Below are 905,306 nucleotides of genomic sequence, written 5' to 3'. Positions count from 1 at the left end.
GTGTTGCCAATTACACCATACCCCATGGTCGGTTTGACCTCAGTCGCACCGAGGAATAACTCTACCTGACGGAGAGGTTGCGGCCAAACCGAGCGCCGCCCGGGCGCGTCAGCCCACGCGCTGCACCAGCGCGTCGAGCCGGCGGATGGTCTCGGCCTTGCCGAGCAGCTCCATCGACTCGAACAGCGGCGGCGACACGCGACGGCCGCTGAGCGCCACGCGGAGCGGCCCGTAGGCGACACGGGGCTTGAGTCCGAGGCCTTCGATGAGGGCGGGCGCGAGAGCATCCTGCACCGCGGCCGCCGTGAAGCCCTGCTCGGGGACGAGCTCGAGGGCGCCGACCGACGCGACGAGCACCTCCCCCGCGTTGGCCGGGAGCCCGGCAAGAGCGTCGTCGTCATACGTGACATCGGCGCGGAACAGGAAGCCGAGCAGACCCGGCGCATCGCCGAGCAACTGCATCCGCTCCTGGACGAGCGGCGCGGCGGCCTCCAGCATCTCGCGCTCGCCCGCCGTCGGCGGGTTCTCGATCAGCCCCGCGCCGGCGAGGTAGGGCACCAGGCGCTCGGCGAAGTCGGCGGGCGCGAGCATGCGCACGTGGTCGCCGTTGATCGACTCGGCCTTCTTCTGGTCGAAGCGGGCCGGGTTCGGGTTCACGTCTGCGATGTCGAACGCGGCGATCAGCTCGTCGCGGGTGAAGACGTCTCGGTCGGGGGCGATCGACCATCCGAGCAGCGACAGGTAGTTCAGGAGGCCCTCGTGGATGAAACCCTTCTCGCGCTGCAGGAAGAGGTCGGCCTTCGGGTCGCGCTTCGAGAGCTTCTTGTTGCCGGTGTCGCCGAGGACGAGGGGCATGTGGCCGAAGCGCGGGACGAAATCGGTGACGCCCGCCTCGATCAGCGCCGCGTACAGCGCGAGCTGACGCGCCGTCGAGGGCATGAGGTCCTCACCACGCAGGACGTGGGTGACGCCCATCAGGGCGTCGTCGACGGGATTCACGAATGTGTAGAGCGGGATGCCGCCCGCCCGGACGATGACGAAGTCGGGGAATGATCCGGCCGGGAAGGTGACCTCGCCGCGGATGAGATCGACGAAGGTCAGGTCGTGATCGGGAACGCGCAGGCGCCACGCGGGCTCTCGCCCTTCGGCCCGGAAGGCCGCCTTCTGCTCGTCGGTGAGGTCGCGGTCGTAGTTGTCGTAGCCGAGCTGCTTCGCCCGACCGTTCACCTCGTTGCGAGCGTCGATCTCCTCGGCGGTCGAGTACGACTCGTAGACGACGCCGGCGGCGATGAGCTTGTCGAGCACCCCGCGGTAGATGTCGTGGCGCTGGGACTGTCGGTACGGCGCGTGCGGACCGCCCTTCTCGACGCCCTCGTCCCAATCGATCTCGAGCCACCGCAGAGCTTCGAGGAGCTGCTGATAGCTCTCCTCGCTGTCGCGCGCGGCGTCGGTGTCTTCGATGCGGAAGACCATCTTGCCGCCGTTGTGACGGGCGTAGGCCCAGTTGAACAGGGCCGTGCGGATGAGGCCGACGTGGGGCAGACCGGTCGGCGACGGGCAGAACCGCACACGGACATCGGTTCCGGTGGCGGTCGTGGTGGCGGGGTGAGGTGCGCTGGACATCCCCTCCAGCTTAGTTCTCGTCGGCCTCGGCGCCGGTGAGCTCCGCGACGACAGAGCGCAGGTGGCTCAGGACCGACGCCACCGCGGGAACCCGACCCGCGCCGCCGGCGGAGACGGCGTGGATGGCGCGGCGTTCGCCCGGCGGCAACGGCCGCGTCACCACGCCGGCCAGCACCGGGAATGATGCGACCGCGAGCCCGGGGAGAGTCGCGACGCCGATCCCCTGCGCGACGAGTTGCTCGACCGCGACGAAATTGTCCGTCTCGAATCGGATCGCCGGGACGAAGCCGGCTCGACCGCATACCTCGAGAAGATGACCACGGCAGCGGGGGCACCCGGCGATCCAGGCCTCGTGCGCGAGCGGGGCGATCTCGATGGCGCCCGCGCCCCGGGCGGCCGGGTGATCGGACGGCAGCACCGCCAGCAATTCGTCGTACCCGATGACCTCGGTGTCGAGACCCCGGGCGTTCTCGCCGTGCGGGTCGCTCCGATCTCCCGGGTAGCCGAAGGTCAGCGCGATGTCGGCGCGGTCGGCGCGCACATCGGCGATCGCCTCCGGTGGCTCCGCCTCGACGTACGTCAGGGTGAGTCCCGGCTCTGCCTGGGCCAGCCGGTCCATGAGCCGCGGGAGCACCGTCGGCGAGGCGGAGGGGAAGCCGACCATCCGCACGGTCCCCGATCGCAGCCCCGCGAGCTCGGCGAGTTCGCCGGATGCCGCCTCGATGACGGTCGCCACCGCCGCTGCGTGCCGGGCGATCACGCGACCGGCCTCGGTGAGCCGCATCCGTCGCCCGACACGCTCGACGACCGGCACCCCCACACGTTGCTCCAAGCGTTTGATCTGCTGACTCACGGCGGGCTGGCTGTAGCCCAGGGCCGCTGCTGCCGCCGTGATCGACCCGCCGTCGGCAATCGCACGCACGACCCGGAGCTCGGCGATGTCGAGGCGATAGTCAGGAGTGGCCATGGCAAAAGATAACTGGATGTGATGGGTTTCATGCAAGTCCTGCCGTAGACCAATGAGTGAGACTGGTCGAGGCTGGTCTCATGCAGACGACGACCCTCCCACCCCAGGAGCTCTACGCGGCGTTCGCCGGGTCACGCGGCTACCTCGCGGCTTGCAGCACCGGCCTGCCCACCCGCGCGACGCGGGCCGCGGTCGTCGCCGACCTCGATGCTCGCCCCGACCTCATTCACTATGCGGACGTGGCAGAGCGTTGTCGGGCGCACTTCGCGCGGCTGGTGTCGACCGCGCCCGAACGCGTGGCCATCGGGTCGCAGACGTCGGTTCTGGTCGGAATGATCGCGGCATCCCTCCCCCACGGTGCGACCGTGCTCTGCCCCGAGGGCGAGTTCTCGTCGCTCGTGCTGCCGTTCGTGCACGCCGGTCGCGACATCCGGGTCCGCTCGGTGCCCCCGGCCGACCTCGCCGAAGCAATCACCCCGGATGTCGACCTCGTCGCGTTCTCGGTCGTGCAGTCGGCGACCGGAGAGGTCGCCGACTGCACCGCGATCGTCGACGCGGCCCGGCGGAGCGGCGCGCGCACCCTGTGCGACGCGACGCAGGCGGCCGGGTGGCTTCCTCTCGACGCGGAAAAGTTCGACGCGCTGGTCTGCCACTCCTACAAGTGGCTGTGCGCGCCTCGCGGCGTCGCCTTCCTGGTCCTTCGAGACGACTTCGCCGCCCGGCTCACGCCGGTCCATGCCGGCTGGTACGCCGGCGAGGATCCGTGGGCTGCCTGCTACGGGGGCGACGCGTCGCTCGCGCGCTCCGCCCGGCGCTTCGACGTGTCACCGGCCTGGCAGGCGATGGTCGGCGCGGAACCCGCACTCGCGATGTTCGCGGATGCCGACGCCGACGCTCTCCACGCACGGGTGACCGGCCTCGCCTCGGCTTTCCGCCGACGACTCGGGCTCCCCGAGCCGCTGCGGGCCACCCCGATCGTCACCTGGCCCGACCCGACGGGTGTCGGTCTGTCACGCCTGACGGCCGCCGGCGTCACGGCATCCGGTCGCCGCGGCAACGCGCGCGTCGCGTTCCACGTCTTCAACGACGAGGCCGACGTCGAGCTCGCCGCGAACGCTCTCCTCGGCTGATCAACCGCAGGTGGCGGGCACAGCCGTCACGCGGTCGGCGCCCAGCCCGTCGCACCGATCGCGTCGGCGATGTGGGGATCACCCGCGAACTCGATGCCATCGGTGAAGAAGCTGATGATCACCAGCGCGAACATCAGCGCGATGGAGAGGAAGAGGATCGCGCTCGAGACGAGGGCGATGATCAACTGTGCGCGGTGATTCATGACTCCACGGTGCCAGCCTTCCGCGCCGGAGCAAAATGCTTGCCGCCGAAAGCCCCAGCGACTAGAGCGTGTTGCTGAACCCGTTTCGGCAGGGCGGGGCCAGTCTCGAAGGCGCACCGGGCGTGCCGGAGTCTGCCTCGTCGCGACCTCGCATTGGCTCACGTCGTAGCAGTGTGGGCGAATGCCCACGGAACTTCCCACAGAGGTCATCTTCATCGGTGGTCGCTCCGGCGTGGGAAAGTCCTCCGTCGCCGCCGAGGCCTCGCACCTGCTGGCGCAAGCGGACATCCGTCACGCCGTCATCGAAGGCGACAACCTCGATCAGGCGCACCACCAGACGTGGCGTGAAGGGATCGACCTCACCGGGCGAAACCTCGCGGCGATCTGGCGCAACTACCGCTCGATCGGCTACTCGCGGCTGATCTTCACCAACACCGTGAGCGTCCTCGAGATGCCCTCGCTCAGCGCCGCTCTCGGCGGACAGGTCCACTCGTTCGGCGTGTTGCTCACCGCTGACGACGACACAGCAGCCCAGCGTCTGGCTCAGCGTGAGATCGGGACGGCGCTGGACGAACACATCGAGCGCAGCAAGCTCGCCGCCGCGCGACTCGACGCCGCCAGCACGGCACACAGAGTGCGGACCGACGACCGCCCCCTCGCCGACATCGCTGCCGAGATCCTCCGATCAGCAGGCTGGCTCCCCGGCGCGCCGAGCCCCGGTGAACGACGCGTTTAGCAACGCACCCTAGGCGCCGACCGTGTCGGCCGCACGGTCGGCCGATCGCGCCGATCGCACCGCCAGCGCCCCGAGGATCGCGACGACCGCGACCACGCCGAGAGCGCACACCGACAGACCCGCGTAGCCGATCAACCCCAGCACTCCCCCGGCGGCCGCTGCTCCCGCGGCGCCGACGACGTTCATGATCGCGTCGCTTCGCCCCTGTCGCGCCGTGCGACGCTCCGGCGAGGACGCCTCGGTGAGCAGCGCCGAACCCGCCACCGTGGCCGCGCTCCAACCGAGCCCGAGCAGGACCAGGGCGACGGTGACAGTGACGGCCGAATCGGCGCCGAATGCACCGACGACGAGGGATACCGCGAGCAGGACCTGGCCGAGGAGGATGGTCGGCAGACGCCCGAGACGATCGGCGATGACGCCGAAGACGGGCGATAACGCGTACATGCCGGCGATGTGCAGACTGATGGTCAGACCGACCACCGACAGCTCGGCGCCGTGGTGGACGAGGTGCAGAGGCGTCATCGCCATGACCGACACCATCACCCCGTGCGACCCGGCGATCGCGACGACCGCGTACCGCGCCGCACCCGGCCGATCCTCGCGTGCCTGGTGCGGAGCCGACGGCTGCGTGCCGTCGGCGTTCGAAGCGCGCGCGAGAAGCAGCGGGTCGGGTCGGAGCGCGATCAGGTAGAGCGCGATAGCCAACAGCTGCGCGACGGCTGTGAACAGGTACGGGCCGGTCAGCGGCGGCATCCCGACGGCAGCGCCGACGTCCTCGCCGATACCGACCAGATTCGGGCCGAGCACCGCACCGATGGTCGTGGCCCAGACCACGATTGACAGGTCGCGTCCACGTGTGCGGTCCGTGGCCAGGTCGGTCGCGGCGAAGCGGGATTGCAGGTTTGCCGCCTGACCGGCTCCGATCAACGCGAATGCGACGAGCAGCACCGGGAACGATCCCGTGGCCGTGCCGAAGACCACGAGGACGACGCCGACGAGCGCCAGCAGCATCCCGAGCGTGAGTGCGGGGCGTCGCCCCGATCGCGACGCGAACGAGGCCAGCGGAACGGCGAGCACCGCAGCGCCCAGCGTCACCGCCGCCGTCGGGAGACCGGCGAGGGCGTCATCTCCTGTGAGCCGCTCGGTGATGACGGCCCCGAGCGAGATGGTCGATCCGAAGCCGATGCCCCCGAGCACCTGACCGAGCGAGAGCACGACCAGCGCGCGGCGACGCACGGCATCGCGGGAACCGATGTCGCCGGTGGTGCGCTGAGCGGAGCTGCCCGCCGTGTCAGACATCCCGGACGATGTTGCGCAGGATGCCGAGACCGTCGATCTCGACCTCGACCACATCGCCCGCGACGAGGGGGCCGACGCCCGCGGGCGTCCCCGTCAGGATGACGTCGCCCGGCAGCAGCGTGAACGCCGCGGAAGCGTAGGCGATGAGGTCGGCGATGCCGTGGACCATGTCCGTCAACGGAGCGCGCTGCTTCTCCTCGCCGTTCACACGCGCGACGAGCTGGGCCTGCGACGGGTCGAACTCCGTCTCGATCGCCGGCCCGAGGGGGCAGAACGTGTCGAACCCCTTCGCGCGCGTCCACTGGCCGTCGCTGCGCTGCAGGTCGCGCGCGGTGACGTCGTTCGCGATCGAGTAACCGAAGACGTGGCTCAGCGCATCGTCGGCCGACACGTTGCGGGTGACCTTGCCGATGACCACGGCGAGCTCTCCTTCGAAGTCGACCTGCTGCGACTGCGTCGGACGCACGATCGCATCGCCCGGACCGATGACGGAGGTGTTCGGCTTGAAGAACAGCAGGGGCTCGGCCGGGACCTCGTTGCCGAACTCGGCCGCGTGCTCACGGTAGTTGCGACCCACAGCGATGATCTTGGAACGCGGGATGACGGGAGCGAGCAGCACGGCGTCGCTCAGTGCGACCCGCTCGCCCGTCGTGTCGTAGCCCGCGTACAGCGGGTCGCCGGCCAGGGTCACCAGGTCGGTGCCGTCGAGGATGCCGTAGCGGATGGCCTCGTTGTGGGAGAAACGGACGATCTTCATCTCAGCCGTCCAAACGCACGAGCCAGCCGTGCTTGTCTTCGCGGCGGCCGTACTGGATGTCGGTCAGCTCCTCGCGCAGCGACAACGCGAGCTCCCCGACGGGCTGCTCGTCGAAGAAGTCATGCCCCTTCAGCACACCGATCGGCGTCACCACCGCAGCCGTGCCGCAGGCGAAGACCTCGACGATGTCACCGGATGCCACGCCCTGGCGCCACTCGTCGAGCGAGACGGCGCGCCCCTCGACCTTGTGTCCGCGGTCGCGCGCGAGCTGCAGGATCGAGTCGCGGGTGATGCCCTCGAGGATCGAGTCGGACTGCGGCGTGACGATGGTGCCGTCCTTGTAGACGAACACGACGTTCATGCCGCCGAGCTCCTCGACGTTGCGGTCCTGGTCGAGGAAGACGACCTGGTCGCACTCGTTCTCGTACGCCTCCGCCTGCGGCAGCAGGCTCGAGGCGTAGTTGCCGCCGGTCTTCGCCGCCCCCGTGCCGCCCTTGCCCGCGCGGGCGTAGTCCTCGCTGAGCCAGATCGACACCGGCTTCACGCCGCCGGTGAAGTAGGCCCCCGCGGGGCTCGCGATCAGGTAGTACGCGACCTTGTTCGCCGGGCGAACGCCGAGGAAGGCCTCCTTCGCGAACATGAAGGGACGCAGGTAGAGCGACTGGTCCGCACCGGAAGGGACCCACGCACCGTCGACTGCGATGAGCTCGCGGAGCGACTGGATGAACCATTCGACGGGCAGCTCGGGAAGCGCGAGCCGGCGCGCCGAGCGCTGCAGGCGGCGACCGTTCTGGTCGGGACGGAAGGTGTGCACCGAGCCGTCCGCGTGGCGGTAGGCCTTGATGCCCTCGAAGATCTCCTGCCCGTAGTGCAGCACCGCCGCGGCCGGGTCGAGGGTGATCGGGCCGTAGGGCTGGACCCGCGGTCGGTGCCAGCCACCGCGGACCGACCAGCAGATGTCGACCATGTGGTCGGTGAAATGGGTCCCGAACCCGGGGTTCGCGAGGATCTCGTCGCGGCGTGCGGCCGGGGCCGCGGCGAGGTTTCGAGTGACCGAGAAATCGAGGGGTTCGAGTCCGGCGTCGGGGTCGTTGTCGAGGAGCGTCATCTGTCTTCCCAGAGAATGTCGGGCGGCGGGGCGGTTTCCAGGCTACGCCTGGAGTCGAGCCGTGATCGCGTCGCCGATCTGTGTCGTGGTGCGAGGGTCCGAACTGCGGTCCGCGATGTCGGCCTCGACCGCGTGTGTCACGCGTCGAGCGGCCTCCGTGAGCCCGAGGTGATCGAGCAGCAATGAGACGGAGAGGATCGCGGCCGTGGGATCGGCTTTCTGCTGACCCGCGATGTCGGGCGCCGATCCGTGGACGGGCTCGAACATCGAGGGGAACGCGCCGTCGGGGTTGATGTTCCCCGAAGCGGCGAGGCCGATGCCTCCGGTGACGGCGCCGGCCAAGTCGGTCAGGATGTCGCCGAAGAGGTTGTCGGTGACGATCACATCGAAGCGGCCCGGGTTCGTGACCAGGAAGATCGTCGCCGCGTCGACGTGCAGATAGTCTACGGCGACGTCGGGGTGCTCGGTCGCCACCTCGTCCACGACGCGCTTCCAGATGCCGCCGGCGTGCACGAGGACGTTCGTCTTGTGCACGAGCGTCAGCTTCTGCCGCCGGCGCTCGGCGAGGTCGAACGCGTAGCGCACGACCCGCTCGACGCCGAAGGCCGTGTTGACCGATGTCTCGTTCGCCACCTCGTGCGGGGTGCCGCGCCGGATGCTGCCGCCGTTGCCGACGTACGGGCCCTCGGTGCCTTCGCGGACCACGACGAAGTCGATCTCCCCCGGCTCGGCGAGGGGGCCCGGAACGCTCGGGTACAGCTTCGAGGGTCGCAGGTTGACGTAGTGGTCGAGCTCGAAGCGCAGCTTGAGCAGGAGACCGCGTTCGATGTTCGCGTCACGCAGCCGCGGATCGCCGGGAACTCCCCCGACCGCGCCGAGCAGGATCGCGTCGTGCCCAGCGATCGCCTCGAGGTCGTCGTCGGTGAGTGTGTCGCCGGTCTCGAGGAACCGGGCGGCGCCGAGCGAGAAGCGCGTCTTGTCGATCACGACATCCGCTCCCGCCACCGCCGCGTCGAGCACCTTCTCGGCCTCGGCGACGACCTCGGGTCCGATTCCGTCACCCGGAATCACGGCCAGCTTCACGACGCGCGACATCGCTCTCCTCGTTCTCGGCGAAGCGGCGCGTCGAACGCTCAGTGCTCGGCACGCCGCGAGTGGGATCCCTTCAGCGTAGTGGCCGCGATGATGCCCGCGAAGACGACGAGCACCGCGCCGATCGCCGCGGTCACGCCGACACCGGAATCGAACGCGTGCGCCGCGGCATCCATCAGCTGACGACCCAGCGGCTCCGGGAGGTCCTGAGCGACGTTGACGGCTCCGGCGAGGGTCTCACGCGCCGCGTCCGCCGCTGCCGCAGGCACTCCGTCCGGGACGACCATGCCGACGCGATACATCGCCGTGAGGATGCCGCCGAGCACAGCGGTACCGAGAACGGCACCCACTTCGTAAGCGGTCTCGGAGACCGCGCTGGCAGCTCCGGCCTTCGCGGGGGGCGCGCTCGCGAGCACGAGCTCGTTCGACACGGTCTCCGCCGCGCCGATACCCATGCCCAACAGTGCGAACGCGAGAACGAGCTCGATCATGCTCTCGGCGTCGGTGAGCAGCGCGATCATGACGTACCCGGCGGCAGAAAGCGTGAGAGCGGCGGGGACGACGATTCGCGGCGAGACCCGACGCGAGATCGGCACCACCCCCAGCCCGGCGACGATCATCATGGCGAGGCCGGGAACCAGGGCGAGCCCCGCCTGGAGCGGCGAGAGGCCGACGATCAGCTGCAGATGCTGCGTCACGAAGTAGAGGAAGCCGACGAGGGCCACGACGCTCAGCAGATTGACCAGCAGCGCACCGCTGAATGTGCCGCGGGAGAACAGCCGCATGTCGAGCATCGGTTCGCTCGCACGAAGCTGGCGGCGCACGAAGAGCCAGCCGAACACCAGTCCGAGGGTGAACAGCACCGGCGGGGTGACACCCCAGCCCTTCACCGCGAAGTCCTTGATCGCGTACACGATCGGCACCATCGTCAGCATCGAGAGGGCGATGCTCATCGGATCGACGCGACCCGGCCGCGGGTCGCGGCTCTCGGGCACGAGGAACGGCGCGAGCACGAGCAGCGGCACGAGGACCGGCACCGCCATGAGGAAGACGGAGCCCCAGCTGAAGTGCTCCAGCAGCAGACCGCCGACGATCGGCCCGAGGGCGGCACCTGCCGAGAACATCGACGCCCAGACGGCGATCGCGAGACGCCGCTGATCCCGATCCGTGAAGATGCTGCGCAACAGCGAGAGCGTGGAAGGCATCAGCATGGCGCCGAACACTCCCATCGCGGCACGAGCCGCGATCAGCAGTTCGGCACTCGGGGCGAACGCCGCCAACGCGGAGACCGTCGCGAACCCGGTCGCTCCGATCAGCAGCATCCGGCGACGCCCGAATCGGTCGCCCAACGACCCCATGGTCACGAGCAGGCCCGCGAGGATGAGCGGGTACACGTCGATGATCCACAGCTGCTGCGCGCTCGTCGGGCTCAGCGCACGAGCGATCTCCGGCAGGGCGAAGCTGAGCACCGTGTTGTCGACCGACACGAGCAGCACGGGCAGCATGAGCACGCCGAGGGCTGCCCACCCCCGCCAGCCGACGCGCCGGCCCTGGCCGTCCGCGATTGCGATCTCTTCTGTCAAAGTCATAAGTTCACCGTCCAGCCGGTATAGTAACAGCATCGGGCGTCGAGTCGCGAGAGGATTGAGAACATGAGTCGTCCCCCACGTGCCCGCGAGAGCGTGCTCGACGCGTACGAGAACCTCCTGATCTCCGACGGCGCACGCGGCGCGACCATGGATGCCGTCGCCGCGGCCGCCGGCGTCTCGAAAGGCGGCCTGCTCTACCACTACAGCTCGAAAGAGGCCCTCGAGACGGCGCTGCTGGACCGGATGATGGAACTCGCCCGTCTCGACGTCGACGACATGGCGCAGCATCCCGAGGGCATCGTGGCCGCGTACCTCCGTACCTCGGTCATGGAGGACAGTGCGCTCGATCGCGCGCTGCTGGCCGGCTCCCGGCTCGCGCAGAGCGGCCACCCCGCAGCCAGCAGCGCACTGCGCGACGTACGGACGCTGTGGGAGGACGCCTTGCGCGGTCACACCCGCGACGAGACCGCCCTGCAGCTCGTGCTGCTGGTCGGCGACGGCCTCTACTTCAACAACGCGCTCGGCGCGGGAGCTGTCGTCGGCCCCGTGCCCCAGGGAGAGGACTTCGACGCGCTGATCCGGCTCGTGCTCGGAGTCGCGCAGAAATGACCGATGCCCGGGACGGAGCCCCGGGCATCGGATCGAGTTCTCAGAACCCAGTCAGCTCGATCTGGCGGAACAGGTCGGCGGCCACGGCCTCGCGCATCTCGTCGAGAAGGTCGTCGGGCACCGGCGAGTCGACGGTCAGCACCGAGAGGGCGCGCCCGGAAGCATCGGGGCGCGCGACCTGGAGGCCGGCGATGTTGATGCCCGCCTGCCCCAGCTTCTGGCCGTAGATCGCGACGATCCCCGGACGGTCGGCGTAGCGCATCACGACGTGATGCCGTTCGATCGGGACCTCGACCTCGTACCCGTTGATGCCGACGACCTTGGGGACCATCCGCGTTCCGGCGAGCGTCCCCTCGACGGTCAGCACCGAGCCGTCGGAGAGCGTGCCCCGCAGGATTGTGATGTTGCGGTACAGCGGGCTCTCGGATTCGACGATGAGACGCGTCTCGATGCCGCGCTGCTCGGCGAAGAGCGGAGCGTTCACGTACGAGACGTTCTCGCTGACGATGTTGGTGAAGATCCCCTTCAGCGCGGCGAGCCGGTAGACGCTCACGTCGTAGTCGGCGAGCTCACCGCGGACCTCGATGTCGAGGCTCGTGAGCGCGCTCGGCGCGAGGCCCGTGAAGATCTGGCCGAGCTGCTCGACCAAGGCGATACCGGGTCGGACGAACGGGTCGATGACTCCCCCCGCCACGTTGACCGCGTCGGGCACCAGATCACCCTCGAGCGCCAGCTTCACCGACTTCGCCACCGACACGCCGGCCTTCTCCTGCGCCTCATCCGTCGAGGCGCCGAGGTGGGGTGTCACCACCACGTTGGGCAGCGACAGGAGCGGGAAGGCGGTGCCGTCCTCCTTCGGGGGCTCGCTCGTGAAGACGTCGAGCCCGGCGCCGGCGATCTCACCGGTGGTGAGTGCGGTGTACAGGGCTTCCTCGTCGATCAGCCCGCCGCGTGCGACGTTGACGACGTAGGCCGTCTTCTTCATCCGCGCGAACTGCTCGGTGCCGATCATGCCGGTCGTCTCCGGCGTCTTGGGCATGTGGATCGTGACGAAGTCGCTCTGCGCGAGCAGCTCGTCGAGGGTCAGCAGCGTGACGCCCAGCTGCTGGGCACGGGTGGGGGTGACGTAAGGGTCGTAGGCCACGACGCTCACGCCGAACGCCTGCAGCCGCGCGGCGATCAGCGCACCGATGCGACCCAGGCCGATGATGCCCACGGTCTTCTCGAACAGCTCGGTTCCGGTGAAGGAGGAACGCTTCCACGCACCCGCGGCGAGAGACGCGTGTGCGGCAGGGATGTGCCGGGCGAGACTCAGGATGTGACCGACCGTCAGTTCGGCCGCCGAGATGATGTTCGACGTCGGAGCGTTGACCACCATGACGCCGGCGGCCGTCGCGGCCTTGATGTCGACGTTGTCGAGCCCGACACCCGCGCGAGCGATGACCTTGAGCGACGGAGCGGCGGCGATCGCCTCGGCATCCATCTTCGTCGCCGAGCGGATCAAGACCGCATGCGCGTCGGCGAGGGCCGGGAGCAGTGCGGCACGGTCGGCGCCGTCGACCGATCGGACCTCGAAGTCAGGACCGAGGGCGTCGATCGTTGCGGGCGAGAGTTCTTCGGCGATGAGCACGACGGGCTGGGGCACGGACGATCCTCTGGAGCATGCGCAGAAGCGCGGAACGGGTGGTCGCCACGACAGCCGACGGCGGTGCGGCGGGTCGTCTCAGCCTAGCGCGGCGTCGACGGCACCCATGACCGTGTGACGCTCGGCCGTCTCAGACAGCGCCGGACGTCAGGGCGAACGACAGGACGTTCATGAAGAAGACCGCAGACAGTCCCAGACCGGCGAGGAGGATCAGGGCGAATGCTCCCGACCGCCGGCGCCATCCGAGCGCGAACGCGGCCGCGAAGATGACGATCGGCAGCACGACCGCAGCGATCACGGCGACCCACCCCACCGCGGTCCGCCCCGGCGACGCGGCGATCACGAGCGGAACCGCAGCCCATACCGCGTACGCGTAGAACAGGCCGAACGCTCCGGCGACCGTGGTCACCCGCCATACCGCGGGCGTCCTCGGGACTTCCTGGGTCTCCGTCACCATGTCAGCTCCCGGCTCCGAGTGTCGCGAACGGCCAAGGCACGAGCAGCAGGGCGCCCGCGACGAGCCAGGTGAAACGGATCCATGCGCGAGACCCGCGCGTCAGCACGTACGCGGCGAGGAACCAGATCGCCGGTGCTGCGACGGCGAGCACGAGCACGGGGACGGATATGGCGGAGTCGATCCCGAGCAGTCCGCTGAGGTTGTGGACGCGCATCCCGCCCACGAACCAGCCGACCGAATACAGCAGGTAGATCCCGCCGAGCACTCCCAAGGAGATCAGCGCGGCGTTGCTCAGCACCTGCGGTGCAGTGTCGTCGCTGCCCTCGCTCGCTGCGTCTGCCGCCACCTCCGACGGCTCGTCGAGCTGCCGTCGAGGCGACGCGGTCTCGGAAGCGGGTGCCGACACGAGAGTCGGGTCGTCGTCTCCGGCCCAGCTCAGAGCATCGTCGTCGCGGTTCATCACGCACTCAGCGTAACGCCCGCCTGCGGGCGGCCGGGAGTCGCAGCCGAGCTCGGAGAGCTCAGCGGCCGATCTGACGGCCGCCGCGCAAGACCAGCACGACGACCCCGACGCCGGCGACCGCCAGCGCGCCGCCCCAGGGAGCCCATACCGCGGGCTCCGCGAGTTCCGCGCCCGAGCCGTCGTGCAACGACCCCACCCGCACGGCGTCGGTCCGCCCCGTGGGATCCTCGGCGGGTACCGACGCGCCCAGTTCGGCCGAGCCGCCGACATCGGGACCACCGTCGATGTGGACGACGTCGCTCGGTGCCGGAGTCGGCGACGCCGGGTCGCCGGTGCGGGGAGCCAGGCGCAGCAGGGCACCGAGGCGAGCGGCGACCGGTGCGCGCAGCTCGATCTCGACCTCGCCCTCGACGCGCGGCGGGACGGGCGAGGGCGCCGGTGGCACCGTGACGGGCGGCGAGGGGTCCACGGGCGGCAGGACCGGCGATGGACTGGTGCTGGGAGACGGTGTGGGCCCGCTGCCGGTCGGCGACGGGGCGGGCGTCGGCTCCGGCTCCGGCTCCGGGGAAGGCGAGACGGTCTCCCCCGGCGCAGGGACCGAGACGTCGTCGTCGGACTGACCGTCGTCATCCGGATCCGTCGGCGCGACCGGGGAGTCCGCACGCGGGATGATCTCGACCTCGCCGGTCGTGGTCGCCCAGACGGACGGTGCGGTGATCGCCCCCGCGACCACAGAAGCTGCGACGCACACCGCCCCCAGGCGCGCGCGAGCGAACTGCTTCTTACGGACGGGCATGCATCCATCGTAAAAGGTCAGGGCGCTCCGAGCACGCCGAAAGCCCGGCCCCTGATGGGGACCGGGCTTCCGTGGCACGAGGCCGGGCTCGACGGGGTGCCGCCGAGGGTCGCGGAGCGGACGGTGCCGCTCGTTCGCGGGTCAGCGCGCGGCGCTGCCCTCGATGTAGTCGCTGTCCTGCTGCTTCCACGCGAAGAGACCGCGCAGCTCCTTGCCGGTCGCCTCGATCGGGTGACCCTGCTCCTTCTCGCGGAGGCCGAGGAACTCGGGGGCGCCGTTGTCCTGGTCGGCGATGAAGCGCTGTGCGAACGCGCCCGACTGGATGTCGGCGAGAACAGCCTTCATGTTCTCCTTCACCTCGGGCGAGATGACGCGGGGGCCCGAGACGTAGTCGCCGTACTCGGCGGTGTCGGAGATCGACCAGCGCTGCTTGGCGATGCCGCCCTCCCACATGAGGTCGACGATCAGCTTGAGCTCGTGGAGAACCTCGAAGTACGCGATCTGCGGCTGGTAGCCGGCCTCGATCAGCGTCTCGAAGCCGTACTGCACGAGGTGGCTCATGCCACCGCAGAGCACGGCCTGCTCGCCGAAGAGGTCGGTCTCGGTCTCCTCGGTGAAGGTGGTCTTGATGACGCCGGCGCGCGTGCCACCGATGGCCTTCGCGTACGACAGCGCGGTGTCCCACGCCGAACCCGACGCGTCACGCTCGACGGCGATGATGTCGGGGATGCCGCGGCCGGCGACGAACTCGCGACGCACCGTGTGGCCCGGCGCCTTGGGCGCGACGAGGATGACGTCCACGCCCTCGGGAGCGTCGATGTAGCCGAAACGGATGTTGAAGCCGTGCGCGAACGCGAGGGTCTTGCCCGCCGTCAGCTTGTCCTTGATGGAGTCCGCGTAGATCGAGCGCTGGTGCTGGTCGGGCGCCAGGATCATGATCAGGTCGGCCCACTCGGCGGCATCCGCCACGTTCTTGACCTCGAAGCCCTCGTCCTGCGCCTTCGCGGCCGACTTCGAGCCGTCCTTGAGGGCGATGACGACCTCGACGCCCGAGTCACGGAGGTTCTGGGCGTGGGCGTGTCCCTGCGAGCCGTAGCCGACGATCGCGACCTTCTTGCCCTGGATGATGGACAGGTCGGCGTCGTCGTCGTAGAAGATCTCGGCCATGTTCTGTGTTTCTCCTTGATTCGTGGTTCGGAAGGTCAGCCGCGCAGAACGCGCTCGGTGATGCTCTTACCGCCGCGCCCGATGGCGAGCAGACCCGACTGGGCGAGCTCCTTGATGCCGAAGGGCTCGAAGGCGCGCAGGATCGCGTCGATCTTGCCGCGGTCTCCGGTCACCTCGACCACCAGGGCGTCGGGGGCGTAGTCGACGATCGCGGCACGGAACAGGTTCGCGACCTCGATGACGTTCGAGCGGGTCTGGTTGTCGGCGCGCACCTTGATGAGGATGTGCTCGCGCTGCACCGACGATGAGAAGTCGAGCTCGACGATCTTGATGACGTTGACGAGCTTGTTCAACTGCTTCGTCACCTGCTCGAGAGGCAGCTCCTCGACGTCGACGACGACCGTGATGCGCGAGAGTCCCGGCACCTCGGTGACGCCGACCGCGAGCGACTCGATGTTGAAGCCGCGTCGGGCGAACAGCCCGGCGACACGGGTCAGCAGACCCGGCTTGTCCTCCACCAGGAGGCTCAGCACGTGGCGCGACATCTCAGGCCTCCTCGTCGAATGCGGGCGCGTGCTCGCGGGCGTACTGGATGTAGCTGTTGCTGACGCCCTGCGGGACCATCGGCCACACCATCGCGTCGGCGCTCACGACGAAGTCGATGACGACCGGCCGGTCGTTCGTCTCGAGGGCCAGCTTGATGGCGTCGTCGATCTGGTCCTCGGTCTCGACCCGGATCGCGAGGCAGCCGTAGGCCTCTCCGAGCTTGACGAAATCAGGGATCCGCGCCGTGCCGTGCCCCGTGTTCAGATCGGTGTTCGAGTGACGGCCGTCGAAGAACAGCGTCTGCCACTGCCGGACCATGCCGAGCGACGAGTTGTTGATGATCGCGACCTTGATCGGGATCTGGTTGATGACGCAGGTCGCGAGCTCCTGATTGGTCATCTGGAAGCAGCCGTCGCCGTCGATCGCCCACACCACACGGTCGGGCTGAGCCACCTTCGCCCCCATCGCAGCGGGGACCGCGTAGCCCATGGTGCCGGCGCCGCCGGAGTTCAGCCACGAGTTGGGGCGCTCGTACTTGATGAACTGCGCCGCCCACATCTGGTGCTGGCCGACGCCGGACGCGTAGACGCCCTCGGGACCGGTGAGCTCGCCGATGCGCTGGATCACGTGCTGCGGCGACAGCAGTCCGTCGGTCGTCGGGGCGTAGCCGAGGGGGAACTCCTCGCGCAGCCCGTCGAGGTAGGCCCACCACTCGGTCGTCTCGGGCTTACCGTCGCCGATCACACCGCGGAACGCCGACTCGAGGTCGACCAGCACGTCGCGCACGTCGCCCACGATGGGGACGTCGGCGAAGCGGATCTTCGAGATCTCGGCGGGGTCGATGTCGACGTGCACGACCTTGGCATGCGGAGCGAACAGCGACGCCTTCCCGGTCACCCGGTCGTCGAACCGCGCGCCGAGCGCGACGATCAGATCGGACTCCTGCAGCGCCAGCACGGCCGGGACCGTACCGTGCATGCCGGGCATGCCGAGGTGCTGGGGGTGCGAATCGGGGAACGCGCCGCGGGCCATGAGCGTCGTGACGACCGGCGCACCCGTCGCCTCGGCGAGGGTCAGGAGCTCTTCCGAGGCACCGCCGCGGATGACTCCGCCACCGACGTAGAGCACGGGCTTCTGCGACTCGGCGAGCAGCTGTGCGGCTGCCTGGATCTGCTTGCCGTGCGCCTTCGTCACCGGGCGGTAACCCGGCAGGTCGACCTTCGGCGGCCATACGAAGGGCGCCGTGTTCTGCTGGGCGTCCTTCGTGATGTCGACGAGCACGGGGCCGGGGCGGCCCGTGCCGGCGATCTCGAACGCCGCGGCGATGGCGCCGGGGATCTCCTCGGCGGTCTTCACGAGGAACGAGTGCTTCGTGATCGGCATCGTGATGCCGACGATGTCGGCCTCCTGGAAGGCATCCGTCCCCATGAGGGTCGAGAACACCTGTCCCGTGATGCAGACGAGCGGCACGGAGTCCATGTAGGCGTCGGCGATCGCCGTCACGAGGTTCGTCGCACCGGGGCCGGACGTCGCGATCGCGACTCCGACACGACCGGATGCCGCGGCGTACCCTTCGGCGGCATGGCCGGCGCCCTGCTCGTGGCGGACGAGGATGTGGCGGACCGCTTCGTCGTCCATGAGCGGGTCGTAGACGGGCATGATCGCGCCGCCCGGGAGGCCGAAGACCTCGGTGACCCCGAGGTTGTCGAGCGAGCGGACGACGGCCTCCGCTCCCGTGATGACGGGTGCCGAGGGCGTACGGGACGGCGGCCGAGGAATGGCCGCGGAGATGTCGGTGGACATGGTGATGAACCTCGCTGAAGAAGAGGAGACGATGTCGGAGCCGAAGTCAGCCGGTGGTCGCGCCCTCCGCGGCGGAGCGCACGAGCTTGGAGTACTTGGCCAGAACGCCACGGGTATAGCGCGGGGGAAGAGGAGCCCAGCCGTCACGGCGGGCGTTCAGCTCAGCCTCGTCGACGAGTAGGTCGAGGGAGCGAGCCGCGATATCGACCCGTATCAGATCACCATCGCGCACGAATGCGATGGGACCTGCGTCCACCGCTTCGGGTGCTATGTGGCCGATGCACAGGCCGGTTGTGCCGCCTGAGAATCGTCCGTCCGTCAAGAGTAGTACATCTTTTCCGAGGCCGGCGCCCTTGATGGCGGCGGTGATCGCGAGCATCTCGCGCATACCGGGCCCACCCTTCGGGCCCTCGTACCGGATGACGATGACCGAGCCCGGCTCGATCTCTCCGTCGGCGACGGCATCCATGGCCGCACGCTCGCGCTCGAACACGCGCGCCGGACCTTCGAACACCGTGGCGTCGAAGCCGGCCGTCTTCACGACCGCGCCCTCCGGCGCGAGCGATCCGTGCAGGATCGTGATGCCGCCGCTGGCGTGGATCGGGTTGTCGAACGTGTGGATGACCTTGCCGTCGATGGGCTCCGGGTCGAGGTCGCGGAGGTTCTCCGCGAGCGTCTTGCCGGTCACCGTCAGCGCGTCACCGTGGAGCAGCCCCTCGTCGAGCATCGCCTTCATCACGACCGGGATGCCGCCGTGGCGGTCGACGTCGTTCATGACGTACTGTCCGAACGGCTTCATGTCGGCCACGTGCGGCGTCTTGTCGCCGATGCGGTTGAAGTCGTGCAGGCTCAGGTCGACCTCGGCCTCGCGGGCGATGGCCAGAAGGTGGAGGACCGCGTTGGTCGAGCCGCCGAGGGCCATGACGAGCGCGATGGCGTTCTCGAACGCCTCCTTCGTCAGGATGTCCTTCGTCGTGATGCCCTGACGAAGGAGGTTGACGACGGCCTCGCCGGAGCGGTGGGCGTAGTAGTCGCGGCGGCGGTCCGCCGACGGCGGAGCGGCGGAGCCCGGCAGGCTGAGGCCGAGGGCCTCGCCGACGGAGGCCATCGTGTTGGCCGTGTACATGCCGCCGCATGCGCCCTCACCGGGGACGATGGCGCACTCGATGCGCTTGAGGTCGGCCTCGCTCATCTTGCCGGCGCGGCAGGCGCCCACGCCCTCGAACGAGTCGATGATCGTGACGTCCTTCTCGGTGCCGTCGCTGAGCTTGACCCAGCCGGGCATCGTCGATCCGGCGTACAAGAAGACGCTCGAGAGCCCGAGGCGGGCGCTCGCCATCATCATGCCCGGAATCGACTTGTCGCAGCCGGCCAGCAGGACGGTGCCGTCGAGACGCTCGGCCATGATGACCGCCTCGACCGAGTCGGCGATGACCTCTCGCGAGACGAGCGAGAAGTGCATGCCCTCGTGGCCCATCGAGATGCCGTCCGAGACGGAGATGGTGCCGAACTGCAGCGGATACCCGCCGCCCGCGTGCACACCTTCTTTGGCGCCCTGCGCCAGCCGGTCGAGGCTCAGGTTGCAGGGAGTGATCTCGTTCCAGCTCGAGGCGATGCCGATCTGGGGCTTGTCCCAGTCCTCATCCCCCATGCCGACGGCACGGAGCATGCCTCGGGAGGTCGTCGCTTCGATGCCGTCGGTGACGGCACGACTGCGGGGCTTGATGTCGATGGTCTCGGAGCTGTCGGGCATTCTCGAATTCTATGCCCGCGGCCCGGGCCTCATTCGCCCGCCCGAGCCTCGGCGAGCCTGCCGAGCAGCGCCGCGAGCGCCGCGGCGTCCGGCACGCGGTACTCCGCGACACTCTCTCCCTCGCCCACGCGGATGCCGACGTCGCCGCGTTCGAGCGATCGCAGCGCGTCCTCGTCGGTCACGTCGTCTCCGGCGAAGACGACGACGTCGGCACCGACGCGCTCGCGGAGACTACGCACCGCGGAGTCCTTGCCCTCGTGACGCGAGGCGAACTCGAGGATGTCCTGACCCGTGCGTCGGCGCCACGTCGGAGCCTCCGCGCTGACGAGCTCGTCGACGCGGGCCGCTGCGTCGGCAGCACCGTCACGGTCGGCGAGACGCGTGTGCAGGCCGAACCCGAACCGCTTGTGCTCGATCCACGCCCCCTCGACACCCGCGATGATCTCCTCCGCTTGCGCCGTCAGCGCGTCACGGAGCGCGGCTTCGTCGTCGGGATCGTCGTCGGCATCGGCATCCGGATGCCAGAACTCCGCGCCGTGAGAGCCGGCGAGATGAATCTGCGAGCCGGGCTCGCGCTCCGAGATCTCCGCCAGATGCTCGAGCGTCCGCCCCGACACGAGTGCGACTGTCGTCGCCGGTGCGTGCCCGAGCTGCGTGAGCGCGTCGCGGGCCGCGGGCAGCATCCGGGCCGACATGGGCTCGTCGACGAGGGGCGCGAGGGTGCCGTCGAAATCGAGGGCGATGAGCAGGTGTCGTGCTGACGCGGCGCGATCGAGGGCCTCTGCGAGTCCGTCGGGCGAGGTGTAGGCGATGGCGCTCACGCGCGATCCTCCGCTTCGGTCGCGGCGGTCGACACGGCCCGAGCGGTGGCCGCTGACTCGGCCGGGCTGTTCGTCTGGGCGGCTGCCGCGAGCGCGTCGAGGAACGAGCGCGACCAGTCGTCGACATCGTGTTCGCGAACCCGCTTGCGAAGAGCGCGCATCCGCCTCCCCTGCTCGGCGGCAGGCATCTCGATCGCCCGCACGATGGCATCCTTCATGCCGTCGATGTCGTGCGGATTGATGCGCACGGCGCTCGCGAGCTCGTCCGCAGCGCCGGCGAACTCGCTCAGCACGAGCACGCCGCGGTTGTCTACCCGACTCGCGACGTACTCCTTGGCGACGAGGTTCATGCCATCACGCAACGCGGTGACCAGCATGACGTCGGCCGCGAGGAAGAGCGCGACCATCTCTTCACGCGGGAACGCCTGGTGGAGATAGCGGATCGCACTGTGCCCCCACGTGTCGTGATCGCCGTTGATGCGGGCGACGGTGAGCTCGATCTCGTCACGCAGCTGGACGTACGACTCGACGCGTTCGCGACTGGGGCTCGCGACCTGCACGAGGGTCGCGTCCTCGACCGAGACCCGGCCGTCTTCGATGAGCTCGCCGAAGGCCTTCAGCCGGTGACGGATGCCCTTGGTGTAGTCCAAGCGGTCCACGCCTAGGAGCACCGTCTTCGGATTGCCGAGGTCCTCGCGGATCTCCGCGGCGCGCGCCTGGATGTCGGGACGTTGCGCGAGCTCGATGTAGTCGTCGGTCGAGATCGAGATCGGGAACGCCTTCGCGATCGCCGTCCGGTGTCCGCCGCCCGCGGCCGGCACCCGGATGCCGCTCGCCTTGGTCTCGTAGCGCAGCTGGCGGCGGACCGCTCGGGCGAAGTTGCCGGCGTCGGCGACGCGCTGGAAGCCGATGACATCGGCACCGAGAAGCCCCTCCAGCACCTGCTTGCGCCACGGAAGCTGCGAGTACAGCCCGTACGCCGGGAACGGGATGTGGTGGAAGTAGCCGATCGTGAGGTCGGGCCGCATGTCGCGGAGCAGCTTCGGGACGAGCTGCAGCTGGTAGTCCTGCACCCACACGATGCCGCCGTCCGCAGCGACCGCCGCCGCTGCTTCGGCGAAGCGCCGGTTCACGCGCTGATACGCCTCCCACCAGTTACGTCGGTATCGCGGTGCCGCGATGACGTCGTGGTAGAGCGGCCAGATGGTGTCGTTGGAGAAGCCCTCGTAGTAGTCCTCGACGTCGGCGGCGCTGAGCGCGACGGGGACGAGGTGCATGCCGTCGAAGTCGAACGGCTCGAACTCGAGGTCGGGCTTGCCGGGCCAGCCGACCCACGCGCCTTCAGTGCGTCGCATGACGGGCTCGAGCGCGGTGACCAGGCCACCGGGCGAACGGCGCCACTCTCCGTCCTCACCACCGTCCGTGTTCCGGTCAACCGGAAGCCGGTTGGCGACGACGACGAAATCAGCGGTGCTCATGCATGCCTCCAGGCTGCGATCGGCGGTGCTCCCACCCTACCCGCGCACCCAGCGCCCCCTGGGGAGAGCTACGTTTGTGGTATGCGCAAGTACCTCTTCGGCACCGGCCTCTTCTCCGCGATCACCGGCGGCGTGACGCTGCTCCGCTCGGCCCGCAGCGACGAGCCCTTCACGTGGCGCACCGCTCTCGCCTGGCTCAGCTGGGGCATCACTCTGGCGCTCGCGATCGGCGCCGTGGTCGACAGCTACCGCGGCGCTCGAGGCCGCCTCGTGGCCGACGACTCCACCGTCGACCGCGACGAGCTCTTCGCCGAGCGAGTCAAGCGCAACCGCCGCTGACCCGCTCCGTCGACAGGTCAGCGCGTGAGGATGAGCGCCTCGCCCTGACCGCCGCCGCCGCAGAGACCGGCTGCGGCCGTTCCCGTTCCGCGGCGCACGAGCTCGTGCGCGAGATGCACCACGAGGCGGGCGCCCGAAACGCCGATCGGATGCCCGAGTGCGATGCCGCCGCCGTCGACGTTGACGATGTCGGATGAGACGCCGAGGCGACGCTCCGACGCCGCGACGACCGAGCCGAACGCCTCGTTGATCTCGATGAGATCGAGGTCGGATGCCGCGATACCGTGCTTGGCCAGAGCGCGCTCGATCGCGGCGGCGGGCTGTTCGTGCAGCGAGTTATCGGGTCCTGCGACCTGTCCGTTGGCACCGAGCGCGGCCATGACCGCCCAGCCCTCGCGGTCCGCCCGGTCGCGCGTCGTGAGGATGATCGCGGCGGCACCGTCGGAGATCTGCGACGCGTTGCCGGCCGTGATCGATCCGTCCCGCGCAAAGGCGGGGCGCAGGCCGGCGAGGGTCTCGACGGTCGTGTCCGCGCGGATGCCCTCGTCGGTATCGACGATCACCGGCTCTCCTCGGCGCTGCGGCACCGCCACGGGTGCGATCTCGGCGGCGAAACGGCCCGCGCTCCGCGCGGCGGCAGCTCGCTGGTGCGAGCGAGCGGCGACGGCATCCTGCTGCTCCCTCGTCACGTCGAAGCGCGGGTTCAGGCGCTCGGTCGATGCGCCCATGCTCTCGTGGTCGTGGGCGTCGGTGAGGCCGTCGAAGGCGGCGTGGTCGAGGACCTCGATCGCCCCGTACGACCAGCCCGAACGCGAGCCCGGGAGAAGGTGAGGCGCGCGGCTCATCGACTCCATGCCGCCGGCGACGACCACCTCGGCGTCTCCGAGCGCGATCATGCGCGCCGCATCGATGACCGCGGTGAGGCCGGAGAGACACACCTTGTTGACGCTCGAGGCGGGGACATCCCAGCCGATGCCGCCAGCCAGCGCCGCCTGCCGGGCCGGGTTCTGCCCGTTGCCCGCGGGCAGGACCTGCCCCATGATGACAGCGTCGACCGCTGCGGCGGGAACACCGGACGCAGCGAGGGCGCCGGCGATGGCAGCTCCACCGAGCTCGGGCGCGGGGATCGACGAGAGACTCCCCTGCAGACGCCCCTGCGGTGTACGGGCGGCGGCGACGATGACGATCTCGGGCGTGGTCATGTTCCCAGCCTACGAGCGTCGCAGATGGTGCGGACACCGTCCGTTCGACCTCGGGCGAGCGCATGTATGCGAAACCCGCGCGCTGGCCTGTGGACGGTCACGGGGCGATGTCGGAGGTGCGTGACAGTATTCGAACATGCATTCTAATGACGGACTGGGCGGCGGGATGGATGCCGGGATGGGCAACGACGGTGACGTCGACGCCCTGGCGGCGCTCGTCGCGGATGCCGAGGCGGCGGCAGATGTCATTCGGGCGGGCCAGGTGCGTGAAGTGCGGGTGCTCGCGGCGGCCGGGGCTCTCGCCGAGAAGCAGGCTGCGGGGGCGTCGGAACGCGTGAAGGCGCGGGAGATGGCGTTGCGCGGGATCGCCGCGGAGCTGGCCGGGGTGTTCGTCGCCACCGACCGCACGTTGCAGCGGCGGATCGACGAGGCACGAGACCTGGTGGACAACTTCCCGTTGACGATGGCGGCGTGGGAGGACGGGCGGCTGGTCCGCGGGCACGTGCGGGTGATTCAGGAGATCGGATGCCTCGTTCCCGCTGACGACCGCGAGGACTTCGAGCGCGTCGCGATCGAGCGATGCGAGGGCGAGACACCCAACCGGGTGCGCGGGAGTTTGCAGATGCTCGCGGAGCGGATGCACCCGCGGACCTTCGCCGAACGGCACGAGGAGGCCGCTGCGGGGCGGTGCGTGCAGGTGCGGACCGGGGCCGACGGCATGTCGGATCTCATCGCAACGCTGCCGACCGTGATCGCCGACGGGATCGTGGACCGACTGACGCGGCAAGCGCGCGAGATCATCAACGCACGGGCGCAGGCTGACGGCGCAGGCGCAGGCGCAGGCGGGGCGGGATCTGACGCCGCGGACGATGGTGCCGGAAGCGCTGGTGCGGAGAGAGCTGACGCCCTGTTCGCCGCGGACGCGACCGGCGCCGACGGCCTGGTCGACCACGCGGGCGCCGACAGATCGTCTTTCATCAGTGACGCGCGAACGATCGATCAGGTCCGCGCCGACATGTTCTCCGATCTCCTCCTCGCCGGGTCGCCCGCGCTCGACCCGACGGCGACTGGCGACGGCAACGGAACCCTCGGGGCGATCCGGGCACACGTGCAGGTCGCCGTATCCGCGCTCACGCTGATGGGTCAGGACGAAGGGCCAGCCGATCTGGCGGGGCGCTCCCCCATCGACGCCACCGCCGCACGCCAGCTCGCGGGTGACGCGACCTCGTGGGACCGGCTGCTCACCCACCCGGTCACCGGAACCGTCCTCGAATGCGACACGTACCGACCGACCGCCGCCATGGTGCGAGTGTTGCGGGCACGCGACCGGCACTGCCGGTTCCCCGGATGCCGACAACCCGCCATCCGCTGCGAACTCGACCACACCACCGCCGCATCCCACGGCGGGGCAACGCACGTCTGCAACCTCGCCAACCTCTGCAAACGACACCACGACGTCAAACACCACACGAGATGGCGAGTCCGACAACTCGCGGGCGGAACACTCGTCTGGACATCACCGACCGGGCGGGCGTACCGCGAAGACGCACCACCACCCCTTGTCGCCTTCACCACCACCGACCCAGTCGGCGATCAGGGCACACCGGATTGCCCGTGGTTCGCTCGGGAAACGCCCGAGAACGCCCCGATCGACGTCGCAAGACCTGTTGCCGACGCACCACCGTTCTAAGGCGCCCGCGCGTGCCGACGCCACGGGCCGCCTGAGCCGACACCGAGACGACCACACTGCCGCTCGCCAGACAGAGGAGTGACCGCATCGCGGCGGTACGCTTCGTGGCGCATCGCGGTCCGCGGAAAGCGGCAGGGCGGTCCGCCGAAACCGACGCACCGGACCGCGGAACACAGCACGACGGACCCCGGATCACATCACGGCGACACAACACATGAAGGCCCTGCAACTGGCGAGAGTTGCAGGGCCTTCATGCTGGTGCACCCCCTCGGACTCGAACCGAGAACCCACTGATTAAGAGTCAGTTGCTCTGCCGATTGAGCTAGAGGTGCGGGCTGTTCGCGATGAAGCGAACCGAGGAGAAACGTTACCCCACTTCGAGTCGTCGCGCCAATCGAGGGCACCGGCGCGTCGTATCCTGGAGCCGTGACCCCCACCACACCGGATCTGACAACGGCTACTGCAGACGCACTGGCCGACGACCTGGCTCTCGCACTGCGGTTGGCGGATGCCGCCGACGCGGTCAGCATGGCCCGCTTCGACGCGGCCGACCTCGACGTGCAGCTGAAGGCGGACGCGTCGCACGTCACCGAGGCCGACCTCGCCACGGAACGCGCCATCCGCGATCTGCTGGCCGCAGAGCGGCCGAACGACGGCGTTCTGGGCGAGGAGTACGGCTCCACCGGTGACGCGCGCCGGCAATGGATCATCGACCCCATCGACGGGACGGCCAACTACCTCAAGGGCATTCCCATGTGGGCGACGCTGATCGCATTGTCCATCGACGGGGTGCCGCGCGTCGGTGTCGTCAGCCAGCCGGCTATCGGCCGTCGCTGGTGGGCCGCGACCGACCGCGGGGCGTGGACGAACGTCCCGGGCGAGACGACTCCCCGGCGGATCACGGTGTCGTCGATCGATGACCTCGCGCAGTCGAGCATCAGCTTCCAGAGCATCCGCCAGTGGGACCAGGTCGGGCGCGGTGACCAGTTGCTCGCCCTCTCGCGCCGGGTCTGGCGCGACCGCGGCTACGGCGATGCGTGGCCGTACATGCTTCTCGCCGAGGGGCGCCTCGAATTCGTGGCCGAGTTCGGCGTGAAAGAGTACGACCTGGCCGCTCACGTTCCGATCGTCACCGAGGCGGGCGGACGATTCACCGACATCGACGGCGTCGAGACCCTGTCGACCCGCTCGTCGCTCGCGACCAACGGCGCTCTCCACGCGACTTATCTCGAGCTTCTCTCCCACGACGGCGGTAACGCATGATCCGGCGGCGCACGCCCGTCGCCCTCGCGACCGGCTCCGTGATGGCGCTGCTCCTGCTCGCCGGCTGCAGTGCCCCCGAGCCCGCCGAGACGACGCCGCCCGAGGCTGCCCCGTCCTCACCCGTCGCGACGCCCGAGGCCACCGCCTCTGAACCCGCCCTGCCCGACCCGACATGCGAGAACATCATCCGCGAGGCGAGTCTCGAGGAACTCCAGTCGCAGGGGTGGGAGTACCAGCAGGGACCGTTCATGATCGGTGACACGGAGATCGACGCGGGTGTGTCGTGCACCTGGACCAACGCGGCCGAACCCGGCGGCAACATCCTCCAGTTCGGCTGGGCGCCGCTCACCGCATCCGAGACGACGGACGCCGAGCGCACCCTCGAGTCGCAAGGGTGGATCCGCGAAGAAGCCGACGACGGGGTCTACCTCACGGAAGACCCGGCCTTCGCACTCAACATCGATGGCGACGGGTACGGAGTCACCTATTTCTTCGGCGAGGGCTACGCGCAGGTCGCCGACGTGAAGCAGGGCCTCGTCGTCATCGAGCGACGCTGATGAGCGAGCTCGAAGCCGTCGGTGTGGCCGACGATCTGGCCAGTCGTATCCGTGATGCGGAGCGAGATCTGCTCACGAGCGCCGTACGTCAGGACGCGCGCCGCCTCCGTGAGCTCATCCACCCGGATTTCACCGAGATCGGCCGGTCCGGTCGCCTGTGGAGCAGGTCCGACCTTCTCGTCGAGCTCGTCGAGGAAGCAACCCGCGACACCCCGCACACCGACGAGTGGGTGATCCAGCGCATCGACATCGACACGGTGCTCGTCACGTACCGCCTGGTCGCCGGCGATCGTGTCAGCCGGCACTCGTCCGTGTGGGCGACCGCCGGCGACGCGCTCGCCCTGCGCTTCCATCAGGGCACCGAGCAGTCGTCTGCCGACGCGCGCCCGTAGAGCCGCGCTCATAGAGTCTGTCGCCCTCGAGGTCAAGCGCGTGCGCGGACGCGATCGTCGCGCCACAATCGGGGCATGCCTGCACTTGCGATCATCCTCATCATCATCGGCATCGCGTTGCTGTTCACGGGAATCTTCGTCGAAGCGGTGAAGTTCCTGCTGTTCGTCGGTATCGCGCTGATCCTCATCGCGGTCATCGCCTGGTTGATGCGTTCCATCCGCAACAAGACCTGAGACCGCCCGTCATCGACGAAGGCCCCTGACCTCGCATCGAGGACGGGGGCCTTCGTCATTCGCCGGGTGGCTCTCTATGCTCGCAGGCATGCACTTCAGCATCGACGACGTCTCCGCTCGCGCGGGGCACGTCGGACTGTCGCTCGGGGACGGCCTCGTCATCCACGCTTGGGACCGGGTGCGTATCGACGACCACCGCCGGCTAGAGGCGCTCCGTCCCGCGCCGGGCTGGACACCGTGAGCGATCGCAAACAGCGAAGCCCCCGGCGTCCGAGGACAGCGGGGGCTTCGTGCTGTGACAGCGGCAGTGGTGGAGATGGGGGGAATCGAACCCCCGTCCATCGCTGAGATACGGCGTCTTCTCCGGGCGCAGTCTGTAGAGGCGTTCTGCTCGGCCCCGACTTTCAGTACAGACACATAAGTCGACAGGCCCAGTCCGGAAAGAGTCCCGCGTGACGTCCGAACGCCGTCACACAGCAAGATCCCTAGATGACGCCAGGGTCCGTGGCGGGATCACACACGGTCTGACGGACTATCGGGCTCGCTTATGCAGCGAGGGCGAAGTCAGTGCGCTTGGATTCGGCACTTATAGTTTTGCAGAGATCGTTAACGAGATAACCCTGCATCCTCGGCCCGCTTCTCGCCGACACACAGGCGATGTCGAAACCGATCATCCCCATGAGCCTTCGATCGAAGGGCCGCTGTCACGCTGTTGAATTTCTCACTCGGATGCCGGAGCACCTGAGCACTACAGACTACAACCGATCGTCGGCCGGCGCCATTCCCACTCGCCCCGCTTAGAGTCGGATCATGGCAGACATCCTCATCTCCGTCCGCGGCGAGGCCGAGCGTCGCGTCTCACCCGAAGTCGCGATCGTCTCTGCCGCAGCAACCGCCGACGGTCCCGAGCGAACCGACGTCGTCTCGCGCGTGACAGCGACCGTCGCGCCGCTGCGCACACGCCTCGAAGAGCTCACTCGGGCCGGTACGGTCTCCGACTGGTCGAGCGGGTCGGTGTCGACGTGGTCTGAGCGCCCCTGGAACGCCGAAGGGAACCAACTCGCACCCGTCCACCACGCCACGATCGACCTGCGGGCCACGTTCGACGACTTCGTGGCACTAGCCGAGTGGGTTTCCCGGCTCGCGGACGATGAGGGGATGCGCGTCTCGAACATCGAATGGCAGCTCTCCCCCGCGACGCGCGCGACAGTCGAGCGCGACGTCGCGACGTCGGCGGTGGGCGTGGCGGTCGCGCGCGCATCTGCGTATGCCACGGCTCTGGGCCGCGCTTCCGTCGAGCCCGTCGAGATCGCGGACATCGGATTGCTTCACGGTGCCGACGCCCCGCCCTCGGCACCGCTGTTCGCGCGCGCCGCGACGATGTCTGCGGACGCGTCATCGGGAGGTGTCGAGCTCCGCCCCGCCGAGATCGTCGTGACGGCCGCCGTCGAGGCCCGGTTCCGCGCCCTCTGACGCGAGCGTCACCCTCCGGGCCGCGAGAGAGCCCGGCCTACTCGCCGAGGCGGTTGCGGGTGCGCATCGCGCGCTCCGCCTCGCGCTTGTCCTCGCGCTCGCGGATCGTCTGGCGCTTCTCGAACTCGCGCTTGCCCTTCGCGACCGCGATCTCGACCTTCGCGCGACCGTCGGAGAAGTACAGGCGCAACGGCACGAGCGTGTAACCACCCGCGCTGACTGCGTGGGAGAGCTTGACGATCTCCTCCTTGTGCAGGAGCAGCTTTCGCGTGCGCTTGGTCGCGTGGTTCGTCCAGTGGCCCTGCGAGTACTCGGGGATGTGCACGGCATCCAGGTAGGCCTGACCGTTGTCGATGTAGGCGTATCCGTCGGTGAGGTTCGCGCGACCCTGCCGCAGGGACTTCACTTCGGTGCCGGTCAGCACGAGGCCCGCCTCGTAGGTCTTCTCGATGGCGTAGTCGTGCCGGGCGCGCTTGTTGCTCGCCACGAGCTTCTCGCCCTGTTCCTTCGGCATGACGCGCCTCCTTCCTGATGCACTGGCGCAGCCCTACAGTCTAAGGGCACTCCAGCACGGCGCTCGACGCCGAGCCTCGCCCCGAGCCGATCTCAGGTGCGCAGCCAGCGCCGGATGGCGAACCCGGCGGACACGGCCGCCAGCGCCACGCCGATCACGATCACGGCGGGCACCACCAACGCGACGTCCCCGAGGTTCACCCAGCTCGTCACGAAGTCGATCTGCGACGAGAGGTAATCGCCGACGCCGACCTGCACCATCGCGATGATGGCCACGCTCGCGAGCGCCGACCCGATGAGCGCGGCGAACACACCCTCCAGGATGAAGGGCGTCTGGATGAACCGGTTGGACGCGCCCACGAGCCGCATGATGCCGAGCTCGCGTCGGCGGGCATAAGCCGACAGACGGATCGTGGTCGCGATGAGAAGCACCGCGGCGATCAGCATGAGGCCGGCGATTCCGACGGCGATGTACGTCGCGACGGTGAGCGCGGAGAACAACGGATCGAGGTACTGCAGCTGGTTCGCGACCTCTTCGACACCGTCGAAGTCCTTGAACGCCTCACTGATCACATCGCTCTGCGACGGGTCGGCGAGATTGACCCAGTAGGTGTTGTTGAGCTGCTCGGGACTGACGAACTCGGCGTAGTCCTGCCCCATGAGCGAGAGGACGTTGTCGTACGCCTCCTGACTCGTCTCGAAGCGCACTTCTCGCACGACGCTCTGGAGCGCCGGCGATTCGAGACGTTCGGCGACCGCGGCGATCTGCTCGTCCGTCGCTGCGCCGTCGGCGCAGTTCTGCACCGTGGCGTCCTCCCGGCACATGTAGACCGCGACCTGGGCGCGCTCGGCCCAGTAGTCCTTCGTCTTGCTGATCTGCATCTGCATGAGCATCGCCGCGCCCACGAAGGTGAGGGAGACGAAGGTCACGAGCACGACGGAGATCACCATCGAGGCATTGCGGCGCAGGCCCGTCAGAGCCTCGCCGAGGATCAGACCGACTCTCATGACGTGGGCCCCACTTCGTCGCTGCGATCATCGCGATCGCCGAGTCCGAGCTTCTTCGCGACATCGGGCAGACCGAGACCCGCGAGGTCGATATCGGGTGCGACGATCGGGATCGCCCGCGTCTCACCCACCGGCGGCGGCTCCACGGGCGCCTCCGGCTCTTCGGGCACGGGGACGTGAGCGGCCGGCGGGGTCTCAGCGATCTCGCGCTGAAGCTCGAGCACGGCGGTGAGAGCGGCGACAGCCGCAGCGCCGCGCACCGGCTCGGGCGCCAGGCTCGGCAACGCGGATGTGTCGCCGTAGCCGCCGCCGACCTCGTCGCGGACCATGACGCCCCCGCTCAACTCGATCACGCGACGCTGCATCTGGTCGACGAAGCCGGCCTCGTGCGTGGCCATCACCACCGTGGTGCCGTTGGCGTTGATCCGGGCGAGCAGCTGCATGATGTCGACGGATGTCGCGGGGTCGAGGTTTCCCGTCGGCTCGTCGGCCAGCAGCACCTGCGGCCGGTTGACGATCGCGCGCGCGATCGCGACACGCTGCTGCTCCCCACCCGAGAGCTCGTGCGGCAGACGCTTCTCCTTGCCCGCGAGACCGACGAGGGCGAGCGCCTCGGGAACGGCCTGAGAGATGAAGGCGCGGGACGAGCCGATCACCTGGAGCGTGAACGCGACGTTCTGGAAGACGGTCTTGTTCGGCAGCAGCCGGAAGTCCTGGAAGACCGCGCCGATGTGACGGCGGAAGTAGGGGACCTTGCGGGTCGACAGGCCGCGCAGATCGCGCCCGAGCACGACCACCCGTCCGTCGGAGGCGACATCCTCACGCAGGATCATCCGCAGACACGACGACTTTCCCGACCCGGAGGCGCCGACGAGGAAGACGAACTCGCCGCGCTGGATCTCGAAGTCGACGTCGCTGAGCGCGGGCTTCGAGGTGCCGCGATACCGCTTGCTGACGTGTTCGAACCGGATCATGACTCGATGAGCCTAAGCCGCTCCCCCGCGCAACGCGGCCGCGACACCCGCGCGCCGCGGCATCCGCGCCTCAGCACTGGATCAGGCGTCGTCGTCCTTGCGCTTGCGCCACCGGATGCCCGCGGCGATGAATCCGTCGAGGTCGCCGTCGAACACCGTCGAGGGGTTTCCGACCTCGTGGCCGGTCCGCAGATCCTTCACCAGCTGCTGGCCGTAGAGGAAGTACGAGCGCATCTGGTCGCCCCAGCTCGCGGTGATGGTTCCGGCGAGCTCCTTCTTCTTCGCGGCCTCCTCCTCGCGCTGCAGCAGCATGAGGCGCGTCTGCAGCACGCGCATGGCGGCGGCGCGGTTCTGAATCTGCGACTTCTCGTTCTGCATCGACACGACGATGCCGGTGGGGATGTGCGTGATGCGGACCGCCGAGTCGGTGGTGTTGACCGACTGTCCGCCCGGGCCGGACGAGCGGAAGACGTCGACCCGGATGTCGTTCTCGGGGACGTCGACCTCGACGGCCTCCTCCATCACCGGGATGACCTCGACGGCGGCGAAGCTCGTCTGGCGCTTGTCGGCGGAGCCGAACGGGCTGATGCGCGCGAGACGGTGCGTGCCGGCCTCGACCGACAGCGTGCCGTAGGCGTAGGGCGCGTCGATCTCGAAGGTTGCCGACTTGATGCCCGCGCCTTCCGCGTACGAGGTGTCCATGACCTTCACGGGGTACTTGTGGCGCTCGGCCCAGCGCAAGTACATGCGCAGCAGCATGTCGGCGAAGTCGGTGGCGTCGTCGCCACCCGCGCCCGACCGGATCGTGACGACCGCTGACCGGTCGTCGTACTCGCCGTCGAGGAGCGTCTGGACCTCGAGCTGGCCGATGACCTCCTCGAGCTGCTTGAGCTCCTTGCGGGCCTCGTCTGCCGACTCCTCGTCGTCCATCTCGAGGGCGAGCTCGACGAGGACGTCGAGGTCGTCGAGTCTGCGCTCGACCTCGGTGACGCGCTTGAGCTCGGCCTGGCGGTGGCTCAGAGCGCTGGTGACCTTCTGCGCCTTCTCGACGTCGTCCCAGAGATCGGGTGCGCCGGCCTCCTCGGACAGACGGGCGATCTCGGCCCGGAGTGCCTCGACGTCGACCACCGCCTGGATGTCGGCGAACGTGGAGCGCAGGGCCTGGATGTCGGCGGAGATATCGAATTCGAGCATGGCACTCCAGAGTATCGTGGAAGCAATGGGAGCCAGCGACGAGAACGAACCGATCCGCCGTGTTCTCTGGCGCCTCGCTCCGATGATCTACGGCCCGACGACGCTGTTCGGGCTCGGCGAGGGCGCCGTCATCCCTCTGATCCCCGTGATCGCCGCCCAGCTCGGCGCGAATGTCGCCACGTCTGCGCTGGTGGCCGCAGCCCTCGTGGTCGGTCAGCTGTGCGGCAACATCCCGGCGGGATGGGCCGTCGCACGCATCGGCGAGCGGGCGACGATGATCATCGCGGGTCTGCTCGCGCTCGTCGGAGTCGGTGCGATGGCGTTCGCGCCGGTCCTCGGCGTGTTCGCGGCGTCCGTCTTCCTCATCGGCATCTGCGCCGCGGCCTTCGGCGTCGCCCGCCACGCGTTCATGACGACCCGCGTGCCCCTCACCTTCCGCGCTCGCGCGCTGTCGTTGCTCGGCGGCAGCTTCCGCCTCGGTATGTTCGTCGGGCCGTTCATCGCGGCGGCGCTGCTGTGGGTCTTCGGTGACGAGCACGCCACGATCTGGTTCTTCGGGGTCTGCCTCGTCGCGATGATCGCGCTCGTCGCGTTCGGACCCGAACCCGAGAAGCGGCTCGGCCCTGCACCCGCTGTCGTCCGGACGGCCGAAGGCGAGGCGCTGACGACCGCGCCGGTCCGCACGCGTCGGGCACCGGGCACGGGTGTCGTCCGGACGGCCTGGCGGAACCGCGACGTCCTCGCGCGCCTCGGCGTCGCGGCGGCATCGCTGTCGGCTCTGCGCTCCACCCGTCAGGTCCTGCTGCCCCTCTGGGGCGTCGCGATCGGGCTCGACGCATCGACGATCGCGCTCGTGGTCGGCGTCTCCGGCGCGATCGACTTCGCGCTCTTCTACGCGAGCGGCCAGGTCATGGACCGCTTCGGCCGGCTCTGGGCCGCTCTTCCCGCGATGCTCCTCATGAGCGCGGGCCTGATCGCCCTGGCGCTGACCTCGGCGGGTTCGCAGCCCGAGCTGTGGTTCGCATTGTTCGCCGCGGTGCTGGGCGTCGGAAACGGCCTGTCGAGCGGCATCCTGCTCACGCTCGGTGCGGATGTCGCACCGACGGCGAATCCCGCCCCCTTCCTCGGATCGTGGCGGACGCTGACCGACGCAGGCGGGGCGATCGCACCGCTGCTGGTCTCGGGCATCACCGCGGTCGCCTCGCTGCCCGTCGCCGCCGCCGTCATGGGCGCGTTCGGCCTCGTCGGCGCGGTCGGGTTCATCCGGTGGGTTCCCCGCTTCGTCCCGCGCACCCGTCTCGACAGAATGCCGGGGGTGAACGACGAACCGGACGGGCCGGGGCCGTCCGCCTAGCATGCACGTTGCACGACGATCAGCGGCGGCCGGTGCGTCATTCCTTCTCCTCGTCGTCCTCGCGGCCTGCTCCGCCCCTCCGCAGTCGACTGCCGACGTCGTGCTGCCGCCCGTCGGCGGAAAGCCCGACTACCAGCTCGGCGGCGCGTATCCGCCCGGCGTCGACGTCGAGATCGTGGGCCGAGACCGTACGGCTGAGCCTGCTCCTGGCCGCTACTCGATCTGCTACGTCAACGGGTTCCAGACGCAGCCGGCGGAGCGCGACCTGTGGGACGCCGACCTCCTGGTGACGGTCGACGGGGAACCCCTCATCGATCCGGACTGGCCCGACGAGGTGCTCCTCGACTCATCGACGGCCGACAAGCGCGAACGCATCCTCGCCCTGGTCTCGACGTGGATCCGAGGATGTGCCGAATCGGGGTTCGACGCGGTCGAGTTCGACAACCTCGACTCGTTCACCCGGTCGCAGGGCAGGCTCGAGATCGCCGACAACCTGGCTCTGGCGACCGCCTACGTCGAGGCCGCCCATGACGCCGGTCTCGCGGCCGGTCAGAAGAATGCGGCGGAGTTCGCCCAGCGGCTGCACGATGACGCGGGCTTCGACTTCGCCGTCGTCGAGGAATGCGCCGCGTACGACGAGTGCTCCGGCTACACCGACGTCTACGGCTCCGCGGTCGTCGACATCGAGTACACGGACAACCTGCCGCGTACATGGGACCTGGTCTGCGCAGACCGCGCCACTCCCGAGTCCGTCGTCCTCCGCGACCGCGACTTGACCGTCGAAGGAGATCCAGAGCACATCGCGATCCATTGCTGAGGCGAATGATGGTGTGACCGCCTATCCCGGCGCAACCCGTTTTGCGCGTCCAGCGGGGCCTGGGAATGTTGACGCCGACCGAGGGAGATCGATGGTCTTCGAGACGACGCTGGGCCGCGAGGGCACCCGACGCGATGTGGCGCGTCAGGCTAAGCGGTCTGCGCGACGTGTCGCGCTGATCCGGCTCGTCGTCCTGCTCGCGGCCATCTCGGGCCTGAACTACATCGTCTGGCGCTGGCTCGCCTCGGTGAACTGGGAGGCGTGGTGGATTGCCGTGCCGCTCGTCCTCGCTGAGACGTACAGCCTCATCGACTCGCTCATCTTCGCCATCGGCGCCTGGCGGCTGCGCGAACGCCACGATGCACCGCCCCTGACACGCGACGTCACGGTCGACGTCCTCGTCACCACGTACAACGAACCGCTCGACCTCGTCATGCGCACGGCGCGCGCCGCACAGGCGATCAGTTACCCGCACGAGACCTGGATCCTCGACGACGGGGACCGACCCGAGCTCCGCCGCCTCGCCGAAGCCGAGGGCATCGGCGTCGTGACGCGGTCGCAGGCGTGGCGCGACCGACCACGCCACGCCAAGGCCGGCAACATCAACAACGCGCTCATGGTCACGGAGGGCGAGTTCCTGCTGATCCTCGACGCCGACCAGGTACCCTCGCCCAAGATCCTCGACCGCGCGCTCGGCTGGTTCATGGACGACAAGGTCGCACTCGTCCAGACGCCGCAATGGTTCGTCAACGTGCCCCCCAGCGATCCGCTCGGCAGCCAGGCACCGCTGTTCTACGGGCCGATCCAGCAGTCGAAAGACGGCTGGAACGCCGCGTTCTTCTGCGGCTCGAACGCGATCCTGCGCCGCGAGGCCCTCATGCAGCTCGGCGTCTCGCGCTACGTCGACGAGGTCACGCTCGCGGTCAACCGCGGCGTCCGGTCCTCCCGCCGCGTGCTCGCTCGCGCACGACGGGATCACGGCTCGGACCCGCGCATCGCGGCCGCCCTCGACACCGTCGCCGCAGCGCTGGACGAGGTCAAGGTGGAGATCGCGCGCGGGGACGCCCTCGCCGACGTCACCTACGCGTTCCAGAGCCGGATCGATCAGGTCCGTCGCGAGCTGAGCGACCAGGACGTGTCCGATGTCCGCGCAGAGCTGCGTGCGCTCGCCGAGCTCACCGCGGACACCGAGGCACTCGCCGTCATCGACGAGGTGACCCTCGACGCTCTCGGAGATCGGAGCCTCTCGCCCTTGGCTGCGCTCGAGTCGATCAGCATGCTCGTCTCGGCGTTCGATGTCGGACGCGACGAAGAGGCCCAGGCGATCATGCCCCTGGCGACCATCTCGGTCACGGAGGACATGGCGACATCGATGCGGCTGCACGGCCTCGGCTGGAAGTCCGTCTACCACGACGAGGTGCTCGCCGAGGGTCTCGCACCCGAGGACCTGCCGACCATGCTGACGCAGCGTCTGCGCTGGGCTCAGGGCACCATGCAGGTGATGTTCCGCGAGAATCCGCTCGTGCAGCGCAGCCTCAGCTGGGGCCAGCGCATCATGTACTTCGGCACGATGTGGAGCTACCTGGCCGGCTTCGCCGGGATCGTCTACATCGCCGCCCCCGTGCTCTATCTGACATTCGGCGTGATGCCGGTGCAGGCGTGGAGCGTCGACTTCTTCGCGCGATTCATCCCCTTCTTCCTCCTCAACCAGCTGCTCTTCCTCGTCGTCGCCAACGGACGCCCGACATGGCGTGGTGCCCAGTACTCGCTCGCGCTGTTCCCGGTCTGGATCCGCGCCGTGACGACGGCGTTCGCGAACGTCTACCGCGGTCGAGCTCTCGGCTTCGCGGTCACACCGAAGACACGCGCCACCGAAGACAGCCCGCGGTGGGACCTCGTGAAACCTCAGCTGATCGCGATGGCCGCCCTCGTCCTGTCGCTCGTCGCCGTCGCGATCCGGTACGCCGTGGGGCAGGCGCAGGGCATCGCGCCCCTCATCAACATCGTCTGGGTGCTGTACGACCTCATGGTCTTCAGCATCATCATCCGCGCCGTGCTCTACCGACCGCCGGCACATCTGGAACTGAAGGAGACCTGACCATGCTGGATCTCGATATCGACGTGCGCGAGAACGGTCGAGTCGTCCGACCCCATGGCCGGCTCACCATGGTCTCGGCGCGTCCTTTCCGCGAGCGGATGACCGAGGAGATCGCCGCGGCGGGTGACGCGCCCGTTGTCGTGGACCTGTCGGATGTCGCCTTCATCGACTCTTCGGGTCTGGGCGCTCTCGTCGCGTGCCTCAAAACAGCCCGGCAGGGCGGCGGCGACCTGAGGCTGGCCGCCCCCAGCGAGCAGGTCACCATGGTGCTCGGCCTCACGAACCTCGACCGCGTGCTCCGCCCGCGCGCCACCGTGCAGGACGCCCTCGATGGCTGACACGGTTCACCGATCGCTCGTCGCCGAAGTGACGCTCGAGAGCGTCGAGGCCGTCTACGACCTGCTCGCGTCGTGGTGGGAGGATGCCGGTGACGTCGACCCCCGTACCCGATTCGCCTTCGAGACCGCTGTCGTGGAGATCGCCGGAAACATCGTCGAGCACTCCGTCGCCGCCCACGGCGCGGATGGACGTCACTTCATCCTCGACCTGCGTGCCACGCACGACAGGTTGACGGCGACGTTCAAGGATGACGCACAGCCCGCTGAACTCGATCTCAGCGCCGTGACGATGGCGGACGCGGATTCCGAGGACGGCCGCGGGCTCGCCCTCGCGCTCGCCAGCGTCGACACCCTCGACTACCGCTACGAGAACGGTCGGAACGTGTGGAGTCTCGAGTGCCGTCGCGAGTGACACGGCACCTGCGGTGGACCCTCACGGGATTCGCGATCGCAGCTGCAACCGCCCTCCTCGCCACCCCTGCGGCCGCTCTCGCCGTCGAGGATGCGCGCGAGGGCACTGACGTTTCCGGTGTCCACCAGGACGGCCTCTGGTTCGGCGCGGAGCTCGACTGGGGATCCGACGGTCCCGACGGATATGCGGAACGTCTCGGCGAGACGCCCGCCACGTACGCCATCCGATTGTCCTATCCGCTGGATGATCAGGCTCGTCAGGACTGGTCGCGCGCCGCCACCGCGGCTGCTGCTCAGGGCGCCGTGCTCGTCCTGAGCATTGAGCCGCGGGTTGCCCTCGGAGACCTGACGAGAGACGACGCCGTCGCCTTCAACGCGATGCTGGAGAACATCCAGGGCGACTACGACACGCACCACCTCGTGCGGTTCGCCCCCGAGATGAACGGTTCCTGGACCACGTGGGGTCAGCAGCCCCGCGAGTTCGTGCGCGCCTTCGAGGCGGTGGCCGATGTCGTCCACGACGGCGGGTCGGGCGCCGAGATGGTATGGGCCCCCTCCTACGGCGCGGGCTACCCGTTCGAACGCGCGGACGGTCGACTCGACGATCTCTCCCCCGCCGACCTTCGAGCTCTCGACACCGACGCAGACGGACTGCTGACCGAGGCCGACGATCCGTACGGACCGTACTTTCCCGACGCGGATGCCGTCGACCGAGTCGGCCTGACGATGTTCTACTTCGGCAAGGGCGAGTCAGGCGCCGCCGCAGGCCGCGACGTCCCGCTCGTGTCGAACAGCGCTCCCGACGAGGGCGAGGTGGCTGCGCGCCTGGATGAGCAGTGGGGCTACACCGTGCCGCAGTCGGCGAACTTCTACGACCGTTTCGCCGCGGGTAAGGAGCGTGATCTCCTCCTCGACACCGGGGCCCTCTACGACTTCGCGCTCGACGGAGACACCGAGCTCGCGGTCAAGCAGGGCTGGTGGCGCCAGGTGCTCGCCGAGCTGCCTACCCACCCGCGGATCACCGCGGTCACGTGGCTGGAAGCCGTGCGCGAAGAGGCCGAGGCCGGCGCGCAGGAGGTCGACTGGCGACTGACCGCTTCAGGCGAGCTCGCCGACGCGTTCCGCAACGACCTCGAGGCATCCGGGCAGGTCCAGTGGAGTCCGATCACCGAAGTGATCACCCCCGAGCAGGCCTCCGCCAGCACCGTGCAGGTGCGCGAAGGCAACGACGAGATGAACTGGATCACCGGCACCGCCGCCGTGCTCGCCGTCGCGTTCCTGGTCTCGGGAATCGTGGGAAGGATGCTGCCGTCGTGGCGCTACCCCGACGACTCCGCGACCCGCGACCTGCGCATCGACATGATGCGAGGTTTCGTCATCGTGGTGGTCGTCGTGACGCACATCGAGGTGCTGAGCCCCTACTCGTTCGCGTCCTTGAACATCGTCGGCGCGATCACGGGCGCCGAGCTCTTCGTGCTGCTGAGCGGCGTCGTCCTGGGCATGGTCTTCCCCGCCGCGGTCAAACGGGGCGGGGAATGGGGCGCAGCCCTCGCCGCCTGGGCCCGAGCACGAAAGCAGTACCTCGTCGCGCTCGCCGTCATCCTGCTGATCTTCGTCGTCAGCTTCGTGCCGTTCATCGACGCGTCAGCGATCATGACGTTCACCGACCGCGGCACCGGTGAGGACGGTCAGGCGACCTCGGGCCGCGTCTACGACCTCTACCCGAACGCCGATCGCCTGCTCGACTACCCGCCGCCGTGGTATGCCGTGCGCCAGCTGCTGCTGCTCGAGATGGGGCCGTGGCCGTTCAACATCATGGGCCTGTTCGTCGTGCTGAGCCTCGCCTACCCCGCGCTGATGTGGCTCATCCGGCGGCGCTTGTGGTGGCTCGTGCTGGTCGGCAGCTGGGGTCTCTACGCCCTCCACATCACGATGCCCGAGCTGTCGCCGCTGCCGTCGCAGTTCAACGCCGTCTTCCCGCTGCTCGCCTGGCAGGTCCTCTTCACGCACGGCCTCGTCATCGGCTACTACCGGCGCCAGATCATCCGGGCGCTCACGTCGAGGCCGGGGAAGATCCTCGTCGGGCTCTTCGTCGTCGGCTACGCCGGGTTCCTCGTCTATCTCTGGGCGGGCGACGCCTTCGGGTTCGAGCCGGCCCCGTTCCCGGCCGGCCTCTACGCGATGCTGTACGACTCCGGCTACCCGCGGATCGATCTCCATTGGGGACGCCTGCTCGACCTCGTGCTCGTCATCGCCTGCAGCTACGCCGTGCTCACGGTGGCCTGGAAGCCGATCAACGCCGTCATGGGGTGGCTGTGGATCCCGCTGGGCCAGGCGAGCCTCTACGTCTTCATCGTGCACGTGTTCTTCGTGCTCGCCGTCGCGAACATCCCCGGCCTCGACCGACAGAGCTTCTGGCAGGGGACGCTCATCCACACCGCGGTCATCGCGGTCATCTGCCTGATGGTGCGGCGGCGGTTCCTGTTCTCAGTGATCCCCCGCTGACGCGCGGGTGTCGGCTGCGGGTCAGCGCACCGAGATGACCACCGCCGTCACGTCGTCGTCGACGACGTGCTCGGAGACGCGGATCGAGAGCTCGTCGAAGAACGCATCGGGCTCGGTGGCGCGGCGGAGGTCTTCGCCGATGAGACGCAGGCTGTCGAGCGTGGAGTCGTAGGCGTCGAGCGCGCCGTCGGAGACGGAGATGATGAGGTCGCCGTGAGCCACGAGAGTCTCCCCCGCCTCCCACTCGGCTTCGGACGGCCTCAGGCCCAGCGGCAGGTTGCGTGAGCTCAGGCGCTCGCTCGACCCGTCGGCCCGCAGCAGCAACGTGAGCCCGTGACCGGCGTCGACATACGCGACGCGTCCGCTGCGGGTGTCGATGACCGCGTGGAACAGGGTCGCGAAGGTCTCGCGATAACGCTTGTCATGCCGGGCATACTCCTCGACCGAGAGCATCGCCTCGACGGGGTCGAGATGCGCGCGCTGCTGGAGGGCCCCGATCAGCTCCTCGGCGAACCCACCGGCCTCCTCGCCCTTGCCCATGACGTCGGCGAGAGTGACGATGATGCGGTCGCCGACCTGCTGCCAGCTGCTCCGGTCGCCGCTGACCTCCCCGTACGGGATCGCCAACGCCGCGAGCCGGACCTCTCCCGCCGCGAGACGGTCATCGCGGACGGCCGGGGCGATGGCCTCGGCGGTCACGGAGCCGGAACCGGACACGGCGGGGTCGTCCATGCGCATCTCGGCCTGCGCCCACAGGCCGAAGCGCTCGAGCGCGTCACGGTCGGCGTCGCTGAGCTCTCGAGGCGACGTGTCGAGCAGGCAGAGCGTGCCGACCGTCTCGCCCGCATCGGTGTGGATCGGGAAGCCCGCGTAGAAGCGGATGCCGTGCTCGGCCACGATCGCGCGGTCGGCGAACCTCGGGTCGGCGCGGCCGTCGCGCACCTCGAGCACCGCTGGCTGTTTGACCGCCTCGCCGCAGAAGGAGTCCTTGATGGGCGTGTGCCGGAAGTCGGACTCTGCCGGTTGCGACTTCGTGAAGACCGTCTCGGAGTTGACGACGTTGACCACGGCGTAGTCGACGTCGAACATCTCGCGCGCGAGCCGCGTGATGCGGTCGAAGCGCTCCTCCGGGGTGGTGTCCATCAGACCGAGGCGCGTCACCGCGTCGTCGTTGACATCGAGTTGCTGGGTCATGAGCGGGCTCCCCCTCCACGCATAGCCGGTCATCCGACCCTAGCCAGCGCGATTTCCTCCAGGAAGGAGGTTGCGCAATCGCTGCGCTTCGCGGACTCAGCGCAGCACGGTCCGGCTCGTCGCGGTCGCCTCGATCCGCACGCCGTCGGGCACGGGCTTCGCTTGAGAGAGGTCTCTGTCCACGCAGCGACCGTGAGCTAGCTAAGCAGGGGGCTACCGTCGCGCCTTGAACGCACGGAAAAGCTGGGCCTCAGATATGAGAATGAACGGGGCGGCGGCACCGACGCCAGCCGCGAGGAGCCCCAGGCACACGACCAATGTGTAGTGAGCTATCAGCGGGCGAGCATCGTCGGGAAGCATCACGCTGCTCATCCACGAAGCGGAAGCGAGTGTTATGACGCCTGCGCTACTGCACCACGCGAGACACTCAAGCAGAGCGACGGTCGCGAGCGCCCGTCGGCTGGCGCCCGCGTGCAGGTTACTCGAATGCTCGAGTCGACGCCGGATCGTCGCCGCGGCACCTACGACACACATGAGCGGAATGGCCGCAGCTGGCAGTACCCGGCTCGGCCGCTCAGAAAACTGGGACCACGCGTCGCCCCCGGTCGACACACGCGGGTTGAGGGCGTACAGCTGTGTCTCGGCGCCCGAGACTCGGTCCGGATCCACCACGGTGCGCAGCAGATCGTCGAGAGGAACACGTCGAGGCCACGACTCTGCCCAACACTCCGAAGCCGTCTCGAACGAGGTTACATCGATCACCGCGTTCGCGAATCGCGGGTCTCGGCCATCCGACTCCGGATAGTCGTAAATCCCCAGCACCTTTATGACACCACGGTCGGTACTCAGAACCGCGCCCGCGTCCAATCCCCAGCGGGCGGCGAGTTCATCCGGCATGTACACGCCGGGTTCCACGCTATGAGGAATGCCCAGATATACCGCAAGCCCAGCGGTGACACTGTAGTGCGGCAGCGTCGAGCCAGGCAGAGCGTCCACCTTGAGCGGGTCATTGTGGCGCACCGCTCCGGCAAAGCTGACCCCATCGACACGAGCCAAAGCCTCGCATGCCGTCTTGTTGACCGCGTCTTCCGCAACGAGCAGTCTCGTCGCTCCCCCCGCTGATCGATACGCATCTGCTTTGGCATTGACTTGCGCGACGGAAACGATGTCGAGGGCGATGCAAGCCGTCAGCAGGAGCGCAGACACCAAGACCAGCAGGCCGGCTCGCGCGGTCCCCGTCAGGAGGTTGCGCGCGACCTCGGAAAGCAAAAAGCGAAGGTTCATTGCGCTTTTTCGCCCATCGGTCGGATTCGCGACCCGTGAGTGACGTTGGTGTCCAGCATGAGCAGGTGATCGCAAGCCTCCACCGTCTCACCGTCATGAGTCGCGACGACGACGATTGCGCCCCCCGAGGCCAACCTGCGCAGAACGTCGTTAATCCCCCGCGCAGACGCACGGTCCAGCTGGGCAGTGGGCTCGTCTACTAGAAGCACGTCGGGCTCTCCTGCGAGTGCGCGAGCCAGCATCAATCGCTGAGCCTCACCACCGGAAAGGTCGGAAAAGCGGCGATCAGCGACGCCACCCAGCCCGAAATCCTCGAGCAATGCACGGGCCTCGCGAGTAGCCTCTGCGCGCGAGGCGCCGCGTATGCCGATCGGGAACGACACATGATCGAGCGCGGTCCGCATCGGTTCCCCGTAAGGGTTCTGGAAAACCCACGAGACCCGCCGGACTTCGTTCTTCTGTATCTCGCCGTGCGTGGGCGAGGCCCACCCAGCAATCAAGCTCAACAGCGTCGACTTACCCGACCCTGATGGCCCCACCAGGGCCCATAGTTGCCCCGCCGACAGCATCGCATTGATGCCTTCGAAAAGCATGGGTTGCCCGTCAAACTGGTAGCCGACGGACTCCAACCGGACCGAGGGGCGCATTAGCACCGCGACGCTGCTATAGCGTTACCCAAGAAAACAGAGGACGGCGGGTCCTCGGCGCCGAAAGACACCAACGACGCCCCCATGGCCGCACTCACGATGGTGACCCGGTGGGTGCCGCCTTCCGACTCCACGCACGCTGCTTGACCGTCCACGCCGAATACGGCCGCCGGCGGTAGCGACGCAACCTCTAGCGGTTCACGTAGGGTGATCTGGGCCACTAGCGGCGAACTTTCACTTCGCGCGAGAGCGTCGGGGAACAGTGGTGACTCAGCCACAGACTCAATCTCCGAGGCGTCCGTGACCGCGCCTGTCTCGTCTGAATGAACGACCACTCCGAGCACTCGTACCACTCTCGCCCCCGGTGCGATCGGGCGTTCCGGAGTCATTCCAAGCTGCAGCGACTGCAGCGCTCCAGGCACATTGGCAATAGGCATCGACGGGGTGTACCACTGACCAACCCGCACCAAGCACTCAGACGGAACTGTTCGCGCTCGCGGGATCCAAGCGACACTGTCCGATCTCAGGCTCCCGTCGGCGGGCTCCAGCCCATGGTCCCGTTGGAAGGCAGCGATCGCTTCGGTCAACTCAAAACCCACGCTGACGTCGCCAACAACCTCATAGCCCAGCTCGGTCAGGCCCTTTGCCAGAGCTCCAACATCGTTCCCGGATGTGCTCGGAGTGATGTTCCGAAAGATCGGGACATCAGTCGCGAGCGCGATCACCGGCTGCGCATCGATCGCCATGATCGCGTCACCCGAGTTCACCACATTTCCCGCACTGCACTGTACTGCTGTCACTCGACCCGACGCCCCCGAGCTCACCTCAGCGGGCGCCGACATCAGGGCCTGGAGGGGTACCGTCTGAGGATCTTCGAAGCTAGCCAATGAGACCGGGTAAGTCGCGGGCGTGACGTCAGGCGCCATGTTTGACGTCGCCCGCGGCGCGGCAACGAAGGCAAACAGCGTGCCCGCCGATACCGCGAGCGCAGCACCGAGGATCGTCAACCCAACACCGGCCGCGGTCCAAGGTTCACTCTGCTTCCGCAACGGTCCCATAAGCCATTCCTGCCCCATAGAAGCACGCCTTCACTCCGAAATCTTCCGAATCGAAGGGAAAATTGTCGCGCTCCGAAGAGTACATGAACCTTTTGACGTCATCTACCGTCGCAGTCGAGGCAAGAAGATCCGCGTCCTCCAGGCAGTTGAAGGCGACGACGGCCGGATCAGCATACAGCTCGGGGTTTCCTTGCTGCATCTCGTACCCCATGATTGCATAGATCGATGTGGTCTTCTCGCAGAAATGCTTCGATGACATCAAGTCATCGCCGTCAGGAACTGCCACTGGTGGCTGAACCTCGATTACGCCAGACGGATACGTCGTTAGTTGGAGTGCGTAACCAGCGTCAGCCATACAGCTCACCAACCGATCGATCGCGTCCTGGTACTGCCCCTGGGTGACCCGGCCAGTCCTTTGCGCTTCATCTAGTACCAGGCGATCCATCTCAGTGAGGTCCGGTTCCGTCAGCCACTGCGTGTACATCGCCGCGAACGACTCCGCAACCCGCGCATCAGAAACCCCAGCCTCGTCCGGTGCCGCACACCCGACAAGCACAACGCCCGCGATACCTACCGTGACGGCGGCAAGCTCTAGCCTTTTCCACACATTGAACCTCAATCGACGCGGTGTGTGCGCGGAGCACCCACGCACACACCGTCAGAGCGCCACTCAGTCGCAGAACACTGTACTGTTGTTGTAGACCTTGCCGTCGTGAACGTAGTTGATTCCACCATCGAGGCGGGCCGACGTTGAAGACTTGCTGTATGCGCCCCATTGCGTGCGGTCACCAAGCTTCGCATAGCCCTGCCAGTACCCCCAATCTCCACTGAAGACGGTCATGTATCCGTAGGCCTCGAACCAGTTGCTGCCACAGTCGTAGAAACCGTCGACTGCGTTCGCAGCCGGGCTAGCCACAACACCTCCAGTGAGCAGCAGGCCACTGATCCCCACTGCGCTCAGTATGCGTGTTCTCCAGCTAATCTTTCTCACCGCAACCCCCAGGGAATGTTTTCGATCTATGACGGGTGTATACGCCCATTTGCTTGCGACGTCCCGCTTTTCGTTACGCTAGCCGCTAAGCCCATGGGGCGTCAACCTATTCGTTTGGCATCGAGTGGATTTGATCTTTCGCAGGGCGATCAAGCCTCCCCGATAGAGGTCGGCGGCTTTCGGCATATTAGCTAGGTGATTAGACCACTCGGCGAGTTACACATCTATTGTGCGACGTGGTTACGCAACCCAGTGGGCAGATGAAAACGGCGCGCCTGTAGGCCTGAAGCGTTTAGCCGGAGCGATGCGCGGTGGTACTCCGGGCTCCGCGACCGCGCCTGCGCCTGCGCCTGCGCCTGCGCCTGCGCCTGCGCCTGCGCCTGCGCCTGCGCCTGCGCCTGCGCCTGCGCGAGCGTTCGCTTGGGTCAACGGCGCGACAAATCGGCACCGACTGCTCGCTCCTGCCATCGGTCGTCTCCGAATAGATCCGGGTAGGTAGCGATTGCACCTCCCAGCGCCAAACTCGCGCCGTGCCGAATACTCGCGCCGCATAGGTGGCAAATCACTCTCGGCCGGGGCTCAGCGCAGCACGGTCCGGCTCGTCGCGGTCGCCTCGATCCGCACGCCGTCGGGCACGAGAATCGATGACACGGGAGGGCGCCACACCGTGGCCACCGTGACGCGTGCGGACACACCATCGGGTGTGACGGCTTCGACGAGCGCCGCGTCACCGGATGCGGCGATGACCTCGGTGGCCAGATCCTCGACATCGGCCGGGTCGAGCCGCGCGCGTGGCGCGCCCGCTTCGACGACGAAATCGAACCCGTCGGATGCGGCGAGCGCAGCCGCGTCCGCGATGGTGTCGAGCTGTTTGCGGGCGAGGTAGAGACTCATCGCGTCGACGCTGACGAGGACCAGCATGATGGCGAGCAGCGCGTACCCGAGCGTGAGCGGCAGGACGCTGCCCTCGTCCCCCAGCCGAGGCTGCGTCGTCACGACGATCCCCAGAAGCGCGGGATCCGTTGCACGGCGGTCGCCTCGATCGGAACCCGGGCGAGTCCGTCGAGGCCGAACACGGGAGGCACGAGCGGCAACACCGCATCGGTGATCACCGTGACGCGCACGATCTGCCCGGCTTGGGGACAGGGGCCGGTGCCCGAGCATTCCACGGAGAGCGCGAACTCTTCGGGCGTCATGCCGTATTCGCCGGCGATCGCCCGCGTGATCGCGTCCGCACGTGTTTCGGCATGGGTGGCATCCGTGGCTGTCGCGATCGCGCGGGCCACGTGCCGTGCTGCGGCCTGTGCCGCGAACGTGTACGACTGGACGATGCCGAGCGACACGATCAGATAGACGACGGGGACGAGCAGGATCAGTCCCGCGGTCAGGAACTCGAGGGAAGCCGAGCCGTCATCGTTACGGCGCCTCTCAGTCGCTGTCATCGGCCGGCGCATGCGCGACCACCTCCCACGCGGCGGGTATGCCGATCAGCCCGATCAACGGCAGCGTGATCCGCATCGTCATCTGCACCATCGTCGCGTCGCCGATCGACGTGCGGTGCGTCTGCACGTCTTGCACGAACGCCGGTCCGAGGGTTCGATCGACGACCTCCCGGGCGCGCGCTGCCCCCTCCGCGTCAGTCACGTCGGCGAGCGCGGCATCGTAAGCACCCTCGACCGCGGCGTCGTGCGCGACGCCCCTGACATAGACGGCGAGCGCGAGCTGCATGATCCCGAGAGTCAGCAGGGTCAGCAGCGCTCCGACCATGACGAACTCCGCCGGACTCGACCCGCGGTCGTCGAGCGTGTGCGCCACGTCAGAGCCCGGAGACGCGCGCGATGGCCTGCTCGAACAGGTTCGACAGCGCGGGTCCGGCGAGCGCCCAGATGACGACGACGAGTCCCGCCGTCATCAGAGTCACGAGTACCCAGCCGGGAACGTCGCCGTGGTCGTCATCCCGGAGGTCTTGTGCCGCCCGACGGACTATCGTGACCGTTCGTCTCATGGTGTTTCCTCTCTTCGCCTTCATTTCGTTCACAGGCCCAGCCGCAGCATCACGACTCCGGGGAAGATCGCGAACAGAACCGAGAGCGGCAGCACCAGGAACACCAGCGGAAGCAGCATGAGTATCTCCTTGCGCCCGGCTTGTTCGATCAGCACGCGCTTCGCGTCCTCCCGCGCATCGGCTGCCTGAGTCTGCAGCACCTGGGCAAGCGGAGCGCCGCGTTCGATGGCTGCGACGAGTTGATCGACCGCACGGTCCACGCTCGCCACATCGAGCGATCGCGCCATGTCACGCAGCGCATCCGTGAGGCTCGAACCCGTGCTGGCTGCGAGGACTGCGGCGCGCAGATGCCCCGTGAGTTCACCCGCGCCCACGTCGCCGACGCGGCGCAGGGCGTCGGCCAGGCTCTCTCCGGCAGACAGGCACAGCGAGAGGAACTCGAGCACCGTCGGCACCTCTTCGCGTACCCGGCGCATATGCGACTCAGCCGCGCGCACGAGCCACGCATGGACGGCGAACGCGCCTGCGGCGGCCAGGAGGAACGGCAGCGCCGGCGTCGCCGCGTTCGCGTCACCGCGGATGGCAGCAGCGATCGTGATCACCGTTCCCACCGTGAGTCCTCCGAGGCCCGCGAGTATCTGTCGCAGGCGGAACATCTCGGGTGACGCCGACCACCCGGCGCGCGCGAGTCGCGCCCGGATGGCGTCCGAACCGCCGATCCCGGCGGTGATCCGCGACATGCGGGCACGCCAACGCCATCGCGCCGACCAGGCAACGCCCCGGTGCAACGGGGTCAAGCCCATCGGATCGGCGATGTCACGCAGGTACGGTGCGACTCGGCGCTCCAGTGGAGGCGCCGCCCATCGCGGCATCCCCGCGACGGTGAGGAGCAGACCGACGGCCAGAACGCTCCCCAGGATGACGGCGACGGCGAGATCGGACAGGTTGTTCACCGCACCCACCGCCGCGGTTCGGGAAGCCTGCCGATCCGGAGCATGAGTCGGTACGCGACGAGGGATACCGCCGCGCCGGCTATGACGAGGAACGTGCCCTCGGCGCTGGCGTACGCACGAGCGCCTTCGGGCCGCAGCGCCAGCAGCGTCAGCACCACCCAGGGCGCGATCAATCCGAGCACGGCCGCACCGCGGATCCACGACTGTCGTGCTTCCACCTCGGCTCGCAGGGCGGCCTCGGCGCGGACGGACGCCGAGAGGGCGCGCAGCACCTGGACCAGCTCGGTGCCGCCTACCTGCCTGGCCATGCGAAGCGTCTCCACGATGCGGTCGGCGACCGGATCTGCGAGCACGGCCTGCAGTCGCGCGGCGCTGGAGTCGAAGTGACCGGATGCCGCCAGATCCCGCGCGAACCCGTGGAACGCCGGACGCAGCGGCGGTGGCCCGTTCTCAGCGACAGACGAAACGGCCTCGCCGAGCGGCATCCCTGCTCGAACGGACGCGACGAGGAGGTCGCAGACGTCGGGCCACAACCCGCGGCGCGCTCTGCGCAGCCCACGCGAGCGCGATCGCAGCCAGGTCGTCGGGAGCAGCGCACCCGCTCCGGCGGCGACGAGCGCCACGACGGGCAGCGATGTCACGAGCCACGCGACGGCAGCGGCGAGACCCGCTGTCCCTGCCGTGATGGCACCGAGCCCGCTCACCGGCACGTGCGCGAGACCGGCCGATTCGAGGAGTCCCCGACCGAGACCTCGCGCTCCGCCGCGCGTGGCCGGCCCGGCCGCGGCGCGAGGGGAAAGCCAGGGTGCGAGCATCAGCAGGAGCCCCGCGCCGAGCGTTGCGCCCCAGAGAAGGATCATGCCCGGCTCCGGTAGACGGGACGCGTCGCGATCACCCCGTCGACCACCGCCCCTGTGGGTGAGACGATCTCGGCGATCCTCCGCCGCCCCGACGGCAGCAGTTCGCAGTGCACCACCAGATCGACGGATGCGGCGAGGGCGTCCTGGACGAAGCCGACGTCGATGTTGCGGCCGGCCAGGAGCGGGAGGGCCGTGAGCTTGCGCAGCGCGTCCGCGGCGGAGTTGGCGTGCACGGTCGCGGCGGCAGGGACACCGGTGTTCAGAGCCAGGAGCAGATCGAGAGCCTCGGCACCGCGCACCTCTCCGACGACGAGGCGATCCGGTCGCATGCGTAGCGCCTCCTTCACGAGGCGCCGCAGCGTCACCTCCCCACCGCCCTCGAGGCTCGGCTGACGGGCCTGCAGGGCGACGACGTCGGGCAGATCGACCGCGAGCTCGAACGTCTCCTCGACCGTCACGACACGCTGCTCGACGGGGCTCGCCGCCATCAGCGCACTGAGCATCGTCGTCTTACCGGCGTGGGTGGCCCCGGACACGATGATGTTCCGCCCCATCGCGATCGCTGCCCGGAGGATGTCGGCCGCGTCGACTGTGACCGAGCCAACGGCCACCAGGTCGTCGAGCGTGCGGAATGTGCGGAGAAACTTGCGGACGTTCACCGACCAGTGGCGGGTGATGTCGGGGATGACGACGTGAAGCCGCGATCCGTCGGGAAGAGACGCATCGGCGAAAGGCTGACTCACGTCGACGCGGCGACCGCTGGCGTGCAGCATCCGCTCGACCAGGTCGCGCACCTGCGCTTCGGTCAGGGTCAAGGCAACCCGCTCACTCTGGCCGTTCCTCGCGACGAAGACTCGGTCGGGGGCGTTGATCCATAGCTCCTCGACACTCGGGTCGTCCAGGAGCGCCTGCAGCGGGCCGTACCCTGCGACCGATGCCAGCACCCGGCGCACCGCTGAGTCCTCGTCGTCCACCGCTTCCAGCCCCCGCGCCAGAGCGAAGTCATTGTGCCGTTGCACTTCCGCTACCGCGACGCGCTCGACCTCGTCCGGACGCTCCGCGGGATCGATGCCCTCAGAGCGCAGACGATCGCGCAGACGGCACGCGATACGCGTCTCGGGAGGCAGGTCAGGCAGCTCGGAACCGGATGCGGACGAGAGGGAGATGCTCACCCGCAGCATCGTGGTAGCTATCCGATCAGCCCGTCACGACTTTCCACAGGGCCACTTCGAGTCCCGGGACGACCGGAATCGTGAACAATCCGTAACGCTAACGAAACACACCGTTTCGTATCGTTGTGGTCATGACGCCGCAGACCGAGAAGCCGGGCCGCCCCACGGACGAGGACCTGACCCGCCGCATCCTCGAGGCTGCGGCCGAACTCCTCGGAACGCAGGGCTATCAGGGCCTCAGCGTCGAGCGAGTGGCCAAAGCGGTCGGATGCGGCAAGACGGCCATCTACCGCCGGTACCCCGACAAGGGTGCGCTCGTCGCCGCCGTGTTGCGGTCGCAAGTCGAGGTCGGCGCCATGCCCGACCACGGCGATGTCCGCGCGGACCTGCTCGAGCACGCTCGTCAGAACCAGCGGAACCAAGAGCTCTCGCCCGAACAGAGCAACGGACTCCGCGCGATGTTCGAGCCAGACGTCTTCCCCTTGCTGTGGGAGACGTTCTTCCAGCACCGCCGCCACCAGGGCATCGAGATTATCGATCGCGCCGTTGCCCGAGGCGAGCTTCCCGGGGACGTCGACCACGACATCCTCCTCGACACGATCGCCGGGCTCACCCTGTACCGGCAGTCCGTCAAGCGCATCCACATCGATGAGCGCCACTACGTCGACATCATCGACGCCCTCGTGACACACCCTCCACGTCGACTGCCCGACGCCGATGAACAGGTTCCCGATGCCTCCTGAATCCCCGCCCCTCACCCAGTCCCTGCCGAAGGTCAGCGTCCGCGCCGTCGTCGGCTTCCTCGTCTTCTGCGAACTCGCCAGCGGGTTCGTGCAAGGGTTCTACGCCCCGCTTCTCGGCGAGATCGCCGGCCATCTTCGCGTATCCGATGCCGACATCACGTGGTTCTTGACCGTTCAGACGCTGGCGGCCGCCGTCTGCGTCCCGCTTCTGTCGAAGCTGGGCGACATCTTCGGGCACCGACGGATGCTGCGCATCGCCGTCGTCGCGGTACTGATCGGCACACTCGTCACGGCGTTCCTGCCGAGCTACCCGATCGTGCTCGCAGCGCGGATCCTCGTCGGCCCGCTCGCCGTCTGGCTTCCGCTCGAGATCGCACTCGTCCACAACCGCATCAAGGGTGAGACGGCGCGCACCTCGATCGGTCTGCTCGTGTCGTGCCTGACGGGCGGCGCGATTCTCGGCACGCTGGCTGCGGGCCTGTTCTCCGCCGTCCTGCCGAGCCTCACCCTCACGCTTCTCGTCCCGGTCGTCTTCGTCGCGGTCAGCGCCTACGCGGTGTTCTTCAAGGTGCCCGAATCGACCACCCGCACGGCGGCGAAGGTCGACGTTCTCGGCTTCGTCGGCATCGGCCTCGCCATGGTCCTCCTGCTGTTCGGGCTGCGCCTCGCATCGACGTCCGGCTTCGCCTCGCCCGCGACGATCGCAACGCTCGCCGCAGCGCTCGTCGTCTTCGCGGCCTGGGTGATGTGGGAGCTGCGGACCACGTCGCCTGCGATCGACCTCCGCCTCGTCGTCTCTCCCGGGCTCGGTCCCGTCTATCTCACGGCCTTCCTCTTCGGCATGGTGATGTTCGGCGCGCAGTCCCCGTTGACGACGTTCCTCACCGCCGACCCCGCGCAGACCGGCTACGGATTCGCCGCGTCGGCGAGCACCGCCTCGGCCGTCACGGCGGTGGTCACGATCCTCGCCACCCTCGGAGCGGCCACGTTCGCACCGCTCGCCCGGCGGGTCGGCATTCGCACCGTCCTGATCGCGGGCGCGCTGGCGGCGGCATCCGGTTCGATCATCCAGATCGCGTTCCACGACCACCTCTGGCAGATCTTCGTCGTGTCGGCGATCAACGGCATCGGAATGGGTCTGCTGCTCGGCGCCCTGCCCGCCCTCGTCGCAGAGCTCGCCCCCGCCGATTCCACCGGCATCGCAGCGGGCGTCTACAACTCGCTCCGCACGCTCGGCGGCTCAGCGGCCGGCGCCGTCTTCGCCGTCGTGCTCGCGGGCTTCACGACCACGGGAGCTCTGCACTCCTCCATCCAGGGCTACATCACGATCTGGGGAGTCTGCGCCGCGGCGTTCCTCATCGCCGCCGTCGCCCTCGCCACCATGCGCATGCCGCGCTCCGTCACTCCGGCAACGAAAGGCTGACATGACCACCCCCGATTTCACCGCCGATGCGACGACGATCCTCCCCGATCTCGTGTCTCTGCGCCGCGAGCTCCACGCCGACCCCGAACTCGGTCTCGACCTGCCCCGCACACAGCAGCGCGTGCTCGCCGCGCTCGACGGACTGCCGCTCGAGATCTCGACGGGGACGGCGACCACGTCGGTCGTCGCCGTCCTGCGCGGAGCGTTGCCCGGACCGACCGTTCTGCTGCGGGGCGACATGGATGCCCTGCCGATCGACGAGGCGACGGGTCTCGACTTCGCCGCCGCGAACGGAAACATGCACGCGTGCGGCCACGACCTGCACACCGCGGGACTCGTGGGCGCGGCGAAGCTGCTGTCCGCTCGCCGGGACGAACTTCACGGGTCGGTCATCTTCATGTTCCAGCCCGGCGAGGAGGGCCACGGCGGCGCGAAGATCATGCTCGACGAAGGACTGCTGGATGCCGCAGGCGAGCGCCCCGTCGCCGCGTATGCCATCCATGTCGCGCCGGGGCCGCGAGGAGTCTTCGCGACCCGGTCCGGGGCCGTGGCGGCCGGATCGAATCAGCTCTTCGTCACCGTCAACGGGCGCGGCGGACACGGCTCACAGCCCCACCAGACGCTCGACCCGGTGCCCGCCGCCGCGGAGATCGTGCTCGCGCTCCAGAGTTTCGCGACGCGCAGCTTCGACGCCTTCGACCCGATCGTGCTCTCGGTCACCCGTCTGTCGACGGGAGACGGCGCCGTCAACGTCATCCCCGAGAAGGTCGAGATCGCCGCGACCGTGCGCAACATGTCGCCGGCGTCGCTCACGATCCTGCAGGAAGGACTGCCGCGGGTCGTCGAGGGTGTCGCCTCGGCCCACGGTCTCACCGCCGACATCCGCTTCGAGACCATGTATCCCGTGACCATGAACGATGCCGCCGAGACCGAGGCTGTCCTCGGCGAGCTGCGCCGGACGTTCGGCGAGCAGCGCGTCATGGAGATGCCTTCCCCGATGATGGGCTCCGAGGACTTCGCATTCGTCCTGGCCGAGGTGCCCGGTACCTTCATCGCGCTGATGACCTCGCCCGAGGGAACCGACCTGAGCACCGTGGAGTGGAATCACTCGCCCCGGGTCGTGTTCGATGATTCGGTGCTCGGCGACCAGGCAGCGGCGCTGGCGTCGGTCGCTTTCGCGCGCACGTCCCGATAGTCGACGAGGTCGTCGCCGCGGTGACCAAGCACGGTTCCCGGCGACGACCTCGGCTCACCCGAGCAGCTCGATTCCGAACCCTCCGACGACGGCCCGCACCTCACCGAGATACCGCTGGGCCTGTTCCGTGAGCGGGACGGCCGTGCGGCCGATCCAGCCGATCTCGATGCGCTCGTCGACGTCGAGAGGAACAGCGACGATCTCCGGATCGAGATCGTCGCTGATGATGCCCGTCGAGATCGTGTATCCGTCGAGGCCGATCATGAGGTTGAAGATCGTCGCGCGATCCGACACGCGGATCTCCTGGGTGCTCGAGAGCGTCGAGAGGATCTCCTCGGCGAAGTAGAACGAATTGTTCGCCCCCTGGTCGAACGTCAGCCGAGGCAGGTCGACGAGGTCGTCGAGCGTCGCTCGGGATCGTGACGCGAGCGGGTTCCGACGCGAGACGAAGATGTGCGGCTCGGCGACGAACAGGGGGTGAAAAGCCAGCCCCGAGTCGCGCAAGAGCTTGTCGATCACGTTGCGGTTGAAGTCGTTCCGGAACAGGATGCCGAGCTCGCTGCGCAGCGTCCGGACGTCCTCGATGATGTCCCACGTCCGCGTCTCGCGCAGCGAGAACTCGTACTCGGGCGCCCCGGTGCTCCTGACCATCCGCACGAACGCGTCGACAGCGAACGAGTAGTGCTGCGTCGAGACGCCGAGCAAGCGGCGGGACGGCGGCCGCCCGAGGTATCTCTGCTCGAGCAGTTCGGCCTGCTCGACGACCTGACGCGCGTACCCCAGGAACTCGACGCCGTCGGTGGTGAGTGTCACACCCCGCGCCGACCGTACGAGCAGGTCGCGACCGACGCGCGTCTCGAGGTCCTTCATCGCCGCCGACATCGTGGGCTGGGCGACGTAGAGCAGATCGGATGCCGCCGAGATCGACCCCTCCGCGGCCACCTCGATGAAGTACTGCAGCTGCTGCAGCGTGATCCCGCTTCGACGTACAGCCATAGGCACACCCTATGGCACTCGATAGCGACAGGGAATTACCCGATGACTCCGCTCGGCGCGCACGATGGAGCCATCACCCTCCGCTCGGCTCCCCGGAGCTCCGCTCGATTGGCTTCTCATGGTGAACGAGTTCACGTTCCGCATCTCGACGACGCGCTTCGACGAGGACTACTCCCCCTCCGAGTCGTCGCGCATCACGACGAACTTCGCCAACCTCGCCCGCGGCGAGCGCCGCCGAGAGAACCTCCGCGGCGCGCTCGCCATGATCGACGCCCGCCTCAACGATCTCGCCCGCACCGACAACCCGCGGGGCGACCGCTACACCGCCGAGCTCGACATCGTCTCGGCGAATCTGCGTTTCGACGACGGCATCGAGGATGCTGCAGCCAGCGCTGCCGACGACCGCGAGTTCCCGCTGCTCGAGGTGCTCGACATCCACATCGTCGACCGGCACACCGGCGAGCGCCAGCACGGCATCGTCGGCAACAACTTCTCGTCGTACCTCCGGGACTACGACTTCAGCATCCTGTTGCCTTCGGCCCAGCAGACGCCGGGCGCGTTCATCGTGCCGGACGACTTCGGCGATCTCCACGGGAAGCTCTTCCAGCACTTCCTCGAGTCCGATGCCTACCGCGAGCGATTCCCCCAGTCGCCCGTCGTCTGCATCAGCGTGTCGACCAGCCGCACCTACCGGCGCAACGGAAACCGGCATCCGGTTCTCGGGGTCGAGTACGAGCAGGACTCGTACTCGCTGACCGACGACTACTTCGCGAAGATGGGGCTGCAGGTGCGCTACTTCATGCCGCGCGGCAGCGTCGCACCCCTCGCTCTGTACCACCGCGGTGATCTGCTCGGCGATTACACCGACCTCCAGCTGATCGGCACGATCAGCACGATGGAGACGTTCCAGAAGATCTACCGTCCCGAGATCTACAACGCGACCGAACCGGCGGGCGACGTGTACCGGCCCAGTCTCGAGCGTGACGATTTCGCTCCCACCGACATCACGTACGACCGGGTCGAGCGCAGCCAGTTGGCCACGACGCAGGGGAAGTACGCCGAGGAGCACTTCGTCACCCCCCACCGGCAGGTCCTCAGCCGATGGGCCGCCCGCTATGCCGCCCCGGCCGCCCAGACCCGCTGAACCGAAGGACGATCCGTGTCGCACACCCTTCTGCCCTCCTCCACCGTCGGCAGCCTGCCCAAGCCATCCTGGCTCGCCAAACCCGAAGTGCTGTGGTCGCCCTGGGAGCTGACCGGCGATGTGCTCGTCGAGGGCAAGCGTGACGCCCTCCGGGCCGCGGTTCACGAGCAGGAACGCCGCGGACTCGACATCATCAGCGACGGCGAGCAGACGCGTCAGCACTTCGTCACCACCTTCATCGAGCATCTCGACGGCGTCGATTTCGAGAGACGCGAGACGGTGCGCATCCGCGATCGCTACGACGCGAGCGTCCCGACCGTGGTCGGCGCCGTGAACCGCAGACGCCCGGTCTTCGTCGACGACGCGGCGTTCCTCCGGACGCAGACCGACCGGCCCATCAAATGGGCACTCCCCGGACCGATGACGATGATCGACACCTTGGCCGACCATCACTACCGGAGCCGCGAGAAGCTGGCGTGGGAGTTCGCGACGATCCTCAACCAGGAGGCACGTGAGCTCGAGGCCGCCGGCGTCGACATCATCCAGTTCGACGAGCCGGCGTTCAACGTGTTCTTCGATGAGATGAAGGACTGGGGCATCGCTGCCCTCGAGCGAGCCGCGGAGGGGCTGCGCGCCGAGACCGTCGTGCACATCTGCTACGGCTACGGCATCACGGCGAACAACGAATGGAAGGCGACGCTCGGGCCCGAGTGGCGTCAGTACGAGGAGTCGTTCCCGCTCCTTCAGCGCTCGAGCATCGACGTCGTCTCACTCGAGAGCCACCACTCGCACGTGCCGGTGGAGCTGATCGAACTCCTTCGCGGCAAGAAGGTGATGCTGGGCGCGATCGATGTGGCGAGCCACGAGATCGAGACACCGGATGAGGTGGCCGACACCCTTCGTCGTGCCCTCGAGTTCGTCGATGCCGACAACCTGATCCCCAGCACGAACTGCGGCATGGCGCCGCTGCCTCGACAGGTCGCATACGACAAGATCAGCGCACTGGTGGAGGGGGCCGCCCTCGTTCGGGCCGAGGTCTCCGAACGGAGCCCGGTCGCCGCGTACTGACCGGGTTATCACCGGCCCGCTGCCTGCGCCCGAGCGTCTCGTCGAGCGCACACTGGCATCGGAAGGACGGTGATCCCGTGCTCACGATTCCCGAGACCCTCGCCGCGCAGGCAGGCAACGGCCGCCACAAGGCGGACGGGCTGAGCTCCCCGGTCCGCTTCACCGTCGCGGGCATGCTCGCCGGTGCATACATCGGCGTCGGAGTGGTCTTGATGGTGACCGCGGCCGGACCGCTGCTCGCCACGGGTTCGGGGTGGGCGAAGCTCGTGTCGGGACTCGTGTTCGGCGTCGCGCTGACGATCGTCGTGATCGCAGGCGGTGAACTCGTCACCTCGTCGATGATGACGATCCCCCAGGCCGCCCTCATGAGGGCGGTGTCACCGGGGCGCGCTGCCGGGGCGATCATCTGGACATTCGGCGCCAACCTCGTCGGCTCCATCGTCTTCGGGGCGCTGATCGTCGCATCCGGAGTACTGCAGAGCAATGCTGCGGCCGGCGCGATGGTCTCGGACATGCTCGCCGCGAAGGCTCACGAGTCGCCGCTCGAGCTGTTCGTGCGCGGCATCCTGTGCAACGTCCTCGTCTGCGTCGCGATCTGGATGACGGTGCGGCTGCGCAGCGAGAGCGCGCGCATCCTGGTCGTGTTCGCCGCGATCCTCGCGTTCATCACGTCGGGCTTCGAACACGTCGTCGCGAACATGACGACCTTCACGATCGGCCTGCTGTCCGGCGATCCGTCGGCGACCGTGGGCGGCTTCGCGCTCAACCTCCTGCTCGTCGGCGCGGGAAACCTCATCGGCGGCGGTCTCGTCGTCGGTGCCGGGTACTGGTTCGTCGGGGGCTCTCCGCGGCTCGGCGACGCGTCAGCGAACGTCCCGAACCCCGGGCTCGGGACCTCCATCGCGCGATAGGTGCGCTCGAGCGGCCACGCATGCCGTGGCCGCCCCATCGTCTCGGCGGATTCGGGGGTTATCCGGACGAATCCGCTTATCCCGCACGCCTAGACTGAACCCGTCCGCGGGAGTGGTGGAATTGGCAGACACGCAGGATTTAGGTTCCTGTGCCTCACGGCGTGTGGGTTCAAGTCCCACCTTCCGCACGGATCGGGCGTTCGCCCGCCCTCGCGTCATCCTCTCCCGACGGGAAGCTCGTGCATCAGATCGCCCTCATCCCCTGGCTCGACCCCGCCACCATCATCAGCGCGGCCGGGCCGTGGGCTCTGCTCGTGGTGTGCTTCATCATCTTCGCCGAGACGGGACTCCTCGTCGGCTTCCTGCTGCCGGGCGACACCCTGTTGATCATGGCGGGCCTGCTGTCGAACCCGGTCACGCACGCACCCCACGGCGTCTTCGGGATCAACGTCTGGGTCGTCGGACTGCTGATCGGGCTGGCGGCGTTCCTCGGCGGTGAGGTCGGCTACGTCATCGGGCGCAAGGGCGGCCCCGCGGTCTTTGAGCGCAAGGAATCGGGACTGTTCAGTCGACGTAACGTCGAACGCACGAACGCCTTCTTCGAGCGGTACGGCGGCATCACCGTCATCCTCGCCCGCTTCGTTCCCATCGTCCGTACGTTCGCGCCCGTCGCCGCGGGCGTCGGCAAGATGCCGTGGCACCGGTACTCGCTCTACAACCTCATCGGGGCGGTTCTCTGGGGCTTCGGCCTGACGATGATCGGCTACGTGGTGAGCCTAATCCCGGGTGTCGGCGAGTTCGTCGCGAAGTACATCGACGTGATCCTGCTCGCCGCGGTCGTCGGCACGGTCTTCTTCATCGTCTGGCACTACTTCGCTGAGAAGCGGAAGGCGAAGAAGGAGATGGCCGCCGGACCCGACGAGTTCACCGGCGCCGACGAGGCGCGCGAGCTCGTGCTCGACCCCGAGGTCTTCCGCGAGCACGAGCAGGCCCACCCCCACCGCCCGGGCGCTGCCGCAACCGATGCGGACAGTAGTTCCGAGCCGCCCCGAGGCTGATCAGGACGCTTTCGCGCCCTTCTTGGCGGCCGGCTTCTTCGGACTGCTCTTCTGAGCGGGAGCCTTCTTCGCGGATGCCTTGTCTGCGGCATCCTCGTCCGACGCCGATGCCTTCGTGCGGCGTTTGGTCGCGCCGGTCTTCGATGAGCCGCTCTTCTCGGTCTCGCCCCGGGACGCTTCTCCATCCGACGTCTTCGAGCCACCGCCCCGAGCCGCGCGGCTGCGCTCGACGCTCGCCCGCAGCGCTTCCATCAGATCGATGACCTCGCCGCCCTCCTTCTCCGTCTTCTCGCCGAAAGTCTCGGTGGTGTCGAGCGCGTCGCCCTTCTCGAGCTTCGCGTCGATGAGAGTGCGCAGCTCCTCCTGGTACTCGTCCGTGAACGCCTCCGGGTCGAAGTCGCTCGAAAAGCTCTCGACGAGGGATGCCGACATCTCGAGCTCCTTCGCCGAGATGCGCACGGACTCGTCTAGGGCGGGGAAAGCGGCGTCGCGAACCTCGTCGGCCCACAGGAGGGTCTGCAGCACCAGGACATCGCCCCGGACACGCAGCGCGGCGAGCCGTGTCTTCTGCCGCAGCGAGAACCGCACGATCGCGGTGCGGTCGGTCTGCTCGAGCGTCTTCCGCAACAGGACGTACGACTTCGGCGAGGAGGAGTCGGGCTCGAGGTAATACGCCTTATCGAGCGTGAGCAGATCGATCTGATCGCTCGGCACGAACTCGACGACATCGATCTCACGGCTGCGCTCGGACGGCAGCGATGCGAGGTCGTCCTTCGTGAGCACGACCGTCTGCTCACCGTCGTCGTACGCACGGTCGATGTCGGCGTAGGGCACGACCTCGCCGTCGATCTCGCAGATGCGCTGGTACCGGATGCGCCCGCCGTCGGCGTTGTGCACCTGGTGGAGCGGGACGTCGTGGTCCTCGGTGGCCGAGTAGACCTTCACCGGCACATTGACGAGCCCGAAGGTCAGGGCGCCTTTCCAGATCGATCTCATGCACGAAGTACACACCGCAACCCCTCACCGACGCCAGCGGCTGGCGCAATACCCTGTCGGCATGGCAGGAGAGCAGACGGTGCGGGTCGACGGTCGCCGACTGCGCCTGTCGAACCTCGACAAGGTGCTGTACCCGCGGACGGGCACCACGAAGGGCGAGGTGATCGACTACTTCTCTCGCATCGCACCGCTGCTGCTCCCCCATCTCGACCGTCGCCCGGTGACACGCAAACGCTGGCCGGAGGGAGTCGATGAGCCCGATTTCTTCGCGAAGGCCCTCGAACCCGGCGCCCCGTCGTGGCTCCCGCGCCTGCCCATCGACCACTCCACCGGGGCGAAGGACTATCCCCTCGTCGAGGAGATGGCCGCGCTGGTGTACCTCGCGCAGGTCGCGAGCCTCGAACTCCACGTCCCGCAGTGGCGCTTCACCGACGCGGGAGAGCGTGGAGCCCCCGACCGTCTCGTCCTCGATCTCGATCCAGGTCCCGGTGTCGGTCTGGCCGAATGCGCCGAGGTCGCGCACTGGGTACGCGCCATCATGACCGACGTGGGGATGGAGCTGTTTCCGGTCACGAGCGGCAGCAAGGGCATCCACCTGTACGCACCCCTTACCGGAGTCCAGACGAGCGATGACGCCTCGGCTTTCGCCAAGGAGCTCGCCCGCTCCCTCGAGGCCGACCATCCCGACCTCGTCATCAGCCAGATGAACCGCAACGCCCGTGCCGGCAAGGTCTTCCTCGACTGGAGCCAGAACAACGGCTCGAAAACCACCATCGCGCCCTACTCGCTGCGCGGACGCGACGAGCCGACCGTCGCGGCACCGCGGACGTGGGACGAGCTCGAGGGCCCCGGCCTTCGTCATCTGCGCTTCGACGAGATGCTCGACCGCGCGGCCGAGCTCGGAGATCTGCTGGCGCCCCTCGCGCCCCGTCGCACGGCGCCGCTCGCGCCGTACCTCGCGAAGCGCTCCGCCGACCGGACGCCCGAGCCCATGCCCGAGGCGGTCTCGATCGCTGCCACCGGGGCGGCGGGTGCCGGCCCCGCGTCGAAGCCGCGCTTCGTCGTCCAGGAGCATCACGCGCGACGTCTGCACTACGACCTGCGCCTCGAACGGGACGGCGTGCTCGTGAGCTGGGCGGTGCCGCGCGGCATCCCCGAGACCACCGATCGGAATCACCTCGCCGTGATGACCGAGCCGCATCCCATGGAGTACCTCACCTTCCACGGCGAGATCCCCGCTGGAGAATATGGGGCAGGCACGATGACCATCTGGGACACGGGGGTGTACGACCTCGAGAAGTGGCGCGACGACGAGATCATCTTCACGCTGCACGGCACGGCCGGCGGCGCCGCATCCGACGCCCGTCTCGTGCTCATCCGCACGAGCGGGTCGGGCGAGAAGTCCCAGTGGCTCCTGCACCGGATGAAGACCGATGGGTCCGGGTCCGGGTCCGGGTCCGGGTCGGGGTCGGCTGCCGAGGTGGCGGATCCGGATCGGATCGCGGGCGGCCCGATTCCGCCGATGCTCGCCGTCTCGTCGGCGCCCGCGGCGGCCCGCACGACGGCGGAACGGTGGGGGCCGTGGGTCGAGTTCAAGTGGGACGGCGTACGGACGATCGCGCACTGGGACGGCGAGCGGATGCGGCTGTATGCGCGCAGCGGCACCGACATCACGGCTCGGTATCCCGAGCTCACGAGCGACGATGCCACCCTCGGGCTCGGCGAGACCCCGCTCGTGCTCGATGGCGAGATCGTCGCTCTCGACGAGTCCGGACGGCCCAGCTTTCCGCTTCTGCAGAATCGCATGCACCTGACCAAGGCACGCGACATCGCTCGCGAGCGCGAGCGCACGCCCGCAGACTTCTTCGTCTTCGATCTGCTGCGGCACGACGACCGCGACATCACCGGCCTGCCGCTGCGCGAACGGCGCCGGCTGCTCGAGTCCGCGACCGAGCACGCCGAGCCACCGCTCACCGTACCGCCCGTGACCGACGACCTCGACGCCGCCCTGACGGTCGCTCGTGAACTCGACCTCGAGGGTGCGGTCGTGAAGAATCCGTCGTCCCGCTACCGCGTCGGCGCACGGTCGGAGGAATGGCTGAAGGTCAAGCTCTCCCGCACGCAGGACGTCGTCGTCGGGGCTATCCGGCCGGGCAAAGGCGGCCGCCGCGGCGGTATCGGGTCGCTGCTGCTGGGCATCCCCGACGACGACGGCGAGCTGCACTACGCCGGCCGCGTCGGGTCGGGGTTCTCCGATGCCGAGCTCGTCCGACTCACCGCCGCCCTCGACCCCCTCCGGACCGACCGGAACCCTTTCGTCGGCATACCCGCGGCCGACGCCTCGGACGCCCTGTGGGTGCGGCCCGAGCTCGTGGGTGAGGTGGAGCTCGCCGAGTTCACGCCCGGCGGCATCCTGCGTCACGCGCGGTGGCGAGGCCTCCGGCCCGATCGAGCACCCGCCGACGTTCGTCGCGACGAGAGCTAGAGCGCCCCGTCAGCATCACACCGGTCGCGGGCGGCTCGGTCGTGGTCGCCGGCCCGGTCCGTTCAGTGCGGTGCCATAGGGTGCCGTGCCGTGCTGTGCCGTGCTGTGCCGTGCCGTGCTGTGCCGTGCCGTGCCGTGCCGTCGACAGGCTGAACGACTGCGCTGGGCCGCCTCGCACAGTCCGGCGCACGGCTCAGCCTGTCGACGGGCCACTCAGGTCGCGCGACGTCCGCGCCGCGAGCGGTTGCGGGTGAACGCGATCCCCGTGCCGCGGACAGGCGGAACCGCGGCCGGCCCGGTCGTTCCGGGCCGGCCGCCACGCTCAGCCTGTTGGCGGCACCGAGACCGAAGCCGCAACCGCCGGCGCCCGGTCGGTCAGAGCGAGCGGAGAAGCTCGGTCAGCGCGACGAAGGCGCGGGCTCGGTGCGACGCCGCGTTCTTCTCCGCGGCAGACCACTCCGCGACCGTGCGGACCGGCTCGGGCTGCCCGTCGGGCACGAAGACGGGGTCGTACCCGAAACCGCCGTCACCCGCGGCCTCGGTCGCCAGTCGGCCAGGCCACACGCCCTCGACGACGTGTTCGGTGTCGCCGTCGACGAGCGCGATGACCGACACGAACTGCGCGGTACGACGCGGGTCGGCGATGTCGGAGAGCTGGTCGAGCAACAGGGCCGTGTTGGCGGCGGCATCCTTCTTGTGGCCGGCCCAGTAGGCCGAGAAGGCGCCCGGCGCTCCCCCGAGCGCGTCGACGCAGATCCCCGAGTCGTCGGCGAGGGCCGGCAAGCCGGTGTGCGCCGCCGCGGCGCGGGCCTTGATGAGCGCGTTCTCGCGGAAGGTCACGCCGTCCTCAACGGGCTCCGGCCCGTCGTATCCGACGACCTCCAGGTCGGGCCGGACGGCCGCGACGATGGCGTGGAACTCCTCGACCTTGTGCGGGTTGTGGGTCGCCAGGACGATGCGACCGGTCATGCCAGCGTCGCAGCCTGGATGTCGCGCAGCTGCGCGCATCCGTTCACCCCGAGCTCGAGCAGGGCGTCGAGCTCGCGCTTGTCGAACGGAGCGCCTTCTGCGGTGCCCTGCACCTCGACGAAGAGTCCGCGCCCCGTGACCACGACGTTCATGTCGGTCTCGGCCCGCACGTCCTCGACATAGGCGAGGTCGAGCATCGGGGTGCCGTCGATGATCCCCACCGACACCGCGGACACCGAGTCGACCAGCGGAACCGAGCGCTGCGCGATGAACTTCTGCGACCGGCCCCACTCGATCGCGTCGGCCAGGGCGACATAGGCTCCCGTGATCGCGGCGGTGCGGGTGCCGCCATCGGCCTGCAGGACGTCGCAGTCGATGACGATCGTGTTCTCCCCCAGCGCCTTCGTGTCGACGACCGCGCGCAGCGCGCGACCGATGAGCCGCGAGATCTCGTGGGTCCGCCCGCCGACCTTGCCCTTGATCGACTCGCGGTCGTTGCGGCTGTTCGTCGCGCGCGGAAGCATGGCGTACTCCGCCGTGACCCAGCCCCTGCCCTTACCCGTCAGCCAGCGCGGAACCCCGTTGGTGAACGAGGCGGTGCACAGCACCTTCGTGCCGCCGAAGCTCACGAGGGCCGAACCCTCGGCGTGGGCGCTCCAGCCCCGCTCGATCGTCACGGTGCGAAGCTGGTCGGCGGTGCGCCCGTCGGCGCGCAGGGAGTCGGTCATGAGGGGGTCTCCGATCGGACGGCGGGTGAGATTCAGGATGCGGGAGGGGCGAGTTTCGGCAGGACGATCGCACCTGTCTGGACCATGCGGACCGACGGCACGCCCCGGCCCATGAGCCGGTCGGCCAGGTTCAGGAAGTCGTCGCCGGAATCGCCTGTGGCCTCGTAGACATGACTCGGCACCGCGTCGTCATTGGCGAGGAGACCTCGGGAGACGAGCTGCCGGTATACGTCCTTCGCCGTCTCGGAGTCGCTCGAGACCAGCGCGACATCGGGGCCCATGACGTAGCTGATCGCGCCCTCGAGGAACGGGTAGTGGGTGCAGCCGAGCACGAGGGTGTCGACGTCAGCTTCGCGCAGCGGTGCGAGGTAGTCCTCGGCGACCGCGAGCACCTCGGGCGACTGCGTGATGCCGGCTTCGACGAACTCGACGAACCGAGGGCAGGATACCGCGAACACCTCGAGCCGCTCGTTGACCTCGAGCATGTCCTGGTAGGCGCGAGAGGCGATGGTGCCGACCGTCCCGATCACACCGATCCGTCCGTTTCGGGTCGTGGAGATCGCCGCACGCACGGCGGGGTTGATGACCTCGACGACCGGCACGTCGTAACGTTCACGCGCATCGCGCAGCAGCGCAGCGGACGCGGTGTTGCACGCGATCACGAGCATCTTCACGCCCTCGTCGACGAGCGTGTCGAGGACCTCGAGTCCGTAGCGCCGAACGTCGGCGATGGGCTTCGGGCCGTACGGCGAGTGCGCCGTGTCGCCGATGTACAGCAGCGACTCCCGTGGCAGCAGCTGCGAGATGGCGCGCGCCACCGTGAGCCCGCCGACACCGGAGTCGAAGATTCCGATGGGCGCGTCGTTCACGATCATCGAGCCTACCTGGCGTCGTGCCCACGGCATCCCGAACCCGCGGGGGAATGCCGCGTCGCTACAGTGGCACTCATGGCCTCCAGCGCTCTGCTCACCGACCGTTACGAGATCACGATGCTGCAGGCCGCGCTGCGCGACGGCACCGCCGATCGGCATTGCGTGTTCGAGGTGTTCGCACGTCGGCTCCCCGGCGGGCGACGGTTCGGTGTCGTCGCGGGCACCGGGCGGCTGCTCGAAGAGGTCGAGAGCTTCCGGTTCGGCGACGACGAGCTGACGTTCCTGCGCGAGTCCGGCGGACTCGATGAGCGCACCCTCGCATGGCTCGCCGACTACCGGTTCACGGGCACCATCACGGGATACCGCGAGGGTGAGCTCTACTTCCCCGGCTCACCCGTGCTGACCGTGGAGGGCACGTTCGCCGAGGCCGTCGTGCTCGAGACCCTCGTGCTCAGCATCCTCAACTACGACTCCGCCGTCGCGACGGCAGCTGCCCGCATGGCGATCGCCGCCGGCGATCGACCGCTCGCCGAGATGGGCTCACGCCGCGCGCACGAACAGAGCGCGGTAGCGGCAGCCCGGGCCGCGCACATCGCCGGCTTCGGCGCGACGAGCAACCTGGAGGCGGGCCGGACGTGGGGTATCCCCACCATGGGCACCGCTGCGCACGCCTGGACGCTGCTCCACGACAGCGAAGAAGAGGCCTTCCGCAGCCAGATCGAGGCGCTCGGGGTCGACACCACGCTGCTGATCGACACCTACGACATCACTGAGGGAGTCGCCACGGCGATCCGAGTCGCCGGTACCGGTCTCGGCGGGGTGCGCATCGACTCGGGCGACCTCCCGACCGTCGCGGCCGATGTCCGCGCGCAGCTCGACGAGCTCGGCGCCCACGGCACGCGAATCACGGTCACGAGCGACCTCGACGAGTACGCGATCGCGGCGCTCGCGGCATCCCCGGTCGACGCGTACGGCGTCGGAACGTCGCTCGTCACCGGCTCGGGCACCCCGACCGCCGGCATGGTCTACAAGCTCGTCGCCCGCCAGGACGACGACGGATCGTGGCTGTCGGTGGCGAAGGCATCGGCCGACAAGGTGTCGCACGGCGGGCGCAAGACCGCGTTCCGGACACTCGACGGCGGTACCGCCAAGGAGGAGATCGTGGTGGTCTCCGACGGCTTCGAGCCCCTCGACACACCCGCGGAGCACCCCGGCGCCCGGGCGCTGCAGACCCTGCTGTTCAGCGGTGGTCAGGCCGTCCAGGACTGGGTCGGTGCCGCGGGAGTCCGCGCCGCCCGCGCGCACCATGCCAGCGTGATCGAGGAGATGCCCGTACGGGCCCTCGCGCTCAGCCGCTCCGAGCCCGCGATCCCGACGGTCTACCGCGAGGCCGACTGAGGCGTCGCGGTCCCGCATCGCCCGCATCACCGAAAACGCACCGTCCCGCTGAGAGTGCACCCTTGACGGTGCGTTCTCGGCGGGACGGTGCGTTTTCCCGATGTCGGCGACGCGTCAGCGCGTCATCGACTCGTAGATCTCCTTGCACGTCGGGCAGACGGGGAACTTCTCGGGGTCGCGGCCCGGCGTCCACTTCTTGCCGCACAGCGCGCGGACGGGCTTGCCCGTGATCGCGGACTCGAGGATCTTGTCCTTCTTGACGTAGTGCGAGAACCGCTCGTGATCGCCGGGCTCGATCGTCTCCTCGCGGATGAGCTCTTCGAGCTCACGGTCGAGGGTCGCGAGACCGCCCTGGTCGGGAGAATCGAGAGGAGTGCTCATGCCGGAATTCTAACGGCGAACGGTCAGGTCGTCTCGGCGAATGCCATCAGTCGATCGCCACGGCGGTCGAAGAGCAGGCCGCCGACGAGGATGCCGGTCACGAGCACCATGAGTCCGACCCCGGCTCCCGTGCCCAGCGCCCACCACTCCGCGTGCGGCTCGCCCAGCGTGAAACGCCAGGACCACCACAGGGCCGGTGCTGCTGCGACGATCGCCCCCACCAGCACAGCCCCCTGGGCGAGCCCGCCACCGGTGCGCTGCGGCTGCTGGAAGGGGCTGTCACCGTGTCGGGCCACCGCATAGGGCGCGAGCACCGACGACACGGACGACAGCCCGAGTCCGGCGAAGAGCAGAGCAGAGCACACGCCGACCATCACCGGCAGGACGCTCCAATCGCCGTGGATGCCGATGCCGACCGGTATTGCGATCGCGAGGAGCGGCAACGCGACGAGAAGCAGCGGCACCAGTCGCCCGACCCGGTCGGAGGCCCCGCGGACGGCGCTCGAGATGTGGAGCCAGACCGCCGAGCCGTCGTACGCGAGGTCGTTGTGGACGACCCATCCGAGGAAGAGCGCGATGAGCGGCGCGGGGATCAGCGCCGCGATCTCGTGCGGCACGCCGACGATGACGAGAGGCACGACGGCGATCACCGCCGCGACCGGGATGATGGCGATGTCGACGAGATAGCGCGGGTCGCGCAGCCAGTACACGAGAGACCGGGCCGCGACGGCACCCCCGGGCGTGCCGGGTGTCACGGTGAACCAGCCGAGGCCGCGGCGCTCGCGCACCGACACAGGTCGTTCGGTGTGCGTGAGCATGTGCCGCACGATGAGGCCCCACGCGGCAGCCAGTGCCGCAACCGTGAGGACGGCGACGATGACGACTGTCGGGCGAGGATCGAGCGGAAGGACCCATGCTGCCCCGATCGGGGTGACGGCGAGCGTCTCGACGGCGCTGAGGAGAGGGCTCGGCACTCCCCCGTCCCAGTTGAGCGACGCCAGGAAGACGGCGACGGGGATCGCGACAACGGCGATGCCGAGCAGCAGAAGCGTCGTCAGCTCGCGCGACCGGCGGTCGGCGAGCACGAGGGCGGCGACTCCGAGGGCCACGCGCGCCAGGAGCAGCTGCGTCACGACGATCACCGCGGCTCCGAACGTCGCAGCAACCGGATCGACGCCGTGCGCGATCCAGGTCAGAGCGACGGCGACCGAGACCACGATGACGGCAGCCGAAGGAAGGCTGATGGGACTGGCGGCGGTCGTTGCGGCAGCCACGAGCCGCCAGTCACGGCCCGTCACGATGAAGGCGCGAGGATCGAGCGGATCGCGCATCGGCGTGACCAGAGGCACGAGCGCGAAGCAGGCCGACACGGCCGCGCCGCCGATCGCGAGCACCACGAGAGCGCTCGCGAGGGGCGCGTCCTGGAGGCGGAGAAGTGCGAGGACGATCGCTCCGACCAGGACCACGGCTGCCGCCGATGCCGCCGACGCGCGGGCGCGATGGAAACGCAGCGCTCCGATCAGGACGGCGAGCCTCAGTCGGAGAACGTGTGCAACCATTCGAGGCCCTCCACCGCGCTCGTCCCGCCGGCGAGTTCCAGGAACCGCTGCTCGAGCGTCCGTCCGTCGCGTACCTCGTCGACCGTTCCCGAAGCCAGGATGCGGCCGCCCACGAGGACAGCGACACCCGAGCACGCACGCTGGACGAGCTCCATCCCGTGACTGGACAGGATGACGGTGCCACCGTGGGCGACGTACTTCTGCAGGATGTCGAGGATGACGGCGCTCGAGACCGGGTCCACCGACTCGAACGGCTCGTCGAGCACGAGCAGGCGCGGGGCATGGATCATGGCGCCGGCGAGCATGACCTTCTTCGTCATTCCCGCCGAGTAGTCCGAGACGCTGCGCCCGAGCGCATCGGTCAGATCGAAGGCCGCCGCGAGGTCGGCGATCCGGTTCTCGACGACCGCGGGCTTCAGGCCGCGCAGCACGCCGTAGTAGTAGAGCAGCTGTCGACCGGACAGACGATCGAAGGTGCGCAGCCGATCAGGCAGGACTCCCATCTGTCGCTTCGCTCGGGCGGGATCGCGTCGAATGTCGATCCCGGCGATCTCGACGGCACCCTCGTCGGGCCGAAGGAGGCCCGCGATCATCGAGAGCGTCGTCGTCTTACCGGCACCGTTCGGGCCTACGAGCCCGTAGAACGAGCCTGCCGGGATCTCGAGATCGATGCGATCCACCGCGCGCGCCTCGCCGTAGGCCTTCGTCACGCCCCGCAGCCGCAAGGCCGGGGAGCTCGAAGCGGGCTCGTCCGCGGCGCGCTCGTCGGCTCCGCCACTCACGATGACCGTCTCGACCTCGACCGACCGGGAAGAATCGTCGCCCGCGGCGTCGAACGGTGCGGAGTTCGGCTCCGGTGCGGGATCCGGCGAGGCAGCGGCTTCGAGCTCCGGATCGAGCTCCGGCTCCGGCGCGTTCTCCGGCACGGGCTCAGGCTCAGGCTCAGGCTCAGGCTCAGGCTCAGGCTCCGGCTCCGACTCGGGCTCTGGCTCCGGCTCCACTGCCGGCGCGTTCTCCGGCAGCGGTGCCGCGTCGGAGACCGGCTGCGGGTCCGCGTCGGATTCATCCGTCGCACTCGGCGCGGCATCCGGCTCGACCGCCGCCTCCATGACCGCCGCCGATTCGGCTTCCACCACGAGGTCGTCCTCGAGAGGCGTCGGATGGATCGGCTCAACAGACTCGTCGTCTTCCGGCACGCTCGCGCTCGACTCGACCACAGGCGCAGCCTCGGGCGACACGACGTCATCCGATACGGCGGCATCCGACACGGCGTCGTTCGACACCGCAGCATCCGACACCGCAGCATCCGACACCGCGTCGTGAGGCACAGCGTCGTCCGGCCCGGGGCGCTCGGTGGCGCTCACATCGGTGGATGCGACGAACGCCGCGGCCGCGACCGCCGCGGGAATCTCCGGCTTCGGGGGAATCGTGGCCGCCCCAGCCGCGCCGGTGGATCGCGGCTTGCGCGGCGGCTTCTTCGCGGCGGACGCAGCGGGCTTCTTCGCGGTCGACGCGGCGGGCTTCTTCGCGGCGGACGCGGCGGGCTTCTTCGCGCCGGACGCAGCGGGGGCGCGCGGCTTCCGCGGCTTCGCCGGTCGCGGAGGCGTCTTGTCGGGCGATGTCGAAGCCCCGTCGGACGAGGCGGCACCGGACTGCGTCCCGCTCCCGAGTCCGGCCGCCGCGACATCGGCCGGCAGGTCGGGCAGAGGCGGGGTGGCCGTATCGACAGGCGACGCGTCGCGCTGTTCGCGCTGGGGGGCGGCTGAGTCGTCTGTCACCCCCCAAACCTATCAAGGGGCCCATGTGCGCCGAGGCTCACCGTCATGGGGGAACACCGAGAATCCGGCTACCAGCAAGGTCACGAAAGCGCAACGGCTCCGGGGTGTTCGAGCGACCTCCCAGAACCGGTCGCTACCATGAAAAATGCTGTCCCGGGGTGTCACCCCGGTGAATACTGATCTAACTCGTAACTTCAGGAGATGCTCGTGGGCCTTCAGATCGTGATCCTCGCTGCCGGGATGGGCTCCCGCCTGGGCCGCTCGCTCCCCAAGCCGCTCACCGAGCTGAACGACGGCCGCAGCATCATGCAGCAGCAGCACGACAACATCCGCGCCGCATTCGGCGACGACGCGCGCATCACCACGGTCGTCGGCTACCGCGCCGAGACGATCGTGGATGCGTTCCCGGATGTCGACTACGTCTACAACGCCCGCTATGACGAGACGAACACCTCGCAGAGCCTGTTGCGCGCCCTCAAGGCCTCGGGTCGCGGCGGTGTCCTGTGGATGAACGGCGACGTCGTCTTCGACCCGCGCGTGCTCGGTCGCGCCGTCGCCCTCATCGAGCGCGACCAGTCGTTCGTCACGGTCAACACCGCCAAGGTGAGCGATGAAGAGGTGAAGTACACCGTCGGTGGCGACGGGTTCATCGAAGAGCTCTCGAAGACGGTCCGGGGCGGAATCGGCGAAGCGGTCGGCATCAACTACATCTCCGCCGGCGACAAGAAGGCGCTCATCGCTCAGCTCGGCCGGGTCGACGACCAGGACTACTTCGAGCGCGGCCTCGAGCTCGCCGTGGCCGAGAACGGCCTGCGGCTCGAACCGATGGACATCTCCGACCTGTATGCCGTCGAAGTCGACTTCGCCGAAGACCTCGAGCGCGCGAACCTGTACGTCTGATCGCGCCGTCGCGCCCGCGGCGCGAGAGGATGGGTGTCATGGCCCGTAAGGTGCACCGCATCGACTCCCTCCCCGACGACGCTCCCCGGCGTGACGCGGGCGACGCTTCCGATGGGCAGCATCCGCTGACCGTCCGCACGCTCGACCGCCTCTTCGCCGTTCAGCGCCCTGTGGTGCTGGCCCACTTGCGCGGCATCCGTCACCGGCATCCCGAGGCGACGACCGCGCAGGTCGTGCAGATGCTCGAACGCCGCTACCTCACGGCCGTCACCACGGGTGGCGCGGCCGTCGGCGCGACTGCCGTCATTCCCGGCATCGGAACCGCGACGACCCTCGCGCTCAGCGGCGTGGAGACGGCGGGATTCCTCGAGGCCACGGCCCTCTTCGCGCAGTCCCTCGCCGAGCTCCACGGCATCCCCGTCGACAATCCGGACCGCGCGCGGGCACTGGTTCTCGCGCTCATGCTCGGCCGCGAGGGTGCCGACCTCGTCGGCCAGTTCGCGAAGCAGGCGAGCGGGTCGGGGTCCCCCCGCAGCTCGTACTGGGGCGAGCTCGTGACCTCGTCGCTCCCCCGCACCGCGGTCGGGCCGGTCCTGGATCGGCTGAAGCATGCGTTCCTGCGGCGCTTCGCCGCCGCCGGTGGGGCGTCGGTCGTCGGCAAGGCGCTCCCGTTCGGCATCGGCGCGGCCATCGGGGGTACCGGCAACCACATTCTCGGTCGCCGGGTGATCGGCGGCGCACGCCGAGCTTTCGGAGTGGTGCCCGGGCACTTCCCCGCCGCCCTCGAATCGTCCGACAAGAATCAACCGATCGGACGAGGTGCGGGTCTGATGGCGCGGCGGATCAGCGGTGTCTTCGCCGAAGGCGGGCGCCAGATCGGCTCCTTCGCATCCCGCCCGTTCCGGCGTGGCGGAGAGCACGGTCCCCGCGCAGAGACGTCCGACACCGATAGCGAGGGCTCCAACCTCGACCTCGACCTCGACCCCGACCTCGGCAAGCGGAGAGAGCCATGACCGCATTCCTGATGACGATCCTGATCGTCGGCGCCCTCTTCAACGTCGTCACGTGGCCGACGTTCCTGCGACGTGTCGCGCGCGATCCCCGCTCGACGGATGCCGATGGCCGGCGCACCCGGTTCTTCACCGTGCACCTGGTCCTCGTCGTGATCGCCCTGGTGCTCGCGGCGCTCTTCATCCTGGGTGCCGTCCTGATCGGCACCGCCCCGATCGGCACCATCGCGCTCTGACCCTCGGCAGGCGCCGCGATTCAGGCGTCGTCGAACTCCGCCTCGTCCCGCTCGTCAGCGACGGTCACCGTGCGGGCGTCCCATTCCGACCAGCGCTGCATGAGCAGCTCGATCGCAGCGTGGAACCGCGCTGTCGCGGCACCGGGCGTGGTGTCGCCGAAGTAGTGACGCGACCACCGCTGCAGTTGCTCCGAGGCCTTCGGGTCGTCGGCAGCGCGGTCCGCGATCTCGACGATGGACGCCGTGGATGTCGCATCGAGCCATGCGGCATCCGAGAGGTACCCGCCCGTGTCGACGAGAGCGGCCGGATCGACGGGGCGTGTCACCAGCAGGGGCTTCGCAACGGCCAGCCGGTCGTAGATCATCGCGGAGATGTCGACGACGGCGAGATCGGCGGCCGCCAGCTGCCACCCCAGGTCGGGGCCGTCGTCGTAGACGTGGCGAGCGAGCGGGTCGGCGGCGTTGGCGGCTGCGATGGCGGCGACGATGCGCCGGTGCGCGTCGCCGTAGGCAGCATCGACGACACCGGATCGCGGGTGCGGGCGGTAGATCAGCCGGTGCCCGGGCGACGCGAGCACGGCAGCCGCGAGCGACTCCCCGTGCGAGGCGATCGAGCCGTAATGGGCAGCGGGCCGGTCACCCTCCCACGTCGGCGCATACAGGATGACACGGCGTCCGTCCTCGGGATACGGGAGTTCGCCCGAGAAGTGGTCGGCCTGCGGCCGGCCGATCGCTATCGTGCGCGCGTCGAGGTCGTAGTCCCAGAGGACCCGGCCGAGCCGCTCCCGAGCGGCGTCGCCGGCGATCAGCGCGTAGTCGTACGCCTTGAACTGGTTGGTGGTCATGTACATCTTGTCGGACTCGCCGTGGTTGATGAAGACATGCCACCGGTGGCCGTATCGGAACATCTGGAAGTTCCGGGTGTTCTGGTTGACGTAGAGCACAACGCGGATGTCCTGCGCGGCGACGACCGACTCGAGGGCTCGGACCGTCGGCGCGAACACGACCGGCAGCGCGCCGTCGGCGAGAAGCGCCTGGGCACCGGTGGCGCTGCGGCTGATGACGACCACGGGCCATGTCTCGGCGAGGAGCTGCAGAGGCTTGTACCACTGGCGCATCTGGTACATGTTCACGTCGCCGTCAGCGAAGTAGACGGCGATGCGGAAGTGCCCGGTCGGCGGCTTCGGCGCGCTGGCCAGCGAGCGACGCACGTCGACATAGGCCGCCCGATTCGACACGGCCCGCCGTACGAGGGCGACGGCTTTGCGTACGTCCGCGATCATTCCCACCCCTCCAGGGTACCGAGCGTGCGGGGCAGCGCCGGGACGCGTGACATGATCGACGGATGCATGACGACGCGCATGGATGGCGTCCCGCGCCCGTACCGGCCCCCGATGCGGGCGTGTCGTTCGTCATTCCCGTCCTCAACGAGCGCGCCTACCTCGAACACGCCGTGCGCAGCGTTCTCGCGCAGGACCTCGACGCGCCGATCGAGGTCATCCTCGCGCTCGGCCCGTCGTCCGACGGAACCGACGACGTCGCCCGCCGACTCGCGGATGAGGACGATCGGATCCGCCTCGTGCGAAATCCCGCCGCCCACATCCCCGTGGGCCTCAACATCGCGATCCGTGCTGCCCGCTATCCGACGATCGTGCGCGTCGATGCGCACTCGGAGCTCGAGCCCGGATACACCCGCGCGGCACTGCGCACACTCGCACGGGTCGAAGCCGCGAACGTCGGCGGGGTCATGCGGGCCGAGGGCCGGAGCCCCTTCCAGCGAGCCGTGGCCCGCGCGTACAACTCGCGGATCGGCCTCGGCGGCGGGGCGTACCACGGCGCGGCCGACGAGGGGCCTGCCGAATCCGCGTACCTCGGCGTGATGCGTCGCAGCGTGCTCGAGGAGGTCGGCTTGTTCGATGAGGGCATCCGGCGCGGCGAGGACTGGGAGCTCAACCTCCGCATCCGACGCGCGGGCTACCGCGTGTGGTTCGACCCCGACCTGACCGTCACCTACTGGCCGCGTGAGAGCTGGACCCGCCTCGTGCGGCAGTTCCGGGCGACGGGGTCGTGGCGCGGAGAGCTCGTCCGACGCTTCGGGCGACGGAACGGCCTCCGCTTCTTCGCACCGCCGGCGCTCGTCATCGCCGCCGCGGCATCACTCGTCGTGGGTGCGGTGCAGTTGTCGGGAGCGCTGCCCAGCCGTGCCGGCATCCTGTTGTCGGTCTTCCATCTGCCCCTGGCGGCCTACGCGGCGCTCGTCGCCGTCGTCGCAGCCGGCCGGGCCGGGGGGCGCGGTCTGCGGGATCGGCTGTGGACGCTCGCCGTCCTGCCGTCCATGCACCTCTCGTGGGGGGTCGGCTTCCTCCAGGGCGCCTCGCGCGGCGCACGCGGCACCGTCGACACGTCGCGCCTCGCGCGCAACACGCCGCTTCCCTGAATCAGTCTCGCGAGACCAACCCCTGGTCCAGGATGCGGGCGACGACGCGCTCCGCGGCGTGGCCGTCGTCTCGCGCGTTGAAGCGAGCACGCCACTCTGCGTATCGCTCGGAGTAGTCGGCATCGTCCGCCGTGATCGCGTGGACCAGCTCGTCCTGCGTGCGGACGATGGGCCCGGGCGCCGACTCGGCGAGGTCGAAGTAGAAGCCGCGCAGCTCGCCGCGATAGTGCTCGAGATCGGGCGCGAAGAAGTACAGGGGACGGCCGGTGACGGTGTAGTCGAACATCACCGAGGAGTAGTCGGTGATGAGCGCATCCGACGCGAGCTGCAGCGCGGCGAGATCGGGGTGCGACGTCACGTCGATCACACGCGCACCGCGCTCGTCGGCCCCGGGCGCGAGAGTGCGAGAGTGTCCGCGCACGAGCACGACCGCCCCCGTCGCCTCGGCGAGGGCGGGCAGGTCGAGGAAATCGACGATCGTCTCACGGTCGTCCCGCCACGTCGGCGCGTAGAGCAGGACGCGCTCGTCGGGCCCGACGCCGAGCGCCGCGCGTGCGGCATCCCGATCGCCGGTGTGGAGCTCGTCCGTCCGCGGATACCCTTCGACCCACACCGGCTTCCGCCGGAACGCGTACGCGGCACGGAGCACGCGCGCGCTGTAGGGGTTCTGAGCCAGCAGGATGTCCCAGCGCCGGCTCTCGCGGAACACCGCCAGAGCTCGACGAGGATCGAAGCCCGGACGGTGGAGGGCGAGTCGCTTCAGAGGCGTGCCGTGCCATGTCTGCAGCACGACCTGGCCCGGTTTCCGCACGAATCGGCGGCGCAGCCAGTCGTTGACCACGAGCAGCCGGGCAGCGGCTCGGGCCTGCCACCACTCGGGGCTGCCGTCGACCACCGCGATCGCGCCCTCCGGGACGGCGACGGAGAGGTCGGCGACACTCCAGTAGCGCGTGACGGCGGGGGCCACGCGGGCGAGTTCCCGGTCTATGGCGCGCGGGTTGTCGCTCGCGCTCCGGCCGTAGAAGCTCTCGAAGAAGACGGCGTTCTCGAGGGGGCCTCGGTACGCCACGTAGCGCTGCTCGAGAGCGCGGCGTCCTTCCTCGGAATCGAGTGCGGGGTCGACGGGAGGGGCGATCGCGAGCCGAGCGCCGTCCCAGCTCGCGCGGAGACTCGGGGCGTGCATCGAGACGGCCGCATCGGCAGCCCTCTCGTCTCGGCGCGCCGCCGCACCATCGACGACGAGGGCGTACGAGCCGGCGGGCAGCGGGAGGACTGCACCTCCCCAGCGCGAGGTATGGAGCGGGATGCGCGCCATCCAGCCGTCACCGCCGACGGAGACCTCGCCGCGCACTCCGGCGCGCGGGCCGACGACCTCGACCGCCGCGGGAGCCTCGCCCACGTCGCTCACGGTCATCGTCAGCAGGTCGCCGCCGTGGAACTCGACTCTCATCACGTGCGCTCCCCCGCGGCTTCCGGCACGGCGGCAACGATCGCGTCGTGCACCCGGCGCGCGTTCCGCCCGTCTCGCCATGCGTGTACCCTGCCGCTCAGCTCCGCCGCTCGGGACCGACGACGTTCCGCCGACGACTCGTTCCCGAGAACGTCACCGAGCTGCGCGCACAGCGCGGGCCACGACCGGGCGAGGTCGCCGCCTGCGACGTCGCCGTAGGTGCCGTAGAAGCCGCGCGTACGGGCGTAGCTCTCCACGTCCGGGGCGAGGTAGAGCGTCGGCACCGGCACGAGACCGGCGTCGTAAGCGAGGGAGGAGTAGTCGGTCACGAGCACGTCCAGAGCCGCGAGCAGCGGGGTGACGTCGGGCACCAGGTCGCTTCCGAGCGCGCGCACGCGCGGCGTCGGCGCGGGTGGCGTGTAGTCACCGCCGCCCAGCGGATGCGAGCGGACGAGCAGGACGGCGTCGTGAGCCTCGAGGACCCCCAGGATGCTCAGCCAGTCGGCCGGACTCGGCGTCGCCGGATCGGGCTCGCCGTCACGCCAGGTCGGCGCGTAGAGCACGATGCGAGACCCGTCGAGACCCGGGAGGGCGGCGTCGAGCCGTTGTCGCGCCTCGATCCGGGCCCGGCGGGGGTCGGTCGGCGAGAGGACGTCCACGCGCGGCTCGCCGAGCACCGGGACACGTGCGTCGTCGAGCCCGAACGCGCTCTCCAACCGGCCCCGTGCGAGATGGGACGCCGCCGGGAGCAGATCGATCTGCGACTGCGCCCGCCGGTAGGCCAGCGCGAGGAGTCGCCGGATGCCGGGCACGGCTCGGAGCCGCCCGGGGTCGGTCGTCACCGGGGAGTCCAGTCCGATGCGCTTGAGCGGGATGCCGTGCCAGAGCTGTACCAGGAATGCACCGCCGACGCCGTATCGATTGACATCGCCGAGACCGTGGGTGACCACCACGACTCCCGCGCGGGCGGTGCGCCAGAAGCCGGCGAGCGAATCGCGTCGAACGGTCGGGATCCCGCGTCGTTGCGCGTCCTCCGCCTGTCGTTGAGAAGAGACCAGCCACACGGCACGACGCCGGGGAGCCGCCTGCCAGAGAGCGAGCGCGCCATCCGCGACGCCCACGGCGCACCCGAAGACCCACGCCGAACGATCGCGTGGGATGACGAGGGTGGCAAGTCGTCCCGCGAGGTACGCCGGGATGCGCAGGACCTTGCGTACATTGCCCGCGCCGAACGAGAAGGACGCCACCCCGCGAGCTTATCGCGGGGTGGCGTCCGAGCCGGTACGACGGTTACTGCTGCAACTCGCCGAGGGTGACGGTCGCCGTCTGCTCGCGGCCGTCGCGGATGTAGGTGAGTTCGGCCTCGCTGCCGGCCGCCAGCGCACGGACCTGGGCGGTGAGATCGACCTGGTCGGTGATGGCGACGCCGTTGAACTCCGTGACGATGTCGCCGTTGCGCAGTCCAGCGGATGCCGCGGCCCCGCCCGAGCTCACCTCGTTGATGAGCGCGCCGGCACGGGTCGCCCCCGGAGCGGACGCCGCGTCGCCGACGGTTGCGCCGAGAAGGCCGTGCGTGGCCGAACCGTTGTCGATGATCTCGTTCGCGACGCGCTCCGCGACCGTCGAGGGAATCGCGAACCCGACGCCGATCGAGCCGGCCTCGGTCGACGTGCCGCCCGCGCTCGCGATGGCGACGTTGATGCCGATCAGGCGGCCCTTTCCGTCGACGAGAGCGCCACCGGAGTTTCCGGGGTTGATGGCGGCGTCGGTCTGGATGACCGAGATCGCGATCGACGACTTGGGCTGCGACGGCGTCTCCTGCCCCTGCCCGAAGTCGAACTCGAACGGGGTCCGGCCGCCCGGGGTCTCCTCCTGCTGGCTCCCGCCCTCGGACTCGGGCGCGGCGGACGACGCGATCTGGATCGAGCGGTTCAGCGCACTCACGATGCCCGTCGTCACCGTGTTCGACAGGCCGAGCGGCGCGCCGACGGCGACCGTCTGGTCTCCGACGTTGAGCTTGCTCGAGTCGGCGAACTCGATGGGGGTCAGCCCCGACGCATCGGTCAGCTTGATGACCGCGAGATCGTACGTCGGGTCGGTCCCCACGATCGTGGCGGCGTACACGCGGCCGTCCGAGGTGGTGACCGACAGCTTCGGGTCGCCGGTGGCACCGTCGAGGGTCACGACGTGCGTGTTGGTGAGGACGTAGCCGTCGTCGCTCAGGATGACACCCGAACCGGTGCCTCCCGAGGTGCCCGCCGAGGCCGAGATCGTGACGACGCTGGGCAGCACCTTCGTGGCGATGGCTGTCGTCGCGTTGACGGAGTCGGGGTTGTTGACGGTGATCGACGACGGGCCCGAGCTCTGCGACGCGGGTGCCGCGACGAAGGACGAGCCCACCGCCGCCGCTCCCCCGACGCCGGCTGCGCCGCCCACGAGGGCAGCGGCCACGAGGATGGCTGCGATCTTCCCGCCGCCGACCCTGCTGCGGTCGTGTGACTCCGGGGCGGCCGTCGTCGCGAAGGGCTGACCGAAGGCGGAGGCGCCGTGGTGCGACACGGGCTGGCCGTAGGGCTGGGTCGGCTGAGTGTGGAAAGCCGCTCCGGCGTCGGCCGACGTGCCGGGCAGCGGCGGTCGGGGCGGAATGGTCGCGTCTGCGGGCGGCGTCGCTGCCGCATCAGGTGCCGGCACCGGCGAGGTACGGGCGTGGTCGGCAGGCTGCTCGGCGTCGCGTCGCGCGTCGGGAGTGCGGTCGTCGGGGAAGTTCTGGTCGCTCATCGAGGTTGCTCCTTTGTCCAAGCAAGAACAGGTTGCCGCGCGATGCTGTGGTTTGCCTATGCCGACGATGGGACACGCCTATGCGTGTAGCGTGAACCGGATGCACGAGGTTCCCGGCGCCTGGCGCCGCGCCGCACGCGGCGCCGGCCTGCTCACCGATGAAGGTTCGCCCGTTCCCACCATCTTCGCCGAGATGTCGGCGCTCGCCGCCCGGACCGGTGCGATCAACCTGGGTCAGGGATTCCCCGACGAGGACGGACCGGTCGAGGTGCTCGAAGCCGCCCGCGCAGCGATCGCCGGCGGGAAGAACCAGTACCCGCCGGGGCGCGGCGAGCCCGAGCTCCTCGCCGCGATCGCCGACCACCAGTCGCGCTGGTACGGCATCGCGCTCGATCCCGGCACGCAGGTGTTGGTCACCGCCGGCGCGACCGAAGCGCTCGCGGCAACCGTGCTGGCGCTCGTCGACGGTCCCGACGACGAGATCGTCGTCTTCGAGCCCTACTACGACGCGTATGCGGCGCTCGTCGCATTGACCGGCGCCCGCCTGGTGGGGGTTCCCCTCCGTTGGCCTGACTTCCAGCCCGACCTCGATGAGCTCGCCGCTGCCGTCACCGACCGGACACGCATCATCCTGGTCAACGATCCCCACAATCCGACCGGAACGGTGTTCTCACGAGAGACGATCGACGAGATCGTCCGCCTGGCGCACCGACACGACGCGATCATCGTCACCGACGAGGTCTACGAGCATCTGACGTTCGACGATCCGCACGTGCCGATCGCGACCATGCCCGGCGCCGCCGAGCGCACGCTGTCGATCTCGTCCGCGGGCAAGACGTTCTCGGTGACCGGCTGGAAGGTCGGGTGGGTCACCGGCCCCGTCGAGCTCGTGAACGCCGTGCTCGCGGTCAAGCAGTGGCTGACGTACGTCAACGCCGGCCCGTTCCAGCCCGCCGTCGCCGCCGGACTCCGGCTTCCCGACGACGTCTTCGCGCGGATCGCGGATCGTCTTCGCGCGGGTCGCGACCTCCTGGGGTCCGGTCTGCGAGAAGCCGGGTTCGCGGTCTCGACCCCGGCGGGTTCGTACTTCACCGTCGCGGATGCCGCTCCGCTCGGGGCGACCGACGCCGATGCCTTCTGCCGCGAGCTGCCCGGTCGCGCGGGCGTCGTGGCGATCCCGCTCACGGCCTTCGCGTCGCGCGAGCACCGGTCCGAGTACGCCACTCTGGTTCGCTTCGCGGCCTGCAAGCGACCCGATGTGCTGGCGGAGGCGTCAGCTCGACTCGCTCGGGCCTTCTGAGCGGGGCACGACGTCGAACCGGCGCAGCCGTAGCGCCGGGTTCACGCGCCGCACGCGCTCGACCGCGTGGACATCGACGTGGGCGACGGCGACGTCGCTGGCCGTTCCCACCGCCGCGATCTCCACTCCCTGGGGGTCGAAGACCCCGGAGTTGCCGACCCCGAGGGGCGGCGGGTGATCCGCGGCAGCGACGAAGAGGGTGTTCTCGATGGCTCGAGCCCGCAGCAGGGTGTTCCACTGCAGCTCTTTGAGCGGGCCGCGCACCCACTGAGCCGGAACGAGCAGAACGTGCGCACCGGTGTCCGCGAGCACGCGCGCGATCTCGGGGAACCGCAGGTCGTAACAGGTCATGAGGGCGAGGCGCACGCCGTCGATCTCGAAGGTCTCCGGTGGCTCGACGGCTCCCGGCTCGACCCAGTCGGACTCACGCTGCCCGAAGGCGTCGTAGAGGTGCAGCTTGCGGTACGTCGCGACGAGCCCCTCAGGCCCCACCGCCACGACCGTGTTGCGCACGCGTTCGTCGTCCGAGGCCCGTTCCAGCAGGCCGGCGACGATGTGCACACCGTGACGGCGTGCCAGGGCATGCAGGCCCTGGACGAACGAGCCATCCAGATCCTGTGCGTTCTCTCGCAGCGTGTCGTCGAACGGGTCGACGAAGTAGCTGGAGTACTCGGGGAAGAGAACGACGTCCGCGCCGCGCGAGCGCGCGCGTTCGACGAACCCGGCGATGGCGCGGAGGTTGTCGTCGACGTCGGCGGCGGGCGCGAACTGGGCGACGGCGATGGCTGTCAACGGTCCTCCGGATTGCGGTGGCGGTAGATGAGCGGTGAGATCACCCAGAGTGCGGCGATCAGGAGGGCGAGGACGCCCCCCACGATCCAGGATGCCGCAGTACTGACCACGACGTCGAAGACGAAGACCACGACGCCCACCAGCAGGACCGACACCGTCACCAGCGCGAACAGCACCGCCATGTGGCCGAAGGCGACGACAGCAGGCTTCGCGCGCCGCCGGAAGAGCCCGCGGTGAAGCGCTACCGGCGCGAGCGCGACGATGGCGCTCAGCGCCGCCAGCACGATGAGGGTCAGGTAGAAGACCCGCTGCGGCCCGCTCAGGTCGCGGAACGCGGGCTGGAAGGCGAGGGCCAGGAGGAACCCGGTCAGGATCTGGGTGCCGGTCTGCAGCACACGGAGCTCCTGGAGGAGTTCGTTCCAGTTCCGATCGGCCCGCTCGTCAGCGGACTCCGCCCGACCGTCATCCGCGACGTCGTCGCCACGGCCGGTGACCGGAGTCGCGGAGCTCATGCCGCCATCCTCCTCGCGCCGGGTCGACGACGGCAAGACGCAGATCGCCGCAGCGCCACGACACGCCCGGGCATGCGTCGAGAAGCACCCCGATTGGACGCCTCTCAGGGCCCGTGCTAGTGTTAACTCTTGTGCCGCGGGGTGGAGCAGCTCGGTAGCTCGCTGGGCTCATAACCCAGAGGTCGCAGGTTCAAATCCTGTCCCCGCAACAGAAACACGAAGGGCCCCGTCGAAAGACGGGGCCCTTCGTCATATGTGCTCGCAACAATTCGCCCTTGACCGACAACGCCCGAGTCGATTGACTGCCCGGACGGAAACACGATCGAGGAGAGCACATGAGAACACTTGTCAGACTGGCCGCGACCGCGTCCATCGCCACGGCACTCGTCCTGGGAGGAGCGACGGCAGCCACGGCCTCCGCGTGCAACTACTGCGGCACCATCCCGGGGTGGAGCGACTCCGGCGGCGGCGCCGGCGTCCCCTACTTCCGCTTCTGACCTCCGTGTCCGACCCTCCGACGGAGGCACGGACACCGAACCGGGACGGCATCCGCGTCATGCGGTCCGTCCCGGTTCGTGCGTCAGTCGCCCGTCATCGCGCCACTCATGCCGTCGAGGAATCGCGTCACCGTCGCGAGATCCTCCGGGCTGAACGGCGACATCGCCTCGCGCATGCGCGCCAGCCGATCGGCGAAGTGGCGGCCGAAATCCCGGCGCGACGACTCCGTCAGGGTGATGACGAGCGCCCGTCGGTCCTTCGGATGCGGCGCACGCTCGATGAACCCCTCTTTAGCCAGACGGTCGAGCATCTTGGTCGTCGATGCGCTCGAGATGCCCAGATGGCGGGCTAGGTCATGCGGCTTCACGAGCTCGCCCCGCTGCTCGCGGATGCTGAGCATGCGCAGGGCCGACAGGTCGGTGGCGTTCATGTCCATGTCGGATCGGAGCCCCGTGTGCATCCGATCCATCGCGTCGCTGAACGCTCGCACGGCGACCAGGGCCGAGCGCTCTACACGACTTCTCGCCACGTCGGCATTCGGGTCAGCCATGTGGACACCACCTCTCGAGCCTGGTTATCATCGGCTCAAACGCTAGTTAAGCTAGCAAAAACGCCGCGCGAATGGCATCCCTAGGACGGTGAACGTGATCTCTCTGCCCGACGACAGCAGGGCCGCTGTCGATCGCGCGCTCGAGGGCGTCCTCGCCAGACTCACGGAACGCGCCGTTCCGCGAGGGTCATCGGCGCTCGCCCTCGTCCGCGCCGCGGCAGCCGCGACGTCCGGTGGCAAGCGGTTCCGCCCCGCCCTCGTGGTCGCCGCCTTCGAGGCATTCGGCGGCGAACGCCGGAGCGCCCCGGGCCTGTGGGATGTCGCCGCTGCGTTCGAACTGCTCCACAGCGCCTTCGTGATCCACGACGACCTGATCGATCGCGATGTCGAGCGACGCGGGGTCCCTAACGTCGGCGGCACCTTCCGATCGCACGCACGCTCCCTCGGAGTGAGCGCCGACGACGCCGAGCGGGTAGGCGACGCCGCCGCCGTTCTCGCCGGTGACATCCTGCTCTACGAGGCGGCGAGGCTCGTCGCCACAGCCGACGTCACGCCCGATCAGCGGGTCCCGCTGTTCGACCTGCTCGACGACGCCGTGCTCGTCTCGGCGATCGGCGAACTCGCGGATGTCGAGCAGGCAGTCGTGCCGACCGAGCCGGACACCGCGCAGCTGCTGAGTACGGCTCACGACAAGACCGCGGTCTACTCGTTCTGCGCTCCCCTCGCGGCCGGCGCCGTTCTCGCGAACGCCGACGAGGGCGACCGGGCCGTCCTGATGTCGGTCGGCGCCGATCTGGGCCTCGCTTTCCAGCTGGTCGACGACCTCATCGGCACCTTCGGCGACGAGGCGCAGGCGGGGCGCGGCACCGGCGCCGACCTCCGCGAAGCCAAGCGCACGGCGCTCATCTCGTTCGCTCGCGAATCGGCCTCATGGCCGCAGGTCTCGTCCGCACTCGCGATGGCCCCGACCGGCCCCATCGCGGTTCAGGCGGCGCAACGCGAGCTCGACGCCAGCGGGGCCCGCGAGCAGCTCGTGACCCTGGTCGGCCAGACGCTCGCCTCGGTGCGACGCCGAGCCACCGAACTCCCCCCGGCCGCTCACGGCCTCATCGAAAAGCTCGCCGGCGGCATCGAAGGACGGATCCCGTGACCACCGACCACTCCGCTATCGCGCTCTACGACCGGACGGCCCGCGACGCGGCCGCCGTGGTGATCTCGGCCTACTCGACCTCCTTCGGACTCGCGGCCCGCCTGCTGGGGCCGCGGGTACGTCCGCACGTCCGGAACATCTACGCCCTGGTACGGATCGCCGACGAGATCGTCGACGGATCGGCCGAACAGGCCGGGATGCCGGTGTCGGCTCAGCGACGCGTCCTCGACGCGCTCGAGGACGAGACGCTCATCGCCGTCGAGGAGGGCTTCAGCGCCAACCTCATCGTGCACGCCTTCGCTTCGACAGCGCGCGAGTGCGGCATCGGCGCGGATCTCGTACGGCCGTTCTTCGCGTCGATGCGCACGGATCTCGAGGTCACGTCTCACGACGCGGGCTCGCACGACTCCTACGTCTACGGCTCGGCGGAGGTCGTCGGACTGATGTGCCTCCAGACCTTCGTCAACGCCGGCGGATCGCACCCGCGACCGGCGGACCCCGACCTCGTCGACGGCGCCCGCCGCCTCGGCGCCGCATTCCAGGATGTGAACTTCTTGCGCGATCTCCCCCACGACGTCGGGTCCCTCGGACGCGACTACCTCGGTGTCGACGGCGCCGCGGGCACATCCTCACGCGATGAGGTGCTCGACCGCATCGACGCCGACCTCGACGCGGCGGGTGCCATCATCCCGCGCCTGCCCGCGGACTGCCGCCGGGCGGTCACTGCGGCCCACGACCTCTTCACGGCGCTCTCACGCCGCTTGCGACGAGCCGGCGACACCGACGAACGGATCCGGGTTCCCAACACCGTGAAGCTGGGACTGGCCGCCCGCGCAACAGTGGGCGCCGCTCCCCTGCGAGCCGGCGCATGAACCGCGATCGACGTCGAGACGTCACCCCGGGGTCGCGCGCCGTCGTGATCGGCGGGGGCATCGCCGGGCTGTCGACGGCTTCCCTGCTCGCCCACGAGGGCTACGCCGTGACCGTCATCGAGGCACGCGACGAGACCGGGGGCCGCGCGGGGTCATGGGAGCGCGACGGCTTCCGATTCGACACGGGGCCCAGCTGGTACCTCATGCCCGAGGTGTTCGACCACTTCTTCGCCCTCCTCGGCACGACCGCCGCGGCCGAGCTCGACCTCGTTCCCCTCGTTCCGGCTTATCGCGTGTATGCCGAGCCCGAGGGCGACGGAGCCGGCGAGTACATCGACGTCATCTCGGGGCGCGCCGAGGCCGCCGCGCTCTTCGAGAGCCGCGAGGCGGGCGCCGGCGCCCGCCTCGACGAGTACCTCGACTCGGCCGCCGACGCGTACGACCTGGCGGTATCGAAGTTCCTGTACGACACCTACGCGACGTCGGAGGGGCTCCGCGACCCCGACATCCTCAGGCGCGTTCCGACCCTCGCACCGTTGCTCACCCGCTCGCTCAACCGGTACGTCGAGAGCCGCTTCCGCGACCCGATGCTCCGCCAGGTGCTCGGCTATCCCGCCGTCTTCCTCGGTTCGTCGCCCTACGACGTGCCGAGTCTCTACCACCTGATGAGCCACCTCGATCTCGACGATGCGGTCCTCTACCCACGCGGCGGATTCACCGAGATCATCGCGGCCATCGAGCGGCTGGCCCGGGAGCGGGGCGTCGAGGTCCGCACCGGCACGGCCGTCTCGCAGATCCTGACCGCCGACGACGGCACGGCGACCGGCGTGCGCCTCGCCGACACTACGGAGATCCCGGCCGACCTCGTCGTCTCGACCGCCGACCTCCACCACACCGAGACGGTCCTGCTGCCTCCCGAGCGGCAGACGTACCCCGAGCGCTGGTGGCGCAAGCGCACGCCGAGCTTCGGTGCGCTGCTGATCCTCCTCGGCGTCGATGGCGAGCTGCCGGAGCTCTCGCACCACACGCTGCTCTTCACGCGAGACTGGCGTGAGAACTTCGAGGCGATCTCGGGGCGCGACACGCACATTCCGGATCCCGCCTCGCTGTACGTGTGCCGGCCCAGCGCCACGGACGGCACCGTCGCACCGGACGGGTCGGAGAATCTCTTCGTCCTCGTGCCGATCCCCGCCGACCCGGAGCTCGGGCGCGGAGGCGTCGACGGCGGAGGCGATGCGGCGATCGAAGCCGCAGCAGACCGTGCCATCGACCAGATCGCCCGATGGACCGGAGTCACCGACCTCGCGTCGCGCGTGAAGGTCCGTCGTACGATCGCTCCCGGCGACTTCGCCCGCGATCTCGGGGCCTGGCGGGGGAACTCCCTCGGTCTGGCTCACACGCTGGGTCAGAGCGCGCTGTTCCGGCCCGGGAACGCCTCGAAGAAGGTCCCCGGCCTCTACTACGCCGGCGCCTCGGTCCTCCCCGGTATCGGTTTGCCGATGTGCCTCATCTCGGCCGAGCTGGTGGTCAAGCGGCTGCGCGGCGACACCACCGCCGGTCCGCTCCCTGAGCCCGCCGCGCCCGCCACCCCCGCCGGGTGAGCGGTGCCGGGCTCGTACCTGATCGCCCTGCTCGTGTCGCTCTGCGGCGTCGGGCTGCTCGACCGGCGATTCCGCCTGGCGTTCTGGCGCGATCGACGACGGACCGTGGTCGCCTCGCTCGTCGGCACCGCGTTCTTCCTCCTGTGGGATGCGGTGGGCATCGCCACGGGCGTCTTCGTCAAGGGCGGCAGCTCATCGCTGCTGGGTATCGACCTCGCGCCGCACCTCCCGCTCGAGGAGCCGATATTCCTGTTGTTCCTCAGCTATCTGGCTCTCGTCGTCTACGGCGGCGCGAGACGATGGCGTGAGAGACGACATCCGGAAGGTCGGCGGACGGATGCGGCGCCGTGACCTACCCCCTCATCGTCATCCCGTTCGTCGTCGCGACCATCGTGGTGACCGCCGTCTCGGCGCGGCGCCCCCGCTTCGCGTCGCGCATGGCGTGGTCGGCGCTCGCGGCCGCCGTGCTGATCCTGCTGACGGCCGTCTTCGATAACGTGATGATCGCCGCCGGCCTGTTCACCTACCCGGAGGAGCACCTCAGCGGCATCCGGATCGGCCTCGCACCGCTCGAGGACTTCGCGTACCCGCTGTGCGCAGCCTTCCTGGTGCCGGCCGTCGCGACCCTTCTGGAGAAACCGAACCGATGACAGCCACCGCGCTCGCACGTCAACTGCTCATCGCCTCGCGTCCGGTGAGCTGGATCAACACGGCCTACCCGTTCGCCGCGGCGTACCTGCTCACGACCCGCCAGATCGACGTGACGCTCATCATCGGCACGCTGTTCTTCCTCGTGCCCTACAACCTCGCGATGTACGGCATCAACGATGTCTTCGACTACGAGTCAGACCTGCGGAATCCCCGGAAGGGTGGCGCGCACGGTGCGATCCTCGACCGGAGCGTCCACCGCGCGACCCTGTGGGCGGCAGGCCTGTCGTGCCTGCCCTTCGTCGCTTACCTCGTCGCCGTAGGCTCGCCGGCCTCGTGGCTCGTCCTCGCGGCGAGCCTCTTCTTCGTCGTCTTCTACAGCGCTCCCCCGTTGCGCCTGAAAGAGCGTCCCTTCGCGGACTCGATCACGAGCAGCATCCACTTCTTCTCCCCGGCCGTGTACGGGCTCGTTCTCTCGGGAGCGACCTGGACGTGGCAGCTGTCGATCATCCTGCTGGCCTTCGCCGCATGGGGCATCGCCTCGCACGCCTTCGGTGCCGTCCAGGACGTCGGCGCCGACCGCGACGCCGGCATCGCCTCCATCGCGACGGTTCGCGGCGCACGCTGGACCGTGAGGTTCGCCCTGGCGTGCTACGCGCTGGCCGGCATGCTCATGCTCGCCACCGAATGGCCGGGGCCGCTCGCGGCTGTCGTGGCCGTGCCGTACCTCATCACCCTGTGGCCGTTCCGGGACATCACCGATGAGACGTGCGAACGAGCCACCGCCGGCTGGGACCGCTTCCTCTGGCTCAACCAGCTCGGCGGCTTCATCGTGACGCTGCTCCTCATCTGGTGGTGGCTGATCACGTCGTGACCGGCCACGCAGGCGCTCGCGTCGGTACGATCAGGCCGCCGGGTTGGTGGCGTTCGCCGTCTCGATGATCCGGCTCGCGCGAATCGGGTGGCCCTGGGTGGTCAGGCAGCGTCCGGTGGCGAGATCCCACTTCCAGTCGTGCAGCGAGCAGGTGAGCACACCGTCCTCGATCTTCCCGGTCTTGGTCAGATCGGCACGGAGGTGCGGACAGCGCCGCTGGACCGTCCAGTCGCCGAGCTCGGCGTCCTCGGTCTGGTCCGACTGCTCGGCGTACCAGTTCTCGACGTACTCGATGCGATCGCGCGAGAGGCACTTGAGGAACGTCGTGAGGAACTCGTTGAACTTCCCGCTGCGACCGACCTCGAACTGCATCGACAGGAAGATCGAGTTCGACCAGTCGATCTCGTGGTCGCGGATGTTCGTCGACACCAGGTCTGCGGGGATCGTGTACCAGTAGATGCACTCCTCGCCCGCGTACTCGCGGACCTTCGCCTTGGGGAAGTCCACGACCATGTCGAGCTCGCCGATGCGGAAGCGGACCATGCCGCCGACGCCGTTGCGGATCGTGCGCGCGCGTCGCAGAAGCGGCTCCCACCACTGCTTGATCGCGGCGAGCATCTCGTCCGGAGGCAGAATCGGCGCCCGCAGCTCGATCTCGGCGCGGACCTCGTCCTGGCGGCTGTCGCGCTGCTCGGCGAGATAAGCCCACTTGTCCGAGAAGATGCGCTCGATCTCGGCATCCGTGTAGAGCGTCTGAGTCACCTCGAGGCTGCCGCCGTCGAGGTCGACCTGGGTTCCGGGGACGAACAGGTACCCCTTCTGGTCGGGACGCTCTTCGGCCATGTGGGCCAGGAACTGGGCCTGATCGGTGAAGATCGAGTCGTTCTGCTCGCCCCATCCGTTGTAGCGGAACAGCTCCTCGCGCAGGAACATGGGCGGCCCGGCCATCGGGAACACGTGCGGCGCGTCGACCTTATCGATGTAGTACATCGCACGCTTGTTCTGCGCGTCGCGCTTGAGCTGCGCGAAGTTCTGCTTCGCGTCCTGCGGCAGGTCGTAGACCATCGGCCACCAGATGGCGCCGGAGACCTGAGTGAAGTAGGCGTCGGGCTTGCCGAACGACATCAGCTTGTCGAGGTCGAGCGGGTGCGAGTCGTTCTGGTTCAGCACTGACGCCGTGCCGTCGTCGACGGAGAGCGACGAGTCGCCGATCGGTCCGTCGCTCGGCGCACGAAGCGGAGTCACCATGAGTTTCAGGTCGCCGAACTCGAGCGGCACGCCGGCCTGCGTGTAGATGATGTTGTCGTATCCCAGCTCACGCAGATCGCGTTCGAGATCGTCGGTCGGGTAGTCGGGCAGCAGCACGCGGATGTCGGTCGGGACGTGGGCGCGCAGCAGGGCCGGATCGAAGTGATCGCGGTGCCGATGCGAGATGTACAGGAAGTCGGCAGCGCCGAAGCGTTCCCAGTCGAGCCCGCGGTTGTCGGGGAACGGGAACCACGAGCCGAAGAAGCTCGGTCCGACGACCGGATCGCAGAGGATGCTGCCCCCTGCCGTTTCGATGAACATTCCGGCGTGTCCCAGGCCTGTGATGCGCATGACGATGACCTCCTGTTGCGACTGGTCGAGTCTACGTGAGCGCCTGATCCCGGCCGGCCGCAGAGCACCGTGTCATTCCTCCCGGGCGGGCGAGCCATCGGATCAGGCGAGCAGCTGCCGGATGTCGTCGGCGGTCAGGGCGTTCGAGAAGGCCCCATCCGCGTCGAGCACGGCACTGATGAGGCGCGCCTTGCGGCGCTGCAGCTCGACCACCTTCTCCTCGATCGTGCCGGCGGCGATGAGTCGGTACACGGTCACCGGGCGGTCCTGCCCGATGCGATGGGTCCGGTCGATGGCCTGCTGCTCGGCCGCCGGGTTCCACCATGGATCGAGAAGGAAGACGTAGTCGGCTTCGGTCAACGTCAACCCGACGCCACCCGCCTTCAGGCTGATGAGGAACACGGGGTCGTCGCCGCGACGGAAGGCTTCGACGACATCGGCGCGTCGCGTGGTGGAGCCGTCGAGGCGGACGACCCCCATGCCGTGCGCGCGCAGGTCGGTCTCCACGATGTCGAGGAACGAGGTGAACTGGCTGAACACGAGTGCGCGATGCCCCTCCGCGACGACCTCGTCGAGGCGTCCGCGCAACGCGTCGAGCTTGCTGGAGACGAGGCCCGGCCCGCCAGCATCCACGAGTGCCGGCGCGAGGGCGAGCATCCGAAGGAGCGTCAACGAGCGGAAGACGATGAAGCGTTGACTGTCGAGATCGTCGAGCAGCCCCAGCACCTTGCGCCGCTCCCGCTGGAGGACACGCTCGTAGACGGCACGGTGCCCGCTCGACAGCTCGACACGAACGTCCTGTTCCTGTCGCGGTGGGAGGTCCGCCGCGACGACGTCCTTCGTGCGCCGGAGCAGGAACGGCTGCACCCTCCGCCGCAATCGCGCGAGCCGGCGCTCTCGGGCGGGCCCGCCCTCGGCGTTCTCGTCGACACGCCCGTGCTCGATCGGCTTCACGTACTCCTCGCGGAAGCGTCGGGCGGAGGGGAACAGGCCCGGACTCGTCAGCGACAGGATCGACCAGAGATCGGTCAGGCTGTTCTCGAGCGGCGTGCCCGTGGCAGCGAAGACGACGTCGGCGCGTAGACCGAGCGCCGCCCGGTGCACGCGCGTGCGGGGGTTCTTGACGTACTGCGCCTCGTCGAGCACGACGGTCGACCACTCGCGCTCCGCATACGACGGCGCGTCGAGACGGAGGAGCGCGTACGAAGTCACCACGACATCCGCTTCGAACCGGTCCGGGCGCTGCGCCGTTCCCTCGATGACGGCGATGCGGAGTCCGGGCGCGTGACGCGCGGCCTCGTCACGCCACGCCGACACCACCGAGGTGGGTGCGATCACGAGCGCCGGGCGAGCCTCGCCACGCTCGTGCTCGCGTTGGAGCAGAGCCAGCAGCTGAAGAGTCTTCCCGAGGCCCATATCGTCGGCGAGGATGCCGCCGAGACGAGCATCGCGCAGTGCCGCAAGCCAGGCGTACCCGTCGCGCTGATACGGACGCAGCGTCGTGACGATGCCCGCCGGCTGCTCGGGAGCGGAGCTGTCGCCGCCGGCAGACGTCGCCTGACGTAGATCATCGACAGCGGAACGCCAGCGGACCGCGGGCTCGGCCTCGTCGGCGAGATCCTCGAAGTCGGTCCAGAGCTGCAGCTGGTAACGGTTCACTCGCGCACCACCGGCCTCCCACTCCACGAGATCACGGGAATCCTCGATGAGCTCGCGGAGTCTGTCCAGCGCCGGGTGCGAGAGCGAGAAGTAGGCGCCGTCGGCGAGCAACATCTTCTTCCGCCGCTGGGCGAGCGCGGTGAACAGCGGGCGGAACGGCACGCGGCGTCCCTCGACCTCGACATGCACCCCGAGCTCGAACCAGTCGGCGTCGGTCGTCTCGACCGTTCGCACCCGGATACGCGGATCGCCCGAGAGCTCGCGGTACGACCGAGTCACGCCCGACATCTCGACCCGCACCCCGTCGAGGGCCTGCAACGCGGGCAGGAGCTCGTTGGTGAACTCGGCGGCATCGACCCCGCTGAAGGTTCCCGTCGGCGCGAACGGGCGGTCGACCGACCCCGCCCCTGCCCACGCCGCCTCGAGCGAGGAGCGAAGACCGGGGTCCGCCGACGAGGTTGCCTCGTCGCTCCCCCACGGCAGCCGTCCGATGCCCGGTACCTGCCACCCGATCGTGTAGGCCAGCTCGTCGCGCGGCCGCTGCTCGACGGTGACGACGACGGACGTGCGCTCGGGCGCAGGCAGACGCACCCCGGCCCCTGCGACGACCGTGGTCTCGCGGGCCAGTCTCGGGTACGCCTCCCGCAGGAAATCGACGCGCTCCGCCTCGGGCACGGGGACCGGAGCGCCCGCCATCAGAAGGGCGCGTACGCCGGACCCGACCTCGGCCGGTGCGAAGACGACCCGGAGCGAATCGCCCACCTGGTCGACGCCGTAGACCCCGACGTGACCGATCGGACGCGCATGGGCCGCGGCATCCCCGCCGTCGAAGCGTACGACGGGAACGAGCCGCAGGCCGTCGGGGGCGCCCTCGACCCGCACCTCCACGGTCGCGGCGTCACCGAGGAAGACCTCTTGATCAGGTCGCGTCGAGACGATCGGGATGCCGAGCGCGGACGCAGTCCGCAGATGCGGCCAGAGCAGTTCGGAGTCGGCACCGTCGAGGGTCAGCCACTCGGAATCGCCGTAGCCACCGAGCAGCCGGGCATCGTGCGCGATGCCGTAGAGCGTCGAGAACCAGCGGGACCGGACCGGATCGACCCGCCACGCGCCGCGGCGGAGCGACTCCCACGTCTCGTCGCCCTGGACCCATCGCCCGCTCGCCGCGCTCCGAGTCAGCGGACGGGCTGCGAGACGGAGCTCGCCATCGGACGTCGCGACGCCGCGCGGCGTCGCCGGGATAACCCGACGCGGACCCCAATGAGCCGTGGCCGCGCTTTCTCGTTGTCGCAGCTGGACCCCGAGGGCCACCGGGTTCTCGCCCGCCGCCCCCGGCGCCAGGACCGTGCGCCACGACGGCGTCGTCTTCGCGCTCACGGGTTCAACCTCATTCGAGGATCCTCGCGGGTGCCTCCGACGTCGGTCAGCCCAGTCGGGCGACCCGCCCGAGCACGCCGTGGACGAAGGCGCTCGACCCGTCCGTCGAGAACTCCTTCGCGAGCTCGACCGCCTCGTCGATCGCGACGGCCGCCGGCACCGCGTCGTTGTAGACGATCTCCCAGACGCCGAGTCGCAGGATCGCGCGGTCCACTGCCGGCATCCGTGCGAGCGACCAGTCCTTCGCGAAGGTGGTGATCTGCTCGTCGATGTCGTCGCGGTTGTCGATGACCCCGTCGATGATCTCGCGCGCGTACAGCCACGATGCCTCGCGGGCGGGCTCGAGCGCAGCGCGCTTCGCCTCGGCGGCGAGCGTCACACCGAGGTCGTCGCCGCGGATGTCGGACTGGTAGAGGATGTCGAGGGCGCGCTTGCGCGCCTTGGAGCGAGCGCTCATCGGACGAGGACCGGCGTCAGTTCACGCGGCCGAGGTAGTCACCCGTGCGGGTGTCGACCTTGACCTTGGTGCCCTGCTCGACGAACAGCGGAACCTGGATCTCGTAACCGGTCTCGACGGTCGCGGACTTCGTGCCGGCCGACGAGCGGTCGCCCTGGAGGCCCGGCTCGGTGTACGTGATCTCGAGGACGACGGATGCCGGCAGTTCGATGTAGAGCGGGTTGCCGTTGTTGAGCGCGATCTGCACCTGCTGGTTCTCGAGCAGGTAGTTCTTCGCGTCGCCGACGGTGGCGGCGGCGACCGTGATCTGGTCGTAGTCGTCGACATCCATGAAGACGAAGTTGTCACCGTCGTTGTACAGGTAGGTGAAGTCGCGACGGTCGACGTTCTCGATCTCGATCTTCGCGCCCGCGTTGTAGGTGCGGTCGACGGTCTTGCCCGAGACGACGTTCTTCAGCTTGGTACGGACGAACGCTCCGCCCTTGCCGGGCTTGACGTGCTGGAACTCGATGACGTTCCAAAGCTGACCGTCGATGCTGAGGACGACGCCGTTCTTGATGTCTGCGGTCGATGCCATGAGTGTGGAGTTCCGTTCGTGTGGTCGGGCGGCCGACGGGCCGAGGATCGATTCTACGCGAGGATGTCGAGCAGCTGTCGCGTCGCGCGCGCGTATCCGGCGACGCCCTCGCCGATGACGTGCACCGAAGCGATGTCGGCGACGTAGGAGTGATGGCGGAAGCTCTCGCGCTGGGAGACGTCCGAGATGTGCACCTCGGCCACCGGCAGCGCGACTCCCGCGAGGGCGTCGCGGAGCACGACGGAGGTGTGCGTGAGTCCGCCCGGGTTGATGACGATGCCGGCGCAGTCGGTGCGCGCCTCGTGGATGGCATCGATGAGCACGCCCTCATGGTTGCTCTGCACGCAGCGCACCTCGATCCCCCGCTCCGCGGCTGTCTCGGTCACGAGCGTCTCGACGTCCGCGAGCGTCTCGCGTCCGTAGATCTCCGGTTCGCGGGTGCCGAGCAGGTTCAGGTTGGGCCCGTTGACCAGCAGCAGGCGTCGGGGTGTGCTCACGCGCCCACCCTACCGATGACGAGCGGGCTCAGGCCCCGACCTCCTGGTAGGCGGCGAAGAGCAGCGACTCGTCGGGGGCCTGCAGCACGGTGGGCTTGGCGATGTCGTCGAGCACGATGAACCGCAGCATCGAGCCGCGGGTCTTCTTGTCGCGCTGCATCGTCGCCAGCAGCTGGCGCCACGCACCCGCGCGGTACGACGTGGGCAGCCCGAGCGTCTCGAGGATGTCGCGGTGACGCTGGGCTGCGGCATCCGGAAGCCGGCCGGCCAGCCGCGAGAGCTCTGCGGCGAACATCATCCCGACGGACACCGCCGCGCCGTGGCGCCACTGATACCGCTCGGCGTGCTCGATGGCGTGCCCGAGCGTGTGTCCGTAGTTGAGCACCTCGCGCAGGCCCGCCTCGCGGAGGTCCTCCCCCACGACTTTCGCCTTCATGTCGATCGCGAGTTCGATGCTGCGCCGGAACGAGGCGCTGTGCGGGTCGACAGCCGCCTCCGGATCCGCCTCGATGAGGTCGAGGATCTCGGGATGCCAGATGAACCCCGCCTTCACGACCTCCGCGAAACCGGCGACGCGCTCGTTGCGCGAGAGCCCGTCGAGCAGGTCGAGGTCGCAGACGACGGCGACGGGAGGCCAGAAGGCCCCCACCAGGTTCTTGCCCTCGGCGGTGTTGATGCCCGTCTTGCCGCCGACGGCCGCGTCGACCATGCCGAGCACCGTCGTGGGGACCTGCACGACCGCGATGCCGCGCAGCCACGTCGCTGCGACGAAGCCGGCGAGGTCGGTCACGGCGCCCCCGCCGAACCCGACGACCGCATCCGTGCGGGTGAAGTCGGCCTGGCCCATGACCTGCCAGCAGAACGCCGCGACCTCGACGCGCTTGCCCTGCTCGGCGTCCGGGATCTCGGCGAGCAGCACCTGGCGGTCGGCGCCCAGCATCTCGCGCAGGCGTTCGGCCTGCGCCGACAGCGTCGGCGGGTGCACGATCAGCACCTTGCGGGCGGCCTCGGGCAGCGCCGAGCCGACGAGCGGGAGGATGCCGCGCCCGATCGTGATGTCGTAGGGCGAGCCGCCCCCGACGGTGATGACGGTGGTGTCTGTCATGACGTCTCCTCCTGAGCCCACGCCGCGATGGCGTCGACGATGTCCTGGATCCGGCCGGTGGAAGTGTCGAAGCGCGCGTCGGCCAGCTGCTCGTAGACCTCGCGGCGGCTCTCGGCGACCTCGCGCCAGCGACCCACGGGGTCCTCGCCCTGCAGCAGCGGACGCTTCGTCCCGGCGAGGCGGGACGCGATGGTCTGTTCCGACACCGTCAGCAGGACCACCCGGTGCGAGGCGAGGTCGGACCGGGTGTCGGTGTGCAGCACCGCCCCGCCGCCGAGAGCGACGACGCCGCCGCGTCCGAGGGCCTCGGCGACGGCACGACGCTCGAGCTCGCGGAAGTGCCGCTCGCCGTGTGCGGCGAAGAGCTGCTCGATCGCGCCGTGATCGCGGACGACGAGGCTGTCGCTGTCGGTGAACGTCGAGCCGAGCACGCGCGCCAGCTTCTTTCCGATGCTCGACTTGCCCGCGCCCATCGGTCCGATCAGCACGATCGCCGCGGCGGTCATCCGATCGCGTCGTCGCTGAACGCCGCCGAGCGCAGAGTCTCGGGGATCGCCGCGAGGTATCCCTCGAGGTTGCGACGGGTCTCGGCGACGTTGTCGCCCCCGAACTTCTCGAGCACCGACTCGGCGAGGACGATGGCGACCATGGCCTCGGCCACGACACCCGCTGCCGGCACGGCGCAGACGTCGGAACGCTGGTGGTGCGCCGTCGCGGAGTCGCCCGAAGCGACGTCGACGGTGCGCAGGGCCTTCGGCACGGTCGCGATCGGCTTCATGCCGGCGCGGACGCGCAGGACGGTGCCGGTCGACATCCCGCCCTCGGTGCCGCCCGCCTTGTCGCTCGATCGCGCGATGCCCGCATCGGTCGCGAACAGCTCGTCGTGCGCTGCCGAACCGCGACGACGCGTGGTCTCGAAGCCGTCGCCGACCTCGACGCCCTTGATCGCCTGGATGCCCATCAGCGCCTGCGCGAGCTTCGCGTCGAGACGGCGGTCCCACTGGACGTGGGAGCCGAGCCCGGGCGGGAGCCCGTACGCGAGGACCTCGACGATGCCGCCGAGCGTGTCGCCGTCCTTCTTCGCCGCGTCGACCTCGGCGACCATCGCAGCGGAGGTCTCGGCGTCGAAGCACCGCAGCGGATCCGCGTCGAGCGCATCCACGTCATCCGGAGTCGGCAGCGCTGCTCCGTCGGGCACCCGGACGGGACCGATCGACAGCGTGTGGCTGACGAGGCGGATGCCGAGCTCGCCGAGGAACGAGCGCGCCACCGCGCCCAGCGCCACCCGTGCGGCCGTCTCGCGGGCGCTGGCACGCTCGAGGATCGGGCGGGCTTCGTCGAAGCCGTACTTCTGCATTCCGACGAGGTCGGCGTGGCCGGGGCGGGGACGCGTCAGGGCGGCGCCGCGCCCGCGGGAGCGCTCGGTCAGCTCGACCGGCTCGGGGCTCATCACCTCGACCCACTTGGGCCACTCGGTGTTGCCGATGCGCAGCGCGATCGGGCTGCCGAGGCTGAAGCCGTGGCGGACGCCCGTCGAGATGGTGAGTTCGTCCTCCTCGAACTTCATACGCGAGCCGCGGCCGTAGCCGAGCTTGCGCCGAGCGAGGTCGGCCTGGATGGCAGCGCGGGTGACGGGCACGCCGGCGGGAAGGCCCTCCATGAGGGCGACGAGTTCGGGGCCGTGCGATTCGCCGGCCGTGAGCACGCGGAGCATTCGTCTATCCTCCCACGAGCGCTCGGCGCATGACGGCGACGACCTCCGGCTCGCCGGGCAGCGGCTCGTCCGGCGAGCCCGAGGCGAAGATGCGGATCTGCAGCACCGCCTGGTGGAGCAGCATCGTCGCGCCCGGGTGCGCCGGTCGACCGGCAGCCAGCCAGGCCTGCGCGAGCGCTGTCGGCCAGGTGCCGTAGACGACGTCGTAGAGCGTTCCCCCGACCGCGGCGAGCCCGGCCGAGACGGCATCCGCCACCGGAGCGTCGCCCGGCAGGGTCGATACGGTCAGGTCGACGTCCCCGGCGGGGGCCTCGAGCGGAGACACGGTCACCGTCATGCCTCGACGCGCCGCAAGACTCAGCAGCGGCTCCGCCGCAGCCGGCCGTCGTGCCGCGATGTCGACACGACCGACCCCGATGCGCTCGAGGGCGAGAAGCGCGGAAGTCGCGGTCGCGCCCGCTCCGACGATCCGGGCACGGGGAGCCTCGGATGCGCCGATCTCGGCGAGGGCGGCGGACAGCCCGCCGACGTCGGTGTTGAACGCCGCCCAGCCGTCGCCGACCCGGACGAGCGTGTTCGCGGCGCCGGTGGCGGTCGCTGCGGCATCCCGCCGCCGACCGGCCTCGCATGCGAGCGTCTTCAGCGGCATCGTCAACGACAGCCCGTGGAACTCCTCGCCGAGCGACGCCAGCTCTCGCGCGAACGACGTCTCGTCGACCTGTCGTCGCCCGTACCGCCAGGGCAACCCGAGCTGCCCGTAGGCGGCGGCATGCAGCACGGGTGACCGGCTGTGCTCGATCGGCGAGCCCCACACCTCGAACCGGCGCGGCGCTCCCGCGGATGGCTCAACAGCCGCGGTTGTCATTCGCGTCGCACCACGCGTGCCACTGCTCGATGCCGGCCTGGTGCTCCTCGTAGGTCGCCGAGAAGATCGTCTCGCCGGTATCCATGTTCCAGGTGACGAAATACAGCCACGGCCCGTCCACAGGGTTCATCGCCGCGTCGATCGCCTCATCGCCGGGATTGGCGATCGGTCCGGCCGGCAGTCCCGCCCGGACGTAGGTGTTCCAGGGGTTGTCGTCCTCGAGCGCCTCCGCCGACGAGCTGGCCGTGCCGTCGTGCATCTCGTCGTACCCGTACTGGGCCGTCGAGTCCATCTGCAGGGGCATGCCGTCGGCGAGGCGATTCGCGATGACGCGGGAGACCTTGTAGAAATCGTCGGACAGGCGCGCTTCGCGCTGGATGATGGATGCCGTCGTGAGTATCTCCTCGCGGCGCTCCTGAGGAACACCCGCGGCATCGAGCGACTCGACGGTGCGGTCGACCATCGTGCGGACGATGTCGGCGGCCGACAGACCGGGATCGAATTGATACGTCGCCGGGAAGAGCCACCCCTCGAGGGTGTCGGCGGAGACACCATAGGCGGAGGGGTCGGCGATGGCGGAGGTGAAGTCCTCCGCCGACATCCCCGTGCCCTGCGCAAGCACCTCGACCGTCTGGTCCAGCGTCAGCCCTTCCCGCAGTTGCGCGGCGTTCTGCCGTCGACTCGCCGGGTCGAGGATGAGGTCGAGGGCGGCCTCCGAGGTCATGCGCTGCTGCAGCGCGTAGACGCCGGGCTGGAACGTCGGGTTCTGGGCCGTTGCGATGAGGTGGTCGTAGAACGCCGTCGGGGTCTTCGTGACGCCTTGATCGAAGAGCGTCTGAGAGATCGTCGACCCCGTGTCGCCGTCGACGACGGTGACGAGCGCCTCGCCTGTCGCCTCGCCGGGCTCGAAGTCCTTCGGCTCCTCCCAGCCCATCACGGACCGGATCTGCGTCTCGTAGGTGTTCCAGACCCACGCGGCGCCGGCGCCGATGCCTCCGATGATCGCGAGGATCACGATCAGCACCACCCACTTGGCGATGCGGCTCTTCTTCCGGTCGCGGTCGTGGCGGCTCGGGACGTCGCCCACGTCGTGCGTGCTCACCTCGCCCGTGAACAAGGCGTCCAGGGTCCCAGGGGCGGGCGCCGAGGCGGTCTGGACAGCACGCGGCGCCGATTCTCGCGAAGCGGGTTCGCGCTGCTCCCGCACCTCTGACGCGGGACCGTGCCCCAGGTGCTGCGAGGCGGGAGCGGGTGCCGGTGCGGATGCCGCGGGCACCTCCGCCGGCTCCGGCGCCGAGCTCCGGGCGGCCGCACGCGCGGCGCGCCGGCTGGTCGGGACGGCGTTGTCGTGCGGCGGACGGTCAGTCATGTCAGGGGTGCTCCTGCGAGGGTGCGACGGAAGCGCCGGGCGGGTTACCGGTGCTCTTCTCGACGTCGAGTGCTTGCTGGAGGAGCACTACGGCGGCGACCTGGTCAACAATGCTACGAGACGATCGCTGCGAGCGGCCCGAACCCCGCAGAGCGCTGTGCGCGCTGACGGTGCTCAAGCGCTCATCCACGAGCCGCACGGGGTGACCCGCGGCGACCAGAGCCTCGGCGAAACCGCGCGCGTCGGCCGTCGATGCCGTCTCGCGCCCGCTGAGCGCGACGGGCAGTCCGACCACGAGCTCGACGGCGTCGTACTCGGCCGCGAGCGCGTTGATCCGCGCGACGTCGCCGTCGCCACGAGGCACCGTCTCGACCGGCACGGCGAGCAGACCGTCACGGTCGCATCGCGCGACGCCGATGCGGGCGGTGCCCACATCGACTCCCAGGCGCACGCCGGGACGGAATCCGCTCACAGAGTGCCCGCCGCGTCGCGGACGGCGCGGAGCGCGTCGGGAAGCGCCGACGCATCCGTGCCGCCACCCTGCGCGACATCGTCGCGTCCGCCGCCTCCGCCGCCCAGAGCGGCTGCCGCGGCCTTCGCGAGCACGCCGGCCTTGGCGCCGGCCGAGCGCGCAGCGTCGTTCGTCGCGACCACCACGACGGGACGTTCTCCGACGACGGCCCCCAGTGCGACGATCGCCGCCGCGTCGGCACCGAGCCGATCGCGCACCTGCAGCGCAAGGGTGCGGACGTCATCCGCCGAGCCTGCTGTCCCCAGCGACTCGGCCACGATCTGGAACGGCCCCGACGAGGCGGCCGTCGACACGAGCTGCGGAAGCCGGTCGGCCAGCGCCCGCGCCTCGAACTGCGCGATCCGCTTCTCGGCGGCCTTGAGGCTCGCGGCGAGCTCGGCCACACGTGCAGCGAGCTGGTCGCGCGGGGTCTTCAGCGAGCTGGTGAGCTGCGACACGATCGCCCGCTCGGCCGCGAGCTCGCGGAAGGCGTCCTGACCGACGAGCGCCTCGACACGGCGGTTCGAGGCGCCGACCGACGACTCGCCGACGAGGTTGATCAGGCCGACCTCGGCACTCGACGCCACGTGGGTGCCCGCGCAGAGTTCGCGCGACCACGGGCCGCCGATGTCGACCATGCGGACGGTCTCGCCGTACTTCTCGCCGAAGAGGGCCATCGCGCCGGCGGCCTTCGCCTCGTCGAGCGACATGATGCGGGTCGTCACCTCGAGGTTGTCGCGGACCGCGTTGTTGGCGATCTCCTCGATCTCCGTACGGGTCTCGGCCGAGAGCGCCTGGCCCCACGAGAAGTCGAAACGGAGGTAACCGGCGCGGTTGAGCGAACCGGCCTGAGTCGCGGACTTGCCGAGCGTGTCGCGCAGTGCCGCGTGCACGAGGTGCGTCGCGGAGTGGGCCTGCTGCGCCGCACGGCGGTTCGCGGCATCGACGACCGTCGTCGCGGCCTCGCCGACTGCCACCTCGCCCGTCGTGACCTCGACGGTGTGGCTGACGAGACCGGGCACCGGCTTCTGGACGTCGAGCACCTCGAGCTCGTAGCCAGGACCGACGATGACGCCCTTGTCGGCGACCTGGCCGCCGGACTCGGCGTACAGCGCCGTCTCGGCGAGGATCACTTCGGCGATCTCGCCCTGAGCGGCGCGATCGACCGAGACGCCGCCGACCAGGATTCCGAGCACCCGTGAGCCCGTCTCGAGCTCGGTGTAACCCGTGAACACCGTCTCGCCCTGCGCGCGGAAGTCGCGGTAGACGCTCGTGTCGGCGAGCTGCCCCTTGCGGGACCGTGCGTCGGCCTTCGCCCGCTCGCGCTGCTCCTGCATGAGCGAGTCGAAGGCGCCGCGATCGACGCTGAGCCCTGCCTCTTCGACGATCTCGAGAGTCAGGTCGATGGGGAAGCCGTAGGTGTCGTGCAGAAGGAACGCCTGCGCACCGCTCAGCTCGCCGGCACCGGCCTTCTTGGCCTGCTCGACCGACTCGTCGAGCAGCTCGGATCCCGCAGCGAGGGTGCGCAGGAAGGTCGCCTCCTCGGCGAGGGCGTACTGCGAGAGCCGCGCGTAGTCGGTCTCGACGACCGGGTACGCCTCCTTCATCGCATCGCGCGACGCTGCGAACAGCTCGGCGAAGCTCGGTCCGTCGACGCCCAGCAGGCGCATCGAGCGGATGGCCCGACGCATCAGACGACGCAGGATGTATCCGCGCCCGTCGTTCGAGGGGGTCACGCCGTCGGAGAGCAGCATCAGCGAAGACCGGACGTGGTCCGCGATGACGCGGAAACGCACGTCGTCCTCGTGGTTCGCGCCGTAGGTCTTGCCCGAGAGCTCGACGGCCTTGTCGAGCACGGGACGCACCTGGTCGGTCTCGTACATGTTGTCGACGCCCTGCTTGATGAAGGCGACGCGCTCGAGCCCCATGCCCGTGTCGATGTTCTTGTTCGGCAGCTCGCCGACGATCGTGAAGTCGTACTTCGAGCGCACGTCGGTGATCTCGTACTGCATGAACACGAGGTTCCAGATCTCGACGTACCGGTCGTCGTCGGTCGCCGGTCCGCCGTCGATGCCGTACGCGGGGCCGCGGTCGAAGAAGATCTCCGAGCAGGGACCGGCGGGACCGGGCAGACCGGTGCTCCAGTAGTTGGTGTCCTTCCCGAGACGCTGGATGCGCTCGTCCGGCAGCGTCGAGTGCTTCAGCCACAGCTCGCGCGCTTCATCGTCCTCTTCGTACACCGTGACCCAGAGATCCTTCGGGTCGAACCCGAGGCCGCCCTCCGACTCGGGGCTGGTCAGCAGCTCCCAGGCGAACGAGATGGCGCCCTCTTTGAAGTAGTCGCCGAACGACCAGTTGCCGAGCATCTGGAAAAAGGTGCCGTGGCGGGGCGTCTTGCCCACCTCTTCGATGTCGTTGGTGCGGATGCACTTCTGCACATCGGCGGCTCGCGCATACGGCGCGGGGACGTCGCCGGAGAGGTACGGAATGAAGGGGACCATTCCCGCGACGGTGAACAGCAGCGCGGGGTCATCGGTGACGAGCGATGCGGAGGGCACGATGGTGTGCCCCTTCTTCTCGAAGTAGTCCAGGTAGCGCTGGGCGATCTCGGCGGTCTTCATCGGGTTCCTTCGGCAGGCAGGCATCGGCGTCGCACCCGGAGGCACGACGTCTCGATCGGGGCAGGTATCAGTGTGAGGAGTCGGCGTTCGTGGCCTTGGCGACCGCGTCGCGCGCGGCGTCGGCGACGTTCGCAGCCGAGTCGAGGGCGTCGGAGGCCGCGCCCTTCACGTCCGCTGCGAGACCCTCGATGCGGGCTTCCTGCTCGCGGTAGGCATCGCCGATCCGGTCGGCGAACTCGGAGATCCGCGCATCGACCTCGGCGAGCATCTCGTGACCGCGCGGATCCTTGTTGACCACGTGCGCGGCGACGAAACCGCCGGCGACGCCCAAAACGAACCACAGCGCGTTCTTCATGGCATCCATGTTAGGCGCAAAGCACGAAGGGCGCCGGGAGAACCCGACGCCCTTCGCGGCAGTGCTGAGACTCAGCGAGCCGGACGACTCAGCGCGCGGCGTAGTACTCGACGACGAGCTGCACGTCACACGTGACGGGCACCTCGGCGCGCTTCGGGCGACGCACGAGGCGTGCCTGCAGCTTGTCGAGCTCGACCTCGATGTAACCGGGGACCGGGGGCAGGACGTCGGCGTGACCGCCGGCGGCTGCGACCTGGAACGGCTCGAGCGACTCGCTCTTCTCCTTGACGTGGATGAGCTGGCCCGGCTTCACGCGGAACGACGGGCGGTCGACGAGCTGACCGTCGACAAGGATGTGACGGTGCACGACGAGCTGACGAGCCTGCGCCGTGGTGCGGGCGAAACCGGCGCGCACGACGAGCGCGTCGAGACGCATCTCGAGCAGCTCGACCAGGTTCTCACCGGTCAGGCCGTCCTTGCGGCGGGCCTCGTTGAAGGTGTTGCGCATCTGCTTCTCGCGGATGCCGTACTGCTCGCGCAGACGCTGCTTCTCGCGGAGACGGACGGCGTAGTCGCTGTCGGCCTTGCGCTTGGTGCGGCCGTGCTCGCCGGGAGCGTAGGGACGCTTCTCGAGGTAGCGGGCGGCCTTCGGGGTCAGCGCGACGCCGAGGGCGCGCGACAGACGGACCTTGCGGCGGTCCTGAGACTTCGTGGTCACGAAGCTCTCCTTCCGATGACGTGGTCGCGACGTTCACGACTCACGGACGTATCTCCGTCTCCTCGCCCGTCTCGGACTGCACGCCGGGGCACGCCGAGAGGTCTTGATCAAAAGAGAGGGATGCCCGAAAACTGGGCTTCGAGCCGGTCGAGTCTATCAGACGGCGCCTGCGTCGACCGCGGCAGCGAGATCGAGGATGCCGTGCGGGTAGAACGGTGTCGCGTCCCGGCGTAGGTCGGCGATGCGATGCCAGCCGACGGAGGTGTCGCCGTCGAGGACGGCGAGATGCTCACCCCGCGGCAGCGTTTCGAGCACGACGCTGCGCACCGCGAAGACGTGCGCGATCTCATGGCCGCTCTTCCGGCCGTTGTCGAAGATGTTCTCGCTCACCGTGAGCAGCCTCAGCTCATCGACCTCGGCGGCGAGTTCCTCACGCAGCTCGCGACGCATCGCGGCCGCCGCCGTCTCGCCGTACTCGATGCCGCCGCCCGGGGCGCGGAGGAACGGGCCCGAACCGGCGGCGCCCGCGTACTCCTCGGCGAGGACATACCCCTCGGAGACGACGACGGCCACGGAGATCGCGCGAATGCGATGCGGTGCGACGAGCTCGGCAGCGTACGCCTCGACCGAACGGCGGTAGGCCGGCAGATGCGGCGCTAGAGCCCGCAATGCGGTGCGCAGTGCGGGCGCCGGTTTCTGATCGCTGAACAGCGCGAGTGCCTCGAAGGCCCGGGCTGCGTCTGCGAGGCGATCGGTGTCGGGGAATCTGTGCAGAAGCGCCAGCGCGCCCGAGGCATCCCCGACGTTTCGCAGCGAGCTCGCCAACTGGATGATGCACGCCGAGCGCCGCTCGCCGGTCAGCCCGCTGTCGAGAGCCGTCCGGTACAGCGGGATCGCCTCAGCCTCTTCGCCGAGGTAGTCGTGCAGTGAGGCGCGCTCGTAGCTGCGCACCGCGTCGTCGGCCCCGGCGGCGATCTCGTCGAGTTCCGCCCACAGCGCGTCTGCGCTCTTGTCGCCCGCCGCATCCCAGAACGCGTCGAACGGATCCGAGGCGTCCGCGGCGTCCTCCGCGCCGACGTCGTCACGTGAGGAGAACGACGAGAGAAGCGTGCGCACGCGCGATTGCGTCGCACTGAGTGCGGGGTCCACGTTCGGCGCCGCCGCGAACCGGACGAGCGCGCGCACGGCCGGGCCGCTGTCGCTGCTCTGCCCCGCCGTCAGGTGGTCGAGCAGGGCGGATGCCGCAATCGTCCGCACCCGCCCGGTCTCGTGCTCGCCCCATTCGGGTTCCGCGACGCGCACGCAGTCGGCAGCGATGATCACGTGCCGACGCCGGCGAGCGTTCGCCGCAGCCCACTCCGCGCCGGCATCGAAGACGGCACCCGCGCGGTAGCCGGTCTCTTCTCGCAGTTCGCGCACGCCCGCGCTCGTCGCATCCTCGCCGGGATCGATGAGGCCACCGGGCAGCTCGGCCAAGACGCGCTGCGGGCCGACCCGGTACTGGTCGAACAGGACGACGGTGTCGTCCGCGGTCAGGGCGATGACGGCGACGGTGTCGCCGACGTCGACGACATCCCAGTCGCTCTCGCTTCCGTCGGGCAGCCGGTAGCGGTCGCGTCGAACGCGGACGTAGCCGTCGAAAACCGGCGACGAGCCCAGCAGCGTCCAATCGTGCACGGTGTCGTCCACTGCTCAGTCCCCCAGGATCTTCCGGAGCTTATCGACCCGCGCGCCGATCTCGCGCTCGACGCCGCGGTTGGTCGGCTCGTAGTACCGCTTGCCGCGCAGCTCGTCGGGAAGGTACTGCTGCGTGGCGACTCCGACCTCGAGGTCGTGCGGGTACACATAGCCCTTGCCGTGCCCGAGTCGTTTCGCACCGGCGTAATGCGCGTCGCGGAGGTGCTTGGGGACGCGGCCGAATCCCCCGGCGCGGACGTCGGAGATCGCGGCGTTGATGGCGTTGTACGCCGCGTTCGACTTCGCGGTGGTCGCGAGGTAGGCCGTCGCCTCTGCGAGCGGGATGCGTCCCTCCGGCATCCCGATGAAGGCGACGGCGTCGGCCGCGGCTACGGCGATCGTCAACGCCTGCGGATCGGCGAGGCCGATGTCCTCGGATGCCGAGATGACCAGGCGCCGGGCGATGAACCGCGGATCCTCGCCCGCCTCGATCATGCGCGCGAGGTAGTGCATGGCGGCATCGACGTCCGACCCGCGGATCGACTTGATGAAGGCGCTGATCACGTCGTAGTGCTCGTCACCCTGCCGGTCGTACCGGAGAAGGGCGCGGTCTACGGCCTGAGCGACGTGATCGGCGCTGATGACGGGGGCCGCATCGCCTTCGACGGGCTCGGCCATCGTCGCCGCCGCCTCGAGCGACGTCAGCGCGCGTCGGGCGTCGCCGGATGCCAGCCGGATGAGAGCCGTCCGCGCCTCGTCGGCGAGGACGATCGAACCGGCGAGTCCGCGGGCATCCGTGACGGCGCGGTCGATGAGTCCGCCGAGGTCGTCGTCACTCAGCGGCTGCAGGGTGAGCAGCAACGAACGGGAGAGGAGCGGAGCGACGACGGAGAATGAGGGATTCTCGGTCGTCGCCGCGATGAGCAGAACCCAGCCGTTCTCGACCCCCGGGAGGAGGGCGTCCTGCTGAGCCTTCGTGAAGCGGTGGATCTCGTCGAGGAACAGGATCGTCGAGATGCCGTACAGATCGCGCTGCGTCATCGCCTCCTGCATCACCTCGCGGACGTCCTTGACTCCGGCGGTCACTGCCGAGAGCTCGACGAAGCGGCGTCCCGACGACCGGGCGATCGCCTGCGCGAGTGTCGTCTTACCGGTTCCGGGTGGCCCCCACAGGATGACGGAGACCGCGCCCGCGCGATTGCCGTCCGGTGATGCGAGCGCGACCAGGGGCGAGCCCGGCCGCAGCAGATGCCCTTGTCCGGCGACCTCGTCGAGCGAAGTGGGGCGCATGCGCACGGCGAGCGGCGTCTGCCCGGAGAAGAGCGCGCTCGAATCGGTCATCCTCTCAGGCTAGTCGCGCTCACGGACACGGGGATTTTGTCGCCGCCCCGGCCGTCGCCGTAGGCTTGAGCGGCCCGGAACGGGGCGTGGAGGAGGCAACGTGGCAGGTCGCGGAAAGAACCGGGACGATCGTGCGGCGCAGGAACGCGCTCGTCTGTACGCCGCCCGTCGCGAATACCACGACGGTCTGACCCGGCGCCGGTCGCGCGACAACCTCGTCGCCGCCATCGCCGGCGGTGTCCTGATCGTCGCCGCGCTGGGTGCCCAGATCGCGTACTTCACGGCCGGCCCCGGGGCCCCGAGCCCCGCCGAGACGCCGGCGCCGTCGCCGAGCGCGACCTCGACTCCGACGCCGACCCCGACGCCATCGGATTCCACTCCGGCGACGATCCCGACGCCCTGACCCCCTCCGTACTAGGCTGTCCCCCGACCTGACCCCCATGCGGCGCGAGCCGCGACGAGGTGCCTTCCGTGACTTCCACCCCTGACTCCACGATCACCCCCGCCGACGACGCCCCGTGGGGTCGCGTCGACGACGATGGCACCGTCTCGGTGCGCGAGGGGGATGAGTGGCGCGTCGTCGGCCAGTACCCCGACGGCACGCCGGATGAGGCGCTCGCCTACTTCCAGCGCAAGTTCTCCGACCTCGCCGGCGAGGTGACGCTCGTCGAGGTACGCCACCGCCGCGGCGGAGCGTCGGCCACCGACCTCCGGTCGACGGTGACGACACTCCGGTCCCGCATCGCGGGAGCTGCCGCCGTGGGCAACCTCGCCGCCCTCGAGGCGCGCCTCGTCGCGCTCGAGGGTGCGCTTGACGCCGCTTCCGAGTCCGAGGCCGCGGAAGCCAAGCAGGCCCTCGATGCGGCCATCGTCGAGCGGACCGCGCTCGTCGATGCGATCGAGGCCATCGCCGCTCGCGACCCCAAGTCGATCCAGTGGAAGCAGACGTCCGCCGAGGTCAACGACCTCTTCGAGCGTTGGCAGCGTCACCAGGCCGATGGCCCGCGTCTGCCCCGCGGCATCGGCCAGCAGTTGTGGAAGCGGTTCCGCGACGCGCGGTCGACGATCGACAAGCACCGCCGCGAGTTCTACGCGAGCCTCGACGAGACGCACAAGAGCGCACGCGACGCCAAGCAGCGCCTGATCGAGCGTGCCGAAGCTCTTGCCCCGCGAGGCGAGGACGGCATCGGCGCGTACCGTGACCTGCTCGAGCAGTGGAAGCAGTCCGGTCGGGCCGGCAAGAAGGCCGACGACGCCCTCTGGGCGCGATTCAAGGCCGCGGGCGACGCGCTCTACGGCGCACGTGCCGAGCGCGAGCATGCCGACGCCGAGGCGTCGCAGGAGAAGATCGTCGCCAAGCGCGCCCTGCTCGACGAGGCCGCCGCCGTGACCGCCGAGAAGGACACGGCCGCCGCGCGGGCGCTCCTCACCGGCATCCAGCGCCGCTGGGACGAGATCGGTCGCATCTTCCCCCGCGACAAGGAGCGCGCCCTCGACGACGAGCTCCGGAAGGTCGAGCAGTCCGTGCGCTCACGCGAGGACGCCGACTGGAAGAACAACAACCCCGAGACGAAGGCACGTCAGGGCGACATGCTGTCGCAGCTGCACGACGCGATCGCGAAGCTCGAGGCCGAGGTGTCTGAGGCTGAGGCCTCCGGCGACCAGCGCGCCATCAAGCAGGCGAAAGAGGCGCTCAGCGCCCGCAAGGCCTGGCTGAGCGCTCTCGGCGGCTGACGCCTCCCCCGCCGCGCCGTCTGTGGAGGCAGCGCTCTCCACAGATCGGCGACGGCGCCCCGGAACCGATCGGGCGCACGGGAGACTGAGGGCATGGTCTGGCCCTTCGTCTACAACCCGGGCGAGCGTCTCTCCGCGGCAGAGCTCGCCGCGGCGCGCCTCGACGGCGACGTCGTGGAGGTCGGCGAGGCGTTCATGCCCGCGGATGCCATCGAGAGCCCGGAGATCCGGGCGGCCTCGCTGCGCCCGCTCGTCGCCCGCGGGCTCGCCCTGACCCACGAATCGGCGGCGTGGGTGCACGGAGCGCTGCCCGACCCGCCGCTGCGCCACAGCGTGCAGCGGTGCACCAAGCGACGACGCGACCACGTGCTCGATCATCGCCTGCACTACCGCGACCTGCAGCTGCCGGCCCTCGACATCGTGCACCTGGGTGGGATGCCGGTCTCCTGTCGCGTTCGCACCCTCTGCGACCTCCTGCGGGCCGACGCCGCGGTCGCCGCAGCGCCTCAGCGCGGCGCCGTCGCGATGATCGAGACGTTCCCCGACATCGTGCCCGAAGCGCACGAGGCGCTGGAGTCGAGCGGCCCCCTGCCCTTCAAACGGCAGGCGCTCGCATGGCTGGAGGAGGCGCGGGTCAGGACGATGTGACGCGATAGACGTCGTAGACCGCGTCGATGCGCCGAACCGCGTTCAGCACGCGATCGAGGTGGACCGTGTCGCCCATCTCGAACACGAACCTGCTCAGTGCGAGCCGGTCGTTGTTGGTCTGCACCGAGGCCGAGAGGATGTTGACGTGATGCTCGCTGAGCACCCGCGTGACATCGCTCAGGAGCCCGGACCGGTCGAGCGCCTCGACCTGGATCTGAACGAGGAAGAGACTCTTCGTCGTCGGCGCCCACGTCACCTCGATGACGCGCTCCGGATCGCGCATGAGCGACTCGACGTTCGTGCAGTCGGCACGGTGCACCGAGACGCCGCTGCCGCGGGTGACGAAGCCGACGATCTCGTCGCCGGGAACCGGTGTGCAGCATTTCGCGAGCTTGACCAGGATGTCGGGCGCACCGCGGACGAGAACGCCCGAGTCGCTGTCGCGCTTCTGCCGCGACCGCCCGACGGCCGGCAGCTCGATCGGCCCCGTAGAGGTGTCCTCTTCGGCACGCACGAGGGCGGTGACCTTTTCGATCACCGATTGCGTCGAGACGTGGCCCTCGCCGACAGCCGCGTAGAGCGCCGTGACGTCCTCGTAGCGCAGCTGGTGCGCCACTTCGCTGAAGGCATCCTGGCCCATGAGGCGCTGGAGCGGGAGGTTCTGCCGTCGCATGGCGCGCGCGATAGCGTCCTTGCCCTGCTCGACGGCCTCTTCGCGGCGCTCCTTCGTGAACCACCCGCGGATCTTGTTCCGCGCGCGCGTGCTCTTGACGAACGTCAGCCAGTCCTGGCTCGGGCCGGCGTCGGGATTCTTCGAGGTGAAGACCTCGACGACGTCGCCGCTCGACAGCGTCGACTCGAGGGGCACGAGACGGCCGTTGACCTTCGCCCCCATCGTGCGGTGCCCGATCTCGGTGTGCACGGCGTAGGCGAAGTCGACCGGCGTGGCGCCTGCCGGAAGCCCGACGACCCGCCCCTTCGGCGTGAAGACGTAGACCTCTTTCGCGCCGATCTCGAAGCGGAGCGAATCGAGGAACTCGCCCGGGTCGGCCGTCTCGGCCTGCCAGTCCGAGATGTGCGCGAGCCACGCCATGTCGTTGTCGATCGCCTTGGCGTCGGCCTTGCCGCCCGCCATCCGCTCCTTGTACTTCCAGTGCGCAGCGACACCGAACTCGGCCTGCTGATGCATCTCGTGGGTGCGGATCTGGATCTCGACCGTACGACCACCAGGGCCGATCACCGTGGTGTGGAGCGACTGGTACAGGTTGAACTTCGGAGTCGCGATGTAGTCCTTGAAGCGTCCGGGCAGAGGCGTCCAGCGCGCGTGGATCGAGCCGAGCACCGCGTAGCAGTCGCGGACAGTGGTCACCAGAACGCGGATGCCGATGAGGTCGTAGATGTCGTCGAACTCACGACCGCGGATGACCATCTTCTGGTAGACCGAGTACAGCTGCTTCGGACGGCCCATGACGCGTCCCCGGATGCGGAGCTCGCGGAGATCGCTCTCGACGGCGTCGATGACCGTCTGCAGATACTGCTCGCGCTGCGGCGTGCGCTGCGTCACCAGGCTGTCGATCTCGGCGTAGAGCTTGGGGTGCAGCACCGCGAACGACAGGTCCTCGAGCTCGCTCTTGATCGCCTGGATACCGAGGCGGTGCGCGAGCGGCGCGTAGATCTCGAGGGTCTCGGTCGCCTTCTTCGCGGCCTTCTCGGGCGGGACGAAGCCCCAGGTCCGGGCGTTGTGCAGCCGGTCGGCGAGCTTGATCAGGAGCACGCGGATGTCGCGCGACATCGCGACGATCATCTTCCGTACCGTCTCCGCCTGAGCAGCGTCGCCGTACTTGACCTTGTCGAGCTTCGTGACCCCGTCGACGAGCATGGCGACCTCGTCGCCGAACTCGGCGGTCAGCTGGTCGAGTCCGTAGGAGGTGTCCTCGACCGTGTCGTGCAGCAGCGCGGCGGCGATGGCCCGCGGGCCGAGGCCGAGCTCGGCGAGGATCTGCGCGACGGCCAGCGGATGCGTGATGTACGGCTCACCGCTCTGGCGCTTCTGCTGCGCATGCGCGCGAGACGCGGTCTGGTAGGCACGATCGATGATCGCGATGTCACCCTTGGGGTGGTGGGCGCGCACGGTCCGGACGAGCTGCTCGAGGCCCTCACGCGGTGCGGCCCGCGAGAAGATCCTCGGAACGAGGCGTCGCAGCGAGCTCTGGGCAGGGGGCGGAGTTGTCTCGGTCATACGCTCACCTCCGCCATGCAGACATCGATTCTACGCGCCCTCGTGAGGCTCAGGCCTCGACGGAGGCGCGCTCACGCGACTCCAGCACCCGGGTGTCGTTGGCCTTGATCGCGGGCTCGTTCTCGCGCAGGAGAGCGAACAGCGGCACGGCGACGAACAGAGTCGAGTAGGCGGCGACCAGGGTGCCGACGAAGATCGAGAGCGAGATGTCGGTCAGCGTCTGGGCCCCCAGCCACAGGGCGCCGATGAAGAGGATCGCCCCCGTGGGGAGCGCAGCGACGATCGTGGTGTTGATCGACCGCACGAGGGTCTGGTTCGCGGCCAGGTTCACCGATTCGCCGAACGTGCGACCCGACTTCTCGCCGTCCTCGAACGTGTTCTCGCGCACCTTGTCGAAGACGACCGTCGTGTCGTACAGCGAGTACGACAGGATCGTCAGGAAGCCGATGACAGCGGCCGGAGAGATCTCGAACCCGAAGAGCGAGTAGACGCCCACGGTGACGACGAGAACGTCGACGAGGCCGATGATGGCGGCGACGGACATCTTCCAGGTGCGGAAGTAGAGCGCCAGGATCAGGAATGTCAGCGCGAGGAAGATCGCCAGACCCCACAGCGACTGGCGGGTGACGTCCTGGCCCCAGCTCGGTCCGATGAACGACGAGCTCACCTCGGCGGCCGGGACCTCGTACGCCTCCGCGAGGCGGGCCGTGACGTCGCGCGTCTCGATGTCCGACATCTGGTCGGTCTGAACGCGGACGGCATCCTCGCCGATCGTCGTGACCTTGGTCGTCGCACCCGGCACGACCTCCTGCACGGCGTCGGTCGCGAGCAGCTGATCGGTGTTCGACACATTCGTCACCGTGAACTGCGATCCACCGGTGAACTCGATCGAGAACTGCGGGGGCTTCACCACGAGGACGAGCACGGAGCCGAGCACGAGCGCCGCGGCGATGATGAACCACAGCGCGCGGCGGGCGACGAAGGGGAACGAGAGCTTCCCCGTGTAGAGGTCGTTGCCGAACCTGTTGAAGAAACGCATCAGTGCTTGTCCCCCGTCGCGTCGCTCTGGTCGCCCGCGGCCTGCTCGGCACGCTTGCGTTCCGCGATCGTCTGTCGCCGTTCGGCCTCACCACGCGACTTCGCCGCACGGCGACCGGCTGATGTCTTCGCTCCCGCGGCGACCGGCGCACGGAACTGCGCCCGCCCGCGATAGACGGCACCCAGCGCGTCCGGGTCGAGGCCCGACAGCTTGTGCCCCGATCCGAAGAACCGGGTGCGCACCAGCAGCTGCAGCACGGGGTGGGTGAAGAGGATGAAGATCAGGATGTCGATGGCCGTCGTGAGACCCAGCGTGAACGCGAAGCCCTTCACCGTGGAGTCGGCCAGGATGTACAGCACCACCGCGGCGAGGATGTTGATCGACTTCGAGATGAAGATCGTCCGCTTGGCGCGGGACCAGCCGTCCTCGACGGCGCTCGTGATCGACTTGCCGTCGCGCAGCTCGTCTCTGATGCGTTCGAAGTACACGATGAAGGAGTCGGCCGTGAAGCCGATCGTCACGATGAGGCCCGCCACACCCGCGAGCGAGAGCCGGAAGCCCATGCGCCAGGCGAGGATCGTGAGCGCCACGTAGGTCAGGACACCCATGACGACGAGCGACGCGATGATGACGGTTCCGAGCGCCCGGTAGACCACGAGCGAATAGACGGCGACGAGCGCGAGACCGATGAGGCCCGCGATGAGACCGATCTGGAGCTGCTGCGAACCGAGGGTGGCCGAGATCGTGTTGGTGCTCTGCACCTCGAAGCTGAGCGGCAGCGCGCCGAACTTGAGCTGGTCGGCGAGCACCTTGGAGCTGTCCTGGTCGAACGACCCGGTGATGGAGGGCTTGCCGGTGAGGATCACGGCATCCATCGACGGCGCCGACAGGACGTCGCCGTCGAGCACGAAGGCGAACTGGTTGAGCGGCGACTGCTGCCCGTAGAGCCGCTGGCTGATCTTGCCGAACGTCTCGGTGCCCTGCTGGTCGAACGTGATGTTCACAGCCCAGCGGCCGGTGCTCTGCTCGAGGCCGTTGGTCGCGTTGTCGATCGACGAGCCGTCGAGCTCGACCGGGCCGAGGATGTACTTCGCCGTCCCGGTGCGGTCGCACGTGATCAGAGGCTGGTCTGCCGGCGCGTCGGCGGGGTCGTTCGCGGGGTTCGCGCAGTCGTAGGCGAGGAACTGCGCCTGCAGCGCCTCGGTGATCCACGCGGGGTCGCTGCCGTTGGACGGTGTCGTCGACGGAGTCGCGGGGAGGTTGGGATCGGGGGTGGGGTACGGCGTCTGGTTGCCGTCATCGCCCACGAAGCTCGTTGCGGGCGAACCGGTGTAGAGCACGGCGCGCAGCTGAAGCTGCGCCGAGGCGTCGATGCGCTCGCGGGTGTCGTCGTCGACCTCGCCGGGCAGCTGCACGACGATCTGGTTGCCGGCCTGCGTGGCGATGTCGGCCTCGACCAGACCGGAGGCGTCGACGCGCTGGCGGATGATCGACGCCGCCTGCTGCATCTGCTCGCTCGACGGCGTCGCCCCGTCGGACTGCGCCTCGAGGATGATCTGCGTGCCGCCCTGGAGGTCGAGGGCGAGCTCGGGAGCCCAGGAGCTCGCCTTGAACACGTAGACGCCGAGTGCGTTGATACCGAACAGGAGCGCCGTCAGGACCACGAGTCCGGTCAGCGCGCGCCAGGCACGGCGCACAGGTGTGGAAGTCGCCACGGGGAGGTCAGCTTTCGTCGAGCGAGCGCCGGGTCAGCGGCGGGTCAGGCGCGGGGCTTGTCGTCGCGGTCGGCCGCGCCCTCGGATGCGGCGTCGGCGCGATCACGCGCGGCGTCGTCGCTGACCGAGGTGATGAGACCCTGCTCGACGTCGGCGACGTACTCCTCGTGGTGCTCTTCAGCCTCGATGTACTCGTCCTCGGTGAGGGTGCCCTCGGCGGGGTCGACGACGCGCAGGATCGCCTGGCTGTGGACCTCGACCTCGACGCCGGGTGCGAGCTCGACGCGGGCCGACTTCGAGAGGTCGTCACCGTCGTACTCGACGATGGTCCCGTAGAAGCCGCCCTGCAGCAGCACCTTCGCGCCGGGGAGGAGCTGACGCGACTTCTCGGCCTGCTCCGCCTTCATCCGCTGGGCGCGACGACGCTGGCTCCAGAACATGAAGACGATGAGCAGCGCGAGGATGATCAGCAGACCGTACTCGGCGAAGAACTGCACCGCCGGGTTGGCGGGAGGAGCGTCGGCCGGGGTGGTGGCGAAGAAGAGCATGGAGGTGGGAGCACCTTTCACGGGTAGGCACGCGAAGAATGCGCACCCTCGGGATTCGTCGGCGAGAAGCCTTCAGCGATTATAGGTCATCGATCTCGAGCGCCCCGTCGGTGCGGGGAACGCCGAGGTGACGGTACGCCGAGGGCATCGCGACACGCCCGCGGGGCGAACGGCCCACGAACCCGATCCGGACGAGATACGGCTCGACGACCGACTCGATCGTCTCCGCTTCCTCGCCCACCGTCACCGCGAGGGTGTTGAGCCCGACCGGTCCCCCGCCGAATCGACGGACGAGCGCGTCGAGCACCGCACGGTCGAGACGGTCGAGGCCGATCGCGTCGACGTCGTAGAGCTCGAGCGCAGCCGCGACATCCGCCTCGGTCGCTCCCGCTCCGGCGTCGCCGTGCACGACCACGAAGTCGCGGACACGGCGCAGCAGCCGGTTCGCGATACGTGGGGTGCCGCGCGACCGGCGCGCGATCTCGGCGCGGGCGACGGGCGGGATGTCGACGGCGAGGACGCTCGCAGACCGCTGGATCACCCGCTCGAGCTCCTCGGGCTCGTAATACTCCATGTGGGCGGTGAACCCGAAGCGGTCGCGGAGCGGATTGGGCAGGAGCCCGGATCGGGTCGTCGCGCCCACGAGGGTGAACGGTGCCAGCTCGAGCGGGATGCTGGTGGCGCCCGCGCCCTTGCCGACCATGATGTCGATGCGGAAGTCCTCCATGGCGAGGTACAGCATCTCCTCGGCGGAGCGCGCCATGCGGTGGATCTCGTCGATGAAGAGAACCTCGCCGGGCACGAGGCTCGACAGGAGCGCCGCGAGATCGCCCGCGTGCTGGATCGCGGGGCCGCTCGACATCCGCAGCGGCCGGCCGCTCTCGTGGGCGACGATCATCGCGAGGGTCGTCTTGCCGAGTCCGGGAGGTCCGGACAGCAGGATGTGGTCGGCGGGACGATCCTGCATCCCGGCCGCCTGCAGGAGCAGCTCCAGCTGCCCGCGCACCTTCTGCTGCCCGACGAACTCTGCGAGCGAGGTCGGCCGCAGCGCGCCCTCGACCGCGAGTTCCGTCTCGTCGGCTGCCAGCTCGTGCGCGTCAGACACCGGTCTGCTCCGGTCGGGCCGGGCCGAGCTGCGCGAGCGCCAGCTTCAGCAGAGCCGGCACCGTCGCCGGAGCGGCGGCATCCGCGGTGACCTGCGCGACGGCCTCTGCCGCCACCCGCTCGCTCCACCCGAGAGCCACGAGAGCCGCGACGACCTGACCGGCGAGCGTTCCGGCGCGGGTGACGGCGGATGCCGTCTGGCCGGCGGGCGCTGCCTGGAGCTTCCCCGCGAGCTGGACCACGATGAGCTTCGCGGTCTTCGGCCCGATCCCCGACACGCGGCGGAACGGGGCGTCGTCCTCGGCGGTGACCGCCTCGGCGATCTGCGCGACGCTCAAGGCCGACAGCACACCCAGCGCGGACTTCGGCCCCACACCGGTGACCCCGATGAGCAGGAGGAAGACACCCAGCTGCTCTCGCGTCTCGAACCCGAACAGCGAGAGCGCGTCTTCGCGGACGATCAGGTTCGTGTGGAGCACGATCTCGTCGCCGACGTGGAACGACCGCGGGATGTCGGGAGTCACGGCGACCGAGAACCCGACGCCGCCGACGTCGATGACGACGCTGTCGGACTCGAGGTGCAGCACGCTGCCGCGCAGGGAGGAGATCATGATACGAGCCTAGGCATCCCTTCGCAGATATGTTCGAGCGACACGCACGTCGCCTCACCGACGGGCGGGCGTCTCAGCGCCGCGACAGGCGTTCCGCGTCCGCCCACGCCCGCTGCGCCGGGGTGAGCGCTGCTCCCCCCGATGCGCCCGCGGGACCGGCCGGGCCGCGGCGCCAGGCGTGGCAGATCGCGAGGGCCAGGGCGTCTGCGGCATCCGCGGGCTGGGGCAGGGAGTCGAGGCGCAGCACCCGGGCGACCATCGTCTGCACCTGCAGCTTCTCGGCCGAACCGTAACCGGTGATCGCGGCCTTCACCTCGGAGGGAGTGTGCGTGGCGGCGTCGAGGCCGCTCTCCGCGGCGACGAGCAGCGCGATGCCGCTCGCTTGAGCCGTCCCCATGACCGTGCTGCGGTTGTGCTGGGCGAAGACGCGCTCGACCGCGACGACGTGCGGTCGGTGCTCTGCGATGACCGCTCGCAGCCCTGCGGCGATCGTCGCGAGCCGGCGTTCGATCGGCAGGTCGACGGCCGAGCGGACGACCCCGACGTGCACGAGGGCCGCGGATCGATCGCGGGCGACGTCGACGACGCCGACGCCGCATCGGGTGAGCCCGGGGTCGACACCGAGAACGCGCAGAGGAGTCACTCCCCCACGCTACGTCCGCCGCAGCCGGGCGGAGCGGCGACAACCCGTGAAACGCGCAGTTCCCGGCATCCGACGCAGAACGAGCTGCGGTGGATGCCGGGAACTGCGAGCGATGCCGGGACTCTTACTCGTCGTCGTTCTCGAGCTCGGCCTGCACCTCGGGGGTGAGGTCGAAGTTGGTGTAGACGTTCTGGACGTCGTCGCTGTCCTCGAGGGCGTCGATGAGGCGGAACACCTTGCGGGCGGTGTCGGCGTCGACCTCCACCTTGAGCGAGGGGACGAACTCGACGTCCGCGGAGTCGTACTCGATGCCGGCTTCCTGCAGAGCGCTGCGCACCGACACGAGGTCGGAGGCCTCGGTGATGACGCCGAAGCCGTCGCCGTGCGGCTCGACCTCCTCCGCGCCCGCCTCGAGCACCGCGAGCATGACGTCGTCCTCGGTGGTGCCCTCGGAGGGGACCACGATGACGCCCTTGCGGCTGAAGTTGTACGCGACGCTGCCGGGGTCGGCGAGCGTGCCGCCGTTACGGCTGAGGGCGGTGCGCACCTCGGCCGCAGCCCGGTTCTTGTTGTCGGTCAGACACTCGATGAGGAACGCCACGCCGTTGGGTCCGTAGCCCTCGTACATGATCGAGGAGTACTCGACGGCCTCGCCCCCGATACCGGCCCCGCGCTTGATCGCACGATCGATGTTGTCTTTGGGGACCGAGGTCTTCTTGGCCTTCAGGACGGCGTCGAAGAGCGTGGGGTTGCCCTGCAGATCGGCGCCGCCGAGCTTCGCGGCGACCTCGATGTTCTTGATGAGCTTGGCCCACGACTTGGCACGACGCGCGTCGACGACGGCTTTCTTGTGCTTGGTCGTGGCCCATTTGGAGTGACCGGACATGCGCTCGATCTTACCGGGCGGATGCGCGCGCCTCGCGGACGTGCGCGAGGAACCTCTCATGGAATCGGCGCTCGCCCGAGACCTCCGGGTGGAAGGCCGTCGCGAGCAGGCGCCCCTGCTCGACCGCGACGACCCCTCCGTCCGGGAGTGCGGCGAGCATCCGTACGTCCGGTCCGAGCTCGGTGACGAGCGGTGCGCGGATGAAGGCCGCATGGACCGGATCCGCCCACCCGGCCACGGCGAGCGCCGTCTCGAACGATTCGGCCTGCCCGCCGAAGGCGTTCCGTCGCACGGTGACGTCGAGACCGCCGAACGTCTGCTGCCCCGCGATGGCGCCGTCGAGCCGGTCGGCGAGCAGGATCATGCCGGCGCACGTGCCGTAGACGGGCATACCGGCCGCGATCGCGTCACGGATGGGCTGCTGCATCCCGAACGCGCGCGCCAGCTTGTCGATCACGCTCGACTCGCCGCCCGGCAGGATGAGACCGTCCACCGCCTCGAGGTCGCCGGGACGCCGGACGAGGGATGCCGTCGCGCCGAGTTCGGCGAGGACGCGGAGGTGTTCCCGAACGTCTCCCTGCAGCGCCAGGACACCGATGCGCAGCAGCATCCCCTCGGTCATCGGCTCACCAGCCGCGGTCGGCGAGGCGGTGCGGAGCCGGCAGGTCGGAGACGTTGATGCCGACCATCGCCTCGCCCAGGCCGCGCGACGCCTCGGCGACGATGGACGCGTCGTCGTGGAAGGTCGTCGCCTTGACGATCGCCGCGGCACGGCGAGCGGGGTCGCCCGAGTTGAAGATGCCCGAGCCGACAAAGACCCCGTCGGCCCCGAGCTGCATCATCATGGCGGCGTCGGCGGGGGTCGCGACACCGCCCGCGGTGAAGAGGACGACGGGCAGCGCGCCGGTGGCGGCGACCTCGGCGACGAGCTCGTACGGTGCCTGAAGCTCCTTGGCCGCGACGTAGAGCTCGTCGGGGCTCTTCGCCTGGAGGGCACGGATCTCCGACGTGATGGTGCGGATGTGGCGGGTCGCCTCCGAGACGTCGCCCGTGCCGGCCTCGCCCTTGGAGCGGATCATGGCGGCGCCCTCGGTGATGCGACGCAGCGCTTCGCCGAGATTCGTCGCTCCGCAGACGAACGGCACGGTGAAACCCCATTTGTCGATGTGATGCGTGTAGTCGGCCGGCGAGAGCACCTCCGACTCGTCGATGTAGTCGACACCGAGCTCCTGCAGCACGCGCGCTTCGACGAAGTGCCCGATACGCGCCTTGGCCATCACCGGGATCGACACCGACGCGATGATCTCGTCGATCAGGTCGGGGTCGCTCATGCGGGCCACGCCGCCCTGGGCGCGGATGTCGGCCGGTACGCGCTCGAGGGCCATGACGGCGACAGCACCGGCATCCTCGGCGATGCGCGCCTGGTCGGCGGTGACGACGTCCATGATCACGCCGCCCTTGAGCATCTCGGCGAGGCCGCGCTTGACGCGGGAGGATCCGGTGGTGGTCTGGTCGTTCGACACGGTAGAGCTCCGATCTGGGCCGTCTTATCGGGATGCAGTTCGGCCTAGGCCAAAAAGTAGCATGGCATCCGACATAAGATCGTTCCGATGACTTCCCGCGACACGATCACCGGACACACGGCGGGTGAGATCGCCGACAGTGTCCGCATGCTCCTCGAACGAGGCACGCTGCGCGCTGATGACGCGCTGCCGCCCGTGCGCACTCTCGCGGAGCAGCTCGGCGTCAACCGGAACACGGTCGTCGCCGCGTACCGGCTGCTCGCGCAGGCCGGGGTGGTCGTGGCTCGCGGCCGCGGCGGAACCCGCATCGCCGAGGTCTCCCCCGTCGCCGCCGAGGGCGTCGCCGTCGACACGGTTCTGCGCGACGTCGGGTCGGGCAATCCCGATCCCGCCCTCATCCCCGACCCGAGCGGTGTGCTCGCCCGGGTCGCCGGGCGCCCCGTCCTCTACGGCGAGCCCGTCATCGACGCGGGCCTCGCCCGCTGGGCCGAGCACTGGTTCGCGGCCGACTCTCCGACCGATGCGGACATCCACCTCACCGTCACCGGTGGCGCCGTCGACGCGGTCGAGCGTCTCCTGGCGCAGGCGCTCACCCGTGACGACGCAGTCGCGCTCGAAGACCCGTGCTTCCTCGCCAGCATCCACACCGTCCGGCTCGCGGGCTACCGCGCGATCCCGGTCCCCGTCGACGACAAGGGTATGACGGTCGACGGGCTGCGCGCAGCGCTCGACGGGGGCGCCCGGGCCGTCGTCATCACCCCGCGGGCGCAGAATCCCACCGGGTCGAGCCTGTCGGCCGAACGGGCCGCCGCCCTACGGGAGGTGCTGCTCGACCACCCCTACGTCCTCGTGATCGAGGACGACCACTTCTCGCTCCTCTCGACCCAGCCGTACCGCTCGGTCATCGGCGAGAGCCATGAGCGCTGGGCGCGCGTGCGGTCGGTGTCGAAGTTCCTCGGACCCGACATGTGTCTCGCCGTCACGGCATCCGACCCGACGACGGCCGAGCGTCTGGCGCTCCGTCTCGGCTCAGGCACCACGTGGGTCAGCCATCTGCTGCAACGCCTCACCCACGCCCTCGTGTCGGACGATGCCGCGGCCGCCACGATCGCGGCGGCTCGCACGCACTACGCCGAACGGAACGCCGCCTTCGCCGCCGCGCTCACGGACGCGGGGATCCCCTGCGCACCCGGCGACGGACTCAGCCTCTGGGTCGAGGTGCCCGGCACCGCCCGTTCCGTCGCCGACGCGCTCATGCGCCGTGGCTGGCTCGCGCGCACCGGCGACGAGTTCCGGCTGACCGACGAGGCGCCGTCGCGCCACCTACGCCTCACCGTCCACGACCTGAACGACGCCGACGCGGCACTGCTCGCGCGAGACCTCGTCGCATCCGCCCTCCCCTCTCGAAAGGCATGACCCCATGAAGGTGCTCTCGATCCAGTCGGCCGTCGCCTACGGGCACGTCGGCAACTCCGCCGCCGTGTTCCCGCTGCAGCGCATCGGCGTGGAGGTGATGCCGGTGTACACGGTGAACTTCTCCAACCACACCGGCTACGGCGCGTGGGGCGGCCCGATGATCAGCCCCGACGACGTCCGAGCGGTCATCGCGGGCGTCGAGGATCGCGGTGCGTTCCCGCAGATCGACGTCGTCCTCTCGGGCTACCAGGGCGGCGAGGGCATCGCCGACGTCATCCTCGACACCGTCGCCCGGGTCAAGGCGGCGAACCCGGATGCCGTCTACGCCTGCGACCCCGTCATGGGTAATGCGAAGTCGGGGTGCTTCGTCGCACCGGCCATCCCCATCCTCCTGCGCGAGCGCGTCGTGCCGGCCGCCGACATCATCACACCGAACCAGTTCGAGCTCGGGTTCCTGACCGAGACCGACCCGACCGACCTCGACTCGACGTTGGCGTCCGTCGACGCCGCCCGCGCCATGGGTCCGCGCACCGTTCTCGTCACGAGCGTCGAGCGCCCCGAACGTCCAGACGGCACCATCGAGATGCTGGCGGCTGACGACACGGGAGCGTGGATCGTCCGCACACCCCACATCCCGATGAAGGCGAACGGATCCGGCGACGTCACCGCCGCCCTGTTCACCGCGCATTACCGCAGCACCGGATCGGCGGCCGAGGCACTCGCGCGCACCACGTCGAGCGTGTTCGACCTGCTCACGCGCACGCACGAGTCGGGCGAACGTGAGCTCCAGCTCGTGGAGAGCCAGGAGGCTTACGCGCACCCGCGGATGCAGTTCACGGTCGAGCAGGTGCGCTGACGCCCGTCAGTATTCTCCGGCGGCCTCGGTCCAGGCCTGCTCCCACTGAGGTGCGTCGTCGGGGCACAGGAAGCGCGTGCCGAAGACCATGATGCTCACGGACCCCTCGCGCGAGGCGTCGTCGACGGCGAGGCTCTGGATGAGCGGAGAAGTCACGACGTGCGTCCGGAACGAGGTCACGTCGATCTCGTGACCGTTGAGGATCGAGGTCTCGCAGGCGTCGAGCCCGAGCGCGAGGGTCACGGTCTCGGCCTGTTCCGACCATTGCCCGCCGTTCGCCTCGAGATGAGCGCGCTGCTGCGCGACGAGTTCCTGCTGAGCCGGCGTCTTCGCGGTCAACGTGGCCTGACCCACCGGCTGCTGCTGCGCGGCGATGAACGCGTCGCGCTCCGCCAGGACGTCGCCGTCCACCGCGGCGTCGTCGCCGGCGTCGGGCGTCGCATCACCGCTCGCCTCCGGCGCCGAGGCCGTCGGAGCGGGCGTACTGTCAGCCGACGCGCTCCGGTCAGCCGGCGAGCATCCGGCGAGGACGAGAACCCCGGCGACGGCTAGTGACGCCAGAGCGACGGTGCGGGAGCGAACGGTGATCGACATGATGCCTCCTGGGTGAGCCGCCAGGCTATCGGCACGACGAATCCCGCGCCCGGGCTTGCGCTCGCGGACGAGCCCGGGCAACGGGATGCCGTCAGTCGAGCGGCCAGGCGGTCGCGACGGCCTCACGGACCTCGCCGAGCAGCTGCGGGAGCGCCTTCGTCTTCGCGATGATCGGGAAGAAGTTGGCGTCGGTCGCCCACCGGGGCACGACGTGCTGGTGCAGGTGCCCGTCGACGCCGGCACCCGCGACAGCACCCTGGTTCATGCCGAGGTTGAAGCCGTCGCAGCGGGAGACCTCACGCAGCACGCGCATGGCCGTCTGCGTCAGAGCGCCGATCTCCGCGACCTCTTCCGGCGTCGCGAGATCGTACGTGGGGATGTGCCGGTACGGGCACACCAGCAGGTGACCCGAGTTGTACGGAAAGAGATTGAGCAGCACGTAGGCGGTGCGACCCCGCGCGACGATGAGGCCGTCGGCATCGGATTTACCGGGCGCGGCGCAGAACGGGCATTCGTCGCGCAGGGGCTCGGGCCCCGCCTGGATGTACGCCATCCGGTGCGGGGTCCAGAGCCGCTGGAACTCGTCGGGCACCCCGGCCAGGTGCGCGGCGTCCTCGACCAGGCGCGGGGTGTCCGACGAATCGGTCACGCGAGCTGCTCCGCCGCGCCGGAGAGGTGCTCGGCAGTGTCGACGAGCGTCCGGTTCGCAATAGCGCCGAGGATGCGATCCACCGCCTCGTCGACCGGCACGCCGTTGGTCTGCGACCCGTCGCGGAAGCGGAACGACACCGTGCCGCCGGCGCGGTCCTGCTCGCCGGCGATGAGCTGGAGCGGCACCTTCTGCGTGGTGTGGGTGCGGATCTTCTTCTGCATGCGGTCGTCGGAGCGATCGAGCTCGGCACGGACGCCCGCCTTGCGCAGCCGCGAGACGACCTCCTGCAGGTACGGCGCGTAATCGTCGGCGACCGGGATCGCCACGACCTGCACCGGCGCGAGCCAGACGGGGAAGGCACCTGCGTAGTGCTCGAGGAGGATCGCGAAGAACCGCTCGATCGACCCGAAGAGTGCGCGGTGGATCATGACGGGGCGATGCTTCTCACCGTCGGGACCGGTGTACTCGAGCTCGAACCGCTCGGGCTGGTTGAAGTCGAGCTGGATGGTCGACATCTGCCAGGTGCGGCCGATCGCGTCGCGGGCCTGGACCGAGATCTTCGGGCCGTAGAACGCTGCTCCGCCGGGATCCGGGACGAGTTCCAGGCCCGACCCCTCCGCCACGCGGCGCAGCGTCTCGGTCGCCTGCTGCCAGAGGACGTCGTCGCCGATGAACTTGGGGTTGCCCTCCTCCTTCGTCGACAGCTCGAGGTAGAAGTCGTTCAGTCCGTAGTCGCGCAGAGTCTGCAGCACGAACTCGAGGCTGCGGACGAGTTCGTCCTCGACCTGATCCGGCGTGACGTAGATGTGGGTATCGTCCTGGGTCATCCCTCGCACGCGGGTGAGCCCGGAGAGGGTGCCGCTCTTCTCGTACCGGTAGACCGAGCCGAACTCGCTCAGCCGCAGCGGCAGCTCGCGATAGCTGCGCCCGCGAGAGCGGAAGATCAGGTTGTGGAACGGGCAGTTCATCGGCTTGAGGTAGTACTCCTGCCCCTGCCGGGTCATGTTGCCCTCCGCATCGACGATCTCGTCGAGCTTCATGGGCGGGTACATGCCGTCCGCGTACCACTGCAGGTGACCGCTCGTCATGAAGAGGTCGCCCTTGGTGATGTGCGGAGTGTTCACGACCTCGTAGTCGTTCGCGAGCAGCTGCTCGCGCATGTACCGCTCGATCTCGTACCGGATGATGCCGCCCTTGGGGTGGAACACCGACAGACCGGGTCCGATCTCGTCGGGGAACGAGAACAGGTCGAGCTCGACACCGAGCTTGCGGTGATCGCGACGCGCCGCCTCGGCGAGACGCTCCTGGTACGCGCGCAGCTCATCCTTCGACGGCCATGCGGTGCCGTAGATGCGCTGCAGCTGCGGATTCTTCTCGCTGCCGCGCCAATAGGCGGCGGCGACCCGGGTGAGGTCCCAGCCGTTACCGACCATCCGGGTCCCCGGCACGTGAGGTCCGCGGCAGAGGTCCTTCCACGCGGTCTCACCGTCGCGGGTGACGTTGTCGTAGATCGTCAGCTCACCGGCGCCGATCTCGGCCGAGGCGCCCTCCGCCGCGTCGGCGCCGGAGCCTGGACCGCCGGCGAGATCGACGAGCTCGAGCTTGAACGGCTCATCGGCGAGTTCGGCGCGCGCTTCGTCCGCGCTGACGACCCGGCGGACGAACCGCTGGTTCTCGCGGACGATCCTCTCCATCTCCTTCTTGATCGACTTCAGGTCCTCCGGGGTGAAGGGCTCGTCGACGCCGAAGTCGTAGTAGAAGCCGTCCTCGATGGGCGGTCCGATGCCGAGGTTCGACTGCGGCCGGATGCGCTGGACGGCCTGCGCCAGCACATGCGCGGTCGAGTGGCGGAGGATCGCGAGGCCGTCAGGGCTCGACACGGTGACCGGCTCGACGGCATCCGTCTCGGTGACGACCGTGGCGAGGTCTTTCAGGTCGCCGTTGACGCGCAGGGCGACGACGGAGCGATCGGGGAAGAGGGCGAAGCCGTCGGCGGGGTACGACACGTCCGACGGGGAAACGACGTCAGTCAAGGGAACATCTCCAGATGGGTGGCTCTGATCAAGGCTACTCAGCTTCGGACGCACGCCGCGTCCCGCCCGCTCAGGCCGAGAGCGTTCGGCCGGCGGCGACGAAGCGGGTGAGCAGACGGGCTCCGATCCGGCGTCGTTCCATGCGTCGATCCTAGTCGCGAGCGTCGATGGCGTCGGGGCGACGCACGAGGGCGCATGATGGATGCCGTGAAGCTCGCCATCGCCGGGGCCGCACTGCTGCTCGCGTCGGCGGGCGCGGTGATCTTCGGCGTTCTGCCGACGGACGACCTCGCCGGGATCGCCGAGCGTGTCGCTCCGATCCTGGGCTTCGTCGTCGCCGTCACGATCGTGGCGGAGCTGGCGGCGAAGGCCGGTGTGTTCGACATCGCGGCCGGATGGCTGGCCCGTGCCTCGCGCGGCCGCACGGCCGTGCTGTGGCTCCTCGTCGTGGCACTGGCTGTCGTCGCGACATCCTTCCTGTCGCTCGACACGACCGCCGTCCTGCTCACGCCCGTCGTCGTCGCCGTCGCGCGCGCGAACGGTCTGCCGCCCCTCCCCTTCGCCTTCACGACGGTCTGGCTCGCGAACACCGCGTCGCTCGTCCTGCCGGTGTCGAATCTGACGAACCTGCTCGCGCTCGGCCGACTCCCCGAGGGCGGCCCGCTCGCCTTCCTCGCTCTCATGGGGCCGTCGGCGGCCGTGGCGATCCTCACCACGATCGCCCTCTTGTTCGTGATCCACCGGCGCTCGCTCATCGGCCGATTCGATCCCGCACCCGTGCCGCGCGTGATCGACCGAGTGCAGCTGATCGCGGCATCCGCCGTCGTCCTGGCGCTCATGCCGGCGCTCGTCAGCGGTCTCGAACCGTGGATCCCCGCGACGATCGCGGCGACCCTCCTCGTCGGCCTCTTCGCGTGGCGGTCACCGCGCGGGCTGTCGGTGCGCCTCATTCCATGGCAACTGCTCGTGTTCGCGGCCGGCCTGTTCACCGCCATGGCCGCACTCGAATCACTCGGGTCGGCGGCGGTGGTCTCGGTGATCGCCGGCGAGGCCGGTGGGCCGTTCGAGCTCTGGCGGATGGCCGGCACCGCCCTCATCGCAGCGAACACCGTCGACAACCTGCCGGCCTACCTGCTGCTGGAATCGGCGGCGGGGACGCCCGAGCGACTCGGCGCACTGCTCGTCGGGGTCAATGCGGGGCCGCTCATCACCCCGTGGGCCTCGCTCGCGACGCTGCTGTGGCACGAGCGGTTGCAGGCGGTCGGTGTCGACGTGCCGTGGCGGCGCTTCATCCTGTGGGGCCTCGTCGCCGCTCCGCTCATCGTCGGGCTGTCTGTTCTGCCGCTCGCGCTCCGCTGACCGGAGGGCGTCGGCCGGTCACGTCAGGGTGAGGTCGACCTGGATCTCGCCCGCGAGACGCTCGAGATCGGCGACGATGTCCGCGGCGTCGAACTCGGCGGGAAGTCGCACGACGACGGTCGCCTCGAAGAGCGTCCCACCCGACATCGGAGCGTCGAGCGTGCGGCTCGTCAGGGCATCGATGCTCAGGGCGTGAGCGCCGATCGCGTCGCTGACCTCGCGGACGATGCCGGGACGGTCGTTGCCGAGCACGGTGAAACGCAGCACCTGTCCGCTCGCGACGACGGGCGTCAACGGTTGATGTGTCGTGATGCGCAGCAGGCCGTCGAGGTGCTCGAGGGCGTCGACCAGACCGGCTTCCCGGTCCCCGGGCACGTCCACCAGGACGATGCCCGCGAAGGCGCCGGCGAGCTCTGCGAGCTCGCTTCGCTCCCAGTTTCCGCCATGCGCTGCGACGGTGTCGGCGAGTGTGCGGACGAGTCCGACCCGGTCGTCTCCGACGACGGTGAGCACCAGCTGAGTCATGGCGCCGAGCCTAACCGGCGGGGCTGTTCGCCGTTCCCTGAAACGACAAAACCCCCGGTGATACCGGGGGTTTTACTCGGTGCGCGATACTGGGATCGAACCAGTGACCTCTTCCGTGTCAGGGAAGCGCGCTACCGCTGCGCCAATCGCGCCTATACAGGCTGTTCAGTTATGAGGCGAGGTGGCGACGGGATTCGAACCCGTGTAAACGGCTTTGCAGGCCGGTGCCTAGCCGCTCGGCCACGCCACCGTGTGTGGTTCTGACCCACGTGCCGGATCACCCTGACGGGAGATCCTCGCACTCGAGCGGATGACGAGATTCGAACTCGCGACCCTCACCTTGGCAAGGTGATGCGCTACCACTGCGCTACATCCGCATTTCGTTCCGGATCGCTCCGGCACTTGTTAAACATTAGCCGACGATCGCGTGAGCGCAAAACCGACGACGCCCCGCGCGTGTCTCGCCTTCGCGTACGGCAACCGCCGCGGCATCCGGTATGCTCGAGTCTCGGCCCTCACGGGCCAGCACGGGCGATTGGCGCAGTTGGTTAGCGCGCTTCCTTCACACGGAAGAGGTCGTGGGTTCGAGTCCCGCATCGCCCACACTCCGCCCCGGTCGTCACGACCGGGGCGTTTCTCGTTGGTGTGTGCTCTGCCCTCCCCGAGCACGCACCCTCGCGGCGAGCACGTACCTGAGACGGTGCACGCTCGCGGCGGCGGTGCGTGTTCGCGGTGAAGCGCGGCGGGTTCGGGTCAGACGGCGCCGGATACGCCCAGCAGCGAACCCACCGTGAAGGTCGCGAGGAGCGCGAGGGCGCCTCCGACGACGACGCGAACGACGGGACGGAGCGGAGGGCTGTCGCCGAGCCGCGCACTCAGGTACCCCGTGAGGGCGAGCGCGATGAGGACGACGGCGAAGGTCACGGGAACCCGGATGCCGGCAGGCGGCAGCAGGATCGCGAGGAGCGGCAGCAGCGCACCCACGGTGAAAGCGAGCGCGCTGGCGCCCGCAGCGGCCCACGGGCTGGCTAGCTCGTCCTCGGTCAGCCCGAGCTCTGCCTCGAGGTGCGCGGCGACCACATCGTGCTCGGTCAGCTCTTCGGCCACACGGCGCGCGGTGTCCGGAGAGAGTCCGCGCTGCTTGTAGAGACCCGCGAGCTCGATGAGCTCGGTGGCGGGGTCTTCCACGAGCTCTCGACGCTCCTTCGTGATCATCGCGCGCTGGCTGTCGCTCTGGCTGCTGACCGAGACGTACTCGCCGAGGGCCATCGAGATCGCGCCGCCCACGAGACCGGCGATACCGGCCGCGAAGACCGGCGCGGTCTCCGTCGTCGCCCCCGCGACACCGACGACGAGGGCAGCGGTCGAGACGATGCCGTCGTTCGCTCCGAGGACACCGGCCCGCAGCCAGTTCAGCCGCCCCGACATCGACGACGCGTGCGGCTCCCCCGGGTTCGCCCCCGGCACCTCCGAGAACGGTTCGCTCATGCCGCCATGAAACCACCCCCGCAGCGATCACGGCAGACCCCGGGCCGAGCGCCGACCACGCACCATCGCCGCGAGAACGCACGTCTCCCGGTCCGTCCTCGCGGCGATGGTGCACTCTCGGCGCAACCGATCCCGCGGGCGCTCAGCGGGCCGCGCGCCAGCCGTAGCGCTGCGACAGGGACTGGGCGACCCGGCGGTAGGTCGTGCGGTCGAGAGAGCCGGCCGTGCGGCGGATGCCGCTCGTGGCGACGAGGTAGATCTGATCGACGTCGAGCCACGACGGGCGGCGCTCGCGGTCCCAGTCCCCCGTGCCGAGAGCGATGTGGTCACGCTCGCCGTCGTGCGGCTTGCTCGTGAGCTTCATGGCCCAGCTGCGTCCGCCGTCGGCGCGCGCGAGCACGAGCAGCGGGCGGTCCTTGCCGCGAGCGGCATCCTCCGCATACGGCACCCACGCCCACACGATCTCGCCGGGATCGGGCTGCTCATCGGGCCGGGGCTCGTACGCGAGCACCAGACCGCCGGCTCCGGGGAGAGCGACCTCGACGACGGATGCCGCGCTCGCGGCCCCTCCGCCCGACGCGGGCCGACCGCCGACGCGAGGCGGCGCACCGGCTCCCGCTCGCGATCGCGTGTCCGTGGGCCGCGACGAGCCGCCCGCCGCCCGGCGCGGACGCAACAGATCCCACACTCGCGAAAGCACACCCATGCGCCCAAACTAACCCAGCCCGCACGACCCGCCGCGTCACCTCACCCGCCCCCTCACCCACCCGCTGTGACATCCGAGCCGCCATCCCACCTGGCAGCTCACGCCCCCACACCTCGCTCATGGCGGCGTCACCTGCCAACCGAAACGCCGGCGGGGCACCGCGGATCACTCCGCGATGCCCCGCCGGGCTCAGGTGCGAGGTCTGATCAGACCTTCGCGTCCGAGAGCGTGTAGCCGACCTCGCCGTGCATGACCGTGTCGATGCCGGCGATCTCGTCCTCGTTCTTGACGCGGAAGCCGATCGTCTTCTCGATCGCGAAGCCGATGATGAAGGCGAGCACGAAGGAGTAGACGAGGACAGCGAGAGCGGCGATCGCCTGGACGATCAGCTGGCTGGCGTCGCCACCCATGAACAGGCCGGTGCCGTTGGCGAAGAAGCCGAGGTAGAGCGTTCCGATGAGGCCGCCGACGAGGTGGATGCCCACGACGTCGAGCGAGTCGTCGAAGCCGAGCTTGTACTTGAGCTCGATCGCCAGGGCGCAAGCGGCACCGGCGATGAGGCCGAGCAGGATGGCCCAGATCGGGTCGACCGACGCGCAGGCCGGGGTGATCGCGACGAGACCCGCGACCGCACCCGAGGCGGCGCCGACCGAGGTGGGCTTGCCGTCCTTGATCTTCTCGACGAGCAGCCAGGCCAGGAGGGCGGCGGCGGGAGCGGCGATCGTGTTGATGAAGGCGAGCGCGGCGGTGCCGTCGGCAGCGAGCTCGGAGCCCGCGTTGAAGCCGAACCAGCCGAACCACAGCAGACCGGCGCCGAGCAGGACGAACGGCGGGTTGTGGGGAACGTGGACGCCCTTCTGGAAGCCGACGCGCTTGCCGAGCACCAGGGCGAGGGCGAGGGCCGCCGCACCGGCGTTGATGTGCACCGCGGTACCACCGGCGAAGTCGATCGCGCCGACGCCGAAGACGTCCTGCAGGCCCTTGGTGATCCAACCGCCGTACTCGAACGAGCCGTCGTCGGCGAGGCCGAAGTTGAAGACCCAGCTCGCGACCGGGAAGTAGACGATCGTCGCCCAGACACCGGCGAACAGCATCCACGCGCCGAACTTGGCGCGGTCGGCGATCGCGCCGGAGACGAGAGCGACGGTCAGGATGGCGAAGGTCGCCTGGAAGCAGACGAAGGCCATCGGCGGGAAGGCGGCGTCGTCCGGCGTCTCGAGCAGGCTGCTCAGGCCGATGGCGCTCCAGTCGATCGACCAGGGGGCGACGGTTCCCTCAGCGCCGGGGAAGGCGATGGCGTACCCGAAGAGCACCCAGAGGACGCCGATGAGTCCGAGTGCGCCGAAGCTCATCATCATCATGCTGATGACGCTCTTGGCCTTGACGAGACCGCCGTAGAAGAACGCGAGTCCTGGCGTCATCAGCAGGACGAATGCGGCCGCGATGAGTATGAATGCGGTGTTGCCTTGATCCATCTCGAAGGGAACCTCTCTGCAGGGACGCAGGTGTAGCGTCGGGTCCCCTCAGTGTCGAGGCAGCCAGTTTCCCCCGACGGCGCACTCGTGTTTCCGAACGGTTACGCGATCGCTCCCCCGGTAAACATCAGGTTTCCTCACGCCGCGAGGCGCCTGCGCAGGAGCTCAGGAGTGGGTGAGAGCAACCAGACGCGAGATGGCGCGGAGGTACTTCTTGCGGTATCCGCCGCCCAGCATCTCGTCGCCGAACACCTCGTCGAGAGGGCGGCCCGTCGCTCGGATGGGGATCTGCGCGTCGTACGCGCGGTCGATGAACGCGACGAAGCGCAGCGCGGCGGACTGGTCCGTCAGCTGCGTGACGTCGCGCAATCCGATCGTCGAGATGTCGTCGACGAGGCGGATGTAGCGGGAGGGGTGCACCGTCGCGAGGTGCGCGATGACGTCGGCGAACGCGTCGTCCGACACGAGTCCGGATGCCGCGGCCTCCGCGATCGCGGACTCGTACTGCTCGGGGGCCATCGCAACGGCGTGTCCGTCGACGGCGCGCTGACGGTAGTCCGTGCCGTCGATCCGGATGGTCTGGAAGCTCGCCGACATGGCGTGGATCTCGCGGAGGAAGTCCTGGGCGGCGAACCGGCCCTCGCCCAACGCGTTCGGCGGGGTGTTCGACGTGGCGGCGAGGCGCGTTCCCGACGCGACGAGCTCGCCGAGGAGCCGCGTCATCACCATCGTGTCGCCCGGATCGTCGAGCTCGAACTCGTCGATGCACAGCAGGTCCGCCCCGCGGAGGAGCTGCACGGTGTTCTGGTAGCCGACGGCGCCGACGAGCGCGGTGTACTCGATGAACGAGCCGAAGTACTTCCGGCGGGCCGGCATCGCATGGTAGATCGCGGCGAGCAGGTGAGTCTTGCCGACACCGAACCCGCCGTCCAGGTACACGCCAGGCTTGGTCTCGGGCACCTTCTTCGCACGACGGAACAGTCCTCCTCGCGCGGCGGGAGCACCACCTCGGGCGAAGGTCTCCAGAAGGTCCTTCGCCTCCTGCTGCGACGGGTACTGCGGGTCGGCTCGGTACGAGTCGAACGTCGCCTCGTCGAACTGTCGAGGCGGCACGAGGGCGCCGAGCATCTCGGAGCCGCTCACCTCGGGACGACGGTCGCTGAGGCGCAGGATTCCGGCGGATGTGCTCGTCACGGATCAACCCTAACGGCGTGAAAGGATGACGCCGTGCGTGTGACCGAGATGCTGCCGGAAACCGGAGAGAGCGCGGATTCCACGACGGATGCCGGACGGGCATGGCTCGCTCGCCGGTACCGGCGAGCGCCCGGCGCGTACGTCCGCCTGAACATGGTCACGACCCTCACCGGGTCGGCCTCGGGTGACGACGGGACGAGCGACACCATCACGAGCCCGACCGACCGCGCCGTGCTCGGCATCATCCGTCGAGATGCGGATGTCGTGGTGGCGGGGGCAGCGAGCGTCCGCGCAGAGGGCTACGTCGTCCCGCGCACCGCGGCTCTCGCGATCGTCTCGCGGTCGGGCCGTCTCGACGGTCATCGTCTCGCCGACGCCGAGGCGGGCCGTGTGGTCCTGGTGGTCCCCGGCGGTTCGGCCCCCGAGGCCCCTCCCGGCGTCGCAGTCGTCACCGCCGGCGCCGGCCCCGATGTCACCCCCGCGGACGTCGTCGCCGCTCTCGCGGCTCGCGGCTGGGAGCGGATCGTCTGCGAGGGCGGCCCGACGCTCGCCGCGCAGTTCCTCGCGGCGGGTGTCGTCGACGAGGTGTGCCTCACGGTGGCACCGCGGATCGGGCCGGTGCGGCATCCCGTCCTTCCCGTCGCGACGGACGTGCCGACGCGGGTGACGGGCGCGATCATGGATGCCGCGGGCTTCAGCTACCTGCGCCTGAGCGTCGGCGCTCGAGCCACGCGCGGATGACCGACGTCCATCGCTCGGGGTCGTAGTTCCACAGCTTCGTGTGCCGCGCGGTCTGGAAGATCTCGAGCTCGACGAGATCGGGGCGCGCTTCAGCGAGCTGGTAGGAGGCGTCGGCGGGAACGAATCCGTCGTCGTCGCTGTGGAGGATGAGGATCGGATGCCGCAGCTCGGCCGCACGCGCGACCACGTCGAGGCGGTCGAAGGGTATGGGCGTGTTCAGCCCGACGATGCGCGACCCCCAGTCGCTGTCGAGCGCCCGCACCGCGGTGCTCGCGACGGGTCCGGGAATGCGGAGGAGCTGCGCCTGGTAGTCGAGCACGATGCGCCAGTCGATCGCCGGCGATTCGAGCACGACCCCGGCGATGATGTCGCGGTGCGCCGAGTTCAGGGCGACCTGGAGGGCGATCGCGCCTCCCATCGACCACCCCATGAGGAAGACCCGGCGGGCTCCGCGGCGACGGGCCGTGCCGATCGCGGCATCCACGTCGCGCCACTCGGTCGCGCCGAGCATGTACGTGCCCGATCGACTGCGCGGCGCCTCGCCGTCGTTGCGGTACGACACCAGCAGGCAGGAGACGCCGGCGGCGTGGAACACCGGCACGGCCCGGAGCGTCTCGGCCCGTGTCGTACCGCGTCCGTGGATCTGGAGGACCCAGGTGTCGCTCGGCTCGCCGGTTTCGTCCGTGGCGGGGAAGAACCAGGCAGGACAGGGCCCGAGCGGAGATCCGACGAGTTCGGAGCGGTACGGCAGGTGCAGCTCTGCGGGGTCCGTGTAGTACCACCCGCTGAAGGCGGCGGCCGCTGAGAGGTGGTCGTCCGTTCCGATCTCGGTGAGCAGCTTGCGCTTGACCGAGGTCTCGTCCTGGGCGAGCACCGCACCGACCTTGACGTAGGAGGCGGTGCCCGTCGTGAAGAGCCCGTAGCGCCCCGGCAGCTCGGTGTCGGGGTTGCGCGAGAGCGTCAGCGTCTGGGCGGCGACGTCGACGGCGAGGAGCTCCGTATCGGGCACGCGCCCCGCGGGCGTGACGACCTTGCGCGCGACGCGCATCGAAACGGTTCCGAGCGCCGCGAGCGTGATCCCCATGGCTCCGGCGAGTGCCGCGATCGTCGTCTTCGCGGCGGTGGCTGCTGCGGGAGATGCGCCCGCAGCCCCGGCGCGCCTGGAACCCATCATCGAGGCCTCACTCTAGTCTGTCGACGTGGCCGATTTCCGTCCCCCCGCCGACGCGACGGCATTCGTCGTCGCTCGCGAAGCGGTGCTGGCGATGGCGTTCCGCGATGACATCGTGGTGCGCGAGATCCCTGCGCCGACCGGGCTCGCGCCGGAGTCCCTCGCGCTCGCCGGCGACGTACGCCCCGAAGACCACGCCGTGGACTCCCCGTACGGCACCGGCCGCATCGTCGTCCTCCACGATGAGGACGAGCCCGACGCCTGGGGCGGCCCCTGGCGCATCGTCGCCTTCGCTCAGGCACCGCTCGAGCCGGAGATCGGCGTCGACCCGCTCCTGGCGGAGGTCGCCTGGTCGTGGCTGATCGATGCTCTGGATCACCGCGGCGCATCGTTCCATTCCGTCTCCGGGACCGCGACGAAGACTCTTTCGCGCGGCTTCGGAAGCCTTGCCGAGGAGGGCGATGGCGCACAGATCGAACTGCGCGCCTCCTGGACCCCCGTCGGAGACATCACCGCCCACATCGACGCCTGGGCGGAACTGACCTGCATGCTGGCCGGCCTTCCTCCGGGGTCGGAGGGCGTCGCCGTCTTCGGAGCACGCCGGGGGAACCGTGGCTGAATACACCGTCATCGCCGATGACGCCGGACTCGAACGCGCCGCGGAACTCCTCGCGGCCGGCGACGGCCCTGTCGCCGTCGACGTCGAGCGGGCGTCGGGCTTCCGATACTCACAACGCGCCTACCTCATCCAGGTCTTCCGTCGCGGCGCGGGCGTGCACCTGTTCGACCCGCCCGCGATCACGACCTTCGCTCCCCTGCAGGAGGCGATCGGCGACGTCGAGTGGGTACTCCACGCAGCGAGTCAAGACCTTCCGTCCCTGCGTGAGGCAGGGCTCGACCCTCGGTCGATCTTCGATACCGAGCTGGCTGCGCGGCTCCTGGGCCATGCGCGCGTCGGTCTCGGTGCCGTGGTCGAGGACACTCTGGGGATCGTCCTCGCGAAGGCGCACTCCGCCGCCGACTGGTCGACGCGCCCGCTGCCGCAGTCGTGGCTCGAGTACGCCGCCCTCGACGTCGAGCACCTCATCGACGTCCGCGACGCGCTCGCCCTGGAGCTCGAGGCGCAGGGCAAGGTCGACTTCGCGGCGCAGGAGTTCCAGGCCGTGCTCGATCGACCGGTGAAGCCCCCGCGCGAGGATCCGTGGCGCCGCCTCAGCGGACTCCACACCATCCGAGGCCGCCGGGCGCTGGCGGTGGCCCGGGCGCTCTGGACCGCCCGCGAGGAGTACGCCCGCGAACAGGACATCGCTCCCGGCCGGCTCGTACCCGACCGCGCGCTCGTCGCGGCGCTCGCCGCCGACCCCAAGACGAAGCAGGACTTGGCGAAAGTGAAGGACTTTACCGGCCGCGCCAGCCGCTCGCAGCTCGACCGCTGGTGGGCAGCTTTCGAAGAGGGGCGGGCCGAGCAGTCGCTGCCGCCCGACCGGCTCCCCGGCGACGGGCTGCCGCCGGTTCGTGCGTGGGTCGACCGCAACCCTCCCGCGGACGCTCGCCTCAAGGCCGCCAAGCCGCTCGTCGAGCAGCGCGCCGAGGAGCTGTCGATGCCGACCGAGAACCTGCTGACGCCCGAGCTCCTCCGTCGCGTGGCTTGGTCGCCGCCCGCCGAGATCTCCCCCGAGACCGTCGGGGCGGCTTTGGCCGAGCTGGGGGCGCGCCGGTGGCAGATTGAGCAGACCGCACAGTTGATCGCGCAAGCCTTTGTGGATTCCGTGAACGGGGATGCCGCACCGTCCTCGAGCGGTTCGTAGGTTCGACCCAACCGATTTTCCCGGCCTCCCCGGCTCTCTAGGCTGGGGTGGATCCCATCTTCTGGAGGCAAAGTGGCCGAGATCTCGGACGTCTACTTCATCGACGGCATGCGCACCCCGTTCGGGCGCGCCGGCGAGAAGGGCATGTACTGGAACACCCGAGCTGACGACCTCGTCGTCAAAGCGATCCGGGGCGTCATCGAACGCAACCCCGACCTGCCGCTCGACCGGATCGACGACGTGGCGATCGCCGCGACGACGCAGCAGGGCGACCAGGGCCTGACCCTCGGTCGCACGGCGGCGATCCTCGCCGGACTCCCCCAAAGCGTCCCGGGGTTCGCGATCGATCGGATGTGCGCGGGCGCGATGACGAGCGTCACCACGATGGCCGGGGCGATCGGCATCGGCATGTACGACCTCGCCCTCGCGGGCGGGGTCGAGCACATGGGTCGCCACCCGCTCGGCGGCGGCGACACCGACCCGAACCCCCGCTTCCTCACCGAGAAGCTCGTCAGCGCCGATGCGCTGAACATGGGCATCACCGCGGAGCGCCTGCACGACCGCTTCCCGGTGCTCACGAAGGAGCGTGCCGACCGGTTCGGCATGCGGAGCCAGCAGAAGGCCCAGGCGGCGTACGACGCGGGCAAGCTGCAGCCCGATCTCGTTCCCGTCGCGGTGAAGTCCGCGGACGGCGCGTGGGGCCTCGCGACCGAGGACGAGGGCCGCCGACCCGAGACCACGATGGAGGGGCTCGCTCAGCTGAAGACGCCCTTCCGCCCGCACGGCCGCGTCACCGCGGGCACCTCGTCCCCGCTGACCGACGGCGCGACCATCAGCCTTCTCGCCGGGTCGCGTGCGGTGAAAGAGCTCGGACTCACCCCGAAGATGCGCATGGTGTCGTTCGGCTTCGCCGGCGTCCAGCCCGAGGTCATGGGCATCGGACCCATCCCGTCCACCGAGAAGGCACTCGCCAAGGCCGGGCTCACGATCGACGACATCGGGCTGTTCGAGCTCAACGAGGCGTTCGCGGTGCAGGTGCTCTCGCTCCTCGATCACTTCGGCATCGACGATGACGACCCTCGGGTCAACGCGTGGGGCGGAGCGATCGCGGTCGGTCACCCCCTGGCAGCATCCGGTGTGCGTCTGATGATCCAGCTCGCCGCCCAGTTCGCCGAGCGTCCCGACGTCCGCTACGGCCTCACCGCGATGTGCGTGGGCCTCGGCCAGGGCGGATCCGTGATCTGGGAGAACCCGCACTACACCGGCAAGAAGAAGACCCCGAAGAAGTGAGGCGCGCCGACATGACCTACGACGACATCGACTTCTCCCCGCTCGACGCTCTCACCGGTGACGAGGTCGTCACGCACGCGCTGGTGCGCGACGTCCGGCTCGCCTCGGGCCGCACGCTCGCGCTCATCACCCTCGACAACGGCCGAGACCACACCCGGCCGAACACACTCGGACCGGCGACGCTCGCCGAACTGGGCAGCGTGCTCGATGCGCTCGCCGCCCGCGCGGCGGCCGGGGAGATCGACGCGGTCGGCATCACCGGCAAGCAGTACATCCTCGCCGCGGGCGCCGACCTCTCCGACGTGTCACGGCTGCCTTCGAAGGAGATCGCGAAGCTCGTCGCGCAGCGCGGGCACCAAGTGCTCGGGCGCCTGTCGCAGCTGGGCGTGCCCTCCTTCGCGTTCGTGAACGGTCTCGCCCTCGGCGGCGGTCTCGAGATCGCCCTCAACAGCACCTACCGCACCGTGGACGCCTCCGCGGCGGCCATCGCGCTGCCCGAGGTCTTCCTCGGCCTGATCCCCGGCTGGGGAGGCGCCTACCTGCTGCCGAACCTCATCGGAATCGAGAACGCTCTCGAAGTCGTCATCAGCAATCCGCTGAAGCAGAACCGCGTGCTCAAGCCGCAGCAGGCCTTCGATCTGGGCATCGTGGACGCGATCTTCCCCGCGGTGAGCTACCTCGAGGACTCGCTCGCCTGGGCGGATCGCGTGCTCTCGGGTGCGGTCTCGGTCACACGCAAGAACGAACCCGGCAAGCTGGAGCGCCTGACCAAGTGGCCCATCGCCGTCAAGGTCGCGCGCGGCATGCTCGAGTCGAAGATCGGCACCGTGCCGAAGGCGCCGTACGCGGCGCTCGAGCTCCTCGAGAAGGCCCGCAGCGGATCCCGCGATGAAGGCTTCGCCCGCGAGGACGACGCTCTCGCCGAGCTCATCTCCGGCGACCAGTTCGCCGCATCGATGTACGCCTTCGATCTGGTGCAGAAGCGCGCGAAGCGACCGGTCGGCGCTCCCGACAAGGCACTGGCGAAGAAGGTGACGAAGGTCGGCGTCATCGGGGCGGGCCTCATGGCGAGCCAGTTCGCGCTGCTGTTCGTCCGCAGGCTCCAGGTGCCGGTACTCATCACGGACCTCGACCAGGCGCGGGTCGACAAGGGCCTCGCCTACATCCGCGAGGAGATCGGCAAGCTCGAGGCGAAGGGCCGCGTCGACTCCGACACCGCGGGCAAGCTCCGCTCGCTCGTCCACGGAACCGTCGACAAGACCGAGTACGCCGACTGCGACTTCGTCATCGAGGCGGTGTTCGAGGAGGTCGGGGTCAAGCAGCAGGTGTTCGGCGAGATCGAGAAGATCATCGCCGAAGACGCGATCCTCGCGACGAACACGTCGTCGCTGTCGGTCGAGGAGATCGGTGCGAAGCTCGCCCACCCCGAGCGACTCGTCGGCTTCCACTTCTTCAATCCGGTCGCGGTCATGCCGCTCATCGAGATCGTGAAGACGCCGCAGACGACGGATGCCGCCCTGTCGACGGCTTTCGTCGTGGCGAAGGGGCTCGGCAAGAACGCCGTCCTGACCAAGGACGCACCCGGATTCGTCGTGAACCGGCTGCTCGCGAAGGTCATGGGTGAAGCAGCACGAGCCGTCTACGAGGGCACGCCGGTCGCCGACGTCGAGAAGGCCTTCGCGCCGCTCGGCCTGCCGATGGGTCCGTTCCAGCTCATCGACCTCGTCGGCTGGAAGGTCGCCGCGCACGTGCAGGACACGATGACCTCGGCGTTCCCCGAGCGGTTCTACGCGAACGAGAACTTCCACCAGCTCGCCGAGCTCTCCGAAGTCGTCGAGAAGGACAAGGGCGGACGAGTCACGGGCTTCACCAAGGCCGCGGAGAAGATCGCGAAGAAGGCGACGGGCTCGTCGCCGGTCGCATCCGACACGATCCTCCAGCGCGTGCAGGACGGCCTGGCCCAGGAGATCAAGCTCATGCTCGACGAGGGCGTCGTCCCCGAGGTTCAGGACATCGACCTGTGCCTCATCCTGGGCGCCGGCTGGCCGTTCATCGACGGCGGGGCCTCGCCCTACCTCGATCGGGAGGGCGCGTCGGAGCGGGCGTTCCGCGATACCTTCCACCACCCGCCCATCCGCGGGATCGCGCACCGCTGACGCCGGGCGCGACGTCGCCGACGAGGACCTCGTGGCAGCACGCCGCGGGGTCCTCGTCGTGTCACGCCGCGGGACTGCTCTGCAAGCTCTGCACCCGGAGGTCGCGCTCGCGGACATCGCGCTGCTCGATCACGATGCGCCGCAGTGCGGCCGGCGCCCCCGGGTGCTCGTCGAGCCACGCCGTCGCCGCCGTCAGGTCGTCCGTGGCGGGAAACAGTCCGCGCACGAGGCGGCGCGCGATCTCGATGCTCCGCGTCTCCCAGACTCCGCCGATGCGCGAGAAGTAGTCGCCGTCGAAGGCTGCGATGAGATCGCGTCGTCCACCGGCGCGAACGCCCGCGATGGTCGCGTCGAGCTCGTCGTTCGACAGGGTCTCGTCCGTCCACGCCGCGACCCACCCGGCCTCGCGCACGGCAGCCTCCGGCAGCGCGGCTCGGGCAGCGCGGTGGGATCGCCTCCCCTTCGCGGTATCGTCGCGGACCAGCTCGGCGTCGACCTCGGCGGGGCCGGCCTGGCCCGTCGCAGCGAGCGCGAACAGCCAGCTCCATCGCAGGTCCGCATCGAGCACGAGACCGTCGGGGAGCTGCCCGTCGCCCGCGAGCAGCCGGCGCAACGACGCCGCACGCCCGGAATCCACCGCGGCGGCGGCGGCCAGGGCACGCGCCCAGACGAGCTGAGCGTCCGTCCCGGGGCGGGCTTCGTGCAGGGACAGCCAGACAGTCTCCAGCCATTGCGCGGCGAGCGAGTCGCGTTGCGCGGGGGCGGCGTAATGGGCGATCGCATAGTCGGCATGCGCGAACGCGTCGGTGAGGAGGCCGACGTGGGTCTCGGCGGCGGCGTGCACTCTGACGATCGCGAGGTAGCGCGCCACGTCGAGTCGACCGTCGCGCACCGCGTTCCAGAGAGCGGCCCACGCCACGGAGCGAGCGAGCGGGTCGCCGATGGTCGAGAGCGAGAGCTCGAGCGCTGCCGTCGTGTCATCGTCGAGGCGCACCTTCGCGTAGGTCCGGTCGTCGTCGTTGGGGATGATCAGGCCCGCGGCATCCCCGGGCAGCGGTGTCCGGGCGCCGACGAGGTCGAGCTCGACGCCACCCTCGCGGCGAAGCGCCCCCTCCGACGCCGCATACCGTCCGATCGTCACGCGGTGCGGGCGGGGGTCGGTCTGCACGACGATGACGCCGCCCGTTCCGTCACGCTCGACCGACAGATCCGACATCCCGGTGGTCTCGAGCCAGGCGCGACTCCACGCCCGCAGGTCGCGTCCGGAGGCGTGCTCGAGCGCATCCAGCAGATCAGCGAGCGTGGTGTTCCCATAGGCGTTGGCGGCGAAGTACTCGCGCGCGCCGGCGAAGAACGCCTCCTCCCCCACGTACGCGACGAGCTGCTTGAGAACGGACGCTCCCTTGGCGTACGTGATGCCGTCGAAGTTGAGCTTGGCCGCCTGCAGATCGGGGATGTCGGCCACGATCGGATGCGTGGTCGCAAGCTGGTCCTGCTCATAGGCCCACCCCTTACGCCGGCTCGCGAAGCTCACCCAGGCGTCCGGATAGAGCCCGGTCGCGACCGACGCGTGCGAGCCCATGAAGTCGGCGAAGGACTCCTTGAGCCACAGGTCGTCCCACCACCGCATCGTCACGAGGTCACCGAACCACATGTGCGCCATCTCGTGGAGGATCGTGTTGGCGCGCGCCTCGCGCTGCGCCGCGGTCGCGGCCCCACGGAAGACGTACGCCTCGGTGAAGGTGACGAGCCCGGGGTTCTCCATCGCACCGAGGTTGTACTCGGGCACGAAGATCTGGTCGTACTTGCCCCACGGATAGCCGAGCCCGAACGTCTCGCCGAAGTATGCGAGCCCGCGGCGGGTGATGTCGACGATCTCATCGGCATCGAGGTACGGCGCCAGCGAGGCGCGGCACAGGACGCCCAGATCGACAGGCCCGTCGGGGCCGTTCCAGGCGGCGTCGACGCGATGGTAGGGCCCAGCCGCGACGGCCGTGATGTAGCTGGAGATCGGGAGTGTCTCCGCGAAGGCGACCTCGGTACCGCCGACGACATCCTGCCGCTCGGTCTCCGCACCGTTCGACAGCACCCGCCAGCCCGCGGGCGCAGCCACTCGCATCCGCCAGCGCGCCTTCAGGTCGGGCTGCTCGAAACACGGGTAGACGCGACGCGCGTCGGCGGGCTCGTACTGCGTGTACAGGTAGACGGCCCCATCGACAGGGTCGACGAAGCGGTGGAGCCCCTCTCCCGAGCGGCTGTAGACGCCGCGGGCCTCGATCGTCACGGTGTTGCGTTCGACGAGGTCACGGATGCGGATGCGTGCCCCGTCCCATTCCACCGGCCTGCTCTCGCCGTTCACCGTGACCGCGTCGACGGTCGAACCGAGGAAGTCGACCCAGGTCTCCCCGCCGTGGGGCGCATCGAACGAGAGGGTCGCTCGCGTGCCGAATGTCGTCTCGTCGGCACGCGGGGCGTCACGGACATCGAGGAACACCTCGATGGTGTGGACCCGGATGTCGGCTGCGCGCTGTTGAGCGTCGGTACGGGTGAGGTTGTCGCCGGTCATCCCTTTATGCTTCCACGAGCGTGCGGGTCGTGATGCTTCCCCCGACCTGACGCTAGTATCTGAACATGTTCAGCAGCCCGGAGCCGACCGGATCCAAGCGCGATCGTACCCGCGCCCTGATCGTCGAGACCGCACTGCGCTCGTTCCGCGAACGCGGCTACGACGCGACCACCATCCGCCACATCGCATCCGAGGCCGGCGTCTCGGTCGGGACGACGAACTACCACTTCGCGTCGAAGAACGAGCTCGTGCAGGAGTTCTACCTACAGGTCCAGCAGGCTCACCGCGCTGCCGCCCTTCCCCGCCTCGAGTCGACGCGCGACCTCAAGGAGCGGCTCGCGATCGTCTTCCACACAGGCCTCGATCAACTGATGCCGACGCATGGCCACGCGCCGGAGTTCCTGACGGCCGCCGTCTCGCCGCGGTCGTCGATCAACCCGCTGTCGCCCGAGTCGAACGCCTCGCTCGCGATCGTGGAGGACCTCTTCCGCGTCGCCGTCGACGAGTCGGACCACAAGCTTCCGAAAGACATCGCGGAAGCACTGCCCGGCGCACTCGTCCTCGCGCATCTCCTGCTCGCGATGTACTGGGTCTACGACGATTCCGATGACCAGGCGAAGACGCGGCGCCTGCTCGACAAGGGCTTGGCACTGCTCGCGATGGCGCTCCCGCTGGCCCGCCTCCCGATGCTGCGACGGCCGCTGCGGGAGCTCCTCGACCTCATCGCCGAGGCCCGCACATGACGGGCGCCGCGCACGAAGCGAGCTCTCCCCGAACGACAGCCGAGCCGTTCGCGTTCACCCGTTCCGAGTTCTGGAGCGGTGCGGGACGAGCTTGGCTCTGGACCGCCTTCTTGCTGATCGCGGTCTGGGCAATCAGCACGGGTGGCATCGGCATCGTCGCGGCTCTCTTCATCCTGCCGGCCTCAGTCGTCGCGCTCGCCATCGGAGCACCTGGTGCGTACGTACTGGGAAGGTTGCTGCGGCGGTCACCCCATGTCCCGATTCACCTCGCGATATTCGCCGCCTACGGCGTACTCGTGAGCGTCGTCGTCACCGCCGCCTACTCCCTCGTCACGATGACTCCGACCACGGGACTCGCGGCGGTCCTGGAGTCCTCGTGGCTCCTGATCGTCAATGGCCCCGTGACGGCCATCGGGCTCGCGGGCGCGTGGTTCGTCACGGCGAAACGTGCTCGGCGAGCCGATGCCGGCGCTGTCAGCATCGCCGGACGTAGCGAGGACCCGGACGCAGCAGCAGAGGACGCATTCGACGAGCGGTACCGCGTCATCGATCCCGGCCGCGCACGACGTCAGCGACCGCGAGGCTGAGGCTCTCCGTCGCTCGCACCCGCGCGGCCGGGCGCGTCTGCGGCATCCGCCCAGTCGGACTCGGCATCCGCGCTCGGGCGCGCGATGGGGATGCGGGTGCCGAGGACCTGCGCGACGACGTCGTGGGCGATCTTCGCGGCCGTCAGGCCCGCGTCGTCGAGGATCTCGTCGCGCTCCGCGTGATCGATGAACTCGTCGGGCAGTCCGAGCTCGTCGACGGCCGTGTCGATGCCGGCCTCGCGGAGCACCTGGCGGATACGGGTGCCGACACCCCCGACACGGATCCCGTCCTCGATCGTGATCACCAGCCGGTGCTCGGCCGCCAGCTCGACAACGGAGCGCGCGACCGGGACCACCCAACGCGGGTCGACGACGGTCGCGCCGATGCCCTGAGCTCGCAGGCGCTCGGCGACCTCGATGCCGAGACGCGCCATCGGACCGATGCCCACGATGAGAACATCGTCCGACTCCCCCCGCACCAACACGTCGGTCCCGTCTCGCAGGCGTTCGACGGCGGGCAGGTCGTCGCCGACCGAGCCCTTCGGGTATCGCACCACGGTGGGCGCGTCCTCGATCTCGACGGCCTCGCGGAAGACCTCCCGCAGTCGCGCGGCGTCGCGAGGGGCTGCGATACGGATGCCGGGCACGAGCTGGAGCATCGCAAGATCCCAGATGCCGTGGTGGCTGGGGCCGTCGGGACCGGTCACGCCCGCCCGGTCGAGGACGAACGTGACGCCGGCGCGGTGCAGCGCGACATCCATCATCATCTGGTCGAACGCGCGGTTCATGAACGTCGCATAGATCGCCACCACAGGGTGCAGTCCGCCGAAGGCGAGCCCCGCTGATGCCGCGACCGCATGCTGTTCGGCGATGCCGACGTCGAGCACCCGGTCGGGAAAACGCTGCGCGAAGGGCAGCAGTCCCGTCGGCCGCAGCATCGCCGCGGTGATCGCGACGACATCGTCGCGGCGCTCACCAGCCGACACGAGCTCTTCCGCGAACACGTCCGTCCAGCTCGTCTTGCCGCCGGATGACACCGGCTGGCCCGTCGCAGGGTCGATCCTGCCGACGGCGTGGAACTGGTCGGCCTCGTCGAGGCGGGCGGGGGCGTAACCGCGGCCCTTCTCGGTGATGGCGTGCACGATGACCGGGGCGCCGTACGCCTTCGCCATGCGCAGGGTCTCGATCATCGCCTCGAGGTCGTGCCCGTCGACCGGGCCCAGGTACTTGATGTCGAGGTTCGAGTAGAGCGCCTCGTTGTTCACGAACCTGGAGAGGAACCCGTGCGTGCCGCCCCGCAGACCGCGATAGACGGCACGCGCCGCCGGTCCGAGTCGACCGAAGAGCGAGGCCGAACCCTCGTGCAGCGACCGGTAGCCCTCGGTGGTGCGCACCTTGTTCAGGAAGCGGGCCATGCCGCCGATCGTCGGGGCGTACGAGCGCCCGTTGTCGTTGACGACGATGACGAGGTTGCGATCGTTGTCGTCGGAGATGTTGTTGAGCGCCTCCCACGTCATCCCGCCCGTCAGAGAGCCGTCTCCGACCACCGCGACGACATGACGGTCGGTGCGACCGGTGCGGGCGAAGGCCCGTGAGATGCCGTCGGCCCAGCTGAGGGAGCTCGACGCGTGCGACGACTCGACGACGTCGTGCTCGCTCTCGCTGCGCTGCGGGTAGCCCGCCAAGCCCCCGCGCGAGCGCAGCCGCGAGAAGTCCTGGCGGCCCGTGATCAGCTTGTGCACATAGGACTGGTGCCCTGTATCGAAGACCACCGGGTCGTTCGGCGAGTCGAACACCCGGTGGATCGCCAGCGTGAGCTCGACGACCCCGAGATTGGGACCGAGGTGCCCGCCGCTGCGCGCGACGTTCTCGACGAGGAACGAGCGGATCTCACCGGCGAGCGTCTCGAGCTGCGCGATCGAGAGGGAGTCGAGATCGCGCGGATGCGAGATCGAGGAGAGCAACGACATCGAGCTCCTCCTTCCTTCGGGTGCCGGTAAGTCTAATCAGCGGGATGCACGAGAGGCCGGAGCTGGACGCTCCGGCCTCTCGTGGCTACTGCAGCTCGGCGTCTCAGACGAGCGAGCGCAGCACGTACTGCAGGATGCCGCCGTTGCGGTAGTAGTCCGCCTCACCGGGGGTGTCGATGCGCACGATCGCGTCGAACTCGACCGTCTGCTTGCCCTCGGGCGAGAATTCGCTCGGCTCGGCGACGACCTTGACCGTCTTGGGGGTCACGCCCTCGTTCAGCTGCTCGAGACCCGTGATCGAGATGACCTCGGTGCCGTCGAGTCCGAGCGACTTCCAGCTCTCCCCGGCGGGGAACTGCAGCGGGACGACGCCCATGCCGATGAGGTTCGAGCGGTGGATGCGCTCGAAGCTCTCGGTGATGACTGCCTTGACGCCGAGCAGGTTGGTGCCCTTCGCGGCCCAGTCACGCGACGAGCCCGAGCCGTACTCCTTGCCGCCGAAGATCACGAGCGGGGTGCCCTGCGCCTGGTAGTTCTGGCTCGCGTCGTAGATGTACGACTGCGGACCGCCCTCCTGGGTGAAGTCGCGCGTGAAGCCACCCTCGACGACCTTGCCGTCGTTGACCGCCGCGGTGAGCTCGTTCTTCAGGCGGATGTTCGCGAAGGTTCCGCGGATCATGACCTCGTGGTTTCCGCGGCGCGAGCCGTAGGAGTTGAAGTCCTTCTGGGCGACGCCGTGCTCGGTGAGGTACTGCGCCGCAGGCGTGCCGGCCTTGATGTTTCCGGCCGGGCTGATGTGGTCGGTCGTGACCGAGTCGCCGAGCGTTGCCATGACACGCGCACCCGTGATGTCCGTGACCGGGGTCAGCTCCATCTGCATGCCGTCGAAGTACGGCGCCTTCCGCACGTAGGTCGAGTTCTCGTCCCACTCGAAGACGGGGCCGGTCGGCGTGGGCAGGTTCTTCCAGCGCTCGTCGCCGTCGAAGACGGTCGCGTACTGCTTGATGAACTGCTCGCGCGAGATCGACGAGTCGATGATCTCCTGCACCTCGTCGGTTGCGGGCCAGATGTCCTTCAGGAAGACGTCGTCGCCGTTCGAGTCCTTGCCGAGCGCGTCGGTCTCGAAGTCGAAGTTCATCGACCCGGCCAGCGCGTACGCCACGACCAGCGGCGGCGAAGCGAGGTAGTTCATCTTGACGTCGGGGCTGATACGTCCCTCGAAGTTGCGGTTGCCCGACAGAACGGCGGTGACGGCGAGGTCGTTCTCGTTGATCGCCGCGGACACCTCGTCGATCAGCGGTCCGGAGTTGCCGATGCAGATCGTGCAGCCGTAGCCGACGGTGTAGAAGCCGAGGCTCTCGAGATCCTTGTCGAGGCCCGACTTCTCGTAGTAGTCGGTGACGACCTTCGAGCCCGGGCCGAGCGTCGTCTTGACCCACGGCTTGCGCGTGAGCCCGCGCTCCGACGCCTTCCGGGCCAGCAGGCCGGCGGCGATCATGACCGACGGGTTCGACGTGTTGGTGCACGACGTGATGGCCGCGAGCGTCACGGCGCCGTTGTCGAGCATGTAGCTCTCGCCGGAGGGCTGCGTGACCTTCACCGGGTTGGATGCCGCGTGGCGGGCGCCGCTCGAGAGCAGACCCGCGTGCGCGTGGTCGTGCTGGTGCGAGACGGTGTCGTCGGAGAGCGTCTCGTGCTCGACTCCGGGAGCGGTGCCCGGGTCGGACGCCGGGAAGGTGCCCTCGACCTCGACGGGCTCGTCGGCGGCGGTCGCGTAGTTGAGGATGTCCTTCGCGAACTGCTCCTTGGACTCCGAGAGGAGGATGCGGTCCTGCGGACGCTTCGGACCGGCGATCGACGGGACGACCGTCGAGAGGTCTAGCTCCATGTACTCGCTGTAGCTCGGCTCGTTCGCGGGGTCGTGCCAGAGCGACTGCTCCTTCGCGTACGCCTCGACGAGCGCGACGGTCTCCTCGTCGCGGCCGGTCAGACGCAGGTAGTCGAGCGTGACGTCGTCGATGGGGAACATCGCGGCGGTCGAGCCGAACTCGGGGCTCATGTTGCCGATGGTGGCACGGTTGGCCAGGGGGACGGAGCCGACACCGGCACCGTAGAACTCGACGAACTTGCCGACGACGCCGTGCTTGCGCAGCATGTCGGTGATGGTCAGCACGACGTCGGTCGCGGTGACGCCGGCCGGGATCTCGCCGGTGAGCTTGAACCCCACCACACGCGGGATGAGCATCGACACGGGCTGGCCGAGCATCGCGGCCTCGGCCTCGATGCCGCCGACGCCCCAACCGAGCACGCCCAGGCCGTTGACCATCGTGGTGTGCGAGTCGGTTCCGACGCAGGTGTCGGGGTACGCGCGGAGCACGCCGTCGACGTTGCGGTCGTAGATGACCTTCGCGAGGTGCTCGATGTTCACCTGGTGGACGATGCCGGTGCCCGGCGGGACGACCTTGAAGTCGTCGAACGCGCCCTGACCCCAGCGCAGGAACTGATACCGCTCGCCGTTGCGCTCGTACTCGATCTCCACGTTGCGCTCGAGCGCGTTCTCGCTGCCGAAGAGATCGGCGATGACAGAGTGGTCGATGACCATCTCGGCGGGCGAGAGCGGGTTGATGCGGTTCGGGTCGCCGCCGAGGGCCGTCACGGCCTCGCGCATCGTCGCGAGGTCGACGATGCAGGGAACGCCGGTGAAGTCCTGCATCACGACGCGGGCAGGCGTGAACTGGATCTCGGTGTCGGGCTCGGCCGAAGCGTCCCACGAACCGAGGGCGCGGATCTGCTCCTGCGTCACGTTCGCGCCGTCCTCGGTGCGCAGGAGGTTCTCGAGCAGCACCTTGAGGCTGAAGGGAAGACGGTCGTAACCCTCGACCGTGGCGATACGGAAGATCTCGTAGTCGGTGCTGCCGACCGTCAGGGTGCTCTTGGCTCCGAAGCTGTCAACAGTGGACACGTCTGCTCTCCTTCATCGGCGGGCCGCGCGCTCGCGCGCACTGTCCCATCATCCCCTCGCCGCACCGGTCGATCTAGTGAGGCGACCCTTAGTCGGATCGGGGGAAATTTATCTTGACGTCAAGATAAATATATCACTCGGCGGGCTGCTTATAGAGCGCACGCACGGCGAGCCAGGTTACGGCTGCCAGCGGCGCGAACAGCGGAAGCCCCATGACGAGCTTCAGCGTGCCGAGAGCGGTGACCTCGTCGGCGAAGTACAGCGGCAGCTGTACGGCGAGCCTCAGGTAGAAGAGGGCTGCCCAGGCGATGGCGAGCCAGAAGTAGACGCGCCGCTTGCGCTTGTCGCGGCGCCACGCGATCCCCTCGTTCATGAGGAATCCCGCCGCGAGCCCGATGAGCGACCACCCGATGAGAGCCGAGATGAGGAACGCCGTGCCGTAGGCGGCGTTGGTCACCAGGCCGGGGATGAAGTTGTCCTGGCCCCGCCCGGTCCACAGAGCCAGTCCTGCGGCGACAGCCGTGGCGATGAGACCGCCGAAGGCGGCGCCGGCGGGTCCGCGCTGAATGAGGCGCAGGAGCGTGAACACCGCTGCGACGCCGACCGACAGGCCGAGCGACAACCAGAGGTCGGCCTCCCGCGTCTCGGGGTCGGTGGTCAGGGTGAAGACGACGATGAAGACCAGACCCGGGAGGACGGCTTCGACGATGCCGCGGAATCCGCCCATGGCTCGCCACACGACTCCCCCGGTCGACGCGTTCGTCTCGGGATCGAAGCCTGCCTTACGCGCGGCCTCGCCGAGGGCCGCTCCCAGAACACCCGACGCGGATGGCGCGGGATCCGGCGGAGTCAGGTCGGCGGGACGTTCCGCGGCGGCGTCGGGCCCTTCGTCGCGACTCACGCCGAACCGGGGGTCGCCGGCATCTTGAGGGGGATGAGGTCGCGCGGCGGCATCGGCGAGCCTCCGCGCACCACGACGAGCGACCGGAACAGGTCTTCGACCTGCGCCGCCGCCTCGACGTCGTTCGTCGCCGCACCACCGATGACCCCGCGGAGGAACCAGCGCGGACCGTCGACACCGACGAACCGTGCGAGGCGCTTGCCGCTGCCGTCCGCCCCGGCGATCACGGGGACCTCGGCGAGCAGCTCGGGGCCGAGCGGGCCCTCGCGCTCCTCGACGCGGCCGCCCTGCTGCCGTACCTGCTGACGGATCTGCTCGCGCGTCTCCTCCCAGAGCCCCGTCGAGCGAGGCGCCGCGAACGGCTGCACCTGCAGCGTCGACCCGGCGTAATCCAGACCCACCGCGACGATGCGCTTGGTCTGCTCCTCCACCTCGAGTCGCAGATTCAGTCCCTCGCGGGGCAGCACCTTGATGCCGCCGAGATCGATGTACGGCCGGACCGGGTTGGCCTCGGTCTCATCGAACGGCCCGGATGCGGCGCGGTCGGCCGGCGCGGACTTCGTGTCATCGCTCATGCGGATACTCCTGTCTGCTGGTAGCCGGTCGAGCCGAACCCGCCCTCGCCGCGGACGCTCTCGGGCAGAGCGTCGACGGGGATGAAGCGTGCCCGAGTGACCGGCATGACGATCACCTGTGCGATTCGGTCGCCCGGCGCGATGTCGTAGGCCGCGGCCGTGTCGGTGTTCAAGAGCGTGACCTTGATCTCGCCGCGGTACCCGGCGTCGACCGTTCCCGGAGAGTTGACGACGGTGATCCCGTGTTTGGCCGCAAGCCCGCTGCGCGGCACCACGAAGGCGGCGAAACCCTCGGGCAGCGCGATGTGCACGCCGGTCCCGACGAGCGCACGCTGCCCGGGCTCGAGCCGAACAGCCTCGGTGGAGACGAGATCCGCGCCGGCATCCCCGGGGTGGGCGTACACCGGAACGTTCGCGGCGATAATGGGGACGTCCACGGATTCGGTCACCCCACGAGGCTAATGCACAGTTCCGCCCCCGCCACCCCGCCCGCAGCCAGCTACCGCGAGCGCCTCAGCCCGTCACTCTGGGTGCTCGTGAGCGCCGCGGTGTGCGGCCCCATGGTCGCGCTCGTGCTCGCCCCGCTCGACTCGGTCGTCGGGCTCCTCGCGGGAATCACCGTCGGTGCCCTCGTCGTCGCCGGCCTCATCGCGCTCTCACCGGTCATCGAAGTCTCGGACGGCCGCCTGCGCGTCGGCCGCGCGAGCATCGAGCTCGAGTACCTCGGCGACATCGAGACCCTGACCGGGGACGACGCACGGCAGGCACGCGGCCCCGGGCTGTCCCCGGCCTCGTGGCACATGCTGCGGGGCGGCATCGACGGCGTGGTGCGCGTGGCGATCGAAGACCAGGACGACCCGGTGACGCACTGGGTGTTCTCCTCGAGGACTCCGATTCGGGTCGCTGCGGTCATCGGGAGCGCTCGCGCCGCGACGGACTTCCCCGCCCACGAGGCGTAGCCGCCCGAGGCGGAGCCGGGGCAGAAAAAGACTGACCCCCGACGCCGGAGCGTCGAGGGTCAGCGAGAGTCGTGGTCGTCAGGCGGCGCACTCGGTGCAGATTGCGCCGGTCTTCGTCTCGTGGTCGATCTGAGTGCGGTGCTTCACGAGGAAGCACTCCATGCAGGTGAACTCGTCCTCCTGCGGGGGGAGGACGACGACATCGAGCTCGAGGTCCGAGAGATCCGCCCCAGGCAGCTCGAAGCCCGAGGGGTTGTCGGCGTCTTCGTTGTCGATCGAGCCCGACGACTTGTCGGGCACGCGCTCCTTCAGGGCCTCGATCGACTCGCTGTCGTCCTCGGTCTTGCGGGGTGCGTCGTAATCCGTAGCCATGTCGAAAGGCCTCTACTTCCAGGTGTTGCCGGTTGCCGCGCCGAGTGGGGCGGCGATAGTTTGCATGACCGGCGCCCATTTCGCAAAACGTCGCGGAAGATCCTTCCGGGAACGGATGCGGATGACCGGTTCGCCCCCCGAAACCGACGGCGCGCCCCGGATATTCCCGCGGTCCTCGGATGCCTGTGACACCATGACGGCACACGTATCGCTGGGAGGGTTCTGCGCATGGAACAGCTCAAGGTCATCGGGACCGAGGAGGGCATCCTCGTCCTCGCAACCGAGTCCGGGGAGCGCTTCGCGTTGCCGGTGAACGAGACGCTGCGCGCTCAGCTGCGCCGCGCCCGTCCGACCGACGAACCGCGGGCCCCCCGCCCCAGCCCCCGAGAGATCCAGTCGCACATCCGCGCCGGTATGACCGCCGCCGACGTCGCCACGCTCCTCGGCGTCCGGGTCGAGGACGTGGCGCGCTACGAACGCCCGATCGTCGCCGAGCGCGAGCACATCGTCGGGCAGGCCCTTGCTGTGCCGGTCCTCATCGCGGGCGAACTCGAACCGGATGCACAGCCGACGTTCGGCACTGCCGTGCGTACCAAGCTCGCCGAGGCGGGCGCCACCGGCGAACGCTGGAGCAGTTGGCGCGAGCCCGACGGGTGGATCGTGAAGCTCGAGTTCACCGTGGGCGAGGTCGAGCACGACGCCCGGTGGTCGTTCGACCCGCGGCGATCGTCGCTCGCACCACTCAACTCCGACGCCACGCAGTTGTCACGGCAGGGATCTCTGCCGGAGGGACTGATCCCCCGGCTGCGCGCACTCGACACGCCTCAGGCCAAGGACGAGTCGCGATTCGACAGCGGGGCCTTCGGGCCCCGGCATCCGTCGGCCGCTGAGCCCGAAGCCTCGGCATCCGGAGCCCTCCGCAGCACCACGGCGAAGGACGCCGCCATCAAGCGCGCACCGGAACCGGTCGTGACGTCGTCGGAGACCGCCGACCTGCTCGAGGCGCTCCGCCGTCGACGGGGGCAGCGTGAGCCCATGCCCGGCGAGGACCGCGCACCGGACACACGCGAACGCACCCCGGTCGCCCTCTTCGACGCCCTCGAGCCGGGCTACCAGGAGACCGCCGAAGCGGCGCCCGAGCCCGCCGAGGACGACGCCCCCAGCGAGGAGTCTGCGCCGGAGACGCGTCGCCGCGGCGGCCGGACGTCGATGCCCTCGTGGGACGAGATCGTGTTCGGCGCGCGCAGCGAAGACGCCTGAGGATCCCGCCGGACGGATCTCCCGAACCGATCAGGCGAAAGCGCCGAAGCGGACGAGGGGAACGATCCGTTCCTGGTCGGTGAGGGACCCGTGCTGACCGACCATCCGTTGCGGCTTCTTGTCGGCGAGACGATCGTCGTAGTACGCGACGCTCGACCGGGCGGCGATGAGGACATCGCCGATGCGCGGCGTCACGTCGGGATGCACCGTCCCGAAGAGCCCCGCATTCACCGCCTCCTCGCGCGTCATGACCCATGACCGGTCCGATTCCGACACCCCCCAACGCGCCGCGACGCGCTCGGCGGCACCCTCGGCCGCGTAGAGGTGGAGCATGCGCGGTTCGCCCGCGATGAGTTCGACCTCGTCGACGAGCGCATCACCCTCGCGAAGCAGGATATGGCGGTGCGCGGGGACATCGACCATGCCGTGATCCGCCGTGAGCACAGCACCGATACCCGGCCCCAACTGGCGGTCCCAGCGGCGCAGCTCCGCATCGAGCGACTCCAGTTCCGCGGCCCAGCGATCGCTCTCCCAGCCGTGCGCATGCCCGATGACGTCGAGCTCCGGCACGTAGACGTAGACGATCGCCCCCTCGTGCGCGCCGGCAAGGGCCTCGGCCAGTGCGAGACGCTCGCCGATGCCGGATGCCGCGACGAACTCGGCGCCGCGGACAGTCGCCGTCGTGAAACCGGTGGCGGCGTACTGGGCACGGCTCACGACGAAGCAGCGCCGACCGGCTGCCGCCTCGCGCTCGAACACGGGTTGCGAGCGCTGCCAGGAGTACGGGTCGAGACCGACCTCCTCCCAGCCGGTGAGCTGGTTCGGCGTCGACGCCGTGCCGGGCACGCGGACCCGGTATCCGACGATGCCGTGCTCCCCCGGCATCACGCCCGTGAAGAGGCTGCTCAGCGCAGCGGCGGTCGTCGCGGGGAAGACCGTACGGGCGGCGTCCCGTTTGGTCATCCGCTCCGAGAGGAACCGAGCGTAAGCCGCGCGCTGCGCGAGGTTGCCGCGGCCCAAGCCGTCCGCCACGATGACGATCGCCGATCGAGCGGGACTGAACCAGTCGGATCTCCCCGATACGGCGGCGATCAGCTGCGGAAGCACACCGGTGAGGCTCCGGGCCATGGGCGGGTCGATCGGTAGGCTTGAGGGCATCGCGGACAGTCTCGCACAGACGGCATCCGCTCACCCATCCCCGATAGAGGTCCGAACAGCTCCATGGCCGCATCCCGCACCGCTTCACCCGTCCCCGACCAGCCGGAGCGCATCGAGGACGTCGACGTCTCGGCGGAGATGCAGGGATCGTTCCTCGAGTACGCCTACTCGGTCATCTACTCGCGCGCCCTGCCCGACGCTCGCGACGGCTTGAAGCCGGTGCAGCGGCGCATCCTCTACCAGATGGCCGACATGGGTCTCCGGCCCGACAAGGGACACGTCAAGAGCGCCCGCGTGGTGGGCGAGGTCATGGGAAAGCTGCATCCCCATGGCGACTCGGCGATCTACGACGCCCTGGTGCGCCTTGCGCAGGACTTCGCGCTGCGTGTGCCGCTGGTCGACGGACACGGCAACTTCGGGTCGCTCGACGACGGCCCCGCAGCCGCGCGCTACACCGAGGCCCGGTTGGCTCCCTCGGCCCTCGCACTGACGGAGAACCTCGACGAGGACGTCGTCGACTTCATCCCGAACTACGACGGCCAGTTCCAGCAGCCGGCGGTCCTGCCCGCCGCGTACCCCAACCTCCTCGTGAACGGCACGACCGGCATCGCCGTCGGCATGGCGACCAACATGGCGCCCCACAACCTCATCGAGGTCGTGGCGGCAGCCGTGCACCTGCTCGAGAACCCCGACGCGACCCTCGACGAGCTGATGGAGTTCGTACCCGGTCCCGATCTTCCCGGCGGCGGCGTGATCGTCGGGCTCGACGGCATCAAGGACGCGTACACGAACGGCCGCGGCACCTTCCGGACCCGTGCGAAGGTCTCGATCGAGTCCCTCGGGCCGCGTCGCACCGGTCTCGTCGTGACCGAGCTGCCGTACATGGTGGGTCCCGAGCGGATCATCGAGAAGATCAAGGACGCCGTCAACGCGAAGAAGCTGACCGGCATCTCCGACGTCCAGGACTTCACCGACCGCAACCATGGGTTGCGCCTGGTCATCACCATCAAGACGGGGTTCGACCCGAACGCGGTGCTCGAGCAGCTCTACCGGCTCACGCCGCTCGAGGACTCCTTCGGCATCAACAACGTCGCGCTCGTCGAGGGTCAGCCCCAGACCCTCGGGCTCAAGGAGCTGCTGCGCGTCTACCTCGACCACCGCATCGAGGTCGTCACGCGGCGCAGCCGGTACCGCTTGTCGAGGAAGCAGGAGCGCCTGCACCTCGTCGAGGGCCTGCTGATCGCGATCCTCGACATCGACGAGGTCATCCAGGTGATCCGCACCTCCGACGACGGCGAGCAGGCCAGGACGCGACTGATCGACGTCTTCGATCTCTCGCAGCCTCAGGCCGAGTACATCCTCGAGCTGCGACTGCGGCGTCTGACCAAGTTCTCCCGCATCGAGCTCGAGACGGAGCGCGACCAGTTGAAGGCCGAGATCGCGCACCTCGAGGAGCTCCTCGCGAGCGATGAGCTGCTGCGGGCCCAGGTCGCCCGCGAACTCGACGCGGCGGCCGAGACCTACGGCACGCCCCGCCGCACGCTGCTGCTGAACGGCGGCCCGGTGACCGCGCGTTCGAGCAAGAAGGCGGCTGCGGACCTGCAGATCGCCGACGCCCCCTGCCGCGTCTTCCTGTCGGCGACCGGCCGCATGGTCCGAGCAGAACTCGGTGATGACCTGCTCAGCAGCGGCATCGTCCCGCCCGCTCGGCGCAGCAAGCACGACGCGATCCGCTCGGCCGTCGACACGACGGTGCGCGGCGACCTCGGCGCCGTCACGACCACCGGGCGCCTTGTGCGCTTCTCGCCTGTCGACCTGCCCTCGGTCCCCGGCAACAGCGTCCAGCTCGCGGCCGGTTCCAAGGCCGACCAGTACCTCGGGCTCGGCGCGAACGAGCACGTCGTGGCGATCGTGCCGTTGACCGGTGAACCGCCCATCGCGCTCGGCACGGCTCAGGGAGTGGTCAAGCGCGTCGCGGCCACGGAACTCGCGCCCGGGAAGCCCGACGCGGAGATCATCTCCCTCAAGCCCGGCGACCGCGTCGTCGGCGCCGCGCCCGCTGCCGAGGGCACCGAACTGGTGTTCGTCACCTCCGACGCTCAGCTCCTGCGGTTCGACGCCGCGACGGTCCGCCCGCAGGGCCGGGCGGCGGGCGGCATGGCCGGTGTCCGCGTCGCGGATGGTGAGCGCGTCGTCGCCTTTACCGCGGTCACGGCATCCGAGAGCACCGTCGTCGTCACGATCGCAGGATCGACGCAGTCGCTCGCCGGCGCCGACGCCGGCAGCGGCAAGGTATCGGCGCTCTCGGAGTTCCCCGCGAAGGGCCGTGCGACCGGCGGAGTCCGCGCGCAGCGCTTCCTGCGCGGCGAGGACACCCTGACCCTCGCGTGGGTGGGCGATTCCCCCCGTGCGGTCGGTCCCGACGGAGCGACCCGGACGCTGCCCGAGTCGGGAGCCAAACGCGACGCGTCGGGCCAGCCCCTCGACGGCGTCATCGGCGCGGTCGGCACCGTCGTCGCCTGACCCCGCCATCCCCGACCTCGGAGAATGACGCCGACCTCGGACGGTTAACCGGAATCCCTCCGAGGCTCGCGTCGTCCTCCGAGGTTCGTGCGCGCAGCCGCGACGCGGGTCAGGCGTCGATGGCCTCGCGTGAGAGGCGATCGCTCGAGGTCACGATGAAGTCGCGCCGCGGCGCGACCTCGTTGCCCATCAGCAGCTCGAACACGGCGTTCGCCGCATCGGCGTCCTCGACGCGGACACGGCGGAGCGTGCGCCCGGCGCGGTCCATCGTGGTCGTCGCGAGCTGATCGGCGTCCATCTCGCCGAGGCCCTTGTACCGCTGCACGGGCTCCTGCCACTTCCGCCCCGACTTGCGGAGCTTCGCGAGCAGACCGTGCAGCTCGGCCTCGGAGTACGTGTAGATGGTCTCGTTCGGCTTCGACCCGGGGTTCACGACGACGACGCGATGCAGCGGCGGGACGGCGGCGAACACCCGTCCCTCTTCGATCAGCGGACGCATGTACCGGAAGAACAGGGTGAGCAGCAAGGTGCGGATGTGCGCGCCGTCGACGTCGGCGTCGCTCATGAGGATGACCTTGCCGTATCGCGCCGCGCTCAGATCGAACGACCGCCCGGAGCCGGCACCGATCACCTGGATGATGGCAGCGCACTCGGCGTTGGAGAGCATGTCGCTGACCGAGGCCTTCTGGACGTTGAGGATCTTGCCGCGGATCGGGAGAAGGGCCTGGTACTCGCTGTTTCGGGCATGCTTGGCCGTGCCCAGCGCGGAATCGCCCTCGACGATGAACAGCTCGGACTCGGCCACGTCGTTGCTGCGGCAGTCAGCGAGCTTCGCCGGCAGCGACGACGACTCGAGCGCCGTCTTGCGTCGCTGCGTCTCCTTGTGCGTCCGCGCCGAGATACGCGCCTTCATCTCGGACACGACCTTCTCGAGCAGCTGGCCGGTCTGTGCCTTGTCGTCGCGCTTCGTCGAGGAGAACAGCGCGCCCAGCTCGCGGTTGACCACCGACGCCACGATCTGGCGGACCGCCGGCGTTCCGAGGATCTCCTTGGTCTGCCCCTCGAACTGCGGCTCGGGGAGGCGTACCGTCAGCACCGCGGTGAGCCCGGCGAGGATGTCGTCCTTCTCCAGCTTGTCGTTGCCGACTTTCAGACGCCGGGCGTTCTGCTCGACCTGACTGCGGATGATCTTCATCAGGCCCTGCTCGAAGCCCTGCTGATGGGTTCCGCCCTTGGGAGTCGCGATGATGTTCACGAACGACCGGGTGACGGTCTCGTAGCTGGTCCCCCACCGCAGCGCGATGTCGACCTCGCAGGAGCGCTCGACCTCGGTCGGGATCATCGCCCCATTGGCCTGCAGCACGGGCACGGTCTCGGTGAACGTTCCTGCGCCCGTCAGCCGCCAGGTGTCGGTGATCGGCGCATCGGGAGCGAGGAACTCGGCGAACTCCGAGATGCCGCCGTCGAAGCGGTAGCTCGTCTCGACGCGTTCCTCGCCGCGCTCGTCGGCGATGACGATCTCGAGTCCGGGCACGAGGAAAGCGGTCTGCCGCGCTCGCTGCACGAGCTCGTCGAGGTTGAACGCCGCATCCTTCGTGAAGATCTGACGGTCGGCCCAATAGCGGATGCGGGTACCGGTGGTACCGCGGGGCGCCTTGCCGACCACGCGCAGCTCGGAGGAGCGCTCGAACGGAGTGAACTCCGAGTCGGGGGCATCGCCCGCGAAGAGACCCGGCTCGCCCCGGTGGAACGACATCGCGTAGGTCTTGCCGCCACGGTCGACCTCGACGTCGAGACGCTCGGACAGGGCGTTGACGACCGATGCGCCGACTCCGTGGAGACCGCCGGACGCGGCGTAGGAGCCGCCGCCGAACTTTCCGCCGGCATGCAGCTTCGTGAAGACGACCTCGACCCCGGTGAGACCCGTGCGCGGCTCGACGTCGACGGGGATGCCGCGGGCACGGTCGCGCACCTCGACGCTGCCGTCGGCGTGGAGGACGATGTCGATGCGCGACCCGTATCCGCCGAGGGCTTCGTCGACGGAGTTGTCGATGATCTCCCACAGGCAGTGCATCAGGCCCCGGGAGTCGGTCGAGCCGATGTACATGCCGGGACGTTTGCGGACGGCCTCGAGCCCTTCGAGCACCTGGAGGTGGTGGGCGGAATACTCAGCAGTCACGATCTCCAAGCGTATCCGGGGGTGCCGACACGACGGGGAGGACACACACGGTCGGAGCGGACCCGAGCCGTCGTGCAGGCGGAGAGCGTACGCGCTGAGCGAAATGGTCGTCAAATGGGGCATACCCCCGGGCTGGTCATGGTTGTATCGAAGGCACTCAGTTGCACGACCCGATCGACCGAGGAGGCACCCATCATGACCACGACCACTTCCGAGAGCACCGCCGTCCTCGACCACCGCCTGACCGCGGCCGATCGCTGCGACTCGTGCGGCGCCCAGGCTTACATCGCCGCAGAGGTCAACGGCAGCGAACTGCTCTTCTGCGCCCACCACGGTCGCAAGTACGAAGAGAAGCTGCGCGCCGTCGCCACCAGCTGGCACGACGAGACCTCGCGCCTCGTCACGGCAGGCTGACCGCGGCACCACGACGAAAGCCCCGAGCATCGCGCTCGGGGCTTTCGCGTTTCCGGATGCCGCGGCAACCGGTCAGAAGCCGACGGCCGCCTGATAGACGGGAAGCAGGCCGGTGCGTACGCCCGATGCGGACGGCTTGGGCTGGAACACGCTCGAATTGTGATTGCCCTCGATGACGACAGGCCCGTTCGGGGTGATCGCGAGATCCCAGCCGACGTACGGCGCCTCCGGCGTGCGGCGCGCCAACTGTTCGGTGAGGGCCAGCACCTGGTCGAACAACGGCACCGTGAAACCGACGATGGCGGTCCCCGTCACCGGGTGCTCCCGGTAGACGTTCGAGTTCTTGTCCACGCCCGGGTAGAGCGCGACTCCGTGTTCGTCCAGCATCGTGAACATGCCGCCCGAGGCGAAGTTGTCGATGACGTCGCCGTTCCCGATACGCAGCACACCCGCCAGGAGACGCACATCGCCCTCCGGGGTGAGGAACGTGATCATGCGCACCGTGTTGACGCTGTCGGGATAGAGCGACGCCATCTCGGGGTGCTGGACGATGAACTCGTCGACGATGGACTGCCCCGCGGCAGAGGCCTCGGCGCGGAATGCCGCGGCGTCCGTCACGTTCTCGTGCAGAGTGATGCCTCCGCCGCCGTGCCCGTCGAGCGGCTTGGCGAGCACCTTGGGATGGCGGGCGAGGAACGCGGCGAGCTCGGCGTCGTCGACATCCCGCAGGTCGAGCGTCTCGCGGCCGAGCAGGTCGGCGTACTCTCGGGCGAATCGGCGCTTGTCCTCGAGCTTCGCGCGACCCTCCGGCGTGTTGTGCATACGCGTGATGCGGAACGACTTCGGGTGCGTCATCCAGGTCGCACGCTCACGGGCGTTCAGCAGCCGGATGTCCCACACCGCGTAATCGCGGAACCCCATGTCGTACTTGACCGAGCACCACAGCATGTCGGCGATGATCACCGGCAGCGGCGCTTTCGAGACCTTCTGCACCTGGCGGCCGAACTCCACGAGATTCCCGATCCGGACGTTGCGGGCGCGGTCGAGGAGGTAGCCCAGCCGGACGCGTGATCGACCCATTGCTCGTTCTCTCCGTGTTCTCGGTGTTCCGGTTGCGGATCAGCGGGCGCTCAGAAGCGCATCGCGGCGCGGTAGCGCGGAAGCAGTCCCCGCCGGATACCCGACACCGACGGTTTCGATTGGAACACACCGGTGTTGTGGTTGCCCTCGATGACGACGGGCCGCTCGGGCGTGATCGCGATGTCCCAGCCGATATAGGGCATCTCGGGAACCCGCCGGGCGAGGCGATCCACGAGTTCGAGCACCTGCGGGTACAGCGGAACCCGATAGCCCGTGATGGCGACGCCGGTGATCGGGTGCGTCTCGAACGGGCGCCCCTCTTCGTCGCTCGCCGCGTGCAGAGCCCTGCCCTCGTCGTCGAGCATCGTGTACATGCCGCCGTTGGAGAAGTTGTCGATGACCCCGCCGTTGCCGACCTTGAGGACCGCGGCGAGGACGTGCACCACGTCGTCGGGATCGCGATAGGTCACGACCCGCAGCGAGTTGACGCTGCCCGGGTAGAGGCGAGCCATCTCCGGATGCTGGACCAGGACCTCCTCGACGAGCGTCTCGCCCGACGCGAGGAGATCCTCGCGGAGCGCGTCGATGTCGTCGATCGAGGCGACCTCGCGCATCGTGATGCCGTTGCCGCCGACTCCCCCGGGGTTCTTCGTGATGACGCGCTCGCGGCCTTCCAGGAACGCCGCCAGCGCCGCGGTGTCGCTCGCGGCGACATCGAGCCAGGCGCGTCCGAGTTCGTCACCGAAACGATGCGCGAACTGCAGCTTGTCGTCGAAGACGCCGCGGACCGAGTTGTCGTTGAGTCGACGAGACAGGTGGAACGACTTCGGATCCGTCATGTACGTGCGGCGCTCGCGAGCCTTGAGGATCCGGAAGTCCCACTCCGAGTAGTTCTCGAACGTCGTCTCGTACCGGACCGCGCACCACGCCATGTCGGCGGCGACCCACCACACCGGCGCCTTCGAGAGCGCGGCGGACTGGCGCGCGAACTGCAGCACCCGCTCACGATCGAACGATACGACGCGTCGCACGAAGAAGCGCGCACGCCGGTAGAGCCGGTTCACCGCACCCACGTCAGACCTCGCGGATGACGCCGAGCGGCGTCGACTCGTGGCCCTGTCCCAGCGGGTTGTCGCGCAGGATCCGTACGAGCCGCTGCTCTCCGGTCTTGTCGAGCGTCGAGCCGAGGATGTTGCCGCCGATGTCGTTGATGTCGACGACCGCGACCTCGGCGATGCCGCCGAGCTGCGACTTGATGCGCGCCGCGACACCCTTCGGGTCGGTCGGTCCGAGGACGACCGCCTTGTTGTACGGCGGGATGGTCCCCGACGTCGGCCCGTCGATCGCGCGGGCCTTGTCGCCGGCGATGCGGTAGAACTCGCCGCGTCGACCGAACAGCTTCGTGACGGCGCTGACGGCGGCGGCGAACAGGATGCGCGGCGTGCCGCACTCGCGGAGCGCCATCTCCATCGTCTCCGGCATGCCGAGACCGATGCCGTACGGCGTGCGCGTCACGTACTTCGACAGGAACCTCGCGAGCGGACGCACCCGGATCTCGTCGAGCGTGTAGGAACGTCCCTGCGTGATCGCCACGATCTTCTCGGTGACGAACAGCAGATCGCCCGGCTGCACGGTGGGTGAGGCGTACTCTGAGATGACGGCGTCGAGGTCGTCGCCGGGCATCACCACACGAGTGCGGATCGGGATCCGCGCGTAGGACGTTCCGTCGACGACGACCTCGAGAGCCTTGCCCTCGTTGGCGGCGCCGGTCACTCGAGGTAGTCCCGGAGCGACTGCGAACGCGACGGGTGGCGCAGCTTCGCCATCGTCTTCGACTCGATCTGGCGGATGCGCTCGCGCGTGACGCCGAACGTGTCGCCGATCTGGTCGAGCGTCTTCGGCTGACCGTCGCCCAGGCCGAAGCGCATGCGGATGACTCCCGCCTCGCGCTCGCTCAGCGAATCGAGGAGCGACTCGAGCTGGCGCTGCAGCATCGTGAAGCCGACCGCGTCGGCCGGGACGACCGCCTCGGTGTCCTCGATGAGGTCGCCGAACTCGCTGTCGCCGTCCTCGCCGAGCGGAGTGTGCAGCGAGATCGGCTCACGGCCGTACTTCTGCACCTCGATGACCTTCTCGGGCGTCATGTCGAGCTCGCGGCTCAGTTCCTCGGGCGTGGGCTCGCGTCCCAGGTCCTGGAGCATCTGGCGCTGAACGCGAGCGAGCTTGTTGATGACCTCGACCATGTGGACCGGGATGCGGATGGTGCGCGCCTGGTCGGCCATGGCGCGGGTGATGGCCTGACGGATCCACCACGTCGCGTAGGTCGAGAACTTGAAGCCCTTGGTGTAGTCGAACTTCTCGACCGCACGGATCAGACCGAGGTTGCCCTCCTGGATGAGGTCGAGGAACTGCATTCCCCGGCCCGTGTAGCGCTTCGCGAGCGACACCACCAGGCGCAGGTTCGCGCCCAGGAGGTGGCTCTTGGCGCGCTGACCGTCGCGGGCGACCCACTGGAGGTCGAGACCGAGCTGGTTCGACTTCTCGGCCGCCGACATGTGCGAGAGCTTCTCCTCGGCGAACAGGCCGGCTTCGATACGCATCGCGAGCTCGACCTCTTCGGCCGCGTTCAGCAGCGGAACCTTGCCGATCTGCTTGAGGTAGTCCTTGACCGGGTCGGCCGTCGCACCCGTGATCTGGGTCGAGTAGACGGGCACGTCCTCCTCGTCGCTCGACGAGATGACGATGGCACCGGTGGGCAGGGCCTCGGTGACGGCCGGCTTCTTCGACTCGTCCTCCTCCTCGTCGTCATCCGACTTGGCAGCGTCACCAGCGGGCGCGGCGTCGTCCGAAGCGTCGTCGGTGTCGACCTCGACGTCGACCTCGACGTCCTCGTCGTCCATCTCTTCGTCGTCGTCGGCCTTGGCCTTCGCCTTGGATGCCTTCGCGGGAGCAGCCTTCTTGGTGGCGGCCTTCTTGGCGGGCGCCTTCTTCGCGGCGCTCTTGGGCGCAGCCTTCGCAGCGGTGGCGGGCGCGTCCTCGACGAGTTCGGTGTCCTCGCTTGCGCGGGTGCGGGTGGTCTTCGTGCCTGACGTCACGGTTAGCCTCTCACCGGCGCGAACGCACCGGGTTCTCGGACACTAGTAAGACCCTTGTCAAGTCCCCCGCCTCTCGAGCGAACGAGGAGCACAGGATCGACAACGGGTCAGGTCCTTCATTGTCTCATATCTCGTGCGCTGTTCCTGCGCAAGCATTCATTCCTATGAGAACGCCGATCGGGCGTGACGCATTCCCTCCACCGGGGACGACGATGAAGCGGGGCTCCGCTCTCAGGAGCGGCCACGCTTGTCGTCGTCGCCCGGAGGGCGCGACGCGAGGAATCGTTCGAGCTCCGCGGCGAGCTCATCCGCGCTCGGAAGATCACCCGTATGGATGATGGGCTGGCCGAGAGCCGAGGCCGCCATGTACGAGTCGTAGCGTTCCTCGAGGGTGTGCAGCATGGTCGTGAGCTCGTCGCTGCCCGAGACCTGGTCCTCCACCTTCTCGAGGTAGTCCCGGTTCTCGTTGCGGAGGGTGTCGCTGTCGAACACGAGCCCGGTCGCGACGCTGAGACTGTCCAGACCTGCGATGGCCGCGGCGGGATATTCGGTGTCTCCGAGGTAATGGGGCACGAGCAGCGCGAACCCTGCGACGCTGGCGTCCGCCTCGGCGAGCCGGAGCTCGAGGAGGTGCCCGGCGGTGGCGGGGATCTGAGTGCGCGGCTGCCAGACGGAATGCGCCGCCGTCAGCTCGGATCGCGTACCGCTGACGGTCGCGCCGATCGGGCGGGTGTGAGGAACGGGCATGGGGATGGCGTGGACCCAGGTGATCGACGCGACCTGCATCCCCTCGGCGAGTCCCACGACCGTCTCGGCGAAGGCCTCCCAGGCGAAATCGGGTTCGTAGCCGGCGAGCAGGACGAAAGGCTGACCGAGCGAGTCGTGCGCGAGGGAGAGCTCCAGGCGCGGTGCGCGGTAGTCGGTGAGGTGGTCCTCGTCGAAGGTCACGATCGGCCGACGAGCCCGGTAGTCGAACAGGACGTCGTTGTCGAAGGCGACGACCGTCGTGGGGTCGAGCTCACCGCGGAAGTACTCGACGATGCGTGACACCGCGCCGCCGGCATCCGTGAACCCGGTGAGCGCGATGACGAGCGGCAGCCCCGCGGGGACGGGAGGAGACCCGGCGGCACGTGCGTAGAGCGGTCCGGACAGCGGCATGTTCCAACTCTACGAGGCGCATCACACCCCGGAGGCGGCTCACCCCTCGCTGACAGCGAACGCGGCCGGCGCGCGAACCTAGGATGGGACCATGCCGTTCCCCGAGATCGCGCACAGCAGCGCGCCCGTCACCGATTCCGACGCCGACGCACTGGTCCTCGCTCTCCCACCGCTCGACGAGCAGGCCGACCTGTCCGACTGGCCTGGTATCGCCGAGATGCTGGCTGCCGTCGGATTCACCGGTGCACGCGGGTCGGTCCACCGTGTGGCGCTTCCCGCCGTGTCGTCGACGCCCATCGTGGTCGTCGGAACGGGCGCGGACCCCGACGGTCATGCGCTTCGCGAGGCCGTCGGCACCGCGGTCCGTGTGACCACCGGCTTCGCCTCCCTCTCCGTCGCAGCTCCGCTCGCTACCGCTGATTCCTGGGGAGCTCTCGCCGAGGGCGCCGCGATCGGCGGGTACAGCTTCGCGGGGTACAAGAGCGGCACGCCCAAATCGCGGGCGGCACACGTCACGGTGCACTCGTCGGCCGCGCCGTCCGCGGACGACCTCGCCGGCGTCAACGCGGTCGGACGGGCGCTCGCGCTCGTGAAGGACCTGGTCAGCACCCCCGCCGAGTGGCTGTCGCCCGCCGACCTCGCGGAGCGCGCGGTCGAGGCGGTCGCGGGACTGCCCGTCGATGTCGACGTCCTCGACGAGGCGGAGCTCGAGCGACAGGGCTTCGGCGGCGTGCTCGGCGTCGGGCAGGGGTCGGACCGGCCGCCGCGCGTCGTGCGAGTGGACTACTCCCCCGCCGACGCCACGCGTCACGTCGCGCTGGTCGGCAAGGGCATCACGTTCGACACCGGCGGCCTCTCGCTGAAGCCCCCGGCGAGCATGGTCGGGATGAAGTACGACATGGCGGGCGCCGCAACCGTCCTGGCGGTCGTCCAGGCGGCCGCCGCGCTCGCGCTTCCGGTGCGGGTCTCGGCCTGGCTGTGCGTGGCCGACAACATGCCGTCGGGACGGGCGACGCGTCCGGGCGATGTGCTCCGGATGCTGGACGGGACGACCGTGGAGGTCTTGAACACCGACGCGGAAGGGCGTCTCGTCCTGGCGGACGGCATCGTCGCCGCCAGCCGCACGCGACCCGACGCGATCGTCGACGTGGCCACCCTCACGGGCGCGATCATCGTCGCCCTGGGCAACCGCCACACCGGCGTGATGGGAGACGACGAGGCCGTCGCCGAGTACCTCTCGGCGGCCGAGCGCGCGGGCGAAGCCGCGTGGCAGCTGCCACTGCCGGCTCATATGGAGGACGAGCTCGACTCCCCCATCGCCGACATGCAGAACGCGAAGATCGGTGATCCCGCCGGGGGCTCGCTCTTCGCCGGGCTGTTCCTGCAGCGCTTCGTCGGCCGCACCGGCGACGAAGAGGACGCTCCCCGCATCCCGTGGATCCACCTCGACATCGCGGGTTCGGGAACGACGAAGGCAGCCTTCGGCAGTACCGACAAGGGACCGACGGCAGCCACTGTGCGCTCGCTGGTGGAGTACCTGCGGGGCGCGCAGCGATGACCGATCACAGCGTCGACCTCGTCGTGCTCGGCGGCGGGAGCGGTGGATACGCGACCGCGCTGCGCGCCGCAGAACTCGGATCGTCGGTCGTGATCATCGAGAAGGACAAGCTCGGAGGGACCTGCCTCCACCGCGGCTGCGTCCCCACGAAGGCTCTTCTCCACTCGGCAGAGGTCGCCGACCACGTCCGGGGCTCGGAGCACGTCGGCGTTCGCGCCGTGTTCGACGGCATCGACGTCGCAGGCGTCCACGCTTACCGCGAGGGCATCGTCGCCAAGAAGCACAAGGGTCTCGAGAGCCTGATCGCGGCGCGGAAGATCACCGTCGTCCACGGCGAAGGCAAGCTCGAAGCGGACGGCGGCGTGACCGTCGGCGACGATCGCTACCGCGGCACCGACGTCGTGTTGGCGACCGGCTCCTTCAGCCGGTCGTTGCCCGGACTCGAGCTCGACGACCGGATCATCACGAGCGAGGGCGCTCTCGCCCTCCCGGCCGTGCCCCGGCATGCCGTCATCCTCGGCGGCGGCGTCATCGGCGTCGAGTTCGCGAGCATCTGGCGCTCGTTCGGGGCGGACGTGACGATCGTCGAGGCGCTCGACCGCCTGCTGCCCACTGAGGATGCCGCGATGAGCAGAACGCTCGAGCGAGCATTCCGCAAGCGCGGCATCGCCGCACGCACGGGGGTGCGGTTCAGCGGCGCCGAGTCGCGACCGGACGGCGTGCGTGTGTCGCTCGAGGACGGCACCGTCCTCGACGCCGACGTCCTCCTGGTCGCCGTCGGACGAGGTCCGGCGACGACGGGGCTCGGGCTCGAGGATGCCGGTGTCGAGCTCGATCGCGGCTTCGTCCGCGTCGACGACCGGCTGCGGACGACGCGAGATCGCGTGTGGGCCGTCGGTGACATCGTGCCCGGACTGCAGCTCGCGCATCGCAGCTTCCAGCAGGGCATCTTCGTCGCGGAGGAGATCGCGGGCCTGCGCCCCACCGTCGTGCCCGACAGCCTCGTGCCCCGCGTGACCTACAGCAGCCCCGAGGTCGCCTCCGTCGGGCTGACCGAGGCGCAGGCGCGCGCCGAGCACGGCGACGCGATCGTCGTCCGGGAGTACAACCTGGCCGGAAACGCCAAGAGCGAGATCCTCGGCACTGCGGGACTCGTCAAGGTCGTTCGGCGTCTCGACGGCCCCATTCTCGGAGTGCATCTCGCCGGCGATCGCGTCGGCGAGCTCATCACCGAAGGCCAACTCGCAGTGGGCTGGGAAGCCCATCCCGAGGACATCGCACCATTCATCCACGCCCATCCGACCCAGAGCGAAGCTCTCGGAGAAGCATTCCTGGCGCTGGCGGGCAAACCGCTCCATGCGCTCTGACCGGTCGACCGATGCAGATCAGTAAGCTAGAAGTACATCGGCATTTCTTGAAGGAGACAGATTCATGAGCACTTCCGTGGTCCTCCCCGCGCTCGGAGAGAGCGTCACCGAGGGAACGGTGACCCGCTGGCTCAAGAAGGTCGGTGACACCATCCAGGAAGACGAGGGTCTTCTCGAGATCTCCACCGACAAGGTGGACACCGAGATTCCGTCGCCCGTGAGCGGCGTCATCGAAGAGATCCTCGTCCAGGAGGACGAGACCGTCGAGGTCGGCGCCATCCTGGCGAAGATCGGCGACGGGTCGGGCACCCCTTCCAGCGATGCCCCGACTGAGCAGGCTCCGGCGGAAGAAGCCGCCGCCCCCGCACAGGAGGCCCCGGCCGCCGAGGCTCCGGCAGAACCCGCGCCGCAGCAGTCGGCTCCCGCGCCGGCCGCTTCCGGCGACGCCAAGGACGTCGTGCTCCCCGAGCTCGGCGAGAGCGTGACCGAGGGCACCGTCACCCGCTGGCTCAAGCAGGTCGGCGACGATGTCGCCGTCGACGAGCCGCTCCTCGAGATCTCCACCGACAAGGTCGACACCGAGATCCCCGCGCCCTTCGCTGGCACCCTGGTCGAGATCCTCGTCCAGGAGGACGAGACCGTCGAGGTGGGCTCCGCGCTCGCACGCATCGGTTCGGGTGCTCCGGCGCCCGCCGCCGAGGCACCCGCGGCCCCTGAGCCGGCCGCCACCCCCGAGCCCGAAGCCGAAAAGCCCGCCGAGGCACCCGCCCCGCAGGCAGCGCCCGCGCCGCAGGCAGCTCCTGCTCCGGCGCCCGCTCAGCAGTCCGCTCCGGCTGCGGAAGCGGCACCCGCCTCCGACAACGACGGCGTCACCTACGTGACCCCGCTCGTGCGCCGTCTCGCTCAGCAGCAGGGCGTCGACCTGTCTTCGGTGACGGGCAGCGGCGTCGGCGGCCGCATCCGCAAGGAGGACGTCCTGAAGGCTGCGGAGGCCGCATCGGCCAAGCCCGCCGCCGCATCCGCAGAGGCTCCCGCCGCCCCCGCGCAGGTCGAGGTCTCGGAGCTGCGCGGCACGCGTGCGCCGATGTCGCGACTGCGCAAGGTGCTCGCGAAGCGCGCCGTCGAGTCGATGCAGCAGACCGCTCAGCTGACGACCGTCGTCGAGGTGGACGTCACCAAGCTGTCGGCGTTCCGCGACAAGGTGAAGGTCGACTTCAACGAGAAGACCGGGGCGAAGCTGTCGTTCCTCCCCTTCTTCGCCCTCGCGGCCGCTGAAGCACTCCAGACCTTCCCGATCGTGAACTCGACGGTCGACGGCGAAGAGATCGTCTACCCGGCCACCGAGAACATCTCGATCGCGGTCGACACCGAGCGCGGACTCCTCACGCCCGTGCTTCGCGACGCCGGGTCGAAGAACCTCGCACAGATCGCGCAGGACATCGCCGACCTCGCGGCGCGTACGCGCGACAACAAGCTGAAGCCCGACGAGCTGGCAGGCGGCACGTTCACGATCACGAACACCGGTTCGCGTGGCGCGCTCTTCGACACCCCTGTGGTGTTCCTGCCGCAGTCGGCGATCCTCGGCACCGGAATTGTCTACAAGCGCCCCGGCGTCGTGACGGTGGACGGCAAGGAAGCGATCTCGGTTCGCTCGTACGTGTACCTCGCGCTCTCGTACGACCACCGCACCATCGATGGCGCCGACGCGGCGCGCTTCCTGAGCGCCATGAAGGCACGCCTCGAGGGCGCCCAGTTCGAGGGGAACCTCGGCTACTGATCGGCTGAGCCACCCCATCACGGCTGGTCCGCGACGTCGTATACGTCGCGGACCAGCCGTTTGTCGTGGTGGGAGACGACGACCACGACCTGCGACGGCAGCTGCCCGGACGGATCGTCGACGCGCATCACTTCGACTCCGCCCAGGTCGTCGAGCAGGTGTACCGCGCGCGGTGCGTCCGCGGTCGCGATGCCGTCCGGCAGGTCGGCATCCGGTCGTTCGAGGATCGTGGCGCGGCATGCCGTGTCGGCCGCGCGCCAGCAGTCCGCGAGGTCGTCGACGAGCCGTGAGGCGGGATCCGCAGGCGGGGTATGGTCGCTGCTGGGCGGCAGCGCTGACTCATCTCCCGTCGGGCCGGCGCCCGTCGCGCTCGGCTCGGGCGATGCGAGACCGATCGAGTGCGACGCTTCCGGGACGGACGGGCGGATGCCGTCCGCTCCGGCCGGCAGCGAGAGTCCGACGACGAGTGTCACGGCCACCGTTCCCAGCGCGACCCACACCGTCCGCCGCCGAGCGGGGCTCGCCTCATCTCCCCCGCCCTGCTCTCGCCGCCACCGCGCCAACGGCTCCACCGCCCGGAGCAGCATCTCGCGCGCTCCGGTGATCGCGAGCGTCACACGCCTCATGACGTCCGCGTCGACGAGGCCCGCGGCCGCGCTCCGCGCCACCGCGAGACCACCGTCGAGCGGGTCGCCCCCGTCGTTCCGCTCGGAGGGCGGGCTCGGCGCACCCAGCGGTCGCCCGATCACGAAGGGTTCCGCCGACGCCAGGGCGAACAGTTCGTCCTCCAGTCCGGGAGCCGCGAACGGCAGGGTGACCCGGTCCGTCATCGCGTCTGCGAGTCGAGTCCGTATCCCGGGGTCCAGCACCGCGTCGGGGATGCGATCGAGCACCGCCTGCGACGACGGCCCCCACCCCCGTGTACCGACGGGCACGAGCACGGGGCGCCCCTCGGTCGTCGACCACCACTGCCCGTCGCCCCAACCCGAACGGGCGGCGTCCACCGCGCCGCGCAGGACGCTGATCCCGAGCGTCACCGCCTGGCCTCTCGTGAGATCGAAAGGGCTCTCGCCGCCGCACAGGCGAGCGCTGAGCAACGGGAGCATCACGACGGTCTGGTCAGCGATCCGGTCCACGTCCTCGGGTGCGAGAAGATGACCACCGGTGTCCGCAGACCACAGCTGGGGCGTCACATCGGCTGCCGCCACACGGTACGTCCCGCCGCCGGGTCCCGGCAGGATCTCACCCGGGAACGGCGCCTCGGGCGGCGCTACCCGCCTCAGCGGGATGGGGACATCGACAGCGGGCGCGCTTTCCATCGGCTCAGTGTCGCGTCAGCTCGCCGCGCTCTCGCCGGCTTCGCGTCGATGTGTGCACGGTGCGTGTCCGACCACGGTTGTGCAGGCGGAACGACGTGGCCGAAAAGGTAGGCTGTGAGCATGTCGTCCCGCAGCACCGCACCCGAGAAGCGCCCCGGATTCTTCTCCCAGCTCCGCTCCCTCTTCACCTTCACGAAGGAGTACTACAGCTGGCTGCCGTGGCTGCTCATCGGAATCGTCGTCGTCGGCATCGGCCTGGGGGTCCTGGTGGGCTTCCTCATCCCGCCGGGCGCGATCTGGAGCGTCATCCTGTGGGGCGTCACCGGCCTGCTCTTCGGCATCCTCGGCGCCATGATCACCATGACGCGACTGGCCACGCGGGCCATGTACAAGCGCATCGACGGGATGCCGGGCGCGACAGGACACATCATCTCGACCAACCTGGGCCGCAAGTGGCAGGCCTCTGAGATGCCCGTCGGCGTCAACCCGAAGACGCAGGAGGCCGTCTACCGCGCCGTCGGACGCGGCGGCGTCGTCATCATCGGCGAGGGCACCCGCGGGCGTCTGACGCGACTCATCAACGACGAGCGCGGCAAGGTCAAGCGCGTCGCTTCGGGTGTGCCGATCCACGTCCTCTACGTCGGTCACGGCGAGGACGAGGTTCCCATCGCCAAGCTCGCCCCGACGATCAAGGCTCTGCCGAAGGCGATCGACCGCACCACGATGGCGGCGGTCATCAAGCGCATCGAGTCGGTCTCGCAGTCGGTGACGTCGCTGCCGATTCCCAAGGGTGTCGACCCGATGAAGGCCCGCGCGCAGCGACCCCGGTAGGCAACGGCCCGCACGGACCGACCGCGTCAGGCGCGGACGAGGATCGTGCCCGCGGCCTTGTCGTGGAGTCCCCGCTGATCGGGATCGAACACGACGGCGGGGATCACGAGGACGAGGAGCAGCGTCCGGACGATCGGACGCCAGAGGCCCGTCCAACCTCCGTGGAGCAGCTCGAGCCGCAGCCCGACGATGCGATGACCGGGGCTCCCCCCGATGAGCGGGATGAAGATGACCTGGAGCGCGGCGAAGACCGTGATCGGCGCGAACTGGGTCACCCCCGCCTCCCCCGGCAGTGCGAACTGGTCGAAGCCGAGGAACGCGGTCGCGAGGAGAGTCGCGGCGGCATAGTCGATCACGAGCGCGGCCAGGCGTCGCCCGAGGCGCCCCACGCTGCCGGGGCCCTGCTCGGGACGCCCCAACCGCTCGCCGGGATACGTGTTCTCGCGCAGGGGTTCGGGCACCTCTCCAGCCTAAACGGGGCCGGCCGCGTAACATCCCGGAAACATCCGAGATACTGCCGGGCAACTGGATGCCGATAGGTTCGAAGAGGTCTGGATGACTCCAGGCTGTTCCTCACCCGATCTTGGAGACTCCATGTTCAAAGATTCTTCCGAGGTGCTCAAGTTCATCCAGGACGAGGACGTCAAGTTCCTCGACATCCGTTTCACGGACCTTCCTGGCGTGCAGCAGCACTTCAACATCCCGGCCTCGACCGTCGACGAGGAGTTCTTCACGGTCGGCCAGCTGTTCGACGGCTCGTCGATCCGCGGCTTCGCGAACATCCACGAGTCGGACATGCAGCTGATCCCGGACGTATCGACGGCATACGTCGACCCGTTCCGCGAGGCGAAGACGCTGATCATGGTCTTCGACATCTACAACCCGCGCAACGGCGAGATCTACGCGAAGGACCCGCGTCAGGTCGCCAAGAAGGCCGAGAAGTACCTCGCTTCCACCGGCATCGCCGACACCGCGTTCTTCGCCCCCGAGGCGGAGTTCTACATCTTCGACGACGTCCGCTACGAGGTGAAGCAGAACTCGAGCTTCTACTCCGTCGACTCCGAAGAAGGCGCCTGGAACACGGGCCGCGTCGAAGAGGGCGGCAACCTCGCCAACAAGACGGCCTACAAGGGCGGCTACTTCCCCGTCTCGCCGGTCGACAAGACGGCCGACCTGCGCGACGACATCTCGCTCAAGCTCATCGAGTCGGGCCTCGTGCTCGAGCGTGCCCACCACGAGGTCGGCACCGGTGGACAGCAGGAGATCAACTACCGTTTCGACACCATGGTGCACTCGGCGGACGACATCCTGAAGTTCAAGTACATCGTCAAGAACACCGCAGAGCTCTGGGGCAAGGTCGCGACCTTCATGCCCAAGCCCCTCTTCGGTGACAACGGCTCGGGCATGCACACCCACCAGTCGCTGTGGCTGAACGGCGAGCCCCTCTTCTACGACGAGAAGGGCTACGGCGGGCTCTCCGACATCGCACGCTGGTACATCGGCGGTCTCCTGAAGCACGCTGCCGCGGTGCTCGCGTTCACGAACCCGACGCTCAACTCGTACAAGCGTCTGGTCAAGGGCTACGAGGCTCCGGTCAACCTGGTCTACTCGGCCGGTAACCGTTCGGCGGCCATCCGCATCCCGATCACGGGCACCAACCCGAAGGCCAAGCGCATCGAGTTCCGCGCCCCCGACGCTTCGGGCAACCCGTACCTCGCGTTCGCCGCGCAGATGATGGCCGGCCTCGACGGCATCAAGAACCGCATCGAGCCGCACGAGCCCGTCGACAAGGACCTCTACGAGCTGCCGCCCGAGGAGGCCAAGAACATCCCGCAGGTTCCGAACTCGCTGCTCGACTCCCTCGAGGCGCTGCGCAACGACCACGAGTTCCTGCTGGCCGGCGGCGTGTTCACGCCCGAGCTGATCGAGACCTGGATCGAGTACAAGATCGAGAACGAGATCCAGCCGATCAACGCCCGTCCTCACCCCTACGAGTACGAGCTGTACTTCGGCGTCTGACGCTTCACCCGACGACGGAGCCCCGTCGCCCGCTCTCCACGAGCCGGGCGACGGGGCTCCGTCGTTCGCGGGTGCGCTTGCATCGTCGACACCTCGGGAGCCATCCTGATCGGGTGAATCTCACCGACATGCCCGGGCCGTTCTTCCACGGCACGAAGGCATTGCTCCGCGCCGGAGATCTGCTCACCCCCGGCTTTCCGTCGAACTACCGCCCGGAGATCACGATGAACCACGTGTACTTCACGGCTGTGAAAGACGGCGCCGGTCTCGCGGCCGAGATCGCGCCCGTTCCGGGCGAGCCCCACGTCTATGTCGTCGAACCCACCGGCGAGTTCGAGGACGACCCGAACGTCACCGACAAGAAGTTCCCTGGCAACCCCACGCAGTCGTATCGCTCCGCCGCTCCCCTGCGCGTCGTGTCCGAGGTCACCGACTGGACGCGGCTATCGGCCGAGGCGCTGCAGACATGGCGGGAGCGCATCGACCGCATGGCATCCGAGCGCGCCGAGATCATCAACTGACGCGCCTCACTCCGCTAGGCGCACGACCTCCGCGATGACCCGCGGGTGCGCGAGGATGCGGAAATGCCCCCCGGTCTCCAGTCGGACGTTGCGCGCGCCGTCGAGCTCGCTTCCTCCAGGAATGTGAGGGTCGAACTCGCCGTAGACCGACACGATGCGCGCGTTGGGTGCGACTTCGCGCGCCAGCGCCACGATCCCGGGCGCGCTCGGCGAGAACGCTCGCAGTGTCGGCACGAGCATGAGCCGGCCGTAGACCGACCCGGCGAACGGACTCGCGACGGCGACCATCCCCCGGACACGACCGCCGACGGCGACGTCCACCATGACCTGCTTGCCGACGAGCCCGCCCTTGCTGTGCGCGACGATCACGACGTCGTCGAGGTCATGCTGCTCCACGTACTCCGTGACGTGCCGCGCGGCACGCGGCACGGGCCATCGGTTCCGGCCCAGCGCGGCGATCACGTGAACGGGATGTCCGCGGTCGTGGAGCTCGGTGATGAGCGGCTGCAGGAATCGCCACGTCTCGTAGACGCCGGGGAGCACCACGATGGGCGTGCCGTCTCCCGACTGGAAATTGCTGGGATCTGTCCGCGAGAAGAAAGCGCGAACCTGCCAGACGACGGCGTAGGCGTAGTCTGCGATCCACCACGAGGCATTCCTCAGCGGACGAAACGTCACGGGCTCTCCCTCGGGTCAGTCGCGGTTGCGGCCACGGCGAGGATGCCGCGGGCGACGGGTGCAGCGGCCGTGCGCTCGACGTGGTGGCCTCGTCCCGGAACGACGAGCACACGGCTCTGGGCCGTTCGGTTTGCGAGGCGCTGCACCCACGCGGCGCCGGCGATCGGGTCACGTCCACCGCGCACGATGAGCGTCGGCACCGTCAGCCCGGCAAGGCGCTCCTCGATGGGATAGGCGAGCATGTGCCGCACCTGTGCGAAGAACCAGCGGGGGCCGGTGCGGAAGTAGTCGAGCGTGACGCGGACGTTCACCCGGGGCGGCTCGAGCAGTCCATCCCGGGCCAGGGCCACGGCCTGCGCGGGAAGCGTGCGGTGGTGATCATCGACGACCGGCCCGATCAGGCCGAGCCCTCGGACCAGATCCGGATGCCGCGACGCCGTCTCCACCGCCCACTGGGCTCCCATCGAGTGCCCGACGATCACGGCCGGTCGGCCGACGGCGCGACGGAGCAGCTCAGCGAGCGCGTCGGCCATCGCCGCTACCGACACGTTTCGGTCAGCCGCCGGCAGGCCGGCGAAGCCGGGCAGATCGACGCTGTGCACGGATGCGCTCCGCGCGAGCAGGGGGTGCAGCCGAAGGAACGAGCGGTGCGACATCCCTACTCCGTGAAGAAGCACGACCGCTGAGAGCGACGCCGCTGCGGGCGAGCTCCAGACACGGAACTCCAGCCCGTCGACAGAGAAGCGACGCTGCGACCAATCGACACGAGCCGCCCGGCGCAGCGTCGCGGTCGTCATCACCCCGTCAGGCTATGAGACGCACCGGCCGTGAGCAGGCGGCTTGACTTCGAGTCAACCACCGTGACCGGATGCCGTCGCCGCGGTGGACTGCTGTCATGACCGATGCATCCCGTGACCAGCAGCCCATCGCCGACCCCGCCGCGCAGGACAGCGATCGCGATGACACCTCGATCGTGCCAGACCTCGACGCCGACCCCGTCGAGGCGGAGCAGGACCGAATTCGCGACGCCGAGCACGGCGAGCACTGACGCTCAATCGTGCAGGCCGGGTGCGATCCCCGTTCATCAGGAGGATGGGATGAGCACCGACGGCCAATAACACAATCTGAGAATCACGACAAGAGATCGCCCCTCCGGATCAGCATCACAGGAGGGGCGATCTCTTTCTTCTTTTCGGCCTGACCATCTCGACGCTCACCTGAAGCCGCTCCAGAGCCGGGAAGCGGCCGTCTATCAGCTGCGCGCGTGAGACCGACCGGAAGAAACGGGATCGGTCACAGACGGTACCAGGGGATGCCGCCGCCCCCACTGCGGCCGATCATCCACGCCGTGATGATGTCAGAAACACTCATGATTCCTCCTGATCAGTCGATGTCATTCCGTGGCGAACACGTTATCGAATTGAGGGCGGGAGGTCTACCCTTTTATTCTGTTGAATTCAGCGAGAGCGTGGCCGAAATTGCGAGTTCACGGTGATGAGCGAGGCCGAGGCCGCCGCTCAGTGAGCGCCGCCGGGGACGTCGGCTCCACCGCCACGCACGCGCCGGATCACCGTGATCACACCGACGATCACGAGCCCGACGAGCAGCCCGGCGATGGCCGAGACAGCGGTCTCGCCGATCCAGACGATCACGCCGCCCGCCGCTTCGAGCAGGTGCTCCACCCCGTGCAGCAGGTCGAGTGTGAAGGCGACGCCCACCTCGCCCAGGTTCGCGAGCACGAGGTGTCCACCGACCCAGAGCATCGCGACGGTTCCGACGACGCTGATGACGCGGAACACGGCAGGCATGGAGCGCACGATCCGCATTCCGGTGTGCCGCACCCGTGACGACGGGTTCTTGGCCATTCGCAGTCCGATGTCGTCGATCTTCACCAGCAGCGCGACCGCCCCATAGACGACACCCGTCATCAACAGAGCGATGACCGCGAGTACGGCGAGTGTCTGCCAGATACCCATCCCGTCGTCGAGGTTCGAGAGCGAGATCAACATGATCTCCGCCGACAGGATGAGGTCGGTGCGCACGGCGCCGAGGACGAGCTTCTTCTCGTCACGAGGGCCGTCATCGTCCGCTCCGTGGTGCACCCCGAACCACTCGAGAACCTTCTCGGCTCCCTCGTAGCAGAGGAACATGCCGCCCAGGATCAGGAGGAAGGGCAGCACGGCCGGCGCGAAAGCGGTCAGCAGCAGCGCCACGGGGATGATGATGAGGAACTTGTTCGCGATGGAGCCGAGCGCGATCTTCGCCACGACGGGAAGCTCGCGGGCGGGCGTGATGCCCTGGACGTACTGCGGTGTGACGGCAGCATCGTCGATCACGACACCCGCAGACTTCGCGGAGGCACGCAGAGCAGCGCTCAGGATGTCGTCGACGACAGCCAGCAGTCCAACCGACATGTTTCCCCTTAGCCGTAGAAGAGTTTTTCGAACACGCGGCGGGCTTGACGCGCGGCGCGCATCCAATCCTCCTCTACGACGGTGGCCGATCGTGCCGGATACTCCAGCAAACGACCGATTCCATCCAGCCGGCCACGATCGGTCGGGAGCACATCGCTCGTCTGACCCGACAGAAGCGTGTTCGCCGAACGCAACCGGCTGGCCAGCCGCCACGCGGCAGCGAGCTTCTCCGCGGCATCCTTGGGAACGAGATCGGCGGCCACTGCTGCGTCGAGAGCTCCGATGGTCGAGGTCGTCCGCAGGCCCGGCACGTGATGCGCGTGCTCGAGCTGGATGAGCTGCACGAGCCATTCGACGTCGCTCAGCCCGCCGGGACCGAGCTTGAGGTGCCGAGAGCGGTCTTGCCCCTGCGGCAGTCGCTCGCTCTCGACCCGGGCTTTGATGCGCCGGATCTCGCGAAGGCCCTGCGGATCGGGTGCCACCGGGTAGCGCAGATCGTCGGCGAGGGCGAGGAACCGGGTGATGAGCGTCACGCTGCCGGCGACGCCCCGGGCGCGCAGCAGCGCCTGCGCCTCCCACGACAACGACCAGCGACGGTAGTACTCGGCGTACGACTCCAGGGATCTGACGAGGGGGCCGTTTCGCCCCTCGGGCCGCAGCCCGGCATCGAGATCGAGGGGCAGCCGATGGTCCTCCGAGTAACGCCGCACCCCCTGCACGAGCTGGAGGGCGAGTTCCTGGGCCCGCTGCGCGGGCACACCGTTCGCGTCGTACACGTAGATGATGTCGGCATCGGACCCGAACCCGAGCTCGGCGCCACCGAATCGACCCATCGCGATGACCGAGAAATCGAGGCGCTCGTCCTCGGGCGGGACCACCTCGCGCCGCACCGCACGGAGAGTGGCTTGGATCGTGACCTCGGTGATCGTGGTGAGGCCCTCGGCGAGCTCCTCGATCGACAGCTCGCCGACCACGGCCGCCATCGCCAGTCGAAGCAGTTCGCGCCGACGGAGTGCCCGCACTGCCGACATCGCGTCGTCGATGGACGCGTGTCGGGTCTGGATCGCGCGCGCCTCCTCCTGGAGCACGAAGCCGGGGCGCGGCCGAAGCTGATCGGGCGAGTCGAGCCAGGCGATCGATTCGGGGATCCACTCCATGAGCTCGCCGACGTAGCGCGACCCCGACAGCAGACGGGTCAAGCTCTCGGCGGCACCCGACGAATCGCGCAGCATCCGGAGGAACCACGGCGTGTTCCCGAGCCGCTCGCTGATGCGCCGGAACGCCAGCAAGCCGTAGTCGGGATCCACGCCGTCGGCGAACCAGCGGATCATCACCGGCATGAGGTGGCGCTGGATGACGGCCTTGCGACTGAGTCCGCTGGTCAGCGCGCCGATGTGACGCAGGGCTCCGGCCGGATCGCGGAACCCGATCGCGGCGAGACGCGCCTTCGCCGCCTCGGGCGAGAGCGTGTGCTCGTCGGCCGGAAGAGCGGCGACGGCGGAGAGCAGCGGCCGATAGAACAGCCGCACGTGGATCTCGCGCACTTCGCGCTTGATCTCCTCCCATACCGAGACCACCCGGTCTCCCCCGTCACCGAGGCGCGACGAGCGGGCCAGGGTGCGCAACGCCGCTCCGTCCTCGGGCATGAGGTGAGTGCGACGGAGCTCGCGGAGCTGCAGCCTGTGCTCCATGACGCGGAGCCGCCGGTAGTCGAGAGCGAAGCGCGACGCATCCTCGCGTCCGATGTACCCCTCCGAGACCAGGGCATCGAGGGCGTCGAGAGTGGAGCGCTCTCGGACTCGTTCGTCCGACGCGCCGTGCACGAGCTGGAGCAGTTGAACCGTGAACTCGACGTCGCGGATGCCGCCGGGCCCGAGCTTGAGCTGCCGCGCCACCTCACCGGGCGGGATGTGGTCCGTCACCCGTTCGCGCATCTTCTGCACGCTCTCGACGAAGTTCTCTCGAGCCGCGCTCGCCCACACCATCGGCTGGACGGCATCGACGTACTGCTCCCCCAGCTCCTCATCGCCGGCGAGGGGGCGCGCTTTGAGCAGGGCCTGGAACTCCCAGCTCTTCGCCCACCGGTCGTAGTACGCGACGTGCGAATCGAGCGTGCGCACGAGGGCGCCCTGCTTCCCCTCCGGGCGCAGGTTGGGATCGACCTCCCACAGCGGCGGCTCGACCTCGACCTCCGAGATGCCACGCATCGTCTGGATCGCGAGCCTCGTCGCGATCTCGACGGCCTGCGACTCCGGCACGGCCTCGTCGTCGGCCGACCCGCCGACGAAGATCACGTCGACGTCGCTGACGTAGTTCAGCTCCCGCGCGCCGGACTTGCCCATGCCGATGATGGCCAGACGGGTCGCGGCGACCGCGTCGCGCTCGAACCGGCCCGCCCCGGGGACGCCCGCGACGAGTCTGCTGCGCGCGACGGCGAGAGACGCCTCGAGCGCTGCACCGGCGGCGTCTGCGAGCGCGGCGGCGACCGCGTGCAGGATGAGCGCCGGATCGGACGCCGCGAGGTCGAACCGGGCGATCCGCGCCAGCATCCGCCGGTAGCGCACCCGGAGCGCGACCCAGGCGTCGTCGCCAGCGGATGCCGCGAAGCCGCCCTCCGCGCCGACCGCCTCCAGCATCTGCGTGCTCAGCTCGTCGCGGGTCGGCAGGCCGTCACCGTCGGACGCCAGATCGGTGAGCTCCGCGGGATGACGCAGATAGAAGTCGGCCAGGCCGCGCGAGGCACCCAACACCGACCACACCGAGAGGGGACGACGTCGTAACGACTCCCGCACGACCGAGGCGTCTCGACGGGCGATCCTCAGCAATGCCGACACCGCGGCGTCGGGGTCAGCCGCCGCCTCCGCCGAGGCGATCAGTTCGTCCCGCTCGGTCCCGATCAGTTCGGCGAGCTCAGCGAGATCCGCGTCGGCTCGCCCGAGATCATCGAACCCCGCCCGGGCCAGCCCCGTCAGCCCGGTCGAACGAGGTGACCGGCTCATGACCTCAGAGCATCTCCAGGTTGCTCTTGAGCTCGAACGGCGTCACCTGTGCGCGATAGTTCTGCCACTCGCGACGCTTGTTGAGCAGGACGTAGTTGAAGACCTGCTCGCCGAGCGTCTCGGCGACGAGCTCGGACTCCTCCATGTACTCGAGAGCGTGGTCGAGGCTCGCGGGCAGCGGCGCGTATCCGAGGGCGCGACGCTCGGAGTCGGTGAGCGACCACACGTTGTCCTCGGCTTCGGCGGGCAGCTCATAGCCTTCTTCGATGCCCTTGAGACCCGCGGCCAGCAGCAGCGCATACGCCAGGTACGGGTTCGCAGCCGAGTCCAGCGCTCGGTACTCGACACGCGACGACTGGCTCTTGTTGGGCTTGTACATGGGCACCCGCACGAGGGCCGAGCGGTTGTTGTGGCCCCACGTGATGAAGCTCGGGGCCTCGTCGCCGCCCCACAGGCGCTTGTACGAGTTGACGAACTGGTTGGTGACCGCCGAGATCTCGTTCGCGTGGCGCAGAAGACCGGCGATGAACTGCCGGCCGGTCTGCGAGAGCTGGTACTGCGCGCCCTCTTCGTAGAACGCATTCACGTCGCCCTCGAACAGCGACATGTGGGTGTGCATGCCGCTACCCGGGTGGCCGCTGAGGGGCTTGGGCATGAAGGTCGCGTACACGCCCTGCTCGATCGCCACCTCCTTGATGACGGTACGGAAGGTCATGATGTTGTCGGCCGTCGCGAGGGCGTCGGCGTAGCGCAGATCGATCTCGTTCTGGCCCGGGCCGCCCTCGTGGTGGCTGTACTCGACGGAGATGCCGAGGTCTTCCAGCATCCGCACCGAGCGACGGCGGAAGTCATGAGCGGTACCGCCCGGGACGTTGTCGAAGTACCCCGCGGAGTCCACCGGCTCCGGCCCGTCGGGCCCGTACGACGACGACTTCAGGAGGTAGAACTCGATCTCGGGGTGCGTGTAGAACGTGAACCCGGCATCGGCTGCCTTCGCGAGGGAGCGCTTGAGCACGTTGCGGGGATCCGCGACCGCAGGCTGCCCGTCGGGAGTCGTGATGTCGCAGAACATCCGAGCCGTGGGGTCGATCTCACCGCGCCAGGGCAGGAGCTGGAATGTGGTCGGATCGGGGTGGGCGAGCAAGTCGGACTCGTAGCTGCGCGTGAGTCCCTCGATCGCCGAGCCGTCGAATCCGAGCCCCTCCGCGAAGGCACCCTCGACCTCGGCCGGGGCGATCGCCACCGACTTGAGTGTGCCGATCACATCGGTGAACCAGAGCCGCACGAACTTGACGCCGCGCTCCTCGATCGTTCGCAGTACGAAGTCCCGCTGCTTGTCCATCGCGTCCTCTCCGAGACAGGGTCGGATCCCAGACTACTGGCGGCGAGCGCCCTCCGACGGCGGCGTGCCCCAGTCGTCCTCCTGAGCCTCGTCCTCGCGCCACGCCTGCGACCGCTGAGCCATGATCTGCGGAGCCCGCGCCGCCTCCTCCGCCGACGCGAAGGGGCCCGCGCGATCGGCGCCCGGCGACTGCTTGCCGCGCTCGACCTCGTGCGTCGTGAGGTTGTACCAGTACTCGCCGTCACTCTCGGGCATGGTTGCTCCAGACTGCGCCTGCGGTGGCGCTCAGCCCGAGCCTAATCCGCCCCGTCGGCGCTCGATAGGCTGGGCCCCATGAGTGCGAGTGCGACGCGGGCCGTCGGAGTGGACATCGGCGGAACCGGGATCAAGGGAGCCGTCGTCGATCTGTCGACCGGAGAGCTCTTGACCGACCGCATCAAGGTCGCCACGCCCAAGGGCGCTGAGCCCGAGGACGTCCTGGACGCCGTCAAGGTCGTGCTCGACCGCCTCGAAGTGACCGACGCGGGTGACGTTCCGCTCGGCGTGGCTTTCCCCGCCATCGTGAAGAACGGCCGCACCCTCTCGGCCGCCAACGTCGCCGACACCTGGATCGACTTCGAGGCCGAGACCTTCTTCGAGGAGGGCCTCGGCCGTCAGATCCACTTCGCGAACGACGCCGATGTGGCCGGGGTCGCCGAGCTGCGATACGGCGCCGCGCGCGGCCAGGACGGGCTCGTCATCCTCACCACGCTCGGCACCGGCATCGGTTCGGCGATGATCTACAACGGCGTCCTGATCCCGAACTCCGAGCTCGGTCATGTTCACCGCGCGAAGCACGGCAAGGATGCCGAGGCGTGGGCCGCGTACTCCGCGATGGAGCGCGACGAGCTCGACTGGCCCGAGTGGGCCGAACGGCTGCAGTGGTACTACAGCCACATCGAGTTCCTCTTCTCCCCCGACCTGTTCGTCGTGGGCGGCGGAGTGTCGAAGCACGCTGACAAGTTCCTCCCGCTGCTCGACCTGAAGACGCCGATCGTCCCGGCCGTGCACCGCAACAACGCCGGCATCATCGGCGCCGCGGCCCTCGCACTCGCGGGCGAACACCCCGGCGTCCTCGACGAGACGACGGAAGACCTCGCCGGCACAACCGCCCACTGACGCCCCCCCCCCGCTTCGACATCGGGCGCAGTTTCGCGTGTCAGGCGCACTCGCAGCAGCGCCTGATGCGCGAAACTGCGCCCCATGTGGGCCGAGCGGCGGTCGACGTGCTCCCCGGCGAAACGCGTGCCACCTAGGCTGGCAGGATGCATGAATCTCGCGCCCGCTTCTCGGTGCGGGCACGGATGATCATGACGGGCCTCATCGCGGTGACCCTCTTCTTCGTCCTGTACCTCTTCTTCAACCTGACGGCTGCCGGGCAGTCGTTGGAGAACGGGTGGGCATGGAAGTACGAGGTCTTCGACACTGTGGGCTACTGGCTCAACCAGAATGATCTTCCGCCACTCTCGTACGACCGGGCCACGATCGTGGTGGGGACCCTCCTCGCCGTCGTCATCGCAGCAGCGAGACGACACGGCCGCACAGCCCTCTGGGTTGCGGTGGCGACCCCTGGAGCGGTACTGGGATCTGAAGGGTTCAAGTCGGTCTTCGGTCGTCCCCTGCTCGTCGATTCGCGTGACGATGCAGTCAGCTATCCGAGCGGCCACGCTGTCGTCGTCCTCGCCGTAGCTGCCGCCCTGCTCATCGTGGTTCCGCGGGCCTGGAAGCGGTGGGTCGCCCCTGTGCTCGGGGTCTGGATGGCGCTGGCCACCTCGGCGATCATCGTGATTGGAAACCACCGCCCGAGCGAGATCATCGGTGCCGCGCTGCTCACGATCGCCGTCTTCACGCTGACGGGAGCCGTTGTGCACCTTCGGAGTCCCCGTCAGCCGCTGTCGTCGCGCGCGCGCCGACCAGCGCCGACCGGTGAACGTGCCGGAGACCCGGCCCGCCGAGCCTGGCTGCTCGCCGGCATGGTCGCCGTGATCACTGTTGCCGGCATCATCGCGGCATGGGGTGCGCTGCCCTGGGTGACGGCCATCGACGGCGTGACGGGAGCGGCAGCATCGCTGCTCATCCTCCGCGTGATCCTCGTCGTCCGGTCGTGGGTCGCTGATCTTCAGCAACCCGGACCGGGCAACGTGGATCAGAGGATCTCGGGGATGATGACCGCGAGCACTGGCTCCTAGCGGCCGAAGATCCGACGCCCCGCCCCGCGCCTCCGTCGTCGGTCCGACGCAATGAAGGTACGTGGTGCGTGCCGTGCACGATAGCCCCGTTCCGGGGCGACATGACGACCTGCAACGGTGAGAGGTCGCTCCCGGCACCGGGGCTCACGTTTGGGGGATGCGTCCCGGCGCCGGGAGCGACACCGGCCACCGGCGGGGCCCGCGCTGTGACGGGTGCGCGGGCGCGATCAGGGGCGAATGGGCCGGCCTGTACGCCGGGTTCTGTCCGGGGGCGTGAGCCCCGTAGACGGCCATCTCTCTCGGCGACACGTTGCCGTGCCGCTCCAGCGGTCTACCCGGGGACTCGGCGGACCGCGTCAACATCCCCTGTCTGACCTTGCTCCGGACGAGGTTTACCGTGCGGGCCGTGTCACCACGACCCCGGTGGTCTCTTACACCACCCTTTCACCCTTACCGGCGCGGACGCCGGCGGTCTGCTTTCTGTGGCACTGTCTCGCGGATCACTCCGGGTGGGCGTTACCCACCGTCCTGTCCTGTGGAGCCCGGACGTTCCTCGGTGCGGTTGCCCGCCACGCGACCGTCCAGCCGACCCATTCGCCCGTCGAGTCTACCGGCGGGCTCGCCCTCGGCCGTCGTCATCCCTTGTCGGCGGATGCCGCGATGCGCACGTCCAGGAGGAAATCGAGGGGGAACGAGCCGAAAAGCAGCCTTCCCGCCGCGTCGGCCGCATCGCGAACGGCTGCTGCCGCCGCCTCGGCCTGCTCGACCGGCGTGTGCACGATGATCTCGTCGTGGAGGAAGAACGCGAGGTGGGCCCGCCCCGTCACGGGGTGGTCTCCGACGCTCGGAAAGGTCGCGAGACGCTGCCGGAGGTCCGCGAGCCACGCGAGCGCCCACTCCGCCGCGGTCCCCTGGACGACGAAGTTGCGCGTGAAGCGACCGCGCTCGCGCGCCCGTGACCGCGCGAGCGTCTTGATGGCATCGGATGCCTCGGGCTCGGCGGCATCCGCGTGGAGGTCTCGCCACCCGGCTGACGGTGACGGACTCGTGCGCCCGAGCAGCGTGCGCACCGAACCGCCCTCCTCACCCACGCGCGCCGCGTCGTCCACGAGCGCCATCGCGCGAGGGTAGGCACGTCGCAGCGACGGGACCAGGCGACCGCTGTCTCCCGTCGTCGCCCCGTACATCGCGCCGAGGAGGGCCATCTTCGCCTCTTGCCGAGAGGGGACGGTACCGCGGGCGACGATGCCTTCGTACAGGTCCCGTCCCCGAGCGGCATCGGCGAGGGCGAGGTCGCCTGACATCGCGGCGAGGATGCGGGGCTCCAGCTGCGCGACGTCCGCCACCACCAGCTGCCACCCCGGATCGGCCCGCACCGCGGGGCGCAGCATCCGGGGAAGCTGAAGGGCTCCCCCGCCCGACGACGCCCAGCGGCCCGTGACCACGCCGCCCGGGACGTAGACCGGCCGGAACCGGTCGGTCGGGATCCACTCGTCCATCCACGCCCAGCCGTTCGCGCTCAGCAGTCGCGTCGCGCGCTTGTACGCCAGGAGCGGCTCGATGACGGGATGCTCGTGACGTTGCAGCTCCCACTTGCTCGTCGACTCCACGAGCACGCCGACCCGGTGCAGAGAGCGCAGCAGGCGCGGTTGCGAGTCGAGGCTCGCGGTCGGGTCGTCGAGCACCGCACGCACCCGGTCGGCCAGGTCGCGCACACGGCGCGGAAGCTCCCCCGGTCTCGGCCGGGGGCCGAGAGCATCGGCCAGGATCGCGTCGTGCACCTCTCGACTCCAGGGGACGCCGGCGACGTGCAGCTCGACGGCGACGAGGGCTCCGGCGGACTCCGCCGCGGTCAGGAGGCGCAGGCGGCCGGGATCGGTCGCGCTCGCCATCGCGCGGAGCTGCCGAGAGAACTCCGCAAGCGTCGCGTCGAGGTCATGCGGGAGAGCGTCGGCCGCCGGTTCGAGCGCGAACAGAACGTCGCGTTCGGTGGCCGGGTCGTCCGGCGCGGCATCCCACACCGAAGCGGCACGCAGGTCGGCGGGATCTGTCACGAGGGAGCTCTCGCGCAGGATCGCGTGGCACAGGCGCAGGTCATGGCATCGTGCCACCCGGACGCCGGCGGCGAGGATGCCGTGGTACCAGGCCGTCGTGTCGGACCAGATCCACCGCGCGTCGGGATCGGCCGCGATCTCCCCCGCCAGCTCGCTGGCGGCCAGACGACCGCGTTCGACGACCGCGCCGGCGGCATCCACGACGGCGATGTCGACGTCGCCGTCACCGCGGCGCCCGACCGCGCGCCAGCGGGCGCGCAACGACGTCATCGACGGATCACAGACCGGATTCGTCGGTACGGACGAGGATGCAGCCGCACTCGGGGCACGTGACGACGTCGTCCGCGGCAGCCTGACCAATCGCCTTCAGGTCGGTCCCGGAGAGCTCCATGTGGCATCCGCCGCAGGTCCGGCGCTGCAGGAGACCGGCGCCGGGGGTGCGCTCGGCGAGGGACTCGTAGCGAGCGAGCAGATCCGCAGGCACTCGCGCTGCGATCGCGCCGCGGTCACGGGTGGCGGCGTCGAGGCGTGCCTGTGCGTCCGCGACGGCGGCCTTGCCCTCGGCGCTCAACCGCCCTCCCTCGTCGTTGACCTCGGCGATCAGCGCCTGCTGAGCCGAGACGGCGGCGTCGGCAGCCTCGAGGCGCTCCATGGCCTCGAGCTGCGCGTCCTCGAGCTCGCTCTTGCGGCGCGCCAGCGAGGCGATCTCGTGCTCCAGGCCCTGGGCGTCCTTCGGGTTGGAGGTCACAGCCAGCCGCTCTACGTCGCGCGCGGCCCGGGCGTCGACGACCGCGACGTCCGACGCGATGCGCTTGAGCTCCGCCTCGATGTCGTCGCGCTTGCCCAGGAGCCCGGTCAGCTCGACCGAGAGCTCCTGACGGCGCGCGAGCAGTTCGTTCACGCGCGCGGCCTGAGCCGGATTGCGCTTCGCGGCCTCCGCTCCGCGTGCCTGGGCGTCGAGGCGGGCGATGTCCAGCAGCAGCAGCTGATCTGCGGGGGTGGCTTTCATGTGGGCCCAGAGAGACTCGAACTCCCGACTCCCTCGGTGTAAACGAGGTGCTCTAACCAACTGAGCTATAGGCCCCTGCTCTCAGTGTACGAGAGCGCCGACCCCTCCGAGCGTGAGTAGGCTGTCCTGCGGTGCTTGTGCGCGCCCGACAATGCCCGCGCCCTGCCCGTGGTGATTACCTGGCACGATCTGCCATACGAGAAAGGTCGCCCGTGACTGTCAACGATCAAGACCCCTACTCCCAGGACGCCCTGGACAGCGACCCGGAAGAGACCGGTGAATGGCAGGAGTCGCTGCGCCAGCTGGTCGATGCGAAGGGCTCGGGTCGCGGTCGCGAGATCATGCTGAGCCTGCTGCAGGCGTCGCACGAGCTGCAGCTCAACGTCCCGCAGGTGCCGGTGACGGACTACATCAACACCATCGCGCCCGAGAACGAGCCGGAGTTCCCCGGTGATGAAGAGCTCGAACGTCGCTACCGTCGCTGGATCCGCTGGAACGCCGCGGTCACCGTGCACCGCGCGCAGCGCCCCGGCATCGGCGTGGGCGGCCACATCTCGACCTACGCGTCGTCGGCCTCGCTCTACGAAGTCGGCTTCAACCACTTCTTCCGCGGCCCGGATCACCCGTCCGGCGGCGACCAGATCTTCATCCAGGGCCACGCGTCGCCCGGCATCTACGCACGCTCGTACCTCGAGGGTCGCCTGAGCGAGAGCCAGCTCGACGGCTTCCGCCAGGAGGCGTCGAAGGCGCCCGACGGCATCCCGTCGTACCCGCACCCGCGCCTCATGCCGGACTACTGGCAGTTCCCCACGGTCTCGATGGGTCTCGGCCCGATCAACGCCATCTATCAGGCGATGAACAACAAGTACCTGACGAACCGGGGCATCAAGGACCTTTCCGACTCGCACGTCTGGGCGTTCCTCGGCGACGGCGAGATGGACGAGGTCGAGAGCCGCGGTCAGCTGCAGGTGGCGGCCAACGAGGGCCTCGACAACCTCACCTTCGTGATCAACTGCAACCTGCAGCGACTCGACGGCCCGGTGCGCGGAAACGGCAAGATCGTCCAGGAGCTCGAGGCGTACTTCCGCGGCGCGGGCTGGAACGTCATCAAGGTCGTCTGGGGACGCGGCTGGGACGAGCTGCTGTCGCAGGATGACGAGGGCGCCCTCGTCCGCCTGATGAACACCACCCCCGACGGTGACTTCCAGACGTACCGCGCCGAGGACGGCGGGTTCATCCGCGAGCACTTCTTCGGTCGCGACGAGCGCACGGCGGCTCTCGTGAAGGACTGGTCGGACGACGACATCTGGGGCAAGCTCCGCCGCGGCGGCCTGGACTACCAGAAGGTCTACGCCGCCTACAAGCAGGCGATGGAACACAAGGGCCAGCCGACCGTCATCCTCGCGAAGACGATCAAGGGCTACGGTCTCGGTCACCACTTCGAGGGCCGCAACGCGACCCACCAGATGAAGAAGATGACGCTCGAGAACCTCAAGCACTTCCGTGACTCGATGCGCATCCCGATCACCGACGCGCAGCTCGAAGAGAACCCGTACCTGCCGCCCTACTACCACCCGGGTGCCGAGGACGAGACGATCCGGTACATGCTCGAGCGCCGCCGCGAGCTGGGCGGGTTCCTGCCGCAGCGCCGCACGAACCACGCGCCGCTGACGCTGCCCGGCGACGAGTCCTACGCACTGCCGAAGAAGGGCTCCGGCACGCAGGAGATCGCCACCACGATGGCGTTCGTCCGACTGCTCAAGGACCTGCTGCGCGCCAAGGACTTCGGCCACCGCATCGTGCCGATCATCCCCGACGAGGCACGCACGTTCGGTATGGACGCGTACTTCCCGACCGCGAAGATCTACAACCCGCACGGGCAGAACTACACGTCGGTCGACCGAGAGCTGCTCCTGGCCTACAAGGAGAGCCCGCAGGGCCAGATCCTGCACGTCGGCATCAACGAGGCCGGCGCCCTCGCCGCGTTCACCGCGGTGGGCACCTCGTACGCGACGCACGGCGAGCCGCTCATCCCGGTCTACGTCTTCTACTCGATGTTCGGATTCCAGCGCACCGGCGACGCCCAGTGGGCAGCCGGCGACCAGATGGCCCGCGGGTTCATCATGGGCGCCACGGCCGGCCGCACGACTCTGACGGGCGAGGGCCTGCAGCACGCCGACGGCCACTCGCACCTGCTCGCGTCGACCAACCCCGCCACCGTGTCGTACGATCCGGCCTACGGATACGAGATCGCCCACATCGTGCGTTCGGGCCTCGAGCGCATGTACGGCGGGAACCACCCCGACCCGAACGTCATGTACTACATCACGCTCTACAACGAGCCGCTGGTGCAGCCGAAGGAGCCCGAGGATGTCGACGTCGACGGCATCGTCCGCGGCATCCACCGCGTCAGCGTCGGCGAGGGCGATGGGCCTCGCGCCCAGCTGCTCGCGTCGGGCGTCGGTGTCCCGTGGGCCTACGAGGCGCAGAAGCTCCTCAAGGAGGACTGGGGCGTGATCGCCGACGTCTGGTCGGTCACGAGCTGGACCGAGCTGCGCCGTGACGGTCTCGCCGCCGAAGAGCACAACTTCCTGCACCCGACCGACGAGCCGCGCACCGCGTTCGTCACGCAGAAGCTGAACGACTCTGAGGGTCCGGTCGTCGCGGTCAGCGACTTCATGCACGCCGTGCAGGACCAGATCCGCCCGTGGGTGCCTCGCCGATTCGCCACGCTGGGCGCGGAGGGCTTCGGCTTCTCCGACACTCGCCCGGCTGCTCGCCGCTTCTTCAAGATCGACGGCCCGTCGATCGTGGTGCGGACGCTCCAGGCCCTGGCCGAGGACGGCGTGGTCGATCGCGGCCTGTCGGCACAGGCGATCGAGCGCTACCGTCTGCACGACGTGACGGCGGGTACGAGCGGAAACGCAGGCGGCGAGAGCTGACCCTTCGGTGACCGACGACAGCTCGAAGGCGGAGACACTCGCGTGGCTCCGCCGGATCTCGGGTGATCTGGCCACGGCCACGATCAATCGGCTCGAGGAGACGCTGCCCTGGTACGCCGAGATGCCGCCTGCGCGCCGGTCCTCCGTAGGACTGGTCGCGCAGGCGGGCATCACCTCGTTCATCCAGTGGTACGAGGACCCGACGTCGACGCCCCGCATCGCGGCGGACATCTTCGCCGCGGCTCCGCGCGAGCTGCTGCGCAGCGTCAGCCTGACGCAGACCCTGCAGCTCGTGCGGGTGACCGTCGAGGTCACGGAAGAACGCGTGGCACACCGCGGCGACGATGTGCGCGAGGCGATCCTGAAGTACTCGCGCGACGTGGCTTTCGCCGCCGCAGACGTCTACGCACGAGCGGCCGAGGCCCGCGGGCTGTGGGACGCCCGTCTCGAAGCGCTCGTCGTCGACTCGATCCTGACCGGCGAGACCGACGATGAGCTGCCGAGTCGGATCGCCGCGCTCGGCTGGCACGGGCACGGCGCGGTCGCCGTCCTCGTCGGCACGGCTCCCCCGCAGTTCGATGTCGACCAGCTCCGCCGCGCCGCGCGCAAGATGGGCGTCGACGTGCTCGTCGGCGTCCAGGGACTGCGCCTGGTGCTCGTGATCGGGCGCGCCGACCTCCCGGGTCGCATCGAGCCCGTGCCCGAGCTGACCTTCCTCGAGATCGCCGCTCGTCTCGAGCCCGGTTTCGGAGCGGGCCACCTCGTGCTCGGCCCCACCGTCCCGGCACTCGTGGACGCGAGCCAGAGCGCCCGTGCCGCCCTCGCCGGCTTCGCGGTGGCGAGCGCGTGGCGTCACGCGCCGCGACCGGTCGAGGCGGACGATCTGCTGCCCGAGCGCGCGCTGGCCGGCGACCCCGTCGCCAAGGCGACTCTCGTCGAGCGGATCTACCGTCCGCTGCTGGCCCATTCGGCCGACCTCGTCGCGACCTTGTGGAGCTACCTCGACAACGGCCGTTCCCTCGAAGCGACGGCGCGCGAGCTCTTCGTCCACCCCAACACCGTCCGGTACCGGCTGAAGCGGGTGTCGGATGTCATCGGATGGGATGCCACCGGCCCCCGTGAGGCCCTCATCCTGCAGACAGCGCTCATCCTGGGCTCGATCGGCAACGACCTCACCAGGCGGCGGGCGCCTCAGTCGCGCCGGGGCTGACGGCCCCGGCCGGAGCGCCGAACCCGTCCCACGACCCCTCGACTGTACGGTCGACACAAAGGTTCGCCGCATTGTTGTGACATCGTCGCCAGCGGTCGGACTGCTGAACTTGGAAGGATGTAACAGTGATCATCGCCGTGTTCCCCGGGCAGGGGTCGCAATCCCCCGGCTTCCTCGCCCCGTGGCTCGAGCTGGACGGTGCGCGCGAGCGCCTCGAGCGCTACTCCGAGCTCGCCGAGGTCGACCTCGTGGCCGCCGGCACGGAGTGGGATGCCGATCGCATCCGCGACACCGCCGTGGCCCAACCGCTCATCGTCGCGGCGAGCCTGCTGTCGTTCGACGCGCTCACGCGCGGGACCGAGCGTCCCGCAGGCGTGGCCGGGCACTCCGTCGGCGAGATCGCGGCACTCTCCGCGGCCTGCGTCATCGGAGACGACGACGCGATGCGCCTGGTCGGACTGCGCGGTCGCGCGATGGCGGATGCCGCGACGCGCGAGCAGACCGGCATGAGCGCCGTGCTCGGCGGCGACCAGGATGCCGTGGTCGCTCGCCTCCACGAGCTCGACCTCACCCCCGCCAACTACAACGGGGGCGGACAGATCGTCGCAGCCGGCGCCCTCGACGCTCTCGCAAGCCTCGCCGCGGAGCCGGTCGCGTCGACCCGGGTCATCCCGCTGCAGGTCGCCGGTGCGTTCCACACGCGATACATGGCACCTGCCGTCGAGACGCTCGCCGACGCGGCATCCGCCACCTCGGTGAACGAGCCCGCTCTCACGCTGTGGTCCAACCGCGACGGTGCCGTCGTGACCGAGGGCCGCGACGCGCTCGACCGACTGGTCGCCCAGGTCGCCTCCCCCGTGCGTTGGGACCTCTGCATGTCGTCGTTCGCCGAACACGGCGTGACCGGCATCATCGAGTTCGCGCCCGCGGGCACCCTCGTGGGGCTCGCGAAGCGTGCCCTGCGCGGCGTCCCGTCGGTCGCCGTGAAGACCCCCGACGACCTCGTCGCCGCATCCGCTCTCATCTCCGGAGGTGCCGCATGACCGCCGCCATTCGCCAGGCCACCGGCCCCGCCCACACCCGGATCTACGCCTACGGCGCAGCTCGCGGAGAGAACGCGGTGCCGAACGACGACCTCGTCGGCCCCATCGACTCGAGCGACGAGTGGATCCGCCAGCGCACCGGCATCGTGACCCGCGTCCGCGCCGATAAGGACACCACCGTCATCGATCTCGCCGCGGATGCCGTGGCCGAGGCGATCCAGCGCAGCGGCGTGCCCGCCGACCAGGTCGACGCCGTGATCGTCTCGACGATCTCGAACCCCAAGCAGACGCCCTCCGTCTCGGCGATCGTCGCCGACCGCGTCGGTGCGAACCCGGCGGCGGCCTACGACGTCAACGCGGCGTGCGCCGGCTTCTCGTACGGAGTGACCCAGGCAGATGCCCTCGTTCGCGCGGGCGCCGCACGCTACGTCGCCGTCGTGGGCGCAGAGAAGCTCAGCGACATCGTCGACCCGACCGACCGCACGATCTCCTTCCTCCTCGGCGATGGCGCGGGGGCCGCGATCATCGGTCCGAGCGACACCCCGGGCATCGGACCGACGGTGTGGGGCTCGGACGGGTCGAAGGCCGACGCCGTGGGTATGAACCACACGCTCGTCGACTTCCGCGACGGCACCGCGCCCTGGCCGACGCTCCGCCAGGAGGGACCCACGGTGTTCCGCTGGGCCGTCTGGGAGATGGTGAAGGTCGCACGCCGCGCCATCGAGGAGGCCGGTATCCAGGCCGGAGATCTCGCCGCGTTCATCCCGCATCAGGCGAACATGCGCATCATCGACGAGTTCGCGAAGCAGCTCGGCCTGCCCGAGACCGTCGCGATCGGTCGCGACATCGAGACCACCGGCAACACGTCGGCGGCATCCATCCCCCTCGCCACTCACCGCCTGCTCGAGGAGAACCCCGAGCTGAGCGGCGGCCTGGCCCTGCAGATCGGCTTCGGCGCGGGGCTCGTCTTCGGCGCGCAGGTCGTCGTCCTTCCCTGATCGGGCGCGCCCTCGCACCTAGACTGAACAGCGGCCCGCGTCCGGGTCGGTCCAGAGATAACAAGGAGAAACCCCATGGCATTCAGCAACGACGAGGTCCTCGCAGGACTCGCCGAGCTCATCACCGACGAGACCGGCATCTCGGCCGACGAGGTCGCCCTGGAGAAGTCGTTCACCGACGACCTCGACATCGACTCGATCTCGATGATGACGATCGTCGTCAACGCCGAGGAGAAGTTCAGCGTCACCATCCCCGACGAAGAGGTCAAGAACCTCAAGACCGTCGGCGACGCCGTCACCTACATCACGTCCAACCAGGCGTAACCCCCACCGGCGGGGGCGCACGCCCCCGCCGGGGTTCCACCGAGGAGATCCATGAGCACCCCGCGTATCGTCGTCACCGGAATCGGAGCGTCGTCGCCCCTGGGCGGTACCGCGCCCGAGAGCTGGGACGGCCTGCTGGCCGGCCATTCCGGCACGCGCACACTCGAGCACGAGTGGGTCGAGAAGTACCAGATTCCGGTCCACTTCGCCGCCGAGGCGATCGTGCGACCCGACTCCGTGCTGGAGCGGCCCGTCGCGAAGCGCCTCGACCCCGCGTCCCAGTTCGCGATGGTCGCGGCGATGGAGGCGTGGGCCGACGCCGGCAGCCCCGAAGTCGACCCCGAGCGCCTCGGCGTCGACTTCGCGACCGGCATCGGCGGGGTCTGGACGCTGCTCGACGCCTGGGACACACTCCGCGAGAAGGGACCGCGCCGGGTTCTGCCGATGACGGTTCCGATGCTGATGCCGAACGCTGCGGCAGGCAACCTGTCGCTCCATTTCCGTGCGCGCGCCTTCGCTCGGACGGTGGCGAGCGCGTGCGCATCCAGCACGGAATCGATCGTCAACGCGATCGAGCATCTGCAGGACGGCCTGGCCGACATCGTCATCGCGGGCGGCACCGAATCGGCGATCCACCCCATCACGATGGCGTCGTTCTCGTCGATGCAGGCGCTCTCGCGTCGCAATGACGACCCGGCGACAGCCTCGCGCCCGACGAGCATCGACCGCGACGGCTTCGTCATGGGAGAGGGCGCCGGCGTGCTGATCCTCGAGACCGAGGAGCACGCCAAGGCCCGCGGCGCGAAGATCTACGCCTACGCGGTAGGTGGCGGCGTCACCGCCGACTCGTACCACATCACGGCCAACGACCCCGAAGGCGCAGGCGCCTCGCGCGCTGTGCGCGCGGCCCTCGAGCAGGCGGACGCCTCGCCCGATGACGTCGCGCACATCAACGCGCACGCGACCTCGACCCCCGTCGGCGACCCCAACGAGTACCAGGCCCTGCGCGACGTCTTCGGCGACCGCATCGACGAGATCCCCGTCTCGGCGACGAAGGCGTCCACCGGTCACCTGCTCGGCGGAACCGGCGCGCTCGAGGCGATCTTCACGATCCTGGCCCTGCGCGAGCGCATCGCGCCGCCGACGATCAACATCACCGAGCAGGACCCCGCCGTGCCGTTCCGCGTGTCGGGCGAGACCCAGAGCCTCGGCGACGGAGACCTGCTCGCGATCAGCAACTCGTTCGGCTTCGGCGGTCACAACGCGGTCGTCGCGTTCCGATCGGCCTGATCGGCCCGCTTCACGAAACAGACCCCCGCGGACGGCGTTCCGCGGGGGTCTGTTCTTCTTTCGGGTCAGCCGCCCCGTACGTGCTCCCGTCCCCCGGGATCGTTCCACCGGGGCTCGGTACGGACGCACGGGCCGGCTGGGTCTGTGCGGCGGGTGATCACCCCACCTTGTGCAGCCACACCACCGCGGCATCATCGCCGGCGTGGCGGAACGGCTCCAGTTCCTCGTCCCACGCGGCGCCCAGCGCGACGTCGAGCTCGCGCTGAAGCTCGCGGACATCTCCCGCCGCGATCTCCATGGCGTATCGGATCCGATCCTCGCCGATCACGACGTTGCCGGAGGCGTCGGTCTGGGCGTAGTGGATGCCGAGGCTGGGCGTGTGCATCCAGCGCCCGCCGTCACTTCGCGGCGTAGGGTCCTCCGAGACCTCGAACCGCAGGTGCTCCCAGCCGCGGATGGCGGTCGCGAGAGCTGCTCCGGTTCCGGCGGGGCCTTCCCAGTAGAACTCCGCACGGCGGCTGCCGTCGAGCACCGGCTGGTCCTCCCAGTCGAAGCTCACCGCGCGCCCGAGGGCACGCCCTGCCGCCCACTCGAGGTGCGGGCACAACGCGCGTGGCGCGGAGTGGATGAAGATCACTCCACGCGCATGTGGTGTCGCCATGACTTCTCCGTTTCGTCAGGTACGTCTTCCCCTACGACCTGATTCCGGATGCCGGCGGTGTGTTCGGTTATGGCGTCGATTATCGCGTACGAACCTGAAGAATCACAACCGTGTCACGATCTCGCTCGACATCCGATGTCAAGCGGCTTCCTCGCGTCGCATCCGGACAGCAGGCTGATGCCACACCCCGAGGAAAGGATGCCGCATGACCGACAGCACTCCCCACCACCGCGACGCCGACGACGCGCACGCCGACGACGCCGCGCCGACGGATGCCGCCAGCGACGAGGTCAAGGCCGACGCCGCGCGCGCCGGGTCCGACCTCGGCGACACCGATCTCGAGGCCGGCGACGAGAACACCGACTTCCCGCAGGACCCCGCGATCACGCACCCCTGACACCACGCGCGTGCGCATGCGAATGGCCGCCCGCGGGCGGCCATTCGTGCGTAGGGCGGGTGGGACTTGAACCCACGATCGTCGGGTTATGAGCCCGCTGCCTTGACCAGCTTGGCCACCGCCCCCTGTCGTATCGAGCCTAGCGCGCGAGCCGCGCGGAGCCGATGCGACTGTTCAGTCGTCGAGCCGCTTGCCTTTGCTGCCCCGCGGGATCGGGAGCTGTTGGCTGTCGAGCACGACCTGCGGATGATTGCGCGCCAGGGAGGTCACGCCGTACACCGCGATCGCGCCGGCGATGACGAATCCGACGAAAGCGGGCAACGGCGCGGTCGCGGCTTCACGGAGGATCGCGATTCCGATGATGACGGCGACGATCGGGTCGATGACGGTGAGCCCGGCGATCACCAGGTCGGGTGGGCCGACGGAGTATGCGGTCTGGACGAAGTACGCGCCGACCGCCGTGGCCGTGATCAGTCCGACGAGACAGAGCAGCGTCAGCCATTCGAAGTCGCCGTTCTGAATGCGCGAGATGACCACCTTGGCGAGGGTCGCGACGAAACCGTAGATGATGCCGGAGGCCGCGATGTAGAACAGCGGCTTCGCGCCCTTGCGCACCAGCATCCATACGGCGCCGGAAATCAGCAGCACGCCCGCCAGCAGAGCGAGGATCGTGATGAGCTGCGCTTGGTCGATCGGCTCCTCGGTGGCGACGAGCGCTGCGACCGTCACGAAAGCGAGGATGCCTCCGACGCACAGGATGATCGAGCGCACCGACCGTCGGGTCGGTTTGACGCCCGTGATCCGCGCGTTGAGCAGCGTCGTGATGACGAGGGAGATCGCGCCGAGGGGCTGAACCAGAATCAGCGGTGCGAAGGTGAGGGCCGCGAGCTGGCAGACGATCGCAAGGCCCAGCATGATGGTGCCGGCCACCCAGGACGGCCGCTTGAGCAGACTGAGGAGCTGCGAGCCGTTCAGGCCTGCGCTGCCGGAGGAGTTGGTGAGCCTCTCGACCTTCTGCACTCCCCGGTGCTGGTAGAGAGCACCGAAGGACATGAACACGGCGCCGAGCAGCGCGAGCGGGATTCCGATGAGGATTCTGGGTTCGCGGAAGACTCCGATCAGCTGATCGGTGACGTCATCGAGGGACGCGACAAACGGAATCACCTATCGACCATAACGGCGAAGCGGGCTCGATTAGGCTCGCAACGTGCCCGTTCTTCCGATTCGCATCATGGGCGACCCCGTGCTGCACGCCCCCGCCGAGCCCGTCACCGAGATCACGGACGAGATTCGTCAGCTCGTCGCCGACATGTACGAGACCATGGACGCCGCGCCCGGGGTCGGCCTGGCTGCTCCGCAGGTCGGCGTCGGCCTGCGGATCTACGTCTACACGTACCAGGACGACGACGGCCAGCCCTGGCGCGGCGAGATCATCAATCCCGAGCTCTGGATGCGGCCCCTCGAGCCTGGTTCACCCGACCCCGATGACGAGTCGGAGGGGTGCCTCTCCTTCCCGGGCGAGCGATTCCCGCTGCGACGATCCGAAGAGGTGCTCGTGACGGGCACCGACCTCGCCGGCTCCCCCGTCGAGATCCGGGTCGACGGCTGGCGCGCGCGCATCATGCAGCACGAGTTCGATCACCTCGACGGCATCCTCTACATCGACCGCCTCGACGACTCCGACTGGAAGACGACGCAGAAGCTCGCGAAGAAGCGCGGATGGGGTCGTCCCGGCAATGCCTGGATGCCGGGCGTCGACGACCTGGACGCCTGACGCTGTGAGCGCCGCCGCCGACCCCCGAGAGCTGGATCTCGACGCGCTGCGTCAGCGGCTCCTCCCCGAGAGCGGCGGCGAACGCTCCACGAGCATCCCCGAGCTCGCCGACGCCGACCCCGACCTGTGTGCGATCGCCCTCGCGCTGCCCGACGGGTCGGTTCGCTCGTCCGCAGACGGTGCGGTGCCGTTCAGCATCCAGTCGGCGGTCAAGCCGTTCCTGTTCGCCCTCGCTCTCGCCGACACCGATGGCGCCGCCCTCGACCGGGTCGGGATCGAGCCGACGGGCGAGGCGTTCGACGCCATCAAGCTCGAGAGCGGCACAGGAAGACCCCCGAACCCGATGGTGAACGCCGGCGCCATCCTCACCTGCGCTCTCGTCGACGGCGACGATCCTGACGAACGCGCGAGCCGTATCGTCGCGGGCCTGTCGAGCTTCGCAGGCCGCCGGCTGGAGGTGGACGACGACGTCGCCCATAGCGAGCATCTGCTGGGCGATCGCAATCACGCGCTCGCTCACCTCATGCGCGACGAGGGAACGCTCGCCGTCCGCGCGGACGACGCCGTCTCGGTCTACGCCCGTGCCTGCGCCGTTCTCGTCAACGCGCAGACCCTGGCCGTCATGGGCGCGACGCTCGCGCTCGGCGGCGTGAATCCCGTGACCGGCGAACGGGCGGTCTCCGCGCGGATCGCGAGAGACGTCGTCGCCGTCATGGCCACGTGCGGCGTCTACGACGGATCGGGTCGCTGGATGCGAGCCGTCGGCGTGCCCGCCAAGTCCAGTGTCTCCGGCGCAATCGTGTTGTCGGCTCCGGGCAGGCTCGGCGCTGCCGTCGTGAGCCCGCCTCTCGACGAGCACGGGACGAGCGTGCGCGGCCGCATCGGCGCGGAGACGCTGAGCGACGACCTCGGGCTGCACGTCTTCGGCTGATCGTTCGCGCGAGCGCACGTCTCCGGTGGGCACTTCGCGCCGCTTCGAGGCCGAGGAATGGGCATCGAGTGCCAGGCGAACCCCAGACACATGAGTAAAGGCCCGGGGTGGAAGCCCGGGCCTTTGGTGAGAGCCGCGGTAGATGACGCGGGTCTCTCGCTCCCCGGCTTGGACTCGAACCAAGAACCTATCGGTTAACAGCCGATTGCTCTGCCAATTGAGCTACCGAGGATCAGCTGCCCGCTCTCGCTGGGCAACCCCTCTATATTAGCAAAGCTCCGGGGGTGCTCACGACATGAACCGCGCCCCGGGCGGGTCGCGGCGCTCAGGACGCTCGCGACCGCCCGTCGGGAGTCCACACGACGTCCGATGCCGTCTGCCCGTACCCCACCGGACGTCCCCCGTGCAGGACGAGAGCGGCGGCATCGAGTTCGTCGGCCGTCTCGACGTCGTTCGTCGCGATGACGATCGCCATTCCCGTGTCATCGCGGCGCGAGAGCAGAGCTTCACGAGCCGCGATGCGGACCTCGATATCGAGGTTCGCGTACGGGTCGTCGCCGATGAAGACCTTCGGATCGAGCACGAGGGCTCGCGCGAGCGCGACACGCTGGCGCATGCCGGCACTGAGCTCGTACGGATACTGCGACGCCGCCCCCAGCGGAAGATGGAGCTCGTCGAGCAGAGATGCGACCCGAAGCGAGAGCGCGCGCTGGCTCACGCGGCGGTCGCGCGAGGTGATGGGCTCGGCGATGACCTCCGCCACCGTGAGGCGGGCGGGCAGCGAGGCGCCTGCCGCCTGCGGCATGTGGCCGGCGTAGTAGGTCAGCATCCGCCGGGAACGGCCGCCCTTGCGCACGGAGAGGCCGGCCACTTCGCCGAAACCGCCGACGACGCCCACATCGGACGGCGCCGTTCCGGCCAGGATCGAGAGCAACGTCGATTTACCCGAACCGGTCGCGCCCATGACCGCGAGGGCCTCGCCCGCCCGCACCGTGAGACTGACCCCCTCGACGACGCGATCGGAATCGCCCGTCCGCGCAATCGAGAGATCGTCGCAGTGCACCGCGATTTCCGCGTCGGGTCGTCGGGACATGCGCTTCATCCTGCCGTCTTCGCCGTTCGACCGCTACTCGTCACCGGCACCGGCTACTCCGATTCCATGAGCTGGCGCAGCCGCAGGTCGAGATCGCGGATCGCGACCCCGATCGAACGGAACTCGGGCGACCCCGGCTCGAGCCGCTGCTGAGCGCTCCGCAGCTCCGCCTTCTCACGCTCGAGCGCCCGCTGGCGCAGCTTGCGCAGGGATTCCATCGCCGTCGTCTGCGCGATGCGCTCGGTCCCCGCAGGGAAGTCGGCCGTCAGCAACTCGATCGCCAGCGTCCGGTACGGCTCCCTCGTCGCGTCGACCGCGGCCGACGTCCACCCCGGGCGGGTGAGATCGGGCTGCATCGACACGGCTTGCCGCACGGCCTCGAGCGCCGGATGCGGCATGGGCAGGCCCAGCGCGATGTCGACGGCGTGCTTGTCGAGCAGGTGACCGTACTGCAGCACCCCCATCAGAGCGCGCTTCTCGAGCTCGAGTGCCGGCGGCAGGGAGGCGAGAGTGACGCGGACCGACGCGGATGAGGTCTCACTCGCGGCATCGGACACGGCCCCTGTGTCGGCTCGGCCCGCCGCCGGCGCCTCACGCCGACCGCGTTCCGGTGCGCTCGCGGGTGCGGCAGCACGACGGGCGGCACGCTCGACCTCGGGCTGCACTTCCGACAGGTCGAGCCCGAGCTTCCCCGCGAGAACGCGCGTGTATCCCGGCCGCAGCGCGGTGTCGCGGATGTCGGCGACGATGGGCGCGGCGGCGCGCAGGGCGCCGATGCGACCTTCCACCGTGGACAGGTCGAAGGTCGACAGGCGCTGGTCCATGACGAACTCGAACATCGGCGCCTTGGCCTCGATGAGCGACCGCACCGCCGCGTCCCCGCGATTGAGGCGGAGGTCGCAGGGATCGAGCCCCTCGGGCGCGACCGCGACATAGGTCTGCGCAGCGAAGCGCTTCTCGTCGCCGAAAGCGCGTAGCGCGGCCTTCTGACCGGCGGCATCCGGGTCGAAGGTGAAGACGACCTCGCCCGAGCTGCCCTCACTGTCGCCCATGACACGACGGAGCACGGTGATGTGATCGGTGCCGAAGGCCGTGCCGCACGAGGCGATGGCCCCGGTCACTCCGGCGAGATGGCAGGCCATCACGTCGGTGTAGCCCTCGACGACGACGACGCGATGCTCGCGAGAGATCGACTTCTTCGCCAGGTCGAGGCCGTAGAGCACCTGCGCCTTCTTGTAGATCGGAGTCTCGGGCGTATTGAGGTACTTCGGGCCCTGGTCGTCGTCGTACAGGCGGCGAGCGCCGAATCCGATCGTCTGACCGGCGACGTCGCGGATCGGCCAGACCACGCGCCCGCGGAACCGGTCGTAGACGCCGCGCTGCCCCTTCGACACGAGTCCCCCGGTCAGCAGCTCCTCGTCGGTGAACCCCTGCGACCGAAGCGCGTCGCGAAGTGCCGACCACCCCTGCGGGGCATATCCGACCCCGAAGTGCGCGGCCGCTCCGGCGTCGAAGCCACGCTCGCCGAGGAACTGCCGTGCCGCCTGCGCGTCTGGGGCCGACAGCTGCGATCGGTAGAACTCGGCCGCCGCGGTGTGGGCGGCGTACAGGCGGGAACGACCGCTCGTCTCGGGGGCTGCGGCGCCGTCCTCGTAGTGCAACGAGTACCCAATGCGCGCGGCGAGGCGCTCGACGGCCTCGGTGAACGAGAGGTGGTCCATCGCCCGCAGGAACGAGTAGACGTCGCCCGACTCGCCGCACCCGAAGCAGTGGTAGTACCCGACCTGCGGCCGGACGTGGAAACTGGGGCTGCGCTCGTCGTGGAACGGGCAGAGCCCCTTCAGCGAGCCGACGCCGGCGGACTTCAGGGCGACACGTTCGCCGACGATATCGCCGATGTTCGTGCGCGCCTTGACCTCTTCGATGTCGGTCTGCCGGATCCGTGCCATCAGAGCCCTTCGATGGGCTCGGGCAGGGCGAAGTGGCTCGGCGCGGTGGCACGAGGGTCGGATGACCACAGGCCCAGCTCACGCAGGTCGACCGGGCCCACGAGTCGGCCGTGCCACTCGATCGCGAAGCGGTCGGTGAGGGTCGCGACCTGATCGACGATGACCCGGCGGCGGGCGGCATCCGTCACCGCCGCGGCGAAGTCCTCGGCGTGCAGCGCATCCAGATGCTCGGGGCGTTCCCACAGCGCGTCGGCGAGGCGGCGCAGGACGCGGCGCTGCTCCTTGTAGAGCCCCTTGCGCCCCTCGATCGAGACGACGAAGGCCCCGATCACTCCCTTGAGCACCGCCATCTCGACCTCGATGACGCGCGGGACGATGACCCGACCGCGGAAGCGCGTCAGGACGGGGATGTCGTAGTGCTCGCGGGTCGCCGCGGTAGCGGCGCGCGCGAACCGGCCGATCAGGTCGGAGGTGAGGTTCTTGAGACGTGCCATCGCCGCGCGCGAGCCGTCGTACGACTCGAGCCACTCGGGGAGCAGCGTCAGGCGATACAGCGCGTCGCCGAGCTCGTCCTTCGTGAAGCCGTAGCCGACCCAGCTCTGGATCGCCGTGAGCAGCGCCTCTCGCTCGCGCGGATCGCTGAGCCGCACCGGATCGAGGTAGCCGTTGAGGACCGCATCCTCGAAGTCGTGGACCGAGTAGGCGATGTCGTCGGAGAGGTCCATGACCTCGGCCTCGATGCAGCGCAGGCGCCCCGGGGCGCCCTCCCGCATCCACTGGAACACCGCCTCGTCCTCGGGGTACACACCGAACTTCTGGCGCCCCCCGGGGTCGGGAATCGCGTGCTCGACGGTCCACGGGTACTTGCAGGTCGCGTCAAGGCTCGCCCGCGTGAGATTGAGGCCGGCGCTCTGACCGAACGCGTCGACGACCTTCGGCTCGAGACGCGAGAGGATGCGCAGCGACTGCGCGTTACCCTCGAAGCCGCCGATGTCCTCGGCCCAATCGTTGAGGGCCCGCTCGCCGTTGTGGCCGAACGGCGGATGTCCGAGGTCGTGGCACAGGCAGGCGGTATCGACCACATCCGGCGAGAGCTCGAGCGCGATGGCGAGCTCGCGCCCGACCTGGGCGACCTCGAGCGAGTGCGTGAGGCGGTTCCGGGCGAAATCGGCCGGGCTCGCCGGGCTCAGCACCTGCGTCTTGGCGGCGAGCCGACGAAGAGCACCCGAATGCAGCACACGGGCGCGATCACGGGCGAAGCTGTCTCGGCGCGAGCGGTGCTCCTCGCGGTGGAAACGGGCGGCGTCGTGATCGTCGTAGCCGGAGGGGCGTCCCGTTGAGACGCCGACCCCGCTCGTGACCTCAGCCCCCACTGTTCTCGACCTCTGCTGCCGCGATGGCCGACGACTCCGCCGCGTCGACGTCGCGAGACTCCAGCCAGCGATCCGGCAGCGCCGGACGCTTCGGGGTGCCCGCACGGCCGCGCTGTCCCTCCGCCGCCGAACCGGGGTACGGCGCCGACCCGTCGAGGGTGGCGAGGATGTCGTCGATCTCGTCGAGGCTCGACGCGGTCGCCAGCCGCGCCCGCGTGTCACCGCCGACCGGGTACCCCTTGAAGTACCACGCGACGTGCTTGCGGATGTCGCGGCATCCCCGGCCCTCGTCCTCGAAGAACTCCACGAGCAGCTCGGCGTGACGGCGGAAGGCGGTCGCGACGAACCCGAGCGTCGCGTCGACCTCGGGACCGGCCGAGCCGGGCTCGCCCAGTGCCCGTGCCAGGTCTCCGAAGAGCCACGGCCGTCCAAGGCAACCTCGACCGACGACGACGCCGTCGCAGCCGGTCTCCGCCATCATGCGCACGGCATCATCGGCGGACCAGATGTCGCCGTTGCCGAGGACGGGAACGCTCGTGACGGCTTCTTTCAGGGCGGCGATGGCGGACCAGTCGGCCTGCCCCGAGTAGAACTCCGCCGCGGTTCGCGCGTGGAGCGCGACAGCGGAGACCCCGGCGTCCTCGGCGATTCGACCCGCATCGAGGTAGGTCAGATGGTCGGAGTCGATGCCCTTGCGCATCTTGACCGTCAGCGGCACGTCACCGGCCGCGCGCGCGGCGCGCGTCACGATGTCGCGGAACAGATTGAGCTTCCAGGGCAGAGCCGCTCCCCCGCCCTTGCGCGTCACCTTGGGCACGGGGCATCCGAAGTTCAGGTCGATGTGGTCGGCACGGTCCTCCTCGACGAGGAGCCGCACGGCGGCCTCGGTCGTCGCGGGATCGACGCCGTAGAGCTGGATGGAGCGCGGCTTCTCGGACTCGTGATGAGTGATCAGCCGCATGGTCGTGGCGTTGCGCTCGACGAGTGCGCGGGTCGTGATCATCTCGCTGACGTACAGACCAGCGCCGTACTCGCGACAGAGCCGACGGAACGCGGTGTTCGTGATCCCGGCCATCGGGGCCAGGACGACGGGCGCGTCCAGGGCGATCGGGCCGATCCGCAGACGCGGGGAAGCGGACAGGACGGTACTCACCAGATCATTCTCCCAGAAGGACGGACTCCGGAAGGCGGCCGGGCGTAGCCTGGGGACGTGACCGAAGCGACCACCGATATCCGTTCGATTCCGTTCTCCTCCGCCGACGGCACCCCCACGACGCTCGACGACCTCGGCGACGGCGTGCTGCTCGTCGTCAACGTCGCGTCCAAGTGCGGTCTCACGCCCCAGTACGAGCAGCTCGAGCAGTTGCAGCGGACGTACGGCGAGCGCGGCCTGCAGGTCATCGGGTTCCCCTGCAACCAGTTCATGGGTCAGGAGCCGGGATCGATGGACGAGATCCTCGACTACTGCGCGATGACCTGGGGCGTCAGCTTCCCCATCATGGACAAGATCCGGGTCAACGGCTCGCACGCCGCTCCCCTCTACAAGGCCTTGAAGAAGATCCGCAACGAGGAGGGTGCCCGCGGCCCGGTGATGTGGAACTTCGAGAAGTTCATCATCACGCCCGACGGCGAGGTGCACCGGTTCCGTCCGCAGACGAAGCCGGATGCCCCCGAGATCGTCTCGGTGATCGAGGCCAACCTCCCGCGCTGATCCGGCTCGCGAGACCCCTCAGCCGGCGGCTTCGACGCCGGCGCGCTCCGCCCACACCTGGCGAGCGATCTGAGCGAAGGCCTCGGCGGGCTGAGCCCCGGACACGCCGTACTTGCCGTCGATGACGAAGAACGGGACGCCGTTGATGCCGTATGCGCGCGCCTGGTCCTGGTCGGCGCGGACGGCCGGGAGATGCTCACTCGATTCGAGCGCCTCGCGGATCGCGTCGCGGTCGAGGCCGACCTCGGCGGCGAGCTCGACGAGGTCGTCGATGCGTCCGACATGGCGGCCTTCGGTGAAGTAGGCCGCCATGAGGCGCTCGGCCATCTCGTGCTGACGTCCCTCCGCCTTCGCGGCGTGCAGCAGCTCGTGCGCCTTGACCGTGTTGGTGTGCTTGAGGATATCGAAGTGGTAGTCGAGGCCGGCATCCTTGGCCACGCCGGTGACGTTGTCGAGCATCTGCTGGACCTGCTCGCGCGGCATCCCCTTGTGGGTCGAGAGGAAGTCGAGTTCGTCGCCCTCGAAGTCGACGGGCGTGTCGGGCGACAGCTCGAACGAGTGGAACGTCACCTCGACGCGCGGGGCGTCGTCGTCATCTGCCGTGGCCGCCAGGCCCGACTCGAGGTTGCGCTTGCCGATGTAGCACCACGGGCAGGCGATGTCGCTCCACACGTCGATCTTGATTGCGTCCGTCACATCCGGGTGCAACGCCGAGGTGCGCGCGGGCTATTCCCGTTCGGATGTCACGCGGTGGGAGCGTCGACCGCGCCGCCGAACCGACGGTCGCGCGAGAGGTACAGCTGGATCGCACTCCACAGGTCGGATCGGGAGAAGTCCGGCCAGAGCGTGTCGAGGAACACCATCTCGGCGTACGCCGCCTCCCAGAGCAGGAAGTTGGAGGTCCGCTGCTCGCCACTCGAGCGGATGAACAGGTCGACGTCGGGCATGTCGGGCACGTAGAGATGCCGGCGGAGCGCCTTCTCCGTGATGGCGGAGGGCTTCATCCGGCCCGCGGCGATCTGCTCGCCCATCGCCTGCATGGCGTCGATGATCTCGTGCCGGCCGCCGTAGTTGACGCACATCGTGAGCGTCAGGACGTCGTTGTCGCGCGTGAGCTGCTCGGCGTACTGGAGCTCGGAGATGACCGAGCCCCAGAGACGGGGCTTGCGGCCCGCCCACCGGACACGCACACCCCATTCGTTGAGCTGATCACGCCGACGGTGCAGGACGTCACGGTTGTAGCCCATCAGGAACCGCACCTCGTCGGGCGATCGCGACCAGTTCTCGGTCGAGAACGCGTAGACGCTGAGGTGCTTGACGCCGGCCTGGATGGCGCCCGCGACGACGTCGAGCAGCACCTCCTCGCCCGCCCGGTGACCTTCGATGCGGGTGAGGCCGCGGCGATTCGCCCACCGCCCGTTGCCGTCCATGACGATCGCGACGTGGTGGGGGACGCCGCCGCGCGGGAACGTCGGCGGGTACACCCCGGTCCAGTCGAGGGGACGATACGGAACCGCGTCGCGGTGCGTGTACGGCTTGGGACTCATCGGTTCGAGCCTAAGCGTTCGAGGCGCCCGCCATCACTGCGATCAGCGCGCCACGCCGATGTGGCCGAGCGACCGGATGCCGCGCTCGAGATGCCACTGGGCGTAGGCCGCGATCAGCCCGGACGCGGCGTTCGCCGCGCGCGCGCTACCGGCGTCGACCGTGTCCCATTCGCCCGCGATGAGGGCGCGCAACCGCTCCCCCGTCTCGGGCGCGATGCGGGCCGACCCCGCCGGAGCACAGGAGTCGCAGACCGATCCGCCGAGCGGCGCGACGAACCCGTCGTGCGGCCCGACACGACCGCAGCGGGCACAGGCGTCGAGCGACGGCGCCCATCCCGAGAGCGCCATGGCCCGCAGCAGATACGAGTCGAGCACGGCGCGGCTGTCGTGATCTCCGCGGGCGAGCGCGCGAAGGCCGCCCACGAGCAGCAGGTACTGCTGCGGCGTTGTCTCGGCCTCGTTGAGGCGATCGGCCGCCTCGACCATCGCCGACGCCGAGGTGTACCGGTCGTAGTCGGTCGCGATGTCAGCGCCGTACGATCCGAGCGACTCGGCCTGCTGCACGATGTCGAGCGACCGCCCCTTGTACATCTGGACGTCTGCGACCATGAACGGCTCGAGCCGGGCTCCGAAGCGCGACGACGTCCGACGCACGCCCTTCGCGACGCCTCGGAGCTTGCCATGGCGGCGGCTGAGCATCGTGACGATGCGATCCGCCTCACCCAGCTTGTGGGTGCGGAGGATCACGACCTCGTCGCGGTAGGTGGGCACTCGTCAATTATCGCGCCGAGCGGCGACAATGGTCCCGTGACGCAGTCTCAGTTCGTGATCCCGCTCTGGGCGGACCTCACCGCCGTCGGACTCGGCGGGGTCCAGGGAGCTCTGTTCGCTTCCGGGTTCGTCGGCAAGCAGCGGCTCGACCCGCTCGGTGTCGTGATCATCGGCATCCTCATCGGAATGGGCGGCGGCCTCATCCGCGATCTGCTCCTGGGCGTTCAGCCGGTCACTCTGCAGAGCAACTGGTACCTCATCACCGCGACCTCGGCCGCCCTGGTCGGGATGCTGCTTTCGAACGTCTTCCGACGGCTCAACGCCGTCATCATCGGTCTCGACGCCGTCGTCATCGGCCTGTTCGGCGCATTCGGGACGAGCAAGGCACTGGTCCTCGGCCTGCCCGTCGTGCCGGCCGTGTTCATCGGCTCGTGCGCGGCGGTCGGCGGCAGCATGCTCCGCGACGTCATCCTCGGACTCCCCGTCGCCATCATGCACGTCGGCTCGCTCTACGCCATCGCCGCAGCCGCGGGCTGCGCGGTGCTCGCCGGCGCCTCGGCGCTCGGCGCTCCCATCGTGGCCGCAGCCATCGTCGGCATCGCCGTGACCACGGTCATCCGCCTGCTCGCCGTCGTCTTCGACATCTCGCTGCCGGAGCAACGCGCTCTGCATCGCCGCAAGGTCGCAGCCGAGACGGCGTCGATCCCGATCGTCAAGCCGTGACCTCGTGAGGCGGCGGTGCCCGGTCGGGAACGACGAAGGCCCCGCCGAGGCGGGGCCTTCGTCGAAGAACGGCTTACTTGGAGCCGAAGTTCTTGAAGCGCTGGTTGAACTTCTCGACACGGCCGGCCGAGTCCATGATGCGCTGCTTGCCCGTGTAGAACGGGTGCGAAGCGGACGAGATCTCGACGTCGATGACGGGGTAGGTCTCGCCGTCCAGCTCGATCGTCTTGTCGCTCGAGACCGTCGAACGGGTCAGGAAGGTCTCGCCGGAGCCCAGGTCGCGGAACACGACGGCGCGGTACTCGGGGTGAATGTCAGTCTTCATGGGATTCCTTACGTGGTGCCCTGGATTTTGCCAGGGCGAGGGAAGTCTGCGATGCGTCTGCACCAAAGAGCGATCTTACCAGGTTCAGGATGCCGCCCGAGCCGCGTATCGCCCGTTCTCAGCGGTGAGCGTGATCGGCAGCCCGAAGGTCTCGGTGAGGTTCTCGGCGGTGAGCGTCTCGGCGAGCGGGCCGGCGGCGACCACACCGCCCTCGCGGAGCAGGGCGACGTGGGTGAACCCGACGGGGATCTCCTCGACGTGGTGCGTGACCATGATCATCGCCGGTGTCGTCGGCGCCTGCGCATAGCCGCCCAGGAGAGCGAGAAGCTCTTCGCGCGCGCCGAGGTCGAGGCTCGCCGTGGGCTCGTCGAGGAGCAGGAGCTCCGGGTCGGTCATGACGGCGCGGGCGATCTGCACGCGCTTCTGCTCGCCGTCGGAGAGCGTGCCGAACGTGCGCTCGGCCAGGCCGTCGAGCTTCCACTCGGCGAGAACCCGCATCGCACGTCGCTCGTCGATGTCCTCGTAGTCCTCGCGCCAGCGGCCGGTCACCGCGTAGGCCGCAGTGAGGACCACGTCGAGCACGGTCTCGTCGGCGGGGATGCGACGCGCCATGGCCGACGACGCGAAACCGATGCGCGGGCGGAGCTCGAACACGTCGGTGCGGCCGAGCCGCTCCCCCAGGATCTCGACGACGCCCGACGTGGGGTGGATGAGACTCGCGGCGAGCTGCAGCAGAGTCGTCTTGCCCGCGCCGTTGGGGCCGAGCACCACCCAGCGCTGATCATCGGACACCGACCAGTCGATCCGGTCGATGATGTTCCGGGCGTTTCGGCGGACGACGACGTCGGAGAACTCCAGGACCTGCGGCATGTGTTCAGCCTAGCGGCCGAGCCCTGCCACTCTCGCGTACAACGCGGCGGTCTCGTCTGCGATCGCGGCCCAGCTGAACGAGCTCGCCGCGCGCTCCCGGCCCGCGGCTCCATAGCGTCGCGCCGTCTCGGGGTCTGAGACGACCTCGGTCAACGCTGCCGCCAGATCGGCGACGAACCTGTCGGGATCGAGTGGGGTCCCGGTGCCGTCGTCGGACTGTTCGATCGGCACGAGGCGTCCGGTCACGCCGTCGACGACGACCTCCGGAATGCCGCCCGTCGCGGTGCCGACGACCGCAGCGCCGCACGCCATCGCCTCGAGGTTGACGATGCCGAGCGGCTCGTAGACCGAGGGGCAGACGAACGTCGTCGCAGAGGTGAGGATCGCGCACAGCTCATCGCGCTGAAGGAACTCCTCGATCCACACGACGCCCGAACGCTCGGCCTGCAGCTCGCGCACGAGCCCCTGCACCTCGGCCATGATCTCCGCCGTGTCGGGGGCGCCGGCGCAGAGGACGACCTGGACCTCGGCAGGAAGCAGCCGCGCTGCGCGCAGGAAGTACGGCAGGCCCTTCTGCCGGGTGATGCGCCCGACGAAGACGACCGAGGGCCGATGGGGATCGATGCCGTGACGCTCGAGCACGGCGGGATCGTCGACGGGGCGCCACGACTCGACGTCGATACCGTTGTAGATCACCGAGACCTTGTCGGGATCGAGATCGGGGTAGCTGCGCAGGATGTCGCGGCGCATTCCGTCGCTGACCGCGATGATGGCCGCCGCGTTCTCGTACGCGGTCTTCTCGATGTAGCTCGACACGGCATAGCCGCCGCCGAGCTGTTCCGCCTTCCAGGGCCGCAACGGCTCGAGCGAGTGCGCGGTGACGACGTGCGGGATGCCGTGGAGCAGGGAAGCCAGGTGGCCCGCGAAGTTCGCGTACCAGGTGTGGCTGTGCACGACGTCTGCGCCGGCGATGTCTCCGACCATCTCGAGATCGGTGCCGAGCGTCTGGAGCGCGGCGTTGGCGTCGGCCAGCCCGACGGGCGTCGCGTAGGAGGCCGTGTCCGGCTCGTCGCGATCGGCTCCGAAGGCCCGCACCTGCACCTCGATCGACTCGCGCAGGGCGCGGACGAGCTCGGTGACATGCACCCCCGCTCCCCCATAGATCGCGGGAGGATACTCCTTCGAAACGATGTCTACACGCATGCGTCGAACGCTAGTACAGGAGCGTTCAGCGGGCCTAGTGTGGTGCCATGCCAGCAGCGCCCAAGGTCTTCGGAATCGTTCTCGCGGGCGGGGAGGGTAAGCGCCTGATGCCGTTGACGGCGGATCGCGCCAAGCCCGCGGTCCCGTTCGGCGGCCAGTACCGCCTGATCGACTTCGCGATCTCGAACCTCATCAACTCGGGCCTGCGCCAGGTCGTCGTCCTGACCCAGTACAAGTCGCACAGCCTCGACCGTCACGTGTCGCAGACCTGGCGGATGTCGGCGCTGCTTGACTCGTATGTCGCCTCGGTTCCCGCGCAGCAGCGCCTGGGCAAGCGATGGTTCTCCGGTTCCGCGGACGCGATCCTCCAGTCGCTGAACCTCATCAACGACGAGAAGCCCGACATCGTCGTCGTAATCGGCGCCGATCACGTCTACCGCATGGACTTCCGGCAGATGCTCGACGCGCACATCGCGTCCGGCGCGCGGGCAACTGTCGCCGGCATCCGTCAGCCCATCGGCCTGGCGAACCAGTTCGGCGTCATCGACGTCGACCCCGCCGACGAGACCCGCATCCGGGCCTTCCTCGAGAAGCCGCAGGACCCGACGGGGCTGCCCGACTCGCCGCACGAAGTGCTCGCATCGATGGGCAACTACATCTTCGACACCGACGCGCTGATCGAGGCGGTCGAGGCCGACGGCGAGCTGCCCACCTCGAATCACGACATGGGCGGCGACATCGTGCCGTACTTCGTCGACCGCGGCGAGGCCGCCGTGTACGACTTCAAGCGCAACGACGTGCCCGGGTCCACGCCGCGCGACCGCAACTACTGGCGGGACGTCGGCACGATCGAGTCGTTCTTCGATGCGCACATGGACCTCATCTCGACGCTGCCGATCTTCAACCTGTACAACACCGACTGGCAGATCCACTCGCAGGCCGTGAACTCGCCGCCCGCGAAGTTCGTGCGCGACAGCGTGGGGCGCATGGGCAACGCGATCGACTCGATCGTCTCGCTCGGATCGGTGCTCTCGGGAACCCACCTCGAGCGCAGCGTCGTGGGCCCGTGGACCCTCTCCGGGGGCGGGGCCACCATCACCGACTCGGTGCTCTTCGACTACGTCAGCGTCGGCGCGGGCGCGCGCGTCCATCGAGCGATCCTCGACAAGAACGTGGTGCTCGAGGACGGCGCCACGGTGGGGGTGGACCGGGAGCGCGACCTCGCCCGCGGATTCACGGTGACCGACACCGGCATCACCGTCGTCGGCAAGAACGCGCGCGTCGAACGCTGACACGCGTTCCCGCTAGCGTGGAGGGCATGCCTCATGCACGTTTCCTCGTCGTCTTCGATGCCGACTCGACCCTGTTGCGGAACGAGGTCATCGAGCTCATCGCCGACGAGGCGGGACGCGGGCCGGAGGTCGCGGCCGCGACGGAGGCGGCCATGCGCGGCGAGGTCGACTTCGCGTCGAGTCTGCGCTCGCGCGTGTCTCAGCTGGCGGGGGTGCCGCTGACCGCGTTCGACCGCGTGCGCTCGCGTGTCGAGCCGACGTCCGGCGCCCGCGAGCTCATCGCGGCCATCCACGAGCGCGGCGGCGTCGCCGCCGTCGTATCCGGGGGCTTCCACGAGGTTCTCGATCACATCGCTCCCGGACTCGGGGTCGACATGTGGCGAGCGAATCGCCTCGGTGTCGACGGCCCGGCGCTCGACGGCACAGTCGACGGTGACGTCGTCGACGCGGAGGCCAAGGCCGCATCGTTGCGCGAGTGGGCCGGCGCCCACGGCATCCCCCTCGCGCGAACGATCGCCATCGGCGACGGCGCGAACGATCTGCGCATGATGGCGGTCGCCGGCCTCGGCATCGCTTTCAATGCCAAGCCCGCGGTGCGCCGTCAGGCGGATCTCGTCGTCGGCCCGGTCGACCTGCGAGAGGTCATCCCGCTGCTGCCCTGATCCCGAGGCTGTCGCTTGTCCGAGCGCGGCGCTACCGTCGGGTCATGCACGTCATCCTCATCCCGGGCCTCTGGCTCGATGCCTCGTCCTGGGACGACGTGGCGCCCGCGGTCCGCGGCGCCGGTCATCGCCTCGAAGCCCTCACGCTGCCCGGGGTCGGCGGCACCGCCGGATCGATGCGGACGACCCTTCGGGACTGGGTGGATGCCGTCGTCGCCCGCATCGACGCGGCGCCCGGGCAGGTCGTCCTCGTGGGGCACAGCGGCGGCGGGAACGTGGCGTGGGGAGCCGCCGACCGACGGCCCGATCGCATCGCCCGCGTCATCTTCGTCGACACGCTCCCCCCGGCCCCGGGCGCGGAGATCTCCGAGTTCCCGGTCGTCGACGGCACGGTGCCTTTCCCCGGATGGGGCTTCTTCGACGAGCCGGACGTCGCCGACCTCGACGACGACACGCGCGCCCGATGGGCACCGCGAACTCACCCGGTTCCGGCGGCCGTTCCCACCGACGCCATCGAGCTGACCGACGATCGCCGGCACGGCATCCCCGTCACCGTTCTCTCGGGGCCGGCCGACGAGCGCGGGATCCGCTCGATGCTCGCCTCGTGGCCCCGATTCCTCGCCGAGTTCGACGCGCTCGAAGACGTGACCGTCGTCGAGCTGGGCTCAGGTCACTGGCCGCAGTTCTCGCAGCCCGACCGGCTCGCGCGCGAGATCATCGCGGCGCTGGAATGAGGTCCGACGCCCCCGTCAGTGGCCCATTCCGAGGCCGCCGTCGACGGGGATGACGGCACCCGAGATGTATGCCGCGTCGTCCGAGGCGAGCCAGGACACAGCCGCGGCGACCTCTGCCGAAGAGCCGTAGCGCCCCGCCGGAATGCTGCGCTTGTACTCGGCCTGCGTCTCCTCGGCGAGCGCAGCGGTCATGTCGGTCTCGATGAATCCCGGCGCGACGACGTTCGCGGTGATCCCGCGGGCGCCGAGCTCGCGGGTGAGCGAGCGCGCGAAGCCGACGAGGGCTGCCTTCGACGACGAGTAGTTGATCTGTCCGGCCGAGCCGAACAGGCCGACGACGCTCGAGATGAGGATGACGCGGCCCCACTTGGCCCGCAGCATTCCCTTCGACGCTCGCTTCACGACCCGGAAGGCGCCGCCCAGGTTGGTCGCGACGACCGAGTCGAAGTCGTCCTCGGTCATGCGGAGCAGGAGGGTGTCCTTCGTGATGCCGGCGTTTGCGACCACGACCTCGATCGGTCCGAGCTCGCTCTCGACCTGGGTGAAGGCCGCGTCGATGGATGCCGCGTCCGTCACGTCGGCGCGGACGGTCAGCGCCCCCGCGGGGCCTTCGCCCGAGCGGGCGGTCACCGCGACGCGGTGGCCGTCGGCGACGAAGCGCTCCGCGATCGCGCGGCCGATGCCGCGGTTTCCTCCGGTGACGAGAACGACTCGGGACGTGGGCATGCGGCTCTCCTGTGTCTGCAGCGCGAACCCCGCAAGCCTAGCCGCAGCGCGTCCACCGCCCGCGAACGATAAGCTGGCGGCCCGACGTCGACGAGGAGCAGACGTGAGCGACCAGCCTCAGCCGCAGCAGCCGTACCCCGCGCCGGGGCAGCCCGCCTCCGGCGCCCCCGTCCCTCCCCCTGCGCCGCCGTACGCCAATCCGCCGCAGCAGCAGGCGTACCAGCCCGCCGGCTACCCGCCGCCGGCCTACGGGTACGCGGGCTACCAGCCGCAGAAGACGAACGCCCTCGCGATCGTGTCGATGATCGCCTCCATCGTGGGCTTCATCTGGCTCCTGCCGATCATCGGCTCGATCGCCGGCGTCATCATGGGTCACATCTCGCTGGCTCAGATCAAGCGGACGAACGAGAACGGACGAGGAATGGCCCTGGCCGGCCTCATCGTCGGCTACGCGGGTCTGGCACTCACGATCGTCGGGATCATCGTCTTCGCGTCGTTCATCGGCTGGGTCGTCAATCAGGACAGCTACAGCACCTACTCCTCGAGCTTCTGACTCCGGCCTCCCCCGGCTGCCCGGGCGTATCCTTGATGCACCGTGAAGCATCAGCCCGCCACACCGTCGGCGACCTCGCTCCCGCGAGCTCCGCACGACGACTCCAACCGTCGCATGACGAAGTACTTCATCATGATGGCGGTGCGCGTCGTGTGCTTCATCCTGATGGTCGTCATCGCACCCTACGGCTGGCACACGGCGGCTCTTGCGGTCGGTGCGATCTTCCTTCCCTATATCGCGGTGGTGGTCGCGAACGTCGGCGACGACGTGCGCGAGCCCGCAGCGGTCTCGCCGCTCGCGGCACTGCCCGAGCGACCGAGCGAGCCGCCGCGGGCGCCCGAGTCACCCGCGAAGCCGACCGTGATCGAAGTTCGGGAGTCACGTCCGGAGTGAACGACATCGAGTGTTCCCGCGCCGGATGCCGCGCGTCGGCACGGTGGCGGGTCATCTGGCGCAATCCCCGCATCCATTCCGCCGATCGGCGGAAGATCTGGGTGGCGTGCGACGATCATGTGGCGTATCTGCGCGAGTTCGTCGCGGCACGGGACTTCCCGGTCAGCGTGGAGCTCCTCTCCGCCGAAGCCCGCGAGGCAGGTGGGTCATGAGAGGCCGGACCGCACTCCGGTGGACCGGCTACGTCGCCGTGGCCGTCGCCTTCGCGATCGCCTGCGCGTACCTGTCGAACTGGCAGTTCACGCGCAACGAGGAGCGCAGCGCGCAGCTCGAGCTCGTCGAGCGCAACTACGACGCCGCCCCCGCGGCGCTGTCCGACATCCTTCCTCGGGGGAACGACCTCGACCCCGACGACGAATGGCACCCCGTCGAGCTGGTCGGCCGCTACCTCACCGACGACCAGGTGCTCGTGCGGAATCGTCCGCACGGAGGCACGTCGGCGTTCGAGGTGCTCGTGCCGTTCGAGACGACCGACGGCCGCGTCTTCGTCATCGATCGAGGCTGGGTGCCTCCGGCGTCGGACAGCCCCGACCCCGCGGCCATCGCCCCGCCACCCACGGGAACCGTGACCGTGGTCGCTCGCCTGAAGCCCGCTGAGGCCGCACCGACATCGGGGCGTTCGGCTCCTGATGGCCAGGTGCCGACGATCAACGTCGATCTGGTGGCCGTCGAAGCCGGCCTCTCAGGCGATGTCGTGACGTCGGCCTACGGACTGCTCGTCTCGGAGGATCCCGCACCCGCCGAGACGCTCGGGGCGATGCCGACCCCTTCGGAGGACCCGGGCCCCCACCTGTCGTACGCCATCCAGTGGATCCTGTTCGCCATCATGGGGTTCATCTTCATCTGGTACATGATCCGCACCGAACGCCGTCACCGGCGCGAGGACGAAGAGGATGCCGCCGCAGCCGCCGCGCTCGACAACGCGCCGTCGGAGCACGCGATGGTCCCCGCCGGCGCGGCATCCGCGGCGCACGAGCCGTCGGTCGTCCCGCAGAGCCTCCGCCGACGCCGCGACTCCAAGCGCGACCGCGACATGGAGGACGAGGACGCGATCCTCGACTCGACGCGCGACTGACGGCGCTCGCTCGGACCGTTCAGGCCAGTGTGATGAGCTCGAGGTAGTCGCGTCCCCAGATGTCTTCGACGCCATCGGGCAGGATCAGGACACGCTCGGGATTGAGCGCCTCGACGGCGCCCTCGTCGTGCGAGACGAGCACGACGGCACCCTCGTAGTGCGCGAGCGCGCCGAGGATCTCGTCTCGCGACGCCGGGTCGAGGTTGTTCGTCGGCTCATCGAGGAGCAGCATGTTGGCCGACGACACGACGAGGGTCGCGAGCGACAGACGGGTCTTCTCTCCGCCGGAGAGCACACCCGCGGGCTTGAGGACGTCGTCGCCCGTGAACAGGAACGACCCGAGCACCTTCCGCGCTTCGGTCTCCGTGATGTCGGGCGCTGACGACATCATGTTCTGCAGCACCGAGCGCGACACGTCGAGATTCTCGTGCTCCTGCGCGTAGTAGCCGATGCGGAGCCCGTGGCCCGGTTCGAGCACACCGGTGTCGGGCTGATCGACGCCCGCGAGGATGCGCAGGAGAGTGGTCTTTCCGGCACCGTTCAGCCCGAGGACCACGACCTTCGACCCGCGGTCGATCGCGAGGTCGACATCGGTGAAGATCTCGAGCGAGCCGTACGACTTCGACAGCCCGGATGCCATGAGGGGCGTCTTCCCGCAGGGCGCCGGCTTCGGGAAGCGGAGCTTCGCGACACGGTCCTCCTGACGCACCTCGTCGAGACCCGAGAGGAGCTTCTCAGCACGCGCCACCATCTGATGCGCGGCTGCGGCCTTGCTGGCCTTGGCGCCGAATCGGGCAGCCTGCTGCTGCAGCGCCGTCGCCTTCTTCTCGGCGTTCGCGCGCTCCTTCTTGCGCCGCTCCTCGTCTGCGACGCGCTGGCGCAGATAGTTCTTCCAGTTCATGTTGTAGACGTCGATGACCTGGCGCATGGCATCGAGGTAGAAGACGCGGTTGACGGTCTCGCCGACGAGCTCGACGTCGTGGCTGATGACGATCAGCCCGCCCTTGTACCCCTTCAGGAACTCGCGAAGCCAGACGACGCTGTCGGCGTCGAGGTGGTTCGTCGGCTCGTCGAGGATCATCGTCTGCGCGTCCGAGAAGAGGATGCGCGCGAGCTCGATACGGCGCCGTTGTCCACCCGACAGCGTCTTCAGCGGCTGATCGAGGATGCGGTCGGGCAGCGAGAGGTTGTGGGCGATGGATGCCGCCTCGGCCTCTGCCGCGTAGCCGCCGAGCGCCTCGAAACGCTCCATGAGGTTGCCGTAGCGGCGCATCGCCTTGGCGGCTGCCGCCTCGTCTTCCGACCCCATCTCGAGCGACGCGCTCTGCATGTCCACGGCGATCGTGCCGAGGCCACGCGCATCGAGGATCCGCGTGCGGGCGAGCATCTCCGGATCACCCGACCGGGGGTCCTGCGGGAGATAGCCGAGCTCCCCCGAACGCTCGACTTTGCCGTCGCTGGGGAGGAGGTCGCCGGCGAGCACCTTGGTCAGCGTCGTCTTGCCTGCGCCATTGCGTCCGACGAGACCGATCTTGTCGCCGTCGGAGACGCGGAAGGACACGTCCGCCATCAGCGTGCGCGCACCCACGCGGATTTCGAGGTCGTGCACGGCGAGCACAGCGAACGTCCAATCGTCAGGAACAGGAAGGGCGGCCGAACGGCCAGCCTCTCATCCTACTCGCTGTCGACGACCGCCCGCCGCAGACCGCAGCGACGGGCACCTTCAGTCCGGCTGCAGCGGATTGGCAGGATGGGCATCGCGCACGTAAAGTAAGCCTGCCCTTACTCACCTCTCCTCTGGAGGACACTGTGCCCCGCATCCGCACAGCCGCCGCAGCCCTCATCGCAGCCACGCTGCTCCTCGCCGGCTGCGGTTCCACCGCGGCTCCCGATTCGGCTCCCGCCGCATCCGGTGAAGCCTCATCGGACGCCTTCCCCGTCACCATCGACCACGCTTTCGGCCAGACCACGATCGAGAGCAAGCCCACCCGCGTCGCGACCGTGTCGTGGGGCAACCAGGAGGCCGCTCTCGCCCTGGGCGTCGTCCCCGTCGGCATGCCCGCCGTCACCTGGGGAGACGACGACGGCGACGGCATCCTCCCGTGGGTGAAGGACAAGCTCGACGAACTCGGCGGAGAGACCCCCGTGCTGTTCGACGAAGCCGAAGGCATCGACTTCGAAGCCGTCGCCGACACGCAGCCCGACGTCATCCTCGCCGCTTACTCGGGCCTGACGCAGGACGACTACGACACCCTGAGCAAGATCGCCCCCGTCGTCGCCTACCCCGACATCGCGTGGGGAACGAGCTGGCAGGAGCTCACCGTCATGAACGGGACCGCGCTCGGGCTCAAAGACGAGGCGGAGACGCTCGTCGACGATCTCACGGCGCACCTGGGCGACCTGACCGGCGCCTACCCCGACATCGCGGGCAAGACGACGCTGTTCAGCTCCTTCGACGCGACCGACCTGAGCCAGCTCGGCTTCTACTCGACGGCCGATCCGCGTCCCCTCTTCCTCGAGGACCTCGGTCTCACCCCGGCCGCGACCGTCGCCGAGCAGTCGAAGGGCACTGACCAGTTCTGGATCACCAACAGCACGGAGGAGATCGAACGGTTCTCCGACCTCCAGGTGCTCGTGACCTACGGCGACGACACCACGCTCGCTGCGATGCAGGCCGACCCGCTCCTGTCGAGGATCCCGGCCGTCGCGTCGGGAGCCGTGGTCGTGCTGCCCGCGTCCAACGACCCGCTCGCCGCAGCGGCGAACCCCAGTCCCCTCTCGATCACCGATCCCCTGACGTCGGAGTACGTCGACATGATCGGCGCGGCCGCCGCGAAGGCGAGCTCGTGATCGCAGGCGAACTGCGTCGGGTGCCGTGAGCGTTCTGACAACGACGACGGCCGCCGCCGCCGTGAGCGCGCCCCCGCGGCGCGGCTCCCGGCGGCGGCGGGTCGTCTGGCTCGTCGTCCTGGCACTCCTCGTGCTGGTGGCGAGCATCATCTCGGTGACCTTCGGGACTCGCTCCGTCTCGTTCGACGACATCATCGCCGGCCTGAGCGGAAGCATCGAGACCACCTCCGCGGCCGCCGTGTCGAAGCGGGTCCCGCGGACGGTCCTCGCCCTGATCGTCGGTGCCGCCCTCGCCGTGTCGGGGGCCGTGATGCAGGGCGTGACACGCAATCCTCTCGCCGACCCGCAGATCCTCGGGATCAACGGCGGCGCGTCGCTCGCGGTCGTCATCGGACTCGCCTTCTTCGGTGTGACCAGCGCCTTCGGGTACATCTGGCTCGCCATGCTCGGCGCGGCGATCGCGGCGATCTTCGTCTACACGATCGGCTCGCTCGGCCGCGGCGGCGCGAGCCCGCTCAAGCTCGCTCTCGCAGGGGCTGCCACGGCGGTCGCCTTCAGCTCGCTCATCAGCGCGATCCTCCTCCCCCGCATCGACGTCATGAGCGTCTTCAGGTTCTGGCAGATCGGCGGAGTCGGCGGTGCCACCGGCGAGAAGATCGCGCTCGTGCTGCCTTTCCTCGGGGTCGGGATGGTCATCTGCCTCGCGGCCAGCGCCGCACTCAACTCGCTCGCTCTCGGCGACGAGCTCGCCGCCGGCCTCGGCGAGCGCGTGCGCACGGCTCGTCTGGTCGCCGCCCTCGGCGCGGTCATCCTCTGCGGCGCGGCGACGGCCGTCGCCGGCCCGATCGGTTTCGTCGGGTTGATCGTTCCCCACATCTGCCGTCTCCTCGTCGGCCCCGACCACCGATGGCTCCTGCCCGTCTCCGCGCTCGTCGGCGGAGGGCTGCTCGTCATCGCGGACGTCGTGGGCCGCGTGATCGCGCGACCGCAGGAAGTCGAGGTCGGGATCGTGACCGCGCTCATCGGCGCGCCCTTCTTCATCGCCATCGTCCGCCGGCAGAAGATGCGTGCCCTGTGACCGCCCCCGTCGCCTCCCCCACAGCCACTCCGGCGACCGTCCAGGTCGTCGTCGCCGGCCGCGCACGTCGCGCGTGGCGACGACGAATCGTCCTGGGCTCTCTGCTGACAGCCGTCATCGTCATGTACGCCGTCTCCCTCATGGTCGGGCAGACGTTCTACTCCCCGGCCGAGGTGTGGGGGGTCATCACCGGTCAGACCGTGCCCGGCGCCTCGTTCACGGTGGGCGAGCTGCGCCTCCCGCGCGCCACGGTCGCCCTCCTCACCGGCCTCTGCTTCGGGATGGGCGGCGCCGTCTTCCAGACGATGCTGCGCAATCCCCTCGCCAGTCCCGACATCATCGGCGTCAACGCGGGTGCGAGCGCAGCCGCTGTCATCGGCATCGTCTTCCTCTCGCTCAGCGAAGGCGGCATCTCTCTTCTGGCCACCGTCGCCGCGCTCGCGACGGCTCTGATGATCTACCTCCTCGCGTTCAAGGACGGCGGCGCGGGCGCGCGCTTCATCCTCATCGGCATCGGCGTCGCCGCGATCTTCAACAGCGTCGTCTCCTACGTCCTCTCCCGAGCAGCCGAATGGGACCTGCAGGCCGCGATGCGGTGGATCACGGGCAATCTCAACGGCGCCTCGTGGGACCAGGCGATCCCCTTGGCTCTCACGATGGTGGTCGTCGTCCCGGCTCTGCTCTGGCTCACTCGGGACCTCGAGCTCATGCGACTCGGCGACGAGGCGGCGGCGGCCCTCGGCGTCCCGGTCGAACGTCGCCGTGTTCTGCTGATCATCGCCGCAGTGGCGCTCCTCGCCTTCGCCACAGCAGCCGCCGGCCCCATCTCTTTCGTCGCGTTCCTCTCGGGGCCGATCGCCGCGCGGATGATCGGCCCGGCCGGTTCACCCGTGCTGGCCGCCGGACTCTTCGGGTCGCTCCTCGTCCTGGTGGCCGACCTCACCGCGCAGTATCTGCTCGGCATCCGCCTGCCCGTCGGGGTCGTGACCGGCGTCCTGGGCGCTCCCTACCTCATCTTCCTGCTCATCCGCAGCAGCCGTTCAGGAGGCTCACTATGACCGCCGACCGCTCTCTCGAAGCGCGTGGCGTCCGGCTCGGTTACGGCGACCGCGTCATCGTCGATGAACTCGATCTCGTGGTGCCCGCAGGCCGCGTCACCGCGATCGTGGGCGCGAACGCGTGCGGCAAGTCGACGCTGCTCAAATCGATGGCACGGCTGCTGACGCCGCGCGCCGGAAGCGTGCTGCTCGACGGCAAGGACATCCACCGACTGCCCACCAAACGGGTGGCCCGCGATCTCGGCCTGCTGCCGCAGTCGCCGATCGCCCCGGAGGGAATCACCGTCTCGGACCTCGTGAGCCGGGGGCGAACCCCGCATCACGGGCCGCTAGCGCGATGGACGCGGGCAGACGACGACGCGATCGCCGAGGCCCTCGACGCCACGGATACGGCTGCCATCGCCGACCGCGCCGTCGATGAGCTGTCCGGAGGGCAACGGCAGCGCGTCTGGATCGCGATGGCGCTGGCACAGCAGACCGACGTGCTCCTCCTCGACGAGCCCACCACGTTTCTCGATGTGAGCCACCAGATCGACGTCCTCGACCTGCTGACCGATCTCAATCGCGCTCGAGGGACCACGATCGTGATGGTCCTCCACGACCTCAACCTCGCGGCGCGATACGCCGACCACCTCGTGGCGATGGCCGGCGGGCGACTCTACGGCGTCGGCGACCCCGCCGATGTCCTGACGGCCGAGACCGTGCGCGCCGTGTTCGGCCTCGACAGCCAGGTCATCCCCGATCCGCTCACCGGGCGCCCGCTCGTGCTGCCCATCGGCCGCCACCACGTGCCCGCAGAGCTGACCACGACAGACGCCGACGGCGCCAACGCCGGCTGATTGGAACACCATGACTCGTCCCGCACTCGACTTCTTCCGCGTCTCCGTCGCAGCCATCACGGATCTCACCCCGAGCTTCCGGCGGTTCACCTTCCGCGGCGACGACCTCGGCGAGTACGGGGATCCCGGCTTCGACCAGCGCGTGAAGATCCTCTTCCCGACCGACACCGCATCCATCGACACGATGCCGACCGGCTCCGATTGGTATGAGGGTTGGCGCGCCCTCTCACCCGACGCGCGGCCTGTCATGCGGACGTACACGACCCGCGCCGTCCGTCCCGCTCTGCGCGAGGTCGACATCGACATGGTCGCCCACGACGTCCTCGGCCCCGCATCCGCGTGGATCGCGCAAGCCCGCGTCGGCGATGAGGTCCTCATCCTCGCCCCCACCACCGCACACAGCGGGGTGAGCTACGGGATCGACTTCGTGCCGCCCGCCGACACCGACGCGATCCTGCTCGCCGGCGACGAGACGGCCGCACCGGCGATCGCTGTGATCCTCGAGCAGTTGCCTCCCGAAGCGCGCGGCACCGTGGTGCTCGAAGTACCGACCGACGCCGACCTCGACTATCTGCCCCACCACCCGGGATTCGAGCGCCGGATCTCGGCACGGTCCGCCGAGGGCGAGCGTCACCGTCACCTGATCTCGACGGTGGAGGAGACCGCCGCCCGGTTGGCGCCGGCCGGCATCGGCGCCGAGGTCGAAGAGATCGACATCGACGCCGACATCCTCTGGGAGGTGCCGCGCACCGCGAAGGGCGGTGCCGCCCTGAAGCGTGCTCCCCTGTACGCCTGGCTCGCCGGTGAGGCGTCGGCGATCAAGGCGCTGCGCCGCCACCTGGTCGGCACCGTGGGTGTCGACCGCCGCGCGGTGGCGTTCATGGGCTACTGGCGGCTCGGACGGTCCGAGAACTGACCGCGGGTACGAGCCGGCGGCTGGCTCAGCCTGCGGCCAGCACGCTCTGACGAGCGAAGGCCCCGACCCGGGTCACGGCCTCACGCAGGACGTCGGGGCCGCAGCCGAAGTTCAGTCGAACGTGCCCGACGCCCTCGGTCCCGAAGAACGGACCGTGGTGCAGCGCCACGCCCGAACCCTCGCGGATCGGGTCAGCCGGATCATCGCCCCAACCGTAGGCCGACACATCGATCCAGGCGAGGAAGCCTGCCTCCGGAACGCGATAGCGCGCGAGAGGAAGGTGCTCGGCCAGCAGGTCTTGCAGCAGTCCCCGGTTGATGTCGAGGCGGAGAAGCAGGCTGTCCAGCCACGCATCCGATTCCGGCGAGAACGCCGCGATGGTGGTGAGCGCGCCGAACAGACCGGTGCGCCACTCGACCTCCCAGGGCAGGCCTCGAACGACATCCGCGTTCGCCTCGGATGCCGTCACGATGACGGCGCACTTCAAGCCGGCGAGGTTGTACGCCTTCGATGCGCTCGTCACCACGTAGCCGACGGCGGCGGCCTCGGGCGACACGGTGAGGAACGGCGTGAAGACGACGTCGACTCCGGCGATGGGGCCGTGGATCTCGTCGCTGATCACGACTGCTCCGTAACGGTGGGCCAGACTCGCGAGCGCGCGGAGGGATTCGGCCGTGTGGACCGTCCCGGTGGGGTTGTGCGGGTTGCAGAGGAGCACAGCCCGCGCGCCACCGGCCAGGGAGCGCTCGATTCCGTCGAGATCGAGTTCCCAACCGGCGCCCGTGTCGGTGAGCGGGACCTCTTCGACGATGGCGCCCGCTTCGGCCACCGTGTCGAAGAACGGCGGGTAGACCGGCGGGTTGACCACGACCCGATCGCCGGGAGACACCGTCGCCCGTAGGAGCTCGACGACACCCATCATGACGTCGCCGGTCCAGCGGACACGGCGCGGATCGACCGTCCACCCCCATCGCCGCTCGGCGAACCCGACGAAAGCCTCGGCGACGCCGGGCTGCGGGGGCGTGTATCCGGTGTCGCCGATCTCGACGGCCTCGCGCAGCGCACGCGTGATCGGCTCCGCGAGCGCGAAGTCGGTCTCGGCGACGAACATGGGGATGACGTCGTGCGGATACGATCGCCATTTCGTGCTCGACCGTCGCCGCAGCGTCTCGAGCGGGAGGGCGTCGAGGGGCTGGATGCTCATGCCGCGAGCCTAATCGCGGCGCCGACGAGGTCGCCCGCAGGTGTCGCCGCATGACGAAAGCCCCCGTTCCGCCATCGGGCGGGAACGGGGGCTCGTCTGCGTGAGTCGTCAGATCGCGAAGCCGAGGGCGCGCATCATGTCGCGTCCGTCATCGGTGATCCGCTCGGGGCCCCACGGCGGCATCCACACCCAGTTGATGCGGAATCGGTCCACCACGTTGTCGAGAGCCTGAGCCGTCTGCTCCTCCAGGACGTCCGTCAGCGGGCAGCCCGCCGACGTCAGCGTCATGTGGATGATGAGCGCGTCGTTCTCGTCGTCCCACGCGAGGTCGTAGATGAGGCCCAGGTCGACGACGTTGATCCCCAGCTCGGGGTCCATGACGTCCTTGAGAGCCTCGGTGACCTCGTCGTACTTCTCGGGCGCGAGTGTTGCGGTCATGTAACGATCCTACGCGTCGATAGGGCTGTCGGCGTCGAGGAAGCGGTCGTAGCCCTCGTCCTCGAGTCGATCGGCGAGCTCGGGGCCACCCTCTTCGACGATCCGGCCCTTCACCATCACGTGGACGAACTGCGGCTGGATGTAGCGCAGGATCCGCGTGTAGTGCGTGATGAGGAGCACACCCAGGTCGGTCTCGGACTTCGCCCGGTTCACACCCTCGGACACGATCTTCAGCGCGTCGACGTCGAGACCGGAGTCGGTCTCGTCGAGCACCGCGATCTTGGGCTTCAGCAGCTCGAGCTGCAGGATCTCGTGGCGCTTCTTCTCGCCGCCCGAGAAGCCCTCGTTGACGTTGCGCTGCGCGAACTTCGGGTCCATGCGCAGATTGGCCATCGCCTGCTTGACATCCTTCGTCCACGAGCGGATCGCCGGCGCCTCGCCCGCGACGGCCGTCTTGGCGGTCCGGAGGAAGTTGGTGACCGTGATGCCGGGCACCTCGACCGGGTACTGCATGGCGAGGAAGAGGCCGGCACGGGCCCGCTCGTCGACCGACATCTCGAGGACGTCTTCGCCGTCGAGGGTGATCGACCCGCCGGTGACGGTGTACTTGGGGTGACCGGCGATCGCGTAAGCGAGCGTCGACTTTCCGGAGCCGTTGGGGCCCATGATCGCGTGGGTCTCGCCGGTACGCACCGTGAGGGTGACACCGTTGAGGATCGGGGTGGCCCCCGCCTCGGTCTCGACCGTCACGTGCAGGTCGCGGATCTCGAGAACAGACATGTCGGGTTCCTTACTTCACTTCACATCGCGGGTCACGGCGGGATCGATGAGGATGTCGTCCCCCTCGATCGTGACCTCGTAAACGGGGACCGGCTCGTAGGCCGGAAGATTCAGCGGCTGGCCGGTGCGCAGCGAGAACGCCGAGCCATGTGCCCAGCACTCCAGCGTGTCGCCCTCGACGAAGCCCTCCGCGAGCGAGATGTCGCCGTGGGTGCAGGTGTCGCCGATGGCGTGGACCTGGCCGTTCGCGTCGAGCACGACGGCCATGGGGACCTTGTCGATGACGACGCGCACGGCGGTGTCCTGCTCGAGCTCGCTCAGCTTGAGGACCTTCTGCGCGGTCACGCGTCGGCTCCGGCGGCGAGCTCGGCCTCGATCGCCTCGAGCAGCTCCTCCGCGAGCTCGTCGACGCCCATCTTCTGGACGATCTCGGCGAGGAACCCGAGCACGACCAGGCGGCGCGCCTCGGCCTCGGGAATGCCGCGAGCCTGGAGGTAGAACAGCTGCTGGTCGTCGAATCGCCCGGTAGCACTGGCATGTCCGGCGCCCTGGATGTCGCCGGTCTCGATCTCGAGGTTCGGGATCGAGTCGGCGCGCGCGCCATCGGTGAGGACCAGGTTGCGGTTGGCCTCGTACGAGTCGGTGCCGACGGCGTCGGGACCGATGAGGACATCGCCGATCCATACGCTGTGGGCGCTCTCGCCCTGCAGCGCGCCCTTGTACAGCACATCGCCGACGGTCTGCGGGCCCTTGTGGTGGAGGTAGACCTGGCTCTCGAGGTGCTGTCCCGAATCCGCGAACGACAGACCGTACATGCGGCCTTCGGCACCGGAGCCGGCGAGCTCGAGCGACGGGTTCACGCGGACCACCGCGCCGCCGAGGCTGACCACGACGTGGGTGAGCGAGGCATCGCGGTCGACGCGGGCCTGGTGCGCCGCGGCGTGCACGGCGTCGTCGTCCCAGCGCTGCAGCGACACGACCGTGAGGGCCGAGCCGTCACGGGCGATGATCTCGACGTTCTGCGCGTGAGCGGCGGTGCCCTCGTGGCGGAGGATCACGGTGCCGCGGGCATTGGGCATGGCCTCGATCACGACGTGGGCGTGAGCGAGCCCGCCGTTGCCCCGGAGGCTCACGACCACCGGCTCGCTCAATTCGACACCCGCGGGGATCCGCAGCAGCGGCGCCTCGTGCTCCTGCGACCACGCGATGGCGCTCGGCAGGTCCTCGGGGCGGAAGACCTCGCCCCGAGGTGCGTCGCCGACGCGGAGTCGGGCCTGCTCGACCTCGGCCGGTGCGGTGACCTCGACGGACACGACGCCGGTCGGGCCGGGCTCGTCGACCAGCAGCGGCGCCAACCGGTCGATCGGGGTGTGCTTCCAGTTGACTTCGCGTCCCGTCGGGGTGGCGAAGTCAGCCGGGTCGTACGACGACGGACGCTCGGACCGTGTCTGGACCGGTACGAATGCCGCCGCAGGGTCGATGTGGCCCTTCTCGCCGGTGGCGGGGGCCTGGGTGACGCTCGTCATATCAGCCGACGCTGCCTTCCATGCCCATCTCGATGAGCTTGTTGAGTTCGAGGGCGTATTCCATCGGGAGCTCGCGCGCGATCGGCTCGATGAAGCCGCGCACGATCATGGCCATCGCCTCGTCCTCGGGCATGCCGCGGCTCATGAGGTAGAACAGCTGCTCCTCCGACACCTTCGACACGGTCGCCTCGTGCCCGAGCTGGACGTCGTCGACGCGGATGTCGATCGCCGGGTACGTGTCGGATCGCGAGATGGTGTCGACGAGGAGCGCGTCGCACCGGACCGTGTTCGCCGAGTGGTGGGCGTTGGCGTCGACCCGCACCTCGCCGCGGTATCCGGCTCGTCCACCGCCGCGCGCGATCGACTTCGAGACGATCGACGACTGCGTGTACGGCGCCATGTGGATCATCTTCGCGCCCGCGTCCTGGTGCTGCCCGGGACCGGCGAAGGCCACCGAGAGCGTCTCGCCCTTCGCGTGCTCGCCCATCAGGTAGATCGACGGGTACTTCATCGTCACCTTCGAGCCGATGTTGCCGTCGACCCACTCCATCGTCGCGCCCTCGTGGGCGACGGCGCGCTTCGTGACGAGGTTGTACACGTTGTTCGACCAGTTCTGGATCGTCGTGTAGCGAACGCGGGCGTTCTTCTTGACGATGATCTCCACGACTGCCGAGTGCAGCGAGTCGCTCTTGTAGATCGGCGCGGTGCATCCCTCGATGTAGTGGACGTAGCTGTCCTCATCGGCGATGATCAGCGTCCGCTCGAACTGGCCCATGTTCTCGGTGTTGATCCGGAAATAGGCCTGCAGCGGGATCTCGACGTGGACGCCCTTCGGGACGTAGACGAACGAACCGCCCGACCAGACGGCCGTGTTCAGCGCGGCGAACTTGTTGTCGCCGGCCGGGATCACGGTGCCGAAGTACTCCTCGAAGAACTCGGGGTGCTCGCGGAGAGCCGTGTCGGTGTCCATGAAGATGACACCCTGCGCCTCGAGGTCCTCGCGGATCTGGTGGTACACGACCTCGGACTCGTACTGCGCGGCGACACCGGCGACGAGACGCTGACGCTCAGCCTCGGGGATGCCGAGCTTCTCGTATGTCTCGCGGATCTCCGCCGGGAGGTCCTCCCACGACTGCGCCTGCTTCTCGGTCGAGCGCACGAAGTACTTGATGTTGTCGAAGTCGATGTCGCTGAGGTCGGCGCCCCACGTGGGCATCGGCTTGCGACCGAACAGCTGATAGCCCTTCAGTCGGGTCTTCAGCATCCACTCCGGCTCGTTCTTGAGGGCCGAGATCCCGCGGACGACGTCCTCGTTGATGCCGCGTTGCGCGACAGCGCCTGCGGCATCCGTGTCGTGCCAGCCGAACTCGTACACCCCCAGGCCTTCGAGTTCCGGTCGGTCGATCAGCACATCCGACATGACTTTCCTCCTCTTCGCACCGCAACGGTGTCATCCGTCCCGGCATTCCCGACTCCGACGGGAGTCACGTGGACGGGGATGCCGATTCGCGGGCCTGATGGACGCGGATGCCGCGCCTAGACTATGAGGGACGACGTGCACACGCGCCGCCATCCCGAACACACCCGATTCTACAGGCAACGCCCCCATCCGCGGGCCTGCCCGGAACGTACGGGGCGCGAATCCAGCGCCCCCGGAGGACTCCGATGTCACAGGTCCGAACCCGCCCCGGACTCGTCGCCACGATCATGCCGACCGCCATCACGCGCTGGACCCGCGTCATGGGATGGCTGCTGGTCATCACGAACATCGGAATCGTCGGCACCGGCGGCCTCGTCCGGCTGACCGGGTCGGGCATGGGCTGCGAGACGTGGCCGTACTGCACCGAGGGATCGCTCACGCCGACCCCGGAGATGGGCATCCACGGTCTGATCGAGTTCGGCAACCGCACGCTCACCGGCGTGCTCGTCATCGTCGCGCTGCTGGCGTTCCTCTCCGTCATCCGGCTGCGCGCGACGCGTCGCGAGCTCCCCGTGCTGAGCTTCCTGGTCGGTCTCGGGATCATCGTCCAGGCCGTCGTCGGCGGCATCACGGTGTGGCTGCACCTCCACCCGAGCATCGTCGGCCTGCACTACCTGATCTCAGCGGCGCTCGTGGCACTCGCCACCGCCTTCCTCGTACGCCTCTACGCCGCACCCGGACCGCGGGTGCGCATCGTTCCCCGCGCGTATGCCATCGCCACGCACGTGACGACGCTCGCGGTCACCGTGACGGTCGTCGTCGGCATCCTCCTCACCGGAGCGGGCCCGCACGCGGGTGACGACGCGGCCGCACGCAACGGGCTGGACCCGATCTTCTGGCAGCACGTGCACAGCTGGCCCGCCTACGTCACCCTCGTGCTGACCCTCGTCCTGGTGTCGGGCGCCATCCGGCTCCCCCGCACGACGGGACTGCAGCGGTGGACGGGACTCCTGCTCGGCATCGAGCTGCTGCAGATCGCAGTCGGCCTCTGGCAGGCGCGTACCGGACTGCCGATCGCTCTCGTCAACATCCACATGGTCCTCGCCGTAGCTCTCGTGGCGGCCATGGTGGCGGTCGTGATGTCACTGAAGGCCCCGCTGGCGAGCGCGACCTCGACCGTCGAACGTGAGGTCGCACGCACAGAAGCCTCATAGGCTTCGTATGGGGCACGCAGAGGTCGACCCCGCAGAGTGTTCGAGGCCGCCGACAGCGGTCGCGACACGAAGGAGCACCATGACCGTTCACCCCCGCCTCGTCCGCAGCATCCCGTTCTGGATTCTCGTTGCCGGATCGGTTGCCGCGATCGGCGGTGGCGCCTACATCCTGGTCGAGAAGCTCAGCAACATGGAGGCGACCATCCTCGACAACACCGCCACGGGCGTCGACGTCTACGTCGGCCAGATCTGGGGCGTGTTCGGCGGCATCCTGCTCGGTGCCGGTGTCGTCGGTCTGGCCCTCGCCCTCGCCGCAGCGGCGTTGAGCTCGGCTTTCCCCCGCGAACCGCGCAGCACTGCCGGCGACCGCGACGACCTCGCTCCCGTGGCGCTCGCCTCGGAGCCCGTCGCCTCGGAGCGCGCAGCCTCGGAGCGCGCAGCCTCGGAGCCCGCCGCCTCGGAGCCCGTCGCCTCCACCGAGACGACCGCGGTTCCCACGGCAGGCACCGCCGAGCCCGTCGGGCCCGATGCCGCGACGAGCTCGACCCTCGAGTCGCCGTCCGGCGACGCGCAGCAGCGCTGACGCGCACCGCACTCGTTCGAACGGCCGTCCTCCTCGCCACCCGGGCTCACCGGGTCAGGAGGGCGGCCGTTCCGCTTGCTCGCGCCCACCCCGCATCCGGTGTCGTCCCGGCACGTCCACGCCGCAGGTTCACGTGTCAGCTCACGCCCCACCCCACACCCCAAAGGGGCACCACCTGCCAAGCGAGCCCGCCCCCGCAGGTCCAAGTGTCAGCTCACGCCCCAACCCACACCTCAAAGGGGCACCACCTGCCAGGCGAGCCCACCCCAACCCCACACCCCGAAGGGGCACCACCTGCCAAGCGAGCCCACCCCCGCGGGCTCAGGTGTCAGCTCGCGCCCCACCCCACACCCCGAAGGGGCACAATCTGCCAGGCGAGCCCACCCCAACCCACACCCCGAAGGGGCACCACCTGCCAAGCGAACCCGCCCCCGCAGGTTCAGGTGTCAGCTCACGCCCCAACCCGCACCCCGAACAGACACCACCTGCCAAGCGAACCCACCCCCGCAGGCTCAGGTGTCAGCTCGCGCCCCACCCCACACCCCGAACAGGCACCACCCGCCAGGCGAGCCCACCCCGCAGATTCAGGTGTCAGCTCACGCCCCAACCGGCACCCCGAACAGGCACCACCTGCCAAGCGAACCCACCCCCGCAGGCTCAGGTGGCACCTCACGCGCCACCCCACACCCCGAACAGGCACCACCTGCCAAGCGAACCCACCCCCGCAGGCTCAGGTGGCACCTCACTTCCCAACCCGCACCCCGAAGGGGCACCACCTGCCAAGCGAGCCCACCCCCGCGGGCTCAGGTGTCAGCTCACGCCCCAACCCACACCCCAAAGGGGCACCACCTGCCAGGCGAGCCCGCCCCCGCGGGCTCAGGTGTCAGCTCACGCCCCGACAACGCCCCTGAAGGGGCAGGAGCTGCCACCTGGGCGCGAAGTGAGGCCAACCCCACATCAGCCCCGCGAGGCGCTGGGTCAGAAGGGCAGCAGCGGGTCGACCGCGATGGCCACGAAGACGAGCGTCAGGTAAGTGATCGAGGCGTGGAACACGCGCATCGGCCGGGCCTGCTCACCGCGCACGGCACGGTTGTACAGGCGGTGCGACTCGTAAAGGAACCATCCGCCGAAGACGATCGCGGAGACGCTGTACACGAGGCCCATCGGGGCGACCGGGATCAGCAGCAGCGAGCACGCCACCGTCGCCCAGGCGTAGAGGATGACCTGCAGCCCGACCTGCGAGCCGTCGCGCGTCGCGCCGAGCATCGGCACGTCGACCTCGTCGTAGTCGTTCTTGTACTTCATCGACAGCGGCCAGTAGTGCGGCGGCGTCCAGAGGAAGACGAGCACGAAAAGGATGAGCGCCGCCCACGAGAGGGATCCCGTCACGGCGGACCAGCCGATCACGACCGGGAAGCACCCCGCGATGCCGCCCCAGACGATGTTCTGCTCGGTGCGACGCTTGAGGATCATCGTGTAGATCACGACGTAGAAGAAGATGGCGAAGACGCTGAGGGATGCCGCGACCCAGTTGGTCGTCACGGCGAGCCAGACGGTGGATGCCACGGCGAGCGTCCAAGCGAAGACGAGCGCTCCGCGAGCAGAGACCTCGCCGGTCACGATCGGACGGTTCTCGGTGCGCTTCATGTGCGCGTCGATGTCGCGGTCGAGGTACATGTTGAACGCGGCGGCGGAACCGGCGCTCATCGCTCCCCCGACCACCGTCGCCAGCACGAGCCACAGGTTCGGGAGGCCGCCTGCCGCGAGGATCATCACCGGGACCGTCGTCACCAGGAGAAGCTCGAGCACGCGGGGCTTGGTGAGGGCGACGTAGGCGCGCACCGTGGCACCGAAGGACGTTCCGCGAGAAGTGTCGACAGAGGCCGAACGCGCAGTCGTCGTGATGTCCATCGCTCCCCGCATCTCACCGCTGTGAACCTGTCCAGTCTAGGGCATCCACCGACATCGTCCTCCGCGGGGCGGTCCCCTAGCACGACCGTCACAAGACGACGTGCGCGCCCCGGCCGCCTGACGTCCTCGCTATGCTGAAGACATACGCGCGCCGGCGCCGAAACCCTCCCTTCCTGACTGCGGAGCGGCATGCGCAGGCGCTGCCTCTCGAGAAAGGCGACCGAGTGTCGGAACTTCGTTGGGACGAGATCGATCGGCGCGCGGTGGACACCGCCCGCGTCCTGGCCGCGGATGCGGTGGAGAAGGTGGGCAACGGCCACCCGGGGACGGCCATGAGCCTCGCCCCTGCCGCCTACCTCCTCTATCAGCGCGTGCTGCGGCACGACCCGGCGGACACCGACTGGCTCGGACGTGACCGATTCATCCTGTCGGCCGGTCACTCGTCCCTCACGCAGTACGTGCAGCTCTACCTGGGCGGGTTCGGGCTCGAGCTCGACGACCTCAAGGCGCTGCGCACGTGGGGCTCGCTGACGCCGGGACACCCCGAGTACGGCCACACCAAGGGTGTCGAGATCACCACCGGCCCGCTCGGCCAGGGGCTCGCCACCTCCGTCGGCTTCGCCTATGCCGCTCGCTACGAGCGCGGCCTGTTCGACCCCGAGGCGCCGGCCGGCACCTCCCCGTTCGATCACTTCATCTACGTCATCGCCAGCGACGGCGACATCCAGGAGGGCATCACGGCCGAGGCCGGATCGCTCGCCGGCCACCAGCAGCTCGGCAACCTGATCGCCATCTACGACGCGAACCAGATCTCGATCGAAGACGACACAAACGTCGCCTTCACCGAGGATGTCGCCGCTCGCTACGAGGCCTACGGCTGGCACGTGCAGACCGTCGATTGGAAGAGCACGGGCGAGTACGTCGAGGACGTCGCCGCCCTGTACTCCGCGATCGAGGCCGCGAAGGGCGAGACCGACAAGCCCTCGCTCATCGTCCTCAAGACGATCATCGGCTGGCCGGCTCCCGGCAAGCAGAACACCGGCAAGATCCACGGCTCGGCGCTCGGCGCCGACGAGCTCGCCGCCACCAAGAAGGTGCTCGGCTTCGACCCGGACAAGAGCTTCGAAGTCGCCGACGACGTCATCGATCACACGCGCTCGCTCGCCGAGCGCGCCGCGACCGAGCGCGCCGAGTGGCAGAAGTCGTTCGACGCCTGGGCCGAGGCCAACCCCGAGCGCAAGGCGCTGCTCGACCGCCTCGAATCGGGCGAGCTGCCCGCCGACGTCTCGGTCCCCGCATTCGAGGCAGGCAAGGCCGTCTCGACCCGCGCCGCGAGCGGACAGGTCATCAACGCCCTCGCCGACCAGCTCCCCGAGCTGTGGGGCGGCTCGGCCGACCTCGCCGAGTCGAACCTGACGACCATCAAGTCGGGCAAGAGCTTCATCCCCGCCGAGTGGTCGACCCACGAGTGGTCGGGCGACCCCTACGGCCGGGTCCTGCACTTCGGCATCCGCGAGCACGCGATGGGTGCGATCGTCAACGGCATCGTCCTGCACGGCAAGACGCGCGCCTTCGGCGGCACGTTCCTCATCTTCAGCGACTACATGCGCCCCGCGGTGCGTCTGGCCGCCCTGATGAACATCCCCTCGATCTACGTGTGGACGCACGACTCCATCGCCCTCGGCGAGGACGGCCCGACCCACCAGCCCATCGAGCAGATCTCGTCGCTGCGCCTGATCCCGAACTTCACGGTCGTGCGTCCGGCCGACGCGAACGAGACCGCCGCGGCGTGGCACGAGCTGCTTCGTCGTCAGGCCGGCCCCGCGGGCATCGCGCTGACGCGTCAGAACGTCCCGGTCTTCCCGCGCGGTGAAGACGGCTACGCCACGACCGACGGCGTCGCCAAGGGCGCCTACGTGCTCATCGACGCCGAGGGCGGCCAGCCGGACGTGATCATCGTCGCGACCGGCTCCGAGGTCCAGCTGGCTGTCGAGGCACGCGAGGCGCTCGCGGCGGACGGCATCCAGGCCCGCGTCGTGTCGGCGCCGTCCCTGGAGTGGTTCGCGGAGCAGGACGAGGCCTACCGCGAGTCGGTGCTTCCCGCCGCTGTCCGGGCCCGTGTGTCGGTCGAGGCCGGCGCCACCCCGCTGTGGCGCTCGATCGTCGGCGACACCGGACGCTCGGTCGGCATCGACCACTTCGGCGCTTCGGCTGACTACCAGACCCTGTTCGAGAAGTTCGGAATCACCACCGAGGCCGTCGTCGCGGCCGCCCGCGCAACTGTTGAGGAGAACAACGCATGAGCACCCCCACCCAGGACCTCTCCGACGCCGGCGTCAGCATCTGGCTCGACGATCTCTCGCGTCAGCGCATCACGACCGGCAACCTGCAGGAACTCATCGACACGCGCAACGTCGTCGGCGTGACGACCAACCCCTCGATCTTCCAGGCCGCCATCAGCGCGGGCGTCGGGTACGAGGAGGCCATCGAGGCGCAGGCCAAGGCCGGGGCCTCGACCGACGACACCATCTTCGAGCTGACGACGACGGACGTGCGCAACGCGTCCGACATCTTCCGGCCGATCTTCGACAAGACCGGCGGCGTCGACGGACGCGTGTCGATCGAGGTCTCGCCCGACCTCGCGCACGACACCGACGCGACGATCGCCGAGGCGAAGAAGCTCGCCGCCGCGGTCGACCGGCCGAACGTCCTCATCAAGATCCCCGCGACGAGGGCCGGCCTGCCCGCGATCACCGAGGTCATCGCGGCCGGCATCAGCGTCAACGTCACGCTGATCTTCTCCCTCGAGCGCTACAGCGAGGTCATCGACGCCTACCTCGCCGGGCTCGAGCGTGCCAGCGAGGCGGGCATCGACCTGAGCGGTATCCATTCGGTCGCGTCGTTCTTCGTGTCGCGGGTCGACACGGAGGTCGACAAGCGCCTCACGGCGATCGGATCGGATGCCGCCGACGAGCTGAAGTCGCTCGCCGGTGTCGCCAACGCGCGTCTCGCCTACGAGCTGTTCGAGAAGAAGTTCGCCGAGCAGCGCGCCCAGGACCTCGTCGCCGCCGGCGCGAACCTGCAGCGCCCGCTGTGGGCGTCGACCGGCGTGAAGGACCCGGCCCTGCCGGACACCCTCTACGTCACCGATCTCGTCGCTCCCGGCAGCGTGAACACGATGCCGGAGAAGACCCTCGAGGCGACGTTCGACCACGGCGTGATCTCGGGCGACACCGTCACCGGAGCATACGAGGCCGCCCACAAGGTCTTCGATGACCTCGCGGCCGTCGGCGTGGACCTCGACGACGTCACCCAGCTGCTGGAGGACGAGGGCGTCGACAAGTTCATCGCGTCGTGGCACGACCTGCAGGGCACGGTGACCGCGGCTCTGGAGAGCGCCCGTTGAGCTTCGAGATCCACGTCTCGGGGCACGTCTCCGACGTCGTCGAGCAGACGCTGCCCGGGCTCGTGGCCGATCTGGTGGCGAGCGGCATCACCGCGGGTGACGCGACCCTCTGGGGTCCGGATGCCGCCGACGAGGCGTCTCGTCGACTCGGCTGGGTGCAGGCCGTCACGGTGTCGCGCCCCCTGGTCGCCGAGATCGAGGCGCTGCGCACCGACCTCGTCGGCCGGGGCATCACACGCGTCGTGCTGGCCGGGATGGGCGGTTCGTCGCTCGCCCCCGAGGTCATCGCCCGCACGCACGGGGTACCCCTGACGATCCTCGACTCCACCGCGCCCGGTCAGGTCCTGGCGGCCATCGACGGCGACGCCGAGACGGGGGGACTCGCTGAGAGCGTCCTCGTCGTGTCGTCGAAGTCGGGGTCGACCGTCGAGACCGACTCCGCCCGGCGCGCTTTCGCCGCGGCCTGGAGCGACCTGGGCATCGACCCGGCGGATCGCATCGTCGTCGTCACCGATCCGGGCTCGCCGCTCGAGACCGAGGCCCGCGCAGCGGGTCACCGGGTCTTCACCGCGGACCCGTCCGTCGGCGGCCGGTACTCCGCCCTCACGGCGTTTGGCCTCGTTCCGGCCGGACTTGCGGGCGCCGACATCGGTCAGCTGCTCGACGAGGCCGACGCCACCCTGCTCGAAGTGGCCGTCGACGATCCGCGCAACCCCGCACTCGTGCTCGCTGCGGCGATCGCGGGCGGAGAGCCGCGCCGCGACAAGCTGGCCCTCATCAGCGACGGGACCCATATCGTGGGTCTTCCCGACTGGATCGAGCAGCTGGTCGCCGAGTCGACGGGAAAGGCCGGCATCGGCATCCTCCCCGTCGTCGCGACGCCGCTCTCCCCCGAGCTCGACCTGCTGCCCGACGACCTGCAGGTCGTCCGGATCGTCGGCGATGCCGTTCACTTCCAGATCCTCGAGCAGCATCCCGGCGAGGTGCTCGTCAGCGGCTCGCTCGGCGCGCAGTTCCTCGTCTGGGAGTATGCGACGGCCATCGCCGGGCGCCTACTCGGGATCAATCCCTTCGACCAGCCCGACGTCGAGGCGGCCAAGGCAGCGGCGCGAGGACTCCTCGATGCGCAACCCGCCCCGACCGCACCGCTGTTCGTCGAGAACGGCGTCGAGGTTCGGGTTTCCGACCCGTCGCTCGCCGCGGATCACACGCTCGCGGGCGTGCTCGAGAACCTCTGGCGGAGCGTCCCGACCGACGGGTACGTCGCGGTGCAGGCATATGTCGACCGCACGACGGTTCCGCAGCTCGCCGGCGTACGTGAGCTGATCGCCGCGGACTCCGGTCGCCCGACCACGTTCGGCTGGGGACCGCGGTTCCTGCACTCCACCGGGCAGTATCACAAGGGCGGCCCCGCGAACGGCGTCTTCCTGCAGATCACCGAGCGCACCGACGTCGACCTCGAGATTCCCGGTCGTCCGTTCACGTTCGGCCGCCTGATCCAGGCGCAGGCCTCCGGCGACGCCGCAGTCCTCGCCGAGCGCGGCCGTCCGGTCGTCACGCTCACCCTGACGGACCCCACGACCGAGGTCCTCACCCTTTTCGAAGCCGCCCAGTAGGAAGACCCCTCCCATGACCGTGGAGATCTCGCGCGCCCACAACCCCCTGCGCGATCCCGATGACCGCCGAATGAACCGCATCGCGGGGCCGAGCGCCCTCGTGATCTTCGGTGTCACCGGCGACCTGTCGCGTAAGAAGCTCATGCCCGCCGTGTACGACCTCGCCAATCGCGGGCTCCTCCCCCCGGGCTTCGCCCTGGTCGGGTTCGCTCGACGCGACTGGGAGGACCAGGACTTCGCCGAGGTCGTGCATTCTGCGGTGAAGCAGTACGCTCGTACGCCGTTCCGAGAGGAGACGTGGAAGCAGCTCCTGCAGGGCATCCGCTTCGTCTCGGGTGAGTTCGGCGATGCCGACGCGTTCAGCCGACTGCGCGAGACCGTCGAGAAGCTCGACGTCGACCGCGGGACGATGGGCAACCACGCGTTCTACCTGTCGATCCCTCCCAAGGACTTCCCGATCGTCGCGAAGCAGCTGAAGGACTCGGGCCTCGTCGACGAGCACGCCGACGCGGACACGTGGCGTCGTGTGGTCATCGAGAAGCCGTTCGGCAGCGACCTGAAGACCGCTCGCGAGCTGAACGCGGCGCTCGAAGTGGCGTTCCCGGCGGACTCGATCTTCCGGATCGACCACTACCTCGGCAAAGAGACGGTGCAGAACATCCTCGCGCTTCGCTTCGCGAACGAGATGTTCGAGCCGATCTGGAACGCGAACTACGTCGACCACGTCCAGATCACGATGGCCGAGGACATCGGCGTCGGTGGACGTGCCGGCTATTACGACGGCATCGGCGCGGCGCGCGACGTCATCCAGAACCACCTGCTCCAGCTTCTTGCGCTGACGGCGATGGAAGAGCCCATCTCGATGGAGGCGAACCACCTCCGTGCCGAGAAGGAGAAGGTCCTCGCGGCGGTCCAGCTGCCTGATGACCTGTCGACGGCGACCGCGCGCGGTCAGTACGCCGGCGGCTGGCAGGGCGGCGAGGAGGTGACCGGCTTCCTCGCGGAGGACGGCATGAACCCCGAGTCGACGACCGAGACCTACGCGGCCATCAAGGTCGACATCGCCACACGTCGGTGGGCCGGTGTGCCGTTCTACCTGCGGACGGGCAAGCGCCTCGGGCGTCGCGTCACCGAGATCGCCGTCGTCTTCAAGCGGGCACCGCAGCACCTGTTCCTGCGCAACCAGACGACCGAGCTCGGTCAGAACGCCCTCGTGATCCGCGTGCAGCCCGATGAGGGCGTCACGATCCGGTTCGGGTCGAAGGTCCCGGGCGCGGCCACCGAGGTTCGCGACGTCACGATGGACTTCGGCTACGGCCACGCGTTCACCGAGTCGAGCCCCGAAGCGTACGAGCGCCTCATCCTCGATGTCCTCCTGGGCGACCCGCCGCTGTTCCCCCGTCACGAGGAGGTCGAGCTGTCGTGGCGGATCCTCGACCCGGTGGAAGAGTTCTGGGCCGAGCAGGGCGGCCCGCTCGAGCAGTACGCCCCCGGCTCGTGGGGCCCCACTTCCGCAGATGAACTACTGGCCCGCGACGGCCGCGTCTGGAGGCGTCCATGATCGTCGATCTGCCCGACACCACGGTGTCGAAGATCGCCCGCGAACTCGTCAACGTGCGCGAGGAGGGCGGCGCCGTCGCCCTCGGACGCGTGCTGACGCTCGTCATCGCGACCTCGCACGGACTCGAAGAGGACGCCATCGAGGCGGCGAACGACGCTTCGCGCGAGCACCCCATGCGCGTCATCGTGCTGATCACCAACCCCGAGGGCGAGTCGAAGCTCGACGCGCAGATCCGGGTCGGCGGCGATGCGGGTGCGAGCGAGGTCGTCGTCCTGCGTGCCAGCGGCGGCGCGGCGAGCAACGACGAGGCCCTCATCACGGGTCTCCTGCTTCCGGATGCCCCCGTCGTGGCGTGGTGGCCCGATCACCCGCCGGCAGAGCCGTCGCAGTCCCCCATCGGACGCATCGCGCAGCGACGCATCACGGATGCCGCCACCCTCCCCTACGACAGCGGACGTCTCGCGGCGCTCGGAGCCGGCTACGCGCCCGGTGACACCGACCTCGCCTGGACCCGTCTGACGCACTGGCGCGAGCAGCTCGCCGCTGTGCTGGACCAGCCGCCCTACGACCCCGTGACCGCGGTCGAGGTCGTCGGAAGCGGCAGCTCGCCCTCCACGGGCCTGCTCGCAGCCTGGCTGTGTCTGATGCTCGACGTCCCTGTCCAGTGGCAGTACGCCCCCCGCGAGGAGTGGGAGCACGGCATCCGCAGCGTGCGCCTCGTGCGCCCGAGCGGTGACGTCCTGCTCGAGCGCACGTCGACGGTCGATGCGACCTTGACCCAGCCGGGCCAGCCTTCGCACGACCTCGTCCTCCCCCGGCGTACGCTCCGCGAGTGCCTCGCCGAGGAGCTGCGGCGCCTCGGGCCCGACGTCCTGTACGGCCGAGTCATCACCGACGGCTGGGCGCAGCTCCACCGATCGCCGGCGGGAGACGCCTGAGATGCCCACCGCTGAGAAGCGCGTCGTCATCAGTCCCGACGTCGACACCCTGACGGACTCCATCGCGTCGCGTTTCCTCAACCGCGTATCCACGTGGGGCGCGGATGGCCGGACCGTGAACGTCGGCCTCGCCGGCGGCGGCATCATCGGCGATGTGCTCGAGCGACTGGGGTCGCACCCGGAGCGCGACAGCGTCGACTGGTCACGCGTGCACTTCTGGTGGGTCGACGAACGGTTCGTTCCCCGTGACAGCGATGATCGGAACGAGGCGGTCGCGCGTCGGGCATTCCTCGACGCGATCGCCGTGCCCGCCGAGAACGTGCATCCGATCGCTGCGTCGGACGAGGTATCGGATGCCGAGACCGCGGCGACGGCCTACGCGGCAGAGCTCGCGGCTGCGGGGTCGGACGAGACGGCCTGGCCCGTCTTCGACATCTGCTTCCTCGGTGTCGGGCCCGACGGACACATCGCCTCGCTGTTCCCGGACCGCGGCGAGATCCGCATCACCGACAGCGCGGTCTCCGCCGTCCACGACTCGCCGAAGCCGCCGTCCGACCGTGTCACCCTCACACGACCGGTGATCAACGCGTCAAAGCGCGTGTGGATGGTGCTGGCCGGTCCCGACAAGTCCGCCGCCCTGGGCCTCGCTCTCGCGGGCGCCAGCTATCACAGCGTGCCGGCCGCCGGTGCGAAGGGCACCCGTCGCACCATCCTTTTCACCGACGAAGCGACCGCCGCCCAGGTGCCGCCGGAGCTCATCGACGACCAGTACTGACGCCGGCTGTCGGCCAGACGAACGAAGAGAGCGGATGCCGTGGCATCCGCTCTCTTCGTGTATCGCGACGAATGTCGCGTCAGTTCAGCCCGCGCCGCTCACGAAGCTGCTGCAGCGCCTCATCGAGGAGCTGCTCGGCCTCTTCGTCCGTGCGGCGTTCCTTCACGTAGGCGAGGTGGGTCTTGTAGGGCTCCGTCTTGGCGACGGCGGGCGGGTTGGCCTTGTCGCGACCGGCCGGAAGTCCGGAGTGGGGCGAGTCGATGGTCTCGGGGATCTCCTCGTCGGCGATGCCCGCCGCGAAGTAGCGAACGGTCTCGTTGCCGAGGGCGTCCCAGTACGAGATCGCGACGCGATCCGCGTGGTGACCGTGGTCCTGCTCCCCCATGGGGCCGGCACCAACGCGGGTGCCTCGGATGGCGTTTCCTCCGGTGGCCATCAGATCACCGTGAACTTCGTGATGAGGCCCAGCGCGACGATGGAGAGGAACCAGGCGAGCGCGAGCACGATCGTGAACCGGTTGAGGTTGCGCTCAGCGAGGCCCGATGAGCCCATCGCGGAACTCATCCCGCCACCGAACATGTCGGACAGGCCGCCGCCACGCCCCTTGTGGAGCAGGATGAGCAACGTCAGGAGCAGGCTGGTGATGCCCAGAAGCACCTGCAGCACGAACTCGAGGATCTGCACGGTGGTCGTCACCTTTCCGGCGATCATTCCGATCGCACGAGGATCAAGTATATCCAGCAGCCGCGCGGATACGCGTGCGGCCCGACGACCGGTGGGTCGCCGGGCCGCACGACGTCACACGCCGACGTGCTTCTGGTAGCGGATGATCGCGGCGAACTCGTCTGCAACGAGGCTCGCGCCTCCGACGAGAGCACCGTCGACATCGGGCTCGCGCATGAAGCCGGCGATGTTCGTCGACTTCACCGACCCGCCGTAGAGGATGCGGGTGCGCGCGGCAGCGTCAGCGCCGAGCACCGAGCCGACGACCTCGCGGAGCTTCGCGCACACGTCCTGCGCCTGCTGCGGCGTCGCGGCCTGACCCGAGCCGATGGCCCAGACCGGCTCGTACGCCACGACGATGTCCGCATCCGCCGCCACGCCCGCGAGAGCGGTCTCGAGCTGCGCCACCGGCACCGCCGATGCGCCGTGCTTCTCGAGATCCTCAGCGGTCTCGCCCACGCAGATGACGGGAGCGAGTCCGTGACGCAGAGCCGCCTGAACCTTGGCGGCGACCACGTCGTCGGTCTCGTCGTGGTACTCACGACGCTCCGAGTGACCGATGATCACGTACCGGCAGTCGAGCTGCTTGAGGAACGCACCCGAGATCTCACCGGTGTAGGCACCGGAGTCCTTCGTCGAGAGGTCCTGAGCGCCGAGCGCGAACGCGATCTTGTCGGCGTCGAGCAGGGTCTGCACCGTACGCAGGTCGGTGAACGGGGGGAACACCGCCACCTCGACCGAGTCGTCCTCGTGCTTGGCATCCTTCAGCGTCCAGTGCAGCTTCTGCACGAACGCGACCGCCTGCAGGTGGTCGAGGTTCATCTTCCAGTTGCCCGCGATGAGGGGCATACGGTTCATGCCCATCCGAGCACCTCCAGACCGGGCAGCTTCTTGCCCTCCAGGAACTCCAGCGACGCTCCGCCGCCGGTCGAGATGTGTCCGAATGCATCGTCGGCGAAGCCGAGCTGACGTACCGCGGCGGCCGAGTCGCCGCCGCCGACGACGGACAGCCCGTCGACCTCGGTGAGGGCCTGAGCGACGGTGCGCGTTCCCGCGGCGAACGCCGGCATCTCGAACACGCCCATCGGGCCGTTCCAGAACACCGTGCGGGAGCTGCGGATGGCGTCGGCGAAGAGCTCCGCCGTCTTCGGGCCGATGTCGAGCCCCATGCCGTCGGCACCGAAAGCGGTGTCCTCCAGCGCGTCGGCCGGGGCCACCACATGGTCGGCGTCCGCGGCGAACCCGGAAGCCATCACCGCGTCGACGGGGAGCACGAGCTCGACGCCGCGCTCCTTGGCCGTGGCGATGTAGCCCTTCACCGTCTCGAGCTGGTCGCTCTCGAGAAGGCTCTTGCCGACCTTGTGTCCGAGGGCAGCGAGGAACGTGAACAGCATCCCACCGCCGACGAGGATCTTGTCGGCGCGCGGCAGCAGGTGCTCGATGACACCCAGCTTGTCGCTCACCTTCGACCCGCCGAGCACGACCGCGTAGGGACGCTCCGGGTTCTCGGTGAGGCGGTCGAGCACGTCGACCTCCTTCTCGATGAGGAAACCGGCGGCGGAGGGCAGGATCTGCGCGAGCTCGTAGACCGACGCCTGCTTGCGGTGCACGACACCGAAGCCGTCGGAGACGAGCACATCACCGAGAGCAGCGAGCTGCTTCGCGAACGCACGGCGCTCGGTCTCGTCCTTCGCGGTCTCTCCCGCGTTGAATCGGAGGTTCTCGATCACCGCGACGTCGCCGTCGCCCAGCGAGGCGACGACCTGCTGAGCCGACTCGCCCACGGTGTCGCCGGCGAAGGCGACGGGCTTGCCGAGGAGCTCGGACAGCCGCTGCGCGACGGGCTCGAGCGAGTACTTCGGATCGGGGGAACCGTCGGGACGGCCCAGGTGCGAGCACGCGATGACGCGCGCTCCCTGACCGATGAGGTGGTCGATGGTGGGCAATGCCGCACGCACACGGCCATCGTCCGTGATGACTCCGTCCTTCAGGGGGACGTTGAAGTCAACACGGACGATGACGCGCTTTCCTGCGAGCGGGCCCAGCGAATCGAGGGTTCGCAGAGCCATGGTCGTCAGAGCTTGCTGGCGACGAGCTCGGTGAGGTCGACGAGGCGGTTGGAGTAGCCCCACTCGTTGTCGTACCAGCCGACGACCTTGACCTGGTTGCCGATGACGCGGGTCAGGCCGGCGTCGAAGATGCAGGAGTGGTCGTCGGTGACGATGTCGCTCGAGACGATCTCGTCCTCGGTGTACTTCAGGATGCCCTTGAGCGGACCCTCGGCAGCAGCCTTGTACGCAGCCTTGATCTCCTCGACGGTGACCTCGCGCTCGAGCTCGACCGTGAGGTCGGTCGCCGAACCGGTGGGAACCGGCACGCGGAGGGCGAAGCCGTCCAGCTTGCCCTTCAGCTCGGGGAGGACCAGGCCGATGGCCTTCGCCGCACCGGTCGAGGTGGGGACGATGTTGAGGGCGGCGGCGCGGGCGCGACGGAGGTCGCTGTGCGGGCCGTCCTGGAGGTTCTGGTCAGCGGTGTATGCGTGGACCGTCGTCATGAGGCCCTTGACGATGCCGAACTCGTCGTTCAGGACCTTGGCCAGGGGCGCGAGGCAGTTCGTGGTGCACGACGCGTTCGAGATGATGTTGTGGTTCTCGGGGTCGTACTGGTCCTCGTTGGCGCCGATGACGAAGGTGCCGTCCTCACCCGAGGCGGGTGCCGAGATGAGGACCTTCTTCGCACCGCCGGCGATGTGCTTGCCGGCGTCGGCGGCCTTGGTGAAGCGACCGGTCGACTCGATGACGATGTCGACGCCCAGCTCGCCCCAGGGCAGGTTGGCGGGGTCGCGCTCTTCGAAGACCTTGATGGTCTTGCCGCCGACCGTGATCGAGTCCTCCGAGTACGTGACCTCGGCGTCCAGGCGACCCAGGATCGAGTCGTACTTGAGCAGGTGGGCGAGAGTCTTGTTGTCGGTGAGGTCGTTCACCGCCACGATCTCGAGGTCCGCGCCCTGAGCGAGGGCGGCGCGGAGGTAGTTGCGTCCGATGCGGCCGAAGCCGTTGATGCCGATCTTGACAGACACGATGTCTCCCGTTTCTTGTCGCGCCGGAAAAGCCCGTGCTGGCTGACCGAAACGCGATCTGATGAAAAAGAAGAGGATGCCGGGTTCGGCTCCCGTTGCCGGGAGGAGCCCGGCATCCTCACCTGTTTATGACCCTACTACGCGAGCAGGCCGGCCGTCTTCTCCCGAGCCGTCACAAAGCGCTCGGCGACGTTCTGCCAGTTGGCGATGTTCCACGCCGCCTTGACGTAGTCCGCCTTGACGTTGAGGTAGTCGAGGTAGAAGGCGTGCTCCCACATGTCGAGCTGGAAGATCGGGACGGTTCCCTGTGCCGTGTTCGACTGCTGGTCGAACAGCTGCTGGATGATCAGCTGCGCGCCGATCGGGTCCCAGCTGAGCACGGCCCAGCCCGATCCCTGGATGCCGGTGGCGGCTGCCGTGAAGTGGGCCTGGAACTTGTCGAAACCGCCGAAGAACTCGTCGATCGCCGCGCGGAGCTCGCCCTCGGGCTCGCCGCCGCCCTCGGGCGAGAGGTTGGTCCAGAAGATGGAGTGGTTGACGTGTCCGCCGAGGTTGAACGCGAGGTCCTTCTCGAGCTTGTTGACGTTCGCGAGGTTGCCGGTCTCGCGGGCCTCCGCGAGCTGCTCGAGAGCGGTGTTGGCGCCGGTCACGTACGCCTGGTGGTGCTTGGAGTGATGAAGCTCCATGATCTTGCCGCTGATGTGCGGCTCGAGAGCCGCGTAATCGTAGGGGAGCTCGGGAAGGGTGTACTTCGTCATTCTCTATCTCCTGTCAGCACCGCGCAGCGCGCGGCTCGTGCTGTCGAAGGCGCGCGACCGCACGCCTCGTGGACGTTTCTCATCCTATTGAGAGGCAACGCGTCGCACACCCGGTTGCTTCCCGTTCGAGACGCGGTGTAACGCCGGAGCGGTCGCTCAGTCGGAGAGACCGGCCGGCACCGCAGACTCGGTGTCGGGAAGCCCTTCGGCGGCGGCCTTCTTGTCGGCCATCGCGAGGAGGCGTCGGATGCGGCCGGCGACGGCGTCCTTCGTGAGCGGCGGGTCGGCGTGGTGTCCAAGCTCGTCGAGGCTCGCGTCGCGGTGAGCGAGGCGGAGATCGCCCGCCTGCTTGAGGTGATCGGGCACCTCGTCCCCCAGGATCTCGAGGGCACGTTCGACGCGCGCGCAGGCCGCGACAGCCGCCTGAGCGGAGCGACGCAGGTTCGCGTCGTCGAAGTTGACGAGACGGTTGACGCCGGCGCGTACCTCCCGGCGCTGCCGCATCTGGTCCCAGGTGTCGGCGGTACGGGTCGCGCCCATCTCCGCGAGGGTCTGGCGAATCGCCTCGCCGTCACGGACGACGACGCGCGGGATGCCGCGGACTTCGCGCGCCTTCGCGGCGATGCCCAGCCGGTGAGCGGCGCCGACGAGAGCCATCGCCGCCTCCGGCGACGGGCACGAGATCTCCAGAGCGGCGGACCGGCCGGGATCCGACAGCGACCCGGCGGCGAGGAACGCCCCGCGCCACAGCGCGGCCAGGTCGGGACGTGACCCGGTGGTCAGTCGATTGGGAAGACCGCGCACCGGGCGTCGACGCTGGTCGAGGAGACCGGTCTGACGCGCCAGGGTCTCGCCGCCGTCACGGACGCGCACGGCGAAGGTCGCCCCGTCTCGTCCGCCCGAGGCCTGAATGCGCGCCAGCTCGGGCCGCACGCCGTAGATCTCGACGAGCTCGCGTGCCACGCGGCGCGCGAGGATCTCCGAGTCGACCTCGGCCTCGACGGCCACACGGCCCGCGATGGAGTGCAGACCGCCCGCAAAGCGCAGGATCGCGGTCACCTCGGCCACCCGGGCGGCGGGTCGAGGGTCGCGCATCGCAGCCAACTCGGTCTTGACGTCAGCGGTCAGCGGCACGGCGCTCCTTCGGCAGGGGTTCGGGGGACGAAGGAACAGCCTACTCGCGACCGAGGTCGCGATGCTTGAGTCGCACCGCCACACCCGGGAGTCCGGACAACCGCTGGGCGAGCTCGCGCGCCGTCACGACGGAGCGGTGCTTGCCGCCGGTGCATCCGACGGCGATCACCGAATGACGCTTGTTCTCGTCCTGATAACCGCGCAGAACCGGCGTGAGCGCCGCGGCGTAGGCGTCGATGAACTCGCGCGCGTTCTCGTGCGAGAGCACCTCCTCGCGCACCGCGTCGTCCTCGCCCGTGAGGGCTTTGAGGTCGGGGTTCCAGAACGGATTCGGAAGGAAGCGCATGTCGGCGACGAGGTCCGCATCGGGCGGCAGCCCGTACTTGAAACCGAAGCTCATGACCGTGACCGTGTGCCGCGCCGCGCCGTCGTCGGCGAAGAGGTCGGCGATGTACGTCGCGAGCTGATGGATGTTGTCGCGAGAGGTGTCGACGATCACGTCGGCGCTCTCACGGATCGGTGCGAGTCGTTCACGTTCGCGACGGATGCCGTCGACGAGGGTGCCGTCGCCCTGCAGCGGATGCGGGCGCCGCACCGATTCGAACCGTCGCACGAGCACCTCGTCGGCCGCGTCGAGGAAGAGGATCCGAAGCGCGCGGCCGTGTCGCAACGCCCGCGTGATGTCGGGCAGCGCGGCGAACAGCTCACCTCCCCGCACATCGACGACGGCCGCGACGCGGGGCAGCGCGTTGCCCGCCAGCTCGCTGAGCTCGAGGAGCGGGCGCAGCATCTGCGGCGGCAGGTTGTCGACCACGTACCAGCCGAGGTCTTCGAGGGCGTTGGCGGCCGTCGTGCGACCGGCCCCGGACATACCCGTGACGATGAGAATCTCGCCCGCCGGAACCTCGTCGGTCACCGTCACCACCCCTGTCGTTCGCCGGTGCCCAGCCTATCCGTCTGCGAGGTGCCGATGGATCGCCTCGGCCAGCCGCGGCCCGATGCCCGGCAGCTCCTGGATCTCCTCCGGAGTGGCCTGCTTGAGCTTCGAGACGGACCCGAAATGGCGCAGCAGCGCCTTGATGCGCGCCGCCCCCAGGCCGGGCACCTCGGAGAGCACGGAGGTGATGTCGCGCTTGCGGCGCTTGCGCTGATGGACGATCGCGAAGCGATGCGCCTCGTCTCGGAGGCGCTGCAGAAGGTAGAGCGATTCGGACGTGCGGGGAAGGATGACGGGGTACTCCTCCCCCGGCAACCAGATCTCCTCGAGACGCTTGGCGATGCCGCAGAGCGCGATCTCGGTGTGACCGGCATCCGCGAGCGCCCGGGCCGCGGCCTCGACCTGCGGCTTGCCGCCGTCGACGACGAGCAGCTGGGGCCGGTAGGCGAAACGCGGGCGCTTGCGCGCCGTGACGACCTCGCCGTCGGCGGTGGCGTCGGGAACGGGCTCGTCCTCCTCGTCGGGACGGTCGAGGTAGGCGAGCCGGCGCGTGAGCACCTGGTACATCGAGTCGGTGTCGTCCGTCGTCTCGTTGACGCCGAAGATGCGGTACTGGTCCTTGCGTGGCAGCCCGTCCTCGAACACGACGAGCGAGGCGACGACGTTGGTTCCGGACAGGTGGGACACGTCGTAGCACTCGATGCGCAGCGGCGCCTCGTCCAGACCGAGCGCCTCCTGCAGGTCGGTCAGAGCCTGGCTGCGAGCGACGTAGTCGCTCGTACGGCGGGTCTTGTGGAGCATCAGCGCCTGCTGAGCGTTGATGCTCGCGGTCTTCATGAGATCGGCCTTGCGCCCGCGCTGCGCGACCTGGATCGTCACGCGCTTGCCGCGTCGGGTCTGGAGCCACTGCTCGAGCTCCCCCGCGTCCCCCGGGAGCGTCGGGACGAACACGTTGCGCGGGATGTCGCCTGCTGCGGCATCCCCGTACGTCCGCTGGAGCACCTGATCGACCAGGTCGGCGCCCGAGATGTCGATCTCCTTCTCGATGGTCGTCGCGCGAACACCGCGGATGCGACCGCCGCGCACCACGAAGTGCTGGACAGCGGCCGCGAGCTCGTCCTCGGCGATGCCGAAGAGGTCGGCGTCCATGTCGTCCTCGAGCACGAGCGCGCTCTTGTTCAGGACGGCATCGATCGCCTGCAGCTTGTCGCGATAGACGGCCGCGGATTCGTAGTCCATCGCCGCGGCGGACTCGCGCATCCGAGTCGTGAGCTCGCGGGCGAAACGCTGGTCGCCGCCCGACATGAAGGCGACGAAATCGTCGACCATCGCGCGGTGCTCCTCGATCGTGACCTTCATCGAGCACGGCCCGCCGCAGCGGCCGATCTGACCCGGGAAGCAGGGGCGTCCCGAAGCCATGGCCTTTTTGTACGACGAATCGCTGCACGTCCGGATCGGGAACACCTTGATCATCAGGTCGATGGTCTCGTGCACCGCCCAGACCTTGGGGTAGGGACCGAAGTACTTGGCGCCGGGAATCCGCCGATTGCGCGTCACGATCACCCGCGGCGCCTCATCGGCGAGGGTGATCGCCATGAAGGGGTAGGACTTGTCGTCGCGATAGCGGACGTTGAACGGCGGATCGAACTCCTTGATCCACATGTACTCCAGCTGGAGCGAGTCGACGTCGGTCGCCACCACCGTCCACTCGACGGATGCCGCTGTCGTGACCATCCGGCGCGTGCGCTCGTGGAGGGTGTGGAGCGGGGCGAAGTAGTTCGACAGGCGCGCCCGCAGGTTCTTCGCCTTACCGACGTACAGCACCCGCCCGTCCGCGTCGCGGAAGCGGTAGACGCCCGGATCGGTCGGGATCTCGCCCGCTTTGGGTCGGTAGGGAAGGACGTTCGCCACGTCAGCCCGCCTTGCGCGCCGCCGGGGCCCCCAGGATCTCGGCGAGGAACTGGCCGGTGTGGCTCTCCGCGACACCCGCGACCTGCTCGGGTGTGCCCGTCGCCACGATCGTGCCGCCGCCCGCTCCTCCCTCGGGTCCGAGGTCGATGATCCAGTCGGAGGCCTTGATCACATCGAGGTTGTGCTCGATCGTGATGACGGTGTTGCCCTTGTCGACCAGACCATTGAGCACCTCGAGGAGCTTGCGGACGTCTTCGAAGTGCAGACCCGTCGTGGGCTCGTCGAGCACGTAGATGCTCCGGCCGTTCGAACGACGCTGCAGCTCGGTGGCGAGCTTGACACGCTGCGCCTCGCCACCCGACAGCGTCGTGGCGGACTGACCGAGCCGCACGTAGCCGAGCCCGACGTCGACGAGCGTCTTCAGATAACGGTGGATCGCCTGGATCGGCTCGAAGAACTCCGCAGCCTCCGAGATGGGCATCTCGAGGACCTCGGCGATGTTCTTGCCCTTGTAGTGCACGGCGAGGGTGTCTCGGTTGTACCGCTTGCCGTGGCACACCTCGCAGTCGACGTAGACGTCGGGCAGGAAGTTCATCTCGATCTTCAGCGTGCCGTCACCCGAGCACGCCTCGCAGCGACCGCCCTTGACGTTGAACGAGAAGCGGCCGGGCAGGTAGCCGCGGACCTTCGCCTCGGGCGTCTCGCTGAACAGGTTGCGGATGCGGTCGAAGACACCCGTGTAGGTGGCCGGGTTCGAGCGCGGGGTGCGGCCGATCGGCGCCTGGTCGACGTGCACGACCTTGTCGAGGTTGTCGAGCCCCGTGACGCGGGTGTGCTTGCCCGCGACGCGGCGGGCGCCGTTCAGACGTGTCGCCAGCACCTCGTAGAGGATGCCGTTGACCAGCGTGGACTTGCCCGAACCGCTCACCCCGGTGACGGAGGTCAGCACGCCGAGCGGGAACTCGGCCGTGACGTTCTTCAGGTTGTTGGCACGTGCGCCGACGACCGTCAGCATCCGCTTCTTGTCGATCTTGCGGCGCTTCGTCGGCGTCTCGAGCGACCGCCGCCCCGACAGATAGTCGCCGGTCATGGAGCTCTCGTCGGCGAGCAGAGCGTCGTAGGGGCCGGAGTGCACGACATTGCCGCCCTCGACGCCCGCGCGCGGACCGATGTCGACGACCCAGTCGGCTGCTGCGATCGTCTCTTCGTCGTGCTCGACGACGATGAGGGTGTTGCCGAGGTTCTTCAGCTTGACGAGCGTGTCGATCAAGCGCCGGTTGTCGCGCTGGTGCAGTCCGATCGAGGGCTCGTCGAGGACGTAGAGGACACCGGTGAGACCGGAACCGATCTGAGTCGCCAGACGAATGCGCTGCGCCTCGCCACCCGACAGCGATCCCGCGGCGCGACCCAGGCTGAGGTAGTTGAGCCCGACCTCGATGAGGAAGTCGAGGCGAGCACGGATCTCGCGCAGCACCGCTGCCGCGATCTTCGCCTCGCGCTCGGTGAGCTCGAGCTGGTTGAAGTAGCTCTGCGCCTCGGCGAGGCTCAGACGCGCCACGTCGGCGATGGAGCGCTCGTGGACGCGGACGGCGAGCACCTCCGGCTTGAGCCGGTCGCCGTCGCACGCGGGGCACGGGACCTCGCGCAGGTACTCGGCCCAGCGCTGACGCTGCGTATCGGTCTCGGCCTGGAGGTACTGGCGTTCGATGTAGGGGATGACCCCTTCGAAGCCGGAGGCGTACCGCATCTCGCGTCCGTAGCGGTTCTTCCACTTGACGGTCACCTTGTAGTTCTCGCCGCGCAGCACCGCGTCCTGCACATCGCCGGGGAGGTCGCGCCACGGGGTCTTGAGCGAGAACTTCAGGTCGGATGCGAGGCCTTCGAGAAGGCGCTCGTAGTACTGGAAGAGTCCCTTGCCCTGCGTCGTCCACGGCAGGAGGACGCCCTCGGCGATGGAGAGCTCCTCGTCACCCAGCATGAGCTCGGCGTCGACCGACATCCGGGTGCCGAGACCGGAGCACGTCGGGCATGCGCCGAAGGGTGCGTTGAACGAGAAGGTGCGCGGCTCGATCTCCGTGAGCTGGATCGCGTGTCCGTTGGGGCAGGCGAGCTTCTCGCTGAAGCTCTGCCAGGCGGCATCGCCCTCTTCGTCGACGAAATTGATCTTGATGACGCCACCGGCGAGCGCAAGCGCCGTCTCGACGGAGTCGGTCACGCGTCCGAGCAGATCGGGTCCGGCCACGAGCCGGTCGACGACCACCGCGATGTCGTGCTTGTAGCTCTTCTTCAGCGTCGGCGGCTCGGCGAGGGACACCACATCACCGTCGACGACGGCACGGGCATAGCCCTTCGCGCTCAGCTCCTTGAAGAGGTCGACGAACTCGCCCTTCTTCTGCGTCACCACCGGCGCCACGACCTGATAGCGGGTGCGCTCGGGGAGCTCCATGAGCTGGTCGGCGATCTGCTGGACCGTCTGGCGCTGGATGCGCTCACCGCATTCGGGGCAGTGGGGAACGCCGATGCGCGCCCAGAGCAGACGCATGTAGTCGTGGATCTCGGTGATCGTGCCGACCGTTGACCGCGGGTTGCGGTTCGTCGACTTCTGATCGATGGAGACCGCCGGGCTGAGGCCCTCGATGAAATCGACGTCAGGGCGGTCGACCTGCCCGAGGAACTGGCGCGCGTAAGCGCTCAGCGACTCGACGTAACGGCGCTGACCCTCGGCGAAGATCGTGTCGAAGGCGAGACTCGACTTTCCCGACCCGGAGAGGCCGGTGAAGACGACGAGACTGTCGCGCGGGATGTCGAGATCCACGTCCTTGAGGTTGTGGACGCGGGCTCCGCGGACGCTGAGTTTCGATGAGGAAGCGACGGGGACGATGGGCACCGCACAAGTCTAGGTGGGGCCTCCGACACCGGCTCCGAGGTTCGCCCTGGGCTCACCGATGCGGTAGTGACGGCTACTCCCGAGGGACGCGCCGGCCCGCGAACGGCTCGAGTCCGTCACGCAGCGCCGTCACGTCGTCGACCGTCATCCCGACCGCCGCCATGACCTGTTCCGGGACGCGGACCGCATCCGCGCGCAGCGCTCGACCGTCGGCGGTCAGCCCGATCTCGAGCACGCGCTCGTCACCCCGGCGCCGGGCACGCGTGACGAGCCCCTGGACTTCGAGACGCTTGACGAGTGGAGACAGCGTCGCCGGCTCCATCGCGAGATCGGCCGCCAGCTCCCCCAGCGCCTGCGGAGATGCCTCCCACAGCGCGAGCATCACGAGGTACTGGGGATGCGTCAGGCCGAGCGGCTCAAGGATCGGCCGGTAGATGGCCACGACGTTCCGGGCGGCGGTGACCAGCGCGAAGCACAGCTGGTTGTCGAGCTTCAACATGTCGTCGGCGGAGTCCACGCTCGTATCCTATATGCCCTAATCGTTAGTACACTGATGATCATGACCGAGCCCGACCGTCGCCCTCCCCTTCGCACGCGCGTCCGCGAGGCGGGCGGCTGGTACGCCTATCTGAACTCGCGCCTCATCCGCGCCGCCGGCCCCGCATCGGTCGGTCCGTACGAGACCGAGCCCGAACCGGAGCGCACGGGCCGCGCCTGCCCGCTCTGCGGTCATCCCATGACGGAGCACGACGTCGACCGGAGCGGCCCGAAACCGCTGCTGCACTGCCCTCGCTGAGGCCCGAGCAGCGCCGACCCCGTCGACGACCGTCAGCGCAGCGGACGGCCGTTCTCGGTCAGGCGTGTCCGGCCCGCTCCATCGCGCGCAGCTCCTTCTTCAGATCCTGCACCTCGTCGCGCAGACGGCCCGCCAGCTCGAACTTGAGTTCTGCCGCTGCGGCGAGCATCTGCTGCGAGAGGTCTTCGATCGTCGACTCGAGCTGCTGAGCGCCTTCGGCCGCGATGCCCTCACGGCGCAGCTGCGGTGTCGGACTCTTGCCCTTGCCCGACTTGTTGCGGGCCGTCGCCTTGCCGTTCAGCAGGTCGCGGGTATCGGATGCCTCGCGCGCGAGCGCGTCCGTGATGTCGGCGATCTTCTTGCGCAGCGGCTGCGGGTCGATGCCGTTTTCGAGGTTGTAGGCGATCTGCTTCTCTCGGCGACGCTCGGTCTCCTCGATGGCCGCGGCCATCGAGTCGGTGATCTTGTCGGCGTACATGTGCACCTGTCCCGAGACGTTTCGTGCCGCACGGCCGATCGTCTGGATGAGGGAGGTTCCCGAACGCAGGAACCCCTCCTTGTCGGCGTCGAGGATCGCGACGAGCGACACTTCGGGGAGGTCGAGGCCCTCGCGCAGGAGGTTGATGCCGACGAGCACGTCGTAGGCGCCCTGGCGCAACTCGGTTAGCAACTCGACGCGGCGGAGCGTGTCGACGTCGGAGTGCAGGTAGCGCACCCGCACACCGTGCTCGCCGAGGAAGTCGGTGAGCTCCTCGGCCATCTTCTTCGTGAGCGTCGTGACGAGCACGCGCTCGTCGCGCTCGACTCGGAGTCGGATCTCCTCGAGCAGGTCATCGATCTGCCCCTTAGAGGGCTTGATGATGATCTCGGGATCGACGAGGCCCGTGGGACGGATGATCTGCTCGACCACGCCGTCGGCGATGCCCATCTCGTACCGCCCCGGCGTCGCGGAGAGGTACACGGTCTGTCCGACGCGCTCCTTGAACTCGTCGAAGCGGAGCGGACGGTTGTCCATCGCGCTCGGCAGTCGGAATCCGTGGTCGACGAGCGTCCGCTTTCGAGACGCGTCGCCCTCGTACATCGCGCCGATCTGCGGAACGGTCACGTGCGACTCGTCGATCACGAGCAGGAAGTCGTCGGGGAAGAAGTCGAGCAGCGTGTGGGGCGGCTCGCCCGGTGACCGACCGTCGAGGTGCCGCGAGTAGTTCTCGATGCCCGAGCAGAAGCCGAGCTGCTGGAGCATCTCGAGATCGAATGTCGTGCGCATGCGCAGTCGCTGCGCCTCGAGCAGCTTGCCCTGGCTCTCGAACTCCTTCAGGCGCTCGGCCAGTTCGTGCTCGATGGTTCCGATGGCGCGCTGGACCGTCTCGGTGCCCGCCACGTAATGCGAGGCCGGGAAGACCGGGACGCTGTCCATCTTCTGCACGATGTCGCCCGTCAGGGGATGCAGCATGTACAGCGCCTCGATCTCGTCGCCGAAGAGCTCGATGCGGATCGCGTACTCCTCGTACACCGGGATGATCTCGATAGTGTCGCCGCGCACGCGGAAGTTGCCGCGCGAGAAGTCCACGTCGTTGCGGTTGTACTGCATCGCGATGAACTTGCGGATGAGGGCATCACGGTCGTACCGCTCGCCCACCTGCAGCGCCACCATGGCGCGCAGATACTCCTCGGGCGCACCGAGACCGTAGATGCACGAGACCGTGCTGACGACGACGACGTCGCGACGGCTCAGAAGCGAGTTGGTCGTCGAGTGCCGCAGTCGCTCGACCTCGGCGTTGATCGAGGAGTCCTTCTCGATGAAGGTGTCGGTCTGTGGGACGTACGCCTCGGGCTGGTAGTAGTCGTAATAGCTGACGAAGTACTCGACCGCATTGTTCGGCATGAGGTCGCGGAACTCGTTCGCCAGCTGCGCGGCGAGGGTCTTGTTGTGCGCCATGACGAGGGTCGGACGCTGCACCTGCTCGATCAGCCACGCCGTCGTCGCCGACTTGCCCGTACCGGTCGCGCCCAACAGGACGACGTCGGTCTCGCCCGCATTGATGCGGCCCGCGAGGTCGGCGATCGCCTGGGGCTGGTCACCGCTCGGAACGTATTCGCTGATGACCTCGAAGGGCCGCACGGAGCGCGTGGTCTGCATGATTCCAGCGTAGGCGGGACCACCGACACCGGACCCGGTCTTCGCTCAGAGCGTGCGTGCGTGCGTGCTACGCGGCAGGATCCGCGGTCAGCCGCCCCCACAGCTCGTCGACTTGACGCAGCGTCGCGTCGAGCTCGCCGGCGGTGTCGATGACGACGTCCGCGATGGCGAGGCGCTGATCGTCCGAGACCTGAGCGGCGATCCGCCGGTCGGCCTCATCCGCCGTCATCCCGCGGAGGTGCTGGAGGCGCTCGCGGCGGACGGCGGCGGGAGCATGCGCGACGACCACCGCATCCCACGGGTCGTCGACACGCGCCTCGACGAGCAGCGGCACGTCGTACACGACGACGGTCCCGTCTCCGCCGCGCAGCGCTTCGTCGAATCGACGCTGCGATTCCGCGCGCACCGCCGGATGCACGATCGCGTTGAGCGTCGTCCGCGCGTCCGGATCGGCGAAGACGATCGACGCCAGAGCAGCCCGATCGAGCTCGCCGTCAGGCGCGATGACGGTCGGGCCGAACGCGTCGCGAATGGCCTCGAGAACGGGCGATCCCGGGCGCTGGACGTCGCGCACGATGGCATCCGCATCGACGATGACCGCGCCGTGGTCGGCGAGCCGCCGCGCGATCGTGGACTTCCCGGACGCGATCCCGCCGGTCAATGCGATCAGAGGCATACACCCGAGGATGCCACGGGCGCCAGGCCGGGCGCGAGATCGCCCGATGGATACGATGGGATCCTGACAACCCGCGGAAGGTGGGATCACCGTGGAACGCACCGCCGTCATCGTCGAAGACCAGGCCGACATCCGCAGCCTGCTCTCCGCGATCCTCGAGTCGAGCGGTTTCGCGGTGCACGCGACCGACAACGGACTCGACGCGGTCGAGCTGATCCGCACGGTCTCCCCCGACGTCACCACGCTCGATGTCAACATCCCCGGCATCGACGGCTTCGAGGTCGCGCGCCGCGTCCGCGAGTTCAGCGACACCTACATCATCTTCATCTCCGCCTTCGTCGAGCCCGGCGACGCCGAGCGCGGCCGAGCCGCCGGCGGCGACGAATACCTCGGCAAGCCCTTCCGGCCGCGCGACCTCAAGGCCCGCCTGGCCGCGATCCCCTCCCAGCGGCGGCGCCACGATGCCGCGATGGATGACATCGGGGCGGTCGCTCCCCCGGCCGGCACCTCACCCGACTCCGCCTACGGCGACGTGTCCATCCACGAGGGGGACTTCCGCGTGGCCGGCGCTTCGATAGACCTCGCGCCCGCGGAGTCCGCGGTGCTGCGCGACCTCGTCGTCGCGCACGGACGCACGCGGACCAAGCACGATCTCGCGCTCGCGCTGCGCTCCCGCTCACGAACCGACGCCCCCGATGCCGACGAGGTCCGAGCGGTCGAACGGAGCGTCGAGTCACTGCGGCAGAAGCTCGCCGCCGCGGCAGCATCGACGCTCATCCTCTCGGATCAGGGAAGCGGCTACCGCCTCGAGCGCCCCTGATCCGGGCCGCTCACGCGGTCTCAGGACGGCTCTGCGAGAAGCACGGCCGACGCGACACCCGATGATGCGCGGGTCGCCGTCGTCGCAGCCACCTCGATGAGGGCATCCGCGTCGTAGCCCACGACGTCGCTCAGAGCGACGCCGATGCCGATCGCGGGAAGCACTCCACCCTCGACGGAGGCGAGCGCCTCGAACAGCGACCGGTACAGGGCCAGGGCCTGACGACGCGCGTCGGCTGCGGACGCGACGACCGTGATGACGCCGATCCGTTCCGAACCGACCTCGCCCACGACGGAGAGCGTCGGCGCATTGGCCGTCATGGTCCCGCGCCAGGTTCGCACGACCTCATCGCCGACATCGAGACCGAAGGCCGTGGCGATGTACTCGAGCCCGTCGAGCTCGATCACCCAGACCGCCATGAGCTCCCGGCGGGTCTTGGCCCGTTGGACGCTCATCGCGACAGCGCGCCGGAAACCGGCGACCGTCACGATCTCACCGGGACCCGCATCCCGTCCCTCCGGCGAATCCGACCCGCGAACACCGGCCCTTCCGGCTCGCAAAACGGACGCGCTCACGACGGCCGTGGTCGCCAGGACGACCGTGAGGATGCTGGTGGGGATCGGTCCGACCCACAGCCGGAAGATCTCGCCGTAGCCGAAGATCAGGACGACGACGACGCGCGCGAGATAGAAGACGGACTGCACACCGAAGACGAGGCCGAGCGGGAGTGCCGTCCGAGACGCCCCGAGCGCCCCTCGGAAGCACTCGACCGAGGCGGCCGCCGCCAGGATGCCGAGAGCCGCGAACATCGTGAGAGAGCCGGACCAGTCGTCGCCGCCCAGCGCGAACTCGACCGAGGCCGCAGTCGCGGTGACGATACCCGCCGCCGCGACGAGACCGCCCGGTCCGCGGACCGTCCGCCGGTTGTAGGCGCGGCATCCGAGCCACATGAGCCCCGTGCCCGCCACCGACGCCGTGTTCCCGCACACGACCGCCCACGCGGTCTCGGGTGCGCTGGCCCATACGACGTAGAACATCGTCGTCAGGACGGCGGAGAGGAAGCCGACAGCCCAGAACCGGCCGCTCTGCTCGGGGCGGCGCAGCAGCGTGTCGAAGATGAATAGCACGGCGCATGCCAGGACAACGATCGCAGTGATCAGAGACACGGAGAACTGGTCGATCATCACATCGCCGTCCCGGGACGGCGTGCCGGGAGGGTCACGGAGAAGGTCGAGCCGACCCCGAGGACGCTGCTCACCGTGATGTCGCCCCCGTGCCTGCGGACGATGTCGCGGCTGATGGCGAGACCCAGCCCGTTGCCCGTGACGGCGGAGTCGCGCACAGCGGCCCCCCGGTAGTAGCGCTGGAACACCGAACCGAGATCCTCTTCGTTGAGCCCGACTCCCGAGTCCTGCACCGCGATGAGCGCCCACTGGTCGCCGACCGATGTGGCCACCGACACGCGTCCCCGGGGGCGGTTGTACTTGATGGCGTTCGAGAGCAGGTTGTCGAGCACCTGTCGGATGCGGACCGGGTCGGCGTACGCCCGGGCGGGTTCGAGACGCGACACGTCGATCGTGATCCCGCGCTCGCCAGCACTGACGAGGATCGACTCCACAGCGGCGTGCACGATCTCGACGAGGTCGACGTCGGTCGGAGTCACGGTGAGCTCCGCCGTGGACTTGTGCTGGCTCGATGCGGCGAGCACATCGCCGACGAGACGCAGCAGCTGGTCCGCATTGCGGTCGGCGACCCGGAGATTCTCCAGCGCCGCCTCGGGGACTCCCGGAGTGTCTATCGCGAGTTCGAGGTACCCGAGGATCGAGGTCAGGGGCGTACGCAGTTCGTGCGAGACCGATGAGACCAGGGCATCTCTCTCTCGCAGCGCATCGGTCTCGGCCGTGATGTCCCGCGTGACGACGACAGCTCCCGAATCACGTCCGTCCGGTTCGATGATGCGCCTCGCCGATACGCTCAGGACTCGGCGGTCGTCATCGCGTCCGACCTGGATGCGCGCGTCGGTGAACGCCTCGCCGCGGCGGACCCGCGCGAGCGGATGGTCCTGCGGATCGAGCTGTGTCGCGCCGTCCGCCGAGTAGACGTCGGGCTGTCCGCTGGTGCGCGATCCCCGCTGCAGGCGCGCGTGAGCGTCGTTGATGATCGAGGCCGAGCCGTCCGTCTCGATGCGCGCGACGCCGAAGTCGACGCGGTCGAGGGCCTCCGTGAGCACCTGCTCGTGCCGACGAGCCCGCTCGAGAGACTGCGTCAGCACGGTCGCCTGGCGGTCGAGGAGCAGACGCTGGGCGCTGGCTCTCCTGCTGCTGAGATACGTGGAGGTGCTCACCGCGATGAGGAGGAGGGGCAGCAGGAGGAAGCCGAACGAGGACGGAGACGAGTGGATGACGGCATCCGTCGCACCGTATGCGGTCAGCGCGAGGACGATGCCTCCGATCCACCCGATCGTGCCGAACCCGGAAGCGAGCCAGATCACCGGGAACACCCAGAGCAGCCCGAAGCCGCCGGTCGGCTCGGCCACCCGCATGACGCCGATCGCGATGATGTCGCCCAGGGGTATCAGCGCCAGCCACAGCCGGCCGATGTTCCCCCAGGGAACGATGATCGCGGCGCCGGTGAGGACGAAGACCGCGGTGACCGCGAGGAAGAAGAGGGCGGTGTCACCCCGGAACCCGACGATGAGGCCGGCGATCGCAACGACGAGCACGACGGACGTCGCGACGATCTGGTTGAGCATCGCCGCGCGGGTGCGATCGCCTTCGCCGAGGACGGCATCCACCCACCGCGGCGGTGCCGGGAGGACGAACGTCGCCCGCGTGCGCTGCGGCGTCTCCGTCTCCATGTTCTGAAACTATCGCGTCCCGGACGCCCGCGGGTGCGCTCGGGAACGGACGATCCCACTTGCGCACCAAACGGCGGAAGGGCCGGAGCACGAGGCTCCGACCCTTCCGTCGTGTGAGTGTGGACTCAGCGGCCCGAGAGCTTCTCGCGCAGAGCGGCGAGAGCCTCGTCATCGGCCAGGGTGCCACCGCCGGTGCTCGCGGACTGGACGTCCGACGAGAACGACGAACCGTTGTCGGCAGGAGCCGCGGCCTCGGCCTCGAGCGCCTTGACGACAGCAGCCTTGTGCGCCTCCCAGCGTCCCTGAGCAGCCGCGTACTCGGCCTCCCAGGCAAGACGCTGCTCGTCGAAGCCTTCCTTCCACTGGTTGGTCTCCGGGTCGAAGCCCTCGGGGTACTTGTACTCCCCGTTCTCGTCGTACTCGGTGACCATGCCGTAGAGGGCCGGGTCGAACTCGGTGCCGTAGGGGTCGACCGACTCGTTCGCCTGCTTCAGCGAGAGCGAGATGCGGCGACGCTCGAGGTCGATGTCGATGATCTTGACGAAGACCTCTTCGCCGACCGACACGACCTGCTCGGCGAGCTCGACGTGCTTGCCCGACAGCTCGGAGATGTGCACGAGGCCCTCGATGCCGTCCGCGACGCGCACGAACGCACCGAACGGAACGAGCTTCGTGACCTTGCCCGGCGCGACCTGACCGATCGCGTGGGTGCGAGCGAAGACCTGCCACGGGTCCTCCTGCGTCGCCTTCAGCGACAGGGAGACGCGCTCGCGGTCGAGGTCGACCTCGAGGATCTCGACGGTGACCTCCTGGCCGACCTCGACGACCTCGGAGGCGTGCTCGATGTGCTTCCACGAGAGCTCGGAGACGTGCACGAGGCCGTCCACGCCGCCCAGGTCGACGAACGCACCGAAGTTGACGATCGACGAGACGACGCCCTTGCGGACCTGACCCTTGTGCAGGTTGTTGAGGAACGTGGTGCGCGACTCGGACTGCGTCTGCTCGAGCAGGGCGCGGCGCGACAGCACGACGTTGTTGCGGTTCTTGTCGAGCTCGAGGATCTTCGCCTCGATCTCCTGGCCGAGGTACGGCGTGAGGTCGCGGACACGGCGGAGCTCGATGAGCGACGCGGGCAGGAAGCCGCGGAGACCGATGTCGACGATCAGACCGCCCTTGACGACCTCGATCACGGAGCCGGTGACGACACCGTCGTTCTCCTTGATCTTCTCGACGTCGCCCCATGCACGCTCGTACTGAGCACGCTTCTTGGAGAGGATGAGGCGGCCTTCCTTGTCCTCCTTCTGGAGAACGAGGGCTTCGACCTCGTCGCCGACCTTGACGACCTCGTTGGGGTCGACGTCGTGCTTGATGGAGAGCTCGCGGGAGGGGATGACACCCTCGGTCTTGTATCCGACGTCGAGGAGGACCTCGTCGCGGTCGATCTTCACCACGGTGCCTTCGATGAGGTCGCCGTCGTTGAAGAACTTCAGAGTCTTCTCGACCGCGGCCAGGAAGTCCTCAGCAGATCCGATGTCGTTGATAGCGACCTGCTTGGTGGCCGGGGCGGTCGTTGCGTTAGTCATGTAGTGGGTTGTCCTTGTTGGGTCAGGGTGTCGGGCCGCGGATCCGGACATCGTCTCGAAGACGACGAATCGGCCGTGGCGGATGGTTGTGGATGCTGCGTCATGAACGCATGGCGACAAGGCCACACGAGTGACGATCCAGGGTATCAGAGCAGACCCGCGTGATTCCAGTCCCCCGGCGCTTCCGTCGCGCCGCCGCGAGGCGTCACGGCGCGGGAGAGACGACCCCGCCGACATACAGCCATCGTCCGCGTATCCGCGTGAACCGGCTGACCTCGTGGAGCTCGCCCGAATCGGCGCCGGAACGCCACCGCGCCCGGAACTCGACGGTGCCCGCGGTGTCGTCGGCGCCGCCCTCTGCGCGCACGATCGTGAGTCCTGTCCATTCCTCCGGGTCGTCCACCTCGAGGTCTTCCGGGCGCGTCGCCGGATGCCAGGTGCGGGCGAGGTGGTTCCGGTCGTGCAGGGCGAACGCGGTGTAGCGCGAACGCATCAGCTGCTCGGCCGTCTGCGCCGGCCGGCCGTCGAGCAGCGGACCGCAGCATGAACCGAACGATCCGCCGCCGCAGGGGCAGGGCGCAGTCGCCGCGGGCCTCCGCCTGAGAGCCGCCTCACCGAAGGACATGTCCGCCTCGTCTCCGCATGCCTCCAGGCTACGAGACAGCCCTGTGGACAGATCCCACGCCCGCACCACCCGCCTCGATACGTTCGGTGCATGTTCGTCCGACGCCGCCATGCTCTCATCACCCTCGTCGCCGCCGCGTTGCTGACGAGCGGATGCGGCTCCCCCGCGTCGCCGCCCATCCCGGAGACGACCGCGGCGGCGCCCTCCCCCACCGACAGTGCTTCTGCCGCCTTCGCCGCCGCCGAGGCGACCTACCGCGCCTACGTCGACGCCTTGAACGCCGTCGACCTCGCCGACCCGACGACGTTCGAGCCGGTCTACGCCCTCACCACCGGGGAGGTGCAGGAAGCGGACCGCCGAAATCTCACCCGCTACCACGACAATGGCGTGATCTTGAACGGCTCTTCCGTTATCGCAAGCACCACCTATGACACACGCTCACAATCGCTTCACGCATGTTTGGACGTGTCCGCGGTCAATCTCACAGCGCCCGACGGATCCAGCCTGGTCGACCCTGATCGGCTGCCAGTGCAGTCGCTCGTCATCAGCTTCGATGACGCGGTCTCGCGAATTGTGCGCATCGAAGCGAAGGAGGCCAATGAATGTTGATCGCGGCTGTTCTGATAGCGACGCTCGCGGCCGCCGGAGCTGATGGAGCGCAAGAGCCGATTGGAGGGACGTCTTTCTGGCAATCAAACTCAGACGGCCGGACTGTGGATGTGGGAGCGAGCACGTCGACGGATGGCCGACGCTCAACACCCGGATCTGAGTGGTCAGGGACCCAGACATCGGTCGGCCCCAGAGACTGCGGAGCGCTGAACCGGTGCGACGACTTCACCGTCTCGCTGCTGCCGCAGGCGACGATCAGCGACGTCGCGTCCTTCGCCCCGCAGCCCGCGGCGCTCAGCAGCCAGCCGGCCGGCTTCGGGGTCGCCGGGATCCCGATGACCTTCTCGGTCGCCGCTTCGCAGCACAGCGCGACCGGAATGCTGTTCGATCTCCCGGTGACCGTGCGCTTCACCCCGGACGACATCACCATCGCACCCGGCGACGGCAGCACGATCACCGTCGGCGGCACCGCCCGAACCCCCGCGAGCCACACCTACCGCTCGCGGGGCGGCTATATCGCGACCGCAACGGTGCGTTACCGAGCGGAGGTCGACTTCGGTCGCGGCTGGCGACCGGTGACGGGAACCCTCGACATCCCGACCGCCGGCTACCCGGTCGAGGTCTTGGAGGCTCGCGGCACGCTCGTCGACCGGACCTGTGCGGAACCTCCCGCCGGCCCGGGATGCTGACGCGACGGGCGGCTGCGGGAGCGGCATCCCGTGCCAGGATGATGCGATGAGCGACCGACTCATGCTGCTCGACAGCGCATCCCTCTACTTCCGCGCGTTCTACGGCGTGCCCGACACGGTGAAGGACTCCAAGGGTCGCCCCGTCAACGCGGCCCGGGGTTTCCTCGACATGATCGCGAAGCTCGTGACCACGTACGAGCCGACGCATCTGATCGCCTGCTGGGACGACGACTGGCGCCCGCAGTGGCGGGTAGACCTCATCCCGACCTACAAGACCCACCGCGTCGCCGAGGTGGTCGAGGCCGGCCCCGACGTCGAGGTCGTCCCCGATCCGCTCGAGGCGCAGATTCCCACGATCCGGGAAGCCCTTGGCGTCCTCGGCATCCCGATCGTGGGCGCGCCCGACCACGAGGCCGACGATGTGATCGGCACCCTCGCGACGCACGCGACGATGCCCGTCGACGTCGTCACGGGAGATCGCGACCTCATTCAGCTGGTCGACGATGATCGGGACATCCGGGTCGTCTACACCGGCCGCGGGATGAGCAACCTCGACGTGCTGACGGGAGAGGCGGTGCTAGCGAAGTACGCCGTGCGGCCCGAGCAGTACGCCGACTTCGCGACGATGCGCGGCGACGCCTCCGACGGCCTGCCGGGGGTTCCGGGTGTGGGCGAGAAGACGGCGGCCACGCTGCTCGCCGCGCACGGAGACCTCGACGGCATCCTGGCGGCGGCCGACCGCGGCGAGGGCATGTCGGCCGGTGTACGGGCGAAGCTCGCCGCGGCCGCCGACTATCTCGCGGTCGCTCCCCAGGTCGTTCGAGTGGTGCGCGATCTCGAGCTCGGCGCGGTCGACAGCCGCATCCGGTCCGCCGATCCCGGCGTCGTCGACGCGCTCGCCGAGCGCCGCGGCCTGGGCGGCTCACTGGCACGAGCGGCATCCGCGCTGCGCAGCCACGCCTGACCGGACCGCATCTCGCTGTCAGGAACGCGCTCGGCCCGTCCATTCCCGCAAGCGGCTGAGCGACCACGTCGTGATGATGCGATCAGCCGGAACACCCAGCCGCTCCGCGCGCTCGGCCCCGTAGTCGATGAGGGAGAGCTGTCCCGGTGCGTGCGCGTCCGAATCGATCGAGAACAGGCAGCCGGCCGCGATCGCCCGCGTGATCAGATCGTCAGGCGGGTCCTGCCGCTCGGGCCGCGAGTTGATCTCGACCGCGACACCGTTCTCCGCACAGGCGTCGAAGACGGGTCCGGGATCGAAGTCCGACGGCGGCCGGGTGCCGCGCTCGCCCTCGACGAGCCTGCCGGTCACATGACCGAGCACATCGACGCGCGGATCGGATGCCGCAGCCACGAGCCGCCGGGTCATCGCACCCCGTGCCATCCGCAGCTTCGAGTGCGCCGAGGCGACGACGATGTCGAGCCGGTGCAGCAGACCGTCCTCCTGATCGAGCGAGCCGTCATCGAGGATGTCGACCTCGATTCCGCTGAGCAGGGTGAACCCGTCGCCGCTCATTCCGGCAACCACCTCGAGCTGGTCGCGCAGGCGCTCGGGCGACAGGCCGCGAGCCACGCGCAGACGAGGCGAGTGATCGGTCAGGGCGAGGTACTCGTGACCCAACGCGCGGCCCGCGGCGGCCATCTCAGCGATGGGGGTCGTCCCGTCGGACCAATCGGAATGACAGTGCAGATCGCCACGCAACCGGCGACGCAGTTCTCCGGCGACGACGACTCCCCGGCGTTCTCGGAGATCAGCCAGGTAGTCGGGCACGCCTCCCGCGCGGGCCTCGACGATCACGGCGAGCGTGCGGTCACCGATGCCGGCGCGACGGCGCAGCGCGGCTGTGTCGTCGAGCTGATCATCCGGCAGCCCGCGGATCGCGTCGGCGGCGGCCCGGAACGCCTTCGACTTGTACTTCGATGAGCGCTCGCGTTCGAGCAGCTCGGCGATCTCGGTGAGGGCGTCGATGGGATCCATGAGCATGCCTGGGGCCCGTGCCGCAGCACGGGCCCCACGTCCTCCCGTTCAGCCGGAGGTGACCGCCGTCCGGCGGACGACCACCGGGGCCGAGGCCAGGCGGTGCACCGCGAAGCCGAAGATGATTGAGAGGATACCGACCCCCATCGCGAAGGCGGCGACACCGAACGAGACGACCGAGGTGAACAGCGACGCCCGGAGGAACGAAGCGTTCATCATCGTGGCGCGCACGGGGTCGTCCTTGTCCAGCTCCGCATAGGTCTTGCCGCCCGACGCGTCGAGCGCGTGGTGCTGGATGATGTCCGCCTGCACATATGCGGTGAAGGGCCCGGCGACGGTCTGTCCCTGGAAGGCGGCAGCGTCGTCGGGGACCGTGATGTTCTCGGCGCGCAGCTGGCCGGAGACGATCGACCAGACGACGATGCCGCCGACGATCAGGACGACTCCGCCGAGCATCCCCAGGATGCCCAGGATCTTGACGAGACCGGTGCGGCGGACAGGGGCCTCCACCGTATCGGCGGTGGGGGTGGTGTGGGACATCAGTTCCTCCTCGGGTGCGTTGCGCCTCACGCTATTGACCCGGGCTCACGGCACCGCTCATGCGGTGCCGTGAAAAAGGAATGTGGTCTGACCTCAGCGTGCGGAGGCTGCGATCCACCGGTCGAGCGTCCGCAACGCGTCCCCCGAGTCGATCGCCGTGACCGCCGCTTCGGAAGCTTCCGCAAGCCTTTCGAGGATGGGCCGCTGCACCTCGGCAGCATCCCGCCACAGCCGGTAGGCGACGATTCCGGCGGCCGCGTTCAGCACGACGATGTCACGCACGGGACCGGTCTCACCGCCGAGCACGCGACGGACGACGGCGGCGTTGTGCTGCGGGTCGCCGCCGAGCAGATCTTCGATGCGCGCGAGCGGCATCCCCAGATCACGCGGATCGAGATCGTGTTCGTGGATGTCGCCAAGGCTGACCTCCCAGATACGGCTGTGACCGGTCGTTGTCAGCTCATCGAGACCGTCGTCGCCACGGAAGACCAGCGCGGTCGCACCGCGAGTGCGGAAGACGCCCGTGATGAGCGGCACCCGGTCGAGCTGCGCCACGCCTACGGCGTTCGCCTCGGCGCGCGCCGGATTGCACAGCGGCCCGAGGAAGTTGAAGACCGTGGGGATCCCGAGCTCGGCGCGCGTCGCCCCGGCGTGACGGAACCCGGGGTGGAACGCCGATGCGAAGGCGAACGTGATCCCCGCCTCCTCCAGAACCCGGGCAACGTGATCGGGGTCGAGCGACAGATCGATTCCCAGCGCTCCGAGCACGTCCGACGAGCCGGACTTGGAGCTCGCGGCCTTGTTCCCGTGCTTGACCACCGGAACACCCGTGGCTGCAGCCACGATCGACGCCATCGTCGAGACGTTGACCGTGCCGAACCGGTCGCCCCCCGTGCCGACGATGTCGAGAGCGTCGGTGGGGACGGCGAGGGGCAGGGCCGCCTCGAGGATCGCGTCGCGGAACCCGACGATCTCGTCGACCGTCTCGCCTTTGGCGCGGAGCGCCACCAGGAAGCCGCCGAGCTGAGAGTCGGAGGCGCGCCCTGCCATGACCTCGCGCATCGCCCAGGTCGCCGCCGACACGCTGAGATCGCGCTTCTCGAGAAGATCGGTCAGGATGTCGCGCCACGCGTACTGAGCCATGACACACGATCCTATCGGCCGCTTGTCGGGGCTCTTTCGGCTGATTCTTAGGTTGCCCTAACCGCGACGCGATCCCACCAGACCTTCAGCGATGCAGAAACCACCCCGCAGATCGGCCATAATGGATGCCGTGACGACCACTCCAGCGACGTATTCCCAGGCCCTGCGCTCGGTCAAGCGGCCGGACCCGGTCGCTGTGGGCACCATCGTGTGGCTCGGCAGCGAGGTGATGTTCTTCGCGGGCCTCTTCGCGATCTACTTCACTCTGCGCAACACCTCCCCCGAGCTCTGGGCCGACCGCACCGAACTGCTGAACATCCCGTTCGCCGCGGTCAACACCCTCATCCTCGTGCTGTCCTCGGTGACCGCGCAGATCGGTGTCCACAACGCCGAGCACTTCCGCCCCTACCGGTCGGGCTCCTTCTGGAACCTCCGCAAGTGGGGCATGGTGGAGTGGTTCTTCCTGACCTTCATCATGGGCGCGATCTTCGTCTCCGGCCAGGTGTGGGAGTACGCCACGCTCGTCGCCGAGGGCATGCCCATCCAGGCCGACTCGTACGCTTCGGCCTTCTACATCACCACCGGCTTCCACGCCCTCCACGTCACCGGTGGTCTCGTGGCGTTCCTCCTCGTCATCGGGCGCGCCTTCGCCGTCAAGAACTTCGGCCGGAAAGAGATGACGTCCGCCATCGTCGTGTCGTACTACTGGCACTTCGTCGACGTGGTGTGGCTCGTCCTGTTCGCCGTCATCTACTTCCTGAAGTAAACCGGAGCTGATTCACCCATGGCATCCAAGAACCCGCGCCGCAATGGCGGACGTCGCAGCAAGTGGGCTGCCGCCGCGCTGATCGGCATCGGCCTGCTCGTCACCGGCGGAGGCTACGCCGGCGCCACCGCTGCGATGGCCGCGGGCGACACGACGCAGACGGCGTCGACGCTCACGGTCGAGGACGGCAAGAAGCTGTTCCAGGCCAACTGCGCCACCTGTCACGGTCTCGACCTGCAGGGCACGAACGACGGCCCCTCGCTCTACGGCGTCGGTGAGCTGTCGGTCGAGTTCCAGGTCGCCACCGGGCGTATGCCGCTGCAGATGCAGGGGCCGCAGGCTCCTCAGAAGCCCGTGCAGTTCACGCAGGAGCAGATCGAGGCGATGGCCGCCTGGGTGCAGTCCGAGGCCCCCGGCCCGACCTACCCGGCTTCCGAAACACTCGACGGTGAAGGCGACGTCTCCCACGGCGCCGAGCTCTTCCGCATCAACTGCGCGATGTGCCACAACGTCGCCGGCGCCGGTGGTGCACTCACCGAAGGCAAGTACGCTCCGCCGCTGACGACCACGTCGCCGCTGCACATGTACGCCGCCATGGTCACGGGCCCGCAGAACATGCCCGTCTTCAACGACATGACCCTCACCACCGAAGAGAAGCGCGACATCATCAGCTACCTGATGATGCGCCCGACCGAGAACTCGCCCGGCGGCTTCTCGCTCGGTTCGCTCGGCCCCGTCTCGGAGGGTCTGTTCATCTGGATCTTCGGCATCGGCTCGCTCGTCGCCATCTCGGTGTGGATCACCGCGAAGTCGAACTGAGAACCGTGACGATCGAAGCAACGCACAAGGAGCAAAATGGCTGACGAGAAGGCGCCCGAGCAGGTTCCTGCTTCCCCGGTGCCCTCATCGGGGCTCGCCGTAGCGGTGTCCGACCCGGTGGAGAACCCCGGGCTCGCACCCCACCGCAAGCGCATGACCGACAAGGACCCCGCCGCCATGACGCGCGCGGTCCGTACCGTGTACACGCTGTTCTACCTGTCCGCCGCGGCGAGCATCTGGGCGATCGCGGCGTACCTGATCTTCCCGATCGAGAGTGGGTTGATCAGCGACATCCGCCGGAACAACCTGTTCATCGGTCTCGGTATCGCCACGGCTCTCCTCGCCATCGGCATCGGAGCGATCCACTGGTCGAAGGCGGTGATGAACGACACCGAGTTCATCGAGGACCGTCACTCCACGCGAGGCAGCGAGAAGACGCGCGCAGCCGCGGTGCAGGTGTTCGCCGACGCGAACAACGAATCCGGATTCGGCCGTCGCACGATGGTCCGCAACTCGCTCTTCGTCGCTCTGGCCGCGTCCGTCCTCCCCGGCATCACGCTGTTCCGCGGCCTCGCGCCGCACAGCTCCCCCGAGCACCCGCACGCCGGCGACCCGGTGTACCTGCTCAAGCACACGATGTGGGAAGAGGGGATGCGCCTCGCGCACGACCCGACGGGCAAGCCGATCCGCGCGGCCGACCTGACGCTCGGTTCCGCCGTGCACGTCATCCCCGAGTCGCTCGCGACCCTCGCGCACCACGACGGCTACCTCGAAGAGAAGGCCAAGGCGATCGTCCTGCTCATGCGTCTGCTCCCCGAGCAGCTCAACGAGGCCGAAGACCGCAAGGACTGGTCGTACGACGGCATCGTCGCGTACTCCAAGGTCTGCACGCACGTCGGTTGCCCCGTCGCTCTGTACGAGCAGCAGACGCACCACCTGCTGTGCCCGTGCCACCAGTCGCAGTTCGACGTCACCAATGCGGCCGCCGTCATCTTCGGCCCCGCAGCACGTCCGCTGCCCCAGCTCCCGATCACCGTCGACGACGAGGGCTACCTGATCGCACGCAGCGACTTCACCGAACCCGTCGGCCCGAGCTTCTGGGAGCGTCATTGAGCACCTCCACCCACCCCACGGAGAACGTCACCACCGCACCTGCGGTCCACGCTGACGGCCCCGCGCGCCCCTCGGACAAGCCCCTCGGCGGCAAGTTCGTCGGAGGTGTCGCGAACTACCTCGACGAGCGCACGAGCATCTCGGGCCTGGTCAAGGAGCTCGGCCGGAAGATCTTCCCCGACCACTGGTCGTTCATGCTCGGCGAGATCGCGCTGTGGTCGTTCGTCGTCGTCCTGCTCTCGGGAACGTTCCTGACGTTCTTCTTCGAGGCGTCGATGGCGGAGACGCACTACTACGGCGCGTACGCGCCGATGCGGGGTCTCGAGATGTCTGCGGCCATGGCCTCGACGCTCGAGATCTCGTTCGACATCCGAGGCGGTCTGCTCGTCCGCCAGCTGCACCACTGGGCTGCGCTGGTCTTCGTCGCCGGCATCGGCGTGCACATGCTGCGCGTGTTCTTCACCGGTGCGTTCCGCAAGCCGCGCGAGCTCAACTGGGTCATCGGCTTCATCCTGTTCATCCTCGCGATGGCAGAGGGATTCACGGGGTACTCGCTCCCCGATGACGTCCTCTCGGGCAACGGCCTGCGCATCATCGACGGCATGATCAAGGGCATCCCGCTGATCGGAACCTGGACCTCGTTCCTGCTGTTCGGCGGCGAGTTCCCCGGCACGGAGATCGTCGGACGCCTGTACGCGCTGCACATCCTGCTCCTGCCGGCGATCCTGGTCGCGCTGCTCGCTCTGCACCTCATGCTCATGATCGTGAACAAGCACACGCAGTTCGCCGGCCCCGCCCGGACGAACAAGAACGTCGTCGGCTACCCGATGATGCCGGTGTACATGTCGAAGATGGGTGGCTTCTTCTTCATCACCTTCGGCGTGCTCGTCCTCATCGCGGCCCTGTTCACGATCAACCCGATCTGGAACTACGGCCCGTACGACCCCTCCCCCGTCTCGGCAGGAACGCAGCCGGACTGGTACATCGGCTTCGCCGACGGCGCGCTGCGCCTGGTTCCGCCGCACTGGGAGTTCGTGCTGTTCGACCGCACCTGGTCGTTCAACATCCTGGTTCCGCTGGTCGGACTCGGTGTGTTCATCGTCATCGTCATGCTCTACCCCTTCATCGAGGCGTGGGTCACCGGCGACAAGCGGGAGCACCACATCGCTGAGCGCCCGCGCAACGCAGCCACGCGGACCGCGATCGGTGCAGCCGGTGTGACCTTCTACGCCGTGCTGTGGGCCGCCGCATCGTCCGACATCATCGCGACGCACTTCCACCTGACGATGGAAGGCGTGATCCACACGCTGCAGGCGCTCCTGATCCTCGGGCCCGTCATCGCCTACTTCGTGACGAAGCGCATCTGCATCGCGCTTCAGAAGAAGGATCGCGAGATCGCGCTGCACGGCTACGAGTCGGGTCGCATCGTGCGCCTGCCCGGCGGCGAGTACATCGAGGTGCACCAGCCCGTCGACGAGTACGAGCTCGTCAAGCTGGTCGACTACACCACGAACGCTCCCCTGGTGGTTCGTCCGAACGACAAGGGCCAGATCCCGTGGCACGAGAACCTGCGTGCCGGACTCTCGCGGTGGTTCTTCGAAGACCGCCTCGCTCCCCTCACCCAGGCCGAACTCGAGGCTGCGCGGGCACACGCCCACCACGACCTCGAGCACATCGCCGAGGAAGAGGACGCCGAGATCCAGGGTGCACACGAGCGCGCCGGCGTTCCTAACGCGCCGCACCAGCCCATCGACGAAGGCAAGGGTGTCGAGACGGCGAACCGCCCGTCGAACATCATCGTCCCTGACGAGGATGCGGACGGCGGAGAGTCGTCGAAGAAGAGCTGACACCGGACCTGTCCGGATTACGGCGGGGTGTGACCGATCGGTCGCACCCCGCCGTTCTCGTCTCCGCGTAGCGTGGTCACCATGACTGATGCGCTCGCCTACTTCTCCAGGAAGCTCCAGCACGAGACGGATGCCTCCGACGTGTACGAAGCCCAGCGAAACGGCGACCGGTTTGTGCTCGTCGACGTCCGCAGCGACGAGGCCTGGGCCCAGGGACATGCCGTCGGAGCAGTACATCTGCCGCACAGAGACATCGCCGCGCGGGCCGGAGAAGAGATCGCCCCCGGTCTCGACGTCGTCGTCTACTGCTGGAGCCCGGGATGCAACGGGGGAACCCGCGCCGCCGTCGAGTTCGCGAAGCTCGGATATCGCGTGCGCGAGATGATCGGCGGGTTCGAGTACTGGGCCCGTGAGGGCTACCCGGTGGCTAACGCGCACGGTCCCCTCCCCCGCACCTACGACCCGCTGGTGGCGCTGGTTCGGTCCTGACGCCAGCTCTTGGCGTGCGGAACGGCCGGCATCGGGCTTGGCCTCGGCGCGGCTGCCGGGGCCGTGCACCGGTGGCCGGACGAGATGGTGTCGGATGCCGCCGTGCGATGACGGCGGATGCGGCCGTGCGACGACGGCGTCGGATGTGGTCGTGCGACGACGTCGGATGCGGCCGTGCGATGACGGCGGACGCGGTGGTCTCGACGACGTCGGGCCCGCTGCACGACGGTCTCTGCGCGGTGCGCGGGCAGACGGAGCTGGCCAACGCCGACGCTCGCGGCATCCTTCGGTCACTCGAAGCGTCGGACTCGCGGCATCCTTCGGTCACTCGAAGCGTCGGACTCGGGGCACACGTCGGTCGCCCGAAGCCCGAGGCTCGGCGGCATCCCTCGGTTACCCGAAGGGTCGGGCTCACGACATCCGTCGGTCATCGCACCGTCCTCGGTCGCACCCGACGCGCGGAGTGCTGCATGCCTCGGCCACCACCGTCTCACTGTGGTCCGCGCTCGCGCCGCCGCAACCGCGGACCGGGACGCAAGGGAATCGCTCAGACACCCCGTGGTCGGGCCGTGGCTGTCGGCGTGTCGCCGGGGATCCCTTGCATCGCGGAACACCCCGCTGCCTCGGCAGCGCGGGGCCGGGATGCAAGGCGACCGGGCCGACACACCGGTCTGGAGCGTGCACAGGCGGCGTGGCGCGAGCGGTCCCTTGCATCGCGGCACAGCCGCCGACGAGCCAACCGGGAAACGGCGACGGCCACCGCACCGGAGTGCGATGGCCGTCGTTCGGAGCGCGGGATCAGCGCGCGAAGTAACCGCGGTAGTACTCGTACACCCATCCGACGATGGCGACGATGAAGATCGCGAAACCGATCGGGAGGAGGAACTGCCCCACGGCGAGACCGATGATGAACACCGAGGCCGCGAACGCCAGCACCAGCGGCCACCACGACCACGGGCTGAACTCGCCGATCTCGGGGTCACCGTCGTCGATGTCAGCGGTCAGCGAGTCCTCGGGCAGGACGCCGCCCTGCGCCTTGTGCACGCGCGACACGTAGAACGCGATCATCGCGCCCATGAAGCCGGTGAAGAGGAGGGCGGTCGAGCCGACCCACTCGATGCGGTGCCACCACAGCTCCTGGTCGGTGTGAGCGACCAGGTTCCACACGGTGTACGTGATGAACACGGCGAAGAAGAACCACGTGAGCACCCACCACAGGTTGATGTTGGTCTTCACGGCTTACTTCACCTCTCCATCGGCGACATCCACAACCGGCGCATCGGGGGCGTCCTTCGCGGGACCCACACCGACCGGAATGGCGGCCTCGGGGTGGTTCAGATCGAACGCCGGGCGCTCGCTGCGGATACGCGGGATAGACGTGAAGTTGTGGCGCGGCGGCGGGCAGCTCGTCGCCCACTCGAGCGAGGCTCCGTAGCCCCACGGGTCGTTGACCGTGACCTTGGGAGCGGTCCGCGAGGTGATCCAGACGTTCAGGAAGAACGGGATCATCGAGGCGCCCAGGATGATCGCACCGATCGTCGACACCTGGTTCTGCCAGGTCCACCCGTCTGCCGCCGAGTAGTCGGCGTAGCGGCGGACCATGCCGTCGACACCCAGCCAGTGCTGGATGAGGAAGGTCATGTGGAACCCGATGAACAGCATCCAGAAGTGCACCATGCCGAGACGCTCGTTGAGCATCCGACCGGTCCACTTCGGCCACCAGAAGTAGAAGCCCGCGAACATCGCGAACACGACGGTGCCGAAGACGACGTAGTGGAAGTGAGCCACGACGAAGTACGAGTCGGAGAGGTGGAAGTCGAGCGGCGGCGACGCGAGGATGACGCCGGTCAGACCACCGAAGACGAACGACACGAGGAAGCCGAGGGTGAAGACCATGGGCGTCTCGAAGGTGACGGAGCCCCGCCACATCGTTCCGATCCAGTTGAAGATCTTCACACCGGTCGGCACCGCGATCAGCATCGTCATCAGCGCGAAGAACGGCAGGAGCACGGCTCCCGTGACGTACATGTGGTGCGCCCAGACCGCCACCGACAGCGCGGCGATCGCGATGGTCGCGTAGATCAGCGTCTTGTAACCGAAGATCGGCTTGCGGCTGAAGACCGGGAGGATCTCGGAGACGATGCCGAAGAACGGCAGCGCGATGATGTACACCTCGGGGTGGCCGAAGAACCAGAACAGGTGCTGCCAGAGCAGGACACCGCCGTTGGCCGGGTCGTAGATGTGCGATCCGAGGACACGATCGGATGCCGCTGCGAAGATCGCCGCCGCCAGCACGGGGAACGCCATCAGGATCAGGATGCTCGTGACGAGGGTGTTCCACGAGAAGATCGACATCCGCCACATGGTGAGGCCGGGTGCGCGCATCGTGATGATCGTGGTGATGAAGTTCACCGCACCGAGGATGGTTCCGAATCCGCTCATGCCCAGGCCGAGCATCCAGAGGTTTCCACCTGCGCCGGGAGAGAAGGTCGCGTTGGCCAGCGGCTGATACGCGAACCATCCGAACGAAGCGGCACCCTGCGGGGTGAGGAAGCCCGAGATCGCGATGATCGAGCCGAACAGGAACAGCCAGAAGGCGAACGCGTTCAGACGCGGGAAGGCGACGTCGGGGGCACCGAGCTGCAGCGGCAGGATGGCGTTCGCGAAGCCGGCGAAGAGCGGCGTCGCGAACATCAGCAGCATGATCGTGCCGTGCATCGTGAAGAGCTGGTTGTACTGCTCCTTCGTGGGCACGATCTGCATGCCGGGCTCGAAGAGCTCAGCACGGATGATGAGCGCCATCACGCCGCCGAGGAGGAAGAACAGCACCGAGGCGATCAGGTACATGTACCCGATCGTCTTGTGGTCGGTGGAGGTGATCCACTTGACGATGATGTTGCCCTTCTGCTCGACGCGCGATGCGCTGAGCAGCGCCGCCTGACGCGGCGGCAGGGTCGTGGGGCGGCCTGCGGGCTGTTCGCCCTGGAGCGGAAGTGTCGTGGCCATCAGTGGCTTCCCTCGCCGGAGTCGTCGGTGACCGCGCCCGTTCCCGGAGCGTTCTGGAGGCGGTCGTATGCCTGGTTGATGTCGCCGGTCTGGCCGCTGGCGCGGAGCGACTCGAGGTACTCCTCGTACTCCTGCTCGGAGACGACCTTGACGTTGAACAGCATCATCGAGTGGTACTCGCCGCACAGCTCGGCGCACTTGCCGGCGTACGTTCCCTCACGGGTGGGGACGAACGACCACGAGTTGGTGTCGCGGTGGGGGTACATGTCCTTCTTGTAGAGGAAGTCGATGACCCAGAAGGAGTGGATGACGTCGCGCGACTGGAGGTTGATCTTGACCTCCTTGTTCACGGGCAGCACGAGCGTCGGCAGCGCTGCCTGGTCGACGTTGCCTTCGGCGTCGGGCTGCGCCTGGACGCCCATCGTCCAGACCGCGTCGGCGTTGTCGGACTCGTCGCCGTTGTACTGGAAGTCCCACGCCCACTGCTTGCCGATCGCGGTGATCGACACGTCGGGGTCGTCGTACTGCGTCTCGAGGATCGACTGGTCACGCGCCGTGAAGGCGAAGAAGCCGATGACCAGGATGAGCGGCACGATCGTGTAGAAGATCTCGATCGGCATGTTGTAGCGCAGCTGGACCGGCAGACCCGTCTGGCCGCGACGGCGACGGTACGCGATCGCGGCGAAGGCCATGAGGCCCCACGTCAGCACACCGACGGCGAGAAGGACGATCCAGGAGTTCACCCAGAGGCCCGACACCATCTCGGTGCGGTTGGTGGCCTGCGTACCGTCTTCGGTGAAGCCGGGAAGGTAGCCGTTCAGCTCCGTCGGTGTACAAGCTGCGAGGGAGACTGCCGTGACGATCCCGAGCGGGATCACGGCCCAGCGGAGGCGGCGTTTGAAGCGCACAGTGCACCTTTCCGGGACGAATGGTTCGACCTTCAGTCTAGGGCAAGCTTTCACCCTATTCAGGCCATCCACTCAGGATGTCGGAGACGAGGAGTGTCGTGGAGGCGGGTCAGTGGAAGCTGTCGCCGCACGCGCACGAACCCGCCGCGTTGGGGTTGTCGATCGTGAAGCCCTGCTCCGAGATGGTGTCCTTGAAGTCGATCGTGGCGCCGTCGAGGTAGGGCACCGACATGTCGTCGACGATCACCTCGACGCCGTCGAAGTCGACGGCCTTGTCGCCGTCGAGGAACCGCTCGTCGAAGTAGAGCTGATAGATCAGGCCGCTGCAGCCGCCGGGCTGGACGGCGACACGCAGACGCAGGTCGTCGCGGTTCTCCTGCGAGAGGAGGCTCTTCACCTTGAGCGCCGCCTCATCGGTCAGCGAGACGCCGTGGGCACGGACGGTGTCGGACGTGGCGATGTCGGTCATGATTCTCCCGAGGTCTCGGGCCGCAAGACATGCGGCCGGTGCCACGATTCTACGCGTGAGCACCGGCCGCGGGTCGGTCCGAGACGACCTCGTGATCGTCAGAGCGAGGTGGCGTCCAAGCGCTCGAGCAACAGCGCCTCGGAGACGAGGGCATGCCGGAAGGTGTCGAGGTGCAGCGACTCGTTCGGGCTGTGCGCACGCGCATGCGGATCCTCGACGCCGGTGACCAGGATCTGCGCCGCGGGGAACTCGCGGACGAGGTCGGCGATGAACGGGATCGATCCGCCGACGCCGATGTCGACCGGTTCGACGCCGTATCCGTCAGCGAGCGCCGCGCGCGCGTGAGCGACCGCATCGCCTCGGGTGTCGACGAGGAACGGGTTGCCGGTCTCGACGTCCCGGAAGCTCAGCTCGGCTCCGAACGGCGCGTGCGCTCGGAGGTGCGACTCGATGGCGCGGTACGCGTCGTCGGCGGACTGCCCGGGCGCGACGCGCGCGGAGATGACGACTGACACCTCCGGGCTGAGCGTGTTCGACGCGTTGCGAACGGTCGGGGCGTCGATGCCCGTCACCGTGATCGAGGGCTTGTTCCAGATCCGCGAAAGGATCGTCCCCGATCCGATGGGCGAGACGCCCGCGGGGAGACCGGCCTCGGAGCGAAGAGTCTCCTCGGAGTACTCCGGCGTCTCCGCATCTCGTTCGGTCAGGCCCTCGACGGCGACCCCGCCCTCGTCATCCCACAGCGTCGCGAGCAGTTTCACGGTCGCCAGCATGGCGTCGGGGACCGCTCCCCCGAACATGCCCGAATGCGATGCGTGCTCGAGCGTCCGCACCGTCATGGTGAAACGCGCGTTGCCGCGCAGCGACACGGTGAGCGCCGGGGTCGTCGCATCCCAGTTGCCGGAGTCGGCCACGACGATCACGTCGGCGCGCAGAGCGTCGGCGTTGTCGGACAGGAAAGCGGCGAAGGATGCCGAGCCGGCTTCCTCCTCCCCCTCGATGAAGAGGTTGACCCCGAGGTCGAAGTCTTCGCCCGTCGCCTCGACGAGAGCTCTCAGCGCACCGATGTGCGCCATCACGCCCGCCTTGTCGTCCGCAGCGCCGCGACCGTAGAGACGGCCGTCTCGAACGGTCGGTTCGAAGGGCGCGGAGTCCCAGAGCGCTTCATCGCCCACCGGCTGCACGTCGTGGTGCGCGTAGAGGAGGATCGTCGGCCGGCCGTTGCGCGCCGCGCGGGTCGCCAGCACCGCCGGCATCCCCTCTTCGCCCGTCTCCGGCACGGTGGCGGTGGCGACGTCGACGCGATCGAAGATGCCGAGCCCGCGTGCGAGTTCCGCTACCGCTTCGGCGCTGCGCTCGACCTCGGCACGATCGAAGCCGGGGAAGGCGACCGACGGGATCCGCACGAGGGTGCCGAGATCGGCGAGGGCGGCGGGGACGGCGGAGAGGGCGGCGTCGCGCACGGCGACGGACCGAGGAGATTCGGAGGTCATGCGGGTAATCTTAAGAGGCACGTTCGTCGCAGAACCCGAGGATCCCCGTGGCCAAAACTCCCGCTGCCCCCGCTCCGGACGACGCCGACCAGGCGTCGACGGGCGCAGGCAAGAACCGTCCTACTCCCAGCCGCGCCGCCCAGGAGGCGGCTCGCAAGCGCCCGCTGGTGCCCGACACCAAGGAGGCGAAGGCGCGTGCGCGTGCCGAGCTGGCCGAGCGACGCGACAAGGCTCGCATCGGCATGGCCAACGGCGACGAGCGATACCTCCCGATTCGCGACAAGGGGCCGCAGCGTCGCTTCGTCCGCGACTACATCGACGCCGGATGGCACCTGGGCGAGCTCGTGATGGGTGCGATGGTGCTGGTCATCATCGTCACGTTCCTCGGCTCGAACGCGGTCACGTTCTACGCCTTCATCGCCCTCTGGGCCTTCATCCTGCTCGTGATCGCCGACATGGTCATCACCAGCATCCGCGTGAAGAAGGCCGCGCGAGCGAAGTTCGGCGCCGAGCGCATGGAGAAGGGTCTCGGCTGGTACGGCGCGATGCGCTCGATCCAGATGCGCTTCATGCGGCTCCCGAAGCCTCAGGTCAAGCGCGGCCAGCGCCCCGCCTGAGCTCGACCAGCCCGCGATTGATCTGCCGCGCCCACAACGGGCCGCGGTAGATGAACGCGGTGTACCCCTGGACCAGGTCCGCACCTGCTTCGAGCCGCTCCTGGACGTCGACGGCGGTCTCGACTCCCCCGGCAGCGATGACGCAGAACCCCTCGGGAACAGCCGCCCGCACGAGGCGCAGAACCTCCAGTGCGCGCCGACGAAGCGGCGCCCCCGACAGCCCGCCCGCCCCGATGCGCTCGATCTCGGCGTCGTCCGTGAGGAGACCTTCACGAGAGATCGTCGTGTTCGTGGCGATGAGACCGGCCAGGCCGGCATCCACGGCCATGTTCGCGATGGCGGTCACTTCGTCGTCCGTCAGATCGGGCGCGATCTTCACGAGCAGGGGCGTGTCTCCCGCAGCGTCGCGAACGGCCTCGAGCAGCGGGCGGAGCGTCTCGACCGCTTGCAGCCCGCGGAGGCCGGGCGTGTTCGGCGATGAGACGTTGACCACGAGATAGTCGGCCTGCGGCGCGACCAGACGCGTGCTCTCGACATAGTCGGCGGTCGCGTTCTCGACATCGACGACGCGGCTCTTGCCGATGTTCGCGCCGACGACCGCGCGCGTGCTCCCCCGCCGGAGACGCCGGAGACGGGATGCCGCCGCAGCGGCACCGCGGTTGTTGAAGCCCATCCGGTTGATGAGCGCACGATCCTGGACCAGCCGGAACAGGCGCGGGCGCGGGTTCCCCTCCTGCGGCACGGCCGTGACGGTGCCCACCTCGACATGCCCGAAACCGAGCGCACCGAGGCCGCGCACCATGACCGCGTTCTTGTCGAATCCGGCCGCGACTCCGAACGGCGAGTCGAAGACGAGTCCGAGGGCCTCGGTGCGGAGCGACGCGTCAGGCCGGGTGAGGGCCCGCGCCATGATCGAGAACGGCGGGACGCCGAGAAGGCGGATGACCGGGACCACCAGGTGGTGCGCGGTCTCCGGCTCCATGCGCGAGAAGACGGTGCGGAAGATGAACGGATACATCGCCGTCCAGCCTAGAGCGAGCCCGCGTCCTCCGCTGTCCGTGCACCGATGTGATCTGCACGGAGCTGCTCGATCGCGGCCTCGAAGTCCTCGAGGGTGTCGAACGCCTGGTAGACACTCGCGAATCGGAGGTACGCGATCTCGTCGAGATTGCGGAGCGGCCCGAGGATGGCGAGGCCGATCTCGTTCGTGTCGATCTGCGAGGAACCGGTCTGGCGCACGGATTCCTCGACCGCCTGCGCGAGAACTGCGAGATCGGCTTCCGTCACCGGCCTGCCCTGGCACGCTTTGCGCACGCCGGACATCACCTTCTCGCGACTGAAGGGCTCGATGACGCCCGAGCGCTTGATGACGTTGAGACTGGCCGTCTCGATCGTCGAGAAACGCCCGCCGCACTTCGGGCACTGGCGCCGACGGCGAATGCTCAGGCCGTCATCGCTCGTGCGGGAGTCGATGACGCGGGAATCGGGATTGCGGCAGAAAGGGCAATGCATGACGAGCCCAGATTACGCGTCGAAACGCGCAGACACGGCCTCGCCGTGCGCGGGAAGCTGCTCCGAGTCGGACAGGGCGAGGATGCCGTCGTGCACGGCACGCAGGGCTTCCCGGTCGTAGGAGATGACCTGCTGCGAACGCAGGAAGGTCGCTGCCCCCAGCCCGGCGGCGTAGCGGGCCTGCCCTCCGGTCGGCAGCACGTGGTTGCTGCCGGCGAGGTAGTCGCCGAGACTCACCGGCGTGTGCGAGCCGACGAACACCGCACCCGCGTTGACGTAGTCGTCGGGTCGCGGATCGCTCAGGTGCAGCTCGAGGTGCTCGGGGGCGTAGGCGTTCGAGAACGCGGCCGCAGCGGGGATGTCGTCAACCAGGACGATCGCGGACTGCGGACCGTCCAGAGCCACGGCGACCCGCTCGGCGTGCCGGGTCGCCCGTGCGCGGGCGGAGACCCGCTCCGCAACGGCGTTCGCGAGGTCGGTGGAGTCGGTCACGAGGACGGCGGCGGCCTGTTCGTCGTGCTCGGCCTGGCTGACCAGATCAGCGGCCACGAGGTCGGCATCGGCATCCGCGTCGGCGACGATGAGGATCTCGGTCGCACCGGCCTCCGAGTCGGTGCCGACCACACCCGCCACGACGCGCTTGGCGAGGGCGACGAAGTTGTTGCCCGGACCGGAGATGACGTCGACGGGGTCGAGCTCGAGCGAATCGACGCCGTAGGCGAATGCTCCGATCGCGCCGGCGCCTCCCATCGCGTAGACCTCGGAGACGCCGAGCAGCCGCGCAGCCGCGAGGATCACGGGGTGGACGCGCCCGCCGTGGTCGCGCTGCGGAGGCGACGCGAGAGCGACCGTCGCGACACCGGCGACCTGTGCCGGCACCACGTTCATCACGACGCTCGACGGGTACACCGCTTTTCCGCCCGGGACGTAGACACCCACCCGGCGCACGGGGCGCCAGCGCTGCTCGACGCGAGCGCCCGGACCGAGCTCGGTGACGCGGTCCGGCGGGACCTGTGCGGCAGAGGCCAGTCGCACGCGGCGGATCGATTCCTCGATCGCAGCCCGCACGGCCGGCGAGATACCCGCCAAAGCCTCTTCGAGGTGCTCAGCCGGAACCCGCACGGCGTGATCCTCGACCCCGTCGAACCGAGCCGCCTGCTCACGGAGTGAGGCCTCCCCGCGAGCGGCGACATCATGCACGATCTCAGCTGCCGTGGCCAGGGCGAGCCCGCGGGCCGCTTCGGCCCGAGGGACGGCGGCGAGCAACTCGGCGGGCGTCAGACGGCGGCCGCGAAGATCGATGGTGCGCATCGTTCCAGGCTAGCGCGCGCCCGCGACGGACTCAGCCGCGTGTGACGTCGCTCGTGTCATGGAGGTAGCCGACGCGACCGTCCTCGTGGCGGACCACGAACACCTCGCCGCGGTCCTCGATGACGAGAGCCCACGCCGTCGGCCCGATACGGAACAGCGGCGATCCCATCTCGTCGAGGACGTCGCGCTCATCCGGAGCGAGTGCCCAGAACGCCTGAGGCGCGGCAATCGGCTCGATGACGGTCGTCGCCCCCGTGTCGAAGGGCTCCGCAGCGTCTGCGGGCGCCGACTCTGCCGGAACCGCCGAGGCGGGAGTCGCCGGCTGGACGGCGCCGCCGACCGGAGCGGCGTACCCGAAGTACTCGGGGCTGCCGCCAGCAGCTGCATACGGCGTGCTGTGGGACGGGGCTCCGTGCGCGGGGGCCGGTCGGGCCGACGCGGGCCGAGCCACGACGGGACGCGTCGCGCGGGCCACGCGGTGGGCGGGCGTCTCGGGCCGGTGCGCGAAGTCGTCGCCGAGAACCGGAAGGTGCGGCGCGACGACGGTGAGCACGACGCCGGCCAGAGCGAGGATCGCCTCGACCCAGACCACCCAGCTCGCCAAGAAGACACCGGACTGTGCGAGCCCCGCGAACGAGCTCCAGATGATGCCGAGCCAGACCGTGGCGGAGACCGAGAAGGCGACCGACGCGAACTGGTCGATCCCGAGCGACCCGACCCGTCGGATGCCCTGAGGCGAGAACCGGCGCAGGAGCACCAGGAAGACCGCGACGGTGGGCACGCCGATCGTGAGGATCCAGTCGATCCCCGCACCCCACACCGACACGCCGGCACCGAATCGGCCGTACACCGGGAAGAACGAGCAGATGAACGCCACAGCCCAGACGCCGGCGAGGGCGACCTCGCGGATCGACAGCGGACCGACCCCGTACTGCGGTGGGGTGTCCCCGGCGGAGCCTGTGACCGGCTGCGCGCCGCGCTCGTCGCCGAAGGCACCCGCCTCGGCGGTGTGAGAGGCGTCACCCGCGGGGACTTCCTCGGGCGCGGCGTAGGCGCCCGAGGCGTCGTCGGAGCGCGTCTCGTCGGACCGCGTCTCGTCCGCTTCCCCGCTGTCGACGGGGCGGTCCACGGTGGGTGTCGCCTCGCCCGGCTCGTCGGCCGCGACCGGCTCCACCGTCGACTCGTCGATCACGACGGCTGCATCGGGCGCAGGCGCGAACGGGTCGGAAGCCGCGTCGGTCGATGAACCGACGAACTCGTCGACGGTTTCCGTCTCGGGACGCCCCTCGTTGGAGCGGCTGTTCTTCTCGTCGGTCACGATGTTCCCTTCGTCGCGGCGGTTGCGCTGCGGTGGAATCCTACCCGGCTCACCCCAGACACTGAGGTCCGAGAAGTCCCTTGAGCTCGCCGTACAGGTCGGGGGTGACGCGTACCGGATGCGGCACCTCGAACACCTTCGCCGTGCCCGCGCGGTGGAGCTTCAACGAGACCTCGGTCTCGCCGCTGTGCCGCCGGAGCACGGCCGCAAGCTCACCGATCGTCGACTCCGTGGCGCGCTGCTCGGGGAGCAGCAGCACGAGCGGCCCGGACGCATCGAACGAACCGAGGTCGGGCGAGAAGGCCGACTGCCCGTGGAGGTTCAGCCCGTCGTCGCGTCGCGACACCCGGCCGCGGACGACCAGAATCGAGTCGGCGACCAGCATGCTCTGGAACTCCGTATAGGTCTTTCCCATGAACATCACGGTCACCTCACCGTCGAAATCCTCGACGGTGATCATGCCGTAGGGGTTGCCGCTCTGCTTCGCCACCCGATGCTGGACGCTCGTGACGAGGCCGGCGACGGTGACCTGATCGCCGTCCTGGACGTCTTCGGATGCCAGCAGGTCGTGGATCGAGGTCGAGGCGTGCTTGGCCAACGGGATCTCGAGTCCGGCCAGCGGGTGGTCGGACACGTAGAGCCCGAGCATCTCGCGCTCGAAGGCCAGCTTGTCCTTCTTCGTCCACTCGGGCCGCTCGGGCACCTTGGCCGGCATGACCTCTTCGGCCTCGTCGTACAGGCTGTCGAAATCGAATCCGATGGCACCGGTGGCAGCCTTGCGCTTGGCGTCGACCGCGGCTTCGACGGCATCCTCGTGGATCTCCATGAGCGCGCGGCGGGTCGAGCCCATCGTGTCGAAGGCACCGGCCTTGATGAGGGACTCGACGGTCCGTTTGTTCGCGACGTGCAGCGGGACCTTCGTCAGGAAGTCGTGGAAGCTGACGTAATTGTCGTCGGCCCGCGCGGTGATGATGCCGTCGACGACGTTCGCGCCGACGTTGCGCACCGCGCCCAGACCGAATCGGATGTCTTCACCGACGGCCGCGAAGTACCGGATCGACTCGCCGACGTCGGGCGGCAGCACCTTGATGCCCATTCGGCGGCACTCGTTCAGGTAGACCGCCATCTTGTCCTTCGAGTCGCCGACGCTCGTGAGGAGGGCGGCCATGTACTCGGCGGGATAGTGCGCCTTGAGGTAGGCCGTCCAGTAGGAGACAAGGCCGTATGCCGCGGAGTGCGCCTTGTTGAAGGCGTAGTCGGAGAACGGGAGCAGGATGTCCCAGAGGGCCTGGATGGCCGCCTCGCCGAAGCCCCGCTCCTTCATGCCTCCCGAGAAGCCCTCGTACTGCTTGTCGAGCTCGGACTTCTTCTTCTTGCCCATGGCACGACGGAGGATGTCTGCCTGACCGAGCGAGAAGCCGGCGACCTTCTGGGCGATGGCCATGACCTGCTCCTGATAGATGATCAGGCCGTAGGTCGTGTCGAGGATGTCGCGCAGGGGCTCTTCGAGCTCGGGGTGGATCGGCGTGATCGGCTGCAGGCCGTTCTTGCGGAGCGCGTAGTTCGTGTGGGAGTTGGCGCCCATGGGACCGGGGCGATACAGGGCGATGACAGCCGAGATGTCCTCGAAGTTGTCGGGCTTCATCAGCCTCAGGAGCGAACGCATCGGCCCGCCGTCGAGCTGGAACACCCCGAGCGTGTCACCGCGGGTGAGGAGGTCGTAGGCCGGACGGTCGTCGAGCTCGAGATGTTCGAGGTCGAGCTCCTCGCCCCGGTTCATCCGGATGTTGTCGAGCGCATCCGAGATGATCGTGAGGTTTCGCAGCCCCAGGAAGTCCATCTTGATGAGCCCGAGCGTCTCGCAGGACGGGTAGTCGAACTGCGTGACGATCTGGCCGTCCTGCTCGCGGCGCATGATCGGGATGATGTCGAGGAGCGGTTCGGACGACATGATGACGCCGGCCGCGTGCACGCCCCACTGCCGCTTCAGCCCCTCGAGGCCCAACGCGCGATCGAAGACCGTCTTCGCCTCGGGATCGGTGTCGATGAGGGCACGGAACTCGCTGGCCTCTTTGAACCGCGGGTGCTCCTTGTTGAACATGCCGTCGAGCGGCATGTCCTTGCCCATCACCGCCGGCGGCATCGCCTTGGTGAGCTTCTCGCCCATGCTGAAGGGGAAGCCCAGCACGCGCCCGGCATCCTTCAGCGCCTGCTTCGACTTGATGGTTCCGTACGTGACGATCTGCGCGACGCGCTCGGAGCCGTACTTCTCGGTCACGTACTCGATGACCTCGCCGCGGCGACGGTCGTCGAAGTCGACGTCGAAGTCGGGCATGCTGACGCGGTCGGGGTTGAGGAACCGCTCGAAGATCAGGCCGTGCTCGAGGGGGTCGAGGTCGGTGATGCGCATCGCGTACGCCACCATCGATCCCGCGCCCGAGCCACGTCCGGGACCGACGCGGATGCCGTTGTCCTTCGCCCAGTTGATGAAGTCGGCGACGACGAGGAAGTAGCCCGGGAAGCCCATCTGGAGGATGATGCCGGTCTCGTACTCCGCCTGCTTGCGGACCTTGTCGGGGATGCCGCCCGGGTAGCGGTAGTGCAGGCCCGCCTCGACCTCTTTGACGAGCCAGCTGTCTTCGGTCTCGCCGTGCGGAACGGGGAACCGCGGCATGTAGTTGGCCGAGGTGTTGAACTCGACCTCGCACCGCTCGGCGATGAGCAGCGTGTTGTCGCACGCCTCGGGATGGTCACGGAAGAGCTGGCGCATCTCCTGGGCGGTCTTGATGTAGTAGCCGTCGCCGTCGAACTTGAAGCGGTTCGGATCGTCGAGCGTCGAGCCGGACTGCACGCAGAGCAGCGCCGCGTGGGCGTCGGCCTCGTGCTGATGCGTGTAGTGCGAGTCGTTGGTGGCGACGAGCGGGATGTCGAGGTCTTTCGCGAGTCGCAGCAGATCGGTCATCACCCGGCGCTCGATCGACAGGCCGTGATCCATGATCTCGGCGAAGTAGTTCTCCTTGCCGAAGATGTCCTGGAACTCGGCCGCCGCCGCACGAGCGGCGTCGTACTGCCCGAGGCGAAGTCGTGTCTGCACCTCGCCGGAGGGGCATCCGGTCGTCGCGATGAGCCCCTTGCCGTAGGTCTGCAGCAGCTCGCGGTCCATCCGGGGCTTGAAGTAGTAGCCCTCCATGCTCGACCGCGAGCTCAACCGGAACAGGTTGTGCATGCCCTCGGTGCTCTGGCTCCACATCGTCATGTGGGTGTACGCGCCAGAACCCGACACGTCGTCGCTCTTCTGCTCGGGCGACCCCCACGCCACGCGCGACTTGTCGCTGCGATGAGTGCCGGGCGTGACGTAGGCCTCGAGCCCGATGATCGGCTTGACGCCTGCGGCCTGCGCGGCCCGATAGAACTCGAAGGCCGCGAACGTGTTGCCGTGGTCGGTCACCGCGATCGCCGGCATGCCGTACTCGGCCGCCGCCTGAGTCATGGCCGCGATCTTGGCTGCACCGTCGAGCATCGAGTACTCGCTGTGCACGTGCAGATGAACGAAGGAGTCGGATGCCACCAGACGAGTCTACGTTCGGCCCCGGACACCAGTCCTAGGCTGGGCCCATGGCCACTCCCGACTTCGTCCTCGATCTGCGCGAGAAGATCGGCACCGCGCCGTTGCCGCTCGTGGGGGTCACCGCCGTGGTGTTCCGAGATGAGAAGGTGCTCCTGGGCAAGCGAGCCGACAACGGCAACTGGCAGCCGGTCTCGGGCATCGTCGACCCCGGCGAGGAGCCCGCCGACGCCGCCGTCCGCGAATGCCTCGAAGAGGCGGGTGTCGTCGTCCGCGCGGAGCGCCTGGCGCTCGTCCACCAGATCCCCCGCATCGTGTACGCCAACGGCGACCAGGTCGACTACCTCGACCTGGTGTTCCGCTGCTCCTGGGTGTCGGGTGATCCGCACCCCGCCGACGGCGAGCTGACAAAGGTCGGGTTCTACGACCTCGGGCAGATGATCGACGTCGCGCCGGAGCACGTTCGCAAGATCGCCCTCGCCGTCGCCGAGGACGATCCGGCGACCTTCCGAGGCGGCCGGTGAGTTCCCGCGTCGCCCTGGGCGACCTGCTCGAGGCTCTCGCACGAGACCAGGGCGACCCGGGCGGCGGGGCCGCCAGCGGCGTCATCACAGCCGTCGCCGCAGCGATCGCCCAGATGGTCAGCCGCTACAGCTCCGCAGAACCCGCCGCGGCCGGCATCGACGATCGACTCGCACGCCTGCGCGATGCGGCCGTCGCCGCGGCTGACGAGGACGGGCGGGCGTCGGGAGCTCTCGGCGTCGCCCTGCGATCGGCGCCCGACGAGGACGACGTCGAGCGCGACCGACGCGTCGTGGGCGCGGCCACCCGCGCGGTCGAGACCTCCGCGGCACTCGGTGACATCGCCCTGGGGGTGTGGACCGAAATAGGCCTCATCGCCGACATCGGCAACCGTCACCTCATGTCGGATGTCGCCGTCGCGGCCGACGCCGTCGCCGCGGGACTCGGCGGCGCCGCGACGAACCTGACCGGCGGACTGGCTCTGATCGGCGCCCACGGCGATCCCGGGCCCGCCGACACCGCGCGCCGCGCTCTGCGCGACCGGCTGGTCGCGGCGCGGCGGGATGCACGCGCCCTGGCCGACCGGCTCGGCGAGGGCTGACCGGGCCACGACTCGCGCGGGAGAGGCGACGCGTCAGTCGCCGCTCAGCACCTCGAGCGCGCGCGCGAGGTCGGGTGCGTACGGCGAAGCGAAGGTCGACCACTCCCCCGTGACCGGGTGCTCGAAGGCGAGCCGGTGGGCGTGCAGCCACTGACGGGTCAGCCCGAGCCGCGCGGACAGCGTCGGGTCGGCCCCGTACAGCGGATCCCCGACGCAGGGATGCCGATGCGCGGCCATGTGCACGCGGATCTGGTGCGTGCGCCCGGTCTCGAGATGGATCTCGAGCAGCGACGCGCCCGGAAACGCCTCGAGGGTCTCGTAGTGAGTGACCGAGTCCTTGCCCGCCGGTGTGACAGCGAACTTCCACGAGTGCGACGGGTGGCGCCCGATGGGGGCGTCGATCGTTCCCGCGAGCGGGTCGGGATGGCCCTGCACCACGGCGTGATAGATCTTCTCGACCTCGCGCTCCTTGAACACACGCTTGAGTGCGACATAGGCCCGTTCGCTCTTCGCGACGACCATGAGTCCGCTCGTTCCCACATCGAGTCGGTGCACGACGCCTTGGCGTTCCGCGGCTCCCGTCGTCGCGATGCGATAGCCCGCTGCGGCCAACGCGCCGAGGACCGTCGGCCCCTCCCATCCGAGGGAGGGGTGCGCGGCGACGCCCGCCGGCTTGTCGACGACCACGATGTCGTCATCGTCGTGAACGATGCCGAGGTCGGGGACGGCGACAGGCACGATCTGCGCCTCGGCGCGCTCCTGCCAGAAGACGTCGAGCCAGGCACCCGCGACGAGCTTGTCCGATTTGGCGAGCGTGCGCCCGTCGAGCGTCACACCTCCCGCAGACGCGACCTCCGCCGCGAACGTCCGTGAGAAGCCGAGCAGCTTGGCCAGCGCGGCGTCGACGCGGACGCCGTCGAGACCGTCGGGAACCGGAAGTGCGCGCTGCGGCATCTCAGCCGTCCGTCGGGGCCGCCGGCGCGGCTTCCACCGACTCGTCGGCGTTGCGTCGCTCTCGCGAGCCGTCGAATCGGATGCCGATGACAACGAGCACGGCGACGGAGATCATCATCGTCACGATGAACATGTCAGCGACGTTGTAGATCGCCGACGGGAACCACAGCCACATCCAGGGAGTGTGGATGAAGTCGATGACGTGCCCCACGAGGAAGCCGGGCTCGCGCAGCAAGCGGTCGGTGAGGTTTCCGAGCACGCCGCCCAGGAGGAGTCCGAGGACGATGGCCCACGACTTCGTCCGGACGCTGCGGACGGCGAGCACGATCACGACGACGGCCACGGCCGCGAGGGCCAGTGTGAAGAGCCACGTCACTCCGGTGCCCAGCGAGAACGCGGCGCCGGGGTTCTTCGTCAGATAGAGCTGGAAGAAATCGCCCAGCACCGGAACCTCGCGCTGGTACGGCAGGTTCTCGAGGGCGAGATACTTCGTGAACTGGTCGGCGGCCAGCACCACTGCCGCGAGAATCGCGACGAGGGCACCGGCCGCCGGACCGTTCAGACGCTTGCGCGACGCCAAGGATTACGCGCCGGCCGAGACGCCGGTCGTGTCGAGGTCGCGGAGCTTGCTCTCGATGAAACCGCGGAGCTGACCGCGGTAGTCCTTCTCGAACTGCTGCAGCTCGGAGATGCGGCCCTCGAGCGACACGCGCTCGGCCTCGAGACGTGCGACCTCGTCGCGACCGCGAGCCTCTGCCTCGGAGATGATCGATGCAGCCTGGGCCTGCGCATCGGAGATGAGCTTGTCGCGCTGGGCCTTGCCCTCCGCGACGTGCTCGTCGTGCAGGCGCTGGGCCAGCTCGATGATGCCGGCGGACGCGGCGGCCGGCGCCATGTCAGCGGCGGGTGCGGGCTGTTCGACGGCGGCGACCGGAGCGGGCACGTCCTCGACGACGGCGTCGTCGGATGCGGCCGGCGCGGGGGTCTCACCCGACTCGTAGGCTGCGAGCTTCGCCTTGAGCTCGTCGTTCTCGGCGATCGTCTTGCGCCATTCCACGACGATCTCGTCGAGGAAGTCGTCGACCTCGTCGGGGTCGAATCCTTCCTTGAAACGCACGTGCTGGAACTGCTTGGTGACGACGTCTTCAGGGGTCAAAGCCATGGTGTTGTCCTCTTTCAGGGCTCACGACGCGGGCCGGTCAGCCGGCACCCGCCGCAGCGGGCCGTACCCACCCAGCATAGTCCGACGCCTTCGCGGCCGCGACGATCCCGCCGCGAGCGCCTCAGACGAAGGCGATCACGCGCGTGATCGACAGCAGGATGAAGCACGCCAGCATGGTGAGCGGGAATGCCAGATCGATTGCGATCATGCCGAGTCTGATCGGAGGGATGACCCGGCGGAGTGTCTTTATCGGTGGGTCCGTGATCGTGTACACGACCTCGGCGAGCACGAGAGTAAATCCTCGCGGGCGCCACTCCCGATTGAACAGGGGGATGTACTCCAGGATCAGTCTGACGAACAGAACGAGGATGTACAGCAGGAGTGCGAAGTAGACGAGTGCGGCGATCAGCCGTACGACATCCACGTCAGGTCACTGCGCGAACGGCGCCGCCTCAGGCTCAGCCTGAGCCACAGCGCCGTCGCCGGAGACGGCGATGTTCTCGGGTGAGAGCAGGAACACCTTGCTCGTCACGCGCTCGATGCGGCCGTACAGACCGAGGGACAGACCGCTCGCGAAGTCGATGAGGCGTCGCGCATCGGCATCGCTCATCTGCGAGAGGTTGATGATCACCGGCACGCCCTCGCGGAAGTTCTCGGCGATGACCTGCGCGTCACGGTACTGCTTGGGGTGGACGGTCAGGATCTCGCTGACGGTGCCGGTGGTGGGCTGCCGAACGACCGCCGGACGGTGAAGCGGCGTCACCGGCGCAGCCGGCTTCTCGACGGGCTTGTCACGACGGGCCTGCTGCTGCTCGGCCTGCGGCTCTTCGTACATTTCTTCCTCATCTGCGAGGCCCAGGTAAACCATGGTCTTCTTCAGCGGGTTCGACATCGCATCCTCCGTTTGCTCGTCTGTTCCGAGGCTATCCGCGGTCCGGGCGCGGTCCCGTGATTGCCGATCCGATCCGCAGGTGTGTCGCACCGGCGGAGATCGCTTCGACGAAATCGCCGGTCATGCCGGCGGAGATCCAGGTCGCGTCGGGCGCGACGGAGCGCAGGACGTCGGACGTCTGCGCAAGGCGGGCGAAGGCCGATGCAGGCTCTTCGCCGAGCGGGGCGACGGCCATGACGCCGCGGACGCGCAAGCTCGGGCAGTGCTCCACGACGTGCGCTGCCAGAGCCTCGACACCGGTCGGCGCGACGCCACCGCGACCGAGGTCATCGGTCAGGTTCACCTGGACGAGCACGTCGAGCGGCTCGCCCTCGGGATCCGCACTGTGGAGCGCGTCCGCGATCCGCGAGCGATCGACCGAGTGGACGACATCCGCCGCCGCTCGCACCGCGCGCGCCTTGTTCGTCTGCGCCTGGCCGATGAAATGCCAGCGCATGCCCTCGAGCCCGGAGAGGTCGGCGCGCTTGGCGCTGAGCTCCTGCTGCCGGTTCTCCCCCACGTCGCGCACGCCGAGGGCGTGGAGCTGTTCGATCAGCGCGGGCGGGTGGAACTTCGTCACGACGATCCGCGTCACGTCGGCCGGGGCGCGACCCGACGCCCGCATCGCAGCGGCGATGCGGGCGTCGACGTCGGCGAGCCGTTCGGCCAGATCCGGCATGGGGCGATCGGCCTACTTCAGGAAGTCGGGGATGTCGAGGTCATCGTCGCCGAAGACCGAGTCGTACGACTCGCTCTTGGCCGAGACCGGCACCGTCTCCTTCGTCTCGCGACGCTCGACCGGCTCGGATGCCGCAGCCTCCTCGGCCGGGATCTCGGGAAGCACCGGCGGTGCGGACGGCCGCGCAGCCGCGATGGGCTCGATGCGGGTCTGCGGCTCGCCGCCGTCGAAGCCTGCCGCGATGACGGTCACGCGGACCTCGTCGCCGAGGGTGTCGTCGATGACCGTGCCGAAGATGATGTTCGCCTCGGGGTGGGCGGCCTCCTTGACGAGCTGGGCCGCGTCGTTGATCTCGAAGATGCCGAGGTTCGATCCACCCTGGATCGAGAGCAGGACACCGTGGGCGCCCTCGATCGATGCTTCGAGAAGCGGCGACTCGACAGCGAGCTCGGCGGCCTTGATCGCACGGTCGGCACCACGTGCCGAACCGATGCCCATCAGGGCGGAGCCCGCGCCCTGCATGACCGACTTCACGTCGGCGAAGTCGAGGTTGATCAGACCGGGGGTGGTGATGAGGTCGGTGATGCCCTGGACACCCGCGAGGAGCACCTGGTCGGCGGTGGCGAAGGCCTCGACCATCGAGATGCCGCGGTCGCTGATCTCGAGCAGGCGGTCGTTCGGGACGACGATGAGGGTGTCGACCTCTTCCTTCAGCTTCGACACGCCGGACTCGGCCTGGCTCTGCCGACGACGGCCCTCGAAGGAGAAGGGCTTCGTGACGACACCGATCGTCAGTGCGCCGATCGACTTGGCGATGCGCGCGACGACGGGCGCGCCGCCGGTGCCGGTGCCGCCGCCCTCACCCGCGGTGACGAAGACCATGTCGGCACCCGCGAGCGCTTCCTCGATCTCTTCGGCGTGGTCCTCTGCCGCACGACGCCCGACCTCCGGGTCGGCGCCGGCGCCGAGGCCGCGCGTCAGCTCACGGCCGACGTCGAGCTTGACGTCAGCGTCGCTCATGAGGAGCGCCTGCGCGTCGGTGTTCACCGCGATGAACTCGACACCCCGCAGCCCCAGCTCGATCATCCGGTTGACGGCATTGACGCCGCCACCGCCCACACCGACGACCTTGATCACCGCGAGGTAGTTCTGGTTCTGGCTCATGCCGGCCTCCATCTCGTCCCGAACCCTGCTCGTAAACCTTCAACCTCACGTAGAGGTTTAAAGAATTGCCGGGTATGCAATTCCTGAGGTTGAAGCTACGCACTCAGGGGCGCACCCGATGGACGTGTGCGGCGTGTCGCGACATCCCGTGTTTTCACGGGTTCCATCGGGGTCGGACGGCCCCGCCGACCAGCCTCAGCGGACGACGGCTGCCTGCGGCGACGAGACGTCGTAACCCGAGGCGTCTGCGCGCGCGTTCATGAGCGCTTCCAGAGCCTGGACCTTCTTGCCGGAATCCGATGGTCCGCCCCAGACCACCGAGCGTCCGTCGGCGAGCGTGAGGGTGACGTCGTTCGGTGTCGTCGCGGACAGCACGGTCACCTGCGACCGCAGCGAGTCGGGAAGCGAACGGAAGACCTGCCCCGCGGCAGCGAAGGTGCTCGACGACAGGCCGCCCTCGACCTCCAGGAGAGGCTGACCCTCCGGAGGCTCGGGCGTGGTCGAGAGGGCGACCCCGGCGGCGTCGACGAGCGTGTAGCCGGCCTCGCCCTGCACGGCGCCGACCGGCGTCCGCTCGACGATGCGCACCACGAGCTCGTGCGGCGGTCTCGCCTCGAGGCTGTACGACTCCACCAGCGGGAACGAGACGAGCGCGGCCTTCACGGCACTCTCGTCGACGAGAGGCATGGGCGTGCCCAGCTGACCCTCGAGCGCCGTCTCGACAGCGGCCGCATCCAGCTGAGAGGTGCCCACGATCGTGATGCGCTCGACGGCGAACAACGGGCTGTAGGCGGCCCCGATTGAGCCGAGGACGAGGGCGACGAGGACGCTCGCCGAGACGAGCCAGATACGTCTGCGTCGACGCTGACGTGCGGTGAACCGCCGGACCTCGCGCCGAAGCGCACGCCGACGCGCACGCGCGGCACCCCACAGGTCACGCGCCGTCAGCCGCCGGTCGTCGGCTTCGTCGTCGCCCGCGGCTCCCGACGGCGGCGCCGCCGGTTCGGGCCGCGCCGGCGGATCGAACGGGATGATCGGCGCGATGCCGTAGTCGCGACCGCGCTGATGCCACATCTCGTCGACGGGCTGGGTCTCGGTCGCGTCGGGCGATGTGGACGCGACCGAATCTTTCGCGTCCTGGCTGTCGGCGGCGCGTCGCGGCGGGTCGACACGACGGGGCGCGAGCGACGCACGATCCTCCGGGGCGACCCCGCCGTCCTGCCCGCCGGCGGGCCGTGACGCGGGCGGCAGCGGACTCGGGCGGCGCACCGGCTACTGCTCCGTCCGGGCGAGCGCGTCGAGCACCTGAGGGACGATCAGGTTCACGTTGCCGCACCCCAGCGTGACGATGAAGTCGCCGTCGCGTGCGACACCCGCCGTGTAGTCGGCTGCCTCTTGCCAGTCGGCCACGTAGTGCACGTGCTCGGGATCGGCGAACGCGCCGCTCACGAGCTCGCCGGTGACACCGGGGACCGGGTCTTCCCGGGCTCCGTAGACGTCGAGGACGACCGTGTGATCGGCGTGCGTCTCGAGGACATCGGCGAACTCGCGGAACATCTCCTGCGTTCGCGAGTACGTATGCGGCTGGTGGAGGGCGATGATGCGCCCCCCGCCGACGACTGTGCGGGCGGCGGACAGCGCGGCGGCGACTTCGGTCGGGTGATGGGCGTAGTCGTCGTAGACGCTGACGCCGCGGGTCACTCCGTGCAGCTCGAATCGACGCGCCGTGCCGCCGAACCCCTCGACGGCGCGAAGGGCCCGTTCGAGCTCGTACCCGAGGGCGACCAGGACGGCGACCGCGCCCGCGGCGTTCATCGCGTTGTGGGCCCCCGGGACCGACAGTCGTCCGTGCACCGTCTCGTCGCCCGCGGTGAGCGAGAACGACACCGGTCCCTCCGTCACGATGTCGGACAGCCGCACGTCTGCATCGGCGGCTTCGCCGAACGTGATCACGCGCCGGTGCGTCACAGCGGCGGCGACCCGGGCAGCCCCCGCATCGTCTGCCGACACGACGACCGCTTCGCGGGCGCGATCGGCGAACCGGACGAAGCCGTCGTAGAACGCTTCGCGGGTCTCCCAGTGATCCAGGTGATCGGGGTCGACGTTGGTGATCAGCGCGATCGAGGTGTCGTACAGGAGGAAAGTGCCGTCGGACTCGTCGGCCTCGATGACGAAGACGTCGTCGTCGCCGGTGCCGCTGGAGACCCCCAGGTCGGCGATCACGCCGCCGTTGACGAAGGTCGGGCGCGTACCGAGACCGCGCAGCGCCGTCACGATCATGCCGGTCGAGGTCGTCTTGCCGTGTGCGCCCGCCACCGAGACGAGCCGCCGGCCGCCGATCAGCCAGTGCAGCGCCTGCGACCGGTGGATGACGTGCAGCCCGCGCTCCTTGGCGAGGAGGAACTCCGGGTTCTCGGGCCAGATCGCGCCGGTGTGGACGACCGTGTCAGCGTCATCGGGAAGATGGGCGGCATCGTGACCGACGTGGACGTCGGCTCCGCGCGCCGCGAGTGCGCGCATAGCGGGGCTGTCGGCGCGATCCGACCCGGACACACGGATGCCGCGGTCGAGGAACATCCCGGCGAGACCGGACATGCCCGATCCGCCGATGCCGATGAAGTGCGCGGCAGTGATGTCGGCGGGGATCGGGAGGCTCAAGTCGGGTCTGATCATGACCCGTCAAGTCTAGGTCGCCCGGCTGACAGGACCGCCCGCCACGCCCTCAGCGTCGCTGCGCGGCGTCGAGGAGCGCCACGACGTTGGCCGCGCCCTCGCGCGTGCCGACCGAGCCGGCGGCGCGCCGCATCCGTTCGAGCTCCTCGGCGTCGGTCAGCAGCGGCACGATCTCCGAGCGCACGCGCTCGGGCGTGAAGTCGGCGTCGTCGATGATGCGTGCCGCGCCGGCGCGGACCGGTCCCGCCGCGTTCAACGCCTGCTCGCCGTTGCCGACCGCGTAGGGGACGTACACCGCCGGGATGCCGAGCGCGCTGACCTCGCTCACGGTCGCGGCGCCCGAGCGCGAGACCACGACATCGGCGATCGCGAACGCGAGATCCATCCGATCGAGATACGGAACCACCCGGTAGTCCGGCGACGAGGCGTCGGACACCTCGTTGCGCTCGCCCGCGGCGTGCAGCACCTGCCAGCCTGCGGCGACGATGTCGGACCACGATCCCGCCAGCGCTTCGTTGAGCCGACGCGCGCCCAGCGAGCCGCCGAACACGAGGACGACGGGGCGTTCGGGATCGAGTCCGAAGGCGGCGGCGGCCTCGGCCCGGCGCGCCGCCCGGTCGAGATCGACGATCTCGCGGCGGAGCGGCATCCCGACGACCTGCGCGCCGCGCAAGGGGGTGCCCTCGAAGACGATGCCGGTCGCGGCCGCCCTTCGGGCACCGAGCACGTTGGCGAGGCCGGGACGCGCGTTGGCCTCGTGCACGACGTAGGGCACGCCCTCGCGTCGCGCGGCGACGTATGCCGGCGCTGCCGCGTAGCCGCCGAAGCCCGCGACGACGTCGACGCCACGCTCGCGGATGTAGGTCCGGACCTGTGCGACCGCACGCAGCCAACGCGCCGGGAACCGCGCCGCAGCGCCGTTCGGACGCCGCGGGAACGGCACCTTGTCGACGATCAGCAGCTCGTAGCCCCGCTGCGGCACGAGGCGCGACTCGAGCCCTTCGCGTGTTCCGAGCACCAGAACGGTGTCGTCGGAGCGTCGGTCGCGCAGTTCGTCGGCCACGGCGAGCAACGGGTTGACGTGTCCCGCGGTGCCGCCGCCCGCCAGAAGGTAGGTGGTCACCGGATCGAGCCTACCGCCGGGCGGAACCGGCCCGAGCGGCTGCGGGTCGCACCGGCCGCGCGCCTGCAGCCACGTCGAGGGCGGGAGTCCGCACGGGCAGCGTCCGCGCGAACGAGAGCAGCACTCCGGTGGCGAGAAGGCCCGAGACGAGGGAGGTGCCCCCCTGCGACATGAACGGCAGCGGCACACCCAGGACGGGGAAGATGCGGAGGACGACGCCGATGTTCACGAGCGCCTGGCCGACCACCCAGATCGTGATGCCGCCCGCGACGATGCGCACGAACGGGTCATGGGTCTTGCGGACGATGTGGAAGGCGCCGACGGCGTAGAGCGCGAACAGGGCGAGGACGACGGCGCAGCCGATGAGGCCGAGCTCCTCCCCCACGATCGCGAAGATGTAGTCGTTCGCTGCGGCGGGGAGCCACTGGTACTTCTCCCGCGAGTTGCCGAGTCCGAGGCCGAAGATCCCGCCGCTGGCGAGCGCCCAGATACCATGGAGCGGCTGGTAGCACGAGCCCGCATCCGCGAAGTAGCAGTCGGTCGAATCGACGTTCAGGAAGCTCATGATGCGAGCCATGCGGTTGGGGCTCGTCACGGCGAACACCGCGGCCGCGCCGACCACGAGGATCAGCGGAATGACGAACAGCCGCAGCTTGACGCCGGAGAAGAACAAGCACCCGAGCAGGATCGCCATCAGGATCATCGCGGTGCCGAGATCGTGACCGCCCATGACGGTGCCGATGACGAGGGCGCCGACCGGGACGACCGGGATGAACACGTGCTGCCACTTCGACAGCAGCGTCTGCTTCCGATACAGAACGAATCCGAGCCATACCGCGAGCGCGAGCTTCAGGAACTCGGACGGCTGCGCCTGGAACCCGAAGACGGAGATCCAGTTGGTGTTTCCGTCGTTGTGCACACCCAGTCCGGGCACGAAGACGAGCAGCTGGAGCATGATTCCGGCGATGAGCGCCGGCCACGCGATGCGCTTCCAGAAACGCAGCGGCATCCGGCTGGCGATGAACATCAGCGGTATACCGAGGAGCGCGAAGACCGCCTGCTTGAGCACTGTCTCGAAGGGACTCGCATTGGCGGTCGCCATCGTGGCCGACAGGACCATGACGAGACCGAAACCCGTGAGGATGAGAGCGGTCGAAGCGAGCAAGAGGAACTCGCTCGGGACCGGCGCGAAGACGCGTCCGAGCGACACACGTGCCGCGAAACCGCTCCGCGTCGGGCTCTCGTCAGCGAGGTTGGTCGGTGGCGGCGTCGGGCGGCTCGGCGTCGTGGTCACCGTCTCCCCTTCCGATCCGTTCGCGCACGGCCTCCGCGAAGCGACGACCGCGGTCTGCGTACGAGGCGAACTGATCGAACGAGGCAGCTGCGGGGGCGAGGAGCACGACGTCCCCGTCACCGGCCACCCCGGCCGCCAGTTCGACGACCCGTGCCATGACATCCTCAGTCTGAGTCGCCTCGACCTCGATCACCGGAACCGCCGGGGCGTGTCGCGCGAACGCGGCGAGCACGGCTCCGCGGTCCTCGCCGATGACGATGGCCGCTTTGGCGGCGGCACCGCGTCCGGCGACGAGCGCCGAGATGTCGACGCCCTTGAGCAGTCCGCCCACGACCCAGATCGCCCCGGGGAAGGCGGCCAGCGATGACGCGGCCGCGTGCGGGTTCGTGGCCTTCGAGTCGTCGACCCAGGTCACACCCGCAACTCGGGCCACCACTTCGATCCGATGCGGATCGAGGCGGAACGCCAGCACCGCCGCGCGGATCGCCGCCGGCTCGACGTCGAGCGAGCGCGCGAGGGCGGCGGCCGCGAGGATGTTCGCGACGATGTGCGGAGCGGCGAGGTCACGCGCGGCGAGCTCCGCGACCGTCGTCAGTTCGAGCGCCGACGCGTGGCGGTCCTCGTGGAACGCCCGGTCGACGAGGATGCCGTCGACGAGGCCGAGATCGCTGGGACCGGGCACGCCGAGATCGAATCCGATGGCGCGGCAGCCCTCGACCACCTCAGCCTCCTCGACCATCTCACGCGTAGCGGCATCCGCTTTGTTGTAGACGCACGCGACGCGGGTGTTCTCGTAGACCACGGCCTTCGCGTCACGGTAGGCCGCGAACGAGCCGTGCCATTCGAGGTGATCGTCGGCGAGATTCAGGCAGACGCTCGCGTGCGGCGACAGCCGATCGGGGCCTTCGGCCAGGCCGAGGTACCAGAGCTGATGGCTCGACACCTCGACGACGAGGACGTCGAAACCGCCCGGATCGCGGACCGCGTCGAGCACCGGGACGCCGATGTTGCCGCAGGGCGCGGCCCGCAGCCCGCCCGCGGCGAGCATCGCCGCCGTGAGCTGCGTCGTCGTCGTCTTGCCGTTCGTGCCCGTGATGAGCACCCAATCGGCCGGGTTCCCGTCGGGCCGGACGACCTTGTCGCGCACGCGCCACGCCAGCTCGATGTCGCCCCACACGGCGATGCCGCTCTCTCGAGCCCACCGGATGACGGGGTGATGCGGGGGGAAGCCGGGCGACGCGACGACGATCTCGGGCGCGTGCGCCGCGACGGCGTCGGGGACGCTCTGCAGCGAGCCGTCGTAGAGCTTCGCTCCGATGACGGGCAGCAGACGGGCGTACTCGGCGTCCGCGCCCTCGGTCGCCACGAGCACGTCCGCACCGAGCTCGGCGAGGGTGTCGGCCACGGAGAAGCCGGTGACCGAGAGCCCGAGGACCACGACGCGGAGCCCGCGCCAGTCGGAGTTCCAGCTCGTCAGGTCGTTCAGACGCGCGGTCATACCGCGGCCAGCCACGCGACGTAGAAGAGCCCGACGCCGCCCACGGCGAGCATGCCCGCGATGATCCACATCCGGACGACGATCGTCACCTCCGGCCATCCGCGCATCTCCAGATGGTGGTGGAACGGGCTCATGAGGAACAGACGCTTACCGCCCGTGGCCTTGAAGTAGTAGCGCTGGAGGATGACCGATCCGGGAGCGATGATGAAGACGCCCGCGATGATGACCGCCAGGAGCTCGGTGCGCGAGAGCACCGCCATGGCGACGATGACGCCGCCGATCGCCATCGAGCCGACGTCGCCCATGAAGATCTTGGCCTTCGGCGCGTTCCACCAGAGGAACCCGACGAGTGCGCCGACGAAGGACGCGGAGATGATCGTGAGGTCCATCGGGTCGTTGGTCGTGTAGCACGCCGTCTCGTAGGCCGGCACGAGGGCGCCGCTCGCGCACCGCTGCTGGAACTGCCAGAAGGTCACCAGGCTGTAAGCCGAGACGGTGAAGATCCCCGCCCCGGTCGCGAGTCCGTCGAGGCCGTCGGTGAGATTGGTCGCGTTCGACCATGCGACGGCCTGGAACGAGATCCACGCGAGGTAGAGGAGCCACCCGGCGACGCCGCCGAGAGCCATGAACGACAGCCAGTCGATGTCGCGGAACAGCGAGATGAACGGACGTCCCACCGGCTGACCGCCGTGGTTGGGGACGAGCAGGGCGAGGACGCCGAACGACACGGCCACGATCACCTGGCCGGCGACCTTCCGCCAGCCCGACAGACCGAGGCTGCGCTGCGACCGGACCTTCATGTAGTCGTCGATGAAACCGACGATCCCGAGCCCGACCATCATCCAGATCACGAGCAGCCCCGACATCGACGGGGGCGCTCCTCCGGTCAGCGTGCCGACGAGGTATCCGACGATCGTGCCGATGATGAAGATGATGCCGCCCATGGTGGGCGTTCCGCGCTTGGCGTGGTGACTCGGGTTAGTCGCATCGTCGGGCGTGCGGATGACCTGTCCCCAGCCCAGCTTCTCGAAGAGCCGGATGAACAGGGGGGTCAGGAAGAGTGTGAACGCGAGCGAGATCGTCGCGGCCGTCAGCAGGGATCTCACGAGAAGAATTCTCCCAGACGATCGCCGAGGTGCCGCAGTCCCGCGGAGTTCGACGACTTCACGAGCACACGGTCCCCGGCGCGGAGCTCCTCGATCAGGTAGTCGTACGCGGCATCGACGTCCGCGAAGAACACCGCCTCGCCGTCCCACGAGCCCTCCCCGATCGCGGCGAGGTAGAGCCGCCGGGCCTCTGCCCCGACGACGACGATGCGCTCGATCCGCAGACGGACCGCCTGAAGGCCGACGCGGTCGTGCTCGTCGCCGGCGAACTCGCCGAGCTCGCTCATCGCGCCGAGCACGGCGACCTTGCGTTCACCCGTCTGAGTGATCTGCGCCAGGGTGCGCAGAGCCGCGGCCATCGAGTCCGGGCTCGCGTTATAGGCGTCGTTGATGATGCGGACCGACTCGGAACCGAGCGGCTGCATCCGCCAGCGCTCGGCCAGCTCGACGGTCTCGAGCCGCGCGACGGCGTTCTCGAGGGTCACGCCCAGTTCGAGCGCGGCGGTGATCGCCGCCAGCGCGTTCATGACGTGGTGCTCGCCGAGTACCCGCAGTCGCAACGGCATCCGCTGCTCGCCGACCGTGATCACGCATGACGTGCCCGATGCGTCGACCTCGACGTCGTCGGCGCGCACCTCTGCCGCCGAACCGCGTCCGAACCAGCGGACACGAACGCCTCGGGCCTCGGCGACGGCCGCCATCGTCGCGACACGCGCATCGTCGGCGTTGAGGACTGCCACGCCGCCGGCGCGGACCGCCTCGACCAGCTCGGTCTTGGCCTTGAGGGTCGCCTCCACACCGCCGAAACCGCCGGCGTGCGCCATCCCGACCATGAGGACCACACCCACGTCCGGCGTCACGAGACCCGCGAGACGCGCGATCTGGCCCGAGCCGTCGGCGCCGAACTCGCTCACCAGGTAGCGGGTGTCGTCCGCGACGCGGAGCATGGTCAGCGGCGCACCGACGGAGTTGTTGAACGAGGCCCGCGGCGCGACCGTGGGCCCCTCCCCCTCGAGGATGCGAGCGAGCAGGTTCTTCGTCGTGGTCTTGCCGTTCGACCCGGTGATGCCCACGACGCGAAGGCCTCCCGCAGCGCGGACGCGTCCGACGACCTCGCGAGCGAGGTCCGCGAGCGCCGTCACCGCGTCGGACACGACGATCTGCGTGATCTCGGCGTCGACGAGGTGCTCGACGATCGCGAGTGCCGCGCCGGCCTCGGCCGCGGCCGGAACGAACAGGTGCCCGTCGGTCGCGTCGCCCGGCTTGGCTACGAACACGTCGCCGGGGCCGATGTTGCGCGAGTCCGTGTCGACCGTTCCGCCGACGCGGGTATCGGGGCCGTCGCCACCGGCGAGGTGGAGGGTGCCCGAGAGCACGCGGGCGATGTCGGACAACGGGAGGGAGATCATGTTCAATCCTCGGACGCGCTCATGCGCGTCACTGGGTCACGGGGAGCAGCGGCGTCTGCGAGTCGGACGGCATGATCCGGTAGTGCTTGAGCACCTGGGTCATCGCCTTCTGGAACGCCGGCCGGTTGGCTGCCGACAGACGCAGGGTCTTCGGCTCGTCGAATGCCGTCAGGACAACATACTTCGGATCGTCGGCCGGCGCGTAGCCCACCAGAGACGTGTAGTACAGGTTGTCCTTGTAGGCGCCGGTGTTCGGGTCGACCTTCTGGGCGGTACCGGTCTTGCCTGCCATCCGGTAGCCCGGAATCGCGATGTCGTCGGCGAGCGTGCCCTGTGCGAAGACGTTCTCGAGCATCTCGCTGACCTGGCTGGCCGTGCTCTCCTGAATCACGCGCACCGGCTCCGGGAGGTCGGGTTCGGTCACCGTTCCGTCGGCGGCCGTGCACGACTCCACGAGGCTCAGGGGCTCCCGCACACCGCCGTTCGCGATCGTCTGGTAGACGGATGCCACCTGCGGGGCGGTCACCGTGAAGGCCTGGCCGAACGTCGTCGTGTAGTAGGTCTGGTTGTCCCACTGATCCGTCGGGATGTAGGTGCCCTTGGGCTCCCCCGACCAGTTGAGTGCCGTGCCCTCGCCGACGCCGAACTTCTTGAGGTACTCGAGCCGCGTCTCGGGGTCGACCTGCGAGCCGAACTGCGAGAGCGCGACGTTCGAGGAGGTGACGAGTCCGCCGGTGAGCGTCAGGTTCTGAGCCTCGTGATGCTCGGAGTCGTTGACGACGGCGCCGTTGGGGAACTCCATCCGATCGGGCGACCATGCGGTCGACAGCGGGGTCAGTCCCGCCGCCTCGATCGCGGTGGCGGCCGTGACGGGCTTGAACGTCGATCCCGGCTCGTACGAGTCGCGGAAGAGGCGGCTGCCGCGGTCGGCGGGATCGGATGCCGCGATGTCGTTGAGGTCGACGCTGGGGTACTCGGCCGCGGCGCGGATCTTGCCCGTCGCGACCTCGACGACGAGGATCGAGCCGCTCTCGGCTCCGAGGTTCTGCGTCTGCTCGGCGATCAGCTGCTGCATGTACCACTGCAGATCGCGATCGATCGTGAGGCGCAGGGTGCCGCCGTTGACGGGCGCGGGGTCCTCGGTCTCGGTTCCCGGGATCACGACGCCATCGAGGCCGCGCATGTAGCGCACCCTGCCATCGCTGCTCTGCAGACACGAGTTCTGCAGCGACTCCATGCCCTCGAGCGGGGTCTCGTCCGACCCGACGAATCCGATGACGTTGCCCGCGACCGCTCCGTCGGGGTACGTCCGGTGGGGGTGGGGGTCGAAGCCGACGAACGGAAGCTTGAGATCGGCGAGTGCGCGGTACTGGGCCGTCGAGATCCCGCGTTCGAGGTAGGCGAAGCGCGACTCCGGGTCGGCGGCGACGGCGGTCGTGACGATGCTCTCGACCTCGGCGGCATCCTGCCCGGTCACCGCGGCGATCTCGACCGCCAGTTCGGGCCACGTGACGGTGACGGTCTGACCGTCGTCGTTCTTCCGCTTGATCCCGCTGGCCGCGAGCTTGGGGTCGATCTTCGCGTCGTAGACGGAGGTCGTCGTCGCGAGAGGAGCTCCGTTGGTGTCGGTGATGTCGCCGCGCGTCCCGAACAGCTCGGTCCCGGCCTCCATCGCGAGGTTCCGGGCATCGGCCTCGTGCTCGTCGGCGTTCACGACCTGGATGTCGACGAGCCGCACGATGAATGCGACGAGGACGATGAGGACGACGAGGAGTGCGACGACCGTACGGCGGCGCGGACTGCGGGTGGCTCGTGTCGTCATGGTTCTCAGTGTGTGCTCGGGGCGGGCAATCCGTCGGCGACGGGCGGGGGTGTCGCACGATCGGCACCGACCAGCTCGTCGGTGCTCGTGCCGGTCTCGAGGCTCGCGGCGGGGTCGGTGATGAGGGGCACGCCGGCGACCAGCGAGTTCGCGACGGCCGCGCGTCCGAGCGCGTCGACGTTCGAGTGCGATCCCGCCGCGCTCGCAGCGCCGAGGACGGCGCCGTCGCTGAGCCGCAGGTAGCTCGGCGATTCGGCGATGACCATGCCCAGTGCGGTGGCGTTCGCCGCGAGGTACTGCGGGGACGCGAGCCCGGCGAGATCGTCCTGGATGATCTGCTTCTGCCAGGTGAGCTGGCGCTGCTGCTGCGAGAGCGCGGAGATCTCGTAGGAGGTCTGCGTGGTGAGGATCGACAGGCCCATCTGGACTGCGCCGATGAGCACGGCGCCCGACACGGCGATGACGCCGTAGAGCATGCGCGGGCGGTGACGGCGCGCGACGCCGGTGACCAGCCGCAGATCGCGCTGGCGGTCGCGCTCCCCCTCGCGAGGCAGCCGACCGGGCACGCTCGCGAAGAAGTCGTCACCCAGCGGAGAAGGGATGCGGGCGGTGTTGTCGGCAGTCACGAGGCCTCCCTCATCCGTTCCGCCGCGCGCAGCCGGACCGGCTTCGCGCGGGGATTGCGTTCACGTTCTTCCTCGGAGGCCAGCTCCGCCCCACGGACCAGCAGCCGGAACCGCGGTGCGTGCTCGGGGAGCTCGACGGGGAGGCCGCTGGGCGCGGTCGACGACGATGCGTCGGCCAGGACGCGCTTGACCGCGCGATCCTCGAGCGACTGGTACGACATGACGACGATGCGCCCGCCGACGGCCAGCGCGTCGAGCGCCGCGGGCAGAGCGCGTTCGAGCACGGCCAGCTCGGCGTTGACCTCGATGCGGAGCGCCTGGAAGACGCGCTTCGCGGGGTGCCCGGATCGGTCGCGCTGGACGGCGACCGGGGTTGCGGCGATGAGGACGTCGACGAGCTCGCCGGACCGGGTGAGCGGCGCGCGGCCGCGAGCCTCGATGATCGCTCGCGCGTATCGGCCCGCCAGCTTCTCCTCGCCGTAGCGCTCGAAGATGCGGCGCAGGTTGCCTTCGCTGTACGTCGCGAGGATCTCTGCCGCGGTCGTGCCCGCGGTCTGGTCCATACGCATGTCGAGGGGCGCGTCCTGCGCGTACGCGAATCCGCGGTCGGCCTCGTCGAGCTGCAGCGACGAGACGCCGAGATCGAAGAGGATGCCGTCGACTCGGCGGATGCCGACGGAGTCCAGCGCCTCCCGGATGCCGTCGTAGACGGTGTGGACGAGGTCGACGCGCTCCCCGAATCGGGCGAGCCGCTCGCCCGCGATGCGCAAGGCGTCGGTGTCGCGGTCGAGGCCGACGAGCCGGGCGCCGGGGAACCGCGCGAGGAGCGCCTCGGAGTGGCCGCCCATGCCTTCGGTGGCGTCGACGACGACCGCGCCCTCCCGCTGGAGCGCAGGGGCGAGCAGCTCGACGCAGCGGTCGAGCAGGACGGGGGTGTGGATGTCGTCGTTCGTCATGGTCGTCGTGGGACGGGCCCGGAGCCCTGATCCCCCTCCGCTGCGACCTGACACCGGGGAAGTGCGTCAGGGCCAGCGGCTGAGGATCACGGCCACGGTTCAGAAGAGTCCCGGGATCACCTCCTGCTCCATGTCGGAGTACGCGTCCTCGTTCCCGGCCGCGTAGGCGTTCCAGGCATCGGCATCCCAGATCTCGGCATGCGCGCCGACACCGGTCATGACCAGCTCGCGCCCGAGTCCCGCGTAGGTGCGCAGGTGAGGCGGCACGGTGATGCGGTTCTGGCTGTCGGGCTTCTCGGCGCTCGCACCCGAGAGGAACATGCGCTGGAAGTCACGTGCCTGCTTGTTCGTCAGAGGCGCTTCGCGGATCCGCTCGTACACGCGCTCGAACTCCACGGTGCTGAACACGTAGAGGCACCGCTCCTGCCCGCGCGTCACGACGACACCGGGGCCGAGGTCGTCGCGGAATTTGGCGGGGAGGATGACGCGGCCCTTCTCGTCGAGCTTGGGGGTGTGCGTGCCGAGAAGCATGGTGCTCCACCACCCCCTCCCGGCCCGTCGATGCGCACCACTTTACTCCACTTTCCTCCACTTCACTATGGCTATACGGCTCTCCACTCCCCCCGGGCACAAAAAAGAGCACCGACCCGGAGGTCGGTGCTCTGAAAGCGAAGCGGGATGCGTCAGCGTTCGCCGTTACGACGGTCCCATCGGTCGTTCATGCGATCCATGAAGTTCGACGATCGGGGGGCCGGCTTACGCGTACCGGTCGTGGCGGTCGGTCGGCTCGCTGTTCCGTTCCGAGACGGTGTCAGCGCCAGCACGACGCCCCCCACCATGATGAGGAAGGCGACGACGCCGATCGCGATGATGCTGCTCGAGACGCCGGCGATCAGACCGCCGAGGCCGAGAAGGACGAGGACGGCACCGTAGACGATGTTGCGGTAGCTGAGGGACTGGCCTTCGCGCGGAGCACTGACGACGTCTGCTTCATTGCGCATGAGATGGCGTTCCATCTCGTCGAGCAGCCGCTGCTCCTGTTCTGACAGTGGCATGCATCCCCCTCTGTTCGGGTACCGGTGCGCCCGATTCTACGCGCGCTGATGAGAACTAGGCTAGGCCTGTGACGAGCTCCGCCGACCCGATCTCGACCGTTTCCCAGCGACTGGAAAGCTTCGCGTCGGATCGGCGGGCCGAGGTCGCCGATCTCGGCGCCGAGGCAGTGGATTTCGTCGACCGCGCCCTCGCCGCCGTCGCCGGCGGAAAACGGCTCCGTGCCCGCTTCCTCTCGGCCGGCCATGCGGCAGCCGGCGGCTCCGCTCACGATGCCGACATCGCCGGCGTCGCGGCCTCGCTGGAGATCTTCCACGCCGCCGCACTGGTGCACGACGATCTTGTCGACAACTCCGACACCCGACGCGGCCGCCCCGCGGCTCACCGGGCCCTCGAGGACGCTCATCGCCGCTCGGGATGGCTGGGCGACGCCGACGCCTTCGGTCGCGCCGCGGCGATCCTGCTCGGCGACCTGCTCATCGCCTGGAGCGACGACCTCCTCGAAGACGCCGTCGACGGTCATCCGCGCGCGTCGGACGTCCGCCGTCAGTACGCGACCATGCGACGCGACGTCACGGTCGGCCAGTACCTCGACGTCGCGGAGGAAGCCGCCTGGGCCACCGCGCCCGACGACGACCACGCCGCGCGCGCGTTGCGCGTCGCGTCGTACAAGTCGGCCCGCTACAGCGTGCAGCAGCCGCTCCTGATCGGTGCGGCCCTCGGCGGCGCGGCACCGGCTCAGCGCGAAGCCCTCGCCGAGTTCGGGCACGCCGTCGGGCTCGCGTTCCAGCTGCGCGACGACATCCTCGGGGTCTTCGGCGATTCATCGGTGACGGGCAAGCCGTCGGGCGACGACCTCCGCGAAGGCAAGCGGACGGTCCTCATCGCCTATGCCCGCGAGGCGATGGACGAGGCCGGCCGGGCCGACCTCGACGCGGCGCTCGGCGATCGGGCGCTCGATGAGACGACCATCGCCCGGCTGCAGCGAGTCATCGAGGACAGCGGGGCTGTTCAGCGGCTCGAGGGTGAGATCGATCGTCTCGCCGCACTGGCGGATGCAGCCATCGGTTCCGCACCGATCGGTGACGCCGAGGTCGCCACGCTCCGCGAGATCGCCGACGCAGCGATCCGCAGGACCGCCTGATCCGACAGACTCAGGCGAGGGTTTGAGCGACCCGACGAACCTCGGTCTTGCGCCCCGCGCGCAGGGCGGCGATGGGGGCCGCGCCGATCGAGTCCTCGGTGGCGAACAGCCAATCGATCGCCTCGTCGTCAGAAAACCCGGCGTCGTGCAGAACGGTGATGGTGCCGCGGAGCGACGAGAGCGGCGCGCCGTCGATGAAGAACGCCTCCGGAATGCGGAAGACGCCGTCGCGGCGCGACCCGATGAGGTGATTCTCATCGAGGAGTCGGCGGACGCGACTGAGCGTCTCGCCCGTCAGCTCGACGACCTCGGGCAGCGCCAGCCAGGACACGGGAACGACGGGGTAATCGGGAGTGCTCACCCTCTCACTATGTCACTTCCGACCTGGGTGACGGCTCGCCCCGAGACCCTCATTCACACCAGTCACACGCGTCACTTCGGTTGACACGTCTCACAGCGACATGTCAGCGTTTCGAAGACCTCCGAGAAGGGACCCTCCGTGCGCCGCGACTCGATCTCCGCCCCGCACCGCCCGCGACACCGCTGGCGCGGCACCATCGCGCCCGCCGTCGTCGGGTCGATCGCGCTGAGCCTGACGACCCAGCCTGCCGCAGCGGCACCGACCGCCGAGACGGCGCAACGCGAGGCGACACCCGGCTCGGCGTTCCGGACCGCGCCCGCCAACAGCGGCATGACGTCGCGTCCGCTCTCGACCCGGCCCGCCGAGCACACGGTCGTGCTCGGCGACACGATCAGCCGGATCGCCTCCGTCTACGGGCTGCGCACGGCCGACCTGCTGGCCTGGAACGGTCTCGACTGGGCGTCGGTCATCCGTCCCGGTGACCGCATCCGGTTGGCCGGTGACGCGCCCTCCGCAGCTCCGGCCGCCGATCCCGTCACCACGCCTGCCCCCGCAGGGAAAACCCACACCGTCTCGAACGGCGACACCCCGTGGTCTATCGCGCAGGCGAACGGCATCGGCGTCAAGGCGCTCCTCGCGGCCAACGGGCTCGACGACGGCGCCGTGATCTTCCCTGGACAGACCCTCACGGTCCCGGCGGGCGCGAGCAGCGCGGCCGCACCGGCTGCCGCAAGCGTTGCGCCGGTCACCCCCATCGCCGCAGCGACGCACACCGTCACTGCTGGCGACACACTGTCGGCGATCGCGAGCGTCCATGGTCTGGGGCTCGACGCGGTGCTCGCCGCCAACGGACTCGATCGCGCCTCGATCATCTATCCCGGGCAGGAGCTGGTGATCCCCGGCGCCGCTGCCGCACCCGCCGTGCAGACTGCCGCGCTCCCCGAGCTCGGCCTCGACGCCGAGCAGATCGCGAACGCGCGCCTGATCATCCAGGTCGGCCGGGAACGCGGGGTCCCCGACCGCGGTATCGCGATCGCGTTGGCGACGGCGATGGTCGAGTCCTGGATCCGGAATCTCGACTGGGGTGACCGGGACTCGCTCGGACTCTTCCAACAGCGCCCGAGCACCGGGTGGGGAACTCCCGATCAGGTCCGCGACCCCTCGCGGTCGATCGCGACCTTCTTCGGCGGAGCGGCCGATCCCAACGGCACCGCGACCCGCGGCCTGCTCGACGTCCCGGGCTGGGAGAGCCTCTCGTTCACCGACGCCGCCCAGGCGGTGCAGATCTCCGCCTACCCGGATCGATACGGCGAGTGGGAGCAGCAGGCCTACCGCTGGCTCGCGGCGCTCGGCTGACTCCCAAAGCGCTGGGAAGCGCGATGTCCCCGGCCCCGGGGGTGAGCCGCTGCCAAGGCTCGCAGCATCCGCTCCGTAGAATCGCTCCGTGAGCATGAGCCAGCAGACCGACCCGCTGATCGGCCGACTGGTCGACCAGCGGTACCGTGTCCGCGCTCGCATCGCCCGCGGCGGCATGGCGACGGTGTACGTCGCGACCGACCTCAGACTCGAACGCCGCGTGGCCCTCAAGGTCATGCACGGGCACCTCTCCGACGACTCGGTCTTCCAGAGCCGCTTCATCCAGGAGGCCCGTTCCGCGGCACGTCTGGCCGACCCGCACGTGGTCAATGTCTTCGACCAGGGCCAGGACGGCGAGATGGCCTACCTGGTGATGGAGTACCTCCCCGGCATCACGCTGCGCGAGCTGCTGCGCGAGCAGAAGCGGCTCACCATCCCGCAGACGATCACGATCATGGATGCGATCCTCTCGGGTCTCGCTGCCGCTCACCGGGCGGGGATCGTCCACCGCGACGTCAAGCCCGAGAACGTCCTGCTGGCCGAGGACGGCAGGATCAAGATCGGCGACTTCGGACTCGCGCGAGCGACGACCGCGAACACCGCGACGGGTCAGATGCTCCTCGGGACGATCGCCTACCTCGCTCCGGAACTCGTGACACGAGGCACGGCAGACGCCCGCAGCGACATCTACGCCCTCGGCATCCTGCTCTACGAGATGCTCGCAGGCGAGCAGCCCTACAAGGGCGAGCAGCCCATGCAGATCGCCTATCAGCACGCGACGGACTCGGTGCCGCGCCCGAGCGCGAAGAACCCCGGAGTGCCCGAGCAGCTCGACGAGCTCGTGCTGTGGGCGACCGAGCGCGAGCCGGACGAGCGTCCCCTCGACGCGAAGGTCATGCTCGAGCGGCTGCGCGAGATCGAGCGCGAGCTCGGCGTCTTCCCCCAGGTGGTGCGCACGGCCCCCTCGGGCGCCCCCGCGGTCGTCATCGACGACGACGGGGAGGGCTCGGGCGAGCTCACCAAGGTCATGCCCGGCACGTTCACCGCGCCGCCCGTGACGACCGACGTCGACAACGCGACGCGATTGCGGCGTCTCACCCGTCGCAATCGGGTCAAGGGAGCGTGGCTCGTCACGATCATCCTGCTGCTGGCGGCGCTCGCCGGCGGTACCGGGTGGTGGTTCGGTTCGGGGCCGGGCTCGCTCGTCGCCGTGCCCGATGTGCGGGGCACGACCTTCGCCGAGGCCCAGGCCGCCATCGCCGCCCAGGGGCTGCTGGCCGAGGAGACCGGCGAGAACAGTCTCGACGTCGCGGAGGGACTCGCGATCCGAACCGATCCCGATCCCGGCGCCCGGCTCGATCGTGAGGCGACCGTGACGGTCGTCATCTCCCGCGGACCAGCCGAGGTCTCGATTCCCGCGCTCTCGGGTCAGACCGAGCAGGCCGCCCGCGAGCTCCTGCGACAGAATGTCGTCGCCGTCTCCGACGACGCCGACGCCGAATTCGATCCGGATGTCGCCGACGGCACCGTCATCCGCGCCTCCGCCACCCCGGCGGGCGGCGGGGATCCCGTCGACTGCTCGAACGGGTGCACGCTCCGCCAGGGCGACTCGGCCTCTCTCCTGGTCTCCCGGGGCGCCGTCCCGGATGTCTCGGGTCAGAGCGTGAACCGCGCGACCGCGACACTCAACGACGTCGGCCTCGAGGTGTCGACCGACACGCGCGCCGAGGCGAGCGAACGCATCGCCAAGGGCGACGTCATCGGCATCGCCGACCGCGGCGAAGAGGGCAACTGGCGCCCGGGCGAGACAGTGACCCTCATCGTGTCGAGCGGTCCCCCGCTCTTCGAGGTGCCGAGCGTCGTCGGTCAGACTCGCGACGCCGCCGCTCAGACGCTGCGCGACGCCGGGTTCGAGGTCAGTTTCTCGGCTCTCTGGAACATCTGGCCCGACGGGCTCACCAAGGTGACCGCACAGGACCCGACCGGCGGCAGCAAGCACGTGCGCGGCACGACCATCACCCTGCAGATCACCGCAACCGGCTGAGTTCTTGCCCGCGGCGCGAGGGTGCGCATCCGCACGGTTCGGAGCCCCTCACACCGTGCGGATGCGCACCCTCGACGCGTGACCGGCCGGGTCAGGCGAGGGCTCGGCGGATGCGGGCGGCCAGCGCCCGCGCATCGTCGTCGAGGTCCGCGGCTCCGACGAGCATGACGCGGTAGCCCGCGTCTTCGAAGAGCTGCACGCGCGTGAGATCGTCGAGCCACCGTCGCCGCGACGAGCGATGCTCGTCGCCCTGGTACTCGAGCAGCAGCCGACGCTCGGGCCACCCCATATCGGCGTGCCGTATGCCGGCAGTCGTGCGCACGGCGACCTGCACGTGAGGTTCGGGGATGCCCGCGTCGACGAGGGCGATGCGCAGGAGCGACTCGCGGGGTGAATCGACGGGCGATCGAGCGCGGTCGAGGGCGACACGCAGCGATCGGGCTCCGCGCCCTCCTCCTCGGACGAGGACCGCGGCCTCGAGCTCGCCGCGCGTCGCCAGGGGGCGCGTGCGTCCGCGGTCCCCCCGACGTCCACTGAGCATGAAGTCGGCGGTCGCGACGAGCCAGCGGCGGCCGAGCGCTTGCGGACCGGCCGCGAGGCGGCACCAGGCCTCGGTCGGGGTGACCACGGGCACACCATCGACGTCTCGCCGTTCGAGGACGACGCCCGTCCGCGATCCGATCACGCCGGGGCGCCGCATCGCTGCTCCCCCGCCGGCCGTGATCACCTCGAGCAACGGGGGCGTGGGCGTCCAGGGCAACGGCATCCCCCACAGGGCCGCGGCGGTCCGGCCGGAGAACAACTGCGCCGGCCCCAGGGCGGGCAGGAGGAGACGGCAGCGCCCGAGCGTGTCGTCATCGTCGATGGCGTCGAGCGCGGCGTAGACGCCGTGATGCGGATGCCGCAGGTCGGCCGCCCGCAGCCTGCCTCGACTGACACCGAGCGCGCGCGCCTCGTCCGGGGCGAAGGCCTCGGCGGCGATGGCTCGGGGCAGCGGAGCTCGGCGGTTCACCCGCCCACACTCCCCCGTCTCCCTCGCCGATCCCGCACTTTCCCCAGCCCGATACGGCGAGAGCGCACATCTGCACGGTGGGGAGACCCCGTAACCGTGCAGATGTGCGCTCTCGCGCGATCCGAGAACGGAAGCTCAGCGCTTCTCGAGCTCCTCGGCGACCAGGAATGCGAGCTCGAGGCTCTGCATGTGGTTCAGCCGCGGGTCGCACAGGCTCTCGTAGCGGGTGGCGAGCGTCGCCTCGTCGATCATCTCCGAGCCGCCGAGGCACTCGGTGACGTCGTCGCCCGTCAGCTCGACGTGGATGCCGCCGGGGAAGGTTCCCACCGCGCGATGCGCCTCAAAGAAGCCGCGCACCTCGTCGACGACGTCGTCGAAGCGACGCGTCTTGTAACCCGTGGGCGTCGTGATGCCGTTGCCGTGCATCGGGTCGGTGACCCACAGGGGCGTCGCGCCGGAGTCCTTTACAGCCTCGAGCAGCGGCGGCAGCGCGTCGCGGATCTTGCCCGCACCCATCCGGGTGATGAAGGTCAGGCGGCCCGGCTCGCGCTCGGGGTCGAGCTTGTCGATCAGCGCCAGGGCGGTGTCGGTCGACGTCGTGGGACCGAGCTTCACCCCGATGGGGTTGCGGATCTTCGAGAAGTAGTCGACGTGCGCGCCGTCGAGCTCGCGCGTCCGCTCGCCGATCCACAGGAAGTGCGACGACGTGTTGTACGGCGTGTTCGTCCGCGAATCGATGCGGGTCATCGGGCGCTCGTAGTCCATCAGCAGGCCCTCGTGACCCGTGTAGAACTCCACGCCGCGCAGCTCGTCGAAGTTGGCTCCGGCCGCCTCCATGAACTTGATGGCGCGGTCGATCTCACCGGCAAGGCCCTCGTAGCGGGCGTTGGCCGGATTGGTCGCGAAGCCCTTGTTCCACGAGTGCACCTCGCGCAGGTCGGCGAAACCGCCCTGCGTGAACGCGCGGATGAGATTGAGCGTCGACGCGGCCGTGTGGTAGCCCTTGAGCAGACGAGCGGGGTCGGGCTGGCGCGAGGCCGCGGTGAAGTCGTAGCCGTTGACGATGTCGCCTCGGTACGCGGGCAACGTGACGTCGCCGCGCGTCTCGGTGTCGCTCGAGCGCGGCTTGGCGAACTGGCCGGCCATACGGCCCATCTTCACGACGGGCATCGAGGCGCCATACGTCAGGACGACCGCCATCTGCAGCACGGTCTTGATGCGGTTGCGGATCTTCTCCGCGGTCGCGCCGGCGAACGTCTCAGCGCAGTCACCACCCTGCAGCAGGAAGGCTTCTCCGGATGCCGCGCGCGCGAGGCGCTCGCGGAGGATGTCCACCTCACCGGCGAAGACGAGGGGCGGAAGCGTCGCGATCTCAGCCGACACCGCAGCGACGGCGTCGGGGTCGTTCCACGCCGGCTGCTGCTTGATGGGAAGATCGCGCCACGAGTCGAGTGAATCCAGCGTAGGCACGCGCCAAGTCTAGTGCGCGGCCGGCACCGTCCCGGCCGTGTGACGCTCAGCTCTGCCGCTGCTGCTGAGCCGCACGCTCCTTGACCGACGAGGCGTAGACGTCTTCGTACTCCTGCTCGCCCAGACGCTGCAGCGCGACCATGATCTCGTCGGTCACCGATCGCAGCACGTAACGGTCGCTCTCCATCCCCTGGAAGCGCGAGAAGTCGAGAGGTTCACCGATCACCATCCCCACGCGTCCGACCCGGGGGATGCTGCGCCCGATGGGCATGACCGCGTCGGTGTCGACCATGACCACGGGGATGACGGGGACGCGAGCCTCGAGCGCCATGCGCGCCAGACCCGTGCGTCCGCGGTAGAGCTTGCCGTCGGGGCTCCGCGTGCCCTCGGGGTAGATCCCGAGCAGATCACCGCGGCCGAGGACCTGCAGCCCGGTGTTGAGGGAGGCCTCGGATGCCTTCCCCCCGGTGCGGTCGATGGCGATCTGACCGGTCGCCTTCATGAAGACGCGGGTGGCCCAGCCTTTCAGGCCCGTCCCGGTGAAGTAGTCGCTCTTCGCGAGGAACGACATGGGCCGGTCGATCATGAGCGGCAGGAAGATCGAGTCGCTGACAGACAGGTGGTTGCTGGCGAAGACGGCTGCGCCGGATGCCGGTACGTTGCGCCGCCCCACGATCCACGGGCGGAAGATCGCCTTGACCACGGGTCCGATGAAGATGTACTTCATCAGCCAGTAGAACACCGGTCACCGCCCCCCGGCCAGATCGGCCACGCCGATCAGACCCGCGTCGTTGCCGAGCGTCGCGATGGCGAAATCTGCGGGCGCGGCATTCTCGCCGCCCGGGAGCGCCGCGCGATAGGCCGCGCGAACCGGCGCCAGCAGCGTCTCGCCCAGCTGGGCGACGCCGCCTCCGATGACGAAGATCTCGGGATCGAGCGTGGCCTGGAAGCCGCCCGCGGTCTCGCCCAGCGCCGTCGCGACTCGGTGGAGCGCTTCGAGCGCGCCCGGGTCGTCGGCGAGGATCAGCCGGGAGATCGCGTCGCCGGGGATCGAGCCGTGCTCGTCGCGCACCTGCGCGAGTCCGGCGCCGAGCTCGGGATCGTCGGCGATGGCCAGGGCTTCGCGCTGCAACGCGCGTCCCGAGGCGTACTGCTCGAGGCATCCCTGCAGCCCGCAGCCGCAGAGCCGGCCGCCGCGCTCGAATCGCACGTGGCCGAGCTCGCCCGCCGCCCCGCGACCGCCGATGAGCAGCTGCCCGTCGATGATGACCGCTCCCCCGACGCCGGTGCCGAGCGTGAGCATGACCATGTTCGAGCTCCCGCGGCCGGCGCCGAAGCGGTACTCGGCCCAACCCGCGGCGTTCGCGTCGTTCTCGAGCACCACGGCGACACCGACGCGCGCCTCGAGCTCCGCTCGCAACGGGTGCTCGACCCAGTCGATGTTCGGTGCGTGGCGCATGATCGACCGCGTGCGGTCGAGGAACCCGGCAGCGGCGACACCGACGGCGGTGACCTCGTGAGAGGCACGAAAGTGCCGCACCATGTCGGCGACAGCGTCGGCCAGCGCGTCGGTGTCGGCGGGGGTGTCGACGCGGATGCGGTCGACGATCGTCCCGTCGGCGGAGACGACACCTCCGGCGATCTTGGTTCCGCCGATGTCGATGCCGATGTTGAGCACGCGTGGTCCTTTCCGTCGGCCGTCCGGCGGCGACCCGGAAAGTCTAATGGGGCGCCGTGTCCAGGCGCGGGCTCGGCGACCGGGTGACAGATAGAGTGTCTGTACCCTGCCAGACGCTTCCGGTACCGAAGGAGTTGCCGCCCATGAGCGCCGTCCAGTTCGAAGTCCCCGCTGTCGTTCCAGCCGACCCTGACGCGAACATCACCGATCTCCTCGTCGACCGGGTCGCCGCGACCCCGTCGCAAGCGCTCTTCGCCGTGCCGCACGACGGCGCGTGGCGAGACATCTCCGCCGCGGAGTTCCAACGCGAGGTCATCGCGCTGGCGAAGGGGCTCGTCTCAGCGGGCGTCGAGCCCGGCGACAAGGTCGCGTTCGTCGCGCGCACCACGTACGACTGGACGCTCGTCGACTTCGCGATCTTCTTCGCCGGAGCCGTCATGGTCCCCGTCTACGAGACGAGCTCCGCGTCGCAGATCGCGTGGATCCTCAGCGACTCGGGTGCGACGTTCGCGATCGCCGAGTCAGCCGAGCACGCAGCCCGCATCGATGAGATCCGCTCGACCGTCCCCCTGGTCCGTGAGGTGTGGGTCATGGCCTCCGGCGACCTCGACACGCTGCGCTCGGGTGGCGGCGAGGTGCCCGATGACGAGATCGAGCGGCGACGGAACCTCGCCGTCGGATCGGACATCGCGACACTCATCTACACGTCGGGATCGACGGGGCGTCCCAAGGGCTGCGTGCTGACCCACAGCAACTTCGTCGAGCTCGCGCGCAACTCGGGCGAAGCGCTCAAAGAGGTCGTGAACCACCCCGGCGGAGCCTCGACGCTGCTGTTCATCACGACAGCTCACGTGTTCGCTCGCTTCATCTCCATCCTCAACGTCCATGCGGGCGTCAAGACCGGGCACCAGCCCGACACGAAGCAGCTCCTGCCGGCGCTCGGCACGTTCCAGCCGACCTTCCTGCTGGCCGTGCCGCGCGTGTTCGAGAAGGTGTACAACTCGGCGGAGCAGAAGGCCGAGGCGGGCGGGAAGGGCAAGATCTTCCGCGCAGCGGCGCAGGTCGCGATCGACCACTCGCGTCTGCAGCAGGAGGGCAAGAGCATCCCCCTGTTGACCAAGCTGAAGTTCCGCCTGTTCGACAAGCTCGTGTACGGCAAGCTTCGCGCCGCCATGGGCGGGCGCGTCACCTACGCCGTCTCGGGTTCCGCTCCCCTGGGTCCGCGCCTGGGCCACTTCTTCCACAGCCTCGGCGTCACGATCCTCGAGGGGTACGGGCTGACCGAGACAACGGCACCCGCCACGGTCAACCTGGCGACGAAGTCCAAGATCGGCACCGTCGGGCCTGTCCTTCCGGGTGTCGGCGTGCGACTCGGCGAGGACGGCGAGGTCGAGGTGCGCGGAATCAACGTGTTCGCCGAGTACTGGCGCAACCCCGAGGCCACCGAGGCGGCGTTCCACGACGGCTGGTTCAAGACCGGCGACATCGGATCGTTCGACGACGAGGGCTTCCTCACCATCACCGGACGCAAGAAGGAGATCATCGTCACCGCCGGCGGCAAGAACGTCGCTCCGGCCGTGCTCGAGGATCCGATCCGTGCGAACCCGATCGTGGGCCAGGTCGTCGTCGTGGGCGATCAGAAGCCGTTCATCTCCGCGCTCGTGACGCTCGACCCGGAGATGCTGCCGACGTGGCTGACGAACAACGGCCTCGCAGGCGACATGGCCATCGCGGAGGCGGCGAAGAACAGCCAGGTCCGCGCCGAGGTCCAGCGCGCGATCGACGATGCCAATCGCAACGTCTCGCGCGCCGAGTCGATCCGCAAGTTCACGATCCTCGACACCGAATGGACCGAGGCGAGCGGTCATCTGACACCGAAGATGAGCATCAAGCGCAACGTCATCCTCACCGACTTCGCTGACGAGATCTCGGAGATCTACGACGAACCGGTCAAGACGAGCAACGTCCCGCTCGGATGATCGGATGACGCGAGAAGGGGCCCGGCTGGTGGTACATCAGCCGGGCCCCTTCTGCGTCACGGGTCAGAACCAGGACGACTCGCGCACTTCACGCATCGCGATGCGGCGCTCGGCGGGCGAGAGCCGGTCGAGGTACAGGATGCCGTCGAGGTGGTCGCACTCGTGCTGCAGCGCCTGCGCCATCAGCCCTTCGCCCTCGAGCACGACCTCGTTGCCGTCGAGGTCCATGCCCACCGCCCGCGCGTGCGGGTGGCGCAGGGTGTCGTGCCAGAGGTTCGGTACCGACAGGCACCCCTCCCCGATCAGCGACGGCTCGCCGGTCACCTCGACCAGACGAGGATTGAGGATGTAGCCGACGACCCCGTCGACGTTGTAGCTGAACGCACGCAGTCCGACGCCGATCTGCGGTGCCGCCACGCCCGCGCGGCCGGGTAGTTCGACCGTGTCGAGAAGATCGCGGACGAGCGAGCGCACACCGTCGTCGATCGTCTCGATCGGAGCTGCCGCGGACTTCAGGACGGGGTCGCCGAAGAACCGGATCGCACGGACCGCCATGTCAGACCGCCGCCCCGAGCCGAAGGCCCTCGACGACACTCGCGGCGAGCTTGCGCGCCGCCTCTCGGGTCGCCGGGTCGAGGTCTCGGAACGACACCGCGCTTCCCGCCGCGAGGTGCGGGTCGTAGGGCACGCGCAGCACCGAGCGCACACGCGTGGCGAAGTGCGTCTCGAGCTCCTCCGCGCGGACCATCGGGGTTCCCGGACGCGACGTGTTCAGCACCACGACGGCGTTCTTCACCGCGTCGGCGAACCCGTTGGACTCGAGCCAGGTCAGCGTCTCGGAGGCGAGTCGTGCCTCATCCACGGAGAGGCCGGCCACCACGACGATCTGGTCGGACATCCCGAGCGTCGCGCCCATCACGGAGTGCACGATCCCGGTGCCCGTGTCGGTGAGGACGATCGAGTAGTAGTGGGCGGCGATGGCGGCGACATCCTCGTAATCGTGGTCGCTGAAGGCCTCGGAGATGTGCGGGTCGGTGTCGGAGGCCAGCACGTCGAGGCGCGTCTCGTCGCGCGCGACGATGGCGGAGAGGTCGTTGAACCCGACGACCTCTCCCCGAGTGCGCGCCAGATCGCGCACCGTCTTGCCGCTCGTGCGTCCGATGCGGTCGGCCAGCGTTCCGCGGTCGGGGTTGGCGTCGATCGCGATGACGCGGTCGTCGCGGGCGTCAGCGAGCGCCATTCCCAGCAGAGTCGTCACGGTCGTCTTGCCCACGCCTCCCTTGCGCGAGAGCACGGGGACGAACTTCGCCCCGCCGGCCAGCGGCGCCGCGATACGGCGATCGAGTTCCTTGCGCGACCGCGCGTGCCGGCTGTCACCGAGGTTGATCCGGTGACCCGACACGTTGTACACGAGGCGCTGCCAGCGGCCCTCGGGCTCAGCCCGCACGACCTGAGCCGGATCGAGCAGGCGCTCGGCGGTCAGCAGGTCCGCCGACTCGCGGCCCGGCTCGAGGTCGCCGATGCGCCGAGACTGCAGCACGGGCTCGACGGGTCGAGCGACCTGGACCCGCTCGCTCGCGTGACGAACCTGCTCGGCGGCCTGATGCGCCTGGCGGCGCGTGGTCGGCACTGTTCCGGTGATCGGCGTCGAGGTCGGCACGACCGTCGCCACCACGACGTCTGCGTCGAGCGCGTCCGCATCGGTCGGCGTCTCGTCGCCGCCCATGGGCGCGGGACCGCGATCGACGTCGACGATTCCGGCCTCCGCGGCGTCGTCGTCCGTCGCGTCGTCGGCCTCTTCGAGGGCATCCGGCGTGCCGTCCGCGTCCGTCGCATCTGCGGCTCGCTGATGATCGCCCTCGACGTCGCCCTCGGAGTCGTCCTCGTCGTCGATGGTCGCGGTGACAACCTCGTCGGCGGGCTCCACGACGTCGTCGCCGGCGGACGGGTCGCGGACGTCGTCCTCGTCCTCGTCGGCGGGCTCGGCCGCGAGCGTGTCGACCGCGTCGTCGACGTCACCCTCGGACTCCTCGCCCGCGACATCGAGCAGCCCGTCGGACTCGTCGCCGACACCGGATTCCGCACCGTCATCGGGCGTATCCACACCCGCCTCGCCCGACGCATCGGCGTCATCGAACGCCTCGACCGGCGCGACGCCGAGCGGGATGTCGCCGGTGGTCAGCTGTTCGTCGCCGACCTCTCCGTCGATGACGTCGTCATCATCGAGGTCGTCGTCCGCGATGGGAAGGGCGACGTCGAGCTGAGCGGTGCCGCCGATGATGCCGATGGCCGTCGTATGAATGCTCTCGCTGTCGGCGAGCACCGCAGGATCGGTCTCGTCGGGCTGGTTCTCGTTGCGCTCAGGCATGTTTTGCTGCGTCCACTCCAAGGTCTCGAGCTCGCGCCCGACCCCTTAGGCTACCCGCCGGGCCGGATGACGACCAAAAGGTCACCGGCCTCGACAGCCGCTGTCGGGTCGACCACGAGCCGCTCGACGACGCCCGCGACCGGTGCCGTGATCGCCGCCTCCATCTTCATCGCCTCGATCGAGGCGACGGGTGCGCCCGCCTCGACGGGGTCTCCGACGGCCATCTTGAGCGTGACGACGCCCGAGAACGGAGCGGCGACCTGGTCGGGGACCGATGTGTCGGCTTTCTCGGCCTGCCGGGACTCGACGCTGATGCTGCGGTCGCGGACGAACACCGGTCGCAGCTGACCGTTCAGGGTCGCCATGACGGTGCGCATCCCCTTCTCGTCGGCCTCGCCGATCGCCTCGAGCCCGACGTACAGCTGCACGCCCTTCTCGATCTCGACGACGTGCTCGGCACCGGGCACGAGGCCGTAGAGGTAATCCGCCGTGTCGAGCACGCTCAGGTCTCCGAAGGCTTCGCGTAAGCGATCGAACTCTTGCGTCGGCGCGGGGAAGAGCAGGGAGTTCAGCGCGCGTCGTCGCGTCGCGGAGTCGGCATCGAGTGCCGCTGCCTGATCCGGCGAGAGCTCCGCTGCGGCCGGACGCACCGTGCGCCCCGCGAGCACCTTCGACCGGAACGGTTCGGGCCACCCTCCCGGCAGATCGCCGAGCTCGCCCGCCATGAACCCGACGACCGAATCCGGGATGTCGTATGCCCCGGGGTCGGCCGCGAAAGCGACCGGATCCGCTTTGACCGCCGCCAGGTGGAGGGCGAGATCGCCCACGACCTTCGACGATGGCGTGACCTTGGGAACCCTGCCGAGGATGCGGTCCGCCGCCGCGTACATGTCCTCGATGAGCTCGAAATCGTCGGCGAGGCCGAGCGCGATGGCCTGCTGCCGCAGGTTGGACAGCTGACCTCCCGGGATCTCGTGTCGGTAGACGCGCCCGGTGGGACCGGGGAGACCGGATTCGAACGGCCGGTACATGTGCCGCACGGCCTCCCAGTAGGGCTCGAGATCCGACACGGCGTCGAGGTCGAGCCCCGTGTCGCGCTCGGTGTGGGCGAGCGCCGCCACGAGGGCGGAGAGCGACGGCTGGCTGGTCGTGCCCGCCATCGGCGCGGACGCCGCGTCGACGGCATCCGCACCCGCGGCGCTCGCGGCCAGGAGCGTCGCGAGCTGACCGCCGGCGGTGTCGTGCGTGTGGACGTGGACAGGAAGGTCGAACCGCTTGCGCAACGCCGAGACCAGGCGCGACGCCGCAGCCGGTCGCAGCAGCCCGGCCATGTCCTTGATGGCGAGGACGTGAGCACCCGCGTCGACGATCTCCTCCGCGAGACGGAGGTAGTAGTCGAGCGTGTAGAGGTCTTCGGCCGGATCGAGGAGGTCACCCGTGTAGCAGAGCGCGACCTCGGCGACCGTCGTCCCGGTCGCCAGCACGGCATCGATGGCGGGCCGCATCTGCGCGACGTCGTTGAGAGCGTCGAAGATCCGGAAGATGTCGACGCCGGCGTCTGCGGCCTCTCGGACGAAGGCTCGCGTCACCGCGGTCGGATACGGCGTGTACCCCACGGTGTTGCGGCCGCGGAGCAGCATCTGCAGAGCCACGTTCGGGAGTGCGCTCCGGAGCTTGTCGAGTCGTTCCCACGGGTCCTCGCCGAGGAACCGGAGCGCGACGTCGTAGGTGGCGCCGCCCCACGCCTCGACGGAGAGGAGCTGCGGGGTGAGCCGCGCGACGGCGGGCGCCACGGCCACGAGATCCTTCGTCCTCACGCGTGTCGCGAGGAGCGACTGGTGCGCGTCGCGGAAGGTCGTCTCGGTCACGGCGAGGGCGGACTGGCTGCGCAGCGCCTCCGCGAAACCGGCCGGGCCTCGTTCGAGCAGCCGCTGACGCGAGCCGGCGGGTGGCGGTGATGTGAGATCGATGCGAGGCAGCTTGGTCCGCGGGTCGACACTCGTCGGGGCGGAGCCGTGGGGGCGGTTGACGGTCGTGTCCGCGAGCCAGCCGAGGATCTTCGACCCGCGGTCCTTCGACATCCGCCCCTCGAGCAGCTCGGGACGTTCGTCGATGAACGAGGTGCTCAGATCGCCGCGGGAGAAGGACGGGTCGTCGAGCACCTGCTGCAGGAACGGGATGTTCGTCGAGACCCCGCGGATGCGGAACTCGGCGAGGGCGCGACGCGAGCGGACGACCGCCGCCCCGAAGTCCCGGCCACGGCAGGTGAGCTTGGCGAGCATCGAGTCGAAGTGAGGGCTGACCTGGGATCCGGCAGCGGTCGTGCCGCCGTCGAGACGGATGCCGGCGCCGCCCGGCGACCGGTACGTGGTGATCTTGCCCGTGTCGGGCCGGAACCCGTGCGCCGGATCCTCGGTGGTGATGCGGCACTGCAGAGCCGCACCGCGCAGCTGGATGCGGTTCTGGGTGAGGCCGAGCTCTTCCAGGGTCTCCCCCGCGGCGATCCGCATCTGCGACTGCACCAGGTCGACGTCGGTCACTTCCTCGGTGACGGTGTGCTCGACCTGGATACGCGGGTTCATCTCGATGAACACGATCTCGCCCGCTCGGGGGCCGTCGGTTTCGAGCAGGAACTCGACGGTGCCGGCGTTCACATAGCCGATGGAGGTGGCGAAGGCGATCGCGTGCCGGTGGAGCGCGGATCGTGTCTCATCGTCGAGGTTGGGGGCCGGTGCGATCTCGATGACCTTCTGATGGCGTCGCTGCACCGAGCAGTCGCGCTCGAACAGGTGCACGGTCTCGCCCGTCGCGTCGGCGAGCACCTGCACTTCGACGTGGCGGGGACGACGGACGGCCTGTTCGAGGAACACGCGAGCGTCACCGAAGGCGCTGCCGGCTTCGCGCATCGCCTCCGACAGTGCCGGGGCGAGCTCGTCTGACGTGGCGACGCGCCGCATGCCGCGCCCGCCGCCGCCGGCGACCGCCTTGACGAAGATCGGGAAGCCGATGTCGTCCGCCTGGGCGACCAGAGCATCGATGTCGTCGGAGGCCTCGGTGGATCGCAGCACCGGAACACCTGCGGCGACCGCGTGGCTCTTCGCCGTGACCTTGTTGCCCGCCATCTCGAGCACGCGCGATGATGGGCCGATGAACGCGATCCCGGCGTCTGCGGCACGTGCCGCGAGCTCCGGGTTCTCCGACAGGAAGCCGTAGCCCGGATAGATGGCATCGGCTCCGCTCTCGCGGGCGACTCGAATGATCTCATCGACGTCGAGATAGGCCCGCACGGGGTGGCCCTTCACGCCGATCTCGTAGGCTTCGTCGGCCTTCAACCGGTGGAGCGAGTACCGGTCCTCGTGCGGATAGACCGCCACGGTCCGCGCGCCGAGCTCGAAAGCGGCGCGGAAGGCACGGATGGCTATCTCACCGCGATTCGCGACAAGGATCTTGCGGAACATGCTCACCTCGCTGGAGTGAGTCGCACGGCGACGGCGCCGCGCGGGGGCTCGAATACCCTCACAGCCTAGGGGACGGTAACGTAGAGCCTCGTGCACGTACTTTCCGTCAGCTCGCTCAAGGGCGGGGTCGGCAAGACCACGGTCACCTTGGGGCTCGCATCCGCCGCGTTCGCCCGCGGTGTCCGGACGTTGGTCGTCGATCTCGATCCGCAGTCCGACGTGTCGACGGGGATGGACATCCAGGTCGCCGGCCGTCTCAACGTCGCCGATGTCCTCGCCAATCCGAAGGAGAAGGTGGTCCGTCAGGCCATCACCTCGAGCGGATGGGCAAAGGTGCATCCCGGGACCATCGACGTTCTGATCGGCAGCCCGTCCGCGATCAACTTCGACGGTCCGCACCCCAGCGTGCGCGACGTCTGGAAGCTCGAGGAGGCCCTCGCGACGATCGAGGCCGACTACGACCTCGTGCTGATCGACTGCGCCCCCTCCCTCAACGCGCTTACCCGCACGGCGTGGGCGGCGAGCGACCGCGTCATCGTCGTGACCGAGCCCGGACTGTTCTCCGTGGCGGCCGCCGACCGTGCGCTGCGTGCGATCGAGGAGATCCGTCGCGGCCTCTCCCCCCGGCTGCAGCCCCTCGGCATCGTGGTCAACCGCGTGCGCCCGCAGTCGATCGAGCACCAGTTCCGCATCAAAGAGCTCCGCGACATGTTCGGCCCCCTGGTGCTCTCGCCCCAGCTGCCCGAGCGCACGTCGCTCCAACAGGCTCAGGGTGCCGCGAAGCCCCTCCACATCTGGCCCGGCGATTCCGCGCAGGAGCTGGCGTCCGACTTCGACGCGCTGCTCGACCGCGTGCTGCGAACCGGCCGCATCCCGGTCGCGGGTGAGACCCCCACGGCCACGCCGAGCTGATCGGCTCGTCCCCACACGAACGAAACCCCGGCCGCACCGCAGGTGCGCCGGGGTTCTGTGTATCGGGAGCGGCTCAGGCGCTGCGCGCCGACCGTCGCGCAGCGAGTTCGTCGACGGGGTCCGGTGCCTGGGGGTCGAACTCGACGAGCGTCGACTCGACTTCGCGGAGGACCTTTCCGACAGCGATGCCGAACACGCCCTGGCCGCGGCTGACGAGGTCGATCACCTCGTCGTTCGACGTGCACAGGTACACCGATGCTCCGTCGCTCATCAGCGTCGTACCCGCGAGGTCGCGGATACCCGCAGCGCGGAGCTGGTCGACGGCGACACGGATCTGCTGCAACGAGATGCCGGTGTCGAGCAGTCGCTTCACCAGCTTGAGGACGAGGATGTCGCGGAAGCCGTAGAGCCGCTGGGAACCCGAGCCGCTGGCACCGCGAACGGTGGGGACGACGAGCTCGGTCCGAGCCCAGTAGTCGAGCTGACGGTAGGTGATACCGGCAGCGCGCGCAGCCTGCGCTCCGCGATATCCGGCTTCGTCGTCCATCTCGGGAAGACCGTCGGTGAAGAGGAGGTCGGTCGTGAACCGCATCTCGCCGAGCGAATCATGCGCGGTCATCTGGTCCTCCTGCCGGACGGTCGGGTTTCTTCCACGCTAGATGAGGGATGCCGCCGCGGCAACGACATCCGCTCAGAGCCTGCGGCGTGTCGCGGGGGCTCACCGGATGAGTCGGTCGATCGCGGTCTGAACGAACGCGGAACGGACGTCGTCGAGTCGACGCACGAGCTCGGGTGCGAGCTCGTGCGCGCGCCCCCGCGACGAAGAATCGGTGCGGCGCAGCAACGGCGCGAGCGCCGTCTCGACGAGCGCGACGTCACGTTCCGCCGCCTGCCGCACCGTGCGGAGGTGGCGGGGCCCGATGCCGTGGCGATCGAGTGCGACGAGCGTGCGCAACAGGACGAGCGCCCGCTCGTCGTAGGTGTCGGCAGCCGGAAGCAGCCCCGCCGACACGGCGTCGCCGAGCAGCACGGGCGTGGCCTCGGCCTGGTCGATCAGCTCGTCGCGTCGATAGCGCCGGTGTTGGACGATCGACGCCGGCAGCGCGGGCGGAAGACCCTCGGCCCCCGGCGTATCCAGGTACTCGCGGATACGAGCGAGCGGCATGTAGTGGTCGCGCTGCAGGGTCAGCGCGGTGCGCAGGCGCTCGACGTCCGCCGGTGAGAACTTGCGGTACCCCGACCCGGTGCGCGTCGGGGTGACGATGCCCTGGTCTTCGAGATACCGCAGCTTGCTCGAGCTCAGAGCGGGGAATTCCGGGCTCAGCCGAGCAAGGACCTGACCGATGCTCAGATGACCCGCCGCCGCCGACCGGCTGCGGGCTGCGGGGGCCGCACTCACGCGCCGGTCGCCGGAACGCGATCGAGCGGCGAGACGAAGAAGTTCAGACGGAACTTGCCGACGCGCAGTTCGGCGCCATCCGAGAGGACGGCACGGTCGACCCGCTCGCCGTTGACATAGGTTCCGTTCAGCGATCGCTGATCGACGATCTCGAAAGCCGACCCCGTGCGAGTGATCTCGGCGTGACGACGCGAGACGGTGACGTCGTCGAAGAAGATGTCGGCCTCGGGGTGACGACCCACGGTCGTCACATCGGTGTCGAGCAGATAGCGGGCACCCGCAGTCGGTCCGGAGCGGACCAGGAGCAGGGCCGCCCGCTCGGGCAACGCCTGGATCGCGTCACGCTCCACCGCGGTGAGGTCAGCCCCGAACGGCACGAAAGACAGGTCCAGGTCGTGCCCGAATGTCTGCGTCGTGTCCGAGGAACCGCTGTGCGGCGCGCGGTCGGGTTCGCGTCGGATGTCGTCGACGTCTCGATCCTTTTCGTCCACAGTGTCCTCCTCTTCCGGGCCAGCCTAACGGATCGGCGACGACTCGCGAACGCGAGTACCCCTGCCTCTCACGACCTTCATATCGCCGCGGATTAGGCTCGGGGGGATGTCTGGACACACTCCTTCTCTTCGTACCCGCCTGCTCGTGGGACTTGGCCTCGTGCTCGGCCTCGCCGCGGCGTCACCCGCCATGCCCGCCCTCGCGCACGACGAGCTGCTGGCATCCGACCCGGCCGCCGATTCGGTCGTCGCCGAGCTGCCCGCCGAGGTCACCCTCACCTTCAGCGGCGTGCTGATCGACGAGGACGGCGTCAATGCGATCTCGGTGACCGACGCGGCGGGGACCGAGCTCGCCGAGGGCACGCCCGTTCTCGACGGGACGACCGCGACGCAGACGCTCACGGGAGACAGTCAGGGCACCGTCACGGTGCGCTGGCGGGTCGTGTCGAGCGATGGCCACCCGGTCTCCGGCGAGTTCACCTTCACTGCGGGCGACCCGGCGGCGGCGCCGACGGCTCCCGCCGGGGGGACCGCCGAGACCGCCCCGGCTGAGGGCCTGCCGCCGGTGTTCTGGATCGTCGTGTCGGTGGTCGTCGTCGCCGGCGTGATCGCCCTGATCGTCGCCCTCGTCGCGGCGTCTCGGCGGCGCACCGAGGACTAGGCTGGGAACATGCCTCACTACAACGTCGTCATCCTCGGCGCGGGCCCCGGCGGGTATGTCGCAGCTGTCCGCGCTGCGCAGCTCGGACAGTCCGTCGCGATCATCGAAGAGAAGTACTGGGGAGGCGTCTGCCTCAACGTCGGCTGCATCCCTTCGAAGGCTCTGCTGAAGAACGCCGACCTCGCCCACACCTTCAAGCACAAGGCCGACCTCTTCGGCATCAGTGGAGATGTGAACTTCGACTTCGGCACGGCGTTCGACCGCAGCCGCAAGGTCGCTGAGACGCACGTCAAGGGCATCCACTTCCTGATGAAGAAGAACAAGGTCACCGAATACGAAGGCCGCGGGTCGTTCCTCGACGCGAAGTCGATCCAGGTGACCAAGGCCGACGGCTCGCAGGAGACCGTCACGTTCGACAACGTCATCATCGCCACCGGCTCGACCGTCCGTCTGCTCCCCGGCGTGCAGCTCAGCGACAACGTCGTGACCTACGAGGAGCAGATCCTCACGCGCGACCTGCCGAACTCGATCGTCATCGTGGGTGCCGGCGCGATCGGCATGGAGTTCGCGTTCGTCATGTCGAACTACGGCGTGAAGGTCACGATCATCGAGTTCCTCGACCGCGCCCTGCCGAACGAGGACGTCGAGGTCTCGAAGGAGATCCAGAAGCAGTACAAGAAGTACGGCATCGACATCCTCACCTCCACCAAGGTCGAGCAGATCGTCGACTCGGGCGATAAGGTCACCGTGTCGTACTCGGCGAACGCCGACGGCGCGAAGGGACAGATCGAGGCCGACAAGGTGCTCATGTCGATCGGCTTCGCCCCGCGCGTCGAAGGCTTCGGTCTCGAGAACACCGGTGTCACGCTCACCGAGCGCGGCGCGATCGACATCGACGACCACATGCGCACCAACGTCCCGGGCATCTACGCCATCGGTGACGTCACCGCCAAGCTGCAGCTCGCGCACGTCGCCGAGGCGCAGGGCGTCGTCGCGGCCGAGACCATCGGTGGTGCGGAGACGCAGACGCTGGGCGACTACCGCAACATGCCGCGCGCGACGTTCTGCTCGCCGCAGGTCGCGTCCTTCGGTCTCACCGAGCAGCAGGCACGCGACGCCGGATACGACGTCAAGGTCGCCAAGTTCCCCTTCTCCGCCAACGGCAAGGCGAACGGTCTGGGCGAGCCCGTCGGCTTCGTCAAGCTCATCGCCGACGCCGAGCACCTCGAGCTCCTGGGCGGACACCTCATCGGCCCTGACGTGTCGGAGCTGCTGCCGGAGCTGACCCTGGCTCAGAAGTGGGACCTCACCGCGCTCGAGGCAGCGCGCAACGTCCACACGCACCCGACGCTGTCGGAGGGCCTGCAGGAGGCCTTCCACGGTCTCGCGGGGCACATGATCAACCTCTGACCTTCGCGTCGCAGACGACGAACGCACCGCACGGCCACGGCCGGCGGTGCGTTCGTCGTTTCGTCTGATCGAGGCCGAAGGAGCGCTCAGCCCCCGAGGGCGCGTCCGAGCTTCGACTCCGACGCCGCGGGTGCTCCCCCGACCGAGGCGACCAGCTCGTCGGCCGCTGCGAAGAGCGCGGCGACACCCGCCGCCGTGCCCGGCGCCGCCGGTCCGAGCTCGAGCTCCCACTCCCGCCACGAACTCGTCCGTCCCGAACGTTCGTCGACGGCCGTCACCCGATCGTCGACGAACTCCGCGACCATCCGGCCCTCCGCATCGAGCAGTGCGTAGGCGGTACGCGCGTTGCGGATGCGAGCGATGACTCCGAACGGCGGCTGTGCCACCTCGGCGAGCTCGGCGACGATCGCAGCCGGCACCTCGAGCGGATCCGACTCGTCCGCGTCGTCGAGAGGCCAGTGCGTCTCGAGCTTGCCCTCCGGCGTCGACCGCTTCACATGCCACCCCTCATCGGGGCCGCCGGTGCGTCGCCGCAGTGCGGTCAGCGCCGCGGCGAGCCGTCCGTCGGCGGTGTCGAGATAGCGCGCGTCGAGCTCGCGGGGCTCGGCCTCGCCGACGGAGACGACGCCGGGGAGCGTCGACCAGTCCGGAACCGCCGTGCCGTCGTCGACGTCGTACTTCCGCTCGACCTCGAGCGAGCTGCGCGGCTCAGTCGTCACTGGTGACGCGGTCGTCGCGCTCATCGGTCGAGGGGTCGATGTCGCCCTCGGCTTCGACGAAGTGGAACTCCGACGACGTCGGACCGTCGCTCTCGCCCGTGTGCTCCGGCTCACCGGCGCGCTCGTAGACCACCTGGGTCTCGCTGTAAGGAAGGATGAGCCGGTCTGACGCGTCGTCGTCCAGCGGAAGGGTCTGCCCGTCGAGGGGACCACCGTGCAGTCGTGCAATAGCCATGTTCTGACCTCCTGGCTCCCGACGATACCCGCGTGGCCCGGACCGGCCGATACGCTTGCGCCATGCGTGCTCGGCGACTACAAAAGCGCACCTCGGCGTGAGACCCTTCGTGCTGCTCGCCACCCGCGCCGAGGACGTGCCCGCCGACGAGGAGTACGAGCTCTTCCTCCGCCACACCGGTCTCGAGCCCGCGTCGCTCCGGCGCGTGCGGCTCGAGGCGGAATCGATGCCCGACATAGACCTCGACGACATCTCGGGCATCTTCGTCGGCGGCGGCCCGTTCAACGCCTCCGACCCCTGGGCCCGCAAGTCCGCCGTGCAGCGCCGCGTCGAAGCCGAGTTCGCGAACCTCCTCGAGCGCGTCGTCGCGCTCGACAGCCCGTTCCTCGGCGCCTGCTACGGCATCGGCACGGTGGGCGCCTTCCTCGGCGCCACGATCGACCGTCGCTTCGGCGAGCCGATCAGCGTCGTCGACGTCGAGCTGACGGATGCCGGCCGGCACGACCCGCTTCTGGCCGGGATGCCGGCGACATTCCCCGCCTTCGTCGGCCACAAGGAGGCGATCTCGGCTCTGCCCTCGCGCGCCGTGCTGCTGGCGTCCTCGGCCGGATGCCCCGTGCAGATGTTCCGGGTGGGCGAGAACGTCTACGCGACGCAGTTCCACCCCGAGCTCGACCTCGACGGCATCACGACCCGCATCCACGCCTACGCCGACTACGGCTACTTCGCGCCCGACGAACTCGACCTGACCCTCTCCGCGGTACGCCGCCGCGCGGTCACCGACACGGGGTCGATCCTGCGCGCCTTCGTCGAGCGCTACGCGCGGTAGGTCAGGCGCTCGCTTTCGCGCGCTCCTCCGCCTCGAGCTCGCGGGCCGTCGCGAGCTCGCGTGCAGCGGCCGAGACGGCGTCCTCGGCCCGCTGCACGCGCCGCTGCAGGAACGTGCTGGCGCCGAAGCGCGCCCGCACGCGGTCCTCCTCTTCGCGCACACCCGTGACGATGTAGGCCGTGGCGATGAGGATGACCTGCGACGAGAGGTTGAGCCACAGCAGCAGCGCGATGAGCGAGGCGAACGACGCCAGCAACGGGTTCGAGGTCGCGCCACCGACGAACAACCCGGACAGCTGCTGCAGCACCGTCAGCCCTGCGGCACCGAGGAGTGCACCGCTCCAGAGCGCACGCTTTCGCACCCTTACCCCGGACAGAACCCGGAAGAGCACGGCCACAGCGACGGCGTCGAGGGCGAATACCACCACCAGCGACACGGCCCAGCCGCCGAACTGCACGAGCGGGTTGTCGTCGGAGAAACCGAGGAGGTCGGCGAGCAGTCCCACCCCGGCCGTCCCGAGGAAGGTCACCCCCGCAGCGGCCACGAGGGCCCCGCCGATACCGATCGCAAGTGCGAGGTTGCGCAGCATCACCCAGATGAAAAGAACGTCGTCGGTGAGCTGGTCTGCGATCGCGCGCATCGCGGTACGGAGCGATCCGATCGCACCGATCGCCGCGCCGAGCAGACCGACGGTGGCGATGACGCCCGCGATCGTGAGGCCCGCGGGAGCGGTGATGTCCTCGAGCTTGATGAGGCCGTTCTTTCCGACGAGTCCCGGGATGACACGGTTCACCGCGTCGATGAGCGCCTGCCACGCAACCGGATCACCGGCGAGCCAGAGCGCCGCGACGGAGAACCCCAACAGCACGCCGGCGAACACGCTGAACAGGGTGCGATACGTGACGCTGTCGGCGAGCACCGGTCCGCGATGTTCGCTGTAGAGCAGGAATGCGCGTACCGGCTTGCGCTGCAAGGCCCACGCGATCGAGCGGGAGATGAACGTGGACTCGGCCATGCGGCCACGATAGCGCGACGTCCACGTCCTCCCTCGCGCACTTGACAGGCATCAGCTCGCGACCCAGGAACCTCCGACGGCGACCCATGCGCCGGCGAGCATGAAAGGCCCGAACGGGATCCGCGTGCGTCGGTCGCCGCAGCGCACGGCGATCATGACGACGGCGACGAGGCCCCCGGAGACGAATCCCAACGCGGTCGCGAGAAGCGGCGCCTGCCAGCCGAGCGGCCCGGTGAACAGCCCGATCGCCGCCGCGAGCTTGACGTCTCCGCCGCCCATCCCACCGCCGCCTCGATGCAGGAGGTAGTACAGGACGAACAGCACCGCCCCCGCGACGACGGCTTCGATGAACGGTCGGGCGGAGCCCGCCTCGATGGCGGAGAGCACCGCCACAGCTGTCGCTGTGCCCCCGAAGGCGAACACGAGACGGTTCGGAAGTCGGTGCGACGCGACGTCGATGACCGCGAGCGCGAGGCTCACTCCTGCGCAGACGAACACGAGCGCGACCGTCGCCGTCGCCAGCGGGGTCACGCGTCGAGGACCTCGAGCATCACCCGGAGGACACCGTCGGAACCGATGGACTCGGCGCGACGGATCGCCTGCTTCAGCGGCAGGACATAGCCGCCGCGCGAAGCGTCGGGGAAGATCGAGGTCTGCCACGTCGACCCGCCGATCGTCGCCCGCACGCGCACGGACCCGAACCCCCGCGGCATCCGCGGTATCTCACGGATGTCGGCGCTGGGCTCTTCGGGCACGGCCGCGAAGTACCACGCCTGGGTGCGGGCCTCCCAGCGGAACACCTCCGCGTCGAACTCCATCTTCACGCGATCAGCGTAGGCCGTCGCACGAGCCGGGCGTCGCGAGTGTCCACAGCCGACCGCGCTACGGCTGGATCAGGACCGGCGTTCCGGGCGGCAGCTGGGCGAGCCGGTCGACCGCGGGCCCGTCGAGGTAGATGCAGCCGAACGAGGTGTCGCCCTCGCGCATCCGGTAGTAGTGGAAGGCCGTGACGGCGACGTCTCCCCCGTCGAAGCCCGCCATCACGGGCGACTGGATCCCCAGGTACACCATCGGATGCCCCTGCGTGTAGCGGAACTCCGGGACGACCGTCGTCCACATGATGAACGTCCGCCCCGTCGGCGTCGGCGTCGACGGCTTGCCCCACGCGAACTGGTCGGACACGCGCTCTCGTCCGGTCCCGCTGACGACGTCGATGGTGTTCGCCGCGAGGTGCACCTCGACGTACTGCGCGGTCGTCGTCACCTCGACATCGGCGGCGCGCAGCCATCCGACGGTCTGCCCGCCGTTGCCCGCGGGAGGCACGCCCTGCCGCCCGGGCAGCAGCACCTTCACCCAGTCCGCCTGGGCCTCGACGACCGGCACGGTCGTTCCGCCGTAGTGATGCTCGCGCGGCAGCTGCCCGACGGGCTGTCCCGACGGGTCGGCGAACACGGGGGCGCCCGCACCCAGCGGTCGGACGAGCGAGGACGTCACCGAACCCATCGGATCGTCGTCGACGGGCACCGCGGGGTTGACCGAGCGCACGTCGATCAACGGGAGGGCGGTGATGTCGTAGGTCGTGTCGTTGCGGGCGTACGGCGCCGGCCCGGCATCCGCCGCTTGCTCCATCGCCGCGGATGACGCCGCACCCCTCGGGGCGACGACGGCCGGCTGCTCGGCGGCCGGGGCGGCGGGGGTAGCCGCCGCGAGGTCGCGGAGCGGCGCGAGCGCCGCGTAACCCGAGACCAGGAGGACGCCGACCGCGACGACGGCCACGAGGGCAGCGGGATGCGGTCGACGGGTCATACGCCCATGCTCGGCCCGCCGCGGCCGCAGCGCAAGAGATCCGCGTCGGTCACCACTGCGGGTGGATGTCGGCCCGCAGCAGCTCGTCGTAGACGGAGACGACCGCGTCGGCGAAGGCCGTCAGATCGGTGCCGTCGTCGAGCAGATCGGCCGCGGCCGCGTTCGCACGCGCCTGCGCTGTCGTCCGCGCCCCGGGGATGACACTCGTGACGCCCGGTCGCGAGGCGATCCACGCCAGCGTCGCCGCCGGCAGGGTGACGCCCTCGGGAAGAGCAGCTGCGAGCCTGCGCGCGGCGGCCAGACCCGTCTCGAAGTCGACGCCCGAGAAGGTCTCGCCGCGGTCGAACGCCTCGCCGTTGCGGTTGTACGAACGGTGGTCGTTCGCCGCGAACTCCGTCTGCTCGGTGTAGCGACCGCTCAACAGACCAGACGCGAGGGGGACGCGCGCGAAGATCGCGACCCCGGCCGCTTCTGCCGCCGGGAGCACCTCGTCGAGCGGCTTCAACCGGAAGGGGTTGATGATGATCTGGATGTTCGAGACGTTCGGCCGGGCGATCGCGGCGAGCGCCTGCGCGGCGGTCTCGACCGAGACGCCGTATGCCGCGATGGCACCACCGGCGACCAGCTCGTCGAGCGCGTCGTAGGTCGCGTCGGACTCGATGACGGCAGACGGCGGGCAGTGCAGCTGCACGAGGTCGAGTGTGTCGACGCCCAGGTTGCGTCGCGATCGGTCGGTCCAGGCGCGGAAGTTCTCGCGCGTGTAGTTCTCGGGGAGCTGCGCCTCACGGCGCCCCATCTTGGTCGCCACGGTGATGCCGTGCCCGGGGCGTCCCGCGAGGAACCGGCCGATGGTGGTCTCGCTGCGCCCGTCGCCGTAGACGTCGGCGGTGTCGAAGAGGGTCACGCCGGCATCGGCGGAGGCGGCGAGGACGGCGAGGGCCTGGTCGTCGTCGACCTCGCCCCAATCGGCGCCGAGCTGCCAGGTGCCGAGGCCGATGGCCGAGACGGAACGGGACGTCGAAGCGAGGCTGCGCTGCTGCATGGCTACAGCGTAGGCGCAGGGCCGGACTCCTCGGTCCGGCCCTGCGCTCCTCGGCTCGCGGTCAGGCGCCGTGCGCTGCCTTCGCCTTGCCGTTGTTCTTCTTCGCCGGCACCGTGGGTGCGTCTGCGCCCGCGGGTGTCGCCGTGAGGGAGTCGGCGGCGACGACGGCCGCGGCGCGGGTGGCGCGCACCTCGGCGAACGACGTGCCGTAGTACGCGGCCTCCATGAGCGTCTTCATGTCGTCGATCATCGGCATCCTGGGGTTCGCCGGCGCGCACTGGTCCTCGTACGCGGCCATGGCGAGGCTGTGCAGGTTGTCGAGGAACCGGGCCTCGTCGACGCCCTGCGCCTGGAACGAGCGCTCGATGCCGACACGGTCGCGCAGCTCCTCCACCGCGCGCGCATAGCTCTCGACACCCTCCTCCGGTGTCGCGGCCGGAAGCCCGAGGTGCTGCGCGATCTGCTGGAAGCGTTCGGGCGCGATGTAGCGCTCGTACTTGGGCCAGCTCGTGAGCTTCGTCGGGACCGTGCCGTTGTAGCGGATGACGTGCGGCAGGTAGACGGCGTTGGTCCGTCCGTGCACCAGCTTGTAGGTCGCTCCCGTGACGTGGGCCATGGCGTGCACGATCCCGAGGAAGGCGTTGCCGAACGCCATTCCCGCGATGGATGCCGCGTTGTGCATCTTCTCGCGAGCCTTCCGGTCGGCGCTGTCCGTCGAACCCGGCGCGGCCTTCGTGCTGCGCTCGATGTTCTCGAAGATCAGCTTGATCGCGTGGAGGCACAGGCCGTCGGTGTAGTCGTTCGCGTACACCGACACGTAGGCCTCGGTCGCGTGGGTCAGCGCATCGAAGCCAGCGTCCGCCACGAGGAAGCCGGGCAGCACGCGCGTGAGCTCGGGATCGATGATGGCGACGGACGGAGTCAGGGCATAGTCGGCCAGGGGGTACTTCATCCCCGTGGCGTCGTCGGTGATCACGGCGAAGGGAGTCATCTCCGAGCCGGTTCCCGACGTGGTGGGGACGCAGACGAGCTTGGCCTTCTTGCCCATCTCGGGGAAGGTGAAGGCGCGCTTGCGGACGTCGAAGAACTTCTCGCGCATGTCGGAGAACTCGATCTCGGGGTTCTCGTACAGCAGCCACATGACCTTCGCGGCATCCATCGGCGATCCGCCGCCGAGCGCGATGATCGTGTCGGGCTGGAACTGGCGCAGCTGTTCGGCGCCGGCCACGACCTCCGAGACCTTCGGCTCGGGCCGGACCTGGTTCAGCAACTGCACCTGGACACGGTTCTCACGTCGGTTCAGGACGTCGGTGATGCGGTCGACGTAGCCGAGCGCGGTCATCGTCTCATCGGTGATGATGCTGACCCGCTCGACTCCCCTCATGTCGGCGAGGTACCGGATCGCGTGCGGCTCGAAGTAGGTCTTCGCCGGGATCTTGAACCACTGCAGATTATTGTTGCGCCGGCCGACGCGCTTGACGTTCACGAGGTTCACCGCCGAGACGTTATTGGAGACGGAGTTGTGGCCGTACGAGCCGCAACCGAGGGTCAGCGAGGGAAGGAAGGCGTTGTAGATGTCGCCGATGCCACCGAGCGCCGACGGCGAGTTCTCGATGATGCGGACGGCCTTGACGACCTCGGCGAATCGCGCGATCACCTCGGCGTCGTTCGAGTGGACGGCACCGGAGTGACCGAGTCCGTCGAAAGCCACCATCTGCCGCGAGAGCTCGATGCCCTCGTCCGGCGTCGCGGCACGCAGCACGGCGAGGACGGGGGCCAGCTTCTCACGGGTCAGTGGCTCCTGCGGGCCGACGCTCGAGACGTCGGCAAGGAGGATCGAGGTGTCGGCAGGCACGGAGAAGCCCGCCTGCTCGGCGATCCAGACGGGCGATTGGCCCACGACACGCGCGTTGAGCTTCGCATCGGCGCAGTTCGCGCTGTCGGCGGTGACGCCGAAGATGAACTCCTCGAGCATCGCCTTCTCGGCACCGCTCACCCGGTACGCGTGCAGACGGGCGAACTCCTCGAGCGCCTCGTCGGCGACGGGCTCGTCGAGGATGACCGCCTGCTCGCTCGCGCAGACCATGCCCATGTCGAACGACTTCGACAGCACGATGTCATTGACGGCACGCCCGACGTCTGCGGTGCGCTCGATGAAGGCGGGCACGTTGCCCGCGCCGACACCGAGGGCCGGCTTTCCGCACGAGTACGCGGCACGCACCATGGCGTTGCCCCCGGTGGCGAGGATGAGGGCCACGCCCGGGTGGTTCATGAGCTCGCCGGATGCCTCCATCGAGGGTTCCTCGATCCACTGGATGCAGTCGGCGGGCGCCCCGGCGGCCACCGCGGCCTCCCGGACGATGCGGGCGGCCTCCGACGAGCATCGCTGAGCGGAGGGGTGGAACCCGAAGACGATGGGGTTGCGGGTCTTGAGCGCGATGAGCGACTTGAAGATGGCCGTCGAGGTCGGATTGGTGACCGGTGTCAAGGCGCAGATGACACCGACGGGATCGGCGATCTCGGTGATCCCCGTGAGCTCGTCATGCGCGATGACGCCGACGGTCTTCTGATCGATGATCGAGTGCGTGACGTGCTCGCACGCGAACATGTTCTTGACCGCCTTGTCCTCGAAGAGGCCGCGTCCGGTCTCCTCGACCGCCATGACGGCGAGGTCGCCGTGGTGATGCAGCGCCGCGACCGATGCCTTGCGGACGATGTGGTCGATCTGTTCCTGGGTGAAATGCGCGTACTCGTCGAGGGCACGCTGTGCCCGGGTGACGAGGGCGTCGACGGCGATGGACATCGTGAGCCTTCCCGGCGCGGACGGTGTCCGCGTCTGTGTCCGAATCCGGGATGGAGGGACCTCGACCCCGTGACCCCAGTGTGACTGATGTGGTCTGACCACATCGTGGGGCCGGGCCGGAACAAATCCAGACGGCGCGTTTTCACGCTCCTGACGCCCTCCGCCGACCGTCACTCCGGAGCAGACTGGGCCCGTGGCGCACCTCCCGGTCTACTACTTCTCCTCGACCTCCAACCTGATCCGCCGTTTCGCGCAGCACCTGCACGCCGCCGACGGTCGCCCGGTGTGCGACCTGTCCGAGCGGACGGTGCGATCGAGCGAGGCCCCGGGGCCCTGGATCCTGTTGACCCCCTCGTACAAGGCCGGCAACGACGCCCACGCGACACTGCCGGCAGCCGTCCGCGCGTTCCTCCGATCGCCCGTGAACCGCCGGCGCCTCGTCGGGATCATCGGCTCGGGCAACCGCAACTTCGGCGAGCACTACCAGGCGGCAGCGCGCGAGCTCGCGCGCGCGTCAGGGCGGCCCATCGTGTTCGAGTTCGAGCTCGCCGGCACTCCGGAGGACGTCGCGGACTGCGCCCGGATCCTCGCGGCTTTCGACCTGCGCTTCGGGAAGGGCGCCGAAGCGCAGGAGAAGTGAGTCGGATTGCGGCTTTCGATGACATTGCACGACGGATCGCCCCACAACCACCGGAAATCGCGTAGCATTCGAGAGTCGGTGCGTCACGGCGCGCCTCTCCGTCGGTTCACTCCGACGTGCACTTCGTATCATTCCGCCGTCGATCTCATGCACCCGGGCCCTGCTCTCGGCCCCGTGACCGCTCCTATCTGGTCCGGTCAACCTATCCGGCGAGTGTCTGCTCGCCCCCACACACTCCGCAGCGGCCCAGCCGCAGCGGTATCCGGATCATCACAGCGGTGGTCCCAGAACACAGAAGGAAAATGACGACATGGCCACTGGCACCGTCAAATGGTTCAACTCGGAGAAGGGGTTCGGCTTCATCGCTCCGGACGACGGCACCGCGGACGTGTTCGCGCACTTCAGCGCCATCTCCGGCACTGGACACCGCAACCTGTTCGAGAACCAGAAGGTCGAGTTCGACGTGGAGCAGGGCCAGAAGGGCCTGCAGGCGACGAACATCCGCGCTCTCTGAGCGTTCGACGCAGTGAAGGGGTCGGCCCGATCGGGCCGGCCCCTTCCGCGTTCCTACCGAGCGTCCACGGGCACATCGACCCGGCGTGCGACGGCGGCCACCATCGATTCGAGCGGTCCCCGGCCCCGAGTGAGAGCCCACGTCGTGCACGCGACGAGGAGCACCACGACGCATCCGACCCAGAACCGGCCGCTGACGACTGGGTCGCCGTCCTCGGACGTGAGACCGGGCGCCAGCGCGAGCGGTGAGATCAGAACCGCGAACGAGACGACGTGCGCCGTGTAGGCGGTCAGGGGCATCGAGCCCACAGCCGCAAGGGGCACGAGCACCGCACGCAGCGGACGTGCGACGAGCAGGCATGCCCCGACGACGGCGAAGGCGAAGCCGCCCGACCCGATGATCTCCCAGGTCCCACCCGAATGCGGCGCGACCGACCACGCCTGCGACAACGCGGCTCCGAAGTCGACGTCACCGATTCGCTCGAGATAGCCCCGCGCATCTCCCGCCGACGATGAGAGTCCCGGCAGCGGGAACGACAGGGACGACGGCAGGATGGATGCCGACGACGCGGCGCTCCCCCACCCCGACAGCCACCCCCGCACGCTGCCGTTGAACGCGTCGCCGAGCCCGTACCCGAACGCGGCGAGCCCGACACCGGCCCCGAGCAGCACGCCTGCGGTCTGCGGCCGGTCGAGACGCACACGTCCGAGCGCCATGCCTGCGAGGACCAAGGGCAGCCACACGGTCAGCGGGTACGAGCCGGTGATGAGGAAATCGACTGCCGTGCCGCCGATCGCCTGAGTGGCACCGGCATCCGAGAGCGTCGCCGCGCGCAGGAGCGCTACCAGGGTCGGGCCTGCCACGGCGATCGCGACCGCGACGAGGGCCAGCGTGCGGCGACGGAGCCCGAGGAACGGAATGAGGATCAGGAAGAGGACGCCGTAGATCGGAAGGATGACGGCGATGCCGCTGCCCAGCATCTCGAGCGCGATCCCGAGCGCGAGAACGACGACAGCGCGACCGGCCATGCGCAGCCGCGCGGACCGCAGCAGCTCTCCGCGCGGCAGCCGGTCGCGGCCCGTCGCGAGGGCGATCGAGATGCCTGCGACGACGGCGAAGAGGATCGACGACCGCCCTTGCACGATCGCCGCGAGGTCGGGCCCGCTGGGACCGGCCACCATCCACACGATCCCGACGTGAGCGCCGATCATGCCGAAGATGGCGAGGCACCGGGCCACGTCCACGCCCATGAGCCGGGGCGGGCGACCGAAGTCGTGCCAGCGTTCCCCGAGCCGAGGGCGGGCCTTCTCGGCGGACCGAACGCCAGGGGTATACGGCAGTGACACGACAGACTCTCCTCGGCGGTCGTCCGGACGACGGACAGGCGCGACCGACCGTATGGTGTCGCCATGTGCGCCGATTAAGCGCGCGGCGTCACGACGGGTCTGCGGGGATGCGGATGACGAATCGTGTGCCCGCGCTCGCGCTGGTCACGGACACCTCGTAGCCCGAAGCGGTCGCGAGCGCCTGCACGATCGCGAGACCGAGCCCGACGGTCGTGCGCTCCCGCGTCTGCGATCGGCTGCCGGCTTGAGTGAACCGGTCGAAGATGGTCGGTAGCGCCTCGGGATCGATGCCCGGACCCTCGTCCTCGACACTGATCTCCACGGCGGTCTCGGTCCTCTCCAGCGCGACCGTCACACTCGTTCCGTCGGGTGTGTGGTGGCCCGCGTTGGCGACGAGGTTCAACAGCATCTGCCGGATCGCGCCCTCATCCCCGGCCACCGTGACGTCCTCGTCGGGCAGGGCGATGCGCCAGACGTGTCCCGGGTAGGCGAACCGCGCGTCGGAAGCCGTCTCCGCCACGATCATCGACAGCTCGACTCGATCGTGCGCAACGATGGGATCGGCGTCGAGGCGCGCCAGGAGCAGCAGGTCATCGACGAGAGCGCTCATCCGCGCCGCCTCCGAGCCGATCCGCTGCAGCGCACCCCGCGCCTCACGCGGGTCGGCGGATGCGTCGGGCTGAGCGTAGAAGTCGGCATAGCCGCGGATGGAGGCGAGCGGGTTGCGCAATTCGTGGCTCGCCTCGGCGATGAAGCGACGCATCGACTCCTCAGCGCGGTGACGCGCGTTGAGAGATAGCTCGACGTGGTCGAGCAGGCGATTGAGCGCGTCGGCCACACGATCGGTTTCCGACCCGACGTGTCGCAGGTCGCGGGGAACGCGACGCTGCGGCGCGATCTCACCCGAGGACAGCGGAGTGGCGGTGACCTCGTCGGCGATCTCGGCGGCCCGTTCGAGCGGATCGAGTTGCTGCCGAGTCCACCGCCACCCGAACACGGCCGCGAACGCCGCGATCGCGATCCCGACCACGGCGAGCCAGAGCGCGTAGGTCCGGACGACTGCCTCGGTTTCGGTGAGACCCACCCCGCTGACGATCGTGAGCTCCGTGCCGTCCGCCGCCTCGACGTCGGACGCGGTGACGAGGTAGCCGCCGTCATCGGCGACATCGACCGTCGTGGTGTAGCCGCTGTCCGCCATCCCGTCCCGAACGTGAGTCAGCTCGCGCTCGGTCATGGGGCGATAGTCGTACTCCCGGGTGAAGAACGCCGAGACGGCGACGCGCCCGTCCTCGACGACGAAGAAGAACCCGTCTGAGGGGACGGCGAGCGACACGTCTTCGAAGGAGGGGACGCTTCCGGTCGTGTCGACCGTGGTCAGGGTCTGACCGATGGCGGTGTCGTTCGCCAGGTACAGCGTCGATTCCGCCTGGGTGACGAGATTCTGGCGGAGGATCGCGACGGAGACGACACCGAAGACAGTGACGGCCGCGAGGAGGAGTCCGGACATCATGGCGACCGACCGACCGCGCAGAGTGCGCAGGCCTCCCGGCCGCGCCGACGTCACGAGGACGCCGGAGCGGTCGTCGCCGCCCGCAGGATGTAGCCGACGCGGCGGAGCGTGTGGATCATCGGCTCGCGCCCATGATCGATCTTCTTCCGCAGATACGAGATGTAGATCTCCACGATGTTCGACTCCCGTCCGAAGTCATACTCCCAGACGCGGTCGAGGATCTGCTCTTTACTGAGAACCCGATCAGCGTTGAGCATCAGGAAGCGCAGCAGTGAGAACTCCGTCGCCGTCAGGCGGATCTGCTCCCCCGCACGCGTGACCTCGTGATTGTCCTCGTTGAGCCGCAGATCGCCCACCTCGAGCATCGGCGTCGGCGCGCCCTGCATGAGCATCGGGCTGCGACGCAGCAAGCCACGAAGCCGCACCACGACCTCCTCGACGCTGAAAGGCTTGGCGACGTAATCATCGCCGCCGGCAGCGATACCGGTGATGCGGTTCGCGACGGTGCCGTTGGCGGTGAGGAACAGGACCATCGTCTCGCTCAGTTCGCTGCGGAGCGTCCGCAGGACCTCGACACCGTCGATATCGGGCAGGACCACGTCGAGGACCATGAGATGCGGTCTCATGCGTCGCGCGGTCTCGATGGCGCCGGCCCCCGTCGCAGCGACCTCCACGTCCCAGCCCTGCCGCGACAGGACCGCGCCGAGCAGATGGCGCAGGTTCGGCTCGTCATCGACGACGAGCACGCGGATCGCGGGATCGGACAGCGGGGATGACGACATGGACATATCCTCATGCTTCCGCGCGAGGATATGCGCCCGTTAAGAAAAGGCGCGACGAGTCTCAGGCGAGGACGAGCTCGATCTCGGGGTGACCGGCGAAGACCTGCAGGACCGATTCGAAGTACGTGGTCCCGTTCCCCCGCTCGAGGTCGTCCAGCGCGGCGCGCGCCGGACCCGCGGCGTAGATGTCGGGGCGGTCGAGCTTGGCCGTGAGGTAGGCGCGCGTGAGCGGGATGCCCAGAGCGTCTCGCGAGACCGCCGAGTCGGCCCACACGACGCGCGCGGACGACGCGTGAGCGAGAACGCCGAACCCGCCGTACAGGAGGTCGTCGAGCGCATCGAGACTCTCTCCGAGAGACCACTCCTCGTCGGGCATGAGCACGCGATTGAGCTCGCTGTAGAGCGACGGGATGTCACGCACGCGCGCGCCTTCGATCCGAAGGTCGACGGGGGCGGACGGCAAGCGGTTCACATGCCGAGGCTAGCCGTCACGTCGCCGACGAGCCCGCGCGGCAGGGTCGAAACACTTCGTTCACGGCCGGAGGGGTTCTGCTAGCGTTCGTGGGAGCGCTCCCTGGGAGCGCTCTCAGACAAGCGAAGGAGCTTGAATGGATGCAATGAAACATCGTCGGATGAGCCGCACGACGGCCGCGATCACGGCGGGAATTCTCGCGGGAGCCGCGATGACCGCCGTTCCGGTGTCCGCGACGGCGGCACCCGCAGAGCTTGTACGGAACGGAGACTTCTCGACCGGCCATGAACCCTGGTGGTCGGCCGGAGTCGACGGCTTCGACACCGCGACCGGCGCCTTCTGCGCCGGGGTGCCGGGCAGCGAGAACCCCTGGGACGTGCTCGTCGGTCAGAGCGACATCGCGCTGGCCGACGGGGTCACCTACACGCTGACCGCGCGGGTCCGCGCCGATGCACCCGCCACGGTCGTCACGCAGGTCGCGCCCACGGTCCCGGATGCCGCTTACACGACCTATCTTTCGCAGAGCACGCCGCTCACCGACGACTGGCAGCAGGTCAACGGGGAGTTCACGGCGCGTGACCTGGGTCAGGGCACCGTGTCGGAACTGCAGTTCCGTCTCGGCGGGAACACCTCCACCCGTTTCTGCGTCGACGACGTGAGCCTGGTCGCTCAGGACGGGTCGACGCCCCCGACCATCCCGGTCGGTGACGACGAACTGCTCCCCAACCCCACGCTCGACGAGAGCACGACCCCGTGGTGGACGAGCGGACCGGTGTCGCTGTCGAATCCCACGCAGCGGATGTGCGCGACGGTGACCGAGCAGACGCCCGACCTCTGGGACGTGCTCCTCGGCCACAACGACATCTTCCTGCCCGGCGATACCGGATTCCGCCTGAGCTTCACCGCATCCGCCTCGACTGCCGCGACCGTCTCGGCCAAGGTCGGAACCTACACGGGGGCTTCTCCGTCCGACTGGATCGAGCAGTCCTTCACGCTCGGCACCGAACCGCGGTCGTACGACGCCACCTTCACGACGACACCGGCCGACGACTACCACCTCGGCCAGGTGCAGTTCCGTCTCGGCGCGGTCGCAGCGGGCACGGAGATCTGCTTCGACAAGGTCTCCCTCCGGGGAACCGCGTACTCGTACACCGCCGATCCCGGCCCCGCCGTCAAGGTCAATCAGGTCGGGTACCTGCCCCGAGGACCCAAGCGCGCGACCGTCGTCTCCGATGCCAGCACGCCGCTGTCCTGGACCCTCGAGGGGCCGGACGGTTCCGCCCTCGCCGCGGGCGAGACCCGCCCGGCGGGCTTCGACCCCAGTGCAGGCGCCTCGGTTCACACGATCGACTTCAGCGATGTCACCGCGGAAGCCGCGGACGTGAGGCTCCGGGTCGGGGCGGACGTCAGTCATCCCTTCACGATCTCCTCCGATGTCTTCCAGTCGCTGCGTGTCGACTCGATGCGCTTCTTCTATACGAACCGCTCCGGCATCGAGATCGACGGTGACATCGCGGGCGCGGAGTACGCGCGCCCGGCCGGCCACGTCGGCACCTCCCCCAGTCAGGGCGACGAGAACGTGGGGTGCCTCGAGCCGCAGCCGTGGTCCGACGGCTGGACCTGCACCGATCGCCACGACGTGCAGGGCGGCTGGTACGACGCCGGCGACCACGGCAAGTACGTCGTGAACGGCGGGATCGCCGTAGCGCAGGTGATGTCCGCATACGAGCGGGCCGTCGCAGCCGGCACGGCGGATGCCCTGGGCGATTCGACCCTCGCCGTTCCGGAACGGGACAACGGTGTTCCCGACATCCTCGACGAAGCGCGCTGGCAGATGGAGTTCCTGCTGCGGATGCAGGTCCCCTCCGGCGACCCGCTCGCCGGTATGGCGTGGCACAAGGTGCACGACCGCGCGTGGACGGGCCTTCCGCTGATGCCGCATGAGGATCCGCAGGAGAGGCTGCTGCATCGGCCGTCGACGGCGGCGACGCTCAATCTCGCGGCCACCGCGGCACAGGCATCCCGCCTGTTCGAGCCCTTCGACGCGTCCTTCGCCGCCCGGCTGCTCACCGCGGCCGAGCGAGCCTACGACGCCGCCCTGGAGCACCCCGACCTGCTCGCGCCCGCAGAGGACGGCACCGGCGGCGGGACCTATGACGACGACGACGTGACCGACGAGTTCTACTGGGCGGCAGCGGAGCTCTACATCACCACGGGCGGCGACCGCTATCGCACCGATGTCGAGGCGAGCCCCCTGCACCAGGCCGACGTGTTCGAGCCCGGCGGCTTCTACTGGGGCGACGTCGCGGCCCTGGGCCGTATGCAGCTCGCTCGTCTCGCCACGGATCTGCCGGACATCGACCGCATCCGCGCCTCAGTGGTCGACGCGGCAGAGCGCCTGATCGCCGATCAGCGCGCGCAGCCGTTCGGTCAGCCATACGCACCGAACGAGGGACTGTACGACTGGGGATCGAACTCTTCGGTGCTGAACAACCAGGTCGTCCTCGGGACGGCGTTCGATCTCACTCAGCGCCCGCGGTACGCCGACGCTGTCGTCGAAGGGTTCGACTACCTGCTGGGCCGCAACGTGCTCGGCCAGTCGTACATCACCGGATACGGCACGAACGACGCACGGAACCAGCACAGCCGGTGGTACGCCAACGCCCTCGACCCGGCGCTCCCCCACCCTCCCGTGGGCACGGTCGCGGGAGGGCCCAACTCCTCGATCCAGGACCCCGTCGCGGGAGCCTGGCTGCAGGGGTGCGCGCCGCAGGCGTGCTACGTCGACAACATCGGGGCATGGTCGGTGAACGAGATCACCGTGAACTGGAACTCGGCGCTCACCTGGGTGTCATCGTTCGTGGCGGACCTCGGAGACGGATTCGTCGCCGTGTCGCCGCGCGCCGTCGACGACGTGGCATCGGGCCCGGCCGGCACCGCCATTCCCGTCCGGCCGCTCGCCAACGACGTCGCCGGCGATGCGGACGTTCCGCTCACGGCCACGACGCTGACGCTGCTCGACACCGACGACGCGCCGGCGACCTCGATGGTCGTCAGTGGTCAGGGCCGCTACGAGCTCGACGGTGAGGTGGTCTCCTTCGTGCCGGAGGCCGGCTTCGAGGGCAGCGCCGACCCGGTCCGCTACCGAGTCGCAGATACGCGCGGCACGGAGGTGAGCGCGACCATCAGGGTGACGGTCGTGGGCGACACCGCTGTCGGATCACCGCCCGCCCCCGGGGCCGCGGGCTCGAACCCCTCGACCGCGGCGAGCGGCGTCCTCGCGCGGTCGGGAATGGACCCGGCTCCGCTCTGGGCACTGAGCGGCGTGGCCGCCGTGCTGACCGCAGTGGGCATCCTGCTGCTGCATCGGCGACGGCTCGGCTGAGACCCCGCCGGCCCCTCGGAACACGCTCCCGAGGGGCCGGCGTCGTCCGTGTTAGCTTTCGAGCAGTGCGACCACGAGCCGGAACGAGGACATGACCGACACTCCCCCCGCCCGCCGGGCAGCCCGGGTGACGCTGCGGGAGGTCGCCGAGCGCGCCGGCGTCTCTCGCTCGGCCGTCTCGTTCGTGATGAACGGCCGCACCGACCAGCGGCTGTCCGACGACGTGTTCGATCGCGTCCGTCGTGCTGCGGACGAGCTCGGCTACCGCCCGAACATCACCGCGCAGACGCTGCGCACCGGCCGCTCGGGCACGGTGGCCCTCGTGTCCGACTTCGTCAGCAGCACATCGTTCGCGAACTCGATGGTCCGTGGCGCGATGCACGAGCTGCGCGAGCACGACACCCTCCTGTTCACCGTCGACACGCAAGGCGATCCCGAGCTCGAGGAGCAGCTGCTGCAGAGCCTGCTCGGGCGTGACATCGACGGCGTCATCTACGCGTCGATGTTCACGCGGACCATCAGTTTGCCGCGGGCGCTCGCGGGCGTCCCTACGGTGCTGCTGAACTGCGTCACTGCCGACGGCTCGATCGATGCCGTCGTGCCCGACGAGGTCGCCGCGGGCCGCGATGCCGCGCGGATGCTGCTCGATCACGGTCACCGTGACGGCATCTGGTTCGTCGGGGCCCTGCCTGCGGGGTCACGAGGCGGAGCCGCGTGGCCCGAGTGGGCCCCGATCGCACTGACCGAGCGTCGCGCGGGGATCGAGGCGGTGCTGGCGGCGGCCGGGACCGCGCTCGCCGGCGAGGCCGAGATCGACGAGGATTGGGATGTCGCCAACGGACGGCGTGCGGTCGCGCACCTGCTGGCCGGGTCGGCTGCCGCTCCGACCGCCCTCGTCTGCGCGAACGATGCGCTCGCGGTCGGGGCGTACCAGGCGCTGCATCATGCGGGGTTCGACGTCCCGGGCGACGTCTCGGTGGTCGGTTTCGACGGCAGCCCGTTCGCCCGTGCCGTCGAGCCCGAGCTGACGTCGATCGCGCTGCCGCACATCGAGCTCGGGCGTCGGGCCGCTGCGATGCTCGCGGCCCCCGGTGACGTGCCGCGCCTCGAACGAGTACCGATGCCGATCCTGCCGGGCGGGTCCGTCGGGGCTCCGCCCTCCCGGTAGCGCCTCAACTCGCGGCCAGTCGGCTCTCGACGCTGTCGAGCGCCGCACGCTGCCGCGGGTTCAGGGATTCCTCGGCGTACTCGCTGAGCACGTGTGCAGCACGGGTCAGGCGGCTTCTGATGCCCGGCTCATCGATCTCGCCCAGGAGTCCGAGACAGGCGTCGACGAGCTCATCGACGATCCCCTCGACCACAGCGGCATCCGTCGCGTCGTCGATCGCACCGAAGCGATTCATCAGATCGGCGGCCGCTCGGGCACGCGCCGGGACTGCGAGGTGCTCGTACACCCGCACGAGCTGCGGCATCCCCTCCTCTCCGGCGAGGTGTGCGAGGAGCACCGCCTGGTCGCGATCGAACCGCGCCATCTCGGGCGAGAGCCCCGCTGCCACGAACGCGCTCACGACGGGAGCGAGCTCGGGCGGGACATCCGGGCTCGCTCCGGCATCGCGCATCCGCGCGATCAGCTCACGTTGACGGGTCAACCGGGCGATCTGCGCCGAGATCTCGGCGTCGAGGTCGTCGAGCAGCCCCGCAGAGCTGTCGCCGCGGTCGAGCACGGATCCCATCCGTTCGAGCGGCATCCCCAGCGACGCGAGTCGCCGGATCCGCAGCACCCGGACCAGGTCGACGGCGTCATAGTCCCGATACCCGTTGGAGCTGCGCGCGGGCTCGGGCAGGACCCCGATCTGATGCCAGTGGCGAAGCGAACGCACCGTCACTCCCGCGAGCCGCGCGAGTTCACTGCTCTGCACCGACGACCACCCCCGCTTCTTCGCCGTCCGGCCGCCGCTCCAGATTACGCAGGTGCGGGGTCGAGAGCCCCCACACGAGAGCGATGAGCCAGGGCGAGATGACGAGAAGCGCAGCGACCTCGACTCCGAGATGCTCGGTCAGCAGCGCGACCGCGACGAATCCTGCGGCCGGGGCCCCGGTGGTCAGGGCGTTCTGCGTTCCCATGATCCGTCCGCGCATATCGTCGGGGATGCGCTCGATCATCAGCACGCCGATGAGACTGCCGAACGCGCCCCCGCACAGGCCGACGATGACGGCCCCGACCAACACCGCCTCGATCGATGCGAGCGTCCCGATCACGACGAACCCGGCGGCGTTGCCGAGAAGACCCACGATCAGCCAGACGCGTCGGCTTGCGCGGCGACCGAGCACCGCGAAGACCGTTCCGCCGACCAGCATCCCGATCGCGAGGGCGCTCAGCACGAAGCCGAGCATCTCCGGGCGGCCGACGAGTGTGACGTACACGGGAAGGATGAGTCCCTGCAGAGGCGCGAGGACCAGCACCGTGATGAGGCCGAGACCCGTGGTCACCACCAGGAACGGTGTCCGCAGCAGCATCCGCCAACCGTCCCGCAGCATCCGCCAGCCGCCGGCCTCCGGTGCAGCGTCGACGCGCGGGGTGATCACCCCGACGCGGCCCGGGATGAGCAGCGTGACGAGGGCGGCGGCGCCGGATGCCGCAGCCGTGAGCCAGATCACGGCCGATCCCGGGAGAAACGCCATCAGCGTTCCCGCGGCGGCAGGCCCGACGATCAGCGCCAGCGCGCCGAGGGCCTCGCGGAAGCCGACGAGCCGTTCGGACGATGCCCCCGAGTACCGCACCACAGCGGGCAGCAGGGCTTCGCGCGCGGTCAGGCCCGGCACGTCACCGAGCGAACCGATCACCCCGAAGAGGATGAACCAGCCGATGTCGAGCCCGGTGACGAGGTCGACGATCGGAAGGGCCGCAAGCGACGCGGCGGAGACCAGATCTGTGACGACGGAAGAGGTGCGCCGGTTGAGCCGATCGATCACGACCCCCATGAACAGGCCGGCGACCACGGCGGGGACAGCGGTCGCGGCGGCGAGGATACCGGCGCCCAGGACGCTGCCCGTCGACTGCAGCACGATGAGCGGGAGGGCGACTGCGGCGACGGAGTTGCCGAGCAGCGACAGGAAGTACGAGGCCAGGTAGGCCACTGGGGCGATTCTCATGCCGCCAGTCAGCACCCTGACGTAGCGGCGGGGTCAAGCCGGCTTCGTCCCGCCTCGTCGCGTCAGCGGAAGCCGCCCGGACCGAAGAGGTCGGGGCGCTCGGCCTTCAGATGTGCCAGGAGCTGTCCGTACCCCGTCATGGCCGAGGTTGCCGTGAAGGCCGTCCGCCGCTCGCACTTCGCGAGAACCCCGCTGTACCGATGAGCCGCGTGCGGGCGCAGCCGAGTGATGTCCGCGAGTTCGATCCGGATCGGCGGCAGGAAGCCACGCGAGACGAAGACCGCCTGCGGGGCCACTTCGAGACGCATCCGACTCATCCCGTGCGCGAGCCAGAGAAGCGACACCCCGACGAGCAAGGCGCCCATCCCCACGAGCCGCCTCGCCGGCGAGTCCTCCGGACGTGTGATCGGCGCGAGGAGATTCATGACGCCGACGAGCAGCATCACTCCGCCGCAGACCCGCACCATGATTCGACGCCAGCGCTGGGTCGATACGACGAAGAGCACCGTGGCGCGTTCGCCCCGCCACGCGGCAGCGATGTCGGAAGATCGAGCCAGGAGGGCGCTCGCGGTCGCGACGAGGAGCATGACGACGGCCGCAGCGATACCGATCACGGAGATCAGGGCGTCCATGAGCGACGGGCCTTTCGTCAGGGTCGGGCGACCCTCGACGGTACCGCACGTCCGAGTTCACCCGGGCGCGGCACCACCGGTGCTCTCGAGCACGACGTCGCCGTTTCCCGAGCGATGAGGAGGACGTCGGACGAGGCCCGCCGACCCGAGTCGGTCGATCAGATGCGCGGGCGGCAGCGCGAACGTCGGGGCCGCGTCGGGGCGCCGCCGTGCGAGGCCGACCAGGAGGACGAGACCAGACCCGTGGAACGGACGGATGACGATACGCACCGGGCTCGTGCGCGCCGAGAGCTGCAGCGACCGGATGCCGCCCACCGGGGCTTCGAAGAGGACCTCCGCCTCGGGCGAGCGCGCCACCCGGACGGTCTGCGAGTCGCGGGATCCGTCCACGGTGATCACCACATCCGCGGTCCGATGGTGGGCGATCGCCCGCAGCACGAGGTAGGCGGGTGCCGCGACCCCCCAACCGAGGACGAGAAGCATCAGCAGGGGGCCCACCCGCACGAGGATGTCGTCGAACACGACCGTGACCGTTACGACGAGACCTGCGCCCAGGACGGCGATAGTCGCGACCGTCGCGATGTACACCGGCGAGCGCAGAGCGACGACGGGGAGACGCAGGTTCCAGACGTCACCGACCCGCTCCCACTGCGGCACGACGAGCGCCGCTGCGCGGCGGCGCGATGCAGCGGCGACGGCCCCGGAGACCCGGCCGACGAGCGTGAGCCAGATCCAGCCCGCCGCCGGGACGGCGGTGAACCCGAGCGCCGCGGCAATCGCAGGCGGGAGCATGCCGCGCCATCCGTCATCGGCGAGTGTCGCGAACAGCAGCACCCCTACGCCGACCGAGGCCGCCAGGTGGAGCGCGACCGACAGCGTCCGGGGCATGGTGTGGAGCCACCTGACGAGCGCGTGGGCCGCGGACCACCCGGCGAACAGGCAGAGGAGGAACCCCCAGAAATCGTGTGCGGTGCCCAGCAGCGGAACGGCCACGACGATGCAGAGCGCACCCCACAGGAGCGGATGCAGCAGAACCTGCCGCGCGGCCTCGCGGGCGCGCTGCTTCGTCGTCACCGCTTCTCCTCCCCGAACGGAGGATGAGCCTAGCGAACGTCAACCGATCCGCTCGACGCGGACGTCGTCGATGTTGAGCCAGGTACCGCCCGCTGCCTCGGTGTAGAACCCGAACTCGAGGGTGCCGTTCGTGACCGGGACCTCGAGCGAGACCCGTTTCCAATCACCCGCGCTCACCGGGAGATCCGACTGACGCTCGGGTACACCGGAGTTCTTCGCGTACAGATAGGCGGAGGTCTGGCCGCCGCTGTTGAGCGTCCACGCCGAGACCCGGTAGAGCCCCGACGGCAGCCCGCTGAGCGTCTGGTACACCGACGCGGTGTACGGCGTCGACTTCCAGAACGTGAGCTTGAGCGAGCCCACGACCGCGGGATCCTGTGTGAACACCGCGTCGGCGTGCGCGCCCCCGGGCGACCACACGCCCCAACCCGTGGGGGTGTTCGTGTACCCGTCCTGCTCGAAGCCGCCGTTGACGGCCAGGCTCGACGGCGGCGTCTCGCCGAAGACGTCGAGTGTCGCGAGCGCCTCGCCGGCCCAATCGAACAGCGTCTGGTTGTCCCACGGGTTGGACAGCACGCCGGGGTCGTCGTTGTCGGCCTTCCCCGCCTCGGTGCCCCAGTTGGCACCCGCAACGGGCAACCAGCCAGGCTCCCACCAGATGAGTCCGCGGCCGCGGCTGTCCGGGACCGCGCGGACGATGTCGCGGAGATCTCGGAGGAACGCCGTCTGCCCTGCCACGGTCGCGGGGTAGCCGCCTGCCGCCGCCTCCGCCGTGTAGAAGGAGTTGCCGAGACCGTCGCCGTCGCCGAGTGTCCATCCGTACGCGGTCTCGACGATCAGGACGTCCTTGCCGTACCGCGAGCTGATGTCGTTGAGATTGACGGCGAGCTGCCCCATGGTGCCGTGCCAGAACGGGTAGTACGACAGCCCGATGATGTCGAAGGGCACGCCCTGCGCCGTGATCGCGTCGAACCACCAGCGATACAGGGCGTTGTCGCCGCCGTGATCGAGATGCAGGACGACCTCGACATCCTCGCCGGCATGGAGGGCCGCGTCGACTCCCGCGATCCCCGCCTTGAGCAGGCCGGCGAGCTGTGTGAAGTCGGCGACACCGTTGCCGACGCGCCCGTGGTCCCACAGGATGCCGGCGGGTATCTCGTTGCCCATCTGCACCATGTCGGGCACCACTCCGGCCGCCCGCATCGCGTCGATGACGTCCTCGGTGTACGCGCGAACGGTCGACACCAGTTGCGGATAGGTCAGCCCTCGCCAGGCCTTGGGCACGGTCTGCGTCCCGGGATCAGCCCACCAGTCGCTCAGGTGGAAGTCGAGGAGGATGTCCATCCCCGCGGCCTGGGCACGTTGCGCGGTCGCGATCGTCGTCGTCAGGTCGTTCGTGCCGCCGCCGTAGGGCTCGCCGGTGACCGTGTACGGATCGACCCACAGGCGGAGCCGAGCGAGATTCATGCCGGCATCGCCCATGATGTCGATCGGATCGCCCGCGACGCCGTCACGGGAGAACGTCCCCCCGAGCGACTCGACCTCCCGGATCATCCCGAGATCGCCGCCCATCACGAAGTCGTCGGGGTCGGACGCGGCCGTCGCCGTCGTCGTCGGCAGCACCGCCGCGACGAGTGCGAGCGCCGCCACCGTGGCCAGCGCCGATGCGCGTGGTCGAGATCGATGCGTCATTCGTCTTCCTCTCTCGCTGACCGGGGCCGACCGTGTGCCGCCCCGAGTGCGCTCAATGATTCGAGCGCGGACCCCCGCTCGTCGAAGAGCGTCTGATTCGCCCAGCCGTTGCCGGGCTCGGCTACATCATCGCCGTAGGCCATGCCCGCGGGCGACGCCCAGGACGTCCCCGGCACGGGCAGCCATGCGGGCTCCCAGTACACGATGCCCAGGCCACGCCCCTCGGGGACACCGCGAACCACCCGGGCGAGGTCGTCGAGGTAGCGCGCCTGGCCCGCCACAGAGGGCGGATAGACCGCCGCCGGCGAGCTCGCATCGAACATCGACGCGCCCGCCGGGTTGTCCGGACGGTAGGCATACGCGGTTTCGACAACGATGACGTCCTTCGCATAGCGCTCCACGATCTGATGCAGATTGGCGCTGAGGTCGTGCATCGACCCGTGCCACAGCGGGTAGTACGACAGCCCGACCGCGTCGAAGTCGACGGCGCGCGCCGTGATCTCGTCGAACCAGCGACGGTAGAGATCGGCGGCCCCTCCGGCGTCGAGATGCAGCACGATCCGCGAGCGGGCATCGGCGGAACGGACGGCACTCGAACCCGACTGCAGCAAGCGGGCGAGGCGGTCGTACTGATCGCGCGCCTCGTCGTCCGGGACCGCTTCGAACGCGCGGCTGTCGAGGTCGTACCGCGGCGTCCGACCGAATGGCCACAGCATCCCGTTCGTCGTCTCGTTGCCGACCTGGACCCACTCCGGGCTACCCGCGTTCGAGCGCACGGCCGTGACGACCTCGTCGGTATGCGCGGCGACGGCGTCGCAGATGCCATCGAAGTCGAGCCCCGCCCACGAACGCGGAATCGACTGCTTCTTGGGATCGGCCCAGAAGTCGCTGTAGTGCAGATCGATCATCAGGCCGAGGCCGGCGTCTCGCGCGCGCTCGGCGAGCCGCAGCGTCGTGACGAGGTCGTTCGTGCCGCCCTGGTACGGGCGACCCTCCGCGTCGGTGGGATCGACCCACACCCGGAGACGCGCGAGATTGACCCCGTGATCCGCGAGGATCCGGAAGAGATCCCTCGCGCCCGCGGCATCCGAGAACCATCCCCCGAGCGCCTCGACCTCGGCGGTCATCGACACGTCGGCACCTCTGATCTGCAGTGATGTCGTCGTCATTCCTTCTCTCCTCCCTGTGCGAGCCCCGCGACCAGATATCGCTGGAGCACCATGTAGAGCACGGTGATGGGCACCGCGACGAGGATCGCCCCGGCCGCGAATGTCGTGAAGTCGTTCCTGGTCTGATCCGAGATCAGCTGGAACAGTCCGATCGCGACGGTGTAGTTGTGCGGGCTGCTGATCAGCAGACGCGGCAGGATGAAGTCCATCCACGGCACCGCGAACTGCGTCACCGCCACGAAGGTCAGCATCGGAGTCATGAGCGGCAGCAGGATGCGGGTGAAGATCTGCAGATGCGACGCACCATCGAGCACGGCCGCCTCGTCGAGACTCGTGGAGATGCCGTCGAGGTAGCCCTTGAGCAGCCAGACGTTGTAGGGCACCGCTGCTGCGACACTCGCGATCACCAGGCCGGCCAGGCTGTCGAGCAGACCGAAGTTGAGATAGAGGATGTAGATCGCGATCGCCGTCATGAAGGTCGGGAAGATCTGGATCACGAGCATCGCGAGCAGCCCCAGTCTTCGCCCGGCGAAGCGCAATCGGGCGAAGACGTAGGCGGCGATCGCCGACAGCAGCACGCTCAGCACCATGTTCGACACCGCCACGACGAGCGAGTTGCCGTACCAGGTGGCGAAAGGCGTGTCCGTCAGCAGCCGCACGTAGTTGGCGAGGGTCGGATCGGTGGGGATCGCCGACGCCTGTGCGAGCGATCGACCCGACCCCAGTGAGGAGCCGACGATCCACGCCAACGGGTAGAGCACGATCGCGGCGACCACGACGAGCTCGACGTGGATCAGGACGGTGACGAATCGGTTCCGGGTTCTATGCATCGGTGAACGCTTTCGAACGACGCAGGCTCCAGACGGAGAAGCTCCCGACGATGACGAAGATCAGGATGGACATGACCGAGGCGATGTCGTAGAGCCCGTTGTCGAGGGTCAGCTTGTAGAGCCAGGTGATGAGGATGTCGGTGCTGCCGGCGTACCGGTAGTCGGGGTTCGCGGGGCCGCCCTGGGTCAGGAAGTAGATGACCCCGAAGTTGTTGAAGTTCGCCACGAACGACAGGACGATGAGCGGCGCGGTGGCGCGCAGCACGATGGGCAGCGTCAGGTACCGCACCTGCTGACCGGCCGAGGCGCCGTCGATGCGCGCCGCCTCGTAGTAGCTCGGCGAGATGTTCGTCAGCGCCCCGCTGATGAGCGCCATGAAGTAAGGGAAGCCGAGCCAGAGGTTCACGAGGAGCGCGACGAGCCGTGCCAGCCACGGGTTCGCGGGATCGGTGAGCCACATCACCCGCTCGTGCGTGATCCCGAGGTCGACGAGGGCTTGGCTGATCGGCCCGAACTGACCGTTGAACATCGAGCGGAACACCAGGGCGGAGATCATCGCCGGAACCGCCCACGGCAGGAAGAAGATGCTCCGCCACAGTCGAGGAAGTCGGACGCGCCTGCTCGAGACGATCACGGCCTGCAGGAACCCGAGCGCATAGGTCGTGGCTGTCGCGAGCAGCGCCCACAGCACCGTCCATCCGAGAACGCCGAAGAACGTCGCGCTCCACGATCCGACGCCGAGCAGCTGCCCGAAGTTCGCCATGCCGACCCAGTCGACGAGCTGCATCGGCGGCAGGTTGTCGCTGCTGTAGTCGGTGAACGCGATGAGGATGCCGAAGACCACGGGCAGTGCGGTGACGAACAGCAGGAGCACCAGGGTGGGCGCCAGCACGAGGTAGGGGAAGGCCGTCTGACGCGCAGAGCGCAGCCATTCAGCCGCGGTCAGACGCTCTCCGGTCGTCAGCAACCGGCGTCTGGTCCGCGCCGCATCGCGCGCGGCCCAGACGGTGACCGCCGTCATCAGCGCGAGAACGAACACCGCGATGATGCCGTTGATCATGAGGACGATCGAATGGTCGCCCGGCGACAGACCCGCCACCGTCATCGTGCGGGGCTGCGCGCCGAGGGTGACGAGCCCCCAGACTCCGCGGACGAAGAACCCGCCGTGGGTGCGCGGCGTGTAGCCCGAGAGGTCGGCGTAGTGGCCCGTCAGCAGTTCAGCGGCCACCGCCGTGCCGCCGACGGCCAGGAGCATGACTCCTTTGCCCCACTCGCGATTGAGCAGCTGCCCGAGCCCGGGCACCAGCACGGAGGAGAGCCCCAGCGACCAGGGGGCGGCGGTCCTCGCTCCGGGTCCGTGAGGACTCACTCCCCCAACCCGGTCAGGTCGACGTAACCGCTGACAGCCTGATCCTGGGCGGCCGCCGGGTCGAGAACGCCGTCCCACACGCTCGCCACCAGGCTGTTGCCGACGGTCCAGAGCGCGTCTCCCACGTCGGCCACGAGGTCGGACCGCTCGGCCTGTGCGAGGACGCCGTTCGCATACGGGTCATCGGCCAGTCCCGGTGTGGACTGGGCATTCAGCCTCGTGAGCGCGGGGATACCACCCGTCGTTCGGTACAGCGCGGCGGCCGCCTCATCCGACGCGAGGAAGGCTGCGAAGACGCGCGCGGCACCGGGATGCTCGGAGTAGCCCGAGACGACGCCGACGCCGAGACCCGCGAGGGTCGCCGCGTCGCCGCCGCCCTCAACGGACGGGAGGGTCGTCACTCCGAACTCGAAACCGTTCTCCGCTGCCCCGGCCGTGAAGTCACCGATCGACCACGGCCCCGTGATCACGTAAGGGGTCTGTCCCTTCGCGAACTCCATCTCGATGGAGTCCCAGGTGGCATCCGCAGAGTTGACCGGCCAGAGATCGCGTAGCGCGCCGTAGTACTCGAGTCCGGCGGCGAGCGCGGGCGCGTCGAGACCCGGAGCCCCCTCGTCGGCACTGAGATGCCAGCCGAGCGAGCTGAGCACCGGGTAGGCGTAGTAGAGCTGGCCGCTCAGCCAGCGGATCGTCCAGCGGTTCGCGCGGGGATCGTTGTAGGCGGCGGCGAGCTCGCGGATCTGCTCCCAGGTCGTTGCGGGCTCGATGGAACCGGTGAGCTGCTCCAGGAGGGTCTTGTTGTAGAACAGCGCGATCGACTCCGTCGACACGGGCACGCCGTAGAGCTCGCCGTCGCGGCTGACGACGCCGGCGAAGGAGTCGCCCACCCGCGAGGTGATGTCGTCGGCATACTCGCCCAACGGGGCCGCGACGCCCGAGTCGATCGCGCCGGACAGGTCGGTGAAATTCGTGAAGTAGACGTCCGCACCGGTTCCGGCCTCACCGTCGAGCTCCATCTTCGCGACCGCGTCGACCTTAGACACCGTCGTCAGCTCGATGCGAATGTCGGGATGCACCGCGGTGAAGGCCTCGACGAGCGCCTCGCCGTACTCGGGATATTCGACCCACACCTTCAGCGGCGCCTCCCCGCTGGCGATCTCGGGCTCGATCTCGTATGCGCCGATGGCGTCGTCCCAGGTCAGGTTCGCTTCGCCGTCGGCCGGCGCGCTCGAGCATCCCGCGGTGATCGCGAGCGAGAAGACGACGCCGGCTCCGACGGTGATGCGTGTGATGGCTGCTGTGCTTCGGGTGGTCATGCAAACTCCTTCGTTGCGGTGACTGTGACCGGTCCCAGTCAACTGACGCGGTGCACGTGAGTCCATGACGGTAGTGGCAGGATCGTCCCCCCGTGCGGTCTCTCCCTGGGGAGGAGTCGGTGGCGACGGAGCTCGCGATCATCCGCCGCCACTGGCACAGTGATCAGTGAGAGCAAGGATCGATGACGATGGAAAAGCTGGTACTGCTCAACGTGTACGTGCTCGCCCGCGACCGCGAGCATCCGTCTCGGGTACTGCTGCAGCAACGCTGGAAACCGGACACGGATCCCGCGAACAGCGGGCGCTGGGAACTCCCCGGAGGCAAGTGGCGGGCGTACGAGTCGATCGCTTCGTGCGCCGCACGCGAGCTGCACGAGGAGACGGGTCTCGTCGACGTGGACGTACGGGGCCACCGCAGCGACCACGAACTCCTCGGCGACACGGTGCAGGTCAGCGAGAGCGTGCAGCTGGTGCAGATGATCGAGGGGCCCTATCCGTCTGTGCTCGCGGTCGTCGACGCCGTCGCGTCCGGGCAACCGCGCGCGACCGGCGACGGGTCACGCGCGGCGCAGTGGATCGAGGAGTCGCGGCTCCGCGACATGCTCCTGACCGAACCGGAGACGTTCACGGCGTTGAGCTACGCCGCGCTGAGCCACCGGTTCGGAGTGGAGCCGTGACGACTGCCCGACCCGACGCCGCTTGTGCCGGTCGCATCGGCCGCAGTGCGGCTGGCACAGTGGGGGGATGAGCACGTTGGAAAGCGACATCATCGACGAGCGGGCGCTGAGGTCCGCGATCGCAGGTGCGCCGTTCTCCGGGGTCATCAGCGTCGACTCGGGCGACGCTCCGGTATGGCGGAGCGCGCACGGACTGGCTGACCGCGCGAACGGGACGCCGGCGAGCGAGGCCACACGATTCGCGATCGCATCGGGAAGCAAGGCGTTCACCGCGCTTGCGATCATGCGGCTCGTGGAAGAGGGCGATCTCGCGCTCGACACAGCGGTCCGAGACCTGCTCGGTGACGACCTTCCGCTCATCGACCACGCCGTCACCGTCGAGCATCTCCTCGGCCACACGTCGGGGATCGGCGACTACATCGACGAGGACGACGATCTCGATGTGTCGGAGTTCTTCCTCGGAGTGCCCGTGCACACGCTGACGACGGCGGAAGCGTTCCTTCCCCTGCTCGACGGCATCCCGCCCCGGGCCGCTCCCGGCGAGACCTTCTCGTACTGCAACAGCGGGTACGTCCTGCTGGCGATCATCATCGAGCGGGTGACGAGGCGCGGGTTCCACGAGGTCGTGCATGACCTCGTCATCGCCCCGGCCGGCCTCACCGACACCGATTTCCCCCGTACCGACGAGCTCGGCGCGGATCATGCCCGCGGCTACGTCTTCGACGAGGGACTGCGGGTCAACACGCTGCACCTGCCCGTCCGCGCCGGCGGCGACGGCGGCGCTTCGACCACGACCGCCGACGTGCACCGGTTCTGGCGAGCGTTCTTCGACGGACGCATCGTCTCCCCCGCGTCCGTGGCTCTCATGACGGCGCCACGTTCCCGGGTCGAAGACGAGGAGATGAGATACGGCCTGGGTTTCTGGCTGACCGAGACGGGGGCCGGCGTCGTGCTGGAGGGCTGCGACGTGGGAGCGTCGTTCCGTTCCGTGCATCACCCGCCGACCTCGACGACGGCGACCGTGATGAGCAACACGGCCGACGGCGCGTGGCCCGTCGCGCGCGTGCTGGCCGATGCGATGGCCGCGCTCGACGATCGGTAGGCCGCTCAGCCGGCCGGGACGGCTTCGTTCTCGTCGTCTTCGATGACCGGCGGTGCTGCCGCGATGTGCGTGATGGGACGCCACACCAACAAGAGGGTGAGCGCGGCACCCACGAACGCGAACCACCAAGGACCCGTCGGCCCCCAGACCTGCGCGATCACCCCGCCGAGCGCCTGACCGATGACGAGGCCGCCGAAGACACCGACCATGTTCACCGAGGCGATGCGTCCCTGCAGCTCGTGTGGAACCAGGCGCTGGCGGACCGTGGTCGAGATGGTCGCCCAGACGAACGCGTAGGCGCCGAACGCGATCATGATGACGAACGCCACGACGCCGGACGTCGTCAGGGCGAACGCGAGGTGCATGAGGACCTCCGCAGTAAGGCACACCCTCATCAGCGCGGCGAACGAGAAGCGTCGTTCCAGCCTTCCGAACAGCAGCGTCGCCGCCAGTCCCCCGATGGCCGAGGCCGTGGTCAGCGCGCCGTACCCGACGGGACCCATTTGCAGGTAGTCGGTGGCGTACAGCACGAGCACACCCCAGGGCGCGGCCCACGTCACGTTGAAAGTGAGGATGATGATCACAAGCGTCCGCACAGGGGGGTTGCACCACAACCAGCGGATGCCGCTCAGGATGTCGGCGTGCACCGCGGTCCGCTCACGCGCTGCATCCACTGGTTCGACTCTCTTCGTCGCCGTGATTCGCGAGATGAGGACGATCGCGAGCGCGACGCACAGCCCCTGGACGGCGAACGGCCAGAACGACCCGATGGCGAACAGGAAGGCACCGAGGGGCGGGCCGCCGAGCTGGTTCGCCACGAGGAACCCGGCCTGCAGCCGCGCGTTGCCGATCCCGAGGTCGCTCTTGCGCACCATCATCGGCAGCAGGGTGCTGCTGGTCGTGTCGACGAACACCTCGGCGGTGCCGTAGAGGAAGGCCACGATCAGCACCATCCAGATGCTGGCGAGTCCGGTGATGAGGAAGACGCACAGACCGATCAGCACGAGAGCCCGGATGCCGTTGGCCACCATGATCAGGATGCGCCGGTCGACCCGGTCGGCGATCGCGCCGGCGTGGAGTCCGAACAGCAGCCACGGCAGGAACTGCATGACGGCACCGGAGGCCACCAGGATGGGCGAATCGGTCATCGACGCGATCAGGAGCGGCGCGGCTGCGAGGGCGATGCCGTCGCCGATGTTGCTCGTCAGCGACGAAGCGAACAGCCACCGGAAGTCACGGCCGAGGCGCCGCGGCGCGACCCACTCTGCGATACCCACCGCACGAGCCTAGAGCGCACCTCGGACACGTAGGCTTGCCCGATGTCCGGAGACCGCCGCACGACCCCCGATGCCTTCGTCCGTGTGCGCGGAGCGAACGAGAACAACCTCCGGAACGTCGACGTCGACGTTCCGCGCGACGCGATCGTCGCCTTCACCGGGGTGTCGGGCTCAGGCAAGTCGTCGCTCGCGTTCGGGACGATCTTCACTGAGGCGCAACGCAGGTATCTCGAGTCCGTGGCCCCTTACGCCCGGCGCTTGATCCAGCAGGGCCACAATCCGCACGTCGAGTCGATCACGGGGCTTCCGCCGGCCGTCGCCCTGCAGCAGCGTCGCGGTGCGCCCAGCTCGCGCTCGAGCGTCGGCACCGTGACGACGCTGTCGAACTCGCTGCGGATGCTGTTCTCGCGCGCCGGCACGTTCCCCGACGGGTTCACCGACCGGCTCGACTCCGACGCCTTCTCCCCCAACACCGCCGCCGGCGCGTGCCCGGAGTGCCACGGCATCGGCGTCGCGCACACGGTCACCGAGGAGACCCTCGTGCCCGATCCCTCCCTCAGCATCCGCGACGGCGCGATCGCCGCGTGGCCGGGCGCGTGGCAGGCGAAGAACCTCCGCGACATCACCATCGCCCTCGGCTACGACGTCGACCGCCCGTGGCGCGACCTCGACCCCGCCGACCGCGAGTGGATCCTGTTCACCGACGAGCAGCCCATCGTCGAGATCGCGCCGCAGCGCGACCGCGTGGCCAAGCCCTACAAAGGCATGTTCTGGAGCGCGAAGAAGTACGTCTTCCACACCCTCGCCGATTCGAACAGCGCGAAGATGCGTGAGCGGGTGCTGCGGTTCGTCCGCACGGGCATCTGCCCGCTGTGCGGCGGGTCGGGTCTGCGGCGCGAGGCGCTCGCCGTCACCTTCGCCGGCCGCACCATCGCCGAGCTGAACGCCCTGCCGATGAGCGAGCTCGCCGACATCCTGCGTCCCACCACGGAGCTGACGGATGCCGCGCCCGCGCTCACGACGTCATCGTCGGGCGAGCGCACGGATGTCGCCGTCGCGATCACCACCGACCTCGTCGCCCGCGTCGAGGTGCTCATCGACCTGGGGCTCGGCTACCTCGGGCTCGGTCGCGTGACCACCACCCTCTCCCCCGGCGAGCTGCAGCGCCTGCGCCTGGCGACGCAGCTGCGCTCGGGCCTGTTCGGGGTGGTCTACGTGCTCGACGAGCCATCGGCCGGGCTGCATCCCGCCGACGCCGAGCCGCTGCTCGATGTGCTGGAGCAGCTGGCGGCATCGGGGAACTCGGTGTTCGTCGTCGAGCACAACATGGACGTCGTCCGAGGTGCGGACTGGATCGTCGATGTCGGCCCCGGAGCGGGCGAGGGCGGCGGCGAGGTGCTCTATAGCGGAGCCGTCGATGGGCTCGCCGAGGTCACCGCATCAGTGACGCGGCCCTTCTTGTTCCCCGGCACCGAGGGTGGCGCCGTGGAGTCGCGCTTCTTGCGCTCCCCCACCGACTGGCTGACGCTCGAGGGCGCGTCGCTGCACAACCTCGCGAACGTCGACGCGGCGTTCCCGCTCGGGACGTTCGTCGCGGTCACAGGGGTGTCGGGGTCGGGCAAGTCGTCGCTCGTCGGCGGAGTGCTCCACGACGTGGTGCGGCGTCATCTGCGCGGGGATGAGACGGCGGACCAGTCGCACGACGAGACGACGGATGCCACAGAGCCGGGCGAGGCGGGCCCGGTCGAGGCGCTGCCGGACGGGCAGGCCGAGGTCCCCGCGGTGCGAGCGGTCACCGGCCTCGATCACATCGACCGTCTGGTGCGCGTCGATCAGAAGCCGATCGGACGTACGCCGCGCTCGAACCTGGCGACGTACACGGGCCTGTTCGATGCGGTGCGCGCGGTCTTCGCCGGCACCGACCTCGCACACGAGCGCGGGTACACCGCCGGCCGCTTCTCGTTCAACGTCGCGGGAGGCCGCTGCGAGACCTGCCTCGGCGAGGGTTACGTCTCGGTCGAGCTGCTGTTCCTGCCCGGCAGCTACGGAAAGTGCCCGACGTGCGACGGCGCTCGGTACAACGCCGAGACGCTCGAGGTCACCTACCGCGGCAAGAACATCGCCGACGTGCTCGCCCTCACCGTCGATGACGCTGCCGGCTTCCTCGAGCCGGTGCCCGCGGCATCCCGGAGCCTGCGCACTCTGCGCGATGTCGGCCTCGGCTACTTGCGACTCGGTCAGCCGGCCACCGAGCTGTCGGGCGGCGAGGCCCAGCGCATCAAGCTCGCAACCGAGCTGCAGCGCGCCCGTCGCGGTCACACCCTCTACCTGCTCGACGAGCCCACCACCGGACTGCATCCCGCCGATGTGCGCCTGCTGCTCGCGCAGCTGCACACACTCGTGGACGCCGGCAACACGGTGGTCGCGGTCGAACACGACATGGATGTCGTCGCCTCAGCCGACTGGGTCATCGACCTCGGCCCGTCCGGCGGCGACGCCGGCGGGCGCATCATGGCTGCGGCCGCGCCCGCCGAGCTCGTCCGGCATCCCTCCAGCCGGACGGCGCCGTATCTCGCTCGGGTCCTCTCGAACGTCATTTCCGCACCAGCCGGATAGCACGCTGACGCCGAAAATCGAAAAACGCTTGTAATTAAGGCGAACGCCCGTGTTACTATCGCCACGTATGTAGCCAGATGTGGCAATAGGCCGCACGTGGGGGGTCATCCGTTTCGCCAAGCGTGGGAGTTTCGTCGAGTTCTCGTGGCTCTTCGCAACGCGCTCACACGCGTCTGATCGCCTGCATTGCCGCCGGGATCCCGGCCACGGGAAGGAGGTGGAATCGATGACCTTGGAACAGCTCGAAGCGCTTGACGCGAGTTCGGAGGCGGCGGAAATGGCCGCCAGCCTCGGCAGCCAGTCCTGCTGACAGATAAGCGGGCGGACGCGACCGCGTCCGCCCGCTCCGCTTCCCCTCGACGAGGAGGTCTTCGTGACCGCATTGACCCGCGTGCTCCATGCCCCGAACACCGCGGCATCGATCGGCGTCCCCGCGTGGTTCGACGACGTGGCCGTCGACGACTTCCTGGGCAGCGGGTTGGTGGTCATCACCGACGACGCGGCCTGCCATGTCGGCTTCTCGCTCGCGCCCGAGCACCCGACCGCGACGTGCTTCGTCGCCGTCCCCGATGGACATGACACCCCCGACTGGGTGGCATCCGCCTTGACGGGAGCCGCCTCCGAGGCCCGGATGCGCGGGGCCGACCGATTCGAAGCCTGGGTTCCGGCGTGGAACGCGGCGATCGCCGACGTGGCCGAACAGTTCATGACCCGGGAGGGCGTCCTGGAAAAGGCCGTCTTCGCCTATGGCGAGCGCTGGGATCTGACCCTCTTCTCCGTCCCCGGCGGTGGACGATGACGCTCGACGCGCTCGACGTCCCTCGCGATCTCGATGTGTCGGTGCAGCGCAGCTTCGAGCAGTCGCTGATCCGCCACGCGCCGCGACTGCTTCACCGACTGACTGAGCAATGCACACTCCACAGCGCCGAGATCGAGTTGGCGCAGTCTCTCCGCCTCGCACGGAATCTCGAACGGCTCGCGTGCGCTCCGGCTCGGCGCCAGGCCCAACCCGCAACGGTGTACACCTTTCTGCCGCGAAACAATCTTCTGTATTCGATCGCCCTGTACTGCCTGATCCCTCTCTCCCTCGGGCTCCCCGTGCAGGCGAGAACGCCCGCGGCGCTCTCGGGTCTGGTCACCGAGCTCTGGCAGCTGACCGGGCTCGACCGCTTCGGAAGCGCCCGCCTTCGCGACGAATCGCAGCGGGATTTCACCTCGCGTTCCTCAGCGGAGGACGTGCTGATCTTCACGGGGCGAAGCGAGAATGGCCGCCGTGTCGAGGCGCAGACGTCGCATCGAGCGTTCATCGGATTCGGGTCCTCGCTGAATCCGGCCATCGTGATGCCCGGGGCGGATCTCGCGAAAGCGAGCGACGACCTCGTCTTCGCGCGCCTGTACAACTCCGGCGCCGACTGCCTGGCTCCGGACGCGGTCTTCGTTCACGAGTCGGTGTACGCGGAGTTCCACGAGCGGCTGACCGCCCGGTTGACGCTGCTCGAGGTGACCGATCGCAGATCCGCCGGCACGATCGCGCATGCTCCGAGCCCGGACGAGCGAACCGCGACGCAGGGGCGACAGTTCCTTGCCGAGATGGCGGATCGGACGACATGGTCGGGTCCTGACTGCGACTCGCCCGATTTCGTTCCGACAACCGTGACGACGAGCGACCTCGCCGAGGCCTCGCATACCGAGCTCTTCTCCCCCGTCTTCAACGTCGTGACGTTCTCATCGTGGGAGCGTCTCCTCGAGACCTTCGCCGCGGCACCCTACGCGGGCAGTGAGATGTACCTCAGCCTCTACGGCGGCGCCGGGGGGCCGGTGCCGGACGCCTACCGGCTGTGCCCGTCGTCTACGCCGTTTCACCACGAGGCGGCATTGCGGCCCTTCGGCGGCTACGGTGCGGACGCGACCTGGCTCACGGTCGACGGGATGACGACGGGCAGACCCGTCAGTGTGTTCCACACGCTGAGGAGGGAACTGTGCGCGTGACCATGGTCGCCACGGGGGCCGTCTCCGCCGCGCACTTGCCGATGTACCTCTCCTGGCTACGTCGCCGGGAGGCGCACGGTCTCGAACGCATCGTGATGACCCGCTCCGCCTCGCACTTCGTGAGCCCACTGTCGCTGCGCAGCATCGCCGGGGTGCCGGTAATACAGGACGACTGGGACTCGTTCTCGACCGCCGATCTGCACCATGTCGAACTGGGCGAGTCGACCGACGTGATCCTCGTCTACCCGGCGACGGTGAACTATCTGATGCGCGTCAGCCTGCTCGCCTTCGACACCCCGTCGGTGGCCGCTATCGCGACGGGCGCCTGCACGACTGTTCTCTGCCCGTCGCTACCACCGCGGATCGTCGCGCATCCGCTGTACACGGCAGCGCGGCACCGGATCGAGTCCGTGCCTCAGTACCGGATGGTCGAGCCGGTCGTCGGGGAGAGTCTCGCGAGCACGGCACCAGGATCCGTGCCGCCGCCGCTCTGGGAGTTGTGGCCCGAACTGGAAGGGATGGTGACTCAGCCATGACATACCTCGACGACCTCGCAGACCCCGTGATGACCGCACCCATCACCCTCTGGCGTCCCGAGGAGCAGGACTTCCCGATCGACCGACGGTTCTTCGGCCCTCTGGGGCACCCATCGCCGGATCCGACGTCGGATTGGGGAATCTGGCGCGTCATCCGCGGACGCCGCCCGCTGCCGGCTCAAGGCTTCAAGATCCATCTCGCTCCGCGCTTCGACGAGTTCGACGAGGTTCTCGGCATCGCCGAGCGCGTCGCGCAGGAGTTCGAGCTGACACTGAAGCACGTCGCGCGACGCGAGTTCCTCTGGGCGCTGTATTCCAAGAACGCGCCACGGGCGAACGCCGGTAAGGCGATCGTGCTCTACCCGCGGCCCGAGGATCTGGCCAGATGCCTCGTCTCGCTCCGGCGAGCGCTCGGGCCGCGTTCCGGGCCTCCGGTCGCCGGCGACGACTCCCTCAGCGATACGATCATCCACTGCAGATTCGGCGCGTTCGAGTTCTCGGATGCGACGGAGTTCGACGAACGGGGACACGCGCTGATCGAGGGCCCCGACGGGACGCTGCGGCCGGATGCTCGCGCCGTTGTGCCCGTAGCGGCCGATAAGGACCATCTGTTCGAGCTGTCCGGTCTCCGCTTCGACGCCGAGCCGCATGCGCTCCCGGACAGATATCGCGTCCGCGGTGCCGTCGCGGTGCACGCGGGCGGCGGAACCTACCTCGCCGACGATCTCGCGACGGGTGACAGAGTCGTCATCAAACGCGGCATCCGTTTCATCGGCCTCGACGGCCACGGCACCGATGCGGCGCAGCGGATCCGCGACGAGGCGGCGACGCTTCGGGCGATGGCCGACAGCCCCGAGCTGGATGGTCGCGTTCCACGGCTCGTCGACACCTTCGAGATCGGCACGAGCAGTTTCCTGGTCGAGACCAGGGTCGATGGGGTCACGCTTTTCGAATGGGTGGCCTCGAACAGCCCCGTGTACGCGGGCATCGACCTGGGCACCGACGACTACCGGGCTCTTGCCGCGACGTACTCCCGACGCGTTGCGACGATCGGTGATCGATTGCGTGAACTCGTCGGAGATCTGTCGCGAGTCGGCATCACGCACAACGATCTCCAGCCCGCGAACGTGCTCGTCACGGATGCGGGAGTCGCTCTCGTCGACTTCGAAGCGGCCAGCCGCGGAGGGCCGTCGGGCGTGCGCGGAGTGCCATGGGTGTACGGAACCCGGCGCGAATACTCGACCCAGAGCGACGTCGACGCAGTCGACCGGCTCATGGCCTACGCCTACTGGCCGCCGGTCGTCTCAGCGCACCTCGATCCCGACTGGAGATCGAGGTTCGCGGCGGGCGTGCAACGCTACTTCTCCGGCCGTGCGCCGGTATCGCATGCGACCACCCATGGCCCCGCCGAACCACCGGCCACGCCGCCCGCGGCTGCGGATGTCTATCGGGCCTATGCGAGAGCGTGCCGCCATTACCTGGATACCGGAATCGGTCTTCCGCATCCGCTGCGCTCGCCGCGAGGAGATCTCGACAACCGGCCCGTAGCGAGCCTCGGATCAGGCCTCCTCAGCCTGCTCTTCCTGCCCCGCGACGACGACGAGGTGCGCTCGGCCCAACACCGGCTGATCGCCCTCCTCGCCGAGGGCCCGTCGCGGCCGTTGCGTGTCTCCGACCTCGGCCTCATCGGCGGAGTCGGCCTGCTCCCGGCCGCTCTCCGGCGCCACGGCGAGAGTGACAGCGCAGCACTGTGGTCGGAGGCTTACCTGGACCGCCTTGAGGCGACGGAGTTGAATGCGCTCAGCTCTCGGTTGGACACGGGGTTGTCAGGCATTCTGACCGCCATTCTCCTCGGGGCCGATGGGCGACCGTCGGGTCGCGCCGCGGTCATCGCCGACCGTGTCGGGAGGGACCTCGAGACCCGAGCCAGACATCTACTCCGCGACGATCTCGGGCGATCGTCCGACGCCGAGCAGCGTGGCCTGATGGGCGGTGGCCCGGGGATCGCCCTCGCGCTTTCGATCTGGGCCCGGTCGCACGGGGGCGATGCCGCCATCCCGTACGACCTCATCGACAGCGAGCGCCGCCGCTATCAGGTCGTCAATCGTGCGCTCTACTTCGTCGACGAAGACAACAAGTTCCGCCCGTACCTCGACCGGGGCAACGCCGGGCTGCTCGTCGCCGCGTCGACGATCCTGCCGGCGAACGAACTGGCGAATCCGCGTTGGCAGCGGATCGCGGCCGGGCTCAAGACAGCCCTGGGGGTAGCGCCGGGCCTCATGACGGGAGCCGCCGGGCTGCTGTTCGCCGCGAGTGTCGTCAACGCGCGCCTCGGACATCTTCCCGGCCGGATCGACTCGGCCGGGCTGCTCGCCGACCTCCAATCGATGCTCGTGCCGACGCCCCACGGTCCGCTGACACCGGGAGGCCTCGGCCGCCGGGTCGCCCTCGACGGGGCGACGGGAGCGGGCGGGGCAGCGATCGCGGTCGCGACTCACCGCGGCGATCTCTCGCTCGCCGGTCTGATCGACAACTGAACCCACTATGGAGAGCGCGCACATGCCCCTGTCCCTATCCGCTGAGCGCCGACTCGATGGTCGTCGTGTGACCGCGATCGATCCGTCCCTCCCGGCATCCCAGCTGAGCGACTTGTTCAGGGAGCGCTGGGACCGACATGAAGTGATCCTCGTCGACTCCGCATCAGCGCCCATCGGTGAGGCCCGGCTAGACGTCGACGTATCGGATGTGGCGCTGCTTCAGCGCACCAGCGGAACCACGGGCGGGCCGAGGATGTTCGCATTCGCGCGTGCAGCCGTCCGAGGGCACGCCGCCGCTACGGCTCGCGCGATGGACGTGCGGCCGGGATGCCGCGTGGCCATGGCGATCCGCGCGGGGACGGCGTACTACACCAGCGTCGTGCTGATGTCGCTGTTCAGCGACACCGCGCTGGTCGTCTTCGACCCGCTCGACATCGACTCGGCGATCCGGGCCATCCTGGAGCGTCGGATCGACACCCTCGACGCCGGCGTGCGTTTCTGGCAGACCATCGCGGTCAAAGCACGGCGCGACCCCGCCGTGCTCGATGCCCTCGCCGACCTCTCCGTGCGCGGGGTAGGCGGCGATCCGCTTCCTCGCTCGGTCGAAGCGCACTACCGAGACAACGGGATCCCGTTGGCCAACGGATACGGCCTGACCCAGGCCGGTCCGAACGTCGCGATCGGGTTGCACTCGACGACGGAGGGCAGCTGCGGCCGACCGATGGACGGCGTCGAGTGCAGCATCCGCGACGGCGAGCTCATGATCCGGTCACCGTTCGCCGCCATCGGAGAGGTCGTGGATCACCGGATCGTGGATCTGCCCGAGAGGGACGACGACGGCTGGCTGCGCACGGGTGACGGAGCTCAGATCATCGACGGTGAGATCGTTCCCCTCGGCCGGTTGCGCGATCAGGCGGGAACGGCGTCATGACATCCGCACCGGCACGGGCCGTCATCACGGCGACCAGCGTGAGCTCGCCACGAAGCGAGCGGTTCGACGTCGGCCTTGCCGACGTGGGCGACGATGTCGCATGGGATCCGGATGCCGCCGCGCATGAGCTCCGCGACGCATGCATCAGCAACGCGCTCAACGCGGCTCAGGCCAAGGGCTACGTCATCGGTCGCAGGGTCGTCGTCATCGTCGGCGCGCAGTGCATCGGGGTGGACCCGGCCACCTCGCGCTACTACCCGGAGAGTCCCGAGCGGCATGTGAAGGCACTGCTCCCCGGGTCCGAGGTCACGTCGCTGGTGCTCTCGCATGCGTGCGCTTCGACCGGTGTCGCCGCCGGCGTGGCCGCCGATCTCTGCCGTGCGGGGGCAGCCGACACGGTCGTGGTGTGCTCGTCCTCCATCGACGGGTCGCTCGAAGAGGACACGTTCCGAGACGCACGGGCATGGGCGCCCGAGGTGCGCCCCTTCGATCAGGCCGCAGCCGGCACACGCGTCTACGGTTTCGCCGGCGCGTTGATCGTCCAGGCCGCCCCGACTCCCCTCGGTGATGACCCGGTCATCACCGGCTGGCACGCACGCAGCATCGGCGGCAAGACCGTCTCGGACCCCGACGAGGAATACCTCGTGATGAGCGAATCCGCACGAAAGGCGGGCCGAGCGCCCACCCTCGTGATCGCGCACGCGACGGGCACGAAGCAGGGCGATCAGGCCGAACTGCAGGCGATCGCACGGTATGCCGAGACGTACGGCCTGGCGGTCGACGTGCTCGCCAACAAAGGCGCCGTGGGTCACGCGGTGTTCGCCGCGGGTGTCGCGTCGATCGTCACCGCCGTGCGCGTTCTCTCCGGTGTACCTGTGGGGGGCAGTTTCGGACTTCGCGAGCCGCTCGCCGCTCCCGGCAGCATCCGGCTTCTCGCGGAGGCGGAGGGCGAAGCCCGCCTCGATCTGTCCGACCGGCACCGGGCGGCATTGGTCAACGGATTCGGATTCTCGGGCAGCAATGTCGCTTTGATCATCGAAACAGAAAGAGAGAACCATGACTGACTCGGAACTGTACGACTTCGTGCGCGTCGAGGCCGGCCGGATCAACGAGGAGAGCTACGCGGATGTCGTCGTCTCCGACGACACCGTCCTCGCCGACGACCTCGACATCGACTCGCTCGCGATGCTCGAGCTGTGCATCCGTGTCGAAGAGGTGTTCGGGGTGGCTGTGGCCGACGAAGTGGCCGCGGAGATCAAGACCGTGGGAGACCTGCGTCGGTTCCTCGACTCCGCCGAGACGGTCAGCGCTTAGCGGCAGCGGAGGAACCGACGTGGAGCCCGACACCAGCTGGCGAAGCCATCTGCACGGCAAGTGGACGTATCTGCGGCGATCTGCCGAGGCGGGATCGTCGCAGGACTACAGCAGATTCGACATCCACCGACTGTCCGACGGCGATCCGGTCGGACGCATCGATTCGCGGCAGACATTCCCCCGCGTGTTCCAGATCGGCATCGAGCTGGATGATCGGGCGCTCTCGAGCGGCGCGGGGCTGGACGCCGCCATCACGTTGGGTGCATGGCTGTTCGACTTCCGCGAGGCGTACGCGCTTGCGGTGATCACCTCGGTCGAGAACCGGCCGCTCGACGGTTTGTTCCGCCTGGGGGTCGCGCGCCAGACGGCAGTCTCGCCGTCGTATCTCGGTCAGGGGTCGCTGTCGCGCACCGCGCGATGGGGCATGGTCACGAGAGAGGATTTCGAGCCGGCCAACACCCTCCTGTCGCGCATTCGGGAGCGGTATCCCCCTCTCCCCTCCCGCGCGATGGCGAGCGAGCCGGCATGACGGTCCTCATCGTCGGCGGCGGCAGAGGCATCGGCGCGTCCCTCGTGAGTGCACTCGACCGCCGCGGCGTCGAGGGCGTGTTCACCTATCGATCGAGCAGAGCTCGCGCGACACGCCTGGCCGCAAGATGCTCGGGCTGGCAGGCGCGGCAGCTCGACCTCCTCGACGAGCCCGAGCCCAGGCCCGCCGGGATCCTGGCAGCGCTGGGCGGGAAGATCTCGACAGTGCTCCTGTGCGCTGCGGCGGGCCTCGAGAGCGAGCCCGATGCGACCGGAGCTCGGACCGTCAACGCCACGGCGCCCGCGAACCTGGTCCGCGGCATCGCGGACACGAACCGCGTTCCGTTCGGAGTGGTCTACGTGACATCCACGGACGCCCACAACCATCTGCCGGATCGACCCGACGACGAGGAGCCCGATATGTACGAGCTGACGGCACGCACCAAACGAGAGGGAGAGTCGTTGCTGGCTTCCGTCGCGGACGCATCGAGCACATGCCGTTCGTTCACCGCGGTCGTGGCCGACCTCGTCGTGCCTTCGACCGCCCACACCATCTACCGCCGGCGAGATCCCGACCTTGTCGATCGCTTGGTCTCGGCCGGCCGGTGGGTCGATCTCGCCGCTGTCACCGACCGGTTGGTCGACGCGACACTGATGTCCGAACGCGGCGAACGCCTGCCGCGCGTCATCCGGGTGCAGCATGACGCTTGATCTCGACGCACCGCGCACCGCGTTCCCCGGCACGCCTTCCGGACCGGGCGCCTACTTTCTGCCGTCGATCGGCGAGTACCCCATCTACGACGACGACGCCTATCAGTTCATGATGGACGATGAGCCTCGGGTGCGCGCTTTCGAGGAGACTCTGACCGACGCCGTCTCCGCAGACTCGGTCGTCGTCGAGCTGGGCTGCGGCCGGCAAGCCCCGTGGGCACGCCTCGCGGCACGGCTCGGCGCGCGCCGAGTGGTCGCCGTCGAGCAGCTGGACCACGTCCGCGAGGCCCTGACCGCCGAACTGGCGAACAACCCCCGATATGCATCGATCGATGTTCTCTCCTACGACGAATATGTCGAATCGGAGATCCGCCCCACGATCCTCGTGAGCGAGATCGTCGGTGCCATCGGCAGCTCCGAAGGGGCTGAGCGGGTGGTGGGCCGAGAGATCCGACGTATCGGCGACCCCGGGATGCTCGTCGTCCCGCAGGGCTGGATCACGAGCGTGAGCGCGTTCAGCTGGCGGCGGATGCTGAGGGGCGCCGAGCCCGTGTTCGCGCGCGAAGCCCATCGTTATCGCCGTGCGCTCGCGGAGACCGTCGGCTGCGGCGACGTGCGGCTGTGCGTCGTGGGGCGGCAGGTCCAGCTTGGCCTGCTGTCCCGCCCTACCACCGTGGAGACAGCGAATTTCAGCGGGAGCTTCTCGGAAGTCGCATCCGCTCCGGCCGAGGTGGCGGTGTCGCGTCCGGGGACGCTGGACTCACTGCTGTTGTCGGTGGCGGTGAAGATCGGGACGCACTCCGTCGACAGCCTGAGCTCTCGGTCGAGCTGGTTGCCCGTCGTGGTTCCCCTCGGCAGCACGGAGCTACCGGTACGTGAGGGCGACACGGTCGACGTGCGGATGCACCGGAGGCTCGAGACGAATCCGGTGTGCCCCGACTACATCGTCGACTGGCGTCTCCGACGCGACGGCGAAGAGATCGCTCACGGAACCGCCGAATTGCCCTGGCGACCCGACCCGCACGCCACGAGCAGCGCCCTGCACGTCAGCCTGACGAACAGCGACTCCCCTCTGATCGGAGACAGCCATGACCACTGAGCACACCGTCGCGGCGAATGTCTCGCTGGATTACCCGTCATGGCACGTGACGATGGGCGAGATCGTCCTCGCCGCGTGCCATCTGCACAGCCCCGACCTCGAAGACGATTTCGATGTCTGGTTCGACTGCGGCCCGCTCCTCGACTGGATCTCCGTCGAGTACCCGCGACGCCGATACAGCCCGGGCTACCGCGTCGTGCCCACCGAGCTCATGAACGCGGACGCGTGCCGGGCCTTCGGGCTGCTGGCGAAAGCGGGGTTCGACGGCAGTGCGTTCGCGGTGGGAGCCACCGACCCCACCCTCGTGCATGTCGCCGCCAGCGCCCACGACGGCGAGCGTACTGCGCTCATCATCCGCGTCCGGAGAACGCCCTCGGGCACCTGGGACGTCACTTCCTCGGCTTTGTCGGGACTCCCCGCGTGACGTCGGAACTCGCTTGGGGTCCGGCGGCGGCGGCGCTGCGCGACCTGGGCGACCTGCACGTGTTCGGCCTGCCGCTCGACGCACCGGGCCTCCTCGACGCTTGCACTCGCGAAGAGCGGTCGGTCTTCAGCGACGAGCGCACCGCCGCGTTCGCCGCGTTCGGGCGCGCGACTCTCCAGCCCGACGCGTTGACGGTGCTCAGCCTCGAGACCGGGCCCTCGTTCGTCAACGCGCTCCTCGGGCTGTCCGAAGCAGCGTCAGGTCGCGTGCCCCTGCTGGTCGTCGTCGAGGCGGCCGCACCGGAGCGGCGGGGGTGGGGCGCGTTCCAGGATCTGCCGATAGAGGACATCTGCCGATCCCTGAAGATGCCGACGAGGACGATCGAGAACTCAGCCGATCTCATCGCGGGGATCACCGCCGCTTCGCGGCAGGCGTTCCGCCACCGCTCGCCCGCGGTCGCGGTGGTGCGCACGCGCACGGGGTCGGACGAGGAGCACGGAGACGGGACCCGGCGCCGGTGGTCTCGCGATCGGAGCGTTTCGATCCCGGCGACGCGGGAGTCGATGTCCGCTCTGCGGGCGGTCGACGAGCTTCGGGATGCCGCGGCCCAACGCGCGCGGATCGCGGTGATCGTCGGCGGGGGCGCGAAGCGGGCGCACGTCCGCGGCGGGGATCTCGACGCCTTCGTGGCTCAGCTCGGCGCGTCGACGCTGGTGACCGCTTCGGGCCGAGGCGCGATCGACGAGTCGAGCGAGAGCTTCGTCGGCCTGGCCGGGCTCTATGCGACGCCGGAAGGCCTCGATGCGCTCGCGGCGGCAGATGTCGTCGTGTCGCTCGGATCAGCGCTCGACGAAACCGTGCGCGAGAGGTGGGCGCCGAAACAGGGCGCCACGCTCCTCGTGGTCGATGAGTCCGAGGTCAGCTGCCCGGCCCACGACGGCCGGAGGATCGACGTCACGTCCGACGCAGCGGCGTTCTTGGCGCTCGCCCGCGACGGGCTCGTGGCCTCCGCAGCTCCGCCCCCGCTCCGCCGGGCCCGGCCGATCAGGCAGCAGGGCGTGTCCGAGATGGCCGCGACATGGGCTCAGATCGAGGGCATCATGGTCGATGGACACTTCGACATCGTCTGCATCGAGAACGGTCTCACGGACATGTGGGGTTACGACCCGCGCTTCCTCACGGTTCCGCCGTCGACGTCACTCGTCGTCGCTGCCGAGCAAGCGGCCATGGGTGCCGCGCTCTGCGGCTCGCTCGGCGCGAAGCGCTCGCAGAAGGCCCTCGTGATCTGCGGCGATGCGACCCTCCGCATGCATCTGGCGGCCGTGACGGACGCGGTGGAGAATCACCGGCCCATCGCTTACGTCGTGTCGAGCAACTCCGGAATGGGCTGGCCTTCTCTGTCGAGGACCGACCCCGAGCTCACGACGTTCGCGTGGAACCGTCGTCTGCCCGCCGTGCTGTCGTCACTCGGCGTCGATGTGATCACACCCGCAGAACTCCGGTCACAGAAGCACCTCTCGGCACCCGCTGCGACATTTTTCGACGTCCATCCTGCGGCACCGCCCTGGGAGTCATGACGCTCCGGCGCCGATATCGACCCAGCCGAGATTCGCCACCGCGTTCACCGCGAGCAGGAACCCCACAATGCCGATGATCCAGGCTGTCGTCGCCTGAGCGTTGCGCGTGAGCCACCGATCGAGCCGCGTGAGCGGTCCTTCGAGCGCATCGTGCGCAACCATCCGCCCGACCAGGAGGACGAGGGCCGGCAGGATCATGACGACGCAGTATCCCGCGATCGTCACCACCGACAGGCCCGGGCCGACGCCTGTGGCCGCCACGATGCCGATCGCGGCGAGATAGGGAACCATCGTGGCGAGTTCGAGCACGACCGCTACGAGTGCCAGACTCACCAGACCGAGCGTCGCCCCGCGCGTGCGCCCGTCCTCCATGATCCGGTTCCGCCAGTTCAGAATCCTTCCGCCACCGGCCGCCGCGCGCTCCGCCGCGCGAGCACGCGCTCTCTTCGTGTCCATCAACCAGCTCACCGCCATCAGCACGATGCCGAGCACGAGGACCGCGATCAGGAAGCCAGGCGAATCCCATACGGCTCGCGTTCGCGTGACGATCGCGGACAGACCGAGATACAGGAGAACTCCCACGAGGAAGTAGGCCGCAGCGACGGTCGCGAGGTATCCGACGACGCGACCTGCGCGGACCCGTCCCGGAGCTGTGAGAAGCCACACGGGAATCAGCAGCGTGCCGAAGCTCGTCGAGTCGACGAGCGCAAGGACGACGAGGGTTCCGAGGGTGCCGACATCCATCAGGACGGCCCGAGCTGGAGCCTGCGTTCGCACACCGCGGTCGAAGCGCCTCCCTCGGCACGGTGGGTCGCGACTTCTTCACCGTCGACGATGATGCGACATTCGATCCACGTGGCCCCCGGTCCCGCGTCGACCTCGATCCGACTTCCGCGGAATGGGAACGCGACATCCGTCGGCACGCTGAATTCGTGCTCGAACGGCAGCTCGACCGAGTCCTCCGCGAAGCTCTGACTGTCGCGGGGCGCGTCGACGGTCACCAAGATCTCGCCGGACTTCGCGGCGTCGCTCGTCACGATCGCGGTCACCACGATGTCGGTGCCGGTGCCCTCGGACCCATCGCCCCCGGCAGGCGGGGCGGGCGTCGCCGGACCGGTCGCCGTGAGTCCTTCGATGGTGTCGTCGATCACGCCGCATCCGGACGCTACCACCGTCAGCCCGCCGACCATCGCAACCGCCAGGATCGTCTTCCGGAGTGCCTTCATCGCGTCGCTCCCCTGCCTTGGTCATCATCGCCGGCATTACTAAGTCGTTCGCACCAGTTAATCATGGCAAGAACGGGCATCCATCTCACTCTAGCGTTACCTGTGTGCCATAAATAAGCTGACCGCATGGCTTACTCGCATCGATCAGCTGCCATCTCAGGAGCGGTCGGCGCGAGTCTGGACGATCTGCTCGGTCCCGCATCCGAGCGCTACCTGGCGAGCCGGTTCCGACACGTCGCGCGAGCATTCACCGGCTCTGCGACGCGCTCCAGCGATCAGCAGCTCGCCCTCGAAGGCCGCGCCGCCCTCGAGTATCCCGAGACCTGGACGGTCAAAACGGGAAGATCACCCGCGCCGCATTTCAGCTCCATCGATGCGATCGTCCTGACTGCGGCACTGTGCTCGCACCCGGCACCGATCGACGGTTCCTCGTCGCCCACGCCCCCGCGCTTACGCAGCGTCAGTCTTCGTGCGGGGACGACGGCGGATGTCGAACTCGAGAGCGTTCCCGTCTCGGGCACGCTCGGCGCGCTGGGTTCCACGGCGGGCGTCGAAGCACGGCTCACACTGGGCGCAATGCGCACCGTCGCGCACCTGGATCGTCCGCCTGCGCTGATTCAGGCGACACCGTCGGACGGAAGCCCCCTCTCCGTCGAGCTCGCCGCCGACTGCGCCGTGGAGCACGTGTGGAAGTCCCGGTTGACACGCATCGAGGCGGGGCGCTCGGTCGAGTTCCAGCACGAGATCGCGTCCGACTGTCCCCCCGCCCGAAGAGTCGTCACCGTGCTCGACCTCCTGCGCCTCTCCGCGCAGCAGGCGCAGGCGCTGATCTACTGCAGCGACGGACTGGATCGGGCGTCTGCCAACTCCATCTGGATGCGGAGCGCGTCGTTCGACGTCGGCGAGCGTCGACAGCTGCACGGACCGCTCTTTCTGGAGGTCAGCATCGCCCGAACCCAACGGATAGACCGCGCGTCCGTGCGGTGGAACGTGTTCGACGTCGTCGCGCGCGGCACCGGAGGCCTCCAGGCTGCAGCCTCGCTCGCCTACTCTCGTTAGGCGGGCCGGAATGCTGCCTCGACGGCGGCGACGGCGGCGTCGCGATCCGCGGGGGGCACCATCGCGTCTACCGCGAAGAGCCACATATCGCGGAGACCGGCGAGCAGGTCGTCACGTGAACTCATCGCCTGCGACATGAGCTGCACACCGGTGAAGAAGCCGATGAGCGTCTTCGCGAGGGTCTCGGGAGACAGCCCGCTCGTGAGCTCGCCCCGTTCCAGCGCAGGTGCGAGCATCGCACTCGTCATCTCCACCCAGTTGAGGTAGAAGTTGCCGGCCGGCGCGCCGAGGGCGCCTTCCTCCATCGCGAGCCGGATTCCGGCCCGCACGACGGCATCGTGACGCAGCTGGTCCGCCATGGCGCGCGACACCGCGACCAGCCTCTCGAAGACGCCGGGCGAGGTGTCGACGGCATCCGTCAACAACGGGAGCGAGCGCGCGTGCTGCTCGTTGATGACCGCGAGCGCGATCTGCTCCTTCGATTTGAAGTGGAAGTACATCGACCCCTGGGAGATCCCCGATTCCTCGACGATCATCGAGAGACTGGCTTTGCCGTATCCCTCGCGGTCGAACACGTTCGCGGCCCCCTCGACCACCGCGCGCTGGGTCTCCTGCGACCGACTCTGCTGCGGCGTCCGCCGAACAGCCGTCGAGACCTCGCGGTTTGCTTCATCCTTGCGCACGAGAGCCCATTATCCTCTGGCCGATCCGCGGCCGGTGCTCACACGTCAGCGCGCCGACCGCCCGTGCTGGACGTACCACGACAGCGCGGCATCGGTGAGGTGAACATCGCGGCTTCCCGCATCGGGCACGAGATCGCGGAGGCGCTCGGACGAGAGAAAGTAGTCGTGGGCGAACTGCGCGACCTTGCGCGCTGGGATACCGCGCGCCTCGAGTGCCGCACGGGCATCGGCGGCGCTCAGCGACCGGGAGGGAAGTCTGCCCCACTCGGCGAGGATCGGCGAGAGGAGGTCTCTCACGGCGACGGGCCGATCCGGCACGACATGCACCACCGCACCCGCTCCACCTTCCAGGCGATGCCGCACGGCAGCGACGGCCGCCCGGGCGACGAGGCCGGCAGATGCCACCGACAATCGGGCGGCACCGTCTTCGATCCATGCTCCGAGCGCGGCGTGGGCGGAGAGCAGCCGCAGAAGAAAGTGCCCGTCCCCCACTCCGGTGATGAACAGGGGGCGCAGCACGGACGCGCCTGAAGCGGATGCGACCGCGTCGCCTCGCGCTCGCGTCGCGCTGAGCTCGGACTCCGGGTGAACCGGATACTGCCCCTCCCTGCCGCCTGAGAATGCGAGTGCACCGTAGATTCCCGCCGTGCTGACGTGCACGAGGGGGATGCCGAGCGACGTCGTCGCCTCGGCGGTATGCGTCACGCCGTCGACGTTCACGCGGCGCTGCTCCCGTGCATCATCTCCGACGTGACTCGCCGCATTGATCGCAGCGATCGACCCGGAGATCGCCTTGCGGAGAGATTCCGCCCCGTCGGCGATATCGACGACGCGAGTCTTGTGATCGGATCGCAATTCGGCGTTCCGGCCTCGACTGAGGATGAGCGGGTCGAATCCCGCATGCGCGAGCTCTTCTGCCACATGACGGCCGACGAATCCCGTCCCACCGATGACCGCTACTGAATTCGCCATAGCTTCCCCCACCACGACCCGAACCTCGAAACATACAAGCAGCTATCCGCTCAGTTCGGCGAGACCGTCATGAGGCGGCACGGTCACGTCCACGTTCCCGCGAGCGGTTCTGTCATCGGCGGCGCTCGAGTATCCATGCACGGCGAAGATCACCTTCGCGTTCCTGCCGCCCCTGACCGTCGACGGATGCCGCCCACCCCGGCGTACCGGGCGCGCAGCGGCAAAGTTCACACCGGTAGCCGACTACGTAGCATGAACGGCCCTTCGCGTCCCGGCTCATGCCCCTGTCATATGCATCGTTGGCAGTTGTCATACATTCATCTCTGTACCATGTAGGCAGTTCTCACCAGGCCCTGCGACCCAATTCGCGGCGAGTGTCATGGTGGGGGAACCCAATTCCGGTCGGAGGTGTCAGCCCCCATATGGGCAAGCAACAGCGGAGCGGAGAGACCCGTGAAGCACTGCTCGAATCCGGCAGCCGGGTCTTCGCGACCATACCGTTCGATAAGGCCCGCATCGCGGATGTGATCGAACCACTCGGAGTGACGCAGGGTGCCTTCTACTTCCACTTCGAGAACAAGCACGAGCTCGCGCTCGAGATCATCCGACGTGAGCACGCGATGATGGTCGACCTGAGCGAGCGGGTCCTCAGCTCCGCGGGAGGCGGTCTCGCCGGCCTGCACGAGGTGTCGACAGGGCTGGCGGAACTGGTGCGCGCGGATGTCACGGTGCAGGCGGGGCTTCGCCTCACATCCCACACTCCTGAGGAGTTCCCAGAGTTCCTGGGCGCGTCGTTCACCATGTGGAACGACACCATCGGGAAGTTCCTTCTGCGCGCGCAGGGGGCAGGCGAAGTCCGCTCCGACGTCGAGATCGAAGCCGCCTCCCGGTTCGTGGTGGCCACCTTCGTCGGCGTGCAGGAGATCTCCGCCATCGCCACGCGCTGGGCCGACCTCGACGAGCGTATTCGCGAGGTCAGCTCGCTTGCGATCCGGGGGATCGCCACCGACGAGGGATACGAGGCCTTCACTGCGTCGCTCTCGCCGACAGCCGCGCGATGATCTGACGGCGTTCATCGCTCTTTGAACAATCGGAACAGGTCCGCTTCGCGCACAGTGAGAGTCCCGAGGAAAACGCCCGCGAGCGCCGTACCGAAACTCACGACCAGCGACGGCAGCATGGCGGCCGGGACCCAGGCGACGTCCTCCGGGGCGAGAGCTCCTGCACTGAGGTAGATGACTGCTCCGGCGAAGACGGCGCCGGCCAGAGACCACACGACGGCTTCGAGGACCACTGTCGAGGTCATCGCGCCGCGTGACTGGCCGGCGTGCAGTGCCGAAGCGTGCTCCAGGCGACGGACGCGTACGGCGGCGAACCCGATGAGCATCCCCGCGGCCGCGGCGACCGCGGGCGCCCATCGGGTGAGGCGGTCGTCGAACATCGCTGTGCCTGTGAAGCTCGTACCCATGCTGCGGTTCAGCTGAGTCAGCGACACCTCGGTCCCGGTGCTTGCCTCGGACGCGAGCGCCTGGCGGAGGAGGCCATCGTCGTCGGGGCCCTGAGGCCAGGCGCGCATCCAGCACTCGTCGAAGACCCCGGCACCCTCGACGGGCATGACAATCGCGTACTCCAGGCGAGCGTCACGTCCGTCGTCGGGGTAGGCGAAGATGCCGGCGACTTTGAGGTCCCGGCCATCCGTGGCGAGGGTCGAACCGGTGGCGACCCCGAGGGACTCCGCGAGAGGCTCCGAGACCCAAGCACCCTCGGAGGCGGACTCCACGTCGAGCAGGCTTGCAAACCCGGCTGTCACCTCGTACACAGGGAACCCGGCGCCGGCGAGTGCGTCCAGTGGCAGGTCTTCGGCCTGACGCAATGCACCGGAGGCCTGCACGCTCCGGTACCAGTCGAGGGATTCGCAACGGGCGCGGTCGACGCTGTCCTCCGCGACCAGCATGCGGGTCGCCCCGCCGCCGGTGATGAACGTACGGGCCTGGTTCTGCAGCCCGTGGACGGCCGCGACGTCCGCCCCCGCGGCGAGCCCCGCCGTCAGCGCGAGCAGCAGACCGAGAAGCGGCACGCGCGCGGTCCCGGAGACGACGTTCCGCAGGACCTCGGAGGCGATGCTGCGCATCTTCATGCGGCCACCCCCCTCGTGGGGGCGTAGTCCTCGAGCTGGATGACGCGGTTGCACGCATCCCGTGTGCCCGGGTCGTGCGTGGCGATGAGGACGATGGCGCCCTCCTGCGCGACCGCACCGAGGGTCTGGTTCACGGTCTCCGAGGTTCGGAGGTCCAGCTGCGCCGTCGGCTCGTCGACAAGGAGCAGGGAGGGCCTGGTCGCGACGGCGCGGGCAAGCATCAGGCGCTGCGCCTCCCCTCCGGAGAGCTCTCGGAAGGAGCGGTCGGCGACGGCGGTCAGCTTGAACGACGCGAGTATCGGACGAGCGAGCTCGACGGCCTCGCCGCGCGTGCTTCCCGCGGCGAGGAACGGGAAGACGACATGGTCGATCGCCTTCCGGTGCGCGACGCCGTGCGGGTTCTGGAACACCCAGCTGGTGCGCGTGATGCGCACGCGTTCGACCCGACCCATCGATGGCGTCTCCCACCCGGCGAAGATGGATAGGAGCGTGGACTTGCCACTCCCGGAAGGACCGCAGAGTCCCACCACGTCGCCCGGGCGCGCCTCGAAATCGAGGCTCTCGAACAGCAGCGGTGTGCCGGGGAAGCCGTGCCCGAGCCCGATGGCGCGCACCGCACGCCCGTCATTCACAGTGCACCCCTTCCAGCGCGGTCCCGATCGCGACGCTCTCCGGCACTTCGCCTTCGAACGCGACCACGGCCGCGCCGAGGGAGGAGCCCAGAAGTTCTGTCCTCACGGTGCCGGCGCTTGTCTTGACGCAGCTGCTGTCACCGTCGTAGATCAGCGCGCCGGCGGGAATGGAATAGGCGTCGATCGGCGACGCGAGCGCGATGGTCGCGGTGACAGTCGCCCCGGGATCTTCGGCGAGGCCGGAGATCAGCCGCTCATCGCCGGCGAGCTGGGCGAGGAAGGCCGGGTCGGAGGCGGTTCCCTGCGCATCGAGAGGGCCCCGCACCGACCCGATCTTGATCGTCCGGTCGCCGGGCGTGAGGTTGTCGGGGACAGACTGCACCGTCACGCGTTCGAGGGCCCCGCGGGATGTTGCGATGGCACTCCCTTGCGAGACGGCGTCGCCGACTTTCACGGCGCATGCGATGCCGGTCAGCTGCGGCGACGGCAGCCAGATGAACTCCGCACGCTCAGCGAACCGCTCGCCCTCCTCGACTCCGGCTCTTACCCTCAGGTGTTGCAGAGCCCGTCCGGTGCGGCTGCCGAACTCCCCATCCACGGTTTCCGCGTCGAGGTGGCCCAGGCGGATGAGCTCGGTCTGCAGCGCGGCCACGTCGGCGCCGTCGTCCCCGACGGACAGGTCGCGGTAGAGCGGGACCGTAGTGTGCAGTGCGATGAGGGGGCGCTCGTCGACGTGCGCGACGACGGTGCCCGAGGTAACCTCCCCCCCGTCGCGGCACCAGGACGCTGTCAGCGTGCCCGACGTCTGGATGGCGAGGGTCTGGTCGGCGCCGCTGACGAGCTTGACCTGCACGCGCCGACTGTCGTCGAAGGTCTGCGCGACCACCGGCGCCGATGTCTCTTCACTGCCTGCACGCAGCAGCTCGGGTTCCGGGACTGGTCGGAGTGCGTACCCGAGGGAACCTGCCGCGCCGATAACCACCAGTGTGGTCACAGCGATCAGTGAGGCCGTCCGGCGGGACGTCACTGCTCCTCCTCCTCGAATGCGACGGCGTAGCCGCCTGCTGAGAAGCACTCCTGCACGGTGGCGTCGTTCGGGTCGTACTCCGCTTCCTCGAAGCGGTTCTCGAGGTCCTCGGCGAGGTCGGTGGTCGTGTACGTGGCCTCGACGACCTGGTTGCGCTTGAAGCAGGCCACGACGATCTCCTCGCCGTTGCTGAGCAGGTCGGGGTTGCCCTGCTGCGCTCGGTACAGGGCCTCGATCGGCGCGAGCTCGTCGGCACACTCCCCGGCGGTGTCGATGTACTTCTGCGCTTCCTCAGCGGACATCTCCGGGGGCGTGATCTGGATGATGCCGGAGGCGAGGCGCTTGTGCTCCTCCTCGTAGCCGGCGTTGACCATGCACTCGGTGTACATGCGATGCGCCTCGTCATACTGAGCCTGCGTGATGCCGCCGGTGTCGATGGCGCTCGTGAGTACGTCGATGACGTACGGGTTCTCCTCGCCTTCGAGGTACTGCTCCAGGAGCTCCTCGAAGCTACCCGCCAGACGCTCGCCTTCCGGAGCAGCCTGACCTTCGCCGTCCACTCCGGAGGTACAGGCGACCAGCGCCGAGCCTGCGAGGACGAGTGCCACCATGCCGGTGACGACCCGCGTTGATGCTGTGGTTGTTCGCATGAGAACGCTCCGATTCCTCTGAATTGCCGTGGTGTTACCGGTCTATCCACGGCGGGTCTCGGTACGGTTAGCGCTCTCCTAACCTGGCCCTAACCGCCTCCGGGAAGACTGCGTATGTACCTGAGGAAGGGAGCACGCGATGCGAATACTGCTGGTCGAAGACAACGTCGACCTGTCCGCAGCGATCACCATGTCTCTCGCCCGCGACGGATATACGATCACCCCCGCGTACGACGGCGTCCAGGCACTGGACCGCCTCATCGACTACGAATTCGACGCCGTCATCCTCGACCGCGACCTCCCGCGCATGAGCGGAGACAGCGTCTGCCGCGAGATCCGCACCTCTGGTCAGGACATCCCCATCATCATGCTCACCGCGCTGACCACCGTGCGCGACCGCGTCACCGGGCTCGACCTCGGCGCAGACGACTACCTCACCAAGCCATTCGCGTACGAGGAGCTCGCCGCCCGCCTGCGGGCGCTCCGCAGGCGCGGAACCGCGCCCATCTCGGATGAGATCACCGTCGGCGCGCTCACCGTCGATCGAGCCCGCGGTAACGTCATCTTTGACGGCCGGAGCATCCGTGTCTCCCCTAAGGAATTCGCCGTCATCGAGGCACTCGCCCGCGCGGAGGGACGGCACCTGACCGTCGAACGCCTACTCGACGTCGCCTGGGACGCCCCCGACGACATCTCCCGCAGCGTCGTGAAAGTGACGATGCACTCGCTGCGCCGCAAGCTCGCTCCCGACCTCATCGTCCATGACCCCGGTTTCGGGTATCGACTGGAGACAAGCTGATGTCCCGCAGGAGCTCTCTCGCCGCGCGCATCGCCCTGCGGTCCGCAGCGATCTTCGCCGCGATCTCGGTTCTGGTCTTCGTCGCGGTCTGGGCGTCCCTGACCTCTGTCGCCTCCTCGAGCATCACCGTCGTCCCCGAAAACGGAGCCTCCTCCGCCCCGGAGGTCGTGGAAGCCGTGTTCCGACTCACCAACCAGGCGAAGACGATGACCATGACCGTCACCGGCTCCGCACTCGCCCTGATCACCGCCCTCGGCACCTTCCTCACCTATCGCGCAGCGCGGGCCTCCCTGCGCCGCGTCTCCGACATCACCCAGCACACCCGGCGCATCACCGCCAGCACTTTGGACGAGCGTCTCGGCCTCCGCGGGCCTGATGACGAGATCAAGGACCTCGCCGACACGATCGACGACACCCTCAGCCAGCTCAGTGACGCCTTCGCCCAGCAGGAGCGGTTCGCCGCGAACGCCTCCCACGAGTTGCGCACCCCACTCGCCGTCGTACGGACGTCCCTGGAGTCGATCGGCGGCCGCATTGCCCATGACGAGGATGTCGACCGGTCCCTCCGGAACGTAACCCGCATGGACGAGACGATCGACGCCCTCCTTCTGCTCGCTCAGACCCGGCGCCTCCCCGAAGACAGGCGCTACCCGGTGGACGTCGCAGGGGTGGTCCGCATCCTCGCCGACGACCTCGCCCCGGCTTTCGCGGCCCGTGGCGTCAGCTTCGAGGTGAGAGCTGACCAGGTCGCCATCGTCGACGGGGATCAGACACTGCTCACCCAGGCCGTGCACAATCTGATGCGAAACGCCGCTCAGTACGCCCCAGCCGACGGGCATGCGACCTTCGAAGTCACCGCGTCGCCCACGGCCGTGACCGCCCGCTTCGCGAATGATGGATGCGCTTACACGGACGAAGAGGTCGCACAGTTGCTCGAGCCGTTCAGCCGCGGCGCCCAGACACGCGCTGGCGACGTCACCGGGCACGGACTCGGGCTGTCGATCGTTGCGAGCATCGCACGTCAGCATGGCGGTACCTTCGAACTGGAACCGCGCCAGGAAGGCGGCCTCGTCGGCACCCTTCGCCTCCCGCCGGCAACAGAGGAGGCCGGGGATGCGACCCCCGGCCTCCGTTCAGCTCAGCCCACTCAGGCGATCACCTGAACGAGTTGTAGGCGTAGCTACCCGTGTCCACGCCACAGGCTGCCCACGCGTATCCGCCGCTGGTCGTCCAGCCCGAGGTGGCCGTCTTGCAGCCGTGTTTGGCGAAGGACAGCCCCTGTGTGCCGCCCCACACATCGTGCTCCGCGCTGGCGTTGAAGGGACCGGCGAACCACGTGCCGCTCTGTCCTGCGTAAGCCGGGGCGGCGCTCAGCGCACCGCCGACGGCCAGAGACGCCGCGAGGACGACCGCCCCGAAACCCTTCTTGAACTTCGTCTTCATGTGAACCACTTCCTTGTGAGTGAGGTTGGGCCGGCACCCTGCCGGTGAGGTTCACCCTGGCAGAACCAAAACATACATACAAGCATGTATGTTTTTCGCTCACGCCCGAGGTCGGTTTAGCAGACCTCGTCTTCATCGAACGAGAAAGCGCCGAGCGCGAGGTCAAGCGGCGGGAGATGATGCGGTCAAGCCAGCTGTCGATCCCCTTGCCGGCCGTCGACTTCGCGCGGGACAGCTCCAGATAGACCATGCCGTCGCGCTCGTTGTAGAGCAGGATCCAGAGATACTTCATTTCGATCTCGGCGCCGTCGGCCGTCGGCTGGTCGAACAGTGCACCTCGGCCGTTCTCATCGACGCGCTTGCCGAACGCGCAGCCCTTCGGGTTCCTGGCATCAGCTGGTCGTGCATGAACACGACGGTTCGGGACCAGCACGAAACGACGAAAGGCCCGGATTTCTGCGATCCAGCAGGAATCCGGGCCTTTTTTGTCGGGATGACAGGATTTGAACCTGCGACCCCTTGACCCCCAGTCAAGTGCGCTACCAAGCTGCGCCACATCCCGGTCCGTTGTCCGCACGCGGACAACTCCCCTATCCTAACCGGTCCTGAGCCCGCTCGCGAACCGGCGCACCCGGGCGCGTTGCGGGGCTTCTGCGACGACCGATCGTTGCCCGGTGTCGGGGGCGGGCAGTACCGTCTGGCCATGAGCGAGACGACGATCGTGCCGGTGACGCCCGGCAGCTTCAGCGATGCCCAGCACGCGATGAGCGGCGGCGGCGATGGGCACGAGTGTCAGTGCCAGTGGTGGACGATGACGAACGCCGACTTCCAGCGCACCGATATCGACGGCCGTGCCTCAGCCTTCCGAAGCGAAGTGGATGCCGCGCCCTCCCCCGGCCTCATCGCCTACGTCGACGGCGTGGCCGCCGGCTGGGTGCGTGTCGGCCCGCGTACTCGTCAGATCCGGTTGAGCAAGACACGCGCCTACGCCGGCGCGACCGAGGAGCCCTGGGATGACGCGGATGTCTGGGCCGTCAGCTGCTTCGCGGTGCGCAAGGAGCATCGCGGCTCGGGCCTCAACGCGGCGCTTCTCCATGCCGCGATCGCCTTCGCCCGCGAGAACGGCGCACGCGTGGTCGAGGCGTACCCCGTTGACCCGGATGCGGGGCGAAAGGTGACGTCCAACGAGCTGTACCACGGCGCTCTCTCCACGTTCCTCAGCGCGGGCTTCCGCGAGGTCGCGCGCCCCAAGCCGCACGTCGCCGTCGTCTCGCTCGACCTCGCCGACACCCACGAGACGGGCACCGGAGAGCACCCGTGACGCTTCGGCGAGAATGGAACGCATGACCGCATCCGATGCCCCCGTCCGTGTGGACTCGTGGCTGTGGGCGGTCCGCATCTACAAGACCCGCTCAGCGGCGACCACGGCCTGCCGTGCCGGTCACGTCCGGGTCAACGGCGAGAAGGTCAAAGCGTCGCAGTCGGTGAAGCCCGGCGACGAGCTGCGGGTGCGTATCGCGGGTTTCGACCGCATCCTCGTCGTCCGACAGACGCTCACCAAGCGCGTCGGTGCGCCCGTTGCCGCCACCGCGTTGGAAGACCGCACTCCCCCGCGCGAGCCGATGGCGATGCTCGCCGTCCGGGATCGCGGCGCCGGCCGGCCCACGAAACGCGAACGCCGCGAGATCGACCGACTGCGCGGAGTCGACTGACCCGCCACCTCGGGCACCCGACCACGGGCCGCCCAGACGACTAGCCCGCGATACTCACTGCGCGGCGCGGCGACGCGCCACCTGCACGACGACGCACAGCACGAGCGTCACCACTCCCCAGATGGCACACGCGGGCGGCAGCACCCGGTACGTGAGGTGCTGAGCGGTCCACTCTGCCGTCAGCGGGCCGTACGCGGCGAGGCCGATCAGCCACGCCGCGACGAGCGAGACCGGCAGCGACACCCACCAGACCACCCGCACCGCACCGGGCAGCACGCGCCGCACCGAAGTCAGCGGTCGCTTCCGCACCCAGAATGCGCCCGCGACTGCAAGCCCGAGCAGGCCGAGCCCGCTCGATGCGTACTGGAACCACCGGTAGCCGTGGAACGGCCCCCAGCGCTCGGCCAGCGCGGGGAAGAGCTCGACGCCCCAGCGCCCCTCGTGGGTGAAGGCATCCCAGGCGATGTGGCTCAGCACGCCGAGAGCGAGCGACACCACGACCAGCAGAACCGTGACCGCGACCGACCGGCCGCGCCCCGCCCCCGGCACGACCGTTCGCAGCGCGTCGCCACCCCTGGAATCCCACGCCGGCGGCAGCCGTCTCGACAGCCAGTCCGGCGCGAGTTCACGCACCGCCGGGCGCAGCAGCAGCCACCACGCGAGCAGCAGCACGCCCGCGATCACGACCGTCAGCCACGGGTACGCGTGCGTCTGCGCATAGCTGATGCCGATCCCGCGCGCGAACAACGGCAGATCCGGAGCCATCGCCCCGACAGCCACCGCCGCCGGCACGAGCGGTGTGTGAACGACCGCCAGCGCGACGACGGCGTGGCTCGGGGTGAACGGCATCCGGTCGGGTCAGTCCTCGACGAAGACGCCCGCGAGCGTCTTCTTGCCTCGCCGCAACACGGCCACACCGCCCGGCAGGTCGCCGACGACGACGGCCGACTCGTCGTCGACCTTCGCACCGTTGATCGAGACGCCGCCCTGCGCGATGGCCCGACGGGCCTCCGACAGGCTGCCGACGAGCCCGGTGTCGACGAGCAGCTGCACGACCGAGGCACCGGCCGACGCCGTGGCGTGCGGAAGCTCCTGCAGAGCCGAGCGCAGCGTGGCAGCGTCGAGAGCGGTCAGGTCGCCCTGGCCGAACAGCGCATCGGATGCCGCGATGACCTTCGCCGTCGCATCCACTCCGTGCACCGTCGCGGTGACCTCGAACGCCAGACGCTTCTGAGCGGCACGGCGGAACGGCTCGTCGGCGACGAGGCGCTCGTACTCGGCGATCTCAGCGCTGCTGAGGAACGTGAACACCTTCAGGCGCTCGACGACATCGGCATCCGCGGTCGAGAGCCAGAACTGGTAGAACGCGTACGGGCTCGTAAGCTCGGCGTCGATCCAGATGGCGTTGCCCTCGCTCTTGCCGAACTTCGTGCCGTCGCTGTTGGTGATCAGCGGCGTGCCGAACGCGTGCACCGAGGTGCCTTCGACGCGGTGGATGAGGTCGGTGCCGCTGGTGAGGTTTCCCCACTGGTCCGATCCACCCGTCTGCAGCGTGCAGCCGTACTGGCGGTAGAGCTCGAGGAAGTCGAGACCCTGCAGGATCTGGTAGCTGAACTCGGTGTAGCTGATGCCGGCATCCGAGTTCAGACGGGCGGCGACGGCATCCTTCTTCAGCATCGTGCCGACGCGGTAGTGCTTGCCGATCTCGCGCAGGAAGTCGATGGCCGACAGCGGCGCCGTCCAGTCGAGGTTGTTGACCATGCGGGCGGCATTCTCGCCCTCGAAGCTGAGGTACTTCTCGATCTGACCGCGCAGACGGTCGACCCACTCGGCGACGGTCTCGCGCGAGTTGAGCGTGCGCTCGGCAGTCGGACGCGGGTCGCCGATGAGGCCCGTCGAGCCGCCGACGAGACCGAGGGGCTTGTGCCCCGCCAGCTGCAGACGGCGAAGCGTCAGCAGCTGCACGAGGTGGCCGAGGTGCAGGGATGCCGCCGTCGGGTCGAAGCCGCAGTAATACGTGATCGGGTCTCCGCCGAGCGCCTCTCGCAGCGCTTCCTGGTCGGTGGACACATGCACGAGACCGCGCCACACCAGCTCGTCCCACACGTTCTCGAACGCGGGATCGAGCGCCACGGGGGCGGTCGTCAGGGCTTCATCAGACACGCGCTTCAGGTTATCAGCGGCCCACGGCGCGACCCGCCTCGATGACGGTCAGACGGCGGTGCCCCACCAGATGAGGAAGGCCGCGCCGAGGGCGACGACCCAGCTGACGAGGCTTCCGACGAGGAAGTACTCGGCGCGGTCTCCCCCGTCGTGGTCGCGCGAGATCTCGGGGAAGCGGACGATGCCCTTCGCCGCGAGCACGGCGGCCAGCAGCGTGAACGCCCCGGTGAGGGTGAGCGCGAAGACGAGCACGCGCTCGAGGGGGCCGATGATGCGCCCGCCCTTCAGCTCGTTCGCCGCTTCGGCGGCCACGACACCGCCCCGCAGCGACGCCCGCACGATGACGTTTCCCGACTCGACGAGGAACACCAACGCGCCCGCCAGCGCGATGGCGAGGTCGAGGCTCACGACGCCCAGCGGCGAGTCGATCGGCCAGATCCTCTCGAGCGGCCCCTGGCCATCGCGCACCCCGATGAGGGCGACCGCCACGGCCACGACGACCGCCAGGAGCGCCGCGGGCCACAGTCCCCACCGGGTGGGCTCGCGCGTCGAGGTGACCGCCGCCCATCCGGCTGCGACCGCGACGGCCGCGAACCACCAGGCCGCGGCGCCCGCCCAGGCGGCGAGGGGCAGCAGCGCGGCGCCGAGAACCACGATCACGATCCCGAGCTTCGCGCCCGACAGCCGCTTGCGGGCGAGGTCGAGCGCGCCGACACCGAGGAGGATGAGCCCTGCGCCGATCACGACGAGCGCTCCGTCAGCGCCGCGTAGCCAGCAACGACCGCGGGGGCTCCCGACGAGGCGAGCAGTTGCGACACCGCCGACTGCGTGATGCCCTCCTCCTTCGCGAGGGCACCCTGGGTGCGTCCGAGGCAGCGGCCGTAGGTCAGGCGCCGGGCGCGCTCCGACATGCCCCCGACGATCTCGTCGCGGGCGAGCGCGTAGGCGTTGGCGAAGCGGATGCGGTCGGCCATGGCGACATCCTCGTCCTCCCCTCCGACAATGCGGGTGCGGGCGCGCGGAACCGCGCGGTCCTGCATCGCGTGCACCTGTTCGATCGCCTCTCGCGCGCGCCACCAGCCCGGCCCGTCGGAGATGTCCGCACTCTCGGATGCGACCGACCCCACGTCGCCGATGCCCAGCCCGAAGCGCAGCGACGCCTCATCGGGCAGGGCCAGCTGGAGAAGCAGAAGCCAGGCCAGCGCGTCATCGAGCTCGTCGAAGACCGCCTGAAACTCGTCGGCGAACGTGGCACGCATCGGCGAAGCGGCGACGGGGAGCGCGCGATCGATCTCGGCCATCGCGGCTTCGATCCGCGTCTGGGCGCTGCTGCGATCCACGAGCAGGCGGGAACCGACGATGTCGGCGATCACGGCGATCGACATGTCGATCAGGTTATCACTTATATTTTAGAGATATAAGTCATTCGCTCATGGTCGAGAGATATCAGTCCGACGCTGATATCAGAGCTGCCACACCCGCACGGCCTGCTGAGCGCGAGCGATCAATGCAGCACGCTGCTCGTCGACCCGCACCGGAGCGGTTCCGCCGATACCGTCACGGCTCGCGACAGATCCCTCGGGCGAAAGAACCTCTCGAACCTCCGGAGCCAGGTGCTGTGACACCGAGGCGAGGTCGTCGTCGGTCGCCTCGTGGAGTTCGATGCCCCGCTCCTCGCAGAGCCGCACGAGCGAGCCCGAGATCTCGTGCGCCTCGCGGAACGGCACACCGCGCTTGACGAGCCACTCGGCGACATCGGTCGCGAGCGAGAACCCCTGCGGCGCGAGCTCGGCCATCCGGTCGACGTCGAAGCGAAGCGTCGCGACCATGCCGGCGAATGCGGGCAGGACGACCTCGAGCGTCTCGATCGAGTCGAAGACCGGCTCCTTGTCCTCCTGCAGGTCGCGGTTGTACGCGAGCGGCAGCGCCTTGAGGGTCGCGAGCAGACCCGAGAGGTTGCCGATCACGCGGCCGGCCTTGCCCCGGGCGAGCTCGGCGATGTCGGGGTTCTTCTTCTGCGGCATGATGCTCGACCCCGTCGAGTAGCCGTCGTCGAGCGTGACGAAGCCAAACTCGCGGGTGTTCCAGATGATGATGTCTTCGGCGAACCGCGAGATGTCGACACCGATCATGGCCGCGATGAAGGCGAACTCGGCCACGACGTCCCGCGACGACGTGCCGTCGATCGAGTTGTCGGCGGGCCGGTCGAGCCCGAGCTCCGTGGCCACGAGCTGCGGGTCGAGCCCGAGGGTCGCGCCGGCGAGCGCTCCCCCGCCATAGGGCGAGACCCGGGCGCGCGCCGACCAGTCGCGCAGGCGCTCGAGGTCGCGCAGCAGCGGCCAGGCGTGGGCCTGCAGGTGGTGGGCGAGCAGCACCGGCTGCGCGTGCTGCAGGTGGGTGCGGCCGGGCATGATCGCGCGGGAGTGGGTCTCGGCCTGGCCGACGATGGCGTCGATCACCCGCAGGATGTCGCGGGCGACGACCTCGGCGTGATCGAGCAGGTACAGGCGCACGAGCGTGGCGATCTGGTCGTTGCGGCTGCGTCCGGCGCGCAGCTTGCCGCCGAGCTCCGGCCCGACGGTCGCGATGAGGGCGGCTTCGAGAGCGCCGTGCACGTCTTCGTCGCCGGGGGCAGGCTGCAGCGAGCCGTCGCGCACGGCGGCGAGCACCGAGTCGAGCCCCGCGTGCATGCGGCTCTCCTCGTCGGGCGTGAGATACCCGGCCGCGGCGAGCGCCTTTGCGTGAGCGTGCGATCCGGCGATGTCGTACCCCGCGAGCGCCCAGTCGAAATGCGTCGATCGGCTCAGGCGGGCCAGCTCGGGCGCGGGGCCCGAGGCGAAGCGGGCTCCCCAGAGAGCCCCGGAGTTCGTGCCGCCTGACGTATCTGCGCTCATCGCTCCAGCCTATCGGGGCGGCATCGCCGCGCTCGGCGCGTCCGCGCGACCGCGGACCGTTACCCGGGCGAGCGCGTCGATCCCGGCCTCGAGCGGACCGCGTCCCACGAGGAGCGCCCAGACGGTGCACCCGAGGATGATGCCGAGGGTCATCGGCCAGAACGGCTCAAGGGCCCGGTATGCATCGAGTTCGAACACGCCGGGCTCGGCGGCAGGCCGGGTGAGCGCCCACACGACGATCTGCGCCGAGTAGGCGGTGAGCGGCATCGAGCCGACCGCCCGCAGTGGCAACGCGATCCATGTGAGAGGCGTGCGGCACACGAGGACGCACACGCCGATGACGAGGAGGGCGAAGCCGCCGGATCCGATGACCTCGAACAGCCCGGATGAGTGGGCTTCCCCGGTCCACGGTGTCTCACCGAAGACCTCGGAGCGTCCCCACACGATGTCGAGGGCGGCGCCGACCGCCGTCAGGGCGAGCCCGGCGAGCGCGAGGAGCCACGGCGTCGCGCGCGAGCGCAGGTCGAGGCGCGCCGCCCCCATGCCCGCGAGGACGAACGCCATCCAGGTCAGGAACGGGTAGTGCCACCCGACGGCGTTCGAGACGTCGACGCCCTCGGGTGTCGACCAGAACGACAGGCCGTCGATCGCCGCTTGCGGGAACGGCGCGACGAGCCCGACGACCGCGGCGGCGATGAGCAACGTGCGCGCCCGCAGCGGCAGGACGGCGGCGGCGATCACGAACAGCAGCGCGTAGGCGGGAAGGATGACGTACACCGGCACCGCGAGGAACAGCAGCAGCACGCCGATCACCCAGATCACCCCGGCGCGCACGAGCAGGCGCAGACGAGCCGTCTCGAGTCGTGGGCCGCGCAGCGGAACCGGGCCGCCGCTGACGAGCCCGATCGAGACACCCGCGAGCGTCGCGAACAGGATGGACGACCGCCCGTGGACGATCCCCTCGTACGAGGAGGGGATCGTCCAGTCGAAGTCGGGGATGGCGAGCAGGTGCGCCGCGAGCATGCCGATGACGGCGAGCCCGCGAGCGAGGTCGATACCGTCGATGCGCGAGGGCGCGAACAGCGAGCGGCGCCGCAGCATCTCGCTCATCCTCGGCACCGGCCGCTCCTCACCGTGCCGTGGTCACTGCTGACGCAGCAGCCAGACCAGCAGCGCCTTCTGCGCGTGCAGGCGGTTCTCGGCCTCGTCCCAGACGACGCTGTGCGAACCGTCGATGACGTCGGCGTCGACCTCGTAGCCCCGGTCGGCGGGCAGGCAGTGCATGAAGATCGCGCCGTCGGCGGCAGCATCCATCGTCTGCTGCGTCACCTTGTACGCACCCAGATCGCGGATGCGTGCGATCTTCTCCTCTTCCTTGCCCATCGACACCCAGGTGTCGGTCACGATGACGTCGGCGCCGGATGCCGCTTCGAGCGGGTCGACGAGGATCGTGACCGATCCGCCCGTCTGGGCCGCGATGCGCTGCGCGTCGGCCACGACGTCTTCACGGGGACCGTAGCCCTCGGGCGAGGCGACACGGACGTGCATGCCCGCGGTCACGCCGGCGAGCACGTACGAGTGGCCCATGTTCGACTGCCCGTCGCCGAAGAACGACAGGGTGAGCCCAGCGAGATCGCCCTTGTGCTCGCGGATCGTCAGCAGGTCGGCGAGCAGCTGGCAGGGGTGGAAGTCGTCGCTCAGCGCGTTGACGACCGGGACGCGGGTGCCGCGGGCCATCTCCTCGAGGCCCGCCTGGGCGTAGGTGCGCCAGACGATCGCAGCCACCTGACGCTCCAGCACGCGTGCGGTGTCGGAAGGGGTCTCCTTGCCGCCGAGCTGACTGCTGGCGGTCGAGATGATCAGCGGCGAGCCGCCGAGGTCGGCGATGCCGACGGCGAACGACACGCGCGTGCGCGTCGACGACTTGTCGAAGATGACCGCGACCGTCTGGGGGCCCTCGAGCGGCTTGAGCTTCCAGCGATCTTTCTTCAGTGAGAGCGCGAGGTCGAGGACCTCGGCCTGCTCGGCCGGGCTCAGGTCGTCGTCGCGGAGCAGGTGACGGGTCATGCGGATTCCTCCGTGGTCGTGGTCTCGAGAAGAAGGGCCGACTCGACGGTGCGCAGCGCGGCGGTGAAAAGCTCGGCGAACTCGTCGATCTCGACGTCGCCGATGGTGAGCGGCGGAGCGATCCGCACGGTGCGGTCGTTGGCCGCGTTGACGATGAGGCCATGCTCCTGCGCCGCCGCGACGACGGCGCCGGCGACCGGATGCCGCAGCGCCACGCCCAGCAGCAGGCCCTGGCCGCGCACGCCCTCGACGAGCGACGAGTCGAGCGACTCGAGCACCTGACGCAGTCGCGCGCCGTGGGTCGCGGCGGCCTCGACGAGCCCGCCGTTCTCGATCTCGCCGAGAACGGCCGACGCGACGGCCGTGCCCAGCGGGTTACCGCCGAAGGTCGAGCCGTGCGTGCCCGGGTAGAACAGGTCGCTGGCGCTCGCGAACGTGATGAGCGCACCGATCGGGAAGCCGCCGCCGATGCCCTTCGCGACCGTGATCGCGTCGGGCTCGATGCCGGCATGCTGGAAGGCGAACCACGCGCCCGTACGCCCGGCACCGGTCTGGATCTCGTCGATGATCAAGAGCGCACCGTGGCGCTTCGTGATCTCCCGCGCAGCCGCGAGGTAGCCCTCGGGCAGCGGGATGACGCCCGCCTCGCCCTTGATGGGCTCGACGAACAGGGCCGCGACGCGATCGTCGATGGCCGCCTCGAGCGCCTCGATCGTCGAGTCGATGCTCTCGACGCCGGGAACCATCGGCTCGAACGGCTGCTGCATCTGCGGCTTGCCGGTGAGGGCGAGGGTGCCCATCGTGCGGCCGTGGAAGGCGTCCTTCAGCGCGAGGATGCGGGGACGCTCGGTGCCACCGTGCAGGCGCGCGAGCTTGAACGCCGCCTCGTTCGCCTCGGCACCGGAGTTGCCGAAGTACACGCGGCCGGCGTCGCCGGTACCCGCGAGGCGCTTGAGCTTCGCGGCGAGGTCGAGCTGCGGCGGCGTCGCGAAGTAGTTCGACACGTGCGAGAGGGTGGCCGCCTGGCGCGAGACCGCCTCGACGAACACCGGGTGGGCGTGCCCGAGCGAGTTGACGGCGATGCCCGCGAGGAAGTCGAGGTAGCGCTTGCCGTCGACATCCCAGACGTACGCCCCCTCGCCCCGCTCGAGCAGCGCCAGGCGCGCGCCCGCGCTGCGCACGAGGTCGCGATCGACGTCATCCGCCCATGTGGGCGCTGTCTGCTGGATCGTCGGGTTCGTCATCCCGCCACCACCTCCGTGCCGATTCCCTGTGCTGTGAAGACCTCGACCAGCACCGAGTGGGGCTGGCGTCCGTCGATGATGGCGGCCGTGTCCACTCCCCCGTCGACCGCGTCGAGGCATGCCTGCATCTTCGGGATCATCCCCGACTCGAGCTTCGGCAGCATCGCCCGCAGATCGGTCGCCGTCAGGTGCGAGACGAGCGAGTCGCGGTTGGGCCAGTCGGCATACAGGCCGGGCACGTCCGTGAGGACGACGAGCTTCGTCGCGCCGAGCGCGGTCGCGAGGGCCGCGGCCGCGGCATCCGCGTTGACGTTGAGCGAGTGCCCGGGGTTGTCGAGGTCGGGCGCGATCGAGGAGATGACCGGGATGCGACCGGCGTCGAGCTGATCGTGCACCGGCTGGGGATCGACCTCGACGACGTCGCCGACGTGCCCGAGGTCATGCTCGGTACCGTCGATCACGACGCCGCGGCGGCGACCGCCGAACAGGCCCGCGTCTTCACCGGACAGGCCCGTCGCGAACGGTCCGTACGCGTTGATGCGGCCGACGAGCTGCGGATTGATCTGTCCGGTGAGCACCATGCGGACGACGTCGATCGCCTCGGTGCTGGTGACCCGGTAGCCGCCCTTGAACTCGCTCTCGATCGACAGGCGATTCAGCATCTTGGAGATCTGCGGCCCGCCGCCGTGCACGACGACGGGCTTCACACCGACGAAGCGCAGGTAGGCGATGTCCTGGGCGAACGACTCCTGCAACTCCTCAGAAACCATGGCGTTGCCGCCGTACTTGATGACGATGATCTGGTCGCGGAAGCGCTGCAACCACGGCAGCGACTCGATGAGGACGCCGGCTTTCACGGCCGCCTCCTCGGGGGTCGTGTGCTGGAGGTCGATGTCGTTCATGAGGAGTAAGCGCTGTTCTCGTGGACGTAGTCGTGGGTGAGGTCGTTCGTCAGGATCGTCGCCGCCGCGTCGCCCGACTTCAGATCGATGAGGATGTGCGTCGCGCGGGGCGTGAGGTCGACCTCCTCGCGGGGGCGGTCGGGGCCGCCGGCGGTGCAGACCCGGACACCGTTGAACGACACGTCGACGTCATAGGGGTCGAATGCGGCATCCGTCGTACCGATCGCGGCGAGCACGCGGCCCCAGTTCGGGTCGTTCCCGAAGATCGCGGCCTTGAAGAGGTTGTTGCGGGCGACCGAGCGTCCGACGACGACCGCATCTTCTTCGGATGCCGCGCCGACGACCTCGATCGCGATGTCGTGGCTCGCGCCTTCGGCGTCTCCCTGCAGCTGCTCGGCGAGGTCGCCGCAGAGCTCGGCGAGCGCGGCGGCGAAGTCCGCGGCATCCGGCGTCACGCCCGACGCGCCGCTGACCATGAGCGTCACCTGGTCGTTGGTCGACATGCACCCGTCGGAGTCGAGCCGGTCGAAGCTCGTCCGCGTGGCGGACCGGAGGGCTGTGTCGGCCTGGGCCGCGTCGAGAACGGCGTCGGTGGTGATGACGACGAGCATCGTCGCGAGGCCCGGCGCGAGCATCCCCGCGCCCTTCGCCATGCCGCCGATCGTCCAGCCGCCCCGTGAGACGACGGCGCGCTTGGGGCGCGAGTCGGTGGTCATGATCGCGATCGAGGCATCCTCGCCGCCGTCGGCGCTGAGCGAGCCGATCGCCGCCGTGGTGCCATCGAGCACCTTGGCGCGGAACACCTCGTCGCCGGTGCCGATGAGCCCGGTCGAGCAGACGAGCACGTCGCCGGAGCTGACATCCAGCAGCTCTCCCGCCTTCTCGGCGGTCTGATGCGTCGTCTGGAAGCCGAAGCTGCCGGTGAAGCAGTTCGCACCGCCCGAGTTGAGGACGACGGCCTCGACGACGCCGTCGGCTATCGCCTGCCGCGACCAGATGATCGGGTTCGCCTGGGCGCGGTTCGAGGTGAAGACCGCTGCACCGACCTTGAGCGGACCGCGGTTCACGACGACCGCGACATCGGGCTTGCCGGTGGACTTCAGGCCCGCGGTGACGCCGGCGGCTTCGAAACCCTGGGGGGCGGTGACGCTCACGGGGCGACTCCGTTCACGCTCAGGCCCGTGGTCTCGGCGAGACCGAGGGCGATGTTCATCGACTGGATGGCGGCGCCGGCAGTGCCCTTGGCGAGGTTGTCGACCGCGGTCACCACGACGACCCGGCCGGCGGCCCGGTCGATGGCGAGGCCCATGAGGGCGGTGTTCGCGCCCGCGACGTCGGCGGTGCGGGGGAAGGACCCCTCGGGCAGCAGCTGCACAAAGGTCTCGTCGGCGTAGGCGCTCTCCCACGCCTCGCGGATCTGCGCGTCGGTGACGCCGTCTGCGATCGGGGCTGTCGAGGTCGCGAGGATGCCGCGCGACATCGGGACGAGGACCGGCGTGAACGAGATGCGGATGTCGCCCGTCGCGCCCGCGCCGCGGAGCGCCTGCAGGATCTCGGGGATGTGGCGGTGCGTCCCGCCGATCGCATACGGGTTCGCCGAGCCGAGGATCTCGGCGGCGAGGAGATTCGTCTTCAGGCTCTTGCCCGCACCCGAAGGGCCGACCGCGAGCACGCTCACGATGTCGCTCGGGTCGATGACGCCGGCCGCGACACCGGGCGCGAGGCTCAGCGCGACGGTCGAGGCGTTGCACCCGGGCGCCGCGATGCGTGACGCGCCGACGAGCTTGTCGCGCTGCTTGCCGGTGCCGGTGCCGGTGCCGTCGGCGACGAGGAGCTCGGGCACACCGTAGGTCCAGGGCTCGTGGAAGTCACCGCCGTAGAACGCGTTCCAGTCGTCGGGCGACGTCAGCCGGTGGTCGGCGCCCGCGTCGATGACGAGGGCGGTGTCGGCGAGCGCATCCGTGTACTGCCCGGACTGCCCGTGCGGGAGGGCCAGGAACACGATGTCGTGTCCGGCCAGTACCTCGGGCGTGGACGGCTGGAGCGTGAGGTGGCGCAGCGAGCGGAGGTGCGGCTGGTGATCGATGAGCGGCTGGCCGGCGTTGGAGTGCGCGGTGACGGTGCGGATCTCGACCTCGGGGTGAGCGGCGAGCAGGCGCAGGATCTCGCCTCCCGCGTATCCGGATGCGCCGGAGACGGCGACGGAGAGGGGCATGACTTCCACCTTATTGTCTGGGATGACGTCGCCTTCGCGGCGACGGGGACCGGCGGCGGCGACACCACGCGCTCGACCGCGGATGCGGGAGCGTGCAGGGTCGCCTAGCGTCGGCGGTCGCCCAGACGTCGGCGCGCGCGAAGCACCGTGACGGTGCGCTGCGGAGCCGAGGACATGCGCCGACAGTAGCGCTCCGTCGCGGCATCCGCCAAATCCCGCCCCCGCCGATGTCTTCGATATGAGGCGCAGTTGTCGCCGTCGAGCGCGGTTCGAACTGCGGCCGACCTACCGACGTGCGCCTGATCCTCCGATGAGACACGTGAGAATGCCGAGTTGACGATGCGAGGTTTGCAGTGCAAAGTGGTTTGCATGGAGCACGATTCGATGGATGACGAGCAGCAGGCCGATCCCGCGGCGATGCTCGCCCTCATGCAGGACCAGCGCCGGCGCACCGCGCACTGGGTGAACCGCAACTACGCGGTGATGCTCATCACCTGGGCGGCGGCGTGGATCATCGGGTTCGGAGCTATTTGGAGCGCGGACGCCGGCGGCGGGAACCCCTGGTTCCGCATTCCGACGACCCCCGCATGGATCGTCTTCGGGGTCGTGCTCATCACCGGCATCGTGGTCTCGGCCGTCGCCGGCATCCGCTCGGGTGCAGGCGTCCGGGGGCCGTCACGCCTGGCCGGGGCGATGTACGGATGGGCGTGGTCGCTGTCGATGTTCGGTGCCGGGCTCCTCGTCGGTGCGGTTCAGCGATCCGGCGCGGACGCCGCCGTCATGGCGGTGCTGTCCCCCGCGATCTTCGTGCTGCTGGTCGGCGTGCTCTACCTCGCGGGCGGCGCCCTGTGGCGCTCACCCGTGCAGTACGCGCTCGGCGTGGTCATGATCGCCACCGCCATCGTCGCGTCCTATGCGGGCACTCCCACCAACTACCTCGTCTACGCCACGGTCGGGCCGCTCGCGATGCTCATCGTCGCGACCCTGATGCTGCGCGGTGTCATCCCGGCGGAAGGCAGCCGGTGACCGAGCTCGACCCGGTGATCCACGCCCCCGCCCGTCTGCGGATCGTCACGGCGCTGAACGAGGCCCTCGCCGACGGCGACGAAGTCACCTTTCCCGTGCTGCAGAAGCTGCTCGGGATGACCGCCGGCAACCTCACCACGCACCTCGCGAAGCTCGAGACGGCCGGCTACGTCGAGACCGCCAAGGCCTTCGCGGGCCGGAAGCCCGTGACGTACGTCGCGCTGACCCCCGCCGGCCGCGCCGCGTTCCGCACCTATCGCACCCATCTGCTCGATCTCCTCGGAGGAGGATCATGACCGCCCTCATCACCGCCCGGAACCTCGTGAAGCGGTACGGCGACGTCACCGCGCTGGCCGGAGTGACCCTCGACGTCTCCGCCGGCGAATGCGTCGGCCTGCTGGGGCCGAACGGCGCCGGCAAGACGACTCTCCTCTCCCTCGTCGAGGGGCTGCGCACGCCGACCAGCGGCGACGTGCGCCTGTTCGGCGGCGACCCGCGCGACGGGTCGTCGCGCGTCCGGCTCGGCTCCACGCCCCAGGCGACGGCACTGCCGGACGCGCTGCGGGTCGGAGAGGTCCTCGACTTCGTCGCGGCGCACTTCCCGCATCCCTCGCCCCGCGCCCGCATCGTCGACGAATTCGACCTCGGCCCGTTGCTGCGCCAGCAGTGCGGCGCGCTGTCGGGCGGTCAGCAGCGGCGGGTCGCCGTCGCGCTCGCCTTCGTCGGAGAGCCCGAGCTCGTCCTGCTCGATGAGCCCACGACCGGCCTCGACGTCGACGCCCGACGAGCCCTGTGGGATGCCGTCCGCGCCCGGCACGCCGCCGGATGCACCGTGGTCGTCACGAGCCATCACCTCGAGGAGATCGAGCAGCTCGCGCACCGGGTCGTCGTCATCGACGACGGCCTGGTCCGCACCGACGACACGCTCGCAGCCGTCGTGTCGAGCGTCTCGCGCCGCCGTGTCACCCTGCGTGGCGTCTCGGCGGACGACATCCGACGCCTCGACCCCGCGGCATCCGTCACCACTGCGGACGACACCGCGTCGAACGGCACCGTCACCGCCGTCGTCGGCGACTCGGACGCCCTCGTCCGCTCGCTCGTCGCCGCCGACCTGCCGTTCGCCGACCTGACGGTGCGCGGGGCGACGCTCGAAGAGGCCTTCCTCACCCTCACCGACAGGTCCGCACCCACCGAGAAGGCCGCCTGATGTCCACGCTCTCGCTCACCCTGACCGCGACCAAGTACAACCTCATCGAGACCGCGCGGGTTCCGATCGCGGTCATCGGGTCGGTCGTCTTCCCCACCCTCGCGTTCTGCCTCTTCGTGCTGCCGCAGGGCGCGGTCGTCGCCGACAGCACCGTCGCGACGGCCGCGGTCTGCTCGATGGTCGTGTTCGCCTTCATGTCGTCGGGGCTGTTCTCCGTCGGACTCGAGCTCGCCGAACAGCGTTCGAAGCCGTGGACGCCGTATCTGCGAACGCTCCCCGGCAGCCCGCTGGCCCGCATCGGCGCTCTGATCCTCGCGACCCTCGCGATCGCGACCGTCGCCATGGTCCCGCTGCTCATCGTCGGCGGATTCTTCACGAGTGCCCGCCCCGAGCCGCTTCGGCTGCTCGCGGCCATCGTGCTCGTGATCGCGACGGCGCTGCCGCCGATGCTCATCGGAGCGATCATCGGGCTCACGACGGGGCCGAAGGCCGCCATCGCCGTGACTCAGGTCGCCCTGTTCCTGCTCGCTTTCGGCGGCGGCCTCTTCCTGCCCCCGCAGCTCTTCCCGGCCTGGCTCGACACCGCATCCTCGGTTCTGCCGATCCGTCAGGCCCGGGAGATCGTGGTGGGCGTCGCGACGGGATCCGAGGTGCCGCTGTGGGCAGCGCTCGGCGTCGTTGCGTGGACGGTCGCGCTGGGAGCCCTCGTCGTGTGGCTGTACCGACGCGACGAGGGCCGCCGCTACCGCTGATGGCAGGCAGACCCCGACCGGGCGGCGATCAGGTGGGGAAGGACTTGATGCGCACGAGCAGGTCGGGGCCCGTGCGCTCGAGCGTGCGTCCGCCGACCAGTACTCCGACAACGGCCACGACGGCGCCGAAGACGACACCGACCGCCAGTGCGATCCAGCCCCACATCGCGTCTCCCGTCACGGCGTTCACGATCGCGGGGACGATGGCCGGCAACGACAGCGCGATCACCGCGGCCCACACCACGAAGACCAGCAGGCCGACTATGGAGTTCTGGCCCGGGGTGCTCTTGAACGGGCTGTCACCGGGCGCGGGCACGGGAGTGACGATGAGCGCCGACGAGACCGCGCACGCGCCGTATCCCGCGAACAGCACGCCGATGGCCGCTCCCAGCACGGCGGGCAGGTGCCCCGCGTCGCCCGCGACCACGGCCGTCACGACGGCGATCAGGACGATGAGGGGGATGCCGACGCACGCGGCGCCCAGCAGACGCCCCAGCCGGTCGGCTCTTCCGGAGATGCCCGTGGCGAGCGTCGTGCCGAACGCCGTGCCGTCGAACGACACGTCGGCGTAGCCCACCGCCGCCATGACGAGCGCCGCGAGGACCGGCGAGATCAGGAACATGAAGCCGTCGGTTCCGCCCGTGAAGGCGAACAGCACCGGGAACAGCGGGATGACGATGAGCTGCCGGAGGTAGCGCGGATCGCGCAGCCACCCGGAGAGGGATCGGGCCCACGTCGCGCCGACGCCACCCGTCGGCATGACGCCGAACAGGCCGAGCTTCCCGGCGGCGACCGCACGGGTCGCCCGCTGGCGCGGCGACGACACGGCCGTCTCGATCACCCGGTCCCACACGATCCAGAGGACGACGAGGGTCACGACGGCGATCACCGTGCTCGCGAGAGCGGGCAGCCACTGCCCCGCGGCGACGCTCGGGGCGACCGACCATGCGGCGCCGAGCGGAGTCCAGGCGAGGATGCTCGCCGCCTGCTGGATCCGTGTCCAGAGGTCGCCGCCCGCCTGATCGAGCAGTGCCACGATGCCGGTGAGGATCGGCCCGGTCATGATGAGGACGACGAGCACGACCGTGCCGATGATCTCGCGCGATCGACGGCCGCCCATGCCTCCGGAGAGCTCGCCCATCAGGCGCGACGCCAGGACGCACGTCAGCACGCCGAGCAGGACGGTGGGGACCGCGACGACCGCCGCGACCGGCCAGCGGACCCATACGATGAGCGTCGCGAGGGCTGCGACCGTCGTGACGATGCCCGGGATGCCGGTGAGACCGGCGCCCGCGAGCGCGAGCATGACCTGACGACGGGTCAGCGGGAACGGAGCCAGGCGCACGGCGTCGACGGTGCTGTCGAGCCCCGCGATGATGATGGGCCCGACGAGCCAGCCGAGGATCAGGACCGAGCCGCCGAGGACGGAGACGACGGTCGCAACCTCGAGGTTCTGGAAGATCGACAGAGCGATGAGCGCCGTGACGAGACCGCCGAGGATGCCGAGACCCCAGAGCGAGCCGAGGATGAAGCCGACGAGCTGCCAGGGACGGCGGGCGAGGGTGTTCCCGAGAACGCGGTAACGCAGCTTCAGGACTGTCGCAACCACTGCGGTCCCTCCGACTGGTGGCGTCCGCCGACGAGCGAGACGAAACGGTCTTGCAGGCTCTCACCGGCGCGCACTTCGTCGATCGTGCCGGCGGCGAGCACCCGGCCCGCAGCGATGACGGCGACGTGGTCGCACATGCGCTGGACGAGATCCATCGAGTGGCTCGAGACGATCACCGAGCCGCCCGAGGTCGTGTAGCTGCGCAGGACGTCCTCGATGTTCGCGGCGGACACCGGGTCGACCGACTCGAACGGCTCGTCGAGCACGAGCAGACGCGGAGCGTGCACGAGGGCGCAGGCGAGCGCGACCTTCTTGGTCATGCCGGCGGAGTAGTCGGCGACGATCGTCCCGGCCGCGCCGCGGAGGTCCATGAGGTCGAGGAGGTCCGACACGCGCGGCGCGATCTCCGGGCGCGGCAGCCCGAACATCATCGCGGTGTAGGTGATGAGCTGCTCCCCCGTCAGGCGGTCGAAGAGCCGCACGCCGTCGGCGAGGTTGCCGATCGTGCGCTTCGCGGCCACCGGGTCGCGCCACACGTCGATCCCGTGCACCCGGGCGGTGCCGGCATCCGGGCGCAGCAGACCCGTGGCCATGGAGAGGCTCGTGGTCTTGCCCGCGCCGTTCGGACCGACGAGGCCGTAGAACGATCCGGCCGGCACGACGAGGTCGATGCCGTCGACCGCGACCTTCTGACCGAACCTCTTGACCAGTCCGTGAAGCTCGAGGGCGGGGGCGGCGTCGGCCGCCGGGGAAGATGGGGTGACGCTGGCTGGAATCTCGCTCACGGCCCCGACACTATCGGGAAGCGGCCATCGGTGTCGGATGCGTCGGGCGCAGTTCCGAACGTGAAGCGCGGTCGAACCCGCGCCAGACGCTCGGAACTGCGCCCGGTACGCAACGTCAGTCGCGGATGACGGCCCCGAAGCGCTCGGCCGCGACGGCGACACCCGCGAGCTTGGCCTCGCTCGCCTCCGCCGCCGTCAGGGTGCGGTCGTCGGCGCGGAAGCGCAACGCGAAGGTCAGACTCTTCGAGCCTTCGGGAACGCCCGAGCCGCGGTAGTCGTCGACGAGTCGGAGCGATTCGAGAAGCGAGCCGGCTCCCTCCGACAGCGCCGAGGCAAGAGCACCCGCTGTCATGGAGTCGGGGACGACGAGCGAGACGTCCTGCGTGGCCGCGGGGTAGCCCGACAGCGACGCGACGACGACCCGCTCTCCCGCGCTCGCCAGAACCGCGTCGAGGTCGATCTCGGCGACGAGAACGCGGCCCGACAGATCGGCCGCAGCCGAGACCTCGGGATGCAGCTCTCCGGCGTACCCGACCTCGACACCGCCGACGGTGAGGGCGGCGGCGCGGCCCGGGTGCAGCGCGGCACGACGGGTCTGCGAGATCTCGATGTCGACCCCGGCCGCCGAGGCGATCGCCGTGACGGCGGCGAACACGTCGCTGAGGTCGGCCGCGACCGCCGCGTGCCCCGGCGACTTCGGGGCGACGTTCCCGGCCACGAGCACCGCGACGTGACGCGGCTGCGGCGGGATCGACGCGTGGAGTTCGGCGAGCGTGGCATCGTCGGGGCGCGCGGCGAGCGGCGGGACCGTCGCGGTGCCGTACTGCACGCCGGGCTCGGGAAGGAACACGGCGCCCACCTCGAAGAGGGCGAGATTCGTCAGGCCACGTGAGACGTTGCGGTGGGCGACCTGCAGCAGGCCTGGCACGAGCGAGCGGCGCAGGTAGGGCGCCTGCCCGTCGAGCGGGTTGGCGATCTTGACCGAGGGCAGTTCCTCGCCCGAGGCGGAGCCGTGCAGGTCGTTGCTCTCGCGCGTCGTGAACGGGAACGACGGGGTCTCGACGAAGCCCGCGGCCGCCAGTGCGTTCGACACGCGACGACGACCCTTCTGGGCATCCGTCAGACCGCGACCGGACGGTGCCGTCGGGAGGACCGAAGGAACGCGGTCGAGCCCGTGGATGCGCGCGACCTCTTCGGCCAGCGTCCACTTGTCGGTGAGGTCGGGACGCCACGACGGCGGAATGACCTCCCAACTGGCATCCGTGTCCGACACCTCTGCGCCGATCGTCTCGAGGGCTGCGACGACCTCGTCGTCGGTGTAGTCGACACCGATGAGACCGGCGACGAAACCGCGCGGCAAATCGATCGCCTCGAGGAAGACCTCGCTGAACAGCGCACCGCCGACCGGCTCGAGGCTGCCCCCGGCGAGCTCGACCATGAGGTCGGCCACGCGGCGGGCGGCCACGAACGGCAGCAACGGGTCGACGCCGCGCTCGAAGCGACGCGATGCCTCGCTGGGCAGCTTGTGCCGACGCGCCGTCCGGGCGATCGTCACGGTGTCGAAGATCGCCGCCTCGATGAGCACGTTGCGCGTCGCATCCGTCATCTCGGACGTTCCGCCGCCCATGACGCCGGCCAGACCGATCGGTCCCGACTCGTCTGTGATGAGCAGGTCTTCGCCGTCGAGGGTGCGCTCCTTGCCGTCGAGCGTCGTGAGCTTCTCCCCCGGCGTCGCCCGACGCACCGTGATGCCGCCGGTCAGCTTGTCGAGGTCGTAACCGTGGATCGGGTTGCCGAGCTCGATCATCACGTAGTTGGTGATGTCGATGAGGATGCCGAGCGAGCGGATGCCGGCGAGCGTGAGGCGCGCGACCATCCACGGCGGCGTCGGCCGCGACGGGTCGACTCCCGACACGACGCGCACCGCGAACTCGGTCGCGCCGACGCGGCCGCGGATCGGCGCCTGATCGTCGACCGCGACGTCGAAGCCCGTGGCGGGGTGTTCGAGCTCGTCGAACTCGCGCAGACCCGGGTCGCGGAATGCCGCGCCGGTGGCGTGAGAGTATTCGCGCGCGATGCCGCGCACCGACAGCGCGTACCCGCGGTCCGGCGTCACGTTGACGTCGATCGCGGCGTCGTCGAGGCCGAGCAGCGCGATCGCGTCGGTGCCCACCGGCGCGTCCTCATCGCTGTCGAGGCCCAGCTCGGTCAGGCGCAGGATGCCCGAGTGCTCGTCGCCGAGACCCAGCTCCTTGGCCGAGGCGATCATGCCGTCGGACACGTGACCGTAGGTCTTGCGCGCAGCGATCGGGAACGGACCGGGAAGCACGGCGCCGGGAAGCGTCACGACGACCTTGTCTCCCTCGAAGAAGTTCGAGGCGCCGCAGACGATGCCGCGGACACCGCCGTTGGCCTCGCCCACGTCGACCTGGCACCACCGGATGGTCTTGCCGTTGGACTGCGGCTCGGGCTCGAACGAGACCACCCGTCCGACGACGATCGGACCGGTGAGGTCGAAGCCGTGGACGTCCTCTTCCTCGAAGCCGACCGACACCAGCGCGGCGAGGATGTCTTCGGGCGCGGCATCCGCCGGCACCTCGACGTACTCACGCAACCACGACAGCGGAACGCGCATCAGACCACCATCCCGAACTGCTCGCTGAAACGCACATCGCCCTCGGCCATGTCGCGCATGTCCTTCACGTCGGAGCGGAACATCAGCGTCCGCTCGATGCCCATGCCGAAGGCGAACCCGGAGTAGACCTCGGGGTCGATGCCCGCGGCGCGGAGCACGTTGGGGTTCACCATGCCGCAGCCACCCCACTCGATCCAGCGCGCACCGCCGGCGAAGGTCGGGTGCCACAGGTCGAGCTCGGCGCTCGGCTCGGTGAACGGGAAGTAGTTGGTGCGGAAGCGCGTCTTCGCCTCGGGGCCGAACAGCTCGCGTGCCGCGTGGTCGAGGGTGCCCTTGAGGTGGGCCATCGTGATGCCCTTGTCGACGACGAGGCCTTCGAACTGCGTGAACACCGGCAGGTGCGTCGCGTCGTACTCGTCGGTGCGGAACACCCGGCCGGGCGAGAGGACGTAGATGGGGATGTCGCGCTCGAGCATCGAGCGCATCTGCACGGGGCTCGTCTGCGTGCGCATGACGAGGTGACGCGCGACGGGATCGACGAAGAACGTGTCCTGCATCTGGCGGGCGGGGTGGTCGACGTCGAAGTTGAGCGAGTCGAAGTTGAACCACTCGTGCTCGAGCTCGGGCCCCTCGGCGATCTCCCAGCCCATCCCGACGAAGAGGTCGGCGACCTCTTCCTGCAAGAGCGAGATCGGATGCCGCGCCCCGACGCGCCCGCGCGGGGCGATGGCGGTGACGTCGAGCGCCTCGGCCTCGAGCTTGGCCGCCGTCTCCGCAGCGGCGAGCTCGACCTCGCGGGCGGCGAGGGCCTGGGTGACACGGCCGCGCGCCTGGCCCACGAGCTTGCCGAACTCGGCCTTCTTCTCATTGGGCACCGACCGCAGCTGCGCGTTGAGGCGCGCGAGCGGCGACCCCTCGGCGGTGTGGGCGTTGCGGGCTGACTTCAGCTCGGCGGTGGAGGCAGCGTCGGCGATGGCGGCGAGGGCCGCATCCACCGCAGCGGCGACCGCGTCAGGGGTGATCTCGGGTGCGTCGGACACGGGAGTCGAGTCTACCGGCGACGGGCCCCTCCGCTTTCGCGTGAGAGGCCCGTCGGGGTGAAGCAGGTGCAGTGGGATCAGCCGCGACGTGGGAAGCCGGCGAGTCCCCCACCCTCATTGCCTGTCGCACCGTCCGTGGCGGCCTGCGCAGCGATCAGCTGCGTGTCAGTAGTGGGCGCCACCGGGTGATGCAGCGGGTCGACCGCGGAAGCTCCGCCACCCGGGGTGCGCGGCGAACGCGAGAGACGCTTCTCGAGGAAGCTCGCGAACCACGACAGCAGCAAGCACATGACGATGTAGATCGCACCGATGACGATGCCCGCCTGCAGGATCGGGCGTCCCGGCTGCGAGGTCAGCTGCTTGGCGTAGTACAGCAGCTCGGGGTAGGTGATGATGAAGCCGAGCGCGGTGTCCTTCAGCGTCACGACGAGCTGCGCGACGATGACGGGGAGCATCGCACGCACGGCCTGCGGCAGCAGGACGAGGCGCATTACTCCGCTCTTGCGGAGGCCGATCGCGTAGCCGGCCTCCTTCTGACCGCGCGGCAGCGACTCGATGCCGGCACGGAGGGCCTCGGCGAGCACCGAGCCGTTGTACGCGACCAGCGCGATGACGACGGCCCAGTACGGCTCGACACGGATGCCGAGGGTCGGCAGGCCGTAGTACATCAGCATCATGAAGATCAGCACCGGCACGGCGCGGAAGGCCTCGATGACGACGCCGAAGGGAATCCGGACCCATGCGTGATCCGACAGTCGCCCGATCGCGAGCACGAAGCCGAGCGCCAGCGCGCCGACGGCCGCGAGACCGAAAGCGGCGAGGGTGTTGCCGAGCGCCTTCATGATGCCCAGCCACACGTTGCTGAACGTGAAGATGTACCACTTGTCCGCGGAGAACTGCCCGCTCACCGCGAAGCGGAAGACGATGAAGCCGATCGCCGCGGCGACCAACAGGACGGTGACGACACCGAGGATGCGGTTGCGCAGGATCGCGCGGGGCCCCGGAACGTCGTACAGGACGGAAGTCATCGCGCGATCCTCCACTTGTTCTCGAGTCGTCGCTGCACGGCGCTGAGTACCAGCACGAGAGCGACGAAGACTACGGCGACCCAGAGCAGGACCGTCAGGGCGTTCTCGCCGCGCTCACTCAGGTTGGAGCGGATGGCGCCGAGCTCGACGACCGAGAAGCCGGCGGCGACGGTGGTGTTCTTCAGCAGCGCGATGAACACGCTCATCATCGGCGGCACGACCGACCGGAAGGCCTGCGGCATCACGACGAGGGTCATGACCTGGCCGAAGGTCAGGCCGATCGCCCGGGCCGCCTCGGCCTGGCCGACCGGCACCGTGTTGATTCCGGCGCGGATGACTTCAGCGACATAGGTCGCGGTGTAGATGCCCAGCGCCCAGATGCCGAGAACCGTGAAGCCGGGGTTCGGCAGGTCGAGCTGCGGATAGCCGAACGCGAAGAAGAAGAAGACGAGCGTCAGCGGGGTGTTGCGGATGGTGTTGACGTAGATCGTGCCGAAGGCCCGCGCCACCGGAATCGGCGAGACGCGCATGGCGCCGATCAGGGTGCCGAGGACCAGGGCGATCGCTCCGCCGGCGAAGAACAGCAACAGGGTGTTGCGGATCGCCTCGCCCCAGAGGTCGAGGTTGTCGGTGATGACGCCCACATCGTCTCCTTGGGTGGTGCGGGGCGGGGACGCGTACGTCCCCGCCCCGTGGTCATGGTGTCAGTGCGACTCAGTACGCGTCGACCGCGGGCTGCTCGACGGTGATGCCGGACTGACCGAGGTTCTTGTCGAAGATGCTCTGCCACACGTCGCCGCCATCGGTCAGCAGCTCGTTGATGTGCGCACGGAACGCGTCGTCGCCCTTGCGGAGGCCGACGCCGTACTTCTCCTCGCTGAAGGGCTCGCCGACGACCTTGATGTCGTCCGGGTACTGCGCCGCGTAGCCGATCAAGATCGCCTGGTCGGTCGTGACGGCGTCGACGGTGCCGTTGATGAGGGCGTCGACACAAGCCGAGTAGAGGTCGAACTCCTCGGTCGGAACCTCGGGGTAGTTCGCCTTGATGTTCTGGATCGGGGTCGAGCCGGTCGCCGAGCACACGCGCGTGTTCTCGTTCAGGTCGTCCTCGCTCGCGATGTCGCTGTCGGCGGCGACGAGCAGGCCCTGGCCGGTGATGAAGTACGGGCCGGCGAAGTCGATCTGCTGCTTGCGCGAGTCGGTGATCGAGTAGGTGCCGACGTAGTAGTCGACGTCACCGTTGACGATGGCCTGCTCACGGTTGGCCGACGCGATCGCCTTGAACTCGATCTTGTCCTCGTCGTAGCCGAGGGATGCCGCGATCCAGCGGGCGATGTCGACGTCGAAGCCGCTGCGGTCACCGGTGGTCGCGTCGAGGAAGCCGAGGCCGGGCTGGTCTTCCTTCACGCCGACGATGACCTTGTCGCGCGACTGGATCGCGTCGAACGTCGGGCTGCCCTCGAGCGAGACGTCGGAGGCGACCTCCCACAGGGCCTCGTTGCTGTCGCCGCCGTCACCGGTGGCGCCGGCGCCGGGCGAGGTGGGCGAGCCGCTGTTGCAGCCGGTCAGAGCGATCGCAGCGATGGCGACACCGGCGAAGGCGCCGGTGATTCGTGTCTTGCGCATGTGGTCCTCCTGGTTGGGGGCATCCGCGCCCGGTGCAGAGCGCGGAGATCGGTGGTCTCAGTGGGTGATGAGCTTGGAGAGGAAGTCCTTCGCACGATCGCTCTTCGGCGACGTGAAGAACTGCTCGGGAACGGCCTCTTCGACGATCTGACCGTCGGCCATGAAGACGACGCGGTCGGCGGCCTTGCGGGCGAAGCCCATCTCGTGGGTGACGACGATCATCGTCATGCCGTCCTGCGCGAGGCCGACCATGACGTCGAGCACCTCGTTGATCATCTCCGGGTCGAGCGCGCTCGTGGGCTCGTCGAAGAGCATGACCTTCGGCTTCATCGCCAGCGCACGGGCGATGGCGACGCGCTGCTGCTGACCGCCCGACAGCTGCGCCGGCAGCTTGTCGGCCTGGTGACCCACGCCGACGCGGTCGAGCAGCTCACGGGCGAGCTTCTCGGCCTCGGCCTTCTTCATGCCCTTGACCTTGATCGGCCCGAGCGTGACGTTCTCGAGGATCGTGAGGTGGGCGAAGAGGTTGAACGACTGGAAGACCATCCCGACGTCGGCGCGCAGAGCGGCGAGAGCCTTGCCCTCGGACGGCAGCTTCTCGCCGTCGATGGTGATCGTGCCCTCGCTGATCGTCTCGAGTCGGTTGATCGTGCGGCAGAGGGTCGACTTGCCCGAGCCCGACGGACCGATGACCACGACGACCTCGCCACGGTTGACGGTCAGATCGATGTCCTTCAGAGCCTGGAACGAGCCGTAGTGCTTCTGCACGCCCTCGATCACCACGAGCGGGTCGCCGCGGCGCACCGAGATGTTCGACGTCGGGGGCGCCGGGTTTTCGGGAGTCGTCATAAGAGTTCACACTAGGAGCACTCCCCCGCCCGGGGCAGCCGCGAACGCCCCGAGTCACCGATCTGTAACAGAATCGGAATACACGGCGCGCCCCGTCCGCACCCGTCGACTCGCCATGAACGGCGGATGCCGGGCAGGTCAGGCCCGCGTTTTCTGGCGAGTCGACCCGCAAGAAACCCGGGGTCAGCGGGCGCGCTGGGCGAACGCGGTCTCGTAGAGGCAGACGCTCGCGGCGGTGGCCAGGTTGAGCGACTCGGCGGCGCCGTAGATGGGCAGCCGCAGCGCGAGGTCGGCCCGGGCCAGCGCCTCGTCGGCGAGACCGCGCGCCTCGTTACCGAAGAGCCACGCGGTCGGATCCGCGAGCGTCTCGCGGTGGTCGAGGAACTCCTCGCCCTTCACGTCGGCGGCGACGACCCGCAGCCCGGCGGCGTGGGCCTGCTCGACGGCGGCGTCGAGCTCGATGCCGAGGACGATCGGGAGGTGGAAGAGCGAGCCCGTGGTCGAACGCACGACTTTGGGGTTGTACGGGTCGACGGTCCGCCCCGTCAGCACGACCGCGTCCGCGCCCGCGGCATCCGCGGCCCGGATGATCGTGCCGAGGTTGCCGGGATCGCGCACTTCTTCGCAGATCGCGACGAGGCGTGGCCGGGCGGCGAAGATCTCTTCCAGAGACGACGGCGATTGACGTGCCACGGCGACGATCCCCTGCGGAGTCACCGTGTCGGCCATCGCCTCGAGCACGGCCTCGCTCGCCGATACGACGTCGACGCCGGCCCTCCGGGCGCTCGCGGCGAGCTCGGGATGCCGTTCGATCGCGCTCGGCGTCGCGAAGATCTCGACGAGCGTGTCGGCACGGTAGGCCAGGGCCTCGCGCGCAGCCTGCGGTCCCTCGAGGAGGAACAGGCCGGTCTCCTGACGAGCGCTGCGCTTGGTCAGCTTGGCGACGGCGCGAACGCGGGGCGACCGGGGGTTCTCGAGCACGTTTTCAGCATACGGCGAAGGGGCGCCCTCCTCTCGGAGGACGCCCCTTCGTGCGGTGCGTGGAACGCGAAGACCCGATCAGGCCTTGGGCGCGTTGACGTCGGCCGGCAGAGCAGCCTTGGCCGTCGCCACGAGCGACGCGAAGACGGCGGGCTCGTTCACGGCGAGCTCGGCGAGCATGCGACGGTCGACCTGCACACCCGCGAGGCCGAGGCCCTGGATGAAGCGGTTGTACGTGATGCCGTTCTGACGGGCAGCGGCGTTGATGCGCTGGATCCACAGACGACGGAAGTCGCCCTTGCGCTTGCGACGGTCACGGTACGCGTAGACGAGCGAGTGGGTGACCTGCTCCTTCGCCTTGCGGTACAGGCGCGAACGCTGTCCGCGGTAACCGGACGCGCGCTCGAGGATGACGCGACGCTTCTTGTGGGCGTTTACGGCCCGCTTGACTCTAGCCATTTCGTTTGTTTCCTATTCGTGCGCAGCAGCGCTCAGATGCCGAGGAGCTTCTTGGCGACCTTCGCGTCGCCGGGAGCCAGGATCTTGTCGGCCGACAGACGGCGCGTGCGCTTGGTGGGCTTGCCTTCGAAGTTGTGGCGGAGGTTCGCCTGCTGCTTCTTGATCTTTCCGCTGCCGGTGACCTTGAAGCGCTTCTTGGCACCCGAGTGGGTCTTCTGCTTCGGCATGTCTCTTCCTTCGTTGTGTATCCCGCGAGGCGGGAGTCTGGGGGCTACTCCGCCGAGGCGGGAGCGGCGTCTTCGGTCTCGGGTGCGTCACCGGAGCGGGCCTGACGTGCTGCCTCCTTGTTGGCTGCACGCTGGGCGTTCTGCTCGGTCTTCACCTCGGACTTGTTCTTGTGCGGCGCGATGACCATCACCATGTTGCGACCGTCGATCGTCGGGTTCGACTCGACGGTGCCGAGCTCGGCGACGTCCTCGGCGAACTTGCGGAGCAGGCGCACACCCTGCTCGGGACGCGACTGCTCACGACCGCGGAACAGGATCATCGCCTTCACCTTGTCGCCCGCCTGGAGGAAGCCCTCGGCGCGCTTGAGCTTGGTGATGTAGTCGTGCGCCTCGATCTTCAGACGGAACCGGACCTCCTTGAGGACCGTGTTGGCCTGATTGCGACGCGTTTCCTTGGCCTTCTGAGCCGCTTCGTACTTGAACTTGCCGTAGTCCATGATCTTGACCACGGGCGGCTTCGAGTTCGGGGCGACCTCGACGAGGTCGAGCTCGGCCTCCTGCGCCAGACGCAGGGCGACCTCGATACGGACGACGCCGACCTGCTCTCCAGCGGGGCCGACGAGGCGAACCTCGGGGACGCGGATGCGGTCGTTGGTGCGGGGATCGCTGATGTGCGGAACTCCTGTTCATGCGGTGGTGGCCACCGGGAGGCGAGGACGCCACCCGGGCGGAAGAGCATCGCATCCACCCCGCACGACGCGCGTGCGTCGGCATTCGTGTTCCGCACCCTGGCTACTCCGGCCGTGGTGAGACGGACGGAGCGGAGTGCATGACCCGGTAGCCTGGAACGGCAAGCGCGGGTGGGATGTGATCCTCTTTCGATCCGGAGTAGAACACTCCGGTGCCCGCACAGTCTAGCAGAGAGCGACACGTGGACACGAACCCCGCCGAGAACAGCACTTTCACCGACGACGAGGCTCGTCGCCAGCGGTGGGAGGAGCAGGAGCGCGCCGCCTCCGCCGCCACCCGCGACATCGCCGACGTGCCCGCGGTCGAGGTCATCACGACCGCCGCCGTCCACCTCATGAGCGCCGCCGCGGTCAAGGTCGGGCTCGCCGACGACCCGGCGACGCAGCTCGACCTCGATGAGGCCCGCAAGCTCATCAACGCTCTCGCCGGGCTCATCACCGCTGGTGCTCCCGAGATCAGCGACATGCACGCACGATCGCTGCGCGACGGCCTGCGCTCGCTTCAGCTGGCGTTCCGCGAAGCGTCGACGATCCCCGACCCGATCGGCAAGGGGCCCGGAGAGAAGTTCACCGGCCCCGTCAACTGACCCGGTTCCGGGCTCGGCCGCACCGGGCCCGGAACCCGCTTCAGGAGGCCCGGACGAGCTTGACGGTGAGCGAGTCGACGAGCACGGCGATGCGGTCGTCCGCGGCCCAGCGAGACGCGAGCCGCGACAGCACGGCGTCGAGCTCGGCGGCATCCAGTCCGTCGATGAGATGAAGCCGCACGACCAGCTCGGGTCCGCGCATCCTCGCGTCGGGATCGCCCGCGGCCACCGACAGGTCGAGCACCGCGAGCTCTCCCCCGACGCTCGCCTGGAGAGCGGTGAACACCTCGGGCGAGACCGGCGCCGGTTCCCAGCGCAGGCCCTGACCGATCGCCCAGACGGCGGGGCGTCGCAGCACGAACTCCGTCTCGGAGCCGGGATCGATCACGATCAGATCGGTGTCGTCCGAGGCTGCCGCCATCGCCGTGCGCACACCGTCGGCCGGCACCGGGCGGGCGACGGCGTCCCATCGCGCCAGCGCCCCGACCGACGTGAAGACGGGCAGGACCCGCCGACCGTCGGGCGCGGCGACCGTCACGATCGACAGTTCCTGCGTCTTGTCGACGCGCAGCCCCGTGGGACCGACGCCTTCATCGCCCTTCTCGGGGACGAGCGGGATCAGCAACCGCGCCGTGCGATACGCCTCGACCACCGCGACGGCATCGCCCGATCCGGCGCGAAACGCCTCGAGTGCGGCGAGCAGCGCCGGATCGGCGGAGCCGTCGTCACCGGCATGCGGGTTCGACTCGAAGCTGCGGCCCTCCCAGGGGACGCCGGCCGAATCGGCCGCGTGGCCGCAGCCGTCGTCAGTCCCCGGCGACATCCAGCGCCTCGGCCAGCGTGAAGGCGCCGGCGTAGAGAGCCTTGCCGACGATCGCACCCTCGACGCCGAGCGGCACGAGCTCGCGCAGGGCGGCGATGTCGTCGAGGCTGGAGATCCCGCCCGATGCGACGACCGGCTTCGGCGTGCGCGACGTGATCTCGCGCAACAGCTCGATGTTCGGTCCCTGGAGCGTGCCGTCCTTCGTCACGTCGGTGACGACGTAGCGGCTGCAGCCGGCGTCTTCGAGGCGCGCCAGGACATCCCACAGATCGCCGCCGTCGCGGGTCCAGCCGCGAGCGGCGAGGGTCGTGCCGCGGACGTCGAGTCCGACCGCGATCGCGTCGCCGTAACGGCCGATGACGTCGGCAGCCCACTCGGGGTTCTCGAGCGCGGCGGTGCCCAGGTTGATGCGCGTCGCGCCGCTCTCGAGGGCCGCCTCGAGCGTCGCATCGTCGCGGATGCCGCCCGAGAGCTCGATCTGCACACCCTTGACCTGCTTGATGACCTTGCGGAGCACGGCGGTGTTGTTGCCCCGGCCGAAAGCGGCGTCGAGGTCGACGAGATGGATCCACTGGGCGCCCTGCTTGGCCCAGGCGAGGGCCGCGTCGACGGGGTCGCCATAGGTCGTCTCGCTACCGGCTTCGCCCTGGGTCAGGCGCACGGCCTTCCCGTCGGCGACGTCGACGGCGGGCAGGAGGATCAGTTCGGGGGTGGACGCGAAGTCGTTCATCACATTCCAGGGGTGTCGGGATGCACGCTCGTCCACGCGAGCGCACCAGAGGGAGACTAGTGGCGCGGCAGGGCGCCGATCCAATTGGAGAGCAGTCGGATGCCGGCGGCGCCGGACTTCTCGGGGTGGAACTGCGTGGCCGAGAGCGGCCCGTTCTCGACCGCGGCGAGGAACGGCGAGCCGTAGTCGCACCAGGTCAGCACCGGCTCGGCGAAGGGCTTCATGACCTCGAGCGACCAGTCCTGGGCACCGTAGGAGTGGACGAAGTAGAAGCGCTCGTCCTCCAGGCCGTCGAACAGGGTCGACCCCGCACCCGCACGCACGGTGTTCCAGCCCATGTGCGGAAGCACCGGCGCCTGCAGCTCGGTGACGGTGCCGGGCCACTCGCCGAGGCCCGGGGTGTCCTCACCGCGCTCCACGCCGTTGCCGAACATGATCTGCATCCCGACGCAGATGCCGAGCACAGGACGTCCGCCGGCCAGGCGACGCTCGATGATCTCGTCTCCGCGGCTCTCGCGCAGCGCGGTCATCACCGCGCTGAACGCGCCGACGCCGGGCACGAGAAGCCCGTCGGCATCGCGGATCAGGCCCCGGTCCGACGTCAGACGAGCGTCGGCCCCCGCGGCGGACAGCGCCTTGACGGCCGAGTGGACATTGCCCGACCCGTAGTTGAGGACGGCGACGAGCGGCGCCCTCTCGGTCGTGTCGCCCTCGGTCATAGGGCGCCCTTCGTGCTGGGGATGCCGTGCACGAGCGGGTCGAGGGCTTTCGCCTGACGGAATGCGCGCGCGAAAGCCTTGTACTCCGCCTCGGCGATGTGGTGCGGATCGCGACCGCCCAGCACCGTGACGTGCATCGTGAGGCCCGCGTTGAAGGCGATGGCCTCGAAGGTGTGCCGCACGAGCGCCCCCGTGAAGTGTCCGCCGATGAGGTGGTACTCGTAGCCCTCGGGCTCGCCCGTGTGAACCAGGTACGGACGCCCCGAGATGTCGACGACGGCTTGAGCGAGCGCTTCGTCGAGGGGGACGAGGGCGTCGCCGTATCGGGAGATGCCGGACTTGTCGCCCAGCGCGGACCGCAGCGCCTGCCCGAGCACGATCGCGACGTCCTCGACCGTGTGGTGCGCGTCGATGTGGGTGTCGCCGGTGGCGCGAACGGTCAGGTCGGTGAGCGAGTGCTTCGCGAACGCCGTCAGCAGGTGGTCGAAGAACGGCACGGTCGTCTCGATCGTGCTGATCCCGGTGCCGTCGAGGTCGAGCTCGAGCTCGACGCTCGACTCGCTCGTGGCGCGACGGATGCTGGCCGTTCGGGGGCTGGTCATGCCCCCGAGTCTATCGAGGCGAGTGCCTCGAGGAACGCGGTCGTCTCGTCTTCCGTACCGGCGCTGACGCGCAGGCTGTGCGGGATGCCGACGTCGCGGACCAGGATGCCGCGGTCGTAGAGCGCCTGCCAGGTGGCCGCCGGATCGTCGATGCCGTCGAACAGCACGAAGTTCGTCCAGCTCTCGTAGGAGTGATAGCCGAGGGCGTCGAGCGTCGCCGACATCCGGTCGCGCTGCGCCACGATCTCGTCCACCATGCGCAGCATCGTCGTCGAGTGGGACAGGGCAGCGGTCGCCGCCGCCTGGGTCAGGGCACTCAGGTGGTACGGGAGACGCACGAGACGCAAAGCGTCGATCAGCGTCGGGTCCGCCGCGAGGTAGCCGACACGCGCGCCGGCGAAGGCGAACGCCTTGCTCATCGTGCGCGAGACCACGAGCCGCTCGCGCTCACCGAGCAGCGTCAGGGCGGAGGAGCTCTCTCGCGGGGCGAACTCCTGGTAGGCCTCATCCACGATCACGATGCCGTCGGTCGCGTCGTAGACCGCCGCGACGACATCGAGGCCGAGAGGTGTGCCGGTGGGGTTGTTCGGGGCGCAGAGGAAGACGACGTCCGGGCGCAGCTCGGCGACCTGGGCTGCGGCGGAGGCCGGATCGAGCGTGAAGTCGGGGCCGCGCGTACCGGCGACGTACTGCGCGCCTGTCGCGCGGGTCAGCAGCGGGTACATGGAATACGTGGGGCCGAAGCCCATCGCCGTCCGGCCGGGTCCGCCGAAGGCTTGGAGCAGGTGCTGGAGGACCTCGTTCGACCCGTTCGCCGCCCAGATGCGGTCGGACGTCAGGCCGTGGCCGAGGTACTCGGCGAAGGACTCGCGCAGGTGTGTGAACTCGCGATCCGGATACCGGTTGACGTCGCGCAGGGCACGAGCCACGGCATCCAGGATGTCGTCCGCTACCTCTTCGGGAACGGGGTGCGTGTTCTCGTTGACGTTCAGCGCGACCGGGAGCGGCGCCTGCGGGGCACCGTACGGGGTGAGGCCTCTCAGATCGTCTCTGAGGGGCAGATCATCCAGACTCGGGCTCATCCCACCCATGCTAGGCCGCGCGGGAGGTTGTCATGGCCGCAGCGCTCGGAACGGCGCGACGGACGCCGACGTCAGCTGGCGGCGTACTCGGCGGGGATGGCGAGAGTCTGGCCGGCCTCGAGCTGACCGGAGCCGAGCGCGTTGAGACGAATGATCGCGTCGACGACGTCGCGCGGGTCGGCCGCCGGGGCCACCTCTTCTGCGATGGACCACAGGGACTCGCCGGACATGACGGTCACGGTCGTGAACGACCCCGCCGGAGCGCCGGCCTCGTTGGAGGCGAGTGCACCTCCGCCGGAGAGCACGGCCGCGGTGACCGCGACGACCGCCGGAAGAGCGGCGATCGTGGCGACGACGCGGCGTCCGCGGCGCGTCAGACGCAGGCGGGTACGGGGGGCCGGTGCGAAGCGGGCATCGATCGTAGTCATGACATCTCCTCGGGAGCGGTAGGAAGATTCGCCCCCGCCTCTCGGCCGGGAGAGACGGGTGCGAACTTCGGTTCCGAACGTATCTTCGATATTGTGTGGTGTCAACCACCCACCGAAATCGGAGACCGATCGAAGAGACACGCGGAGCGTTCCGTGATGTCGCCGTCGTATCGGGCTACCTTTTCGACAGCGAGAGCCCACCACGAACCTCCGACATCGGGTCGGGGACGGGGCGCGACGACAGGAGACCGGCGGTATGAGCGAGAAACCGCAGACGCGACGACGCAAGAATCTGAGCGACAAGCAGCTCGCGATCCTCGAGGTGATCCAGCACGCGATCGCCCGAAACGGCTACCCGCCGAGCATGCGCGAGATCGGCGACGCCGTGGGGCTCAAATCGCTGTCCAGCGTCACGCACCAGCTGAACCAGCTCGAGCTGAGCGGGTACCTCCGCCGCGATCCCGGCAAGACCCGCGCGATGGAGGTCCTGATCGATCTCCCGGGGACGTCGGGCGAGAACCCTGCCGACGCCGCGCCCTCCGTCGGCGACGCCGCCCTCGTGCCGCTCGTGGGCCGGATCGCCGCCGGCGTCCCGATCACCGCCGACCAGCAGGTCGAGGAGATCTTCCCGCTCCCGCGTCAGCTCGTCGGCAAAGGCGAGCTCTTCATGCTCAAGGTCGTCGGCGACTCGATGATCGACGCCGCCATCTGCGACGGCGACTGGGTGGTCGTGCGCACGCAGGCCACCGCCGACAACGGCGAGATCGTGGCGGCCATGCTCGACGGCGAAGCGACCGTGAAGACGCTCCGTCAGCGCGACGGCCACACCTGGCTCCTCCCCCGCAACTCCGCCTTCGAGCCGATCCTCGGCGATGACGCCACGGTCCTGGGCAAGGTCGTGGCCGTCCTCCGCACCGTCTGACGCGCACCGGCGCGGCATCCTCTCCCGTCGTCTCGTCGTGGGATGCCGCGCCTCGCGTAGCGTGGCGGTATGTCGCAGCAACTCCCCTACGGTTCCTGGCCCTCTCCCCTGACCGCCGCGTGGGCGAGCGCATCGTCGCTGCGCCTCGACGGAGCGAGCTTCGCCGGCGACGAGGTCTGGTGGGGTGAGTCTCTGCCGGACGAGGCGGGCCGCGTCGCCGTCAAGCGACGCCGCTCGGACGGCACGGTGGAGGTCGTGCTGCCGGCACCCTGGAACGCGCGGTCCCGCGTCCACGAGTACGGTGGCGGCGCCTGGACGGTCTCCGATGAGGGCGTGCTGTTCTTCGTCGACAAATCCGACCAGCGCGTCCGGCGTCTTAGCCCGGGCGGCGAGCCCGAGGCGCTCACTCCCGACGAGGAGGGCACCCACTTCGGCGGCCTCCGTTGGCAGAGCGGCACGCTGCTCGCGATCCGCGAGCGCGAGCGACCCGGCGCGACACCCGAGCGGCACGTCGTGCGCATCGACGGGGCAGGCGACGCCGCGGGGGCCGCAACGTCGGATGTGACCGAGCTCGCCGGCGGCAGCGACTTCGTCGCCCAGCCCGCGCTATCGCCCGACGGCGCACGCCTCGCGTGGGTGGCCTGGGATCACCCCGACATGCCGTGGGACCGCACCCGCATCCGCGTCGTCGATCTCGCCACACCCGACCGCGTGAGTGAGGTCGCCGGCGGGAGCACAGCGGCCCTGCAACCGGAGTGGACCGCGGACGGCGACCTCCTGCTCATCGATGAGCCGACAGGGCGCTGGAACCTCTACCGCGTGGATCCCCGGGCCGAGTCCGCACCCACGGCCGTCTCACCCGCCGATGCCGACACGGGCGGCGGGCTGTGGGTGCTCGGAAGCCGCTGGTACGCCCCACTCGACGACGGACGCGTCGTCGCCGTCCGCACCCATGGGTCGGATCAGCTCGTCATCGTCGACCGGGATGGGGGCGCGGTGCCCCTCCCGTTCCCGGCGACCGCTCGGCTTCAGATCGAGGATGTCCGGGGCGGCGGGGCCCTCGTCAGCGGCACCATGCCCGGTGCGACGGGCCTGTGGCTCGTCGACCTCGACGACGGCGAGGTCACCGCGGTGCGGGGCGGCGCTCCCGAGGTCGACGAGGCATGGATCCCCCACGCCCGACAGCTGACGACCGAGGGACCCCACGGCCCCGTGCACGCCTTCGCATACCCGCCGACCAACCCCGACGTCACCGCCGCGGCCGACGAACTGCCGCCGTACGTCGTCTGGGTCCACGGCGGCCCGACCTCGCACGTGGGTGGCACCGCGGACAGCAAGGTCGCCTACTTCACGAGCCGCGGGATCGGCGTGCTCGACGTCAACTACGGCGGTTCCACCGGATACGGCCGCTCCTACCGTGAACGCTTGAAGGGGCAGTGGGGCGTCGTCGACGTCGACGACGTCGCCGCAGCGGCACGGGGGCTCGCTGGCGACGGACTCGCCGACCCGTCACGTCTCGCGATCGAAGGCGGCTCCGCGGGCGGCTGGACGGTCCTCGCCGCGCTCGTCGGAACGGATGTGTTCGGCGCCGGCGTCTCACGGTACGGCGTGGGCGACGCGCGCGCCCTGGCGGCCGAGACGCATGACTTCGAGGCGCGCTACCTCGATGGGCTGATCGGCCCGCTCCCCGAAGCGGAGGACGTCTACATCGAGCGGTCGCCGCTGAGCCGCGCCGAGAGGTTCCGGGTGCCGCTGCTGCTGTTGCAGGGCGACGAGGACGCCGTCGTGCCCCCGGCGCAGGCGGAGGCCATCCGCGATGCTCTCGTCGCGCAGGGCGTGCCTCACGCCTACGTCCTGTACGCGGGCGAGGGACACGGATTCCGACGCACCGAGACCATCGTCCACGCCCTCGAGAGCGAACTGGCCTTCCTCGGTCAGGTCTTCGGCTTCGACACTCCCGGCGTCGCGCCGCTCGAGCTCGGCTGAAACCGGCTACCGACCCGACGGCGTCGATACATCCGTCGGGTCGGTGGTGCTGGTGAGGCGCCTGCCATCAGCCGACACGACTCCCGCACCGCAGGTCCTGCGGGTGTATCGCAGACGGGCGGGCGGTCGGACGGCGTGCGGGCGGAGGTCAGACGGCGTACGGCGCGAGCTCGGCCGCGAGGCGCTCGGAGACGTGCGCGTGCACGGCCGTGCCGTCCTCCTCGTGCGAGGTCGCGACGATGTGGCCGCTCTCGTGCACGGCCGAGATCAGGTCGCCCCGGTCGTACGGCACCAGGGCGCGCACCTCGACCGCGGGCAGCGGCAGTGCGTCCTCGATCGCGGCGCGAAGCTCCTCGACGCCCTCGCCGGTCCGTGACGACACGAAGTGCGCCGTCGGCTCAAGTCCGCGCAGCAGCAGCCGCGCATCGTCGTCGACGAGGTCGGCCTTGTTGAACACGACGAGCTCGCGCGTCGCGCGGGCGCCCACGTCGCCCATCACGTCGCGGACCGTCGCGAGCTGCGCGGCAGGATCGGGGTGCGATCCGTCCACGACGTGCACGATGACGTCCGCACCCGACACCTCTTCGAGCGTCGACCGGAAGGCCTCGACGAGCTGATGCGGCAGATTCCGCACGAAGCCGACGGTGTCGGTGAGCGTGAAGACGCGACCGTCGGCGGCCTCGGCCCGGCGCACCGTGGCGTCCAGCGTCGCGAACAGCGCGTTCTCGACGAGCACGCCCGCGCTCGTCAGACGATTCAGCAGGCTGGACTTGCCGGCGTTGGTGTACCCCGCGATCGCGACGGAGGGGATCGTGTTGCGACGACGCTCGGCACGCTTCGCCTCACGCGACGGCGCGAACTCGCGGATCTGCTTGCGTAGCTGAGCCATGCGGGTCCGGATGCGGCGACGGTCGAGCTCGATCTTCGTCTCACCGGGCCCGCGCGAGCCCATGCCCGCGCCGCCGGCACCGACCTGGCCACCGGCCTGACGGCTCATGGACTCACCCCAGCCGCGCAGACGCGGGAGCAGGTACTCCAGCTGCGCGAGCTCGACCTGGGCCTTGCCCTCGCGGCTCTTCGCGTGCTGGCTGAAGATGTCGAGGATGACGGTCGTGCGGTCGATGACCTTGACCTTCGCAACATCCTCGAGGGCGCGCCGCTGGCTCGGTGCGAGCTCGGTGTCGGCGATCACGGTGTCGGCGCCGACCGCGGCGACGAGGTCACGCAGCTCGGCGGCCTTGCCGCGTCCGATGTAGGTGGCGGGGTCGGGATGCGGTCGGCGCTGCAGCACGCCGTCGAGAACCACCGCGCCGGCAGTCTCGGCCAGCGCCGCGAGCTCGCGCAACGAGTTCTCGGCATCCTCTTGCGATCCCTGGGGGTACACGCCGACGAGCACGACGTTCTCGAGTCGCAGCTGCCGGTACTCGACCTCGGTGACGTCTTCGAGCTCGGTGGACAGGCCCGGGACGCGGCGCAGCGCAGCGCGCTCCTCGCGGTCCCACTGGTCGCCGTCGGTGTCTCCGTACGCGACGGTCGCCTCGTCCTGCAGCGCCTGCGCGCCACCGAAGACGCGGATCGACGAGCGCGTCTCCGCGCTCGCGAGCACGCGATCGACCGGGTCCACCGCGATGTCGCCGTCGCCGTCGGGGGTGGTGATTTGCGTCATAACTCTCTTCCCGGGATGCCCGTGCCCGGGCATCCGTGAATTCTAGTCTCCCGCCGGTACGTCCGGCTCCGATACGCTCGGATGCATGGGGAGCGATCACTACTTCAGCGCGTCCCCGTCCAGCGAACAGAACCTCCGTCGCATCCGCGTGACCCTCGCGGGCCATGCCGTCGAGGTCACGACCGCGGGCGGGGTGTTCAGCCCTGACCACGTGGATTCGGGCACAGGGGTACTTCTAGCCAACACCCCGCCGGCACCGCCCGGTGGGGATTTCCTCGACCTCGGCTGCGGCTGGGGGCCGATCTCGCTGTCGCTGGCTCTGGAGTCGCCTCACGCCACGGTGTGGGCCGTCGATGTCAACGAACGGGCCCTCGACCTGGTGCGACGCAACGCCGCGGATCTGGGACTCGATAACGTCAACGCTGTTCTGCCCGACGATGTTCCCGACGACGTCGTGTTCCGGACCATCCGGTCGAACCCGCCGATCCGCGTCGGCAAGAACGAGCTGCACGGGATGCTGCAGCGGTGGATCCCCCGTCTCGCCGAGCGCAGCGACGCCTGGCTCGTCGTGCAGCGCAACCTCGGGTCCGACTCGTTGCAGCGCTGGCTGGCCTCGACCTTCGACGACGGGTACAGCGTCTCTCGGGCCGCGACCGGTCGCGGCTTCCGCGTGCTGCGTGTACGCCGCCACGGCACGCCGCCGACCGGGGCGATCGAGCTGCCCTGACTCGCCGGCGTGAGCCGCGACGCATCAATCGGCGAGGGTGACCTGCCCCGAGAACACCAGCGTGGCGGGCCCGGAGAGCAGCACGTGCTCGCCGTCGGCCTGACGCACGACGCGCACGCCCAGCGTGCCGCCCGGGACGTCGACCGTCCACCGGTCCGGCGCCGCCGCGCCCGCCCAGTGGCGGACGGCGAGTGCGGATGCCGCGACCCCCGTGCCGCACGAGAGGGTCTCCCCCACCCCGCGCTCGTGGACACGCATCCGGATGGCGCCGATCCCGTTCTGCACGAGCGGCTCGGCGGGGACGACGAACTCGACGTTGGCCCCGGCGGCGGGGCGCGGCTCGAGGGCCGGCTGCGTCGTCAGGTCGAGCGCATCGAGCTCGTCCTCGCCCGCGAGCGCGACGACGACGTGGGGATTGCCGACGTCGATCGACTGCCCGGGCCGCGCGACACCGAGCCCGCGGGCGCGGACCAGAACGTCGCCGTCCTCGGCGCGCCAGAGCCCGAGATCGACTTCGAAGCCGTTGTCGGCACGGGTGATCGTCTTGACGCCGGCGCGCGTTCCGATGCGGAGCCCGGAATCGATCGTCGCGAGGCCCGCGTCGGCCAGGTAGCGCGCGAAGACACGGGTCCCATTGCCGCACATCTCCGCCTTCGAGCCGTCGGCGTTGCGGTAGTCCATGAACCACTCGGCGCCGGAGGCGGCGGCATCCGCCCCCTCGGCGATCGCGGCCGATCGGACGACCCGCAGCAGACCGTCCGCGCCGATGCCGACGTGGCGGTCGCAGAGCGCAGCGACCTGCGCGTCGCTGAGCTCGAGCTCGCCGTCCGGGTCGGCCAGGATCACGAAGTCGTTGCCGGTGCCATGCCCCTTGGTGAACGCGAGAGTCGCCATGAGCCCAGCTTAGGCGGGGCCGCCCGGACCATCGACGACGAGGCGTTTGCCGGTCGACCACACGGTGAACGGCTCGTAGCCGAGTTCGTCGTAGAAGCCGCGCACGGCCTCGTTCTCGGCCCGCACCATGAGCTGCACCTTCGGGCATCCCATGGCTTCGAGCCGGCGCTCGGCCTCCGCGACGAGCGCGCGTCCGACGCCCAGGCCACGGTGCGAGGGCGCCGACGCGAGGTAGTAGAGCCAGCCGCGGTGTCCGTCATAACCGGCCATCACGGAGCCGACGACAGCCTCCGCCGTCCCGTCGACAGGCTGATCGACGGCGACGAGGAACAACTCGGGCTGAACCGTGAGCTTCCGCCTGATGTCGGCACGCGGATCGTTCCAGGGGCGGGTCAAGCCGACCTCGTGCCAGAGCTCGACGACGACATCCTCATCGGATGCCGCGAACGCACGCACCGTGATCGTCATGATTCCCCTCCTCCGACACCGCGGGCCGTGCCCCCGCGACGGATGCCGCATCGACGATCGATCCCGCGTCGATCTCGCGCGGGTCGACCCACTCCACATCCTCGTACCGCTTGAACCACGACACCTGGCGGCGCGCATAGCGCCGCGTGAGAGCCTGCGTCTCGGCGATGGCTTCGCTCTCGCTCATGTCGCCGCGCAGCTGGGCGAGCGCCTGGGCGTAACCGATCGCACGGCTCGCGGTGGGGCCGTGCTCGAGCCCCTGTCGTCGCAACGCCTCGACCTCGTCGAGCAGCCCGTCGGCCCACATGCGTTCGACGCGCACGTCGAGCCGCGGCACGAGCTCATCGCGCGGCACGGCGGTACCGATGATCCGTGTCCCGGACGACCAGAGCGCGGGCGCCTCGGGCAACGCGCCGCCGTGCGTCTGCCCGCCCTGGGCGAGCACCTCGAGTGCCCGCACGATGCGCCGGCCGTTCCGCGGATCGATGCGATCGGCCGCCTCCGGGTCGGCCGCGCGCAGGCGCGCGAACAGGTGCCCTGTGCCGTCTCGTTCGAGTTCTTCCTCGAGGCTCGCGCGCAGCTGTTCGTCGCGGGGTGGGAAGCGGAAGTCGAACAGGACGCTCGACGCGTACAGCCCGGAACCGCCGACGAGGATCGCATCGGCACCTCGGCCGTGGATCTCTTCGATGGTCCGGCGGGCGACGTCCTGATACCAGGCGACGGCGGCCTCCTCCGAGACGGCGAGCGCGTCGAACAGATGGTGCGGGATGCCGCGACGCTCGCTCTCGGGGATCTTCGCGGTGCCGATGTCCATACCGCGGTAGAGCTGCATCGCGTCGACGTTGACGATCTCGGCCGGCCGTCCGCGGTCGTCGAGCGCTTCGGCGAGGTCGAGCGACAGACCGGTCTTGCCGGTGCCCGTCGCCCCGAGGACAGCCCACAGGTACGGCACCGTCTCAGCCGGAGCGGAGCCCGGAGCCGGCGCCGCGGTCACACGCCGACGCGCAGGGACGGCAGACCGAGCGACACCGAGCGCGGGCCGGCGTCTGTCGATGCCGGGGACGGCACACCGCACGACTCGGCGAGCGACCGGTCCCATGCGTCGCCGGCTCGAGTGCGCCGGATGCGCAGCGGCGACCCGTCGGTGCTGTCGGCGAGCAGGTGGAACGGGGCGGCGTGCGTGACCGTCACGGTGACGACGTCTCCCGGGCGGGGCGTCTCGGAGCCGTCGGGCAGTTCGAAGTGCACGAGGCGGTTGTCCTCCGCGCGTCCGGTGAGGCGGTGCGTCTCGGCGGCCTTCTTGCCCTCCGCCGACGACACCAGCACCCGGACCTCGCGGCCGACCTGCTTCTGGTTCTCCTCCAGGGCGATCCGGTCCTGCAGGGCGACGAGGCGCTCGTACCGTTCCTGCACGACCGCCTTCGGCACCTGGTCGGGCATCGTCGCTGCAGGCGTGCCCTCGCGGATCGAGTACTGGAAGGTGAACGCGCTCGCGAACCGCGCCTGCTCGACCACCCGCAGCGTGTCTTCGAAGTCGGCGTCGGTCTCACCCGGGAACCCGACGATGATGTCGGTCGAGATGGCGGCGTGCGGGATGCGCTCGCGGACGCGGTCGAGGATGCCGAGGAACTTCGAGCTGCGGTACGACCGGCGCATCGCCTTGAGGATGCTGTCGGAGCCCGACTGCAGGGGCATGTGCAGCTGCGGCATGACGGCGGGCGTCTCGGCCATCGCGTCGATGACGTCGTCGGTGAAGGCCGCCGGGTGCGGACTCGTGAACCGGATGCGCTCGAGCCCGGGGATGTCCCCCGCGGCGCGCAGGAGCTTGCCGAACGCCTGCCGGTCTCCGAACTCGACGCCGTAGCTGTTGACGTTCTGTCCGAGCAGCGTGACCTCGATCGCCCCGTCGTCGACGAGCAGTCGGATCTCGTTCAGGATGTCGCCGGGACGACGGTCCTTCTCTTTGCCGCGCAGGTGGGGCACGATGCAGAACGTGCACGTGTTGTTGCAGCCGACCGAGATCGACACCCAACCGCTGTAGACCGAGTCGCGCTTCGTCGGCAGAGTCGAGGGGAATGTCTCGAGCGACTCGAGGATCTCGAGCTCGGCCTCTCCGTTGTGGCGAGCGCGCTCGAGCAGGCCGGGCAGGGCGCCCATGTTGTGGGTGCCGAAGACCACGTCGACCCACGGCGCCTTCTGCTGAACGGCGGTCTGGTCCATCTGCGCGAGGCAGCCGCCGACCGCGATCTGCATCCCCTCGCGCTTGTCCTTGACCGACTTCAGGTGTCCCAGCGTCCCGTAGAGCTTGCCGGCCGCGTTGTCGCGCACGGCGCAGGTGTTGATGACGATGACATCGGCCTCGGTACCGGGGTCGGCGGGAAGGTACCCCGCGCTCTCGAGCGAGCCCGAGAGACGCTCGGAATCGTGGACGTTCATCTGGCAGCCGAAGGTGCGCACCTCGTACGTGCGCGCGCGGCCGTCGGCGGTGCGCGCCGCGAGCGACGGCGCGATGAGAGTGGGTGCGCTCGAGGGAGTCGACATGATTCCCTCATTCTACGATCGCGCTCGTGGGGCCGACCCCGTCGGTCGGCCCCACGAGCGATCATCCGCGCCGTCAGGGTGCAGTGACCGGGCCTGCCGTCGCCGTGGCGAACGTCGCGGTAGCCACACCGCCCAGACCGTCCGCGAGGCCGAGTCGCAGTGCGGCGACGATGTACTCGGCGGTGGAGTCACCCGACGCGGCCGTGAAGGTCGCGTCGGCCGGAGCGTTGGGCTGGTCGGGCTGGACGTTGACCATCAGCGACACGACCGACGGCAGAGCGGCGACCACCGCCCCCAGGGCCGTGATGACCGCGGTCGTCGCCGACGCGAGCGTGCCGCCCAGGGTCGTGAGCGCCCCGGTGATCGTGGTCGTCGGCGTGTTGGCCAGGGTCGAGACGAGGCCCGAGCCGAGTCCCTCGATCGCCGTCAGCAACTGCGTGACGGTGGGCAGGCCCAGGGCCGCGAGCAGGGTGTTGACCGGCCCGACCGCGCCGACGGCATCCGCGTCGATCGTCAGCACGGCGGTCCCGTCCAGCAGCGCCCCGAGCGGACCGACGAACCCGACGTCCGCGCTCAGGACGTTGAGCCCCGGCAGGATACCGATCCCCGGAGCCGCCACGAGGGCTTCGAGGGCGATGGTCACCGTCGCCTCACGCAGCTCGGCGGTCACGGCGTCGACGATCTGCGTCGTCCAGTTGTCCAGCAGCGCGCCCGCTCGGTCCACGATCGGGTTGAGCACGGTGGCGTTCAGGACGATCTCCGTGTTCGGTGGCGCGTCGTTGAGCGAGGGAAGCAGAGCGTCGAGGTCGACGTCGATCGTTCCGGCCTGCAGGTCGATCGTGATCACCCCGTCGGTGAGCGGCGTGTTCAGGAGCGTCGCGACCGAGCCCAGGAGGTCGAGACCCGTGATCGAGACGTTGCCGCTGACCGTGGTCGTCAAGACACCGGGGAGTCCCGCGTCGAGCCCGGCTCCGATGGTCGATCCGATGAGCCCGCTCGGCCCGGTCAGCTGACCGACCACGCCGCCGAGGGTGTTCACCGCGGCGGTGGTCGTGCTCACGAGACTCTCCACCACCGGTGCGTCCAGCTGCAGACCGAGGCCCGCGATGCCGTAATCGCGCACGATCGCGCTCGCGGGGGCCGTCTCGCCCCAGAGCTCGTCGCGCAGCAGCGCGCATCCGTCGATCTGCGAGCTGGCCGCGACCGCGCCGATCTCGAGGTCCGCGTCGGCGATGCCGGCGACCGCCGGAAGGATGCCGCTGAGCCCGATCCGAGCGCGCGAAGGCAGGGATGCCGGCGGCGTCGAGTCCGACACGAGCACGGCGCCGGAATCGTTGACGAGCCCCGAAGCCCCGGCGACCGAACCGTCGGTGGAGACGCTCGCATACTGGTTCACGGCACCGAGCGCCGCTCCCGGCAGACCGACGGTGAAGCCGGTCAGGTCGACGTTGAGAGCACTGAGAGCGGTCACGTCGAACGGGTTGGCGTACACATAGGAATCGGGCGGAGCAGAGCCGAGATCGATCGCGTCGCTCGGCGACACGGTCGCGGCGCCCGCGCCGTCGAGGGCGAGGACCATCTGCTCGAGCTCGGCGAGGGCGTCGAGGTCGAGTCCGAGGAGCTCGCCGCTCAGGAACCGGCCGGAGGCGACGGAGGCGAAGCCGGTGCCGTCGGTGCAGTCGAGCGTCGACGTTCCGACCTCTCCGTGCACCCACTCCGAGGTGTTCCACGCGGCTGTCGTCGCCGTGACCGTCAGCGGTAGGCCCACGGCGGCCACCGCGGCGATCGCCACCGCGGATCGGGTTCGGGTCTTCATGCGCGGGCCTCCCGGCGGTGCAGGCGCAGGGCGAGGCCTGCGGCGAGGAATCCTCCGGCGAGCGCCAGGACAGCGGCCAGAGCGGACAGGTCGCCGCCGGTGGCCGGAAGACCGGGCACACCGGTTCCGGGGACCGCGGGTATAGGCGGCTGCGGCAGTGGCGGCACGGTCTCGTCGATCGCCACGGCGGTGAGGGTGAGACCGATGTCGCCGGTCAGCCCCATGAGGGTGGTGTCGGCGCGCGCCTCAGGACTGTCCTCCACCCCGAGGGTTACGAGGAGGCTGACCGGCGCGTCTGCGGCGAGGTCGGGCAGGTCGAAGGTCGGGCTGGAGAAACGGTAGTCGTCCGCCGGAGTCGCCACCGTCAACGGCTGAGCGCCCGGGGCGCAGACGGGCGCGTCGGGCAAGCCCGTCCACTCGACGGCGCAGGATTGCACGGCGACCTGAAGGCCGCGCGGGTGGGCGACGAGGTCGCCGTCCTTCCGCAGTTCGAGAGCGAGCGTCGCGCTCGACGCATCCTCGAGACGCGCCTGCACCTGCCAGGCGCGGGTGTCGCCGGGACTGAGGTCTCGGAACTCCGCGGGATAGGGATCGGCGGCGAGGACGAGGCGCCCGGGGGCGCCCGTCTCGGGCACATCCACGAGCGCTGCGTTGGCGACGCCGGCCAGCAGCACGGTGCCGGTCACCAGGAGCGCGACGGAGCCTGCGGCGGCCGTGACGACGGCTGCGCGATGACCGTGCGACGATGCACGTTTCATGTGTGGTTCTCCTTGGTCAGGTCTCGTTGACGTCGGCGTCGGCGCGCGTCGGGGTGGGCCAGAGAGCCCAGGCGATCGCGAGGGCGATCAGGATGCTGGCCGCGATCATCACGATCGGTGTCTGCGCCCACAGGACGACGGACCCGAGCCCCGGTACTGCGGCGAGGACACGCGGCGCCTCGCCGACGACGTACGTCTGGCTGTCGGCGAAGTCGTTGTCGTCTCCTTGGAGCGTCAGCTCGCGCTCGTCGGGGGCGGCCGCGACCTCGTCGATGGCGACGATGCGGTGGGTCACCGGCTGGCCGGTATCGGGGCGCGGGACCGTCACGACGTCGCCGATGCGCAGCTCGGCTGCGGCTGTCAGCTGCGACACCGCCGCCGCGCCGACCGGCATGGTCGGCGACATCGACCCGGTCACGAAAACGACGATCGACAGCCCCCAGATCCAGGCGGCGAGGAGCCAGGCGATCGTCGCGATGCCGATCACGCCCACCAGCGTGATGACGACATCGCGGATCCGGTCGAGCCGGGAGGGACCGACGGGCGCGGTTCCTCCCGGCTCGAGCAGCTCGCCGCCGTCCCGTTCCGCCTCGGCGTCGTCGGTGATGGCGTGCGTCGGCATGAGGGTCAGGACTCCGCCTGGAACTCCCAGGCCGGGGCGACGGTCAGGCCCATGTAGTCATCGATCGTCGTGCCCGGCGCGAGAGTCAGCGGGTCGGGAAGCGAGATCTCGAAGCAGTACACCTGCGTGCTGCCGGCGTCGGCATCGAGCGACTGAGCGGCGCTGCCGCCGGTCGTGGCCAGCGGGCCGTCGGCGATGAGGGTCGCCGACGCACCCGCGGCGAAGGCCGTGGCATCGCAGGCGAAAGCAGTCGCACCGGTCGCGACGCGCACGTTGAGCGCATCGAAGAGCAGTCCCCCGGCATCGTTCGTCGTGATCCCGGCCGCGGGCACGGCCGCCTGCAGTTCGACGTCGCCGGCGACCGAGTCGGGCGCCGTCCGAAGCGCCACGGCGGCGTACACCGTGTCGCCCGGAGCCAGGTCGATGGCATCCGGACCGAAGACGATCTCGCCGCCGGGGTTCGCGGGCTCGTTCACCCAATCGGCCGCGGCGGTGAAGGGTGCGACGGTGTTCTGTTCGACGGAGAACGTCGACGTACCGACGCCCGGTCCGCCGGCACCATTGCCGCCGAAGACCCATTCGGTGTCGGTCCAGGCCGCGAGCGTCGCCGTGACGCCCAGCCCCAGGGCAGCCCCGCCGGCGGCGATCGCGAAGACCTTGCGGCGGGTCGTCCCCCGTGTGGTCGCAGTGTTCATTTTCGGAGTCCCCCTCGTGTCGACCGGCCTCGTGTCAGCCGGATCCGGTGTGGTTCGAGGCGACGCTAGGGGCGGCGCCATCGCGGCGACAGCGGTTCTCCTCCGCGCCGGTGGTGAAATGCGTAGCCTCCCCGCACCCGCCGTGCTCCGCCGGGAGAAGAACCCGGGAGAATCAGTAGAGGCTCAGGGCAACCTCAGTAGTCCTGACGCCGTCTACCGATGGTCCGGGTGTCATCGTCTGGGTAGGTTGTGAGCAGAAACCGCATCTCGCTGGGGAGAGGAGCTGGGGGGCATGGCGCAGTGGGAATACTCGGGACAACAGCCACGGAGGGTCGGCGAAACGGAGGACGTCGTCGGGGACGGACGTCATCCGGATGCCGTCGCCGGGGCGCTCCTCGAGGGCCGATCAGTCGTCATGGGCGGCCCGCTCGGGTCGGGAAAGAGCTTCTTGCGCGCTCGCGTCGTGAGCGCGCTGCGTCAGCGGGGTGCCGATCCGATCGTGATTCGGGCATCGGCGGTGCTGCGGGAGTCGTACGCGAACGTCTTCGAAGCGGCATCCGACCCTCGCGCCGGCGCCCTGCTCCACGACGAGCCCGTTCCGTCCTCGACGATCCTGGTGATCGACGACGCCCAGGAGCTCGACGCGACATCCCTTGCCGTGCTCTTCCGCGCGGTCCACTCGGGACGGGCGACCGCTCTCATCGCGGTGACCGAGCCTCGGCTGCCGACGAGCCGCAGCGAGGGGGCAGCGGAGGTCATCCACGACCTGTGGCTCTCCGGCAACGCAGACCGGATCGAGCTGCTCCGGCTGTCTCCTCGCGACGCCGACCGCCTTCTGACGCTCTTCGCGCCGCACGAGCCGTTCGACAGCGTCACGCGCGCCGCGCTCCTCTGGGCAGCGGACGGATCACGGCTTCTCCTGCGCATACTCGTCGACGCCGGTCTCGCGGCGCTCGCTGAGAACCGCGATCCGATCGCCGCCATCGCCGACGGCGCGTCGCACGGCGCACTCGCCGCCGTCCTCCATGCCCACGTGCGGGATCTCGACGACGAGCAGCTCCGAGCACTGATCCTCATCGACCGGGCAGCGGGTATCACCCGCGCCGATGCGACACGGCTCGTCCCGGTCGCCGTCGTGCAGGAGCTGCGGGCAGCGGGGCTGGTTCACGACGACGGGAGCACGAATCACCGGCTCACGGCCAACCCCGTGCTCGCCCGGGCCGCCGAACGGACGCTGGGAAGAGACCGCTCGGAAGCCGTGGTCTCGGACGCCCTCGACCGGTTGCTGCGCGATGAAGGGCGCTGGTGGAGCAGACCGCTGGCGCGCCTCCTCGCAGACCGATGGGTGCGCACCACTGCGCGTCCTTCCGATCTCGACGGGGTGTCGCCGGACTTCATCGGACGCGTCGTGCTCGATGCGGCACGAGTCGCGAACGACTCCGGCGACGCTTCGGATGCCGCCGCCTACGCCTCCTGGATGAGGACCGAGGCGGCGGTGCCCGCACTGATGCTCGAACACCGATTCGCGACCGAGCGGCTCGCGCTCGGAGTCACCGAGGAATCGGTGCTCGACCTCGCCGCGAGCGAACGCCGACGGGCGCGGGCGCTCGTCTCATCACCCGCGACGGTCGGCTCGGCCGCGATTCGCGATGGCGGGGACACCGCGGTCCCCGATGCCCTGGTCCGGTCACGCCAGGCGGTTGCGGATCTCCGTCTGCGGGATGCCGTCGTCCTGACCGAGCACATTCGTCGCGATCCGAGCACGATGCTCCTGCGCGATCGCGTCGATGCCGAGTTGCTGACAGGGATGGCGCGCGCATACCTCGGCGAGACCTCGGCGATGCGTGAGGCGCTCAACCGCGCCATGCGCATGTTCATGGCCGGTGCGAGCTTCGACGACGCTCTCGACCGCCTCGCCGCGAGGTCGTACGACCTCGCATGCCGCACGGTCGCCGGCACGGATGACTCCGAGGCCGTGGATCATCTGGCCTTCGAGCGCGACATGGCCGTGCGCGCCGGCGGATCGGCACTCGCGGCCGCATCGCTCGCGGCGGTGCTGGTGGAGGTCAGACGGGGGCGGCCGCTCGCGGCGCGGCGCGAACTCCATGCCGCAGCGGAGCGTGCGCCGTTTCGCGGCGGTGAGGCGCTCGCAATGCTCGAACTCGAGACCGCGTACGGGTTGGCGCTCTACGGTCATCCGCTCGCGGCGGAGGAGACCCTCGACACGGTCGATGTGCCGCAGTCGGCGAGCAGGATCCTGCAGCACACGGCGGCCGCCACCTCATCGGTCGTGGCCGCCGCCGGCGGTCGTATCGACGAAGCACGTTCCCACGCCGCCGATGCTTGGGCCCTGAGCAGCATGTCGGATGCCGTGATGCTGCAGATTCGCGACGCGCACCGCCTCAGCGTCCTGGGGCATCCCCAGGCTGCGCAGCACCTGGTCGAGCTACGCGACGTGATCGAGCGCGTCGAGGCGCCGACCGCGCACGCCCTCCTCCAGGACGCAGAATCGGCCAACCCCGCGGCGATGGGACCCGCGATACCCGTGGAGAGACTGCTGCGGCGCCTCCGCGCCTCGCTGTCCGTCCGCGAGGACATCGACGAGACCATCGAGCCTGCGGCTTCCCTCTCGACCAAGACGCTGACCGCGCGCGAGAGTGAGATCGCGAACCTCGTCGACAAGGGCCTGTCGAACCGCGACATCGCGGAAGCCCTCTTCCTGTCGATCCGAACGGTCGAATCCCACATCTACCAGGCACGGGCGAAAGTGGGAGCGCCCACGCGGAAGGAGCTCGGGGCGATCGTCGCCCGTGATGCCCGCGCCCACCGCGAGACACCGGCTCCAACACGGATGACCGCGCGCGGATGACGGCGCGCGGTTGACGGCGCGCTCAGCCTGTCTCGTCGCCGGCCAGCGCCTGGCGAGCAGCGTCGAGGGCCACGGATCCTCGGAAACCGCGGCGCGCGAGCTGACCGTGCAGACGCCGGAGTGCCACGTCGTGCTCGAGGTCGGACATGGCCCGGGCGCGCTGCCGAGCGAACTCGAGGGCACGCTCGGCCTCATCGTCGGGCAGCGAGGCCATGGCGATGTCGATGACCTCGCGGTCGAGACCCCGGCGCGCCAGGGTCTGGGCGACCGCCGTCGCGCCCTGCGCTTTACGTCCGAGAGCTCCGTCGAGCAGCTGCTCCGCCAGGCGACTGTCGTCGAGATAGCCGTTGTCGAGGAAGATCGCGATGACGGCCTCGGTCTCGCTCTCGTCGAGATCCGCATCTCGCAGGACGTCGCGAGCCTCTCGGACCGAGAGCGACCGGCCACGGAGCCGTTTGAGCAGCGTGCGCTCGGCACGCGCACGCTGATCCGTCACGTCGGTGGGCGTCGACGCGTCCGGCTCTCGAGGAGCCGGTCGCACCGCCGGCGACGCAGCGGACACCGCGGTGCGCGGCTCACCGGTCCACGTCGTGTGCCAGCGCGCGCTGTCGTCAGATGCCCGCCCGCTCCGTGACCGCGGCTCCGAGCTGCCCGCATCCGCAGTGCCGAAGAGCGGGATGACGGGGGCGAGACGTTCTGCCTCGCCCCCGTCGCGATCCGTACCGCTCACGCCGGGCGGCGGGCCGCGAGCTCGTCCGCCTCGGACGTCGCCGCTGCTGCCGGCTGCCCGATGCCGAGCTTCTGCTTGATCTTGTTCTCGATGTCCGCAGCGATGTCGACGTTCTTGATCAGGAAGTTGCGCGCGTTCTCCTTGCCCTGACCGAGCTGCTCACCGTCATACGTGTACCAGGCGCCCGACTTCTTGACGATGCCGTGCTCGACACCGAAGTCGATCAGGCTGCCCTCGCGCGAGATCCCTACTCCGTAGAGAATGTCGAACTCGGCCTGCTTGAACGGCGGCGCCATCTTGTTCTTGACGACCTTCACGCGCGTGCGGTTACCGACGGCCTCGGTCCCGTCCTTCAGCGTCTCGATGCGGCGGATGTCGAGGCGGACCGACGCATAGAACTTCAGAGCCTTACCGCCGGCGGTCGTCTCGGGCGAGCCGAAGAAGACACCGATCTTCTCGCGCAGCTGGTTGATGAAGATGGCGGTCGTCTTGGTCTGGTTCAGGCCACCCGTGAGCTTTCGCAGGGCCTGCGACATGAGGCGAGCCTGTAGACCGACGTGCGAGTCGCCCATCTCGCCTTTGATCTCGGCCTCGGGAACGAGTGCCGCGACGGAGTCGATGACGACCAGGTCGATCGCGCCCGAACGGATCAGCATGTCCGCGATCTCGAGCGCCTGCTCGCCCGTGTCGGGCTGGGAGACCAGCAGCGCGTCGATATCGACACCCAGCTTCTGCGCGTAAGACGGGTCGAGTGCGTGCTCGGCGTCGATGAACGCCGCGATGCCGCCCGCGCGCTGCGCGTTGGCGATGGCGTGCAGGGTCAGCGTCGTCTTACCCGACGATTCCGGACCGTAGATCTCGATGATGCGGCCACGCGGGAGTCCCCCGATGCCGAGTGCCACGTCGAGAGCGATCGACCCGGTGGGGACGACTTCGACCGGTGCACGCTCGTCGGAGCCCAGGCGCATGACCGAGCCCTTCCCGAACTGACGGTCGATCTGGGCGAGGGCCGATTCGAGGGCCTTCTCGCGGTCAGCGGGTGATGGCATGGCGTGCTCCTTATGCTCGCGTTTCCGACGCCTGTAGGCTGTCGCGCTCCCGACTCGGTGCCGGAATGCTGCGACAAGGCATGGTGTGTCTCTCGACGCTGTCCACGGTACGGAGGGCCTCCGACATTCGTCGTCGGCCCACCGCATCCGGGGATCCTCGTCGAGAGGATTCACCTGTGCAGGACACTACGCCCGTTTCGAACGGATATTCGACGACACGCCGCAACATCGCGACGGCCGTCGAACACGCGACAGCCGCACCTTCGACGCGTCGTCGGTGCGTCAGCGCTCGCGCGGATCGAGGCGACCGACTCCGTAGCGGCGCGTATCGGGCACATCGGCCTCGACGCAGAGCGCCAGCCACACCGATCGCGGCGATTCCCCGGCATTCAGCGCCTGACGCGCGGTGCGGTCGCCGAGCGAGCCGAGCGCGAGGTCGTCGACGAGCGCAGGACCACGAGCGCCGAACTCCGCCGCGACGGCGCGATCGAACTCACTTCGACGCATGAAGAGAAGTGCGGATCAGCGGAGCGAGAGCTCGGGCGCGATGAGGTCGCCGTCGAGACCCGCGATGTCGTCGGGAACGACATCCGACAGCACCGGCAGCCCCTCCAGGACCGAGATGCGGTCGCCCACTTCGCGCATGATGCTCGAGATCGGAACGTCGAGCGCTTCGGCCACCGAAGCGAGGATCTCGCTCGAGGCCTCTTTCTGGCCGCGCTCGACCTCGCTCAGGTAACCGAGTGCGACACTCGCGCGACTGGCGACCTGCCGCAGCGTGCGCCCCTTCTGCAGGCGAAGGTCACGCAGAACGTCGCCGATCTCCTGTCGAACCAAGATCATCTCGGACCCCCTCCTTCGTCGTGGTGCTCGCTCGTCCCGGGTGGACAACGGTATCTCATCAGCACGTCACCCTAACCCGCCCCTGCTGTGGGTCGCATGAGAGTTGACACGCGCTGCTCACGATGACAAGAACGACGGTCGAGCCACGTGTATTCCGTCACAGCGCGTCGAGTGCCAGTCGGATCACGCGGGCCGTGGCCTCGGCCCGGATCCGGGTGCGGTCACCGTCGAGCTGCAGACTCTCGATGCGCACGCCCAACGCGGTCGCGACGGCGATGTGGACCGTGCCGACGGGCTGCCCGTCGGGTGAACCCGGCCCGGCGATCCCCGTGGTCGCGATGCCGACATCCGCCGCGGCGTCTCCGGGTCCGAGCGCGACGCGCACGCCCTCGGCCATCTGGCGCGCAACCCGCGGGTGCACCGCACCGTGCGCCTCGAGAAGCGCGCCGTCGACGTGGAGCAGTCGCTGCTTCAGCTCGGTCGCGTATGCGACCACTCCCCCGCGCAGGACGGCCGATGCGCCCGCGACCTCGACGAGCTCGGAGACCACGAGCCCGCCCGTCAGAGACTCGGCGACAGCGAGCGTCCAGCCGAGCTCGGCGAGGCGCTCGACGAGACGCTCGGCGTCGGTGCGCCGCCCCGTGGATACGAGGGTCGACTCGATGTCGTCGGGCAGATCATGCACGTGCTCGCGCGCGGTCACGATCGCCGACCGTTCCGCCGGGCGGTGCGCACGGCCGTGACGACGTAGTCGGCACCGCTCGCGACGGTCAGCAGTACAGCGATCCACATGGCGATGCCGTTGACCACGTGGATCCAGTCGCCCACGACCGTCCACAACGGCAGAAGGGCCAACGAGAGCGCGACCGCCTGCGCGACGGTCTTGAGCTTGCCCATCCATGCCGCGGCGACGACGTGATCGCCCGCGACGACGAGCCGGTGCACGGTGATGCCCAGCTCGCGGACCAGCACCACGATCGTGACGGCCCAGGGCAGCTCGCCAAGCAGCGACAGGCCGACGAACGCGAGACCGGTGAGGACCTTGTCGGCGATCGGATCGAGCAGCTTTCCGAGGTCGGTGACGATGCGGTACTTGCGAGCGAGGTATCCGTCGATGCCGTCCGTCGCGATCGCCACGATGAAGAGCACCCCGGCCCACCACCGCAGGGCGCCGTCTGCGCCGCCGTCGACGAGCAGGAGCCAGAGGAAGACGGGCGCGCACAGAATGCGCACGATCGTGATCGCGTTGGGCAGTTGCCTGGGGATCGCCACGGAGCCGAGCCTATCCGTCAGTCGCGCCCGGTGAGACCCCAGGCGTCCTCCGAGGCGTCGTCGCCGTCGACGACCTCGAGCCCCTCGAACTGGGCTTCGACGGGGTCGACCGCAGCGGCTGCCGGAGCAGCCGGAGCGGGCGGGTCTTCTCCCCGCAGCCGTGCGAGGACAGCCGGGAGCTGGTCGGGGGTGACGAGGACGTCGCGCGCCTTCGACCCCTCGGACGGCCCGACGATCTCGCGAGACTCCAGGAGGTCCATGAGCCGTCCGGCTTTCGCGAACCCGACGCGCAGCTTGCGCTGCAGCATCGATGTCGAACCGAACTGCGTCGAGACGATCTGCTCGGCGGCGGCGAGGAGCAGCTCGAGGTCGTCTCCGATGTCGGCGTCGATCTCCTTCTTCTCAGCGACCGCGGCCACGTCGGACCGATACTCCGGCTGCGCCTGACCCTTGACGTGGGCGACGACCTTCTCGATCTCGGACTCGGCGACCCACGCACCCTGAACCCGGATCGCCTTCGACGTGCCCATCGGCAGGAAGAGGGCGTCGCCCTGGCCGATCAGACGGTCCGCGCCCGGCTGATCGAGGATGACGCGGGAGTCCGTGACGCTCGTGACGGCGAACGCGAGGCGCGACGGGACGTTGGCCTTGATGAGCCCCGTCACGACGTCGACCGACGGACGCTGGGTCGCCAGCACGAGGTGGATGCCGCTCGCTCGTGCGAGCTGGGTGATGCGGACGATCGAGTCCTCGACGTCACGCGGCGCGACCATCATGAGGTCGGCGAGCTCGTCGACCACCACCAGCAGGTACGGGTACGGCTTCAGCACGCGCTCACTGCCGGCCGGCAGCTGGATCTCGCCCGCGACCACGGCCTTGTTGAAGTCGTCGATGTGACGGAAGCCGAACGACGCGAGGTCGTCGTAGCGCATGTCCATCTCTTTCACGACCCACTGCAGCGCCTCGGCCGCCTTCTTCGGGTTCGTGATGATGGGCGTGATGAGGTGCGGCACGCCGGCGTAGCTCGTGAGCTCGACGCGCTTCGGGTCGATGAGCACCATCCGGACGTCGGTGGGCTTGGCCCGCATCAGCAGGCTCGTGATCATCGAGTTCACGAAGCTCGACTTGCCCGACCCGGTCGATCCGGCCACCAGGAGGTGGGGCATCTTCGCGAGGTTGGCGACGACGAATCCACCGCCGACATCCTTGCCGACGCCGATCGTCATCGGATGCGTCGACGAGGTCGCCGCGTTCGAGCGCAGCACGTCGCCGAGCGTGACGATCTCGCGGTCGGTGTTGGGGATCTCGACGCCGATCGCGCTCTTCCCGGGGATGGGCGCGAGGATGCGCACCTCGTTCGAGGCGACGGCATAGGCGATGTTGTTCGTCAGCGCCGTGATCTTCTCGACCTTGGTGCCGGGCCCGACCTCGATCTCGTACTGCGTGACTGTCGGCCCGCGCGAGAACCCGGTGACCTTGGCGTCGATCGAGAACTGCTCGAAGACGCCGGTGATGGCTCGGACGATGGCGTCGTTCGCTTCCGAACGCGTCTTCGCCGGCGTTCCGGCGCCGAGGGCGGCGACAGCGGGCAGGCGGTACGGAGTGGCGGGAGGCTGACCGTGGAAGTCGCCGCCGAGGCCGGTGAGCCCGGGCAGCTCTTCGATCTCGCCGGTGTCATGGTCATCACGCACGGCGGTGTCGGCAGGTCGGCCGGAGCGCGCAGCGGACGCCGCCCGCTCGATGACGGAAGGATCGATGATCTCGGTCGGCGCGTCGGGAAGCGGCGGCGGTGTGGCCACGGCCTGCTCGAATCCGCCGGTGACCGAGCCGGCGACGGAGGGGCCGAGAAGCTCGGTGAGATCCTGCGAGGCGCTGCCGTCGTCGGGATCCTCCTCGCGACCGCTCTTGTTGCGGCGCCACCAGGGCAGCGCGTCGTCGCCCTCGTCCGCATCCTCGTCGGGCTCCGGCGCCGCCTTCTTGCCCTTCTTGGGCGAGAAGGCGACCGTGGGCGCCTCGCCGTCAGGATCTGCCACGGGACGCTCGGCGCCGAACATCCAGGCGTACAGGTCGCCCAGGCGGCTGCCGATGCGGTTGGGCGGCGTCTTGGTGAGGATGAGAACGCTCAGGACGGTGACGACGCCCAGGACGGCGGCAGCGCCGTACACGGTGAGGATGGTCAGCGGCTCTCCCACGGCCCAGCCGAACAGTCCGCCCGATGCGCTCAGCTCGAGCGCACCGGCCTTGGGTTCGGGCCTCGCGCCGAAGACATGGCAGAAGCCCGCCACCGAGAGGATGAACAGGCCGAAACCGATACCGATGCGACCGTTGTCGTTGACCGATGCGGGATGGCGGAACAGCCACCCCGCGAGGAACAGCAGCAGCACCGGCATGATGAACGCCTCGCGACCGATGAGGAAGCCCACCGTGTACGCGCTGACGAGCGTGCCGGCCTCGGTTCCGATCATGAACCATTCGACCGCCGCGCCCGCGATGGCGAGAAGGACGAGCAGGAACGGAAGCCCGTCACGGCGCTGGTCCTTCTCGAGCGTCTCGGGCCCGAAGGCACGGAACATGCCGCCGGTGGCGTGGGCGAGCCCCATCCATGCACGCGCGATGACGGGAGGCCGTTCGGACTCGTCGACGTACCGCTTGGGTGTCGGTTCGCTCTTTCGGGCGCGCGCGGTCGACGTCTTCGCCGGTGCGCGGCGTCCGGAGGGCGCGTTCGTGCTCCTGGCCATTCCTCCACGGTACGCGGGGGTTCCCCCATTACCGCGGAACGACGCGGGTCAGGCCTCGATGACGACCGGGACGATCATCGGACGTCGACGCAGCGACTGGTTGACCCAGCGGCCGATCGTGCGCCGGACGACCTGTGACAACGCGTGGTTGTCGCGGGTACCCGACTGAACGGCTTCCGCGAGCGCCGCCGCGATCTTCGGCTTGACGCCCTCGAATACGGAGTCGTCCTCGGCCACACCGCGCGCGTGGATGTCCGGGCCGCTGACGACCCGACCGGTCTTACCGTCCACGACGACGATGACCGAGATGAAACCCTCCTCGCCCAGGATCCGGCGGTCCTTGAGGTCGGCATCGGTGATCTCGCCCACGGTCGAGCCGTCGACGTACACGAACCCGATGTCGAGCTGGCCGACGACCTCGGCGACGCCGTCCTTGAGGTCGACGACGGTTCCGTTCTCGGCCAGGATCGTCCGGTCCGCCGGAACGCCGGTGTCCTGAGCGAGCTTCGCATTGGCCATCAGGTGGCGGTACTCGCCGTGAACGGGCAGAACGTTGCGGGGCTTGAGGATGTTGTAGCAGTACAGCAGCTCGCCGGCGGCGGCGTGACCGGAGACATGCACCTTGGCGTTGCCCTTGTGCACGACGTTCGCGCCGAGCTTGGTCAGCCCGTCGATGACGCGGTAGATCGCGTTCTCGTTCCCCGGGATCTGGCTCGAGGCCAGGATCACGGTGTCTCCCGGGCCGGGCTCGATCGCGTGCTCGAGATTCGCCATGCGCGAGAGCACGGCCATCGGCTCGCCCTGCGAACCCGTGGACATGTAGACGATGCGATCGTCGGGCAGGTCCTTGGCCTTCTTGTAGTCGATGAGCACGCCGTCGGGGACGTTCAGGTACCCGAGGTTCTCCGCGATGGTCATGTTGCGGACCATGCTGCGGCCGAGGAAGGCGACGCGGCGACCGTTCGCGGCCGCGGCATCCACCACCTGCTGCACGCGGTGCACGTGGCTGGAGAAGCTCGCGACGATGACACGCCGCGGCGACTTGCTGATGACCTGGTCGAGCACAGGGCCGATGCCGCGCTCGGTCGGGGTGAAGCCGGGGACGTCCGCGTTGGTGGAGTCGACGAGGAAGAGGTCGACGCCCTCCTCGCCCAGCCGCGCGAACGCACGAAGGTCGGTGATGCGACCGTCGAGCGGCAGCTGGTCCATCTTGAAGTCACCCGTCGCGAGCACGAGGCCCGCGGGGGTGCGGACGGCGACGGCGAGGGCGTCGGGGATCGAGTGGTTCACCGCGATGAACTCGAGGTCGAACGGGCCGACCTGCTCCTCCTGCCCCTCGGCGACCGTGAGGGTGTAGGGGCGGATGCGGTGCTCCTTGAGCTTCGCCTCGATGAGGGCGAGCGTCAGACCCGAACCGATGAGGGGGATGTCGCCCTTGAGCTTGAGCAGGTAGGGGACCGCGCCGATGTGGTCCTCGTGACCGTGGGTCAGGACGACGCCGACGATGTCATCGAGACGGTGCTTGATCGGCTCGAAGTCGGGAAGGATCAGGTCGACACCCGGCTGGTGCTCCTCGGGGAAGAGCACGCCGCAGTCGACGACGAGGAGCTTGCCCTCGTACTCGAAGACGGTCATGTTCCGACCGACCTCGCCGAGGCCTCCGAGCGGGTACACCCGCAGCGTTCCGGGTTCGAGAGCGGGCGGGCTGAAGACGTTCGTGGGCATTGGCACGCTTCCTCGGGACGCCGACGTACGCGGCATCCTCATCGTTGTCGTCTAGCGGGTCGTCCCGTGCACCTTGGGCAGGGCGCCGCCGGCGGCGGCGTTACGGTCGGGACGGAAGTTGGAGAAGTCGGCGCCGGGAACGCCCGAGACGAGGGCGAGCTCGTCCTCGATGATGGCGGCCTCCCACTCTTCGGGGCCGACGAGGGGCAGCCGCACGCGCGGGCTCGAGATGCGGCCGAGGCCGTGCAGGATGTACTTCGCGCTGACGGTGCCCGGCACGTGGGTCATGACCGCGCGCACGAGCGGCTCGAGGCTCTTGTGCGCCTCGGTCGCCGCCGCGAGATCGCCCCGGTTCACGGCGTCGACGATCGTGCGGTACGGGGTCGCGGTGATGTTCGCCGTGACACCGATGAGGCCGCTCGCTCCGATCGAGAGGTGCGGCAGGACGTTGGCGTCATCACCCGAGAAGTACATGAGGTCGGTCTGGTTCAGCACGCGGCTGACCTCGCTGAAGTCGCCCTTCGCGTCCTTGATCGCCAGGATGTTGGGGTGCTTCGCGAGGCGCAGGATCGTCTCGTACTTGATCGGCACGCCGGTGCGGCCCGGGATGTCGTAGAGGATGACCGGCAGGTCCGTCGCGTCGGCGACGAGGCGGAAGTGCGTCAGGATGCCGGCCTGTGTCGGCTTGTTGTAGTACGGCGTGACGATCATGATGCCGTCGGCGCCGGCCTTCTCACTGGCCTTGTAGAGCTCGATCGCGTGCGCGGTCTCGTTCGAGCCGCCGCCGGTGATGATCTTGGCGCGACCCGCCGAGACCGACTTGCCGACCTCGACGAGGCGCAGCTTCTCGGGGTCGGTGAGCGTGCTCGTCTCCCCCGTCGTGCCGGTGACGACGATGCCGTCGGCGCCCGCCGTGATGACGTCGTCGATGTGCTTCTCGACGGCGGGCCAGTCGACTTCACCGTCGGCGGTCATGGGGGTGACCAGCGCGACGAGGACCTGTCCGAAGGGATTGCCCGAGTGCGTCATGGTCTCAGGGTATCGGTTCCGCCTCTGCGACGCGGCGGCGACGGGCTGACTTCCGGTCGCCGATACATTCGCAGGACCAGCGGTGCTGGTGGCGGTACGGCAGCGCCGCGAGGCGACATCCGCCCCGCCGGTCCGACGGATGTATCGGGAGTCGTGCCTCCGGCGCCCGCCCGCGGGCTCAGCGGAGCCTACGGATCGCGTCCAGCCTGGCGAGGACGGCCCGCTCGACGCGCGTCCACTCGAAGACGACGAGGGAGTAGTCGAAGCGCAGAGTCTCGTAGCCGATCGCCGCCGCTTCGGCGTCGCGCACGAGATCCTTGTGCCGCAGCGACGCGCCCTCGTGGTTGAGACGGCCGTCCACCTCGATGATGAGGCACCCCGCGACGAGGAAGTCGACCCGCCCCACACCCGGGATGAGCACCTGACTCTCGACGGAGATGCCCAGCCGAGAGAGGCGCAGCCGCAGGAGGGACTCGAGTCCGCTGTCGGCATCGGGACGAGCGAGATCGACGAGGTATCGGAAGCGGGCCGGGAGCGTCAGGCGCACCTCCGCCCGGTCCGCGCGCGTGAGCAGGCCGAGCCGCCACGCCGACTCGAACGCCACGAAGAAGGCCTCGGCGCCGAGGCATGAGGCCGCCTGCACGAGCGCGTGGACGAGCGAGACGGCACCGAATGCCGCGGCATCCCCGTCGTGATGAGTGACGCAGCGGCACCCCGGGTGCGCATGCACACGACCGGCACGCCCGACCCGCACGTGCAGGCGTTCCTGCGGCTCGAGCACCCACACGCCGCGCCGTCGCAATGCCGAGACGCAGCACACCTCGCCGCCGTGGGCAGCGGCTTCGACGACGGCCGGCTCGGCATCCGGAGCCGCGTAGACGCCGTGCCGGACCCTGACGAGCGCGCCCCTCTCGACCGCCCGCGCCAGCTGCAACCGCGTGACGCCTCGCGAAGTCAACCAGCGCGACCGCACGCACCCGCCCATCGCGCGGATCCTCGTGGCCAGTTCGTATCCGCTCATGCCCCGACGTTGGCCGCGAACGCGAGCTCGTCGCTCAGGGCATCGGCCGTCTGTGGACGGAGCGGACCCGCGGCGGACTGGGGAGGAGCGCCGAGCGACCTCGAGCCGGATACAACCGTCGGACTCGCGGTGCGGGATGCGCCTCGAAGGCCGGCCGACGCGACACCAACCCCACCGGTCCGACAGATGTATCGCCGGGGCCGGGCGCCGGGCGCTCTAGGGTTGCCGCATGGCCTGGACGACCCGGAGCACCCGCACGGCGTACGAGAACCGATGGATATCCGTCCGCGAGGACCAGGTGACGGGGCCCGCGGGCGACGGCATCTACGGCGTCGTCGAGATGCGGCATCCGGCGGTGTTCGTCGTGGCGGTCGATGAGCACGACCGCGTCTGTCTCGTGGAGGTCGACCGATACACGACCGGACGCTCGCTCGAGGTTCCGGCGGGCGGGAGCGACGGCGAGGAACCGCTCGTCGCCGCGAAGCGTGAGCTCCTTGAGGAGACGGGACTGGTCGCCGACAGCTGGGAGCCCATCGGGCGGATGAACGCTCTCAACGGCATCGCCGTGGCCCCCGAGCACGTCTATCTCGCGCGCGGGCTGACCCCGGCGCGGGACGCCGCCGCGACGCAGCTCGAGGAGGGGATCGAACGCGTCGTGTGGGTTCCCTTCGCCGACGCGCTGCGTCGCGTCGCCGACGGCCGGATCGATGACGGCGAGACGGTCGCGGCCCTCGCCTACGCGGGCATCAGGCTCGGCCGCTTCGTTTGAGCCGGAAGCGACGACGCGCAGCCGGTCCGCACACGGCCCGACGCGTCAGGGAGCGACGCGCCCGTTCGCGTTGAACGCCGCATGGGTGAGCGGCATGAGCTCACGCCAGAAGGTCTCCATCTTCTCGGCGCACATCTCGATCTCGCGCTGCGGGAACGACGGGAAGTGCGTCCCCTCGACTTTGGTCCGCAGCGACAGGAAGTTCATGAGCGAGCGCGCGTTGACCGTGACGTACATCGACGAGTAGATGTTCAGCGGCAGCACGATGCGGGCGACCTCGCGGGCGACACCGGCGTCGAGCATGCGCCGATAAGCCTCGTAGGCCTGGACCGAGGCCTGCCGCGTGCTCTCGTCGACCACGGCGAACTGCTCGTCGGTGCCGGGCAGGAACTCGTACGCGCCGGGCTTGCCGACCTGATTCAGGTTGCGCTCGCGCCCGGGGACGTAGAACACCGGACGCAGCTCGCGGTAGCGGCCCGACTCCTCGTTGTACGAGGCCATGCGGTGACGCATGAACTCGCGGAACACGAAGATCGGCGCCTGCACGTAGAACGTCATCGAGTTGTGCTCGAACGGCGAGCCGTGGCGGTCGCGCATGAGGTAGTTGATCAGGCCGCGGTCGCGGCCGGAGGCCTCGGTGCCCGCGGCGGCGGCGTCCAGGGTCTGCTCCCCCTGCGTCGACACACGCGCCGCGAACAGCACATCGGAGTCGGCGGCACTCGCGCGGACGAGCTCGACCGTCACGTCGCTGCGGAACTCGATCTCGGGACTGGTCGGGGTCTGCTCGGCGTCGCTCACACTCTCAGATTACCCCCGGCGCCCCGAGTCCTCCCGGCTCGCCGAAAGGTCTACTGTGGGCTGTTGTGGAACTCATGGCGGTGGCGGTCCTCCTGGCTTGCCTGTTAGCGGTCACAGGCGGGATCGGAGTCTTCCTGCGGTGGCGCACCTCGCGGCCCTATCCGATCCCCCGCTTCGACGTCGTCGATCCGCGTCGGCTGGGTGCGGAGCCCGATGCGCTGGGTCGCACCGCGACGCTCCTCCAGTTCAGCACCGAGACCTGTCACCGCTGCCCCGCCGTTCACCGCACGCTTGCGGAGATGGCCCGTGACTGCGACGACGTCGTGCACCTCGACGTCGACGTGACCGATCGCCCCGACATCGCGCGTCGCTTCCAGATCGCTCAGACGCCCACGACCCTCGTCCTCGACGGGAGGGGCGTCGTGCGCACACGGTTCGGCGGCGCGCCACGACGGGATGTCGTGCAGCTCGAGATCCTGCGGCTGCGAGCCGATTCCGCCGCCGTCTGAGCCCGCCGGCGGAACCTGTCAAGACGTTCCGGCGGCGACGCGGCCGACTTAGGCTCGACGCGAGCGCACTCCGCGCCGTGTCGATGCGGCATCCGCTGCCGCCTGTGAAGAGGAGAGTCATGAGCGTCACGAGCGAAGCAACCACCAGCTGGAAGGGCAGCCTGACCGAGGGATCGGGCCAGATCGCCCTCGAGAGCTCGAACCAGGGCCCGTTCGAGGTCAACTGGAAGGCCCGGAGCGAAGGCTCCAGCGCCGTGACGACTCCCGAGGAGCTCATCGCCGCCGCGCACTCCTCGTGCTTCTCGATGGCCCTCTCGCACGCCCTGGCCGAGAACGGCACGCCTCCCGAGTCGGTGGAGACCACGGCGTCGGTGACCTTCATCCCGGGCACCGGCATCACCGGGTCTCACCTCAACGTCAACGCTGTCGTCCCGGGCCTGTCGGCTGAGGACTTCGACCGGCTGGCGCAGGAGGCGAAGAGCGGATGCCCCGTGTCGGCCGCCCTCGCCGGCATCGAGATCACCCTCGAGGCCACGCTTGGCTGATCAGGGCTCCGCGGGCCGCGTCGTCGTCGCGGGCGCGTCCGGTCTGATCGGACGCGCCCTCGTCGAATCGCTGCGCAGCGACGGCATCGAGGTCACGCGTCTCGTGCGCCGCTCGCCCGTGACGGCCGACGAGGTCCAGTGGTCTCCCGGAGAGCGTCCGCTCGATCCGGGCGTCCTCGACGGCGCTCGCGCCGTCGTGGGGCTGAACGGCGCGAGCATCGGCCGATTCCCGTGGACGCGCTCGTACAAGCACGAGCTCGTGTGGTCGCGGCTGCTGCCGACGGAGACCCTGGCGACGGCCGTGCGCGCGCTCGGCTCGGATGCCCCCGCCTTCCTGTCTTCGTCAGCCGTCGGCTACTACCCGACCCGGCCCGGCGTCCGCATGACGGAGACCGCGCCGCGTGGCGACTCGTTCCTCGCCGATCTGTGCGGCGAGTGGGAAGCGGCTGCGCTGACCGCTCGCGAGCAGGCGCGCGTGGTCCTCCTGCGGACCGCGCCGGTCGTGCACCCCGAGGGCGTCCTGAAGCCGCTCATGCTGCTGACGCGGGCGGGCCTGTCGGGACCGATCGGTCGCGGAACCCAGGTGTGGCCGTGGATCTCGCTCGTCGATGAGGTCGCTGCCATCCGCCACCTCATCGATGCCGACGTGACCGGACCGGTCAACCTCACGGGGCCGACGCGGGCGACGGCGAACGATCTGGGTTTCGCGCTGGCGATGCGGATGAATCGCCCGTACCTGGTCCGCGCTCCCGAGTGGGGTCTGCGGCTCGTGCTCGGGCGCGACGCGACCGAGGCGCTGCTGACCAACGACACCGACGTGGCGCCCGCGGTTCTGCAGAAGTCGGGCTTCGCCTTCACGCACGAGCGCGTGGAGGATGCCGTGCGCGCCGTCGTCCCGCCGCGGTGACTCAGGCGCGCCGCTGGGCGCGTTCGAGGGAGATCGCGGTGCGCACCGCCTGACGCGCGCGCCGACGGTCGCCGGCGCCGTCGTAGGCGAGGCCCAGGCGGAACCAGGCGCGCCAGTCCTCGGGAGCCACTTCGACGGCTTCGCGGTACCGCGGAAACAGCGCGTCGGCCTCGGCGCGATCCGGACGGCCGCTCGGCGACAGGTCGACGCTCTCCTCCGGCAGCGCCGACTCCTGCTCGAGCCGCCGGGCCAGCCGCGACGCGCTCGCACCGAACATCAGCTCGCGCCCGAGGGCCCAGGCGGCGATGATCGGGAGGACGATGAGGGCCACGCCCATCGCGACGCCAACGGGCTCCCCCGTCATGACGAGCAGCACGGCGCGCTGTGCGACGAAGACGATGTACAGCGCCAGCAGCGCCGCCATGACCAGCGTCAGGATGCGGGTGCTCATGCTCCGGTGACGCGCGCGACCTGACCGGGCACGTCGCCTTCGTCGCCCGGCGCGTTGGTCGTCGCCGGCGAGGGCGGCCGGATGCCGATGTCGATGAAGCTGTCGAGGCCGACCGTGATCCCCCGCGCGTCCCGGGCGGCATCGAGGGCGATGCGGATGCCGGGCTCGTACGCTCGCGCGGGATCGACGGTGTCGTGGACGATCGACAGCGCCTCTCCGGGGCCCGAGAGGATGGTCTCCTGACGGGCGACGACGCCGGGGCGGCGCAGCGAGTGGATCGGGACGCTCGCGACCTTCTGGCCTCGGGCGCGCTGATCCGCGTGCGGCGACTCGACCGGCCCCACACCTGCGCGGGCGGCGGCGATGAGCTCGGCGGTACGGACAGCGGTGCCGCTGGGCGAGTCGACCTTCGTCTCGCGGTGCGCCTCGATGATCTCGATCGAGGGGAAGAGCGCGGCTGCCGCGGCGGCGAGAGCGCTGCCGACCACCGAGCCGAGCGAGAAGTTGGGGATGAAGACGACGCCCACGCCCGCGGCATCGACCGCCGGGCGGACCTGCGCGATGCGCTCCTGCGACCAGCCCGAGGTGCCGACCAGGACGTTGATGCCGCGCTCGACAGCGGCCCGGACGACATCCGTCGACACGGCAGGGGTCGAGGCGTCGACGACGAGGTCGGCGCCATCGAGCTCGTCGAGACTGCTGCGGCTCGTCAGGACCGCCGAGATCTCGAAGCCGTCGGCGGCCTCGATGACGTCTCGGATGATGCCGCCGAGCTTTCCGGTGCCGCCCACGAGGGCCACGCGCGTGGTCATGACGACCAGCCTACGCGGGCGCGAACTGCACGAACGTGTCCCAGGCGAGCTTGACGACCAGCACCGACAGGACGACGAGGAACACGATGCGCACGAATCCACTGCCGTTCTTCGTCGCCATGCGTGCGCCGATGAACCCGCCGGTCATGTTCGCCGTGGCCATGATGATCCCGAGGAGGAGCAGGATCTCGCCGTGCACCCCGTAGACGAGAAGCGCCGCGAGGTTCGTCGTGAGGTTCGCGATCTTGGCGTTCACGCTCGCCTGCAGGAATCCGTATCCGAGCACGGCGACGAGCAGGATCACGAAGAACGAACCGGTGCCAGGGCCGAGGATGCCGTCGTAGAAGCCCACTCCGATGCCGATGATCGCCGAGCGCCACACGATCGCGGCACGCGACTCATGGCGGGGCTCGTGGTGCAGACCCATCTTGGGCTTCATGAGGGTGTAGACGGCGACCGCCACGACCGCGACGAGGACGATCGGGGTGAGGAGCTCTCGGGGAACGTAGCGCGAGAGCGCCGCGCCCGCTGCCGAGCCCCCGAAAGCTCCCGCAACGAGTGGCACGAGGAGCACGAGCTGCACACGGATGCGCCGCAGGTAGACCCAGCTCGCCGAGAGCGTGCCGGCGAAGGACGACAGCTTGTTCGTGCCGAGGATGAAGGGCGTCGCGACGTCCTTCGGCACGCCGATGACGAGCGCGGGAAGCTGGATCAGGCCTCCCCCGCCGACGACCGCATCGACCCACCCGGCCACTCCGGCCGCGACGATCAGGAAGATCAGCGCCGAAACGGAGACGGGGAGCCAGTCGGCGAGCAGAGGACCATCGAGCACCGAACGATTCTCCGGCCCCGTGCGCGCCGCGTCCAATCGGCCCCGGGCCGGTGGTGCGTCAGGGTGTGTCGGCGCGCGTCAGCCGCGCACGTCGCCGAAGAAGGCCGTCTTCGCCCGGGTGTAGTCGTCGTAGTCCGTCTTGCCGGCGTTCGCGGCCTCATCGGGAACGTCGTCTGCGCCTCGCGGGATGTCGCGGCTGACGCCGGGCGGATCGGGGCGTGACCCCCACTCGCGGCGGAACCCGGCTTGTCCGAGCCGAACGCTCAGATCGCCTCTCGAACGCGATCGAGAGCCGCGGCCGCGGCATCGGCCCAAGCGGAATCGTGCGGCCGGAGCTGAGCGGGATTGCGGGGCTCGTCGGTCATGGACTCAGACCGGGAGGATGTCGGGAAGACCGGTGCGCAGTTCGACGGGCAGGTGCGAGAGGTCGTTGTGCGACACCATCGTCCACGGGCGGCCGGGCCGCTGCGCGAGCACCGTGAGCCCGCAGTGCGCCTGGTTGATCGTCAGCCAGCGCCAGTCCGGCGCCTGCAGCACCTCGCGCACGAACCACGCGATGACGAAGTTGTGGGTGATCAGCAGTTCGTGGGTGTCGGGCTTGCGCGCGAGGAACTCGCCGACGGCATCCGCCATCTGCGCTGCGCCGGCCTCGGTCTCGGCCTCGGTGTACGAACCGAAGAAGGGCTCGTAGACGGCGGGCGTTTCCGGCGTCATCCCGGTCGGGACGCAGTCGAACAGCAGCGATGACGCCTGTGGCGAGAGCGAGGGCAGGCGCTTGGCGACGGCGCGGGCGGTCTCCTGGGCGCGCTCCAGCGGCGAATGCCACACCGCGTCGAGCGGGACTCCGGAGATGCGATCGGCCAGCAGCTCGGCTTGACGGCGCCCACGGGGAGACAGCGGACCGTCTTCGAGACCGTGCTCGGCGTCCTGATGCTCTCCGTGGCGCACGAGGTAGAGATACTGCGTCACAGAAGCTCGATTCGAAACGATGAACAGGGCGCCATCCACCCTACGTCACCCCTCCGACAGCCGCTCGGAGGCATCACGAAGCGGCCTATTCGACGGCGCGCGCGATCTCCGCGAGGTGCGAGCGACCGAGTCGTGCTCCGACTCCCTGAACGAGCTGATCGACGTGCGCGGGCCGACTCGCGTTGACGATGGGGGCCGTGACCACGCGCTGCGCGAGGAGCCACGACACCGCGATCGCTGCGGTCGGCACCGACAGCTCCTCCGAGATACGGTCGAGCGCCTTCAGCGTCCGTGTGCCGCGACGATTCATCCACGCGGCGAGCTGCGACCCCCGCACCGACGACGACAAGCCCGCGCGATCGCGGTGACTTCCGGTCAGGTAGCCGTGCTCGAGAGCCTGCGAAGGCGTGACGGCGAGGCCCTGGGCTCCGGCGATCAGGCGCAGGTCACCGTCGAAGTCGGAGCGATGCAGCAGGTTGTAGGCGACGTCGAGCGCGGCGAAGCGCGGATACCCCGCGGACGACAGGATGCGGGCTTCGACGAGCTGCATGGCGGTGTAGCCCGCGGCTCCCAGGGCGCGCACCTTCCCGCTGTCCACGAGCCACTCGGCCGTCGCGAGAGTGTCTTCGAGCGCCGTGATGCCATCTGTCGCGGCATCCAGGTACAGCACATCGATGCGCTCGATGCCGAGGCGACCGAGCGATGCCTCGACGGACCGAACGAGGTTGACGGGACCGAGACCCGGGTTGTCGGGATTGCCGCCGACCCGCACCGTGACGACGATCTCGTCACGGTTGCCCCGGTTCGCAAGCCATCGGCCGATGATGTGCTCGCTCCGGCCCGATGCGTAACCGTCCGAGGTGTGCAGAGCGTTGCCACCGCGTTGCACGTAAGCGTCGAGGACGGCGTGGCTCGCCGCGAGGTCGATCGTCCAGCCGAAATCGGATCCCCCGAGGATGAGAGGGAAGATCCGCATCCCGGTCTCGCCGAGGTCGACGCGGATGTCGGCGCCGAGCGGCTTGCCGTGGACCGGGATCGGGCTCGAGGGATGCGCGGTGGCGGCTGCGGCCGCGGCGGGCGCACCGGTCGATGCGACCTGGGCCACCCGTTCCCCCGACATCACACACCTCCGGTCGACGCCGAGGAATAGCGGGGCGCGGCTCCTCGGCGCGCACTTCGAGAGTAGGACACCCGACACCGGTGGGCGCGCATTGTCGCGAACGGGCCGTGAATTCCATGTAACTGTTTCATCACGGTCATCCCAGACGACGGATGCCCGCCCCCGAGACGGGGGCGGGCATCCGGACGATCAGCTGGTTCAGCCTTCGGCGGGAGCCTCGGGGCCCTCGCTCGCAGCGGCCGAGCTGTCCTGGTCGGCGGCCTCTTCGAGAACGGGCTCGAGGGAGAGCTTGCCGCGGTCGTCGATCTTCGTGATGCGCACGAGGATCTTCTGGCCGACGCCGAGGACATCCTCGACGTTCTCGACGCGCTTGCCACCGGCGAGCTTGCGGACCTCGCTGACGTGCAGCAGTCCGTCCTTGCCGGGCAGGAGCGAGATGAACGCACCGAACGTCGCGATCTTCACGACGGTGCCGAGGAACTGCTCGCCGACCTCGGGGTTCGTGGGGTTGGCGATCGCGTTCACCCGGGCACGGGCCGCCTCGGCCGAGGGGCCGTCGGTCGCGCCGATGTAGACGGTGCCGTCCTCCTCGATCGAGATGTCCGCACCGGTCTCGTCCTGGATCGAGTTGATCGTCTTGCCCTTGGGGCCGATCAGCTCGCCGATCTTGTCGACCGGGATCTGGACGCTGATGACCCGCGGAGCCGTCGGCGCCATCTCGTCGGGGCTGTCGATCGCGGCGTTCAGGACACCGAGGATCGTCAGACGCGCCTCCTTGGCCTGCGTCAGCGCGGCGGTCAGCACCGACGACGGGATGCCGTCGAGCTTCGTGTCGAGCTGGATCGCCGTGACGAACTCGCTCGTGCCGGCGACCTTGAAGTCCATGTCGCCGAGGGCGTCCTCGGCTCCGAGGATGTCGGTCAGCGCCGCATAGCGGGTCTCACCGTCGACCTGGTCGGACACGAGACCCATCGCGATACCGGCGACCGGGGCGCGCAGGGGCACACCGGCGTTCAGCAGCGACAGGGTCGAGGCGCACACCGAGCCCATCGAGGTCGAGCCGTTCGACCCGAGGGCCTCGGAGACCTGACGGATCGCGTACGGGAACTCCTCGCGGCTCGGCAGCACGGGGACGAGCGCGCGCTCGGCGAGGAAGCCGTGCCCGATCTCGCGACGCTTGGGGCTGCCGACACGGCCGGTCTCACCGGTCGAGTAGGGCGGGAAGTTGTAGTGGTGCAGGTAGCGCTTGCTCGTCGTGGGCGAGAGCGAGTCGATCTGCTGCTCCATCTTCAGCATGTTCAGCGTCGTGACACCCAGGATCTGGGTCTCGCCGCGCTGGAAGATCGCCGAGCCGTGGACGCGCGGGATGACCTGCACCTCGGCGTCGAGCGGACGGATGTCGGCGAGTCCACGACCGTCGATGCGCACGCCCTCGCTGAGGATGCGGCCGCGGACGATCTTCTTCGTGACCGACTTGTAGGCGGCGGAGAACTCCGCGAGCGCGGAGGCGGGCAGCTGCTCGGCCTCGACCGCGGCGGCGACCTCGCCCTTGACGCGGTCCTTGATCGCGTCGTCGGCGCTCTGGCGCTCCTGCTTGTCGGCGATCTGGTAGACGCTCGTCAGCTCGCCGTAGGCGCGCTCGGCGACGAAGTCGTAGACCTCGGGGGCGTACGGCGGGAAGACGGGGTAGACGCCCGGCTCGCGCGACGCGGATGCCGCCATCGACGCCTGCGCGTCGACGAGCTGCTTGATGAACGGCTTCGCGGCCTCGAGGCCCTGTGCGACGACCTCTTCGCTCGGCTTGACGGCGCCGCCCTTGATGAGGTTCCAGCTGCCTTCGGTCGCCTCGGCCTCGACCATCATGATGGCCACTTCGCCGTCGGGCAGGACCCGGCCGGCGACGGTGAGGTCGAACACGGCCTCTTCGACGATCTTCTGGTTCGGGAAGACGACCCACTGGTCCTCGTGCTCGCCGTGACCGGGGACGAGAGCCAGGCGGACGCCGGCGATCGGGCCGGAGAACGGCAGGCCCGAGATCTGAGTCGACGCGGACGCCGCGTTGATCGCGAGGGCGTCGTAGTACTCACCGGGTGCGATCGAGAGGACCGTGATGACGATCTGGACCTCGTTGCGGAGGCCGTCGACGAACGACGGGCGCAGCGGCCGGTCGATCAGACGGCAGACGAGGATCGCCTCGGTCGAGGGACGTCCCTCGCGGCGGAAGAACGAACCGGGGATCTTTCCGGCGGCGTACGAGCGCTCCTCGACGTCGACGGTGAGCGGGAAGAAGTCGAAGCCTTCGCGCGGGTGCTTGCCGGCGCTGGTGGCCGAGAGGAGCATCGTCTCCTCGTCGAGGTAGGCGGCAACGGCGCCCTGCGCCTGCTGTGCCAAGCGTCCGGTCTCGAACCGGACGGTGCGGGTGCCGAAGCGGCCGTTGTCGAGGACGGCTTCGGCTGCGGTGATTTCTGGACCTTCCAAGAGGTCCCTCCTTCTTTGTTTAGACTCGCACGCGCGTTTCGCGCACGAGATCGTGCGAAGGAGCGGGGCAGATATGGGCGCGCGGACGAAACCGCGAGAACCGCCTGCGCTGGTCACCAGTCGAAGATCACCATCTCCGCGATCGGGATTCGATCGGGATGGGAACCCACCACAGGGGACCAGCTTCCTGCCGGATCCGCTCCATGAGCTCAGTGTTGAATTGAGCGGGTGCCGGACGGCAACCTGCCCCAGCCTACCAGCGAGACCCTCGCCTGCGTATCGTGGCCGTATGAGCGAAGCAGACAAGCCCGCCGGCGCGGCATCCGACGATGTGAAGCGCAAGTTCCGTGAGGCGCTCGAGAAGAAGAATGCGCGGCACCGCACGGGAGAGGCGCATCTCGACGGCGACTCGTCGGTGCACGCGTCGCATGGCGCCATGACGAAACGAGAGTTCCGCCGCAAGAGCGGCTGACCTGAGGGGAACGCCCACCGAAGGGACCCGGATGCCGACGCGTCCGGGCCCCTTGTGCGTTCCTGGAGTTGTCCGGGAGCTGTGGAGAGTGACCGACCGATGTCGGAGGTCCGTGACATGATTCGAACATGCATTCGAATGACGGACGTGGCGGCGGGATGGGCAGCGACGGCGACGTCGACGCCCTCGCTCAGCTGGTCGCGGACGCCGAGGGTGTTTCGGATGCCGCGCGGGTGGTGCAGATTCGTGAGGTTCGGGTGCTCGCAGCGGCCGGGGTGCTCGCCGAGTCCCAGTCCGCGGGGGCGTCGGAACGCGTCAAGGCGCGGGAGATGGCGTTGCGTGGGATCGCGGCGGAGCTGGCCGGGGTGTTCGTCGCGACCGACCGCACATTGCAACGCCGCATCGACGAAGCACGAGACCTCGTGGACAACTTCCCGGTGACGACGGCGGCGTGGGAGGACGGGCGCATCGTCCGAGGACACGTGCGGGTGATCCAGGAGATCGGATGCATCGTGCCCGCGGACGACCGCGAGGACTTCGAGCGAGCCGCGATCGAACGGTGCGAGGGCGAGACCCCGAACCGGGTGCGCGGGAGTTTGCAGATGCTCGCGGAGCGGATGCACCCGCGGTGCTTCACCGAACGCCACGAGGAGGCCGCGGCGGGGCGGTGTGTGCAGGTGCGGACCGGGGCCGACGGCATGTCGGATCTCATCGCGACGCTGCCCACCGTGATCGCCGACGGAATCGTGGACCGACTCACACGGCAGACGCGGGAGATTATCAACGCACGGGCGAAAGCCGACGCTGCGGATGCCGAGGGTCTGGGCGACTCCACACACGACGGAGGATCCTCTTTCATCGGTGACGCCCGCACGATCGATCAGGTCCGCGCCGACGTGTTCAGCGACCTCCTCCTCGCCGGTTCGCCCGCGCTCGACCCCACCGCAACCGGCGACGGGGACGGGACGCTCGGCGCGATCCGCGCGCACGTGCAAGTCGCCGTGTCGGCGCTGACTCTGATGGGGCAAGACGAAGGGCCAGCCGATCTGGCGGGGCGCTCCCCCATCGACGCCACCACCGCACGCCAGCTTGCCGGTGACGCGACCTCCTGGGACCGACTGCTCACCCACCCCGTGACTGGCTCGGTGCTCGAATGCGACACGTACCGGCCCACCGCCGCCATGGTCCGACTGTTGCGGGCGAGGGACCGGCACTGCCGGTTCCCCGGATGCCGACAACCCGCCATCCGCTGCGAACTCGACCACACCATCGCCGCATCCGACGGCGGGGCAACACACGTGCGCAACCTGGCGAACCTCTGCAAACGACACCACGACGTCAAACACCACACGAGATGGCGAGTCAGACAACTCCCCGGCGGGCGCCTGATCTGGACATCACCGACCGGCCGGGTCTACCGCGAAGACGCACCACCACCCCTCGTCGCCTTCGCGGCGGCGCCAGCGTGGCCGCCGCAGCGGGAGGGCGATATGCCGGCCGTTCCGCCGTTCTGATCGCCGGTGTGTCATGCGATCGTCGGGCAAGCGGACGGGGCCGCGCCTCGGTGTGGGGAGGTGACGTCAGCGCGCCCGCGCGACGACGATCATGAGGGCAGAAACGGGCACCGCGTCCGCGTCGAACGGGGTGCGCTTCCAGTCCGCGAACACGGATTCCACAGCGAAGCCCGCCGCGGCCAGATCGCGCTCGATCTCGCCGAGCGTCCGGAACACGAGCTGCTGTACCTCACGGACTACCTCGCCGGTCGCGAGGAAGCGGTTGACGGCTACGAGTTCGACGATCCGGTCATCGCGCGTCGTCGCGGACATCCCCTCCTCCAAGGTGCCGTGCGGGGTCTCCCGCGTCGTGAGGTCAGCGGTGTGCCAGTCCTCCCACGCGCGGGCGGCGGGATTGCGGCTCTCGAACGCGAGCACCGCACCCGCCGGCATCCGCTCGCGGATATCGGCGAGAGTCCGCCTCCACGCGGAATCGGGGATGTGCTGTGCGACGTTCCCCGTCATGACTGCGAGGTCGAACGGCCCGGCGGGGGCTGCCGAGCTCTCGCCGTCGACCCACACGACCTTCGCGGCGTCGGGGCGGTGCCGGGCGAACGCCAGCATCGCAGGCGACGGGTCGACCCCGACGACCTGGCGGCCCGTCCGCGCGAGCGAGACGGTCAGCATCCCGGTGCCACAGCCCACGTCCAGAACCGACGCCGCGTCCACTTCCGCGGCGAGGGCGCGGTAGAAGTCGTGATCGGGTCCATCGGGATTGTCCTCGTCGTAGAGGTCGACCAGGCGGGGGTCGTAGTCGCTCACGGTCCCAGGCTAGCCACGACGATGGCCGCGGCATCCGATTTCTCGGAGCCGCGGCCATCGGGCCGTCATCGGTCCAGCGGGTCAGCGAGTCGCGGCCTCACGGCGGAGGCGCGCGCGCTCCTCCTTCGCCGCGGCCTCGTCGAGGGCGGCGTCACCGAGGCCCTGCGTGTTGACGGCGCCCGTGTCGTTCGACATCCCGTCGTGGCCGTGACCGGTGAGCATCGCCTCGTCGAAGGGACGCTCGCCGCTCAGCACGGCGCGGGCCTGCTCGCGGTCGAACTCGCGCGTCCAGGTTCCGATGAGGATCGTCGCGACCGCATTGCCCGTGAAGTTGGTCAAGGCGCGACCCTCCGACATGAAGCGGTCGATGCCGACGATCACGCCGACGCCGTTGACGAGGTCGGGGCGGTACGCCTGCAGACCGCCGGCAAGGGTCGCCAGTCCGGCACCAGTGACTCCGGCCGCTCCCTTCGACGCGATGATCATGAAGACGAGCAGTCCGATCTGCTCGGGGATCGACATCGGAGCCCCCATGCCCGCGGCGATGAACAACGACGCCATCGTGAGGTAGATGGCCGTGCCGTCGAGGTTGAAGGAGTACCCCGTGGGAACCGTGATGCCCACGACAGGCTTCGAGACGCCGACGTGCTCCATCTTGGCGATGAGGCGAGGCAGCGCCGACTCGCTCGACGACGTGCCGACGATCAGGAGGTACTCGCGAGCGAGGTACTTCATCAGGCTGAAGATGTTGACCCGCGCGACGGCATAGAGCAGCGTGCCGAGCACCGCGACGATGAAGACGACGCACGTGATGTAGAAGGCGATCATCAGCACGCCGAGGCTCACGATCGCGGCGACGCCGGTCTTGCCCACCACCGCCGCGATCGCGCCGAAGGCACCGATCGGAGCCAGCCACAGGATCATGCCGAGGATGCGGAAGACCAGTGTCTGCAGGTTCTTCACGGCGCTCATGATCGGTGCGCCCTTCTCACCGAGCCCCTGGAGCGCGAATCCGACCAGCAGCGCGATGAACAGCACCTGGAGCACGCTCTCACCCGTGAAGGCCGAGAAGAACGTGGTCGGGATGATGCCCAGCAGGAAGTCGGTAGTCGACTTCGCCTCGGCCGCCGCGCCGGCGTCGTAGGTGGCGCTCTGCATGTTGAGCCCCTCACCCGGGTGGATGATGTTGCCCACGATGAGTCCGATCGCCAAGGCGAACGTCGACATCACCATGAAGTAGAGCAGGGCCAATCCGCCGATGCGCCCGACGGTCGCGGCCTTCGCGATCGAGCCCACCCCCACGACGATCGTGCAGAAGATGATCGGTGCGATCATCATCTTGATCAGGTTGACGAAGCCCTTTCCGAGCGGCTCGAGGCCGACGGCGAAGGTCGGCCAGACGAGACCGACGACCGCGCCCAGCACGACCGCGAGGATGACCGAGACGTAGAGCCACGTGTGCTTGTCCCAGGCCTGCTTGCCTTTCCGGGCGTTGTACCCCGGCAGGCGGAAAGATGATGTGAGAGCCATGGTCTCCTCCAGCTGAACAGTCGTTGTCCGATGCCGACGTCTCTGTCGGTGCGCTTCTCAGCGTCGGACCGTTCCCCTCGGGCGCCGATTTATGGTCGTATTGGTCGCGGCCTGCGACCCGCGTGAGCCCGACGATGACGACGAGAGCGAGAGCGGCATGACAACGCGCACCCGCAGCGCCGCCTCGCTCGTGTTCGTGGCGGTCGCGGTGGCGGTGGCGGTCCTCACCCTCGCGATCGCCGGCATCCTCGTCGCCGACGGGCAGCGCTCGGCGCGCGCCGAAGCCGAGCGCGTCACCCAGGCCGTGGCCCAGACCGTCGCCGACTCGACCCAGGTCGCCGATCTTCTCGCCGCCGGCGACCGCGACCTCGCCTCGACGGAGCTGCAACCCCAAGTCGAACAGGTGATCGTCGATGCCCGCGTCGACTTCGTCACGATCATGGACCCGAGCGGCATCCGCATCACGCACCGCGACGCCGCACGGATCGGCGAGCGCTATCTCGGGTCGATTCCCCCCACGGCACGTGCGCTCACGGAGGAGTTCACCGGAACCCTCGGTCCGTCGATCCGCACGATCGTGCCCGTGGAGCGTGACGGCGCCGTCGTCGGGTGGGTCTCGGTCGGCGTGACGATCGGCAGCATCGCGGCGACCCTGGGCCCCCGCATCCTCGTCACCGTCGGCATCGCCGCCGCCCTGCTCGCGGCCGGCCTCGTCGGGGCCGTCGTCGCGCGCCGGGCGACGCGGCAGGTCACGGGAGATCTGCCGGCCGGCGCCGTCCGCGACGCGGTGTCGTCGTTCGAGTCGCTCCGCACCCTCGGAGAGGCGCTGCGCGCGCAGACCCACGAACACGGCAACCGCATGCACACGGCGATCGCCCTGCTCGAGCTGGGGCGCACCCCCGAGGCGATCGAGATCCTCGCCGAGACCTCCCAGCAGAGCCAGATCCTGGTCGACGAGGTCGCCGCCCGGCGGGAGGGCGATCCCACCGTGGGCGCCCTGCTGCTCGGCAAGGCGTCTCAGGCCAAGGAACGCGGCATCCGCTGGCGGTCGAAGATCGCTCCCGATGCGCCGCGTTCGGTACTGTCGCCGGTCGACGCCGTCTCGGTCGTGGGTAATCTCATCGACAATGCGCTCGACGCCGCCGCCGGCGGGCCGGAACCGCGCTGGGTGGAGATCAGGATGACGCGCACCGCGGAGGACGAGCTCGAGATCGCCGTGTCGGACTCGGGAGCCGGTGTGCCCGCAGACCTCCGACGCCGCATCTTCGAGCACGGCTTCTCGACGAAGCCCGCCGGCACCCAGGGGCGCGGCGTGGGCCTCGCACTCGTCGCGGCGATCGTCGACGACGCGGGCGGGGTGGTCGCCGTCGACGACGATCCGACGACGTTCCGCGTCATCCTGCCGAGGAGGGGAACATGATCGGCGTTCTGCTCGTCGACGACGAAGCGCTCGCCCTCGACCTTCACCGTCACTACATCGAACGCCTGGATGGTTTCCGGGTCGTCGCGGAGTGCAGCGGCGCACGCGCGGCCCTCCGGGCACTCCTCGACAGCCCGACCGCCGATGAGGTCGACCTCGTGCTGCTCGACATGACGATGCCCGACGGATCGGGACTCGACGTCCTCCGCCACCTCCGCGCACGAGCCCGCGACGTCGACGTCATCGCGATCACCTCCGTCCGCGATGCCGACGTGGTCCGGCAGGTCGTCGGACTCGGCGCGGTGCAGTACCTCGTGAAGCCCTTCACGTTCGCCGATTTCCAGGAACGGATGTCGCAGTATGCGCGCTTCCGCGCGCGCGCAAGCGAGACGACGGGATCGGCGACCCAGGCCGAGATCGATGCACTGCTCGGCGCGCTGCGACCCGTCACCGCGCCCATCCCGAAAGGCCTGGCGCCCGAGACTCTCGACCGCGTGTCGAATCGGCTCCGCGAGACGGGGGCGCTGTCTGCCCGTGAGGCCGCCGAGGCATTGGGGATGTCGCGCGTCGCCGCGCGCCGGTACCTCGAGCACCTCGCCGACGCCGGCCGGGCCGAGCGGGCCCAGCGCTACGGCACGCCCGGCCGCCCCGAGGCCGAGTACCGCTGGCGCCCCTGACCCGCATCCCCCGCTCCTCCGCCGCCTCTCGGCGAGAACGCACGCTCGTCGCGAGGACGTACCGGCGAGGGTGCGTGCTCGCGGCGACGGTACGTCCTCGGCGATGCGGGCGCGGCGCGGGCTACTGCTGCGGGAGGGATGAGCGGCGCGGGGTGGTGGGACCGATGCGCACGTACGCGGGAAGCTTGGGAGACACGCCGTCGCCGGCGGTGCGACCGCGCATCCGCCGCCACACCCACGGGAGGGCGTCGCGGCGCAGCCAGGTTCCCGGCGCCGCGGGCTCGTCGTCGAGATGGAACGCCTCATCGAGAGCGGCGAGCGCCTCCGCGTGGGGCACCCCGAGGGCCTCCGCCGCGCGATACGCGACGAGCCGATGCCCGCACGACCGCAGATGCACTCTGTCGTCGGCCCACATCTCGAGCCGCGCGAGCTCGGGCACCGCCTCCAGATCGACCAGGATCGCGCCGGTGCTCGTCGCGATCGCACGCAGCCGCGCGTTGTAGGCGGCGAAGCGGCGCGCGAACATACTCGCCGCGGCCCGTCCCGGGAGGAACACCGTGGCGAGCAGGACATCCGCGCCGGACTCTCGCAGCCGCCGAACCGCGATCTCGACCTCGTCGGCGACGCTCACGACATCGACCCGGGCCCGAACGAGGTCATTGGCACCGATGAGCACCGACACGAGGTCGGGCCGCAACGCCAGACAGGCGGGCACCTGCTCATCGACGAGATGCCGTACGCGCTTGCTGCGCACGGCGAGGTTCGCGTACTGGAAGGCGGCCGTCCCCCCGCTCGTGCGCGGCGACGCGGAAGCGAGGAGCCGGGCGAGACGATCGGCCCATCCCCGATGCATCCCCGCCGGCATCCGCGACGTGTCGCAGAGTCCTTCGGTGATCGAGTCGCCGAGCGCGACGTAGCGCCGCCAGAGCGGAGGCCCGTCACCCGCGGCCGGCAGCTCGGCACGCGGCCACACCCGGACTCGCCGCGCGCGATCGATCGCGCGCAGCTCCACGGCACGCTCGTAGTGGCCGAGCAGGGCATCACCGAGGCTCTCCCACGTGCGACCGGCGACGGCGTCGCGTGCAGCCGCGCCGAACGCACGCCGCTTCGCGGCATCCCCCGCCAGGTCGGCGACCCGATCGCGGAGGTCGTCCGCGTCGCCGGGCCGGTACAGCCAACCGTCGACACTGCTGCGGACGAGGTCCAGCGGCCCGCCGCGCCCGGTCGCGACGACCGGCACGCCGCTCGCCTGCGCCTCCTGGATGGTCTGGCCGAACGTCTCGCTCTCGCCCGGGTGCACGAAGACGTCGAAGCTGGCCATCGCGGTGGCGAGCGCGTCTCCCTGCAGCTGCCCGACGAACACGGCATCCGGCAGCAGGTGTTCGAGCGCCGCTCGTGAGGGGCCGTCGCCCACGATGACCACCCGCACGCCGGGCAGCGGGCGCAACGCGGCGAGGTCCTCGATCTGCTTCTCGGGCGCGAGCCGTCCGACGTAACCGACCACGACCTCGCCGGGCGCCAGTCCCGGCACGAACCGGGCCCGCCAGGCCTCGTCACGGCGATGAGGAGCGAAACGGATGCCGTCGACCCCGCGACCCCAGATCGCCACACGGTCCACTCCGAGGGTTTCGAGCTGACGCCGTGCCGCGTCGGCGGGAGCGAGGGTCAGCGTGGCTCGGCGATGCAGCCGCCGCACGTGGGCAGCTGTCAGGGCCGAGGCGCTCGGCAGGCCGTAGCGCTCCGTATACGCGATGACGTCGGTCTGGTACACGGCGACGCTGGGCAGGCCGAGGGTTTCAGCCGCGAGCAGCCCCTGCCACCCGAGAAGGAACGGTGAAGCCAGGTGCACGACGTCGGGCCGGAACGCTCGCAGAGCCCGGGTGACGGACGAGACCGGCGGCGCCGCGACGCGCACCGCGGGGTACCGGGGCATGGGGATCGACCTCACCGCGCGCCCCGGCACGGCGAGCGGATGCCCTCGCCCCGCGCCCGGCGCGACGACGAAGGACTCGTGCCCGCGGCGCTCGAGATGCTCGAGCACCCGCAGCACGGAACCGGTGACCCCGTTCATGTGGGGCAGGAACGACTCGGTGACGACCGCGACTCTCACGACACCAGGGTGGCTCCGATGACGCGCCTCCGACCGCCGGAGCAGCCGTTGTCGCGCACTGTTCACGCGGTCCTCCGCGGCCGGTCACCTCGCGGACGCCTGACCGTCGCCGTTCCCGCGGCGTTCATCCCCGGCTGATAGGGATGCAGCGTGCCCGCAGACCTGCTCGACGCGATCTCCGGCGGACCATGGGTCCTCGCCGTGGTCTACGCGCTCGTCCTGCTCGACTCCGTCGTGGTCGTCGTGCCGGGTGAGATCGCGGTGACGGCCGCGGGCGCCCTCGCCGCCGCGACGGGACAACCCCCGCTGCTCGCCGTCGTCGGGGTCGCGGCGATCGCCGCGTTCTGCGGCGATGCCCTCTGCTACGCGATCGGCCGCCGGATCGGACTTCGCCGCTGGCGATGGATGCGACACCGACGGGTGGAGCAGGCGTTCGCGTGGGCCGGGGCACGTCTGTCGCGCGGGACGGCGACGGTCGTCTTCACCGCGCGTTTCATCCCCTTCGCGCGGCTCGCGGTCAACCTCACCGCGGGAGCCACGCGTGTGCCGGCCGCGCGGTTCCTCGCCGTCGCCCTGGTGGCGGCGAGCGCCTGGGCCGGCTACCAGAGCGTTATCGGCGCCGCCATCGGGGTGCTCCTCCCGGACGCGCCCGTCGTCGCCGTCGTGCTGTCGGTCGCCGCGGCGCTCGCGCTGGGCGCCGCGATCGACCTGATCGCGGCCGCCCTGGCGCGCCGCCGGGAGCGGGTCACTCCCCCGCGAGACCGCCCAGCAGATGCCCGAACGACTTCCCCTCGCCCAGATACGAGGCCGGGTCGAAGGGGTCGGCATCCTTGACGGGCGTGCGTGCGACGACGGCCGCCGCGAGCTCTCGCGCTCCGCGCTCGACCCGCGCGCTGAGCGGTGCGACCTCGTCGGCCTTGCTGCCCCAGTCGCTCGAGGCGGCGAAGACGCCGGTCGAGACCGGGGCCGCGTGCAGGTACGCGAACAGCGGTCGGATGGCGTAGTCGATCGCGAGGGAGTGCCGAGCCGTGCCCGCGTTCGCCCCGATCAGCACGGGCTTCCCGGTCAGCGAGTCGGGGTCGAGCACATCGATGAACGACTTGAACAGCCCCGAGTAGCTGGTCGAGAAGATCGGCGTCACGGCGATGAGCGCATCGGCCGAGACGACCGAGTTGATCGCCGACTCGAGTGCGGGCGGGGCGAAGCCCGTCAGCAGGTTGTTCGTGATGTCGTGCGCGAGGTCGCGCAGCTCGATGACGTCAGCGGTCGCGCTGATGTCGGATGCCGCGAGCTCCGCGATCGTCGCCGTCGCCAGGCGGTCGGCGAGCATCCGCGTCGACGACGGGTTCGACAGACCCGCCGAGACGACCGCGATCCGGCGGGCGCTCATCGTGCCGCCGCCACACCGAAGGCCGAACCTGCGGGCGCCGGGGCGTCCTGGTAGGGCGAGGGGCCGCTGAGGTTGTCACCGCGGTTGGCCCGAGGACGCGCCTCACGCGCGGGGCCGTCGCCGTAGACCTCGCGCACGCGCGCAGCGTGCGTCGGCGCGTCGGGGACGTCGGCGCCGCGCCCCTGTGCGAGCTCCTTGCGCAGCACGGGGACGACCTCGCCGCCCAGGATGTCGAGCTGCTCGAGCACGGTCTTCAGCGGGAGCCCCGCGTGGTCGATGAGGAACAGCTGGCGCTGGTAGTCGCCGAAGGTCTCGCGCATCGCGGCGTATCGGTCGATGACCTGCTGCGGCGAACCGACAGTGAGCGGCGTCATCTCGCTGAAGTCCTCGAGCGAGGGGCCGTGACCGTAGACGGGGGCGTTGTCGAAGTACGGGCGGAACTGCCGGACGGCATCCTGCGAGTTCGCGCTCATGAACACCTGTCCGCCGAGGCCGACGATCGCCTGCTCGGGCGTGCCGTGACCGTAGTGCGCGAAGCGCTGACGGTACAGGTCGATCAGGCGCTGGTAGTGCTCCTTGGGCCAGAAGATGTTGTTCGCGAAGAACCCGTCGCCGTAGTAGGCCGCCTGCTCGGCGATCTCGGGCGTGCGGATCGAACCGTGCCAGACGAACGGCGCGACACCGTCGAGCGGACGGGGCGTCGAGGTGAAGCCCTGCAGCGGCGTGCGGAACTTGCCCTCCCAGTCGACGACGTCCTCGCGCCACAGCTTGTGCAGGAGGGCGTAGTTCTCGATCGCCAGCGGCAGGCCCTGACGGATGTCCTTGCCGAACCAGGGGTACACCGGGCCGGTGTTGCCGCGCCCCATGATGAGGTCGACGCGGCCGCCGGAGAGGTGCTGCAGCATCGCGTAGTCCTCGGCGATCTTCACCGGGTCATTCGTCGTGATGAGCGTCGTCGCGGTCGAGAGGATGAGGCGCTCGGTCTGGGCAGCGATGTACGCGAGCGTCGTCGTGGGTGACGACGACCAGAACGGCGGGTTGTGGTGCTCTCCGATCGCGTAGACGTCGAGCCCGACCTCCTCGGCGTGCTTCGCGATGGTCACGGCGGCGCGGATCTTCTCCGCCTCGCTCGGGGTGTGGCCGGTCGTGGGGTCTGCCGTGATGTCGCTCACGGTGAAGATGCCGAACTGCATCCCCGACCAGCCGGTGTGTTCGCTCGTGTGCGTGTTCACGTCGGTCCGCCTTCCCGGACGCCTCGGCATCCGTTTCATGCAAATGAATATAAACCATGCAACGCGGTCGCGCTCGGAGTATTCCCGCGGGATAGTGTTTCATCCACGATGACGCATCCCGCCACCGGTACGACCGGAACGCGCCCGAAGCGGCGCGTGCCCTTCTGGGACAACGCCCGCTTCGCCTGCATCGTGCTGGTGGTTCTGGGGCACGCGATCCAGCGCCTCACGTACGACTCCGACATCGCGATGGCGATGTACCTCGTGATCTACGCGTTCCATATGCCCGCGTTCGCGATCATCTCCGGCTACTTCTCGAAGTCGGACCCGCAGTCGCGACGGCAGATGGCACGCGTGATCACCGACATCATCGTGCCGTACGTGATCTTCGAGGGCCTGTGGACGCTCACGAAGTTCCTCGTCGAAGGACAGGCGAACCCCAATCCGACCCAGCCGTCGTGGACGCTGTGGTTCCTCCTCGCGCTCGGCATCTTCCGTCTCGTCCTGCCCTACCTGGCACTGCTGCGCTGGCCGCTCGCCTGGGCGTTCGCGATCTCGATCATCTCGGGCTACCTGCCCAACATCGACTCGACGCTGTCGCTCTCGCGCACCCTGGGCTTCCTGCCCTTCTTCGTGCTCGGCTGGTGGCTGCGCGACCGGGACGTCGTCGACCGGTTCGACCTGCTGCGTCGGAACGCCGGCACCGTGAGCGCAGCCATCGCGACGCTCGCGATCGCCGGGTGGGCAGCGTGGGCCTTCATCGGCACGTGGCGCGACATCAACCTCGGCAAGTGGATGTTCTACGACGCGAGCTACGCCGATGCCGGCAGCTCCGAGTGGTGGGCCGGAGCGGTCCGGGTCGCGCTGCTGCTCGTGGCCCTGGCTCTGACGGCATCCTTCTTCGCCCTCATCCCCCGCGGCTCGCACCGCTGGACCCGCCTCGGTCAGTACACGATGTACGTCTACCTGCTGCACTCGTTCGTGCTGTACCCGTTCCGCGAATCGGGCGTGCTGCGAGATGCCGAGCCGACGTGGCTGTGGCTCCCTCTCGTCGTCGCCGCGTCGATCCTCATCGCGCTCGGTCTCGCCACCGCACCGGTGCGACGCCTGTTCCGCCCGCTCGTCGAACCACGCCCGGCGTGGCTGTTCCGCGATCCGGAGCTCGCGGGGCGCGAGGGACGGCGGAACGACCCGACGGGTTCCCGCCGCCCCCGCGAGCCCGGAGCGGTCATCCCCCGCAACAATCGCGCGGACGGCGCGGAGGGCTCGTAACCTCGCTGCATGAGCGAGCTCTCCCTTCCCGTTCTCGACTTCTCCCAGCTCGACGGCGACGCCGCCGATGTGGCGCGCTTCCGCGACGAACTGCGGGCAGCGACGCACGACGTCGGGTTCTTCTACCTGACCGGTACCGGCATCCCCGCGGGGCTCGAGGATCGGCTGCACCGCGTCGCACGCGAGTTCTTCGAGCTGCCCGAGGCCGACAAGCTCGCCATCGAGAACGTCAACAGTCCGCACTTCCGCGGCTACACGCGCGTCGGCGGCGAGCTGACGCAGGGCCGTGTCGACTGGCGCGAGCAGATCGACATCGGCCCCGAGCGGCCCGCGGTCGCCGACCCGGACGCCCCCGACTACGCCCGGCTCATCGGCCCCAACCTCTGGCCGGCCGCGCAGCCCGAGCTGCGCGAGGTGACCGACGCGTGGGTCGCGCACCTCTCCGAGGTCGCGCGCCGTCTCCTCCGGGCGTGGGCCGAGGCCCTCGGCGCGCCCGCGACGTACTTCGAGGATCATTTCGGCGAACCGCAGACCCTCCTGAAGATCGTCCGTTACCCCGGCAAGGACGACCCCACGCCGCAGCAAGGCGTCGGCGCCCACAAGGACTCGGGCGCCCTGACCCTGCTGTGGGTCGAGCCCGGCAAGGGCGGCCTGCAGGTCGAGCGCGACGGCGTCTGGGTCGATGCGCCGCCGGTGCCGGGAGCGTTCGTGGTCAACATCGGCGAGCTGCTCGAGTACGCGACCGACGGCTATCTCATCGCGACGAACCACCGCGTGGTCTCGCCGCGGTACCCCGACGACCGCATCTCGGTGCCGTTCTTCTTCAACCCCGCGCTCGACGCCCGGTTCCCGCTCATCGACCTGCCCGCCGAGCTCGCCGCCGAGGCGCGAGGCGTGACGAAGGACCCGACCAACCCGATCCACGGCGTGCACGGCGAGAACGCGCTCAAGTCGCGCCTGCGCGCGCACCCCGACGTCGCCGAGCGCTGGCACGCCGACCTGCTCGCCGCCGCCCGCCGCTGAGCGCCGGCCGCTGAGCACGCACCGTCTCCGCGACGACGCACCGTACGGCGTACGTTCTCGCGGTGAAGGTACGTTCTCGCGGCGCCGGTCCGGGAGAAGCCGAAGGCCGCCCCACACCGTGGGGCGGCCTTCGCAAGAATGTTTTGCGCGATTGTGCGCGGGTCGTTCTCCTTAGCGGCGGAGTCCGAGGCGCTCGATCAGCGAACGGTAACGCTGGATGTCGAGTTCCTGGAGGTAGCCGAGCAGTCGACGGCGCTGACCGACGAGCAGGAAGAGTCCACGGCGCGAGTGGTGGTCGTGCTTGTGGATCTTGAGGTGCTCGGTGAGGTCCTTGATGCGCTGCGACATGAGCGCGACCTGCACCTCGGGGGATCCGGTGTCACCGGGGTGCGTCGCGTACTCTTCGATGATCGCCTTCTTGACGTCTGCTTCGAGTGCCATAGATGGGATCCCCTTCCTTCTCATTGCGCGGCGCCCGACACAGGATGTGCGAGCTCTCTTTATCCGCGGCCGATCGAACGGCAACCGCTCTACTCTACCAGTCATCTAGGCTCATCTGATGCGCCTGCGACGAGACCATCTGATCGATCTGCGGCCGCTCACCACCTCGCCCGCGTTCGCGCGCATGTGGGTGGGTTCCACGTTGGCCGGCCTCGGCGGCCAGCTGACCATCGTCGCGATCATGCTGCACATGTACGACCTGACGGCGTCGACCTTCGCCGTGGCCATGATCGCGGTCGCGGGGCTCGTGCCGATGATCATCGCGGGCCTGTACGGCGGCATGCTCGCCGACGCCTTCGACCGGCGCCGGGTCGCCATCATCGCGGCGTCCGTGACCTTCGTCTCGACGGCCGTTCTCATGGTCCTGACGTGGAGCGGGGGCGAGACCGTCGCCTGGCTGTACGCCATCGCGGTCGTGAACTCGGCGGCGAACTCGGTCGTCATGGCCGCGCGTCAGGCGATCGTGCCGCGACTCATCCCCCGCGAGCTGCTGCCCGCGGCGTCGGCCCTCGGCGGCATCACGATGGGGATCATGGTCTCGGTCGGGCCCGCCGCCGCCGGACTGCTCGTGGCCTTCACCGGATACGGCTGGACCTACACGATCGACCTCGTGCTGATGAGCGCCCTGTTCCTGGGCCTCTGGTCGCTGCCCAGCATCCGCCCCGAAGGCACCGTCGTCCGCCCGGGCCTGCGATCGCTCGCCGACGGGTGGCGGTTCATCAAGCGTGCGAGGAACATCCGGCTGCAGTTCATCCTCGACATCATCGCGATGACCTTCGGCCAGCCCACCGCCCTCTTCCCCGCGATCGGCGCCGTGCTGCTCGGCGGCGGCGCGATCACGACCGGACTGCTCACGGCCGCCATCGCGGTGGGGGCATTCCTCTCGAGCCTGTTCTCCGGACCGATCGCCCGTTATCCGCTCCACGGCCGCGGCATCGAGCGAGCGATCGTCGCCTACGGCGTCACGATCGCGCTGTTCGGCGCCGTCCTGCTCGCGGGGTCGTTCGGCGTGCTCTCCCCCGGGCGGATCGGCGAGGACTCCGCGAACGTCGCCCTCATCGCCCTCGCCGCCCTCGCGTTGGCGGGCTCGGGCGCCGCCGACAACGTCAGCTCGATCTACCGCAACACGATGGTGCAGGCCGCGGTGCCCGATGCGATCCGGGGCCGGCTGCAGGGACTGTTCATCGTCGTCGTCGCCGGCGGCCCGCGCCTGGGCGCGCTGTACGCCGGCACCCTTGCGACGGTCACGGCCCTGTGGTTCCCGCCGCTGCTCGGCGGTTTCATCATCGTGGGGCTCGTGGCGCTCCTCGTGCGGCTCGCCCCGGCCTTCCGCGCCTACGACGCGACGCATCCGACGCCGTGAGCCGACCGAGCCGCGGCGGCTGACACGACGAGGGGCGGATGCCGCAGCATCCGCCCCTCGCGAGTATCCGGCGATCAGGCCTGGATGGAGCCCTGCAGGTCGAGCTCGATCGTGACGTCCTTGCCGACGAGCACGCCACCGGTCTCGAGCGCGGCGTTCCACGTGAGGCCGAACTCCTCGCGGTTGATGACGGTCTTGGCCGTCGCGCCCGCCTTGTAGTTGCCCCACGGGTCGGTGCCGAAGCCGCCGAACTCGACCTCGAAGGTCACGGGCTTGGTGACGTCCTTGATGGTGAGGTCGCCGTCGACGAGGAAGTCGCCGCCCTGCTGGCGCACGCCGGTCGAGACGAACGTGATGTTCGGGTAGTTCTCGACGTCGAAGAAGTCGGCGCTGCGGAGGTGGTTGTCGCGACCCTCGTCCTTGGTGTTGATCGAGGCGACGTCGACCTTGGCGTCGAGGGTCAGCTCGAGGGGGTTCTCGGGGGCGACGATGGTCGCCTCGGCGACGGCGAAGGTGCCGCGCACCTTCGAGATCATCATGTGGCGGACGCTGAAGCCCACCTCACTGTGGGAGGCGTCGAGCACCCAGGTGCCAGCCTTGTAACCGGGGATTTCGGTGGTCGTGGTCATGATCGTCCTTCGTCGTAGGTGTCCGGGAGGGGTCCGGCGTACAGGGGCGGCAACGCGACCCTCGCACATCCTATTCCCGCGAATGTAAATTTCCGGTGACCGAACGTCGACGGGCGGATGCCGCGTGGTGCGGCATCCGCCCGTCGAGAGGCGTTCGTCGGATCAGCCGACCGCGAGCAGGTCGATGATGAAGATGAGGGTCTTGCCGCCGAGGAAGTGTCCACCGGCCGGGCCGTAGGCCAGGTGCGGCGGGATCACGAGCTCACGGCGCCCGCCGACCTTCATGCCGGGGATGCCGTCCTGCCAGCCCTGGATGAGGCCGCGGAGCGGGAACTGGATGCTCTCGCCGCGGTTCCACGACGAGTCGAACTCCTCGCCGGAGGTGTACTCGACGCCGACGTAGTGGACGGTGACGGTGTCGCCGGGCTTGGCCTCGGCGCCGTCGCCGACAATCAGGTCGCGAACGACGAGGTCATCGGGCGCGGGGCCCTCGGGGGCGTCGATCTCGGGCTTGGTGCGGTCGTCAGTCATGGTGTCCATCCAACCCGAGGGCGGGGGCGGGTGCAACGCGGAGCGTGACGGATCGCACCTCTTGACGCGACTGGGGGGCCGGAGGATCATGGAGGCAGGCCAACTCAGCGCCCGGGAGACATGCAGGCATCGCCGCAGCACCGGGCGCTGAGTCTTTCCCGGACCGCGTCGCGAGAAATGCCCGCGACGAATGCCCGCGACGAACGCTCGTCACGGTCGCAGCAGCGCCTGTCGCAGGCGCGTGGCACGGGCGAGGTGCTCGCGCTCGTCGGCGAGGGCCTGGTCGTCTCGGCCGGTGAGCGCGCGCTGGCGAGCCGCCGCAAGACGTGTCGCCTCGGCGATGAAGGCGCGCATCGTCTCGGTCCGATCGCCCGGGAGCGTCCGCGCCCAGGCCAACGCCCGGCGCCGACCGCGCCCCGTGGCGAGGAGATCGACCTCGACCGGAGTGAACCACCCCGCCGCTGCGTAGTCGTGCAGACGCTCCCGCGTGAGGCGCGCCTCCTCACGGCGGAGCAGCAGCACACCGAGGACGAATCCGATGAACAACGGCACCTGGAGCGTCGCGTAGAGGGCGAAGAAGTCGGCGAAGGCCGCCGAGCCGTTCCAGAGCGCGTGCAGGAGGATCGCGACGGCGAGGCCGGTCGCCCACGGGCCGAACACCGCGGCGCCGCGCGCCCCTCGTCGTACCGCGAGCCCCACCGCGAAACCGGTGGCCGCGGTGAACATGACGTGGGCGAAGGGCGAGAGGATGCCGCGCAGCACGAACGTGACCGACACCTGGGCGAGACCGCCGGCGATCAGGCTGTCGGCGAAGTAGAGGATGTTCTCCGTGAACGCGAACCCCGCCCCGATCATCGCGCCGTAGACCACGCCGTCGACGGGACCGTCGAAGTAGCGCCGTCCCAGACGGAGGATGAGGAGGATGCCGAGCCCCTTCGCGATCTCCTCGACGATGGGCGCCTGGACGACGCTCCCCAACGCCTGAGCGAACGGGTCGCGGGCGGGACCGGCCACGATCGTGACGAGCAGATCGACAGCGAGGGCGATGACCACCGAGGCGATCGCGCCCCACCCGAGAGCGAGCCACAGCAGGCGCGGCGGCTCGGGCTCCCAGCGGTCGACGATGCGGACCGCCCACAGCACGCCGAGCAACGGCAACAGGGCCAGGACGGCGCCCACGATCGAGGCGAACCAGCCGAGGAACGACACCAGGTAGGCGATGAGTCCGAGCATCAGCAGCACCAGGACGGCACCGACCCACAGCGCCGCCCATCCGCCGGGCCGCGCTCGGACGGGCACGACGGGCGGCGAGCTCGGTGCGGCCGGAATGGGGCCGGGATGGCCGGGCTGCGGCTGTGAGAGAGGCGACGGGAACGACACGCCTTCACCCTAGAGCGCAGGCGGGCTCGGCCCGATGGCTGAGGCCTGCGCCGCGACCGCCGCGCGAGCCGGGTAGCCTGGCTGTATGCGCTTTGCCCACGTGATGACCGCGGGGGCCGACGATCCCCGCCTCGTGCTCGTCGAAGACGACCGGGCCACGTTCGTCGGCGACCTGTTCGCCGGCGCACCCGAACGGCTCCAGCAGCTCATCGAGCTCGGTGACGACGGACTGGCGCGCGTCGCCGCCGCGTCCACGAGCGATGGCGTCGCGTGGCACGTCGTCGATGGCTCCGCGTTCGCGTCGGCCGTCCTGGCTCCGCCCATCGTCCTGGCCGTCGGCCTCAATTACGCGGCCCACTCGAGCGAGCTGGGCCTGAAGGCCGACACCGCCCCCACCGTCTTCACCCTGTGGCCGAACTCCCTGACCGCCCACGATGCGATCACGTCGTGGCCGCGGAGCCTCAGCGAGTCCGTCGACTACGAGGCCGAGCTGGGCGTCATCATCGGGGCGGCGGCGAAGGACGTCCCCGCCGACACGGCTCTCGACCACGTCTGGGGCTACACCGTGGTCAACGACATCACCGCGCGCGACATCCAGTTCTCCGAGGCGCAGTGGTCGCGCTGCAAGTCCTTCGACGGGTTCACGCCGACGGGACCGTACGTGGTGACCGCCGACGAGATCCCCGACCCGCAGGATCTGCACATCTGGGCCGTCGTCGACGGGCAGACGGTGCAGGACGCCTCGACCGGACAAATGATCCGCTCGGTCGCCACACTCGTCGCGCATCTGTCGACAGCGGCGACGCTGCTTCCCGGAACGCTCATCTCGACCGGCAGCCCGGGCGGCGCCGGCTACTCGCGCGACCCGCAGATCTTCCTGCGCGACCGCTCCGTCGTCACCGTCGGGATCGACGGGATCGGCGAGCTGCGGACGCACTGCCGCATCACGGACTGACCGCGCACCCGCAGCTTCCGCCGACCCGGAGTCCGACCTCGACGCGCACGCTCCGGCGGGCCGACCCGTCGCCCGGATCGTTCAGCAGCAGGTGGGCGGCGATGCGCCCCATGAGCTCCATCGGCTGGCGCACGGTCGTCAGCGGCGGCGACGACATCCCCGCCGCCTGGATGCCGTCGAAGCCCGCCAGCCGGACGTCGCGCGGCACGTCGACGCCGCGAGCATGCAACACGTCGAGCGCGGCGAGCGCGATCTGATCGGTCGCGCACAGCACCGCTTCCGGCAGCGTGCCCTCGCGTGCTCGTGAGCTCAGCCCCGGGAACACCGGCGCGCGCTCGAGCTCGACGGTGTCGATGATCTCGGCGCTCGCGCCGGAGTGCGAGGCGACCGCATCGAAGAAGGCGGCGCGGCGCTCGTCGGTGTCGAAGCCCGCAGGCGCGTCGATCCACCCGAACGTCGAGACGCCGTGGACGTCGATGAAATGGTCGACCAGCATGCGCTCACCGCCCGCGTTGTCGGCGAGGACGTGATGCGCGTCGCCCAGCGGCGAGCTCAGCACGGCGACCGGGAGCGTCGACGACACCGACCCGAGCGACGCGGTCACCGTCGGGCCCGGCAGGATCGCCAGACCGTCGACCTGCCCCGCCGTGTCGGCGATCTCGGATGCGCCGAGCCCTCCCGTGCTCAGGAGTACCGCCGTGCCGGCTCGCTTGCACTCGAGCACGAAGCCGCGCTGGATCTCGTCGACGTAGAGGGGGAACGTCCGCGGGGCGCTCCGGCGGACGTCCTCGTCGGCGTCCCAGGCGATCAGGTCGACGTCGAGATCGAGGTCGGCCAGGTCGGTGAGCCCGGACGAGGACGTCGATGCGGCGGGTGGCTCGGTCGCAGGCAGACCCGTCTCGACGGGGGGTGCCGACTCGACGAGCAGATCGAACAGGTGCAGCCCGAGCACGCCCGTCCGGCCACGCGCGAGGTTCCGGGCCGAGCCGCTGGGCACGTACCCCAGCTCGCGCGCGACCCGCAGCACCATGTCGCGGGTCTCCGTGCGCACCTTGTCGGGGCGCCGGAACGCGAACGAGACCGTCGCGATCGACACCCCCGCACGTTCCGCGACGTCATAGACCGTGGGCCGTCCGACCACCATGACTACCTCGATTCCCCGGGGAGTCTACCGACGCGTCTCACGCCGGCACGATCGACAGTCCGGTCCCCCGCGGGAAGATCGGCTCGTCGGTGTCGCCCGGCACATCGGTCCGGGAACGACGCACGGCCTCCATCGATCGCGGAATCTCGACGGGCAGCGTGCCGCGCGGCCTCACCGCACCGGTCAGCGCGGCCAGCACCGCGGCATCCGAGCTGCCGTAGTCGGCGACGATGGCCGAGGCGACCGGGACGAGAGGCGTCAGCACCGCGGGCCGGTCGAGACCGACGACCAGCACGAGGGGCGCATGGGCCGCGACACGACCCAGCCGCGACACCAGCCCGGGGCCGAAGTCGAGCGATCCCTGGTGGAACCACTTCTCGAGGAACAGATCGTCACGCGGTTCGAACGGCGCTCCCACGCGGACGATCGCGACATCGGCGTCCTCGGGCCGTTCGACTCGATCGGCGTACGGAGCGAGGGCTGCATCGCCGATGTTCTCGGCGTAGACCTTCGGGCGCGGGGAGGACCGGATCGGCAGCACGTCGTCGCGATTCTGCAGGACGGTCAGCGACTCCGCCTGCGCGCGGGTGCCGAGGGCGCGGAAGTCGGCGTTGCCGACGATGCGCTCGGCTTCGTCCTCGTCGACATACGGGTCGTCGAAGAGACCGAGCCGGAACTTCACGAGCAGGATGCGACGAGCGGACACATCGATGCGCTCGAGGGGCACGGTGCCGGACTCGACGAGGTCGACCAGCAGCTCGGTGCACTCCTCGCCGCCGAACTGGTCGACACCGGCGTCCAGCAGCCGCAGCATGCGCTGGGTCGGGTCGAGCTCCTCGACGCCCCATGCGCGCGCCGGCAGCACCTGATCGCCGACGTGGTTGTCGTTGACGAGCTCCCAGTCCGTGACGACGACGCCGTCGTAGCCGAGCTCGTCGCGCAGGAGGTCGGTCACGATCTGCCGGTTGTAGGCGAACCCGACCTCGGCGATCGGCACGCCGTTCCGCTCGAGCCCGACGGGCATGCCGTAGTACGGCATCATTCCGGCCGTGCCGCGACGGATGGCCTCGCGGAAGGGCTCGAGGTGGTAGTCGAACATGCCGCCCGGATACACCTGCTCGCGACCGTACGGGAAGTGGGCGTCCTCGCCGTCGAGCTGGGGTCCGCCGCCCGGGAAGTGCTTCGTCGTGCACGCGACGCTCTGCGCGCCGAGCTCGTCGCCCTGGAAACCGCGCAGATAGGCGGCGGTGATCTGCGAGACCCGCTCGGCGTCGAAGCCGAACGTCTGCGCCTGGCGTCCCCAACGAGCTTCGGTGGGCAGATCGATCTGGGGGTGCAGTGCGGCCCGGATGCCGACGGCGCAGTACTCGCGCCGGGCGACGTCGGCGAACTGCTCGATCACCTCGAGGTCGTCGAGGGCCGCGAGCCCCAGCGGCTCGGGCCACTGCGAGAAGGGGCCCGCCGAGAAGGCGACGCCGGTGTTCTCGACGAACGCGTGACGGGGGTCCGTGCTGATGGTGACCGGGACTCCGTGCGGTGTGCGCTCCGCGAGCCGCTGGAGGTTGTTGTTCCAGCGGGCCCCCTCGCGGGCGGTCCGGATCGCGTGCACGTTGAAGTGCGTCATGTTCTTGCCGACGACGACGTCGCTCGTCGGTGACTTGGAGATGGCGCCCGGCGTCTCGAGGAGCTCGCCCTCGGGGCCGATCTCGATGACGGTCTGGAACATCAACCCGATCTTCTCGGCAGGCGACATCCGGCCGAGAAGATCGTCGGTGCGCTCCTCCGGGGTCAGCCGCGGGTCCTCGTACGGGTCGAGGATGCCGTTGCCGTTGAGGTCGCGGAAGCGCGTTCCGTCGGGAGCGGTGTGGAGTTCGGGTCGCATGGGGGGCTTTCGATCGTGAGAGGACGGATGCGGCGGCGCGGAGGTCCGCGCGAGGGTCACTTCAGGCCGGTGGTGGCCACGCCGCGGATGAACCAGCGCTGCAGGAACACGAACAGCACGATGATCGGCGCGATGACGAGCACCGACCCGGCCAGCAGCAGTCCGTAGTTGGTGGCGTTCTGGCCCGTCGAGTAGAGCGAGAGCGCGACGGGCAGCGTGTACATGTCCTCGGTCTGAGCGGCCACGAGCGGCCACAGGAAGTTGTTCCACGACGCGAGGAACGTGAGGATGCCGAGAGTGGCGAGCGGCGGCCCGCACAGCGGCATCACGATGCGCGAGAAGATGCGCCACTCCCCCGCCCCGTCGAGGCGCGCCGCCTCGAGCAGCGCGTCGGGGATGCCCATGATGAACTGACGCATGAGGAACACGCCGATGGGGGCGGTGATGAAGGGCAGGATCAGTGCCGGGTAGGTGTTGACGAGCCCCAGCGACGAGACCATCACGAACAGCGGCACGAAGGTGACGACGCCCGGCACCATGAGCGTCACCATGACGAGGACGAAGAGGACCTTCTTGCCCGGGAACTCCATCTTGGCCAGGGCGTAGCCCACCATCGAGCAGAACACGATGTTCCCGAGGACGGTGACGACCGCGACGATGAGGCTGTTCGTGAAGAAGTGCCCGAAGTCGAGGGGCCCGAACCATTGCGCGAAGTTCTCCCCCGTCGGGTTCTCCGGCAGCCAGGTCGGCGGGCGGCGCAGGATCTCGCCCTGCGTCTTGACCGATCCGAGCACCATCCACAGGAACGGGATGAGCCAGAGCACGAGACCGACCGTCAGGACGGAGTAGGTGATCGCACGCGGCCCGAGCCGGCGGCGGGCGCGCCTGGGCGCAGGCGGGGGCGTGACGGTGTCCACCACGGGAGCGGGGATGGTTGTCATCGGGTCAGTCCTTCGAACGGAGCAGCCGGAACTGCAGCAGGCTCAGCAGCGCGATGGCGAGGAAGAGGACGTAGCTGGCGGCCGATGCCAGGCCGTACTCGCCGAAGCCGAACTGCTGGAAGGTGTAGTACGCCACCGAGAGGGTCGAATCGAGCGGCCCGCCCTTGGTCATGACGAAGGCTTCCTCGAAGAACTGCAGGTAGCCGACGGAGATCAGCACCGCGCCGAGGAGGATCGTGGGGCGCAGCAGCGGCAGGGTGACCGAGATCAGCCGACGCCACGACGACGCGCCGTCCATCGTCGCCGCCTCATTGACGTCCTGCGGCACGGCTTGCAGCCCCGCGAGGAAGATGACCATGAGCGTGCCGACGTTGCGCCACACCGCCATCATGATCAGCGACGGAAGCGCGAAGGCGGGATCGTTCAGCCAGTTCGGGCCGTCGATGCCGACGAGCGCGAGGGCGGAGTTGAGGAGGCCGTCGGGCTGGAGGATGTAGCGCCAGACCACGGCGACGGCGACGATGCTCGTGACCACCGGCGCATAGAACCCGACGCGGAAGAACGCGACGATGCGTCCGCCGCCGCTGTTGAGGGCGAGCGCGAGAGCCAGCGCCAGCACCATGGTGACGGGGATGCCGACCACGACGAAGATGGCGGTGACCCCGAGCGACGTGAGGAAGCGCGGGTCGCCGAAGAGCGTCACGAACTGGTCGAGCCAGACGAAGTTCACCGCGAACGGCGAGGTGATGTCGCGGGCCGTGAAGTCGGTGAACGACATCGCGAACGAGCCGACGATCGGGAACAGCATGAAGACGGCGAAGACCGCGACGAAAGGCAGGCAGAAGGCCCAGGCGATGAGCGCCTGACGCTTGCGCTGCCGCGCGTGCAGCCCGCCGGGGCGGGAGGCCCCGCGGCCGGAGTCGACTCCGGCCGCGGGGAGGGTGGTGGTGGACATCGAGGTCACTCGAGTCCGATCGTGTCGGCGTCGGCCTGAAGCTTCTGCAGCACGGCGGGGACATCCGCTCCGCCGCGGCGCAGCTGCTCGAGAGCCTGGTCGCCCTTCGCGGCCACCTGCACCCAGCTGGTGGTGACCGGCGGAGCCTTGGCGGTCTGCAGCTGTTCGCCGAAAGTCGTCAGGCTCGCATCGTCGGCCAGCGCGGGCGCGTCCCACGCAGCCTGGAGGGCGGGCAGGTCACCCGTCTTCTCGTAGAAGGCAGCCTGCGTCTCGGGTTCGCTGAGCCAGCGGACGAGCTTCCACGCCGACTCGGCGTTCTTGCTCTGGTTGAACACGACGAGGTTCGCCCCGCCGCTGAACGACACGGAGCCGGTGTCGGCGGGCAGGACGGCCGTCGCGTACTTCGATGCGAAGTCCTCGCCGCCCAGCAGCTCGAGCTGACCGCGCAGGAACGGGCCTTCGACGACCATCGGGGTGGTGCCCGCCACGAACTCCGCCTCCGTCGCCCCGGCGGAGATGTCGGCGTTCGCGTCGGCGAGGCCCTCGTCGAAGAAGCTCTCGTAGTACTCCAGCCCCTTCGTCATCTCGGGGGTGTCGAGTGTCCAGGCATCCCCGTCGGTCAGCTCGGCACCGGCGGACCACGGCATCCACATCGCGCCCTGGAACGAGTCGTTGCCGCCCGGCATCCGGATGCCGTACTCGGCGCCGGCCTTCTCCTTCATGTCGGAGGCGAGCTGCTGCAGCTCGTCCCAGGTGGTGGGCGCCTGCGACCAGCCCGCCTGCTGCGCGAGGTCGGTGCGGTAGTAGAGCACGCGGGTGTCGACGTACCACGGCACCCCGGCGGCGCGATCGTCGAACTCGGTCGTGCTGAGCGCTCCAGGGAAGAAGCCGTCGGTCGCGATCTCAGCCGGGACGGTCGCGAACGCGTCGCCGAAGTCGGCCATCCAGGTCGAGCCCACCATGGCGACGTCGGGGGTGTTGCCGCCCGCGATCGCCGTCTGGAACTTGTTGTGCGCCGCGTCCCACGGGATGGCCGTGACGTCGATCTTCACGTCGGGATTGGCCTCTTGGAACTCCTGGACGAAACCCGGCAGCGCCTCGCCCTCCGCGCCCATCGCCCACACGCTGATCGTGCCCGTGGCCGGGCTGTCGTCGAGCGAGGTGACCTCGGCGGGTCCGGCGGCCGACTCGTCCGTGCGGCCGCAGCCGGTCAGGATGAGCGACACCGCAGCCAGAGTGGCGATGCCACCTGCGACTGTCTTGAACTTCACGTCTTCCTCCTTGAATCGCGGACCGCCGAAGCGATCAAAGCGCTTAACCGATGCGCTGGGGAGGAGTTTAAGCGCTTTGACTCGGCGAACGCAATCGCACCCCGCCCATCCTGAGCCCGGCATGAGAAAGCCCCCGCGGATCACATCCGCGGGGGCTCGCCGTCAGCGTGTCGGCTCAGTACCGAGTGGAGGAGCAGGACTGGGTCTGGCCCCAGACCGTCACAGTGTCGGCACCCTGGACGACGCAGGTCTGGTAGATCTCGTTCGCCACGTTGCCGAAGATGGTGAACAGCACGATCGTGACGACCACGCCGATCACCATGAAGACGGCGCTGATGATGATCGCGGCCAGGGCGAGACCGTTCTTGCGCCCCGCCTTCTTGCTCTGGACGAGCGCCACGATACCGAGGATGAGACCGACGAGCTGCAGTCCGACCGGCACGATCGCGAGGATGAAGGCGACGATCCCGAGGGTCTTGCCGGGCACCGGGGCATTGGGGTTCTGGTACGAGGCGTCCGAGGACGACGTCGGGTACGCCGGCGGCTGGTAGGCCGGAGGCTGCGGCGCGGACGGGCTGTTCGGGTCGGTCATGGGGTCCCCCGGTCGATCGAGAAAGATATGGACGTCCTCGACGTTAGCGAGAGCCGGCCCCCCGGCACAAAGGGGCGATCAACCCGACACGCTCTCCTCGGCGTCCGCCAGCACGATCGGGATGGCCGCGGTGACCGCCTGGAGCCCGGACAGGCGCGCCGGGGACAGCTGCTTGTCGACCTCCTCTCGCGACATCAGGCCCGCCTCCACGACCAGGTCACCCACGTTGCGATGAGTGAGCAAGGCGGTCTTCGCGAGCGCCGCTGCGGCGGCGTAGCCGATGAACGGGGTCAGCGCCGTCACGACGCCGACCGACGAGCCGACCATGGCGCCCAGCCGCTCGCGGTTCGCCGTGATCCCGTCGACGCAGTTGACGCGCAGCGTCCGCATGGCGCGTCGCATCCAGGTGATCGACTGGAAGATCGAGTGCGCGATGATCGGCTCGAACGCGTTGAGCTGGAGCTGTCCGCCCTCGACCGCCATCGTCACCGTCAGGTCGGCACCGGCCACGGCGAATGCGACCTGGTTCACCACCTCGGGGATCACCGGGTTCACTTTGCCGGGCATGATGCTCGACCCCGCCTGGCGTGCCGGGAGGTTGATCTCGCCGAGACCCGCCTGAGGTCCGCTCGAGAGCAGGCGCAGGTCGTTGCTGATCTTCGACAGCTTGATCGCATTGCGCTTCAGCGACGAGGAGAACGACATGAACGCGCCCGTGTCGCTGGTCGATTCGACGAGGTCGACGGCGCTCGACAGGTCGAGCCCGGTGATCTCGCGCAGGTGCCGCACGACCGCAGGCCGATAATCGGGGTGCGTCGTGATGCCCGTGCCGATGGCGGTCGCGCCCATGTTGATCTCGTAGAGCAGCGAGGCGTTCTCTCCGAGGCGCGAGTGGTCCTCGCCCAGTGTCGTCGCGAAGCCGTGGAACTCCTGCCCGAGCGTCATCGGGACGGCATCCTGGAGCTGCGTGCGACCGACCTTGAGGACGTCGTGGAACTCGACGGCCTTCGTCAGGAACGACTCGCGCAGCATCGCCAGCTCATCGAGCAGGCCCTCCAGGTCGAGGGCGAGCCCGACCTTGATCGCCGTCGGGTAGACGTCGTTGGTCGACTGGCTGCGGTTCGTGTGATCGATCGGCGAGAGGAAGCCGTAGTCGCCCTTGGGCCGCCCCACGAGCTCGAGCGCGATGTTGGTGATGACCTCGTTCGCGTTCATGTTCGTCGAGGTGCCGGCGCCTCCCTGGACCACGCCGACGACGAACTGGTCGTGGTACTCCCCGTCGATGACGAGCTGTGAGGCGCGATCGATCAGCTCGGCGCGCTCCGGGTCGAGCACCCCGATCTCACGGTTCGCCCGGGCCGAGGCCTGCTTGACCATCGCGAGCGCCCTGACGAGGTCGCGGTAGACGGAGATCGGACGCTGCGAGATCGGGAAGTTCTCGAGTGCGCGAGCAGTGTGGACGCCCCAGTAGGCGTCGGCGGGGATCTCGAGCGAGCCGAGCGAGTCGGTCTCGGTGCGGGTGGCGGGAATGGACGACATCATGCACGGGTCCTTGTGGGTCTCACGGCGATGGGAGGGACGATCTCAGCCTAGTCAGCGCTTGCGGGAAAACGCCTCGAGACGCTCCTGCGGCGACAACCGCGCCATCTCGGCGACCCATTCGGCGGAGAAGTAGTCGCCCGTCGGAGCTTCGACCACGGGGACGACGGTGTGGGTGATGACGTCGTCGTAGACGTGCACGAGCTGGAACGCCTGCCCGGCATCCATGCCGTTGACCGCTTGCGGCGGGCGCTGGAGGTTCATCGTGTAACAGGTCGCGGACGCGACGGAGACGGGGATGCCTGCGAAGGTCCCCGACGTCGAGTAGTGGAGGTGCCCGGCGAGGATGCCGCGGACGTCGGTGCCCGCGAGGACCTCGGCCAGCGCCTCCTGGCCGCGCAGCTCGAGGATGTCGAAGAACGGCACATGGCTCGGCAGCGGCGGATGGTGCAGCGCGAGGATCGTGCCGTGCGGGGCCGGCTCGGCCAGTACCTCTGTCAACCATTCGCGCTGGCCCGCATCGATGTCGCCGTGATGCCAGCCCGGCACCGTGGAGTCGAGCACGACGAGCCGCAGCCCCGACAAATCCCACACTCCGGTCACCGGTTCGTCCGTGGGCGGCCCCCCGAACAGCCCCGCGCGCATCGCCTCGCGCTCGTCGTGGTTGCCCGCCACCCAGACGATCGGCGCGCCCAGCCGATCGGCGACGGGCTCGACCGCCTCTCGGAGCCGGCGATACGCGTCGGGCTCGCCGAGGTCGGTCAGATCGCCCGTGAACACGAGCGCGTCGGGACGGACGCCGGTGCGCTCGACGGCCGCGAGCGTGGCGTCGAGGTTCGCCTCGACGTCGTAGCGCCCGCCCAGGGACGCACCGCCCGCGAGCAGATGGGTGTCGCTCAGATGGACGAGGACATGACCTGCGGGCTCGTGTCGACCGAACCGGACGGATGCCGCCTGGTCACGAGCCTGCGCGGGGCCGCCCGTCGGCGTTGCTGAGGTCATGGCGACAGCCTATGCCGGGGGTCCTACCGTCCCGCCACGATGAGGATGATCCCGCCGAGGACCGCGAGCCCGCAGAGCGTGAAGGCGGCGTACGCGGTCACGAGCGCGATCCGCTTCTGGCCCGCCGTCAGCGGGTTCTTCTTCGCCGCCTTGGCTGCCGCCTTCGCGTGCCGGCGCGCCTGCTTCTCGCTGATGACAGCGATCGCGTCGGTGAACTCCGCGGGAGTGACCACCGGCACGCGCCCCGCACGCACGAGCATCCGCAGGCCCAGGGCGTAGAAGCCGACGACCAGCACGGCACCGGCGATCGCGGCGCCGAACACCTGGACGAACGCGAACCAGTCGATCGAGACGTTCATCGCTCGCCCTCCGCCTGCTCGGACGCCGAGCTCGTCGCCGCCGCGGCTGCCTTCGCACGCCGCTGCCGGCGCGTGGGCGGCGGATCGGCGGGCACGTCGACGGCGTGACCGGAGTCGGCGACCTCGCTCATGGCGTTGCCGGCGTGCACCTCGTTGCGGCGCGACCGCACGAACATCGCGAGGACGATCGCGACGGCCGCGATCGCATCGATGACGATGCCCGTCGGACCGAGCCACACGACGAGCAGGGCGGCGAGGGCGCCCACGGCCCCGGAGGCCGGGAGCGTCAGCAGCCAGCCGACCGCGATCCGACCCACCGTGCCCCAGCGGACCGTCGAGCCGCGACGTCCGAGGCCGGACCCGATGACCGAGCCCGACGCGACCTGCGTCGTCGACAGGGCGAAGCCGAGGGCGCTCGAGGCGAGGATGGTCGATGCCGTCGACGCCTCGGCCGAGAAGCCCTGTGCGGGCTTGACGTCGGTGAGTCCCTTGCCGAGGGTGCGGATGATGCGCCATCCGCCCATGTAGGTGCCGAGTGCGATCGTGACGGCGCAGGCCACGATCACCCACAGCTGAGGCTCGGCGTGCTCGGCGCTCTGCCAGCCGGCCGCGATCAGGGCGAGCGTGATGACGCCCATCGTCTTCTGCGCGTCATTCGTGCCGTGGGCGAGCGCGACGAGGGACGAGGTGAAGATCTGCCCCCAGCGGAAGCCGTCGCGGCCGTCGGGCTTGCCGTCGTGGCGACGGGTGACGGCGTAGGCGACCTTGGTGACGGTGAAGGCGATCACGCCCGCCGTCACGGGCGCGATCAGCGCCGGAAGGATGATCTTGCTGAGCACGACGCCGAAGTCGATCGCCATCGCGCCGACACCCACGAGGGTCGCGCCGATGAGGCCGCCGAACAGGGCGTGCGACGAGCTCGACGGCAGACCGAGCAGCCACGTCAGCATGTTCCACGTGATCGCACCGATCAATCCCGCGAAGATCAGCGGCAGCAGCGCGGTGGCGGCGAGCTGTTCCTCGTGGATGATTCCGTGCGAGACGGTCTTCGCCACCTCGGTGGACAGGAAGGCTCCGACCAGATTCAGCCCCGCGGCCAGGAGGACGGCCACCTTGGGCTTGAGCGCTCCGGTCGCGATCGGCGTCGCCATCGCGTTCGCGGTGTCGTGGAAGCCGTTGGTGAAGTCGAAGAAGAGTGCCAGTCCGATGACCAGCAGAAGAATGAGTACAGCGGTCTCCACTGTGCGCTCTCTGTGCGTGCGGGCCCGCGAACACGGGTCCTCGAGTACGGATCGGGATGCCGCGGCGCGGCGGGCGCGAACGAAGAGTTCACCGTCTGTTCAGGGTCCGGCAACCGGACCATCGAATCCTGCCACACCATCGCCCTCACCGTGAATCCGAGCGGCCGGATCAGGCGGTCTCGGCGCTAGCGTGGAACAGTGACCGACACCCGCGACATCCTCACCCCGACCCCCTCCGACGCTCCCCCGGCCCCTGTCGCGGCCGTACGCGAGCACCGCCGCACGCACCACGGTGATGAGTTCATCGACCGATACGAGTGGCTACGCGAGAAGGACGACGCCGAGGTGATCGCCCACCTCGAGGCCGAGAACGCCTACACCGACGCCCGCACGGCGCATCTGGGCGAGCTGCGCGATCGGATCTTCGAGGAGATCAAGGGCCGAACGCTCGAGACCGACCTCTCGGTTCCGAGCCGACGCGGCGACTGGTGGTACTACAGCCGCACCGTCGAGGGCAGCCAGTACGGCATCCACTGCCGGGCTCCCCTCGTGTCACCCGACGACTGGACGCCTCCGCAGCTCGAGCCCGGCGTCGACGTCCCCGGCGAGCAGGTGCTGCTCGACGGCAACGTCGAGGCCGAAGGTGCGGAGTTCTTCTCGCTCGGGAGCTTCGAGGTATCCGCCGACGGCTCGCTGCTGCTGTACGGCGTCGACACCGAAGGCGACGAGCGATACACCCTCCGCCTGCGCGACATCGCGACCGGCGAGAACCTCGCCGACGAGATCGGCGGCACCTTCGCGGGAGCGTCGCTGTCGCCGGACGGACGGTTCATCGTCTATTCCACCGTCGACGATGCGTGGCGTCCCGACTCGGTCTGGCTGCACGAGATCGGCACCGACACCGCATCCGACGATCGCCTGTTCCACGAGCCCGACGAACGGTACTGGGTCGGTGCGGGCTTCACCCGCAGCGACCGGTATCTCGTGATCGGGGTCGGCTCGTCGATCACCAGCGAGGAGTTCCTCGTGCCGGCCGACGACCTGCGGGCGGAGCCCCGCTCGGTGTGGCCTCGTCGCGAGGGCGTCGAGTACTCGGTGTCGCACGCGATCGTCGAGGGCGAGGACGTCCTGTACATCCTGCACAACGATGACGCGCTCGACTTCGAGCTCGTCCGGGTCTCGGCCGACGACCCGACCGGTGCGCGCGAGGTCGTGCTCCCCCACGAGCCCGGACGCCGCCTCGAGGGCCTCTCGACGTTCCGCGACTGGGCGCTGCTCGGCTACCGGCGCGACGGACTGCAGCGTCTCGGCATCTTTGAGTACGGCTCCGGCTCGGTCACCGAGCTGGAGTTCGACGAGCCGCTGTACACCGTCGGCTCCGGGGGGAACCCCGAATGGGCGCCCCCCGTTCTGCGGCTCGGCTACGGCTCGTTCGTCACGCCCGGAACCGTGTACGACTACATCGTCGCGACCGGCGAGCTGCTGCTGCGCAAGCGCCAGCCGGTGCTGGGCGGTTACGACCCGGCGGACTACGAGCAGCGGCGGGTATGGGCGACGGCGGACGACGGCACCCGCGTTCCGGTCTCGGTCGTGTGGAAGCGCTCGTTCGGCGACCCCGCCGAGCCCGGCGACGGACCCCGCGCACTGCACCTGTACGGTTACGGCTCGTACGAGCACTCGATCGACCCGGCGATGTCGGTCGCACGCCTGTCTCTCCTCGACCGCGGCGTCGTGTTCGCGGTCGCTCACGTGCGTGGTGGCGGCGAGATGGGACGGCAGTGGTACGAGGACGGGAAGCTGCTGCACAAGCGCAACACCTTCACCGACTTCGTGGCCGCCGCCCGCCACCTCGTCGACAGCGGCTACACGACCCCCGAGCGGATGACGGCCGAAGGCGGGTCGGCGGGTGGTCTGCTCATGGGCGCGGTGGCGAACCTCGCTCCCGAGCTGTTCGCCGGCGTCCTCGCGGCGGTGCCCTTCGTCGACGCCCTCACGACGATCCTCGATCCCTCGCTGCCGCTGACGGTCATCGAGTGGGACGAGTGGGGCGACCCCCTCCACGATCCCGATGTGTACGCCTACATGAAGTCGTACTCGCCGTACGAGAACGTGCGCGAGGACGTCACGTACCCGCGGATCCTGGCAGTCACCTCGCTCAACGACACCCGCGTGATGTACGTCGAGCCCGCGAAATGGGTCGCGCGCCTGCGCGAGGTCGGGGTCGACGCGTTGCTGAAGTGCGAGATGGTCGCCGGCCACGGCGGGGTCAGCGGCCGGTACAACTCGTGGCGCGAGCGCGCGTTCGAGCTCGCCTGGCTGCTCGACGTCGTCGGCCTCGCGGAGGAGTCGGCCTGACGCCGGATCCGAGGGGCGTCGTCAGAGCTGGCGGCGTCCCTCGAACGCCCGACCGAGGGTGACCTCGTCGGCGTATTCGAGGTCTCCCCCGACGGGAAGGCCCGACGCCAGCCGCGTCACCCGGATCTCGAGGGTCGTCAGGAGGCGACTGAGGTAGGTCGCCGTCGCCTCGCCCTCGAGGTTCGGGTTGGTCGCGAGGATGACCTCCTGAACGGTGCCGTCAGCGAGACGCTGCATGAGCTGCGCGATGCGCAGGTCATCGGGGCCGATGCCTCCGATCGGACTGATCGCGCCGCCGAGCACGTGGTACAGGCCACGGAACTCTCGGGTGCGCTCGATGGCGGCGACGTCCTTGGCGTCTTCGACGACGCAGATGAACGTACCGTCGCGCCGGGGGTCACGGCAGATCGCGCAGCGCTCCTGCTCGGACACGTTGCCGCACACTTCGCAGAAGCGCACACGCTCGCGCAGCTCGCCGAGCAGATGCGAGAGCTTCGAGACGTCGAAGGTCGGCGTCTGCAGAATGTGGAACGCGATGCGCTGCGCCGACTTCGGCCCGATGCCGGGCAGGCGGCCGAACTCGTCGATGAGGTCCTGGACGATGCCGTCGTACATGGCTTAGCCGAATCTCGTGGGTGACGTGAAGGGTTCTTCGCGGACGAAGGTGGCGCCGAGCATCTGCCGGACGACCGCCTCGCCGTAACGTTCGATCCCGCCCCGCGCGGGCGCTGCGTTCGCCCGACCACCCGACGGCGCCGCCGCCGCCGCGGCCGCCGGCGGGACAGCAGCCCGTTCGGGAGCGGAGTCGCGCCGCTCGACGACCGGGGCCGCGGCCGCGGGCCGCTCGACGGCGACCGGCGCCCGCGGCGGAATCGGCGCGTAGTCGTCGACGGGGGGCGGCGGATAGTCGCGGTCCTCGTCGTCGATGGGCGGCAGCGGCTCGGGGTACGCGTCGACGTCACCGTCGTGCGGAGCAGTCAGGGTGCGGACCGGCGAGGCCACGGCATCCTCGGGCTCATCGTCGACCGCGAACTGCGGCGCCGACTCGCCGCCCTGCGGGATCGGCGCGACCGCCCACTCGGTGACCGGAGCCGCGTGCGCGGAGGAGCCGGCTGGGGCGGCGGATACGGTCGTGCGGACGCCCGCCGAGGCCGACGGGGCAGCGGCGGTGCGCTGCCCGCCCGGAGACGGCGAGGACGGGGGCTGCCCCTGGTCCCCGGAGCTCTGCTGCCGGGGTGCGCTGCCGGATTGCCCGCCAGACGGCGGAGGCGTGGCCCCGCCGGGTGCCGGTGCGCCCCCTCCGCCCCCGGGATCGGAGTCGTGACGGGCGACGTACTTCACCCGCACGCCGAGGACGCCCAGGATCGCACCGCGCAGGTCTTCGCTCGGGCCCTTGCCCGCGTTGAGCTTCTTGAACTGCAGGACGTCGGACTGGCTCTGGAACGAAAGCGTCAGCACCCCCGTCTCGGAGAACGCGACGGGTGAGGCCACGGACGCGATCATCCACGACGTGCGGCTGATCGTCTCGAGGCGCTGCAGCACCTCGGGCCACGCGTCGCGCATCTGCGCCAGCGTGACGGTCGCCGGATCGCGCGGCTCGGCGGGGGCCGGTGGCGCGGAACCGGATGCCGCCGCGGCGCCGGAAGCCGCGGGAACAGCGGTCGTCGATGCCGAAGGCTGCGTCGCCGGGTCGGACGACGACACCGGTGCGGCACGGTCGGGCTGGGCGGACGCCGCGGCGGGGGCCGGGGCGGGAGTCACGATGCGCGGCGGCGCCGCGGGGGCGGCCGCAGGCGACGAGGCGTGCGACGCGGGAGCGGCCGCGACGGGTGCCTGGTCGGCTGCCGGGACGCTGTGCTGGGCCGCGGCGAGCACACGCGCCACCAGGAGCTCGAGCTGCAGCCGCGGCGAGGTGGCGCCCGACATCTCGTCGAGAGCGGTCACGACGAGGTCGGCCGTGCGCGAGAGCCGGTCGGTGCCGAACAGCGAGGCCTGCCGCGCCATGCGCTCGAGCTCTTCGGCCGACACTCCGCGCAGCACCGCGGACGCGCCCTGGCCGGTGGCGGACACGATGATGAGATCGCGGAGGCGCTCGAGCAGATCGTCGACGAATCGCCGCGGATCCTGCCCCGTCTGGATGACCCGGTCGACCGCCGCGAAGGCCGCGGCGGCGTCGACGGCTCCGAACGCTCCGACGACCTCGTCGAGCAGCTCCGCGTGGGTGTACCCGAGGAGCGCGACCGCGCGCTCGTAGGCGACTGCCCCGTCGTCGGAGCCCGCGATCAACTGATCGAGAAGCGACAGCGTGTCGCGCGGCGACCCTCCCCCGGCCCGCACGACGAGCGGCAGGACGCCGGCCTCGACCTGCACGCCCTCCTGGGCGCACAGCTGTTCGACGTACTCGAGCATCGCAGCGGGCGCGACGAGCCGGAACGGGTAGTGATGGGTGCGCGAGCGGATCGTGCCGATGACCTTCTCGGGCTCGGTCGTGGCGAAGATGAACTTCACGTGCGCGGGCGGCTCTTCGACGAGCTTGAGCAGAGCGTTGAACCCCTGCGCGGTGACCATGTGGGCCTCGTCGAGGATGAAGATCTTGAACCGGTCGCGCGCCGGGGCGAACACCGCGCGCTCGCGGAGGTCACGGGCGTCGTCGACGCCGTTGTGGGAGGCGGCGTCGATCTCGACGACGTCGAGCGAGCCACCCCCGCCGCGGCTGAGCTCGACGCAGCTGTCGCAGGTTCCGCACGGGGTGTCGGTGGGTCCCTGCGCGCAGTTGAGGCAGCGGGCGAGGATGCGGGCCGAGGTGGTCTTGCCGCATCCGCGGGGCCCCGAGAAGAGGTACGCATGACCGACGCGGTCGGAGCGGAGCGCCGTCATCAGGGGTTCGGTCACCTGCGACTGGCCGATCATCTCGCCGAACGCTTCGGGACGGTAGCGGCGGTAGAGGGCGGTGGTCACCCAGACAGACTACGGCGTACCGCCGACACCGGCCCTGTCGGCATCCTCACGGCGGGAACAGCGTGCGCCCGCAGCCCGTTGCACCCGACATGGAAGCTGCGCGCGTCGACGTCGTGGTCATCGGCGCGGGGCAGGCCGGGCTCTCCGCGGCCTACCATCTGCGGCGGCGCGGGTTCGTCCCCGTCGGCCCGGACGAGGCCCGATCGTCTGCGGCATCCGCGCGCTCGTTCGTCGTCCTCGATGCGGAACGCTCCCCCGGCGGCGCCTGGCAGCACCGCTGGGAATCGCTCCGCATGGAGACCGTCAACGGCATCCACGAGCTGCCCGGGCTCACCGTGCCGCCCGCCGATCCGCGCGCTCCCGCGCGCACCGTCCTGCCGGCCTACTTCGACGACTACGAGCGCCGCTTCGATCTCCGCGTCCACCGTCCGGTCGACGTGCACCGCGTCGAACGCGAGGACGCCGACCCGCACGGTCGCCTGCGCGTGGAGACCGACATCGGTGCCTGGTCCGCGCGGTGGGTCGTCAACGCCACGGGAACGTGGCGGCGTCCGTTCTGGCCGCACTATCCGGGCGCGGAGACCTTCACGGGACGCCAGCTGCATGTCCACGACTACGTCTCGGCCGATGAGTTCTCCGGGCAGCGGGTCGTGATCGTCGGAGCCGGCATCTCCGCGATCCAGCTCCTCGACGAGATCTCTCGCGTCGCCGACACCTTCTGGGTCACGCGCGACGAGCTGCGCTGGGATGCGGGCGGCTTCGACACGGCCGCGCGCATCGCGGCGATCGCCGGGGTCGAGGAGCGCGTGCGGCAGGGCCTCCCGCCCGGCAGCGTCATCTCGGTGACCGGACTGCACTGGAACCGCTGGGCCGAGGCGGCGCAGCAGCGCGGCGTGCTCGTGCGTCATCCCCTGTTCGAGCGGATCGAGCCGTCCGGTGTCCGCATGCCGGACGGGAGGCTCGAGCGCGCCGATGCGATCCTCTGGGCGACCGGCTTCCGTGCCGACATCCCGCATCTCGCCCCGCTCGGCCTGCGCACCGCCGCCGGCGGCATCCGGGTCGCGAACGGCCGCGCGATCGACGAGCCGCGGCTCTTCCTCATCGGCTACGGCCCGTCGCAGTCGACGGTCGGCGCCAATCGCGCCGGTCGTGACGCGGTGCGGGCGATCATGGCCGACGCGACGCCGCAACCCGCCGACGCGCGCGAGGAGGCCGTGGGCGCGTGACCCGGCGGCCCTGAGCCGCGCGGTCAGGAGTCGGTGCCCACCTGCTGGTCGGCGAACGTCTGCGCGTAGTCCTCGACGACCGGGATCTCGCCGGTGATCACGGGGACGTCGGTCGTCACCGTCGGGATCGACGTCGTCACCGTCGCATCGGGAATCGAGGCCGACAGCAGCGACCCGTCCTCCCGCCGCGACTGGGCGAGCTGGCGCAGCGACGGGCGACCCGCGAGCAGCGGCCCCTGTCCCGCGAGGGGGATGCGGACCGTCTCACCGCCCGCGACCCGCATCTCCCGGCCGCGGACCGCGAACTCCACCGCATCGCCCGGACCCGCCGCGACGGTCATCGCGTCGGCCGTCAGCGTGATGTCGAGGCGCGTGCCCTGCCAGTGGAGCGTGTACTCCAGCGACGGCCAGTCACGGGGCAGGCGGGGATCGAAGCTCAGCGCGCCGTAATGGTCACGCATGCCGCCGAACCCCGACACGAGCGCGGTCCACACACCGCCCGCGGAGGCGACGTGCACGCCGTCCGATGCGTTGCTGTGGAGGTCGCCGAGGTCGACGTAGATCGACTCGAGGAAGTACTCCAGAGCGAGGTCCTGGTATCCGACCTCGGCCGCGAGGATCGACTGCACGACACCCGACAGGGTCGAGTCGCCGGTGGTGAGCGGGTCGTAGTACTCGAAGTCGGCGAGCTTCTGCTCGTCGGTGAAGTGGTTGCCCTGGAGGAAGAGCGCGAGCACGACGTCGGCCTGCTTGAGCACCTGGTAGCGGTAGATCACCAGGGGGTGGAAGTGCAGCAGCAGCGGCCGCTGACTGTCGGGGGTGTTCTCGAGGTCCCACACCTCGCGGTCGAGGAAGACCGCGTCCTGGGGATGGATGCGCAGCGACTCGCTGAACGGGATGAGCAGCGCCTCGGCCGCCCGCTCCCACCCGTCGGCCTCCGCGGGGTCGAGGTCGAGTCGCTCGATCAGCGCACGGTAGGCCTCGGGCGCCTCTTCGGCCATGTCGCGCACGGTGCGCGCCGCGAACCGCAGGTTGAACCGCGCCATGACGTTGGTGAAGAGGTTGTCGTTGACGACGGTCGTGTACTCGTCGGGGCCGGTGACGCCGTGGATGTGGAACGACTCGGCGTCGCCGTCCTCGCCGAACCGCCAGAACCCGAGCGTCGACCACAGCCGCGCGGTCTCCACCGCGATGTCGACGGCCTCGCGGTAGAGGAAGTCGACATCGCCCGTCGCGCGCACATACTTCGCGAGCGCGAAGCTGACGTCGGCGTTGATGTGATACTGCGCGGTGCCGGCGGCGTAGTAGGCCGAGGCCTCTTCGCCGTTGATCGTGCGCCACGGGAACAGGGCGCCGGCCTCGTTGAGCTGGCGGGCTCGGCGGCGCGCGGCGGGCAGCATGAGGTAGCGCATCCGGAGGGCGTTGCGGGCCCACAGGGGCGTCGTGTACGCCAGGAACGGCAGCACGTAGACCTCGGTGTCCCAGAAGTAGTGACCGCTGTAGCCCGAGCCGGTGACGCCCTTGGCGGGCACGCCCTGACCGTCGGCACGAGCCGCCGCCTGCGCGAGCTGGAACAGGCACCAGCGGGTGGCCTGCTGCAGATCCTCGTGACCGCCGATGCGGACGTCCGAGCGACGCCAGAAGTCGGCGCACCACGCGGCCTGCCGCTCGAACTGCAGGGCGACGCCCTCTTCGCGGACGCGGTCGAGCACGCGGCGGCCCCGCTCGACGAGCTCGCGCGCCGGCACGCCCCGCGACGTGTGGTAGCTCACGAGCTTGGTGACGGTCACGGGGACGCCGCGCCGCGCGTTCACGCGGTACACGTTCTTGGCGATGTCGGGCTCGATGAGGCGGCGAGCGGAGTACTCGTTCTCGGTCTCGACGAGGTGATCGGCGACGACCGACACCGTCATGCCCGAGTTGGTGGACTTGTACGACAGCACCGACCGGCCGTCCTCGTCCTGCCAGTACTCCTGGGGCTGGAGGACGCGCTCCTCGATCTTCTCGGTCTTGCGGGGATCGAAGCCGGCCCCCGCACGACCCGGAGCCGATCCGCCGTAGACGTCCTCGCCGTCCTGACGGTTGACGATCTGGCTGCTCACCGAGACCGGGGCATCGGAGTTGAGCACCGTGATCGTCAGGCGCATGATCGCCAGGTGCCTCTGCTCGAAGGAGACGAGGCGCTCGAAGTCGACCTGCACCTCCTTGCCGCTCGGCGTCACCCACAGCAGCTTGCGGGTGAGCACGCCCGTGCGCATGTCCAGCACCCGCTCGTAGTCGCGGATGTCGGCGACGTCGAGCGAGAGCGGCTCGTCGTCCACGTAGACGCGCAGCACCTTCGCGTCGGGTGCGTTGATGATCGTCTGGCCCACCTCGGCGAAGCCGAAGGCCTGTTCCGCGTGCCGGATCGGGAAGATCTCGTGGAACCCGTTGATGAAGGTACCGTGCTCGTGGGCGTAGCGCCCCTCGGGGTGGTTGCCGCGCAGCCCAAGGTAGCCGTTGCCGACGGCGAACAGCGTCTCGGTGACGCCGATGTCCTCGACGGAGAACCTCTTCTCGACGAGACGCCAAGGGTCGACGGGGAAGCGATCGCGATCGATCATGAGGGCCTTCCGGAGAACGGGCCCCGCCGCTGGAGGCGGGCGATGCGGGCGGGTGTTGACGTGGTCAGACGAAAGCGTCGAGATCGTCGACGACGACGTGGGCTCCGAGAGCGCGGAGCGCGTCGGCACCGGCGCCGCGATCGACGCCGACCACGAGAGCGTAGCCTGCCGCGACAGCCGACTCGACACCCGAGTGGGCGTCCTCGATCGCGACGGAACGGGTCGGGTCGACGCCGAGCATGCGCGCACCCTCGGCGAACACGTCGGGCGCGGGCTTGGAGGGCAGGTGACGCTCCTCGGCGACGACGCCGTCCATGATGACGGGGAACCGCTCGAGCAGGCCCGCGACGGCGAGGACCTCGCGCGCGTTCTTCGAGCTGGAGACCACGGCGATCGGGATGCCGGCCGCCTGCAGCTTGTCGACGAGCGCGAGCGATCCCGGGTAGGGCGCGATGCCCTCGGACCGGAGCACGCGCTCGAAGACGGCGTTCTTGCGGTTGCCGATGCCGCACACCGTGTCGGCCGACGGGTCGTCGCCCGGCTCGCCCCACGGCACCTCGACGTCGCGCGAGCGCAGCAGGCTCGCGACGCCGTCGTAGCGCTTCTTGCCGTCGAGATGACGGAAGTAGTCGTCCACGGTGTACTCCGGGGTGATGCCCCAGGCCGTGAACAGCTCGGTGAACATCGTCTGCCAGGCGTGCATGTGCACGTCCGCGGTCGGGGTGAGCACGCCGTCGAGGTCGAACAGCACGCCGTCGTAGGCGGTCAGGTCGGGAAGCTGAGCCGAGGTCACGGAACCAGCGTAATGAGTCTGATCGTCACGCCGTCACAGCGATGGTCTGCCGCGCGATCTCGAGCTCCTCGTTCGTCGGGACGACGAGCACCTCGACACGCGAGGCATCCGTGGAGATCCGGCGGATGCCGCGCCCGCGCTGCTCGTTGCGCACCGGGTCGATCTCGACCCCGGCGAACCCGAGCGTCTCGAGGGCCGCGGCACGCACCTGGGGCGAGTTCTCCCCCACGCCCGCGGTGAAGGAGATGACGTCGACGCCGCCGAGCTCGGCGAGGTACGCGCCCGCGTAGGCACGCAGCCGGTGCGCGTAGACCTCGAAGGCCAGCGTCGCCGCCTCGTCTCCCCGCGCCACGCCGTCCTCGATGTCGCGCATGTCGGAGACGCCGGCGAGACCCAGCATGCCGCTGCGCTTGTTCAGGAGGTCGTCGAGCTGGGGAATGGTCATCTCGGCCCGGCGCGCCAGGTGGAAGATGACGGCCGGGTCGATGTCGCCCGAGCGCGTGCCCATGACGAGGCCCTCCAGCGGCGTCATCCCCATCGACGTGTCGACGGAGCGGCCCCCGTCGATCGCGGTCACCGACGCGCCGTTCCCGAGATGGAAGACGATCTGGCGCAGGTCGGCGAGCGGTCGCCCGAGGTGCGCGGCGGCCGCCTCGGAGACGAACTTGTGGGACGTGCCGTGGAAGCCGTAGCGACGGACGCGGTGGGCCTCGGCCAGCGCCGTGTCGATCGCATAGGTGTAGGCGGCGGGCGGCATCGTCTGGTGGAACGCGGTGTCGAACACAGCGACGTGGGGCAGGTCGCCGAAGGCGGCCTTCGCCGCACGGATGCCCTGCAGCGCACCGGGGTTGTGGAGCGGTGCCAGCATCGACAGCTCGTCGATGTTGATCTCGACGAGCGGCGTGATCAGCGTCGGCTCGAAGAACCGCGCGCCGCCGTGCACGACGCGGTGGCCCACGGCGACGGGCGGATGCTGCTCGAGCGACGGGCCGCTCTCGGCGAACGCGTCGAGCATGAGCTGGAAGCCCGCGGTGTGGTCCTCGATCGGCAGCTCGCGTTCGTGGGTCGCCTCGGTCGCGGTCACGGCGGGCTCGCCGGCGGCGGCGGGCGGGAAGAACACGGTGTGCTTGACCCGCCCCAGCTCCTGGCCGATGCGCTCGACGAGACCGGACGCGTGAGGGACCCCGCTCTCGGCGTCGATCAGCTGGTACTTGAACGACGACGAGCCGCTGTTGATGACGAGCACGATGCTCATGCGGATGCCCCTCCCTGGGCCTGGATCGCCGTGATGGCGATCGTGTTGACGATGTCTTCGACGAGGGCTCCGCGGGAGAGGTCGTTGATGGGCTTGTTCAGGCCCTGCAGCACCGGACCGATCGCGACCGCGCCGGCCGACCGCTGGACGGCCTTGTAGGTGTTGTTGCCCGTGTTCAGGTCGGGGAAGACGAACACCGTCGCCTTGCCGGCGACCGACGAACCGGGCATCTTCTTGGCGGCGACGGCCGCGTCGGTGGCGGCGTCGTACTGGATGGGTCCCTCGACGAGCAGCTCGGGGGCGCGCTCGCGGACGAGTGCGGTGGCCGCCCGCACCTTGTCGACGTCGGCGCCCGATCCCGACTCCCCCGTCGAGTACGACAGCATCGCCACGCGGGGGTCGATGCCGAACTGCCGCGCGGTCTCCGCTGACGAGACGGCGATGTCGGCGAGCTGCTCGCTCGTGGGGTCGGGGATGACGGCGCAGTCGCCGTAGACGAGCACGCGGTCGGCGAGCGCCATGAGGAACACGCTGGAGACGACCGAGACGCCCGGCTTGGTCTTGATGATCTCGAAGGCCGGCCGGATCGTGTGGGCCGTGGTGTGCGCCGCGCCCGAGACCATGCCGTCGGCGAGACCGAGGTGCACCATGAGCGTGCCGAAGTACGACACGTCGGTGACCGTGTCGGCGGCCTGACCGTACGTCATGCCCTTGTGCGCGCGAAGGCGCTCGTACTCTCGGGCGAACTTGTCGACGTGCACGGCGTCGAATGGCGAGAGGATCTCGGCCCCGCGCAGATCGAGACCGAGCTCGAGCGCGCGCGAGCGCACCTCGATCTCCTCGCCGAGCAGCGTGATGTCGGCGATGCCGCGCGCCAGGACGATCGACGCCGCGTGCAGCACCCGGTCGTCGTCGGCCTCGGGGAGGACGATGCGGCGGCGGTCCGTCCGGGCACGCTCCACCAGTCCGTACGCGAACATGAGCGGCGTCACGACGGTCGAGCGTGCCAGCCCCAGCGCCTCGGTGAGCTCGTTGGTGTCGACGTGCCGCTCGAAGAGGGCGGCCGCGGCCTCGTAGTGCCGCCGGGAATCGGCCGCGAGGCGCCCGCGGGTGCCCATGATGCGCGCCGCGGTCTCGTACGTGTCGAGGTCGGTCGCGATGATCGGCAGCGTCTCGCCGACGCCGTCGATCAGTCGGTCGACGGCCTCGGGCAGCGGGAACCCGCCGTTGATGACGATCGCCGACAGCGAGGGGAAAGTACCTGAGCCGTGCGCGAGCAGCGTGGCCAGGAGCACCTCGGCCCGGTCGGACGGGATGACGACGACCGAGCGCTCGCTGAGCCGCGGCAGCACGTTGACCATCGACATCGCGCCGATGACGACCCCGAGCACCTCCCGACCCAGCAGCTCCGCGTCGCCCTTCACGAGCGATCCCTCGACGGCGGCGAGCACCGTGCTCACCGACGGCGAGACGAGGAAGCGGTCCTCCGGCACGGCCCAGACCGGGACGTTCTGCGGGACGGCGCCGCGCACGGCCTCGACGATCTCGTCGAGACGGTCGCCGTCGGCACGGTTCGCGACGACGGCGAAGAGCTCGGCACGGTCACCGCGCAGCTCCGACACGGCGAGGGAGGCGATCTGGCCCATCTCGTCGGGGGTGCGCGCCGGCGCCGACCCGAGCTTCTCGCCGCCGCCCTGGCCCGCTCGGCCGCCGAGCACCAGCAGTACCGGCGCCCCGAGGTTCACCGCGATGCGGCCGTTGTAGCTCAGCTCGGCCGGTGACCCGACATCCGTGTAGTCGCTGCCCATGATGACCACGGCGTCGCACTTCGCCTCGACCGACTTGTACCGCTCGACGATCCGCGAGAGGGCGCCGTCGGGGTCGCGACGCATGTCGTCGTAGGTGACGCCGATGCACTCGTCGTACGCGAGGTCGACGCCGTCGTGGTCGAGCAGCATCTCGAGGACGTAGTCGCGCTCGTCCGTCGATCGGGCGATCGGTCGGAAGACGCCGACGCGGGGCGCGACGCGGCTGAACGCCTCGAGCACCCCCAGCGCGATGATCGACTTCGCGGAATGGCCTTCTGCGGACGTGATGTAGATGCTCTGAGCCACGGGTTCAGCCTAAGAGGGAGAGGCCTGACCACGAGCCGTGAATATCTCCACGCGTCGTGGCGGCGGATGCCGCAGGCCACGACGGTGGGGAAAAAGTAAGACTCTCCGCGAACCCGGCAGAGCCCGGTTACCCTTGCTACGTTTCCGTCCTGGGGGAGTTGGCCTGGGTGCCGCCTCGCGGAGAGCTGCCACCAGTCTAACCCGGAACCTGAGTCCTCCCGTCACCGGGGCCGGTTAGGCTCTCGCCAGACAGGCGCGACGCGGCGGGGCACGCGGCGCCGAGAACGAGGGGATCGCATGACCAACGACGGCACCCAGGCAGCTTTCAGCCCGGACCGGTTCGCCGCCACCACCGACGCGATCTCGGCGAGCATCGCGCGGGTCATCGACGGCAAGCCCGACGCGGTCCGCTCGGCTCTCGTCTGCCTCCTCGCCGAGGGACACCTTCTGATCGAAGACGTCCCCGGCGTCGGGAAGACGATGCTCGCGCGGGCGCTCGCGGCGACGGTCGACGCGACGGTACGCCGCATCCAGTTCACGCCCGATCTGCTTCCCGGCGACGTCACGGGTGTGAGCGTCTTCAATCAGGCGGACCGCGAGTTCGAGTTCAAGCAGGGCGCGATCTTCGCCCACATCGTCATCGCCGACGAGATCAACCGCTCCTCCCCCAAGACGCAGTCGGCGCTGCTGGAGGCGATGGAGGAACGCCAGGTCACCGTCGACGGACGGACCCACGCGCTCCCCGCGCCCTTCCTGGTCGTCGCGACGCAGAACCCGCTCGAGATGGAGGGCACCTACGCCCTCCCGGAAGCGCAGCGCGACCGATTCATGATCCGGATCTCGATGGGATACCCCGACGCGGCCTCCGAGGCGCGGATGCTGCGACACCGCGACGCCGTCAACCCGCTGTCGTCGCTCGAGCCGGTCATCACGGCGCGCGAGGTCCAGGATCTCATCGCGTGGAGCCGCAGCCTGCACGTCTCCCCCGCGGTGGAGGAGTACGCGGTGGCGATCGCCCGGGCCACCCGCGATCACCGCGACCTCCGGCTGGGCGCCAGCCCCCGCGCCACACTCCAGCTCGTGCGCGCCGCGAAGGTCTGGGCGGCGCTCGACGGGCGCCCCTTCGTCATCCCGGACGACATCGTCGCGTTGGTGCAGCCGGTCTTCGCCCACCGCCTCATCCCGGCGCGCACCACCGGCGCCTCCCGCGGCCGCAGCGGCGCCGAGGTCGTCGAGGCGGCGCTCGCCGACATCGCCGCGACCGTGCCGGTGCCCCTCCCGGTCCGCTGAGCACGCCATGACCGGCTCCCCCACCTCGGCTCGCCGCCGGCGCCGGCGCCCGCGCCTGGGCCCGGCCCTGCGACGGGCATGGCCGTTGACACCGCGCGGCGTCGGAGCCCTGTTGACCGGAGTCGCAGCCATCGTCTGCGCTCATGCGTTCGGCGTCGTGGAGCTCGTCTACATCGGCGTGCTGCTCATCGCGAGCGTCGCGTTCGGCTGGGTGTCCCTGTGGTTCGTCCACCGCTACGGCGACGTCTCGCGGTCGTTCTCCCCCGATGTGACGGCGGTCGGAAGCGAGAGCATCGTCACGGTGCACGCGACGGCTCGCGGCGGACTCTCCGGCGCCGTCGCCCGGTGGACCGACGCCCTTCCGGACGGCATCGAGGGCGACGCCTCGGGCATCCTCACCGGCGCGGCGGCTCTCGACCGACTTCGGCTGACGTACCGCATCCGCGGGACCCGACGCGGTATCCGCGAGGTCGGCCCGTTCTCGATCGTCGTCACCGATCCGTTCGGCTTCACCCGTCGGAGCGTGCGCGCGGGCGCCGCCGAGCCGATCACCGTCGCCCCCGCCACCGTGATGCTCCCGCCGTTGACCGAGTACCCCGGCGAAGCCGGCGGCAGCCTCCACACCGCGACGCACCAGCTGGGAGAAGGCGCCGACAACCTCATCCCCCGGGCGTACGCCCCCGGCGACTCGATGCGGCGCATCAATTGGCGCGCGAGCGCCCACCACGACGAGTTGATGGTGCGTCAGGAGGAGCAGGAGTCCACCCCGGAGGCGACTGTCGTGCTCGACCGGGCGGCGAGCCGCTGGGCGCAGTCCGCTTCTCGCCCCGGCGAGGACGCGGCGTTCGACGCCGCCGTGACGGCGGCGGTCTCGGCCGTCGCACGGCTCGCGCGCGAGGGATACGACGTCGCTGTCATCGACACGGAGGGACACCCGATCGGCGCGCCGGTTCCCGCCGGCGACACCGTGGCGGTCGAACAGCTCGCGCTCGAGCTCGCGACGGTCGTGACCGGTTCCGACGATCGATTGAGCGGGCTCGCCCGCCTGTTCGCCGGCACCGTGGCCGGACCCGTGGTCCTCATCACCGCCCGTGTGACCGCCGCCGACGCCGATGCGCTCGCGCCGCTCGTCGCCCACAGCGCGCTGCCCGTCCTACTGGCGGCCGAGTCGTCGGAGGAGGCGCTGACCCGGGCATCCGCTGCGGGATGGCGGGCCGCCGTCCTCACCCCCGACGGCGACCTCACCGACAGCTGGCGGGCAGCGACCGAACGGGGGACCACGCGTGCCGCTCTCTGAGCCCTCGCGCCGGTGGCGGCGCCGACCGGCCATGCCCTCGCGCGCCGAGCTGGGCCGGACCGGCGACGTACGGCTCGCGGCGGTCCTCCTCGCGGCCATCGTCGCCGCGATGCTCCCGCTGCTGCGTGTCGTCGCCGCCGGCACGTGGCTCGTCGTCGCGATCGCGATCGCCGCATCCGTCCTGCTGGTCGGCATCGCGCTGCGGCGGCTGCGCAGCCCTGCCGTCGTGGTCACCCTCGCCGAGCTGGTGACGGCCTGCGCGCTCGTCACCGCCGTGTACTTCGGTGACACGGCGCTCCTCCTCGTCGTCCCGACGCCGGGAACCTTCGCCGAGGTGCCGTCGCTCGTCGCGGGCGCGAGCGAGCAGATCGTCAACGGAGTCGCACCTCTCGCGGCCGAGCGCCCCCTCGCCGTCGTCGCCGTGGCGGCCGTCGCCGCGCTGACGGTACTGCTGGATCACACGGTCATCACGGCACGGATGCCGCTGCTGGCGGCGATCGCCCTCGTCGCGGTCTGGCTGATCCCCGCGCTGTCCGTGCCCGCCCCCGTCGACCTCATCGCGTTCGTCGTCTTCGCCGCCGCCGTCCTGCTGCTCGTCCGCGCCGAGACCCGCTCGCGCGAACGTGCCCTCGCCCGTTCCATCGCGACCACGTCCGCGGCCGAGGCCCGGCAGCGCGGCGAAGCGGAGCCGCGGCGGTCGCCGGTACGCTCGAGCGCCGTGCTCGCGGCGAGCCTCGCGGTGACCGCGATCGTGGCCACCGTCATCGTCACGCCCGAGCTCCCCCGCCCCGCGCCGCGCGTCGGCATCGGCACCGGACCCGCCACCACCATCAACGCCAACCTCGAGCTCGGCGACGACCTGCGGCGCCCCACCGACGTCGAGGTGCTCACCACGCGCACCAACGCACCGAACATGCCGTACCTGCGGGCGGCGACGCTGTCGAGCTTCGACGGACGTGTCTGGGAACCTGATCGCGACGAGACCACGCCGTTGACGCCCGAGGCGCTCGGTCCCGTCGTCGCCGACCCCGACGTGCGCGTGACCGAGTATCAGACGACGGTGAGCATCACGCAGCTCTCGTCCGCATGGCTGCCCGTGCCCGGTCCGGCCGTGCGCGTCGACGACCTCTCGGGCGCGTGGGAGGCGATGCCGTCCAATCGCACCGTCGTCGCCGCAGACGCCGTCACTCAGGGCCAGGAATACGTCACGACGACGCACGTCGTGCGACCGACCCTCGAACAGATTCAGGCGGCGGGGACGACGGGCGAGGGCCTGCCCGACACCGTCACGCAGCTGCCGGCCGACATGCCCGCCGTGATCGAGCGGACGGCGCGCGAGATCACCGCGACGGCGGGGAACGACTTCGACCGGCTGGCCGCGCTGCAGCGCTGGTTCCGCAGTGCGGAGTTCACGTACTCGCTCGACGCTCCGGTCTCCGACGGGTTCGACGGTTCGGGTGTCGAGGCGATCGCAGACTTCCTCGAGGTCCGCAGCGGCTACTGCGTGCACTTCGCCTCCGCTTTCGCCGTCATGGCGAGGACGCTCGACATGCCGTCCCGCATCGTCGTCGGCTACCTGCCGGGGACGCTGTCCGGTCGGGTCGTCGACGGCGAGAGCGTCGCGACGGTGCTCAGCTCCCAGCTGCACGCATGGCCGGAGGTGTACTTCGCGGGCATCGGCTGGGTTCCGTTCGAGCCCACGAACAGCCTCGGGACCCCCGCGACGTACGCACGGTCGACGCAGCCGCTCCCCGACGACGGCGGGCAGGACGTGCCTCCGGCGCCCGCACCGCAGCAGACCGCGACCGTGGCTCCCGACGGCGGTCGGACGCCGACGCCGACCGCTTCGACCGGCGTCGGCGGCGACACCGGTGAGTCTGCGCTGACGGTCGCGCTGCCCTACGGCGGGATCGTCCTCGCCTTCGCGGCGCTCGTGCTCCTGCCGGCCCTCGTCGGAGCCGCGCGCCGCCGGTGGCAGACCAGGGCGGCAGAAAGCGGCGACGTCCTGGCCGCCTGGCGGATCGTTCGCGAGAGCGCTCGCGACATCGGTGTCCGCATCGACGATGCCGAGACCCCCCGAGCCCTCGGCATCCGCCTGGCAGCCGTGCCGACCGTGCCCGCCGACAGGATCGATGCCCTCGTCGCGGCGGTCGAGCGGACCAGCTACGGCGCGCCCGGCGACCAGCGCGAGGCGGCGACCGGCCGGGCCGCGGCATCCGATGCCCTCGCGGTCCGCCGCGGGCTGCTCGCATCGGTCTCGACGCCGCGGCGGCTCGGCGCCGTCCTGCTCCCCCGCGCCCTCGTCCGCGCCTGACCCCGCCCCACGCGCGCTGCGCAGAAGCAGATGGGGCGCACTTCCCGACGTGGGTCGCAGATGAAGCTGCGCCGGATGCCGGGAAGTGCGCCCCATTCGGGTGCGCGGGAGCGTCAGACGCGCGCCGGGGCCTCCAGCTCGTCGGCGCTGTCGTCGGCGAACGGGTCGCCCGAGCGCTCGGCGTCGTACAGCTCGCGATCGAGGATGCCCTCGCGCTTGGCCACGATGGTCGGCACGAGCGCCTGGCCCGCGACGTTGACGGCCGTGCGGCCCATGTCGAGGATCGGGTCGATCGCGAGCAGCAGACCGACGCCCTCGAGGGGCAGGCCCAGGGTCGTCAGGGTCAGCGTCAGCATGACGGTTGCTCCCGTGGTGCCGGCCGTGGCCGCGGATCCGACCACGGAAACGACGACGATGAGCAGGTACTGCACCGCGTTCAGCTCGAGGCCGAAGAACTGCGCGACGAAGATCGCGGCGATCGCCGGGTAGATCGCGGCGCAGCCGTCCATCTTCGTCGTCGCACCGAACGGCACGGCGAACGAGGCGTACTCGCGCGGGACGCCGAGGTTGCGCTCGGTGACCCGCTGCGTGAGCGGCAGGGTGCCGATCGACGAGCGCGACACGAACGCGAGCTGCACTGCGGGCCAGACGCCCGAGAAGTACTGCCGGATCGACAGGCCGTGGGTCTTCAGCAGCACGGGGTACACCACGAACAGCACGAGGGCCAGACCGATGTAGATCGCGACGGCGAACCAGAGCAGCGTCGTGAGCTTCTCCCAGCCGTAGGTGACGACGGCGGATCCGATGAGACCGAGCGTGCCGATCGGGGCGATGCGGATGATCCACCAGAGCACCCGCTGGACAACCTTCAGCGCCGACTCGGTGAACGACACGAACGCCTCGGCGCGCTTGCCGAGCTTGAGCGCGGCGATGCCGATGGCGACCGAGATCACGATGATCTGGAGCACGTTGTACCCGACGCTCGAGCTCGCGGCGCCCGTCTCGGGGTTGATCGAGGTCGACACGGACAGACCGAGGAAGTTCTGCGGGATGAGCCCCGTCAGGAAGCTCCACCACGAGCCGACGCTCGAGGGGACGTTCGGCGTGAGCTCGCCGGCGTCGACGCGCGCGCCGGGCTGGATGGTGACCCCCAGCACGATGCCGATCGTCACGGCGATGAGCGCGGTGATCCCGAACCACAGCAGCGTCTGGCCCGCCAGACGTGCGGCGTTCGTAACGTTGCGCAGCTGCGTGATCGAGGCGACGATCGCGAGGAAGATGAGCGGCACGACGGCCGTGCGCAGCAGCGTGACATAACCGCTGCCGATCGTCGACAGCGTCGCGGCGAGCCCGTTCGGGTTGCCCTCCCCGTCGGGCCCGAGCTGACGTGCCAGCAGGCCGAGGAGGACGCCCGCGACGAGGGCGATCGTGATCTGGAAGCCGAACGAGCGGTAGAAGGGCTTCTTGCGCTTCACCGGGGCGGCGTTCTTCGAGGTGGCAGAACTCATGGTGGTGCTCCTGAGGGGATGACGTCGCGATGGCGACCCACCGACGCTAAACCCGATTCGGGGTGGTCGGGGCCATATGACCCTCCGTGACAACGGTCCGGTCCGTCTCGTCGTCGCATTCGGGACACGCTAGATCTGATGCCTGCCGGAGTCGGCGCCGCCCCGGTGACGGCCGCCGCGTCACCGCAGAATGAGCGTATGAACCGCGACCTCGACCAGCTCCTCACCCCGCCGACGCCCGTCGCCGCGCTCGCCCTCGAAGCGGTGAGTCGATGGTCCTCGCCGGCGCTCGTCGACCACGGCATCCGGTCGTGGGCCTGGGCACGGCTGCGCGCGGAGGCGTTGGAGCTCGAGCACGATCCCGAGCTGCTGTTCGTCGCGGCGATGCTCCACGACCTCGGCGTCACCCCGGCCTTCGACGCTCACGAGATGGCTTTCGAATCGGCCGGCGGGGCCGCGGGGTGGCTGTTCGCGGCGGGAGCGGGCTGGCCGGTGGAACGACGCGAGCGGGTGCGTGAGGTCATCGAGCGTCACATGTGGCTGAGCGTCGACCCGGCGCTCGATCCCGAGGGCCATCTGCTCGAAGTCGCCACGAGCCTCGACGTCTCGGGGGTCGCGCCGGAGCTGTGGGATGCCGACACCCTGCGGGCCGTCACGGAGCGGCATCCGCGTCGAGACTTCACCGCGCAATTCGCGACGTGCATCCACGCGCAGGCGCTCCGCAAGCCCGGCACTCCTGCGGCCCGGCTCGATGCGTCGCAGCGCATCGCCGAGGGCGGGCGGGTCTGGGACGGCATCCTGGAATGACGAAAGGCGCCACCCTCGCGGAGTGACGCCTTTCGTTCTGGCGGAAGTGACAGGATTTGAACCTGCGAGGCGAGTTACCCCGCCTACATGGATTCCAGCCATGCTCCTTAGGCCGCTCGGACACACTTCCGTCGTCGAGTTTATCAGTCCCCGGCGGGCTCTCCCGCCGCGTCGGTCTCGGGCCGCGGAGCTAGGCTCGTGACGTGACTGATTCCTCTCTCGTCCTGGTCGCCAACGCAGGTGACAGCAGCATCAGCGTGTTCCGTCTCGACGGCGACGCCCTCGAACGACTCTCCGTCGCCGAAGGCCTCACCGGAACCGGCACCTTCGCGATCGACCGCGAGCGCGACCTCGTCTACGCCGGAGTCAAGGGCGCGTCCTCGGACGAGCCGGCTGCGATCGTCACGCTCACGCTCGATCGCGCCACGGGCGAGCTCACCCCCCTCTCGCGCTTCGCGCTCCCGGACGGTTCCGTCAGCTACATCGCGCTGGCCCGCGGCGGCACAGCCCTGCTCGCCGCGTCGTACGGCGGCGACTACGGCTTCGTCGCGCCGATCGTCGACGGCACGATCAGCGAGCCGACCGGTCGGGTCGAGTTCGCCAAGCTGCACTCGGTGCTGCCGTCGTCCGACGGCCGATTCACCTACTTCGTCTCGCTCGGCGACGACCTCGTGGGGCAGTTCGCGCTCGGCGACGACCTGTCGCTGGCTCCGGTCGGTTCGGGTACCGCCACAGCCCCCGCCGGCAGCGGCCCCCGCCACCTCGTCCTGAACAGCGCCGAGGACGCCGTGTACGTCATGACCGAATACTCCGGCGAGGTGCTGCACTACGCGCGCGATCGTCAGACGGGCGCCCTGGAGCTGAGCTCGCGGGCCAATGCGGTCGACCCCGCTGCCGGGCTCGTCCGGGGCGAGATCGGCGGCGACCCCGTCGCGAACCACGCCGTCTGGGGTGCCGACATCCACTTCGGCGCAGACGAACGATTCCTCTGGATCTCGGAGCGCTCGACGAGCACCCTGGGCGCCGCGCCCGTCAGCGCGGACGGCACGGTGCAGGACGTCGCCTCCTTCATCCCCACCGAGCCGCAGCCGCGCGGTTTCGTCCTCTCCCCCGCCGGCGACCGCCTGGTCGCGGCGGGTGAGAAGTCGCGCACGGTCTCGCTCTACGCCGTCGACGGCGCCGAGCTGACCCTGCTCGGGCAGGCCGAGACCGGCGCGGGGGCGAACTGGGTGCGCTTCGCCTGACCCGCGGCACCCCGGGTACCGTGGGTGAGGTGGCCCTCTCTTCACGCACCACTCCTCGCCCGAGCATCGAGCTCGAGGTCGTCGGAACCGAACGTCTCTCCGCAGATCTGGTTCGGGTGACGCTCGGCGGTGAGGGCTTCGCCGCGTTCCAGAACCGGCCCGAGACCGACAAGTACGTGAAGCTGAAGTTCACGACGCCCGCGCCCGAGTCCGCGCCGGTGACGCGGACGTACACGGTCCGACGGGTGGATGCCGTCGCGGGCACCCTCTCGATCGATTTCGTGGTCCACGGCGACGAGGGCCTCGCCGGACCGTGGGCGGCCCGCGCGCGGGTGGGCGACCGGATCGAGCTGATGGGACCGGGCGGCGGTTACGCCCCCGATGCCACGGCCGACTGGCACCTCTTCGCGGGCGATCTCTCCGCCGTTCCGGCCATCGCCGCGGCGCTCGAGACGCTGCCGTCGGATGCGGTCGGACACGCGTTCATCGAGGTGGAGTCCGACGACGCGATCCTGCCGCTCGAGGCTCCGGCCGGCGTCGAGGTGGAGTGGGTCGTCGACCCGACCCACGACGCCGAGGCTCTCGCCGCCGTCGTGCGGCAGTACGACTGGCCGGAGGGCGACGTACAGGTCTTCGCACACGGTGAACGCGAATCGATGAAGGCCCTGCGGCGCGTGCTCTTCGACGAGCACGGGCTCGACCGCGGCAGGGTATCGCTCTCGGGCTATTGGGCCCGCGGACGCACCGAAGACCGGTTCCAGGCGGAGAAGCGCGAGCCCATCGGTCAGATCCTCTGACCTCGATCCGCCGCGGACGGGAATGCCGGCGCGGGTCCATTCCGTTCACTCCCCCATGACCACTGTGGGAATCATCGGAGCAGGACACATCGGAAGCGCTCTCGCTGAGGGGCTCGTCGCACGCGGCTACGACGTCGTGATCGCCAACTCGCGCGGGCCGGAGACGCTCGACGAACTCGTCGCCGAGCTCGGCGACCGCGCCCGGGCCGCGACCGCCCAGGAGGCGGCAGAAGCGGCCGACTGGGCCGTCGTCACGGTGCCGCTCAAGGCGCTCGAGGACGTCCCCGCCGAACCGCTCGCGGGCAAGATCGTGCTCGACACGAACAACTACTACTGGGAGCGCGACGGCCGCATCGCGGAGCTCGAGGAGAAGCGCACCACGACCGCTGAGATGGCCCAGCGCCACTTCGCCGACGCGAAGGTCGTGAAGGCGTTCAACCACATCCCCGCCGCCGACATCAACACCGACGGCGCGCCCGCCGGAACCCCGGGCCGCCGGGCCCTCGCGACCGCCAGCGACCACCCGGATGCCGTTGCGCACGTCACGGCGCTCTACGACGAGTTCGGCTTCGACACCGTCGACATCGGATCGCTCGCAGACAGCTGGCGCGTCGAGCGCGACCAGCCCGCCTACGTCGTGCGGCAGAACGCCGACGAGCTGCGCGCGAACCTCGCCCGCGCCGAGCGCTGATCCGGACGCAGAGTCACCCTACGCGGGCCCGTTCGAGCGGTTCACCACCCCATCGAACCGGGGACGCCCTTGAACGGGCCCGCGAGGTTTGACGTCACCCAGCCGCCGTAGAAGCCGCCGGGCTGCGGAACGACGACCTCGCCGTCGACCGTGCACCGGTCCATCCCGCCCGCATACACGGCCACGCGCCCGACGAGCTCCTCGTAGCCCGGTGACGGGTCGGGGTAGCCCCACGCGGCGCGCTGATCGACCGCGGCGCCCCGCACGACGTCGAAGTACTCGGCGGCGCCCTTGAACTCGCAGAACGAGCTGCCCGCAGCCGGAACGAGCGCGCCGGGCACGAAAGCCGAGGCCGGCAGGTAGTAGACGGGCGGGTGGCTCGTCTCGAGCACCCGGACGACGTCGTCGGTGTCGACGATCGTCACGGCGGCGAACTCGATCGTCACGCGTGCGCGGACGCGCTCGAGGCGGGGCGGGCGCGGGTAGTCCCAGACGGATTCCTGTCCGGGGCCGACGGGGTCGGGGGTGGGGCGGCGCATGCCCGACAGGTTACGCGCGGGGAGCGACATCCCGGCTGCCAGGATGCTCGACGCGACGCGAGCGAAGCGAACGGATGCCGCGGGCGATCAGCCGCCATCCCACGAGAAGCGCGAGCAGGGTCAGCGTCGCCACGATCACGAACGGCAGCGCCGTCCCCTGCCCCGACACCGCGCGGAGCAGCATCCCGCCGACGACCGTCGCGCCCCAGACGACGAGACCCGTCGGCACGATCCGGACCGGCGAGCGCCATGCCCGCGCGAACACCCAGCCCACCAGCAGGGCGGCGAGGAACGGCCACGAGGTGGTCCACAGCCCCGCGAGCACATCGGAGTCGTGGCTCGCCCGCCCGGTCGCCGCGAACGCCACCACGAGCACGGCGTCGAGCAGGAAGGCGGGGACGGACGCACGGATCATGCCTCCATCCTCCCCGGCGACGGCGATGTCCATCGCCCTCGATAGCCTGGAGCGCGTGCGACTGCTCCTCCTCTCCCTGCACCCCGGCGCGCTGCGCCCGTTCCTCGACGACGGCGACCGTCCCGGCCCCATCGTCTACGTCGACGACGCGCAGGCAGCGTTCCGCGACGCCCCCTTCGTCGCCGCCGAGCGCGAAGCGGTGCGCTCGGGCGGCCGCGCGGTGGTCGACGTCACGCTGCGCAGTACCGGGGCGGGGGACTTCGCGCACCTGCTCTCCGACGCGGGGGCCGTCTATGTCGCGGGCGGGAGCACGTTCGCGCTGCTCGAGGCCCTGCGCCTCTCCGGCAACGACCGGGTCCTCATCGACCATGTCAGACGCGGACTGCCGTACATCGGGCTCAGCGCGGGATCGATCGTGGCCGGGCCCGACGTGACACCCGCGTCGCTCATGGACGATCCCGCCGACGGTCCCGCCCTCACGAGCCACGAGGGTCTCAGCCTGGTCGACGTGACGGTGATCCCGCACGCCGACGGAGCGCTGCCGCCCTACCCGCCCGAGCTGATCCGCCGCACCGTCGACACCTACGGACCGGATTTCGCGCTCCTCCCGCTGCGAGACGATCAGGCGCTGCTCGTCGAAGACGCCGGTTCGCGGGTGATCGCTTCGCGCTGACCCGGCGCATCCCATGCTTCGCCCAGCATCCGCTCCTTCCTAGACTCGGAAGGCGTCCGCCGCGCCTGCTCCGGACGAGAGAACAGATCCGAGGCCCATGTCTTCTCCCGATGCGACGGCGGCGACGGCCGCATTCCGCGCCGCCCGCGACTTCCTGCTCGACAACGCGCACTCCCCCGAGGCGGCCCACACCGGGTTCACCTGGCCCGACGTCGGCGATCATTTCAACTGGGCCGTCGACTGGTTCGACGCGATCGCGGCCGGCAACGACCGCGTCGCGCTGCATGTCGTCGACGAGGACGGCAGCGAGACACGGGTCACGTACGACGAGATGCGACGGCGCTCGAACCGCGTCGCCAACTGGCTCACCGACCGGGGAGTCGGGCACGGGGATGCCGTCATGCTCATGCTCGGCAACCGGGTCGAGCTGTGGGAGGCGATGCTGGCCATCCTCAAGATCGGCGCCGTCATCCTGCCGACCTCCGTCGTGCTGGGAACCGACGACCTCCTCGAGCGCGTCGAGCGTGCCGACATCCGAGCCGTCCTCGCCGACCCGGTCGACGCCGCCAAGTTCGACGGGATCGCAGGCGGCTTCGAACGCATCGTCGTGGGCGGCGAGCGCACGGGGTGGCACGCTTTCGGCGAGGCGGCGACCGCCCCCGACACCGCGCCCGGGATCGTCGTCGCCTCGGACGACCCCGCCATCGTCTACTTCACCTCCGGCACCACCTCGCGTCCGAAGATGGTCGTGCACACCCACGTGAGCTACCCGGTGGGTCATCTGTCGACCACGTACTGGATCGGGATACGGCCCGGCGACGTGCACATGACGATCAGTGCTCCCGGATGGGGCAAGCACGCGTGGAGCCTCTTCTTCGCGCCGTGGATCGCCGAGGCGACCATCTTCGTCTACAACTACGCCCGCTTCGACGCCGCTCGCCTGGTCGAGCAGCTCGACCGCAACGCCGTGAACACCTTCTGCGCGCCGCCGACGGTCTGGCGGATGCTGATTCAAGCCGATCTCGAGAAGCGGCCCCGCGCGCTGCGCGAGCTGCTGTCGGCCGGCGAGCCCCTGAACCCCGAGGTGATCGACACGATCCAGCGCTGGTGGGGACTGCAGATCCGCGACGGGTACGGGCAGACCGAACTGACCGCGGTGATCGGCAACACTCCCGGCGTCGCGGTGAAGCCCGGCGCGATGGGACGCCCCCTCCCGGGCAACGACATCGTGCTGATCGATCCCCTCACCGGACGCATCGGCGACGAGGGCGAGATCTGCCTCCCGACCGCGCCGACGCGGCCGCTCAACCTCATGCCGGGCTATCTCGGCGAGCCCGAGCGCACGGCCCAGGTCGACCACGACGGTTATTACCACACGAGCGATGTCGCCGTCCGCGACAGCGACGGACAGCTCACCTTCGTCGGGCGCACCGACGATGTGTTCAAAGCCAGCGACTTCAAGGTCTCGCCCTTCGAGGTCGAGTCGATCCTCCTGACCCACCCCGCCGTCGCCGAGGCGGGGGTCGTCGGGGCCCCGGACGCCGTGCGGCTCAACATCGTGAAGGCGTATGTGGCGCTCGCGGCATCCTGGGAGGCGTCCGCCGAGACCGCGCGTGCGATCCTCGCTCACGCGCGCGAGCACATGCCGCCGTACATGCGCGTGCGCCGCGTCGAGTTCTTCGAGCTGCCGAAGACGATCTCGGGCAAGATCCGCCGGGTCGAGCTGCGTGAACGCGAAGTCGCGGCGGCGGATGCCGACGAACGCGTGACGACGGAATGGCGCGAGTCCGACTTCCCCGACCTCAAGGGGTGACGTCCCGGCCCGCTGTCGCTCAGGCGGGCCATTCGCAACCCCTGGCACGCGCACAGGCTGCGGGAGAAGACTGAGGGTGTCCGGACAGCCTCAGCAGAAGGAGCCCTCGTGCCGCAGAACGTCGCCGAACAGATCGTCGCTCAACTGATGGATGCGGGGGTGAAGCGGATCTACGGCATCGTCGGCGACTCGCTGAACCCGATCGTCGACGCGGTGCGACGAACCGGTGGCGCAGCCGAAGGCGGGATCGACTGGATCCACGTCCGCCACGAGGAGGCCGCGGCCTTCGCCGCCGCGGCGGACGCCGAGCTCACCGGCGAGCTGGCGGTGTGCGCGGGAAGCTGCGGCCCCGGCAACCTGCACCTCATCAACGGACTCTTCGACGCGCAGCGATCGGGTGTGCCGGTGCTGGCGATCGCCAGCCACATCCCGAGCCTGCAGATCGGATCGGGATACTTCCAGGAGACGCACCCCGAGCGGCTGTTCACCGAGTGCAGCGACTACTGCGAGATGATCCTCACCCCCCAGCAGTCGCCGCGCGTGGTGAACTCGGCGATCCGTCACGCGACCGCGGGGTCGTCGGTGTCGGTGATCGTCCTTCCCGGCGACCTGGCCGAGCTGCACTCGACGGGCGAGTTCCCGCCGTTCGTCGCCGCCCGGCCGGGCCGCCTGGCACCCGACGAGCGGAGCATCGTCGACCTCGCCGCCGCGATCGATAAGGCCGAGAAGATCGCGATCTTCGCCGGCGAGGGAGTGCGCGACGCGCGCGACGAGGTGATCGCGTTCGCCGAGCATCTCAAGGCGCCGATGGGGCACTCGCTGCGCGGAAAGCAGTGGATCCAGTACGACAACCGCTTCGATGTCGGCATGTCGGGTCTGCTCGGCTACGGCGCCATCGACCACGCGATGCACGAGGTCGACCTCCTCCTGATGGTGGGCACCGACTTCCCGTACGACCAGTTCCTCCCGGACGGCGCGAAGACGGTCATCGCGCAGATCGACGTCGACGCTCAGCGGCTCGGCCGCCGGGCGGGAGTTACGCATCCCGTGCACGGCGACGTCGGGCTCACCCTGGCGGCGCTGCGATCACGGACGAGGGCCAAGACCGACGACGCCTTCCTCGAGCACACGCTGAAGCGGTACCGGAAAGCCATGAAGGACTCCGTCGCGACCTACACCGACTCGGATGCCCAGCCGATCCACCCCGAACGCGCCATGTCGGTGATCGACCGGGTCGCGGCATCCGACGCCGTCTTCACCGCCGACACGGGGATGGGCAACGTATGGCAGGCCCGCTATGTCACTCCTGGGCCCGACCGACGCCTGCTGGCATCCTGGCGTCACGGGTCGATGGCCAACGCCCTCCCGCACGCCTTCGGTGCGCAGATCGCCTACCCCGACCGTCAGGTCATCGCGATCGCGGGCGACGGCGGACTCTCCATGCTCCTGGGCGAGCTCATCACGGTCGCGGCATACGACCTGCCGCTGAACGTCTTCGTCTTCAACAACTCGACGCTCGGAATGGTCAAGGCCGAGATGCTGGTCGCGGGCTTCCCCGACTTCGGCGTCGATGTGCCGATGGTCGACTTCGCCGCCGTCGGGCGGGCGCTCGGGTTCCACGCGCAGCGGGTGACCGACCCCGCCGACCTCGAGGCCGCGGCCTCCGCCGCCCTCGCCCACCGCGGACCGTCCATCGTCGACATCGTCACCGACCCCGATGCGCTGTCGATGCCGGCGTCGATCACGGCGGAGCAGGTCGCCGGCTTCGGGATGTCCATGGCGAAGATGGTGCTCGGCGCGAAGGATGCCGGCGGCATCGGCGCCGTGCTCGAGACCGCGAAGTCGAACATCAAGCACATCCGCAGCCTCTGACCGGGCGATACATTCGTCGGACGGGTGGGGCTGGTGTCGTCGCGGCAGCGGCTCGATGCGACACCAGCACCGCCGATCCGACGGTTGTATCGCCAACGGCCGCCGAGGCGAGCCGCGCGAGCCGGGGGCGTTCAGCCCAGGAACTCCCGGGGGTCGAACGAGTCGATCGGGATGACGCGGACGCGCGGCAGCGGCGCGTCGAAGGCGTGGGCGTCGTACTCGAGATCGAAGAACTCGACACCCGGGATCGCCGTGAGCTCGCTGCTGCGGAACTCCGAGAACGCGAGCACGCCGACACGCCGGTCCGGCCCCGTGAGCGCCGCTACCTCGGCGACGAAATCCCGATCGTGGCTGACGAGGACGACGTCGTCCTGACGGTCCTTCAGGGCGGCGAGCGTCCGCTGGATGGCGATGTCGACGACCTTCTCGTCGGCGTCGCCCGACAGCGGCACCGGCTTGTAGTCGAGCGCCAGCAGCGCCTGGACGAACGACATCGGCAGGTGGTTGCTGGCGTTGAGGAAGAACAGGCCTCGGGCGGGCTGCTGCCACTGATCGTCGACGAACTGCAGGAGGCGGTCCCAACGGGGGCGCTCATCCGGCAGCGGACGACGTCCGAGGATCGACTGACCGAGCGTCGCGTCGATGTTCTCGCCGTCGACCAGCAGCCACGTCACGCGTTCCGTCATGGGGTCCCCTGTCTGCGATCGTCCTCCGTGAACGCTATCAAGATCGCTCACTCCCCTGACGCCAGCGGAACCCGCATCAGCCGGTCGTCGCCGGCTGCGGCGTTCCCCCGGCCATCGGTGTTGTTCGTGAGGAGCCAGAGGTCGTCGCCGGCCACGACCGCGTCGCGGACCCGGCCCAGCTCGCCTTCCCAGAGCGCCACCGGCTCGCCCACGACCGCTCCCCCGTCGACATCGATCTGCCACACCCGCTCACCGCGCAGGCCCGCGACGAAGAGGGTGCTCCCGCGCGCCGCGATCCCGCTCGGGCTCGCCTCCTCCGGCGTCCACGCGACCAGCGGGCTGGTGAAGCGGTCGTCGTCCGACATCCCCTCCACCTCCGGCCAGCCGTAGTTGCCGCCCGCGTCGATGCGGTTCAGCTCGTCGAAGCGGTCCTGCCCGAACTCGCTCGCCCACAGGGTTCCGTCCTGCGTCCACGCGAGACCCTGCACATTGCGGTGGCCGAGGGAGTACACGGCGGTTCCGAAGGGGTTGTCCGACGCGGGCTCGCCCTCCGGCGTCAGCCGCAGGATCTTGCCGGCCAGCGAGGCGGGGTCCTGTGCGGACTCGGGCCGTCCGGCGTCCCCCGTGGCGACATAGAGCATGCCGTCCGGCCCGAACGCGATGCGGCCGCCGTTGTGGACACGATCGCGCGGGATGCCGACGATGACGACCTCTACGCTCCCGAGGCGGCGATCGCCCGCCTCGCCGTCGAGCCGCATCCGGACGACACGGTTGTCGTCCGCCGTCGTCACGTAGGCGTAGAGGAGGGCGTCGTCGTCCGTCTCGCGCACGGCGATGCCGAGCAGGCCTCCCTCGCCGACGGCCGCCGTCAGGTCGATCTCACCCGCGACCCGCACCGCCCCCTCGGCATCCACCTCGAGGACCGCCCCGTCGTCACGCTGACTCACGAGCTGCGTGCCGTCGGCGAGGACGACGACCGACCACGGCACCTCGAGCTGGGTGACGACGTCGACAGGGCTCGCGGCCGGACGCCACCAGGCCGGTGCGGTCTCCGCGGTCGGCGTCGGCGTCGCGCTCGGAACCGGCGTCGCAGGGTCGGACGGGCGGGGATCGGCCGGACCGGTGCACGCGGACAGCAGCAGCGTCGACACCAGCAGCGTCGCCGGCAGGGCCCCCGTCCGCGCCGGACGAGAAGGGATGCCGGTGCCCGTGGAGCGCTTCATCGTTCCAGGCTACGGGCCTGCGACGAGAGCGGCGGCGTCCTGCGCCCACCCGAGCGCGGCGGCGGGATTGGCCAGCGTCGCGGCATCGTCGGCACGAGCGAGCACCGTGATGACGACGGGAGCACCGTCCTCTCGCTCGAGGTACCACGATCCGGCCAGCACGCCGATCGAGCTGCCGCCCTTGAACCCGACGTAGGTCCACGCGTCGCCGAAATCGAGGCCGGGATTGACCGACAGGATCTCTCGCACCGGAGCGCCCGCCTCCGTCGTCGCCCGCTCCTGGAGGGCGACGTGGGCGGCCGCCAGATCGTCGGGCGTCGCGAACCAGTCGATCCCATCGCGCCATCCCGGCTGCGCGGTCGACGCGGCAGCAAGATCGGGGACGCCTGCCGGCAGCCTCTCCAGCACGGAGCGACGTGCGTCGGCATCGCCCGACGCCCCGCTCCACAGCTCCCGCAGCTCGGTGTCGCCGAACAGGAGCCAGAACAGCTCCCGCGTCGTCGGGAGCGGCGTGTTCGCGTCGGGGTCGGAATGCCCCATCGCGAGCATCGCCGCCTCGACGGCATCCCGGCCGACGGCGCGGATGAGCATGTCGGTCGCGGTGTTGTCGCTGATGGCGATCATCTTGTCGGCGGCCTCGCGCACGGTCACCGTGGTGCCGTCGGGGCGGTCCTGGAGCTCCCCGCTCGGCAGGCTCCGCACGGTGGCGTCGACGACCAGCTCGTCGTCCCAGCTCAGCCGTTCCTCCGCGACGGCGTCGACGACGGCGCCGAGCACCCACAGCTTGAAGATCGAACCGATCGGCCCGGCGCCCGGGTCGCCGCCCTCGTAGAGCACCTCACCGTCGACCTCGCGCACCTGCACGCCGGCGGTGAAGGCGGCGTCGTCGATCTGCTGCGTGAGCTCGTCCCATGAAGCCGCGGGGGTCCGCTCGGGCTCGGGCATACCGAAGAACAGCATCTCGATGAGAGCGTCGGGCGTGACCGAGATCGACATGTCGTAGGTCACCTCTGCGGATTCGATGGTCACACGGGCCTGGTTCTCCGCACCCTCGTACGCGACCGCCGTCCAGGGGGCCGCGGCCTGCATCTGGCCGAAGACCTCCTGCAGGTCGGCTGCCGTGAGCTGTTGCAGGGCCGCGGCGTCGAAATGCGCCTCGATCTCGGCGACATCCGTCTGCTCGTCTCCGTTGATCTCGTCCATCACCCACCGCGACTGCTCGCCGACGGGGGTGGCCGGGATCTCTACCGGGACCGACGGCGAGGCGGAAACCTGCTCCGACGCAGGCTCGGCGGAGCAGGCGGCGAGCGCGGCGACGGCCGCCGTGGCGATCGCGGCGACGGCCGGACCGCGTCGCCGCGATAGGGGGGAGGAAAGAGCGTTACGCGTATCGATGGGGGAACTCACTCCTCCAGCTTCTCGTCGGACGCGTGTCTCCGCCTCCCCCCAGGGGAGGAGATCGCGGCCGAACGCGTCGCGACGACCGCCGGGTAGCGTGACAGGGTGGACCCGATCGTCGCGACCTTCCTGATCCTCGCCGCCGCGATCCTCGCGTTCCTGTCGGCGCGGGTGCCGCTCGAGGTCGTCGCCGTCGGCGTGGCGCTGGCGCTGTGGGCGACGGGGGTGCTCACGCTCCCCCAGGCCTTCGCCGGTTTCGGCGATCCGACGGTGTTGTTCATCGCCAGCCTGTTCATCGTCGCGACAGCTCTCGAGACGAGCGGCATCACGCGCATGGTGGGCGCCGTGATCATCGCGCGGGCCGGCAGGCGGCGCAGCCGGATCCTGATCTGGGTCGGCGGGATCGTGGCGATCCTCACCGCGCTCATCAGCATCAACGGCGCCGTCGCCGCGCTCATCCCCGTCGCCGCCGTGGTCGCCCGACGGTCGGGACTGCCGCCGTCCCAGCTCATGCTGCCGATGGCCTTCGTCGCTTCATCGGCGTCGCTGCTCACCCTGACCGGGACACCGGTGAACGTCGTGGTGTCGGAGCTGGCCGACACCGAGGCGGGCCGCCCCTTCGGCTTCTTCGAGTTCGCGCTCGTCGGGCTCCCGCTGGTCGCGGCCACGATCGCGATCGTCGTGACCCTCGGGCCTCGGCTGCTGCCGCATCACGGGCCCGGGGCCGCACCCGACCGCCACACGGAGCGCGAGGCCGAGACCCTCTCGCTCGTACCCGAAGCCGTGCGCACCGGAGCCATCCGCACCCCGCGGCGGACCCGGCTGCACCGCGGGTCCCGACGCACACTCGCCGTCACCGCTGTCATGGTCGTCCTGCTGGCCACCGGCGTGGTTCCCCCCGCCGTCGCCGGGCTCCTCGCTGCCGGGGCCCTCATCGTGCTGCGGGTCGTGAGGCTTCCCGACCTGTATCAGGGGATCTCGTGGACGACTCTCGTGCTGATCGCCGGCATGATCCCCCTGTCGGTGGCGTTCCTCGAGACCGGGGCCGCGGATGTCGTGGCCGACGCCCTCCTCGCGGTCGTCGGACAGGCCGACCCGCACCTCGCCCTCATCGTGGTCTGCGTCGTGGTGATCGTGCTCGGACAGTTCATCTCGAACGTCGCCACCGTCCTGATCGTCGCGCCGGTCGCGACGTCGATCGCCGTGACCCTCGACGTCAGCGCACTGCCGTTCCTCATGGCGCTCACCGTCGTGGGCGCGACCTCGTTCCTCACTCCCGTCGCGACGCCCGTCAACCTCATGGTGATGGCGCCCGGCGGCTATCGGTTCGGCGACTACTGGCGGCTCGGGCTCCCCCTCACCGTGCTCTTCCTGCTCGCGGCCGTGTTCTACGTGCCGGTGATCTGGCGCTTCTGAGGGGCGCGTCCGCGAGCGTCACTGCGGCGGCAGCGGGAGCTCCCGATCGGCGTCCCACTGCTGCGTCCAGCCGAGTTCGGTGAACAGGCCGTCGAGCAGCATCGCGGTGAATCCCCAGACGAGGAAGTCTCCGGCCTCCTGCCGCACGAGGAACCCCGGTCCCCGCCACTCGGCGCCGTCGCGGCGAAGGACCGTGACACCGCGATTCGCGGGCGCCAGCAGGTCGGCGACCGGTGCCCGGAACACGGCTGCGGACTCGGCCACGTCGACCACGCGCACGGGAGACGGACGGCGCCACCACGCCAAGACGGGCGTCACGAGATGGCGGGAGTACTCGAGGGGCACCGGCGAGAGGGCACCGAGCACGTCCACCCCGTCGGTATCGAGCCCCGTCTCCTCACGCGCCTCGCGCAAGGCCGCGGCGATCACGTCGGCGTCGCCCGGATCGACGCGACCGCCCGGCAGCGCCACCTGTCCCGGATGCGACCTGAGGGTCGCCGCGCGCGAGAGCAGCAGGACATCGAGATCGCGCGAGAGCGCGGCCTCGGGCGTGTGATCGCTCGGCCGGTCGTCCAGGACGCCGAAGAGCACGAGCACGGCGGCCGCCCGCGTGCCGGGCACCGCCTCGACCGCAGCGGTCGGACCGGCACCGGATCCCGGCCGGCCGGCACGCGCGGCGAGGGCCGCGAGCTGTTCGCGCGCACCCGTTCCCGAGGTCTCGAGGGGCATTCCTCCAGGCTACCGAGCCGTCAGTCGCGGGGGCCGAGCACTCCCGCCAGCAGAACGTGCAGCAACGGCACCGCCGACAGTCCCATGAGCACGGTCCCGAGGGTCTCGTCGTCGGGACGCAGGAGCACGCCCCCGACGAGCAGGCCCGCGAAGAGGATGCCCGAGACCGCCCGACGTCCCAGTCGTTCTAGGCGCGACATCCGTCGTTCGAGCCGGCCGCTGTCGAAACCGAGGTTGCCGTCCTCGAGATGCGTGATGAGACCGTCGAGCCGCTGCGGCAGACGCATCGTGACGTCGGCGAGACCCATGGCCCGGCGGGCTACATCGCGCATGAGATCGCCGCGTTCCTCGCGCAGGAGTCGACCTGCGTACGGCTCCACCGCATCCCAGAGGTTGAACGCGGGATCGATCGAGGTGCACACGCCCGACGTGAGCGAGGCGGCCCGGATGACGAGCAGGAAGTTCTCGGGCAACTGGAACGGCAGCGCTCGGGCGAGCTCGCCGAACTCCCCCGCGAAGTCACGGAACTCGCGCGGATCGACCTGCTTCAGCTCTGCGAATCCCATGCCGCCGAAGCGCGCGAACAGCTGGGTCATCGCGCGCTCGAGCTCGCGGACGTCGGCGGACGGCAGAAGTGCGCCCACCTGCGAGATTCCGGCGACGAGTCCTCGGCCGTCCCGGGCCGCCGCCGCGACGAGCACCGTCCGCAGAGCCTCCCGCGTCGACGGCGAGATGTCGCCCATCATCCCGAAGTCGATGAACGTGAGCAGCCAGTCCGGTCGGCCGTCGCGGCGCTGGTCGGACGGGACGGGCGTGACGAACACGTTCCCGGGGTGGGGATCGGCATGGAAGAAGCCGAATCCGAAGAACTGGTCGAACATCACGGAGGCGAATACGCTCGCCACCTCGTGCGGATCGATGCCCGCGGCCCGCAGGGACTCGACATCCGTCACCTTGATCGCGGTGACGTCGGCGAGGGTCAGGACGCGCGACGTCGATCGTTCCCACGCGATCTCCGGGACCGCGACCCGGGGGTTGTCGGCGAACTTCTCGCGGAAGCGCTCGGCGTTCGCCGCCTCGTGCCGGTAGTCGATCTCCTCGAGACTCGTGACGGCGAACTCCTCGACGAGCGCGGGCATGTCCGCGCGTCGCGAGACGAGGCGGATGCGGCGGAGCCAGCGCGCGATCCGCCGCAGCGCCGCGAGATCGACGTCGACGATCGTCTGGATGCCGGGTCGCTGCACCTTCACGATGACATCGGCGAAACCCGCATCGGCGGCCTGCTCGGGTGTCAGCCGGGCGCGATGCGCCTGACCGAGCGATGCGGCGGCTACCGGCTGCTCGTCGAACGACGCATAGGCGTCGCGCAGCGGCATCCCGAGCTCCGCCTCCGCCGCGGCACGGATCTGCTCGAACGGCACCGGCGGCACCTCGTCCTGCAGCCCGGCGAGCTCGGTCGTGATCTCCGGGGGCAGGACGTCGAGCCGGGACGACATGAACTGCCCGACCTTGATCATGAGTCCGCCCAGCTCGACAGCGAGCGCGTGGAAGCGACGCGCCAGTCGACGCAGCCGCGCGGTCCGCCCCCGTTCCGCGAGGCGCTCGAGACCGAACCGCGGCAGGACGATCTCGAACCACCACGACTGCACGAGTGCGCGCGCGGCGAACCTCAGGATGCGGCGATAGCGCGCACGTGCGCGCGCATCACCCGGCGCCCCGAGGGCACCGGGCGATGCGACGCGATGCGGGTCGGCCGAGGCCACCCGCGTCAGGCCTGCGCGAGCAGGGCGTACAGCTTGCGACGGGCGTCGTCGAGGATCTCGACGGCCTGCTGGACCTGCTCGGGCGATCCGCTGCGGCCGACCTGGGCGGCGGCCTGCGCGAGCTCGACGCCGGCCTTGGGCAGCGCGGTGACACGACTGTGGTCGCGCCCCGCCCCCTCCCACGGCGCGGACTTCTCGCCGGCCTCGCCGGCCGCTGCACGGCCGGCCTCGGTGAGCGAGTAGGTCTTGCGACCGTTGGACTCCTCGGCGCTCACGAGACCCTCGTCGGCGAGCAGCTGGAGCGTCGGGTACACCGAACCCGCGCTGGGCTTCCATGACCCGCCGCTGCGCTCTTCGATCTCGTGGATGATCTGATAGCCGTGCATGGGCTGCTCGGCAAGGAGGGCGAGCACCGCTGCACGGACGTCGCCGCGTCCGACCCGCGTGTTCACCTTCTGCTCGAACGTCGACTTCAGCTGGTCGAACGCTTCGAACACGTTGTTCCCGAGGTCGGAGACGTTGAATCCGCCGCGACCGCCGAAGATGTTGTCACGGCCGCCGAAACCGCCGGTGGGGAATGTTCCGCTCATGCTGACCTCCCGGTCGTCGATACGTTAGCGATACCTGACGATATATCGTTACCGCGATCGGCGACAGGGTTCGCATCAGATACCCAGCATTCAGTCGACGCGCTCGACGATCTCTCCGGCGTGAGCCGCGATCCACTCCATGAGCGGCATCATCCGCTCCATCAGCTCGTCGCCCCGGTCAGTCAGCGCGTACTCGACGCGGGGCGGCACCTCGGGGTACGCGGTCCGGCGGACGATGCCGTCGGCCTCGAGGGTCCGCAGCGTAGAGGCGAGCATCTTCTCGCTGATGCCCGCGACAGCACGTCGGAGTTCACCCCATCGGGCGGTGCCGTCGGTGAGGGCCAGCAGCACCAGCACGCCCCACTTGCTCATCACATGGTCGAGCACCACTCGCGTCGGACAGTTCTCGGTGAAAACCTGATCGGATGTCGCCCGGATCTCCGCGAAACTCACTGCCATGTAGGTAGCTTACCGAAAAGTGGGTACCCCTCAGCTGGAATGCTGACCCGCCCGAAGTGGGTTGACGACAGCAACACCCGATCGAAAGGATCACCGATGACCATCCTCATCACCGGCGCGAGCGGACAGCTCGGCCACCTCGTCGTCGACGCCCTGCTCACCCGCGGCGCCGCACCCGAAACCATCGTCGCCGGGGCGCGCGACCTCTCGAAGCTCGCCGACCTCGCCGACCGGGGCGTGCGCACCGCGCGCGTCGACTACGACGACCCGGCCTCGCTGCGCGAAGCCCTCGCCGACGTCGACAGCGTCCTTCTGATCTCGGCGTCGGAGCCGGGCAAGCGATTCGCAGGGCACAAGAACGTCATCGACGCCGCAGCTGCGGCGGGCGTCGCGAAGCTCGTGTACACGAGCGCGCCGAAGGCGACGACCTTCGAGTGGGCGCTCGGCGCCGAGCACAAGGCGACCGAGGAGGCGATCGTCGCGAGCGGCGTTCCGGCCGTCGTGGTGCGCAACAACTGGTACATCGAGAACTACGTGGCCGACGTGCAGCGCGCAGCCGAGAGCGGCGTCATCGCGGCGTCGGTCGGCGACGGCCTCATCGCACCGGCCTCGCGTGCCGACTTCGCCGAGGGAGCAGCGGTGGTCCTCCTCGAGGACGGTCACCTCGGTGAGGTCTACGAGTTCGCCGGCGACACCCGCATCGGCTACGACGCCGTCGCCGCCGCGGCAGCCGAGGTTCTCGGTCGCGATGTGGCGTACGTCCGCCTCTCGACGGACGACCATGTCACCGCGCTCGAGGGGGCCGGACTGGACGCCGGAACCGCTCAGTTCGTCGCGGGGATCGACACCGGCATCCGTGAGGGCGTCCTCGACGTCGACGACCACACCCTCTCGCGGCTCATCGGACGGCCGACGACGTCCTTCGCCGAAGGCCTCCGGGCCGCCCTGGCCTGAGCCGGAGGATGCCGACGCACGCCGCCCCTCCGGGGCCGGGGCGCGTCGGCATCCGCTCCGCTCAGTTCAGAGGACGCGTCGACGGCGGGATGACCCCGTTCGCGTATAGCTGCTGGGCGACGTCCTGCAGCGCCGTGAGCGCCACACGCTGCGTCGTCGGCCCGTAGGAGATGCGGGCGACCCCGAGGTCCTCGTACTCCCTCGCCGTCAGCGCGCCCGGCAGCCCGATCACGCTGAGCTTGCGCTCGCCGAGTCCGTCGACGAGGCGCCGGGTGATGTCGGCGTCGAGGATGCCCGGGACGAAGACCACATCGGCACCGGCGTCGAGATAGGCGCGTCCGCGCTCGATCGCGTCGGCGATCGACTCCTCCGTCGAGCGGTCGCCCGCGCGCACGAAGGCGTCGGTTCGGGCGTTGAGGGCGAAGGGGACGCCTTCGGCCTCGCCCGCGCGGACAATGGCCTCGACCGCGCGGACCGAGTCGGCGAGCGGCTGCAGGCGGTCCTCCACGTTCGCACCCACGATGCCGACCCCGATGGCGCGTCGCGTCGTCTCGCCGGGGTCGCCGAATCCGGCGTCGAGGTCGGCCGACACCGGCACGTCCCCCGCCACCGAGACGATGCGACCGACCATGTCGAGGACGATCTCGAGCGGGATGTCGGTGCCGTCCTCGTATCCGAAGGATGCGGCGATCGAGTGTCCGGCCGTAGCGATCGCGCGGGTCTCGGGCAGGGCGAGGACCGCTTCGGCGGACACGACGTCCCACACGTTCACCACCCGCAGGATCTCAGGCGCGGCGTGGAGGTCGGACAGGGTCTGGGCTCGCTCAGCGGGAGTGCTCATGCCGCTCACGCTAACCGTGCACGGACGACGCGGGGCACATGTTGCGTCGATCGACGGCGCATGGCAGGGACCCGCATCTCAGCCCTGGCGCCCCTTGAAGCGCGGGTTGAGCTTGTTGATGACGTAGACGCGGCCTCGGCGACGCACGACCTGCGCGCCGGGCTGGTTCTTCAGCGACTTGATGGATGCGCGAACCTTCACGGTGACCTCCTATTGATAACTGTTATCAACAACAAGGTACGGTGGAGGACCGACCGCCACAACCCGAGCCGGAGAGAACACCGTGACCACTCACCTCGCCGTCACCGGCGTCTGCAGCGCCGAACGCCGCCGCTACGCGCGCCTGAGCGTCGCGACCGCCCGCACCCGTTCGCTCCGCGTCATCGATCTGCCCAGCGACGCAGATCCCGCGCAGGTCCACGCCACCCTGCACGACACGCCGTCGCTGTGCGTCCTCGATGCCCGCCACGCGATCGACGACCTGCGCGACGACGCTCCCCTGCGTCGGGCCGTTCCGCACGGCGACGCCCGGGCCGACGTCGGTGCACGCGCTCGGCTGGCGGCGCAGCTGATCGAGGCGGCGAGCGCCGTCGTGATCGTGAACTGGGAGAGGATGCCGACAACCGACCTCTCGATCCTCATGGCGCTCGCGTCGCACCTGGCGCCGACCGCCCGCATCCGGCTCAGCCGCGGCGTCGCCGACGACCTCTCCGCGCTCGGATTCGGCACCACGCTCCCCCTGCGGGATGCGGGCGACCGCGCCGGATGGACGCGCGCTCTCAACGGCGAGCACGATCCGTTCCTCACCGATCGGCGCGTCGCCACGATGCGCTACGAGCAGCTGCGGCCGTTCCACCCCGGCCGGCTCGTGCTGGCTCTCGATCTGCTCGATTCCGGCTCGTGCGGACTCGTCGTGCGGTCGGTCGGGGTCTGCCGTCTGGCGACGCGAGCCGCCATCCCCGCCCGGTGGGAGCAGGCCGGTTCGGCCATGTGGATCGACCCGATCGAGGCGGGCCACGGGCTGGACGACGTCGGCCAGGACATCGCCCTGACGGGCATCGACCTCAACACCGCCGCCGTTCGGCACGTCCTGGATGCCGCCGTGCTCGACGACGCGGAGCTGTCGTCCGGCCCGACGGCCTGGCGAGGGCTCCCCGATCCCCTGCCCGAATGGAACGTGGCGGTCGGGTCCGAAGACCCGACCGCCGACTGAGCCGCGGGGTGCGGTTCAGACTCGTCCGCGGCGACGCGTGCGCCGACGGATCGCCGTGAGGAGCGCCCCGCCCGTCAGGAGTGCGAGCGCGATCCCGGTCACCGTCGCGGTCGTCGAGGCATCGCCGCCGGTGGCAGCGAGATCGCGACGCGAGCCGGTTCCGGCAGCCGCGCCCGCCGCCTCGGGGTCGGCCGCGCCGGTGTCGCCGGACGGAGCACCGCCCGCGTCGCCGCCGGTGTCACCGCCGCCCGTGCCGCCTCCCGCGCCCGGGTCGGACCCTCCGCCCGAGCCGTCGCCGGGGTTCTCGGGCTCGGCCGCGGCGATGACCGTGAACAGCGACACCCGCGAGTCGTCGACGGCCCCGAACGGATCGCTCGTCCGGACGTACCACCCGCGCTCGCCCTCCTCCGCGAGCGGCCAGGCGGCGGAGAGGATCGATCCGCTCGCGACATCCGTGAAGGTCGCGATCTCGGTGCCGCCGAGAACCTCCGCCGAGAAGGCATCGGTGCCGAGGGTGCGCGCGCCGGGCTCGATGCGCAGCTGGTCGTACGTCAGCGCGAACTCCTGCTGCGAGTAGTCGCCCGCCCCCGCCGGGCCGAGCAGGCTCGGCTCATCGGAGTTGTAGACGTCGAGCGAGGGCGAGTAGGTGCGCACGAGCATCTGGCGGCCCTCGTTGTCGAAGTGCAGGAGCCGGAGGAACCCGAGGCCGCCCTCAGGGAGGCCCTGGTAGTCGAACAGCATCGAGTACACGGTGCGGTCCAGGACGCCGTCACCGTCGTCGTCGAATCCGTCTTCGCGCAGGAACGCGTCGTGGTAGTGACCCGAGAAGACCATGCGGACGTTGGGGTTGGTCGCGACGACCTCGTCCATGACCCGCTGCGGGATCGCCCCGAGGCCGCCCGTGGTGAGGATGAACTCGTGCTGCGCGATGATCGCGACGCGGTCGGGGTACTGCGCGAGCACCTCGTTCATCCAGGCGATCGACGCGTCACCGGGGAGCCATCCGGTGTACAGCATCAGGAAGTCGATGCCGCCCGCCGAGATGAGGTCGTAGTGACCCCGGTTGTCCTCGAAACTGCCGCCGTACCAGGGGTTGTCGGCGTAGCGGTCCTCGCCGAAGTACGCGCCGTAGTTGGTGTAGTCCTCCAGGTGGTGGCCCACATCGTGGTTGCCGGCCAGCACCCCGTAGGGCAGCCCGGCCTCGTCGAGGCGGCGGTACTCGGGGTCGGCCCGGTCCCACTGCTCCATCACGTCGTAGTCGTCGATGATGTCGCCGGTGTGGAAGAGGTACTGCAGGTTCAGGTCATCGCGCCGATCGAGCAGATACGAGTGGATCGCCTGCTGGTGACGGTACGGCTCTCCGGGCAGCGTGTTCTCGTTGTAATACTGGGTGTCCGACTCCCACGCCAGGGTGAAGTCGTAGTCGCTGCGCGGCACATCGGCGGCGTTGTGCGGGGTGACCGGAGTCGTCCGGTCGGACCGATCCTCGCCCGCGAAACCCTCCGAGTGCTGGACGAGCATCCGCACGACCCGTCCCGTGTCGTCCGAGGACGCGAAGGCGTAGTCGTCGACGGCGACGACGGCGTCGAGCGAGAACGACTCGTCGTCGGACGCGCTCACGTGACGGTCGACCTCATCCCATCCCGACCCGTCCGCGCGCTGCGCATAGAGGATGACGGTCGCTCCGGCATCGGCGTGACCCGACCAGGTCGAGCGGACATCGGACCCGGCGTCGGCATCGGTGACTGCGACGTCGAACGACTGGTACGGGAACGCCCGGTCGCTCGTGATCTCCTCCGCGACCCCGTCGACGGCTGCGAGCGTGCGCAGATCGTCCGCGGTCAGCGCCTCGGCCTCGGCGCGATCGATCGCTCGGGCGTCGTGCACGGTACCGGACCGCGCGGTCACGTCACCGTCGGACAGATCGAGCCGGCGTCCCTCGAGGAAGCTCACGTCGAGCACGTCGCCCGTCGGATCCTCGACCTTCGCCTGCAGGGTCACGTCTCCGGCGGGCACCTCGGCCCCCTCCGCCGGCGCGAGCACGCCGGCGCTCGGCTGCTCGTCGTAGGTCGTGAACGTCGCCGTCCAGGTGTCGGTGTTGCCGACGTGATCGGTCGCGGTGATCTCCACCCGGTGATCGCCGGCCGCGAGATCGACGGATGACGTCTCATAGGGCAGCGTGATCTCGACGCCGTCGAGTCGGGCGACGGTGCTCGCGACGCCCGACCCCGCGTCGGCGACCTCGGCGTCGATGAGGATCGGCCCCTGATACGCGGTGCCGTCGACGATCTGCGAGGTGACCACGGGAGCGCTGTTGTCGACCGTCACGGTCCGCGAGAGAGTCGTGTCACCGTCGGTGGCCGCTACGACGGCGGCACCGTCGGCGCGGGCGGTCGTGTCCCACGGGGCCGACAGCGCGGCGAAAGCGTCGTCGGGCAGAGCGAAACGGGCCTCGTAGAAGTCGAGCTTGCCCGTCGGGGCGCCCGCCTCGGTGACACTGTCTCCCATCCGCAGGACGGCCGCGGGGTCGTCGTAGCCGACGGGGGTGAGCGTCCGCCCGTCGGGCAGGACGAGCCGCAGACCCCGGATCTCGAAGTCGTCGTTGTTCTCGGCGAGGTCGATCTCGGGCGCCTTCTTCGTCCCCGCCCAGACGCTCACGACGAGCTCATCGCCGCGCACGACGTACTCGAGCGGCACGGGGGTGACGATCGTCTCCCACCCCTGCGTGCCGATCTCGAAGATGTTGAGGACGTCGTCGCCGATGCGTACGCCGTTCTTGAAGTAGTAGTTGACGTTCGTCGTGTCGAACACGAAACGCGGTTCGTCCTCGAGGGCGGGCTCGGTCTCGACGGTCGTCCCGTCGATCGTCAGCTCGATCGGGCTCGGGTAGGTGTCGCCGGCGGCGACGATCTCGGTCGTCCCCGAGACGAACCGGCCGTCCTCGAGGTTGAGCCGGACCGGGCTCGTGTCGACGCCGGCCACGGGAACGCGCCGCGGCGTCGTGCTCGTCGAGTTGGTGCCGTCACTCGCGGTGATCGTGTACTCGTACCAGCTCTTGCCGATGAGGTCGGCGGCGTTGACGGTGAAGGTCACCGATCCGTCGCCCGCGTCGAGGAGGTTGATCCGCGCCGGGGCGGTGTCGACGTCGTTGGCGAGCTCGAGCGTCACGGTCCGCGCCAGCACATCGTCGGCCACGGCAGCAGTGATGGCGAAGTCGGTCCCCGGCTCGATCTCGGCGGCTGTGCGGTCGACGATCGTCGGCGCCTGCGTGTCGGGTGCGACGATCATGAGACCGCCGGGCACCTGGTCCGCCTGAACGGCGCCGGGTGTCGCCGGCGCGAGATCGACGATGCGCTGCGTCGCGAGGTCGTCACCGACGGTGTATCGGATGCCCTGGTCGGCGACGGTGTCGTCGGCACCGTCGAGGTTGTACAGCGCGGTGCTGATGTGACGGCCGCTGTTGGTCTCGATGGCGATGCCGCGAGCCGACCCGTTCGCCATGCCGGCCGAGGAGATCTCGACGAGGTCCTCCCCCGGCACGAGCCGCGAATCGAAGTGGGCGTTGAAATCGGCGGCGGTCAGGGCGTCGTTGGCGCCGTTCTTGATCCAGAGGACGAGCGTCTCACCGCCGCCGATCACGACGTCTCCGGGCACGGCCGGCCAGACGCTCGACGAGCCCTCGACGGGGTAGAGGTAGTCGATCGTGTAGTCGGAGAAGTCGATCGGGTCGCTCGAGGCGTTGTACACCTCGATGAACTCGAAGGCGTCGGATCCGGCGACGTTGGCCGAGTCAGGCAGCAGCTCGGTGATCTGCAGCGGCGCGGTGACGACGCTCGGGTCGGGCTTCGGGTCGAACCCGGGCTGCTCTCCGGGGCCCTCCCCTCCGGGCGGGGTGACTGCTTCGGGTGCCACGATGCCGGGGGTGGCCGGGGCCGGCTCTTCGAGGATGTCCGTGCCGCCGTCGACCCGCTCGGCGGGAAGGCGGAAGTGCGCCGACTGTCCGGCCGCAGTCGCGGTGCGTCCGTACGTCGACCACCCGACGGTCTCGTCGTTCTGGAGGATGCGGATGCCGCGGGGCGCACTGTTGGCCATCCCCGCCTGCCCCGTCGCGCGCACCACCGTGGTGTCGGCGCCGGCACCCCAGTGCGACCGGAAGTCGTCGATCGAGCGGGCGAAGGAGTCGACGCTCCCCGACGTGTAGCTCAGCCAGAACACCACGGTTCCCCCGGCGGGGATCACGACCGGGTCCGTCACCGCGAGCGGCACGTCGCGCGAGCGATCCGCACCGTCGATGTACGTGTAGGCGAACGAGACGCCCGCGGCCGCCAGGTCGAGGTCTGCGGTGCCGCGATTGTGCACCTCGAAGAACTCGTAGTCGTCGACGCCGACGTTGTCGGGCGCGATCTCGGTCACGACGAGCGAGCCGGCCGCCGAGCCGGCGGCCGTGGGCGCGAGAGCGCTGGGCGCTGCGAGCGCGGGAGCCGCGAGCGCGAGCGAGAGAGCTCCCGCGGCGAGCGTCGCCGTCGTCGCGATGGTCAGGAAACGGGCGCGTGGGCGCTCAGCGGGCATGACAAGCCACCTTCGGTGCAAGAGGGATGCCGCCGACCGTAGGGGCCGCGCGCGAGCACGGAGTAAACGGCCCCTCCCTGCGAGGTGTCCGCCCGGTGACGCGCCGCGTCATCTCGGTGTGCTAGTCGCGCGCGTCGTTCACCTCGTGTTCACGGCACGATGGTGCGGTGGACTCGTGTCGAACCTCGCCGCGGTGTTCGCGGTGTTCCTGCGCCTCGGGCTGACGTCCTTCGGGGGCCCGATCGCGCACCTCGGCTACTTCCGCGACGAGTTCGTCGAACGACGGCGATGGATCGGCGACCGGACCTACGGCGAGCTCGTGGCCCTGTGCCAGTTTCTGCCCGGCCCCGCCTCGAGCCAGGTGGGGTTCGCGATCGGCCTGCGCCGCGCCGGGCTCGCGGGTGCCGTGGCGGCCTTCTCCGCATTCACCCTGCCCTCGGCCGCCCTGATGGTCTGGGCGGCGACAAGGATCGGGACGGTGACGGGACCGATCGCCACCGGTGCCGTCGATGGTCTCAAGGTCGTCGCGGTCGCGGTCGTCGCACACGCCGTCTGGGGCATGGCCCGAAGCCTCGCACCCGACCGACCACGCGGAACGATCGCGATCGCCTCAGCCGTCGGGGTCGCCCTCGTGGGCGGGCCGGTCGCCCCGCTCGGCGCGATCGCGCTCGGGGCTCTCGCCGGTGTCCTGTGGCTCGGCGAGACCGCCGCCGAGCCCGAGGGCCCCGCCGGCGCGGACGAGGCCCTCCCGAGCGCGGGCATCCGCGTCGGGGTCATCGCGCTCGTGATCCTGATCGGGCTGCTCGTCGCGAGCCCGATCGCGGCACGGGTCACGGGAAACGGATCGGTCGCGCTGTTCGACGCGTTCTTCCGCTCGGGCACCCTCGTCTTCGGCGGCGGCCATGTCGTTCTCCCGCTCCTCGAGAGCGCGATCGTCGCCCCCGGATGGGTCGATGCACAGGCGTTCGTCGCCGGATACGGCGCGGCACAGGCCCTCCCCGGGCCGCTCTTCGCTTTCGCCGCCTACCTCGGGGCGCTCTCGAGCGTCGGCCCGGGCGGCGCAGCGGGAGCCGCGATCGCGATCGTCGCGATCTTCCTCCCCGGCTTCCTCCTGCTTCTCGCGACCCTGCCGGTCTGGGCCGCCCTGCGGCGCCGCGCGCGGGCACGAGGCCTCGTGCGCGGGGCGAGCGCAGCCGTCGTCGGCATCCTCGGCGCCGCCCTCTACGACCCCGTCTTCACGACGTCGGTCACGCGCATCGACCAGTTCGCGCTGGCGCTCGGCTGCTTCGGGCTGTTGACGCTCTGGCGCTGCCCCGCCTGGGTGGTCGTGGTGCTCGGCGCCGGCTTCGGTGCGACTGCCGGCGCGCTGGTCAGCGGTTGACGACGAGCGAGGGAATGGGGCGAGAGTCGCGCGGCGTCCGGTCTCGTTCCGCCGTGCGCTCGCGGCGCTCGATCGCGAGGTTGACGCCGCCGAGCACCAGGACGAGGACCGCGGCGAACGTCGGCAGGAGCATCGCAAGACGGACTTCCCCCGACTCGGCGATCGCACCGGTGACCGCGGACGCGAGAGCTTGAGCGAGCGTCAGCGCCGACCCGAGCAGCGTCATCGTGGTCGCCGACCGGCCCACCGGGCTGCGGTGACCGGCGATGCTGAACAGCGTCACGAGCGTCGGGCCGACCCCGAGCCCCATGAGCAGCAGCATGACGACGACCGCGCCGAGCGAATCCGACGCGGCGTACCCGCCCGCCGAGAGCGCGAGCACCACCGCGAACGCGAGCCAGCGGTGTCGGAGCGCGAAGCGGGAGGGCAGCAGGACGACGGCGAGCGCGAGAGCGGCCGAGCCGATCCCCATGAGCCCGTAGAGGAGGCCCGCTTCGACGCCGTCGCCCGCGCTCTGCGCGAACGCCGTGAGCGAGGTCAGCGTCGCACCGAAGAAAAGCCCCACTCCGAATGTGCCCGCCACCAGGACGAGGATGCGCGGACGCAGCACCTCCGCGATCGGCGCACGCTCCTCGCGCTCCCCGGGCGCCAGAGCCGCAGCCGCGATGAGACCGCTCGGGTGCAGCGCGAACGCCGTCACGAAGACGAGGCTCAGTGCCCCGGCGATCGCGATGGGAGCCCAGGGCGCGATGACGGCGGCGAAGATGCCGACCAGGAACGGGCCGATGACGAATGCCGTCTCGTCAGCGGCGGACTCGTACGACATGACGCGCGAGAGCGTGCGCGGGCGATGCTCGGCGCTCAGGCGGGCGCGGATGATGCCCATCAGCCGGCTGCGTGACATCGCGGCGGCCTGCGGCGCGGTCAGGCCGATGGCTGCGGCCGAGGCGAGCACGAGCGGGTCGGGTGCTCCGGCCGTGACGACGACGGGGAACATCCCCAGCAGGATGCCGTTGAGGATGCCGAGGGGAACCAGCACGCGGCGCTGCCCGAAGCGGTCGACGGCGTCTCCGATGACCGGGCCGGCGATCACGACGCCGACGCCGACGGCGGCCGACGTGAGACCGCCGAGCCCCACGGATCCCGTCACCGAGACGACGAGGGTGAGGACGCCCACGACCATCATCGCGAAGGGGAGCCGGGCGATGAACGCGATCGGGAAGAACACCCAGCCCGTGTGGTGGATCAGCGAACGATCATTCGACGTCATGCATGCCTCCGAGCAGTCAGCTCGTTCTCACGTGCCGCCTTGCTCCGTCAGCAGGTAGTTGCATCGCTTCATCCGGGCCGGCGCCGCGGACGGCTCGATTCTACCGGCGGAACAGCTCCTCGGCCACGAGCGCGAGGTCGTGCAGGTCGGCCACCCCGGCGAGCTCGCGCGCCGAGTGCATCGAGAGGATCGGGATGCCGACGTCGACGGTGCGGATGCCGAGGCGCGTGGCGGTGATGGGGCCGATGGTCGAGCCGCAGGGAACGCTGTTGTTCGACACGAACTCCTGACTCCGCACGCCTGCCGCCTCGCACCATGCGTTCCACGCCGCCGCCCCGACGCCGTCCGTCGCGTAACGCTGATTCGCGTTGATCTTCAGGATCGGTCCGGATCCGAGCACCGGCGTGACGACGGGGTCGTGCTTGTGGACGTAGTTCGGGTGCACCGAGTGTCCGACATCGCTCGAGACGCACCAGGATGCCGCCAATGCGCGCATCCCCTCCTCGCGATCGGCCCCGAGACCGAGCTGGATGCGCTCGACGACGTCGGCGAGGAAGGGGCCCGCCGCGCCCGAGCGGGTCGCCGACCCGACCTCCTCGTGGTCGAAGACGGCGAGCATCGCGATGTGCCCGGCGTCGAACCCCTCCGCGGCTCGTTCGAGCGCGACGAGCCCGGCGTGGACCGAGGCGAGGTCGTCGAGCCGCCCCGAGGCGAAGAAGACGTCGCCCGCGCCGAAGACCGCGCCGCGCGCCGTATCGGCCGTCACGATGTCGTAGCCGCGGATGCGGGCGGCATCCACCCCCGCCTCGCGGGCGAGCTCGCCGAGCAGGTCGGCCGACTCCGCCGACCCGAGCCCCCACACGGGCTGCGTCTGCGTCTGCTTGTCGAGGGCGAGATGCTCGTTCGCCTCACGGTCGAGGTGGATGGCGAGCTGGGGCAGGCGCAGAAGCGGTCCCGTCGCGGTGAGCACCGAGGTGCCGTCGTCGAGCACGAGCCGTCCCGCCAGGCGCAGTTCGCGGTCGAGCCACGAGGTGAGCAGCGGACCGCCGTAGACCTCGACCCCGGCCTGGAGCCAGCCGAGCCGCCCGGTGGTGGGTCGGGGCTTGAGCTTGAAGGCGGGCGAGTCGCTGTGCGCTCCGAAGACGCGCACCGGTGTCACCGCGGTCGCCGTCGCCGGCACGATCCAGGCGAGCACGGCGCCGTCGCGCACAACGAGGTAGCGCCCGCCGGGCTGCTCCGGCCAGCGCTCGTCCTCCGACAGCGCGGTGAAACCGGCCGCGACGAGGCGACGAGCCACCTCCGCGGCGGCGTGGAAGCTCGACGGCGATGCGGCGACGAAGTCGGCGAGGTCGTCGGCGTGGGAGCGGGCGGCGGCGGTGACGGCAGACACGGTGACTCCTGGATCGTTGAGGGCCTGCCTCGATCGTAGGCGCACCCGTCGCCGAGTCTCCGGCTCAGCCGTTGGCATCGGTGCGCATCGGCGGGCAGTCCGCGCCGGGCGTGGTCGCCAGCTCGAAGTGCCAGGGCTCGTTGCTGTAGGTCTGACAGATGCCGAACTCCGAGCCGTAGGAGATCAGCCAGTACTGCGCGTCCACGGGCCCGATGTCGATGGCATCACCGCTGACGTGGCGCGACTGCTCGGGTGTGGCCACGTAGGCGCGCGCGGTCTCCTCCCCCACCGAAGCGATGCGGGTGTCGAGGAGCCACTGCTGATACGCCGCGCTGCGCCATCCGCTCGTCACGCCGAGGTGGATGCCGTCGTTCGCGGCACGCGCCTCGGCCGCGCGCATCGCTGCGAGCAGCTCGGGGTCGAGTCGCGAGATGGCCGGCAGGTCGTCGTCCCACAGGCTCACCTGCACGCCGTCGTCGATGAACCCGTCGTCGGCCGACGGCGTGAAGACCGCGCCCGGGAAGGCCGGCGGCATCGGCGGCTGCTGCAGACCCGCCGCACCGGCGAGCGCACCGACGACGGTCGCGCCGAGGCCGATCACCCCCGCGACCGCGACGGCGGCCAGCGCGAGCCGGCGACGGCGAACACGCCGCGATGCTCGCGCGCTCGGACGCGGCGGCACGAAAGTCACCCGCCGGCCGGGCTCGATCGTCGGCAGCTCGAGCGGGCGGGTCGGAACCGGGACGGAAGAAGTGCTCATGACACCAGTGGACACGCGCGGATGTTGCCCCGACGTCGCTGATTTCGCATACGCCGGCGATATCCGCGCCCGCCTATCCTGAGGCCATGCGTGTGCTGATCGTCGAGGACGAGCTGTTCCTGGCGGAGGCGATCCGCGACGGTCTGCGCCTCGAGGCGATCTCCGCCGACCTCGCCGGCGACGGCGACACCGCCCTCGAGCAGCTGGCGATCACCGGGTACGACGTCGTCGTCCTCGATCGCGACATCCCCGGCCCGAACGGCGACGAGATCGCCCGCCTCCTCTCGCAGCGCCCCGATGCTCCCCGCATCCTCATGCTGACGGCGGCCGATCGGCTGGACGACAAGGCATCGGGCTTCGAGTCCGGCGCCGACGACTACCTGACGAAGCCGTTCGCGATGCGCGAGCTCGTGCTGCGGCTGCGTGCCCTCGCGAGGCGCTCGACGAGTGCCGCTCCCCCGGTCCGCGAGTTCGGCGACGTGCGACTCGATCCCTTCCGGCGCGAGGTGTATCGCGACGGAAGATACGTCGCGCTGACACGCAAGCAGTTCGCCGTGCTGGAGGTGCTCCTCAGCGCCGAGGGCGGCGTCATCAGCGCCGAGACGCTGCTCGAGCGCGCCTGGGACGAGAATGCCGACCCGTTCACGAACGCGGTCCGCATCACGATCTCCACACTGCGCAAACGACTCGGCGAGCCCTGGGTCATCGAGACCGTGCCGGGTGTCGGATACCGGATGTCGGAGCCCACGCCGTGATCGTCCGCCGCCGCGGACCCTCACTCCGGGTCTCGCTCACCCTCAGTTACGCCGGCTTCCTCGTCGTCGCCGGGGTGGTGCTGTTCGCCGTCGGGCTGCTCGCCCTGCGGTTCGTGCCGAGCGGCGACCTGCTCCGTCAGTCCACGGGCGGGTGGGCACCCGGTCGCGGAGACCTCACCGACGTCTTCGTGAAGTATGCGGGGTGGGCCCTGGCGGCCCTCGTCGTGGTCGGCCTCGTCGGCGGATGGTTCCTCTCGGGCTGGATGCTCGCCCCGCTCGGGCGGATCACCGAGGTCGTCGGCCGAGCCGATGCGGGAACGCTCCACCGCCGGATCGGGCTGCGCGGACGCCGGAACGAGCTCACCGATCTCGCCGACGCCTTCGATGACATGCTCGACCGGATCGAGCGCGCCGTCGCAGAGGAGTCGCGTTTCGCGGCGAACGCGTCGCACGAGCTGCGCACCCCGCATGCCGTCATCCGGACGATCGTCGAGGTCGCGCGCGCTGACCCGGAGGGCCGCGACCTCGACATCGTCCTGAGCAGGATCGCCGAGACCAACGAACGGGCGATCGTCACGACCGAGGCGTTGCTCGAGCTCGCGCGCGCCGGCCGGGCGGGCCTGACGTTCGAGCCCGTCGACCTCGCGGCCGTCGCGGCACGCGTCGTCGCCGACGCGCGCGACGACGAGGTCGCAGCGCCGCATCGAGCGCCGCCGAGCATCCGGGTGGAGCCGGGACCCGCCGTCACCCACGGCAACGCCGCCCTCCTCGGGCAGCTGGTGTCGAATCTCGTCATCAACGCGATGGTCCACAACGTCGCCGAGGGCGGCGAGGTCGCGGTGCGCACACGGACCGCACCGGATGGATCGGCGCTGCTCGAGGTGGCGAACACCGGACCCGACCTCGATCCGGCTCGCGTCGCGACGCTCACGGAGCCGTTCGTCCGGGCGGGAGACCGCACGCGGGCGGCCTCCGACCGAGGCGTCGGCCTCGGGCTGACCATCGTGTCGACCATCGTCCGCAGTCACCGCGGCGATCTGCGGATCACTCCACGCGACGGCGGCGGCCTGCTCGTGCGCGTGGCGCTGCCGGGCGCGTGACCGACCTCGGGCGTCAGGCGGTCTCGGCCCGGCTCTGGCACTCGATGCACGCGGGAGCGTAGGGAACAGCTTCCAGACGTGCGGGCGCGATCGCGCGGCCGCATCCGATGCACTGGCCGTACGAGCCTGTGCGGACGCGGTCCAGCGCCTCACTGATCAGGGTGATCGTCGCGCGGTGCGATGCGGCGGTCTGATAAGCCACCGGATCGACGGGGGGGACGGCGCGCGGCTCGATATCCTGCAGCAGCTCACGGCGCTCGGCGAGCAGAGCCTCGAGACGCATTCGTGCGTCGCTCGAGGTCGCTTCGACAGTCTTTTCCATTTTTCTTCCGTTCTGCTTTTCGGGGTGCACCAAAAGCCCCGGTCTCGAGCCCGCGAGGGCGAGACGACGGGGCGGTGACCACCCACCATAGCCAGACCGTACAGAAAAGCAAGTCGCGGGATTCGTAGCGCAAAACCGATTTGACTTCCCTTTCTTTCGGGCTATGGTCGGGAGTCACACGCCAGCCACGAGGGGAAGCGAGTTCTCATGTCGACGAAAACACCACGTACACGAGGCGACAAAAAGGCGCCGCAATTGTCGTTGAAAGAAAAACGCGCGGCCAAGCGCGAGAAGCAGGACGACGGCGCGTTCCTGAAGCCGCGCAAGGGATCCGCTCGCTGACGCCGCGAGCGCGCGCGTGCGGGATATCGCGTGGCGCATCTCGAATCGATTCGATACACTGACCGACGGCGGCGCTCCGGCGCCGCCGTTGTCGTGCCCGCATCTCTTCGAAGGCCTCCGCGATGTCCCGCACCCTCACCACCGGCAGCCCCTGGCGCGTCATCCTCGCGTTCTCGGTGCCTCTCCTGATCGGCAACGTGGTGCAGCAGATGTACCACATCGTCGACGCCGTCGTGGTGGGCCGCTGGCTCGGGGTCGACTCGCTCGCCGCCGTCGGCGCGACGGGTTCGATGCTGTTCCTCCTCATCGGCTTCGCGTGGGGACTCACCTCCGGTTTCGCGATTCCCACCGCGCAGGCCTTCGGCGCCGGCGACCACGGCGCCGTGCGTCGCTCGGTCGCGGCCGGGGCCACGCTGACCGCCGTCACGAGCATCGTGCTCACGGTCGTCGCACCGTTCCTCTCGCGGCCTCTGCTGCAGCTGCTGCAGACGCCCCCGGAGCTGCTCGACGACGCCACGACGTTCGCGGTCGTCAGCTTCCTCGGTGCGGGGGCGACGATGTTCTTCAACTACCTCGCCGCGATCATCCGCGCCATCGGCGACTCCCGCACGCCGCTGATCTTCCTCACGATCGCCTGCGTCTTCAACGTCGTGCTCGTGGTGCTCACGGTCGGGCCGCTCGCGTGGGGCGTCGGCGGAGCCGCACTCGCCACCGTCGTGTCGCAGGCGCTGTCGGTGGCGCTGTGCCTCGACTACATCCGGCGCCGCATCCCGGTTCTGCGGATGCGGCGCGCCGACTGGCGGATCACCCGCGTCGATCTCGCACTGCACCTGCGGCTCGGCCTGCCCATGGGATTCCAGGCCTCGATCATCGCCATCGGCACGCTCGCGGTGCAGGTCCGTCTCAACGAGCTCGGCGCCGACGCCGTCGCCGCGTACACGACCGCCTCGCGCGTCGACGGCATCGCGGTCGCACTGCTGCAGTCGCTCGGGCTCGCCGTGTCGATGTTCGTCGCGCAGAACTACGGCGGCGGGCGCCCCGACCGCATCCGTCAGGGCGTCGCGCAGGCGACCTGGATGGCCGTGGTCGGCGCCGTCGGACTCGGCGTGGTGCTCATCGCGTTCGGAGCCCCGCTCGTGCGGCTGTTCGTCGGCGACGGCTCGGACGACGTCGTGTCGCTCGCCGCGCTGATGCTGATCATCAACGGCGCGACGTACACCGCGCTGGGCGTCCTGTTCGTTCTGCGCGGGGCCCTGCAGGGCCTCGGCCACACCCTCGTGCCGACCATCACCGGCATCGTGGAGCTGTTCATGCGCGCGGGCGCGGCCGTCGTGCTCGGTGCGCTCATCGGGTTCGCCGGAGTCGCCTGGAGCAACCCCCTGGCGTGGCTCGGCGCGACCGCGATCCTGATCCCCGCGTATCTCCGAGCCCGGCGCGAGCTCGCGGGCATGCCCGTCGCACGCGCCGATCACATCAGCACGGCGACGACTCCGGTGCCCGTCGTCGGACCGGCGAGCGGATCGATGGTCGTCGACGCCGTGGTCACACAGCCCGTGCCCGTCATCGCCGCCGGTCGCCGCCGACGTCGCGCGCTCGCCTCGGCGCTGCGCCGCGGACGCGGCTGACGAGGCTCCGCGCCGCGATCAGCTCGCCGCGGACCCCGGTCGGGATGCCCGGCGGGGCGCCCGCTTCGCGGGGGCGGATGCCGCCGCCGGAGCCGATGCGGCATCGGCGGGTGCCTCGACGGCGGGCTCGGGAGCGTCGCGACCGGCCGGCTGCGCGGCCTGCTCCGCGGCGGGCTCGGTGGCGGGCTCCGTAGCGGACCCGGTCGTGGCCTTCCGGCTGCGCGACGCGCGCTTCGGCCGGGCGGGAGCCTCGGAATCGCCGTCTTCGGACGGAGCCTTCGGCGCGGTCGCCCGGCTGCGCGATGCGCGCTTCGGTCGCGCGGGCGTCTCGGCCTCGACCTCGGTCGCAGCCTCAGCCCCCGTCTCGGTCTCGGTCGCCGACTCGACCGGCGTCGGAGCGGCGCCGTTCGCCGGATCCGAGACGGACGCCGCGACGGCGCTCGGGTCCGTCGGAGCGGCGTCGTCGTCCGCAGGCTTCGCAGCGGTGCGGGAGGTCGTCGTCCGAGGGGTCCGGGTCTTCGCCGCACCGGCCTTCGCGGAGGTCTTCGCACCAGCCTTCGCGGAAGTCTTCCTCGCGGTGGTCCGCTTCGTCGTTCCGCTGCCTGACGTCGCCTCGTCCTCGGCGGCGGCGTCCACCGGGCCGGTCGCCTCATCGGGCGTCGTGCGCTCCGTCGCGCCGGCCGCCGGCGCAGGCTCGACAGCTTCCCCGCCGCTGCTCACGGCATCGGCATCCTCCGATGACACCGTCGCGGCCGCGTTGCCCCGCGCTGCGGATGAGACCGCGTCGAGCGCGGCATCCAGGGCCGCGCCGAGCGTCAGCTGCTCGATCATCGGACGGCGGCCGCGGGATGCCGCCCCGCTCGCGCCCTCCGCGGGAGCACTCGCCCGCGGGTTCTCGACGCGCGAGTCAGCACCGTCCACCGGCGCGGTCGGCGTCTCCGGCGCGGTCGATCCCGCCGGCAGGGGCGACTCGGTCTCCGAGCCGTTGCTCTTCGCGCGCGAGGGCTTGCGGCGGGAACGGCCGCCCGCCGGGGCCGCGTCCGTATCGGCACGCCCCTTCGCCGATGCATCCGCGGCGGCGTCGTCTGCGCCCTTCGCTCCCGTCGAGGACTTCGGGCGCAGCGACATCCCGCCCGGCTTCGACTCGATCGTGAACAGTCCCACCGCGCGCACGAGGTCGGACAGCTTCGCATAGCCCCAGTTGCGCGGGTCGAAGTCGGGCTGCTGCTTGCGCATGAGCTGGCCCACCGTGCCGAGGTCGGACCAGCCGTCGTCGGCGGAGGCGGTCTCGGCGGCGCTGCGGAGCAGAGCGACGAGGCGCGCATCACTGCGGAGCGCGGCGGACGTCCAGCGCTCAGACGTGGTCGAGCGCGCGGCATCCGGCTCGTCGACGACGCCGAGCACCTCGAGGTAGGTGAACTGGTCGCACGCGTTGCGGAATGCCTCGGGCGTCTTCCGCTCGCCGAAGCCGTAGACGGTGACGCCCTCCTCGCGGATACGGGATGCGAGGCGCGTGAAGTCGCTGTCGCTCGAGACGATGCAGAACCCCTGGAACCGACGCGTGTACAGCAGGTCCATCGCGTCGATGATCAGAGCGCTGTCGGTCGCGTTCTTGCCCGTCGTGTTGTCGAACTGCTGCATCGGCTGGATGACGTGCTCGCTGGCGGCATCCTTCCACCCGCGCAGCTGCGACTTCGTCCAGTCGCCGTAGACGCGCTTGACCGACGCCGTGCCGTAGGTCGCGATCTCGGCGAGCACGCCGCCGATGCGCGATGGCGAGACGTTGTCGGCATCGACGAGGACGGCGAGGAGATCGCTCTGCTGAGGCATACCTCCAGCATGTCATTGACGGCGCGCCGGAGCACTGTCAAGCCGCTGCCGCCCGAGCGCGGCCGACCGTAACGTGAGGTCCGATGACACTCGCATCCCGGCCCCCGACCTCCCGTCCGACCGTGTCGGTCGTGATCCCGGTGAAGGATGACGCCGCGATGCTGCAGCGGTGTCTGCGCGCCCTGGCGGAGCAGTCCCGGCGGCCCGACGAGATCGTCGTCGTCGACAACGGCTCGCGCGACGACTCCGCGGAGGTCGCTCGAGCCGCCGGCGCCCGCGTCGTCGAGTGCTTGGCCGCCGGCATCCCGGCAGCCGCAGCGACGGGCTACGACCATGCGACCGGCGACCTCGTGCTGCGACTGGATGCCGACTCGCTCCCCTCCCCGACCTGGATCGCCGGCCTCTGCCGCGACTTCGCCCGCCGCCCGCACGTCGCCGTCCTCACCGGCGGCGCCCGCTTCATCGACGGGCCGCGCGCGCTGCGCCGCCCGCTCGCCGCGACCTACCTCGGTCTCTACGCACTGCTGGGGTTCGCCGCACTGGGTCATCTGCCGCTCTTCGGCTCGAACCTCGCCTTCCGACGTGCCGCGTGGCGGAGCGTCAGCCGAGAGGTGCACCGCGGCGACGCGGAGGTTCACGACGACTTCGATCTCGCGTTCCACCTCGGCGGGCGCCATCGCATCGCGTATTCGAGGCGGACCGACATGGGGATCTCCATGCGCCCGTTCGACGACCGGAGGGCGTTCCGCACCCGCATCGCGCGAGGCTTCCACACGGTCGTCTCGCACTGGCCCGATGAGCTGCCGCATCGCCGCGTCGCCCGCCGCCTGCGACGTGCGGGACGCCAGGGCGCGATCAGCCGAGCGGCGGAGGCGCGACGATGACGCGGACGACGGGCGCGAGCGCGGTTGCGCGCCTGTTCGATCCCGACGAGACGCACCCGCACGACCTGCACGTCGCCACCTGGAACATCCGACGACGCATCGACGGTCCGACCTGGCCCCCGAACGACCGCTGGACGGTCCGCGGGCGGCGACTCGCCACCGTGCTGCACGCCGACCCTCCCGCGCTCCTCGGCACGCAGGAGGCGATGCCCGATCAAGCCGACCTCGTCCGCGCCTCGCTCGGCACGTCGTACCGCTTCGTGGGTCACGGCCGCAACGCCGACGGCCATGGCGAGGGATGCCCGATCTTCTTCGACTCCGAACGGCTGGAGCTGATGGGCCACGAGCAGCTCGCGCTCTCCGAGACACCGGAGGTCGCGGGCTCGACGTCGTGGGGCAACCCCGTGCCGCGGGTGGTGGTCCGCGCAGCGTTCCGCGACCGGGTCACCGGCGCTGATCTGACCGTGCTCAACACGCATCTCGACGTGTTCTCGGCGCGATCGCGCCTGCGCTCGGCCTGGCAGCTGCACGACCTGGCCAACGAGACGGCGGGCCCCGTGGTCGTGATGGGTGACATGAACGCGGGACCGGGCGCCGCTCCGCTGTCCGCGCTGTTCAGCAGCCGTCTCGTCGATGCCTGGCATGCGGCGGACGTCCGCACGACCCCGCTCTGGGACACGTACGGCGGATACCACCCGCCGCGCGTCCGGAAAGGTCCGATCGACTGGATCGCGGTCGATCGATCGGTCCGCGTCAGCCGTGCCGCCGTCGACACTCGAACGATCGACGGCGCGGCGCCGTCGGACCACCTGGGCATCCACGTGCTGCTCCGTCTGACTGGAGGAGCACCGTGAGCAGGCCCATCATGATCGAGAACTTCCTCCGGCCGCCGCGTACGACCACCGCGGTGGTCGCGGACGCGGTGCGGCTGTGCGGCGTGCTGAGCATCCTGGTCGCCGCGCTGTGGTTCGAACCGACGGATGCCGGCATCCTGGCCTTCGCCCTCCCCGGGCTCGTCGCGCCCCGTTTCGTCGGGGTACGTCCCGCGTTCGACATCGTGTGCGGCATCACGGTGCTGGTCGCGGCGTGGAGCAACGTCATCGACCTCTACCGGAGCGTCCCCTGGTGGGACATCCCGGTGCACCTCGTGTGCACGGGCGTGCTCGCGGCGCTCGCGTACATCGCGGCGGCCCGCGTCTCGATCGTGCCGCTGCCCGGCGGCGCAGGGTTCCGGGCACGCACGGGGCTCGTCGTGACGACGGCCTTCGGTCTCGCATTCGGGGCGCTCTGGGAGATGGTCGAGTGGGTCGGCAAGGTCTTCGTCGACTCGATCCTCGTGACCTACGACGACACGATCGGCGACATGGCCGTCGGCGGGCTCGGTGCGCTGATCGCGGGCATCCTCGTGGCGCGCGTGCGACTGACGGCCGAGGAGGGTCCCCGTCGCGGTCACGACGCCGATCGGGATGCCGCGGGCGTCACACCCTCCCGGTGAGGATGAGGTTCCAGTAGACCCAGGGCAGGACGCGGCGGTCGAAGAACCACGACAGCGCACTTTCGCGATACATCCGCCGGAAGAACGGGATCGTCGGCATGAGCTCTCCGGCCGGGCCGAACTCCGCCCACACCACGCTCGATCGCGACACCGTCATTGGGCACACCCCGTAGCCGTCGTAGCGCGCGGGCGGCTCGTCGCCCGCCAGGACCGCCGCGAGGTTCTTCGCGAGAACCATGGTCTGCTTGCGCAGGGCTCCCCCGCTCTTCGAGTTCGTCGTCGCAGCGGCATCGCCGATCGCCCACACGTTGCCGAAGCGGGTGTGGCGGAGGGTCTCCGGATCGACGTCGACGAATCCGTCTGCATCTCCGTCGGCCGCGAGACCCGACGCCCGGATCCAGTCGGGGGCCGACTGCGGCGGCACGACGTTGACGAGGTCGAAGCGGATGCGCTCGATGCCGGCCGGTGAGCCGATGACGACCTCGGATGCCGCGGCATCCACCTCGATCAACGCGCTCTCGGTGCGCAGCTCGATGCCGTACCGGTCGATCGCCCGCTGGATCTCGTGGTCGAAAGCGGCGATTCCGAAGACGGTCGTCTCCGGCACCACCAGGACGACCCGGATGTCGTCGAGCACGCCGGTGCGCTGCCAGTAGTCGCAGGCCTGGTACATCGGCTTCTGCGAGGCACCCGCACATGACGCGGGGCCCGCGGGCTGCGTGAACACGACGGTGCCCTCCCGCAGATCACGCAGGCGCAGCGAGGTGCGGGCTGCGAGGTCGCCCTCGTAGTGCGTGGTCACATCGCCCGTTCCGATCGACTCGGCGAGGCCCGGGACGCTCGCCCAGTCCTTCTGCATCCCGGGGCTGAGGACGAGGTGGTCGTAGCCGACCTCGTCCCCCGAGGCGAGGCGGATCGTCGATCGGTGCGGATCGACCGAGACGACGGCATCCCGGATCCAGCGGATCCCATCGGGGATGACGTTGCGCTGCGGCCGGACCGTCTCGCTGATGCGCGCGGTCCCGCCCGCGACGTGCGAGAACAGCGGCTGATACTCGTGCGTGTCCTTGGGCTCGATCAGCGCGATATCGTCGATGCCGCGTCGCTGCAGTCGGGCCGCGGCCGAAACGCCGCCGTTGCCCCCGCCGACCACGACGACCCGATGATGCGCGGGGTGCGACCGGGTCGGTCGAGGATCGGATGCTGCCGTCGCCATGCGACCACGCTAGGCGCACCGCCCGGAACGCCGAGGGTGCTTGCGCCGAGCGACGGCGAGGTCTAGGCGTCGCTCTCCGCGCCGAGCACGCACCGTCCCCGCGAGAACGCACGTTGCGCGGTGCGCTCTCGCCGCGGAGGTGCGTTCTCGGCGGGGTGGCTAGAGCGTCTCGACGATGTAGATCAGGACGAAGATCGCGAGCACTCCGACGGCGAGGATGCCCATCGCACATGCGAGGCGCCGGTTGCGCACGGGGGCATCGATCGATGATCGCGCGGCGACGACCATCATCGCCCAGCCGACGACCGCGAAGACGACGCCGATCGCAGGCAGGGCCGTCTGCAGCTGGAAGGCGAGCACGTAGAGAACGACCGCGACCGCGGCCAGGACGCCCGCGGGCACGAGCCACCGCGACGCCGCGCCCTGCCGGAAGCTCGTCTGATTCGTCAGATCGGTGGGATCGGGACGCGGCTGGCGGTCCGGCATCTGCTCGGGTCCGTGCGGCTCGCTGCGCTTGTCGACCATGTCATCCTCCCGTTCGCTGCCCACACGGTAGGCATCCCCCCACTCCGCGCCCGACCCCCTTGCGCATCCCGCGCCGAGCACGCACCATCCCCCCGAGAACGCACGTTGCGCGGTGCGTTCTCGCCGCGGCGGTGCGTTCTCGGCGGGCGTCAGCGAGCCAGGGCGACCATCTCGGCGCTGCGGTCCCAGAGCTCGCGGGCCAAGTCGGGATCGGTCGCGTCGCGATGAGAACGGGTCGGGCGGTCGTTCTCGTAATAAGCACCGGGAACCCAGTCGCGGTTCGGCGCTCCGTCGGCCAGGAACACCAGCCGGGCACCGCCTTCGTCGGTCGTCGTGAGCAGGCGCCGGGCGATCGGGTTGTGGTAGACCCACCGGAGCGGACCGGGCACGTTCGCAGCGAACTGCGTCGCCACGACGCCCGGGTGGAACGCTGCCGCGGCGATCCCCCGATCGCGGAAGCGGGTCTGCAGTTCGCGCGTGAACAGGATGTCGGCGAGCTTGGCGTTGCCGTACGCGATGCGTCCCGAGTAGCGCTTCGCCGCGTTCAGGTCGGTCACGTCGAATCGCGAGAACAGGCGCGCAGCCACGCTCGCGGTCTGGATGACGGATGCCTCGCTCTCGGCGAGCCGATCCAGCAGCAGGTTCGTCAGCAGGAACCCCGCGAGGTGATTGACCTGGAACGTCTGTTCGTATCCGTCGACGGTGAGGGCGCGCGGGCCGAAGATGCCTCCGGCGTTGTTGGCGAGGACGTCGATGCGCGGGTAGGCCTCGAGCAGCTCGTCGGCCAGGCGGCGCACCTGGGCGAGCTCGGCGTAGTCGGCCAGGTGGTACGGCGCGTCGAGCTCGCTCGCGAGAGCACGCGTCTTCTCCGGCGAGCGCCCGACGAGGACGACGCGGTTCCCCTCTCGAGCGAGGCGCCGCGCCGCGGCCGCCCCGATTCCATCGCTGGCTCCCGTGATGACGATCGTGCGCATCTCCGCAGTCTTGCAGGCGGCGACCTGTCGACGGGAGCGCTGGCGCATCCGGCCCCGGTGTGTCAACGACTTCTCCCCCGACCGTGTCGCGGGACAGGATCGCCGCAACCGATGCACAACGGAAGGAGCCGCGATGGCTCAGGAACTGTCGAAGGGCGACCGTGTCAGCTGGGACACCTCCCAGGGGCGGACGCAGGGGAAGATCGTCGAGAAGAAGGAGAAGGACTTCCAGTTCGCCGGCCAGAAGTTCACGGCATCCGCTGACGAGCCGGCCTTCATCGTCGAGTCGGAGAAGAGCGGCGACCAGGCGGCCCACAAGCGATCAGCGCTGCGCAAGCTCAGCAGCTGAGACGCTACCGCTGCGGAATACGAGAGGCCCCTCCGGAGATCGGAGGGGCCTCTCGTCGTATCGGTGAGATCGAGGTCAGTTCTCGATGTCGCCGCGCCAAGCACCGGTCTCGGTGCCGCGCGATTCGATGAACTCCTTGAAGCGCGTGAGGTCCTTCTTCACGGCGTGGTCGTCGATGCCGATGGCCGCGCCGACCGACTCGACGAAGCCCTCGGGCGTCCAATCGAGCTGCACCGTGACACGGGTCTCGTTGTCGCTGAGCTTGTGGAAGGTCACGACACCGGCATGCTCGTCCTTGCCGCCGACGCTGTTCCAGGCGACACGCTCGTCGGGGTGCTGCTCGGTGATCTTCGCGGTGAACTCGCGCTCAGCCCCACCGATCTTGACCTTCCAGTGGGTCGTGCCGTCGTCGAGCTGGGTGACCGACTCGACGAAGCTCAGGAAGTGCGGGAACGACTCGAACTGCGTCCACTGGTTGTAGGCGACGGAGACGGGCACGTCGACGTCGATGGTCTCGATGATGCGAGCCATGGGCGGCTCCTTTCGTTTCGATTGCGGGGCTGCCACCATGCTTCGCCGTCGGCGCCGCCGTGGCGACCGCCTTGCGACCTCGGCGGTCGGCTGATAGGCCCCGAATCGGCGACTCAGTCGAGGCCGCGCACGGGAACACCCAGCCATTCGGCCAGGTCGCGGATCTCCGCCTCGACCATCTCGCGTTCCTCGGGCTCCCAGGGCACGAGCTCGTGCAGAGCAGCGACGACGAGGTTCTCCTTCGGCTTGTCGAGGGCGGCATCGAGGAGGCCGATGAAGCGATCTCCGCACAGGATCGGATGCGCGAAGTAGCCGTACACGCGCTGCGCCTTCGGAACGAACTGTTCGAGCTTGTAGGTGAAATCGAACGCCTCGATCAGACGGGGGCGGTCGAACAGCATCCCGTCGTACGGGTTCAGGATCGCCACCCGCCCGCCGGGATCGTCGTCCACGGCCTCGAGCGCCCGCGGGTCGACGCGCCACTTCCAGGTGCTGCCTTCGACGACGGCCGGCTCGCCGGCGACCCCGACTCCCGACCACGACGACTTCTGTCGCGCGAGCCCCGCACCCTGCAGCCGGCGCTCGTCGAGGATCGCCCCGGCCTCGTCGTAGGTGAGCTCGTCGCTCTCGGCGCCCCGCGCCCGCTCGGCGATGTCCCAGCGCCGCAGCCGACCCGCGCGTCCGACGACCGCGACCTCGCCGAGCCGTTCGAGCACGTCGAGCATGCGCGGCACCTGGTTGTCGCTGTACCAGCCGCTGTCGTTTCCGGCGGGCACGGCGGCGGTGTCGGGGATGTCGGCCGCCAGCAGCGGTCCGTCGGCACGCAGGCGCGCCAGCACATCGGATCGGAAGACGTGGTTGGCCTCGAGCCACGCCGCTGTGCTTTCGCGCACGGGGCGCAGCCGCATCCGCACACGCATCGCGGGCAGCATGCTCGCGGGGTGGAACGAGCCGGCGTACTCGAAGAGCTGCCGGTCGTCTTCGACGGCTTTGGTCAGCTGCCCCGGCTCATACCCCCAGCCGATCCTCGTCCACGGGATCGCCTGCTCGCTGGGCGCGATGACGGCCGTCGGGTCGATCTTGATCGCACCGATCTGCTCGGCCACCTCGACAACGTCGCCGGGACGGTCTGCCTCGAGCAGCTGTGCCCGCACGATGATGCGGCGGGCCTGCTCACGCGTGAGCCGGTGCGGTTCCATGCGACGACGCTACCGCCGACCCCGGACGCGGCAGGGGCGCGCCTCAGAACCGGGCGACCCATTCGGGCACGGTCGCCGTCGCCGGGCCGAGCGCGACGTCGTCGAACAGACGAAGGTCCTCGTAGGCCTCGAGGTTCAGGAGGGCGGTGCGCGCCCCGGCTTCCGCCGCCACCGCGACGAGGGATGCCGCGGGCGTGACCGCCCCCGACGTCCCGATCACCCAGAACTGCTCGCACAGGGCGACCGCGTCGAAGATGTCGTCGAGCCCGTACACCGCCTCGCCGAACCACACCACGTCGGGACGCAGCGCGCGAGCCCCGCACGCAGGACAGGGCGGTCGCCCGGCGAGGTCGCCGCGCCACGGCATCCGCTCCCCGCACGCCTCGCAGAGCGCCGACCCGAGCTCGCCGTGGATGTGGCTGACGCGCATCGAGCCGGCACGCTCGTGCAGATCGTCGATGTTCTGCGTGACGATGAGCACATCACCCGGGTGCCGCGCTTCGAGGTCGGCGAGGGCGAGATGCGCGGCGTTGGGCTCCGCGGCGGCCGCCGCGCGGCGCCGCTCGTCGTAGAAGGCGTGGACGAGAGCCGGGTCGGCCGCATAGCCCGCGGGAGTCGCGACATCCTCGATGCGATGGTCCTCCCAGAGCCCGTCGGCGGCGCGGAAGGTGCGGATGCCCGACTCCGCCGAGATCCCGGCGCCGGTCAGGACGACGATCCGCGCCACGGTCAGCGCCGCGCCGACATGTCGGGGGCGAGCGCCTCGCGCTCGTCGAAGACGAAGCATTCGCCGTTCCAGTGCGCGCCGCCCTCGTTCTCGAAGTAGCCGAGGATCCCGCCTTCGAGCTGATACGCGTCGACGCCCTCCTCACGGAGGACGATCGCGGCCTTCTCGCAGCGGATCCCGCCCGTGCAGAAGCTGACGACCGTCTTGCCCTCGAGCTGGTCGTGGTGGGCGGCCGCGGCATCCGGAAACTGCGTGAACCGTTCGATCCGCCAGTCGAGGGCTCCCGCGAAGGTGCCGTAGTCGACCTCGAACGCATTGCGGGTGTCGAGCAGCACGACCTCGCGACCCGAGTCGTCGTGTCCCTGGTCGAGCCAGCGCCGCAGGTCGCCCGGCGTCACGCTGGGCGCACGTTCGGCCGCGGGGCGGATCGCGGGGCGGTCCATCCGGATGATCTCGCGCTTGACCTTCACGAGCATCCGGCCGAACGGCTGCTCGTCGGACCAGCTCTCCTTCGCCGTCAACTCGGCGAAGCGCTCGTCGGCGCGGAGGTCATCGAGAAACCGGCGCACGACGCTCTCAGCGCCGGCGAGGAACAAGTTGATGCCCTCCTCGGCCAGCAGGATCGTGCCCTTCAGCCCCGCGCCCACGGCACGCTCGCGCAGCGTCTCGCGCAGCACGGCGGGGTCGGCGATGTGCGTGAAGAGATACGCCGAGACGTTGAGAACGGATGCCACGCCTCCAGCCTACGAAACCCGCGGCCCCACGGGGATCGGGCGCAGTTCCCGGCATCCGCCGCAGAATGATCTGCGCGCGACGCCGGGAACTGCGCCCGAAACCGAACCCGCGGAGGTACCGGGGTCAGTTCACCTCGGACGGGTGCGCGCTCACGCGGCCCGAGCCGTCGCCCGGGTCGAGCGCCGAGATCGCGTCGACCTGCGCCGTCGTGAGCTCGAAGTCGAACAGCGACGCGTTCTCGACCATGCGCTCGCGGCTGACCGTCTTGGGGAAGACGATGAAGCCACGCTGCAGGTGCCAGCGCAGCACGACCTGGGCCGGGCTCTTCCCGTGCGCGGCCGCAGCCTCGGCGACGGGCTCGGCGCCGAAGAGGTCGTACTTGCCCTGGCCGAGGGGACCCCACGACTCGATGCGCACGCCCTTATCGGTCGCCCAGTCGACGACGTCCTTCTGCTGATAGGCGGGGTGCAGCTCGATCTGGTTCACGGCGGGGAGCACCCCGGTCTCGGCGTGGATCTTCTCGAGGTGCTCGACGAGGTGGTTCGAGACGCCGATCGAGCGGGTGTGGCCCGCGTCGCGCAGCTCGATGAGCTTCTGCCACGCGTTGACGTAGTTGCCGTTGGCGGGGGCCGGCCAGTGCACGAGGTACAGGTCGACGTGGTCGAGCCCGAGCTTCTCGAGGCTCTCCGACAGGGCCTTCCGCGGCTCGTCGCCGCCCTGGCGGTCGTTCCACAGCTTGGTCGTGATGAACAGCTCGTCGCGCGGGATGCCGCTGGCGGCGATGGCGCGGCCGACGCCCTCCTCGTTGCCGTAGATCGCGGCGGTGTCGATGTGGCGGTAGCCCGCCTCGAAAGCCTCGGAGACGAGACGCTCGGTCTCGGCCGGGTCGACCTTGAAGACGCCGTAGCCGAGCTGCGGGATCTCGAAGCCGGAGTTGAGGGACACGTTCGGGACGTGGATCTGATCTGCCATGCCTCCACCCTACGAGCGCGCTCCGACCGCGTCGTCGGGATTGACGCGGGACGCCCCGAAGCGCAAGGCGGGGGTCAGCCGGCGAGCGCGTGCAGGGCGTCGCCGGTGAGGCGTTGCGTCGTCCATTCCGTCATGGGCTCGGCTCCGATCGAGCGGTAGAACGCGATCGAGGGGGCGTTCCAGTCGAGGACGGTCCACTCGAGCCGCGAGTACCCGCGCTCGACGCAGACCTCGGCGAGCGAGGCGATCAGCGCCTTGCCGTAGCCGGTGCCGCGCTGCGACTCGTCGACGAAGAGGTCTTCGAGCCAGATGCCGTGGCGGCCCGTCCAGGTCGAGTAAGTCAGGAACCAGATCGCGATGCCCACGATCGCGCCCTCGCGCTCGACCACGTGGCAGAAGGCACGCGGCTCTGGCCCGAACAGGGTCTCGCTCAGCATCTCGGCGGTGTTCTCGACGGCGTCCGGTTCGCGTTCGTAGACGGCAAGGGCGTGGATGCAGGCCAGGATGCCGGTCTCGTCGCCGGGGCGGGCGGCGCGCAGCACGGCGCCGCCGGGAAGGTCGCGCGGGGTCATCCCGCCAGCGTATCGAGCATGGCGTCCGCCGCCACGCCGCGCCAACTCCTCACTTTCGGGCGCTGCCCGCACCGGACGGCCCGGGATACCCGCGATGGCCGCCGAGACGACCTCCGGCCATGAGGAGTTAGCGCGAGCGTCGGGAATCACCCGACGAGCGGGCCGCCGTGCCGCCAGTACCCGAGGAACGAGATGCGCTCCTTCGGGATGCCGACCTCGGCGGTCAGGAACCGGCGGATGCCGGTGACGACGCCCGACTCGCCGGCGAGCCACACGCCGTAGCCCGGGTCGGCCGCGGCGGCGGCACCGTGCTCCGCGGCCCACGACCGCACCGCCGTGGAGAGGGCGTCGTCGCCGGCGCGATGCTCGACGCGCGTCACGAGGGCACGGTCGGCGATCGCTCGCGTGACGAGGTCGTCGGCGGGGTCCGCCGCGCCGACGATCACGTGCGGTCGCGCCGCCTCCGGCAGCGAGTCGACGATGCTCCGCAGGGCGGGGAACGCCGTCTCGTCTCCGACGAGGAGGAACCGGGTCGCCTCGCCGGGCCTCCAATGGATGCCGTATCCCGTCCATCCCATCCGCACGTCGGGTCCCGTGATGACCAGCGGATCGCCGGGTCGGGCGGCCAGCGCCCATGCCGAGGCGGGGCCGACGGGCTCGTGCAGGAAGAAGTCGACGTCGATCTCGCGTTCGGTGACGCGGATCGCCGACGGCGTGTAGGTGCGCAGCACGTTACGGTCGTCCTCGTCGAGCGCTTTCCACCGCGCGTACCAGTCGGAGGGGTGCGGGGTCGGCTCGTCGAGCAGGCCGAACTCGGCGAGCCCCGGGTGCGGGCGCCCCGGCATCGGCAGCACGATCTTGATGCGCTGGTCGAGCCCCCACGGAGCGAAGTTCGCCAGCGCCTCCCCGCGGAGGGTGATGCGGATGAAGCCGGGGCTCAGTCTCGCCACGGCGGCGACCTCGACGACGAAAGCGCTGTAAGCCCAGGGACGCTCGACGCTCACGATGCCCCCTCCCCCGTCACTGGCCCGGGCCGACGCGCGCGCAGCGGCACCACGAGCGGGCCGCCGGTGACCGGATCGTCGACGACGATGTTCGCGAGGCCGAAGACCTCCTCCACCCGCTCGCTCGTGATCACCTCCGCCGGTGGCCCCTCCGCGAGGATGCGCCCGTCGCGCATCGCGACGATGCGGCTCGCGTACCGGGCGGCATGGTTCAGGTCGTGCAGCACGGCGACGATCGTACGGCCGCGCTCGTTCAGCTCGGCGAAGAGCTCCATCAGCTCGACCTGGTGGGCCACATCGAGGAAGGTCGTCGGCTCGTCGAGAAGCAGCAGTCCCGTCTGCTGGGCGAGCACCATCGCGACCCACACCCGCTGCCGCTGGCCGCCCGACAACGCCTCGACGGGGCGCGACGCGAGCTCCATCGTCCCCGTCGCGATGAGCGCTTCGTCGACGGCCGCGTCGTCGGCGGCGGACCACTGCCGGAACAGGTTCTGGTGGGGATAGCGCCCGCGGCCGACCAGCTCGCGCACGGTGATGCCCTCGGGGGCGATCGCCGACTGCGGCAGCAGGCCCAGCCGTCGGGCGACCTCCTTCGCGGGCAGCTCGGTGATCGCACGGCCGTCGAGCACGATGTTCCCCGCGCGCGGTGCGAGCAGCCGCGAGAGGCCGCGCAGAAGAGTGGACTTGCCGCAGGCGTTGGGACCGATGATGACGGTGAACGACCCGGGCTCGATCCGCACTGACAGATCGCGGACGATCTCGGCGCCGTCGTAGGCGAGGGTCACGGACTCGGCGGCGAGCGATGTCGCCGAGGGGAACGGGTCAGGCACGGCGGCGGACCTCCAGCACGATCATGAGGACGAGGTAGGCGCCGCCGAGCGAGACGGTCACGACGCCGACGGGAAGCGGTGCGGGCAGCACGTGCTGCGCGATCAGGTCGGAGGCGATCAGCAGCACGGCGCCGATGACCGCGGACAGCCCGAGCGACAGGTGCGGAGTGCGTGCGACCAGACGCCCCACCTGCGGAGCCGCGAGCGCGATGAAGGCGATCGGGCCGCCGACGGTCGTCGCGGCAGCGACCAGCACGACGCCGACCAGCAGCGCCAGGGTGCGCGTGAGATGCGGTCGGGCGCCCGTCGCGGCCGCGAGGTCGTCGCCGAGCTCGAGCTGACGCAGGCGGGGAACGAGAACGAAGGACGCGAGCACGAACGGAACCGCGCACGCGAGCGCGCCGGCGACTGCCGGCGCCGTGACGCCGTTGAGGCTGCCCGCGCCCCAGGCCGAGGCGAACATCGCGGTCTCGAGCTCGATCTGCAACAGCATCCAGGTGTTGAGCGACGCGAGCATCGCCGAGACGCCGATGCCCACGACGATGAGGCGGAACCCCTGCAGCCCGCCGCGCCAGGCGAGTACCCAGATCAGGACGGCGGTGGCGAGGGCACCGATCAGCGAGCCGCCCACGAGCACCGGCCAGCTCGACGACACGAGGACGAGCGCGGCGAGCATCCCGGTGAACGCTCCGCTCGAGAGCCCCAGGATGTCGGGGCTCGCGAGCGGGTTGCGGGTGACGGTCTGGAAGAGCGCCCCCGCGATCCCGAGGATCGCCCCCACGCCGAGGGCTCCGAGCGCTCGCGGCAGCCGCCACTCGCGGACGACGGTCTGCACCAGTGCGTCGTCGCCTACCCCCACGAGCGCGGCGATCACGCCGCCCGGCGCGACCGGGAAGGTTCCCGCGCCGAGAGCGACCACCAGCAGCACAGCCGCGACGACCAGAGCAGCGATCCCGACGACGACGCTGCGCAGGCGGAGGGGCACGTGCAGACCGCTGACCCGCAGGCGCAGCATCCGCGGCTCAGCGCTCACAGGGCGCTCGCCCGGCGTCGGCGTGCGAGCGCGATGAGAATGGGAGCCCCCACGAAAGCCGTCACGATGCCGACCGGCAGTTCCGCCGGAGCGATGAGCACGCGCCCCACGACATCCGCGGCCAGCACGACCACCGGCGCGAGCAGGGCGCTGACGGCGAGGATCACCCGGTGATCGGCGCCGAAGAGCCAGCGGGCGATGTGCGGCACCATGAGCCCGACGAACGAGATCGGTCCGGCCAGTGCTGTCGCCGCGCCCGCGAGGAGGGTCACAGCGACGATGACGCCGATCCGGATGCCGGCGAGGTTCGCCCCCTGCGCCCGAGCGACGTCATCGCCGAGCGCGACGGCGTTGAGTCCGGCGCCGAGAACGAGGGCCAGCACGAGCCCGACGGCGATGAAGGGCGCGACCGGCACGATCGTGTCCCAGCCGCGACCCAGCAGCGACCCGGCGTTCCAGCTGCGCATCGCATCGAACGCGTCGGGGTCGCTGAGCACGATGCCCGTCGTGATGCCCGACAGCACGGCGCCGAGGGCGACACCCGCGAGCGTGAGCCGGATCGGGCCCGCGGCCCCGTGTCCGCCCGAGCCGATCAGGTAGACGGCGACCGTGACGACGAGCGCGCCGACGAACGCGAACCACACCGCGCCCGACGTCGCGCGGACGCCGAGCACTGCCATCCCGAGAGCGACGGCGAGCGCGGCGCCGGCGTTGACTCCGAGGATGCCGGGATCGGCGAGCGGGTTGCGCGTGAAGGCCTGCATCAGCGCTCCGGCGACCCCGAGGGCCGCGCCCGCGAGCAGCCCGACGACCGTCCGCGGTACGCGCAGCTCGGCGACGACGAACGTCGCCTCGGGCGCGCCCTCACCGCGCAGCACCGCGACGACGGTGCCCGGCGACAGCGGGTTCGCTCCGACGGCGAGGGATGCCGCGACGACGAGCACCAGGGCCAGGGCGATCGCGGCGCCCGCCGCCGCGCGTCCGGCTCTCGAGGTCACCGCCCGTCGAGGAAGCGCTCGATGTCGTCGAGGACGCTCTGAGCTCCGTGCGGACCGACACCGGCCACCCATGTGCTCGTGTCGACGAGGGTGACCGTCGGGAAGGCATCCGCGTTCTGGGTGATCGCTGCCGGAACCGCCGAGGCGTCGGTCGTGTCGGATGCCGTGACGAACACCGCGTCGGCGCGGGCGTCGAGGATGTTCTCGGGAGAGATGTCGGCCTGCAGCCCGTCGGCCCAGTCGTGCTCGGGCGTCGTGTACCCGACACACTCGAGCAGACTGCCCGCGAACGACACGGGTCCGTACAGGCTGAGAGTCGTCTCGTCGCGGGGGCGGATGACCTGCGCCGTCTTGCCGGCGAGGTCGTGGGCTGCCCCGATCTCGGCGCAGCGGTCGTCGACGGCGGCGATCTGCGCCGCGACCTCGTCTTCGCGTCCGAGCGCCTCGCCGATCAGCTCGGCGTTGTCACGCCACGGGTCCGCCTGCGTCGCGATGAAGACCGTCGGGGCGATCGCCGAGAGCTGGTCGTACAGCTTCGAGTGGCGCGCCTCGGTTCCGAGGATGAGATCGGGCTTCAACGCGGCGATCGCCTCGAGGTCGGGCTCGGGAACGGTGCCGACCGGCTCGACGCCGTCGACTCCGAGGTAGGCCGGGATCCCAGCGACGTTGCTCGCGACCGCGGCCCCCACCGGCGTGATGCCGACGGAGACCGCGGTGTCGAGCTCGAGCGGTTCGAGTGTCACGACGCGCTGGGGCTGCTCGGGAACCTCGGTGATGCCGCGGGCATGCTCGACGGAGCGCGGGGCCGCGCTGGCCTCCGGCGCGGCGTCAGCAGCGGAGGGCTGCGCAGCGCATCCGGCGACGACGAGGGCCGCGGCGGCCGAGATGGCGACGGCGCTCAGGGCGCGCCGGACAGGACGAGACAGCATGTGGGGCCTTCCCTCGGGTCGATCTCGCGGCGTGCGCGATGAGGCAAGGCAACCCTAACAAAAACCGTCAGTCGGCTGTGAGCGCCGCCTCGATCGGGGTGTCACCGCCCGTGAACTCGATCATGCGCCCGACGGTCGCGGGCTCGGCCAGAACGGCCGCGATGACCGCCGCGACATCGCCACGCGGAACCGACTCCTCACCCGAGCCGCCCACCGTGATGCTGCCCGTCGGCTCATCGAGCGTCAGGCCGCTCGGCGCGACGATCGTCCAGTCCAGTCCGCTCTCGCGCAGGTGGGCGTCGGCCTCCGCCTTCGCCTCGGCGTAGGCGTAGAAGGAGTCGTCCTCGGGCACGCCGTGATCCGGCCCGGCACCGAAGTACGACACCATGACGTACCGGCGGACGCCGGCGGCAGCGGCCGCGTCGATCGAGCGGATGGCGGCGTCGCGGTCGACCGCCCACGTGCGGGCGGCATCCCCTCCCCCGGCTCCGGCGGCCCAGACGACCGCGTCGTTGCCGCTGAGCAGGTTCGTCAGCTGCTCCACATCGAACGACTCGACATCGGCGACGAGGGGCGTGGCACCGGTCGCGGCGACATCCCCCTCATGGTCGCGGTTGCGGATGACGGCCGTGACGGTGTCGCCGCGCTCGGCGAGGATCGGCTCCAGGCGCAGCGCGACCTTGCCGTGGCCTCCGATGATCAGGATGCGGGACATGGGTCTTCCTTTCGTCGGGGGGTGGTGGATCGGATGCGGTTGCGGCGGCCCCGTCGGCCGGCGTGTCAGCCGCGGAAGTCGTCGGGGTCGATGTCGTCGAGGAACTCGCGGAACTCCGCGACGCGCTGCTCCGCCGCCTCGGGCGTCTCGGCGCCTTCGGGAGCCTCGCTCACGGTGTCGGGGATCCCCGCCTCGGTGAGTACGTCGTCGGCGACGAAGATCGGAGCCCCGGCACGCGAGGCGAGGGCGATCGCGTCGGAGGGTCGGGCATCGACGACCCGCGATCCCGTGAGTGCCGTGACCGTCACCTCGGCGTAGAACGTGCCGTCGTCGATGCGGGTGATCTCCACCCGGTCGACGGTGGCGTCCGTCGCGTCGAGCAGGCGGATCATGAGGTCGTGCGCGAGGGGACGCGGCGGCGAGACGCCCTCGACCGCGACGAGGATCGACGTCGCCTCCTGCGAACCGATCCACACGGGCAGCACCCGGTCCGACAGCGCATCGACGGGCTTCAGCAGGATGACGTGCTGCTGAGCGGGGTCGAGCGCGACCCCGAGAACGCGGACCTGGACCATGACACCTCCCGGGGTCGGTTTCGCCCAGCCTATGCACGCGGGAATGCGAACGGGGCCGCCGACGTTGCGGGTTGACATGCAGCGTTTCGGCACTCTCTCGTTCGGTCACTACGGTCCTCTCGGCGGCGGTCGCGAGCTCACCGCCGGTGATTCGCTGCGTCAAGCGATCGACCTCGCGCAGGGGATGGACGACCTCGGCGCCGTCGGCGCCTACTTCCGCGTGCACCACTTCGCGCGGCAGCAGGCTTCTCCCATGCCGCTCCTCGCTGCGATCGCCGCGACGACGAAGAACATCGAGATCGGCACCGGCGTCATCGACATGCGGTACGAAAACCCGTTGTACCTCGCCGAGGAGGCCGCGGCCGTCGACCTCATCTCCGACGGGCGGCTCGCGCTCGGCGTGAGCCGCGGGTCACCCGAGACCGTCGTCCGCGGGTACGAGGCGTTCGGGTACACCGGCTCGCAGGATCCCCGCGGCGCCGACATCGCGCGCGAGCACTTCGACACCTTCCTCCGCGCGATCGAGGGCGAGGGGCTCGCCGAGCGCGACCCGAACAGCCCGTTCGGCGGCGGGAACGGCAAGCAGCGGATCGAGCCGAACTCCCCCGGGCTCCGCTCGCGCATCTGGTGGGGCGCCGGCACGACCGAGACCGCGGAGTGGGCCGGACGCAAGGGCGTGCACCTGATGTCGTCGACGCTCCTCACCGAGGCGGACGGGACGCCGTTCGACATCCTGCAGGCCCGACAGCTCGATGCGTTCCGAGCCGCGTGGCGCGAAGCCGGGCATCCCGGCGAGCCCCGCACGTCGGTCAGTCGATCGGTCTTCCCGATCACGACCACCGAGGACGAGCTGTACTTCGGCGGCAGCAACGACCAGGACGGCATCGGCTACATCGACGGCATGCGCTCGACCTTCGGCAAGACCTACGCCGCGGCGCCCGACGTGCTCGTCGAGCAGCTGCTCCAGGATGCCGCGGTCATGAGCGCCGACACCCTCATGCTGACGATCCCGTCGCAGCTCGGCGTCGAGTTCAACCTGCGCATCGTCGAGTCGTTCGCGAAGTACGTCGCTCCCGCCCTCGGCTGGAGGACGGGCGCTCTTCAGCCGCGATGATCGCGGCGGAACACGGCTCGGGCATCCCGCTCATCGCGGTGCACGGGTTCGGCGTCGATCACCGCATCCTCCTTCCTCTGGAGGACTGGGTTCGCGACGGCCCGTGGCGGCGCATCTACCTCGACCTCCCCTGGGCGGAGCGCGCGACCGATCAGGGTGCGACCACCCCTCGGGAGGTCGCCGATGCTGTCCGCGACGAGGTCGAAGCCATCGCCGCGGGCGGCCCCTTCGTCATCGTCGGCAACTCGTTCGGCGCGATGGTCGCCCGTCACGTGGCGCACGCTCTTCGGTCTCAGTGTCGTGGGCTGGCGACCCTCGCCGGTGTGTTCGAGCTCGACCATGACAAGCGGCGCCTGCCCCCGCGCGAGATCGTCGTGGCGGACGAGTCCGTGCTCTCCCGGGCGGGTTCGTTTCGAGACGACTTCGCGGAGATGGCGGTGCTGCACACCGCCGAGGCGCTGTCCGCGTTCGAAAGGTTCGTGCTGCCCGGCATCCGGGGGGCTGACGCGGAGGTCCTCGACCGGATCACCTCGTCGTACTCAGCCGGATACGCGCCGGAACACACCTACCTTCCGTTCACGGCGCCGAGCCTGCACGTCTTCGGGCGCCAGGACCACGTCGTCGGTTTCGAGGACGGGCTCAGTACTGCGGACCACTACGTCCGTGGCACCTTCGTCGTCGTCGACGGAGCGGGACACAACGTGCATCTCGAGCGCCCGGATGCCGTGGCCCCGCTCGTTCGCGACTGGCTCCTGCGAGCGGAACAGCACCCCGTCTGACTGCGCGCCTCGCGCCCCGTTCGTCTAGCGTGGACGGCGTGCACGATGACGAGACGATCAACCCCGAGGCATCCGCGATCGTCCGTCGAGAAGGCGGGATCGAGCTGGTCCGCATCGATCCGGCGGGAGACGACCGCGAAGAACTGATCGCGTTCATGACCGGCGAGGTGTTCCCGTTCCACGTCGGCACACGGCCCACGCGTAAGCAGGTCGAGGACGGCATCGCGGCGGGGCGGTACCGCGACGAGGACAACGATTCGTTCTGGATCGACCATGTCGAGCACGGCCGCATCGGCTTCTTCCGTCTCGAGGAGATCAGCGACGGCGCGCCGCTGTTCGACCTGCGTCTCGCGTCGGCGTGGCGGAGACGCGGCCTCGCGAAGGGCGTCTTGAGAACGGCCGCCGAGCACGTGTTCACGACGATGCCCGACGTCGATCGGTTCGAGGGGCAGACCCGTGAGGACAACCGGGCGATGCGCCGCGTCTTCGAAGCCTGCGGCTGGGTGCAAGAGGCCTACTACCGCGATGGGTGGCCCGTCGAGGGTGCCGAGCCGCTGGGCTCGGTGGCGTACAGCATCCTCCGCCGCGACTGGGAGACCGGCTCGGTCACGCCGCTGCGCTGGTCGTAGCTCACGCCGGGAACGCACCATCGCGCCGAGAGCGCACCGTCCGGGGTATGTTCTCGCCGCAACGGTGCGTGCTCGCCGTTGCGCCGGTGCTATACCCGGACAATGGACGGATGACGCAGCACCGCCGCACCATGATCGACCGCGACGGCGTCTCGCTCGCGGTGACCGAGGTGGGCGGGCCTGGCCCCGCGGTTCTCCTGCTGCACGGGTTGGCGGGCAGCTCGCGCGAGCTCATGCCGACCGCCGAGGCTCTCACTGACCGGCACCGGGTGCTGCTGCTCGACCAGCGCGGTCACGGCCACAGCACACGGAGACCCGACGATCTCTCGCGCGACGCCTTCGTCGCGGATGTCGCCGCCGTGATCGAGCGGTTCGCGCCGGGTGAACGGGTGGCGCTGGTCGGGCAGTCGATGGGCGCGCACACCGCGTTCCTCGCTGCCAGCCGGCATCCCGACCTGGTCAGCCGCCTCGTGACGCTCGAGGGGCACGCGGCGGGGAGCACAGATCCACAGGATGCCGCGGACCTCGGCGCCTTCTTCGCCTCGTGGCCCCTCCCGTTCGCCGACCCCACCGCCGCGCGGGCCTTCCTCGGCGACTCGCCGCTCACGGAGGCCTGGGTCGCCGACCTCGAGCAGAAGCCCTCGGGGTTGCGGCCGCGCTTCGACGCCGACGTCATGCAGGCCGTGATCACCGCGGTGCACGAACCGCGATGGGCGGAATGGGAGGACCTCGCGGTGCCGACGACGGCGATCTTCGCCGCCAACGGCATGTTCTCCGCCGAGCAGCAGACCGAGCTTGCCGCACGGCGCCCGGGCACCCGCATCCTGACCCTCCCCGAGGGCAGTCACGACGCGCACCTCGACGCGTTTCCGTCCTGGATCGCCGCGCTCCGCGAAGCCCTCGCCTGACGGATCCCGTGCGAGAACGCACCATCGCCGCGAAAGCACACCGTCGCGGGTGCGTTCTCGCGGCGGGGGTGCGTGCTCGGGCGTGCCGAGCGGCCGGCAAGGGTACAACCACGGCGGGAGTGGGCGAAAGGGCGACGGGGATTCCGTGGGTGCAGTCATAACCTGTCGTCCGCCCCGGGTGCCCGACCGGCGCCTGTTCCTGCACAGAAAGAAGAAGCACCATGCTCTGGACGATCCTCGGCCTCATCCTCGTCGGACTGATCGCCGGCTTCATCGCGCGCGCCGTCATCCCCGGCAAGCAGAACATCGGCATCCTGATGACCATCGTGCTCGGCATCGTCGGCTCGTTCGTCGGCGGATTCCTCGGGTTCCTCATCTTCAACCACAGCCCCGAGGGCGGCTTCCTCCAGCCGTCCGGCATCATCGGCTCGATCATCGGCGCCATCATCGTGCTCGGCATCTACGTCGCCGTCTCGCGCCGCGGCTCGACTCGCACGCGCTGACACGGCTCCGCACACGCATCGCGCCAACTCCTCAGATCCGGCGGCCCCTCCCCACGCGCGGGGCCCGGCACCGCACCGCGGGTCGGATCCTGAGGAGTTGGCGCGTCCTCGTTGAACCGAACGCGGCCCGACGGCCGGAATACCGACGCCGCCGCGGGCCTTGAACCGAACATGAGCACGATCGGAAACAGCGACCTCTCCGTCTTCCCTCTCGCCCTCGGCGGCAACGTCTTCGGCTGGACCGCCGACCGCGACGCGTCGTTCGCGATCCTCGACGCCTTCGTCGAGGGCGGCGGCAACTTCGTCGACACCGCCGACTCGTACAGCGCATGGGCGCCCGGCCACAGCGGCGGCGAGAGCGAGACGATCATCGGCGAATGGCTCGCAGCGCGCAGCCGCCCCGAGGTCGTCGTGGCGACCAAGGTCAGTCAGCATCCCGATTTCCGCGGCCTCTCCGCATCGAACGTCCGCGCCGCCGCGGAGGCATCGCTGAAGCGCCTGGGCGTCGACGCGATCGACCTCTACTACGCCCACTTCGACGACGCGGAAACGCCGCTCGAAGAGACGGTCGGCGCTTTCGGCCAGCTCGTCGCCGACGGCCTCGTCCGTCACATCGCCGTGTCGAACTACACCGCGGAACGCGTCGAGGAGTGGCTGCGCATCGCGGACGAGACCGGTGTCGCCCGCCCCGTCGCCATCCAGCCGCACTACAACCTCGTTCACCGCAACGAGGTCGAAGAGACCATCGTGCCGATCGCCGAGCGCGAGAACCTCGGCCTCGTCCCCTACTTCGCGCTCGCGAAGGGCTTCCTGACCGGCAAGTACCGGTCGACGGATGCCTCGGGCCACGACTCCCCGCGCGCCGAGGGGGCCGCCGTCTACGCGACGCCGCAGGGCCTGCAGATCATCGACACGCTCGAGCGCATCGGCGCCGCGCATGACGTCTCGATCGCCTCGGCCGCTCTCGCGTGGCTGCGCTCGCAGCCGACCGTGGTCGCTCCGATCGCGAGCGCCTCGCGACTCGAGCAGGTGCAGGGTCTGCTCGACGGCGGACGGGTCGAGCTCACCGCCGACGAGATCGCCGAGCTCACCCGCGTCTCGACCTGGAGCCCGGAGGCCTGACCCGCGGCATCCGCAGCTCGGAGATTGACGCGAACCTCGGAGCCCTGCCCACGCAGGCTCCGAGGTTCGTCGTTTCCTCCGAGGTTTGCGCTCCGAGGCAACCGCCGGCGCGAGCAAACCCACAAAATTCACGGTGTGGTATGACCACACGCGGGTTTCCGTGTTTAATGGGTCCCATGAGCACCGCGACAGTCGGATACAGCGCCATCTCGAGCTACTCCCGCGTGGAGATCCTGCACCTCATCCAGGAGCAGCCCCGCCGGACGATTCTCGAGCTGCAGGAGGCGACCGACCTGCACCCGAACACGATCCGCGAACACCTGGCACGCCTGATCTCCGACGGATTCATCGTCGCCGAGAAGGAGCACCGCACCACCCGCGGCCGCCCGCGCGTGCTCTACAGCGCTGCCGACGGCGAGGCGACCCGGAGCGCGATCCAGCGCCGCAAGGTGCGGGATGCCGCGCAGCGCGGTGACCTCATGCGCCGCGTCCTGACCCTCGACGTCCCCGACGTGCTCGAAACGCGCGCTCTGCATCAGATCGACGCCCTCGTCGAAGAGCTCGAGGACGAGGGCTTCGACCCGATCATCGACGAATCCGCACTGACCGTCGACCTGACCCCGTGTGCGCATGCGACGGCGCAGGCCGACCACCGCGAAGTGCTGTGCAGCGTGCACCTGGGCCTGCTCCAGGGCGTGCTCACCGAGGCCGGGGGGCCGCTCGCCGTTGACGGCATGCGCTCCTCGTGCGACCCGTCGGTGTGCATCATCCAGCTGCTGCACGCCGCGACCACGCACGACTGACCCCGGACGCGCCTGATCGCGGACCCGCGCCCGGAGTCAGACCCGGGACGCCGCGATCAGCAACGCCGCCGTCGAGCGCGCCAGCGCCGTGTCATGACCGCGCTCGCGCAGCCGCATCGCAAGATCACCGCTGACGACGAGGAGCAGCCGTTCCGCAAGCGCATCCGCGCCGGCCCCCGCGATCGGGCGGGCGAGCGCAGTCAGCCGTGCACGCATGCCCTCGGTGTCGGAGCGGACCGCGGATGCCACCTCCGGCGGCGGATCGGCATACTCCGCGGCGGCGCCGAGGAAAGCGCACCAGCGCGATCCGCGCGGCTCGTCGCGGAAGTCGGCGAGGGCGTCGAACACCGCCAGGAGACGCCCTTCGTCGTCGTCGCTGCGTGCGATCGCGGCATCCCATGTCTGCAGCCACACCCGCTGCCGCCGGTCGAGGGCCGCGGCCAGCAACGTCTCCTTGCTCGCGAATCCGCGGTAGAGCGTCGCCGCCGACACACCGGCGCGCGCGATCACGGCGTCGATCGGGGTCGCGACGATGCCCTGCGTGAAGAAGAGGTCTTCGGCCGCGTCGAGGATGCGCTCCTCGGTACCCGGCCGCATTCCCATGCCAGCACTCTATGCTCGGTAAAGTGAAACGGTCGTTTTCGTTTGGACGTTGGGCTCTTGTCGCCGCGGGCGTCGCGCTGATCGCGGCGACCTACGGCCTCGTCCGCCTCGCCTTCGGGCTCCATCTGCCCGACATGAGCGCCGACCTCGGTGTCGACACCGCCACCGCCGGCCTGGTGTCCGCCGCAGGTTCGATCGTGTACGCGATCGCCGCGGTGGTCGGCTTCTTCGCCGCCGAGCGCCACCCCCGCGTGCTCGTGGTCACGGCGACCCTGACCGCGGGCGGCGGTGCCGTGGGGATCGCGGCCGCAACGGATGTCGCGACCTTCGGCCCGGCCGCGGCGATCGCCTCGGCGGGCGCCGGGCTCGCATCCCCGGCTCTCGTCCGCCTGGTCGCGAGCACTTTCACCGACGACAAGTCACGCACGCCGCAGGCGATCGTCAACGCGGGGACCGGGCCAGGACTCGTCGTCGCCGGCATGATCGCCGTGATACTCAGCCCCGACTGGCGCCTGTGCTGGCTGATCGCGGCGGTCGCGACCGTCATCGCCGGGGGCGCCGTCTTGATCAGCGACCGCCCACGCGCCGGCGGCCCGCACAACAGCCGCCCGCGCAACAGTGCCCCGGCCGACTCGCACGAGAGCCGTCCCCTGCTCCTGCCACGACGCGGATGGTGGGCGGCGCATCGGCCGGCGATCGCGGCATCCGTCCTCGTCGGGATCGGCGCGTCCGCGATCTGGACCTACGGCCGCACCGTCCTGGTCGACGCCGGCGGATCGCAGACGCAGTCGGTGCTGGCGTGGATCCTGCTCGGATGCGGCGGCGCCGCCGTCATCGCCACATCGAGGCCGCTCGCACACCTCCAGCCCCGGACGCTGTGGTGGATCGGCGCCGGGCTCGTCGCCGTGTCGACGCTCGCCCTCGGCGCGGCTCCGACTCAGACGACGCTCGCACTCGGTGCGTGCACGGTGTTCGGGTGGGCCTACGTCACGGCTTCGGGAGCACTCATCGGATGGACGACGCAGATCGATGCGGCGCACGCAGCAGCGGGCACGGCCCTGCTGTTCGTGACCTTCATGATCGGTCAGGCGATCGGCGCCGCGGCGCTCGGAGCGCTGCTCCCCCTCGGCGGAGCGGCGACCGTCTTCGCAGCCGCCGCCGCGATGGCCGTAGTGGGAGCCGCGAGCCTGACAGCGACCGAGAGTCGGCGGCAGGTCGTCGAACCTCGTCCGTGACGGCACCTCCGGCTCACGTCGGCGCGACGCTCAGCCGCCGATGGCGTTCATCCCCCGCGCGGGCTGCAGAAACCCGGGGTCGTCGATCGCGTGACCGGCCTTCTTGCCTGCGATGCAGTTGCGGAGCACCTGATCGATGCGCACGGCCCGCGCGTCCGGAGGCGTCTCGGAGCGCAGGACCGGAAGCAGGTCGTACTCGTCGATCGAGAAGAGGCAGTTGCGCAGCTGACCGTCGGCCGTCAGCCGCATCCGATCGCACGCACCGCAGAACGGCGCCGTCACCGACGCGATGACTCCGACCGTGTGCGGACCGCCGTCGAGCCGCCATCGTTCGGCGGGCGCGCCGCCACGGCCCGGGACCGGCTCGAGGCTCCATCGCTCGGCGAGCGCTCCGAGGATCTCCTCGCGGGTGACCATGCTCGAGCGATCCCACGTGTGTCCGGCGTCGAGCGGCATCTGCTCGATGAACCTCATCTGGGCATCGTGCGCCACGGCGAAGGCCACGAGGTCGGCGAGCTCGTCGTCGTTCACGCCGCGCATCGCGACGGCGTTGATCTTGAGAGGCCGAAGCCCGGATGCCTGGGCGGCCCGCACACCGTCGAGCACGTCGTCGAGACGGTCACGACGGGTGAGCGCGCGGAACCGTTCCCGATCGAGCGTGTCGAGCGAGATGTTCAGGCGGGCGAGTCCGGCCGCGACGAGATCGGGGAGCGCGTCGGGCAGCCGGATGCCGTTGGTGGTCATCGCGATCTCGATCGGGCCGTCGGGCGACTCGATCGCCGAGAGCCGCCGGACGATCTCGACGATGTCCGTGCGGAGCAGCGGCTCACCACCCGTCAGCCGGAAGGTCGTGATGCCCGCAGCCGCGGCGACGGTGGCGATCTCGACGATCTCGTCGAGGGTGAGGATGCTCTGGCGGGCGAGCCATTCGTTGCCCTGCTCGGGCATGCAGTAGGTGCAGCGCAGCGAGCAGCGGTCGGTCAGCGAGATGCGCAGGTCGCGGTGGACCCGGGCGAATCTGTCGACGAGCGGCTCCCCCATGGGTCGAGCGTAAGCGGCTGCGGGGCACCCGCGGGTCGATCCCGCCCGATCGACTCGCGCCAACTGTGGTCTGACAGCGCCTTGCTTAGTGGTCAGACCACGCGTAACATTATTCCCGGCCGCCCCTGAGACCGGGGAAAACCACACTCGATACCTTCAGCCTGTCGAAACCTTCGCCTCCCGAAAGGCACCTCCCGATGGACTTCCTCGATCCGCTCCTGCTGGCCCGCTGGCAGTTCGGTCTGACGACGCTGTACCACTACCTCTTCGTGCCGCTGACCCTCGGGATGGCTCTCGTCGTGGCGATCTTCCAGTCGGTCTGGCACCGCACCGGCAACGTGAAGTGGCTGCACCTGACCCGGCTGTTCGGCAAGATCTTCCTGATCAACTTCGCGATGGGCGTCGTGACGGGCATCGTGCAGGAGTTCCAGTTCGGCATGAACTGGTCGGCCTACTCTCGTTTCGTCGGCGACATCTTCGGCGCACCGCTGGCCTTCGAGGGTCTGCTCGCCTTCTTCTTCGAGGCGACCTTCATCGGCCTGTGGATCTTCGGCTGGGACAAGCTCCCGAAGGCGCTCCACCTGTTCTCCATCTGGATGGTCGTGCTCGGCTCGACCCTCTCGGCCTACTTCATCCTCGCGGCCAACGCCTTCATGCAGAACCCCGTGGGCTACCAGATGGCCGCCGACGGCGGTCGGGCCGAACTGATCGACTTCGGGGCGGTCCTGACCAACCCGATCGTGCTGGCGGCCTTCCCCCACACGATCTTCGCCGCGTGGATGTTCGCCGCTGCCGTGGTGATCGCGGTCGCCGCTTGGCACCTCTCGCGCGCGCAGCACGTCGAGACGATGCGTCCCGCCCTCCGCTTCGGCATGTGGGGCATGATCGTCTCGTTCATCGGCGTGGCGCTCTCGGGCGATCAGCTGAGCCTCGTGATGGTGGCGACCCAGCCCATGAAGATGGCCGCGGCCGAGGCCATGTTCAACAGTGCGTGCGGGGCCGACGCGTCCTTCTCGATCTTCTCCATCGGAACCCCCGACGGCACCGAGGAGGTCTGGTCGCTGCGCGTGCCGTACCTGCTGTCCTTCCTCTCGACCCACAGCTTCGACGGGTGCGTCGAGGGCCTCAACGATCTGCAGGCGCAGTACACCGAGACCTTCGGGGCGGGCGTCGACTACCGCCCCATCGTGTGGGTCACCTACTGGTCGTTCCGCTGGATGATCGGCCTCGGCGGCGTCGCGACCCTCATCTCGGTCGCCGGCCTCTGGCTGACCCGCAAGAAGGCTCAGCGCCCCGTCGCCCGCTGGATGTGGAAGGTCGCGATCTGGTCGGCTCCGCTCCCCCTGCTCGGCAGTCTCGTCGGCTGGGTGTTCACCGAGATGGGCCGCCAGCCCTGGATCGTGTTCAGCCTCATGCTGACCGAGGACGGCGTCTCACCCAACGTGCCCGGCTGGACGGTGCTCATCTCGCTGATCGCCTTCACGGCGGTGTACGCCTCGCTCGCGGTCGTCGAGTTCGGCCTCATCCGCAAGGCTGCGCAGAAGGGTCCCGACCCGTTGCCCGAGCCGGGCTCACCCGAGGCCGACGACCCCGCGGCCTCTCACACCCAGACCACCGTCTACTGAGGAGCACGACATGGATCTCGCATACGTCTGGTTCTTCATCGTCGGAGTGCTCTTCGTCGGCTACTTCGTCCTCGACGGCTTCGACTTCGGCGTCGGGATGTCGCTGCCCTTCCTCGGGAAGGACAACGTCTCGCGTCGTCAGATCATCAACACCATCGGCCCGGTCTGGGACCTCAACGAGACCTGGGTGATCGTCGCTGGCGCGTGCCTGTTCGCGGCGTTCCCGGAGTGGTACGCGACCCTCTTCAGCGGGTTCTATCTGCCGCTCCTGCTGATCCTCATCGCCCTGATCCTGCGGGGCGTCTCGTTCGAGTACCGCCACCAGCGCGACGACGCCACCTGGCGCAAGCGCTTCGACCTCATGATCGTGGTGGGCTCCGCGCTCCCCGCCTTCCTCTGGGGCGTCGCGGTCGCCAACATCGTGCAGGGCGTGCCGATCGACGCCGACAAGGAGTTCACCGGCACCCTGTTCACCCTGCTGAACCCCTACGGACTGCTCGGCGGCGTCGTGACGCTGCTGCTGTTCTTCACGCACGGGGTCTACTTCGTGGCTCTCAAGACCGACGGCGACGTCCGCGAGCAGGCCCGCCGGCTCGCGACCAAGTCGGGGCTGCTGACCCTCGTCGCCGCCGCCGTCTTCCTCGCCTGGACCGTGCTGTCGGCGATGGAGGCGCAGGCACCGCTCCTGCCCCTGGTGTTCGTGACCGCCGCTGTCGCCGCCGTCATGCTGATGGGCGCCATCCTCGCCAATGCCCGGGGTCGCGAGGGGTGGGCCTTCGCAGGGGGTGCCGGCACCGTGATGTTCGCCGTGCTGACGCTGTGGCTGTCGCTCTTCCCGAACGTCATGCCGTCATCGACCGACCCGGCGTGGAACCTCACGATCGAGAACGCATCGTCGACCGATTACACGCTGACGATCATGACCTGGGCGGCCGTGATCTTCCTGCCGCTCGTGCTCCTCTACCAGGGCTGGACGTACTGGGTCTTCCGCAAGCGCGTCACGCGCGCACGCATCGAAGAAGCCGAGCTCGTCGCGCACTGACCGAATGACGGGATGCCTCGAATCCGTGCGATCACACCGGGCCCGAGGCATCCCGGCCCCGGGGTAAGGCAGGATCGAAGGGTGAGCATGGACGACCCCGAGGCGCCCGCGCGCTCGAGCGGACGGCCCGTCGATCCGCGGCTGCTGCGCTACGCCCGCGCCTCCCGACTCTTCTTCGTCGCGATCGGGGCGATCGGCCTCGCCCAGACCGCCGTCATCGTCGGCTTCGCCTGGCTGACCACCCAGGCGATCGTGGGAGCCATCGACGGGATCCCGGTGGGTGACCTGATGCGCATCCTCGCCGCACTCGCCGCCGTCGTGGCCGCACGCGCCGGGCTCCTCTGGCTGCGCGAAGCCGTCTCTGCTCGCGCCGCGGCCCGGGTCCGCAGCGAGCTGCGCGGCGGCCTCACCTCCGCCGTCGGTCGCCTCGGCCCCGGCTGGCTCGCGGGCCGCAACTCCGCTCAGCTCGCCGTGACCGCGGGCCGCGGTCTCGACGCGCTCGACGCGTACTTCGGGCGATACCTGCCGCAGCTCGTCCTGACGGTCATCGCGACTCCGGTGCTCATCGCCGTCATCTGGTGGAGCGACTGGATCTCGGGGCTCACCGTCCTGCTCACGATGCCGCTGATCCCTCTGTTCATGGTGCTGATCGGGCTCGCCACCCGGGCGGTGCAACGCGCGCAGTGGCAGACGCTCCGGCAGCTCGCCGCCCGCTTCGCCGACACCGTCCGCGGGCTCTCGACCCTCACGGTGTTCGGCCGCCAGCACCGCGCCGCGACATCGATCGAGCGGGTGACCGAGAACTATCGCATCGAGACGATGCGCGTGCTGCGGGTGTCGTTCCTGTCGGGCTTCGCGCTGGAGTTCCTCGCGTCGATCTCGGTCGCGATCGTGGCGGTGTCGATCGGCTTCCGGCTCATCGACGGCTCGCTCGCCCTGTCTGTCGGACTCTTCGTGCTGCTGCTGGCCCCCGAGGCCTACCTCCCGCTGCGTCAGGTCGGCGTCCAGTTCCACGCCGCCGCCGAAGGCGTCGCGGCCACCGACGACGTCTTCGAGGTACTCGACGCGGCGCGCGCGCTCCCGCAGCAGTCCTCCGCGGACCGCCTGTCGACGGATGCCGCGACGACTGCGGCGGCCGAGCGCGGCGTTCTCCGCGCTCATGGGCTCCGGGTGCGACGCGGCGACGCTCTGCTCGCGCCCGTGTCGTTCACGGCGACGCCGGGCACGATCACCCTTTTCTCGGGCCCGAGCGGCGCGGGCAAGTCGAGCGTCTTCGCCGCGCTGCGCGGTGTCGCCCCGTTCGACGGCGAACTGACCCTCGACGGCGCGCAGCTCCCGCCACCCGCGTCGTGGCTCGCCTGGGCCGGTCAGGATCCGGGACTCATCGCCGGCACCGTTGCGGAGAACGTCACGCTCGGCGCTGGGCCGGATCGCGCCGCCGGGTCGGACGGCGATCGTCGCGTCGCCCGCGTGCTCGATGCCGCCGGTGCCGGCGGCATCGATCCGGCCCTCGAGCTCGGCGTGCGGGGCGCAGGCCTGTCCGGAGGTCAGGCGCAGCGCGTCGCGGTCGCGCGTGCTCTCTTCCGTCACGCGAGCGGCGGCGCACCGGTCATCGCCCTCGACGAGCCGAGCGCCGCGCTCGACGCCGAGACCGAGGCCGCGCTCTGGCAGAGCATCCGTCACGTCGCCGACGACGGCGCGACCGTCCTGCTCGTCTCGCACCGGGAGTCCGCCCGGGCGATCGCCGACGTGCTCGTCGACGTGCGACCCCGATCCGAGGTGACGGCATGACCACGACGTCCGACGTGCTCCGCGGCGCGATGCCGCCGCCCCGACGGTTCTGGCGCGCTCTCGCGACCGGCTTCGCGACGGAGGCCTCGGCCGTCGCCCTCCTCGCGTGCAGCGCCTGGCTGATCGTCCGTGCCAGTGAGCAGCCCGCCGTGATGTACGTGATGGCGGCCGTCGTCGGCGTGCGGGCGTTCGCGATCTCGCGTGCCGTCTTCCGCTACCTCGAGCGCCTCACGTCGCACGACGCCGCGCTGCGCCAGCTCGCCACGACACGGACCGACCTCGTCCGACGCCTCATCCCGCTCGCTCCCGACGGGCTCGGCCGCATCCGCCGGGGATCCGCGCTGTCCGCCCTCGTCGACGATGTCGATGACCTGCAGAACCTGCCGCTGCGGGTCGTCGAGCCGCTCGTGGCCTCGGCCACCGTCGCCCTCGCCGCCGTGGCGTTCGTCGCGACCGTCTCGTGGCCGGCGGGCCTGACCCTGCTCGGCTGCCTCGTCGTCGCCGCAGCCGCGGCCACCGGATGGGGCTGGGTCGCGGGAGCCCGAGCAGAGCGGACGATCGCCCCGCTCCGCGCCCGGCTCGCCGACGCCGTCGCCGACCACCTCGGGAGCCTCGACGTGCTGCTGGCGTACGGAGCCGAGGAGCAGAGCCGACGCCGTGTCGAGGCGGCTGACGCCGACCTCCGCCGCGCCGTCGTCCGTCGCGCCGGCGCGCAGGCCGGCAGTGCGGCCATCGTCTCTCTCGCCGCCGGGGCCGCCTCGATCCTCGCCGTCGTCGTCACCGCGCCGGATGTCGCGACCCTCGGCGGTCCGTGGCTGGCGGTCGCCGTCCTCGTGCCGATGGCGGTGTTCGAGGTCTTCCAGACGGTTCCCCTCGCAGCGGCATCCTGGCGCCAGGTGCACGCGTCGGCCGAGCGCATCGCCGCGACCGTGCCGAGCAGCATCCCGGCCGGCCTGGTCGCGAGCGCCGTCGCCCCGACGGGTGTCGCGCCCGCCCTCGGCGATGGACTGCACCTGCGAGACGTGTCGGTGAGCTGGCCCGGAGCCGATCGCCCGGCGCTCGCGGGGGTCGATCTCGACGTCCGTCCAGGCGAACGTCTGCTCGTCGTCGGATCGAGCGGTGCGGGCAAGTCGACGCTCGCGCACGCCCTCGTCCGTTTCCTCGACGTCGAAGGCGGTTATCGCATCGGACGCTCCGACGTCCGCGATCTCTCCCCCGACGACGTGCGTCTGACCGTGGGGCTGTGCGAACAGCAGCCGATGCTCTTCGACGAGGACATCCGCCAGAACCTGCTGTTCGCCCGCGACACCGCGACCGACGCCGAGCTGGAGGCCGTGCTCGAACGCGTCGGCCTCGGCGACTGGCTGCGCGAACGCGGCGGGCTCGACGCGCGCGTCGGCGAGTACGGAGCGCTCGTCTCGGGCGGCCAGGCCCAGCGCATCGCGCTCGCACGTGCGCTGCTGCACGGCTTCCCCGTGCTCGTCCTCGACGAGCCGACGGCCGGGGTCGACCCCGCGGCATCCGACGCGCTGATGCGCGATCTGCTGTCCGCCGTAGACCCGGAACGTGCCGTCGTCCTCATCTCGCACGTCCGGGTGCCGAGTGCGCTCGTCGACCGGACGGTGCGCATCTCCGACGGCCGCCTGCACTCCGCCTGACGCCCGGCCCCACACCCCGCGAGGTCTCAGTTCGGCCGGGAAACCCGCCGCCATACCCGGCCCAAGTGGGACCTCGCTCGCTGTGCCCAGCCACGACCACACCCTGCGCGACCCGAGGTCCCAGTTCGGCCGGGAAACCCGCCGCCATACCCGGCCCAAGTGGGACCTCGACGAGCGAGTGACCGGGCTCAGCGGTCGAGAGAGATGCCGAACGCCTGTGCGCCCGGACGGGAGGCCAGGCGCTCGAACCCCATGCGGTCGTAGAAGGCGAGCGCACCGGAGTTGGCCGCCGACGCGACCAGGTGCAGGCGGGTGACGCCCGCGGCGCGGAGCTGCTCCGACAGCCGGTCGATCAGCCTCCGTCCCCACCCCTGCCCCTGAGCCTCGGGGAGCAGGTCGATGTGGAGGTGCGCGGGGTACGCGGTGGCCCAGGGCTCCGCTCCCGGGCGTCGGCCGTAGGCGTAGCGCAGGGTACCCGCCTGTCGCGAGGTGTCATCGGGTGAGGGCTCGGGCCAGCGTTCGGCGAATCGGGGCCACCACTCGCGCTGGAACCATCCTTCGAACGCCTCGGTGTCGGGCGCCGCGACGACGTAGCCGATCGCACGGTCGTCGTCATCGGCCACGACGAAGGCGAAATCGGGATGCCGCTCGGCATAGGGCCGCACGAAGACGGCTCCCCAGATGTCGTCGTCGTCGAAGAGTCCGGTGGCGTCGGATCCGTGGTCGGCTGTCCGGACGCAGATCTCGCTCAGAGCGGCGGCGTCGCCGCGCCGGACGGCACGCATGTGGGGCATGTCCCCATCGTCCCACGGGGCGCCGCCCGGCTGCCGCCCCGGTTCACCGCCCCCCGTTCACGCCCACGTGATCGCGGCGGTCGGCAGCGCGAGCTGCACGTGATCGCCGGGACGGACGTCCGCGGCCCGTTCGACGGGGATGTCGACGACCAGCGGCGGATCCGCCACGACCATGCGAACCGCCCCGACGGTGGGTTCGAGCCGCACCACGCTCGCCGGCCAGACGACACCTGAGCCGGCCGACGCGCCCGGCGCCTCGAGCCGGACGTCTCCCGGGCGGAACAGGGCGGCGACAGACCCGGGGTCCGCCCCGGGCCGCGCCACGCTGAGGTGCCCCGCCCGCCAGACGGCCTCGTCGCCATGCCCGGTGACGCTTCCGACGACGCGATTGACCCCCGCGAGAGCCGCGCCGAAGGCCGTGGCGGGCGCGTGCAGCACCTCACGGACCGAACCGCTCTGGGTCACGGCGCCCGCCTCGAGCACGATCAGCCGATCGGCCACCGCCGCTGCGTCGAGAGCATCGTGGCTGACGAGCACGGCCGTCGTCCGCGCGGCCCGCAGCTGGTCGGCGAGCATCGTGCGAAGCGACGCCGCCGTCGCCGGGTCGAGCGCCGTGAACGGCTCGTCGAGCAGCACGACGCGGGGGCGGGCGGCGAGCGCGCGGGCGAGCGCGATGCGCTGCTGCTGACCGCCCGACAGCTCGCGCGGATGCCGACCGCCGATCCCCGCGAGCCCGACCCGATCGAGCCAGTCGTCGGCCTCCGCACGAGCCCGTCGCGCGGACTCACCGCGCGAGCGGAGCCCGAAGGCGACGTTCTCACGGGCCGAGAGGTGCGGGAAGAGGCCCGGGTCCTGACGCAGCAGCACGATGCCACGACGCTGCGGGGCGACACGGCGACGCGGACTGGCCACCTCGTCGTCGTCCACGCGGATCGACCCGGCGTCGAGCGGCACGAGGCCCGCGATCGCCTCGAGCAGCGTCGATTTGCCGGCGCCGCTCGGCCCCATGACCGCGACGACCTCGCCGGGTTCGACGGCGAGGTCGGCCGAGACGGTGAGGCCGGGGCGCTGCACCCGGACGCGGACCGTCAGCCGCCCGCTCACCGAGCGCCGCCCGGCCGCCAGGCGCGCACGAGCAGAAGCGCGGCGATCGCGGTGATGAGCAGGAGGAGCGACAGCGCGACCGCCGTCCCCTGCGACACCCCGGCGCCGTTGAACGCCGTGTAGATCGCGAGCGGCATCGTCTGGGTGACCCCGGGCGCGTTGCCGGCGAACAGCGCCGTCGCGCCGAACTCGCCGAGCGCACGGGCGAAGCACAGCACGGTGCCCGCGATCAGGCCGGGCGCGGCGAGCGGCAGCGTGACCCGCCACAGGATGCGCCACCGTCCGGCGCCGAGCGCGGCGGCGGTCTGCTCGTAGCCGACCCCCGTGGCCCGCAGCGCTCCTTCGAGCGCCAGGACGAGGAAAGGAAGCGCGACGAAGGTCTGAGCGATGACGACGGCCACGGTCGTGAACGGGATGCGGATGCCGGCTTCGCCGAGCAGCGCACCCAGCCAACCGGTCCTCCCGAAGAGGAACAGCAGAGCGACGCCGCCCACCATGGGCGGCAGCACGAGCGGAACCGTCACGACGGCTCGGAGCGCCGCCGCCGTCCGAGCACCCGCCCGGGCGATGGTGAGGGCGAGCGGAACGCCGAGCACGATGCAGGCTGCCGTAGCCGCGAGGGCCGTCTGCAGCGAAAGCGCGAGAGCCGCCGCGGCCTCGGGCGACGTGACGTCGGCCCAGACCGTCGCGGTGTCGACGCGGCCGACCAGGGCGATCAGCGGCACCACGAGCAGCGCGAGTCCGACGATCGCGGGCACGAGGAGGACGCGCGGCAGGTACCCCGGCGTGCTCCGATGCCTCACCCGCCGATGGCCGGTCGCGCCGACGCTCACGGGGCGCCGAAACCGAGGCGGCGGAGCACCGCCTGGCCGTCCTCGGACAGCACATAGGCGACGAACTCGGCGGCGGCCTCGGGCGACTGCGCGTCGGCGAGCGCCGCGATCGGGTAGCGGTTGACGACCCGCTCGGCGCCGGGGACCTCCACCGTCTCGACGTCGCCGGTGAGCGCGGCATCCGTGACGTAGACGAGCCCGGCATCGGCCTCTCCGGCGGCGACCTTCGTCAGCACCGCCGTGACGTTCTGCTCATAGCTGTCGACGCTCGCAGCAACCCCGGCGTCGCCGAGAAGCGTCGCCGAGGCCGCACCGCACGGGACGGCCTCGGCGCAGAGCACGACGGTGAGGTCGGCGTCGGCGAGGTCTGCCAGACCCGTGACCGAGCCGGGGTTGCCCGCGGGCACCACGAGGGTGAGCCGGTTCGTCGCGAAGATCTCCGGTGAGTCGGCGAGTCCGGCCGCGACGACCTTCTGCATGTTCGCCTCATCGGCTGAGGCGAACACGTCGGCGGGCGCGCCCTCGATGAGCTGGCTCGCGAGGGTCGACGATCCGTCGTAGCTGATGGGCGAGATGGTCACGGCGGGATGCCGCTGCTCGAACTGCGTCGCCAACTCGTCGAACCCGGTCTTCAGCGACGCCGCGGCGAAGACGGTGACCTCGCCCGAGACGTCGGATTCCGCGGTGCCGGGCCCCGATTCGGATGCCCCGGGCGGGCCGTCCGTCCCGAGGTCGGGCCCGCCGCCCGCGGCGCACCCGGCCAGCAGCAGTACGGCTGCGGCCAGAGCCGCGATGCTCGTCTTCCGTCGTGCTCGGATCTGCATGGCTCAGTCCTTCGGGGTCTCGATGACGACCGTGGTGGCCTTGACCACCGCGACGGCGAGCGACCCAGGTTCGAGCTGCAGCTCCCGCGCCGCCTCCGCCGACATCAGCGACACGACGCGGTGCGGACCGGACTGCACGTCGACCTGCGCCATCACCCCGTCGATCTGCACGCGTGTGACGAGGCCGACGAAACGGTTGCGGGCGCTCGAGAGCCGGTCGGCGGGGTCTGCGGCGGCGGACGCGAGCTCGACCGCGTGGGCCGCGAGGGCGTCGCCGGGCACCCGGGCCGGACTGTCGCCCGAGACCGGGAGGGCACCCTGGTCGATCCAGCGGCGCACAGTATCGTCGCTGACGCCGAGCAGGCGGGCCGCTTCCGAGATCCGATACGTCGTCATGTGCTGAACATACCCGCATCCGCGGGACCGAGGGACGGATTTCTCCGTATCCACGGATGATAATCGCGCAAGCATGCGCGGCCGCCCCCGGTACCCCTGTGCACGTCTAGCCTGATCCCATGACCGTCCCGCCCCTCATCGCTCCCGCCGGCACCCTGTCGGATCGAGAGCGCGAACGCACGGCCCGGCACGCCGTCCTCGCGGGCGTGGGTGACGAGGGGCAGCGGCGATTGACGGCGGCCCACGTCGCGGTCGTCGGTGCGGGCGGCCTGGGCTCGCCCGTGATCCTCGCCCTCGCCGCCGCCGGGGTCGGCACGATCACCGTCATCGACGACGACGTGGTCGAGTACGCCAACCTCCAGCGGCAGGTCATCCACCGCGCCGACGACGTGGGTTCGCCGAAGGTCGCCTCGGCCGTGCGCGCTGCCGCCGCGCTCTCACCGGAGACCCGGATCGAGACGCGCCGCGAAAGGCTGGATGCCGCCAACGCGTCGCGGCTGCTCGAGGGAAGCGACCTCGTCATCGACGGCACCGACACGTTCGAGACCCGAACGACCGTCGCCGCAGCGTGCGCGGTGCTCGGGCTGCCCCTCGTCTGGGGGGTCATCCAGGAGTTCCACGCCCAGGTCACCGTGTTCTGGACGGCGCCTCCCGAGGGCGTTCCCGCGATCGGCCTCGACGACCTCTACCCTGCGGGCAGCGCCGACGATCTGCCGACGTGCGCCGAGGTGGGCGTGCTCGGGTCTCTCTGCATGACGGTCGGCGGAATGCTCGCGACCGAGGCGATCAAGCTCATCACCGGCGTCGGCGACCCGCTCCTGGGCCGACTGATCGTGGTCGACGCCCTGACGGGGACGCAACAGGAGGTGCCGCTGCGTGCCGCGTCGAGCGCGCCGGGCGCGGGCACTGCTCCACCGCCCCGTGTCGCGCCGACGCCGCCGGCGGCTCCCGAGATCGGGCTCGATCAGCTCCGTGACCAGCAGCGCGCCGGCGCGGTCGTGCTCGACGTGCGTGAGCCGCACGAGACGGCGACCGGTGTGCTCCCCGGCTCGATCCTGCTTCCGCTCGGCGATCTCCTCGCCGAGCCGAGCCGCGTCGCCGCCGACCGCGTCGTGGTGGTGTGCGCGCACGGCATCCGGGCGCAGCGCGCAGCCGCTGTGTTGCGCGAACGGGGCGTCACGGCGTCCGTGCTCGCGGGCGGCCTCGCCGGGTGGCGATCATGAGCGGCAGGCTGCGGTCCGTCGAGGAGCAGCTCGCCGACGTCCTCGCCGCCGTGCGCCCGCTGCCGACCCGCACCGCGGGGCTCGCCGACGCCGCCGACCACGTCCTGCGAGAGGATGCGGTGGCGCGCGGCGGCATCCCCGACTTCGACAACTCGGCGATGGACGGATTCGCCGTGCGATTCGCCGACGTCGCGACGGCGTCGGCGCAGCATCCCGTCGACCTCGCTGTCGTGGCCGATCTGCCGGCCGGCTCCTCGGACGACCCGCCCCTGGGCCCCGGCGAGACCGTACGCATCATGACGGGCGCCCCGGTGCCGACCGGCGCCGACACCATCGTGCCGTTCGAGGACACCGCCGGCGGCCTCGACGACTCGCTCACGACCACACGCGTGCTCGCGGCCCCCGCGAAGCAGGGCGTGTTCGTCCGGCGCGCGCACGACGACATCCGTCCGGGCGACACGGTGCTGGGCGCGGGAGTTCTGCTCGGTCCCCGGCAGCTCGCCGCGCTCGCCGCTGCGGACATCGCGCGCGTCACGGTCTCGGAAGCTCCGCGCGTCGTCGTGATCTCGACCGGCAGCGAGCTCGTCGAGCCCGGCCTCCCCCGTACGCGAGGACAGATCCCCGAGTCGAACGGTCTGCTGCTCGAAGCGCTCGCCCGCCAGGCGGGCGCCGCCGTCGTCCGTCGTGTGCACGTCGACGACGGCGGCGGCGCGTTCCGGCGCGAGATCGCCGCGGCCACGACCGGAAAGTCGCGAGCGGATGTCGTCATCACGTCGGGCGGGGTGAGCGCGGGCGCCTACGAGGTCGTCAAGACCGTGCTCGGTGACGTGCTCCGCTTCTCGCGAGTGGCGATGCAGCCGGGCAAGCCGCAGGCGTTCGGTGTGCTGCCGTCGGGCACGCTCGTGTTCGGCCTCCCCGGCAATCCGGTCAGCGCCGCGGTGTCGTTCGAGGTGTTCGTGCGCCCGGCCCTGCTCGCCCTGCAGGGGCGCTCCGACCTGACCCGCCCGGCCCTTCGGCTTCCCGCGGCCGGGTCCTGGCGCACCCCACCCGGCCGGCGGCAATACCTCCCCGCGATCATCGACCGCACCGACCCTGCGCGCTGGTCCGTGCGCCCCGCGACGCCGGGAGGCTCGGGATCGCACCTCGCGGGAGCACTCGCCCTCGCCGAGGCGTACGCGGTCGTCCCGGCGGAGACCGCCGTCGTCGAGCCCGGCGACCTCATCGACGTCGTGCTGCTGGAAGGATGAGGGCATGAGCTTCACACACCTCGACGACGCCGGTCACGCCCGTATGGTCGACGTCACCGCGAAGCAGCCGACCGTCCGCGCGGCCACCGCCCGGGGCTTCGTCCGCTGCTCGCCCGAGGTCGTCGCGGCGCTGCGCGACGGCACCGTGCCGAAGGGCGATGTCCTCGCCGTCGCGCGCATCTCCGGCATCCAGGCCGCGAAGCGCACTCCCGAGCTGCTGCCCCTCGCCCACGTGATCGGCGTGCACGGCGTCGTCGTCGACCTCGACATCACCGACGACGGCATCGAGATCGAGGCGACGGCGCGGACCGCCGACCGTACCGGCGTCGAGATGGAGGCGCTCACCTCGGTCTCGGTCGCCGCCCTCGCGGTCGTCGACATGGTGAAGGGTCTCGATAAGTCGACCTCGATCGAGAACGTTCGGATCACGGCGAAGTCCGGCGGACGCAGCGGCGACTGGCGACGTCCGGGCGAGGACGCCTGATGGCCCGCGTGCGCTACTTCGCCGCGGCCGCCGAGCGCGCGGGAAGAACCGAAGAGACCCGCTCCGAGCTCACACTCGGTGCGCTGCGCGACGCGCTGTCACGCGAGAATCCCGGGCTTTTGGCGATCCTGCCGAAATGCGCCGTGCTGGTCGACGGCGCTCGCGTCGCCGACACCACCGAGATCGGCCCCGACGTCACCGTCGACATCCTGCCGCCGTTCGCGGGCGGCTGAGCCCGCCCGCGCTCGAGGCGGTCAGCCGCCGATCCCCTTCCACGCCGTCGTGCCGTCGGCCTCGATCTGCTGCTTCCAGATCGGCAGCTCGCGTTTGATCGCCTCGATCAGCTCGCGGCAGACGTCGAACGCGTCGCCCCGATGCGCCGTGCCCACCGCGATGACCACGGCCGCGTCGCCCACCGCGAGGTCGCCGATGCGGTGGCTGACCGCCACGATGCCGTCACGCCCCGCGAGCGCGGTCTCCGCGATCGATCGCAGCGTCGTCTCGGCGTCGGGATGGGCTTCGTAATGGAGCGCGGCGACCGTGCCCGCGGCATCCGGATCGTGGTCGCGCACGGTTCCGACGAAGCTCGTCACCGCTCCGACGGCGGGCGAGTCGACGGCGGCGAGGTGCTGCGACACGTCGAGGGGGTCGGTGGTGATGCGGGCGATCCGGACCTCGCCCATCAGTGATCGTGCCCGTCGAGCTGAGTGATGACGTGCTCGGCGATGCCGATGACGACGTCGATGCCGGATGCCACGGCGCGGGGCGACCCCGGCAGGTTCACGACGAGCGACCGACCGGCCACTCCCGCCCGGCCGCGCGAGAGGACGGCCGCGGGTGTCTCTGCGACACCGCGGCGGCGCAGCTCCTCGGCCACTCCCGGCAGTTCGCGCTCGATCACCGCGCCGGTACCCTCGGGGGTCTCGTCGCGCGGCGCCACGCCGGTGCCGCCCGTCGTGACGATCAGACGCGCTCCGCGCGCGATGGCGGCGCGCAGCGCCTCGGCCACGGAGGCGGCGCCGTCGGCGACGATCGTCGCGTCGCCGCACTCCCAACCTGCGACGCGCAGCGCCTCGACGGCGACGGGACCCGCCGTGTCGGGGCGCTCACCGGTCGCTGATCGGTCGGACACGGTGATGACGGCGGCGGAGCGGCTCATGCCCCCACCCTAGAAGCGTCTTCGTCCGCCGGGGCGGTGTCGTCGTCGGCGTGCGCGTTCTCGACGGCGATCCGCCCCTCCTCCACCTTCCCCTCGGCCATCTCGGTGATGCGTGTCGCCATCGCGGTGAAGATGAGCCCGTGGAACGGCAGCACGCCGAGCCAGTAGAGCCGCCCGGCGAGTCCGCGGGGGAAGAAGATCGCACGCTGCTCGTACCGGGCACCTCCCTCGCGAGGGGCGGCCTTGAGCTCGAGCCAGGCCTCTCCGGGCACCCGCATCTCCGCGCGCAGACGCAGGAGGTGCCCCTCTTCGACCGCCTCGACCCGCCAGAAGTCGATCGCGTCGCCGACACGCACCTTGCCCCGGCTCCGGCGGCCGCGTGCGAGACCGATCCCGCCGACCAGGCGGTCCATCCAGCCGCGGATCTCCCAGAGAGCGCGAGCGGAGTACCACCCGTTCGTCCCCCCGATGCCGGCGATGACCTCCCAGAGCCGCTCGGGTGATGCGCTCGTGTCAGCGGAGCGTTCGTCGGTGAACACCGTGCGGCCCGCCCACTCGGGGTCGCTCGGCAGCGGGTCGCTGGGCGCCCCGAGCACGTCGGCGTCCTGCCAGCTCGTCTCGACCTCGTCGGCATCGACCCGGCCGAGCGCCAGTCGCACACTCGTCCGGTACGACGTGAGACCGCCCTCGGGCTGCGCGATGATGCCGTCGATGTCGTGGTCGTCCATGACGCACTCGTTCTGCAGCGAGGCGATGAGCGGACGGGCGATCGCGCGGGGCACGGGCGTCACGAGGTTGACCCAGTGCGAGGCGAGCCCGGGCGTCAGCACCGGCAGGGCAGCGATCGCCCGCTGCCGCAGACCCGCCTCGAGGGCGTACCCGTTCATCATCTGGCCGTAGCGCAGGACGTCGGGACCGCCGATGTCGACGGCACGGTTCAGCTCGGGATCCACGCGAGCGGCCCCGAGCAGATAGTGCAGCACATCGCGGACCGCGATCGGCTGGATCCGGTTGCGCACCCACTTCGGCGCGGGCATGTAGGGCAGGACGTCGGTGAGGTGGCGCACCATCTCGAACGACGCCGACCCCGACCCGATGACGACCCCCGCCTGCAGCACGAGCGTGGGCACACCCGACTCCAGCAGGATCTCGCCGACCTCGACCCGCGAGCGCAGGTGTGGTGAGAGCTCCGCGTCGGACGGGTGCAGGCCTCCGAGGTACACGATGCGCTTCACGGATGCCGTCGCGGCGGCCTCGGCGACGGTGCGGGCCGCCCGCTCGTCCGCTTCCTCGAACCCGGCGCCCGCTCCCATCGAATGGATGAGGTAATAGACGACGTCCACGTCGTCTACGGCTTCGGCGACGGCATCCGCGTCGTCGGCAGATCCGCCCACTATGTCGACGGCGCCTCCCCACGGGAAGCTCGCGACGCGTTCGGGCGTGCGCGCCAGCACACGGACGCGGTAGCCGGCCGCGACGAGACGGGGAACGAGGCGCCCGCCGATGTAGCCGGTGGCGCCGAGCACGAGGGCGCGGGGCGCCGATCCGTCGCGTCGGGGCTGCGCCTGCAGCTCGGGCTCGTGTCCGGTGGGTGCGGTCAGCTCGGTCATGTTCAGACGGTAGGCGTCGACCGCCCCCGACCGACACGACTTGACACGCCCCGTTCGACGGGTCGCCCGTCGAACGGGGTGCCGCCGCGCGCGCACGATAGGCGGCGATTCGCCCGATCGCAACGTCCGGCCCCGAGCTTGCGTGGTCCCCCTGCTGCCGGACTACGCTCCCGTGAGCGAAGGACAGTCGTCTGGCGACCCGAGCCCGGCGGCGCTGCCGGAGGAGAACCGAATATGTCACGCACGCGAACCCAGCGGCCTGCCCGCCGACGTCTCGAGGTCGACGACGTCATCGTCGTCGAACGCAAGAAGGTCCGCACCGCGATCTCGGGCACCGTCGTCGGCAACTTCATGGAGTGGTTCGACTTCGGGATCTACGGCTACCTCGCCGTCACCCTGACCGTCGTCTTCGCCGAGGACATCCCCGACCCGTGGGGCCTGCTCGTGACGCTGCTCGGATTCGCCGTGTCGTTCCTGGTGCGCCCCTTGGGCGGCATCGTGCTCGGTCCGCTCGGCGATCGGATCGGGCGCCAGAAGGTCCTGTTCCTCACGATGGCGATGATGGCGACCGCGACGGCGCTCATCGGCCTGCTGCCGACATCGGCGCAGATCGGCATATGGGCGGTCGTGCCCCTCTACGTGCTGAAGATGGTGCAGGGATTCTCGACCGGAGGCGAGTACGCCGGAGCCTCGACCTACGTCACCGAGTTCTCGCCTGACCGTTCACGCGGCTTCTGGGCGTCGTGGCTCGACGTCGGCTCCTACGTCGGCTTCGCTGCCGGCGCCACGGTCGTCGCGCTCACCACGCTCATCACTCAGGGGCTCTGGGGCCCGGACGCGATGGTCGACGGCGGATGGCGCATCCCGTTCCTCGTCGCCATCCCGCTGGGGATCGTCGCCATCTGGTTCCGGCTGCGCATCCCCGAGACCCCGGCATTCGAGCAGGAGTCGGAGTCGACGGCGACCCCCAGCAAGGACGACCCGATGGCCCGTCACGGCATCGGCGGCATCCTGCGCCACCACTGGCGGACGATCCTGGTCGCCGTCGCGATCGTCGCCGCGACCAACACGGCCGGCTACGCCCTGACCAGCTACATGCCGACGTACCTCGAGAAGGAGGTCGGACTCTCGAACCTCTCCGCCGCGGTGGCGACGGTTCCCGTGCTCGTCGTGATGTCGGCGACCCTGCCGTTCGTCGGCCGGCTCAGCGACCGGTTCGGCCGGCGTCGCATCTACGCCTTCGCGATCGGCGCTTCGCTCGTGCTGACCGTTCCGGCGTTCGCGATCATGCAGATCGGCGAGCTCTGGGCCGTCTTCATCGCGCTGGGTGTCATCGCCGTGCCGGTCGCGCTGTTCGTCGCGATCTCCGCCAGTGCGCTGCCGGCGCTGTTCCCGACCGCGACACGCTTCGGAGCCATGGGCATCGCGTACAACCTCGCGGTTTCGCTCTTCGGAGGCACGACTCCGCTGTTCAGCCAGGCACTCATCGAGTGGACGGGCAACACCTACATGCCGGCGTTCTACATCATGTTCTTCTCGGCACTCGCGGCCGTCGCGCTCTTCTCGATGCGCGAGACCGCCCAACGTCCCCTGCTCGGGTCGGTGCCGACGGTCGAGACCGTCGCCGAGGCCGAGGCTCTCGTCGCACGACAGGACGACGACCCGCGCATCGACACCTCGACGATGCCGCTCGACATCATCCGCCCCTGAGGCGCCCGCGTCCCCGGAGTGCTGTCAGCGCCGGCCGGTGCCGAAGATGCCCCGGATGACGCCGGTCAGCACCTCCTGGGCCGCACGCGAACCGAGGATCTGCTCCGCCGGCGTCTTCCGGCGCGAGCGGGTGTTCGAGGTCATGCTCTTCAGCATCCGATCGCGGTCACGGCGTTCTTTGGCCTCGTCGGCGGCGGCCTGCTTGCGGATGGCCGCGAGCTGCTTGGCGTAGGCGGCGTCAGCCTTCGCGCGCAGCTTCGCGGCATCCTGCTCGGCCTTGTGGCGCGCGGCCTCGGCCTCGGCAGCGTCGAGGGCCGCCTGCGCGGCGTTCATGCGAGCGGTCAGGATCTCGCGAGCCGACTCGCGGTCGATCGCCTCGGCGTACCGGGCCCGGATCTCGGATGCCGACACGCGGGCCTCCATGTCCGCGGCAGCCGCCGGCGACATCGAGGCCTGCGGAGCACGGAGCCGTGTCCACGCGACGGGCGTGGGCGCACCCTTCTCGTTCATGACGGTGACGATCGCCTCACCGGTTCCGAGCTCCTGCAGCACGCGCTCGAGGTCGTAGCCCGATCGCGGGTAGGTGCGGACGCTTGCACGCAGCGCCGTGACGTCGTCCGGGGTGAAGGCCCGCAGCGCGTGCTGCACGCGCGAGCCGAGCTGCGCCAGCACGTCCGACGGCACGTCCTTGGGCGTCTGGGTGACGAAGAAGACGCCCACTCCCTTCGACCGGATCAAGCGGACGGTCTGGACGACCGCCGACAGGAAGTCCTTCGAGGCGTCGCGGAACAGCAGATGCGCCTCGTCGAAGAAGAACACGAGCTCCGGCTTATCGACATCGCCGACTTCGGGCAGCACCTCGAACAGCTCGGCCAGCAGGTACATGAGGAACGTCGAGTAGAGCACCGGCTGGTCGGCGACCCCGGGCACCTCGAGGAGAGTGACGACGCCTTCTCCGGTGTCGGTCGTGCGCATGAGGTCGCGGACATCGAACTCCGGCTCGCCGAAGAAGACGTCCGCCCCGGCGTCGGCGAAGGTGACGAGCTCGCGGAGGATGACGCCGGCCGTGGCCTTCGAGAGTCCCCCGAGCTCCGCGAGCTCGGGCTTGCCGTCGTCGCTCGTGAGGTAGGTCAGCACCGCTCTGAGGTCGGAGAGGTCGACGAGAGCCAGGCCGTTCGCGTCTGCGTAATGGAAGACCAGCCCGAGGCTCGACTCCTGCGTCGCGTTGAGTCCCAGGACACGGCTCAGCAGCAGCGGACCGAATCCCGACACGGTGGCGCGGACGGGCGTTCCCGTTCCTCGGTCGCCGAGCGCGAGGAACTCGGTCGCGAACGAGCGCGGCGTCCAGTCCTGCCCGATGGCGCTCGTCCGGGAGAGCAGCTTCTCGCCGGCCTCGCCGGGCGTGGCCAGCCCCGAGAGATCGCCCTTGATATCGGCGGCGAAGACCGGCACGCCGCTCGCCGCGAGCTGCTCCACGAGGACCTGAAGCGTACGGGTCTTGCCCGTGCCGGTCGCGCCGGCGACGAGGCCGTGACGGTTCGTCATCGCGAGGGGGATGCGAACGGGCGCATCGCGTTGCGGCTCGCCGTTCAGAAGCGCTCCGAGCTCGAGCGCCGGCCCGTCGAACGCGTAGCCCTGTCGAATCGTGTCGACCTCCGCCGCCGCGAGCGGTCCCGGCTCCGCGTCGAGCCCTCCCCCGGTCCCAGCGGGCTCGTTCCCGGCGTCCGATGTCGCCGAGTCGTCGGCGGGGGTGGGCTCGGGGGCTCGAGTCGCGTCGGGTGGATCGACCGCTCCCCCGGCCGGAGCCGCGGCCGCCGTTCGAGCCGCATCCGCCTCGGCGGCGGCCAGAGCGGCTCGGGCACGGGCAGCGATGAGCGCCGCCTCGGCGGCATCCGCCTCGGCCCGCAGTCGCGCGAGCTCGGCGGCGGCCACCGCGTCGTCGGAGGGAACAGCGGGGTCGCCGGGCGAGACGCTCATGCGGGCGAGCCTAACCCCGACGCTCCCGCACGACACGCCGCTCCCGCTCGAGCTGCTCCGTGAACATCGCGGCGATCACGAGCGCGACGCCCGCCCCCAGCAGCATCCCTCCGACGGTGTCGGAGAGCCAGTGCGCGTGCACGACCGTGCGGCTGAGCGCCATGAGGAGAGTCCAGACGACACCCACGATCGCGACCCACACGCGCGGGAAGAGGATGACGGCCACCACCGCGATCGTGGCCGCGTTGGCCGTATGCCCCGACGGGTATGAGCCCGCGTCGGTCGTCACCAGGATGTCTTCGGGCCGGGCCCGGTCGACGAGGTTCTTGATCAGCTGCACGACGAGCGCGCTCACCGCCGACGCCACGATGAAATAGCCCGCGGCCCACGGGCGGCGCAGCAGGACGAGGGCGACGGCCACGGCGATGGGAATCGCGAAGACCCCCACCCACGTGCCGCCGATCCGGTTCATCACGAGCCCGAACACGAGTCCGACCGCTCCCGGATCGGCGGGCAGCGTCTCGTTCCACCACCGGTCGACGCCGAAGGGCTGGCCGAGCTGCATGAACAACCACCACCCGAGCAGCGCACCGGCCGCCATCAGGACGATGCCGATGGCGGCACGGCGCGGCCAGAGTCGGCGGGGATCGGTCATCGGGGCGTCGTTCATCGACCCATTGTGTCGACGGTGGCCGATTCGACGCCGCCCCTTGCGCTGGGCGTGGCGATCAGGGAGAGAGCTGCGGAACGCTGCGCGGACGCACGACGAGCCACAGCGAGAGCACGGCCACGACGGCGCAGCCGGCCATCACCGAAGCCATCGTCGTCGCGGTGATGCCCGAGCCGCCCGAGATCCAGGCGGCGAGCGGCGAGATGAAACCGGCGACACCGAAGTTCACGGCGCCGATGAGGGATGCCGCGGTCCCGGCCGCGCGACCATGACGGTCGAGGGCGAGCACCTGGACGCAGGGGAACGTGAATCCGCACGCGGTGATGAAGAAGAACAACGGCACGACCGTGCCCCACAGCCCGAGACCCATCTGGTCGGTGACGATGATGCTGGCTCCGGCGACGACGAGCACGGCGGTCGAGACCGCCATGACCCACTGCGGACCGAAGCGGGCCGCGAGGCGCGACGCCGTCTGCACGCCCAGGACGACGCCGAGCGAATTGACGGCGAAGAGCACGCCGTACTGCTGCGGGTCGAAGCCGTAGGTCTGCTGGAAGAGGAAGGACGATGACGACAGGTACGAGAACAGTCCGCTGAAGGTCATCCCGCCGATGATGAGCACGCCGATGAAGATGCGGTCGCTCAGGACGCTCCGGTAGCGCTGCCAGACCGTCGCCGAGCCGTTGTCACGACGACGCGCCTTGGGCAGGGTCTCGGGCACGAGGAAGAGCGAGGCGATCAGCATGACTCCGCCGTAGGCGGCGAGCACGACGAAGATGCCGCGCCAGGGCATGACCGTCAGCAGACCCGAGCCGACCAGCGGCGCGGCGACCGGGGCGACGCCCGAGACCAGCGCCAGGCGGCTCAACATCACGACGAGCCGGCGCCCACCGAAGAGGTCGCGGACGATCGCCATCGCGACGACACCGCCGGCCGCGGCACCGATGCCCATGAAGACCCGAGCGGCGCTCAGCAGCTCGAGGGTCGGGGCGATCGCTGCGGCGGTGCTCGAGAGCACGTGCAGAGCGGTCACGCACAGCAGCGGGACCCGTCGCCCGAGCTTGTCGCTGAGCGGACCGACGATGAGCTGACCGAGCGCGAACCCGACCATGGTTCCGGTCAGCGTCAGCTGGATCGCCGCGGCGGTCGTCTGGAAGTCGGCCTCGAGCGCGGGGAACGCCGGAAGGTACAGATCGATCGTGAAGGGCCCGAGCGCCGTCAGGGCACCGAGCAGGATGATGTAGATGACGCGACGCGAGGTCGGGATCGCGTCGCCCGGGTGGAGCATGATGGGGGCCGTGGCCGGGTTCGAGCCCAGCGTACGGATCGCCCCGGTGGCGGAGGAGGACTGATGAGGAGGAGTTTCGGGCACGTCTTCTTCGTTTCGTGGCAGCAGCGTTTTCGAGCGACCTTTTATCGTAACCCGGCGCGGGTTCACGACGTTCGCGCCTCTCAGCCGATTCACCATTCACGCGCATAGGCTGACCTCGCGCCGCACGCGCACCCATCCCTTGCCCCCGAACCGAGGTCACAGCAATGACTCCGTCCGCCGACAAGCGAACGAGCGGCAATCCCGCCGCCCAGGCCCAGATCAACCTCACCGTCAAGCAGCAGCGCGAACAGCAGAAGCAGGCGAAGCTCGCCGAGTACCAGAAGCAGCTGTCGAAGCGACGTCGCAGCAAGCTCACCTGGTGGGTCGTCGGCTCGACGGCCGCGGTCGCCGTGGTGGGCCTCATCGCCGCCTCGGTGGTCCTCGCACCCCGGCCCGTCACATACCAGGCAGGCAACAGCACGGGTCGCGACATCCCCGGCGTCGAGACGTTCCAGAACATCACGACGCACGTCGAGGGCTCCGTCGAGTACCCGCAGACCCCGCCCGCCGGCGGGGAGCACAACCCGTACTGGCTCAACTGCGGCGTGTACACCGAGCCGCAGGCGAACGAGAACGCCGTCCACTCGATGGAGCACGGCGCCGTGTGGCTCACGTACGACCCGGCCCAGGTGTCGGACGAGGACATCGAGACCCTGAAGGGCTACATGCCGAGCACGTACGCGCTGCTGACGCCGTACCCCGACATGGACACGCCCATCGCCGTGAGCGCCTGGAACGCTCAGCTCAAGGTCGACTCGGCCGATGACGAGCGCATCCGCGACTTCTTCACCGAGTACTGGCGCAGTCAGAACGTCCCCGAGCCGAACGCGATCTGCTCGGGCGCGATCGACGGCCCCGGCAAGGCGTGACCGACGACGTCGCGGCGGAGACGGCGGCGCAGGCCGCCGTCCCGCCGTCGTCCGGTCTGCGCTGGTGGGCGGTGCTCCTCGTCGTCCTCGCGGTCGCCGGCACGGCGTTCGCGGTCGGACGGTTCTCCGCCTTCGGCACCTCGCCCTCGGTCCCCGGCGGCTTCTCCCCCGAGGCAGGCTTCGCCCGCGACATGCAGGTGCATCACACGCAGGCGATCGAGATGGCGATGACGATCTATCGCAAGACCGAGGACGAGGGCATCCGCACGCTCGCGTTCGACATCGCCACCGCTCAGGCCGGCCAGCGCGGCGAGTTCTACGACTGGCTCGTCCAGTGGGGGCTGCCGCAGGCCTCGACCGCTCCCCTCATGCAGTGGATGGCCGGACAGTCCGACCACGGCCACGGCACGCCGGGGCAGCAGCAGAGCGACGAAGAGCTGCGCGCCGAGATGGGCATGGCCACTCCCGCGCAGCTCGCCCAGCTCGACGCCGAGACCGGCGTCGCCGCCGACTGCACGTTCCTCGATCTGATGATCCGGCACCACCAGGGCGCCATCCCGATGGCGCAGGCACTCGTCGACCTCGGCAGCGACCCTCGGGCCGTCCAGGTCGCCGGCGGCGTCATCGAGACGCAGAGCGCCGAGATCGACCTGATGCGCTCGATCCAGCAAAGACTGGGGTGCGGAGGCTGACAGCCCCCGCACCCCAGCGGCATCCGATCCTGTCGATCAGCCCTTCGTCGCACCTGCCAGCAGGCCGCGCACGAAGAAGCGCTGCAGAGCGAAGAACACAATCAGCGGCACGATGATCGAGATGAAGGTTCCCGCCGACTGCAGGAACCAGCGGTTGCCCCACGTGCCCGACAGCGAGTTCAGCGCCTGAGTGATCGGCAACGCGCCGGGCGAGGCGAAGATCGTCGCGACGAGCAGGTCGTTCCATACCCACAGGAACTGGAAGATCGCGAACGACGCGATCGCGGGAGCGGCCAGCGGCACGATGATGCGGAAGAAGACCTGACCGTGTCCGGCTCCGTCGACCCGCGCCGCCTCGATGATCTCGCCCGGGATCTCGGCGATGAAGTTGTGCAGCATGAACGTCGCCAGCGGCAGGGCGAAGATCGCGTGGGCGATCCAGACGCGGGCGAAGCTGTACTGCACCTCGTTGAGGCCGAATCCGGGGAAGATCGGCACGTCGTTGATCGTCAGCCCTTCCGAGAAGAGGCTGAGCAGCGGAACGAGTGCCATCTGCAACGGAACGATCTGCAGCGCGAAGACGAACACGAAGAGCGCGCTGCGCCCCTTGAAGTCGATCCAGGCGAAGGCGTAGGCGGCAAGGGCGGCCATCACGATCGGGAACACCGTCGCGGGGATGGTGATCGCGAGCGAGTTGATGAACGCCGACGCGAGCGTCGTGGACGTTCCCCCCGCGGTCAACGCCTCGGCGTAGTTGTCGAGGGTGAACTCGGGATTGGCGAAGACGGTCCACCACCCCGTCGACTGGGTGTCGGCACCGGGTCGGAACGACGTCACGAACAGGCCGAACGTCGGGATCGTCCAGAAGATGGCGATGATGACGGCCGCGATCGTCGCGCCCTTCGACGTCAGCTTCTTGTGGGCGATCGCCTCGTTGCGGCGGGTGTCGCGCGCCACCTGGCGCTTGGTGCGGGTGTCGACGGGCGCGGCCGGGGCTGCAACAGTCATCAGCGGATCTCCCTCTGCTTGGCCATCGATCGGGCGTTGTAGATGATCAGCGGCAGGACGAACAGGAACAGCACGACGGCGAGCGCGGACGAGTGCCCGTAGCTCTGGAACCGCTGCTGCTGGTTGACCATCTCGAAGCCGAGCACGGTCGTCTCATCGCGGCCGCCGGTCATGACCGCCACGATGTCGTACACCTTCAGCGACGCGATCGTGATGGTCGTGAGCACGACGATCAGCGACGAGCGGATGCCGGGCACGGTGACGTTGCGGAACCGCTGCCAGGCGTTGGTCCCGTCCAGCTGCGCCGCCTCGAGCTGCTCGGTCGGCACCGCCTTGATCGCGGCCGAGAGGATCACCATGGCGAAGCCCGTCTGCGTCCAGATGAAGACCACCAGGAGCATGAGGGTGTTGATGACCGGCTTGATGGCGAGCCACTGGATCGGATCGCCGCCGAATGCCGTGACGATCGCGTTGAGCAGACCGACCTGCTCCCCCTGTCGGGCGTCGTACATGAACTTCCAGATGATGCCGGCGCCGACGAACGAGATCGCGACCGGCATGAAGACCAGGACCTTGAGGATCTTCTCGCCGCGGGCGCGGTCGATGAAGACCGCGTACGCGAGTCCGATGCCGACCGAGATCGTGGGGGCCAGGAGCGCCCAGAGGATCGTGTTGACGACCGAGGCCGTTCCCGTCGGGTTGGTGAACACCCAGAAGTAGTTCTCGAGCCCCACGAACTGCTCGCCCGATTTGTCGTAGAACGACTTGAAGATCGTGGCGATCGCCGGGTAGATGAGTCCGAGCGCCAGCATGATGCTGGCCGGGGCCATGAAGAGGATGAGCTGGAACAGGTAGCCCGCGCCTTGACGCGACCGGAAGTCCGCGAAGAAGAGCAGCGCACCGACGAGCAGCGCGATCGCGACGACGTAGAGGACGGCGTTGGCGTAGGGCCGCAGCAGCAGGAAGGCGAGCGCCGGGATGACCAGGCACGCGACGAGCCGCATGATGAAGTAGCCGCGTCCCGGCCGCGGCGCGTACTCGATGAGCACCAGGATGATGCCCACGACGAGCCCGAACACGGCCAGGATGACGGGGATCTGGATGAGCGGGTTCATCGCGCCCAACCAGAGGAAGAAGCTGTTGAGCGAGAACCCGATCGTGATGCGCGACGATTCCTCGCTCGATCCGGTGAAGATCAGCAGCAGGAGGATGGCGACGATCAGGGCGAATCCGACGGCGACGACGATCCGGGTGATCGACCTCCCCTTCGGATCGGTGGCGTGGGTGGTGGTGGGAGGTTCGGTGTCGACGGGTCTGTCGACGGTCGTCTGCGACATGTGGATCCCCTTCTGAGTACAGCGGCGTACCCGGGCGGTACGGACGGGAGGAGCGGGGCCGGGCTTGTGCAGCCCGACCCCGCTCGGCTCAACCGATCGTCAGGCGACGATCAGTTCTCGTAACCGGCCTGGATGTCGGACAGGACGGTTTCGGTGTCCTTGCCGTCGATCCAGTCGACCATGCCCTTCCAGAACGAGCCCGAGCCCACCGTGGACGGCATCAGGTCGGATGCGTCGAAGCGGAAGACCGTGGTCTCGTCCTGCAGCGTCGTCATGGCCTCCTGGAGGAACTCGCTCGAGGCGAGCGAGGGGTCGGCGTTCTTGTTCGCCGAGATCACGCCGCCGAGCTTGACGCGCGCGTCTGCGAACTCGGGCGAAGCCATGAACTCGAGAACCTTCTGCGTCGACTCGTCGTCCGAGAACGCAGCGACGAACTCGCCGCCACCCTCGACCTGGAGCTCGCCCTCGGTGTAACCGGGGGTCAGGAACGCGTAGACGTCACCGTCGGGAGCGACCTCGGGGGTCGCGCCGTCGGCGGTCTGAACGTCGAGGAAGTTCGCCGACAGGAACGAGGCCTGATGCGTGAGGGCGCAGTCGCCGCTCGCGACGGCCGCGGCCACGTCGCCGAACGCGGTCGAGTTGATGCTCTTGACGTCGCCGTAGCCCGCGTTGACGTACTCGGGGTTGAGCAGGATCTCGCCCACCGCGTCGAACGCCGACTTGATCTGCGGGTCGGTGAACTTCACGTCGCCGGCCACCCACTGGTCGTAGACGTCGGGGCCGGCCTGGCGCAAGACGAGGTCCTCCACCCAGTCGGTGCCCGGCCAGCCGGAGGCAGCGTCGGAGGCGAAACCGGCGCACCACGCGGGACCGCCGGTCGTCTGCACGATCTTGTCGGTGAGCGCGATCATCTCGTCCCACGTCTTGGGGACTTCGACGCCCCACTCGGCGAACTGCTTCGGCGAGTACCAGACGTAGCCCTTCAGGTTCGCGAGCATGGGTGCCGCGTAGAAGGTGTCGTCGAACGTGCCGTACTGCTTCCAGTCGGGCGACCAGTTCTCGTCGACCGCGCTCTCGACCGCCTCGGTCGCGGGCAGCACCTTGCCGGTCTCGACGAGCGTCTTCAGCAGACCGGGCTGCGGCACGATCGCGATGTCGGGGGCGTCGCCACCGGTCACCTTGGTGACGATGTTGCCCTCGAACGACTTGTCGCCGGTGTACTCCACCGTGATACCGGTGTCCTCGGTGAACTGCGCGAACGACTCGTTGAGCGCGTCCGCCTCACCACCGGTGATGCCGCCCGAGATGCGGACGGTCGTCTTCGCGTCGCCGCTGCTGTCGCCGCCGCCTTCGCCGCCACCTTCGGCGCACCCAGCCAGCACCAGTGCTGCCGCGCCCATGAGGGCGACGGGGGCAAGAAGACGGTATCGCTGTGACAATGCCATGTACTTCTCCTCTATCGGGATCATCGTTCACCCAGAGGAGCCTTGTCCGCATCCATTGGGGAACCGATTCCAGGACAACCTACTGTCCTGCCGGGTCCGACACAACCAGCGGGATATCACGGAATGACAACCATCCGGTGTGGTATGGCGTCTACTTGTGGGAGCGCTCACACAGATTGCACCTGGAACCGGTTCCCGCTCGGGCGCGAAGCCGCTACGCTCTGGTGGGAGTCCCCCGGCAGGTCTCCCCGAACGGACGAGGAGGTCCCATGAGCACCATCGCCGACGTCGCCACCCGAGCAGGGGTGTCGAAGGCGACGGCGAGCCGAGCCCTCTCCGGCCGTGGTTACGTGTCCGAGGAGACGCGCCGACGAGTGACCGTCGCCGCGCAGGAGCTGTCGTACGTCGCCCATTCCTCCGCCATGAGCCTGGCGACCGGTCGCACTCAGACCGTCGGCGTCGTCATGCCGCACGTGAGCCGATGGTTCTTCGGCGAGGTCCTGGAAGGGATCCAGGCGGCACTCCTCGAGCACGGCCTCGACCTCACCCTGTACGACGCCCGCCCGGGGACGGACACCCGGCGGCGCGTGTTCGAGGACTTCCTGGCGCGCCGGCGCTTCGACGGGGTCATCGCCGTGGGCCTCGAACCCGCCGAGAGTGAGCTCGATGCGCTCCTGGCACTCGGCAAGCCGGTGGTCAGCGTCATCGGCACCGAGGGCGACACGAGCCTCGTCACCCTCGACGACGCCCATGCCACCGCCCTCGCGACCGCGCACCTCATCGAGCTCGGGCATCGCCGGATCGCCTTCCTCGGCGGCACCGACGCGACGCGCTGGCCTCACGTCGAGTCCGAACGCTACGCCGGCTACGAGTCGGAGATGCGCCGCGCCGGCCTCGCGGCGGAGATCTGCCGCACCCCCGCGGAGCTGTCGATGCCCGCTGGGTACGCCGCCGCCGTCGACCTCCTGAGCGACCCCGCGGACCGACCGACCGGCATCGTGGCCGCGTGCGACGACGTCGCCATCGGAGCGATCATCGCCGCGCGCCGCCTCGGCATCCTCGTCCCCTCGGCTTTGAGCGTCGTCGGCATCGACGACCATGTGAACGCCGAGATGTTCGCGCTGACGACGCTGCGGCAGGTACCGCACGAGCAGGGTCGTGCCGCCGTCGAACTGCTCCTGCGCCACATCGAAGACCCTGAGGCCGACACCGTGACGATGCGCATCAAGCCGCGGATGGTGGTGCGCGGGACGACGGCCGGGGCGCCCGGCCGCAGCTCCGTCGCCGTCCAGGACTCGACCCTCTCGCGTCGCGACTGAACCCCGCGCAAACGACGACGGCCCCGGATGCAGCATCCGGGGCCGTCGTGCTGCTCTCGAGTGAGAGCGGGGAATTACTTGAGGGTGACCGTCGCGCCGGCCTCTTCGAGAGCGGCCTTCGCCTTCTCGGCGGTCTCCTTGTTCGCGCCCTCGAGGACGGCCTTGGGAGCACCGTCGACGACAGCCTTGGCCTCGCCGAGGCCCAGCGAGGTGAGCTCGCGGACCGTCTTGATGACCTGGATCTTCTTGTCGCCGGCAGCCTCGAGGATGACGTCGAACGAGTCCTTCTCCTCCTCGGCCTCAGCGGCACCAGCGCCACCAGCGGCGCCGGCAACGGCGACGGGGGCAGCAGCGGTGACGTCGAACTTCTCCTCGAACGCCTTCACGAACTCGCTGAGCTCGACGAGGGTCAGGCCGGCGAACTGCTCGAGCAGCTCCTCGGTGGAAAGCTTCGCCATGATGTATCTCCTAGATAGATGGGGTTGGTGTAAGAGCTCGCCTGTCGCTCACGCGGCGTCGGCGGTCTCCAGCTTTTCGCGAAGCGCGTCGATGGTGGCGGCAGCCTTGCCCATCGTCGCCTTCATCATGCCCGCGGCCTTGGCCAGCAGAACCTCGCGGCTCTCGAGCGAGGCGTACTTGTTGACCTCGTCGGCGGAGAGGGCGTTGCCCTCGAAGATGCCGCCCTTGATGACGAGGAGCGGGTTCGCCTTGGCGAAGTCACGCAGAGCCTTGGCGGTGGCGACGAAGTCGCCGTGCACGAACGCCACGGCCGAGGGACCCTTGAGGTCCTCGTCGAGCGCCGTGATCCCCGCGTTGTTCGCGGCGATCTTGGTCAGCGTGTTCTTCACCACGGCGTAGTTCGCGTCCTGACGGATGGTGTTGCGCAGCTGCTTGAGCTGGGCCACCGTCAGACCGCGGTACTCGGTCAGCAGAACGGCAGTCGAGTCCTCGAATGACTTCGTGAGCTCGGCGACCGATGCGTCCTTCTGCACCATGGTCACTCCTTGATGTGTGCCTGACGCTTCGCGGTGGCGGAGCGTCGGCCTCGACCAGCCCCGGACATGACAAAAGCTCCGGCGCAGAGGCACGGAGCTCGGTTCCCGAAGGAGAAGTTCAGTGTCACCTGCGCGGGCCCCTGCTGTGCAGAGCTTCGATCTCGAGTGCGCTCACGCGCACACCGATGACCAGCGGTCTTTGGCTTACCCCCACCATACCCCCACACCCCCCATCCCCCAAATCCCCCCGCTCGTCGCCGAGTGCACGGCATCCCGCCCAGTGCACGGCAACGCGGCGCAGAGTTGCCGTGGACTCGGCGGGTGCCCGTTCGCTCGGCGCCGGCCACGAGTTCTGCACACATGGGGGGGTGGTTTGGGGGATCCACACATGGGTGAAGTGGTGGGGGTGGGCGGGAGGTGAAGGGTGAGCATGGGCGGGATGCGCAGACGACGAGAACCGGATGAGGTGCGGGCATTGCTCCGCCGCCGACGCGACCTGCTCGAGGCGGGTGAGAGCGAACGCTCGATCGACCGCTCGGTGCGGGACGACATCCGGGTGCACGTGCGGCGCGGCTGGTACGTCGACCGGGCCGCGTTCGACGAGCTCTATGCCGAGGATGCGCATCTGCTCCATGTGATGGCTGTCGCCCACGAGGTGCGCGGCCACGCGGTCGTCTCGCACGAGTCCGCCGGGGTGCTGCACGGTCTCGACCTCTATCGCGTCCGGCCGACCCGCGTCCACCTGACGACGGCTCCGGGCGCCCGGGTCTCCAGCGGCCCCGACGCGTTCCGGCACTGCACTCCTCTCGATGCACACGACGTCGTCGAGGTGAACGGCATCCGCTGCACCTCGCTCGCGCGCACGGTGTTCGACGTCGCGCGCACGATGACTCCCGAGGCGGCGCTCGTCATGGCCGACCGCGCGGAAGGGATCTGGTGCGACCGCACGGGCCGCTCGCCCGACGAGTGGCGGACCGCGATGGCCACCCGGATCGCCGCGGCGGGGGCGGCGCGCGGGATCAGGCGGGCCCGCTGGGTGACGGGGTTCGCCGACGGCCGGGCCGAGTCGACCCTCGAGAGCGTCAGCCGGTTCCGATTGCACCAGATCGGTTTCCGTTCGGTCCGGCTGCAGGTGCCGATCGCCGGCCCGCGCGGCGCGGGCTGGTACCGCGTCGACTTCGGCCTCGACGACGCCGACGCCTGGGGCGAGTGCGACGGCGTCGGCAAGTACCTCGACCCGGGCCTCCGCTCCCCGCGCTCCGCCGAGGACGCCGTCCTCGCCGAGAAGCGCCGCGAGGACTGGATCCGGGGCACGACCGGACGTCGCCTCGTGCGCTGGGAATCCCGTCACGTCACCTCCCCCGCAACCTTCTCCGCCCACCTCAGGGCATTCAACATCCGCCCTCCCCGCTGAGCGCACGGCTTACCGCCGAGTGAACGAGACATCCACGCACCGATGCCGTGCGGTCGATGGGATGCCGTGCACTCGACGCCGGGCCGGGGTGGGTGGGGTGGGGGCACGCCGAGGGGTGAGGGTGGGTGTGGGGGTGAGCGGGGTTAGGGTCGAAGGCGTGTCTCCCGAACTCGCTGCTCGCATCGTCGCGGACTCGCGCGACCGCGTGGCGTGGATCCGGGCTCGCTCACGGGGCATCACGGCGACGGATGTCGCGACGCTGACGAGCCCGAAGGCGATCGCGCGCGCCGCCGACTCGAAGCTCATGGGCTCCGGCTTCTCCGGCAACGCCTACACCGACCACGGCCGCCGCCGCGAGCCGGAGATCGCCGCGTGGGTCGCCGCGACGCACGGCATCCAGCCCTCTTCGGCGCTTTTCCACGCCGTGGTCGAGAAGCGCCACCTCGCGACACCCGACGGCGTGATGGTGGATGCCGACGGCCGCGTGACCCTCGCCGAGATCAAGACCACGAACAAGAGCTGGCGCTCGATCCCGCGCACGTACCTGCGTCAGGTGTGGTGGCAGCAGCATGTCCTCGGCGCCGAGCGCACGCTCGTGGTGTGGGAGCAGCACGACGGCTTCGTCCCCATCGACGACGAGCCGCGCTGCGCCTGGGTCGACCGCGACGAGCGCGAGATCCGGCTGCTCGTGAACCTCGCGACGGAGCTCATCGACGAGCTGTACCGTCGTACGATGCAGCGGCGCGCAGCCGAGGCGCCCCGCGTCCCCGCGACGCGCCCGCGTGAGCCCTTCCGGGCCCTCGCCCTCAGCGACTGACGGTCGCACCTGACCTACCGGGTGAGCCCGGCGCCGCCCGAGACGATCACCGCAGCGGCGTGACGGCCTTCGCCTCGGCATCCCACAGACGCAAGCCGGTCAGCTCTCCCTCGATACCGGCCGCGCCGACGATGTCGAGGGCACGCCCCACCTGTTCCGCCGTCATCCGGCGCGCGAGCGTGATGTGCGGCGTCCAGCGGTCCTTCGCCGTCACGGCGTACCGCACGGGCGGGGGTCCGACGAGGTCGACGATATCGGCGTGCAACCGCAGCAGTGCGGCGCTCATCACGAGCGGGCGGGCCAGGACGAAGCGCTCCCCCGCAGCGAAGACGACGGCTCCGCCGAGCCGGCACTCCACCGGTAACGCGCCGCCGACCCGCGCGAGCTCGCGCACGGCATCCGTCGGCAGGTCGTCGCGGACGGCGAGCGTCACGTGCGGGCGGTTCGACTCCGACGGATGCCGGCCGGCGCTGGGCAGGCCGGCATCGATGAGCCGCTGCCAGTCGGCGCGCACGCCCCTGTCGGTACCGGTATCGGGGAGCGACTCGACGCTGAACATCACCCCATCCTCCCTGCGGTCGCCCGACTCCGGGAATAGTTGACGTAACTCAACGATTGAACATATAGTTGACCAATCTCAACGGTTGACTTTCGTCAACCAGTTACGCCGCCTTCCGGCTATCGAAGTACCCGTCCCACCGACGATTCCGCGCCAGCGCAGCCGCGTCCGTCCGATCTTCCAGGAGGACCTATGTCCGCTTCCGCAACCACTCGATCCGAGGGGCAGAGCATGTCGCGTCGCGGCGTGCTCGAAGCCCTCTCGGGGCTCCTGCTCGGCATGTTCGTCTCGATGCTGGCCTCGACCGTCGTCTCGACGTCGCTGCCCGTCATCATCCACGACCTCGAGGGCACGCAGACCGCCTTCACCTGGGTCGTCACGGCGACGCTTCTGACGACGGCGATCTCGACCCCCATCTGGGGCAAGCTCGCCGACCTCACCAACCGCAAGGTGCTCTACCAGCTCGCGATCGTCATCTTCGTCCTGGCCACCGCAGCGGCCGGGTTCTCGCAGACTCCCGAGATGCTGATCGCCTTCCGCGCCGTGCAGGGCATCGGCGCCGGTGGCCTCGCCGCCCTCAGCCAGGTGCTGATGGCCGACATCATCAGCCCGCGCGAGCGCGGCCGCTACATGGGCCTGTTCGGCGCCGTGATGGCCGTCGCCACGATCGGCGGCCCGCTGCTCGGCGGCGTCATCACCGACGCCTGGGGCTGGCGCTGGAACTTCTTCGTCGCTCTCCCCGTCGCCGTCGCGGCTCTGCTGATCGTTCAGCGGACCCTCCACATCCCGGCGCACCCGCGCAAGGAGACGCGCATCGACTACCTCGGCATCGTGCTGCTGTCGGCCTCCGTCTCGCTTCTGCTGATCTGGGTGACCCTCGCGGGCGACTCGTTCGAGTGGATGAGCGTCGAGACGCTTCTGATGGTCGGCGGCGCCGTGATCGGTGCGATCCTGTTCGTCATCACGGAACTCAAGGTGCGCGAGCCCCTCGTCCCGCTCACGCTGTTCCGCAACCTCACCTTCACCCTCTCGGTGATCGCATCGATCGCGACGGGCATCGCGATGTTCGGCGCCTCGGTCTTCCTCAGCCAGTACATGCAGCTCGCCCGCGGCGCGACGCCCACCGAGGCCGGTGTCATGACGATCCCGATGATCGGCGGTCTGCTGGTCGCCTCCATCGGCGTAGGCGCGCTCATCACGCGCACCGGTAAGTGGAAGCCCTTCCTCATCGTCGGAGCCGTGCTGCTCATCGGCGGGTCGACCATGCTGTCGACGATCCACTACGACACCGACTTCACGCTCGTCTCGCTCTACATGGCGATGCTCGGCGCCGGCGTCGGGATGACGATGCAGAACCTCGTGCTCGTCGTGCAGAACACCACGAGTCCGACCGAGATCGGCGTCGCGAGCTCGGGTGTGACGTTCTTCCGCAGCCTCGGAGGCACGATCGGCGTCTCGGTCATGGGGGCGGCGCTCGCCTCGCAGGTCACGACCCTCGTCGGAGAGCGCCGGGACGACATCCAGGGCGCGCTGATGTCTCTCGGAGACCAGGCGCAGACCTGGGCCACCCAGCTGCAGTCGGGGACGCTCCCCCAGGTGTCGGCGATGCCCGAGGCCCTGCGGGTCGTGTTCGAGGACATCTACGCGACCGGCATCTCGCACTCGTTCCTGATCGCCGTGCCCTTCGCGGTGCTCAGCCTCATCGCGATCGTGTTCCTGCCGAACAAGCCGCTGACGACGATGACCACCACCGAGCGCCTGCAGGCGGGCGAAGCCGACCTGGCCACCGTGTCGGTCCCCGAGGGGATGAACGCGCTCACCGCGACCGGCACCGTCCGCACGGATGCCGCGGACTCCGATGCCCCGGTCGACGCCGGGACGCGCCGGTCGGCTCGATAGGGTGATCGGGATGACCGCACGAGAGTCCGACGAGTCCCGGGGGTGCACCACCCCCGGGGCTCCCGGTCCGTGGGCAGCGGTTTTCGACGATGAGCGCACCGCCGCCGTCCGAGCTCTCGAGCTCGAGTTCGGCGAGCTGTTCACGCACGTCCGGCGTCTGTTCGCCGAGAACGCCGACCGGCTGAGCCCCGGAATGCTCCCCGGTGCGTACAAGGTCTTCACGACGATCGCCCGTCGCGGCGAGATCACGCTCTCCGCCCTCGCCGAGACGCTGCACTCCGACAAGGGCCAGATCAGCCGCACCGTGCGCGAGCTCGAAGAGCTCCAGCTCGTGCAACGCACCCCCGACCCCGCCGACGGTCGCTCCAGCCTGCTGTCGGCCACCCCCGACGGCATCCGGCGACTCGACGCTGTGCGGGCGCCGCGCGAGAACTCCCTGCTGAACGCGCTGGAGGCGTGGCACGTCGACGACATCCGCGAGCTCACCCGTCTGCTCCACGCCCTCTCCGCATCCGAGGCGCCGGACTGATCCGCCCGGATCTCGTGCGTGGCGACACGCGCGTCGCGCCACGCACGCGCGAGCTTCTCCCCTCGGTGACCGCTCCGTAACACGGTCGAGACAATGTCACGATTGACTGAGGTCGACCGAGCATCATCGCCGCCGACGCCGGCGGTGTGAGGAAGGAGCGACGGATGAGATTCCGGCCGCTGCGCACAGCAACCGCCTCCCAGCCGACGACGCCGGCCGAGACGCCGCCCGAGACGATGCGAGCGGTCGTGTTCGATGAACCCGGCGCACCCGAGGTCTTGCGCATCGCCGACGTGCCGGTCCCCTCGCCCGTGCTCGGCGAAGTGCTCGTGCGGGTCGTGGCCGCCGGTGTGAACCCCATCGACACCAAGACGCGAACGGGCCGGGGGGTGGCGGGCGTCATCGACCGCTGGCCGAGCACCCTCGGATTCGACTTCAGCGGAGTAGTCGTCGCGAGCCCCTACGAGACCCATGAGCTGCAACCCGGCACCGAGGTCTTCGGCATGTTGCCGTTCCCCCGGTCCGGTGGCAGCTACGCCGAGTACGTCGTCGTGCCGTCGCTGTCGGTCGCCCGCAAGCCCGCGAGCCTGTCTCACGTCGAGGCCGCGGGAGTCCCCCTCGCCGCGCTCACCGCGTGGGGCCTCGTCGTCGAGACCGCTCATGCGCACGAGGGCCAGCGGATGCTGATCCACGCCGGATCGGGCGGGGTCGGTCATTTCGCCGTGCAGCTCGCGGCCTACTTCGGCGCACAGGTGACGGCCACCGGCTCGGAGCGGAACCTCCCCTGGCTGCGCGAGCTCGGCGCCTCGGTCGCCATCGACTACGCGACGACCCGCTTCGAGGACGTCGTCGGCGAGATGGACGTCGTGATCGACCTCGTGGGCAATGTGGACGACGACACGGGCTCGCGCTCGCTCGGTGTGCTGCGCCCGGGCGGCCTGTACGTCATGGTGCCGACCGGCGGATGGCCGGGGTACGCCGAGGCCGCTGCTGCGGCCGGCGTGCGGGCGACCGGGTACAAGGTCATCCCCGACGGCAGCGTGCTGGCGACCCTCGGCCGACTCCTCGACTCGGGCGCCATCCAGGTGTTCGTCGACAGCGTGCACGACCTCGCCGATGCCGCAGCCGCGCACATCGAGGTCGAGCGGGGCCATTCCCGCGGCAAGGTCGTCCTCACGGTTTCCGAGGGCTGACCCGCTCCGGGGCGAAGCCCGCGAGAACGCACGCTCGCGCCCAGCACGCACCATCTTGGCGACGTGCTCGCGTCGAGCATGCACTCTCGCCGAGCCGGGCAGGTTCAGGCGACGGGTTCGAGCACGCGCCGGGCTTCGGCGACCACCTCGTCGGCGACCGCGTCGAGCAGCGGTGAGGCGAGGTTCCACTGCTGCCAGTAGAGCGGCACCACGATGTCGTCTCCCCCGAGGCGCACCAGCTCACCCCGGTCCACGTGCGCGCGCGACTGCAGCGTCGGCAGCAGCGCCCACCCGAGACCGAGCAGCACGGCGGTCGCGAAGTCCTGCGATGCGGGAACGCGATGCCGAGGGGGCGCGTCGACGTCCACGCGCGCGCCGCGCAGCCATCGGGTCTGCAGCTCGTCGCGGCGGTCGAAGTCGACGACCGGTGCCGACGCGAGCGCGTCACGGTCGGGCCCGAGCGCGTCACGGTCGGGCCCGTGCCCGACATCCGCCCCCGCGAACCAGCGCTCCGCGAAAGCCGGTGCGGCGACGGCCTCGTAGCGCAACGCGCCGAGCGTCGAGACGCGGCATCCCGCCACCGGAACCCGCCGCGAGGTGACCGCGCCCATCACCGTTCCGCTCTCGAGCAGGCCGGCGGTGAAGTCCTGGTCGTCGCGATGCAGGTCGAACACCACATCGTGTGCGGCTGCCGCCCGAGCGAGCGGCGGCAGGAACCAGGTCGCGAGCGAATCGGCGTTCACGGCGAGTGGAACGGTCGTGACGCCCGCGTCGATCCCGTCGAAGGCATCGCGCTCGAGGAGGGCGAGCTGACGGGCGTAGCGCACGAAGCGGTGCGCCGCCTCGGTCGCCCGTGCCGGCTTCGAGCGCACGAGCAGCACCTGACCGGCGATGCGCTCCAGAGCCCGGACTCGCTGGCTCACGGCCGACGGCGTGAGGTGCAGTCGACGCGCGGCAGCGTCCAGGCTCCCCTCGTCGAGGATCACGGCGAGGGTCTCGACCAGGTCGACGGGAACGCGCACCTTCAGCTGCGCTTCACCAAGTGAAGTCTCATGAACTGGACTGTAGTCGAGGCCGGCTCTAGCGTCGACTCGTGCTCTCCGCCTCCCTCTCCGGCCTCGGCCTCGGCCTGTCGCTCATCGTCGCGATCGGCGCACAGAACCTGTTCGTGCTGCGCCAGGGCATCCGTCGCGAACACGTCCTGCTCGTCGCGACGATCTGCGCGGTCTCCGACGCCGTGCTCATCGTCGCCGGCATGACCGGGCTCGGTCTCGTGTTGCAGACCCTGCCGTGGCTGGTGCCGGCCGTTCGGTGGGCCGGAGCCGCGTTCCTCCTCGTCTACGGTCTTCTGGCCGCGCGCCGCGCCTGGCGGCCGAGCGGAGAGGCGCTCGACGCACGAACCGCTCCCGAACGCCCGGCACCCGCTCGCCGTGCAGCCATCGTGCTCACGTGTCTCGCGCTCACCTGGCTCAACCCTCACGTCTACCTCGACACCGTCTTCCTCCTCGGCAGCATCGCCGCGACGCACGGCGATGACCGCGGGTGGTTCGCCGTCGGAGCGGTGACCGCGAGCGTGGTGTGGTTCTTCACGCTCGCCTTCGGCGCGCGGCTGCTCGGGCGAGTGCTCGCGACCCCGCGGGCGTGGCGGGTGCTCGACGGATTCGTCGCGCTCGTCATGATCCTCCTCGCCGTCAGCCTCGTCTGGCCGTGAGGCAGGATGAGGGGATGCGAAGCGTTCACGTGATCGTCGAGGGCCGCGTCCAGGGCGTCGGGTACCGCTACAGCCTGCTGCTCGAAGCCGACCGCCGCGGAGTCGTGGGCTGGGTCCGCAATCGCGCCAACGGCTCCGTCGAGGCCGTTCTGGAGGGCACCGATGACGCTGTGGACGCGGTCCTCGCGTGGATGGCGCAGGGGCCGCCCGGTGCGCGGGTTGATGTCGCGCGCGTCGCCGACACGCCGCGGAGCGGATCGACCGCCTTCGAGGTCCGTGACACCCGCTGACCTCTCCGCGTCGCCCTGAACCCCCGCCCTCGCCTCAGGATTCCGGCAGCCCCGCCGCGAGCTCGCGCAGCACATCCTCCGCGTCGTCTCGCCGAGCGAGGCCTGCGGCCTGACCCGCCCACAGGGACGAGAGGTCGGGGTCACCGCCGGCGGCGGCACGGAAGACGCCCGTGAGCCAGTTCTGCGCCGGGAAGGGCGCGATGACCCCGGTGGACTCGATGTGGCGCACGGCCCGGTTCGGGATGCCGCGAGCGAGGCGCCCGCTCATCGCGCGCGTGAGCACCGTTGAGGTGTCGTTCGCGCCGGCGATGGCGGCGCGATGACCCTCGGATGCCGCGGACTGCCGCGTCCTCAGGAACGCCGTCCCCACCTGCACGCCCGATGCTCCCAGGGAGAGAGCCGCTGCGACGCCCCGGCGATCGGCGACGCCACCCGCCGCGACCACCGGCACGGACACGGCATCCACGACCTGCGGCACGAGGGCGAAGGTGCCCACGAGGGAGTCCTCCGGAGCCGCCAGGAACGACACCCGGTGCCCCGCTGCTTCCGCGCCGCTCGCGACGATGACGTCGACGCCCCCGGCTTCCAGCGCCCGCGCCTCGGCGACCGTCGTCGCCGTCCCCATCACGCGGATACCGTGGCGATGCGCCTCCTCGACGACCGACGGCGCCGGCACCCCGAAGACCACGCTGAGCACGGCTGGTCGTGCCTCCCAGACCGCCGCGAGCTGTTCATCGAGCGACGGCAGAAACCGCTCGGGCAGTTCGGGCACGGCGGCCGAGGCTGCGGCGAAGAGCGGGCGAAGAGCATCGCGCGCCGGTGCGGCATCCACGGCGTCGGGGGTCACCTCGTCACCGAGCGGCAACCAGAGGTTGAGGGCGAAGGGACGGGAGGTGCGCTCTCGAATCGACGCGACCGTCTCACGGATGCGCGTCGGTTCGTAGCCGTACAGCCCGAACGAGCCGAGCCCGCCGCCCTCGCTCACTGCGGCGGTCAGCGCCGCTGACGACAGACCTCCGAACGGCCCCAGCACGATGGGGACTTCGATTCCGAGGAGGTCGGAGAGGGGATGCCGCATAAGCCGACGCTAGCGCGAACCGGTGACGTCCGGAACGACGAACGGGGCCTCACCCGAAGGTGAGACCCCGTTCATGCGGATCGCGATCAGACGAGCGCGTTGACGTCCAGCGGGATGCCGGGGCCGAACGTGGTCGACACGGCGCCCTTCTGGATGTAGCGGCCCTTGGCGCTCGAGGGCTTCAGACGGACGATCTCCTCGACCGCCGCGTTGAAGTTCTCTTCGAGCTGCTCAGCCGAGAACGACGCCTTGCCGACGACGAAGTGCACGTTGGCGTGCTTGTCGACGCGGAACTCGATCTTTCCGCCCTTGATCTCCTCGACGGCCTTGGCCGGGTTGGGGGTCACGGTGCCGGTCTTCGGGTTGGGCATGAGGCCACGGGGACCGAGGACCTTACCCAGACGGCCGACCTGGCCCATGAGCTCGGGCGTCGAGACGGCCGAGTCGAATGCGGTCCAGCCGCCGGCGACCTTCTCGATGAGCTCGGCGCCGCCGACCTCGTCAGCGCCAGCGGCGATGGCGGCCTCGGCGGCCGGGCCCGTCGCGAACACGATGACGCGAGCGGTCTTACCCGTGCCGTGGGGCAGGATGACCGTGCCGCGGACCATCTGGTCCGCCTTGCGCGGGTCGACAGCGAGCTTCAGCGCGACCTCGACGGTCGAGTCGAACTTCTTCGAACCGGTGTCCTTCGCGAGAGCGACGGCCTCGGTGGAGCTGTAGAACTTGTCGCGGTCGATCTTCGCCGCGGCTGCTTCGTAAACCTTGGACTTAGCCATTGTGTTCTCCCCCTCAGCTCTCGACCGTGATGCCCATGGAACGGGCGGTGCCGGCGATGATCAGCGAGGCGGCCTCGATGTCATTGGCGTTCAGGTCGGGCATCTTGGCCTCGGCGATCTCGCGGACCTGGTCCTTCGTGAGCTTCGCGACCTTGGTCGTGTGAGGCGTGGCCGAGCCCTTCGCGACTCCGGCGGCCTTCTTGATGAGCTCCGCGGCAGGCGGGGTCTTCAGGATGAACGTGAAGCTGCGGTCCTCGTAGACGGTGATCTCCACGGGGATGACGTTGCCGCGCTGCGACTCGGTCGCGGCGTTGTAGGCCTTGCAGAACTCCATGATGTTGACGCCATGCTGACCGAGCGCGGGGCCGATCGGCGGCGCCGGGTTGGCGGCTCCTGCCTTGATCTGGAGCTTGATCAGGCCGGTCACCTTCTTCTTCGGTGCCATTCGTTTTCCTTTCGTCGAGCGGATGCCGGCGGCATCCCTCTCCCGCACGCCCGGCATTTCCGAGCGGCGGTCGTGTCATGCAGGCGCACAAGCGCCCGCAAACTCCCCAAGCTTACCGCATCCTGGCGATGAGGCTGTCGACGAGCGGCGTCGCCGCGACAGCGAAGCGCCCCGGCCGCGGTATTGCGGAGGGGCGCTTCGTCGACGCGGACTCGCGTTACTGCTTGGTGACCTGGTCGAACGAGAGCTCGACGGGGGTCTCGCGCTCGAAGAGCGACACGAGGACCGTGAGCTTGCCGCTCTCGGGCTTGATCTCGCTGATCGAACCGGGAAGGCCGGCGAACGAGCCTTCCTTGATCGTGATCGTCTCGCCGATCTCGAAGTCGACCTCGGTGACGATGCTGCGCGTGGGGGCGGCTGCACCCTTGACGGCACCGGCCTTGGCGGGGGCCGCTTCCTTGACCTCGACGAGCGACTTCAGCATGTTGAACGCCTCGTCGAAGCGCAGCGGAGTGGGGTTGTGGGCGTTGCCCACGAAGCCCGTGACGCCGGGGGTGTGGCGGACGACCGACCAGGTGTCTTCGGTGAGCTCCATGCGGACGAGCACGTAGCCGGGGATCCGGACGCGCGTGACCATCTTGCGCTGACCGTTCTTGATCTCGACGACGTCCTCCATCGGGACCTCGACCTGGTAGATGTCCTCTTCGACCTCGAGCGTCGACTTGCGCTGCTCGATGTTGGCCTTCACCTTTCGCTCGAAACCGGCGTAGGAGTGGATGACGTACCACTTGCCGGGCAGCATGCGCAGCTCGGTGCGGAAGGCCTCGTAGGGGTCTTCGTCGTCGCCGACGGGGATCTCGATGCCGGCCGCGGCCTCGAACTCGGAGAGGTAGTCGACAGTCTCCTCCGAGACCTCGACGTCGGGCTCGGGCCCGTCGTACGGCTCGACCTCGTCGGCGGCCTCGGCGGCCTGCTCGGCGATCTCCTCCTCGAGGGAGTCGGTCAACACCTCTGCGGCGGCCTCGGCTTCAGCGGTCTCGTCGATCTCGAGCGCGTCGTTCACGACGGCATCGGCCTCGGGGTCGTCGATCTCGACGCCGTCGAGGTCGGTGTCGTCCTGCTCTGCCTCATCGTCCACCACGTGGACAGCGGCGTGCTCGGCGGCGTCGGAGGCGCGCTCCTGGTCGGCCAGCACGTTGCCCTCCTGGGCTTCGTCGTCCTCGCTGGACTGCTCGGCGGCCGTGGCCCAATCGACGTCGTCGGGGATGCGTTCTGACACTGCGTTCTCTTCCATCGGTTGTCGGGATGCCTGCGCGGCAGGCATTCGCGGGTCGTGCGGGCCGGGCCCGTCGATCAGCCCGGGACGCCGAAGACGACGGTCGTGATCCAGACGAACAGGACGTCGAGGCCGTAGACGAGCGCCATCATGACGACGACGAATCCGAGGACCACTGCCGTGAACTTCACGAGCTCCTGGCGGGTCGGGGTGACGACCTTGCGGAGTTCGGCGAACACCTGGCGGATGAAGATGATGATCCGCGCGAAGATGTTCGGCTTCTTCTCGCGGGGCGCGCCACCTGCGGCGACGACTTCGCCACCCTCTTGGACCATCGAACCCACCTGATACCTTCCGTGTGCCGGCTGACGCCGACGCGCAGGGCGGACAGGAATCGAACCTGCAACCTGCGGTTTTGGAGACCGCTGCTCTGCCAATTGAGCTACCGCCCTAGAGATCCTTCGGACCCCGGGGTCTACGCCCGCACTCCTCCACTGCCGTCGAGTCGTCGACGCTTGGGCATGGCGAAAGAATGCAGATTTCGACTGCTCCTCTCAGTGTACGTCATGACCGCCACGGTCGCGAACGTCGGCGCGGATTCGGCACCGGCTCCTCCCCCGGAGAGGCGCGGAGCCCGTTGCGCATAGGCGAACCTGCATTCGAGTCCAATGTCATAACCCGCTGCCATCATGGGAACATGACATCGAGTGGCGATCGCGGGATCGGAGGCGAGGGCGCCTCCGGTGGGTCGCCGCACGCCGACGCGTTCTCGGTGTTCGCTGAGGCGCTCGATCTTGCTCATGCGTCTGATGTGGCGCGGGTTCGGGCGTTGGCGGAGCTGGGGTGGTCGGCGTTGCGTGAGGCGCGTCGTGACGGCGTGCGAGGCATGGCGTCAGACATGGAGCTGCGGTCCGTCGCGGCCGAGGCGGCCGGGATGGCGCGCCTGACGGATCGGCGACTGCAGGGCGAAATCGATCACGCGATGGCCGTGATCGACGACTACCCGGCTGTGTTCGACGCGTGGGTGCAGCGGCGGATCGAACGCGGCCACGTGGATGTGGTCGTGCGGGTCGGCGCGGGGGTGCCGGACGAGGTGCGGGGCGAATTCGAGGCGGCGGCGATTGCGGTGTGCGAGCGGGATGTGCCCTCCCGGGTGCGGGGTGAGCTTGAGGCGCTGGCCGCAGGGGTGCATCCGCAGACGTTCACCGAGCGGCACAAGACCGCGGCGGCGGAACGATGCGTGCGCGTGTTCCACGGATCCGATGGGATGTCGAACCTCGTCGCCAACCTCCCGACGGTCATCGCCGCAGGGATGCTCGACCGGCTCACGCAGATGGGACAGTCCGTCAAGGACGCCCGGGTTGAGGGCGCTGGCGGTGCGGATGCCGCCGAGGCTGTCGGAGAGCACGCCGACGCGGTTGCCAGCCCGGCGGGAACGGATGCCGCACCGGACGTCCGGACCATGGACCAGCTGCGCGCGGACATCCTCAGTGACCTCGTCCTCGGCGGAGCACCCGTGGTCGACCCGATCTACGGAACCGACCGGGCCGGTGGCCTCGGCGCCGTTCGGGCACGGGTGCAGGTTGCCGTCACCGCGGAAACCCTCATGGGTCGCGACGAGAACCCCGCCGAGGCCGTCGGGGCCGGGCTCATCGATGCCGATACGGCGCGCCAGCTCGCCGGGCAGGTGTCGGAGTGGGACCGGTTGTTCATCGACCCCGTCACCCGCACCCCGGTCGAGATCGACACGTACCGGCCGACCGCGGCGATGAAGAAACTCCTCACCGCCCGCGATCAGCACTGCCGGTTCCCTGGATGCCGACGAGCCGCGATCCGCTGCGAACTCGACCACACCATCGACTACGCCCTGGGTGGGCACACCCACATCTACAACCTCGCCCACCTCTGCCAAAGACACCACTCGATGAAGCAGTTCACCAGATGGGAAGTCAGACAGATCGGCGGCGGGGTCCTCGAATGGACCTCACCCCTCGGACGGGTCTACCGCGAAGACGTACCCATACCGGCAGTGTGCATCACGATCGACACAGCGGAACCGCCGCACTCCCGCGCCGGAGCGGGCAAGCCACCCGGCGGGCCAGCGCCGTTCTGAACCCGGGGGGGTCGCGACTCCGCCCCCGTACCCCTGCCCCGTCGGGCTGGCCCGTCAGCCGACGCCGGATATGACGCGCGATTCTGGACGCGAGTCAGAAATGGCGCCTTACCGGGAACTGTTACGCTCGGCTGTCGCGCCGAGGACGCCATCGGTGACGCTCACCCGAAACGAAATCAGGCGGATGAATACCGGACGATCCCAGCAGTTCCAGGTCGACCTTCGCGGCATCGTCGACCTTCTGAGTCGGCACATCTATTCGGGGCCTCGCGTCTTCCTGAGAGAACTGATGCAGAACGCCTGCGACGCGATCACCGCTCGCGCGGAGTTCGATGCGAGCACCTCTGCGTCCGGGGCGCAGCGCGAGTCGAGCGGCATCCGCATCACGCCTCTCAGCGACCGCAGCGACGAGTTCGTCGTCCGCGACGACGGCATCGGACTCACCGAGTCGGAGGTGACCGATCTCCTCGCGACCGTCGGACGCAGCTCGAAGCGCGACATCTTCGATCTGCCCCGAAGCGACTTCCTCGGGCAGTTCGGCATCGGGCTGCTGTCGTGCTTCATGGTGGCCGAGACGATCGTCATCCGATCGCGGAGCGCTCGGGGCGGCGACGCCGTCGAATGGCAGGGCAACGCCGACGGCACCTTCACGGTGCGGACGATCACCGACGACCTCCCGATCGGCACGAGCGTGCACCTGCGCCCGCGCCCGGGACAGCGCGATCTGCTCAGTACCCCGGCGACCGTCGAGCTGGCCGAGACGTTCGGCGAGTTCCTCCCCCTCCCCGTGCGCGTCGACCTCCCCGGCGGCGGGGAGCAGCTGACGACGCGCACGCCGCCTTTCCGCGCGGGCACGGCCGGCATCGACGAAGCCGCACGCTGGGCGTACGGGCGCGATCTCCTCGGCCAGGACCCCTTCGACGCGATCCCCCTCCACGTCGCCGGGACCGACACGGTCGGAACCGCCTACGTCCTGCCCTACGCTCCCCCGCCCGGCGCCCGCCAAGCGACCCGCGTCTACCTCGGCCGGATGCTGCTGAGCGAGAACGCCGACGACATCCTTCCCGACTGGGCGTTCTTCGTGCGGGCCGTCATCGACTCGACGGCGCTCAGCCCCACCGCCAGTCGTGAAGCCCTGGTCGAGGACGATGCCCTCGAGCACACGCGTCAGGAGCTCGGCGCCGCGATCCGGCGATGGGTGCTCGACCTCGGCCTCACCGAACCGCACCGATTGGCGCAGTTCGTCAGCGTCCACGAGGTCGCGCTCAAGTCGCTCGTGCGGCACGACGACGAGCTGGCCGCGTTCATCGTGCGGTGGCTGAGCGTCGAGACCACGCACGGTCGGATGCGCGTCGGCGACCTGATCGGCCGCTTCCCCCATCTGCGTTACGTCGAGACGGTCGACGAATACCGCCAGATCGCCGGCATCGCGGACCCGCGCCAGCCGCTCGTCAACGGCGGGTACCTCTTCGACGCCGACCTGGTGCGCCTCCTCCCGCTCGTGTTCGACGGCGTCACGGTCGAACGCGTCGATCTCACGGAAGAGCTCGACCGGCTCGACCCGCCCCCGCTCGACGATCGCTCACGTGTGCTCGCGCTCGAGGAACGGGCCACCTCTGCGCTGTCGGCGGTCGGATGCTCCGTCGCGGTGCGTTCACTCGACGCCGCAGAGATCCCCGCGGTCTACCTCGCGGGCGCCGAAGCGCTGCGCGCGATCGACCGCGGCCGAGCGCGATCGGTCGGCAGCCCGCTGTGGGGCAGCGTCATGGACCGTATCGACGCGACGGCGGAGAAGCTTCGCCCGGCGTCGCCCGAGGGCACGACCAGCGGCGTCCGCCTGTGCCTGAACTGGCAGAACTCCGTCGTGCGGTCGCTCCTCGACATCCCCGACGAGCCCGCCTTCGCGCGCACGATCCACCTCCTCTACGTCCAGGCGCTCCTCGCCGCCCAGCGCCCTCTCAGCGGCGACGACCGCGCGCTCATGATGGGCGCGCTCCACGCGCTCGTCGAACTCTCCGCGCGCCCTGCGTCCTGACCGCACCCCGCACCTCGGCCCCCCACGAAAGGACAGCATGAGCAGCGACCGAATCCTCGAACTGTTCGACGAGATCGACCGCACCCCGGTCGGCATCGAAGAACGGGCCCTCATCAACGAGGCCATCGCCCTCGCCGTCGAGGCCGGCGACGAGCCGTTGGAGTACCGGGCGCGGATGCGGCTGACCTCGTCGGCCTGCATGAGCGGCGACACCGAGGCGATGCTGACGTCGTTCGCATGGTGCCTCGGCAAGCACGACGACGACCCCGAGCGCTTCCCCGCCGACCTGGGCGATGAGACCGCTGACCTCATGTGGCAGTTCAAGTGGATGGCCGACAGCCTGGCCGCGTCGCCGGCGTTCGACCGCGAGCAGATCTCCGCCGTGCTCGACGACATGGAGAACCACTACCGCGCAGCCGGGCTCGGCCAGAGCGGCGTGCTGATGGCACGCTTCGAGAACGCGTGGATGGCCGGCCGCCTCGACGAGGCCGAACAGCTGCGCACCAAGCTCGAGACGACGCCCCGCGACAGCCACAGCCACTGCGAGGCATGCGTCCGCAGTGTCGTCGCCGGATACCTCATCGACACCGACCGCGAGGACGAGGCCATCCGCCTCGTCGAAGAGCTCGTCGAGGGCGACTTCTCGTGCGGCGAAGAGCCCGAGCACGCGCTCGCCCGATCGCTCGTCCCCTACCTGCACGCCGGCGAGCACGACAAGGCCCGCCTCGCTCACCTGCGGAGCTACCGGCTCGCGAAGGACAACGCCGACAACCTCGCCATCGTCGCCGACAACATCGTATTCTGCGCCATCACCGGCAACGAGGCCCGGGCGCTCTCGCTCGTCGAACGCCACCTCGACTGGCTCGCGCACGACGCCCTCGGCGTCGACGGCCACCTCTCCGCCCTCACCGCCTTCGCGATCGCGCTCGATGCCGTCAGCGCGGCCGGTCACGCCGACACCATCGTGCGCGGCGCCGATTCCGAGCGGCTCCGCGCGTTCTTCGGCGACCACGACGGTCCCTGGCGTGCCGCTGAACTCGCCGCGGTGATGCGTTCGGAGGCCGAGCGGATCGCCGGCGAGTTCGACCGCCGTGACGGCACCGACGGTCACCGCCGCCGCCTCGACCGGGCCTGGGCCATCGGGCAGGAGCGCTACTCGCTCCCCCTCAGCGCCGAGCCCCTGCTCCCCCGCGTCGCCCCCGTGGCCGCGCGGTCGGCAGAGGAGCTCGTCCAGCGGGCGATCGACCTCGGAGACTACGGCGCCGCCGAAGCGCTTGCGGCAGCGGACGCCGCGCTTCCCGGTGCGTCGCTCGACCAGCGCGCCAGACTTCACTCGGCCCGCATCGCCGCCCTGGTCGCCCGCGAAGACCTCGATGGCGCCCGAGCGGCTCTGCGCGACCGTCTCGACGCCCTCCGTGCCGCGGGTCGTGACGCGGAGGCGCAGGTCGAGGAGCGCGCCGGTCTCGCGCTCTTCGGGCGCGGCGCCCCCGACGACGTCGACACGCTTCGGGCGGTTCTCGCGGAGGGCGAGAACCTGCCGCCCCGCCTCTACGCGATCATCGAGGTCGTGCTGGGCATGGCCGTCGCCGAGACCGACCCCGAGTCCGCCCGCGCGCTCCTCGACGACGCCCGCGACCGCGAGGCCGCGCTCGGTGACGACGACCTGCGACGTGTCGTCGCACTCGCACGCGCATCGTTCCAGGGCGCCATGGGGGCGTTCGACGAATGCGACGCGACGATCAGCGCGGCCCTCGAGAACCCGACGCTCGGCGCCGGCGCACGCGGCCGGCTGCTCGGGCTGCGCGCTCGCATGCGAGGCGGCCAGGAACGGTTCCTCGACGGCGCGGCCGACGCCGACGAGCTCTGCCGCATCCTCGTCGAGCTCGACGCCCGCAGCGTCCTCGCCGGGGCATACGTGCTCGCGGCAGCGCTCAACGAGGACGCCGGCGCCCCCGGAGAGGCGGTCGCGCGCTACCGGTTCGCGGAGCGCGCCGCGACCGAGAACGGCGACTCCGTGACAGCCGTGCAGTACCGCCTCGCGCGGGCGCTGCTCGCATCCGGCTCCGCCGATGAGGCCGCCGAGCTGCTCGTGAACGTCTACTCCGACGAGACCGACCGCGAGGAACCTGCGACGTCTCGCGCCCAGACGCTCATGCTGCTCGCCCGCGCCTTCGAGGAGGCCGGCGAGCCCGGCCGTGCCGTCGGTGCGTGGGACTTCGCCGCCGAGCTGTTCGACGAGGGAGAGGCCCCCGTGGGTCGCGCCAACGCCTTGCTCTCTCACGGTCGCCTGCTGCACCGGTTCGGAGAGTTCGACGACGCCCTCGCCTCGCTCGGGACAGCGATCGCGATCGCACGCTCCGAACCCGACCAGGCCGGCCTGCTCGCCGAAGCGCGGCATTCGGAAGGCCAGGTACGGGCCGCCCGCGGCGAGCAGGAGGCTCTGACGGCCCTGGGCGAGGCCGGCGAGATCGCAGCCGGCATCGGCGCACCCTGGCTCGTCGCCGACATCACCGACTCACGAGCTCGCGCCCTGGCCATGCTCGGGCAGGCCGACGAGGCGGTCGCCACCGCTCTTCAGGCCGCCGACGCCTTCGCCGAGATCGGCGACGCAGGATCGGCCGGAGCGTCCGAGCTCTTCGCCGCACGCGTCCTCACGCAGAACGAGCGGGCCGCCGACGCGGTCCCGCTCTACCGCTCGGTCATGGAGCGCGCCGCGGAGATCCCGCCCCTGCTCCAGGTCGCCGCGGGCGAGCTCGGCGACGTCTACGAAGCGCTCGGCCGTCCCGCCGAAGCAGCCGAGGTGCGCGCCCTGCTCGACGCCTGAGCCCGTTCATCACGACGAAGGGCGCGCCGATCCGCTCGGCGCGCCCTTCGTGTTCGTCCGCGGGTTCTCGACGGGTCAGGCGCCCGTGCGGATGAGCTTCTTGTTCACGAACTCGTCGGCGGCGAGGAGCCCGAGCTCCCGGGAGGTGCCGCTGCGCTTGACGCCGCCGAACGGCAGTCCGGCCTCGTCCGCGAGCACGAGGTTGACATAGACCATGCCCGCGTCGATCGCGTCGGCCACGCGGGCCGCCTGCTCGGCATCCGTCGTGAACACGTACGACCCGAGCCCGAACGGGGTGTCGTTGGCGAGCTCGATCGCCTCGGCCTCGTCCGCGACACGATAGACGACACCGACAGGACCGAAGAACTCCTCGCGGTAGGCGTCCATGTCGGGCGTGACGTCGGTGAGCACCGTGCCCGGGTAGAAGGCGCCGTCACGGCGTCCCCCGGTCACGAGAGTCGCTCCCTGCTCCACCGCTCGGTCCACCTGCTCCGCCAAGCGCTCCGCGGCCGTGAGCGACGACAGCGGGCCGAGGACCGTGTCGTCGGCGAACGGATCGCCGACCTTCGCGTCGGCGAGAGCCGCCGCGAACTTCTCGACGAAGGCGTCGTAGAGCCCGTCGACCACGATGAACCGCTTCGCGCCGTTGCAGGACTGGCCCACGTTGTCGAGGCGCGCTTCGGCGGCCGCCGACACCGCGGCATCCAGGTCATCCGTCGAGAGCAGGATGAAGGGGTCCGACCCCCCGAGCTCGAGCGCGACCTTCTTCAGGTTGCGACCGGCGATCTCGGCGACAGCGGATCCGGCGCGCTCCGACCCGGTCACCGAGACGCCCTGCACGCGACGGTCGGCGATGACATCGGCCGCCTGCTCGTTGCTGAGGTACAGATTCGTGTACACCCCGGCGGGGAAGCCTGCGTCGCGGTAGATCGCGTCGATCGCAGCGGCCGACTCGGGGCACTGCGGCGCGTGCTTGAGCAGGATGGTGTTCCCGACCGCGATGTTCGGGGCCGCGAAACGAGCCACCTGGTAGTACGGGAAGTTCCACGGCATGATCCCGAGCAGCACCCCGAGCGGGCTGCGGCGGATGACCGCGGCGCCCTCCCCCTCGATCGGGATCGGGGTGTCACCCGTGATCTCGTCGATGTGGTCGGCGTAGTACGCGGTGATGTCGGCGGCGAAATCGACCTCGCCCTCCGCCGCGGCGAGCGGCTTGCCCATCTCGCGCACGATGATCGCGGCGAGCTCGTCGCGGCGCTCGCGATGCAGCTCGGCCACGCGCCGCAGCCGCTCGGCCCGCTCGGCCGGCGCGACGACGCGCGACCAGGTGCGGTACGCCTTGTCGGCAGCGGCCAGGGCGCGCTCGACGTCTGCGTCGGTCGCGGGGTCATACGTCGCCAGCGTCTCGCCGGTGGCGGGATTGGTCACGGCATACGTGCTCATCGGTTCTCCTTCGTCTCGTCAGTCGGCGGGGATCAGGGTGTATTTGGTCGAGAGGTACTCGTGGATGCCCTCGAGTCCGCCCTCGCGCCCGATGCCCGACTGCTTCACACCGCCGAACGGGGCCGCCGCGTTCGAGACGACCCCCACGTTCAGGCCCATCATGCCGGTCTCGAGGCGATCGATCATGCGGTGCCCCCGTGCCAGGTCCTGCGTGAAGACGTACGACACGAGCCCGTACTCCGTGTCGTTGGCGAGGCGCACCGCCTCGTCCTCGTCCGCGAAGGTCGCGATCGCCAGGACGGGTCCGAAGATCTCCTCGCGCAGGATGTCGCTGCCCGCGGCGACCTCGGTGACGACGGTCGGTTCGAAGAACGTGCCTTCGCCGTCGATCGCCGACCCGCCGGTGCGCACCGTGGCACCCCGCGCGACCGCGTCGTCGACGAGGGCGCCCGTCTTGGCCACCGCCTTCTCGTCGATGAGCGGCCCGATCTGCACGCCGTCCTCGGTTCCGCGCCCGATCTTCATCGCCGACACCCGCTCGGTCAGCCGGTCGGCGAACTCGTCGGCGATGGACTCGTGCACGATGAAGCGGTTGGCGGCCGTGCACGCCTGCCCGATGTTGCGGAACTTCGCGAGCATCGCCCCTTCCACCGCCTTGTCGAGGTCGGCGTCGTCGAACACGACGAAGGGCGCATTGCCGCCGAGCTCCATCGAGACCCGCAGCACGCCCTCCGCCGCCTGCTCGATGAGCTTCCGGCCCACCGGCGTCGAGCCGGTGAACGAGAGCTTGCGCAGCCGCGGATCAGCGATGATGGGCGCGGCGACCTCGCTCGAGCGCGTCGCGTTGACGACGTTCACGACGCCCGCCGGGAGGCCCGCCTCCTGCAGGATCTGCACGAACAGCGTCGTCGTGAGCGGTGTGAGGGCCGCGGGCTTGACGACGACCGTGCAGCCGGCGGCGAGCGCCGGAGCGATCTTGCGCGTCGCCATCGCGAGGGGGAAGTTCCACGGCGTGATGAAGAACGACGGGCCCACGGGACGCTGCGAGACGACCATGCGTCCGGTGCCCTCGGGGTTGAGGCCGTAGCGGCCCGAGATGCGCACCGCCTCCTCGCTGAACCACCGCAGGAACTCGCCGCCGTAGACGACCTCGCCGCGCGCCTCGGCGAGCGGCTTGCCCATCTCGAGGGTCATCAGCAGCGCGAGGTCCTCCTTGCGCTCCTGCACGAGGTCGAAGGCTCGACGCAGGATGTCGCTGCGCACACGCGGGGCGGTCGCCGCCCACTCCTCCTGCGCCGCGACGGCGGCGTCGAGGGCGCGGATGCCGTCGGCGGGCGAGGCGTCGGCGATCTCGATGAGCGTCCGGCCGGTGGACGGGTCGGTGACGGGGAAGGTCGCACCGTCCTCGGCATCCACCCATTCGCCGCCGATGAAGAGGCCTCGCTCGATCCCCGCCAGCAGCCGTGTCTCGTTCTCGTGCGTCATCGCGCCACTCCTCTCGCGCGCCGGCTAACCGGCGCGTCCTTGGTCAAAGTCTCGCCCCGGAAGAACGCCGGGCGCTTCACGGCCTGCCACACCATCACGGCGACGCCGACGAGGATGACTCCCACGCCGAGGATGAACACCAGGCCCACGCCGCCGATCTGCGATCCGCTGCCGTACGCGGGGTCCATCGTGTCGATGAGCGTCGTCACGAACAGCACCGCGAGGATCGCCCCTCCGATCAGCGGGAAGAGGAACGTGAAGAAGACGTTGCGCACCGAGTCGAACCACTGGCGACGGAAGTACCACACGCACGCGAACGCGGTGAGGCCGTAGTAGAAGCAGATCATCATGCCGAGCGCGAGGATCGTGTCCCACAGCACGTTCTCGCTGACGATGCGCATCACGACGTAGAACCCCGACGCGACGATCGCGGACACGATCGTGGCATAGCCCGGGGTGAAGAACCGCGGGCTGACCTTCGCGAACTTCTCGGGCAGGGCGCCGTAGTGCCCCATCGCGAGCAGCGTGCGCGCCGGCCCGACGAACGTCGACTGCAACGACGACGCCGAACTCGTCAGGACCGCGAGCGAGACGAGGAAGGCGAGCGGGCCGAGGATCGGCCCCGAGAGGTGGAAGAAGACGTTCTCCTGGATGTCCTCGTTGCCGAGGCCCAGCTCACCCGTGCCGACGCCGGCGAACATGATCATCGCGATCGCGAGCAGCAGGTAGAGGGCCACGATCAGGACGACCGTGATGGTGGCCGCGCGGCCCGGTGTGCGCTCGGGGTCCTTGGTCTCCTCGTTCATCGTGAGGGTGACGTCCCAGCCCCAGAAGATGAAGATCGACAGCGACAGCCCCGCAGCGAAGGCGCTGAACGTCGGCACCGCGAACGGGTTGAACCACGACCAGTCGAACGCGGTGGCGTCGAAGGCGTTGCCCGAGACCGCCTCCACGATCGCCGCGATGGCGAACAGCACGAGGACGACGACCTGGAAGGCGACGAGTCCGTACTGCAGCTTCTGGGTCGTCTGCATGTCGCGGTACGAGATGTAGGTCGCCCCGGCGACGAACAGGACGCAGACGAGGACGTTGATCCACACCACAGAGGCGAGGCCGGCGATCGACTCCTGCCCCGTGAGCTGGGCGATCAGCAGGAAGAGGAAGTCGACGGCGACTCCCGCGAGATTGGACAGCACGAGGATGGTCGCGGCGACGAGCCCCCAGCCGGCCATCCACCCGATCCACGGCCCGAAGGCGCGCGTCGCCCACGTGAAGCTCGTGCCCGAGTCGGGCATGCGGTTGTTGAGCTCCCGGTAGCCGAAGGCCACGAGAAGCATCGGAATGAAGCCGACGAGGACGATCGCCGGGACCTGCGTGCCCACGACGGAGGCCGTCGGGCCGACCGCCGCGGTGAAGGTGTAGGCCGGGGCGATGCACGAGATGCCGATCACGACAGCACCGATCAGGCCGACCGTCCCGGCGCTGAGGCCCTTGCGCGAGATGCCTCCGGTGACGGGGTCGCCCGCGGGCATCCCCGCCTGTTCTGCACGGGTCATGCGCTCGCTCCTTCGCGGTCGCTGCGGGTGCGGGGCACCACGATCATGGGGGCGGTCACGACGCGCAGCATCCGTGCCGCCGTGGAGCCCAGGAACAGCCGCCGCGGCTGGGCGAGACGGCTGGAGCCGACGATGACGACCTCGCCCGCCTCCCATTCGAGGTGCGACACGGCGTCTTCGATGCCGTCGCCCGCCGCGACCACCGCCGTGACATCGGCCTCGGCCGGAAGCGCCGAACGCACCTCGTCGAGGACCTCCTGCGCGTGGTTCTGACCGACCGCGCGGATCGCGCCGGTGTCGAGACCCGCGGGGAGGTCGAGCGCCACGAGCGAGAGCAGCCGCACCGGCACCGCTGTCGCCGCGGCGAGACGGATGGTCGCCTCGACGAGCAGCTCGGTGCCCTCGCGCTCGCCCACGGCGGCGGTCAGGCGAGTGATACCGGTCTCGGCCGGCACCCGGCGCGCACCGCGCGGCACCAGCGCGACGGGCACGTCGGACGAGTGCACGAGCTCGGTGGTCGTCGTGCCGAGGCGGTGCCGGCCCCGATGACCGCCGTCGGCCGCGCCGACGACGATGAGCGAGGCGCCCAGCTCGTCGGCGGTGTCGATGAGCCCTGCGGCGACGGACTCTCCGTAGCGGACGTGTGCGCGGTGCGACACGCCCTCGGGCACCTCTGCGGCGCCCTCGCGCAGCCAGCCGGCGGCCTGCTCGCGCAGCAGCCGTTCGTACCCGGCGTCGGGCGGCACGATCCCCGGCTTCTGAGCAGGCAGCACGAGCACAAGATGGAGTGCGACCCCGGATGCCGCGGCGAGACGGCTCGCGAAGGCGACGGCATCCCGCCCCGCCTTGGTCGCGGTGTAGCCGACGACGATGCGGCCGCCGGGTGCCGAGTGGCTCATGCGCGGTCCGCTTCGAGAATCTCCTCGGCGACGCGGTGGCCCATGCGGATCGCGCCGTCGACGTGCTGGTAGCCGAGTCCCGCGAGGTCGCTGCACGCGACGTGGAGCGGGGCGACGAGCTCGAGCTGCTCGGCGCCGTAGCGGGTCAGACCACCGAGGTCGAAGCTCGCCGCGTAGGCGCCGCGCGTCCACTCCTCGCTGCCCCAGTCGCTCTCGTAGTAGACGATCGGGTTCTTCGCCTCGGGTCCGTAGTAGTGCGACAGCGACTCGAGGATGCGCTCGCGCCGCTCGTCGGCCGAGAGGCGGAAGAGGTCGTCGGCGTTCTGGTCCGAGACGAAGCCGACGAGCGTGCCGCGCTCATCGCCGTGGTTCGTGTTGTCGTACGCCTCGTGCGACAGCTCGTACGGGCTGAAGGCCGTGCCGGACAGCCCCTGCTCGCGCCAGAACGGCCGGTCGTAGACGGCATGCACCTTGATGACGAAGCCCATGGAGAAGTGCTGGTGCATCTGATGCTTCAGACGCGGCAGCGGCGGCGAGAACGAGATGCGGCTGTAGAGCACCGGGGCCAGCGCGAGCACGACGTGACGCGCGCGCACGGTGACCTCGTCGGTGCGGACGACCGCGCCGGCGTCGGCGTACTCGATCGAACGCACCGGCTGGCCGAGCAGGACGTCGTCGCCCAATCGTTCGGCGAGACGCAGCGGCACCTGCTGCAGGCCTCCGACGACCCGCTTGTCGAGGATGAAGTCCGCGTCGACGAGATGGGAGTACGACCCGGCCGACGCCGCCATGAGCAGCGACTGGAGAAGCGAGAAGGTGTGAGTGGGCTTGGTGAGCATCGCCGAACCGGTGGCGAACGCGAGGTTGCGCACCGCCTCGTCGTCGTCGGTCTGCTGGCGCAACCACGCGTCCCACGAGATGCGGTCCCACTCGGCCGCCTTCTCGTGCGCCCACGGGCGATCCGGGTCGATCTCGGCGACCATCGCGTCGAGTCGCGCGGTGATCTCGTCGATGATCCGCTCGGTCTCGGGCGCGACCGGGAACATCTCCCCGCGGAATGGGCGGGCCTGCCCGTCCGGGCCGACGTACACGCTGTCGCCCTCGCGGTAGCGCGTGTAGGTGTCGAGCCCGAGGTCGGCGAGCGTGTCGATCAGGGCATGCTGGTCGGGCGAGACCCACTGACCGCCGAGCTCGAGCATGGCGCCGTCGATCTCGTCCGTCCACAGGCGCCCGCCGACCCGGTCGCGCGCTTCGAGCACGACGACCGACAGTCCGGCCTTCCTCAGGTCGTTCGCAGCGGTCAGTCCGGCCGCGCCGGCTCCGACGATCGCGACGTCGCGGGTGATCTCAGTCATTTCCGACTCCTTCGTTGGCAGAACCCGAGACCGGGGCGACATTCTCCCGGTCGAGCCGTCGAGCGCGCAGGTTGCGGCGCACGAACGGCCAGAACACCAGTAGTACACCGGTGGCGATGAGACTCGTCCACACCTGCGAACGCCCCGACTCCGTCGTGAGCATGACGACGACGACGGCGGCGATCGCGACGATGAGGAAGATGTTGAGCCACGGGTGCAGCCACATCTTCAGCTTGAGCGCGGACACCTCCTCGGGCGTCATCCGCTGACGCAGACGCAGCTGGGTGAGGGCGATGAAGACGTACACGAAAAGCGCGACGAGGCCGGCCGAGTTCATGATGAAGTCGAAGATGCCCGACCCCGGCGTGAGGAAGTTCACCAGCGTCGCGATGAGCCCGCCGATCGTCGAGGCCAGCAGGGCCATGACCGGGACGCCGTTGCGCGAACGCTTCGCGACGATTCTCGGGGCGAAGCCCTTGTCGGCCAGTGCCGAGAACATCCGCGACGCCGAGTACAGGCCCGAGTTGAGCACCGAGATGACGGCGGTGAAGATCACGAGCTGCATGATGACGTCGGCCCCGGGGATGCCGAACCGCGACAGGGCGACCGTGAACGGCGCGTTCGCGACATCCGTCGGCGCCGGCAGCTCGTCCCAGGGCACGACGGTGACGATCACGAGGACCGAGCCCACGAAGAACAGCAGGATGCGCCAGATGATCGTGCTGGTCGCCTGCTTGATGCCCTTGGCGGGGTCGACCGACTCGGCCGAGGCCATCACGGCGATCTCGGTCCCGAAGTACGAGAAGATCACGAGGGCGACGCCCGTGAAGGCGACGCCGATGCCGTTGGGCGCGAAGCCGCCGTGCTCCCACAGGTTCGGCACGGCGAAGGTCGCCTCCGGCCATAGCCCGAGCGCGAACAGGATTCCGGCCCCCAGGAACACCACGATCGCGAGCACCTTGATGCTGGCGAGCCAGAACTCGACCTCGCCGAACGTCCGGACCGAGATGACGTTCGTTCCGACGAAGACCGCCAGCAGGATCAGCGACCAGCCCCAGGAGGGGACGCCGGGGAACCAGGTGTGCATCGTCTCGCCGCCCAGCACGGCCTCGTAAGCCAGCACGCCGACCCAGAAGTACCAGTAGAGCCAACCAACGAGATAGGCCGCCCAGTCACCGAGTCCGACGCGGGCGTACTCCATGAACGAGCCGATCGCCGGGCGCGAGGCCGCCATCTCGCCCAGCATGCGCATCGCGAGGAAGACCAGCAGACCGCCCAGCAGATACGACAGGACCGCGGCAGGTCCGACCGTGCGGATGACGTTGCCCGACCCGACGAAGAGGCTCGCGCCGATGATGCCGCCGAGGGTGATCATCGTGACGTGACGCGACCGCAGCTTGTTCGAGCGCGCCTTCGTCACCGCCCCGAGCCCCGCGGACGTCTCGGGCGAGACCGGGTTCTTCCAGCCGCTGGAGCTCGGGGACGCCACGCTCAGACCCGCCCGAGTGCTGCGGCGACGACGTCGAGGCCCTCGCCGAGCAGATCGTCGCCGATCGAGAGCGGCGGCAGGAAGCGGATGACGTTGCCGAACGTGCCGCACGTCAGCACGATGACACCCTCGGCGATGCAGGCCTTCGCGACAGCAGACGTCAGGGCGGCATCGGGAGCGCCGGTGACCGGATCGACGAACTCGGCGGCGATCATCGCGCCGAGCCCGCGCACGTCGCCGATACGGGGGTCGGTCTCGCGAAGCGCATCGAGCCGCGCCTTCAGCAGTGTTCCGATCTCCTGCGCGCGCTCGATCAGGCCGTCGTTCTCGAAGGCGTCGATCGAGGCGAGCGCCGCGGCGCAGGCGACCGGGTTGCCGCCGTAGGTGCCGCCGAGGCCGCCGGGGTGAGAGGCGTCCATGAGGTCGGCGCGCCCGGTCACGGCGGCGAGCGGCAGCCCGGCCGCGATGCCCTTCGCGGTCGTGATGAGGTCGGGGACGATGCCGAAGTGCTCGCTGGCGAACATCGCGCCGGTGCGCGCGAACCCGGTCTGCACCTCATCGGCGATGAACACGACGCCGTTCTCGCGGCACCAGTCGGCGATCGCGGGCAGGAACCCGTCGGCGGGCACGATGAAGCCGCCCTCGCCCTGGATGGGCTCGATGATGACCGCCGCCAGGTTGTCGGCGCCGATCTGCTTCTCGATCTGCGAGATCGCCCGCGCCGCGGCATCCTGACCCGACAGGCCGTCGCGGAACGGATACGACAGCGGCGCGCGGTACACCTCGGGGGCGAAAGGCCCGAACCCGCTTTTGTACGGCATCGACTTCGCGGTGAGCGCCATCGTGAGGTTCGTCCGGCCGTGGTAGCCGTGGTCGAACGCGACGACCGCGGGTCGGCCCGTCGCCTTGCGCGCGATCTTCACGGCGTTCTCGACCGCCTCGGCGCCTGAGTTGAACAGCGCGGTCTTCTTCTCGTGATCGCCGGGGGTGAGGCGGTTCAGCGCTTCGGCGACGGCGACGTACGACTCGTAGGGGGAGATCATGAAGCAGGTGTGGGTGAACTGGGCCACCTGCGCCTGGACCGCGGCGACGACCGCGGGGTGCGCGTTGCCGACCGAGGTCACGGCGATGCCCGAGCCGAGGTCGATGAGCGAGTTCCCGTCGGCGTCGACGACGACCCCGCCACCCGCGGCCACGGCATGGATCGGGGCCGTGTGGCCGACACCGGCCGGAACGGCGGCGGCCTTGCGGGCCAGCAGCTCCTCGGAACGGGGTCCGGGAATCGCGGTGACGACGCGGCGCTCCTGCGGGAGGGTCGGGCCGCCGAGGGGGATGGTCGGCGTCGAGGTCGAGGTGCTCATTCCGCGACAGTAAAACGCGTGCGCACAACCCGCATTCACCGGGTTGTACAGTGAGCGCACCTCTTATCGCCAGCATGTACAGGATGCCGATGCCCGCCGCCCCTCCCCCGTCACCGACGATCCGCGCGCTGCTGGCCCGACGCGAGCTCGAGCTGCGACTCGCGACACCCGCCGACGACCCCAGCCTCGACGCGCCCGTGCGCTGGGTGCACAGTTCCGACCTGACCGACCCGACCCCCTTCCTCTCGGAGGACGTCGTCCTGCTCACGACCGGCACGCAGTTCGATCCCGACGCCGATGCGGGCGCCGAAGCCGAGGCGTATGTCGACCGGCTTCGGGCTCGCGGCGTGAGGGGACTCGGTTTCGGCACCGAGGTCGTGCGCGACGGCATCCCCGATTCCCTGCGGGTCGCCTGCAGCGCGGCGGGCATGCCGCTGTTCGAGGTTCCCTACCGGACGCCGTTCATCGCCGTCGCGCGAGCAGCCGCCGAGGCCATCGCAGCACAGGCGTACGCCCGTCGCAGCTGGGCGCTCGACGCCCAGCGAGCCCTCTCGATCGCCGCATTGCGCCCCGACGGCTTCGACGCGACGCTCGCCGAGCTCGCGCGTCAGCTCGGCGCGTGGGTCGATCTCTACGACGCCTCGGGCACGCTGACGCACGAGCACGCGCCCGGCGGGCTCGTGGTCGACCCGGAGCTGCGCCGCGCCGTCGATGCTGAGGCGGCGGCGCTCCTGCGACGGGGCGGCGGAACCGGCGCTGCGATGCGGCTGGCGGGGCACCCGGTGACGCTGCAGACTCTCGGCTCGGGCGGCAAGCAGGGGGTCCTCGTCATCGCGGGCTGGGAGCTCGACCAGGATGCCCGCGCCGTGGTCACCGCCGTGGTCGCGATGACCGGTCTCGCTCTCGAGCAGCGCCGGATGACCGCCGGCGCGTGGAGCGGACTGCGTGCAGCCCTCGTCGACCTTCTGGCCGACGGTCACCTCGCGCTCGCGCGACGTGTCGCCACCGACGCGTGGGGCGGCTTCCCCGCCGCGCCCTATGTCGTCGCGGTGGCCGATGCGCATGCGCCGACGGGCGCCCGCGAGGTGCTCGACAACCACGCCGCGGCGGGCGGGCTCTTCTACGGACGCGATGAGGACGGCGTGCTCCTCATCGTCGCGGCATCCGAGCGTCGGGTGCTCGACGACATCGCCGCGCGACTGACGTGGCGGCTCGGAACCGCCGCAGCCGCGGCGGACGACGACGTGACGTCCGCCCGCGATCGAGCCCGACTCGCGCGCGACCGCGGCCGACCGGGGGTGGCGACCGACGTCGTCGATGCTCCGGGCGATCTGCTCGACGACCTCGCGACGGCCCCCTCGCGAGCCCGCGCCGGTGCGGAGCTCGCGCCTCTCCGGGCCCACGATGCCCGGCACGGCACGGCACTCGAGGCAACGCTCGTCGCCTGGCTCGACCACGACGGCGCCCACGAGTCGACGGCGCGCGCCCTCGGAGTGCACCGGCATACCGTCCGTACGCGCATCGCCCTCGCCCAGCGCCTGCTCGGCCGTGACCTGTCGACCTTCGCCGACCGCGCCGCCGTCTGGACCGCGCTCCGCCTCTCCCCCTGACCCCGGGCGCTCTTCTCCCCCGTCGACTCGCCACGAAATGCGGATCCGGGCCCCGCCGCATCCACCGTTTCTGGCGAGTCGACGGAAGACGTCAGGACGGGGCGTGCGCCTCCAGGAACGCGTAGAGGTCGGTCGTGTCGACGCCCGGGAACGCACCGGTCGGCAGGGTCGCGAGCAGCGTGCGCGGCGTCTTCACGTTCGGCCAGGCGGCGGAGCGCCACCGCTCCTCGAGGTCTGCCGGTGCCCGTCGGCAGCAGACGTCGACCGAGTGCCGCGACACGCCGCGGTGGGTCGTGTCGCGCCCGAGGAACCACTTCGTGTCGTCGAACCGCACGCCGACGCTCACCGAGTGCGCGCCCTCGCTCGAATGCTCGACACGAGCCGTGCACCAGTAGGTGCCGTTGCCGGTGTCGGTGTACTGGTAGTACGGGTTGAACCGGTCGTCGACGTCGAACACCGTGCGGCTCGTCCACTCCCGGCAGCACAGCTGACCCTCGATGGCGCCGAGGCGATCGGTCGGGAAGTCGACGTCGTCGTTCTCGTAGGCCTTCGTGATCGTGCCCGACTCGTGCACCTTGAGGAAATGCACCGGGATGCCGAGATGCTCGGTCGCCAGATTCGTGAACCGGTGCGCCGCCGTCTCATACGACACCGAGTACGCGTCGCGCAGATCCTCGATCGAGATCGCGCGCCGCTCCTTCGCCTCGCGCAGGGCGGGCGCGGCATCCGCTTCGGGGATCAGCAGCGCCCCCGTGAGGTAGTTGGTCTCGACCCGCTGCCTCAGGAACTCGTCGTAGCTGGTCGGCTCGGTGTGCCCGAGCACGCGGCTCGACAGCGCCTGCAGCACCGCCGTCCGGGGATCGGCCGGCGTGGCGGCGGCGAGTCGACTCGAGAGGTAGAGCCGGCCGTTGACGAGGTCGGCGACGCTGCGGGTCGTCTGCGGCAGATCCGCGACGTGATGGATGCTGAAGCCGAGGTGCCCCGCGATGTCGCTGGCCGTCCGCTGCGTCACGGGGCCGCCCGGGTGCCCGACCGCCGCGAGCAGCTCGCGTGCCCGCTGCTCGAGCTCGGGGAAGTAGTTGTTCTGCCTGCGCATGCGGCGGCGCAGGGCGACGTTGGCGCGCCTGGCCTCTTCGGGCGTCGCCGCGCGTTCGTCGTGCAGCCGCTCGATCTCGCCCTGCAGTGCGAGAAGCGCGCGCAGCACCTCGTCGGGCACGCCGCGCGGGATGCGGAAAGGCGTGATCCCGGCGCTGCGGAACGTCGGACCCGCCATCGCCCGTGCCACCTCGATCTCGAGGGCGGCACGAGGATCGAGCTCTTCCGATTCGAGCAGCGCATCGAGCGAGGTCCCGAGTGCGCGGGCGATCGTGCGCAGCAGTGACAGCTTCGGCTCGCGACGGCCGTTCTCGATCATCGAGAGCTGGCTCGGCGCACGTCCGACCGCGGCGGCGAGGTCGTCGAGGGTCATCCCCCGCCCGGTCCGGATCTGCCGGATGCGGCGACCGATCGTGAAGGCGTCCATGTCCTCATCGTCGAGCGCCGGTCCGGCACCGGCGGCGGCATCCTCGCGCGTCATGGCGGGATTCTGTCACGAAAGCAGAAGATCGGGCGATCTTCTCTCCGAGGGCGCCGGGGGCGTGCGGACAAGTTCGCCCACAGTGGTCTCCACGACGGGCAGAGCAGCCCGTTCCGACGAAGGAGACCGAGATGACCACGATTCCCGCTCCGGGTCCGCTGCGGCCCGGCGACCAGACCCAGACCGCCGCCGAGCTCGAGGAGCTGTGGCAGAACGACCCGCGCTGGGACGGCATCGAGCGCACCTTCAGTGCAGACGACGTCATCCGGCTCCGGGGCTCCGTGCGGGAGGACGCGACCCTTGCGCGTCGCGGCGCGGAGTCGCTGTGGAACCTCCTCCACACCGAGGAGTACGTCCGCGCTCTGGGCGCGTACACGGGAGGCCAGGCCGTCCAGCAGGTGCGTGCCGGCCTGAAAGCGATCTACCTCTCCGGATGGCAGGTCGCCGCCGACGCCAACCTCGCCGGGCAGACCTACCCCGACCAGAGCCTGTACCCCGCCAACTCGGTGCCCGCCGTCGTCCGGCGCATCACCAACGCGCTGCTGCGCCAGGACCAGATCGAGCACGCCGAGGGCAGCCGCACGCGCGACTGGCTCGCCCCGATCGTCGCCGACGGAGAGGCGGGGTTCGGCGGCCCGCTGAACGCCTACGAGCTCGCGGCATCCCTCATCGCCGCCGGCGCCGCCGGCACCCATTGGGAGGACCAGCTCGCGAGCGAGAAGAAGTGCGGCCACCTCGGCGGCAAGGTGCTGGTGCCGACGGCCCAGCACATCCGCACGCTCAACGCCGCGCGGCTGGCGGGGGATGTCGCGGGGGTTCCCGCGATCGTCATCGCTCGCACCGACGCGCTGGGCGCCGACCTCATCACGAGCGACGTGGACGAGCGCGACCGCCCATTCCTCACCGGCGAGCGCACGAGCGAGGGGTTCTACCGCACACGTGCCGGGATCGAACCGGTCATCGCACGAGGCCTGGCGTTCGCGCCCTACGCGGACCTGCTGTGGGTCGAGACCGGCGAGCCCGACATCGAGCTGGCGCGCGAGTTCGCCGCCGCCGTCCACGCCGAGCATCCCGGCAAGCTGCTCGCGTACAACTGCTCACCCAGCTTCAACTGGAAGCGGCACCTCGGCGACGCGGAGATCGCGACGTTCCAGGCCGAGCTGGCCGAGCTGGGCTACCGGTTCCAGTTCATCACCCTGGCCGGCTTCCACGCCCTCAATCACTCGATGTTCGAGCTCGCCCGAGGCTACGCGGACCGCGCCATGAGCGCGTACGTCGAGCTGCAGCAGGCGGAGTTCGACGCCGAGGCGCACGGCTACACCGCCACGCGCCACCAGCGCGAAGCCGGCACCGGCTACTTCGACGCCCTCTCGACGGCGCTCAACCCCGACAGCGCCACCCTCGCCTTGGCCGGATCGACCGAGGCATCCCAGTTCTAACCCATCCCCTCCCCCGTCGACTCGCCACAGAATGCCGATCCGGCACCCCCGGCATCCGCATCTTCCGGCGAGTCGACGGGAAAGACCACAGGAGACGAGACCATGACCATCGCAGACACCATGACAGAGACACAGACTCAGCGCCGGCGACGCACCTGGACGGGACCCGTCGCCGTGCAGACGCACGACCCCGCGATCGAGGTGCGCGGCGAGATGCATCCGCGATTCGACGAGATCCTCACCCCCGACGCCCTCGACTTCGTCGCCGCGCTGCACGACCGGTTCGCAGGAAGACGACACGACCGCCTCGCCGATCGGATGCGGCGCCGCTTCGAGATCGGCAACGGGGCCGACCCCTCATTCCGCAGCGACACCGCGCACATCCGCGACGACGACTCGTGGCGGGTCGCGGGCGCCGGGCCCGGCCTCGAAGACCGCCGCGTCGAGATCACGGGCCCCACCGACCCCAAGATGACGATCAACGCGCTGAACTCGGGGGCCCGGGTATGGCTCGCCGATCAGGAGGACGCGACCTCGCCGACCTGGCGCAACGTCATCGGCGGGCAGCTGTCGCTGCGCGACGCGATCCGCGGCGAGCTCGAGCACACCGGTCCCGACGGGCGGCGCTACGCCGTCACCGCCGCGCGCACCCCGACGATCGTCATGCGCCCGCGCGGCTGGCACCTCACCGAGAAGCACCTCGCCTACACCGATCGCACCGGTCGCACGCTCGACGCCTCCGGGTCACTGGTCGACTTCGGGCTGTACGCGTTCCACAACGCCGTGCGGCTGGTCGACGACGGTCGCGGGCCGTACTTCTACCTCGCCAAGCTCGAGTCGAGCGCGGAGGCGCAGCTGTGGGACGACGTGTTCTCGTTCACCGAGCGCCGGCTCGGACTGGACCACGGCACCATCCGGGCCACCGTGCTCATCGAGACTCTTCCCGCGGCGTTCGAGATGGACGAGATCCTCTTCGCCCTCCGGGATCACTGCGCCGGCCTCAACGCCGGGCGCTGGGACTACATCTTCTCGATGATCAAGAACTACCGCGGCCGCGGAGCGCGATTCGTGCTGCCCGACCGCAGCGCTGTGACCATGACCGTGCCGTTCATGCGCGCGTACACCGAGCTGCTCGTGAAGACCTGCCACCGGCGGGGCGCGCACGCGATCGGCGGAATGAGCGCGTTCATCCCGAACCGCCGGAACCCCGAGGTCACCCGCGCCGCATTCGAGAAGGTCGCCGCCGACAAGCGGCGCGAGGCAGGCGACGGCTTCGACGGGACCTGGGTCGCTCACCCCGACCTCATCCCCGTTGCGCGTACAGAGTTCGATGCCGTGCTCGGCGACCGCCCGAACCAGCTCGACCGGCAGCGCGACGACGTCGAGGTCGCGGCATCCGAGCTGATCGACTGCCACATCGGGCTGCCGATCACGACGGCCGGGGTGCGCGCGAACGTGTCGGTCGCCGTGCGCTACCTCGAGGCCTGGCTGCGCGGTATCGGCGCCGTCGCGATCGACGACCTCATGGAGGATGCAGCGACCGCCGAGATCAGCCGGTCGCAGATCTGGCAGTGGATCCACCAGGACCGCACAACGGATGACGGCACCCCCATCACTCACGCCTGGGTCGATGGCCTCGTCGACGACGTGCTCGCCGAGGCCGAACGCCGCGACGGCGACCGCTTCGACGACGCGGCGGCCCTGTTCCGCGAGGTCGCGCTGGGCTCCGACTTCCCCGCGTTCCTGACCCTCCCCGCCTACGCGAGATACCTCTGAGGCTCCGAGCTCCCCGTCGACTCGCCACGAAACGCGGATCCCGAACCCCAGACATCCGCAGTTCCTGGCAAGTCGACGGGGCAGGAGCCGGGGTCAGGGGGCGGGGAGAGAGTCGACGAGGAGGGCGACCACCTCGGGAGGAGCGGGCCGGGCCTGGAAATCGGTGCCGATGATGCGCTGGCAGCCGTCGAGCTCGACCGTCACCGGCGCGTTCACCGCGCTCTTCACGGTGCGCGGATGCAGCACGACGAATCGGGATGCCGCATCGCCGCAAGCCGGGGCCGCGGCAGGGCCGGCCGCCGCGGTGAGAACCTCATGCGCCGAAGTGGCGTCGAGTGAGAACGCAGTCGCGAACAGGCCTCCTTCGACGGTGAAGGTCGGCGTTCCGACGGCGTCGTCCGGGGCATCGGGGGCATCAGCCTGGTAGACGCATGCCAGCGCGCGGTCGACGTCGACCGACGGGTGCGTCTCGGGCGGCGTCCACCCGAGGACCGTAAGCGGGGCCACATCCGCGCGCGTCTCGCAGCCTGCCGTCGTCGCATCGCGCAGTTCGACGCGCTCGGCGGCTGAGAAGGTACGGTCGACGACCTCGAGACGAGCCAGAGCCGCGAGCGGTTCGTCCTCCTTGGGCCCGCCGCACGCGGTCGACGGGAACGACAGCGGCACGAAGCGGCCCGCCGCATCGGTCGCCCAGATCGCGCGGAACGCGTATCCGACGGCGGGGCAGACGGCCGCCGGCCCGGGATCGCTGGGTGCCGCCATCGCGTCGAGGAACTCGGTGAGATCACCTTCGTAGCGCCGCACCTCGTTGCCGGCGATGACGCCGTCGGCATCCTCGCGCGTCACGCCGTTGGCGCACTCCAGCACCGCGACGACCTCGAAGCCGTCAGGGACGAGACCCGCGCCGGAGAGCGGGTTGAGCATCGGGTCCGGGCACGACATCGTCTCCGCCACGGTCGCGACCTCACGGACGGGCGGCGGCCCGAGCGGGATGGACGCGCACCCCGCGAGCGACAGCACCACCGCCGCCCCCGCCGCTCCCGTGGCCAGCGCGGTCCGCATCCGCATCCGCATATATCCCTCCCCCTGCCCCGATCCTCCCCACGCTACGACAGCCCCGCATAACGTTCGTCGACTCGCCGTGAACTGCGAATCCCGACCCCACCGGATCCGCGTTTCTTGGCGAGTCGACGGGGAGACGAGAGAGCAGGGTCAGGGAAGCAGGCCGCGCTCCAGCGCGAGGGTCACGGCACGGGTCCGGCTGTCGACGCCGAGCTTGTCGTAGACGCGGAGCAGGTGCGTCTTCACCGTCGACTCGCCGATCCCCAGCTGCACCGCGATCTGCTTGTTGCCGTGTCCGGCCGCGACGAGACGCAGCACGTCGGTCTCGCGTGGAGTGAGAGCGGATGCCGCGGCCTCGGGCTGCCGCATCCGTTCCACCAACCGCACCGCGACGGCCGGCGAGAGCGCCGTCTGCCCGGCGGCGACCGACCGGATGCCGGCCACGATCTCCTCCCGCGGCGCCGCCTTCAGCAGATAGCCGCTGGCTCCGGCCTCGATGGCCGCGAGGATCTGGTCATCGCTCTCGTAGGTCGTGAGGATCAGCACCCGCGGCCCCGAGCTGCCTTCGCGCGCCGCTACGATGCGAGCCGTTGCGGCGACACCGTCGAGCATCGGCATCCGCAGATCCATGAGGATGACGTCGGGGCGCAGCTCGGCGGTGAGCCGGACGGCCTCGGCTCCGTCGGCGGCCTCGGCGATCACGTCGAAGCCCGGCTCGTCGGCGAGCAGACCCGCGAGGCCCGAGCGGACGACCGGATGGTCGTCGGCGATCAGCAGACGGATCATGCCGGCACCGCCAGGGAGGCGCCCGCGACAGGTGTTCCCTGCGACGCGGGCAGCCGGACCGTGAGAGTCGTCCCGGCACCCGCCGCAGCGGCGACCTCGACGGTTCCGCCGGCGAGGGCCACCCGATCGCTCATGCCGTCGAGGCCGTAACCGGTGCGGGGCGACGCGACGTCGAACCCGCGCCCGTCGTCCTCGACGGCCAGTCGGAGGGCGCCGTCATCCTCGCGTGAGAGCGACACGGTGACGCGCGCCGCTCCCGCATGCTTGCGCACGTTCGCCAGCGCCTCCTGGAGGCAGCGCAGTGCAACGACCTGCGTCTCGCGGTCGACCCCGGAGGCCGTGTCGACGACCGAGATCTCCAACCCGGTGTCGGCGCGGAACCGCTCGGCGAGCCGTTCGACCGCGGCAGCGAGAACGGGGTCGGCCGGGACGGCGGCGGTCCGCGCGACGATGGCGCGCGCCTCGCCCAGCGCGTCGCGGGCCGCGACCTCGAGACGCTGGACCGCCGCCGCTGCGCCGTCGGTGTCACCGGCGTGGGAACGCCGCCCGGCCTGTTCGGCGAGCATGACGATCCCGGCGAGGGTCTGAGCGAGCGTGTCGTGGATCTCGCGGGCCAAGTGCTCCCGCTCGTCGGCCGCGCCCTTGTCGCGGCTGAGGGCCGCGACCTGCTGCTGTGCCCGAGACAGCTCGTCGAGCAGACGCGCGCGCTCCGTTCCGTATGCGGCGATCGCCGAGATCCACCACCCCATCGCGATCGAGAACGCTACCGAGAGCACCGCGACCGCTGCGCCCTGCGCGACGACCTCGGGGACGAATGCGTAGCCACCGGCGTATCCGACGAAGAGTCCCGCGCCGATCGCGATCGAGCCGGTCACGCCGTCGCGCCGGAGCGGCGCGAAGATCCACACGAGGGGGTAGACGATCACCTGCATCGTCGACAGGGATGCGTCGGCGAACGACATCGCGGCCATCGCCACCGTCGCGACGACGGTGAACACAGTGAATCGCCGGGCGTCCTCGTCGCCTGCCGTGGGGCGCGCGACCAGATACGCGACGACCAGCAGCACGAGACCCGCGACCGCCCAGGGCAGCCGATCGGTCGACCCGCCGACGATCAGGATGCCGACGCCGAGGGCGAGCACGACACCGAGGGCGACATCCACCCAGCTGCGACTGATCACGACACCATCCTGCCCTCAGCGGATGCGGGCGCGGATACGGGCGGCTGCGAGCACCGTGAACGCGACGGCCACCACGGCCAGGACCACCGCGGCGACCCAGACCGGAACGGTCGCCGAACCCACCTGCAGATCGAGACCGTAGACGCGGCTCAGCTCGTCGACCGCGCCCGGCGCGCCGCCGGCGAGGCGATCGAGCGGATCGACCGCGAACTCGCGTCGGACGAGCATCGCCGACTGGGCGAACGGAAGGACGCCGACGGCATCCCGTACCGCATCGGGGAACGAGCCGACGGGGATGTAGGCCCCCGCGACGAAGCCCGTCAGGGTTCCCACGAGCGTCGAGAGCCCCGAGTACGACCCGCTGGTGCGGAGGAACGAGACCACGAACGCCCAGAGCGCGGTGTACGCCGCCACCGACAGGACGGTCCACAACACGATGCGGGTGATCTGACCGGCGTCGGGGAGGGTGCCACCGGTCAACCCGAGGTATGCCAGGGCCACGACGAGCACGATCAGGGTCGTGATCAGGCCGATGATGAACGCCGACCCGAGATAGCCGAGCACGAGCTGCGCGCGACGCACGGGAGAGACGAGGAAGTCGCGGAACCGTCCGGTCGCGGCATCCTCGACGAACGTCGACAGCGCGCCGAGCGGCGTCGTGACCGCCGCGACGGCGACGACGCCGGCGAACATCCACGAGTCGACGAAATCGCGGGCCGCGTCGGCGTCGAACCCCGGGGTCGCCGCGAGCGAATCGACCTGCATCTGCCCGAGGAACAGGGCGTAGAGGAGGAACACCACGAGCGCACCGGTGAGCGAGAAGAAGACACCGAGCGGGTCTCGGTAGAACAGCCGGAGGTTGCGCCCGACATAGGCCCGCACGGTCTTCATCGCGCTCCCTCCCCCGTCGTGGTGTGGCCGGTCAGAGCGAGGAAGACGTCGTCCATGCGGCCGTGCCGGAACTCGAAGTCGAGCACCGCGTCACCCCGATCGGCGAGGATCCTCCGCGCCTCCGCGGCATCCGCCACCGGGATGCGCTCGTCGCCCTCAGCCGTGACGAGCGACAGGATGCTGGAGCTGTACCGCGCGCGCAGCTGCGCCGGTGTCCCGTCGGCGACGATGCGCCCGCGGTCGATGATGCACACCTGATCGGCCTCCTCCGTCTCCTCCAGGTAGTGGGTCGTGAGGAAGACGGTGAGTCCCACCCGCTCGCGGAGCTCGTGGATCGTCCGCCACACCATCTGCCGGCTCGCCGGGTCGAGTCCCGTCGTCGGCTCGTCCAGGAAGACGATCTCCGGGTCGTGCAGCAGTGCGCGTGCGATGTCGGCGCGGCGACGCTGGCCGCCCGAGAGCCGGCCGTAGCGGCGGTCGATGAACTCGCCCAGGTCGATGATGTCGGCGAGACGCTCGATGCGATCCCGGATCGCCGCGGCCGAACCGAGGTACGGCCGGGCGCGAACCGTCAGGTTCTCGCGGACGGTGAGCGCGGCGTCGAGCAGCGAGTCCTGGAACACGACCCCGATCGCCCGCCGTACGGCGTCGCCCTCGGCCCGCACGTCGTGGCCGGCGACCTCGAGCTGCCCGGCGTCGGGCTCGATCACCGTCGTGAGGGCCCCGATGGTCGTCGACTTGCCGGCCCCGTTCGTCCCGAGGAACGCGAAGACACCACCGGCGGGCACGTCGAAGCTCACGTCGTCGACGGCCGTCACGTCGCCGTATCTCTTGGTCAGGCCGCGCACGACGGTCGGTGCGCTCGCTCTCGTGGTCATGGTTCCAGCGTGCCCGAGAGCACACCGGCGCGGCAGAGGTCATCCGGTCGATTCGTCGTCCACCGATCGGTGGACCCCGCGCGGTCCGAACCGCTCAGGCCTCGTCGCCGTCCGCGCTCGGAGACTGCAGCTGGGCACGCCACCACGGTGTCTCGATGAACCCGCGCTTGAGGAAGAGCAGCTCCATGTTCGCCGACCAGCCCAGCACGCCGTCGAGGTGGGCGAGCGAGTCCGTGACGAAGGAGTACAGCTCGTCGACGGAGGTGGTGATCACCTCGCACAGGAGGGAGTTCTGGTCGAGCGTCGCGGCGAGGTAGCGGACGAACGGGTACCGGGCGAGCTCACGGGCCACCGCCTCCATCCGTGCCGGCGCGACCGTGACCGAGAGGAACGTCTCGGCCTCCATCCCGAGGGCCGCCGACTGCACGAGCGTGACGACGTCCACGCACCGGTGCTCCTTCATCCGGTCGAACCGCCGCCGGACGCTCGACTCGTTGAGTCCGACCACCTCGCCGACCCGCTGGAACGACTCGCGGCCGTCGTGGCGGAGAACGTCGAGGATCTGCCGATCCACGTCGTCGAGATGATCGGGGTCGCACGTCTCGTCGCTGTCGGTCTCGGTGGCGACCGGCTGGTCCGATAGCAGATCGGCGTACAGCTGCCGCCCCCAGTCGTAGCTCACCTTGTACACGTGCATGATCAGATCGCTGCGCCAGCGTTCGACCCCGTCGATCGGCTGAAGGTCGAGCATGAGCTGGGGGTACCGGGTGGCGGTGCCGCGCACGACCACCTCGGCGATGATGTCGTAGCTGCCGGTCACGATCGTGCAGAAGCGGACGGAGGGGTTGCGGACCAGCTCCTCTGCGACCGCGACATGCGATCCCGGCGAGCAGTTGATGCGGACGAGGAACTGCGCGTGCGGGCCGTCGGCATCCAGGGCCGGCAGGGCGGCGACGCGCACCAGGCCGTCGGCGAGCAGCTGCTGACCGCGGCGCGAGACCGTCGAGACGGGCGCTCCGATGCGGTCCGCGATGGCGCGCCAACTGGCCCGCCCGTCGCGCTGCAGCGCGACGACGATGCGCTTGTCGACCTCGGTGAGGCGTTCGAGGACGAGCTGCCCCATCAGCGGCCCGACGCCTCCGCCGGACGCACCTCGTGCAGGAAGTCGCGAACCGTGCTCGTCCATTCCTCCGCCTGCTCGATCTGAGGTGAATGACCCGACTTCTCGAAGATCTCGAGCCGGGCTCCCGGGATGAGTCCCGCGATCGTCTCACTGCACGATACCGGGGTGATCCAGTCGGTCCGGCCTACGGTCACGAGCGTCGGGACTCCGATGCCCGGCAGCTGCGCCTTCAGGTCGTACTGCTTCAGATTCACCGAGAAGGCGTAGTTGTGTGCTTCGTACCGGTATGGCGTCGCCTGCACCTTGCGCTCGGTCGCCTCGGGGTCGTAGGTGAAGTCGTAGAGCGGAAGGATCTCGCGCCAGCAGTCGCGCAGGTCGTCGTCGTCGCGCACACGTCCCTCGTCGATGCGGTCGAACTTCTCCATGTCGACCTCGACCCGGTCGCTCGCGAGCGCGTTCTCGCGCGCCAGCGCTGCATGAGAGTTGTCGGCGGCGGTGTCCCGCAGCACGACGGCCTCGACCCGGTCCGGGTATCGGATCGCGTACTCCATCGCCATGAACCCGCCGTACGATCCGCCCGCCATGATGATGCGCTCGGCGCCCAACCACGCACGGAGGCCGTCGATGTCTGCGGCCCACTGCTCATGACTCAGCGTGCCCGACCCTTCGCTCTCGCCGCTGCCACGGGCATCGAACACGACGACGCGGTACTCGTCGGCGAGCCGGCCGAAGCTCGCGCGCGGCTCGGCTCGCGAACCCAGGCCCGGCGCACCGTGGTGGGTGATGATGACGGGCGCGTCGTCGGGGCCGAGCACCTCGACCGCCAGCTCGTTGTCGTTGATGCGCACCCGCTGGGCGGTGCTGGTCGCGCGGGCGAACTCCGGTGACACGGTCTCGTCTGCCATGGGTTTCCTTCCGATCGGGCGATGGGCGGGCGCGCGGTGGCGCCTAGAGCGGGATGACGCAGTCGTCGAGCGAGCGCGGGTATGCCGTCAGCGGCTCGGCTCCGTCGGCGGTGACGAGCATGCTGTCGCTGATGCGGTAGCCCGCATGACCGGGGATGTAGATGCCCGGCTCGTTCGAGACGATCATCCCCTCCTCGAGCACCGTGGGATCGCCGTCCTCGAGCCAGGGCGGCTCATGCATGCCGAGACCGATCCCATGCCCCTGCCGGTGCCGCAGATAACCGCCGAGACCCGCATCGCGGATGACGTCGAGGCAGACGCGGTTGCTGTCCGCGCACCGCACGCCGGCGGCGATCGCGCGCCCGCCCGCGGCCTGCGCGTCGCGCACGGCGTCGTGGTAGCGGCGCTGCTCGGGCGTCGGGTCGCCGAGGACGAAGGTCCGCTCCCCTTCGACGAAGCGTCCGCCCACGGCGGCGCCCAGAGACAGCATGAACGTGTCGCCGGGTCGAAGCCGGTACGACGACGGCAGACCGTGCGGCAGGGCCGAATTCGCAGCGGCGTAGACGAGTCCGCCCGCGAGGAACGAGATGACGACGACATCGGCGTGCTCGCGGTACATCCGTCCGATCCCGTCGCGCCCGACGTGCGCGGCGAGCTCCGCCTCGGAGGGCAGCTCGCCGCCGGCCGCGACCGCTTCGCGGACCAGCGCGACCCCCGCCTCGAGCATGAGGTCGGTGATGCGCGCGGCCTCGCGGTGCAGCGCGATCTCCTCGGGCAGCTTGACGAAGCGGGCGCGGGTGACGGCATCCGTCGGCGCGAACGCGATGTCGGGCATCGCGGCCTGCAGCAGCGCGAGGCGATGCAGGGTCATGCGGGTCGTGATGCCGACGCTGCGCGGGGCCTCGGGCGTGGCGCGAGCGAGCGGCAGGAAGGGGTTCTCGACCCCCGGGTACTCCGCGAAGTCGACGATCTCGGCTCGGGCCGACTGCTCCTCGGCGTGCTGCCTCTCGAGCGCGGGCACGAGCAGGACGGTGCGGTCGGCGTCGAGGTAGACCGCGACCGGCCGTTCGCCGGGGTGGTGGAAGAAACCGGTGAGGTAGGACACGTCCTCGGGGTCGTCCGTGATGATGGCGGAAATCCCCTCGTCGTCGAGCCGGCCGCGCAGGCGGGTCTGGATGCGGTCGTAGACGGCGGGAGCGAGGCGCTGCCGGAAGGCGGTCTCAGCGTTCATGGCTTCTCGGATTCCGTGCGTCGTTGTAGGCGATGGAGAGCAGCGTGGCGGACAGGACGAGCGCGAGGATCGCGAGCGACGGGAACAGTGTGAGCCACCAGGCGCTCACCATCGCGCCCGACTGCTGCGCCTCGAACAGGATGCGCCCCCACGACCAGGTCGTCGGATCGCCGAGTCCGAGGAACGACAGCCCGGCGGCCGAGAGCACCGCGCGCGACGCGGTCACCACGACCGAGACCACGACGACCGGCGTCACCGCGGGCAGCACATGGCGTCCGAGGATCCACACCGAGTTGCGCGTCATGAGACGCGCGGCGTCGATGTACGGCAGCTGCACGACGGCGAGCGCCTGCGACCGCACGAGGCGGGTCACCTCGGGCCACGAGAACGCCGCCACCACGAGGATGATCGTCGACGTCGAAGGCCCGACGAGGGCGGCCACGAGGATCATCAGCGGCAGGACGGGCAGCGACAGCGTGAGGTCGACCAGGACGCTGACGACGGCGTCCACCGGACGCCAGTAAGCGCCGATGATGGCGATGAGCGTTCCGAAGGCGATCGCGATGGCCGACGCCGCGAGCGCGACGAGGACCGACTGCTGCGTGCCCCACACCACTTCGGCGAAGACGTCGCGACCGAGCGCATCCGTGCCGAACCAGTGCGTGCCGCTCGGTGCCCGCAGGACGTCGGTGCCGTAGCTCGCCGGGTAGGGCGCGAGCAGCGGTGCCGCGAACGCCACGACGACGAGGCCGAGCAGGATCGCGAACGAGATCATGCCGAGCGGCTGACGGCGGAAGGCCCGCCACGTCTGTCTGCTGGCCCGCCTGCCGTCGGCTCCGGCGGTCTCGATGACGGGAGCGACGACCTCGGTCGCCGGAAGGGGGGCGGTCATGCTGTCTTCACTCTCGGGTCGAGGAAGCCGTAGGCGGTGTCGGTGAGCAGGTTCGCGACGACGACGGTGGCCGCGAGCAGCAGGAACGCCCCCTGAAGCACGGGGAAGTCGAGCTGGGTGACCGCCTCGTAGATCCCGCGTCCGATCCCGGGGTAGGCGAACACGGTCTCGGTGAGGACGGCTCCGCCGACGAGGAACCCGAGCTGCAGCCCGATGAGCGTGGTCGCCGGGAGCAGGGCGTTGCGCACGGCGTGCCGCCACAGGATGCTGCGCGGCGGCACCCCCTTCGCGCGGGCGAGTGTGATGTAGTCCTCGCCGAGGGCGTCGATCAGCGTCGCCCGCATCGTCAGCACGTACGACCCGAGCTGGATCAGGGTCAGCGAGACGACCGGCAGCACGAGATGCGACAGCACCGAGCCGTACCACTCCACCCCGTAGACCCCGTCGTCGTAGGCGCCGCCGATGGGGAAGACCCGCAGGACGAGGCCGAAGAAGAACAGCAGGACGATGCCGACCGAGGGCACGAACAGAGACTGCCCGGTCACACCGAACACCTGTACGAGCCGGTCGAGGAAACGGTTCCGGTGGGATGCCGCCAGCACGCCGAGCGGGATGCCGACGGCGATCGTCAGGAACAGCGCGGACATCGTCAGGAGCAGCGTCCACGGGAGCCGTTGCATCAGCACGTCGACCACCGGGATCGACTGCGTGAAGCTCGTGCCGAGGTTGCCCTGCAGCATCTGCCCGAGGTACAGCACGTACTGCACGATGAGCGGCTGGTCGAGGCCGTATTGGGTGAGAAGGGCCGCCCGTGTCTCGTCGGTCATGTTCGGACTCGCGATCGCGAGCGCCGGGTCACCGGGCAGGAGACGCAGCAGGAGGAATGTCACGGTCACGGCGAACAGGATCGTGAACAGCCCCCGGCCGAAGCGGCGGAGCGCGAACAGCGCGATGGACATGAGCGGGCCCTTCTCCTTTTAATCGGCGACCTTGGAGGCGCCGGCGATCGACTCGGGGTTCACGATCGACAGCAGCTCGCTGGGCTTCGAGACGAACCCGGTCCACTCCGAGCTATGGGCGACGTACAGGTTCTGCGTGTACATCACGTTGTCGTAGACCTGCTCGTGCACGATCCGTGCCGCCTCGCGCATGAGCTCGATCTTCTCGTCCTCGTCGAACGTCGAGCCGGCCTCGGCGATCAGGCCGTTCAGCTCGGGGTCGTCGACGTAGGTGTAGTTGATCGCCCCGCCCGGCAGGTACGACAGGCTGAAGTTCGTGACCGGGTCGTCCATGATCGCGAAGTTGCCCGCGTAGATGTCGTAGTCGCCCTCGTTCGTCCGGGCGAGGTACGTGTTCCGCTCCAAGCCCTGCAGCTCGATCGCGATGCCCGCCTCGGCGGCGCCATCCTTCACCAGCTGAGCCCATTGGCTCGTGACGGGGTCCTGCAGCGAGTAGAGCAGACGGAACGACACGGGGAACATGCCGTCGGCGCCGGCGGTGTACCCCGCCTGCTCCATCAGGTCGCGCGACATCCCCGGGTCGTACTCATACTCGGTGATGCCGTCGTCGTAGTACTTCGACAGCACCGGCATCAGCGGGCTCGACCCGGTCGAGACGGCCTGCCCCTGGAGCACGACGGACCGGATCGCCTCGTAGTCGGCGGCGTGCGCGAGCGCCTGGCGCACCTCGACCTTGGCCAGGTCGGCCTGCTGCATGTTGTAGGTCATGTGGGCGTATCCGAGGCCGGTGACCTCGACGACCTCGATCCCCGCCGTGTTGCGCAGCTGCTCGACCTGGGCGGGCGGCAGCGAGTTGGCGATCACGTCGACCTCACCGCTCTGCAGAGCGAGGATCTCGGTGTTGACGTCGGGGTAGACGCGGTACACCACCTGCGCGGGGATCGGCGTGCCGCCCTCGACGAGCGGGTAGTCCTCGACGCGATCGAGCGTGTAGGACTGACCCACCTGCACCCCGGTCAGAACGTACGGACCAGCGCTGACCCAGCCGCCGTCCGAGCCGTCGTTCGCGAACTCCGCGACGGACCCTGCGGGCTCGAACACGTGCTGGGGCACGACGTTCCCCCAGAAGCCGATCTCCTCGACGATGGACGAGTCGGGCTGCGACAGCGTGATCTCGACGCGGGTGTCCGACACCGCCTCCGCCGACGCGAAGTTCCCCATCTGGCCGTAGTAGGTGCCGGCGGGCGCATCCTGCTTGACGGCATTCATCGTGTAGGCGACGTCGTCGGCCGTCACCGGCTCACCGTCGCTCCACGTCACGTCGTCGCGGATCTCGTAGAACCCCGTCGTGTCGTCGACGTACCCCCACTCGACGGCGAGCTGCGGCGACTTCGAACCGTCGTCGTCGATGCTCAGCAGGTGCGGGTACATGAGGTTCGTGACCCAGTAATCGCTGCGGCTGTTGCCGATCAGGGGGTTGTAGTTGACGACATCCGTCGTCGTGGCGATCGTGAGAGTCTCGTCTCCGGCTCCGGCCGGCGTCCCCTCCGTCGCCGTAGGCGCCTGCGGAGCGCAGGAGCTCAGTGCTAGTGCGGCGGATGCCGCGATCACGCCGATGGCGGCGCGTTTGCCGTGTGATGTCACACCCATACCTCCTCGAGGACCCGCATGGTGTTGCCCCCGACGACGGCGCGGATCTCGTCGTCGGAGTAGTCGTGTGCCACGAGCCATCCGATGATGTTGCTCATCGCCTCGGCGGGGTTCTCGACGCCGTCGACGTAGGGCACCTCCTCGAACTCGACCTGCCCGTGCGCCTGCCCGAGCGACAGTTGTGCGGCGAAGGCGTGGTGCAGACCGACGTGGTCGCCGAAGAGCGTGTCGGGGCCGAAGCTGACGTGCTCGAGGCCGACGAGGTCGACGCAGTACTGGAAGTGATCCATGACCGACTCGAGCGAGTGCTTCGGGTGGGACGGCGACAGCGTCGTGTGCGGGGCAGCCTCGATGCCGATGACACCGCCGCGGCGAGCGCACTCGATGATGGTCTCGTCGGTCTTCATGCGGTTGGTGGGCCAGACGGCGCGGGCCCCCGCGTGGGTGATGAACACCGGCTTGGTCGAGGCCTTCACGACGTCGACGCACGTGCGGTCACCGGAGTGCGAGATGTCGATCGCGATCCCGAGCTTGTTCATCCGCGCGACGGCACGCTCGCCGAAGTAGGTGAGGCCGCCGTCGCCGCGCTCCTTCAGGCCGCTGCCGAGGGTGTTGGCCTCGGAGTAGGCAATTCCCATCTGGCGCACGCCGAAGCCGTAGAGCACGTCGAGCCGGTCGACCTCGTTCTCGATCATCGTCGCCGCCTCGAGCGCGAAGACATGGGCGATGCGCCCCGTCTCGTGCGCGCGCCGGATGTCGGCGAGGGTCTCGCCCTTGATGACGTAGTCCTGATGCGCGAGGTCGGCCATGCGCACGCCGAGGTCGAACAGCACGTCCTGGTACTTCCATCCGGCGTCACTCGAGATGCAGCAGGTACCGTCCATCCCGTTGTCGAACACCGCGGTCAGACCCGAGCGCGACAGGCCCTCGTAGCCGGTGGGTTCCCGGCCCTGACGGATGTGGTCCTTGAGGTAGTCCATGTCCTCGGGGAACACCTGGACGTGCTCGTGCAGCGAGATGACGACCTCGTCGCGGAGCAGGCGCTGCGCCCGGTCGGCCTGGGAGCTCGACAGCTCGAGCCCGCCGTACGCAGGGACGCGGCCGATCTGCTTCGCGTAGTCGAAGACGCGGTAGTCCACCCCGGCCTCGAGGTAGTCGTAGGCCTGATAGCCGGTGTAGCGCTCTGCTGGTTCGAGCACGGGTCCTCCTTGGTCGTAGCGGCACCCGGGCGAGCACTCGTCGCTTCGGGGTGATGCAGCGACTCTGGCGCCAATCCGGCACAGCTGTCAAGAAAGCTGAGCGAATCCGGCAGATAGTTTTCATTCTTGAAACAAATGATGACGCCACAGGGGTAACAATGGGTGCGTGCAGAACATCGACCCCTCCCCCGCCCCCGTCCTGCGGGTGCGCGGACTGAAGATCGGCTTCCGCTCGGACGGGGCGGTGACGAGCGCGGTGGACGGCATCGACCTCGACGTGCGCCCCGGCGAGCTCGTCGCGCTGCTGGGCGAGTCCGGCTCCGGCAAGACGATCACCGCGCGAGCGATCATGGGCATCCACGACGCCGCCGCCGTCGTCACGGCCGACGAGATGCGCCTCGGCGGCACCGACCTGCTGACCCTCGACGAGGAACGGTTCCGCCGGCTGCGCGGGCCGCGCATGAGCATGGTCCTGCAGGACGCACTGTCGGCGCTCAACCCCGTGCTCACGATCGGCGACCAGGTCGGCGAGGTGTTCCGCGTGCACCGCAGGATGAGCCGTCGCGCCGCGCGGGCGCGCGCCGTCGAGCTGCTGGAGCTCGTCGGCATCCCGGCGGCAGCCGACCGTGTCGACGACTACCCGCACCAGTTCTCAGGAGGGATGCGGCAGCGCATCCTCATCGCGATGGCCATCGCACTTGAGCCCGAGCTGCTCATCGCCGACGAGCCGACGACCGCACTGGACGTGACGGTGCAGGCGCAGATCCTGCGCCTGCTGCACGACCTGCGGGAACGCCTCGGTATGGCGGTGCTGCTGATCACCCACGACATCGGCGTCGTCACCGAGGTGGCCGACCGGGTGGTCGTCATGCGCCACGGAGCGGTCGTCGAGTCCGGCGATGCCGACGAGGTCTTCTCCGCACCGCGCGAGCCCTACACCCGGGAACTGCTGGCCTCGGCTCCGCATCCCGCCCCGGCGCGCGTGCTCGACCCTGCGGCGCGCGATGAGGTCGTGCTCGAGGTCTCCGGGCTCCGACGCACCTTCCGGGTGGGGCCCACGTTCGCGCGACGCGCCGTCGCGGCGGTCGGCGGCGTCGATCTCGTCCTCCGCCGCGGGGAGACCCTCGGCATCGTCGGCGAATCGGGCAGCGGCAAGTCCACGCTCGCGCGGATGATCGTCGGCCTGGAGAGCAGCGACGCGGGAACGGTGATGTACCGCGGCGCCGACATCACCCGACGCACCCGCGGACGGCGCCCGCCCGCCCAGCCGGGCATCCAGATGGTCTTCCAGGACCCGTACGCCTCGCTCGACCCGCGCATGCGGGTGCGGGATGTGGTGGCCGAGCCGCTCGCGGTCGCGCGCACCGGGTCGGCGTCGGAGCGGCGCGACCGTGTCGCGGAGCTGCTCGAGCTCGTCGGCATGAAGCCCGACATGATGTACCGGTTCCCGCATCAGTTCTCCGGCGGGCAACGGCAGCGCATCGGCATCGCGCGATCTCTCATGCGCGACCCCGACATCCTCGTGTGCGACGAACCGGTGTCGGCGCTCGACGTCACCATCCAGGCGCAGGTCGTCGATCTCCTCGTCGAGCTGCAGGAACGCCTCGGGGTCGGCATCCTGTTCATCTCGCACGACCTGTCCGTCGTCCGCAATCTCGCTCACCGCGTGCTCGTGATGTATCGCGGCGAGTGCGTGGAGACGGGCGAGGTCGGACAGATCTTCGACCGACCGCAGCACGACTACACACGCAGCCTGCTCGCGTCCATCCCGCCCCTGACCCGCGCCGAGCGCGGCCGCCTCGTCGGGGCTCCGACTCGATGACCGTCATCCATCACCGGCGGACAGGCCCCGGCGCTACGCTCGGAGGGTGACCGAACGCGCACCGTTGTCCCGCAAGCTCTCCGCCATCGCCGAGTCGGCGACCCTCAAGGTCGACGCCAAGGCCAAGGCCCTGCAGGCCGCCGGCCGGCCCGTCATCTCGTACGCGGCTGGCGAGCCCGATTTCTCGACGCCGCAGTTCATCGTCGAGGCAGCTCAGCACGCCCTCGCCGACCCCGCGAACTACCGGTACACCCCGGCTGCCGGCCTCCCGGTGCTGCGCGAGGCGATCGCCGCCAAGACGCTGCGCGACTCGGGCCTCGAGGTGCAGCCCTCGCAGGTGATCGTGACCAACGGCGGCAAGCAGTCCGTGTACCAGGCCTTCCAGACCGTGGTGAACCCCGGCGACGAGGTGCTGCTGCCCGCGCCCTACTGGACCACTTACCCCGAGGCGATCGCTCTCGCCGACGGCATCCCGGTCGAGGTCTTCGCCGGCGCCGACCAGGAATACAAGGTCACCGTCGAGCAGCTCGAGGCCGCGCGCACCGAGCGCACCACCGTGCTGGTCTTCGTCTCGCCCTCGAACCCCACGGGCTCCGTCTACACGCCCGAGGAGACCGCGGCCATCGGCCAGTGGGCGCTCGAGCACGGCATCTGGGTCATCAGCGACGAGATCTACCAGAACCTCGTCTACGAAGGCGCCCGGGCCGTCTCGATCGTGGAGGCCGTGCCCGAGCTCGCCGGTCAGACGATCCTCGTCAACGGTGTCGCCAAGACCTATGCGATGACCGGATGGCGCGTCGGCTGGATGGTGGGTCCGTCCGACGCCATGAAGCTCGCAGGCAACCTGCAGTCGCACCTCAGCTCGAACGTCAACAACGTCGCGCAGCGCGCCGCCCTCGCCGCTCTCACCGGGCCGCAGGACGAGGCCGAGCAGATGCGGCTCGCGTTCGACCGCCGCCGCCGTCTGATCGTCGACGAGCTCGCGAAGATCCCCGGCGTCGAGGTTCCCAACCCCCTCGGGGCGTTCTACGTCTACCCCGACGTCACCGGCCTCCTCGGACGGTCGTGGGGCGGGGTCGAGGCGAACACGAGCCTCGAGCTCGCCGACCTCATCCTCGAGCAGGCCGAGGTCGCCGTGGTTCCCGGCGAGGCCTTCGGCCCCTCGGGCTACCTGCGCCTGTCATACGCGCTCGGCGACGACCAACTGCTCGAAGGCATCCAGCGCCTGCAGCGCCTGTTCTCCTGAGTCCCTCTTTCTCCCGTCGACTCGCCACAAAACGCGGATCAGGCAGCACCTGCATCCGCCGTTTGTGGCGAGTCGACGGGGTGAGGGGGGTTCTGCACAGGGGGATGAGGGGGCGGGATATCCCCGGGATGTGCAGCGGGGCGTCGACGCGGTCCTGAGGGGGCGGATGCTGGCGCGATGCGACGCGCCGCGCTTCCTGCAGACCTCCCCGCTGGCTTCCTCACCGAGATGGCCCGCGAGCTCGGCGTACCCGCCGGCCGGCTGCGGGCTCGTGATCTGACCCGGCCTCTCCACGGCGCTCGGGCGCGCGAGGCGCTGAGCGACCTCGACATGCTCAGGCTGATCGGCGAGCGCGTTCCCCCGCACGCCTTCTTCTGCGGACCCACCGCCGCCGCGGTGCATCGGATGCCGCTGCCTGCGCCCCTCCGAGACGCCGCGGCGACGCGTCCGCACCTCGCCGTCGCGCTTCCGGCCAACCGGGTCAGACGCCCCGAGGTGGTCGGTCGTGCATTGGCCGTGGAGCCGGACGACATCGTCGAGGTCGACGGCATCCGACTCACGACGGTCGAGCGCACATGGGTCGACCTCGGCGCATCCGTCTCGCTGGGCGCGCTCGTCGCCGCGGGCGACGCGCTCATCAGCCGGCACGACCCGCGCACGACCATCGACGCACTCGGCATCGCTCACGAGCGGGCGGGCCGCAGCCGGGGCGCGGTCCGCCGCGCCGAAGCCTTGCCCCTGCTCGACGACGGCGCGGAATCGCCGCGCGAGTCGGAACTGCGGGTGCTCCTCATACGGGCCGGGCTCCCCCGCCCCGAGACGAACGTCGTCATCCGCGACGGCTGGCGCTTCGTCGCGCGGGTCGATCTGCTGTACCGCGAGGCCCGGCTCGTCCTCGAGTACGACGGCGACTATCACCGCGACCTCTCGCAGTGGAGCCGAGATCAGTCACGACGTGCCGAGCTCGAGTCGCTCGGCTATCGGGTCACGGTCGTGACAGCCCGAGACTTCGACGATCCCGGTGCGCTCATCCGCCGCATCCGCCGTCTCCTGTCCGCCCGCTGACCCGCACCTCATTCCGTCGACTCGCCAGGAACTGCGGATGCCGGCATCCGATCATCCGCATTCTCTGGCGACTCGACGGGGGCGGGGGCGGGGGCGGGGGTGGGGGCGGGGGGCTAGAGCTCGACGCCGACCAGGACGGGCTCGGGCTGCAGGATGAGGCCGAACTCGGACTGGACGCGCTGCTGCACAAACCGCGCGAGCGCCGCGAGCTCCTCCGCCGTCGCACCGCCGCGGTTGGTGAGCGCGAGAGCGTGCTTGGTCGACAGGCCGGCACGCGAACCCGGCAGCGAGAACCCCTTGCCGATACCCGCGTGCTCGATGAGCCAGGCAGCGCTCACCTTGACGTCCGGCTCCGCTGCCCGACCCGTCGGCGAGATGCCGTAGTACTCGCTCAAGAGGATCACGCGATCAGTCACGGGGTCGGGTGCCACCGGCCACCGCGGACAGGCGTCGGGCAGCGTCCGGGCGAACGCGGCGGTGACGACCGCATTCTGGAAGAACGACCCGGCGCTCCACGTGTCGGGATCGGTGTCGTCGAGCACCATGCCCTTGCTAGCCCGCACCGAGAGCACGGTCTCGCGTACCCAGCGCAACGAAACCGTCGCCTCGGGATCGAGCCCGAGCGCCCCGCGCAGCTGCGGCCCGCGGACCACGAACTCGCCGTGTCCGACCTGGTCGAGCTCGAGAGTGATCGACAGGATGACCGCGGAACGCGCAGCCACCGATCCGTGGTGGTGCTTGAGCACGGAGGTGCGGAAACCGAGTCCCAGCTCGGATGCCGGCACGACGCTGACCTCGCCCGTCGACTCGTCGAGCAGCTCGACCTCGACGAGGGTCTGCACGACCTCCTGACCGTAGGCACCGATGTTCTGCACGGGTGCCGCTCCGGCGGTTCCCGGGATGCCGGACATGGCGGCGATGCCGCCGAGACCGGCCGCGACGGCGTACTCGACGAGCTCGTCCCACGAGTGCCCGGCCTGCACCTTCAGACGCGTGTACCCCGGGTGCGGCGACGGCACCTCTTCGATGCCGTTCGTCCGGACGGCGACGACGGTGCCGTCGAACGGCTCGTCGCCCACCAGGAGGTTCGAGCCTCCGCCGACGACGAGCCAGGGCTCGCCGGCCGCCCAGAGGTCGAGCATCGTCGCGACGAGCTCGTCGCTCGTGCGCGCCTCGACCATCCGGCCCGGCACGGCACCGGCACGCAGCGTCGTCAGCTCCGCGAGCGGCCGCGGTTCGATCTCGGCCACGGTCACTCGCTCGTGCGCACGCGCACCTGCGCCTTGCCGAGCACGACGGTGTCGGCATGGCTGACGGTCAGGTCGATGCGCGCAACTCCCTCATCGACCGCGCCGACCTTCGCGACGACGGTGAGGGTCGCACCGGTCTCCGCGTCGACCACGACGGGACGGGTGAACCGCACGCCGTACTCGACGATCCGGCCGCTGTCTCCGAGCCACTCGACGATCGTCTCGACGGCCAGCCCCATGGTCAGCATGCCGTGTGCCAGCACGCCCGGCAGTCCGACGCGAGCGGCCACATCGTCGCGATAGTGGATCGGGTTGAAGTCTCCGGACGCCCCCGCGTAGCGCACGAGCGACTCACGGGTGAGCTCGACGGTGCGTTCGGCCACGACGGCTCCGACAGTCAGATCGCTCATGCGTCCTCTCCCCCGACCAGCAGCACCGAGACAGCGGTCACGACGTGGTCGCCGGAGACGTCGCGGATGTCGGCTTCGCTCGTGACCATCGCCCCTTTGCCGAAAGCTCGGATGCCGGTCACCGTGAGCTGCGCGGTGAGCTCATCGCCCGCCACGATGGGACGCGAATAGCGGAAGCGCTGCTCGGCGTGGACCGTTCGCTCGAGGGCGATGCCGGAATCGGGCTCTCCGAGCAGCTGCTGCAGCGTGAGGTCCTGGATCACCATCGCGAAGGTCGGCGGCGCGACGACATCGGGGTAACCCAGCGCGCGTGCCGCTTCGGGGTCGGTGTGCTGCGGATCGGTCGCGAAAACGGCGCGAGCGAACTCGCGCACCTTCTCTCGACCCACGAGGTACGGAGCGGTCGGCGCGAAGGCGCGTTCGACCAGATCGGGGTTCACGGACACCGTCCGATCCTACCGTCGGGCCTCCGACGACAGCGCAGCCCGCTTCGCCGCCCGCGCCGCCCGGTGCGTCTTGACGGCACGCACCGCCATCTGCGAGGCGATGAAGGTGAGGAACGCGGCGAACAGGATGTTGGCCGTGAGCGGGTTCAGCAGGGTCGCGATCCAAGCGCCCACCGCCGTCGTGGTGCAGGCGGCGAGTCCGACGACGAGGGCCGCCAGCAGATCGACGTTGCGCCGACGGGCGTTGCCGACGGTGCCCGAGATCGCCGTCGGGATCATCATCAGAAGCGAGGTGCCCTTCGCGACCAGATCGCTCGTTCCGAAGAGGAACATCAGCGCCGGCACGACGATCACGCCGCCTCCCACGCCGAGGAGGCCCGCCATGATCCCGGTGAACAGCCCGAGTCCGGCGAGCCCGAAGCCGACGGGCCAGCTCAGCTCGAGCACCGCGTCGCGTGAGGGGACGACGATGAAGAGCGTGACGATGACCGCGATGAGGAAGCCCACGAACCCCCAGCGCAGCGCGTTCTGCGGGATCTTGGCCAGCAGCCAGCTTCCGATCTGCGCCCCGATCACCGCGCCCGCGGCCAGGATGATGGCCGGTATCCAGGCGACCGAGCCGGTGAGGGCGTAGGAGATGACGCCGACCGAGGCCGTGGGGACGATCGCAGCGAGAGACGTTCCGGCAGCCAGTCGTTGGTCGAACCCGAGCAGCAGCACGAGGAGCGGCACGATGACCGTTCCGCCGCCCACACCGAACAACCCCGACAGCAGGCCTGCCGCGAGACCGACCCCGGCGCAGGCCAGGTAGAACCGTGCGCTCCGGCGCGCACCCCGCTCCCCCGTCACTGCTCGACGTAATCGTCGATGAGCCAACCGGAACCGCCCGGGACGAGCGTGTAGAGCGCCGAGAAGCTGGCCGGGACGGGGTTGTCGAGCGGTGAGCCGGCGGCATCCGCCGTCTGCGTGAAGGTCTCGAGCGTCTGGACGTAGATCGTGTCGCCCTCGCGCGTCGTGGAGATGAAGCTCACCTCGTAGTCTTCGACCGAGTTGTTGAACTCGGTGGCCGCCTGGGCGAAGTCCGCGCAGTCGGAGAGCCCGCCGCTCGCGAGGAACTCGGGGGTGACGATGGCCTGGTAGGCGGCGCAGTCCATGTCGTCCCACGCGTCGTCGTAGGCATCGACGATGTCTTCGGCGGCGCGCAGATCCGCGCCCTGCACCGAACTCGTCCCGGGGCGATCGGCGCTCGGATCGAGGATGTCTGCGACGAAGCGAGGGATGAGGACGGCCGCGAGCACGATGAGGCCGACGAGCACGACGCCGAGCGCGACGAAGACGATCCAGAGCTTCGACCGGCGCGCGGGAGCAGCGACGGCGTCGCCGTCGGTTCCGGCCACCGCCGCTGTCGTCGGGTGGACACCGGGGTAGACCGGAGCAGGGCCCCCGGGAGCAGGCGGAATGGGCGGCAGCGCATCCGTCGGCGAGGCGGTGTCGGATGCCACGGGGCCCCGCTGACTCTCCACGATCGACGCCTCGGTCACCGCCGGGGGCTCCTCGGTCACCGCCGGGGGCTCCTCGGTCACCGCCGGGGGCTCCTGGGGCGCGGCCTCCGGCTGAGGGGCGGGCGCGGCTTCGACCGGCGCGTGAGTGTGCTCGGTCCACTGCGAGCCGTCCCACCACCTCAGTGAGCCGTGACCGTCGTCGTACCAGCCCGGAGGCGTCGAACCGCTCAACTCTGCCTACTCTCGCGTCGGGCGCAGATCCGCCTCGTTCAGACTACCGATCCGTCGAGACCGCCCGGCCGCCCGCCGTGCCATCGACGGCGTCGCGCTCGGCGACCTCCTCCGCCTGCTCCGTCGCCGCTTGCTCGAACTGCGACCGGTACAGACGCCAGTAGGCACCCTGAGCAGCGATCAGCTCGTCGTGCGCCCCCTTCTCGACGATGTCGCCGTGCTCCATCACGAGGATCAGATCGGCATCGCGAATGGTGGAGAGCCGGTGTGCGATGACGAACGAGGTGCGCCCGTCGCGGAGCGCCGACATCGCCTGCTGGAGCAGCAACTCGGTGCGCGTGTCGACCGAGCTCGTCGCTTCGTCGAGGATGAGCACCGCGGGCTGCGCCACGAACGCGCGCGCGATGGTGATGAGCTGCTTCTCGCCGGCCGACACGTTCGCGGCGTCCTCGTCGAGCACGGTGTCGTACCCGTCGGGCAACGAGTGCACGAACCGGTCGACGCGCGTCGCGATCGCCGCCTCGACGATCTCGTCGTCGGTCGCGCTCTCACGGCCGTAACGGATGTTGTCTCGGATGGTTCCGGCGAAGAGCCAGGGGTCTTGCAGCACCATGCCCGTGCGCGAGCGCACGTCGTCTCGCGACAGCTCGGAGATGTCCTGGCCGTCGAGCAGAATGCGGCCGCCGTCGAGCTCGTAGAAGCGCATGAGGAGGTTCACCAGCGTGGTCTTGCCCGCTCCCGTCGGCCCGACGATTGCGACCGTCTGCCCCGGCTCGACCCGGAACGTCAGGTCGGTGATGAGGGGCTTGTCGGGTGAGTAGGCGAAGCGGACATGCTCAAACTCGATGACGCCGCGGCCGCCGCGCACCGGCTCGGCGTCGGGCGCGTCGGGCTCCTGCTCGTCCTCGTCGAGCAGCTCGAACACGCGCTCGGCCGACGCCGTGCCCGACTGCACGACCGCAGCCATGCCGCCGAGCTCGGACAGCGGCTGGGTGAACTGCTGCGAATACTGGATGAAGGCCTGCACGTCGCCGAGCCGCAACTGACCCGAGGCGACCATCAGCCCGCCCAGCACCGCGATGCCGACGTAGGTGAGGTTTCCGATGAAGGTCATGCCCGGCATGATGAGGCCCGACAGGAACTGCGCCTTGAACGCAGCTTCGAACAGCTCGTCGTTCTCGGCGGCGAACTTCTCGCGCGCGTCGCGCTCGCGGCCGTAGACCCGGACGAGGGCGTGTCCCGAGAAGGACTCCTCGACGCGGGCGTTCAGGCGCCCGACCTTGCGCCACTGCACAGCGAAGGCCTTCTGCGACCGGGGTCCGATCACACCGAAGATCACCGCCATGAGCGGCAACGAGACGAGTGCCACGAGCGCGAGCTGCCACGAGATCGAGAACATCATGAAGAGCACACCGACGACCGTCAGCACGCTCGTGAGCGCGGTCGAGAGCGACTGCTGCATCGTCTGGGTGATGTTGTCGATGTCGTTCGTGACCCGAGAGATCAGTTCACCGCGCTGAACACGGTCGAAGTACGACAGCGGCAGCCGGTTGATCTTCGCCTCGACCGATTCGCGCAGGCGCCACATCGTGCGGACCATGATGATGTTGATGACGAAGCCCTGCAGCCACGTCAGCACCGCGGAACCGACATAGATGGCCAGGACGGTGACGACGACCCACTTCAGCCGGTCGAAGTCGACGCCGGCACCGACCTGGAAGTTCTGCATCGCGCCGACCAGGTTCGCGATATCGGTCTGGCCCGCCGCGTTGAGGGCGGCGACGACATCCTCTTGGCTCGTTCCCGCGGGGAACTGCGAGCCGAGGTTCGCCGAGACGACGCCCTCGAAGATCAGGTTGGTCGCGTCACCGAGGACGCGGGGCGCGAGGACCGCGAGGAGCACGCCGACCGCGCCGAGAACGGTCATGAGGCCGAAGACGAGCGCGTAGGGACGCAGCAGACCGATCATCCGCAGGAAGCTCGGCCCGAACTTCGCCGCCTTGCCCGGCGCGACGCTGTCCCAGCTGCCCGAGTTCTGGCGGGCCTGTTCCGCGAGTTCGAGCTCGGCCCGCTCCTCTTCGGTGAGGTTGTCGGCGCTCATGCGTCCACTCCCAGCTGCGATTCGACGATCTCGCGATACGTCTCGTTGGACTCGAGAAGCTCGTCGTGCGTGCCGAGACCCGCCATCCGCCCGTCGTCGAGGACGAGGATGCGGTCGGCGCCGGTCACGGTCGAGATCCGCTGGGCGACGACGATCTTGGTGACCTGCGGCAGCTCGCGCCACAGGGCCTCGCGCAGGCGTGCGTCCGTGGTCAGGTCGAGCGCCGAGAACGAGTCGTCGAAGACCAGGATGTCGGGGCGACGCACGATGGCCCGGGCGATGGCGAGTCGCTGACGCTGCCCGCCGGAGACGTTCGTTCCGCCCTGCGCGATGCGAGCGTCGAGGCCGCCTTCCATCTCGGCGACGAAGTCGCGGCCCTGCGCGATCTCGAGCGCCTGCCACAGCTCGTCGTCGGTCGCCTCCTCGCGGCCGAACCGCAGATTCGAGGCGACCGTGCCGGTGAACAGGAAGGCACGTTGCGGCACATAGCCGATGCCGCCCCAGAGGAGATCGAGGTCGGCCTGCCGCACGTCGACCCCGGCGACGGTGACGGCTCCTCCGGTGACGTCGAACAGCCGAGGTATCAACGAGACCAGTGTCGTCTTGCCCGAGCCCGTCGACCCGACCACGGCGACCGTCTCACCGGGCGCCGCGCGGAACGAGATTCCCTCGAGCACCGGCGAGTCCGCGCCCGGATAGGTGAACGAGACGTCGTCGAACACGACGGCGCCCGGTTCGGGGAACTCGCGCACCGGTGACGTGGGCCGCTCGAGGGCATCGTGCGAGGAGAGCACCTCGCCGATGCGGTCGGCCGACACGGCGGCTCGCGGGATCATGATCGTCATGAACGTCGCCATGAGCACGCCCATGAGGATCTGACCGACGTACTGCATGAAAGCGAAGAGCGTGCCGATCTGCACGTTGCCCTGATCGACCTGGATGCCGCCGAACCAGATGACGCCGACGACCGTGACGTTGAGCACGAGCATCGCCAGCGGGAACATCAGCACGAACAGCGACCCCACTTTGCGCCCGACGATCATGATGTCGGTGTTGGCTCCGCGGAAGCGTTGCTCCTCGATGCGCTCGCGAACGAAGGCCCGCACGACCCGAACGCCGGTGAGCTGCTCGCGCATGATGCGGTTGACGTTGTCGAGGCGGGTCTGGAACTGCCGGAACAAGGGCACCATACGGCCGATGATGAGCCCCGCGACGACGAGCAGGAGCGGCACGGCGACCCCGATGAGCCAGCTCAGTCCGACATCCTGCTGCAACGCCATGATGACGCCGCCGATCGCGAGCATGGGCGCGGTGACGAGCATCGTGGCGCCCATCATCGCGAGCATCTGCACCTGCTGCACGTCGTTCGTGTTGCGCGTGATGAGCGTGCCCGGGCCGAAGCGCGAGACCTCGCGCTCGGAGAATCCGCTCACCTTCTCGAACACGTCGCGTCGGATGTCGCGCCCCGCAGCCATCGCGGCACGCGCCGCGCACAGGGTCGCGACGACCGACGCGACGATCTGCCCGAGGGCGATGACGAGCATGATGGCGCCGCGTGACCAGATGTAGGCCGTGTCACCGCGGGCGACGCCGTTGTCGATGATGTCGGCGTTCAGACGAGGGAGGTACAGCGAGGCCATCGCCGAGCCGAACTGGAAGACCAGCACGCCCAGCAGGAGCCACCGATAGGTGCGCAGGTAGCGGAACAGGAGCTTGCCGAGCATGGATCTCCTTGAGCGAGTCGGCCGGACGGTTCATGCTAGCGCCGCCTTCCGACACGCACCGGGCGGCGGGGTTGCGCCTCCGGCGAACGACTGACGGTCTTCACAGCCGCCGCCGATGCCGCCTCTGTACCGTCGATCCCATGACGACCGGCAGCTCCGTGCCCCCGCTCTCGATCACCGACGGTCTGCAGAACTTCTCACCCCAGGAGCTGCGGAGCCTGCGCGACGAGTTCCAGCAGTTCCTCCTGGAGTACCGCTTCGGGATGCAGGAGATCGAGACGAAGCTGCAGATCCTGCGCGACGAGTTCCAGCAGTTGCACGACTACAACCCGATCGAGCATCTGTCGAGCCGGCTCAAGTCACCCGACGGCATCGTCGAGAAGGTCGTCCGGAAGGGCGTCGAGCCCGAGTTCGCGTCGATCCGCGAGCACATCACCGACATCGCCGGCGTGCGGGTGACCTGCAGCTTCACGCAGGACGCCTACCGGCTGTTCGATCTGCTCACGGCCCAGGACGACATCGAGGTGCGGACCGTCAAGGACTACATCGCCGAGCCCAAGCCCAACGGCTACAAGAGCCTGCACGCGATCGTCGAGGTACCCGTCTTCCTCTCCACGGGACGCATCACCGTTCCCGTCGAGGTGCAGTTCCGCACCATCGCGATGGACTTCTGGGCGAGCCTCGAGCACAAGATCTACTACAAGTTCGCCGCGAACGTGCCGGCGGAGCTGATCGCGGAGCTCAAGGACGCGGCCGAGACGGCCGCCGAGCTCGACGCGAAGATGGAGAGGCTGCACCGCGAGGTGCGGCACCGTCCCCGCGTCGTTCGCATCTGAGCACGCGACGCGGGGACGCGATGGTCAGTCCTCCGAGACCGTGATCTCGACGGGGATGTTGCCGCGGGTCGCGTTCGAGTACGGGCAGACCTGGTGCGCGGCGTCGGCGAGATCCTGCGCGACGTCACGATCGACGCCGGGGAGCACGACCTCGAGCACGACGGAGAGCGAGAAGCCGCCGGCATCCGTCGGGTGGATCTGCACCTGCCCGCCGACGGCCGAGTCGGTCACGTCGATCTTCTTCGAGCGGGCCACCATCTGCAGGGCGGAGTGGAAGCAGGCGGCGTAGCCGGCGGCGAACAGCTGCTCGGGGTTCGAACCGTTGCCCGAGCCGCCCATCTCCTTCGGGATGGCCATCTCGAGGTCGACGCGACCGTCGGTGGTGCGGACGTGACCGTTGCGGCCGGCGCCCGTCGAGAGTGCTTCGGCGGTGTAGAGAGCGCTCATGCGTGCTCCTCCTTCATTTCCTTGTGGGTGGTGGTCTTCGCGGCGCGGGAAGCGACGCGCAGATCGGCGGTGGTGTCGCGCATCCCGTCAGCCAGCTCCGTGAGAGCGGCGATCAGCTGGCGGGCACCGTCGACCGACACGCCCATCCCCCCGGCTATGCAGGCGGGGACGTGAGCGAGGTCCGCCCGCAGCTCGCGGCCGCGGGTCGTGAGCGACACGGTCACGACCCGCTCGTCGGCGCTGTCGCGACCACGTTCGACGAGACCGTCGCGCGTCATCCGACGCAGGAGGGGCGACAGGGTGCCCGAGTCGAGGTCGAGTGCCTCGCCCAGATCGCTCACGCTGCGGCTGTCGCGGTTCCACAGCAGGACGAGCACGAGGTACTGCGGGTAGGTCAGCCCATGGGGCTCGAGGAGCGCCGCGTACGCCTTCGTCGTCGCTCGCGACGCGGCGTAGAGGGAGAAGCAGACCATGTGCTCCGTCGGTTCCATACATGCACTGTACACAACTAGGTTGTGCACAATCAATATGTCGAAGAAGTGCGCCGGCAGCCGAGGCCGCCGGCGCACGTCCTCACGCTGAGATCAGGGCGTGGGCATGCCGCCGTTGACGTTCAGCGTCTCCCCCGCCACATAGCTCGACTCCGCCGATGCGAGGAACACATACGCGGGCGCGAGCTCGGCCGGCTGGCCCATGCGTCCGAGCGGGGTCTCCTCGCCGAAGCTGTCGATCTTGTCCTGGGGCTGGCCGTCGCTCGGCTGCAGCGGAGTCCAGATCGGACCGGGCGCCACCGCGTTCACGCGGATCCCCTTCGGAGCGAGCTGCTGCGCAAGAGCCTTGGTGAACGTGTTGATCGTCGCCTTCGTCGAGGCGTAGTCCACGAGCGTCTCCGACGGCGAGTACGCCTGGATCGACGTGGTGTTGATGATCGACGCGCCCGCCGGCAGGTGCGGGAGCGCAGCCTTCGTGATCCAGAACATCGCGTAGACGTTGGTCTTGAAGGTGTCGTCGAACTGCTCGTCGGTCAGGTCCGCCAGCTCGTACTGGAAGATCTGCTTGCCGCCGTTGTTGACGAGGATGTCGATGCCCCCGAGCGCCGAGACAGTGTCGGCGACGAGCGAGCGGCAGTACTCCGGATCGCGCAGGTCGCCCGGAAGCTGCGCCACGGTCACACCGGCGTCCTTCAGGATGCCGGCGATGCGCTGCGCGTCCTCTTCCTCCTCGGGGAGGTACGAGATGGCGACGTCGGCACCCTCGCGGGCGAAGGCGATCGCCGTCGCGGCGCCGATCCCCGAGTCGCCGCCCGTGATGAGCGCCTTGCGCCCGGTCAGGCGGCCACTGCCGCGGTAGCTCTCCTCGCCGAGGTCGGCCTTCGGCGTGAGGTCGGCGTCGAGACCCGGCTCGTCCATCTGCTGCTTCTCGGGCTCGATGTCCGCATACAGCTCGGCGGGATTGGCGAAGGTGTACTGGTCACGAGACATGGCGTCTCCTTCCGTCGGTCTTCCTGGATGTGGTCTTCTCGCGAATCCGTCGATCAGGCGATCGACGGGGACCCGAACGTGTGGACGGGGCGGCCGGTCGCGCCCGGCGCGAGGCGGAGGATCCCACCCGACAGCGGATGCCGCTGCAGCTGCTCCTCGGTGAGGTTCTCCCGCGCGGACCCGACGAGGAGGACGTCGAGGTCGGGGCCGACGAACGCGACGGAGGTGATGTTGGGCGCGGGCATCGCGATCTCCGCGACGACGTCGCCGTCGGCGTCCCAGCGGGCAACCGCGCCCTCGCCGTACAGGCCGTTGAAGAACGAGCCGTCGGTTGCCCGAACCAGTCCGTCGCTCGCCCGTCCGACGAGGAAGGGCTCGAGCTCGCCGAGCTCGCCCGCGGGCCCGTACCCGGCGCGGTAGACCGTCGAGGTCGCGGTGTCGGTGATGTACATCGTGTGCCCGTCGTCGGACCACTCCATGCCGTTGGCGACGCCGTACCCGCCGCCGAGCACGCGGGTGCCGCCGTCGCGGTCGACCGACCACACCGCCGCATCGGGGTCGTCGGTCGTGAGTTCCATCGCGCCGACGACGAAACGACCGAAGGGATCGACCTTCCCCTCGTTCAGCCGCATCCCGTCGTGACGATGGGGCAGCTGCGCGAGGTCCCGCTCGATGCGTCCGTCCGCGTCGAGCAGGACGACCCGGTCCTTCAGCGCCGCGACGTAGCCGCCTCCGACGGCCGGCTGGACCGCAGAGAGCGGGGGCGGCAGCTCGACGACCCGGTCGTCACGGCCGTCGACAGCGCCGTCGAGGGGCCCGCGATGCAGGAGCCCCGCGGTGATGTCGACCCATACGACCTCGTCGGTGCGTTCATCCCACCAGATGCTCTCGACGAGCACAGCGCGGGTGTCGCGGAAGACCTCGATCTCATCGGCCACGAAGGGCCTCCTCGGGAACGACGTCGCGGATGGTGAGCACGGTCGCGATGAACGCGAGGTGGCTGAGGGCCTGCGGCGTATTGCCCCAGGCGGTTCCGTCCTGGGCGTCGATCATCTCGGCATAGATGCCGACGTCGTTCGCGAGGGCGACGAGCTGGTCGACCAGATCGAGGGCCTCGTCGTGCCGCCCGACGCAGGCGAGGGCCTCGGCCCGCCAGAAGGCGCAGGCGACGAACGTCTTCTCCTCTTCCGACACCCCGCTGTAGCGGTAGACCAGCGGGCCCGCTCCCAGTTCCGCCGTGATGGCGTCGATCGTCGTCGACATCCGCTCGCCGCGGTCGAAGCCGGTGGGGGCGTGCAGCAGCACAGAGGCGTCGAGCTCGTCCGACCCCGCGGAGAAGACGTAAGCAGACTTCGCGTCCGACCAGCAGTTCTCGTCGATCCAGAGCCGGATGCGCTCGCGCTCGGCCTTCCAGCGCTCGGCGCTTCCGGGGATCGCACCGCTCTCGGCGAGCGCGACGGCGTCATCGAGGGCCTTCCAGCACCCCATCTTGGACAAGGTGTAGTGCCGTTCCTCCGGCAGCTCCCACATGCCCGAGTCGGGGTTGCGCCAGAGGTCGCACGTCCGGTCGGCGACGCCCGCCAGCATCCGGCCCGTTCCGATGTCGAGCACGTTCCCCGCTTCGACGTAGGTGCGGCAGATGGCCATCAGGTCGCCGTAGACGCCGAGCTGAAGCTGCTCCCGCGCCGGGTTCCCGGTCACGACGGGCTGATTGCCGTGCCAACCGGGCACGGGGTACTCCTGAGCGTCGGGCACGAGCTCGCCGTTCAGCGTGTACATGACGTGCAGCTCGGGACCGTGCTCCCGGATGGTGCGAAGCATCCACGACAGCGCCGCGTGCGTCTCCTCGCGCAGCCCGAAGCGCACGAGCGCGTGCGCCGTGTACGCGAGGTCGCGTACCCACGCGTAGCGGTAGTCCCAGTTCTTGCCGCCCTCGGGGTTCTCGGGAAGCGACGTCGTCGCGGCTGCGGCGATCGCTCCGGTGGGGCTGAAGATGAGGAGCTTGAGGGCGAGTGCGCTGCGCTGGATCCGTTCCCGCCAGGGGCCTTCGTAGGAGAAGACCTCGGACCAGTGCCGCCAGTTCTCGATCGTGCGATCGATGCCGACGTCGACGTTGCGGGGGTCGGGAAGGTGCAGCGGCTCGTCGTGAGTGGCGGCGAGCGCGATCAGGTGACGCGAGCCCTCCGTCGCGGTGAAGGTGCCCGTCAGGTGAGGGCCGCTCGTGCCGTCGGGATCGGGGGCGTCGGGGCCGTGCTCGAAGCCCACGACGACGAGTGCGGTCTTCCCGCTGCGGATGATGTCGCCGTGCTGAGAGCGCTCGATCCACGGAGCCGCGGTCCGCAGCGATGTTCCGGGATGAATGCGCCAGGCCATGGGCACCGTGCCGTCGATTCCGTCGATGCGACGGGCCAGTTCCGCCCAGGGCATGCGCCCGGCGACGCCCGACACCATCGCGTCGGTCACCGTGACGGACCCGCGGGCGGTCGTGAACGTCGTCTCGAGCACGTTCGTGTCGGGGACGTACCGGCGCGACGTCTCGTGCTCCTCGGTGGGGGCGAGTTCGAGGCAACCGCCCGTCTCGCTGTCGAGCAGCCGGGCGAAGACCGGAGTGGAGGTGAGGTCGGGAAGCGGCAGCCAGTCGACGCTGCCGTCGAGGCCGATCAGCGCGACGGTGCGGCCGTCGCCGATCGGCGCATACGACTCGATTCCCGCGGTCACATGCCCTCGTCGGTGATGTCGCCTTCGCCGTCCTCGCCGAGCTCGGCGATGACGGGGTCGTCCCCCTGGGTCTCCGGCTGCTCGTAAGCGGTCGGCAGGTCCTCGGCGGGGATCTCGTCGTCGTCCGACGGGATGTGGGCGGGGTCGTCGCTCGTCGCGGTCGCCGTGTCGAGCTCGGCCGGGTCGACGCCGGCGTCGAGCGCCTCGTCGATCGCGTCGGTGCGATCCCACTCGCGCTGAGCGGGGTCGAGGTCGGGGTCGGCCACGCTGGTCGCATCGCCGTCGCGCAACGGCTGGATGCCGGCATCCTCGGCTGCGGCGGGGCGGGCGAGGTCGTCGTTGAATGCGTTGGACATGTCTCCACGATGCGGCCGGCGCGCGAATCCGTCGAGCCACTTGCACCGGGCACGGACGCGCGGTAACGGGGCCGGCCACGGTCCGCTCAGGCGGTCACCGGTAGCCTGGAACGCTCCGTCGTCGTTTTCTCGGAGGTCACCCATGCCCGTCGCACGAATGCTCCTGGATGCCGGTCGCGGCGCGCTCATCGGGACCGTCGAGATCATCCCCGGAGTCAGCGGCGGCACCGTCGCCCTCATCGTCGGGGTCTACGAAACACTCATCGACTCGGCCGGACATCTCGCCCGCGGTGTCGCACGTGTCGTCGCCGACGGCGTGCGCGGTCGCGGTCTGGCCCGCGCCCGCACCGAGTTCGCCGCCGTGCGCTGGTCGGTCGTTCTCCCGGTCGGGTTCGGCATGATCGCGGCCGTGCTCGCGGCTTCGGCTATTCTCGCTCCCCTCATCGAGGCCGAGCCGGTCGCATCCCGTGCTCTCTTCGCCGGCCTCATCCTGGCGTCGCTCGTCGTCCCGATCCGCATGGTCGGGGGCCGGTGGCGGCTGCGCGAATACGGCATAGCGACCGTCGGAGCCGTTGCCGGCTTCCTCCTGACGAGCCTCCCCCAGGTCGACCCCCTCGAGCCGCCGCTCCCGGTGGTCGCCCTCGCCGCGGCCTTCGCCGTGTGCGCGCTGGTCGTGCCCGGAGTCTCGGGCTCGTTCATCCTCCTGGCCGTCGGCATGTATGCGCCCACCCTCGCCGCCGTGAACGAGCGCGACCTCGTCTACCTCGGCGTCTTCATCCTCGGCGCGATGATCGGGCTCGGGCTCTTCGTGTCGGTCCTGCAGTGGCTGCTGGCCCACCGGCGGCGCGTCATGCTCGCGATGATGACAGGCCTGATGATCGGCTCGCTTCGCGCCCTGTGGCCGTGGCAGGAAGGCGGCGCGGTCCAGCCCCCGGGGCCGGATGCCGTGCCGGCGCTCCTTCTCGTCGTTCTCGGGGCGGCCGCCGTGGGCGGGGTGCTCCTCATCGAGTCCGCGGTGCTGCGTCGGGCGGCTCGCCGTCTCGAGTCCGGAGCCGCGGGCTAGCACACGTCAGCATGATCCGCCTCCCCCTCGGCTCCGCGGAATCGAGGTGTGAACGTGGATCCATGATGTCTTCGATCACCGCCGCTGCACGCACGCTGACCGACGACTCCCCGCAGCTGCTGCTACGCGGCTACGGGTTCGGCGAACGCATCTGGCGGCGAGTCCGTGCCGGCGCGCGTTCCGCACCCCTGGGCCTGCTCGGCGATCCGGCCATCTTCGTCCGGGGCGCCGAGGGCGTCGAGGTGTTCTACGACAAGGAGCGGGTGCGGCGCCACGGTGCGATGCCCGGGATCGTGCAGGAGACCCTCTTCGGGCACGGTTCCGTGCACAGCCTCGACGGCCGGGACCACCGGCACCGGAAGGCGACCTTCCTCGACATCGCCTACGAGGACGAGCAGGTCGAGCGTCTGCGTCCGCTTCTGGCCGCCGAATGGCAAGGCGAGCTCGACGACTGGTTCGCCGGTGGTGAGCGTTCCGCCTATGATGCGGCGGTGGGCGCTTTCGGCCGCGCGATCATGCGCTGGGCGGGACTTCCGGGCACCCCCGCAGCGAAGACGCGATGGGCGGCGCGCCTCGCGCAGATCGTCGACGGCTTCGGCGTCCCCTACTCCCCCGAGTACCTCCTCGCCTGGACCAATCGCCGTTGGTCCGACCGCCACACCCAGCACCTCATCGAGGCGGTCCGGGACGGCGATCTGCAGCCCGAGCCCGGAACGGCCCTGCACGCATGGGCGTGGCACCGAGACCGTGCCGGCGTGCTGCTGTCCGCCCGCCTCGCCGGCATCGAACTGCAGAACAGCATGCGTCCGATGATCGCCGTCGCACGGTTCGTGGCTTTCGCCGCCAAGGAACTCCACGACCGACCGGAGTGGCGCGAGCGCATCGCCGCCGAGACGGCCGAACGCGGGACACTCGACGGCGGACCACTCGCCGTCGCGTTCGCGCAGGAGATCCGCCGCACGGCTCCTTTCGTGCCGATGCTTCCGGCACGGGCCGTTGCCGACATCGAGCTCGATGGCCAGCGGGTCGCCGCGGGGGGCCGCGTCGTGCTCGACATCCTCGGCACCAACCTCGACGAGAGCTCCTGGGAGCGCTCCGACTCCTTCGCACCCGAACGCTTCATCGGGGTCGATGACTACGAGGCGCTGCCCGCCTTCATCCCTCACGGCGGCGCAGACGTCGCCTCGGGCCACCGCTGCCCCGGTGAGAAGCTTGCGATCGCCGGCCTCGCCACGGCCATCGCGGCGCTGAGCCATCCGGACGTGACGATCCTCGGCGCGGGTCTCGACGTGAACGAACGGCGGCTGCCGACCAAGCCCGCGTCGGGCGGGCGCGTCCGGGCGACGGGTGCCGGTGGGGGCTGCCCCTTCCACCGGCGCTGATCCGAGGCGGACGGGGTGATCCGAGGCGAGGCTCTGCCGAGCCCTTGTCCCCCGAAAGGCCGACTCGACGGACCGACCGCGAAGCCGTAGCGTCGATGACGTCGACGATCTTCCCCCCGGATCGTAGGGCGCCCCGCATCCTCGGATGTCGGGGCGTTCTGGTTTTCCGGGGCGGCCGGTTCGCGTGCTTCATCCGATCGGATGAAATCTTGCGGCGAACATCAGCACAAACAGAGGTCTCGGACTGGTCCATCGACGGCAGTTTTCGCCTCTTCACCAGGCTCTTTTGACGTGACCGAGCACGAACAGGGCGCGAGCGGATTTCCTGCCACACGAGGCAGGATCGTGACGTCGGGTGCGATCCAGCGCTGATGGGGAGCAGGGCGGGCCTGCTCGATCCCTCGGCCGCGAGTTAGGTCCTCGTCTCGCGTCCGACCTGCGCCCGGGGCTCTGGAGGGGCCCCGGGCGCCTTCTCGTGCCCGGACGCGCGGCTTTTCCGCATGCGTCCGCGGTCCCATTCACGACGGTTCGGTGACCTTCCGCCCACCCAAGCTGCGCGATCTCCTCAAGCCGGGTCAGCGAACGGAGGTGACTGTGGGTCCGCTTCCGGAGCGGTTATCGAAGCCGCTTCGACCGGCCACGCGGATACGACAAAACCCCCGGGTTTGGCCGGGGGTTGTCATCGGTAGCAGGAGCGGGGCTTGAACCCGCGACCTCACGATTATGAGTCGTGCGCTCTCACCAACTGAGCTACCCTGCCGCAACGCATCCGAGGATGCTGCGAGCCCCGAGTCAGGATTGAACTGACGACCCCTTCCTTACCATGGAAGTGCTCTGCCACTGAGCTATCGGGGCGTGCCACCCGCAAGCGGGCAACTAGAAGAGGATACCATCTCGGCGCCCTCAGACCGAATCAGGTCAGCGCTTCGTGTGCTCCTCGAGCCACGCGATCGGATCGGTCTGGGTCGTGCCGCCGAGCAGCACCTCGAGGTGCAGGTGAGCACCGGTCGACTTGCCGGTGCTGCCGACCTTTCCGATGATCTCACCGGGCTCGATCGTGTCGCCGACCTTCACCTTGAGCGAGCCGTACTGCATGTGCCCGTAACGGGTCGAGACGAGCTCGCCGTCGATGTTGTGATCGATGACGACGGTCACGCCGTAGTCGCCGCCCGCCTCGGTCGCGATACGCACGGTCCCCCCGGCGACGGCATGGATCTCCGCACCCGCGCCGGGCGTGAGGTCGACACCGCGGTGCGGACGGGAGAACTCCGACAGGTAAGAGACCGAGCCGAACTGCGCCGAGATCGGCACACCCACCGGGAACGGCCACTGGATGGCCGCGTTCGGGTCGTTGACCCAGGTGCCGGCGAAGTTCGTCACCCCCGAGTCGGCTGCGATCTCCGAGACGGACGTCACGTCGAACGTGTCGCTGCGGTCGAAGGTCACACCCGTGTTGGGCGAGGAGACGTAAGCCTGGATCTCTTCGGGCTCGACGGACGCCGACGAACGCGGCGCCTCCGCCGTGATGTCACGTCCGGTGTCACCCGAGGCGAAGACAGCAGCGGCGGGGCTCGTCAGGCCGACGGCGAGAAGACCGACGGCCGCGACGGCACTCATCGAGACGGATGCAGCGGCGACGCGCTTGCCCACACGACGCAGGCGTCCCGGGCGTGCGACAGTGACCTCTCGTGTGCGCTGCTGGCGCTCCGCGAGAGATTCCTCGGCCACCTGCACCGGCGTCTGTGCGGTGAAGGAGAACAGCCGCGCGGCGAACTCGAACTCGTCCACGTCGTGAGTGTCGGACGACGTGCGGGGCTCTTCCGTCGCGGTCGAGTCCGCGTCCACGGCATCCGTCGTCTCGCCCTTCGACGAGTCGACGGCGGCAGGGCCGAACGACTCACCCTGCGGCGCGGTGTGCTCAGGCGCCGGACGTGCACGACGACGACGAGAGGGGGTGACCAGGTCCGGACCGGCGTAAGCGTCACCGTCGACGACGGTGAGAACCATCTCGTCGGCCTCGGCGCGCGGCTCTTCCGCAGCGGCGGGGCTCTCCGCGTCGTCGCCCGGAGCGTCGGCAACGGTCGCAACGTCATCAGTCGCGATGTCGGCGACCTTCGCGGCCAGCTCGGCTTCGGCCGCCAACCGCCGCCACTGCGCGCGGGTCAGACCCGCGCCCTGCGTGAGACCGGTCGTCGTGGCCGACGAGTGATCCTCCGTCGAGGGTCGCGAGGACGCGGCCTCAGGAGGAGTGGTCTCAGAAGTCAAATCGCAGGCTCTCGCAAACAGCGCGCGCTCGTGCGCGGCGGAAACGTTCCGGGTGGTGTCCGGACTCCGGATCGGGTTCCGAAGATAACGAACGGGTAAACACTAACGTCTTACAGCTGGGAATGCGATCCACACGTCAGCTTGCGTGGAAAACCCGTTCGGCCAGTCGACTGTGGAGGGCTGGAGAGGCCGCGATCGTCATCGTGCGCCCGGGGCGCTCCCCCGGCATCCCGGTCACCACGCCCCCGGCCTCGGTCACGAGCAGGGCTCCAGCGGCGTGGTCCCACGGCTGCAGCCCACGCTCGACGTAGCCGTCGAGCCGGCCGGCGGCGACATACGCCAGATCGAGCGATGCAGCCCCGGCGCGACGGATATCCCGCGCGACGGGCATGATGCGTCCGAGCCGGGCGAGGTCTCCCGCGTGGGTGGCGGGGTCGTAGCCGAAGCCCGTCGCGAGGAGCGCACCGGCGTCGGTCGGCTCGGACACGGCGAGACGCACGTCTCCCAGCCATGCGCCGTCGCCTGCGGTCGCACGGAACATCTCGTCGACGGCCGGCGAGAAGACGGCCGCCGCGATCGCCTCCCACTGCTGCGGGTCGGGCTCGCCCTGAACGACCGCGATGCTCACGGCATAGTGCGGGATGCCGTAGGCGTAGTTGACGGTGCCGTCGATCGGATCCACGACCCAGGTCAGCCCGCTGGCGCCGCGCTCGGCCCCGGACTCCTCGCCGAGGAAGCCGTCGTCGGGCCGTGCCTGTGCGATGCGGTCGCGGATGAGGAGCTCGACCTCGCGATCAGCTTCCGTGACGATGTCGGCGAGCGCCGACTTCGTCGCGGCGATCGCGACTCCCTCGCTGCGGCGTCGGCGCGCGAGAGCACCCGCCTCGCGGGCGATGTCGACGGCCAGGTCTTCGAGCTCTCGGGCATCCACCATGCCTCCACGCTACGGGGTTCCGGGGCTCCCGGAACCCGCGGTGCTCAGCGGGGAGCGATCGGCTGGTCGGGCAGCGGCGGGGGCGGAGGGAAGTCCTGGTATCCCGGCTGCGAAGGAGCCTGCTGCGGCACCGGGGCCTGCTGCACCGGAGCCTGCTGCTGCACCGGAGCGTAACCCTGGGGGTAGGTGGGGCGCCCCGTGTAATACGCCTGCCAGTCGGGAGATCCGTCGGCGAGGACCGGGAGCGGCGTGCGACCGTCGGCGTAGGTCGGCCACGGGGCTTGAGCAGCCGGCCGCGGCGCGCGAGGCATCAACAGCGCGTTGACAAGCGGAACGAGGGCCGTGCCGACGGCGGCGAGGATCGTCAGCGCGACCACGACGCGCCAGTAGATCGGCAGGAAGTCGAACCACTCGCCACCCACGAGCGGAACGATCAGCATGACGGCGACGATCCCGAGGAAGGCGATCGTCGTGTAGGTCACGATCGACAGGAACGTCGTGGGGTTCCGCAGGTAGGCCTTCGTGAAGAGCCGCAGGTGCAGGAGCGCCAGCTGCAGGATGAGGAGCACGAGCAGGAAGCGCATGAAGCGCTCGTAGCCCCACCCGAAGCTCTCGGTCGGGGACGGCAGCCAGATCATCACGGCGCCGATGAGAAGGGCGATGACCCAGCTGCCCATGCTGGTCAGCGCGAACCAGGCGGGGCGACGACCGGCGAGGTGCGACTCGAGGATCGCGATGCCGGCGAATCCAGCGAGCAGCAGCACCGTCGTGAACGCTCGGGCGACGATCCCGGTACCCGAGCCCACCAGCACCCAGACGACGCAGACGATCGCCGCGGCGATGAGCGCGCCGATGGCGACCCAGATCGCGGCGCGCAGCAGCTTGCTCGATTCGGGAGACGTGATGGGCTTGCTCATCGACAGGGTTCCTTCCGCGCTGACTTCTCACATCCTGGCATGCACGGGCGTTCTCTGCGGGGCTGAGAGGATTCTGTGGTGAACCCACCCCGAGAGCCCGGCCTTGAGTTCGACGCATCCGCGACGCGGACCTTCTTCCGCACGCGTCGCGGGTCGGCGATCCTCGTCGCCATCGTCTCGGCGATGACCACCCTGCAGGTGCTCGCGACCCCGATCACCGCCATGATGGCCGGCCCCGTCGACTGGCCGTTCGCCGTCTCGATCCCGGTCCTCTGCGTCATCCTCGCCGTGGCGTGCGTCGCCCAGGCCTCGGCTCTCCTGCTGAGCGGTCGGTGGCCTCGCACCGCGGTCTTCGCCACGGTGTCGGTCTACCTCCTCGTCCTCGGCGTGTTCGACGTGCCGAACTGGCTCATCGGCATGTACCTCGTCGTGGCGCTCGCGCAGTTCCTCGCAGCGTGCCGCGTGCCTGCGACATCGGCCATCGTGTGCCTCCTCGGTGTCGTCGTAGCCGGTATGGGCGGCCTCTTCGTCTGGGGCGCCGTCTACACCGGCGACGCGGGCGCAGCCTTCACCTTCATGGCCAACGAGTTCTTCCGGTTCACCGCGCCCGCACTCGGCGCGACGGCCCTCGGCATCTGGTGGGGCGCCCAGGTGCGCCAGGTGGCCCTTGCCCGCGAACAGGCCGAACTCGCACGCCAGGAGCACGACGCGCGAGTGAACGATGCACGCGAGCGCGAACGCGCCCGCATCGCCCAGGAACTGCACGACGTCGCCGGGCAGCACCTGGCCGGGCTCGTGACGCTGGCCGACGCCGCGATCTCCCTCGCACCGGCACGTCCCGACGAAGCGATCCGCCTGGTCGGCGAGGTGCGCAACGAGGGCCGATTCGCCGCCGCGAGCCTGGCGGGTGCGTTGAGTGACCTGCACGCTGCCGACGCAGCCGGCCCTACCGAGACGACCCGCGACCTGCGTCGCGCCGGTGAGCTCGTCGAGTTCTGGTCGCAGCGCGGCATGCCAGTCTCGTTCGAGCTGTCGGGAGCGGTGTCCGACCTTCCGGCCGTCGTCTCCACCACCGGGTACCGCGTTCTGCAAGAGGCACTGACGAACGCCGCGAAGCATGCTCCCGGTGCCCCGGTCAACGTGATCGTGACTGTGGCCGACGCTGAGGACGAACTCATCGTCCGCGTCGTCAATCACGCCCCGAACAGCGATTCGACGCCGGTTCCGGGCCTTGATCTCGGCTGGGGCCTGCGCGGAATGCGCGAGCGCGTCGAACTGTTGCGCGGCACACTGTTCGCAGGGCCGACGCCGACCGGCGGATGGGATGTGCGGATCGCGATCCCGATCGACCCGATCGCCTGACAAGGAGAACGGTATGAATCGTGGGGCCGAGCGCATCCGCGTTCTGATCGCCGACGACAATCGCGCCGTGCGCAGGGGGCTGCGGCTTCAGCTCGAAGGCGCTCCGGGCATCCAGGTCGTCGGCGAGGTCTCGAACGGTGTCGACGCGGTGCATGTCGCGCGCGCGGAACGCGCCGACGTCGTGCTCATGGACATCCAGATGCCGCAGCTGTCGGGTCTGTCGGCGACACGCCTGCTCGCACGTCCTGACGACGGGCGCGCACCCATCGCCGTCATCGTCATGACGAGCTTCGCCATCGACGGGTACGTCAGCGAGGCTCTCGATTCCGGTGCCGTCGGCTACCTCCTGAAGAGCCACGATTCCGATCAGCTCGTGGGCGCGATCTACGCCGCGGCGCGGGGCGAGGCTCTCGTGTCATCGCGGGTGACCGCGCCGCTCATCCGCGAGTTCGTGCGGCGAGGCGGCGGTTCCGAAGACCCGGAGGTCAGTGCGCTGCTGACCTCGGCCGAGCGTCGCGTGATCTCGGCACTCGCCGGTGGAATCACGAGCAACGAGGGCATCGCCGAGACGCTGCAAGTGTCGGTCCACACCGTACGGTCGCAGCTGCACTCGGCCCTCAAGAAGCTCGACCTCGCCGACCGAACGCAGCTCGCGCTGTGGGGAGCACGCAACCGGGTCTGAGTCTCCGTCGCCCGTTCGGGTGAAACTTCGCAGCGGTTTCTCTCTCCGTCGACCGCGCTCCTTCATCCATTCGGATGAATTCTGGCGACGGCTCTCAGAGCGACCGGTCAGCCCTGCCCGCGCCCGTCACGGCACCGCCGGGGCTCGCGACGGGCTTTTCTCACGTTTCCGGTCGCACAGGCTCCCGTTCCGCCCGACCGATGATGACCCTGGGCCCGCCGTACCGGGCCGCGGGGGAAGCAGATGGATCCGATATTCGGGCGTTTCGCGACACGGGATCGGGTCTTCTACGACTCGCCCGACACGGATGACGCAGGTGCGAACACACCGGGAGCCGCCGAGGTCTACGCGCCGCCACCCTCGCTCTCGTGGGACCGCTGGCGGCGCAGCCGGCGGCATCCGTGGTCTGTCTGGCTGCCACCCGAGATGCAGCTGGCCGACCAGGGCTGGAAAGTGCACGTCACCGCGTTGCCCGACGCAGCACCCGGCGTGCTCGAGGTCGTCGCGGCCTACTGCCACCGGCACAGCGTGCCGTTCAAGCACCTGCTCGACGAGCAGGCCCTCGACGCGGTGCTGGCGAAGGACGCCGAGCGGTCGGGTGCGGGTAAGTTCATCACCCTCTATCCCCCCTCGGTCGAACGGCTCGAACACTGCCTGGTCACCCTCGACGAGGAGCTCGGCGACCAGCCCGGCCCGTACATCCTGTCGGACCTGCGCTGGAACACAGGCCCTCTCCACGTCCGCTACGGCGCCTTCACCGAGCACGAGGTGATCGTCGACGGCGATGCGCTGCCCGCCGTGCGGGATCTGCGAAACGGGACCTGGGTCCCCGACCGGCGCGAGGCCGGGTTCCACGTGCCGCCCTGGGTCGAGCTGCCGGACTTCTTGCGGCACCAGCTCGAGGCGCTGGACGATCAGCCGCCGGCAGGATTCCCCGACATCACCGGCGCCCTGCATTACTCGAACGCCGGCGGGGTCTACAGCGGCATCCTCGAGCGGTCGCCCGTCATCGTGAAAGAGGCGCGACCGTACGCCGGCTGGACACCGGACGGTCGCGACGCCGTCGCCCGGCTCGGTGACGAGGAGCGCACCCTGCGAGCCGTCGCCGGCCGCGTGCGCGTGCCGCAGGTACGCGTCTCACTCGAGGCGCACGGTCATCGATTCCTCGTCCTGGAACAGCTGCCGGGCCAGCCCTTCGACCGGGTCGTCGCGACGAGCAGCCCCCTCACGGCGGCTGTTTCCACCGGTGCAGAACGCCACGCTTATCGCGATCGGATGCTGCTGGTGCTCGGCAACCTGCGACGGGAGGTGTCACGCCTGCATGCCGAGGGCGTCACGCATGGCGACCTGCACCCGGCGAACGTCCTCGTCGACGCGGACGGGTCGGTCGGCCTCGTCGACTTCGAGATGTCGCTACCCACCGGGGCCCGCGCAGCCGCCGTACTCGGCGCCCCGGGATTCACGCTGCCGGACGAGACCGACCCCGTGCGGCGCGATGCCCACGCGCTGGCGTGCATCGAGCTGTACGTCTTCCTGCCGCTCACGAACGTGCTGGCGCTTCAGCCTGAGAAGGCGCATGAACTCGTCGCGCAGGCCGCCACCGCTTTCGACCTGCCCCGCGACTGGACGGAGCGCATGACCGCCGCGCTGCGACACGGAGGCCGTGAGGACGACCCGAGCAGGCACCCGGTCCGAAACCCGCAGTCCGTCCCGACGATCGAGGGCGTCGCCGAGCAGCTGCTCGCCGACGCGACCCCACGCCGAATCGACCGTCTGTGGCCCGGTGATCCGCGTCAGTTCGCGGAGCCCGCGTTCTCGCTCGCGCACGGTGCGCTCGGCGTCGCCCTCGCGCTCGACGCCACCGGGATCGCTCTCCCGCCCGAACTGCGATCCTGGGTGTCGCGTTCGATCACCGGCAGTCGCGGAGACGGTCTCCGCCCGGGGCTGATGGACGGCATCGCGGGCGCGATCTGGGGATGTCGCCGCCTCGGGCTCATCGCGGAAGCCGCGACTCTCAGCGATCGCCTCAGCGGCTTCGACCTCGACGTCGAGAGCGCGGGAACAAGCCTCGGAAGGGGGCTCGCCGGCATCGGCCTCGTTCTTCTCGAGGAGCCCGATTCGAGCGCGCTGCCCCGAGCGATCGACGTCGTCGATCGCCTCGACGCGCACTGGCGAATCGTCGAGAAGGGCACGCGGGTGACGGCGTCGGGCATGCCGCGGCGGCGCGGCGGCCTCATGGGAGGGGCGAGCGGGACCGCGCTGCTCGCGGTGCGACTGTTCGAACGCACGCGGGACCGTCGTTTCCTCGAGGTGGCGCGGCGCGCCCTCACCATCGACCTGAGCTCGCTCCGGACCGACACGGACGGGTCGCTGCAGGTCGATCAGGGGTGGCGCCTGCTGCCCTATCTCGCCCATGGCTCAGCCGGCATCGGGCTCGCGCTCGCGCAGTATCTGTCGCACGAGCCGGCCGACGATCTGGCCGCGGTGCTGCACGGCATCATCCGGGCGGCGTCGGCACCGTTCGTGGTGCAGTCCGGACTCTTCTCCGGCCGCGCCGGTCTCGCGCTCTTCCTCAACTCCCTGCAAGCGACCGGACACGCGAGCGCGCAGACGGTACGCGCGCGCGACCACCACCTCTCTCAGATGAGGCTGCACGCCCTCGACGCCCCGGCGGGCGTCCGCTTCGTCGGTGACGGGATGCTGCGCGCGTCGTGCGATCTCGCGACCGGCGCCGCGGGCGTGCTGCTCGCGCTCGTCGCGGCGTCGCCTCGGGCTCCGGAAACCGACCGGCCGCTCCTCCCCCTGCTCCCCCCGGTGCTCGCACCCGTCGGCCTGCCGACGGCGATTGAATCGAGGAGGTGAGAAATGGGCTTCATCCTGTCGCTGCAGACGCTCGAGAAGGGCGAGGACGAGCACCGTACGGTGCTGGCCAGCACGCTGAGCATCGGCGTCTGTCGGAGCACCGTGTCGACCGCCTGCTGACGCGGGCGCGATCCATCCGGATCCCCAAGCAGAAGGGCCCCCGCTGAGCGGGGGCCCTTCTCGATGTGGCGAGTGAGGGATTCGAACCCCCGAATGCAATGCAGTCTGATTTACAGTCAGATCCCTTTGGCCGCTTGGGTAACTCGCCAGTGCGCACCCGCCCGGCTTGTGCAGTCGACCGGAGGCGCGAGAACCCATATTACCCCCTGTGACCGCGTGCTCCGAACCACGGTGGGGCCGTCACTCGTCGGCGCCGATGACCCGTCCGACGAAGGCCTCGGTGCGGTGACGTGTGCCGTCGATCCGACGGTCGACGCTCGCCCGGATCTCGCTGGGCGCGAGCGGTCCGGCGATCCGCACGTTGTCGTGGCATCCGAGATCCGCGCAGATGTAGGTGCCGATCGAGTCACCGGCGTCACCCCCGGGACCGGCCTTGCGCGCGCTGAAGAGCGTGACCTGGTCGCCGGGCTGCATGGTGTGGCAGAGGTTGCAGAGCGCGGAGCGCGCACGCGAGCTTCCGGATGCTGCACGCAGCACGACTCCGACCGGGCCGCCCTCGTGCTGCGCGATGAGGTAGCCGCGCTCGCGCGAGTTCGGATCGCGCCACCCGAGGAAGTCGAGATGATCCCAATCGAGCAGCATGAAGTCGATCGGCATCGCCATGATCCGACGGTCGTCGGCGGTCGCATTGACGAACGAGGCGCGGACTTGTTCTTCGGTCAGAGCTTGCACGGGTTCCAGCCTACGAACCGGACGGCGTCCACGGGCCGCGTGCGCCGACGCCGTCGCGTACTCACTGCGTTGCGACCCACGCCTGCCAGTCGGCCGCGGTGAAGTCCATGCTGTCGACGAAGAATCCGCCGCCGAGGACCATATCCACTGCCAGTGTCCAGGCCGTCCCGTCGCGGGCATCCGCGTAGGCGTAGAACGACCCTGCGGCGTCGTACGCGAGGTTCGCTTCCTGGCTGCGCAGCGCCTCGTCGGAGAAGGCGCCCATGCCCTGCTCGGCGATGGCCGCCTTCACCTCGGGTCGGAGGTACCCGGGGTCGGCGAGGCCCGACTTCCACTCGACGAAGCGGGCGAAGCCTTCGTGCACCGCGACGGGGGGTGCGATGAACGATCCGGGTGCGGCGGTGTTGTGGAGAGCGTGCGCGAACTCATGGACGAACACCTGGTCGCGACCCGACGCGCTGCCCGGGCCCATCACGATCAGCGTTCCGGAGGTATCGGATCCCGTGGCGATCGCCGGATCGAGGAAGCGCTGCGAGATCTGCGGCCGGAGGGTCGGACGCGCATAACCGGCGACATCCATGTCCCACGGGGTGCCCTTGCCGTACTGCCAGCGCTGGAAGCGGCCGTCGTCGTCGGTGATGGCCGAGACGAAACCGTCCTGGGTGGGCTCACCGCCGAGCTCGCGGATCGTGTCGAGAGCGATGACGGCCGATCGCTCGGCCGCATCCGCGTTCTGATCGACCAGCTCAGCCTCGTCGCTCATGCCGAACAGGACCACGTGGTCGCGCTTGGCGACGTAGATCTCGCCCTCATCCCAGGGGTTCGGCTCGCGCGCCGGCACGATGGAGGTGATCGTGGCGGGCTCGGGCGGTTCCGTCTCCTCGTACCGGTCGAACGACCGGCTGGGGAGGGTACCGGGCTCGAAGGTCACGGTGTAGGCGAAGCCCTGAATGAGGTCGAGGCCGGCGTCACGGTCGCCGTCGCCTCGCTGCGGCTGCGCCGCGAAAGCGTACTGAGCGCCGAGGATGACCTCGATGGTGCCGGTGTCGTCGACGTCGAGGTCCGACGGCGCGATCGCCGCGACATCCCACCCGATCTTGCTCGAGTTGTCCCACCACAGCGCGAGCTGCGTCGCCGCGTCACCTGTGGCATGAGCGAGGAACCGCTCGCGATCCTTATCGCGCATCGCGGCGTTCATCTCGGCGAACGTGGCGCTCGCGGGAGTCGCCAGGTCGTTGTCGGCCCACGGTGCCCACCCGACCGGCACATCGGCTGTCGGCCCGGTCTCGGGTGTCCGCGGCCACAGCACGACCCCCGAGACGACGGTCAGCAGCAGCGCACCGACGCCGAGCGAGGCGATGACGATCTGCATCGTGCGCGCCGCGCGGTTGCGTGGCTTGCGCTGCGGTGATGCCGCGGGCTGCGCTTCAGTCGTGTCGGTCATCGGGTCTCCGCCTTCGAGATGAGGATGATGCGGCGTTCGGAGTCGTTCGTCAGTTCGCCGCCGACGCCCGTCGACGCGAGGACGAAGACGTAGTCGGTGCCTCCGGAGGAGATGAGGTACTGCTCGAGCGGCGCCGGGGTGTTGGGGTCGTTGTGCCAGCCCATGAGATCGGTCAGCGGTGCAGCCTGGCCGATGACGGGGAACCCGGCGGCGAGGGCGTCGATGTCGATGCCGTCATCGAAGGAGGTCGACGTTCCGCCGCTCAGGCAGACCGCGGCCAGCACGCCCTCGGTGCGCGCGATCTCGGACATCTGCGACAGCACGACGTCCGAGGTGTAGCACGCCTGATCGAGTCGGGCGGGCTCGAAGCTCGTCGTCGCAACGATCTCCGCCTCGTAGGCCGCAGCCGAGGCCGCACCGGTCACCCGCCAGGGCCCGATCGCCGTCGGCGTCTCGCCCTGTCGGAACCCCGACGGGACGTCGTCACCGTAGTAGTAGGGCCGGGTCAGCCAGATCTCACGCGTCGAGGTGGCCGTCTGCGGCGTTCCGTCGACCGTGAAGGTGTAGGTCATGTCGACCACAGCCTTGGCGGTGTCGGCGCCGCTCGGCGATTCGTAGCCCGCGGTTCCATTGACGCCGTAGAGGATGCCGCGCTTGTCGTAGTCGATCGACAGGTCGAGGACCTCGGCTGCGCGCGCGTCTCCGAACAGCGGCGTCGCCGCTCCCGAGATCGCGATGTACCCGGGCGATGCGAACTGCGTCCAACCGGGGTCGTCCGCGGTCGCGGCTGCGAGGAACCCGTCGACGACATCCGGCGCCTCCGAAGTCGCTGCTGCGTTCGCCGAGACGACCGTCCAGCCCACGAACCCCGCTGCGCCGACGACGATGAGAAGGGTCGCCGCGAGCACCATCCAGGTCGCACGCGTCATCACCTTCTGCCCCGGGTCCTTGGACGCAGGGGCGGAGGCAGCAGCGGATGCCGATTGCCCCGGGGGCGTCGCTTCTGAAGCCGCGGCTTCGAATGCCGCCGCCGGTGCGGCATCCGTCGGCGACTGCTCAGCTGCGGGATAGGGCGAGACGTGGTCGGTCCATCGCTGGCCGTCCCAGTACCGCAGCTGATGCTGGCCCGACGGATCGGGATGCCAGCCGGCCGGCGCCGTCGGAACAGAGTCCGGCACGTCGTTCACAAGTCCCCCTCGCCCCGGCCGCGAGCACCGCCGGTTCGAGACGATGCTATTGGCTTGCGCGAAGTGGCTCGTACCCCTGCTTTCCGGAACCGGATCTGCTAATGGTCGCGGCCGCCTCGAGCGTCAGATGAACCAGCCGTTCAGGAAGCCGTTCCCCAGCAGCACCTGCCCCCAGCCGAGCACCAGTGCGACCACCGGCCAGGCGTATCCCCCGCGGTCAGCGCGCGCCACGAACACCCCGACGACACCGAGCACGCCGCCGATCGCTCCTACCGCGATCGAGAACGGGAAGGCGACGAACAGCATCCATCCCCACAGCGGATCGACGGTATAGCCGAGGACGGCCACGGCACCCACCGCGAGGATGCCGGCGCTCGCGATGATCGTCGCGGCGATGCCCCACCAGCGGCCGCGTCGTCGCCGGGGGCCGGGCTCACTCGTCATGGCGCGAGCTTAGCGGCGCCCCGGCGGGCGCAGACAGGCGCGGATGGAGGTCAGCGGACCATTCGGGCGTCCGTGATGGCCGGAGCCGCCGGATCGACCTTCTCCCGTCCGTCGAAGTGGAACCCGTTCCTGCCGTAGAAGGCGATCGCACGAGGATTCTCCTTGGCCACCCACAGAGTCGCGGGCGCGGTCCCGAGCACGGAGTCCAGGAGCGCCTGACCCACCCCCGTGCCGTGATGAGCAGCGGAGACGTAGATCGCGTAGAGCTGAGTGTCGCGCACGGGCTCATCGTCGCCTTCGGCAGAGCGGCTCGGTAGGCTGGGGGCATGGCAGATTCCTCGTTCGACATCGTCAGCAAGATCGATCGCCAGGAGGCCGACAACGCGCTGAACCAGGCCCGCAAGGAGGTCGAGCAGCGCTACGACTTCAAGGGCACCGACGCCTCCATCGAATGGTCGGGCGAGTCGATCCTCATCAAGGCGAACTCGGAGGAGCGCGCGAAGGCCGTGCTCGACGTCTTCCAGACCAAGCTCATCAAGCGCGGCATCTCGCTCAAGAGCCTCGACTCGGGCGAGCCGACCGCCTCCGGCCGCGAGTACCGCATCGTCTCGACGCTGAAGGAGGGCATCTCGTCGGAGGATGCCAAAAAGATCAGCAAGATGATCCGCGACGAGGGCCCGAAGTCAATCAAGTCGCAGATCCAGGGCGACGAGCTGCGGGTGCAGTCGAAGTCGCGCGACGACCTGCAGGAGGTGCAGCGGATGCTGAAGGCCGCCGACCTCGACGTCGACCTGCAGTTCGTCAACTACCGCTGACGCTCGACCTCAGCGGACCCACCCGAGCCGCGGCTCAGCGGCGCGGGGCCGTCGACGCGCGCGGAATGAGGGTGGGCAGCGCGCGCACGATCTGCGGCGCTGCGGCATCCGTCGTCAGCAGGATGTCGAGGGCCGACGCCGCGATCTGATCGAACGGCGTGCGCACCGAGCTCAGCGGCACGGGCAGGCGTGACACGAGCGGGATGTCGTTGTACCCGACGATCGAGAGGTCCTTCCCCGTCTCGAGCCCCATGGAGCGCGCGACGCTGAGCACTCCGATCGCGAGGTTGTCGTTGGCCGCGAAGACGGCGGTGGGACGAGAACGACCGGCCAGCAGGATCTCGGCGGCCTCCATCCCGTGGTCGAGGCCGTAGCCGACCGCCATCACTCGGTCGTCGGGGAGGGCCACGCCGGCCTCGGCGAGCGCACGGTTCGCGCCGCTGCGCCGATCGCGCCCGCTCGACGTGAACCAGGGTCCCGTGACGACGGCGATGTCGCGGTGTCCGAGGTCGAGCAGATGCCGCATCGCGAGATAGCCGCCGGTCTCGTCGTCACCGAGCGAGGCGGGGCTGACCCCGTCGGTCCGCAGCGCCAGCACGTGCGGGATGCCGCGGTCGCGCAGCGACGCCGGCAGTGAGTCGTCGATACGGGCGGTCGCGAGCACGAGCCCGTCGACGTTCCGGTCGAGCAGGGTCTCGGTCGCGCGGCGCTCCTCGTCGCCGTCGTCGCCGCATGTCGCGACGACGGCGAAGTAGCCCCGCTGGCGCGCGGCTCGCTCGACCGCCTCGAACATCAGCGCCATGACGGCGTCGGTGAGTCTCGGCACGAGCACGCCGATGGTGCCGGTGGCGCCACGGCGAAGCCCCGAGGCGAACACGTTGCGGCGATAGCCGAGCTCTTCCGCGAGTGCGCGAACGCGTTCGGCCGTCGCCGATCGGGAGGGCGGAGTGCGGTCGTCGAGGATCCGGCTCACGGTCGAGATGCTGACGCCCGAGGCCGTCGCCACGTCCTTGAGCGTCACGACGTGTCTGACGTTCCGGTCACCCTCGGCCATGTCCTGCCTCCCCCGGCCGAGCCTACCCGTGACACCAGTCACGGCGAGAAGCTTCCCGAGAACGTTCCCGAAACACTTGACATCCGGGTGAGCCGAGTCCAGACTGCAAACGTTCCCGCAAACGTTATTGGTTTCGGGGACAGCCATCCGGCACCTCCCGATCTCGACGACGAGACCTCACTCAAGGAGACGACATGGTCCTCGACCTCCGCGGCCTCAACCCCGCCCCCGTCACCCCGTTCACCGTCGACGGCGACGTCGACTACGAAGCCATCGCGCGGCTCGGCTCGTGGCTCGGCTCCATCGAGGGGGTGAAGAGCCTCGTGGTGCTCGGCCACGCCGGCGAGGGAACGTTCCTCACCGAGAAGGAGCAGCTCGACGTCATCCGGGCCTTCCGCGACTCCGTCGAAGACCGGCTGCCGATCATCGCGGGCATCACGAAGGAGGGCAACGCGACCGCCGCCCTCGAAGCGAAGGATGCCGCAGCGGCAGGTGCGCGCGGCGCCCTGGTCTACCCCTCCCACGGCTGGCTGCGCTTCGGCTTCCAGCCCGGTGCGCCGCAGACGCGCTATCGCGCGATCTGGGAGGAGTCGGGTCTCGAGGAGATCCTCTTCCAGTACCCGGACAACACCAAGGCGTCGTACGACCTCGACACGCAACTCGAGATCGCCGGGCAGGAGGGTGTGAACCACACGAAGAACGGCGTCCGCAACATGCGCCGCTGGTACACCGAGATCCCCGCGCTGCGCGCCGCGTACCCCGAGCTGCAGATCCTGTCGTGCCACGACGAGTACCTCCTGCCGACGATGTTCGACGTCGACGGTCTGCTCGTCGGCTACGGGAACATCGCGCCCGAGCTGCTCATCGACCTGATCGCCGCCGGCAAGGCACGCGACTACGCCGCCGCCCACGCCATTCACGAGCGCCTGCTCCCGGTGACGAAGGCCGTCTACCACCGCGGCTCGCACATGGAGGGCACCGTCGCCCTGAAGTGGGGCCTGGTCAATCGTGGCATCCTGGACCACGCGACGGTCCGGGAGCCGCTGCTGCCTCTCCCCGCCGGCGCAGACGCCGAGATCGCCGCGGCCTTCGCCTCGGCCGAGCTCGGCAGCGTCACCGTTCCCGCATGAGTCATCCCGGGCGGCCGGACCCCCGCATCCGGCCGCCCCGCCACCCCGTTCCGCTCCCCGACGCGTCGCAGCGCCGGCTCGAAGTCAATGACGACTGCGCGGCATCCCGCCGCCCTCCCAAGGAGTCTCCATGAGCGACCGCACCACCTCACGTCCGCCCGCCACCCCCGCGACCGGCCACGGCCGGATCTCGACCGAGACGGTGCGGAGCATCGTCGGGAAGAACCCCATACGACGAACCTTCTGGCGTCGCCTCGCCCTGATCGGTCCCGCCTTCGTCGCGGGAGCCTGGCAGTTCGGCCCGGGCAACCTCACCACCGCGATGAACGCCGGCGCAGGCTACGGCTACGGCCTGATCTGGGTCATCATCGTCTCGACCATCCTGATGGTGTTCCTCACCGACATGAGCGTGCGTCTCGGCATCCGCACACCGGTCTCGCTCATCTCGTCGATCAAAGACAGCCTCGGACGGTGGACCGGAGTCGCCGCCGGATTCGGGGTTTTCCTCATCACCCTGTGCTTCTCGGTGGGCAACGCGGTCGGCTCGGGCGTCGGTCTGGCGATGCTCATCCCCGGCAGCTCGCCCGTCATGTGGACCGTCATCTGCACGGTCGCGGTCGCGACGATCCTGCTCATGAAGGGCATCTACGGCATCGTCGAGAAGATCCTCATCGTCATCGTCGCGATCATGGCGTTCTGCTTCATCGTCTCGGCGTTCGTCTCGAACCCCGACTGGGCCGCTGCCGGCCTCGGCCTGATCCCCGTCGTCCCCGACGGAGCGTGGCTGCTCATCATCGGCCTCGTCGGGACCAACTTCTCCATCAACGCCGCGTTCTTCGCGTCGTACGGCACCAAGGCGCGCGAGCGCACCGAGTCGGAGTACCGCGACATCACGATCGTCGACACCATTCCCGGGATCGTCGCCCCGGGCATCATGACCGCTCTCGTGATCGTCGTCTCGGCATCCGTCCTCTTCGACACCGGGACCGATGCGCCCGGCGCCTTCGTCGGTCTCGCCCGCATCTTCGAGCCCGTCGCCGGGCCCGTCGGCACCTGGATCTTCGCACTCGGCTTCTTCGGCGCGGCGTTCTCGTCGATGATCCCCAACTGCATCGCGGGCGGCACGTTGCTCTCGGATGCCGTCGGCCGCGGCGCATCGGCCGAGACGCTGACCGCGCGTCTGGGAAGCGCCTTCATCCTGGCCTTCGGCATCACCATCACCGTCGCCTTCGCCGGTTCGTCGCCGGTCGAGCTGATCGTGCTCGCTCAGGCCCTCACGGTGCTGTTCGCTCCCCTGCTGGCCGCCCTGATCATCATCATGGCGAACAACCGGGCGCTCATGGGCCCGCTCCGGAACCGGTGGTGGCAGAACGCGCTGGGCATCGTCGGACTGCTGTCGGTGCTCGCCCTCTCGATCCGACTGCTCGTCAGCCTTCTCGCGGGCTGAGCGCTCACCGGTCGAGGCCGCTGACGAACGACACCAGTCGGTCAGCGGCCTCGGCGCGTGCGGCAGCCGCCGAGAGGAACACGTCGTGCAGCGCACCATCGATGCGGGCGATCGTGACGGTCGCGGCGATGCGGGTGGCGGCACGCGCGATGTCGTCGACGACGAGAACCGAGTCGGTCGAGGTCATCGTCTCGTTCCATCGCAGCGGTGACGTCGAACGGGCCGAGAGCAGCACGAGCGTCGGGGCGCCGACGTCCACTCCCGCCGCAACGCGCGCGTGGCCCGCGATGACGGCGGCGAGCCAGGCCGGATGCGTCGGGAAGCCCTGCTCGGGCCGCCAGCCGTCGGGGGCGTCGGGCAGACTCCCGACCTCGCGCTGGGCCCGGGTGTAGAACCCGAGATCGACGACAGGGTGGCTTCCCCGGGGATCGAACCGCGCCCGAACCTCCACGAGAGGCGCGACGGCCTGCCGCCCGAGGGGCCCGAGCTGAAGCTCGAGCCACGGGCTGTTGAGCACCAGGGCGGTGGCGCGCCCGGGGTGACGCGCGGCCCACAGGGTCAGCGTCAGACCGCCGGTGCTGTGACCGACGAGGACGAGCCTCCTTCCCTGACGCTCGGTGTCCATCGCGGTGAGCGCTGCCGCGATGTCGTCGTCGTACACGTCGAGCGATGTGACGTACCCGCGCGCCTGGCCGGGACGGATGCTGCGCCCGTACTTCCGCAGATCGAGCGCATGGAAACGGGCACCGCGGTCGGTGAAGTGGCGCGCGAGATCGGTCTGGAAGAAGTAGTCCGACCAGCCGTGGACGTACAGCACGTCGATATCGCGCCACGCGCCGAACAGCCGGAGACCCGGATGCGGCATCGCCCGCACGAGCGTCGCGACGACCTCGCCCTCGTCGTCCGAGCCGAGCGGAAGAGTCGCCTGCTCGAATCCGGGGCCCAGCAGGTCGGGGCCCCATGTCACCTCGTCCGGCCGCATGCCACCACCCTAGGTCGTGGAGATCAGCGGCCGCCGGGTCACGCGGGTCAGGCGGCGGAACTCTGCTGCGTTCCGGACGCCCCGGCGGAGCCACCGCGACGGGCTTCTCGCTCCTGGGCACGCTGCAGGGCACGCTTGCGCTGCTCGCGCGCATCCTCCTCGAGCTTCGCGGCCCGCTCCTCGTCGCGCGTGAGGTTCTCCCCCGTCTCGGGGTCGAACACGTGCAGCGAGTCGGGCGAGAACCACAGCGTCGCGGGGTCGCCGGCACGGATGTTGCTGAGCGAGTCGAGCGCGACGACGAGCTCGGTCCGCAGCCCCTCGCCGTCGAGATCGCGGTCGAGCTCGGTGAGCTTCTTGTGCACCGACTCCTCGACCTCGAACGGGACGTAGGCGTACAGCACCTCGCCGAGCCACTCGGTCATCTCGACGTCGACTTCCGCACGGACGCCGCCGTCGAGAGGACGGTCCGATGTCTCGGCATCCTCGAACGCGTCGGGGCGCACGCCGACGATGACGAGCTCGCGGTCTCCGATCGCGCGGCGCAGCCGGTCGTCGAGCGGAACGTCGAACATGGGGAGCTTCAGGGTGTCGCCCTCGACCGTGCCGTGCAGGAAGTTCATCGGCGGAGACCCGATGAAACCCGCGACGAACAGATTCACGGGCTGTTCGTACAGACCACGCGGGCTCGCGACCTGCTGCAGCTCACCGCGGCGCAGCACCGCGACCCGATCGCCGAGGGTCATGGCCTCGGTCTGATCGTGGGTCACGTAGACCGTCGTCGTGCCGAGCGAACGCTGCAGGCGGGCGATCTCGGTGCGCATCTGACCGCGCAGCTTGGCGTCGAGGTTCGACAGCGGCTCGTCGAAGAGGAACGCGCGGGCGTTGCGCACGATCGCGCGGCCCATCGCGACGCGCTGACGCTGCCCGCCGGAGAGATTGGCGGGCTTGCGGTCGAGGTGCTCGTCGAGCTCGAGCAGGCTCGAAGCCCGCCGCACGCGCTGGTCGATCTCGTCGTCGGGCACGTTGCTCGACTTCAACCGCATCGGGAAGGCGATGTTCTCGTAGACCGTGAGGTGCGGGTACAGCGCGTAGTTCTGGAACACCATCGCGAGGTCGCGGTCCTTCGGCGCCTTGTCGTTCACGACGTCGCCGTCGATCAGCATCTCGCCGCTCGTGATGTCCTCGAGGCCCACGATCATCCGCAGGAGCGTCGACTTGCCGCATCCCGAGGGCCCGACGAGGATCACGAACTCGCCGTCGGCGATGTCGAGATCGACGCCCTTCACCGCCGTGAAGCCGTCGTCGTACGTCTTCACGATGTTCTTCAGCGTGATGGAGGCCATGACGTTCCCTTCGAGGTGAGCGCGGCGCCGGTGCGGATGCTGGAGGTCATCCCTTCACCGCGCCCTGCGTGAGGCCGGACACGATCCGGCGCTGGAAGATGACGACGACCACGACGATCGGGATCGTCACGATGATGGCGGCGGCCGAGATCGCGCCCGTAGGCTGCTCGAACTGCGACGCCCCCGTGAAGAACGACAGGGCCGCGGGCACGGGACGCGCCGCGCTCGTCGAGGTCAGCGAGATGCCGTAGACGAAGTCGTTCCAGGCGATGAAGAACGCGATGATCGCCGTAGTGAACACACCGGGCGCCGCCAGCGGCACGACGGTCTTGCGGAAGGCTTCGAACGGCGTCGCGCCGTCGACCTGCGCCGCCTGCTCCAGCTCCCACGGAATCTGGCGGAAGAACGCCGCGAGGGTCCAGATCGCGATCGGCAGCGTCAGCGACAGATACGGGATGATGAGCCCGAGCCACGTGTCGTAGAGCCCGATGACCCGCCACAGGTTGAACAGGGGTGTGACGATCGACACGATCGGGAACACCGATACCGCGAGTGCCGTGACGAGGATGATGCGCTTGCCGCGGAAGTCCAGTCGGGCGATCGCATAGGCGCACAGCGTCGCGAGCACGACGGCGACGAAGGTCGCGATGAGCGAGATGCCCACCGAGTTGCGCAGCGCCGGCAGGAACAGGTCCTGCGCCCCGCCGCCCGGCGCGAGGATCTCCGTGTAGTTCTCGAGCGTCCACTCCTGCGGCAGCAGCGTTCCCGAGAACAGGCCCGACGGCGTCTTGAACGACGTCATGAGAATGGAGAACACGGGGAAGAGCGACCATACGAGCACCGCGATGATGATCGCGGCCCATCCGATCCGCTGCGGCCAGGTGAGCGTACGCATCAGGAGTCCCGTCCCGTCGCCAGGTCGACTTTGAATCCCTTGATGAAGATCGCCGCGATGATCAGCACGCTGAGGAACAGCAGCACCGAGATCGCCGAGCCGAGACCGATCTCGAGCCGTCCGATCGACGTGTTGTACGCCAGGAGAGACAGCGCCTCGGTGTCATTGGCACCGCCGGTCATGATGTAGATGTTGTCGAAGATGCGGAACGCCTCGAGCGTGCGGAAGAGCACCGCCACCATGATGGCGGCCTTCATGTTCGGCAGGATGACGCGACGCATGACCTCCCACCCCGTGGCGCCGTCGACCTTCGCAGCCTCCTCCAGCTCGCCGGGCACCTGGGCAAGGCCCGAGAGCAGCAGGAGGGAGATGAACGGCGTCGTCTTCCACACCTCGGAGAGGATGATCACGACGAGCGAGGTGCCCTGCTCGGCGAACCAGTTGAGCTCCGGATCGAACCCCGGGATCCAGCTGAGCCAGTTGTTGACGTAGCCGCCCGAGTTGATGTCGAAGGCGTAGAACCAGGCGAAGGCCGCGACGACCGTGATGATGCCGTAGGGCACGAGGATGGCGGTGCGGGCGAGACCGCGGAGCTTCTTGATCGCCCGGTGCATGACGAGCGCGAGGAGGAAGCCGAGGATCAGCTCGAACAGCACCGTCACGACCGTGATGAAGAGCGTGACACCCATCGACCGCCAGAACGCGGGGTCGCTGAGGACCACGCGGTAGTTCTCGAAGAGGACGAACGACCGCTCGTCGGGCGCCGTCAGCCGCAGGCTGAACAGCGAGTCGAACAGCGCCTGCCCGATCGGGTACATCGTGACCAGCAGCATGATGACGAACGCCGGGCCCGCCAGCATCCAGCCCAGTCGTCCTTCCGCCCGCGCCCGGGCGGATCGGCGGGGTCGCGGCGAGGTGGTCTCCCGTGTGCTCACAGCAGACGCTCCCCTCGCAGGACGGCGAGGATGAACTCGCTCGACGTGATCGGGGTCGTCTCGGGATCGACGGCCGCCGGCGGGTGCCACGTGCGCTGCAGCCCGATGGAGATCTCGTTGTAGTACGGGGTCTGCGGGCGGGGCGCGCCGAGGTCGAGCGACTCGCGGATGGTGTCGGCCATCGGGAACTCCTCCTGCACGCGAGGGTCGTCGTACGCAGCCGCGTTGGACGGCGGGTTGCCGTCGGTGACGAAGTACTCCGACTGGTTCTCGGGCTGGACGATGCACTCGACGGCCTGCCAGGCGAGGTCGGGGTTCTTGCTGAAGGCACCGACGCCCAGGTTGATGCCGCCGACAGGCGGTGCCGCGGGCTTGTCGGCGTCGACACGCGGGTACACGGCCCAGCCGAGGTCATCCGCGATGGCGGGGTCGGCACCGGTCATGGCAGGCCAGACGAACGGCCAGTTGACCATGAACGACCCCTGCTCGCCCTGGAAGAGGTTCATGTTGGCGTTCTCGTCGGCGGTCGGGAGTCCCGGGCCACCGAGCCCCTCGGCCCCGATGCGGTGGATGATCTCGGCAGCGGCCCGACCGGCCTCGCTGTCGAGCCCCAGCTCGAGCTCGTCGGCGGGGGCCTCGGGGTTCTTCAGGATCTCGCCGCCCGCGGACGCGACGAGGGCGTTGATCCACACCGTCAGCGACTCCGCCAGCGCCCCCTGAACACCCAGTCGCAGATCCTGCTCCTCGGCGACGCCCATGATGTCGTCCCAGGTGACCGGCTGCGACATGTCGAGACCTGCCGCCTCGACGACCGACTGCCGATACCAGAGCAGCTGCGTGTTGGCCCAGAAGGGCACCGTCACGAGCTCGCCGCCCCAGCTCGCGGAGTCGACGGCTCCCTGGACGATGCCATCGGTGACCTGAAGCTCGTCGGGCACGCCGTCGAGGAAGCCGGGCTCGGCGAGCTCCGGGATGAACGGCGGGTCGAGGCTCATGATGTCGAGCGAGGTGTCGCCGGCCGCGAGGCGCCGCGCCAGCTGCTCGCGCTGCGACGCGGCGTCACGCGGCAGCAGAGACGTCTCGATCCGGTATGCGCCGTCTGCAGCATCCGTGCACGCCGCGGCGATCCGAGCCTGTCCGCCGTCGTCGGGGTTGATGTACCAGGTGAGCGTGGGCACACCGTCATCGGGGGCGCAGGCGCCCAGCGTCGCAGCGAGAGCGACCACCGATGCGGCTGCCAGGACCCGGGTCGTGCGCATCGGGCCTCCTCGTTCCGTATCGTCGCGACCCGGCGCGCTCACGGCACCGGGCGTTCCCCCATCATGGCGTCGGAGGAAAGCGGCGACCACGGGTTGCCCAACCCGATGCGCTGTAGTAGATCGGACGGTCGTCGCGCGGAATCAGGCCTCGGCGACCGGGCTACCGATCTCAGCCGGATCGTCACCTTCGAACGCGTGCGACTTCGTCTCGAGGAACGCGCAGAGCGTCGACACCATCGCGAGCTCCGTCGACAGCGCGAGCGCACCGCCCGCTCCCAGACGCAACTCGGTCTCTCGCGCCTCGAACGTGATGCGCCAGGTGTTGCCGCCGGGGACGTCGGGCTCGATGTAGGTGACGGTCTGCGCGTTCATCATGGTGATCGCGACGAGTCCGGTGTCACGGCCGAGGCTGCCGTCCTGCGGGATCACCTTCACCGCGAGCGGATATCCGAACCGCTGGAACTCCTCGATCCAGGCGTCGAGCGTCTGCTTGCTCCGGAACGTCATCGCCCTGTCCTCACTCGCCACGCGAGATCGCGACCATCTCGTCGCGGTCCACGACCTTGACACGCGCGCGCTCGGCGGGGGCACCGAGCGCGATCTCGTGCTCGTCGAGGCGATGCCAGCCGTCGAGATCGGTCCACGCGACGCCGCGAACGGTCAGCAGATCGAGGACGCCCTGCTCGGACGGGTCGGCCGGCTGCCACCACGACCCCTGGTCGTTGATGACGTGGCGGACGGTCTCCATCGCGTCGGACTTCGTGTGGCCGATGAGCCCCACCGGTCCGCGCTTGATCCAGCCCGTCGCGTAGACGCCGGGCACGCGCTCGTTCGAGTCGGCGTGCAGCACCTGACCCTCGTGGTTGGGGATGACGCCGTGCGTGTCGTCGAACGGCACACCCGGCAGCGGCGACCCGAAGTAGCCCACGGCCCGGTAGAGCCCCTGCAGCGGCACCTCGCGCAGCTCGCCGGTGCCCTCGACCCCACCCTCGCCGTCGGGACGCGTGCGCTCGTACACGAGCGCGGCCACTCGGCCGTCGGCATCCTTCTTCACCTCGACGGGCTTGGCGTAGAAGTGCAGGTGGAGGCGACGCGACGCCTCCCCCCGGCGCCGTTGACGCTCGGGCGCTGACGCCACGACTGCAGCACGCGGTCGATGACCATCACCTGCTTGTTCGACGCGATCGCCGCCTTCGACGCCTCGTCGTAGTCGAAGTCCTCGTCGTAGACCACGAGATCGACGTCGCGCAGGTCGCCGAGCTCGCGCAGCTCGAGCGGGGTGAACTTCACCTGGGCCGGACCGCGGCGCCCGAAGATGTGGACATCGGTGACGGCCGACGAGCGGAGCCCCTGGTAGACGTTGTCGGGGATCTCGGTCACGAGCAGGTCATCGGCGTGCTTGGCGAGCACACGCGCCACGTCGAGAGCGACGTTGCCGTTGCCGATGACGCCGACGGATGCGGCATCCAGCGGCCATTCGCGCGGGAAGTCGGGGTGACCGTCGTACCAGCTGACGAAGTCGGCTGCGCCGTACGAGCCGTCGGCGTCGATGCCCGGGATATCGAGGGCCGTGTCGCGCACCGCACCGGTCGCGAAGATGACGGCGTTGTAGTGGTGCTTCAGGTCGTCGAGCGTGATGTCCTCGCCGAAGCGCACGTTGCCGAACAGCCGGATATCGCCGCTGTCGATCACGTCGCGCAGCGCGTTGATGATGCCCTTGATGCGGGGGTGGTCGGGAGCCACGCCGTACCGCACGAGCCCGTAGGGGGCGGGCAGGTGATCGAACAGGTCGATCGAGACGTCGAACTTGCGCTCGGCCTTCAGCAGCAGATCCGCGGCGTAGATGCCGGCGGGCCCGGCTCCGACGATGGCCAGCCTCAGCTTGGTCATGGGTGTTCCTCGTTCCTGGTCGCGCCCGAGCGCGGGCGCAGCGGGGGTCGGTGTCAGCTGGCGCGGTCGACGACGACCTCGGCGAACCGGGTCAGTGCGTCACGCACGGCGCCGGACGGCAGCGGCGCGAGGGCCGCGACGGCGTCGTCGGCCCACTTCTCGGCGAGTCGACGCGTCTGGATCGTCACATCGTGGTCGCGCAGGCGGGCGAGTGGCTCGTCGAGGATGGCGGGATCGCTGCCCTCGGCGATCTCGGCGACACCGCGGTCGATCGTGGCCGCGAGCGCACGGGAGGCGTCGTCGTCGGCCCGGGTCAGCAGCAGGTACGGCATCGTCGGCACGCCGGCACGCAGGTCGGTGCCGGGAACCTTGCCGGTCGCCTCGGGGTCGGCGGAGAGATCGATGACGTCGTCGAGCAGCTGGAAGGCCACGCCGGCCTTCTCGCCGAACGCGAGCAGCGGCTCGGCGAGCTCTTCCGGTCCGCCCGAGAAGAGGACGCCCACCTGAGCTGCGGCGGCGATGAGCGAACCGGTCTTGTCGGCCAGCACCTGGATGTAGAACTCGACCGGATCGTCGCCGGGCTGGGCGCCGATCGTCTCGTGCATCTGACCGAGGACGAGGCGCTCGAACGTGTCGGCCTGCACGCGGATCGCCCGCTCGCCGATGCGGGCCATGAGCTGGCTCGCGCGGGAGAAGAGCAGGTCACCGGTCAGGATCGCGACGTTGTTGCCCCACACCTCGTGCGCGCTGGGGACACCGCGGCGCTTGTCGGCGCCGTCCATGACGTCGTCGTGGTACAGCGAACCGAGATGGGTCAGCTCGAGCGCGGCGGCCCCCGCGATGACGTCCTCGGTCGCGCCGTTGCCGAGCTGAGCGGTCAGCAGAGCGAGCATCGGTCGCAGACGCTTGCCGCCGGCTTCGTAGAGATAGCGGGTCTTCGCGTCGACGAGCGCGTCGCTCACGGTGAGCTCATCGCCGAGGCGCGTCTCCACGCGCTCGAGCCCGGCTTCGACGGTCGCGAGCAGCTTGCGGGTCCGGGGTCCGGCGAAGATACGCTCGGTCATCCCGAGGTGCTTCACCAGCCGCGGCGCGGATGGGCTCGATGTCACGGCTCCAGCCTACCGGCCGGGCGGCGACGCCGATCCGCGTGAGCCGGTTCAGGCGGCGGGCTTGACAGCGCGGTGCAGCGCGACGATGCCGAAGGACAGGTCGCGGTGCGCGACCTCCTCCCATCCGGCCTCGCGGATCCAGCCGGCGAGCGTCCGCTGATCGGGCCAGTCGCGGATCGACTCGTTGAGGTAGTCGTAGGCCTCGGCGTTCGAGCTCACCAGACGGGCGACCAGCGGCAGCACCCGGCCGTTGTAGAAGCGGTAAAGGCCGGCGAACGCGCGGGACGGGGGCTGCGAGAACTCGCTGATGAGCAGACGCCCGCCCGGTTTCGTGACGCGCAGCATCTCGGCGAGCGCCTTCTTGGGCTCGTTGACGTTGCGGAGTCCGAACGAGATGGTCACGACGTCGAACTCGGCGTCTGCGAACGGCAGGTTCGTGGCATCCGCTTCGACGAACGACAGATGGGGGATGCCGCCGCCCGGCGCCTGCGGACCGTACCGGCGGACGCCCTCGGCGATCATGCCGGGCGAGAAGTCCGCGGCGACGACCTCGGCGCCGCTGCGGGCGAGCGAGACGGAGCTCGCACCCGTTCCCGCGGCGAGGTCGAGGATGCGCTCCCCCGGCTTCGGGTCGATCGCGCGTGTGGCCGCGATGCGCCAGAGGCGGTCCTGGCCGAGGCTGAGGACGTCGTTGGTGCGGTCGTAGGCACCGGCCACCTGATCGAACATGCCGCTCACGCGCGACGGGTCCTTGCCGAGGTCGGCGCGGTTGGGCTCGCTGGTCACGGTGTCGAGTCTAGGCGCGCCGGTAGCCCGTGAGCCCCGCGCCCCGAGCCCGCGGGTGGAACGGGAGTCAGGGGGCGGCGGGATCGGGGAGGGATGCCAGGACACCGAGCCAGTGGGCGGATGTGGGCCCGTCGAAAGGCGGGCGATGCGCGGTGACGGCGGTCTCGAGGTCGACGGCGAGGGCCTCGAGCTCGGCGACGATGTCGAGCGGATACCCGTAGGCGACGCGGTGCTCGTCCCATTCGTCGCGGTCGTCGATCCAGATGCCGCGCGTGGCGGAGTCGACGACATCCAGGTCCATGTCTATCGCCGTGGGCTCGCCGCCCTCATCCCAACGGGCGTCCCACGCGAGATCGATGTAGACGCGGGTCGGATGCGGCGGCGCGTTCATCGTGAGGACCCATTCGCCCACGGGCGGGAGCAGCATGACGCAGGGATGGGTCGCGACGAAGTCACGCCCGGGCCGGTTGCTGCGGTCGCCCGGTCGCTGACCGAACCAGTCGCCGTGCTCGTCGCTGCCGAGGTAGGTGCAGGCGTGCACCCAGTGGGTTCCGCCGTTCCACTTGCGCCAGCGGAAGGTCACCGGGGTTCCCGGCTCGGGGCGGAGCATCACGCGCCGAGTCTAGGCTGGTCGGGTGAACGATTCTGCGCCCGCCACGCGGCTGCGCGTGGTCACTCGCGAGATCGAGGCGCCCGACGAGCTGCTGGTCTTCGCCGACCCGCAGGAACCGACCGTCTGGTCGCGCCGCGGCGACATCCTCGTGGCGCACGGCACCGCCGTGGCCTTCGCTGCAGCCGAGGCGAATCCCGGCCCGCGCGACGCCGCCGACTGGTGGCGCCGAACGGTCGCCGTCGCCGAGATCGACGATCCGGTCGGACTGCCCGGATCGGGACTCGTCGCCTTCGGCGCGCTGCCGTTCGACCCCCGTCCCGACGACCGCGCCGACACATCGACGCCGGCGCTGCATTTCGCCGTGCCGAGGGTCATCGTGGGCCGCCGCGGGTCTCGTGCATGGGTGACATCGATCACGGCCGACGGCTCGGACCCCGCCGCATCCCTCCCCGCGCCGATCGGGTTCGGGCCGCACTGGTCGGCGACGACGGGCCCGGGAGCGCTGACCCCGGACGGCTACCAGGAGATCGTGCGCGCGGGCGTCGACGCGATCACCGCCGGAGACCTCCAGAAGGTCGTCCTGGCCCGCGACCTCGCCGGGACCGTCCCCGCGGACGCCGACCTCCGCCGGCTCGTCCGGGCCCTGTCGTCGGCCTATCCCGACACCTGGACGTTCGCCGTCGACGGTCTCATCGGGGCCAGCCCCGAGACCCTTGTCACCGTCTCGGGCGGCACCGTGACCGCGCGCGTGCTGGCGGGAACGATCGCCCGCGGCGCTGACGCGGACGCGGACACGGCGGCATCCCTGTCCCTCGCGACGAGCACGAAGGACCTCGACGAGCACGGCTACGCGGTTCGCAGCGTCCTCGATGCGCTCCGCCCGTCGACCTCGTCGCTGGTCGCCGGCGAGCAGCCCTTCATGCTCAAGCTGCCGAACGTGTGGCACCTGGCCACCGACGTCGAGGGCGAGCTCGCCGGGGATGCCTCCGCCCTCGACCTCGTCGCGGTGCTTCACCCCACCGCTGCGGTCGCCGGCACGCCGACGCCTGCGGCGCTCGACGAGATCCGCCGCCTCGAGCCCTTCAGCCGCGGGCGCTACGCCGGCCCCGTCGGATGGATCGACGCACACGGCGACGGCGAGTGGGCCATCGCGTTGCGGTGCGCGCAGTTCCGGCCCGGCCGGCAAGCCGACGACGGCGCCTCCATGCCGTTCACCGCGTACGCCGGCGCGGGCATCGTGGGTGCCAGCGACCCCGAGTCGGAGATGCTCGAGACGCGGGTGAAGTTCCGGCCGATCATCGACGCGCTGGCCTGACCCGCCCTCGTCTGAGGCACGTGCAGCCGCTACGGCTCAGCGGGCGAGCGGGACCTCGATGAGCTGACGTCCGCCGACGGGCGAGGTGAGCACCTGATCGAGCGCGGAGCGCGTCGTGACCCGGCGGTACTCCCAGCCGTAGGCGAGAGCGAGCTGCTCGATCCGCGCCTCGTGCGGCGTGAAGAGCACCCGGTCCGCAGCCTCGGGCGGAGCGGTGCCGGCGACCTCGAGCCCGTCGAAGATCGTGCCGCCGCCGTCGTTGCCGACGATGACCTGGATCCGGGGCTCGTGCTCGGCGCCGGGAAGCAGCAGCGCGCCGACGTCGTGCAACAGCGACAGGTCACCGGTGAGCACGCGTATGACGCCCGCGCGTGCGTCGTCCTGACTCGCGACCGCGATGCCCATGCCGGTCGCGATGATGCCGTCGATACCCGCGAGACCCCGGTTGGCATGCACCGGAACCTTCTTGCCGCCGAGCACGGTGTCGGCCACCCGGACGAGCCTCGATGAGGCGAACAGCAGACGATCGTGCGGCCAGCTCGCGCGCCAGACGGCGTCGACGAGAGACTCGCGGTCGATCGGGGCCTTGAGGACGGCCATCTCGGCCGAGATGGCGCCGAGTCGCTCTTGGGGCACCGCCGATGCGAGCCCGTCGGCGTCGGGGGCCGCGGGACTCAGGTCGACGACCTCTTCGCGCGACGCCCGCATCCAGGCGCCGAGCCAGACCCGATCGGCCTCGCCGCGGCCGACGGACACCGCGGCGACCGCGGTCGTTCCGCCGTTGAGGTTCAGGTCCTCGCCCGGGCCGCGTACCGCCCAGACCTCGACCTCCGGGCGCGAGAGCAGGGCGGCGACTTCGCGGCTGAGAGTCGGATGCCCGAACACGACGACTCGCTCGACGGCCGAAGCGAGCTCGGGCCGGGCGAGAACCGCACGGTATCCGTGGACCAGGTTGCGCCCGAAGCGCGCGCCGCTGACGATCTCGGCGACGAGGGGCCAGCCTCCCGCGTGGGCGAGCTCCTCCGCAGCCGGACCGGCGTCCGCGCCGGCGACGACGAGCGTGCGAGGGCCGCGCGTGAGCTCCACCGGCTCGAGGGGCGCCGGAGGCTCCGCCTGTCCGATCCCGCCACCGCCCTGGTAGTGGGCACCGGACACCGTCGCTTCGTCAGCGTCGCGCTCCGGCACGTCGTCGGCAGCCGGGGCAGCGTCGGTCTCCGCGTCGATCAGCCACGAGGGCAGGGCACCCGACAAGGGGTTCCGGTACGGCAGGTTGAGGTGCACGGGGCCGGCCGAGCGTGACCCTTCACCGCGAGCCGCGGCGAGCGCCTCGACGGCGAGCGCGGCGACCTCGGCCGATTGCGCCGCGGTCGGGTCGTCGTCGACGGCCTCGGGGGTGGCGGCATCCGCCTCGAGCCGGACGAACCCGGAGAACATCCCCGGCTGTCGCGTCGCCTGGTTGGCTCCGATACCGCGCAGCTCGGGCGGGCGATCGGCGGTCAGCAGCAGCAACGGCACGCCGGAGTGGTGGGCCTCGAGAACGGCGGGCATCAGGTTGGCGATGGCGGTTCCCGACGTGCACACGACCGCTGCCGGCATCCGCGTCTCTCGCCCGATGCCGAGGGCGGTGAATCCCGCGACGCGCTCGTCGATGCGCACGTGCAGTCGCACGAGGCCCCGGCGTTCCAGCTCGGCCGCCACGAGGGCGAGCGCTTGAGACCGCGATCCCGGGCTCAGGACGATGTGTCGCACTCCCGCCGAGACGAGGGCGCCGAGGAGCGCCGCTGCGGCGTCGGTCGCGGGCGCCCGATCCGCCGGCGTCGGAGCGGGTTCGGCTCCGCGCATGTCAGGCCCGCGGACCGCGCGAACCGGCCGGTCCCTCGGCGTCGTCGTCGCTCTGCGACGATCGCGTCGGCGGGACGTCGCGGGGATCGTCGGCCTCGGCGTCGAGCGCCGCCAGCTCCTCCTCGAGACGTCGGATGCGCTCGTCCTGGTCGCGCACCGACCCGAGGCTGCCGAGGAAGTCCGGGTCGTCGTCCGGTGCGCGTCGGACGGGGGCGCCCGCGCTGCGGCGGGCTCGTCCGACGACGAACCACAGGATGCCGCCGAGCACAGGGAGCAGGACCACGATGAGGATCCAGACCGGCTTGCTGACGCCACGGTGACGCGTGGCGTCCTGGAGGGCGCAGTCGACGATGCTGTACACCCAGAAGGCGAGTGCCAGCAGCACACCGATGAGCAGAAGCCGCGCCATCCTCCCATCCTAGGCGTCCGGCGGGCCGCTCGGCCCGGACGTAGAATGGCCGGATGAATGCCCGCTCGGCCGTCGTCTACTCGGTGCTGCGGCTCCTCGCCTTCCTGATCCCGTTCGGCATCATGATGCTGTTCCCGATCATGCGCGAGTACTACTGGCTCTCGGCGATCTTCGCCGCCCTCATCGGCTTGAGCCTGTCGATGATCTTCCTGCGACGACCGCTCGATGACGTCGCCTCGGGCCTCGCTGAACGGCGCACCCGTCGTCGCTCCGGTGCCGACGCGGACGCCGACGCCGAAGACGCCGCGTCCTGACCTCGGGTTCCCCCGGCGTCAGCCGACGAAGGCCCAGAACAGGAACGCGCCGTACGCCACCGAGGTCAACGACGTGAGCGCGAGTGCGACGACCAGCTCACGCGGCTGCCGGTAGGTCCACACGATGAGGATCGCCGACAGGGCGGGCAGGAGCGCGAACAGGCTCAGCCACGCGATCGGATAGACCAGCGCCAGCAGCACGGCGATCGCGAACGGCGCCAGCACGAACAGCGTGAAGACGATGCGGGTCGCGGTCCGACCGATGAGCACCGTGAGCGTGCGCTTGCCCGCGATCCGGTCCTGATCGATGTCGCGGAGGTTGTTCGCCAGCAGCACCGCGCACGCGAGGAGTCCGGCGCCCACCGCGCCGAGCCAACTCTCCTGCGGCACCGACCCTGCTTGGACGAAGGTCGTGCCGACGGTGGCGACGAGCCCGAAGAAGACGAAGACGAAGAGCTCGCCGAGGCCCGCATAGCCGTACGGCCGCTTGCCTCCGGTGTAGAACCATGCGGCGACGACGCAGGCCGCCCCGATCAGCAGCATCCACCAGTGACCGGTGCGCACGACGATCGCGATGCCGGCGACGGCCGCGAGCCCGAAGAACCCGAGGGCGACGGCGAGCACCGTGCGGGGCTTCGCGAGCTTTCCCCCGGTCAGCCGGGCGGGCCCGACGCGCACATCGTCGGTGCCGCGGATGCCGTCGCTGTAGTCATTGGCGTAGTTGACGCCGATCTGCAGCGCGACGGCGACCACGAGGCAGCACAGCGCGATCACCCAGTGCAGCTGTCGATCGACGAGCATCGCGGCGCCCGAGCCGATGAGCACCGGGGTGACCGCGAGCGGCAGCGTGCGCAGACGCGCGGCGCCGATCCAGTCGCGAGCCGTGGCCTTCCGCGGCGGCGGCGCCGAGACGAGGCCGCGCTTGGCGGGGTTACCGCCCCGTTGCACGGGACGGGACGACTTCGGGGAGCGAGACGAACGAGCCACGAGGGATCATCCTAGATCGCGAGCATGCGACGCACCGCCGCACGGTCGGGCTTGCCGCTCGCGAGCACCGGCATACGGTCCACGGCGACGACGCGAGCGGGCCGTGCGGGTTTACCGAGCCGGTCGCCGACCGCTGCCCGGAGGTCGGCCAGCAGAGTCGGCGAGTCGGCGCCGATCTCGGCGAGCGCCGCGGTCTCGACGACGACGGCAGACGCCTGCCCCCACCGCTCGTCGGGGATCGCGACGACCACCACCGAAGCGAGCCCCGCGCGTTCGCGGATGACGGCCTCGACACGGTCGAGCGAGATGTTGACGCCTCCGGAGATGATGACGTTGTCGATGCGGCCCGTGACCCGCAGGACACCGGCGTCGAACTCCCCCGCGTCGCCGGTGCGGTACCACCGCGTGCCGTCGTCGACGATGAAGGATGCCGCTGTGCGGTCGGGCTCGCCGAGGTAGCCGTCGGCGAGCACGGGGCCCGAGAGCTGCACCTCGCCGGCCGCGATCCGCACCCCGACCCCGTCGAGCGGGACGCCGTCGTAGACGCATCCGCCGCTCGTCTCCGTCGAGCCGTAGGTGCGCACGATGCGCGCCCCCAGGCGCGTGGCGCGTTCGCGTTGAGAGGCGGGGAGCGCCTGCCCGCCCACGAGGATCGCCTCGTAGGCGCGCAGCGCGTCGGCGACAGCGGCATCCGTCTCGGCCGCGTCCAGCAGGTCGGCCAGCTGGGCGGGCACCAGCGAGGTGAATGCCGCCACGCGCGTTCCGCCGACACTCGAGTGCTTCGACGCCGTGACGGCGGCGAAGGCGGCGGGCGAGAACGACCCCGCGAGGACGGCCGGCTCGTGCCCCGCGAGCAGGCTGCGGACGATCACCTGCAGTCCCGCGACGTAGCCCGGCGACAGGGCGAGGAGCCAGCGCCCCTCACCGATCCGAGCCGCCGTCGCCGATGCGCTGGCGATGAGGGCCGAACGGCTGAGCACGACGCTCTTGGGCACCCCCGTCGATCCCGACGTCGTGACGACGGCGACGGTTCCCGATGGCGCCTGCGCCGGAGCGCTCGCGCCGTCAGGTGCGCCGAGGGCGAGGGCCGGACCGGCGCCGTCGAGGGTCTGCCGAAGCGCCCGGAGCACCTCGCGGGGCTCCGGCGCGACCGGGACGAGATCGACCGCCATGTCAGAGGCGATCCATCTCAGAAGTGGTACGGATAGGGCGACCAGTCGGGTTCGCGCTTCTGCAGGAACGCGTCGCGCCCCTCGACGGCCTCGTCGGTGCCGTAGGCGAGTCGCGTCGCCTCGCCCGCGAACACCTGCTGACCGACCATTCCGTCGTCGATCGCGTTGAACGCGAACTTCAGCATGCGGATCGCTGTCGGCGACTTGCCGAGGATCGTGCGGGCCATGGCGATCGCCTCACGCTCGAGCTCGGCGTGCGGGACGACCCGATTGACCGCGCCCATCTCGTGAGCACGCTGGGCGGAGTACTCCTCAGCGAGGAAGAACACCTCACGCGCGACTTTCTGGCCGACCTGGCGCGCCATGTACGCCGAGCCGTAACCGGCGTCGAATGATCCGACGTCCGCGTCGGTCTGCTTGAACCGGCCGTGCTCGGCCGAGGCGATCGAGAGGTCGCACACGATGTGCAGCGAGTGCCCGCCGCCGGCTGCCCAGCCGGGGATGACCGCGATGACGACCTTCGGCATGAAACGAATGAGGCGCTGCACCTCGAGGATGTGGAGGCGCCCGGCCCGCGCCGGATCGGCGACAGCGCTCTCGTCGTCGCTGTACTTGTATCCGTCGCGACCGCGGATGCGCTGATCGCCGCCGGAGCAGAACGCCCAGCCGCCGTCCTTCGCGCTCGGCCCGTTTCCGGTGAGCAGCACGACCCCGATGCGCGGGTCCTGACGAGCGGTGTCGAGCGCGCGGTACAACTCGTCGACCGTGTGGGGGCGGAAGGCGTTGCGCACCTCGGGACGGTCGAACGCGATGCGCGCGATGCGCCCGTCGGTCGAGACGTGAGCGGTGATGTCCGTGTACGCGTCAGCCCCGGGGGCGAGCGTCCATTCCGCGGGATCGAACAGTTCCGAGACCATGCCGCCAGCCTATGCCGCGGTGGGAGGATGAACGCGTGGACTCCGCTCTCCCCCTCCCCTCGCTGGCCGAGCTGCTCGACCGATCGCACGTTGTCGCACTGCCGCTGACGACGCGTTTCCGCGGCGTCGACGTGCGAGAGGCGCTGCTGCTCGAGGGGCCGGAGGGCTGGACCGAGTTCTCTCCGTTCACCGAGTACGGCGACGAGGAGGCCGCCGTCTGGCTGGCCGCCGCCCTCGAGTTCGGCTGGGAACCGACCCCGTCCCCCGCCCGAGACCGCGTCGCCGTCAACGCGACGGTGCCGGCCGTCGCAGCCGAGCGCGTCGCGGAAGTGCTCTCGCGATACGACGGATGCCGCACCGTCAAGGTCAAGGTCGCGGAGCGCGGCCAGGTGCTGGCCGACGACGTGGCCCGCGTGCGCGCCGTCCGCGAGGCGCTCGGCCCCGAGGGGCGTGTGCGGATCGACGCGAACGGCGCGTGGAACCTCGATGAGTCGGAGCACGCGCTCCACGCCCTGGCCGAGTTCGACCTGGAGTACGCCGAACAGCCGTGCGCCACCGTCGAGGAGCTCGCCGAGCTGCGCCGCCGCGTGCGTTACATGGGGATCCCGATCGCCGCCGACGAGAGCGTCCGCAAGGCCGACGACCCGCTCGCGGTGGCGCGGGCGGGCGCCGCGGATCTGCTCGTCATCAAGGCGCAGCCGCTCGGAGGGGTCAGACGCGCGCTCGCCCTCGTGGCAGAGGCGGGACTTCCCGCGGTCGTCTCGAGCGCCCTCGACACGAGCGTCGGCCTGTCGATGGGAGTCGCTCTCGCTGCGGCTCTCCCCGACCTCGACTTCGACTGCGGGCTGGGAACGGCCGCCCTGTTCGCGACCGATGTCGCCGCCCCCGCCCTGCGCCCCGTCTCGGGCGGACTCGCCACGGGCCGCGTCACCGTCGACCGGGATGCCGTCGCCTCTCTCGCCCCGCCGACGGACCGCCAACGGTGGTGGCGCGAGCGCCTCGAGCGCTGTCACGCGGTTCTCGCGCGCCAGCGCTGAGGGATAGGCCGCGCGGGCCTCAGGCGTCGAGGAGAGCGGTCGCGAGCTGACCGATGCGCTCGTGCAGCAGTCGGGTCGTCTCGGGCTCGCCGAGCCCCTCGATCGCCGCTCGCTCGCACGTCGCGTCGGAGAGATCGACCATGAGCTGCGCGACCTCCGTGGTCGACAGCCGGAACCGCAGCTCGTAGACCTTCCGGATGTCGTCGACGATCACCCGGACCCGCTCCACGATGCCGTCCTGGAGCCGCAGGTACGCCTCGGCCATCCGCTCGTCGCGGAGCGCCTGCGCCCGCAGCTCCGACACCAGCCGGGGCTCCATGCCCGCGAGCGAGACGCCGATGACCTGCGGGACGAGCGAAGACGGATCGGGAGCTGCGGTGCGATCGAGAGCGCGTACGCGGTCGGCGACGAGATCGAGCTTCTCGCTGGAGGACCGCTCGACCAAGGCGAGGAAGAGCTCGCCCTTCGAGTCGAAGTTCGAGTAGAAGGCTCCGCGCGAGAACCCGGCACGGTCGCACACGGCTTCAACGGAGGCCGCGTCGAGGCCTACCTCGGCGAAGACCTCGGCGGCGGCATCCAACAGCCGGGCGCGCGTGTTCTCGCGACTGCGGGTGACCGGGCGGGCCTCGGCATCCATGGTGCTCCTCGTGTTTCACACCGATCGTCCAGCCTGATCGGTGGGGGTGGAACCTAGGATACATTGGTGTATCGGATACAGCGCTGTATCGAACAACCATGACGATCGATGAGACCTGGAGCGCCCGTGTCCACACTCCTGTTCACCCTCGGACGCTGGTCGTTCCGTCACCCCTGGCGCGTACTCGTCTCCTGGCTGCTGATCCTCATGATCGCCGGCGGGGGTGCCGCGCTGCTGAACAAGGGCACCGACAACTCCTTCTCGATCCCGGGGACCGAGGCGCAGGAGGGGCTGGAGCTGCTGAACCGCACCTTCCCCCAGGCGAGCGGCACGAGCGCGCAGCTCGTCGTCGTCGCCCCCGAGGGCGGGAGCGTTCGCGACGAGCCGTTCGCGGGCGAGATCGCCGACACCGTGACCGCGTTCGGCGACCTGGGCGACGACGTCCTCGCCGTGACCGATCCGTTCGACCAGACGGTCTCCGGTCTGGTCTCGGAGGACGACCGGGCCGCGATCGTCCGCGTCCAGTTCGACGGCGAGGCGACCTCGGTCAGCGCAGAGACGAAGGACGCGCTCACCTCGGTGGCCGACCGGATGCGGGCGGACCTCCCCGACGGCACGCAGGTCGCCCTCGGCGGCGACCTGTTCTCGACCTCGATCCCGGCACTCTCGATCGTCGAGGTGATCGGCGTGCTGGTGGCGCTGTTCGTCCTGATCGTCACGTTCCGCTCGTTCGCCGTCTCATGGTTCCCGCTCGTCAGCGCTCTCATCGGGGTCGCTCTCGCGACGGCGATGATCTTCGTCGCGACGCAGTTCGCCTCGGTGTCGTCCACGACGCCGCTGCTGTCGGTCATGCTGGGTCTCGCCGTCGGGATCGACTACTCGCTCTTCATCGCCGCCCGACATCAGGACCAGGTGCGTGCGGGCATGGACCCGGAGGAGTCCGCTGCCCGTTCGACCGGAACCGCGGGATCGTCCGTCGCGTTCGCCGGCATCACGGTGCTCATCGCACTCATCGGGCTCAGCTTCGCCGGCATCCCCTTCCTGACCACGATGGGCATCGCGGCGGCCGTCGCCGTCGCGATCGCCGTCGTCGTCGCCGTCACGCTCACCCCGGCCCTCCTCGGGTTCGCCGGGCCGCGGGTCGCGGGCTGGCCACGTCGACCCAAGCGCTCACGCACGCGTCCGGCCGCGCCTCGCCGATCGTTCTCGGAGCGCTGGGTCCGCGGCGTCACGCGGCATCCGCTCGTCACGACGATCGCGGTCGTCGCGGGTCTCGGCATCGTCGCGATCCCGTCGGCCAGTCTCACCCTGGCCCTTCCCAATGCGGGGGTGCAGCCGCCGTCGAGCGAGGCCCGGCAGGCGTACGACCTCACCGCCGAGCACTTCGGCCCCGGCGCGAACGGCCCGCTCATCATGACGGGGACCATCGTCACCTCGAACGACCCGCTGACCCTCATGCAGGACATCGGCGACGACATCGCGAGCATCCCCGGCGTGAAGGAGGTGGCCCTCGCGACCCCCAACGAGACCGCCGACACGGGGCTCGTCCAGATCGTGCCCGAGACCGCTCCCGACTCCCCCGAGACGGCCGATCTGGTTCGCGAGCTGCGCGCACAGCATGACCGGCTGCTCGACGAATATGGCGTCGACCTGAAGGTGACCGGGTTCACGGCGGTCGGCATCGACATCTCCGACCGGCTCGGCGAAGCGCTGCTTCCCTTCGGCATCTTCGTCGTCGGGCTCTCCCTCATCCTGCTGACGATCGTGTTCCGCTCGATCTGGGTGCCGATCAAGGCCGCTCTCGGGTATCTGCTGTCCGTGCTGGCTGCGTTCGGTGTCGTCGCCGCCGTCTTCGAGTGGGGCTGGTTCGCCGACCTACTGCACGTCACCCGTGAGGGTCCGGTCATCAGCTTCATGCCGATCATCCTCATGGGTGTGCTGTTCGGCCTCGCCATGGACTATGAGGTCTTCCTCGTCTCGCGGATGCGCGAGGACTACGTCCATGCGCGCCGCGACCGGGGCGGCCGCGCCGACCGACTCACCGCCGTCGGGGCCGTCCGCTCGGGATTCACCTCGTCCGCGCGCGTCGTGACGGCGGCGGCGGTCATCATGTTCGCCGTGTTCGCCGCGTTCGTCCCCGAGGGCGACTCGTCGATCAAGCCCATCGCGTTGGGGCTCGCCGTCGGCATCGCCGTGGACGCGTTCCTCATCCGCATGACGCTCGTGCCGGCCGTCATGGCCCTGCTCGGTGAGAAGGCTTGGTGGATGCCGCGCTGGCTCGACCGCATCCTCCCCCACTTCGACATCGAGGGCGAGGCCGTCGAGCGCGAGCTGTCGCTGCGCGAGTGGCCCGAGCGCAACACCTCCGCGGCCCTGGTCGGAGAGGGCGTCGCCGTCCACGCGGATGACGACGGCGAGACGGCGGTGTTCTCCGACGCGACGTTCCGCGTCGAGCCGGGCGAGTCGCTCGTCGTCTCGCACCCCGATCCGCGCGTCGGGCGGGCCTTCGCCCTCGCCGTCTCCGGACGTCTCCGCGTCGACGGTGGCCTGCTGCGCGTCGGCGGACGCCTGCTCCCCGAGCGCGCACCGTGGGTCCGCTCGCATGTCGGCCTCGCCCTGCTGGACGGTCCGACCGATCCGGTGGCCGAGCTCCGTCACGCCACCGCAGGCGGCGCGACGATCGTGGTCGTCGACGGTCTCGACGCCCTCGCCGGGGCCGACCGCGACCAGGCCGCAGCGGTCCTCCGCGACGCGGCGACCCGCCTCGACGACCGCCACGCGGGGGCCGGGGCCCTCACCGTCGTCGCGGTCGTCCGACGTGAGCTCGGCGTGCTCGACATCCTCGCCGAGGCACACCGCACCGCACCCCACACCCTCCCCCTGCGCGGCGGCGCATCCGCGGCTTCCGCGGCCTCCGCTGCATCCGCGTCCGAACCGTCGCACCCGAACACCGAGGTGATCTCGTCATGACCCTGCCCATCGAGCGCGCCCGCTCCCGCAAGCCCGTCACGTGGCTCACGATCGTCGGCGTCATCCTGCTCCCCGTCCTCATCGGGGGCGTGCTGGTCGCCGCGCTGTACAACCCCGTCGAGCGGCTCGACAACATGCGCGCCGCGATCGTGAACGACGACCAGGCGGTCGAGATCAACGGCCAGCTCGCGCCCCTCGGCCGTCAGCTGACCGCAGGCCTCGTCGCCGGCTCCGACGAGGTTCCGAGCAACCTCGACTGGGTCATCTCCAACGACGACGACGCCCGGTCCGGGCTCGCGGACGGCACGTACGACGCCGTCGTGACGATCCCGAGCGGCTTCTCCGCCGCGGCCACCTCGACCGCCCCGGGCGGAACGCCGGAGAAGGCGACGATCCGCGTCGACACGGCTCCCGACAGCCTCGTCGTCGATGACGCCATCACGGCGCAGATCACGCAGGCCGCGACATCCCTCATGGGCTCCCAGCTCTCGACGGTCTATCTCGAGAACGTCTTCCTCGGCTTCACGACGCTGGGAGACCAGCTCGGGGATGCCGCGTCGGGTGCGCACCAGCTCGCCGACGGTGGACGCCAGGCGGCCGATGGTGCGACCCAGCTCGCCGATGGTGCCGGACAGCTTCAGACCGGAGCGGCGGCGCTGTCGGACGGAGTCGGTCAGCTCGCCGGCGGAGCCTCGCAGCTCTCCGACGGTGCTGCGGCGACCCAGACGGGACTCACGACCTGGGCTCAGGGCGCGCGCACGCTCGCCGGCGGCACGAACGAGTTCGCGACCCAGCTGTCGCAGTCGCTGAACGGGATCAGCGTTCCCCAGATCCCCGCCGAGGCGGTCGCCGGGGCGCAGTACCTGGCCGAGAACTCCGACCGCATCGCCAGCGGAGTGACGCAGGCCGCCGACGAGCTGGCAGCGGTGTCGGCGAGCTGCGAGGCCGACGGCGGGTCGGCCCAGGTCTGCGACGCGCTTCGCGCCGTGTCCGCGCGCACGCAGAGCGCGCTGCCGGAGGTCACCGGAGTGATCGGCCAGTCGGGCCAGATCGCGGGACAGGTCTCGGGCCTCGCCGCCTCGGCGCCGGAGCTGATCGCGGGTCTGCAGCAGGCCGCGGGTGCGGCGACGCAGCTCGCGAACGGCATGACCGAACTCGCCGACGGTGCCGACGCTCTCGCAGCCGGGGGCGGCCAGCTCGCTTCCGGCGCCTCGGCGCTCGCCACGGGGGCGTCCTCGGCCGCCTATGGGGCCGCGCAACTCTCGTCCGGAGCGGGCGAGCTGTCCGGAGGCGCGACCGACCTCGCATCGGGTGTCGGCACCCTCGCGGATGGCACCGACACCCTCGCCGACGGACTCGACACCGCGACCGCCGCATTGCCGTCGTACACCGACCAGCAGGCGACCGACCTCGCGAGCGTGGTCGCGGCACCGGTCGCCGCCGAAGGCCTGGGATCCGAGCTGTTCGGCGCCTCGGCGATCCCGCTGCTCACGGGTCTCGCCCTCTGGCTCGGCGCGATCGGGTCGTTCGTCGCCCTGCAGGCGGTCCCCCGCGGCGCGCTGACCTCGCGTCGCCCTTCGTTCCTGCTGACGCTTCGGGCCTTCGCGCCCGCCGCCGTGGTCGGGCTCGTGCAGGGTGTGCTCGTCGCCGTCGTCGTGCAGCTCGCGGCCTCGTACGATCCGTGGACGTGGGCCGCGTTCGCGGGACTCTCGGCTCTGGCCGGCGTTGCCTTCGCAGCGGTGAACCAGGCCCTCGTGGCGCTGCTCGGCGGAGCCGGCCGGTGGGTTGCCGCCGGTGTGGCCGTGCTGGCGGTGGCCACGGGAGTCGTCTCGACCGTGCCGGGGGTGCTGTCGCAGATCGCGGGCCTGCTGCCGACGGCATCCGCCTATCAGGGTCTGCTCGCCGTGCTCACGTCGGCGGGAGGTGCGGGAGCCGCCGTCGCGGGACTGCTCGTGTGGACGGCGATCTCGCTCGTGGTCACGGTGATCGTCACGGCTCGCGCACGCACCACATCGGTGCGCGCCGTGCTTCAGCCCGCTGCCGCCTGAGGCTCGCGCCTGCCTGGGCCACTGTGTGGGCCTCTGTGTGGGCCACTGTATGGGCTTCTGTCTCCGCCTTCGCCTTCGCCCACGTCTTCACCTTCGCCTTCGAGCGAGGCGGAGGCGGGGCGGAGCCGCATCCCCATAGCTCACCCGCCGCTTCACCTGGCAGCTCACGCCCCCACGTGCGCCAAGAACAGGCACTTACTGCCAACTGAACAGCTACGCGCAGCAAGGCGAGGATTCAGCTGGCAACTCACGCCCCCTCACGTGGCATCAATGGGCACGTACTGCCAACTGAAGCTGGCACCCACCCCGGGGCGAGGGCTCAACTGGCAGCTCACACCCTCTCCCGCGACACCACCGGGCACCAACTGCCAACCGAAGCTGACGCCCACCCCGGGGCGAGGGCTCAACTGGCAACTCACGCCCTCTCCCGCGACACCAACGGGCACCAACTGCCAACTGAAGCTGGCGCCCACCCCCGGGGCGCCAGCTCAGCTGGCAGCTCACGCCCCCACGGGCGCCGAGAACGGGCGCTCACTGTCAACTGAACAGCCACACGCATCGCCGCCACCACGACGAGGACTCAACTGGCAGCTCGCGCCCCGATCCGCCCGGAACGGGCACTTACTGCCGACCAAAGCTAGTGTCCGCACCACGACAAGGGCTCAGCTGGCAGCTTGCGCCCCCACGGGCGCCGAGAACGGGCATTAACTGCCAGCTGAAGGCGCAAGGCGCAAAGGCGAAAGGCGCAAGGCGCGGGGCGGGGTCAGCTCAGGCCGCTGTAGGCGTGCAGGCCCTTGAAGAACTGGTTCACGATGATGAAGTTGAACAGCACCGCCGAGAAGCCGACGATCGAGAGCCAGGCGCTCCGGTTGCCGCGCCAACCGCGCGTCGCACGGGCGTGGATGTAACCGGCGTAGAGCACCCAGATGACGAAGGTCCAGACTTCCTTCGTGTCGAAGCCCCAGTACCGGCCCCACGCGTCATTGGCCCAGATCGAACCGGCGATGAGGGTGAAGGTCCAGAAGATGAAGCCGATGATCGCGAAGCGGTAGGCGAGCGACTCGAGGGCGTCCGCGCTCGGCAGGGTGCGGAGGAACCGTGCGCCGTCGCGCTGCGACACGGGTGCCGCGGATGCCGCATCCCCGCCCTCGGCGCCGACACGAGCGATCGCGCGAGCCTCGCGTCGCGCCTGCATGAGCTGCACGATCGAGAGGGCGAACGCCAGGGCGAAGAACGCCGAGGCCAGCGAAGCGACGAACACGTGGATGACGAGCCAGATCGACTTCAGCGGGTCGGCGAGCGGCACGACCGCGACGTAGAAGTTCAGGACCGAGCCGCCGAGCAGCACGACCGCGAGGCCCGTGATGAAGGTGCCGAGGAAGCGGAGGTCGTACCGGAACAGCACGACGAGGTAGACCATCACCACGAGGAGCAGGCCGGTGAGGGCGAACTCGTACATGTTCGACCACGGCACGCGCTCGGCGGCGATGCCTCGCAGCACGGTCGCGCCGAGGTGGAAGAGGAACCCGATCCAGGTCAGGGTCGTGCCCATGCGCGCCCACAGCAGGCGCGGTCGATCGGCCGGACGCGCGTTCAGGGCGAGCTCGGCCTCAGCCTCCGCAGAGCGGATCTCGCCGATCGTCTGCGCACCGCCGGCGGCGACGAGGGCGGCCGCCGCGGGGACGGTGTCCTTCGTCTTCAGCGCGAGATCGGAACGACGAGCGAGGTCGACCGCGTAGGCGATGAAGGCGAGCGCATAGACAGCGACGGCTGTCCAGACGAGCAGAACCGAGACGGCATCCAGCGACAGGTCTTCGGGCATGATCCTCAGTTTACGTCGGGCGCTTGCGCGCGGGCGGGGCGGGAACGACGGGGTCGCTCGGCCTCGGGCGGCAGCTCGACCTCGTCGCGCCCGAGGGCGGCGAGGTGGCTGCGCGAGATGTCGGCGACGGCCTGGGCGATCGCGGGATCCTCGCCGCGGGCGAGGCCGGCGTACTCCAGGCGGATCGCGCCGTCGACGGGAGTCGCCTTGACCCACAGGCGACGGCGAGGCACGAAGAGTCCCGCGAGCAGGCCCAGGGTGGCGAGGATCGCGAACACGAGCACGAAGGGCGCACCGACGTCGCGATGGATCGACAGCGAGACGTAGCGCTTGACGGCCTGCTCCGAGCCGGACGCACGCTGATCCTCGAAGGTCACGGTGCCGCGGCCGCCCGGGAGGTCGACGGTCTGACCCGGCTCGAGCTCGAGCGAGGCCACCCCCGAGTCGCCGCCCGCGATCTGCTCCATGCCGGTCGGGTCGAGCGTGTAGACCGAGCGCGGCGTGCCGTCGTCGATGCCGAGATCGCCCTCGTACACGCGGAAGGTCACGAGCGGGTTGGTGAGGTCGCCGTAGGCCGAGGCGATGGCCCCCGACTGGAGGGTCGCCGCCGTCGGGTAGAAGAATCCGGCGAGTCCGAGCTGCTCCGGCATCCCGTCGGCGATCTTCACGACGCCGATCGAGGTCATGTTGTTGTCCTGCGGCAGGAAGGGGACGTCCTCGCTGAACACGACCTCGCCCGCGGCGTCGCGGACGGTGATCGTGGGAGCGTAACCGTTGCCCATCAGATAGATGCGGTCGCCCTCGATCCCGTAGGGATGGTTCACCCGCACCTCGCCGTCGCGCGGCTCCTGCCCGGGCTCGGCCACGGTGAGGTGCGCCAGGAAGTCGCCCGCCATCCCGTGGCCCGGTCCCCCCGAGAACGGGCCGTACGAGACGTCGAACTTGTCGAGGGTCAGTGAATACGGCGGCATCTGATCGGTGTCGACGAAGCGACCCGGGTTGAACGAGGTGTAGCCGAGCCCGAGCGAGTTGACGAACGTGTCGCCCTCGACGATGACGGTCTGGCCCGTGTACGTCAGGCCTCCGCCGACGCCGACGGAGATGAGGACGCCCACGAGCGCGCCGTGGAAGACGAGGTTGCCCGTCTCGCGCAGATAACCGCGCTCGGCGGAGACGGATGCGACGGGACCGGAGTCGTAACGCTCGACGCGATAGCCCGCCTTGCGCAGCTGCCGCTGGGCCTCGTCGACAGCTCCGGAGGCTGCGGTCGCGGCATCCTCGTCGTCGCGCACGGCGACGCCGACCGTGCGGTGATCGGCCAGCCGCGAGAGGCGGGCCGGGGTGCGGGGCGGACGCGACTTCATCGCCTGCCAGTGATGCTTCGTGCGCGGGATGACGCACCCGACGAGCGACACGAACAGCAGGATGTAGATCGCCGAGAACCACACCGACGTGTACACGTCGAACAGCTGCAGCGCGTCGAGGACGGGATACAGGTCGGGGTTGTCGGTGCGCCACTGGGTGACGCCGTTGGGGTCGGCGCTGCGCTGCGGCACGATCGACCCCGGGATCGCCGCGATCGCGAGCAGGAGCAGCAGCACGAGCGCCGTGCGCATGCTCGTCAGCTGACGCCAGCCCCACCGCAGCCATCCGACGAACCCGAGCTGGGGCTGCGTGATCGGGCGGTCGCGGTCGGCCGCCTCGTCGGGGGCGTCGGAGTGATCACCCGGTCGCAGCGGCGCCGAGGGATCGGCCTGGTCAGAGGAAGGTCGGGACACCGGCCACCACTCCTTGGAAGACGGACATGATCGTGGTCCAGACGCCCGTGACCATCAGCAGGCCGAGGACGACGAGCAGCGCTCCGCCGGCGATGTTGACGACGCGGATGTGCCGGCGCACGAACGCCACCGAGCGGGTCGCCCAGCTCGCACCGAGCGCCAGCAGGACGAACGGGATGCCGAGGCCGAGCGAGTACGCGACGGCGAGAACTCCCGCACGGGTCGGGTCGGCCTGGCTGAGCGCGATCGAGAGGATCGCGGCGAGAGTCGGTCCGATGCAGGGCGCCCAGCCGATGCCCATCGCGATGCCGAGGAGCGGGGCTCCGGCCAGACCGAGGTTCTGCCGCAGCTGCGGCCGGTAGATGCGCTGCGCGAAGCCGAACAGCCCGACGAAGACGAGACCGAGCACGATCACGACCGCGCCGAGGACGCGCGTGATGACGTCCTGGTACTCGAAGAACACCCGGCCCACGGTGCCCGCGAAGACGCCCATCGCGAGGAAGACGACGGTGAAGCCCGCGATGAACAGCCCGACGCCGAGCAGGAGGCGTCCGCGGCCCGGCGCCGACGTCGGAGAATCCGTCGAAACACGGACCGACCCGGCGGCATCCTCCGAGGTTCGCCCAATCGTCCGAGTCTCGTCGCGGCCGGTCGCCCGCCGCGCAGGCTCGCGCGACGTGACGGCGCTGCCCAGGAAACCCAGGTACCCGGGCACGAGCGGCAGAACACACGGCGACAGGAACGAGACGAGACCCGCGAGCACGGCGATCGGCACGGCGAGCCACAGGGCTCCCCCGAAGACGATCTCGCCCGGGTTCACGACGATCCCGCGCCGGCGCCCGCCTTCGCGGCGTCCTCGACGAGGGTGCGGAGGATGCCGGCATCCCGCAGCTGTCCGACGATGCGGGCGGCGACCCGTCCCTCGGTGTCGAGCACGAGCGTCGTGGGGGCGGCCTGGACCGATGCGGATGCCGCGAGCGCGAGCTTCAGCTCACCGTCGCCCTGCATGAGCAGCGACGGGTAGCTGATGCCGTAGTTCTGCTCGAAGGCCGCGGCCTGCTCGGGCCCGTCGTAGATGTTGATCCCCAGGAAGTCGGCACCGACCTCTTGCGTGTCGGTGTAGACCTCCTCAAGCAGAGGCGCCTCGGCGCGGCACGGCCCGCACTGCGCGTACCAGAAGTTGAGGACGAGCGGCTTGCCGGCGTAGTCGGTGCTCGAGATCGCCGAGCCGTCGACGGCCGTCCCGGTGAACTCGATCGGGGCGCCCCGCTCGGCCTCCGGGATCTCCGTCGTCGTGCCGTCGCCCGAGATGAATCCCTTGTTGTCACCGTCGCGGTACTGCCCCGCGAGGTCGTCGTTCGGGCTCGAGCAGGCGGCGAGACCCGCCGCGAGACCGAGGGCGAGGACAGCGGCCACGAGGCGGCGCTTCATCAGACTGCTCCTACATCGACGGCACCCGCGGTGGAGGCGGGCTCGGCATACGCGACCTCGCGCCACGCGGCGCCCGCTCCCCCGTCGCCGAGCTCGAAGCTCGTGACGCTCGAGAGCGCGCACCGACGCCGACGAGGGTCGTGGCGCAGCGGCTCACCCGCGATCGCGAGGTGGGTGATCCAGATCGGCAGCTGGTGCGACACGATCACGACGTCGCCCGAATCGGCCGAGTGCCACAGATCGCGCATCGCAGCGTCCATGCGCGCTACGACCTCGAGGTAGGGCTCCCCCCAGCTCGGCGTCGCGGGCGTGCGGAGGTGCCACCAGTTCCAGGGGTTGACGAGGGCGTTCCGCATGCGGCGTCCCTCGAAGACGTTGTGCGGCTCGATGACGCGCTCGTCGATGACGGGGTCGAGGCCGAAGAGCTCGGTGAAGGGCTCCGACGACTCGCGCGTGCGTTGCAGCGGAGACGACACGAGCGCCGTGACGGGGCGCTCCAGCGACGCGACGTACTCGGCCGCGGACCGCGCCATGCGCCGGCCGTCCTCGCTCAGCCCGAAGTGCGGCAGCCGCCCGTAGAGCACACGCCGAGGGTTGTGGACCTCACCGTGGCGCACGAGATGGAGACGGGCAGCGGGCACGGTCTCCAGTCTACGGCGGCGGCTCCTATGCGGACCCTGAGCGTGCGAGCCGTCAGGGGCCCTCGGGGCTCGGCTCCGGGGCGGGCCCCGATCCCGAGGTCCGGCCGCGTCGCAGGTCGCGCACGCGCGCGACGACGAACCACACCACGAGCACGGCGACGACGATGATCACGATCAGCTGGAAGATCTCGGCGTACTGCTCGACGATGTGCCAGTTCTCGCCCAGGAGGAACCCGGCCATCACGAAGATGGAGTTCCAGATGAGACTGCCTGCCGTCGTGAGCAGCCCGAACTTCCACCAGTGCATCCGCGCCACCCCGGCCGGGATCGAGATGAGGCTGCGGAAGAGCGGCACCATGCGGCCGAAGAACACCGCGATCGAGCCGTGCTTCTCGAACCAGTGGACCGAGCGCACGACGTCGTCGCCGGTCACCAGGGGGATGCGGTCGGCGATGCGCCGGAGACGATCGGCTCCGAGCCAGCGGCCGAGGAAGTACAGGATGTAGGCCCCGAAGACCGACCCGAAGGTGGTCCACAGGATCGCCTCGGCGAGCGTGAACGAGCCCCGCGATGCCGCCAGCCCCGCCATCGGGAGCACGACCTCGCTCGGGATCGGCGGGAAGAGGTTGTCCATCCCGACCGCGATCGCGGCGCCGGCCGGACCGATCGTGTCCATGAGCGAGACGGTCCAGTCCGCGAGCGTCGTCAGCCACGACCCGCCCTTGTCGGCGGCGGGCGCCGACGCATGGGGGCCGGCGGTGTGGGTCATGACGGTCATCGGGTGCCTTCGCGCTCGGTGATCGGATGCCCGGACGGGCCCCGCGCACAGCCTAGGGGCGCGACGTCGGAGATAGCTGGACGCGTAGACTCTCCCCTCGTGAGTGAACGCGTTCTCGTCCAGCAGCTGCAGGCCCGCCCCGACGGCCCCGTTTCGGTGTCCGGATGGGTCGAGACCGTCCGCGATCAGAAGAAGGTGCAGTTCGTCATCCTCCGCGACGAGACCGGCGCCGTGCAGCTGGTCAACCCCGCGACGCGCCCGGCAGAGGACGGCAGCGAGCAGGATGCCGCGGCCCTCGCCCTCACCGAGCTGATCTCGAACCTCTCGACGGGCACCTTCCTCACCGTCACGGGCGAGCTCAAGCACGACGAGCGCGTCAAGCTCGGCGGCGTCGAGATCAAGATCGGCGCTCTCGACATCGCGGCGGCGGCCCTGCCCGAGACGCCCATCGCAGCCGACTCCGGGCTGGACAAGCGCATGGACTGGCGCTTCCTCGACCTGCGCCAGCGCCGCAACAACCTGATCTTCCGCGTGCAGACGACCCTCGAGCACGCCATGCGCACCTACTGGATCGAGCGCGACTACATCGAGATCCACTCCCCCAAGCTCATGGCGTCGGCGTCGGAGTCCGCCGCCGAGCTGTTCGAGGTGCCCTACTTCGAGGACAAGACCGCGTACCTCGCGCAGAGCCCGCAGTTCTTCAAGCAGATGGCGCAGTCGGCTGGCTTCGGCAAGATCTTCGAGATCGGTGATGTCTTCCGCGCCGACCCGTCGTTCACCTCGCGGCACGCGACCGAGTTCACCTCGATCGACGCCGAGATCAGCTGGATCGACTCGCACGAGGACGTCGCCGCCATGCAGGAGGAGCTCCTGCAGTTCGCGTTCCAGGCGGTCAAGGACAAGCACGGCGACGAGATCGCCGAGCTGTTCGGCGTCGAGGTTCAGGTTCCGCAGACTCCGTTCCCGCGCATCCCCCTCGCCGAGGCCCGGGAGATCGTCGCGGCTCGCGGCTACGACATCCCGCGCACGGACGGCGACCTCGATCCCGAGGGCGAGCGCCAGATCTCGGCTCACGTCCTCGAGACCTACGGGCACCAGTTCGTCTTCATCACCGACTACCACCCCGAGATCCGCGCGTTCTACCACATGCGCGACGAGGAGACCGGGCTGACGAAGTCGTATGACCTCCTCTTCAACGGCGTCGAGATCACGACGGGCGCGCAGCGCGAGCACCGCGTCGACGTGCTCATCGAGCAGGCCAAGGAGAAGGGTCTCGAGCCCGAGCACCTCGACTTCTACCTCGACTTCTTCCGCTACGGCGCCCCGCCGCACGGCGGCTTCGGCATGGGCCTCGCCCGCGTGCTGATGCTGCTGCTCGGCGAGTCGTCGATCCGCGAGGTCACCTACCTCTTCCGCGGCCCGACGCGCCTCGCCCCGTAACACATCCCCCCACGCACCCGGCAAGCGATCAGCCGGCGTTCGCCGTCGCACGTATCGTGGCTTCTTCCGTGACGAAAGGAGCAGGACGTTATGTGGGACGGGTGGATGGATTTCGCCATCGCGGTGCTGGTGGGCCTCGCGGTCGCGATCGTCGTTGCGGTGGTGGCGCACGTCGCGCTGCGCATAGCCGCGCGACGGCAGCGCTGGCCCGAGGTGCTCGGCCGCCGTTCGCGGGCGCCGTTCCGTTCGCTGCTCGTCGCCATCGGACTGTGGGCAGCGGTCCAGACGACGTTCCCCGACGATCTGTGGAGGTCGGTGCTGGGGCAGATCCTGACGATCGCCATCATCGCCGCGAGCGCCTGGCTGCTCGCATCCCTCGTGCTCGTCGTCACCGACGTGGCTCTGGGCCGGTACCGCATCGACGTGCCCGACAACCGCGTCGCCCGTCGCATCCGCACGCAGATGCTGATCGTGCGACGCCTCGCCGTCGCGATCATCATCGTGATCGGCATCGGGGCGGTGCTGCTGACGTTCGACTCGGTGCGGGCCGTCGGCGCGAGCGTCCTCGCCTCCGCGGGGATCGCGTCGGTGGTCGCAGGACTCGCTGCCCAGTCCGTGCTCGCCAACGTCTTCGCGGGCCTGCAGATCGTCTTCAGCGACGCCCTGCGCGTCGATGACGTCGTCGTGGCCGACGGCGAGTGGGGCCGCGTCGGGGAGATCACCCTCAGCTACGTCGTGCTCGACCTCTGGGATGACCGGCGCCTGGTCCTGCCGTGCACCTACTTCACCACGACCCCATTCGAGAACTGGACGCGCCGCGGCTCAGAGCTGCTGGGTGCCGTCGAGATGGACCTCGACTGGAATGTCTCCCCCGCCGCGATGCGCACCCACCTGCACGACGTGCTCGAGAAGACCGACCTCTGGGACCGCCGGGCGTCGGTGCTCCAGGTGACGGACGCCGTCGCCGGCTATGTGCGCGTTCGCATCCTGGTCACGGCGAAGGACGCCCCCACGCTGTTCGACCTCCGCTGCCTCGTGCGTGAAGCGATGGTCACGTGGGTGCAGCGCACGATGCCGCAGGCCGTCCCGGTGCAGCGGATCGTGATGTCGGATGCCGCGGCCACGGCCCACGGCAGCGACCACCACATCACGCACGACCCCACACCGACCAACGACGGGCTCTTCACCGGCAGCGCGGAGGCCGAGCGTCGGGCGAGCACATTCACCAACGCGATCCCGGTGATCGTGGCCGACGAGCTCGCCGAGCGCGATCGGCGCGACTGACACGCGTCCGCCGGGCCGGACCGGCTCAGACCTCTCGGCTCAGACCTCTCGGCTCAGACCTCGAAGTCGACGGAGATGCGGCTCGCGACCACCCCGCGGACGTAGGCCGCGACCTCCTGGTGAGCCGGGTGCACCTGGTACTCCTCGAGCCCCGCGACATCGTCGAAGTCGGCGACGAGCGCGACATCGCCGTTGACATCGGCGTAGGCCGCGTTCGGCCCGATGCTCAGGGAGCGGATCGAGGGCACGACGCCGACGAGGCCCCGGATGCGACGCGCCACTTCGGCGGCGTGCTCGGCTCGGGTCTCGGCGTCTTCGGCGGACAGCTTCCAGGCGACGACGTGGCGGATGGTCATGCGGACTCCTCGGTCAGGGTCGTGTCGGTCGGGGTTTCGTCGGTCAGCGCGGCGCGCAGCCGGTCGGCGGAGACGCGCCAGTGCGCGTGCAGGCGGTCGTCGATCAGCACGACGGGGATCTTCTCCCACCATTGCTCGAAAAGCGACGGATCGTCGAAGATCGACCTCTCCACGACGTCGACCTCGGTGTCGGCGGGCAGGTCTGCCACGACGGTGTCGACGATCTCGCGAGCGACGTCGCAGAGGTGACAGCCGGGCTTGGAGATGAGGGTCAGCGTGGCCATCGGGCGCGAGACGGTGTCAGTGCTCGAGCTCGAAGCCGCGCGCGGCCCACTCGCCGGTGCCGCCGGTGACGTTCGTGGCGTCGTAGCCGCGGGCCTCGAGTGCGGTGACCACCTGGGCCGAGCGTCCCCCCGCCTGGCAGATGACGTCGAATGCGCCGTCGGGCAGCTCGCCGATGCGCTCACCGAGCTGCGACATGGGGATGCTGATCGCGCCGGGGACGCGTCCGGCTGCGTACTCGTGATCTTCGCGCACGTCGATCAGGGGGATGTCGCGGCCCGCGCGGAGCTCGTCGATGGTGATGGATTTCATGCTCGTTCCTCCACGTTCAGCCTAGGCCGCGGCGCGTCGGGTCGGCGGCATCCGGAAAGCACGAAGCGCCCCTCGGCCGGAGCCGAATGGGGCGCTCAGTGACGTCGCCGCGACTTACTTCTTGTTGCGGCGCTGGTGGCGAGTCTTGCGAAGCAGCTTGCGGTGCTTCTTCTTCGCCATGCGCTTGCGGCGCTTCTTGATGACAGAACCCACGGAAAACCTCACTATGTCAGGGTCTGGACGCATCTCTTCTGCGTCCGGGAACAGGCACCTCGCGAAAAATGCCTCGGATCAGTCTAGCCGACGTCGGCGATCGGCCGTTGCACGACGTCGCGGACCGCCGATTCGGGGACGCGGTAGCTTCGGCCGAACCGGACAGCCGGCAGCTCACCCGAATGCACGAGGCGGTACACCGTCATCTTCGACACCCGCATGATCTCGGCCACCTCCGCAACAGTGAGGAAGCGCACATCGGGCAGCTCGGCCATCGTCATCCCTTTCCCCGGATGCGAACACTCTAGGGGCCGGGCGCGACGCGTGTAAACCGAAGTGACGCCTGTTGCCTCCAGGCGGGGAGAGTGCGAGGGTCAGCGCGCGGAACGCTTGCCGAACACGCTCGTGACGGCGTGCTTCGCGGATGCGGCGGCCCGACCGACCAGCTCCGCTGCGGCGACCGCCTGCTCGGGCAGGGCGGCGGCGGGCTCGGCGTCGTACGCCTCCGACGAGAGGAATGGCACCAGCCAGTCGTCGACGACGTCGAGCGGCTCGGGTGACAAGCTGTAGTAGCGGTGCTGCCCCTCCTCGCGCACGGTCACGAGCTCGGCGCCGCGCAGCACCTTGAGGTGCTTGGAGATCGTCGGCTGGCTCACGCCCAGCTCGTTGACGATCTGCGAGACGCTCGTCCCGGAGGAGCGCGGATCGGAGTCCCGATCGAGCAAGAGCCGCAGGATGTCCCGACGGGTACCGTCGGCGATCACGTCGAAGATGTCCGCCATGCATTCAGGTTAGTCGGCGCGCGCGCCCGAGTACCATGACATCGGCACCGACCTACCGCGGCGCCGGAGCAACAGCTGCGATCGTGGGGAGGAACACGCATGGCGGACAGGTCCGTCGGCGCGATCGTCCTCACCCGCCTCGGCGACTTCGGGCGCAGCGCTTGGGACGCCGGTCGCGATCTTGCGACGGCCTCGCCCTCACGCTTCGCTGTGCTGATCTTCTCGACGCTGATCCTCGTCTTCACGACGCTGTTCTCGCTGCCCGCGGCATCCGCGTCGGGACGGGCGACTCCGTTCGCCGACGCCCTCTTCACCGCCGTCTCGACGATCTGCGTCGCGGGTCTCGCGACCGTCGACATGGCCACGCACTGGTCGCCCTTCGGGCATGTCCTCATCTACATCGGCGTCAATGTCGGCGCGCTCGGCGTCCTCACCCTCGCGTCGATCCTCGGGCTCGTCATCTCCAAGCGCCTCGGCCTGCGAGCGAAGCTCATCGCCGCCGGCGACAGCAATCCGATGCGCGCGCACGGCGGTCCCGTGAACGAAGGCCAGGCCGTCCGGCTCGGCGAGGTCGGCCTGCTGCTGCGCACCGTCGCGCTGTCGACGCTCGTCATCGAGGCGGGCCTCGCGATCCTGCTGTACCCCTCGCTGCTGCTCGGCGGCGTCGATCCGCTCACCGCCCTGTGGGAGGCCCCGTACTACGCGGCGATGGCCTTCACCAACACCGGCTTCTCGCCGAACGCCGAGGGACTGCAGCCGTTCGCGCAGGACTACGTGATGCTCACGGTGCTCATGGCCGGGGTGTTCCTCGGGTCGATCGGGTTCCCGGTGATCTTCACGCTCTGGCGGCATCAGTGGCACGTGCGCGCCTGGTCGCTCCACGCCAAGCTCACGATCATCACCACGATCATCCTGTTCTTCACCGGTGCGGGCGTCTTCCTCCTCCTCGAGTACGACAATCCGGCGACCTTCGGGTCGATGGAGGCGTGGGACACCACCTTCCAGGCGTTCTTCATCTCGGCCATGACCCGCTCGGGCGGCTTCTCGATCATCGACATCGGCGAGATGCACGGTTCGTCCCTCATCGTCGGATCGATGCTCATGTTCGTCGGCGGCGGCTCAGCCTCCACCGCCGGCGGCATCAAGGTCACCACGCTCGCCGTGCTCGCCCTCGCCGTCTGGTCCGAGGCGAAGGGACGCCCGTCGGTTCAGGTCTTCGGTCGCCGCATCCCGAGCGACGTGCAGCGCGTGGCGCTGTCCGTCGTCGCGTGGAGCGCCACGATCGTCGCGGTCGGCACCGTGACCATCGCGCAGATCACGAAGGCACCGGTCGACGAAGTGCTCTTCGACGTCATCTCCGGATTCGCGACCGTCGGCCTGTCGACAGGCTTGACCGCCGAACTCCCCGAGCCCGCGGTGTACGTCATGGCCCTCGTCATGTTCATGGGACGCGTTGGTACAGTGACTCTCGCTGCAGCGGTGGCCGCGGCATCCCGTTCGCAGTTGTACGCCCTGCCCGTCGAAAGGCCGATCGTTGGTTGAGCAGATCCGAAGCGACGCGCCCGTGCTGGTCATCGGGCTGGGGCGTTTCGGCGCCGCCTGCGCCGGCGAGCTCGACCGTCTCGACCGCGAGGTCCTCGCGATCGACGACAACCTCGAGCTCGTGCAGAAGTGGTCGGAGCGCGTCACGCACGCCGTCCAGACGGACGCCCGCAATCTCGACGCGCTGAAGCAGATCGGCGCGCAGGACTTCCAGGTCGCCGTCGTCGCCGTCGGCTCGTCGATCGAGGCGTCCGTGCTCATCACCGCGAACCTCGTCGACCTGAAGGTCCCGCAGATCTGGGCGAAGGCCGTGTCGCAGTCGCACGGCAAGATCCTCGCCCGTGTCGGCGCGAATCACGTCGTGTACCCCGAGCGCGAGGCCGGCGAGCGTGTCGCGCACCTCGTCAGCGGACGCATGCTCGACTTCATCCGCTTCGACGACGACTTCGTGCTGGCGAAGATGTACCCGCCGAAGTTCATCCGCGGCGTGGGCCTCAACGAGTCGGGTGTGCGGACGAAGTACCGCGTCACGGTCGTCGGTGTGAAGAGCCCCGGCAAGCCGTTCCGCTACGCCGAGGCCGACACCGTCGTCACCAACCACGACCTCATCATCGTCTCGGGCACGAACTCCGACATCGAGCGCTTCGCCTCCCTCGACCGCTGACCCGGCTTCGCCGCCGCGAGGTCCCCGTTCGGCCGCTCATGCGCGCCGCATACCGGGCCCAAGCGGGACCTCGGGGGATGTCGCGGGGCCTCGGGGTCAGGCGCCGGCGGCGAGCTCGCGGGCACGAGCGAGCGCCGCGTCGGTCGCCCGGGCGAAGACGTCGTCGAGGCGGGCCTCCTGCAGCACGGCGATGGCACGCTCGGTCGTGCCCTTGGGGCTCGTGACGCGGCGGCGCAGCTCGGCCGGGTCCTCACCGGATGCATCGAGCAGGGCGGCCGCGCCGATGAAGGTCTGCTCGGCCATCACACGTGCCTCGGGTTCGGCGAAGCCCTTGCCGATCGCGGCGCGGGTGAGCTCCTCGATCAGCAGGAAGACGTAGGCGGGGCCCGAGCCGGAGATCGTCGAGAGGGCGTCGATCTGCGCTTCCGGCACCTCGACGACTACGCCGCAGGTCTCGAACAGGGAACGTACCGTCGCCCGGTGGTCATCGGATGCCGCGGGCCCGGCAGCCAGCCCGGTGACGGCCTTCCCGACCACGGCAGGCGTGTTGGGCATCGAGCGGATGACGGCGACCTCGGCGCCGAGGATGTCGGCGAACGTGTCGATCGTGACGCCGGCGGCGAGGCTCACCACCACCGCACCGGGGCGCAGCACGGGAGCGATCTCGCGCAGCAGGTCGGGCACCATCGCGGGCTTGACTCCGATCAGCACGACGTCGGCCGCGGCGGCCGCATCCGTGTTCCCCGTGGGGGCGTCGGCGAGGGCGACGCTCGTCACTCCGGGCAGATCGGCGAGCGCGGCGGCCTTCTCTGCGGTGCGGTTGGTGACGGTCACTCCCCCGGCGGCGGCACCCGAGGCCACGAGGCCCGACAGCACGGCACCCCCCATCGAACCGGCTCCGAGGATGGCGATCGGGGGCAGGGCGACGACGTCGGGCATGCGGCCATCTTAAGTCCGGCCGTTTCCCAGCGGAGGGAACAGCTGCGAGGTAGAGTCGAAGCGTCCGCGGGCGCGGAAGCGCTCGCTGCGCAGAGCAGAGCGAAGGATCCCGCCATGCCCCTCTTCGACGGCATCACGCCACGCACCATCGAGACATCGCGCCTGGCGGTGAACATCCTCGAGCGCGCGGCAGACGACCCCGAGACTCCGGCGGAGCGCACGCTCGTGCTGCTTCACACGGCTCCCGGGTCGAGCCTGTTCTGGCAGGAGATCATCGAGGACCTGCCGAGCGACGTCCGCCCGATCGCGGTCGACCTCCGCGGCTTCGGCGAGACCGAGCGTCTGCCCGTCGATGCGACACGGGGTGTGCGCGACTTCTCCGACGACGTGCGGGCGACGCTCGAGGCGCTGGATCTCGATGCCGTCCACCTCGTGGGCTGGGGTATGGGCGCCGCCGTCGCGATGCAGTACGCGCTCGAGCACCGCGTGCTCTCGCTCAGCCTGCTCGCACCGGTGTCGCCGTTCGGTTTCGGCGGCACGCGACTCGACGGCACGCGCCTGACCGACGACGACGCCGGATGCGGCGGCGGAACCGTCAGCCCTACCCTCGTCGACCGGCTCACGGCCCGCGACGCGGGTGACGACGAGGGCACCGCCCGGTCGTTCTTCCGCACGTCGTTCGTGTCACCCGACTACGAGTCCGACAACGAGGACACGTGGGTCGAGGCGATGCTCACGACCTCGACCGCCGAGGGCAACTACCCCGGCGACAGCGTCCCGAGCGAGAACTGGCCGGGCTTCGCCGCGGGTCGGCTCGGCGTTCAGAACGCGCTCGCGCCGGGTCACTTCGACGTCTCGTCCATCGTCGACCTCGCGGCCGGCTACGACGCTCCCCCGATCCTGTGGGTGCGCGGCGGTGCGGATGTCGTCATCGCCGACGGGTCGTTCGCCGAGAGCGGCCACCTCGGCGAGATCGGCGCGATCCCCGGGTGGCCGGGAGTGGAGACGGCACCGGCACAGCAGATGGTCTCGCAGACCCGCGCCGTCTTCGATCGCTACCGCGAGGCGGGCGGGCAGGTGACCGAGGTCGTCATCGAGGGCGTCGGGCACGCCGTGCATCTCGAGCGCCCCGGCAAGGTGCGCACCGCCATCCTGTCGACGATCGGTTATCTCGGCACCCCCATCTCGCCGGCTCCGCCGACCGAGGCGATCATCCTCAGCTCCTGGGACTGACCGGCCGAGAGCTCACCGCTGCTGAGGTCACCGCTGCTGGTGTCACCGCTGCTGCGCGAAGAAGGTGCGCAGCAGCGCCGACGACTCGGCGCTGCACACGCCGGCGATGACCTCGGCCCGTACCGGCAGTCGGCGGTCGCGCACGAGGTCGTACTGCGATCCGGCGGCGCCGGCCTTGTCGTCCCATGCCCCGAAGACGAGCCGCGAGACGTGGGCCTGCAGCATCGCGCCCGCGCACATGACGCACGGCTCGAGCGTGACCGTCAGCGTGCACCCCGACAGGTTCCACGACCCGGTCGCGGCGGCCGCCGCGCGCAGCGCGACCACCTCGGCATGAGCAGTCGGGTCACCGGTCGCTTCGCGGAGGTTGCGCCCCTCGCCGATAACCGCCCCCGCGGCATCCGTCACGACGGCCCCGACGGGGATGTCGCCGGCAGCGGCGGCAGCCTCCGCGAGCTCGAGAGCGCGCGTCATGCTGCGGATGTCGCCAGCGGATGCCGTCAGGGTCACGGCACCAGCGTAGGGCCGAGAAGACGGGAGCCGTCCGCGTAGGATCATCACATGCGTGTTCACGTCGCCGACCACCCGCTCATCACCCACAAGCTCTCGGTCCTGCGCGACAAGAACACCACCTCGCCGGTGTTCCGCCAGCTGACCGAAGAGCTCGTGACGCTGCTCGCGTACGAGGCCACCCGCAACGTCCGCACCGAGCAGGTCGAGATCGAGACGCCGGTGACCCGGACGACGGGCCTCGCGATCGCCAAGCCCCGTCCCCTCGTCGTCCCGATCCTGCGCGCGGGGCTCGGGATGCTCGAGGGCATGACCAAGCTGCTCCCCACCGCCGAGGTCGGCTTCCTGGGAATGGCCCGCAACGAGGTGACGTTCGAGCCGACCACGTATGCAGAGCGTCTTCCCGACGACCTGAGCGACCGTCAGTGCTTCGTGCTCGACCCGATGCTCGCGACCGGCGGCTCGCTGGGCGCCGCGATCGACTTCATCTTCCAGCGCGGGGCGCAGGACGTCACGGCGATCTGCATCCTCGGCGCGCCCGAGGGACTCGCCGCGATCGAGAAGCAGGTCGGCGACCGCGACGTGACCCTCGTCCTGGGTTCGCTCGACGAGCGGCTCGACGAGCGCGGCTACATCGTGCCCGGTCTCGGCGACGCGGGCGACCGCCTGTACGGCACCGTCGACTGACCCGCGGCCCGCGGCCGCGGTATCGAGCGCACTTCCGCGGATGAGACGCAGTCCAAACCGCGTCCATCGTTGCGAAGTGCGCCCGATAGCAGCGAGCAGCGCGCTTCAGACCGCCCCGACGAGGCGCGCGAAGGCGCTCATCCGGGCGACGCCCTCGGGCGTGCGGGGCAGATCGTCGAGAAGACCCGTGCCGTAGACGATGTAGGCCGTGTGCTGCGCGCGCGAGACGGCGACGTTCAGGCGGTTCTGCAGCAGCAGGAACTCCAGTCCCCGAGGCGCGTCGCGCCCGGAGGATGCCGCAAGCGACACGATCGCCACCGCCGCCTCCTGGCCCTGGAAACGATCGACCGTCCCCACCGGCACCTCGGTGAAGCCGGCAGCGCCGAGAGCCTCTTCGACGAGCACCTGCTGGGCGTTGTACGGCGTGACCACGATGATGTCCCGCTGCTCGAGCGGACGCGGCGCGAGGGTCGGGTCGGGCAACCAGGAGCGGCCGAGGAGATCTGTGACGACGCGCACGACGACCTCGGCCTCCTCGGGCGACGCGGTGGCGTTGCGCCGATGGGCGACGGGCATCGGCACGACACCGGGCGCGGTGCCCTCGAGCACGCGGCCCCCCGTCGACGCATGAGCCGCGAGGCGGCCGTCGTAGGCGAGCACCGAGACCGGCTCGGCGACCTCCGGCCGCATCCGACGCGTCTCGGCGAGGAAGAATCCACGGTCGGCCGGGATGACGTGGGCGCCGTCCATGATCCAGCCGAGAGCCGACGTATCGACGGGCTCGGGGTGCGTGCCCTGACTGACCTGCGGCAGCTGCTGCGGGTCTCCCAGCAGCAGGAGTCGTGACGCCGCGACCGAGACGGCGATCGTCGAGGCGAGCGAGAACTGACCCGCCTCGTCGATGACGAGCAGATCGAGGCTGCCCCGCGGGATGCGGCCCGCATGGGTGAGGTCCCATGCGGTGCCGCCGATGACGTAGCCGTCGGGACGCGTAGCGGTGAAGTCGGCGACGCCGTTCTTCGGGATGACCGTGAAGGCTTCGTCGCCGGTGGGCTCGCCCTTCACCGCCTTGGCGATCTTCTCGCGGGGCACGCCCGCGGCGGCGATGCGATCGAGCATGTTCTCGACGACCGCGTGAGACTGCGCGACGACTCCGACCCGATATCCGCGTTCACTGACGAGTCGCGCGACGACATGCGACCCGACGTACGTCTTGCCGGTTCCGGGAGGGCCCTGGACGGCCAGGTAACTGCGATCGAGATCGAGGATGGCGCGTGAGATGTCGGCGACCGCGTCGGATCCGTCGCCGGGCAGCGATCCGGAGAGCGTGCGCGGCGGGCGACGCAGCAGCAGATCGGTCGCCGGGTCGGCAGGCAGATCGGGCGTCGCTGCGATCACGCCGTCGGCCCAGGCGTCGATCGCCGCCTGTTGGCTGCCCGCGGGGGGCGGAGCCGCCGGGGTGAGCGCGATCGGAAGCTCGGACCACATGTACGCCCCCGCGGCGAGCTCCTCGACGATCGCACCGTCGTCGAGGACCTCCACGACCCGCACGCGTCGGTCGGCGTGGATGAAGCGGGGCCGAGGATCGGTCGGGAACGGGGCCGGCGACTCGTAGATCGCGAAGGGCGAAGAGTCGACGCTCAGGCGTGTGCCCGGTGCGACCTCGCCGCGCAGCTCGAGGATGCGCCGGTCGGTGCGGGCGCCCTCGGGACGGTGCCAGTCCTCGAGCACTCGACTGCGCTCGGGCGCCACGGCGACGACGTCACGGGTGTCCTCCCACATCGAGAGGGGTTCGCGCAGACGGAGGAAGTGGGTGGCCCAGAACGATTTCGCCTCGCGCGGGTAGTAGTCGATCGCCGCCGCCCCGAGGCGGAGTGCGATCGCGGCCGGCGCTTCGGTGCCGGCGGGGTCGTCAGCGGCTGCGGCATCCGCGAGTCGAGTGAGAGCCGTCGCCCGCGGCGACGGCTCGTAGGCGCGCTCCTCGGGCTCGACGTCCGCGGACGGCCGCAACTGCGCCTCGCGCGCCCGATCGACGAGCCAATCCCGCAGGCGGCGCGTCGAGACGCAGTCGTACCGGTTGTAGTCGGCCAGGTCGGCGAGGATCGCCGCAGCACCGTCCCCGTCGCCGGCCTCGGCGAGCGCTCGCGCCTCGACGTACCGGACGATCGAGTCGTCGCCCTTCTGCACATCGCTCGTGCGGACCTCGGCCCCCATGTACAGAGGCTCGAGCTTCTTGATCGAGTACGACCGCGACCCCACGCGCAACGCGCGGCGGACGATCGGATACAGGTCGACGAACACACCGTCGCGCAGCAGACGATCGACCTCGGCCTCGCCTACGCCGTACCTCGCGGCCATCGCGAGAAGGTGCGTCGGCTCGTACGGTGCGTAGTGGTAGATGTGCATCGCCGGGTGCGCCGCGCGGTGCACGGCGACGAACTCGAGGAAGGTCTGGAACGCCGCCTTCTCCTCGTCGAAGGTGTGGGCCCACAGCGCCGAGTACTGCTCGCGCAGATCGACCCAGCCGAACAGGTAGTCGATGCCCCACTGCCGAGCCGTTCCCTCGGTGTAGAGCGGATCGCCCTCGAAGTCGAAGAACAGGTCGCCGAGGTCGGGGCGGGGAAGCGCACCGAGCGCCTTCGGGAAGACCACCTCGTAGGTGGGGACGGGAGGGCCGTCTGCCGCGAGCTCGCGCCCGGCGACCGCGACGCCCCCGGCGGGACTCTCGAGCTGCAGCCGCGCCTGGGTTCGGAGCCCGGTGAAGGTGTCCCACGACATCCGTGCGGGTGCCTCGCGCGCCTCGGCGAGGTCGTCGATCGTGGTGACTCCAGCCGCCCGCAACCGCTCCCGCTGGGTCGGCCGCATGCCTGCGACGAGCAGCAGATCGCGCGCAGCGACGACCTCGAGGTCGCACGTCGCGCAGCGTCCGCAGGCCGCGATCCGCAGATCTCCGCGGTCGTCGCCCCACGCGATGGCCTCCCCCGCCGCACCTGCGCCGACATCACGGTCGGCGATGAGAGAGCGCAGACGCTCACGGCGCAGGACGAAGACCGGCGCGATGTCGGCGCGCTCATGACGCGACGTCGTGCCATCGCCGAGCAGCAGCTCGACGTGATCGGCGACCGCCGCGCCCTCGCGATCGAGCTGGACCGCATAGGCCTCGAGCTGCATCAGCGCGGTGACGCGGGCGTGCCGCGCGAGCTTCGTGTCTTGCACGATCCACCGGTCGTCGTCGCCGCGCAGGAGGAAATCCGCGAACCCGACGAAGTCGATGTCGGAGAACGCGGCCTGATAGATGACGCGCGCGTCCGACGCGAGCGCCTGCCGCGTGAGCGCGACAGCGCGCGCCAAGCCCTCGGCGTCCGATGACCGGGTCTCGGGGATCTCGATCACGCCATCACCGAACTCAGCACGATAGGCCTCGAGCTGGCGCTCCTCGTGCCGGTCGCCGAGGCGGCCGGCGCGCTCGAGGGTCGGGTCGTCGGGCTCGTCGACCGCCGCGACGCGTCCGAGCTTGGCGTCGATCGCGCGCAGCCAAGCGAACTCGCAGTCGGCGGCGGCCTTGAGGTCGCTCGCGCTCCAGACGATCCGGCCTTCGTCCTCGATGTATCGCATGATCCCCTTCCGTTCAATGACCCTAGCCGCGGGGTGCGACACCGCCGACGCCGGTGCCAGACTGAGGAGGGTGAACGAGTCGCTCCCCTTCGCCAGCGCTTACGCCCATGGCTTCGCGCGGGTCGCCGCCTGCACCATCCCCGTGGCGATCGCAGATCCCGCCGCCAACGCCGAGGCCGTCATCGCCGAGGCGCGCGCGTGCGACGCCGACTCCGTCGCGGTCGCGGTGTTCCCCGAGCTGTGCCTCACCGGCTACGCCATCGACGACCTCGTGCTGCAGGACGCGGTGCTGGATGCCGTCGACACGGCCGTCGAGCGCATCGTCGACGCATCCGTCGACCTCATGCCGGTGCTGGTGGTCGGGGCTCCGCTCCGTCATCGCAATCGCCTCTACAACTGCGCCGTCGTGATCCACCGCGGTGAGGTCCTGGGGGTGGCGCCCAAGGCGTACCTGCCGACGTACCGCGAGTTCTACGAGCGCCGCTGGTACGCGGCCGGCGAGGAGTGGGACGGCGAGGGCATCCGCATCGGATCGCATGAGACCGTCTTCGGAACGAACCTCCTCTTCGACGTCCGCGACGTTCCCGGTCTCGTGCTCCACGCCGAGGTGTGCGAGGACATGTGGGTGCCGGTGCCCCCGTCGTCGCGTGCCGCGCTCGCGGGCGCCACGGTGCTCGTGAACCTGTCGGGATCGCCCATCACGATCGGCCGAGCCGACGATCGCCGCACGCTCGTGCAGTCGCAGTCGCTGCGGTGCCTCGCCGTCTACGCGTACGCCGCAGCGGGTCTCGGCGAGTCGACCAACGACGTCTCGTGGGACGGCCAGACCATGATCTACGAGGGCGGCTCGCTCCTCGCCGAGACCGAGCGCTTCCCCGACGGGCCGCGACGCAGCGTCGCCGACGTCGACCTCGACCGCGTGCGTCAGGACCGCTATCGGCAGGGCACGTTCGACGACAACCGCCGCACGACCGCGACCGACTTCCTGACCGTGGAGACGTTCCTGCACCCGCCCGCCGAGGACATCGGGCTGCGCCGGACGCTCGACCGGTTCCCGTTCGTCCCGGACGACCCGGCGCGTCTCGACCAGGACTGCTACGAGGCGTTCAACATCCAGGTGTCCGGCCTCGAGCAGCGGATGCGGGCCATCGGCGGCCCCCGGCCCGTGATCGGCGTGTCGGGCGGGCTCGACTCGACGCACGCGCTGCTCGTCGTCGCTCGGGCGATGGACCGCATGGGGCGCCCGCGCAGCGACATCCTCGCGTACACGATGCCCGGGTTCGCGACGAGCGACCACACGAAGTCGAACGCCGTGGCCCTCGCCGAGGCGATCGGCGCGACGATCGAGACGATCGACATCCGCCCCGCCGCGAACGAGCTCCTGCGCGGCATCGGACACCCCTACGCCTCGGGCGAGCCGGTGTACGACGTGACGTTCGAGAACGTCCAGGCCGGGGTGCGGACCGATTTCCTGTTCCGCCTCGCGAACCGCCTGAACGGCATCGTCATCGGCACCTCCGATCTCTCGGAGCTCGCGCTCGGCTGGGCGACCTACGGCGTCGGCGACCACATGAGCCACTACGCCGTCAACGTCGGCGTTCCCAAGACGCTCATGCAGCACCTCATCCGGTGGGTCATCGCGCATCGCGAGGGCACGGGCACCGACCTGTCCGACGAGGCGGTCGCCGTGCTCCAGTCGGTGCTCGACACCGAGATCAGCCCCGAGCTCGTGCCCGCCGGCGAAGACGGCAAGGTCCAGTCCACCGAGTCGACGATCGGGCCCTACGCCCTGCACGACTTCGCCCTGCATCACGTGCTGCGCTACGGCTTCCGCCCGTCGAAGATCGCCTTCCTCGCGCAGCATGCCTGGTCGGATGCCGACGCCGGCGACTGGCCGGTCGGCTTCCCGCGCGACAGCCGGTACGCATACGACCTCGCCGAGATCACCCACTGGCTGCAGGTGTTCATCAAGCGGTTCTTCGGCTTTGCGCAGTTCAAGCGCAGCGCGATCCCCAACGGACCCAAGGTCGCCGCAGCAGGCTCGCTGTCGCCGCGAGGAGACTGGCGAGCCCCGTCGGACGGCAACCCCGAGGCCTGGCTCGCCGAGCTCCGCCGGGCGCTGCCCGACCTCGTCGACTGACCGGGACCGCCCCGGTCAGGCCGTCGGCAGCGTGCCGTAGGCCAGCGTGATGAGCCACCCGTCGCGCGAGATGTCGACGAGGGTGTACTTCATGTTGCGGTCGGGGATCCAGCCGCGGTGGCGTCCCGGGTCGAGACGGACCTGCTCCGGCGCCACCCGGACACCGCGTCCGTCGGCCTCGAGCACCGCCTGCACGTGGACCCAGTGGTCGACGAGGTCGAGCGTGTCGGTGCCGGAGAACAGACGCGAGTGCTTGCGCATGCGGGCCAGGTCGGCGGGTTCGGGGTGCGCATCGCGGATGTCGATGCCGAGAGGCAGTCCCGGGTCACTGACGGCCACGACCGTCGCCGCGCGGAAGCTGGCCGTCGTGATCGCGAGCGGCACCTCGACTCCGTCGCGCGAGGCGACGAGGCGCGTGTGATACCCGAACCCGCGCGGCGCCTCGCGCTCGATGCGGACATCCTTCTCGTCGCAGCCGAGCGCCTGCGCGACGAGTTCGCGGGCGATCATCCGCCGACGGTGATGCACCGTGATCGTGGGATCCCACCCGAGCCGAGCCGTGATGCCCGCGGGCGTCTCGAGAAGTACCGTCTGCATGCCGTCGCTCCCGCCTGTGGATGGTCTGACCTCAGCTCGAGTCTAGCGATCGTGCCCGGAGGCGCCAGGGTGCATCACCGGTTCAATCCGGCGACCGGCCCACCCGCGTCCTCCCGCGACGCGACCTCGCTTAGGCTGGCGGGATGAGCCTCGACAACGGCGACGACAAGCGGCCGTCCTCCGCCCGCATCGCGATCTGGGTGGTGGTGGGAGGCATCGGCGCCTACCTCCTGATCTCCGGCATCCTGGGCATCCTCGCTCGGGGTGGTGCGTGACCGTGCGGCGTCTCCTCGTCGTCGCGCACCGCGACGAGCTGGTCGGGTTCCCCGCCGACATCCCGGGGTTCGACATCCTGCTCACCGGCCCGGGCAAGCTGCTCGCCGCGCATGAGCTGACCCGTGCTCTCGATCGCAACGCATACGACGAGATCGTCGTCGTCGGAACCGCGGGAGCCGTTGCGGGAGCCGTCGGACCCGGCATCTACGAGGTCGGCGATGCCGTCCAGCACGACGTCTTCGACCTGGCCGGGGTCCGCGGCCGTCACCTCTCGATGCCCGAACGCGTCGAGGCGGGCGGCGCAGGCGTGCGCATCGCGACGGGGGACGTGTTCGTGGACGACGCCGAAGCGGTCGCCCTCATCCAGTCGCTCGGCGCGCAGCTGGTCGACATGGAGACCTACGTCTACATCTGGGTCGCCCAGCGCTTCGGCATCCCCATCCGGGTGCTCAAAGCGGTGTCGGACGACGCTCAGGACGGCGCGACGACCGGGTGGGACGACGCCGTCGCCGCCTGCAGCCGCGCCCTGTACGAGCGCATCCGGGCCGATTACGGCGTCTGATCGCCGCTGCGCGCAAACAGCCGGCGCAACAGCAGGAAGACGACGAGGGCGACGACCGCGACGAGCCCGAGCTTGACCGCGAAGACGGCCAGGCGCAGCACGATGTCGACGATCACCCACGCGATGAAGATCGCGGCGATCACTCCGACGACGGTCCGGAAAGTCCTCACGCGACCAGCCTAGTCGCGCTCGCTGAGCGCCTCCTGGCGGATGATGCTCGGGCCTTCGCGAGTGGCTTCGACCACGATCTGCGCCGCGAGCTGCTCTTTCATGCCTTCGACGTGACTGATGACGCCGACGGTGCGCCCGCCCGCCCGCAGCTCGTCGAGGGTGCGCATCGCGAGCTCGAGCGTCTCGGGGTCGAGCGACCCGAAGCCTTCGTCGACGAAGAGCGTGTCGAGGCGGATGCCGCCGGCACGACCCGTCACGACCTCGGCGAGACCGAGGGCGAGGGCGAGGGAGGCGAGGAAGGTCTCGCCGCCCGACAGCGATTGCGGCGAGCGCAGACGGCCGGTATGCGCGTCGAGCACCTCGAGCCCGAGCCCGGACGCCGCGCCGCGAGCCTGCAGCGCGTCGCTGTGATGGAGGGTGTAGCGGCCCGACGACATGTCGCGCAGCCGCAGGTTTGCGGCGGCGACGATCTCTTCGAGCTCGGCCGCGAGAACGAATGTCTCGAGGTCCATCTTCCGGGTGTTGGGCGCGCGACCGGCGACGGTGTCGGCGAGGCGGGTGACGGTCGCCGTCCGCTCCGCGAGGCCGGCCACAGCCGCGAACGCGTCATCGATGCGCTCGAGGAGGTCGCGCATCGTCTCGGCGGCGTTGACGGCATCACGGTGCGCGGCGATCGCCTCGCTTCGCGCGAGATCTCCCGCGGCGACCGCCTGTGCGGATGCGTCGACGTCGGGCCGTTCGTCCGGGAGCCCCGCGGCGGCGAGCTCGAGTTCGAGCAGGCGGGCTCGCGTTGCCGCGAGGTCGGCCGCGTGCTCAGCGACGCGGCGCGTGAGGCGGGTGCGCTCGGTCTCGGGCTCCAGCGCCGCGCGCACCTCGCCGACGTCGGCGAACACCGATGCCTCGATCCGCTTCGCGCGGTCGTTCGCCGCTTCGGCCGCGTCGGCCTCGCTGTGGGAGAGCGCGGCTCGGCTGTCGAGCACCGATCTCGCGAGGTCGCGGCGCTCGGTGGCCGCCGCGATGCGCTCGGCCACCGTCTCGAACGAACCGCGGGCATCGGCCACTTCCCGCTCGAGGCGAGCGAGCGTCGTCGTCGCGACGGCGGAGCGCTCGCGAGCGCCGGCTACAGCCGCCGCGAGCCGCGAGCGCTCCTCGGTCGCCTCCGCGTCGAGACGATCGAGCACGTCGCGCTTGTCGGTGAGGGCGGCGACCTGCTCTGCTGCGCGTTCCGCCGCCGCCAGCTCGGCTCGAGCCTCTGCGAGCACGGTCGATAGCTCGTCCGCTCCGCGTCCGCCCGCGCGTGCCGCCGCAGCCGCGTGCTCTGCTCGGAGGCGCGCAGCCCGGTCGCCCGCGTCTCGCGCATCGGCGGCCGCCGCGTCGCGCGCCGCTTCGGCGTCGCCGAGATCGTCGTCCGTCACGCCGTCCGCCACGAGAGGCGCGGGATGCGGGTGCTCGAGCGAGCCGCACACGGGACAGGGCGAACCGTCGGAGAGACCGGCGGCGAGCTCGCCCGCACGGTCGGCCACGCGCCGGCGCAGCAGTTCGGTCACGATAGCCGCAGCCGTCTCGGCAGCACCGCTCAGGCGCAGGTAGGTCTGCTCGGCCTCGCCGAGCTCTCCCGTGAGGCGGTCCGCCTCCTCGGCGGCCTCGACCCGGGCGGCGACATCGCCCACCCGAGCACGCTGCTCGTCGCCGCGAGCCGCAGCGAGCGTCGCCGCTGCCAGATCGGTCGCGAGTCGTTCGCGCTCCGCCGGCAGGAGGGCGTGCTGCTGGTCGAGCAGATCCGCCTGTTCCTCGAGGAGGGCGATCTCGGCTGCGACCGCCTCTCGCGTGCCGATGGCCTCTGTGAGCTCGCCTTCGCGCGCGACCGCATCGGTCCACCGTGCGATGTCACCCGTCAGGGCCTCGATGAGCGCGGGGATGTCGTCGTCCGCACTCCCGCCCGCGTCGATCCATCGCGCCTCGGCTCGGGCTGCCGCCGCTCGGGCATCCCCCACCGCGTCATCCGCGCGTTCGGCCCGCTCCAGCGTCGCACGCAGCGCCTCGGCCGCTCGCGCCCGCTCGAGCCGTCGTTCGTCTGCGGCCACCTCTTCGGTGATGGCGTCGAGGTCAGCCAGACGTCGGCGGGCCGCCGCAAGGTCGTCGATGACGCGCAGCTGCTCGACGCGATCGGCGTGCTGGGTGACGAGGGCCGTCTGACGCGCCTCCGCCTGCTGCCGGAGCTCGAGGGACTGTTCGACGCGGTAGTCGGCGCGACGACCGGCCCGCTCGACGATGTCACGTCGGCCGGCGAGGTCGAGCGGGGCCACGTCGTCGCCGGGAGACTCGTCGCCGAACGCGCCTCCCTGCTGCACGATCGCCGCCTCCGCGAGCTCGAGCAGCGTCCGCACCTGGTTGCCCGCGGCGTCGAGCTCGCGCTGCGCGGCGCGGCGACGCTCCTCGAGATCGTCCTTGTACTGCTCGAACCTCTTCGTGCCGAAGAGGGTGCGCAACAGCTGCTGCCGCTCGTCGTTGCGCGCGAGCAGGAACCGCGAGAACTTGTTCTGCGCCAGCAGGATCACCTGCTGGAATTGCTGCGCACTCAGACCGAGCACCTCATCGAGCAGCAGGGCGACCTCGCGCGGCTTCGCGGCCCGGCCCACCCACTCGCCGTCGACCTGTTGCTCGAGCTCGGCGCGCGCGATCTCGGTCGTGAGCTTGTCGCCGCGCTTCGCGGGGCGCTCGTACTCGGGCGCTCGGGTCACGCGCCAGCGCTGCCCGCCGACCGTGAACTCCAGGCGCACCTCGGTCGGGTCGCCCAGGAAGCTGTGGTCGCTGCGCAGACGCCGCTCGCCGTTGTCGTATCGCGGCACCGAGCCGTACAGCGCGAAACTCACGCCGTCGAGGATGCTCGACTTGCCCGCGCCGGTGCGTCCCGAGATGAGGAAGACGCCGTCGCGATCGAAGGCGTCGAAGTCGACGGTCTGCTTCTCGCGGAACGGACCGAAGCCGGTCAGCTCCAGGCGATGCAGCTTCACGCCATCGCCTCCACGCGAATCCGCTCGTCGAGGACGTCGGCGAGCAGATCGCGCTCCTGCGGGTCTGCCCCCTCCCCCTGTCGGACGTGTACGAGGAACGCTTCGACGAGCTCGGCGTCGCTGCGGGCGGCGCGCACGCGGTCGACATAGGTGCGCGTGTCACGGGCTGCAGTCTCTGCGGGGGCGTGCACGACCTTCGCGCAGAACCGGAAGCGCTCCTGCAGCCGGCGCATCGGGTCGCGCTCGGGCAGCGTGTCGGTGTACTCGACGCAGACCCACGCGTCGACATGCTGCTCGTGCGCGGGATCGGCGAGCACGTCGGCGAGGGGTCCGCGCAGGGTGACGACCCGACGCGGAACCGGCAGCTCCAACCAACGAGCGTCGACGAAGCCGTCGGCGTCGAGCTCGATCAGCCACGAGCCCCGAGGCTTGTCGCCCTCGCCGAAGCTGTAGTGGAGCGGCGCGCCGGCATACCGGACGGCGGGGGCGAGCTGCTGGCGGCCGTGGATGTGGCCCAGCGCCATGTAGTCGACACCCGCGAACGCCGCCAACGGCACGACGTCGAGGCCACCCTGCTGGATGTCGCGCTCGAGATGCGGCGTCGGCTCGACACCGGCGGCGAAGCAGTGGGCGATCGCGACCGACCGACCGCCGCGCACCGCGAGGTCGTCGCGGACGAGCTCCATCGCGCGATCGATCACGGCCGCCTGCGAGCGGGCCTCGGGCCAGAGGTGCCGCAACAGCGCCGGTTCGAGGTACGGGATGCCGTAGAAGTGCACCGGCCCTGCGGCATCCTCGACCGTGATGGGAGTGCCGACGGCGGCGGGGTCGGTGAGGACGTGGATGCCCTCGCGGAGCAGCCCGGCCTGGAAGCCGAGACGTGCGGCCGAATCGTGGTTCCCGCTCGTGACGATGACGCGGGCACCGGCGTCGGCGATGCCCCGCAGCGTGTCGGACAGGAGGGCGTAGCAGCCTGCCGCGGGCGCCGCCGAATCGAACACGTCGCCCGCGACGACGACGACGTCGACCTCGTGTTCGCGGACCTGCTCGATCAGCCTCTCGAGCACGCCCCGCAGGGCGTCGAGCGTCGAATGACCGTGGAAGGTCCGCCCGATGTGCCAGTCGGAGGTGTGGAGGATCCGCATGCCGACCAGGGTAGGAGGAGGCTCGGACATCGCTGTGATGCCCCGCGGGGAAGGCGTGAGACTCAGGCTCTGCTCGCGCGCCGCCGGCGAGACGTGAGATCGGCGACGCCCAGCACCAGCGCGAGCGCGAGGAAGAGGCCGACCGACACCATCCCGAGCGCGTAGGCGTCGTGGTAGACGTCGATCCGAGGAGTCGAGCCCCCTCCCAGCCGGTACACCGTCGAGTAGAACAACGAGAGGGCCACGGCGGTTCCCACAGCGGTGCCGATCCGCTGCACGAGCTGACCGACGGAGCCGGCCAGCCCGCCCTGCTTCACCGGGATATCCGCGAGCGTCAGCGTCTGGTTCGGCGAGATGACGAGGCCACCGCCGAAGCCCCCCACGGTCAGGACCCCCGCCATCGCGAACTCGACGATCCCGGGCGGCACGAAGTACGCGACGAGGGCGAGGGCGACGACGGCCGAGAGCATGATGATCAGACCGCCCACGACGAGGGGGCGACCGACGCGCGTCACGATGCGACCGCCGACGTACGAGGCGCCGGCGCTCGCGACGGCGAAGCCGATCGACACCATCCCCGCGAACACCGGTTCGAGCCCGACGCCGAGCTGCAGGAAGAGCGTCGTCAGCAGGAACATCGCCGGCAGTGCCATGAAGTAGACGGCCTGGATGAGGGTTCCGTTGCGATACGACGAGATCGCGAAGAGCTCGAGCGGGATCAGCGGATGCTTGCCCGATGCCGCGTAGCGACGCTCCCACCACACGAACAGGGCCGCGAACACCCCGAAGGCGACGAGCGACCACCAGCGCTGCGGATCGTCGCCCGGTGCGCCGGTGGTGAGGAGAAAGGGCACCATGAAGGCGATCACGACGAGCGCGAACAGCAGCAGACCCACCGGGTCGAGCTGCAGCCGGGCCGGCCGCGACTCGCGGGTCTTCGGGAGCAGCCAGATCACACCGGCGAGCACGGCGATCGTCAGCGGGACGTTCATCCAGAAGATGTACCGCCAGCCGTCATCGGCCCCTCCCAGCGCGATCATGAGACCGCCGAGCGTGGGACCGAACGCCGTCGAGATGCCGATCGTGGCGCCGAAGAGGCCGAAGGCCTTTCCCCGCTCCGCGCCTTGGAACATCTCCTGCGCGAGCCCGATGACCTGCGGCATCTGGATGCCGGCGGCGACGCCCTGCACGAGACGCGCCGCGAGGAGGACCTCCGTGTTCGGAGCGAGCGCGCAGACGACGCTGGTCACGGCGAACAGGGAGAGCCCGATGACGAACAGCGCCCGCCGCGATCGCTGGTCGCCGATGCGACCGGCAGGCACGAGTGTGAGCCCGAACGTCAGCACGTAGCCAGACACGATGAGCTGCAACTCGGTCGACCCCGCACCGAACGCCTGCTCGATCGAGGGCAGCGCGACGTTGACCTTCGTCAGATCCAGGATCGTCAGCGCCGCAACGGCGACGCAGACCCAGAAAGCCCGCCACCGCTGGTGCACCGAGAGCGGGATGCTCGCCGTATCACTCATCGTGGGCCAGGCTACGCCCGCGCGAAGGCAGCGATCCCGCCCTTGCACTGTCGGCCCGGGGGCCGTAAAGAGAACAGCCCCGGCATGGCGAATGCCCCGAGGCCGGCCCCGGGGCATCCGTTACGTCGTCCGTCAGTCGACGGCGAGGTCGTCGACGATCCGCGCGATCTCGTCGTCGCCGACGCTGAGGCCGACCTCCGAGACGCGCTGACGCACGTACTTCTCGATCGTCGGGCGGTTCTCACCCGGAAGGTCGGCACGCACCTGGGCGACGAGCCCGTCGAGGCGCTCCTGCTCGGTCGTGTCGTGCATCGCGAGGGCGGGGCCGTCCTGCACGCCCGGGGGTGAGACCGGGGTGTCCTCCTTGGGAGGCGTCACCTCGCCCCCGGTGCCCGCCGAGGTCGCTCTCGTGCCGCCGCGCCCCGTTTCCGGCGCGTCCTGCGTCGCCGAGTCCGAGACGCTCGAGTCGATCTCGTCGGCCTGGCCGCTCATCGCTGCTCCTCCTCGTCCGCCTGCTCGTCGGTGACGAGGTCGGGGTCGAGTCCCTGCTGGATCTCGGCGCTCTCGACGAATCCGTCGGGGCTGTCGCCGTCGGGCGCGGGGGCGACGTCGGCGGGCGTGTCAGCGTCGCGGACGGCGTCGTCCTCCGCCTCGCTCGCGGCGAGCGAGGTGGCACCGGCGCCGTCGGGGTCGACGACGCCCTCGGGAAGATCGCGGTTCATGACTGTCTCCTTCGATCGATCGCCCCAGTCTGACCCCGGCATTCGATCGTCAGCACCGTCTTGACAGGTGCGCGGCGAGGGACCTACCCCGCCGGTCAGCGTCGCGGCTGCAGGATCCCGGCGCGATCGGGGTGCGCCTCGAACCAGTCGGCGACGTACCAGCACACCGGACTGATCGTCCGGTCGCCGACCGCCTCGATGTCGGCCACCGCGCGCTCGACGACCTCCGCCGCGTAGCCGTGCCCGCGGAAAGTGGGGATCGTGTAGGCGCGCGTGAGCGCGACGGTACGACCGTCGTCGCGGTAGTCGAGCACGCTGACGAGGTCGTCTCCCCGGTGCAGCGCGTAGCGGGAGGCGTCCTTCTCGTTGGTGAATGTCAGATCGCTCATGGAGCCACGCTACGCCCGGTGCGCGGCAGCGAGGCCAGCCAGGCATCGACCTCCGAGCGATCGCGCAGCCGCACGATCCGCTCCCCCGCGGCGATGCGGCCGAGCATGCGCTCACGCGTCACGGGATGGTTGGTCCACGCGAACCGGATGATGTTCCGCTCGGGGTGCCATCGGAGCAAATTGCTCGCACGCTCGCGGTTCCCGTGCCAGAGCTCCTCGCGCCGCACCACGCGCCGCAGCGTGCGCCCGATCACCTGACGCATCACGCGCCGACGCGGGAGGTCGAGCCATACGACCGTGTCGGGACCGTCCGGCGAGCCCGGGTCGAGCATGTCGCCCAGCTTCGAATCCCAGTTGCCGTCCATGACCCAGCCCTCGGGGTGCTGCCGCATGAATTCGCGGACCCGGGCATGCGCCTCGTCGAGGTCGCGCCTGCGCCAGCCGGCATCCCAGAACACGGCGTCGAGCTCGAGCCGCGGGAGCCCCGTTCGCACCGAGACACGGTCCGCGAGCACGCTCTTTCCCGAGCCGGAGGTGCCGACGATCCGGATCCGCGTAGCCACGATCGTGCACCGTAGCGAGGATCGAGCAATCTGTCACATTCCGTCATCGAAGGACGCGCGGCACTGGTGTGTTTGACACATCCGGACACGGATCGTCATAATCAACCCCATGACTGACATCGCACGCACTCTGTCCGCCCGGGAGGCGAACGGAACTGCCGACATCATGATGATGTCGCAGCGTGCTGTCATGTGTTGCCGAATGTGCCGCTGACAGGTGAACCCCGCCTGATCCTCCGCCGCTTCTGAACGCGGCCGCGGATCCCCGAGTTCCGATGGCCCGGCCCACAACGCCGACATCCGGATGCTCGCTCACCGGCCCCCGCTGGGCCTCACGCAACGCACACCCGAACCCGCCGCAGGCTGACAGCCCGGGTTCACGTTCCGAGGACGAACCTCCCATGTCGAACACCGCTCTTCTCGCCCCCGTCGCCCCCGCTCGCCACCTCCGTGCCGTCGAGACGCCTCCCCCGGCTCCGGCCGCCCCGGCCTCGACCGCACCCCGCGGCTTCGCCCTGTACGTCGGCATCGACGAGGCCAAGGCCGCCGCCGACGGCGTCTCGCTCTCGACCCTCGTCGAAGCCCTGCGCCGCACGCTCGGCGACCTCGCTCCGCACGCCGAGACCTACGCCACCGTCGCCCTCGCGCCCCTCGGCGCCGGCGGACGCGATGTCGACGTCGTGCGCCTCGCACTGCACGAGCCCAGTGCGGTCGCCCGCACGAAGCAGGACGTTCCGGCGGAGGACCACGTCCCCGGCGGCGTCACCGTCGACATCTCGCGCAAGCGCGTCTTCATCGACGGCGAGTCGGCCGCCTTCACCTTCAAGGAGTTCGAGCTGCTCCAGTACCTCGTCCTCCGGGAGGGTCGCACGATCGAGCGCTCCGAGCTCGTCGAGTCGCTGTGGAGCAACGGCTCCGACGACGAGGCTCCGGGTGAGCGGACGATCGATGTCCACGTCCGCCGTCTGCGCGCGAAGCTCGGTCGCTACGAGGACATCGTCCGTACCGTGCGCGGCGTCGGCTACCGCTTCGACCGCCACGCCGACGTTGTCATCCGCTACGGTCACGGCACGCCCTCGCCCGATCGTTTCTGACGGCGGCCTTCTCACGTCGGCGCTGCTCGCATCCGTCACGGCGGGATGTCGGAGGTTCCGACGTAGGGTGTCGGCATGAGCACGGTCACGACGGGACGGATGCCGGGTCGCCGCACGGCGATCCGCCAGCCCGGACCGGCACCGACCTCGTCGCCCCCGATCGAGACCGAATACCGGCCCGGCGCGGCGATCGACGTCGCCCGTGCCGTGCGCCACCAGCAGCACGGCGCCCACGACCCCACGATGACCACCTCGGGCGAGGTGATCTGGCGCGTCAGCCGCACCCCTCAGGGCGTCGCCACACTCGCCCTCCGCGTAGGCCGCACGCTCGTGAGGGCTGCCGCGTGGGGCCCGGGCGCGGAATGGGCGATCGAGCAGCTGCCGCGACTGTGCGGCGCGCATGACGATCCCGAAGGGTTCGACGGGACGCGGCATCCGCTCATCGCCGACATCCATCACCGGCATCCCGACATCCGCCTCGGGGCAACGGACCTCGTCTTCGACGACCTCGCGAGCGCGATCTTCGAGCAGAAGGTGACCGGTCTCCAGGCGTTCGGCGCCTGGCGGGCGATCGTCACCTGGTACGGCGAGCGCGCACCGGGGCCCACGCCGCGGCCGATGTTCGCACCGCCCGCGGACTGGCACCTGATCCCGAGCTGGGCGTGGCACCGCGCAGGCCTCGAGCCGCCGCAGTCGCGCACCGTCGTGCGCGCGGCGCAGCGACGGGCGTCGATCGAGCGCGCGATCGGAGAGGCGTCCGACGGCGATGAGCACGAGCGCATCCTGACGTCGCTGCCGGGAGTCGGACCGTGGACGTCGGCGGAGACCCGCATCCGCGCGTTCGGCGATCCGGATGCCGTGAGCGTCGGCGACTATCACCTGTGCCACACCGTGGGCTACGCCCTGACGGGGCACCGCGTCGACGACGACGGGATGCTCGAGCTGCTCGAGCCGTGGCGCGGGCATCGACAGCGCGTCATCCGGCTCATCTATGCGGGCGGGGTCTTCGAACCGCGCCGCGGACCGCGGCTGCATCCCGAAGACCATCGCGACCGTTGAGGCCCCGGCGTCGTAGGCTCGGGACATGGCGAATCGGGGATGGCAGCGCGGACACACCTACTGGGCGCTCGGCGCCGCCCTCGTCTTCCTGCTGGGCATCGTGTTCGGCCTCGTGATGAACAACGTCTGGCTCGGTCTGGTGCTCGCGGCGGCGATCTCGGTGGGCTGGCTCATCGCCTACGAGTCGCGCCGCGGACGCAACGAGGGCGTCTACGATCGCGACGACGACGGCGCACAGCTCTGATCACTGCGCGACCCGCCTCCCCGCTGCTCACCTGACACTTCTCGCCCCTCCCTCGGGCGGGATGGGGCCTCGGCTGCCAGGTGAAGGCCGTGAAGCCCGCGGGGCGCCGCTTCAGCGGAAGTACACCGCGAGCGGGTACTCGCCGTCGTCGCGAACAGCGATCGGCGTCTGGAACACGCTCTGGAGCACATCGGGGCGCATGATCTCGCGCGGTGTCCCCGCGCACGCCACCGTTCCCCCGGTGAGCGCGACGATGCGGTCGGCGTAAGCGGCGGCGAAGTTGATGTCGTGGATGACGACGACCACCGTCTTGCCCAGTTCGTCCGCCGCCCGTCGCAGCTGCCGCATCATCCCGACGGCGTGGCGCATGTCGAGGTTGTTGAGCGGCTCGTCGAGCAGAATGCAGTCGGTGTCCTGCGCGAGCACCATCGCGACGTAGGCGCGCTGGCGTTGTCCACCGGAGAGCTGGTCGAGGTAGCGATGCGAGAGGTCGTCGAGATCGAGGAAGCGCAGCGCCTCGTCGACATGACGCCGGTCGTCGGCGGTGAGGCGTCCCCCGGAGTGAGGGAAACGGCCGAAACCGACGAGGTCGCGCACCGTGAGGCGCGTCACGAAGTGGTTCTCCTGTCGCAGGATCGACACGACACGCGCGAGCTCACGGCTCGGCGTGCGCGCGACGTCGAGACCGCCCACCGTGACGGTGCCCGTGGTGGGCTCGGTCAGTCGGCCGACGATCGTCAGCAGCGTGGACTTGCCGGCGCCGTTGGGGCCGACGAGGGCCGTCACCCCGCCCGCGGGGATCTGCAGGTCGATGGGCCCGAGCACGCGCAGGCCGCCGTAGGACTTCGAGACGTCGGTGAGGGTGATCACAGCGCGCCCTTTCGCAGAAGGTAGACGATGAAGAAGAGCCCGCCGACGAACTCGATGATCACGGTGAGCATGCCCGCCGCGTAGAAGACGTGGCGCAGCACGAAGTAGCCGCCGAGGAGCGTCGTCATCCCCAGCAGCGCCGCGAACGGGAGGACGACGGCGTGCCGGGACGATCCGGCGAGCTGATACGCGAGTGTCGCGACGATGAACCCGAAGAAGGTCATCGGCCCGACGAGCGTCGTGGAGACCGAGATGAGCACCGCCACGAGGATCAGCAGGACGGTGACCTCGCGCTTGTAGGCGAGTCCGAGATTGGTGGCGACGTCGCGACCGAGAGTCAGGACGTCGAGACGGCGGCGGCGGCGCCACACCACGACGAGGACGACACCGACGATCGCCGCAGCCCACGGCAGGTACTCGGGGTTCGAGTTGCTCAGGTTGCCGAACAGCCGTGCCGAGAGCAGATCGAAGTCGCTCGGCGTCAGCAGGCGCTGCATCACCGTCGACAGCGAGCCGAAACCGACCCCGAGCACGATGCCGATCAGCAGCATGATGTGCAGGTTCCCCCGCTTGCCGGCGAAGAGCCATCCGTACAGGAGGGTCGCGAAAGCCACCATCAGCACGCTCTGGAGAGCCACCTTCGCGAGTCCGTCGGTCGCCGCGAGCGCAGCTCCCCCGAAGAAGAACACCAGGCCCGTCTGCATCACGACGTAGAGCGCGTCGAACCCCATGATCGACGGCGTCAGGATGCGGTTGCCGGTCGCGGTGTGGAACAGCACGGTCGCGACCGCCTGACAGCACGCCACGATCGCAACCGTCGTGACCGTCGTGACCCGCAGATCCACGGCGAGCCAGTAGCCGCGTTGCGCCGGATCGAGGGGGATGTTCCAGGTCAGCAGCAGGACGGCGGCCGCGACGACCGCGACGGCGAGGACGACGAACCGCAGCCACACCCGTGGTCGCCGCGTCGCAGCCTCCGGGGACGACGCGCGCACGGTGCCGCGCACGGCCTCAGCCATCGTTCCCGCGCTGCCGGAGGAGCAGCATGACGAACACGGCCGCGCCCAGGACGCCGAGGATCATCGAGACCGGCACCTCGAACGGCATCCGGATGACGCGGCCGACGATGTCGCAGACGACGATGACAGCCACTCCGCCCAGACACACCCAGGGAAGGTTCGCGCGGAGGTTGTCCCCCCGCCACATCGACACGAGGTTGGGCACGATGAGCCCGAGGAACGGCAGGAAGCCCACGACGACGGTCGTGACACCGGTCGCGACGGCGACGAGGGCCGTGCCGAGGAGGAGCACCCGGTCGTAGTCGACGCCGAGCGTCGTCGCGACATCCTTTCCGAGGCTCGCGGCGGTCAGCCGGTCGGCGAAGAGCGCGACGAGCACGACGACGATGCCGACGATCCACAGCACCTCGTAGCGGCCGCGGACCACGGCGGTGAAGCTTCCCATGAACCAGGTGCCGAGCATCTGCAGGGCATTGGCGCTGACGGCGAGGTAGGTCGTGAAGGACGAGACGACGGCGCCGAGCATGATGCCGATGAGGGGCACGATCAGCGACGAGCGCAGCTGGATGCGGCGCAGGATCGCGAGGAAGACCAGCGTTCCGGCGAACGCCGCGATGCTCGCGACGACCATCCGCACGATCAGCGGCGCGTCGGGCACCAGGAGCACTGTCGCGAGGAGGCCGAGCGCGGCCCACTCCGTGGTCCCAGTGGTGGTCGGCTCGACGAAGCGGTTCTGGGTCAGCAGCTGCATGACGAGGCCGGAGACGGCCATCGCACAGCCCGCGAGGACCAAAGCGAGGGTGCGGGGGATACGGGTGATCCACAGCATCTCGGCGCCGACGCCGTCCGACGCGAGGTCGTAGACGCCGACGAAGAGCGACAGCACGACGAGACCGGCCACGACGGTGATCGCGGCCGGGAGGGCGAGGCGCCCGCGGATGCGGGCGGTGGAGGAGAGCGCAGTCATGACGGATCGCGGTGCCCCGGCGGCTCGAGCCGCCGGGGCACCGCGCAGAGAGATCAGGCCGCCGCAGCGAACGCCGTCGCGATGTCCGCATAGAGCTTGGTGTACGCCTGGATGCCCTCGTCGAGGTAGAAGCTCGGCGCGAGGTAGACGATCTGCCCCTTCTGCACCGCAGGGACGTTCTGCAGTGCTTCGGATCCCTCGATGAGCTCCTGCGCCGAGACGTAGCCGTCCTCACCGAACATGGCATCCCGATCGAGCACGATCAGCCACTCCGGGTTCGCCGCGGCGATCGCCTCGACGCTGATGTCGTCGCCGTGCGAGGCGTTCTCCGCGCCGCGATCGATGCCGGGGACGAGCCCAAGCGTCGGGAAGACGGCACCGACGCCGCGCCCCTCCCCCGGCGCCGCGAACGAGATCTTGCCGCCCGAGGTGAGCAGGCCCACGACCGTGTCGGTGCCGTTGTAGGCGGCCTTCGCGTCGGCGACGGCTCCATCGAGTTCGTCGGCGAGCTTCTTCGCGTCATCCTCCCGGTCGAAGACCTGTCCGAGGATCTCGACCTGACGCTTCAGCTCGGCCACCTGCTCCTCGCCGTCGCGAGCGCTGGTCTCGATCGTCGCGGGCTGGATCGCCGTCAGGTCGTCGTAGATGTCCCGGAAGCGGTAGCCGCCCACGATGAGGTCGGGCTGCGCCGAGATGACGGCCTCGAGGTCGGGCTCGCGGTGCAGACCGACGTCGAGCACGTCGTCGCCGCCGGACAGGTTGGGCCACAGGTCGTACATCAGCGGCTTCGGCGCGGCGACGAGATCGATGTCCCAGTCACTCAGCGTCTGGAACGTCGTGTTGTCGAGCGCGACGACGCGTTCGGGCGCGACCGGGACCTCGATCTCGCCGTGGTTGTCGGTCACGGTCACGGTCGTGGTCGTGGTCGAGGTCGCATCGCCACTGGGCGCGGCATCCGGGCTCGCCGACGACGCGCACCCGGCGAGGCCGAGCGCTGCGACCAGCGCGATCGAGACGAGTGCGGGACGGCGGACTGCATGGCTCACGTGACGTATCTCCTGGTGCGGTGCGAATGGATGACGGCCGGCGGGGCGAATGGATGAAGGGACCGACTCCCCGGCGGCTATGTAGGTTAGCCTAACCTTCATGTCCGCCTCGACTGCAACCCCCTCGTTCCGACTCGCCCGACGTGCGCTCGATCTGCGTTTCCGCTTCGTCCGTCTGGCAGCTCGACAATGGTTGACGCCGGCCTACGTGCGGGTGCGGCTCGAGGGAGCGGATCTGCGCGACTTCGACTCCCCGGGCTGCGACGACCACGTGCGCGTGTTCTTCCCCGAGCTGCCGCCCGAGAGCATCGACGAGATGAGGGCGGCACCGAGCCGCGAGTACACGCCGCTCGCTTGGGACGCCGAAGACGGCTGGCTCGATCTCGAGTTCGCCCTGCACGGCGACGGCGTCGCGGCAGCATGGGCGGCGACGGCGGAGATCGGGTCAACGATCGGGATCGGCGGCCCGCGCGGGTCGGCGGTGCTCACGGGCCGCCCCGACGGCTGGTTCCTCGCGGGAGACGAGACAGCCGTCCCCGCCATCCGGCGGTTCGCCCACCACATGGATGCCGCCGCCGTCGGGCGCGTGCTCATCGAGGTGCCCGACGCCGAGCACGAGCTGCCCGTGGCCACGCCCCCGGGGGTCGTCGTCGAGCAGGTGCACCGCGGATCGGCATCCGCCGGCGCTCCCCTGGCCGCGCGTCTCGCCGCCCTCGGCGAGGATGACCGACCGGACGGGGCGGTCTTCGGCTTCGTCGCGGCCGAGCAGTCGATCGTCCGCCCGGCTCGGGCACTGCTGCTGGAGCGCTGGCGGCTCGACCCCGAGCACATCACCGTGAAGGGCTACTGGAAGCGGGGCGAGCCCGAGTATCACGCGCCCCACTGAGCGCGGGGAGCCGGTTCACCTGGCACTCCCCGCCCCTTCCCCGCGCCGGATGGGGCCAGGACTGACAGGCGAAGCCTGCGGCGCCCCGCGACGCTCGGCTAGCATCGCGGGATGGAGGCCCTCTCGACAGCACCGCTGCCGAGCGCTTCGCTGCCCCAGGCGATGCGCCGCTTCGTCGCGCACGCCTTCCGCCTGCGCGGGCGTGCGAGCCGCAGCGAGTACTGGTGGTGGATGGCCGTGGGCTTCGCCTCCGCCGTCGTCTTCCTGCTCGTGATCCCGCGGATGCTGTCGGGGCGCTGGCCTCAGCTCGACCTCGGGCTCCACCCGTTCGGCTGGTGGGGCTGGCGCGGCATCGAGCTCTTCGGGCCGATCGCTCCGACCGACCCCTTGTCATCTCTCGTGGCGGTGTACCTCTGGACCTCGACTGTGTGGGTGGTGGCCACCTTCATCCCGGGTTTCACGGTCGCGGTGCGACGGCTGCATGATTCGAACCTCTCGGGCTGGTGGGTGCTGCTGAACCTCCTGCCCATCGGCGGGTTCGTCCTTCTCCTGCTCGCCCTGCGACGGTCGCACCACGAGGGCGCACGTTTCGACGGGGATGCCGCGCTGATCGAGCGTGCCGCGGGGTGGGCCCGGGCGGGGGCGGCGTGATGTCGGTGCTCTCCGCGCTCCCGATGCTGCTCTCGGTGATCGGCGCTCTCTCGCTCGGCGACTCGAGCGGGCTCGGGGTCGCAGCGGCGACCGCGGTGGCACTCATGGCGATCGCGATCGCGATCGTCTCGGTCTCGGCGACCGCCACGACGACGGGGGCCGCGGGCTCGCGACGACCCCACCCGCGGCGATCCATCTCACCGTCGACTCTGCTCGCGCAGAGCGACCCCGACGCTCCCGGCAGTCGACGCCCCCGGGCCCCGGGGCTCGTGGCCTCAGCCGCGTAGCCACGTCCGGAACGGCCACACACCCGCGCGCGCACCCGTGCGCCAACGCCGTGTGCACGGCGCCGTCCGGCGTCCCTCGCGGCTGATCCCTCGTGCTCAGTCTCGACGATCGGACTCCTCATGGACCTGTACTCCTTCCCGCCCCTCGCCGCCGCGCTCGACGCCGTGGCCTCGATCCTCGCCGCGCTGACCGCGGTGCTCGAACCCGCGCTCGGCGGCCTCGCCGCCGCGGCATCCGTCATCCTCATCACCGTCGTCGTGCGCACCGCGCTGATCCCCGCGGGCGTCGCCCAGGCGCGCGCGGATCGGGCTCGTGCGCGCCTCGCACCGCGGGTGCGCGAGCTCCAGCAGCGTTACCGCACCGACCGCGAGAAGCTGCAGCGCGAGACCCTCAAGCTCTATCGCGACGAGAACGTCTCACCGACGGCGGGCTGCCTGCCGCTGCTGATTCAGGCGCCCGTCGTGGGGCTGCTGTACGGCGTGTTCATCCATCCCACGATCGCGGGCCACACCAACGGACTGCTCGCCGAGACGCTTCTCGGTGTCCCCCTCGGTTCGAGCCTCGCGGGCACCATCGCGTCGGGGATGCTGCCGCTCTCGGCCGCTCTCGTCTTCGGTGCCGTCATCGTCTCGATCGCGCTCGTCGGCGAACTGACGCGGCGCGCCTTCCGGGTGACGGATGCTCCGGCCGCCCTGACGGGAGTGCTCGGGGTCGCGCAGTTCGCGACCGCCGTCGTCGCCATCTTCGTCCCGCTGGCGGCGGGTCTGTACCTGGTCGTGACGGTCGCCTGGACATTGGCGCAGCGACTCGCCCTCCGCCGCATCATCCCGCCGACCGCGGCGTGAACCCCCTCACCTGACAGGAGTGGCCCCCTCCCGCGCGGGGAAGGGGCCACTCCTGCCAAGCGAGTGTGCCGCGGCCTGGTCGCCGCTCGTCTCAGGCGCGCGGGGGCAGGTTCTCCTCGAGGAACGCGAAGACCGTCTCGTACCAGACGCGCGCGTTCTGCGGCGAGAGGATCCAGTGGTTCTCGTCGGGGTAGTACAGGAAGCGGTGCGGGCTCGTGCCGTCCTCGGCGGCGTGGTGCTCGTTGAGGTCGGCCCACAGCCGGAGCCCCTCGCCGATCGGCACGCGGTAGTCGCGATCGCCGTGGATCACGAGCATCGGCGTCCGGATGTCGGCGACGAAACGGTGCGGCGAGTTCGCGATCGCGCCCTCCGCGCTGAAGATGCTCTGCCAGTACGGCGCGAAGTCGGTCGTGCCGGCGAACTGGTCGAACGCCCACAGGCTCGCGTGGGTCACGATCGCGTCGAAGCGGTCGGTGTGCCCCGCGACCCAGTTGGCCATGTAGCCGCCGAACGATCCGCCCATCGCGGCCGTCCGGGTCTCGTCGATGTCATCGCGCGCGACGGCCGCATCGGTGATCGACATGAGGTCGGTGAAGGGCGCCGCGCCCCACGCGTCCCACCCGCGCGCGATGAAGTCGAGCCCGTATCCGGTGGACAGGGCGGGGTCGGGCAGCAGCACCGCATAGCCTCGCGCTGCGGCCAGCAGCGGGCTCCACCGCCAGCTCCATGCGTTCCAGCTGTTGAGCGGTCCGCCGTGGATCCACAGCAGAAGCGGCGCCGGGGCCGCGGCATCCGCTCCCTCGGGCAGCACGAGCCAGCCGCGCACGCGGGCTCCGTCGTCGGCGGTCGTCTCGACCTCGACCATCGAGGCGGTCGTCGCGGGCGAGGGGGCCGGGCTCGCGAGGGGTGTCACAGCGCCGTCGGCTGCGACACGGACGGGATGCGGCGGCGTCATCCAATTGGAGCGGAGCGCGATGACGTCCGTGGTCCCCGAGACCGGCTCGACGTGCGTGTACGCGAAGTCGTCGTGCGTCGTCTGCGCGACGGCGCCCCCGTCGAGCGGCACCGTGAAGACCGGGCCGCGACCGTCGTGGTCGGCAGTCACGACGAGCGCGGAGTCGTCGTCGGCGAAGCGGATGCTGCCGGGCCACCGGTCCCAGTCCGACGCCAGGCGCTGCGGGTCGGCGCCGTCGAGGGCGCTCGCCCACAGCTCCTGATCGGCGGGCCCCGCGGGGGTGGACTTCGCCGTGCGGACGTAGGCGACACGGGCGCCGTCGCGGCTGACCGCGGGCATCTCGACGTCGACGTCGACCTCGTCACGGACGATGCGAAGCTCGCCCGTCTCGGTGTCGATCGCGACGAGACGATAGCGGGCGTCGCGCCCCTGCGGCTCGGGCACCGAGGCGATGAGGGTCGCGCCGTCGGGCGTCAGCGCCATTCCCGCCGTGCCCGCTTCGCGGCCGCGGAGCAGAATGCGTGGTCGCGGCAGGCCCGCGGGGTACGGATCATCGGCGGCCTCCGGTGCTGCCGTCGCGCCGACGACCTCGTCGACGGCCTGGTCGGCGGTCGCGATGACGGCGGGCGCCTCGGCCAGTTCGTCGAGGTCGAGCGAGAGCAGCACGGGCTCGTGCGGGCCGAGGTCGTGGTCCCAGTAGCGCACGGGATAGGTGTCGTGGATGATCGCCGAGACCTTGAGCTTCTTCCGCTCCGCCCGCAGCTTCGCGTCCGCCTCGATCGTCGCGGCGTCGGGAAGCAGCGACGACGCGATCACGATGCGATCGGAGTCGGCCGCAGTGACGACACCGGAGACACCCCCGGCGAGCCGGGTCACGGGACGCGCCTCGCCGCCGGCGGCCGGAAGCAGCCACAGCTGAGCGGGCGCGTCGTCGGCGGCGTCGTTGTCGGGGCGCGCCGAGACGAACAGCAGGTCACCCGACGACGTGAACACGGCACCGGACTCGCCGGTGGTCGAGCGGGTCAGCCGTCGCGGCGTGCCCGTGCCATCGGCGGGCACGGACCAGAGCGAGCGCTCGTACCCGGTGCGATCCTTCGTCAGGGTCGCGACGGTCAGCACGACGCGCGACCCGTCGGGAGCGGTCGCCACGGCATCGATGCGGGGAAGGGCGTAGTAGTCGTCGAGAGAGTCGAACGGTGTCGTCGGCATGCCCCCACGCTATCCGGCGCCGGCTACATCTCTTGGTGCGTGTCGGGGTCGCCGTCCCAGAGCCGGCCGCGTTCGAGGGCGCTGATCGCGGCGATCTCGTCGCCCGACAGCAGGAAGTCGAAGACGTCGGCGTTCTCGCGCTGGCGGGCCGGATCGGCCGACTTGGGGATCGGCGTCGACGACAGCTGCGTGTGCCAGCGCAGCACGACCTGCGTGCCCGTCACGCCGTGGGCGGCGGCGACATCGCCGATGCCCTGCTCGTTCAGCAGCTCGCTGCGTCGCGCCAGCGGACTCCAGCTCTCGGTGCGGATGCCGTTCGCGGCATGGAACGCCCGCAGACCCGCCTGAGGGAAGTAGGGGTGCAGCTCCACCTGGTTGACCGCCGGTGCCACTCCGGTCTCATCGATCAGCCGTGCGAGCATCGGCTCGGTGAAGTTCGACACGCCGACCGAACCGACCTGCCCCTCGTCGCGGAGGGCGAGCATCGCGCGGTAGGTCTCGAGCCACTTCCCCTGGCTGGGGTTCGGCCAGTGGATGAGGTAGAGGTCGATCTTCTCCACGCCGAGCCGGCCGAGCGAGCCCTCCGCGCTGCGGATCGTCTCATCGAAGCCGTGGTCGCGTCCCGGCACCTTGGTCGTGATGACGAGCTGGTCGCGGATGCCGCTGCGGCGCACCGCCTCGCCGACCTCCGACTCGTTCTGGTAGTTCACCGCTGTATCGAGCAGCCGGTAGCCCGAGTCGATCGCGGCGGCGATGGCGTCGACGCCCTCCGGTCCGCGCAGGTTGTAGGTGCCGAGCCCGAGCTCGGGGAAATCGGAGCCGTCGTTCAGCGAGACGGTGGGAATCGTGACCATGCCGCACACGCTACGCCGTCGGGCGGACCGACGGCGCGGGGTTGCGCCGGACGCAGCCGTCACTCAGCGCGCGAGGAACTCCTCGATGACCGTGAGCACTCCCGCCTCCGTGTGCGAGGGCGCGCTGTAGCGCGCCACCGCCGCGATCTCCGGGTGCGCCTCGGCCATCGCGTACGAGTACCGCGCCTGCTGCAGCAGCTCGAGGTCGTTGAGGTAGTCGCCGAACGCCATCGTGTGCTCGGGGCCGATCCCGAGGGTCGACTGCAGCTGCGACAGCGCTCGTCCCTTGTTGACCCCGGGGTTCATGATGTCGACCCAGTGCTGCCCCGAGACCACCACCTGGTGCGTCTCGCGGAGGTCGAGCAGTTCGGGGGCGACCGAGTCCTCGGCGCGCGCGAAGTCGAAGACGGCGAGCTTGAGGATCTCGTCGTCGACCGACGTCAGGTCGTCCACGACGGCGAGCTCGGCGTAGTACTTGTCGGCTTCGGCGAAGAAAGCATCGTCTGCGCGTTCGATGTAAGCCGAGCGCTTGCCGCACACCACCAGGCCGATGTCGAGGTGATCGAGGCCGCGGATACGACGGACCACGGATGCCGCGAATCCCGCGTCGACGGCATCCGAGCTGACCTCTTCGCCGTCGCGCACGACGTACGCACCGTTCTCGGCGATGTAGTCGAGCTCGACCGGCGCATCGGCGAACTGCCGACGCAGGGTCGCGAGCTGCCGTCCGCTCGCGGGCGCGAAGACGATGCCCCGGTCGCGCAGCCGTGGCAGCAGGCGCCACAGCCCGTCGGGGATGCGGCCGTCCGCGTCGAGGAGCGTTCCGTCCATGTCGACGGCGATCAGGCGGATATCGGGAGCGGTCACCATCCCATCCTCCCCGACGAGGCCGGTGGGCGCCGCCGCTCGATCCGGGGGATAACCCGAAGGCGAGTCTCCGGGCCGCTCGCCTGCGCGGCACGGGGCCGCGGTCCTAGCGTGGAGCCATGACCACAGCCGTTGCCAGCACCGCCCCTCCCTCCCGCGCACTGACGTGGTTGCGCCCGCTCGGGGCGCTCGCTCAGCTCGCCGCGCTCGGCTTCGCCGGAACAGCCGTCTTCGCGGTCATCCTGACGCTCATGGCGGTCGGCATCGGCCTGACTCCGGCGCTCGGGATCGGCCTGCCGATCCTGGTCGGCTTCGTCTACGTGCTCTGGCTCACCGGCTGGCTCGAATACGCCCGCGTCGATGGCCTGTACGGATGGGGCCTGCCCTCGCTTCCGCCGCGCAGCAGCGGCCGGCCGGGCTTCGGCGGATGGCTCCGCACCGTCTGGCAGCAGTTCACCGACGGACGCATGTGGCGCGGGATCGCGCACGCCGCGATCTCGACGGTGCTGGGCCTGATCGTGCTCAGCCTCGCGAGCTTGCTCGCCTCGGGGGTCGCTCTGCTGTTCGCGCCGCTGTACGCGACCAGCGACGTGACCGTCGGATCGACCTGGATCAGCGTGCCGCTCGAAGGGGCCGTCATCGCGGGCATCCTGATGATCATCGTGCCGGCGGCCATGCTCGTCGGAATCGCGTTGCTGCACGGCATCCTGGCGAAGTCGATCCTCGTGCCCTCTCGCGAGGCGCAGCTCGTCGAAGCCGCACGGACGGCTGGGGTGCAGCGCGAGGGCGCGGTCCGCGCCGGCGAGCTGGAACGCACCCGCATCGAACGCGACCTGCACGACGGCGTCCAACCGCGCCTCGTCTCGGTCGGTATGACGCTGGGGCTCGCACAGCAGAAGATCGACGACGACCCGGATGCCGCGAAGGAACTTCTCGCCGAGGCGCACACGTCGACCAAGGCCGCGATCACCGAGCTGCGTCAGCTCGCCCGCGGCATCCACGCCTCGGTGCTCGACGACCGCGGTCTCGATGCGGCGCTGTCAGCCCTCGCCGCACGTTCGCACGTACCGGTGAGCCTCGACGTGCGCGTCGACCAGCGGTGCAGTCGCACCGCCGAGGCTGCGGTGTACTTCGCCATCGCGGAGTCGCTCACCAATGCCGCCAAGCACTCGCGGGCCGGCGAATGCCGCGTGGTGGTGCGCCACCGCGACGACCACACCCTCTGGGCACGGGTCGAGGACAACGGCGTCGGCGGGGCGCGGGTCATCGCCGGCGGCGGCCTCGACGGGATCATCAACCGCATCACGGCCGCGGGCGGCACGACGCGCCTCGACAGCCCGACCGGCGGACCGACCGCTCTGGAGGTGAGCGTGCCGTGCGCATCCTGATCTGCGAGGACTCGACGCTGCTGCGCGAGGGCATCGTCCGGCTCCTGGCCGACTCCGGTCACGAGGTCGTCGCGGCCCTCCCGGACGCCGACGGCATCTCCACCGTCGTGACCGAGACCCGGCCCGACCTCTGCATCCTCGACGTCCGGCTGCCGCCGACGTTCACCGACGAGGGCATCCGCGCGGCGCTCGCGCTGCGCGCCGAGAACCCCCGGCTGCCGATCCTCGTCCTGAGCCAGTACGTCGAGGAGCGTTACGCCAGCGAGCTCATCACCTCGCAGGGCGCGGCGCTGGGGTACCTCCTGAAGGATCGCGTGGCCGACGTCGGAGAGTTCCTCGCGACAGTCGAGCGCATCGGGTCGGGAGCCACGGTGCTCGACCCCGAGGTCGTCGCTCAGCTGCTCATGCGCCGATCGCGCGACGAGCGGATGTCGCGGCTCACCGAACGCGAGCGGACGGTGCTCGCCCTCATCGCCGAAGGACGCAGCAACCAGGCGATCGCCGCCGCGATGTTCCTCAGCGAGGCGAGCGTCGAGAAGTACATCACCTCCCTCTTCCAGAAGCTCGACCTCGAGCAGGACGAGCACGGCAACCGACGAGTGCTCGCCGCGCTCGTCCACCTCGAACACGGCGGCTCCCAGCCCCAGAACGGAACAGTCCGATGAGCACGACCCTGACCCCGCCCCCTGCCACGCCGCCGGGAGCCCCCGTCGAGCCGTCGACGACGGGAGGCACGCCCCCGACGGGCCCGACGTCGACGCCGTCGTCGGCGGCCCGCGTGATCGCGGGACTGACGATCGCCGCGGGCGCCGGCCTCCTCCTGTTCACCGCCGGAACCAGCGTCGTGTCGACCATCGTCAGCGGCGGCGCCGCGACCTCGACGATCTCGGCGCCGACGGCGGGTGTGAGCATCCTCGAGATGGATGCCGCCGCCGCGGACGTCGAGGTCTCCTTCGGCGATGTCGACGAGGCGACCCTCACGGTCACGGGGACGGGAGGCGCCGAGGCGTGGGAGCTCGCCCGCGAGGGCGACCGCCTCACGGTCGACTCCGACCGCGACTGGTGGAGCGGATGGCGCCTGTGGGGCGGCTCGTCGCGGGCGACCCTCGTGCTGCCGGCCGACCTCGTGGGGCTCGATGCCCAGCTGAGCGTGGGGGCGGGAGCCCTGCGCGCGGACGGTGAGTTCGGCGCCCTCGCGCTGCGTGCCGACGCCGGATCGATCGATGCGGCGGGAACGGCGACGAGCCTCGATGCCCGGGTGTCGGCCGGACGCGTCTCGGTCGACCTCGATGGAGTGCGTGAGGCGACCGTCGACGTCAGCGCCGGTCGTATGTCGGGTACCCTCGCCGGCACTGCGCCGACGTCGGTGACGATCGCCGCCGAGGCGGGCGGCGTCAACCTCGCCCTCCCCCGCGGCGGCTACGCGGTCAGCTCGACGCAGGAGGCAGGCTCGTTCGTCAACGGGCTCACCGAGGACCCCTCGTCCCGCAACCGGGTCGAGGTCCGGGTCTCGGCGGGATCGGTCGTCCTGCGCGAGGGGCGCTGACGGCCCACGGGGCGATCCTGAACGATCACTATGCAGCGCCGATGAGAACGGCTCAGCCGTTGCATCCCGTTACCTGGCCGTTATAACTTCGAGGCACGCAGTTCCCCCGACTGCGCGGTGTGATCTCTGGTGCAAGGGATGACAGGGCCGGTCGACGATTCTGAGTCGACCGGCCCTTCTCACGTCCGCGGGGGCGCTCCCGCCGGTCGTAAGCTGGCTCGGTGCGTGCGTTCACCGGTCATCTTCCCGGGTCGCCCGCCTACCGCCGGCTCATCGCCGGGCTGTTCTTCGCCGGGGTGGCGACCTTCGCTCAGCTGTACTCGCCGCAGGCGGTGCTTCCCTTCATCGGATCGGAGTTCGGCGTCGAACCGGCGACGGCGGCCCTCGCGGTCTCGGTGTCGACGCTCGGTCTCGCCGTCGGCGTCATCCCCTGGTCGGTCGTGGCCGACCGTATCGGGCGCGTGCCCGCCATGGCGATCGGAGTGATCGCCGCGACGGCGCTGGGTCTGCTCGCCCCGCTCGCCCCGACGTTGCCGCTGCTGCTCGGCGCCCGGCTGTTCGAAGGCGCGGCGCTCGGCGCCGTGCCCGCCATCGCGCTGGCGTACCTTTCGGAAGAGGTCGACTCCGCCCACACCGCGACGGCGGCGGGCAGCTACATCGCCGGCACCACGATCGGCGGGCTGCTCGGCCGGGTGGTCGCGGGCCCCTTCGGCGACGTCGGTCTGTGGCGGGGCGGGGTCTTCGCCGTGGCAGCGGTGTGCGCCGCGTCGGCCGTACTCTTCCTGTGGCTCACGCCGCCGGCCCGAGGCTTCGCGCCGCAGCGCAGGACGGGCGCGACGGGTCCGTCACTGGCTGCCCGGCTCGCGACGAACCTCCGCGACCGCCGCCAGCTCACCCTCTACGCCCAGGGGTTCCTCCTCATGGGCGGCTTCGTCGCCGTGTACAACTACCTCGGATTCCACCTCGTCGCGCCGCCGTACTCGTTGCCGTTGTGGGTGGTGAGCTTCCTCTTTCTCGCCTACCTCGCCGGCACCGTCACCTCGCCCTGGGCCGGTTCGCTCGCGGCGCGGTACGGCCGCCTGCCGGTGGTGCTCGCCTCGCTGGCGGTCATGGCGATCGGCATCATCGTGACCGCGGTGCCTCACGTCATCGCGGTACTGGTGGGGCTGCTGATCGCGACGGCGGGCTTCTTCGGCGCGCATGCGATCGCGTCGGGCTGGGCTCCCGCGGCGGCGAGGCCGGAGGCCCGAGCTCAGGCCGCATCGCTGTACTACCTCGGGTACTACGGCGGCTCGAGTCTGTTCGGGTGGCTCCTGGGCTACGCCTTCCACGATCTCGGCTGGGTCGGCGTCGCCGGATGCACCCTCGCGATGGTCGCGATCGCAGCACTGCTCGCAGTGCTCGGGCTCAGGGTGCCGCGTCGCTCTGCCTGACCGATGGGGCCGCTTCCGACGACGAGGCGACCTCGCCGGAATCCGTGCCCCCGGATGCCGCGGGCTCGGGCGGCGGCGCATCGGCGTACGCCTGACTCAGTCGCCGGTACTGCGGCGACGCGAAGGCGAGGAGCACGATGACGAGCATGAGGGCGCTCGCGGCGACGAAGGCCAGGGCGATGCCCCGCGCCTCGCCCCCGCCGAGCAACCAGCCGAAGGTGCGCTCACCGGTATCCGTACGCATGAAGGGGATGAGGCCGAACTGCGCGAGCGGCCCGATCAGATACGCCGATATCGGCGACGCCGCCGACTCGACCGACGCCGCGAAGCCGAAGACCCTTCCCTGGGTGTGGAACGGCACGACGCGCTGGATGACGGTCTGCTCGGCCGCCTCGGCGACGGGCATGAGCATCATGAAGACGAAGATCCCGAGGGCGTAGAGCCACCACCACTCGCGGATCGCGAAGGTCATGCCCAGCACGGCGACGCCCACGTTGACGAGAAGCAGCGTACGCACGGGGTTGCGCCCGAGCCCGCGCGCAGCGACGACGGCACCGCCGAGGATGAAGCCGGTGCCGGTGACCGCCAGCACGATCCCCCACGCCTCCACGGTGAAGAGCGTCAGCCCGTAGGGATCCATGAGAGCCATGAAGACCCCGCCCACGAGGTTGTTGATGGTGGTGAACAGGATCAGTGCCAGCAGACCGGGCACGGCGCGGATCGCCGGGATCACACCGCGGAACGTGAACGCCGGTGTGGCGGCATCGTGAGCCGCGGCGACGCCGCGCTCGGGGATCGACACGAACGTCAGATGCCCGAGGGCGAGCGCCGTCGCGGTGACGGCGATCACGACCGTCCACCCCATTCCGAGCAAGCCGATCGAGAGGCCGGAGAAGACGCTCGTGACGATGAACGCCATGCCCTGCACGGTTCCGACCAGGCCATTCGCCCGGTCGCGGCGGTCGCCCGGCACGAGAAGCGTCACGGTGGTGGACAGCGCGATGTTGCGCAGGTTCTCGACCACTCCCCCGATGAGGATCAGCCCCGCGAAGATCCAGAACCAGGGCCGGCCCCAATCGACGAGGACCGCCTCGGGGAACAGCAGATAGACCGCACCGGCACCGAGATAGGTCGCGAGGGTGATGAGGCTCGAGAGCACCATCACCGCCTTCTTCTTCAGGTGGTCGACGAGGGCCCCGAAGACCACCCCGAACACGGCGACGAGCAGCATGTACGAGCCGCCGATGATGGATGTCGCCAGGACGTTCTCCGTCGCGAGGTAGGCCCAGAACGTCAGGGCGAACCAGAGGAAGCTCGAGGTCACGTTCGCGAGCAGCGTGTTGCCGAGCACCTGGTGGAACGCGCGCATGCGCGAGGACTCCAGTGCGCTGAGCGGGGCGGTCATGGGACGAACAGTAGACCCGGTCGCCGACACGGAGAAGGAGGAGTTTCGGGCGTCGGCTCACCCCTGCAGCGCGGGGTCGGCGAGCGACCACTTCTGGGCGGTCTGCATCATCCAGAACACGAGGAACAGCGCCAGGGCGATGAGCTCTCCGACCAGCACGACGGGGAGGTCGAAGATCACCGCCAGCACGACGGTCACCGCGAGGTCGAGCACGAGTGCGATCGCGATGGCGATGTAGCCGGTCCGCATCCGCTTCGCCGGCGGGTTCGTGTCGGCGGGCCGCAGCGCCTCGGCGAGCGCGACGAGGGCGATGAGGATGAAGAAGCCGAAGGCTGCGATGGCGTGGCCGTAACGGACGAGAAGGCCCGGAGCGAGCGTCCACACGAGCGTCACTCCCACCAGCAACACCGCCGCCAGGGCGAGGGTGGGACCGGTGTCGCGGAGGGCGATGTCGCCGCGCTGAGCCAGGACGAGTCCGATGGCGAGCACGACCGCGCCGATCACGAGGTACGTCGCCAGGGCGTTGTCGAGATCGTCCGCGAACCCGACGGGGACGCACGGGGCCGCACAGTCGACGGCCACCCCGGGCACCTCGCCGGCCGAGATCGGCGCGGGGATGATGGCGATGAGCGGCGCCAGGAGCGCTGCGACATCCAATAGCACGCGTTGCGGGCCCCGCCCGGAGAGCGCGAGCAGGCAGGCTGCTGCCGCGACGAGTGCGGCGGAGAAGACGGTGCGGGCCGAGGTGTAGAAGTAGTGGCTGACGCTGGGGAGCACTCCCGCGTCGGGGATCGCGAAGAGCACCGCGAGCATGATCGCGACCGGTGTACCCGCGAGGGTCAGGCGCAGGTAGCGATACGTGCGCTGCGAGGTCGAGACGGCCGCCACGACGCCAGGCTAACGGCGGGCCCGGACGCGCCGCATCCGCCCCGCGGCAGAGTGACTGCGACGGAGCGGATGCGGCGACGCCGTGGGTCAGGAGACGGCGGCGATCTCGTTCGGGACCTGCGGCAGCTTCACCGTCTGCACGATCTCGGCCGTGGTCAGGTCGACGGCGACGAGCTCGCTGTCGGCCGGGTCCGTGACGTAGGCGATGTCACCGGCCACCTTGACCGCCGGGTGCGGCGCCTGCCACTCGGCCGGACCCTCCCAGGGGTCGATCACGGGAAGCGACTTCGTGATGCCGCCGGTCGCGGGATCGATCCAGTGCAGCGAGCCGTCGGTGCCGATCAATACGGCCTCGGCGGCGGGCCCGCGCGCGATACCGCGGAAGGTGTATTCGACGCCCGCCGGCAGCGCGACCTTGGTGAGCGTCTTCGCCTCGGTGTCGACGAGGGCGATGTTGCGCAGCAGGTAGCCCTCGGCGTCGGGGTCGTCCTTGTAGTCCATGACGACGAGCGGGCTGTCCTCCGCGACGAAGGCGTTGCCGATGCGGCCGTACGCGTCGGGCGAGGTGACCTTCGTGATCTCGCCGCCGTCGTAGATGATCGCGCCGTTCTCGCAGCCGAACACGACGCGCTCGCCTTCGGCGGTGCCCTCGCCGTGGACGCCCGGGCAGTCGGCGTTGGACGCGACCTCGGTGCCGTTCGCGTCGAGCACACGGATGCCGGTGCGCCCGGCCTCCCCGCCGACGGTGGTCAGCATCGTGCCGTCTTCGAGCTCGACCGAGACGCCGTGGTGCGCCTCGACCCCGGGGATCACCTCGGCGTCGGGCAGCTCGTCGCCGATCTGTCCGAGGTCGGCGGTGTCGAAGATCGTCGTGTCGCTCGTCGCGTCGTCGTAGAGCACGGTCTTGCCGCCGTGGACGACGACGTGTCCGGCGGCGGCCGCCGGGACGACGAGGTCGGTGAGCTCGGGCTGCTGGACGTCGAGCAGCTGGAAGCCCTCCGACGTCGTGACCATCACGTGACGGCCGTCACCGGCCGCGTTGAGCCGGATGAAGTCCTCCGAGTCGAAGTCTCCGATCACCTCGAGCTCGTCGCCGCCGAGCACGAGCACACCGCCCTCGTAGCCGAGCGCGACGCGTGGACCGGCGGGCGCGGACGCCTCGGCCGACGCGTCGCCCGACGGGCTGGACGTCGCGGCGGGCGAGGACGAGCATCCCGCCAGCACCAGGGCTGCGGCGCCGGCGAGGGCGCCGAACTGCAGGGTTCTCTTCATGGGGTGGGTTTCCTTTCCAGGGAAATGCCTCATCGGGTGAGGCCGTCGGTGATGCGCTGGAGGTTCTGGCGCATCATGTCGAGGTAGGTGTCGCCGGGCTGTCCCTCCGGCGCGAGCGACTCGGTCAGCAGGGGCACGACCGACACGTCGCGCCCCGCCTCGTCTGCGAGCACCCGCATGAGACGGTCGGGCTGAGAGGAGTCGGCGAAGATCGTGCGGACACCGGCGGCGTCGATCGCATCGACGAGCTCCTGCAGGTCGGATGCGCTGGGAGCCGCGAGCGTCGTGCCGCCGGGCACGGCCGCGCCGAGGATGCGGACGTCGTAGCGCCGCGCGAGGTAGCCGAACACATGGTGATTGGTGACGAGCGCGCGGTGCTCGGCGGGAATGGCCTCCAGTCCCGCCGCCATCTCGGCGTCGACCGCCGCTAGTTCGGCGAGGTACGCGTCGCCGGCATCCGTGACGGCCCGTCCGTCGTCGCCCGCCAGCTCGGCGAGGACCGGGGCGAGGGCGTCGACGACGCGGGCGGTCTGGGTCGGATCGGTCCAGAAGTGCGGGTCCACCGCGTCGGAGTCGAGGTACCCGAGGGTCTCGACGTGGTCTCCCGCGACGAACTGCGCCACGCCGTCGGCGGCGGACGCGTCGACGTGGTGCTGCACCCCCTCTTCGAGCCCGAGGCCGTTCGAGACCACGAGATCGGCACTGCGCATCGTCGCCGCGTCTTGGGCCGAGAGCTCGAACGAGTGCGGATCGGCATCCCGCGGCATGAAGGTGACGACGTCGAGCTCATCGCCCGCGAGGTTCTGCACGATGTCGCCCAGGATGTTGGTCGTCACGACGACGGTCGGACGGTCATCGCCCGCAGTGGCGCACCCGGAGAGCGCGACGGCCCCGGCGACGACCATCCCGAAGGCGAGAGCGGCCCGCCTCATCGGCCCGTCTCCGTGAAGAGGGCGGGGGCGTGGTCGGTCGGGAAGGTTCGGGCTACCCGCCCGCCGTCCGCAGGATCGAGCTCGAACAGGGCATGCTCCCGGGGACCGTTGAGGTAGGTGCGTCGCTGGTCGGCGACGAGGTCGACACCGGGGGCGAGCACCGGATCGGCGAGGGATGCCGCGACGAGCGGCTGCGTACGCGCGAGCCGCTCCCCCGTCGCGCCCGAGATGACGATCACCGAGCCGTCTGCGGCGAGCGCGACGACTGTCTCGTCGGCGTCGTCGACCGCCGTGACGCGGACGATGGGCTCGCCGGCGTCGTACGCCGTCCATGAGCGCTCGCGGGTGTCGAGCAGCCAGAACGCCGAGGACCCGGTGCGACCCGCCACGGTGGGTCGGCCCTCGCGGTTGGCGAACGACAGAGCACGGCTCGGCCCGCCCTCGGGGTACGGGATGCGCTCGAGAGTCGTGCCGGCGGCATCCGAGACGGCGAGGACCGCACCGTCGGCGCAGCCGATGACGACGCCCACATTGGTCGCGATCGACCCTGCCGGCTCGATGCACGGCGTGGTGTCGAGCTCCGACCCCGAGACGTCGACGCGGCGGATCTCGCCCGAGGCCGCGTCAGCGATCAGGGCTCCTGCGGGGATCGGCACGACGAACGAGCCGGGGGCGTCGAGCGCGAGCCGGAAGCTCTCGACGATGTCGCCCTCCTTCAGCGCGTCGAAGTCGAGCAGCACGGCCTCGCCGCCGCGGTCGTCGTCGTCGAAGAACACGCCCACTCCGAGGTCGCTCGCGACGGTGCGCGGGGTGCCGGAGCCGGTCACCTCGCCGAGGATGCGGGCTGGGGCCTCGTAGTAGTGGAAGTGGTCGATGTGATTCCAGGTCCACACCCCGCTGTCGATGATCGACACCTCGCCGTCGCGACCGGCGAACAGGAAACGCCCCTCGCTGTCGAGCGTGTCAGCGGCAGCGACGTCGCCGAGGACCTCGGACTGCTCGTCGATCAGATCGAGGTGGTGCACGGCGCCGTCCGTGCCGATGCTCGTGAGGTGCAGAGCCGGCTCGGCGAGCTCACGCGCCCCGGCGATGGCGCCGTGACCGTCGCCGAGAGCCTCGCCGCGCGCCGTGGCATCGGCGTCCGGAGTGCCGGCGGCCGAGTCCGATGGAGTGGCCTGGCAACCGGCGAGCAGGGCGGCGCCGGCCGTGAGAGCGATGAGCGAGAGAGGTGCACGAGTTCTCATGCGGTCCTTTCCGGGGTGTTCGGGATGACGGATGCCGTTGCGCGGCGCCCGTCCGGGCGGGTCAGGGTGCGGACGACGGCGCGGATTCCGGTCGAGACGGCACCGGAGCAGATCGCGGTGAAGGCGACCGTGGCACCGGCAGCGGTGGCGGCGTGCCAGGAGACGAGCAGGCCCACGGCGACGGAGACGATGCCGATGAGCGCGGCGAGGGCCATCGTGGGAACGATCCGGCGCGTCCACTGCCCGGCCGCGACGGCGGGCCCGAGGAGCATGCCCACGACGAGCAGCGAGCCGACCGCCTGGTAGGCCGAGACAACCGCGAGCGTGACGAGTCCGACGAGGACGATGTGGGCGACGCGAGGACGAAGGCCGAGCAGCTGCGCCTGCCGCGGGTCGACCGTCATCGCGACGAACGAGCGGTGCCCGAGGGCCGCGACGACGACGGTGACGACGAGTGCGGCGGCGAGCGCGACGAGCTCGGCTGAGCCGATGGCCAGGATGTCGCCGAAGAGGATCGCCGAGGCATCCGTCGCGAAGCTCCGAGACGCCGAGATGACGATGATGCCGAGTGAGAGGCTCGCGACGAACAGGAGGCCGATGCTCGTGTCGGCCGAGAGTCGTCCCCGGCGTTGCAGGGCACCGACGCCGAGCGACATGGCCGCAGCGCTCAGGGCAGCGCCGGCCATCGGCGGGAATCCCGTGAGCGTCGCGACGGCGACGCCGGGCAGCATCCCGTGTGCCATCGCCTCGCCGAGAAAGGCCATGCCGCGCAGCACGACCCACGTGCCGACGATGCCGCACACGATCGCGACGAGGCCGCCGCCCAGCAGGGCGCGCTGGACGAATGTGACGGCGAAGGGGTCGAGGAGGAGGGACACGGTCGACGACGATACATGAAAGTGAGAACGGTTTTCATTTGCAATACTGGGACGATGCTCAGCTCGACCGCCTCTCCCGCAGCCCGGCATACCGTCGTCTCCCTGCGCGACGTCAGCGTCGCCTACGACGGTCACCTCGGCCTCCGTGGCGTCGACCTCGACGTCGCGCGCCACGAGATCCTCGCGGTCGTCGGCGCCAACGGCTCGGGAAAGTCGACGCTGGTCGCGGTCGCGGCGGGGCTCCTGACGCCCACCTCAGGAACTGTGCATCGCTCGCCCGGCATCCGGGTCGGTCTCGTCCCGCAGACCTCGAACGACGGCGCTCGTCTCCCGCTCACGGTGGCCGATCTCGTCGCGATGGGGCGCTGGCGCGCACGCGGACCGTTCCGCCCGCTGCGGCGAGTCGACCGGGAGCTGATCGCGGAGGCGATCGAGACCGTGGGTCTCACCGCTCTCGCGCGGCGACCGCTCGGCCTGCTCTCGGGCGGGCAGCGTCAGCGGGCCCACATCGCGCAGGCCCTTGCGCAGGAGGCCGACCTGCTGCTGCTCGACGAGCCGATGAGCGGACTCGACAGCGCATCGCGCGAGGCCGTGGCATCCGCTCTCGCCGTCGCCGCGCGCGGGGGCGCCGCCGTCGTCGCCGTCACACACGATCTGGCCGAGCTCGGCGAGGTCGACGCGGTGTGCCGGCTCATCGACGGGCGGGTCGTCGACAGTTCTCCCGCCGCGCCGCGTGGACGCGGACACGGCGGCGCGGCTACCGTGAGAGCGTGACCGCTGCTCCCATCGATGCCACCACCACCGCCGCCTGGAACGACCTCGAGTCGCTGAAGACCGGCTTCACCCCCGACCTCCGCGGCTGGTTCGACAGCGACCCCGGCCGCGTCGAGCGCCTGAGCCTGCCGCTGGCCGACCTGCACGTCGACCTGTCGAAGAACCTCGTCACCGACGAGATCATCGCCGCCCTCGTGCGCCTGGCCGAGCAGACCGGCGTCGCCGAGCGCTACGCCGCAATGGTCTCGGGCGAGCACATCAACACCAGCGAAGACCGCGCCGTGCTCCACACCGCGCTGCGCCGCCCCGCCGGCGCCTCGCCCGAGCTCGTCGTCGACGGTCAGGACATCGACACCGACATCCAGGCCGTCCTCGAGAAAATGTCGGCATTCGCCGACCGCGTGCGCTCCGGCGAATGGACGGGCATCACCGGCAAGAAGGTGACCCACGTCGTCAACATCGGCATCGGCGGGTCCGACCTCGGGCCGGTCATGATCTCGGAGGCCCTCCGCCCCTACGCGACGGCCGGCATCCAGGCGCGGTTCGTGTCGAACATCGACCCGTTCGACATCGCGAACAAGACCGCCGACCTCGACCCCGAGACGACGCTGTTCATCGTCGCATCCAAGACGTTCACCACTCTCGAGACCCTCACCAACGCGCGCCTCGCCCGCGACTGGCTGTGGGCGGGCCTGCGCGAGGCCGGCGCGATCGACGACAGCGAGGCGAAGAAGACCGACGCCGTCGCGCACCACTTCGTGGCCGTCTCGACCGCACTCGACAAGGTCGAGGCCTTCGGGATCGACCCCGCCAACGCGTTCGGATTCTGGGACTGGGTCGGCGGCCGCTACTCCGTCGACTCGGCGATCGGCCTGTCGCTCGTGATCGAACTCGGCCCCGAGGCGTTCCGCGACCTGCTCGCCGGCTTCCACGCGGTCGATGAGCACGTCGCATCCACCCCGCTCGAGAAGAACGTGCCCGTCCTCATGGGCCTCCTCAACGTCTGGTACACCAACTTCCTCGGCGCACAGACGCACGCGGTGCTCCCCTACGCACAGCAGCTGCACCGCTTCGCGGCCTACCTGCAGCAGCTCACGATGGAGTCCAACGGCAAGTCGGTCCGCTGGGACGGCACCCCCGTCACCTCCGACACCGGCGAGGTCTTCTGGGGCGAGCCCGGCACCAACGGCCAGCACGCGTTCTACCAGCTGATCCACCAGGGCACGCGGCTGATCCCCGCCGACTTCATCGCCTTCGTCAACCCGGCCCATCCGCTCACCGACGGCGGGCGCGACGTGCACGGACTGTTCCTGGCGAACTTCCTGGCCCAGACGAAGGCGCTCGCGTTCGGCAAGACCGCCGAGGAGGTCGAGGCCGAGGGCACGACCGGAGCGCTCGTCGCCGCACGCACGTTCGCGGGCAACCGTCCGACGACGTCGATCTTCGCGCCCGCGCTGACGCCCAAGGTGCTCGGCGAGCTCATCGCGCTCTACGAGCACATCACGTTCACGCAGGGCACGATCTGGGGCATCAACTCGTTCGACCAGTGGGGCGTCGAGCTCGGCAAGCAGCTCGCCCTGCAGATCGCGCCCGCGATCGAGGGCGACGCCGACGCGCTCGCCGCGCAGGATGCCTCGACCCAGGCCCTCCTCGCCTACTACCGCACCCACCGCCAGTCCTGACCCCTCCCACCCCCCTTCTCGTCGACTCGCCAAGAAAGGCGGATGCCGGCACCGCGGCATCCGCAGTTTCTGGCGAGTCGACGGGTGGGACGTGGGGACGGGTCAGGAGGGGGCGGTCAGGGTATGCATGCGCTCACCGGCGGCGTTGAAGATGCTGATCACCTCGGCGGGGCGCGTGCCGACCGCGCTGATGGAGTGCGGGGTGCGGGTGTCGAACTCCGCCGCCTCGCCCCGTGAAAGCGTGAGCTCCTGGTCGCCGAGGACGAGACGGACGCGCCCGCTCAGCACGTAGAACCACTCGAACCCGTCGTGGACCCGCGGCACCGGTGCCGTATCCGAGGGCGGATAGGTCACCTTGTAGGTCTGGACGGGCGAGCTCTCACGTGTCAGCGGCGCGATGACATGGCCGTGCCGTGTCGTCGCGGGCCGCCGCACCCGGGGATCCGGATGCTCGGCGGGAACGAGGTCGTCGATGCGGATGCCGAGCTGCCGCGTGAGAGGCACGAGCAGCTCGAGGTTCGCCTGCCGCTTGCCCGACTCGAGGCGCGAGAGGGTGCTCGTCGACATCCCCGCCCTGCCGGCGAGCTCGTCGAGGGTCAGCCCTCGCTCCTGCCGCGCGGCGCGCAGGCGCGGTCCGATCTGGTCCAGTCCGGTCATCCATCCATTTTGCCATTAGTGCAAATCCATTTGCTGATAGTCGATGACACGACGGATGCTGGTCGGCATGCAGAATCTCGATCATGACGTCGTCATCGTCGGCGCGGGACCCGCGGGGCTCAGCGCCGCTCAGATGCTCGGGCGCGCCCGCCGCCGCGCGCTCGTCCTCGACTCCGGCAACCCGCGCAATCGCTTCGCCGAGCACATGCACGCCGTCGTGGGCTTCGACGGCACCGCGCCTGCGGAGCTGCGCCGTCGCGGTCGCGTCGAGGCGGAAGCGTACGGCGTCGGCTTCCGCACCGCGCGCGTCGAGCGGGTCGGCGATATCGACGGCGGCCTCGAGGTCGTGCTCGCGGGCGACGAGGAGCGCATCACGACGCGCGCACTGCTGATCGCCACCGGGGTCACCGACCACCTGCCCGACATCCCTGGTCTCGCCGAGCGGTGGGGCCGGACCGTGCTGCACTGCCCCTACTGCCACGGCTGGGAGGTGCGCGATCGACGCATCGGCGTCCTGGCGACGTCGCCGATGAGCCTGCACCAGATCGAGCTCCTCCGACAGTGGACCCCCGAGGTCGTCGCCTTCACCGCCGCGGCGGGAGAGCTCGGCGACGACGTCGACGAGCGGCTCCGCGCCCGCGGCATCCGCATCGTCACGCCGCCCGTGGTCGCCGTGACCGGTCCGGACGATGCGGCGGATGTCGCCGACGACGCCGCCATCGGTTCCGTGGTGACCGCTGACGGTCAGCACATCGCGATCGACGCGATCTTCACCGGCGGACGCCTCGAGCCGCACGACGGCTTCGTCGCCGACCTCGACCTCGCTCGCGCCGACGGGCCGGTGGGCTCGTTCATCGCCGTCGACGCGGCCGGAGCGACGAGCCATCCCCGCGTCTGGGCCGCCGGCAACGTCGTGGCCCCGATGGCGAACGTGCCGCTGTCGATGGGCGCCGGATCGATGGCCGGCGCGGCGGTCAACGGCGCCCTCGTCGCCCTCGATGCCGCGGCCGCGGTCGAGCGCCGCCGTGGCCACGCCGCCGACTGGGAGGCCCGATACGCCGAGACCGACCGGGTCTGGTCGGGGCGCGTCAACGAGACGACGTCGACGGTGATCGCGGAGCTCGAGGCGGCGGGCTCTCTCACCCCGACGACCGCGCTCGACCTGGGCTGCGGCGAGGGCGGCGATGCGCTGTGGCTCGCGTCGCGCGGGTGGTCGGTGACGGGCATCGACCTGTCGCCGACGGCAGTCGCGCGCGCCCGTGCCGCCGCCCGGAGCGCTCAGCTCGATGCGACTTTCGTCGCGAGCGAGATCGACGCCGCGGAGCTCGGGGAGTTCGACCTGGTGACGACGAGCTTCCTGCATTCGTGGGACCCGGAGTTCTCCCGCATCCCGCTCCTGCGCGCAGCCCTCCGGCATGTCGCCCCGGGAGGCCGGCTGCTGGTGGTCTCGCACGCCGGAGGCCCGCCGCCCGAGGCGGGGGCCGGCGAGGCGCAGGATGGTGAGGCGCACGAGCACCCGCCGTTCCCGACGCCCGGCGCCGAGCCGGGGAACCCGGACGCGTACGAGCACCCGCCATTCCCGACACCCGCGGAGGAGCGCGCCGCCCTCGACCTCGATCCCGCCGTGTGGGTCGTCGAGCGCGAGGAGATCGTCGAGCGCCGAGAGGTCCGCGAGCGCTCCACCCCCGCAGCATCCACCCCCGCAGCCTCCCGCCCCCCGCACCTGCTCGACGGCATCCTCCTGCTCCACCGCCTGCCCTGACCCCGCATCAAAACGTCGACTCGCCAGAATCTGCGGATGCCGGAGGCCCGGCATCCGCGATTCGTGGCGAGTCGACGTTTGGGGTGGGAGAGGGAGGGGGGGGTTACTTCTCCAGGATCAGGAGAGGGGCGCCGGCCGTCGTCGCGCCGAGGCCCACCGGGTCGACCGTCGCGAACGCGTCGCCGTTGAGGACGATGACCGGCGTGATCAGCGGGTAGCCCGCCTTCTCGATCACGGAGCGGTCGAACGTCACCAGGGGCGTGCCCTGCTCGACGCGATCGCCCGCCTTGACGTGGACCTCGAAGCCCTCGCCCTTCAGGTTGACGGTGTCGATGCCGACGTGGATGAGCAGTTCCACGCCGTTGTCGAGCTCGAGCCCGAACGCGTGGCCGGTCGGCTGGGCCGCCGCGACGGTTCCGGCACCGGGCGAGACGACCGTGTCGCCCGTCGGCTCGATCGCCACACCGGGGCCCATCACGCCACCACCGAAGACCGGATCGGGCACCTCGGAGAGCGCGACCACCGTGCCGTCGAGCGGCGACGCGATCTCGATGGCAGCAGACACCTCGTCGGTGGCGCCGGGCTTGTCCAGCGTCGCGGTCGCGGTCCCCCGGGGCGTCTGCGCGGGCGTCGCGGTCGACGAGCCGGCGGCGGCGGTCGCTGCTGCTGCGCCCGCGGTCGCGGCCGCAGGGCCGGCAGCGGTCGCACCGGCCTCGGCCTTGTCGCGCTGCGCCTCGAACTCGGCGCGCTGCTCGGGGGTGCGGTAGTCGCTGATGATGACGAGCACCATCGCCACGACGAACGCCGAGAGCACGGCGATGCCGTAGAGGATGACCGAATCGAACGCCGGGATCGTCAGCAGCGAGGTGAACACGAACGCCGACGTCTTCACGCCGCCGCCGATACCGATGATGAGACCGCCCACGAGGCATCCGACGAGCATCCGCGGGTAGATGCGCTTGAAGCGCAGGTGGATGCCGTAGAGCGACGGCTCCGAGATGCCGCCGAGCAGACCGGCCGCGAGGGCGCCCGTCGCGGTCTGACGCATCTGCTTGTCACGGGCACGCCACGAGATCCACAGCACACCGGCGGTCGCGCCGAAGCAGGCGAAGTTCCACGCGCCCATGGGGCCCTGGATGAAGTCGTAGCCGAGGGTCTGGATGTTCAGCAGCATGACCGCGTTGATCGGCCAGTGCAGGCCGAGCGGCACCATGAACGGGTATGCGAGCGGGATGACGATCGCGAAGATGAACGGCGAGAAGTCGTTGATCGAGCTCAGCAGGTTCGCGAGACCGGCACCCGCGTATACGCCGATGGGGCCGATGAGGAACGCCGTGAGCGGGATCATGATCAGCATCGCCAGGAACGGCACGAAGATCAGCTGGATGTTCTCAGGGATGATCTTGCGCAGCCCCTTCCACAGCAGACCGAGCGCGCCCGCCATGAGCAGCGGCGGGAACACCTGCGAGCTGTAGTCGAAGATCGTCAGCGGCAGACCGAAGACCGAGACGGTCGTGATCTCCGAGCCGAGGAAGTTGATCTGCTGCGCGCCCTCCTGGGTCGCCAGTCCCGAGAACTGCGGCAGCATCACCACGGCCATGATCGCGAAGCCGACCCACGGGTCGGCCCCGACCTTCTTGGCCGCGTTGTAGGCGACCATGAGCGGCAGGAAGATGAAGACGCACTGCCACATCAGGTTGACGAACTGCCACGACGGGTCGAGGACGACACCCGGGGCGTTCCAGGCGGGGATGACGCCGAGCGTAGCCATCAGCGCCATGAAGGTGATGAACAGCGACGCGCCCAGCAGCGCACCGAGGATCGGGCGGAACGAGTCGGACAGGAACTCGAACAGGGAGTCGAGCCAGGCGACCTTGCCGCGGGGGCCCTTCGCGCGCTCGCGCGCCTTGACCGAGTCGATGTCGTCCTCGTCGACAGCGCCGCCACCGGCGCCCGACATCGCGGGGAGCGCGTTGATGTCGTTATAGACGTTCTGGACGGCACCGCCGATGACGACCTGGTAGCGGTTCCCGGCCTGCGGAACGGCGCCCATGACGCCCGGGATCGCCTCGACCGTCGTCTGATCGACGTTCGAGGAATCACGCAGTTGGAAACGCAGGCGCGTGGCGCAGTGCGTCAGACTCTCGATGTTTCCCGGACCGCCGACGGCGTCGACGATCGATTCAGCGGGGCTTGTCGCCATGGCTCTTCTCCTGTTGTCCGACGGGTGGCCGGAGTTCTTCGCCCGGAACTCTACCCTGAGAGTTCGCCGGGAACGAGGGGTTGACCCGTCATGGCCTGACCACACTCGCTTCCGCTCCCCCGGTCGAAGATTTCCGGACGCGGCGGGCGCGCACGTCCCGCACGACGGCATCGCCGATCACGAACGCGGCGAGGGGCAGGCCCACCAGCGGCAAGAAGAACCCGATGCCGATCGAGACGCCCACGACGAGGGCGACGCCCCACAGCGGAGCGTCCGCAAGCGCGTCACCCGGGACCGTGCCCATCCGGCGGGAGGTGTCACGTGTGGGACGACGCTTCCACCACATCAGATACCCGAGCACGACCATCACGGCGATGCCCGCGGCGACGACGAACAGCACGAGCTGGTTCACAAGCCCGAACATCGACCCCATGTGGAGGTCGACCGCCCAGCGTGCGAGCTTCGCCATGAACGGGTAGTCGCCGAAATCCACCCGGTCGATGACCGCGAGCGTGTCGCCGTCGATCGCGACCGCGTCGACCTCGGTCGGGAAGCTCCGCTGGATCTCCTGGACGACCCAGGCCTGTCCCGCCGAGGAGGGCGGCCGGATCTCGATGAGCCCGACGTTGACGTTCTCGGTGCGGGCGACCGCGAGGACATCGTCGAACGTGTCGGGCGACACCGTCGCGGTGGGGGCTGCGACGACGCCGTGGTCGGCATGGGCATCGGCGCCGCCCGAGCCGGCATCTCCGACCTCCGTCGTCAGCGCGGGGTTCTGCCACGAGAGTGCGGCGCGCAGCGTGGACACGTTGGCTCCGCCGTAGGTCGACCACGTGATGCCCGAGGCCGCGAGGAAGAGCGCCCCCGCGGCGAGCCACACCCCGAGCGACGCATGCCAGCCGAAGAAGCGCCGGTATCCCGTGGCACCGGGTCGGGGACGGACCAGGTCCCGCTTCACGCGCGCCCGCCGCAGCCGCACGACCCAGAGCGCGAGCCCGACCGCGACGACGATGCCGAGCCATGAGGCGGCCAGCTCGCTGTAGAGGCGCCCGGGCTCACCGAGGTGGAGGTTGCGGTGCAGGTCGCTCACCCACGCGCGCAGCGGCAGCGCGCCGCTCGTGCCGTAGACCGTCAGGTCCCCGCGGACCTCACCGGTGCCGGGGTCGACGAACACGGCACGCGTCTCGCTCGGCCCGAGGCCGTCCTGCGCGAACATGACGCGCGTCGTGTCGCCCGCGTTCGGTGCGGGCCGGACCGCGGCGAGGGATGCCGCATCACCGATGTATTCCTCCGCGATGCGGACCTGGTCGCCGAGCGGGAGCGTCGTCTCGGTGACCGGGGCGCGCAGCTCGTGCGCATAGACGACCTGCTCGAGCTGGGGCGTCACGACGTAGATCGCGCCGCTGATCGCGGCGACGAGGATGAACGGGCCGACCAGGATGCCGGCGAAGAAGTGGATGCGCAGAAGCAGCGGCATCGCCCAGGCGCGGGGTCGCGCGGGCGGGGCGTGTTCGGGAGCGCCGGCGGGCGTGCGCAGCGGGGTGACGGACATGGGACTCCTCGGTCGTCGGGTGCCGGCGCGCGAAGACGGTGCGCGCGCACGGCGGGTCACCCCGACGGGCGCCGGGGCGTCAGAGAGCGAGGAGGACGGGCGGGCCGCGTCGGGCGGGAGCCGCGATGAGAGCGCGGAGGCGCGGTGCACGGACATTCGACACGACCGGGACCGGGAGCGGCGACGTCGGGGCGGGAAGTACGGCATCCCGCGCGACCGACCTCAGGCGCAGCGCGATGCGCCGGGCGAGACCGGCGAGCGCGCCGACCAGCCGCTCGCCGCTGTGGAGCAGCACGGTGGTGAGGACCGCGGCGACGACGTGGGCGACGATCATGGCGACATCCGGTGCCACGGCGGCGAGCGCACCCGGCTCGGACAGGGATGCCGGCAGCGACATATGTCCCGCGTGCAGGCTGATCGGCCCCGCAGGCCCCGCGGAGGCGCCCGCCGGCCCGGCTGATCCTGCCAGCGGGACGACACCGAGCGCGAACATGACGTGGAAGAGCACCTGAGCCGCCGCGACGGCCGCCCCCAGGCGCGCGAGCGAGAGGCGGCGCCCGACGACGAGGAGGCTCACCATCGACGACAGCGCCCACGGGAGGGCCGCGCCGAGCAACGAGGGCGGCTCGCCTCCCGCCGTCACGTGCGACAGCAACGCGACGAACGTCGCCAGCGTGGCGGCGACGACGGCGCGCAGCGCACGCTGCTGGCGGGAGGAGATCACGTCGGGGCCGGTCGGCCGTCAGACTCCGACGCGCGAGAAGGCGTCGAGGCTGATGCCCTGATCGAGCACCGTCTTCGACCACTCGCGGGCCGAGTGCAGCGAGTGGTCGCGGTAGTTCCCGCACTCGAGCGCGGAGACGCCCGGGATGTCGGCCTCGACGGCCTCCTCGGCGATGAAGCGGAGGCTCCCGGTCAGGGCCGCGACGACGTCGGCGACCTCGGGCTCACCCCACATCAGCAGGTGGAATCCGGTGCGGCAGCCGAAGGGCGAGATGTCGATGACTCCGTCGATGCGATCGCGGAGAAGACCCGCGAGCATGTGCTCGATGGTGTGGATGCCGGCGGTCGGGATCTCGCCCGCGTTGGGCTGGACGAACCGGACGTCGAAGTTCGTGATGGTTCCGCCGCCCGGGCCGTGCTCGACGCCGATCCGTCGCACGTACGGGGCGAGCACGGCGGTGTGGTCCAACGTGAAGCTCTCGATCTCGGCCATGGTTTCCTCCCTCGGAACGGACGGTCGGACGGTCCACACGGCCCGTCATTCCGGCCAGATTAACCCGCCGCACCGCCGGGTCGGCTCGCCTTCGCTCCCAGGTTACGTCCAGGGACTGTCCGGGACTCGTCCAGACTCACCCCGCAGACTCGAGGAGTTTTGTGCGTCCGCCCGAGACGCCCGCCGCCTGTCGCGGTGCCCGCAAACATTGAAGGACCGCCCCTGTTCGCATGACTTCTTCGTCAAGCCAGCCCACCCGCCGCGACCTGCGGCGCTCCGCCAGCTCCTCCAGCTCTGTCAGCTCCACCAGCTCCACCTCCGCATCCCGCCGCTTCGTCCGCCCCGCCGCCCTCACTCTCGGGCTGGCCCTGGGTCTGACCGCGGTCGTCGGGACGACGGCCTCTGCAGCGCTGCCGACGGCCGCGGGCTCCGTTCCCGTCATGCAGCGCGCCGCGCTCGTGACCGCTGCGGCTACCTCGACGGCAAAGCCGCTGAGCGCGATCGAGCAGGCCACGACCGACGCCGTCGCTGCGGCCGAGGCATCCGTCGTCGACGCCGCCACTCTGACCGGCGATGTGTCGGCTGCCGCCCTGCCGATCGAGGGCGACACGACGATCGACACGGCACAGCTGCGCGAGCGCATCGAAGGCCTGAAGGACACCGAGGTCATCCCGACGCTCCTCCTGCCCGACCTCACCGACAAGCTGACCGACGCGACCGACGACGTGCAGGCCCAGACGGCCGACCTCCGCGGGCGCCTCGAGGCTGCCCAGGCGCAGAAGGCCGCCGAGGAAGAGGCCGCGCGGATCGCCGCCGAGGAAGCCGCCGCCGCCGAGGCCGCCGCTCAGGCGAAGGCCGAGGAGGAGGCCGCGGCAGCCGCCGCGCAGCGTTCGAGCGGGTCGCGCTCGTCGTCCTCGTCGTCGTCCGCTCCCGCTGCATCCGCCGCCGCCTCGACGGGCGACAACTCCCCCGGTGCCGCTCAGGAGGCCGCGAGCAACATGCTCGGCGAGTTCGGCTGGGGCCAGGACCAGTTCTCGTGCCTCGTCTCCCTGTGGAACAAGGAGTCGGGCTGGAACTACCAGGCCTACAACAGCGGCAGCGGTGCGTACGGCATCCCGCAGGCGCTCCCCGGCAGCAAGATGGCTTCGGCCGGCGGCGACTGGCAGACCAGCGCGGTCACCCAGGTGCGCTGGGGCCTCGGGTACATCTCCGGCCGCTACGGCACGCCCTGCGGCGCGTGGGGTCACTCGCAGTCGACCGGCTGGTACTGATCACCGCTCGCTGACGGTTCGCGAAAGCGCACGTCCGTACGGTCCGCTCACGCGGAGACCGTGCGGACGTGCGCTTTCGCCGTGTGTGGCGCCGGGTCAGTCCTCGTCGAGCGGGTCCTCAGCCGTGACCTCGAGCATGGGAGCTTCCTCGATCGGGTCGACGGGCATGTCGCCGGGTGCGACGAAGGGCACGTTTCCGTTGAGGCTCATGATGGTTCCTCCCTGCGGTTCGCGAGTGGCTCACGCTACGACGCCGCCAGCGAGCGGTCAGCCCCGTTGCCGTCCGGCGATACCGGGTGTACCCGCTGTCGGAGGGCGGGAGTACCGTCGGTCGCGACGAGGAGGTCACCATGAACAGGCTCGGCAACATCACCTTCTACGCAGACGACCCACGGGCGCTCTCGCACTTCTGGGCCGATGTCTTCGGCTATCCGCGCCTCGACTGGCCCGACGACATGCGCCGGCAACAGCTCGATGCCGGCCTGACCGATGACGATCTCGACCGCCGAGGTCTCGCGGAGGATCCCGAGGGCCGCGGACCCCGCCTGTACTTCCACCACGCCGACGGCTCGAAGCGAGGGCGCAACCGCCTGCACATCGATGTCTCGGTCGCACCCGCCGACGGTGAGCGCCGGGCCTCGCTACAGGCGGTGGACGCGGAGAAGGATCGTCTCGTCGCGCTCGGTGCGAGCGTCGTCCGGCTGGTGGAACAGCAGTGGGGGGCGTGGCCGGAGCGCTACTGGCAGATGCGAGACCCGGAGGGCAACGAGTTCTGCCTCCAGTGAGCGTCCGGCATAGGGTCGAGGGCATGGCCCCCCGCATCCTCGCCGTCGTGAACGGCCGCATCGTCCCCGTGTCCGCGCCCGTCATCGAGGGCGGGACGGTGATCGTCACGGACGGCGTGATCACCGCCGTCGGCGGAGCCGAGACGCCTGTTCCCGACGGCGCGGAGATCCTGGATGCCGCTGGCCGATGGGTCCTGCCCGGCTTCGTCGAGGCGCACGGACACCTCGGCGTCCACGAGGACGGCGAGGGCTGGTCGGGCAACGACACCAACGAGATGACCGACCCGAACGGCGCCCGCTTCCGCGCGCTCGACGGCATCGACATCGACGAGGTCGGGTTCCGCGACGCCCTGCGCGGCGGTGTCACCTCCGTCGTGATCAAACCCGGGTCGGGAAACCCGATCGGGGGGCGCACCGTCGCCATCAAGACATGGGGCGGACGCACCGTCGACGAGCAGGTGATCGCCGAGAACGTATCGGTGAAGTCGGCTCTGGGCGAGAACCCCAAGCGGGTCTACGGCGACAAGAAGCAGACGCCCTCGACCCGGTTGGGCGTCGCCTCGGTTCTGCGCGACGCCTTCGTCGGCGCTCAGAACTATGTCGCCAAGCGGGATGCCGCGGCGGCCAAGGGCGAGCCGTTCGATCGCGACCTCGGCAAGGAGACGCTCGCCGAAGTGCTCGACGGGACGCTGCTGTGGGACCAGCACAGTCATCGTCACGACGACATCGTCACCGCGATCCGTCTCGCCGAGGAGTTCGGATACCGTCTCGTCGTCAACCACGGCACGGAGGGGCACAAGATCGCGGACGTCCTGGCAGAGAAGGGCATCCCCGTGATCTTCGGGCCGATGCTCACCTCGCGCTCCAAGGTCGAGCTGCGCGACCGGGCGATCGGCGCGCTCGCCCTGATCGCCGCCGCGGGCGTGACCGTCGCGATCACGACCGACCACCCGGTGGTGCCGATCGACCAGATCCGACTGCAGGCGATCCTCGCGGTGCGAGAGGGCCTCCCGGCGGATGTCGCGTTGCAGGCGCTCACGACGAACCCGGCCAGCATCCTGCGACTCGACGATCGGGTCGGCGCCCTCGAGGCCGGCCGCGACGGCGACCTCGTCCTGTGGTCGGGCGACCCCCTGGCGGTCGAGTCGCGTGTCGAGCACGTCATCATCGGCGGCACCACGGTGCTCGAGACGACCGACGACGGCGACGTGCACATCGTGGATCGATGGGAGCGGTTCGGGCGCTCCAGCTGGCTCCGCTGAACCGGAACCCGCTGAACCGGAACCCGTCGCGCGCGCGAGCGCAAGAGGTACGCGCACGACACTGCGCGGGTGTGCACTGAGGGCATGTCGAACCTGCCCCTCTGGCTGCTCCTCCTGGTCTTCGCCGTTGCCGCCGCCGTCGTGTGGGTTGCCGGAATCCAGCTCTCGAAATCGACCGACGTCCTCGATGATCGCTGGCACATTGGCAGCGCGTTCGGCGGGCTGATCGTGCTCGCCGTGGCCACGAACCTGCCCGAGATCGCGATCACCGTCAGCGCGGCGATCTCGGGGAACCTCGAGGTCGCGGTGGGCAACATCCTCGGCGGCATCGCGCTGCAGACCGTGGTGCTGGTGATCCTCGACCTGTTCGGCAGACGCGGGCGCGGGGTGAGGCCGTTGACGTACCGTGCGGCATCCCTCGTCCTGGTGCTGGAAGCCGTCGTCGTGGTCGCGGTCCTCGCCGTGGTGATGGCGGGGAGCCAGCTGCCCGGTGACCTGGTCGTCGCACGTCTCACCCCCGACGTCGTACTCATCGCGGCGCTGTGGCTCGCCGGGCTGTTCCTCGTGCAGCGAGCCGGGAGGCATCTGCCGTGGCACGAGAACGGCACGTCGCCGGGCGCTAGCGAACATGCTCCCGGGCACCGGCGGGCGAAGCCGCAGCATCCGCATCACGCGATGAGCACCGGGGCCGTGGTCGCGATCTTCGCGGTCTCGGCGCTCGCGACGCTCGGCGCCGGCGTGGTGCTCGAACGTGCCGGCGACGCGATCGCCGACGGGATCGGGCTGTCGGGCGTGCTGTTCGGAGCGACCGTCCTCGCGCTGGCGACCGCGCTGCCGGAGATCTCGACGGGGCTGCAGGCGATCCGGCAGGGCGACGACAACCTCGCGATGAGCGACATCTTCGGCGGCAACGCCTTCCTGCCGGTGCTGTTCCTCGTGGCCACCCTGATCTCGGGTCAGGCAGTGCTGCCGCAGGCGAACGGGGCCGACATCTACCTGACGGCGCTGGCTGCGCTGCTGACGCTCGTCTACGTCGTCGGGCTCATCTTCCGGCCGGCCAAGCGCGTCGCGGGAATGGGCGTCGACTCTCTCGTCGTGCTCGTCCTCTACGGCGCGGGCATCGCGGGGCTCTTCGCCGTCGCCGGGTGAACGCCGCTGCCGGGTGAACGTCGTCGCCGGGCAGGCGGCTCAGATCTCGTCCGAGCGGGGAGACCGCACCGACCAGCCGACTCGCCGCAGGGCGTCTGCCAGCCGTGCTGCCTCCGTCGCCGCGACATCCCATGAGACGTCGGAGCACACGTCGACCGCCAGCGGGGGCGGGTCGGCGAACTTGGGGATCTGCACCTCGGCCCACACGTCGCGGCCGAGTCCGACCCGCGGGAACGCGGTTCCCGGATTCCCGATGACGCCGTCCGAGACGAAGGCGATCGTCTCGAGGGCGTCCGGTTTGGCGACCGGCAGGTCGACGACGAGCGTGACCACGAAGGGTCCGCTGGCGGTGTCTCGACCGTGGGCGTGCACGCGCCAATCCTGACAGACCCCGACTGACCTGAAGGCCGAAACCCGAGCGTCGGCGAGGTGCGCGCTCAGCGTTTCCGATGATTACGAAAAGATAACGGGAAAACCCTTGCTCGTCGTTACCTCGTCGTTATAGAGTGCTCGCACGGTAGCTGTTTTGCTGTGGCAGCCACCGGCATGTGATTGCAGGAAACTCTTGGTGCAAAGGGACGAGGGCCCGACCGAATGCCTCTTCGGTCGGGCCCTCAACTGCGTCTACGGCACGCATCGGCCGCGAGCGAAAGGCTCGCAATTAGGCGCCTCCGCCACCGCCTCCGCCGCCTCCGCCGCCCGCTGATCCGCCGCCGCTCGAACCGCCCGACGTCGACGACGACGACGACGCAGCCGACGACAGGGTGCCGATTCCCGCGGCGAATGACGAGGCGTCGAAACCTCCCGAGCCGGAGTACCAGATCGGCGCGGTGACGCCCGCCGCGGCGTAGGCCACCGTCAGGTGCGCAGCCCACTCCTTCTCGCGGCCGAACAGCACGGCATACGGCAGCAGCCGCTCGTAGATCCGCAGCACCTCGCGCGGATCATCCGTCGCGATGGGTTCCCGCTCGGCGCCGGTCGGCGACTGCAGCATCCGGATGCGGTCCTCCTCGGCCCAGCGGATGAAGAGGTCGAGCCCCCGGAGGTGGTCGCGCGTCTCAGCCCCGGCGCGCGAGAGCGGCGAGCCCGAGACGGCGAACACCACGACGAAGAAGGATGCCGCAGCCAGCACGATCCCCGCGACGGGCAGAGCCGGGTGCACGAAGGAACCGAGCGCGAGCACACCGAACAGGATGACGAGGGCGGCCAGCACGACGCACGCGGCGACCGGCCAGCCACGCACCCCCGCCGGAACCGACCGATACATATCGCGACGCTTGAGGTTGTCTTCCGCGAGCTTCAGAGCGCGCTGCGTCTCGGACGAGAGCCGGGTGTCCGACGAGCCGAAACGGTAGACCTCGCCGCGACGGTGGTGCGGGAACATCCCGCGCAGCAGCATCCGGCCGTTCTGGTCGGCCAGCTTCGGGTCGATCAGCTCCGCTTGAAGCTTCGCACGCCCCCAGCGGCGACTCCCGTCGTCGACGATACGGATCGAGCCGACCAGCGCCTGTTCGAGGACCTCGGCCGGGATCGCCTTCGAGGTCTTCTTCAACAGCACGGCCGACTCGAGCGCGTCGATGTGCCGTGGCGGCGTGTACTCGGCGATGACCGTCGGCCGTCCCGGCTCATCGCGCAGGTGACGACGTCGATTCCGGAGCGACCAGCCCGTCGCGCCCGCGAGCAGCACGACCGAACCGGACTGCAGCCACCCGAACGGGGACGACACGAAGGAGGTGTCATAGGTCTCGAAAGCGCCCGCCGCGAATCCGACCGCGAGGGTGAGGGTCTCGTGCGGCGCGAGATCGGATGCCGACGCGGTGATCGTGGCGCCATCAGATGATGTGGCGATCTCGGGGCACGCGGTGGTGCTGTCCTGCACCCCGACGTAGCAGGCCTGACGCCCCGCGAGCGATCCCGCGACGGACGGATCCAGATGCAGAGTCGCGGTCACCTGACGGAAGGGCTGATTCCAGTCGGTGCCGTTGACGTCCCAGTAGAACTCGAGCCCCGTGTCGGGAAAGTCCCAGACGACGTTCTCGAGGTCGTAGGTGAAGACGAACGTGTTCTGCCCGTGCAGGTATGCGGCGCCGCGGGTCAGGATGCCGAGGGTGCCGTCGTCGCTGTCGGTCTCGACGGGACGGGCAGACCCGTTCTCGTCGGTGACCGAGATGAGCTCGGGATGCAGCGGCTGCCCGTTGTACGTCTCGGGAAGGAGGCGCCGCATGCCGCGGTTCTGATCCGAATCGGGAAAGTCCGCGACGAAGGTCTCGACGACGCGCATTCGAGCGGTGCCGTCCTCGTCGCGGCTGAGCGTGTAGTCGACGGAGAGCGAGTCGAAGACGAAGGCATCGAGATCGGCCGATTCATCGGCGGATGCCGCAGCCGGGGCGGACAGCGCGAAAAGGCATCCGACCAGCGAGAAGACGGCGATCACGAGCGCCGCCCGGGTGCGACGGATCATGCCGACCAGCTTAGGCGGGCACTAAAGTTGACGCCATGAGCGATCGTCGTCGTGCCGTGGCAGCGTGGGAAAGCCTCTTCCGCGCGCAGCATGAGATCTTCGACGACATCAGCAACGACTTCGCCAGCGACGAGCTCACGCAAGCCGAGTACGACGTGCTCCTGACCGTCGTGCGCGGTGCCGGACATCGTGCGCGGCTGCGCGACGTCACGGCGAACATGCTCATCAGCCAGCCGAGCGTGTCACGCCTGGTCGACCGGATGGTCTCGCGCGGACTCATCACCAAGTGCGGAGACCCGACCGACGGCCGCGGTGCGATGCTCACCGCGACGCCCGAGGGTGTCTCGGCGTTCCGCCGGCTCGCTGCGGCGCACGGGCGGTCCATCGCGGAGCGGATGTCGGTGCTGTCGACCGAAGAGCTCGAGCAGCTCGAGCAGCTGACAGCGAAGCTGCGCCGACTGCCCTGACGATCGGCGCCCGGCCTGCGGCGTCGGGCGGGTGGTCGAGCGGGCGGGAGCTTCCTCCCCGACCTCGTTGCTGCTGCGACTTTCGCTGATCGAACAGAGTTTCGAGTTCAATGTCGTACCCCACTGTCATGATGGGAACATGGCAGCGAATGGTGAGAGTGGCGAGGCGGGACGCGATGACGTCGTGCCCTCGCAGGCGCTCGCTTTCTCGCGGTACGCAGAGGCCCTGGACCTGACCCATTCCGCCGATATCGCACGGATACGGGCGCTGGCCGACCTCGGCCACGCCGCGTTGCGCGATGCCCGTCGTGACGGCGTGCGCGGCATGGCGTCTGACATGGAATTACGGTCCGTCGCGGCCGAAGCGGCGGGGATGGCGCGGCTGACCGATCGGCGCCTGCAGGGCGAGATCGATCACGCGCTGACGGTCGTCGATGATTACCCCGCCGTGTTCGAGGCGTGGGCGTCACGGCGGATCGAACGCGGCCACGTGGATGCGGTCGTGCGGGTCGGCACCGGGGTGCCGGCCGAGGTGCGGTCGGAGTATGCGGAAGCGGCGATCGCGGTGTGCGAGCGGGACGTGCCCTCACGGGTGCGGCCTGCTTTGGAGGCGTTGGCGGCACGGGTGCATCCGCAGGACTTCACCGAGCGGCACAAGACCGCGGCGGCGGAACGGTGCGTGCGGGTGTTCCATGGGACGGACGGGATGTCGAACCTCGTCGCGAACCTGCCGACCGTGATCGCCGCGGGGATGCTCGACCGGCTCACGCAGATGGGACAGTCCGTGAAGGACGCCCGGGTCGCGGATGCTGGCGGTGCGGATGCCGCCGGGGTTGTCGGAATGCACGCTGACGCGGTTGCCGGCGCGGCGGAAACGGACGCCGCGGGCGCGGATGCCGCACCGGATATCCGGACGATGGATCAGCTGCGCGCGGACATCCTCGGTGACCTCGTGCTCGGAGGAGCGCCCGTCGTCGATCCGACCTACGGGGCCGACCGGGCCAGCGGGCTCGGCGCGATCCGAGCACGGATGCAGGTCGCCGTGACCGCTGAGACTCTGACGGGCGCGGATGAGAACCCAGCCGAGGCCATCGGGGCCGGGCTCATCGACGCCGGAACAGCACGACAGCTCGCGGGGCAGGTGTCGGAGTGGGACCGGCTCTTCATCGACCCCGTCACCCGCACCCCGGTCGAGATCGACACCTACCGGCCCACCGTGGCCATGAAGAAACTCCTTGCCGCGAGAGACCAGCACTGCCGGTTCCCCGGATGCCGACGAGCGGCCATCCGCTGCGAACTCGACCACACCATCGACTACGCCCTCGGCGGGCACACCCACATCTTCAACCTCGCGCACCTCTGCCAAAGACACCACTCGATGAAGCAATTCACCAAATGGGAAGTCAGACAACTCGGCGGCGGGGTCCTGGAATGGACCTCACCCCTCGGGCGGATCTACCGCGAAGACGTACCGATACCGGCAGTGTGCTTCACGAGCGACACAGCGGAACCGCCGCCGGATGCCGGGACCGGCGGACCTCCGCCGGATGAACCGCCACCCTTCTGAGTTCCGGGCCTGTGCCCGCGCACGTTCCGAGACCGGGCAGACCCGAACCTCGCGCGCCTTCGGCTCACCGGCGGCTCGGCGGCGCATCGGCACCGACACGCACGCAAAGGGCGGCCGCCGCCCCCGAAGGAGCTGCGGCCGCCCGTCTGGCAGTGCGTCGGCGCGATCAGTTCTCGATCGGGACCACCGGCGCAGCGGCGTCCGTCGTGACCTCGACCTTGCGCGGCTTGGCCTTCTCGCTGACCGGGATAGTGACGGTCAGGACGCCGTTGTTGTAGGTCGCGGCGATGCCCTCGGTGTCGACGCCCTGGCCGAGGTTCAGCTGACGCAGGAAGCTCGCAGCCTCCCGCTCGCGCGTGATCCACTTCACGCCGTCGCCACTGGCGAGCGTGCGCTCGGCGCGGATAGTCAGCAGCTGACCGTCGACGTCGATGTCGACCGAGCCCGGGTCGATTCCCGGCAGGTCGGCGGTCATCACGTAGTGGTCGCCGTCACGGTAGAGGTCCATCGGCATGCGACGAGGGCCGCGGCGCGTGTCGAAGAGGCTCGAGGCGATGCGGTCGAGGTCGCGGAACGGGTCGTAAGTAGCCATCGATCTTTCCCTTCTCTGATGCTTCGTGTTGAGATCTGAAAGTTGAGCCCCATCGGCTCAACTGCATCCAGATTAGCACTCGACCCCAACGAGTGCCAACGGTTCTCGCACGGCGAACAGCGCCCCGAACGGGCGGGTGTCGAGCGCGTCTCAGCACTCGACGACGTTGACGGCGAGCCCGCCCTCGCTCGTCTCCTTGTACTTGTGCGACATGTCGATGCCGGTCTGACGCATCGTCTCGACCACGGCATCGAGCGAGACGTAATGCCGCCCGTCGCCCCGCAGGGCGAGTCGCGCAGCGGTGACCGCCGTCGACGCCGCAATCGCGTTGCGCTCGATGCAGGGGATCTGCACGAGACCGCCGACCGGGTCGCACGTGAGCCCGAGGTGATGCTCCATCGCGATCTCCGCCGCGTTCTCGATCTGCGCGCTGTTGCCGCCCATGACCGCCGTCAGCCCTCCGGCCGCCATCGCGCACGCGGATCCGACCTCCGCCTGACACCCGCCCTCCGCGCCCGAGATGGACGCATTCGCCTTGAAGAGCGAACCGAGCGCCGTCGCGGTCAGCAGGAATCGCCGGATGCCGCGTCTGCGGTCGAGATCCTCCGACGCGAGCCGCGACTCGGCCGCGAACCGCCACCAGTACATCGCCACCGCCGGGAGGATGCCAGCAGCACCGTTGGTGGGCGCGGTGACCACCCGCCCGCCGGAGGCGTTCTCCTCGTTGACGGCGAGCGCGAAAGCGCCGAGCCACTCCCCCGGCAGCTCGCGGCCACCGGCAGCCTCCGCATCCTCGAGCTGAGCCCGCATGGCGCCCGCGCGACGCCGCACGCGCAGCATCCCCGGCAGTGTGCCCTCAGCACGCAAACCCGCGTCGACGCACCCGGCCATCGCGTCCCAGATCGCGTCGAGCCCGGCGGCGACCTCCGACTCGGGCCGGAGCGCCTCTTCGTTCCGTCGTGCGAGGCCCGCGATGCTCAGCCCATCGCGCTCGCACAGCTCCAGCAGCTCCGCCGCGGTGCTGAACCGGTACGGCCAGACGACAGCGCCCGAACCTCCGCGCCGCCCGCCCGCCTCGGCGGCTTCGCCTGCGCGTCGGATGAAACCGCCCCCGACCGAGAGATACGTTTCCGACACGACGAGATCGCCCGCGGCGTCCCACGCGCTCAGGGTCATCGCGTTGGGATGCTCCGGAAGCCGCGTCCGCGGTTCGAAGGTCACGTCGCTCCGCGAGAACGACACCGCGTGCCGCCCTGCGAGCAGAAGGGGTGAGCCGTCGACCCACCCTGTCCACGCGGCGCGAACCGCATCGGGGTCCACGGTCTCGGGCGCATGGCCCTGCAGCCCCGCGACCACGGCATCCGGCGTGCCATGCCCGATGCCGGTCGCCCCGAGCGAGCCGTACAGCACGCAGCCGACACGTGCGACCTCGGGAAGCCGGCCCGCGGCCTCCAGCCCGATGACGAATGCACGGGCGGCACGCAACGGCCCGACCGTGTGGGAGCTCGAGGGTCCTACTCCGATGGAGAACAGCTCGAACGCCGAGACGTAAGCGCTCACTCGCCCAGGCTACGCGAGTGCCTGCCGCACGAGCCGGGCAACGTCAAGGGCGTACCTGCAGACGCGGCGCGCGCCTATCGTCGCGACCGATGACCACCGCACCCCACCCCCGTCTGGCGTCGCTGAAAGCGGCCGCGCGAACCGCCGGAGGCGAGGCCTTCGCGGTCTCGCGCCTGCTGCTGGCCGGCAAGACGGCGATCGCGGCCGCGATCGCCTGGTACCTGGCGCCCCTGGTCCCCTTCGCGCACGACGAGTACTCCTATTACGCACCGCTCGGCGTGCTCGTGAGCATGTACCCGACCATCGCCGATTCGGCCAAGGCAGGCCTCCAGGCCGTGGGGGGCCTCGCCATCGGCATCGCGATCGGCCTCGCCGGACTGTGGATCGTCTCGGGGCCGAGCCCGCGCATCCTGGGAGTGGCGATCGTCGTCGCCGCGGGCGTGGCGGTCGGCGGCATCCGCGCACTCGGCACGGGAAGGGACTGGATCGCGATCGCCGCACTGTTCGTCCTGCTGCTCGGCGCGAACGACGCCGGCGGCTTCTCGGTGTCGTACCTCGTCACGATGGCCTTCGGTGTGGTGATCGGCGTCGCCGTCAACCTCGCGATCGCGCCGCCCCTGTACCTCCGTCGCGCTTCGACCCGCCTGTCTCAGCTGCGCGACGCGGTCGCGGACCGACTCGAGATGCTCGCCACCTCGGTCGCCGACGGCGCACCCGCGGACCCGACCGGCCAGGGCTACCTCCAGGAGATCCTCGACGCCGTCTCGGCCGACGTCCGCGAGGCCGCCCGCAGCCGCAAAGCGCATCCCCTCGCCCGGCGGCGCCGCGGCATCGAGGCGGAGAACGGCCACCGGTTGCAGGCGCTCGAGAACACCGTCCGTCAGACGATCGAGCTCGCTGCCGGCATCGACGGCCTCCCGCTCACCCCGGATGCGGTGCCGTTGCGCGCCGAGCTCGCCGAGGCGGTCCGCGCCACGGCGCGCGCCGTCTCGCTGCCTCTGGGCGATCCGACGACCCCGACCGCCGTCGAGGACGCCGAGCGGGCGCTCGCCCGCGTCGTCGACGCGGCGCCCGGGCACAGCGACGGGCGCATCTCTCCGTGGACGCGCACAGCCGTCGACCTCAGCCGGATCATCGACGCATCCCGACCGTTCGCCTGAGGCGACGACTCAGCGCGACGGGATGCCCAGCACCCGCTCCAGGTAGGGGCCCGAGAACTTCCCGTCCGGGTCGACGCGGGCGACGAGCCTCCGGAAGTCGTCCAGATGCGGAAGCGACTCGCCGACCGGCATCGAGAACACCTTGCCCCAGTGCGGGCGGGGATCGAACGGCGCGAGCGCGCGCTCGACGTGCGATATCGCCGCGTTCACGGCATCCGGTTCGTTCTTCCACGTGAAGTGGATGCACACGCTGTCGCGCCCGAACCCGGGAGAGAGCCAGAGCTCATCGGCCGCGACGGTGCGCAGCTCGGTCACGAGGAGGGCGGGCTCGACCCGATCGGCGATCGAGCGGACGGCGGCGATCGCCTCGACGGCCGCCGCACGGTCGACCCAGTACTCGGTCTGGATCTCGTCGCCGTTCGACGGGGTCGCATCGATCCGGAAGTGCGGCAGGCGCTCGCACCAGTCCCCGGGGATGCCGCCCTGCTCGGTGGTGTTGTCGACCCCGTCGGCCGCCGGCGAGTCCGCTTTGGCCGTGACGCGTCGCGCGCTCAGCAGCCGCTCCGGCATGTCGGGAGCCGACGCGTCGTCGAGGCGCTCCTTGATCCAGACCTCCCCGACGTCGGGGGTGTTCCAGCGAGTGAAGACGCTGACGCTGTAGGCGGATGCCGTCACCTCGTCGAACCGCGCGAAGAGGTCGTCCCACGTCAGACCGGTGTAGGTGTCCTGACGCACCTGGTACGTCGGCTCGATCGCGAGGGTCAGCCGGACGACGGGCCCGAGTGCGCCGAGGTGCACGACACTGCCCGCGAAGTCGGCGTCACCGGCCGAGACCGTGCGCAGTTCGCCGTCCGGGCCGATGAACTCCAGCGCCCGCACCGCCGTCGCGAGCGACCCGTTGCCGTCGCCCGAGCCGTGGGTCGACGTCGCCGTCGCACCCCCGACGGAGATGTGGGGCAATGACCCCATGTTGTGGAGCGCCCAGCCGTGATCGGCGAGGTGCCGCGCGACGACGGCGTAACGCGTTCCGGCTCCCACTGTCACGGTCCGCTCTCGCTCATCGATGACGATCTCGGGGTCGATCCCGGTCAGATCGAGGAGGACGCCGGGGGCGTCGGCGAGGTCATTGAAGGAGTGTCGGGTTCCGAGAGTGCGGATGCGGCCGTGCGAGGCGACCATGCGCTGCGCCTCGGCGATCGTCGTCGGCGTGAGCACTCCTTTCGCGGCGAAGGTGTGTGTTCCGGCCCAGTTCCGTTCGGTCACGAGCCCACGCTACGCGATGAGCGTCAAAAATGTATAGAACCACAACAAAGGCGCGGGGTGGACGCAGAACAAGGTGGACACAAAACAAAGAAGCCCCCGCAGAGCGGAGGCTTCTCGTTCACTGTCTCAACACAGTGTGCGCCCGAAGGGACTCGAACCCCTAACCTTCTGGTCTGTAGTCGAGGAGGACTTCTGGACCCCGGAGCGGGCGGATTCGTGGGCCTCGCTCGCGTGTCAGGTTTCTCCTGACGCCGGAATCGCGACCGGTATCGAGGTGGCATCGTGACCTCTCAGCGCCCGAAGCGGGAGCGTGACGCCCTCGAATTCATCGCCATGCTGAAACGCCTGATCCGGCGTTCGGGCGAGCGTGTGGCGCAAGCGGATGAGTTCGAGCTTGCCGAGCTCGTCGAGCTTCGCGACGAGCTAGAGACGGCGATCCAGGTCGCCATCGACGGACAGCGGGCCGTGGGTCGGTCCTGGCAGCACATCGCGGACGCGCTCGGGATCACACGTCAGAGCGCCCACCAGCGGTACGGGAAGCGAGAGAGCGCATGATTGATTGGTACGACGAGGGCGCGCTAGAGGGCTGCCACGAGGTCGTATCTTGCCCCGAGTGCCCGAGTGAGCTTGGCGTCGCGGATGCCCGCGTGTGGCGGCTGGAGCACAACGCCGACGGCTCGCACACGGCGGTCACCATGCCGCTTGATAACGATTCGGAAAGCGCGTTCCTCAGCACGCCTGAAGGTGACTGAGGATAGACCACGAAATGAACAGCACTGGGGAGTGGGCGGCACCTATCGCCGCATTCATCACCGCGCAGACCGCCGCCGGGATTGCGCGCACGTCGATCTACACACGGAGGCAGCACCTACAGCACATCGCGTCTCGCGTCCCGTACGGGCCGTGGGAGCTTACGTCGGATGACCTGGCCGGGTTCATGGCCTCGCAGAACTGGGCACGCGAGACACGCCGGTCACGGCTCACCACCTACAAGGCGTTCTACGGGTGGGCGTTGAAGTTCGGGCGCATCGATGCGGACCCGACCGTCGCGCTCGCGAAGGTGAAGCCGGGTGACCCGAACCCCCGTCCGGTGCCCGAGCGGGTCTACCTGGAAGCGCTCGTGCGGGCCGACGAGGACGAACGCTTGTGGATCGACCTCGCGGCCGAGCACGGCCTACGTCGAGGCGAGATAGCCGTCATCCACTCGCACGACATCGTGGAGACGCTGCTGGGTTATGACCTCGTGGTGCACGGCAAGGGCGATAAGACGAGAGACGTACCGCTCACGGGTGCGATGGCGCGTGCGCTGCTGGGCCGCGTCGAGGCGCAGGGCCGCGGATACCTGTTCCGGGGCGACGAGGACGGGCACGTGTCGGCCCGGTGGCTCGGGAAGCGGATCAACCGGCTGCTCGATGGCGATTGGACGATCCACAAGCTGCGACACCGTGCGGCCACCCGGTTCTGGGTCGCGGCGAACGGTGACCCGTACGTCGTGGCCGACCTCATGGGATGGGCGAGCCTCGCAATGGTGCGGACCTACGTTCGCCTGCCGGATGATCGCAAGCGCCGGATCGTGGAGTCAGCCAGCCGCGTCCCGTCGCTGGTCTAGAGTCACGAGCATGGGGAATGCGGTTGCCGTGAGTCGGCGTCTGTTCTGGTTGGTGGCCGGTGTGCTCGCGGCGTTGCTCGTGGGCGTCGCGGTGCTCCTGGTCGTGATCGTGGGGCAGAACAACGCCGCCGCCGAACAGGCCGAGCACTCGCGATTCGTGGAGATATGCGAATCGCAGGTGTCCGACCCGTACGGCGACGGCTTTAACGCGATGATCGAGTGCGTGAACGCCCTGAAGGACTAAGCGTCCGGGCTGACTTTCAGCGCGAGTTCGGTCTTCTCGCCGTGGAGCTGCTGGATCACGGCCTCTTTCCGCTCGATCTCCTCTCGGAGCGCGGAAAGGGTGCCATTGGTCTGCTTGCGCACGACCTCGATGCGGTCGCCGACCTTGCCGAGGCCGTAGAGGACGGTCACGAGCGTGGTGAGGATGCCCGCGAACTGGACGATGGTCTGGACGAGCGTGGCGGACGCGTCGGGGCGGAACAGGTGCAGGAGCACGACCCCGGCGAGGCCGAGAACGATCATGATGGACACGGCCGCGAACACGAGGTTCTTGGACAGTCCGTCGGTTCCCGAGGGCGTGGGCTGCTGGTCGGTCATGGTGGCCTTTCGTTGGGCGCGTAGTGCGCGTCGGGTGGTCATTTGGTGAGCTTGGTGACGGCGGCGAGGATCTTGTCGACGGTGCCGCGAATGGCGTTGACGACGACGAGGATGCCGATCTTCGGGTCGCCGATGGCGTTCTGCATTCCGGCGACGATGCCCTCGATGTTTCGGGCGATGGCGACAGCCTCGGCGGATCGGCCGGCCGCTTTGAGCACGTGATCGTGGATGCCGATCTTCGGATCGCTGATCGCGTTGATGATGCCGGATAGTTGCGACTCAATGTTCTTCAGGCGAGCATCCTGTTCGGCGTTCATGTCGTCCTCCTCGGGTTCGAACGGTCGTGAGTTGTTGTCGGTGGGTCGGGCGAGCCAGGCTTCGGGGTCGAGGCGCTGGCCGTTGTGGCGGGTTTCCCAGTGGACGTGGAGGCCGGTGGTCTGCCCGGTGAGTCCCATGACCGCTACGTCGCCGCCCTCGGGGACGCGTGAGCCGACGGGCACGAGTGCGCGATCGCAGTGGGAGAGCCAGTGCACCCACCCGTCAGCGCCTCGGAGGACGGCGACGCGGCCGTGCACTTCCCATCCCTTGATGACGCCGAAGCTGTCGAGCACGACGTCTTCGGGCGCGACGAGGATCAAGCCCGCGTAGGCGTTGATGTCGAGGCCGTGGTGGCCTTCGGTGCGCTTGGTGACGGGGTTGACGCGGACGCCGTAGCGGTCGGTGTAGCGGCCTCGGCTGGGCGGGCGGGTCACTGTGCGTCCTCCAGTCGGCTGACGCGCGCGATGAGGCGCTGCACGACCGGCAGGAGGGCGAGGCCGATCATGTCGTAGTTGATGCCCTCGACGGTGCCGTCGGGGTTGCGGAAGCACGCCCACCCGAGTCCGGCTTCGTCCAGGCGCTCGGCGATGAGGCCCATTTCGCGGTGGTCGCTGCGGCTGATGGCGACCTTCCACTGATAGGAGACGAGCGAGAGCATGAGTACCTGTTCGTCGGTCACGTCCTCGGGGCGGATGTTCTTCTTGTAGCGCTCGGTGGAGGCGGCGTAGCCGAGCTGTCCGTCGTCCTGGACCCACACGGCGCGGCGGGTGCCACCGATGGAGCGGTTGTAGGTGTCGTTCCACAGGCGACCCTGCTTCGCCTCGGTGGCCTTCGTGTTCGCCTCGTTCGCGGTGCCCTGCGCACCGTTCGCGGTTCCCTGCGCGCCGTCGGCGGCGGCTTGTGCGGAACCTGCGCGGTTCCATGCGTCGAGCACGTTGTCGGGTGTTGCGACCGCGATGTCGGATGCCACGCCCTGCACGCGGAAGACGGCACGTCCGGCGGCGACGTTGTAATACACGCCGATGTCGCCCGCTCCCGCCGCCTCGATCTGAGCGAGGGCCTTGGGCTGGTTGAAGCTGTTGCGCGCGGGGACGCCGAGCGCGTTCCGTGCCGCTGCGGCCGTACTCGCCCCCGTGCCGCCTTTCGCGATGGGCGTGATGTCGTCGGTTCGCTCGGCGGTCCAGTCGGCGAGTCGGTTGATCTCGGTGTCGATAGTGTTCGCCGGGACGTTGCCCTGGACGGGCGGGAATCCGGCCGCGAGTGCGGCGTCTCCGATTGCCATGATGTGTTCTCCTACAGCTGGTCGATGGTGCCGACGAGTTGGTCGATGGTGCCGACGAGCAGGTCGATTGCGTTCGCGGGCGTGTCGGTGGTGCGGGTGGTGACGGTCATCTCGTCGCGGTCGAGGTTGAACTCGACGCGCGCCGTCCGGCCGGTCTGGATCGGGGCCGCGTCGAGGACGACGGTGATGGGCTGTTCGGCGGCTGCCTCCCAGTCGGCGACGGCGGTGGCACTGACCTCGCGTCCGCGTCCCTGCGCTCGCCTGACGGCGTACTCGCTGAACCCGGGGCCGGGGTAAGGGGTGGTGCGTTCGAAGGTGCGGACGCGGCTGTAGCCGGGGAGCGCGTAGGCGTCTGTCCGTTCCTGCTGCACGCCGTTGCGGTCGGTCCAGCGGTAGACGGTCACGGCCGCGTCGAACCAGAGCGCGTCGTCTCGGGACACCTTGTCGGTGCCGTCGACGAGGTTGATGGCGTGACGGATCGCGAGCGCACCGGGCGCGCTGTAGTCCTCGTTCCGGAGGGTGAAGGTGCCCATCTCGTCGCAGACGAGACGAAGCCCTGCGGCTTGCACGAGCGGCGCGAGGAAGTCGATCCCGCTTTGCCCTGCGCGCCACAGCATCGAGTCCGGGTCGCGGTCGATGATCGCGCGGCGGTTGCTGACGCTGAGGCCTGCGTCGCCTTCCCAGGTGTAGACGTAGCCGGGAGTGTTGGGGGTGAGGCCGTCGAAGTATCCCGTGTCCGTGGGGTCGCCGGTGTACTCGGAAAGCCGGAAGTCTGACCAGATGACGATGTCGGTGGACCGGAAGCCGTGGTAGGCCCGGAGGATCATGTTGGTGACGCCCACCGGGACACCGACTCGGAACATCACGTCGCCTGTGGTGTTCGCGGTCGTGGGGCCGGTGGCGGTTCCGGGGCGCGTGTAGCTGGCCCCGTTGTTGGTGGAGAAGTAGACCGCGAGTCGCGTCGATTCCGGGGTGGGGTTGGTGATGGACCCGCCTGTGCGAACTCGGGCGCGTACGACGATCTGCTTCCCGGCGAGGCGTGCCGCGTTGGGAATGCCGGTGTCGATGTAGGTGTCTGACCGGTTAGTGAGTCCGTAGAGGCGGAATCCTGTCTGCGCGACGTTCGCGAACCACGTCGAGCCAGTGCGCCGGTCGAAGGTGATGCCCGAGTGATTCCATCCGCTCGTGTTCACCGCGGCGGCGGGGTTCGGGACCTCGTTGGTGTTGTCGGCATAGGTGGTCACGTCAGCGTCCGGTCCGGCCGCGAGGGTGCGGCCGGGGATGCACTTGTCGAGCACGTAGTTAACGACGCCGCGGAGGGATGCCTGCCGGGTGAACAGTGACATGTCATCCACGAGCGGGGCCACGTCTTCGAGTAGCGCGTCCTCGGACGCGAGGGTGACGGAGACGAGGCCCTCGGCGTGGCGCACCTCGCGGTCGCGGAGGGTGAGCCGGAATTCGCGGGTGCGGTCGGGGCGTCCATCTTCGAAGGTGGAGTGCGCGGCGAGCGTGACGCGGGGCGGCGGCGAGACTCGCGTGTCGAGCGCTGCGAGGGTCGCGGCATCCGGCATGGCGATGGATAGCACGCTTCGGACGTGCGGGAACTGCGCTTCGTCCATCCCGACGGTTCCGCCTCGCACGCCGAGCGGGCGGCCTGCGGTCGCGGCCTGGTAGGTGTGGGTGGAGACGGTCACGCGCGCACCTCGGCGTAGTCCACAGCGACGACGAAGGCCGCTCGCGTCTCGTCCTCGATGATGCGTTCGACCCGTCCGCCTGCCGGGACGACGAATCGCATCCCGTAGGTTGCGCGGTCGGTGTCGGCGAGGGTGAACACGGCCGGGGTGCGGAGCACGCTCACAGCGGCTTCGGATGCGCTCTCGGCATCCGGACCCGCGAAACCGAGTTCAAGGCGACCGGTGCGGGGCGTAGCGCCGCGGAGGGTCCAATCAGGGTCACCCGCTCGCCCGAGGATCGGGTGCACGATGGCGCCGCCCTCGCTGGCCTCCGTCAGTCCGGTGAGGATCGTGGGGGTGATCGACAGATCGCCCGCCGTGATGTTCGTTGTCATGTCAGAACCAGGTGACCCCTCCGCGCGTGGACATCGCGCCGACCGGAATGGTGACGCCCTCGCGGATGCGCGCCTTCAGCGCATCGACCTTGCGGCGCGCTGCTGCGTCGTCAACCTCGACTGAGAACGTCTTGTTGCTGACCTGCTGGCGTTCGAGGGCGTCGATGTCCTCGTAAGCCCGCTGGGTCTTGGCGTCCACGACGATCTTCTTGCCGTCGGGTAGCTCGTAAATCTTGTTCCCGAGGTCGTCGGTTTCTTCGGTGGCGGTTCCGGCGCTGGTGGCGTAGTCGTAGAGCGCGTCAGCGGCGTTCTGCGCGCGCTGACGGCCCTCGGACATCACGCCGTTGAGTTCGTCCAGCGATTCCCGTCCGGCCTTCACGGAGTCGGCCATGTCGTAGGCCGCGCCCGCGTTCGCATCGACCTGGACCTCCTGCTCGGCGAGGCGACGGTTTGCCTCGTCGGTGCGGTCCTTCAGCGACTGCTCAGCGGTCGCGAGGGCGGTGGCGTCTCCCGCCATTGCCCGCATGGCGGTTGCGGTGTCCACGCCCCAGTTGCGGGCGTTCTCGCCCGCGACCTTGTACTTCTCGGGGTCGGTGGCAATGGCCTGAATCTCGGCGACGGTGTGGGCCGAGTCCACGATGCGGCCACCGGCCGAGATGTAGGCGTCGGCCCACTGCGCGGCGGCGGCGTTGAGTTCGTCCTGCTTCTCTTTCGCCTCCTCCTGACCGGCCGTGAACAGACCGAGGCCAGCGGCACCCGCCGCGAGCGCGAACGCCCCTGCGAGGCCAGCCGGTCCCATTGATGCGACGGTGCCCGCGAGGCCACCGAGGGTGTCTTGTCCGGTCTGCCCGAGGTCGGAGAGGTCGCCCCGGAAGCTCGACACCGCTTCGCTCAGGTTCGACCCGAACTCGCTTTGCAGTTCCTGCGCGCCCTCTTTCACCCGGTCGAGGTTCTTCGAGCCGTTGTCGCCCACAGCCTCGACGGCCTTATCGGCCTTCTTGGCGTCGGTCACCATGTCGCGGAAGGTGCGCTCGACGCGCTCGCCCGCCTTCTCGACCTCGCGGCCCATACCGGTCGCCGCGTCGCCCGCCCCGTCGATGGCGGTTTCAACGCGCTGGCCGTCCTGCTGGGCGGCGCGGGCCACGTCATCGAGCGCGTCGGAGACCCCTTCGAGGGCGTCGCCCACGTCCGTGACGTTGCGCACCGCCGCGCGCGTGTTGGCGGCGATGTCGAGAGTGAGGGCCATTACTCCTGCTTCCCTTCGAGGGCGTTGGCGATGGTGCGGACGGTGGTCTGGACCCACAGCGAGGCCATGCGGGGGACCATGCTTCGGGCGGTCGGGGTGAACACGTAGCCGGTGCGGCTGCGGCCCTTCAGCCCTCGCGTGACCTGGCGAGTCACCTTGTGGGCGTTCCCGCCTCGACGGCGGGTGTAGGTCGTCTTGGCGGTCTGCTGTGCGCCGTACTCGACGGCGTGATTGTCGGTCTTCGGGTTCAGGCCACCCGAGAGCGGGCGACCCTTGCCGGCCGTTTGCATCCGCACGTTCTGGTCGCTGACCGAGACGACGGCGGTGTCCACGAGCACGCGCTGTTCGAGGCGGGTGTTGGCGTGGCGGGCAAGGGCTTTCTTCCACTCAGGGGCGGCGATGCGCTTCGTCTCTCGGCGGATGATCTTCCGCACGGTGCGGTCGAGCGACTTGATGGCGTAGAGGGTCGCCTGTAGTTCGCGCGAGGCACGAGCGTCGATGCGCATCGCCGCCGCCTGTCAGGCCGCGACGGTGCGAGCGGGCTGGCCGTTCACGGGCCACGAGGCCGACGCCGTGGGCACGGTGTCGAGATCGCCACCGATGGCACCGGGGAGGATCAGCACGTCGCACTTGAACGTCGGCGCGGTCGCGGGCGAGACGGGCTTCTTGGGCTTGAACTCCACCGCCTTGACCTGACCGGCGTTCGCGATGCTGTACTGAGACAGCGAGTTGGCCGTCTCGTGGTCCTGCGCCCACGTGACCTCGCACACCCACTCGGGCGTGCCAGCGAGGTTGAAGATGGCGGCGGGCGTCATGCCCTTCCACTTCGCCTGGGGCACAGTCGGGGTGAGGACGACGCGCGAGACGGCGGCCTCGTAGTTGTCGGCCCCGATGATGAGGGTGATGTCGTTGAGGATGATCGGCTTGACGGCGATGGTGGCCACGGTTACTCCTTGGATGCGGTGATGATGAGCGGGATGTCGTACGCGAGCCGGTCGTTATAGGCGACCTGCGTGGCGTCCTCGTGCTGGAATCGCGTGTCGAGGTAGTCGAGGGCGGCGGTCACGAACCCTTCGAGCTGCGTCCCGGCCTTGTCCATGTCCTCGTGCGGACTGATGATCGTGAGCAGGACGCGCACGTTTCGGTGCGAGAGGGGCGCTTCAGGGCACCGGCCGATGCCGGTCTGGCGAAGCTGCGCGGTCGGCCCGCCGATGCGGTCGAGGCTGCGTTCGGTCGCGATGACGCGGAGCGACGCGAGGTCCGCGTCGGCCTTCCAGTCGGCCGCGAGGATCGCTTCGAGCGACTTCGGGATGCTGGTCACAGGATCGCCCCCATTCCCTGCGCGGGGCGCAGGAGTTGCTTCACGTGCCAGTCGAGCGGGTACGACGTGGCGATGCCGTAGCCGCCCGCCGTGGGGTCGCTGCTGGGACCGCCCGCCGCTCCCCCGGCGTTGTAGATGTTGCGGGCCTGCATCGCCTGCGCGAGCACCCACTCGTCGGGGATCGTCGGCTCGAACACGAAAGGCCGGTACGTCTGGACGCTGGAAGATGCGTTCTCAGCGCCCTCCCACGCGTGCGAGTACGTGCGGTCACCCACGGTGACAGCCGCAGAGTTGCCATCGAAGAACGCGCCCGAGACTCGTCCCGAGTCGATAGCAATCGCCGTGACCTCGAACCACTCACCAACCTGTCCCGCACCCGACACCAGGGTGATGCCGGACGATGCGTTCGACACTCCGCCGAATGTCTCTCCGGAGACGACAATCTCCTGCGGTTCCGGTGTCACCTGGACACTCCCGATGTTGGATGCTCCGTTCGTAGCTCCCGTGTTCGGCCGCATGGAAATGGAGAGAGGCGCGGACAGAACGCCTCGCACACGGAGCCGCACCGTCACCGGCTGACGTTCACCGGGCATCCCGACGCCGACACGGATAGCGACGGCGCGCGCTGCCCCCGTATCGGTTCGGGTCCAACGAACAGCGGTCGGAACATCGCCGGGAAAGTCGAACACGTTCGACATCGACCCCAGGTGCCCTACCCAAAAGGTCGGGTTGAGGCCTGTCCCCCGGGGGTCGCGCACGGGGTTGCGGCGGTGGAGGGTCACCGGGCCGAGCGCAACCTCGCCGGTCTCATCACGGGTGGGGGCGTAGGCGACGCACGCGGCTTTGGCGGCGGCGAGGTAGAGCGCCAGGATGGCGGGTTCCTCGGTCGGCGCGTCGGGCCAGATGTAGGCCAGCGCGTCGGTGTCGTCTGCTGTGAGCCAGCGTGCCATGTCGTCTACGCCCCCCGGTGTCTCAGACCGAAGCGACCGTGACGGTGCGGACGGCGTTGGCGTTCGCCTCGAGCACGGCCCAGTAGCCGAACACGGCCACGTCGGTCGCGCCGTTGCCGGGGACGACGCCCTCGACACGGATCGGCGTCTCGCCGAGCTCGTAGAACGTCAGGGCCTCGCGGGCACCGACGGTGACCTTGCCGGTGCCGACCGCGCCGGGGACGATCTTGAACCCGGCGAAGTCGCCCTCCTCCAGGCCGAACCCGGCGTTGAGGAATGCGAGCTTGTCGTCGTCGGCCATGAGCACGATGTCGCGCCAGAGTTCGGGCGAGACGACGGCGTAGGCGGGGCGGTTCTCGGTCTGGATGATCGCGAGCGCGGCGTCCACGATGGCGGCGAGGCCCTTGGGGACGCCGGTCGGGACGGCACCGGGAGCGGTGACCGTGCCCTTGGCACCGGCCGCGATGATCGCGGCGAGGGCCTTGGCGTCGGTCTTGCGCTTGTAGTCCTCGGCCTGGTTGACGAGGTACGACGCAACGACGGCCTGGTCGTTGAAGTCCGTGAACCGGCGGTCGAGGCGGTGGCCTCCAGCGAGGCGCGCCGCGGTGACGGTGACCGGCTCGGTGTCGAGCGCGTTGGACGGCACCTCGGCGGTGTTGCCCGCGTAGTCGGCCATCTCGGGCCGCTTGCCGTCCACCCACTTCCAGCCCTTCATCTCCCAGTTGGTGAGGGGCGCGTGGCCGAGCAGGGGAACGAACCGGCGCGCGTAGGCGGCGCGGGTCCAGAGTTCGCCGAGGTAGCCGGTTTCCTGCGTGTCGGCACCGACGGTGACGGTGGTGCCGTTGTTCTGCTGGACCGTCTGGAGGGCGAACAGTTCGCCCGCCTGGCGGTACGGCTGGAGGGCGCTGGGGTCGTTCCGGGCGATGGCCGAGAACAGGCCGTCGAGCGTGGGGCGGGGGGCGGTGGCGGCGGTGCCGTCGGGGACGATGTTGGTACCCATGAGGGCGGTTTCCTCTCGGTCGGTGTCCTCGGCCTCGTCGGCTTCGGTGTCGGTGTTGTCGGTGGGCGCGGGTTCGGTGGTGGTGGATTCCACGACGGTGCTCGTCGTGGTGGTCGTGCCGTCGTCGGCGGTGGTGCGCTCGGTGTCCTCGACGCGCTGCCAGGTAACGCCCTCGGCGTCGGTGTAGCGGTCCTCGTGGTGCTCGCTCGTCTCGATGGCGAACAGGGCGGCGGACGCGAACGCGCCCTCGTCCACGAGCGCGCCCCCGGTGAGGCGGGATCGCACGGCTTCGGCCCCGCGACGGATGAGGCCGGTGACCTCGGCGGAGAGCTTGCGGAGCGTGTTGCGCTCGTCGCGGAGGTAGGCGTCGCCCTCGTCGGTGTCGGCGATGCGGAACTCGGCGTAGACGCCCTCGGTGCGCTTCTCCAGGAGCGTCGCGCGGCCGACGGGATCGAACCGGTTGTGGCGACGGTTGAGGGTGACGACGGCGGGATCGCGGGGCAGATCGACGGATGCCGCGGAGAACATGACCGGCTCGGTGGCCGACATACTCGTCCGGGACAGTTCACCAAACGGCAGGAGAATGCCGCGTAGCGTGCGCGTCTCGGGGTCGTAGGAGAACTCTCCATTGGTCATGCGGTTGCCTCCTCGGCGGGTGCTGCCGCCTCGATGGCGGGCGGCGTGGCGGGTGTGGCCTGCGCGCCGTGGGTGTCGTTCGGCGTGGTGGTCAGGTTCGAGCGGTTGAACCGGATGACCTTGCGCTCATTGCCGGTGAGGTCGGACATCGAGAGGCGCGCTTCGATGGGGGCGAGCCAGTATTCGAGGTCGTCCACGAGGCCTTGCCGGTCGCCCTCCTGGGTGACGTAGGTGAGCGAGGCGGTGGCGGTGGACCCGTCGAGGTACGACACCGGGAGGTTGACCTGGTTGGCGATGTCGATGCGCGAGGCGTTGCGGCCCTTGTCGTAGAGGTCGGCTTCGACCTGGCCGTGCACGTCGAGTTCGAGTTTCGCGGGCAAGAACCCGATCATGCCGTTGGCGCTCGTGCGGCCGGTGGCCCACATGTCCACGTACCGCTTGGCCTCGTCCTGGGTCACGGTGTCGGGTTGCGCCTCGCGAAGCACGACGAGCGGAATCGGGTTGCGGACGCGGCCGACCCACGAGCGCTCCATGTGCCGCCATCCGGCGATGGTGTCGCGCGCGGTGGACAGGAGTCCGGCGTCGGGACCGCAGTAGAGGATGACGCTCGTCGGGTCCGTGACGTGAAACCAGTCGATAGCGACGCCCGTAGGGCTGGCAGTGTCGAACTGCCAGCGGTGGCGGGCGACGCGCTCGGCGTCGGTGATCGCGCCAGACTCGTCGCGCTCGACGGTCCAGAGGGACCACCCGGTGAAGAGCACGTCATCGAACGTCCAGGCCATGCGGTGCCAGGGCGTCTGCGACACGTCGCCGGTCGTGGTGAGCCAGGCGGGCTGGTTGGCGTCGGGGACAAAGCGGCCCTCGACCATCTCGCCGATCTGGAGCGGGAGGTCGGAGCACCGGCCGACGATGACGGCGCGGGCCTTCTTGACGGGGCTGACGGTCATCGCGACTTCGCGGGTGATGAGTTCGGTGTCCTCGGAACCGTAGATGTCGCGGTAGACGAGCGACTGGAGTTCAGCGCTCGGGGCGTAGGGAAGCTGCACGTTGGGTGCGAGCGCGCCCGACGCCGGAAGGCGGGAGCCGAAGAGGCGATCTAGGAGTGACATCGGTGATGACTTTCGACGGGGGCGGATCGGAAGTGTTAGCCGGGGCTGTGGATAACTGCGATCAGGTGGCGACGATGGGGCCGAACGCCTCGGGCTTGCCGGGGTCGGGCAGGGCGTAGATCGCGGCGGCGACCGCTTCGAGCGGCGTGATGTCGAATGTCGGATCATGGTCGGGGATGCCGAACAGGACGGACTTCCCGGCCATGCGCTTGACGGCACCGCTCGCGGCCTTATCGAGCGGGGCTTGCTCCCAGTGCGCCACGGTGTCGTGTGTGATGCCGTTGAGCAGGCGGGTGTGGGAGACGGCTTTCTCGCCGAACGTGAGCGGGCGGGTGGTCGGCCGGGGGCGTGCCACGCGCATGAGGTCTTGCACGACGGATTTCTCCTGTGCTGCGCCGCCGTCGTAGACGATGGGCAGTCGTAGCTGCTTGACGTACTGCCAGAGCTTGCGTTCGAGGTGCGCGTTGCCCTCCTGGTGGTGCAGGAGCTTGAACCCGACGCGCGGCGGGCGCGCCTCGGTGTCGTCGCCGTCGAGCGCCCACGCGGCGGATGCCAGGTCCGAACCGTCGTCGGGGAGATACCATGCGACGGCGATGGACGCCCACAGTCCTCCGGGGTGCACGGCGAACGCGAGCGCCTGGGAGGTTACCCCGGTCGGGACGCCTCCCGGCTGGGTCGTCTTGATCCAGCCGGCCGATGCGATCACCGTGTCATTGCCCGCGGCTCGGCCGAAGTGCCCGAGGTACTCCATCGCGAAGCGGAGCCACCCGAGGATCGGGAAGTTACGTCGGATCGACTCGATGGTCGTGAGGCCGTCGAGGCCGGGGTGGATGCGCTCGATGATCGGGCCAACCTGTTCCCACGTCTGTAGCTGGTCGTCGCTCACGTCGTCAGCGACGCCGAACCGGATGCGCCCCGCGTCGGGGTCATGGAGGGTTGCCCAGAAGTGCGAGCCGTCGCGGTACTTGCCACCGGTCCCGGCGTAGATGAGTTGGGAGCCGGGGCCTCGGGTGTCGAACGACGGGACGACAGCGCCCACGATGTCATCCCACATGTCCGGCTCGGCCTCGCCGCCCTCATCGAGCACCAGCGCGTCGTACGCGCCCGATCGCACGTCGTCGCCATTGGGCGAGAGCACGGCGAGCTTGGAGCCGTTCGCGGGGAACTCGATCCCGAGCGACCCGTTCGACTCCATGAGCTTGACCGGCATCCCCTTGGGGTCGCGCCACTTACGGCGGATCGGGTCACGCACGTCGAGCTTGAACCGCTCCCCCGCCTTCTTCGCGGTCGTCAGCATCGTGTATCCGGCCATGTAGACGGGGCGCATCCAGCACCGGCCGATGAGCACGCACCACAGGCTCGTGGTCTTCGAGGAACGGCGGGGTTCGAGGACGGCGTTGGCGAACCGCTCGGCGGCGAGCACGTCGGCGGTGAGGAGCATCTGCGGTTGCAGGTTGCCGAGCAGGCTTCCGCCGAGACGCGGCGGCACGAGCTTGTCGAGCACCCACGCGCCGACCAGGAACTCGACGCGCGTCTGATAGCTCGTGACCACGGGCGAGATGTCGAGGGGATCGCGGCCGCTGTCGCGAAGCTCGACCCACGCCGCCTCCTCGATCAGGGGATGCGCGAGCACGTCGGGAGGGACCGGCGTCCCGTCCCAGTCGAACACATCGTGCCTGGTCAGGGGGGGGATTTCGCTGCCGGAGGCGGTAGTTGTAACGGCGTCGCTCAAAGAAGTCAGATCGGCCACGATGTTCCTTGGTTGGTCGGCTTGGTGATGGCTCGGTGTCGGGCGTTGGTCTTGGCTGCGCCGTCGGTGCCGCCGTGGGCGCGGTTGCCCTTGCAGCATCCGGGCGTCTCGTGTCGGTGCTCGGGTGCGAGTTCGTGGAGAGCGGAGCCGAGCGCACCGGGCAGGTGGCCCACGTCGTAGGGCTGGCCAGGCATGATCCCGCCGCCGCCTCGCCAGCACAGGACGGGACGGTGCGCTCGGTGCGCCGCCTTGACGCGCTCTCGGATCACACGCCGGTTGCGGTGGAACTCGGCTGTCTGATGCTTGGCGCTCATCGGCGTGCACGGCGACACTGGTGCGCGTAGATGAGCCACAGCACCACGGCGAGCGGTAGCCCGATGGCCGGGTCGATGTAGTCAGGCGCGAGCACGATGGGCCTCCCCGATGTAGATGGCGTGCGCCACGATGCGCCCGTCGCACACGTCGAGGTAGGCGCGTGCCATGTCCAGGTGGCTCTCCCCCTCAGCGACGAGCACGGTGCGCATCACGTCAAGCTGCCCGACGATGCGTCGTAGCTGTTCCGAGGTCGAGGGCAGGCGCGCCTCGTCGGCTCGGTGGATGAGCGGCGCGGCTGCGTCGATGAGCGTCGAGAGCTTGTTGCACATCGTCACGACGGCGCTCGTGGTCTTCGGCTTGTCCACGATGCGAGGTCCGTTGGTGGTCATGACTGGTTCTCTCTCTGTGCTGCGGGCGGCTGGAACTGCCTCCCGGTCTTGGGATCGACCAACCGACCGTCATCGCGGTAGCCACACCCGCAATACCCGGACGATGGATCGAATTGATGACGATGGCCACTCGCGCGGTTAGGAACTTGTCGTTCTGCTGTATCGCTGTGACTCGGGTGGTTCAGGGATGGTTTGGGTGACACGGGCGTCACCCCCCGCGTGGCGTGTGCGTCACCGGGTGACACTGGCGTCACCCCTGCTTGACGTGACTTATCCACAGGTGCGTGGCGGGTCGTGCGGTCGCAGTCTTCGGGGCAGACGACGGTGATCCGATAGAGGTTCGGGCGCTGTGAGGCCCGGATGCGGTGGTCGCCGCCCTGCTGCATCTGGCGCTTGAGTTCGCCTAGCTCGATCAACTTCTCGATGGCGCGTTGCACGGTGCGAGGGTCGGTGTTGGCGTACTTCGCGAGCGTGTTGATGGTGGGCCACGCGCCGCCGTCGCCTTCGTGGTTGGCGATGCCGAGCAGGACGAGCTTGGCCGTGCCGGATGCGGCGGAGTGGTGGAGGACGACGGCCATTGCTTCGACGCTCATGCGTACATCTCGGCTTCCCGAGCGGCGATCCACTGGCGCTCGTAGTCGGTGAACGTGAGGCGAGGGTGCGTCTCCCACCACTCGATGAGTTCGGGGCTGGCGTAGGCGTAGGCGCGCGCGCGGTTGCCCATGAAGAGGCTGATCGGCTCGATGCCCTTGGCCTGACCTCGGCGGTTGACAAGCCGGTCGTTGCACGCCTCGGCTGCGGCCTCATAGCGGGCGTGCAGAATGGCGTCGTAGTCGCTACGGCACTCGCGCCAGTCGGCGAATGCCTGCGCTACTTGGATGCTCACGTGCACAAGATTGGGACGCACGCACAAGACACGCGGTATTGAGCGCGGCGTGTCCCAATGTTGGGCGCGCTACCATCGAGCCATGAGCATGACGATCACGTGGACGCTTGGAGAGATTCTGAGCAAGGTCCGCCGCGACGCTGGCCTAGATCAGGCCACCCTTGCGGCGACTGTGGGCATCGCCCGCAATTCGCTGTCGAACTACGAGCGCGGCCGGTCGGTGCCGCCGTTCGATGTCGCCGTGCGCATCGCGGCGGCGTGCGACGTGCCCCTCGAAGTGCTCGCGTCGGTGATTGCTGCGGAAACGACAACGGCCCCCGCCGAAGCGGAGGCCGTTGACTCACTGTCTCAACACAGTGTGCGCCCGAAGGGACTCGAACCCCTAACCTTCTGATCCGTAGTCAGATGCTCTATCCATTGAGCTACGGGCGCATGGCCTGGGAATCTCTCCCGGGCCGTCGTCAAGCATAGCCCGCTCTCGCGCAAAGAGCGAATCGAGCACGGAACGGCTAATCGATAACGGGCGTGGCAGCGGAATCCAGGGCCTCATCCCGCTCGGCCGCCTGCCGTTGCGCGTTGCGCCGCTGCGAGCGCAACCGCGGAAGATCGACCATCCGAAGGGCCTGCATCCGCGCTGTGCGCATGCGGTCGTAATCGGGCTCGAGGTCGGGCCGCGCCGCCTCGATGCGCAGGGTGCGGTCGATGTTGCCGGCGACCTCGGCCCACGCGGCTTCGCGCGCGTCGGCGATGAGCTTGCGCAGCTCGGCCTCGTCTGCGGCCCGCTCGCGCAGCTCCTTGGCGATGCGCAGCGACTGCTTGCGCCGCCGGCGGAGGTTCGACACGTCACGGCTGCGATAGTCGTGCGTGCCGCTCGAGTCGCTGTACCGGCCGCTCGCCGCCTTGCGTTCCCGGTGGGTGCGTTCAGCGTCGGCCTCGGCCTCTTCAGCGAGCGAGATCAGCGCATCACGGGCGTCGTCGAGGAAACGATCGGATTCGAAGTCGCGCCCGTCGGCGAGGATGTCGACGAGGATGGCGTTCTTGAGCGCCAGGCGGGTCGCCGCAGAGGCGATGTACAGCCCTTCGGCGACGATCTCCGAGCTCTTGGTACGCGCTTGACGGGTGGCCAACGCTGCCCCTCCTCACCTCACCCCAATCCTACGGGGCGCGCACGTCAGCCGAGCTTGGCGATGATCGCCGCGGTCCTCCTCGCGCGCGTCTCCGGCGTCTTCGCCGACTCGACGTTCACGACGTGGGCTTTGCGCGCGCTGGGCGGCAGCCGGTCGAATGCGTCACGCGCTCCGGCATCCGTGAGCGCGGCGACCAGATCCGCCGGAACCTCCACCTCTCGCGGGGCCTCGTCGAGCTCGATGTCCACGACGATCGCGTCGCCGCCGTCGAGCCCGCTCTCGCGGCGTCGCTCAGCCGAGAACGGCACCAGCGCGAGGCCGCGCATCGTGCCGACGGTGCTGCGGAACGAGAAGCCGTTGACGGTGACGGAGACGGCGGGGCGGCGTCCGCCGCCGAGGGCGTCCAGCACCGAGAACGGCACTTCGATGCCGGTGTTGTTTCCGAACTGGGAGAGCCTCGTCTCGAATCGCACGATTCTCATTACCACCGCAGGCTCGCGCCGCACAAGGCCTGTGAGCCGTGAACTCGCTGACCGTAGCCTCGCGTCACGGCCTGGGCTCGACTCCCCTATCGATATCGACGACTCACACAAGATCGGACGCCCCGGGCCCACCCAGAGGCAAACCGATCTGCCACTGTCACCGAACAACCGCAGCACCGCGACATCCGTCGCCCAATGGGAGGGAACCCTCATGCGTACATCACCGAACCGCCTCGTGGCGATCATCTTCGGCGCCGTCTACATCCTCGTCGGCCTCCTCGGCTTCACCGTCACGGCCGGCGTCGACTTCATCGCCACCGAAGGTGGCCTGCTGCTCGGCATCTTCGAGGTCAACCCGCTGCACAACATCGCGCACCTCCTGATCGGTGCTGCGCTGCTGATCGGCGGCCTCTCGGGCGTCCGCGCCGCGAAGGGCGTCAACACGACCGTGGGCGCCGCCTACCTTCTGCTCGGCATCGTCGGCTTCTTCATCCAGGACAGCGCCGCCAACGTGCTCGCCCTGAACACCGCCGACCACTTCCTGCACCTCGCCAGCGCCCTCGTGCTGCTCGGTGTGGGCCTCGGCACCGACCGCGCGGTCGACACCCGCCGCACCGCCGTCGCCTGATGAACGCCGCCGCGCTCACCCGCTCCTGGCCCACGCTCGCCGCGTGGGGCGCTGGTCTGCTCCAGCTCGGTGTGGGCGCGGGCATGATCACCCAGGGCACCGGCGCCGCCGATCGCGGCGTCGGTGTCCTGGCGGTCGCGGTCGGAGCGGCCGCCCTCGGTTGGGGAATCGCCGCCCTGACCCGCGGCCGCCTCGTCGCCCCCCGCATCGCAATGGCGATCGCCGTCGTCGGAACCGTCGCCTCGGGACTCGCTCTGGCCGCCGACCCGATGCGGATCAGCGTCCACGCCGTCGGCGTGACCGTTCTTCTCCATGTCGCATACGGCGTAGCCGCGGCCGCGGTGGTCCGCCGGAAGCGCTCCTCGCCCGCCGACACCTCGTCCCACGACTCACGAGTCACGCCCCGGACGAGCGTCATCGGCCTCGTCGCGGGCTGCGTGATCGTCGCCGGGCTCGTCACGCCCGCACTCGGTGCGACCGAGGCCGGCCGTGCCGCCCCGAGCCACTCCGATCACCCGCTGTTCTCCACCGAGCACAGCCACTGAGCACCCCGTCGCCGGGCACGCGCTCGCGAAGCGCAGGCGCGCTCAGATCGCGCTGATCCGCCAGGATGCCTCGACCGTCTCGCCCGGCTCGATGAACACGAGCCCGGCGTCGTAGTCGTACCGACCGGCGTTGAAGGCATCCGGCGCGCACGTCATGGGCTCGACGGCCAGACCCGCGCGGTGCCCCGGCTGAGCCGGCCCGCCGGGGAGGTCCGCCGTGTGCACCTGCACCCAGGAGCACGCGGCATCCCACGAGATCGCGACACCGGTGCCCGACGGATCCGTCACGCGCACGGCAGCCTCGCCGCCGTCTGCACGCGACAGTGCCGTGAACGCGTGGTCGATCTCGACGGAGCCCAGCGTCCGCGGCTCGCGGAAGTCGAACTCGGCCACGTCCGCGACGTCGGCCAGCGCGACGGGCGACAGCCGATCGGGCGTCACCTCGAGCACGCGCGCGGCAGGGAGCTCGAGCGTCCACTCGTCGAGCGGCGACGAACCGGCGACGAGGTACGGGTGAGGACCCGTGCCGAAGGGGGCGGCATCCGCGCTCGCGTTCGTCGCCCGGACCGTCTGCGTCAGGCCGTCGGCGCCGAGGCGGTACGTCGTCTCGACGCGCACCGTCCAGGGGTAGGCCGTCTGCGCGACGATGGTGGCCCCGAGCGTCACGTGATCGGCCGCGACGACGACGGGCTCGAAGTCGAGCCACGCGACCAGGCCGTGCAGCGCATGGTGGCGCTCCGGCTCGGTGAGCGCGAGGCGGTAGCGCGTGCCGGCCACCTCGTACTCGCCGTCGACGACGCGGTTCGGCCACGGCGCGAGCGTGGCGCCCCGGTATCCCGGGCGCACCTCGTCCTCGCCGAACGGCACGACGAGGTCGCGTCCGCCGACCTGGAAGGAGCGCAGCGACGCCCCCACGCTCGCCACGATCGCCTCGGCGTCGCCGAATCGCAGGACGTACGACGTTCCGGATGCCGCCACGGGCGTCCCCTCTCGCTTCTGGGTCTCGGAGCTCACAGTCCGCGGGCCAGGCGGTAATAGGCCTGGTTCCAGCGGAGCTCCTTCTGGAATCCTCGCACCGTCGTGTCATCGTCGATGACCACGAGCTCCGTTCCGGCGATCTCGGCGAAGTCGCGGAACACCTCGATGCCGACCGCCGTCGTCATGACGGTGTGGTGGGCGGCACCGGCAGCGAGCCAGCACGCGGCCGACGTGGCGAAGTCGGGCGCCGGCTTCCAGATCGCGCGGCCCACGGGCAGCTTCGGGAGGTCGGGGGCCTCGACGTTCTCGACGACGTTCGCCGTCAGTCGGAACCGGTCGCGCATGTCGCTCATCGCGACGACGAGCGCGGGACCCGGGTCGGCGGTGAAGACGAGACGCACCGGGTCGTCCTTGCCGCCGATGCCCAGCGGGTGGATCTCCAGACGCGGCTTCGCCGTCGTCAACGACGGCGACACCTCGAGCATGTGCGCGCCGAGGATACGCTCCGAACCGGGGACCAGGTCGTAGGTGTAGTCCTCCATGAGGCTCGCGCCGCCGGGCAGCCCCGACCCCATGACGTTGGCGACGCGGACGAGGATCGCGGTCTTCCAGTCGCCCTCGGCGCCGAAGCCGTACCCCTCGGCCATGAGCCGCTGAACAGCGAGACCGGGCAGCTGCTTGAGCTCGCCGAGGTCCTCGAACGACGTCGTGAACGCACCGAATCCGCCGGCCTCGAGGAACGAGCGCAGCCCGATCTCGATCGCCGCGCCATCGCGCAGCGACTGATGACGCTCGGCCCCGGGGAGCAGCTCGTCGGCGACGTCGTACTGCGCGAGGTAGACCTCGACGAGCGCGTCGATATCGACGTCGGATGCCGCAGCGACGGCATCCGCCAGCTCGTTCACTCCCCACGTGTTCACCTGGACGCCGAACTGCAGCTCGGCCTCGGTCTTGTCGCCCTCCGTGACGGCGACGTAGCGCATGTTGTCGCCGAAGCGGGCGAGCTTGAGCGTGCGAGCGGCCTGCCAGCCGGCCGCGGCCCGCTGCCAGTCCTCGATCTGACGCGTGACCTCGGGGTTCGAGACGTGACCCACGACCGTCTTGCGCGAGACGCCGAGCCGGGTCTGGATGTAGCCGAACTCGCGGTCGCCGTGAGCGGCCTGGTTGAGGTTCATGAAATCGAAGTCGATGTCGGCCCAGGGCAGCTCGACGTTCGCCTGCGTGTGCAGGTGCAGCAGCGGCTTGCGCAGCGCATCGAGACCCGTGATCCACATCTTCGCGGGGCTGAACGTGTGCATCCATGCGATGACGCCGATCACCGAGTCGTCGGCGTTCGCGTCGAGCGCGAGCCGGCGGATCGAGTCGGAGTCCTTCAGGACGGGCTTCCACTCGACGCGCACCGGCAGCCCGGCGAGGCCTTCGACGACCTGCTGCGACTGCTCGGCGACCTGTCGCAGGGTCTCCTCGCCGTAGAGGTTCTGACTGCCCGTCACGAACCAGACGGTGTACTGCTCGAGAGAGGTGGAGAGGGTCATTGTTCTTCTTCCGGTGATGTCGGACGGGTCAGGAGAGGGCGGTGACGGCGGCGCGCTCGACGGCGAGCCCCGCGTCGTAACGGTCGAGGTAGGCGGCGAAGCCGGCGGCATCCGCCTCGGCGGGCTCGGCGACGTCGATCGACGCCGACGCGAAGACGCGCTCGCGGAGGTACGCGTCGAGGTCGAGCCCGTCGCCGTGCACGAGGTAGTCGGCGAGGACGGCGATTCCCCAGGCCCCGCCCTCGGAGGCCGTGTCGCCGACGGCCACGGGCGCTCCGAGGGCCGCGGCCAGGAACCGCTGTGCGACGCCGGCGGTGCGGAACATGCCGCCGTGGGCGAACATCCGGTCGAGCTGCACCCCCTCGCGGTCGAGGACGCGCATACCGAGCGCGAGCGTGCCGAAGACGCCGTACAGCTGAGCCCGGATCGCGTTCGCGAGCGTGAACCGGCTGTCGGGGGTGCGCACGAAGAGCGGGCGCCCCTCGTCGGTGCCGGCGATCGGCTCACCGGCGAGGTGGTTGTAGGCGAGCAGGCCGCCGGCGTCCGGGTCGCCCGACAGCGCCTCGCGGAACAGCGTGTCGTACACGGCATCCGCGTCGAGCGCCGACCCCGAGACCGCCGCGAACCGCTCGAACATCCCGACCCAGGCCGCGAGCTCGCTGGCACCGTTGTTGCAGTGGACCATCGCGACCAGGTCGCCGGCCGGGGTCGTCACGACGTCGATCTCGTGATGCGTGCTCTGCAGCGGGCGCTCGAGGACGACCATCGCGAAGATGCTCGTGCCGGCGCTGACGTTGCCGGTGCGGGGCGCGACGGCCTCGGTGGCGACCATGCCGGTGCCCGCATCGCCCTCGGGCGGGCAGAACGGGATTCCGGGCCGCAGCGCCCCGGACGGATCGAGCAGCGCAGCACCGGCGGCGGTGAGCGAGCCGGCGGCCTGACCCGCGACGCGAACCTCGGGCAGCAGGGTGCGAAGACCCGCGGGGAGCCGTCCGGCGGTGTGTGCGTCGAAGAGGTCGACGCGGCGCTGATCGTAGTCCCGCGTCACCGGGTCGACGGGGAACATCCCCGATGCGTCTCCGACGCCGAGCACCTTCTCGCCCGTCAGGCTGGCGTGCACGTAACCGGCGAGGGTCGTCACATGGCGGATGTCGGCGACGTGCGCCTCCCCGTCGAGAACCGCTTGGTGCAGGTGGGCGATCGACCAGCGGAGCGGGATGTTGATGCCGAGCAGCTCCGTGAGCTCGGCGGCGGCCGGGCCCGTGCTGGTGTTGCGCCAGGTGCGGAAGGGCACGAGCAGCTCGTCGTCGGCGTCGAAGGCGAGGTAGCCGTGCATCATCGCCGAGACGCCGATCGCCCCGAAGGTCTCGGGCACGACGCCGTAGACGGACTCGGCCGCAGCGATCAGATCGGCGTAGGCCGCCTGGAGACCCGACCAGACGTCGTCGAGGCCGTACGTCCAGCGCCGCTCCTCGAAGCGGTTCTCCCACGCGTGCGATCCGGTCGCGAGGACCTGGGTCGGATCCGAGCCGATGAGGCACGCCTTGATGCGGGTCGAACCGAACTCGATGCCGAGGCTCGTGCGACCGGCGATGATGTCGTCGCGCTCTGCGGATCGGTCGCGCGTGGCGGGTTGGGTCACGGATGCCTCCATTGGTCGTGCCGCGGTGGGATCATGTTACCGGTAACACACGCTCGATGCGAGGGGGTCCCGGATGGCGCCCGAGCTCAGACCCGTCGGGTCGAGTCGCGGACCACGAGGCGCGCCGGCTCCGGTCCGGCGGAGGCGTCCGCGCCCAGCAGGATACGGACGCACCGCTGCGCCTCCCCCGCGATGTCGAGCCGGACGGTCGTGAGGGCGGGGCGGTAGAAGGCGGCATCGGGATGATCGTCGAACCCCACGATGCTGACGTCCGCCGGAACTCCGACGCCGAGCTCGGCCAGTCCCGAGATCAGGCCGAGCGCCATCTGATCGTTCGCGACGACGACCGCCGTCGGCCCGGAAGCCGCGCCCACCGCGGCGGCGATCTCCGGCGCCAGCGCCGCGCCCGACGCAGCCGACCAATCGCCGCGCCATCTGCTCACGAGCTCGAGCCCTCGCCGCACCAGCGCGGCTTCGGCACCGGCGTCACGCGCGACGGCCTCGAGCCAGGCGGCGGGGCCGGACAGCTGCGCGATGCGGCGATGCCCGGCATCCAGGAGATGGTCGACCGCGAGTGCCGCGCCTTCGTCGCCCCGGTCGCCGCCATCCGGCTCGCCGACCACCTCGAGGCGCGAGTGGAGCGGCACCACCGGGACTCCGGCGGACGCCGCCGCGAGCGCGTCGAGCGCCGCGGTGTGCGGCGCGACCACGACGATCCCGTCGACACCCTGGGCGAGCAGGTGATCGGCGGCGGCGGTGACGCTGCCCGCGTCGGAGCCGTCGGCGTAGGCTGTGGCGATCCACCGGCCGGCCGCGCGCGCCGCACGTTCGAGGGCGCCGATGCCCGCCGCGGGGCCGTACAGGTCGGTGTCGGAGGCGATCACCCCGATCGTTCGCGTCGTCGCCGTTCCGAGCGTGCGAGCCGCGTTGTTCACGCGGTAGCCGAGCTCGGCCATGGCCGCGAGCACGCGGTCGCGCGTCTCCGGCCGGATGTGAGGATGGTCGTTGATGACGCGCGAGACCGTCTGCGTGGACACGCCGGCCGCGGCCGCGACATCCCGCACACCCACCCGCGCCCGCCCCGGCATCGCTTCGCTCACTGCGCCAGGCTAGCGGCACGCCGAAGGGCGGCACCGGCCGAAGCCGAATGCCGCCCTTCGAGATCTCTCGGTCGAGGCCGATCCGATGGATCAGCGGTTGCCGAGGATGCCACCGACGAGGTCGTCGACGTCGGAGGTCACGTCGGAGGTGATGCCGCCGACCAGGTTGTCGACCGTGCTGCCGATGCCGCTCGTGACGTCGCCCGTGCTGACCTCGCCCGTGCTCACGTCGCCGGTGCCGACGTCCGTGCCGTTGCCGAGGTCGGTGTCGGTCTGGTTGCCGTTGCCGACCTCGTTGCCGTTGCCGGTCTCGTTGCCCGAGGCGATGGGGGCATCGATCGGGGCCTCCACAGCGGTGTCGTTGCCCGATGCGATCGGAGTGTCGTTGCCCGAGAGCAGGGCGCCGTTGCCGACGTCGCTGATCAGCGGGCCGTTGATGAGGCCGCCCTCGAGTCCGAGGTTGCCGACGTTCGCGTTCTCGCCCACGCCGTTGCCGTTGGCCTCGAGGACGCCGTCGATCCACGTCGACAGTGCGTCGAACGACGACGCGACATCGGTGGTGGTGGTCGTGTCCGTGGTGGACGAGTCGACTGCGGTGGTGTCGTCAGCCGATGCGGGCAGAGCGAATCCTGCGGTGGCGATCGCGGCGGCGCCCAGGCCCGCCGTGCCGAAGATTGCTGCTCGCTTCAGGTTCGTACGCATGTCTCTTCCTTCCGTCACGTCCGCTGGATTGCGGCACGTGGGGCTATCCGGGACGAGCCCCGATGCGGATTGGATGCCGCGGGTGAAAACCGTGCATCCGCCCCCATTTGCACCGACCCCGATCCGCACCGTCATGCGGATCGCGGCGGTTTCCTGACAGTCGCCTGGGAACGGTCGATCCGGCACACGTAGGCTCTCCGTCATGCGCGCAGAGCTCGCCGATCGCAGTGACACGACATGGGAGGATCTCGACCCGAGGTTCCGAGTGTTCGTCTACCCGGGCCACGGCGAGGACACCCGGATCATCGACATTCTCGACGCCTCCATCGACACGGTGTTCCGCGAGATGCGCATCCTCTCCGACGACGACCGCCACCTCTGGTCGGTCGCACTCGTCCGCGGCGACGGAATGCAGCGGGGCCTCGTCTGGCTGTCGGGTTACGACTACGACGACACCCCGACCGACGGCAGCGAATGGCAACGCCGCCGCGAGATGCAGGATCGCTACCTGATGGCGCGTTCCCGTCGCGGCGAGCCGCTCGTGCTTCCCGACGGGCGGCGCGTCATCCGCATGTTTCCGGGGTGGGCCTCCAGCCCGCTGTGGGAGAGCTTCACCGACGAGTACGTCGTGGACCCGCGCACTCTCGGGATCAGCGATGACCTGACCCGGGATCTGCTCGCCTGGGACGGCGCGCTCCAAGCCGCGGGAACCGACGGCCCGGTCCCCGCCGACTCGTTCGAGACCGGACTGGCGATCTGGCGCCGCCTGCGTGACGAGCTCGCACCCGTCGCCGAGGTCCGCCCCGATTTCTGGACGCGCGGGTCAGGGGGCGGCTGAATCAGGCCTTCACCGGCCTCCCGCGCTTGGGCTTCTCGGTCGACAGCTCGATCGCGATGGCGCGTCCCGGATGCTGCGCGAGGCGCTGCTCGGTGTGATCGAGCCACCGCACCTCGGCCTCGGCCGCGAAGATCATCGAGTCGACGACGAGCGACCAGGCCAGCTCTTCGGGGCCGTCGGGGTTCCCACCGGCGTACTCGGAGCTTCGGAGCTCCTCCAACTGCGCGAGCGAGGAACGGCGCTGCGCCGCGATCACCTCGCCGACGTCGACTCCGGGCAGGGTCGCCGCTACGGCGAGTTTGATCGCGAGCTCGTCGCGCGTGCCCGCGGGCCGTTCGACAGGAGAGCCCAACCATGACGCGACCTCGGCCCGACCGGCATCCGTGATCTGCCAGTAGACGTGGCCCTGCCCGTCGACGGCCCCCTTCTCGACGAGCCCGTCTCGCTCGAGCCGGTCGAGGGTGTTGTAGATCTGCCCGACGTTGAGCGGCCACGTCGAGCCGGTGCGGCGGTCGAACTCAGTCCGCAGCTGATAGCCGTAGCACGGGCCCTGATCGAGGATCGCCAGAAGGCTGAGTCGAACCGACACGGTCGTCCTTTCGCATACCGGGTATGTAGTTTGCGAGTATATGCATACCCGGTATCGGACGAGCTATCGGCGGGGACCCACCACGATCACGCTGCTGAGGATGCCGAGCCCGACGCCGACCACGGTGTCGACGGCGCGTTCCACCGCGAGCTCCGGACCGCCGGCTCCCGCCGCGCTCAGGATGAGCAGCACCAACGGTGTGATGAAGACGAGCGCGAGCGCGTAGTGACGCACGACGACGAGCTCGATGACGAACTGCAGCGCCCCGAGCACGAGGCCGAGCACGACACCACCTAGCGGCACGACGCTGATGGCGAGGAACACGGCAGCGCCTGCCGCCGTACCGAGCGCCCGGTGGATGCCGCGCGACAGGGCGACGCGGCGACTGGCGCTGACCCCGAGCACGGCGATCCCCGCGCCGACGATCCAGTAGGCGCGCTCGGGATCGACCAGCAGCGCGGTCAGCGTGCCGACGACCGCGACCGCCGCCGTGCGCACGACGAGCGTCCGCGTCGTCGCCTCGCCGAGGGCGGCGGGGAAGAGCGAGCCCAGCGCTCGCGGCCTCGTCCCGCGGTGCGAGCGCCGCACGAGCGGGGCCGCCGTGACCAGCCACCCGAACGCGAGCGACGCCGCGAGGACGCCGAGGTACAGAGCCGGGTTCACCGCATGAGACGACTGCGGGTCCGTGACGTGTGCCGACAACCCGTAGATGAGCACCGCGAACAGGGGGCCCGGCGGGCCGACCGAACGGCCGAAGACCAGAACGGATGCCGCGACGGCGACCGCGACGAGACCGACGGCCACCGCGATCGGACCGGCCACCGCAGCGACGACACCGCCGGCGGCGCACACCCACAGCACCGACGCGACGATCGGAACGAAGACGACCCGCTCGCGCGGAGTCAGGCGCCCGCCGTAGAGCGTCGCGAACGCACCGGTCGCCGCGAGCAGGGCGATGCTCTCGAGCCCGAACGCGGAGAGCACGACCACGGGCAGCGCCATCGCGATCGCCGCTTGCAGCCCGAGGTGCCATCGTGGTCCCGGCGACGGTCCGAACCGAGTCAGACTGCGTCCCAGCTCCCCCGCCTCACGCCGCCACCGGCCGGGGCTGTCGGGCGTCGGGTCGGGCAGAAACGGCATTACCCCATTCTCTCGCGAGAACGACGTCGGCTGCGCGCCGCCGCGTACCCTGGAGGCGGAGAACGACATGAGCGACGATTCCCCCGCATCCCCGACGCCGGAGACGCCCGCGCCCGGCGCGCGTGAACGTGCCGCCTACATCGAGACGGCGATCCTGCAGGCGATCCGCCGCGGCGACTTCGACGACCTGCCGGGGGCCGGCAAGCCCATCGCCGATCTCGGGCCGCACCATGATCCGGACTGGTGGATCAAGCGCAAGATCCGAGAGGAGCAGCTCACCGGGCTCGGGCCGCCCGCACTGACCCTGCGGATCGAGCACGCGGAGTTCGAAGAGCGGGTCGACGCCCTCACCCGCGAGGACGACGTACGCGAGTACATCGCCGATTTCAACCGACGCGTCATCGAGGCCCGGCGCCAGCTGCAGGGCGGACCGCCGGTCGTGACGCCGACGCACGACGTCGAGACCGAGGTCGCGGCCTGGCGTCAGCGTCGCGCGGATGCCGCCGCCGCGGCATCCGTCGCCGCCCCGGCCGAGCCGCGACGCCGCCCGCGGCTGTTCCGGCGCTGAGGGGGCGCCGGCGCCCGGACGTCAGCGCAGCGCCTGCTCCACGTCGGCCAGCAGATCGTCCACCGATTCGATGCCGACTGACAACCGAACGACCTCGACCGGCACGGCGGCCTCCGTGCCTCGGACCGACGCGTGGGTCATCGCGTCCGGATAGTTCACGAGAGACTCGACGCCGCCGAGCGATTCGGCGAGCTGGAACAGCCGCGTCGACTCGGCGAAGCGACGCGCAGCCTCGCCCGACTCGAGGGCGAGCGAGAGCATGCCCCCGAACCGGGTCATCTGCGACGCCGCGAGCTCGTGTCCCGGGTGCGAGGCGAGGCCGGGGTAGAACACGCGGGCGACACGGTCGTGTCCCTCGAGGAACGCCGCGATCGCGCCCGCGTTCTCGCTGTGGCGCTGCATCCGGACGTCGAGCGTCTTGATGCCGCGCGTCGTGAGCCAGGCGTCCATCGGCCCCAACACGGCTCCCGCGGCGTACTGCAGGAACCCGATCTTCTCGGCGAGCGCGTCGTCGTCGAGCACGAGCGCACCCCCGACGACGTCGGAGTGTCCGCCCAGGTACTTCGTCGTGGAGTGCACGACGACGTCGGCACCGAGTGCGAGCGGGCGCTGGAGCGCGGGCGTCGCGAACGTGTTGTCGACCACGACGAGCGAGCCGGCCTCATGACCGACGGCCGCGAGGCCGGCGATGTCGGTGATGCGCAGCAGCGGATTGGACGGCGTCTCGACCCAGAGCACGCGCGGCGCACGCTCGGCGACCGCGGCGCGCACCGCGGCGAGATCGCTCATGTCGACCACGCGCAGCTTGACACCCCACGGAGCGAGGACACGGGCGATGAGGCGATGGGTGCCGCCGTAGACGTCGTTGCCGAGAAGCACCTCGTCGCCGGGCGTGAGCACCGCGCGCAGCAGCACGTCCTCGGCGGCGAGTCCCGATGCGAACGAGAAGCCGTGGGCGCCGCCCTCGAGCGCGGCGATCTGCACCTGGAGCGCCGTGCGCGTCGGATTGCCCGAACGACCGTACTCGTACCCGCCGCGAAGACCGCCGATGCCGTCCTGGGCGAACGTCGTCGAGAAGTGCACCGGCGGGATGACGGCGCCGGTCGTGGGGTCGAACTGCTGTCCGGCGTGGACGGCGAGGCTGGCGAGGCCGCGGGCGGAATCGTGCGTGCTCATGCATCGCTCCTGTTGTCGGTGGTCGTGCGGGAAACGGGGATGCCGGCGCCGGCGGCCGGTGGGTCGACGAGATCGCCGAATCCGTGGGCGCGCATCCAGTCGTCGTCGTAAATCTTGGAGAGGTACCCGCGCCCGTGGTCGGGAAGCAGGACGACCACGACATCGTCGGGGCCGAGGTGGCGAGCCGTGCGGAGCGCGGCGACGACGGCCATGCCCGACGAGCCTCCGACCAGCAGGCCCTCCTCTCGCGCCAGGCGGCGGGTCATCGCGAACGACTCGCGGTCGCCGACACGCTCGTAGCGGTCGACCACCGACGGGTCGAAGGTCTCGGGCCAGAAGTCCTCGCCGACCCCTTCGACGAGGTACCGGCCGACCTCGCCGCTGTAGATGGAGCCCTCGGGGTCGGCGCCGACGATCGTGACGGCGCCGCCGGAGGCCTCGCGCAGATATCGGCCCGTGCCCGTGATCGTGCCGCCGGTGCCGACGCCCGCGACGAAGTGCGTCACCCGCCCGGCCGTGTCACGCCACACTTCGGGCCCGGTCGTCTCGTAGTGCGCCCGCGGCCCGGCCGCGTTGGCGAACTGGTTCGGCTTGAACGCGCCGGGGATCTCCCGCGCGAGCCGGTCCGAAACGCTGTAGTACGAGTCCGGATGCTCGGGCGGGACGCTCGTGGGGGTCGTCACGACCTCGGCGCCGTACGCCCTCAGCACGGCGACCTTCTCGCCCGCGAACTTGTCGGGCACGACGAAGACCATCCGGTAGCCGCGCTGCTGCGCGACGAGGGCGAGACCGACGCCGGTGTTCCCGCTCGTGGGTTCGACGATCGTTCCGCCGGGGCGCAGCAGCCCGTCGCGCTCGGCCGACTCGATGATCCTCGCGGCGATGCGGTCCTTCGCCGAGCTGCCCGGATTGAAGTACTCGATCTTGGCGAGCACGGTCGCCCGTGTCGAGGCGGCGACGCGGTTCAGGCGAACCAGCGGGGTGTTGCCGACGAGTTCGGCGATGTTCTCTGCGTAGCGCACGAGGGTGTCCTCACGGTGTCCGCGCGCTCAGAGGCGCGGGTGCTGTCGGGGTCGTCTGAGGTGAGCGCGGCGGCGCTCAGCGACAACAACGACAGATCTGCACGGGTCCACCCTAAGCCAGGCCCGCGCCGGTGTCGAGCGGTCGGACCGTCGCGGTCAGCGCGACGACAGCCCGCGGCGTTCGAGCGCGGCGCGCATCGTGTGGCGTCCGTGCAGGCTCGCGGTATCCCGCACGCGTGCGATCGCGGTGCGCAGCCACCCTCGGGGCTCGCCCTGCGTGCCGTAGTACGCCCTGACGGCCTCCTCGTAGGCGCTGATCTCGGCGTCGTCGGGCAGGCGATAGGTCTCGCGGTGACGGACGATCTCCTGCGGGAGCCGCGGCTTCACCCCTGCGCGATCGTCGGGGTCGGGGTGCCCGAGCACGACCCCGAACGCGGGGAAAGCCCCGGTCGGGAGCTCGAGCAGATCGGCGATCTGCTCGGGGTGGTTCCTGACGGCACCCACGTAGACGGCGCCCAGCCCCAGCGATTCCGCCGCCACGACGGCGTTCTGGGCGGCGAGCGCCGCATCGATGAAGCCGACGATGGTGCTCTCCATGTACTCGACGGCGTCGGACGGCTCCCCCGCGCGGTGTGCGAGCTCACGAGCCCGGGCCCAATCCGCGACGAAGACGAGGAACACACCGCCCCGGCGGATGAAGTCCTGGTCGCCGGCCAGAGTCGCGAGAGCGTCGAGCCGCGCGCGATCACGCACCTCGATCACCGACCACGCCTGCAGGTTCGAGCTCGTCGACGCCGACTGCGCCGCCGCGACGATCGCGGTCAGGGTCGCGTCGTCGATCTCGCCGGGCCCGAACCGGCGGACGGAACGGTGACGATAGAGCAGGTCGAGCACGTCATTGCGCGGGAGGTCGCGGGGCGCGGCCGAGCCGTACCGGCGCGACCAGCCGTCGTGGGTTTCCGTCGTCACGCGGGGAACGTTACACGGCGTCATGCATCGTCTCCGAGGTTCACGGAACATGTGACGCGCCCCCGTGGTTACTAACGTCGTGATCATGTCGCAGCCGAACATCGACCCGTCCGCGGAGCACCCGTCCCGTCACCTGGGCGGCTCGCTGTCCGCCGACGACTTCAAGACGCTCTTCCGCGGGCACCCCGGCGGCGTCGCCGTCATCACCGCCGACGCCGGTGACGGCCCGGTAGCCCTGACGGCGACCTCCGTGTCGTCGGTGAGCGCCGACCCGCCACTGCTGGTGTTCTCCGTGTCGGCGCAGTCGTCCGCGTCAGCGGTGCTCTCGACGGCCGAGACCGTCGTGGTCCACCTCCTCGACGCCGATGACCTCGCCCTCGCCAAGCTCGGCGCGACCAGCGGCATCGATCGCTTCGCCGACACCTCGATCTGGTCCCGCCTGACCACGGGAGAACCCGTGTACAGCGGCGTGCGGGCCTGGGTGCGCTGCGCGGTCGTGTCGCGCATGGATGCCGGCGGCTCCATCGTCATCGCCGGCCACGCCCTGCAGTCGCACGTCGAACGCGATGTCGAGCCGGGCGGCCACGGCGAGGCGCTGGTCTACCACAATCGCACGTGGCACCGGCTCAGCGAGGACTCCGCCCTCCGCGACTGACCGCGTCGCACGCGGCGTCGCACGCGTCAGACGACGCCGATCTCCGCGGCCGGGCTCGACCCGGTCGCGACGGGGCGCCCGCGGTCGCGCGACCACTGGCTCCACGATCCGGCGAACACGCGGGCCCGACCGTACCCGGCCACCACGAATGCGAGCGCCGTATGGGCCGAGGCGATGCCCGAGCTGCACGTGATGACGACGTCCGTGTCGGGTCCGATCCCCACGGCCGCGAGTGACGAACGGATCTCGTCCGGGCCGCGGAGCAGACCGTCCGGCGCGATGTGGACGACCGTCGGGAGGTTGCGGGCCCCGGGGATGTGTCCGCTGACGGGATCGACTCCCGGCGCCTGGCCGCGATAGTGCTGGGGCGCACGCACGTCGAGGAGGACCCCTCGGGTGGGGGCGACGGCCGCTTCGTCGATCCCGGCGAGACCGCCGCTCCCCTCCGGGAGGTCGACGTCGCCGGGCGTCGCCGCGCGGTCGCTCTGCTCCAGGCGACGGCCGGAGGCGACCCAGGCCCGGAACCCGCCGTCGAGAACACGGATGTCGAGTCCGTGACGGCGGAGCAGCCACCACGCACGAGCCGCAGCGACACCGTCGTTGTCGTCGTATGCGACGAGGCGGTCGCCCGCTCTGATGCCCCAGCGGCGAGCCGCGAGCTCGAGATCGGCACGACCCGGCAGCGGATGACGGCCCCGCTCCGGAACCCCCGGGCGGGCGAGCTCGCGCTCCAGATCGACGTACACGGCTCCGGGCAGATGACCGAGGAGGTAGTCGGGGCGCCCTTCGGCGCGGTCCAGCCGCCACCGGACATCGAGCAGACGCACGGGAGCGTCCGCGGCGAGTTCGGCGGCGAGGTCGTCGACGCTCACCAGGGGGGACATGACCCCCATGCTCGCGAGGAGCCGCTCCATCGGCGGACGCCCGCGAAACAGTCGGAAACGCGAGAACACACGGCGACACATCCGAGGCCCGACTCCGCTGCCGCGTGACCTCGGATGACGGCGCGGGAGCGCCGTCGAGGCCTCCCGCCGTACTCTTCCCGCATGTCCGCTCTCGAGAACCACCCCGAATCCCTCGCCTTCGCGACGCGTCAGCTGCACGCGGGCGCCCGCGGCTTCGACGCGTACGGCTCGCGCGCGACACCGATCTATCTGACCGCCGGATTCGAGTTCGACGACCTCGCCGACGGCGAGGGCCGGTTCGCCGACCCGACCACGGGCTTCAGCTACACGCGGGTCGGCAACCCGACCGCGGCGGCGGCCGAGCGGCGCATCGCCGACCTCGAGGGAGGCGTCGGCGCCCTGCTCGTCGGAAGCGGACAGGCGGCGACCACGACGGCGCTGCTGACGATCCTCGAATCCGGCGATCACATCGTCGCGGCGTCCGCCATCTACGAGGGCACGCGCGAACTGCTGCGCTCGGAGTTCGCACGACTCGGGATCACGACGGACTTCGTCGACGACCCGCGCGATCCCGCGGCCTGGGAGTCGGCGATCGGACCGCGCACCCGCGCCCTCGTCGCCGAGTCGATCGCCAACCCGCGCGGCGGCGTGCTCGACATCCCGACCGTCGCCGACGTCGCGCACCGGCACGGCATCCCGCTCGTGGTCGACTCGACCCTCGCGACCCCGTACCTGCTGCGTCCGCTCGAACTCGGTGCCGACATCGTCATCCACTCCGCCTCGAAGTTCCTGTCCGGTCACGGCACCGGCCTGGGTGGCGTCATCATCGACGGCGGACGCTTCGCCTGGGATGCCGTCCCGGGGCGTTTCCGCCAGATCGCGTCCGAGACCGGACCCGATGGCCGCACGTTCGTCGAGCGCTCGGGCGACCGAGCGTTCCTCGACACCGCACGCCGCGTGGCGATGCGTTTCGGGCCCTCACCCTCGCCCCTCAACGCGTTCCTCCTGCTCCAGGGCATCGAGACGCTCTCGCTGCGCGTCGAGCGCCAGTCGCAGACGACGGCGACGCTCGCCGCCTGGCTCGAGACCCGCCCCGAGGTGGTCGGCGTCGACTACAGCGGCCTCGCCTCACACCCCGACCACGACCTCGCCGTCCGCCTCCTCCCGGCGGGGCAGGGCGCGCTCTTCTCCTTCACGCTCGCGGGCGGACGAGCGGCCGCCGAGGCGTTCACCCGCAGCGTCCGGCTGTTCACCCCGATGACCCACCTCGGCGACGTCCGATCGCTCGTGCTGCACCCGGCGACCACCACCCACGCGAGCCGCAGCGACGCAGACCTCGAGCGGGTCGGCGTCGGTCCGGGGCTCCTGCGTCTCTCGGTCGGGCTCGAAGACGCCGACGACCTGATCGCCGACCTCGAGCGCGGGCTGATCGCCGCCGCCGCGACGACCGACGTGCCAGAGACGGTGTCGGCGTGACTCGCACGCAGCACTTCGGGTGGTTCCTCTCCCGCGGATTCGGCCCGCACGGCTGGGCGCGGCCCTACCAGCGGTGGAACTGGCCGTGGCAGAAGCCCGATCTCTACCAGCACTCGGCCCGCGAGCTCGAGCAGGCCGGGTTCGACTTCGTCCTCATCGAAGACGCCCTCTCGGTCGGCATCACCCCCGAGACGCTGAACCTGCGGGTGCGCAAGGCCTACGGCGGGCCCAAGCACGACCCGTGGACGCTCGCGCCGTACCTGTTCGCCGCGACGCAGCACCTCGGCGTGATCCCCACCGTCAACCCGGCCGCCTGGCCGCCGTACCTCGCGGCCCGTCAGTTCGCGTCGCTGCAGCACCTGAGCGGCAGCCGGCTCGGCCTGAACGTGGTCACCGACGTCGGCTCGGCCCACCATTTCGGAGCCGAGCGACTCGGGCACGACGCGGCCTACGACCGCGCCCAGGAATGGCTCGACGCCCTGCGGCTGCTCTGGCACAGCTGGGACGACGACGCGCTGATCGCCGACCCCGACACGCAGATCTACGCCGACGGCTCGAAGATCCACGCCGTCCGCCACCGGGGCGAGTACTTCTCGTTCGACGGTCCGCTCAACGCCGAGCCGCTGCCGGCGGGCGACCCGATCGTCGCCTCCCCGGGCGGCTCGCCCCGGGGCATCGGGTTCGCCGGCGCGAACTCCGAGATCCAGCTCGCCCTGTCGAACCTCGACCCGGCGAGCATCCGCGCCTACCGCGCACGCGTGCGCGACGCGGCGCTCGCCGCGGGTCGGGACGCCGACGCCATCAAGACCTTCTTCGTCTTCAAGCCGATCGTCGCGAGCTCGGTCGAAGAGGCCGAGCGCCTCGTCGAGGCGTCACGCCACCCCGACGAGGCGACCCTCGTCGAGGTCGCCGAGGCCTGGTCGAGCGACCTCGAGACCGACCTCACGGCGCTCGATCTCGATCGCCCGCTCGACCCCGCGGTCTTCGGAGATCACGTCTCGAAGGGCACCATCCGGGGTCTGCTGGGCCGCTACTCCGACTTCTCGGAGGCGCCACTGCGCGACATCCTCGCCGGCAAGGCACGGCTCGGTCGCGTGACCGACGGCGCCGGAGGCACGGTCGGAACCGCCGAGGAGATCGCCGACGTCATCCAGGCGCTCGGCGACGACGCCGACAACGACGGCCTGATCTTCTCGGGCGACTTCCACCCCGTCACCCTGCACCGTGCGCTCGACGAGCTCGTCCCGGTGCTCCGGCGGCGCGGCATCCTGCGCACGGAGCACACCGGCCAGGGCCTGCGCGCCGACCTCGACGCGTTCTGACCCCGGCCGACGCCGCTCAGACGTGCGGGTGCGTGCGTTCGAGCTTGGCGCCCTCGACGTCGACATCCGGGAGGATGCGGTCGAGCCACCGGGGCAGCCACCATGCACCGCGTCCGATGAGGTGCATGAGCGCGGGCATCAGCAGCATCCGGACGACGAGCGCGTCGACGAGGATGCCGAAGGCCAGACCGAAGCCCATCGAGCGGATGATCGTGGCCTCGGCGAAGATGAAGCCGCCGAACACGGACACCATGATCAGCGCGGCCGCGACGACGACCGAGCGGCCGGCACGGAACCCCTGCATGACGGCGAGTCTCGCCTCGGAGCCGTGCACGAACGCTTCGCGCATGCCCGACGCGAGGAAGAGCTGGTAGTCCATGGCCAGCCCGAACAGGATGCCCACGAGGATCACCGGAAGGAAGTTCAGGATCGGACCCGTCGTGTGCAGACCGATGAGCTCGGCACCCCACCCCCACTGGAAGACCGCGACGACCGCTCCGTAGGTCGCGAACAGCGACAGGATGAAGCCTCCCGTCGCGATGAGCGGCACGACGAGCGACCGGAACACGACGATCATGATCACGAGCGAGAGCCCGACCACGACCGCGAGGTAGATCGGCAGGATGCCGACGAGCCCCTCGGAGATGTCGATGTTGATGGCGGCCTGACCGGCGACACCGAGCGCGTACTCGCCGTCGACGGGCGGCAGGGAGCGGAGGTCGCGCACGAGGTCTTCCGTCGCGACGCTGCTCGGCCCCTCGGTCGGGATCACCTGGAACGCGGCGATGCGCCCGCTGTCGGAGACCGCGATCGGAGCGACGGCGCTGACGTGCTCGCGATCGGCGATCGCCTGGGCGACAGCGACCTGCGCCTCCAGCCGTCCCGTGTCGTCAAGGCCCTCGGGCAGGCTCGCGGTCACGAGCAGCGGGGAGTTCGCGCCGGGGCCGAACGCGTCTTCGGTGAGCTGGAAGGCGCGCTGGCCGTACGACCCCTCCGGCTCGGACGCCCCGTCGGGAAGTCCGACCCGCATCGACAGCGCCGGCACCGCGAGCACCAGCAGGAGTCCGACGGACACGACGGCGGTCGTGATCGCGCGCCAGGTCGGCATCGCGCGCGTCGGCGTCGACACGGCGTCGGGCTGGCCGACGCGGGCACGCGCTCGTCGACCGAGCACGCGCATCCCCAGCAGCCCCAGCAGCGCCGGGAGCAGTGTGATCGCGATCAGCACCGCGATCGCGACGCAGACGGCTCCCGCCGTCCCCATGAGGCCGAGGAACGGGATGCCGGTGATGTTGAGGGCGAGGAGGGCGACGACGACCGTCGAACCGGCGAACACCACGGCGTTGCCGGCGGTGCCTCCGGCGAGGCCGATCGACTCGTGCAGGTCGATCCCGCGCAGCAGCTGCTTGCGATGGCGGTTGAGCACGAACAGGGCGTAGTCGATGCCCACCGCGAGCCCCAGCATCACGCCGAGCACCGGAGTCACCGACGCCATCTGCACGACGCCCGACAGCGAGAGCACCCCGAGCACGCCGACGCCCACGCCGATGATGGCGGTGACGAGCGGCAGCGCCGCGGCGATGAGGCTTCCGAGCATGACGAGCAGGACGACGGCGGCGACCGCGACACCGACGGCCTCGCCCACACCGAGGATCTTCGGCACGCCCTGCGAGATCTCGGTCGAGAAGCCCACCTCGACACCCGGGATGGGTTCGGCGGTGAAGTGCTCGACGACGGCGTCCTTCGCCTCCTGCGGCAGCTCGAGACGCGGCAGGGTGAAAGCGACGTTGACCGTCGCGGTCGAGCCGTCGGGAGAGACGAGCGCGATGCCGTCGGCCAGGTCGAGCAGACGGCCGCCGAGGTCGGCGGTCTCGGCCTGCGCCTCGAGCTCGGTGCGCCCGGCATCGAGTGTCGCCTGCTGACGCTCGAGCTCGGCGCGTCCCGCGTCGAGCTGGGCCTGCTGGGCGTCGAGAGCGGCGAGCTGCGCGGCGGGCGCGCCCGCGGCGTCGAGCTGGACCCGCGCGGCGTCGAGCTGGGCCTGCCCGGCCTCGAGCTCGGCCGTGCCCTGATCGAGCTGCTGCTGGCCGGAGTCGAGCTGGTCACGAGCGGCCGACAGCTGCGCCTGTCCGTCGGCCAGCTGCTGAGCCTGCGCCGCGCGCTGCGCCTCGGCGTCGAACGGGTCGTTGACCGTCGCGACGTCGGGGAGGTCGGTCGCCGAGGCGACGAGGTCGGAGATCGCCGCGCGCTGGTCGTCGGTGAGGGCGCCGTCCTCGGCGTGGAACACCACGGTGCCCGCCGCTCCGGCGAAGTCGGGCAGCTCGTCGGCGAGCTGGTCGGTGACCTTCGACGAGGCGGTCCCCGGGATGTCGAAGCTCGACGACAGCCCGCCGAAGCCGAGCGCGAAAGCTCCGCCGGCGATTCCCAGGACCGCGATCCACGCGACGACGACGAGCCAGGCGCGGCGCGCGGCCCCCTTGCTCAGGCGGTACAGCAGCTCGGCCATCAGCGACTCCTTCGAGGTGCGGACGCCTTGACGAGACGCGACGTCTCGTCAACCCTAACCCGGCACGAGGACGCGGACGATCGCCCGGATGCTCTCGGGCGTCGGCGCGGCTCCGAGGAGCGCCTGCATCATCATCCATCCCGCCACCGCGTCGCCGATCTCGACCGCCGCGAGCGTCGGATCGCCGTGCGCGACCACGCGCGCTCGGATGCCGCCGTCGGCGCTCAGCCGGTCGCGCATGAGCTCGCCGATCGCCGCATGCTCCGTCGCCGCCGCGACGAGCGACCGCAGCAGCAGACGCCCCTGCGGAGCGTCGAGGACCGTCCACACCCGCGACATCCATTCGGCGAGATCGCCGCGCAGGTCACCGGTGTCGCGCACCGCGAGCTGCTGACGGAAGATCATTCCCTCCAGCAGCGCCTCACTGAGGATCGCGGCACGGGACGGCCACCATCGATAGATCGTCTGCTTGCCGACGGCGGCGTGCCGGGCGATGGCCTCGATCGTGAGGTTCTCGTAGCCGCTCTCAGCGATCAGCTCGGCCGCGGCCGTCAGAACCGCCAGACGAGCCTGCTCGCTCCGCCGCGGCCCGGCCCGATGCTCCTCCATCCCACCACCGTAACCAGCCGGACGCTACGGTGGAGGCCATGCTCGCCGTGCTGGTCCTGGCCGACCACGACCTGGTCCGCCGCGGCGCCGCCGACCTGATCGACGCGGCGACGGGCCTGCAGGTCGTCGCCGAGGCGACCACCGCCCGACAGGCGACCGCCCGCGCCGAGGTGACGCGACCGGATGTCGCGGTCCTCGGCTATCGCCTGGCGGACGGCACCGGCGCCGACGTGTGCCGGGCGCTCCGGAGGATGGATCCGCGCATCCAGTGCATCATCCTCAGCCCGTCCGACGACGACGGGGCACGCACCGCCAGCGCGGCGGCGGGGGCCGCCGCCTTCCTCGTGGAGGACCTCGCCGGGAGCGAGCTCGTCGACGCGGTGCGCCGCGTCGGCTCGGGACACGCGTTGAGCGCGACTCTGCACGCGACCACGCCGCCCTCTTCCGAGACGCTCCCCCGCCGCCAGCGCGAGGTTCTGGACCTCATCGCGCGCGGGCTGTCGAATCGCGCGATCGCGGCCGAGCTCGGCGTGGCCGAGAAGACGGTCAAGAACCACGTGACCGCCATCATGCGCACCCTGGGCGTGTCGAGTCGCACGCAGGCCGCGCTGCGCGCGACGGACCCCGCGCACCACTGAGCGAAGGCGCGGACCCCGATGGGATCCGCGCCTTCGCTGGGGCGACTCGGTGTCAGACGAGCCACCGGAAGCGCTGCACGAGAGGCAGCTTCTTCCACATGGCGCCGAGGCCCCAGGTGTCGCCGGCGTGGAGCACGGCGAGCACGATCAGCGCGAGCGCGTAGACGATGTGGTAGTCGACGAGGGGGTTGGTGGATGCCGCACCCCAGGCGAACGGCCACTCGGCGAGGTACATCAGCAGCATGACGAGGCTTCCGGCGACCGCTGCGACGCGGAGACCGACGCCCGACATGACGGCGAGTCCGATGGCCAGCATGCCCGCCATGAACAGGACGTCGGCGAGCGGGCTCGCCATGCTCTGGAACCACGGCTGGAGGGGGCCGGTGACGGCGGGGCTGTTGAGGAAGCCCTGCGCCGGCGTACCGCCGTTGATCCACGCGCGCTCGAACGGGGTCGAGAACCCGAGGCCGAACATCTTGTCGAGGAAGGCCCAGAGGAAGATGAACCCGGTCGCGTAGCGCAGCGCGGCGAGGCTGCGGCGGCCGGTGAGCGAGGTCACGATCTCGTCCTGGCGGGCGATCGCCTGGGTGCGGGTCCGAGCCTCCGTGCGAGGGATGGCTGCGTGGACCGCGTGCGTGGTCATTTCTGTCTCCTTTGTCGTATGTGGTCTGACCACATAACTATCTCGCGTTCGAGGGCGACCGAACCGGGACCAAAGTCCCGATCTGATGCCTGCCCTCCCCCCGCGTATCACCGCGCTCGTCTCGGGACAATCCCCGCGCCCCGGAATCTCAGCCCTGCCTAAGGTCGCGCCAGGAGGAGATATGACCGACATCGACGAACTCGCCCGCCGCGCCCAGGAGACGGGGACCGTGATCGCCGTGGCCGAATCGCTCACCTCGGGCAACCTCGCCGCGACGATCGGCGCGGCGGAAGGGGCCGGCGACTGGTTCGCCGGCGGGGTCGTGGCCTACCGGCTCGAGACGAAGCACCGGGTGCTCGACCTGGCCCCGGGGATCGACCCCTGTTCGCCTGAGTGCGCCGAACAGCTCGCCCGGGCCGTCCGCGACCTCACGGGAGCCGACCTCGCCGTGTCGGCCACCGGCGTCGGAGGCCCCGAGCCCCACGACGGACACGACCCGGGAACCGTCTACCTCGGATGGAGCGACGGAGACGGCACCGGACATCTGCTGCTCGAACTCGACGGAGACCCCGAGCAGGTCATCGACGACAGCGTCGACGCGGCTCTGGGACTCCTCCTCGACCGGTTGCGGAGCTGAGCGCCCTCGCGGATCAGGCCGTCACGGATCAGGCCGGGGAAAGCGGGGGGCGGTGGGCGATCGGAACTGGCTTGGTCGCGAGCGGCGAACCGGCTCGGCGCGACGACGCGTGTCGCTCGCAGATGGCGGATGCCGCTTCGCCGATCGCGGCGAAGGTCTCGGTTCCCGCGGTGCCGCAGAGCCACACCACTTCGTAGACACCGTCGCGGCGCCGTTCGACGTAGGCGACGACGGCGTCGGCATCGGAGGACGGACGGGCGGGATCGCATACCCGCCAGGCATCCTCGGCGATCTCGTCCCAGCGCAGTCCCCTGTGTTGCATGGGTCTGTGTTGCATGGGTCGAGCCTGCGTCGAGCCGCCACGGAACCCTAGGGCCTTGACAGCACGATCGGCGGATGCGTCATCCGGCCGTCGCCCGGCGGATGCGTTCGAGCGTGCGGAGCGTGGCCGACGTGCGGGCCTGATCCTCGTCGGGCATCGCGGTGCCGCCGACGAGCTCCACGAAGCGCGCGACCTCACCGTCGAGGACGTCCGCGGGCGCATCCGAGGCCCATTCCGACTCCGAGCCGTCCGAGCCGATGCGCGTCACGCGCCGCGGGCTGGCGAGATGATCGATCAGGAGGGTCGCATCCTCGCCCTGGATCTCACTCGGTCGTGCCGCCGTGGTGATCTTCGAGTAGCCGACGTCGACGATCAGTCCCGGATACTGCAGCACCGCGAGACCTGCGCCGTCCGCGCCCGTGGCGATCGTCACGGACGATGCGGTGATCCCGACGGGCTCGCCGAACAGCAGGACCGCTGCATGCACACCGTAGACCCCGAGATCCGCGAGAGCTCCCCCGCCCATCGCGGGGTCGAAGATGTTCGGGGTCTCGCCCGCCAGGACGGCGTCGTAACGAGAGGACCGCTTGGCGTAGTGCAACGAGGCACGGCGGAGCACGCCGAGAGATCCCAGCAGCTCGCGCACCGCGGCGATGCCCGGGTCGTACGCGGTGCGCATCGCCTCGATCATCACCACGCCGGCACGGCGCGACCGCTCGACGAGGTCATCCCATTCGTCGGCGGTGGCGACGGCGGGCTTCTCGACGAGCACGTGCTTGCCCGCCGCGATCGCCGCGGCGACCTGCGGTCGATGCGCCGAGTTCGGCGACCCGATGTAAACCGCGTCGATGCCGGGATCGGCGAGGACGGCGTCGAGCCCGGCGAACGCTCCCGCGACACCGAGGCGATCGGCATACGCGCGCGCCTTCGCTCCATCGCGGGAGGAGACCGCCGCCACCTCGATACCGGGAGTGCGGGTCGCCGCACCGATGAACGCGTCGGTGATGACGCTCGTGCCGACCGTGGCGATTCGGATCATGCCTCCAGCCTAGGAGGATGCGATCGCGGCGCCGGGCCGCGTCAGTGTCGCCGGGTCGAACGCAGGGTCTGCACGGCCTCGTCGAATCGCAGCGTCTGGCGGAGTTCGACGGCAGCCGCGTACCAGGGGCCCCCGAGTGCGACGAAGACGGCGCCGACGACGTCGATGTATCCGAGGACGACCTCGCCCTCGCGAACCTCGTAGCGGTCCACGTCGACGAGTTCCCACCGAACCTCGGACCCGGCGATCGCGGCCTCGGGCCGGCGGGTGGGCAACTGACGAAGAGCGCCCGACGTGGCCAGACGCACCGCGCTGGGCTTGCGGGCGATCGGTGACATATCCAAGACCATGACCACTCCCGTCGCTCTGGTTCGAGTGTCGCGCTCGGAGCCCGAGACACCTACCGGCTTGACAGGAGTCCGCGGGAGGTTTAGGCAGTCCCGTCGCCCACTGGCTAGTTCGCCTAACTAACCGGAATTAGTTAGTCTCACCCCCGCCATTACCCTCGCGTCCGTGGGAACACTCGTTTACGGAAGCCAGGGCCGGACGTTCGACGTCGAAGACCGTCTGCTCGCCCACCTGCGGGTGGTCTTCATGAACAAGCTGCGCCGCAACGAGCCGTTCATGTTCCACCGCTCGACCGACAGCGGGCTGTTCAGCGTATGGGTGCATCCGGCCGTTCCCCTGGTGTTCCTCTTCAGCGGCAGCCGGCCGCCGACGATCAACCGGCACTGGGTCGAGGCCCTGCTGATCGAGGCCGGCGGCGCGAACGGACTCCGCGTCACCCCGGAGCCGGCGACGGCCGACGCCTGACCGAGCGGCGCGCGCCTCAGCGGCACTCCTCGTCGACCGCGTCCGCAATGGCGTCGAGAAGGATCGACAGCTTCGCCGCGGTGTCCTCGTCGAGCCCGCGCGCGATGTCACGGACCCGGACCGTCAGCGGGTCGACCCCTTCGACGTCGGCGTTACGGTCCGTCGGGACGACGTACTTGCTCCGGCCATCGTCGGGATTCCGCTGGAAGGCGACCAGTCCCCCGTCGTGGAGTCGCTTCAGGAGCGTGGTGGCCGTCGGCGTCGAGATGCCGAGCGTCGCGGCGATGTCGGTCGGCGTGACGCGCTTTCCGGCATCCGCACTGTCGTAGACGATGCGCATAGCCGCGCGCGCGGTCTCGCTCGGGCCGCAGTCGCTCTGCCTGCGCCGGGCCAGGCTGGCTTCGGCCAGGCGCAGACGCTCGACGGCACGGGCGACGGACTCGGGCTCGGACGCACCGGTCACTATGGAACCTCCCGCAGACGGCGATGATCCGTCCACTGTAGAAGCGCGGCGGATCGACGAACTTCTGCTTGACTCCGGCGCGCTCCGCCTTTAGGGGCGCGGCGAGAGGTCGGGACGAGTGCGCACGCCGAACTCGTGCCGCAGCGCGCTGAGCGCCGCCCACCACCCCGCCAGACCGTGCACGCCCGGTCCGGGACTGGTGGACGACGAGCACAGGTAGACGCCGCCCATGGGCGTACGCCAGGGGTCGCGAGCGAGCACGGGCCGCGCGATCAACTGATCGAGCGACGGAACCCCGGCGGAGATGTCGCCGTCGGGATAGTTCAGATTGCGGGCCGCGACCTGCTGCGCAGTCTCGGATCGAGCGCCGACGATCGTGTCTCGGAACCCCGGAGCGAAGCGTTCGATCTGTCGCACGACGGCCTCCGTGCGGTCGACCGCACTGCCCGCGGGGACATGCGTGTACGCCCACAGCGTGTGATGCCCGGCCGGCGCGCGGCTCTCGTCGAACAGCGACGGCTGCGCGACCAGCACGTACGGCGCGTCGGGCAGGCGACCCGCCCGCACCGCATTCTCGGACGCGGCGATCTCCGCCCGCGTACCGCCGACGTGCACCGTGCCGCTGCGCGCGATCGCCGGGTCGTGCCAGGGCACGGGGGCCGACAGGGCGAAATCGACCTTCGCGACGGCGTCGCCGTAACGGAAGCGTTCCAGGCGACGGCGATAACGTGCCGGCATCCGGCCCGCCGCCATCCCGATAAGGGCCCGCGGAGTCACATCGAGCATGACGGCGCGAGCGGCGGGCAACTCGTCGAGCGAGCGGATGCGCTGACCCGCGAACAGCTCGCCGCCGTGGGCGCGGATGTCGTCGACCATGGCCGCGACGATCGCCCCGCTGCCACCGACGGGGATCGGCCAGCCGCGGGCATGACCGTAGGTCGCGAGGGTGAGCCCGCCTCCGGCCGCCGCGAGACTCGGCAACCCCAGGATGGTGTGGGCCGCGACACCGGACACGAGAGCCGGCGCGGCGTGGTCGCGGAATCGCAGGTTCCATGCCGCCGTGCCCTGCTCGAGGGTGCGTGCTCCGAACCAGGCGGCGGCGATCGGGTCGCCGGGGACACGCAGGAGCGATCCGCCGGTGAAGTCGGCGATGCCCCGCACCCGGTCGACGAGCGGCCTCATCAATCGCGCATACGCTGGGCCGTCGACGCCGAGGCCCTCCGCCGTCCGATCGAGGTCGCGGTAGGCCAGGGCTGCGCCGCTGTCGAGGGGATGCGCGTACGACACCTCGGGCACGACGAACTCGACCCGGCGACGCAGTCCGAACTCGCGGAAGAACGCGGATTCGAAGGCAAGGGGGTGCACCGCCGAGCAGAGGTCGTGCCGGTAGCCGGGGAGAGTGACCTCGCCCGTCGCCGCGCCGCCGCCGAAGTGGTCCTCCGCCTCGAAGACGGCGACCTTCAGCCCCGATCGAGCGAGCGTGACGGCCGCCGCCAGTCCGTTGGGTCCGGAGCCGACGATGACCGCGTCGTACTCCGCCGTCACCGTCCCGCGCCGCCCTCCGCCAGGTGCGCGAGCCTCCGGAGCGTCTCGGCGTTGCGCACGTGCAGGGGCAGGTCGAGCAGGGGCTGCGGGATGAACGACCCGGGCCCTTCCGCGGCGAATTCCTGCAGCCGCACGACGCAGTCGTCACCCCGCGCTTTCACATCGATGGTGATGTGCGCTTCTCCTACCGGCCAGCCCCGCGCCTGGAGCACCATGCGGCGCGGCGGGTCGAACTCGAGCACCGAGGTGCTGTCGTCGATCACGAAGGGCCACACCCCGAAGGAGTGGTGCAGCCTCGAGCCCTTCTGCGGCCACGATTCGGCGACGTCCCTCATCCGCGAGGCCCCGACGACCCAGGCCGGGAAGAGCCAGCCGTCGTTCAGGACCGCGAAGACGTCTTCGGGGGCGCAGTGCATGAGTCGGACGTTACGCGACACGGCGGTCTCCTCTCCGCTGCGGGATCACGGCTGCAGCACCACCTTGATGCAGCCGTCCTCCTTCTTCTGGAAAGTCTCGTAGAGGCCCGGCGCGTCGGCCAGCGGCGCGCGGTGCGTCGTCAGATCCATGACCCCCAGCGGGTCGGCCGGGTCTTCGACGAGCGGCAGCAGGTCGTCGATCCAGCGTTTGACGTTGCACTGCCCCATCCGCAGGCTCAGCTGCTTGTCGAACATCGTCTTCATCGGCATCATGTCGGCCTCGCCCGCGTACACCCCACTGATCGAGACCGTGCCACCGCGACGCACGACGTCGATCGACGAGTGGAGGGCGGCCAGCCGGTCGAGTCCACCGGTCTCCATGACCTTCTGAGCCAGGGCGTCGGGCAGCAGGCCCACGGCCTTGTGGATCGTCGAGACGGCCGGATTGCCGTGCGCCTCCATGCCGACAGCATCGACGACCGCGTCCGCACCGCGGCCGTCGGTGAGATCGCGGATCTCGTCGACGACCGAATCGGTCAGGTCGAACACATCCGCGCCGTGGCGTTCGGCCATCGCACGCCGCTCGGCGACGGGATCGACCGCGAGCACCCGGTATCCGCGGTGCACGCCGATCCGTGCGACGAACTGGCCCACGGGGCCGAGTCCCATGACGGCGAGAGTCCCCTCCTCGGGGACGGCGGCGTACTCGACGCCCTGCCACGCCGTCGGCAGGATGTCGCTGAGGAAGAGATACCGGTCGTCGGGAAGGTCCGAGCCGACCCGGATGTGGTTGTAGTCGGCGAGCGGGACGCGGAGGTACTCCGCCTGGCCTCCCGGCACCTGGCCGTACAGCTTCGTGTAGCCGAACAGCGACGCACCACTGCCGTACTCGGTGACCTGCGTCGTCTCGCACTGGGATTGGAGACCGCGGCGGCACATGAAGCAGTGGCCGCACGAGATGTTGAACGGCACGACGATGCGGTCGCCGACGGCGAGGTTCGTCACGGCCGAGCCGACCTCGACGACGACGCCCATCGGCTCGTGGCCGAGGACGTCACCGCTGTCGATGAACGGGCCGAAGATCTCGTAGAGGTGCAGATCCGACCCGCAGATGGCCGTCGACGTGATCTTCACGATCGCGTCCGTCGGCTCGAGGATCTCCGGATCGGGGACGGTCTCGACCGACACGTTGCGGCGTCCCTGCCAGGTGAGCGCCTTCATCGCGCCTCCCCCGGCTCGTCGCCGTCGGCTTCGGGCGTTCCGGGCCCCGGCCCCGGACGGACGGCGGCGGTGTCGGCGATGTCGATCCGCGTCACACCGTCGTGCTCGCTCGTCTCGATCCGCGGCGCCGCGTCGGCCTCGGTCGATCCGCCGGCGCGCAGCAGTTCCTCACGGCGGGCCTCTTCATCGGTCAGGGGTTCAGATGCGTCGGACATGCGCCGACCGTAAGCACGTCGCCCCGCCCGGGGCGAGGGGATGGCGGGGGTCGGTCAAGCGTGATAGCCAGAGGATGCACGCCATCCCGGAAGGAGACCGTCGATGTCACGAGACGATGCGAAGCCCAGTCAGGCCGAAGGCGCAGACCCCGAACACCCCGACACGGGCGAGGCCCCCGAGGGGGCGACGGGACATCCCTCGCAGGCCGAGGGCGAAGACAGCTGACGCATGACGGAGGGGCCGGCTCGCACATCAGGTGCGAAGCCGGCCCCTCCGTCATGGTCGGTCGGGCCCGCGGCTCCCGGTCAGGGGGTGCGTTCGGCGACGTCGTCGAGAGCAGCGGCGAGAAGGTCCAGGACCTCAGCCGCGATCGCGGCCCGCTCGGCGTCGAGCTCGTCGATGACCGTGACGATCGCGCGGTGGTGAGCGGCGAACGCAGCGTCGACCCGTTCGATGGCGGCCGCGGTCGGCACGAGGTAGTGCGCTCGGCGATCGGTGGGGTGCTGAACGCGCTCGACGAGCCCCTTCGAGGCGAGGCGTTCGACGACGTTGGTCACGGTCGCGCTCGACGTGGCGAGCATGACGATGAGGTCCTTGGGTCCGAGGTCGCGCCCGTCTCGATGCCCCTGGACGAGGTAGCGCAGCGCCGTCAGGTCGACCGCTGACAGCTCCGAAGCGCGCACCGCGAGACCCGCCTGCACCTGCTCGGCGCGTCTGAGACGCAGGACGGCGTCGCTCAGGCGACGGCCGACCTCGTCTCGAGGTTGATCCGCGTAGAGATGAAGTCCTTCATGACGGACGACGTTTTGAGGCATCGGGTTGCCACCTCCTCCGACAGCATCCTAGAACACTAGACCAGCTTGACAGATTCTGTCTTTCACAGATCATGAGATACATAGGATCTAAGAATTGACAGGAACTGTCTTGTCTGACTAGATACTTAACGAGGGAAAGAACACTTCCCCCACTCATCGAGATCTCAGGAGGACAGCATGGGACAGCTCCACTACGGAAACTCCGACACCCGAATCGAGATCCCGGACCGCCTGCTCGCGCACCTCAAGGTCGTCATCGCGACGAAGCTCCGACGCAACGAGAGCTTCATGATGTCGTGGTCCTCCGACGAGGGCCGTTCCTCGATCTGGCTTCAGCCGTCGATCCCCCTCCGCTTCGTCTTCGGGAGCGCCGACATGGAGATCCTGAATCCGGTGGCCGTGCGCGACATGGCCAACGCGGCGACCTCGTCCGCCGGTCTGGTCGTCGCGCTCGACCAGGAGATCCCCGAGGCTCCGCAGCGGGAGCTGCGACCGGTCACCGCCGGGGTGCCGCGACTGAAGGTCCCGGCGTAACCCGCACCCGACACTTCACGCCGTCGTCGGTCGTTCCTATAATCGGAACGTCCGGCGGCGGCGTTGCCGTCGGTGCTCGAAAAATGGGCACGAAGCGGCATCCGCGCGTGAGACACATACGGCCTCGATCACCGTTCCGTCTCGAAAGGCATCGCCATGCCATCCGTCTCCGCGCACGTCTCCGCCGCCCTGTCCCGGCATGTCTCCCACGTCTTCGGGGTGATGGGCAACGGCAACGCGCACCTGCTCGACGCACTCGAACGCTCCCCCGGGGTCTCGTTCACCGCTCTTCGGCACGAGGCCGGCGGCGTCGTGGCGGCGGACGCCCACTACCGCGCCGGAGGCGGGCTGGCCGCGGCCACGGCGACGTACGGCGCCGGCTTCACGAACACGCTGACGCCGCTCGCCGAGGCCGCCCAGGCCCGCACCCCGCTGGTCCTGGTCGTCGGTGACGCGCCGACGTCGGGACCGCGCCCGTGGGACGTCGACCAGATCGCCCTCGCCTCGGCGGTCGGGGTCCGCACGTACACGGTCGGACGAACGGATGCCGCGGCCACGACCGTCATCGCGATCGAGCATGCACTCGTCTACTCCTCGCCCGTCGTCCTCGCCATCCCCTACGACGTCGCGAAGGCCGAGGCCGGCCCGATGACTGCGATGCCCGAGCCGCGACGCGCGCTCGCCCTCGGCCCCACGACGCCTTTCGCGACGGGCACCGTGGCCCGCATCGCCCGCGCGCTCGCGGGTGCGCGGCGCCCTCTGCTCCTGGCCGGCCGGGGCGCTTGGCTCGCCGGGGCGGGCACCGCCCTGGGCGCCATCGCTGATGCGACGGGAGCGGTGACCGCGACCACCGCGCTCGGGCGCGGAGTCTTCCCGCGCCCCGAGTTCGATCTCGGTGTGACCGGCGGATTCGGCGCCGAGGGGGCCATGTCCGCCATCCGCGACGCCGATGCCGTGCTCGTCGTCGGCGCGTCGCTCAACCAGTTCACGATGAGATTCGGGGAGCTGTTCGCCCCCGGGACGACCGTCGCGCAGATCGATACGGCCCCCGCCGCGACCCATCCGCACGTCGGCCTCTACCTGCGGGCCGACGCGGCACTCGCCGCCCAGGCTGTCGCCGACGAGCTCGGAGCCATCGGCGCTCCTCCGAGCGGATGGCGCGAGTCGATCGATACCGCCGCCCTCGGCGAACGCGATCCGGGCGCCGATCTCGCCCCGGACGGCCGGCTCGACCCGCGCTCCGCGGCTCGGCGGATCGGGGAGCTGCTGCCCGATGACCGCGTGGTCGTGTCGGACGGCGGCCATTTCATCGGATGGGCCAACATGTACTGGCCCGTCTCATCGCCCGACCGGATGATGATGGTCGGCACGGCCTATCAGTCGATCGGCCTCGGCTTCCCGTCCGTTCCCGGTGCGGCCCGCGCTCGTCCCGACGCGACGATCGTCCTCACGACCGGGGACGGCGGCGGCCTCATGGCCGCGAGTGATCTGGAGTCGGCCGTCCGCGTCGCCGGCGGCCATGGCCTCGCGGTCGTGTGGAACGACCGCGCGTACGGCGCGGAGGTGCACCTCTACGGCGCGCAGGGGCTCGCGCCCGCCCCCATGCTCATCCCCGAGGTCGACTTCGCCGCGCTGTGCCGCGCGGTCGGCGGCGAGGGCGTCGTCGTGCGCACCCTCGACGATCTCGAGGCCCTCGTCCGGTGGCGCGAACGTCCCGCCGAGGAGCGCCCGTTCCTCCTGCTCGACCTGCGGGTGTCGGCGGCGGTCCGCGCGCCCTACCAGGAGGAGATTCTGCGCGTGAACTCCTAGCGCGGCAGCAGGGCCCCCGCGAAGAACGCGGCGAGCTCGTCCGTCGCGGTCAGCGGCAGGACGGCAGCCACGTACTGGTCGGGACGGACGACCACGACGACGCCGTCGCGCGAGAGCCCGCGCTCGTCGAAGATGTCGGAGTCGTGCCACGCGCTCGGTGCAGCGGCGAACACCTTCTCCCAGTCCGTCAGCCCGAGCGGTCCGGTGCTCGGACGGAAGACGTCGGGGACGAGCGGCAGCTCGACCTCGTCGTACCGCTGCTGGTACACGACCTTGATGTCGAACACCGCATCGACGTCGGCGCCCGCCGGGGTGTGGACTGAGACCGGCGACGCCGGCGAGGCCAGCCATCGAGCGAACTCGTCGAGGACGGACGGCGAACCCGGCAGCGGCGCGTCGGCGAAGGCGTAGATGCGCCACCGCCCGTCGGCTCGGGCGTGGTGCCCCAGGTGCACGACATTGCCGTCGGCCACCCGGGCGACCTCGGCCGACGCGAACCGCATGCCGAGCGGAAAGCCCGTGGCGAGCCCCTGGTGCCTGCCGTCACCGACGATCACGGACGTGTCGTAGCGCGTTCGGAAGCCGGAGGGGAACTCCGCCGTCGCCAGGTAGTGGGTCGCGAGGTCCTGCGGATCGGTGATCTCCGCCGGCTTCCGCGCCATGAGCGCCGACCACTCCCGGTCGAAGTCGATGAGCTGCTGCGCGACGGGGCGCCGCTCGGCGCCGTAGGTGGACAGCAGCGCGGGTGCCGCGAGGCCGGTGAGGACGTGGCCGAGCTTCCACCCCAGATTGAACCCGTCCTGCATCGAGACGTTCATCCCCTGACCGGCTTTCGCGCTGTGGGTGTGGCATGCGTCGCCGGTGAGGAAGACGCGCGGTGCGCGCTCGACCCCGGCCGGCACGTCGTCGAAGCCGTCGGTGACCCGGTGGCCGACCTCGTAGACGCTGTGCCAGGCCACTTCCTTCACGTCGATCGAGTAGGGATGCAGGATCGCGTTGGCCCGCCGGATGATCTCGTCGATCGGGGTCTGCCGTACGCGGTGGTCGTCGTCGGGCGCGACCTCCCCCAGATCGATGTACATGCGGCTGAGATAGCCGCCCTCCCTCGGGATGTGCAGGATGTTGCCCGCCGCGGAGTTGATCGCGCACTTGATGCGCCAGTCGGGGAAGTCGGTGTTCACCAGCACGTCCATGACACCCCAGGCGTGCGCCGACGCCTCGCCGACATGGACCCGCCCGATCGCGTCGCGCACGCGGCTGCGGGCGCCGTCGCAGCCCGCGACGTATCTCGCGCGGATCGTGCGCTCCTCCCCCGCCCGCTCGCCCGCGACGTGGCGCACCCGCACCTCGACGGGGAAGTCGCCCTCATCGCCGACGGTGAGCCCGAGGAACTCGACGCCGTAGTCCGGGAGGACGCGCCCCGGTCCCCGCGCCGCCGCCTCGGCGAAGTAGTCGAGGACACGCGCCTGATTCACGATCAGGTGCGGGAACTCGCTCATCCGCAGGGCGTAGTCCTCGGTGCGCATGGTGCGCACGATGCGGGTCGGGTCTTCGGGGTCGGGTGCCCAGAAGTTCATCCAGCCGATGTTGTACGCCTCGGCCATGATGCGCTCGGCGAACCCGAACGCCTGGAAGGTCTCGACGCTGCGCGGCTGGATGCCGTCGGCCTGCCCCAGCTCGAGTCGCCCGTCTCGGCGCTCGATCAGGCGCACGTCGACATCGGGGAACTGCGACAGCTGGGCCGCCAGCAGCATCCCCGCCGGCCCCGACCCCACGATCAGGACGTCGGTCTCGTCGGGCAGCTCGACGGGACGATGCAGCCCGCGACCGGCCGCAGGCTGCACGCGCGGGTCTCCCGAGACGTAGCCGTGATGGTGGAACTGCATCCTGCCCCCTCCTCGCCGCCGCGATCAGCGCCGGCCGGTGCCGACGATCGGGCTCACCGACTGCTCGGCCTCGTGGTCGGGATCGAGCGGGATGCCGCTGCGGTCGCGCAGCAGTAGGGTCGCGACGAGTCCGAGGACCGTCATCCCGGCGAGGTACCAGGTCACCGACATCGTCGAACCCGTCGCCTGCACGAGCGCGGTGGCGATGGTCGGCGCGAAGGCGCCGCCGAGAATGGCCCCGATGGCGTACGAGATCGAGACGCCCGAGAACCGGATGGACGCGGGGAAGAGCTCGGCGTACAGGGCCGCCTGCGGGCCGTAGGTCAGGCCGAGGCCGATCGTGAGGATCGCGAGACCCGCGAAGAGCAGGCCGATGCTTCCGGTGTTCACGAGCGGGAAGAGCGCGAACACGCCCGCCAGCTGGAGGATCCAACCGGCGATATAGGTCGTGCGCCGCCCGATCCGGTCGGACAGGAACCCGGCGATGAGCGTCGTGACGAGCCACGTGACCGCCGAGCCGGCGACCGCCCACAGGACCGGTTCGCGGTCGAAGCCGAGCGGGCCGTCGGGGTTCGTCGCGTAGTTCTGGATGTAGCCGCCGGTGGTCATGTAGCCGACGGCGTTGTTCCCCGCGAAGACGAACGCGGCGATGATCACGAGGGCGGCGTGCTTGCGGAACAGCTGCACGATCGGCATGTGCGCCTTCTCGCGGCGCTCGGCGAGCTCGGTGAACACGGGACTCTCCTCGACGCGACGACGCACGTACCAGCCAACGAGGATGAGCACGACGCTCAGGAGGAACGGCACCCGCCAGCCCCAGGCCAGGAACGCGTCGCCGGGAGCGATCATGGCCATGAGGGCCATGACGCCGGAGGCGAGGAGGAGCCCGAGCGGGACGCCGATCTGCGGCGACGCACCGAATGCGCCGCGGCGCGTCTTCGGGGCGTGCTCGACGGCCATGAGCACCGCGCCGCCCCACTCGCCGCCCGCCGAGATGCCCTGCACGATCCGGAGCAGGACGAGGATGACGGGCGCGGCAAGGCCGATCGTCTCGTACGTGGGCAGGAGACCGATCAGCGCCGTCGCGACACCCATGAGGATGAGCGTCCACATCAGCACGAGCTTGCGCCCGAGCCGGTCGCCGAGGTGGCCCGCGAGGAAGGCTCCGAGCGGGCGAAAGAGGAAGCTCACCCCGACGGTCGCGAATCCGATGAGGGCGCTGTTGGCGCCGAGCGGCGCGAAGAAGAGCTGGCCGAAGACCAGCCCCACCGCCGTGGCGTAGATGAAGAAGTCGTACCACTCGACCGTGGTCCCGACGACGGTCGCGAACACGACGCGGCGGCGGTCCGCAGTGGTGGCGATGGTCCCGGTCGAGGTGAAGCCGCTCCGAGAGGCCGGACCGGGTGTGGATGTGGGGGTGCTCATCTTCGTGCTCCCGAGATGTCGACGACGTTGTCTGCAGACATTGTTCTGCTGGCGATGATCATATACGATTTCGAATATGAGACAAGAGCGAGGAAGCTCCGGTCGGCCGGGCAAGATCATCGCGGTCCACCTGAGTTACGCATCCCGGGCCGCCCAGCGCCGGCGCACACCCGCCGCCCCCTCGTACTTCCTGAAGGCGACGAGCTCGATCGCCGCCACCGGTGAGGCCATCGAACGCCCTGCCGGCACCGAACTGCTCGCCTTCGAAGGCGAGATCGCCCTGGTCATCGGCCGTGACGCGCGCCGCGTCGGCATCGCCGAGGCGTGGGAGCACGTCGCGGCGGTCACCGCGGCGAACGATCTCGGCGTCTACGACCTGCGAGCCGCCGACAAGGGGTCGAACCTGCGCTCCAAGAGCCGTGACGGCTTCACTCCCCTCGGCCCCGATCTCATCGACGCCCGGACCGTCGACCCCGATCGCCTCCGCGTGCGCACCTGGGTCAACGGCACGCTCGTGCAGGACGACACGAGCGCGGGGATGCTGTTCTCCCTCGCGCAGATCGTCGCCGACCTCTCCCAGCACCTGACGCTCGAGACCGGAGACGTCATCCTGACCGGCACGCCGGCCGGATCGTCGGTCATCGTTCCGGGAGACGTCGTCGAGGTCGAGGTCGACGCGCTCGACACCGGCGCCAGCTCCGGCCGGCTCGTCACCACCGTCGTCGCCGGCGACTCCGATCAGGGCTTCGACCCCGCGCTCGGTTCGGTCGCCGCGGTCGACGACGTCCAGCGTGAGGAGGCCTGGGGCTCCCGGGCCGCTGCCGGGCTGCCCGAGACGCCGGGACGCGGTCTCGACGCGGACCTCCGCGAGAAACTCGAGCGCGTTCCCGTCGCGGCGCTGTCGCAGCAGCTGCGGAAACGGGGCCTCGACGACGTCACGATCGACGGCGTCCGTCCGATGCACCCGACCCGGAAGCTCATCGGGACCGCCGCCACCCTGCGATTCATCCCCTTCCGCGCCGACCTCTTCGCCCGGCACGGCGGCGGATTCAACGCGCAGAAGCGGGCATTCGACTCCGTCGCGCCCGGCGAGGTCATCGTCATCGAGGCGCGCGGCGAGACCGGATCGGGCACCCTCGGCGACATCCTGGCCCTGCGAGCCCATGCTCGGGGCGCGGCAGGCGTCGTGACCGACGGCGGCGTGCGCGATTACGCGGCCGTCGCAGAGGTCGGCCTCCCGATCTACGCGGCGGGGGCTCATCCCGCCGTGCTCGGCCGGAAGCACGTCCCCTGGGAGGCGGGCGTCACCATCGCGTGCGGGGGCACGACCGTCCAGCCCGGAGACGTCATCGTGGGCGACGCCGACGGCGTCATCGTCATCCCTCCCGCGCTCGTGGCCGAGGTCGTCGACGACGCGCTCGCGCAAGAGCACGAGGACGCGTGGATCGCGGCGCGCGTCGCGGAGGGCGAACCCGTCGACGGGCTGTTCCCGATGAACGCGGCGTGGCGCGCCCGCTACGACGGCGAGCGCGGCGCATGACGTCGCCGACGCCTCCCCTGCCCGACACGCAGAGCAAGTCGCAGCGCGCGTATCACTGGATCCGCGAGCGCATCGCCGAGCAGGAGTTCACCCCCGGCTATCGACTCGTGCTCGGGACGATCGCCGGCGAGCTCGACATGAGCGTCGTCCCGGTGCGCGAGGCGATCCGTCAGCTCGAGGCCGAGGGTCTCGTCACATTCGAGCGCAACATCGGCGCTCGCGTCGCGATGGTCGACGACTCGCAGTATCGCTTCAGCATGCAGGCGCTGTCGATCCTGGAGGGTGCCGCGACCGCGCTCGCCGCACGGTCTCTGACCGTCGACGACATCCGACGTGCGCGCGAGATCAACGAGCTGATGACCGAATCGCTCGACCACTTCGATCCGCGCTCGTTCACCCGGCTCAACCAGGAGTTCCACGCGACGCTGTTCGAACGCTGCGCGAACCCGCGGATGCTCGAGCTCGTGCAGGCCGAATGGGCTCGGCTCGGGCACCTCCGCGACTCGACGTTCAGCTTCGTCCCGGGCCGCGCACAGGAGTCGGTGCGGGAGCACGAGCACATCGTGGCACTGATCGAGCGAGGAGCGCCACTCACCGAGATCGAGCACGCGGCCCGGCGCCACCGGTCGGCCACCCTCGACGCCTACATGACGCACGAGCACCCCGATCAGGCGCTCGGCCTGCCCAATTTCTGACCGCCCCCTGCTGCAAGGACGCACGAGATGACCGACACGACGCTCACCGCCCCCCACACGCCCGCGGATCTGCCCGCCGCCATCCGTCATTACATCGACGGGTCGCTCGTCGACTCGGTCGACGGCGCGACGTTCGACGTTCTCGATCCCGTCACCGGCCGCGTGTACCTGCAGGCCGCGGCCGGCACGAAGGCCGATGTCGACGCGGCCGTCGCCGCCGCTCGGCGCGCCTTCACCGACGGGCCCTGGCCCCGGATGCTGCCGCGCGAGCGCTCGCGCGTGCTGCACCGGATCGCCGACCTCGTCGAGTCGCGTGACGCCCGTCTCGCGGAGCTCGAGTCGTTCGACTCCGGCCTGCCGATCACGCAGGCGCTCGGACAGGCGCGGCGCGCAGCCGAGAACTTCCGCTTCTTCGCCGACCTGATCGTCGCTCAGGCCGACGACGCCTACAAGGTTCCCGGCCGTCAGATCAACTACGTCAACCGCAAGCCCATCGGCGTGGCCGGACTCATCACCCCGTGGAACACCCCTTTCATGCTCGAGTCGTGGAAGCTCGCGCCGGCGCTCGCGACCGGTAACACGGTCGTCCTGAAGCCCGCCGAGTTCACCCCGCTGTCGGCGTCGCTGTGGGCGGGGATCTTCGAGGAGGCGGGACTGCCGGCGGGAGTGTTCAACCTCGTCAACGGCCTCGGCGAAGACGCCGGCGACGCGCTCGTGAAGCATCCCGACGTGCCGCTCATCTCCTTCACGGGCGAGAGCTCGACGGGGCAGCTGATCTTCGCCAACGCGGCACCGCACCTCAAGGGACTGTCGATGGAGCTCGGTGGCAAGAGCCCGGCGATCGTCTTCGCCGACGCCGACCTCGACGCCGCGATCGACGCCACGATCTTCGGGGTGTTCTCGCTCAACGGCGAGCGCTGCACGGCGGGCAGCCGCATCCTCGTCGAGCGCTCCGTGTACGACGAGTTCGTCGAGCGCTATGCCGCGCAGGCCGAGCGGGTGCGCGTCGGCTACCCTCACGACCCGGCCACCGAGGTCGGCGCGCTCGTGCACCCCGAGCATTTCGAGAAGGTCATGTCGTACGTCGAGCTCGGAAAGAGCGAGGGCCGGCTCGTCGCCGGCGGCGGACGGCCCGAGGGGTTCGAGACCGGCACCTTCGTCGCCCCGACCGTGTTCGCCGACGTTCCGCCGACCGCCCGGATCTTCCAGGAGGAGATCTTCGGCCCCGTCGTCGCGATCACCCCCTTCGACACGGATGCCGAGGCCCTCGCCCTCGCCAACGACACGAAGTACGGGCTGGCCGCCTACGTGTGGACCGACGACCTGAAGCGGGCCCACAACTTCTCGCAGAACGTCGAAGCGGGCATGGTCTGGCTCAACTCCAACAACGTCCGCGACCTGCGCACCCCGTTCGGCGGCGTCAAGGCGTCGGGGCTCGGCCACGAGGGCGGCTACCGATCGATCGACTTCTACACCCACCAGCAGGCGGTGCACATCACCCTCGGCGCGGTCCACAACCCGACCTTCGGCAAGAGCTGAACCGCCGCCCCGATCCACCGCCCCACCCCCGACATCGAGAGCAAGGACGCTGTCATGACCCACCGCGACCAGATGACCCGGACCTCCTCGGGCTACTTCGTCAGCCAGGAGGCGCCGATCACCTGCGACGACCCGATCCCGACGCCGACCGCACCGGCGCCCGACATCCTGCGCTGCGCCTACATGGAGCTCGTCGTGACCGACCTCGCCGCCTCGCGCGAGTTCTACGTCGACGTGCTCGGCCTCTACGTCACTGAGGAGGACGGCGAGGCGATCTACCTCCGCTCGACCGAGGAGTTCATCCACCACAACCTCATCCTGCGTCAGGGACCCGTCGCCGCCGTCGCGGCGTTCTCGTACCGGGTGCGGTCGGCCGAAGACCTCGACCGCGCCGTGGCGTTCTACACCGAGCTCGGATGCCGGGTCGAGCGCCGTCCGGACGGCTTCGTGCGCGGCATCGGCGACTCCGTGCGCGTCGAGGACCCCCTCGGCTTCCCGTACGAGTTCTTCTTCCAGACCGAGCACGTCGAGCGCCTCTCGTGGCGCTACGACCTGCACAGTCCGGGCGAGCTCGTGCGTCTCGATCACTTCAACCAGGTGACGCCCGACGTCCCGCGCGCCGTGCAGTTCATGCAGTCGCTCGGGTTCCGGGTGACCGAGGACATCCAGGACGACGCGGGCACCGTGTACGCGGCCTGGATGCGGCGGAAGCCGACCGTCCACGACACCGCGATGACCGGCGGCGACGGCCCCCGCATGCACCACGTGGCCTTCGCCACCCATGAGAAGCACAACATCCTCGCGATCTGCGACAAGCTCGGCGCGCTCCGCCGGTCGGACGCGATCGAGCGCGGGCCGGGTCGTCACGGCGTCTCGAACGCGTTCTACCTCTATCTGCGCGACCCCGACGGGCACCGCGTCGAGATCTACACGCAGGACTACTACACCGGCGATCCCGACAACCCCGTCATCACGTGGGACGTGCACGACAATCAACGACGCGACTGGTGGGGCAACCCCGTCGTCCCCTCGTGGTACATCGAGGCGTCGCTGGTCCTCGACCTCGACGGCGAGCCCCAGCCGCTGCGCACCCGCACCGACGACTCGGAGATGGCCGTGACGATCGGGGCGGACGGGTTCTCGTACACACGGCCCGGCGACGACGGGCTGCCCGAGTACAAGCAGGGCGAGTACAAGCTCGGCAACCAGCTCTGATCTGCGACCAGCTCTGAGAGGACGCTCATGCTCTCCCCCGACGACATCACCGCCATCGCGGCCGACCTGGCCGAGGCCGATCGCACGCACGGCGTCATCCCTCGGATCACGGCGCGGTACCCCGACGCCACCGTCGAGGACTCGTATGCGATCCAGGGCGTGTGGCGCGATCGGATGATCGCCTCGGGCCGCCGGCTCGTGGGACGCAAGATCGGCTTGACCTCGAAAGCGATGCAGCAGGCGACCGGGATCACGGAGCCCGACTACGGCGTCATGTTCGACGACACGGTCTTCGGCTCCGGCGCCGAGATATCCATCGACCGGTTCTCGAACGTGCGCGTCGAGGTCGAGCTCGCCTTCTCGCTCGCCCGCCCGCTCGCGGGACCGGACTGCACGCTCGACGATGCGATCGACGCGATCGACTACGCCGTCCCGGCCCTCGAGATCCTCAACTCGCACATCGAGCTCGAGGGCCGCACGATCGTCGACACGATCGCCGACAACGCCGCCTACGGCGCGATGGTGCTCGGCTCCGAACGGCGACGCCCCGACGAGATCGACCTGCGGTGGGTGCCCGGTGTGCTCGCGCGCAACGGCGAGATCGAGGAGACCGGGGTCGCGGCGGGTGTCCTCGGCCACCCCGCCACGGGAGTCGCGTGGCTCGCCAACAAGGTGTCGCAGCACGGCGCCCGGCTGGAGGCGGGCGAGCTGATCCTCGCTGGCTCGTTCACCCGGCCGATGTGGGTGTCGCGCGGCGACGAGGTCCGCTGCGACTATGGCCCGATGGGAGTGATCGCATGCCGTTTCGTCTGATGCCGACCTTCCGCGACGCGCTCGCCCGGGCCGACCGCCCGCTGGCGGGCATGTGGGTGTGCTCCGGTTCGCCGCTGGTCGCCGAGATCTGCGCCGGCGCGGGACTCGACTGGCTGATGATCGACATGGAGCACTCCCCCAACGGAATCGAATCCGTCCTCGCCCAGCTGCAGGCCGCCGCCGCAGCGCCGGTGACGACGATGGTGCGGGTTCCGACCGCCGACCCCGTCGTGATCAAGCAGGTGCTCGACCTCGGCGCGCAGAACCTGCTCGTGCCGATGGTGTCATCGGTCACCGAGGCCGAGGCGGTCGTGCGGGCGGTGCGCTATCCGCCCCGCGGCATCCGCGGCGTGGGTTCGGCTCTCGCCCGTTCGGCCCGCTGGAACCGCGTCGACGACTACCTGGCCGACGCCGAGCAGCACGTGTCGCTCGTCGTGCAGATCGAGACCGCCGCGGGGGTCGATGCCGCCGCGGCCATCGCAGCGGTCGACGGGGTGGATGGGGTCTTCGTCGGCCCGAGCGATCTCGCCGCGTCGATGGGACTGCTCGGACAGCAGACTCACCCCGACGTCGTCGCCGCGGTCCGTCACGTCTTCGCCGACGCCCGATCCGCGGGCACGCCGGTGGGCGTCAACGCGTTCGACCCCGCGCTCGCCCGGGACTACGCCGACGCCGGGGCGGACTTCCTGCTCGTCGGCGCCGACGTGGCCCTGCTCGCCCGCGGCTCGGAGGCTCTCGCGGCTGCCTGGGTACCGGAGGCCGACCGCACCGCGCGCGCCGGATACTGACCCGGGTCTCAGCCCGGCACGGCCCGCGCGATGTGAAGGGCGAGGTAGGCGACCTCCTCGTCGGAGATCTCGATGTCGTGCTGCGTCCGGACGAGCGCACGCACCCGCTCGGCCGTCGCCGTCGCTCGGGGATGCCGCTGACTCATGCTCTCGAACAGGAATCCGTCGTCGCTGTCGAGCATGCGTCCCGAGAACACCCGCTCGGCGAAGAACTGCAGGTGCACGAGGAACCGCGACGAGTGCAGATCGTCGCCGAAGGCGATCCCGGTGGTGTTCGACACGATCGTCGTCGCCGCCGAGATGAGGCGCACGACGTGCATCGTGTCGGCGCCGGCCCGCCCGTTGGCCGCGTTGGCGAGGTGGAACGCGATGTTGGCGGCCTCCTCGTCCGGCACGTCCACGCGCATGCGGGTCCGGAGCAGTTCGACACCACGGGAGCCGACGGCGTACTCGTCGGGGTACACGGTGCGCAGCTCCCACGCGAGCCGGTTCACCACGACGAGACCGCGCCGGTGCCGCTCGACCGCGAAGTGGAGGTGGTCGGTGAGCGTGAGGTAGATGTGGGGGTCGAGGTCGAGCCCCGAGGCCACCGCGTCACGGACGATCTCCCGGGTGAGCTCGACGAACTCACCCGGGATCTGCGCGAGCAGCTCGACGAGGTTCCTCTGATCCGCGTCGTCGAGCGCGACGAACACCCGGTCGGTCGCTCCCTCGTCGACGACGTCGCCGGGCTTGGCACCGAATCCGATGCCCTTGCCCAGCAGCACCCGCTCGACGCCGCGCTCGTCATCGACGAGCACGACGCTCGAGTTGAGCACCTTCTTGATGATCTGCATGCCCGTCCTCATCGACCCGGCCTCACGCTCGTGGAGCAGTGGGGTCACCCGAGATCTGCGCCGTTCGTGGCGATCACCCGCTGGTACCACCAGAACGAATCCTTGCGCCGACGCTCACCGCTGCCCTGACCGAGGTCGTCGAGGTCGACGTGAATGAAACCGTATCGCTTCGAGATCTGCGACGACGACGCGCTGATGATGTCGATGGGCGCCCAGCTGGTGTATCCCATGAGCTCGACACCCTCATCGACGGCCCGGATCATCTCGCGGAAGTGCGCCCGGAAGTAGTCGATGCGGTACGGGTCGTGGATGCGCCCGTCGGCGGTCAGCTCATCGCGCATGCCCAGCCCGTTCTCGACGATGAACAGCGGCTTGCCGTAGCGGTCGTACAGATCGATGAGCGAGATCCGCAGCCCGACCGGGTCGATCTGCCAGCCCCACTCGCTGGACTCGAGGTACGGGTTCTTGACCCCGAGCACCGTGTTGCCCGGCGTCCGCTCGGCGTCCGGGTCGACCGACTCGGCGAGGGTCATGTAGTAGGACAGTGAGATGAAGTCGACGGGGTGCTCGCGCAGCAGCTCGGCATCCCCCTCGGCGAAGGGGATCTCGACGCCCTGTCGGGCGAGCGCGTTCAGGGCGAGGCGGGGGTAGGCGCCGCCTGCCTGGACATCCGTGCAGAGGTAGAGCAGCCGGTCCTTCGCCTGCGTCGCCGCGATGTCGTCGGGATGGCACGTCAGCGGGTAGGTCTTCAGCATCGTCAGCATGCAGCCCATCTGCGACTCGGGCCACATCTCGTGCAGCATCCGGGTCACCGAGGCCGAGGCCACGAACTGGTGGTGCAGGGCGGTGTAGCAGGCCTGCAGGATGCTGCCTTCGACGGTTTCCTCGATGATGCCGCCCGAGGTGAGCGGATGCCGCACGATGCCGTCGATCTCGTTGAACGACAGCCACAGCTTCACGAGGTGCCCGAAGCGCTCGAAGCACGTGCGCGCGAAGCGCTCGAACAGCGCGATCGTGCCGCGATCGACCCAGCAGTTGTTCTTCAGGGCGAGGGCGAGAGGAGGGTCGTAGTGCGAGAGCGTGACGAGCGGTTCGATGCCGAGACGCCGCATCTCGGTGAACAGCCCCTCGTAGAAGGCGACGCCCTCTTCGTTGGGCTCGGTCTCCTCGCCCGTCGGGTACAGGCGCGTCCACGCGATGGAGACGCGCAGGACCGTGAAGCCCATCTCGGCGAACAGCGCGAGGTCTTCGGGGTACCGGTGGTAGAAGTCGATGCCGCGGCGCTTGGGGTAGTACGTCTCGTCGTCGTCCTCCATCGCCGCCGTGATGCTCTCGACGGTGTGCGCGTGATGGATCGCGTACTCGCGGGGATCGACGTTTGGGCGGTACTTCGCGATGTCCGAGACAGCCGGGCCGCGGCCACCCTCACGCCAGGCGCCCTCGGCTTGGTTGGCGGCGAGCGCGCCGCCCCACAGGAACGAATCAGACAGTGCCATGAGCGGCCTCCTTGGTGCGTGCGGTGAAGATGCCCGTTCCCGCCTCGACGGGACCGGTGAGAGCCTCGACGACGTCGAACGCGTCGCCGTTGAGGACGACGACCGGGGTGATCGTGTCAAAGCCGGCGCGGTGGATCGCTTCGAGGTCGGCCTCGAGAACGAGCTGGCCGCGCTCGACGCGGTCGCCCTGCGCGACATGTGCGACGAAGGGCGCACCGTCGAGCTTGACGGTGTCGAGCCCCACATGGACGAGGATCTCGACGCCGTCGTCACCGGTGATGCCGAAGGCGTGCTTCGACGGGAGCAGGCTCGACACGACTCCCGACAGCGGAGCGTACACGGCACCCGCGCTCGGGCGGATCGCGACGCCATCGCCCAGGATGCCGCCGCCGAACACCGGATCGTCGACGCGGTCGAGGGGGACGACCTCGCCGGCGACGGGGGCGACGAGCCGGCCGTCGGCGACCGGCTCGGCCGCGATGTCGCCCGCGGTGCCGGCCTGGGCCTCGAGCGCGCGGATCGTGCCCGAGTCGGAGTCCTTCCAGATGACGAGCGAGACGACGAAGGCGGTCGCGAAGGCGACAAGAGCTCCGATCACGGCGTGGATGAGGTTCCAGGGGTTCAACACGTCGATGAACATCGAGATGCTCGCGGCGCCGGGGCTGACGAGGGCGAAGGCCCCGACGGCGGCGATGCCGAGGTAGGCGCCACCGGTCAGCGATCCGGCGATGACCGCGAAGAGCGCCCGACGATTCTGCAGCGTCACGCCGTAGAGCGCGGGCTCCGTGATGCCGAAGAACGCGGAGATCCCCGACGAGATGGCCGTGCCGCGCAGCGTCTTGTTGCGGGTGCGGATCGCGACGGCCAGGCTCGACCCCGACTCGGCGATGTTGTGGGCGAGTGAGGCCACGAGGTAGAAGGGATCACGTCCCTGCTGCGCGACGGTCGCGATCGTGGGCGGGATGAACGCCTTGTGCATGCCCACCGAGATGATGAAGGGCAGCACGGCGGCCAGCAGCGCGATCGCGACCCAGCCGAGCGTGCCGTAGAGCCAGAGCATGCCGCCGGTCAGCAGCGACCCGAGGCCGTAGCCGAGGGGCCCGAGCGCGAAGATCATGATCGGGGAGACCACGATGAAGCACAGCAGCGGCACGAAGAAGGTGCGGATGGGGCCGGGCGTGATCCTTGTCGCGAGCTTCTCGACGGGCCACAGCAGCAGCACCGCGAGGATCGGCGGGAACACCTGCGCGTTGTAGGAGATCGCGGGGATGGCGAGGCCGAAGAGCGCGACACCGCCCTCCTGCGTCAGCAGACCCGAGAACGTCGGGAACACCAAGAGCCCGACGATGCCGAGAGCCAGGGGGATGTTGACGCCCAGCTTCTTCGCGGCGGTGTAGGTCACGAGCAGCGGCAGGAAGAAGAACACCGCGTCGGGGATCGCCGAGAGCACCTGGTAGCTGGGATCGGTGGTCTGCATCCACCCCAGGGCCGACGCCAGGATGAGGAACGACTTGAAGATGCCCGCGCCGGCGATCGCCGGGATGATCGGGGTGAACACCGCCACGACGAAATCCATGATCGCCGAGCCCGCGCGCTTCCACGTCAGCTTCGGACGGGTCTCCCCCGCCGCACGGGCCGCCGCGCGGCCGCCGCGCAGCTTCTCGATCTCGGCGAAGTAGTCGCTCACCTTCGACCCGACGATGATCTGGGTCTGCGGACCGCGCACGACGCCGATGACGCCGGGCACCGCCTTCAGAGCCGCCTCATCGGCGCGGGCGTCGTCGACGAGGTTGAAGCGGAGCCGCGTCGAGCAGTGCTGGAGAGCGGCGATGTTCTCGGGCCCGCCGACGTGCTCGAGGATCGCGCCCGCGGCGTCCTTCGTGGTGGTCATCTTCGTTTTCCTCCTGTGGAATCCCGGACCGTGCCGCCGGAGCGGCTCCGCTCCGGACCCGGTCGGAGGCAATAAAAAAGGACCCGACCGCCGTGCGATGCACGTACGTTCGGATCCTGCCTGCATGACCAGTCACATGTCCGAGATGATCGTCGCACGTTCGGTCTCGGGGCGCAAACGCACGCGGTCGGACGCAGCGGGGCGACCGCGCGGGTGGGACGATGGGTGCATGACGCAGACCCACCTCATCACGGGCGCGGGCTCGGGCATCGGCCTCGCGATCGCACGCCGACTCGCCGACCGCGGCGACCGGCTCGTGCTCCTCGGCCGAAGCGACGCTCGCGCGGCCGAGCTCGCGGGGCTCTTCCCGGACGCCGTCGGCGTCGCCGCCGATCTGCGCGAGCCGGCGGAACTCGCCGGGGCGCTCGCGACGCACTTGCCCGAAGAGATCGACACCGTCATCCACGGCGCGGGCGTCGTCGAGCTGGGCCCGGTGGCAGACCTCCCCGTCGCCGCGTGGTCCGATCAGCTCACCGTCAACCTCATCGCCGCCGCCGAGCTCACCCGTCTCGCGCTGCCCGCTGTCCGCAGCACTCGGGGCCAGATCCTCTTCATCAACTCCGGTGCCGGCCTCACCGCTCACCCGTCCTGGAGTGCGTACGCGGCGTCGAAGCACGGCCTCAAGGCCCTCGCCGACGCGCTCCGCGGCGAGGAGGCCGCGAACGGCGTCCGCGTGACGACGGTCTACCCGGGCCGGACCGCGACGCCGATGCAGGCGGAGGTGCACCGCCAGGAGGGTCGCGACTACGACCCGGACGCGTTCATCGACCCCGAGTCGGTCGCGACGACCGTGCTCGCGGCGCTCGACCTCCCACGAGACGCGCAGGTCCCCGACGTATCCGTACGCCCCGGGCCGCGGTGACGACGCCGTGCCCGGCTCCGACCTCCCTCCCGGGCGGCACCTCGCGCTGACGTGGGGCATCGCCGTCCCCTACGGCGGGATGACCACCGCACTTCTCGACCGCAGTCGCCTCTTCGCCGACGCGGGCACACCCGTCGACGTCCTCACTCTCGACGATCGCGCGTTCCCGCTGCCCCCGATACCGGGTGTCGGGCCCGACTCCCGGGTGACCATCCGCAACCTCTACGACTGGCCGCGGTCGGGTGACATCTCGCCCGACGCGGGCGTTCCGGACGCCCCTGCCCCGCTCGATCCCGATGGCGAGGGGGTCGTCTGCGACGAGGCCGAGGGCGTGCTTCTCCGCCGGCTCCGGCTGGGCGGCGACGGCAAGCCGATCGATGTCGACCACGTCCGCCCCGACGGCACGACCGCGCTGTCGGAGCGTCGCGTCGGCGCGCGCGGTCGCGTCCTGATCGCCCACGGCGCCGATGGCCGGCCGGTCAGGGCCTGGCGCCGACGCTACGACTTCTACGCGGACTGGCTCGACCACATCGTGGGCGACGACGAAGCGTTCCTCATCGTCGACAGCAAGACCGTCGCTCCCTTCGCCGCGGGTTACCGCCGTCGTCGCGTGACGACCGTCCATGTCGTGCACGGCTCGCATCGGGGCCCGACCCCCGGCTCGGTCCGGGCATCCCGCCAGCCGGTGTTCTCCCGGCTCGCCGACTTCGACGCCGTCGCGTTCGCAACCGAGGCGCAGGCGGCGGACGTCCGGGCCATCGTGGGCCCGCGCCCGTTCCTCGCGAGCGTCGCGCACCCCGTCTCGCCCGTCTCCGGCTCCGCGCTGCCGCCGGAGTCCGAGCGGGCGGGAGCCGTCGTCATCGCCCGTCTGGAACCCATCAAACGGGTCGAGGATGCCGTCGCCGCGATGCGTCGGGTCCACGACGACACCGCCGACACCGCCGACACCGCCGACGACGACGTGATGCGCCTCGACGTCTACGGCACCGGGTCGCAGGCGGACGTGCTGACCGCGCTCGCCGCGGACGACGAAGCGATCCGCTTCCACGGCCACACCGACGACCCCGCCTCGGCGATGGCCCAGGCCAGCCTGCTCCTGCTCACGAGCAGATCCGAGGCGTTCGGTCTCGTGCTGCTCGAGGCGATGGCCGCGGGCTGCCTCCCGATCTCTTACGACATCGCCTACGGGCCGGCCGAACTCATCCGCGACGGCGAGAACGGGTGGCTCGTGCCGGACGGCGACGTCGACGCGCTCGCCGAGGCCGTCCGGGTCGCGGCGGGACTCGACCCCGCCCGGCGAGCCGCGATGCGACAGCAGGCGCGTACGACGGCATCCGCATACAGCGATGAGCGCATCCGCCGTCGCTGGGCGAGCGTTCTGCGGACGGCGCGCCGCCGCCGTCGAACGCGGGGCGGATCTCGCCGCCTGGTCGCGGCTGCGCGCCGGGTAGCCGGGGCGCTGCGCCGGCGCCTGCGCCGCGCGAGCAGATAGCCCGCGCGGCACCATCTCGTCAAGGGCCACCCGCGACGGCGAGCGAGTGGTGCACCCTGTCGTGGCACGGCGAGAGCGAGGAGCGAGATGGCCGTTCTGCGGTACGGGTCGAGGTGGAAGGCGTCATGACGAGCGTCATCACGTCGCACGCCCAGACCCGCTGGCTCATCGCGACGCCCGAGTACGCCGGTGTCACCTCGTACACCGGCGGGATCGGCCGCCACTATGCAGCCCTCCTCCCGGCACTGGCCCGCCAGGGGATCGCCGTCGATCTCGCGCTGGAGACCGACGCGGAGCTCATCTCAGACGACCCGGGCGAGGGCGTCCGGCTGGTCGACGGCGGCGTGCGACGCGCCTACCGGGCCCGACGTCACGATGTCGTGTTCGCCCCGGAATGGCGGGGCCTCGCGGCAATGCTCCCCCGCACGGCCCCGCTGCTGACGAACCTCGCGACCGGCGTGCGGCTCGCCGACGATGTCTCCGGGTTCACCCGCGCCGACCTGCCGATGGGGCAGCGCTTCGTCCGCACGAGGCAGGCGGCCGCCGAACGGCGTCAGCTCTACCGGTCCACGGGCCTCATCGCCATATCCCGCGCGATGCTCGAACGCACGAGCGAGCTCTACCCCGGGCTGCCTCCGGCGCGCATCGTGCGCAACTGCATCGACGTCGACGCCGTCGCCGCGGCGGCCGCGCGCGCCGAGGCGCCGACGGGATGGCCGGGCGACGACGCCCCCGTCGTCCTGTTCCTCGGCCGGTCCGAGCGCCGGAAGGGCATCGAAGACGCGTTCTCGGCCTTCCGGCGGGTGCACGAGGAGATGCCCCGGGCACGTCTCATCGTGGCCGGAGCCGGCGGCGACGCCCGGTACGAGCCGACGCGCGCCGCGCTCGCCGAGATGCTGCCTCCGTCGGCGCGCGACCGTGTGACCTGGCTCGGTCATGTGCCGGGCGACGAGCTGTACGGCGCGATCGCCCGGGCCGACGTCGTCATCTGCCCTTCGCGCTGGGAGGGTTTCGGCAACGTCGCCCTCGAGGTCAAGACGATCGGCACCCCACTCGTCGTGACCTCCGGCAGCGGGTACGACGAGTTCTGCACCGACGGCCAGGACTGTCAGAGCGTGCCGCCCGCCGACCCCGAACGCCTCGCCGCCGCCATCACCGTGGCGCTGCGGCATCCGGCGTGGGCGCGCACCCTCGCCGAGCATGCCCGCGCGCAGGTCGCCGATTTCGCCCCCGACCCCGTCGCCCGCGACCTCATCGGTGCCGCCACGGAACTGCTCGACGGGGCGGTCACGCCGAGGGTCGACGCCAGCCGTCTCCCTCGCGGGTGATCGCTCCGGCTCGCTCGAAGGCCTCCAGCCAACCCGTCATGGGCCACTCGCCCCACTTCTCCGCGAAGCGCGAGCCGTTGCGCAAGATGTCGTCGAGGTGCTGCCACGGCGGTGACGAGGTCTCGTGATGCTGGTGGTAGGCGTCGGCACCGCCCACCCAGATCATGGGAGTCGACGAACGGCGCAGCGCGAAAGCGAAATCGGTGTCCTCTCCCCCGTATCCCTCGTACCTCTCGTCGAAGCCGCCGACGTCCCGCCACACCGCGGGCGTGGTCGCGAACGACAGCGACCAGAACAACGGATACTCCTCCGGCCCCGCCTGCTGGAGGGTGCCGGGAGGCGGCGCAGGGCGCGCCGCATGCGGACGGGTGGATGCGCGAAGGGATGCCGCGTCGAGCGCGGCCCCGGCAGGCAGATACGTCACCGGCCCGCACAGAACGGCATCGGGATGCTGCGCCGCCGCGTCGCGGTAGCGGCCCAGGAGCTCGGCGCCGGGGATGCAATCGGCGTCGAGGAAGACCAGGAGACGCGCTCCGAGCTCCTCGGCGATGCGAGCGCCGGCATTGCGTGCTGCCGCGAGGCGTAGGCCGTCGTCCCCCGGGGGGATGCGCACGACAGCCTCGGCGTCGAGGGCCGGCGCCTCGTCGTCGCCGATCCACACGACGATGCGCGGCACGCCGGCCGTCGCGCGCAGCTGATTGCGCAGATGCTCGAGTCGGGGCGCCGAGCAGAGCGTCACGATCGCGACGTCGCTCATCGGCCTCCTCCCCCCGATGCCTCGGAGCGGATGACGGCCGCCGCACGCTGAGCCGCGCCCTCGGTGCGCCAGGCGGCCCATCCGTCACCGCCGCGGGCGGACGCCTGCGCGAGCAGCCCGGGCCAGCGCGCCGCCTCGGGCCACTCGGCCACGGCGACGGCGAGACCCGACCGGTCGAGCGCCGTCGCCGTCGCCCGCTGCTCGTCGAAGGGGCGCTCCTGCGGGATCACCACGGCCGGGGCAGCCGCGGCGGCGAGGTCGGCGACGGCGTTCTGGCCGCACCACGACACGACGACGGATGCCGTCGTCAGCTCCTCCCACGGGTCGGCGGTCCAGGCTCCCGAACCGGCGCCGAGCACGCGCCATCGGCGCCCCGAGGCACTCTCGGCGGCCGCGATGTCGGCTGCGGAGACGTCGCTCCCGCCACCGCCGCCGAGCAGGACGATCTCGTCGCCCCGCGGCTGCGCGGACCGCGCACGACCCGCGAATCGCGAGATCCCGCCCACGAACTCCACCCGATCGCCGAGCGAGGTGAGGTGCTGCGGGGCGTAGAGCTCCTGCGGCCACGGCGCGATGATGCGCTGTGCGGCAGCGAACGCCAGCCGATGAGGCTCGTCGATGCGGTCGCCGGGCTGGGTGACGATGATCACGGGCACGCCGAGGAGCCGGACGAACAGCGTCACCTCGGCGGAGACGTCGACGACGAACGCGTCGACGTCTCCGGCTGCGACCGCTGCCGCGATGAGCGCGAGCCGCGAGCGGTGGCCGACGTGACGCAGCGGCGCCCAGTGCAGCAGGCCGCCCGCCGTCGGGTCGTCGGCGGGGAGGGACGGGGCAGGGCGATCGTCGTGCGCGAGCTCGACCCACGAGACGTTCCCAGGCAGATCGTCAGGAGCGGGGAGCGAGCTGAAACACACCACGTCGGCATCGAGGTGGGCCGCGATCGTCCACATCCGCGTGAGGTGCCCGCGGCCGTGGTGATGCACGTACCAGCCGATGCGCACGGTCATGCCGGCAGCTCGGCGGGCGCGGCTTCCGTGCTCAGCGACGCGAAGATCTGCTCCAGGGCGGTGGTCCGCGCGTCGAGCGAGAACCGTTCGACCGCCCGCGCGCGGACGGCTCGACGGAAGGAGACATCCTGCGCCGACGGCCACATCGCCTCGACGGCATCCGCCATCGCCGCGACGTCTCCGGCCCCGACGAGGCGCATCCCGACGCTCGCCGCCGCGATCTCGGGGACGCCTCCCACGGCGAAGCCGACGACGGGCGTCCCGCACATGAGGGCCTCGGGCCCCACGAGCCCGAAGGGCTCGGCCCACGCCGGCGTCGCCAGCGCGATCGCCGACCGGCCGACCAGAGCGGCCAGCTCGGGCGGGGTGAGCTCGCCGGCCACGGTCACGTCATCACCGAGGAGCGGACCGAGCACCTCGTCGGCATACGCCCGGTCGCCGACACGGCCGGCGATCGTGAGCCGGCGCCCCAGGGCCCGCGCGACGGCGACAGCCAGGTGCGGTGCTTTCTCCGGGACGATACGGCCGAACCAGACGAGATCGTCGCCGCCGGGCCCCGCCGTCCACACTCGGTGATCCACGCCGTTGGCCAGCAGCGCCGAAGCGACGCCCGCGTGCTGCCACTCGCGACGCGTGTGCTCGCTCACCGACAGGAACGCACTGCCGCGGCCGGCGGCGGCGCGGTGCGCGCGCACGAAATCGTCGTCCACGGGTGTGTGCAGGGTCGTGACCATCGGGACCCCGAGCTGCGGCGCGAGCTGCAACGGCAGGGCGTGCAGGCAGTGGTTCGAGATCACGTCGAAGTCGGCGGCGCGCGCCCCGATCGTCTCGAGGGCGCGGCGGAGCTTCGGCACGCTGAGGGCCTCGTAGGCGGGCGGGTACGTCTTGTCGGTGCGCACCGCGCCGGCATCCCAGCCCAGTTCGGGCATCTCCCAGACGCTTCCGGGCTCGACGTGATCCGATCCGGTCACGGCGACCACGGTCACCTCGTGGCCGCGAGCACGCAGGGCCTCGACCTCCGACCACACCGCGGCCTCGAGACCGCCGGCGTGGGGTAGGCGAATCGGGAAGCGCAGCGGTGCGATGACCGCGACGCGCAGCGGACGCCCCGTCACGAGGCACGCTCGCTGCGGAGTCGTCGGTACAGCGCGGCGTGCGCCGCGGCCGTCGCGGCATCCCGCTCCCGACGCTCGGCGCGACGCCGTTCGATCAGCTCGGCCCGCGCGATGGAACCGGGGCGTGCCGCGTCGTCGCACGACAGCAGGGATCGCAGCGCGGCGGTGAGCGTCTCGGTGTCGCCCGGCCGGAAGGTCGCGGTCGAGGCGTCGTCGTGCTGATCGGCGAAGTGACCGACGTCGGGCACGGCGACGGGAACCCCCAGATCCCAGCACAGCTCGAGCCACCCCGAGTGGCTGCCGAAACGGTACGGCAGCACGCAGACGTCGAGCCCGCCGAGCGCCGTGTTCAGCGCCGCGTCGGGGAGCCTGCCCTGCTCGACGAGGACGGCATACGGGTGGCCCGCCACCGCCGAGCGAACCTCGTCGCGGGCGTCCTCGTCGCGGACCGACCGGTGCATGCGGATTTCGGCGACGGCGTGGTGCCCCTCGGCACGCAGGTTCTCGATCGCCGCGACGAGCATGCGCGCACTCGTGGGCCCGTCGGTTCCCGGGCGGAGGTCCTTCAGGTGCATCCCGACCCGGAGGTCCTCGCTCACGGCCACGACCGACGGGCTCTCACCATCGTGGAGGATCGCCGGATGCGGCAGCACGAGCGCGTCGCGCCCCCAGCGCTCCCGCACGTCGGCCGCGGCCCCCGCGGTCAGCGTGACGAGCGCATCGGCGCGCGGCACGAGCTCGTCGAGCTGTGCGATGTAGGAGCTCTGATCCGAGAGCTGCGGATGCGTGAGGTCGTGGACCGTGAAGACGACGGCCCACCCCGCGGCGTGCGCGGCCTCGACACAGGCCGTCAGATGGCCGGCGGGGAACGATTCGGTGCCGAAGTGAACGTGCAGGATGTCGGCGCCGTCGGCGTTCTCAGCGATCCAAGCGGGGTCGAGGGCGGCGGGAGGCCACCACACGCCCTCCGCCGCTCCCGGCACCGGCGGATCGGGCAGCAGGTCTATGCCCACGGCATCCGTCACACGCCGCACGTACGGATGCCCGGCGGGTACCGCCACGACGCGCACGTCGGGTGCACCGGACGTCTCGTCCAGAGGCACGCTCGCGGTCACGATGGTCACGCTTCTCCTTGCTGGCACCGCCGGGAAAGAGGGCGATCCGAGTCGGACGCTAGCCCAGCGCGACCACCGGCGCCCTGTACTTGCGCGAACCGCGGACGACCGGTAACGATGACCGGATGCCCGCCGCCGCCCCTCCTCTCTGCCTCGTCTGGGGTCCCGCCGGACACGGGGTCACCGACTACGGCTCCGACGTCGTCGCAGCCGCCCGCCGGCGCGACCCGACGTTGCGCTCCGTCACCGTGACCGACCTCGACAGCGCCCTCGCGGCGGTCGCGCCCGGGGAGCACGTGCACCTGCACGCGACCGATCGGCTGCTCGGCTCGAGCCTCGAAGCCGCTGCCGACGCGGTGGAGGCCCTCGCCGACGCCTGCCGGCTGACGCTGACGCTCCACGACCTGCCGCAACCGTCCGATGGCACGAAGTACGACCGCCGCGTCGCCGCCTATCGCCGCTTCTTCGCCGCCGCCGCGGGCGTGGCCGTCAACAGCGATCACGAGCGACTGCTCGTGACGGAGCATCTCGGCGACGACCTGCACCCCCGGGTGATCCCGCTGGGGACCCGGCTCGGGCTCGCCCCGGAAGCCGACGTCCCCGCCGCCACCACCGACCTCGTCGTCCTCATCGCCGGATTCGTCTACCCCGGAAAAGGACACGAACCGGCCCTGCGCGCCGCCACCGCGGCGGTGAACACCCTGCGCGCGTCTGGGCACCCTGTCGGCACCGCCGTCGTTCGTGCGCTGGGCGCCGCGTCACCGGGACACGACGGCGATGTCGCAGCCCTCGAACGCCTGGCCGCCGACCTCGGCGGTCGCTTCGAGATCACCGGCTTCCTCAGCGACGACGACTTCGCCCGCCGGCTGCGCGAACCCGGCATCCCCGTCGCCGCTCACGAGCACGTCTCGGCCTCCCGGTCGATGCTCGACTGGATCGAGGCGGGGCGGCGACCGCTCGTCGTCCGGTCGCGCTACAGCGACGAGATGGACCGGCTGCGTCCCGGTACCTCGACCCTGTTCGACCCGCCGGAGCTGACGGGCCTCCTGGTCGCCGCGTGGAGAGACCCGGCCTCGACGCGGCTGGCGCCCGGGCACCCGCTGCATCCCGATCTCGCCGATGCGGCCGAGTCGTACCTCGCCTGGTGGCGCGGGATGTCGCGATGACGGCGGGCACGCCGATCGGCACGCCGCTCCCCGGGAACCGATGGGATCTCCTCGACGAGCAGTGGCCCGAACAGCCGCCGAGCGTGTCGGTCATCGTCGCCCACTACCGCCAGCCCGAACAGCTCGCCCGAACGCTCGCAGCGCTCCGGGTGCAGGATCACCCGGCCGACCGCATGCAGATCATCGTCGCCGACGACGGCTCGCCGGAGCCACCCGCTGTCCCGGACGGCGTCGACGTCGTCCGCCATGACGACCGGGGCTTCCGGCTCGCGGCCGTGCGCAACCTCGGAGCGGCGGCCGCCCGCGGAGACGTCCTCGTCTTCCTCGACGCCGACACCGCCCCCGAGCCCGCGTTCGTCCGCGAACTGACCCGCCTGCCTGCGCTCGCCCCCGACTGCGTCACGGTCGGGAGACGCCGGCACGCCGACCTGTCGGGCGTCGACCCCTCCCGGCTCGCGGACGAGGCCGCGCGGCGGGCGTTGCCCGAGCCCGACTGGCTCGCCGCGGAATACCGCCGCACCCACGACCTCCTTCACGCGGACGACCGCAGCTACCGCCACGTCATCGGAGCCGTCATCGCGTGCTCGCGGATGCTGTTCGACGCAACGGGAGGCTTCGACGAGACGTTCACGACGTACGGCGGCGAGGACTGGGAGTGGACGTATCGCGCCTGGCTGCGCGGTGGGCTGCTCGCCCACGTCCCCACGGCCGTCGCGTGGCACGACGGACCGGATGCCGCGGGACGCGACGAGGGGGCCGTCGCCCGGCGCAACGCCGAGACGATCCGGCTCAGCGATCTCATCCCCGTCGCCGGCTCCGCCGGACGCGGCCTGCGCCCCTCCCGCACCGACATCGCCGTCGTCGCGCCGCCGGATGCGAGCGACGGGCAGCGGTTCCTCGCGCTCGACAGCGCGATCGCGGCGTTGGGACCCGCTGCGGGGCGCGCCGCAGTCCTCCCCGGGGACTCCGAGCCGGATGCCGCGTTCGATCGCGTCCGCGTCGTCGTCGAGCTGCTCCGCCCCGTCCGCATCGAGGCCGATGCCGACGTCCTCACCGCCGCGCTCGCTCGCATCGACGGAGAAGGCCTCGGTGAGCTGACCCTGCGCTCCCCCGACGGCGAGCCGCTGGTGCGGATGACGTCGACGCGCGCCCGCGCCCGGTGCGAGCGCTGGGGCCGAGACGATCTCTTCCCGACGGCGTCGGTGACGACAGCGGCGATGCGCGTCGTCACCGACGAGCCCGATCTCGCCGCCTACCTCGGCGGCTGGGGCTGAGCCGCGGCATCCCACCACCGCAGCACGCGCAGGGCGATCATCGTCAGCCAGGGCGACGGCTGACCCTCGGCGACGTCGATGTCGAACCAGACCCGTCCCGCCAGCGGCGTCCCCTGATGCCACGTGCCGTCGGGGGCGCGCGCGTCGCGGACCATGTCGATCGCCTCCCGCAGCCGCGCGTCGGGCGCAACGCCGTCGACAAGCGCGGCGGCGCGGAAGTGGTCGAGGGCCGCGAGCACGCTGTAGCGGTGACGGTTGGGATAGACGAACTCCGTCACGAAGTCACCCACCGGCTCGCCGGTTGAAGCTCGGAAAGCCAGCCGGCGTGACAGCAGGTACTCCTCTCCGCGGTGCCGGGTCTCACGGAGGGCCGGGTCGCCCGTGATCTGCTCCCACGCGAGCATGCCGCGCAGAGCGTTGAGCGTCGAGTGGAACGACCCGCGGCTCGACCGGCCCTCCTCCGCCTCGCAGTTCCACCCGCCGTCGGCCAGCTGATGATCACGGAACCACTGCGCCAGGCCGCTCATGTCGACGCCGAGCCAGGCGCCGGTCGCGAGCGTGAAGGAGTTGATGCAGACGTCGATCTCGCCGTCCCAATACGGCAGGTCGTCGTACTCCCACCGGCTGTTGCGCCGCAGCCTCTCCGCGGTGTCGCCGAGAACGGCGGCATCCAGACCCCACTCGCGCAGATCTTTCAGGGTCCAGGTGGTCGCCGTCCAGGGCTGTCCCGGGGCACGTGCCTCCGGGCTGTCGAAGAACCCCGCGGGGAAGTACGCCCCACCCTCCCACTGACCGTCCTCGCCCTGCTCCCGCAGGAGACGCGCGCCATGCCCCTCGGTCGCGACGCGGGCGCGCGTGGCCTGCCACACGGACGGCGGGGCATCGGCGAGATCGCGCTCGACCTGCCAGCGCAGCGCCGGATCGGCGTTCCGGAGCCACGCCAGCAGGCCGTCCGCATCGGTCATGCGGTCATTGTCGCGCGCGTCAGCCCTCCTGCGCGAGCACCGCGACGCCGCGCGCAGCGATCGTGACCGCGTCCGCCGCGCCGCCCTCGGCGGCACCGGCGAGCAGGTCGCCCGTTGCCGCCACGACCACCTCGGCATCCGTGCGGTTCGCGAGGAACACGAAGCGTCCGCCCGCGTGGTGGCGGACGATCACGTCGATGGCACCGTCGGCGGCCAGCGGGTCGGCGGCGAGCGCCGGGATGTCATCGGCCAGACGTCGGATGACATCGGCGGCGCCCGCGCGTCCGATCGCGGCGGAGACGTACGTCGCGCTGCCGCCGCTGTCGTGGCCGCTGCGACGCCTCGTGATGGCCGGGGCGCCGTCGAGGTCTCCGCCGACGTAGGCGTCGAGCACCTCGACATCCGGTTCGATGCGCGCGATGCGCTCGGTCCAGTCGCGGGCGACGGTGCCGGAGGCCAGGGATGCCGTCTCGCCCGGCAGCATCGGGACGAACTCCTCGATCGTGATGCCGAGCAGGTCGCGGAGCGCGCCCGGATAGCCGCCGAGCCACACCCGATCGTTCTCGTCGACCACGCCCGAGAAGTACGTCGTCACGAGGTGCCCGCCAGCGACGACGAAAGCGGTCAGGCGCTCGCGCAGCGCCGCCGGGACGACGTGCAGCATCGGAGCGATGACGACCTCGTAACCGGCGAGGTCGGCCGCGACGGGGACGACGTCGACCCGCACGCCGAGGTCGAGCAGCGCCCGGTACCACAGCAGCGTCTCGTCGTCGTAGGCGGGCGACTCGGAGGGGTGCGAGTCACGGCCGCTGACCCACCACGACTCGTAGTCGAACACCAGCGCCACCCGAGCCCGCTCGCGCCGGCTTCCGGTGACGGGAGCGAGGTCACGCAGCTGCGACCCGAGGTCGACCACATCGCGGAACACCCGGCTCTCGGCCCCCGCGTGGGGCACCATGCCGGAGTGGTAGCGCTCGCCCCCGGCGCGGGACTGGCGCCACTGGAAATAGCAGACGGCGTCCGCGCCGTGCCCGACGTGGGTCAGGGCGTCGCGGACGAGCTCGCCCGGCCGCTTCGGAGGGTTGACCGCACGCCAGTTCACCGCGCTCGGAGCGTGCTCCATGAGGAACCACGGGCGACCGCCGGCGATGTTGCCCGTGAGGTTCGACCAGAACGACAGGTCGTCGCGCCCGAGTTCGCCCGGGCGCAGGTAGTGGTCGTTCGAGACGAAGTCGACGTCGCCGACCCACGAGGGGTAGTCGATGTCGCGGACGTTCTGGGCGACCATGAAGTTCGTCGTGCGGGGAATGTCGGGGGTCACCTCGGCGAGCACCGCATTCTCGGCGCGCAGGTGGTCACGCACGGCAGCCGACGAGAAGCGCTCGAAGTCGAGCTGCTGTCCGGGGTTCCGCTGCGTCGGCGCGGCGCGCGGCGGCAGGATCTCGTCCCACTCCCCGTAGTGCTGCGACCAGAACGCCGTGCCCCATGCCTCGTTGAGCGCGTCGAGGGTCGTGTAGCGATCCTGCAGCCAGACGCGGAAGGCACGGGCTGCGTCATCCGAGAAGTCGTAGAGGTTGTGGCAGCCGAGCTCGTTCGAGATGTGCCACGCCACGACAGCGGGATGATCGGCGTAGCGCTCGGCGAGCGCGCGGGTCAGCCGCAGCGCGTACTCGCGGAAGACCGGCGACGTCGGTCGCCAGTGCTGGCGCGACCCCGGCCAGAGGACCGTGCCGTCGATCGTCTGCGGCAGGATCTCGGGATGCCGCTTCGCGAGCCACGGCGGCGGCGACGCGGTCGCCGTGGCGAGGTCGACGTCGATGCCGTTGGCGTGAAGCAGATCGATGACCTCGTCGAGCCATCCGAAGTCCCACTCCCCCGGCCGCGGCTCGAGCAGCGCCCACGAGAAGATCCCGAGCGAGACGATGTTGACCCCGGCCTCGCGCATCAGCCGGACGTCCTCGTCCCACACCTCGCGCGGCCACTGCTCCGGGTTGTAGTCCGCGCCGTAGCGCATCCGTCCCGGGCCGAGCGCCCCGTCTTTCACCCAGCGGTAGGTCGTGTCATCCGTTGCCATGCGATCAGCGTAGACCCAAATACGTGCAGATGCACGGGTTTGATGTGTTCTACGCTCGGGTCATGCCATCCGACGCCGTCCACCCCCGCGGGCCGTACGCGAAGAGCGCGGCCCGGCGTGCGGAGATCGTGGCGTCGGCGACCGTCGTGTTCGGTACCCACGGCTACCGCGGCGGGTCGCTCCGCCAGATCGCCAAGCAGCTCGATCTGAGCCTCACCACCGTGATGCACCACTTCCCCACGAAGGTCTCGCTGCTCGCGGCCGTCCTCGAGCAGGAGGATGCCGCCGACACCGACTTCGCCGTGCGCGCCGCACGCGACGGGTTCATCCCGAGCGTGCTGGCGATCGTCGAGCGCAACCTCGCGCGGCGCGAGCTGGTGCGCATGTTCTCGATCGTGTCGGCCGAGGCCACGCACCCCGAGCACGAGGCGCACGCCTGGCTGCTCGAGCGCTACCGCGCCGTCACCGAGACCTACTCCGCTGCCATCGCCGATGACCGCGCCCGCGGCCGCCTCGAGGCGGACGACGACCCCCGCGCCCTCGCCGACCTCGTGATCAGCGGCTGGGAGGGCATCCAGATCCGCTGGCTGACCGACGACACCGATCCCGTCGCCGCGATGCGGCTGCTGCTCGTCGGCCTGCTGCGCCCGCGCGCCTGAGCCCCTGCCCTGCGCCGATACATTCGTCGGACTGGCGGGGCTGATGCGGCCTCGGCACCCGCCACAGGCGACACCAGCACCACCGGTCCGACGGCTGTATCGGCTCCGTCGGGCGAATCGGCTCCGGCGCGGTCGGCGATCAGCCGCGGTCGGCGATGACCTGCCCGTACCCCTCGACGAACGTCGGGTACGTGAAGTCGAGCATCGCCGCGAGGCGCGAGCCGTCGAGCACCTTGCCGCGATCCGCGTCGGGCGCCGCCTCAGCGCGCGGCGGCGCGGTGACTCCGAGACGATCCGCGATGAACTCGACGACCTCGCCGAGGGCCGCGGGGCGCCGATCGACCCCGTGCAACAGTGCAGGCGGCGCGTCCGCGTCGAGCAGGTGTGTGAGGGCGCGCACGAGGTCGACCTCGTGGATGCGGTTGGTGCGACGCTCGTAGTCGACCGCCTCGCCCGCGAGAACCTGCCGGATCAGACGTTCACGCCCGGGCCCGTAGATCCCCGCGGGCCTCATGACGATCGCGCCGAAGAGCTCGCGCGCCGCCCGCTCACCGTCGACGAGCTGTTCGCCGCGCGTGCTCGTCGGCCGCGGCTCGTCATCCTCGTCGAGGGGACGCTCGGGCCCCCACCCCTCGAAGACACGCGTCGACGACACGAAGACGGTGCGCTCGGGAAGCTTCGGCAGCGCCTGCGCTATCCGCTCGAGCGCCGCGCGGTAGAAGCCGGGGTCATCGCCCGGCGGAAGCGTGACGACCATCGCGTCGACCGCGGGCAACGCCGTATCGAGGGGCGCGGCCAGGTCGGCGACGATCGGCGTGAACGCGGGCCGGATGCCGCCGGCGCTCCGCCGGATCGCGACGACCTCCTGCCCCGCTTCGACCAGGCCCTCGCCGAGGCGGGTGGCGACCTTGCCGGATCCGACCAGGAGCGTCCGTCGAGCAGTCATGTCCCCATCCTCGCAGGGCACGCCGGCGCCGGGGCCGTCGAGGCGGGGGCCCTCGCACGGAGACGCAGCCGACGCGAAAAAGCCCCGGCGAACCGGGGCTTTCGTCGTGGCGGAGACGGAGGGATTTGAACCCTCGGTCCCCTTACGGGGACTCCACCTTAGCAGGGTGGTGCACTAGGCCTGACTATGCGACGTCTCCACGGCACCCGACGCGAGAAGGCGCGGATGCACCCGGCAATCATAGCCCGGACTGCCCCAGGCTCCGAATCGAGGGCCGGGCGACGCTCACCGTCAGCGCGAGCTGACGGTGCAGGTCACCTGCGCCGCCGTCTGCCCGGTGACCGACTCGGGCAGCACGACCGGCGCACCGGCCTCGGCCGTGTCCGTCGCGGTCGCGTCCGGAGTCACCGCCGGGTCGGCGGGAGCCGCGGAATCGGTCGGGGCGGGCGCGGGAGGAGCCGCCTCGCCGACGACCTCGGTGCCATAGCCGTCGCTCGTCGATCCGCTCAGCTGCACCGGCTGATTGGCGGCGAGCGCGTCGAACAGCACCTTCGCCGCGCTCTCCACGGGCCGCACACGCAGCCCGCCGTCGACGTACGCCGTCGGGTACTGCACGAACACGATGTCCTCGTAGGGCACGCTGCGCATGGCGAGGGCGATCTGCACCATCCGCTGCGGGCTCGACAGCGACGAGCTCAGCTTGATCTGTCCGCTGGCGACCTGGTCGACGGCGGTGGTGGCGAGGTTGAGCAGCGCCGTCGGGTTGCCGAGCACGCCGTCGGACTGCAGCTTGCGCACCATCGAGCTCATGAACTGCTGCTGGTTCGAGATCCGCCCGAGGTCGGAGCCGTCGCCGATCCCGTACCGCGTGCGGAGGAACTGCAGCGCCTCGGTTCCCTGCAGGGTGTGATTGCCCTTCGCCAGACTCAGGCCCGTGTGGGAGTCGTTGACGTCGTCCGACACGCAGACGTCGACGCCGCCGATCGCGTCGGACATGTTGATGACGCCGGTCCAGCGGGTCGCGGCGGCGAACTGGATGTCGATGCCCGTCAGCTCTTCGATCGTGCTGACCGAACACGCGAGACCGCCGTACATGTACGAGACGTTGAGCATCTGAGCGCTCATGGCGGAGTACTCGGTGCCGTCCTCACCGGTGCAGGCGGGGATCGGAACGATCATGTCGCGTGGGAACGAGATGACGGTCACGCGCCGCGGCTCGTCGCTGATGTGCACGAGCATCGTCACATCGTTGCGCTCACCGTCGGTGTCCTTTGCCTGGCAGGCACCCGATAGTTCGGCGTTCGCACCCTCGCACGAGTCGGTTCCGACGACGAGCAGGTTCACGCCGCCCTCGATCTCGCCGATCGTCGGAGGCAGCTGCGAGTCGTCGTCGCCGATCGAGACGCCCGCGTCGGCCACGACCTGGGTGGCGTTCCACACGTAGAACCCGCCGACGGCGACAACGCTGACGACGACGACGGCGACCATGACGCCGAGCACCGCGAGGATCTGGGTCAGCGGGTTCGGCGACCGCAGCTGGCCGTGCCGGGCGACGGGACGGCGGCGGCGCGATGCCTTCGCATCGGAACGTGCGCTCACGGGTGTCCTCTCGACGAACCGGCGAGGAGTGCGTTCGGGTGCGCGCTCTTCGCGTCGCGCAGGCACTCCCGGTGACCGACTCATCATAGGGACGGATGTCTGGAAAGTCCGTGAGCGCCCCGGACATGCGAGGCGGTGACGCCCCCCATTTCAGCTGCCACCGCCCGGCATGTTCGTCGCGCTCATCTGCACGCTAGCCAGCCGCGGGCCCGGAGCGGCCCGCAACGGCGAGAGACTGGTAGCCGCTCCCAGGGGGGTGACACCGCCCAGGGCGGGCGACACCGCGACCGGCGGTCAGGCGGGTTCGAGCAGACCGCGCTCGGCGACGAGCTCCGTGGCGAGAACCTTGTACCCCTGCGATTCGAAGAACACCGTGACGCGGTCGTCCTCCACCGCCATGACCGTTCCCTCGCCCCATTCGTGGTGGCGGACGACGTCATCGACATGGAAGGGCGCGTCCGGATGCTCGCGCTGATCGTCGTCGCGCGCGGCACGGTCGCTCGCGGATGCCGCACACGTGTCGCAGCTCTCGCACGGCTCGACGTAGTCCTGTCCGAAGTATCCGAGCAGGGTCGCCCGCCGGCAGCGACGCGTCTCGGCGTAGCTGCGGAGCATCTCGATACGCGACGCGTCGATGCGCTCGCGCTCGGCCGACCTCTCCAACGCAGCGTCGACGGCGCGCTCCACGGTCATCCCCCGCCGCAGCGCGACCCCGGCACGACTCGTGCGCACGGCTCCCGCATCGACGAGCACCGTGAGCAGGGCCGTGACGCGACGGGCCGACAGCCCGCCGGCGGCGGCGAGCTCGGCGCGCGACCGCGTGGCCCCCGCGATGGCGTCGACGAGCCGCTTGAGCTCGCCTCGTTTCGGAGCGGATGCCGCGAAGAAGCGACGGAGCGACAGGTCCTCGGAGCGGTAGTGGAGCGTCGCCGTGGCGGGCTCGCCGTCGCGTCCGGCTCGACCGAGCTCCTGATAGTAGGCGTCGATGGAATCGGGGATGTCGGCGTGGACGACGAAGCGCACGTCGGCCTTGTCGATCCCCATGCCGAAGGCCGAGGTCGCGACGACGACGTCGACCCCGCCGTCGTGGAACGCCTCGTGCACTCCGTGGCGCTCCTTCGACGCCAGGCCGGCGTGGTAGGCGACGGCGTCGATCCCGCGGTCCCGAAGCGCTTCGGCGTACTCCTCCGCGCCGCGCCGGGTGGCGGTGTAGAGCAGGCCCGGCGTCGGCAGGCCGGCGATCTCGTCGAGCACCGCGTCGCGCTTGCCCGATTTCTCGGCATGACGACGGACGTTCAACTCGATGTTGGGGCGATCGACGTCACCGACGAGGATGGCGGGATCGTCCATGCCGAGTCGCTCGATGATCTCGGTGCGCACGGGGCTCGTGGCGGTGGCCGTCAGCGCGAGGATCGGGGGACGACCGAGGCGCTCTGAGACCTCGCCCAGCATCAGGTAGTCGGGCCGGAAGTCGTGCCCCCAGGCTGCGATGCAGTGCGCCTCGTCGACGACCAGCAATGACACTCCCGCCTCGGCGAGCTCGGCGACGACGTCATCCTTCGCGAGCTGCTCGGGTGCGAGCAGGACGTACGAGGCCTCTCCCGACCGGATCGCATCCCACGCCTCACGCTGGGCGCGAGCGCCGCGGCTCGAGTTCAGCGCGACACCGTCGGGGGCGTCGGGCGCGTCCTCGATGCGAGCGAGCTGATCCTCCTGCAACGCGATGAGGGGCGAGACGATCGCGGTGAGGCCCGGGCGGAGCGCCGCAGCAACCTGGTAGACGGCCGACTTGCCCGCCCCCGTCGCCCAGACGACGAGCACATCGCGTCCGGCGACCGCCGCCTCGATCGCGTCGAGCTGCTGCGGCCGCAGCTCCTCGATGCCGAAGGACTCTCGGGCGACACGGGCGATCTCTTCGGGCTGCACCGGCTCAGTCCATCGCGCTCGCCCCGACAGTGCACGCCGGTTGCGCCGGCGCCTCCGGTGTGGAAGGCGCGTCGTCAGCGGGCCGCAGCCGGCGCCGCTGCACTCGGTCGTACGACGGCTGCCGCAGCGCCCGCACCCACGGGTAGACCCGCGCGCCGGGCAGTACCCGCCGCCCGGCGTCGAACCGGGGCTGGTCACCCGACCAGACCGTGCGACTCAGCCGCACGAGGGCGAACGGACGCCACGGCCCGAGCGGTGAGGCGAACGAGAGCACGAGCCGCCACGCGTCGGCATCCGGACCGCCGTCCACCGTCGTCGCCGAGAGCAGCACCGGACCCCGGAGGCCCCGGTAGGGCAACAGGATGCCGAAGCGTGCGCTCTCGGGACGCCGCACGGGGAGCAGTGCGTAGCGCAGGGGCACTCCTCGCCCCGTCGATGCGAACTCGATGTCGCCCGCGTCGGCCTCGGACGTTGCGGGATCACCGGCGAGGCGGAGCGCGAGCCCGAGAACGTCGGGCAGGGCCTCGGGCAGCCCGAGCGAACGCGAGAGCCGCGCGACGATCCTCGCCTCACCCGTCGGCGGCGGCTCGTCGATCCACGAGATCCCCGAGCGCCGTCGGGGCCCGACCCAGCGGATCGTGCCCGTCAGCATCGTGCCGTGCACATGGATCGGCCGCGGTCTGCGGAGCACCAGCAGGGCCGCGAACACCCCGCGGAGCAGCATCCCGGCAACGCGAGCGAAAGGCGCTCGAGGAAGAGCTGTCATGGCGCCAGCGAACCCGGTTCGCGCCCTCTCGCGCACCGGGGTTGCGTTGAGGCGTCGATGCGCTATCGCACGCTGGGATCGCTCCCACTACACTCGGGGACGCCCTTCCGGACGCCACGTGAACAGCCCGACGCTCTTGCACCCGACGCCGCGACGCGACATCCAGGGCCTTCGGGCCCTCGCCGTCCTCGCGGTCATCGGCGCGCACGCGGTCGGCTGGCCGCGTGGCGGTTTCGCCGGGGTGGACGTGTTCTTCGTGGTCTCGGGCTTCCTCATCACCGGTGCGCTGCTTCGCGAGGTGCACTCGACGGGCGGCATCCGTCTCGCCTCCTTCGCCGGTCGGCGCGCCCGCCGCATCCTGCCCCTCGCGGTCGTCGTGCTCATCGCCACGACGGCGAGCGCCTTCGTCGTCTTCAATCGCCCGCGCGCCGATCAGACGCTCCTCGACGCCCTGTGGTCGGCGGGCTTCGCCGCGAACTGGCGTTTCACCGCGGTCGACACCGACTACTTCCACGCCGACGACGCGGTGTCTCCGCTCCAGCACTTCTGGTCGCTCGCGGTCGAGGAGCAGTTCTACCTCGCGTGGCCGCTCCTGCTCCTGCTGGCCGTCTCGCTGCTGCCCGCCGCCCGGCGACGGAGCCCCGCGGCGACGGGAGCGGTCGCGACGCTCGCGGCCGCCGTCGTCGTCGCATCCTTCGCGTGGGCGCTGGTGCAGAGCACGGATGCCGCCGTCCCGGCCTACTTCTCCACCTTCACCCGCGCGTGGGAGCTGGCGGTCGGAGCGCTCATCGCCGCGGCGGTGCCGCTGCTCCGCCGCATCCCGCCCGTCGTCGGCGGATTCGCGTCGTGGGTCGGTCTCGCGGCACTGTTCGCGGCGTTCGCCGTCATCGATCCCGAGGCGGGCGGGTTCCCCGCTCCGTGGGCCGCCCTGCCCGTCGCCGCCACGGCGCTCGTCCTCGCCGGCGGCGTGCCGGGCGACCCGCGGCATCGGCACCTGTTCCCGCTGACGAACCCGGTGAGCGTCTTCACGGGTGACGTGTCGTACTCGCTGTACCTGTGGCATTTCCCGGTCATCGTGTTCGCCGCGGTGCTGCTGCCCGCCCGAGAGGCCACGACGGCGCTCGTGCTCGCGGTCACCGCCGTCCTCGCCGTCGCCTCGTACCACCTCGTCGAACGGCCGTTCCGGTTCGCGCCCTACGGGCGGCCGGCGGGCGGCGGGGAGATGACGGCGCCGGAAGACGCGGTTGCGACCCCCCGCGCCGTGCCGGTTCAGGATGCGGCGCTCGTTCGGGATGCCGCGCCGGTTCGGGATGCTGTGCCGTTACCGACACCGCGCGCGTTGAGCACCCGCCCGGCGGGCTGGACTCCGGGGACGCGCTACTACCCGGGCATGCCCCGCCCCGACTCCGCGGACATCGCTCGTGACGACGCGCCCGCAGCGATGGCCGCACCCGCCCCCGCACCCGCAGTGACGACGACCCCTGCCCCTGCCCGTTCCCCCGAGACGACGCCCACCGCAGAGCCGACGTCCGACGGGTCCACGCCCTGGGCCGCCTGGCGTGCCCGCTTCGGCCCGCCGGCCGTGCTCTCGGCATCCGGACTCGGCCTCGCCGCCCTCGCCGTCGTGCTCGTCGTCCAGAACGTGTTCGGCGGGCTCACGGGATCGCTCGTCGCCATCCCTCCCGCGGGTGCCGCCGACGCCGCGGGCGACGCGGCCACGGCAGACCCGGGAGACCCGATCGCCGCGCTCCAGGCAGAACTCGCCGCCGCGGCAACGGCGACCGCGTGGCCCGAACTCCACCCCTCCCTCGACGAGGTCATGACCCGGTCGTCGGCGAGCAACCCGGCGCGCGACTGCTTCTCTCCCGATATCTCACCGAGCGCCGCGGGCTGCTCCACGGGCAGTACCGACGCCCCCGTCCACATCTATCTCGTCGGCGACTCGACCGCGATGGCCTACGCCCCCGCGTTCCGCAAGCTCGCCGACGACAGCGGCGGCGGCATCCGCGTGACGACGGTGGGCCTCTACGGATGCCGTTTCACCGACGTCGCCGTGCAGAACGACGGCGCGGGCGTCATGTCCGCGTGCCCGCAGCGGAAGGCCGATGTCCGCGCCATGATCCTCGCCGACGCCCCGACCCTCGTCGTGATGTCGAACGCCTACACGCTCGGTCACACCCCCGGCGGCGGCGATCTCTCGGCCGATGCCCTGCTGGCCGGCCAGGAGGCCGAAGCCGACACCTACGGGATGCCGGGGCGCATCGTCCACCTGGCACCGCCGCCCGAGGGCGCCGATCTGGGACGGTGCTACTCCCCCGCCGCCTCGCCCTACGGGTGCGCCGCGGGCGTCTCGAGCACGTGGGGCCAGATGGAGTCAGCAGCCGAGCAGGTGGCCGCGGCATCCGGCAACCACGCGGTGAGCTCGCTCCCCTTCACGTGCTGGGAGCTCGTGTGCCCCGCCTTCGCGGGCGACATCCCGACGCGCTACGACCGCACGCACCTGACGGTCGCGTACGCCGAGCACATCGTCCCGGCGCTGCGCGCCGAACTCGCCGCCCGTGGGCTGCTGTAGCCCGCGGAGCGGGAAGCGGGGCAGACGAAAGAGATTCTGGCGGAGGGTGTGGGATTCGAACCCACGGGACATTGCTGCCCACCAGTTTTCAAGACTGGATCCTTCGGCCGCTCGGACAACCCTCCCAGCGGTGCGAACCGCTGAGCTTCGATCCTAGCCGCCCGCGACCCTCGGTCAGAGCGAGCGGAGGATGGCCGCGACGCCGCCCTCCTGAACCGACACGGTCGTCTCGGACGCCTCGGCCAGCAGCTCGGTCGCGCCCTGCGCCATCGCGATCGCCCGCCCGCCGCGCTCGCGCGCCCAGCGGAACATCCCGATGTCGTTGCGACCGTCACCCATCACGAGCACGTCCGCCGGCTCGATGTCGAGCCAGGTGCGTACCCGCTCGAGCGCCGTGGACTTGTCGACGCCCTGCGGCGCGATGTCGAGCCACGCCGACCAGCCCACCGCGTACGACACCTTGTTCAGTCCGATGCGGTCGACGAGCTCGACGAAGTCGGAGTCGGTCTCGTCGGGAGAGACCACGACGACACGGCACACCTCCTGCTCCGACAGCTCCGCGAAGGCGACCTTGTCGGCGTCGTGGAGGTTCCAGTCGTGGAGCTCTTCGGTGTAGAGGCGGCGCCCGTCGGGCAGCTCGACCATGTACCGGGCGTGCGGAAGGTGCTGACGGAGCAGGCCGAGCACCTCGGTGGGGTCGAACGTCTCGATGAAAAAGCGCTCGTACGCGAGAACATCGGCGAAGTCGTCGTCGATCCGTTTGAGGATCACGGCGCCGTTCGAGCAGACGACGTAGTCGGGGTTCAGCGCGAGCGAGCCGAGGATGCCGTGCGTGCCCTCCCACGAGCGTCCGGTCGCGAGCATCACCTCATGGCCCGCGGCGTGGGCCCCCGCGACGGCGTCGACCACGCCGGGACTCAGCGTCTCGTCCTCCAGCAGGACGGTGCCGTCGATGTCGAGCACGATCAGCAGCCGCGATGCGCCGGCGACCGGCGGCATCCCCTCGGCGACGTCCTCGACGATCTCGACCGCGTCGCGCGGGGCGACGACCTCGATACCGCCCTCGTCCGGGAGGGCGTCAGGAACCGCGGTCACCCCGCCGTCGGCACCGCCGGTCATGCGATCGGCTCCGCGACCTCGAGGCCGCCGAGGTAGGGGCGCAGCACCTCGGGGATCACGACCGAGCCGTCCTCCCGCTGGTGCGTCTCGAGGAGGGCGACGATCCACCGGGTCGTGGCGAGCGTGCCGTTGAGGGTCGCCACCGGCTCGGTCTTGCCGCCGTCGGGTCGGTGACGGATGTCGAGACGACGCGCCTGGTACGTCGTGCAGTTCGAGGTCGACGTGAGCTCGCGGTACGCGCCCTGCGTCGGCACCCACGCCTCGATGTCGTACTTGCGCGCGGCGCTCGAGCCGAGGTCTCCCGCGGCCACGTCGATGACGCGGTACGACAGGCCGAGGTCCTGCAGCATCCGCTCCTGCATCTCGACGAGCCGCAGGTGCTCGGCCTCGGCGTCGCCGGGCGTCGTGTAGACGAACATCTCCAGCTTGTTGAACTGGTGCACCCGGATGATGCCGCGCGTGTCCTTGCCGTACGAGCCGGCCTCGCGTCGATAACAGGTCGACCAGCCGGCGTAGCGCTTGGCGCCGCGCTCGAGGTCGAGGATCTCGTCCATGTGGTAGCCCGCGAGCGGGACCTCGCTCGTGCCGACGAGGTAGGCGTCGTCCTCTTCGAGGTGGTACACCTCGGCGGCGTGCTCACCGAGGAACCCGGTGCCCCGCATGACCTCGGGACGCACGAGCGTCGGCGGGATCAAGGGCGTGAACCCGGCGGCGAGCGCGCGGTCGAGGCCGAGCATCATGAGCGCGATCTCGAGGCGCGCGCCGATGCCGCTGAGGAAGTAGAAGCGGCTGCCGGCGACCTTCGTGCCGCGCTCCATGTCGATGGCGCCGAGCTTCTCGCCGAGAGCGAGGTGGTCGAGCGGCTCGAAGTCGAACGACGGCGGATCACCGTGCGTGCGCAGGGTGACGAAGTTGTCCTCGCCGCCGGCGGGCACATCGTCGATGACGATGTTCTCGATGCGGGCGAGCGCGGCGTCGGCGGCCTCCTCCGCGGCGGTGACGGCCTGCTGAGCCTGCTTCACCCGCTCGCTGAGCTGCTTCGCCTCTGCGACCAGCGCGGCCTTCTCGTCCTTGGGGGCCTGAGCGACCTTCTTGCCGTGAGCGTTCTGCTCGGCGCGGAGCCGCTCGAACGTCGTGATGGCCTCGCGGCGCTCTCGATCGGCGGCGATGGCGGCGTCCACACTCTCCGACGAGTTCCCGCGCTTCACCTGGGAGAGTTTGACCAGGTCGGGCTGTTCACGGAGCAATGCGAGGTCGATCACGCGTCAAGTCTAGGGTCGCGCGCATCCGCGCAGCCGGACCAGCGCGCACCCGTACCCGCACGGCGTCGCGACGCAAGAGGCAATCCCGCATCGGCGAGCGCCCCTATGGTGTAGCCATGGCGACCGAATCCGACGACACCTCCTCGCGCGAGCGTTCCGACGATCCCTCCTCCGAGGCCCCTGATCCCGCGCGGGCCGCGGCCCCCGACGACGTCATCCGCGAGCCCGAGGACGTCGCCCCCGACACGACCGACGGCGAGACCGGCGAAGCACGCCGCGTCGGCCCCGAAGGCGAGACCGAGCCGATGGCGGGCGGGGCGGAGAAGCCCAATCCGAAGGCTGCGCTGGTCTACAACCCGATCAAGGTCGACGGCGACGCACTGCGCGAGCAGGTGCTCCGCGCCGCCGAAGCCGCCGGGTGGGAGGAGCCGCTCTTCTACGAGACGACGGTCGACGACCTCGGCGACGACGTCACGCGGCAAGCCCTCGACTCGGGCGTGAGCGTCGTGCTGGTGGCGGGCGGCGACGGCACGGTGCGTGCGGTGTCGGGCGAGATGAGCGGCAGCGGCATCCCTCTCGCCATCGTCCCCAGCGGCACCGGAAACCTGCTCGCCCGCAACCTCGGACTGCCCCTCAGCGAGCCCGAGACCATGATCGAAGCCGCCTTCACCGGCGACCGGACCGCGATCGACGTCGGCTGGGCGCGCATCACCCGCGAGAGCGGCGAGGTCGAGAAGCATGCGTTCGTCGTCATGGGCGGCATGGGACTCGATGCGGCGATGATCGCCAACACCAACCCGCAGCTGAAGAAGTCGGTCGGCTGGGTCGCCTATGTCGACGGCGCGACCCGCTCGCTCGTCAAGGCCAAGCCGTTCCGGGTCGTCTACCAGCTCGACGGACACCGCATGCACGCGGCGCGCGTGCAGAGCGTGCTCTTCGCGAACTGCGGGTCGTTGCAGGCCGGCATCGCGCTCATCCCCGAGGCCTCGATCACCGACGGCCAGCTCGACGTCGTCATCATGCAGCCGAAGGGCTTCTGGGGGTGGCTGCTGGTGTGGCGCCGCGTCGCGTGGGACAACAGCTTCCTGCGGAAGTTCCGCGCCGGCCGTCGCGTCCTCGCGCTGCGGACGAAGGACAGCGCGGTCGTCTACTCGCGGGGCCGCGGTGTCGCGCTCGCCCCGCAGGAACCGCACCCCATCCAGCTCGACGGCGACGAGTTCGGCGAGGCGAAGCACGTGCAGACCCGCATCGACCCGCGCGGCCTCATCGTCGCCGTACCCGCCGGCCACACGCTGCCCGGCGACTGAGCCGGCGGCTGCGGCGGCGGCGGCATAACTCCTCAGATCTCGCATGCGGATCGCGCCGCACTGCTGCAACGACGGCGAGCCGCTCAGCTCCGGCGTCCGGTTCTGAGGAGTTGGCGCGGAGCGCACGTCCGCCCCTGTCAACCGCTCGCCGTCGCCCGGCTGGACCGACAGGATGACGGGATGAGCTCGCCCTCGATCGTCTGGTTCCGCGACGACCTGCGCCTGGCCGACCACCCCGCGCTGCGCGCCGCGCTGGACCGCGGCGAACCCGTCGTCGGCCTCTACGTGCTCGACGAGGAGTCCGACGGCATCCGGCCGCTCGGCGGCGCCGCGCGCTGGTGGCTGCACCATTCGCTGGCATCGCTCGCCGACGACCTGCGCGCACGCGGATCGCACCTCGTGCTGCGCCGCGGGGCCGCGGCATCCGCCGTCCGCTCCCTCGTCGACGACATCGGCGCCGGCGCCGTCTACTGGAACCGTCGCTACGGCGGACCCGAGCGCGCGATCGACACCGAGATGAAGGACGGTCTGCGCGACGACGGCGTCGAGGTCGAGTCCTTCGCGGCCAACGTGCTGTTCGAGCCCTGGACCGTCAAGACCGGCGGCGGCACCCCGTTCTCGGTGTTCACCCCGTTCTGGAACGCCGCACGCAACCTGCCCGCTCCGCGCGAGCCGCTCCCCCGGCCGCGGGAGATCCCGGGGCTGCGCACCGCCCCCGCGGGCGACGAGCTCGACGATTGGGGGCTGCTGCCGACCCGGCCCGACTGGGCCGGCGGCCTGCGCGAACGGTGGCAGCCCGGCGAGGCGGCGGCACGTGCACGCCTGCGGGAGTTCCTCGACCACGACCTCGGCTCGTACGATGCCGCCCGCGACGAGCCCAGCGCCGGCGCGACCTCGCTGCTGTCGCCGCGGCTGCGCTGGGGCGAGCTGAGCCCGCACACCGTCTGGCATGCGGGCGTGGAGACCGGGGGCGGCACCGGTGCCCACGCGACCTCCGCCTCGCGGTTCCTCTCCGAGCTCGGCTGGCGCGAGTTCGCGTGGCACACGCTGTACCACTTCCCCGACCTCGCGACGAAGAACTGGCGGAAGGGCTTCGACGCCTTCCCGTGGCCGAGCCTCGACCCCGCCCAGCTGACAGCGTGGGAGAAGGGCGAGACCGGAGTGCCGATGGTGGATGCCGGGATGCGCGAGCTCTGGCACACCGGATACATGCACAACCGGGTGCGGATGGTCACGGCATCCTTCCTCACGAAGAACCTGCTCATCGACTGGCGTCTGGGCGAGGAGTGGTTCTGGGACACCCTCGTCGATGCCGACGGTGCCAGCAACGCGTTCAACTGGCAATGGGTCGCGGGGTCGGGGGCCGACGCGTCGCCGTACTTCCGCATCTTCAACCCCGAGCGGCAGGCCGAGAAATTCGACCCGAAGGGGCTGTACATCGGGCAATGGGCCCCCGACAGCGCCGATCGCGAGCCGATCGTCGACCTCGGCGAGACCCGTAAGGCGGCGCTGCAGGCCTACGAGGCGGTCAAGAACGCGCGGTGACGGGTCCGCTCGGGGAATGCCGACGGATGCTGCGGGGTTCACAGGAGGGTTATGACTGATGCATCCCGCCCCGCCCTGTCCGTGCTCGACCTGGTGCCCGTGCGTACGGGCCAGACCAGCGCGCAGGCGATCGCCGCGTCGCTGACCGTCGCGCAGCGGGCGGACGAGCTCGGCTACCGCCGCTACTGGTTCGCGGAGCATCACAACATGCCGGCCGTGGCATCGACGACCCCGCCCGTGCTCATCGCCGCCGCCGCGTCGCGCACCTCGCGCATCCGTGTCGGGTCGGGCGGCGTCATGCTGCCCAACCACTCGCCGCTCGTCGTCGCCGAACAGTTCGCCGCGCTCGAGGCCATCGCCCCGGGACGCGTCGACCTCGGCATCGGACGCGCTCCCGGCAGCGATCCCGTCATCACGCAGCTTCTGCGCCAGTCAGGCACGACGAGCGACGTCGACCGGTTCCCCGACAACATCCGCGACATCCTCGCGCTCGTGTCGGGCGACGGCGCGACCGTGCGCTTCACGTCGGGCGGCACCTACGACGTGCACGCCACCCCGTCGGCGACGTCGACCCCCGACGTCTGGCTGCTCGGATCGAGCGACTACTCCGCGCAGCTCGCCGCTGCCCTGGGGCTGCCGTACGTCTTCGCGAACCACTTCTCGGGCGAGGGCCTCGACCGCGCGCTGGGGCTCTACCGCGACCAGTTCCGTCCGTCCGAGACTCTCGAGGCTCCGCGGACCTTCCTCACGGCCAACGCCGTCGTGGCCGACAGCGACGCAGAGGCCGAGGCGCTCATGCTCCCGCAGGCCCGCATGATGGCGCGGCTGCGCGGAAACCGTCCGCTCAGCGCGCTCGAGACCGTCGAGGAGGCCGCGGCCGCCGAGGCCACCGACCACCTCGCCACGCCGATGCTCGACGCGCTGCGCTCGCGCTGGTTCGTGGGCACTGGACCCGACACCCGCGCCGCCCTCACGGCCTTCGCCGCGCAGCACGGCGTCGACGAGGTCATGGTCTCGCCGGTGTCCGCGGCACACGACGGCGAGCAGCCCGATGCGGCGCCCGCCCGCATCCGCACCCTCGAGCTCCTCGCCGCCTGACCCGGGCTTCTCCTGGCCCACCGGGGCCAGGCGGTTGGCTCTGCCGGGCCGGGCGGTTGGCTCTGGGCCGGACGTGTGCCGTCCACAGGCTGAGCCCCGGCCCGCAGCATCCCTGACGCCCGATCCCGCCTCTCAGCCTGTCGACGGCACACCGCACCCCCGCCACGCCCGCCGCACCCGCCGCACCTGACGACCCGACGGACGGCTCGGCTCGGCTCGGCTCGGCTCAGCTCAGCTCGGCTCAGCGGGAGAGGGTCTCGCCGCCTCGAAGCGACCGCAGCAGATCGACGAGGGCGTCGGCGTCTTCGGGGCGGGTGCGCCACGACGAGACCGAGATCCGGAAGGCGGGTTCGCCGCGCCAGACGGTGGCGCCGAACCAGGTCGCCCCGCTCGCCTGCGCCGCCGCGACGATCCGCTGCGTCTCCTCGGGCGAACCGGCGCGCACGAGCACCTGGTTCAGCACGACGCGGTTGACCACCGTGTAGCCGGCGGACCGGAGTCCCGCAGCGATACGGGTCGCGGTGGCCGTCGCATTCTCGACGAGTTCCGCCACCCCGTCTCGACCCAGGGTGCGGAGTGCCGCCCAGATCGGGATGCCGCGGGCACGCCGCGAGAACTCGAGGGTGAGGTCCTTCTGCGCATCGCCGGTGGATGTCGAGTAGGCGGCGTCCGAGTGCAGCGCGGATGCCGCGGCATCCCGGTCGCGGATGATCGTGACGGCGCTGTCGTACGGAGTGTTGAGCCACTTGTGCCCGTCGACCGTCCACGAGTCCGCGAGCTCGATCCCGGAGGTCAGCGCCCGATGCCGCGAGGCGCGGGCCCACAGCCCGAAGGCCCCGTCCACGTGGATCCACCCGGCGTCGGCGCGGACGCGCGACATCACCTCGTCGAACGGGTCGAACTCGCCCGTGTTGACCTCTCCGGCCTGCAGGATCACGATCGTCGAGGAATCCACCACGGGCAGGGATGCCGGATCGATGCGCCCGTGTTCGTCCGTCGCGACCCACTCGACCGTGTCGAGCCCGAAGCCTAGGACACGCAGCGCCTTGCGCACGACGACATGGGCCAGCTCGCTCGCGACCACCCGAACGCGCGGAGCGCCGAAGAGGCCGTCTCGTGAGACGTCCCAGCCGAGCGCGGCGAGCACGTGCTGCCGCGCGCTCGCGAGGGCGGCGACGGTGCCGGCCCCCGCGCTGGTCGAGAATCCCACGGCGCTGTCGCGCGGCAGGTCGAGGACATCGAGCATCCACCGCGCCGCGACGGACTCGATCGCCGCCGTCGCCGGTGACCCGAGCGGGGCGGACGCACTGTTGTCCCAGGCGAGAGCGATCCGGTCGGCGGCTGCCGCGGCGGGTAGCGTTGCCCCGACGACGTAGCCGAAGTAGCGCCCGCCGTTGGATTCGACCGCCGCCGCCGATCCGAGCTCGTCGAGCATCGCGATCGTCGCCGCGGCATCCTGCCCGCGTTGCGGGAGGGGCTCATCGAAGCCGGCGAGCGCGGCGACATCCGCGGGTGCCGGGTAGACCGCCCGAGTGCCGATCCGTTCGACGTAGTCGCGGGCCCGGCGATCGGCGTCACGGAGGATGGCGAGTTCTTCGGCGCGACCGGCGTCGCCTCGGGAGGGGAGCATTCGTCGATGCTCGCGCACCCGCTCCGTCGTCCGCGACGGCCAATCCGACTCGCGTGGCCCGCCCGCCCCCGCGTCGAGTCGCCACGAACTGCGGATCCGGCGGGCCCCGCATCCGCAGTTCGTGGCGACTCGACGGGGAGGGGCTGGGGGCCGCGGCGGGGACGCCGTGGGGCATCGGGCGGGCGGGCGTGCCGTGCACAGGCTGAGTGCCGGTGGCCGGAACGCGGAAGGCCCGCCACCCCGGGCTCAGCCTGTGCACGGCACAGCAACGGCTCGCCACCCCGAACTGGGCGTTTACGCGGCGCAGCAACGGCTCGCGGCCCCGAGCTCAGCCTGCACGCGGCACGCCAACAGCCCGCCACACCGAACTGGGCGTTTACGCGGCGCAGCAACGGCTCGCCGCGCCGAGCTCAGCCCGTACGCGGCACGCCAACGGGGACCCTATTCCACGGCCCTGCCCGCGCCCCCGGCCATGCCCGTGCCCCCGGCCCCTGCCCCCAGCTACCGCGTCGAGTCGCCAGGAAACGCGGATCCGGTCACCCCGGCATCCGCGTTTCGTGGCGAGTCGACGGGAGGAGACCCGGGGGTCAGGCCTCGGGCTCGCCGGAGATCAGGGCGCGCAGCCAGTCGCGCGCCTCAACGAAGACGTCGTCGGAGTACCGCTGCGGGTAGCGGACGATCGCGCGGTCGGCGCGCGGGTACGACCCGAGGAACAGCACCTTCGGGCTGAATCGCCTCACGCCCATGAGGGCATCCGCCATGCGCTCGTCCGAGACGTGCCCGTCGGCGTCGATGACGAACCGGTACCGGCCGAGCGCATCGCCGATCGGCCGCGACTCGATGAGCGACAGGTTGATGCCGCGCGTCGAGAACTGCTCGAGCAGCTCGAGGAGCGCGCCCGGATGGTCGTCGGGCAGCTCCGCGATGAGCGAGGTCTTGTCGGCACCCGTCGGCGACGGCGGGGCCACGGTGCGGCTCACCAGCACGAACCGGGTCACGGCATGCTCGTTGTCGCCGATGTCGGACGCCAGCAGCTCGAGATCGTGGTGCTCCAGGATGCCGGGGGGCGCGATCGCCGCGTCGGCATCACTGACGCCGTCGAGCAGCCCCAGCGCGGCGGCGACGTTGCTCGCGGCCGGGAGGTGGGCGTGCTCGGGCCGCGCCTTCAGCAGCCACTGCAGGCACTGCGCGTAGGCGACGGGGTGCGCGGCGATGAGCGAGACATCCTCGATCCGCGTGCCCGGGCGGGCCACGAGCACGAAGTTCACGGGCACGAGGTACTCGCCGACGATCCGGAGGCCGGGCATCGTGGCCAGCGCGTCCTGCGCCGTCGAGACCCCGCCGTCGACGGAGTTCTCGATCGCGATCATCGCGGCATCCGACCGGCCCTCGACGACATCCGCGAGAGCCTCGCCGACGTTGCGGACCGAGCGCCAGATCTGGTCGCGCGCCTCGGGCACCTGGGCGAGGGCGGCCTCGGTGAAGGTCCCCGCCGGCCCGAGATAGCTGTAGGTGCGGCGGGCGGGCTGGTCGTCGTGCTCGGGCGTCACGCAGATGAGCCTAGACCGGCGCGCCCGCGGCCTCCGCATCCGCCGCCGCCCGCACCCGCGCCCGCACCCGAGACCGGCCCCGAGACCGGGCCCGGCGCGGAGGCCGGGGCGTCCGGGGTCTGCGCCCGACGGTCGTCACGAGCACGCCCACCACGAGCACGGCTCCGCCGATGATCTCGGCCGGCGCCGGCACCTGGCCGAGCAGCACCGCCGCCGCGCTCATCGCCACGACGGGCGCCAGCAGCACCCACGGCACCACGGCGGCCGAAGGGTTGCGGCCGAGCAGGGAGTTGAAGATCGCATAGCCGACCAGCGTGCAGAGCCCTGCAGTGTAGATCGTCGAGATGAGGGCAGGGATGCCGAAGCCGGCGAGCCCGTCGCCGATCGCTTGCGGTCCCTCGAACACCAGCGCCAGCCCGAATGCCGGCACCGGCACGACGAGCGCCGACCAGACGGTGAGCGAGAGCGCGCCGAGCGGTCCGCGACCGGTGACGACGCCCGCGCGACGCGAGATCACGTTGCCGACGGCCCACGAGAGTGCGGCCGCGAGCGCCAGCGCGACCGCGATCGCAGGGGCGTCTCCCCCGCGGCCGGCGGCGACGGTGGCGAGACCCACGATGCCGAGGCCGACGCCGATCACCTGCCCGCGGGTGGGGCGTTCCCGCAGCACGCCGGCGGCGATGACGACGGTGAACACGGCCTGCGCCTGCATCAGCAGGGCGGCGAGACCCGGCTGGAGTCCGAGCGCGAGGGCGATGTAGAGCAGACCGAACTGGCCGAGGCTCATGAACAGCCCCACGCCGACGACCGCCGTCCAGCGTGCTCGCGGCGGCGGCACGACGACGACGAACGCGGCGACCACCGCGAACCGGATCGCCACGAAGAGCAGCGGCGGGATACCGGCCATGCCCCATTCGATGACGAGGAAGTTGAACCCCCAGAGGGCCGCCACCGTAGCGGCGAGGATCATGTCGCGTCGACTCACGGACTCAGTCCATCGCGACGGACGATGAACGACAAGCAATGCTTTCTGCCTTCGAATCGGTAGCATCGCTTCATGATCGATCTGGATGCCGTGCACTCCCTGCGGACCGTCGCGCGCGAGGGCAGCGTGGCGGCCGCGGCATCCACCCTGGGGTTCACGCCCTCGGCGGTGTCGCAGCAGATCAAGCGCCTCGAACGCGAGACCGGGGTCGCGCTGCTCGAACGGGTCGGTCGCGGCGTCGCGCTCACGGCGGCCGGAACGCAGCTCGTCGTCGGCTCGACGCCGATCCTCGCCGACCTTGAACGCCTCCGCGCCGACCTGCACGCTGGGGTCGGGACGGGCGAGGACGGCCGCGTCACGGGCGAGCTCCGGATCGCCGCGTTCTCGACCGTCGTGCGCGGTCTGCTCACCGCCGTGCTCGTCGAGCTGACCACCGCCCACCCGGACCTGCGGCTGCCGGTGCGCGAGAGCGAGCCCTGGGAGACGGTCGCGCTCGTCGCATCGGGCCAGCGAGACCTCGGCGTCGTGCACCAGTGGGGCGGTGTCGCGCTCGCGATCCCCGAGAACCTCGTCGTCACGCCGCTCTTCACGGACGTCGCCGACGTCATCCTGCACCGCGACCACCCGCTCGCCGGCCGCGACGTCCTGCGCCCGGCCGATCTCGCGGACGAGCGGTGGGTCGCCACCTTCGACACGACCATCTGCCGGCAGTGGCTGCGGCGCCTGTTCGACGGTATCGGCGGAGCGCCGCGCGTGCTCTACGAGTCGATGGAGTTCGAGAACCACATCGAGCTCGCCCGCACCGGAGCCGTCGTCGCACTCGTTCCGCGGCTGGGGCGCGGCGATCTCGGCCCCGACCTCGTCGCCGTGCCGACCGTCGAGCCGGCGTCGACGCGCGACATTGTGGCCGTGCACCGCCGCTCGCAGGCCGACTCCCCCGGCCTGCGGGCGACGCTGGCCGCCCTCCTCGCCCACAGCGGCGCTCGCGGGGGCGCGTGAGGGATCGACCGTGAGTGCCGTGTCAATCCGCCACCGACGGGCGCGGAAACGGGCAGACTAAGCACTATGAGCCGTGCAGGAGCGCCCGCAGAAGCATCCGACCTCATCGACATCGATGAGCTGATCGCCGCCTACTACGACCGGAAGCCGGATGCCGCGGTGCCCGGGCAGCGCGTCGCGTTCGGAACGAGCGGCCACCGCGGATCGTCGCTGTCGACGAGCTTCAACGAGGACCACATCCTCGCCACGACCCAGGCGATCGTCGACTACCGGCGCGCGCAGGGCATCGAGGGTCCCCTCTTCCTCGGACGCGACACCCACGGGCTCTCCCTCCCGGCCGAGCGCAGCGCCATCGAGGTGCTCGTCGCGAACGGCGTCGACGTCCGCATCGACTCCCGCGACTCGTGGGTGCCGACGCCGGCGCTCAGCCACGCGATCCTCACGTACAACCGCGGCCGCGCGGTCGACGACGCGGGCCGTGCCGACGGCATCGTCGTGACGCCCTCGCACAACCCGCCGCGCGACGGCGGCTTCAAGTACAACCCCCCGCACGGCGGACCTGCCGACACCGACGCGACCTCGTGGATCGCCGACCGCGCGAACGAGCTCATCGCCGCCGGCCTGGAGGGCGTGCACCGCACCCGTCACGCCGACATCGACCTCGATACGCTCGGCCAGTACGACTTCCGCGACGCCTACGTGCGCGACCTCGCCACGATCATCGATGTCGACGCGATCAAGGCGTCGGGCGTGCGCATCGGGGCCGACCCGCTCGGCGGCGCGTCGGTGGAGTACTGGGCGCTCATCGCCGAGGTCTACGGTCTCGACCTGACCGTCGTGAACCCCGAGGTCGATCCGACCTGGAAGTTCATGACGCTCGACTGGGACGAGAAGATCCGCATGGATCCGTCGTCGCCGTCGGCGATGGCCGCGCTCGTCGCGCGACGCGAGGAGTACGACATCCTCACCGGCAACGACGCCGACGCCGACCGCCACGGCATCGTGACGCCCGACGCAGGGCTGATGAACCCGAACCACTTCCTCGCCGTCGCGATCGACTACCTCTTCGCCAACCGTCCGGGCTGGCCGGCGGATGCCGCGGTCGGCAAGACCCTCGTCTCGTCGATGATCATCGATCGCGTGGCCGAGTCGCTCGGCCGTGCGCTGCTCGAGGTTCCCGTCGGATTCAAGTGGTTCGTGCCGGGCCTGCTCGACGGCTCCGTCGCCTTCGGCGGCGAGGAGTCGGCGGGGGCCTCGTTCCTCCGCAAGGACGGCAGCGTGTGGACGACCGACAAGGACGGCATCATGCTGTGCCTGCTCGCCGCCGAGATCTTCGCCGTCACCGGCAAGACCCCCTCGCAGCGCTATGCCGAGCTCGAGGCCGAATTCGGGTCGTCGGCGTACCAGCGCGTCGACGCCGCCGCGACGCCCGAGCAGAAGGCCACCCTCGGCAAGCTGTCAGGCGATGCGGTGACGGCCACCGAGCTGGCGGGCGAGCCGATCACGGCGAAGCTGTCGCACGCCCCGGGCAACGGTGCGGCGATCGGCGGTCTCAAGGTGCAGACCGAGCACGCGTGGTTCGCCGCGCGCCCCTCGGGCACCGAGGACGTCTACAAGCTCTACGCCGAGAGCCTGCGCGGCCCCGAGCACCTCGCCGAGGTGCAGGCCGAAGCGCGCGCCGTGGTCTCCGCCGCGCTCGGTGCCTGACCCGATCCCCGCACCACACCCAATGCACGGCCGAGCGCCGAGTGCACGACCTACGAGCGCGAGCAGGCCGTGCGCTCGCTGCGAAGCCGTACGCTCGCGCGGGTGCGGTCGTCAGCTCTGACGACGGCGGGATGCCGAACGGGGCGGCGCCGAGCGCAGGTGCGTCGTCACGCGCCCGAGGATGCGCGCGAGGTCGGCGGCATCCGCGTCCGACAGCGGCGCGAACAGCAGCCGGTGCACCGTCTCGATGTGACCGGGGAACACGGCGGCAAGCACCTCGCGCCCCGCACTCGTCAGGGCGACCACCGTGCTGCGCTCGTCCTCCGGAGACGGTGACCGCATGACGTATCCGCGCTGCTCGAGCAGCGTGGCCTGGTAGGTCAGTCCGCTGCGGCTGTAGACCACGCCGTCGGCGAGGTCGGTCATGCGCAGACTGCCGTCCGGCGCGTCGTTCAACCGTGCCAGCAGCTGGAACTGCACGTAGCTCAGGCCGCCGGCATCCTTCAGCTGCGCCTCGACGGCGGGGCGCAGCAGACTGCCCACCTCTGTGAAGGCCAGATAGGCCTCCAGCTGCGTCGACGTCAGGGAGCGTGGCGCGTTCGTCATGGTTTCGATCCTACCTGTTGCTTCACATTCGAAGTAGTGTTACGTTCCTCGTATCGCTTCGAATTCGAAGCACTCAACCGCGAAGGATCAGATCATGGATGCAGTGCAGTTCTCTCAGACCGGTGGCCCCGAGGTCCTCGAGGTCGTAGACATCGACCGTCCCGAACCGACGGCGGGCCAGGTGCGCATCCGCGTCGCCGCGTCGGCGTACAACGCGGCGGACGGCGGGATGCGCGCGGGCTTCCTCCCCATCCCGATCGAGCTGCCCCACGTGCCCGGGTACGACGTCTCGGGACGCGTCGACGCGGTCGGCCCGGGCGTGACCGGCCTCGCCGTGGACGACGCGGTGATCGCGTTCCTCCCGATGGAGCACGACGGCGGGGCGGCGGAGTTCGTGCTGGCTCCCGCCGACGCCGTGGCCGCCGCGCCCACGAGCATTCCCCTCGCCGATGCCGCCGCGCTGCCCTCCGTCGCGCTGACCGCGTGGCAGGCCCTCTTCGACGACGGTCGCCTCGAGTCGGGCCAGCGGGTGCTGATCGTCGGCGCCGGCGGTGTCGTCGGAAAGTACGCCGTCCAGCTCGCCAAGCGCACCGGCGTCCACGTCATCGCCACCGCGAGTCCCCGCAGCCTCGACGCCGTCCGCGCTGCCGGAGCCGACCAGATCATCGACCACACCGCAACCGACGTGCTGGGCGCGATCGACGGACCGGTCGACGTGCTGCTGAACCTCGCCCCGATCGAGCCCGAGCTGTTCGAGACCTACGTCGGGGCCGTCTCCGACGGCGGCGCGGTCGTCAGCACGACGGCGTTCATGGCCACCCCGAGCGACGAGGCGCGCGGCGTCCGCGCCGCGACGGTGTTCGTCCGCCGCGATCGCGACCGGCTCGCCGAGCTGGTCCGCCTCGTCGACGAGGGCGCGCTCACCGTCGAGGTCACGCGGCGCATCCCCCTGGCTGAGCTCCCCGCGCTGCACGCCAAGGCGGCCGAGAGCGGGATCGCGGGCAAGGTCATCGTCCTGCCGTGAGCCAGACCCAGCTCCCGCCCCGCATCACGCCCAGTGCACGGCCGAGCGCCGAGTGCACGACCTTCGAGCGCGAGCAAGCCGTGCACTCGCGGCGAAGCCGTACGCTCGGGTCAACGCGCGAGGAGGGCTGCCAGGCGGGGCAGCTGCGACTCGTCCTCCAGGGCCGAGCCGACGGCCACCACGCGCACGCCGGCGTCGAGGAAGAGCCCGGCGTTCGCGGCGTCCATGCCGCCGGTCGCGACGAAGCTCACGCCGGGGAACGGACCGCGGATGTGCCGGAACCAATCCGCGCCGAGCCACTGGGCGGGGAACGCCTTCAGCCACGTCAGCCCGAGGGCGACCGCGCGCTGCACCTCGCTCGGCGTCGCGACGCCGGGCAGGATCGGGATGTCGCGCTCCTGGGCTGCGCGCACCACGTCGGCGTCGAGCCCCGGGGCGACCAGATAGGCGGCTCCGGCCGCCAGGGCCTGATCGACCTGGGCGACCGTGAGGATCGTGCCGGCCCCGACGGCCTTGCCGCGCTCGGCACCGAGGCGCACGACCTCGCGCAGCGCGCGCTCGTCCTCAGCGGTCTGCAACGGCACCTCGACCGAGTCGATGCCGAGGTCCCACGCGGCGGTCGCGAGCCGGACGGAACGCTCGAGCCCCATCCCCCGCAGGATCGCCATCAGCGGCGCGCCCGCGAAGATGTCGTCGAGTGCGGCCGACCGGCCGGTGGCTGCGTGGTCGGTGTGAGCTCGATCGACGGACGACGTGGTCATGCGGAGGTCCTTTCGAGAGGGATGCCGGCGACGGGTGACCCCGCCGCGTCGTCGGGGAAGTCCCCCGTGGTGATTATCGTGAGCGCCGCGCGCTCGTGCCCGGATCGCAGGCGCTCCCGCGTCGAGGCGCCCGCCATCAACGCGGCGAGATAGCCGCCGGCGAAGGCGTCGCCGGCCCCCACCGGCTCGACGACGTCGACGACGAGAGCCGGCTCGAAGTCCGCGTCGTCGCGCGCGAACAGCGTGGCCCCGACGGCGCCGTCCTTGACGACGAGCTGAGGGGTGTCCGGCAGCAGGGCGCGCACCGCGCCCGCGTCCGCCGCGCCCCAGAGCGTCTCGGCCTCGTCGCGGCCGACGAAGACGACGTCGGCCGACCTCGCCAGCTCGAGCAGCGGACCGGATGCCGCCGACGCGGCCCACAGCGGCGCACGGTGGTTCACGTCGACGCTCACAGGAACCCCCGCCACTCGCGCCCGGGCGACGAGCCGTCGGAGGAACGCGGGCGCCGTGCCGCCGAGCGCGACGGTGATGCCCGACACGTGCAGCATCCCGACACCCGCCCAGGAGAGCTCGTCGGCGTCGACGACCGAGAGATGGGCGGCGGCCGACCCGGCCCGGTAGTACGCCACCCCGTGGCCGGGGTCCTTCACGTAGAGCCCGGTCGGATGGGCGGCGTCGACGACGACGCGCGAGACGTCGACGCCCCTCGATCCCACCCGCGACACGACGCGCCGGCCGAGCGCGTCGTCGCCGACACGCGAGAACCACGCGGCGGGCTGACCGAGGGCGGCCGCGTGCGCCGCGACGTTCGACTCCGCTCCCCCGGCATCGATGCGGAACACCTCGGCATGCTCGAGTCGTTCCGCCGACACCGGCGCGACCATCGCCATGGTCTCGCCCGCCGTCAGCAGCATGCCGCCCACCGCACCGCTCACTTCAGGGTCGTGACGGGTGCGGCATCCATGTCGTCGAATGCCTGGTTCTCGCCCGCCATCGCCCAGATGAACGAGTACGCCGCCGTGCCCACCCCGGAGTGCAGCGACCAGCTCGGCGAGATGATCGCCTGACGGTCGGCCACGACGAGGTGCCGAGTCTCCTCGCGCTCACCCAGCAGGTGGATGACGCGCGCGTCGTCGGGCAGGTCGAAGTACAGGTAGCACTCGGTACGGCGGTCGTGGGTGTGAGCGGGCATCGTGTTCCACATCGAGCCCTCGTGCAGCGTCGTCACGCCCATGACGATCTGGCAGCTCTTCACGCCGTTCTCGTGGATGTACTGGTTGAGCGTGCGGCGGTTGCTCGTGACCTGGTCGCCGAGCTCGCGCACCGTGCCCTCGCCCGGCGACACGAGCGCGGCGGGGTAGGCGGTGTGCGCCGGGGCAGAGAACAGGTAGAACTGCGCGCCGCCGCCCGAACCGTCGCCCGCGTCCGCGTCCGCGAACACGACGTCGCGGATGCCGCGGCCGAGGTACAGGCAGGCCCCCTTCACGAGGGTGTGGACCTCGCCGTCGGCTGTCACCGTACCGGCGCCCCCGACGTTGATGATGCCCACCTCGCGGTGCTCGAGGAAGTAGTCGCTCCGGATCTCGGGGTACCCCGGAAGCACCAGCTCGCGCCCGGCCGGAACGGCGCCGCCGAGCACGATGCGGTCGTGGTGGGTGTAGACGACGGTGATCTCGCCCGGCACGAACACCCCGGGCACGAGGTACTGCTCGCGCAGGTCGGCGGTGGTCATGCCCGGGATCTGCGCGGGGTTGGTCGCGTAGCGCTGCTGCATGGGGTTCCTTTCGGGAGGGTGTCGGCACGGGGCCGGCGAGGATGTCGGCGGAAGCAGATCGGCGGAAGCGGTTCAGCGGACGAGCCAGCCGCCGTCGACGGGCACGATCGCCCCGGTCACGTAGGCCGCGGCATCCGAGGCGAGGAAGACGAAGGCGCCCTGCAGGTCGCCGGGTGTGCCCCACCGGCCGGCGGGGATGCGGGCCAGGATGGATGCCTCGCGGTCGGCGTCGGCCCGGATGGGTGCGGTGTTGTCGGTGGCCATGTAGCCGGGCGCGACCGCGTTGACGGTCACCCCCGACGCGGCCCACTCGTTCGCGAGCGCCTTGGTCAGGCCCGCGACGGCGTGCTTCGAGGCGGCGTAGCCGGGAACGAGGATCCCGCCCTGGAACGACAGCATCGAGGCGACGTTGATGATGCGCCCGGAGCCCTGCACGATCATGCGGCGTCCGGCGGCCTGCGACAGGTGGAACACGGCGTCGAGGTTCACGGCCAGCACGTCGTCCCAGTCGGCGGCCGGGTGGTCGGCGGCGGCAGCACGGCGGATGATGCCCGCGTTGTTGACCAGGATGTCGATGCCGCCGAGCTCGGCGACGGTCTCGGCGACCGCGTCGGCGAGCTGCTCGGGAGTGGCGGTGCCGAGGTCGAGACGGATGCGGTGGGCGCGGCGTCCGAGCGCCGTGATGGCCGCCGCGGTCTCGGCGGCATCGCCGCGATCGAGCAGGGCGACGTCCGCACCGGCCTCGGCGAGCGCGACGGCTGCGCCCTGACCGAGGCCGCGGGTCGACCCGGTGACGAGAGCGACGCGACCGTCGAGGCGGAAGGAATCGAGGATCATGCGGGGCCTCCGATGAAGGTGGTGGTCAGTTCGCCGAGACGCGAGATGCGCACCGTGACGGCATCGCCGTCGCGCAGCGGCCGGTGGGCGGCCTGCGCGTCGGGCAGCTTCTGCGGGGTGCCGGTCGAGATGACATCGCCGGGCTCCAGCGTCATGACACGGCTAAGGTACGACACGACGTACGTGACCGAGAAGATCGTGGTCGCCGTGGACTGCGAGACGGTCACGATGCCGTCGCGGACGACCTCGACGAGCATGTCCTGCGGGTCGCCCGTCTCGTCGGGCGTGACGAGCCACGGGCCGAGCGGCGCGAAGCCGTCGAAGCACTTGCCCATCGCCCACTGGCTCTGCCGGCGCTGCCACGAGCGGTCCGACACGTCGTTGAGAATCGTGTAGCCGGCGACGTGCGCGAGTGCCGTCGCCTCGTCGACATCCTTCGCCCGTCGCCCGATGACGACGGCGATCTCGCCCTCGTAGTCGACGTCGTCCGCGACGGCGGGCATCACGACGGGGTCGGCCGGTCCGCCGAGGGTGTTCGCGGTCTTCGCGAACACATCGGGGAACGCGGGGTCGTCGGCGGTCGGGTCGACGCCGTCGGGCACATGCCCCCGGTAGTTGTAGCCGAGGCACAGGATCTTGCCCGGACGCACCGGCGCCTCGAGCCGAACTGCCGACAGCTCGAGGTCGGCGACATCCGCACGTGCTGCGGCGCGGTCGAGCGCGGCGCGGTCGGCGGCGAGCAGGTCGGTCAGCGCCGCGGGTCCGAGGTCGACGACACGGTCGACGCCGTCGACCGTCACGACGACGCCCGACCGGACGGCCCCCTCGGCATCGGCCGCGCGGACGGCGCGGTAACGGACGAGCCTCACCAGTACGGCTTCCAGTCGGGGCGCGCGGCGCGCACGAGAGCCTCGAGGTAGAAGTAGTCGCCCCACAGGGTGCCCTCGTTGACGCCGACCGACTTCGGCAGGTCGTAGACGCTGTGCAGGAGCACGGCGTCGGCCGCCTCCGGGCTCTCGGGCGTGTAGTTCTCGATGAGCGAGGCGAGGATCTCGTGAGCCGCCGCCCGATAGCGGGAGGCGGCATCGGGGTCGGCTTCCTCCCCCTCGTCGAGCACATCGGCGAGTTCGAACAGCCCCGACACCGCGATCGCGGCCGACGAGCTGTCGCGGGGCGCGTCGGCGCCGTCGGTGTAGACCATGTCCCAGAACGGGACGCGGTCGCTCGGGAGGTGCGAGAGGAACCGTTCGGCGCAGCGACGCGAGGCATCGAGCAGGGCCGGGTCGCCGGTCGCTCGGTGGTTCATCGCGAAGCCGTAGATGCCCCACGCCTGGCCGCGCGCCCAGCACGAGTCGTCGAACGCGCCCTGCTCGGTCGCCCCGCGCAGCGGCTCGCCGGTCTCGGGGTCCCAGTAGAAGGTGTGGAAGGTCGTGTCGTCATCGCGCAGGATGTGCGTGCGCAGCTGCGTCGTGTGCCGTCGCACCGCGTCGGCGAAGCGCTCTTCGCCGGTCTGCTCGCCCGCCCAGGTGAGCAGAGGCATGTTCATGAGGCTGTCGACGATCGTGCGTCCGCGCTGCGCGGGGTCGGAGAGATCTCCCCACGCCTGGATGATGCCGGCGGGTTCGAGGAAGCGACGCATGAGGTGATCGGCGGCCGACAGGGCGGTCTGGCGGGCGTCCTCGTCGCCGAGGAGCCGGGAGGGCGCGACGGAGGCGAGGCTGTAGAGGAACCCGAGGTCGTGCGTGTCGAGGTCGTCCTCGTCGCGGATGCGGCGTGCGAAGTCCGCCGCATGGGCCAGCCCGGCGTCGCGGAAGAAGGCGTCGCCCGTGACCTCCCACGCGATCCACATCATCCCCGGCCAGAAGCTGGTCGTCCAGCCGCGATTAGCGCCCGGGGGGAACCCGCCTGCCGCGGGGCGGATCGGGTACCGGTCGTCGCGCGTCGTGTCGTCGGGATAGCGCAGCCCGAACGTCTCGATGTTGCGACGCAGCGTGGTGAGGGCGGCGCCGATCGCCGCCTCGATCGCGGGCGCGCCGAGACGGGTTCCGGGGAGGGATGTCATGTCGAGGGGTTCCTTCGGGATTCAGACGGTCTGGGGCTCGGGATCGCCGAGCGCCGGACGGAGGATGTAGCGGGCGTTGGCCCAGGCGAGGTAGAGCGCCGGCGCCGAGGTGAGACCGATCGCGATGGCCGGCATCGAGACGAACAGTCCCGCCTGCAGCGCGATGACCGCGAGCGACACGAGGCTCAGCCACCACCGGCGGACGCTCAGCAGCAGCGCTGCCCGAGCGATCGAGCGCAGCGAGGCGTCGGGCTCCTCGGCGAGCGCAGCGAATGCCACGAGCCCCGTCGCGACCAGGAGGATCGTCATCACGCCGAGCAGGGGAACAACGGCGACCCCCGCCTGCATCGGCGCGAAGAAGCGGACGTCGACCAGCACGACGACGAGGGCGGCCACGACGACCGCTCCCAGCGCGAGAGCCTTGCGCCACGAGCGCTTCCAGCTGCGGACGAACACGCGGACGACCTGGTTCTCGCCCTCGCCGTGAGCGCGGAAGGTCGCGAACGCCGCCGTGATGCCCGGTGCGCACAGCGGCGCGACGACGGCCAGCATCGGCCACGACCGTGCCGGGTCCGTGATCACCAGCAGTACGACGAGCGGCAGACACGAGGCGAGCAGCAGCAGGTTCGTCATGAGCCCGAGGTAGACGACGCCGAAGACGGTCGCGTACGTGTTGTGCGAGATGCGCTTCACGGCCTCACCCCTTCATCCCGCTCGTCGCGATGCCCTCGACGAAGTACTTCTGGCCGACGAGGAAGATGATCGCGATCGGCACCACCGAGATGACGAGTCCCGCGAACAGCAGGGCGTAGTTGGTGTCGTAGAGGTTGCTCACGAAGCTCTTCAGCCCGAGCTGGATGGTCCACAGATCGGGGTTCCGCAGGTAGATGAGCGGCCCGAGGTAGTCGTTCCAGGTGTTCACGAACGTCAGCAGCGTGAGGCTCGCGAGGGCGGGCACCGACAGGGGCAGCATGATGCGGCGCCAGATGCCGTACTCGCTCAGGCCGTCCAGGCGCGCGGCCTCCGACAGCTCCTCGGGGATGGTCTCGTAGAACTGCTTCATGAGGAACACCCCGAAGGCGCCGAACGCCTGGATGAGGATGATGGCCCACAGCGTGTTCGAGACCTTGACGTTCGAGAGCAGGATGAACTGCGGGATCATGTACGACTGCCACGGCACCGCGATCGTGCCGATGTAGGCGAGGAAGAGCACGTCGCGTCCGGGGAAGCGGATGCGGGCGAAGCCGTAGGCCGCGAACGAGCCGGTCAGCACCTGCAGGAAGGTGACGACGACCGCCAGCACGAGCGTGTTGCGGATCCAGGTCAGCATCCCCGACTGGTTCCAGATGTCGACGTAGTTCTGCCAGACGAAGACCTCGGGGATCCACTGGATCGGAACCGAGAACACCTCGTTGGCCGACTTCAGCGAGCTCATGATCATCCAGAAGAACGGCAGCAGCAGAGCCGCCGCGGCGAGGATGAGCGCGATGTAGCCCGCGATGCGACCGATCCGGCGCAGGGGCGAGACCGTGTCGGGCCGGTGGCCGTCGGGCAGGCCGTCGGCCGCGATCTTGCGCAGCGCCCGGCGGTCGTCCTGGGGTACGAGAAGATTCGTCATCAGACGTTCCTCCGCTTGTTCCAGATGAACTGGAGGATGGTCACGAGGATGCAGAGGAAGAAGAGCGCCACGGCGGCCGCGGAGGCGTAGCCGAACTGGTTCTCCTCGAACCCCTTGCGGTAGATGAACTGCGAGATCACGAGCGTCGACTGACCCGGACCGCCCTCGGTCATGACGAGGATCAGGTCGAAGATCTTGAACGAGTTGATCGTGAGCATGACGGTGACGAAGAACATCGTCGGCCGCAGGCACGGGAGCGTGACGTTCACGAAGCGCTCCCACGCGTTCGCGCCGTCCATGCGGGCGGCCTCGTACAGCTCGCGCGGCACGGTCTGGAGCCCGGCGAGGAAGAGGATCATGTAGTAGCCCATGTCGCGCCACGTGCTGACGATGACCACGGCGGGCATCGCCCACTCAGACGAGGTGAGCCAGCCGGGAGGGTTGGCGATGCCGACCGCGCGGAGGATCTCGTTGATCGGGCCGTACTCGGGGCTGAAGAGCAGGTTCCACACGACCGCGATCGCGACGATCGAGGTGATGTACGGGAAGAACGCCGCCGTGCGGAAGAACGCGACGCCCCGCAGCTTGTTGTTCAGCAGCAGCGCGAGTCCGAGCGACGCGATGATCGTCAGGGGGATGTGCAGCGCGGCGTAGTAGAGCGTGTTGACGAACGAGATGCGGAAGCTCCCGTCGCCGAGCAGCCGCTCGAAGTTGTCGAGCCCCACCCAGTTGGCCGTGCCGAAGATGTTCCAGTTCGTCAGCGACATGTAGAAGAGCGTGACGACCGGCACGAGCGTCAGCAGGGCGAAGCCGACGAAGTTCGGCAGGATGAAGCTCCAGCCCAGCAGCGTGTTGCGCAGGGTCAGCTTCGATCTCCTGCGGCGCTGCGCCGGCTCGGGGCGGCGCGCCTTCGGGGAGGCGGCGGTGGTGGTCATGGTGTCTCCTGGGGAGGACGGCGGGGGATGCGGCCGGCGCGGGGTGCCGCGCCGGCCGCGGGGTGCCGTCGGCGGGGCGACGGCACACGGGATCAGTCGAGACCGACCTCGTTGGCGACACGGTCCTCGGCCTCGGTGATGGCCCGCTCGACCGGGGTCGAGCCCGACAGGATCGCGCTGTGCATGTCGTTGAGGATGTTCTGGATCGCCGCCGTCTTGTTCGACGTCGGGTTCTCGGGGTGGACGTCGCCGGTCGACCAGGCGAACTTCGACAGCTCGTCGGTCGGCGCACCCTCGACGGCGAAGTACGCCTCGGTCACGGCGTCGTTCGACGCGGCCGGGGTGATGCCGATCTTCGCCAGCTCTTCGGCGGCCTCGAGGCTCGCGGCGTAGGCGAGGAAGTCCTTCGCCGCCTGCACCTTGGCGCCGTCGATGTTGGCGTTGATCGAGAAGCCCGTCGGGTCGCCGAACGTCACCGGGGTGCTGTCCGTGCCGGTCGTCGACGAGTCGAGCTGCGGGATCGGCGCGATGCCCCACTCGAAGTCGTTCGCCTCGCCCGAGGCCTGCTGCGAGATCAGGGTCGCGACGTACCACGTGCCCATCGGCAGCATGGCGGCCTTCTGCGTGCCGAACTCGCCCTGGTAGGTGAGCTGGTTGGCCGTCGAGGTGTTGAAGTCGACCTGGGCGCCGGCATCCTGCAGGGCGAGGACGCGGTCGTAGTAGTCGGCGAAGTATCCGTAGTCGCCCGAGAGCACGTCGGTGTCCTCCTGCGCCGAGGCGAAGCCCTGCACGGTCGACTGCCAGCGGTGCTGGTAGGTGCCCTTCGCGACGCCGGCGGTGTTGATCGCCTCGGCGGCCGCGTCGTAGTCGTCCCACGTCCACGAGCCGTCGGGGTACTCCTGGCCCGCGGCGTCGAAGAGCGCCTTGTTGTAGAACAGCACCCAGCGGTCCTGCCGGTACGGGACGCCGTAGGCGGTGCCGTCGACCTCGTACGACGAGGCACCGCCGACGCCGTCGGGCAGCTCGACGTCGGAGACGTCCATGAGCTGGCCGCCCTCCTGGAACGTCGTGACGAACTTCACCTCTTTCTGGGTGATGATGTCGGGTCCGACGCCGGCCGCGAGGTCGGCGGTGACCAGCGTGTTGTATTCGGCCGCGTCGTACTGCTTGAGCTCGACCGTGACGTCGGGGTTCTTCTCGTGGAAGGCGTCGGCGAGCACCTGGAACTCGGGCGTCGTGTCGAGGCTCCACCCCGAGAGGGTCAGGGTGACGGGCCCGTCGGCGGTCTGGGCGGGCTCGGATCCCCCGCCGCAGGCGGCGAGCGACAGGGTGGCGACGACCGCCATCCCCGCCGCGGCTGCGAACTTGCGCTTCATGCGTGCTGCTCCTTTGCGATTGCGTGCGAGGTCCCACGTCGGACCCCGTGGTGCCGAAGCGCCGGGGCAGGCGATTCGGAGTCGGTGAGTCGGCTCACGGTGCGGGCCCCGTCGGGCCAGACGACCGTGACCGTGGAGCCGTCGATGTCGACGGCCGCGTGCGGCGCACTGTGCTCGCCGCCGGCGAGGTCGAGCAGGGCGACGACAGGCTCGCCGACCCGCACCTCGTGCTCGATGACGGGCACGAGGGTGCGGACGCCGAGCGGGTCGGCGTCCGCCCGGGACACGAGTCCCGCGACGCCCGCCGGGAAGAGCGCGCGGATGCCGCTGCTGCGGCCCCGCGACGACACCCACGCTCCGCTGTCGTCGGTGCCGCCGACGACCTCGTCGCCCGAGAGCGGCCAGCCGCCGAGGCGGAGTCGCAGCGATGCGGCATCCTGACCCGACGAGACGGCGTCGACGACGACGACGACGCGCACCTCGGACGAACCGCGGACGATCGAGGTGGTCGTGATGACGCCCACGGACGTGACGTCTCCGGCGAGCCCCGAACCGTGGCGGTGCGCCGTCGGGGCCGGTTCGACGAGGTGCGCGTCCCACGCGGATGCGGCGATGCCGAGCCGTCCGTCCGCGTCGTCCTGGACGCGCACGCTCCGCAGGGTCATCGCGGTGCGGTGCGTCGCGCGGCCATCGGAGGCGACGATGGCGGCCGACTGCTCGAGCGGCTCGAGCCAGCCTCGCTCGTCGACGATCGGCGAGGTGGCGGTCGAGTAGCCCAGGCGGGCGTAGAGCGGCGAGTCGGCCGTGCGGACCCCCGGGAACGCGTGGTCGGTGCCGTGGTTGACGACCCGGACGATTCCGTCGGCGGCGGTGCCCGAGACGATCCAGCCGGGCGACGCGATCGCGCGCAGAACATCGCCCTGCTCGACCGGCAGCGGCTCGGCCGGCGCAGTCCAGACCGGATGATCGGCGGGCAGGAGAAGCCCGAGGAAGCCCTTGACCGCCCAGTACGGCGAGCCGGGGCCCGAGTACGACTGAGCGAGACCCCGCCACTCCCCGTGCCATCCCATCGTGAGGACGCCGTCGAGGTCGGGGGCGCCGCGGTCGGCGAAGTGCGTCACGATGCGATCTGCCGCGTGGCGGAGGCGCCCCGGGCTGTGCGAGGGCACCTCGGCGATGACGCCCGCCCAGAACGGTGCCGCGGCGGCAAAGCGGTAGATGAGGCTGCGGCCCTGGATGAGCGGCGAGCCGTCGCCGCCGACCAGGGCGAGTGCGTCGTGGAGGAAGAGATCGAGGCGCGCGATGTCAGCGTCCGTCCGGCCTGCGGCGAGCTCGGCCGCGCCCGCCATCCGCGCCCAGAGAATCGGGTAGACGTGCAGCGCCCAGCCCACGTAGTGGTCGTACGAGCGCTCGTCGCCGTCGGAGAGCCAGCCGCCCTCGCGCACGAACGAGTCGTGACGGTCGAGGTCGGCGGCGATGTCGGCGGATGACCAGGGGCCGCCCACCGATCGCAGGAAGGTCTGCACCACGATGCGGAACCAGACCCAGTTGGTCTGCGGGTAGGTCTCGTCTCCCACGGCCGGAGCGAGCCAGCCGACGACGCGCTGCTGCGTGAGTGCGTCGAGCCGATCCCAGATCCAGGGGCGGGTGAGGTCGAGGACGAGCGCGATGGATGCCGCCTCGACCTTGGCCTGCGCGTGCTCCTCCATCCGGACCCATCGGTCGGGCGCGTCCGGATCGACGCCCGAGACGATCCCGCGCGCGTAGTGGGCGATGAGCTCGTCGACTCCTTCGCCCCGGGCTCCCGCGATGCGGAAGCCGGCGAGCAGGAAGGTGCGTGCGAAGCCCTCGAGCCCGTCGACGGCGTGCCCGTAGCCGCCTTCGGCGCCGGGGAAGTGGATGCGGCCGGCGCCGGGCGTCGCGTGGCTGCGCGCGGCATCGAGCAGAACGTCGGCACGGGCGACCCAGGCGTCGCGGGCCGTCTCGGCGTGGGCCGGGTTCGAGTGCTCGGAAGTCACCGGTTCTCCTTCGAAGGGCTTCTCGGTCGTCTTCGTTGATCGCGACCGATTCGGAGATTAGCAACCCATTTCGATCATTGCAAGATCTTCTCCGTTTCCTTATGATCGTTTCTGATCGATTCAATGCAAGGGAGCAGCTGTGCTGTGGAACACGGATGGTTTCACCGGCCCACTCGCGGCGGTGTGCGGCGACATCCCGGCGCACCTCCGCCCGTCCGCCGACGCCCTCCCCGTGCCGGACGCGGATCGCTGGGCGCACCGGGTCCGCTCCGAGACCACGCGTCTGCTGGTCGAGCGGGCGCGCGCCGACCTCGGACGGCCCTGGCCTCAGCCCCGTGCGAGCGAAGCCGCGCGCGTGCACCGTGATGGCGACCGGGACGGGTACGAGCAGCAGGTCTTCGCTCGCCAACGACGACTGAGCCGGGCCGTGGTCGCGGCGCTGTCGGACGACGATCCGAGATATCTCGACGAGGTCGCCGACGGCGTGTGGCTGCTCTGCGAGCAGTCGACGTGGTGCTGGCCCGCCCACGATGACACCTATGCGCGGCATGGGTCGGTTCTCGCGACCGTTACCGATCCCTTCCTCGATCTCGGTGCGGGTGAGGTGGTCGGACAGCTCGCCTGGATCGACCACGTGCTCGGCCGCCGGCTCGACGAGCGATACCCCGGACTCCGGCGGCGCATCCGACACGAGGCCCGGTCCCGCGTGATCGATCCGTTCCTCCGGCGACGCGACTGGCACTGGCTCGGGCTCGACGGCCACGTCCACAACTGGAATCCGTGGATCCACGGGAACGTGCTGGTCGCGGGGCTCGTCCTCTGCGACGACGGCGACGAGCGCGACGCGCTCATCGCGCTCGTCGCGCAGGGCCTCGATCGCTACGTCGCGGCCCTGCCCGCCGACGGCGCGATCGACGAGGGCTACGCCTACTGGTGGAACGGCGCCTGCCGAGCGCTCGAGGCCCTCGACCTGCTCGCCTACGCGACCGACGGGGCGTGGGATCCGGTCGCCGCCGTGACGTCTCTGCGCGAGACCGTCGCCTTTCCCCACCGCTCGCACCTCGGCGGCCCGTGGTATGTCAACGCGGCCGACGGACCCGCCCGTCCCCCCGCGGATCAGCCCTGGCACGCCCTGCACCGAGCGGCTCGCGCGGTCGGCGACGACGACGCGCGCCGCCATGCCGCGGCGCAGCGCCGCGACGATGAGCCCGCCACCGAGGACGCCGGGCTCGGGCGCCTGCTGCGGGCCCTGACCGACGACGCCTGGATGATCGAGACGCGTCGCGAGAGCCCGCTGCCCGCGGAGGTCTGGCTCCCGTCCACGCAGGTCTGGCTCGCACGCGCACGGCCCGGCAGCGCCGCCGGGCTCACGGTCGTGCTCAAGGGCGGCCACAACGACGAGAACCACAACCACAACGACGTCGGCTCGGTCATCGTCGCCTCCGACGGCGTCCCCGTGGTCGTCGATGCCGGTCGCCCGACCTACACGGCGCAGACCTTCGGCCCCGACCGATACGACATCTGGACGATGCAGAGCGACTGGCACAGCGTGCCGCGCATCTCGGGCGCGGCGCAGCCCCACGGCGCAGCCTTCGCGGCATCCGATCCGGTCGTCGTCCGATCGGATGAGATGAGCGCGCTGGATCTCGAGATCGGCGGCGCCTACCCCGCCGGGTCGGTACGCTCGTGGCGACGTCGGGCTGCTCTTCACCGCTCGGGACACGTCACGATCGACGACCGCTGGGAAGCCGCCGGACCGGATACCGAGGTGCGCCTGCTCCTCGCGGGCTCGGTGACGACAGGCGACGGGTGGGCTCGCGTGAGCCCGCTCGACGGCGCGACCCCGGTCCGGATCACGTGGCCCGCCGGGGCACCGCACACCCTCGTCGTTCGCGAGCTCGACGATCCGATGCTGACCGACGTCTGGGGCGACCGCCTCAGCCGGCTCGCCATCAGCGTCGACGGTCGTGCCGAGCTGCGTGTCACGGTAGAACAGGAACGGAACGAGGACGAGCGACCATGACCGACCCCACACCGGCGCTGCTAGCCGCCGAGCGCCGCGCGCACATCCTGGCGACCATGGAGCGCGAGGGCGCCGTGCGCATCTCGCAGCTGACCGACGAGCTCGGCGCCGCCACCGTGACCCTCCGGCGCGACCTCGCGCAGATGGAGCAGGAGGGTCTGTTGCAGCGCGTGCACGGGGGCGCGATCCCCGCCAACGGGCAGCACACGCACGCGCCCGCCGGCGGCGGCACCGAGGCTTCGACGGGCTCGATCGCCGTGCTCGTGCCGTCGCTCAACTTCTACTGGCCGGGGGTCGTGCGGGGCATGGAGGCCGCTGCGCGCCGTCACGGCCTGAAGGTCCACCTGCGCGGAGCTTCGTACGAGCTGCAGGACGAGCGCCCCGTGCTCGAGCGTCTCGTCGCGAGCGGTGACATCCGCGGCCTCATCGTCGCGCCGAACACCGACACCCCGCACTCGCAGGATGTCGTGCAGTGGCTGGCCGAATGCGGCACGCCGAGCGTGCTCGTCGAGCGTGACGCGATCGTCCAGCCCGCCGGTGTCCCGGTCGAGGCCGTGACGACCGACCACGCGCTCGGCGCGGTCCTCGCGGCGCGCCACCTGGCCTCGCTCGGACACCGCAAGGTCGGGCTGGTGCTCTCGCGCAACTCCCCCACGTCGCGCAAGATCGCCGCCGGGTGGCAGGCGGCGTGCGAAGAGCTCGGGCTCACGCCCGCCCAGCACATCGAGACGACGCTTCCCGACCGCGCGAGTGCGGAGTTCTCCGCCGCGGTCGACACGACGCTCGACCGCGCGCTCGGAAGCGGGGTGACCGCGCTGCTGGTGCATTCCGATCCCGAGGCGATGGCATTCGTCGATTTGGCGCTCAACCGAGGGATCTCGGTGCCGGAAGACCTGTCGATCGTCGCCTACGACGACGAGGTGGCCGAGCTCTTCACCCCCGCGCTCACCGCCGTCGCACCACCGCGCGTCAGCGTCGGGGAGACGGCGGTGGAGCTGCTGGTCTCACGGATGGCCGACCCGGGCCGGCCGACGCGTCGGGTGATGCTCAACCCCACCCTCGTCGTGCGCGAGTCGACCGTCGCACCGCGCGCAGAGAGTCCCGCGTGATCGATCGTCACGACTACTCGCCGTGGGACTTCTGGTCCACGGCATCCCCGGAGAGCCGGCGGCGCCAGAGCGAGCACCAGGCGGCGCTCGCGGCCGCTCATGCCGACTGGACGTTCGGCGACGAGTGCTTCGTCTCCGAGCTCGCGGCGCTCGACGCCGAGACGCTCAGCCTGGGCGACCGCTCCTACATCGCCGCGGGGGCGTACCTGACCGGCACCCTGCGTATCGGCGCGGACTGCTCGGTGAACCCGTCGGCCGCCGTCCGCGGCGACGTCGTCTTCGGCGACGGCGTGCGGATGGGCGCGCACAGCTCGGTGCTCGGCTTCAACCACTCGATGGAGCCGGGAACGCCCGTCTTCCGCCAACCGCTGACCAGCCGCGGCATCCGGGTCGGCGACGACGTGTGGATCGGCTCGCACGTCGTCGTGCTCGACGGGGTCACGGTGGGCGCATCGGCCGTGCTCGCAGCGGGAGCCGTCGTCACCAAGGATGTCCCCGCGGGCGCGATCGTCGGTGGCAACCCCGCCCGACTGCTGCGCTGGCGGGTGCCGCCCGCGGATGCCGCACCCGGAAGGGATCGGCTGCGCGACCGAGTGTCCGCGTTCGCCGACCGGGCCCGCGCCGATGCGACAGCGCTGCTCGCCCGCTCATTCGACCCGGCCACCGGGCTCTACTCCGACCGGCCGGGCGCGGATCCGACGGTGCGCGCGCAGGGCGACGCGGTCGAGATCGCCGATCTGCTGCTGGGCTCCACGCCGCCGGGCAGCGATCCTTCCGGGCTCATCGAACGGCTGCGCGGCTGGCAGGACCCGGCGACGGGCGCCGTACCCCCGTTCGGCCCGGTTGACGTCCCCGGCTGGGAGGACGGCGACACGGCCTATCACGTGCTGTCCACGGGGTACGCCCTCGATCTGATGGGGGCGGAGTTCGCCCACCCCATCGGACTCGTCGCCGATGCCACCGCCGACTCGGTCATCGCGCGACTCGATGCACTGCCCTGGGACACCGACCCCTGGAACGCCGGGCATCACGTCGACGCGATCGGGACGGCTCTGCTCTGGGCCCGCCGCCGGGGCGACCGGATCGCGCCGGGAGTGGCCGAGGCCCTCTTCGGATGGCTCGTGACGCATGCGGATGCCGCGAGCGGCATGTGGGGCCGGCCTTCCGCCGAGCGCGGGCTGCTGCTCGTCGTCAACGGCTTCTACAGGGCATCGCGCGGCACCTTCGCGCAGCACGGCATCCCGGTTCCCCACCCCGAGGCCGTCGTCGACACGGTGCTGCGACACGCCCGCGACGACCGATGGTTCACCCCGTCACGGCTCGATGCCTGCAACGTGCTCGACGTCGCGCATCCGCTGTGGCTCACCCGCGCGGCCGGCTACCGCCGCGCCGAGGTCGATGACCTCGCAGCCCGCCTCCTCGACCAGGTGCTCGAAGGCTGGCAGCCGGGAGCGGGGATGAGCTTCCGGCTCGCGGGGGCAGAGCCGGGACTCCAGGGCACCGAGATGTGGCTCGCGATCGTCTGGTATCTCACCGACCTGCTCGGCGCCTCGGATGCCCTGGGCTACCGTCCCCGCGGCGTCCACCGCCCCGAGCCCGCGGCATCCTCGCATCATTCGCTCAGTGCACGGCCAAGCGCTCAGTGAACGACCTTCCTGCGTGAGCAAGCCGTGCGCTCGCGGCGAAGCCGTTCACTCGGGCTCGGTACGGGCGAGCGCGGCGCCCGCCGCGCGGAGCCAGCGGGCGGGGGCAGCGAGCGAGGCCGCGGAGGATCCTGCGAGGTCGGTCAGCGAGACGGATGCCGTGAACGCCGCGGTGTCGGCATCGGCGGCGATCCGCCCGGCGACGAGAGCGACCGGCACCCCGGCACCCGCGGCGAGCCCGGCGACGAACGTGGGAACCTTGCCCGCCGCCGACTGCCCGTCGAACGACCCCTCGCCCGTGATGACGAGGTCGGCTCCGGTGATGGCGTCGGCGAGTCCGATGAGCGCCGCGACCTCGCGAGCGCCCGGACTCAAGCGGGCGCCCCAGACGAGGAGCCCGAACCCCGTGCCACCGGCGGCTCCCGCCCCCGGAGTGGTCGCGTGCGCCCCGCCCGCGGGCACGAGATCGGCGAGCCGGCTCAGCGCCGCGTCGGCTGCGGCGACCTGAGCCGTGTCGAGCCCCTTCTGCGGCCCGAACACGGCGGCAGCGCCGCGCGTGCCGAGCAGCGGGTTCGACACGTCACTGAGCACGTCGACGCCACCCGCGGGAAGCGGTCGGAGCCCCGACAGGTCGACGTGCGCGATATCGGCGAGGCCGCGCGCGCCGGGGACGACGTCGCGTCCGGCAGAGTCCGTGAACCGGGCGCCGAGCGCGCGCAGCATCCCGACGCCGCCGTCGGTCGACGAGCTCGACCCGATGCCGAGCACGAGACGGTCGACTCCGGCGTCGAGCACGGCGGCGATCGCCTCGCCGAATCCCGTGGTGTCGGCGTCGAGGCCGCGTCGCTCCGCGCCCAGCAGCTCGATGCCCGACGTCGACGCGAGCTCGACGACACCGACCCGGCCACGGGAGGGCATCCCCGATCCGTCCTCGGGTACCGCAGGGAGCAGCAACCAGGACGCATCGACGGGCTGCGCGGTGGGGCCGGTGACGGTCACCGGCATCCGCTGTGCGCCCGGAACCGCGGCGGCGAACGCGTCGAGCGTGCCCTCGCCGCCGTCGGCCATCGGGCGCAGCTCGAGAACGGCGTCCGCGTCAGCGGACGCCCACCCCGCCGCGAGCTCACGGGCCGCCGCAGCGGCGGCGATGGATCCCTTGAAACTGTCGATCGCGACGACGACGCGCGTCACGTCACGAGCTCCGCGGGGGCGTGCTCTCGCGCACGAGCACCTCGAGCGGCAGCGCGGGCGCGTCCTCGTCGGCCTCGGCGTCGACGGCGGCCCGCAGGGCGCTGTAGCCGACGTCGGGGAGCGGCACCCGCACCGTCGTCAGGGGCGGAGTCACGTCGCGGCCCGTCGGGATGTCGTCGAAACCGGCCAGCGCGATGTCGGCACCGGGCTCGCGTCCCGCGGCGCGCACCGCCGTGAGGGCACCGATGGCGACGACGTCGCTGATGCCGAAGACGACTGTCCCCGGTTCGACGCCGTCGGCGAGGGCGGCCGTCATCGCCTCGGCACCCGACTCGCGACTGAAACCGCCGCGGTACACGCGGGGCTCCGCTCCCCCGCCACCGGTGAAGCCGTCGGCGAAGCCGGCGAGGCGGTCATCGCTCGTCACGACGCCGTCGGCGGCAGCCAGCACGACGGCCGAGCGGTAGCCCCGCGCGGCGAGCGCGGCGCCGAGTTCTCGGGCGCCGCCGCGGTTGTCGATGGCGATGCTGCGGATGCCGGGGGCTCCCGGTCCCAGCGCGACGACGGTTCCTCCGCTCGCGGCGATGAGGTCGAGCTCGGCTCTCAGCTCGTCGGACATCTCCCGCGAGGTGCGCGACGCGGCGAGGATGATGCCCCGGGGGCGCTGACCGCGCAGCGCCCGCACGAGCCGCAGCTCGCGGGCCGGGTCGCGCTCGGTGATCGCGACGGTGACGACGAGGCCCGCTTCGTCGGCGCCGCGCGCGACACCCGCCGCGAGCTGCCCGAAGTAGGGATCGGCGATGTCGGCGACGAGCAGCGCGACGATCGCCGAGGTGCCGCGGGCGGTCGCCTGCGCCGACAGGTTGGCGGTGTAGCCGAGCCGGGCCGCGGCCTGCTCGACGCGTTCGCGGTAGGTGTCGGCGACCTTGCGGGTCGAGCCGTTCAGCGCCCGCGAGGCGGTCGCGAGCGACACCCCGGCTTCTCTCGCCACATCGTGCAGCGTGGCCGAGCCACGCGGCGACATCCCCGTCTGTCCCACGAGCCGAGTCTATGCGGTGGGGGTCCGCACACCCGAGAGGTGCGGCGTCACGGCATCGCCGAACGCCTGCGCGGTCCGGCGCACGACGTCCGCGGGGGCGGCGGCCCAGATGTCGGCGTTGAAGATCTCGACCTCGATGTCGCGGTCGTATCCCGTGGCTTCGACGGCCCGCGTGAGCGATGCGAAGTCGATGACGCCGTCACCCGGGTAGTGGCGGCTGAGCAGCACGTCCGCGGGCAGCGGCGTCTTCCAGTCGCACACCTGGTAGGTCGCGATCCGGCCCTCGCGGCCGGCCCGCTCGATCGCGGGCAGCACGTCGGGGTCCCAGAAGATGTGGAACGTGTCGACCGTCGCGCCGACGACCTCGGGCTCGAAGTCGGCCGCGATGTCGAGCGCCTGCCCGAGGGTCGAGACGACGCAGCGGTCCGAGGCGAACATGGGATGCAGCGGCTCGATCGCGAGCGTCACCCCCGCCGACTTCGCGTGGGGAGCGAGCTCGCCGATCGCGTCGCGCACGCGTTCCCGCGCACCGACGATGTCGCTCGAACCCTCCGGAAGACCGCCCGCGACCAGCACGAGGATCGCCGTCGAGCCGGGAGCGCCGGCGGCGGCGAGCACGGCGGCCTCGTCGATCGCGACCCGGTTGTCGTCGATCGAGGAGCGCCGGGCGGGACCCTCCGGCATCGTGAAGAAGCCCGCCCGGCAGTGTGTGGTGAACCGCAGGCCCGAGTCCGTCAGCATGGCGGCGGCCGTCGCCAGACCGACCTCCTGGACGGGCTCGCGCCACAGCCCGATCGCCTCGATCCCGGCATCCGCGGTGACCCGCAGTGCGGTGGCGAGATCGGCGTACTTGATCGTGGCCTGGTTGATCGACAGACGCGGGTCGACGACGCTCATGCCTCGACTCCGTTCAGCCGCAGCATCGCGTGCCAGCGGTCGGCAGCGAGCTCCGGCTGCTCCAGGGCGTGCGATGCGTTCGCGAGCTCGACGATGCGCGAGAGGTGCGGCAGGCTCCGTGCCGAGTGCAGTCCGCCGACCATCTGGAACGCTGCCTGGTGGCCGTTGAGCCACGACAGGAAGGCCACGCCGGTCTTGTAGTAGAACGTGGGCGCGGCGAAGATCTGCCGGCTGAGCTCTTCCGTGGGTCCGAGGATCGCGAGGTAGCGATCGGCGTCGCCCGCATCCAGCGCCTGGATCGCCGCGGAGGCGACGGGCGTGATGGCCGCGAACGCGCCGAGCAGCGCGTCCGAGTGCTGCCGCGTCGAGGCCGGGTCGCGCTCGGGCTGGGTCGCCTCCGGCACGTCGGCGCCCCCGATGAGGCCGACGTAGTTGAAGTCGTCGCCCGTGAACATCCGCACGCCCTCGGGCAGGCGCTCGCGCACCGACACCTCCGACGACGCGTCGAGCAGGCTCATCTTCACGCCCGCGACCTTGTCGGCGTTGTCACCGATGATCTCGACGAGGACGTCGGATGCCGCGCGCCAGTCGGACGACCCGAAGTAGCCCGCGAGGCTGGGGTCGAAGGCGGTGCCGAGCCAGTGCAGGACGACGGGGCCGGATGCCGCGGCGAGCACCTCGCGGTACACCCGGCGGTAGTCGTCGGCCGACGACGCCGCCCGGGCGAGGTGCCGCGACGCCATGAGCACCGGACCCGCACCCTGGTCCTCCGTGAACGCGAGTTGGCTCTTGTAGGCGTCGATGACCTGATCGAGCGGGATGTGCTCGTCGTCGACGTGGTCGGTGTTGACGCCCACGACGACAGAGCCGCCCTCCTCGCGCGCGACCTCGGCGGATCGCGCGATGAGCTCGCGCGTCGCGGCGGCATCGAGACCCATGTTCCGCTGCGCGGTGTCCATCGCGTCCGCGATGCCGAGACCCCAGGAGTACACGGCGCGGCGGAAGCCGAGCGTGGCGTCCCAATCGATCTGCGCCGGCTGGCCCGGCGTGTTGTCCGCCGAGACGACGGGAACGACGTGGGCCGCCGCATACGCGACCCGGCTGCGCAGCGCGCTCGTCGGCCGGGCGAAGCCGGGCGCATCGTTCAGCGATGCGGCGGTGACAGCGCCGTCGGCGCCGAGGAGGGTGAGATCGGTCATCGTGCGTCGCTCAGATGCTCAGGGTCGGCAGCTCGACCTTGCGGCCCTCGCGGCTCGACTGCAAGCCTGCCTCGGCGAGCTGCACGCCCCGCGCACCGGCGAGGAGGTCGAACTCATACGGGGTCTCGGTCGCGTACGAGGTGAGGAACTCCTCCCACTGCTGGCGGAAGCCGTTGAGGAAGACGTCGTTGGTGGGCACGTTCTGCCAGTCGGCGTCGTAGTCGTGCGTGTCTTCGAGGTCGGGGTTCCACACCGGCTTCGGGGTGGCGTTGCGCGGCTGGATCTTCGCGCCGAAGAGGCCGACGACGGCCGAGCCGTGCGTGCCGTCGACGTGGAACTCGACGAGCTCGTCGCGATTCACGCGCACGGTCCACGACGAGTTGATCTGCGCGACGACGCCGCCCTCGAGCTCGAAGACGCCGTAGGCGGCATCCTCCGCGGTGGCGGTGTAGTGCTCGCCGTTCTCGTCCCAGCGGTCGGCGATGTGCACGGCGGCCTGCGCGTAGACCGTCTTGACCTCGCCGAACAGGTTCTCGAGCACGTAGTTCCAGTGCGGGAACATGTCGACGATGATGCCGCCGCCGTCTTCGGCCCGGTAGTTCCAGCTCGGCCGCTGCGCGGGCTGCCAGTCGCCCTCGAACACCCAGTAGCCGAACTCGCCGCGCACCGACAGGATGCGGCCGAAGAAGCCCGAGTCGATCAGGCGCTTGAGCTTCTGCAGGCCCGGGAGGTAGAGCTTGTCGTGCACGACACCGGTCTTCACGCCGGCCTCGGCGGCGAGCTTCGCGAGCTCGAGCGCCTCGTCGACGGACTCGGCGGTCGGCTTCTCGGTGTAGATCGTCTTGCCGGCGGCGATCGCCTTGCGCAGCGCCGACGCACGGGCCTTCGTGACGAGGAAGTCGGCGTAGATCTCCCAGCGCGGGTCGGCGAGGGCGGCGTCGAGGTCGGTCGTGTAGTCCTCGATGCCGTGCTGGGCCGCGAGGTCGGCGAGCTTCGCCTCGCTGCGTCCGACCAGGAGCGGCTTCACGGTGACCTTCGTGCCGTCGGGCAGCTCGATGCCGCCCTGGTCGCGGATCGCGAGGATCGAGCGGACGAGGTGCTGGCGGTAGCCCATCCGGCCCGAGACGCCGTTCATGATGATGCCGATCTCGCGGACCTGCGGGGCGGTCGCCGTCTCCGGCGCGGGGCTGAGGGTGGTCGTCTCTGACACGGGCGTTCCTTTGCTTCGTCCGCTCACCGGTGAGATGGTAAGCGCTTTCCCATACTGTAGATGGCTGTCGTCCGCGGGCGCAAGCCTGCGCGCGGACGCGGCAGCAGCTCAGCCGAGCCGGATGGCCGCCCACGAGATCGGGGGCAAGGACAGCGAGAGGATGCCGTCCTCGACCGCGATTCCCGGCACCGGCACCACACCGACCCGGTCGGGGTCATCGAGGGTGTTCGCGGCATAACGGTCGTCGTCGTGCAGCAGGTGCGACTCGACGATCGACACCGCTGCACCGCGCGCGGTCCCGAGGGCCGACACGTCGATGCGCAGCTGCTCCGCGTCGGCCGTCGATCGGTTCACGATGAACAGCGACGCGCCGCCCTCATCGAGCGTGGCCACCGCGTTGACGTTCGAAACGGTACCGAAGCGCTCGCTCTCGAACGAACCCGACGCAACGGGCACCGACACGGCTCTCTCCCCCGCGAGACGCGACGTGAGCGAGAAGGGGAAGAACGTCGTCTGCCGCCATGCCGGGCCGCCGGGCTCGGTCATGACCGGGGCGATGACGTTGACGAGCTGCGCGAGCGACGCCGACCGCACGCGGTCGCTGTGCTGAAGGAGCGTGATGAGCAGGTCACCGAAGACGACGGCATCCAACGCGTGGTACTGGTCTTCGAGCAGCCGCGGCGCGACCGGCCAGCCCGGCTCGCGCGGCTTGTCGTCCTGGCCTCCCTCGTCGTTGTGGAGGTACCAGACGTTCCACTCGTCGAAGGAGATCATGATGCGCTTGTCGCTCTTCTTCGTCGCCGCGACCGCGTCGGCGATCGCCACCACCGAGGCGATGAATCGTGACATGTCGACGCCCGACGCGAGGAACTCCTGCGCGTTGCCGAAGCGCTCCTGGTAGTAGGAGTGGCACGAGATGAAGTCGACGTCGTCGAAGGTGTGCTCGAGCACCGTGCGCTCCCACGACCCGAAGGTCGGCATCCCGCTGCCCGACGACCCGCACACGACGAGCTCGACGTCGGGGTCGAGCATCCGCATGGCCTTCGCGGTGCGCGATGCGAGCTTGCCGTAGTCGTCGGCGTTGCGGTGCCCCAGCTGCCAGGGGCCGTCCATCTCGTTGCCGAGACACCACATCCGCACCCCGAATGGGTCGGGTCGGCCGTTCGCGACGCGCTGTCGGGTCCACGCGGTGTCGGCGTCCGAGTTGACGTACTCGAGCAGGTCGATCGCTTCCTGCGTCCCCCGTGTGCCGAGGTTGACGGCGAGCATCAGGTCGCTTCCGACGAGCTCGAGCCACCGAGCGAACTCGTGGAGGCCCACCTCGTTGGTCTCCGTGGAGTGCCACGCGAGATCGAGACGGCGCGGGCGCGCCTCGCGCGGACCGACTCCGTCCTCCCACCGATACCCCGAGACGAAGTTGCCGCCGGGGTAGCGGATGGTCGACACCCCGAGCTCACGGACGAGCTCGACGACATCCGATCGGAAGCCGTCGGCGTCGGCCGCCGGATGACCGGGTTCGTGGATGCCGTCGTAGATGTGGCGGCCGAGATGCTCGACGAAGCCACCGAAGATGCGGCGGTCGATGCGGGAGATCTCGAAACGGGGGTCGATGGCGGCGTTCGTCGGCGTCATGTCTTTCCTTGAGTCAGCGGGGATGCCGCGCTTCCGCGCGCGACATCCCCGACGTGGCGGTCTACCTCAGCCGAGCACGACCTCGGCTTCGGAGAAGAACTGGTCGACAGCCTGGTCCACCGAGGTGGTTCCGAGCCCCAGCGACTTGCCGAGCTCCCAGAACGTCTGCTCGAGCGAGCCGTACCCGGCGACCGGCACGGGCGGCGCGTCGCCGATGCGGTCGGCCGCCGACTCGATGTAGTCCGCGACCTGCTTGTCCGGTCCCTCGAGGGTCGCGCCGGCGAGCTTCGAGGTCGAGGCCGGGAAGCCGAGCGTGGTCCCGAAGATCTCGCCCGCCGCCTCCGAGTTCACCACGAAGTCGAGGAACAGGGCCGCGGCCTGCGGGTGCTCGGTCTTCGCCGAGATCGCGACCTGCAGGCCGGCCTGACGGTAGAGGTCCTTCGAACCCGCCTTCGCCGTCGGCGGCGCGACGATCGAGATCGACGAGGCGCCCGAGTCGGCGAGGTAGCCGCCGAGGAAGTTGCTCCAGCTCATCTCGCTGGCGGTCAGCGCGGCACCGAATCCCGACTTGGGCGACAGCTCCTCGAGCCGCTGCTGCGGCACGGCGACCCCGTCGCGCAGCCCGGCGCCGCTCTCCCAGAACTCGCGCAGCTGGTCTTCGGTGAACCCGAGCTGGCCGTCGTCCGTGTAGAGGTTCCCGCCATCGGCCCGGAGCGCCAGCTCGAAGGCCTGGATGCGCTGGGTGTAGTCGGTGCCGCCGTAGACGGAGCCGCCCGTCTTCTCGGTGACCTCGGCCATCCATTCGTCGAACTCGGCGAAATCGGTGCCGCCCTCGGGTGCCGCGACCCCCGCCTGGGCGACGAGGTCGTCGTTGACGAAGTTCGCCCAGAGGCTGTAACCGGTCGGCAGCGAGTACTGCGTGCCGCCCAGAGCCCCGGTGCCAAGCAGCCCCTCGTCGAAGGTCGTCATGTCGATCTGGTCGGCGACCTCGGCGAGGTCGAGCAGGTTGCCCGACTCGCCGTACTGGCGCAGGTAGCTGTCGGAGAACTGGAAGACGTCGGGCAGTCCCCCGCCCGCGGCTTCGGTCTGCCGCTTCTCCCAGTAGCTCGGGAAGTCGGTGAAGCTGACGTTGACCGTGATGTTCGGGTATTCCTCGTTGAATGCCGCGATCAGCTCGTCGTATCGCTTCGCTCGGTCGTCGTTGCCCCAGAACGCGTAGGTCAGCGTGACCTTCTCGTCGGGATCGAACGCGGCTGCGGGAGGCGTCTGCGCGCCGCCGCATCCGGTCAGTGCCAGCGCACCGGCGGCGACGATGCCGACGGCTGCGAGCAGGCGGTTGGCCTTCATGGGAGTCCTTTCATCGGGAGCGGGCCCGGGGGGACGGGTCTCAGGTGCGACGGGTCTCAGGTGCGACGCGTGCGTGCGGGGATCGCGACGACGGCCAGCGCCGCGCATCCGATGCCGGCGACGAACAGCGGCGGCAGCGCCCAGGTGACCACGACGACGAAGCCGGCCGTGGCGAGGAGGTACAGGGTTCCGACGAGGTCGCCGCGTGCGGCATCCGGGATGGAGCGGATCGCGCCCCGCCAGCCGAGCTCGGGGCTCCAGGCACCGGCGGCGAGGAGCAGGGCGACGGCGAGGGCGGCGAGCCCCGCCCAGCCGACCGCTTCGACGACGGCGCCGCCCGGGAGGAATCCCGATCGGGCCAGGTCGATGTCGAGCAGCAGGACGAGGGTGACCACGAGGGTCACGAGCCCGACGACCGCGCCCGGCAACAGGCCCGCGCGCACGTCCGCCCAGAACAGCGACAGGCGCGAGTCGTCGGCGGCGACATATCGGCGCAGGTGCCGCACCCCGGCGGCGAGGGCACCCGGGAGCGTGACCACCGCGAGCGAGACGACGCCGATGAGGAGCCCGATCAGCAGGACCTCGCCGAGCAGGGCGAACGCCCCGGCGGCTCCGGGATGCCGCAGCTGCGGACGCGCCTCGAGGGTCGGACCGCTGCCGGACCGGTCGGCCCTCACCGCTGCGCGCTGCTCGCGCCGCGTGCGGGGACGCTCGTCGGTCGACATCGCTAGCCCTTCAGGCCCTGCGTGGCGACGCCGTCGACCAGGAACTTCTGGAAGACGATGAAGAACAGCAGGATCGGGACAAGGGCGATGAAGGATGCCGTCACCGTCGCGCCGTAGTCGCTCGACGAGGTCTGGTCGTTGTAGAGGCGCAGCGCGATCGGCAGCGGGTAGTTCTCCGGGCTCGTGAGGTAGAGCAGCGGCCCGAGGAAGTCGTTCCACGCCCAGATGAAGCTGAAGATCGCGCACGTGATGAGCGCCGGCTTGATCAGGGGCAGGATGATCGACCAGAAGATGCGGAGGTGTCCCGCGCCGTCGATCTTCGCGGCCTCGTCCATGTCACGGGGCATCTGCCGGATGAACTGGACGAGGAGGAAGACGAAGAACGCCTCGGTCGCGAGGAACTTCGGCAGCAGCAGCGGCCAGTAGGTGTCCACCATCCCGAGATTGTTGAAGATGATGTACTGCGGGATGATGACGACGTGGAACGGCAGCAGCAGCGTGCCGATCATCGCGGCGAACAGGATGCCGAGCCCCTTGAACTGCAGGCGGGCGAAGGCGTAGGCCGCGAGCGCCGACGACAGCACGGTTCCGATCACCGAGACGCCGGCGATGAGCAGCGAGTTGGCGAAGAACCGCCACATCGGGACGCCCGCGATGCCTTCGGCGACCTTGATGTAGTTCTCGATCGTCGGCGCATTCGGCAGCAGGCCCATGTTCTGGCCGAACTCGCTGTTGGGCTTGAACGTCGACAGCAGCAGCCAGACCAGCGGGTAGAGCACGACCGCGGTGATGACGATCAGCACGGCGAACCAGACGATCGTCTGCCAGGTTTTGCGCTTCACTCTGCGCCGCGCGGGCGGCATCGCCGTGGTCTGCTGCTCGGCGAAGATGGCCTCGCTCGTGAGCGGCGAGGTGGGTGACGTGGTCATCGGTTGTCTCCCGAGTAGTGCACCCACGACTTCTGGGTGCGGAAGAGGATGAGGGCGATGATGGCGACGGCGACGAGGAGCACCCACGCGATGGCGGCGGCGTAGCCCATGCGGCCGTCGGCGAAGCCGGTCTTGTAGAGGTAGACCGTGATGAAGTTCGTCATCCCGGCGGGGCCGCCGGTGCCGTTGGAGATGATGTACGCCGATCCGAACACCTGGAACGCGCCGATCAGGCCGAGCAGCAGGTTGAAGAAGATGACCGGCGAGAGCATCGGAACCGTCACGGCGCGGAATCGCCGCAGGGCGTTGGCCCCGTCCATCTCGGCCGCCTCGTACAGCTCCTTCGGGATCTGCTTGAGGCCCGCGAGGAAGATGACCATGGTCGCGCCGAACTGCCAGACGGCCAGGAGGATCATCATCGGCAGGATGAGGCCGGGGTTGCCGATCCAGCCGCCGAGATCGATGCCGAACACGTTCAAGCCGTTGTCGACGGGACCGTTCGTGGCGAACATCGCGCGCCACACGATCGCGACCGAGACCGAGGCGCCGATCAGCGACGGCGCGTAGAACGCCGAGCGGAAGAAGGCCGCGCCCTTGTCGCGGTAGTTCAGCAGCAGCGCGATCAGCAGAGCGGCGATCAGCGAGATCGGGGTGCCCACGAGCACGTAGATGAGGGTGATCTGAGCCGACTGCATGAAGCTCGGGTCATTGGTGAACAGGCGGACGTAGTTGTCGAAGCCGATCCACTTCGGGGGCGCGAAGATGTTGTAGCTCGTGAACGAGAGGTACAGCGAGTACGCCATCGGCACGAGGGTCAGCCCGAAGAAGCCGACGAGCCACGGCAGAAGGAAGCCGTACCCCGCGATGGTCTCGCGGGCCGCGCGCTTGCGGGCGCCGGGGCGATCGAGGTGCTCGGGGCGCTGCTTCCGGACGAGGCCGCGGCGCGGCGACTCCTTGGTGACGATCACCCGTGTGGCGGTAGTGGTCACGATGCTCCTGAGGATGCGGGGAGGATGGGCCGCGGGCCGGCGCCGAACGCCGGCCCGCGGGAACGGGTCATCCGTTGAGGGTGATGTCCATCTGCGAGAAGAAGCGATCGACCGCGTCGTCGACGGTGATCGTGCCGAAGGCGAGCTCCGTGCCGAGCTTGCGGAACTCCTCCTCGATCGTGCCGTAGCCGACGATCGGCACCGGCGGGGCGTCGCCGAGACGGTCGGCGATCGACTCCTCGTACTCCTTGACCTGCTGGCTCAGCGGGTCGAGGTCGGCCGCGTCGAGCGCGGTCTGCGAGGCGGGGAGGCCGCGGTTCGTGCCGAAGATCTCACCCGACTCGGGCGAGTTCACGAGGAAGTTGACGAGCGTCGCCGCCGCGGCGGGGTGCTCGGTCTTCGCCGAGATCGTGTGGAGCATCGAGGGCTTGAGGTACAGGTCCTTCGCGCCCTCCTTCGTCACGGGCGGGGCGACGAGACCGAGCTCGGTGTAGCCCTCGCCCAGGTTGCCGAGGTAGCCGCCGCCGAAGTTGTCCCAGGTGAGTTCGCTCGCCGTCAGCGCGGCGTCGAAGCCCGAGAGCGGCAGCGCCTCTTCGAGTCGCTGCTGGCCGATGACCGCGCCGCTCTCGCGGAGCTCGGCACCGTCCTCCCAGAACTCGGCGAGTCGCTCCTCGTCGAAGCCGGGCTCGCCGCTCTCGTCGAACAGCTGCGACCCCTCGGCGCGGAGCTGGAGCTCGAAGTTCTGGATGCGGCCGGTGTAGTCGGTGCCGCCCCAGTACGCGCCGCCCGAGCCGTCCGTGACGCTCGTGATCCACTCGGAGTAGTCATCCCACGAGCCACCGGCGAACTCCTCGACGCCGGCCTGCTCGATCAGCTTCGGGTTGGTGAACATGCCCCATGCGTTCGTCGACGTCGCGATGCCGTAGGTCGTGTCGCCCACGACACCGATGTCGAGGATGTTCTGCGGCAGCGCGTCGGTCTCGATGACGTCGCCGAGGTACGGCTCGAGGTCGAGCAGGAGGTTGTTCTCGGAGTACTGACGCAGGTACGAGTAGTCGAACTGCATGACATCCGGGAGTCCGCCGCCGGCCGCCTCGGTCTGACGCTTCTCCCAGAACTCGGGGAAGGTGAGGAACGTCGCGTTGACCGTGATGTTCGGGTATTCCTCGTTGAACGCGGCGATCGCCTCGTTGTAGAGCTCCGCGCGGACGTCGTTGCCCCAGAACGCGAGGTTCAGGGTGACCTTCTCGTCGGGGTCGAAGGTGGCGTCTGCGGCGGGGGTGTCGCCGCCGGCGCAGCCCGCCAGGGTGAGCGCGGCGCCGGTCGCGATGGCGACTGTGGCCAGTGCCCGCTTTCTGCTGAACATCGTTGTCCTCTCTGCCGAACGTCGTCGTCTCGGTGCGCGCGAACGTCCATTGTCCGTGTGTGCAGGTGCGCGCCGTCCCGCTTCGGGAAAGCGCTTGCCGGCAACGGTACTACGCCGTGAAACGTTTCGCAAGAAACTCGTGGCAACCGTTTCCCACCCGTGATCTCGCGGCTGTGACCGGTCTCAGCCCGTCGGTTCAGCCTCGCACAACAGCCGGCCCCCGTCGACACGCAATCGCGCCCGGTACACCGCGCACCGCCG

The 905,306-nt window shown here is 69.9% G+C and carries 859 protein-coding genes, 20 tRNA genes, 3 other RNA genes and 2 pseudogenes (2 of these 884 running past the window's edge); 312 read left to right on the top strand and 572 right to left on the bottom strand.

The features are described from left to right. From AA0Y20_RS10180 to AA0Y20_RS10170, 3 genes are all read right to left on the bottom strand, one after another. Positions 1–25 (bottom strand) — tRNA-Gln (locus AA0Y20_RS10180); it reaches 47 nt to the left of the window's first position. An 83-nt stretch (positions 26–108) separates the two neighbouring features. Further along, the gene (gltX, locus tag AA0Y20_RS10175; protein WP_412939111.1) at positions 109–1,623 is read right to left on the bottom strand and encodes a glutamate--tRNA ligase; all 1,515 of its coding nucleotides are present in this window, start codon (positions 1,621–1,623) and stop codon (positions 109–111) included. A 10-nt stretch (positions 1,624–1,633) separates the two neighbouring features. Continuing rightward, on the bottom strand, positions 1,634–2,590 hold the full coding sequence (locus AA0Y20_RS10170; protein ID WP_412939110.1) for a LysR family transcriptional regulator: 957 nt from the start codon (positions 2,588–2,590) through the stop codon (positions 1,634–1,636). A gap of 80 nt (positions 2,591–2,670) precedes the next feature. On the opposite strand from AA0Y20_RS10170, the gene AA0Y20_RS10165 reads away from it, so the two are divergent. Beyond that, positions 2,671–3,720 (top strand): aminotransferase class V-fold PLP-dependent enzyme, encoded by a 1,050-nt coding sequence (locus AA0Y20_RS10165; protein WP_412939109.1) that lies wholly within the window; start codon positions 2,671–2,673, stop codon positions 3,718–3,720. Positions 3,721–3,746: 26 nt separating this feature from the next. On the opposite strand, the gene AA0Y20_RS10160 is transcribed toward AA0Y20_RS10165, so the two are convergent. After that, positions 3,747–3,923 carry a hypothetical protein gene (locus AA0Y20_RS10160; protein ID WP_412939108.1) on the bottom strand — a complete coding sequence of 59 codons (177 nt, stop codon included), beginning with the start codon at positions 3,921–3,923 and terminating at the stop codon, positions 3,747–3,749. Between the two features lie 181 nt (positions 3,924–4,104). Here AA0Y20_RS10160 and AA0Y20_RS10155 point away from each other — a divergent pair, with 181 nt between their 5' ends. Then, a complete protein-coding gene (locus AA0Y20_RS10155; RefSeq protein ID WP_412939107.1) occupies positions 4,105–4,659 on the top strand; it encodes an adenylyl-sulfate kinase in 555 nt (184 codons plus the stop codon). 9 nt (positions 4,660–4,668) lie between these two features. Here the strand turns inward: AA0Y20_RS10155 and AA0Y20_RS10150 are convergent, their stop codons facing one another. Genes AA0Y20_RS10150 through AA0Y20_RS10130 form a run of 5 tightly spaced genes read right to left on the bottom strand, consistent with a single transcriptional unit; the run spans position 4,669 to position 10,504 of the window. Beyond that, complete coding sequence (locus AA0Y20_RS10150; protein ID WP_412939106.1) at positions 4,669–5,958, bottom strand: MFS transporter; 1,290 nt, start codon at positions 5,956–5,958, stop codon at positions 4,669–4,671. Beyond that, positions 5,951–6,715, bottom strand: coding sequence for a fumarylacetoacetate hydrolase family protein (locus AA0Y20_RS10145; protein WP_412939105.1), 765 nt, complete (start codon positions 6,713–6,715; stop codon positions 5,951–5,953). The genes AA0Y20_RS10150 and AA0Y20_RS10145 overlap by 8 nt, the downstream gene beginning before the upstream one ends. A 1-nt stretch (position 6,716) precedes the next feature. After that, entirely contained in the window at positions 6,717–7,823 is a 1,107-nt protein-coding gene (locus AA0Y20_RS10140; protein ID WP_412939104.1) for a branched-chain amino acid aminotransferase, read from the bottom strand. 42 nt (positions 7,824–7,865) lie between these two features. Continuing rightward, positions 7,866–8,918, bottom strand: coding sequence for a 3-isopropylmalate dehydrogenase (locus tag AA0Y20_RS10135; RefSeq protein ID WP_412939103.1), 1,053 nt, complete (start codon positions 8,916–8,918; stop codon positions 7,866–7,868). A gap of 38 nt (positions 8,919–8,956) precedes the next feature. Beyond that, positions 8,957–10,504 carry an MFS transporter gene (locus AA0Y20_RS10130; protein ID WP_412939102.1) on the bottom strand — a complete coding sequence of 516 codons (1,548 nt, stop codon included), beginning with the start codon at positions 10,502–10,504 and terminating at the stop codon, positions 8,957–8,959. Positions 10,505–10,567: 63 nt separating this feature from the next. On the opposite strand from AA0Y20_RS10130, the gene AA0Y20_RS10125 reads away from it, so the two are divergent. Next, complete coding sequence (locus AA0Y20_RS10125; protein WP_412939101.1) at positions 10,568–11,113, top strand: TetR/AcrR family transcriptional regulator; 546 nt, start codon at positions 10,568–10,570, stop codon at positions 11,111–11,113. 40 nt (positions 11,114–11,153) lie between these two features. Here AA0Y20_RS10125 and serA read toward each other — a convergent pair whose 3' ends face one another. The 10 genes from serA to AA0Y20_RS10075 form a co-directional block, all read right to left on the bottom strand. Then, positions 11,154–12,758 (bottom strand): phosphoglycerate dehydrogenase, encoded by a 1,605-nt coding sequence (gene serA, locus AA0Y20_RS10120; RefSeq protein WP_412939100.1) that lies wholly within the window; start codon positions 12,756–12,758, stop codon positions 11,154–11,156. A 130-nt stretch (positions 12,759–12,888) separates the two neighbouring features. Continuing rightward, positions 12,889–13,215 carry a hypothetical protein gene (locus AA0Y20_RS10115; protein ID WP_412939099.1) on the bottom strand — a complete coding sequence of 109 codons (327 nt, stop codon included), beginning with the start codon at positions 13,213–13,215 and terminating at the stop codon, positions 12,889–12,891. Between the two features lies 1 nt (position 13,216). Beyond that, complete coding sequence (locus AA0Y20_RS10110) at positions 13,217–13,675, bottom strand: hypothetical protein (RefSeq protein WP_412939743.1); 459 nt, start codon at positions 13,673–13,675, stop codon at positions 13,217–13,219. A gap of 61 nt (positions 13,676–13,736) precedes the next feature. Beyond that, the gene (locus AA0Y20_RS10105; RefSeq protein WP_412939098.1) at positions 13,737–14,474 is read right to left on the bottom strand and encodes a hypothetical protein; all 738 of its coding nucleotides are present in this window, start codon (positions 14,472–14,474) and stop codon (positions 13,737–13,739) included. A gap of 141 nt (positions 14,475–14,615) precedes the next feature. Further along, complete coding sequence (gene ilvC, locus AA0Y20_RS10100) at positions 14,616–15,680, bottom strand: ketol-acid reductoisomerase (RefSeq protein ID WP_412939741.1); 1,065 nt, start codon at positions 15,678–15,680, stop codon at positions 14,616–14,618. Next, positions 15,677–16,186 carry an acetolactate synthase small subunit gene (ilvN, locus tag AA0Y20_RS10095; RefSeq protein WP_071918201.1) on the bottom strand — a complete coding sequence of 170 codons (510 nt, stop codon included), beginning with the start codon at positions 16,184–16,186 and terminating at the stop codon, positions 15,677–15,679. Before ilvN ends, ilvC begins: the two co-directional genes overlap by 4 nt. A 1-nt stretch (position 16,187) precedes the next feature. Continuing rightward, positions 16,188–17,990, bottom strand: coding sequence for an acetolactate synthase large subunit (locus tag AA0Y20_RS10090; RefSeq protein ID WP_412939097.1), 1,803 nt, complete (start codon positions 17,988–17,990; stop codon positions 16,188–16,190). 46 nt (positions 17,991–18,036) lie between these two features. Beyond that, entirely contained in the window at positions 18,037–19,743 is a 1,707-nt protein-coding gene (ilvD, locus tag AA0Y20_RS10085) for a dihydroxy-acid dehydratase (RefSeq protein ID WP_412939096.1), read from the bottom strand. Positions 19,744–19,772: 29 nt separating this feature from the next. Beyond that, a complete protein-coding gene (otsB, locus tag AA0Y20_RS10080) occupies positions 19,773–20,564 on the bottom strand; it encodes a trehalose-phosphatase (RefSeq protein WP_412939095.1) in 792 nt (263 codons plus the stop codon). Further along, positions 20,561–22,042: an alpha,alpha-trehalose-phosphate synthase (UDP-forming) gene (locus AA0Y20_RS10075; RefSeq protein WP_412939094.1), complete on the bottom strand. Its 1,482-nt coding sequence runs from the start codon at positions 22,040–22,042 to the stop codon at positions 20,561–20,563. The genes otsB and AA0Y20_RS10075 overlap by 4 nt, the downstream gene beginning before the upstream one ends. A gap of 81 nt (positions 22,043–22,123) precedes the next feature. Between AA0Y20_RS10075 and AA0Y20_RS10070 the strand changes: the two genes are divergently transcribed. Next, positions 22,124–22,381 carry a hypothetical protein gene (locus AA0Y20_RS10070; RefSeq protein WP_412939093.1) on the top strand — a complete coding sequence of 86 codons (258 nt, stop codon included), beginning with the start codon at positions 22,124–22,126 and terminating at the stop codon, positions 22,379–22,381. A 17-nt stretch (positions 22,382–22,398) separates the two neighbouring features. Here AA0Y20_RS10070 and AA0Y20_RS10065 read toward each other — a convergent pair whose 3' ends face one another. Then, the gene (locus tag AA0Y20_RS10065) at positions 22,399–23,583 is read right to left on the bottom strand and encodes an acetyl-CoA C-acyltransferase (RefSeq protein WP_412939092.1); all 1,185 of its coding nucleotides are present in this window, start codon (positions 23,581–23,583) and stop codon (positions 22,399–22,401) included. A 136-nt stretch (positions 23,584–23,719) separates the two neighbouring features. Between AA0Y20_RS10065 and AA0Y20_RS10060 the strand changes: the two genes are divergently transcribed. After that, positions 23,720–25,273 carry a DUF222 domain-containing protein gene (locus AA0Y20_RS10060; protein WP_412939091.1) on the top strand — a complete coding sequence of 518 codons (1,554 nt, stop codon included), beginning with the start codon at positions 23,720–23,722 and terminating at the stop codon, positions 25,271–25,273. Positions 25,274–25,529: 256 nt separating this feature from the next. On the opposite strand, the gene AA0Y20_RS10055 is transcribed toward AA0Y20_RS10060, so the two are convergent. Further along, positions 25,530–25,605 (bottom strand) — tRNA-Lys (locus AA0Y20_RS10055). A gap of 94 nt (positions 25,606–25,699) precedes the next feature. Here AA0Y20_RS10055 and AA0Y20_RS10050 point away from each other — a divergent pair. The 5 genes from AA0Y20_RS10050 (at position 25,700) to AA0Y20_RS10030 (ending at position 27,960) form a co-directional block, all read left to right on the top strand. Continuing rightward, positions 25,700–26,536, top strand: a complete 837-nt coding sequence (locus tag AA0Y20_RS10050; RefSeq protein ID WP_412939090.1) for an inositol monophosphatase family protein — start codon at positions 25,700–25,702, stop codon at positions 26,534–26,536. Continuing rightward, on the top strand, positions 26,533–27,093 hold the full coding sequence (locus tag AA0Y20_RS10045; protein ID WP_412939089.1) for a hypothetical protein: 561 nt from the start codon (positions 26,533–26,535) through the stop codon (positions 27,091–27,093). Before AA0Y20_RS10050 ends, AA0Y20_RS10045 begins: the two co-directional genes overlap by 4 nt. Continuing rightward, positions 27,093–27,485, top strand: a complete 393-nt coding sequence (locus AA0Y20_RS10040; protein ID WP_412939088.1) for a DUF4440 domain-containing protein — start codon at positions 27,093–27,095, stop codon at positions 27,483–27,485. Before AA0Y20_RS10045 ends, AA0Y20_RS10040 begins: the two co-directional genes overlap by 1 nt. A gap of 75 nt (positions 27,486–27,560) precedes the next feature. Next, a complete protein-coding gene (locus AA0Y20_RS10035) occupies positions 27,561–27,719 on the top strand; it encodes a hypothetical protein (protein WP_023951097.1) in 159 nt (52 codons plus the stop codon). 88 nt (positions 27,720–27,807) lie between these two features. Beyond that, a complete protein-coding gene (locus tag AA0Y20_RS10030; protein WP_412939087.1) occupies positions 27,808–27,960 on the top strand; it encodes a hypothetical protein in 153 nt (50 codons plus the stop codon). Between the two features lie 67 nt (positions 27,961–28,027). Here the strand turns inward: AA0Y20_RS10030 and ssrA are convergent. Beyond that, positions 28,028–28,397, bottom strand: a transfer-messenger RNA (tmRNA) gene (ssrA, locus tag AA0Y20_RS10025). Positions 28,398–28,529: 132 nt separating this feature from the next. Between ssrA and AA0Y20_RS10020 the strand changes: the two genes are divergently transcribed. Then, positions 28,530–29,192: an SIMPL domain-containing protein gene (locus AA0Y20_RS10020; protein ID WP_412939086.1), complete on the top strand. Its 663-nt coding sequence runs from the start codon at positions 28,530–28,532 to the stop codon at positions 29,190–29,192. 37 nt (positions 29,193–29,229) lie between these two features. On the opposite strand, the gene smpB is transcribed toward AA0Y20_RS10020, so the two are convergent. The 4 genes from smpB to prfB form a co-directional block, all read right to left on the bottom strand. Next, positions 29,230–29,706, bottom strand: a complete 477-nt coding sequence (smpB, locus tag AA0Y20_RS10015; protein ID WP_412939085.1) for an SsrA-binding protein SmpB — start codon at positions 29,704–29,706, stop codon at positions 29,230–29,232. 92 nt (positions 29,707–29,798) lie between these two features. Then, positions 29,799–30,713, bottom strand: a complete 915-nt coding sequence (gene ftsX, locus AA0Y20_RS10010; protein ID WP_412939084.1) for a permease-like cell division protein FtsX — start codon at positions 30,711–30,713, stop codon at positions 29,799–29,801. Next, the gene (ftsE, locus tag AA0Y20_RS10005; protein WP_412939083.1) at positions 30,710–31,687 is read right to left on the bottom strand and encodes a cell division ATP-binding protein FtsE; all 978 of its coding nucleotides are present in this window, start codon (positions 31,685–31,687) and stop codon (positions 30,710–30,712) included. The genes ftsX and ftsE overlap by 4 nt, the downstream gene beginning before the upstream one ends. A gap of 81 nt (positions 31,688–31,768) precedes the next feature. After that, positions 31,769–32,881 (bottom strand): peptide chain release factor 2, encoded by a 1,113-nt coding sequence (gene prfB, locus AA0Y20_RS10000; RefSeq protein ID WP_412939082.1) that lies wholly within the window; start codon positions 32,879–32,881, stop codon positions 31,769–31,771. A gap of 25 nt (positions 32,882–32,906) precedes the next feature. Here prfB and AA0Y20_RS09995 point away from each other — a divergent pair, with 25 nt between their 5' ends. The 6 genes from AA0Y20_RS09995 to opgC all read left to right on the top strand — a co-directional run bounded on the left by AA0Y20_RS09995 (position 32,907) and on the right by opgC (position 40,404). Beyond that, the gene (locus tag AA0Y20_RS09995) at positions 32,907–34,235 is read left to right on the top strand and encodes an MFS transporter (RefSeq protein WP_412939740.1); all 1,329 of its coding nucleotides are present in this window, start codon (positions 32,907–32,909) and stop codon (positions 34,233–34,235) included. Between the two features lies 1 nt (position 34,236). After that, complete coding sequence (locus AA0Y20_RS09990; protein ID WP_412939081.1) at positions 34,237–35,052, top strand: endo alpha-1,4 polygalactosaminidase; 816 nt, start codon at positions 34,237–34,239, stop codon at positions 35,050–35,052. Positions 35,053–35,143: 91 nt separating this feature from the next. Then, positions 35,144–37,150, top strand: a complete 2,007-nt coding sequence (locus AA0Y20_RS09985) for a glycosyltransferase family 2 protein (RefSeq protein ID WP_412939080.1) — start codon at positions 35,144–35,146, stop codon at positions 37,148–37,150. Positions 37,151–37,152: 2 nt separating this feature from the next. Beyond that, positions 37,153–37,488, top strand: coding sequence for an STAS domain-containing protein (locus AA0Y20_RS09980; protein ID WP_412939079.1), 336 nt, complete (start codon positions 37,153–37,155; stop codon positions 37,486–37,488). Beyond that, positions 37,481–37,900, top strand: coding sequence for an ATP-binding protein (locus AA0Y20_RS09975; RefSeq protein WP_412939078.1), 420 nt, complete (start codon positions 37,481–37,483; stop codon positions 37,898–37,900). Before AA0Y20_RS09980 ends, AA0Y20_RS09975 begins: the two co-directional genes overlap by 8 nt. Beyond that, positions 37,885–40,404, top strand: coding sequence for an OpgC domain-containing protein (gene opgC, locus AA0Y20_RS09970; RefSeq protein ID WP_412939077.1), 2,520 nt, complete (start codon positions 37,885–37,887; stop codon positions 40,402–40,404). Before AA0Y20_RS09975 ends, opgC begins: the two co-directional genes overlap by 16 nt. 21 nt (positions 40,405–40,425) lie before the next feature. Here the strand turns inward: opgC and AA0Y20_RS09965 are convergent, their stop codons facing one another. From AA0Y20_RS09965 to AA0Y20_RS09905, 13 genes are all read right to left on the bottom strand, one after another. Beyond that, positions 40,426–41,598: a SpoIIE family protein phosphatase gene (locus AA0Y20_RS09965; protein ID WP_412939076.1), complete on the bottom strand. Its 1,173-nt coding sequence runs from the start codon at positions 41,596–41,598 to the stop codon at positions 40,426–40,428. A 213-nt stretch (positions 41,599–41,811) separates the two neighbouring features. Next, positions 41,812–42,882, bottom strand: coding sequence for a hypothetical protein (locus AA0Y20_RS09960; protein ID WP_412939075.1), 1,071 nt, complete (start codon positions 42,880–42,882; stop codon positions 41,812–41,814). Beyond that, complete coding sequence (locus tag AA0Y20_RS09955) at positions 42,879–43,475, bottom strand: ABC transporter ATP-binding protein (protein WP_412939074.1); 597 nt, start codon at positions 43,473–43,475, stop codon at positions 42,879–42,881. Before AA0Y20_RS09955 ends, AA0Y20_RS09960 begins: the two co-directional genes overlap by 4 nt. 53 nt (positions 43,476–43,528) lie before the next feature. Beyond that, on the bottom strand, positions 43,529–44,275 hold the full coding sequence (locus AA0Y20_RS09950) for a peptidoglycan-binding protein (protein WP_412939738.1): 747 nt from the start codon (positions 44,273–44,275) through the stop codon (positions 43,529–43,531). A 286-nt stretch (positions 44,276–44,561) separates the two neighbouring features. Then, positions 44,562–45,206: a hypothetical protein gene (locus AA0Y20_RS09945; RefSeq protein ID WP_412939073.1), complete on the bottom strand. Its 645-nt coding sequence runs from the start codon at positions 45,204–45,206 to the stop codon at positions 44,562–44,564. Positions 45,207–45,257: 51 nt separating this feature from the next. Then, entirely contained in the window at positions 45,258–45,539 is a 282-nt protein-coding gene (locus AA0Y20_RS09940; protein WP_412939072.1) for a hypothetical protein, read from the bottom strand. A 618-nt stretch (positions 45,540–46,157) separates the two neighbouring features. Then, positions 46,158–46,574 carry a pilus assembly protein TadG-related protein gene (locus AA0Y20_RS09935; RefSeq protein ID WP_412939071.1) on the bottom strand — a complete coding sequence of 139 codons (417 nt, stop codon included), beginning with the start codon at positions 46,572–46,574 and terminating at the stop codon, positions 46,158–46,160. Further along, complete coding sequence (locus AA0Y20_RS09930; protein WP_412939070.1) at positions 46,571–47,020, bottom strand: TadE family protein; 450 nt, start codon at positions 47,018–47,020, stop codon at positions 46,571–46,573. The genes AA0Y20_RS09935 and AA0Y20_RS09930 overlap by 4 nt, the downstream gene beginning before the upstream one ends. Further along, positions 47,007–47,345, bottom strand: a complete 339-nt coding sequence (locus tag AA0Y20_RS09925; protein ID WP_412939737.1) for a TadE family protein — start codon at positions 47,343–47,345, stop codon at positions 47,007–47,009. The genes AA0Y20_RS09930 and AA0Y20_RS09925 overlap by 14 nt, the downstream gene beginning before the upstream one ends. Positions 47,346–47,394: 49 nt before the next feature. Continuing rightward, positions 47,395–47,583, bottom strand: coding sequence for a hypothetical protein (locus tag AA0Y20_RS09920; RefSeq protein WP_412939069.1), 189 nt, complete (start codon positions 47,581–47,583; stop codon positions 47,395–47,397). Positions 47,584–47,612: 29 nt separating this feature from the next. Continuing rightward, positions 47,613–48,536, bottom strand: coding sequence for a type II secretion system F family protein (locus AA0Y20_RS09915; protein ID WP_412939068.1), 924 nt, complete (start codon positions 48,534–48,536; stop codon positions 47,613–47,615). Further along, on the bottom strand, positions 48,533–49,396 hold the full coding sequence (locus AA0Y20_RS09910) for a type II secretion system F family protein (RefSeq protein WP_412939067.1): 864 nt from the start codon (positions 49,394–49,396) through the stop codon (positions 48,533–48,535). Before AA0Y20_RS09910 ends, AA0Y20_RS09915 begins: the two co-directional genes overlap by 4 nt. Beyond that, positions 49,393–50,568, bottom strand: a complete 1,176-nt coding sequence (locus tag AA0Y20_RS09905; protein ID WP_412939066.1) for a CpaF family protein — start codon at positions 50,566–50,568, stop codon at positions 49,393–49,395. The genes AA0Y20_RS09910 and AA0Y20_RS09905 overlap by 4 nt, the downstream gene beginning before the upstream one ends. A gap of 131 nt (positions 50,569–50,699) precedes the next feature. Between AA0Y20_RS09905 and AA0Y20_RS09900 the strand changes: the two genes are divergently transcribed. Genes AA0Y20_RS09900 through AA0Y20_RS09890 form a run of 3 tightly spaced genes read left to right on the top strand, consistent with a single transcriptional unit; the run spans position 50,700 to position 53,929 of the window. Then, a complete protein-coding gene (locus tag AA0Y20_RS09900) occupies positions 50,700–51,311 on the top strand; it encodes a TetR/AcrR family transcriptional regulator (RefSeq protein ID WP_412939065.1) in 612 nt (203 codons plus the stop codon). Continuing rightward, entirely contained in the window at positions 51,301–52,734 is a 1,434-nt protein-coding gene (locus AA0Y20_RS09895) for an MFS transporter (RefSeq protein ID WP_412939064.1), read from the top strand. The genes AA0Y20_RS09900 and AA0Y20_RS09895 overlap by 11 nt, the downstream gene beginning before the upstream one ends. 1 nt (position 52,735) lies before the next feature. Further along, a complete protein-coding gene (locus AA0Y20_RS09890; RefSeq protein WP_412939063.1) occupies positions 52,736–53,929 on the top strand; it encodes a M20 metallopeptidase family protein in 1,194 nt (397 codons plus the stop codon). 54 nt (positions 53,930–53,983) lie between these two features. Here AA0Y20_RS09890 and AA0Y20_RS09885 read toward each other — a convergent pair whose 3' ends face one another. Next, a complete protein-coding gene (locus tag AA0Y20_RS09885; protein WP_412939062.1) occupies positions 53,984–54,925 on the bottom strand; it encodes a LysR family transcriptional regulator in 942 nt (313 codons plus the stop codon). A 118-nt stretch (positions 54,926–55,043) separates the two neighbouring features. On the opposite strand from AA0Y20_RS09885, the gene AA0Y20_RS09880 reads away from it, so the two are divergent. The 5 genes from AA0Y20_RS09880 to AA0Y20_RS09860 all read left to right on the top strand — a co-directional run bounded on the left by AA0Y20_RS09880 (position 55,044) and on the right by AA0Y20_RS09860 (position 59,106). Continuing rightward, positions 55,044–56,069, top strand: a complete 1,026-nt coding sequence (locus AA0Y20_RS09880; RefSeq protein ID WP_412939061.1) for a putative oxygenase MesX — start codon at positions 55,044–55,046, stop codon at positions 56,067–56,069. A 15-nt stretch (positions 56,070–56,084) separates the two neighbouring features. Further along, complete coding sequence (locus AA0Y20_RS09875) at positions 56,085–57,137, top strand: methionine synthase (RefSeq protein ID WP_412939060.1); 1,053 nt, start codon at positions 56,085–56,087, stop codon at positions 57,135–57,137. A gap of 77 nt (positions 57,138–57,214) precedes the next feature. Continuing rightward, entirely contained in the window at positions 57,215–58,048 is an 834-nt protein-coding gene (locus tag AA0Y20_RS09870; protein ID WP_412939059.1) for a formate/nitrite transporter family protein, read from the top strand. Between the two features lie 106 nt (positions 58,049–58,154). Then, positions 58,155–58,236: transfer RNA gene (locus tag AA0Y20_RS09865), tRNA-Leu, on the top strand. A gap of 51 nt (positions 58,237–58,287) precedes the next feature. Further along, positions 58,288–59,106, top strand: a complete 819-nt coding sequence (locus AA0Y20_RS09860) for a DedA family protein (protein ID WP_412939058.1) — start codon at positions 58,288–58,290, stop codon at positions 59,104–59,106. On the opposite strand, the gene AA0Y20_RS09855 is transcribed toward AA0Y20_RS09860, so the two are convergent. Continuing rightward, positions 59,107–60,102 carry a Ku protein gene (locus tag AA0Y20_RS09855; RefSeq protein ID WP_412939057.1) on the bottom strand — a complete coding sequence of 332 codons (996 nt, stop codon included), beginning with the start codon at positions 60,100–60,102 and terminating at the stop codon, positions 59,107–59,109. 61 nt (positions 60,103–60,163) lie between these two features. Here AA0Y20_RS09855 and AA0Y20_RS09850 point away from each other — a divergent pair, with 61 nt between their 5' ends. After that, complete coding sequence (locus tag AA0Y20_RS09850; RefSeq protein ID WP_412939056.1) at positions 60,164–62,587, top strand: ATP-dependent DNA ligase; 2,424 nt, start codon at positions 60,164–60,166, stop codon at positions 62,585–62,587. A 375-nt stretch (positions 62,588–62,962) separates the two neighbouring features. Here the strand turns inward: AA0Y20_RS09850 and rdgB are convergent, their stop codons facing one another. The 3 genes from rdgB to murI are packed head-to-tail and all read right to left on the bottom strand — an operon-like array spanning position 62,963 to position 65,153. Continuing rightward, positions 62,963–63,556 carry an RdgB/HAM1 family non-canonical purine NTP pyrophosphatase gene (gene rdgB, locus AA0Y20_RS09845; RefSeq protein WP_412939055.1) on the bottom strand — a complete coding sequence of 198 codons (594 nt, stop codon included), beginning with the start codon at positions 63,554–63,556 and terminating at the stop codon, positions 62,963–62,965. Continuing rightward, a complete protein-coding gene (gene rph / locus AA0Y20_RS09840) occupies positions 63,553–64,284 on the bottom strand; it encodes a ribonuclease PH (protein WP_412939054.1) in 732 nt (243 codons plus the stop codon). Before rph ends, rdgB begins: the two co-directional genes overlap by 4 nt. A gap of 32 nt (positions 64,285–64,316) precedes the next feature. After that, complete coding sequence (murI, locus tag AA0Y20_RS09835; RefSeq protein WP_412939053.1) at positions 64,317–65,153, bottom strand: glutamate racemase; 837 nt, start codon at positions 65,151–65,153, stop codon at positions 64,317–64,319. A gap of 78 nt (positions 65,154–65,231) precedes the next feature. Here murI and AA0Y20_RS09830 point away from each other — a divergent pair, with 78 nt between their 5' ends. Continuing rightward, on the top strand, positions 65,232–66,554 hold the full coding sequence (locus AA0Y20_RS09830) for a nicotinate phosphoribosyltransferase (protein WP_412939052.1): 1,323 nt from the start codon (positions 65,232–65,234) through the stop codon (positions 66,552–66,554). 114 nt (positions 66,555–66,668) lie between these two features. Here the strand turns inward: AA0Y20_RS09830 and AA0Y20_RS09825 are convergent, their stop codons facing one another. From AA0Y20_RS09825 to AA0Y20_RS09815, 3 genes are read right to left on the bottom strand one after another with little or no spacing between them, the layout of a single operon-like run. Continuing rightward, positions 66,669–66,935, bottom strand: coding sequence for a DUF3039 domain-containing protein (locus AA0Y20_RS09825; RefSeq protein WP_023951164.1), 267 nt, complete (start codon positions 66,933–66,935; stop codon positions 66,669–66,671). Between the two features lie 23 nt (positions 66,936–66,958). Continuing rightward, the gene (locus tag AA0Y20_RS09820) at positions 66,959–68,494 is read right to left on the bottom strand and encodes a hypothetical protein (protein ID WP_412939051.1); all 1,536 of its coding nucleotides are present in this window, start codon (positions 68,492–68,494) and stop codon (positions 66,959–66,961) included. Next, the gene (locus AA0Y20_RS09815; RefSeq protein WP_412939050.1) at positions 68,470–70,272 is read right to left on the bottom strand and encodes an ATP-binding cassette domain-containing protein; all 1,803 of its coding nucleotides are present in this window, start codon (positions 70,270–70,272) and stop codon (positions 68,470–68,472) included. Before AA0Y20_RS09815 ends, AA0Y20_RS09820 begins: the two co-directional genes overlap by 25 nt. 207 nt (positions 70,273–70,479) lie before the next feature. Here AA0Y20_RS09815 and AA0Y20_RS09810 point away from each other — a divergent pair, with 207 nt between their 5' ends. The 3 genes from AA0Y20_RS09810 to AA0Y20_RS09800 are packed head-to-tail and all read left to right on the top strand — an operon-like array spanning position 70,480 to position 72,418. After that, positions 70,480–71,172 (top strand): NTP transferase domain-containing protein, encoded by a 693-nt coding sequence (locus AA0Y20_RS09810; protein ID WP_412939736.1) that lies wholly within the window; start codon positions 70,480–70,482, stop codon positions 71,170–71,172. Between the two features lie 38 nt (positions 71,173–71,210). Next, positions 71,211–72,185: a hypothetical protein gene (locus tag AA0Y20_RS09805; protein WP_412939049.1), complete on the top strand. Its 975-nt coding sequence runs from the start codon at positions 71,211–71,213 to the stop codon at positions 72,183–72,185. Then, positions 72,182–72,418 carry an SCO4848 family membrane protein gene (locus AA0Y20_RS09800; RefSeq protein ID WP_412939048.1) on the top strand — a complete coding sequence of 79 codons (237 nt, stop codon included), beginning with the start codon at positions 72,182–72,184 and terminating at the stop codon, positions 72,416–72,418. Before AA0Y20_RS09805 ends, AA0Y20_RS09800 begins: the two co-directional genes overlap by 4 nt. 20 nt (positions 72,419–72,438) lie before the next feature. Here the strand turns inward: AA0Y20_RS09800 and AA0Y20_RS09795 are convergent, their stop codons facing one another. Continuing rightward, positions 72,439–73,707 (bottom strand): CDP-glycerol glycerophosphotransferase family protein, encoded by a 1,269-nt coding sequence (locus AA0Y20_RS09795; RefSeq protein ID WP_412939047.1) that lies wholly within the window; start codon positions 73,705–73,707, stop codon positions 72,439–72,441. A gap of 56 nt (positions 73,708–73,763) precedes the next feature. Here AA0Y20_RS09795 and AA0Y20_RS09790 point away from each other — a divergent pair, with 56 nt between their 5' ends. Then, on the top strand, positions 73,764–74,855 hold the full coding sequence (locus AA0Y20_RS09790) for a glycosyltransferase family 2 protein (RefSeq protein WP_412939046.1): 1,092 nt from the start codon (positions 73,764–73,766) through the stop codon (positions 74,853–74,855). Position 74,856: 1 nt separating this feature from the next. Here AA0Y20_RS09790 and AA0Y20_RS09785 read toward each other — a convergent pair whose 3' ends face one another. From AA0Y20_RS09785 to AA0Y20_RS09775, 3 genes are read right to left on the bottom strand one after another with little or no spacing between them, the layout of a single operon-like run. Beyond that, positions 74,857–76,305 carry a CDP-glycerol glycerophosphotransferase family protein gene (locus AA0Y20_RS09785; protein WP_412939735.1) on the bottom strand — a complete coding sequence of 483 codons (1,449 nt, stop codon included), beginning with the start codon at positions 76,303–76,305 and terminating at the stop codon, positions 74,857–74,859. Next, positions 76,305–77,552 (bottom strand): CDP-glycerol glycerophosphotransferase family protein, encoded by a 1,248-nt coding sequence (locus tag AA0Y20_RS09780; protein WP_412939045.1) that lies wholly within the window; start codon positions 77,550–77,552, stop codon positions 76,305–76,307. The genes AA0Y20_RS09785 and AA0Y20_RS09780 overlap by 1 nt, the downstream gene beginning before the upstream one ends. Positions 77,553–77,595: 43 nt before the next feature. Continuing rightward, a complete protein-coding gene (locus tag AA0Y20_RS09775; RefSeq protein ID WP_412939044.1) occupies positions 77,596–79,083 on the bottom strand; it encodes a S1C family serine protease in 1,488 nt (495 codons plus the stop codon). A gap of 100 nt (positions 79,084–79,183) precedes the next feature. Here AA0Y20_RS09775 and AA0Y20_RS09770 point away from each other — a divergent pair, with 100 nt between their 5' ends. Further along, positions 79,184–80,383, top strand: coding sequence for an aminotransferase class I/II-fold pyridoxal phosphate-dependent enzyme (locus AA0Y20_RS09770; protein WP_412939043.1), 1,200 nt, complete (start codon positions 79,184–79,186; stop codon positions 80,381–80,383). Here AA0Y20_RS09770 and AA0Y20_RS09765 read toward each other — a convergent pair. Together AA0Y20_RS09765 and AA0Y20_RS09760 are read right to left on the bottom strand one after the other, a co-directional pair. Continuing rightward, complete coding sequence (locus AA0Y20_RS09765) at positions 80,357–81,175, bottom strand: carbon-nitrogen hydrolase family protein (RefSeq protein ID WP_412939042.1); 819 nt, start codon at positions 81,173–81,175, stop codon at positions 80,357–80,359. The genes AA0Y20_RS09770 and AA0Y20_RS09765 overlap by 27 nt on opposite strands. Then, on the bottom strand, positions 81,172–81,687 hold the full coding sequence (locus AA0Y20_RS09760; protein WP_412939041.1) for a DUF6328 family protein: 516 nt from the start codon (positions 81,685–81,687) through the stop codon (positions 81,172–81,174). The genes AA0Y20_RS09765 and AA0Y20_RS09760 overlap by 4 nt, the downstream gene beginning before the upstream one ends. Positions 81,688–81,822: 135 nt before the next feature. Between AA0Y20_RS09760 and AA0Y20_RS09755 the strand changes: the two genes are divergently transcribed. Together AA0Y20_RS09755 and AA0Y20_RS09750 are read left to right on the top strand one after the other, a co-directional pair. Continuing rightward, a tRNA-Met gene (locus tag AA0Y20_RS09755) sits at positions 81,823–81,896 on the top strand. Between the two features lie 126 nt (positions 81,897–82,022). Beyond that, positions 82,023–82,184, top strand: a complete 162-nt coding sequence (locus AA0Y20_RS09750; protein ID WP_412939040.1) for a hypothetical protein — start codon at positions 82,023–82,025, stop codon at positions 82,182–82,184. A gap of 83 nt (positions 82,185–82,267) precedes the next feature. On the opposite strand, the gene AA0Y20_RS09745 is transcribed toward AA0Y20_RS09750, so the two are convergent. Beyond that, positions 82,268–82,735 carry a MarR family winged helix-turn-helix transcriptional regulator gene (locus tag AA0Y20_RS09745; RefSeq protein ID WP_412939039.1) on the bottom strand — a complete coding sequence of 156 codons (468 nt, stop codon included), beginning with the start codon at positions 82,733–82,735 and terminating at the stop codon, positions 82,268–82,270. Positions 82,736–82,829: 94 nt separating this feature from the next. Here AA0Y20_RS09745 and AA0Y20_RS09740 point away from each other — a divergent pair, with 94 nt between their 5' ends. Genes AA0Y20_RS09740 through AA0Y20_RS09715 form a run of 6 tightly spaced genes read left to right on the top strand, consistent with a single transcriptional unit; the run spans position 82,830 to position 87,880 of the window. Beyond that, the gene (locus AA0Y20_RS09740; RefSeq protein WP_412939038.1) at positions 82,830–83,885 is read left to right on the top strand and encodes a polyprenyl synthetase family protein; all 1,056 of its coding nucleotides are present in this window, start codon (positions 82,830–82,832) and stop codon (positions 83,883–83,885) included. Further along, the gene (locus AA0Y20_RS09735; protein ID WP_412939037.1) at positions 83,882–84,757 is read left to right on the top strand and encodes a phytoene/squalene synthase family protein; all 876 of its coding nucleotides are present in this window, start codon (positions 83,882–83,884) and stop codon (positions 84,755–84,757) included. Before AA0Y20_RS09740 ends, AA0Y20_RS09735 begins: the two co-directional genes overlap by 4 nt. Further along, positions 84,754–86,358: a phytoene desaturase family protein gene (gene crtI / locus AA0Y20_RS09730; RefSeq protein ID WP_412939036.1), complete on the top strand. Its 1,605-nt coding sequence runs from the start codon at positions 84,754–84,756 to the stop codon at positions 86,356–86,358. The genes AA0Y20_RS09735 and crtI overlap by 4 nt, the downstream gene beginning before the upstream one ends. A 3-nt stretch (positions 86,359–86,361) precedes the next feature. Further along, positions 86,362–86,709 carry a lycopene cyclase domain-containing protein gene (locus AA0Y20_RS09725; RefSeq protein ID WP_412939035.1) on the top strand — a complete coding sequence of 116 codons (348 nt, stop codon included), beginning with the start codon at positions 86,362–86,364 and terminating at the stop codon, positions 86,707–86,709. After that, positions 86,706–87,008 (top strand): lycopene cyclase domain-containing protein, encoded by a 303-nt coding sequence (locus AA0Y20_RS09720; protein ID WP_412939034.1) that lies wholly within the window; start codon positions 86,706–86,708, stop codon positions 87,006–87,008. Before AA0Y20_RS09725 ends, AA0Y20_RS09720 begins: the two co-directional genes overlap by 4 nt. Beyond that, entirely contained in the window at positions 87,005–87,880 is an 876-nt protein-coding gene (locus tag AA0Y20_RS09715) for a prenyltransferase (RefSeq protein WP_412939033.1), read from the top strand. The genes AA0Y20_RS09720 and AA0Y20_RS09715 overlap by 4 nt, the downstream gene beginning before the upstream one ends. A gap of 30 nt (positions 87,881–87,910) precedes the next feature. Here AA0Y20_RS09715 and AA0Y20_RS09710 read toward each other — a convergent pair whose 3' ends face one another. The 16 genes from AA0Y20_RS09710 to AA0Y20_RS09635 form a co-directional block, all read right to left on the bottom strand. Continuing rightward, entirely contained in the window at positions 87,911–89,479 is a 1,569-nt protein-coding gene (locus AA0Y20_RS09710) for a Rieske 2Fe-2S domain-containing protein (protein ID WP_412939032.1), read from the bottom strand. A 102-nt stretch (positions 89,480–89,581) separates the two neighbouring features. Beyond that, a complete protein-coding gene (locus tag AA0Y20_RS09705) occupies positions 89,582–92,515 on the bottom strand; it encodes a DEAD/DEAH box helicase (protein ID WP_412939031.1) in 2,934 nt (977 codons plus the stop codon). A 46-nt stretch (positions 92,516–92,561) separates the two neighbouring features. Then, positions 92,562–92,972: a transcription antitermination factor NusB gene (nusB, locus tag AA0Y20_RS09700; protein WP_412939030.1), complete on the bottom strand. Its 411-nt coding sequence runs from the start codon at positions 92,970–92,972 to the stop codon at positions 92,562–92,564. Between the two features lie 16 nt (positions 92,973–92,988). Continuing rightward, entirely contained in the window at positions 92,989–93,549 is a 561-nt protein-coding gene (gene efp / locus AA0Y20_RS09695; protein ID WP_412939029.1) for an elongation factor P, read from the bottom strand. A gap of 53 nt (positions 93,550–93,602) precedes the next feature. Continuing rightward, the gene (gene aroQ / locus AA0Y20_RS09690; RefSeq protein ID WP_412939028.1) at positions 93,603–94,046 is read right to left on the bottom strand and encodes a type II 3-dehydroquinate dehydratase; all 444 of its coding nucleotides are present in this window, start codon (positions 94,044–94,046) and stop codon (positions 93,603–93,605) included. A 28-nt stretch (positions 94,047–94,074) separates the two neighbouring features. Continuing rightward, positions 94,075–95,151, bottom strand: a complete 1,077-nt coding sequence (aroB, locus tag AA0Y20_RS09685; protein ID WP_412939027.1) for a 3-dehydroquinate synthase — start codon at positions 95,149–95,151, stop codon at positions 94,075–94,077. After that, positions 95,148–95,657 carry a shikimate kinase gene (locus AA0Y20_RS09680; RefSeq protein ID WP_412939026.1) on the bottom strand — a complete coding sequence of 170 codons (510 nt, stop codon included), beginning with the start codon at positions 95,655–95,657 and terminating at the stop codon, positions 95,148–95,150. Before AA0Y20_RS09680 ends, aroB begins: the two co-directional genes overlap by 4 nt. Continuing rightward, positions 95,654–96,865 (bottom strand): chorismate synthase, encoded by a 1,212-nt coding sequence (aroC, locus tag AA0Y20_RS09675; RefSeq protein ID WP_412939025.1) that lies wholly within the window; start codon positions 96,863–96,865, stop codon positions 95,654–95,656. Before aroC ends, AA0Y20_RS09680 begins: the two co-directional genes overlap by 4 nt. Positions 96,866–96,869: 4 nt before the next feature. After that, a complete protein-coding gene (locus tag AA0Y20_RS09670) occupies positions 96,870–97,730 on the bottom strand; it encodes a shikimate dehydrogenase family protein (protein ID WP_412939024.1) in 861 nt (286 codons plus the stop codon). Next, on the bottom strand, positions 97,711–99,099 hold the full coding sequence (gene mltG, locus AA0Y20_RS09665) for an endolytic transglycosylase MltG (protein WP_412939023.1): 1,389 nt from the start codon (positions 99,097–99,099) through the stop codon (positions 97,711–97,713). The genes AA0Y20_RS09670 and mltG overlap by 20 nt, the downstream gene beginning before the upstream one ends. Position 99,100: 1 nt before the next feature. After that, positions 99,101–99,571: a Holliday junction resolvase RuvX gene (gene ruvX / locus AA0Y20_RS09660; RefSeq protein WP_412939022.1), complete on the bottom strand. Its 471-nt coding sequence runs from the start codon at positions 99,569–99,571 to the stop codon at positions 99,101–99,103. Next, on the bottom strand, positions 99,568–102,231 hold the full coding sequence (gene alaS, locus AA0Y20_RS09655; protein ID WP_412939021.1) for an alanine--tRNA ligase: 2,664 nt from the start codon (positions 102,229–102,231) through the stop codon (positions 99,568–99,570). Before alaS ends, ruvX begins: the two co-directional genes overlap by 4 nt. Before the next feature lie 67 nt (positions 102,232–102,298). Further along, positions 102,299–102,586 carry an ATPase gene (locus AA0Y20_RS09650; RefSeq protein ID WP_412939020.1) on the bottom strand — a complete coding sequence of 96 codons (288 nt, stop codon included), beginning with the start codon at positions 102,584–102,586 and terminating at the stop codon, positions 102,299–102,301. Between the two features lie 88 nt (positions 102,587–102,674). Beyond that, positions 102,675–103,304: a 30S ribosomal protein S4 gene (gene rpsD / locus AA0Y20_RS09645; RefSeq protein ID WP_091499036.1), complete on the bottom strand. Its 630-nt coding sequence runs from the start codon at positions 103,302–103,304 to the stop codon at positions 102,675–102,677. Positions 103,305–103,460: 156 nt separating this feature from the next. Next, complete coding sequence (locus AA0Y20_RS09640; RefSeq protein ID WP_412939019.1) at positions 103,461–104,993, bottom strand: tetratricopeptide repeat protein; 1,533 nt, start codon at positions 104,991–104,993, stop codon at positions 103,461–103,463. A 3-nt stretch (positions 104,994–104,996) separates the two neighbouring features. Next, on the bottom strand, positions 104,997–106,322 hold the full coding sequence (locus tag AA0Y20_RS09635) for a replication-associated recombination protein A (protein ID WP_412939018.1): 1,326 nt from the start codon (positions 106,320–106,322) through the stop codon (positions 104,997–104,999). 100 nt (positions 106,323–106,422) lie between these two features. On the opposite strand from AA0Y20_RS09635, the gene AA0Y20_RS09630 reads away from it, so the two are divergent. The 3 genes from AA0Y20_RS09630 to AA0Y20_RS09620 all read left to right on the top strand — a co-directional run bounded on the left by AA0Y20_RS09630 (position 106,423) and on the right by AA0Y20_RS09620 (position 108,704). After that, positions 106,423–106,725 carry a dioxygenase gene (locus AA0Y20_RS09630; RefSeq protein WP_412939017.1) on the top strand — a complete coding sequence of 101 codons (303 nt, stop codon included), beginning with the start codon at positions 106,423–106,425 and terminating at the stop codon, positions 106,723–106,725. Positions 106,726–106,793: 68 nt separating this feature from the next. Next, positions 106,794–108,056 (top strand): DUF349 domain-containing protein, encoded by a 1,263-nt coding sequence (locus AA0Y20_RS09625; RefSeq protein WP_412939016.1) that lies wholly within the window; start codon positions 106,794–106,796, stop codon positions 108,054–108,056. Between the two features lie 93 nt (positions 108,057–108,149). Then, positions 108,150–108,704: an SAM-dependent methyltransferase gene (locus tag AA0Y20_RS09620; RefSeq protein ID WP_412939015.1), complete on the top strand. Its 555-nt coding sequence runs from the start codon at positions 108,150–108,152 to the stop codon at positions 108,702–108,704. Here the strand turns inward: AA0Y20_RS09620 and AA0Y20_RS09615 are convergent. The 10 genes from AA0Y20_RS09615 to pdxS form a co-directional block, all read right to left on the bottom strand. Beyond that, the gene (locus AA0Y20_RS09615) at positions 108,691–110,943 is read right to left on the bottom strand and encodes a RelA/SpoT family protein (RefSeq protein ID WP_412939014.1); all 2,253 of its coding nucleotides are present in this window, start codon (positions 110,941–110,943) and stop codon (positions 108,691–108,693) included. The genes AA0Y20_RS09620 and AA0Y20_RS09615 overlap by 14 nt on opposite strands. A 49-nt stretch (positions 110,944–110,992) precedes the next feature. Then, positions 110,993–111,982, bottom strand: coding sequence for a protein translocase subunit SecF (gene secF / locus AA0Y20_RS09610; protein ID WP_412939013.1), 990 nt, complete (start codon positions 111,980–111,982; stop codon positions 110,993–110,995). After that, positions 111,982–113,697, bottom strand: a complete 1,716-nt coding sequence (secD, locus tag AA0Y20_RS09605) for a protein translocase subunit SecD (protein ID WP_412939012.1) — start codon at positions 113,695–113,697, stop codon at positions 111,982–111,984. The genes secF and secD overlap by 1 nt, the downstream gene beginning before the upstream one ends. Positions 113,698–113,741: 44 nt before the next feature. Continuing rightward, on the bottom strand, positions 113,742–114,245 hold the full coding sequence (locus tag AA0Y20_RS09600) for a preprotein translocase subunit YajC (RefSeq protein ID WP_412939011.1): 504 nt from the start codon (positions 114,243–114,245) through the stop codon (positions 113,742–113,744). Positions 114,246–114,324: 79 nt separating this feature from the next. Further along, the gene (gene ruvB, locus AA0Y20_RS09595; protein WP_412939010.1) at positions 114,325–115,350 is read right to left on the bottom strand and encodes a Holliday junction branch migration DNA helicase RuvB; all 1,026 of its coding nucleotides are present in this window, start codon (positions 115,348–115,350) and stop codon (positions 114,325–114,327) included. Further along, positions 115,343–115,960 (bottom strand): Holliday junction branch migration protein RuvA, encoded by a 618-nt coding sequence (gene ruvA / locus AA0Y20_RS09590; protein ID WP_412939009.1) that lies wholly within the window; start codon positions 115,958–115,960, stop codon positions 115,343–115,345. Before ruvA ends, ruvB begins: the two co-directional genes overlap by 8 nt. 73 nt (positions 115,961–116,033) lie before the next feature. Beyond that, complete coding sequence (ruvC, locus tag AA0Y20_RS09585) at positions 116,034–116,603, bottom strand: crossover junction endodeoxyribonuclease RuvC (protein ID WP_412939008.1); 570 nt, start codon at positions 116,601–116,603, stop codon at positions 116,034–116,036. A 124-nt stretch (positions 116,604–116,727) separates the two neighbouring features. Next, a complete protein-coding gene (locus AA0Y20_RS09580) occupies positions 116,728–117,489 on the bottom strand; it encodes a YebC/PmpR family DNA-binding transcriptional regulator (protein WP_412939007.1) in 762 nt (253 codons plus the stop codon). A 10-nt stretch (positions 117,490–117,499) separates the two neighbouring features. Beyond that, positions 117,500–118,111 carry a pyridoxal 5'-phosphate synthase glutaminase subunit PdxT gene (gene pdxT / locus AA0Y20_RS09575; RefSeq protein WP_412939006.1) on the bottom strand — a complete coding sequence of 204 codons (612 nt, stop codon included), beginning with the start codon at positions 118,109–118,111 and terminating at the stop codon, positions 117,500–117,502. A 4-nt stretch (positions 118,112–118,115) separates the two neighbouring features. After that, positions 118,116–119,012, bottom strand: a complete 897-nt coding sequence (gene pdxS / locus AA0Y20_RS09570) for a pyridoxal 5'-phosphate synthase lyase subunit PdxS (protein WP_412939005.1) — start codon at positions 119,010–119,012, stop codon at positions 118,116–118,118. An 87-nt stretch (positions 119,013–119,099) separates the two neighbouring features. On the opposite strand from pdxS, the gene AA0Y20_RS09565 reads away from it, so the two are divergent. Further along, positions 119,100–120,428 (top strand): aminotransferase class I/II-fold pyridoxal phosphate-dependent enzyme, encoded by a 1,329-nt coding sequence (locus tag AA0Y20_RS09565; protein WP_412939004.1) that lies wholly within the window; start codon positions 119,100–119,102, stop codon positions 120,426–120,428. A 4-nt stretch (positions 120,429–120,432) separates the two neighbouring features. Then, on the top strand, positions 120,433–121,284 hold the full coding sequence (pdxY, locus tag AA0Y20_RS09560) for a pyridoxal kinase PdxY (protein WP_412939003.1): 852 nt from the start codon (positions 120,433–120,435) through the stop codon (positions 121,282–121,284). A gap of 6 nt (positions 121,285–121,290) precedes the next feature. Here pdxY and AA0Y20_RS09555 read toward each other — a convergent pair whose 3' ends face one another. The 3 genes from AA0Y20_RS09555 to thrS form a co-directional block, all read right to left on the bottom strand. Next, a complete protein-coding gene (locus AA0Y20_RS09555; protein ID WP_412939002.1) occupies positions 121,291–121,878 on the bottom strand; it encodes a hypothetical protein in 588 nt (195 codons plus the stop codon). A gap of 91 nt (positions 121,879–121,969) precedes the next feature. Beyond that, positions 121,970–122,527, bottom strand: coding sequence for an HIT family protein (locus tag AA0Y20_RS09550; protein ID WP_412939001.1), 558 nt, complete (start codon positions 122,525–122,527; stop codon positions 121,970–121,972). After that, positions 122,524–124,563: a threonine--tRNA ligase gene (thrS, locus tag AA0Y20_RS09545; protein WP_412939000.1), complete on the bottom strand. Its 2,040-nt coding sequence runs from the start codon at positions 124,561–124,563 to the stop codon at positions 122,524–122,526. Before thrS ends, AA0Y20_RS09550 begins: the two co-directional genes overlap by 4 nt. 195 nt (positions 124,564–124,758) lie before the next feature. On the opposite strand from thrS, the gene AA0Y20_RS09540 reads away from it, so the two are divergent. Next, a complete protein-coding gene (locus AA0Y20_RS09540; protein ID WP_412938999.1) occupies positions 124,759–125,922 on the top strand; it encodes an SLC13 family permease in 1,164 nt (387 codons plus the stop codon). An 18-nt stretch (positions 125,923–125,940) separates the two neighbouring features. On the opposite strand, the gene AA0Y20_RS09535 is transcribed toward AA0Y20_RS09540, so the two are convergent. From AA0Y20_RS09535 to AA0Y20_RS09520, 4 genes are all read right to left on the bottom strand, one after another. Next, positions 125,941–126,447, bottom strand: a complete 507-nt coding sequence (locus AA0Y20_RS09535) for a glycine cleavage system protein R (RefSeq protein ID WP_412938998.1) — start codon at positions 126,445–126,447, stop codon at positions 125,941–125,943. An 80-nt stretch (positions 126,448–126,527) separates the two neighbouring features. Continuing rightward, a tRNA-Val gene (locus tag AA0Y20_RS09530) sits at positions 126,528–126,599 on the bottom strand. Between the two features lie 27 nt (positions 126,600–126,626). Further along, a tRNA-Cys gene (locus tag AA0Y20_RS09525) sits at positions 126,627–126,697 on the bottom strand. Between the two features lie 55 nt (positions 126,698–126,752). After that, positions 126,753–126,824, bottom strand: a tRNA-Gly gene (locus AA0Y20_RS09520). Positions 126,825–126,976: 152 nt separating this feature from the next. Between AA0Y20_RS09520 and AA0Y20_RS09515 the strand changes: the two genes are divergently transcribed. Further along, a tRNA-Val gene (locus tag AA0Y20_RS09515) sits at positions 126,977–127,050 on the top strand. A gap of 150 nt (positions 127,051–127,200) precedes the next feature. Here AA0Y20_RS09515 and AA0Y20_RS09510 read toward each other — a convergent pair. The 4 genes from AA0Y20_RS09510 to zapE all read right to left on the bottom strand — a co-directional run bounded on the left by AA0Y20_RS09510 (position 127,201) and on the right by zapE (position 131,310). Then, positions 127,201–127,935, bottom strand: a complete 735-nt coding sequence (locus tag AA0Y20_RS09510; RefSeq protein WP_412938997.1) for a VIT family protein — start codon at positions 127,933–127,935, stop codon at positions 127,201–127,203. Positions 127,936–128,077: 142 nt separating this feature from the next. Further along, entirely contained in the window at positions 128,078–128,641 is a 564-nt protein-coding gene (locus AA0Y20_RS09505) for a type II toxin-antitoxin system PemK/MazF family toxin (protein ID WP_412938996.1), read from the bottom strand. Positions 128,642–128,847: 206 nt separating this feature from the next. Beyond that, positions 128,848–130,116, bottom strand: a complete 1,269-nt coding sequence (locus AA0Y20_RS09500) for an ammonium transporter (RefSeq protein ID WP_120262848.1) — start codon at positions 130,114–130,116, stop codon at positions 128,848–128,850. 165 nt (positions 130,117–130,281) lie between these two features. Then, the gene (gene zapE / locus AA0Y20_RS09495; RefSeq protein ID WP_412938995.1) at positions 130,282–131,310 is read right to left on the bottom strand and encodes a cell division protein ZapE; all 1,029 of its coding nucleotides are present in this window, start codon (positions 131,308–131,310) and stop codon (positions 130,282–130,284) included. Positions 131,311–131,343: 33 nt separating this feature from the next. Between zapE and AA0Y20_RS09490 the strand changes: the two genes are divergently transcribed. Further along, positions 131,344–132,051, top strand: coding sequence for a dihydrofolate reductase family protein (locus AA0Y20_RS09490; RefSeq protein WP_412938994.1), 708 nt, complete (start codon positions 131,344–131,346; stop codon positions 132,049–132,051). Here AA0Y20_RS09490 and AA0Y20_RS09485 read toward each other — a convergent pair. Beyond that, positions 132,005–133,225 (bottom strand): alpha/beta hydrolase family protein, encoded by a 1,221-nt coding sequence (locus AA0Y20_RS09485; RefSeq protein ID WP_412938993.1) that lies wholly within the window; start codon positions 133,223–133,225, stop codon positions 132,005–132,007. The two genes, AA0Y20_RS09490 and AA0Y20_RS09485, sit on opposite strands and share 47 nt — an antisense overlap. A gap of 25 nt (positions 133,226–133,250) precedes the next feature. Between AA0Y20_RS09485 and AA0Y20_RS09480 the strand changes: the two genes are divergently transcribed. The 4 genes from AA0Y20_RS09480 to AA0Y20_RS09465 all read left to right on the top strand — a co-directional run bounded on the left by AA0Y20_RS09480 (position 133,251) and on the right by AA0Y20_RS09465 (position 138,476). Beyond that, the gene (locus tag AA0Y20_RS09480) at positions 133,251–133,841 is read left to right on the top strand and encodes a DUF3000 domain-containing protein (protein WP_412938992.1); all 591 of its coding nucleotides are present in this window, start codon (positions 133,251–133,253) and stop codon (positions 133,839–133,841) included. Beyond that, positions 133,834–135,030 carry a ribonuclease D gene (locus AA0Y20_RS09475; RefSeq protein WP_412938991.1) on the top strand — a complete coding sequence of 399 codons (1,197 nt, stop codon included), beginning with the start codon at positions 133,834–133,836 and terminating at the stop codon, positions 135,028–135,030. Before AA0Y20_RS09480 ends, AA0Y20_RS09475 begins: the two co-directional genes overlap by 8 nt. Positions 135,031–135,102: 72 nt before the next feature. Further along, positions 135,103–136,320, top strand: a complete 1,218-nt coding sequence (locus tag AA0Y20_RS09470) for a thiolase family protein (protein ID WP_412938990.1) — start codon at positions 135,103–135,105, stop codon at positions 136,318–136,320. 11 nt (positions 136,321–136,331) lie between these two features. Then, positions 136,332–138,476 (top strand): 3-hydroxyacyl-CoA dehydrogenase NAD-binding domain-containing protein, encoded by a 2,145-nt coding sequence (locus tag AA0Y20_RS09465; protein WP_412938989.1) that lies wholly within the window; start codon positions 136,332–136,334, stop codon positions 138,474–138,476. Positions 138,477–138,537: 61 nt separating this feature from the next. Here the strand turns inward: AA0Y20_RS09465 and pepN are convergent, their stop codons facing one another. Continuing rightward, on the bottom strand, positions 138,538–141,042 hold the full coding sequence (gene pepN, locus AA0Y20_RS09460) for an aminopeptidase N (RefSeq protein ID WP_412938988.1): 2,505 nt from the start codon (positions 141,040–141,042) through the stop codon (positions 138,538–138,540). Positions 141,043–141,107: 65 nt separating this feature from the next. Between pepN and AA0Y20_RS09455 the strand changes: the two genes are divergently transcribed. Both AA0Y20_RS09455 and AA0Y20_RS09450 read left to right on the top strand, forming a co-directional pair. After that, positions 141,108–141,785: a TetR/AcrR family transcriptional regulator gene (locus AA0Y20_RS09455; RefSeq protein ID WP_412938987.1), complete on the top strand. Its 678-nt coding sequence runs from the start codon at positions 141,108–141,110 to the stop codon at positions 141,783–141,785. Then, positions 141,782–142,372 (top strand): hypothetical protein, encoded by a 591-nt coding sequence (locus AA0Y20_RS09450; RefSeq protein WP_412938986.1) that lies wholly within the window; start codon positions 141,782–141,784, stop codon positions 142,370–142,372. Before AA0Y20_RS09455 ends, AA0Y20_RS09450 begins: the two co-directional genes overlap by 4 nt. On the opposite strand, the gene dxs is transcribed toward AA0Y20_RS09450, so the two are convergent. The 5 genes from dxs to dut form a co-directional block, all read right to left on the bottom strand. Beyond that, complete coding sequence (dxs, locus tag AA0Y20_RS09445; protein ID WP_412938985.1) at positions 142,354–144,342, bottom strand: 1-deoxy-D-xylulose-5-phosphate synthase; 1,989 nt, start codon at positions 144,340–144,342, stop codon at positions 142,354–142,356. The genes AA0Y20_RS09450 and dxs overlap by 19 nt on opposite strands. A gap of 103 nt (positions 144,343–144,445) precedes the next feature. After that, positions 144,446–147,304, bottom strand: a complete 2,859-nt coding sequence (locus tag AA0Y20_RS09440) for an aconitate hydratase (protein WP_412938984.1) — start codon at positions 147,302–147,304, stop codon at positions 144,446–144,448. Positions 147,305–147,437: 133 nt separating this feature from the next. Then, positions 147,438–148,205 (bottom strand): DUF3159 domain-containing protein, encoded by a 768-nt coding sequence (locus tag AA0Y20_RS09435; protein WP_412938983.1) that lies wholly within the window; start codon positions 148,203–148,205, stop codon positions 147,438–147,440. Beyond that, on the bottom strand, positions 148,202–148,780 hold the full coding sequence (locus AA0Y20_RS09430; protein WP_412938982.1) for a DUF3710 domain-containing protein: 579 nt from the start codon (positions 148,778–148,780) through the stop codon (positions 148,202–148,204). The genes AA0Y20_RS09435 and AA0Y20_RS09430 overlap by 4 nt, the downstream gene beginning before the upstream one ends. Next, complete coding sequence (gene dut, locus AA0Y20_RS09425) at positions 148,777–149,229, bottom strand: dUTP diphosphatase (RefSeq protein WP_412938981.1); 453 nt, start codon at positions 149,227–149,229, stop codon at positions 148,777–148,779. The genes AA0Y20_RS09430 and dut overlap by 4 nt, the downstream gene beginning before the upstream one ends. Before the next feature lie 12 nt (positions 149,230–149,241). Here dut and AA0Y20_RS09420 point away from each other — a divergent pair, with 12 nt between their 5' ends. After that, a complete protein-coding gene (locus tag AA0Y20_RS09420; RefSeq protein WP_412938980.1) occupies positions 149,242–149,739 on the top strand; it encodes a DUF3093 domain-containing protein in 498 nt (165 codons plus the stop codon). A gap of 78 nt (positions 149,740–149,817) precedes the next feature. On the opposite strand, the gene AA0Y20_RS09415 is transcribed toward AA0Y20_RS09420, so the two are convergent. Continuing rightward, on the bottom strand, positions 149,818–150,111 hold the full coding sequence (locus AA0Y20_RS09415) for a DUF4193 domain-containing protein (RefSeq protein ID WP_412938978.1): 294 nt from the start codon (positions 150,109–150,111) through the stop codon (positions 149,818–149,820). 228 nt (positions 150,112–150,339) lie between these two features. Here AA0Y20_RS09415 and sepH point away from each other — a divergent pair, with 228 nt between their 5' ends. Beyond that, entirely contained in the window at positions 150,340–151,371 is a 1,032-nt protein-coding gene (gene sepH / locus AA0Y20_RS09410) for a septation protein SepH (RefSeq protein WP_412938976.1), read from the top strand. A gap of 30 nt (positions 151,372–151,401) precedes the next feature. Here the strand turns inward: sepH and AA0Y20_RS09405 are convergent, their stop codons facing one another. After that, positions 151,402–152,529 carry an alkaline phosphatase family protein gene (locus tag AA0Y20_RS09405; protein WP_412938974.1) on the bottom strand — a complete coding sequence of 376 codons (1,128 nt, stop codon included), beginning with the start codon at positions 152,527–152,529 and terminating at the stop codon, positions 151,402–151,404. 63 nt (positions 152,530–152,592) lie between these two features. On the opposite strand from AA0Y20_RS09405, the gene AA0Y20_RS09400 reads away from it, so the two are divergent. Then, positions 152,593–155,052: a DNA gyrase/topoisomerase IV subunit A gene (locus AA0Y20_RS09400; RefSeq protein WP_412938972.1), complete on the top strand. Its 2,460-nt coding sequence runs from the start codon at positions 152,593–152,595 to the stop codon at positions 155,050–155,052. A 109-nt stretch (positions 155,053–155,161) separates the two neighbouring features. On the opposite strand, the gene AA0Y20_RS09395 is transcribed toward AA0Y20_RS09400, so the two are convergent. Continuing rightward, entirely contained in the window at positions 155,162–157,231 is a 2,070-nt protein-coding gene (locus AA0Y20_RS09395; protein WP_412938970.1) for a DNA gyrase/topoisomerase IV subunit B, read from the bottom strand. Between the two features lie 195 nt (positions 157,232–157,426). Between AA0Y20_RS09395 and AA0Y20_RS09390 the strand changes: the two genes are divergently transcribed. Further along, entirely contained in the window at positions 157,427–157,645 is a 219-nt protein-coding gene (locus AA0Y20_RS09390) for a hypothetical protein (RefSeq protein ID WP_412938968.1), read from the top strand. A 72-nt stretch (positions 157,646–157,717) separates the two neighbouring features. Here the strand turns inward: AA0Y20_RS09390 and AA0Y20_RS09385 are convergent, their stop codons facing one another. The 5 genes from AA0Y20_RS09385 to AA0Y20_RS09365 form a co-directional block, all read right to left on the bottom strand. Continuing rightward, positions 157,718–158,725 (bottom strand): sugar-transfer associated ATP-grasp domain-containing protein, encoded by a 1,008-nt coding sequence (locus tag AA0Y20_RS09385; RefSeq protein ID WP_412938966.1) that lies wholly within the window; start codon positions 158,723–158,725, stop codon positions 157,718–157,720. Positions 158,726–158,775: 50 nt separating this feature from the next. Then, positions 158,776–159,789, bottom strand: coding sequence for a sugar-transfer associated ATP-grasp domain-containing protein (locus AA0Y20_RS09380; protein ID WP_412938965.1), 1,014 nt, complete (start codon positions 159,787–159,789; stop codon positions 158,776–158,778). Between the two features lie 10 nt (positions 159,790–159,799). After that, positions 159,800–160,498 (bottom strand): coenzyme F420-0:L-glutamate ligase, encoded by a 699-nt coding sequence (locus AA0Y20_RS09375; RefSeq protein ID WP_412938963.1) that lies wholly within the window; start codon positions 160,496–160,498, stop codon positions 159,800–159,802. After that, positions 160,495–161,820, bottom strand: a complete 1,326-nt coding sequence (locus AA0Y20_RS09370; RefSeq protein ID WP_412938961.1) for an RNA polymerase sigma factor — start codon at positions 161,818–161,820, stop codon at positions 160,495–160,497. The genes AA0Y20_RS09375 and AA0Y20_RS09370 overlap by 4 nt, the downstream gene beginning before the upstream one ends. Positions 161,821–162,051: 231 nt before the next feature. After that, entirely contained in the window at positions 162,052–162,978 is a 927-nt protein-coding gene (locus AA0Y20_RS09365; protein ID WP_412938959.1) for a proteasome assembly chaperone family protein, read from the bottom strand. A gap of 91 nt (positions 162,979–163,069) precedes the next feature. On the opposite strand from AA0Y20_RS09365, the gene AA0Y20_RS09360 reads away from it, so the two are divergent. The 3 genes from AA0Y20_RS09360 (at position 163,070) to sucB (ending at position 167,680) form a co-directional block, all read left to right on the top strand. Next, complete coding sequence (locus AA0Y20_RS09360) at positions 163,070–164,536, top strand: leucyl aminopeptidase (protein ID WP_412938957.1); 1,467 nt, start codon at positions 163,070–163,072, stop codon at positions 164,534–164,536. Continuing rightward, the gene (gene lpdA / locus AA0Y20_RS09355; protein WP_412938955.1) at positions 164,533–165,903 is read left to right on the top strand and encodes a dihydrolipoyl dehydrogenase; all 1,371 of its coding nucleotides are present in this window, start codon (positions 164,533–164,535) and stop codon (positions 165,901–165,903) included. The genes AA0Y20_RS09360 and lpdA (AA0Y20_RS09355) overlap by 4 nt, the downstream gene beginning before the upstream one ends. 64 nt (positions 165,904–165,967) lie before the next feature. Continuing rightward, complete coding sequence (gene sucB / locus AA0Y20_RS09350) at positions 165,968–167,680, top strand: 2-oxoglutarate dehydrogenase, E2 component, dihydrolipoamide succinyltransferase (protein ID WP_412938953.1); 1,713 nt, start codon at positions 165,968–165,970, stop codon at positions 167,678–167,680. A 17-nt stretch (positions 167,681–167,697) separates the two neighbouring features. On the opposite strand, the gene AA0Y20_RS09345 is transcribed toward sucB, so the two are convergent. Further along, entirely contained in the window at positions 167,698–168,999 is a 1,302-nt protein-coding gene (locus AA0Y20_RS09345) for a hypothetical protein (protein ID WP_412938951.1), read from the bottom strand. Between the two features lie 120 nt (positions 169,000–169,119). On the opposite strand from AA0Y20_RS09345, the gene AA0Y20_RS09340 reads away from it, so the two are divergent. Continuing rightward, positions 169,120–169,830, top strand: a complete 711-nt coding sequence (locus AA0Y20_RS09340; RefSeq protein WP_412938950.1) for a DUF4191 domain-containing protein — start codon at positions 169,120–169,122, stop codon at positions 169,828–169,830. 26 nt (positions 169,831–169,856) lie between these two features. Here the strand turns inward: AA0Y20_RS09340 and AA0Y20_RS09335 are convergent, their stop codons facing one another. Then, positions 169,857–170,291, bottom strand: coding sequence for an RDD family protein (locus AA0Y20_RS09335; RefSeq protein WP_412938948.1), 435 nt, complete (start codon positions 170,289–170,291; stop codon positions 169,857–169,859). Positions 170,292–170,424: 133 nt separating this feature from the next. Between AA0Y20_RS09335 and glnA (AA0Y20_RS09330) the strand changes: the two genes are divergently transcribed. After that, positions 170,425–171,849 (top strand): type I glutamate--ammonia ligase, encoded by a 1,425-nt coding sequence (glnA, locus tag AA0Y20_RS09330; protein ID WP_412938946.1) that lies wholly within the window; start codon positions 170,425–170,427, stop codon positions 171,847–171,849. Between the two features lie 128 nt (positions 171,850–171,977). Then, a complete protein-coding gene (gene arr / locus AA0Y20_RS09325) occupies positions 171,978–172,370 on the top strand; it encodes an NAD(+)--rifampin ADP-ribosyltransferase (RefSeq protein ID WP_412939734.1) in 393 nt (130 codons plus the stop codon). 6 nt (positions 172,371–172,376) lie between these two features. Here arr and AA0Y20_RS09320 read toward each other — a convergent pair whose 3' ends face one another. Both AA0Y20_RS09320 and AA0Y20_RS09315 read right to left on the bottom strand, forming a co-directional pair. Continuing rightward, positions 172,377–173,048 (bottom strand): esterase/lipase family protein, encoded by a 672-nt coding sequence (locus AA0Y20_RS09320; RefSeq protein ID WP_412938944.1) that lies wholly within the window; start codon positions 173,046–173,048, stop codon positions 172,377–172,379. Beyond that, positions 173,045–173,845, bottom strand: a complete 801-nt coding sequence (locus AA0Y20_RS09315; RefSeq protein WP_412939733.1) for an alpha/beta fold hydrolase — start codon at positions 173,843–173,845, stop codon at positions 173,045–173,047. Before AA0Y20_RS09315 ends, AA0Y20_RS09320 begins: the two co-directional genes overlap by 4 nt. 98 nt (positions 173,846–173,943) lie before the next feature. Between AA0Y20_RS09315 and AA0Y20_RS09310 the strand changes: the two genes are divergently transcribed. Beyond that, complete coding sequence (locus AA0Y20_RS09310; protein WP_412938942.1) at positions 173,944–174,096, top strand: hypothetical protein; 153 nt, start codon at positions 173,944–173,946, stop codon at positions 174,094–174,096. A 469-nt stretch (positions 174,097–174,565) separates the two neighbouring features. Here the strand turns inward: AA0Y20_RS09310 and AA0Y20_RS09305 are convergent, their stop codons facing one another. Genes AA0Y20_RS09305 through AA0Y20_RS09290 form a run of 4 tightly spaced genes read right to left on the bottom strand, consistent with a single transcriptional unit; the run spans position 174,566 to position 180,058 of the window. Further along, positions 174,566–175,462, bottom strand: coding sequence for a DUF808 domain-containing protein (locus AA0Y20_RS09305; protein ID WP_412938941.1), 897 nt, complete (start codon positions 175,460–175,462; stop codon positions 174,566–174,568). Positions 175,463–175,470: 8 nt separating this feature from the next. Then, positions 175,471–178,461 carry a bifunctional [glutamine synthetase] adenylyltransferase/[glutamine synthetase]-adenylyl-L-tyrosine phosphorylase gene (locus AA0Y20_RS09300; RefSeq protein ID WP_412938939.1) on the bottom strand — a complete coding sequence of 997 codons (2,991 nt, stop codon included), beginning with the start codon at positions 178,459–178,461 and terminating at the stop codon, positions 175,471–175,473. 4 nt (positions 178,462–178,465) lie between these two features. Then, the gene (glnA, locus tag AA0Y20_RS09295) at positions 178,466–179,803 is read right to left on the bottom strand and encodes a type I glutamate--ammonia ligase (protein WP_412938937.1); all 1,338 of its coding nucleotides are present in this window, start codon (positions 179,801–179,803) and stop codon (positions 178,466–178,468) included. Positions 179,804–179,836: 33 nt separating this feature from the next. Further along, positions 179,837–180,058, bottom strand: a complete 222-nt coding sequence (locus AA0Y20_RS09290; RefSeq protein ID WP_412938935.1) for an SPOR domain-containing protein — start codon at positions 180,056–180,058, stop codon at positions 179,837–179,839. 78 nt (positions 180,059–180,136) lie between these two features. Here AA0Y20_RS09290 and ppgK point away from each other — a divergent pair, with 78 nt between their 5' ends. Further along, entirely contained in the window at positions 180,137–180,961 is an 825-nt protein-coding gene (gene ppgK, locus AA0Y20_RS09285; RefSeq protein WP_412938933.1) for a polyphosphate--glucose phosphotransferase, read from the top strand. Between the two features lie 146 nt (positions 180,962–181,107). After that, positions 181,108–182,031 carry a phosphatase PAP2 family protein gene (locus AA0Y20_RS09280; protein ID WP_412938931.1) on the top strand — a complete coding sequence of 308 codons (924 nt, stop codon included), beginning with the start codon at positions 181,108–181,110 and terminating at the stop codon, positions 182,029–182,031. A 234-nt stretch (positions 182,032–182,265) separates the two neighbouring features. On the opposite strand, the gene rnpB is transcribed toward AA0Y20_RS09280, so the two are convergent. The 4 genes from rnpB to AA0Y20_RS09260 all read right to left on the bottom strand — a co-directional run bounded on the left by rnpB (position 182,266) and on the right by AA0Y20_RS09260 (position 185,169). Next, an RNA gene (gene rnpB / locus AA0Y20_RS09275) (RNase P RNA component class A) lies at positions 182,266–182,624 on the bottom strand. A 42-nt stretch (positions 182,625–182,666) separates the two neighbouring features. Continuing rightward, positions 182,667–184,355: a bifunctional 3'-5' exonuclease/DNA polymerase gene (locus AA0Y20_RS09270; protein ID WP_412938930.1), complete on the bottom strand. Its 1,689-nt coding sequence runs from the start codon at positions 184,353–184,355 to the stop codon at positions 182,667–182,669. Between the two features lie 7 nt (positions 184,356–184,362). Further along, positions 184,363–185,094, bottom strand: a complete 732-nt coding sequence (locus AA0Y20_RS09265) for a zinc ribbon domain-containing protein (RefSeq protein ID WP_412938928.1) — start codon at positions 185,092–185,094, stop codon at positions 184,363–184,365. Position 185,095: 1 nt separating this feature from the next. Next, a tRNA-Val gene (locus AA0Y20_RS09260) sits at positions 185,096–185,169 on the bottom strand. Between the two features lie 137 nt (positions 185,170–185,306). Between AA0Y20_RS09260 and aceE the strand changes: the two genes are divergently transcribed. From aceE to AA0Y20_RS09230, 6 genes are all read left to right on the top strand, one after another. Then, positions 185,307–188,036 carry a pyruvate dehydrogenase (acetyl-transferring), homodimeric type gene (aceE, locus tag AA0Y20_RS09255; RefSeq protein ID WP_412938926.1) on the top strand — a complete coding sequence of 910 codons (2,730 nt, stop codon included), beginning with the start codon at positions 185,307–185,309 and terminating at the stop codon, positions 188,034–188,036. Positions 188,037–188,043: 7 nt separating this feature from the next. Next, positions 188,044–189,246: a PucR family transcriptional regulator gene (locus AA0Y20_RS09250; RefSeq protein ID WP_412938924.1), complete on the top strand. Its 1,203-nt coding sequence runs from the start codon at positions 188,044–188,046 to the stop codon at positions 189,244–189,246. A gap of 125 nt (positions 189,247–189,371) precedes the next feature. Continuing rightward, positions 189,372–190,289 carry an ACP S-malonyltransferase gene (locus AA0Y20_RS09245; RefSeq protein WP_412938923.1) on the top strand — a complete coding sequence of 306 codons (918 nt, stop codon included), beginning with the start codon at positions 189,372–189,374 and terminating at the stop codon, positions 190,287–190,289. Beyond that, the gene (locus AA0Y20_RS09240; RefSeq protein ID WP_412938921.1) at positions 190,286–191,287 is read left to right on the top strand and encodes a beta-ketoacyl-ACP synthase III; all 1,002 of its coding nucleotides are present in this window, start codon (positions 190,286–190,288) and stop codon (positions 191,285–191,287) included. The genes AA0Y20_RS09245 and AA0Y20_RS09240 overlap by 4 nt, the downstream gene beginning before the upstream one ends. A 75-nt stretch (positions 191,288–191,362) precedes the next feature. After that, a complete protein-coding gene (locus AA0Y20_RS09235; RefSeq protein WP_091499275.1) occupies positions 191,363–191,611 on the top strand; it encodes an acyl carrier protein in 249 nt (82 codons plus the stop codon). A 51-nt stretch (positions 191,612–191,662) separates the two neighbouring features. Next, complete coding sequence (locus AA0Y20_RS09230; protein WP_412938919.1) at positions 191,663–192,901, top strand: beta-ketoacyl-[acyl-carrier-protein] synthase family protein; 1,239 nt, start codon at positions 191,663–191,665, stop codon at positions 192,899–192,901. Between the two features lie 157 nt (positions 192,902–193,058). Here the strand turns inward: AA0Y20_RS09230 and AA0Y20_RS09225 are convergent, their stop codons facing one another. Beyond that, the gene (locus tag AA0Y20_RS09225; RefSeq protein ID WP_412938917.1) at positions 193,059–193,562 is read right to left on the bottom strand and encodes a DUF3145 domain-containing protein; all 504 of its coding nucleotides are present in this window, start codon (positions 193,560–193,562) and stop codon (positions 193,059–193,061) included. Between the two features lie 205 nt (positions 193,563–193,767). On the opposite strand from AA0Y20_RS09225, the gene AA0Y20_RS09220 reads away from it, so the two are divergent. Further along, positions 193,768–193,959, top strand: coding sequence for a hypothetical protein (locus AA0Y20_RS09220; protein ID WP_412938916.1), 192 nt, complete (start codon positions 193,768–193,770; stop codon positions 193,957–193,959). A 51-nt stretch (positions 193,960–194,010) separates the two neighbouring features. On the opposite strand, the gene AA0Y20_RS09215 is transcribed toward AA0Y20_RS09220, so the two are convergent. Together AA0Y20_RS09215 and AA0Y20_RS09210 are read right to left on the bottom strand one after the other, a co-directional pair. After that, positions 194,011–194,084, bottom strand: a tRNA-Ile gene (locus AA0Y20_RS09215). 49 nt (positions 194,085–194,133) lie between these two features. Further along, on the bottom strand, positions 194,134–195,123 hold the full coding sequence (locus AA0Y20_RS09210; RefSeq protein WP_412938914.1) for a DMT family transporter: 990 nt from the start codon (positions 195,121–195,123) through the stop codon (positions 194,134–194,136). A 43-nt stretch (positions 195,124–195,166) separates the two neighbouring features. On the opposite strand from AA0Y20_RS09210, the gene def (AA0Y20_RS09205) reads away from it, so the two are divergent. Next, entirely contained in the window at positions 195,167–195,733 is a 567-nt protein-coding gene (def, locus tag AA0Y20_RS09205; protein WP_412938912.1) for a peptide deformylase, read from the top strand. 4 nt (positions 195,734–195,737) lie between these two features. Continuing rightward, positions 195,738–196,664 carry a glutaminase A gene (gene glsA, locus AA0Y20_RS09200; RefSeq protein WP_412938910.1) on the top strand — a complete coding sequence of 309 codons (927 nt, stop codon included), beginning with the start codon at positions 195,738–195,740 and terminating at the stop codon, positions 196,662–196,664. A 159-nt stretch (positions 196,665–196,823) separates the two neighbouring features. On the opposite strand, the gene AA0Y20_RS09195 is transcribed toward glsA, so the two are convergent. The 5 genes from AA0Y20_RS09195 to dusB all read right to left on the bottom strand — a co-directional run bounded on the left by AA0Y20_RS09195 (position 196,824) and on the right by dusB (position 202,232). Beyond that, a tRNA-Asn gene (locus AA0Y20_RS09195) sits at positions 196,824–196,896 on the bottom strand. Between the two features lie 93 nt (positions 196,897–196,989). Then, positions 196,990–197,757 carry an ATP-binding cassette domain-containing protein gene (locus tag AA0Y20_RS09190; protein WP_412938908.1) on the bottom strand — a complete coding sequence of 256 codons (768 nt, stop codon included), beginning with the start codon at positions 197,755–197,757 and terminating at the stop codon, positions 196,990–196,992. Positions 197,758–197,810: 53 nt separating this feature from the next. Then, positions 197,811–199,706 carry a DNA primase gene (gene dnaG / locus AA0Y20_RS09185; protein ID WP_412938906.1) on the bottom strand — a complete coding sequence of 632 codons (1,896 nt, stop codon included), beginning with the start codon at positions 199,704–199,706 and terminating at the stop codon, positions 197,811–197,813. After that, the gene (locus AA0Y20_RS09180) at positions 199,706–201,079 is read right to left on the bottom strand and encodes a deoxyguanosinetriphosphate triphosphohydrolase (RefSeq protein WP_412938904.1); all 1,374 of its coding nucleotides are present in this window, start codon (positions 201,077–201,079) and stop codon (positions 199,706–199,708) included. Before AA0Y20_RS09180 ends, dnaG begins: the two co-directional genes overlap by 1 nt. Continuing rightward, positions 201,069–202,232 carry a tRNA dihydrouridine synthase DusB gene (dusB, locus tag AA0Y20_RS09175; protein WP_412938903.1) on the bottom strand — a complete coding sequence of 388 codons (1,164 nt, stop codon included), beginning with the start codon at positions 202,230–202,232 and terminating at the stop codon, positions 201,069–201,071. The genes AA0Y20_RS09180 and dusB overlap by 11 nt, the downstream gene beginning before the upstream one ends. Positions 202,233–202,289: 57 nt before the next feature. On the opposite strand from dusB, the gene AA0Y20_RS09170 reads away from it, so the two are divergent. Further along, positions 202,290–202,790, top strand: a complete 501-nt coding sequence (locus AA0Y20_RS09170) for a glutathione peroxidase (RefSeq protein WP_412938901.1) — start codon at positions 202,290–202,292, stop codon at positions 202,788–202,790. A gap of 18 nt (positions 202,791–202,808) precedes the next feature. Here AA0Y20_RS09170 and AA0Y20_RS09165 read toward each other — a convergent pair whose 3' ends face one another. From AA0Y20_RS09165 to recO, 3 genes are read right to left on the bottom strand one after another with little or no spacing between them, the layout of a single operon-like run. Beyond that, positions 202,809–203,486: a DsbA family protein gene (locus tag AA0Y20_RS09165; RefSeq protein ID WP_412938900.1), complete on the bottom strand. Its 678-nt coding sequence runs from the start codon at positions 203,484–203,486 to the stop codon at positions 202,809–202,811. 47 nt (positions 203,487–203,533) lie between these two features. After that, complete coding sequence (locus AA0Y20_RS09160; RefSeq protein WP_412938898.1) at positions 203,534–204,337, bottom strand: isoprenyl transferase; 804 nt, start codon at positions 204,335–204,337, stop codon at positions 203,534–203,536. A gap of 42 nt (positions 204,338–204,379) precedes the next feature. Continuing rightward, positions 204,380–205,108 carry a DNA repair protein RecO gene (gene recO / locus AA0Y20_RS09155; protein ID WP_412938897.1) on the bottom strand — a complete coding sequence of 243 codons (729 nt, stop codon included), beginning with the start codon at positions 205,106–205,108 and terminating at the stop codon, positions 204,380–204,382. A gap of 36 nt (positions 205,109–205,144) precedes the next feature. On the opposite strand from recO, the gene AA0Y20_RS09150 reads away from it, so the two are divergent. Beyond that, positions 205,145–205,831 (top strand): trimeric intracellular cation channel family protein, encoded by a 687-nt coding sequence (locus tag AA0Y20_RS09150; RefSeq protein ID WP_412938895.1) that lies wholly within the window; start codon positions 205,145–205,147, stop codon positions 205,829–205,831. A 73-nt stretch (positions 205,832–205,904) separates the two neighbouring features. Here AA0Y20_RS09150 and AA0Y20_RS09145 read toward each other — a convergent pair whose 3' ends face one another. The 3 genes from AA0Y20_RS09145 to glgA form a co-directional block, all read right to left on the bottom strand. Next, entirely contained in the window at positions 205,905–206,156 is a 252-nt protein-coding gene (locus AA0Y20_RS09145) for a type B 50S ribosomal protein L31 (protein WP_018186539.1), read from the bottom strand. Positions 206,157–206,240: 84 nt separating this feature from the next. After that, positions 206,241–207,026 carry an ABC transporter ATP-binding protein gene (locus AA0Y20_RS09140; protein WP_412938893.1) on the bottom strand — a complete coding sequence of 262 codons (786 nt, stop codon included), beginning with the start codon at positions 207,024–207,026 and terminating at the stop codon, positions 206,241–206,243. A gap of 9 nt (positions 207,027–207,035) precedes the next feature. After that, positions 207,036–208,229 carry a glycogen synthase gene (gene glgA, locus AA0Y20_RS09135; protein ID WP_412938891.1) on the bottom strand — a complete coding sequence of 398 codons (1,194 nt, stop codon included), beginning with the start codon at positions 208,227–208,229 and terminating at the stop codon, positions 207,036–207,038. A gap of 47 nt (positions 208,230–208,276) precedes the next feature. On the opposite strand from glgA, the gene glgC reads away from it, so the two are divergent. From glgC to AA0Y20_RS09120, 3 genes are read left to right on the top strand one after another with little or no spacing between them, the layout of a single operon-like run. Next, positions 208,277–209,521, top strand: coding sequence for a glucose-1-phosphate adenylyltransferase (gene glgC / locus AA0Y20_RS09130; protein ID WP_091499345.1), 1,245 nt, complete (start codon positions 208,277–208,279; stop codon positions 209,519–209,521). A 26-nt stretch (positions 209,522–209,547) separates the two neighbouring features. Beyond that, positions 209,548–210,183: a phosphoserine phosphatase SerB gene (gene serB / locus AA0Y20_RS09125; protein ID WP_412938889.1), complete on the top strand. Its 636-nt coding sequence runs from the start codon at positions 209,548–209,550 to the stop codon at positions 210,181–210,183. Positions 210,184–210,227: 44 nt separating this feature from the next. Continuing rightward, positions 210,228–210,917: an alpha/beta fold hydrolase gene (locus tag AA0Y20_RS09120; RefSeq protein WP_412938888.1), complete on the top strand. Its 690-nt coding sequence runs from the start codon at positions 210,228–210,230 to the stop codon at positions 210,915–210,917. 15 nt (positions 210,918–210,932) lie between these two features. Here AA0Y20_RS09120 and fabG read toward each other — a convergent pair whose 3' ends face one another. After that, complete coding sequence (fabG, locus tag AA0Y20_RS09115; protein ID WP_412938886.1) at positions 210,933–211,643, bottom strand: 3-oxoacyl-ACP reductase FabG; 711 nt, start codon at positions 211,641–211,643, stop codon at positions 210,933–210,935. Between the two features lie 103 nt (positions 211,644–211,746). Here fabG and AA0Y20_RS09110 point away from each other — a divergent pair, with 103 nt between their 5' ends. Genes AA0Y20_RS09110 through AA0Y20_RS09095 form a run of 4 tightly spaced genes read left to right on the top strand, consistent with a single transcriptional unit; the run spans position 211,747 to position 213,724 of the window. Further along, complete coding sequence (locus tag AA0Y20_RS09110; protein WP_412938884.1) at positions 211,747–212,196, top strand: DUF4190 domain-containing protein; 450 nt, start codon at positions 211,747–211,749, stop codon at positions 212,194–212,196. A gap of 42 nt (positions 212,197–212,238) precedes the next feature. Then, positions 212,239–212,589: a DUF3099 domain-containing protein gene (locus tag AA0Y20_RS09105; protein WP_412938883.1), complete on the top strand. Its 351-nt coding sequence runs from the start codon at positions 212,239–212,241 to the stop codon at positions 212,587–212,589. Further along, positions 212,586–212,801, top strand: a complete 216-nt coding sequence (locus tag AA0Y20_RS09100; protein ID WP_412938881.1) for a hypothetical protein — start codon at positions 212,586–212,588, stop codon at positions 212,799–212,801. The genes AA0Y20_RS09105 and AA0Y20_RS09100 overlap by 4 nt, the downstream gene beginning before the upstream one ends. Further along, positions 212,798–213,724 (top strand): SURF1 family protein, encoded by a 927-nt coding sequence (locus AA0Y20_RS09095; RefSeq protein WP_412938880.1) that lies wholly within the window; start codon positions 212,798–212,800, stop codon positions 213,722–213,724. Before AA0Y20_RS09100 ends, AA0Y20_RS09095 begins: the two co-directional genes overlap by 4 nt. A 19-nt stretch (positions 213,725–213,743) precedes the next feature. Here AA0Y20_RS09095 and AA0Y20_RS09090 read toward each other — a convergent pair whose 3' ends face one another. Further along, positions 213,744–215,342: an ABC-F family ATP-binding cassette domain-containing protein gene (locus AA0Y20_RS09090; RefSeq protein WP_412938878.1), complete on the bottom strand. Its 1,599-nt coding sequence runs from the start codon at positions 215,340–215,342 to the stop codon at positions 213,744–213,746. Between the two features lie 191 nt (positions 215,343–215,533). Between AA0Y20_RS09090 and AA0Y20_RS09085 the strand changes: the two genes are divergently transcribed. Genes AA0Y20_RS09085 through AA0Y20_RS09065 form a run of 5 tightly spaced genes read left to right on the top strand, consistent with a single transcriptional unit; the run spans position 215,534 to position 220,465 of the window. Continuing rightward, on the top strand, positions 215,534–216,574 hold the full coding sequence (locus tag AA0Y20_RS09085) for an iron-siderophore ABC transporter substrate-binding protein (protein WP_412938877.1): 1,041 nt from the start codon (positions 215,534–215,536) through the stop codon (positions 216,572–216,574). A 34-nt stretch (positions 216,575–216,608) separates the two neighbouring features. Beyond that, positions 216,609–217,652, top strand: coding sequence for a FecCD family ABC transporter permease (locus AA0Y20_RS09080; RefSeq protein ID WP_412939732.1), 1,044 nt, complete (start codon positions 216,609–216,611; stop codon positions 217,650–217,652). Continuing rightward, a complete protein-coding gene (locus tag AA0Y20_RS09075; RefSeq protein WP_412938875.1) occupies positions 217,649–218,710 on the top strand; it encodes a FecCD family ABC transporter permease in 1,062 nt (353 codons plus the stop codon). Before AA0Y20_RS09080 ends, AA0Y20_RS09075 begins: the two co-directional genes overlap by 4 nt. After that, positions 218,707–219,549: an ABC transporter ATP-binding protein gene (locus AA0Y20_RS09070; protein WP_412938873.1), complete on the top strand. Its 843-nt coding sequence runs from the start codon at positions 218,707–218,709 to the stop codon at positions 219,547–219,549. Before AA0Y20_RS09075 ends, AA0Y20_RS09070 begins: the two co-directional genes overlap by 4 nt. A 10-nt stretch (positions 219,550–219,559) precedes the next feature. After that, entirely contained in the window at positions 219,560–220,465 is a 906-nt protein-coding gene (locus tag AA0Y20_RS09065; protein WP_412938872.1) for a siderophore-interacting protein, read from the top strand. A gap of 25 nt (positions 220,466–220,490) precedes the next feature. Here AA0Y20_RS09065 and AA0Y20_RS09060 read toward each other — a convergent pair whose 3' ends face one another. From AA0Y20_RS09060 to sufB, 6 genes are all read right to left on the bottom strand, one after another. Continuing rightward, the gene (locus AA0Y20_RS09060) at positions 220,491–221,669 is read right to left on the bottom strand and encodes a MalY/PatB family protein (RefSeq protein ID WP_412938871.1); all 1,179 of its coding nucleotides are present in this window, start codon (positions 221,667–221,669) and stop codon (positions 220,491–220,493) included. 108 nt (positions 221,670–221,777) lie between these two features. Further along, entirely contained in the window at positions 221,778–222,107 is a 330-nt protein-coding gene (locus tag AA0Y20_RS09055) for a metal-sulfur cluster assembly factor (protein WP_023951434.1), read from the bottom strand. Positions 222,108–222,116: 9 nt separating this feature from the next. Beyond that, on the bottom strand, positions 222,117–222,887 hold the full coding sequence (gene sufC / locus AA0Y20_RS09050; protein WP_412938869.1) for a Fe-S cluster assembly ATPase SufC: 771 nt from the start codon (positions 222,885–222,887) through the stop codon (positions 222,117–222,119). Positions 222,888–222,902: 15 nt separating this feature from the next. Then, entirely contained in the window at positions 222,903–223,232 is a 330-nt protein-coding gene (locus AA0Y20_RS09045) for a non-heme iron oxygenase ferredoxin subunit (RefSeq protein ID WP_412938867.1), read from the bottom strand. Then, on the bottom strand, positions 223,229–224,413 hold the full coding sequence (sufD, locus tag AA0Y20_RS09040) for a Fe-S cluster assembly protein SufD (protein ID WP_412938865.1): 1,185 nt from the start codon (positions 224,411–224,413) through the stop codon (positions 223,229–223,231). Before sufD ends, AA0Y20_RS09045 begins: the two co-directional genes overlap by 4 nt. Position 224,414: 1 nt before the next feature. Beyond that, positions 224,415–225,833 (bottom strand): Fe-S cluster assembly protein SufB, encoded by a 1,419-nt coding sequence (sufB, locus tag AA0Y20_RS09035; protein WP_120262925.1) that lies wholly within the window; start codon positions 225,831–225,833, stop codon positions 224,415–224,417. Between the two features lie 245 nt (positions 225,834–226,078). On the opposite strand from sufB, the gene AA0Y20_RS09030 reads away from it, so the two are divergent. Both AA0Y20_RS09030 and AA0Y20_RS09025 read left to right on the top strand, forming a co-directional pair. Continuing rightward, the gene (locus AA0Y20_RS09030) at positions 226,079–227,047 is read left to right on the top strand and encodes a COX15/CtaA family protein (protein ID WP_412938863.1); all 969 of its coding nucleotides are present in this window, start codon (positions 226,079–226,081) and stop codon (positions 227,045–227,047) included. Between the two features lie 79 nt (positions 227,048–227,126). Beyond that, on the top strand, positions 227,127–227,630 hold the full coding sequence (locus AA0Y20_RS09025; RefSeq protein WP_412938862.1) for a dinucleotide-utilizing enzyme: 504 nt from the start codon (positions 227,127–227,129) through the stop codon (positions 227,628–227,630). A 978-nt stretch (positions 227,631–228,608) separates the two neighbouring features. Here the strand turns inward: AA0Y20_RS09025 and AA0Y20_RS09020 are convergent. Next, positions 228,609–229,541: a heme o synthase gene (locus tag AA0Y20_RS09020; RefSeq protein WP_412938861.1), complete on the bottom strand. Its 933-nt coding sequence runs from the start codon at positions 229,539–229,541 to the stop codon at positions 228,609–228,611. A gap of 224 nt (positions 229,542–229,765) precedes the next feature. On the opposite strand from AA0Y20_RS09020, the gene tkt reads away from it, so the two are divergent. Genes tkt through pgl form a run of 6 tightly spaced genes read left to right on the top strand, consistent with a single transcriptional unit; the run spans position 229,766 to position 237,837 of the window. Then, complete coding sequence (gene tkt, locus AA0Y20_RS09015) at positions 229,766–231,844, top strand: transketolase (RefSeq protein ID WP_412938860.1); 2,079 nt, start codon at positions 229,766–229,768, stop codon at positions 231,842–231,844. Then, positions 231,841–232,947 carry a transaldolase gene (gene tal, locus AA0Y20_RS09010; RefSeq protein WP_412938858.1) on the top strand — a complete coding sequence of 369 codons (1,107 nt, stop codon included), beginning with the start codon at positions 231,841–231,843 and terminating at the stop codon, positions 232,945–232,947. The genes tkt and tal overlap by 4 nt, the downstream gene beginning before the upstream one ends. Further along, complete coding sequence (locus AA0Y20_RS09005; protein WP_412939731.1) at positions 232,944–234,563, top strand: glucose-6-phosphate isomerase; 1,620 nt, start codon at positions 232,944–232,946, stop codon at positions 234,561–234,563. Before tal ends, AA0Y20_RS09005 begins: the two co-directional genes overlap by 4 nt. 13 nt (positions 234,564–234,576) lie before the next feature. Beyond that, positions 234,577–236,124 carry a glucose-6-phosphate dehydrogenase gene (gene zwf, locus AA0Y20_RS09000; RefSeq protein ID WP_412938856.1) on the top strand — a complete coding sequence of 516 codons (1,548 nt, stop codon included), beginning with the start codon at positions 234,577–234,579 and terminating at the stop codon, positions 236,122–236,124. After that, positions 236,121–237,062, top strand: a complete 942-nt coding sequence (locus tag AA0Y20_RS08995; protein WP_412938854.1) for a glucose-6-phosphate dehydrogenase assembly protein OpcA — start codon at positions 236,121–236,123, stop codon at positions 237,060–237,062. The genes zwf and AA0Y20_RS08995 overlap by 4 nt, the downstream gene beginning before the upstream one ends. Before the next feature lies 1 nt (position 237,063). Continuing rightward, a complete protein-coding gene (gene pgl, locus AA0Y20_RS08990) occupies positions 237,064–237,837 on the top strand; it encodes a 6-phosphogluconolactonase (protein ID WP_412938852.1) in 774 nt (257 codons plus the stop codon). Positions 237,838–237,916: 79 nt separating this feature from the next. Here the strand turns inward: pgl and AA0Y20_RS08985 are convergent, their stop codons facing one another. From AA0Y20_RS08985 to AA0Y20_RS08935, 11 genes are all read right to left on the bottom strand, one after another. Further along, positions 237,917–238,273, bottom strand: coding sequence for an RNA polymerase-binding protein RbpA (locus tag AA0Y20_RS08985; protein ID WP_412938850.1), 357 nt, complete (start codon positions 238,271–238,273; stop codon positions 237,917–237,919). Further along, complete coding sequence (secG, locus tag AA0Y20_RS08980; protein ID WP_091500670.1) at positions 238,273–238,521, bottom strand: preprotein translocase subunit SecG; 249 nt, start codon at positions 238,519–238,521, stop codon at positions 238,273–238,275. Before secG ends, AA0Y20_RS08985 begins: the two co-directional genes overlap by 1 nt. A 114-nt stretch (positions 238,522–238,635) precedes the next feature. Continuing rightward, on the bottom strand, positions 238,636–239,424 hold the full coding sequence (gene tpiA, locus AA0Y20_RS08975; RefSeq protein WP_412938849.1) for a triose-phosphate isomerase: 789 nt from the start codon (positions 239,422–239,424) through the stop codon (positions 238,636–238,638). Beyond that, positions 239,415–240,629: a phosphoglycerate kinase gene (locus tag AA0Y20_RS08970; protein WP_412938848.1), complete on the bottom strand. Its 1,215-nt coding sequence runs from the start codon at positions 240,627–240,629 to the stop codon at positions 239,415–239,417. Before AA0Y20_RS08970 ends, tpiA begins: the two co-directional genes overlap by 10 nt. 5 nt (positions 240,630–240,634) lie before the next feature. Next, positions 240,635–241,639 carry a type I glyceraldehyde-3-phosphate dehydrogenase gene (gap, locus tag AA0Y20_RS08965; RefSeq protein WP_412938847.1) on the bottom strand — a complete coding sequence of 335 codons (1,005 nt, stop codon included), beginning with the start codon at positions 241,637–241,639 and terminating at the stop codon, positions 240,635–240,637. Between the two features lie 137 nt (positions 241,640–241,776). Beyond that, positions 241,777–242,397 (bottom strand): superoxide dismutase, encoded by a 621-nt coding sequence (locus tag AA0Y20_RS08960; RefSeq protein WP_412938845.1) that lies wholly within the window; start codon positions 242,395–242,397, stop codon positions 241,777–241,779. 156 nt (positions 242,398–242,553) lie between these two features. Beyond that, positions 242,554–243,531, bottom strand: a complete 978-nt coding sequence (gene whiA, locus AA0Y20_RS08955; RefSeq protein ID WP_412938844.1) for a DNA-binding protein WhiA — start codon at positions 243,529–243,531, stop codon at positions 242,554–242,556. Between the two features lie 40 nt (positions 243,532–243,571). Continuing rightward, entirely contained in the window at positions 243,572–244,447 is an 876-nt protein-coding gene (gene rapZ, locus AA0Y20_RS08950) for an RNase adapter RapZ (RefSeq protein WP_412938842.1), read from the bottom strand. A 33-nt stretch (positions 244,448–244,480) separates the two neighbouring features. Next, positions 244,481–246,379, bottom strand: coding sequence for an excinuclease ABC subunit UvrC (gene uvrC, locus AA0Y20_RS08945; protein WP_412938841.1), 1,899 nt, complete (start codon positions 246,377–246,379; stop codon positions 244,481–244,483). A 1-nt stretch (position 246,380) separates the two neighbouring features. Continuing rightward, positions 246,381–249,266, bottom strand: a complete 2,886-nt coding sequence (uvrA, locus tag AA0Y20_RS08940; RefSeq protein WP_412938840.1) for an excinuclease ABC subunit UvrA — start codon at positions 249,264–249,266, stop codon at positions 246,381–246,383. A 73-nt stretch (positions 249,267–249,339) separates the two neighbouring features. After that, positions 249,340–249,765, bottom strand: coding sequence for a MarR family winged helix-turn-helix transcriptional regulator (locus tag AA0Y20_RS08935; RefSeq protein WP_412939730.1), 426 nt, complete (start codon positions 249,763–249,765; stop codon positions 249,340–249,342). Between the two features lie 54 nt (positions 249,766–249,819). Between AA0Y20_RS08935 and AA0Y20_RS08930 the strand changes: the two genes are divergently transcribed. Next, positions 249,820–250,062 carry a hypothetical protein gene (locus AA0Y20_RS08930; protein ID WP_412938838.1) on the top strand — a complete coding sequence of 81 codons (243 nt, stop codon included), beginning with the start codon at positions 249,820–249,822 and terminating at the stop codon, positions 250,060–250,062. A 58-nt stretch (positions 250,063–250,120) separates the two neighbouring features. Here AA0Y20_RS08930 and uvrB read toward each other — a convergent pair whose 3' ends face one another. Both uvrB and coaE read right to left on the bottom strand, forming a co-directional pair. After that, on the bottom strand, positions 250,121–252,202 hold the full coding sequence (uvrB, locus tag AA0Y20_RS08925) for an excinuclease ABC subunit UvrB (RefSeq protein WP_412938837.1): 2,082 nt from the start codon (positions 252,200–252,202) through the stop codon (positions 250,121–250,123). Between the two features lie 67 nt (positions 252,203–252,269). Next, on the bottom strand, positions 252,270–252,878 hold the full coding sequence (gene coaE, locus AA0Y20_RS08920) for a dephospho-CoA kinase (RefSeq protein WP_412938836.1): 609 nt from the start codon (positions 252,876–252,878) through the stop codon (positions 252,270–252,272). A gap of 91 nt (positions 252,879–252,969) precedes the next feature. Between coaE and AA0Y20_RS08915 the strand changes: the two genes are divergently transcribed. After that, positions 252,970–253,698, top strand: a complete 729-nt coding sequence (locus AA0Y20_RS08915) for a response regulator transcription factor (RefSeq protein WP_412938834.1) — start codon at positions 252,970–252,972, stop codon at positions 253,696–253,698. 20 nt (positions 253,699–253,718) lie between these two features. On the opposite strand, the gene AA0Y20_RS08910 is transcribed toward AA0Y20_RS08915, so the two are convergent. The 4 genes from AA0Y20_RS08910 to AA0Y20_RS08895 form a co-directional block, all read right to left on the bottom strand. Beyond that, positions 253,719–254,864, bottom strand: coding sequence for a diguanylate cyclase domain-containing protein (locus tag AA0Y20_RS08910; RefSeq protein WP_412938832.1), 1,146 nt, complete (start codon positions 254,862–254,864; stop codon positions 253,719–253,721). 17 nt (positions 254,865–254,881) lie between these two features. Next, a complete protein-coding gene (locus AA0Y20_RS08905) occupies positions 254,882–256,555 on the bottom strand; it encodes a sensor histidine kinase (RefSeq protein WP_412938830.1) in 1,674 nt (557 codons plus the stop codon). A 125-nt stretch (positions 256,556–256,680) separates the two neighbouring features. Further along, positions 256,681–258,138, bottom strand: a complete 1,458-nt coding sequence (gene rpsA / locus AA0Y20_RS08900) for a 30S ribosomal protein S1 (RefSeq protein ID WP_023951490.1) — start codon at positions 258,136–258,138, stop codon at positions 256,681–256,683. A gap of 205 nt (positions 258,139–258,343) precedes the next feature. Beyond that, a complete protein-coding gene (locus tag AA0Y20_RS08895) occupies positions 258,344–258,763 on the bottom strand; it encodes a YchJ family protein (protein ID WP_412938828.1) in 420 nt (139 codons plus the stop codon). Positions 258,764–258,853: 90 nt separating this feature from the next. On the opposite strand from AA0Y20_RS08895, the gene AA0Y20_RS08890 reads away from it, so the two are divergent. The 3 genes from AA0Y20_RS08890 to AA0Y20_RS08880 all read left to right on the top strand — a co-directional run bounded on the left by AA0Y20_RS08890 (position 258,854) and on the right by AA0Y20_RS08880 (position 261,025). Further along, positions 258,854–259,372 carry a hypothetical protein gene (locus AA0Y20_RS08890; protein ID WP_412938827.1) on the top strand — a complete coding sequence of 173 codons (519 nt, stop codon included), beginning with the start codon at positions 258,854–258,856 and terminating at the stop codon, positions 259,370–259,372. 335 nt (positions 259,373–259,707) lie between these two features. Continuing rightward, entirely contained in the window at positions 259,708–260,061 is a 354-nt protein-coding gene (locus AA0Y20_RS08885) for a hypothetical protein (protein WP_412938825.1), read from the top strand. A 46-nt stretch (positions 260,062–260,107) separates the two neighbouring features. After that, entirely contained in the window at positions 260,108–261,025 is a 918-nt protein-coding gene (locus AA0Y20_RS08880) for a 5'-3' exonuclease (RefSeq protein WP_412938823.1), read from the top strand. An 18-nt stretch (positions 261,026–261,043) separates the two neighbouring features. Here AA0Y20_RS08880 and AA0Y20_RS08875 read toward each other — a convergent pair whose 3' ends face one another. The 3 genes from AA0Y20_RS08875 to trpD form a co-directional block, all read right to left on the bottom strand. Then, positions 261,044–262,042, bottom strand: a complete 999-nt coding sequence (locus tag AA0Y20_RS08875) for a PHP domain-containing protein (protein ID WP_412938821.1) — start codon at positions 262,040–262,042, stop codon at positions 261,044–261,046. Positions 262,043–262,090: 48 nt separating this feature from the next. Then, the gene (locus AA0Y20_RS08870; protein ID WP_120262951.1) at positions 262,091–262,582 is read right to left on the bottom strand and encodes an aromatic ring-opening dioxygenase LigA; all 492 of its coding nucleotides are present in this window, start codon (positions 262,580–262,582) and stop codon (positions 262,091–262,093) included. A 93-nt stretch (positions 262,583–262,675) separates the two neighbouring features. Then, the gene (gene trpD / locus AA0Y20_RS08865) at positions 262,676–263,725 is read right to left on the bottom strand and encodes an anthranilate phosphoribosyltransferase (RefSeq protein ID WP_412938819.1); all 1,050 of its coding nucleotides are present in this window, start codon (positions 263,723–263,725) and stop codon (positions 262,676–262,678) included. Positions 263,726–263,846: 121 nt separating this feature from the next. Here trpD and AA0Y20_RS08860 point away from each other — a divergent pair, with 121 nt between their 5' ends. The 5 genes from AA0Y20_RS08860 to AA0Y20_RS08840 all read left to right on the top strand — a co-directional run bounded on the left by AA0Y20_RS08860 (position 263,847) and on the right by AA0Y20_RS08840 (position 268,759). Then, positions 263,847–264,491, top strand: coding sequence for a heme-copper oxidase subunit III (locus AA0Y20_RS08860; RefSeq protein WP_112613998.1), 645 nt, complete (start codon positions 263,847–263,849; stop codon positions 264,489–264,491). 18 nt (positions 264,492–264,509) lie between these two features. Further along, positions 264,510–265,310, top strand: a complete 801-nt coding sequence (locus AA0Y20_RS08855; protein WP_112613996.1) for a c-type cytochrome — start codon at positions 264,510–264,512, stop codon at positions 265,308–265,310. 36 nt (positions 265,311–265,346) lie between these two features. Continuing rightward, positions 265,347–266,423 (top strand): Rieske 2Fe-2S domain-containing protein, encoded by a 1,077-nt coding sequence (locus AA0Y20_RS08850; protein WP_412938817.1) that lies wholly within the window; start codon positions 265,347–265,349, stop codon positions 266,421–266,423. Further along, the gene (locus AA0Y20_RS08845) at positions 266,420–268,270 is read left to right on the top strand and encodes a cytochrome b (RefSeq protein ID WP_412938815.1); all 1,851 of its coding nucleotides are present in this window, start codon (positions 266,420–266,422) and stop codon (positions 268,268–268,270) included. The genes AA0Y20_RS08850 and AA0Y20_RS08845 overlap by 4 nt, the downstream gene beginning before the upstream one ends. 81 nt (positions 268,271–268,351) lie before the next feature. Then, positions 268,352–268,759 carry a rhodanese-like domain-containing protein gene (locus AA0Y20_RS08840; protein WP_412938813.1) on the top strand — a complete coding sequence of 136 codons (408 nt, stop codon included), beginning with the start codon at positions 268,352–268,354 and terminating at the stop codon, positions 268,757–268,759. A 798-nt stretch (positions 268,760–269,557) separates the two neighbouring features. Here the strand turns inward: AA0Y20_RS08840 and AA0Y20_RS08835 are convergent. From AA0Y20_RS08835 to AA0Y20_RS08815, 5 genes are all read right to left on the bottom strand, one after another. Further along, complete coding sequence (locus AA0Y20_RS08835) at positions 269,558–269,995, bottom strand: cytochrome c oxidase subunit 4 (RefSeq protein WP_412938812.1); 438 nt, start codon at positions 269,993–269,995, stop codon at positions 269,558–269,560. A 3-nt stretch (positions 269,996–269,998) separates the two neighbouring features. Then, positions 269,999–271,765: a cytochrome c oxidase subunit I gene (ctaD, locus tag AA0Y20_RS08830; protein WP_120262957.1), complete on the bottom strand. Its 1,767-nt coding sequence runs from the start codon at positions 271,763–271,765 to the stop codon at positions 269,999–270,001. Further along, positions 271,765–272,673, bottom strand: a complete 909-nt coding sequence (coxB, locus tag AA0Y20_RS08825; RefSeq protein WP_412938811.1) for a cytochrome c oxidase subunit II — start codon at positions 272,671–272,673, stop codon at positions 271,765–271,767. Before coxB ends, ctaD begins: the two co-directional genes overlap by 1 nt. 109 nt (positions 272,674–272,782) lie before the next feature. Further along, complete coding sequence (erpA, locus tag AA0Y20_RS08820; RefSeq protein WP_023951519.1) at positions 272,783–273,142, bottom strand: iron-sulfur cluster insertion protein ErpA; 360 nt, start codon at positions 273,140–273,142, stop codon at positions 272,783–272,785. A gap of 98 nt (positions 273,143–273,240) precedes the next feature. Further along, positions 273,241–274,635 carry a dipeptidase gene (locus AA0Y20_RS08815; protein ID WP_412938810.1) on the bottom strand — a complete coding sequence of 465 codons (1,395 nt, stop codon included), beginning with the start codon at positions 274,633–274,635 and terminating at the stop codon, positions 273,241–273,243. 47 nt (positions 274,636–274,682) lie between these two features. On the opposite strand from AA0Y20_RS08815, the gene AA0Y20_RS08810 reads away from it, so the two are divergent. Further along, positions 274,683–275,252, top strand: coding sequence for a DUF3043 domain-containing protein (locus tag AA0Y20_RS08810; RefSeq protein ID WP_412938808.1), 570 nt, complete (start codon positions 274,683–274,685; stop codon positions 275,250–275,252). Here the strand turns inward: AA0Y20_RS08810 and AA0Y20_RS08805 are convergent. The 5 genes from AA0Y20_RS08805 to dnaE are packed head-to-tail and all read right to left on the bottom strand — an operon-like array spanning position 275,227 to position 282,961. Further along, positions 275,227–276,270 (bottom strand): quinone-dependent dihydroorotate dehydrogenase, encoded by a 1,044-nt coding sequence (locus AA0Y20_RS08805; RefSeq protein WP_412938806.1) that lies wholly within the window; start codon positions 276,268–276,270, stop codon positions 275,227–275,229. The genes AA0Y20_RS08810 and AA0Y20_RS08805 overlap by 26 nt on opposite strands. Positions 276,271–276,281: 11 nt before the next feature. Then, positions 276,282–276,764 (bottom strand): transcriptional regulator NrdR, encoded by a 483-nt coding sequence (gene nrdR / locus AA0Y20_RS08800; protein WP_412938804.1) that lies wholly within the window; start codon positions 276,762–276,764, stop codon positions 276,282–276,284. Between the two features lie 12 nt (positions 276,765–276,776). Further along, on the bottom strand, positions 276,777–278,075 hold the full coding sequence (gene hisD, locus AA0Y20_RS08795) for a histidinol dehydrogenase (protein WP_412938803.1): 1,299 nt from the start codon (positions 278,073–278,075) through the stop codon (positions 276,777–276,779). A gap of 31 nt (positions 278,076–278,106) precedes the next feature. Next, complete coding sequence (locus AA0Y20_RS08790) at positions 278,107–279,393, bottom strand: hypothetical protein (protein ID WP_412938801.1); 1,287 nt, start codon at positions 279,391–279,393, stop codon at positions 278,107–278,109. A 49-nt stretch (positions 279,394–279,442) separates the two neighbouring features. Next, complete coding sequence (dnaE, locus tag AA0Y20_RS08785) at positions 279,443–282,961, bottom strand: DNA polymerase III subunit alpha (protein ID WP_412938799.1); 3,519 nt, start codon at positions 282,959–282,961, stop codon at positions 279,443–279,445. Positions 282,962–283,008: 47 nt separating this feature from the next. Here dnaE and AA0Y20_RS08780 point away from each other — a divergent pair, with 47 nt between their 5' ends. Beyond that, entirely contained in the window at positions 283,009–283,482 is a 474-nt protein-coding gene (locus tag AA0Y20_RS08780) for an NUDIX hydrolase (protein WP_412938798.1), read from the top strand. Beyond that, on the top strand, positions 283,479–284,081 hold the full coding sequence (locus tag AA0Y20_RS08775; protein ID WP_412938796.1) for a cyclodeaminase/cyclohydrolase family protein: 603 nt from the start codon (positions 283,479–283,481) through the stop codon (positions 284,079–284,081). Before AA0Y20_RS08780 ends, AA0Y20_RS08775 begins: the two co-directional genes overlap by 4 nt. A gap of 33 nt (positions 284,082–284,114) precedes the next feature. Here the strand turns inward: AA0Y20_RS08775 and AA0Y20_RS08770 are convergent, their stop codons facing one another. From AA0Y20_RS08770 to AA0Y20_RS08680, 19 genes are all read right to left on the bottom strand, one after another. Next, complete coding sequence (locus tag AA0Y20_RS08770; protein ID WP_412938794.1) at positions 284,115–285,035, bottom strand: RluA family pseudouridine synthase; 921 nt, start codon at positions 285,033–285,035, stop codon at positions 284,115–284,117. Between the two features lies 1 nt (position 285,036). Beyond that, positions 285,037–285,615 (bottom strand): signal peptidase II, encoded by a 579-nt coding sequence (gene lspA / locus AA0Y20_RS08765; RefSeq protein WP_412938793.1) that lies wholly within the window; start codon positions 285,613–285,615, stop codon positions 285,037–285,039. A gap of 3 nt (positions 285,616–285,618) precedes the next feature. Further along, positions 285,619–286,197 carry a DivIVA domain-containing protein gene (locus AA0Y20_RS08760; protein WP_412938792.1) on the bottom strand — a complete coding sequence of 193 codons (579 nt, stop codon included), beginning with the start codon at positions 286,195–286,197 and terminating at the stop codon, positions 285,619–285,621. 121 nt (positions 286,198–286,318) lie between these two features. Continuing rightward, complete coding sequence (locus tag AA0Y20_RS08755) at positions 286,319–286,621, bottom strand: YggT family protein (protein ID WP_412938790.1); 303 nt, start codon at positions 286,619–286,621, stop codon at positions 286,319–286,321. A gap of 6 nt (positions 286,622–286,627) precedes the next feature. Then, a complete protein-coding gene (locus tag AA0Y20_RS08750; RefSeq protein WP_112613960.1) occupies positions 286,628–287,089 on the bottom strand; it encodes a cell division protein SepF in 462 nt (153 codons plus the stop codon). A 31-nt stretch (positions 287,090–287,120) separates the two neighbouring features. Beyond that, positions 287,121–287,807 carry a YggS family pyridoxal phosphate-dependent enzyme gene (locus AA0Y20_RS08745; protein WP_412938788.1) on the bottom strand — a complete coding sequence of 229 codons (687 nt, stop codon included), beginning with the start codon at positions 287,805–287,807 and terminating at the stop codon, positions 287,121–287,123. Between the two features lie 12 nt (positions 287,808–287,819). Then, a complete protein-coding gene (gene ftsZ, locus AA0Y20_RS08740) occupies positions 287,820–288,971 on the bottom strand; it encodes a cell division protein FtsZ (RefSeq protein ID WP_412938787.1) in 1,152 nt (383 codons plus the stop codon). A gap of 195 nt (positions 288,972–289,166) precedes the next feature. Next, positions 289,167–290,240: an FtsQ-type POTRA domain-containing protein gene (locus tag AA0Y20_RS08735; protein ID WP_412938785.1), complete on the bottom strand. Its 1,074-nt coding sequence runs from the start codon at positions 290,238–290,240 to the stop codon at positions 289,167–289,169. Between the two features lie 3 nt (positions 290,241–290,243). Then, positions 290,244–291,644 (bottom strand): UDP-N-acetylmuramate--L-alanine ligase, encoded by a 1,401-nt coding sequence (gene murC / locus AA0Y20_RS08730; protein ID WP_412938783.1) that lies wholly within the window; start codon positions 291,642–291,644, stop codon positions 290,244–290,246. A gap of 49 nt (positions 291,645–291,693) precedes the next feature. After that, positions 291,694–292,767, bottom strand: a complete 1,074-nt coding sequence (murG, locus tag AA0Y20_RS08725; protein ID WP_412938781.1) for an undecaprenyldiphospho-muramoylpentapeptide beta-N-acetylglucosaminyltransferase — start codon at positions 292,765–292,767, stop codon at positions 291,694–291,696. A 10-nt stretch (positions 292,768–292,777) separates the two neighbouring features. Continuing rightward, a complete protein-coding gene (gene ftsW / locus AA0Y20_RS08720; protein ID WP_412938780.1) occupies positions 292,778–294,061 on the bottom strand; it encodes a putative lipid II flippase FtsW in 1,284 nt (427 codons plus the stop codon). Then, entirely contained in the window at positions 294,012–295,559 is a 1,548-nt protein-coding gene (gene murD, locus AA0Y20_RS08715) for a UDP-N-acetylmuramoyl-L-alanine--D-glutamate ligase (RefSeq protein ID WP_412938778.1), read from the bottom strand. The genes ftsW and murD overlap by 50 nt, the downstream gene beginning before the upstream one ends. Next, positions 295,556–296,665 carry a phospho-N-acetylmuramoyl-pentapeptide-transferase gene (gene mraY, locus AA0Y20_RS08710; protein WP_412938777.1) on the bottom strand — a complete coding sequence of 370 codons (1,110 nt, stop codon included), beginning with the start codon at positions 296,663–296,665 and terminating at the stop codon, positions 295,556–295,558. Before mraY ends, murD begins: the two co-directional genes overlap by 4 nt. Then, the gene (locus tag AA0Y20_RS08705; RefSeq protein ID WP_412938776.1) at positions 296,662–298,074 is read right to left on the bottom strand and encodes a UDP-N-acetylmuramoyl-tripeptide--D-alanyl-D-alanine ligase; all 1,413 of its coding nucleotides are present in this window, start codon (positions 298,072–298,074) and stop codon (positions 296,662–296,664) included. Before AA0Y20_RS08705 ends, mraY begins: the two co-directional genes overlap by 4 nt. A 28-nt stretch (positions 298,075–298,102) precedes the next feature. After that, positions 298,103–299,896 carry a peptidoglycan D,D-transpeptidase FtsI family protein gene (locus AA0Y20_RS08700; protein WP_412938775.1) on the bottom strand — a complete coding sequence of 598 codons (1,794 nt, stop codon included), beginning with the start codon at positions 299,894–299,896 and terminating at the stop codon, positions 298,103–298,105. 5 nt (positions 299,897–299,901) lie between these two features. Beyond that, entirely contained in the window at positions 299,902–300,522 is a 621-nt protein-coding gene (locus tag AA0Y20_RS08695) for a hypothetical protein (protein ID WP_412938774.1), read from the bottom strand. Then, complete coding sequence (rsmH, locus tag AA0Y20_RS08690) at positions 300,519–301,478, bottom strand: 16S rRNA (cytosine(1402)-N(4))-methyltransferase RsmH (protein WP_412938773.1); 960 nt, start codon at positions 301,476–301,478, stop codon at positions 300,519–300,521. The genes AA0Y20_RS08695 and rsmH overlap by 4 nt, the downstream gene beginning before the upstream one ends. Before the next feature lie 99 nt (positions 301,479–301,577). Then, positions 301,578–302,009: a division/cell wall cluster transcriptional repressor MraZ gene (mraZ, locus tag AA0Y20_RS08685; protein WP_023951570.1), complete on the bottom strand. Its 432-nt coding sequence runs from the start codon at positions 302,007–302,009 to the stop codon at positions 301,578–301,580. Between the two features lie 152 nt (positions 302,010–302,161). Beyond that, a complete protein-coding gene (locus tag AA0Y20_RS08680; RefSeq protein ID WP_412938772.1) occupies positions 302,162–302,533 on the bottom strand; it encodes a DUF3040 domain-containing protein in 372 nt (123 codons plus the stop codon). A 68-nt stretch (positions 302,534–302,601) separates the two neighbouring features. On the opposite strand from AA0Y20_RS08680, the gene AA0Y20_RS08675 reads away from it, so the two are divergent. Then, positions 302,602–303,675, top strand: a complete 1,074-nt coding sequence (locus tag AA0Y20_RS08675; protein ID WP_412938771.1) for a polyprenyl synthetase family protein — start codon at positions 302,602–302,604, stop codon at positions 303,673–303,675. Between the two features lie 10 nt (positions 303,676–303,685). Here AA0Y20_RS08675 and AA0Y20_RS08670 read toward each other — a convergent pair whose 3' ends face one another. Beyond that, positions 303,686–304,036 carry an Rv2175c family DNA-binding protein gene (locus tag AA0Y20_RS08670; protein WP_412938769.1) on the bottom strand — a complete coding sequence of 117 codons (351 nt, stop codon included), beginning with the start codon at positions 304,034–304,036 and terminating at the stop codon, positions 303,686–303,688. A gap of 195 nt (positions 304,037–304,231) precedes the next feature. On the opposite strand from AA0Y20_RS08670, the gene AA0Y20_RS08665 reads away from it, so the two are divergent. Both AA0Y20_RS08665 and pknB read left to right on the top strand, forming a co-directional pair. Then, positions 304,232–305,392 carry a LysM peptidoglycan-binding domain-containing protein gene (locus tag AA0Y20_RS08665; RefSeq protein WP_412939729.1) on the top strand — a complete coding sequence of 387 codons (1,161 nt, stop codon included), beginning with the start codon at positions 304,232–304,234 and terminating at the stop codon, positions 305,390–305,392. Between the two features lie 88 nt (positions 305,393–305,480). Beyond that, on the top strand, positions 305,481–307,436 hold the full coding sequence (gene pknB / locus AA0Y20_RS08660) for a Stk1 family PASTA domain-containing Ser/Thr kinase (RefSeq protein WP_412938767.1): 1,956 nt from the start codon (positions 305,481–305,483) through the stop codon (positions 307,434–307,436). A gap of 91 nt (positions 307,437–307,527) precedes the next feature. Here pknB and AA0Y20_RS08655 read toward each other — a convergent pair whose 3' ends face one another. From AA0Y20_RS08655 to AA0Y20_RS08640, 4 genes are all read right to left on the bottom strand, one after another. Then, positions 307,528–308,448 (bottom strand): hypothetical protein, encoded by a 921-nt coding sequence (locus AA0Y20_RS08655; protein ID WP_412938766.1) that lies wholly within the window; start codon positions 308,446–308,448, stop codon positions 307,528–307,530. Between the two features lie 135 nt (positions 308,449–308,583). Beyond that, entirely contained in the window at positions 308,584–309,918 is a 1,335-nt protein-coding gene (locus AA0Y20_RS08650) for a class II 3-deoxy-7-phosphoheptulonate synthase (RefSeq protein ID WP_412938764.1), read from the bottom strand. A 46-nt stretch (positions 309,919–309,964) separates the two neighbouring features. Further along, positions 309,965–310,660: a lysophospholipid acyltransferase family protein gene (locus AA0Y20_RS08645; protein ID WP_412938762.1), complete on the bottom strand. Its 696-nt coding sequence runs from the start codon at positions 310,658–310,660 to the stop codon at positions 309,965–309,967. A 3-nt stretch (positions 310,661–310,663) separates the two neighbouring features. After that, entirely contained in the window at positions 310,664–311,596 is a 933-nt protein-coding gene (locus AA0Y20_RS08640) for an ROK family protein (protein ID WP_412938761.1), read from the bottom strand. Between the two features lie 143 nt (positions 311,597–311,739). On the opposite strand from AA0Y20_RS08640, the gene AA0Y20_RS08635 reads away from it, so the two are divergent. After that, complete coding sequence (locus tag AA0Y20_RS08635; protein ID WP_412938760.1) at positions 311,740–313,575, top strand: AMP-dependent synthetase/ligase; 1,836 nt, start codon at positions 311,740–311,742, stop codon at positions 313,573–313,575. A 63-nt stretch (positions 313,576–313,638) separates the two neighbouring features. Here AA0Y20_RS08635 and def (AA0Y20_RS08630) read toward each other — a convergent pair whose 3' ends face one another. From def (AA0Y20_RS08630) to AA0Y20_RS08620, 3 genes are read right to left on the bottom strand one after another with little or no spacing between them, the layout of a single operon-like run. Beyond that, positions 313,639–314,130, bottom strand: coding sequence for a peptide deformylase (gene def / locus AA0Y20_RS08630; protein ID WP_412938758.1), 492 nt, complete (start codon positions 314,128–314,130; stop codon positions 313,639–313,641). A 1-nt stretch (position 314,131) separates the two neighbouring features. Continuing rightward, positions 314,132–315,943, bottom strand: coding sequence for an AAA family ATPase (locus AA0Y20_RS08625; protein WP_412938756.1), 1,812 nt, complete (start codon positions 315,941–315,943; stop codon positions 314,132–314,134). A gap of 50 nt (positions 315,944–315,993) precedes the next feature. Then, positions 315,994–319,401 (bottom strand): pyruvate carboxylase, encoded by a 3,408-nt coding sequence (locus tag AA0Y20_RS08620; RefSeq protein WP_412938755.1) that lies wholly within the window; start codon positions 319,399–319,401, stop codon positions 315,994–315,996. A 90-nt stretch (positions 319,402–319,491) separates the two neighbouring features. On the opposite strand from AA0Y20_RS08620, the gene AA0Y20_RS08615 reads away from it, so the two are divergent. Then, the gene (locus AA0Y20_RS08615; protein WP_112613912.1) at positions 319,492–320,313 is read left to right on the top strand and encodes a ParA family protein; all 822 of its coding nucleotides are present in this window, start codon (positions 319,492–319,494) and stop codon (positions 320,311–320,313) included. Positions 320,314–320,386: 73 nt separating this feature from the next. Here the strand turns inward: AA0Y20_RS08615 and AA0Y20_RS08610 are convergent, their stop codons facing one another. From AA0Y20_RS08610 to AA0Y20_RS08600, 3 genes are all read right to left on the bottom strand, one after another. Then, positions 320,387–320,932, bottom strand: a complete 546-nt coding sequence (locus AA0Y20_RS08610) for a MerR family transcriptional regulator (RefSeq protein ID WP_023951592.1) — start codon at positions 320,930–320,932, stop codon at positions 320,387–320,389. A 99-nt stretch (positions 320,933–321,031) separates the two neighbouring features. Continuing rightward, positions 321,032–321,712: a MerR family transcriptional regulator gene (locus AA0Y20_RS08605; protein ID WP_412938752.1), complete on the bottom strand. Its 681-nt coding sequence runs from the start codon at positions 321,710–321,712 to the stop codon at positions 321,032–321,034. Continuing rightward, the gene (locus AA0Y20_RS08600) at positions 321,709–322,203 is read right to left on the bottom strand and encodes an FHA domain-containing protein (RefSeq protein WP_412938751.1); all 495 of its coding nucleotides are present in this window, start codon (positions 322,201–322,203) and stop codon (positions 321,709–321,711) included. Before AA0Y20_RS08600 ends, AA0Y20_RS08605 begins: the two co-directional genes overlap by 4 nt. Before the next feature lie 106 nt (positions 322,204–322,309). Here AA0Y20_RS08600 and AA0Y20_RS08595 point away from each other — a divergent pair, with 106 nt between their 5' ends. Both AA0Y20_RS08595 and lpdA (AA0Y20_RS08590) read left to right on the top strand, forming a co-directional pair. After that, positions 322,310–322,864, top strand: coding sequence for a copper resistance protein CopC (locus AA0Y20_RS08595; protein ID WP_412938749.1), 555 nt, complete (start codon positions 322,310–322,312; stop codon positions 322,862–322,864). A gap of 9 nt (positions 322,865–322,873) precedes the next feature. After that, the gene (gene lpdA / locus AA0Y20_RS08590; RefSeq protein ID WP_412938747.1) at positions 322,874–324,274 is read left to right on the top strand and encodes a dihydrolipoyl dehydrogenase; all 1,401 of its coding nucleotides are present in this window, start codon (positions 322,874–322,876) and stop codon (positions 324,272–324,274) included. Positions 324,275–324,360: 86 nt separating this feature from the next. Here lpdA (AA0Y20_RS08590) and AA0Y20_RS08585 read toward each other — a convergent pair whose 3' ends face one another. Continuing rightward, entirely contained in the window at positions 324,361–325,017 is a 657-nt protein-coding gene (locus AA0Y20_RS08585; RefSeq protein ID WP_412938746.1) for a CYTH domain-containing protein, read from the bottom strand. Beyond that, positions 324,983–325,228: a response regulator gene (locus tag AA0Y20_RS08580; RefSeq protein ID WP_412938745.1), complete on the bottom strand. Its 246-nt coding sequence runs from the start codon at positions 325,226–325,228 to the stop codon at positions 324,983–324,985. Before AA0Y20_RS08580 ends, AA0Y20_RS08585 begins: the two co-directional genes overlap by 35 nt. 97 nt (positions 325,229–325,325) lie before the next feature. Here AA0Y20_RS08580 and AA0Y20_RS08575 point away from each other — a divergent pair, with 97 nt between their 5' ends. Continuing rightward, on the top strand, positions 325,326–326,057 hold the full coding sequence (locus AA0Y20_RS08575; protein ID WP_412938744.1) for a glutamine amidotransferase: 732 nt from the start codon (positions 325,326–325,328) through the stop codon (positions 326,055–326,057). Between the two features lies 1 nt (position 326,058). Here AA0Y20_RS08575 and AA0Y20_RS08570 read toward each other — a convergent pair whose 3' ends face one another. The 6 genes from AA0Y20_RS08570 to adhE form a co-directional block, all read right to left on the bottom strand. Continuing rightward, a complete protein-coding gene (locus tag AA0Y20_RS08570) occupies positions 326,059–327,072 on the bottom strand; it encodes a YihY/virulence factor BrkB family protein (RefSeq protein ID WP_412938742.1) in 1,014 nt (337 codons plus the stop codon). 51 nt (positions 327,073–327,123) lie between these two features. Then, positions 327,124–327,603: a prepilin peptidase gene (locus AA0Y20_RS08565; protein WP_412938739.1), complete on the bottom strand. Its 480-nt coding sequence runs from the start codon at positions 327,601–327,603 to the stop codon at positions 327,124–327,126. Beyond that, entirely contained in the window at positions 327,600–327,890 is a 291-nt protein-coding gene (locus AA0Y20_RS08560) for a DUF1905 domain-containing protein (protein ID WP_412939728.1), read from the bottom strand. Before AA0Y20_RS08560 ends, AA0Y20_RS08565 begins: the two co-directional genes overlap by 4 nt. Positions 327,891–327,954: 64 nt before the next feature. Further along, on the bottom strand, positions 327,955–328,878 hold the full coding sequence (locus AA0Y20_RS08555) for a L,D-transpeptidase (RefSeq protein WP_412938738.1): 924 nt from the start codon (positions 328,876–328,878) through the stop codon (positions 327,955–327,957). Positions 328,879–328,927: 49 nt separating this feature from the next. Beyond that, on the bottom strand, positions 328,928–329,920 hold the full coding sequence (locus AA0Y20_RS08550; protein ID WP_412938736.1) for an aldo/keto reductase: 993 nt from the start codon (positions 329,918–329,920) through the stop codon (positions 328,928–328,930). 61 nt (positions 329,921–329,981) lie between these two features. After that, positions 329,982–332,723, bottom strand: coding sequence for a bifunctional acetaldehyde-CoA/alcohol dehydrogenase (adhE, locus tag AA0Y20_RS08545; RefSeq protein WP_412938735.1), 2,742 nt, complete (start codon positions 332,721–332,723; stop codon positions 329,982–329,984). Between the two features lie 193 nt (positions 332,724–332,916). Between adhE and nrdI the strand changes: the two genes are divergently transcribed. Then, on the top strand, positions 332,917–333,363 hold the full coding sequence (nrdI, locus tag AA0Y20_RS08540; RefSeq protein WP_412938734.1) for a class Ib ribonucleoside-diphosphate reductase assembly flavoprotein NrdI: 447 nt from the start codon (positions 332,917–332,919) through the stop codon (positions 333,361–333,363). 310 nt (positions 333,364–333,673) lie between these two features. Then, positions 333,674–333,877, top strand: a complete 204-nt coding sequence (locus AA0Y20_RS08535) for a cold-shock protein (protein WP_091499607.1) — start codon at positions 333,674–333,676, stop codon at positions 333,875–333,877. Between the two features lie 53 nt (positions 333,878–333,930). Here AA0Y20_RS08535 and AA0Y20_RS08530 read toward each other — a convergent pair whose 3' ends face one another. From AA0Y20_RS08530 to AA0Y20_RS08515, 4 genes are all read right to left on the bottom strand, one after another. Further along, on the bottom strand, positions 333,931–335,223 hold the full coding sequence (locus AA0Y20_RS08530) for a heparan-alpha-glucosaminide N-acetyltransferase domain-containing protein (protein ID WP_412938732.1): 1,293 nt from the start codon (positions 335,221–335,223) through the stop codon (positions 333,931–333,933). An 88-nt stretch (positions 335,224–335,311) separates the two neighbouring features. Then, positions 335,312–336,733, bottom strand: coding sequence for a sensor histidine kinase (locus AA0Y20_RS08525; RefSeq protein ID WP_412938731.1), 1,422 nt, complete (start codon positions 336,731–336,733; stop codon positions 335,312–335,314). A gap of 50 nt (positions 336,734–336,783) precedes the next feature. Continuing rightward, a complete protein-coding gene (locus tag AA0Y20_RS08520) occupies positions 336,784–337,515 on the bottom strand; it encodes a response regulator transcription factor (protein WP_412938729.1) in 732 nt (243 codons plus the stop codon). Positions 337,516–337,576: 61 nt separating this feature from the next. Further along, entirely contained in the window at positions 337,577–337,987 is a 411-nt protein-coding gene (locus AA0Y20_RS08515; protein ID WP_412938727.1) for a ribonuclease inhibitor, read from the bottom strand. Between the two features lie 160 nt (positions 337,988–338,147). Here AA0Y20_RS08515 and AA0Y20_RS08510 point away from each other — a divergent pair, with 160 nt between their 5' ends. After that, positions 338,148–341,372 carry a glycoside hydrolase family 9 protein gene (locus AA0Y20_RS08510; RefSeq protein WP_413331390.1) on the top strand — a complete coding sequence of 1,075 codons (3,225 nt, stop codon included), beginning with the start codon at positions 338,148–338,150 and terminating at the stop codon, positions 341,370–341,372. A gap of 91 nt (positions 341,373–341,463) precedes the next feature. After that, positions 341,464–342,540 (top strand): LacI family DNA-binding transcriptional regulator, encoded by a 1,077-nt coding sequence (locus tag AA0Y20_RS08505; protein ID WP_412938724.1) that lies wholly within the window; start codon positions 341,464–341,466, stop codon positions 342,538–342,540. 4 nt (positions 342,541–342,544) lie between these two features. Here the strand turns inward: AA0Y20_RS08505 and AA0Y20_RS08500 are convergent, their stop codons facing one another. The 9 genes from AA0Y20_RS08500 to AA0Y20_RS08460 all read right to left on the bottom strand — a co-directional run bounded on the left by AA0Y20_RS08500 (position 342,545) and on the right by AA0Y20_RS08460 (position 352,607). Continuing rightward, positions 342,545–343,291: a MerR family transcriptional regulator gene (locus AA0Y20_RS08500; protein ID WP_412938723.1), complete on the bottom strand. Its 747-nt coding sequence runs from the start codon at positions 343,289–343,291 to the stop codon at positions 342,545–342,547. Further along, positions 343,278–344,525 carry an MFS transporter gene (locus AA0Y20_RS08495; RefSeq protein ID WP_412938722.1) on the bottom strand — a complete coding sequence of 416 codons (1,248 nt, stop codon included), beginning with the start codon at positions 344,523–344,525 and terminating at the stop codon, positions 343,278–343,280. Before AA0Y20_RS08495 ends, AA0Y20_RS08500 begins: the two co-directional genes overlap by 14 nt. Positions 344,526–344,587: 62 nt before the next feature. Further along, positions 344,588–345,157 carry a hypothetical protein gene (locus AA0Y20_RS08490; protein WP_412938721.1) on the bottom strand — a complete coding sequence of 190 codons (570 nt, stop codon included), beginning with the start codon at positions 345,155–345,157 and terminating at the stop codon, positions 344,588–344,590. Positions 345,158–345,214: 57 nt separating this feature from the next. Then, entirely contained in the window at positions 345,215–346,231 is a 1,017-nt protein-coding gene (locus tag AA0Y20_RS08485) for a hypothetical protein (RefSeq protein ID WP_412938720.1), read from the bottom strand. A 39-nt stretch (positions 346,232–346,270) separates the two neighbouring features. Then, the gene (locus tag AA0Y20_RS08480; protein WP_412938719.1) at positions 346,271–347,923 is read right to left on the bottom strand and encodes an arabinogalactan endo-beta-1,4-galactanase; all 1,653 of its coding nucleotides are present in this window, start codon (positions 347,921–347,923) and stop codon (positions 346,271–346,273) included. Then, the gene (locus tag AA0Y20_RS08475; protein WP_412938718.1) at positions 347,920–349,092 is read right to left on the bottom strand and encodes an arabinogalactan endo-beta-1,4-galactanase; all 1,173 of its coding nucleotides are present in this window, start codon (positions 349,090–349,092) and stop codon (positions 347,920–347,922) included. Before AA0Y20_RS08475 ends, AA0Y20_RS08480 begins: the two co-directional genes overlap by 4 nt. After that, positions 349,089–349,922: a sugar ABC transporter permease gene (locus AA0Y20_RS08470; protein ID WP_412938717.1), complete on the bottom strand. Its 834-nt coding sequence runs from the start codon at positions 349,920–349,922 to the stop codon at positions 349,089–349,091. The genes AA0Y20_RS08475 and AA0Y20_RS08470 overlap by 4 nt, the downstream gene beginning before the upstream one ends. Then, the gene (locus AA0Y20_RS08465; protein ID WP_412938715.1) at positions 349,915–351,231 is read right to left on the bottom strand and encodes a carbohydrate ABC transporter permease; all 1,317 of its coding nucleotides are present in this window, start codon (positions 351,229–351,231) and stop codon (positions 349,915–349,917) included. The genes AA0Y20_RS08470 and AA0Y20_RS08465 overlap by 8 nt, the downstream gene beginning before the upstream one ends. 56 nt (positions 351,232–351,287) lie before the next feature. After that, complete coding sequence (locus AA0Y20_RS08460; RefSeq protein WP_412938713.1) at positions 351,288–352,607, bottom strand: extracellular solute-binding protein; 1,320 nt, start codon at positions 352,605–352,607, stop codon at positions 351,288–351,290. Positions 352,608–352,795: 188 nt separating this feature from the next. Between AA0Y20_RS08460 and AA0Y20_RS08455 the strand changes: the two genes are divergently transcribed. Together AA0Y20_RS08455 and AA0Y20_RS08450 are read left to right on the top strand one after the other, a co-directional pair. Further along, on the top strand, positions 352,796–353,284 hold the full coding sequence (locus AA0Y20_RS08455) for an NUDIX hydrolase (RefSeq protein ID WP_412938711.1): 489 nt from the start codon (positions 352,796–352,798) through the stop codon (positions 353,282–353,284). A gap of 67 nt (positions 353,285–353,351) precedes the next feature. Beyond that, positions 353,352–354,386, top strand: a complete 1,035-nt coding sequence (locus AA0Y20_RS08450) for a serine hydrolase domain-containing protein (RefSeq protein ID WP_412938709.1) — start codon at positions 353,352–353,354, stop codon at positions 354,384–354,386. 5 nt (positions 354,387–354,391) lie between these two features. Here AA0Y20_RS08450 and AA0Y20_RS08445 read toward each other — a convergent pair whose 3' ends face one another. Further along, a complete protein-coding gene (locus AA0Y20_RS08445; protein ID WP_088380858.1) occupies positions 354,392–355,663 on the bottom strand; it encodes an MFS transporter in 1,272 nt (423 codons plus the stop codon). A gap of 42 nt (positions 355,664–355,705) precedes the next feature. Between AA0Y20_RS08445 and AA0Y20_RS08440 the strand changes: the two genes are divergently transcribed. From AA0Y20_RS08440 to AA0Y20_RS08375, 14 genes are all read left to right on the top strand, one after another. Further along, entirely contained in the window at positions 355,706–358,279 is a 2,574-nt protein-coding gene (locus AA0Y20_RS08440; protein ID WP_412938706.1) for an ABC transporter, read from the top strand. Positions 358,280–358,505: 226 nt separating this feature from the next. Beyond that, positions 358,506–358,589 (top strand): microvionin family RiPP, encoded by an 84-nt coding sequence (locus AA0Y20_RS08435; RefSeq protein ID WP_368730587.1) that lies wholly within the window; start codon positions 358,506–358,508, stop codon positions 358,587–358,589. A gap of 63 nt (positions 358,590–358,652) precedes the next feature. Further along, on the top strand, positions 358,653–359,078 hold the full coding sequence (locus AA0Y20_RS08430) for a hypothetical protein (protein ID WP_412938704.1): 426 nt from the start codon (positions 358,653–358,655) through the stop codon (positions 359,076–359,078). Further along, positions 359,075–360,268 carry an aldehyde dehydrogenase family protein gene (locus AA0Y20_RS08425; RefSeq protein WP_412938702.1) on the top strand — a complete coding sequence of 398 codons (1,194 nt, stop codon included), beginning with the start codon at positions 359,075–359,077 and terminating at the stop codon, positions 360,266–360,268. Before AA0Y20_RS08430 ends, AA0Y20_RS08425 begins: the two co-directional genes overlap by 4 nt. Continuing rightward, positions 360,259–360,804, top strand: a complete 546-nt coding sequence (locus tag AA0Y20_RS08420) for a flavoprotein (protein ID WP_412938701.1) — start codon at positions 360,259–360,261, stop codon at positions 360,802–360,804. Before AA0Y20_RS08425 ends, AA0Y20_RS08420 begins: the two co-directional genes overlap by 10 nt. Next, entirely contained in the window at positions 360,801–363,341 is a 2,541-nt protein-coding gene (locus tag AA0Y20_RS08415) for a hypothetical protein (protein WP_413331384.1), read from the top strand. Before AA0Y20_RS08420 ends, AA0Y20_RS08415 begins: the two co-directional genes overlap by 4 nt. Positions 363,342–363,348: 7 nt before the next feature. Continuing rightward, on the top strand, positions 363,349–364,272 hold the full coding sequence (locus AA0Y20_RS08410) for an AMP-binding protein (RefSeq protein WP_412938693.1): 924 nt from the start codon (positions 363,349–363,351) through the stop codon (positions 364,270–364,272). Beyond that, entirely contained in the window at positions 364,269–365,336 is a 1,068-nt protein-coding gene (locus AA0Y20_RS08405; protein WP_412938690.1) for a hypothetical protein, read from the top strand. Before AA0Y20_RS08410 ends, AA0Y20_RS08405 begins: the two co-directional genes overlap by 4 nt. Then, on the top strand, positions 365,329–365,586 hold the full coding sequence (locus AA0Y20_RS08400) for an acyl carrier protein (RefSeq protein WP_023951661.1): 258 nt from the start codon (positions 365,329–365,331) through the stop codon (positions 365,584–365,586). Before AA0Y20_RS08405 ends, AA0Y20_RS08400 begins: the two co-directional genes overlap by 8 nt. A gap of 19 nt (positions 365,587–365,605) precedes the next feature. Continuing rightward, positions 365,606–366,115: a hypothetical protein gene (locus AA0Y20_RS08395; protein WP_023951663.1), complete on the top strand. Its 510-nt coding sequence runs from the start codon at positions 365,606–365,608 to the stop codon at positions 366,113–366,115. Beyond that, positions 366,112–366,825, top strand: a complete 714-nt coding sequence (locus AA0Y20_RS08390) for an NAD-dependent epimerase/dehydratase family protein (protein ID WP_071918326.1) — start codon at positions 366,112–366,114, stop codon at positions 366,823–366,825. Before AA0Y20_RS08395 ends, AA0Y20_RS08390 begins: the two co-directional genes overlap by 4 nt. Continuing rightward, entirely contained in the window at positions 366,815–367,924 is a 1,110-nt protein-coding gene (locus AA0Y20_RS08385) for a hypothetical protein (RefSeq protein ID WP_412938688.1), read from the top strand. Before AA0Y20_RS08390 ends, AA0Y20_RS08385 begins: the two co-directional genes overlap by 11 nt. Further along, positions 367,914–368,348: a hypothetical protein gene (locus AA0Y20_RS08380; protein ID WP_064956885.1), complete on the top strand. Its 435-nt coding sequence runs from the start codon at positions 367,914–367,916 to the stop codon at positions 368,346–368,348. The genes AA0Y20_RS08385 and AA0Y20_RS08380 overlap by 11 nt, the downstream gene beginning before the upstream one ends. After that, complete coding sequence (locus AA0Y20_RS08375) at positions 368,345–369,925, top strand: thiamine pyrophosphate-binding protein (protein ID WP_412938686.1); 1,581 nt, start codon at positions 368,345–368,347, stop codon at positions 369,923–369,925. Before AA0Y20_RS08380 ends, AA0Y20_RS08375 begins: the two co-directional genes overlap by 4 nt. On the opposite strand, the gene AA0Y20_RS08370 is transcribed toward AA0Y20_RS08375, so the two are convergent. Together AA0Y20_RS08370 and AA0Y20_RS08365 are read right to left on the bottom strand one after the other, a co-directional pair. Beyond that, complete coding sequence (locus tag AA0Y20_RS08370; protein WP_412938684.1) at positions 369,920–370,669, bottom strand: GAP family protein; 750 nt, start codon at positions 370,667–370,669, stop codon at positions 369,920–369,922. The genes AA0Y20_RS08375 and AA0Y20_RS08370 overlap by 6 nt on opposite strands. Further along, positions 370,669–371,151 carry a hypothetical protein gene (locus tag AA0Y20_RS08365; RefSeq protein ID WP_064956888.1) on the bottom strand — a complete coding sequence of 161 codons (483 nt, stop codon included), beginning with the start codon at positions 371,149–371,151 and terminating at the stop codon, positions 370,669–370,671. Before AA0Y20_RS08365 ends, AA0Y20_RS08370 begins: the two co-directional genes overlap by 1 nt. A gap of 126 nt (positions 371,152–371,277) precedes the next feature. Here AA0Y20_RS08365 and AA0Y20_RS08360 point away from each other — a divergent pair, with 126 nt between their 5' ends. Beyond that, positions 371,278–372,210, top strand: coding sequence for an AvrD family protein (locus AA0Y20_RS08360; RefSeq protein WP_064956889.1), 933 nt, complete (start codon positions 371,278–371,280; stop codon positions 372,208–372,210). On the opposite strand, the gene AA0Y20_RS08355 is transcribed toward AA0Y20_RS08360, so the two are convergent. After that, on the bottom strand, positions 372,207–372,893 hold the full coding sequence (locus tag AA0Y20_RS08355) for a ScbR family autoregulator-binding transcription factor (protein WP_023951675.1): 687 nt from the start codon (positions 372,891–372,893) through the stop codon (positions 372,207–372,209). The genes AA0Y20_RS08360 and AA0Y20_RS08355 overlap by 4 nt on opposite strands. 45 nt (positions 372,894–372,938) lie before the next feature. After that, complete coding sequence (locus AA0Y20_RS08350) at positions 372,939–373,865, bottom strand: NAD-dependent epimerase/dehydratase family protein (protein WP_412938681.1); 927 nt, start codon at positions 373,863–373,865, stop codon at positions 372,939–372,941. Positions 373,866–374,143: 278 nt separating this feature from the next. Here AA0Y20_RS08350 and AA0Y20_RS08345 point away from each other — a divergent pair, with 278 nt between their 5' ends. Then, on the top strand, positions 374,144–374,926 hold the full coding sequence (locus AA0Y20_RS08345) for a TetR family transcriptional regulator (RefSeq protein WP_413331379.1): 783 nt from the start codon (positions 374,144–374,146) through the stop codon (positions 374,924–374,926). Between the two features lie 11 nt (positions 374,927–374,937). Here AA0Y20_RS08345 and AA0Y20_RS08340 read toward each other — a convergent pair whose 3' ends face one another. Genes AA0Y20_RS08340 through AA0Y20_RS08325 form a run of 4 tightly spaced genes read right to left on the bottom strand, consistent with a single transcriptional unit; the run spans position 374,938 to position 378,311 of the window. Then, the gene (locus AA0Y20_RS08340) at positions 374,938–376,002 is read right to left on the bottom strand and encodes a hypothetical protein (RefSeq protein WP_412938678.1); all 1,065 of its coding nucleotides are present in this window, start codon (positions 376,000–376,002) and stop codon (positions 374,938–374,940) included. Next, the gene (locus AA0Y20_RS08335; RefSeq protein WP_023951679.1) at positions 375,999–376,634 is read right to left on the bottom strand and encodes an ATP-binding cassette domain-containing protein; all 636 of its coding nucleotides are present in this window, start codon (positions 376,632–376,634) and stop codon (positions 375,999–376,001) included. The genes AA0Y20_RS08340 and AA0Y20_RS08335 overlap by 4 nt, the downstream gene beginning before the upstream one ends. Continuing rightward, positions 376,627–377,628: a peptidoglycan-binding domain-containing protein gene (locus tag AA0Y20_RS08330; protein WP_157118096.1), complete on the bottom strand. Its 1,002-nt coding sequence runs from the start codon at positions 377,626–377,628 to the stop codon at positions 376,627–376,629. Before AA0Y20_RS08330 ends, AA0Y20_RS08335 begins: the two co-directional genes overlap by 8 nt. A 29-nt stretch (positions 377,629–377,657) precedes the next feature. Beyond that, complete coding sequence (locus AA0Y20_RS08325) at positions 377,658–378,311, bottom strand: hypothetical protein (protein WP_023951683.1); 654 nt, start codon at positions 378,309–378,311, stop codon at positions 377,658–377,660. Positions 378,312–378,450: 139 nt separating this feature from the next. Here AA0Y20_RS08325 and AA0Y20_RS08320 point away from each other — a divergent pair, with 139 nt between their 5' ends. Together AA0Y20_RS08320 and AA0Y20_RS08315 are read left to right on the top strand one after the other, a co-directional pair. Further along, complete coding sequence (locus AA0Y20_RS08320) at positions 378,451–379,110, top strand: response regulator transcription factor (protein WP_064956894.1); 660 nt, start codon at positions 378,451–378,453, stop codon at positions 379,108–379,110. Next, positions 379,110–380,273 (top strand): sensor histidine kinase, encoded by a 1,164-nt coding sequence (locus AA0Y20_RS08315; protein WP_412938677.1) that lies wholly within the window; start codon positions 379,110–379,112, stop codon positions 380,271–380,273. The genes AA0Y20_RS08320 and AA0Y20_RS08315 overlap by 1 nt, the downstream gene beginning before the upstream one ends. On the opposite strand, the gene AA0Y20_RS08310 is transcribed toward AA0Y20_RS08315, so the two are convergent. Together AA0Y20_RS08310 and AA0Y20_RS08305 are read right to left on the bottom strand one after the other, a co-directional pair. Beyond that, complete coding sequence (locus tag AA0Y20_RS08310) at positions 380,266–380,553, bottom strand: hypothetical protein (protein WP_023951689.1); 288 nt, start codon at positions 380,551–380,553, stop codon at positions 380,266–380,268. The genes AA0Y20_RS08315 and AA0Y20_RS08310 overlap by 8 nt on opposite strands. A gap of 488 nt (positions 380,554–381,041) precedes the next feature. Beyond that, positions 381,042–381,115, bottom strand: a tRNA-Pro gene (locus AA0Y20_RS08305). 141 nt (positions 381,116–381,256) lie between these two features. On the opposite strand from AA0Y20_RS08305, the gene AA0Y20_RS08300 reads away from it, so the two are divergent. Continuing rightward, the gene (locus AA0Y20_RS08300; RefSeq protein WP_412938676.1) at positions 381,257–381,874 is read left to right on the top strand and encodes an N-acetyltransferase family protein; all 618 of its coding nucleotides are present in this window, start codon (positions 381,257–381,259) and stop codon (positions 381,872–381,874) included. 22 nt (positions 381,875–381,896) lie between these two features. Further along, entirely contained in the window at positions 381,897–382,265 is a 369-nt protein-coding gene (locus tag AA0Y20_RS08295; RefSeq protein WP_023951692.1) for an RNA-binding S4 domain-containing protein, read from the top strand. Positions 382,266–382,319: 54 nt separating this feature from the next. Here AA0Y20_RS08295 and AA0Y20_RS08290 read toward each other — a convergent pair whose 3' ends face one another. The 11 genes from AA0Y20_RS08290 to argC all read right to left on the bottom strand — a co-directional run bounded on the left by AA0Y20_RS08290 (position 382,320) and on the right by argC (position 393,750). Continuing rightward, positions 382,320–383,114: a DUF4184 family protein gene (locus AA0Y20_RS08290; RefSeq protein WP_412938675.1), complete on the bottom strand. Its 795-nt coding sequence runs from the start codon at positions 383,112–383,114 to the stop codon at positions 382,320–382,322. 9 nt (positions 383,115–383,123) lie between these two features. Continuing rightward, entirely contained in the window at positions 383,124–384,428 is a 1,305-nt protein-coding gene (tyrS, locus tag AA0Y20_RS08285) for a tyrosine--tRNA ligase (RefSeq protein ID WP_112613838.1), read from the bottom strand. A gap of 48 nt (positions 384,429–384,476) precedes the next feature. After that, entirely contained in the window at positions 384,477–385,172 is a 696-nt protein-coding gene (locus tag AA0Y20_RS08280) for a hypothetical protein (protein WP_412938672.1), read from the bottom strand. Continuing rightward, the gene (locus AA0Y20_RS08275) at positions 385,169–385,813 is read right to left on the bottom strand and encodes a SatD family protein (protein ID WP_412938671.1); all 645 of its coding nucleotides are present in this window, start codon (positions 385,811–385,813) and stop codon (positions 385,169–385,171) included. Before AA0Y20_RS08275 ends, AA0Y20_RS08280 begins: the two co-directional genes overlap by 4 nt. A 78-nt stretch (positions 385,814–385,891) precedes the next feature. Next, on the bottom strand, positions 385,892–387,322 hold the full coding sequence (gene argH, locus AA0Y20_RS08270) for an argininosuccinate lyase (protein ID WP_064956901.1): 1,431 nt from the start codon (positions 387,320–387,322) through the stop codon (positions 385,892–385,894). A 9-nt stretch (positions 387,323–387,331) separates the two neighbouring features. After that, positions 387,332–388,432: a heparan-alpha-glucosaminide N-acetyltransferase domain-containing protein gene (locus AA0Y20_RS08265; RefSeq protein ID WP_412939727.1), complete on the bottom strand. Its 1,101-nt coding sequence runs from the start codon at positions 388,430–388,432 to the stop codon at positions 387,332–387,334. Between the two features lie 33 nt (positions 388,433–388,465). After that, positions 388,466–389,389, bottom strand: a complete 924-nt coding sequence (argF, locus tag AA0Y20_RS08260; RefSeq protein ID WP_412938669.1) for an ornithine carbamoyltransferase — start codon at positions 389,387–389,389, stop codon at positions 388,466–388,468. After that, positions 389,386–390,633 carry an acetylornithine transaminase gene (locus AA0Y20_RS08255; RefSeq protein WP_412938667.1) on the bottom strand — a complete coding sequence of 416 codons (1,248 nt, stop codon included), beginning with the start codon at positions 390,631–390,633 and terminating at the stop codon, positions 389,386–389,388. Before AA0Y20_RS08255 ends, argF begins: the two co-directional genes overlap by 4 nt. Then, positions 390,630–391,535: an acetylglutamate kinase gene (argB, locus tag AA0Y20_RS08250; RefSeq protein ID WP_412938665.1), complete on the bottom strand. Its 906-nt coding sequence runs from the start codon at positions 391,533–391,535 to the stop codon at positions 390,630–390,632. Before argB ends, AA0Y20_RS08255 begins: the two co-directional genes overlap by 4 nt. Further along, complete coding sequence (gene argJ, locus AA0Y20_RS08245; protein WP_412938663.1) at positions 391,532–392,689, bottom strand: bifunctional glutamate N-acetyltransferase/amino-acid acetyltransferase ArgJ; 1,158 nt, start codon at positions 392,687–392,689, stop codon at positions 391,532–391,534. Before argJ ends, argB begins: the two co-directional genes overlap by 4 nt. Next, the gene (gene argC / locus AA0Y20_RS08240) at positions 392,686–393,750 is read right to left on the bottom strand and encodes an N-acetyl-gamma-glutamyl-phosphate reductase (protein ID WP_412938661.1); all 1,065 of its coding nucleotides are present in this window, start codon (positions 393,748–393,750) and stop codon (positions 392,686–392,688) included. The genes argJ and argC overlap by 4 nt, the downstream gene beginning before the upstream one ends. A gap of 369 nt (positions 393,751–394,119) precedes the next feature. Here argC and AA0Y20_RS08235 point away from each other — a divergent pair, with 369 nt between their 5' ends. Genes AA0Y20_RS08235 through AA0Y20_RS08220 form a run of 4 tightly spaced genes read left to right on the top strand, consistent with a single transcriptional unit; the run spans position 394,120 to position 396,735 of the window. Beyond that, positions 394,120–394,776: a hypothetical protein gene (locus tag AA0Y20_RS08235; protein WP_412938660.1), complete on the top strand. Its 657-nt coding sequence runs from the start codon at positions 394,120–394,122 to the stop codon at positions 394,774–394,776. Beyond that, on the top strand, positions 394,773–395,072 hold the full coding sequence (locus AA0Y20_RS08230; RefSeq protein ID WP_412938659.1) for a transcriptional regulator: 300 nt from the start codon (positions 394,773–394,775) through the stop codon (positions 395,070–395,072). The genes AA0Y20_RS08235 and AA0Y20_RS08230 overlap by 4 nt, the downstream gene beginning before the upstream one ends. Further along, positions 395,069–395,983 carry an ABC transporter ATP-binding protein gene (locus AA0Y20_RS08225; protein WP_412938658.1) on the top strand — a complete coding sequence of 305 codons (915 nt, stop codon included), beginning with the start codon at positions 395,069–395,071 and terminating at the stop codon, positions 395,981–395,983. The genes AA0Y20_RS08230 and AA0Y20_RS08225 overlap by 4 nt, the downstream gene beginning before the upstream one ends. Next, positions 395,983–396,735, top strand: coding sequence for an ABC transporter permease (locus AA0Y20_RS08220; RefSeq protein ID WP_412938657.1), 753 nt, complete (start codon positions 395,983–395,985; stop codon positions 396,733–396,735). Before AA0Y20_RS08225 ends, AA0Y20_RS08220 begins: the two co-directional genes overlap by 1 nt. 28 nt (positions 396,736–396,763) lie before the next feature. On the opposite strand, the gene AA0Y20_RS08215 is transcribed toward AA0Y20_RS08220, so the two are convergent. The 12 genes from AA0Y20_RS08215 to infC all read right to left on the bottom strand — a co-directional run bounded on the left by AA0Y20_RS08215 (position 396,764) and on the right by infC (position 408,645). Further along, the gene (locus AA0Y20_RS08215) at positions 396,764–398,344 is read right to left on the bottom strand and encodes a hypothetical protein (protein WP_412938656.1); all 1,581 of its coding nucleotides are present in this window, start codon (positions 398,342–398,344) and stop codon (positions 396,764–396,766) included. After that, the gene (locus AA0Y20_RS08210) at positions 398,326–399,129 is read right to left on the bottom strand and encodes an ABC transporter ATP-binding protein (RefSeq protein ID WP_412938654.1); all 804 of its coding nucleotides are present in this window, start codon (positions 399,127–399,129) and stop codon (positions 398,326–398,328) included. Before AA0Y20_RS08210 ends, AA0Y20_RS08215 begins: the two co-directional genes overlap by 19 nt. Positions 399,130–399,244: 115 nt before the next feature. Continuing rightward, positions 399,245–401,764: a phenylalanine--tRNA ligase subunit beta gene (gene pheT, locus AA0Y20_RS08205; RefSeq protein ID WP_412938653.1), complete on the bottom strand. Its 2,520-nt coding sequence runs from the start codon at positions 401,762–401,764 to the stop codon at positions 399,245–399,247. Beyond that, positions 401,764–402,804, bottom strand: coding sequence for a phenylalanine--tRNA ligase subunit alpha (pheS, locus tag AA0Y20_RS08200; protein WP_412938651.1), 1,041 nt, complete (start codon positions 402,802–402,804; stop codon positions 401,764–401,766). The genes pheT and pheS overlap by 1 nt, the downstream gene beginning before the upstream one ends. Positions 402,805–402,881: 77 nt before the next feature. Further along, entirely contained in the window at positions 402,882–403,832 is a 951-nt protein-coding gene (locus AA0Y20_RS08195; RefSeq protein ID WP_412938649.1) for an amino acid ABC transporter permease, read from the bottom strand. After that, positions 403,829–404,476, bottom strand: a complete 648-nt coding sequence (locus tag AA0Y20_RS08190; protein WP_412938647.1) for an amino acid ABC transporter permease — start codon at positions 404,474–404,476, stop codon at positions 403,829–403,831. Before AA0Y20_RS08190 ends, AA0Y20_RS08195 begins: the two co-directional genes overlap by 4 nt. A gap of 70 nt (positions 404,477–404,546) precedes the next feature. Next, the gene (locus AA0Y20_RS08185) at positions 404,547–405,458 is read right to left on the bottom strand and encodes a glutamate ABC transporter substrate-binding protein (RefSeq protein WP_412938646.1); all 912 of its coding nucleotides are present in this window, start codon (positions 405,456–405,458) and stop codon (positions 404,547–404,549) included. 57 nt (positions 405,459–405,515) lie between these two features. Then, positions 405,516–406,307, bottom strand: a complete 792-nt coding sequence (locus AA0Y20_RS08180) for an amino acid ABC transporter ATP-binding protein (RefSeq protein WP_412938645.1) — start codon at positions 406,305–406,307, stop codon at positions 405,516–405,518. Between the two features lie 183 nt (positions 406,308–406,490). Then, a complete protein-coding gene (locus tag AA0Y20_RS08175; RefSeq protein WP_412938644.1) occupies positions 406,491–407,288 on the bottom strand; it encodes a TrmH family RNA methyltransferase in 798 nt (265 codons plus the stop codon). 78 nt (positions 407,289–407,366) lie between these two features. After that, positions 407,367–407,747 (bottom strand): 50S ribosomal protein L20, encoded by a 381-nt coding sequence (rplT, locus tag AA0Y20_RS08170; protein WP_064003211.1) that lies wholly within the window; start codon positions 407,745–407,747, stop codon positions 407,367–407,369. A gap of 32 nt (positions 407,748–407,779) precedes the next feature. Next, entirely contained in the window at positions 407,780–407,974 is a 195-nt protein-coding gene (gene rpmI / locus AA0Y20_RS08165; RefSeq protein ID WP_005048908.1) for a 50S ribosomal protein L35, read from the bottom strand. 44 nt (positions 407,975–408,018) lie between these two features. Next, the gene (gene infC, locus AA0Y20_RS08160; protein WP_120264354.1) at positions 408,019–408,645 is read right to left on the bottom strand and encodes a translation initiation factor IF-3; all 627 of its coding nucleotides are present in this window, start codon (positions 408,643–408,645) and stop codon (positions 408,019–408,021) included. Positions 408,646–408,905: 260 nt separating this feature from the next. Here infC and AA0Y20_RS08155 point away from each other — a divergent pair, with 260 nt between their 5' ends. Then, the gene (locus tag AA0Y20_RS08155) at positions 408,906–409,310 is read left to right on the top strand and encodes a DUF1844 domain-containing protein (protein ID WP_114587966.1); all 405 of its coding nucleotides are present in this window, start codon (positions 408,906–408,908) and stop codon (positions 409,308–409,310) included. A 40-nt stretch (positions 409,311–409,350) separates the two neighbouring features. Here the strand turns inward: AA0Y20_RS08155 and AA0Y20_RS08150 are convergent, their stop codons facing one another. The 6 genes from AA0Y20_RS08150 to AA0Y20_RS08125 form a co-directional block, all read right to left on the bottom strand. Further along, a complete protein-coding gene (locus AA0Y20_RS08150; RefSeq protein WP_412938642.1) occupies positions 409,351–410,133 on the bottom strand; it encodes an SseB family protein in 783 nt (260 codons plus the stop codon). Further along, complete coding sequence (gene priA, locus AA0Y20_RS08145) at positions 410,117–410,863, bottom strand: bifunctional 1-(5-phosphoribosyl)-5-((5-phosphoribosylamino)methylideneamino)imidazole-4-carboxamide isomerase/phosphoribosylanthranilate isomerase PriA (RefSeq protein WP_412938641.1); 747 nt, start codon at positions 410,861–410,863, stop codon at positions 410,117–410,119. Before priA ends, AA0Y20_RS08150 begins: the two co-directional genes overlap by 17 nt. Positions 410,864–410,919: 56 nt before the next feature. Further along, positions 410,920–411,582, bottom strand: a complete 663-nt coding sequence (gene hisH, locus AA0Y20_RS08140; protein WP_412938639.1) for an imidazole glycerol phosphate synthase subunit HisH — start codon at positions 411,580–411,582, stop codon at positions 410,920–410,922. Next, positions 411,579–412,184 carry an imidazoleglycerol-phosphate dehydratase HisB gene (hisB, locus tag AA0Y20_RS08135; protein ID WP_412938637.1) on the bottom strand — a complete coding sequence of 202 codons (606 nt, stop codon included), beginning with the start codon at positions 412,182–412,184 and terminating at the stop codon, positions 411,579–411,581. The genes hisH and hisB overlap by 4 nt, the downstream gene beginning before the upstream one ends. Then, positions 412,181–413,266: a histidinol-phosphate transaminase gene (locus AA0Y20_RS08130; RefSeq protein WP_412938636.1), complete on the bottom strand. Its 1,086-nt coding sequence runs from the start codon at positions 413,264–413,266 to the stop codon at positions 412,181–412,183. Before AA0Y20_RS08130 ends, hisB begins: the two co-directional genes overlap by 4 nt. 71 nt (positions 413,267–413,337) lie before the next feature. Continuing rightward, positions 413,338–413,694 carry a LysM peptidoglycan-binding domain-containing protein gene (locus tag AA0Y20_RS08125; RefSeq protein WP_412938634.1) on the bottom strand — a complete coding sequence of 119 codons (357 nt, stop codon included), beginning with the start codon at positions 413,692–413,694 and terminating at the stop codon, positions 413,338–413,340. Between the two features lie 256 nt (positions 413,695–413,950). Between AA0Y20_RS08125 and lexA the strand changes: the two genes are divergently transcribed. Then, positions 413,951–414,616 (top strand): transcriptional repressor LexA, encoded by a 666-nt coding sequence (gene lexA, locus AA0Y20_RS08120; RefSeq protein WP_412938632.1) that lies wholly within the window; start codon positions 413,951–413,953, stop codon positions 414,614–414,616. Between the two features lie 69 nt (positions 414,617–414,685). Further along, positions 414,686–416,602, top strand: a complete 1,917-nt coding sequence (locus AA0Y20_RS08115) for a prolyl oligopeptidase family serine peptidase (RefSeq protein ID WP_412938630.1) — start codon at positions 414,686–414,688, stop codon at positions 416,600–416,602. Positions 416,603–416,750: 148 nt separating this feature from the next. Here the strand turns inward: AA0Y20_RS08115 and hflX are convergent, their stop codons facing one another. After that, a complete protein-coding gene (gene hflX / locus AA0Y20_RS08110) occupies positions 416,751–418,268 on the bottom strand; it encodes a GTPase HflX (RefSeq protein WP_412938629.1) in 1,518 nt (505 codons plus the stop codon). A gap of 85 nt (positions 418,269–418,353) precedes the next feature. Here hflX and AA0Y20_RS08105 point away from each other — a divergent pair, with 85 nt between their 5' ends. After that, positions 418,354–418,995, top strand: coding sequence for a class I SAM-dependent methyltransferase (locus tag AA0Y20_RS08105; protein WP_412938627.1), 642 nt, complete (start codon positions 418,354–418,356; stop codon positions 418,993–418,995). A 24-nt stretch (positions 418,996–419,019) separates the two neighbouring features. Here AA0Y20_RS08105 and dapF read toward each other — a convergent pair whose 3' ends face one another. The 8 genes from dapF to AA0Y20_RS08065 all read right to left on the bottom strand — a co-directional run bounded on the left by dapF (position 419,020) and on the right by AA0Y20_RS08065 (position 426,789). Continuing rightward, complete coding sequence (gene dapF / locus AA0Y20_RS08100; RefSeq protein WP_412938626.1) at positions 419,020–419,889, bottom strand: diaminopimelate epimerase; 870 nt, start codon at positions 419,887–419,889, stop codon at positions 419,020–419,022. 9 nt (positions 419,890–419,898) lie between these two features. Further along, positions 419,899–420,357, bottom strand: a complete 459-nt coding sequence (locus AA0Y20_RS08095) for a GNAT family acetyltransferase (protein ID WP_412938624.1) — start codon at positions 420,355–420,357, stop codon at positions 419,899–419,901. Further along, complete coding sequence (gene miaA, locus AA0Y20_RS08090; protein WP_412938623.1) at positions 420,320–421,351, bottom strand: tRNA (adenosine(37)-N6)-dimethylallyltransferase MiaA; 1,032 nt, start codon at positions 421,349–421,351, stop codon at positions 420,320–420,322. Before miaA ends, AA0Y20_RS08095 begins: the two co-directional genes overlap by 38 nt. After that, complete coding sequence (gene miaB / locus AA0Y20_RS08085) at positions 421,348–422,898, bottom strand: tRNA (N6-isopentenyl adenosine(37)-C2)-methylthiotransferase MiaB (protein WP_412938621.1); 1,551 nt, start codon at positions 422,896–422,898, stop codon at positions 421,348–421,350. The genes miaA and miaB overlap by 4 nt, the downstream gene beginning before the upstream one ends. A 73-nt stretch (positions 422,899–422,971) precedes the next feature. Continuing rightward, positions 422,972–424,714 (bottom strand): choice-of-anchor G family protein, encoded by a 1,743-nt coding sequence (locus AA0Y20_RS08080; protein ID WP_412938619.1) that lies wholly within the window; start codon positions 424,712–424,714, stop codon positions 422,972–422,974. Next, the gene (locus AA0Y20_RS08075) at positions 424,711–425,472 is read right to left on the bottom strand and encodes a hypothetical protein (protein WP_412938618.1); all 762 of its coding nucleotides are present in this window, start codon (positions 425,470–425,472) and stop codon (positions 424,711–424,713) included. The genes AA0Y20_RS08080 and AA0Y20_RS08075 overlap by 4 nt, the downstream gene beginning before the upstream one ends. A gap of 16 nt (positions 425,473–425,488) precedes the next feature. After that, positions 425,489–426,094: a signal peptidase I gene (locus AA0Y20_RS08070; RefSeq protein ID WP_412938617.1), complete on the bottom strand. Its 606-nt coding sequence runs from the start codon at positions 426,092–426,094 to the stop codon at positions 425,489–425,491. A gap of 5 nt (positions 426,095–426,099) precedes the next feature. After that, positions 426,100–426,789, bottom strand: a complete 690-nt coding sequence (locus AA0Y20_RS08065; RefSeq protein WP_412938616.1) for a SipW-dependent-type signal peptide-containing protein — start codon at positions 426,787–426,789, stop codon at positions 426,100–426,102. 292 nt (positions 426,790–427,081) lie between these two features. On the opposite strand from AA0Y20_RS08065, the gene AA0Y20_RS08060 reads away from it, so the two are divergent. Next, on the top strand, positions 427,082–429,658 hold the full coding sequence (locus AA0Y20_RS08060; protein ID WP_412938615.1) for a LuxR C-terminal-related transcriptional regulator: 2,577 nt from the start codon (positions 427,082–427,084) through the stop codon (positions 429,656–429,658). A 22-nt stretch (positions 429,659–429,680) separates the two neighbouring features. Here the strand turns inward: AA0Y20_RS08060 and AA0Y20_RS08055 are convergent, their stop codons facing one another. From AA0Y20_RS08055 to AA0Y20_RS08010, 10 genes are all read right to left on the bottom strand, one after another. After that, positions 429,681–430,388, bottom strand: coding sequence for a regulatory protein RecX (locus AA0Y20_RS08055; RefSeq protein WP_412938614.1), 708 nt, complete (start codon positions 430,386–430,388; stop codon positions 429,681–429,683). Next, positions 430,385–431,437: a recombinase RecA gene (gene recA, locus AA0Y20_RS08050; protein ID WP_412938613.1), complete on the bottom strand. Its 1,053-nt coding sequence runs from the start codon at positions 431,435–431,437 to the stop codon at positions 430,385–430,387. The genes AA0Y20_RS08055 and recA overlap by 4 nt, the downstream gene beginning before the upstream one ends. 282 nt (positions 431,438–431,719) lie before the next feature. Next, positions 431,720–431,944: a DUF3046 domain-containing protein gene (locus tag AA0Y20_RS08045; protein ID WP_412938612.1), complete on the bottom strand. Its 225-nt coding sequence runs from the start codon at positions 431,942–431,944 to the stop codon at positions 431,720–431,722. A 15-nt stretch (positions 431,945–431,959) separates the two neighbouring features. Next, entirely contained in the window at positions 431,960–432,280 is a 321-nt protein-coding gene (locus tag AA0Y20_RS08040; protein WP_412938611.1) for a helix-turn-helix domain-containing protein, read from the bottom strand. A gap of 157 nt (positions 432,281–432,437) precedes the next feature. Beyond that, positions 432,438–432,983, bottom strand: coding sequence for a CinA family protein (locus AA0Y20_RS08035; RefSeq protein ID WP_412938609.1), 546 nt, complete (start codon positions 432,981–432,983; stop codon positions 432,438–432,440). Further along, complete coding sequence (gene pgsA / locus AA0Y20_RS08030; RefSeq protein WP_412938608.1) at positions 432,980–433,552, bottom strand: CDP-diacylglycerol--glycerol-3-phosphate 3-phosphatidyltransferase; 573 nt, start codon at positions 433,550–433,552, stop codon at positions 432,980–432,982. Before pgsA ends, AA0Y20_RS08035 begins: the two co-directional genes overlap by 4 nt. 17 nt (positions 433,553–433,569) lie before the next feature. Continuing rightward, positions 433,570–436,290 carry a DNA translocase FtsK gene (locus AA0Y20_RS08025; protein WP_412938607.1) on the bottom strand — a complete coding sequence of 907 codons (2,721 nt, stop codon included), beginning with the start codon at positions 436,288–436,290 and terminating at the stop codon, positions 433,570–433,572. A 48-nt stretch (positions 436,291–436,338) separates the two neighbouring features. Further along, positions 436,339–438,015 (bottom strand): ribonuclease J, encoded by a 1,677-nt coding sequence (locus tag AA0Y20_RS08020; protein ID WP_412938605.1) that lies wholly within the window; start codon positions 438,013–438,015, stop codon positions 436,339–436,341. A 51-nt stretch (positions 438,016–438,066) separates the two neighbouring features. Further along, a complete protein-coding gene (gene dapA, locus AA0Y20_RS08015; protein WP_412938603.1) occupies positions 438,067–439,044 on the bottom strand; it encodes a 4-hydroxy-tetrahydrodipicolinate synthase in 978 nt (325 codons plus the stop codon). Positions 439,045–439,222: 178 nt separating this feature from the next. Next, complete coding sequence (locus AA0Y20_RS08010) at positions 439,223–440,065, bottom strand: type IV toxin-antitoxin system AbiEi family antitoxin domain-containing protein (protein WP_412938602.1); 843 nt, start codon at positions 440,063–440,065, stop codon at positions 439,223–439,225. 229 nt (positions 440,066–440,294) lie between these two features. On the opposite strand from AA0Y20_RS08010, the gene AA0Y20_RS08005 reads away from it, so the two are divergent. Continuing rightward, positions 440,295–440,834, top strand: coding sequence for an NUDIX domain-containing protein (locus AA0Y20_RS08005; RefSeq protein WP_412938599.1), 540 nt, complete (start codon positions 440,295–440,297; stop codon positions 440,832–440,834). Positions 440,835–440,879: 45 nt separating this feature from the next. Here AA0Y20_RS08005 and thyX read toward each other — a convergent pair whose 3' ends face one another. Then, positions 440,880–441,632 carry an FAD-dependent thymidylate synthase gene (gene thyX, locus AA0Y20_RS08000; RefSeq protein WP_412938597.1) on the bottom strand — a complete coding sequence of 251 codons (753 nt, stop codon included), beginning with the start codon at positions 441,630–441,632 and terminating at the stop codon, positions 440,880–440,882. A 74-nt stretch (positions 441,633–441,706) separates the two neighbouring features. Between thyX and AA0Y20_RS07995 the strand changes: the two genes are divergently transcribed. From AA0Y20_RS07995 to AA0Y20_RS07985, 3 genes are all read left to right on the top strand, one after another. Beyond that, positions 441,707–442,141 carry a TlpA family protein disulfide reductase gene (locus tag AA0Y20_RS07995; RefSeq protein ID WP_412939726.1) on the top strand — a complete coding sequence of 145 codons (435 nt, stop codon included), beginning with the start codon at positions 441,707–441,709 and terminating at the stop codon, positions 442,139–442,141. Between the two features lie 119 nt (positions 442,142–442,260). Beyond that, positions 442,261–442,686, top strand: coding sequence for an OsmC family peroxiredoxin (locus tag AA0Y20_RS07990; RefSeq protein ID WP_023951786.1), 426 nt, complete (start codon positions 442,261–442,263; stop codon positions 442,684–442,686). Next, the gene (locus tag AA0Y20_RS07985) at positions 442,679–443,593 is read left to right on the top strand and encodes a TIGR01777 family oxidoreductase (protein WP_412938595.1); all 915 of its coding nucleotides are present in this window, start codon (positions 442,679–442,681) and stop codon (positions 443,591–443,593) included. Before AA0Y20_RS07990 ends, AA0Y20_RS07985 begins: the two co-directional genes overlap by 8 nt. A gap of 1 nt (position 443,594) precedes the next feature. Here the strand turns inward: AA0Y20_RS07985 and AA0Y20_RS07980 are convergent, their stop codons facing one another. The 6 genes from AA0Y20_RS07980 to AA0Y20_RS07955 form a co-directional block, all read right to left on the bottom strand. Then, positions 443,595–444,044, bottom strand: a complete 450-nt coding sequence (locus tag AA0Y20_RS07980) for a hypothetical protein (RefSeq protein WP_412938594.1) — start codon at positions 444,042–444,044, stop codon at positions 443,595–443,597. Next, the gene (gene dapB / locus AA0Y20_RS07975; protein ID WP_412938592.1) at positions 444,041–444,856 is read right to left on the bottom strand and encodes a 4-hydroxy-tetrahydrodipicolinate reductase; all 816 of its coding nucleotides are present in this window, start codon (positions 444,854–444,856) and stop codon (positions 444,041–444,043) included. The genes AA0Y20_RS07980 and dapB overlap by 4 nt, the downstream gene beginning before the upstream one ends. Before the next feature lie 10 nt (positions 444,857–444,866). After that, on the bottom strand, positions 444,867–445,688 hold the full coding sequence (locus tag AA0Y20_RS07970; RefSeq protein WP_412938590.1) for a TSUP family transporter: 822 nt from the start codon (positions 445,686–445,688) through the stop codon (positions 444,867–444,869). Between the two features lie 369 nt (positions 445,689–446,057). After that, positions 446,058–446,657: a histidine phosphatase family protein gene (locus AA0Y20_RS07965; protein WP_023951798.1), complete on the bottom strand. Its 600-nt coding sequence runs from the start codon at positions 446,655–446,657 to the stop codon at positions 446,058–446,060. An 85-nt stretch (positions 446,658–446,742) separates the two neighbouring features. Beyond that, positions 446,743–447,777: an aldo/keto reductase gene (locus AA0Y20_RS07960; RefSeq protein ID WP_412938589.1), complete on the bottom strand. Its 1,035-nt coding sequence runs from the start codon at positions 447,775–447,777 to the stop codon at positions 446,743–446,745. Between the two features lie 198 nt (positions 447,778–447,975). After that, entirely contained in the window at positions 447,976–450,255 is a 2,280-nt protein-coding gene (locus AA0Y20_RS07955; protein ID WP_412938587.1) for a polyribonucleotide nucleotidyltransferase, read from the bottom strand. Between the two features lie 289 nt (positions 450,256–450,544). Here AA0Y20_RS07955 and AA0Y20_RS07950 point away from each other — a divergent pair, with 289 nt between their 5' ends. Then, the gene (locus tag AA0Y20_RS07950) at positions 450,545–450,727 is read left to right on the top strand and encodes a DUF5302 domain-containing protein (RefSeq protein WP_412938586.1); all 183 of its coding nucleotides are present in this window, start codon (positions 450,545–450,547) and stop codon (positions 450,725–450,727) included. Positions 450,728–450,855: 128 nt separating this feature from the next. Next, complete coding sequence (locus AA0Y20_RS07945; RefSeq protein ID WP_412938585.1) at positions 450,856–452,241, top strand: DUF222 domain-containing protein; 1,386 nt, start codon at positions 450,856–450,858, stop codon at positions 452,239–452,241. Between the two features lie 66 nt (positions 452,242–452,307). Here AA0Y20_RS07945 and AA0Y20_RS07940 read toward each other — a convergent pair whose 3' ends face one another. Together AA0Y20_RS07940 and AA0Y20_RS07935 are read right to left on the bottom strand one after the other, a co-directional pair. Then, positions 452,308–453,042: a class I SAM-dependent methyltransferase gene (locus tag AA0Y20_RS07940; RefSeq protein ID WP_412938584.1), complete on the bottom strand. Its 735-nt coding sequence runs from the start codon at positions 453,040–453,042 to the stop codon at positions 452,308–452,310. 81 nt (positions 453,043–453,123) lie between these two features. Continuing rightward, entirely contained in the window at positions 453,124–454,572 is a 1,449-nt protein-coding gene (locus tag AA0Y20_RS07935) for a cation:dicarboxylate symporter family transporter (protein ID WP_412938583.1), read from the bottom strand. A 157-nt stretch (positions 454,573–454,729) separates the two neighbouring features. Between AA0Y20_RS07935 and AA0Y20_RS07930 the strand changes: the two genes are divergently transcribed. Both AA0Y20_RS07930 and AA0Y20_RS07925 read left to right on the top strand, forming a co-directional pair. Continuing rightward, on the top strand, positions 454,730–455,992 hold the full coding sequence (locus AA0Y20_RS07930) for an ATP-binding protein (RefSeq protein WP_412938581.1): 1,263 nt from the start codon (positions 454,730–454,732) through the stop codon (positions 455,990–455,992). Then, positions 455,989–456,669: a response regulator gene (locus AA0Y20_RS07925; RefSeq protein ID WP_412938579.1), complete on the top strand. Its 681-nt coding sequence runs from the start codon at positions 455,989–455,991 to the stop codon at positions 456,667–456,669. Before AA0Y20_RS07930 ends, AA0Y20_RS07925 begins: the two co-directional genes overlap by 4 nt. Positions 456,670–456,790: 121 nt before the next feature. On the opposite strand, the gene AA0Y20_RS07920 is transcribed toward AA0Y20_RS07925, so the two are convergent. Further along, positions 456,791–458,779, bottom strand: a complete 1,989-nt coding sequence (locus AA0Y20_RS07920; protein ID WP_412938577.1) for a glycosyltransferase — start codon at positions 458,777–458,779, stop codon at positions 456,791–456,793. 150 nt (positions 458,780–458,929) lie between these two features. Here AA0Y20_RS07920 and AA0Y20_RS07915 point away from each other — a divergent pair, with 150 nt between their 5' ends. Beyond that, a complete protein-coding gene (locus AA0Y20_RS07915; RefSeq protein WP_412938576.1) occupies positions 458,930–459,613 on the top strand; it encodes a DedA family protein in 684 nt (227 codons plus the stop codon). On the opposite strand, the gene AA0Y20_RS07910 is transcribed toward AA0Y20_RS07915, so the two are convergent. Both AA0Y20_RS07910 and AA0Y20_RS07905 read right to left on the bottom strand, forming a co-directional pair. Beyond that, entirely contained in the window at positions 459,525–460,169 is a 645-nt protein-coding gene (locus AA0Y20_RS07910) for an FMN reductase (RefSeq protein ID WP_412938574.1), read from the bottom strand. The two genes, AA0Y20_RS07915 and AA0Y20_RS07910, sit on opposite strands and share 89 nt — an antisense overlap. Further along, entirely contained in the window at positions 460,166–461,362 is a 1,197-nt protein-coding gene (locus tag AA0Y20_RS07905) for an LLM class flavin-dependent oxidoreductase (protein ID WP_412939725.1), read from the bottom strand. The genes AA0Y20_RS07910 and AA0Y20_RS07905 overlap by 4 nt, the downstream gene beginning before the upstream one ends. 147 nt (positions 461,363–461,509) lie before the next feature. Between AA0Y20_RS07905 and AA0Y20_RS07900 the strand changes: the two genes are divergently transcribed. Both AA0Y20_RS07900 and AA0Y20_RS07895 read left to right on the top strand, forming a co-directional pair. Then, complete coding sequence (locus AA0Y20_RS07900) at positions 461,510–462,673, top strand: acyltransferase family protein (RefSeq protein ID WP_412938573.1); 1,164 nt, start codon at positions 461,510–461,512, stop codon at positions 462,671–462,673. 9 nt (positions 462,674–462,682) lie between these two features. Then, positions 462,683–463,696, top strand: coding sequence for an isopenicillin N synthase family dioxygenase (locus AA0Y20_RS07895; RefSeq protein ID WP_412938571.1), 1,014 nt, complete (start codon positions 462,683–462,685; stop codon positions 463,694–463,696). Positions 463,697–463,867: 171 nt separating this feature from the next. Here the strand turns inward: AA0Y20_RS07895 and rpsO are convergent, their stop codons facing one another. Beyond that, positions 463,868–464,137, bottom strand: coding sequence for a 30S ribosomal protein S15 (rpsO, locus tag AA0Y20_RS07890; protein WP_091499760.1), 270 nt, complete (start codon positions 464,135–464,137; stop codon positions 463,868–463,870). 118 nt (positions 464,138–464,255) lie between these two features. On the opposite strand from rpsO, the gene AA0Y20_RS07885 reads away from it, so the two are divergent. Then, positions 464,256–465,560, top strand: a complete 1,305-nt coding sequence (locus AA0Y20_RS07885; protein ID WP_412938570.1) for an MFS transporter — start codon at positions 464,256–464,258, stop codon at positions 465,558–465,560. A gap of 74 nt (positions 465,561–465,634) precedes the next feature. On the opposite strand, the gene AA0Y20_RS07880 is transcribed toward AA0Y20_RS07885, so the two are convergent. From AA0Y20_RS07880 to AA0Y20_RS07870, 3 genes are all read right to left on the bottom strand, one after another. Beyond that, positions 465,635–466,189, bottom strand: coding sequence for a YceI family protein (locus tag AA0Y20_RS07880; protein ID WP_120263135.1), 555 nt, complete (start codon positions 466,187–466,189; stop codon positions 465,635–465,637). 162 nt (positions 466,190–466,351) lie between these two features. Continuing rightward, entirely contained in the window at positions 466,352–466,720 is a 369-nt protein-coding gene (locus AA0Y20_RS07875; protein ID WP_023951826.1) for an FKBP-type peptidyl-prolyl cis-trans isomerase, read from the bottom strand. A gap of 210 nt (positions 466,721–466,930) precedes the next feature. Then, positions 466,931–468,100 carry a PrsW family intramembrane metalloprotease gene (locus AA0Y20_RS07870; protein ID WP_412938569.1) on the bottom strand — a complete coding sequence of 390 codons (1,170 nt, stop codon included), beginning with the start codon at positions 468,098–468,100 and terminating at the stop codon, positions 466,931–466,933. Between the two features lie 85 nt (positions 468,101–468,185). Here AA0Y20_RS07870 and AA0Y20_RS07865 point away from each other — a divergent pair, with 85 nt between their 5' ends. After that, positions 468,186–469,055, top strand: a complete 870-nt coding sequence (locus tag AA0Y20_RS07865) for a fumarylacetoacetate hydrolase family protein (protein ID WP_412938568.1) — start codon at positions 468,186–468,188, stop codon at positions 469,053–469,055. On the opposite strand, the gene AA0Y20_RS07860 is transcribed toward AA0Y20_RS07865, so the two are convergent. From AA0Y20_RS07860 to AA0Y20_RS07815, 10 genes are all read right to left on the bottom strand, one after another. Continuing rightward, entirely contained in the window at positions 469,045–470,199 is a 1,155-nt protein-coding gene (locus tag AA0Y20_RS07860) for a LacI family DNA-binding transcriptional regulator (protein WP_412938566.1), read from the bottom strand. The two genes, AA0Y20_RS07865 and AA0Y20_RS07860, sit on opposite strands and share 11 nt — an antisense overlap. 37 nt (positions 470,200–470,236) lie before the next feature. Then, positions 470,237–472,081 carry a glycoside hydrolase family 3 protein gene (locus AA0Y20_RS07855; RefSeq protein ID WP_412938564.1) on the bottom strand — a complete coding sequence of 615 codons (1,845 nt, stop codon included), beginning with the start codon at positions 472,079–472,081 and terminating at the stop codon, positions 470,237–470,239. Between the two features lie 56 nt (positions 472,082–472,137). Beyond that, entirely contained in the window at positions 472,138–473,022 is an 885-nt protein-coding gene (locus AA0Y20_RS07850) for a carbohydrate ABC transporter permease (RefSeq protein ID WP_412938561.1), read from the bottom strand. Between the two features lie 4 nt (positions 473,023–473,026). Continuing rightward, positions 473,027–473,977 (bottom strand): carbohydrate ABC transporter permease, encoded by a 951-nt coding sequence (locus AA0Y20_RS07845; RefSeq protein ID WP_412938559.1) that lies wholly within the window; start codon positions 473,975–473,977, stop codon positions 473,027–473,029. A gap of 5 nt (positions 473,978–473,982) precedes the next feature. Continuing rightward, positions 473,983–475,248 (bottom strand): extracellular solute-binding protein, encoded by a 1,266-nt coding sequence (locus AA0Y20_RS07840; RefSeq protein ID WP_412938558.1) that lies wholly within the window; start codon positions 475,246–475,248, stop codon positions 473,983–473,985. Between the two features lie 175 nt (positions 475,249–475,423). Continuing rightward, positions 475,424–475,840, bottom strand: coding sequence for a DUF4190 domain-containing protein (locus tag AA0Y20_RS07835; protein ID WP_412938557.1), 417 nt, complete (start codon positions 475,838–475,840; stop codon positions 475,424–475,426). A gap of 78 nt (positions 475,841–475,918) precedes the next feature. Further along, complete coding sequence (locus AA0Y20_RS07830) at positions 475,919–477,379, bottom strand: aspartate ammonia-lyase (protein WP_412939724.1); 1,461 nt, start codon at positions 477,377–477,379, stop codon at positions 475,919–475,921. A 54-nt stretch (positions 477,380–477,433) separates the two neighbouring features. Next, complete coding sequence (locus AA0Y20_RS07825) at positions 477,434–478,381, bottom strand: phosphodiesterase (protein ID WP_412938556.1); 948 nt, start codon at positions 478,379–478,381, stop codon at positions 477,434–477,436. A gap of 23 nt (positions 478,382–478,404) precedes the next feature. Beyond that, on the bottom strand, positions 478,405–478,740 hold the full coding sequence (locus tag AA0Y20_RS07820; protein WP_412938554.1) for a peptidase: 336 nt from the start codon (positions 478,738–478,740) through the stop codon (positions 478,405–478,407). Then, positions 478,737–479,981 carry an inorganic phosphate transporter gene (locus AA0Y20_RS07815; RefSeq protein WP_412938553.1) on the bottom strand — a complete coding sequence of 415 codons (1,245 nt, stop codon included), beginning with the start codon at positions 479,979–479,981 and terminating at the stop codon, positions 478,737–478,739. Before AA0Y20_RS07815 ends, AA0Y20_RS07820 begins: the two co-directional genes overlap by 4 nt. A 198-nt stretch (positions 479,982–480,179) precedes the next feature. On the opposite strand from AA0Y20_RS07815, the gene AA0Y20_RS07810 reads away from it, so the two are divergent. After that, the gene (locus tag AA0Y20_RS07810) at positions 480,180–482,336 is read left to right on the top strand and encodes a S9 family peptidase (protein ID WP_412938551.1); all 2,157 of its coding nucleotides are present in this window, start codon (positions 480,180–480,182) and stop codon (positions 482,334–482,336) included. Positions 482,337–482,357: 21 nt separating this feature from the next. Here the strand turns inward: AA0Y20_RS07810 and recR are convergent, their stop codons facing one another. Both recR and AA0Y20_RS07800 read right to left on the bottom strand, forming a co-directional pair. Next, positions 482,358–482,951 carry a recombination mediator RecR gene (gene recR, locus AA0Y20_RS07805; RefSeq protein WP_412938550.1) on the bottom strand — a complete coding sequence of 198 codons (594 nt, stop codon included), beginning with the start codon at positions 482,949–482,951 and terminating at the stop codon, positions 482,358–482,360. Positions 482,952–482,954: 3 nt separating this feature from the next. Further along, the gene (locus AA0Y20_RS07800) at positions 482,955–485,294 is read right to left on the bottom strand and encodes a DNA polymerase III subunit gamma and tau (RefSeq protein ID WP_412938548.1); all 2,340 of its coding nucleotides are present in this window, start codon (positions 485,292–485,294) and stop codon (positions 482,955–482,957) included. A gap of 89 nt (positions 485,295–485,383) precedes the next feature. On the opposite strand from AA0Y20_RS07800, the gene AA0Y20_RS07795 reads away from it, so the two are divergent. Then, positions 485,384–486,520 carry an NAD(P)-binding domain-containing protein gene (locus tag AA0Y20_RS07795; protein WP_412938547.1) on the top strand — a complete coding sequence of 379 codons (1,137 nt, stop codon included), beginning with the start codon at positions 485,384–485,386 and terminating at the stop codon, positions 486,518–486,520. 23 nt (positions 486,521–486,543) lie between these two features. On the opposite strand, the gene AA0Y20_RS07790 is transcribed toward AA0Y20_RS07795, so the two are convergent. The 5 genes from AA0Y20_RS07790 to ffs form a co-directional block, all read right to left on the bottom strand. Then, a complete protein-coding gene (locus tag AA0Y20_RS07790; RefSeq protein ID WP_412938546.1) occupies positions 486,544–489,123 on the bottom strand; it encodes a glycoside hydrolase family 65 protein in 2,580 nt (859 codons plus the stop codon). A gap of 64 nt (positions 489,124–489,187) precedes the next feature. Then, positions 489,188–489,916, bottom strand: coding sequence for an HAD family hydrolase (locus AA0Y20_RS07785; RefSeq protein WP_412938545.1), 729 nt, complete (start codon positions 489,914–489,916; stop codon positions 489,188–489,190). A 25-nt stretch (positions 489,917–489,941) separates the two neighbouring features. Then, a complete protein-coding gene (locus tag AA0Y20_RS07780) occupies positions 489,942–491,171 on the bottom strand; it encodes an acetate/propionate family kinase (protein ID WP_412938543.1) in 1,230 nt (409 codons plus the stop codon). Further along, positions 491,168–493,285, bottom strand: a complete 2,118-nt coding sequence (gene pta, locus AA0Y20_RS07775; RefSeq protein ID WP_412938542.1) for a phosphate acetyltransferase — start codon at positions 493,283–493,285, stop codon at positions 491,168–491,170. The genes AA0Y20_RS07780 and pta overlap by 4 nt, the downstream gene beginning before the upstream one ends. A gap of 93 nt (positions 493,286–493,378) precedes the next feature. Then, an RNA gene (gene ffs, locus AA0Y20_RS07770) (signal recognition particle sRNA small type) lies at positions 493,379–493,475 on the bottom strand. A gap of 107 nt (positions 493,476–493,582) precedes the next feature. Between ffs and AA0Y20_RS07765 the strand changes: the two genes are divergently transcribed. From AA0Y20_RS07765 to AA0Y20_RS07755, 3 genes are read left to right on the top strand one after another with little or no spacing between them, the layout of a single operon-like run. Then, entirely contained in the window at positions 493,583–494,575 is a 993-nt protein-coding gene (locus tag AA0Y20_RS07765) for an AAA family ATPase (protein WP_412938539.1), read from the top strand. Positions 494,576–494,582: 7 nt separating this feature from the next. Then, entirely contained in the window at positions 494,583–495,872 is a 1,290-nt protein-coding gene (locus AA0Y20_RS07760; RefSeq protein ID WP_412938538.1) for a DUF58 domain-containing protein, read from the top strand. A gap of 31 nt (positions 495,873–495,903) precedes the next feature. Beyond that, complete coding sequence (locus AA0Y20_RS07755) at positions 495,904–498,186, top strand: transglutaminaseTgpA domain-containing protein (RefSeq protein ID WP_412938536.1); 2,283 nt, start codon at positions 495,904–495,906, stop codon at positions 498,184–498,186. A 113-nt stretch (positions 498,187–498,299) separates the two neighbouring features. Here AA0Y20_RS07755 and AA0Y20_RS07750 read toward each other — a convergent pair whose 3' ends face one another. Then, positions 498,300–499,694 carry a dicarboxylate/amino acid:cation symporter gene (locus tag AA0Y20_RS07750; RefSeq protein ID WP_412938535.1) on the bottom strand — a complete coding sequence of 465 codons (1,395 nt, stop codon included), beginning with the start codon at positions 499,692–499,694 and terminating at the stop codon, positions 498,300–498,302. 198 nt (positions 499,695–499,892) lie between these two features. Between AA0Y20_RS07750 and AA0Y20_RS07745 the strand changes: the two genes are divergently transcribed. After that, a complete protein-coding gene (locus tag AA0Y20_RS07745; protein ID WP_412938534.1) occupies positions 499,893–500,501 on the top strand; it encodes a cyanamide hydratase in 609 nt (202 codons plus the stop codon). 38 nt (positions 500,502–500,539) lie between these two features. Here AA0Y20_RS07745 and AA0Y20_RS07740 read toward each other — a convergent pair. Next, positions 500,540–500,631 (bottom strand) — tRNA-Ser (locus tag AA0Y20_RS07740). Between the two features lie 73 nt (positions 500,632–500,704). Between AA0Y20_RS07740 and AA0Y20_RS07735 the strand changes: the two genes are divergently transcribed. From AA0Y20_RS07735 to AA0Y20_RS07725, 3 genes are read left to right on the top strand one after another with little or no spacing between them, the layout of a single operon-like run. After that, the gene (locus AA0Y20_RS07735; protein WP_412938532.1) at positions 500,705–501,745 is read left to right on the top strand and encodes a lactonase family protein; all 1,041 of its coding nucleotides are present in this window, start codon (positions 500,705–500,707) and stop codon (positions 501,743–501,745) included. 29 nt (positions 501,746–501,774) lie between these two features. Next, positions 501,775–502,542: a siderophore-interacting protein gene (locus AA0Y20_RS07730; protein ID WP_412938531.1), complete on the top strand. Its 768-nt coding sequence runs from the start codon at positions 501,775–501,777 to the stop codon at positions 502,540–502,542. 55 nt (positions 502,543–502,597) lie between these two features. Then, a complete protein-coding gene (locus tag AA0Y20_RS07725; protein ID WP_412938529.1) occupies positions 502,598–503,233 on the top strand; it encodes an NADPH-dependent F420 reductase in 636 nt (211 codons plus the stop codon). Between the two features lie 41 nt (positions 503,234–503,274). Here AA0Y20_RS07725 and AA0Y20_RS07720 read toward each other — a convergent pair whose 3' ends face one another. Together AA0Y20_RS07720 and AA0Y20_RS07715 are read right to left on the bottom strand one after the other, a co-directional pair. Further along, the gene (locus AA0Y20_RS07720) at positions 503,275–503,772 is read right to left on the bottom strand and encodes a DUF427 domain-containing protein (RefSeq protein WP_412938528.1); all 498 of its coding nucleotides are present in this window, start codon (positions 503,770–503,772) and stop codon (positions 503,275–503,277) included. A gap of 10 nt (positions 503,773–503,782) precedes the next feature. After that, positions 503,783–504,187, bottom strand: coding sequence for a DUF3054 domain-containing protein (locus tag AA0Y20_RS07715; protein ID WP_412938527.1), 405 nt, complete (start codon positions 504,185–504,187; stop codon positions 503,783–503,785). Positions 504,188–504,242: 55 nt separating this feature from the next. Here AA0Y20_RS07715 and AA0Y20_RS07710 point away from each other — a divergent pair, with 55 nt between their 5' ends. The 3 genes from AA0Y20_RS07710 to AA0Y20_RS07700 all read left to right on the top strand — a co-directional run bounded on the left by AA0Y20_RS07710 (position 504,243) and on the right by AA0Y20_RS07700 (position 508,545). Then, positions 504,243–504,860: a Type 1 glutamine amidotransferase-like domain-containing protein gene (locus AA0Y20_RS07710; protein ID WP_412938525.1), complete on the top strand. Its 618-nt coding sequence runs from the start codon at positions 504,243–504,245 to the stop codon at positions 504,858–504,860. A 97-nt stretch (positions 504,861–504,957) separates the two neighbouring features. After that, positions 504,958–506,673, top strand: a complete 1,716-nt coding sequence (locus tag AA0Y20_RS07705; protein WP_412938524.1) for an AMP-binding protein — start codon at positions 504,958–504,960, stop codon at positions 506,671–506,673. Positions 506,674–506,781: 108 nt separating this feature from the next. Continuing rightward, positions 506,782–508,545 carry a thiamine pyrophosphate-dependent enzyme gene (locus tag AA0Y20_RS07700; protein WP_412938522.1) on the top strand — a complete coding sequence of 588 codons (1,764 nt, stop codon included), beginning with the start codon at positions 506,782–506,784 and terminating at the stop codon, positions 508,543–508,545. Between the two features lie 131 nt (positions 508,546–508,676). Here the strand turns inward: AA0Y20_RS07700 and AA0Y20_RS07695 are convergent, their stop codons facing one another. Genes AA0Y20_RS07695 through AA0Y20_RS07685 form a run of 3 tightly spaced genes read right to left on the bottom strand, consistent with a single transcriptional unit; the run spans position 508,677 to position 511,861 of the window. Next, the gene (locus tag AA0Y20_RS07695; protein WP_412938520.1) at positions 508,677–509,231 is read right to left on the bottom strand and encodes an NYN domain-containing protein; all 555 of its coding nucleotides are present in this window, start codon (positions 509,229–509,231) and stop codon (positions 508,677–508,679) included. A gap of 47 nt (positions 509,232–509,278) precedes the next feature. Next, positions 509,279–510,454: a PQQ-dependent sugar dehydrogenase gene (locus AA0Y20_RS07690; protein ID WP_412938519.1), complete on the bottom strand. Its 1,176-nt coding sequence runs from the start codon at positions 510,452–510,454 to the stop codon at positions 509,279–509,281. A 9-nt stretch (positions 510,455–510,463) separates the two neighbouring features. Next, positions 510,464–511,861 carry a serine hydrolase gene (locus AA0Y20_RS07685; RefSeq protein WP_412938517.1) on the bottom strand — a complete coding sequence of 466 codons (1,398 nt, stop codon included), beginning with the start codon at positions 511,859–511,861 and terminating at the stop codon, positions 510,464–510,466. Positions 511,862–511,957: 96 nt separating this feature from the next. Here AA0Y20_RS07685 and AA0Y20_RS07680 point away from each other — a divergent pair, with 96 nt between their 5' ends. Next, complete coding sequence (locus AA0Y20_RS07680; RefSeq protein ID WP_412938516.1) at positions 511,958–513,268, top strand: SLC13 family permease; 1,311 nt, start codon at positions 511,958–511,960, stop codon at positions 513,266–513,268. An 18-nt stretch (positions 513,269–513,286) separates the two neighbouring features. Here the strand turns inward: AA0Y20_RS07680 and AA0Y20_RS07675 are convergent, their stop codons facing one another. The 4 genes from AA0Y20_RS07675 to AA0Y20_RS07660 all read right to left on the bottom strand — a co-directional run bounded on the left by AA0Y20_RS07675 (position 513,287) and on the right by AA0Y20_RS07660 (position 516,809). Continuing rightward, complete coding sequence (locus AA0Y20_RS07675; protein ID WP_412938515.1) at positions 513,287–513,997, bottom strand: NUDIX hydrolase; 711 nt, start codon at positions 513,995–513,997, stop codon at positions 513,287–513,289. Between the two features lie 20 nt (positions 513,998–514,017). Continuing rightward, positions 514,018–515,760: an ABC1 kinase family protein gene (locus tag AA0Y20_RS07670; RefSeq protein WP_412938514.1), complete on the bottom strand. Its 1,743-nt coding sequence runs from the start codon at positions 515,758–515,760 to the stop codon at positions 514,018–514,020. Positions 515,761–515,765: 5 nt separating this feature from the next. Further along, a complete protein-coding gene (locus AA0Y20_RS07665; RefSeq protein ID WP_413332414.1) occupies positions 515,766–516,350 on the bottom strand; it encodes a PadR family transcriptional regulator in 585 nt (194 codons plus the stop codon). A gap of 90 nt (positions 516,351–516,440) precedes the next feature. Continuing rightward, positions 516,441–516,809, bottom strand: coding sequence for a winged helix-turn-helix transcriptional regulator (locus tag AA0Y20_RS07660; RefSeq protein WP_412938512.1), 369 nt, complete (start codon positions 516,807–516,809; stop codon positions 516,441–516,443). Between the two features lie 96 nt (positions 516,810–516,905). Between AA0Y20_RS07660 and AA0Y20_RS07655 the strand changes: the two genes are divergently transcribed. Further along, a complete protein-coding gene (locus tag AA0Y20_RS07655; protein WP_412938510.1) occupies positions 516,906–517,763 on the top strand; it encodes an SDR family oxidoreductase in 858 nt (285 codons plus the stop codon). A 61-nt stretch (positions 517,764–517,824) separates the two neighbouring features. Here the strand turns inward: AA0Y20_RS07655 and AA0Y20_RS07650 are convergent, their stop codons facing one another. Both AA0Y20_RS07650 and ykgO read right to left on the bottom strand, forming a co-directional pair. Continuing rightward, on the bottom strand, positions 517,825–518,604 hold the full coding sequence (locus tag AA0Y20_RS07650; RefSeq protein ID WP_412938509.1) for an isocitrate lyase/PEP mutase family protein: 780 nt from the start codon (positions 518,602–518,604) through the stop codon (positions 517,825–517,827). A gap of 78 nt (positions 518,605–518,682) precedes the next feature. Further along, positions 518,683–518,805: a type B 50S ribosomal protein L36 gene (gene ykgO, locus AA0Y20_RS07645; RefSeq protein ID WP_023951906.1), complete on the bottom strand. Its 123-nt coding sequence runs from the start codon at positions 518,803–518,805 to the stop codon at positions 518,683–518,685. A gap of 82 nt (positions 518,806–518,887) precedes the next feature. Here ykgO and AA0Y20_RS07640 point away from each other — a divergent pair, with 82 nt between their 5' ends. Then, positions 518,888–519,817 (top strand): GTP-binding protein, encoded by a 930-nt coding sequence (locus tag AA0Y20_RS07640; RefSeq protein ID WP_412938508.1) that lies wholly within the window; start codon positions 518,888–518,890, stop codon positions 519,815–519,817. A gap of 15 nt (positions 519,818–519,832) precedes the next feature. On the opposite strand, the gene AA0Y20_RS07635 is transcribed toward AA0Y20_RS07640, so the two are convergent. Next, positions 519,833–524,386 carry a lamin tail domain-containing protein gene (locus AA0Y20_RS07635; RefSeq protein ID WP_412938506.1) on the bottom strand — a complete coding sequence of 1,518 codons (4,554 nt, stop codon included), beginning with the start codon at positions 524,384–524,386 and terminating at the stop codon, positions 519,833–519,835. A 175-nt stretch (positions 524,387–524,561) separates the two neighbouring features. On the opposite strand from AA0Y20_RS07635, the gene chrA reads away from it, so the two are divergent. Next, positions 524,562–525,767 carry a chromate efflux transporter gene (gene chrA, locus AA0Y20_RS07630; protein ID WP_412938505.1) on the top strand — a complete coding sequence of 402 codons (1,206 nt, stop codon included), beginning with the start codon at positions 524,562–524,564 and terminating at the stop codon, positions 525,765–525,767. On the opposite strand, the gene AA0Y20_RS07625 is transcribed toward chrA, so the two are convergent. From AA0Y20_RS07625 to AA0Y20_RS07615, 3 genes are all read right to left on the bottom strand, one after another. After that, positions 525,757–527,037, bottom strand: a complete 1,281-nt coding sequence (locus AA0Y20_RS07625; RefSeq protein WP_412938503.1) for an MFS transporter — start codon at positions 527,035–527,037, stop codon at positions 525,757–525,759. The two genes, chrA and AA0Y20_RS07625, sit on opposite strands and share 11 nt — an antisense overlap. Positions 527,038–527,137: 100 nt before the next feature. Then, entirely contained in the window at positions 527,138–528,427 is a 1,290-nt protein-coding gene (locus AA0Y20_RS07620; protein WP_412938501.1) for a M18 family aminopeptidase, read from the bottom strand. A 64-nt stretch (positions 528,428–528,491) separates the two neighbouring features. Next, positions 528,492–529,187, bottom strand: a complete 696-nt coding sequence (locus AA0Y20_RS07615; protein ID WP_412938499.1) for a M15 family metallopeptidase — start codon at positions 529,185–529,187, stop codon at positions 528,492–528,494. 86 nt (positions 529,188–529,273) lie between these two features. On the opposite strand from AA0Y20_RS07615, the gene AA0Y20_RS07610 reads away from it, so the two are divergent. Next, positions 529,274–529,942 carry a response regulator transcription factor gene (locus AA0Y20_RS07610; RefSeq protein ID WP_412938496.1) on the top strand — a complete coding sequence of 223 codons (669 nt, stop codon included), beginning with the start codon at positions 529,274–529,276 and terminating at the stop codon, positions 529,940–529,942. Continuing rightward, complete coding sequence (locus AA0Y20_RS07605) at positions 529,939–531,042, top strand: sensor histidine kinase (protein WP_412938495.1); 1,104 nt, start codon at positions 529,939–529,941, stop codon at positions 531,040–531,042. Before AA0Y20_RS07610 ends, AA0Y20_RS07605 begins: the two co-directional genes overlap by 4 nt. A 13-nt stretch (positions 531,043–531,055) precedes the next feature. Here AA0Y20_RS07605 and AA0Y20_RS07600 read toward each other — a convergent pair whose 3' ends face one another. Beyond that, a complete protein-coding gene (locus tag AA0Y20_RS07600) occupies positions 531,056–531,394 on the bottom strand; it encodes a TraR/DksA family transcriptional regulator (protein WP_412938494.1) in 339 nt (112 codons plus the stop codon). Positions 531,395–531,571: 177 nt separating this feature from the next. On the opposite strand from AA0Y20_RS07600, the gene AA0Y20_RS07595 reads away from it, so the two are divergent. Continuing rightward, entirely contained in the window at positions 531,572–531,706 is a 135-nt protein-coding gene (locus AA0Y20_RS07595; protein ID WP_412938491.1) for a hypothetical protein, read from the top strand. Positions 531,707–531,828: 122 nt separating this feature from the next. Beyond that, the gene (locus tag AA0Y20_RS07590; RefSeq protein ID WP_412938488.1) at positions 531,829–533,331 is read left to right on the top strand and encodes an MATE family efflux transporter; all 1,503 of its coding nucleotides are present in this window, start codon (positions 531,829–531,831) and stop codon (positions 533,329–533,331) included. Between the two features lie 18 nt (positions 533,332–533,349). On the opposite strand, the gene AA0Y20_RS07585 is transcribed toward AA0Y20_RS07590, so the two are convergent. Further along, on the bottom strand, positions 533,350–535,161 hold the full coding sequence (locus AA0Y20_RS07585; protein ID WP_412938486.1) for an NYN domain-containing protein: 1,812 nt from the start codon (positions 535,159–535,161) through the stop codon (positions 533,350–533,352). A gap of 83 nt (positions 535,162–535,244) precedes the next feature. Between AA0Y20_RS07585 and AA0Y20_RS07580 the strand changes: the two genes are divergently transcribed. Genes AA0Y20_RS07580 through AA0Y20_RS07570 form a run of 3 tightly spaced genes read left to right on the top strand, consistent with a single transcriptional unit; the run spans position 535,245 to position 537,540 of the window. Then, complete coding sequence (locus tag AA0Y20_RS07580; RefSeq protein ID WP_412938484.1) at positions 535,245–536,045, top strand: glycosyltransferase family A protein; 801 nt, start codon at positions 535,245–535,247, stop codon at positions 536,043–536,045. Further along, positions 536,042–536,899, top strand: coding sequence for an endonuclease/exonuclease/phosphatase family protein (locus AA0Y20_RS07575; protein ID WP_412938482.1), 858 nt, complete (start codon positions 536,042–536,044; stop codon positions 536,897–536,899). The genes AA0Y20_RS07580 and AA0Y20_RS07575 overlap by 4 nt, the downstream gene beginning before the upstream one ends. Then, entirely contained in the window at positions 536,896–537,540 is a 645-nt protein-coding gene (locus AA0Y20_RS07570) for a hypothetical protein (RefSeq protein ID WP_412938480.1), read from the top strand. Before AA0Y20_RS07575 ends, AA0Y20_RS07570 begins: the two co-directional genes overlap by 4 nt. Here the strand turns inward: AA0Y20_RS07570 and AA0Y20_RS07565 are convergent. The 3 genes from AA0Y20_RS07565 to AA0Y20_RS07555 form a co-directional block, all read right to left on the bottom strand. After that, positions 537,524–538,756 carry an NAD(P)/FAD-dependent oxidoreductase gene (locus tag AA0Y20_RS07565; RefSeq protein WP_412938478.1) on the bottom strand — a complete coding sequence of 411 codons (1,233 nt, stop codon included), beginning with the start codon at positions 538,754–538,756 and terminating at the stop codon, positions 537,524–537,526. The genes AA0Y20_RS07570 and AA0Y20_RS07565 overlap by 17 nt on opposite strands. Before the next feature lie 159 nt (positions 538,757–538,915). Then, positions 538,916–539,281 (bottom strand): hypothetical protein, encoded by a 366-nt coding sequence (locus AA0Y20_RS07560; protein ID WP_412938476.1) that lies wholly within the window; start codon positions 539,279–539,281, stop codon positions 538,916–538,918. Positions 539,282–539,430: 149 nt separating this feature from the next. Continuing rightward, complete coding sequence (locus AA0Y20_RS07555; protein WP_412938474.1) at positions 539,431–540,255, bottom strand: SDR family NAD(P)-dependent oxidoreductase; 825 nt, start codon at positions 540,253–540,255, stop codon at positions 539,431–539,433. Positions 540,256–540,388: 133 nt separating this feature from the next. On the opposite strand from AA0Y20_RS07555, the gene AA0Y20_RS07550 reads away from it, so the two are divergent. Beyond that, a complete protein-coding gene (locus AA0Y20_RS07550) occupies positions 540,389–540,604 on the top strand; it encodes a DUF2945 domain-containing protein (RefSeq protein WP_023951934.1) in 216 nt (71 codons plus the stop codon). 75 nt (positions 540,605–540,679) lie between these two features. On the opposite strand, the gene AA0Y20_RS07545 is transcribed toward AA0Y20_RS07550, so the two are convergent. From AA0Y20_RS07545 to AA0Y20_RS07485, 13 genes are all read right to left on the bottom strand, one after another. Continuing rightward, entirely contained in the window at positions 540,680–541,135 is a 456-nt protein-coding gene (locus AA0Y20_RS07545) for an SRPBCC family protein (protein WP_269267482.1), read from the bottom strand. Positions 541,136–541,248: 113 nt separating this feature from the next. Continuing rightward, on the bottom strand, positions 541,249–542,334 hold the full coding sequence (locus AA0Y20_RS07540; protein WP_412938473.1) for a winged helix-turn-helix domain-containing protein: 1,086 nt from the start codon (positions 542,332–542,334) through the stop codon (positions 541,249–541,251). A 43-nt stretch (positions 542,335–542,377) separates the two neighbouring features. Further along, a complete protein-coding gene (locus AA0Y20_RS07535) occupies positions 542,378–543,061 on the bottom strand; it encodes an NAD-dependent deacylase (RefSeq protein ID WP_412938471.1) in 684 nt (227 codons plus the stop codon). A 2-nt stretch (positions 543,062–543,063) separates the two neighbouring features. Then, the gene (locus tag AA0Y20_RS07530) at positions 543,064–543,795 is read right to left on the bottom strand and encodes a sulfurtransferase (RefSeq protein ID WP_412938469.1); all 732 of its coding nucleotides are present in this window, start codon (positions 543,793–543,795) and stop codon (positions 543,064–543,066) included. Between the two features lie 124 nt (positions 543,796–543,919). Continuing rightward, positions 543,920–544,768: an aldo/keto reductase gene (locus AA0Y20_RS07525; protein ID WP_112613589.1), complete on the bottom strand. Its 849-nt coding sequence runs from the start codon at positions 544,766–544,768 to the stop codon at positions 543,920–543,922. A 74-nt stretch (positions 544,769–544,842) separates the two neighbouring features. Then, entirely contained in the window at positions 544,843–545,340 is a 498-nt protein-coding gene (locus AA0Y20_RS07520) for an N-acetyltransferase family protein (RefSeq protein WP_412938467.1), read from the bottom strand. A gap of 146 nt (positions 545,341–545,486) precedes the next feature. Continuing rightward, the gene (locus AA0Y20_RS07515; protein ID WP_412938465.1) at positions 545,487–546,344 is read right to left on the bottom strand and encodes a siderophore-interacting protein; all 858 of its coding nucleotides are present in this window, start codon (positions 546,342–546,344) and stop codon (positions 545,487–545,489) included. Beyond that, positions 546,341–547,174 carry an ABC transporter ATP-binding protein gene (locus AA0Y20_RS07510; RefSeq protein ID WP_412938463.1) on the bottom strand — a complete coding sequence of 278 codons (834 nt, stop codon included), beginning with the start codon at positions 547,172–547,174 and terminating at the stop codon, positions 546,341–546,343. The genes AA0Y20_RS07515 and AA0Y20_RS07510 overlap by 4 nt, the downstream gene beginning before the upstream one ends. Next, the gene (locus AA0Y20_RS07505) at positions 547,167–548,207 is read right to left on the bottom strand and encodes a FecCD family ABC transporter permease (protein ID WP_412938461.1); all 1,041 of its coding nucleotides are present in this window, start codon (positions 548,205–548,207) and stop codon (positions 547,167–547,169) included. Before AA0Y20_RS07505 ends, AA0Y20_RS07510 begins: the two co-directional genes overlap by 8 nt. Next, on the bottom strand, positions 548,204–549,205 hold the full coding sequence (locus tag AA0Y20_RS07500) for a FecCD family ABC transporter permease (protein ID WP_412938459.1): 1,002 nt from the start codon (positions 549,203–549,205) through the stop codon (positions 548,204–548,206). Before AA0Y20_RS07500 ends, AA0Y20_RS07505 begins: the two co-directional genes overlap by 4 nt. After that, positions 549,202–550,134 carry an ABC transporter substrate-binding protein gene (locus AA0Y20_RS07495; protein WP_412938457.1) on the bottom strand — a complete coding sequence of 311 codons (933 nt, stop codon included), beginning with the start codon at positions 550,132–550,134 and terminating at the stop codon, positions 549,202–549,204. Before AA0Y20_RS07495 ends, AA0Y20_RS07500 begins: the two co-directional genes overlap by 4 nt. A 67-nt stretch (positions 550,135–550,201) precedes the next feature. After that, positions 550,202–550,849: an NAD(P)H-binding protein gene (locus AA0Y20_RS07490; RefSeq protein WP_412938456.1), complete on the bottom strand. Its 648-nt coding sequence runs from the start codon at positions 550,847–550,849 to the stop codon at positions 550,202–550,204. Positions 550,850–550,914: 65 nt separating this feature from the next. Beyond that, entirely contained in the window at positions 550,915–551,424 is a 510-nt protein-coding gene (locus AA0Y20_RS07485; RefSeq protein ID WP_412938455.1) for a bifunctional nuclease family protein, read from the bottom strand. Between the two features lie 76 nt (positions 551,425–551,500). On the opposite strand from AA0Y20_RS07485, the gene AA0Y20_RS07480 reads away from it, so the two are divergent. The 7 genes from AA0Y20_RS07480 to AA0Y20_RS07450 all read left to right on the top strand — a co-directional run bounded on the left by AA0Y20_RS07480 (position 551,501) and on the right by AA0Y20_RS07450 (position 557,282). Then, positions 551,501–552,538 carry an LLM class flavin-dependent oxidoreductase gene (locus tag AA0Y20_RS07480; protein WP_412938453.1) on the top strand — a complete coding sequence of 346 codons (1,038 nt, stop codon included), beginning with the start codon at positions 551,501–551,503 and terminating at the stop codon, positions 552,536–552,538. Continuing rightward, on the top strand, positions 552,535–553,317 hold the full coding sequence (locus AA0Y20_RS07475; protein ID WP_412938452.1) for an alpha/beta fold hydrolase: 783 nt from the start codon (positions 552,535–552,537) through the stop codon (positions 553,315–553,317). Before AA0Y20_RS07480 ends, AA0Y20_RS07475 begins: the two co-directional genes overlap by 4 nt. A 38-nt stretch (positions 553,318–553,355) precedes the next feature. After that, entirely contained in the window at positions 553,356–553,946 is a 591-nt protein-coding gene (locus AA0Y20_RS07470) for a GNAT family N-acetyltransferase (protein WP_412938451.1), read from the top strand. Between the two features lie 110 nt (positions 553,947–554,056). Further along, positions 554,057–554,854, top strand: a complete 798-nt coding sequence (locus tag AA0Y20_RS07465) for an alpha/beta fold hydrolase (RefSeq protein ID WP_412938449.1) — start codon at positions 554,057–554,059, stop codon at positions 554,852–554,854. A gap of 221 nt (positions 554,855–555,075) precedes the next feature. After that, entirely contained in the window at positions 555,076–555,357 is a 282-nt protein-coding gene (locus tag AA0Y20_RS07460; RefSeq protein ID WP_023951967.1) for a GlsB/YeaQ/YmgE family stress response membrane protein, read from the top strand. 171 nt (positions 555,358–555,528) lie between these two features. Further along, complete coding sequence (locus AA0Y20_RS07455; protein WP_412938447.1) at positions 555,529–556,479, top strand: aldo/keto reductase; 951 nt, start codon at positions 555,529–555,531, stop codon at positions 556,477–556,479. A 176-nt stretch (positions 556,480–556,655) separates the two neighbouring features. Continuing rightward, the gene (locus tag AA0Y20_RS07450) at positions 556,656–557,282 is read left to right on the top strand and encodes a helix-turn-helix transcriptional regulator (RefSeq protein WP_412938446.1); all 627 of its coding nucleotides are present in this window, start codon (positions 556,656–556,658) and stop codon (positions 557,280–557,282) included. A 36-nt stretch (positions 557,283–557,318) separates the two neighbouring features. On the opposite strand, the gene AA0Y20_RS07445 is transcribed toward AA0Y20_RS07450, so the two are convergent. Then, positions 557,319–557,885, bottom strand: coding sequence for a TetR/AcrR family transcriptional regulator (locus tag AA0Y20_RS07445; protein ID WP_412938444.1), 567 nt, complete (start codon positions 557,883–557,885; stop codon positions 557,319–557,321). 23 nt (positions 557,886–557,908) lie between these two features. Between AA0Y20_RS07445 and AA0Y20_RS07440 the strand changes: the two genes are divergently transcribed. Continuing rightward, positions 557,909–559,120 (top strand): MFS transporter, encoded by a 1,212-nt coding sequence (locus tag AA0Y20_RS07440; RefSeq protein WP_412938442.1) that lies wholly within the window; start codon positions 557,909–557,911, stop codon positions 559,118–559,120. Positions 559,121–559,150: 30 nt separating this feature from the next. Here the strand turns inward: AA0Y20_RS07440 and moaA are convergent, their stop codons facing one another. Continuing rightward, positions 559,151–560,161, bottom strand: coding sequence for a GTP 3',8-cyclase MoaA (moaA, locus tag AA0Y20_RS07435; protein WP_412938440.1), 1,011 nt, complete (start codon positions 560,159–560,161; stop codon positions 559,151–559,153). Positions 560,162–560,358: 197 nt separating this feature from the next. On the opposite strand from moaA, the gene AA0Y20_RS07430 reads away from it, so the two are divergent. The 4 genes from AA0Y20_RS07430 to cydC all read left to right on the top strand — a co-directional run bounded on the left by AA0Y20_RS07430 (position 560,359) and on the right by cydC (position 566,277). After that, positions 560,359–561,786: a cytochrome ubiquinol oxidase subunit I gene (locus AA0Y20_RS07430; RefSeq protein ID WP_412938438.1), complete on the top strand. Its 1,428-nt coding sequence runs from the start codon at positions 560,359–560,361 to the stop codon at positions 561,784–561,786. Between the two features lie 10 nt (positions 561,787–561,796). Then, the gene (cydB, locus tag AA0Y20_RS07425) at positions 561,797–562,828 is read left to right on the top strand and encodes a cytochrome d ubiquinol oxidase subunit II (RefSeq protein ID WP_412938436.1); all 1,032 of its coding nucleotides are present in this window, start codon (positions 561,797–561,799) and stop codon (positions 562,826–562,828) included. Positions 562,829–562,915: 87 nt separating this feature from the next. Next, positions 562,916–564,619, top strand: a complete 1,704-nt coding sequence (gene cydD, locus AA0Y20_RS07420; protein ID WP_412939722.1) for a thiol reductant ABC exporter subunit CydD — start codon at positions 562,916–562,918, stop codon at positions 564,617–564,619. Beyond that, positions 564,616–566,277 carry a thiol reductant ABC exporter subunit CydC gene (cydC, locus tag AA0Y20_RS07415; RefSeq protein WP_412938435.1) on the top strand — a complete coding sequence of 554 codons (1,662 nt, stop codon included), beginning with the start codon at positions 564,616–564,618 and terminating at the stop codon, positions 566,275–566,277. Before cydD ends, cydC begins: the two co-directional genes overlap by 4 nt. Positions 566,278–566,465: 188 nt before the next feature. Here cydC and AA0Y20_RS07410 read toward each other — a convergent pair whose 3' ends face one another. From AA0Y20_RS07410 to AA0Y20_RS07390, 5 genes are read right to left on the bottom strand one after another with little or no spacing between them, the layout of a single operon-like run. After that, entirely contained in the window at positions 566,466–567,071 is a 606-nt protein-coding gene (locus tag AA0Y20_RS07410) for a GNAT family N-acetyltransferase (protein WP_412938433.1), read from the bottom strand. A gap of 57 nt (positions 567,072–567,128) precedes the next feature. After that, positions 567,129–568,175 (bottom strand): ABC transporter ATP-binding protein, encoded by a 1,047-nt coding sequence (locus AA0Y20_RS07405; RefSeq protein WP_412938432.1) that lies wholly within the window; start codon positions 568,173–568,175, stop codon positions 567,129–567,131. Next, positions 568,172–568,978: an ABC transporter permease gene (locus tag AA0Y20_RS07400; RefSeq protein ID WP_412938431.1), complete on the bottom strand. Its 807-nt coding sequence runs from the start codon at positions 568,976–568,978 to the stop codon at positions 568,172–568,174. The genes AA0Y20_RS07405 and AA0Y20_RS07400 overlap by 4 nt, the downstream gene beginning before the upstream one ends. A 26-nt stretch (positions 568,979–569,004) precedes the next feature. Next, entirely contained in the window at positions 569,005–569,832 is an 828-nt protein-coding gene (gene modA, locus AA0Y20_RS07395; RefSeq protein WP_412938429.1) for a molybdate ABC transporter substrate-binding protein, read from the bottom strand. Positions 569,833–569,835: 3 nt separating this feature from the next. Then, positions 569,836–570,228 carry a TOBE domain-containing protein gene (locus tag AA0Y20_RS07390; RefSeq protein ID WP_412938427.1) on the bottom strand — a complete coding sequence of 131 codons (393 nt, stop codon included), beginning with the start codon at positions 570,226–570,228 and terminating at the stop codon, positions 569,836–569,838. 119 nt (positions 570,229–570,347) lie between these two features. Between AA0Y20_RS07390 and AA0Y20_RS07385 the strand changes: the two genes are divergently transcribed. Genes AA0Y20_RS07385 through AA0Y20_RS07370 form a run of 4 tightly spaced genes read left to right on the top strand, consistent with a single transcriptional unit; the run spans position 570,348 to position 573,415 of the window. Further along, a complete protein-coding gene (locus AA0Y20_RS07385; protein WP_412938425.1) occupies positions 570,348–571,451 on the top strand; it encodes a ThiF family adenylyltransferase in 1,104 nt (367 codons plus the stop codon). Further along, positions 571,448–572,698, top strand: coding sequence for a gephyrin-like molybdotransferase Glp (gene glp / locus AA0Y20_RS07380; protein WP_412938423.1), 1,251 nt, complete (start codon positions 571,448–571,450; stop codon positions 572,696–572,698). The genes AA0Y20_RS07385 and glp overlap by 4 nt, the downstream gene beginning before the upstream one ends. A 4-nt stretch (positions 572,699–572,702) precedes the next feature. Continuing rightward, positions 572,703–573,182, top strand: a complete 480-nt coding sequence (gene moaC, locus AA0Y20_RS07375; protein WP_412938422.1) for a cyclic pyranopterin monophosphate synthase MoaC — start codon at positions 572,703–572,705, stop codon at positions 573,180–573,182. After that, positions 573,182–573,415 carry a MoaD/ThiS family protein gene (locus tag AA0Y20_RS07370; protein WP_412938420.1) on the top strand — a complete coding sequence of 78 codons (234 nt, stop codon included), beginning with the start codon at positions 573,182–573,184 and terminating at the stop codon, positions 573,413–573,415. The genes moaC and AA0Y20_RS07370 overlap by 1 nt, the downstream gene beginning before the upstream one ends. 21 nt (positions 573,416–573,436) lie before the next feature. On the opposite strand, the gene AA0Y20_RS07365 is transcribed toward AA0Y20_RS07370, so the two are convergent. Genes AA0Y20_RS07365 through AA0Y20_RS07355 form a run of 3 tightly spaced genes read right to left on the bottom strand, consistent with a single transcriptional unit; the run spans position 573,437 to position 575,951 of the window. Then, entirely contained in the window at positions 573,437–573,865 is a 429-nt protein-coding gene (locus tag AA0Y20_RS07365; RefSeq protein ID WP_412938419.1) for a molybdenum cofactor biosynthesis protein MoaE, read from the bottom strand. Then, on the bottom strand, positions 573,865–574,341 hold the full coding sequence (locus AA0Y20_RS07360) for a MogA/MoaB family molybdenum cofactor biosynthesis protein (RefSeq protein WP_412938417.1): 477 nt from the start codon (positions 574,339–574,341) through the stop codon (positions 573,865–573,867). Before AA0Y20_RS07360 ends, AA0Y20_RS07365 begins: the two co-directional genes overlap by 1 nt. Further along, complete coding sequence (locus tag AA0Y20_RS07355; RefSeq protein WP_412938415.1) at positions 574,338–575,951, bottom strand: SDR family oxidoreductase; 1,614 nt, start codon at positions 575,949–575,951, stop codon at positions 574,338–574,340. The genes AA0Y20_RS07360 and AA0Y20_RS07355 overlap by 4 nt, the downstream gene beginning before the upstream one ends. A 234-nt stretch (positions 575,952–576,185) precedes the next feature. On the opposite strand from AA0Y20_RS07355, the gene AA0Y20_RS07350 reads away from it, so the two are divergent. Continuing rightward, positions 576,186–577,661 (top strand): MFS transporter, encoded by a 1,476-nt coding sequence (locus AA0Y20_RS07350; protein ID WP_412938413.1) that lies wholly within the window; start codon positions 576,186–576,188, stop codon positions 577,659–577,661. A gap of 24 nt (positions 577,662–577,685) precedes the next feature. On the opposite strand, the gene AA0Y20_RS07345 is transcribed toward AA0Y20_RS07350, so the two are convergent. Genes AA0Y20_RS07345 through AA0Y20_RS07335 form a run of 3 tightly spaced genes read right to left on the bottom strand, consistent with a single transcriptional unit; the run spans position 577,686 to position 581,596 of the window. Continuing rightward, positions 577,686–579,638, bottom strand: coding sequence for a helicase HerA-like domain-containing protein (locus AA0Y20_RS07345; RefSeq protein WP_412938412.1), 1,953 nt, complete (start codon positions 579,636–579,638; stop codon positions 577,686–577,688). Positions 579,639–579,648: 10 nt separating this feature from the next. Continuing rightward, positions 579,649–580,308, bottom strand: coding sequence for a phosphatase PAP2 family protein (locus AA0Y20_RS07340; protein WP_412938411.1), 660 nt, complete (start codon positions 580,306–580,308; stop codon positions 579,649–579,651). A gap of 58 nt (positions 580,309–580,366) precedes the next feature. After that, entirely contained in the window at positions 580,367–581,596 is a 1,230-nt protein-coding gene (locus AA0Y20_RS07335) for a multidrug effflux MFS transporter (protein WP_412939720.1), read from the bottom strand. A gap of 248 nt (positions 581,597–581,844) precedes the next feature. Here AA0Y20_RS07335 and AA0Y20_RS07330 point away from each other — a divergent pair, with 248 nt between their 5' ends. Next, a complete protein-coding gene (locus AA0Y20_RS07330; RefSeq protein ID WP_412938409.1) occupies positions 581,845–582,549 on the top strand; it encodes a DUF3105 domain-containing protein in 705 nt (234 codons plus the stop codon). Beyond that, a complete protein-coding gene (locus tag AA0Y20_RS07325; protein ID WP_412938408.1) occupies positions 582,546–583,241 on the top strand; it encodes a DUF305 domain-containing protein in 696 nt (231 codons plus the stop codon). The genes AA0Y20_RS07330 and AA0Y20_RS07325 overlap by 4 nt, the downstream gene beginning before the upstream one ends. Positions 583,242–583,277: 36 nt before the next feature. On the opposite strand, the gene AA0Y20_RS07320 is transcribed toward AA0Y20_RS07325, so the two are convergent. The 3 genes from AA0Y20_RS07320 to AA0Y20_RS07310 form a co-directional block, all read right to left on the bottom strand. Then, on the bottom strand, positions 583,278–584,249 hold the full coding sequence (locus tag AA0Y20_RS07320) for a carbohydrate ABC transporter permease (protein ID WP_412938406.1): 972 nt from the start codon (positions 584,247–584,249) through the stop codon (positions 583,278–583,280). Further along, the gene (locus AA0Y20_RS07315; RefSeq protein WP_412938405.1) at positions 584,249–585,586 is read right to left on the bottom strand and encodes a carbohydrate ABC transporter permease; all 1,338 of its coding nucleotides are present in this window, start codon (positions 585,584–585,586) and stop codon (positions 584,249–584,251) included. Before AA0Y20_RS07315 ends, AA0Y20_RS07320 begins: the two co-directional genes overlap by 1 nt. Positions 585,587–585,696: 110 nt before the next feature. After that, on the bottom strand, positions 585,697–587,031 hold the full coding sequence (locus AA0Y20_RS07310) for an ABC transporter substrate-binding protein (RefSeq protein WP_412938403.1): 1,335 nt from the start codon (positions 587,029–587,031) through the stop codon (positions 585,697–585,699). A 269-nt stretch (positions 587,032–587,300) separates the two neighbouring features. On the opposite strand from AA0Y20_RS07310, the gene AA0Y20_RS07305 reads away from it, so the two are divergent. Next, positions 587,301–588,350 carry a LacI family DNA-binding transcriptional regulator gene (locus tag AA0Y20_RS07305; RefSeq protein ID WP_412938401.1) on the top strand — a complete coding sequence of 350 codons (1,050 nt, stop codon included), beginning with the start codon at positions 587,301–587,303 and terminating at the stop codon, positions 588,348–588,350. Between the two features lie 74 nt (positions 588,351–588,424). On the opposite strand, the gene rplL is transcribed toward AA0Y20_RS07305, so the two are convergent. Both rplL and rplJ read right to left on the bottom strand, forming a co-directional pair. Then, entirely contained in the window at positions 588,425–588,808 is a 384-nt protein-coding gene (gene rplL, locus AA0Y20_RS07300) for a 50S ribosomal protein L7/L12 (protein WP_023952029.1), read from the bottom strand. Positions 588,809–588,856: 48 nt separating this feature from the next. Then, positions 588,857–589,345: a 50S ribosomal protein L10 gene (gene rplJ / locus AA0Y20_RS07295; RefSeq protein ID WP_412938400.1), complete on the bottom strand. Its 489-nt coding sequence runs from the start codon at positions 589,343–589,345 to the stop codon at positions 588,857–588,859. 439 nt (positions 589,346–589,784) lie between these two features. Between rplJ and AA0Y20_RS07290 the strand changes: the two genes are divergently transcribed. Both AA0Y20_RS07290 and AA0Y20_RS07285 read left to right on the top strand, forming a co-directional pair. Further along, entirely contained in the window at positions 589,785–590,759 is a 975-nt protein-coding gene (locus tag AA0Y20_RS07290) for a hypothetical protein (protein ID WP_412938399.1), read from the top strand. Positions 590,760–590,916: 157 nt separating this feature from the next. Further along, positions 590,917–591,576: a YqaJ viral recombinase family protein gene (locus AA0Y20_RS07285; protein ID WP_412938397.1), complete on the top strand. Its 660-nt coding sequence runs from the start codon at positions 590,917–590,919 to the stop codon at positions 591,574–591,576. Between the two features lie 46 nt (positions 591,577–591,622). On the opposite strand, the gene AA0Y20_RS07280 is transcribed toward AA0Y20_RS07285, so the two are convergent. Continuing rightward, complete coding sequence (locus AA0Y20_RS07280; protein WP_412938396.1) at positions 591,623–592,135, bottom strand: 2'-5' RNA ligase family protein; 513 nt, start codon at positions 592,133–592,135, stop codon at positions 591,623–591,625. Between the two features lie 192 nt (positions 592,136–592,327). Between AA0Y20_RS07280 and AA0Y20_RS07275 the strand changes: the two genes are divergently transcribed. The 3 genes from AA0Y20_RS07275 (at position 592,328) to AA0Y20_RS07265 (ending at position 595,756) form a co-directional block, all read left to right on the top strand. Further along, positions 592,328–594,034 carry an MDR family MFS transporter gene (locus AA0Y20_RS07275; protein ID WP_412938394.1) on the top strand — a complete coding sequence of 569 codons (1,707 nt, stop codon included), beginning with the start codon at positions 592,328–592,330 and terminating at the stop codon, positions 594,032–594,034. 10 nt (positions 594,035–594,044) lie between these two features. Continuing rightward, complete coding sequence (locus tag AA0Y20_RS07270) at positions 594,045–594,563, top strand: MarR family winged helix-turn-helix transcriptional regulator (protein WP_412938392.1); 519 nt, start codon at positions 594,045–594,047, stop codon at positions 594,561–594,563. Between the two features lie 164 nt (positions 594,564–594,727). Beyond that, positions 594,728–595,756 (top strand): NADP-dependent oxidoreductase, encoded by a 1,029-nt coding sequence (locus AA0Y20_RS07265; RefSeq protein ID WP_412938391.1) that lies wholly within the window; start codon positions 594,728–594,730, stop codon positions 595,754–595,756. A 104-nt stretch (positions 595,757–595,860) separates the two neighbouring features. Here the strand turns inward: AA0Y20_RS07265 and AA0Y20_RS07260 are convergent, their stop codons facing one another. Next, positions 595,861–596,778, bottom strand: coding sequence for a LysR family transcriptional regulator ArgP (locus AA0Y20_RS07260; RefSeq protein WP_412938390.1), 918 nt, complete (start codon positions 596,776–596,778; stop codon positions 595,861–595,863). 71 nt (positions 596,779–596,849) lie between these two features. Here AA0Y20_RS07260 and AA0Y20_RS07255 point away from each other — a divergent pair, with 71 nt between their 5' ends. Both AA0Y20_RS07255 and AA0Y20_RS07250 read left to right on the top strand, forming a co-directional pair. After that, positions 596,850–597,467: a LysE/ArgO family amino acid transporter gene (locus AA0Y20_RS07255; RefSeq protein WP_412938389.1), complete on the top strand. Its 618-nt coding sequence runs from the start codon at positions 596,850–596,852 to the stop codon at positions 597,465–597,467. A 14-nt stretch (positions 597,468–597,481) separates the two neighbouring features. Beyond that, the gene (locus AA0Y20_RS07250; protein ID WP_412938388.1) at positions 597,482–597,757 is read left to right on the top strand and encodes an acylphosphatase; all 276 of its coding nucleotides are present in this window, start codon (positions 597,482–597,484) and stop codon (positions 597,755–597,757) included. Between the two features lie 34 nt (positions 597,758–597,791). On the opposite strand, the gene AA0Y20_RS07245 is transcribed toward AA0Y20_RS07250, so the two are convergent. From AA0Y20_RS07245 to AA0Y20_RS07220, 6 genes are all read right to left on the bottom strand, one after another. Beyond that, a complete protein-coding gene (locus AA0Y20_RS07245; RefSeq protein ID WP_412938386.1) occupies positions 597,792–598,835 on the bottom strand; it encodes an NAD(P)H-dependent flavin oxidoreductase in 1,044 nt (347 codons plus the stop codon). Between the two features lie 86 nt (positions 598,836–598,921). Further along, a complete protein-coding gene (gene rplA / locus AA0Y20_RS07240; RefSeq protein WP_112616874.1) occupies positions 598,922–599,611 on the bottom strand; it encodes a 50S ribosomal protein L1 in 690 nt (229 codons plus the stop codon). Between the two features lie 13 nt (positions 599,612–599,624). Beyond that, positions 599,625–600,056, bottom strand: a complete 432-nt coding sequence (gene rplK / locus AA0Y20_RS07235) for a 50S ribosomal protein L11 (protein ID WP_412938384.1) — start codon at positions 600,054–600,056, stop codon at positions 599,625–599,627. 217 nt (positions 600,057–600,273) lie between these two features. Next, positions 600,274–601,335: a transcription termination/antitermination protein NusG gene (gene nusG, locus AA0Y20_RS07230; RefSeq protein WP_412938382.1), complete on the bottom strand. Its 1,062-nt coding sequence runs from the start codon at positions 601,333–601,335 to the stop codon at positions 600,274–600,276. A 74-nt stretch (positions 601,336–601,409) separates the two neighbouring features. Continuing rightward, positions 601,410–601,667 carry a preprotein translocase subunit SecE gene (gene secE, locus AA0Y20_RS07225; protein WP_114588099.1) on the bottom strand — a complete coding sequence of 86 codons (258 nt, stop codon included), beginning with the start codon at positions 601,665–601,667 and terminating at the stop codon, positions 601,410–601,412. A 44-nt stretch (positions 601,668–601,711) separates the two neighbouring features. Next, positions 601,712–601,784 (bottom strand) — tRNA-Trp (locus AA0Y20_RS07220). An 80-nt stretch (positions 601,785–601,864) separates the two neighbouring features. Between AA0Y20_RS07220 and AA0Y20_RS07215 the strand changes: the two genes are divergently transcribed. The 3 genes from AA0Y20_RS07215 (at position 601,865) to AA0Y20_RS07205 (ending at position 608,304) form a co-directional block, all read left to right on the top strand. Then, entirely contained in the window at positions 601,865–603,445 is a 1,581-nt protein-coding gene (locus tag AA0Y20_RS07215) for an HNH endonuclease (protein WP_413332364.1), read from the top strand. A gap of 184 nt (positions 603,446–603,629) precedes the next feature. Continuing rightward, the gene (locus tag AA0Y20_RS07210) at positions 603,630–605,480 is read left to right on the top strand and encodes an HSP90 family protein (RefSeq protein WP_412938380.1); all 1,851 of its coding nucleotides are present in this window, start codon (positions 603,630–603,632) and stop codon (positions 605,478–605,480) included. A gap of 37 nt (positions 605,481–605,517) precedes the next feature. Further along, the gene (locus AA0Y20_RS07205) at positions 605,518–608,304 is read left to right on the top strand and encodes a hypothetical protein (RefSeq protein WP_412938378.1); all 2,787 of its coding nucleotides are present in this window, start codon (positions 605,518–605,520) and stop codon (positions 608,302–608,304) included. A 75-nt stretch (positions 608,305–608,379) separates the two neighbouring features. Here AA0Y20_RS07205 and AA0Y20_RS07200 read toward each other — a convergent pair whose 3' ends face one another. The 7 genes from AA0Y20_RS07200 to gabT are packed head-to-tail and all read right to left on the bottom strand — an operon-like array spanning position 608,380 to position 617,892. Next, entirely contained in the window at positions 608,380–609,747 is a 1,368-nt protein-coding gene (locus AA0Y20_RS07200) for an NAD-dependent succinate-semialdehyde dehydrogenase (protein ID WP_413332362.1), read from the bottom strand. Positions 609,748–609,765: 18 nt separating this feature from the next. After that, on the bottom strand, positions 609,766–611,232 hold the full coding sequence (locus AA0Y20_RS07195) for an NAD-dependent succinate-semialdehyde dehydrogenase (protein WP_412938375.1): 1,467 nt from the start codon (positions 611,230–611,232) through the stop codon (positions 609,766–609,768). Further along, positions 611,229–612,788, bottom strand: a complete 1,560-nt coding sequence (locus AA0Y20_RS07190; protein ID WP_412938373.1) for an APC family permease — start codon at positions 612,786–612,788, stop codon at positions 611,229–611,231. Before AA0Y20_RS07190 ends, AA0Y20_RS07195 begins: the two co-directional genes overlap by 4 nt. Next, a complete protein-coding gene (locus AA0Y20_RS07185; RefSeq protein WP_412938371.1) occupies positions 612,785–613,687 on the bottom strand; it encodes a universal stress protein in 903 nt (300 codons plus the stop codon). The genes AA0Y20_RS07190 and AA0Y20_RS07185 overlap by 4 nt, the downstream gene beginning before the upstream one ends. After that, positions 613,684–615,042 (bottom strand): flavin monoamine oxidase family protein, encoded by a 1,359-nt coding sequence (locus tag AA0Y20_RS07180; protein ID WP_412938369.1) that lies wholly within the window; start codon positions 615,040–615,042, stop codon positions 613,684–613,686. The genes AA0Y20_RS07185 and AA0Y20_RS07180 overlap by 4 nt, the downstream gene beginning before the upstream one ends. Next, positions 615,035–616,531: an amino acid permease gene (locus AA0Y20_RS07175; RefSeq protein ID WP_412938368.1), complete on the bottom strand. Its 1,497-nt coding sequence runs from the start codon at positions 616,529–616,531 to the stop codon at positions 615,035–615,037. Before AA0Y20_RS07175 ends, AA0Y20_RS07180 begins: the two co-directional genes overlap by 8 nt. Positions 616,532–616,533: 2 nt before the next feature. Further along, the gene (gabT, locus tag AA0Y20_RS07170; protein ID WP_412938367.1) at positions 616,534–617,892 is read right to left on the bottom strand and encodes a 4-aminobutyrate--2-oxoglutarate transaminase; all 1,359 of its coding nucleotides are present in this window, start codon (positions 617,890–617,892) and stop codon (positions 616,534–616,536) included. An 83-nt stretch (positions 617,893–617,975) separates the two neighbouring features. Here gabT and AA0Y20_RS07165 point away from each other — a divergent pair, with 83 nt between their 5' ends. Beyond that, the gene (locus tag AA0Y20_RS07165; protein ID WP_413332356.1) at positions 617,976–619,502 is read left to right on the top strand and encodes a PucR family transcriptional regulator; all 1,527 of its coding nucleotides are present in this window, start codon (positions 617,976–617,978) and stop codon (positions 619,500–619,502) included. A 91-nt stretch (positions 619,503–619,593) separates the two neighbouring features. Here the strand turns inward: AA0Y20_RS07165 and AA0Y20_RS07160 are convergent, their stop codons facing one another. Continuing rightward, positions 619,594–621,078 carry a helix-turn-helix domain-containing protein gene (locus AA0Y20_RS07160; RefSeq protein ID WP_412938365.1) on the bottom strand — a complete coding sequence of 495 codons (1,485 nt, stop codon included), beginning with the start codon at positions 621,076–621,078 and terminating at the stop codon, positions 619,594–619,596. A 131-nt stretch (positions 621,079–621,209) separates the two neighbouring features. On the opposite strand from AA0Y20_RS07160, the gene aceA reads away from it, so the two are divergent. Both aceA and aceB read left to right on the top strand, forming a co-directional pair. Beyond that, complete coding sequence (gene aceA / locus AA0Y20_RS07155; RefSeq protein ID WP_412938364.1) at positions 621,210–622,517, top strand: isocitrate lyase; 1,308 nt, start codon at positions 621,210–621,212, stop codon at positions 622,515–622,517. Between the two features lie 120 nt (positions 622,518–622,637). After that, positions 622,638–624,293 carry a malate synthase A gene (gene aceB / locus AA0Y20_RS07150; protein ID WP_412938363.1) on the top strand — a complete coding sequence of 552 codons (1,656 nt, stop codon included), beginning with the start codon at positions 622,638–622,640 and terminating at the stop codon, positions 624,291–624,293. Between the two features lie 93 nt (positions 624,294–624,386). Here aceB and AA0Y20_RS07145 read toward each other — a convergent pair whose 3' ends face one another. The 12 genes from AA0Y20_RS07145 to AA0Y20_RS07090 form a co-directional block, all read right to left on the bottom strand. After that, a complete protein-coding gene (locus tag AA0Y20_RS07145) occupies positions 624,387–625,361 on the bottom strand; it encodes a hypothetical protein (RefSeq protein WP_412938361.1) in 975 nt (324 codons plus the stop codon). 144 nt (positions 625,362–625,505) lie between these two features. Then, complete coding sequence (locus AA0Y20_RS07140) at positions 625,506–626,141, bottom strand: response regulator (RefSeq protein WP_412938359.1); 636 nt, start codon at positions 626,139–626,141, stop codon at positions 625,506–625,508. Further along, positions 626,138–627,322 carry a sensor histidine kinase gene (locus AA0Y20_RS07135; protein ID WP_412938358.1) on the bottom strand — a complete coding sequence of 395 codons (1,185 nt, stop codon included), beginning with the start codon at positions 627,320–627,322 and terminating at the stop codon, positions 626,138–626,140. Before AA0Y20_RS07135 ends, AA0Y20_RS07140 begins: the two co-directional genes overlap by 4 nt. Before the next feature lie 15 nt (positions 627,323–627,337). After that, positions 627,338–628,213, bottom strand: coding sequence for an ABC transporter permease (locus tag AA0Y20_RS07130; protein WP_412938357.1), 876 nt, complete (start codon positions 628,211–628,213; stop codon positions 627,338–627,340). Beyond that, positions 628,210–629,091, bottom strand: coding sequence for an ABC transporter ATP-binding protein (locus AA0Y20_RS07125; RefSeq protein WP_412938355.1), 882 nt, complete (start codon positions 629,089–629,091; stop codon positions 628,210–628,212). Before AA0Y20_RS07125 ends, AA0Y20_RS07130 begins: the two co-directional genes overlap by 4 nt. 94 nt (positions 629,092–629,185) lie before the next feature. Beyond that, positions 629,186–630,214, bottom strand: a complete 1,029-nt coding sequence (locus AA0Y20_RS07120; protein WP_412938353.1) for an Lrp/AsnC family transcriptional regulator — start codon at positions 630,212–630,214, stop codon at positions 629,186–629,188. Continuing rightward, positions 630,214–631,119: an alpha/beta fold hydrolase gene (locus AA0Y20_RS07115; protein ID WP_412938352.1), complete on the bottom strand. Its 906-nt coding sequence runs from the start codon at positions 631,117–631,119 to the stop codon at positions 630,214–630,216. Before AA0Y20_RS07115 ends, AA0Y20_RS07120 begins: the two co-directional genes overlap by 1 nt. 43 nt (positions 631,120–631,162) lie before the next feature. Further along, positions 631,163–632,350, bottom strand: coding sequence for a M24 family metallopeptidase (locus tag AA0Y20_RS07110; protein WP_412938350.1), 1,188 nt, complete (start codon positions 632,348–632,350; stop codon positions 631,163–631,165). Then, on the bottom strand, positions 632,340–633,242 hold the full coding sequence (locus AA0Y20_RS07105; protein ID WP_412938349.1) for an ABC transporter permease: 903 nt from the start codon (positions 633,240–633,242) through the stop codon (positions 632,340–632,342). The genes AA0Y20_RS07110 and AA0Y20_RS07105 overlap by 11 nt, the downstream gene beginning before the upstream one ends. Next, positions 633,239–634,201: an ABC transporter permease gene (locus tag AA0Y20_RS07100; protein ID WP_412938347.1), complete on the bottom strand. Its 963-nt coding sequence runs from the start codon at positions 634,199–634,201 to the stop codon at positions 633,239–633,241. The genes AA0Y20_RS07105 and AA0Y20_RS07100 overlap by 4 nt, the downstream gene beginning before the upstream one ends. Before the next feature lie 18 nt (positions 634,202–634,219). Continuing rightward, positions 634,220–635,851 (bottom strand): ABC transporter substrate-binding protein, encoded by a 1,632-nt coding sequence (locus AA0Y20_RS07095; RefSeq protein ID WP_413332346.1) that lies wholly within the window; start codon positions 635,849–635,851, stop codon positions 634,220–634,222. Next, positions 635,842–637,050, bottom strand: a complete 1,209-nt coding sequence (locus AA0Y20_RS07090) for a dipeptidase (RefSeq protein WP_412938344.1) — start codon at positions 637,048–637,050, stop codon at positions 635,842–635,844. Before AA0Y20_RS07090 ends, AA0Y20_RS07095 begins: the two co-directional genes overlap by 10 nt. Positions 637,051–637,216: 166 nt before the next feature. On the opposite strand from AA0Y20_RS07090, the gene AA0Y20_RS07085 reads away from it, so the two are divergent. The 3 genes from AA0Y20_RS07085 to AA0Y20_RS07075 all read left to right on the top strand — a co-directional run bounded on the left by AA0Y20_RS07085 (position 637,217) and on the right by AA0Y20_RS07075 (position 641,183). Continuing rightward, positions 637,217–638,872 (top strand): ABC transporter ATP-binding protein, encoded by a 1,656-nt coding sequence (locus tag AA0Y20_RS07085; RefSeq protein ID WP_412938343.1) that lies wholly within the window; start codon positions 637,217–637,219, stop codon positions 638,870–638,872. Between the two features lie 46 nt (positions 638,873–638,918). Then, positions 638,919–640,118, top strand: a complete 1,200-nt coding sequence (locus AA0Y20_RS07080; RefSeq protein WP_412938341.1) for a pyridoxal phosphate-dependent aminotransferase — start codon at positions 638,919–638,921, stop codon at positions 640,116–640,118. A 177-nt stretch (positions 640,119–640,295) separates the two neighbouring features. After that, positions 640,296–641,183 (top strand): endonuclease domain-containing protein, encoded by an 888-nt coding sequence (locus AA0Y20_RS07075; protein WP_412938340.1) that lies wholly within the window; start codon positions 640,296–640,298, stop codon positions 641,181–641,183. Between the two features lie 113 nt (positions 641,184–641,296). On the opposite strand, the gene AA0Y20_RS07070 is transcribed toward AA0Y20_RS07075, so the two are convergent. Genes AA0Y20_RS07070 through AA0Y20_RS07040 form a run of 7 tightly spaced genes read right to left on the bottom strand, consistent with a single transcriptional unit; the run spans position 641,297 to position 648,847 of the window. After that, positions 641,297–642,433 (bottom strand): UDP-N-acetylmuramate dehydrogenase, encoded by a 1,137-nt coding sequence (locus AA0Y20_RS07070; RefSeq protein ID WP_412938338.1) that lies wholly within the window; start codon positions 642,431–642,433, stop codon positions 641,297–641,299. Positions 642,434–642,435: 2 nt separating this feature from the next. Then, the gene (locus AA0Y20_RS07065) at positions 642,436–642,843 is read right to left on the bottom strand and encodes a MaoC/PaaZ C-terminal domain-containing protein (protein WP_412938337.1); all 408 of its coding nucleotides are present in this window, start codon (positions 642,841–642,843) and stop codon (positions 642,436–642,438) included. Beyond that, positions 642,840–643,289: a MaoC family dehydratase N-terminal domain-containing protein gene (locus AA0Y20_RS07060; protein ID WP_412938336.1), complete on the bottom strand. Its 450-nt coding sequence runs from the start codon at positions 643,287–643,289 to the stop codon at positions 642,840–642,842. Before AA0Y20_RS07060 ends, AA0Y20_RS07065 begins: the two co-directional genes overlap by 4 nt. A 9-nt stretch (positions 643,290–643,298) precedes the next feature. After that, entirely contained in the window at positions 643,299–644,138 is an 840-nt protein-coding gene (locus AA0Y20_RS07055; protein ID WP_412938335.1) for a sulfite exporter TauE/SafE family protein, read from the bottom strand. Then, a complete protein-coding gene (locus AA0Y20_RS07050; protein WP_412938334.1) occupies positions 644,135–645,022 on the bottom strand; it encodes a DUF2510 domain-containing protein in 888 nt (295 codons plus the stop codon). Before AA0Y20_RS07050 ends, AA0Y20_RS07055 begins: the two co-directional genes overlap by 4 nt. A gap of 43 nt (positions 645,023–645,065) precedes the next feature. Next, positions 645,066–647,123, bottom strand: coding sequence for an ABC transporter ATP-binding protein (locus AA0Y20_RS07045; protein WP_412938332.1), 2,058 nt, complete (start codon positions 647,121–647,123; stop codon positions 645,066–645,068). After that, positions 647,120–648,847 carry an ABC transporter ATP-binding protein gene (locus tag AA0Y20_RS07040; protein WP_412938331.1) on the bottom strand — a complete coding sequence of 576 codons (1,728 nt, stop codon included), beginning with the start codon at positions 648,845–648,847 and terminating at the stop codon, positions 647,120–647,122. Before AA0Y20_RS07040 ends, AA0Y20_RS07045 begins: the two co-directional genes overlap by 4 nt. 140 nt (positions 648,848–648,987) lie before the next feature. Between AA0Y20_RS07040 and AA0Y20_RS07035 the strand changes: the two genes are divergently transcribed. After that, entirely contained in the window at positions 648,988–649,683 is a 696-nt protein-coding gene (locus AA0Y20_RS07035) for a GTP pyrophosphokinase family protein (RefSeq protein ID WP_023952117.1), read from the top strand. A gap of 24 nt (positions 649,684–649,707) precedes the next feature. Here AA0Y20_RS07035 and AA0Y20_RS07030 read toward each other — a convergent pair whose 3' ends face one another. The 6 genes from AA0Y20_RS07030 to AA0Y20_RS07005 form a co-directional block, all read right to left on the bottom strand. After that, positions 649,708–650,130, bottom strand: coding sequence for an organic hydroperoxide resistance protein (locus AA0Y20_RS07030; protein WP_412938330.1), 423 nt, complete (start codon positions 650,128–650,130; stop codon positions 649,708–649,710). Continuing rightward, positions 650,127–650,621: a MarR family winged helix-turn-helix transcriptional regulator gene (locus AA0Y20_RS07025; protein ID WP_412938329.1), complete on the bottom strand. Its 495-nt coding sequence runs from the start codon at positions 650,619–650,621 to the stop codon at positions 650,127–650,129. Before AA0Y20_RS07025 ends, AA0Y20_RS07030 begins: the two co-directional genes overlap by 4 nt. A gap of 93 nt (positions 650,622–650,714) precedes the next feature. After that, positions 650,715–651,611 (bottom strand): SDR family oxidoreductase, encoded by an 897-nt coding sequence (locus AA0Y20_RS07020; protein WP_412938328.1) that lies wholly within the window; start codon positions 651,609–651,611, stop codon positions 650,715–650,717. Positions 651,612–651,664: 53 nt separating this feature from the next. Continuing rightward, on the bottom strand, positions 651,665–652,549 hold the full coding sequence (locus AA0Y20_RS07015; RefSeq protein ID WP_412938327.1) for an SMP-30/gluconolactonase/LRE family protein: 885 nt from the start codon (positions 652,547–652,549) through the stop codon (positions 651,665–651,667). Continuing rightward, positions 652,539–654,329 (bottom strand): glycoside hydrolase family 15 protein, encoded by a 1,791-nt coding sequence (locus AA0Y20_RS07010; protein WP_413332333.1) that lies wholly within the window; start codon positions 654,327–654,329, stop codon positions 652,539–652,541. Before AA0Y20_RS07010 ends, AA0Y20_RS07015 begins: the two co-directional genes overlap by 11 nt. Next, positions 654,326–654,685, bottom strand: a complete 360-nt coding sequence (locus AA0Y20_RS07005; protein WP_412938323.1) for a sugar ABC transporter ATPase — start codon at positions 654,683–654,685, stop codon at positions 654,326–654,328. The genes AA0Y20_RS07010 and AA0Y20_RS07005 overlap by 4 nt, the downstream gene beginning before the upstream one ends. Before the next feature lie 142 nt (positions 654,686–654,827). Here AA0Y20_RS07005 and AA0Y20_RS07000 point away from each other — a divergent pair, with 142 nt between their 5' ends. Both AA0Y20_RS07000 and AA0Y20_RS06995 read left to right on the top strand, forming a co-directional pair. Further along, entirely contained in the window at positions 654,828–655,748 is a 921-nt protein-coding gene (locus AA0Y20_RS07000) for a DUF368 domain-containing protein (RefSeq protein WP_412938322.1), read from the top strand. A 62-nt stretch (positions 655,749–655,810) separates the two neighbouring features. Next, on the top strand, positions 655,811–657,130 hold the full coding sequence (locus AA0Y20_RS06995) for a cytochrome P450 (RefSeq protein ID WP_413332330.1): 1,320 nt from the start codon (positions 655,811–655,813) through the stop codon (positions 657,128–657,130). A gap of 686 nt (positions 657,131–657,816) precedes the next feature. Here AA0Y20_RS06995 and AA0Y20_RS06990 read toward each other — a convergent pair. From AA0Y20_RS06990 to AA0Y20_RS06970, 5 genes are all read right to left on the bottom strand, one after another. After that, positions 657,817–657,890, bottom strand: a tRNA-Met gene (locus AA0Y20_RS06990). Between the two features lie 23 nt (positions 657,891–657,913). Beyond that, positions 657,914–657,985 (bottom strand) — tRNA-Thr (locus AA0Y20_RS06985). Positions 657,986–658,048: 63 nt separating this feature from the next. Beyond that, positions 658,049–659,395, bottom strand: coding sequence for a M23 family metallopeptidase (locus tag AA0Y20_RS06980; protein WP_412938320.1), 1,347 nt, complete (start codon positions 659,393–659,395; stop codon positions 658,049–658,051). Positions 659,396–659,531: 136 nt separating this feature from the next. Next, on the bottom strand, positions 659,532–660,329 hold the full coding sequence (locus AA0Y20_RS06975) for an inositol monophosphatase family protein (protein ID WP_412938319.1): 798 nt from the start codon (positions 660,327–660,329) through the stop codon (positions 659,532–659,534). A 44-nt stretch (positions 660,330–660,373) separates the two neighbouring features. Beyond that, positions 660,374–661,246 carry a hypothetical protein gene (locus AA0Y20_RS06970; protein ID WP_412938317.1) on the bottom strand — a complete coding sequence of 291 codons (873 nt, stop codon included), beginning with the start codon at positions 661,244–661,246 and terminating at the stop codon, positions 660,374–660,376. 78 nt (positions 661,247–661,324) lie between these two features. Between AA0Y20_RS06970 and AA0Y20_RS06965 the strand changes: the two genes are divergently transcribed. From AA0Y20_RS06965 to AA0Y20_RS06950, 4 genes are all read left to right on the top strand, one after another. Beyond that, positions 661,325–662,608, top strand: coding sequence for a histidine kinase (locus AA0Y20_RS06965; RefSeq protein WP_412938316.1), 1,284 nt, complete (start codon positions 661,325–661,327; stop codon positions 662,606–662,608). A 13-nt stretch (positions 662,609–662,621) separates the two neighbouring features. Next, the gene (locus AA0Y20_RS06960) at positions 662,622–663,290 is read left to right on the top strand and encodes a response regulator (protein ID WP_412938315.1); all 669 of its coding nucleotides are present in this window, start codon (positions 662,622–662,624) and stop codon (positions 663,288–663,290) included. 243 nt (positions 663,291–663,533) lie between these two features. Further along, positions 663,534–666,152: a class III lanthionine synthetase LanKC gene (gene lanKC / locus AA0Y20_RS06955; protein ID WP_412938313.1), complete on the top strand. Its 2,619-nt coding sequence runs from the start codon at positions 663,534–663,536 to the stop codon at positions 666,150–666,152. Positions 666,153–666,155: 3 nt separating this feature from the next. Further along, complete coding sequence (locus AA0Y20_RS06950) at positions 666,156–666,272, top strand: SapB/AmfS family lanthipeptide (RefSeq protein WP_412938310.1); 117 nt, start codon at positions 666,156–666,158, stop codon at positions 666,270–666,272. Positions 666,273–666,338: 66 nt separating this feature from the next. Here the strand turns inward: AA0Y20_RS06950 and AA0Y20_RS06945 are convergent. From AA0Y20_RS06945 to AA0Y20_RS06920, 6 genes are all read right to left on the bottom strand, one after another. Further along, positions 666,339–666,420: transfer RNA gene (locus tag AA0Y20_RS06945), tRNA-Tyr, on the bottom strand. Positions 666,421–666,512: 92 nt separating this feature from the next. Continuing rightward, a complete protein-coding gene (locus tag AA0Y20_RS06940) occupies positions 666,513–667,004 on the bottom strand; it encodes an FBP domain-containing protein (protein WP_412938309.1) in 492 nt (163 codons plus the stop codon). 61 nt (positions 667,005–667,065) lie between these two features. After that, positions 667,066–668,448 carry a hypothetical protein gene (locus AA0Y20_RS06935; RefSeq protein ID WP_412938308.1) on the bottom strand — a complete coding sequence of 461 codons (1,383 nt, stop codon included), beginning with the start codon at positions 668,446–668,448 and terminating at the stop codon, positions 667,066–667,068. Continuing rightward, a complete protein-coding gene (locus tag AA0Y20_RS06930) occupies positions 668,445–669,635 on the bottom strand; it encodes a DUF2510 domain-containing protein (RefSeq protein WP_412938305.1) in 1,191 nt (396 codons plus the stop codon). Before AA0Y20_RS06930 ends, AA0Y20_RS06935 begins: the two co-directional genes overlap by 4 nt. 123 nt (positions 669,636–669,758) lie before the next feature. Next, entirely contained in the window at positions 669,759–670,079 is a 321-nt protein-coding gene (locus AA0Y20_RS06925; RefSeq protein WP_412938303.1) for a hypothetical protein, read from the bottom strand. A gap of 50 nt (positions 670,080–670,129) precedes the next feature. Continuing rightward, positions 670,130–670,414, bottom strand: a complete 285-nt coding sequence (locus AA0Y20_RS06920; RefSeq protein ID WP_412939718.1) for a GNAT family N-acetyltransferase — start codon at positions 670,412–670,414, stop codon at positions 670,130–670,132. Between AA0Y20_RS06920 and AA0Y20_RS06915 the strand changes: the two genes are divergently transcribed. Beyond that, positions 670,406–670,894 (top strand): YajQ family cyclic di-GMP-binding protein, encoded by a 489-nt coding sequence (locus AA0Y20_RS06915; RefSeq protein ID WP_120263300.1) that lies wholly within the window; start codon positions 670,406–670,408, stop codon positions 670,892–670,894. The genes AA0Y20_RS06920 and AA0Y20_RS06915 overlap by 9 nt on opposite strands. Before the next feature lie 34 nt (positions 670,895–670,928). Here the strand turns inward: AA0Y20_RS06915 and AA0Y20_RS06910 are convergent, their stop codons facing one another. Further along, complete coding sequence (locus tag AA0Y20_RS06910) at positions 670,929–671,948, bottom strand: LacI family DNA-binding transcriptional regulator (RefSeq protein ID WP_412938302.1); 1,020 nt, start codon at positions 671,946–671,948, stop codon at positions 670,929–670,931. 194 nt (positions 671,949–672,142) lie between these two features. Between AA0Y20_RS06910 and AA0Y20_RS06905 the strand changes: the two genes are divergently transcribed. Then, the gene (locus tag AA0Y20_RS06905; protein WP_412938300.1) at positions 672,143–673,078 is read left to right on the top strand and encodes a dihydrodipicolinate synthase family protein; all 936 of its coding nucleotides are present in this window, start codon (positions 672,143–672,145) and stop codon (positions 673,076–673,078) included. 130 nt (positions 673,079–673,208) lie between these two features. Beyond that, complete coding sequence (locus tag AA0Y20_RS06900) at positions 673,209–674,525, top strand: Nramp family divalent metal transporter (protein WP_412938299.1); 1,317 nt, start codon at positions 673,209–673,211, stop codon at positions 674,523–674,525. 4 nt (positions 674,526–674,529) lie between these two features. Here the strand turns inward: AA0Y20_RS06900 and AA0Y20_RS06895 are convergent, their stop codons facing one another. The 10 genes and pseudogenes from AA0Y20_RS06895 to AA0Y20_RS06850 form a co-directional block, all read right to left on the bottom strand. Then, a complete protein-coding gene (locus AA0Y20_RS06895; RefSeq protein ID WP_412938297.1) occupies positions 674,530–675,507 on the bottom strand; it encodes an alpha/beta hydrolase in 978 nt (325 codons plus the stop codon). A gap of 47 nt (positions 675,508–675,554) precedes the next feature. Further along, entirely contained in the window at positions 675,555–676,850 is a 1,296-nt protein-coding gene (locus AA0Y20_RS06890; protein WP_412938296.1) for an ABC transporter ATP-binding protein, read from the bottom strand. Between the two features lie 46 nt (positions 676,851–676,896). Beyond that, on the bottom strand, positions 676,897–677,745 hold the full coding sequence (locus AA0Y20_RS06885) for a carbohydrate ABC transporter permease (protein ID WP_412938294.1): 849 nt from the start codon (positions 677,743–677,745) through the stop codon (positions 676,897–676,899). Beyond that, the gene (locus tag AA0Y20_RS06880) at positions 677,745–678,680 is read right to left on the bottom strand and encodes a carbohydrate ABC transporter permease (RefSeq protein ID WP_412938292.1); all 936 of its coding nucleotides are present in this window, start codon (positions 678,678–678,680) and stop codon (positions 677,745–677,747) included. Before AA0Y20_RS06880 ends, AA0Y20_RS06885 begins: the two co-directional genes overlap by 1 nt. Next, a complete protein-coding gene (locus AA0Y20_RS06875; protein ID WP_412938290.1) occupies positions 678,677–679,939 on the bottom strand; it encodes an extracellular solute-binding protein in 1,263 nt (420 codons plus the stop codon). Before AA0Y20_RS06875 ends, AA0Y20_RS06880 begins: the two co-directional genes overlap by 4 nt. A gap of 141 nt (positions 679,940–680,080) precedes the next feature. After that, a complete protein-coding gene (locus tag AA0Y20_RS06870) occupies positions 680,081–680,446 on the bottom strand; it encodes a hypothetical protein (RefSeq protein ID WP_412938288.1) in 366 nt (121 codons plus the stop codon). Between the two features lie 10 nt (positions 680,447–680,456). Continuing rightward, positions 680,457–681,829, bottom strand: a pseudogene (locus AA0Y20_RS06865) (FAD-dependent oxidoreductase). A gap of 53 nt (positions 681,830–681,882) precedes the next feature. After that, positions 681,883–682,893 (bottom strand): polyprenyl synthetase family protein, encoded by a 1,011-nt coding sequence (locus tag AA0Y20_RS06860; RefSeq protein ID WP_412938284.1) that lies wholly within the window; start codon positions 682,891–682,893, stop codon positions 681,883–681,885. Positions 682,894–682,986: 93 nt separating this feature from the next. Then, positions 682,987–683,724: a bifunctional demethylmenaquinone methyltransferase/2-methoxy-6-polyprenyl-1,4-benzoquinol methylase UbiE gene (gene ubiE, locus AA0Y20_RS06855; RefSeq protein ID WP_412938283.1), complete on the bottom strand. Its 738-nt coding sequence runs from the start codon at positions 683,722–683,724 to the stop codon at positions 682,987–682,989. Positions 683,725–683,791: 67 nt separating this feature from the next. Next, complete coding sequence (locus AA0Y20_RS06850; protein ID WP_412939717.1) at positions 683,792–684,334, bottom strand: DUF402 domain-containing protein; 543 nt, start codon at positions 684,332–684,334, stop codon at positions 683,792–683,794. 25 nt (positions 684,335–684,359) lie between these two features. On the opposite strand from AA0Y20_RS06850, the gene AA0Y20_RS06845 reads away from it, so the two are divergent. Beyond that, on the top strand, positions 684,360–685,652 hold the full coding sequence (locus AA0Y20_RS06845; RefSeq protein WP_412938281.1) for an isochorismate synthase: 1,293 nt from the start codon (positions 684,360–684,362) through the stop codon (positions 685,650–685,652). Positions 685,653–685,688: 36 nt separating this feature from the next. Here AA0Y20_RS06845 and menD read toward each other — a convergent pair whose 3' ends face one another. After that, on the bottom strand, positions 685,689–687,494 hold the full coding sequence (gene menD / locus AA0Y20_RS06840; RefSeq protein ID WP_412938279.1) for a 2-succinyl-5-enolpyruvyl-6-hydroxy-3-cyclohexene-1-carboxylic-acid synthase: 1,806 nt from the start codon (positions 687,492–687,494) through the stop codon (positions 685,689–685,691). 1 nt (position 687,495) lies between these two features. Beyond that, positions 687,496–687,903 (bottom strand): PLD nuclease N-terminal domain-containing protein, encoded by a 408-nt coding sequence (locus AA0Y20_RS06835; RefSeq protein ID WP_412938278.1) that lies wholly within the window; start codon positions 687,901–687,903, stop codon positions 687,496–687,498. 53 nt (positions 687,904–687,956) lie between these two features. On the opposite strand from AA0Y20_RS06835, the gene AA0Y20_RS06830 reads away from it, so the two are divergent. After that, on the top strand, positions 687,957–688,217 hold the full coding sequence (locus AA0Y20_RS06830; protein ID WP_412938277.1) for a DUF4229 domain-containing protein: 261 nt from the start codon (positions 687,957–687,959) through the stop codon (positions 688,215–688,217). Between the two features lie 18 nt (positions 688,218–688,235). Here the strand turns inward: AA0Y20_RS06830 and AA0Y20_RS06825 are convergent, their stop codons facing one another. The 3 genes from AA0Y20_RS06825 to AA0Y20_RS06815 are packed head-to-tail and all read right to left on the bottom strand — an operon-like array spanning position 688,236 to position 691,293. After that, positions 688,236–689,204 (bottom strand): 1,4-dihydroxy-2-naphthoate polyprenyltransferase, encoded by a 969-nt coding sequence (locus AA0Y20_RS06825; RefSeq protein WP_412938276.1) that lies wholly within the window; start codon positions 689,202–689,204, stop codon positions 688,236–688,238. 11 nt (positions 689,205–689,215) lie between these two features. Continuing rightward, a complete protein-coding gene (locus AA0Y20_RS06820) occupies positions 689,216–690,376 on the bottom strand; it encodes an AMP-binding protein (RefSeq protein ID WP_412938275.1) in 1,161 nt (386 codons plus the stop codon). Between the two features lie 17 nt (positions 690,377–690,393). Next, positions 690,394–691,293, bottom strand: a complete 900-nt coding sequence (locus AA0Y20_RS06815; RefSeq protein WP_412938273.1) for a 1,4-dihydroxy-2-naphthoyl-CoA synthase — start codon at positions 691,291–691,293, stop codon at positions 690,394–690,396. A 35-nt stretch (positions 691,294–691,328) separates the two neighbouring features. Here AA0Y20_RS06815 and AA0Y20_RS06810 point away from each other — a divergent pair, with 35 nt between their 5' ends. Continuing rightward, positions 691,329–692,330, top strand: coding sequence for an o-succinylbenzoate synthase (locus tag AA0Y20_RS06810; RefSeq protein ID WP_412938271.1), 1,002 nt, complete (start codon positions 691,329–691,331; stop codon positions 692,328–692,330). A 19-nt stretch (positions 692,331–692,349) separates the two neighbouring features. Here the strand turns inward: AA0Y20_RS06810 and AA0Y20_RS06805 are convergent, their stop codons facing one another. Continuing rightward, positions 692,350–692,967 carry a TetR/AcrR family transcriptional regulator gene (locus AA0Y20_RS06805; protein ID WP_412938270.1) on the bottom strand — a complete coding sequence of 206 codons (618 nt, stop codon included), beginning with the start codon at positions 692,965–692,967 and terminating at the stop codon, positions 692,350–692,352. 126 nt (positions 692,968–693,093) lie between these two features. Between AA0Y20_RS06805 and AA0Y20_RS06800 the strand changes: the two genes are divergently transcribed. Further along, entirely contained in the window at positions 693,094–695,937 is a 2,844-nt protein-coding gene (locus AA0Y20_RS06800) for an MMPL family transporter (RefSeq protein ID WP_412938268.1), read from the top strand. After that, positions 695,934–697,985 (top strand): YhgE/Pip family protein, encoded by a 2,052-nt coding sequence (locus tag AA0Y20_RS06795; RefSeq protein ID WP_412938267.1) that lies wholly within the window; start codon positions 695,934–695,936, stop codon positions 697,983–697,985. The genes AA0Y20_RS06800 and AA0Y20_RS06795 overlap by 4 nt, the downstream gene beginning before the upstream one ends. A gap of 763 nt (positions 697,986–698,748) precedes the next feature. Here the strand turns inward: AA0Y20_RS06795 and ccsB are convergent. From ccsB to AA0Y20_RS06765, 6 genes are read right to left on the bottom strand one after another with little or no spacing between them, the layout of a single operon-like run. After that, positions 698,749–699,807, bottom strand: coding sequence for a c-type cytochrome biogenesis protein CcsB (gene ccsB, locus AA0Y20_RS06790; RefSeq protein ID WP_412938266.1), 1,059 nt, complete (start codon positions 699,805–699,807; stop codon positions 698,749–698,751). Between the two features lie 5 nt (positions 699,808–699,812). Continuing rightward, positions 699,813–701,585, bottom strand: coding sequence for a cytochrome c biogenesis protein ResB (locus tag AA0Y20_RS06785; protein ID WP_412938265.1), 1,773 nt, complete (start codon positions 701,583–701,585; stop codon positions 699,813–699,815). Beyond that, positions 701,566–702,405: a cytochrome c biogenesis CcdA family protein gene (locus AA0Y20_RS06780; protein ID WP_412938264.1), complete on the bottom strand. Its 840-nt coding sequence runs from the start codon at positions 702,403–702,405 to the stop codon at positions 701,566–701,568. The genes AA0Y20_RS06785 and AA0Y20_RS06780 overlap by 20 nt, the downstream gene beginning before the upstream one ends. Next, a complete protein-coding gene (locus AA0Y20_RS06775) occupies positions 702,402–703,016 on the bottom strand; it encodes a TlpA family protein disulfide reductase (RefSeq protein WP_412938263.1) in 615 nt (204 codons plus the stop codon). Before AA0Y20_RS06775 ends, AA0Y20_RS06780 begins: the two co-directional genes overlap by 4 nt. Then, positions 703,016–703,657: a histidine phosphatase family protein gene (locus tag AA0Y20_RS06770; protein ID WP_412938262.1), complete on the bottom strand. Its 642-nt coding sequence runs from the start codon at positions 703,655–703,657 to the stop codon at positions 703,016–703,018. Before AA0Y20_RS06770 ends, AA0Y20_RS06775 begins: the two co-directional genes overlap by 1 nt. A 52-nt stretch (positions 703,658–703,709) precedes the next feature. Further along, complete coding sequence (locus tag AA0Y20_RS06765; protein WP_413332306.1) at positions 703,710–704,435, bottom strand: DedA family protein; 726 nt, start codon at positions 704,433–704,435, stop codon at positions 703,710–703,712. Between the two features lie 99 nt (positions 704,436–704,534). On the opposite strand from AA0Y20_RS06765, the gene aspS reads away from it, so the two are divergent. Next, complete coding sequence (aspS, locus tag AA0Y20_RS06760) at positions 704,535–705,875, top strand: aspartate--tRNA(Asn) ligase (RefSeq protein ID WP_412938259.1); 1,341 nt, start codon at positions 704,535–704,537, stop codon at positions 705,873–705,875. A gap of 90 nt (positions 705,876–705,965) precedes the next feature. Next, entirely contained in the window at positions 705,966–707,159 is a 1,194-nt protein-coding gene (locus tag AA0Y20_RS06755; protein ID WP_412938257.1) for a mechanosensitive ion channel family protein, read from the top strand. A 53-nt stretch (positions 707,160–707,212) separates the two neighbouring features. Here the strand turns inward: AA0Y20_RS06755 and AA0Y20_RS06750 are convergent, their stop codons facing one another. The 6 genes from AA0Y20_RS06750 to AA0Y20_RS06725 form a co-directional block, all read right to left on the bottom strand. Beyond that, on the bottom strand, positions 707,213–707,515 hold the full coding sequence (locus AA0Y20_RS06750; protein WP_412938255.1) for a Dabb family protein: 303 nt from the start codon (positions 707,513–707,515) through the stop codon (positions 707,213–707,215). Next, a complete protein-coding gene (locus tag AA0Y20_RS06745) occupies positions 707,512–707,799 on the bottom strand; it encodes a glutaredoxin family protein (RefSeq protein WP_412938253.1) in 288 nt (95 codons plus the stop codon). Before AA0Y20_RS06745 ends, AA0Y20_RS06750 begins: the two co-directional genes overlap by 4 nt. 16 nt (positions 707,800–707,815) lie before the next feature. Then, entirely contained in the window at positions 707,816–708,109 is a 294-nt protein-coding gene (locus tag AA0Y20_RS06740; RefSeq protein WP_412938252.1) for a rhodanese-like domain-containing protein, read from the bottom strand. Between the two features lie 114 nt (positions 708,110–708,223). Next, positions 708,224–708,322: a 30S ribosomal protein bS22 gene (locus AA0Y20_RS06735; RefSeq protein WP_003792170.1), complete on the bottom strand. Its 99-nt coding sequence runs from the start codon at positions 708,320–708,322 to the stop codon at positions 708,224–708,226. 83 nt (positions 708,323–708,405) lie between these two features. Then, positions 708,406–708,597 carry a helix-turn-helix domain-containing protein gene (locus tag AA0Y20_RS06730; RefSeq protein WP_023952227.1) on the bottom strand — a complete coding sequence of 64 codons (192 nt, stop codon included), beginning with the start codon at positions 708,595–708,597 and terminating at the stop codon, positions 708,406–708,408. A 99-nt stretch (positions 708,598–708,696) separates the two neighbouring features. Further along, on the bottom strand, positions 708,697–709,104 hold the full coding sequence (locus tag AA0Y20_RS06725) for an ArsR/SmtB family transcription factor (RefSeq protein ID WP_412938250.1): 408 nt from the start codon (positions 709,102–709,104) through the stop codon (positions 708,697–708,699). Between the two features lie 99 nt (positions 709,105–709,203). Here AA0Y20_RS06725 and AA0Y20_RS06720 point away from each other — a divergent pair, with 99 nt between their 5' ends. Next, positions 709,204–710,646 carry a TrkH family potassium uptake protein gene (locus AA0Y20_RS06720; RefSeq protein WP_412938249.1) on the top strand — a complete coding sequence of 481 codons (1,443 nt, stop codon included), beginning with the start codon at positions 709,204–709,206 and terminating at the stop codon, positions 710,644–710,646. Further along, complete coding sequence (locus AA0Y20_RS06715) at positions 710,639–711,310, top strand: potassium channel family protein (RefSeq protein WP_412938248.1); 672 nt, start codon at positions 710,639–710,641, stop codon at positions 711,308–711,310. The genes AA0Y20_RS06720 and AA0Y20_RS06715 overlap by 8 nt, the downstream gene beginning before the upstream one ends. Before the next feature lie 96 nt (positions 711,311–711,406). On the opposite strand, the gene proC is transcribed toward AA0Y20_RS06715, so the two are convergent. After that, entirely contained in the window at positions 711,407–712,249 is an 843-nt protein-coding gene (proC, locus tag AA0Y20_RS06710; protein ID WP_412938247.1) for a pyrroline-5-carboxylate reductase, read from the bottom strand. Between the two features lie 114 nt (positions 712,250–712,363). Here proC and AA0Y20_RS06705 point away from each other — a divergent pair, with 114 nt between their 5' ends. Then, positions 712,364–713,482: an alpha/beta hydrolase gene (locus AA0Y20_RS06705; RefSeq protein WP_412938245.1), complete on the top strand. Its 1,119-nt coding sequence runs from the start codon at positions 712,364–712,366 to the stop codon at positions 713,480–713,482. Between the two features lie 42 nt (positions 713,483–713,524). Here AA0Y20_RS06705 and AA0Y20_RS06700 read toward each other — a convergent pair whose 3' ends face one another. Next, the gene (locus AA0Y20_RS06700) at positions 713,525–713,956 is read right to left on the bottom strand and encodes a nucleoside deaminase (protein WP_412939716.1); all 432 of its coding nucleotides are present in this window, start codon (positions 713,954–713,956) and stop codon (positions 713,525–713,527) included. 87 nt (positions 713,957–714,043) lie between these two features. On the opposite strand from AA0Y20_RS06700, the gene upp reads away from it, so the two are divergent. Next, positions 714,044–714,679, top strand: a complete 636-nt coding sequence (gene upp / locus AA0Y20_RS06695) for a uracil phosphoribosyltransferase (protein WP_120263337.1) — start codon at positions 714,044–714,046, stop codon at positions 714,677–714,679. A gap of 105 nt (positions 714,680–714,784) precedes the next feature. Here the strand turns inward: upp and AA0Y20_RS06690 are convergent, their stop codons facing one another. Further along, the gene (locus tag AA0Y20_RS06690) at positions 714,785–718,294 is read right to left on the bottom strand and encodes a TM0106 family RecB-like putative nuclease (RefSeq protein WP_412938244.1); all 3,510 of its coding nucleotides are present in this window, start codon (positions 718,292–718,294) and stop codon (positions 714,785–714,787) included. A gap of 70 nt (positions 718,295–718,364) precedes the next feature. On the opposite strand from AA0Y20_RS06690, the gene AA0Y20_RS06685 reads away from it, so the two are divergent. Then, a complete protein-coding gene (locus AA0Y20_RS06685) occupies positions 718,365–720,434 on the top strand; it encodes an NAD(+) synthase (RefSeq protein ID WP_412938243.1) in 2,070 nt (689 codons plus the stop codon). A 15-nt stretch (positions 720,435–720,449) separates the two neighbouring features. On the opposite strand, the gene AA0Y20_RS06680 is transcribed toward AA0Y20_RS06685, so the two are convergent. Continuing rightward, positions 720,450–721,031 (bottom strand): hypothetical protein, encoded by a 582-nt coding sequence (locus AA0Y20_RS06680; RefSeq protein WP_412938242.1) that lies wholly within the window; start codon positions 721,029–721,031, stop codon positions 720,450–720,452. Positions 721,032–721,174: 143 nt separating this feature from the next. Between AA0Y20_RS06680 and AA0Y20_RS06675 the strand changes: the two genes are divergently transcribed. Both AA0Y20_RS06675 and AA0Y20_RS06670 read left to right on the top strand, forming a co-directional pair. Beyond that, complete coding sequence (locus AA0Y20_RS06675) at positions 721,175–721,306, top strand: hypothetical protein (RefSeq protein ID WP_023952243.1); 132 nt, start codon at positions 721,175–721,177, stop codon at positions 721,304–721,306. Further along, positions 721,303–721,869 carry a nucleoside phosphorylase gene (locus AA0Y20_RS06670; RefSeq protein WP_412938240.1) on the top strand — a complete coding sequence of 189 codons (567 nt, stop codon included), beginning with the start codon at positions 721,303–721,305 and terminating at the stop codon, positions 721,867–721,869. The genes AA0Y20_RS06675 and AA0Y20_RS06670 overlap by 4 nt, the downstream gene beginning before the upstream one ends. Here the strand turns inward: AA0Y20_RS06670 and AA0Y20_RS06665 are convergent. The 8 genes from AA0Y20_RS06665 to AA0Y20_RS06630 form a co-directional block, all read right to left on the bottom strand. Then, positions 721,857–722,039, bottom strand: coding sequence for a hypothetical protein (locus tag AA0Y20_RS06665; protein WP_412938239.1), 183 nt, complete (start codon positions 722,037–722,039; stop codon positions 721,857–721,859). The genes AA0Y20_RS06670 and AA0Y20_RS06665 overlap by 13 nt on opposite strands. Positions 722,040–722,048: 9 nt before the next feature. Continuing rightward, positions 722,049–725,054 (bottom strand): AAA family ATPase, encoded by a 3,006-nt coding sequence (locus tag AA0Y20_RS06660; RefSeq protein ID WP_412938238.1) that lies wholly within the window; start codon positions 725,052–725,054, stop codon positions 722,049–722,051. Then, positions 725,051–726,199: an exonuclease SbcCD subunit D gene (locus AA0Y20_RS06655; protein ID WP_412938237.1), complete on the bottom strand. Its 1,149-nt coding sequence runs from the start codon at positions 726,197–726,199 to the stop codon at positions 725,051–725,053. Before AA0Y20_RS06655 ends, AA0Y20_RS06660 begins: the two co-directional genes overlap by 4 nt. A gap of 62 nt (positions 726,200–726,261) precedes the next feature. Next, positions 726,262–727,725, bottom strand: coding sequence for an MFS transporter (locus AA0Y20_RS06650; RefSeq protein WP_412938236.1), 1,464 nt, complete (start codon positions 727,723–727,725; stop codon positions 726,262–726,264). Between the two features lie 132 nt (positions 727,726–727,857). Beyond that, complete coding sequence (locus AA0Y20_RS06645) at positions 727,858–728,217, bottom strand: hypothetical protein (RefSeq protein WP_412938235.1); 360 nt, start codon at positions 728,215–728,217, stop codon at positions 727,858–727,860. Then, the gene (locus AA0Y20_RS06640) at positions 728,214–728,447 is read right to left on the bottom strand and encodes a hypothetical protein (protein ID WP_412938233.1); all 234 of its coding nucleotides are present in this window, start codon (positions 728,445–728,447) and stop codon (positions 728,214–728,216) included. Before AA0Y20_RS06640 ends, AA0Y20_RS06645 begins: the two co-directional genes overlap by 4 nt. A 95-nt stretch (positions 728,448–728,542) precedes the next feature. Then, a complete protein-coding gene (locus AA0Y20_RS06635) occupies positions 728,543–728,836 on the bottom strand; it encodes a GNAT family N-acetyltransferase (protein ID WP_412938232.1) in 294 nt (97 codons plus the stop codon). Then, on the bottom strand, positions 728,833–729,399 hold the full coding sequence (locus AA0Y20_RS06630; protein ID WP_412938230.1) for a toxin: 567 nt from the start codon (positions 729,397–729,399) through the stop codon (positions 728,833–728,835). Before AA0Y20_RS06630 ends, AA0Y20_RS06635 begins: the two co-directional genes overlap by 4 nt. Before the next feature lie 401 nt (positions 729,400–729,800). Here AA0Y20_RS06630 and AA0Y20_RS06625 point away from each other — a divergent pair, with 401 nt between their 5' ends. The 3 genes from AA0Y20_RS06625 to AA0Y20_RS06615 all read left to right on the top strand — a co-directional run bounded on the left by AA0Y20_RS06625 (position 729,801) and on the right by AA0Y20_RS06615 (position 731,796). Continuing rightward, entirely contained in the window at positions 729,801–730,493 is a 693-nt protein-coding gene (locus AA0Y20_RS06625; protein ID WP_412938228.1) for a winged helix-turn-helix domain-containing protein, read from the top strand. A 75-nt stretch (positions 730,494–730,568) separates the two neighbouring features. After that, positions 730,569–731,552: a DNA-3-methyladenine glycosylase family protein gene (locus tag AA0Y20_RS06620; RefSeq protein ID WP_412938227.1), complete on the top strand. Its 984-nt coding sequence runs from the start codon at positions 730,569–730,571 to the stop codon at positions 731,550–731,552. 25 nt (positions 731,553–731,577) lie between these two features. Next, a complete protein-coding gene (locus tag AA0Y20_RS06615; protein ID WP_112616669.1) occupies positions 731,578–731,796 on the top strand; it encodes a hypothetical protein in 219 nt (72 codons plus the stop codon). A gap of 111 nt (positions 731,797–731,907) precedes the next feature. Here the strand turns inward: AA0Y20_RS06615 and AA0Y20_RS06610 are convergent, their stop codons facing one another. Genes AA0Y20_RS06610 through AA0Y20_RS06595 form a run of 4 tightly spaced genes read right to left on the bottom strand, consistent with a single transcriptional unit; the run spans position 731,908 to position 735,698 of the window. Continuing rightward, on the bottom strand, positions 731,908–732,666 hold the full coding sequence (locus AA0Y20_RS06610; protein ID WP_412938226.1) for an ABC transporter ATP-binding protein: 759 nt from the start codon (positions 732,664–732,666) through the stop codon (positions 731,908–731,910). After that, positions 732,663–733,685, bottom strand: a complete 1,023-nt coding sequence (locus AA0Y20_RS06605) for an iron chelate uptake ABC transporter family permease subunit (RefSeq protein ID WP_412938225.1) — start codon at positions 733,683–733,685, stop codon at positions 732,663–732,665. The genes AA0Y20_RS06610 and AA0Y20_RS06605 overlap by 4 nt, the downstream gene beginning before the upstream one ends. Continuing rightward, on the bottom strand, positions 733,678–734,652 hold the full coding sequence (locus tag AA0Y20_RS06600; protein WP_412938224.1) for an ABC transporter permease: 975 nt from the start codon (positions 734,650–734,652) through the stop codon (positions 733,678–733,680). Before AA0Y20_RS06600 ends, AA0Y20_RS06605 begins: the two co-directional genes overlap by 8 nt. 53 nt (positions 734,653–734,705) lie before the next feature. Continuing rightward, positions 734,706–735,698: a siderophore ABC transporter substrate-binding protein gene (locus AA0Y20_RS06595; protein ID WP_412938223.1), complete on the bottom strand. Its 993-nt coding sequence runs from the start codon at positions 735,696–735,698 to the stop codon at positions 734,706–734,708. Between the two features lie 100 nt (positions 735,699–735,798). Between AA0Y20_RS06595 and AA0Y20_RS06590 the strand changes: the two genes are divergently transcribed. The 4 genes from AA0Y20_RS06590 (at position 735,799) to AA0Y20_RS06575 (ending at position 738,368) form a co-directional block, all read left to right on the top strand. Beyond that, positions 735,799–736,584 carry a siderophore-interacting protein gene (locus AA0Y20_RS06590; RefSeq protein WP_412938221.1) on the top strand — a complete coding sequence of 262 codons (786 nt, stop codon included), beginning with the start codon at positions 735,799–735,801 and terminating at the stop codon, positions 736,582–736,584. A 111-nt stretch (positions 736,585–736,695) separates the two neighbouring features. Then, positions 736,696–737,235 carry a DUF805 domain-containing protein gene (locus AA0Y20_RS06585; RefSeq protein ID WP_412938220.1) on the top strand — a complete coding sequence of 180 codons (540 nt, stop codon included), beginning with the start codon at positions 736,696–736,698 and terminating at the stop codon, positions 737,233–737,235. Then, positions 737,235–737,522: a DUF6412 domain-containing protein gene (locus AA0Y20_RS06580; protein WP_412938219.1), complete on the top strand. Its 288-nt coding sequence runs from the start codon at positions 737,235–737,237 to the stop codon at positions 737,520–737,522. Before AA0Y20_RS06585 ends, AA0Y20_RS06580 begins: the two co-directional genes overlap by 1 nt. Before the next feature lie 120 nt (positions 737,523–737,642). Continuing rightward, positions 737,643–738,368 carry a YidC/Oxa1 family membrane protein insertase gene (locus AA0Y20_RS06575; protein WP_412938217.1) on the top strand — a complete coding sequence of 242 codons (726 nt, stop codon included), beginning with the start codon at positions 737,643–737,645 and terminating at the stop codon, positions 738,366–738,368. 91 nt (positions 738,369–738,459) lie between these two features. Here AA0Y20_RS06575 and AA0Y20_RS06570 read toward each other — a convergent pair whose 3' ends face one another. The 3 genes from AA0Y20_RS06570 to AA0Y20_RS06560 all read right to left on the bottom strand — a co-directional run bounded on the left by AA0Y20_RS06570 (position 738,460) and on the right by AA0Y20_RS06560 (position 742,256). Then, on the bottom strand, positions 738,460–740,532 hold the full coding sequence (locus AA0Y20_RS06570; RefSeq protein WP_412938215.1) for a S9 family peptidase: 2,073 nt from the start codon (positions 740,530–740,532) through the stop codon (positions 738,460–738,462). A 23-nt stretch (positions 740,533–740,555) separates the two neighbouring features. Beyond that, complete coding sequence (locus tag AA0Y20_RS06565) at positions 740,556–741,386, bottom strand: aldo/keto reductase (RefSeq protein WP_412938214.1); 831 nt, start codon at positions 741,384–741,386, stop codon at positions 740,556–740,558. A 63-nt stretch (positions 741,387–741,449) separates the two neighbouring features. After that, positions 741,450–742,256 carry a Cof-type HAD-IIB family hydrolase gene (locus AA0Y20_RS06560; RefSeq protein ID WP_412938213.1) on the bottom strand — a complete coding sequence of 269 codons (807 nt, stop codon included), beginning with the start codon at positions 742,254–742,256 and terminating at the stop codon, positions 741,450–741,452. Positions 742,257–742,372: 116 nt separating this feature from the next. On the opposite strand from AA0Y20_RS06560, the gene AA0Y20_RS06555 reads away from it, so the two are divergent. From AA0Y20_RS06555 to AA0Y20_RS06540, 4 genes are all read left to right on the top strand, one after another. After that, positions 742,373–743,641, top strand: coding sequence for a sensor histidine kinase (locus tag AA0Y20_RS06555; RefSeq protein WP_412938212.1), 1,269 nt, complete (start codon positions 742,373–742,375; stop codon positions 743,639–743,641). Continuing rightward, on the top strand, positions 743,629–744,306 hold the full coding sequence (locus AA0Y20_RS06550; protein WP_412938211.1) for a response regulator: 678 nt from the start codon (positions 743,629–743,631) through the stop codon (positions 744,304–744,306). Before AA0Y20_RS06555 ends, AA0Y20_RS06550 begins: the two co-directional genes overlap by 13 nt. Then, complete coding sequence (locus AA0Y20_RS06545) at positions 744,303–745,187, top strand: hypothetical protein (protein ID WP_412938210.1); 885 nt, start codon at positions 744,303–744,305, stop codon at positions 745,185–745,187. The genes AA0Y20_RS06550 and AA0Y20_RS06545 overlap by 4 nt, the downstream gene beginning before the upstream one ends. Positions 745,188–745,408: 221 nt before the next feature. Beyond that, positions 745,409–746,620 (top strand): MFS transporter, encoded by a 1,212-nt coding sequence (locus AA0Y20_RS06540; protein ID WP_412938209.1) that lies wholly within the window; start codon positions 745,409–745,411, stop codon positions 746,618–746,620. On the opposite strand, the gene AA0Y20_RS06535 is transcribed toward AA0Y20_RS06540, so the two are convergent. The 6 genes from AA0Y20_RS06535 to aztB form a co-directional block, all read right to left on the bottom strand. Further along, positions 746,595–748,025 (bottom strand): MFS transporter, encoded by a 1,431-nt coding sequence (locus AA0Y20_RS06535; RefSeq protein WP_412938207.1) that lies wholly within the window; start codon positions 748,023–748,025, stop codon positions 746,595–746,597. The two genes, AA0Y20_RS06540 and AA0Y20_RS06535, sit on opposite strands and share 26 nt — an antisense overlap. A gap of 57 nt (positions 748,026–748,082) precedes the next feature. Further along, the gene (locus AA0Y20_RS06530) at positions 748,083–748,913 is read right to left on the bottom strand and encodes a hypothetical protein (protein ID WP_412938206.1); all 831 of its coding nucleotides are present in this window, start codon (positions 748,911–748,913) and stop codon (positions 748,083–748,085) included. A gap of 87 nt (positions 748,914–749,000) precedes the next feature. After that, a complete protein-coding gene (gene aztD / locus AA0Y20_RS06525; protein ID WP_412938205.1) occupies positions 749,001–750,185 on the bottom strand; it encodes a zinc metallochaperone AztD in 1,185 nt (394 codons plus the stop codon). Between the two features lie 29 nt (positions 750,186–750,214). Next, the gene (locus tag AA0Y20_RS06520) at positions 750,215–751,117 is read right to left on the bottom strand and encodes a metal ABC transporter solute-binding protein, Zn/Mn family (RefSeq protein ID WP_412938204.1); all 903 of its coding nucleotides are present in this window, start codon (positions 751,115–751,117) and stop codon (positions 750,215–750,217) included. Beyond that, positions 751,114–752,361, bottom strand: a complete 1,248-nt coding sequence (locus AA0Y20_RS06515) for a hypothetical protein (protein WP_412938203.1) — start codon at positions 752,359–752,361, stop codon at positions 751,114–751,116. The genes AA0Y20_RS06520 and AA0Y20_RS06515 overlap by 4 nt, the downstream gene beginning before the upstream one ends. Continuing rightward, positions 752,358–753,239: a zinc ABC transporter permease AztB gene (gene aztB / locus AA0Y20_RS06510; RefSeq protein WP_412938202.1), complete on the bottom strand. Its 882-nt coding sequence runs from the start codon at positions 753,237–753,239 to the stop codon at positions 752,358–752,360. Before aztB ends, AA0Y20_RS06515 begins: the two co-directional genes overlap by 4 nt. Before the next feature lie 54 nt (positions 753,240–753,293). On the opposite strand from aztB, the gene aztA reads away from it, so the two are divergent. Together aztA and pgi are read left to right on the top strand one after the other, a co-directional pair. Beyond that, a complete protein-coding gene (gene aztA / locus AA0Y20_RS06505) occupies positions 753,294–754,013 on the top strand; it encodes a zinc ABC transporter ATP-binding protein AztA (RefSeq protein WP_412938201.1) in 720 nt (239 codons plus the stop codon). Further along, on the top strand, positions 754,010–755,695 hold the full coding sequence (pgi, locus tag AA0Y20_RS06500) for a glucose-6-phosphate isomerase (protein ID WP_412938200.1): 1,686 nt from the start codon (positions 754,010–754,012) through the stop codon (positions 755,693–755,695). The genes aztA and pgi overlap by 4 nt, the downstream gene beginning before the upstream one ends. Before the next feature lie 102 nt (positions 755,696–755,797). Here the strand turns inward: pgi and AA0Y20_RS06495 are convergent, their stop codons facing one another. Continuing rightward, a complete protein-coding gene (locus tag AA0Y20_RS06495) occupies positions 755,798–756,352 on the bottom strand; it encodes a helix-turn-helix domain-containing protein (protein WP_412938199.1) in 555 nt (184 codons plus the stop codon). Between the two features lie 67 nt (positions 756,353–756,419). Here AA0Y20_RS06495 and AA0Y20_RS06490 point away from each other — a divergent pair, with 67 nt between their 5' ends. Further along, complete coding sequence (locus AA0Y20_RS06490; protein WP_412938198.1) at positions 756,420–758,114, top strand: FAD-dependent oxidoreductase; 1,695 nt, start codon at positions 756,420–756,422, stop codon at positions 758,112–758,114. A 103-nt stretch (positions 758,115–758,217) separates the two neighbouring features. Here the strand turns inward: AA0Y20_RS06490 and AA0Y20_RS06485 are convergent, their stop codons facing one another. The 4 genes from AA0Y20_RS06485 to AA0Y20_RS06470 all read right to left on the bottom strand — a co-directional run bounded on the left by AA0Y20_RS06485 (position 758,218) and on the right by AA0Y20_RS06470 (position 763,085). Further along, entirely contained in the window at positions 758,218–760,317 is a 2,100-nt protein-coding gene (locus AA0Y20_RS06485; protein WP_412938197.1) for a glucose PTS transporter subunit IIA, read from the bottom strand. 88 nt (positions 760,318–760,405) lie between these two features. Further along, the gene (locus AA0Y20_RS06480; protein WP_412938196.1) at positions 760,406–761,869 is read right to left on the bottom strand and encodes a PepSY-associated TM helix domain-containing protein; all 1,464 of its coding nucleotides are present in this window, start codon (positions 761,867–761,869) and stop codon (positions 760,406–760,408) included. Positions 761,870–761,948: 79 nt separating this feature from the next. After that, positions 761,949–762,593 (bottom strand): hypothetical protein, encoded by a 645-nt coding sequence (locus tag AA0Y20_RS06475; protein ID WP_412938195.1) that lies wholly within the window; start codon positions 762,591–762,593, stop codon positions 761,949–761,951. An 18-nt stretch (positions 762,594–762,611) separates the two neighbouring features. Continuing rightward, positions 762,612–763,085 carry an S-ribosylhomocysteine lyase gene (locus AA0Y20_RS06470; RefSeq protein WP_412938194.1) on the bottom strand — a complete coding sequence of 158 codons (474 nt, stop codon included), beginning with the start codon at positions 763,083–763,085 and terminating at the stop codon, positions 762,612–762,614. Positions 763,086–763,315: 230 nt separating this feature from the next. Here AA0Y20_RS06470 and AA0Y20_RS06465 point away from each other — a divergent pair, with 230 nt between their 5' ends. The 4 genes from AA0Y20_RS06465 to AA0Y20_RS06450 all read left to right on the top strand — a co-directional run bounded on the left by AA0Y20_RS06465 (position 763,316) and on the right by AA0Y20_RS06450 (position 767,552). Beyond that, positions 763,316–764,356 carry a lytic transglycosylase domain-containing protein gene (locus tag AA0Y20_RS06465; RefSeq protein ID WP_412938192.1) on the top strand — a complete coding sequence of 347 codons (1,041 nt, stop codon included), beginning with the start codon at positions 763,316–763,318 and terminating at the stop codon, positions 764,354–764,356. 350 nt (positions 764,357–764,706) lie between these two features. After that, positions 764,707–765,141 (top strand): VOC family protein, encoded by a 435-nt coding sequence (locus tag AA0Y20_RS06460; RefSeq protein ID WP_412938191.1) that lies wholly within the window; start codon positions 764,707–764,709, stop codon positions 765,139–765,141. A 23-nt stretch (positions 765,142–765,164) separates the two neighbouring features. Further along, positions 765,165–766,403, top strand: coding sequence for an amidohydrolase (locus AA0Y20_RS06455; protein ID WP_412938190.1), 1,239 nt, complete (start codon positions 765,165–765,167; stop codon positions 766,401–766,403). 84 nt (positions 766,404–766,487) lie between these two features. Continuing rightward, complete coding sequence (locus AA0Y20_RS06450) at positions 766,488–767,552, top strand: sodium:calcium antiporter (protein WP_412938189.1); 1,065 nt, start codon at positions 766,488–766,490, stop codon at positions 767,550–767,552. A 39-nt stretch (positions 767,553–767,591) separates the two neighbouring features. Here the strand turns inward: AA0Y20_RS06450 and AA0Y20_RS06445 are convergent, their stop codons facing one another. Further along, complete coding sequence (locus tag AA0Y20_RS06445; protein WP_412938188.1) at positions 767,592–767,924, bottom strand: hypothetical protein; 333 nt, start codon at positions 767,922–767,924, stop codon at positions 767,592–767,594. Positions 767,925–768,213: 289 nt separating this feature from the next. After that, the gene (locus AA0Y20_RS06440) at positions 768,214–770,013 is read right to left on the bottom strand and encodes a DUF2207 domain-containing protein (protein ID WP_412938187.1); all 1,800 of its coding nucleotides are present in this window, start codon (positions 770,011–770,013) and stop codon (positions 768,214–768,216) included. A 35-nt stretch (positions 770,014–770,048) separates the two neighbouring features. Here AA0Y20_RS06440 and AA0Y20_RS06435 point away from each other — a divergent pair, with 35 nt between their 5' ends. Both AA0Y20_RS06435 and AA0Y20_RS06430 read left to right on the top strand, forming a co-directional pair. Then, positions 770,049–770,480, top strand: a complete 432-nt coding sequence (locus AA0Y20_RS06435; protein WP_412938186.1) for a MarR family winged helix-turn-helix transcriptional regulator — start codon at positions 770,049–770,051, stop codon at positions 770,478–770,480. 139 nt (positions 770,481–770,619) lie between these two features. Beyond that, positions 770,620–772,047, top strand: a complete 1,428-nt coding sequence (locus AA0Y20_RS06430; protein ID WP_412938185.1) for an HNH endonuclease — start codon at positions 770,620–770,622, stop codon at positions 772,045–772,047. 166 nt (positions 772,048–772,213) lie between these two features. Here AA0Y20_RS06430 and AA0Y20_RS06425 read toward each other — a convergent pair whose 3' ends face one another. After that, positions 772,214–772,639, bottom strand: a complete 426-nt coding sequence (locus tag AA0Y20_RS06425; RefSeq protein ID WP_064956137.1) for an Hsp20/alpha crystallin family protein — start codon at positions 772,637–772,639, stop codon at positions 772,214–772,216. Positions 772,640–772,789: 150 nt separating this feature from the next. Beyond that, the gene (locus AA0Y20_RS06420) at positions 772,790–774,199 is read right to left on the bottom strand and encodes an L-serine ammonia-lyase (protein WP_412938183.1); all 1,410 of its coding nucleotides are present in this window, start codon (positions 774,197–774,199) and stop codon (positions 772,790–772,792) included. A gap of 89 nt (positions 774,200–774,288) precedes the next feature. Here AA0Y20_RS06420 and AA0Y20_RS06415 point away from each other — a divergent pair, with 89 nt between their 5' ends. Further along, positions 774,289–775,359 (top strand): FUSC family protein, encoded by a 1,071-nt coding sequence (locus AA0Y20_RS06415; RefSeq protein WP_412938182.1) that lies wholly within the window; start codon positions 774,289–774,291, stop codon positions 775,357–775,359. Positions 775,360–775,368: 9 nt separating this feature from the next. Here AA0Y20_RS06415 and AA0Y20_RS06410 read toward each other — a convergent pair whose 3' ends face one another. Continuing rightward, on the bottom strand, positions 775,369–776,622 hold the full coding sequence (locus AA0Y20_RS06410) for an FAD-binding protein (protein ID WP_412938181.1): 1,254 nt from the start codon (positions 776,620–776,622) through the stop codon (positions 775,369–775,371). 282 nt (positions 776,623–776,904) lie between these two features. Between AA0Y20_RS06410 and AA0Y20_RS06405 the strand changes: the two genes are divergently transcribed. The 4 genes from AA0Y20_RS06405 to AA0Y20_RS06390 are packed head-to-tail and all read left to right on the top strand — an operon-like array spanning position 776,905 to position 778,475. Beyond that, a complete protein-coding gene (locus AA0Y20_RS06405) occupies positions 776,905–777,177 on the top strand; it encodes a hypothetical protein (RefSeq protein ID WP_412938180.1) in 273 nt (90 codons plus the stop codon). Next, positions 777,174–777,374 (top strand): hypothetical protein, encoded by a 201-nt coding sequence (locus tag AA0Y20_RS06400; protein WP_412938179.1) that lies wholly within the window; start codon positions 777,174–777,176, stop codon positions 777,372–777,374. The genes AA0Y20_RS06405 and AA0Y20_RS06400 overlap by 4 nt, the downstream gene beginning before the upstream one ends. 14 nt (positions 777,375–777,388) lie before the next feature. Continuing rightward, positions 777,389–778,231, top strand: a complete 843-nt coding sequence (locus tag AA0Y20_RS06395) for a tyrosine-type recombinase/integrase (RefSeq protein ID WP_413332270.1) — start codon at positions 777,389–777,391, stop codon at positions 778,229–778,231. Positions 778,232–778,241: 10 nt separating this feature from the next. Continuing rightward, entirely contained in the window at positions 778,242–778,475 is a 234-nt protein-coding gene (locus AA0Y20_RS06390) for a hypothetical protein (protein ID WP_412938177.1), read from the top strand. On the opposite strand, the gene AA0Y20_RS06385 is transcribed toward AA0Y20_RS06390, so the two are convergent. The 17 genes from AA0Y20_RS06385 to AA0Y20_RS06305 form a co-directional block, all read right to left on the bottom strand. After that, on the bottom strand, positions 778,472–778,831 hold the full coding sequence (locus tag AA0Y20_RS06385) for a hypothetical protein (RefSeq protein ID WP_412938176.1): 360 nt from the start codon (positions 778,829–778,831) through the stop codon (positions 778,472–778,474). The genes AA0Y20_RS06390 and AA0Y20_RS06385 overlap by 4 nt on opposite strands. A 38-nt stretch (positions 778,832–778,869) precedes the next feature. Beyond that, entirely contained in the window at positions 778,870–779,583 is a 714-nt protein-coding gene (locus AA0Y20_RS06380) for a M23 family metallopeptidase (RefSeq protein ID WP_412938175.1), read from the bottom strand. After that, positions 779,580–780,431, bottom strand: a complete 852-nt coding sequence (locus AA0Y20_RS06375; RefSeq protein ID WP_412938173.1) for a tail fiber domain-containing protein — start codon at positions 780,429–780,431, stop codon at positions 779,580–779,582. Before AA0Y20_RS06375 ends, AA0Y20_RS06380 begins: the two co-directional genes overlap by 4 nt. 11 nt (positions 780,432–780,442) lie before the next feature. Next, positions 780,443–782,125: a hypothetical protein gene (locus tag AA0Y20_RS06370; RefSeq protein WP_412938172.1), complete on the bottom strand. Its 1,683-nt coding sequence runs from the start codon at positions 782,123–782,125 to the stop codon at positions 780,443–780,445. Continuing rightward, positions 782,122–782,499 carry a hypothetical protein gene (locus AA0Y20_RS06365; protein WP_412938170.1) on the bottom strand — a complete coding sequence of 126 codons (378 nt, stop codon included), beginning with the start codon at positions 782,497–782,499 and terminating at the stop codon, positions 782,122–782,124. Before AA0Y20_RS06365 ends, AA0Y20_RS06370 begins: the two co-directional genes overlap by 4 nt. A 1-nt stretch (position 782,500) precedes the next feature. Further along, positions 782,501–783,685 (bottom strand): hypothetical protein, encoded by a 1,185-nt coding sequence (locus AA0Y20_RS06360; RefSeq protein ID WP_412938169.1) that lies wholly within the window; start codon positions 783,683–783,685, stop codon positions 782,501–782,503. 59 nt (positions 783,686–783,744) lie between these two features. Beyond that, on the bottom strand, positions 783,745–784,251 hold the full coding sequence (locus AA0Y20_RS06355) for a hypothetical protein (RefSeq protein WP_412938168.1): 507 nt from the start codon (positions 784,249–784,251) through the stop codon (positions 783,745–783,747). Positions 784,252–784,263: 12 nt separating this feature from the next. Then, entirely contained in the window at positions 784,264–784,689 is a 426-nt protein-coding gene (locus AA0Y20_RS06350) for a hypothetical protein (RefSeq protein ID WP_412938167.1), read from the bottom strand. A 2-nt stretch (positions 784,690–784,691) separates the two neighbouring features. After that, positions 784,692–785,066, bottom strand: a complete 375-nt coding sequence (locus AA0Y20_RS06345) for a hypothetical protein (protein WP_412938165.1) — start codon at positions 785,064–785,066, stop codon at positions 784,692–784,694. Continuing rightward, complete coding sequence (locus AA0Y20_RS06340; protein ID WP_412938164.1) at positions 785,063–786,016, bottom strand: hypothetical protein; 954 nt, start codon at positions 786,014–786,016, stop codon at positions 785,063–785,065. Before AA0Y20_RS06340 ends, AA0Y20_RS06345 begins: the two co-directional genes overlap by 4 nt. A 22-nt stretch (positions 786,017–786,038) precedes the next feature. Further along, positions 786,039–787,652, bottom strand: coding sequence for a hypothetical protein (locus tag AA0Y20_RS06335; protein WP_412938163.1), 1,614 nt, complete (start codon positions 787,650–787,652; stop codon positions 786,039–786,041). Next, positions 787,649–788,761, bottom strand: coding sequence for a hypothetical protein (locus AA0Y20_RS06330; RefSeq protein ID WP_412938161.1), 1,113 nt, complete (start codon positions 788,759–788,761; stop codon positions 787,649–787,651). Before AA0Y20_RS06330 ends, AA0Y20_RS06335 begins: the two co-directional genes overlap by 4 nt. Before the next feature lie 61 nt (positions 788,762–788,822). Then, positions 788,823–790,394 (bottom strand): hypothetical protein, encoded by a 1,572-nt coding sequence (locus AA0Y20_RS06325; RefSeq protein ID WP_412938160.1) that lies wholly within the window; start codon positions 790,392–790,394, stop codon positions 788,823–788,825. A 104-nt stretch (positions 790,395–790,498) separates the two neighbouring features. Beyond that, positions 790,499–790,705 carry a hypothetical protein gene (locus tag AA0Y20_RS06320; RefSeq protein ID WP_412938158.1) on the bottom strand — a complete coding sequence of 69 codons (207 nt, stop codon included), beginning with the start codon at positions 790,703–790,705 and terminating at the stop codon, positions 790,499–790,501. 201 nt (positions 790,706–790,906) lie between these two features. Beyond that, positions 790,907–791,215, bottom strand: coding sequence for a hypothetical protein (locus AA0Y20_RS06315; protein ID WP_412938156.1), 309 nt, complete (start codon positions 791,213–791,215; stop codon positions 790,907–790,909). Next, positions 791,212–791,808 carry a helix-turn-helix domain-containing protein gene (locus AA0Y20_RS06310; RefSeq protein ID WP_412938154.1) on the bottom strand — a complete coding sequence of 199 codons (597 nt, stop codon included), beginning with the start codon at positions 791,806–791,808 and terminating at the stop codon, positions 791,212–791,214. The genes AA0Y20_RS06315 and AA0Y20_RS06310 overlap by 4 nt, the downstream gene beginning before the upstream one ends. Then, a complete protein-coding gene (locus AA0Y20_RS06305; RefSeq protein WP_412938152.1) occupies positions 791,805–792,101 on the bottom strand; it encodes a hypothetical protein in 297 nt (98 codons plus the stop codon). The genes AA0Y20_RS06310 and AA0Y20_RS06305 overlap by 4 nt, the downstream gene beginning before the upstream one ends. Positions 792,102–792,183: 82 nt before the next feature. Between AA0Y20_RS06305 and AA0Y20_RS06300 the strand changes: the two genes are divergently transcribed. Continuing rightward, positions 792,184–792,495 carry a helix-turn-helix domain-containing protein gene (locus AA0Y20_RS06300; protein ID WP_412938150.1) on the top strand — a complete coding sequence of 104 codons (312 nt, stop codon included), beginning with the start codon at positions 792,184–792,186 and terminating at the stop codon, positions 792,493–792,495. Here the strand turns inward: AA0Y20_RS06300 and AA0Y20_RS06295 are convergent. The 3 genes from AA0Y20_RS06295 to AA0Y20_RS06285 form a co-directional block, all read right to left on the bottom strand. Then, positions 792,461–792,533: transfer RNA gene (locus AA0Y20_RS06295), tRNA-Arg, on the bottom strand. The two genes, AA0Y20_RS06300 and AA0Y20_RS06295, sit on opposite strands and share 35 nt — an antisense overlap. A gap of 77 nt (positions 792,534–792,610) precedes the next feature. After that, complete coding sequence (locus AA0Y20_RS06290; RefSeq protein ID WP_412938149.1) at positions 792,611–793,228, bottom strand: asparagine synthase; 618 nt, start codon at positions 793,226–793,228, stop codon at positions 792,611–792,613. A gap of 44 nt (positions 793,229–793,272) precedes the next feature. Next, positions 793,273–793,710 (bottom strand): YdeI/OmpD-associated family protein, encoded by a 438-nt coding sequence (locus AA0Y20_RS06285; protein ID WP_412938147.1) that lies wholly within the window; start codon positions 793,708–793,710, stop codon positions 793,273–793,275. Positions 793,711–793,921: 211 nt separating this feature from the next. On the opposite strand from AA0Y20_RS06285, the gene AA0Y20_RS06280 reads away from it, so the two are divergent. Further along, on the top strand, positions 793,922–794,338 hold the full coding sequence (locus AA0Y20_RS06280) for a DUF4383 domain-containing protein (RefSeq protein ID WP_412938146.1): 417 nt from the start codon (positions 793,922–793,924) through the stop codon (positions 794,336–794,338). After that, positions 794,338–794,883, top strand: a complete 546-nt coding sequence (locus AA0Y20_RS06275; protein ID WP_412938144.1) for a hypothetical protein — start codon at positions 794,338–794,340, stop codon at positions 794,881–794,883. The genes AA0Y20_RS06280 and AA0Y20_RS06275 overlap by 1 nt, the downstream gene beginning before the upstream one ends. Before the next feature lie 42 nt (positions 794,884–794,925). Here AA0Y20_RS06275 and AA0Y20_RS06270 read toward each other — a convergent pair whose 3' ends face one another. The 5 genes from AA0Y20_RS06270 to AA0Y20_RS06250 all read right to left on the bottom strand — a co-directional run bounded on the left by AA0Y20_RS06270 (position 794,926) and on the right by AA0Y20_RS06250 (position 800,840). Further along, the gene (locus AA0Y20_RS06270; RefSeq protein WP_412938143.1) at positions 794,926–795,861 is read right to left on the bottom strand and encodes an aldose 1-epimerase family protein; all 936 of its coding nucleotides are present in this window, start codon (positions 795,859–795,861) and stop codon (positions 794,926–794,928) included. Positions 795,862–795,893: 32 nt separating this feature from the next. Next, positions 795,894–797,396 carry an L-arabinose isomerase gene (gene araA, locus AA0Y20_RS06265; protein ID WP_412938141.1) on the bottom strand — a complete coding sequence of 501 codons (1,503 nt, stop codon included), beginning with the start codon at positions 797,394–797,396 and terminating at the stop codon, positions 795,894–795,896. 28 nt (positions 797,397–797,424) lie between these two features. Beyond that, positions 797,425–799,050 carry a xylulokinase gene (locus AA0Y20_RS06260; RefSeq protein ID WP_412938139.1) on the bottom strand — a complete coding sequence of 542 codons (1,626 nt, stop codon included), beginning with the start codon at positions 799,048–799,050 and terminating at the stop codon, positions 797,425–797,427. Positions 799,051–799,124: 74 nt separating this feature from the next. Continuing rightward, complete coding sequence (locus AA0Y20_RS06255) at positions 799,125–800,138, bottom strand: LacI family DNA-binding transcriptional regulator (protein WP_412938138.1); 1,014 nt, start codon at positions 800,136–800,138, stop codon at positions 799,125–799,127. 90 nt (positions 800,139–800,228) lie between these two features. Further along, positions 800,229–800,840 carry a hypothetical protein gene (locus tag AA0Y20_RS06250; protein ID WP_412938137.1) on the bottom strand — a complete coding sequence of 204 codons (612 nt, stop codon included), beginning with the start codon at positions 800,838–800,840 and terminating at the stop codon, positions 800,229–800,231. A 202-nt stretch (positions 800,841–801,042) separates the two neighbouring features. Here AA0Y20_RS06250 and AA0Y20_RS06245 point away from each other — a divergent pair, with 202 nt between their 5' ends. Continuing rightward, entirely contained in the window at positions 801,043–801,678 is a 636-nt protein-coding gene (locus tag AA0Y20_RS06245; protein WP_412938136.1) for a hypothetical protein, read from the top strand. A 1-nt stretch (position 801,679) separates the two neighbouring features. Here the strand turns inward: AA0Y20_RS06245 and AA0Y20_RS06240 are convergent, their stop codons facing one another. Together AA0Y20_RS06240 and AA0Y20_RS06235 are read right to left on the bottom strand one after the other, a co-directional pair. Then, positions 801,680–802,267: a PadR family transcriptional regulator gene (locus AA0Y20_RS06240; protein WP_412938135.1), complete on the bottom strand. Its 588-nt coding sequence runs from the start codon at positions 802,265–802,267 to the stop codon at positions 801,680–801,682. 63 nt (positions 802,268–802,330) lie between these two features. Further along, entirely contained in the window at positions 802,331–803,407 is a 1,077-nt protein-coding gene (locus tag AA0Y20_RS06235) for an FUSC family protein (protein ID WP_412938134.1), read from the bottom strand. Between the two features lie 67 nt (positions 803,408–803,474). Between AA0Y20_RS06235 and AA0Y20_RS06230 the strand changes: the two genes are divergently transcribed. Then, on the top strand, positions 803,475–803,975 hold the full coding sequence (locus AA0Y20_RS06230) for a DUF1992 domain-containing protein (RefSeq protein ID WP_412938132.1): 501 nt from the start codon (positions 803,475–803,477) through the stop codon (positions 803,973–803,975). A gap of 21 nt (positions 803,976–803,996) precedes the next feature. Here the strand turns inward: AA0Y20_RS06230 and AA0Y20_RS06225 are convergent, their stop codons facing one another. The 3 genes and pseudogenes from AA0Y20_RS06225 to AA0Y20_RS06215 all read right to left on the bottom strand — a co-directional run bounded on the left by AA0Y20_RS06225 (position 803,997) and on the right by AA0Y20_RS06215 (position 807,142). Beyond that, positions 803,997–805,151, bottom strand: coding sequence for a cystathionine gamma-synthase (locus AA0Y20_RS06225; RefSeq protein ID WP_412938130.1), 1,155 nt, complete (start codon positions 805,149–805,151; stop codon positions 803,997–803,999). Between the two features lie 68 nt (positions 805,152–805,219). Beyond that, a pseudogene (locus AA0Y20_RS06220) lies at positions 805,220–806,173 on the bottom strand (pyridoxal-phosphate dependent enzyme); the annotation flags it as partial. Between the two features lie 156 nt (positions 806,174–806,329). After that, positions 806,330–807,142 carry an NADPH-dependent oxidoreductase gene (locus tag AA0Y20_RS06215; protein WP_412938129.1) on the bottom strand — a complete coding sequence of 271 codons (813 nt, stop codon included), beginning with the start codon at positions 807,140–807,142 and terminating at the stop codon, positions 806,330–806,332. 85 nt (positions 807,143–807,227) lie between these two features. Between AA0Y20_RS06215 and AA0Y20_RS06210 the strand changes: the two genes are divergently transcribed. After that, positions 807,228–807,797: a flavin reductase family protein gene (locus AA0Y20_RS06210; RefSeq protein WP_412938128.1), complete on the top strand. Its 570-nt coding sequence runs from the start codon at positions 807,228–807,230 to the stop codon at positions 807,795–807,797. Positions 807,798–807,823: 26 nt separating this feature from the next. On the opposite strand, the gene AA0Y20_RS06205 is transcribed toward AA0Y20_RS06210, so the two are convergent. Continuing rightward, complete coding sequence (locus AA0Y20_RS06205) at positions 807,824–808,681, bottom strand: sulfurtransferase (protein ID WP_412938127.1); 858 nt, start codon at positions 808,679–808,681, stop codon at positions 807,824–807,826. 162 nt (positions 808,682–808,843) lie between these two features. Between AA0Y20_RS06205 and AA0Y20_RS06200 the strand changes: the two genes are divergently transcribed. Together AA0Y20_RS06200 and AA0Y20_RS06195 are read left to right on the top strand one after the other, a co-directional pair. Continuing rightward, on the top strand, positions 808,844–810,178 hold the full coding sequence (locus AA0Y20_RS06200; RefSeq protein ID WP_412938126.1) for an O-acetylhomoserine aminocarboxypropyltransferase/cysteine synthase family protein: 1,335 nt from the start codon (positions 808,844–808,846) through the stop codon (positions 810,176–810,178). After that, complete coding sequence (locus AA0Y20_RS06195) at positions 810,175–811,500, top strand: NtaA/DmoA family FMN-dependent monooxygenase (protein WP_412938124.1); 1,326 nt, start codon at positions 810,175–810,177, stop codon at positions 811,498–811,500. The genes AA0Y20_RS06200 and AA0Y20_RS06195 overlap by 4 nt, the downstream gene beginning before the upstream one ends. Positions 811,501–811,516: 16 nt before the next feature. Here the strand turns inward: AA0Y20_RS06195 and AA0Y20_RS06190 are convergent, their stop codons facing one another. Next, entirely contained in the window at positions 811,517–814,003 is a 2,487-nt protein-coding gene (locus tag AA0Y20_RS06190; protein WP_412938122.1) for an MMPL family transporter, read from the bottom strand. A gap of 54 nt (positions 814,004–814,057) precedes the next feature. Then, a complete protein-coding gene (locus tag AA0Y20_RS06185; RefSeq protein ID WP_412938121.1) occupies positions 814,058–814,612 on the bottom strand; it encodes a TetR/AcrR family transcriptional regulator in 555 nt (184 codons plus the stop codon). Positions 814,613–814,650: 38 nt separating this feature from the next. Between AA0Y20_RS06185 and AA0Y20_RS06180 the strand changes: the two genes are divergently transcribed. Beyond that, positions 814,651–815,250, top strand: coding sequence for a LuxR C-terminal-related transcriptional regulator (locus AA0Y20_RS06180; RefSeq protein WP_412938119.1), 600 nt, complete (start codon positions 814,651–814,653; stop codon positions 815,248–815,250). A 52-nt stretch (positions 815,251–815,302) separates the two neighbouring features. Here AA0Y20_RS06180 and AA0Y20_RS06175 read toward each other — a convergent pair whose 3' ends face one another. Next, the gene (locus AA0Y20_RS06175) at positions 815,303–815,893 is read right to left on the bottom strand and encodes a DoxX family protein (protein ID WP_412938117.1); all 591 of its coding nucleotides are present in this window, start codon (positions 815,891–815,893) and stop codon (positions 815,303–815,305) included. 181 nt (positions 815,894–816,074) lie between these two features. Here AA0Y20_RS06175 and AA0Y20_RS06170 point away from each other — a divergent pair, with 181 nt between their 5' ends. Then, positions 816,075–816,530 carry a CinA family protein gene (locus AA0Y20_RS06170; protein ID WP_412938116.1) on the top strand — a complete coding sequence of 152 codons (456 nt, stop codon included), beginning with the start codon at positions 816,075–816,077 and terminating at the stop codon, positions 816,528–816,530. Between the two features lie 28 nt (positions 816,531–816,558). On the opposite strand, the gene AA0Y20_RS06165 is transcribed toward AA0Y20_RS06170, so the two are convergent. The 3 genes from AA0Y20_RS06165 to AA0Y20_RS06155 all read right to left on the bottom strand — a co-directional run bounded on the left by AA0Y20_RS06165 (position 816,559) and on the right by AA0Y20_RS06155 (position 818,229). Then, the gene (locus AA0Y20_RS06165) at positions 816,559–816,852 is read right to left on the bottom strand and encodes a hypothetical protein (protein ID WP_412938115.1); all 294 of its coding nucleotides are present in this window, start codon (positions 816,850–816,852) and stop codon (positions 816,559–816,561) included. Between the two features lie 79 nt (positions 816,853–816,931). Further along, positions 816,932–817,891, bottom strand: coding sequence for a Gfo/Idh/MocA family protein (locus AA0Y20_RS06160; RefSeq protein WP_412938113.1), 960 nt, complete (start codon positions 817,889–817,891; stop codon positions 816,932–816,934). A 41-nt stretch (positions 817,892–817,932) separates the two neighbouring features. Beyond that, positions 817,933–818,229: a hypothetical protein gene (locus AA0Y20_RS06155; RefSeq protein ID WP_412938111.1), complete on the bottom strand. Its 297-nt coding sequence runs from the start codon at positions 818,227–818,229 to the stop codon at positions 817,933–817,935. Between the two features lie 175 nt (positions 818,230–818,404). Here AA0Y20_RS06155 and AA0Y20_RS06150 point away from each other — a divergent pair, with 175 nt between their 5' ends. Continuing rightward, the gene (locus AA0Y20_RS06150; protein WP_412938109.1) at positions 818,405–818,704 is read left to right on the top strand and encodes an ATP-dependent DNA ligase; all 300 of its coding nucleotides are present in this window, start codon (positions 818,405–818,407) and stop codon (positions 818,702–818,704) included. 16 nt (positions 818,705–818,720) lie between these two features. Here the strand turns inward: AA0Y20_RS06150 and AA0Y20_RS06145 are convergent, their stop codons facing one another. The 5 genes from AA0Y20_RS06145 to AA0Y20_RS06125 all read right to left on the bottom strand — a co-directional run bounded on the left by AA0Y20_RS06145 (position 818,721) and on the right by AA0Y20_RS06125 (position 822,564). Continuing rightward, on the bottom strand, positions 818,721–819,167 hold the full coding sequence (locus tag AA0Y20_RS06145; protein WP_412938108.1) for a MarR family winged helix-turn-helix transcriptional regulator: 447 nt from the start codon (positions 819,165–819,167) through the stop codon (positions 818,721–818,723). Positions 819,168–819,257: 90 nt separating this feature from the next. Further along, the gene (locus tag AA0Y20_RS06140) at positions 819,258–820,712 is read right to left on the bottom strand and encodes a phytoene desaturase family protein (RefSeq protein ID WP_412938106.1); all 1,455 of its coding nucleotides are present in this window, start codon (positions 820,710–820,712) and stop codon (positions 819,258–819,260) included. Beyond that, the gene (locus tag AA0Y20_RS06135; protein WP_412938105.1) at positions 820,709–821,149 is read right to left on the bottom strand and encodes an SRPBCC family protein; all 441 of its coding nucleotides are present in this window, start codon (positions 821,147–821,149) and stop codon (positions 820,709–820,711) included. Before AA0Y20_RS06135 ends, AA0Y20_RS06140 begins: the two co-directional genes overlap by 4 nt. Before the next feature lie 24 nt (positions 821,150–821,173). After that, on the bottom strand, positions 821,174–822,349 hold the full coding sequence (locus tag AA0Y20_RS06130) for a zinc-dependent alcohol dehydrogenase (RefSeq protein WP_412938103.1): 1,176 nt from the start codon (positions 822,347–822,349) through the stop codon (positions 821,174–821,176). Beyond that, positions 822,346–822,564 (bottom strand): multidrug transporter, encoded by a 219-nt coding sequence (locus tag AA0Y20_RS06125; protein ID WP_412938101.1) that lies wholly within the window; start codon positions 822,562–822,564, stop codon positions 822,346–822,348. Before AA0Y20_RS06125 ends, AA0Y20_RS06130 begins: the two co-directional genes overlap by 4 nt. 103 nt (positions 822,565–822,667) lie before the next feature. Here AA0Y20_RS06125 and AA0Y20_RS06120 point away from each other — a divergent pair, with 103 nt between their 5' ends. Further along, on the top strand, positions 822,668–822,790 hold the full coding sequence (locus tag AA0Y20_RS06120; RefSeq protein WP_412938100.1) for a hypothetical protein: 123 nt from the start codon (positions 822,668–822,670) through the stop codon (positions 822,788–822,790). Between the two features lie 80 nt (positions 822,791–822,870). Here the strand turns inward: AA0Y20_RS06120 and AA0Y20_RS06115 are convergent, their stop codons facing one another. Then, on the bottom strand, positions 822,871–823,380 hold the full coding sequence (locus AA0Y20_RS06115) for a MarR family winged helix-turn-helix transcriptional regulator (RefSeq protein WP_412938099.1): 510 nt from the start codon (positions 823,378–823,380) through the stop codon (positions 822,871–822,873). Between the two features lie 177 nt (positions 823,381–823,557). Between AA0Y20_RS06115 and AA0Y20_RS06110 the strand changes: the two genes are divergently transcribed. Together AA0Y20_RS06110 and AA0Y20_RS06105 are read left to right on the top strand one after the other, a co-directional pair. Then, positions 823,558–823,914 (top strand): hypothetical protein, encoded by a 357-nt coding sequence (locus tag AA0Y20_RS06110; protein WP_412938097.1) that lies wholly within the window; start codon positions 823,558–823,560, stop codon positions 823,912–823,914. Positions 823,915–824,070: 156 nt separating this feature from the next. Beyond that, on the top strand, positions 824,071–825,723 hold the full coding sequence (locus tag AA0Y20_RS06105) for a thiamine pyrophosphate-binding protein (protein ID WP_412938096.1): 1,653 nt from the start codon (positions 824,071–824,073) through the stop codon (positions 825,721–825,723). Here the strand turns inward: AA0Y20_RS06105 and AA0Y20_RS06100 are convergent. Together AA0Y20_RS06100 and AA0Y20_RS06095 are read right to left on the bottom strand one after the other, a co-directional pair. Next, positions 825,720–827,609 carry an FAD-dependent monooxygenase gene (locus AA0Y20_RS06100; RefSeq protein WP_412938094.1) on the bottom strand — a complete coding sequence of 630 codons (1,890 nt, stop codon included), beginning with the start codon at positions 827,607–827,609 and terminating at the stop codon, positions 825,720–825,722. The genes AA0Y20_RS06105 and AA0Y20_RS06100 overlap by 4 nt on opposite strands. 24 nt (positions 827,610–827,633) lie before the next feature. Continuing rightward, positions 827,634–829,034 carry an MFS transporter gene (locus AA0Y20_RS06095; protein ID WP_412938092.1) on the bottom strand — a complete coding sequence of 467 codons (1,401 nt, stop codon included), beginning with the start codon at positions 829,032–829,034 and terminating at the stop codon, positions 827,634–827,636. Between the two features lie 76 nt (positions 829,035–829,110). Here AA0Y20_RS06095 and AA0Y20_RS06090 point away from each other — a divergent pair, with 76 nt between their 5' ends. Genes AA0Y20_RS06090 through AA0Y20_RS06065 form a run of 6 tightly spaced genes read left to right on the top strand, consistent with a single transcriptional unit; the run spans position 829,111 to position 835,624 of the window. Further along, on the top strand, positions 829,111–830,574 hold the full coding sequence (locus tag AA0Y20_RS06090; protein ID WP_412938091.1) for a fumarylacetoacetate hydrolase family protein: 1,464 nt from the start codon (positions 829,111–829,113) through the stop codon (positions 830,572–830,574). Beyond that, positions 830,571–831,269 (top strand): GntR family transcriptional regulator, encoded by a 699-nt coding sequence (locus AA0Y20_RS06085; RefSeq protein WP_412938090.1) that lies wholly within the window; start codon positions 830,571–830,573, stop codon positions 831,267–831,269. Before AA0Y20_RS06090 ends, AA0Y20_RS06085 begins: the two co-directional genes overlap by 4 nt. A 27-nt stretch (positions 831,270–831,296) precedes the next feature. Beyond that, entirely contained in the window at positions 831,297–832,808 is a 1,512-nt protein-coding gene (gene hpaE / locus AA0Y20_RS06080) for a 5-carboxymethyl-2-hydroxymuconate semialdehyde dehydrogenase (protein ID WP_412938089.1), read from the top strand. Positions 832,809–832,862: 54 nt separating this feature from the next. Next, complete coding sequence (gene hpaD, locus AA0Y20_RS06075; protein ID WP_412938088.1) at positions 832,863–834,023, top strand: 3,4-dihydroxyphenylacetate 2,3-dioxygenase; 1,161 nt, start codon at positions 832,863–832,865, stop codon at positions 834,021–834,023. A gap of 27 nt (positions 834,024–834,050) precedes the next feature. Further along, on the top strand, positions 834,051–834,836 hold the full coding sequence (locus AA0Y20_RS06070) for a 2-keto-4-pentenoate hydratase (protein WP_412938087.1): 786 nt from the start codon (positions 834,051–834,053) through the stop codon (positions 834,834–834,836). After that, a complete protein-coding gene (locus AA0Y20_RS06065; RefSeq protein WP_412938085.1) occupies positions 834,821–835,624 on the top strand; it encodes an HpcH/HpaI aldolase family protein in 804 nt (267 codons plus the stop codon). Before AA0Y20_RS06070 ends, AA0Y20_RS06065 begins: the two co-directional genes overlap by 16 nt. Positions 835,625–835,632: 8 nt before the next feature. Here the strand turns inward: AA0Y20_RS06065 and AA0Y20_RS06060 are convergent, their stop codons facing one another. Genes AA0Y20_RS06060 through AA0Y20_RS06050 form a run of 3 tightly spaced genes read right to left on the bottom strand, consistent with a single transcriptional unit; the run spans position 835,633 to position 839,847 of the window. Then, a complete protein-coding gene (locus AA0Y20_RS06060) occupies positions 835,633–836,460 on the bottom strand; it encodes a PRD domain-containing protein (RefSeq protein ID WP_412938084.1) in 828 nt (275 codons plus the stop codon). 44 nt (positions 836,461–836,504) lie between these two features. After that, positions 836,505–837,956, bottom strand: a complete 1,452-nt coding sequence (locus AA0Y20_RS06055) for a family 1 glycosylhydrolase (RefSeq protein ID WP_412938083.1) — start codon at positions 837,954–837,956, stop codon at positions 836,505–836,507. After that, complete coding sequence (locus tag AA0Y20_RS06050) at positions 837,943–839,847, bottom strand: beta-glucoside-specific PTS transporter subunit IIABC (protein WP_412938082.1); 1,905 nt, start codon at positions 839,845–839,847, stop codon at positions 837,943–837,945. The genes AA0Y20_RS06055 and AA0Y20_RS06050 overlap by 14 nt, the downstream gene beginning before the upstream one ends. A 229-nt stretch (positions 839,848–840,076) precedes the next feature. Here AA0Y20_RS06050 and AA0Y20_RS06045 point away from each other — a divergent pair, with 229 nt between their 5' ends. From AA0Y20_RS06045 to AA0Y20_RS06035, 3 genes are all read left to right on the top strand, one after another. Further along, positions 840,077–840,769: an SDR family oxidoreductase gene (locus AA0Y20_RS06045; protein WP_412938080.1), complete on the top strand. Its 693-nt coding sequence runs from the start codon at positions 840,077–840,079 to the stop codon at positions 840,767–840,769. 79 nt (positions 840,770–840,848) lie between these two features. Continuing rightward, positions 840,849–842,261: a glycosyltransferase gene (locus AA0Y20_RS06040; RefSeq protein WP_412938079.1), complete on the top strand. Its 1,413-nt coding sequence runs from the start codon at positions 840,849–840,851 to the stop codon at positions 842,259–842,261. Between the two features lie 125 nt (positions 842,262–842,386). Then, on the top strand, positions 842,387–843,589 hold the full coding sequence (locus AA0Y20_RS06035; RefSeq protein ID WP_412938077.1) for a glycosyltransferase family 4 protein: 1,203 nt from the start codon (positions 842,387–842,389) through the stop codon (positions 843,587–843,589). Here the strand turns inward: AA0Y20_RS06035 and AA0Y20_RS06030 are convergent. Genes AA0Y20_RS06030 through AA0Y20_RS06015 form a run of 4 tightly spaced genes read right to left on the bottom strand, consistent with a single transcriptional unit; the run spans position 843,549 to position 847,595 of the window. Continuing rightward, positions 843,549–844,346, bottom strand: a complete 798-nt coding sequence (locus AA0Y20_RS06030) for a glycosyltransferase family 2 protein (RefSeq protein WP_412938076.1) — start codon at positions 844,344–844,346, stop codon at positions 843,549–843,551. The two genes, AA0Y20_RS06035 and AA0Y20_RS06030, sit on opposite strands and share 41 nt — an antisense overlap. Next, positions 844,343–845,356 (bottom strand): hypothetical protein, encoded by a 1,014-nt coding sequence (locus AA0Y20_RS06025; RefSeq protein WP_412938075.1) that lies wholly within the window; start codon positions 845,354–845,356, stop codon positions 844,343–844,345. The genes AA0Y20_RS06030 and AA0Y20_RS06025 overlap by 4 nt, the downstream gene beginning before the upstream one ends. After that, positions 845,353–846,471, bottom strand: a complete 1,119-nt coding sequence (locus tag AA0Y20_RS06020) for a glycosyltransferase (protein ID WP_412938074.1) — start codon at positions 846,469–846,471, stop codon at positions 845,353–845,355. Before AA0Y20_RS06020 ends, AA0Y20_RS06025 begins: the two co-directional genes overlap by 4 nt. Beyond that, positions 846,468–847,595: a glycosyltransferase gene (locus AA0Y20_RS06015; protein WP_412938073.1), complete on the bottom strand. Its 1,128-nt coding sequence runs from the start codon at positions 847,593–847,595 to the stop codon at positions 846,468–846,470. Before AA0Y20_RS06015 ends, AA0Y20_RS06020 begins: the two co-directional genes overlap by 4 nt. Before the next feature lie 116 nt (positions 847,596–847,711). On the opposite strand from AA0Y20_RS06015, the gene AA0Y20_RS06010 reads away from it, so the two are divergent. Beyond that, positions 847,712–848,752 (top strand): hypothetical protein, encoded by a 1,041-nt coding sequence (locus AA0Y20_RS06010; protein WP_412938072.1) that lies wholly within the window; start codon positions 847,712–847,714, stop codon positions 848,750–848,752. Next, positions 848,749–850,026: a glycosyltransferase family 2 protein gene (locus tag AA0Y20_RS06005; RefSeq protein ID WP_412938071.1), complete on the top strand. Its 1,278-nt coding sequence runs from the start codon at positions 848,749–848,751 to the stop codon at positions 850,024–850,026. The genes AA0Y20_RS06010 and AA0Y20_RS06005 overlap by 4 nt, the downstream gene beginning before the upstream one ends. Here the strand turns inward: AA0Y20_RS06005 and AA0Y20_RS06000 are convergent. Continuing rightward, on the bottom strand, positions 850,005–850,991 hold the full coding sequence (locus AA0Y20_RS06000; RefSeq protein ID WP_412938070.1) for a squalene cyclase: 987 nt from the start codon (positions 850,989–850,991) through the stop codon (positions 850,005–850,007). The genes AA0Y20_RS06005 and AA0Y20_RS06000 overlap by 22 nt on opposite strands. Positions 850,992–851,010: 19 nt before the next feature. Further along, the gene (locus AA0Y20_RS05995) at positions 851,011–853,065 is read right to left on the bottom strand and encodes a beta-galactosidase (RefSeq protein WP_412938069.1); all 2,055 of its coding nucleotides are present in this window, start codon (positions 853,063–853,065) and stop codon (positions 851,011–851,013) included. A gap of 62 nt (positions 853,066–853,127) precedes the next feature. Here AA0Y20_RS05995 and AA0Y20_RS05990 point away from each other — a divergent pair, with 62 nt between their 5' ends. After that, positions 853,128–853,724, top strand: coding sequence for a TetR/AcrR family transcriptional regulator (locus AA0Y20_RS05990; RefSeq protein WP_412938068.1), 597 nt, complete (start codon positions 853,128–853,130; stop codon positions 853,722–853,724). A 139-nt stretch (positions 853,725–853,863) separates the two neighbouring features. On the opposite strand, the gene AA0Y20_RS05985 is transcribed toward AA0Y20_RS05990, so the two are convergent. The 5 genes from AA0Y20_RS05985 to AA0Y20_RS05965 all read right to left on the bottom strand — a co-directional run bounded on the left by AA0Y20_RS05985 (position 853,864) and on the right by AA0Y20_RS05965 (position 858,961). Further along, the gene (locus AA0Y20_RS05985; protein WP_412938066.1) at positions 853,864–854,670 is read right to left on the bottom strand and encodes a sugar nucleotide-binding protein; all 807 of its coding nucleotides are present in this window, start codon (positions 854,668–854,670) and stop codon (positions 853,864–853,866) included. A gap of 107 nt (positions 854,671–854,777) precedes the next feature. Beyond that, positions 854,778–854,869: transfer RNA gene (locus AA0Y20_RS05980), tRNA-Ser, on the bottom strand. Positions 854,870–854,961: 92 nt separating this feature from the next. Continuing rightward, positions 854,962–856,269 carry an LCP family protein gene (locus AA0Y20_RS05975; RefSeq protein WP_412938065.1) on the bottom strand — a complete coding sequence of 436 codons (1,308 nt, stop codon included), beginning with the start codon at positions 856,267–856,269 and terminating at the stop codon, positions 854,962–854,964. A 294-nt stretch (positions 856,270–856,563) separates the two neighbouring features. Beyond that, complete coding sequence (locus tag AA0Y20_RS05970) at positions 856,564–858,195, bottom strand: RecQ family ATP-dependent DNA helicase (protein WP_412938064.1); 1,632 nt, start codon at positions 858,193–858,195, stop codon at positions 856,564–856,566. 4 nt (positions 858,196–858,199) lie between these two features. Next, positions 858,200–858,961: a hypothetical protein gene (locus AA0Y20_RS05965; protein WP_412938062.1), complete on the bottom strand. Its 762-nt coding sequence runs from the start codon at positions 858,959–858,961 to the stop codon at positions 858,200–858,202. Positions 858,962–859,079: 118 nt separating this feature from the next. On the opposite strand from AA0Y20_RS05965, the gene AA0Y20_RS05960 reads away from it, so the two are divergent. Further along, complete coding sequence (locus tag AA0Y20_RS05960; RefSeq protein ID WP_412938060.1) at positions 859,080–861,533, top strand: acyltransferase family protein; 2,454 nt, start codon at positions 859,080–859,082, stop codon at positions 861,531–861,533. Positions 861,534–861,570: 37 nt separating this feature from the next. Here AA0Y20_RS05960 and AA0Y20_RS05955 read toward each other — a convergent pair. The 3 genes from AA0Y20_RS05955 to serS all read right to left on the bottom strand — a co-directional run bounded on the left by AA0Y20_RS05955 (position 861,571) and on the right by serS (position 863,914). After that, positions 861,571–861,658: transfer RNA gene (locus tag AA0Y20_RS05955), tRNA-Ser, on the bottom strand. Positions 861,659–861,707: 49 nt separating this feature from the next. Then, positions 861,708–862,532 carry an HAD family hydrolase gene (locus tag AA0Y20_RS05950; protein WP_412939714.1) on the bottom strand — a complete coding sequence of 275 codons (825 nt, stop codon included), beginning with the start codon at positions 862,530–862,532 and terminating at the stop codon, positions 861,708–861,710. Between the two features lie 116 nt (positions 862,533–862,648). Next, on the bottom strand, positions 862,649–863,914 hold the full coding sequence (serS, locus tag AA0Y20_RS05945; RefSeq protein ID WP_412938059.1) for a serine--tRNA ligase: 1,266 nt from the start codon (positions 863,912–863,914) through the stop codon (positions 862,649–862,651). Between the two features lie 116 nt (positions 863,915–864,030). Here serS and AA0Y20_RS05940 point away from each other — a divergent pair, with 116 nt between their 5' ends. The 3 genes from AA0Y20_RS05940 (at position 864,031) to AA0Y20_RS05930 (ending at position 867,864) form a co-directional block, all read left to right on the top strand. Then, complete coding sequence (locus tag AA0Y20_RS05940; RefSeq protein WP_412938058.1) at positions 864,031–865,221, top strand: diacylglycerol/lipid kinase family protein; 1,191 nt, start codon at positions 864,031–864,033, stop codon at positions 865,219–865,221. Between the two features lie 180 nt (positions 865,222–865,401). After that, positions 865,402–866,766 carry a cryptochrome/photolyase family protein gene (locus AA0Y20_RS05935; RefSeq protein ID WP_412938057.1) on the top strand — a complete coding sequence of 455 codons (1,365 nt, stop codon included), beginning with the start codon at positions 865,402–865,404 and terminating at the stop codon, positions 866,764–866,766. A gap of 51 nt (positions 866,767–866,817) precedes the next feature. Beyond that, positions 866,818–867,864, top strand: coding sequence for an LLM class flavin-dependent oxidoreductase (locus AA0Y20_RS05930; RefSeq protein WP_412938056.1), 1,047 nt, complete (start codon positions 866,818–866,820; stop codon positions 867,862–867,864). A 241-nt stretch (positions 867,865–868,105) separates the two neighbouring features. On the opposite strand, the gene AA0Y20_RS05925 is transcribed toward AA0Y20_RS05930, so the two are convergent. The 3 genes from AA0Y20_RS05925 to AA0Y20_RS05915 all read right to left on the bottom strand — a co-directional run bounded on the left by AA0Y20_RS05925 (position 868,106) and on the right by AA0Y20_RS05915 (position 872,029). After that, a complete protein-coding gene (locus AA0Y20_RS05925) occupies positions 868,106–869,494 on the bottom strand; it encodes a pyridoxal phosphate-dependent decarboxylase family protein (protein ID WP_412938055.1) in 1,389 nt (462 codons plus the stop codon). A 587-nt stretch (positions 869,495–870,081) separates the two neighbouring features. Continuing rightward, positions 870,082–871,083, bottom strand: a complete 1,002-nt coding sequence (gene pheA / locus AA0Y20_RS05920; protein WP_412938054.1) for a prephenate dehydratase — start codon at positions 871,081–871,083, stop codon at positions 870,082–870,084. Beyond that, on the bottom strand, positions 871,055–872,029 hold the full coding sequence (locus AA0Y20_RS05915) for an EamA family transporter (RefSeq protein WP_412938053.1): 975 nt from the start codon (positions 872,027–872,029) through the stop codon (positions 871,055–871,057). Before AA0Y20_RS05915 ends, pheA begins: the two co-directional genes overlap by 29 nt. 72 nt (positions 872,030–872,101) lie before the next feature. Between AA0Y20_RS05915 and AA0Y20_RS05910 the strand changes: the two genes are divergently transcribed. Further along, the gene (locus AA0Y20_RS05910) at positions 872,102–873,028 is read left to right on the top strand and encodes a LysR family transcriptional regulator (protein WP_412938051.1); all 927 of its coding nucleotides are present in this window, start codon (positions 872,102–872,104) and stop codon (positions 873,026–873,028) included. A 66-nt stretch (positions 873,029–873,094) separates the two neighbouring features. Continuing rightward, entirely contained in the window at positions 873,095–874,735 is a 1,641-nt protein-coding gene (gene pgm, locus AA0Y20_RS05905) for a phosphoglucomutase (alpha-D-glucose-1,6-bisphosphate-dependent) (RefSeq protein WP_412938050.1), read from the top strand. 111 nt (positions 874,736–874,846) lie between these two features. Here pgm and AA0Y20_RS05900 read toward each other — a convergent pair whose 3' ends face one another. Then, positions 874,847–875,341, bottom strand: coding sequence for a MarR family winged helix-turn-helix transcriptional regulator (locus AA0Y20_RS05900; RefSeq protein WP_412938049.1), 495 nt, complete (start codon positions 875,339–875,341; stop codon positions 874,847–874,849). Between the two features lie 94 nt (positions 875,342–875,435). Between AA0Y20_RS05900 and AA0Y20_RS05895 the strand changes: the two genes are divergently transcribed. Beyond that, a complete protein-coding gene (locus tag AA0Y20_RS05895; RefSeq protein ID WP_412938047.1) occupies positions 875,436–876,365 on the top strand; it encodes an NADP-dependent oxidoreductase in 930 nt (309 codons plus the stop codon). A gap of 110 nt (positions 876,366–876,475) precedes the next feature. On the opposite strand, the gene AA0Y20_RS05890 is transcribed toward AA0Y20_RS05895, so the two are convergent. From AA0Y20_RS05890 to AA0Y20_RS05840, 11 genes are all read right to left on the bottom strand, one after another. Further along, complete coding sequence (locus AA0Y20_RS05890) at positions 876,476–877,126, bottom strand: bifunctional 4-hydroxy-2-oxoglutarate aldolase/2-dehydro-3-deoxy-phosphogluconate aldolase (RefSeq protein ID WP_412938045.1); 651 nt, start codon at positions 877,124–877,126, stop codon at positions 876,476–876,478. Continuing rightward, positions 877,123–878,061: a sugar kinase gene (locus tag AA0Y20_RS05885; protein ID WP_412938043.1), complete on the bottom strand. Its 939-nt coding sequence runs from the start codon at positions 878,059–878,061 to the stop codon at positions 877,123–877,125. Before AA0Y20_RS05885 ends, AA0Y20_RS05890 begins: the two co-directional genes overlap by 4 nt. Continuing rightward, positions 878,058–878,900, bottom strand: coding sequence for a 5-dehydro-4-deoxy-D-glucuronate isomerase (gene kduI, locus AA0Y20_RS05880; RefSeq protein ID WP_412938042.1), 843 nt, complete (start codon positions 878,898–878,900; stop codon positions 878,058–878,060). The genes AA0Y20_RS05885 and kduI overlap by 4 nt, the downstream gene beginning before the upstream one ends. Before the next feature lie 72 nt (positions 878,901–878,972). Then, positions 878,973–879,737: a 2-dehydro-3-deoxy-D-gluconate 5-dehydrogenase KduD gene (gene kduD / locus AA0Y20_RS05875; protein ID WP_412938040.1), complete on the bottom strand. Its 765-nt coding sequence runs from the start codon at positions 879,735–879,737 to the stop codon at positions 878,973–878,975. Beyond that, entirely contained in the window at positions 879,734–880,606 is an 873-nt protein-coding gene (locus AA0Y20_RS05870) for a fumarylacetoacetate hydrolase family protein (RefSeq protein ID WP_412938038.1), read from the bottom strand. The genes kduD and AA0Y20_RS05870 overlap by 4 nt, the downstream gene beginning before the upstream one ends. Beyond that, positions 880,603–881,799 carry a glycoside hydrolase family 88 protein gene (locus AA0Y20_RS05865; RefSeq protein ID WP_412938036.1) on the bottom strand — a complete coding sequence of 399 codons (1,197 nt, stop codon included), beginning with the start codon at positions 881,797–881,799 and terminating at the stop codon, positions 880,603–880,605. Before AA0Y20_RS05865 ends, AA0Y20_RS05870 begins: the two co-directional genes overlap by 4 nt. Positions 881,800–881,820: 21 nt before the next feature. Next, positions 881,821–882,492 (bottom strand): DUF624 domain-containing protein, encoded by a 672-nt coding sequence (locus AA0Y20_RS05860; RefSeq protein WP_412938035.1) that lies wholly within the window; start codon positions 882,490–882,492, stop codon positions 881,821–881,823. Between the two features lie 4 nt (positions 882,493–882,496). Continuing rightward, entirely contained in the window at positions 882,497–883,417 is a 921-nt protein-coding gene (locus tag AA0Y20_RS05855; RefSeq protein ID WP_412938033.1) for a carbohydrate ABC transporter permease, read from the bottom strand. Beyond that, a complete protein-coding gene (locus tag AA0Y20_RS05850; protein ID WP_112616452.1) occupies positions 883,417–884,352 on the bottom strand; it encodes a carbohydrate ABC transporter permease in 936 nt (311 codons plus the stop codon). The genes AA0Y20_RS05855 and AA0Y20_RS05850 overlap by 1 nt, the downstream gene beginning before the upstream one ends. 92 nt (positions 884,353–884,444) lie before the next feature. Then, positions 884,445–885,728, bottom strand: a complete 1,284-nt coding sequence (locus AA0Y20_RS05845; RefSeq protein WP_412938031.1) for an ABC transporter substrate-binding protein — start codon at positions 885,726–885,728, stop codon at positions 884,445–884,447. Next, positions 885,725–887,746, bottom strand: a complete 2,022-nt coding sequence (locus tag AA0Y20_RS05840) for a DUF2264 domain-containing protein (protein WP_412938030.1) — start codon at positions 887,744–887,746, stop codon at positions 885,725–885,727. Before AA0Y20_RS05840 ends, AA0Y20_RS05845 begins: the two co-directional genes overlap by 4 nt. A gap of 139 nt (positions 887,747–887,885) precedes the next feature. On the opposite strand from AA0Y20_RS05840, the gene AA0Y20_RS05835 reads away from it, so the two are divergent. From AA0Y20_RS05835 to AA0Y20_RS05825, 3 genes are read left to right on the top strand one after another with little or no spacing between them, the layout of a single operon-like run. Next, a complete protein-coding gene (locus tag AA0Y20_RS05835) occupies positions 887,886–889,769 on the top strand; it encodes a heparinase II/III family protein (RefSeq protein ID WP_412938028.1) in 1,884 nt (627 codons plus the stop codon). Then, entirely contained in the window at positions 889,766–890,878 is a 1,113-nt protein-coding gene (locus tag AA0Y20_RS05830) for a substrate-binding domain-containing protein (protein WP_412938026.1), read from the top strand. The genes AA0Y20_RS05835 and AA0Y20_RS05830 overlap by 4 nt, the downstream gene beginning before the upstream one ends. Beyond that, the gene (locus tag AA0Y20_RS05825; RefSeq protein ID WP_412938025.1) at positions 890,875–892,524 is read left to right on the top strand and encodes an acyltransferase; all 1,650 of its coding nucleotides are present in this window, start codon (positions 890,875–890,877) and stop codon (positions 892,522–892,524) included. Before AA0Y20_RS05830 ends, AA0Y20_RS05825 begins: the two co-directional genes overlap by 4 nt. A gap of 45 nt (positions 892,525–892,569) precedes the next feature. Here AA0Y20_RS05825 and AA0Y20_RS05820 read toward each other — a convergent pair whose 3' ends face one another. The 12 genes from AA0Y20_RS05820 to AA0Y20_RS05765 form a co-directional block, all read right to left on the bottom strand. After that, positions 892,570–893,712: a glycerate kinase gene (locus tag AA0Y20_RS05820; RefSeq protein ID WP_412938023.1), complete on the bottom strand. Its 1,143-nt coding sequence runs from the start codon at positions 893,710–893,712 to the stop codon at positions 892,570–892,572. Position 893,713: 1 nt separating this feature from the next. Further along, positions 893,714–894,751, bottom strand: a complete 1,038-nt coding sequence (locus AA0Y20_RS05815) for a LacI family DNA-binding transcriptional regulator (RefSeq protein WP_412938022.1) — start codon at positions 894,749–894,751, stop codon at positions 893,714–893,716. Between the two features lie 9 nt (positions 894,752–894,760). Beyond that, a complete protein-coding gene (locus tag AA0Y20_RS05810; protein ID WP_412938020.1) occupies positions 894,761–895,648 on the bottom strand; it encodes a sugar phosphate isomerase/epimerase family protein in 888 nt (295 codons plus the stop codon). Continuing rightward, positions 895,645–896,847, bottom strand: a complete 1,203-nt coding sequence (locus tag AA0Y20_RS05805; protein ID WP_412938018.1) for a dihydrodipicolinate synthase family protein — start codon at positions 896,845–896,847, stop codon at positions 895,645–895,647. The genes AA0Y20_RS05810 and AA0Y20_RS05805 overlap by 4 nt, the downstream gene beginning before the upstream one ends. A 10-nt stretch (positions 896,848–896,857) precedes the next feature. After that, the gene (locus AA0Y20_RS05800) at positions 896,858–897,982 is read right to left on the bottom strand and encodes a Gfo/Idh/MocA family protein (protein ID WP_412939713.1); all 1,125 of its coding nucleotides are present in this window, start codon (positions 897,980–897,982) and stop codon (positions 896,858–896,860) included. A gap of 183 nt (positions 897,983–898,165) precedes the next feature. Continuing rightward, the gene (locus tag AA0Y20_RS05795; protein WP_412938017.1) at positions 898,166–899,689 is read right to left on the bottom strand and encodes an alpha-N-arabinofuranosidase; all 1,524 of its coding nucleotides are present in this window, start codon (positions 899,687–899,689) and stop codon (positions 898,166–898,168) included. Between the two features lie 66 nt (positions 899,690–899,755). After that, positions 899,756–901,036 (bottom strand): ABC transporter substrate-binding protein, encoded by a 1,281-nt coding sequence (locus tag AA0Y20_RS05790; RefSeq protein ID WP_412938015.1) that lies wholly within the window; start codon positions 901,034–901,036, stop codon positions 899,756–899,758. A gap of 56 nt (positions 901,037–901,092) precedes the next feature. Beyond that, positions 901,093–901,761: a hypothetical protein gene (locus AA0Y20_RS05785; protein WP_412938014.1), complete on the bottom strand. Its 669-nt coding sequence runs from the start codon at positions 901,759–901,761 to the stop codon at positions 901,093–901,095. Between the two features lie 2 nt (positions 901,762–901,763). Then, complete coding sequence (locus AA0Y20_RS05780; RefSeq protein WP_412938012.1) at positions 901,764–902,690, bottom strand: carbohydrate ABC transporter permease; 927 nt, start codon at positions 902,688–902,690, stop codon at positions 901,764–901,766. Next, positions 902,687–903,679, bottom strand: a complete 993-nt coding sequence (locus AA0Y20_RS05775; RefSeq protein WP_412938009.1) for a carbohydrate ABC transporter permease — start codon at positions 903,677–903,679, stop codon at positions 902,687–902,689. The genes AA0Y20_RS05780 and AA0Y20_RS05775 overlap by 4 nt, the downstream gene beginning before the upstream one ends. A gap of 67 nt (positions 903,680–903,746) precedes the next feature. After that, a complete protein-coding gene (locus AA0Y20_RS05770) occupies positions 903,747–905,045 on the bottom strand; it encodes an ABC transporter substrate-binding protein (RefSeq protein ID WP_412938007.1) in 1,299 nt (432 codons plus the stop codon). A 183-nt stretch (positions 905,046–905,228) separates the two neighbouring features. Then, on the bottom strand, positions 905,229–905,306 hold the final stretch of the coding sequence (locus AA0Y20_RS05765; protein WP_412938005.1) for a hypothetical protein. The gene runs 903 nt beyond the window's last position; the window shows 78 of its 981 coding nt (coding positions 904–981); its start codon lies off the right edge, out of view — the gene reads right to left on this strand; it ends in the stop codon at positions 905,229–905,231.

The sequence above is a fragment of the Microbacterium pratiae genome (assembly GCF_047302165.1).
Lineage (GTDB): Bacteria > Actinomycetota > Actinomycetes > Actinomycetales > Microbacteriaceae > Microbacterium.
Note: the sequence above shows the minus strand (reverse complement) of the source record. Positions and strands in the feature narration are given on the sequence as shown.

Bases quoted from the DNA above. Each gene is read 5' to 3' on its own strand.
- gltX (WP_412939111.1), bottom strand. From the start codon at position 1,623: ATGTCCAGCGCACCTCACCCCGCCACCACGACCGCCACCGGAACCGAT.
- AA0Y20_RS10170 (WP_412939110.1), bottom strand. From the start codon at position 2,590: ATGGCCACTCCTGACTATCGCCTCGACATCGCCGAGCTCCGGGTCGTG.
- AA0Y20_RS10165 (WP_412939109.1), top strand. From the start codon at position 2,671: ATGCAGACGACGACCCTCCCACCCCAGGAGCTCTACGCGGCGTTCGCC.
- AA0Y20_RS10160 (WP_412939108.1), bottom strand. From the start codon at position 3,923: ATGAATCACCGCGCACAGTTGATCATCGCCCTCGTCTCGAGCGCGATC.
- AA0Y20_RS10155 (WP_412939107.1), top strand. From the start codon at position 4,105: ATGCCCACGGAACTTCCCACAGAGGTCATCTTCATCGGTGGTCGCTCC.
- AA0Y20_RS10150 (WP_412939106.1), bottom strand. From the start codon at position 5,958: ATGTCTGACACGGCGGGCAGCTCCGCTCAGCGCACCACCGGCGACATC.
- AA0Y20_RS10145 (WP_412939105.1), bottom strand. From the start codon at position 6,715: ATGAAGATCGTCCGTTTCTCCCACAACGAGGCCATCCGCTACGGCATC.
- AA0Y20_RS10140 (WP_412939104.1), bottom strand. From the start codon at position 7,823: ATGACGCTCCTCGACAACGACCCCGACGCCGGACTCGAACCCCTCGAT.
- AA0Y20_RS10135 (WP_412939103.1), bottom strand. From the start codon at position 8,918: ATGTCGCGCGTCGTGAAGCTGGCCGTGATTCCGGGTGACGGAATCGGA.
- AA0Y20_RS10130 (WP_412939102.1), bottom strand. From the start codon at position 10,504: ATGACTTTGACAGAAGAGATCGCAATCGCGGACGGCCAGGGCCGGCGC.
- AA0Y20_RS10125 (WP_412939101.1), top strand. From the start codon at position 10,568: ATGAGTCGTCCCCCACGTGCCCGCGAGAGCGTGCTCGACGCGTACGAG.
- AA0Y20_RS10115 (WP_412939099.1), bottom strand. From the start codon at position 13,215: ATGGTGACGGAGACCCAGGAAGTCCCGAGGACGCCCGCGGTATGGCGG.
- AA0Y20_RS10110 (WP_412939743.1), bottom strand. From the start codon at position 13,675: ATGAACCGCGACGACGATGCTCTGAGCTGGGCCGGAGACGACGACCCG.
- AA0Y20_RS10105 (WP_412939098.1), bottom strand. From the start codon at position 14,474: ATGCCCGTCCGTAAGAAGCAGTTCGCTCGCGCGCGCCTGGGGGCGGTG.
- ilvN (WP_071918201.1), bottom strand. From the start codon at position 16,186: ATGTCGCGCCACGTGCTGAGCCTCCTGGTGGAGGACAAGCCGGGTCTG.
- AA0Y20_RS10090 (WP_412939097.1), bottom strand. From the start codon at position 17,990: ATGTCCACCGACATCTCCGCGGCCATTCCTCGGCCGCCGTCCCGTACG.
- ilvD (WP_412939096.1), bottom strand. From the start codon at position 19,743: ATGCCCGACAGCTCCGAGACCATCGACATCAAGCCCCGCAGTCGTGCC.
- AA0Y20_RS10075 (WP_412939094.1), bottom strand. From the start codon at position 22,042: ATGAGCACCGCTGATTTCGTCGTCGTCGCCAACCGGCTTCCGGTTGAC.
- AA0Y20_RS10070 (WP_412939093.1), top strand. From the start codon at position 22,124: ATGCGCAAGTACCTCTTCGGCACCGGCCTCTTCTCCGCGATCACCGGC.
- AA0Y20_RS10065 (WP_412939092.1), bottom strand. From the start codon at position 23,583: ATGACCACGCCCGAGATCGTCATCGTCGCCGCCGCCCGTACACCGCAG.
- AA0Y20_RS10060 (WP_412939091.1), top strand. From the start codon at position 23,720: ATGCATTCTAATGACGGACTGGGCGGCGGGATGGATGCCGGGATGGGC.
- AA0Y20_RS10045 (WP_412939089.1), top strand. From the start codon at position 26,533: ATGATCCGGCGGCGCACGCCCGTCGCCCTCGCGACCGGCTCCGTGATG.
- AA0Y20_RS10040 (WP_412939088.1), top strand. From the start codon at position 27,093: ATGAGCGAGCTCGAAGCCGTCGGTGTGGCCGACGATCTGGCCAGTCGT.
- AA0Y20_RS10035 (WP_023951097.1), top strand. From the start codon at position 27,561: ATGCCTGCACTTGCGATCATCCTCATCATCATCGGCATCGCGTTGCTG.
- AA0Y20_RS10030 (WP_412939087.1), top strand. From the start codon at position 27,808: ATGCACTTCAGCATCGACGACGTCTCCGCTCGCGCGGGGCACGTCGGA.
- AA0Y20_RS10020 (WP_412939086.1), top strand. From the start codon at position 28,530: ATGGCAGACATCCTCATCTCCGTCCGCGGCGAGGCCGAGCGTCGCGTC.
- smpB (WP_412939085.1), bottom strand. From the start codon at position 29,706: ATGCCGAAGGAACAGGGCGAGAAGCTCGTGGCGAGCAACAAGCGCGCC.
- ftsX (WP_412939084.1), bottom strand. From the start codon at position 30,713: ATGAGAGTCGGTCTGATCCTCGGCGAGGCTCTGACGGGCCTGCGCCGC.
- ftsE (WP_412939083.1), bottom strand. From the start codon at position 31,687: ATGATCCGGTTCGAACACGTCAGCAAGCGGTATCGCGGCACCTCGAAG.
- prfB (WP_412939082.1), bottom strand. From the start codon at position 32,881: ATGCTCGAATTCGATATCTCCGCCGACATCCAGGCCCTGCGCTCCACG.
- AA0Y20_RS09995 (WP_412939740.1), top strand. From the start codon at position 32,907: ATGGGAGCCAGCGACGAGAACGAACCGATCCGCCGTGTTCTCTGGCGC.
- AA0Y20_RS09990 (WP_412939081.1), top strand. From the start codon at position 34,237: ATGCACGTTGCACGACGATCAGCGGCGGCCGGTGCGTCATTCCTTCTC.
- AA0Y20_RS09985 (WP_412939080.1), top strand. From the start codon at position 35,144: ATGGTCTTCGAGACGACGCTGGGCCGCGAGGGCACCCGACGCGATGTG.
- AA0Y20_RS09980 (WP_412939079.1), top strand. From the start codon at position 37,153: ATGCTGGATCTCGATATCGACGTGCGCGAGAACGGTCGAGTCGTCCGA.
- AA0Y20_RS09975 (WP_412939078.1), top strand. From the start codon at position 37,481: ATGGCTGACACGGTTCACCGATCGCTCGTCGCCGAAGTGACGCTCGAG.
- AA0Y20_RS09965 (WP_412939076.1), bottom strand. From the start codon at position 41,598: ATGACCCAGCAACTCGATGTCAACGACGACGCGGTGACGCGCCTCGGT.
- AA0Y20_RS09960 (WP_412939075.1), bottom strand. From the start codon at position 42,882: ATGAACCTTCGCTTTTTGCTTTCCGAGGTCGCGCGCAACCTCCTGACG.
- AA0Y20_RS09955 (WP_412939074.1), bottom strand. From the start codon at position 43,475: ATGCTTTTCGAAGGCATCAATGCGATGCTGTCGGCGGGGCAACTATGG.
- AA0Y20_RS09950 (WP_412939738.1), bottom strand. From the start codon at position 44,275: ATGGCGATCGATGCGCAGCCGGTGATCGCGCTCGCGACTGATGTCCCG.
- AA0Y20_RS09930 (WP_412939070.1), bottom strand. From the start codon at position 47,020: ATGACAGCGACTGAGAGGCGCCGTAACGATGACGGCTCGGCTTCCCTC.
- AA0Y20_RS09925 (WP_412939737.1), bottom strand. From the start codon at position 47,345: ATGGTCGGAGCGCTGCTGACCCTGCTGACTCTCGGGATCATGCAGCTC.
- AA0Y20_RS09920 (WP_412939069.1), bottom strand. From the start codon at position 47,583: ATGAGACGAACGGTCACGATAGTCCGTCGGGCGGCACAAGACCTCCGG.
- AA0Y20_RS09910 (WP_412939067.1), bottom strand. From the start codon at position 49,396: ATGATCCTTCTCTGGGGCGCAACGCTCGGCGCGGGGCTCCTGCTGATG.
- AA0Y20_RS09900 (WP_412939065.1), top strand. From the start codon at position 50,700: ATGACGCCGCAGACCGAGAAGCCGGGCCGCCCCACGGACGAGGACCTG.
- AA0Y20_RS09895 (WP_412939064.1), top strand. From the start codon at position 51,301: ATGCCTCCTGAATCCCCGCCCCTCACCCAGTCCCTGCCGAAGGTCAGC.
- AA0Y20_RS09890 (WP_412939063.1), top strand. From the start codon at position 52,736: ATGACCACCCCCGATTTCACCGCCGATGCGACGACGATCCTCCCCGAT.
- AA0Y20_RS09885 (WP_412939062.1), bottom strand. From the start codon at position 54,925: ATGGCTGTACGTCGAAGCGGGATCACGCTGCAGCAGCTGCAGTACTTC.
- AA0Y20_RS09880 (WP_412939061.1), top strand. From the start codon at position 55,044: ATGGTGAACGAGTTCACGTTCCGCATCTCGACGACGCGCTTCGACGAG.
- AA0Y20_RS09855 (WP_412939057.1), bottom strand. From the start codon at position 60,102: ATGAGATCGATCTGGAAAGGCGCCCTGACCTTCGGGCTCGTCAATGTG.
- AA0Y20_RS09850 (WP_412939056.1), top strand. From the start codon at position 60,164: ATGGCAGGAGAGCAGACGGTGCGGGTCGACGGTCGCCGACTGCGCCTG.
- rdgB (WP_412939055.1), bottom strand. From the start codon at position 63,556: ATGACCGGTCGCATCGTCCTGGCGACCCACAACCCGCACAAGGTCGAG.
- rph (WP_412939054.1), bottom strand. From the start codon at position 64,284: ATGACCGACTCCCTGCGCGCCGACGGGCGCACCGCCGACCAGCTTCGC.
- AA0Y20_RS09830 (WP_412939052.1), top strand. From the start codon at position 65,232: ATGGCCTCCAGCGCTCTGCTCACCGACCGTTACGAGATCACGATGCTG.
- AA0Y20_RS09825 (WP_023951164.1), bottom strand. From the start codon at position 66,935: ATGAGCACTCCTCTCGATTCTCCCGACCAGGGCGGTCTCGCGACCCTC.
- AA0Y20_RS09820 (WP_412939051.1), bottom strand. From the start codon at position 68,494: ATGGTTGCACACGTTCTCCGACTGAGGCTCGCCGTCCTGATCGGAGCG.
- AA0Y20_RS09805 (WP_412939049.1), top strand. From the start codon at position 71,211: ATGGCCCGTAAGGTGCACCGCATCGACTCCCTCCCCGACGACGCTCCC.
- AA0Y20_RS09800 (WP_412939048.1), top strand. From the start codon at position 72,182: ATGACCGCATTCCTGATGACGATCCTGATCGTCGGCGCCCTCTTCAAC.
- AA0Y20_RS09790 (WP_412939046.1), top strand. From the start codon at position 73,764: ATGCATGACGACGCGCATGGATGGCGTCCCGCGCCCGTACCGGCCCCC.
- AA0Y20_RS09785 (WP_412939735.1), bottom strand. From the start codon at position 76,305: ATGAGAGTCGAGTTCCACGGCGGCGACCTGCTGACGATGACCGTGAGC.
- AA0Y20_RS09775 (WP_412939044.1), bottom strand. From the start codon at position 79,083: ATGAGCGACCAGAACTTCCCCGACGACCGCACTCCCGACGCGCGACGC.
- AA0Y20_RS09770 (WP_412939043.1), top strand. From the start codon at position 79,184: ATGCACGAGGTTCCCGGCGCCTGGCGCCGCGCCGCACGCGGCGCCGGC.
- AA0Y20_RS09760 (WP_412939041.1), bottom strand. From the start codon at position 81,687: ATGAGCTCCGCGACTCCGGTCACCGGCCGTGGCGACGACGTCGCGGAT.
- AA0Y20_RS09750 (WP_412939040.1), top strand. From the start codon at position 82,023: ATGAGAACACTTGTCAGACTGGCCGCGACCGCGTCCATCGCCACGGCA.
- AA0Y20_RS09745 (WP_412939039.1), bottom strand. From the start codon at position 82,735: ATGGCTGACCCGAATGCCGACGTGGCGAGAAGTCGTGTAGAGCGCTCG.
- crtI (WP_412939036.1), top strand. From the start codon at position 84,754: ATGAACCGCGATCGACGTCGAGACGTCACCCCGGGGTCGCGCGCCGTC.
- AA0Y20_RS09715 (WP_412939033.1), top strand. From the start codon at position 87,005: ATGACAGCCACCGCGCTCGCACGTCAACTGCTCATCGCCTCGCGTCCG.
- AA0Y20_RS09710 (WP_412939032.1), bottom strand. From the start codon at position 89,479: ATGCGCATCACAGGCCTGGGACACGCCGGAATGTTCATCGAAACGGCA.
- nusB (WP_412939030.1), bottom strand. From the start codon at position 92,972: ATGAGCGCTCGCTCCAAGGCGCGCAAGCGCGCCCTCGACATCCTCTAC.
- efp (WP_412939029.1), bottom strand. From the start codon at position 93,549: ATGGCATCGACCGCAGACATCAAGAACGGCGTCGTCCTCAGCATCGAC.
- aroB (WP_412939027.1), bottom strand. From the start codon at position 95,151: ATGACAGACACCACCGTCATCACCGTCGGGGGCGGCTCGCCCTACGAC.
- AA0Y20_RS09680 (WP_412939026.1), bottom strand. From the start codon at position 95,657: ATGACCGCCGCGGCGATCGTGCTGATCGGACCGATGGGCGCGGGCAAG.
- aroC (WP_412939025.1), bottom strand. From the start codon at position 96,865: ATGCTCCGCGTGCTCACGGCCGGCGAATCGCACGGCCCCGAACTCGTC.
- AA0Y20_RS09670 (WP_412939024.1), bottom strand. From the start codon at position 97,730: ATGACAACCGCGGCTGTTGAGCCATCCGCGGGAGCGCCGCGCCGGTTC.
- mltG (WP_412939023.1), bottom strand. From the start codon at position 99,099: ATGACTGACCGTCCGCCGCACGACAACGCCGTCCCGACCAGCCGGCGC.
- alaS (WP_412939021.1), bottom strand. From the start codon at position 102,231: ATGAAGACCGCCGAGATCGCCCAGCGCTACCTGGACTACTTCGAGAAG.
- AA0Y20_RS09650 (WP_412939020.1), bottom strand. From the start codon at position 102,586: ATGAAGAACGCGCTGTGGTTCGTTTTGGGCGTCGCCGGCGGTTTCGTC.
- AA0Y20_RS09635 (WP_412939018.1), bottom strand. From the start codon at position 106,322: ATGACCGATTCGAGCGCGCTCTTCTCCGGGCAGACGCCGCTCGCCGTG.
- AA0Y20_RS09620 (WP_412939015.1), top strand. From the start codon at position 108,150: ATGGTCTGGCCCTTCGTCTACAACCCGGGCGAGCGTCTCTCCGCGGCA.
- AA0Y20_RS09615 (WP_412939014.1), bottom strand. From the start codon at position 110,943: ATGACCGAGACAACTCCGCCCCCTGCCCAGAGCTCGCTGCGACGCCTC.
- secF (WP_412939013.1), bottom strand. From the start codon at position 111,982: ATGCGTTTCTTCAACAGGTTCGGCAACGACCTCTACACGGGGAAGCTC.
- AA0Y20_RS09600 (WP_412939011.1), bottom strand. From the start codon at position 114,245: ATGCTCTTCTTCGCCACCACCCCGGCCGACGCTCCTCCCGCCAACCCG.
- ruvA (WP_412939009.1), bottom strand. From the start codon at position 115,960: ATGATCTCCTCCCTGCGCGGCAGCGTGCTGCACCTCGAGTCCGACAGC.
- AA0Y20_RS09580 (WP_412939007.1), bottom strand. From the start codon at position 117,489: ATGTCCGGTCACTCCAAATGGGCCACGACCAAGCACAAGAAAGCCGTC.
- pdxT (WP_412939006.1), bottom strand. From the start codon at position 118,111: ATGACCGAGGGGATGCTGCTGCGCATCGGTGTCCTGGCGCTGCAGGGA.
- AA0Y20_RS09565 (WP_412939004.1), top strand. From the start codon at position 119,100: ATGACTTCCCGCGACACGATCACCGGACACACGGCGGGTGAGATCGCC.
- pdxY (WP_412939003.1), top strand. From the start codon at position 120,433: ATGAAGGTGCTCTCGATCCAGTCGGCCGTCGCCTACGGGCACGTCGGC.
- AA0Y20_RS09555 (WP_412939002.1), bottom strand. From the start codon at position 121,878: ATGTCGATCACCGTTCGCTCCCGCACCGTCGCTCTGGCGTCACTAGCC.
- AA0Y20_RS09540 (WP_412938999.1), top strand. From the start codon at position 124,759: ATGATGGATGCCGTGAAGCTCGCCATCGCCGGGGCCGCACTGCTGCTC.
- AA0Y20_RS09535 (WP_412938998.1), bottom strand. From the start codon at position 126,447: ATGACTCAGCTGGTGCTCACCGTCGTCGGAGACGACCGGGTCGGACTC.
- AA0Y20_RS09510 (WP_412938997.1), bottom strand. From the start codon at position 127,935: ATGAGCGAACCGTTCTCGGAGGTGCCGGGGGCGAACCCGGGGGAGCCG.
- AA0Y20_RS09505 (WP_412938996.1), bottom strand. From the start codon at position 128,641: ATGGGTGTGCTTTCGCGAGTGTGGGATCTGTTGCGTCCGCGCCGGGCG.
- AA0Y20_RS09500 (WP_120262848.1), bottom strand. From the start codon at position 130,116: ATGGATCAAGGCAACACCGCATTCATACTCATCGCGGCCGCATTCGTC.
- AA0Y20_RS09485 (WP_412938993.1), bottom strand. From the start codon at position 133,225: ATGATGGGTTCCAGGCGCGCCGGGGCTGCGGGCGCATCTCCCGCAGCA.
- AA0Y20_RS09465 (WP_412938989.1), top strand. From the start codon at position 136,332: ATGACCTACGACGACATCGACTTCTCCCCGCTCGACGCTCTCACCGGT.
- pepN (WP_412938988.1), bottom strand. From the start codon at position 141,042: ATGACCGGCGACAACCTCACCCGTACCGACGCTCAACAGCGCGCAGCC.
- AA0Y20_RS09455 (WP_412938987.1), top strand. From the start codon at position 141,108: ATGTTCAGCAGCCCGGAGCCGACCGGATCCAAGCGCGATCGTACCCGC.
- AA0Y20_RS09450 (WP_412938986.1), top strand. From the start codon at position 141,782: ATGACGGGCGCCGCGCACGAAGCGAGCTCTCCCCGAACGACAGCCGAG.
- dxs (WP_412938985.1), bottom strand. From the start codon at position 144,342: ATGTCGTTGCTCTCCTCGATCTCGCATCCGCGCGATCTCGACTCCCTC.
- AA0Y20_RS09430 (WP_412938982.1), bottom strand. From the start codon at position 148,780: ATGAGCGATGACACGAAGTCCGCGCCGGCCGACCGCGCCGCATCCGGG.
- AA0Y20_RS09420 (WP_412938980.1), top strand. From the start codon at position 149,242: ATGCACAGTTCCGCCCCCGCCACCCCGCCCGCAGCCAGCTACCGCGAG.
- AA0Y20_RS09415 (WP_412938978.1), bottom strand. From the start codon at position 150,111: ATGGCTACGGATTACGACGCACCCCGCAAGACCGAGGACGACAGCGAG.
- sepH (WP_412938976.1), top strand. From the start codon at position 150,340: ATGGAACAGCTCAAGGTCATCGGGACCGAGGAGGGCATCCTCGTCCTC.
- AA0Y20_RS09405 (WP_412938974.1), bottom strand. From the start codon at position 152,529: ATGCCCTCAAGCCTACCGATCGACCCGCCCATGGCCCGGAGCCTCACC.
- AA0Y20_RS09400 (WP_412938972.1), top strand. From the start codon at position 152,593: ATGGCCGCATCCCGCACCGCTTCACCCGTCCCCGACCAGCCGGAGCGC.
- AA0Y20_RS09390 (WP_412938968.1), top strand. From the start codon at position 157,427: ATGACCACGACCACTTCCGAGAGCACCGCCGTCCTCGACCACCGCCTG.
- AA0Y20_RS09385 (WP_412938966.1), bottom strand. From the start codon at position 158,725: ATGGGTCGATCACGCGTCCGGCTGGGCTACCTCCTCGACCGCGCCCGC.
- AA0Y20_RS09365 (WP_412938959.1), bottom strand. From the start codon at position 162,978: ATGCCGCTGTCCGGACCGCTCTACGCACGTGCCGCCGGGTCTCCTCCC.
- AA0Y20_RS09360 (WP_412938957.1), top strand. From the start codon at position 163,070: ATGCCGTTCCCCGAGATCGCGCACAGCAGCGCGCCCGTCACCGATTCC.
- lpdA (WP_412938955.1), top strand. From the start codon at position 164,533: ATGACCGATCACAGCGTCGACCTCGTCGTGCTCGGCGGCGGGAGCGGT.
- sucB (WP_412938953.1), top strand. From the start codon at position 165,968: ATGAGCACTTCCGTGGTCCTCCCCGCGCTCGGAGAGAGCGTCACCGAG.
- AA0Y20_RS09345 (WP_412938951.1), bottom strand. From the start codon at position 168,999: ATGGAAAGCGCGCCCGCTGTCGATGTCCCCATCCCGCTGAGGCGGGTA.
- AA0Y20_RS09340 (WP_412938950.1), top strand. From the start codon at position 169,120: ATGTCGTCCCGCAGCACCGCACCCGAGAAGCGCCCCGGATTCTTCTCC.
- glnA (WP_412938946.1), top strand. From the start codon at position 170,425: ATGTTCAAAGATTCTTCCGAGGTGCTCAAGTTCATCCAGGACGAGGAC.
- arr (WP_412939734.1), top strand. From the start codon at position 171,978: ATGCCCGGGCCGTTCTTCCACGGCACGAAGGCATTGCTCCGCGCCGGA.
- AA0Y20_RS09315 (WP_412939733.1), bottom strand. From the start codon at position 173,845: ATGACGACCGCGACGCTGCGCCGGGCGGCTCGTGTCGATTGGTCGCAG.
- AA0Y20_RS09310 (WP_412938942.1), top strand. From the start codon at position 173,944: ATGACCGATGCATCCCGTGACCAGCAGCCCATCGCCGACCCCGCCGCG.
- AA0Y20_RS09305 (WP_412938941.1), bottom strand. From the start codon at position 175,462: ATGTCGGTTGGACTGCTGGCTGTCGTCGACGACATCCTGAGCGCTGCT.
- AA0Y20_RS09300 (WP_412938939.1), bottom strand. From the start codon at position 178,461: ATGAGCCGGTCACCTCGTTCGACCGGGCTGACGGGGCTGGCCCGGGCG.
- glnA (WP_412938937.1), bottom strand. From the start codon at position 179,803: ATGGACAAGCAGCGGGACTTCGTACTGCGAACGATCGAGGAGCGCGGC.
- AA0Y20_RS09290 (WP_412938935.1), bottom strand. From the start codon at position 180,058: ATGCCCGAGAGTGACGGCGAGTACTGGTACAACCTCACGACGCACGAG.
- ppgK (WP_412938933.1), top strand. From the start codon at position 180,137: ATGAGTGCGAGTGCGACGCGGGCCGTCGGAGTGGACATCGGCGGAACC.
- AA0Y20_RS09280 (WP_412938931.1), top strand. From the start codon at position 181,108: ATGCATGAATCTCGCGCCCGCTTCTCGGTGCGGGCACGGATGATCATG.
- AA0Y20_RS09270 (WP_412938930.1), bottom strand. From the start codon at position 184,355: ATGACGTCGTTGCGCGCCCGCTGGCGCGCGGTCGGGCGCCGCGGTGAC.
- AA0Y20_RS09265 (WP_412938928.1), bottom strand. From the start codon at position 185,094: ATGAAAGCCACCCCCGCAGATCAGCTGCTGCTGCTGGACATCGCCCGC.
- AA0Y20_RS09240 (WP_412938921.1), top strand. From the start codon at position 190,286: ATGACCGCCGCCATTCGCCAGGCCACCGGCCCCGCCCACACCCGGATC.
- AA0Y20_RS09235 (WP_091499275.1), top strand. From the start codon at position 191,363: ATGGCATTCAGCAACGACGAGGTCCTCGCAGGACTCGCCGAGCTCATC.
- AA0Y20_RS09230 (WP_412938919.1), top strand. From the start codon at position 191,663: ATGAGCACCCCGCGTATCGTCGTCACCGGAATCGGAGCGTCGTCGCCC.
- AA0Y20_RS09225 (WP_412938917.1), bottom strand. From the start codon at position 193,562: ATGGCGACACCACATGCGCGTGGAGTGATCTTCATCCACTCCGCGCCA.
- AA0Y20_RS09220 (WP_412938916.1), top strand. From the start codon at position 193,768: ATGACCGACAGCACTCCCCACCACCGCGACGCCGACGACGCGCACGCC.
- AA0Y20_RS09190 (WP_412938908.1), bottom strand. From the start codon at position 197,757: ATGTCCCGACGACCCGACGCGGAAATCGCGGTGCACTGCGACGATCTC.
- dnaG (WP_412938906.1), bottom strand. From the start codon at position 199,706: ATGGCACGGATCCGGCAGACCGACATCGAAGAGGTCAAGGCGCGCACG.
- AA0Y20_RS09160 (WP_412938898.1), bottom strand. From the start codon at position 204,337: ATGAGTCCCAAGCCGTACACGCACCGCGACGCGGTTCCGTATCGTCCC.
- AA0Y20_RS09145 (WP_018186539.1), bottom strand. From the start codon at position 206,156: ATGAAGACTGACATTCACCCCGAGTACCGCGCCGTCGTGTTCCGCGAC.
- AA0Y20_RS09140 (WP_412938893.1), bottom strand. From the start codon at position 207,026: ATGCCGCAGGTCCTGGAGTTCTCCGACGTCGTCGTCCGCCGAAACGCC.
- glgA (WP_412938891.1), bottom strand. From the start codon at position 208,229: ATGCGTGTAGACATCGTTTCGAAGGAGTATCCTCCCGCGATCTATGGG.
- glgC (WP_091499345.1), top strand. From the start codon at position 208,277: ATGCCAGCAGCGCCCAAGGTCTTCGGAATCGTTCTCGCGGGCGGGGAG.
- serB (WP_412938889.1), top strand. From the start codon at position 209,548: ATGCCTCATGCACGTTTCCTCGTCGTCTTCGATGCCGACTCGACCCTG.
- AA0Y20_RS09120 (WP_412938888.1), top strand. From the start codon at position 210,228: ATGCACGTCATCCTCATCCCGGGCCTCTGGCTCGATGCCTCGTCCTGG.
- fabG (WP_412938886.1), bottom strand. From the start codon at position 211,643: ATGCCCACGTCCCGAGTCGTTCTCGTCACCGGAGGAAACCGCGGCATC.
- AA0Y20_RS09095 (WP_412938880.1), top strand. From the start codon at position 212,798: ATGAGAGGCCGGACCGCACTCCGGTGGACCGGCTACGTCGCCGTGGCC.
- AA0Y20_RS09070 (WP_412938873.1), top strand. From the start codon at position 218,707: ATGACCGCCGACCGCTCTCTCGAAGCGCGTGGCGTCCGGCTCGGTTAC.
- AA0Y20_RS09065 (WP_412938872.1), top strand. From the start codon at position 219,560: ATGACTCGTCCCGCACTCGACTTCTTCCGCGTCTCCGTCGCAGCCATC.
- AA0Y20_RS09060 (WP_412938871.1), bottom strand. From the start codon at position 221,669: ATGAGCATCCAGCCCCTCGACGCCCTCCCGCTCGAGACGCTGCGGCGA.
- AA0Y20_RS09055 (WP_023951434.1), bottom strand. From the start codon at position 222,107: ATGACCGCAACACTCGCGCCCGAGAAGTACGACGAGGTCACCGAGGCT.
- sufC (WP_412938869.1), bottom strand. From the start codon at position 222,887: ATGTCTGTTCTCGAGATCCGCGACCTGCACGTGACGGTCGAGACCGAG.
- sufD (WP_412938865.1), bottom strand. From the start codon at position 224,413: ATGACGAGCGTCACCCAGGCCCCCGCCACCGGCGAGAAGGGCCACATC.
- sufB (WP_120262925.1), bottom strand. From the start codon at position 225,833: ATGTCGGATGTGCTGATCGACCGACCGGAACTCGAAGGCCTGGGGGTG.
- AA0Y20_RS09030 (WP_412938863.1), top strand. From the start codon at position 226,079: ATGTCACAGGTCCGAACCCGCCCCGGACTCGTCGCCACGATCATGCCG.
- AA0Y20_RS09025 (WP_412938862.1), top strand. From the start codon at position 227,127: ATGACCGTTCACCCCCGCCTCGTCCGCAGCATCCCGTTCTGGATTCTC.
- AA0Y20_RS09020 (WP_412938861.1), bottom strand. From the start codon at position 229,541: ATGGACATCACGACGACTGCGCGTTCGGCCTCTGTCGACACTTCTCGC.
- tal (WP_412938858.1), top strand. From the start codon at position 231,841: ATGAGCACCCCCACCCAGGACCTCTCCGACGCCGGCGTCAGCATCTGG.
- zwf (WP_412938856.1), top strand. From the start codon at position 234,577: ATGACCGTGGAGATCTCGCGCGCCCACAACCCCCTGCGCGATCCCGAT.
- AA0Y20_RS08995 (WP_412938854.1), top strand. From the start codon at position 236,121: ATGATCGTCGATCTGCCCGACACCACGGTGTCGAAGATCGCCCGCGAA.
- pgl (WP_412938852.1), top strand. From the start codon at position 237,064: ATGCCCACCGCTGAGAAGCGCGTCGTCATCAGTCCCGACGTCGACACC.
- AA0Y20_RS08985 (WP_412938850.1), bottom strand. From the start codon at position 238,273: ATGGCCACCGGAGGAAACGCCATCCGAGGCACCCGCGTTGGTGCCGGC.
- tpiA (WP_412938849.1), bottom strand. From the start codon at position 239,424: ATGGGCATGAACCGTATGCCCCTCATCGCGGGCAACTGGAAGATGAAC.
- AA0Y20_RS08970 (WP_412938848.1), bottom strand. From the start codon at position 240,629: ATGGCTCTGCGAACCCTCGATTCGCTGGGCCCGCTCGCAGGAAAGCGC.
- AA0Y20_RS08960 (WP_412938845.1), bottom strand. From the start codon at position 242,397: ATGACGAAGTACACCCTTCCCGAGCTCCCCTACGATTACGCGGCTCTC.
- AA0Y20_RS08935 (WP_412939730.1), bottom strand. From the start codon at position 249,765: ATGTTGAAGCTCGACAACCAGCTGTGCTTCGCGCTGGTCACCGCCGCC.
- AA0Y20_RS08930 (WP_412938838.1), top strand. From the start codon at position 249,820: ATGATCATGACCGAGCCCGACCGTCGCCCTCCCCTTCGCACGCGCGTC.
- uvrB (WP_412938837.1), bottom strand. From the start codon at position 252,202: ATGCAGACCACGCGCTCCGTGCGGCCCTTCGAGGTCATCAGCGAATAC.
- coaE (WP_412938836.1), bottom strand. From the start codon at position 252,878: ATGCCTCTGATCGCATTGACCGGCGGGATCGCGTCCGGGAAGTCCACG.
- AA0Y20_RS08905 (WP_412938830.1), bottom strand. From the start codon at position 256,555: ATGGAGACGGAGACGCCGCAGCGCACGCGGGCGACGTTCGTCCTCCCG.
- rpsA (WP_023951490.1), bottom strand. From the start codon at position 258,138: ATGACTAACGCAACGACCGCCCCGGCCACCAAGCAGGTCGCTATCAAC.
- AA0Y20_RS08895 (WP_412938828.1), bottom strand. From the start codon at position 258,763: ATGTCCTTCGGTGAGGCGGCTCTCAGGCGGAGGCCCGCGGCGACTGCG.
- AA0Y20_RS08890 (WP_412938827.1), top strand. From the start codon at position 258,854: ATGTTCGTCCGACGCCGCCATGCTCTCATCACCCTCGTCGCCGCCGCG.
- AA0Y20_RS08885 (WP_412938825.1), top strand. From the start codon at position 259,708: ATGACCTTCTCGGTCGCCGCTTCGCAGCACAGCGCGACCGGAATGCTG.
- AA0Y20_RS08880 (WP_412938823.1), top strand. From the start codon at position 260,108: ATGAGCGACCGACTCATGCTGCTCGACAGCGCATCCCTCTACTTCCGC.
- AA0Y20_RS08875 (WP_412938821.1), bottom strand. From the start codon at position 262,042: ATGGATCCCATCGACGCCCTCACCGAGATCGCCGAGCTGCTCGAACGC.
- AA0Y20_RS08870 (WP_120262951.1), bottom strand. From the start codon at position 262,582: ATGTCCCACACCACCCCCACCGCCGATACGGTGGAGGCCCCTGTCCGC.
- trpD (WP_412938819.1), bottom strand. From the start codon at position 263,725: ATGGCTCAGTACGCGTGGCGCGACATCCTGACCGATCTTCTCGAGAAG.
- AA0Y20_RS08860 (WP_112613998.1), top strand. From the start codon at position 263,847: ATGGATGCCGTGACGACCACTCCAGCGACGTATTCCCAGGCCCTGCGC.
- AA0Y20_RS08855 (WP_112613996.1), top strand. From the start codon at position 264,510: ATGGCATCCAAGAACCCGCGCCGCAATGGCGGACGTCGCAGCAAGTGG.
- AA0Y20_RS08850 (WP_412938817.1), top strand. From the start codon at position 265,347: ATGGCTGACGAGAAGGCGCCCGAGCAGGTTCCTGCTTCCCCGGTGCCC.
- AA0Y20_RS08840 (WP_412938813.1), top strand. From the start codon at position 268,352: ATGACTGATGCGCTCGCCTACTTCTCCAGGAAGCTCCAGCACGAGACG.
- ctaD (WP_120262957.1), bottom strand. From the start codon at position 271,765: ATGGCCACGACACTTCCGCTCCAGGGCGAACAGCCCGCAGGCCGCCCC.
- erpA (WP_023951519.1), bottom strand. From the start codon at position 273,142: ATGACCGACATCGCCACGTCCGACACCGTCCGTGCCCACGGCGTCTCG.
- AA0Y20_RS08815 (WP_412938810.1), bottom strand. From the start codon at position 274,635: ATGACCTCCGAATCTCCTCGGTCCGTCGCCGTGCGCGACGCCGCCCTC.
- AA0Y20_RS08805 (WP_412938806.1), bottom strand. From the start codon at position 276,270: ATGTATCCGTTCATCTTCCGCACCGTCTTCTCGCGCATGGAGCCGGAG.
- nrdR (WP_412938804.1), bottom strand. From the start codon at position 276,764: ATGCATTGCCCTTTCTGCCGCAATCCCGATTCCCGCGTCATCGACTCC.
- hisD (WP_412938803.1), bottom strand. From the start codon at position 278,075: ATGCGCACCATCGATCTTCGCGGCCGCCGTCTGACGCCCGCCGAGTTG.
- AA0Y20_RS08780 (WP_412938798.1), top strand. From the start codon at position 283,009: ATGGCCACTCCCGACTTCGTCCTCGATCTGCGCGAGAAGATCGGCACC.
- AA0Y20_RS08770 (WP_412938794.1), bottom strand. From the start codon at position 285,035: ATGCCGCAGCGCGCACTTCCGGTTCCCGACGGTCTCGACGGCGTCCGC.
- AA0Y20_RS08760 (WP_412938792.1), bottom strand. From the start codon at position 286,197: ATGGCTTTGACCCCTGAAGACGTCGTCACCAAGCAGTTCCAGCACGTG.
- AA0Y20_RS08750 (WP_112613960.1), bottom strand. From the start codon at position 287,089: ATGTCGAACCCGCTGAAGAAGACCATGGTTTACCTGGGCCTCGCAGAT.
- AA0Y20_RS08745 (WP_412938788.1), bottom strand. From the start codon at position 287,807: ATGCCGGATCTGGCCGAACGGCTCGCCGACGTCGACGCCCGCATCGCC.
- ftsZ (WP_412938787.1), bottom strand. From the start codon at position 288,971: ATGAGCCAGAACCAGAACTACCTCGCGGTGATCAAGGTCGTCGGTGTG.
- murC (WP_412938783.1), bottom strand. From the start codon at position 291,644: ATGATCAGACCCGACTTGAGCCTCCCGATCCCCGCCGACATCACTGCC.
- murD (WP_412938778.1), bottom strand. From the start codon at position 295,559: ATGACCGCGCGTCTGAACGACCTGACGAGCTGGAACTCCGACTGGCGC.
- AA0Y20_RS08705 (WP_412938776.1), bottom strand. From the start codon at position 298,074: ATGATCTCCCTCCCGTTGTCCGACATCGCCCGCGTGCTCTCGGGCACC.
- AA0Y20_RS08700 (WP_412938775.1), bottom strand. From the start codon at position 299,896: ATGACGACACGAGCCACCCGCAGTCCGCGCCGCCGTACGGTCGTCGCA.
- rsmH (WP_412938773.1), bottom strand. From the start codon at position 301,478: ATGACGAACGACGACATCCACACCCCCGTCCTGCTCGACCGCTGCGTC.
- mraZ (WP_023951570.1), bottom strand. From the start codon at position 302,009: ATGCTTCTCGGCACGCACACCCCCAAGCTCGACGAGAAGGGCCGCGTC.
- AA0Y20_RS08680 (WP_412938772.1), bottom strand. From the start codon at position 302,533: ATGCCACTGTCAGAACAGGAGCAGCGGCTGCTCGACGAGATGGAACGC.
- AA0Y20_RS08635 (WP_412938760.1), top strand. From the start codon at position 311,740: ATGAGCGCCGTCCAGTTCGAAGTCCCCGCTGTCGTTCCAGCCGACCCT.
- def (WP_412938758.1), bottom strand. From the start codon at position 314,130: ATGGCGGTCCGTGCGATCCGGTTCTTCGGCGACCCCGTCCTGAAGTCC.
- AA0Y20_RS08625 (WP_412938756.1), bottom strand. From the start codon at position 315,943: ATGCCTGAGCGCAACGAGAACCAGCCCGACGAGACCGATCCTGCGGTG.
- AA0Y20_RS08620 (WP_412938755.1), bottom strand. From the start codon at position 319,401: ATGTTCCGCAAGATCCTTGTCGCGAATCGCGGTGAGATAGCCATCCGT.
- AA0Y20_RS08610 (WP_023951592.1), bottom strand. From the start codon at position 320,932: ATGACCGCGCATGATTCGCTCGGCGAGATGCGGTTCACGACCGACCTC.
- AA0Y20_RS08595 (WP_412938749.1), top strand. From the start codon at position 322,310: ATGTCTGGACACACTCCTTCTCTTCGTACCCGCCTGCTCGTGGGACTT.
- lpdA (WP_412938747.1), top strand. From the start codon at position 322,874: ATGCCTCACTACAACGTCGTCATCCTCGGCGCGGGCCCCGGCGGGTAT.
- AA0Y20_RS08585 (WP_412938746.1), bottom strand. From the start codon at position 325,017: ATGAGCGCGACGACCGCGTCACCAGTGACGACTGAGCCGCGCAGCTCG.
- AA0Y20_RS08580 (WP_412938745.1), bottom strand. From the start codon at position 325,228: ATGGCTATTGCACGACTGCACGGTGGTCCCCTCGACGGGCAGACCCTT.
- AA0Y20_RS08570 (WP_412938742.1), bottom strand. From the start codon at position 327,072: ATGGCCGAGTCCACGTTCATCTCCCGCTCGATCGCGTGGGCCTTGCAG.
- AA0Y20_RS08560 (WP_412939728.1), bottom strand. From the start codon at position 327,890: ATGGAGTTCGACGCGGAGGTGTTCCGCTGGGAGGCCCGCACCCAGGCG.
- AA0Y20_RS08555 (WP_412938738.1), bottom strand. From the start codon at position 328,878: ATGACCCGTCGACCGCATCCCGCTGCCCTCGTGGCCGTCGTCGCGGTC.
- AA0Y20_RS08550 (WP_412938736.1), bottom strand. From the start codon at position 329,920: ATGCAGCAGCGCAGCCTCGCTTCGACGTCCCGTTCCGTCTCGGCCATC.
- adhE (WP_412938735.1), bottom strand. From the start codon at position 332,723: ATGTCCATCGCCGTCGACGCCCTCGTCACCCGGGCACAGCGTGCCCTC.
- AA0Y20_RS08535 (WP_091499607.1), top strand. From the start codon at position 333,674: ATGGCCACTGGCACCGTCAAATGGTTCAACTCGGAGAAGGGGTTCGGC.
- AA0Y20_RS08525 (WP_412938731.1), bottom strand. From the start codon at position 336,733: ATGATGTCCGGACTCCTCCTCGCGGCCGTCACTGTCTTCGGTGTCGTC.
- AA0Y20_RS08520 (WP_412938729.1), bottom strand. From the start codon at position 337,515: ATGTCGTCATCCCCGCTGTCCGATCCCGCGATCCGCGTGCTCGTCGTC.
- AA0Y20_RS08510 (WP_413331390.1), top strand. From the start codon at position 338,148: ATGAGCCGCACGACGGCCGCGATCACGGCGGGAATTCTCGCGGGAGCC.
- AA0Y20_RS08505 (WP_412938724.1), top strand. From the start codon at position 341,464: ATGACCGACACTCCCCCCGCCCGCCGGGCAGCCCGGGTGACGCTGCGG.
- AA0Y20_RS08495 (WP_412938722.1), bottom strand. From the start codon at position 344,525: ATGAGAATCGCCCCAGTGGCCTACCTGGCCTCGTACTTCCTGTCGCTG.
- AA0Y20_RS08490 (WP_412938721.1), bottom strand. From the start codon at position 345,157: ATGGACGCCCTGATCTCCGTGATCGGTATCGCTGCGGCCGTCGTCATG.
- AA0Y20_RS08480 (WP_412938719.1), bottom strand. From the start codon at position 347,923: ATGACGCATCGATCTCGACCACGCGCATCGGCGCTGGCCACGGTGGCG.
- AA0Y20_RS08475 (WP_412938718.1), bottom strand. From the start codon at position 349,092: ATGACGACGACATCACTGCAGATCAGAGGTGCCGACGTGTCGATGACC.
- AA0Y20_RS08470 (WP_412938717.1), bottom strand. From the start codon at position 349,922: ATGCATAGAACCCGGAACCGATTCGTCACCGTCCTGATCCACGTCGAG.
- AA0Y20_RS08460 (WP_412938713.1), bottom strand. From the start codon at position 352,607: ATGACCACCCGAAGCACAGCAGCCATCACACGCATCACCGTCGGAGCC.
- AA0Y20_RS08455 (WP_412938711.1), top strand. From the start codon at position 352,796: ATGGAAAAGCTGGTACTGCTCAACGTGTACGTGCTCGCCCGCGACCGC.
- AA0Y20_RS08450 (WP_412938709.1), top strand. From the start codon at position 353,352: ATGAGCACGTTGGAAAGCGACATCATCGACGAGCGGGCGCTGAGGTCC.
- AA0Y20_RS08440 (WP_412938706.1), top strand. From the start codon at position 355,706: ATGTCCGGAGACCGCCGCACGACCCCCGATGCCTTCGTCCGTGTGCGC.
- AA0Y20_RS08435 (WP_368730587.1), top strand. From the start codon at position 358,506: ATGACCTTGGAACAGCTCGAAGCGCTTGACGCGAGTTCGGAGGCGGCG.
- AA0Y20_RS08425 (WP_412938702.1), top strand. From the start codon at position 359,075: ATGACGCTCGACGCGCTCGACGTCCCTCGCGATCTCGATGTGTCGGTG.
- AA0Y20_RS08415 (WP_413331384.1), top strand. From the start codon at position 360,801: ATGACATACCTCGACGACCTCGCAGACCCCGTGATGACCGCACCCATC.
- AA0Y20_RS08410 (WP_412938693.1), top strand. From the start codon at position 363,349: ATGGAGAGCGCGCACATGCCCCTGTCCCTATCCGCTGAGCGCCGACTC.
- AA0Y20_RS08405 (WP_412938690.1), top strand. From the start codon at position 364,269: ATGACATCCGCACCGGCACGGGCCGTCATCACGGCGACCAGCGTGAGC.
- AA0Y20_RS08400 (WP_023951661.1), top strand. From the start codon at position 365,329: ATGACTGACTCGGAACTGTACGACTTCGTGCGCGTCGAGGCCGGCCGG.
- AA0Y20_RS08390 (WP_071918326.1), top strand. From the start codon at position 366,112: ATGACGGTCCTCATCGTCGGCGGCGGCAGAGGCATCGGCGCGTCCCTC.
- AA0Y20_RS08385 (WP_412938688.1), top strand. From the start codon at position 366,815: ATGACGCTTGATCTCGACGCACCGCGCACCGCGTTCCCCGGCACGCCT.
- AA0Y20_RS08380 (WP_064956885.1), top strand. From the start codon at position 367,914: ATGACCACTGAGCACACCGTCGCGGCGAATGTCTCGCTGGATTACCCG.
- AA0Y20_RS08370 (WP_412938684.1), bottom strand. From the start codon at position 370,669: ATGGATGTCGGCACCCTCGGAACCCTCGTCGTCCTTGCGCTCGTCGAC.
- AA0Y20_RS08365 (WP_064956888.1), bottom strand. From the start codon at position 371,151: ATGAAGGCACTCCGGAAGACGATCCTGGCGGTTGCGATGGTCGGCGGG.
- AA0Y20_RS08360 (WP_064956889.1), top strand. From the start codon at position 371,278: ATGGCTTACTCGCATCGATCAGCTGCCATCTCAGGAGCGGTCGGCGCG.
- AA0Y20_RS08350 (WP_412938681.1), bottom strand. From the start codon at position 373,865: ATGGCGAATTCAGTAGCGGTCATCGGTGGGACGGGATTCGTCGGCCGT.
- AA0Y20_RS08345 (WP_413331379.1), top strand. From the start codon at position 374,144: ATGCCCCTGTCATATGCATCGTTGGCAGTTGTCATACATTCATCTCTG.
- AA0Y20_RS08340 (WP_412938678.1), bottom strand. From the start codon at position 376,002: ATGAAGATGCGCAGCATCGCCTCCGAGGTCCTGCGGAACGTCGTCTCC.
- AA0Y20_RS08325 (WP_023951683.1), bottom strand. From the start codon at position 378,311: ATGCGAACAACCACAGCATCAACGCGGGTCGTCACCGGCATGGTGGCA.
- AA0Y20_RS08320 (WP_064956894.1), top strand. From the start codon at position 378,451: ATGCGAATACTGCTGGTCGAAGACAACGTCGACCTGTCCGCAGCGATC.
- AA0Y20_RS08315 (WP_412938677.1), top strand. From the start codon at position 379,110: ATGTCCCGCAGGAGCTCTCTCGCCGCGCGCATCGCCCTGCGGTCCGCA.
- AA0Y20_RS08310 (WP_023951689.1), bottom strand. From the start codon at position 380,553: ATGAAGACGAAGTTCAAGAAGGGTTTCGGGGCGGTCGTCCTCGCGGCG.
- AA0Y20_RS08300 (WP_412938676.1), top strand. From the start codon at position 381,257: ATGAGCGAGACGACGATCGTGCCGGTGACGCCCGGCAGCTTCAGCGAT.
- AA0Y20_RS08295 (WP_023951692.1), top strand. From the start codon at position 381,897: ATGACCGCATCCGATGCCCCCGTCCGTGTGGACTCGTGGCTGTGGGCG.
- AA0Y20_RS08290 (WP_412938675.1), bottom strand. From the start codon at position 383,114: ATGCCGTTCACCCCGAGCCACGCCGTCGTCGCGCTGGCGGTCGTTCAC.
- AA0Y20_RS08275 (WP_412938671.1), bottom strand. From the start codon at position 385,813: ATGTCGATCGCCGTGATCGCCGACATCGTCGGTTCCCGCCTGCTCGTG.
- argH (WP_064956901.1), bottom strand. From the start codon at position 387,322: ATGAGCGCAGATACGTCAGGCGGCACGAACTCCGGGGCTCTCTGGGGA.
- AA0Y20_RS08265 (WP_412939727.1), bottom strand. From the start codon at position 388,432: ATGAGCGAGATGCTGCGGCGCCGCTCGCTGTTCGCGCCCTCGCGCATC.
- argF (WP_412938669.1), bottom strand. From the start codon at position 389,389: ATGACCCGTCACCTGCTCCGCGACGACGACCTGAGCCCGGCCGAGCAG.
- AA0Y20_RS08255 (WP_412938667.1), bottom strand. From the start codon at position 390,633: ATGACGAACCCGACGATCCAGCAGACAGCGCCCACATGGGCGGATGAC.
- argB (WP_412938665.1), bottom strand. From the start codon at position 391,535: ATGAACGACATCGACCTCCAGCACACGACCCCCGAGGAGGCGGCCGTG.
- argC (WP_412938661.1), bottom strand. From the start codon at position 393,750: ATGCCCCTCTCCGTCGCCGTCTCCGGCGCATCCGGATACGCGGGAGGC.
- AA0Y20_RS08235 (WP_412938660.1), top strand. From the start codon at position 394,120: ATGGAGCACGATTCGATGGATGACGAGCAGCAGGCCGATCCCGCGGCG.
- AA0Y20_RS08225 (WP_412938658.1), top strand. From the start codon at position 395,069: ATGACCGCCCTCATCACCGCCCGGAACCTCGTGAAGCGGTACGGCGAC.
- AA0Y20_RS08220 (WP_412938657.1), top strand. From the start codon at position 395,983: ATGTCCACGCTCTCGCTCACCCTGACCGCGACCAAGTACAACCTCATC.
- pheT (WP_412938653.1), bottom strand. From the start codon at position 401,764: ATGCGCGTTCCGCTGTCGTGGTTGCGTGAGTACGTCGAGGTGCCGGCG.
- AA0Y20_RS08195 (WP_412938649.1), bottom strand. From the start codon at position 403,832: ATGACTTCCGTCCTGTACGACGTTCCGGGGCCCCGCGCGATCCTGCGC.
- AA0Y20_RS08185 (WP_412938646.1), bottom strand. From the start codon at position 405,458: ATGCGCAAGACACGAATCACCGGCGCCTTCGCCGGTGTCGCCATCGCT.
- AA0Y20_RS08180 (WP_412938645.1), bottom strand. From the start codon at position 406,307: ATGACGACTCCCGAAAACCCGGCGCCCCCGACGTCGAACATCTCGGTG.
- rplT (WP_064003211.1), bottom strand. From the start codon at position 407,747: ATGGCTAGAGTCAAGCGGGCCGTAAACGCCCACAAGAAGCGTCGCGTC.
- rpmI (WP_005048908.1), bottom strand. From the start codon at position 407,974: ATGCCGAAGCAGAAGACCCACTCGGGTGCCAAGAAGCGCTTCAAGGTC.
- AA0Y20_RS08150 (WP_412938642.1), bottom strand. From the start codon at position 410,133: ATGTCGCCGGGGACTGACGACGGCTGCGGCCACGCGGCCGATTCGGCC.
- priA (WP_412938641.1), bottom strand. From the start codon at position 410,863: ATGAACGACTTCGCGTCCACCCCCGAACTGATCCTCCTGCCCGCCGTC.
- hisH (WP_412938639.1), bottom strand. From the start codon at position 411,582: ATGACCGAGGGCGACACGACCGAGAGGGCGCCGCTCGTCGCCGTCCTC.
- hisB (WP_412938637.1), bottom strand. From the start codon at position 412,184: ATGACCAGCCCCCGAACGGCCAGCATCCGTCGCGCCACGAGCGAGTCG.
- AA0Y20_RS08130 (WP_412938636.1), bottom strand. From the start codon at position 413,266: ATGAGCCCGAGTCTGGATGATCTGCCCCTCAGAGACGATCTGAGAGGC.
- AA0Y20_RS08125 (WP_412938634.1), bottom strand. From the start codon at position 413,694: ATGACTACGATCGATGCCCGCTTCGCACCGGCCCCCCGTACCCGCCTG.
- lexA (WP_412938632.1), top strand. From the start codon at position 413,951: ATGAGCGAGAAACCGCAGACGCGACGACGCAAGAATCTGAGCGACAAG.
- AA0Y20_RS08115 (WP_412938630.1), top strand. From the start codon at position 414,686: ATGTCGCAGCAACTCCCCTACGGTTCCTGGCCCTCTCCCCTGACCGCC.
- hflX (WP_412938629.1), bottom strand. From the start codon at position 418,268: ATGACGCAAATCACCACCCCCGACGGCGACGGCGACATCGCGGTGGAC.
- AA0Y20_RS08105 (WP_412938627.1), top strand. From the start codon at position 418,354: ATGGGGAGCGATCACTACTTCAGCGCGTCCCCGTCCAGCGAACAGAAC.
- dapF (WP_412938626.1), bottom strand. From the start codon at position 419,889: ATGGCGACTCTCGCGTTCACCAAGGGGCATGGCACCGGCAACGACTTC.
- AA0Y20_RS08095 (WP_412938624.1), bottom strand. From the start codon at position 420,357: ATGACGATCACGGTGCGTGCGTTCGCGGCATCCGATGAGGATGTCGTC.
- miaB (WP_412938621.1), bottom strand. From the start codon at position 422,898: ATGTCGACTCCCTCGAGCGCACCCACTCTCATCGCGCCGTCGCTCGCG.
- AA0Y20_RS08080 (WP_412938619.1), bottom strand. From the start codon at position 424,714: ATGAAGACCCGAACCCGATCCGCGGTGGCGATCGCCGCGGTGGCCGCC.
- AA0Y20_RS08075 (WP_412938618.1), bottom strand. From the start codon at position 425,472: ATGAAACGTGCATCGTCGCACGGTCATCGCGCAGCCGTCGTCACGGCC.
- AA0Y20_RS08070 (WP_412938617.1), bottom strand. From the start codon at position 426,094: ATGCCGACGCACGCCATCACCGACGACGCCGAGGCGGAACGGGACGGC.
- AA0Y20_RS08065 (WP_412938616.1), bottom strand. From the start codon at position 426,789: ATGAACACTGCGACCACACGGGGGACGACCCGCCGCAAGGTCTTCGCG.
- AA0Y20_RS08060 (WP_412938615.1), top strand. From the start codon at position 427,082: ATGGCGCAGTGGGAATACTCGGGACAACAGCCACGGAGGGTCGGCGAA.
- recA (WP_412938613.1), bottom strand. From the start codon at position 431,437: ATGCCATCACCCGCTGACCGCGAGAAGGCCCTCGAATCGGCCCTCGCC.
- AA0Y20_RS08045 (WP_412938612.1), bottom strand. From the start codon at position 431,944: ATGCGTCGAAGTGAGTTCGATCGCGCCGTCGCGGCGGAGTTCGGCGCT.
- AA0Y20_RS08040 (WP_412938611.1), bottom strand. From the start codon at position 432,280: ATGATCTTGGTTCGACAGGAGATCGGCGACGTTCTGCGTGACCTTCGC.
- AA0Y20_RS08025 (WP_412938607.1), bottom strand. From the start codon at position 436,290: ATGGCCAGGAGCACGAACGCGCCCTCCGGACGCCGCGCACCGGCGAAG.
- AA0Y20_RS08020 (WP_412938605.1), bottom strand. From the start codon at position 438,015: ATGCCCACGAACGTCTTCAGCCCGCCCGCTCTCGAACCCGGAACGCTG.
- dapA (WP_412938603.1), bottom strand. From the start codon at position 439,044: ATGACGCACTCGGGCAATCCCTTCGGACAGGTCCTCGTCGCGCTGGTC.
- AA0Y20_RS08010 (WP_412938602.1), bottom strand. From the start codon at position 440,065: ATGAGCGGATACGAACTGGCCACGAGGATCCGCGCGATGGGCGGGTGC.
- AA0Y20_RS08005 (WP_412938599.1), top strand. From the start codon at position 440,295: ATGGCCTGGACGACCCGGAGCACCCGCACGGCGTACGAGAACCGATGG.
- AA0Y20_RS07995 (WP_412939726.1), top strand. From the start codon at position 441,707: ATGGCGGTGGCGGTCCTCCTGGCTTGCCTGTTAGCGGTCACAGGCGGG.
- AA0Y20_RS07990 (WP_023951786.1), top strand. From the start codon at position 442,261: ATGAGCGTCACGAGCGAAGCAACCACCAGCTGGAAGGGCAGCCTGACC.
- AA0Y20_RS07980 (WP_412938594.1), bottom strand. From the start codon at position 444,044: ATGAGCACCCGCATCCTGACGCTGGTCATGGCGGCGCTGCTGGCGCTG.
- dapB (WP_412938592.1), bottom strand. From the start codon at position 444,856: ATGACCACGCGCGTGGCCCTCGTGGGCGGCACCGGAAAGCTCGGCGGC.
- AA0Y20_RS07960 (WP_412938589.1), bottom strand. From the start codon at position 447,777: ATGTCGGGGGAACGGGTGGCCCAGGTCGCATCGACCGGTGCGCCCGCC.
- AA0Y20_RS07950 (WP_412938586.1), top strand. From the start codon at position 450,545: ATGAGCGAAGCAGACAAGCCCGCCGGCGCGGCATCCGACGATGTGAAG.
- AA0Y20_RS07945 (WP_412938585.1), top strand. From the start codon at position 450,856: ATGCATTCGAATGACGGACGTGGCGGCGGGATGGGCAGCGACGGCGAC.
- AA0Y20_RS07935 (WP_412938583.1), bottom strand. From the start codon at position 454,572: ATGGCTCTCACATCATCTTTCCGCCTGCCGGGGTACAACGCCCGGAAA.
- AA0Y20_RS07930 (WP_412938581.1), top strand. From the start codon at position 454,730: ATGACAACGCGCACCCGCAGCGCCGCCTCGCTCGTGTTCGTGGCGGTC.
- AA0Y20_RS07925 (WP_412938579.1), top strand. From the start codon at position 455,989: ATGATCGGCGTTCTGCTCGTCGACGACGAAGCGCTCGCCCTCGACCTT.
- AA0Y20_RS07910 (WP_412938574.1), bottom strand. From the start codon at position 460,169: ATGAGCGCCCGCCGGATCGCGGTCGTCTCGGCGGGTCTGTCGAACCCG.
- AA0Y20_RS07905 (WP_412939725.1), bottom strand. From the start codon at position 461,362: ATGCAGTTCGGCATCTTCACCGTGAGCGACATCACGGCAGACCCCACG.
- AA0Y20_RS07900 (WP_412938573.1), top strand. From the start codon at position 461,510: ATGACGCATCCCGCCACCGGTACGACCGGAACGCGCCCGAAGCGGCGC.
- AA0Y20_RS07895 (WP_412938571.1), top strand. From the start codon at position 462,683: ATGAGCGAGCTCTCCCTTCCCGTTCTCGACTTCTCCCAGCTCGACGGC.
- rpsO (WP_091499760.1), bottom strand. From the start codon at position 464,137: ATGGCACTCGAAGCAGACGTCAAGAAGGCGATCATCGAAGAGTACGCG.
- AA0Y20_RS07885 (WP_412938570.1), top strand. From the start codon at position 464,256: ATGCGCCTGCGACGAGACCATCTGATCGATCTGCGGCCGCTCACCACC.
- AA0Y20_RS07880 (WP_120263135.1), bottom strand. From the start codon at position 466,189: ATGACCACGACCACCGAAATCCCCGGTTACAAGGCTGGCACCTGGGTG.
- AA0Y20_RS07875 (WP_023951826.1), bottom strand. From the start codon at position 466,720: ATGACTGACGACCGCACCAAGCCCGAGATCGACGCCCCCGAGGGCCCC.
- AA0Y20_RS07865 (WP_412938568.1), top strand. From the start codon at position 468,186: ATGCGCTTTGCCCACGTGATGACCGCGGGGGCCGACGATCCCCGCCTC.
- AA0Y20_RS07860 (WP_412938566.1), bottom strand. From the start codon at position 470,199: ATGGTGGTCGGACGGCCCACGGTCTATGACGTCGCGGAACGTGCGGGG.
- AA0Y20_RS07855 (WP_412938564.1), bottom strand. From the start codon at position 472,081: ATGCGACCCGAACTCCACACCGCTCCCGACGGAACGCGCTTCCGCGAC.
- AA0Y20_RS07850 (WP_412938561.1), bottom strand. From the start codon at position 473,022: ATGACAACCATCCCCGCTCCCGTGGTGGACACCGTCACGCCCCCGCCT.
- AA0Y20_RS07845 (WP_412938559.1), bottom strand. From the start codon at position 473,977: ATGTCCACCACCACCCTCCCCGCGGCCGGAGTCGACTCCGGCCGCGGG.
- AA0Y20_RS07835 (WP_412938557.1), bottom strand. From the start codon at position 475,840: ATGACCGACCCGAACAGCCCGTCCGCGCCGCAGCCTCCGGCCTACCAG.
- AA0Y20_RS07830 (WP_412939724.1), bottom strand. From the start codon at position 477,379: ATGTCGTCCATTCCCGCCACCCGCACCGAGACCGACTCGCTCGGCTCG.
- AA0Y20_RS07825 (WP_412938556.1), bottom strand. From the start codon at position 478,381: ATGACCTCAGCAACGCCGACGGGCGGCCCCGCGCAGGCTCGTGACCAG.
- AA0Y20_RS07820 (WP_412938554.1), bottom strand. From the start codon at position 478,740: ATGAACGTCTCGATCGACTGGTTCGCGTTCGTCCAGGTGTTCGGCGCC.
- recR (WP_412938550.1), bottom strand. From the start codon at position 482,951: ATGTACGACGGCATCGTCCAGGACCTCATCGACGAGTTCGGCCGCCTG.
- AA0Y20_RS07795 (WP_412938547.1), top strand. From the start codon at position 485,384: ATGGAAGCTGCGCGCGTCGACGTCGTGGTCATCGGCGCGGGGCAGGCC.
- AA0Y20_RS07790 (WP_412938546.1), bottom strand. From the start codon at position 489,123: ATGATCGATCGCGATCGCTTCCCCGTCGACCCTTGGCGTCTCGTCGAG.
- AA0Y20_RS07780 (WP_412938543.1), bottom strand. From the start codon at position 491,171: ATGAGCATCGTGCTCGTCATCAACAGCGGCTCGTCGTCGTTCAAGTAC.
- AA0Y20_RS07765 (WP_412938539.1), top strand. From the start codon at position 493,583: ATGACCAACGACGGCACCCAGGCAGCTTTCAGCCCGGACCGGTTCGCC.
- AA0Y20_RS07760 (WP_412938538.1), top strand. From the start codon at position 494,583: ATGACCGGCTCCCCCACCTCGGCTCGCCGCCGGCGCCGGCGCCCGCGC.
- AA0Y20_RS07755 (WP_412938536.1), top strand. From the start codon at position 495,904: ATGCCCTCGCGCGCCGAGCTGGGCCGGACCGGCGACGTACGGCTCGCG.
- AA0Y20_RS07750 (WP_412938535.1), bottom strand. From the start codon at position 499,694: ATGAGTTCTGCCACCTCGAAGAACGCCGCCCCGGTGAAGCGCAAGAAG.
- AA0Y20_RS07745 (WP_412938534.1), top strand. From the start codon at position 499,893: ATGAACCGCGACCTCGACCAGCTCCTCACCCCGCCGACGCCCGTCGCC.
- AA0Y20_RS07725 (WP_412938529.1), top strand. From the start codon at position 502,598: ATGACCACTGTGGGAATCATCGGAGCAGGACACATCGGAAGCGCTCTC.
- AA0Y20_RS07720 (WP_412938528.1), bottom strand. From the start codon at position 503,772: ATGCGCCGCCCCACCCCCGACCCCGTCGGCCCCGGACAGGAATCCGTC.
- AA0Y20_RS07715 (WP_412938527.1), bottom strand. From the start codon at position 504,187: ATGATCCGTGCGTCCGTCCCCGCCTTCCTGCTCGACGCCGTGCTCGTG.
- AA0Y20_RS07705 (WP_412938524.1), top strand. From the start codon at position 504,958: ATGTCTTCTCCCGATGCGACGGCGGCGACGGCCGCATTCCGCGCCGCC.
- AA0Y20_RS07695 (WP_412938520.1), bottom strand. From the start codon at position 509,231: ATGACGGAACGCGTGACGTGGCTGCTGGTCGACGGCGAGAACATCGAC.
- AA0Y20_RS07690 (WP_412938519.1), bottom strand. From the start codon at position 510,454: ATGAAGCGCTCCACGGGCACCGGCATCCCTTCTCGTCCGGCGCGGACG.
- AA0Y20_RS07675 (WP_412938515.1), bottom strand. From the start codon at position 513,997: ATGCCCCTCGAGACCTCGGGAACGGGTGCGCGCGAACAGCTCGCGGCC.
- AA0Y20_RS07665 (WP_413332414.1), bottom strand. From the start codon at position 516,350: ATGAGCGGAACATTCCCCACCGGCGGTTTCGGCGGCCGTGACAACATC.
- AA0Y20_RS07660 (WP_412938512.1), bottom strand. From the start codon at position 516,809: ATGGCAGTGAGTTTCGCGGAGATCCGGGCGACATCCGATCAGGTTTTC.
- AA0Y20_RS07655 (WP_412938510.1), top strand. From the start codon at position 516,906: ATGACCATCCTCATCACCGGCGCGAGCGGACAGCTCGGCCACCTCGTC.
- AA0Y20_RS07650 (WP_412938509.1), bottom strand. From the start codon at position 518,604: ATGAGCACTCCCGCTGAGCGAGCCCAGACCCTGTCCGACCTCCACGCC.
- AA0Y20_RS07635 (WP_412938506.1), bottom strand. From the start codon at position 524,386: ATGCCCGCTGAGCGCCCACGCGCCCGTTTCCTGACCATCGCGACGACG.
- AA0Y20_RS07625 (WP_412938503.1), bottom strand. From the start codon at position 527,037: ATGACGTCGAATGATCGTTCGCTGATCCACCACACGGGCTGGGTGTTC.
- AA0Y20_RS07615 (WP_412938499.1), bottom strand. From the start codon at position 529,187: ATGAGCACTTCTTCCGTCCCGGTTCCGACCCGCCCGCTCGAGCTGCCG.
- AA0Y20_RS07610 (WP_412938496.1), top strand. From the start codon at position 529,274: ATGCGTGTGCTGATCGTCGAGGACGAGCTGTTCCTGGCGGAGGCGATC.
- AA0Y20_RS07595 (WP_412938491.1), top strand. From the start codon at position 531,572: ATGTCGACGAAAACACCACGTACACGAGGCGACAAAAAGGCGCCGCAA.
- AA0Y20_RS07590 (WP_412938488.1), top strand. From the start codon at position 531,829: ATGTCCCGCACCCTCACCACCGGCAGCCCCTGGCGCGTCATCCTCGCG.
- AA0Y20_RS07585 (WP_412938486.1), bottom strand. From the start codon at position 535,161: ATGCCTCAGCAGAGCGATCTCCTCGCCGTCCTCGTCGATGCCGACAAC.
- AA0Y20_RS07580 (WP_412938484.1), top strand. From the start codon at position 535,245: ATGACACTCGCATCCCGGCCCCCGACCTCCCGTCCGACCGTGTCGGTC.
- AA0Y20_RS07575 (WP_412938482.1), top strand. From the start codon at position 536,042: ATGACGCGGACGACGGGCGCGAGCGCGGTTGCGCGCCTGTTCGATCCC.
- AA0Y20_RS07565 (WP_412938478.1), bottom strand. From the start codon at position 538,756: ATGGCGACGGCAGCATCCGATCCTCGACCGACCCGGTCGCACCCCGCG.
- AA0Y20_RS07560 (WP_412938476.1), bottom strand. From the start codon at position 539,281: ATGGTCGACAAGCGCAGCGAGCCGCACGGACCCGAGCAGATGCCGGAC.
- AA0Y20_RS07555 (WP_412938474.1), bottom strand. From the start codon at position 540,255: ATGCGCACGATCGTCATCACGGGAGCCAGCGATGGAATCGGGGCGGCC.
- AA0Y20_RS07550 (WP_023951934.1), top strand. From the start codon at position 540,389: ATGGCTCAGGAACTGTCGAAGGGCGACCGTGTCAGCTGGGACACCTCC.
- AA0Y20_RS07545 (WP_269267482.1), bottom strand. From the start codon at position 541,135: ATGGCTCGCATCATCGAGACCATCGACGTCGACGTGCCCGTCTCCGTC.
- AA0Y20_RS07540 (WP_412938473.1), bottom strand. From the start codon at position 542,334: ATGGAACCGCACCGGCTCACGCGTGAGCAGGCCCGCCGCATCATCGTG.
- AA0Y20_RS07525 (WP_112613589.1), bottom strand. From the start codon at position 544,768: ATGGCAGATCAGATCCACGTCCCGAACGTGTCCCTCAACTCCGGCTTC.
- AA0Y20_RS07520 (WP_412938467.1), bottom strand. From the start codon at position 545,340: ATGACCCCGCGCGACCTTCCCGGCGGCGCCGTGCTGCGCGCCGCCCGC.
- AA0Y20_RS07495 (WP_412938457.1), bottom strand. From the start codon at position 550,134: ATGCTGTCTCGTCCTGTCCGGCGCGCCCTGAGCGCCGTCGCCATCTCG.
- AA0Y20_RS07490 (WP_412938456.1), bottom strand. From the start codon at position 550,849: ATGTCCCGCATCCTGATCATCGGAGGCCACGGCAAGGTCGCGCTGCGC.
- AA0Y20_RS07485 (WP_412938455.1), bottom strand. From the start codon at position 551,424: ATGGTCCAGGTCCGCGTTCTCGGGGTCGCGCTCGACCCCGCTCAGCAG.
- AA0Y20_RS07480 (WP_412938453.1), top strand. From the start codon at position 551,501: ATGCAGCGTTTCGGCACTCTCTCGTTCGGTCACTACGGTCCTCTCGGC.
- AA0Y20_RS07475 (WP_412938452.1), top strand. From the start codon at position 552,535: ATGATCGCGGCGGAACACGGCTCGGGCATCCCGCTCATCGCGGTGCAC.
- AA0Y20_RS07465 (WP_412938449.1), top strand. From the start codon at position 554,057: ATGACGCAGCACCGCCGCACCATGATCGACCGCGACGGCGTCTCGCTC.
- AA0Y20_RS07460 (WP_023951967.1), top strand. From the start codon at position 555,076: ATGCTCTGGACGATCCTCGGCCTCATCCTCGTCGGACTGATCGCCGGC.
- AA0Y20_RS07455 (WP_412938447.1), top strand. From the start codon at position 555,529: ATGAGCACGATCGGAAACAGCGACCTCTCCGTCTTCCCTCTCGCCCTC.
- AA0Y20_RS07450 (WP_412938446.1), top strand. From the start codon at position 556,656: ATGAGCACCGCGACAGTCGGATACAGCGCCATCTCGAGCTACTCCCGC.
- AA0Y20_RS07445 (WP_412938444.1), bottom strand. From the start codon at position 557,885: ATGGGAATGCGGCCGGGTACCGAGGAGCGCATCCTCGACGCGGCCGAA.
- moaA (WP_412938440.1), bottom strand. From the start codon at position 560,161: ATGGGGGAGCCGCTCGTCGACAGATTCGCCCGGGTCCACCGCGACCTG.
- AA0Y20_RS07430 (WP_412938438.1), top strand. From the start codon at position 560,359: ATGGACTTCCTCGATCCGCTCCTGCTGGCCCGCTGGCAGTTCGGTCTG.
- cydB (WP_412938436.1), top strand. From the start codon at position 561,797: ATGGATCTCGCATACGTCTGGTTCTTCATCGTCGGAGTGCTCTTCGTC.
- cydD (WP_412939722.1), top strand. From the start codon at position 562,916: ATGGACGACCCCGAGGCGCCCGCGCGCTCGAGCGGACGGCCCGTCGAT.
- cydC (WP_412938435.1), top strand. From the start codon at position 564,616: ATGACCACGACGTCCGACGTGCTCCGCGGCGCGATGCCGCCGCCCCGA.
- AA0Y20_RS07410 (WP_412938433.1), bottom strand. From the start codon at position 567,071: ATGCCCCACATGCGTGCCGTCCGGCGCGGCGACGCCGCCGCTCTGAGC.
- modA (WP_412938429.1), bottom strand. From the start codon at position 569,832: ATGCAGATCCGAGCACGACGGAAGACGAGCATCGCGGCTCTGGCCGCA.
- AA0Y20_RS07390 (WP_412938427.1), bottom strand. From the start codon at position 570,228: ATGACGACGTATCGGATCTCGGAAGCGGCCCGCCTGCTCGGCGTCAGC.
- AA0Y20_RS07385 (WP_412938425.1), top strand. From the start codon at position 570,348: ATGACCGTCCCGCCCCTCATCGCTCCCGCCGGCACCCTGTCGGATCGA.
- glp (WP_412938423.1), top strand. From the start codon at position 571,448: ATGAGCGGCAGGCTGCGGTCCGTCGAGGAGCAGCTCGCCGACGTCCTC.
- moaC (WP_412938422.1), top strand. From the start codon at position 572,703: ATGAGCTTCACACACCTCGACGACGCCGGTCACGCCCGTATGGTCGAC.
- AA0Y20_RS07370 (WP_412938420.1), top strand. From the start codon at position 573,182: ATGGCCCGCGTGCGCTACTTCGCCGCGGCCGCCGAGCGCGCGGGAAGA.
- AA0Y20_RS07365 (WP_412938419.1), bottom strand. From the start codon at position 573,865: ATGGGCGAGGTCCGGATCGCCCGCATCACCACCGACCCCCTCGACGTG.
- AA0Y20_RS07360 (WP_412938417.1), bottom strand. From the start codon at position 574,341: ATGAGCCGCTCCGCCGCCGTCATCACCGTGTCCGACCGATCAGCGACC.
- AA0Y20_RS07355 (WP_412938415.1), bottom strand. From the start codon at position 575,951: ATGACCGAGCTGACCGCACCCACCGGACACGAGCCCGAGCTGCAGGCG.
- AA0Y20_RS07350 (WP_412938413.1), top strand. From the start codon at position 576,186: ATGTCACGCACGCGAACCCAGCGGCCTGCCCGCCGACGTCTCGAGGTC.
- AA0Y20_RS07345 (WP_412938412.1), bottom strand. From the start codon at position 579,638: ATGAGCGTCTCGCCCGGCGACCCCGCTGTTCCCTCCGACGACGCGGTG.
- AA0Y20_RS07340 (WP_412938411.1), bottom strand. From the start codon at position 580,308: ATGAACGACGCCCCGATGACCGATCCCCGCCGACTCTGGCCGCGCCGT.
- AA0Y20_RS07335 (WP_412939720.1), bottom strand. From the start codon at position 581,596: ATGCTCCACCCGGGCGACGCGATCCCGACCTCGCGTCGCGTCATCTAC.
- AA0Y20_RS07330 (WP_412938409.1), top strand. From the start codon at position 581,845: ATGACTCCGTCCGCCGACAAGCGAACGAGCGGCAATCCCGCCGCCCAG.
- AA0Y20_RS07320 (WP_412938406.1), bottom strand. From the start codon at position 584,249: ATGACTGTTGCAGCCCCGGCCGCGCCCGTCGACACCCGCACCAAGCGC.
- AA0Y20_RS07315 (WP_412938405.1), bottom strand. From the start codon at position 585,586: ATGTCGCAGACGACCGTCGACAGACCCGTCGACACCGAACCTCCCACC.
- AA0Y20_RS07310 (WP_412938403.1), bottom strand. From the start codon at position 587,031: ATGGCATTGTCACAGCGATACCGTCTTCTTGCCCCCGTCGCCCTCATG.
- AA0Y20_RS07305 (WP_412938401.1), top strand. From the start codon at position 587,301: ATGAGCACCATCGCCGACGTCGCCACCCGAGCAGGGGTGTCGAAGGCG.
- rplL (WP_023952029.1), bottom strand. From the start codon at position 588,808: ATGGCGAAGCTTTCCACCGAGGAGCTGCTCGAGCAGTTCGCCGGCCTG.
- rplJ (WP_412938400.1), bottom strand. From the start codon at position 589,345: ATGGTGCAGAAGGACGCATCGGTCGCCGAGCTCACGAAGTCATTCGAG.
- AA0Y20_RS07290 (WP_412938399.1), top strand. From the start codon at position 589,785: ATGCGCAGACGACGAGAACCGGATGAGGTGCGGGCATTGCTCCGCCGC.
- AA0Y20_RS07280 (WP_412938396.1), bottom strand. From the start codon at position 592,135: ATGTTCAGCGTCGAGTCGCTCCCCGATACCGGTACCGACAGGGGCGTG.
- AA0Y20_RS07275 (WP_412938394.1), top strand. From the start codon at position 592,328: ATGTCCGCTTCCGCAACCACTCGATCCGAGGGGCAGAGCATGTCGCGT.
- AA0Y20_RS07270 (WP_412938392.1), top strand. From the start codon at position 594,045: ATGACCGCACGAGAGTCCGACGAGTCCCGGGGGTGCACCACCCCCGGG.
- AA0Y20_RS07265 (WP_412938391.1), top strand. From the start codon at position 594,728: ATGAGATTCCGGCCGCTGCGCACAGCAACCGCCTCCCAGCCGACGACG.
- AA0Y20_RS07250 (WP_412938388.1), top strand. From the start codon at position 597,482: ATGCGAAGCGTTCACGTGATCGTCGAGGGCCGCGTCCAGGGCGTCGGG.
- AA0Y20_RS07245 (WP_412938386.1), bottom strand. From the start codon at position 598,835: ATGCGGCATCCCCTCTCCGACCTCCTCGGAATCGAAGTCCCCATCGTG.
- rplA (WP_112616874.1), bottom strand. From the start codon at position 599,611: ATGGCTAAGTCCAAGGTTTACGAAGCAGCCGCGGCGAAGATCGACCGC.
- rplK (WP_412938384.1), bottom strand. From the start codon at position 600,056: ATGGCACCGAAGAAGAAGGTGACCGGCCTGATCAAGCTCCAGATCAAG.
- secE (WP_114588099.1), bottom strand. From the start codon at position 601,667: ATGGTCCAAGAGGGTGGCGAAGTCGTCGCCGCAGGTGGCGCGCCCCGC.
- AA0Y20_RS07215 (WP_413332364.1), top strand. From the start codon at position 601,865: ATGCAGATTTCGACTGCTCCTCTCAGTGTACGTCATGACCGCCACGGT.
- AA0Y20_RS07210 (WP_412938380.1), top strand. From the start codon at position 603,630: ATGAATACCGGACGATCCCAGCAGTTCCAGGTCGACCTTCGCGGCATC.
- AA0Y20_RS07205 (WP_412938378.1), top strand. From the start codon at position 605,518: ATGAGCAGCGACCGAATCCTCGAACTGTTCGACGAGATCGACCGCACC.
- AA0Y20_RS07200 (WP_413332362.1), bottom strand. From the start codon at position 609,747: ATGAGCACGTATGCCGTGACCAATCCCGCCACCGGCGAGACGCTGGCG.
- AA0Y20_RS07195 (WP_412938375.1), bottom strand. From the start codon at position 611,232: ATGACGCACGAGAACGAGACACGGCTGCTGGCGGGGATCGAGCGAGGC.
- AA0Y20_RS07190 (WP_412938373.1), bottom strand. From the start codon at position 612,788: ATGACCCGTGCAGAACAGGCGGGGATGCCCGCGGGCGACCCCGTCACC.
- AA0Y20_RS07185 (WP_412938371.1), bottom strand. From the start codon at position 613,687: ATGAGCCACTCGGCACCCGGCGGCCGCATCGTCGTCGGCTACACCGCG.
- AA0Y20_RS07180 (WP_412938369.1), bottom strand. From the start codon at position 615,042: ATGACTGAGATCACCCGCGACGTCGCGATCGTCGGAGCCGGCGCGGCC.
- gabT (WP_412938367.1), bottom strand. From the start codon at position 617,892: ATGAGCACCTCGACCTCGACGCCGACCATCCCCCTCGGCGGCCCGACC.
- AA0Y20_RS07165 (WP_413332356.1), top strand. From the start codon at position 617,976: ATGCCGATGCCCGCCGCCCCTCCCCCGTCACCGACGATCCGCGCGCTG.
- AA0Y20_RS07160 (WP_412938365.1), bottom strand. From the start codon at position 621,078: ATGACGCGCGAGGATGCCGCCGCCGGTGCCGGACCGGCGCTCGACGAT.
- aceA (WP_412938364.1), top strand. From the start codon at position 621,210: ATGACCACGATTCCCGCTCCGGGTCCGCTGCGGCCCGGCGACCAGACC.
- aceB (WP_412938363.1), top strand. From the start codon at position 622,638: ATGACAGAGACACAGACTCAGCGCCGGCGACGCACCTGGACGGGACCC.
- AA0Y20_RS07145 (WP_412938361.1), bottom strand. From the start codon at position 625,361: ATGCGGATGCGGACCGCGCTGGCCACGGGAGCGGCGGGGGCGGCGGTG.
- AA0Y20_RS07140 (WP_412938359.1), bottom strand. From the start codon at position 626,141: ATGATCCGTCTGCTGATCGCCGACGACCATCCGGTCGTCCGCTCGGGC.
- AA0Y20_RS07130 (WP_412938357.1), bottom strand. From the start codon at position 628,213: ATGAAGACCGTGCGGGCCTATGTCGGGCGCAACCTCCGGCTGTTCTAC.
- AA0Y20_RS07125 (WP_412938355.1), bottom strand. From the start codon at position 629,091: ATGACCACGAGAGCGAGCGCACCGACCGTCGTGCGCGGCCTGACCAAG.
- AA0Y20_RS07120 (WP_412938353.1), bottom strand. From the start codon at position 630,214: ATGGGGCAGCTCGTCCTCGAACGCCTCACCGAGGTCGACAAGCGCATC.
- AA0Y20_RS07115 (WP_412938352.1), bottom strand. From the start codon at position 631,119: ATGGCAGACGAGACCGTGTCACCGGAGTTCGCCCGCGCGACCAGCACC.
- AA0Y20_RS07110 (WP_412938350.1), bottom strand. From the start codon at position 632,350: ATGAACGCTGAGACCGCCTTCCGGCAGCGCCTCGCTCCCGCCGTCTAC.
- AA0Y20_RS07105 (WP_412938349.1), bottom strand. From the start codon at position 633,242: ATGACCGCCCCCCTTCCGGCGACCGAGGTCGTCGCTCCCGTCATCGAG.
- AA0Y20_RS07100 (WP_412938347.1), bottom strand. From the start codon at position 634,201: ATGTCCATCGCGCTGTTCGCGCTCCGCCGCTTCGGCCGGGGGCTGTTC.
- AA0Y20_RS07095 (WP_413332346.1), bottom strand. From the start codon at position 635,851: ATGGGTGTGACATCACACGGCAAACGCGCCGCCATCGGCGTGATCGCG.
- AA0Y20_RS07075 (WP_412938340.1), top strand. From the start codon at position 640,296: ATGCGACGCGCCGCGCTTCCTGCAGACCTCCCCGCTGGCTTCCTCACC.
- AA0Y20_RS07065 (WP_412938337.1), bottom strand. From the start codon at position 642,843: ATGAGCGATCTGACTGTCGGAGCCGTCGTGGCCGAACGCACCGTCGAG.
- AA0Y20_RS07045 (WP_412938332.1), bottom strand. From the start codon at position 647,123: ATGAGCGCCGACAACCTCACCGAAGAGGAGCGGGCCGAGCTCGAACTC.
- AA0Y20_RS07040 (WP_412938331.1), bottom strand. From the start codon at position 648,847: ATGCTCGGCAAGCTCCTGTTCCGCTACCTGCGCACCTATCGGTGGCTC.
- AA0Y20_RS07035 (WP_023952117.1), top strand. From the start codon at position 648,988: ATGACGACCGGCAGCTCCGTGCCCCCGCTCTCGATCACCGACGGTCTG.
- AA0Y20_RS07030 (WP_412938330.1), bottom strand. From the start codon at position 650,130: ATGAGCGCTCTCTACACCGCCGAAGCACTCTCGACGGGCGCCGGCCGC.
- AA0Y20_RS07025 (WP_412938329.1), bottom strand. From the start codon at position 650,621: ATGGAACCGACGGAGCACATGGTCTGCTTCTCCCTCTACGCCGCGTCG.
- AA0Y20_RS07020 (WP_412938328.1), bottom strand. From the start codon at position 651,611: ATGTCTCGTGACCAGTACACCTTCGCCAATCCCGCCGAGCTGTATGCG.
- AA0Y20_RS07005 (WP_412938323.1), bottom strand. From the start codon at position 654,685: ATGTCCAACGCATTCAACGACGACCTCGCCCGCCCCGCCGCAGCCGAG.
- AA0Y20_RS07000 (WP_412938322.1), top strand. From the start codon at position 654,828: ATGCCCGTCGCACGAATGCTCCTGGATGCCGGTCGCGGCGCGCTCATC.
- AA0Y20_RS06995 (WP_413332330.1), top strand. From the start codon at position 655,811: ATGATGTCTTCGATCACCGCCGCTGCACGCACGCTGACCGACGACTCC.
- AA0Y20_RS06975 (WP_412938319.1), bottom strand. From the start codon at position 660,329: ATGGTGGATGCCCGAGAGCTCGAAGACCTGGCCGTCGACATCGCCCGC.
- AA0Y20_RS06970 (WP_412938317.1), bottom strand. From the start codon at position 661,246: ATGAGCAAGCCCATCACGTCTCCCGAATCGAGCAAGCTGCTGCGCGCC.
- AA0Y20_RS06960 (WP_412938315.1), top strand. From the start codon at position 662,622: ATGAATCGTGGGGCCGAGCGCATCCGCGTTCTGATCGCCGACGACAAT.
- lanKC (WP_412938313.1), top strand. From the start codon at position 663,534: ATGGATCCGATATTCGGGCGTTTCGCGACACGGGATCGGGTCTTCTAC.
- AA0Y20_RS06950 (WP_412938310.1), top strand. From the start codon at position 666,156: ATGGGCTTCATCCTGTCGCTGCAGACGCTCGAGAAGGGCGAGGACGAG.
- AA0Y20_RS06935 (WP_412938308.1), bottom strand. From the start codon at position 668,448: ATGACCGACACGACTGAAGCGCAGCCCGCGGCATCACCGCAGCGCAAG.
- AA0Y20_RS06925 (WP_412938303.1), bottom strand. From the start codon at position 670,079: ATGACGAGTGAGCCCGGCCCCCGGCGACGACGCGGCCGCTGGTGGGGC.
- AA0Y20_RS06915 (WP_120263300.1), top strand. From the start codon at position 670,406: ATGGCAGATTCCTCGTTCGACATCGTCAGCAAGATCGATCGCCAGGAG.
- AA0Y20_RS06910 (WP_412938302.1), bottom strand. From the start codon at position 671,948: ATGGCCGAGGGTGACCGGAACGTCAGACACGTCGTGACGCTCAAGGAC.
- AA0Y20_RS06905 (WP_412938300.1), top strand. From the start codon at position 672,143: ATGGTCCTCGACCTCCGCGGCCTCAACCCCGCCCCCGTCACCCCGTTC.
- AA0Y20_RS06900 (WP_412938299.1), top strand. From the start codon at position 673,209: ATGAGCGACCGCACCACCTCACGTCCGCCCGCCACCCCCGCGACCGGC.
- AA0Y20_RS06895 (WP_412938297.1), bottom strand. From the start codon at position 675,507: ATGCGGCCGGACGAGGTGACATGGGGCCCCGACCTGCTGGGCCCCGGA.
- AA0Y20_RS06890 (WP_412938296.1), bottom strand. From the start codon at position 676,850: ATGGCCTCCATCACGCTGAAGAACATCGTGAAGACGTACGACGACGGC.
- AA0Y20_RS06885 (WP_412938294.1), bottom strand. From the start codon at position 677,745: ATGCGTACGCTCACCTGGCCGCAGCGGATCGGATGGGCCGCGATCATC.
- AA0Y20_RS06875 (WP_412938290.1), bottom strand. From the start codon at position 679,939: ATGCGCACGACCCGGGTCCTGGCAGCCGCATCGGTGGTCGCTCTCGCT.
- AA0Y20_RS06870 (WP_412938288.1), bottom strand. From the start codon at position 680,446: ATGACGTTCCGGAGCAAGCAGACGCTCGACGCCTGGATCGAGGAGTTC.
- AA0Y20_RS06860 (WP_412938284.1), bottom strand. From the start codon at position 682,893: ATGACCGAGCGTATCTTCGCCGGACCCCGGACCCGCAAGCTGCTCGCG.
- AA0Y20_RS06850 (WP_412939717.1), bottom strand. From the start codon at position 684,334: ATGCTCCGCCCCGAGCCGGGAACCCCGGTGACCTTCCGCTGGCGCAAG.
- menD (WP_412938279.1), bottom strand. From the start codon at position 687,494: ATGCGCGGAGCCGAACCCGCTCCGACGCCGGCGGATCGGGCGCCCGCG.
- AA0Y20_RS06835 (WP_412938278.1), bottom strand. From the start codon at position 687,903: ATGGCGCGGCTTCTGCTCATCGGTGTGCTGCTGGCACTCGCCTTCTGG.
- AA0Y20_RS06830 (WP_412938277.1), top strand. From the start codon at position 687,957: ATGAATGCCCGCTCGGCCGTCGTCTACTCGGTGCTGCGGCTCCTCGCC.
- AA0Y20_RS06820 (WP_412938275.1), bottom strand. From the start codon at position 690,376: ATGGCGGTCGATCTCGTCCCGGTCGCGCCGGAGCCCCGCGAGGTGCTC.
- AA0Y20_RS06815 (WP_412938273.1), bottom strand. From the start codon at position 691,293: ATGGTCTCGGAACTGTTCGATCCCGCGGAATGGACGCTCGCCCCCGGG.
- AA0Y20_RS06805 (WP_412938270.1), bottom strand. From the start codon at position 692,967: ATGGATGCCGAGGCCCGCCCGGTCACCCGCAGTCGCGAGAACACGCGC.
- AA0Y20_RS06795 (WP_412938267.1), top strand. From the start codon at position 695,934: ATGACCCTGCCCATCGAGCGCGCCCGCTCCCGCAAGCCCGTCACGTGG.
- ccsB (WP_412938266.1), bottom strand. From the start codon at position 699,807: ATGCCCGAAGACCTGTCGCTGGATGCCGTCTCGGTTCTGCTCGTCTGG.
- AA0Y20_RS06775 (WP_412938263.1), bottom strand. From the start codon at position 703,016: ATGAAGCGCCGCCTCGTGGCCGCTGTCCTCGCCCTCGGTCTCGCGGCG.
- AA0Y20_RS06765 (WP_413332306.1), bottom strand. From the start codon at position 704,435: ATGACCGTCATGACCCACACCGCCGGCCCCCATGCGTCGGCGCCCGCC.
- AA0Y20_RS06755 (WP_412938257.1), top strand. From the start codon at position 705,966: ATGTGGGACGGGTGGATGGATTTCGCCATCGCGGTGCTGGTGGGCCTC.
- AA0Y20_RS06750 (WP_412938255.1), bottom strand. From the start codon at position 707,515: ATGACCATCCGCCACGTCGTCGCCTGGAAGCTGTCCGCCGAAGACGCC.
- AA0Y20_RS06745 (WP_412938253.1), bottom strand. From the start codon at position 707,799: ATGGCCACGCTGACCCTCATCTCCAAGCCCGGCTGTCACCTCTGCGAC.
- AA0Y20_RS06740 (WP_412938252.1), bottom strand. From the start codon at position 708,109: ATGAAATCCATCACCATCGACGAGCTCCGCGCGGGCCGCGACATCCCC.
- AA0Y20_RS06730 (WP_023952227.1), bottom strand. From the start codon at position 708,597: ATGGCCGAGCTGCCCGATGTGCGCTTCCTCACTGTTGCGGAGGTGGCC.
- AA0Y20_RS06725 (WP_412938250.1), bottom strand. From the start codon at position 709,104: ATGGCGGACATCTTCGACGTGATCGCCGACGGTACCCGTCGGGACATC.
- AA0Y20_RS06720 (WP_412938249.1), top strand. From the start codon at position 709,204: ATGGCGGACAGGTCCGTCGGCGCGATCGTCCTCACCCGCCTCGGCGAC.
- proC (WP_412938247.1), bottom strand. From the start codon at position 712,249: ATGCCCGACGTCGTCGCCCTGCCCCCGATCGCCATCCTCGGAGCCGGT.
- AA0Y20_RS06705 (WP_412938245.1), top strand. From the start codon at position 712,364: ATGCCCCTCTTCGACGGCATCACGCCACGCACCATCGAGACATCGCGC.
- AA0Y20_RS06700 (WP_412939716.1), bottom strand. From the start codon at position 713,956: ATGACGCGCGCTCTCGAGCTCGCGGAGGCTGCCGCCGCTGCCGGCGAC.
- upp (WP_120263337.1), top strand. From the start codon at position 714,044: ATGCGTGTTCACGTCGCCGACCACCCGCTCATCACCCACAAGCTCTCG.
- AA0Y20_RS06690 (WP_412938244.1), bottom strand. From the start codon at position 718,294: ATGCGATACATCGAGGACGAAGGCCGGATCGTCTGGAGCGCGAGCGAC.
- AA0Y20_RS06680 (WP_412938242.1), bottom strand. From the start codon at position 721,031: ATGCAGACGGTACTTCTCGAGACGCCCGCGGGCATCACGGCTCGGCTC.
- AA0Y20_RS06675 (WP_023952243.1), top strand. From the start codon at position 721,175: ATGAGCCTCGACAACGGCGACGACAAGCGGCCGTCCTCCGCCCGCATC.
- AA0Y20_RS06655 (WP_412938237.1), bottom strand. From the start codon at position 726,199: ATGCGGATCCTCCACACCTCCGACTGGCACATCGGGCGGACCTTCCAC.
- AA0Y20_RS06650 (WP_412938236.1), bottom strand. From the start codon at position 727,725: ATGAGTGATACGGCGAGCATCCCGCTCTCGGTGCACCAGCGGTGGCGG.
- AA0Y20_RS06645 (WP_412938235.1), bottom strand. From the start codon at position 728,217: ATGAGCGGCCAGGCCGACGAGATCGACTCGAGCGTCTCGGACTCGGCG.
- AA0Y20_RS06640 (WP_412938233.1), bottom strand. From the start codon at position 728,447: ATGAACCGCGATCTTCCCGAGGGCGTCGTCGACCCCGACGGCGCCGGT.
- AA0Y20_RS06635 (WP_412938232.1), bottom strand. From the start codon at position 728,836: ATGAGCGATCTGACATTCACCAACGAGAAGGACGCCTCCCGCTACGCG.
- AA0Y20_RS06625 (WP_412938228.1), top strand. From the start codon at position 729,801: ATGTCGAACACCGCTCTTCTCGCCCCCGTCGCCCCCGCTCGCCACCTC.
- AA0Y20_RS06620 (WP_412938227.1), top strand. From the start codon at position 730,569: ATGAGCACGGTCACGACGGGACGGATGCCGGGTCGCCGCACGGCGATC.
- AA0Y20_RS06615 (WP_112616669.1), top strand. From the start codon at position 731,578: ATGGCGAATCGGGGATGGCAGCGCGGACACACCTACTGGGCGCTCGGC.
- AA0Y20_RS06605 (WP_412938225.1), bottom strand. From the start codon at position 733,685: ATGGCTGAGGCCGTGCGCGGCACCGTGCGCGCGTCGTCCCCGGAGGCT.
- AA0Y20_RS06600 (WP_412938224.1), bottom strand. From the start codon at position 734,652: ATGACTGCGCTCTCCTCCACCGCCCGCATCCGCGGGCGCCTCGCCCTC.
- AA0Y20_RS06590 (WP_412938221.1), top strand. From the start codon at position 735,799: ATGTCCGCCTCGACTGCAACCCCCTCGTTCCGACTCGCCCGACGTGCG.
- AA0Y20_RS06585 (WP_412938220.1), top strand. From the start codon at position 736,696: ATGGAGGCCCTCTCGACAGCACCGCTGCCGAGCGCTTCGCTGCCCCAG.
- AA0Y20_RS06580 (WP_412938219.1), top strand. From the start codon at position 737,235: ATGTCGGTGCTCTCCGCGCTCCCGATGCTGCTCTCGGTGATCGGCGCT.
- AA0Y20_RS06575 (WP_412938217.1), top strand. From the start codon at position 737,643: ATGGACCTGTACTCCTTCCCGCCCCTCGCCGCCGCGCTCGACGCCGTG.
- AA0Y20_RS06570 (WP_412938215.1), bottom strand. From the start codon at position 740,532: ATGCCGACGACACCGTTCGACTCTCTCGACGACTACTACGCCCTTCCC.
- AA0Y20_RS06565 (WP_412938214.1), bottom strand. From the start codon at position 741,386: ATGGTCACGATTCCCACCGTCTCGCTGAACGACGGCTCCGATTTCCCC.
- AA0Y20_RS06560 (WP_412938213.1), bottom strand. From the start codon at position 742,256: ATGGTGACCGCTCCCGATATCCGCCTGATCGCCGTCGACATGGACGGA.
- AA0Y20_RS06555 (WP_412938212.1), top strand. From the start codon at position 742,373: ATGACCACAGCCGTTGCCAGCACCGCCCCTCCCTCCCGCGCACTGACG.
- AA0Y20_RS06545 (WP_412938210.1), top strand. From the start codon at position 744,303: ATGAGCACGACCCTGACCCCGCCCCCTGCCACGCCGCCGGGAGCCCCC.
- AA0Y20_RS06535 (WP_412938207.1), bottom strand. From the start codon at position 748,025: ATGACCGCCCCGCTCAGCGCACTGGAGTCCTCGCGCATGCGCGCGTTC.
- aztD (WP_412938205.1), bottom strand. From the start codon at position 750,185: ATGAAGAGAACCCTGCAGTTCGGCGCCCTCGCCGGCGCCGCAGCCCTG.
- AA0Y20_RS06520 (WP_412938204.1), bottom strand. From the start codon at position 751,117: ATGAGGCGGGCCGCTCTCGCCTTCGGGATGGTCGTCGCCGGGGCCGTC.
- AA0Y20_RS06515 (WP_412938203.1), bottom strand. From the start codon at position 752,361: ATGAGAACTCGTGCACCTCTCTCGCTCATCGCTCTCACGGCCGGCGCC.
- aztA (WP_412938201.1), top strand. From the start codon at position 753,294: ATGCTCAGCTCGACCGCCTCTCCCGCAGCCCGGCATACCGTCGTCTCC.
- AA0Y20_RS06495 (WP_412938199.1), bottom strand. From the start codon at position 756,352: ATGACCGGACTGGACCAGATCGGACCGCGCCTGCGCGCCGCGCGGCAG.
- AA0Y20_RS06490 (WP_412938198.1), top strand. From the start codon at position 756,420: ATGCAGAATCTCGATCATGACGTCGTCATCGTCGGCGCGGGACCCGCG.
- AA0Y20_RS06485 (WP_412938197.1), bottom strand. From the start codon at position 760,317: ATGGCGACAAGCCCCGCTGAATCGATCGTCGACGCCGTCGGCGGTCCG.
- AA0Y20_RS06480 (WP_412938196.1), bottom strand. From the start codon at position 761,869: ATGTCCGTCACCCCGCTGCGCACGCCCGCCGGCGCTCCCGAACACGCC.
- AA0Y20_RS06470 (WP_412938194.1), bottom strand. From the start codon at position 763,085: ATGGCCGAGATCGAGAGCTTCACGTTGGACCACACCGCCGTGCTCGCC.
- AA0Y20_RS06465 (WP_412938192.1), top strand. From the start codon at position 763,316: ATGACTTCTTCGTCAAGCCAGCCCACCCGCCGCGACCTGCGGCGCTCC.
- AA0Y20_RS06460 (WP_412938191.1), top strand. From the start codon at position 764,707: ATGAACAGGCTCGGCAACATCACCTTCTACGCAGACGACCCACGGGCG.
- AA0Y20_RS06455 (WP_412938190.1), top strand. From the start codon at position 765,165: ATGGCCCCCCGCATCCTCGCCGTCGTGAACGGCCGCATCGTCCCCGTG.
- AA0Y20_RS06450 (WP_412938189.1), top strand. From the start codon at position 766,488: ATGTCGAACCTGCCCCTCTGGCTGCTCCTCCTGGTCTTCGCCGTTGCC.
- AA0Y20_RS06440 (WP_412938187.1), bottom strand. From the start codon at position 770,013: ATGATCCGTCGCACCCGGGCGGCGCTCGTGATCGCCGTCTTCTCGCTG.
- AA0Y20_RS06435 (WP_412938186.1), top strand. From the start codon at position 770,049: ATGAGCGATCGTCGTCGTGCCGTGGCAGCGTGGGAAAGCCTCTTCCGC.
- AA0Y20_RS06430 (WP_412938185.1), top strand. From the start codon at position 770,620: ATGGCAGCGAATGGTGAGAGTGGCGAGGCGGGACGCGATGACGTCGTG.
- AA0Y20_RS06425 (WP_064956137.1), bottom strand. From the start codon at position 772,639: ATGGCTACTTACGACCCGTTCCGCGACCTCGACCGCATCGCCTCGAGC.
- AA0Y20_RS06415 (WP_412938182.1), top strand. From the start codon at position 774,289: ATGACCACCGCACCCCACCCCCGTCTGGCGTCGCTGAAAGCGGCCGCG.
- AA0Y20_RS06400 (WP_412938179.1), top strand. From the start codon at position 777,174: ATGATTGATTGGTACGACGAGGGCGCGCTAGAGGGCTGCCACGAGGTC.
- AA0Y20_RS06395 (WP_413332270.1), top strand. From the start codon at position 777,389: ATGAACAGCACTGGGGAGTGGGCGGCACCTATCGCCGCATTCATCACC.
- AA0Y20_RS06390 (WP_412938177.1), top strand. From the start codon at position 778,242: ATGGGGAATGCGGTTGCCGTGAGTCGGCGTCTGTTCTGGTTGGTGGCC.
- AA0Y20_RS06385 (WP_412938176.1), bottom strand. From the start codon at position 778,831: ATGACCGACCAGCAGCCCACGCCCTCGGGAACCGACGGACTGTCCAAG.
- AA0Y20_RS06375 (WP_412938173.1), bottom strand. From the start codon at position 780,431: ATGGCAATCGGAGACGCCGCACTCGCGGCCGGATTCCCGCCCGTCCAG.
- AA0Y20_RS06365 (WP_412938170.1), bottom strand. From the start codon at position 782,499: ATGACAACGAACATCACGGCGGGCGATCTGTCGATCACCCCCACGATC.
- AA0Y20_RS06355 (WP_412938168.1), bottom strand. From the start codon at position 784,251: ATGCGCATCGACGCTCGTGCCTCGCGCGAACTACAGGCGACCCTCTAC.
- AA0Y20_RS06340 (WP_412938164.1), bottom strand. From the start codon at position 786,016: ATGGCACGCTGGCTCACAGCAGACGACACCGACGCGCTGGCCTACATC.
- AA0Y20_RS06335 (WP_412938163.1), bottom strand. From the start codon at position 787,652: ATGACCAATGGAGAGTTCTCCTACGACCCCGAGACGCGCACGCTACGC.
- AA0Y20_RS06330 (WP_412938161.1), bottom strand. From the start codon at position 788,761: ATGTCACTCCTAGATCGCCTCTTCGGCTCCCGCCTTCCGGCGTCGGGC.
- AA0Y20_RS06320 (WP_412938158.1), bottom strand. From the start codon at position 790,705: ATGCCTGGCCAGCCCTACGACGTGGGCCACCTGCCCGGTGCGCTCGGC.
- AA0Y20_RS06315 (WP_412938156.1), bottom strand. From the start codon at position 791,215: ATGACCACCAACGGACCTCGCATCGTGGACAAGCCGAAGACCACGAGC.
- AA0Y20_RS06310 (WP_412938154.1), bottom strand. From the start codon at position 791,808: ATGAGCGTCGAAGCAATGGCCGTCGTCCTCCACCACTCCGCCGCATCC.
- AA0Y20_RS06300 (WP_412938150.1), top strand. From the start codon at position 792,184: ATGAGCATGACGATCACGTGGACGCTTGGAGAGATTCTGAGCAAGGTC.
- AA0Y20_RS06285 (WP_412938147.1), bottom strand. From the start codon at position 793,710: ATGAGAATCGTGCGATTCGAGACGAGGCTCTCCCAGTTCGGAAACAAC.
- AA0Y20_RS06280 (WP_412938146.1), top strand. From the start codon at position 793,922: ATGCGTACATCACCGAACCGCCTCGTGGCGATCATCTTCGGCGCCGTC.
- AA0Y20_RS06275 (WP_412938144.1), top strand. From the start codon at position 794,338: ATGAACGCCGCCGCGCTCACCCGCTCCTGGCCCACGCTCGCCGCGTGG.
- araA (WP_412938141.1), bottom strand. From the start codon at position 797,396: ATGACCCTCTCCACCTCTCTCGAGCAGTACACCGTCTGGTTCGTGACG.
- AA0Y20_RS06260 (WP_412938139.1), bottom strand. From the start codon at position 799,050: ATGGAGGCATCCGTGACCCAACCCGCCACGCGCGACCGATCCGCAGAG.
- AA0Y20_RS06250 (WP_412938137.1), bottom strand. From the start codon at position 800,840: ATGCGTACGAACCTGAAGCGAGCAGCAATCTTCGGCACGGCGGGCCTG.
- AA0Y20_RS06245 (WP_412938136.1), top strand. From the start codon at position 801,043: ATGCGCGCAGAGCTCGCCGATCGCAGTGACACGACATGGGAGGATCTC.
- AA0Y20_RS06235 (WP_412938134.1), bottom strand. From the start codon at position 803,407: ATGCCGTTTCTGCCCGACCCGACGCCCGACAGCCCCGGCCGGTGGCGG.
- AA0Y20_RS06230 (WP_412938132.1), top strand. From the start codon at position 803,475: ATGAGCGACGATTCCCCCGCATCCCCGACGCCGGAGACGCCCGCGCCC.
- AA0Y20_RS06225 (WP_412938130.1), bottom strand. From the start codon at position 805,151: ATGAGCACGCACGATTCCGCCCGCGGCCTCGCCAGCCTCGCCGTCCAC.
- AA0Y20_RS06210 (WP_412938128.1), top strand. From the start codon at position 807,228: ATGTCGCAGCCGAACATCGACCCGTCCGCGGAGCACCCGTCCCGTCAC.
- AA0Y20_RS06205 (WP_412938127.1), bottom strand. From the start codon at position 808,681: ATGTCCCCCCTGGTGAGCGTCGACGACCTCGCCGCCGAACTCGCCGCG.
- AA0Y20_RS06200 (WP_412938126.1), top strand. From the start codon at position 808,844: ATGTCCGCTCTCGAGAACCACCCCGAATCCCTCGCCTTCGCGACGCGT.
- AA0Y20_RS06190 (WP_412938122.1), bottom strand. From the start codon at position 814,003: ATGGCCGAGCTGCTGTACCGCCTGAGCAAGGGGGCCGCGCGCCGCGCC.
- AA0Y20_RS06185 (WP_412938121.1), bottom strand. From the start codon at position 814,612: ATGGAGGAGCATCGGGCCGGGCCGCGGCGGAGCGAGCAGGCTCGTCTG.
- AA0Y20_RS06180 (WP_412938119.1), top strand. From the start codon at position 814,651: ATGCTCGCCGTGCTGGTCCTGGCCGACCACGACCTGGTCCGCCGCGGC.
- AA0Y20_RS06175 (WP_412938117.1), bottom strand. From the start codon at position 815,893: ATGACCACGCACGCGGTCCACGCAGCCATCCCTCGCACGGAGGCTCGG.
- AA0Y20_RS06170 (WP_412938116.1), top strand. From the start codon at position 816,075: ATGACCGACATCGACGAACTCGCCCGCCGCGCCCAGGAGACGGGGACC.
- AA0Y20_RS06165 (WP_412938115.1), bottom strand. From the start codon at position 816,852: ATGCAACACAGGGGACTGCGCTGGGACGAGATCGCCGAGGATGCCTGG.
- AA0Y20_RS06160 (WP_412938113.1), bottom strand. From the start codon at position 817,891: ATGATCCGAATCGCCACGGTCGGCACGAGCGTCATCACCGACGCGTTC.
- AA0Y20_RS06155 (WP_412938111.1), bottom strand. From the start codon at position 818,229: ATGTCACCGATCGCCCGCAAGCCCAGCGCGGTGCGTCTGGCCACGTCG.
- AA0Y20_RS06130 (WP_412938103.1), bottom strand. From the start codon at position 822,349: ATGAAGGCGCTCACCTGGCAGGGACGCCGCAACGTGTCGGTCGAGACC.
- AA0Y20_RS06125 (WP_412938101.1), bottom strand. From the start codon at position 822,564: ATGTCCGACGCATCTGAACCCCTGACCGATGAAGAGGCCCGCCGTGAG.
- AA0Y20_RS06120 (WP_412938100.1), top strand. From the start codon at position 822,668: ATGTCACGAGACGATGCGAAGCCCAGTCAGGCCGAAGGCGCAGACCCC.
- AA0Y20_RS06115 (WP_412938099.1), bottom strand. From the start codon at position 823,380: ATGCCTCAAAACGTCGTCCGTCATGAAGGACTTCATCTCTACGCGGAT.
- AA0Y20_RS06110 (WP_412938097.1), top strand. From the start codon at position 823,558: ATGGGACAGCTCCACTACGGAAACTCCGACACCCGAATCGAGATCCCG.
- AA0Y20_RS06105 (WP_412938096.1), top strand. From the start codon at position 824,071: ATGCCATCCGTCTCCGCGCACGTCTCCGCCGCCCTGTCCCGGCATGTC.
- AA0Y20_RS06100 (WP_412938094.1), bottom strand. From the start codon at position 827,609: ATGCAGTTCCACCATCACGGCTACGTCTCGGGAGACCCGCGCGTGCAG.
- AA0Y20_RS06095 (WP_412938092.1), bottom strand. From the start codon at position 829,034: ATGAGCACCCCCACATCCACACCCGGTCCGGCCTCTCGGAGCGGCTTC.
- AA0Y20_RS06090 (WP_412938091.1), top strand. From the start codon at position 829,111: ATGAGACAAGAGCGAGGAAGCTCCGGTCGGCCGGGCAAGATCATCGCG.
- AA0Y20_RS06085 (WP_412938090.1), top strand. From the start codon at position 830,571: ATGACGTCGCCGACGCCTCCCCTGCCCGACACGCAGAGCAAGTCGCAG.
- hpaE (WP_412938089.1), top strand. From the start codon at position 831,297: ATGACCGACACGACGCTCACCGCCCCCCACACGCCCGCGGATCTGCCC.
- hpaD (WP_412938088.1), top strand. From the start codon at position 832,863: ATGACCCACCGCGACCAGATGACCCGGACCTCCTCGGGCTACTTCGTC.
- AA0Y20_RS06070 (WP_412938087.1), top strand. From the start codon at position 834,051: ATGCTCTCCCCCGACGACATCACCGCCATCGCGGCCGACCTGGCCGAG.
- AA0Y20_RS06065 (WP_412938085.1), top strand. From the start codon at position 834,821: ATGCCGTTTCGTCTGATGCCGACCTTCCGCGACGCGCTCGCCCGGGCC.
- AA0Y20_RS06060 (WP_412938084.1), bottom strand. From the start codon at position 836,460: ATGCAGATCATCAAGAAGGTGCTCAACTCGAGCGTCGTGCTCGTCGAT.
- AA0Y20_RS06055 (WP_412938083.1), bottom strand. From the start codon at position 837,956: ATGGCACTGTCTGATTCGTTCCTGTGGGGCGGCGCGCTCGCCGCCAAC.
- AA0Y20_RS06050 (WP_412938082.1), bottom strand. From the start codon at position 839,847: ATGACCACCACGAAGGACGCCGCGGGCGCGATCCTCGAGCACGTCGGC.
- AA0Y20_RS06045 (WP_412938080.1), top strand. From the start codon at position 840,077: ATGACGCAGACCCACCTCATCACGGGCGCGGGCTCGGGCATCGGCCTC.
- AA0Y20_RS06040 (WP_412938079.1), top strand. From the start codon at position 840,849: ATGACCACCGCACTTCTCGACCGCAGTCGCCTCTTCGCCGACGCGGGC.
- AA0Y20_RS06035 (WP_412938077.1), top strand. From the start codon at position 842,387: ATGACGAGCGTCATCACGTCGCACGCCCAGACCCGCTGGCTCATCGCG.
- AA0Y20_RS06030 (WP_412938076.1), bottom strand. From the start codon at position 844,346: ATGAGCGACGTCGCGATCGTGACGCTCTGCTCGGCGCCCCGACTCGAG.
- AA0Y20_RS06025 (WP_412938075.1), bottom strand. From the start codon at position 845,356: ATGACCGTGCGCATCGGCTGGTACGTGCATCACCACGGCCGCGGGCAC.
- AA0Y20_RS06010 (WP_412938072.1), top strand. From the start codon at position 847,712: ATGCCCGCCGCCGCCCCTCCTCTCTGCCTCGTCTGGGGTCCCGCCGGA.
- AA0Y20_RS06005 (WP_412938071.1), top strand. From the start codon at position 848,749: ATGACGGCGGGCACGCCGATCGGCACGCCGCTCCCCGGGAACCGATGG.
- AA0Y20_RS06000 (WP_412938070.1), bottom strand. From the start codon at position 850,991: ATGACCGATGCGGACGGCCTGCTGGCGTGGCTCCGGAACGCCGATCCG.
- AA0Y20_RS05995 (WP_412938069.1), bottom strand. From the start codon at position 853,065: ATGGCAACGGATGACACGACCTACCGCTGGGTGAAAGACGGGGCGCTC.
- AA0Y20_RS05990 (WP_412938068.1), top strand. From the start codon at position 853,128: ATGCCATCCGACGCCGTCCACCCCCGCGGGCCGTACGCGAAGAGCGCG.
- AA0Y20_RS05985 (WP_412938066.1), bottom strand. From the start codon at position 854,670: ATGACTGCTCGACGGACGCTCCTGGTCGGATCCGGCAAGGTCGCCACC.
- AA0Y20_RS05965 (WP_412938062.1), bottom strand. From the start codon at position 858,961: ATGACAGCTCTTCCTCGAGCGCCTTTCGCTCGCGTTGCCGGGATGCTG.
- AA0Y20_RS05950 (WP_412939714.1), bottom strand. From the start codon at position 862,532: ATGCCGCCGGTCGCCGGCGCATCGCGGCTGCTGATCGTGCTCGACATC.
- AA0Y20_RS05940 (WP_412938058.1), top strand. From the start codon at position 864,031: ATGGCGACCGAATCCGACGACACCTCCTCGCGCGAGCGTTCCGACGAT.
- AA0Y20_RS05935 (WP_412938057.1), top strand. From the start codon at position 865,402: ATGAGCTCGCCCTCGATCGTCTGGTTCCGCGACGACCTGCGCCTGGCC.
- AA0Y20_RS05930 (WP_412938056.1), top strand. From the start codon at position 866,818: ATGACTGATGCATCCCGCCCCGCCCTGTCCGTGCTCGACCTGGTGCCC.
- AA0Y20_RS05925 (WP_412938055.1), bottom strand. From the start codon at position 869,494: ATGCTCCCCTCCCGAGGCGACGCCGGTCGCGCCGAAGAACTCGCCATC.
- pheA (WP_412938054.1), bottom strand. From the start codon at position 871,083: ATGCGGAGGCCGCGGGCGCGCCGGTCTAGGCTCATCTGCGTGACGCCC.
- AA0Y20_RS05910 (WP_412938051.1), top strand. From the start codon at position 872,102: ATGATCGATCTGGATGCCGTGCACTCCCTGCGGACCGTCGCGCGCGAG.
- pgm (WP_412938050.1), top strand. From the start codon at position 873,095: ATGAGCCGTGCAGGAGCGCCCGCAGAAGCATCCGACCTCATCGACATC.
- AA0Y20_RS05900 (WP_412938049.1), bottom strand. From the start codon at position 875,341: ATGACGAACGCGCCACGCTCCCTGACGTCGACGCAGCTGGAGGCCTAT.
- AA0Y20_RS05895 (WP_412938047.1), top strand. From the start codon at position 875,436: ATGGATGCAGTGCAGTTCTCTCAGACCGGTGGCCCCGAGGTCCTCGAG.
- AA0Y20_RS05890 (WP_412938045.1), bottom strand. From the start codon at position 877,126: ATGACCACGTCGTCCGTCGATCGAGCTCACACCGACCACGCAGCCACC.
- kduI (WP_412938042.1), bottom strand. From the start codon at position 878,900: ATGCAGCAGCGCTACGCGACCAACCCCGCGCAGATCCCGGGCATGACC.
- kduD (WP_412938040.1), bottom strand. From the start codon at position 879,737: ATGATCCTCGATTCCTTCCGCCTCGACGGTCGCGTCGCTCTCGTCACC.
- AA0Y20_RS05865 (WP_412938036.1), bottom strand. From the start codon at position 881,799: ATGACATCCCTCCCCGGAACCCGTCTCGGCGCGCCCGCGATCGAGGCG.
- AA0Y20_RS05855 (WP_412938033.1), bottom strand. From the start codon at position 883,417: ATGACGAATCTTCTCGTACCCCAGGACGACCGCCGGGCGCTGCGCAAG.
- AA0Y20_RS05850 (WP_112616452.1), bottom strand. From the start codon at position 884,352: ATGACCACCACCGCCGCCTCCCCGAAGGCGCGCCGCCCCGAGCCGGCG.
- AA0Y20_RS05845 (WP_412938031.1), bottom strand. From the start codon at position 885,728: ATGAAGCGCAAGTTCGCAGCCGCGGCGGGGATGGCGGTCGTCGCCACC.
- AA0Y20_RS05830 (WP_412938026.1), top strand. From the start codon at position 889,766: ATGACCGACCCCACACCGGCGCTGCTAGCCGCCGAGCGCCGCGCGCAC.
- AA0Y20_RS05810 (WP_412938020.1), bottom strand. From the start codon at position 895,648: ATGAGCGTCGTCGACCCGCGTCTGTCGATCAACCAGGCCACGATCAAG.
- AA0Y20_RS05805 (WP_412938018.1), bottom strand. From the start codon at position 896,847: ATGACCGATCTCACCCTCCTCGGCGCCGACGGCGCTGTCACCGCCGCA.
- AA0Y20_RS05800 (WP_412939713.1), bottom strand. From the start codon at position 897,982: ATGAACGGCGTCTCGGGCCGGATGGGCTACCGCCAGCACCTCGTCCGC.
- AA0Y20_RS05795 (WP_412938017.1), bottom strand. From the start codon at position 899,689: ATGACGCCGACGAACGCCGCCATCGACCCCCGTTTCGAGATCTCCCGC.
- AA0Y20_RS05790 (WP_412938015.1), bottom strand. From the start codon at position 901,036: ATGAAGGCCAACCGCCTGCTCGCAGCCGTCGGCATCGTCGCCGCCGGT.
- AA0Y20_RS05785 (WP_412938014.1), bottom strand. From the start codon at position 901,761: ATGTCGACCGACGAGCGTCCCCGCACGCGGCGCGAGCAGCGCGCAGCG.
- AA0Y20_RS05780 (WP_412938012.1), bottom strand. From the start codon at position 902,690: ATGACCACGTCACCCACCTCGCCGCTCACGAGCGAGGCCATCTTCGCC.
- AA0Y20_RS05770 (WP_412938007.1), bottom strand. From the start codon at position 905,045: ATGTTCAGCAGAAAGCGGGCACTGGCCACAGTCGCCATCGCGACCGGC.